At 41.3% G+C, this 922,746-nt stretch carries 916 protein-coding genes, 24 tRNA genes, 3 rRNA genes, 1 other RNA gene, 6 pseudogenes, 6 riboswitches and 8 other annotated features (2 of these 964 cut by a window edge); of the genes and pseudogenes, 238 read left to right on the forward strand and 712 right to left on the reverse strand.

Annotation, left to right across the window (positions count from 1 at the left end):
* Positions 1 to 505, reverse strand: partial view of a phosphomethylpyrimidine synthase ThiC gene (thiC, locus tag ABG082_RS12480; protein ID WP_348936148.1) — the 5' portion only. The gene continues 1,256 nt to the left of window position 1, outside the view; the window shows 505 of its 1,761 coding nt (coding positions 1-505); its start codon is at positions 503 to 505; its stop codon lies beyond the left edge, outside the window.
* Between the two features lie 126 nt (positions 506 to 631).
* Positions 632 to 741: riboswitch (TPP riboswitch) on the reverse strand.
* Positions 742 to 979: 238 nt separating this feature from the next.
* Here thiC and ABG082_RS12485 point away from each other — a divergent pair.
* On the forward strand, positions 980 to 1,612 hold the full coding sequence (locus ABG082_RS12485) for a LysE family transporter (RefSeq protein WP_348936149.1): 633 nt from the start codon (positions 980 to 982) through the stop codon (positions 1,610 to 1,612).
* Positions 1,613 to 1,658: 46 nt separating this feature from the next.
* Here the strand turns inward: ABG082_RS12485 and ABG082_RS12490 are convergent, their stop codons facing one another.
* From ABG082_RS12490 to nadB, 5 genes are all read right to left on the reverse strand, one after another.
* Positions 1,659 to 2,279, reverse strand: coding sequence for a YhcN/YlaJ family sporulation lipoprotein (locus ABG082_RS12490; protein ID WP_098680672.1), 621 nt, complete (start codon positions 2,277 to 2,279; stop codon positions 1,659 to 1,661).
* Between the two features lie 133 nt (positions 2,280 to 2,412).
* Positions 2,413 to 3,603 carry a SafA/ExsA family spore coat assembly protein gene (safA, locus tag ABG082_RS12495; protein ID WP_035701736.1) on the reverse strand — a complete coding sequence of 397 codons (1,191 nt, stop codon included), beginning with the start codon at positions 3,601 to 3,603 and terminating at the stop codon, positions 2,413 to 2,415.
* A gap of 131 nt (positions 3,604 to 3,734) precedes the next feature.
* Positions 3,735 to 4,844 carry a quinolinate synthase NadA gene (nadA, locus tag ABG082_RS12500; RefSeq protein WP_007501511.1) on the reverse strand — a complete coding sequence of 370 codons (1,110 nt, stop codon included), beginning with the start codon at positions 4,842 to 4,844 and terminating at the stop codon, positions 3,735 to 3,737.
* Positions 4,831 to 5,694 (reverse strand): carboxylating nicotinate-nucleotide diphosphorylase, encoded by an 864-nt coding sequence (nadC, locus tag ABG082_RS12505; protein ID WP_348936150.1) that lies wholly within the window; start codon positions 5,692 to 5,694, stop codon positions 4,831 to 4,833. Before nadC ends, nadA begins: the two co-directional genes overlap by 14 nt.
* Positions 5,676 to 7,247 (reverse strand): L-aspartate oxidase, encoded by a 1,572-nt coding sequence (gene nadB / locus ABG082_RS12510; RefSeq protein WP_348936151.1) that lies wholly within the window; start codon positions 7,245 to 7,247, stop codon positions 5,676 to 5,678. The genes nadC and nadB overlap by 19 nt, the downstream gene beginning before the upstream one ends.
* Positions 7,248 to 7,339: 92 nt before the next feature.
* Here nadB and ABG082_RS12515 point away from each other — a divergent pair, with 92 nt between their 5' ends.
* Complete coding sequence (locus ABG082_RS12515; protein ID WP_348936152.1) at positions 7,340 to 8,488, forward strand: IscS subfamily cysteine desulfurase; 1,149 nt, start codon at positions 7,340 to 7,342, stop codon at positions 8,486 to 8,488.
* 3 nt (positions 8,489 to 8,491) lie between these two features.
* Positions 8,492 to 9,031 carry a transcription repressor NadR gene (locus ABG082_RS12520; RefSeq protein ID WP_017358132.1) on the forward strand — a complete coding sequence of 180 codons (540 nt, stop codon included), beginning with the start codon at positions 8,492 to 8,494 and terminating at the stop codon, positions 9,029 to 9,031.
* A gap of 24 nt (positions 9,032 to 9,055) precedes the next feature.
* Here the strand turns inward: ABG082_RS12520 and pheA are convergent, their stop codons facing one another.
* The 20 genes from pheA to ABG082_RS12620 form a co-directional block, all read right to left on the reverse strand.
* On the reverse strand, positions 9,056 to 9,934 hold the full coding sequence (gene pheA / locus ABG082_RS12525) for a prephenate dehydratase (RefSeq protein ID WP_348936153.1): 879 nt from the start codon (positions 9,932 to 9,934) through the stop codon (positions 9,056 to 9,058).
* Between the two features lie 18 nt (positions 9,935 to 9,952).
* Positions 9,953 to 10,396 (reverse strand): ACT domain-containing protein, encoded by a 444-nt coding sequence (locus ABG082_RS12530; protein ID WP_008342790.1) that lies wholly within the window; start codon positions 10,394 to 10,396, stop codon positions 9,953 to 9,955.
* Positions 10,397 to 10,451: 55 nt separating this feature from the next.
* The gene (gene obgE / locus ABG082_RS12535) at positions 10,452 to 11,738 is read right to left on the reverse strand and encodes a GTPase ObgE (protein WP_007501521.1); all 1,287 of its coding nucleotides are present in this window, start codon (positions 11,736 to 11,738) and stop codon (positions 10,452 to 10,454) included.
* 21 nt (positions 11,739 to 11,759) lie between these two features.
* Positions 11,760 to 12,353, reverse strand: coding sequence for a sporulation initiation phosphotransferase B (locus tag ABG082_RS12540; protein WP_348936154.1), 594 nt, complete (start codon positions 12,351 to 12,353; stop codon positions 11,760 to 11,762).
* Positions 12,354 to 12,630: 277 nt separating this feature from the next.
* Entirely contained in the window at positions 12,631 to 12,915 is a 285-nt protein-coding gene (gene rpmA, locus ABG082_RS12545) for a 50S ribosomal protein L27 (protein WP_003216586.1), read from the reverse strand.
* A gap of 12 nt (positions 12,916 to 12,927) precedes the next feature.
* Positions 12,928 to 13,266 (reverse strand): ribosomal-processing cysteine protease Prp, encoded by a 339-nt coding sequence (locus tag ABG082_RS12550; RefSeq protein ID WP_007501524.1) that lies wholly within the window; start codon positions 13,264 to 13,266, stop codon positions 12,928 to 12,930.
* Positions 13,267 to 13,280: 14 nt separating this feature from the next.
* Positions 13,281 to 13,589, reverse strand: coding sequence for a 50S ribosomal protein L21 (rplU, locus tag ABG082_RS12555; RefSeq protein WP_003216781.1), 309 nt, complete (start codon positions 13,587 to 13,589; stop codon positions 13,281 to 13,283).
* 12 nt (positions 13,590 to 13,601) lie between these two features.
* Positions 13,602 to 13,675 (reverse strand) — a sequence feature (ribosomal protein L21 leader region).
* Between the two features lie 66 nt (positions 13,676 to 13,741).
* Positions 13,742 to 14,611: a M50 family metallopeptidase gene (locus tag ABG082_RS12560; RefSeq protein ID WP_348936155.1), complete on the reverse strand. Its 870-nt coding sequence runs from the start codon at positions 14,609 to 14,611 to the stop codon at positions 13,742 to 13,744.
* Positions 14,604 to 15,395: a M23 family metallopeptidase gene (locus tag ABG082_RS12565; protein WP_047947115.1), complete on the reverse strand. Its 792-nt coding sequence runs from the start codon at positions 15,393 to 15,395 to the stop codon at positions 14,604 to 14,606. Before ABG082_RS12565 ends, ABG082_RS12560 begins: the two co-directional genes overlap by 8 nt.
* Before the next feature lie 109 nt (positions 15,396 to 15,504).
* Positions 15,505 to 16,308 (reverse strand): septum site-determining protein MinD, encoded by an 804-nt coding sequence (gene minD / locus ABG082_RS12570; RefSeq protein WP_017358134.1) that lies wholly within the window; start codon positions 16,306 to 16,308, stop codon positions 15,505 to 15,507.
* Positions 16,309 to 16,310: 2 nt separating this feature from the next.
* Positions 16,311 to 16,994, reverse strand: coding sequence for a septum site-determining protein MinC (minC, locus tag ABG082_RS12575; RefSeq protein WP_007501533.1), 684 nt, complete (start codon positions 16,992 to 16,994; stop codon positions 16,311 to 16,313).
* A gap of 54 nt (positions 16,995 to 17,048) precedes the next feature.
* Positions 17,049 to 17,567 carry a rod shape-determining protein MreD gene (gene mreD / locus ABG082_RS12580; protein WP_008342803.1) on the reverse strand — a complete coding sequence of 173 codons (519 nt, stop codon included), beginning with the start codon at positions 17,565 to 17,567 and terminating at the stop codon, positions 17,049 to 17,051.
* Positions 17,564 to 18,463 carry a rod shape-determining protein MreC gene (mreC, locus tag ABG082_RS12585; RefSeq protein ID WP_007501536.1) on the reverse strand — a complete coding sequence of 300 codons (900 nt, stop codon included), beginning with the start codon at positions 18,461 to 18,463 and terminating at the stop codon, positions 17,564 to 17,566. The genes mreD and mreC overlap by 4 nt, the downstream gene beginning before the upstream one ends.
* Positions 18,464 to 18,490: 27 nt before the next feature.
* The gene (locus tag ABG082_RS12590; RefSeq protein ID WP_007501538.1) at positions 18,491 to 19,510 is read right to left on the reverse strand and encodes a rod shape-determining protein; all 1,020 of its coding nucleotides are present in this window, start codon (positions 19,508 to 19,510) and stop codon (positions 18,491 to 18,493) included.
* Between the two features lie 90 nt (positions 19,511 to 19,600).
* Positions 19,601 to 20,275 (reverse strand): DNA repair protein RadC, encoded by a 675-nt coding sequence (gene radC, locus ABG082_RS12595; RefSeq protein ID WP_026050121.1) that lies wholly within the window; start codon positions 20,273 to 20,275, stop codon positions 19,601 to 19,603.
* A 48-nt stretch (positions 20,276 to 20,323) separates the two neighbouring features.
* Positions 20,324 to 20,893 carry a Maf family protein gene (locus tag ABG082_RS12600; protein WP_007501543.1) on the reverse strand — a complete coding sequence of 190 codons (570 nt, stop codon included), beginning with the start codon at positions 20,891 to 20,893 and terminating at the stop codon, positions 20,324 to 20,326.
* 177 nt (positions 20,894 to 21,070) lie between these two features.
* Positions 21,071 to 22,264, reverse strand: a complete 1,194-nt coding sequence (locus ABG082_RS12605) for an SPOR domain-containing protein (RefSeq protein WP_336619535.1) — start codon at positions 22,262 to 22,264, stop codon at positions 21,071 to 21,073.
* A complete protein-coding gene (locus ABG082_RS12610; protein ID WP_336619531.1) occupies positions 22,245 to 22,976 on the reverse strand; it encodes a prepilin peptidase in 732 nt (243 codons plus the stop codon). The genes ABG082_RS12605 and ABG082_RS12610 overlap by 20 nt, the downstream gene beginning before the upstream one ends.
* Before the next feature lie 149 nt (positions 22,977 to 23,125).
* Complete coding sequence (locus ABG082_RS12615) at positions 23,126 to 24,430, reverse strand: folylpolyglutamate synthase/dihydrofolate synthase family protein (RefSeq protein WP_282833775.1); 1,305 nt, start codon at positions 24,428 to 24,430, stop codon at positions 23,126 to 23,128.
* 65 nt (positions 24,431 to 24,495) lie between these two features.
* Positions 24,496 to 27,138, reverse strand: coding sequence for a valine--tRNA ligase (locus ABG082_RS12620; protein ID WP_025207725.1), 2,643 nt, complete (start codon positions 27,136 to 27,138; stop codon positions 24,496 to 24,498).
* Positions 27,139 to 27,198: 60 nt separating this feature from the next.
* Positions 27,199 to 27,428: a binding site (T-box leader), on the reverse strand.
* Positions 27,429 to 27,594: 166 nt separating this feature from the next.
* Here ABG082_RS12620 and ABG082_RS12625 point away from each other — a divergent pair.
* Positions 27,595 to 27,786 carry a hypothetical protein gene (locus ABG082_RS12625; protein WP_024718406.1) on the forward strand — a complete coding sequence of 64 codons (192 nt, stop codon included), beginning with the start codon at positions 27,595 to 27,597 and terminating at the stop codon, positions 27,784 to 27,786.
* A 74-nt stretch (positions 27,787 to 27,860) separates the two neighbouring features.
* Here the strand turns inward: ABG082_RS12625 and ysxE are convergent, their stop codons facing one another.
* From ysxE to hemA, 8 genes are all read right to left on the reverse strand, one after another.
* Positions 27,861 to 28,892 (reverse strand): spore coat protein YsxE, encoded by a 1,032-nt coding sequence (ysxE, locus tag ABG082_RS12630; RefSeq protein ID WP_148943546.1) that lies wholly within the window; start codon positions 28,890 to 28,892, stop codon positions 27,861 to 27,863.
* Between the two features lie 37 nt (positions 28,893 to 28,929).
* Complete coding sequence (locus ABG082_RS12635) at positions 28,930 to 30,174, reverse strand: LysM peptidoglycan-binding domain-containing protein (protein WP_007501553.1); 1,245 nt, start codon at positions 30,172 to 30,174, stop codon at positions 28,930 to 28,932.
* A gap of 331 nt (positions 30,175 to 30,505) precedes the next feature.
* Positions 30,506 to 31,798 carry a glutamate-1-semialdehyde 2,1-aminomutase gene (hemL, locus tag ABG082_RS12640; RefSeq protein ID WP_348936156.1) on the reverse strand — a complete coding sequence of 431 codons (1,293 nt, stop codon included), beginning with the start codon at positions 31,796 to 31,798 and terminating at the stop codon, positions 30,506 to 30,508.
* Positions 31,799 to 31,825: 27 nt separating this feature from the next.
* Entirely contained in the window at positions 31,826 to 32,797 is a 972-nt protein-coding gene (gene hemB / locus ABG082_RS12645) for a porphobilinogen synthase (protein ID WP_025207726.1), read from the reverse strand.
* Positions 32,794 to 33,585 carry a uroporphyrinogen-III synthase gene (locus ABG082_RS12650; RefSeq protein ID WP_272511758.1) on the reverse strand — a complete coding sequence of 264 codons (792 nt, stop codon included), beginning with the start codon at positions 33,583 to 33,585 and terminating at the stop codon, positions 32,794 to 32,796. The genes hemB and ABG082_RS12650 overlap by 4 nt, the downstream gene beginning before the upstream one ends.
* Positions 33,582 to 34,517: a hydroxymethylbilane synthase gene (gene hemC, locus ABG082_RS12655; protein ID WP_108611475.1), complete on the reverse strand. Its 936-nt coding sequence runs from the start codon at positions 34,515 to 34,517 to the stop codon at positions 33,582 to 33,584. Before hemC ends, ABG082_RS12650 begins: the two co-directional genes overlap by 4 nt.
* Before the next feature lie 37 nt (positions 34,518 to 34,554).
* Positions 34,555 to 35,385, reverse strand: a complete 831-nt coding sequence (locus tag ABG082_RS12660) for a cytochrome c biogenesis protein (RefSeq protein WP_008342830.1) — start codon at positions 35,383 to 35,385, stop codon at positions 34,555 to 34,557.
* Positions 35,386 to 35,392: 7 nt separating this feature from the next.
* On the reverse strand, positions 35,393 to 36,760 hold the full coding sequence (gene hemA, locus ABG082_RS12665; protein ID WP_024718410.1) for a glutamyl-tRNA reductase: 1,368 nt from the start codon (positions 36,758 to 36,760) through the stop codon (positions 35,393 to 35,395).
* Positions 36,761 to 37,000: 240 nt separating this feature from the next.
* Here hemA and ABG082_RS12670 point away from each other — a divergent pair, with 240 nt between their 5' ends.
* Positions 37,001 to 37,486 (forward strand): hypothetical protein, encoded by a 486-nt coding sequence (locus tag ABG082_RS12670; RefSeq protein WP_017358144.1) that lies wholly within the window; start codon positions 37,001 to 37,003, stop codon positions 37,484 to 37,486.
* Between the two features lie 43 nt (positions 37,487 to 37,529).
* Here the strand turns inward: ABG082_RS12670 and yihA are convergent, their stop codons facing one another.
* The 14 genes from yihA to ilvE all read right to left on the reverse strand — a co-directional run bounded on the left by yihA (position 37,530) and on the right by ilvE (position 55,881).
* The gene (gene yihA / locus ABG082_RS12675) at positions 37,530 to 38,117 is read right to left on the reverse strand and encodes a ribosome biogenesis GTP-binding protein YihA/YsxC (RefSeq protein WP_007501562.1); all 588 of its coding nucleotides are present in this window, start codon (positions 38,115 to 38,117) and stop codon (positions 37,530 to 37,532) included.
* Complete coding sequence (lon, locus tag ABG082_RS12680; protein ID WP_007501564.1) at positions 38,114 to 40,438, reverse strand: endopeptidase La; 2,325 nt, start codon at positions 40,436 to 40,438, stop codon at positions 38,114 to 38,116. The genes yihA and lon overlap by 4 nt, the downstream gene beginning before the upstream one ends.
* A 171-nt stretch (positions 40,439 to 40,609) precedes the next feature.
* Positions 40,610 to 42,271 (reverse strand): ATP-dependent protease LonB, encoded by a 1,662-nt coding sequence (lonB, locus tag ABG082_RS12685; protein ID WP_007501566.1) that lies wholly within the window; start codon positions 42,269 to 42,271, stop codon positions 40,610 to 40,612.
* Positions 42,272 to 42,409: 138 nt separating this feature from the next.
* A complete protein-coding gene (gene clpX, locus ABG082_RS12690; RefSeq protein ID WP_007501568.1) occupies positions 42,410 to 43,675 on the reverse strand; it encodes an ATP-dependent protease ATP-binding subunit ClpX in 1,266 nt (421 codons plus the stop codon).
* 251 nt (positions 43,676 to 43,926) lie between these two features.
* Complete coding sequence (tig, locus tag ABG082_RS12695) at positions 43,927 to 45,201, reverse strand: trigger factor (protein WP_017358146.1); 1,275 nt, start codon at positions 45,199 to 45,201, stop codon at positions 43,927 to 43,929.
* A 240-nt stretch (positions 45,202 to 45,441) separates the two neighbouring features.
* Positions 45,442 to 46,449, reverse strand: a complete 1,008-nt coding sequence (gene ddcA / locus ABG082_RS12700) for a DNA damage checkpoint antagonist DdcA (protein ID WP_008342841.1) — start codon at positions 46,447 to 46,449, stop codon at positions 45,442 to 45,444.
* 123 nt (positions 46,450 to 46,572) lie between these two features.
* Positions 46,573 to 47,172: a 3-isopropylmalate dehydratase small subunit gene (gene leuD / locus ABG082_RS12705; protein WP_008342843.1), complete on the reverse strand. Its 600-nt coding sequence runs from the start codon at positions 47,170 to 47,172 to the stop codon at positions 46,573 to 46,575.
* 15 nt (positions 47,173 to 47,187) lie between these two features.
* Positions 47,188 to 48,603, reverse strand: a complete 1,416-nt coding sequence (leuC, locus tag ABG082_RS12710) for a 3-isopropylmalate dehydratase large subunit (protein WP_007501575.1) — start codon at positions 48,601 to 48,603, stop codon at positions 47,188 to 47,190.
* A gap of 42 nt (positions 48,604 to 48,645) precedes the next feature.
* Positions 48,646 to 49,743: a 3-isopropylmalate dehydrogenase gene (leuB, locus tag ABG082_RS12715; protein WP_046344144.1), complete on the reverse strand. Its 1,098-nt coding sequence runs from the start codon at positions 49,741 to 49,743 to the stop codon at positions 48,646 to 48,648.
* A gap of 18 nt (positions 49,744 to 49,761) precedes the next feature.
* Positions 49,762 to 51,315: a 2-isopropylmalate synthase gene (locus ABG082_RS12720; RefSeq protein ID WP_008342850.1), complete on the reverse strand. Its 1,554-nt coding sequence runs from the start codon at positions 51,313 to 51,315 to the stop codon at positions 49,762 to 49,764.
* A complete protein-coding gene (ilvC, locus tag ABG082_RS12725) occupies positions 51,302 to 52,330 on the reverse strand; it encodes a ketol-acid reductoisomerase (protein ID WP_007501581.1) in 1,029 nt (342 codons plus the stop codon). The genes ABG082_RS12720 and ilvC overlap by 14 nt, the downstream gene beginning before the upstream one ends.
* An 18-nt stretch (positions 52,331 to 52,348) precedes the next feature.
* Positions 52,349 to 52,867 carry an acetolactate synthase small subunit gene (ilvN, locus tag ABG082_RS12730; RefSeq protein WP_007501584.1) on the reverse strand — a complete coding sequence of 173 codons (519 nt, stop codon included), beginning with the start codon at positions 52,865 to 52,867 and terminating at the stop codon, positions 52,349 to 52,351.
* Positions 52,864 to 54,588 carry an acetolactate synthase large subunit gene (gene ilvB, locus ABG082_RS12735; protein WP_008342854.1) on the reverse strand — a complete coding sequence of 575 codons (1,725 nt, stop codon included), beginning with the start codon at positions 54,586 to 54,588 and terminating at the stop codon, positions 52,864 to 52,866. Before ilvB ends, ilvN begins: the two co-directional genes overlap by 4 nt.
* A gap of 122 nt (positions 54,589 to 54,710) precedes the next feature.
* Positions 54,711 to 54,958 (reverse strand) — a binding site (T-box leader).
* Between the two features lie 8 nt (positions 54,959 to 54,966).
* Positions 54,967 to 55,881 (reverse strand): branched-chain-amino-acid transaminase, encoded by a 915-nt coding sequence (ilvE, locus tag ABG082_RS12740; protein ID WP_060781250.1) that lies wholly within the window; start codon positions 55,879 to 55,881, stop codon positions 54,967 to 54,969.
* Between the two features lie 432 nt (positions 55,882 to 56,313).
* Here ilvE and ABG082_RS12745 point away from each other — a divergent pair, with 432 nt between their 5' ends.
* Positions 56,314 to 57,357 (forward strand): lactonase family protein, encoded by a 1,044-nt coding sequence (locus ABG082_RS12745; protein ID WP_008342861.1) that lies wholly within the window; start codon positions 56,314 to 56,316, stop codon positions 57,355 to 57,357.
* A gap of 195 nt (positions 57,358 to 57,552) precedes the next feature.
* On the opposite strand, the gene ABG082_RS12750 is transcribed toward ABG082_RS12745, so the two are convergent.
* The 8 genes from ABG082_RS12750 to ABG082_RS12785 form a co-directional block, all read right to left on the reverse strand.
* Positions 57,553 to 57,972: a YkvA family protein gene (locus ABG082_RS12750; protein WP_058213892.1), complete on the reverse strand. Its 420-nt coding sequence runs from the start codon at positions 57,970 to 57,972 to the stop codon at positions 57,553 to 57,555.
* 95 nt (positions 57,973 to 58,067) lie between these two features.
* Positions 58,068 to 59,234, reverse strand: a complete 1,167-nt coding sequence (dltD, locus tag ABG082_RS12755; protein ID WP_017358151.1) for a D-alanyl-lipoteichoic acid biosynthesis protein DltD — start codon at positions 59,232 to 59,234, stop codon at positions 58,068 to 58,070.
* The gene (gene dltC / locus ABG082_RS12760) at positions 59,234 to 59,470 is read right to left on the reverse strand and encodes a D-alanine--poly(phosphoribitol) ligase subunit 2 (RefSeq protein ID WP_003216498.1); all 237 of its coding nucleotides are present in this window, start codon (positions 59,468 to 59,470) and stop codon (positions 59,234 to 59,236) included. The genes dltD and dltC overlap by 1 nt, the downstream gene beginning before the upstream one ends.
* 21 nt (positions 59,471 to 59,491) lie before the next feature.
* A complete protein-coding gene (gene dltB / locus ABG082_RS12765) occupies positions 59,492 to 60,676 on the reverse strand; it encodes a D-alanyl-lipoteichoic acid biosynthesis protein DltB (RefSeq protein ID WP_008342868.1) in 1,185 nt (394 codons plus the stop codon).
* The gene (gene dltA, locus ABG082_RS12770) at positions 60,673 to 62,178 is read right to left on the reverse strand and encodes a D-alanine--poly(phosphoribitol) ligase subunit DltA (RefSeq protein WP_342494233.1); all 1,506 of its coding nucleotides are present in this window, start codon (positions 62,176 to 62,178) and stop codon (positions 60,673 to 60,675) included. Before dltA ends, dltB begins: the two co-directional genes overlap by 4 nt.
* A gap of 14 nt (positions 62,179 to 62,192) precedes the next feature.
* A complete protein-coding gene (locus tag ABG082_RS12775; RefSeq protein WP_024427820.1) occupies positions 62,193 to 62,342 on the reverse strand; it encodes a teichoic acid D-Ala incorporation-associated protein DltX in 150 nt (49 codons plus the stop codon).
* 254 nt (positions 62,343 to 62,596) lie between these two features.
* Positions 62,597 to 63,862, reverse strand: a complete 1,266-nt coding sequence (locus ABG082_RS12780; protein WP_348936157.1) for a kelch repeat-containing protein — start codon at positions 63,860 to 63,862, stop codon at positions 62,597 to 62,599.
* A 765-nt stretch (positions 63,863 to 64,627) separates the two neighbouring features.
* Positions 64,628 to 64,807, reverse strand: coding sequence for a hypothetical protein (locus tag ABG082_RS12785; protein ID WP_017358156.1), 180 nt, complete (start codon positions 64,805 to 64,807; stop codon positions 64,628 to 64,630).
* A gap of 117 nt (positions 64,808 to 64,924) precedes the next feature.
* Between ABG082_RS12785 and ABG082_RS12790 the strand changes: the two genes are divergently transcribed.
* Positions 64,925 to 65,431, forward strand: coding sequence for a hypothetical protein (locus tag ABG082_RS12790; RefSeq protein ID WP_348936158.1), 507 nt, complete (start codon positions 64,925 to 64,927; stop codon positions 65,429 to 65,431).
* A gap of 87 nt (positions 65,432 to 65,518) precedes the next feature.
* Here the strand turns inward: ABG082_RS12790 and ABG082_RS12795 are convergent.
* The 17 genes and pseudogenes from ABG082_RS12795 to ABG082_RS12875 all read right to left on the reverse strand — a co-directional run.
* Positions 65,519 to 65,812 (reverse strand): annotated as a pseudogene (locus ABG082_RS12795) (HNH endonuclease); the annotation flags it as partial.
* 425 nt (positions 65,813 to 66,237) lie between these two features.
* Positions 66,238 to 67,521: a PIN-like domain-containing protein gene (locus tag ABG082_RS12800; protein WP_073413696.1), complete on the reverse strand. Its 1,284-nt coding sequence runs from the start codon at positions 67,519 to 67,521 to the stop codon at positions 66,238 to 66,240.
* A gap of 184 nt (positions 67,522 to 67,705) precedes the next feature.
* On the reverse strand, positions 67,706 to 68,251 hold the full coding sequence (locus ABG082_RS12805; protein WP_073413698.1) for a hypothetical protein: 546 nt from the start codon (positions 68,249 to 68,251) through the stop codon (positions 67,706 to 67,708).
* A 305-nt stretch (positions 68,252 to 68,556) separates the two neighbouring features.
* Positions 68,557 to 69,441: a DUF2971 domain-containing protein gene (locus ABG082_RS12810; RefSeq protein WP_073413700.1), complete on the reverse strand. Its 885-nt coding sequence runs from the start codon at positions 69,439 to 69,441 to the stop codon at positions 68,557 to 68,559.
* A gap of 71 nt (positions 69,442 to 69,512) precedes the next feature.
* Positions 69,513 to 70,049: pseudogene (locus ABG082_RS12815) on the reverse strand (site-specific integrase).
* A gap of 721 nt (positions 70,050 to 70,770) precedes the next feature.
* Positions 70,771 to 71,715, reverse strand: coding sequence for a hypothetical protein (locus ABG082_RS12820; protein WP_073413703.1), 945 nt, complete (start codon positions 71,713 to 71,715; stop codon positions 70,771 to 70,773).
* Between the two features lie 342 nt (positions 71,716 to 72,057).
* A pseudogene (locus tag ABG082_RS12825) lies at positions 72,058 to 72,230 on the reverse strand (tyrosine-type recombinase/integrase); the annotation flags it as partial.
* Between the two features lie 219 nt (positions 72,231 to 72,449).
* A tRNA-Arg gene (locus tag ABG082_RS12830) sits at positions 72,450 to 72,523 on the reverse strand.
* A 120-nt stretch (positions 72,524 to 72,643) separates the two neighbouring features.
* The gene (locus tag ABG082_RS12835; protein WP_348936159.1) at positions 72,644 to 73,168 is read right to left on the reverse strand and encodes a metallophosphoesterase; all 525 of its coding nucleotides are present in this window, start codon (positions 73,166 to 73,168) and stop codon (positions 72,644 to 72,646) included.
* 14 nt (positions 73,169 to 73,182) lie between these two features.
* Positions 73,183 to 73,785, reverse strand: a complete 603-nt coding sequence (locus ABG082_RS12840; RefSeq protein ID WP_345911010.1) for an XTP/dITP diphosphatase — start codon at positions 73,783 to 73,785, stop codon at positions 73,183 to 73,185.
* Between the two features lie 10 nt (positions 73,786 to 73,795).
* The gene (gene rph, locus ABG082_RS12845; protein WP_060781252.1) at positions 73,796 to 74,524 is read right to left on the reverse strand and encodes a ribonuclease PH; all 729 of its coding nucleotides are present in this window, start codon (positions 74,522 to 74,524) and stop codon (positions 73,796 to 73,798) included.
* Between the two features lie 151 nt (positions 74,525 to 74,675).
* Positions 74,676 to 75,737 carry a GerMN domain-containing protein gene (locus tag ABG082_RS12850; RefSeq protein ID WP_213406895.1) on the reverse strand — a complete coding sequence of 354 codons (1,062 nt, stop codon included), beginning with the start codon at positions 75,735 to 75,737 and terminating at the stop codon, positions 74,676 to 74,678.
* A 101-nt stretch (positions 75,738 to 75,838) separates the two neighbouring features.
* A complete protein-coding gene (racE, locus tag ABG082_RS12855) occupies positions 75,839 to 76,657 on the reverse strand; it encodes a glutamate racemase (RefSeq protein ID WP_282833768.1) in 819 nt (272 codons plus the stop codon).
* Positions 76,658 to 76,664: 7 nt separating this feature from the next.
* Complete coding sequence (locus ABG082_RS12860) at positions 76,665 to 77,105, reverse strand: MarR family transcriptional regulator (RefSeq protein WP_007501606.1); 441 nt, start codon at positions 77,103 to 77,105, stop codon at positions 76,665 to 76,667.
* Between the two features lie 149 nt (positions 77,106 to 77,254).
* Positions 77,255 to 77,479, reverse strand: a complete 225-nt coding sequence (gene gerE / locus ABG082_RS12865; protein WP_003184172.1) for a spore germination transcription factor GerE — start codon at positions 77,477 to 77,479, stop codon at positions 77,255 to 77,257.
* A gap of 206 nt (positions 77,480 to 77,685) precedes the next feature.
* Positions 77,686 to 79,002 (reverse strand): citrate:proton symporter, encoded by a 1,317-nt coding sequence (locus ABG082_RS12870; protein WP_024718630.1) that lies wholly within the window; start codon positions 79,000 to 79,002, stop codon positions 77,686 to 77,688.
* Positions 79,003 to 79,157: 155 nt separating this feature from the next.
* Positions 79,158 to 80,018, reverse strand: coding sequence for a LysR family transcriptional regulator (locus ABG082_RS12875; protein ID WP_007501609.1), 861 nt, complete (start codon positions 80,016 to 80,018; stop codon positions 79,158 to 79,160).
* Between the two features lie 135 nt (positions 80,019 to 80,153).
* On the opposite strand from ABG082_RS12875, the gene ABG082_RS12880 reads away from it, so the two are divergent.
* Entirely contained in the window at positions 80,154 to 81,284 is a 1,131-nt protein-coding gene (locus ABG082_RS12880) for a PrpF domain-containing protein (RefSeq protein WP_060832540.1), read from the forward strand.
* A 142-nt stretch (positions 81,285 to 81,426) separates the two neighbouring features.
* Here the strand turns inward: ABG082_RS12880 and ABG082_RS12885 are convergent, their stop codons facing one another.
* From ABG082_RS12885 to ABG082_RS12905, 5 genes are all read right to left on the reverse strand, one after another.
* On the reverse strand, positions 81,427 to 82,143 hold the full coding sequence (locus ABG082_RS12885; RefSeq protein ID WP_348936160.1) for a biotin--[acetyl-CoA-carboxylase] ligase: 717 nt from the start codon (positions 82,141 to 82,143) through the stop codon (positions 81,427 to 81,429).
* Positions 82,144 to 82,214: 71 nt separating this feature from the next.
* Positions 82,215 to 82,673, reverse strand: a complete 459-nt coding sequence (locus ABG082_RS12890) for a thioesterase family protein (RefSeq protein WP_007501614.1) — start codon at positions 82,671 to 82,673, stop codon at positions 82,215 to 82,217.
* A gap of 123 nt (positions 82,674 to 82,796) precedes the next feature.
* Positions 82,797 to 83,561 (reverse strand): succinate dehydrogenase iron-sulfur subunit, encoded by a 765-nt coding sequence (sdhB, locus tag ABG082_RS12895; protein ID WP_008345969.1) that lies wholly within the window; start codon positions 83,559 to 83,561, stop codon positions 82,797 to 82,799.
* A gap of 1 nt (position 83,562) precedes the next feature.
* The gene (gene sdhA / locus ABG082_RS12900) at positions 83,563 to 85,323 is read right to left on the reverse strand and encodes a succinate dehydrogenase flavoprotein subunit (RefSeq protein WP_008345971.1); all 1,761 of its coding nucleotides are present in this window, start codon (positions 85,321 to 85,323) and stop codon (positions 83,563 to 83,565) included.
* A 37-nt stretch (positions 85,324 to 85,360) separates the two neighbouring features.
* A complete protein-coding gene (locus ABG082_RS12905; RefSeq protein ID WP_007501622.1) occupies positions 85,361 to 85,969 on the reverse strand; it encodes a succinate dehydrogenase cytochrome b558 subunit in 609 nt (202 codons plus the stop codon).
* 283 nt (positions 85,970 to 86,252) lie between these two features.
* Between ABG082_RS12905 and ABG082_RS12910 the strand changes: the two genes are divergently transcribed.
* The gene (locus tag ABG082_RS12910; RefSeq protein ID WP_008345974.1) at positions 86,253 to 86,696 is read left to right on the forward strand and encodes a YslB family protein; all 444 of its coding nucleotides are present in this window, start codon (positions 86,253 to 86,255) and stop codon (positions 86,694 to 86,696) included.
* Between the two features lie 168 nt (positions 86,697 to 86,864).
* Here the strand turns inward: ABG082_RS12910 and ABG082_RS12915 are convergent, their stop codons facing one another.
* The 15 genes from ABG082_RS12915 to zapA form a co-directional block, all read right to left on the reverse strand.
* Positions 86,865 to 88,100 carry an aspartate kinase gene (locus ABG082_RS12915; RefSeq protein ID WP_348936161.1) on the reverse strand — a complete coding sequence of 412 codons (1,236 nt, stop codon included), beginning with the start codon at positions 88,098 to 88,100 and terminating at the stop codon, positions 86,865 to 86,867.
* 131 nt (positions 88,101 to 88,231) lie between these two features.
* A riboswitch (Lysine riboswitch) is annotated at positions 88,232 to 88,409 on the reverse strand.
* Positions 88,410 to 88,470: 61 nt separating this feature from the next.
* Positions 88,471 to 90,243 (reverse strand): excinuclease ABC subunit UvrC, encoded by a 1,773-nt coding sequence (uvrC, locus tag ABG082_RS12920; RefSeq protein WP_007501627.1) that lies wholly within the window; start codon positions 90,241 to 90,243, stop codon positions 88,471 to 88,473.
* A gap of 140 nt (positions 90,244 to 90,383) precedes the next feature.
* On the reverse strand, positions 90,384 to 90,698 hold the full coding sequence (trxA, locus tag ABG082_RS12925) for a thioredoxin (RefSeq protein WP_007501629.1): 315 nt from the start codon (positions 90,696 to 90,698) through the stop codon (positions 90,384 to 90,386).
* A gap of 246 nt (positions 90,699 to 90,944) precedes the next feature.
* Entirely contained in the window at positions 90,945 to 92,423 is a 1,479-nt protein-coding gene (locus ABG082_RS12930) for an alpha-N-arabinofuranosidase (protein ID WP_272511767.1), read from the reverse strand.
* 75 nt (positions 92,424 to 92,498) lie between these two features.
* Positions 92,499 to 93,476, reverse strand: a complete 978-nt coding sequence (locus ABG082_RS12935; RefSeq protein ID WP_007501631.1) for an electron transfer flavoprotein subunit alpha/FixB family protein — start codon at positions 93,474 to 93,476, stop codon at positions 92,499 to 92,501.
* 44 nt (positions 93,477 to 93,520) lie between these two features.
* On the reverse strand, positions 93,521 to 94,294 hold the full coding sequence (locus ABG082_RS12940) for an electron transfer flavoprotein subunit beta/FixA family protein (RefSeq protein ID WP_007501632.1): 774 nt from the start codon (positions 94,292 to 94,294) through the stop codon (positions 93,521 to 93,523).
* Positions 94,295 to 94,325: 31 nt separating this feature from the next.
* The gene (locus ABG082_RS12945) at positions 94,326 to 95,105 is read right to left on the reverse strand and encodes an enoyl-CoA hydratase (protein ID WP_348936162.1); all 780 of its coding nucleotides are present in this window, start codon (positions 95,103 to 95,105) and stop codon (positions 94,326 to 94,328) included.
* Between the two features lie 25 nt (positions 95,106 to 95,130).
* Complete coding sequence (locus ABG082_RS12950; RefSeq protein ID WP_017358246.1) at positions 95,131 to 95,715, reverse strand: TetR/AcrR family transcriptional regulator; 585 nt, start codon at positions 95,713 to 95,715, stop codon at positions 95,131 to 95,133.
* A 174-nt stretch (positions 95,716 to 95,889) separates the two neighbouring features.
* A complete protein-coding gene (locus tag ABG082_RS12955) occupies positions 95,890 to 97,599 on the reverse strand; it encodes an AMP-binding protein (protein ID WP_348936163.1) in 1,710 nt (569 codons plus the stop codon).
* 100 nt (positions 97,600 to 97,699) lie between these two features.
* A complete protein-coding gene (locus ABG082_RS12960; protein WP_348936164.1) occupies positions 97,700 to 98,155 on the reverse strand; it encodes an Imm63 family immunity protein in 456 nt (151 codons plus the stop codon).
* 162 nt (positions 98,156 to 98,317) lie between these two features.
* On the reverse strand, positions 98,318 to 98,722 hold the full coding sequence (locus ABG082_RS12965; protein ID WP_007501637.1) for a DUF350 domain-containing protein: 405 nt from the start codon (positions 98,720 to 98,722) through the stop codon (positions 98,318 to 98,320).
* A 14-nt stretch (positions 98,723 to 98,736) separates the two neighbouring features.
* The gene (locus ABG082_RS12970) at positions 98,737 to 101,094 is read right to left on the reverse strand and encodes an endonuclease MutS2 (protein WP_024718639.1); all 2,358 of its coding nucleotides are present in this window, start codon (positions 101,092 to 101,094) and stop codon (positions 98,737 to 98,739) included.
* Between the two features lie 21 nt (positions 101,095 to 101,115).
* Positions 101,116 to 102,828, reverse strand: coding sequence for a DNA polymerase/3'-5' exonuclease PolX (gene polX / locus ABG082_RS12975; RefSeq protein WP_146270707.1), 1,713 nt, complete (start codon positions 102,826 to 102,828; stop codon positions 101,116 to 101,118).
* Between the two features lie 114 nt (positions 102,829 to 102,942).
* Positions 102,943 to 103,476: a CvpA family protein gene (locus ABG082_RS12980; RefSeq protein WP_348936165.1), complete on the reverse strand. Its 534-nt coding sequence runs from the start codon at positions 103,474 to 103,476 to the stop codon at positions 102,943 to 102,945.
* Between the two features lie 7 nt (positions 103,477 to 103,483).
* On the reverse strand, positions 103,484 to 103,741 hold the full coding sequence (gene zapA, locus ABG082_RS12985; RefSeq protein WP_008345998.1) for a cell division protein ZapA: 258 nt from the start codon (positions 103,739 to 103,741) through the stop codon (positions 103,484 to 103,486).
* Between the two features lie 134 nt (positions 103,742 to 103,875).
* Here zapA and rnhC point away from each other — a divergent pair, with 134 nt between their 5' ends.
* Entirely contained in the window at positions 103,876 to 104,799 is a 924-nt protein-coding gene (rnhC, locus tag ABG082_RS12990; RefSeq protein WP_035391180.1) for a ribonuclease HIII, read from the forward strand.
* A 41-nt stretch (positions 104,800 to 104,840) separates the two neighbouring features.
* Here rnhC and pheT read toward each other — a convergent pair whose 3' ends face one another.
* The 3 genes from pheT to ABG082_RS13005 all read right to left on the reverse strand — a co-directional run bounded on the left by pheT (position 104,841) and on the right by ABG082_RS13005 (position 109,425).
* Entirely contained in the window at positions 104,841 to 107,255 is a 2,415-nt protein-coding gene (gene pheT / locus ABG082_RS12995; protein ID WP_348936166.1) for a phenylalanine--tRNA ligase subunit beta, read from the reverse strand.
* A 15-nt stretch (positions 107,256 to 107,270) separates the two neighbouring features.
* Complete coding sequence (pheS, locus tag ABG082_RS13000) at positions 107,271 to 108,305, reverse strand: phenylalanine--tRNA ligase subunit alpha (RefSeq protein WP_008346004.1); 1,035 nt, start codon at positions 108,303 to 108,305, stop codon at positions 107,271 to 107,273.
* Positions 108,306 to 108,681: 376 nt separating this feature from the next.
* Positions 108,682 to 109,425: an RNA methyltransferase gene (locus ABG082_RS13005; protein WP_282833757.1), complete on the reverse strand. Its 744-nt coding sequence runs from the start codon at positions 109,423 to 109,425 to the stop codon at positions 108,682 to 108,684.
* A 113-nt stretch (positions 109,426 to 109,538) separates the two neighbouring features.
* Here ABG082_RS13005 and sspI point away from each other — a divergent pair, with 113 nt between their 5' ends.
* The gene (gene sspI, locus ABG082_RS13010) at positions 109,539 to 109,760 is read left to right on the forward strand and encodes a small acid-soluble spore protein SspI (RefSeq protein ID WP_008346010.1); all 222 of its coding nucleotides are present in this window, start codon (positions 109,539 to 109,541) and stop codon (positions 109,758 to 109,760) included.
* A 45-nt stretch (positions 109,761 to 109,805) separates the two neighbouring features.
* Here the strand turns inward: sspI and cstA are convergent, their stop codons facing one another.
* Entirely contained in the window at positions 109,806 to 111,602 is a 1,797-nt protein-coding gene (gene cstA / locus ABG082_RS13015) for a carbon starvation protein CstA (RefSeq protein WP_008346013.1), read from the reverse strand.
* Between the two features lie 351 nt (positions 111,603 to 111,953).
* Positions 111,954 to 113,042 (reverse strand): M42 family metallopeptidase, encoded by a 1,089-nt coding sequence (locus ABG082_RS13020; RefSeq protein WP_282833756.1) that lies wholly within the window; start codon positions 113,040 to 113,042, stop codon positions 111,954 to 111,956.
* Positions 113,043 to 113,220: 178 nt separating this feature from the next.
* Between ABG082_RS13020 and ABG082_RS13025 the strand changes: the two genes are divergently transcribed.
* Positions 113,221 to 113,625, forward strand: a complete 405-nt coding sequence (locus ABG082_RS13025) for a hypothetical protein (protein WP_008346017.1) — start codon at positions 113,221 to 113,223, stop codon at positions 113,623 to 113,625.
* 17 nt (positions 113,626 to 113,642) lie between these two features.
* Here the strand turns inward: ABG082_RS13025 and ABG082_RS13030 are convergent, their stop codons facing one another.
* The 8 genes from ABG082_RS13030 to ABG082_RS13065 form a co-directional block, all read right to left on the reverse strand.
* Positions 113,643 to 113,909, reverse strand: coding sequence for a DUF1294 domain-containing protein (locus tag ABG082_RS13030; RefSeq protein WP_008346019.1), 267 nt, complete (start codon positions 113,907 to 113,909; stop codon positions 113,643 to 113,645).
* A gap of 63 nt (positions 113,910 to 113,972) precedes the next feature.
* Positions 113,973 to 114,332 (reverse strand): 50S ribosomal protein L20, encoded by a 360-nt coding sequence (rplT, locus tag ABG082_RS13035; RefSeq protein WP_007501659.1) that lies wholly within the window; start codon positions 114,330 to 114,332, stop codon positions 113,973 to 113,975.
* A gap of 31 nt (positions 114,333 to 114,363) precedes the next feature.
* Positions 114,364 to 114,564: a 50S ribosomal protein L35 gene (gene rpmI / locus ABG082_RS13040; RefSeq protein ID WP_003216324.1), complete on the reverse strand. Its 201-nt coding sequence runs from the start codon at positions 114,562 to 114,564 to the stop codon at positions 114,364 to 114,366.
* Positions 114,565 to 114,589: 25 nt separating this feature from the next.
* Positions 114,590 to 115,105, reverse strand: coding sequence for a translation initiation factor IF-3 (gene infC, locus ABG082_RS13045; protein WP_024718649.1), 516 nt, complete (start codon positions 115,103 to 115,105; stop codon positions 114,590 to 114,592).
* 71 nt (positions 115,106 to 115,176) lie between these two features.
* Positions 115,177 to 115,308 (reverse strand) — a sequence feature (ribosomal protein L20 leader region).
* A gap of 128 nt (positions 115,309 to 115,436) precedes the next feature.
* Positions 115,437 to 116,132, reverse strand: coding sequence for an antiholin-like protein LrgB (lrgB, locus tag ABG082_RS13050; protein WP_172673019.1), 696 nt, complete (start codon positions 116,130 to 116,132; stop codon positions 115,437 to 115,439).
* A gap of 14 nt (positions 116,133 to 116,146) precedes the next feature.
* Complete coding sequence (lrgA, locus tag ABG082_RS13055) at positions 116,147 to 116,590, reverse strand: antiholin-like murein hydrolase modulator LrgA (protein WP_035391171.1); 444 nt, start codon at positions 116,588 to 116,590, stop codon at positions 116,147 to 116,149.
* A gap of 137 nt (positions 116,591 to 116,727) precedes the next feature.
* Positions 116,728 to 117,465 (reverse strand): LytTR family transcriptional regulator DNA-binding domain-containing protein, encoded by a 738-nt coding sequence (locus ABG082_RS13060; RefSeq protein ID WP_272511770.1) that lies wholly within the window; start codon positions 117,463 to 117,465, stop codon positions 116,728 to 116,730.
* The gene (locus ABG082_RS13065; protein WP_138826244.1) at positions 117,462 to 119,219 is read right to left on the reverse strand and encodes a sensor histidine kinase; all 1,758 of its coding nucleotides are present in this window, start codon (positions 119,217 to 119,219) and stop codon (positions 117,462 to 117,464) included. Before ABG082_RS13065 ends, ABG082_RS13060 begins: the two co-directional genes overlap by 4 nt.
* Before the next feature lie 177 nt (positions 119,220 to 119,396).
* On the opposite strand from ABG082_RS13065, the gene ABG082_RS13070 reads away from it, so the two are divergent.
* On the forward strand, positions 119,397 to 120,176 hold the full coding sequence (locus ABG082_RS13070) for an HAD family hydrolase (RefSeq protein ID WP_019743726.1): 780 nt from the start codon (positions 119,397 to 119,399) through the stop codon (positions 120,174 to 120,176).
* Between the two features lie 55 nt (positions 120,177 to 120,231).
* Here the strand turns inward: ABG082_RS13070 and ABG082_RS13075 are convergent, their stop codons facing one another.
* From ABG082_RS13075 to ABG082_RS13170, 20 genes are all read right to left on the reverse strand, one after another.
* Positions 120,232 to 121,152 carry a methyl-accepting chemotaxis protein gene (locus ABG082_RS13075; protein WP_272511772.1) on the reverse strand — a complete coding sequence of 307 codons (921 nt, stop codon included), beginning with the start codon at positions 121,150 to 121,152 and terminating at the stop codon, positions 120,232 to 120,234.
* Between the two features lie 171 nt (positions 121,153 to 121,323).
* Positions 121,324 to 123,264: a threonine--tRNA ligase gene (gene thrS / locus ABG082_RS13080; RefSeq protein ID WP_007501674.1), complete on the reverse strand. Its 1,941-nt coding sequence runs from the start codon at positions 123,262 to 123,264 to the stop codon at positions 121,324 to 121,326.
* A 45-nt stretch (positions 123,265 to 123,309) separates the two neighbouring features.
* Positions 123,310 to 123,557, reverse strand: a binding site (T-box leader).
* A gap of 43 nt (positions 123,558 to 123,600) precedes the next feature.
* A complete protein-coding gene (ytxC, locus tag ABG082_RS13085) occupies positions 123,601 to 124,470 on the reverse strand; it encodes a putative sporulation protein YtxC (RefSeq protein ID WP_008346029.1) in 870 nt (289 codons plus the stop codon).
* A gap of 60 nt (positions 124,471 to 124,530) precedes the next feature.
* Positions 124,531 to 125,169, reverse strand: coding sequence for a TVP38/TMEM64 family protein (locus ABG082_RS13090; protein ID WP_007501676.1), 639 nt, complete (start codon positions 125,167 to 125,169; stop codon positions 124,531 to 124,533).
* Positions 125,170 to 125,201: 32 nt separating this feature from the next.
* Entirely contained in the window at positions 125,202 to 126,131 is a 930-nt protein-coding gene (gene dnaI / locus ABG082_RS13095) for a primosomal protein DnaI (RefSeq protein WP_008346034.1), read from the reverse strand.
* 17 nt (positions 126,132 to 126,148) lie between these two features.
* Positions 126,149 to 127,570, reverse strand: coding sequence for a replication initiation and membrane attachment family protein (locus ABG082_RS13100; RefSeq protein WP_017367826.1), 1,422 nt, complete (start codon positions 127,568 to 127,570; stop codon positions 126,149 to 126,151).
* 99 nt (positions 127,571 to 127,669) lie between these two features.
* Complete coding sequence (nrdR, locus tag ABG082_RS13105; protein WP_003216720.1) at positions 127,670 to 128,128, reverse strand: transcriptional regulator NrdR; 459 nt, start codon at positions 128,126 to 128,128, stop codon at positions 127,670 to 127,672.
* Between the two features lie 4 nt (positions 128,129 to 128,132).
* Positions 128,133 to 128,519: a hypothetical protein gene (locus ABG082_RS13110; RefSeq protein ID WP_017358264.1), complete on the reverse strand. Its 387-nt coding sequence runs from the start codon at positions 128,517 to 128,519 to the stop codon at positions 128,133 to 128,135.
* A gap of 185 nt (positions 128,520 to 128,704) precedes the next feature.
* Positions 128,705 to 129,085, reverse strand: a complete 381-nt coding sequence (gene speD, locus ABG082_RS13115) for an adenosylmethionine decarboxylase (RefSeq protein WP_003216492.1) — start codon at positions 129,083 to 129,085, stop codon at positions 128,705 to 128,707.
* A gap of 235 nt (positions 129,086 to 129,320) precedes the next feature.
* Positions 129,321 to 130,343: a glyceraldehyde-3-phosphate dehydrogenase gene (locus ABG082_RS13120; RefSeq protein WP_008346043.1), complete on the reverse strand. Its 1,023-nt coding sequence runs from the start codon at positions 130,341 to 130,343 to the stop codon at positions 129,321 to 129,323.
* 172 nt (positions 130,344 to 130,515) lie between these two features.
* Positions 130,516 to 131,121, reverse strand: coding sequence for a dephospho-CoA kinase (coaE, locus tag ABG082_RS13125; protein ID WP_348936167.1), 606 nt, complete (start codon positions 131,119 to 131,121; stop codon positions 130,516 to 130,518).
* Positions 131,122 to 131,134: 13 nt separating this feature from the next.
* The gene (gene ytaF, locus ABG082_RS13130; RefSeq protein ID WP_007501684.1) at positions 131,135 to 131,767 is read right to left on the reverse strand and encodes a sporulation membrane protein YtaF; all 633 of its coding nucleotides are present in this window, start codon (positions 131,765 to 131,767) and stop codon (positions 131,135 to 131,137) included.
* Positions 131,768 to 131,941: 174 nt separating this feature from the next.
* Positions 131,942 to 132,775 carry a DNA-formamidopyrimidine glycosylase gene (mutM, locus tag ABG082_RS13135; protein WP_007501686.1) on the reverse strand — a complete coding sequence of 278 codons (834 nt, stop codon included), beginning with the start codon at positions 132,773 to 132,775 and terminating at the stop codon, positions 131,942 to 131,944.
* 25 nt (positions 132,776 to 132,800) lie between these two features.
* Entirely contained in the window at positions 132,801 to 135,440 is a 2,640-nt protein-coding gene (gene polA, locus ABG082_RS13140) for a DNA polymerase I (RefSeq protein WP_057079215.1), read from the reverse strand.
* A 254-nt stretch (positions 135,441 to 135,694) separates the two neighbouring features.
* The gene (locus tag ABG082_RS13145) at positions 135,695 to 137,437 is read right to left on the reverse strand and encodes an ATP-binding protein (protein ID WP_025207771.1); all 1,743 of its coding nucleotides are present in this window, start codon (positions 137,435 to 137,437) and stop codon (positions 135,695 to 135,697) included.
* Positions 137,430 to 138,158 carry a response regulator transcription factor gene (locus tag ABG082_RS13150; RefSeq protein WP_007501691.1) on the reverse strand — a complete coding sequence of 243 codons (729 nt, stop codon included), beginning with the start codon at positions 138,156 to 138,158 and terminating at the stop codon, positions 137,430 to 137,432. The genes ABG082_RS13145 and ABG082_RS13150 overlap by 8 nt, the downstream gene beginning before the upstream one ends.
* A 187-nt stretch (positions 138,159 to 138,345) precedes the next feature.
* Positions 138,346 to 139,284 carry a malate dehydrogenase gene (mdh, locus tag ABG082_RS13155; RefSeq protein ID WP_007501693.1) on the reverse strand — a complete coding sequence of 313 codons (939 nt, stop codon included), beginning with the start codon at positions 139,282 to 139,284 and terminating at the stop codon, positions 138,346 to 138,348.
* 34 nt (positions 139,285 to 139,318) lie between these two features.
* Complete coding sequence (icd, locus tag ABG082_RS13160; protein ID WP_008346060.1) at positions 139,319 to 140,590, reverse strand: NADP-dependent isocitrate dehydrogenase; 1,272 nt, start codon at positions 140,588 to 140,590, stop codon at positions 139,319 to 139,321.
* 146 nt (positions 140,591 to 140,736) lie between these two features.
* On the reverse strand, positions 140,737 to 141,855 hold the full coding sequence (gene citZ / locus ABG082_RS13165; RefSeq protein WP_008346063.1) for a citrate synthase: 1,119 nt from the start codon (positions 141,853 to 141,855) through the stop codon (positions 140,737 to 140,739).
* Between the two features lie 375 nt (positions 141,856 to 142,230).
* On the reverse strand, positions 142,231 to 142,695 hold the full coding sequence (locus ABG082_RS13170; RefSeq protein WP_017367832.1) for a DUF441 domain-containing protein: 465 nt from the start codon (positions 142,693 to 142,695) through the stop codon (positions 142,231 to 142,233).
* Positions 142,696 to 142,795: 100 nt separating this feature from the next.
* On the opposite strand from ABG082_RS13170, the gene ytvI reads away from it, so the two are divergent.
* Positions 142,796 to 143,914: a sporulation integral membrane protein YtvI gene (gene ytvI / locus ABG082_RS13175; protein WP_025207772.1), complete on the forward strand. Its 1,119-nt coding sequence runs from the start codon at positions 142,796 to 142,798 to the stop codon at positions 143,912 to 143,914.
* A gap of 24 nt (positions 143,915 to 143,938) precedes the next feature.
* Here the strand turns inward: ytvI and ABG082_RS13180 are convergent, their stop codons facing one another.
* From ABG082_RS13180 to dnaE, 7 genes are all read right to left on the reverse strand, one after another.
* Complete coding sequence (locus ABG082_RS13180) at positions 143,939 to 144,328, reverse strand: FxsA family protein (RefSeq protein ID WP_007501703.1); 390 nt, start codon at positions 144,326 to 144,328, stop codon at positions 143,939 to 143,941.
* Positions 144,329 to 144,427: 99 nt separating this feature from the next.
* Positions 144,428 to 146,188: a pyruvate kinase gene (gene pyk / locus ABG082_RS13185; protein ID WP_348936168.1), complete on the reverse strand. Its 1,761-nt coding sequence runs from the start codon at positions 146,186 to 146,188 to the stop codon at positions 144,428 to 144,430.
* Between the two features lie 27 nt (positions 146,189 to 146,215).
* Positions 146,216 to 147,175 (reverse strand): 6-phosphofructokinase, encoded by a 960-nt coding sequence (gene pfkA, locus ABG082_RS13190; protein WP_017358271.1) that lies wholly within the window; start codon positions 147,173 to 147,175, stop codon positions 146,216 to 146,218.
* A 339-nt stretch (positions 147,176 to 147,514) separates the two neighbouring features.
* Positions 147,515 to 148,492: an acetyl-CoA carboxylase carboxyl transferase subunit alpha gene (gene accA, locus ABG082_RS13195; protein ID WP_008346075.1), complete on the reverse strand. Its 978-nt coding sequence runs from the start codon at positions 148,490 to 148,492 to the stop codon at positions 147,515 to 147,517.
* The gene (accD, locus tag ABG082_RS13200) at positions 148,477 to 149,352 is read right to left on the reverse strand and encodes an acetyl-CoA carboxylase, carboxyltransferase subunit beta (protein ID WP_008346077.1); all 876 of its coding nucleotides are present in this window, start codon (positions 149,350 to 149,352) and stop codon (positions 148,477 to 148,479) included. The genes accA and accD overlap by 16 nt, the downstream gene beginning before the upstream one ends.
* A 305-nt stretch (positions 149,353 to 149,657) precedes the next feature.
* A complete protein-coding gene (locus tag ABG082_RS13205) occupies positions 149,658 to 150,890 on the reverse strand; it encodes a malic enzyme-like NAD(P)-binding protein (protein ID WP_007501712.1) in 1,233 nt (410 codons plus the stop codon).
* Positions 150,891 to 151,031: 141 nt separating this feature from the next.
* Positions 151,032 to 154,367 (reverse strand): DNA polymerase III subunit alpha, encoded by a 3,336-nt coding sequence (gene dnaE, locus ABG082_RS13210; RefSeq protein ID WP_098680635.1) that lies wholly within the window; start codon positions 154,365 to 154,367, stop codon positions 151,032 to 151,034.
* Positions 154,368 to 154,504: 137 nt separating this feature from the next.
* On the opposite strand from dnaE, the gene ABG082_RS13215 reads away from it, so the two are divergent.
* The 3 genes from ABG082_RS13215 (at position 154,505) to ABG082_RS13225 (ending at position 155,641) form a co-directional block, all read left to right on the forward strand.
* The gene (locus ABG082_RS13215) at positions 154,505 to 154,846 is read left to right on the forward strand and encodes a YtrH family sporulation protein (RefSeq protein WP_007501717.1); all 342 of its coding nucleotides are present in this window, start codon (positions 154,505 to 154,507) and stop codon (positions 154,844 to 154,846) included.
* Positions 154,843 to 155,346, forward strand: a complete 504-nt coding sequence (gene ytrI, locus ABG082_RS13220; protein ID WP_007501718.1) for a sporulation membrane protein YtrI — start codon at positions 154,843 to 154,845, stop codon at positions 155,344 to 155,346. Before ABG082_RS13215 ends, ytrI begins: the two co-directional genes overlap by 4 nt.
* Before the next feature lie 109 nt (positions 155,347 to 155,455).
* Positions 155,456 to 155,641 (forward strand): hypothetical protein, encoded by a 186-nt coding sequence (locus tag ABG082_RS13225; protein WP_008346082.1) that lies wholly within the window; start codon positions 155,456 to 155,458, stop codon positions 155,639 to 155,641.
* 49 nt (positions 155,642 to 155,690) lie between these two features.
* Here the strand turns inward: ABG082_RS13225 and ABG082_RS13230 are convergent, their stop codons facing one another.
* Positions 155,691 to 156,632 carry a bifunctional oligoribonuclease/PAP phosphatase NrnA gene (locus ABG082_RS13230; protein ID WP_348936169.1) on the reverse strand — a complete coding sequence of 314 codons (942 nt, stop codon included), beginning with the start codon at positions 156,630 to 156,632 and terminating at the stop codon, positions 155,691 to 155,693.
* A 147-nt stretch (positions 156,633 to 156,779) separates the two neighbouring features.
* Here ABG082_RS13230 and ABG082_RS13235 point away from each other — a divergent pair, with 147 nt between their 5' ends.
* Positions 156,780 to 157,082: a YtpI family protein gene (locus ABG082_RS13235; RefSeq protein WP_008343164.1), complete on the forward strand. Its 303-nt coding sequence runs from the start codon at positions 156,780 to 156,782 to the stop codon at positions 157,080 to 157,082.
* Between the two features lie 202 nt (positions 157,083 to 157,284).
* Here ABG082_RS13235 and ABG082_RS13240 read toward each other — a convergent pair whose 3' ends face one another.
* The 14 genes from ABG082_RS13240 to sppA form a co-directional block, all read right to left on the reverse strand.
* The gene (locus ABG082_RS13240) at positions 157,285 to 158,607 is read right to left on the reverse strand and encodes a CBS domain-containing protein (RefSeq protein WP_017358275.1); all 1,323 of its coding nucleotides are present in this window, start codon (positions 158,605 to 158,607) and stop codon (positions 157,285 to 157,287) included.
* Between the two features lie 144 nt (positions 158,608 to 158,751).
* Entirely contained in the window at positions 158,752 to 159,435 is a 684-nt protein-coding gene (locus ABG082_RS13245) for a metal-dependent hydrolase (protein WP_035391153.1), read from the reverse strand.
* 66 nt (positions 159,436 to 159,501) lie between these two features.
* The gene (locus tag ABG082_RS13250; protein WP_008343153.1) at positions 159,502 to 160,257 is read right to left on the reverse strand and encodes an SDR family oxidoreductase; all 756 of its coding nucleotides are present in this window, start codon (positions 160,255 to 160,257) and stop codon (positions 159,502 to 159,504) included.
* A 95-nt stretch (positions 160,258 to 160,352) separates the two neighbouring features.
* Complete coding sequence (locus ABG082_RS13255; RefSeq protein ID WP_250026746.1) at positions 160,353 to 161,258, reverse strand: phosphotransferase; 906 nt, start codon at positions 161,256 to 161,258, stop codon at positions 160,353 to 160,355.
* A 118-nt stretch (positions 161,259 to 161,376) separates the two neighbouring features.
* Complete coding sequence (argH, locus tag ABG082_RS13260) at positions 161,377 to 162,750, reverse strand: argininosuccinate lyase (protein ID WP_217816493.1); 1,374 nt, start codon at positions 162,748 to 162,750, stop codon at positions 161,377 to 161,379.
* Positions 162,747 to 163,958 carry an argininosuccinate synthase gene (locus tag ABG082_RS13265; RefSeq protein ID WP_008343148.1) on the reverse strand — a complete coding sequence of 404 codons (1,212 nt, stop codon included), beginning with the start codon at positions 163,956 to 163,958 and terminating at the stop codon, positions 162,747 to 162,749. Before ABG082_RS13265 ends, argH begins: the two co-directional genes overlap by 4 nt.
* 173 nt (positions 163,959 to 164,131) lie before the next feature.
* Entirely contained in the window at positions 164,132 to 164,647 is a 516-nt protein-coding gene (locus ABG082_RS13270; RefSeq protein WP_348936170.1) for a molybdenum cofactor biosynthesis protein B, read from the reverse strand.
* A 99-nt stretch (positions 164,648 to 164,746) separates the two neighbouring features.
* On the reverse strand, positions 164,747 to 165,931 hold the full coding sequence (locus ABG082_RS13275) for an acetate kinase (RefSeq protein WP_007501728.1): 1,185 nt from the start codon (positions 165,929 to 165,931) through the stop codon (positions 164,747 to 164,749).
* A gap of 229 nt (positions 165,932 to 166,160) precedes the next feature.
* Positions 166,161 to 167,135: a class I SAM-dependent methyltransferase gene (locus ABG082_RS13280; RefSeq protein WP_008343142.1), complete on the reverse strand. Its 975-nt coding sequence runs from the start codon at positions 167,133 to 167,135 to the stop codon at positions 166,161 to 166,163.
* Between the two features lie 88 nt (positions 167,136 to 167,223).
* Positions 167,224 to 167,724 carry a thiol peroxidase gene (tpx, locus tag ABG082_RS13285; protein ID WP_007501731.1) on the reverse strand — a complete coding sequence of 167 codons (501 nt, stop codon included), beginning with the start codon at positions 167,722 to 167,724 and terminating at the stop codon, positions 167,224 to 167,226.
* A 112-nt stretch (positions 167,725 to 167,836) separates the two neighbouring features.
* Positions 167,837 to 168,289 carry a GerW family sporulation protein gene (gene ytfJ, locus ABG082_RS13290; RefSeq protein WP_007501733.1) on the reverse strand — a complete coding sequence of 151 codons (453 nt, stop codon included), beginning with the start codon at positions 168,287 to 168,289 and terminating at the stop codon, positions 167,837 to 167,839.
* 14 nt (positions 168,290 to 168,303) lie between these two features.
* Positions 168,304 to 169,011 (reverse strand): DUF2953 domain-containing protein, encoded by a 708-nt coding sequence (locus ABG082_RS13295; protein WP_017358280.1) that lies wholly within the window; start codon positions 169,009 to 169,011, stop codon positions 168,304 to 168,306.
* Positions 169,012 to 169,113: 102 nt separating this feature from the next.
* Positions 169,114 to 169,638, reverse strand: coding sequence for an RDD family protein (locus ABG082_RS13300; RefSeq protein ID WP_008343136.1), 525 nt, complete (start codon positions 169,636 to 169,638; stop codon positions 169,114 to 169,116).
* Positions 169,639 to 169,652: 14 nt separating this feature from the next.
* Positions 169,653 to 170,654: a signal peptide peptidase SppA gene (sppA, locus tag ABG082_RS13305; protein WP_008343134.1), complete on the reverse strand. Its 1,002-nt coding sequence runs from the start codon at positions 170,652 to 170,654 to the stop codon at positions 169,653 to 169,655.
* Positions 170,655 to 171,101: 447 nt separating this feature from the next.
* Here sppA and ABG082_RS13310 point away from each other — a divergent pair, with 447 nt between their 5' ends.
* From ABG082_RS13310 to ABG082_RS13345, 8 genes are all read left to right on the forward strand, one after another.
* Positions 171,102 to 171,905, forward strand: a complete 804-nt coding sequence (locus tag ABG082_RS13310; protein ID WP_017358281.1) for an NAD kinase — start codon at positions 171,102 to 171,104, stop codon at positions 171,903 to 171,905.
* 116 nt (positions 171,906 to 172,021) lie between these two features.
* Entirely contained in the window at positions 172,022 to 173,464 is a 1,443-nt protein-coding gene (locus tag ABG082_RS13315; protein WP_348936171.1) for a DEAD/DEAH box helicase, read from the forward strand.
* 190 nt (positions 173,465 to 173,654) lie between these two features.
* A complete protein-coding gene (locus tag ABG082_RS13320; protein WP_008343127.1) occupies positions 173,655 to 174,704 on the forward strand; it encodes a fatty acid desaturase in 1,050 nt (349 codons plus the stop codon).
* A gap of 117 nt (positions 174,705 to 174,821) precedes the next feature.
* On the forward strand, positions 174,822 to 175,958 hold the full coding sequence (locus ABG082_RS13325; protein WP_048002751.1) for a sensor histidine kinase: 1,137 nt from the start codon (positions 174,822 to 174,824) through the stop codon (positions 175,956 to 175,958).
* The gene (locus ABG082_RS13330; protein WP_035391139.1) at positions 175,955 to 176,554 is read left to right on the forward strand and encodes a response regulator transcription factor; all 600 of its coding nucleotides are present in this window, start codon (positions 175,955 to 175,957) and stop codon (positions 176,552 to 176,554) included. Before ABG082_RS13325 ends, ABG082_RS13330 begins: the two co-directional genes overlap by 4 nt.
* 190 nt (positions 176,555 to 176,744) lie before the next feature.
* Positions 176,745 to 177,665: an iron-hydroxamate ABC transporter substrate-binding protein gene (locus ABG082_RS13335; RefSeq protein WP_317327780.1), complete on the forward strand. Its 921-nt coding sequence runs from the start codon at positions 176,745 to 176,747 to the stop codon at positions 177,663 to 177,665.
* Between the two features lie 110 nt (positions 177,666 to 177,775).
* Positions 177,776 to 178,465, forward strand: a complete 690-nt coding sequence (locus ABG082_RS13340; protein WP_348936172.1) for a response regulator transcription factor — start codon at positions 177,776 to 177,778, stop codon at positions 178,463 to 178,465.
* Positions 178,465 to 179,469 carry a sensor histidine kinase gene (locus tag ABG082_RS13345; protein WP_348936173.1) on the forward strand — a complete coding sequence of 335 codons (1,005 nt, stop codon included), beginning with the start codon at positions 178,465 to 178,467 and terminating at the stop codon, positions 179,467 to 179,469. The genes ABG082_RS13340 and ABG082_RS13345 overlap by 1 nt, the downstream gene beginning before the upstream one ends.
* Before the next feature lie 74 nt (positions 179,470 to 179,543).
* On the opposite strand, the gene ABG082_RS13350 is transcribed toward ABG082_RS13345, so the two are convergent.
* Positions 179,544 to 180,788, reverse strand: coding sequence for an FtsW/RodA/SpoVE family cell cycle protein (locus ABG082_RS13350; RefSeq protein WP_348936174.1), 1,245 nt, complete (start codon positions 180,786 to 180,788; stop codon positions 179,544 to 179,546).
* On the reverse strand, positions 180,779 to 181,123 hold the full coding sequence (locus ABG082_RS13355) for a PadR family transcriptional regulator (RefSeq protein WP_148943429.1): 345 nt from the start codon (positions 181,121 to 181,123) through the stop codon (positions 180,779 to 180,781). Before ABG082_RS13355 ends, ABG082_RS13350 begins: the two co-directional genes overlap by 10 nt.
* Before the next feature lie 298 nt (positions 181,124 to 181,421).
* Between ABG082_RS13355 and ABG082_RS13360 the strand changes: the two genes are divergently transcribed.
* The gene (locus tag ABG082_RS13360) at positions 181,422 to 182,183 is read left to right on the forward strand and encodes an ABC transporter ATP-binding protein (protein ID WP_348936175.1); all 762 of its coding nucleotides are present in this window, start codon (positions 181,422 to 181,424) and stop codon (positions 182,181 to 182,183) included.
* Positions 182,173 to 184,110: an ABC transporter permease gene (locus tag ABG082_RS13365; protein ID WP_348936176.1), complete on the forward strand. Its 1,938-nt coding sequence runs from the start codon at positions 182,173 to 182,175 to the stop codon at positions 184,108 to 184,110. The genes ABG082_RS13360 and ABG082_RS13365 overlap by 11 nt, the downstream gene beginning before the upstream one ends.
* 44 nt (positions 184,111 to 184,154) lie before the next feature.
* Here ABG082_RS13365 and ABG082_RS13370 read toward each other — a convergent pair whose 3' ends face one another.
* Positions 184,155 to 185,504, reverse strand: a complete 1,350-nt coding sequence (locus tag ABG082_RS13370; RefSeq protein WP_272511783.1) for an amidohydrolase family protein — start codon at positions 185,502 to 185,504, stop codon at positions 184,155 to 184,157.
* A 105-nt stretch (positions 185,505 to 185,609) separates the two neighbouring features.
* A complete protein-coding gene (locus tag ABG082_RS13375) occupies positions 185,610 to 186,197 on the reverse strand; it encodes an NAD(P)H-dependent oxidoreductase (RefSeq protein ID WP_348936177.1) in 588 nt (195 codons plus the stop codon).
* A gap of 116 nt (positions 186,198 to 186,313) precedes the next feature.
* Here ABG082_RS13375 and ABG082_RS13380 point away from each other — a divergent pair, with 116 nt between their 5' ends.
* Positions 186,314 to 186,748 (forward strand): MarR family transcriptional regulator, encoded by a 435-nt coding sequence (locus ABG082_RS13380; protein WP_272511785.1) that lies wholly within the window; start codon positions 186,314 to 186,316, stop codon positions 186,746 to 186,748.
* Positions 186,749 to 186,800: 52 nt separating this feature from the next.
* On the opposite strand, the gene ABG082_RS13385 is transcribed toward ABG082_RS13380, so the two are convergent.
* From ABG082_RS13385 to ABG082_RS13410, 6 genes are all read right to left on the reverse strand, one after another.
* The gene (locus ABG082_RS13385) at positions 186,801 to 186,977 is read right to left on the reverse strand and encodes a hypothetical protein (RefSeq protein WP_348936178.1); all 177 of its coding nucleotides are present in this window, start codon (positions 186,975 to 186,977) and stop codon (positions 186,801 to 186,803) included.
* Positions 186,978 to 187,209: 232 nt separating this feature from the next.
* Positions 187,210 to 187,824: a LysE/ArgO family amino acid transporter gene (locus ABG082_RS13390; protein WP_348936179.1), complete on the reverse strand. Its 615-nt coding sequence runs from the start codon at positions 187,822 to 187,824 to the stop codon at positions 187,210 to 187,212.
* Between the two features lie 136 nt (positions 187,825 to 187,960).
* Positions 187,961 to 189,541, reverse strand: a complete 1,581-nt coding sequence (locus tag ABG082_RS13395; RefSeq protein WP_348936180.1) for an acyl--CoA ligase — start codon at positions 189,539 to 189,541, stop codon at positions 187,961 to 187,963.
* Between the two features lie 225 nt (positions 189,542 to 189,766).
* The gene (locus ABG082_RS13400) at positions 189,767 to 189,979 is read right to left on the reverse strand and encodes an alpha/beta-type small acid-soluble spore protein (RefSeq protein ID WP_003216385.1); all 213 of its coding nucleotides are present in this window, start codon (positions 189,977 to 189,979) and stop codon (positions 189,767 to 189,769) included.
* 89 nt (positions 189,980 to 190,068) lie between these two features.
* A complete protein-coding gene (gene thiI, locus ABG082_RS13405) occupies positions 190,069 to 191,274 on the reverse strand; it encodes a tRNA uracil 4-sulfurtransferase ThiI (RefSeq protein ID WP_007501769.1) in 1,206 nt (401 codons plus the stop codon).
* 4 nt (positions 191,275 to 191,278) lie between these two features.
* Positions 191,279 to 192,421, reverse strand: coding sequence for a cysteine desulfurase family protein (locus ABG082_RS13410; protein ID WP_348936181.1), 1,143 nt, complete (start codon positions 192,419 to 192,421; stop codon positions 191,279 to 191,281).
* A gap of 202 nt (positions 192,422 to 192,623) precedes the next feature.
* Between ABG082_RS13410 and brnQ (ABG082_RS13415) the strand changes: the two genes are divergently transcribed.
* Positions 192,624 to 193,967, forward strand: coding sequence for a branched-chain amino acid transport system II carrier protein (gene brnQ / locus ABG082_RS13415; RefSeq protein ID WP_048001837.1), 1,344 nt, complete (start codon positions 192,624 to 192,626; stop codon positions 193,965 to 193,967).
* A 214-nt stretch (positions 193,968 to 194,181) separates the two neighbouring features.
* Entirely contained in the window at positions 194,182 to 195,525 is a 1,344-nt protein-coding gene (brnQ, locus tag ABG082_RS13420) for a branched-chain amino acid transport system II carrier protein (RefSeq protein ID WP_348936182.1), read from the forward strand.
* A gap of 41 nt (positions 195,526 to 195,566) precedes the next feature.
* Here brnQ (ABG082_RS13420) and ezrA read toward each other — a convergent pair whose 3' ends face one another.
* Positions 195,567 to 197,270: a septation ring formation regulator EzrA gene (gene ezrA, locus ABG082_RS13425; protein WP_348936183.1), complete on the reverse strand. Its 1,704-nt coding sequence runs from the start codon at positions 197,268 to 197,270 to the stop codon at positions 195,567 to 195,569.
* 336 nt (positions 197,271 to 197,606) lie between these two features.
* On the opposite strand from ezrA, the gene hisJ reads away from it, so the two are divergent.
* On the forward strand, positions 197,607 to 198,422 hold the full coding sequence (hisJ, locus tag ABG082_RS13430; RefSeq protein ID WP_348936184.1) for a histidinol-phosphatase HisJ: 816 nt from the start codon (positions 197,607 to 197,609) through the stop codon (positions 198,420 to 198,422).
* Here the strand turns inward: hisJ and refZ are convergent.
* Complete coding sequence (gene refZ / locus ABG082_RS13435) at positions 198,392 to 199,057, reverse strand: forespore capture DNA-binding protein RefZ (RefSeq protein ID WP_058213922.1); 666 nt, start codon at positions 199,055 to 199,057, stop codon at positions 198,392 to 198,394. The two genes, hisJ and refZ, sit on opposite strands and share 31 nt — an antisense overlap.
* A gap of 126 nt (positions 199,058 to 199,183) precedes the next feature.
* On the opposite strand from refZ, the gene ABG082_RS13440 reads away from it, so the two are divergent.
* The 3 genes from ABG082_RS13440 (at position 199,184) to ABG082_RS13450 (ending at position 201,394) form a co-directional block, all read left to right on the forward strand.
* The gene (locus tag ABG082_RS13440) at positions 199,184 to 199,684 is read left to right on the forward strand and encodes a GAF domain-containing protein (protein ID WP_046344223.1); all 501 of its coding nucleotides are present in this window, start codon (positions 199,184 to 199,186) and stop codon (positions 199,682 to 199,684) included.
* A 310-nt stretch (positions 199,685 to 199,994) separates the two neighbouring features.
* Positions 199,995 to 200,597 carry a 30S ribosomal protein S4 gene (gene rpsD, locus ABG082_RS13445; RefSeq protein ID WP_007501777.1) on the forward strand — a complete coding sequence of 201 codons (603 nt, stop codon included), beginning with the start codon at positions 199,995 to 199,997 and terminating at the stop codon, positions 200,595 to 200,597.
* 236 nt (positions 200,598 to 200,833) lie between these two features.
* Complete coding sequence (locus ABG082_RS13450; protein ID WP_342494248.1) at positions 200,834 to 201,394, forward strand: hypothetical protein; 561 nt, start codon at positions 200,834 to 200,836, stop codon at positions 201,392 to 201,394.
* A gap of 8 nt (positions 201,395 to 201,402) precedes the next feature.
* On the opposite strand, the gene ABG082_RS13455 is transcribed toward ABG082_RS13450, so the two are convergent.
* From ABG082_RS13455 to ABG082_RS13465, 3 genes are all read right to left on the reverse strand, one after another.
* Positions 201,403 to 202,002, reverse strand: coding sequence for a cysteine hydrolase family protein (locus ABG082_RS13455; RefSeq protein WP_108611315.1), 600 nt, complete (start codon positions 202,000 to 202,002; stop codon positions 201,403 to 201,405).
* Between the two features lie 49 nt (positions 202,003 to 202,051).
* On the reverse strand, positions 202,052 to 202,264 hold the full coding sequence (locus tag ABG082_RS13460) for a hypothetical protein (RefSeq protein ID WP_272511795.1): 213 nt from the start codon (positions 202,262 to 202,264) through the stop codon (positions 202,052 to 202,054).
* Between the two features lie 95 nt (positions 202,265 to 202,359).
* Complete coding sequence (locus tag ABG082_RS13465) at positions 202,360 to 203,001, reverse strand: triacylglycerol lipase (RefSeq protein WP_250026743.1); 642 nt, start codon at positions 202,999 to 203,001, stop codon at positions 202,360 to 202,362.
* Between the two features lie 208 nt (positions 203,002 to 203,209).
* Between ABG082_RS13465 and ABG082_RS13470 the strand changes: the two genes are divergently transcribed.
* Positions 203,210 to 203,548, forward strand: coding sequence for an antibiotic biosynthesis monooxygenase (locus ABG082_RS13470; protein ID WP_046344233.1), 339 nt, complete (start codon positions 203,210 to 203,212; stop codon positions 203,546 to 203,548).
* Between the two features lie 154 nt (positions 203,549 to 203,702).
* On the opposite strand, the gene tyrS is transcribed toward ABG082_RS13470, so the two are convergent.
* Together tyrS and acsA are read right to left on the reverse strand one after the other, a co-directional pair.
* Entirely contained in the window at positions 203,703 to 204,971 is a 1,269-nt protein-coding gene (gene tyrS, locus ABG082_RS13475) for a tyrosine--tRNA ligase (protein WP_098680626.1), read from the reverse strand.
* A gap of 53 nt (positions 204,972 to 205,024) precedes the next feature.
* Positions 205,025 to 205,260 (reverse strand) — a binding site (T-box leader).
* A 59-nt stretch (positions 205,261 to 205,319) separates the two neighbouring features.
* Positions 205,320 to 207,044 (reverse strand): acetate--CoA ligase, encoded by a 1,725-nt coding sequence (gene acsA / locus ABG082_RS13480; protein WP_272511798.1) that lies wholly within the window; start codon positions 207,042 to 207,044, stop codon positions 205,320 to 205,322.
* Positions 207,045 to 207,199: 155 nt separating this feature from the next.
* On the opposite strand from acsA, the gene ABG082_RS13485 reads away from it, so the two are divergent.
* Genes ABG082_RS13485 through ABG082_RS13495 form a run of 3 tightly spaced genes read left to right on the forward strand, consistent with a single transcriptional unit; the run spans position 207,200 to position 209,669 of the window.
* The gene (locus ABG082_RS13485; RefSeq protein ID WP_272511799.1) at positions 207,200 to 207,832 is read left to right on the forward strand and encodes a GNAT family N-acetyltransferase; all 633 of its coding nucleotides are present in this window, start codon (positions 207,200 to 207,202) and stop codon (positions 207,830 to 207,832) included.
* A gap of 38 nt (positions 207,833 to 207,870) precedes the next feature.
* On the forward strand, positions 207,871 to 208,512 hold the full coding sequence (locus ABG082_RS13490; protein ID WP_272511800.1) for a CBS and ACT domain-containing protein: 642 nt from the start codon (positions 207,871 to 207,873) through the stop codon (positions 208,510 to 208,512).
* A complete protein-coding gene (locus ABG082_RS13495) occupies positions 208,509 to 209,669 on the forward strand; it encodes an acetoin utilization protein AcuC (protein WP_024718705.1) in 1,161 nt (386 codons plus the stop codon). Before ABG082_RS13490 ends, ABG082_RS13495 begins: the two co-directional genes overlap by 4 nt.
* 42 nt (positions 209,670 to 209,711) lie before the next feature.
* Here the strand turns inward: ABG082_RS13495 and ccpA are convergent, their stop codons facing one another.
* The 11 genes from ccpA to ABG082_RS13550 form a co-directional block, all read right to left on the reverse strand.
* Positions 209,712 to 210,713, reverse strand: a complete 1,002-nt coding sequence (gene ccpA, locus ABG082_RS13500; protein WP_035702055.1) for a catabolite control protein A — start codon at positions 210,711 to 210,713, stop codon at positions 209,712 to 209,714.
* A gap of 450 nt (positions 210,714 to 211,163) precedes the next feature.
* On the reverse strand, positions 211,164 to 212,240 hold the full coding sequence (locus ABG082_RS13505) for a bifunctional 3-deoxy-7-phosphoheptulonate synthase/chorismate mutase (RefSeq protein WP_017358315.1): 1,077 nt from the start codon (positions 212,238 to 212,240) through the stop codon (positions 211,164 to 211,166).
* Positions 212,241 to 212,454: 214 nt separating this feature from the next.
* A complete protein-coding gene (gene ytxJ, locus ABG082_RS13510) occupies positions 212,455 to 212,778 on the reverse strand; it encodes a bacillithiol system redox-active protein YtxJ (RefSeq protein ID WP_007501805.1) in 324 nt (107 codons plus the stop codon).
* Positions 212,779 to 212,808: 30 nt separating this feature from the next.
* Positions 212,809 to 213,279 (reverse strand): YtxH domain-containing protein, encoded by a 471-nt coding sequence (locus tag ABG082_RS13515; protein WP_007501807.1) that lies wholly within the window; start codon positions 213,277 to 213,279, stop codon positions 212,809 to 212,811.
* Between the two features lie 29 nt (positions 213,280 to 213,308).
* The gene (locus ABG082_RS13520; RefSeq protein ID WP_008343048.1) at positions 213,309 to 213,725 is read right to left on the reverse strand and encodes a DUF948 domain-containing protein; all 417 of its coding nucleotides are present in this window, start codon (positions 213,723 to 213,725) and stop codon (positions 213,309 to 213,311) included.
* Between the two features lie 223 nt (positions 213,726 to 213,948).
* On the reverse strand, positions 213,949 to 215,247 hold the full coding sequence (gene murC / locus ABG082_RS13525; protein ID WP_008343047.1) for a UDP-N-acetylmuramate--L-alanine ligase: 1,299 nt from the start codon (positions 215,245 to 215,247) through the stop codon (positions 213,949 to 213,951).
* 302 nt (positions 215,248 to 215,549) lie between these two features.
* Complete coding sequence (locus tag ABG082_RS13530; protein ID WP_348936185.1) at positions 215,550 to 218,306, reverse strand: DNA translocase FtsK; 2,757 nt, start codon at positions 218,304 to 218,306, stop codon at positions 215,550 to 215,552.
* 196 nt (positions 218,307 to 218,502) lie between these two features.
* Positions 218,503 to 219,108, reverse strand: coding sequence for a YtpR family tRNA-binding protein (gene ytpR / locus ABG082_RS13535; RefSeq protein WP_007501813.1), 606 nt, complete (start codon positions 219,106 to 219,108; stop codon positions 218,503 to 218,505).
* 16 nt (positions 219,109 to 219,124) lie between these two features.
* Complete coding sequence (locus tag ABG082_RS13540; protein WP_008343044.1) at positions 219,125 to 219,937, reverse strand: DUF1444 domain-containing protein; 813 nt, start codon at positions 219,935 to 219,937, stop codon at positions 219,125 to 219,127.
* Positions 219,938 to 219,955: 18 nt separating this feature from the next.
* A complete protein-coding gene (locus ABG082_RS13545) occupies positions 219,956 to 220,276 on the reverse strand; it encodes a thioredoxin family protein (protein ID WP_003217665.1) in 321 nt (106 codons plus the stop codon).
* Entirely contained in the window at positions 220,263 to 221,291 is a 1,029-nt protein-coding gene (locus ABG082_RS13550) for a PTS sugar transporter subunit IIC (RefSeq protein ID WP_348936186.1), read from the reverse strand. The genes ABG082_RS13545 and ABG082_RS13550 overlap by 14 nt, the downstream gene beginning before the upstream one ends.
* Positions 221,292 to 221,491: 200 nt before the next feature.
* Here ABG082_RS13550 and ABG082_RS13555 point away from each other — a divergent pair, with 200 nt between their 5' ends.
* Positions 221,492 to 221,938: a YtoQ family protein gene (locus ABG082_RS13555; RefSeq protein WP_007501817.1), complete on the forward strand. Its 447-nt coding sequence runs from the start codon at positions 221,492 to 221,494 to the stop codon at positions 221,936 to 221,938.
* A 44-nt stretch (positions 221,939 to 221,982) separates the two neighbouring features.
* Here the strand turns inward: ABG082_RS13555 and ABG082_RS13560 are convergent, their stop codons facing one another.
* Complete coding sequence (locus ABG082_RS13560) at positions 221,983 to 223,056, reverse strand: M42 family metallopeptidase (RefSeq protein ID WP_348936187.1); 1,074 nt, start codon at positions 223,054 to 223,056, stop codon at positions 221,983 to 221,985.
* Between the two features lie 199 nt (positions 223,057 to 223,255).
* Here ABG082_RS13560 and ABG082_RS13565 point away from each other — a divergent pair, with 199 nt between their 5' ends.
* The gene (locus ABG082_RS13565) at positions 223,256 to 223,570 is read left to right on the forward strand and encodes a PepSY domain-containing protein (RefSeq protein ID WP_003217759.1); all 315 of its coding nucleotides are present in this window, start codon (positions 223,256 to 223,258) and stop codon (positions 223,568 to 223,570) included.
* A 40-nt stretch (positions 223,571 to 223,610) separates the two neighbouring features.
* Here ABG082_RS13565 and ABG082_RS13570 read toward each other — a convergent pair whose 3' ends face one another.
* The 3 genes from ABG082_RS13570 to trmB all read right to left on the reverse strand — a co-directional run bounded on the left by ABG082_RS13570 (position 223,611) and on the right by trmB (position 226,987).
* Positions 223,611 to 225,308 (reverse strand): NAD-dependent malic enzyme, encoded by a 1,698-nt coding sequence (locus ABG082_RS13570; RefSeq protein WP_281215939.1) that lies wholly within the window; start codon positions 225,306 to 225,308, stop codon positions 223,611 to 223,613.
* Between the two features lie 73 nt (positions 225,309 to 225,381).
* Entirely contained in the window at positions 225,382 to 226,230 is an 849-nt protein-coding gene (locus tag ABG082_RS13575; RefSeq protein WP_008343041.1) for an MBL fold metallo-hydrolase, read from the reverse strand.
* Positions 226,231 to 226,345: 115 nt separating this feature from the next.
* Complete coding sequence (trmB, locus tag ABG082_RS13580) at positions 226,346 to 226,987, reverse strand: tRNA (guanosine(46)-N7)-methyltransferase TrmB (protein ID WP_025207815.1); 642 nt, start codon at positions 226,985 to 226,987, stop codon at positions 226,346 to 226,348.
* A gap of 188 nt (positions 226,988 to 227,175) precedes the next feature.
* On the opposite strand from trmB, the gene ABG082_RS13585 reads away from it, so the two are divergent.
* Complete coding sequence (locus tag ABG082_RS13585) at positions 227,176 to 227,451, forward strand: YtzH-like family protein (RefSeq protein WP_024719286.1); 276 nt, start codon at positions 227,176 to 227,178, stop codon at positions 227,449 to 227,451.
* Here ABG082_RS13585 and ABG082_RS13590 read toward each other — a convergent pair.
* The 4 genes from ABG082_RS13590 to thpR all read right to left on the reverse strand — a co-directional run bounded on the left by ABG082_RS13590 (position 227,448) and on the right by thpR (position 231,022).
* Entirely contained in the window at positions 227,448 to 228,248 is an 801-nt protein-coding gene (locus ABG082_RS13590; protein WP_205627782.1) for a phosphotransferase family protein, read from the reverse strand. The two genes, ABG082_RS13585 and ABG082_RS13590, sit on opposite strands and share 4 nt — an antisense overlap.
* A gap of 284 nt (positions 228,249 to 228,532) precedes the next feature.
* Positions 228,533 to 229,462, reverse strand: coding sequence for a YegS/Rv2252/BmrU family lipid kinase (locus tag ABG082_RS13595; protein ID WP_019743712.1), 930 nt, complete (start codon positions 229,460 to 229,462; stop codon positions 228,533 to 228,535).
* Between the two features lie 47 nt (positions 229,463 to 229,509).
* Positions 229,510 to 230,445 (reverse strand): hypothetical protein, encoded by a 936-nt coding sequence (locus ABG082_RS13600; protein WP_206115657.1) that lies wholly within the window; start codon positions 230,443 to 230,445, stop codon positions 229,510 to 229,512.
* Positions 230,446 to 230,470: 25 nt separating this feature from the next.
* Positions 230,471 to 231,022: an RNA 2',3'-cyclic phosphodiesterase gene (gene thpR, locus ABG082_RS13605; RefSeq protein WP_008343035.1), complete on the reverse strand. Its 552-nt coding sequence runs from the start codon at positions 231,020 to 231,022 to the stop codon at positions 230,471 to 230,473.
* A gap of 90 nt (positions 231,023 to 231,112) precedes the next feature.
* Here thpR and cysK point away from each other — a divergent pair, with 90 nt between their 5' ends.
* Positions 231,113 to 232,045, forward strand: a complete 933-nt coding sequence (gene cysK, locus ABG082_RS13610) for a cysteine synthase A (protein WP_162242783.1) — start codon at positions 231,113 to 231,115, stop codon at positions 232,043 to 232,045.
* 56 nt (positions 232,046 to 232,101) lie between these two features.
* On the opposite strand, the gene ABG082_RS13615 is transcribed toward cysK, so the two are convergent.
* Positions 232,102 to 232,722, reverse strand: a complete 621-nt coding sequence (locus tag ABG082_RS13615; RefSeq protein ID WP_019743710.1) for a Type 1 glutamine amidotransferase-like domain-containing protein — start codon at positions 232,720 to 232,722, stop codon at positions 232,102 to 232,104.
* 27 nt (positions 232,723 to 232,749) lie between these two features.
* On the reverse strand, positions 232,750 to 234,150 hold the full coding sequence (gene pepV / locus ABG082_RS13620; RefSeq protein WP_061419946.1) for a dipeptidase PepV: 1,401 nt from the start codon (positions 234,148 to 234,150) through the stop codon (positions 232,750 to 232,752).
* A 94-nt stretch (positions 234,151 to 234,244) separates the two neighbouring features.
* Here pepV and ABG082_RS13625 point away from each other — a divergent pair, with 94 nt between their 5' ends.
* Together ABG082_RS13625 and ABG082_RS13630 are read left to right on the forward strand one after the other, a co-directional pair.
* The gene (locus ABG082_RS13625) at positions 234,245 to 235,543 is read left to right on the forward strand and encodes an NCS2 family permease (protein ID WP_017358329.1); all 1,299 of its coding nucleotides are present in this window, start codon (positions 234,245 to 234,247) and stop codon (positions 235,541 to 235,543) included.
* 369 nt (positions 235,544 to 235,912) lie between these two features.
* On the forward strand, positions 235,913 to 236,134 hold the full coding sequence (locus tag ABG082_RS13630; RefSeq protein WP_008356419.1) for a DeoR family transcriptional regulator: 222 nt from the start codon (positions 235,913 to 235,915) through the stop codon (positions 236,132 to 236,134).
* A 67-nt stretch (positions 236,135 to 236,201) separates the two neighbouring features.
* Here ABG082_RS13630 and ABG082_RS13635 read toward each other — a convergent pair whose 3' ends face one another.
* Entirely contained in the window at positions 236,202 to 236,918 is a 717-nt protein-coding gene (locus tag ABG082_RS13635; protein WP_017367874.1) for a pseudouridine synthase, read from the reverse strand.
* Between the two features lie 16 nt (positions 236,919 to 236,934).
* Positions 236,935 to 238,557: a polysaccharide biosynthesis protein gene (locus ABG082_RS13640; RefSeq protein ID WP_019743707.1), complete on the reverse strand. Its 1,623-nt coding sequence runs from the start codon at positions 238,555 to 238,557 to the stop codon at positions 236,935 to 236,937.
* Positions 238,558 to 238,732: 175 nt separating this feature from the next.
* On the opposite strand from ABG082_RS13640, the gene ABG082_RS13645 reads away from it, so the two are divergent.
* From ABG082_RS13645 to ABG082_RS13660, 4 genes are all read left to right on the forward strand, one after another.
* Positions 238,733 to 240,004, forward strand: coding sequence for an NAD(P)/FAD-dependent oxidoreductase (locus ABG082_RS13645; protein WP_019743706.1), 1,272 nt, complete (start codon positions 238,733 to 238,735; stop codon positions 240,002 to 240,004).
* The gene (locus ABG082_RS13650; protein WP_019743705.1) at positions 240,001 to 240,198 is read left to right on the forward strand and encodes a hypothetical protein; all 198 of its coding nucleotides are present in this window, start codon (positions 240,001 to 240,003) and stop codon (positions 240,196 to 240,198) included. The genes ABG082_RS13645 and ABG082_RS13650 overlap by 4 nt, the downstream gene beginning before the upstream one ends.
* Before the next feature lie 140 nt (positions 240,199 to 240,338).
* Entirely contained in the window at positions 240,339 to 241,871 is a 1,533-nt protein-coding gene (locus ABG082_RS13655) for a BCCT family transporter (protein ID WP_019743704.1), read from the forward strand.
* A gap of 133 nt (positions 241,872 to 242,004) precedes the next feature.
* Entirely contained in the window at positions 242,005 to 242,529 is a 525-nt protein-coding gene (locus ABG082_RS13660; RefSeq protein ID WP_046344252.1) for a CbrC family protein, read from the forward strand.
* 182 nt (positions 242,530 to 242,711) lie between these two features.
* On the opposite strand, the gene ABG082_RS13665 is transcribed toward ABG082_RS13660, so the two are convergent.
* From ABG082_RS13665 to ABG082_RS13695, 7 genes are all read right to left on the reverse strand, one after another.
* Positions 242,712 to 242,894, reverse strand: a complete 183-nt coding sequence (locus tag ABG082_RS13665; RefSeq protein WP_003217582.1) for a sporulation protein Cse60 — start codon at positions 242,892 to 242,894, stop codon at positions 242,712 to 242,714.
* Positions 242,895 to 242,995: 101 nt separating this feature from the next.
* Positions 242,996 to 243,307 (reverse strand): rhodanese-like domain-containing protein, encoded by a 312-nt coding sequence (locus ABG082_RS13670; RefSeq protein ID WP_008343023.1) that lies wholly within the window; start codon positions 243,305 to 243,307, stop codon positions 242,996 to 242,998.
* A 54-nt stretch (positions 243,308 to 243,361) separates the two neighbouring features.
* Positions 243,362 to 244,045, reverse strand: a complete 684-nt coding sequence (locus ABG082_RS13675; RefSeq protein ID WP_046344254.1) for a YesL family protein — start codon at positions 244,043 to 244,045, stop codon at positions 243,362 to 243,364.
* Positions 244,046 to 244,069: 24 nt separating this feature from the next.
* Positions 244,070 to 245,359, reverse strand: coding sequence for a Gfo/Idh/MocA family oxidoreductase (locus ABG082_RS13680; protein WP_282833729.1), 1,290 nt, complete (start codon positions 245,357 to 245,359; stop codon positions 244,070 to 244,072).
* Positions 245,360 to 245,377: 18 nt separating this feature from the next.
* Positions 245,378 to 245,902: a lipoprotein YteS gene (locus ABG082_RS13685; protein ID WP_270111644.1), complete on the reverse strand. Its 525-nt coding sequence runs from the start codon at positions 245,900 to 245,902 to the stop codon at positions 245,378 to 245,380.
* Complete coding sequence (locus ABG082_RS13690; protein WP_046344260.1) at positions 245,899 to 247,011, reverse strand: glycoside hydrolase family 105 protein; 1,113 nt, start codon at positions 247,009 to 247,011, stop codon at positions 245,899 to 245,901. The genes ABG082_RS13685 and ABG082_RS13690 overlap by 4 nt, the downstream gene beginning before the upstream one ends.
* Before the next feature lie 18 nt (positions 247,012 to 247,029).
* Positions 247,030 to 247,995 carry a sugar ABC transporter permease gene (locus ABG082_RS13695; RefSeq protein ID WP_046344262.1) on the reverse strand — a complete coding sequence of 322 codons (966 nt, stop codon included), beginning with the start codon at positions 247,993 to 247,995 and terminating at the stop codon, positions 247,030 to 247,032.
* A gap of 231 nt (positions 247,996 to 248,226) precedes the next feature.
* Here ABG082_RS13695 and ABG082_RS13700 point away from each other — a divergent pair, with 231 nt between their 5' ends.
* Positions 248,227 to 250,527: a helix-turn-helix domain-containing protein gene (locus ABG082_RS13700; RefSeq protein WP_008343018.1), complete on the forward strand. Its 2,301-nt coding sequence runs from the start codon at positions 248,227 to 248,229 to the stop codon at positions 250,525 to 250,527.
* Between the two features lie 35 nt (positions 250,528 to 250,562).
* Here ABG082_RS13700 and ABG082_RS13705 read toward each other — a convergent pair whose 3' ends face one another.
* Positions 250,563 to 250,934: a helix-turn-helix domain-containing protein gene (locus ABG082_RS13705; protein WP_008343017.1), complete on the reverse strand. Its 372-nt coding sequence runs from the start codon at positions 250,932 to 250,934 to the stop codon at positions 250,563 to 250,565.
* A 154-nt stretch (positions 250,935 to 251,088) separates the two neighbouring features.
* Between ABG082_RS13705 and ABG082_RS13710 the strand changes: the two genes are divergently transcribed.
* On the forward strand, positions 251,089 to 252,276 hold the full coding sequence (locus ABG082_RS13710; protein ID WP_065460922.1) for an MFS transporter: 1,188 nt from the start codon (positions 251,089 to 251,091) through the stop codon (positions 252,274 to 252,276).
* A 13-nt stretch (positions 252,277 to 252,289) separates the two neighbouring features.
* Positions 252,290 to 253,129, forward strand: coding sequence for an aldo/keto reductase (locus ABG082_RS13715; protein WP_050827590.1), 840 nt, complete (start codon positions 252,290 to 252,292; stop codon positions 253,127 to 253,129).
* A 44-nt stretch (positions 253,130 to 253,173) separates the two neighbouring features.
* On the opposite strand, the gene ABG082_RS13720 is transcribed toward ABG082_RS13715, so the two are convergent.
* The 6 genes from ABG082_RS13720 to ABG082_RS13745 all read right to left on the reverse strand — a co-directional run bounded on the left by ABG082_RS13720 (position 253,174) and on the right by ABG082_RS13745 (position 260,781).
* Complete coding sequence (locus tag ABG082_RS13720; protein ID WP_008343015.1) at positions 253,174 to 254,673, reverse strand: extracellular solute-binding protein; 1,500 nt, start codon at positions 254,671 to 254,673, stop codon at positions 253,174 to 253,176.
* A 25-nt stretch (positions 254,674 to 254,698) separates the two neighbouring features.
* A complete protein-coding gene (locus ABG082_RS13725; RefSeq protein ID WP_098680761.1) occupies positions 254,699 to 255,559 on the reverse strand; it encodes a carbohydrate ABC transporter permease in 861 nt (286 codons plus the stop codon).
* 218 nt (positions 255,560 to 255,777) lie between these two features.
* Positions 255,778 to 256,530 carry an NAD(P)-dependent oxidoreductase gene (locus tag ABG082_RS13730; RefSeq protein WP_272511814.1) on the reverse strand — a complete coding sequence of 251 codons (753 nt, stop codon included), beginning with the start codon at positions 256,528 to 256,530 and terminating at the stop codon, positions 255,778 to 255,780.
* A 52-nt stretch (positions 256,531 to 256,582) separates the two neighbouring features.
* Positions 256,583 to 257,485 carry an alpha/beta fold hydrolase gene (locus ABG082_RS13735; RefSeq protein WP_017367887.1) on the reverse strand — a complete coding sequence of 301 codons (903 nt, stop codon included), beginning with the start codon at positions 257,483 to 257,485 and terminating at the stop codon, positions 256,583 to 256,585.
* Positions 257,486 to 257,615: 130 nt separating this feature from the next.
* Complete coding sequence (leuS, locus tag ABG082_RS13740) at positions 257,616 to 260,030, reverse strand: leucine--tRNA ligase (RefSeq protein ID WP_019743697.1); 2,415 nt, start codon at positions 260,028 to 260,030, stop codon at positions 257,616 to 257,618.
* A 97-nt stretch (positions 260,031 to 260,127) separates the two neighbouring features.
* Positions 260,128 to 260,349: a binding site (T-box leader), on the reverse strand.
* Between the two features lie 102 nt (positions 260,350 to 260,451).
* The gene (locus ABG082_RS13745; protein ID WP_008343006.1) at positions 260,452 to 260,781 is read right to left on the reverse strand and encodes a DUF4257 domain-containing protein; all 330 of its coding nucleotides are present in this window, start codon (positions 260,779 to 260,781) and stop codon (positions 260,452 to 260,454) included.
* 425 nt (positions 260,782 to 261,206) lie between these two features.
* On the opposite strand from ABG082_RS13745, the gene ABG082_RS13750 reads away from it, so the two are divergent.
* Together ABG082_RS13750 and ABG082_RS13755 are read left to right on the forward strand one after the other, a co-directional pair.
* Positions 261,207 to 262,010 (forward strand): STAS domain-containing protein, encoded by an 804-nt coding sequence (locus tag ABG082_RS13750; protein ID WP_007501884.1) that lies wholly within the window; start codon positions 261,207 to 261,209, stop codon positions 262,008 to 262,010.
* An 84-nt stretch (positions 262,011 to 262,094) separates the two neighbouring features.
* Entirely contained in the window at positions 262,095 to 262,793 is a 699-nt protein-coding gene (locus tag ABG082_RS13755) for a hypothetical protein (RefSeq protein ID WP_348936188.1), read from the forward strand.
* 60 nt (positions 262,794 to 262,853) lie between these two features.
* On the opposite strand, the gene ABG082_RS13760 is transcribed toward ABG082_RS13755, so the two are convergent.
* From ABG082_RS13760 to ABG082_RS13785, 6 genes are read right to left on the reverse strand one after another with little or no spacing between them, the layout of a single operon-like run.
* A complete protein-coding gene (locus ABG082_RS13760) occupies positions 262,854 to 264,164 on the reverse strand; it encodes an ABC transporter permease (RefSeq protein ID WP_008342997.1) in 1,311 nt (436 codons plus the stop codon).
* A complete protein-coding gene (locus ABG082_RS13765; protein ID WP_007501890.1) occupies positions 264,154 to 264,852 on the reverse strand; it encodes an ABC transporter ATP-binding protein in 699 nt (232 codons plus the stop codon). Before ABG082_RS13765 ends, ABG082_RS13760 begins: the two co-directional genes overlap by 11 nt.
* A gap of 21 nt (positions 264,853 to 264,873) precedes the next feature.
* Positions 264,874 to 265,869: an ABC transporter ATP-binding protein gene (locus ABG082_RS13770; protein WP_148780143.1), complete on the reverse strand. Its 996-nt coding sequence runs from the start codon at positions 265,867 to 265,869 to the stop codon at positions 264,874 to 264,876.
* On the reverse strand, positions 265,863 to 266,741 hold the full coding sequence (locus ABG082_RS13775) for an ABC transporter ATP-binding protein (RefSeq protein WP_007501894.1): 879 nt from the start codon (positions 266,739 to 266,741) through the stop codon (positions 265,863 to 265,865). Before ABG082_RS13775 ends, ABG082_RS13770 begins: the two co-directional genes overlap by 7 nt.
* Positions 266,734 to 267,126 (reverse strand): GntR family transcriptional regulator, encoded by a 393-nt coding sequence (locus ABG082_RS13780; protein WP_017358353.1) that lies wholly within the window; start codon positions 267,124 to 267,126, stop codon positions 266,734 to 266,736. Before ABG082_RS13780 ends, ABG082_RS13775 begins: the two co-directional genes overlap by 8 nt.
* Before the next feature lie 17 nt (positions 267,127 to 267,143).
* The gene (locus ABG082_RS13785; protein WP_008342991.1) at positions 267,144 to 267,323 is read right to left on the reverse strand and encodes a hypothetical protein; all 180 of its coding nucleotides are present in this window, start codon (positions 267,321 to 267,323) and stop codon (positions 267,144 to 267,146) included.
* Between the two features lie 183 nt (positions 267,324 to 267,506).
* Between ABG082_RS13785 and ABG082_RS13790 the strand changes: the two are divergent.
* Positions 267,507 to 267,697, forward strand: a pseudogene (locus ABG082_RS13790) (IS1595 family transposase); the annotation flags it as partial.
* A 35-nt stretch (positions 267,698 to 267,732) separates the two neighbouring features.
* Here ABG082_RS13790 and ABG082_RS13795 read toward each other — a convergent pair.
* Positions 267,733 to 268,065, reverse strand: a complete 333-nt coding sequence (locus ABG082_RS13795) for a hypothetical protein (protein ID WP_144684188.1) — start codon at positions 268,063 to 268,065, stop codon at positions 267,733 to 267,735.
* A gap of 140 nt (positions 268,066 to 268,205) precedes the next feature.
* Entirely contained in the window at positions 268,206 to 268,481 is a 276-nt protein-coding gene (locus ABG082_RS13800; RefSeq protein ID WP_008361717.1) for a YtzC family protein, read from the reverse strand.
* Positions 268,482 to 268,633: 152 nt separating this feature from the next.
* On the opposite strand from ABG082_RS13800, the gene ABG082_RS13805 reads away from it, so the two are divergent.
* Positions 268,634 to 269,599 carry a TIGR01212 family radical SAM protein gene (locus ABG082_RS13805; RefSeq protein ID WP_017358356.1) on the forward strand — a complete coding sequence of 322 codons (966 nt, stop codon included), beginning with the start codon at positions 268,634 to 268,636 and terminating at the stop codon, positions 269,597 to 269,599.
* Complete coding sequence (locus ABG082_RS13810; RefSeq protein ID WP_019743686.1) at positions 269,596 to 270,174, forward strand: class I SAM-dependent methyltransferase; 579 nt, start codon at positions 269,596 to 269,598, stop codon at positions 270,172 to 270,174. The genes ABG082_RS13805 and ABG082_RS13810 overlap by 4 nt, the downstream gene beginning before the upstream one ends.
* Positions 270,175 to 270,194: 20 nt before the next feature.
* Here the strand turns inward: ABG082_RS13810 and ABG082_RS13815 are convergent, their stop codons facing one another.
* The 3 genes from ABG082_RS13815 to ABG082_RS13825 form a co-directional block, all read right to left on the reverse strand.
* Positions 270,195 to 270,971, reverse strand: a complete 777-nt coding sequence (locus ABG082_RS13815) for a sporulation protein (protein ID WP_242730945.1) — start codon at positions 270,969 to 270,971, stop codon at positions 270,195 to 270,197.
* A 213-nt stretch (positions 270,972 to 271,184) separates the two neighbouring features.
* Positions 271,185 to 272,264, reverse strand: coding sequence for a tetraprenyl-beta-curcumene synthase family protein (locus ABG082_RS13820; protein ID WP_348936189.1), 1,080 nt, complete (start codon positions 272,262 to 272,264; stop codon positions 271,185 to 271,187).
* Positions 272,265 to 272,293: 29 nt separating this feature from the next.
* Entirely contained in the window at positions 272,294 to 273,073 is a 780-nt protein-coding gene (locus ABG082_RS13825) for an alpha/beta hydrolase (protein ID WP_007501904.1), read from the reverse strand.
* 45 nt (positions 273,074 to 273,118) lie between these two features.
* Between ABG082_RS13825 and ABG082_RS13830 the strand changes: the two genes are divergently transcribed.
* Complete coding sequence (locus ABG082_RS13830) at positions 273,119 to 273,634, forward strand: gamma carbonic anhydrase family protein (protein ID WP_008342977.1); 516 nt, start codon at positions 273,119 to 273,121, stop codon at positions 273,632 to 273,634.
* Between the two features lie 141 nt (positions 273,635 to 273,775).
* Here ABG082_RS13830 and asnB read toward each other — a convergent pair whose 3' ends face one another.
* A complete protein-coding gene (gene asnB, locus ABG082_RS13835; protein ID WP_017358361.1) occupies positions 273,776 to 275,674 on the reverse strand; it encodes an asparagine synthase (glutamine-hydrolyzing) in 1,899 nt (632 codons plus the stop codon).
* A gap of 148 nt (positions 275,675 to 275,822) precedes the next feature.
* A complete protein-coding gene (metK, locus tag ABG082_RS13840; RefSeq protein ID WP_008342973.1) occupies positions 275,823 to 277,025 on the reverse strand; it encodes a methionine adenosyltransferase in 1,203 nt (400 codons plus the stop codon).
* Positions 277,026 to 277,220: 195 nt separating this feature from the next.
* Positions 277,221 to 277,355: riboswitch (SAM riboswitch) on the reverse strand.
* Between the two features lie 225 nt (positions 277,356 to 277,580).
* On the opposite strand from metK, the gene pckA reads away from it, so the two are divergent.
* Positions 277,581 to 279,167, forward strand: coding sequence for a phosphoenolpyruvate carboxykinase (ATP) (pckA, locus tag ABG082_RS13845; protein WP_007501908.1), 1,587 nt, complete (start codon positions 277,581 to 277,583; stop codon positions 279,165 to 279,167).
* A gap of 40 nt (positions 279,168 to 279,207) precedes the next feature.
* Here the strand turns inward: pckA and ABG082_RS13850 are convergent, their stop codons facing one another.
* From ABG082_RS13850 to ABG082_RS13875, 6 genes are read right to left on the reverse strand one after another with little or no spacing between them, the layout of a single operon-like run.
* On the reverse strand, positions 279,208 to 279,450 hold the full coding sequence (locus ABG082_RS13850) for a DUF2584 domain-containing protein (RefSeq protein WP_017358362.1): 243 nt from the start codon (positions 279,448 to 279,450) through the stop codon (positions 279,208 to 279,210).
* Between the two features lie 38 nt (positions 279,451 to 279,488).
* Positions 279,489 to 280,283 (reverse strand): prolyl oligopeptidase family serine peptidase, encoded by a 795-nt coding sequence (locus ABG082_RS13855; RefSeq protein WP_008342969.1) that lies wholly within the window; start codon positions 280,281 to 280,283, stop codon positions 279,489 to 279,491.
* A 26-nt stretch (positions 280,284 to 280,309) separates the two neighbouring features.
* Complete coding sequence (gene crtI / locus ABG082_RS13860) at positions 280,310 to 281,791, reverse strand: phytoene desaturase family protein (RefSeq protein ID WP_348936190.1); 1,482 nt, start codon at positions 281,789 to 281,791, stop codon at positions 280,310 to 280,312.
* Positions 281,788 to 282,915, reverse strand: a complete 1,128-nt coding sequence (locus tag ABG082_RS13865; RefSeq protein WP_348936191.1) for a glycosyltransferase — start codon at positions 282,913 to 282,915, stop codon at positions 281,788 to 281,790. Before ABG082_RS13865 ends, crtI begins: the two co-directional genes overlap by 4 nt.
* A complete protein-coding gene (locus tag ABG082_RS13870; RefSeq protein ID WP_272511824.1) occupies positions 282,900 to 283,646 on the reverse strand; it encodes a lysophospholipid acyltransferase family protein in 747 nt (248 codons plus the stop codon). The genes ABG082_RS13865 and ABG082_RS13870 overlap by 16 nt, the downstream gene beginning before the upstream one ends.
* On the reverse strand, positions 283,615 to 284,343 hold the full coding sequence (locus ABG082_RS13875; protein ID WP_348936192.1) for a carotenoid biosynthesis protein: 729 nt from the start codon (positions 284,341 to 284,343) through the stop codon (positions 283,615 to 283,617). The genes ABG082_RS13870 and ABG082_RS13875 overlap by 32 nt, the downstream gene beginning before the upstream one ends.
* A 173-nt stretch (positions 284,344 to 284,516) precedes the next feature.
* Here ABG082_RS13875 and ABG082_RS13880 point away from each other — a divergent pair, with 173 nt between their 5' ends.
* From ABG082_RS13880 to ABG082_RS13890, 3 genes are read left to right on the forward strand one after another with little or no spacing between them, the layout of a single operon-like run.
* Positions 284,517 to 285,518 carry an ABC transporter substrate-binding protein gene (locus tag ABG082_RS13880; RefSeq protein WP_348936193.1) on the forward strand — a complete coding sequence of 334 codons (1,002 nt, stop codon included), beginning with the start codon at positions 284,517 to 284,519 and terminating at the stop codon, positions 285,516 to 285,518.
* A gap of 15 nt (positions 285,519 to 285,533) precedes the next feature.
* Positions 285,534 to 286,304 (forward strand): ABC transporter ATP-binding protein, encoded by a 771-nt coding sequence (locus tag ABG082_RS13885; protein WP_007501922.1) that lies wholly within the window; start codon positions 285,534 to 285,536, stop codon positions 286,302 to 286,304.
* On the forward strand, positions 286,291 to 287,085 hold the full coding sequence (locus ABG082_RS13890) for an ABC transporter permease (RefSeq protein WP_007501924.1): 795 nt from the start codon (positions 286,291 to 286,293) through the stop codon (positions 287,083 to 287,085). The genes ABG082_RS13885 and ABG082_RS13890 overlap by 14 nt, the downstream gene beginning before the upstream one ends.
* Before the next feature lie 30 nt (positions 287,086 to 287,115).
* Here ABG082_RS13890 and ytkD read toward each other — a convergent pair whose 3' ends face one another.
* Entirely contained in the window at positions 287,116 to 287,592 is a 477-nt protein-coding gene (ytkD, locus tag ABG082_RS13895; RefSeq protein ID WP_008342951.1) for an RNA deprotection pyrophosphohydrolase, read from the reverse strand.
* 246 nt (positions 287,593 to 287,838) lie between these two features.
* Here ytkD and ABG082_RS13900 point away from each other — a divergent pair, with 246 nt between their 5' ends.
* On the forward strand, positions 287,839 to 288,492 hold the full coding sequence (locus ABG082_RS13900; RefSeq protein WP_281215948.1) for a TerD family protein: 654 nt from the start codon (positions 287,839 to 287,841) through the stop codon (positions 288,490 to 288,492).
* Between the two features lie 22 nt (positions 288,493 to 288,514).
* Positions 288,515 to 289,297 (forward strand): AIM24 family protein, encoded by a 783-nt coding sequence (locus ABG082_RS13905; RefSeq protein ID WP_008342947.1) that lies wholly within the window; start codon positions 288,515 to 288,517, stop codon positions 289,295 to 289,297.
* A gap of 232 nt (positions 289,298 to 289,529) precedes the next feature.
* Here ABG082_RS13905 and ABG082_RS13910 read toward each other — a convergent pair whose 3' ends face one another.
* From ABG082_RS13910 to ABG082_RS13925, 4 genes are all read right to left on the reverse strand, one after another.
* The gene (locus ABG082_RS13910) at positions 289,530 to 289,838 is read right to left on the reverse strand and encodes a hypothetical protein (protein WP_008342945.1); all 309 of its coding nucleotides are present in this window, start codon (positions 289,836 to 289,838) and stop codon (positions 289,530 to 289,532) included.
* A gap of 43 nt (positions 289,839 to 289,881) precedes the next feature.
* The gene (locus ABG082_RS13915) at positions 289,882 to 290,286 is read right to left on the reverse strand and encodes a phage holin family protein (protein ID WP_058213939.1); all 405 of its coding nucleotides are present in this window, start codon (positions 290,284 to 290,286) and stop codon (positions 289,882 to 289,884) included.
* A 157-nt stretch (positions 290,287 to 290,443) separates the two neighbouring features.
* Positions 290,444 to 290,635: a hypothetical protein gene (locus ABG082_RS13920; RefSeq protein WP_008342942.1), complete on the reverse strand. Its 192-nt coding sequence runs from the start codon at positions 290,633 to 290,635 to the stop codon at positions 290,444 to 290,446.
* Positions 290,636 to 290,759: 124 nt separating this feature from the next.
* Complete coding sequence (locus tag ABG082_RS13925) at positions 290,760 to 291,197, reverse strand: Dps family protein (protein ID WP_025207844.1); 438 nt, start codon at positions 291,195 to 291,197, stop codon at positions 290,760 to 290,762.
* Positions 291,198 to 291,328: 131 nt separating this feature from the next.
* Between ABG082_RS13925 and ytzI the strand changes: the two genes are divergently transcribed.
* Positions 291,329 to 291,475, forward strand: a complete 147-nt coding sequence (ytzI, locus tag ABG082_RS13930) for a YtzI protein (protein WP_017358370.1) — start codon at positions 291,329 to 291,331, stop codon at positions 291,473 to 291,475.
* A gap of 8 nt (positions 291,476 to 291,483) precedes the next feature.
* On the opposite strand, the gene ABG082_RS13935 is transcribed toward ytzI, so the two are convergent.
* Positions 291,484 to 291,921, reverse strand: a complete 438-nt coding sequence (locus ABG082_RS13935; protein WP_348936194.1) for a FixH family protein — start codon at positions 291,919 to 291,921, stop codon at positions 291,484 to 291,486.
* A 125-nt stretch (positions 291,922 to 292,046) separates the two neighbouring features.
* Positions 292,047 to 292,520 (reverse strand): S-ribosylhomocysteine lyase, encoded by a 474-nt coding sequence (locus ABG082_RS13940; protein ID WP_008342935.1) that lies wholly within the window; start codon positions 292,518 to 292,520, stop codon positions 292,047 to 292,049.
* Between the two features lie 128 nt (positions 292,521 to 292,648).
* Between ABG082_RS13940 and yidD the strand changes: the two genes are divergently transcribed.
* Complete coding sequence (gene yidD / locus ABG082_RS13945; protein ID WP_008342933.1) at positions 292,649 to 292,873, forward strand: membrane protein insertion efficiency factor YidD; 225 nt, start codon at positions 292,649 to 292,651, stop codon at positions 292,871 to 292,873.
* A 1-nt stretch (position 292,874) separates the two neighbouring features.
* Here the strand turns inward: yidD and ABG082_RS13950 are convergent, their stop codons facing one another.
* Positions 292,875 to 293,441: a carbonic anhydrase gene (locus ABG082_RS13950; protein ID WP_019743673.1), complete on the reverse strand. Its 567-nt coding sequence runs from the start codon at positions 293,439 to 293,441 to the stop codon at positions 292,875 to 292,877.
* A 213-nt stretch (positions 293,442 to 293,654) separates the two neighbouring features.
* Between ABG082_RS13950 and ABG082_RS13955 the strand changes: the two genes are divergently transcribed.
* On the forward strand, positions 293,655 to 294,647 hold the full coding sequence (locus tag ABG082_RS13955) for a zinc ABC transporter substrate-binding protein (RefSeq protein WP_025207846.1): 993 nt from the start codon (positions 293,655 to 293,657) through the stop codon (positions 294,645 to 294,647).
* A gap of 77 nt (positions 294,648 to 294,724) precedes the next feature.
* Here the strand turns inward: ABG082_RS13955 and ABG082_RS13960 are convergent, their stop codons facing one another.
* Positions 294,725 to 294,967, reverse strand: coding sequence for a type B 50S ribosomal protein L31 (locus ABG082_RS13960; RefSeq protein WP_017358374.1), 243 nt, complete (start codon positions 294,965 to 294,967; stop codon positions 294,725 to 294,727).
* Between the two features lie 175 nt (positions 294,968 to 295,142).
* Between ABG082_RS13960 and ABG082_RS13965 the strand changes: the two genes are divergently transcribed.
* The 4 genes from ABG082_RS13965 to ABG082_RS13980 all read left to right on the forward strand — a co-directional run bounded on the left by ABG082_RS13965 (position 295,143) and on the right by ABG082_RS13980 (position 297,987).
* On the forward strand, positions 295,143 to 296,474 hold the full coding sequence (locus ABG082_RS13965) for a cytochrome ubiquinol oxidase subunit I (RefSeq protein ID WP_035391038.1): 1,332 nt from the start codon (positions 295,143 to 295,145) through the stop codon (positions 296,472 to 296,474).
* 22 nt (positions 296,475 to 296,496) lie between these two features.
* Complete coding sequence (locus ABG082_RS13970) at positions 296,497 to 297,543, forward strand: cytochrome d ubiquinol oxidase subunit II (protein ID WP_175415480.1); 1,047 nt, start codon at positions 296,497 to 296,499, stop codon at positions 297,541 to 297,543.
* 68 nt (positions 297,544 to 297,611) lie between these two features.
* Positions 297,612 to 297,770 carry a DUF1540 domain-containing protein gene (locus tag ABG082_RS13975; protein WP_008360682.1) on the forward strand — a complete coding sequence of 53 codons (159 nt, stop codon included), beginning with the start codon at positions 297,612 to 297,614 and terminating at the stop codon, positions 297,768 to 297,770.
* Positions 297,771 to 297,795: 25 nt separating this feature from the next.
* Positions 297,796 to 297,987: a hypothetical protein gene (locus ABG082_RS13980; RefSeq protein WP_017358376.1), complete on the forward strand. Its 192-nt coding sequence runs from the start codon at positions 297,796 to 297,798 to the stop codon at positions 297,985 to 297,987.
* A 105-nt stretch (positions 297,988 to 298,092) separates the two neighbouring features.
* On the opposite strand, the gene menC is transcribed toward ABG082_RS13980, so the two are convergent.
* The 6 genes from menC to ABG082_RS14010 form a co-directional block, all read right to left on the reverse strand.
* The gene (gene menC, locus ABG082_RS13985; protein WP_008342917.1) at positions 298,093 to 299,217 is read right to left on the reverse strand and encodes an o-succinylbenzoate synthase; all 1,125 of its coding nucleotides are present in this window, start codon (positions 299,215 to 299,217) and stop codon (positions 298,093 to 298,095) included.
* Positions 299,204 to 300,664: an o-succinylbenzoate--CoA ligase gene (locus tag ABG082_RS13990; RefSeq protein ID WP_348936195.1), complete on the reverse strand. Its 1,461-nt coding sequence runs from the start codon at positions 300,662 to 300,664 to the stop codon at positions 299,204 to 299,206. Before ABG082_RS13990 ends, menC begins: the two co-directional genes overlap by 14 nt.
* 70 nt (positions 300,665 to 300,734) lie before the next feature.
* Positions 300,735 to 301,553, reverse strand: a complete 819-nt coding sequence (menB, locus tag ABG082_RS13995) for a 1,4-dihydroxy-2-naphthoyl-CoA synthase (RefSeq protein ID WP_008342913.1) — start codon at positions 301,551 to 301,553, stop codon at positions 300,735 to 300,737.
* Positions 301,554 to 301,567: 14 nt separating this feature from the next.
* Positions 301,568 to 302,398, reverse strand: a complete 831-nt coding sequence (gene menH / locus ABG082_RS14000) for a 2-succinyl-6-hydroxy-2,4-cyclohexadiene-1-carboxylate synthase (RefSeq protein ID WP_017358379.1) — start codon at positions 302,396 to 302,398, stop codon at positions 301,568 to 301,570.
* On the reverse strand, positions 302,383 to 304,125 hold the full coding sequence (menD, locus tag ABG082_RS14005; protein ID WP_272511831.1) for a 2-succinyl-5-enolpyruvyl-6-hydroxy-3-cyclohexene-1-carboxylic-acid synthase: 1,743 nt from the start codon (positions 304,123 to 304,125) through the stop codon (positions 302,383 to 302,385). Before menD ends, menH begins: the two co-directional genes overlap by 16 nt.
* Positions 304,118 to 305,536, reverse strand: a complete 1,419-nt coding sequence (locus ABG082_RS14010) for an isochorismate synthase MenF (protein WP_017358381.1) — start codon at positions 305,534 to 305,536, stop codon at positions 304,118 to 304,120. Before ABG082_RS14010 ends, menD begins: the two co-directional genes overlap by 8 nt.
* 382 nt (positions 305,537 to 305,918) lie before the next feature.
* Between ABG082_RS14010 and ABG082_RS14015 the strand changes: the two genes are divergently transcribed.
* From ABG082_RS14015 to ABG082_RS14025, 3 genes are all read left to right on the forward strand, one after another.
* Entirely contained in the window at positions 305,919 to 306,857 is a 939-nt protein-coding gene (locus tag ABG082_RS14015) for a 1,4-dihydroxy-2-naphthoate polyprenyltransferase (protein ID WP_017358382.1), read from the forward strand.
* A gap of 117 nt (positions 306,858 to 306,974) precedes the next feature.
* Positions 306,975 to 307,709 carry a TraR/DksA C4-type zinc finger protein gene (locus ABG082_RS14020; RefSeq protein WP_348936196.1) on the forward strand — a complete coding sequence of 245 codons (735 nt, stop codon included), beginning with the start codon at positions 306,975 to 306,977 and terminating at the stop codon, positions 307,707 to 307,709.
* Positions 307,710 to 307,796: 87 nt separating this feature from the next.
* On the forward strand, positions 307,797 to 308,273 hold the full coding sequence (locus ABG082_RS14025) for a tryptophan-rich sensory protein (protein WP_008342900.1): 477 nt from the start codon (positions 307,797 to 307,799) through the stop codon (positions 308,271 to 308,273).
* Positions 308,274 to 308,349: 76 nt separating this feature from the next.
* Here the strand turns inward: ABG082_RS14025 and ABG082_RS14030 are convergent.
* The 24 genes from ABG082_RS14030 to ABG082_RS14145 form a co-directional block, all read right to left on the reverse strand.
* Positions 308,350 to 308,421 (reverse strand) — tRNA-Glu (locus ABG082_RS14030).
* 7 nt (positions 308,422 to 308,428) lie between these two features.
* Positions 308,429 to 308,519 (reverse strand) — tRNA-Ser (locus ABG082_RS14035).
* A 3-nt stretch (positions 308,520 to 308,522) separates the two neighbouring features.
* Positions 308,523 to 308,597: transfer RNA gene (locus tag ABG082_RS14040), tRNA-Asn, on the reverse strand.
* 6 nt (positions 308,598 to 308,603) lie between these two features.
* Positions 308,604 to 308,680, reverse strand: a tRNA-Ile gene (locus tag ABG082_RS14045).
* Between the two features lie 16 nt (positions 308,681 to 308,696).
* Positions 308,697 to 308,770, reverse strand: a tRNA-Gly gene (locus tag ABG082_RS14050).
* A gap of 11 nt (positions 308,771 to 308,781) precedes the next feature.
* A tRNA-His gene (locus tag ABG082_RS14055) sits at positions 308,782 to 308,857 on the reverse strand.
* Positions 308,858 to 308,881: 24 nt separating this feature from the next.
* A tRNA-Phe gene (locus tag ABG082_RS14060) sits at positions 308,882 to 308,954 on the reverse strand.
* Between the two features lie 17 nt (positions 308,955 to 308,971).
* Positions 308,972 to 309,048, reverse strand: a tRNA-Asp gene (locus ABG082_RS14065).
* 15 nt (positions 309,049 to 309,063) lie between these two features.
* Positions 309,064 to 309,140 (reverse strand) — tRNA-Met (locus ABG082_RS14070).
* Positions 309,141 to 309,162: 22 nt separating this feature from the next.
* Positions 309,163 to 309,255: transfer RNA gene (locus tag ABG082_RS14075), tRNA-Ser, on the reverse strand.
* A gap of 7 nt (positions 309,256 to 309,262) precedes the next feature.
* Positions 309,263 to 309,339: transfer RNA gene (locus ABG082_RS14080), tRNA-Ile, on the reverse strand.
* A 4-nt stretch (positions 309,340 to 309,343) separates the two neighbouring features.
* Positions 309,344 to 309,417 (reverse strand) — tRNA-Met (locus tag ABG082_RS14085).
* A 26-nt stretch (positions 309,418 to 309,443) separates the two neighbouring features.
* Positions 309,444 to 309,516 (reverse strand) — tRNA-Ala (locus ABG082_RS14090).
* Positions 309,517 to 309,523: 7 nt separating this feature from the next.
* Positions 309,524 to 309,600 (reverse strand) — tRNA-Pro (locus ABG082_RS14095).
* 7 nt (positions 309,601 to 309,607) lie between these two features.
* A tRNA-Arg gene (locus tag ABG082_RS14100) sits at positions 309,608 to 309,684 on the reverse strand.
* An 11-nt stretch (positions 309,685 to 309,695) separates the two neighbouring features.
* Positions 309,696 to 309,781 (reverse strand) — tRNA-Leu (locus ABG082_RS14105).
* 12 nt (positions 309,782 to 309,793) lie between these two features.
* Positions 309,794 to 309,865 (reverse strand) — tRNA-Gly (locus tag ABG082_RS14110).
* A 30-nt stretch (positions 309,866 to 309,895) separates the two neighbouring features.
* Positions 309,896 to 309,978 (reverse strand) — tRNA-Leu (locus ABG082_RS14115).
* A gap of 7 nt (positions 309,979 to 309,985) precedes the next feature.
* Positions 309,986 to 310,061, reverse strand: a tRNA-Lys gene (locus ABG082_RS14120).
* A 37-nt stretch (positions 310,062 to 310,098) separates the two neighbouring features.
* Positions 310,099 to 310,174 (reverse strand) — tRNA-Thr (locus ABG082_RS14125).
* A gap of 33 nt (positions 310,175 to 310,207) precedes the next feature.
* A tRNA-Val gene (locus ABG082_RS14130) sits at positions 310,208 to 310,283 on the reverse strand.
* Between the two features lie 498 nt (positions 310,284 to 310,781).
* Positions 310,782 to 310,897: ribosomal RNA gene (rrf, locus tag ABG082_RS14135) — 5S ribosomal RNA — on the reverse strand.
* Positions 310,898 to 310,958: 61 nt separating this feature from the next.
* Positions 310,959 to 313,889 (reverse strand): 23S ribosomal RNA (locus tag ABG082_RS14140).
* A gap of 182 nt (positions 313,890 to 314,071) precedes the next feature.
* Positions 314,072 to 315,620: ribosomal RNA gene (locus ABG082_RS14145) — 16S ribosomal RNA — on the reverse strand.
* The 16S, 23S and 5S rRNA genes sit together here with 21 tRNA genes alongside, the layout of an rRNA operon.
* A gap of 436 nt (positions 315,621 to 316,056) precedes the next feature.
* Positions 316,057 to 316,159, forward strand: a riboswitch (TPP riboswitch).
* A gap of 97 nt (positions 316,160 to 316,256) precedes the next feature.
* Here ABG082_RS14145 and thiT point away from each other — a divergent pair.
* On the forward strand, positions 316,257 to 316,832 hold the full coding sequence (gene thiT / locus ABG082_RS14150) for an energy-coupled thiamine transporter ThiT (RefSeq protein WP_060781330.1): 576 nt from the start codon (positions 316,257 to 316,259) through the stop codon (positions 316,830 to 316,832).
* A 240-nt stretch (positions 316,833 to 317,072) separates the two neighbouring features.
* On the opposite strand, the gene ABG082_RS14155 is transcribed toward thiT, so the two are convergent.
* On the reverse strand, positions 317,073 to 317,627 hold the full coding sequence (locus tag ABG082_RS14155) for a GNAT family N-acetyltransferase (protein ID WP_050826534.1): 555 nt from the start codon (positions 317,625 to 317,627) through the stop codon (positions 317,073 to 317,075).
* Positions 317,628 to 317,797: 170 nt separating this feature from the next.
* On the opposite strand from ABG082_RS14155, the gene ABG082_RS14160 reads away from it, so the two are divergent.
* Genes ABG082_RS14160 through ftsW form a run of 3 tightly spaced genes read left to right on the forward strand, consistent with a single transcriptional unit; the run spans position 317,798 to position 320,744 of the window.
* The gene (locus tag ABG082_RS14160) at positions 317,798 to 318,436 is read left to right on the forward strand and encodes a DUF1232 domain-containing protein (RefSeq protein WP_169476055.1); all 639 of its coding nucleotides are present in this window, start codon (positions 317,798 to 317,800) and stop codon (positions 318,434 to 318,436) included.
* A 14-nt stretch (positions 318,437 to 318,450) separates the two neighbouring features.
* A complete protein-coding gene (rodA, locus tag ABG082_RS14165) occupies positions 318,451 to 319,605 on the forward strand; it encodes a rod shape-determining protein RodA (protein WP_348936197.1) in 1,155 nt (384 codons plus the stop codon).
* On the forward strand, positions 319,602 to 320,744 hold the full coding sequence (ftsW, locus tag ABG082_RS14170; RefSeq protein ID WP_317327844.1) for a putative lipid II flippase FtsW: 1,143 nt from the start codon (positions 319,602 to 319,604) through the stop codon (positions 320,742 to 320,744). The genes rodA and ftsW overlap by 4 nt, the downstream gene beginning before the upstream one ends.
* A gap of 31 nt (positions 320,745 to 320,775) precedes the next feature.
* Here the strand turns inward: ftsW and ABG082_RS14175 are convergent, their stop codons facing one another.
* Positions 320,776 to 322,323 carry a flotillin family protein gene (locus tag ABG082_RS14175; protein WP_008344044.1) on the reverse strand — a complete coding sequence of 516 codons (1,548 nt, stop codon included), beginning with the start codon at positions 322,321 to 322,323 and terminating at the stop codon, positions 320,776 to 320,778.
* Positions 322,324 to 322,334: 11 nt separating this feature from the next.
* Entirely contained in the window at positions 322,335 to 322,865 is a 531-nt protein-coding gene (locus ABG082_RS14180) for a hypothetical protein (RefSeq protein ID WP_056702380.1), read from the reverse strand.
* 205 nt (positions 322,866 to 323,070) lie between these two features.
* On the opposite strand from ABG082_RS14180, the gene ABG082_RS14185 reads away from it, so the two are divergent.
* On the forward strand, positions 323,071 to 323,550 hold the full coding sequence (locus tag ABG082_RS14185) for a DinB family protein (protein WP_019743389.1): 480 nt from the start codon (positions 323,071 to 323,073) through the stop codon (positions 323,548 to 323,550).
* A 40-nt stretch (positions 323,551 to 323,590) separates the two neighbouring features.
* Here ABG082_RS14185 and ABG082_RS14190 read toward each other — a convergent pair whose 3' ends face one another.
* Together ABG082_RS14190 and betB are read right to left on the reverse strand one after the other, a co-directional pair.
* Positions 323,591 to 324,799 (reverse strand): iron-containing alcohol dehydrogenase, encoded by a 1,209-nt coding sequence (locus tag ABG082_RS14190; RefSeq protein WP_008344050.1) that lies wholly within the window; start codon positions 324,797 to 324,799, stop codon positions 323,591 to 323,593.
* A gap of 27 nt (positions 324,800 to 324,826) precedes the next feature.
* Positions 324,827 to 326,296 carry a betaine-aldehyde dehydrogenase gene (gene betB / locus ABG082_RS14195; RefSeq protein WP_008344052.1) on the reverse strand — a complete coding sequence of 490 codons (1,470 nt, stop codon included), beginning with the start codon at positions 326,294 to 326,296 and terminating at the stop codon, positions 324,827 to 324,829.
* A 206-nt stretch (positions 326,297 to 326,502) separates the two neighbouring features.
* Between betB and ABG082_RS14200 the strand changes: the two genes are divergently transcribed.
* Complete coding sequence (locus ABG082_RS14200) at positions 326,503 to 327,060, forward strand: GbsR/MarR family transcriptional regulator (protein WP_008344054.1); 558 nt, start codon at positions 326,503 to 326,505, stop codon at positions 327,058 to 327,060.
* 72 nt (positions 327,061 to 327,132) lie between these two features.
* Positions 327,133 to 327,205 (forward strand) — tRNA-Ala (locus ABG082_RS14205).
* Between the two features lie 59 nt (positions 327,206 to 327,264).
* Here ABG082_RS14205 and ABG082_RS14210 read toward each other — a convergent pair.
* From ABG082_RS14210 to ABG082_RS14310, 21 genes are all read right to left on the reverse strand, one after another.
* Positions 327,265 to 327,711 carry a hypothetical protein gene (locus ABG082_RS14210; RefSeq protein ID WP_008344056.1) on the reverse strand — a complete coding sequence of 149 codons (447 nt, stop codon included), beginning with the start codon at positions 327,709 to 327,711 and terminating at the stop codon, positions 327,265 to 327,267.
* Between the two features lie 103 nt (positions 327,712 to 327,814).
* Positions 327,815 to 328,636 carry an N-acetylmuramoyl-L-alanine amidase gene (locus ABG082_RS14215; RefSeq protein WP_272511043.1) on the reverse strand — a complete coding sequence of 274 codons (822 nt, stop codon included), beginning with the start codon at positions 328,634 to 328,636 and terminating at the stop codon, positions 327,815 to 327,817.
* Between the two features lie 19 nt (positions 328,637 to 328,655).
* Positions 328,656 to 328,919, reverse strand: coding sequence for a phage holin (locus ABG082_RS14220; RefSeq protein ID WP_008361671.1), 264 nt, complete (start codon positions 328,917 to 328,919; stop codon positions 328,656 to 328,658).
* Positions 328,920 to 328,931: 12 nt separating this feature from the next.
* Complete coding sequence (locus ABG082_RS14225; protein WP_017367922.1) at positions 328,932 to 329,144, reverse strand: BhlA/UviB family holin-like peptide; 213 nt, start codon at positions 329,142 to 329,144, stop codon at positions 328,932 to 328,934.
* 36 nt (positions 329,145 to 329,180) lie between these two features.
* The gene (locus ABG082_RS14230) at positions 329,181 to 329,321 is read right to left on the reverse strand and encodes an XkdX family protein (protein ID WP_017367923.1); all 141 of its coding nucleotides are present in this window, start codon (positions 329,319 to 329,321) and stop codon (positions 329,181 to 329,183) included.
* Positions 329,321 to 329,641 carry a hypothetical protein gene (locus ABG082_RS14235; protein ID WP_019743387.1) on the reverse strand — a complete coding sequence of 107 codons (321 nt, stop codon included), beginning with the start codon at positions 329,639 to 329,641 and terminating at the stop codon, positions 329,321 to 329,323. The genes ABG082_RS14230 and ABG082_RS14235 overlap by 1 nt, the downstream gene beginning before the upstream one ends.
* A gap of 13 nt (positions 329,642 to 329,654) precedes the next feature.
* Complete coding sequence (locus ABG082_RS14240; protein ID WP_234922822.1) at positions 329,655 to 330,971, reverse strand: hypothetical protein; 1,317 nt, start codon at positions 330,969 to 330,971, stop codon at positions 329,655 to 329,657.
* 521 nt (positions 330,972 to 331,492) lie between these two features.
* Entirely contained in the window at positions 331,493 to 332,698 is a 1,206-nt protein-coding gene (locus tag ABG082_RS14245; RefSeq protein WP_057079160.1) for a hypothetical protein, read from the reverse strand.
* A gap of 209 nt (positions 332,699 to 332,907) precedes the next feature.
* Positions 332,908 to 333,084 (reverse strand): XkdX family protein, encoded by a 177-nt coding sequence (locus ABG082_RS14250; protein WP_272511044.1) that lies wholly within the window; start codon positions 333,082 to 333,084, stop codon positions 332,908 to 332,910.
* Positions 333,081 to 333,410 carry an XkdW family protein gene (locus tag ABG082_RS14255; protein WP_047946741.1) on the reverse strand — a complete coding sequence of 110 codons (330 nt, stop codon included), beginning with the start codon at positions 333,408 to 333,410 and terminating at the stop codon, positions 333,081 to 333,083. The genes ABG082_RS14250 and ABG082_RS14255 overlap by 4 nt, the downstream gene beginning before the upstream one ends.
* A 10-nt stretch (positions 333,411 to 333,420) precedes the next feature.
* A complete protein-coding gene (locus ABG082_RS14260; RefSeq protein WP_348936198.1) occupies positions 333,421 to 334,293 on the reverse strand; it encodes a hypothetical protein in 873 nt (290 codons plus the stop codon).
* A gap of 15 nt (positions 334,294 to 334,308) precedes the next feature.
* The gene (locus tag ABG082_RS14265; RefSeq protein WP_348936199.1) at positions 334,309 to 334,692 is read right to left on the reverse strand and encodes a phage tail protein; all 384 of its coding nucleotides are present in this window, start codon (positions 334,690 to 334,692) and stop codon (positions 334,309 to 334,311) included.
* 11 nt (positions 334,693 to 334,703) lie between these two features.
* A complete protein-coding gene (locus tag ABG082_RS14270; RefSeq protein ID WP_268449079.1) occupies positions 334,704 to 335,627 on the reverse strand; it encodes a YmfQ family protein in 924 nt (307 codons plus the stop codon).
* The gene (locus ABG082_RS14275; RefSeq protein WP_007500587.1) at positions 335,614 to 336,660 is read right to left on the reverse strand and encodes a baseplate J/gp47 family protein; all 1,047 of its coding nucleotides are present in this window, start codon (positions 336,658 to 336,660) and stop codon (positions 335,614 to 335,616) included. The genes ABG082_RS14270 and ABG082_RS14275 overlap by 14 nt, the downstream gene beginning before the upstream one ends.
* The gene (locus ABG082_RS14280; protein ID WP_024719684.1) at positions 336,653 to 337,075 is read right to left on the reverse strand and encodes a DUF2634 domain-containing protein; all 423 of its coding nucleotides are present in this window, start codon (positions 337,073 to 337,075) and stop codon (positions 336,653 to 336,655) included. The genes ABG082_RS14275 and ABG082_RS14280 overlap by 8 nt, the downstream gene beginning before the upstream one ends.
* A gap of 14 nt (positions 337,076 to 337,089) precedes the next feature.
* A complete protein-coding gene (locus tag ABG082_RS14285) occupies positions 337,090 to 337,356 on the reverse strand; it encodes a DUF2577 family protein (RefSeq protein ID WP_017358996.1) in 267 nt (88 codons plus the stop codon).
* On the reverse strand, positions 337,353 to 338,363 hold the full coding sequence (locus ABG082_RS14290) for a hypothetical protein (protein WP_017367933.1): 1,011 nt from the start codon (positions 338,361 to 338,363) through the stop codon (positions 337,353 to 337,355). The genes ABG082_RS14285 and ABG082_RS14290 overlap by 4 nt, the downstream gene beginning before the upstream one ends.
* An 11-nt stretch (positions 338,364 to 338,374) precedes the next feature.
* Positions 338,375 to 339,043 (reverse strand): LysM peptidoglycan-binding domain-containing protein, encoded by a 669-nt coding sequence (locus tag ABG082_RS14295; RefSeq protein WP_061420038.1) that lies wholly within the window; start codon positions 339,041 to 339,043, stop codon positions 338,375 to 338,377.
* Positions 339,036 to 343,010, reverse strand: a complete 3,975-nt coding sequence (locus tag ABG082_RS14300; RefSeq protein WP_348936200.1) for a transglycosylase SLT domain-containing protein — start codon at positions 343,008 to 343,010, stop codon at positions 339,036 to 339,038. The genes ABG082_RS14295 and ABG082_RS14300 overlap by 8 nt, the downstream gene beginning before the upstream one ends.
* A 55-nt stretch (positions 343,011 to 343,065) precedes the next feature.
* Positions 343,066 to 343,203, reverse strand: coding sequence for a hypothetical protein (locus ABG082_RS14305; RefSeq protein ID WP_008344097.1), 138 nt, complete (start codon positions 343,201 to 343,203; stop codon positions 343,066 to 343,068).
* A gap of 41 nt (positions 343,204 to 343,244) precedes the next feature.
* Positions 343,245 to 343,685, reverse strand: a complete 441-nt coding sequence (locus ABG082_RS14310; RefSeq protein ID WP_008344099.1) for a phage portal protein — start codon at positions 343,683 to 343,685, stop codon at positions 343,245 to 343,247.
* Between the two features lie 183 nt (positions 343,686 to 343,868).
* Here ABG082_RS14310 and ABG082_RS14315 point away from each other — a divergent pair, with 183 nt between their 5' ends.
* Complete coding sequence (locus tag ABG082_RS14315) at positions 343,869 to 343,925, forward strand: putative holin-like toxin (protein ID WP_229200408.1); 57 nt, start codon at positions 343,869 to 343,871, stop codon at positions 343,923 to 343,925.
* 277 nt (positions 343,926 to 344,202) lie between these two features.
* Here ABG082_RS14315 and ABG082_RS14320 read toward each other — a convergent pair whose 3' ends face one another.
* The 18 genes from ABG082_RS14320 to ABG082_RS14405 all read right to left on the reverse strand — a co-directional run bounded on the left by ABG082_RS14320 (position 344,203) and on the right by ABG082_RS14405 (position 355,472).
* Positions 344,203 to 344,646 (reverse strand): phage tail tube protein, encoded by a 444-nt coding sequence (locus ABG082_RS14320; protein ID WP_003213309.1) that lies wholly within the window; start codon positions 344,644 to 344,646, stop codon positions 344,203 to 344,205.
* Position 344,647: 1 nt separating this feature from the next.
* Complete coding sequence (locus tag ABG082_RS14325) at positions 344,648 to 345,994, reverse strand: phage tail sheath family protein (protein WP_046344348.1); 1,347 nt, start codon at positions 345,992 to 345,994, stop codon at positions 344,648 to 344,650.
* A 3-nt stretch (positions 345,995 to 345,997) separates the two neighbouring features.
* Complete coding sequence (locus ABG082_RS14330; RefSeq protein ID WP_008344108.1) at positions 345,998 to 346,210, reverse strand: hypothetical protein; 213 nt, start codon at positions 346,208 to 346,210, stop codon at positions 345,998 to 346,000.
* Positions 346,197 to 346,652, reverse strand: a complete 456-nt coding sequence (locus ABG082_RS14335) for a DUF6838 family protein (protein ID WP_046344349.1) — start codon at positions 346,650 to 346,652, stop codon at positions 346,197 to 346,199. Before ABG082_RS14335 ends, ABG082_RS14330 begins: the two co-directional genes overlap by 14 nt.
* 4 nt (positions 346,653 to 346,656) lie before the next feature.
* Positions 346,657 to 347,154, reverse strand: a complete 498-nt coding sequence (locus ABG082_RS14340) for an HK97 gp10 family phage protein (RefSeq protein WP_017358988.1) — start codon at positions 347,152 to 347,154, stop codon at positions 346,657 to 346,659.
* Entirely contained in the window at positions 347,151 to 347,507 is a 357-nt protein-coding gene (locus ABG082_RS14345; protein WP_017358987.1) for a YqbH/XkdH family protein, read from the reverse strand. The genes ABG082_RS14340 and ABG082_RS14345 overlap by 4 nt, the downstream gene beginning before the upstream one ends.
* Positions 347,504 to 347,887 (reverse strand): DUF3199 family protein, encoded by a 384-nt coding sequence (locus ABG082_RS14350; RefSeq protein WP_007500574.1) that lies wholly within the window; start codon positions 347,885 to 347,887, stop codon positions 347,504 to 347,506. The genes ABG082_RS14345 and ABG082_RS14350 overlap by 4 nt, the downstream gene beginning before the upstream one ends.
* Before the next feature lie 13 nt (positions 347,888 to 347,900).
* Positions 347,901 to 348,824 carry a phage major capsid protein gene (locus ABG082_RS14355; RefSeq protein WP_008344119.1) on the reverse strand — a complete coding sequence of 308 codons (924 nt, stop codon included), beginning with the start codon at positions 348,822 to 348,824 and terminating at the stop codon, positions 347,901 to 347,903.
* Between the two features lie 22 nt (positions 348,825 to 348,846).
* Entirely contained in the window at positions 348,847 to 349,938 is a 1,092-nt protein-coding gene (locus tag ABG082_RS14360) for an XkdF-like putative serine protease domain-containing protein (RefSeq protein ID WP_342498604.1), read from the reverse strand.
* A 35-nt stretch (positions 349,939 to 349,973) separates the two neighbouring features.
* A complete protein-coding gene (locus tag ABG082_RS14365) occupies positions 349,974 to 351,431 on the reverse strand; it encodes a phage portal protein (protein ID WP_035389215.1) in 1,458 nt (485 codons plus the stop codon).
* The gene (locus ABG082_RS14370; RefSeq protein ID WP_160758062.1) at positions 351,428 to 352,729 is read right to left on the reverse strand and encodes a PBSX family phage terminase large subunit; all 1,302 of its coding nucleotides are present in this window, start codon (positions 352,727 to 352,729) and stop codon (positions 351,428 to 351,430) included. The genes ABG082_RS14365 and ABG082_RS14370 overlap by 4 nt, the downstream gene beginning before the upstream one ends.
* A gap of 8 nt (positions 352,730 to 352,737) precedes the next feature.
* Positions 352,738 to 353,385 carry a phage terminase small subunit gene (gene terS, locus ABG082_RS14375; RefSeq protein ID WP_008344125.1) on the reverse strand — a complete coding sequence of 216 codons (648 nt, stop codon included), beginning with the start codon at positions 353,383 to 353,385 and terminating at the stop codon, positions 352,738 to 352,740.
* A gap of 151 nt (positions 353,386 to 353,536) precedes the next feature.
* Positions 353,537 to 354,055 (reverse strand): sigma-70 family RNA polymerase sigma factor, encoded by a 519-nt coding sequence (locus tag ABG082_RS14380; protein WP_007500562.1) that lies wholly within the window; start codon positions 354,053 to 354,055, stop codon positions 353,537 to 353,539.
* Positions 354,056 to 354,179: 124 nt separating this feature from the next.
* On the reverse strand, positions 354,180 to 354,386 hold the full coding sequence (locus ABG082_RS14385) for an XtrA/YqaO family protein (RefSeq protein ID WP_008344129.1): 207 nt from the start codon (positions 354,384 to 354,386) through the stop codon (positions 354,180 to 354,182).
* Positions 354,383 to 354,787 (reverse strand): holliday junction resolvase, encoded by a 405-nt coding sequence (locus ABG082_RS14390; RefSeq protein WP_348936201.1) that lies wholly within the window; start codon positions 354,785 to 354,787, stop codon positions 354,383 to 354,385. Before ABG082_RS14390 ends, ABG082_RS14385 begins: the two co-directional genes overlap by 4 nt.
* 102 nt (positions 354,788 to 354,889) lie before the next feature.
* Positions 354,890 to 355,084, reverse strand: coding sequence for a hypothetical protein (locus ABG082_RS14395; protein WP_224564031.1), 195 nt, complete (start codon positions 355,082 to 355,084; stop codon positions 354,890 to 354,892).
* A complete protein-coding gene (locus tag ABG082_RS14400; protein WP_008344135.1) occupies positions 355,062 to 355,214 on the reverse strand; it encodes a hypothetical protein in 153 nt (50 codons plus the stop codon). The genes ABG082_RS14395 and ABG082_RS14400 overlap by 23 nt, the downstream gene beginning before the upstream one ends.
* A gap of 18 nt (positions 355,215 to 355,232) precedes the next feature.
* Entirely contained in the window at positions 355,233 to 355,472 is a 240-nt protein-coding gene (locus ABG082_RS14405; RefSeq protein ID WP_017358976.1) for a helix-turn-helix transcriptional regulator, read from the reverse strand.
* Between the two features lie 159 nt (positions 355,473 to 355,631).
* Between ABG082_RS14405 and ABG082_RS14410 the strand changes: the two genes are divergently transcribed.
* From ABG082_RS14410 to bioB, 3 genes are all read left to right on the forward strand, one after another.
* Positions 355,632 to 356,009 (forward strand): helix-turn-helix transcriptional regulator, encoded by a 378-nt coding sequence (locus ABG082_RS14410; RefSeq protein WP_007500560.1) that lies wholly within the window; start codon positions 355,632 to 355,634, stop codon positions 356,007 to 356,009.
* Between the two features lie 243 nt (positions 356,010 to 356,252).
* The gene (locus tag ABG082_RS14415; RefSeq protein WP_003213146.1) at positions 356,253 to 356,603 is read left to right on the forward strand and encodes a hypothetical protein; all 351 of its coding nucleotides are present in this window, start codon (positions 356,253 to 356,255) and stop codon (positions 356,601 to 356,603) included.
* A 147-nt stretch (positions 356,604 to 356,750) separates the two neighbouring features.
* The gene (bioB, locus tag ABG082_RS14420; RefSeq protein WP_348936202.1) at positions 356,751 to 357,746 is read left to right on the forward strand and encodes a biotin synthase BioB; all 996 of its coding nucleotides are present in this window, start codon (positions 356,751 to 356,753) and stop codon (positions 357,744 to 357,746) included.
* A gap of 41 nt (positions 357,747 to 357,787) precedes the next feature.
* Here the strand turns inward: bioB and ABG082_RS14425 are convergent, their stop codons facing one another.
* The 4 genes from ABG082_RS14425 to ABG082_RS14440 all read right to left on the reverse strand — a co-directional run bounded on the left by ABG082_RS14425 (position 357,788) and on the right by ABG082_RS14440 (position 360,991).
* Entirely contained in the window at positions 357,788 to 358,261 is a 474-nt protein-coding gene (locus ABG082_RS14425) for a hypothetical protein (protein ID WP_008344156.1), read from the reverse strand.
* A gap of 171 nt (positions 358,262 to 358,432) precedes the next feature.
* A complete protein-coding gene (locus tag ABG082_RS14430) occupies positions 358,433 to 359,266 on the reverse strand; it encodes an undecaprenyl-diphosphate phosphatase (protein WP_024719699.1) in 834 nt (277 codons plus the stop codon).
* 124 nt (positions 359,267 to 359,390) lie between these two features.
* Positions 359,391 to 360,533 carry an AI-2E family transporter gene (locus tag ABG082_RS14435; protein WP_116306123.1) on the reverse strand — a complete coding sequence of 381 codons (1,143 nt, stop codon included), beginning with the start codon at positions 360,531 to 360,533 and terminating at the stop codon, positions 359,391 to 359,393.
* A 65-nt stretch (positions 360,534 to 360,598) separates the two neighbouring features.
* On the reverse strand, positions 360,599 to 360,991 hold the full coding sequence (locus tag ABG082_RS14440; RefSeq protein ID WP_348936203.1) for a MauE/DoxX family redox-associated membrane protein: 393 nt from the start codon (positions 360,989 to 360,991) through the stop codon (positions 360,599 to 360,601).
* A gap of 199 nt (positions 360,992 to 361,190) precedes the next feature.
* Between ABG082_RS14440 and ABG082_RS14445 the strand changes: the two genes are divergently transcribed.
* On the forward strand, positions 361,191 to 362,180 hold the full coding sequence (locus tag ABG082_RS14445) for a Gfo/Idh/MocA family oxidoreductase (RefSeq protein ID WP_243824461.1): 990 nt from the start codon (positions 361,191 to 361,193) through the stop codon (positions 362,178 to 362,180).
* Between the two features lie 55 nt (positions 362,181 to 362,235).
* On the opposite strand, the gene ABG082_RS14450 is transcribed toward ABG082_RS14445, so the two are convergent.
* The 5 genes from ABG082_RS14450 to ABG082_RS14470 form a co-directional block, all read right to left on the reverse strand.
* Complete coding sequence (locus ABG082_RS14450; protein WP_348936204.1) at positions 362,236 to 362,760, reverse strand: type 1 glutamine amidotransferase domain-containing protein; 525 nt, start codon at positions 362,758 to 362,760, stop codon at positions 362,236 to 362,238.
* Between the two features lie 90 nt (positions 362,761 to 362,850).
* Positions 362,851 to 364,839 carry a methyl-accepting chemotaxis protein gene (locus tag ABG082_RS14455; RefSeq protein WP_017367940.1) on the reverse strand — a complete coding sequence of 663 codons (1,989 nt, stop codon included), beginning with the start codon at positions 364,837 to 364,839 and terminating at the stop codon, positions 362,851 to 362,853.
* Between the two features lie 165 nt (positions 364,840 to 365,004).
* Positions 365,005 to 366,981, reverse strand: a complete 1,977-nt coding sequence (locus ABG082_RS14460) for a methyl-accepting chemotaxis protein (protein ID WP_060781348.1) — start codon at positions 366,979 to 366,981, stop codon at positions 365,005 to 365,007.
* A gap of 176 nt (positions 366,982 to 367,157) precedes the next feature.
* Positions 367,158 to 369,146, reverse strand: a complete 1,989-nt coding sequence (locus tag ABG082_RS14465) for a methyl-accepting chemotaxis protein (RefSeq protein ID WP_348936205.1) — start codon at positions 369,144 to 369,146, stop codon at positions 367,158 to 367,160.
* Positions 369,147 to 369,272: 126 nt separating this feature from the next.
* Complete coding sequence (locus ABG082_RS14470; protein WP_008345759.1) at positions 369,273 to 371,264, reverse strand: methyl-accepting chemotaxis protein; 1,992 nt, start codon at positions 371,262 to 371,264, stop codon at positions 369,273 to 369,275.
* A 156-nt stretch (positions 371,265 to 371,420) separates the two neighbouring features.
* Between ABG082_RS14470 and ABG082_RS14475 the strand changes: the two genes are divergently transcribed.
* The gene (locus ABG082_RS14475) at positions 371,421 to 372,161 is read left to right on the forward strand and encodes a protein-glutamine gamma-glutamyltransferase (RefSeq protein WP_008345763.1); all 741 of its coding nucleotides are present in this window, start codon (positions 371,421 to 371,423) and stop codon (positions 372,159 to 372,161) included.
* Positions 372,162 to 372,182: 21 nt separating this feature from the next.
* Here the strand turns inward: ABG082_RS14475 and ABG082_RS14480 are convergent, their stop codons facing one another.
* From ABG082_RS14480 to ABG082_RS14505, 6 genes are all read right to left on the reverse strand, one after another.
* Positions 372,183 to 372,431, reverse strand: coding sequence for a hypothetical protein (locus ABG082_RS14480; protein WP_017358966.1), 249 nt, complete (start codon positions 372,429 to 372,431; stop codon positions 372,183 to 372,185).
* 24 nt (positions 372,432 to 372,455) lie between these two features.
* Positions 372,456 to 373,487 (reverse strand): nitronate monooxygenase, encoded by a 1,032-nt coding sequence (locus tag ABG082_RS14485; protein ID WP_017358965.1) that lies wholly within the window; start codon positions 373,485 to 373,487, stop codon positions 372,456 to 372,458.
* 14 nt (positions 373,488 to 373,501) lie between these two features.
* Complete coding sequence (locus ABG082_RS14490; RefSeq protein ID WP_008345770.1) at positions 373,502 to 373,903, reverse strand: secondary thiamine-phosphate synthase enzyme YjbQ; 402 nt, start codon at positions 373,901 to 373,903, stop codon at positions 373,502 to 373,504.
* Between the two features lie 135 nt (positions 373,904 to 374,038).
* Positions 374,039 to 375,331 carry a hemolysin family protein gene (locus ABG082_RS14495; RefSeq protein ID WP_007500537.1) on the reverse strand — a complete coding sequence of 431 codons (1,293 nt, stop codon included), beginning with the start codon at positions 375,329 to 375,331 and terminating at the stop codon, positions 374,039 to 374,041.
* A gap of 48 nt (positions 375,332 to 375,379) precedes the next feature.
* The gene (locus ABG082_RS14500; protein WP_024719711.1) at positions 375,380 to 376,054 is read right to left on the reverse strand and encodes a zinc metallopeptidase; all 675 of its coding nucleotides are present in this window, start codon (positions 376,052 to 376,054) and stop codon (positions 375,380 to 375,382) included.
* Between the two features lie 81 nt (positions 376,055 to 376,135).
* A complete protein-coding gene (locus ABG082_RS14505) occupies positions 376,136 to 376,360 on the reverse strand; it encodes a hypothetical protein (RefSeq protein ID WP_008345775.1) in 225 nt (74 codons plus the stop codon).
* A 126-nt stretch (positions 376,361 to 376,486) separates the two neighbouring features.
* Between ABG082_RS14505 and ABG082_RS14510 the strand changes: the two genes are divergently transcribed.
* A complete protein-coding gene (locus ABG082_RS14510) occupies positions 376,487 to 377,473 on the forward strand; it encodes a potassium channel family protein (RefSeq protein WP_035701175.1) in 987 nt (328 codons plus the stop codon).
* On the opposite strand, the gene ABG082_RS14515 is transcribed toward ABG082_RS14510, so the two are convergent.
* The 5 genes from ABG082_RS14515 to ABG082_RS14535 form a co-directional block, all read right to left on the reverse strand.
* Positions 377,470 to 377,871: a YugN-like family protein gene (locus ABG082_RS14515; RefSeq protein WP_008345780.1), complete on the reverse strand. Its 402-nt coding sequence runs from the start codon at positions 377,869 to 377,871 to the stop codon at positions 377,470 to 377,472. The genes ABG082_RS14510 and ABG082_RS14515 overlap by 4 nt on opposite strands.
* A 29-nt stretch (positions 377,872 to 377,900) precedes the next feature.
* Positions 377,901 to 378,119 carry a spore germination protein gene (locus tag ABG082_RS14520; RefSeq protein ID WP_048002204.1) on the reverse strand — a complete coding sequence of 73 codons (219 nt, stop codon included), beginning with the start codon at positions 378,117 to 378,119 and terminating at the stop codon, positions 377,901 to 377,903.
* Between the two features lie 115 nt (positions 378,120 to 378,234).
* Complete coding sequence (locus ABG082_RS14525) at positions 378,235 to 379,590, reverse strand: glucose-6-phosphate isomerase (RefSeq protein WP_017367943.1); 1,356 nt, start codon at positions 379,588 to 379,590, stop codon at positions 378,235 to 378,237.
* Between the two features lie 126 nt (positions 379,591 to 379,716).
* Positions 379,717 to 380,889: an iron-containing alcohol dehydrogenase gene (locus ABG082_RS14530; RefSeq protein ID WP_019744048.1), complete on the reverse strand. Its 1,173-nt coding sequence runs from the start codon at positions 380,887 to 380,889 to the stop codon at positions 379,717 to 379,719.
* Positions 380,890 to 381,008: 119 nt separating this feature from the next.
* Entirely contained in the window at positions 381,009 to 382,172 is a 1,164-nt protein-coding gene (locus ABG082_RS14535) for an iron-containing alcohol dehydrogenase (RefSeq protein WP_017358962.1), read from the reverse strand.
* A 144-nt stretch (positions 382,173 to 382,316) separates the two neighbouring features.
* Between ABG082_RS14535 and ABG082_RS14540 the strand changes: the two genes are divergently transcribed.
* Complete coding sequence (locus ABG082_RS14540; protein WP_008345792.1) at positions 382,317 to 382,553, forward strand: DUF378 domain-containing protein; 237 nt, start codon at positions 382,317 to 382,319, stop codon at positions 382,551 to 382,553.
* A gap of 66 nt (positions 382,554 to 382,619) precedes the next feature.
* On the opposite strand, the gene yugI is transcribed toward ABG082_RS14540, so the two are convergent.
* The 3 genes from yugI to ABG082_RS14555 all read right to left on the reverse strand — a co-directional run bounded on the left by yugI (position 382,620) and on the right by ABG082_RS14555 (position 384,905).
* Positions 382,620 to 383,012, reverse strand: coding sequence for a S1 domain-containing post-transcriptional regulator GSP13 (gene yugI, locus ABG082_RS14545; RefSeq protein ID WP_008345795.1), 393 nt, complete (start codon positions 383,010 to 383,012; stop codon positions 382,620 to 382,622).
* A gap of 198 nt (positions 383,013 to 383,210) precedes the next feature.
* Complete coding sequence (locus ABG082_RS14550) at positions 383,211 to 384,404, reverse strand: aminotransferase (protein ID WP_017358961.1); 1,194 nt, start codon at positions 384,402 to 384,404, stop codon at positions 383,211 to 383,213.
* Positions 384,405 to 384,905: an Lrp/AsnC family transcriptional regulator gene (locus ABG082_RS14555; protein ID WP_007500517.1), complete on the reverse strand. Its 501-nt coding sequence runs from the start codon at positions 384,903 to 384,905 to the stop codon at positions 384,405 to 384,407.
* A gap of 178 nt (positions 384,906 to 385,083) precedes the next feature.
* On the opposite strand from ABG082_RS14555, the gene ABG082_RS14560 reads away from it, so the two are divergent.
* On the forward strand, positions 385,084 to 385,908 hold the full coding sequence (locus tag ABG082_RS14560) for an alpha/beta hydrolase (protein ID WP_017367944.1): 825 nt from the start codon (positions 385,084 to 385,086) through the stop codon (positions 385,906 to 385,908).
* On the opposite strand, the gene ABG082_RS14565 is transcribed toward ABG082_RS14560, so the two are convergent.
* Positions 385,905 to 386,165, reverse strand: coding sequence for a YugE family protein (locus ABG082_RS14565; RefSeq protein WP_019744047.1), 261 nt, complete (start codon positions 386,163 to 386,165; stop codon positions 385,905 to 385,907). The two genes, ABG082_RS14560 and ABG082_RS14565, sit on opposite strands and share 4 nt — an antisense overlap.
* A gap of 83 nt (positions 386,166 to 386,248) precedes the next feature.
* On the opposite strand from ABG082_RS14565, the gene ABG082_RS14570 reads away from it, so the two are divergent.
* Together ABG082_RS14570 and ABG082_RS14575 are read left to right on the forward strand one after the other, a co-directional pair.
* Positions 386,249 to 387,424, forward strand: a complete 1,176-nt coding sequence (locus tag ABG082_RS14570) for a MalY/PatB family protein (protein ID WP_019744046.1) — start codon at positions 386,249 to 386,251, stop codon at positions 387,422 to 387,424.
* 133 nt (positions 387,425 to 387,557) lie between these two features.
* On the forward strand, positions 387,558 to 388,850 hold the full coding sequence (locus ABG082_RS14575) for a HAMP domain-containing sensor histidine kinase (RefSeq protein ID WP_019744045.1): 1,293 nt from the start codon (positions 387,558 to 387,560) through the stop codon (positions 388,848 to 388,850).
* Here the strand turns inward: ABG082_RS14575 and ABG082_RS14580 are convergent, their stop codons facing one another.
* Complete coding sequence (locus ABG082_RS14580) at positions 388,851 to 389,027, reverse strand: hypothetical protein (RefSeq protein WP_008345810.1); 177 nt, start codon at positions 389,025 to 389,027, stop codon at positions 388,851 to 388,853.
* Positions 389,028 to 389,120: 93 nt separating this feature from the next.
* Between ABG082_RS14580 and ABG082_RS14585 the strand changes: the two genes are divergently transcribed.
* Positions 389,121 to 389,513 carry a kinase-associated lipoprotein B gene (locus ABG082_RS14585; RefSeq protein WP_017358956.1) on the forward strand — a complete coding sequence of 131 codons (393 nt, stop codon included), beginning with the start codon at positions 389,121 to 389,123 and terminating at the stop codon, positions 389,511 to 389,513.
* Here ABG082_RS14585 and kapD read toward each other — a convergent pair.
* Positions 389,510 to 390,127 (reverse strand): 3'-5' exonuclease KapD, encoded by a 618-nt coding sequence (gene kapD / locus ABG082_RS14590; protein ID WP_008345814.1) that lies wholly within the window; start codon positions 390,125 to 390,127, stop codon positions 389,510 to 389,512. The genes ABG082_RS14585 and kapD overlap by 4 nt on opposite strands.
* A 218-nt stretch (positions 390,128 to 390,345) precedes the next feature.
* Between kapD and ABG082_RS14595 the strand changes: the two genes are divergently transcribed.
* The 3 genes from ABG082_RS14595 to ABG082_RS14605 all read left to right on the forward strand — a co-directional run bounded on the left by ABG082_RS14595 (position 390,346) and on the right by ABG082_RS14605 (position 393,963).
* On the forward strand, positions 390,346 to 391,524 hold the full coding sequence (locus tag ABG082_RS14595) for an MFS transporter (protein WP_220482436.1): 1,179 nt from the start codon (positions 390,346 to 390,348) through the stop codon (positions 391,522 to 391,524).
* 108 nt (positions 391,525 to 391,632) lie between these two features.
* The gene (locus ABG082_RS14600; RefSeq protein WP_048002203.1) at positions 391,633 to 393,534 is read left to right on the forward strand and encodes a transglycosylase domain-containing protein; all 1,902 of its coding nucleotides are present in this window, start codon (positions 391,633 to 391,635) and stop codon (positions 393,532 to 393,534) included.
* 18 nt (positions 393,535 to 393,552) lie between these two features.
* A complete protein-coding gene (locus ABG082_RS14605) occupies positions 393,553 to 393,963 on the forward strand; it encodes a thiol-disulfide oxidoreductase DCC family protein (protein WP_008345820.1) in 411 nt (136 codons plus the stop codon).
* A 43-nt stretch (positions 393,964 to 394,006) separates the two neighbouring features.
* Here the strand turns inward: ABG082_RS14605 and ABG082_RS14610 are convergent, their stop codons facing one another.
* Positions 394,007 to 394,564, reverse strand: a complete 558-nt coding sequence (locus tag ABG082_RS14610; protein WP_008345822.1) for a YufK family protein — start codon at positions 394,562 to 394,564, stop codon at positions 394,007 to 394,009.
* Between the two features lie 185 nt (positions 394,565 to 394,749).
* Here ABG082_RS14610 and malK point away from each other — a divergent pair, with 185 nt between their 5' ends.
* The 7 genes from malK (at position 394,750) to ABG082_RS14645 (ending at position 403,740) form a co-directional block, all read left to right on the forward strand.
* Entirely contained in the window at positions 394,750 to 396,351 is a 1,602-nt protein-coding gene (gene malK / locus ABG082_RS14615; protein ID WP_008345824.1) for a malate sensor histidine kinase MalK, read from the forward strand.
* A complete protein-coding gene (locus ABG082_RS14620) occupies positions 396,344 to 397,051 on the forward strand; it encodes a response regulator (RefSeq protein ID WP_035389249.1) in 708 nt (235 codons plus the stop codon). Before malK ends, ABG082_RS14620 begins: the two co-directional genes overlap by 8 nt.
* A 395-nt stretch (positions 397,052 to 397,446) precedes the next feature.
* A complete protein-coding gene (locus ABG082_RS14625) occupies positions 397,447 to 398,529 on the forward strand; it encodes a BMP family protein (RefSeq protein WP_008345828.1) in 1,083 nt (360 codons plus the stop codon).
* A 159-nt stretch (positions 398,530 to 398,688) separates the two neighbouring features.
* Positions 398,689 to 400,224: an ABC transporter ATP-binding protein gene (locus ABG082_RS14630; protein ID WP_008345830.1), complete on the forward strand. Its 1,536-nt coding sequence runs from the start codon at positions 398,689 to 398,691 to the stop codon at positions 400,222 to 400,224.
* On the forward strand, positions 400,217 to 401,263 hold the full coding sequence (locus ABG082_RS14635) for an ABC transporter permease (protein WP_017367955.1): 1,047 nt from the start codon (positions 400,217 to 400,219) through the stop codon (positions 401,261 to 401,263). The genes ABG082_RS14630 and ABG082_RS14635 overlap by 8 nt, the downstream gene beginning before the upstream one ends.
* On the forward strand, positions 401,264 to 402,223 hold the full coding sequence (locus tag ABG082_RS14640; RefSeq protein ID WP_008345835.1) for an ABC transporter permease: 960 nt from the start codon (positions 401,264 to 401,266) through the stop codon (positions 402,221 to 402,223).
* A 179-nt stretch (positions 402,224 to 402,402) separates the two neighbouring features.
* On the forward strand, positions 402,403 to 403,740 hold the full coding sequence (locus ABG082_RS14645) for a 2-hydroxycarboxylate transporter family protein (protein ID WP_008345838.1): 1,338 nt from the start codon (positions 402,403 to 402,405) through the stop codon (positions 403,738 to 403,740).
* 71 nt (positions 403,741 to 403,811) lie between these two features.
* Here the strand turns inward: ABG082_RS14645 and ABG082_RS14650 are convergent, their stop codons facing one another.
* Positions 403,812 to 404,021: a hypothetical protein gene (locus ABG082_RS14650; RefSeq protein WP_017367957.1), complete on the reverse strand. Its 210-nt coding sequence runs from the start codon at positions 404,019 to 404,021 to the stop codon at positions 403,812 to 403,814.
* Between the two features lie 219 nt (positions 404,022 to 404,240).
* Here ABG082_RS14650 and ABG082_RS14655 point away from each other — a divergent pair, with 219 nt between their 5' ends.
* The 7 genes from ABG082_RS14655 to mnhG are packed head-to-tail and all read left to right on the forward strand — an operon-like array spanning position 404,241 to position 410,017.
* A complete protein-coding gene (locus tag ABG082_RS14655) occupies positions 404,241 to 406,652 on the forward strand; it encodes a Na+/H+ antiporter subunit A (RefSeq protein ID WP_008345841.1) in 2,412 nt (803 codons plus the stop codon).
* Positions 406,649 to 407,080, forward strand: a complete 432-nt coding sequence (locus ABG082_RS14660) for a Na(+)/H(+) antiporter subunit B (RefSeq protein ID WP_008345843.1) — start codon at positions 406,649 to 406,651, stop codon at positions 407,078 to 407,080. Before ABG082_RS14655 ends, ABG082_RS14660 begins: the two co-directional genes overlap by 4 nt.
* The gene (locus ABG082_RS14665; RefSeq protein WP_003213576.1) at positions 407,080 to 407,421 is read left to right on the forward strand and encodes a Na(+)/H(+) antiporter subunit C; all 342 of its coding nucleotides are present in this window, start codon (positions 407,080 to 407,082) and stop codon (positions 407,419 to 407,421) included. Before ABG082_RS14660 ends, ABG082_RS14665 begins: the two co-directional genes overlap by 1 nt.
* On the forward strand, positions 407,414 to 408,892 hold the full coding sequence (locus tag ABG082_RS14670; RefSeq protein ID WP_206115691.1) for a Na+/H+ antiporter subunit D: 1,479 nt from the start codon (positions 407,414 to 407,416) through the stop codon (positions 408,890 to 408,892). Before ABG082_RS14665 ends, ABG082_RS14670 begins: the two co-directional genes overlap by 8 nt.
* Before the next feature lie 6 nt (positions 408,893 to 408,898).
* Positions 408,899 to 409,378 (forward strand): Na+/H+ antiporter subunit E, encoded by a 480-nt coding sequence (locus tag ABG082_RS14675; RefSeq protein WP_008345848.1) that lies wholly within the window; start codon positions 408,899 to 408,901, stop codon positions 409,376 to 409,378.
* Complete coding sequence (locus ABG082_RS14680) at positions 409,378 to 409,659, forward strand: Na(+)/H(+) antiporter subunit F1 (RefSeq protein ID WP_008345849.1); 282 nt, start codon at positions 409,378 to 409,380, stop codon at positions 409,657 to 409,659. Before ABG082_RS14675 ends, ABG082_RS14680 begins: the two co-directional genes overlap by 1 nt.
* Positions 409,643 to 410,017 (forward strand): monovalent cation/H(+) antiporter subunit G, encoded by a 375-nt coding sequence (gene mnhG, locus ABG082_RS14685; protein WP_035701201.1) that lies wholly within the window; start codon positions 409,643 to 409,645, stop codon positions 410,015 to 410,017. Before ABG082_RS14680 ends, mnhG begins: the two co-directional genes overlap by 17 nt.
* Before the next feature lie 90 nt (positions 410,018 to 410,107).
* Here the strand turns inward: mnhG and ABG082_RS14690 are convergent, their stop codons facing one another.
* The 6 genes from ABG082_RS14690 to degQ form a co-directional block, all read right to left on the reverse strand.
* Complete coding sequence (locus tag ABG082_RS14690) at positions 410,108 to 410,497, reverse strand: hotdog fold thioesterase (protein ID WP_282833454.1); 390 nt, start codon at positions 410,495 to 410,497, stop codon at positions 410,108 to 410,110.
* 23 nt (positions 410,498 to 410,520) lie between these two features.
* Positions 410,521 to 411,162, reverse strand: coding sequence for a response regulator transcription factor (locus ABG082_RS14695; protein WP_007500477.1), 642 nt, complete (start codon positions 411,160 to 411,162; stop codon positions 410,521 to 410,523).
* A gap of 80 nt (positions 411,163 to 411,242) precedes the next feature.
* The gene (locus tag ABG082_RS14700) at positions 411,243 to 413,549 is read right to left on the reverse strand and encodes an ATP-binding protein (protein WP_282833453.1); all 2,307 of its coding nucleotides are present in this window, start codon (positions 413,547 to 413,549) and stop codon (positions 411,243 to 411,245) included.
* 13 nt (positions 413,550 to 413,562) lie between these two features.
* The gene (comX, locus tag ABG082_RS14705) at positions 413,563 to 413,733 is read right to left on the reverse strand and encodes a competence pheromone ComX (protein ID WP_017358941.1); all 171 of its coding nucleotides are present in this window, start codon (positions 413,731 to 413,733) and stop codon (positions 413,563 to 413,565) included.
* A complete protein-coding gene (locus tag ABG082_RS14710) occupies positions 413,711 to 414,634 on the reverse strand; it encodes a polyprenyl synthetase family protein (protein WP_282833452.1) in 924 nt (307 codons plus the stop codon). The genes comX and ABG082_RS14710 overlap by 23 nt, the downstream gene beginning before the upstream one ends.
* A gap of 151 nt (positions 414,635 to 414,785) precedes the next feature.
* Positions 414,786 to 414,926, reverse strand: a complete 141-nt coding sequence (degQ, locus tag ABG082_RS14715; protein WP_003213123.1) for a degradation enzyme regulation protein DegQ — start codon at positions 414,924 to 414,926, stop codon at positions 414,786 to 414,788.
* A 505-nt stretch (positions 414,927 to 415,431) separates the two neighbouring features.
* On the opposite strand from degQ, the gene ABG082_RS14720 reads away from it, so the two are divergent.
* Positions 415,432 to 415,785 (forward strand): hypothetical protein, encoded by a 354-nt coding sequence (locus ABG082_RS14720; RefSeq protein ID WP_017358939.1) that lies wholly within the window; start codon positions 415,432 to 415,434, stop codon positions 415,783 to 415,785.
* A 36-nt stretch (positions 415,786 to 415,821) separates the two neighbouring features.
* Here ABG082_RS14720 and ABG082_RS14725 read toward each other — a convergent pair whose 3' ends face one another.
* From ABG082_RS14725 to ABG082_RS14765, 9 genes are all read right to left on the reverse strand, one after another.
* A complete protein-coding gene (locus tag ABG082_RS14725) occupies positions 415,822 to 417,048 on the reverse strand; it encodes an HDOD domain-containing protein (RefSeq protein WP_035701209.1) in 1,227 nt (408 codons plus the stop codon).
* Positions 417,049 to 417,187: 139 nt separating this feature from the next.
* Complete coding sequence (locus ABG082_RS14730; protein WP_007500472.1) at positions 417,188 to 418,657, reverse strand: nicotinate phosphoribosyltransferase; 1,470 nt, start codon at positions 418,655 to 418,657, stop codon at positions 417,188 to 417,190.
* A gap of 17 nt (positions 418,658 to 418,674) precedes the next feature.
* On the reverse strand, positions 418,675 to 419,226 hold the full coding sequence (locus tag ABG082_RS14735; RefSeq protein ID WP_272511068.1) for an isochorismatase family cysteine hydrolase: 552 nt from the start codon (positions 419,224 to 419,226) through the stop codon (positions 418,675 to 418,677).
* A gap of 60 nt (positions 419,227 to 419,286) precedes the next feature.
* Entirely contained in the window at positions 419,287 to 419,694 is a 408-nt protein-coding gene (locus tag ABG082_RS14740; protein ID WP_046344389.1) for a YueI family protein, read from the reverse strand.
* A 27-nt stretch (positions 419,695 to 419,721) separates the two neighbouring features.
* Positions 419,722 to 419,970: a YueH family protein gene (locus ABG082_RS14745; protein WP_008345876.1), complete on the reverse strand. Its 249-nt coding sequence runs from the start codon at positions 419,968 to 419,970 to the stop codon at positions 419,722 to 419,724.
* A gap of 93 nt (positions 419,971 to 420,063) precedes the next feature.
* Complete coding sequence (locus tag ABG082_RS14750) at positions 420,064 to 420,285, reverse strand: spore germination protein (protein WP_008345878.1); 222 nt, start codon at positions 420,283 to 420,285, stop codon at positions 420,064 to 420,066.
* Between the two features lie 102 nt (positions 420,286 to 420,387).
* Entirely contained in the window at positions 420,388 to 420,609 is a 222-nt protein-coding gene (locus ABG082_RS14755; protein WP_008345880.1) for a spore germination protein, read from the reverse strand.
* A gap of 68 nt (positions 420,610 to 420,677) precedes the next feature.
* Entirely contained in the window at positions 420,678 to 421,781 is a 1,104-nt protein-coding gene (locus tag ABG082_RS14760) for an AI-2E family transporter (RefSeq protein ID WP_008345881.1), read from the reverse strand.
* A gap of 184 nt (positions 421,782 to 421,965) precedes the next feature.
* On the reverse strand, positions 421,966 to 422,202 hold the full coding sequence (locus ABG082_RS14765; RefSeq protein ID WP_003213721.1) for a YuzF family protein: 237 nt from the start codon (positions 422,200 to 422,202) through the stop codon (positions 421,966 to 421,968).
* A 180-nt stretch (positions 422,203 to 422,382) separates the two neighbouring features.
* Here ABG082_RS14765 and ABG082_RS14770 point away from each other — a divergent pair, with 180 nt between their 5' ends.
* On the forward strand, positions 422,383 to 423,867 hold the full coding sequence (locus ABG082_RS14770; protein WP_348936206.1) for an alpha/beta hydrolase: 1,485 nt from the start codon (positions 422,383 to 422,385) through the stop codon (positions 423,865 to 423,867).
* Here ABG082_RS14770 and ABG082_RS14775 read toward each other — a convergent pair.
* The 8 genes from ABG082_RS14775 to ABG082_RS14810 form a co-directional block, all read right to left on the reverse strand.
* Positions 423,864 to 424,397 (reverse strand): HD domain-containing protein, encoded by a 534-nt coding sequence (locus ABG082_RS14775; RefSeq protein WP_017358935.1) that lies wholly within the window; start codon positions 424,395 to 424,397, stop codon positions 423,864 to 423,866. The two genes, ABG082_RS14770 and ABG082_RS14775, sit on opposite strands and share 4 nt — an antisense overlap.
* 144 nt (positions 424,398 to 424,541) lie before the next feature.
* Entirely contained in the window at positions 424,542 to 425,285 is a 744-nt protein-coding gene (locus ABG082_RS14780) for a (S)-benzoin forming benzil reductase (protein WP_348936827.1), read from the reverse strand.
* Between the two features lie 99 nt (positions 425,286 to 425,384).
* Positions 425,385 to 425,882, reverse strand: a complete 498-nt coding sequence (gene essA / locus ABG082_RS14785) for a type VII secretion protein EssA (RefSeq protein WP_017367967.1) — start codon at positions 425,880 to 425,882, stop codon at positions 425,385 to 425,387.
* Complete coding sequence (gene esaA, locus ABG082_RS14790) at positions 425,863 to 428,760, reverse strand: type VII secretion protein EsaA (protein WP_348936207.1); 2,898 nt, start codon at positions 428,758 to 428,760, stop codon at positions 425,863 to 425,865. The genes essA and esaA overlap by 20 nt, the downstream gene beginning before the upstream one ends.
* Complete coding sequence (gene essC, locus ABG082_RS14795; RefSeq protein ID WP_206115699.1) at positions 428,757 to 433,232, reverse strand: type VII secretion protein EssC; 4,476 nt, start codon at positions 433,230 to 433,232, stop codon at positions 428,757 to 428,759. The genes esaA and essC overlap by 4 nt, the downstream gene beginning before the upstream one ends.
* Positions 433,233 to 433,283: 51 nt before the next feature.
* Positions 433,284 to 434,597 (reverse strand): type VII secretion protein EssB, encoded by a 1,314-nt coding sequence (essB, locus tag ABG082_RS14800; protein WP_045034547.1) that lies wholly within the window; start codon positions 434,595 to 434,597, stop codon positions 433,284 to 433,286.
* Positions 434,598 to 434,611: 14 nt separating this feature from the next.
* Complete coding sequence (locus ABG082_RS14805; RefSeq protein ID WP_008345897.1) at positions 434,612 to 434,851, reverse strand: EsaB/YukD family protein; 240 nt, start codon at positions 434,849 to 434,851, stop codon at positions 434,612 to 434,614.
* A 95-nt stretch (positions 434,852 to 434,946) separates the two neighbouring features.
* Positions 434,947 to 435,240: a WXG100 family type VII secretion target gene (locus ABG082_RS14810; protein WP_003213769.1), complete on the reverse strand. Its 294-nt coding sequence runs from the start codon at positions 435,238 to 435,240 to the stop codon at positions 434,947 to 434,949.
* A gap of 407 nt (positions 435,241 to 435,647) precedes the next feature.
* Here ABG082_RS14810 and ABG082_RS14815 point away from each other — a divergent pair, with 407 nt between their 5' ends.
* From ABG082_RS14815 to ABG082_RS14825, 3 genes are all read left to right on the forward strand, one after another.
* Entirely contained in the window at positions 435,648 to 436,877 is a 1,230-nt protein-coding gene (locus tag ABG082_RS14815; protein ID WP_046526545.1) for a PucR family transcriptional regulator, read from the forward strand.
* Between the two features lie 110 nt (positions 436,878 to 436,987).
* The gene (gene ald, locus ABG082_RS14820) at positions 436,988 to 438,124 is read left to right on the forward strand and encodes an alanine dehydrogenase (RefSeq protein ID WP_048002196.1); all 1,137 of its coding nucleotides are present in this window, start codon (positions 436,988 to 436,990) and stop codon (positions 438,122 to 438,124) included.
* Positions 438,125 to 438,240: 116 nt separating this feature from the next.
* Positions 438,241 to 438,837, forward strand: coding sequence for a biotin transporter BioY (locus ABG082_RS14825; RefSeq protein ID WP_046526544.1), 597 nt, complete (start codon positions 438,241 to 438,243; stop codon positions 438,835 to 438,837).
* Between the two features lie 47 nt (positions 438,838 to 438,884).
* Here ABG082_RS14825 and ABG082_RS14830 read toward each other — a convergent pair whose 3' ends face one another.
* The 3 genes from ABG082_RS14830 to ABG082_RS14840 all read right to left on the reverse strand — a co-directional run bounded on the left by ABG082_RS14830 (position 438,885) and on the right by ABG082_RS14840 (position 442,288).
* The gene (locus ABG082_RS14830) at positions 438,885 to 440,213 is read right to left on the reverse strand and encodes a Na+/H+ antiporter family protein (RefSeq protein WP_008345907.1); all 1,329 of its coding nucleotides are present in this window, start codon (positions 440,211 to 440,213) and stop codon (positions 438,885 to 438,887) included.
* Between the two features lie 336 nt (positions 440,214 to 440,549).
* Entirely contained in the window at positions 440,550 to 442,040 is a 1,491-nt protein-coding gene (locus ABG082_RS14835) for a leucyl aminopeptidase (protein WP_008346787.1), read from the reverse strand.
* A 56-nt stretch (positions 442,041 to 442,096) separates the two neighbouring features.
* Complete coding sequence (locus tag ABG082_RS14840; RefSeq protein WP_126268982.1) at positions 442,097 to 442,288, reverse strand: hypothetical protein; 192 nt, start codon at positions 442,286 to 442,288, stop codon at positions 442,097 to 442,099.
* Between the two features lie 78 nt (positions 442,289 to 442,366).
* Here ABG082_RS14840 and ABG082_RS14845 point away from each other — a divergent pair, with 78 nt between their 5' ends.
* Positions 442,367 to 442,843 (forward strand): divergent PAP2 family protein, encoded by a 477-nt coding sequence (locus ABG082_RS14845; RefSeq protein WP_008346791.1) that lies wholly within the window; start codon positions 442,367 to 442,369, stop codon positions 442,841 to 442,843.
* A 40-nt stretch (positions 442,844 to 442,883) separates the two neighbouring features.
* On the opposite strand, the gene ABG082_RS14850 is transcribed toward ABG082_RS14845, so the two are convergent.
* The 4 genes from ABG082_RS14850 to ABG082_RS14865 all read right to left on the reverse strand — a co-directional run bounded on the left by ABG082_RS14850 (position 442,884) and on the right by ABG082_RS14865 (position 445,508).
* A complete protein-coding gene (locus tag ABG082_RS14850; RefSeq protein WP_024719745.1) occupies positions 442,884 to 443,528 on the reverse strand; it encodes a 3D domain-containing protein in 645 nt (214 codons plus the stop codon).
* Between the two features lie 99 nt (positions 443,529 to 443,627).
* The gene (locus ABG082_RS14855; protein ID WP_348936208.1) at positions 443,628 to 443,948 is read right to left on the reverse strand and encodes a YuiB family protein; all 321 of its coding nucleotides are present in this window, start codon (positions 443,946 to 443,948) and stop codon (positions 443,628 to 443,630) included.
* 81 nt (positions 443,949 to 444,029) lie between these two features.
* Complete coding sequence (locus ABG082_RS14860; protein ID WP_348936209.1) at positions 444,030 to 444,155, reverse strand: YuiA family protein; 126 nt, start codon at positions 444,153 to 444,155, stop codon at positions 444,030 to 444,032.
* 135 nt (positions 444,156 to 444,290) lie between these two features.
* A complete protein-coding gene (locus ABG082_RS14865) occupies positions 444,291 to 445,508 on the reverse strand; it encodes an NAD(P)/FAD-dependent oxidoreductase (protein ID WP_162149727.1) in 1,218 nt (405 codons plus the stop codon).
* Positions 445,509 to 445,897: 389 nt separating this feature from the next.
* On the opposite strand from ABG082_RS14865, the gene yumC reads away from it, so the two are divergent.
* On the forward strand, positions 445,898 to 446,896 hold the full coding sequence (gene yumC, locus ABG082_RS14870; protein ID WP_008346801.1) for a ferredoxin--NADP reductase 2: 999 nt from the start codon (positions 445,898 to 445,900) through the stop codon (positions 446,894 to 446,896).
* 46 nt (positions 446,897 to 446,942) lie between these two features.
* On the opposite strand, the gene ABG082_RS14875 is transcribed toward yumC, so the two are convergent.
* On the reverse strand, positions 446,943 to 447,149 hold the full coding sequence (locus tag ABG082_RS14875) for a hypothetical protein (protein ID WP_008346803.1): 207 nt from the start codon (positions 447,147 to 447,149) through the stop codon (positions 446,943 to 446,945).
* A 202-nt stretch (positions 447,150 to 447,351) separates the two neighbouring features.
* Here ABG082_RS14875 and ABG082_RS14880 point away from each other — a divergent pair, with 202 nt between their 5' ends.
* On the forward strand, positions 447,352 to 447,771 hold the full coding sequence (locus ABG082_RS14880; protein ID WP_272511076.1) for a hypothetical protein: 420 nt from the start codon (positions 447,352 to 447,354) through the stop codon (positions 447,769 to 447,771).
* A gap of 102 nt (positions 447,772 to 447,873) precedes the next feature.
* On the opposite strand, the gene erpA is transcribed toward ABG082_RS14880, so the two are convergent.
* The 3 genes from erpA to ABG082_RS14895 all read right to left on the reverse strand — a co-directional run bounded on the left by erpA (position 447,874) and on the right by ABG082_RS14895 (position 449,671).
* Positions 447,874 to 448,236 carry an iron-sulfur cluster insertion protein ErpA gene (gene erpA, locus ABG082_RS14885; RefSeq protein WP_008357254.1) on the reverse strand — a complete coding sequence of 121 codons (363 nt, stop codon included), beginning with the start codon at positions 448,234 to 448,236 and terminating at the stop codon, positions 447,874 to 447,876.
* Between the two features lie 73 nt (positions 448,237 to 448,309).
* Positions 448,310 to 449,164, reverse strand: a complete 855-nt coding sequence (gene dapF / locus ABG082_RS14890) for a diaminopimelate epimerase (RefSeq protein WP_041091838.1) — start codon at positions 449,162 to 449,164, stop codon at positions 448,310 to 448,312.
* 270 nt (positions 449,165 to 449,434) lie between these two features.
* Complete coding sequence (locus ABG082_RS14895) at positions 449,435 to 449,671, reverse strand: YuzB family protein (protein WP_008346813.1); 237 nt, start codon at positions 449,669 to 449,671, stop codon at positions 449,435 to 449,437.
* Between the two features lie 255 nt (positions 449,672 to 449,926).
* Between ABG082_RS14895 and ABG082_RS14900 the strand changes: the two genes are divergently transcribed.
* A complete protein-coding gene (locus ABG082_RS14900) occupies positions 449,927 to 450,994 on the forward strand; it encodes an NAD(P)/FAD-dependent oxidoreductase (RefSeq protein WP_057079128.1) in 1,068 nt (355 codons plus the stop codon).
* 48 nt (positions 450,995 to 451,042) lie between these two features.
* Here the strand turns inward: ABG082_RS14900 and ABG082_RS14905 are convergent, their stop codons facing one another.
* Together ABG082_RS14905 and ABG082_RS14910 are read right to left on the reverse strand one after the other, a co-directional pair.
* On the reverse strand, positions 451,043 to 451,273 hold the full coding sequence (locus ABG082_RS14905; protein WP_017367979.1) for a hypothetical protein: 231 nt from the start codon (positions 451,271 to 451,273) through the stop codon (positions 451,043 to 451,045).
* Between the two features lie 100 nt (positions 451,274 to 451,373).
* On the reverse strand, positions 451,374 to 451,703 hold the full coding sequence (locus tag ABG082_RS14910) for a YuzD family protein (RefSeq protein WP_008346819.1): 330 nt from the start codon (positions 451,701 to 451,703) through the stop codon (positions 451,374 to 451,376).
* A gap of 121 nt (positions 451,704 to 451,824) precedes the next feature.
* Between ABG082_RS14910 and ABG082_RS14915 the strand changes: the two are divergent.
* Positions 451,825 to 452,124: pseudogene (locus ABG082_RS14915) on the forward strand (NifU family protein).
* Between the two features lie 194 nt (positions 452,125 to 452,318).
* Here ABG082_RS14915 and ABG082_RS14920 read toward each other — a convergent pair.
* The 6 genes from ABG082_RS14920 to yutH form a co-directional block, all read right to left on the reverse strand.
* Positions 452,319 to 454,289, reverse strand: a complete 1,971-nt coding sequence (locus ABG082_RS14920; protein WP_348936210.1) for a S9 family peptidase — start codon at positions 454,287 to 454,289, stop codon at positions 452,319 to 452,321.
* 102 nt (positions 454,290 to 454,391) lie between these two features.
* Positions 454,392 to 455,324: a homoserine kinase gene (gene thrB, locus ABG082_RS14925; RefSeq protein ID WP_017358917.1), complete on the reverse strand. Its 933-nt coding sequence runs from the start codon at positions 455,322 to 455,324 to the stop codon at positions 454,392 to 454,394.
* Positions 455,321 to 456,382, reverse strand: coding sequence for a threonine synthase (thrC, locus tag ABG082_RS14930; RefSeq protein ID WP_008346825.1), 1,062 nt, complete (start codon positions 456,380 to 456,382; stop codon positions 455,321 to 455,323). Before thrC ends, thrB begins: the two co-directional genes overlap by 4 nt.
* Entirely contained in the window at positions 456,382 to 457,683 is a 1,302-nt protein-coding gene (locus ABG082_RS14935) for a homoserine dehydrogenase (protein ID WP_019743822.1), read from the reverse strand. The genes thrC and ABG082_RS14935 overlap by 1 nt, the downstream gene beginning before the upstream one ends.
* A gap of 222 nt (positions 457,684 to 457,905) precedes the next feature.
* Positions 457,906 to 458,874, reverse strand: a complete 969-nt coding sequence (locus tag ABG082_RS14940; protein WP_056702651.1) for a D-glycerate dehydrogenase — start codon at positions 458,872 to 458,874, stop codon at positions 457,906 to 457,908.
* 74 nt (positions 458,875 to 458,948) lie between these two features.
* A complete protein-coding gene (gene yutH, locus ABG082_RS14945; protein WP_007500419.1) occupies positions 458,949 to 459,989 on the reverse strand; it encodes a spore coat putative kinase YutH in 1,041 nt (346 codons plus the stop codon).
* 113 nt (positions 459,990 to 460,102) lie between these two features.
* Here yutH and ABG082_RS14950 point away from each other — a divergent pair, with 113 nt between their 5' ends.
* Positions 460,103 to 460,603 carry a phosphatidylglycerophosphatase A gene (locus tag ABG082_RS14950; protein WP_029575457.1) on the forward strand — a complete coding sequence of 167 codons (501 nt, stop codon included), beginning with the start codon at positions 460,103 to 460,105 and terminating at the stop codon, positions 460,601 to 460,603.
* Positions 460,604 to 460,645: 42 nt separating this feature from the next.
* Here ABG082_RS14950 and ABG082_RS14955 read toward each other — a convergent pair whose 3' ends face one another.
* From ABG082_RS14955 to ABG082_RS14965, 3 genes are read right to left on the reverse strand one after another with little or no spacing between them, the layout of a single operon-like run.
* Complete coding sequence (locus ABG082_RS14955; RefSeq protein WP_008346835.1) at positions 460,646 to 461,416, reverse strand: TIGR01457 family HAD-type hydrolase; 771 nt, start codon at positions 461,414 to 461,416, stop codon at positions 460,646 to 460,648.
* A 21-nt stretch (positions 461,417 to 461,437) separates the two neighbouring features.
* Positions 461,438 to 461,872 (reverse strand): DUF86 domain-containing protein, encoded by a 435-nt coding sequence (locus tag ABG082_RS14960; RefSeq protein ID WP_050826575.1) that lies wholly within the window; start codon positions 461,870 to 461,872, stop codon positions 461,438 to 461,440.
* Between the two features lie 19 nt (positions 461,873 to 461,891).
* On the reverse strand, positions 461,892 to 462,167 hold the full coding sequence (locus ABG082_RS14965) for a YutD family protein (RefSeq protein ID WP_003213192.1): 276 nt from the start codon (positions 462,165 to 462,167) through the stop codon (positions 461,892 to 461,894).
* Between the two features lie 120 nt (positions 462,168 to 462,287).
* Here ABG082_RS14965 and ABG082_RS14970 point away from each other — a divergent pair, with 120 nt between their 5' ends.
* Positions 462,288 to 462,923, forward strand: coding sequence for a YhcN/YlaJ family sporulation lipoprotein (locus tag ABG082_RS14970; protein ID WP_272511079.1), 636 nt, complete (start codon positions 462,288 to 462,290; stop codon positions 462,921 to 462,923).
* A gap of 39 nt (positions 462,924 to 462,962) precedes the next feature.
* On the opposite strand, the gene lipA is transcribed toward ABG082_RS14970, so the two are convergent.
* Positions 462,963 to 463,859, reverse strand: a complete 897-nt coding sequence (gene lipA, locus ABG082_RS14975; protein ID WP_008360456.1) for a lipoyl synthase — start codon at positions 463,857 to 463,859, stop codon at positions 462,963 to 462,965.
* Between the two features lie 323 nt (positions 463,860 to 464,182).
* Between lipA and ABG082_RS14980 the strand changes: the two genes are divergently transcribed.
* Positions 464,183 to 465,127, forward strand: coding sequence for a M23 family metallopeptidase (locus ABG082_RS14980; RefSeq protein WP_272511323.1), 945 nt, complete (start codon positions 464,183 to 464,185; stop codon positions 465,125 to 465,127).
* 81 nt (positions 465,128 to 465,208) lie between these two features.
* On the opposite strand, the gene ABG082_RS14985 is transcribed toward ABG082_RS14980, so the two are convergent.
* Entirely contained in the window at positions 465,209 to 465,439 is a 231-nt protein-coding gene (locus ABG082_RS14985; RefSeq protein WP_008346846.1) for a hypothetical protein, read from the reverse strand.
* A gap of 222 nt (positions 465,440 to 465,661) precedes the next feature.
* On the opposite strand from ABG082_RS14985, the gene ABG082_RS14990 reads away from it, so the two are divergent.
* Positions 465,662 to 466,126: a DUF2691 family protein gene (locus ABG082_RS14990; RefSeq protein WP_116306153.1), complete on the forward strand. Its 465-nt coding sequence runs from the start codon at positions 465,662 to 465,664 to the stop codon at positions 466,124 to 466,126.
* A gap of 78 nt (positions 466,127 to 466,204) precedes the next feature.
* Here the strand turns inward: ABG082_RS14990 and yunB are convergent, their stop codons facing one another.
* From yunB to ABG082_RS15010, 4 genes are all read right to left on the reverse strand, one after another.
* Positions 466,205 to 466,975, reverse strand: a complete 771-nt coding sequence (gene yunB, locus ABG082_RS14995; protein ID WP_007500406.1) for a sporulation protein YunB — start codon at positions 466,973 to 466,975, stop codon at positions 466,205 to 466,207.
* Between the two features lie 69 nt (positions 466,976 to 467,044).
* Positions 467,045 to 467,350 carry a DUF1805 domain-containing protein gene (locus tag ABG082_RS15000; RefSeq protein ID WP_007500404.1) on the reverse strand — a complete coding sequence of 102 codons (306 nt, stop codon included), beginning with the start codon at positions 467,348 to 467,350 and terminating at the stop codon, positions 467,045 to 467,047.
* A gap of 67 nt (positions 467,351 to 467,417) precedes the next feature.
* Positions 467,418 to 468,791: a bifunctional UDP-sugar hydrolase/5'-nucleotidase gene (locus ABG082_RS15005; protein ID WP_272511080.1), complete on the reverse strand. Its 1,374-nt coding sequence runs from the start codon at positions 468,789 to 468,791 to the stop codon at positions 467,418 to 467,420.
* A 63-nt stretch (positions 468,792 to 468,854) separates the two neighbouring features.
* Positions 468,855 to 469,706, reverse strand: coding sequence for a DUF72 domain-containing protein (locus tag ABG082_RS15010; RefSeq protein ID WP_007500400.1), 852 nt, complete (start codon positions 469,704 to 469,706; stop codon positions 468,855 to 468,857).
* Between the two features lie 316 nt (positions 469,707 to 470,022).
* Between ABG082_RS15010 and ABG082_RS15015 the strand changes: the two genes are divergently transcribed.
* Both ABG082_RS15015 and ABG082_RS15020 read left to right on the forward strand, forming a co-directional pair.
* A complete protein-coding gene (locus ABG082_RS15015; protein ID WP_050826580.1) occupies positions 470,023 to 471,195 on the forward strand; it encodes a helix-turn-helix domain-containing protein in 1,173 nt (390 codons plus the stop codon).
* A gap of 64 nt (positions 471,196 to 471,259) precedes the next feature.
* Positions 471,260 to 472,417, forward strand: a complete 1,158-nt coding sequence (locus ABG082_RS15020; protein WP_007500396.1) for an oxalate decarboxylase family bicupin — start codon at positions 471,260 to 471,262, stop codon at positions 472,415 to 472,417.
* Positions 472,418 to 472,465: 48 nt separating this feature from the next.
* Here the strand turns inward: ABG082_RS15020 and ABG082_RS15025 are convergent, their stop codons facing one another.
* A complete protein-coding gene (locus ABG082_RS15025; RefSeq protein WP_348936211.1) occupies positions 472,466 to 473,659 on the reverse strand; it encodes an MFS transporter in 1,194 nt (397 codons plus the stop codon).
* A 163-nt stretch (positions 473,660 to 473,822) separates the two neighbouring features.
* Complete coding sequence (locus tag ABG082_RS15030) at positions 473,823 to 475,058, reverse strand: alanine--glyoxylate aminotransferase family protein (RefSeq protein ID WP_348936212.1); 1,236 nt, start codon at positions 475,056 to 475,058, stop codon at positions 473,823 to 473,825.
* 173 nt (positions 475,059 to 475,231) lie between these two features.
* Here ABG082_RS15030 and ABG082_RS15035 point away from each other — a divergent pair, with 173 nt between their 5' ends.
* On the forward strand, positions 475,232 to 476,110 hold the full coding sequence (locus ABG082_RS15035; RefSeq protein ID WP_348936213.1) for an endonuclease: 879 nt from the start codon (positions 475,232 to 475,234) through the stop codon (positions 476,108 to 476,110).
* 15 nt (positions 476,111 to 476,125) lie between these two features.
* Here the strand turns inward: ABG082_RS15035 and ABG082_RS15040 are convergent, their stop codons facing one another.
* The 10 genes from ABG082_RS15040 to ABG082_RS15085 all read right to left on the reverse strand — a co-directional run bounded on the left by ABG082_RS15040 (position 476,126) and on the right by ABG082_RS15085 (position 485,103).
* Positions 476,126 to 476,869 carry an IucA/IucC family C-terminal-domain containing protein gene (locus ABG082_RS15040; RefSeq protein ID WP_348936214.1) on the reverse strand — a complete coding sequence of 248 codons (744 nt, stop codon included), beginning with the start codon at positions 476,867 to 476,869 and terminating at the stop codon, positions 476,126 to 476,128.
* A gap of 21 nt (positions 476,870 to 476,890) precedes the next feature.
* The gene (locus ABG082_RS15045; protein WP_039963820.1) at positions 476,891 to 477,928 is read right to left on the reverse strand and encodes an iron ABC transporter permease; all 1,038 of its coding nucleotides are present in this window, start codon (positions 477,926 to 477,928) and stop codon (positions 476,891 to 476,893) included.
* The gene (locus ABG082_RS15050; RefSeq protein WP_048002542.1) at positions 477,921 to 478,937 is read right to left on the reverse strand and encodes an iron ABC transporter permease; all 1,017 of its coding nucleotides are present in this window, start codon (positions 478,935 to 478,937) and stop codon (positions 477,921 to 477,923) included. The genes ABG082_RS15045 and ABG082_RS15050 overlap by 8 nt, the downstream gene beginning before the upstream one ends.
* A 72-nt stretch (positions 478,938 to 479,009) precedes the next feature.
* Positions 479,010 to 479,963, reverse strand: coding sequence for an iron-siderophore ABC transporter substrate-binding protein (locus ABG082_RS15055; protein ID WP_113747018.1), 954 nt, complete (start codon positions 479,961 to 479,963; stop codon positions 479,010 to 479,012).
* A gap of 136 nt (positions 479,964 to 480,099) precedes the next feature.
* On the reverse strand, positions 480,100 to 481,011 hold the full coding sequence (locus ABG082_RS15060; protein ID WP_234781029.1) for an alpha/beta fold hydrolase: 912 nt from the start codon (positions 481,009 to 481,011) through the stop codon (positions 480,100 to 480,102).
* 40 nt (positions 481,012 to 481,051) lie between these two features.
* Positions 481,052 to 481,798, reverse strand: a complete 747-nt coding sequence (locus ABG082_RS15065; RefSeq protein WP_057079117.1) for a hypothetical protein — start codon at positions 481,796 to 481,798, stop codon at positions 481,052 to 481,054.
* Between the two features lie 3 nt (positions 481,799 to 481,801).
* Positions 481,802 to 482,335, reverse strand: a complete 534-nt coding sequence (locus ABG082_RS15070; protein ID WP_057079116.1) for a PadR family transcriptional regulator — start codon at positions 482,333 to 482,335, stop codon at positions 481,802 to 481,804.
* Positions 482,336 to 482,647: 312 nt separating this feature from the next.
* Complete coding sequence (gene psiE, locus ABG082_RS15075) at positions 482,648 to 483,076, reverse strand: phosphate-starvation-inducible protein PsiE (RefSeq protein WP_057079115.1); 429 nt, start codon at positions 483,074 to 483,076, stop codon at positions 482,648 to 482,650.
* Positions 483,077 to 483,113: 37 nt separating this feature from the next.
* The gene (locus ABG082_RS15080) at positions 483,114 to 484,421 is read right to left on the reverse strand and encodes a HAMP domain-containing sensor histidine kinase (protein WP_057079114.1); all 1,308 of its coding nucleotides are present in this window, start codon (positions 484,419 to 484,421) and stop codon (positions 483,114 to 483,116) included.
* Positions 484,408 to 485,103: a response regulator transcription factor gene (locus tag ABG082_RS15085; RefSeq protein WP_057079113.1), complete on the reverse strand. Its 696-nt coding sequence runs from the start codon at positions 485,101 to 485,103 to the stop codon at positions 484,408 to 484,410. Before ABG082_RS15085 ends, ABG082_RS15080 begins: the two co-directional genes overlap by 14 nt.
* A gap of 254 nt (positions 485,104 to 485,357) precedes the next feature.
* Here ABG082_RS15085 and ABG082_RS15090 point away from each other — a divergent pair, with 254 nt between their 5' ends.
* On the forward strand, positions 485,358 to 486,572 hold the full coding sequence (locus tag ABG082_RS15090; RefSeq protein WP_272511086.1) for a DUF418 domain-containing protein: 1,215 nt from the start codon (positions 485,358 to 485,360) through the stop codon (positions 486,570 to 486,572).
* Positions 486,573 to 486,695: 123 nt separating this feature from the next.
* On the opposite strand, the gene ABG082_RS15095 is transcribed toward ABG082_RS15090, so the two are convergent.
* Positions 486,696 to 488,702 (reverse strand): DUF6270 domain-containing protein, encoded by a 2,007-nt coding sequence (locus tag ABG082_RS15095; RefSeq protein ID WP_057079111.1) that lies wholly within the window; start codon positions 488,700 to 488,702, stop codon positions 486,696 to 486,698.
* Between the two features lie 183 nt (positions 488,703 to 488,885).
* Positions 488,886 to 489,818, reverse strand: coding sequence for a WYL domain-containing protein (locus tag ABG082_RS15100; RefSeq protein ID WP_272511087.1), 933 nt, complete (start codon positions 489,816 to 489,818; stop codon positions 488,886 to 488,888).
* A gap of 83 nt (positions 489,819 to 489,901) precedes the next feature.
* Between ABG082_RS15100 and ABG082_RS15105 the strand changes: the two genes are divergently transcribed.
* A complete protein-coding gene (locus ABG082_RS15105; RefSeq protein WP_272511088.1) occupies positions 489,902 to 490,552 on the forward strand; it encodes an NAD(P)H-dependent oxidoreductase in 651 nt (216 codons plus the stop codon).
* Positions 490,553 to 490,899: 347 nt separating this feature from the next.
* Here ABG082_RS15105 and ABG082_RS15110 read toward each other — a convergent pair whose 3' ends face one another.
* The 23 genes from ABG082_RS15110 to ABG082_RS15220 form a co-directional block, all read right to left on the reverse strand.
* Complete coding sequence (locus ABG082_RS15110) at positions 490,900 to 492,516, reverse strand: type I restriction-modification system subunit M (RefSeq protein WP_348936215.1); 1,617 nt, start codon at positions 492,514 to 492,516, stop codon at positions 490,900 to 490,902.
* Positions 492,517 to 492,534: 18 nt separating this feature from the next.
* Positions 492,535 to 493,773 carry a restriction endonuclease subunit S gene (locus tag ABG082_RS15115; protein WP_348936216.1) on the reverse strand — a complete coding sequence of 413 codons (1,239 nt, stop codon included), beginning with the start codon at positions 493,771 to 493,773 and terminating at the stop codon, positions 492,535 to 492,537.
* A 15-nt stretch (positions 493,774 to 493,788) separates the two neighbouring features.
* Positions 493,789 to 496,860, reverse strand: a complete 3,072-nt coding sequence (locus ABG082_RS15120; protein ID WP_348936217.1) for an HsdR family type I site-specific deoxyribonuclease — start codon at positions 496,858 to 496,860, stop codon at positions 493,789 to 493,791.
* 4 nt (positions 496,861 to 496,864) lie between these two features.
* On the reverse strand, positions 496,865 to 497,443 hold the full coding sequence (locus ABG082_RS15125) for a restriction endonuclease subunit S (protein WP_048003176.1): 579 nt from the start codon (positions 497,441 to 497,443) through the stop codon (positions 496,865 to 496,867).
* 435 nt (positions 497,444 to 497,878) lie between these two features.
* Complete coding sequence (gene sufB / locus ABG082_RS15130) at positions 497,879 to 499,276, reverse strand: Fe-S cluster assembly protein SufB (RefSeq protein WP_007500362.1); 1,398 nt, start codon at positions 499,274 to 499,276, stop codon at positions 497,879 to 497,881.
* 17 nt (positions 499,277 to 499,293) lie between these two features.
* Positions 499,294 to 499,740 (reverse strand): Fe-S cluster assembly sulfur transfer protein SufU, encoded by a 447-nt coding sequence (gene sufU / locus ABG082_RS15135; protein ID WP_008347017.1) that lies wholly within the window; start codon positions 499,738 to 499,740, stop codon positions 499,294 to 499,296.
* Entirely contained in the window at positions 499,730 to 500,950 is a 1,221-nt protein-coding gene (locus ABG082_RS15140) for a cysteine desulfurase (RefSeq protein WP_007500359.1), read from the reverse strand. The genes sufU and ABG082_RS15140 overlap by 11 nt, the downstream gene beginning before the upstream one ends.
* A complete protein-coding gene (gene sufD, locus ABG082_RS15145; RefSeq protein ID WP_035389341.1) occupies positions 500,950 to 502,263 on the reverse strand; it encodes a Fe-S cluster assembly protein SufD in 1,314 nt (437 codons plus the stop codon). The genes ABG082_RS15140 and sufD overlap by 1 nt, the downstream gene beginning before the upstream one ends.
* 18 nt (positions 502,264 to 502,281) lie before the next feature.
* Complete coding sequence (sufC, locus tag ABG082_RS15150) at positions 502,282 to 503,067, reverse strand: Fe-S cluster assembly ATPase SufC (RefSeq protein ID WP_007500355.1); 786 nt, start codon at positions 503,065 to 503,067, stop codon at positions 502,282 to 502,284.
* A gap of 210 nt (positions 503,068 to 503,277) precedes the next feature.
* Positions 503,278 to 503,415 (reverse strand): hypothetical protein, encoded by a 138-nt coding sequence (locus ABG082_RS15155; RefSeq protein ID WP_008356693.1) that lies wholly within the window; start codon positions 503,413 to 503,415, stop codon positions 503,278 to 503,280.
* Between the two features lie 215 nt (positions 503,416 to 503,630).
* The gene (locus ABG082_RS15160; RefSeq protein WP_003212803.1) at positions 503,631 to 503,999 is read right to left on the reverse strand and encodes a carboxymuconolactone decarboxylase family protein; all 369 of its coding nucleotides are present in this window, start codon (positions 503,997 to 503,999) and stop codon (positions 503,631 to 503,633) included.
* A 153-nt stretch (positions 504,000 to 504,152) separates the two neighbouring features.
* Positions 504,153 to 504,974 carry a methionine ABC transporter substrate-binding lipoprotein MetQ gene (gene metQ / locus ABG082_RS15165; protein ID WP_007500351.1) on the reverse strand — a complete coding sequence of 274 codons (822 nt, stop codon included), beginning with the start codon at positions 504,972 to 504,974 and terminating at the stop codon, positions 504,153 to 504,155.
* A 14-nt stretch (positions 504,975 to 504,988) separates the two neighbouring features.
* Entirely contained in the window at positions 504,989 to 505,657 is a 669-nt protein-coding gene (locus tag ABG082_RS15170; RefSeq protein WP_025207943.1) for a methionine ABC transporter permease, read from the reverse strand.
* Entirely contained in the window at positions 505,650 to 506,675 is a 1,026-nt protein-coding gene (locus ABG082_RS15175) for a methionine ABC transporter ATP-binding protein (protein WP_008347032.1), read from the reverse strand. Before ABG082_RS15175 ends, ABG082_RS15170 begins: the two co-directional genes overlap by 8 nt.
* Before the next feature lie 155 nt (positions 506,676 to 506,830).
* Positions 506,831 to 506,939, reverse strand: a riboswitch (SAM riboswitch).
* 102 nt (positions 506,940 to 507,041) lie between these two features.
* Entirely contained in the window at positions 507,042 to 507,383 is a 342-nt protein-coding gene (locus ABG082_RS15180; RefSeq protein WP_008347033.1) for an SCP2 sterol-binding domain-containing protein, read from the reverse strand.
* A gap of 120 nt (positions 507,384 to 507,503) precedes the next feature.
* A complete protein-coding gene (locus tag ABG082_RS15185) occupies positions 507,504 to 507,806 on the reverse strand; it encodes a thioredoxin family protein (protein ID WP_007500346.1) in 303 nt (100 codons plus the stop codon).
* 11 nt (positions 507,807 to 507,817) lie between these two features.
* The gene (locus ABG082_RS15190; RefSeq protein WP_008347035.1) at positions 507,818 to 508,162 is read right to left on the reverse strand and encodes a toprim domain-containing protein; all 345 of its coding nucleotides are present in this window, start codon (positions 508,160 to 508,162) and stop codon (positions 507,818 to 507,820) included.
* 127 nt (positions 508,163 to 508,289) lie between these two features.
* The gene (locus ABG082_RS15195) at positions 508,290 to 508,526 is read right to left on the reverse strand and encodes a YusG family protein (protein ID WP_348936218.1); all 237 of its coding nucleotides are present in this window, start codon (positions 508,524 to 508,526) and stop codon (positions 508,290 to 508,292) included.
* Between the two features lie 44 nt (positions 508,527 to 508,570).
* Positions 508,571 to 508,954, reverse strand: a complete 384-nt coding sequence (gene gcvH / locus ABG082_RS15200; RefSeq protein WP_008347039.1) for a glycine cleavage system protein GcvH — start codon at positions 508,952 to 508,954, stop codon at positions 508,571 to 508,573.
* Positions 508,955 to 509,020: 66 nt separating this feature from the next.
* Positions 509,021 to 509,377 carry an arsenate reductase family protein gene (locus ABG082_RS15205; protein ID WP_008356673.1) on the reverse strand — a complete coding sequence of 119 codons (357 nt, stop codon included), beginning with the start codon at positions 509,375 to 509,377 and terminating at the stop codon, positions 509,021 to 509,023.
* A 110-nt stretch (positions 509,378 to 509,487) separates the two neighbouring features.
* Positions 509,488 to 511,269 carry an acyl-CoA dehydrogenase family protein gene (locus ABG082_RS15210; protein ID WP_348936219.1) on the reverse strand — a complete coding sequence of 594 codons (1,782 nt, stop codon included), beginning with the start codon at positions 511,267 to 511,269 and terminating at the stop codon, positions 509,488 to 509,490.
* 14 nt (positions 511,270 to 511,283) lie between these two features.
* Positions 511,284 to 512,459, reverse strand: coding sequence for an acetyl-CoA C-acetyltransferase (locus tag ABG082_RS15215; protein WP_348936220.1), 1,176 nt, complete (start codon positions 512,457 to 512,459; stop codon positions 511,284 to 511,286).
* A gap of 12 nt (positions 512,460 to 512,471) precedes the next feature.
* On the reverse strand, positions 512,472 to 514,859 hold the full coding sequence (locus ABG082_RS15220; RefSeq protein WP_348936221.1) for a 3-hydroxyacyl-CoA dehydrogenase NAD-binding domain-containing protein: 2,388 nt from the start codon (positions 514,857 to 514,859) through the stop codon (positions 512,472 to 512,474).
* 199 nt (positions 514,860 to 515,058) lie between these two features.
* Here ABG082_RS15220 and ABG082_RS15225 point away from each other — a divergent pair, with 199 nt between their 5' ends.
* The 3 genes from ABG082_RS15225 to ABG082_RS15235 are packed head-to-tail and all read left to right on the forward strand — an operon-like array spanning position 515,059 to position 515,818.
* On the forward strand, positions 515,059 to 515,196 hold the full coding sequence (locus ABG082_RS15225) for a YuzL family protein (RefSeq protein ID WP_008347049.1): 138 nt from the start codon (positions 515,059 to 515,061) through the stop codon (positions 515,194 to 515,196).
* Between the two features lie 10 nt (positions 515,197 to 515,206).
* Entirely contained in the window at positions 515,207 to 515,458 is a 252-nt protein-coding gene (locus ABG082_RS15230) for a hypothetical protein (protein WP_060698253.1), read from the forward strand.
* A gap of 12 nt (positions 515,459 to 515,470) precedes the next feature.
* Positions 515,471 to 515,818, forward strand: coding sequence for a spore coat protein (locus ABG082_RS15235; RefSeq protein WP_007500333.1), 348 nt, complete (start codon positions 515,471 to 515,473; stop codon positions 515,816 to 515,818).
* Between the two features lie 232 nt (positions 515,819 to 516,050).
* On the opposite strand, the gene ABG082_RS15240 is transcribed toward ABG082_RS15235, so the two are convergent.
* The 3 genes from ABG082_RS15240 to ABG082_RS15250 all read right to left on the reverse strand — a co-directional run bounded on the left by ABG082_RS15240 (position 516,051) and on the right by ABG082_RS15250 (position 517,797).
* Positions 516,051 to 516,302 carry a YusU family protein gene (locus tag ABG082_RS15240; RefSeq protein ID WP_017359282.1) on the reverse strand — a complete coding sequence of 84 codons (252 nt, stop codon included), beginning with the start codon at positions 516,300 to 516,302 and terminating at the stop codon, positions 516,051 to 516,053.
* Positions 516,303 to 516,374: 72 nt separating this feature from the next.
* Entirely contained in the window at positions 516,375 to 517,205 is an 831-nt protein-coding gene (locus tag ABG082_RS15245) for an ABC transporter ATP-binding protein (RefSeq protein ID WP_008347057.1), read from the reverse strand.
* Between the two features lie 145 nt (positions 517,206 to 517,350).
* The gene (locus ABG082_RS15250) at positions 517,351 to 517,797 is read right to left on the reverse strand and encodes a YusW family protein (RefSeq protein ID WP_171465740.1); all 447 of its coding nucleotides are present in this window, start codon (positions 517,795 to 517,797) and stop codon (positions 517,351 to 517,353) included.
* Between the two features lie 113 nt (positions 517,798 to 517,910).
* Here ABG082_RS15250 and ABG082_RS15255 point away from each other — a divergent pair, with 113 nt between their 5' ends.
* Positions 517,911 to 518,753, forward strand: coding sequence for an oxidoreductase (locus ABG082_RS15255; RefSeq protein WP_348936222.1), 843 nt, complete (start codon positions 517,911 to 517,913; stop codon positions 518,751 to 518,753).
* 41 nt (positions 518,754 to 518,794) lie between these two features.
* Here the strand turns inward: ABG082_RS15255 and ABG082_RS15260 are convergent, their stop codons facing one another.
* The gene (locus ABG082_RS15260; protein WP_216896120.1) at positions 518,795 to 520,165 is read right to left on the reverse strand and encodes a trypsin-like peptidase domain-containing protein; all 1,371 of its coding nucleotides are present in this window, start codon (positions 520,163 to 520,165) and stop codon (positions 518,795 to 518,797) included.
* A gap of 337 nt (positions 520,166 to 520,502) precedes the next feature.
* On the opposite strand from ABG082_RS15260, the gene ABG082_RS15265 reads away from it, so the two are divergent.
* Entirely contained in the window at positions 520,503 to 521,177 is a 675-nt protein-coding gene (locus ABG082_RS15265; RefSeq protein WP_058213630.1) for a response regulator transcription factor, read from the forward strand.
* On the forward strand, positions 521,174 to 522,505 hold the full coding sequence (locus ABG082_RS15270; RefSeq protein WP_017359277.1) for a HAMP domain-containing sensor histidine kinase: 1,332 nt from the start codon (positions 521,174 to 521,176) through the stop codon (positions 522,503 to 522,505). The genes ABG082_RS15265 and ABG082_RS15270 overlap by 4 nt, the downstream gene beginning before the upstream one ends.
* A 20-nt stretch (positions 522,506 to 522,525) precedes the next feature.
* Here ABG082_RS15270 and spxO read toward each other — a convergent pair whose 3' ends face one another.
* Positions 522,526 to 522,690 carry an anti-adapter protein SpxO gene (spxO, locus tag ABG082_RS15275; RefSeq protein WP_008347070.1) on the reverse strand — a complete coding sequence of 55 codons (165 nt, stop codon included), beginning with the start codon at positions 522,688 to 522,690 and terminating at the stop codon, positions 522,526 to 522,528.
* 192 nt (positions 522,691 to 522,882) lie between these two features.
* Between spxO and ABG082_RS15280 the strand changes: the two genes are divergently transcribed.
* Complete coding sequence (locus ABG082_RS15280) at positions 522,883 to 523,761, forward strand: TetR/AcrR family transcriptional regulator (RefSeq protein WP_249670069.1); 879 nt, start codon at positions 522,883 to 522,885, stop codon at positions 523,759 to 523,761.
* A 120-nt stretch (positions 523,762 to 523,881) separates the two neighbouring features.
* On the opposite strand, the gene fumC is transcribed toward ABG082_RS15280, so the two are convergent.
* Together fumC and ABG082_RS15290 are read right to left on the reverse strand one after the other, a co-directional pair.
* On the reverse strand, positions 523,882 to 525,276 hold the full coding sequence (gene fumC / locus ABG082_RS15285) for a class II fumarate hydratase (protein WP_050826600.1): 1,395 nt from the start codon (positions 525,274 to 525,276) through the stop codon (positions 523,882 to 523,884).
* Between the two features lie 87 nt (positions 525,277 to 525,363).
* Positions 525,364 to 525,531: a YvzF family protein gene (locus ABG082_RS15290; RefSeq protein WP_003213147.1), complete on the reverse strand. Its 168-nt coding sequence runs from the start codon at positions 525,529 to 525,531 to the stop codon at positions 525,364 to 525,366.
* Positions 525,532 to 525,644: 113 nt separating this feature from the next.
* Between ABG082_RS15290 and ABG082_RS15295 the strand changes: the two genes are divergently transcribed.
* Genes ABG082_RS15295 through ABG082_RS15310 form a run of 4 tightly spaced genes read left to right on the forward strand, consistent with a single transcriptional unit; the run spans position 525,645 to position 529,674 of the window.
* Entirely contained in the window at positions 525,645 to 527,069 is a 1,425-nt protein-coding gene (locus tag ABG082_RS15295; protein ID WP_272511102.1) for a spore germination protein, read from the forward strand.
* A complete protein-coding gene (locus tag ABG082_RS15300; RefSeq protein WP_348936223.1) occupies positions 527,056 to 528,150 on the forward strand; it encodes an endospore germination permease in 1,095 nt (364 codons plus the stop codon). The genes ABG082_RS15295 and ABG082_RS15300 overlap by 14 nt, the downstream gene beginning before the upstream one ends.
* Positions 528,147 to 529,268 (forward strand): Ger(x)C family spore germination protein, encoded by a 1,122-nt coding sequence (locus ABG082_RS15305; RefSeq protein WP_348936224.1) that lies wholly within the window; start codon positions 528,147 to 528,149, stop codon positions 529,266 to 529,268. Before ABG082_RS15300 ends, ABG082_RS15305 begins: the two co-directional genes overlap by 4 nt.
* Before the next feature lie 37 nt (positions 529,269 to 529,305).
* Positions 529,306 to 529,674, forward strand: coding sequence for a hypothetical protein (locus tag ABG082_RS15310; protein ID WP_007500307.1), 369 nt, complete (start codon positions 529,306 to 529,308; stop codon positions 529,672 to 529,674).
* 42 nt (positions 529,675 to 529,716) lie between these two features.
* On the opposite strand, the gene ABG082_RS15315 is transcribed toward ABG082_RS15310, so the two are convergent.
* From ABG082_RS15315 to ABG082_RS15340, 6 genes are all read right to left on the reverse strand, one after another.
* Complete coding sequence (locus tag ABG082_RS15315) at positions 529,717 to 530,352, reverse strand: response regulator transcription factor (protein ID WP_007500305.1); 636 nt, start codon at positions 530,350 to 530,352, stop codon at positions 529,717 to 529,719.
* A complete protein-coding gene (gene liaS, locus ABG082_RS15320; RefSeq protein WP_348936225.1) occupies positions 530,349 to 531,413 on the reverse strand; it encodes a two-component system sensor histidine kinase LiaS in 1,065 nt (354 codons plus the stop codon). The genes ABG082_RS15315 and liaS overlap by 4 nt, the downstream gene beginning before the upstream one ends.
* Entirely contained in the window at positions 531,410 to 532,174 is a 765-nt protein-coding gene (gene liaF / locus ABG082_RS15325) for a cell wall-active antibiotics response protein LiaF (protein ID WP_034647740.1), read from the reverse strand. Before liaF ends, liaS begins: the two co-directional genes overlap by 4 nt.
* Positions 532,175 to 532,204: 30 nt before the next feature.
* Positions 532,205 to 533,074 (reverse strand): DUF4097 domain-containing protein, encoded by an 870-nt coding sequence (locus ABG082_RS15330; RefSeq protein ID WP_342494289.1) that lies wholly within the window; start codon positions 533,072 to 533,074, stop codon positions 532,205 to 532,207.
* A 111-nt stretch (positions 533,075 to 533,185) separates the two neighbouring features.
* Positions 533,186 to 533,851: a stress responsive protein LiaH gene (locus ABG082_RS15335; RefSeq protein WP_249670065.1), complete on the reverse strand. Its 666-nt coding sequence runs from the start codon at positions 533,849 to 533,851 to the stop codon at positions 533,186 to 533,188.
* A gap of 15 nt (positions 533,852 to 533,866) precedes the next feature.
* A complete protein-coding gene (locus ABG082_RS15340) occupies positions 533,867 to 534,262 on the reverse strand; it encodes a membrane protein (protein ID WP_008347092.1) in 396 nt (131 codons plus the stop codon).
* 277 nt (positions 534,263 to 534,539) lie between these two features.
* On the opposite strand from ABG082_RS15340, the gene ABG082_RS15345 reads away from it, so the two are divergent.
* The 4 genes from ABG082_RS15345 to ABG082_RS15360 all read left to right on the forward strand — a co-directional run bounded on the left by ABG082_RS15345 (position 534,540) and on the right by ABG082_RS15360 (position 539,073).
* The gene (locus ABG082_RS15345) at positions 534,540 to 535,334 is read left to right on the forward strand and encodes an AraC family transcriptional regulator (protein ID WP_249670064.1); all 795 of its coding nucleotides are present in this window, start codon (positions 534,540 to 534,542) and stop codon (positions 535,332 to 535,334) included.
* Positions 535,335 to 535,597: 263 nt separating this feature from the next.
* Positions 535,598 to 536,902, forward strand: a complete 1,305-nt coding sequence (locus tag ABG082_RS15350; protein WP_249670063.1) for an NtaA/DmoA family FMN-dependent monooxygenase — start codon at positions 535,598 to 535,600, stop codon at positions 536,900 to 536,902.
* Between the two features lie 41 nt (positions 536,903 to 536,943).
* The gene (locus tag ABG082_RS15355) at positions 536,944 to 537,930 is read left to right on the forward strand and encodes an ABC transporter substrate-binding protein (RefSeq protein WP_249670062.1); all 987 of its coding nucleotides are present in this window, start codon (positions 536,944 to 536,946) and stop codon (positions 537,928 to 537,930) included.
* A gap of 93 nt (positions 537,931 to 538,023) precedes the next feature.
* Positions 538,024 to 539,073, forward strand: a complete 1,050-nt coding sequence (locus tag ABG082_RS15360; protein ID WP_348936226.1) for an NAD(P)/FAD-dependent oxidoreductase — start codon at positions 538,024 to 538,026, stop codon at positions 539,071 to 539,073.
* Between the two features lie 90 nt (positions 539,074 to 539,163).
* Here the strand turns inward: ABG082_RS15360 and ABG082_RS15365 are convergent, their stop codons facing one another.
* From ABG082_RS15365 to ABG082_RS15430, 14 genes are all read right to left on the reverse strand, one after another.
* Entirely contained in the window at positions 539,164 to 539,733 is a 570-nt protein-coding gene (locus ABG082_RS15365; protein WP_272511108.1) for a cob(I)yrinic acid a,c-diamide adenosyltransferase, read from the reverse strand.
* Positions 539,734 to 539,866: 133 nt separating this feature from the next.
* Entirely contained in the window at positions 539,867 to 541,153 is a 1,287-nt protein-coding gene (locus tag ABG082_RS15370) for a heme ABC transporter ATP-binding protein (RefSeq protein WP_202734227.1), read from the reverse strand.
* Positions 541,150 to 542,208: an iron ABC transporter permease gene (locus ABG082_RS15375; RefSeq protein ID WP_348936227.1), complete on the reverse strand. Its 1,059-nt coding sequence runs from the start codon at positions 542,206 to 542,208 to the stop codon at positions 541,150 to 541,152. The genes ABG082_RS15370 and ABG082_RS15375 overlap by 4 nt, the downstream gene beginning before the upstream one ends.
* Positions 542,174 to 543,124: an ABC transporter substrate-binding protein gene (locus ABG082_RS15380; RefSeq protein ID WP_348936228.1), complete on the reverse strand. Its 951-nt coding sequence runs from the start codon at positions 543,122 to 543,124 to the stop codon at positions 542,174 to 542,176. The genes ABG082_RS15375 and ABG082_RS15380 overlap by 35 nt, the downstream gene beginning before the upstream one ends.
* Before the next feature lie 170 nt (positions 543,125 to 543,294).
* Positions 543,295 to 544,686: a glycoside hydrolase family 28 protein gene (locus tag ABG082_RS15385; protein ID WP_048003207.1), complete on the reverse strand. Its 1,392-nt coding sequence runs from the start codon at positions 544,684 to 544,686 to the stop codon at positions 543,295 to 543,297.
* Positions 544,687 to 544,706: 20 nt separating this feature from the next.
* Positions 544,707 to 546,200: an altronate dehydratase family protein gene (locus ABG082_RS15390; protein ID WP_048003208.1), complete on the reverse strand. Its 1,494-nt coding sequence runs from the start codon at positions 546,198 to 546,200 to the stop codon at positions 544,707 to 544,709.
* Positions 546,197 to 547,648: a tagaturonate reductase gene (locus ABG082_RS15395; protein ID WP_348936229.1), complete on the reverse strand. Its 1,452-nt coding sequence runs from the start codon at positions 547,646 to 547,648 to the stop codon at positions 546,197 to 546,199. Before ABG082_RS15395 ends, ABG082_RS15390 begins: the two co-directional genes overlap by 4 nt.
* 58 nt (positions 547,649 to 547,706) lie before the next feature.
* On the reverse strand, positions 547,707 to 548,717 hold the full coding sequence (locus ABG082_RS15400) for a LacI family DNA-binding transcriptional regulator (RefSeq protein WP_336297113.1): 1,011 nt from the start codon (positions 548,715 to 548,717) through the stop codon (positions 547,707 to 547,709).
* Positions 548,718 to 548,784: 67 nt separating this feature from the next.
* Entirely contained in the window at positions 548,785 to 550,221 is a 1,437-nt protein-coding gene (gene uxaC / locus ABG082_RS15405) for a glucuronate isomerase (RefSeq protein WP_348936230.1), read from the reverse strand.
* 136 nt (positions 550,222 to 550,357) lie between these two features.
* Positions 550,358 to 552,112 carry a HAMP domain-containing sensor histidine kinase gene (locus tag ABG082_RS15410; protein ID WP_113746993.1) on the reverse strand — a complete coding sequence of 585 codons (1,755 nt, stop codon included), beginning with the start codon at positions 552,110 to 552,112 and terminating at the stop codon, positions 550,358 to 550,360.
* A 3-nt stretch (positions 552,113 to 552,115) separates the two neighbouring features.
* Positions 552,116 to 552,838 (reverse strand): response regulator transcription factor, encoded by a 723-nt coding sequence (locus ABG082_RS15415; protein WP_057079089.1) that lies wholly within the window; start codon positions 552,836 to 552,838, stop codon positions 552,116 to 552,118.
* Positions 552,839 to 553,017: 179 nt separating this feature from the next.
* Positions 553,018 to 553,833: an ABC transporter ATP-binding protein gene (locus ABG082_RS15420; RefSeq protein ID WP_017368048.1), complete on the reverse strand. Its 816-nt coding sequence runs from the start codon at positions 553,831 to 553,833 to the stop codon at positions 553,018 to 553,020.
* 21 nt (positions 553,834 to 553,854) lie between these two features.
* Positions 553,855 to 554,877 (reverse strand): iron ABC transporter permease, encoded by a 1,023-nt coding sequence (locus tag ABG082_RS15425; protein ID WP_007500263.1) that lies wholly within the window; start codon positions 554,875 to 554,877, stop codon positions 553,855 to 553,857.
* Complete coding sequence (locus ABG082_RS15430; RefSeq protein ID WP_017368049.1) at positions 554,878 to 555,930, reverse strand: iron ABC transporter permease; 1,053 nt, start codon at positions 555,928 to 555,930, stop codon at positions 554,878 to 554,880.
* A gap of 259 nt (positions 555,931 to 556,189) precedes the next feature.
* On the opposite strand from ABG082_RS15430, the gene ABG082_RS15435 reads away from it, so the two are divergent.
* The gene (locus ABG082_RS15435; RefSeq protein WP_348936231.1) at positions 556,190 to 557,128 is read left to right on the forward strand and encodes an ABC transporter substrate-binding protein; all 939 of its coding nucleotides are present in this window, start codon (positions 556,190 to 556,192) and stop codon (positions 557,126 to 557,128) included.
* A 37-nt stretch (positions 557,129 to 557,165) separates the two neighbouring features.
* On the opposite strand, the gene ABG082_RS15440 is transcribed toward ABG082_RS15435, so the two are convergent.
* From ABG082_RS15440 to ABG082_RS15450, 3 genes are all read right to left on the reverse strand, one after another.
* Complete coding sequence (locus ABG082_RS15440) at positions 557,166 to 558,575, reverse strand: amino acid permease (protein WP_348936232.1); 1,410 nt, start codon at positions 558,573 to 558,575, stop codon at positions 557,166 to 557,168.
* Positions 558,576 to 558,767: 192 nt separating this feature from the next.
* A riboswitch (Lysine riboswitch) is annotated at positions 558,768 to 558,946 on the reverse strand.
* Between the two features lie 122 nt (positions 558,947 to 559,068).
* Positions 559,069 to 559,212 (reverse strand): small acid-soluble spore protein SspJ, encoded by a 144-nt coding sequence (sspJ, locus tag ABG082_RS15445; protein ID WP_348936233.1) that lies wholly within the window; start codon positions 559,210 to 559,212, stop codon positions 559,069 to 559,071.
* A gap of 83 nt (positions 559,213 to 559,295) precedes the next feature.
* Positions 559,296 to 559,724 (reverse strand): MarR family transcriptional regulator, encoded by a 429-nt coding sequence (locus ABG082_RS15450; protein WP_144626113.1) that lies wholly within the window; start codon positions 559,722 to 559,724, stop codon positions 559,296 to 559,298.
* A gap of 171 nt (positions 559,725 to 559,895) precedes the next feature.
* Between ABG082_RS15450 and ABG082_RS15455 the strand changes: the two genes are divergently transcribed.
* From ABG082_RS15455 to modB, 4 genes are all read left to right on the forward strand, one after another.
* Positions 559,896 to 560,387, forward strand: a complete 492-nt coding sequence (locus ABG082_RS15455; protein WP_007500253.1) for a metal-dependent hydrolase — start codon at positions 559,896 to 559,898, stop codon at positions 560,385 to 560,387.
* Between the two features lie 123 nt (positions 560,388 to 560,510).
* Complete coding sequence (locus ABG082_RS15460) at positions 560,511 to 562,361, forward strand: LTA synthase family protein (protein ID WP_025207970.1); 1,851 nt, start codon at positions 560,511 to 560,513, stop codon at positions 562,359 to 562,361.
* 115 nt (positions 562,362 to 562,476) lie between these two features.
* A complete protein-coding gene (gene modA, locus ABG082_RS15465) occupies positions 562,477 to 563,253 on the forward strand; it encodes a molybdate ABC transporter substrate-binding protein (protein ID WP_025207971.1) in 777 nt (258 codons plus the stop codon).
* Positions 563,253 to 563,918, forward strand: a complete 666-nt coding sequence (gene modB, locus ABG082_RS15470) for a molybdate ABC transporter permease subunit (protein ID WP_008347121.1) — start codon at positions 563,253 to 563,255, stop codon at positions 563,916 to 563,918. The genes modA and modB overlap by 1 nt, the downstream gene beginning before the upstream one ends.
* A 180-nt stretch (positions 563,919 to 564,098) precedes the next feature.
* On the opposite strand, the gene ABG082_RS15475 is transcribed toward modB, so the two are convergent.
* The 7 genes from ABG082_RS15475 to ABG082_RS15505 all read right to left on the reverse strand — a co-directional run bounded on the left by ABG082_RS15475 (position 564,099) and on the right by ABG082_RS15505 (position 572,579).
* Entirely contained in the window at positions 564,099 to 564,944 is an 846-nt protein-coding gene (locus ABG082_RS15475) for an aldo/keto reductase (RefSeq protein ID WP_272511117.1), read from the reverse strand.
* 68 nt (positions 564,945 to 565,012) lie between these two features.
* Positions 565,013 to 565,882 (reverse strand): ROK family protein, encoded by an 870-nt coding sequence (locus ABG082_RS15480; protein ID WP_348936234.1) that lies wholly within the window; start codon positions 565,880 to 565,882, stop codon positions 565,013 to 565,015.
* 63 nt (positions 565,883 to 565,945) lie between these two features.
* Complete coding sequence (locus ABG082_RS15485; protein ID WP_017359242.1) at positions 565,946 to 567,961, reverse strand: Na+/H+ antiporter; 2,016 nt, start codon at positions 567,959 to 567,961, stop codon at positions 565,946 to 565,948.
* Between the two features lie 320 nt (positions 567,962 to 568,281).
* The gene (locus ABG082_RS15490; protein WP_007500242.1) at positions 568,282 to 568,893 is read right to left on the reverse strand and encodes a trimeric intracellular cation channel family protein; all 612 of its coding nucleotides are present in this window, start codon (positions 568,891 to 568,893) and stop codon (positions 568,282 to 568,284) included.
* Between the two features lie 343 nt (positions 568,894 to 569,236).
* Complete coding sequence (locus ABG082_RS15495) at positions 569,237 to 569,650, reverse strand: disulfide oxidoreductase (protein ID WP_007500241.1); 414 nt, start codon at positions 569,648 to 569,650, stop codon at positions 569,237 to 569,239.
* Entirely contained in the window at positions 569,647 to 570,363 is a 717-nt protein-coding gene (locus ABG082_RS15500; RefSeq protein ID WP_008347618.1) for a DsbA family protein, read from the reverse strand. Before ABG082_RS15500 ends, ABG082_RS15495 begins: the two co-directional genes overlap by 4 nt.
* Positions 570,364 to 570,479: 116 nt before the next feature.
* Entirely contained in the window at positions 570,480 to 572,579 is a 2,100-nt protein-coding gene (locus tag ABG082_RS15505) for a heavy metal translocating P-type ATPase (RefSeq protein ID WP_348936235.1), read from the reverse strand.
* Between the two features lie 421 nt (positions 572,580 to 573,000).
* Between ABG082_RS15505 and ABG082_RS15510 the strand changes: the two genes are divergently transcribed.
* From ABG082_RS15510 to ABG082_RS15520, 3 genes are read left to right on the forward strand one after another with little or no spacing between them, the layout of a single operon-like run.
* Positions 573,001 to 573,744 (forward strand): metal ABC transporter ATP-binding protein, encoded by a 744-nt coding sequence (locus tag ABG082_RS15510; RefSeq protein WP_348936236.1) that lies wholly within the window; start codon positions 573,001 to 573,003, stop codon positions 573,742 to 573,744.
* Positions 573,744 to 574,616 (forward strand): metal ABC transporter permease, encoded by an 873-nt coding sequence (locus ABG082_RS15515; RefSeq protein ID WP_348936237.1) that lies wholly within the window; start codon positions 573,744 to 573,746, stop codon positions 574,614 to 574,616. Before ABG082_RS15510 ends, ABG082_RS15515 begins: the two co-directional genes overlap by 1 nt.
* A gap of 13 nt (positions 574,617 to 574,629) precedes the next feature.
* Complete coding sequence (locus tag ABG082_RS15520; protein WP_250026623.1) at positions 574,630 to 575,568, forward strand: metal ABC transporter substrate-binding protein; 939 nt, start codon at positions 574,630 to 574,632, stop codon at positions 575,566 to 575,568.
* 38 nt (positions 575,569 to 575,606) lie between these two features.
* Here ABG082_RS15520 and ABG082_RS15525 read toward each other — a convergent pair whose 3' ends face one another.
* Positions 575,607 to 576,155 (reverse strand): hypothetical protein, encoded by a 549-nt coding sequence (locus tag ABG082_RS15525; RefSeq protein ID WP_019743629.1) that lies wholly within the window; start codon positions 576,153 to 576,155, stop codon positions 575,607 to 575,609.
* Positions 576,156 to 576,243: 88 nt separating this feature from the next.
* Between ABG082_RS15525 and ABG082_RS15530 the strand changes: the two genes are divergently transcribed.
* Positions 576,244 to 576,852, forward strand: coding sequence for a TetR/AcrR family transcriptional regulator (locus ABG082_RS15530; protein ID WP_019743630.1), 609 nt, complete (start codon positions 576,244 to 576,246; stop codon positions 576,850 to 576,852).
* A gap of 220 nt (positions 576,853 to 577,072) precedes the next feature.
* Here the strand turns inward: ABG082_RS15530 and ABG082_RS15535 are convergent, their stop codons facing one another.
* The 10 genes from ABG082_RS15535 to ABG082_RS15580 all read right to left on the reverse strand — a co-directional run bounded on the left by ABG082_RS15535 (position 577,073) and on the right by ABG082_RS15580 (position 588,007).
* The gene (locus ABG082_RS15535) at positions 577,073 to 578,008 is read right to left on the reverse strand and encodes a response regulator (protein WP_348936238.1); all 936 of its coding nucleotides are present in this window, start codon (positions 578,006 to 578,008) and stop codon (positions 577,073 to 577,075) included.
* Positions 578,005 to 579,321 (reverse strand): sensor histidine kinase, encoded by a 1,317-nt coding sequence (locus tag ABG082_RS15540; RefSeq protein ID WP_138826433.1) that lies wholly within the window; start codon positions 579,319 to 579,321, stop codon positions 578,005 to 578,007. The genes ABG082_RS15535 and ABG082_RS15540 overlap by 4 nt, the downstream gene beginning before the upstream one ends.
* Before the next feature lie 117 nt (positions 579,322 to 579,438).
* Complete coding sequence (aspA, locus tag ABG082_RS15545) at positions 579,439 to 580,884, reverse strand: aspartate ammonia-lyase (protein ID WP_065461073.1); 1,446 nt, start codon at positions 580,882 to 580,884, stop codon at positions 579,439 to 579,441.
* A 16-nt stretch (positions 580,885 to 580,900) separates the two neighbouring features.
* The gene (locus ABG082_RS15550) at positions 580,901 to 582,178 is read right to left on the reverse strand and encodes a cation:dicarboxylase symporter family transporter (protein WP_007500222.1); all 1,278 of its coding nucleotides are present in this window, start codon (positions 582,176 to 582,178) and stop codon (positions 580,901 to 580,903) included.
* 175 nt (positions 582,179 to 582,353) lie between these two features.
* A complete protein-coding gene (locus tag ABG082_RS15555; RefSeq protein WP_255234054.1) occupies positions 582,354 to 582,488 on the reverse strand; it encodes a hypothetical protein in 135 nt (44 codons plus the stop codon).
* Positions 582,485 to 584,920 carry a heavy metal translocating P-type ATPase gene (locus ABG082_RS15560; RefSeq protein WP_348936239.1) on the reverse strand — a complete coding sequence of 812 codons (2,436 nt, stop codon included), beginning with the start codon at positions 584,918 to 584,920 and terminating at the stop codon, positions 582,485 to 582,487. The genes ABG082_RS15555 and ABG082_RS15560 overlap by 4 nt, the downstream gene beginning before the upstream one ends.
* Positions 584,921 to 585,004: 84 nt before the next feature.
* Complete coding sequence (gene copZ / locus ABG082_RS15565) at positions 585,005 to 585,211, reverse strand: copper chaperone CopZ (protein ID WP_008347645.1); 207 nt, start codon at positions 585,209 to 585,211, stop codon at positions 585,005 to 585,007.
* A gap of 83 nt (positions 585,212 to 585,294) precedes the next feature.
* Complete coding sequence (locus ABG082_RS15570) at positions 585,295 to 585,600, reverse strand: metal-sensing transcriptional repressor (protein ID WP_057079082.1); 306 nt, start codon at positions 585,598 to 585,600, stop codon at positions 585,295 to 585,297.
* A 97-nt stretch (positions 585,601 to 585,697) separates the two neighbouring features.
* Positions 585,698 to 586,153 carry a DUF6376 family protein gene (locus tag ABG082_RS15575; RefSeq protein ID WP_017368061.1) on the reverse strand — a complete coding sequence of 152 codons (456 nt, stop codon included), beginning with the start codon at positions 586,151 to 586,153 and terminating at the stop codon, positions 585,698 to 585,700.
* A gap of 255 nt (positions 586,154 to 586,408) precedes the next feature.
* Entirely contained in the window at positions 586,409 to 588,007 is a 1,599-nt protein-coding gene (locus tag ABG082_RS15580; RefSeq protein ID WP_017368062.1) for a histidine kinase N-terminal 7TM domain-containing protein, read from the reverse strand.
* A gap of 64 nt (positions 588,008 to 588,071) precedes the next feature.
* Here ABG082_RS15580 and ABG082_RS15585 point away from each other — a divergent pair, with 64 nt between their 5' ends.
* Positions 588,072 to 588,227 carry a hypothetical protein gene (locus tag ABG082_RS15585; protein ID WP_017359231.1) on the forward strand — a complete coding sequence of 52 codons (156 nt, stop codon included), beginning with the start codon at positions 588,072 to 588,074 and terminating at the stop codon, positions 588,225 to 588,227.
* Between the two features lie 19 nt (positions 588,228 to 588,246).
* A complete protein-coding gene (locus tag ABG082_RS15590) occupies positions 588,247 to 588,492 on the forward strand; it encodes a hypothetical protein (protein ID WP_277687560.1) in 246 nt (81 codons plus the stop codon).
* Positions 588,493 to 588,594: 102 nt separating this feature from the next.
* Here the strand turns inward: ABG082_RS15590 and ABG082_RS15595 are convergent, their stop codons facing one another.
* A complete protein-coding gene (locus ABG082_RS15595; protein ID WP_046527452.1) occupies positions 588,595 to 589,161 on the reverse strand; it encodes a hypothetical protein in 567 nt (188 codons plus the stop codon).
* 427 nt (positions 589,162 to 589,588) lie between these two features.
* Here ABG082_RS15595 and ABG082_RS15600 point away from each other — a divergent pair, with 427 nt between their 5' ends.
* Positions 589,589 to 590,425 (forward strand): hypothetical protein, encoded by an 837-nt coding sequence (locus tag ABG082_RS15600; RefSeq protein ID WP_108610980.1) that lies wholly within the window; start codon positions 589,589 to 589,591, stop codon positions 590,423 to 590,425.
* 110 nt (positions 590,426 to 590,535) lie between these two features.
* Here ABG082_RS15600 and ssrA read toward each other — a convergent pair.
* The 7 genes from ssrA to ABG082_RS15635 form a co-directional block, all read right to left on the reverse strand.
* Positions 590,536 to 590,899: a transfer-messenger RNA gene (gene ssrA, locus ABG082_RS15605) on the reverse strand.
* Positions 590,900 to 591,078: 179 nt separating this feature from the next.
* Positions 591,079 to 591,549: an SsrA-binding protein SmpB gene (gene smpB / locus ABG082_RS15610; RefSeq protein WP_008347658.1), complete on the reverse strand. Its 471-nt coding sequence runs from the start codon at positions 591,547 to 591,549 to the stop codon at positions 591,079 to 591,081.
* A gap of 139 nt (positions 591,550 to 591,688) precedes the next feature.
* Positions 591,689 to 594,028, reverse strand: coding sequence for a ribonuclease R (gene rnr, locus ABG082_RS15615; protein ID WP_008347660.1), 2,340 nt, complete (start codon positions 594,026 to 594,028; stop codon positions 591,689 to 591,691).
* Positions 594,029 to 594,047: 19 nt separating this feature from the next.
* On the reverse strand, positions 594,048 to 594,794 hold the full coding sequence (locus tag ABG082_RS15620) for a carboxylesterase (RefSeq protein WP_039963774.1): 747 nt from the start codon (positions 594,792 to 594,794) through the stop codon (positions 594,048 to 594,050).
* Positions 594,795 to 594,917: 123 nt separating this feature from the next.
* A complete protein-coding gene (gene secG / locus ABG082_RS15625) occupies positions 594,918 to 595,151 on the reverse strand; it encodes a preprotein translocase subunit SecG (protein ID WP_003212746.1) in 234 nt (77 codons plus the stop codon).
* A 187-nt stretch (positions 595,152 to 595,338) separates the two neighbouring features.
* Positions 595,339 to 595,629: an AbrB/MazE/SpoVT family DNA-binding domain-containing protein gene (locus ABG082_RS15630; protein WP_008347666.1), complete on the reverse strand. Its 291-nt coding sequence runs from the start codon at positions 595,627 to 595,629 to the stop codon at positions 595,339 to 595,341.
* A 37-nt stretch (positions 595,630 to 595,666) separates the two neighbouring features.
* Positions 595,667 to 595,900, reverse strand: coding sequence for a helix-turn-helix transcriptional regulator (locus ABG082_RS15635; protein ID WP_008347669.1), 234 nt, complete (start codon positions 595,898 to 595,900; stop codon positions 595,667 to 595,669).
* Positions 595,901 to 596,055: 155 nt separating this feature from the next.
* Between ABG082_RS15635 and ABG082_RS15640 the strand changes: the two genes are divergently transcribed.
* The 3 genes from ABG082_RS15640 to ABG082_RS15650 all read left to right on the forward strand — a co-directional run bounded on the left by ABG082_RS15640 (position 596,056) and on the right by ABG082_RS15650 (position 597,395).
* Positions 596,056 to 596,460: a helix-turn-helix transcriptional regulator gene (locus ABG082_RS15640; protein WP_007500204.1), complete on the forward strand. Its 405-nt coding sequence runs from the start codon at positions 596,056 to 596,058 to the stop codon at positions 596,458 to 596,460.
* Between the two features lie 130 nt (positions 596,461 to 596,590).
* A complete protein-coding gene (locus ABG082_RS15645; RefSeq protein ID WP_061420173.1) occupies positions 596,591 to 596,992 on the forward strand; it encodes a transcriptional regulator in 402 nt (133 codons plus the stop codon).
* An 82-nt stretch (positions 596,993 to 597,074) separates the two neighbouring features.
* Positions 597,075 to 597,395: a helix-turn-helix domain-containing protein gene (locus tag ABG082_RS15650; RefSeq protein WP_007500199.1), complete on the forward strand. Its 321-nt coding sequence runs from the start codon at positions 597,075 to 597,077 to the stop codon at positions 597,393 to 597,395.
* 81 nt (positions 597,396 to 597,476) lie between these two features.
* Here the strand turns inward: ABG082_RS15650 and ABG082_RS15655 are convergent, their stop codons facing one another.
* From ABG082_RS15655 to ABG082_RS15670, 4 genes are read right to left on the reverse strand one after another with little or no spacing between them, the layout of a single operon-like run.
* Positions 597,477 to 598,166, reverse strand: coding sequence for an ABC transporter permease (locus tag ABG082_RS15655; RefSeq protein WP_008347676.1), 690 nt, complete (start codon positions 598,164 to 598,166; stop codon positions 597,477 to 597,479).
* A gap of 21 nt (positions 598,167 to 598,187) precedes the next feature.
* The gene (locus ABG082_RS15660) at positions 598,188 to 599,105 is read right to left on the reverse strand and encodes an osmoprotectant ABC transporter substrate-binding protein (RefSeq protein WP_348936240.1); all 918 of its coding nucleotides are present in this window, start codon (positions 599,103 to 599,105) and stop codon (positions 598,188 to 598,190) included.
* A gap of 13 nt (positions 599,106 to 599,118) precedes the next feature.
* A complete protein-coding gene (locus ABG082_RS15665) occupies positions 599,119 to 599,772 on the reverse strand; it encodes an ABC transporter permease (RefSeq protein WP_008347681.1) in 654 nt (217 codons plus the stop codon).
* A gap of 13 nt (positions 599,773 to 599,785) precedes the next feature.
* Positions 599,786 to 600,934: a betaine/proline/choline family ABC transporter ATP-binding protein gene (locus ABG082_RS15670; protein WP_017359222.1), complete on the reverse strand. Its 1,149-nt coding sequence runs from the start codon at positions 600,932 to 600,934 to the stop codon at positions 599,786 to 599,788.
* 269 nt (positions 600,935 to 601,203) lie between these two features.
* Between ABG082_RS15670 and ABG082_RS15675 the strand changes: the two genes are divergently transcribed.
* Positions 601,204 to 601,740, forward strand: coding sequence for a GbsR/MarR family transcriptional regulator (locus ABG082_RS15675; protein WP_017359221.1), 537 nt, complete (start codon positions 601,204 to 601,206; stop codon positions 601,738 to 601,740).
* A gap of 55 nt (positions 601,741 to 601,795) precedes the next feature.
* Here the strand turns inward: ABG082_RS15675 and ABG082_RS15680 are convergent, their stop codons facing one another.
* The gene (locus ABG082_RS15680) at positions 601,796 to 602,431 is read right to left on the reverse strand and encodes an NAAT family transporter (protein WP_024719834.1); all 636 of its coding nucleotides are present in this window, start codon (positions 602,429 to 602,431) and stop codon (positions 601,796 to 601,798) included.
* Between the two features lie 118 nt (positions 602,432 to 602,549).
* Here ABG082_RS15680 and ABG082_RS15685 point away from each other — a divergent pair, with 118 nt between their 5' ends.
* The gene (locus ABG082_RS15685) at positions 602,550 to 603,017 is read left to right on the forward strand and encodes a hypothetical protein (RefSeq protein ID WP_348936241.1); all 468 of its coding nucleotides are present in this window, start codon (positions 602,550 to 602,552) and stop codon (positions 603,015 to 603,017) included.
* Positions 603,018 to 603,032: 15 nt separating this feature from the next.
* Positions 603,033 to 603,497, forward strand: coding sequence for a GNAT family N-acetyltransferase (locus tag ABG082_RS15690; RefSeq protein WP_017359218.1), 465 nt, complete (start codon positions 603,033 to 603,035; stop codon positions 603,495 to 603,497).
* 20 nt (positions 603,498 to 603,517) lie between these two features.
* Here the strand turns inward: ABG082_RS15690 and ABG082_RS15695 are convergent, their stop codons facing one another.
* The 13 genes from ABG082_RS15695 to ABG082_RS15755 all read right to left on the reverse strand — a co-directional run bounded on the left by ABG082_RS15695 (position 603,518) and on the right by ABG082_RS15755 (position 617,029).
* Positions 603,518 to 603,799, reverse strand: coding sequence for a hypothetical protein (locus ABG082_RS15695; protein ID WP_008347692.1), 282 nt, complete (start codon positions 603,797 to 603,799; stop codon positions 603,518 to 603,520).
* On the reverse strand, positions 603,800 to 604,165 hold the full coding sequence (locus ABG082_RS15700) for a hypothetical protein (RefSeq protein WP_348936242.1): 366 nt from the start codon (positions 604,163 to 604,165) through the stop codon (positions 603,800 to 603,802). It lies immediately after the preceding gene.
* Positions 604,162 to 605,559 carry a hypothetical protein gene (locus tag ABG082_RS15705; protein WP_348936243.1) on the reverse strand — a complete coding sequence of 466 codons (1,398 nt, stop codon included), beginning with the start codon at positions 605,557 to 605,559 and terminating at the stop codon, positions 604,162 to 604,164. Before ABG082_RS15705 ends, ABG082_RS15700 begins: the two co-directional genes overlap by 4 nt.
* A complete protein-coding gene (locus ABG082_RS15710; RefSeq protein ID WP_017359215.1) occupies positions 605,531 to 606,298 on the reverse strand; it encodes an ABC transporter ATP-binding protein in 768 nt (255 codons plus the stop codon). The genes ABG082_RS15705 and ABG082_RS15710 overlap by 29 nt, the downstream gene beginning before the upstream one ends.
* Positions 606,299 to 606,357: 59 nt before the next feature.
* On the reverse strand, positions 606,358 to 606,627 hold the full coding sequence (locus ABG082_RS15715; protein ID WP_008347702.1) for a hypothetical protein: 270 nt from the start codon (positions 606,625 to 606,627) through the stop codon (positions 606,358 to 606,360).
* A 280-nt stretch (positions 606,628 to 606,907) separates the two neighbouring features.
* Positions 606,908 to 608,200: a phosphopyruvate hydratase gene (gene eno, locus ABG082_RS15720; protein WP_348936244.1), complete on the reverse strand. Its 1,293-nt coding sequence runs from the start codon at positions 608,198 to 608,200 to the stop codon at positions 606,908 to 606,910.
* 29 nt (positions 608,201 to 608,229) lie between these two features.
* Positions 608,230 to 609,765, reverse strand: a complete 1,536-nt coding sequence (gene gpmI / locus ABG082_RS15725; RefSeq protein ID WP_017359214.1) for a 2,3-bisphosphoglycerate-independent phosphoglycerate mutase — start codon at positions 609,763 to 609,765, stop codon at positions 608,230 to 608,232.
* On the reverse strand, positions 609,758 to 610,519 hold the full coding sequence (tpiA, locus tag ABG082_RS15730; protein WP_348936245.1) for a triose-phosphate isomerase: 762 nt from the start codon (positions 610,517 to 610,519) through the stop codon (positions 609,758 to 609,760). Before tpiA ends, gpmI begins: the two co-directional genes overlap by 8 nt.
* A gap of 30 nt (positions 610,520 to 610,549) precedes the next feature.
* Positions 610,550 to 611,734: a phosphoglycerate kinase gene (locus ABG082_RS15735; RefSeq protein WP_017359212.1), complete on the reverse strand. Its 1,185-nt coding sequence runs from the start codon at positions 611,732 to 611,734 to the stop codon at positions 610,550 to 610,552.
* A 213-nt stretch (positions 611,735 to 611,947) separates the two neighbouring features.
* Entirely contained in the window at positions 611,948 to 612,955 is a 1,008-nt protein-coding gene (gap, locus tag ABG082_RS15740) for a type I glyceraldehyde-3-phosphate dehydrogenase (protein WP_007500174.1), read from the reverse strand.
* Between the two features lie 31 nt (positions 612,956 to 612,986).
* Positions 612,987 to 614,024: a sugar-binding transcriptional regulator gene (locus ABG082_RS15745; RefSeq protein ID WP_008347711.1), complete on the reverse strand. Its 1,038-nt coding sequence runs from the start codon at positions 614,022 to 614,024 to the stop codon at positions 612,987 to 612,989.
* Positions 614,025 to 614,312: 288 nt separating this feature from the next.
* On the reverse strand, positions 614,313 to 615,734 hold the full coding sequence (locus tag ABG082_RS15750; protein WP_348936246.1) for an amino acid permease: 1,422 nt from the start codon (positions 615,732 to 615,734) through the stop codon (positions 614,313 to 614,315).
* Positions 615,735 to 615,835: 101 nt separating this feature from the next.
* Entirely contained in the window at positions 615,836 to 617,029 is a 1,194-nt protein-coding gene (locus ABG082_RS15755; protein ID WP_348936247.1) for an ornithine--oxo-acid transaminase, read from the reverse strand.
* A 209-nt stretch (positions 617,030 to 617,238) separates the two neighbouring features.
* Between ABG082_RS15755 and ABG082_RS15760 the strand changes: the two genes are divergently transcribed.
* The gene (locus ABG082_RS15760) at positions 617,239 to 618,681 is read left to right on the forward strand and encodes a sigma 54-interacting transcriptional regulator (RefSeq protein WP_017368078.1); all 1,443 of its coding nucleotides are present in this window, start codon (positions 617,239 to 617,241) and stop codon (positions 618,679 to 618,681) included.
* A 227-nt stretch (positions 618,682 to 618,908) separates the two neighbouring features.
* On the opposite strand, the gene ABG082_RS15765 is transcribed toward ABG082_RS15760, so the two are convergent.
* Together ABG082_RS15765 and rpoN are read right to left on the reverse strand one after the other, a co-directional pair.
* Positions 618,909 to 619,646, reverse strand: a complete 738-nt coding sequence (locus ABG082_RS15765) for a FadR/GntR family transcriptional regulator (RefSeq protein WP_057079070.1) — start codon at positions 619,644 to 619,646, stop codon at positions 618,909 to 618,911.
* A 172-nt stretch (positions 619,647 to 619,818) separates the two neighbouring features.
* Positions 619,819 to 621,117, reverse strand: a complete 1,299-nt coding sequence (gene rpoN, locus ABG082_RS15770) for an RNA polymerase factor sigma-54 (protein ID WP_348936248.1) — start codon at positions 621,115 to 621,117, stop codon at positions 619,819 to 619,821.
* 70 nt (positions 621,118 to 621,187) lie between these two features.
* On the opposite strand from rpoN, the gene yvfG reads away from it, so the two are divergent.
* Positions 621,188 to 621,403: a protein YvfG gene (gene yvfG / locus ABG082_RS15775; protein WP_017359206.1), complete on the forward strand. Its 216-nt coding sequence runs from the start codon at positions 621,188 to 621,190 to the stop codon at positions 621,401 to 621,403.
* 24 nt (positions 621,404 to 621,427) lie between these two features.
* On the opposite strand, the gene ABG082_RS15780 is transcribed toward yvfG, so the two are convergent.
* From ABG082_RS15780 to ABG082_RS15870, 19 genes are all read right to left on the reverse strand, one after another.
* The gene (locus tag ABG082_RS15780; protein WP_348936249.1) at positions 621,428 to 622,753 is read right to left on the reverse strand and encodes an MATE family efflux transporter; all 1,326 of its coding nucleotides are present in this window, start codon (positions 622,751 to 622,753) and stop codon (positions 621,428 to 621,430) included.
* 63 nt (positions 622,754 to 622,816) lie between these two features.
* Positions 622,817 to 623,632 (reverse strand): ATP-binding cassette domain-containing protein, encoded by an 816-nt coding sequence (locus ABG082_RS15785; RefSeq protein ID WP_129547824.1) that lies wholly within the window; start codon positions 623,630 to 623,632, stop codon positions 622,817 to 622,819.
* A 13-nt stretch (positions 623,633 to 623,645) separates the two neighbouring features.
* Complete coding sequence (nikD, locus tag ABG082_RS15790) at positions 623,646 to 624,461, reverse strand: nickel import ATP-binding protein NikD (protein ID WP_197025605.1); 816 nt, start codon at positions 624,459 to 624,461, stop codon at positions 623,646 to 623,648.
* A 4-nt stretch (positions 624,462 to 624,465) separates the two neighbouring features.
* Complete coding sequence (nikC, locus tag ABG082_RS15795; protein ID WP_348936250.1) at positions 624,466 to 625,299, reverse strand: nickel ABC transporter permease subunit NikC; 834 nt, start codon at positions 625,297 to 625,299, stop codon at positions 624,466 to 624,468.
* A complete protein-coding gene (gene nikB / locus ABG082_RS15800) occupies positions 625,296 to 626,240 on the reverse strand; it encodes a nickel ABC transporter permease subunit NikB (RefSeq protein WP_206114056.1) in 945 nt (314 codons plus the stop codon). The genes nikC and nikB overlap by 4 nt, the downstream gene beginning before the upstream one ends.
* 18 nt (positions 626,241 to 626,258) lie before the next feature.
* The gene (gene nikA / locus ABG082_RS15805) at positions 626,259 to 627,878 is read right to left on the reverse strand and encodes a nickel ABC transporter substrate-binding protein (protein ID WP_008347738.1); all 1,620 of its coding nucleotides are present in this window, start codon (positions 627,876 to 627,878) and stop codon (positions 626,259 to 626,261) included.
* 164 nt (positions 627,879 to 628,042) lie between these two features.
* Complete coding sequence (locus ABG082_RS15810; protein ID WP_348936251.1) at positions 628,043 to 629,206, reverse strand: DegT/DnrJ/EryC1/StrS family aminotransferase; 1,164 nt, start codon at positions 629,204 to 629,206, stop codon at positions 628,043 to 628,045.
* Positions 629,203 to 629,892 carry an acetyltransferase gene (locus tag ABG082_RS15815; RefSeq protein ID WP_017368086.1) on the reverse strand — a complete coding sequence of 230 codons (690 nt, stop codon included), beginning with the start codon at positions 629,890 to 629,892 and terminating at the stop codon, positions 629,203 to 629,205. The genes ABG082_RS15810 and ABG082_RS15815 overlap by 4 nt, the downstream gene beginning before the upstream one ends.
* A complete protein-coding gene (locus ABG082_RS15820) occupies positions 629,855 to 630,448 on the reverse strand; it encodes a sugar transferase (RefSeq protein WP_050826619.1) in 594 nt (197 codons plus the stop codon). The genes ABG082_RS15815 and ABG082_RS15820 overlap by 38 nt, the downstream gene beginning before the upstream one ends.
* A 20-nt stretch (positions 630,449 to 630,468) precedes the next feature.
* Positions 630,469 to 631,998: an MATE family efflux transporter gene (locus ABG082_RS15825; protein WP_348936252.1), complete on the reverse strand. Its 1,530-nt coding sequence runs from the start codon at positions 631,996 to 631,998 to the stop codon at positions 630,469 to 630,471.
* 28 nt (positions 631,999 to 632,026) lie between these two features.
* Complete coding sequence (locus tag ABG082_RS15830; RefSeq protein ID WP_348936253.1) at positions 632,027 to 633,055, reverse strand: polysaccharide pyruvyl transferase family protein; 1,029 nt, start codon at positions 633,053 to 633,055, stop codon at positions 632,027 to 632,029.
* A complete protein-coding gene (locus ABG082_RS15835) occupies positions 633,055 to 634,083 on the reverse strand; it encodes a glycosyltransferase (protein ID WP_348936254.1) in 1,029 nt (342 codons plus the stop codon). The genes ABG082_RS15830 and ABG082_RS15835 overlap by 1 nt, the downstream gene beginning before the upstream one ends.
* Positions 634,084 to 634,110: 27 nt before the next feature.
* On the reverse strand, positions 634,111 to 635,214 hold the full coding sequence (locus ABG082_RS15840; protein WP_008347751.1) for an EpsG family protein: 1,104 nt from the start codon (positions 635,212 to 635,214) through the stop codon (positions 634,111 to 634,113).
* A gap of 14 nt (positions 635,215 to 635,228) precedes the next feature.
* On the reverse strand, positions 635,229 to 636,359 hold the full coding sequence (locus tag ABG082_RS15845; RefSeq protein WP_348936255.1) for a glycosyltransferase family 1 protein: 1,131 nt from the start codon (positions 636,357 to 636,359) through the stop codon (positions 635,229 to 635,231).
* Positions 636,352 to 637,191, reverse strand: a complete 840-nt coding sequence (locus ABG082_RS15850) for a glycosyltransferase (RefSeq protein ID WP_272511141.1) — start codon at positions 637,189 to 637,191, stop codon at positions 636,352 to 636,354. The genes ABG082_RS15845 and ABG082_RS15850 overlap by 8 nt, the downstream gene beginning before the upstream one ends.
* A gap of 2 nt (positions 637,192 to 637,193) precedes the next feature.
* The gene (locus ABG082_RS15855) at positions 637,194 to 638,333 is read right to left on the reverse strand and encodes a glycosyltransferase family 4 protein (RefSeq protein ID WP_272511142.1); all 1,140 of its coding nucleotides are present in this window, start codon (positions 638,331 to 638,333) and stop codon (positions 637,194 to 637,196) included.
* Positions 638,299 to 640,173: a nucleoside-diphosphate sugar epimerase/dehydratase gene (locus tag ABG082_RS15860; protein ID WP_348936256.1), complete on the reverse strand. Its 1,875-nt coding sequence runs from the start codon at positions 640,171 to 640,173 to the stop codon at positions 638,299 to 638,301. Before ABG082_RS15860 ends, ABG082_RS15855 begins: the two co-directional genes overlap by 35 nt.
* Before the next feature lie 165 nt (positions 640,174 to 640,338).
* Positions 640,339 to 641,022 (reverse strand): CpsD/CapB family tyrosine-protein kinase, encoded by a 684-nt coding sequence (locus ABG082_RS15865; protein WP_008347761.1) that lies wholly within the window; start codon positions 641,020 to 641,022, stop codon positions 640,339 to 640,341.
* Positions 641,012 to 641,743, reverse strand: a complete 732-nt coding sequence (locus ABG082_RS15870) for a Wzz/FepE/Etk N-terminal domain-containing protein (RefSeq protein WP_007500132.1) — start codon at positions 641,741 to 641,743, stop codon at positions 641,012 to 641,014. Before ABG082_RS15870 ends, ABG082_RS15865 begins: the two co-directional genes overlap by 11 nt.
* A 257-nt stretch (positions 641,744 to 642,000) precedes the next feature.
* On the opposite strand from ABG082_RS15870, the gene ABG082_RS15875 reads away from it, so the two are divergent.
* The gene (locus tag ABG082_RS15875) at positions 642,001 to 642,471 is read left to right on the forward strand and encodes a helix-turn-helix domain-containing protein (protein ID WP_007500131.1); all 471 of its coding nucleotides are present in this window, start codon (positions 642,001 to 642,003) and stop codon (positions 642,469 to 642,471) included.
* Positions 642,472 to 642,559: 88 nt separating this feature from the next.
* Here the strand turns inward: ABG082_RS15875 and ABG082_RS15880 are convergent, their stop codons facing one another.
* The 4 genes from ABG082_RS15880 to ABG082_RS15895 form a co-directional block, all read right to left on the reverse strand.
* On the reverse strand, positions 642,560 to 642,784 hold the full coding sequence (locus ABG082_RS15880) for a phage holin (RefSeq protein WP_008347764.1): 225 nt from the start codon (positions 642,782 to 642,784) through the stop codon (positions 642,560 to 642,562).
* Positions 642,785 to 642,929: 145 nt separating this feature from the next.
* A complete protein-coding gene (locus ABG082_RS15885; RefSeq protein WP_007500130.1) occupies positions 642,930 to 643,826 on the reverse strand; it encodes an iron-hydroxamate ABC transporter substrate-binding protein in 897 nt (298 codons plus the stop codon).
* Positions 643,827 to 643,842: 16 nt separating this feature from the next.
* Positions 643,843 to 644,844, reverse strand: coding sequence for an iron ABC transporter permease (locus ABG082_RS15890; protein ID WP_017359188.1), 1,002 nt, complete (start codon positions 644,842 to 644,844; stop codon positions 643,843 to 643,845).
* Positions 644,841 to 645,869 (reverse strand): iron ABC transporter permease, encoded by a 1,029-nt coding sequence (locus ABG082_RS15895; protein WP_019743879.1) that lies wholly within the window; start codon positions 645,867 to 645,869, stop codon positions 644,841 to 644,843. The genes ABG082_RS15890 and ABG082_RS15895 overlap by 4 nt, the downstream gene beginning before the upstream one ends.
* A 333-nt stretch (positions 645,870 to 646,202) precedes the next feature.
* On the opposite strand from ABG082_RS15895, the gene ABG082_RS15900 reads away from it, so the two are divergent.
* The gene (locus ABG082_RS15900; protein WP_017359186.1) at positions 646,203 to 647,612 is read left to right on the forward strand and encodes a polysaccharide deacetylase family protein; all 1,410 of its coding nucleotides are present in this window, start codon (positions 646,203 to 646,205) and stop codon (positions 647,610 to 647,612) included.
* Positions 647,613 to 647,627: 15 nt separating this feature from the next.
* Here ABG082_RS15900 and abc-f read toward each other — a convergent pair whose 3' ends face one another.
* The 10 genes from abc-f to ABG082_RS15950 all read right to left on the reverse strand — a co-directional run bounded on the left by abc-f (position 647,628) and on the right by ABG082_RS15950 (position 658,156).
* Entirely contained in the window at positions 647,628 to 649,187 is a 1,560-nt protein-coding gene (gene abc-f, locus ABG082_RS15905; RefSeq protein ID WP_348936257.1) for a ribosomal protection-like ABC-F family protein, read from the reverse strand.
* A 335-nt stretch (positions 649,188 to 649,522) separates the two neighbouring features.
* The gene (locus ABG082_RS15910; RefSeq protein WP_073412768.1) at positions 649,523 to 650,293 is read right to left on the reverse strand and encodes a dipeptide/oligopeptide/nickel ABC transporter ATP-binding protein; all 771 of its coding nucleotides are present in this window, start codon (positions 650,291 to 650,293) and stop codon (positions 649,523 to 649,525) included.
* Entirely contained in the window at positions 650,287 to 651,105 is an 819-nt protein-coding gene (locus tag ABG082_RS15915; protein ID WP_272511146.1) for an ABC transporter ATP-binding protein, read from the reverse strand. Before ABG082_RS15915 ends, ABG082_RS15910 begins: the two co-directional genes overlap by 7 nt.
* On the reverse strand, positions 651,068 to 651,955 hold the full coding sequence (gene opp1C, locus ABG082_RS15920) for a nickel/cobalt ABC transporter permease (RefSeq protein ID WP_073412772.1): 888 nt from the start codon (positions 651,953 to 651,955) through the stop codon (positions 651,068 to 651,070). The genes ABG082_RS15915 and opp1C overlap by 38 nt, the downstream gene beginning before the upstream one ends.
* Before the next feature lie 5 nt (positions 651,956 to 651,960).
* Entirely contained in the window at positions 651,961 to 652,890 is a 930-nt protein-coding gene (opp1B, locus tag ABG082_RS15925; protein WP_035701487.1) for a nickel/cobalt ABC transporter permease, read from the reverse strand.
* Between the two features lie 15 nt (positions 652,891 to 652,905).
* Positions 652,906 to 654,549, reverse strand: coding sequence for a nickel ABC transporter substrate-binding protein (gene nikA, locus ABG082_RS15930; protein WP_348936258.1), 1,644 nt, complete (start codon positions 654,547 to 654,549; stop codon positions 652,906 to 652,908).
* Positions 654,550 to 654,838: 289 nt separating this feature from the next.
* A complete protein-coding gene (locus ABG082_RS15935; protein ID WP_348936259.1) occupies positions 654,839 to 656,008 on the reverse strand; it encodes a macrolide family glycosyltransferase in 1,170 nt (389 codons plus the stop codon).
* Positions 656,009 to 656,175: 167 nt separating this feature from the next.
* Positions 656,176 to 657,066 carry an ABC transporter substrate-binding protein gene (locus ABG082_RS15940; RefSeq protein WP_035389469.1) on the reverse strand — a complete coding sequence of 297 codons (891 nt, stop codon included), beginning with the start codon at positions 657,064 to 657,066 and terminating at the stop codon, positions 656,176 to 656,178.
* Between the two features lie 249 nt (positions 657,067 to 657,315).
* Positions 657,316 to 657,780, reverse strand: coding sequence for a DinB family protein (locus tag ABG082_RS15945; RefSeq protein ID WP_073412777.1), 465 nt, complete (start codon positions 657,778 to 657,780; stop codon positions 657,316 to 657,318).
* A 300-nt stretch (positions 657,781 to 658,080) separates the two neighbouring features.
* Positions 658,081 to 658,156: transfer RNA gene (locus tag ABG082_RS15950), tRNA-Arg, on the reverse strand.
* Positions 658,157 to 658,409: 253 nt separating this feature from the next.
* On the opposite strand from ABG082_RS15950, the gene clpP reads away from it, so the two are divergent.
* On the forward strand, positions 658,410 to 659,006 hold the full coding sequence (gene clpP / locus ABG082_RS15955) for an ATP-dependent Clp endopeptidase proteolytic subunit ClpP (protein WP_007500118.1): 597 nt from the start codon (positions 658,410 to 658,412) through the stop codon (positions 659,004 to 659,006).
* 55 nt (positions 659,007 to 659,061) lie between these two features.
* Here the strand turns inward: clpP and ABG082_RS15960 are convergent, their stop codons facing one another.
* Positions 659,062 to 659,640: a TIGR00730 family Rossman fold protein gene (locus ABG082_RS15960; protein WP_017368101.1), complete on the reverse strand. Its 579-nt coding sequence runs from the start codon at positions 659,638 to 659,640 to the stop codon at positions 659,062 to 659,064.
* Between the two features lie 136 nt (positions 659,641 to 659,776).
* Here ABG082_RS15960 and ABG082_RS15965 point away from each other — a divergent pair, with 136 nt between their 5' ends.
* Positions 659,777 to 660,118: a MazG-like family protein gene (locus ABG082_RS15965; protein WP_017368102.1), complete on the forward strand. Its 342-nt coding sequence runs from the start codon at positions 659,777 to 659,779 to the stop codon at positions 660,116 to 660,118.
* A gap of 29 nt (positions 660,119 to 660,147) precedes the next feature.
* Here ABG082_RS15965 and ABG082_RS15970 read toward each other — a convergent pair whose 3' ends face one another.
* Entirely contained in the window at positions 660,148 to 661,770 is a 1,623-nt protein-coding gene (locus ABG082_RS15970; protein ID WP_348936260.1) for a SulP family inorganic anion transporter, read from the reverse strand.
* A gap of 37 nt (positions 661,771 to 661,807) precedes the next feature.
* A complete protein-coding gene (locus ABG082_RS15975; protein WP_025208023.1) occupies positions 661,808 to 662,389 on the reverse strand; it encodes a carbonic anhydrase in 582 nt (193 codons plus the stop codon).
* Between the two features lie 563 nt (positions 662,390 to 662,952).
* On the opposite strand from ABG082_RS15975, the gene ABG082_RS15980 reads away from it, so the two are divergent.
* Complete coding sequence (locus tag ABG082_RS15980; RefSeq protein ID WP_240692318.1) at positions 662,953 to 663,930, forward strand: D-glycerate dehydrogenase; 978 nt, start codon at positions 662,953 to 662,955, stop codon at positions 663,928 to 663,930.
* 342 nt (positions 663,931 to 664,272) lie between these two features.
* Positions 664,273 to 664,599, forward strand: a pseudogene (locus tag ABG082_RS15985) (ribonuclease); the annotation flags it as partial.
* A 166-nt stretch (positions 664,600 to 664,765) separates the two neighbouring features.
* Here ABG082_RS15985 and ABG082_RS15990 read toward each other — a convergent pair.
* From ABG082_RS15990 to ABG082_RS16085, 20 genes are all read right to left on the reverse strand, one after another.
* Positions 664,766 to 666,007, reverse strand: coding sequence for a dicarboxylate/amino acid:cation symporter (locus ABG082_RS15990; protein ID WP_282833381.1), 1,242 nt, complete (start codon positions 666,005 to 666,007; stop codon positions 664,766 to 664,768).
* 13 nt (positions 666,008 to 666,020) lie between these two features.
* Positions 666,021 to 667,331: an aminotransferase class V-fold PLP-dependent enzyme gene (locus ABG082_RS15995; RefSeq protein WP_268449973.1), complete on the reverse strand. Its 1,311-nt coding sequence runs from the start codon at positions 667,329 to 667,331 to the stop codon at positions 666,021 to 666,023.
* 600 nt (positions 667,332 to 667,931) lie between these two features.
* On the reverse strand, positions 667,932 to 668,804 hold the full coding sequence (locus tag ABG082_RS16000) for a MurR/RpiR family transcriptional regulator (protein ID WP_039963728.1): 873 nt from the start codon (positions 668,802 to 668,804) through the stop codon (positions 667,932 to 667,934).
* A 248-nt stretch (positions 668,805 to 669,052) separates the two neighbouring features.
* Complete coding sequence (locus tag ABG082_RS16005; RefSeq protein ID WP_348936261.1) at positions 669,053 to 669,805, reverse strand: arylamine N-acetyltransferase; 753 nt, start codon at positions 669,803 to 669,805, stop codon at positions 669,053 to 669,055.
* A gap of 38 nt (positions 669,806 to 669,843) precedes the next feature.
* The gene (locus tag ABG082_RS16010; protein ID WP_008348124.1) at positions 669,844 to 670,101 is read right to left on the reverse strand and encodes an HPr family phosphocarrier protein; all 258 of its coding nucleotides are present in this window, start codon (positions 670,099 to 670,101) and stop codon (positions 669,844 to 669,846) included.
* A 26-nt stretch (positions 670,102 to 670,127) separates the two neighbouring features.
* Positions 670,128 to 671,078 (reverse strand): DNA-binding protein WhiA, encoded by a 951-nt coding sequence (gene whiA, locus ABG082_RS16015; RefSeq protein WP_008348125.1) that lies wholly within the window; start codon positions 671,076 to 671,078, stop codon positions 670,128 to 670,130.
* A gap of 17 nt (positions 671,079 to 671,095) precedes the next feature.
* Positions 671,096 to 672,055 (reverse strand): YvcK family protein, encoded by a 960-nt coding sequence (locus ABG082_RS16020; protein ID WP_035389612.1) that lies wholly within the window; start codon positions 672,053 to 672,055, stop codon positions 671,096 to 671,098.
* Positions 672,056 to 672,943: an RNase adapter RapZ gene (gene rapZ, locus ABG082_RS16025; protein ID WP_348936828.1), complete on the reverse strand. Its 888-nt coding sequence runs from the start codon at positions 672,941 to 672,943 to the stop codon at positions 672,056 to 672,058.
* A gap of 39 nt (positions 672,944 to 672,982) precedes the next feature.
* Positions 672,983 to 673,447 (reverse strand): 8-oxo-dGTP diphosphatase, encoded by a 465-nt coding sequence (locus ABG082_RS16030; protein ID WP_008348133.1) that lies wholly within the window; start codon positions 673,445 to 673,447, stop codon positions 672,983 to 672,985.
* A 357-nt stretch (positions 673,448 to 673,804) separates the two neighbouring features.
* Entirely contained in the window at positions 673,805 to 674,755 is a 951-nt protein-coding gene (trxB, locus tag ABG082_RS16035) for a thioredoxin-disulfide reductase (protein WP_024719880.1), read from the reverse strand.
* A 234-nt stretch (positions 674,756 to 674,989) separates the two neighbouring features.
* Complete coding sequence (locus ABG082_RS16040; RefSeq protein WP_167403837.1) at positions 674,990 to 676,363, reverse strand: NlpC/P60 family protein; 1,374 nt, start codon at positions 676,361 to 676,363, stop codon at positions 674,990 to 674,992.
* 364 nt (positions 676,364 to 676,727) lie between these two features.
* Positions 676,728 to 678,188: a tetratricopeptide repeat protein gene (locus ABG082_RS16045; RefSeq protein ID WP_348936262.1), complete on the reverse strand. Its 1,461-nt coding sequence runs from the start codon at positions 678,186 to 678,188 to the stop codon at positions 676,728 to 676,730.
* A 130-nt stretch (positions 678,189 to 678,318) separates the two neighbouring features.
* On the reverse strand, positions 678,319 to 678,948 hold the full coding sequence (gene hisIE / locus ABG082_RS16050; protein WP_039169086.1) for a bifunctional phosphoribosyl-AMP cyclohydrolase/phosphoribosyl-ATP diphosphatase HisIE: 630 nt from the start codon (positions 678,946 to 678,948) through the stop codon (positions 678,319 to 678,321).
* Positions 678,945 to 679,703 (reverse strand): imidazole glycerol phosphate synthase subunit HisF, encoded by a 759-nt coding sequence (gene hisF, locus ABG082_RS16055; protein ID WP_008348145.1) that lies wholly within the window; start codon positions 679,701 to 679,703, stop codon positions 678,945 to 678,947. Before hisF ends, hisIE begins: the two co-directional genes overlap by 4 nt.
* The gene (gene hisA, locus ABG082_RS16060) at positions 679,700 to 680,437 is read right to left on the reverse strand and encodes a 1-(5-phosphoribosyl)-5-[(5-phosphoribosylamino)methylideneamino]imidazole-4-carboxamide isomerase (RefSeq protein ID WP_008348146.1); all 738 of its coding nucleotides are present in this window, start codon (positions 680,435 to 680,437) and stop codon (positions 679,700 to 679,702) included. Before hisA ends, hisF begins: the two co-directional genes overlap by 4 nt.
* Positions 680,434 to 681,072, reverse strand: coding sequence for an imidazole glycerol phosphate synthase subunit HisH (hisH, locus tag ABG082_RS16065; protein ID WP_046344538.1), 639 nt, complete (start codon positions 681,070 to 681,072; stop codon positions 680,434 to 680,436). Before hisH ends, hisA begins: the two co-directional genes overlap by 4 nt.
* Positions 681,072 to 681,656, reverse strand: coding sequence for an imidazoleglycerol-phosphate dehydratase HisB (gene hisB / locus ABG082_RS16070; RefSeq protein WP_017368110.1), 585 nt, complete (start codon positions 681,654 to 681,656; stop codon positions 681,072 to 681,074). The genes hisH and hisB overlap by 1 nt, the downstream gene beginning before the upstream one ends.
* On the reverse strand, positions 681,653 to 682,942 hold the full coding sequence (gene hisD / locus ABG082_RS16075) for a histidinol dehydrogenase (protein WP_050826641.1): 1,290 nt from the start codon (positions 682,940 to 682,942) through the stop codon (positions 681,653 to 681,655). The genes hisB and hisD overlap by 4 nt, the downstream gene beginning before the upstream one ends.
* Positions 682,939 to 683,586 (reverse strand): ATP phosphoribosyltransferase, encoded by a 648-nt coding sequence (hisG, locus tag ABG082_RS16080; RefSeq protein ID WP_007500071.1) that lies wholly within the window; start codon positions 683,584 to 683,586, stop codon positions 682,939 to 682,941. The genes hisD and hisG overlap by 4 nt, the downstream gene beginning before the upstream one ends.
* Positions 683,579 to 684,754: an ATP phosphoribosyltransferase regulatory subunit gene (locus ABG082_RS16085; RefSeq protein WP_017368113.1), complete on the reverse strand. Its 1,176-nt coding sequence runs from the start codon at positions 684,752 to 684,754 to the stop codon at positions 683,579 to 683,581. Before ABG082_RS16085 ends, hisG begins: the two co-directional genes overlap by 8 nt.
* A 233-nt stretch (positions 684,755 to 684,987) precedes the next feature.
* On the opposite strand from ABG082_RS16085, the gene ABG082_RS16090 reads away from it, so the two are divergent.
* Positions 684,988 to 685,779, forward strand: coding sequence for a C39 family peptidase (locus ABG082_RS16090; protein ID WP_058213565.1), 792 nt, complete (start codon positions 684,988 to 684,990; stop codon positions 685,777 to 685,779).
* Positions 685,780 to 685,857: 78 nt separating this feature from the next.
* On the opposite strand, the gene ABG082_RS16095 is transcribed toward ABG082_RS16090, so the two are convergent.
* From ABG082_RS16095 to hprK, 8 genes are all read right to left on the reverse strand, one after another.
* On the reverse strand, positions 685,858 to 686,490 hold the full coding sequence (locus ABG082_RS16095; RefSeq protein ID WP_268449991.1) for a DsbA family protein: 633 nt from the start codon (positions 686,488 to 686,490) through the stop codon (positions 685,858 to 685,860).
* 56 nt (positions 686,491 to 686,546) lie between these two features.
* Positions 686,547 to 687,188 carry an NAD(P)-dependent oxidoreductase gene (locus ABG082_RS16100; RefSeq protein ID WP_281215524.1) on the reverse strand — a complete coding sequence of 214 codons (642 nt, stop codon included), beginning with the start codon at positions 687,186 to 687,188 and terminating at the stop codon, positions 686,547 to 686,549.
* An 87-nt stretch (positions 687,189 to 687,275) separates the two neighbouring features.
* Positions 687,276 to 687,704, reverse strand: a complete 429-nt coding sequence (locus tag ABG082_RS16105; protein WP_003213266.1) for an Rrf2 family transcriptional regulator — start codon at positions 687,702 to 687,704, stop codon at positions 687,276 to 687,278.
* A gap of 69 nt (positions 687,705 to 687,773) precedes the next feature.
* Positions 687,774 to 688,292 (reverse strand): acyltransferase, encoded by a 519-nt coding sequence (locus tag ABG082_RS16110; RefSeq protein ID WP_017368116.1) that lies wholly within the window; start codon positions 688,290 to 688,292, stop codon positions 687,774 to 687,776.
* 1 nt (position 688,293) lies between these two features.
* Positions 688,294 to 688,944: a pyrophosphatase PpaX gene (ppaX, locus tag ABG082_RS16115; protein WP_017357895.1), complete on the reverse strand. Its 651-nt coding sequence runs from the start codon at positions 688,942 to 688,944 to the stop codon at positions 688,294 to 688,296.
* Positions 688,941 to 689,885 (reverse strand): nucleoside recognition domain-containing protein, encoded by a 945-nt coding sequence (locus ABG082_RS16120; RefSeq protein WP_025208037.1) that lies wholly within the window; start codon positions 689,883 to 689,885, stop codon positions 688,941 to 688,943. Before ABG082_RS16120 ends, ppaX begins: the two co-directional genes overlap by 4 nt.
* Positions 689,886 to 689,901: 16 nt before the next feature.
* Positions 689,902 to 690,726 (reverse strand): prolipoprotein diacylglyceryl transferase, encoded by an 825-nt coding sequence (lgt, locus tag ABG082_RS16125; protein ID WP_046344550.1) that lies wholly within the window; start codon positions 690,724 to 690,726, stop codon positions 689,902 to 689,904.
* Between the two features lie 11 nt (positions 690,727 to 690,737).
* A complete protein-coding gene (gene hprK, locus ABG082_RS16130) occupies positions 690,738 to 691,670 on the reverse strand; it encodes an HPr(Ser) kinase/phosphatase (protein ID WP_003212943.1) in 933 nt (310 codons plus the stop codon).
* Between the two features lie 176 nt (positions 691,671 to 691,846).
* Between hprK and nagA the strand changes: the two genes are divergently transcribed.
* The 3 genes from nagA to ABG082_RS16145 are packed head-to-tail and all read left to right on the forward strand — an operon-like array spanning position 691,847 to position 694,506.
* Positions 691,847 to 693,037, forward strand: coding sequence for an N-acetylglucosamine-6-phosphate deacetylase (gene nagA, locus ABG082_RS16135; RefSeq protein WP_060781458.1), 1,191 nt, complete (start codon positions 691,847 to 691,849; stop codon positions 693,035 to 693,037).
* Complete coding sequence (gene nagB, locus ABG082_RS16140) at positions 693,037 to 693,762, forward strand: glucosamine-6-phosphate deaminase (protein ID WP_046527618.1); 726 nt, start codon at positions 693,037 to 693,039, stop codon at positions 693,760 to 693,762. The genes nagA and nagB overlap by 1 nt, the downstream gene beginning before the upstream one ends.
* An 18-nt stretch (positions 693,763 to 693,780) precedes the next feature.
* Positions 693,781 to 694,506: a GntR family transcriptional regulator gene (locus ABG082_RS16145; RefSeq protein ID WP_348936263.1), complete on the forward strand. Its 726-nt coding sequence runs from the start codon at positions 693,781 to 693,783 to the stop codon at positions 694,504 to 694,506.
* A 27-nt stretch (positions 694,507 to 694,533) separates the two neighbouring features.
* On the opposite strand, the gene ABG082_RS16150 is transcribed toward ABG082_RS16145, so the two are convergent.
* From ABG082_RS16150 to ABG082_RS16170, 5 genes are all read right to left on the reverse strand, one after another.
* On the reverse strand, positions 694,534 to 698,388 hold the full coding sequence (locus ABG082_RS16150; RefSeq protein ID WP_348936264.1) for a metallophosphoesterase: 3,855 nt from the start codon (positions 698,386 to 698,388) through the stop codon (positions 694,534 to 694,536).
* A gap of 94 nt (positions 698,389 to 698,482) precedes the next feature.
* Complete coding sequence (locus ABG082_RS16155) at positions 698,483 to 698,869, reverse strand: phage holin family protein (RefSeq protein ID WP_007500042.1); 387 nt, start codon at positions 698,867 to 698,869, stop codon at positions 698,483 to 698,485.
* Entirely contained in the window at positions 698,870 to 699,064 is a 195-nt protein-coding gene (locus tag ABG082_RS16160; RefSeq protein ID WP_008348183.1) for a PspC domain-containing protein, read from the reverse strand.
* Positions 699,065 to 699,070: 6 nt separating this feature from the next.
* Positions 699,071 to 700,162, reverse strand: a complete 1,092-nt coding sequence (locus ABG082_RS16165) for a DUF4097 domain-containing protein (RefSeq protein WP_007500040.1) — start codon at positions 700,160 to 700,162, stop codon at positions 699,071 to 699,073.
* Between the two features lie 11 nt (positions 700,163 to 700,173).
* Positions 700,174 to 700,509, reverse strand: a complete 336-nt coding sequence (locus tag ABG082_RS16170; RefSeq protein WP_017357888.1) for a membrane protein — start codon at positions 700,507 to 700,509, stop codon at positions 700,174 to 700,176.
* Between the two features lie 197 nt (positions 700,510 to 700,706).
* Here ABG082_RS16170 and ABG082_RS16175 point away from each other — a divergent pair, with 197 nt between their 5' ends.
* Positions 700,707 to 700,937, forward strand: coding sequence for a hypothetical protein (locus ABG082_RS16175; protein ID WP_008348188.1), 231 nt, complete (start codon positions 700,707 to 700,709; stop codon positions 700,935 to 700,937).
* A gap of 32 nt (positions 700,938 to 700,969) precedes the next feature.
* Here the strand turns inward: ABG082_RS16175 and uvrA are convergent, their stop codons facing one another.
* The 3 genes from uvrA to ABG082_RS16190 all read right to left on the reverse strand — a co-directional run bounded on the left by uvrA (position 700,970) and on the right by ABG082_RS16190 (position 706,375).
* Positions 700,970 to 703,846 (reverse strand): excinuclease ABC subunit UvrA, encoded by a 2,877-nt coding sequence (gene uvrA, locus ABG082_RS16180; protein WP_345911140.1) that lies wholly within the window; start codon positions 703,844 to 703,846, stop codon positions 700,970 to 700,972.
* 7 nt (positions 703,847 to 703,853) lie between these two features.
* Positions 703,854 to 705,839, reverse strand: a complete 1,986-nt coding sequence (uvrB, locus tag ABG082_RS16185) for an excinuclease ABC subunit UvrB (protein ID WP_017357886.1) — start codon at positions 705,837 to 705,839, stop codon at positions 703,854 to 703,856.
* 290 nt (positions 705,840 to 706,129) lie between these two features.
* A complete protein-coding gene (locus ABG082_RS16190) occupies positions 706,130 to 706,375 on the reverse strand; it encodes a CsbA family protein (RefSeq protein ID WP_008348197.1) in 246 nt (81 codons plus the stop codon).
* 285 nt (positions 706,376 to 706,660) lie between these two features.
* Here ABG082_RS16190 and ABG082_RS16195 point away from each other — a divergent pair, with 285 nt between their 5' ends.
* The 8 genes from ABG082_RS16195 (at position 706,661) to ABG082_RS16230 (ending at position 717,861) form a co-directional block, all read left to right on the forward strand.
* Positions 706,661 to 709,186, forward strand: a complete 2,526-nt coding sequence (locus ABG082_RS16195) for a PEP/pyruvate-binding domain-containing protein (RefSeq protein WP_317328080.1) — start codon at positions 706,661 to 706,663, stop codon at positions 709,184 to 709,186.
* A gap of 90 nt (positions 709,187 to 709,276) precedes the next feature.
* Positions 709,277 to 709,849 carry a TetR/AcrR family transcriptional regulator gene (locus tag ABG082_RS16200; protein WP_008348201.1) on the forward strand — a complete coding sequence of 191 codons (573 nt, stop codon included), beginning with the start codon at positions 709,277 to 709,279 and terminating at the stop codon, positions 709,847 to 709,849.
* Positions 709,850 to 709,889: 40 nt separating this feature from the next.
* Positions 709,890 to 711,224, forward strand: a complete 1,335-nt coding sequence (locus ABG082_RS16205; RefSeq protein ID WP_317328082.1) for an MFS transporter — start codon at positions 709,890 to 709,892, stop codon at positions 711,222 to 711,224.
* Positions 711,225 to 711,492: 268 nt separating this feature from the next.
* On the forward strand, positions 711,493 to 712,476 hold the full coding sequence (locus ABG082_RS16210; protein WP_017357882.1) for a YncE family protein: 984 nt from the start codon (positions 711,493 to 711,495) through the stop codon (positions 712,474 to 712,476).
* A complete protein-coding gene (locus tag ABG082_RS16215) occupies positions 712,473 to 713,159 on the forward strand; it encodes a response regulator transcription factor (protein ID WP_019743413.1) in 687 nt (228 codons plus the stop codon). The genes ABG082_RS16210 and ABG082_RS16215 overlap by 4 nt, the downstream gene beginning before the upstream one ends.
* Positions 713,156 to 714,574: an ATP-binding protein gene (locus ABG082_RS16220; RefSeq protein WP_317328084.1), complete on the forward strand. Its 1,419-nt coding sequence runs from the start codon at positions 713,156 to 713,158 to the stop codon at positions 714,572 to 714,574. Before ABG082_RS16215 ends, ABG082_RS16220 begins: the two co-directional genes overlap by 4 nt.
* A 148-nt stretch (positions 714,575 to 714,722) precedes the next feature.
* A complete protein-coding gene (locus ABG082_RS16225) occupies positions 714,723 to 716,837 on the forward strand; it encodes a glycosyltransferase family 39 protein (RefSeq protein ID WP_348936265.1) in 2,115 nt (704 codons plus the stop codon).
* Positions 716,838 to 716,868: 31 nt separating this feature from the next.
* Positions 716,869 to 717,861 carry a glycosyltransferase family 2 protein gene (locus ABG082_RS16230; RefSeq protein WP_065461148.1) on the forward strand — a complete coding sequence of 331 codons (993 nt, stop codon included), beginning with the start codon at positions 716,869 to 716,871 and terminating at the stop codon, positions 717,859 to 717,861.
* A gap of 48 nt (positions 717,862 to 717,909) precedes the next feature.
* Here the strand turns inward: ABG082_RS16230 and ABG082_RS16235 are convergent, their stop codons facing one another.
* Both ABG082_RS16235 and ABG082_RS16240 read right to left on the reverse strand, forming a co-directional pair.
* Entirely contained in the window at positions 717,910 to 719,259 is a 1,350-nt protein-coding gene (locus tag ABG082_RS16235) for an amino acid permease (RefSeq protein WP_007500022.1), read from the reverse strand.
* 75 nt (positions 719,260 to 719,334) lie between these two features.
* Positions 719,335 to 719,559, reverse strand: a binding site (T-box leader).
* Positions 719,560 to 719,650: 91 nt separating this feature from the next.
* Positions 719,651 to 720,325 carry an NAD(P)H-dependent oxidoreductase gene (locus ABG082_RS16240; RefSeq protein ID WP_348936266.1) on the reverse strand — a complete coding sequence of 225 codons (675 nt, stop codon included), beginning with the start codon at positions 720,323 to 720,325 and terminating at the stop codon, positions 719,651 to 719,653.
* Positions 720,326 to 720,530: 205 nt separating this feature from the next.
* Between ABG082_RS16240 and ABG082_RS16245 the strand changes: the two genes are divergently transcribed.
* The gene (locus ABG082_RS16245; RefSeq protein ID WP_017357877.1) at positions 720,531 to 720,896 is read left to right on the forward strand and encodes a winged helix-turn-helix transcriptional regulator; all 366 of its coding nucleotides are present in this window, start codon (positions 720,531 to 720,533) and stop codon (positions 720,894 to 720,896) included.
* A gap of 8 nt (positions 720,897 to 720,904) precedes the next feature.
* Here ABG082_RS16245 and ABG082_RS16250 read toward each other — a convergent pair whose 3' ends face one another.
* The 3 genes from ABG082_RS16250 to ABG082_RS16260 all read right to left on the reverse strand — a co-directional run bounded on the left by ABG082_RS16250 (position 720,905) and on the right by ABG082_RS16260 (position 724,304).
* Positions 720,905 to 722,077, reverse strand: coding sequence for a PDZ domain-containing protein (locus tag ABG082_RS16250; RefSeq protein ID WP_017368129.1), 1,173 nt, complete (start codon positions 722,075 to 722,077; stop codon positions 720,905 to 720,907).
* Positions 722,078 to 722,160: 83 nt separating this feature from the next.
* Positions 722,161 to 722,514, reverse strand: coding sequence for a swarming motility protein SwrAA (locus tag ABG082_RS16255; RefSeq protein WP_007500014.1), 354 nt, complete (start codon positions 722,512 to 722,514; stop codon positions 722,161 to 722,163).
* Between the two features lie 344 nt (positions 722,515 to 722,858).
* Entirely contained in the window at positions 722,859 to 724,304 is a 1,446-nt protein-coding gene (locus tag ABG082_RS16260; protein ID WP_041091482.1) for a S41 family peptidase, read from the reverse strand.
* 153 nt (positions 724,305 to 724,457) lie between these two features.
* On the opposite strand from ABG082_RS16260, the gene ABG082_RS16265 reads away from it, so the two are divergent.
* Entirely contained in the window at positions 724,458 to 725,198 is a 741-nt protein-coding gene (locus tag ABG082_RS16265; protein ID WP_008348223.1) for a sulfite exporter TauE/SafE family protein, read from the forward strand.
* 48 nt (positions 725,199 to 725,246) lie between these two features.
* Here ABG082_RS16265 and ABG082_RS16270 read toward each other — a convergent pair whose 3' ends face one another.
* The 5 genes from ABG082_RS16270 to ABG082_RS16290 all read right to left on the reverse strand — a co-directional run bounded on the left by ABG082_RS16270 (position 725,247) and on the right by ABG082_RS16290 (position 729,802).
* The gene (locus tag ABG082_RS16270; protein WP_348936267.1) at positions 725,247 to 726,509 is read right to left on the reverse strand and encodes a peptidoglycan DD-metalloendopeptidase family protein; all 1,263 of its coding nucleotides are present in this window, start codon (positions 726,507 to 726,509) and stop codon (positions 725,247 to 725,249) included.
* 114 nt (positions 726,510 to 726,623) lie between these two features.
* Positions 726,624 to 727,514 (reverse strand): permease-like cell division protein FtsX, encoded by an 891-nt coding sequence (gene ftsX, locus ABG082_RS16275; RefSeq protein ID WP_024719915.1) that lies wholly within the window; start codon positions 727,512 to 727,514, stop codon positions 726,624 to 726,626.
* A complete protein-coding gene (gene ftsE, locus ABG082_RS16280; protein WP_008348229.1) occupies positions 727,507 to 728,193 on the reverse strand; it encodes a cell division ATP-binding protein FtsE in 687 nt (228 codons plus the stop codon). Before ftsE ends, ftsX begins: the two co-directional genes overlap by 8 nt.
* Before the next feature lie 382 nt (positions 728,194 to 728,575).
* Positions 728,576 to 728,905, reverse strand: coding sequence for a cytochrome c551 (gene cccB / locus ABG082_RS16285; protein WP_008348231.1), 330 nt, complete (start codon positions 728,903 to 728,905; stop codon positions 728,576 to 728,578).
* A 48-nt stretch (positions 728,906 to 728,953) separates the two neighbouring features.
* Positions 728,954 to 729,802 carry a YitT family protein gene (locus ABG082_RS16290; RefSeq protein WP_017368132.1) on the reverse strand — a complete coding sequence of 283 codons (849 nt, stop codon included), beginning with the start codon at positions 729,800 to 729,802 and terminating at the stop codon, positions 728,954 to 728,956.
* 189 nt (positions 729,803 to 729,991) lie between these two features.
* Between ABG082_RS16290 and ABG082_RS16295 the strand changes: the two genes are divergently transcribed.
* Complete coding sequence (locus ABG082_RS16295; protein ID WP_019743415.1) at positions 729,992 to 730,726, forward strand: alpha/beta family hydrolase; 735 nt, start codon at positions 729,992 to 729,994, stop codon at positions 730,724 to 730,726.
* 214 nt (positions 730,727 to 730,940) lie between these two features.
* Here the strand turns inward: ABG082_RS16295 and ABG082_RS16300 are convergent, their stop codons facing one another.
* The 24 genes from ABG082_RS16300 to ABG082_RS16415 form a co-directional block, all read right to left on the reverse strand.
* Entirely contained in the window at positions 730,941 to 732,734 is a 1,794-nt protein-coding gene (locus tag ABG082_RS16300; protein WP_348936268.1) for a M3 family oligoendopeptidase, read from the reverse strand.
* 124 nt (positions 732,735 to 732,858) lie between these two features.
* Positions 732,859 to 733,960 (reverse strand): peptide chain release factor 2 gene (gene prfB / locus ABG082_RS16305; RefSeq protein WP_348936269.1). Its coding sequence is split into 2 segments (ribosomal slippage): positions 732,859 to 733,887 and positions 733,889 to 733,960, totalling 1,101 coding nucleotides; the frame shifts between segments, so codons are not numbered across the junction.
* Between the two features lie 67 nt (positions 733,961 to 734,027).
* Complete coding sequence (secA, locus tag ABG082_RS16310; protein WP_035701569.1) at positions 734,028 to 736,553, reverse strand: preprotein translocase subunit SecA; 2,526 nt, start codon at positions 736,551 to 736,553, stop codon at positions 734,028 to 734,030.
* Positions 736,554 to 736,751: 198 nt separating this feature from the next.
* A complete protein-coding gene (gene raiA, locus ABG082_RS16315) occupies positions 736,752 to 737,315 on the reverse strand; it encodes a ribosome-associated translation inhibitor RaiA (RefSeq protein ID WP_007499992.1) in 564 nt (187 codons plus the stop codon).
* Between the two features lie 189 nt (positions 737,316 to 737,504).
* Positions 737,505 to 739,190, reverse strand: coding sequence for a methyl-accepting chemotaxis protein (locus tag ABG082_RS16320; RefSeq protein WP_348936270.1), 1,686 nt, complete (start codon positions 739,188 to 739,190; stop codon positions 737,505 to 737,507).
* A gap of 33 nt (positions 739,191 to 739,223) precedes the next feature.
* Positions 739,224 to 739,604, reverse strand: a complete 381-nt coding sequence (locus tag ABG082_RS16325; RefSeq protein WP_008348244.1) for a hypothetical protein — start codon at positions 739,602 to 739,604, stop codon at positions 739,224 to 739,226.
* Between the two features lie 13 nt (positions 739,605 to 739,617).
* The gene (locus ABG082_RS16330; RefSeq protein ID WP_008348246.1) at positions 739,618 to 739,959 is read right to left on the reverse strand and encodes a flagellar protein FliT; all 342 of its coding nucleotides are present in this window, start codon (positions 739,957 to 739,959) and stop codon (positions 739,618 to 739,620) included.
* Positions 739,956 to 740,360 (reverse strand): flagellar export chaperone FliS, encoded by a 405-nt coding sequence (gene fliS / locus ABG082_RS16335; RefSeq protein WP_008348247.1) that lies wholly within the window; start codon positions 740,358 to 740,360, stop codon positions 739,956 to 739,958. The genes ABG082_RS16330 and fliS overlap by 4 nt, the downstream gene beginning before the upstream one ends.
* Before the next feature lie 17 nt (positions 740,361 to 740,377).
* Positions 740,378 to 741,892, reverse strand: a complete 1,515-nt coding sequence (locus tag ABG082_RS16340; protein WP_348936271.1) for a flagellar hook-associated protein 2 — start codon at positions 741,890 to 741,892, stop codon at positions 740,378 to 740,380.
* Between the two features lie 20 nt (positions 741,893 to 741,912).
* On the reverse strand, positions 741,913 to 742,254 hold the full coding sequence (gene flaG, locus ABG082_RS16345; protein WP_007499987.1) for a flagellar protein FlaG: 342 nt from the start codon (positions 742,252 to 742,254) through the stop codon (positions 741,913 to 741,915).
* A gap of 153 nt (positions 742,255 to 742,407) precedes the next feature.
* Positions 742,408 to 742,632 carry a carbon storage regulator CsrA gene (gene csrA / locus ABG082_RS16350; RefSeq protein WP_008348252.1) on the reverse strand — a complete coding sequence of 75 codons (225 nt, stop codon included), beginning with the start codon at positions 742,630 to 742,632 and terminating at the stop codon, positions 742,408 to 742,410.
* Positions 742,626 to 743,060: a flagellar assembly protein FliW gene (fliW, locus tag ABG082_RS16355; RefSeq protein ID WP_348936272.1), complete on the reverse strand. Its 435-nt coding sequence runs from the start codon at positions 743,058 to 743,060 to the stop codon at positions 742,626 to 742,628. Before fliW ends, csrA begins: the two co-directional genes overlap by 7 nt.
* A gap of 28 nt (positions 743,061 to 743,088) precedes the next feature.
* Positions 743,089 to 743,667 carry a DUF6470 family protein gene (locus ABG082_RS16360; protein WP_047945621.1) on the reverse strand — a complete coding sequence of 193 codons (579 nt, stop codon included), beginning with the start codon at positions 743,665 to 743,667 and terminating at the stop codon, positions 743,089 to 743,091.
* Between the two features lie 46 nt (positions 743,668 to 743,713).
* Positions 743,714 to 744,625, reverse strand: coding sequence for a flagellar hook-associated protein FlgL (flgL, locus tag ABG082_RS16365; protein ID WP_008348257.1), 912 nt, complete (start codon positions 744,623 to 744,625; stop codon positions 743,714 to 743,716).
* Between the two features lie 8 nt (positions 744,626 to 744,633).
* Positions 744,634 to 746,154, reverse strand: a complete 1,521-nt coding sequence (gene flgK / locus ABG082_RS16370; protein WP_058336981.1) for a flagellar hook-associated protein FlgK — start codon at positions 746,152 to 746,154, stop codon at positions 744,634 to 744,636.
* Positions 746,155 to 746,169: 15 nt separating this feature from the next.
* Positions 746,170 to 746,652, reverse strand: a complete 483-nt coding sequence (locus ABG082_RS16375; RefSeq protein WP_007499977.1) for a flagellar protein FlgN — start codon at positions 746,650 to 746,652, stop codon at positions 746,170 to 746,172.
* A gap of 18 nt (positions 746,653 to 746,670) precedes the next feature.
* Positions 746,671 to 746,934 (reverse strand): flagellar biosynthesis anti-sigma factor FlgM, encoded by a 264-nt coding sequence (gene flgM / locus ABG082_RS16380; RefSeq protein WP_003213252.1) that lies wholly within the window; start codon positions 746,932 to 746,934, stop codon positions 746,671 to 746,673.
* 79 nt (positions 746,935 to 747,013) lie between these two features.
* Complete coding sequence (locus ABG082_RS16385; RefSeq protein WP_017357864.1) at positions 747,014 to 747,433, reverse strand: TIGR03826 family flagellar region protein; 420 nt, start codon at positions 747,431 to 747,433, stop codon at positions 747,014 to 747,016.
* A 56-nt stretch (positions 747,434 to 747,489) separates the two neighbouring features.
* Positions 747,490 to 748,176, reverse strand: a complete 687-nt coding sequence (locus tag ABG082_RS16390; RefSeq protein ID WP_216942854.1) for a ComF family protein — start codon at positions 748,174 to 748,176, stop codon at positions 747,490 to 747,492.
* Positions 748,173 to 748,466, reverse strand: coding sequence for a competence protein ComFB (locus ABG082_RS16395; RefSeq protein ID WP_008348267.1), 294 nt, complete (start codon positions 748,464 to 748,466; stop codon positions 748,173 to 748,175). Before ABG082_RS16395 ends, ABG082_RS16390 begins: the two co-directional genes overlap by 4 nt.
* Positions 748,467 to 748,530: 64 nt before the next feature.
* Positions 748,531 to 749,658, reverse strand: coding sequence for a DEAD/DEAH box helicase (locus ABG082_RS16400; protein ID WP_234898350.1), 1,128 nt, complete (start codon positions 749,656 to 749,658; stop codon positions 748,531 to 748,533).
* 371 nt (positions 749,659 to 750,029) lie between these two features.
* The gene (locus tag ABG082_RS16405; RefSeq protein ID WP_144683538.1) at positions 750,030 to 750,872 is read right to left on the reverse strand and encodes a DegV family protein; all 843 of its coding nucleotides are present in this window, start codon (positions 750,870 to 750,872) and stop codon (positions 750,030 to 750,032) included.
* 211 nt (positions 750,873 to 751,083) lie between these two features.
* A complete protein-coding gene (gene degU / locus ABG082_RS16410) occupies positions 751,084 to 751,773 on the reverse strand; it encodes a two-component system response regulator DegU (protein ID WP_008348273.1) in 690 nt (229 codons plus the stop codon).
* A 64-nt stretch (positions 751,774 to 751,837) separates the two neighbouring features.
* On the reverse strand, positions 751,838 to 753,013 hold the full coding sequence (locus ABG082_RS16415) for a sensor histidine kinase (RefSeq protein ID WP_003213166.1): 1,176 nt from the start codon (positions 753,011 to 753,013) through the stop codon (positions 751,838 to 751,840).
* Positions 753,014 to 753,234: 221 nt separating this feature from the next.
* On the opposite strand from ABG082_RS16415, the gene ABG082_RS16420 reads away from it, so the two are divergent.
* Positions 753,235 to 753,903 carry a YigZ family protein gene (locus ABG082_RS16420; protein ID WP_017357860.1) on the forward strand — a complete coding sequence of 223 codons (669 nt, stop codon included), beginning with the start codon at positions 753,235 to 753,237 and terminating at the stop codon, positions 753,901 to 753,903.
* Positions 753,888 to 754,985: an LCP family protein gene (locus tag ABG082_RS16425; RefSeq protein ID WP_007499958.1), complete on the forward strand. Its 1,098-nt coding sequence runs from the start codon at positions 753,888 to 753,890 to the stop codon at positions 754,983 to 754,985. Before ABG082_RS16420 ends, ABG082_RS16425 begins: the two co-directional genes overlap by 16 nt.
* Positions 754,986 to 755,022: 37 nt before the next feature.
* Here the strand turns inward: ABG082_RS16425 and ABG082_RS16430 are convergent, their stop codons facing one another.
* The 15 genes from ABG082_RS16430 to ABG082_RS16500 form a co-directional block, all read right to left on the reverse strand.
* Complete coding sequence (locus tag ABG082_RS16430; RefSeq protein ID WP_007499956.1) at positions 755,023 to 756,090, reverse strand: MraY family glycosyltransferase; 1,068 nt, start codon at positions 756,088 to 756,090, stop codon at positions 755,023 to 755,025.
* A 134-nt stretch (positions 756,091 to 756,224) separates the two neighbouring features.
* Positions 756,225 to 757,472 (reverse strand): glycosyltransferase, encoded by a 1,248-nt coding sequence (locus ABG082_RS16435; RefSeq protein WP_017368143.1) that lies wholly within the window; start codon positions 757,470 to 757,472, stop codon positions 756,225 to 756,227.
* Entirely contained in the window at positions 757,441 to 758,196 is a 756-nt protein-coding gene (locus ABG082_RS16440; protein ID WP_008348281.1) for a glycosyltransferase family 2 protein, read from the reverse strand. Before ABG082_RS16440 ends, ABG082_RS16435 begins: the two co-directional genes overlap by 32 nt.
* A gap of 24 nt (positions 758,197 to 758,220) precedes the next feature.
* A complete protein-coding gene (locus ABG082_RS16445; protein ID WP_035389676.1) occupies positions 758,221 to 758,898 on the reverse strand; it encodes a hypothetical protein in 678 nt (225 codons plus the stop codon).
* 61 nt (positions 758,899 to 758,959) lie between these two features.
* Positions 758,960 to 760,426, reverse strand: a complete 1,467-nt coding sequence (locus ABG082_RS16450) for an O-antigen ligase family protein (RefSeq protein WP_348936273.1) — start codon at positions 760,424 to 760,426, stop codon at positions 758,960 to 758,962.
* A 39-nt stretch (positions 760,427 to 760,465) separates the two neighbouring features.
* Positions 760,466 to 761,395 (reverse strand): NAD-dependent epimerase/dehydratase family protein, encoded by a 930-nt coding sequence (locus tag ABG082_RS16455; protein ID WP_017368146.1) that lies wholly within the window; start codon positions 761,393 to 761,395, stop codon positions 760,466 to 760,468.
* A 14-nt stretch (positions 761,396 to 761,409) separates the two neighbouring features.
* Complete coding sequence (locus ABG082_RS16460) at positions 761,410 to 762,747, reverse strand: UDP-glucose/GDP-mannose dehydrogenase family protein (protein ID WP_046344599.1); 1,338 nt, start codon at positions 762,745 to 762,747, stop codon at positions 761,410 to 761,412.
* A 74-nt stretch (positions 762,748 to 762,821) separates the two neighbouring features.
* Positions 762,822 to 764,006, reverse strand: a complete 1,185-nt coding sequence (locus ABG082_RS16465) for a glycosyltransferase (RefSeq protein WP_348936274.1) — start codon at positions 764,004 to 764,006, stop codon at positions 762,822 to 762,824.
* Positions 764,003 to 765,454, reverse strand: a complete 1,452-nt coding sequence (locus ABG082_RS16470; protein WP_164998999.1) for an MOP flippase family protein — start codon at positions 765,452 to 765,454, stop codon at positions 764,003 to 764,005. The genes ABG082_RS16465 and ABG082_RS16470 overlap by 4 nt, the downstream gene beginning before the upstream one ends.
* An 18-nt stretch (positions 765,455 to 765,472) precedes the next feature.
* Entirely contained in the window at positions 765,473 to 766,132 is a 660-nt protein-coding gene (locus ABG082_RS16475; protein WP_008348294.1) for an exopolysaccharide biosynthesis polyprenyl glycosylphosphotransferase, read from the reverse strand.
* Between the two features lie 199 nt (positions 766,133 to 766,331).
* The gene (locus ABG082_RS16480; protein WP_186366146.1) at positions 766,332 to 766,901 is read right to left on the reverse strand and encodes a hypothetical protein; all 570 of its coding nucleotides are present in this window, start codon (positions 766,899 to 766,901) and stop codon (positions 766,332 to 766,334) included.
* A 144-nt stretch (positions 766,902 to 767,045) separates the two neighbouring features.
* Complete coding sequence (locus ABG082_RS16485; protein ID WP_348936275.1) at positions 767,046 to 768,536, reverse strand: N-acetylmuramoyl-L-alanine amidase; 1,491 nt, start codon at positions 768,534 to 768,536, stop codon at positions 767,046 to 767,048.
* A gap of 140 nt (positions 768,537 to 768,676) precedes the next feature.
* Positions 768,677 to 770,167: an N-acetylmuramoyl-L-alanine amidase gene (locus ABG082_RS16490; RefSeq protein WP_024719256.1), complete on the reverse strand. Its 1,491-nt coding sequence runs from the start codon at positions 770,165 to 770,167 to the stop codon at positions 768,677 to 768,679.
* Between the two features lie 22 nt (positions 770,168 to 770,189).
* On the reverse strand, positions 770,190 to 772,298 hold the full coding sequence (locus tag ABG082_RS16495; RefSeq protein ID WP_348936276.1) for a SpoIID/LytB domain-containing protein: 2,109 nt from the start codon (positions 772,296 to 772,298) through the stop codon (positions 770,190 to 770,192).
* Positions 772,299 to 772,323: 25 nt separating this feature from the next.
* Positions 772,324 to 772,647: a hypothetical protein gene (locus ABG082_RS16500; RefSeq protein ID WP_017357851.1), complete on the reverse strand. Its 324-nt coding sequence runs from the start codon at positions 772,645 to 772,647 to the stop codon at positions 772,324 to 772,326.
* Between the two features lie 182 nt (positions 772,648 to 772,829).
* Here ABG082_RS16500 and ABG082_RS16505 point away from each other — a divergent pair, with 182 nt between their 5' ends.
* Positions 772,830 to 773,753, forward strand: coding sequence for a LytR family transcriptional regulator (locus ABG082_RS16505; RefSeq protein ID WP_116306309.1), 924 nt, complete (start codon positions 772,830 to 772,832; stop codon positions 773,751 to 773,753).
* A gap of 235 nt (positions 773,754 to 773,988) precedes the next feature.
* Here ABG082_RS16505 and wecB read toward each other — a convergent pair whose 3' ends face one another.
* Entirely contained in the window at positions 773,989 to 775,128 is a 1,140-nt protein-coding gene (wecB, locus tag ABG082_RS16510; RefSeq protein WP_348936277.1) for a UDP-N-acetylglucosamine 2-epimerase (non-hydrolyzing), read from the reverse strand.
* Positions 775,129 to 775,361: 233 nt separating this feature from the next.
* On the opposite strand from wecB, the gene galU reads away from it, so the two are divergent.
* Complete coding sequence (gene galU, locus ABG082_RS16515) at positions 775,362 to 776,243, forward strand: UTP--glucose-1-phosphate uridylyltransferase GalU (RefSeq protein WP_057078980.1); 882 nt, start codon at positions 775,362 to 775,364, stop codon at positions 776,241 to 776,243.
* Positions 776,244 to 776,270: 27 nt separating this feature from the next.
* Here galU and tagH read toward each other — a convergent pair whose 3' ends face one another.
* The 11 genes from tagH to tagD form a co-directional block, all read right to left on the reverse strand.
* Positions 776,271 to 777,875, reverse strand: coding sequence for a teichoic acids export ABC transporter ATP-binding subunit TagH (gene tagH, locus ABG082_RS16520; RefSeq protein WP_348936278.1), 1,605 nt, complete (start codon positions 777,873 to 777,875; stop codon positions 776,271 to 776,273).
* 19 nt (positions 777,876 to 777,894) lie between these two features.
* On the reverse strand, positions 777,895 to 778,722 hold the full coding sequence (locus tag ABG082_RS16525) for an ABC transporter permease (RefSeq protein WP_039170378.1): 828 nt from the start codon (positions 778,720 to 778,722) through the stop codon (positions 777,895 to 777,897).
* Between the two features lie 150 nt (positions 778,723 to 778,872).
* Positions 778,873 to 780,705, reverse strand: coding sequence for a glycosyltransferase family 2 protein (locus ABG082_RS16530; protein WP_272511172.1), 1,833 nt, complete (start codon positions 780,703 to 780,705; stop codon positions 778,873 to 778,875).
* Positions 780,692 to 781,870, reverse strand: a complete 1,179-nt coding sequence (locus tag ABG082_RS16535; RefSeq protein ID WP_039170374.1) for a DegT/DnrJ/EryC1/StrS family aminotransferase — start codon at positions 781,868 to 781,870, stop codon at positions 780,692 to 780,694. The genes ABG082_RS16530 and ABG082_RS16535 overlap by 14 nt, the downstream gene beginning before the upstream one ends.
* Positions 781,871 to 783,151 (reverse strand): ATP-grasp domain-containing protein, encoded by a 1,281-nt coding sequence (locus tag ABG082_RS16540; RefSeq protein WP_116306317.1) that lies wholly within the window; start codon positions 783,149 to 783,151, stop codon positions 781,871 to 781,873. It abuts the gene before it with no gap.
* Positions 783,152 to 783,163: 12 nt separating this feature from the next.
* The gene (locus tag ABG082_RS16545) at positions 783,164 to 785,164 is read right to left on the reverse strand and encodes a CDP-glycerol glycerophosphotransferase family protein (RefSeq protein WP_057078975.1); all 2,001 of its coding nucleotides are present in this window, start codon (positions 785,162 to 785,164) and stop codon (positions 783,164 to 783,166) included.
* Positions 785,165 to 785,266: 102 nt separating this feature from the next.
* Complete coding sequence (gene rfbB, locus ABG082_RS16550) at positions 785,267 to 786,328, reverse strand: dTDP-glucose 4,6-dehydratase (RefSeq protein WP_057078974.1); 1,062 nt, start codon at positions 786,326 to 786,328, stop codon at positions 785,267 to 785,269.
* Between the two features lie 20 nt (positions 786,329 to 786,348).
* The gene (rfbA, locus tag ABG082_RS16555) at positions 786,349 to 787,233 is read right to left on the reverse strand and encodes a glucose-1-phosphate thymidylyltransferase RfbA (RefSeq protein WP_057078973.1); all 885 of its coding nucleotides are present in this window, start codon (positions 787,231 to 787,233) and stop codon (positions 786,349 to 786,351) included.
* A 211-nt stretch (positions 787,234 to 787,444) separates the two neighbouring features.
* Positions 787,445 to 789,718 (reverse strand): CDP-glycerol glycerophosphotransferase family protein, encoded by a 2,274-nt coding sequence (locus ABG082_RS16560; RefSeq protein WP_057078972.1) that lies wholly within the window; start codon positions 789,716 to 789,718, stop codon positions 787,445 to 787,447.
* 47 nt (positions 789,719 to 789,765) lie between these two features.
* Positions 789,766 to 791,232, reverse strand: a complete 1,467-nt coding sequence (locus ABG082_RS16565) for an alpha-glucosyltransferase N-terminal domain-containing protein (RefSeq protein WP_348936279.1) — start codon at positions 791,230 to 791,232, stop codon at positions 789,766 to 789,768.
* Positions 791,233 to 791,327: 95 nt separating this feature from the next.
* Entirely contained in the window at positions 791,328 to 791,717 is a 390-nt protein-coding gene (gene tagD / locus ABG082_RS16570) for a glycerol-3-phosphate cytidylyltransferase (protein WP_008343212.1), read from the reverse strand.
* A gap of 368 nt (positions 791,718 to 792,085) precedes the next feature.
* Between tagD and ABG082_RS16575 the strand changes: the two genes are divergently transcribed.
* Together ABG082_RS16575 and ABG082_RS16580 are read left to right on the forward strand one after the other, a co-directional pair.
* Positions 792,086 to 792,856, forward strand: a complete 771-nt coding sequence (locus tag ABG082_RS16575; RefSeq protein ID WP_007499915.1) for a WecB/TagA/CpsF family glycosyltransferase — start codon at positions 792,086 to 792,088, stop codon at positions 792,854 to 792,856.
* Between the two features lie 11 nt (positions 792,857 to 792,867).
* Complete coding sequence (locus ABG082_RS16580) at positions 792,868 to 794,055, forward strand: CDP-glycerol glycerophosphotransferase family protein (RefSeq protein ID WP_348936280.1); 1,188 nt, start codon at positions 792,868 to 792,870, stop codon at positions 794,053 to 794,055.
* A 17-nt stretch (positions 794,056 to 794,072) separates the two neighbouring features.
* Here ABG082_RS16580 and ABG082_RS16585 read toward each other — a convergent pair whose 3' ends face one another.
* Positions 794,073 to 796,703, reverse strand: a complete 2,631-nt coding sequence (locus ABG082_RS16585) for an N-acetylglucosaminidase (RefSeq protein WP_348936281.1) — start codon at positions 796,701 to 796,703, stop codon at positions 794,073 to 794,075.
* Between the two features lie 312 nt (positions 796,704 to 797,015).
* Between ABG082_RS16585 and ABG082_RS16590 the strand changes: the two genes are divergently transcribed.
* A complete protein-coding gene (locus tag ABG082_RS16590; protein WP_348936282.1) occupies positions 797,016 to 800,630 on the forward strand; it encodes a CDP-glycerol glycerophosphotransferase family protein in 3,615 nt (1,204 codons plus the stop codon).
* Between the two features lie 47 nt (positions 800,631 to 800,677).
* Here ABG082_RS16590 and manA read toward each other — a convergent pair whose 3' ends face one another.
* The 11 genes from manA to ABG082_RS16645 form a co-directional block, all read right to left on the reverse strand.
* Positions 800,678 to 801,628, reverse strand: coding sequence for a mannose-6-phosphate isomerase, class I (gene manA / locus ABG082_RS16595; protein ID WP_348936283.1), 951 nt, complete (start codon positions 801,626 to 801,628; stop codon positions 800,678 to 800,680).
* A gap of 147 nt (positions 801,629 to 801,775) precedes the next feature.
* The gene (locus ABG082_RS16600) at positions 801,776 to 802,597 is read right to left on the reverse strand and encodes a carbohydrate ABC transporter permease (protein WP_008343219.1); all 822 of its coding nucleotides are present in this window, start codon (positions 802,595 to 802,597) and stop codon (positions 801,776 to 801,778) included.
* Positions 802,594 to 803,565, reverse strand: a complete 972-nt coding sequence (locus ABG082_RS16605; RefSeq protein WP_008343220.1) for a sugar ABC transporter permease — start codon at positions 803,563 to 803,565, stop codon at positions 802,594 to 802,596. Before ABG082_RS16605 ends, ABG082_RS16600 begins: the two co-directional genes overlap by 4 nt.
* A gap of 57 nt (positions 803,566 to 803,622) precedes the next feature.
* Entirely contained in the window at positions 803,623 to 804,891 is a 1,269-nt protein-coding gene (locus ABG082_RS16610; RefSeq protein ID WP_008343221.1) for an ABC transporter substrate-binding protein, read from the reverse strand.
* 99 nt (positions 804,892 to 804,990) lie between these two features.
* A complete protein-coding gene (locus ABG082_RS16615; RefSeq protein WP_348936284.1) occupies positions 804,991 to 806,409 on the reverse strand; it encodes a response regulator in 1,419 nt (472 codons plus the stop codon).
* Positions 806,403 to 807,845: a sensor histidine kinase gene (locus ABG082_RS16620; protein WP_348936285.1), complete on the reverse strand. Its 1,443-nt coding sequence runs from the start codon at positions 807,843 to 807,845 to the stop codon at positions 806,403 to 806,405. Before ABG082_RS16620 ends, ABG082_RS16615 begins: the two co-directional genes overlap by 7 nt.
* Positions 807,842 to 808,843: a sugar-binding protein gene (locus tag ABG082_RS16625; protein ID WP_348936286.1), complete on the reverse strand. Its 1,002-nt coding sequence runs from the start codon at positions 808,841 to 808,843 to the stop codon at positions 807,842 to 807,844. The genes ABG082_RS16620 and ABG082_RS16625 overlap by 4 nt, the downstream gene beginning before the upstream one ends.
* Before the next feature lie 70 nt (positions 808,844 to 808,913).
* Entirely contained in the window at positions 808,914 to 809,369 is a 456-nt protein-coding gene (locus tag ABG082_RS16630) for a GNAT family N-acetyltransferase (RefSeq protein WP_056704257.1), read from the reverse strand.
* 109 nt (positions 809,370 to 809,478) lie between these two features.
* Complete coding sequence (locus tag ABG082_RS16635) at positions 809,479 to 810,087, reverse strand: bifunctional 4-hydroxy-2-oxoglutarate aldolase/2-dehydro-3-deoxy-phosphogluconate aldolase (RefSeq protein WP_057078965.1); 609 nt, start codon at positions 810,085 to 810,087, stop codon at positions 809,479 to 809,481.
* A complete protein-coding gene (locus ABG082_RS16640; RefSeq protein ID WP_348936287.1) occupies positions 810,059 to 811,075 on the reverse strand; it encodes a sugar kinase in 1,017 nt (338 codons plus the stop codon). Before ABG082_RS16640 ends, ABG082_RS16635 begins: the two co-directional genes overlap by 29 nt.
* An 86-nt stretch (positions 811,076 to 811,161) precedes the next feature.
* The gene (locus ABG082_RS16645; protein WP_348936288.1) at positions 811,162 to 812,172 is read right to left on the reverse strand and encodes a LacI family DNA-binding transcriptional regulator; all 1,011 of its coding nucleotides are present in this window, start codon (positions 812,170 to 812,172) and stop codon (positions 811,162 to 811,164) included.
* A gap of 257 nt (positions 812,173 to 812,429) precedes the next feature.
* Between ABG082_RS16645 and kduI the strand changes: the two genes are divergently transcribed.
* The 5 genes from kduI (at position 812,430) to ABG082_RS16670 (ending at position 817,852) form a co-directional block, all read left to right on the forward strand.
* Complete coding sequence (kduI, locus tag ABG082_RS16650) at positions 812,430 to 813,257, forward strand: 5-dehydro-4-deoxy-D-glucuronate isomerase (RefSeq protein WP_008343239.1); 828 nt, start codon at positions 812,430 to 812,432, stop codon at positions 813,255 to 813,257.
* Between the two features lie 4 nt (positions 813,258 to 813,261).
* Positions 813,262 to 814,035 carry a 2-dehydro-3-deoxy-D-gluconate 5-dehydrogenase KduD gene (gene kduD / locus ABG082_RS16655; RefSeq protein WP_007499885.1) on the forward strand — a complete coding sequence of 258 codons (774 nt, stop codon included), beginning with the start codon at positions 813,262 to 813,264 and terminating at the stop codon, positions 814,033 to 814,035.
* A 104-nt stretch (positions 814,036 to 814,139) separates the two neighbouring features.
* The gene (locus ABG082_RS16660) at positions 814,140 to 815,606 is read left to right on the forward strand and encodes a spore germination protein (protein WP_144716421.1); all 1,467 of its coding nucleotides are present in this window, start codon (positions 814,140 to 814,142) and stop codon (positions 815,604 to 815,606) included.
* A 3-nt stretch (positions 815,607 to 815,609) separates the two neighbouring features.
* Positions 815,610 to 816,710: a GerAB/ArcD/ProY family transporter gene (locus ABG082_RS16665; protein WP_007499883.1), complete on the forward strand. Its 1,101-nt coding sequence runs from the start codon at positions 815,610 to 815,612 to the stop codon at positions 816,708 to 816,710.
* Entirely contained in the window at positions 816,707 to 817,852 is a 1,146-nt protein-coding gene (locus ABG082_RS16670) for a Ger(x)C family spore germination protein (protein ID WP_348936289.1), read from the forward strand. The genes ABG082_RS16665 and ABG082_RS16670 overlap by 4 nt, the downstream gene beginning before the upstream one ends.
* 204 nt (positions 817,853 to 818,056) lie before the next feature.
* Here ABG082_RS16670 and ABG082_RS16675 read toward each other — a convergent pair whose 3' ends face one another.
* Positions 818,057 to 819,454 carry a bifunctional glycosyltransferase family 2 protein/class I SAM-dependent methyltransferase gene (locus ABG082_RS16675; RefSeq protein WP_348936290.1) on the reverse strand — a complete coding sequence of 466 codons (1,398 nt, stop codon included), beginning with the start codon at positions 819,452 to 819,454 and terminating at the stop codon, positions 818,057 to 818,059.
* A gap of 290 nt (positions 819,455 to 819,744) precedes the next feature.
* Positions 819,745 to 821,109: a sugar porter family MFS transporter gene (locus ABG082_RS16680; RefSeq protein ID WP_089374136.1), complete on the reverse strand. Its 1,365-nt coding sequence runs from the start codon at positions 821,107 to 821,109 to the stop codon at positions 819,745 to 819,747.
* A 271-nt stretch (positions 821,110 to 821,380) separates the two neighbouring features.
* Here ABG082_RS16680 and ABG082_RS16685 point away from each other — a divergent pair, with 271 nt between their 5' ends.
* Positions 821,381 to 822,346: an LCP family protein gene (locus ABG082_RS16685; protein WP_035389731.1), complete on the forward strand. Its 966-nt coding sequence runs from the start codon at positions 821,381 to 821,383 to the stop codon at positions 822,344 to 822,346.
* Between the two features lie 166 nt (positions 822,347 to 822,512).
* Entirely contained in the window at positions 822,513 to 823,394 is an 882-nt protein-coding gene (locus ABG082_RS16690; protein WP_172673031.1) for a Cof-type HAD-IIB family hydrolase, read from the forward strand.
* Between the two features lie 56 nt (positions 823,395 to 823,450).
* Here the strand turns inward: ABG082_RS16690 and ABG082_RS16695 are convergent, their stop codons facing one another.
* The 5 genes from ABG082_RS16695 to pgsB form a co-directional block, all read right to left on the reverse strand.
* Positions 823,451 to 824,674 (reverse strand): C40 family peptidase, encoded by a 1,224-nt coding sequence (locus tag ABG082_RS16695; RefSeq protein WP_348936291.1) that lies wholly within the window; start codon positions 824,672 to 824,674, stop codon positions 823,451 to 823,453.
* Positions 824,675 to 824,780: 106 nt separating this feature from the next.
* Positions 824,781 to 824,951, reverse strand: coding sequence for a hypothetical protein (locus ABG082_RS16700; RefSeq protein WP_008343253.1), 171 nt, complete (start codon positions 824,949 to 824,951; stop codon positions 824,781 to 824,783).
* Entirely contained in the window at positions 824,948 to 826,114 is a 1,167-nt protein-coding gene (locus ABG082_RS16705) for a CapA family protein (protein ID WP_342494334.1), read from the reverse strand. The genes ABG082_RS16700 and ABG082_RS16705 overlap by 4 nt, the downstream gene beginning before the upstream one ends.
* 18 nt (positions 826,115 to 826,132) lie before the next feature.
* The gene (gene pgsC / locus ABG082_RS16710; RefSeq protein ID WP_007497520.1) at positions 826,133 to 826,582 is read right to left on the reverse strand and encodes a poly-gamma-glutamate biosynthesis protein PgsC; all 450 of its coding nucleotides are present in this window, start codon (positions 826,580 to 826,582) and stop codon (positions 826,133 to 826,135) included.
* Between the two features lie 15 nt (positions 826,583 to 826,597).
* Complete coding sequence (gene pgsB / locus ABG082_RS16715) at positions 826,598 to 827,779, reverse strand: poly-gamma-glutamate synthase PgsB (protein ID WP_007497522.1); 1,182 nt, start codon at positions 827,777 to 827,779, stop codon at positions 826,598 to 826,600.
* A gap of 747 nt (positions 827,780 to 828,526) precedes the next feature.
* Here pgsB and ABG082_RS16720 point away from each other — a divergent pair.
* The 9 genes from ABG082_RS16720 (at position 828,527) to rbsB (ending at position 837,978) form a co-directional block, all read left to right on the forward strand.
* Positions 828,527 to 830,008, forward strand: coding sequence for a spore germination protein (locus ABG082_RS16720; protein ID WP_008343262.1), 1,482 nt, complete (start codon positions 828,527 to 828,529; stop codon positions 830,006 to 830,008).
* Positions 829,998 to 831,095 (forward strand): endospore germination permease, encoded by a 1,098-nt coding sequence (locus ABG082_RS16725; RefSeq protein ID WP_035702259.1) that lies wholly within the window; start codon positions 829,998 to 830,000, stop codon positions 831,093 to 831,095. The genes ABG082_RS16720 and ABG082_RS16725 overlap by 11 nt, the downstream gene beginning before the upstream one ends.
* On the forward strand, positions 831,085 to 832,227 hold the full coding sequence (locus ABG082_RS16730; RefSeq protein WP_046344643.1) for a Ger(x)C family spore germination protein: 1,143 nt from the start codon (positions 831,085 to 831,087) through the stop codon (positions 832,225 to 832,227). Before ABG082_RS16725 ends, ABG082_RS16730 begins: the two co-directional genes overlap by 11 nt.
* Before the next feature lie 117 nt (positions 832,228 to 832,344).
* Positions 832,345 to 833,331 carry a LacI family DNA-binding transcriptional regulator gene (locus tag ABG082_RS16735; RefSeq protein ID WP_007497527.1) on the forward strand — a complete coding sequence of 329 codons (987 nt, stop codon included), beginning with the start codon at positions 832,345 to 832,347 and terminating at the stop codon, positions 833,329 to 833,331.
* The gene (gene rbsK / locus ABG082_RS16740) at positions 833,328 to 834,206 is read left to right on the forward strand and encodes a ribokinase (protein ID WP_348936292.1); all 879 of its coding nucleotides are present in this window, start codon (positions 833,328 to 833,330) and stop codon (positions 834,204 to 834,206) included. Before ABG082_RS16735 ends, rbsK begins: the two co-directional genes overlap by 4 nt.
* Positions 834,203 to 834,595, forward strand: a complete 393-nt coding sequence (gene rbsD / locus ABG082_RS16745; protein ID WP_348936293.1) for a D-ribose pyranase — start codon at positions 834,203 to 834,205, stop codon at positions 834,593 to 834,595. The genes rbsK and rbsD overlap by 4 nt, the downstream gene beginning before the upstream one ends.
* 15 nt (positions 834,596 to 834,610) lie before the next feature.
* Positions 834,611 to 836,092, forward strand: coding sequence for a sugar ABC transporter ATP-binding protein (locus ABG082_RS16750; RefSeq protein ID WP_025208107.1), 1,482 nt, complete (start codon positions 834,611 to 834,613; stop codon positions 836,090 to 836,092).
* A gap of 1 nt (position 836,093) precedes the next feature.
* Complete coding sequence (gene rbsC, locus ABG082_RS16755) at positions 836,094 to 837,047, forward strand: ribose ABC transporter permease RbsC (protein ID WP_008343271.1); 954 nt, start codon at positions 836,094 to 836,096, stop codon at positions 837,045 to 837,047.
* A 13-nt stretch (positions 837,048 to 837,060) separates the two neighbouring features.
* The gene (rbsB, locus tag ABG082_RS16760) at positions 837,061 to 837,978 is read left to right on the forward strand and encodes a ribose ABC transporter substrate-binding protein RbsB (RefSeq protein ID WP_348936294.1); all 918 of its coding nucleotides are present in this window, start codon (positions 837,061 to 837,063) and stop codon (positions 837,976 to 837,978) included.
* Positions 837,979 to 838,238: 260 nt separating this feature from the next.
* Here the strand turns inward: rbsB and ABG082_RS16765 are convergent, their stop codons facing one another.
* Together ABG082_RS16765 and alsR are read right to left on the reverse strand one after the other, a co-directional pair.
* Positions 838,239 to 838,856: a flavin reductase family protein gene (locus ABG082_RS16765; RefSeq protein ID WP_024718717.1), complete on the reverse strand. Its 618-nt coding sequence runs from the start codon at positions 838,854 to 838,856 to the stop codon at positions 838,239 to 838,241.
* Between the two features lie 59 nt (positions 838,857 to 838,915).
* A complete protein-coding gene (gene alsR / locus ABG082_RS16770; RefSeq protein WP_008343276.1) occupies positions 838,916 to 839,803 on the reverse strand; it encodes an acetoin biosynthesis transcriptional regulator AlsR in 888 nt (295 codons plus the stop codon).
* Positions 839,804 to 839,953: 150 nt separating this feature from the next.
* Between alsR and alsS the strand changes: the two genes are divergently transcribed.
* The 5 genes from alsS (at position 839,954) to ABG082_RS16795 (ending at position 844,221) form a co-directional block, all read left to right on the forward strand.
* Entirely contained in the window at positions 839,954 to 841,654 is a 1,701-nt protein-coding gene (alsS, locus tag ABG082_RS16775; RefSeq protein WP_348936295.1) for an acetolactate synthase AlsS, read from the forward strand.
* Positions 841,655 to 841,707: 53 nt separating this feature from the next.
* On the forward strand, positions 841,708 to 842,460 hold the full coding sequence (gene budA, locus ABG082_RS16780; protein WP_024718720.1) for an acetolactate decarboxylase: 753 nt from the start codon (positions 841,708 to 841,710) through the stop codon (positions 842,458 to 842,460).
* A 153-nt stretch (positions 842,461 to 842,613) separates the two neighbouring features.
* Positions 842,614 to 843,090 (forward strand): Lrp/AsnC family transcriptional regulator, encoded by a 477-nt coding sequence (locus ABG082_RS16785; protein ID WP_017360010.1) that lies wholly within the window; start codon positions 842,614 to 842,616, stop codon positions 843,088 to 843,090.
* A 37-nt stretch (positions 843,091 to 843,127) separates the two neighbouring features.
* Positions 843,128 to 843,688 (forward strand): chromate transporter, encoded by a 561-nt coding sequence (locus ABG082_RS16790; protein ID WP_041091499.1) that lies wholly within the window; start codon positions 843,128 to 843,130, stop codon positions 843,686 to 843,688.
* Entirely contained in the window at positions 843,688 to 844,221 is a 534-nt protein-coding gene (locus ABG082_RS16795; RefSeq protein WP_007497548.1) for a chromate transporter, read from the forward strand. Before ABG082_RS16790 ends, ABG082_RS16795 begins: the two co-directional genes overlap by 1 nt.
* 40 nt (positions 844,222 to 844,261) lie before the next feature.
* Here ABG082_RS16795 and ABG082_RS16800 read toward each other — a convergent pair whose 3' ends face one another.
* Entirely contained in the window at positions 844,262 to 845,581 is a 1,320-nt protein-coding gene (locus tag ABG082_RS16800) for a UDP-glucose/GDP-mannose dehydrogenase family protein (RefSeq protein ID WP_156060534.1), read from the reverse strand.
* A gap of 114 nt (positions 845,582 to 845,695) precedes the next feature.
* Positions 845,696 to 845,839, reverse strand: coding sequence for a hypothetical protein (locus ABG082_RS16805; protein ID WP_003214884.1), 144 nt, complete (start codon positions 845,837 to 845,839; stop codon positions 845,696 to 845,698).
* A gap of 186 nt (positions 845,840 to 846,025) precedes the next feature.
* On the opposite strand from ABG082_RS16805, the gene ABG082_RS16810 reads away from it, so the two are divergent.
* Complete coding sequence (locus tag ABG082_RS16810; RefSeq protein WP_008343292.1) at positions 846,026 to 847,633, forward strand: SWIM zinc finger family protein; 1,608 nt, start codon at positions 846,026 to 846,028, stop codon at positions 847,631 to 847,633.
* On the forward strand, positions 847,620 to 850,397 hold the full coding sequence (locus tag ABG082_RS16815; RefSeq protein WP_348936296.1) for a DEAD/DEAH box helicase: 2,778 nt from the start codon (positions 847,620 to 847,622) through the stop codon (positions 850,395 to 850,397). Before ABG082_RS16810 ends, ABG082_RS16815 begins: the two co-directional genes overlap by 14 nt.
* Before the next feature lie 73 nt (positions 850,398 to 850,470).
* On the opposite strand, the gene ABG082_RS16820 is transcribed toward ABG082_RS16815, so the two are convergent.
* The 3 genes from ABG082_RS16820 to ABG082_RS16830 form a co-directional block, all read right to left on the reverse strand.
* A complete protein-coding gene (locus ABG082_RS16820) occupies positions 850,471 to 851,259 on the reverse strand; it encodes an STAS domain-containing protein (RefSeq protein ID WP_017360015.1) in 789 nt (262 codons plus the stop codon).
* A 153-nt stretch (positions 851,260 to 851,412) separates the two neighbouring features.
* Positions 851,413 to 852,273 carry a Cof-type HAD-IIB family hydrolase gene (locus ABG082_RS16825; protein WP_025208115.1) on the reverse strand — a complete coding sequence of 287 codons (861 nt, stop codon included), beginning with the start codon at positions 852,271 to 852,273 and terminating at the stop codon, positions 851,413 to 851,415.
* A 391-nt stretch (positions 852,274 to 852,664) separates the two neighbouring features.
* Positions 852,665 to 853,021, reverse strand: a complete 357-nt coding sequence (locus tag ABG082_RS16830) for a hypothetical protein (RefSeq protein ID WP_008343305.1) — start codon at positions 853,019 to 853,021, stop codon at positions 852,665 to 852,667.
* Between the two features lie 117 nt (positions 853,022 to 853,138).
* Here ABG082_RS16830 and ABG082_RS16835 point away from each other — a divergent pair, with 117 nt between their 5' ends.
* On the forward strand, positions 853,139 to 853,549 hold the full coding sequence (locus ABG082_RS16835) for a YwpF-like family protein (RefSeq protein WP_003215215.1): 411 nt from the start codon (positions 853,139 to 853,141) through the stop codon (positions 853,547 to 853,549).
* A 192-nt stretch (positions 853,550 to 853,741) separates the two neighbouring features.
* Here the strand turns inward: ABG082_RS16835 and mscL are convergent, their stop codons facing one another.
* Together mscL and fabZ are read right to left on the reverse strand one after the other, a co-directional pair.
* Complete coding sequence (gene mscL / locus ABG082_RS16840; protein WP_007497563.1) at positions 853,742 to 854,137, reverse strand: large conductance mechanosensitive channel protein MscL; 396 nt, start codon at positions 854,135 to 854,137, stop codon at positions 853,742 to 853,744.
* A gap of 126 nt (positions 854,138 to 854,263) precedes the next feature.
* On the reverse strand, positions 854,264 to 854,698 hold the full coding sequence (gene fabZ / locus ABG082_RS16845) for a 3-hydroxyacyl-ACP dehydratase FabZ (protein ID WP_007497564.1): 435 nt from the start codon (positions 854,696 to 854,698) through the stop codon (positions 854,264 to 854,266).
* 219 nt (positions 854,699 to 854,917) lie between these two features.
* Here fabZ and ABG082_RS16850 point away from each other — a divergent pair, with 219 nt between their 5' ends.
* Complete coding sequence (locus ABG082_RS16850) at positions 854,918 to 855,973, forward strand: tetratricopeptide repeat protein (protein ID WP_046526709.1); 1,056 nt, start codon at positions 854,918 to 854,920, stop codon at positions 855,971 to 855,973.
* A 14-nt stretch (positions 855,974 to 855,987) separates the two neighbouring features.
* On the opposite strand, the gene ABG082_RS16855 is transcribed toward ABG082_RS16850, so the two are convergent.
* The 4 genes from ABG082_RS16855 to spoIIID all read right to left on the reverse strand — a co-directional run bounded on the left by ABG082_RS16855 (position 855,988) and on the right by spoIIID (position 859,276).
* Entirely contained in the window at positions 855,988 to 856,806 is an 819-nt protein-coding gene (locus ABG082_RS16855; RefSeq protein ID WP_007497568.1) for a flagellar hook-basal body protein, read from the reverse strand.
* Between the two features lie 30 nt (positions 856,807 to 856,836).
* The gene (locus ABG082_RS16860; protein WP_017360018.1) at positions 856,837 to 857,676 is read right to left on the reverse strand and encodes a flagellar hook-basal body protein; all 840 of its coding nucleotides are present in this window, start codon (positions 857,674 to 857,676) and stop codon (positions 856,837 to 856,839) included.
* Positions 857,677 to 857,810: 134 nt separating this feature from the next.
* A complete protein-coding gene (gene mbl, locus ABG082_RS16865; protein WP_007497573.1) occupies positions 857,811 to 858,812 on the reverse strand; it encodes a cell shape-determining protein Mbl in 1,002 nt (333 codons plus the stop codon).
* A gap of 185 nt (positions 858,813 to 858,997) precedes the next feature.
* Positions 858,998 to 859,276 carry a sporulation transcriptional regulator SpoIIID gene (gene spoIIID / locus ABG082_RS16870; RefSeq protein ID WP_008343327.1) on the reverse strand — a complete coding sequence of 93 codons (279 nt, stop codon included), beginning with the start codon at positions 859,274 to 859,276 and terminating at the stop codon, positions 858,998 to 859,000.
* Positions 859,277 to 859,623: 347 nt separating this feature from the next.
* Between spoIIID and ABG082_RS16875 the strand changes: the two genes are divergently transcribed.
* The 3 genes from ABG082_RS16875 (at position 859,624) to ABG082_RS16885 (ending at position 861,949) form a co-directional block, all read left to right on the forward strand.
* Positions 859,624 to 860,037, forward strand: coding sequence for a MarR family transcriptional regulator (locus ABG082_RS16875; RefSeq protein WP_282833336.1), 414 nt, complete (start codon positions 859,624 to 859,626; stop codon positions 860,035 to 860,037).
* Positions 860,038 to 860,052: 15 nt separating this feature from the next.
* Positions 860,053 to 861,240: an MFS transporter gene (locus tag ABG082_RS16880; RefSeq protein WP_348936297.1), complete on the forward strand. Its 1,188-nt coding sequence runs from the start codon at positions 860,053 to 860,055 to the stop codon at positions 861,238 to 861,240.
* Positions 861,241 to 861,349: 109 nt separating this feature from the next.
* Positions 861,350 to 861,949 carry an undecaprenyl-diphosphatase gene (locus tag ABG082_RS16885; RefSeq protein ID WP_008343330.1) on the forward strand — a complete coding sequence of 200 codons (600 nt, stop codon included), beginning with the start codon at positions 861,350 to 861,352 and terminating at the stop codon, positions 861,947 to 861,949.
* Between the two features lie 33 nt (positions 861,950 to 861,982).
* Here the strand turns inward: ABG082_RS16885 and ABG082_RS16890 are convergent, their stop codons facing one another.
* Complete coding sequence (locus ABG082_RS16890; protein WP_348936298.1) at positions 861,983 to 863,374, reverse strand: MFS transporter; 1,392 nt, start codon at positions 863,372 to 863,374, stop codon at positions 861,983 to 861,985.
* 176 nt (positions 863,375 to 863,550) lie between these two features.
* On the opposite strand from ABG082_RS16890, the gene ABG082_RS16895 reads away from it, so the two are divergent.
* The 5 genes from ABG082_RS16895 (at position 863,551) to ABG082_RS16915 (ending at position 867,676) form a co-directional block, all read left to right on the forward strand.
* Entirely contained in the window at positions 863,551 to 864,438 is an 888-nt protein-coding gene (locus ABG082_RS16895; RefSeq protein ID WP_046526713.1) for a transporter substrate-binding domain-containing protein, read from the forward strand.
* Positions 864,439 to 864,479: 41 nt separating this feature from the next.
* The gene (locus ABG082_RS16900; protein ID WP_007497584.1) at positions 864,480 to 865,157 is read left to right on the forward strand and encodes an amino acid ABC transporter permease; all 678 of its coding nucleotides are present in this window, start codon (positions 864,480 to 864,482) and stop codon (positions 865,155 to 865,157) included.
* Between the two features lie 10 nt (positions 865,158 to 865,167).
* The gene (locus ABG082_RS16905; protein ID WP_008343342.1) at positions 865,168 to 865,908 is read left to right on the forward strand and encodes an amino acid ABC transporter ATP-binding protein; all 741 of its coding nucleotides are present in this window, start codon (positions 865,168 to 865,170) and stop codon (positions 865,906 to 865,908) included.
* A 193-nt stretch (positions 865,909 to 866,101) separates the two neighbouring features.
* The gene (locus tag ABG082_RS16910) at positions 866,102 to 867,310 is read left to right on the forward strand and encodes an ammonium transporter (RefSeq protein ID WP_008343343.1); all 1,209 of its coding nucleotides are present in this window, start codon (positions 866,102 to 866,104) and stop codon (positions 867,308 to 867,310) included.
* An 18-nt stretch (positions 867,311 to 867,328) separates the two neighbouring features.
* Positions 867,329 to 867,676, forward strand: coding sequence for a P-II family nitrogen regulator (locus tag ABG082_RS16915; RefSeq protein WP_034318379.1), 348 nt, complete (start codon positions 867,329 to 867,331; stop codon positions 867,674 to 867,676).
* 85 nt (positions 867,677 to 867,761) lie between these two features.
* On the opposite strand, the gene ABG082_RS16920 is transcribed toward ABG082_RS16915, so the two are convergent.
* Positions 867,762 to 868,658 carry a M23 family metallopeptidase gene (locus ABG082_RS16920; RefSeq protein ID WP_008343344.1) on the reverse strand — a complete coding sequence of 299 codons (897 nt, stop codon included), beginning with the start codon at positions 868,656 to 868,658 and terminating at the stop codon, positions 867,762 to 867,764.
* A 127-nt stretch (positions 868,659 to 868,785) separates the two neighbouring features.
* Here ABG082_RS16920 and ABG082_RS16925 point away from each other — a divergent pair, with 127 nt between their 5' ends.
* The gene (locus tag ABG082_RS16925) at positions 868,786 to 869,283 is read left to right on the forward strand and encodes a GNAT family N-acetyltransferase (RefSeq protein WP_008343345.1); all 498 of its coding nucleotides are present in this window, start codon (positions 868,786 to 868,788) and stop codon (positions 869,281 to 869,283) included.
* 235 nt (positions 869,284 to 869,518) lie between these two features.
* Here the strand turns inward: ABG082_RS16925 and ABG082_RS16930 are convergent, their stop codons facing one another.
* The 3 genes from ABG082_RS16930 to ABG082_RS16940 are packed head-to-tail and all read right to left on the reverse strand — an operon-like array spanning position 869,519 to position 872,416.
* Entirely contained in the window at positions 869,519 to 870,049 is a 531-nt protein-coding gene (locus ABG082_RS16930) for a thioredoxin family protein (RefSeq protein ID WP_007497592.1), read from the reverse strand.
* Positions 870,046 to 870,615 (reverse strand): MauE/DoxX family redox-associated membrane protein, encoded by a 570-nt coding sequence (locus ABG082_RS16935; RefSeq protein ID WP_076821253.1) that lies wholly within the window; start codon positions 870,613 to 870,615, stop codon positions 870,046 to 870,048. The genes ABG082_RS16930 and ABG082_RS16935 overlap by 4 nt, the downstream gene beginning before the upstream one ends.
* Before the next feature lies 1 nt (position 870,616).
* Positions 870,617 to 872,416 (reverse strand): ABC transporter ATP-binding protein, encoded by a 1,800-nt coding sequence (locus tag ABG082_RS16940; RefSeq protein ID WP_058213517.1) that lies wholly within the window; start codon positions 872,414 to 872,416, stop codon positions 870,617 to 870,619.
* A gap of 98 nt (positions 872,417 to 872,514) precedes the next feature.
* Between ABG082_RS16940 and ABG082_RS16945 the strand changes: the two genes are divergently transcribed.
* Complete coding sequence (locus ABG082_RS16945) at positions 872,515 to 873,024, forward strand: hypothetical protein (RefSeq protein WP_058213516.1); 510 nt, start codon at positions 872,515 to 872,517, stop codon at positions 873,022 to 873,024.
* Positions 873,025 to 873,072: 48 nt separating this feature from the next.
* On the opposite strand, the gene ABG082_RS16950 is transcribed toward ABG082_RS16945, so the two are convergent.
* Together ABG082_RS16950 and ABG082_RS16955 are read right to left on the reverse strand one after the other, a co-directional pair.
* Positions 873,073 to 873,471, reverse strand: a complete 399-nt coding sequence (locus tag ABG082_RS16950) for a hypothetical protein (protein WP_076821255.1) — start codon at positions 873,469 to 873,471, stop codon at positions 873,073 to 873,075.
* A 33-nt stretch (positions 873,472 to 873,504) separates the two neighbouring features.
* The gene (locus ABG082_RS16955) at positions 873,505 to 873,699 is read right to left on the reverse strand and encodes a hypothetical protein (RefSeq protein WP_072367358.1); all 195 of its coding nucleotides are present in this window, start codon (positions 873,697 to 873,699) and stop codon (positions 873,505 to 873,507) included.
* Between the two features lie 288 nt (positions 873,700 to 873,987).
* On the opposite strand from ABG082_RS16955, the gene ABG082_RS16960 reads away from it, so the two are divergent.
* The 4 genes from ABG082_RS16960 (at position 873,988) to rpsN (ending at position 876,263) form a co-directional block, all read left to right on the forward strand.
* On the forward strand, positions 873,988 to 874,410 hold the full coding sequence (locus tag ABG082_RS16960) for a DUF5362 family protein (RefSeq protein ID WP_058213515.1): 423 nt from the start codon (positions 873,988 to 873,990) through the stop codon (positions 874,408 to 874,410).
* Positions 874,411 to 874,550: 140 nt separating this feature from the next.
* Complete coding sequence (gene rpmG, locus ABG082_RS16965; RefSeq protein ID WP_003214771.1) at positions 874,551 to 874,700, forward strand: 50S ribosomal protein L33; 150 nt, start codon at positions 874,551 to 874,553, stop codon at positions 874,698 to 874,700.
* Positions 874,701 to 874,780: 80 nt separating this feature from the next.
* Positions 874,781 to 875,977, forward strand: a complete 1,197-nt coding sequence (locus ABG082_RS16970; protein ID WP_008343361.1) for a GTP-binding protein — start codon at positions 874,781 to 874,783, stop codon at positions 875,975 to 875,977.
* 16 nt (positions 875,978 to 875,993) lie between these two features.
* Positions 875,994 to 876,263 (forward strand): 30S ribosomal protein S14, encoded by a 270-nt coding sequence (rpsN, locus tag ABG082_RS16975; protein ID WP_008343369.1) that lies wholly within the window; start codon positions 875,994 to 875,996, stop codon positions 876,261 to 876,263.
* Positions 876,264 to 876,517: 254 nt separating this feature from the next.
* Here rpsN and moaA read toward each other — a convergent pair whose 3' ends face one another.
* Positions 876,518 to 877,525 (reverse strand): GTP 3',8-cyclase MoaA, encoded by a 1,008-nt coding sequence (gene moaA, locus ABG082_RS16980; RefSeq protein ID WP_017360030.1) that lies wholly within the window; start codon positions 877,523 to 877,525, stop codon positions 876,518 to 876,520.
* A 10-nt stretch (positions 877,526 to 877,535) separates the two neighbouring features.
* Entirely contained in the window at positions 877,536 to 878,324 is a 789-nt protein-coding gene (gene fdhD / locus ABG082_RS16985; protein ID WP_017368202.1) for a formate dehydrogenase accessory sulfurtransferase FdhD, read from the reverse strand.
* Between the two features lie 134 nt (positions 878,325 to 878,458).
* Here fdhD and ABG082_RS16990 point away from each other — a divergent pair, with 134 nt between their 5' ends.
* Complete coding sequence (locus tag ABG082_RS16990; RefSeq protein ID WP_008343374.1) at positions 878,459 to 879,724, forward strand: OFA family MFS transporter; 1,266 nt, start codon at positions 878,459 to 878,461, stop codon at positions 879,722 to 879,724.
* 82 nt (positions 879,725 to 879,806) lie between these two features.
* Positions 879,807 to 882,155 carry an FdhF/YdeP family oxidoreductase gene (locus ABG082_RS16995; RefSeq protein WP_019743252.1) on the forward strand — a complete coding sequence of 783 codons (2,349 nt, stop codon included), beginning with the start codon at positions 879,807 to 879,809 and terminating at the stop codon, positions 882,153 to 882,155.
* 51 nt (positions 882,156 to 882,206) lie between these two features.
* Here ABG082_RS16995 and ABG082_RS17000 read toward each other — a convergent pair whose 3' ends face one another.
* The 6 genes from ABG082_RS17000 to ABG082_RS17025 form a co-directional block, all read right to left on the reverse strand.
* Positions 882,207 to 882,881 (reverse strand): VWA domain-containing protein, encoded by a 675-nt coding sequence (locus ABG082_RS17000; RefSeq protein WP_026050166.1) that lies wholly within the window; start codon positions 882,879 to 882,881, stop codon positions 882,207 to 882,209.
* An 81-nt stretch (positions 882,882 to 882,962) separates the two neighbouring features.
* Positions 882,963 to 883,661, reverse strand: coding sequence for a VWA domain-containing protein (locus ABG082_RS17005; protein ID WP_080934067.1), 699 nt, complete (start codon positions 883,659 to 883,661; stop codon positions 882,963 to 882,965).
* A gap of 324 nt (positions 883,662 to 883,985) precedes the next feature.
* Complete coding sequence (gene spoIID / locus ABG082_RS17010) at positions 883,986 to 885,008, reverse strand: stage II sporulation protein D (RefSeq protein ID WP_348936299.1); 1,023 nt, start codon at positions 885,006 to 885,008, stop codon at positions 883,986 to 883,988.
* A gap of 255 nt (positions 885,009 to 885,263) precedes the next feature.
* Positions 885,264 to 886,571: a UDP-N-acetylglucosamine 1-carboxyvinyltransferase gene (murA, locus tag ABG082_RS17015; RefSeq protein WP_007497616.1), complete on the reverse strand. Its 1,308-nt coding sequence runs from the start codon at positions 886,569 to 886,571 to the stop codon at positions 885,264 to 885,266.
* Between the two features lie 32 nt (positions 886,572 to 886,603).
* A complete protein-coding gene (locus ABG082_RS17020; protein ID WP_008343385.1) occupies positions 886,604 to 887,338 on the reverse strand; it encodes a YwmB family TATA-box binding protein in 735 nt (244 codons plus the stop codon).
* Between the two features lie 128 nt (positions 887,339 to 887,466).
* Entirely contained in the window at positions 887,467 to 887,697 is a 231-nt protein-coding gene (locus tag ABG082_RS17025; RefSeq protein WP_008343389.1) for a DUF1146 family protein, read from the reverse strand.
* Positions 887,698 to 887,867: 170 nt separating this feature from the next.
* On the opposite strand from ABG082_RS17025, the gene ABG082_RS17030 reads away from it, so the two are divergent.
* The gene (locus ABG082_RS17030; RefSeq protein ID WP_017360036.1) at positions 887,868 to 888,344 is read left to right on the forward strand and encodes a hypothetical protein; all 477 of its coding nucleotides are present in this window, start codon (positions 887,868 to 887,870) and stop codon (positions 888,342 to 888,344) included.
* Between the two features lie 41 nt (positions 888,345 to 888,385).
* On the opposite strand, the gene ABG082_RS17035 is transcribed toward ABG082_RS17030, so the two are convergent.
* The 21 genes from ABG082_RS17035 to prfA form a co-directional block, all read right to left on the reverse strand.
* A complete protein-coding gene (locus tag ABG082_RS17035; protein ID WP_008343393.1) occupies positions 888,386 to 888,781 on the reverse strand; it encodes a F0F1 ATP synthase subunit epsilon in 396 nt (131 codons plus the stop codon).
* Positions 888,782 to 888,805: 24 nt separating this feature from the next.
* On the reverse strand, positions 888,806 to 890,227 hold the full coding sequence (gene atpD, locus ABG082_RS17040) for a F0F1 ATP synthase subunit beta (protein WP_008343395.1): 1,422 nt from the start codon (positions 890,225 to 890,227) through the stop codon (positions 888,806 to 888,808).
* 24 nt (positions 890,228 to 890,251) lie between these two features.
* The gene (locus tag ABG082_RS17045) at positions 890,252 to 891,118 is read right to left on the reverse strand and encodes a F0F1 ATP synthase subunit gamma (protein WP_007497628.1); all 867 of its coding nucleotides are present in this window, start codon (positions 891,116 to 891,118) and stop codon (positions 890,252 to 890,254) included.
* Between the two features lie 88 nt (positions 891,119 to 891,206).
* Entirely contained in the window at positions 891,207 to 892,715 is a 1,509-nt protein-coding gene (gene atpA, locus ABG082_RS17050) for a F0F1 ATP synthase subunit alpha (RefSeq protein ID WP_035389793.1), read from the reverse strand.
* Positions 892,716 to 892,731: 16 nt separating this feature from the next.
* Positions 892,732 to 893,277: a F0F1 ATP synthase subunit delta gene (locus ABG082_RS17055; RefSeq protein ID WP_007497632.1), complete on the reverse strand. Its 546-nt coding sequence runs from the start codon at positions 893,275 to 893,277 to the stop codon at positions 892,732 to 892,734.
* Positions 893,274 to 893,786 (reverse strand): F0F1 ATP synthase subunit B, encoded by a 513-nt coding sequence (atpF, locus tag ABG082_RS17060; RefSeq protein ID WP_007497634.1) that lies wholly within the window; start codon positions 893,784 to 893,786, stop codon positions 893,274 to 893,276. The genes ABG082_RS17055 and atpF overlap by 4 nt, the downstream gene beginning before the upstream one ends.
* 120 nt (positions 893,787 to 893,906) lie before the next feature.
* Positions 893,907 to 894,119 carry a F0F1 ATP synthase subunit C gene (gene atpE / locus ABG082_RS17065; protein ID WP_003214968.1) on the reverse strand — a complete coding sequence of 71 codons (213 nt, stop codon included), beginning with the start codon at positions 894,117 to 894,119 and terminating at the stop codon, positions 893,907 to 893,909.
* A 48-nt stretch (positions 894,120 to 894,167) separates the two neighbouring features.
* Positions 894,168 to 894,902, reverse strand: coding sequence for a F0F1 ATP synthase subunit A (gene atpB / locus ABG082_RS17070; RefSeq protein WP_007497637.1), 735 nt, complete (start codon positions 894,900 to 894,902; stop codon positions 894,168 to 894,170).
* A 7-nt stretch (positions 894,903 to 894,909) separates the two neighbouring features.
* A complete protein-coding gene (locus ABG082_RS17075) occupies positions 894,910 to 895,293 on the reverse strand; it encodes an ATP synthase subunit I (RefSeq protein ID WP_007497639.1) in 384 nt (127 codons plus the stop codon).
* A gap of 498 nt (positions 895,294 to 895,791) precedes the next feature.
* Positions 895,792 to 896,421: a uracil phosphoribosyltransferase gene (gene upp / locus ABG082_RS17080; protein ID WP_003214553.1), complete on the reverse strand. Its 630-nt coding sequence runs from the start codon at positions 896,419 to 896,421 to the stop codon at positions 895,792 to 895,794.
* A 147-nt stretch (positions 896,422 to 896,568) separates the two neighbouring features.
* A complete protein-coding gene (gene glyA / locus ABG082_RS17085; RefSeq protein WP_026050167.1) occupies positions 896,569 to 897,816 on the reverse strand; it encodes a serine hydroxymethyltransferase in 1,248 nt (415 codons plus the stop codon).
* A gap of 177 nt (positions 897,817 to 897,993) precedes the next feature.
* Positions 897,994 to 898,533 (reverse strand): TIGR01440 family protein, encoded by a 540-nt coding sequence (locus ABG082_RS17090; RefSeq protein ID WP_348936300.1) that lies wholly within the window; start codon positions 898,531 to 898,533, stop codon positions 897,994 to 897,996.
* A gap of 12 nt (positions 898,534 to 898,545) precedes the next feature.
* The gene (gene rpiB, locus ABG082_RS17095) at positions 898,546 to 898,995 is read right to left on the reverse strand and encodes a ribose 5-phosphate isomerase B (protein ID WP_003214714.1); all 450 of its coding nucleotides are present in this window, start codon (positions 898,993 to 898,995) and stop codon (positions 898,546 to 898,548) included.
* Positions 898,996 to 899,136: 141 nt separating this feature from the next.
* Positions 899,137 to 899,595, reverse strand: a complete 459-nt coding sequence (locus tag ABG082_RS17100) for a low molecular weight protein arginine phosphatase (RefSeq protein WP_017360042.1) — start codon at positions 899,593 to 899,595, stop codon at positions 899,137 to 899,139.
* 63 nt (positions 899,596 to 899,658) lie between these two features.
* A complete protein-coding gene (locus ABG082_RS17105) occupies positions 899,659 to 900,213 on the reverse strand; it encodes a manganese efflux pump MntP family protein (RefSeq protein WP_348936301.1) in 555 nt (184 codons plus the stop codon).
* A 60-nt stretch (positions 900,214 to 900,273) separates the two neighbouring features.
* Positions 900,274 to 901,326 carry an L-threonylcarbamoyladenylate synthase gene (locus tag ABG082_RS17110; protein ID WP_210552236.1) on the reverse strand — a complete coding sequence of 351 codons (1,053 nt, stop codon included), beginning with the start codon at positions 901,324 to 901,326 and terminating at the stop codon, positions 900,274 to 900,276.
* A gap of 161 nt (positions 901,327 to 901,487) precedes the next feature.
* On the reverse strand, positions 901,488 to 901,931 hold the full coding sequence (locus ABG082_RS17115) for a general stress acyl- n-acyltransferase (RefSeq protein WP_007497650.1): 444 nt from the start codon (positions 901,929 to 901,931) through the stop codon (positions 901,488 to 901,490).
* Between the two features lie 63 nt (positions 901,932 to 901,994).
* Positions 901,995 to 902,645: a stage II sporulation protein R gene (gene spoIIR, locus ABG082_RS17120; RefSeq protein WP_007497652.1), complete on the reverse strand. Its 651-nt coding sequence runs from the start codon at positions 902,643 to 902,645 to the stop codon at positions 901,995 to 901,997.
* A 157-nt stretch (positions 902,646 to 902,802) separates the two neighbouring features.
* Positions 902,803 to 903,282 (reverse strand): hypothetical protein, encoded by a 480-nt coding sequence (locus ABG082_RS17125; RefSeq protein ID WP_017368211.1) that lies wholly within the window; start codon positions 903,280 to 903,282, stop codon positions 902,803 to 902,805.
* A 137-nt stretch (positions 903,283 to 903,419) separates the two neighbouring features.
* Positions 903,420 to 904,307 carry a peptide chain release factor N(5)-glutamine methyltransferase gene (gene prmC, locus ABG082_RS17130; protein ID WP_348936302.1) on the reverse strand — a complete coding sequence of 296 codons (888 nt, stop codon included), beginning with the start codon at positions 904,305 to 904,307 and terminating at the stop codon, positions 903,420 to 903,422.
* Entirely contained in the window at positions 904,297 to 905,364 is a 1,068-nt protein-coding gene (gene prfA, locus ABG082_RS17135) for a peptide chain release factor 1 (protein ID WP_008343422.1), read from the reverse strand. Before prfA ends, prmC begins: the two co-directional genes overlap by 11 nt.
* Positions 905,365 to 905,574: 210 nt before the next feature.
* On the opposite strand from prfA, the gene racA reads away from it, so the two are divergent.
* A complete protein-coding gene (gene racA / locus ABG082_RS17140) occupies positions 905,575 to 906,126 on the forward strand; it encodes a chromosome-anchoring protein RacA (RefSeq protein ID WP_017360049.1) in 552 nt (183 codons plus the stop codon).
* 35 nt (positions 906,127 to 906,161) lie between these two features.
* On the opposite strand, the gene ABG082_RS17145 is transcribed toward racA, so the two are convergent.
* The 10 genes from ABG082_RS17145 to ABG082_RS17190 all read right to left on the reverse strand — a co-directional run bounded on the left by ABG082_RS17145 (position 906,162) and on the right by ABG082_RS17190 (position 916,554).
* On the reverse strand, positions 906,162 to 907,118 hold the full coding sequence (locus tag ABG082_RS17145) for an AEC family transporter (protein WP_060832728.1): 957 nt from the start codon (positions 907,116 to 907,118) through the stop codon (positions 906,162 to 906,164).
* Between the two features lie 91 nt (positions 907,119 to 907,209).
* Complete coding sequence (gene malS / locus ABG082_RS17150; RefSeq protein WP_019743245.1) at positions 907,210 to 908,910, reverse strand: oxaloacetate-decarboxylating malate dehydrogenase; 1,701 nt, start codon at positions 908,908 to 908,910, stop codon at positions 907,210 to 907,212.
* Between the two features lie 279 nt (positions 908,911 to 909,189).
* A complete protein-coding gene (locus ABG082_RS17155; RefSeq protein WP_007497666.1) occupies positions 909,190 to 909,792 on the reverse strand; it encodes a thymidine kinase in 603 nt (200 codons plus the stop codon).
* A gap of 87 nt (positions 909,793 to 909,879) precedes the next feature.
* Positions 909,880 to 910,080 carry a 50S ribosomal protein L31 gene (gene rpmE / locus ABG082_RS17160; protein ID WP_003215407.1) on the reverse strand — a complete coding sequence of 67 codons (201 nt, stop codon included), beginning with the start codon at positions 910,078 to 910,080 and terminating at the stop codon, positions 909,880 to 909,882.
* 130 nt (positions 910,081 to 910,210) lie between these two features.
* Positions 910,211 to 911,494, reverse strand: a complete 1,284-nt coding sequence (rho, locus tag ABG082_RS17165) for a transcription termination factor Rho (RefSeq protein ID WP_007497667.1) — start codon at positions 911,492 to 911,494, stop codon at positions 910,211 to 910,213.
* A gap of 365 nt (positions 911,495 to 911,859) precedes the next feature.
* Positions 911,860 to 912,825: a class II fructose-bisphosphatase gene (gene glpX / locus ABG082_RS17170; RefSeq protein ID WP_007497670.1), complete on the reverse strand. Its 966-nt coding sequence runs from the start codon at positions 912,823 to 912,825 to the stop codon at positions 911,860 to 911,862.
* 32 nt (positions 912,826 to 912,857) lie between these two features.
* Positions 912,858 to 914,147, reverse strand: coding sequence for a UDP-N-acetylglucosamine 1-carboxyvinyltransferase (locus ABG082_RS17175; protein ID WP_007497673.1), 1,290 nt, complete (start codon positions 914,145 to 914,147; stop codon positions 912,858 to 912,860).
* A 246-nt stretch (positions 914,148 to 914,393) separates the two neighbouring features.
* A complete protein-coding gene (gene fsa, locus ABG082_RS17180; protein WP_348936303.1) occupies positions 914,394 to 915,032 on the reverse strand; it encodes a fructose-6-phosphate aldolase in 639 nt (212 codons plus the stop codon).
* Positions 915,033 to 915,143: 111 nt separating this feature from the next.
* Positions 915,144 to 916,001 (reverse strand): class II fructose-bisphosphate aldolase, encoded by an 858-nt coding sequence (locus tag ABG082_RS17185; protein WP_007497678.1) that lies wholly within the window; start codon positions 915,999 to 916,001, stop codon positions 915,144 to 915,146.
* Between the two features lie 178 nt (positions 916,002 to 916,179).
* Positions 916,180 to 916,554, reverse strand: coding sequence for a response regulator (locus tag ABG082_RS17190; RefSeq protein ID WP_003214681.1), 375 nt, complete (start codon positions 916,552 to 916,554; stop codon positions 916,180 to 916,182).
* Between the two features lie 180 nt (positions 916,555 to 916,734).
* Here ABG082_RS17190 and ABG082_RS17195 point away from each other — a divergent pair, with 180 nt between their 5' ends.
* Positions 916,735 to 917,265: a DUF2529 domain-containing protein gene (locus ABG082_RS17195; protein WP_008343445.1), complete on the forward strand. Its 531-nt coding sequence runs from the start codon at positions 916,735 to 916,737 to the stop codon at positions 917,263 to 917,265.
* Positions 917,266 to 917,305: 40 nt separating this feature from the next.
* Here ABG082_RS17195 and pyrG read toward each other — a convergent pair whose 3' ends face one another.
* Both pyrG and rpoE read right to left on the reverse strand, forming a co-directional pair.
* Complete coding sequence (pyrG, locus tag ABG082_RS17200) at positions 917,306 to 918,913, reverse strand: glutamine hydrolyzing CTP synthase (protein WP_017360053.1); 1,608 nt, start codon at positions 918,911 to 918,913, stop codon at positions 917,306 to 917,308.
* 238 nt (positions 918,914 to 919,151) lie between these two features.
* Complete coding sequence (rpoE, locus tag ABG082_RS17205) at positions 919,152 to 919,688, reverse strand: DNA-directed RNA polymerase subunit delta (RefSeq protein ID WP_017368217.1); 537 nt, start codon at positions 919,686 to 919,688, stop codon at positions 919,152 to 919,154.
* Between the two features lie 371 nt (positions 919,689 to 920,059).
* On the opposite strand from rpoE, the gene ABG082_RS17210 reads away from it, so the two are divergent.
* Positions 920,060 to 920,539, forward strand: a complete 480-nt coding sequence (locus tag ABG082_RS17210) for a DUF2798 domain-containing protein (protein ID WP_317328198.1) — start codon at positions 920,060 to 920,062, stop codon at positions 920,537 to 920,539.
* Between the two features lie 13 nt (positions 920,540 to 920,552).
* Here the strand turns inward: ABG082_RS17210 and ABG082_RS17215 are convergent, their stop codons facing one another.
* The 3 genes from ABG082_RS17215 to ABG082_RS17225 form a co-directional block, all read right to left on the reverse strand.
* A complete protein-coding gene (locus ABG082_RS17215; protein WP_082114265.1) occupies positions 920,553 to 920,750 on the reverse strand; it encodes a hypothetical protein in 198 nt (65 codons plus the stop codon).
* Positions 920,751 to 920,880: 130 nt separating this feature from the next.
* Positions 920,881 to 922,023, reverse strand: a complete 1,143-nt coding sequence (locus ABG082_RS17220; RefSeq protein WP_046526729.1) for an acyl-CoA dehydrogenase — start codon at positions 922,021 to 922,023, stop codon at positions 920,881 to 920,883.
* Between the two features lie 16 nt (positions 922,024 to 922,039).
* Positions 922,040 to 922,746: the 3' portion of an acyl-CoA dehydrogenase family protein gene (locus ABG082_RS17225; RefSeq protein WP_048001113.1), read on the reverse strand. Its footprint extends 406 nt past the window's final position; the window shows 707 of its 1,113 coding nt (coding positions 407-1,113); its start codon lies off the right edge, out of view; the stop codon is at positions 922,040 to 922,042.

Genomic DNA, 922,746 nt, shown 5'->3' on the forward strand with positions numbered 1-922,746 from the left:
CCACTTCCTCTCTAACAAACTCAGGACTTAGCTGTTCTCTCAAAGCGATAAACTCCATTTCAGGCGTAATGATGCCCTTTTTTGCATAATGCATTTGCGTCACACAAGCACCTTGTTTCCCGCGGAGCGGTATATGATGAAAATCTGTCTGGGCAGCTTGAAAGGATTCTTTCCCGTTCAAGCGATATCCATTATCTTCTGGCTTTACTTGACGCCCTTCATAGCTTTCAGTATCTTCTCTTTCTTTAATCCATGCTGATCTCAGGCGCTTTAATCCCTTTGTGACATCAATATGAGCCTCCTCATCTGTATACGGTCCACTTGTATCATACACACGAATCGGTTCATTTGGGATATCACCTGCTTGTGTCACTGTATTTGTGAGCACAATTTCTCTTTTTGGCACCAAAATGTCAGGTCTTGAGCCTTGTTCATATACCTTTCGACTGCCTTCAAAGTTTGATAATAAAGATTGCGTTGATGGAACATTTGTCTTTTCATTCATTTGCTGTTCTCTCCTTCTTTTCGTGTCACCGGACAGGATGGAATCAGCACCAGCAAAAAACCAGATTCTATGTAAAGAACCTGGTTTCGTCGTCAGAAAAAAACATGTATGCCATTCATATGGCACATGTATCATCTTCAACTTCCCCACGCTGGTACGAGCCAGATCAGGTCCAAAGGGTTAAGAAGCTTGTCTTCTCTCTCAGCCCGCATTTCCGGGCACCCCTAGTCACTTATATTGATTTCCACAACAGTGTAGCATAGCTGAGAAATGAAAAAAAGAAGTTTCAGGAAAATAGTTCCTTTCCCCTATAATGAATACACGATCTTCACGATATACATCTTTCTATACACGATCTATCTCTCTCATTTCGATTAAATCAGAAATAATCATTGATCCTTTTCTCCCAATATGTATAATTAATCTAAACGGAGAATTTTTATACAAACATGATTCAAAGGAAGTTCTAGTCGATTGCAAACATTTCTTACATTTATCGTCGTTGGATTCTCAATTGCTCTACCTGTTGGAGCGATCACGGTTGAAATGACAAAGCAGGGATTAAAAAACGGATTCTTTCATGGATTAACTGTAGGTGCTGGTGGTATGACCATCGATATATTGCTCATCTTGGCTTTATATGCTGGATTTGCTCAATTTTTATCTTTGCCCTTTATCCAAATTCCTCTCTGGCTGATCGGTGCCATCTTTTTAATGATTCTTGCCTACGATTCGATTAAAAATGCGGATCAAGACATCCATTTAGCAGGAGAAAAAGTGAATAAATCATTCGCTAAAACATACCGAAATGGGCTGCTCGTCGCAGTATCCCCTGGAAACCTTGTGTTCTGGGTATCTGTGTTTGGTGCTGTACTGGCAGATGCTTATACGAATACAAATTCATCTGAATTTATATTGGCTGCTGCGGGTATTTTGGCAGGGATTCTTCTTCATGACATCGGTCTTCTCACGATTGTTTCCCTAACAAGAAAAGTGATGAATCGATCAATGATCAAGTGGACATCCATTATTGCCGGTATTTTATTACTTGGGTTTGGCTGTTATTTCTTTTATGAATTTTATATCGGGATCAAAGTTTATTTTTAAAGAAAGGCTAAAGTTCGTCATGAACTTTAGCCTTTTTTATTCCCGCCTAGCGGGTCATGCCTGTCTGACCTGTTTCAAATTGCGTTTTTCTCATATCTCTGAAGCGTGTAAATACGCCTTCGTCTTTAATGACTTGGACAGCTCTTCCATCTGCATAACGAGTCGCTGCTTCTTCTACTTGTGATACACCCTCTGATGTCAAGCGCCCATCTGTTTTAAGAGCAATATACACATTTTCATCCGTCACCATGACTTGTGAGTCTGTCACATGGTTCATTTTGTTCACTCGGTTGGCGATTTTTCTTGAACGCTGGATGTTCTCTTGTTTATCGTAGCCAGAGAACGACATTTGGTTATGATAGTTCATATCTCCATGACTGTAGCGTCCATCTCCACCAGTAAGCGGCATTCTCACTTGATCCTGTGTAGGGCGTGAACGATAATCAACATTCGTTGTATTTCTTCCGTTCATTCCCTCCATAAGCTCAGAAACCGGTCCTTGATGATCTTGATTGTTGTCTGTTGCCTGTTGATTGGAGTGGTATCCAACTGGCTGGCCAGATTGATTATGACGTGTATCTACACCCGCATTGTTATTTGTACCACATGCCGTTAATCCAATAGGTAGAAGCACTAAGGCGATTGTTTTTTGCCATTTTTGTCTCAAACGAAAAACCCCCTGTACAAATTGAATCTCATGAGCGCAAAACAGGCTCTGTTTTAGCATGTACAGTTGAGGACAAAAACAAGCTGTCAGTTATAAACAAAAAAAGGAACGATTGAGATCGTCCCTTGTGTCATTAATCTTCTTCGTCTTCTTCTGGTCTTGCAAAAACAGATGGGTTTTGATAAGGCTGCTGCATATAAGGCTGTGCTGGATAAGCACCCATTTGACCATATGGAACAGGGTTTGGATAATGTCCAGGCCATGGTTGATGATGCTTCATACCATCATCGCATCCGCAGTCTTCCTTGCCATATGCTTCATTTGGAGCGTTTGGATAAAAGCCTTGATTGGCATTCGCATTCGCTCCTGCATTTGGATGCATATGGTGGTGCCAGTGATGCCCATCGTTTGCATGATGCTCATGATGTTCACCGTAATAAGCCGGTGCTTGATACGCAGGATAATAAGGCTGAGCCGCCGGGTAAGGATACGGCATCATGTGATGGTGATAATACGGCTGTACCGGATAACAAAGGCCTGATCCCGGTAAAATAGGAGAAGCGGGTACCATTTGCTGCGGATATGGATACATTGCTGGCATGTAATGACCATAACCATAATAAGGATCATATGACTCTTGATGATGGTGGTGATGCTCTTTATTTTCAGCCATGCCCCCTACTGCTGCCCCTCCAACATTCGGCATTTGCGGGAAATTAGGAAGGTTTGGGTAATTACTATGCTCCATATCTTTTCCCTCCTCTTTTTGATGTGGGATATGAATGAATGGATCATATCCCTTTGCCACTTCATCTTTGAAATGATCCTTATTTTCATGATGAAAATGGTCCTTGTGATCTTTATGATCCTTTTTCTCATGAACATGATCTTTCTTTTCATGAACGTGATCTTTTTTCTCATGATGTTCTTTTTTGGGAGGAGGCGTGAATGGCTGGTAGAGATTCGTCTGATAATAGTTTACATCAACTTGTGGAAAAACTGGCTGTTCAATCTTTGGTACTGGTGGCACATAAGGTACAGGTTCATTCGGTTTTTCCTTCGGCTTCGTATCTTGAACTTGCACGACATCCTTTGGCTTTTCTTTTACATACGGGTGTTCTTTTGCTTTTGGCATTTCTTTTGCTTTGTGATGATCGGTTTTGACAGGAACACCACTAGATGGAATTTTGATTTTCATTCCTGGCATGATCAAATCTGGATTACTGAGCTGCGAATTTAATTTTTTCAATTCTTGAAAGTCGACTCCGTACTTCTTTGAAATTTTCCAAAGGGAGTCTCCTTTTTGCACAATATGAATTTTCAACGTTTTCCCCTCCTATGCAAAACGTGAACGTAGCGGTTATGTCAGAAGTACAATATGTTTCAACATAAATTTATGCCTATTTACAAGCCGATATGATAAAAACTTGTTTTCTGATAGGAGGGGACACTTCATTATTTAATGGTGAGCATCTTATTTAAAGCGAGCAATGCCTCTTTCGTCGTCTCTTCATTCACTTGAATCAAACCGACTGGCTCCCCTTTTTCAATGCTTTCAAGTGACCATAGTAGATGAGGCAGATCAATACGGTTCATTGTCAAACATGGACACATATCTGGATTGAGGGATTCAATTTGTTTGTCAGGGTGCTGGTCAATGATGCGTTTCACTAAATTCATTTCTGTTCCAATGGCCCACTTGCTTCCTGCTGGTGCCTGCTTGATCGTATCAATAATAAATTTCGTTGAACCAGCTAGATCAGATGCCTTTACGACTTCATGCGTACACTCTGGATGAACAAGAATCTGTATGTCACGGTCTCGTTTTCTCGTTTGTTCAATATTCTCAATGGTAAATTTCTCATGAACAGAGCAATGACCTTTCCATAAAATCATTTTAATTCGATGAAGCGGTTGGTCGGTGATGAGCTTTTCTTCTATTTGATCCCAGACAGCCATTTCCTCTAGCGGAATCCCTAAATCATAGGCCGTGTTACGCCCTAAATGCTGATCAGGAAGAAAAAGAATCCGCTCTTTTTGGGTCAGCGCCCACTCCAATACTTTTTTAGCGTTTGAAGATGTGACAGTCGATCCGCCATGTTTGCCGACAAATGCTTTAATATCAGCCGTTGAGTTTACATAAGTCAGCGGAAGGATCGTATCTCCAAACAGCTCAGTGAGCTGATCCCACGCCCTGTCTGTTTGTTTCATATTCGCCATATCTGCCATTGAACAACCTGCTCTCATATCTGGCAAAAAGACGTGCTGATTCTTTTTTGATAACATATCGGCCGTTTCTGCCATAAAATGAACCCCGCAAAATACAATGTATTCTGCTTCGTGATTGTCAGCAGCAATTTGTGCAAGCTGCAATGAATCACCTGTCACATCAGCAAATTGGATGACTTCATCTTTTTGATAATGATGACCCGGTATAAAAAGCTTTGATCCAAAAGCGCGTTTAATCTCTAATACTCTCTCTTTCATTTCATCATAAGAGCGCTGTTTATATTCATCTGGCATCATGGCTGTATGCTGCGCTGCTAACACATCAAGCATGGACATGAGTCGTTCCCCCTTTATGGCTGAATTCCATATTCATACTAAAATCGAATGATGGAGCAGAATGTGTGAGGAATCCAAGTGAAATAAGGTCTACACCTGTCCCCCGGTAGTTAGCCACATTCTCTAACGTGATGCCGCCTGATGCCTCTGTCAATATGGTTTCAGGGGTCATTTGTTTAAAGCGCTTCACTTCGTCTGGAGAGCAGTTGTCAAACATGATGACATCTGCTTTGGCATCAATGGCTTCCATCAGCTGTGCTTCTGATTCAATTTCCACTTCAATTTTCACCATATGACCGGCGTATGCTCTTGCTTTCTCCACAGCTTCCCTGATAGAACCACAAGCCGCAATATGATTATCTTTAATCATCACACCATCGGATAAGCCGAAACGATGATTCTTTCCGCCTCCGACTTTTACTGCGTACTTCTCCAGCATGCGCAAACCGGGTGTCGTCTTTCTCGTATCACAAATCGTAATAGATGGATCAGCTAATCGCTCTACTGCTTCATGCGTTAGTGTAGCAATCCCTGTCATTCTTTGTAGGATATTCAACACCACCCGCTCCCCTTTCAGCAAATCGTTGACGGGGCCTGTTATTTGTGCCAGTATAGCCCCTTCATGAATCCAATCACCTTCCTGGAAAAACAGCTCAGTTTGAACTTGTTCATTCAGCAGTTTGTATCCCATATCAATGACTTGTGTCCCGGCCAATACGCCTGATTGTTTCGCCATGATGTAAGCTGTTCCTTTCTTGTCTCCAAAGATGGCATCAGCGGATACATCTCCAAACCCAATATCTTCTTTTAAAAAATGAGTGAGCATTTGCTTTAACTGTAAACGTTCCATTTGGCACCAATCCTTTCATTTTTTATGATGTAAATATGGCCCTTTTCATGTACAATCTGTTTTGCTCGCCACGAAGCATCGTGCCGATTTGGATAATCGGTGCGATAATGACCGCCCCTACTTTCTGTTCTGAGTAATGCGGATTTGACAAGGCATATGGCTAAAGCCCATTGATTAGTTATTTCGATCTGTTCATTTGTGATATTCTTCACATTAATTTGCTGAAAAGAGACTTGTTCTAAATGATCGAGCAAAGTCTGTAAGCCTTTCTCATCTCTCACAATTGCGGCATATGCTGTCATCCATTTTCTGAGCTGAGCCTGTGAAACCGTTGGGACAGACCATACTTCTTGAATGGAAAGAGCAGGGTTTTTATCTTGCTGGGCTTGCGACCGCTCAACATACCGTGCCGCCTTGTTTCCTAAAACGAGACCTTCTAAGAGCGAATTACTTGCCAGTCGATTGGCGCCGTGTAAACCTGTACAAGCTGCTTCACCAATGGCGAAAAGTGATGGAACTGTTGTTTCTCCATGTTCATTCACCTTAATTCCACCCATTAAAAAGTGCATACCGGGTGAAACTGGCAGCCTTCCGCTTGCCATATCAACTCCCGCACGCTGACACATCGAAGCAATCGCAGGAAAACGTGCAGAAAAATGCGGAATATCACGGATGTTAAGATAAATGGAATGACCGAGTTGCTGCTCATGGAAAATGGTCCTTGCCACCACATCTCTAGGCGCTAAATCGCTCTGCGGGTGGATTCCTTTCATGATCCGCCTGCCTGATTCATCTTCTAAATAGGCGCCCTCTCCCCTGACTGCCTCTGATACGAGACCGATCGCTTTACCTGAAGTGGTCAAAAGGGTCGGATGGAATTGCACAAATTCGAGATCTACTAGCTGTGCCCCTGCGCGATAGGCCATCATCAGACCATCTCCTGTCACAGACGGATCATTTGTGTTTGTTTCATATAAGGATCCACAGCCGCCAGTGGATAATACAACTGCATCCGCGGTCATTGTATGTACATGACCTTTTTCGTCTTTCCACACAACACCGGTACATATCCCTTCATGAACTAATAGATCCATGACATGATGGTTTTCGTATACATGAATGTGTGAGCCGAGCTTCCCTTTCAAAAACTGCACGAGGGTTTTTCCCGTTTGATCTCCTCCTGCATGCAGAATACGATGGGTCGTATGGGCTCCCTCTTTACCTAACTGCGGAATTCCCGTTTCATCTCGATCAAATGGGCAGCCCTCTTCTACGAGCTTCTTTACAAGATCTTTTCCATGACGGACGATCTCCTGTACAGTTTTGTCATCATTGTGACCACACCCCGCAGCTAAAGTATCTTGCACATGCTGATCGACAGAATCATGTGCGGAAAAGGCTGCAGCGATTCCCCCTTGTGCGAGCATGGAATTACTAGAGGAAAATTGTTTTTTTGTCATCATGATGACTTGGCAGTTCTCTGAGATCGTATTCACAAAGGAAAGAGCCGCAATGCCCGACCCCACCACAATGACTTTTTTGATAGATGACACAATTGCCCCTCCTGTCACTTACACCTGTCTTGACACATATCATTACACAACACTACAATAAATACAAGAAAAAATTTTCACACAGGAGATGGATGGATTTGATTTATTTAGATTATGCAGCTTCTACACCTGTTTCTGAGGAATCACTGCATGTATTTCAGCAGTTGAGCAAAGAATGTTACGGAAATGCGAGCAGCCTGCATGATGCAGGAGGAAGAGCAAATGAAATCTTGGCTTACAGCAGACAATCACTTGCAGCGATTCTAGGGGGCGAACCTGATGGTATTTACTTTACAAGTGGCGGAACTGAATCCAATATCCTTGCGATTCAATCGATCATAAATGGACTACCTCCACATAAACAGCATGTCATTACCACATCAGTAGAGCACCCTTCCGTTCATCATGCGGTCAATGCCTTGGAGCGTCTCGGTGTGAAGGTGACGGTCATAGAACCGAATCAAGAAGGAATCATCACAAAGGAGATTCTCAAACAGGCTCTATTGCCTGAAACCGGACTAGTATCCATCCAGCATGCCAACTCAGAAACTGGGATTATTCAGCCATTAGCTGAATTAGCAACGCTCTTAAAAGAAAGAGATATTCTTTTTCATACAGATGCAGTGCAGACATTCGGAAAAATGCATGTGTCGATTAAAGAACTTGGGGTCGATGCCCTCTCCATTTCGAGTCATAAAGTGTATGCACCTAAGGGCGCCGGTGCTGTCTATATGGGGGCACATGTCCCTTGGAAGCCTATATATCAAGATACTGTACAGGAAAATGGTCTACGCCCAGGGACAGTGAACGTTCCATGCATCGGTGCTTTTGTTGCCGCGAGCGAGCAAATCATGCTGAAAATAGAGCATCAGCAGCAGCTGGATATTCAGCTTCGTGATTATTTTCTTCAGCAGCTAAAAAAACGGAAGCTGTCTGTCCGCATGCTGCAAGAAAGTGACCAGCGCCGCACGCTGCCTCATATTATTGGTTGTTTTTTTGAAGGGTTTGAAGGACAATATGTAATGTTAGCTTGTAACCGGCATGGGATTTGTATATCCACAGGAAGTGCGTGCGCTTCTGGTTATCACCACCCTTCCCCTGCTGTGAAGGCATTACATGTATCAGATCGTGATGCCCTTCAATTTATTCGACTATCATTTGGACGAGGATCATCAAAGGATGACATCGATCAGCTTTTGCATACATTTGAGAGCTTGCAAAAGGAGAAGAAAGGAGCATAAAACGTGGAACAAGAGAGAAAACTCATTGGCGAAGAAAGAAGAAACGCCATTTTAAAGTGGCTACAAGAGACTGATACACCGCTCACCGGAAGTTTTTTAGCTAAAAAAGCCGCTGTCTCACGACAAGTCATTGTACAAGATATTTCATTACTAAAAGCAAAAAACGAACCCATTATTGCCACAAGCCAAGGCTATGTGTATATGGCGCAGCATACACCGGAAACTGAAATTGAACAGATTATCGCTTGCAAGCACGATCCTCATCGTACAGAAGAGGAGCTGACACTGATTGTAGACTACGGTGTAACGGTGAAAGACGTGATCATTGAGCACCCTGTCTACGGGGAGCTGACGGCCTCTATTCGAGTGAGTACGCGCAAACAAGTGGCTGACTTCGTTCATCATATTTCTAATACGGGCGCCTCCTACTTATCAGAGCTGACAGACGGCGTACACTTACATACCCTTACTTCATACAGCCAAAAGCAGCTTGACCAAGCCATTCAAGCGCTTGATGACGCTGGATTTCTCATTAAAGACTAAAAAAATAGTGTCCCCAAGAGGACACTATTTTTCATTCGTTAATTCATATGTTTGATAGCTGCCGAGTAGTTTCACTTCACAGCCAATCGCTTCTAATTCTTGAATGGCGCCAGGGACAAGTACATCATCCATCTCTTTTTCGATATCAATGATAAATAAATAGTGTCCAAGGCCTGTTTTTGTCGGACGCGATTCAATTTTGGACAAATTGAGATTCCGCCATGAAAAAGCTGATAACACACGGTGCAATGCACCTGACTGATCATCCTTTGGCAGGCTGACAACAATGGTCGTTTTTGGCTTTGAAGAAAAACCAGAATTCATTGGGAACGATGCCTTCGCCTCTTTATGTAAAATAACAAAGCGTGTATGATTGTGCGGATAATCATGAATGTCTTTTTTCGCAATCGTCAATCCGTACGTTTTTGCGGCGATTTCATTTGCAATCGCACCAACAGCTTCATCTGGATGCTCACTGATGTATTTTGCTGCATAGCCTGTTGATTCCACTGGCCGATGCGGAATATCAGGGAACTGTCTCTTCAAAAATTGATGACACTGCGCAATGGCGTGCGGATGTGACTGAATCACATCTAATGTCTCCCAGCTCTCCGCTCTCGATGGATGGACAAGCAGGTGCTGGCGAATCGGTGCTGTCATTTCTCCCACAATGGACAAAGCGTCCTCATGAATTAAATAATCAATCGTTAAGTTCACAGATCCTTCAAGTGCATTTTCAAGTGGAACGACCGCCAAATCTACTTCTCCCTTTGACACTGCATCCATACATTGCGGAATGGTTGCATAAGCCCGCTGCTTTGCATCTTTTGGAAAACAAGAACAGACAGCCAAATGAGTAAATGTGGCCTCTGGTCCAAAGTAACCTACCGTTAATTGCTTCATCTGCTATGATCTCTCCTTTTACGCCCCAGAACCTAGAATTTCAACTTTTTCGACAAATTCAAGTTTTCTTAATTGATTCATGACTGTATTGATATCATCTGCCATGCCGGCCGTACTGATCGACAGGGTGACATTCGCTCTTCCTTGCAGCGGAATCGTTTGGTGAATGGATAACACATTACAGCCAGAGTCAGCCACAATTTGAAGCAGCCTAGACAGAGCCCCAGACCGATCCTCCAGGTGGAAAAACAATGTGATGATCTGCTCCTTGACCATTGTATAAAATGGAAAAACAGCATCTCGATATTTATAAAAAGCACTACGGCTTAAATCCGCTTTTTGAACAGCATCGGCAACTGAATCCGCTTTTTTGCGATCGAGAAGCTTTTTGACTTCAAGCGTTTTTCGCATCGCATCCGGAAGTACATCCTCTCTTACTAAATAGAACGTTTCTTCTTTCACCTGTTTTCTCCCCTTTTAAAAACGGGAGAGCCCATGAACTGGACCCTCCTTTTGATCAATCGATAAATTCAAATTCAAATTCAAGCAGACGAATGATGTCTCCATCTTTTGCACCACGTTCACGCAGGGCATCATCAACGCCCATTCCGCGCAGCTGTCTAGAGAATCGTTTCACTGACTCGTCTCTTGAGAAATCTGTCATCTTAAACAGTCGCTCAAGTGCTTTACCAGTTAAGACAAACGTACCATCAGGATCTCTTGAGATCTCAAATGCTGCTTCTCCTTCATCAAACTTGTACATCACACGGTTATCAGAGAGCTCTTCTTCATTGTAGAGCGGGAATTCCGGTGTTGTTTCAAGCTGATTGGCGATTTCAAATAAGAGCTCACGAAGCCCTTCTCTTGTGATCGCACTAATTGGGAACACTTTATAGTCATCTGTTAATTTTTCTTTAAATGCCGCTAGATTGTCAGCTGCATCCGGCATGTCCATTTTGTTCGCTACAATGATTTGTGGACGCTCTGTCAATCTCATATTGTATTGCTCAAGCTCTTCGTTAATGGTCACGTAATCTTCGTATGGGTCACGCCCTTCAAGTCCAGACATATCAATGACATGGACAATGACACGTGTACGTTCAATGTGGCGTAAAAATTGATGACCTAAGCCAACACCTTCGTGCGCTCCTTCGATCAGTCCTGGCAGATCCGCCATGACAAAGCTTCGGTTATCGTCTGTTTCAACAACTCCGAGGTTTGGCACAAGCGTTGTAAAATGATAATCCGCAATTTTTGGTTTCGCAGAAGAGACAATCGAAAGCAGCGTTGACTTCCCGACACTTGGGAAACCAACAAGTCCAACATCTGCAAGTACTTTTAATTCTAAGATGACGTCACGTTCTTTACCTGGCTCACCGTTTTCAGACAGCTGTGGTGCAGGGTTTGCTGGTGTTGCGAAGCGTGAATTTCCACGTCCGCCACGTCCACCTTTGGCAATCACAGCCCGCTGTCCATGCTCTGTCAAGTCAGCTAGCACTTGTTCCGTCTCGGCATCTGTCACAACTGTACCAGGCGGAACTTTAACAATCATTTCTTCCGCATTTCGGCCATGCTGGTTTTTACTCATTCCATGCTCGCCGCGGTCCGCCTTGAAATGACGCTTATAACGAAAGTCCATTAACGTTCTGAGTCCTTCGTCTACTTCAAATACTACATCTGCACCATTTCCGCCGTCGCCGCCAGCTGGCCCGCCTTTTGGCACATATTTTTCACGACGGAACGCCACCATACCGTTTCCGCCGTCACCGCCTTTAACATACACTTTAACCTGATCTACAAACATAACTTCCTCCGTTTCTCTGCATCACATATCTCGTTCTTGCCTCAAACAAAGCTCAATCATGGACTCATGATTCGTCACATGAAATTGCGATATACTCATACATGGATAGTTTGCGTCATGAAACGCATTTAACGCATCCAAACTTGTTAATTTTCCTTTGAAATCAAAATATAAGATCACATCATTCTCTTCATGATCCGTTTGGAAAGTGACCGTTAAATGATTTTCAGTTTTTTGGCAAACTGATTGATCGAATATCGAAAACAACTCCCGTGATACCGTTAGCAGCTGCGATTCATATGCTGATAAGTCTCGGGTTTCACCAAGCACTTCATATTCTAGGGTGATAAAATGCGACTCCCAATTAAAGGTTAGAAAGTAATAGGCCAATTGGGGAATTTTTAAATTTGAGAGTTTGGATTCATGCTGTGCTTCAATGACCATTTCTTCTATTATTTCGAACACTCGGTCATATTTTTCTAATGTCAAGTTGCCTTTGATTAACTGCAATTTATTCATCCAGTCGTGTCTTGAACGACTAAGCAGATGGATCAATTCATTCGTTAATGCAACGTGAGTTAATTTTTCGTTTTGTTTACTTGGTATCTCTTCCATTATCGCACTCCCAATCGTTTGGTCTCTCTTTTAGGAGTCTTATCATCAATATGTCTCCCTGAATTATAACAGAGAAGACAGCTTAGAAAAACACTAGTTATGTGAGGAAAGGTTGTTTTTTCTGATCGTATAGGAGAAAATGAGGCAAAGTCAGCAAACATTCTTTGATATTTATGGAGTGCATCTTCTTTTATCATCTTCGGTACTACTTGTAAAAAGCGCAAAAGCTCCCTGAATAGTGAAAAAAACTCCAGTCAATGACCGGAGTTTTTAGCAATTATTGTGCCGCAGGATATACGCTCACTTTTTTACGGTCACGACCGAAACGTTCGAATTTAACTGTTCCGTCGATTTTAGCGAAAAGAGTGTCGTCGCCTCCGCGTCCAACGTTTTCACCTGGATAGATTTTCGTTCCACGTTGACGATAAAGGATAGAACCACCAGTTACGAATTGACCATCAGCACGTTTAGCGCCTAAACGTTTAGACTCAGAGTCACGTCCGTTCTTTGTAGAACCTACCCCTTTTTTAGATGCGAAAAATTGAAGATCTAATCTAAGCATGAAGTTCACCTCCTATTTTTTTGTAGATATTCTCACATAATCGTGATAATCTCGTTCAATTGTTTCTAAGGAAACGACCATGCCTTCTAAAAGCAACTGGGCTTTTTCAAAGGTGACTGGATCTGTATCAGCTGGCAGTTCAAAAGAGAAATACCCGCCTTCATCTCCAATATCAAGCAGTGGATCCATTCCTGTCAGTGCAATAATTGAATTGACTGACCCGAAAACAACAGCAGATACACCTGCACAAACGAGATCCTGACCTTTTTCAGCAAACTCGGCATGTCCAGTCATCTGAAAAGACGTAATGCTTTCATCTGCTGGCGACCGAGTAATGGTTGCTTTGATCATATCACTCACACGCCTTAAGCGTTGATTTTTTCGATAACAACTTTAGTGTAAGGTTGACGATGACCTTGTTTCTTGTGGTTGTTTTTCTTCGGTTTGTACTTGAACACAGTAATTTTCTTACCGCGACCTTGTTTTTCAACTTTAGCCGTTACTGTTGCTCCAGCAACTGAAGGGTTACCCACTTTGACAGTGTCTCCGCCGACAAACAATACGTTTTCGAAAGTAACTGTTTCACCTGCTTCAGCAGCTAGTTTTTCAACATAAACAGTTTGACCTTCTTCAACTTTTACTTGTTTACCACCAGTTTCGATAATTGCGTACATCTCTGCACCTCCTAATAAACTCAGACTCGCCGAATACAGGGGGCCAATAGGCACTTTACACCTGCTCCGCGCGGTTGTAGCACGGGTGCTACATATCCATAACATTAAAAAATATATCAAATTAGACGCTGAATGTCAATGTATTTTCACCATTAGTACGGCAAAAGAAGATCTTCCATGGAAGAGGTGGTTCTTCGATCTGAAAAATAAGCATGGAGCAATTCATTTTCATCGAGCTGGCTCATTTTCACACCATTCCGTTCGATAATAATGGGATGCTTACAGCCCCTTTGGAATCGCGCCATCACTTCATATATTTTCTCCTCAGCACTGGCTCTCAGCGGAATGAGTTTCTCTACCTTTTGCTCTTTTTTACCGTAATAACGTTCTAGTAAAAAACGTACCCTGATATAATGCCGCTGCCGGTGCTCCATCACAAGCGAGTAGGCTAAAAAAGTGAGCAGGATCCAGCCGTTAAATTGCAGCGGAGCAAAACAGAGTAACCCTGCTGTCAAAAGACCGAAAAAAATGAGTGAGCCTTTTATTGCAAGGGCATGTGCCTGTTGGAAAGGGTAAAAAACAGATAAGAGCAAAAAGAATAATTTTCCGCCATCAAGCGGCCAAATCGGCAAAAGGTTCACTAGAAAAATCGCTATATTATAAAAAGTAAACATCGTAAAGACGTCATATGAAATAAGTGAGGCTTCCATGAGAAGCCAGGCGACGAGCTGGAGCGGGACATGCTGAATCGGTCCGCATAAAATGACCGCCAGTTCTTCTTTTAGCGGACGGTTGCCATGCTCTTCTACTTCTACCGCCCCGCCAAATGGCAGTAAAAAAATCCGCAGAATCCGCCAGTGATAATAACAAGCAGCCGCTGCATGTCCAAGCTCATGGACACAGACGATGATGAGCAGACAAAGTAGCGGCTTAATTTGACCTGATAGCATGGCAAATGCCATGACTATCCAAAGGAGCGGGTGAACATGGACCTTTGTCAGCATGAGCAGCCATCTATTCAAAGGTCATCACCTGAATGGGATCAATAAACTGTTCATTTTGCTTAATGGCGAAGTAATATGTCCCCTTCCCTTGTTCATCAAGCGCAATTTGACCAATTTTTTCCCCCTTATCGACAAAATCGTATAAAGCCACATCAGCTTCTTTTAGTTGGCCGTACCAGCTGTAGCTGTTATCTGCATGCTGCACCACGACTGTAAGCCCTGTATCACTTTTCTTTTTCACTTCTACGACATAGCCTTCTTTCATACTATCGATGGCTTCAGCAGATGTTTCAACTTTGACTCCGGCACCATTTTGCGTGAAGGATTCCTGTACTTTTCCAGAGGCAGGGACAGCCAGTTCTTGATTGGCTTGTACGTCCTTTTGCCCTTCTTTTCTATCGGTTAAAAAGGCAAGTGGGTTTCCGACAGTTTTCTCAAACCACCGGTTGGCGGCGGCAAATTGAAAATCTTGTTCAAAGGTTTGACTGATCATCGGCTTCAGCTGCTGAAAAGGCCCCGCCTGTCCTTTAAATGAAATAGCGGCAATCAGTACAAGAGAGGCAGAAAGTAAACATTTAAGCACAAACGTATTGGAATGAAATAACGGATGGCGAAATTTTTTCGTTTGGTGAGACGTCGACTCGTAGGAAGCCGAGCCAGAATGCTTTTCTTCTTCTGTTAACATGACCCATGGCGGAATATCATCTTTCTTCTTGAAAGTTGCCTTCTTAGGGGCAGCAGCTGGCTGCTTCATTTTGCGGCGCTGCGCTATTTTCTTTCGATACTCGTCCACTCTTTTCATAAGATCACCCTTTACATACAAACAGTTTGTACATTTTATGTGGCGACCTCATATGATATGCAACAAAAAGACCGATTCTCATCGAATCGGTCTCATCTCACGTGAATCATTATGCTCTTACACCGAAAAATGCTTTCAGCTTTGCAAACATCCCTTTGTTTTCTTCTTCAAAGGATTGAAGAGGAACAGATTCACCTAGTACGCGGCGAGCAATATTGCGATACGCAATGGAAACTTTATTTTTAGCATCCATGACAATCGGTTCACCATTGTTTGAAGCCTTAATGACATCATCATCATCGGCTACAATGCCGAGAAGATCAATTGATAAATGATGGACAACTTCATCCACATCCATCGAATCGCCATTTTTCGCCATGTGTGTACGAATGCGGTTCACAATCAAACGAGGCGGTTCAATATCCTCTTGTTCCAGCAAGCCGATAATTCGGTCTGCATCTCTCACAGCTGAGATTTCAGGTGTCGTGACCACAATCGCTTTGTCAGCACCTGATACAGCATTTTTAAAGCCTTGCTCAATTCCAGCAGGGCAATCAATGACAACATAATCAAAGTCTTGTTTCAATGATTGAATTAATTCTTTGATCTGCTCCGGCTCTACCGCCGTTTTATCGCTTGTTTGAGCAGCAGGTAAAAGATACAAAAGATCCTCGAACCGCTTATCCTTCACAAGCGCTTGGTGAATCTTGCATCTTCCTTCTACTACATCGACTAGATCATAAATAATGCGGTTTTCAAGCCCCATCACGACATCTAAATTCCGAAGGCCGATGTCGGTATCAACTAGACACACTTTTTTTCCTTGAATTGCTAGTGCTGTGCCTAAGTTTGCAGATGTTGTTGTTTTGCCAACGCCGCCTTTTCCTGAGGTAATCACAATAGCCTCGCCCAATTTCACATTCCTCCCTCAAGCCTTGTCAGATTAGGTCTTATATGAGCCAATTGCTGCAGGCGTTCAATGATCATATTGCCATCTATATCTAAATAAGCACATTCCATTTCATTTCCATCTTCTTTTTGATCCGGTGCACGGTTAAACACTTGTGCGATGCGAAGCTGGGTTGGAATCATATGAGATGCCGCAATCACAGCTTGTTTGTTTCCATTACATCCAGCATGCGCTACACCTTTTAATGCACCGAGCACAAAAATATTCCCCCCAGCACGAATGGTTCCACCAGGGTTGACATCTCCTATTAATAAAAGATCCCCTTCGACATAAAGCACCTGTCCAGAGCGTACAATTTTTGCTACAGAAGTAATCTCAGCCTCTGCTTTTAAACGTCTCGCCTCTTCAGTTGACATGACGTCACTTTCAATAGAGTGAATGACGAGATGTTCATTTTCAGACACCGCTTCAGTTAAACGCGCCTCTTGATCCTCTGTTAAATATCGAAAACCAAGTTTAATATGCACATTGACTTTATGTCCTTCTCTTCCGTCTGTATATTGCTCAAGTAAAAGAACCTCTCGCAAGCCAGAAAGAAGGTCTTCAAACGAACAGTCATCATTTAACTGTAATGTTAATCCGTTTTTTGTACCTTTTATTGTCACATACTGCTGTTTTTGAGTTTTCAAGATGCTCACCTCAACAACATACTCATTTCGCCGTAATTGGACAAACTCCTGCTTTTATTCGTCGATCAGTCCTTGTTTCACATTGATGAAAAAGAGCCTAAGCGGCACAACAAGTATGAGAGACGCAGCAGTATTTAAAAGAATCGTTGGAATAAAGCGTTCGATGACATACGTATTAAAAGGCATAATACCTGGTTGAATCGTCGCTTGAACGCCGTACACATAAAACTCCATCACTGCAACAGCAATCATCGATAGAAAGACAACGACTAACATATTCGTTTGGAGGACTTTGAAGGCTTTTGCTAACAAATAGCAGAGCGCACCAAAACCAAACATATGAACACCAAGAATACCTGTATACGAAATATCATATAAAAGTCCAAAGATAAATCCATAAATCACACCATATTTTTGGTTCACAAAAGCTGTCATAAATACAAGTGCGAGTAAGATGAAATGAGGTGCTAAAATTTGATTGTCTGAAACAAATGGGAGCTTCACTAAATCGACAAAAATACTGTCAAATACGAAAATAAACAACATGACGAAAGCAAGAAGGACACGTTTCACGAGCCTTCCTCCTTCGTTAATTGAGATGCATCTGCCGTACTTGTGCTGCGATTCACAACAATCACGCGGTCTAAATTATTGAGTTCAGCAGCTGGTTCTACATAAATAATTTTTGTCAGTCCGTAATGGTCCGGCTCAATTTCGCTTACCTTCCCAATCGTCAAGCCCTGCGGGAATACGCCCCCTGCTCCAGATGTTTCAACAAGATCTCCTTTTTTGACATCCCCATCAGCATCGGATTTTAAAATGTTCATTGTCAGCATTTTTTTCTTGCTGTCATAACCGTTAATAATTCCATTGAGTTCTTCTTTGCCCTTTTTCGCAAAAATTTTCGTTGAAATTCTATTATTTTGATCTGTAGAGCTTAGCAACCTTACAGTCGACGTAAAATTGTTGAGCTTATCACTTTCAATTTTCCCAATTAACGCACCACTCTCATTGGTGACCGCCATATCTTTTTCAACGCCTTGTTTTTTCCCTTTATCAATCATGACAAAACTATCCCAAAGGGACGGGTTTCTCGCAATGACTGTTGAAAGAATGGGCGTGTAGTCACGAATAGAGTTCACATATCCGAGCTGCTTGCGAAGCTTTTTGTTCTCATCTTCTAGTTCTTGAAGTTTCGCCTCATATTGGGTTTGTCCATCAAGTTTTTTTCGAAGACGCTCGTTTTCATCATATGTGTTCTTTAAATCTTGTACGTTCCCATAAATACCGGCAATAAATTGTGATGGTTTATGAAAGACACCTTGAAAAAAGCCTGTCGTATCCCCCACTAATTTTTCCGGCCATGAAGCACCTCTGCCGCTTTTCACTGAAAAACCAATCATGGCCACCAGTACGATGACACAGACAAGGAGCAACATTAATCTTTTATTCATAAAAAACTGCGGCATGTCTTACACCTCTTTATTTACGCCCAATTATCGATTATCTTTAGATTTTCCTTTGAACAAGTGAATATGTTCTAGTGCTTTCCCTGTTCCGATCGCCACACAGTCAAGCGGATCTTCAGCAATAATGACCGGCATTTTTGTTTCATCACTAATGACTTTGTCAAGATTACGTAGCAATGCACCGCCGCCTGTTAACACAATTCCACGGTCCATAATATCTGCTGCTAGCTCAGGTGGCGTTTTTTCAAGTGTCATTTTGACCGCATCGACAATTGTTTCCACCGTATCGCGAAGCGCTTTTGCAATTTCTTCTGCCGTAATAGAGATCGTTTTTGGCAGACCTGTTAAAAGGTCACGGCCGCGAATGTCCATCTCATCATGTACGTCAGGCTGCGCAGAACCGATTTCCATTTTAATCGCTTCTGACGTGCGATCACCAATCATAAGATTATACGTTTTACGAATGTAGCTGCTGATCGCATCATCCATTTCGTCTCCTGCAACACGGATCGATTGAGATGTCACAATACCGCCAAGTGAAATAATGGCTACTTCTGTTGTACCGCCGCCAATATCTACAACCATGCTTCCAGTTGGCTCCCATACAGGAAGGTTAGCACCGATTGCCGCAGCAAATGGCTCTTCAATAGGGTATGCGTCACGAGCACCAGCTTGTCTTGTTGCATCAATGACTGCACGCTCTTCTACTGCTGTAATACCAGATGGTACACACACCATCACGTACGGTTTACGAGCAAAAAGCCCTTTACCTTTTAATGCTTGATTAATGTAATATTTCATCATTGTTGCTGTCGTCTCGTAGTCTGCAATGACTCCGTCTTTCATTGGGCGCAGTGCCACAACATTACCAGGTGTACGACCGATCATGTTTCTAGCGTCATTTCCAACCGCCACTATAGACTTCGTATCAGTTTCCAAAGCTACGACCGAAGGTTCTCTCACAACAATGCCTTTTCCTTTAATAAAAACAAGCGTATTCGCTGTTCCAAGATCTATTCCAAGGTCTTTTGTACCAATTCCAAACATATGTATGTATCTTCCTTTCTTAAACCAAAATTCCCTTTAGGGAAAAACTCATAAACTCTATTATATCGTAAAACATTGAAAAAAAAAGTGTTACAAATACCCTTTTTCCTTCAAACTCACAAATTTTTGATCACCGATCACTAGATGATCAAGCAGCTGTATTCCAATCAGCTTCCCACATTCAAAAAGTCGCTGTGTGACTTCAATATCTTCCCTGCTGGGCGTCGGATCTCCAGATGGATGGTTGTGCACACATATAAATGAAGCGGCCGAACGTTTAAAGGCCTCTTTAAAAATTTCGCGCGGGTGAACAATCGACGAATTTAGACTTCCGATAAACACAGTATGTTTATGAAGAACTTGATTTTTGGTATTGAGATAAAGACAAACGAAATTCTCCTGCGTCAAAAATCTCATATCTTCCATCACAAAATTCGCACCATCCTCCGGCGTACGGATCACATAACGATTGTCCGTCGTTTGATGGTGTAATCTAGTGCCGAGTTCTAAAGCAGCTAAAAGAGAGATCGCCTTCGCTTTTCCAACTCCTCGAATCTTTGACAATTCTTCAATCGAAGCTTCCTTCACAGAACGAAGACCACCAAATGTTTGTAAAAGTCTTGCGGACACTTGAAGAACTGATTCCTTTTTTGTGCCTGTTCTCAAAAGAATCGCGACAAGTTCATGGTTTGATAAGCTGCTTGGGCCATATTTGACAAATCGTTCGCGCGGCTTTTCATCATGAGGAAAATGCTTCAGCAACATAGGGAAATGATTCAAGATCTACACTCCTTTTTTGATTCCTTCCCGTCATCAAAAAGGGGTGATACCAAATGTTTCAAGCACTCTGACTGTTTTAGCAATAGGGAGTCCTACAACGGAAAAATAATCACCGTCTATTTTTTGTACAAACAGGGCACCTTTTCCTTGAATGCCGTAGCTTCCAGCTTTATCAAGAGGCTCACCGGTTTCAATATAGCGGTCTATTTCATCTTGTGTAAGCGGCCAAAATGTCACGTCTGTCTGTTCATAAAATGTTTCTTTTCTATTCTCTGATTGAATCGTGACACCAGTCAAGACTTGATGTGTCTTACCTGACAATAATTGAAGCATTGAGGCTGCATCTTCCTTGTCTTTTGGCTTTCCAAGACATTTGCCATCAATTGCAACAATTGTATCTGCACCAATGATCACAGCTTTGGGATGTATTTTTTGAATATCATTTGCTTTTTGTTCTGCCAACCATTGGACGTTCTCAGCAGGAGAAAGGTTTCGATTTATTTCTTCTTTTAAATCACTTGCTTGAATGTCATAAGAAAACCCTGCTAAATCAAGCAATTCTTTTCTTCTAGGTGATTGAGATGCGAGTATTAACTGGTTCATGTTTGTTCATCCTTTCAGGGTTTAGCCTAAGAAGTAAGATACCCATTCATCCTATCAAATGAACATCTTACCGACAATTGACGAAAATGCCATTTTCATGTTCCTACATCATTATGTTGGAAGCAAAAGAAAAAAACTAGTCATTTTTTGACTAGTTTGGCTGTTAAAAACATGATTTTACGTATTTAGTTGATCTAATAGCGCTTGCTGAGATTTCCAGCCATTTTCAGCAGATGGGTCATTTAAAAGCTGTACAGCTTTCAGCAAACTGCTTTTAGCTGGTGCGTCGGTTGTTTTGGCATTTTCAAGTTCAGAAATCAGCTGAGTGACTTCTTTTTGATCCACATCTTCTCCTGCAATCACCTTAGAGGATAAGACAGATGCCTTCTCTATTAAACCTGTCAGCTCATCCGGCACTTGAAACGAGAGCTCTTTTCCTCCCCATGCTTCAAAGTGCTGATCGATTAATTTTTTCCCAACGGCACTTGTCATGCCTTGTTCTGTGGCAAGCCCGGCAATCACATAATATCCATCATCCATTGATACCTTTTTACCTGCATATCCTGCCTCTTTTAAACTGTCAACTAAGTCATCTGCTCCTTTTTCAGAAGAAAACTTTCCAGCCTGCACCACAAAGGTTGAAAAATGACCTGATGCACTTTTTTCACCTTCATTGTCCTTTGACGTATCTGCAAGATCAGCCGGTGGTGCATCTCCCCCAGCTTTCGCCGAAGGCTCGCTTCCAGATGCTGAGACGCTGATATGATCTCCTCCTGATGGATTGGCAGACCCATCTTTACTTAAACTTAATGCAAATACACCGAGGCCTGTCCCTAGAACGACTGCAAACACAATCGTTGTCATCACTCGTTTGAAGGGACCGCGGTTTTTACTGAACTTCTGGTCAAAAGAACCTTTTTTCTTTTGATAAGGTGTGACGACCTTTGGATCCGAATGATAAATGTGATCAGCTGCATCGTCCCATTGAAAATCTTCTTCTTTCGGTTTGGATGGTTCCTCCTCGGAAGCGGCTGTCTCCTGTTCCGACTGCCTCTTTTCCTCCCAGTTCGAAAACGTCACTTGATCCTCTTGCTGTTTTTGAGGTTGATGCTCTTCTCCATGCAGCATTTCTTCCTTACCATTAATATTGACCTTTAACCCTTGTTTTTTTGCCTGCCTTTTTTTCACTGTCATTCCCCGCTTTCTGACATTGTTTGTAAGAAAGACCTTTCTGTCCAATGAAATAGCGCGAATGTAACCCGTCCTTCTTTCTGTTTCACACTTTAACATAGCCAATAAAAAAAAGAACAAGACTTTTGTCGGCAGGTTCAAAAAGTGTTCGCCAATTTTCTCATCCGAAAAAATCGCGATTTGGGCTTAACAGATCACCACAAAAAAGATAAAACCAGAAAGAACAAGCGATGGCAGGAACAAAAGGAAAGGGTTCATTTGCCTTGTAAGAAAACACCTTTGCGTAAACCATTCCCGTGACAGACGAAAGAAAAAGAATGATCAGAAACGGCTTAAATCCAAAGCAAAATGCCAGCACACCAAATAGTTTGACATCCGCTCCCCCCATACTATTTGGCTTGAAATGTTCTAAACTATAAAACAAAAGAAGACAAATAAGAAGAGATGCCGCTCCTTCCCACCAAATAAAAAGCGGTTCTAGCGTGCGGTATATGACGAAAAGAGGAAAAAAGAAGAGAAAGAGCTCGTTGGGTACTCTCATATAAAAAAGATCGCTCACGACAGCAATCACGAATAAACTACATAGACTCACAAGAAAAAGGCCCTCAAAAGAGAAACCAGCATATCTATAAACGAGGAAAAAAAGGCCGCCTGTCAACAGCTCAACCAGTGGATAAAGCAAAGAGAGCCGGGTTCCACAATGCTTACATGACCCTTTCAATACAATATAAGAAACAAGCGGGAGCATGTCGTGAAAAGAAAGCGGCTCTTTACAAGCTCCGCAGTGTGAACGAGGAAAAAGAATGGACCGCTTCATTGGAAGCCTCTCACCAACTAGATGAAAAAATGACCCCATGACCATGCCTGTGAAAAACATAAAAAAATCAATCAAATTAGGTGACTCCTTCCGGAAATAGAATAGACCGGATTGTACCATAGCGATTCACCTTTGATCACCTTGCGAAAAAGTGATTTTCCCCCTCTCCTACATATCAAAAGAAAAAAGACGCACACTGCATAGAAGCAATTTGCGTCTTTTCCTTACTGTAAAATACGACTTCGTACATCTGAGATAAAATAAAGGGAACCTGTCACCAGAATCATTGCTGAAGGGTCATCTCTTTTTTTCTGAATGAAGTCAAGTACTGCACGAGGGTCTTCATCAAACGATTTTGCTTCTAAATGACTGCAAGCATAAAGCTTTTCCGCTGACTCAGCTCTTGGAAAGTCAAAGGAAACAAAATGAATCGATGAACTAATCCTTTCAAGCTTTTCGATCATTTGTTTGTAAGGTTTATCTTTTAACGCACTAAAACATACATGAACCTGTTTACTAGAAAAATGAGCTTGTACAGTTTCAATTAAACGGTCCATTCCTTCTTCGTTATGAGCACCATCTAAATAAACAAGAGGCTGATCTTGGATCTTTTCAAATCTTCCAGCCCACACCGCTTGCCGAATTCCTTCATACACTTGCTCATTTAGCACATGGATATATCCTTCTTGCTCCAGCCATTCGATCAGTAGAACGGCAAGGGAGGCGTTCTGCCTTTGATGCGTTCCGATTAACCCTGTCTCTAGCTGCGAGTACTCCCTTTTTGGGGTAGTGAATGTGAAGCGTTCACCTGTTTCAGTCGGCTGCTGGTCCTTAAAGGTACAAGTATCATGTAACGAGATAAACGGCGCATTTTTTTCTTCTGCTTTGTGTTGAATCACAGTAAGAGCTTCCGCTTGATGAACGGCCGTGATCATCGGAATCCCAGCTTTAATAATGCCCGCTTTTTCTGCTGCAATCTGATCAAGTGTGTCACCTAAAATGGCCATATGATCGTGACCAATCGACGTAATTGCTGTTAAGATGGGCGCTGCCACATTTGTAGAATCAAGTCTTCCGCCAAGCCCTGTTTCCAAGAGGACAAAGTCTACTTGGTGCACATGGGCAAAATAAGCAAACGCACAGGCTGTAATGATCTCAAACTCTGTTGCTGCACCAAGCTCTGTATCATCTAATTCATCAACTAAAGGCTTGATGTCGTTCACCAAACTCAGCCACTCTTCGTCCAAAATCGGCTCCCCATTAACACTAATTCGTTCATTGAACGTTAAAATAAATGGAGAGGTGAAGGTTCCAACTGAATAGCCCGCTGACTGTAAAATGGATCGAGTAAATGCAATCGTTGATCCTTTTCCATTTGTTCCAGCCACATGCACCGCTTTTATTTTTTGTTCAGGATGGTCTAGTCTGTCCATCAGCCATTTCATTCGTTCAAGTCCCGGTTTGACACCGAAAGCGAGTCTGCTATGAATCCATTCAATGGCTTCATGATAGGTTGTAAACAATGTCATCTCTCATTTCATACGAAATTTTCAAAAAAGACGACTCCATTCCGTTAGGAGCCGTCTTTTCAACATTATGCTTTCAGCTCTTCAATACGCTTTTGAACAGCTTCGCGTTTTGCGACATAATCACGTTCTTTCGCACGCTCTTCTTCTACGACGCTTTCAGGCGCTTTTTTCATAAAGCCTTCATTCCCAAGTTTTTTCTGTACGCGCTCAACTTCTTTTGTCAGCTTATCAAGCTCTTTTTGCAGACGGGCAATTTCTTCGTCTAAATTGATTAAACCTTCAAGCGGAAGAATGAGCTCTGCTCCAGAAATAACTGCTGTCATCGCTTTATCACTAGCAGGAACATCCGTGCCAATTTCAAGCACACTTGGATTCGTAAAGCGTTCAATATATGAACGGTTCTTCTCTAAACGTTCCTGTACATCAGATGTGGATGCTTTGATATATAGCTCAACTTGTTTGCTCATTGGTGTGTTGACTTCACTGCGAATGTTACGAACAGAACGAATCAGTTCAACAAGCAGTTTCATATCAGCAGAAGCTTGTTCGTTGGAAAGCTCCGGCTTCACTTCAGGCCATGCCGCTACAGTAATGGACTCACCTTCATGAGGTAGATGCTGCCAGATTTCTTCTGTTAAGAACGGCATAAACGGATGAAGAAGTCTCATCGTTTGATCTAATACATACGCAAGGATCGAACGAGTCGTTTTCTTCGCTGCTTCATCTTCTCCATAAAGCGGAAGTTTCGCCATTTCAATGTACCAATCACAGAAATCATCCCAAATGAAGTTGTATAAATGTCTGCCCACTTCACCGAATTCATACTTGTCAGCAAGCTGTGTGACACTTTCAATCGTTTCATTTAAGCGTGTTAAAATCCATTGATCAGCAACTGATTTTTCTCCTGTTAAATCAAGCTCATCGTACGTTAAACCATCCATATTCATGAGAGCAAAACGGGATGCGTTCCAAATTTTGTTCGCAAAGTTCCAAGTGGATTCAACCTTTTCAAAGCTAAAACGTAAATCTTGACCTGGAGAGCTTCCAGTCGCTAAGAAATATCTCAATGAATCCGCTCCGTACTTGTCGATGACTTCCATTGGATCAATTCCGTTGCCAAGTGACTTACTCATTTTACGCCCTTGTTCATCGCGAATAAGACCGTGAATGAGGACATCTTTAAATGGTTTTTCTCCTGTGAATTCAAGACCTTGGAAGATCATACGGGATACCCAGAAGAAGATGATGTCATAGCCTGTAACAAGCAGGTTTGTTGGATAGTAGCGCTTGAAGTCTTCACTATCTGCATCCGGCCAGCCCATTGTAGAGAAAGGCCAAAGCGCTGAACTAAACCATGTATCAAGCACATCGTTATCCTGTTCCCAGTTCTCTATATCTTCTGGCGCTTCTAGTCCGACGTATACCTCTTTCGTTTCTTTATGGTACCAAGCTGGAATGCGGTGTCCCCACCATAGCTGACGAGAAATACACCAGTCACGGATATTTTCCATCCAGTGTAAATACGTCTTTTCAAATCGGTCTGGAACAAATTGAACTTGCTCATCACCTTTTTGCAGATTGATGGCTTCATCTGCGAGCGGCTGCATTTTCACAAACCATTGTGTTGATAAATATGGCTCCACTACAGCGCCACTGCGCTCACTGTGACCAACTGAATGCATGTGGTCCTCAATTTTGAACAAAATGCCTTCTTCTTGAAGATCTTTCACAAGCTGTTTACGACATTCGAAGCGGTCCATTCCTTTGTATTGAAGTGCGTTTCCATTCATTGTGCCATCTTCATTCATCACAAGAATGCGCTCTAGGTTATGACGGTTTCCAAGCTCGAAGTCATTCGGGTCATGAGCCGGCGTAATTTTTACAGCTCCTGATCCAAATTCCATATCGACATAGTCATCCCCGACGATTGGAATCTCTCGGCCTGTAATTGGTAAAACAACTGTTTTCCCAATCAAATGCTGATAGCGTTCATCTTCAGGATGTACAGCGACTGCCGTATCTCCCAGCATCGTTTCAGGTCTTGTTGTCGCAATTTCAATCGAACCTGATCCATCTGCAAGCGGATATCTCAAGTGATAAAACGCACCTTGCACATCCTTGTAGATGACTTCAATATCAGAAAGGGCCGTTTTTGTTGCTGGGTCCCAGTTAATGATGTATTCTCCGCGATAGATCAATCCTTTTTCATACAATTGAACAAACACTTGGCGGACTGCTTTATTCAAGCCTTCATCTAATGTAAAACGCTCACGCGAATAGTCTAGACCTAGACCCATTTTCGCCCACTGGCTACGAATAAAATCGGCATACTCTTCTTTCCACTTCCACGTTTCTTCTACAAATTTTTCACGTCCAAGATCATAGCGGCTCACACCTTCTTCGCGAAGCTTCGCCTCTACCTTGGCTTGTGTTGCAATACCCGCATGGTCCATTCCTGGCAGCCATAAAACATCATAGCCCTGCATCCGTTTCATACGAGTCACGATGTCTTGAAGGGTTGAATCCCAAGCATGCCCTAAGTGTAATTTTCCTGTCACGTTTGGTGGAGGAATGACGACTGTATATGGATCTTTCGTTTTGTCATTTTGTGCTTCGAAGAATTTCCCTTCAAGCCAGTACGTATAGCGGTCTTTTTCAATCGCATTTGGATCGTACTTTGTTGGCATTTCTTGATTATTTGTTTCCATTTGTGTTACCTCCACATTTTTTCGGCTGATGAAACATAAAAAAAAGCCTTCTCATCCTTATAAAAGGACGAAAAAGCTTTTTCGCGGTACCACCTTTTTTCACGAAACACTTAGACGTGTCCCGTACTCTCTAAAGGATAACGGGGATCTCCCGAATTTCTCTACTACATGTTTCAAGAAATTAAGCTCACAGGCGACCTTCCAAACAAGTGCATCCTAGAAAACCTTTCAGCTATTGGTTTCCCTCTCTTTAGGGTCTTGCTCGTACTCTTCCTGATCCACGCTTACGATATATCACGTTCATCAGCTTATACTCATCTTTTATTAATATTACTAAATGCCTTTTGTTTTCGTCAATCATCTTTTCCGCTTTTCTTCTTCTTTATACAAATTGGGCAGGCACCCTTTGCCTCTTTGCCCATATGATAATAACAAAATAAAGAAGGAGGGCGTTTTATTTTGAAAAAGATCAATCCTTACACACTCCCCCCATGGCTTAGACAAATTCGGGCAGTTGCCTCCCAAGTCGTTCTCCCGATTGCCATATTTCAAGGCTTTCGCACGATCATTTTTCCCACAACATTTGACGTCCTCATCTTAGGAATTCTCATATTTCTCGCCTGTGCCTTTCATCTTGATTGGTTTTAAGAGAGCTGAAAGCTGCAGGCTCACTCTTATGTATCGATTACCCCATATTAGACATTTGACAGCAAACAACCTCGTCACTCTTCTGATGACGAGGCATTTTGTTCTTCTTCAAGGCGTCTAGCTTGCTCAATTTCGTGTATTTTCATGACGGTCGGCTCAGAATTTTTCATTTGCCAATACGCCCTTAACAGCTCCTGACAACTTTCCATCTCATCCTGTCCGCCTGCTTCATAGGCTTTCACCGTATCAAACAAACCCTGCGGATAAGCGAGGTAACTCAAGAACAAATGAATCTCTTCCTCACGAAGTTTATTTCCCTTTTGATACGTATAAAACAAAGATGTGCATTCAGGACAAGGAGTAGGGTAGGTTTTGAATGTACGATAGTAAAAGGTCAAAAGGTCATAAATGGGGGCAGCCTTTTTGGACCGCTCAAAATTGGTGAAATGTCCTGTACCTACATCATTGTACAAAAAGTGATGGATCGACAATTGTCCATGGTTTAACACAATACGTGTCGTCTCTTGGTCTTTCATTTCCTCATGCCAATCCTCTAAACGTTCAAGTGCAAATTCACTTGCAGACATCGCTTCTGAAAAATACATAGCAGCAGCCAGCTCAAATGGCGACATATACCATGTTTGTTCTGCCCGCTCGATAAATCGTTCATACATGTCTTTCTCTGTTTCCCATTTGCTTTTCATTTGGGTGTAGTGAGCTTCTATTTCCTGCTCAGTAATGTCCATCATGACTTCTGTTCGTTTATGAAGTCTTGCAATCTCTTGAAATAAATATTCATGTTTATCGTCCTGCTCTTCTCTCTTTTCATTCGTCAGCCATGGCATAAGGTAATACGTGTACTGGCTTTCTCGTTGATTTGAGAAAAAGGAACCGCTCTTCGTGCGATAAATCGGCACAAAGGAGCGATAGCCTTTTGATTCTAGTTCAAGCATTTGCTCTGTAAATTGCATGTGTCGATGGGGTTTTACTCGCTTTAGTGCAAATACGCCCTGCTTTGTATACACTCTAACGACAGCTGGACTGACAGGTTCGATATATTCAGCCTCAAGCCCATATTCGTATAGGACAGATTGGATTTCATCCACGTTCTCTCACCACATTTTCTCGGTCCATCATCTCATACTATGCATTGCTTTTTTGATATTCAGGAATATAAAGAATCTGCCCTTCTTCAAGCTCTGCATCCACCGACAATGAATTCGTTCGAAGGAGCTGCTGCACATTCAACTGATATCGCTCACAAATACGATCGACCGTATCTTCTTGCTGAACTATACATATTTTCATGCGAGAAAAATCTTCCTCCTCCTGCTTAGCGAACAGCTTCGTTAAATAAAGAGAATTCTCACTGCCAGACGCTTCTCTCTGGTCATGTTCAAACTCCTCAGCTTCTTGAGCTGATTCATACACCTTTGGTGCTTCACGTTCATATAATCGTTCGAACTGATAGCTGTCATCCCGCTCTTCCTGCGTCTGTTCCATCTGATAAGCAGGTGATTCAAAGGCTGGATAAGCTGGCGGCTCTTCTTCTTCCTTGCTCTCTGCTTCAGGGTCTTTCCTCACTTCCACCTCAAAGAACGTATCATCCCGCTCCTCTTCTTCTAACAGCTTAGGCGGGTCAAAGAATGGCGGCTCTTGTACTTGAGCTTCTGGGAAGGAACGATACCCAAGCGCCACGGCTTCTTCTTCCTCATATTCCTCCTCTTCTTCTGCTTCTTCCACCATCACCGTCTCGATGTCTATTTCATCCTCTTCTTGTTCAGTTCGCGCTTCATGTTGCAAAACGGCCTGCTGTTCTGCATTTTCTTCATGCTCTTCACGTGGCAGCATTTCTTGCTCTTCATACTCAGACTGCGCCTGATATTCATAAGTGACATCGCCATATTCCTCTTCAGCACGATGGACAAATTCATATGGCTCTTCTACAAGCGGTTCAGGCGTTCCTTCATCTAACAGACCTTCAATGGCCAAATCAGCCTGAATCGTGAGCAAACGGCTTTCTGTCAGCTGGTAATCAAATGCATCAATAAACACAAATACATCATTTAAATGACTAATTTTGTTCTTGGGGATCGTGATATCCACCGGAAATTGATGCAGCAGCTCAGCCGTTCCGTCCTCTCTTACCTTCACCTCATCAGCCTGCCTGTATGATGCATAGGAACTGGATTCACCCATTAGCTCCTCTTGATTTATGTTGTATTCTCCTGTTAGCTCGAGTGAACCTCTAATGGAAACATAATCATTCACTTCTTGAACGAGAATATCAGGATCGAGAGAAATTGACAGCAGCTCACTGACTTCCTGTCCGTTTTTGAAATAAATGGACTCTTCTACCGAAAACTGTAATCGATTGTTTTGAGACAAGTCGGTGTCCTCCTTTCATCTAATCCTTCAAAATAAAATTAGATGTCAATACAGGTGTATGAAAGAGGCGGTGAAAATATGATTGGTTTTATGCAAAGCAAAAAGCCGATATGTCTCCATATCGGCTCAGCGTGTAGACAAACCCTCGCATTCGATGTCAGTCCTGCGCGCTGGTGCTCACGAATGTCAAATTCGCTCCGCTCCAGTACTCGTCCTTCCTAGACTGCAAAGGTTTTCTTTCACGCTGAAAAAAAGACAAAGGGCTAAAATAAAGTTCATTTTAACCCTTTGTCAACGATCTAAGCCGATATGTCTCCATATCGGCTTTTGGTTACTGAGCTAATTTTTGAAATACCTTTTCAACTGTCTCAATCGTATACTCGATGTCTTCATCCGTATGAGCAGTTGATAGGAACAGCCCTTCGAATTGTGAAGGTGGAAGGAAGATGCCGTGATCAGCCATTTCCTTGTAGAATTCAGCGAATAAAGCGAGGTCAGCTGTTTTCGCTGTATCGTAATTGACGACTTGTTCGTTTGTAAAGAAGAATCCAATCATGGAACCTGCACGGTTAAATGTTAGTGGAATCCCATGTGCTTTCGCCGCTTTTGAAATGCCTTCTTCCAAACGATCTCCTTTGCCTCTAAACTCTTCATAAGACTCAGGTGTCAGCTGTTTTAATGTTTCAAGACCTGCTGTCATCGCAAGCGGGTTACCGGATAACGTTCCTGCTTGATAAATCGGGCCGCTTGGCGCAATTTGTCTCATAATGTCCGCTCTACCGCCATAGGCACCAACTGGCAGACCGCCTCCGATGACTTTACCAAGACATGTCAGATCAGGCGTAATGCCAAAATAGCCTTGTGCACAATGATAATCCACACGGAAGCCTGTCATGACCTCATCAAAAATGAGTAAAGAGCCATATTGCTCAGTGATGTCTCTCAATCCTTGCAAGAAACCTTCCTGCGGAGGGACAACACCCATATTTCCTGCAACTGGTTCTACAATGACACCTGCAATGTCGTCTCCAAATTCTTCAAAAGCGACTTTGATGCTCTCTAAATCATTGTATGGAACAGTGATCGTATTGCTTGCTGTACCTTCAGGGACACCAGGGCTATCCGGAAGTCCAAGCGTTGCCACACCCGAACCAGCTTTAATAAGCAAAGAATCACCGTGGCCATGATAACAGCCTTCAAATTTCACAATTTTGTTTCTGCCTGTAAAACCACGTGCTAGACGAAGCGCACTCATCGTCGCCTCTGTTCCAGAGCTGACCATACGAATGACCTCAATAGAAGGAACTCGTTCTGATACAAGCTTAGCTAATTCATTTTCAACTAAAGTAGAAGCACCGAAGCTTGTACCATGTTCAGCTACTCGTTGAATACTTTCAACCACACGGTCATTTGTATGCCCTAAAATAAGCGGTCCCCACGATAAGACATAATCAATATATTCATTTCCGTCAATATCGTATATTTTTGCGCCTTTGCCTCGTTCCATAAAAATCGGGTCTGTATTGACTGATTTAAATGCGCGCACAGGGCTGTTCACACCACCCGGCATTAACTGCTGCGCTTCTTTAAATGCTTGCTTTGACTTTTCATAGCTACGTCCCATTTCAATGTCCTCCTGTCTATCCGTTCTTTATTCTGAGAGCCATTTCGCTGCATCTTTTGCATGATACGTAATGATTAATTCTGCGCCTGCACGTTTCATGCTAGTCAGCATTTCAAGAACAAGCTCTTTTTCAGAAATCCAGCCATTTTGAGCTGCTGCTTTGACCATTGCATACTCTCCGCTCACATTGTAAGCAACAACAGGAAGTGTAAATTCATTTTTCACATCACGCATGATATCTAAGTATGAAAGTGACGGCTTCACAATCAGGAAGTCAGCGCCTTCTTCTACATCAGACTGCGCTTCTCTCAGTGCTTCTAAGCGGTTTGCAGGGTCCATTTGATACGTTTTACGATCTCCAAACTGCGGTGTGCTATGCGCCGCATCACGAAACGGACCGTAAAAAGCACTTGCATATTTCACAGCATATGACATGACAGGCACATGAACAAAGCCGGCCTCATCAAGCGCCTCACGAATTGCAAGCACAAAGCCATCCATCATATTTGATGGAGCAATGATATCTGCACCTGCACGAGCCTGACTGACAGCGGTTTTCGCTAAGAGCTGAAGAGATTCATCATTTAAAATTTCTCCATCTTCAACGATTCCGCAATGTCCGTGATCTGTATATTGGCATAAGCAAGTATCAGCAATGACCACAAGCTCTGGGAAATGCTTTTTGATTTCAAGCGTTGCTTTTTGAACGATCCCATGATCGTGATAAGCTTCACTGCCTACATGGTCTTTATGGTCTGGTACCCCAAAAACAATGATAGATTTAATCCCAAGGTCAACAAGCTCTTGGACTTCTTCTTTCACAAGATCAACTGAAATGTGATAGACACCCGGCATTGAAGGGACTTCTTTCCGGACATTCTCTCCCTCTACAAAAAAGATGGGATAAATGAAATCAGAGGGTCTTAAAAATGTTTCTCTCACCAATTCTCTCATTCCTGCGCTTGTACGCAATCTGCGGTGTCTGTTAAATTTCATCATTGGTTCAACTTCCTTTCAGATAAACGGCACATCAAATCAAGCATCCCGTCTATCGTATAAGTATCTGGGGTTTCAGAAGAAATCCCGTATTGAAGCAGTGCCTCTTGTGTAAGAGGACCGATGCTCACAAAACATGTGTCTGATGCAGCTAATCTATCGATATCAGCCTCCATGGCGTGCATAAAAGAATGAACAGTGGAGGAGCTTGTAAATGTAATAAAATCAAATGATTGCTCCATCATTGCCGACTTGAGTGCGATAATTCCGTCCTCATCCTTCACTGTTTCATATATAATCCACTCTTTTACGTCAATGCCAAGCGGAACGAGGGTATTCTTCACCACATCTCGTGACAGGTGGCCTTTTGCTACAAAGACACATTCTTCTGGGTGTACATGTTCAATTAAAGCATCTGCCAGTTCTTCTGCTATAAATCGCTCTGGAACCACATCCACTTTTAAGCCGTGCTGCATCAGATAGGCAGATGTTTTTTCACCTACAGCCGCCACTTTCAAGTGGGATAAGCTTTGATGTAATTGATGCTTCTCTATATAACTGAGAAAAAAAGACGCACCATTTACACTTGTAAACACAAGCCAATGGCTTGCTTCTAAGTCTTCTAAAAATGCCTTCGCTTTTTCTTTTGTAAGCGTTGGTTCAAACCTGATAAGAGAGGTTAAAATAGCATGGCCGTTCAGCGCTTCAATTTTCTGCTGAAACGCACCCGCTTGACGTTCATTTCGAGTGACAAGCACCGTCTGTCCGTAAAGCGATTTGGCTATCGTCATTGGGAAGACAGATCCTTTTTCACCTTGTCGATCAAATCCTTTGCTCCCTTATCAGCCATCTGCTTCGCACATGCTGTTCCGATTGCATCAGGGTCAGTACCTGTTACGGTTTCTCGAATAATCGTATGCCCATCCGCAGATGCCACAAGACCTGTCAATTCAATTTCATCACGCTCATTCATCGTTGCATAACCAGCGATCGGCACTTGACAGCTTCCATCCATTTGCTTAAGGAAGGCTCTTTCAGCAAGGACCGTTTTCTTTGTATACTCATTTGTGAATTGAGATAACAGCTGCAAGAGCTCTTCGTCATCTCCCCGGCATTCTATCGACAATGCGCCCTGCCCCACAGCAGGAAGGCAAGTATCAGGAGATAAAAATTCCGACACGACTTCTTGACTCCAACCCATTCTAGACAATCCGGCAGCCGCTAGAATAATCGCATCATATTCTTCATTTTTCAGTTTTTCGAGTCTCGTATCAATGTTTCCACGGATCCATTTAATCTCAAGATCTGGTCTCTCCTGAAGAAGCTGAGCACTGCGCCGTAAGCTGCTCGTTCCCACAATCGCTCCCTTTGGTAGTTCATGAAGACGGAGATGATCCTTTGAAATCAATGCATCCCGCACATCTTCACGCTCAGGAATACAGCCGATGACTAAACCTTCTGGAAGAGAAGCCGGCATATCTTTCATGCTGTGTACTGCCATATCGATGTCATGGTTCAGCATTGCCTGTTCAATCTCTTTAACAAACAGACCTTTTCCGCCAACCTTTGATAAGGTCACATCTAAAATTTGATCACCCTTTGTCACAATCTCTTTAATTTCAAAAGAATAAGAAGGGTTTAGTTCAGACAACTTTTGAATGACCCATTTTGTTTGTGTAATCGCAAGTTTGCTTCGTCTAGAACCTACTTTAATTGTACGCATTACGTCTTCCTCCCGACAATGCCCTTAAGACTCATCATTATTGAAACCAATGAAAGGTTGATAAGCTACCAAGCAGAAAATAATTGATCATCAGCACAAGAAATGAAGCGACATTCCAACGCGCCACGATTTTGCCTTGCATATTTCTCACCAGTCTAATGTATAAGTAAAAGCCGTATAAAAACAGCATAATAAACGAACCGAGCACCTTTGCATCTGTCCAGTACAACGTATCATACGAAATATATGCCCATATAATGCCAAGAATCAAACTAAGCAAGAGCATCGGTACGCCAATAATATTTAAGACATACGCCATATGATCAAGCTTTGATAAGTCTTCAATTCTCAAAAGCCATTTTCCCCATTTTTTCTTTTTCAGCAAACGATATTGAAATAGATAGAGTAGTGAAAAAGCAAATGAAAGTGAAAAAGCGCCGTATGATAAAATGGCCATCGTAATATGAATGACGAGCAGCTCACTCGTCAGCTTTCCCGTCAGTTCGGCAGAATGAAGATCGGATGGTGTAAAGGTGTGAATCGCCATCATGGAAAAACCAATCACATTTGTAAAAAAGACAATAAATTCAACGCGTAATACTTTTGTCAAAACAAGTGACAATGTCACAAGCACCCACGTATAAAAATATAACCCCTCTGCTACATTCAACACAGGGAATCGGTCTGTTTCCATCATAATATAAAACATGTAGACTGTTTGCAGCAGCCAGACAATAGAAAGCAACCAGAAAGCCATTTTTCCAGCCTTCCGGTTGTGTTGAAGAAAATCTATGAAATAGAACAAGACACTGAGTGCATAGATCAAGATCGTCGCTTCGCCTAGTCTCGCTACAATGGATTCCATCATCGCCTAATCACTCACTGGCAACTGTAGCAAGGCCTTGTGCCATATTTGTTTTAAACAGCTGAAATGCCCCTTGCTCCACCTGCATCGGCTCTGCCTTTTGCTCTTCATCTTCAACCTGTAAATCAAAGATTTCTTTAAAGAGTAAAAGTTTTTCCTCTGCATTCGGCTCCCCGGCAATTTCTTTGGCCTTTAAGATAGGATCTTTCAGCATTTGATTGATGATGCTTTTCGTATGTTTATTTAACAGCTTCATTTCACGATTTGTGAGGTTTGGAAGCTTTCGTTCGATGCTTTGCATCGTATCCGCTTGAATCGAGAGTGCTTTTTCTCTTAAAGCAGAAATCACAGGAACCACTCCGAGCGTATTAAGCCATTGCTTAAATTCCACAATTTCAGCTTCGATGAGAAGCTCCACCTCTTCAGCTACTGCACGTCGCTCTTTCAGGTTAGCTGCCACAATGCCCTCAAGGTCATCAATGTCATACAAAAAAGCACCTTCTACTTCAGAAATAGCTGGATCTAAATCACGCGGTACTGCAATATCCACCATGAATAGAGGTCTGCCTTTTCTCTGTTTGTTCGCTTTTTCGACCATTTCCTTTGTGATCACAAATTGTTTAGCCCCAGTAGAACTAATTAAAATATCCGCTTCCGATAATGTCTTTTCTAATTGATTCAAGCTCTTAGGCTCTCCTGAAAAACGGCCGGCCAGTTCTTTGGCCTTTTCGAACGTTCGATTGATAACTGTTACCTGGCCAATCCCTTGACCTTGAAGGTTTTGAGCCGCCAGCTCGCCCATTTTACCCGCACCAAGAATAAGGACATGCTTATCAGAAAGACGTCCAAAGATTTTTTTGGCAAGTTCCACTGCCGCATAGCTGACAGATACAGCATTAGACGCAATATCTGTTTCCGCATGAGAGCGCTTCGCAACTGTTACCGCCTGCTTAAATAAATAATTGAAAACGGTACCAATGGTCTTCTCCTCTTGAGCAACTTTAAAGCTTGAGCGCACTTGACCGAGTATTTGTGTTTCACCAATGACCATAGAATCAAGTCCACAGGCAACCCGGAATAAATGCTCCACCGCTCCATCATTTTCATAAAACTTCAAATATGGAGAGACATCTTCTTTTTCTAAACCGAACCAATCTGCTAAAAATCTTTTTATATAAAACCGACCAGTATGAAGCTGATCTACAACTGCGTAGATCTCTGTCCGATTACATGTTGAGATGACGATATTCTCTAGAATGCTTTTTTCTTCTTTAAGCTTGGACATCGCTGTTCCGAGCTCGCTCGGTTCAAAGCTCAGCTGTTCCCGTATCTCAACAGGGGCTGTTTTATAATCTAAACCCACAACAAGAATATGCATAACTTCAGCTTGCACCCCCAACGCCCTGTCTAATTTATAATAATTACAATATAGAATTAATTATTTATAATGATTATAACATATATTCATTTTTAACTGGATAAAAATTGTGAACAGATTTCAAAAATGTTGTGATATAGTAGAAAAATGTTCGACATCGAATGCCATATCATCACTTCAAGCAATTTACCAGATTTGGCGCGTGCGGACAAATGATCTGCTTATAAGAAGGTGACATCTTTGAAGAAGAAATCTATTTTGCTACCGCTCACTTTGCTGGCTGTAGCGCTATATGCCATTCTCTCAGGAGATCAATTTGACATTTGGAAAGATCAGGAGAAATGGTATACACTTGTACTGCTTTTTGGCCTTGCTTTCTTATATCAAGGAAAGAAGGAGCAGGAAACCTCTCATGTGTTTATCGGTATGCTCATGACAGGCCTTGCGCTACACTTTATCCTTCAGCCGAAATTAGAACACTGGCCAGATACATTTACGATGATTGTGTTCATCATCGGCCTCGCACTTTTGATGAAATCATCACAGAAAAAGGAATATCGAATAGAAAGTGTTGTTCTCATTGCACTCGGTCTATTCCTTTATTTCTTTCAACAAATTACGAAGCAACTTAGCACACTTTCCATCCCTACTTCCGGTTTTGAATTGTACTGGCCATATGTATTGATTGCCGTCAGTCTCCTCTTATTATTTTTAAAAAGGAAATAACTTATACAATAAAAAGGCATCTGCATATAGCAGATGCCTTTTTTTAGCTGTTAATCTTCGCAAGGATCGCATTCCAGGCTTCGTCTTTTCCCTTTTTTGTTTCAGAAGAGAAAAGGATTAATTCATCTGAAGGGTCAATGTCGAGTGTCTGTTTGACGACTTTCGCATGCTTTTCCCATTTGCCTTTTGGAATTTTATCGGCCTTTGTTGCAATAATGATCACAGGAACTCCATAATATTTAAGAAATTCATACATGTTCACATCATCTGCGGATGGCTTATGACGCAGATCCACAATTTGGACGACTGCTTTTAACTCTTCACGCATTGTAATATACGTTTCGATCATTCTCCCCCATGCTTCGCGCTCTGTTTTTGATACTTTGGCAAAGCCATAACCTGGGACGTCCACAAAATGGAGCATATCATTAATAATGTAAAAATTAAGCGTCTGGGTCTTTCCTGGTTTAGAAGACGTACGCGCTAAATTTTTCCGATTAATCAATGAGTTAATGAACGAGGACTTTCCAACATTTGATCGTCCAGCAAGTGCGATCTCAGGCAGTCCCCCGCTCGGGTACTGCTCTGGTTTCACCGCACTAATGACGATATCTGATTTTGTTACTTTCATCTTCCCTCTCCTACTAACGCTTTCTCAAGCACCTCATCTAAATGTGAAACCGGAATAAAAGTTAATCCTTCTCTCACACTTTCAGGAATATCATCAATATCCTTCTCATTGTCCTTTGGAAGAATAATCGTTTTCAGTCCTGCACGATGTGCGCCTAATGCTTTTTCTTTTAATCCGCCAATCGGAAGCACTCTTCCTCTTAACGTAATTTCTCCTGTCATGCCAACCTCTTTTGAAACAGGACGTCCTGTGAGTGCTGATACAAGAGCCGTCGCAATGGTAATACCAGCTGATGGCCCATCCTTTGGAACCGCCCCCTCTGGAACATGGATATGAATATCGTGCTTTTCATTAAATTGAGGATCAATGTTCAGTTCATCTGCTTTTGAACGAATATAACTGAATGCCGCCTGCGCAGATTCTCTCATGACATCACCGAGCTTACCTGTTAGCAAAAGCTTGCCTTTACCCGGCGAGAGTGAGACCTCGATGGACAAGGTGTCTCCGCCAACTGTGGTATATGCAAGGCCTGTGACAACGCCGACCTGATCTGTCGTTTCCGCCTGACCATAACGGTAAAGTCTTTTTCCGAGGAATTCAGATAAGTTCTTTTCCGTCACTGTGATGCGTTTGCGGTCTTCAGCCACAATTGCTCTTGCTGCTTTTCGGCAGATCGCCGCAAGCTGACGCTCTAACCCGCGGACTCCTGCTTCTCTCGTGTAATAGCGAATCATATCGTAAATCGCTGCTTCACGAAGCTGCAAGTTCCCTTTCTTTAATCCGTGCTCCTTTAGCTGCTTCGGCAGAAGGTGATCTTTCACAATTTCTGCTTTTTCAACTTCCGTATACCCTGCAATCGTGATAATCTCCATTCTATCACGAAGTGGACCTGGAATGGTTGCTAAATTGTTGGCAGTTGCGATAAATAACACTTGAGACAAATCAAATGTCTCTTCAATATAGTGATCGCTAAAGTTATGATTTTGCTCTGGATCTAACACTTCAAGCATCGCAGAAGACGGATCTCCTCTAAAGTCAGAAGACATTTTATCAATTTCATCTAAAAGAAAGACCGGATTCATCGTGCCCGCCTTGCTCATCCCGCGAATGATACGGCCCGGCATCGCACCTACATAGGTTCTTCGATGACCACGGATCTCAGATTCATCACGTACACCGCCAAGAGAGATACGGATAAACTTTCGATCGAGTGATTTGGCAATGGATTTAGCAAGTGACGTCTTCCCTACCCCAGGAGGTCCTGCCAAGCAAAGAATCGGTCCCTTTAATGAATTTGTTAGTTTTTGAACAGCAAGATATTCGAGTACCCGCTCTTTTACTTTTTCAAGCCCGTGGTGCTCGTCATCTAAAATTTCGCTTGCAAGCTTTAAATCTAGACGATCTTCTGTATATGTGCCCCACGGCAGATTGATCAGCCAATCAATATAATTGCGAATGACAGAACTCTCAGCAGAGCTTGAAGGGATTTTTTCATAACGGTTCAGTTCTTTTAAAGCCGTTTCACGAACGGAATCTGGCATGCCGGACTCTTCAATTTTAGCCATAAGCGTACTGACTTCGCCTGTTTTCCCCTCTTTGTCTCCAAGCTCTTTTTGAATAGCTTTCATTTGTTCACGCAAATAATATTCTTTTTGCGTTCGCTCCATTGAACGTTTGACACGCTGGCCAATTTTCTTTTCAATCTCTAGCACTTCTTTTTCATTGTGAATGAGACTGATGACCCGATTCAACCGTTTTTTGACATCGACTGTTTCCAGCACTTCTTGCTTGTCTTTTAATTTCAAAGGTAGGTGGGAAGCGACGATATCCGCCATTCTTCCAGGTTCTTCAATATCCGTCACCGTTGCATATGTTTCAGCTGAGATTTTTTTTGAAATTTTTATGTACTGATCAAAGTGATCTAACAAAGTGCGCATGAGTGCTTCTGCTTCTGCGTCCTTTAATTCTTCTTCTGTCAACTCTTTAATATCGACTGACGTATAGTCTTCTAGCTCCATGTAGGATTCGATCTGCGCTCGATTTAAGCCTTCGACGAGCACTCGGATCGTTCCATTTGGCAGCTTCAGCATTTGTTTAATTTTTGTGTAGGTGCCGACTTTGAAAATTTCCTCTTCACCTGGTTCATCTATTGAAATTTCCCGCTGTGTTGCTAGAAAAATCATATGATCGTTCATCATGGCCTGTTCTAATGCTTGAACAGACTTTTCGCGCCCAACGTCCAAATGCAAGACCATTGTTGGATAAACAAGCAAGCCTCGCAGCGGAAGGAGCGGAACATTCTTTTTGATTTCATCTGCCATGTTGATAGACACCTCCGTCACTAGTATGAATCATTATAATATACCTGTTTCAGTCTTGTACAATGTAAAAGACTTGAGAAATGATGATCTTACCGTAGTATACCCTTTCTTTTTATCTTGAAAAAGAAAAAAAGATCTATTTCACTAAAAAATCCCCATATGAGATGGGGATTAAACAGATTTCCTTTTCATTTCTTCTTCTAGTCCATCTTTCTTCTCATCTGGCGGATTGACCAAACACTGATCCAGCACTTCTTGGAAGTGCTTCACAGGCACAATCGTAACCCCTTCAATCTCTTTTAAGATCGACTGCTGATTGTCATAAGGGATGATCACTGTTTTGACACCTGCTTGTTTGGCTGCCTTGATTTTTGGTATGACACCGCCGATCGGCTTCACCTGACCTTGTAATCCAATCTCACCGGTCATCGCCGTTAAATGATCAATCGGGATTTGATGAATGGCTGAGAAAATGGCTGTGGCCATCGCAATTCCAGCAGACGGCCCATCAATCGGGGCACCCGCCGGAAAATTAATGTGGATATCATATTCATTTGTTCGTATGCCTAAGTTTCGAAGCACGGTTAATACATTTTCAACTGAGCCCTTCGCCATACTTTTCCGTCTGATCGATTTAGACTGATTGCCGATGCTTTCTTCTTCCGCAATACCTGTAATATTGATACTGCCTTTTTCAAGCGCTTTACAAATGTTCACTTCAATTTCAAGCAGAGCCCCGCTGTTCGGTCCATACACGGCAAGACCATTTACTACTCCTACCTTTGGCTTTTCCGGTACTTTTTGTTCATATCTTGGTGTCAGCTGGCTTGAATGAATGACCCATTCTACATCGGCGATCGTAATATCTTTTCGGTTTTCAGTGACAGCCATACCTGCGGCGATCTGTACCATGTTGACCGCTTCACGTCCATTTTTCACATAAGATGTTAACAGGTTCAGTCCTTCGTCACTTAATTCCTTCTGTATTTTCTCGACTGCTTTAGCTGCAACAATTTTCAGCTCATGCTGATCCAAATCCTTGAAGAAAATCTCCAAACATCTTGATCGAATAGCCGGCGGAATTTCGTCTGGTGTTCTTGTCGTGGCGCCAATCAGTCGAAAATCAGCGGGTAACCCATTTTGAAAAATATCATGGATGTGATTCGGGATTTGCGTATTTTCTTCACTGTAATAAGCACTGTCTAAAAACACTTTTCGATCTTCTAGCACTTTGAGCATTTTGTTCATTTGAATCGGATGAAGTTCTCCAATTTCATCGATAAAGAGCACGCCGCCATGAGCATGTGTGACGGCTCCTTGTTTCGGCTGCGGAATGCCTGCCTGTCCCATGGCCCCTGCTCCTTGATAAATGGGATCATGTACGGAACCAATTAAGGGGTCTGCGATGCCTCGTTCATCAAATCTTGCCGTTGTGGCATCAAGTTCAACAAATACTGCATCTTTTTTAAATGGTGAATCAGCGTGACGCTTCGCCTCTTCCATCACTAGACGAGCAGCAGCTGTTTTTCCAACACCAGGCGGTCCATAGACGATGACATGTTGCGGGTTCGGTCCACACAGGGCAGCTTTAAGTGCACGTATACCGTCTTCCTGCCCTACAATATCTTGAAACCCCTTTGGCCGGACTCTCTCTGATAAAGGTTCACTCAGTTTAATGGATCGCATCTTTCTGAGTGCTTCCATTTCTTTCTTTGATTCTTTATCGATCGTCACCTTTTGTGTGCGCTGATTTTTCAGTAAGTTCCAAAAGTACAACCCGATGACGATACCAAAGAACAGTTGTATGAATAATACGATTCCTGTCCAGCTCAATCGGTGCTCCCTCCTTCATCTATCGTTATGTATTGGTTTCTGTCTGCTAGTATTTCCTAGAGCTGGACGGAATAAACACAACTTCCACGATAAATAAAAAACTCCTGAATCAAACGATTCAGGAGTCATCAAATGGGCTTATGCTGATGTTTTTGTATCTTTATTCACGACTGTACCGTCTTTTAAGACAAGACGAGGCGGCTCACCATCAGCAACCGTTGCACCAGTAATGACACATTTCTCAATATCATCACGAGATGGAAGATCAAACATCACATCAAGCATGATGCCTTCAATGATGGAGCGAAGACCGCGAGCTCCTGTTTTACGCTCAATTGCTTTTTTCGCAATTTCGCTAAGAGCATCTTCTTCAAACTCAAGCTCAACATCATCAAGCTCAAGCATTTTTGTATATTGCTTAACGAGCGCATTTTTAGGCTTCGTCAAGATTTCTACAAGTGCTTTTTCATCTAACGGCTCTAGGCTTGCAATAACCGGAAGACGACCGATGAATTCTGGGATTAAACCGAAGCGAAGTAAGTCTTCTGGCAGAACTTTTGATAGAAGGACTTCTTTTTCAAGATCTTCAATTTTATTTTCCGCACCGAATCCAATGACTTTTTGACCTAGGCGGCGTTTGATGATTTGCTCAATGCCGTCAAAGGCTCCACCACAAATGAAGAGGATATTTGTTGTATCAATTTGAATGAATTCTTGATGAGGATGTTTACGTCCACCTTGAGGCGGTACACTAGCGACTGTTCCTTCAAGAATTTTCAAAAGGGCTTGCTGTACACCTTCCCCAGATACATCACGAGTGATAGAAGGGTTTTCTGATTTTCTTGCTACTTTATCGATCTCATCAATGTAGATAATGCCTTTTTCAGCTTTTTCTACATCATAATCTGCTGCTTGGATCAGCTTTAGTAAAATATTCTCTACGTCTTCCCCAACGTAACCTGCTTCTGTTAAAGACGTCGCATCTGCAATCGCAAATGGAACATTTAAAATACGTGCAAGCGTTTGAGCAAGTAATGTTTTACCGCTTCCTGTAGGTCCAATCATAGAAATGTTACTTTTCGAAAGCTCAACATCATCAATCTTACTGTTGGAATTAATCCGCTTGTAATGGTTATAAACCGCTACAGCTAAGGATTTCTTCGCATTCTCTTGTCCGATGACATATTCATCAAGAATTTCCCGGATTTCATGAGGTTTCGGAACATCCTTGAATTCAACTTCTTCCTCAGTACCGAGCTCTTCTTCAACTATTTCCGTGCAAAGCTCGATACATTCATCACATATATATACGCCAGGTCCTGCGACCAGTTTACGCACTTGATCTTGCGTTTTTCCGCAAAACGAGCATTTTAATTGACCTTTTTCCTCGTTGAATTTAAACATTCTTTCACCCCTTATTCTTCTTCACTTGCCTGTAGCTAACAGTCAGCTACCCTTCTGGGTCCAGTATGTATGCATTTTACCATACTTTCCTAAAAGACGGTAATGATGTGTTTGTAACACTGCACATTGAGATATGTATGACAGAAAGATGCGACTTACACTATCGTTTCCAAAAGAAGCGATGATAAGTCAAAAATTGTACAAAACAAGGCACGAGTCACTCGCGCCCTGTTTTATTATTATGCACCATATTAACGGTTTTCTACAAGAAAATCAATTGCTTTACGAACTTTTAAATCTTCTTTCATTGCTTCAGTAGAACCGATCGCTTGTTTGATATTTTCAACTGGCATGTTGTATGCTTCAGCCATTTTTGAAAGTTCTTCTTCCACTTCTTCATCAGACACTTGTAAGTCTTCTGCAGCAGCAATTGCTTCAAGAGTAAGATTAGATTTTACGCGTTTAGCAGCATCTTCTTTCATTTGCTCTTTTAGCGCATCTTCATCTTGTCCAGAGAACTGGAAGTAAAGCTCAAGGTTCATCCCTTGCATTTGAAGACGTTGTTCGAATTCTTTCATCATGCGGTCTAGCTCAGTGTCAACCATCGCTTGAGGAACGTCAACTTCCGCATTTTCAGAAGCTTTTGCTACTAGCTCTTCACGAAGTTTGCCTTCTGCTTCGTTTTCTTTTGCTTCTTCAAGACGTTTCTTCGTTTTTTCAGTTAATTCAGCAATCGTTTCTACTTCTTCATCAACATCTTTAGCGAACTCATCGTCAAGTGCTGGAAGTTCTTTTGCTTTGATTTCATGAATTTTCACTTTGAATACAGCTGGTTTACCTGCAAGGTCTTCAGCATGATATTCTTCTGGGAATGTCACTTCAACGTCTTTTTCTGCACCTGCTTCAAGACCAACCAATTGCTCTTCGAAACCAGGGATGAATGAACCAGAACCTACTTCAAGAGAGTAGTTCTCAGCTTTTCCGCCTTCGAATGCTTCTCCATCAACGAATCCTTCGAAATCTAGAACAACTGTATCGCCGTTTTCGATTGCGCCTTCTTCTTTGACAACAAGCTCAGCTTGACGGTTTTGCATAGCTTTTAACTCTTCTTGGACATCTTCATCAGATACAGATGTGTCGTCTTTTTCTACGTTAAGACCTTTGTAGTCACCAAGTTTTACTTCTGGCTTCACTGTTACTTTTGCAGTGAAGATTAAGCTTTCGCCTTTTTCGATTTTCTCAACATCGATTTCAGGGCGGTCAACCGGCTCGATACCAGCTTCGTCGATTGCTTTCGGATATTCAACTGGAAGAAGAATATCTAGTGCATCTTGATAAAGAGATTCTACTCCAAAACGCTGCTCGAAAAGACCACGTGGTACTTTCCCTTTACGGAATCCAGGGATTGATACTTGCTTAACTACTTTCTTAAATGCATCATCAAGTGCTTTGTTAAATGTTTCAGCGTCAACTTCTACTGTTAAGACACCTTCGTTACCTTCTTGTTTTTCCCATTTTACTGACATGTGTGTTTCCCTCCAAAAATCTATTCAGATTGTGCGTTGTTACATTCTAAAGCATCATAAAGACTTCGTCCAATCAAAAACCACGCACTCCGCTAAAGAAGCGGTCTTATGTATACAACATTTGACTTGATTATACATAACGTCTTTCAACCGTTGGAATCTTACAACCGCACGATATATGCACAAATACAACCATTATATTATAACATAACAAGTCCGTCTTTCAACTAAATCGACAAATTACAAATAAGAAATTTCTTCAATATCTTTCAGCATTGTACAAGCTTCTCTCAGCTCTCGTTCGTTAAAATCATACAATAAATGCAATTCTTCGAGGTCAATCTCGATTCCATGCATTTCATAGCCGACTTTATGAAGTGCCGCAGCCCAAAGATTCGGATCCGTATATTTAGGAAGAAATGGATATAGCACAAATAAGTGCCGGCGCCATAACTCTTCAACCCCTTGGTAAAGGGTTGGGTTCTCATTGCCGAGTGTGTCATCGAGCTTTCGAAGGACTTGCTGAAGCAGTGGCATTTGCTCTGGCTTGACAGCCTCAGAAGGAACAAGCGTTAAAGAATCACCGAACTTCGTCACATGAACCGGCTTTGCCACATCATGATCTGACAGAAGTTGCAGGATCAATGATTTGACCAAAGGGTTTCCATCAGGCTTTTGTAGGATCGTATTTAATAGACCCATATGCGGCGTGATGTTTCGGTCTTTCAGCGAATGGATGAACTGCACCTGCTCTTCTGGCCGCTCGAGCATTTCATCTATATTGATTTCTCCGCTGCCTTCCTCGTCTTCGTCTAAAATCTCTTCTGGTGATTCAATCATCTTTCTGCTAAATTCAAGCAGCTTATAAAAATGCTCCGCGCTTTCTGCTGGAAGGTGATTTTCTTCAAGGACAGCCTCAATTGTTTGTTTGACTTCCTCGTACTCTTTCAGCTGAATTAAGATGGTCATATACACTTGAAGCACAGTGAAATAGTGTCCATATCCTTCATGTAGCATCTTTTCACATACTCGCTTTGCATCCTGCAGCTCACCAAGCTCTAGAAAACAAATCGCCATACCGAGATGAATATCGGATTCTTCATCGTCATCATACGATTTCGCTTCTGAAAATAAGTGAAGCGCCTCTTGATACTGTTTATCTTTTAATGCTGCCATTCCTTTTTCAATCAGTCTTTCTTTCAGACCAGGAAACAAAATGACATTATCTTTCTTCTTGTCATGTTTCATGCTTACGTTCCTTTCGGGCGCATATTTTTTATCAGTTTACCAACGAAGGTTAGTAAACACAAGTAACGAGAGGTTTTCATGCAAAAAAGAAGCCGTCACACCACGGGGACGGCTTCTCGTTGTTTATGCACGCAGCCAGCTGCTACGTTTCTCTTCAAATGCCTGAATCTCATCTTCTAGTAACAATGTTAATGAAATCTCATCATAGCCATTCAGGAGCATTTCTCTCCAGTGTGGATCTACATCGAAAGGAGTAACATTCCCTTCATGGTCTTGAATCTGTTGTTTTTCCAGATCAACTGTCATTTCATATCCTTTGTTTTCATATGATGCAGCAAACGTTTTCCACACATCATAATCAAGGCGGATTGGAAGCATCCCATTTTTAAAACAGTTTTGATGAAAAATATCGGCGAAAGATGGGGCAATGACAATTTTGAAGCCATAATCATCAAGTGCCCAAGGCGCATGTTCCCTTGATGATCCGCAGCCAAAGTTTTCGCCTGCGATCAAAATAGAGGCTCCTTCATAAATCGGCTGATTGAGTTCAAAATCTGGATTCGGACTGCCATCTGCTAAATATCGCCAGTCAAAAAAGGCAAATCGGCCATATCCTGTTCGTTCGATTCTTTTCAAAAACTGTTTCGGAATGATTTGATCTGTATCTACATTAATACGGTTAAGCACAGCGGCTTTTCCTTTATGAGTGACTAAAGGCTCCATCTATGACACAACTCCTTACACGACTGTTTTCTCTTGATTAAACTTCCTGACATCGACAAATCGGCCATGTATGGCAGCCATTGCAGCCATTGCCGGGCTGACTAGATGCGTTCTTGCACCCTTCCCTTGACGTCCCTCAAAGTTACGGTTTGATGTAGATGCACAGCGTTCACCTTCTGGGACCACATCGTTATTCATACTGAGGCACATACTACAGCCAGATTCTCTCCATTCAAATCCTGCTTCTAGGAAAATTTCATGAAGACCTTCTTCTTCTGCTTGCAGTTTGACACTTTGTGAGCCAGGAACCACAATCGCTCTGACATGATCAGCTACTTTTTGTCCTTCAATCATAGAAGCGGCTTGGCGTAAATCAGTCATTCTTGAGTTCGTACATGAGCCAATAAACACATGCTCAATCGTAATATCTTCAATACGCTGATGCGGGTGAACCCCCATGTATTCATAAGCACGCTTTGCTTCTTTTTGGTCATCTTCTTGTGCAAAATCTTCAGGTCCTGGAATTGCTGCATCCACAGGGAGCACCATTCCTGGGTTAATTCCCCACGTGACCATTGGTGAAATATGATTTCCATCTAAAACAATGGTTTTATCATAGGTCGCACCCGGATCTGTTCTTAGTTCTTTCCATTCTTTGATCGCTGCTTCGAAATCTTCACCCTGCGGTGCGTATTTGCGTCCGCGGCAATATTCAAAGGTCACTTCATCAGGTGCGATCAACCCTGCTCTTGCGCCTGCTTCAATTGACATATTACAAACGGTCATCCGCTCATCCATTGACATGTTTCTGAATACTTCCCCAGTGTATTCAATGACATAACCTGAACCGAACTTCACGCCATGTGCGCCAATGACTGCTAAAATGACATCTTTGGCTGTTACCCCTTTTTGAAGCGTTCCGTCTACTCTAATTTCTAGTGTCTTCGGACGCTGCTGCCAAAGTGTTTGTGTGGAAAGCACATGCTCAACCTCACTTGTGCCAATCCCAAAGGCAAGTGCACCAAATGCGCCATGAGTAGATGTATGACTATCTCCACACACGATTGTTTTCCCCGGAAGTGTTAAACCAAGCTCTGGTCCAACGACATGAACGATTCCTTGGTCTACACTGTGAAGGTCAGCTAGACGGACCCCGAATTCAGCACAGTTGCGCTCTAGAGCACTGACTTGCTTCTTCGCAATCTCATCTTTGATCACAAATCGATTCACAGTCGGAATGTTGTGATCCATCGTCGCAAATGTGTTTTGTGGTCTTCGCACCTTGCGCCCTTTTTGTCTTAATCCTTCAAATGCTTGAGGTGACGTCACCTCATGCACCAAGTGCAGATCAATATATAAAAGGTCTGGTTTTCCCTCGCCATTTTTGACAACATGCTGATCCCATATTTTTTCGATGATTGTTCGAGGCATAACCCTTTTTCCTCCCTCTACCTAATTCAACAAGATTTCTATTTATACAATTGATTTCGTACGTTGTTTGAGTGCATCTACAACGGCTTTCGTGATATCATCAGTCGTTTCATACGTTCCCTCTTTTGATGCTAGGTCCTTTGTTCGTTTGCCAGAGGCAAGAACGGCTTCCACAGCTGCTTCAATTGCAGCCGCTTCTTCTTCTAAAGCAAAGGATGTTCTAAGCAAGCTGGCTGCTGACAATATAGTAGCCAGAGGGTTTGCGACATTTTGCCCCGCAATATCGGGTGCTGAACCATGAATCGGCTCATATAAATGAAGGCCGGTGCTTGATAAACTAGCAGATGGCAGCATGCCGAGTGAGCCAGTAATCATAGATGCTTCGTCACTTAAAATGTCACCAAACATATTCTCTGTCACGATGACATCAAATTGAGCGGGCTTATAAATTAGCTGCATCGCGGCATTATCGACGAGCATGTGCTCATATGCGACATCTGGATATTGGGATGCAACTTCTTCTACCGCATCCCGCCATAATTTACTCGAAGCGAGAACATTCGCTTTATCCACAGACGTTACTTTTTTCCGTCTCGTTAACGCCATGTCGAACGCTTCTTTTAATACACGAACAATCTCTTCCTTTGTATAAAGAAGTGTATCAACCGCAGCTTCTTTTCCTTCATCATCCGTGTAGCGCTCACTTGGTTCGCCAAAGTAGAGGCCTCCAGTTAATTCACGAACAATGACGAAATCCACTCCACTAATGTGATCTTGTTTTAACGGTGAAGCCTCACTCAAGCTATCAAATACTTTGACAGGGCGGATGTTCGCAAATAAGTCCAGCTGCTTGCGAATGGAGAGCAAGCCTTTTTCTGGGCGAAGTTCTGGCGGGTTTTGATCCCACTTTGGTCCGCCAACGGCTCCTAATAAAATCGCATCTGCGCTTTTGCACACTTCTACTGTTTCTTTAGGGAGCGGATTGTTTTTTTCATCTATCGCTATACCGCCAATGAGAGCTGTTTCGAATTCAAATTCGTGTTGAAATTGAGCCGCTGTCTCTTTCAGGACAGCGACGGCTGATGTGACGACTTCCGGTCCGATTCCATCGCCGGGCAAAAGTGCAATTTTCTTTTTCATGAGTCCCTTCCTCCTTTCTTATGAGATGGCGTGATGTTTCTCAATTTCTATTAGGTTTGATTTAAAGATTAAATGTCTATTCACTGCATTGACGTAAGCTTTAGCCGATGCTTCCAGCACATCTTGCGCTACACCGCGTCCTGCTGTTTCTTTTCCTTCTATTGAAACAGTGACATATACTTCCGCTAGTGCGTCTCTGCCTTTTCCATTGGATTGAATACGATAATCTAGCAAATGAATTCTTTCCTCCATACAGCGCTCAAGCGTGTTGTACACAGCTTCTACACTGCCTGCACCTGTAGCTGCTTCTTGAATGACTTCCTGCGTTTCTTGATTTTTAAGAGAGACTGTTGCTGTCGGCATTTGCTCTGTCCCATAGTGAACTTGAAGACTTTCAAATTCATAGCCGATTTTACGGTCTGCTACTTTTTCTTCTAATATAATAGAGATCAAATCATCATCTGTGATTTCTTTCTTCTTCTCTGTTAAGTTCTTAAAAGTTTCGAAGAACTTATTGATTTCTTCTTCAGTCAATTTAAAGCCGAGTGTTTTTAAGCGGTCTTTAAACGCGTGTCTTCCGGAGTGTTTACCAAGGACAAGCACATCTGTTGTGACGCCTACAAGCTCTGGAGAGATAATTTCATAGGTTGTTTTTTCTTTGAGGAATCCATCTTGGTGAATACCTGATTCATGGGCAAATGCATTGTTTCCAACGACTGCTTTATTACGCGGTACAATCATACCTGAGTATTTGCTCACTACATCACTTGTGCGCTTAATTTCATTCAACTGAATAGTTGATTCGACTTGGTAAAAGTCTTTGCGAATATGAAGGGCAACTGCAATTTCTTCTAAAGCAGCATTCCCTGCGCGCTCTCCAATACCGTTGACAGCTGTTTCAATTTGATCTGCTCCATTTTCAATGGCAGCAAGTGAGTTCGCTACAGCCATTCCTAAATCATCATGACAGTGTGCTGACAAGATGACTTGATCGATATTTGGAACGTGTTCCTTCATATATTTAAAGATATTTCCGTACTCTTTTGGTGCTAGGTATCCAACAGTATCAGGCAAGTTAATGACACTTGCGCCTGCGTCGATCACTTTTTCTACAATTTCTGCTAGGAAAGAAAGATCTGTTCGGCATGCATCTTCTGCTGACCACTGAACAACTGGGAAGCGCTCTTTCGCGTATTTCACCATTGAAACAGCTTGTTCAACCACTTCTTCACGTGTTTTCTTTAGTTTATGCTTGAGGTGAATGTCAGAAGTCGCAATAAAGACGTGTATTCTTGGTTGAGCTCCATCTTTTAATGCGTCCCATGCAGCATCAATGTCACCTTTCACACATCGTGCAAGTCCTGCAACTGAACAGTTCTTAATCGTTCTTGCAATTTCTTGTACGCCTAAGAAATCCCCTCGGGATGAAGCGGGAAAACCCGCTTCAATGATATTAACCCCAAGGCGCTCAAGCTGCTTAGCAATGATTAGCTTTTCTTGTGCATTTAAGTTCACTCCTGGTGATTGCTCTCCATCTCGAAGTGTTGTGTCAAAAAAATTAATTTTTCGCACCGACGCTCACCGCTTCCTTTTTCTTTCCTTGTTTAACGAAAGGCATCATTTCACGAAGCTTTCTTCCGACGATTTCAATTTGGTGCTCATTTTCATTTGCATTGATCGCATTGAAACGTGGACGATTCACTTGGTTTTCAACAATCCATTCTTTCGCGAATGTTCCATTTTGGATGTCAGTCAAGACTGCTTTCATTGATTCTTTTACTTTTGCATCCACAACGCGTGGTCCTGATACGAAGTCACCCCACTGCGCTGTATCAGAGATTGAATATCTCATACCTTCTAATCCTTCTTCATACATAAGGTCAACGATCAATTTCAGTTCATGCAGACACTCGAAGTATGCAAGCTCTGGCTGATACCCAGCTTCTGTTAATGTTTCAAAACCTGCTTTAACTAATGAAGTAAGACCTCCACAAAGAACTGCCTGCTCACCGAATAGATCCGTTTCTGTTTCTTCTTTAAATGTTGTTTCAAGAACGCCTGCTCTTGCTCCGCCGATTGCTTTTGCATAAGCAAGTGCTTTGTCTTTCGCTTGACCTGATACATCTTGATAAATAGCAAATAGTGCAGGTACACCAGCGCCTTGCTCATATGTTCTTCTGACAAGATGTCCTGGACCTTTTGGAGCCACAAGATACACATCTACGTCACTTGGAGGAACAATTTGATGGAAGTGAACGTTGAATCCGTGTGCGAATACAAGAGAGTTGCCAGCTTCTAATTGATCTTTGATTTCTTCATCATATACTTTCTTTTGCTGTTCGTCAGGAAGTAATACCATGACGACATCTGCTTGTGCTGCTGCTTCTTTTACTGTGAATACTTGATGACCGTCTTCTTGTGCTTTTGTATAAGATCCGCCTTTTCTCACACCGACAATCACATCTACGCCGCTCTCTTTTAAGTTCAATGCATGTGCATGACCTTGTGATCCGTAACCAATGATAGCTACCTTTTGACCGTTTAATACGTTTTCTTGAATATCACCGTTATAATATACTTTTACCATTTGACTCTCTCCTTTTGTTTAGACAATTGAAATTGTTTTATTTGTTTGCGGCTTTTGCTGATTATCTCTCGCAAAGGCCGTGGTGCCAGTTCTGGCGACTTCTTTAATGCCGTATGGCTTAAGTAATTCAATGAGTGCTTCAATTTTTGAAGACTCACCTGTCACCTGAATGACGACACTCTCTCTGCTCACATCTACAATAGAAGCCCTAAACGGTTCAATGACCCCCGTGATCTCCATTCTAGATGCTGGTGCAGATACGACTTTTATCAAAGCCAGCTCTCGCTGAACGATTGATTGGTTTGTAATATCCGTTACTTTGAGGACATCGATTTGTTTGTTCAGCTGTTTTGTCAGCTGTTCGATGTCTTTCTCTTGGTCTACATGGACGACGAACGTGATGCGTGATACATCTTGAATCTCAGAATGGCCGACCGTAATGCTTTCAATGTTGTAGTGTCTTTTCGTAAAAAGGCCTGTGATTCTGTTCAGTACGCCTGATCGATTTAATACAGTCAACACAATAATTCTTTTCAAGGTTTCACCCCCACCATCTCATGAAGTCCTTTCCCCGGTGCTACCATCGGGAATACTTTCTCATCTCTCGCTACATTGACATCGATGAAAACAGGCTCTCTAGACGTTAATGCTTCTTCGAGCTTTTCTTGCGCCTCTTCGTCTGATGAGATTCTGATCCCTTTAATGCCATAAGCTTCAGATAATTTCACGAAGTCTGGCTGCTCTGAAAATTTAGAATGTGAGTAGCGTTCTTCGTAAAAAATTTCTTGCCATTGTCTTACCATTCCAAGACTGTGATTATTGAGAACAATCACTTTCACTGGAAGGTTCAGCTCACGGATAACGGCAAGTTCTTGCAGGGTCATTTGAAAACCTCCGTCTCCTAAAATCGCCACAACCGTTGCCTCTTGATCAGCTAGCTGCGCGCCAATCGCTGCCGGTAAACCAAATCCCATTGTGCCAAGCCCACCAGATGTCACCCACTTATCGGCATTTTCAAATGGATAGAACTGTGCAGCCCACATTTGGTGCTGTCCGACATCGGTTGCCACAATGGCTTCACCTTTTGTAAATTGATGAATGTATTCGATCAGCTTTTGAGGCTTAAAGCCTTCAGCTTCGTTTTCGACATACCAGAGTGGATATTCTTCCTTCCACTGATTTAGCTGGCTCTTCCACTCGTCTGATTCACCTTGTTTCCCGTCCTGTTTGATCAGTTCTTGAAGCACTAGCTTACTGTCACCAACAACTGGGATATGGGTGTGAATGTTTTTACCAATTTCCGCTGGGTCGATGTCAATATGAGCCACCTTCGCATGCTTTGCAAAATGATTGAGGTTGCCGGTTACCCTGTCATCAAATCTCGCTCCGATTGAAATGAGTAAGTCACATTGATGTAGTGCCATGTTCGCTGCATATGTGCCGTGCATACCCGCCATTCCTAGGAAAAGAGGATGCTTTGCCGGGAATCCGCCAAGCCCAAGCAATGTATGAGCGACAGGGATTTGCTGCTGCTCTACATATTGCCTTAATTCTTCCGACGCTTTGCCATGAAGAACGCCAGCTCCTGCTAGAATAACTGGTTTCTTTGCTCTGCTTACAGCTTCTACTAACTTGCGAATTTGCAAATAATTCGGCTCAATTTTCGGCTGATAACCAGGCAAATCAATTGGCTGATCGTATTCAAATGTCCCTTCAATACCAGCGACATCTTTTGGAATATCAATCAAGACTGGACCAGGTCTGCCGGTTGTTGCGATGTGAAATGCCTCTTTAATGACACCCGGTAACTCTTCTGGACGTCTCACTTGATAGCTGTGTTTTGTGATTGGCATTGTGATACCAAGTACATCTGCTTCTTGGAATGCATCTGATCCAATGACTGAGGTTGCCACCTGTCCAGTGAAGATAACCATAGGTAGTGAATCAATCATCGCATCTGCAATTCCTGTGACTAGGTTTGTTGCCCCCGGTCCTGATGTGGCAATAACAACGCCTGGTTTACCAGATACTCTTGCGTATCCCTCCGCTGCGTGAATCGCTCCTTGCTCATGTCTTGGCAGAACATGAAATAAACCAGAATCGTAAATTTTATCGTAGATTGGTAAAACGGCTCCGCCAGGATAACCAAAAATGACTTCTACTTTTTCTCTTTTGAGTGCTTCAATTAACATGAGTGCACCGTTCATCGTTTGTGGTGCATTTGATTTTTCCGTCTCCATTTGTACATTTGTCCCCATTTGATTTCCTCCTCTTTGTCTTGCTTCAGTCAAGTCCTTTCACCCTTTTCCATTCAAGATAGAGATATGAGACCATATAAAAAAGCCTTCTCACCCCACAATGACACTACTTTTCACTAGGTCAAAGGGGCGAAAAAGCTTTGTTTTTCGCGGTACCACCCTTGTTCACGGCAAATCATGCTGCCGTCTCATGGACATCTTTCATCCATTTTGGTAACGAGTGATGCAATGTCACTCGGTCTGCCCTACTATCATTTCAAGCAGACACTCAGAGGTGAGTTCACTTTAGAAAGTAACACCGGTTTCCAGCTAGCACCGGCTCTCTGTAGATACTGACTCTAAAGCTACTAGTCCTCTTCAACGTTTATCGATATCTATTTAGCTTGCGTGAATGTTTTCATCGGTAAAGACTACTTTTTCTCCTTCTTCAACGACTCGCTTGCGGAATTGTTCAAGAAGTTTGTTTGTGTGGAACCCTGGTTTTCCTTCGCCAATGATACGGCCGTCAACTTTTACAACAGCGATGACTTCGGCAGCGGTTCCTGTCAGGAAGACTTCTTCAGCTGTATACACATCATGCCTTGTGAAAGGTTCTTCTTTCACTTCGTAGCCTAAGTCTTCTGCGATTTCCATGATGGCATTTCTTGTGATGCCTTCAAGTGCGCCGATATAACCTGGCGGTGTATAAAGCTTGCCTTTTTTATAAATAAACACGTTGTCCGCTGAACCTTCAGCCACATACCCTTGATCGTTCAGCATCAGCGCTTCACTCACACCGGCCATATGGGCTTCAATTCGGACAAGAATGTTATTCAAATAGTTTAATGATTTCACTTTCGGACTCAATACGTCAGGACGATTTCGTCTCGTTGGTACTGTCACAATATCAATACCTGTTTCATATAGGTGCTTTGGAAAGATGGCCAGCGGCTCTACAATGATCACTGTGTTGGCTCTCCCGCAGTTGTTTGGATCTAAGCCAAGATCACCGGCTCCTCTTGAGACAACAAGGCGGATATAGGCATCTTTTAGGCCGTTCCTTTCAACTGTATGAATCATTTTTTCAGTGAGCTCCTCAAGTGAATATGGAATGTTCAGCATAATGGATCTAGCGGAATCATACAGGCGATCTAAGTGTTCTTTCATTCGAAAGATATTTCCGTTATATACACGTATTCCTTCGAACACACCGTCACCATATAAGAAGCCATGATCATAAACTGAAATTTTCGCATGCTCTTTTTTCACGAGTTCATCGTTTAAAAAGATCCACTGTTCCTTTTGGTCTTCCATCTTCAGTGAGCACCCTCTCTTTCAAACAAAAAGTAGTTGAATTTTCAGACACTTTATATTGAAGTGTCTCACGCTTACTCTGCGTGTCTGTTTGCTTTTGTTGAACCCATCTTACGCCGCTTTCCATACAGTGTCAACAGCATTTTTAAAATTATTAGACAATTTAGACTAATCAAAATAAAATGTATACGCTTACACCTTTGCTAGACAAGGAATGAAAAAACTTAAAATTTTTTGTATTTTTTCTTCAATTTATTTACTCTACATGAACGGTTTTCTTTTGAACAAGCTTTTGTGATATTTTTTCACATGGTTTTTGAAGAATATTGTGAGATTTCATTGCGTTTGTTTTTTCCTTCAGCATGCCTTTCTAAAGCGTTTTCCTATGAATTTGTGATAGAATGAGAGCATCTAATAGAAGGAGGGCAATACATGGCTAACATCAGAGGTTATATCGGAACGTATACAAAGGGAGACAGTAAAGGAATCTATTCTTTTACTTTAAATACGGACAAGCAGCAGATTGAACAAGTAGAAGTGGCTGCAGAACTTGAAAATCCTACATATTTAACTGTCTCAGATTCTCAAAAGTTTGTGTATGCTGTTGTGAAAGAAGGGGCACAGGGCGGTCTTGCTGCGTATCAAATTGATGCCGACACCGGCGCACTTCGTTTCATCAACCAAGAGCTTGCCGATGGGGCTTCTCCTTGTCACGTCAGCGTGGACAGCCAAACGAAAACGGCGTTTACAGCAAACTATCATAAAGGAACAGCAGAGATGTATGAAATTGATGCTGAAAACGGCTCAGTGATCCGCACACTGTCACAGGCGCAGCATGAAGGCACTGGACCAAACGAAGACCGTCAAGAAAAACCGCACACCCACTTTATGGGTTTGACGCCTGATGAACAATTTGCGGTGGCTGTTGACCTTGGCACAGACGGTATTTATACGTATAAGAAAGAAAACGGCAAACTTGAGCTTGCCCATACATTTGAAACAAAACCAGGCAGCGGCCCTCGTCATATCACATTCCACCCAACGAAACCTGTGGCATATGTCATGACAGAGCTCAGCTCAGAGGTCATTGTACTTCGTTATTTTGAAGATGGTCATTTCGAAGAGATCCAAACGATCGCAACCATTCCTAATGACTTCACAGAGAATAATCAAGGCAGCGCCATTCATGTGTCTTCTGACGGTCAATTTGTGTATGCAGGAAATCGTGGACATGACAGCATTGCCATTTTCAAAGCAGATCATGACGGCAAACTAAGCCTCGTTGAAATTGCTTCATCTGAAGGAAATTGGCCTAGAGACTTTGTCCTTGATCCAACAGAAGAATTTCTCGTTGGTTCAAACCAAGAATCTAGCAATCTTGTGTTATACAAACGTGACAAAGAAACCGGTCGACTCACTGTCTTACAATCAGACATCACCGTTCCGCATCCGGTTTGCGTGAAATTTTTAGGGTAATGAAAAAAGCCTCCGTTTAGGAGGCATTAGATTGTTGACAAAGGGCTAAAATGAACTTTATTTTAGCCCTTTGTCTTTTTTTCAGCGTAGTTGAAAACCCTTGAAGTCTAGGAAGAACGAGCACCGAAGCGCAGGACCGACAAAGAATGCGAGGGTTTGTCTACACGCTGAAGCCTCCGTTTAGGAGGCTTTTCTTTAAGCAGACGGCATACCGCCATCTTCAAGCTTTTGATCAATGAAAGACGTATCGCTTTTTTCACCGAACCATTTTCCCAGCCTGTCTTTCGCTTTTCCTTTGACATCGTCATCAATGTACATTGCCACTTGAAGCAGAGCAAATGTGATGGCGCCTAGATCATCTGTGTAGCCGATCCCCACCAATGTATCAGGGATCAGATCAATCGGAAGGATAAAGTACCCTAGCGCCCCAATGATGAGGGTTTTCGCTTTAACCGGTACTTCGGGTTTTTGCAATGTATAATAAAGTAATAACACAGCATAGACAAGAGAAACTCCAGCTTTTTGTGCCGTCTTTTTTAACTTTTTCCAAAAGGCATGATCATTAAAATGCTTCTTTGAACGCTTTAATAGTTCTTTTTTCTCAGAACGATTCATCGTATCGCCTCCATATTCAGCATAGCCCTTCCACCTTATTTATACAAGAAATCCACTCATTCGACAAACAAAAAGCAGCAGAAAGCTGCTGCGTTCTACTGCTCTTTGTAAAATTTTTCGATCGCCTTATCGATGTATACCCATCCTTTATACGACACATGAATCGTATCCTTAAAGAAATATGGGTCATACTCATGAGAAGTCAAATCTGCGACTTCATACCCATTATCTCGAATTTGACGATTGATTTTTTGATAATAATCTGTACGTCCCTCTTTCGGAAAACCAGTGTAATCATACCATTTTCCGTTGACGGGAATCGTCACAAATAAAGGCTTCGCCCCTGCCTGTTTTAAAATATCCAGCATGATCTGGAAATCTTTATATTCAGGTGATTCTGCATAAGAATTGTCGCGACGAGAATCCTTCATCTTTTTCATGATCGGCTTCAGCTTGCGATCAAACAGTCTCTGATCAATATAAAACGGGTTGTCCCCTGCTTTTTCAGATCCTAGGACGCTCGCTTCTTTTTCAAGCTCAGTCCATGTTTTCCCTTTCACTGAAGGAGACGGACGAAGCTTGCGCTCATGCCCAGACCCGATCGTATAGTACATGTCTTTCTTTTGAAGCATGCCATAATACATTTTTGCAATAGGAGAAATCGCGCCATAGGCGAATTTGTTCCCAGAAAGCTCTGCTTTAAAAAGCTCTGTGATGACCATGTCGTTCTTTACTGCCTTAAACTTCATGATTCTTTTGATGAGCTCTTTTTTAACAGCTGGATCAATTTCTTTATTATAAGCGAGATCAAGCGCCTGAAGCGCTGAATAGTTAGGAGCAAAGTGATTCTCGTCTGATCCCCATTTGACAAACCACTGCGGGGACACGATAAACACAAGCTTTTTCCCTTTTAATTCATCCATATGCGCTGCAAAGTTCATGGCATGAATTAATGATTGCGATCCACCTTTTCCAACAAGATAAGGTGTAAACCCTTGAGGATTTTCATGAAAGAAATTCGAAGGGTGATATGGATCAAAACGTGATAGTTCAGAAGATCCATAGATCGGCAAATAAGTTGGATCTTTTAGCATTTCATCTTGTAAATAAAGCCCTTGGAACATCCCTGGATCTAATTCTGTGGCTGACTTTTGTAATTTGTCTTTTGGGATCAGATGTGAGAGCCATGCATTTGGTACAAGAAGAACACCAATGAATAGAACAGCCGCTAAAATAAGCGGCCCAAAAAAACGCTTTTTCATTACTTCATCTCTGCCAGCTGCTCAGCAATGTGATTCGGTGTATCCCACACATCACGATCAAATTCTGTAATCGGAACAGTAATTCCAAGTTGACTTTCAATTGCCATAAGTAGTTCTACTGTACCAAATGAATCTAGAAGACCTTCGTCAAAAATTGCAATCTCTGGATTTTCTTTCACAACGTCGTCCTGACAAACCTCTGCAATAATACCGTATACTTGATTTTTAAATTCCATAATTTTCTACTCCCTTAATCATTAATGATGAAATGGTTTTCCTGAAAAAATATAAAATCCGAAACAAATCACATGGAATGTAATAATGATCGACACAACCATTGTGACCTTATTATCCGGCCACCACTTGTGCTTTTTATTCCACTTCTCAAATAAATTGTAACCGGACATCACAACTGCATGGTATAGTCCGTAAATAATATATTGAAGGGCGAGACCATGCCAAGCACCCATCAATAGAAAGAGGACAAAGTACCCAATATTTGATACAGCCATCCGGTTCTTGATCCACTTCTTCTTTGTCATAAAGAACACAAATCTCATAAACACATAATCTCTGAACCAGAAGGATAGCGACATGTGCCAGCGATTCCAGAAGTCTTTAATATTACGGCTGATAAACGGTTTATTAAAGTTTTCTGGTGATTTAATACCCATGATATAACTCACACCTACAGCAAATGCTGTATATCCAGCAAAGTCAAAGAACAAATACATACTGTACGCATACATATACGTTAACTGTTGAACAAAGTGACTGCTGCTAATGTGGTGAATATTCATCAGAATATATGTGTGAATGAGATAACCAATAATGAACTTATATAAGAACCCGATAAAAATTTTATGAATCCCTGCATATAAAAGATCACTGTACACTTCTTTTTCAGGCGGTGTATCCATATCCTTTTCAAACCGGCGGTAACGGTCAATTGGACCTGACGAAATCGTCGGGAAAAAGACGATGAAATAGACCAAACGGTGAATCGGGATTTTCTTTTTAATCAAGCCGTCTCTCGTCTCGATAATTAACTGAACACCTTTAAATGTTAAGTACGAGATCCCTAAAAAGCTCAGCCAGTTCATTGGTGGCGGTTGATGCGGCTGATGAGTTAAAAAGAACGGTAAAATCTTTGATAGTACAAGCGGCAAAATAGATGCCACCACTGCCATATAGAAGACAGACGCCTTGTTCGCCTTCAACCGGTACGCAAGATATAGGCGGATAATCAAGACTTGCCATACTGTAAACAAGAACAGCAACAAAGCGCCATGTGCATCCTTTGAGAAAATAAGCGCGAGTGCCACAACCGTTGCAAACATGTTGTAGCCCTGCATTCTTTTGCCGCGAAGACCAAGAATCATCGTCGGCAAAAGAAGAATACCAATTAGAATGAAGAAAAAGAATGAACTAAACGGAATCATAGAAGAACCTCTTTCGCGATTCTTTTACGGTCAACCTTCCCGTTTGGCGTCATGTACAGCTGCTCAAGATAGACAAACTTTCTTGGAATCATGTACGCAGGCAGTGAATCCGCCATTTCTTTCTTAATCGCACTTGTCAGCTGATATTCTTTTTCAAAGGAATGCTCAGTTGGGACAATTGCTGCAATTAAGTACTCCACATGCCCGTTTGGCTGGAATGGCACAATCACACAAGCATTGACATACGTTGTCTCGCTCACATGATATTCAATTTCTTCAAGCTCCATCCGGTATCCATGTAGCTTAATTTGATAGTCCAGACGACCGTGGCACGTAATCAAACCATCCTGCGCCACACCTGCGTCACCTGTGCGGTAAGCAGGGCGTCCTTCATGTTCAAAAAACACTTTATCCGTTAAGGCTTGTTCACCTAAGTAGCCTTTTGTGACGCTTGGCCCCACGATGACAATTTCCCCTTTTTCCCCATCAGGCAGTGTCTTGCCTTCTTCATCTAAAATGACGATATCTGTATCCGGTTTGGCATAACCGACTGGTAAAGAATCGTGCTGATCAAGAATCTCCTGCGTGACTTCAATCGATGTAATCGCAACAGTTGCTTCAGTTGGACCATACGTATTAAAGACCTGCGCCTTAGGAAAACGCTCAAGAAGCGCACTTGCTACAGAGACAGGAAGTGCCTCACCGCAGAAAAGGAAAACGTTTAGCTTTGGTAAAAGCTCCCCTGTAAAGGAAGGATCCATTAAGCACATTTGCACAAAGGAAGGTGTGGATGTCCACACTTCAACGTCAGATTGACCAAGCGCTGCAAACATATCCTTCGGCTTATTCACAAGATCTTTCACTAAACAGTAAAGCGTGCCGCCTGATTGAAGCGCTGGATAGAGATCCATCACTGATAAGTCAAAAGAAAATGGCGCTTGATTTAAGAACGTGCGCCCCTCACCAATTGGGAAATCGCGGCACATCCACTCTGTAAAGCTTTCTAAATTATTGGCTGTTACCTGAACGCCTTTCGGTTTTCCGGTACTGCCAGACGTGTAAATAATGTAGAAAACATCATCTTGTTGAACCCACTGCGTGGATGGGGGTGCTTCTTTTTCAAGTGCTAAAAGCGATGCCGCACTCTTCACTTCAATGTGTTCTTCTACATCTGGTATAGCCTGCTCATTTGCACAAATCAATAGACTGGCTTTTGAGCTTTCAATGATTGAGACGATGCGCTCGACAGGTATTGAGATATCGACCGGAATATAGGGTCTGCCTGATTTCACAGTACCTAAGAAAGAAATCAGCATCTCTGGCTCCATATGACCGTAGACAATGACAGGTTCACTGCCAACTGCGACTGCATCGATCGCACCAGCCATTTGGTCTGATAGACGCCAAAGCTCATCATATGTGATCGAAGCATGTTGAGAAACAAATGCTGGCTGTGTCGGTTTCGTTTGTTGGTATTCATGAATCGTGTGTAATAGTTTCATAGTTTAATCTCCAATTAAAAATCGTTGTAAATGAATGATCCCGTATTTGCTGTATGGAATCCGTAAATAAAGAACAATAATAGCAAAATAAGTAAGTAAAAACTTGTATACCCTATCCATTTTACAGACTTATTTTCTGATAGCTTTTTGAATAGCATATTGATAACCTCTTTTCTTTTGACACTTATAAAGACGCATGGATCATCAAAAGAGTTTCATATCAAAACATAAAAATTTTAAGAATTGATGAAAAAAAGATGTCCAAAGTATGAACGTGTCTTCAGGCAAAGCTGTCTTATTGTAACAAAGATTTAATGTAATTGAAATGAAATAGAAGCTTAAATTTGCCTTAAAATTGCCGAAAACTGTCGAACAAATGTAAAAGCCACCTAGTTAGACTAGATGGCTTTGATGTTATTTACTTTTTATATTTATTCACTTCGAACATGAGAATGTTGTTGAATACCACATAGTCCTTTTTACTTTCAAAAGGACCTTTGTTGTTGTCATGCTCGTCAATTTCATAAAACCCTGGACCTTCGCCGGCATCTCGCTTTTTGTACCAGGATAGAAAGGCGTTGACTTCTTTCATTGAAAGGTCATACTCTTTTTGCAAACCATTGACCATTGTGATGACGAGGAGAGCATCGCCGTCTTCATCTGTTGTATCGTCTTTTGGTGGTGTGGTTGGTTCTGGGTCTTTGTCGCCAGGTGGTTCAGTTTCAGTGTTTTTAAGACTCTTTAATGAGATAGATAAATTAGATTTGAAATTTGCTCTAGCGTTAGTTGGGGCACTTGAACTTTGTTCAACTCCTCCAATTACATAGAGCGTATCATTAACAAGTGCGGATACATGTCCCATTCGATAAGGTGCAGAAGTGTTAGGTATAGTTTTTGATGTCTTAGTTTCTAAATCATAGAGTGTAACTCTAGAAACTCCACCCGTTCTTATAATATAATTTTCATACATGACTGCAGAATAATAGGGTGCAATAGCTCCACCACTACTAACTCCCCTCCATTGATCTACTATAGGATCATATTCATAAATTCCTTTTACTAAGACCTCTGATCCAGATAAAATGTAAAGCTTATTCTTCACAACCACTGCATTTCCCGAAGTAGCTTCAAAATTAAATTTTTTCTTTTTGGTCCATTCTTTTGTTTTCAAATCATAACTAAAGGTATTGTTGTACCTATCTGCCTTTAATGCACTATCGTATCCAACTACATAGATCTTCCCATCAATGGCACCTGCATATAAATTGTAAGCAGATACCTTTCTTTCAAACGGGAGCTCTACTGAATCTTCCCAAGTATCCATTTTGATATTATAAACTTCTACGCTATTTGTTAATCCTTGTTCTGTTCTCCCCCCCATTACATATATACGATCATCAACAATTACACTGGCAGCACCCATGCGGCCTGTCTTCATACCAGCTTTTTCTGACCATTTATCTAACTTCGGATCATATACATAAGTAGTATTAGAATATGCCTTACTTGGACCCGTTCCACCTATTACATAGATTTTCCCATCATATACTTCACTTACAGCTCCTACTCTTGCATCTGGTAGCTCTTCTCGTTTTTCCCATTCAAGCGCTTCTGCTTTTATTGATTGTAATGGATAACTTAATGCAGAAAATAATAAAATGAAAATAAAAAACCATTTTTTCAAGATAACCACACTCCTTCAATTTGTTTACACAACAAATATCGGATAGTTATTTATTTTTTTCATGTTTTTGTTACTTATATATATATTTATTACTTATTTACTTACTGCTTCCCCAATGCGCCTATAAATTTCCAAAATCAGACTTCCTCATTAGAATCAATTCATATTTTTGTATTCCTCCATCAAAAAAACCCATGATTCATGGGTTTCTTCTCAGTCCGTTATTAAAAAATCCGTCACAAGGCAAACAAGTTCCACGTTTTCATCCAGCCCTCAAAAGCTTTGATACACACGTCCCCAAAACCAATAGAAAAGATCTCTAAATCAGGTTTCTCCTGAAAGCGCGTGACTAACTAGCTTCTTGTATCCTCATAACATTTCTCAAATTTCTCTTCAAGTGCATCATATATGTAATCATGTTCGGAAAGTATAAATCTCAAAGCATGCTCTTCTATAAAATACCCTTTTCCAGTATCAACTCTATAGCCAAAGAACTGCTCCCCTTGTCAATCACTGATTTGATTTTGTACACCCCAGAATTCCTCCTTACTCATTTCATATTCTCCTTCTACTATACACCTTAATTTTTTAAGTTAGAGAAAGAATGTTCTTTCTATTTAACATTAATCTCTGCGATGACTGAGCAGGAGATTCGTAAGGCTGTTAAGAAGCTTGTCTTAATTAATGGTGTATTAGGATGAGATAAAGAGAAGAAAAAATGAAGGTTCATTAAAAAACGCCCTTCCAGTGGGAGGGGCTGTGTAATTAACTATTTTCTTTGGAGTATTTTTTTATCAATGATTCACTAATCCTGCTTACGATATAGATCGCAACCGCTAAAATTAGCATCAACGGAAACATACCTAAACGATTATCTGCAACATAAACAATGATCCCCACAATGATAGCTACTACGATTGCCGTTAAAAAATGCTTCACCGCCATCTCACCCCTTTGTTTAAATCATATACATTTTATTACATAAAAATTGGAATTAAAACACCTTTTTGCTTATAATAAATTATATTACATTTTCTTACAGAAAGAAGGTTGGTGATAATCTTGAGATCTTTGTTTCTTGTTAGTTTGTCTTTGGTGTTAATGCTTTCTGTCAACAGCACTCCTTTATTGGCGCAGCAGAATGAAGTGATTTCTAAAAATCAAATAAACTATGAACCTTCCCTATATGTTACTAGTGAGAACTTATTAAATAATGAATTGGAAGCTCGAGCAAAATGGGACGGACAATTCTCATCTAATTACACTATACCTTCTTATGTAGTTGCATCAGCTGCCACCTATGGGATGTTTCATCTTACAAGATACTTAACCGCAACTTTACAGCTTGGACCTGCTGCAGCTGCTGCGTTTGCTGGGATGGTATCTGGTTATGTCTCGGCAAAAGGTGAAATAAAATTAAAAGCAGTACAAAAGTATAGATGGATTAAGAAGTATACTAAAGCTGAATACCAAGCAACCACAAAAATATATGTTAACGGCAAATACAAAACAACCACAACAAAAAAATGGATCTCGGAAGTAGATACTAACATCGATCGTGTTAAATAACAAAAAAGTCCCTTCATTATTATGGAAGGGCTTTTCAGTTCACTATTGTTACCCATCGTGATATACACATGCTTTCAAGGTTGTTTAGTCTAGGCGTTTGTTTAAGTCTAGTTCCACTATGTGATGAACCATGTCAGTAGGTATGACACGATCTTATTTTAAACAGCTCTGACAAAGGTAATTGTCTCGCATTAGAACAAGTTGTCTTGTCTGTTTCCATTCTCTTGATTTATAAAAACTTGTTGATTGTTTATCTCGAACATGATTGTTGTAATACTTCGCTTCCTGCTGCTTACCATCAGCATGAGCAGGACAATAACCATCCCTTGTTAACTCCCTGCACCCTCGCACCTTACACTCTCTCAATGGTTTAGGTGGCATTGGATTCACCAGCTTTCCTCTCATCTATCATCGCAAACAAAACAAAAGCATGAAGATGTCCCACTTTCTGTACAGCATAAAACTCCCTGTACTCCCGTTGATATGATGCTAGATAAGATCGAGCTGCTTCGTAGGTCAGAGTCTGGCTGACATGTAGGAGGCTGTCTATAGCTTGCCTATCTCTCACACCATAAGAACCAAGCATCCCTAACCCTCTGATGATCTCCCCATCCGCCCATATGCATCCCCTTTTATTAAGGGTTTTAAAACCGTTATACATTTGGTCTGTCCTTATTGCGTGTCCAATTGCTGTGTTAATGATTAGTTCCCTGAGTGAGCTGTCCACGTTGTGTCCCTCCCCAAAATAAAAAGCACCCCGAAGGATGCTTAAGTATCTTTATGTTATATTCTTTTATTAGTCTTAATTACTCAACAGTTAAATCCATTACAGTTAAGTACACTCTAGCTTTTAATAGATCCACCTTAATATACATTTCCTGTTTTATAACGTCTTCTTTCACTAACTTCTCTTTGTATAAGAAATTCATAATGTTTTTAGCCGTAGAATCACCAAACTCATCCTCAATAATTTCATAAAAAGTACTGAATCTGATTTTTTTGGAAACTGATTTTGAAAAATTGTTATAAAACCAAAAGCAAAATGTAGCAAGAGTATCTGAATCTAAATACTCCGGTATAAATGGCTTTTTATTATCTAAATTTGGTGGTACCCTAGACTCTCTCGAATAACCTTCATAACGACCATTTACTGAAAATCTTCTACCAAAAATCTTACGGTTTTCTGATAATCTGTTATATTCATCTAATTCCTTCACTTCGGAAACCGTATCATCATTAACATCATCTCGATGTCTTTTCACGAAACCTAAAGAGTTAAACATATGGAATTCCATATTAGTTTCACTAGTGAATTCATTTAGTAACTCCACTTTAGGACCTATTATTCTACTTTTTAAATCATACCACCAATCTTCTTTCTGTTCATCAGTCAGAAATATAACACTGGTGTTCTTCTCTTTAGCAAAACGCAATAATTGCTTCCAAAGAATTAAGTCACCATATTTATTTTGAATTGTAACACCATTATGAACTTTATGACCTTTCTTCTTATTATAATCTTTATATCCTGGTGGTATTTCCTTTTTCAAACGGTCATCAGCTTCTTTTTCTAATTCTTTCATTTCATCTTTGGTATAAGGGTCGCCTACTTTTCCATTATAAAGGTTAGTGATTTTCAACTTAATTGAATCTTTATCAGTAAAATTGTATTCAGTATCTTTTCCGTTTTTTGCATTTAATTCTTCTATGTGTTTATTCGTTGCAGACTTAATAATTTCAATGAAATTTTCCACATCATCTTTGTGCCGTTTCTTATAGTTACTCAAATCTTGATTAAGTATATCTCTTACTTTATCTGGAATATCCTTTAAAGCGTTACAGACTTTCTTATATGACCCACTCTGTTCTATTAATACTGATTTCCTATTATAATGATATTCCAATGCAACCTGATGAGGCATCCATAAGTTATCTCTATATTTATCTAATAACCCTATAATTTGATCCGATGTTTCTTTAGTGTATCTATATAAGTTAAGTAAGACATTTGTATCTAAAATAATGATGGATTCTTCCCATATTTTTTTATCATCTTTGTCAAAATAAAATTCTCGAAACTTTTCTCTCATTTCAAATTCCCCCAATACATAAGTTCATATTGTTATATCGAACTAAAAGAGTTAATTTTAAGAGCATGCAAACTTTGTCGAACGAAAAGCGCCCTCCGCAATGGAAGCCGCTCTCAATTTATCACCTAATACCATCATAAACGCTCTCAGACAAAATGCTTTGCCAAAAGTATGCCATTTGCATCTAAAATAATTTCACAAAATTGTGTATCTGATCTTTTTCAAATCTGTTTAAACAAAGTTGATAACCTTTTTTAAATCTATGAAATTCATCGTCCGGCATATTTTCGCTTAAACCATCGTAAATAGCTAGAAGACGAAAAGCATCATAAATCTCTATCACTTCATTAATCGTGTCACTTTTATACTTTATTAGATCATATTTGTTTTTATCAAATTCTTTAAAATTAAGACCTTCATGTTTAATGTATTCCTTTCTTAGATTCTTAGTGTCAAAGATTAGTTCATCCATATGATTTCTTTTAATTTTATTAAAATTTTCATGAATCTCAAAATCAATAAATCTTTCAATTATTTGTTTTTGATATTCAAAAGATTCTTGTTCTAGTTGTTTTCGTTCAACCTCTTGTTGTACACGTTTTTTTTCCAAAGTTTCTTCATTCTTATTAATTTGAATCCTTACACCAAGGTACGTAGCTCCAGCGGTTATAAGACCAACTATTATAGTCACTACACCGCCAATAACTGCAATTATGATTTCCTGACTCATGACCACACCTCCTCAATTAAATTCAACTTATTATACAACATTTACCTATATTTTCCGACAATTATCCACACAATCCAATTCACCATATCTATTATTGTGTCTAACTCAGGAAATCGCTGAATCCTTTGTCCCTCTTGCTTAGAGCCATTCCCTTAAAATGAGTTGGATATTTTTTCAATATGTATAATTGATGAAGAAATTAAAAAAACTCATCTGTCATTAGAGCAAATGAGTCTTAGTATATTAACCTTATGAATGAATTTTCTAGCGTTAATTTATTTTCGCAATAATAAAGACTTTATAAGTTAGAATCTATAAGGAATCTTAGATTTTCCAATCTTGACTTTAGAATAATCAAATTCTTTTATTTGATGAAGGAATTTGTACAATCCTTCAGAGTTAATATCCATATTATTTTTAGGCCCTATAGTCACACCAATCACAGAACCTGTATCGAATTCAGTCTCCACATAAGGAATAAAAGCCCCATTTGATATACGACACTTATAAATTTCTTTATTACCTTTAGGATAAAAAATAATTCTATACTCTTCTTCTTGAGAAAAACATTTGTCTTTAAAAAAGAGAGAATAAAATTCTAAGGCCGTAAAGACACTTGGTAATTTGGAATCTAAATGGGTTCCCTCTTCAAAAATATCAATAATATCATTTAGAAGTTTTTCAAGTTTATTAATTTGTTCTAAATTATCATAAATTACATAGCCTGGAACAGGTGTGAAATTTTCATTTCTATTCAGAGATTTATTAAATTCATACAAATCAAATGCAATACAATACCCATCATTTTGAGAATAATTTGCCCATAATAAATTAGAATCTGGATTAATACAAAAAGATAGAGAATAGAAATTATTTTTATTAGTTTCAAACATTGAGCGAATATTTGCATTAAATAATTCAGTATAATCTCTTAGTTTCTCATCTGACAACCCTCGCTCTTTACAGATTGATGGGAATATTTCTTTGCTCAATTCAAATGTATATTTAATTTCATTTTTATCGTTTAAAAAATCGGCATCAGAAACCCAAAAATCACCTTTTCTTAATATGCCGTCTAATCCATAAATATTTGTATAGTGGAAAACCTCTTTTGGTCGTGCCTTCTCAAGAAAATCCCTCATAATATATTTCACAAAAATTTCAAAACCGTATACTCCTGTTAAATGCATAAAATATCTCCCTACTTTTTGTATTTTCATAAACTCATTTTATTTTAAGATATATTTTTGAGAAAATAAACCTATAATCCAAAATTGTCCATCGCTTTGTCCATTGTGTCTTGTTTGATCCCTCTATATCTCAATGTAATATCTGGGCTTGAGTGGTTAAATATTTCTTGCAGTAAGGCCACATCCTTGAATTTCTTATAGTGCCAGTAACCAAATGTTTTACGTAAAGTGTGTGTGCCTATACTACCAAGGCCAACATACTCCGCTGCCTCTCTCAAAATGATGTATGCACTGCTGCGGCTGATTGGTTTGTTAAGTCCTTCTCTACTCTTAAAGAGATACTCTTGATCATTTTTGTCTTTAATATATTGATCTATCGCTTTTCGAAGCGTCTTGTTTATTTTGATTCTTTTCTCTTTACCTGTCTTTCTCTAAGGGATACGAACTATTTTCTCACATTCTTCACCCTTAATTTCAGCAAATCAGATATACGCAAGCCCAGGTTAATACCCGCCACAAAAAGCAGCAAGTTCCTTTTGTTCGCTCTCCAAGATATTTGTTAATATAATGGATCTGATCAAGTTCCTTATCGGCTGCACAAAATTCATGTTTTATCCCCCTGCTTATACACTTCTTCTCTCAAAGCAAAGGCCAGTCTATAAATTCCTTTGGCTGAGACCCATTTCCAACATAAATCTCGTAATCAAACATTTCTTCATCCTACATATAGAGCATTACTAAGATGCTGCGCTCTTTTTGCGTAAGACGATTAATGCCCTTGATTGGAAAAGCTAGGCAGCGTAATGTTATATGTTGTTGTGATCTTTGGAAGAAAGTCTTCTGGCGTTTGCAACGTAATGTAAGTATTTTATATTTTTCCTTAATTTTTCTATTCCGAACCTTTTCCCCTCGTCTATCTGCGGAATGTCTAAACTTGTTTGGTTCAAGATAATTCCCCCTTTATTTTCTGCGCACTGCCCCGCCTTTGACTTTTTTAACCGCTGTATGTTTTTCCCTATAACCTTGCTTAAAATTTTTCCTTTTTCATGGCGCAGCTCCTTTCCTTACAATTAAAAAACGGACACTGATCAAGACCCTTAATAGGTGTAGATCAGTGTCCGCAGGCTCTCCGTCTTGGACTTATCTAGTTTTTGTACTTCTTTTCTTTAAAATCCCAGTAAGTGCTACTTGTCTCTTTATCTGCATCTTCGTAAGAATATAAACTTGTTTAATAACTTTCGATAAAATAAATACGTTCATCTCCCTCGAATGCATTGAAAGTTTCATATACGTATTTTTTATGAAGACGGCCAAGCCGTTCCTTAAATTTTATTTTTTGATAATGTTTATACTTGGATGATTATCTATTATTTTCAAAGCGTCTTGATATGGCTTTGTTTTTATGAAATTGACGGAGATGTTTCCCCTTTTAAATTCTTCTTTGTTTTTAAAAGTTACAAGAATAGGTATTTTTTCTTCGTTAGTTTTTATCATGTTGTTCAAATGTTCAATACCTTTTAATACAACAGGAGCAATATCGTAAACATAATTGTCATATAGATGTTTAATGAACATCATAGAAATTTCAACGTGAATGTCTAATGAGATTAAATTAGGCATTTTTTCAATATCCTCTTTGACATGTTTCCATGCTTTGAATTGCAATAATGCTTCTTTTGAGGCAAAAATGCCATTAAGTCCTGAAATACTTTGTTTAATAATTGACAACGGAAAACCATAATGTAAAGCGTAATTTCTCATTAATACCATGAACCGATAAGAAACATGTCCATCATAAAATTCATTTGTATTTTTTTGAAACTCTTTTAGTTTTTCTTTATCAAAGTATTTTTTGTTATATTTTTCTCCATAATCGATAAACATCGATAAAGAAGATAAATAGTTTATTAGTAATCGATTCGCTTCCAAACCTATTGAATCTTCATTATATTTTTCTAATTGTTCTTTTATTTTAGTGGAGTAAGTTAAAAACTCTTTTCCATTCCTATCAAGTAGGTTATATACATTCGTCATAGCGTTTAATTTATTGATTTCACTTAACCTTGTAGTGTGATTGTCGTATTCTTCTTTTGTTATATGTTTTTTTATAGTTAATTTGTGTTCTCCTTTTTTGATAAATTCTCTGTAACCGTATCCATAAAACATTTGTTTTTTCCAACTCCTAATGCGAGCCACCGCTTTTTCTTGTTTCTTTTGGTTTTTATTGACTAGCTGCATTCTCTTTTCAAGCTTCTTGACTTTTTCTTTTTTCATTTTGTACGTTCTATAATAACATTAAAATTGATTTATGCACTAGACCCTTTCGAGTACAGTGTCGGATAACCTTTGTAAATAAAGTGCCCATGGACTAAAATATACCCTTTAACAATTGTTATTTGATACATTCATGGTTAAAAGGTTCTTTTATTTTATGAAGAAGCGTAAAAGGAGAACTTGATGCGAAGAAATATAGCTAATCCCATTGAGCTAGGGTAAACATCAAGGTGGGTCGGACAGTACCCTACTTATACAGTAAACTCTGAACGAAAAATGGAGGAGTTACGAGACAAGAAAACTCCATTCACAAGGGTGTATAAGACATTTAAATGCAAACATTTAAGTTGTAAAAGATATGTCACTATGCCCCCAATGCCTTTGATATCACTGCAACATTTGCCCTTTTATCAAGCAATGATTTTACAAAGTTTCTTCTTAATGCGCGGGGATTGATGTTTTTCAATCGTCTTCTTGGAATACTTATTTAATCGCTTCTGGATGTTATTATGTGTTTGTTGCATCTTCTTTAAGTTTTGGTCTACCTTTATATTCCTCTCACATCTACTTCAACATCAAATAAACCTTTTCATTTAATCATACAAAAAACCTCCTATACCGAAAGTGATATAAGCCAATAACAGGTGTAATTTCTTACGTTTCCGCTATACTGACCGTTTCACTAAACGATATAAGAGGTTGACTTGACGGGCTTTAGCACCCGATTTAAATTACGTCCCAGGAGAGATTCGAACTCCCGACCGACGGCTTAGAAGGCCGTTGCTCTATCCTGCTGAGCTACTGGGACATGTTGTTATGTAGTGTGCTTTGGTGTATTACCTCAGCGACAAGATTTATTATATTACTATTGTTCTTTAAAGTCAACGGTTTTTCGAAAGTTTTTTCATAAGGGGCAAATGCTGCACCCTTATGAAATACCTTCCAATATGACAGTGTTTTCGAGGTCTTGTATGACGTGACCTTCGTCCGTGAAAAACTGTACGTTTGCTTCGCTTCCATCTAGTGTCAGTATAGCATAGCTGCGCTCTTTGCGCACTCTTGGCAGGTGCACGCTGCCTGGGTTAATGAGCAGTTTTCCTCTTAGCAGCTCACTGCCTGGGATGTGCGAGTGGCCAAAGCAGATAATGTCTGCGCCTAGCTCTTCTGCACGGTAGTAGACTTGAAGCAAGGATTGTTTGATGCCATGCAGATGTCCGTGAGCGAGAAATAGTTTTCCGCCTCCATCCAGTGGGAGCAGGAGTTCTTCTTCAAAATCGCCCATAAAGTCACAATTTCCTTTGACGACTTTGTATCCTTCGAGTGCTGGGTGGTTCGTTTCGAGTTCTGAATCTCCGCAGTGAATCATCATGTCCACTTCAGCCGCATGCCGTTTGGCAATGGTTTGAAGTTCGTCTGTGAGTCCATGACTGTCACTAATGATGAGTATCTTCATGGCTTCATTCCCCCTTATTCATTTGCGTCTAGCAGTGATGAAAGCTTTTGAAGCGCAACCGCTCGATGGCTGATCTTGTTTTTCTCCTCTGGTGATAACTCGGCCATCGTCTGGTCTTTGTCTTTGACGATGAAAATTGGGTCGTATCCGAAGCCGTTTTCTCCAATCGGTTCTTCTGCGATAAAACCTTCTACTGATCCTTCTACCGTTTTGGTCTCTTTCCCCGGTATACTGACAGCCAGGGCACATCTAAATCTAGCAGTGCGGTCTTCTTTTTCGATGCCTTTTAGCTCATTCAGCACCTTTTCCACGTTCTCGGCATCGTCTTTATGCTCGCCCGCGTACCTCGCTGAATAGACGCCAGGTTTTCCGCCAAGGTAATCAATCGACAGACCCGAGTCGTCTGCAATCACCATTTCACCTGCTTTGGCTTGAATGGCCTCGGCTTTGATGATCGCATTTTCTTCAAAGGTATGTCCTGTTTCTTCGATCTCTTCCGTAAATCCGATGTCCGCTAGTGTTTTGACCGTGAATCCTTTTGGCTCAAGAATGGCTTTGAATTCTTTCGCTTTGCCCGCATTGTGCGTTGCGATGATGGCAGTTTTCATCTTGATCAAACCCTTCTCTTTATTCGGTAACTTCTCCTGTCACTGCTTTTTGCTTTTCAATTAATTCTTTGATGCCTTTTTCGGCTAAATCAAGCAGTCCGTTTAGTTGTTCTCTTGAGAATGTCGCTTCTTCGCCAGTGCCTTGAAGTTCAACAAAGCGCCCAGCACCTGTCATGATGACATTCATATCCACTTCAGCTGAAGAATCTTCTTCATAATTTAAATCTAACAGAAGTCCCTGTTTAGAATCAATTCCGACGGATATCGCAGCTAAATAATCAGTGATCGGATTTTCTTTCAAAACGCCTTCTGATTGAAGCTTTTGAATCGCTAGTGTCATGGCCACAAATGCACCTGTAATAGATGCTGTGCGTGTTCCGCCGTCTGCTTGAATGACATCACAATCAATCCAAATGGTGCGTTCACCAAGCTTTTCTAAGTCAACGACTGCGCGCAGAGCTCGTCCAATTAAACGCTGGATCTCCATTGTACGTCCTGTGACTTTTCCTTTAGATGATTCTCTTATCGTTCTTTGAGCCGTTGCTCTTGGAAGCATGCTATATTCTGCTGTAATCCAGCCTTTTCCTTCTCCTCTTAAAAAAGGAGGTACGCGGTCCTCGATAGATGCGTTACAAATCACCTTCGTATTTCCCGCTGAGATTAAGACAGAGCCTTCTGGATGCGTGATGTAGCCTGCCTGTATTTCAATTTTTCTTAATTCGTCGTATTGTCTTTCATCTAATCTCATGTTTTACCTCCGTTACAATATACATTCCGCGCGGGTGTCAGCGTGGTTCTCCTATTAACTTTGACAACCTCGATCCGTTCTAATCGCTTGGAATAAAAAAGAGGCAGCGAATGTGCATGCCTCTTTTTCTCCATTATATCAATGTGTGACGTTAAAAACTACCTGTATTCACTTGTTCTGGTCTTGAAACTGGCTTTGTGAGTTCTGTTCCTTTTTCATTCACAAGCTCTGCCTTTCCGTTTACCTTCACAGACACGCTTTTCACATCTGGCAGCTCTGTTAATGTCAGCACAATGCTATCAAGAACTTTTTGTGAAATGACCTTTTTCTTTTCATCTGCACTGCCAAAAATGGATTCATTGAAATCTAGTGTCACATGACCGTCTTTTACTTTCGGGACATCATTGAGCTTCACATCTTGATCAAAGTCTGTCAGCAATTGGCTTGTTTTGCTTGGCCCAGAGACGAGCTCATCAATGGCTGCTGTAATTGGATCATCCTCCTCTTTTGGTGCTCTTTTGGTCACCGGGACATAGTACGTCTGTTCATCAGATTCAGCTAAATAGTAGACGGTCACAGGCTTTGTTGATGTCATATCAGCCGCAGCCTCGTGCTGAATATTTATGCCGTCCTCTCTGCTTAAATCATCTGAAATCGGCGTCCCATTCACAGGCATCTCTTTTAATTCATGGCCATTCATCTTTAATTTGACTTTCGCTACTGAATCAAACTGCGTTAATGTCCAAGTGACCGATTGCAAAATGCGCTGTTCGTCTTCTTTTTTATAGTTTTTGAATTCATTTGAGAAATCAACAACCGCGGTGCCATCTTTAATATCGACAGATACGCTCGTGTCCGCCGGCAGCACGGCTCTGAATCCATTTGGCATCAGGTTAGAAATCGGTCCCCCGTCTACGAGGTATTCAAGTGTTTGTTTCGCACTTCCTTCGTTTTTCGGCAGCGGAATGGATTGAGACACAACATACCCATTTTTATCAATTAAATATAATTCTCTCATGACGGTATCTGCTTGCTTCTCTTCTTTTCCTTCTTTCGCTGTTTGTTTCTCTTCTTTATTTTCTTTCACAAACGTGACATTTTGTGGTGGATCAATCTCTGTTTTCGCTTGGTCTGTTTGAAACAATCCGCATCCTGATAAAAGCATGGCTGACGCAATACACGTAACAGCTGCTGTAGTTCCTTTTTTCAGCATACTTCACCCTCCTCTAGTGGTTTGTACTAGTATGTATACGAGCTCCCTCAGAGGATTAGACCCTTTTCATAAAAAAATAACCCACTTCCATGAGAAGTAGGTTATTGCTGATATACGTGTTCAAGCGAAACCGTTTCGACCTTCCCTGGCAGGTAGCCGAACCAGTCTTGAGCAATATTTTGAAAGTTTTGCTGCTCCCCTGTTGTATAAAAAGTATGAACAGGCTCTTCCTTCGAATCATTTAACAGCCCTTTATATGAAAGAATTGTGCTCGCTTCTCTCGCTGTTTCGTCTCCTGAAGAAATGATGTTGACGCCACTACCCATAAAGCGCTGAATCGGTTCTTTTAAAATCGGGTAGTGCGTGCAACCAAGAATGAGCGTATCAATGCCTTTTTCTTTCATCGGTTCAAGAGAAGCTTTTACGACTTCATCTGCTGTATGATCTAAAAACGTACCGCTTTCCACAAACGGCACCAGCATTGGACATGCCAGACTTTGAACAGTTAGTCCTGCTTTTAAAGAAAGCAGTGCTTCTTTATAGGCTTCACTTTTGATCGTATTGGCAGTGCCGATGACACCAATATGCTGATTGTTTGTGACCTTGATCGCTGTGCGGGCTCCGGGCTGGATCACGCCAATGACCGGGATATCAAGTGTTGCTTTAATTTCATCAAGTGCTATCGCCGTCGCAGTGTTACACGCAATGACAAGCATTTTAATATGGTGGTGTCTTAATAGGTAGTGCGCCATTTCCCATGTATATTGAAGAACCTCTTCTTCTGCTCGAGGGCCGTATGGACATCGTTTTGTGTCGCCTACATAAATAATCTTTTCTTTTGGCAGTTGTCTCATGATTTCCTTCGCAACGGTTAAACCGCCTACGCCGGAATCAATCACGCCGATTGGTTGATCCAACAAAATCGCCTCATTTTCTTTTCATTTGCTGCTGTAGTTTCGTTAAAGATTGGTTGAAAACGATGGCTTCTTCTTCTGAGAAAGCCCCTAGAAGTTCACTGACGTATTCTTGGCGTTTGACAATCACTTCTTGAATGATCCGCTCACCTTCAGGCAATAAATGAATGCGAACCACGCGGCGGTCAGACGGATCTTTCACCCGTTCAACAAGTTCACTTTTTTCCATTCGATCAATTAAATCGGTTGTCGTGCTGCAAGCCAAATACATCTTTTGTGATAGCTCACCTATTGTCATATCTCCGAATTCATAAAGCCACTGAAGCCCTACAAATTGAGGAGGTGTAATCGTATATTGATTCAGGATTTCTCTGCCTTTTTGCTTAATGATTGCAGCAATATGGCGCAATGATTTTTCAATTTCTGCAACATGGCCTGACTCATTCGTTTCCATTTCATTGATACCTCACTATAGCATCTCACTTTGATTAAAACGTACATTCCTATTTTCCTCGTTTTTCAAAGAAATTGCAAGAAGAGACTCATGGAAACGATATAGAAATAACCGGCTCCTCCCTGGTGCGGAAGGAAAACCGGCTGACGTTAGAGCTCTAGCTCACCCATACGCAGAAGCTCGACTACGGCCTGTGAACGACCTTTGACTCCTAGCTTTTGCATGGCATTCGAAATATGATTTCGAACAGTCTTTTCGCTAATAAAAAGCTCGCTTGCAATTTCTTTTGTTGTTTTATCTTGGACGAGCAATTCGAATACTTCTCTTTCTCTTTTGGTTAATAGCGGCTTGGATTGAAACTCTTTCTCCTTCAAGTATTGTAACCCTCCTTGCTAAGGTGAGAGCTCTAGTCTCTATAGAATGGGATTCTGTATAGTCGAGATATCATATGCCGGGTACTTGAGGTAGGTGACGTTAAAATCGAGAATTCCCGCAGATGAGCGTCCAATTTCCTCCCCTTCAAACCGCACAAAAAAGGACGAGTCCCCTATAGAGACATCGTCCTTGATCAAACAAGCTGTTAAAATATCGAAATGGCTCCTGTTAAAAGAGCAATTAGTGTTGTAAACAGGGCTGTTAATACGGTCCATAGCAGTGCGTACTTTTGCAAATCACCAATATCTTTATTCAGCATACTCACAAGCAGTAATGTGGAAGCGACAAGCGGACTCAGCAAATGGACGGGCTGTCCGATAATAGAGGCGCGCGCAATTTCTACTGGATCAATTCCGTAAGCTGCGCCGGCCTCAGCTAAGATTGGCAGCACCCCGAAATAATAAGCATCATTTGAAAGAACAAATGTAAATGGCATACTCGTCAAAGCGACAATGAGTGGAAAAAATGAGCTGTATGAATCTGGAATCATGTAAATGACCAAGTTAGCAATGGACTCCACCATTTTTGTTCCCGAAAAAATGCCTGTGAAAATTCCTGCTGCAAACACAAGGGTAATGACCGTTAAAGCATTTCCTGCATGCGATAAAATCCGCTCACGCTGATCTTCCACTTTTGGATAGTTGATCATAAGCGCAATGACAAAGCCAATGAGAAAGAGTACAGGAATCGGTACGATATCCAATACAAGTGTAGCCATGACAGCAATCGTCAGGAAGAAGTTAACCCAAATCAAGTTTGGTCTCTTCATATCAGCTACGCCATCTTCAATTGATGCCGCCAATTCAGGAGAGATCGAGACCTCTTCTTTATACTGAATCTCGGCAACCCCAATGCGCTTCCGTTCTTTTTTTCCAAGAACATACGCTGTAAAAAGGATAAAAAGACCGCCCCCTATCATCGTCGGGAGTAATGGAATGAAGAATTCCGCTGCATCTAAACCAAGTGCAGCAATCGCACGAGTAGCTGGACCGCCCCAAGGCGTCATTCCACTCATAATGCCTAGTGATAATAATGAAATCGTCCCTAAAATCAGTGGGTTCATCCCAATTCTTAAGAAAAGTGGCAGCATAGCTGATACGGTAATCATGTACGTTGTGGTCCCATCACCATCTAATGCAACAAGCATAGACAAAATCGCTACCCCAAAAGCAATTTTGACCGGATCGCCTTTCACAAGACGTAAAATCAGTTTGATCAACGGGTCAAACAATCCAGCATCCAGCATGACACCGAAGAATAAGATGGCAAATAACAATAAAGCAGCAGATGGTGCAACGGTCTTGAGTCCATCAAGCATCATGTCCCCTAATCCGCTGTAAAATCCACCGATTAATGCAAAGATGATTGGCACAACGGTTAGAGCCACCACCGGATGCATACGTTTTGTCATAATAAGAAATGTAAAAGTCACGACCATCAAGATCCCTAAAATAGCTAGCACTTCATATCCCTCCATCCTCTTCTTTACACGATCCACAAGCGCCCCTTTTGCACTTGCGGCCCGAAATGTTAGCGCTTTCTATTTCAAGGATATAATAGCTTTTTTTATAATGAAAATATCGATTTTTTCGTCTATTCAATAAATTTTTTTTATAATTAGCCTTGCTGACTTCTTAAAAACTCAATGAATGCTTTCACAACAGACAAATGAAGGGAATCCGGCTGGTACATGAGCCATGTATCTCTTAAAACAGGCTGTCCATCTTTATACGAAAGACCTTTTACAAATAGCTCATCACTTGGTCTGAGGCAAATTTCCGGGACAATGGCATAACCTAAACCATGCTTCACCATCTCTTTTGATGTATCTTGCCTGTCTGTCTCCATTGTCACAAGCGGAGGCATCGTGAATGTCTCCTGCCACCATCTGTTAATCAATCGTTTTAATGAACTATCCGTGTGATAGTCAATGAGCGGCAGCTTTGGTAGGTCCTTTAGCTGTATTTCTGATTTTGAAATGATACAAAGGCGTTCTTTATCAAGCAAAAATCGCTCTCCATTCCAGTCGTAATCTCCTCTTAAAATGCCTAAATGTACACTTGATGTCCCTAATAAATCCATGACTTTTGTGCTCCATCCTGTGTTCACCATAAATTGAACATGTGGATACTGCTTAGAAAACTCTCTTAAAATTTCCGGCAGTTTATATTGAGCAAAGTTACTCGACACCCCTAGCCTGATCGTTCCTTTGACCTTTTTTTGCATATTGAGCATGCCATCTTTCGTTTGCTGGAGCTGCTTGAGCATGTCATTTGCGTATTTAGCCAAGTATTCGCCCTCTGATGTAAATTCAATGCCTCGTTTTCTTTTAAAGAAAAGCTTCATGTCAAATTCCTCTTCAAGTTGTTTCAATCGATAACTTAAGGCAGGCTGCGAGACAAATAATTTTTCTGCCGCTTTTGTGATGTTCTTCTCTTCATATAGCACCTTTAAAAACCGCCAGTCTTTCTCATCCATTGTGTGCCCTCCTTTTGACCTTGTTATAAAAATATTTTATCAGTTTCTCTTAAAATAATGTATTTAACTTATTTCTTATTATACTTTACCATTTTGATTAGATAAATAGTAACTAAACAATTGAGGGTGAGAGCAATGAGAAAAGTTCCAATCACAATCATGCGAGGCGGTACAAGCAAAGGGGTCTTCATTCAAGCAAATGATGCACCTTACGAACACGATGAGCTCGAAGCATTTCTATTAGACATTATGGGCAGCCCTGACCGGCTACAGGTTGATGGAATCGGGGGTGGCAATTCTTTAACAAGCAAGGTGGCCATTATCGACAAAGCCACTCGTCCAGATGTGGATGTGAACTATACGTTTGCACAAGTCAGCATCAATGAAAGATTTGTCGACTTTAAAGGAAACTGTGGGAATATCTCATCAGCAGTTGGACCGTATGCCATCATTAAAGGACTTGTCCAAGCAGTTGAGCCTGTCACAACAGTACGTATTCTGAATACCAACACGAATAAAATCATTGTGGCAGAGGTAGAAGTCGAGAACGGAGAAGTAAAATTTGAAGGACAGGCAGAAATTCCAGGAGTGAAAGGAACAGGATCTCCCATTTATTTATCCTTTGAGAAACCTGAAGGCGCTGTCACAGGTAAAACCTTTCCGACTGGAAACAAAATGGATACGATCCAGACAAAGTTTGGAGAGATTCCGATCTCAATCGTTGACATTGCAAATCCAATCGCCTTTGTCCGTGCCAAAGATATTCAATTAAAAGGAACTGAATTGCCTGAGGAGTTTACAGACGAATTGCTGGATGATTTAGAAGAGATTCGTTCCATCGCTGCTGAAATGTGCCACTTTGCACCAAAAGAACTGGCCACATTACAGTCTCCAGCTGTTCCTAAGCTTGCAATTATTAGCGAGCCTGCTGATTATGTAGATACAAATGGAATATTGAGAAGAGCAGCAGATATGGACATCATCGTTCGGATGCTATCGATGCAAAGACCGCACCAAGCACTTGCCATTACCGGATCTGTCTGTGTGTCAGCCAGCTGTTTCATGGATCAAACGCTTCCAGCTCAGCTGTTTCAAGGAAAAGATGACACCCTCCGTATTGGGCATCCTGCTGGTATTATGCAAACTGAAATTGATATCTCACAAAATAGAGTGAAAGTCATTCGAACCGCAAGAGAAATTCTAGATGGAGTGGTCTTTACAAAACAAGACTACATGGTTCAACCTCAAATAAAAAGAGAAGCATAAATGAGACGTCATCTTGTCGACAAAGAGCTAAAATGAACTGATTTTAGCTCTTTGTCTTTTTTTCAGTGTGAAGATCTTAAAGCAATCCGTTCTAACATCGAATGCAACGGTTTGTCTACACACTCATCGAACGAGAAATTGTCTACTTGGGCGGTGCATCAATATCTCCTGCTGAATGGGCTTTTATATGTCCTTGATCATCTTTTAACTGAATATGACCATAACGGTTCACGCCACAGCAAATCCCTTCCTGCCATGTTTGCTTTTCACGATCTAATGAAATACGAAGCGGTTGATTCAGCCGATATAATCGTTTGTTATAAAGGGCAATGAGGGCTTCAAATCCTTCCATTTGCCAGCGTGCATGGTATTTTTCAAAGGCAGCTGCCAAATCTTTCACTAGCTGGTCGGCTTTCACCTCAGTGAGTTCTGATAGGCAAATGGTTTTATACGGAACGTGCTCCGGCTTTGTCTCTACATTGATGCCCACACCGATGTAAATGGCACTGCGGTCTGCTTCAATTAATGTGCCAGATACTTTCGCTTCATTAATCAATAGATCATTTGGCCATTTGATTGCCAGCTGATCCTCTGCTCTCATGAGTGGTTTGAGTACATCATAAATCGCGAGTGCCGTCAGCGGGGCAATCGTTGATTGGGTGGAGATATCTACTGGAGGTTTTACTGTCATCGTGACAGCCACATTCCCTGTAGGCGTTTCCCACGGTCTGCCGAGCCTGCCTCTCCCTGCTGTCTGCTGCCGGGCATATACGGCAAATGAAGGGATTTCTCCTTGCTGAATGAGCCTCTTCGCTTCATTATTTGTACTATCAATGGTGTCGTATTGAAAAATCTTCATGTGATCTCCTTTTGTTTCTTCTTCATCTGATTTTTTTATTATAACAAAATGAAGCATCTACCCGTGATTCTTTAATGTCGCTGGGCCTGAAAAGTTTCTTTTTCCTCTTCTGTAAACGGTACAGGGGCACCGGTGTCTTTACTTATTTGCACCATCGTGACAGAGCCTGTAAAACACGGTTCTTGCTGCTCATTTTCTCCTAAATAATGAAGGATGAGAGAGCTTGATCCAACCTTTTCCGGCTTTACATACACACGCAGCCTCTCACCGATCTCCACTTGCTTGATGTAATCACATTGAAGGTTTGCCACGACCGTAATCGTCTCTCTCGCTCGCTTCATTCGTTTATCTACAATTCCTGTTTTTTGAAAGAAGGCAATCCGCGCCTCTTCAAAATACACAAACGGGGTGACATTGTTCATGTGACCAAACATATCCGTTTCTGAAAAACGGACGGTTGTTTCCACATAAAATCGAAACGATGCCCTCCACTCTTCAAACGGTTCTTCAATATATGACGGCAGCCTCATTTGACCCACTCCTTATTCGCAAACAAAACGCCTCTCCCGTATTGGAAGAGGCGTTTGTTATGTTATTGCATCCAGCCTCTTGTAAACACTCATCATGATTGGCAAGGAGGACTGAATGTGATGTTATTCTGCGTGATCGCTTCCGAAGAAGTTACGGAAAGCTTGTAATGTTGTATCTCGGTTAAGTGCTGCAATTGATGTTGTGAGCGGGATTCCTTTCGGACAAGCCTGCACACAGTTTTGAGAGTTCCCGCAGTTTGCAAGACCGCCATCACCCATAATTTCTTCTAAACGGTCAGACTTATTCATTGCACCTGTCGGATGTGCGTTAAATAGACGAACTTGTGAAAGCGGTGCAGGGCCCATAAAGGAAGACTTATCATTTACGTTTGGACAAGCTTCAAGGCAGACACCACATGTCATACACTTTGAAAGCTCATACGCCCATTGACGCTTTTTCTCAGGCATTCTTGGTCCAGGTCCAAGATCATATGTGCCATCGATTGGCACCCATGCTTTGACTTTTTTCAATGAATTGAACATACGGCTTCGATCAACCTGCAAGTCTCTCACAACCGGGAAAGTTTTCATCGGCTGAAGACGAATCGGCTGCTCTAGCTTGTCAATTAGTGCTGTACATGACTGGCGAGGCGTTCCATTAATGACCATGGAACAAGCGCCGCATACTTCTTCAAGACAGTTCATGTCCCAGTTAATAGCCGTTGTTTTTTCACCTTTTTTATTGACCGGGTTACGTCTGATTTCCATGAGTGCGGAAATGACGTTCATATTCGGACGATATGGGATTTCGAATTCCTCATCATAAGGCTTGCCATCTGCTGTATCTTGACGTGTGATAATAAATTGAATCGTATTTTTTTCACTCATCTTATTTCTCCACCTTTTTCTTCGAGTAATCTCGTTTACGAGGTGCAATTAACGATACATCGACGTCCTCATAGTGGAATGCAGGTTTTTGGTTTTTCCCTTTGAACGTAGCCATCGTTGTTTTTAGGAATTCTTCATCGTTTCTTTCTGGGAATTCCGGTTTATAGTGTGCGCCTCGGCTTTCATTCCGGTTGTAAGCCCCAATCGTAATGACGCGTGCCAGCTGAAGCATGTTGTCAAGCTGACGCGTGAAGGCAGCGCCTTGGTTGCTCCATGAAGCTGTATCGTTGATGTTAATATGCTTATAGCGCTCCATTAGTTCTTCAATCTTCTGATCTGTTTTTAAGAGCTTCTCGTTGTAACGAACCACTGTCACGTTGTCCGTCATCCATTCTCCAAGCTCTTTATGAAGCACATATGCATTTTCTGTGCCATCCATGCTAAGGATGTTGTCCCATTTCTCCTGCTCTTTCTTCACGGCACTGTCGAATGTTGCAGATGATAAATCTTCTGCAGACTTTTCAAGACCGCTAATGTATTTCACAGCATTTGGTCCAGCAACCATTCCGCCGTATATCGCAGAAAGCAATGAGTTTGCACCAAGTCTGTTTCCGCCGTGCATAGAGTAATCACATTCTCCGGCAGCAAACAAGCCTTTGATATTCGTCATTTGATCATAATCAACCCATAATCCGCCCATTGAATAATGAACAGCCGGGAAAATTTTCATCGGAAGCTTACGCGGGTCATCACCCATGAATTTTTCATAGATTTCAATGATTCCACCAAGCTTAATATCAAGCTCTTTTGGATCTTTGTGAGAAAGATCTAGGTACACCATGTTCTCTCCGTTGATGCCAAGCTTTTGCTCAACACATACGTCGAAAATTTCACGCGTTGCAATGTCACGCGGTACAAGGTTCCCGTATGCTGGATACTTTTCTTCAAGGAAGTACCAAGGTTTTCCGTCTTTATATGTCCAAACACGTCCACCTTCACCACGAGCTGATTCACTCATGAGACGCAGCTTGTCATCTCCTGGGATCGCTGTTGGGTGAATTTGAATGAATTCTCCATTAGCATAATGAGCACCTTGCTGATAAACGATCGATGCAGCTGATCCGGTATTAATCATGGAGTTCGTTGATTTACCGAATACGATACCAGGGCCGCCTGTTGCCATGATGACAGCATCTGAACGGAAGGATTCGATTTCCATTGTCGTCAAGTTCTGCGCGACAATGCCTCGGCATACTTCCTCGTCATCTAAGACAGCACCAAGGAATTCCCAGCCTTCATATTTCGTCACAAGCCCCGCTACTTCATAGCGGCGAACCTGCTCATCTAGTGCGTATAATAACTGCTGACCTGTTGTCGCACCAGCAAATGCTGTACGGTGGTGCTGTGTTCCCCCGAAACGGCGGAAGTCCAGTAATCCTTCTGGTGTTCTGTTAAACATTACACCCATACGATCAAGTAAGTGGATAATGGACGGCGCTGCTTCACACATTGCCTTTACTGGCGGCTGGTTAGCTAAAAAGTCTCCGCCATATACCGTGTCATCAAAATGCTCATAAGGTGAATCTCCTTCACCTTTTGTATTGACCGCTCCGTTAATTCCGCCCTGTGCACAAACAGAATGCGAACGTTTTACAGGTACGATTGAAAATAGTTTAACAGCTGTTCCCGCTTCTGCTGCTTTGATAGTTGCCATGAGACCAGCTAAGCCGCCTCCGACAACGATGATGCTAGAATTACTCATTGTAGCCCCTCTCCCTCTTCTACTAATCTATTTCCTCTTAAACAAAAGCGAAAATTGCTCTTAGCCCTACATATGAAAGCGCTATAAATATACCTAATGTCACATATGTGGAGATTCTTTGTGAGCGTGGTGAAACTGTAATTCCCCAGCTGACAGCAAATGACCACAAGCCATTAGCAAAGTGGAAAATAGTAGATAAAACGCCGACAATATAGAAACCTAGCATAAATGGAGAGCTTAAAATATTCGCCATCATGTCATAGTTTACTTCAGCTCCAAGCTGCGCTTGAATGCGTGTTTCCCATACGTGCCAAGTGACAAAAATCAATGTGATGATACCTGTAATCCGTTGCAGTCTGAACAACCAGTTTCTTAAGTAACTGAAGCGAGACGTGTTGTTTTGTGCCGTAAAGGCTATGTACACCCCATAAACAGCATGATAGATCAGTGGTAAGAAAATCACGAACAGCTCAAGTGCATATCTGAATGGAAGCTGTTCCATAAAGTGTGCAGCTTTGTTAAACGCCTCTGGTCCATTCGTCGCAAAGTGGTTAATCACTAAGTGCTGTACTAAAAATAGACCGACCGGAATGACGCCAAGCAAAGAATGCAATCTCCGATAAAAAAATTCTTTGTTCCCCGACATTACTTTACCCCCTAGTAAAAAAAGTGCAATTGCTTGAAAATTGTCTTACCCCCGCTTCTTTCAATTGTAAGCACTTTATTCAAATTTATTGACAATTTCATTTTACTCCTATGTCAAAAAAGCGTCAAGAAACCGCGTACATAAATTAAAATTTTCCGAAATTTAAAAGTTTTAAATCAAAATTCGTTTTACTACAATAAGAATTTCTTAGACTTCAGGGAAAACTCTGTCATCATATGCCCACATAAGCTATAATAAATTGTTGAAAGAGGGGAGCCATACAATGAATAAATTCGAATCTAACTTAGAACAGCTAAAAGAAATTGAAGTCAATGGATTTGCCTACGAGCTGATACGCGAAGTTCTGCTGCCTGACATTCTTGGTCAGGATCATTCATCTATGATGTATTTTGCGGGTAAACTGCTTGCTCGTAAATTTCCTCAAGAGTCATGGGAAAAGATCCCCGAATTTTTCCATGATGCCGGATGGGGAACTCTCACGATGGTCCATTCTAAAAAACAGGAAATTGAGTTTGAGCTCGAAGGTCCACTTGTATCGAATCGACTCAGCTATCAAAAGGAGCCATGCTTTCAAATGGAAGCAGGTTTTATCGCTGAACAGATTCAGCTTCTCAATGAGCACGTGGCTGAATCCTATGAACAAGTAAAAAAGCGTGCTGATAAAGTCATTTTAACCGTTAAATGGGATTTAAGAGACCCTAGCTAACACTGTTTATGAAAGGCGATGACTTCGTGTCACGCCTTTTTTATATACCCTTCTATCATAGCACAGTTGGCGTAACGGTTTACGCACGTTTTTCTTTCTTCATATGCTGATGATTTCCAATATAAAAAAGAGGTGTATCTTTTTATGGGATACACCTCTTTTGAAGATTTATGAATGAGCAGCGGCGCTCACCTTTGATAATTCAAACGCATCATGAAGGGCTTCTACAGCTTTCACCATATCTTCACGATCAACGACTGTTGAGACTTTGATCTCAGACGTACTGACCATTTTCACTTGAATGTCTTTTTGAGCTAACACCGCGAACATTTCAGCCGCAACGCCTGGGTTTGAGACCATACCAGAGCCAACGATAGATACTTTGGCTAATTTGCTTTCTGTCTCAATCTGCTCATAACCAAGCGCACCTTTGTATTCTTCTAATACTTCAACTGTTTTAGACAAATCATCCGTTTTCACAGAGAAAGAGATGGAGGTCTGATTGGTGTTTGTGACAGACTGAATGATGATATCGACATTGATATTTTGCTTTGCAAGTGTCGTAAAAATAGTCGATAGCGTTGTTAAACCGCTTGAAAGGCCGCATACCGTCACGCGTGTCATCTGATCTTCAAATGCAATGCCTCTTACAACTAAATTTTGTTCCATGGATGATTCCTCCTCAATTAACGTACCCGATTCATTTTCAATACTAGAGCGGACTTCTAGTGGGATTTGATAATTTTTCGCAAATTCGACCGCTCTCGGATGCAGCACACCTGCTCCTAAATTGGCTAACTCAAGCATTTCATCGTATGAAATTCCTGCAAGTTTTCGCGCAGACGGTACATAACGAGGATCTGTTGTAAACACACCTGGTACGTCCGTATAAATATCACATTTGTCCGCTTTGAGTGCCGCAGCTAGTGCCACTGCTGTCGTATCTGATCCACCACGCCCAAGTGTTGTAATATGTAGATCATCCGCAATTCCTTGGAAACCTGCTACAACGACGACTTTTCCCGCACTCAGTTCTTCTTTGATTCTTACTTCATCGATGTCCACGATTCTTGCATTTCCGTGCACCTTCTCTGTTTTCATCCCAGCTTGCCAGCCTGTAAAGGAAATGGCATCATAGCCTTTTGCTTGCAGTGCCATGGCCAGTAACGAAATGGTCACTTGTTCTCCAGTCGTGAGCAGCATATCCATTTCTCTTTTGCTTGGTTCGTCTGTGAGTTCTTTCGCTAGGTCTACTAGAACATCCGTTGATTTGCCCATCGCAGACACAACCACGACCACATCATTTCCTGCTTCGCGTTCAGCGATGACTCTCTCTGCGACATTGCGAATTTTTTCTGTCGATCCAACAGATGTTCCACCAAATTTTTGTACAATTAGTCCCATGTCTACCACCCTTTTTCAAAAGATCACGTGTGAGAGAAGAGGCTGCGGAGATTGCTCTCTGCACTGCAAATAAAAAAGCAATGAGAGAACAAATCTCCCATTGCTTTAAAATCATCATCAAACGATGCAAACAATGAGATAGCCCTCCAAGAAATACATTCTTGACAGCCCTACATTTCTTCAATGTACAGCCAGCGAATAAAATGAGTGGATTTTATTCACTTCGGCGACGCTCCCCTTTCAGCCCTCTTCCTAGATCCCCTCGATCTCTGAAGGCTTACTCTTGAAGTTCGCACCTCTATCTTCAACAAACAACACGTTCATTTATTAAATTAGTCACATCTTAACAGACTTTTGGAAAAAGTACAATCTATTTTTTTAATGCCTCCATTAAAAGTTCAGCCGTTTGTTTCGGAATACCAGCGTCCTGAAAATCCTGGATAGAGGCTTCTTTCATCTTTTTCACAGAGCCAAAATGTTTAAGCAACTGCTTTTTACGCTTTTCTCCGATACCTGGGACATCGTCTAGAATAGACTGAAAAGCATTCTTCCCGCGCAGCTGCCGGTGAAAACTAATCGCAAATCGGTGCACTTCATCTTGAATACGCTGCAATAAATAAAAGGCCTGACTATTCCGTTCCAGCGCAACAATTTCAAGCGTATCACCCATCATCAGATTCGATGTCCTGTGTTTTTCATCTTTCACAAGACCTGCCACAGGAACAGACAGATTTAATTCATTTTCGAGCACATCTATGGCTGCGTTGATTTGTCCTTTTCCTCCATCGATTAAAATCAAGTCAGGAAGCGGCAGTTCATCTTTTAACACACGGGTATACCGCCTTCTAATGACTTCACGCATGGAAGCATAATCATCAGGCCCCTCAACGGTTTTAATTTTGTATTTTCGGTATTCCTTTTTATACGGCTTCCCGTCTTGGAAGACAACCATAGCGGAAACGGGGTCTGCTCCTTGGATATTGGAGTTATCAAAAGCCTCAATCCGGTATGGCATATAAATATTGAGTGCATCTCCAAGCTGCTTCACTGCACCAATTGTCCGTTCTTCATCACGCTCTATAAGCGAGAACTTTTCTTTGAGAGCAATTTTGGCATTTTGGTGGGCAAGTAAAAGCAAATCCTTCTTCTTTCCTTTTTTCGGCTGATGAACATTCGTTTCAAGCAATTGCTCAATCATCTCTTGATCGACGCTGTCTGGCACCAAAATTTCCTTCGGCAAAAAGTGGTTGTTCTTTTCATAAAACTGCCCCATAAACGTGAGAAATTCTTCCTCAGGGTCTTGATACATCGGAAATAGGCTGACATCACGTTCGATTAATTTCCCCTGTCTGATGAAGAAGACTTGGACACACATCCAGCCCTTATCATAAGCATAGGCAAATACATCGCGATCGGATAAGTCACTCATCGTCATCTTTTGCTTTTCCATCGTTGAGTCAATGTATGCGATTTGATCTCTCAGCTCTTTTGCCCGCTCAAATTCTAATTGTTCGGCCGCTTCTTGCATCTTCTCTGTTAATTCTTTCTTGATTTGCTGATGTCCTCCGTTTAGAAATCTTGTGATCTCATCAACCAGCTGCTTATTCGTTTCTTCAGAAATGTCATACACACACGGAGCAAGACATTGTCCAAGATGATAATAAAGACAGACTCGGTCAGGGAGTGTCGCACATTTTCTAAGTGGATATAAACGGTCGAGCAGCTTTTTCGTTTCTCTTGCTGCTTGTACGTTCGGATATGGACCGAAGTATTTCCCTTTATCCTTTTTCACATTGCGAGTGACAATCAGCTTAGGGTGACGTTCATTCGTAATTTTAATAAAAGGGTACGTTTTGTCATCCTTGAGCATGACATTGTATTTTGGGTCATATTTTTTGATTAAATTCAGCTCTAAAATAAGTGCCTCAATATTTGAAGAGGTGACAATGTATTCAAAGTCTTCGATTTCACTGACAAGCCGCTGCGTTTTGGCATCATGAGATCCTGTAAAATAAGAGCGGACCCTATTTTTTAATACCTTTGCCTTTCCCACATAAATGATCGTATTTTGTCTATCTTTCATTAAGTAACAGCCTGGTTGATCAGGTAAGACTGACAGCTTTTCTTTGATCAATTTGTTCATATTTTCATCCGTCCTTGTTTTCCGCTTTCACTCCTTCTAGTGTATCACGAACATTTGTTTTATACCACGATGAAAGAAAAGCGGCTCTCGACTATACGAGAACCGCTTTTTAAGATCATGCCACGCGGGCATAGATCGGTTTATAGATGTTTGTTTACAAGCTCAGCTAGTGCTTCTTTTGGTTTGAAACCAACAGACGTTTCGACGACTTCACCGTCTTTTAAAACAAGAAGTGTTGGGATACTCATAACGCCGTATTTACCAGCAGTTTCTTGGTTATCATCCACATCAATTTTAACAATTTTCATTTTATCGCCCATTTCTTGATCAAGTTCTTCAAGAACTGGAGCAATCATTTTACAAGGTCCGCACCAAGGTGCCCAAAAGTCTGCAAGAACAACACCTTCTGCAGTTTCTTGTGAAAATGTTGCGTCAGTAGCTTTTACGATTGCCATTATTCATTCCTCCAATGTAAATTATGCTTTTTAGTATAGCATCTACCAATGTGACTTGCGAATGAAATGCTTACGAATTATTTTTTATGAAATGAATTAAAAAACAAACCGTATAATCGCACCAATAACAACAATCGCACCAATGATCATCAGAATGGTTCTAAGCATATGACATGACTCCCTTTCCGCTTCATTTACAATGTATGATGCCCCAACATTCTTCTCATCAAACATTGAAATATGCGATCAAGCCAGATCGACGGTCAACATGACAACCGACATAGGCGGCAGATCAATAGTCAGCTCGCCGTGCTTAACAGCAAATTGCCGAAAGTCCGCAGGCTGAACAGAATGAGGATCATCGAACGTATTGTGCGCATTCATCCGATCAGCTGTCAGCACAAGGCCAGTGACCTTCGTTTTTGCATCGACTCCCTCTATCGCAAGAGATACGTCTGCTTTTTCATGGGGATTCAAATGACATAAACTAATATGCATCTTGTCAGATGACCGCGAGGCTGACACACTAACTTGAGGGATTTTTTCACCCCGGCGTTCATACGAAGGGGCCTTCAATTCTACTTCAAGCGCTTCTTCTTCTTGATGCACTTGAAACATGTGAAATACGTGATAGGTTGGCGTCAGGAGCATCTTTTCGTCCTGCGTTAACACCATCGCTTGCAGCACATTGACGGTTTGGGCAATATTCGCCATATGAATCCGCTGGCAATGGCGATGAAAAATATGAAAATGCAAGGCACAGACTAGGGCATCTCTTAATGTGTTTTGCTGATACAAAAAACCTGGATTTGTCCCCGGTTCTGGATCATACCATGTCCCCCATTCATCAATAATCATCCCGATTCGCTTGTCTGGATCATAACGATCCATGATTTTTCCGTGTTCCACGACAAGCCGCTCCATTTCATACGCCTTTTTCAGCGTTGTAAACCACTCATCCTCATCAAAATCGGTCGCTGACCCTTTTTTCTCCCATGTTCCTGGGACCGTATAGTAATGCAAACTGAGCCCATCCATCCAAGGCGCTGCACGCTCCATTAATACTTTTGTCCAATTCACATCATTTGAATTCGCACCGCATGCAATTTTGTAAATGCGCTGACCAGCAAATTCTCTCACATACGTTTGGTAGCGTTTATATAAGTCTGCATAATACTCTGGCGTCATATTTCCACCGCATCCCCAGCTTTCATTGCCTACACCAACATACGTCAGCTCCCACGGTTCTTGTTTTCCATTTTGAATGCGCCAATCCGACATAGGTGTCCCCTTAGGAAATGTGATATATTCAATCCATTCTGCTAATTCTTGAACAGAGCCGCTTCCAACGTTTCCACAAATATAAGGCTCACATTCAAGTAATTCACACAGTCTCATAAATTCATGTGTACCAAACGCATTTGATTCAACGGTGCCACCCCAATGAGTATTCACCATCGGCTTTCGTTCACTAAGGTCACCGACGCCGTTTGCCCAATGATACTCGTCTGCAAAACAGCCACCCGGCCACCTCAGCACCGGGATATGTAATGCTTGAAGGGCCTTTAGCACATCAGTACGAATCCCTTCAACATGATCAATCTCTGAATCTTTCCCTACCCAAATTCCGTCATAAATTCCTCTTCCTAAATGCTCTTGAAAGTGTCCATAGATGTGTTTAGAAATGCGTCCAATCACTTCATTGACTTTTACTGTCCCATTCACTTATAAACCGCTCCTTTGTTTCGTGATGACATACAAAAAAACCCAGAATACCTAGGCATTCTGAGTGTATGAGCGTTAAGAGTGGATATTCATGTTTTTTAACTCTTCATTTAAAAGCGGAACGACTTCGAATAAGTCACCAACTATTCCGTAATCAGCGATTTTGAAGATTTCAGCTTCTGGGTCTTTGTTGATCGCAACAATAACTTTACTGTTAGACATACCTGCTAAATGCTGAATGGCTCCTGAAATTCCGCAGGCAATATAAAGGTCAGGTGTAACGACTTTACCGGTTTGACCAATTTGCAAGGCATAATCGCAGTAGTCAGCGTCACATGCACCACGCGAGGCACCGACTGCTGCGCCGAGTGTTTGGGCAAGTTCTTTCAGCGGTTCAAAGCCTTCTTTGCTCTTGACCCCCCTGCCTCCTGCGACAATGACCTTCGCTTCAGATAAATCTACACCTTCTGATGTTTTTTTAATGACTTCCTTCACGATCGTTCTTAGGTTTTGAATATCGACAGAAACTGGCGTCACTTCTCCGCTGCGTGACGCATCACGCTCCAGCGGTGCCACGTTGTTTGGACGGATAGTAGCCAAAAGCAGACGATCTGTTGAAATGACTTTTTCAAAAGCTTTTCCTGAATAAATCGGTCTAGTGAAAACAAGATGTTCACCGGTAACGCTTACATCTATTGCATCTGAAATTAAGCCTGTTTGCAGGCGTGCAGCTATTTTAGGTGACAAGTCTTTTCCGATCGATGTATGACCGAAGAGCACTGCATCAGGATTGACTTGATCTAATATTGCCTGAAGCGCCTGCGCAAAACCATCAGACGTATAATAAGAAAGATGCGGGTGCTCGACGATCATCACATGATCCGCTCCATAATAAAGCAGTTCATCCGCTTGGTCTTTGACGTGATCCCCTATTAAAACGCCAATCACTTCACCGCCATCAGCCACCTCGTGAGCGGCAGCAATCGCTTCAAATGTCACATTTCTTAATTTACCGTCACGACTTTCTCCAAGTACAACAACTTTTTTACTCATCCTTTAAGCTCCCCCTTGTTCTCGTGATATCGTAAAGTGGATGTTTAGATGACTTTTGCTTCATTTCTTAGCAGGTCTGTCAGTTCCTTGACCTGATCCTGAAGCTCGCCGCTCAGCACCTTGCCACCCTCTTTTTTCTCCGGTAAGAAACGTTCGATTGTTTTGATTTTAAATGGCACATCGTCTTCATCTAGATCTAGATCGTCTAATTCCAGTTCTTCTAAAGGCTTTTTCTTTGCCTTCATGATTCCTGGTAACGATGGATAACGAGGCTCATTGAGACCTTGCTGCGCGGTGACCACTAGCGGAAGCTCGGCAGAAATCACTTCCACATCTCCCTCTGCATCTCGTTCAATTGAAGCTGAGCCGCCGTCGATTTGAATACTTGTAATGGTTGTGACATATGGAAAACCGAGTAATTCAGCAAGACGCGGGGCCACCTGTCCAGACCCGCCGTCAATCGCTACATTCCCTGCTAAGATCAAGGAAGCTTCTTTATCCTTGAAATAGTGATATAGAATTGTAGAAGCGGAAAATTGATCCCACTCCTCCAAATCATCTTCAACATTTAATAAAACGGCTTGATCGCAGCCCATTGCAAGTGCTGTTCTAAGCTGTTTCTCCGCATCTTCATTGCCAACTGTCACGACTGTTACTTCTCCCCCGTGCTCATCCCGAAGCTGAATCGCTTCTTCAATTGCGTACTCATCATAAGGATTAATAATGAATTCTGCCCCATCTTCTTGAATAGCACCAGACTGAATAGAGATTTTCTCTTCCGTGTCAAACGTACGCTTCATTAAAACAAAAATATTCATTCATTTCTCCCCCTTGTGTCGTACTAATCCCTTATTCCCCTTTAAAATTCGGTTTACGCTTTTCGATAAAAGCTTGGATGCCTTCTTTGGCATCATTCGACTGGAACACCTCACCAAACTTTTTGGCTTCCAGCTTCATTCCGCCATCATATGAGTACACTTTTGTCGCATTCAATAACTCAAGCACATACTCAAGCGTTTTAGGGCTTTTCGCTGCAAATTTCGCCGCCAATGTTTTGGCTGTTTCCAGCGCTTCGTCCTCTGTTTCCGCAAGTTTTGAAACAAGTCCGCAGGCAAATGCTTCTTCTCCTGTAATTGGCTCAGCTGTTCCCATCATTTCAAGTGCTTTAGCTGATCCAACGTAGCGAGGCAGGCGCTGCGTTCCGCCGAATCCTGGGATAATACCGAGATTTAATTCCGGCAGTCCCAGCTTTGCATCTTTTGTGGCGATTCGAATATCACACGACATCGCCAGCTCAAGCCCGCCGCCTAATGCTGCCCCGTGAATGGAAGCAATCACCGGTTTTGGACATTGTTCAATTCGTTCAAATACTTGCTGTCCTCTGTCTGCAAGGCTGGCATAATCAGACTCTTCCTGCAAGGTCGTAAATTCTTTAATATCAGCACCTGCTGAGAAAAATCTACCTACTCCATGAATGACAATTGCTCTCACTTCACTGTTTTGTTCAAGCTGATCAAACATGTCGTTGAGTTCAGTGAGAAGCTGAGAGGATAAGGCATTTGCAGGTGGGTGTTGAATCGTGATGAGTGCTGTCTGTTCGTCTTGGTGTAAGCTAAGTATTTTTTCCATGTCAATCATCCTTTTTCAATTGTCTTTAAGATTGATGTATTCCGTTTAAGAGAAGATCATGTACACTTTCTGCGAGTGCAGGCAAGTCATATTTTTGATCATTCATGACCCATGTTGTAGCGGTTTCATCAATCGTCCCAAATACCATTTGTCTCGCTAAGCGGACATCTAGATTTTGTCTAAATTCTCCTGTCTTCTTTCCCTCGGTTAAAATGGAGTCGAGCATATTTAAATACCCTTTCAGCACCTCATTGATTTTTTGGCGCAGTTCAAGGTTTGACTGCCTGAGTTCAAGCTGTGTCACAAGGGCCAAATGATGGTCTTGTGATAGCAGGCGAAAGTGTTCTCGAATGAGGAGAAGAAGCTTTTCTTTGGCAGATGGTTTCTTTTGAATATCTGTTTCCATCCGTTCGATGAATTGTCCCATTTTTTCTTTAAACAACGAGATCAGAATATCCTCTTTGTTTTTGAAATAGAGATAAATGGTTCCGTCTGCTACTCCTGCTTGTTTGGCAATCTTTGAAACTTGTGATTGATGGTAGCCGTTCTCTGCAATCACCACAACGGCTGCATCAATAATTTGCATGTACTTCGGTCTTTTCTGCTTCAATGTGCTTCGTCCCTTTCTAAATTGAATGAGCATTCATTCATAACTTTATGTTAAAAAGAAACGAGTGATTTGTCAAGTGATGTTCTTCTTTCTTTTCAACCTTTAGCATACCAGAGCAGACACGTACAATTCAAATCATCCGGCCGCTTGACCGGATGATGCTGGTTCATTCTCTCATTGATCGACTGGTTCTTCTGTTGAAGATGATTGCTTTCTTTTTTCTTCTTCAATTAACACTCTGCGCAAGATTTTCCCTACAGCCGTTTTAGGCAGTGATTCCTTAAATTCGTAGACACGCGGCACTTTAAATGAGGCAATTCTTGTTCTAACAAAACGATCCAGTTCATCCTCTGTTACATAGGCATCCTTTTTCGGGACAACAAAGGCTTTTACTGTTTCCCCTCTATACGGATCTGGAATACCCGCCACAACAACTTCTTGTACAAGCTCATGCTCATAAAGGGCTTCTTCAACCTCTCTTGGGTAAATATTATAGCCGCTCGCGATGATGACATCTTTTTTCCGGTCTACGATATAGAAAAAACCATCCTCATCCATATACCCAATGTCTCCTGTGAAAAACCAGCCGTCTCTTAACACTGCCGCAGTCTCCTCCGGCTGATTCCAGTATCCTTTCATGATTTGAGGACCTTTGACGATAATCTCTCCGTGCTCATATGGCGCTTTGAGTCCACCCGTTTCTTCACAATAAATACCGGCATCTGTATTCGGCCAAGGGCACCCGATACTTCCTATTTTGTTCGCTCCCCATAAGAAATTGGCATGAGTGACAGGAGAAGTTTCTGAAAGTCCATACCCCTCCACCAGCCTTCCTCCTGTTAGTTTTTCAAAGCTCTGTTTGACTTCAACAGGAAGAGCGGCCGATCCGCTTAAGCATGCGGTGATGGATGATAGGTCATACTTTTCAATATTCGGATGATGAAGCAGGGCAATATACATCGTTGGTGCTCCTGGGAACAGCGTCGGTTTCTGTTTTTCAATGGTCTTCAAGGTATCCGCTGCATCAAAACGCGGAAGAAGAATCATTTGATGACCTTCTTTGACTGCAAGGTTTAGCACGGTCGTCATGCCGTATACATGAAAGAACGGAATGATTCCAAGAATCCGCTCTTTTCCACGGTTCGTTTTATACATCCAGGATGCACACATTTCTGTATTGGCTAATATATTTTCGTGTGTGAGCATGACCCCTTTTGGTAAACCTGTCGTTCCGCCTGTATATTGCAAAACTGCGACATCCTCTTTCGGTTGAAAGGATATTTGCGGAATCCGTTCTCCTGACGATTCTTTCATGATCTGTGAGAAATGATGAATGGTATCACTCTTCTCCACTTGGATGACCATGTTGTTTTTTCTTCGCTGGACAATCGGAAACAATATGTTTTTCGGAAATGGCAAGTAATCTTGTAATTTTGTGATGATCAAATGTTCCATACTTGTCAGCGCTTTCATTTTATAGGCCTTTGGATACAGTAGATCGAGAGTGATCAGCACCTTAGAGCCGCTGTCCTCCATTTGATATTCCAGTTCTTTCTCCGTATAAAGCGGATTGGTTTGAACGACAATGCCGCCTGCTATTAAAACCGCATAATAAGAGATCACCGATTGCGGGCAGTTTGGCAGCATAATCGCTACTCTGTCGCCTTTTTTGACACCGATGTCAATCAAGTGACTGGCTAATTTCAGTGCATCTTCTTGTAACTGCTGGTAGGTGATGTTTTTTCCTAAAAAATGAATGGCTGTATGCTCAGGTGCTGCCTCTGCGGAGCTGAATAAGTAAGATTGCAACGTTTCATTTGGGATGGTGAGTTCGTGGGGAATTTGATTCGGGTAATGCAGAAGCCAACGTTTATCTGACTGCATAAAAACCCTCCTTCCTGAACTTTCGTACTATTTTATTATAGCAAACTTTTCCTTATGGCTGTTTGCTTTTTTCAAATCGAGCTCGTTCCATGACACATCTTCATTTTTTCGCCGGTGTTTCTATAGAGGCTCTTTTCCCTTCATGATGCCACTTTTCGTATAATCCACCGATCACACGAAATGACTCATGGACTCTCTCCACGATCTGTTTATGGATACTAGGGTCATTAGGTAAATGTGTGTGGATATTGTCCACTTGATATTGTCTCATCATGTCTAGATACACAGTTAGAAAGATGGTGTCTTCTAAAATCCAATAAACGACTTCATCCGCCTCTTTTGTTCTTTTATGAAGCACTTTAATCCCTCGTTCATATTGAATAAGAATATAGCCGACTGGATCAATTTCAATATAGGGGCTCAAATCATCAAAAAAACCAGTCGTTTGAAAAGGACGTGCAATATACGGTTCATATATGTCTTGGGGAAGAGATGTCTTTTTGAGACAACTGTCAATGCGCTTTATGAGTTCGTCTTTTTGCAAGATTTGATTCATTCTGATTCGCCGCCTTTGATGAGTGAAAAGCTGTCAAGGTTTTCCCTGACAGCTTTCTAGAATGTATTCTTCATTTTACAGGAACATGTAAACAGCACCAATAACCGCAAAAGTGCAGGCAACTACAATTAATACTTTGGCTAGTTTTTCCATGTCGTCTCCTTAAATGCCGGCTGCTACTACATAAGACAGCCCAACAGAAATAATGAGTGAAATAAACCCGACCGCTCTATTATCATTCTCAATCTCTTTGTCTACTTTAAATCGTGGTGTTAAAAATTCAAAAATGAAATAGCTGACGAGCAGCATCACAAAGCCGTATACGCCCCATCCGACCATTTGAAGAAGCGAGTTGTGCTGGGCGATGGAATGCTGAAAGACATTAGCAATCCCAAAAATCTTCCCGCCGGTTGCCATAGCAACAGCTAAGTTCCCCCGCTGAATCTCTTCCCAGTTTTTATAGGAGGTCACGAGTTCAAATATGGTAAGAAATAAGACAAGACATAGGACGGCCACGCTGTAATAGGCGGCAATTTCCACAAGTTCATTTTCCCAAAAGGCTTTCATGCGTTTTCTCCTTTTTACTTTAATTCGACGATGGTGACGCCTGATCCTCCCTCGCCTTGTTCTCCAAAACGAGCATTTTTTACACTACGGTGCTGTTTTAATAATTCCTGGACCCCTTTTCTCAAGGCGCCAGTGCCTTTACCGTGAATGATCGACACACGCGGATAGCCAGCTAAGACGGCATCATCTAAGTATTTCTCGACTCTGCTTAAGGCATTCTCATAACGCTCTCCTCTTAAATCAAGCTCAAGTGATACATGGTAGTCTTTTCCTTTGACCGCCGTGATGGCTTTCTCTTGCTTAAATTCCGGTGCTGATTTGATAAATTCCATATCTTTTTCTTTTACTTTCATTTTTAGAATGCCCATTTGGACACTCCATTCTTTGTTACCCGTTTGTTCAATGAGCGTTCCTTTTTGGCCAAACGTCAGCACTTTGACTTCATCGCCTGGCTTTAGCTGTCTTGCTGCTTTTTTCACCGGCTCTGGTTTTTTCTTACGGTCAAACTCAGGGACAGCTTCTTCAAGACGCTTTCTCGCATCAATGAGTTCATGTTCTTTGAACGAACGATGCTCACTTTTAATGGACCGAAGCTCTTGAATAATCTCTTCTGCTTCTTTTGTTGCTTGTTCAATTTTTTCTGCCGCTTTTTGTTCGGCTTCTTCAAGCAGTTTGTCCTTTTGTTCATTCCATTCAAGGATTTGTTTTTGCAATTCTTTATGGAGCTTCTCTGCTTCTTTTCTATAGAATTCCGTCTCATGCAGTTCTTCTTCTGCTTGTTTTTTGCTGTCTTCTAATGAAGCAATCATCTGATCGACTTCATTATGTTCCGCATGCATATCTGCTTTTGCACGGTCAATTAAATGATGAGGCAGTCCTAGACGCTTGGAAATTTCAAATGCATTACTTCGTCCCGGCACCCCAATGAGCAAGCGATATGTAGGGGATAAGGTTTCAATATCAAACTCTACACTCGCATTTGTGACGCCTTCTCGGTTATATCCGTATGCCTTCAGCTCAGGATAGTGAGTCGTTGCGATGACGCGCGCATTTGTTTGATGAACTTCATCTAAGATGCTCATCGCAAGTGCTGCACCTTCAGCAGGATCTGTCCCCGCACCTAATTCATCAAATAACACAAGTGAATTAGACGTCAAATGCTTTAAAATATCCACAATATTGACCATATGAGATGAGAATGTACTCAAGCTCTGTTCAATAGACTGCTCGTCTCCAATATCAGCAAAGACTTGATCGAATACAGCCACTTCTGATCCTTCTTCGACTGGAATATGAAGACCTGCCTGCGTCATCAGCGTAAGAAGTCCAAGTGTTTTTAAAGTGACGGTCTTACCGCCTGTATTTGGACCTGTGATGACGATCGTAGAAAAATCTTTGCCTAGCTCAATATCATTTGCCACAACCTGATCTCGGGGCAATAGGGGATGTCTTGCCCGTTTTAAATAAATCTCCCCTTGGTTATTCACAGTAGGTTTTGTGGCTTTTTCTGCTTTTGCATATTTGGCTTTGGCGAAAATAAAATCTAATGTCTGAAGTTCATTCACATTATGAAGCAATTCATCAATGTGCTCTGACACACTCGCTGTCAGCATTTGCAAAATCTTTTCAATCTCTTGCTTTTCTTTTAGGCGAGTTTGCTGCAAGGTGTTATTTAAATCTACGACCACCTGCGGCTCAATAAAAAGAGTTGCGCCTGAAGAAGATTGATCGTGAACAATCCCCCCATAATTCGAGCGGTACTCTTGTTTTACGGGAATGACAAACCGATCATTACGAATGGTCACAATGGTGTCTGACAGCATTTTTGAGGCAGATTGTGAACGAATCATTGATTCTAATTTATCTCGTACTTTTGATTCTAGTGATCGTAACTGCGTTCGTATGGTGCGGAGTGCAGGCGTTGCGTGATCAAGCACTTCTCCATTGTCACCAATACAGCTTTCGATTTCTTTTCTCACGTCTGGCAGTAAAATCAGCGATTCTGCATATGTATGAAGACGGGGTATCTCTACTCCGTCCTCATACATAGAGGCGAGAAAGTGCTTCATGTTTTTTGTGGTATATAACAGCGCCGCAATTTCCATCAGCTCAGAAGGGCTTAATATACTGCCTATTTCTGCTCGTTTGACGCCTCGTCTAATATCCGTTAACCCGCCAAACGGCGCAGATCCTTTTAAACGAATCACATCTTGCGCTTCTGCTACCTCTTCTAGCAGATGCTGAATGCTCTCGATATCTGTGAGTGGTATTAAGTCCTGCGCTTTTTCTTTCCCTAAAGTCGAAGCAGTATAGGACATGACTTTTTCTTTTACTTTATGAAATTCTAATGATGCTAACACTTTTTGTTGCAGCATGGTCCAGCCTCCTAACGACTACCTGTCACGCGTTAAAAACTTTTTCATCTCATTGAGTGAAAATGTATTCACGACATTTGCTTTTGGTGTCCAGCCCTTTCTTGCAGCTGTGACACCGACGTCCATATGATCGAGCATGGCGATGTTGTGTGCATCTGTGTTGATCATGATGTTCACACCCGCTTCGTTTGCTTTCATTAAATGCTCTGTTTTTAAATCAAGTCTTGACGGGTTGCTGTTGAGTTCCAGTGCAGTGCCCGTTTTTTTCGCAAGCTCTATGAGCTGATCAATATTTAAGGCATAGCCGTCTCGTCTACCGATCAAACGGCCAGTTGGATGGGCAATTAAATCCACATGCTGATTATTCAAGGCATTTTCTAGGCGCTCCATAATGACTTCCTCCGGCTGAGAGAAGCTAGAATGAATAGACGCAATGACAAAATCCATGTCTGCTAGAAAGTCATCATCATAATCTAACGATCCATCCGGCAGAATATCCATTTCGACCCCTTTGAAAATGTGAAAATGTTCGAATTCTTGATTCAGCTTGTCAATTTCTTTTGCTTGCAAACGCAAACGTTCTTTTGTTAAACCGTTTGCTACTTTTAAATATTGTGAGTGGTCTGTGATCGCCATGTATTCATAGCCTTTTGCGATACATGCCTCTGCCATTTCGCGAATAGAAAAAGCGCCATCACTCCATGTCGAGTGCATATGAAGATCGCCTTTGATATCTTTTCGTTCTACAAATTGCATACTTTCTTTATACGAATCAATCTCTGCTCCGGTTTCACGAATTTCTGGCGGAATGAGCGGAAGTTGGAAATGTGCATAAAAAGCGCTTTCGTCTTCAAATGTTTTCACATCCCCAGTTTCGATCGTTTCAACCCCATATTCACTAATACGCTCACCGCGCTCCTTCGCAAGCTGTCGCATACGAATGTTATGATCTTTTGAGCCAGTGAAATGGTGCAGCGTTGTTGCAAATTGGTCTGTTGTCACAAGCCGGAAATCTACACTGATTTCAAAATCAAGTGCAAGCATGACCGATACCTTCGTATCACCGCTCGCAATGACATCTTTGACATCATCAAGAGCAACAAGCTGCTTTCTCACTTGTTCAGGGTTATCAGTCGCAATGATGTAATCTAAATCTTTAACCGTTTCACGCGCACGTCTTAAACTGCCCGCTCTTGAAAAACGGATGATTCCCTCCATCTGTTCCAGCGCATCATCAATTCGTTCTGCCACATCTAATGCAAAACCAATTGGCAGTCGTTCTGGCTGCTTTCCCGCCTCCTCAAGAGCGGCAAGAATCTTTTCTTCTGTTTTTTTGCCAAACCCAGCAAGCGTTTGTACTTTTTCCGCTTCACATGCTTCTTTTAAAGACTGTGCATCGTGAACACCAAGCTCTTGGTAGAGCTTAGCAATCTTCTTCCCGCCGAGTCCTTGCAATTTTAAGAGCGGGACAAGTCCTTCAGGCACTTCTTTTTTTAATTGTTCGAGTGTTTCAGACTGTCCTTTTTCGATATACTCTGTGATCACAGCAAAGGTTCCTTTTCCAATGCCGGGTAATGCTAATAGGTCATCTATTTGAGAAAGACTGCGGTCATCTTGTTCCAGTGCCGCAGCTGCTTTACGAAAGGCAGAAATTTTAAAAGGATTATCTCCTTTTAGCTCCATATAAACTGCAATTGTTTCAAGAAGTTTGATAATATCTTTTTTATTCATCTCTCATCCTCCAGCCGCTTTGGCATCTTCCTATATAAATATACAAACTTTCCCTTCATCCGACAACTTTCTGTCATGGAATGAGAAAAAACTTCTCCAAGAAAGGAGAAGTTCTTAAACTCCATACGTCGACCAGAGGTCTTTGACAAGACCGGACAGGTAAGGGGTGCTATTTACGATCACATCTGCTAACATTGATTTGCTCATCATCGTTTGAAGCGCTTCGACTGGAAGTAATGCGGCCACAAACAATAGAATAAACACAAATAGATAGGTTTCAAGAAATCCTAAAACAGCGCCAAGCAGTTTGTTGACCTGTTTAATCACAGGGATACTTGCAATGGTTGTGAGCAATCCGCCGATGATAGCGAGCAGGATTTTGGTCAAGATAAACAGAATGATAAACGCAATGGTATTATAATAAGCTGTTTCTAGATTCCCACTAAAGAAAGCGAGCTGCGCTTGACCGCCGCTAAAATTAGGTGCTGGAATCCACGTAAGCTGTGGTGCAAGTGACTGATAAAACATAGAAGCCACTAAAATAGAAACAACAAAGCTAATCAATTTAATAAATTGAAGAATAAACCCGCGTTTTAGACCGACAAGCGTTCCCATAAGAAGCAAAAACAAAATGATGATATCGATCACGGTAATTTCATTCCTTTTCTTTAAGATGAAGCTCTAGTTTTTCGTATTGCTCTTTTAATTTCAAGTAGTCGTGGACGACATTGACTGCTGTCAGTACAGCTAATTTGTTTATATCAAGGTATGGATTTTTTTCATTGATTTCTCTCATTTTATCATCAACAATTGAAGCAACATGTCGCATATGCATCTTCGTTTCTTGACCGATGATCGTATAGGACTGTCCGTAAATCTCAACTGTTGTTTTCGTTTTACCGCCGTCAGACAACGTTTCTCCTCCATTCCACGAGAATCCTAGTCTCTATCATAACATGTTTAGACATTGAATGGAAAGACGAGCCCTTCCCTGTTATGGTACACTTTAGAAATCAATGATATCAACGTAAAAAGGAGTTATCCACTGTGCCCCAATCCGTCTTAAAAGCAACATCAGAAGACATGAAAAAAATGAAGAGCGTGTACGCTCAGCATTTAACTGACACTTTGCCGCCAGGCGCTCTTTTTCAAGCAAAGGTTCCCGGCTGTACGATTACAGCCTACAAATCTGGAAAAGTGCTGTTCCAAGGACAAAAGGCAGAAGCTGAAGCAAGTCAGTTCAACCATTTACAAGCAGCTGAAACAAAAAGCAAAAAAACACCATCCATCACACAGTACAGCCCACCACCTGGCATTGCTTCCATGTCGGTTATTGGCTCAGATGAGGTCGGTACTGGCGATTATTTTGGACCCATTACAGTCTGTGCGGCTTATGTTGATTCCAGTCAGCTTGCTCTCATGAAAGAGCTCGGGGTGAAAGACTCTAAAGGACTAAAAGATCCGCAGATTATCAACATTGCCAAAGACTTGATCAAAACCATCCCGTTCAGCCTTCTCGTGCTTCGGAATGAAAAATACAATGCGATGCAGGAAAAGGGCATGAGCCAAGGGAAAATGAAGGCTCTGCTTCATAACCAAGTCATCACCTCCGTGCTAGAAAAACTAGATGGCAAGAAACCAGAAGCCATTCTCATTGACCAATTTGCCGAACCAGGCATTTATTTCAGGCACCTTGCGGGGAAAAAGATCATTCGGGAGCGTACATACTTTAGTACGAAAGCAGAAGGCATCCACTTATCGGTTGCTGCAGCTTCTATTATTGCAAGATATGCTTTTTTAATTGAAATGGATAAATTATCAAAAGCAGCGGGCTTTGACATTCCAAAAGGGGCCGGTCCGCATGTTGACAAAGCGGCAGCAAAGCTGATGAAACAGCACGGCGAAGAGGCTTTACGCCAATTTACAAAACTTCATTTTGCCAACACCCAAAAAGCGAAAAAATGGTTATAATCAAAAAAGAGCTATCGCCCATAAGGCGATAGCTCTTTTTATTATCCGCGCAAGACGGCTTGATACGTATCTTCTAATGCTTTCAATACGTTTGTATGAACAGCCGTGACTTCTTCCTCAGTCAACGTTTGTTCTGGGTTTAAATATTGCAGAGAGAATGCAACAGACTTTTTACCTTCTTCCATATGCTCACCCTCATACACATCAAAGACGGAAAGGTCTGTGAGCAATTGTCCGCCAGCTTCATAAATGACTTGCTCCAGCTGTCCGCTTGAAATATGCTGATCGACGACAAGTGCGATGTCTCTAGTCACTGCTGGGAATCTCGGAATAGCCGTATATTTCATATCCTCTGTTTCAGACGTCATTACATCTGTTAAATCAAATTCAAATACATACGTTTCTTTTAAATCTAATTCCTTTTCCACTACTGGATGAAGTGCAGCTACAAAGCCAATCACTTTTCCATTTAAATGAACATCGGCTGTACGTCCTGGGTGAAGGCCCTCACGCTCTGCTTGAACATACGTGATCTCTCCTGATACACCAAGCTTTTCAAACAGCCCTTCTGCAATACCCTTCGCTACATAAAAATCGACAGCTTTTTTCTCGCCCTGCCAAAGATTTTTATGCCATAAGCCTGTCAGCGCACCAGCGACATGTTCTTTCTCCACCGGTTTTGCCCCTTCAGCTTCTGCTAAGAACACAGAACCCGTTTCATAAAAGGCAAAAGAATCAGCTTGTCTTGCTAAGTTATATGCAACAGAATCAAGTAAGTTTGGCAGAAGGCTTTGTCTCAGCACACTTCGTTCCTCACTCATCGGCAAGGAAAGTCTTGTTTGATAAGCTGGATTTAAAGCAAAGGCTGTGGACTTATGCTGATTCGTTAATGAATACGTAATCGCTTGAGAAAGCCCTGCGCCCTCTAAGAAACGTCTCACCTTTCTGCGCTTCACTTGGTATGGCGTGAGACCGCCAACGGTACCAGCTGTCGCAGGGAGTGTAGATGGAATATTGTCGTAGCCGTATAACCTCGCGACTTCTTCAATGAGGTCTTCTTCAATCGTAATATCCATTCTGCGGGAAGGAACCGTTACGACAAGCACATCATTTGATTCGCCCACTGTAAAGCCTAGTTTGTTGAAAATCTGAATCATATCTTCTTTTGAAATGCTCATACCAAGCACCTTGTTCACACGCTCAGTTGATACGTGGATGACATTCATACTTGTTTCAAGGTGGTTTTCCTCCACAGTCCCGCTTAACACTTCACCACCTGCATAGATGCTGATCAATTGTGCTGCTCTTTCGGCTGCTGATTTCGTCCGCTGCGGATCGAGCCCTTTTTCAAATCTTGTGCTTGATTCACTGCGAAGCCCTAAGTCTCTAGATGCTTGACGGACGGTTTGACCGTTGAAATATGCCGCTTCTAAAAGAATCGTTGTCGTCTCATCACGCACCTCTGATTCAAAACCGCCCATGACGCCTGCAACAGCTTGCGCTTTTGTGCCATTTGTAATGACAAGATGCTTCGAAGACAATGTACGTTCTTGTTCATCCAGAGTTTGAATCATTTCATTTTCAGCCGCTTTACGTACGACCACCTGCTTTGAACCAAAGCGGTCATAATCAAAGGCATGTAGAGGTTGGCCGTATTCAAGTAAGACAAAATTCGTAATATCCACGACGTTGTTAATTGGGCGGATACCTGCATTCATCAATCTTGTTTGCATCCAAAGCGGTGCTGGTCCAATCTTTACATTTTTAATGATCTTCGCTGCATAAAGTGGATTCGCTTCTTGATCCTCAATTTTAACAGAAATATAGTCTGCTGCTTTTTCAGAAGAAGTGTCATGCACTGTATCAGGAAGCTTGATGTCTCTCCCTAAAATGGCGGCAACCTCATAAGCCACTCCTAGCATATTAAGGGCATCGGCACGGTTTGGTGTTAAGCCAAGTTCAAGTACCGCGTCATCTAATTGAAGTGCTTGAAGGGCATCATCCCCTGGTTTCACGTCATTCGGGAAAACAAAGATGCCTTCTGCATATTCTTTTGGTACGAGCTTGCTCTCTACGCCTAATTCTTGCAGAGAACAAATCATGCCATGAGACTCTTCACCGCGCAGCTTTGCTTTTTTAATTTTAAAGTTTCCAGGAAGGACTGCACCAACCGTTGCGACAGCCACATGCTGTCCTTTATCCACATTTGGAGCCCCGCATATAATTTGCACCGGTGCGTCTTCGCCGATATCAACAAGACATTTGTTTAATTTATCCGCATTCGGATGCTGTTCACGTTCAATGACGTGTCCAACGACAACGCCTTTGATGCCTTCGCCTTTATACTCAACGGCTTCCACTTCAATTCCGCTTCTTGTGATTTTCTCTGCTAATTCATCCGGCTGAATGCCTTCTAAATCGACATAGTCCTCTAACCATTTATATGAAACAAACATGTTGATTTCCTCCTCTTAGTCCTGCTTAAATTGCTTCGTGAATCTAATATCATTTGTGTAGAAATGACGAATGTCATCTATGCCGTATTTCAGCATCGCAATACGTTCAACACCCATTCCAAAAGCAAAGCCTTGGTAAGTATCTGGATCAAATCCGCTCATTTTTAATACATTCGGGTGAACCATTCCTGCACCTAAAATTTCAATCCAGCCTGTTCCTTTACATACGGAACAGCCTTTCCCGCCGCATTTAAAGCATGACACATCAACTTCAACGGAAGGTTCTGTGAATGGGAAAAAGCTTGGGCGCAGTCTAATTTCACGATCTTCCCCAAACATTTTTCTTGCGACTGTCTCAAGCGTTCCTTTGAGGTCACTCATGCTAATATTGTGATCGACCACAAGTCCTTCAATCTGCATGAATTGATGCGAGTGAGTGGCATCATCGCTGTCACGTCTATATACCTTACCAGGACAGATGATCTTCACAGGACCTTGGCCTTTATATTTCTCAAGTGTACGTGCTTGAACGGGTGATGTTTGTGTTCTCATGAGTGTGTCTTCAGTAATATAGAAGCTGTCCTGCATATCACGCGCCGGATGTTCTTTTGGAAGATTGAGCGCTTCAAAGTTATAGTAATCTGTTTCCACCTCTGGGCCCTCTTCAACGGTATAGCCCATGCCGATAAATAAATCTTCAATATCTTCTACGACAATCGTTAATGGATGTCTTGCCCCGATTTTGATCGGACTTGCTGGCAATGTGACATCAATGGTTTGAGAAGCCAGTTTCTTTTTCACTTCTTCTGCTTCTAGCTGCTCATTTTTTTCAGCAATGGCACCAGCAATCTGCTCTCTTACTTCGTTTGCAAGTGCGCCCATTTTTGGTCTTTCTTCAGCGGAAAGCTTGCCCATTCCGCGCAGCACTTCTGTAATCGGACCTTTTTTCCCTAAATATTGAACACGAATGTCATTGACTTCTTTGAGCGAGCTGGCTGCTTCTACCTTCGCTATCGCTTCTGTTTCAAGCTGTTTTAACGTTTCTTGCATGAGTGTCATCCTCCTTTTAATATACAAAACCGTCTGAATCAACGGGTGTTTGATTGTTTGAAGACAATAAAAAAACCCGCCCCTCCAAAAAAGAAGGGACGAGTTGTGGTCGCGGTACCACCCTTGTTAAGCACAAATATATGTGCGAATAAGCTTCATTGACATAACGGAATCAAACGAATCCGGTCCACCTTTACGCAAAACCTGCGGTCCCGGTGACAACTCCAGAGGTGAATTCCTGTTTCAGCATTCCTTAAATGCACTTTCAGTCTACGATGCATTCTCCCTATTAGGACGCTCCGTGAAACACTCTTCCTCTATCATGGTTTTTAAAATATTAGTTTCATTATAGTGAAAAATAGGACGTGATGCAACACTATCCGCGCAAATGATAGACAAGAACTGCTGCTGCCACAGCCACATTTAATGATTCCGCTTGTCCGTACATTGGAACGTATAAATTCTGATCTGTCATTTGAAGGATCTCTGGATCAATACCTGCTCCCTCGTTGCCCACAATTAACGCAAATGGACCTTCTGATGCTATGTGTCTATACTCTTTCGCATCTTTCAAAGCACTGCCATATACAGGTATGCCTTGCGCCTTTAATGCTGGAATTGTCTGTTGTAGTGTTTGTTTTAAGATAGGCAGGTGAAAATGAGACCCTTGTGCTGAACGGAGCGTTTTTCCGTTAAACGCATCAACGGTTCCATCGCCTAGAACCACAGCATCAAGACCCGCTGCATCTGCTGTCCGAATGAGTGTGCCTAAATTCCCTGGATCCTGCACTGCATCTAACAGAAGCATTCGTTCATACTTTTTCTCCTCAAATACAGGAATTGTACAAACCGCTGCGATTTGCTGAGGTGTTTCCGTTTCCGTCATCGCAGTAAAAGCCTCTTGACTTAATTCATACAACTCAATGTCAGGCTCGATGTCAGCAGGGAGCATATCAGGCGTTGCGACCATTAACTCTTTCACAACCCCGCTTTTTAATGCTTCTTCTACTAAGTGTTTTCCTTCAACAAGGAACAGCCCTGTTTTCGTTCGTTCTTTTTTTGTATGGAGCTTTTTCCATTGTTTAATGTGTGCGTTTTTAGCTGATTCTATATATTTCAAGCGACTTTAACTCCTTTAAATTTCATGAATTTATTATATCTCAAGCACACTACATAATAAACCTGTCTTTGACACAGAATAGAGCTATCACCATCAAAAAAGGAGTGTGGGCAATGGATTTTAATTTAAGAGGCGCAGTGATTCAAAACATTACTGGCCATAATCAAGAGCAGCTTGAGCATACGATTTTAGATGCGATTCAAAGCGGCGAGGAAAAAATGCTGCCAGGTCTTGGCGTTTTGTTTGAGGTGTTATGGCAAGAGGCATCAGAAGATGAAAAAAATGAAATTCTTGAAACATTAGAGCAGGGCTTAAAGCCTGAACATCAGCAATAACAAGAAGCCGGTTTGCTTATCTATGAGCAAGCCGGCTTTGTTCATTTAGCCAGTGATTGGCGTCTCCATTCGAAGAGCTGGATCGCGCCAAATCTCGATCCATTTTTTAATAGCGAACACGATAATGACAAAACCTAAAATCAGCATAATCATCGAAAGCACGGCGTTCAGTACACTGTAGCCAGATGCTTCAGGATTGAGATAGACATTCGCAACCATCCAATAACCCGCATAATTCACCGTCACATATAAGTAAGCAAGTGGAATTAAACAAGTCAACATATACCGCCTTTTATCCGCAATTTTTAACACAACCGTCGCCCCAATGATTAATCCGACCGAGGCCATTAGTTGGTTTGACACGCCAAAAAGTGCCCAAATGGACCCAATGTCTCCAGAGTAAAGCAAGTATCCCCACATAAAACAAGCAAGTGCACTTGCAAAGACTGACCCTGGTACCCAGTCATTTCGTTTCAGCGGTTTATATGCTTCTCCAAAGAAGTCTTGGATCAAATATCGCGCGACACGGGTTCCTGCGTCAATCGCCGTTAAAATAAAGACGGCTTCAAACATAATCACGAATTGGAAGAAATAAGAGGCCAAATGACTAAAGAACGGAATTCCCGTAAAGATGTACGCCATCCCTACAGCTAATGTAACAGCTCCACCTGTTCTTCCTTCTAAATCAAGACCGATTTCTTTACTTAGCTGCGGAAGATTCTCGACACTCATACCAAGCGTTCGGAACACTTCAGGTGTACTATTAATTGCAAAATAATCTCCCGGATGAAGCGCAGTAGCGGCAATTAACGCCATGATTCCCACTAAACATTCTACGAGCATCGCGCCAAACGCAACCGGCTTCATATCACTCCAACGATCTAGCATTTTTGGCGTTGTGCCTGAGCCAACAAATGCATGAAAACCCGAAATCGCGCCACAAGCAATGGTAATCGAAATAAAAGGCCAGACAGGTCCAGCTAAGACAGGTCCTCCGCCACTCACAAACTCTGTAAACGCCGGAAATTGGATGGTTGGATTAACCACAAAGATTCCCGCAATCAGCGCGATGAATACACCAATTTTCATAAAACTGCTTAAATAGTCTCTGGGTGCCAAAAGCAGCCAAACCGGCAGGGCCGCGGCAAAGAACGCATAGATTGGCAGGGCAAGGGCAAGCGTTTTTGTATCAAGTGTTAACAAATCTCCAAGTGCTGTTCCTTGAATATTCGGTCCAAGGAATACCCCCAACATCAGTAATATGAATCCCGCAGATGTCGCCAGCTTTAAATTGCCAGTCTTTTTATAATAAAGGCCGACTCCCATCGCTATTGGAATGGTAATACCAACCGCAAAGGTTCCCCAAGGATTTCGTTCTAAAGCATGAAGCACAACCATGGACAGTCCTGCCATTGTAATTGTAATAATAAATAACATGGCGAGTCCTGTGCAAAATCCTGCCACAGGACCAAGCTCCTCTTTCGCTACCTCTGATAGTGATTTCCCCTTTTTTCGCATCGAAGCAAACAAGACCACGAGATCATGAACAGCTCCGCCAATCACCGCTCCAATTAAGAGCCAAAGGAGACCAGGTAAATACCCAAATTGTGCGGCTAAAATCGGACCAACTAATGGACCGGCAGCAGCAATTGCAGCAAAGTGATGCCCAAATGTGACCCATTTGTTTGTTGGCACATAATCTTTCCCGTCCTCGAGTGCATGGGCCGGCGTAGGATGATCATCTGTGACCTTTAATACCTTCACCATCATAAACGTACCATAGAGGCGATAGGCAATCGCTAAAATACACATCGATCCTATCACAATTGAAACCGCATTCATTTAACCATCCCCTTTGTATAAACAATTTGTTACAAATATAACATAAATTGATTGATTTTTCTTTCTTTTAAAACCAAGTTGACAAATAGGAATAATTGATTTAATCTGAAATAAGCTTCACCTACTTCCATAAACTCTCTTTTGACAGAGCAAGTTTGAGGCTCTGTCCTTTTTTATTGATTTCATCTTACATAAATACAAGATGGATCACATGTGCCTTCCTCACTAGAAAAATATCACTTCATTTACTTGAAAACAGTTCTTTTGACACAACTTACATTCCAACGTTCATTTCCTGGGAAATTCAACGCAATTAAAAAACCTTTCCCCATATTGGAGAAAGGCTTCGTCTTAAGAACCGTACGTAATTTGGTTTACCGCTTTTTGGTCAAGTCTTTTAATGACTTCTGTTAAAAGCTTCACCGCATTTTCATAATCATCTCGATGAATCATGGCTGCATGGGTATGAATATATCTGCTTGGAATCCCGATGGATAGTGATGGAACACCATGACCTGTTAAGTGAATACCTCCAGCATCTGTTCCTCCACCTGGCATGGAATCGTATTGATAAGGAATGTTTAATTCATCTGCAGTTTGGACAACAAAATCGCGAAGCCCTTTATGAGAAACCATGGAAGCGTCGAATACGACAACCGTTGGTCCTTTGCCAAGTTTGCTTGTTGCTTCTTTTTCAGTAATACCTGGTGTATCACCTGCTACTCCAACATCAATAGCAAATCCAATATCAGGCTGGATGGTAGCTGCCGCTGTTTTAGCTCCGCGCAAGCCAACTTCCTCTTGGACAGTTGCTACACTGTATGCAATATTTTCATGTTGAGTATCCTTTAAATTCTTCATGACATCAATCGCTACTGCACAGCCGATACGGTTGTCCCAGGCTTTTGCAAGAAGCATTTTTTCGTCATTCATTACCGTAAACTCAAAGTAAGGTACGATTTGATCTCCAGGGAGGACACCCCATTCCATTGCCTGTTCTTTGCTCGAAGCCCCAATATCAATGAACATATCTGTGATTTCGATTGATTTCTTTCGTGCTTCTGGTGATAAGACATGTGGCGGTTTAGAACCAATCACACCTGTAATGTCCCCTTTTTTCGTCACAATGGTGACGCGCTGGGCCAGCATAACCTGTGACCACCAGCCACCGACCGTTTGAAAACGAATATAACCTTTGTCATCAATTTTTGTCACCATGAATCCTACTTCATCTAAGTGACCAGCAAGCATCACTTTAGGCCCGTTTGCATTTCCTTCCTTCTTAGCAATTAAGCTGCCAAGGCGGTCTGTAGAGACTTCATCTGCATATGTTTCTATGTATGACTGCATGACTTTTTTTACATCACGTTCATTTCCTGGAATCCCTTTTGCATCCGTTAGGTCTTTCAGCATAGTTAATGTTTGATCTAGTTTTGTCATCCTGTTTATCCTCCTTTTTCTTCATGGTGCATTCTTATTATACAAAACCTCTTTCGTTCAATACGATCTTTTTATGAATATTTTTTCGTTTATCGAAATATTTTTTAAAAAAAGTTGAAACCTTTTGACTTTCTCATTCGTAGTACATCAGATAACGGTATTGGAGGTGCATCCTGTCATGTTTGTCATCCTCATTAGACTTGCTCTTGTTGCACTGCTTGTCTATATTTTCTACATGGCGGTAAAATTCTTCTCAAATCCGAGAAGAAAGCTGAAACAAGCACAATTAAAAGAAGGCTTTTATTTTATGGACGAACAGCAAAATGCTCGCAAAAATTTCAATTTCGTCTATAAAGGTGTCTTGTTTGAAGGGGAGAAACATGTTCCTTCTAAGGATCATCCTCTGTTTGTCCACTCCATTTACGTTTGGACCGAGTCACCTGAGAAGCTAAATGAATTCACATTAGAAGACTTTGAAAAACTTGAGGAAAACATCATTGAACGGTATCCTCAAACAAAAATTGATTGGGATCAGCCCATCAAAAAAATCAAACAAAAAAAGGGAGCTGACACGCCGACTTAACGGCGTCTGCTCCCTTTTCAGATGAGATTGAGATAGACCAATATCACCAATTGGACAACAATTAAAGCAGGCATACCCATTTGAAAGGCAGGGTGCTTCGTTTTATGACGGAAATACTGCATGCCAAGAAATGACCCAGCAGCACCAAAAAGTACTGCGGCACTCCATAAGTGCGCTTCTGATATTCTCCATTTGTGTGCTTTCGCCCGGCGTTTATCCTCTCCCATGAGACAAAACCCATAGACATTGACCAAGATGAGCAGCACGATCAGAGCGATATTCATTGATTTCACCTCACATGATGAGAAAAAAAGATCACTCCTTGGCGGAATGATCTTTTATATGACTTACTTGTCTAGTTGTGCTTTTGCAGCATCAGCAAGCTGGTTGAATGCGTTTAGGTCATTCACAGCAAGATCAGCAAGCATTTTGCGGTTTACTTCGATACCAGAAAGCTTTAAGCCATGCATTAAACGGCTGTAAGAAAGACCGTTCATACGAGCTGCAGCATTGATACGAGTGATCCATAGTTTACGGAAGTCACGTTTTTTCTGACGACGGTCACGGAAAGCGTAGTTTCCAGATTTCATCACCTGTTGGTTTGCTACTTTATATAATCTATGTTTTGAACCGAAATAACCTTTTGCTAATTTAAGAACCTTTTTACGACGCTGACGCGACACAGTTCCGCCTTTTACTCTTGGCATTGTAATTCCCTCCTATGTTTCCTATTCCAGATTACTTGATGTTTGCAAGTTGTTGTTTGATACGTTTGAAATCTCCAGCACTTACGATTGCGCTCTTACGCAATTTACGTTTTTGCTTTGTAGATTTGTTAGCGAACAAGTGACTTGTGTACGCATGAGAACGTTTAAGTTTACCAGAACCTGTTTTTTTGAAACGTTTAGCAGATCCGCGGTGAGTTTTCATTTTTGGCATTGGATGTTTCCTCCCTCTGTTACTTTTACTTTTCGACTTTTGGTGCAAGCATGAGGAACATGCTGCGTCCGTCCATCTTAGGTTTTGTTTCTACTGTTGCTACTTCAGCGCAAGCTTCAGAGAAACGGTCTAACACGCGCTGTCCGATTTCTTTATGCGTAATCGCACGGCCTTTAAAGCGGATAGAAGCTTTCACTTTATCTCCCTTTTCAAGGAATTTGATTGCATTACGGAGCTTCGTGTTAAAATCATGTTCATCGATTGTCGGGCTCAACCGAACTTCTTTTAAGCTAATGATTTTTTGATTCTTACGTGCCTCTTTTTCCTTCTTCTGTTGTTCGAATCGGAACTTACCATAGTCCATGATTCGGCAAACAGGTGGTTTTGCATTTGCAGCAACTAACACAAGGTCAAGATTGGCTTTCGTAGCAATTTCCAGAGCTTCCTGGCGGGTTTTAATCCCAAGCTGATCGCCATTTTGTCCGATCAAACGAACTTCACGCGCACGAATACCTTCATTAACTAATTGATCTTTGCTAATAGTGAGCCACCTCCATGAGATTTTGAATTGAGTTCACAATTCATTTTGACCATTTCGTTGTATGTTTTACAGGCAAACAAAAAGTGTGGGCATATAAAACACCCACACTGCGAACATTTGCATGAAAAAATAAATGTACGGTCAACCTGTCAACTACAAACATGTGTCAATCAGGTGAGAAGCGGGTGCTTCTGCTTGTGATATCTATTCAATTCGTTAACTATTCTACACAATTTTCATTTGTCCGTCAAGTAACCGAACTCTTGAAACAACTTTTTCATTTTAGCATGACGAAATGATTTGGGCAAGCCTTTTTCAAACAATGCTGATATTAAAGAATCAATTGCAAGAAGATTGGGATGACAATCACGGTGACAACCCCTACTACCACAACAGCGATACTTGCCATTGCCGCTTCCACTTCGCCCATCTCAATCCCAACAGAAACGCCAAGTGCATGTCCTGAAGTACCAAGTGCAAGGCCTTTGGCCACTGGGTTTTTAATCCGAAACAGTTTTAAGAAGAAGGCACCTAGCGCATAGACAATCACCGCATTAAAAATAACCGCAAAGGCTGTAATATCTGCAATTCCGCCAATATCCTTTGCAATTGGCAAAGCAATTGCTGTCGTCGCCGCTTGTGGGAGCATGCTTTTCATAACAGCAGCATCAAGATGAATCCCTTTTGCTACTACATAAACAATCGTAATAGAACAAAGTGAGCCGACAAAAATAGCGGATAAAATTTGCCACCAATATTTTTTCAGCAAAGCTCGCTGTTTATAAAGAGGAATCGCAAACGCGATGGTCGCAGGCTCTAAGAAAAACTTGATAATCTTACCGCCTTCATTATAATCTGCATAGGAAAAACCGCCAATTTTCAAAAACAAAATGCCTAACACCATGGCAACAAATAGCGGGGTGAATAAGAAGAAACCTTTAGACTTTTTAAATAAAAATGTGCCAATCCCAAAGGCCACTAATGAGACGACAATGCCAAAATAAGGACTCATAGTACTTGTACCCATCTTACACCTCTCCTTTAATGCGTAGTTGAAGCTGGTTTATTTGAATGAGAAGGAGTGGATTTGCTCTCCTTTGTCTTTTGACGCTGCTGTGGTCTTTCTGATAACTGCATCAGAAGCTGAGAGAACAGCCCAGTGGCGGCAAGTAACATAATGGTTGCAATGATAATCACACCCACTACCTGTACCCCTACTTCTTGCATGACACCTAATGATTGAATGACTGAGATACCAGAAGGAACAAATAGAAAACTAATAAGACCTGTCAATGAACTGCCTAATTGCTCTACTTGCTCTAGTTTCACAATCTTTGTTGTTAATAAAATAAATAAAAGAACCAAACCAATAACAGATGCAGGCATCGGAATCGGTAAATACATTGAAATGAGATTAGAAACGAACATTACCGTTGCAAAGATAAATGCTTGAGATAGAAATCCATATACTTTTGTGGCACTCATGCCCTTTCACCTCTTTCTTCGACTGCCCTCAGTATATGGCATGAAACAAACAAATGAAGCGTTTACAATAAAACTCACCTAATATCCTGACTGAAATGCAAAAAATGAGGATTGAAATACAAATGAAAAAAGCCGCCCTATTCTAATAGGAGCGACTTCTTTAGTTCTTTCGCATATGTTCGGCTGACAGGGACGATAGACCCGTCTGTCATATGAAGATTATACGTTGAATTAAACCAAGGCTGTACTTCTTTCATATGAGACGTGTTGACGATATAGCTTCGATGAACTCTCATAAAATAAGCCTCGGGTAATTTCTTTTCAATGACCACAAGCGGTTCTGTCACCTCATACATATGATCTCTTGTTTTCACAACCTTTTTTCCTTCACTAAGCCCTACATACATAATCTCGTCAACCTGCAAGATCACAATAGACTCATCGACAGAGATCGCTAATTTTTGGTTGTGAGAAAATTTGTCTTCTGAAAGAGACGACTCCTGCGTCTCAATAGCTTTCCACTTCTTAAACTTTTGCATCGTTTGCAAAAGCCGCTCTTCATCAAAAGGCTTTGTTAAGTAATCTAGTGCACTCACCTCAAACGCCTTCAGCGCATATTGATCAAATGCTGTAGCAAATACGATCGCCGGCGGATCAGACATTCGGTTGAGCCTTTTGGCAATATCAAATCCATTCTCACCTGATAAATCGATATCTAAAAAGAGCAAATCGGGCTTGTGATCGACCATCCGGTCAAAAGCAGATTCTATATTTTCCGCTTCCTCTATTTGAACATTCTCTTTTGTTCTTTGTAACAAATATTTTAATTCGTCTCTTGCTAAAACTTCATCATCTACAATCAATACCTTTATCAACGAGAATCATCCTTTTTTACATAATCCATTGGAATGCGAAATGAGATGTCAGTGCCTTTGTCACTATGAATAGATAAAGCAGCTTGCCGGCCAAAAATTCCTCTTAGCCGCTGGTCTAAATTATAAAGTGCTGTACCTGTTCCTTCTTTTGATTCAACTGGCGATTTTAATAATTGAGCCATCTTGTCGTCTTCAATCCCCTGGCCATTATCTGTGACTTTCATATAGACATGCCCATCTTTTATCAAAGCGGATACGATGACTTCACAATTTGTTTGATGTTTAGGAAAAGCATGTCTCACTGCATTTTCAACAAGCACTTGAAGCACAAAGGGAGGGATCATCACCTGTTCCAGCTCTTTTTCAATTTGAAAGGTCACTTGATATTTATTTGGAAATCTCGCTTGTTCCAGTGATAAATAAGCCTCCACATGCTGAATTTCTTTATGCATTGGAATGAGCAGCTGGCGGGCGCCTTGTAAATTTGATCGAAAATAAATACTCAGTTGCAGTAGCAGTTTCCTTGCCATCTCTACATTCGTTCTACACAAAACGGAGATGGTGTTAATGGCGTTAAATAAAAAGTGCGGATTCACCTGGGCCTGAAGCGCCTTGATCTCTGCATCTTTCAGCAGACGACTTTGGGTCTCAGCCTCCCCAAGCTCAAGCTGTGTGGAAAAAAGCATCGCCAAACCTTCTGCAAGCTCCTCTTCTACTCTGCTTAATCCGACTGGAGAATTGAAATACATTTTTAATGTTCCGATTGTTTGACCATTAGACGTGAGTGGTAGCACAATGGCTGCTTCAAGAGGACAGTGAGCGACTGAACAATTGATGTCATCTTTCGAATGCGCCTTCATAATCTTTCCACTCATCAACACTTGCTTAGACAACCCTGTAATCAGGCTTTTCGATGGAATATGATGATCTGTTCCATCTCCAACATGCGCTAAAATCTTTTCTGTATCTGTTAAGGAGACAGCATCTGTTTCTGTTAAACGATGAATGATTTCTGCCACACTTTTACATGATTGTTCGTTTAGCCCTTGCCGGAAATAAGGAAGTGTTTGATCTGCAATAGAAAATACTCGATGTGTCTGCATCGCTTTCGCCTGCTCTTCTTGGCGAATTACTGACTGTAAAATGGATAAAAAGATAAAACTCCCGATTCCATTCACAAAGATCATCGGCAACGCAATAATACTCACAAGGCCCCAAGCATCAGCAAATGGCTTCGCAAACAGAAGGATAATGACCATTTGTAAAGATTCCATCGCTACACCAAAAATCGCTGCTTGTCGCGGTGTGACCATTCGATTCTTCCGCTTAAATCGCCTGCCGACATAGCCTGCAATCACACCGGCTAAAATGGAAGAAATTGCGCAGCTAAGCGCGGTGCTCCCTCCTAGTGAATAGCGATGAATGCCAGCTAAAAGCCCAGCACCAATCCCTACAAACGGCCCCCCTATTAAGCCGCCCATTTCGATCCCCATAATTCTCGTATTGGCGATAGAACTTGATGAGCCTAGGTGATATGAAAATTCGTGGTTCATCACAATCTGCTGCTGGATTTCAATTCCAGTGTAATTGCTGATGATACTAAAAGAAGCAAAAATAAAGACAAGGATTGCTTTTTTTCGAAACCCTTGATTATGTAGTAAGAGATTGCGAAAGCCCTTCACATGGGCAAGCACAAATCCCAAAATAACGATGATTCCTACACGCTCAATCATCATAATAATTAAATGAAGCAAACCGGCCACCCCAATTGATGTATGTGATATCTACTGTCTATCTATTCTATCATGCACGGTCAATGCTCAAAAATCTCTCAAATCTTTTCTTTATTGCCCTCTCCTTCTATTGTAAAATGAACATGAGCCTGTCACATGCAATTGAGGGTAACTACATACATAACAAGGGAGAAGATCATGAAAGCCGTATTTTTCGATTTAGATGATACTTTGCTTTGGGATGAAAAAAGCATTCATACCACTTTTCAGGAAACATGCAGGGAAGCGGAAAAGAAATATGGACTTGATCCAGAATCGTTTGAACAGATCGTGCGTGAAGAAGCAAGAAAGCTGTACTCTTCTTATGAAACATATGATTATACTGTTATGATTGGCATTAATCCTTTTGAAGGACTGTGGTCTAATTTTAGTGAGCCGATTAGCGAAGGCTTTCAAAAGCTGAACGCCCTTGCACCAGAGTATCGCAAAAACGCATGGACAAACGGCTTAAAAGAGGCAGGAATTGACGATGAAGCATTTGGTCAATACTTAGCAGATTTCTTTGCAGCAGAGCGCAGAAAACGCCCGTATGTCTATGAAGAAACGTATCCTGTTTTAGAGCGCCTGAAGGGCAGCTATGAATTACTCCTTTTAACAAATGGAGATCCTAGTCTGCAAAAAGAAAAACTTGCAGGTGTCCCGGAACTTGCCCCTTACTTTAATGAAATTGTGATTTCAGGAGATTATGGGAAAGGAAAGCCTGATCCTGGCATCTTTGAGCACTGCCTTCAGCTGTTAAATCTCACAAAAGATGACGTCATCATGGTAGGAGATAATCCAAAAACAGATATTCTCGGCGCTTCTCGCGTAGGCATTCAAACCGTTTGGATCAATCGTCATGGCAAGAAAAATGAAACAGATGTGACACCAGATTATGAAATTAAAGACTTACACGAATTGTTTGATATTTTAAAATAAACCATAGGAAAAACACCCTTCTCCTGATCGAGATTGGGTGTTTTTTCGTTTTCGGCTAAACAATTGCTGCTAGACTTTGTGCTTGTCGATCTAAGCCGCGTGCTGCTTTTCCTACATTCATGAATTCCTCGCTTGCCTGCTTGACAAGATCCCGGTTTGTAAACACGCTTGTCTTTGCACGGCTTGTTCCGTTGCTGACCTTTTCAACTTCTAAATGGATCGCCTTCACATAACGATCCACCTTTACGATCGCTTCCTTTGAATCTGTCGCAAGCTTACGAATTTCTGCCGCGACGACACTAAAGCCATTTCCATAGGAACCCGCATGCGCAGCTTCTATGGCCGCGTTCAATGCGAGCAGCTGCGTTTGGGAAGCGATACTGTTAATCGTTGTAGCAATTGAGCTGATCGACTCCACCTGCTCTGTTAACCCTTCTAGCAAACTCATGTTTTGATCCGTTTCACTCGCAATATGTTCAAAAGAAGCATTTACACTTTGACTATGCTGGATGCCGATTTCCGCTCGCTCCATTAATTTTGCAGACATATCCTTTAGGTCTTCTACTACCTGCTTCATTGTGTTTTCTCTCTCCGTAATATCTGTTGCCACTTTCACGACGGCCACTACGTTCCCCTCTTCATCGAGCACTGGTGTATACGTCGCTTCAAGCCATAAGGTGTCACCGTACTTCGTGATCCGCTGCACCTTTTCCTGAAACACTTGACCATTCTTCAAACGCTTCCAAAACATTTGATAACTTGCGTCTTCTGCAATATGCGGAGGACAAAACTGTCTATGCTTTAAACCAATCATTTCTTCCTTTGAATATCTCATGGCTTTTGCAAAAATATCATTGACCCATAGGACCTTACCTGTGACATCAAATTCAATCATCGCCAGTGAGTGCTCTAGCGCACGAAGCACAGCTGATTGCTCCAATACTTGTGTTGATGAAGTGTTTGTTGTTTGAATCATCGCTTTCATTCCCCCAATTTGCCTCTATCTAATAGTACATACTTACCCATACTTTAGTACTATCTAAACGTATCATTTGCGCACTTGGATCACCAGTGGAGAATTTTTTTCCATAAGAAAAAAGCCAGCAACCTCAAGAGATGAGATCACTGACTGTTTCGTTTGCCTTCATTATTTTTTTGCTTCTGCGACTGCATGTTTCACAAAAGCTTCGAGGTCCATTGTTTCTGAATCTTGTTCCCCATATTTTCTTACATTGACCGCGCCATTTTCTGCTTCTTGATCACCGACAACCAGCATGTACGGAATCTTTTGCATTTGCGCTTCTCTAATTTTGTACCCTATTTTTTCATCACGACTGTCTAGTTCTACACGCAGTCCTTCAAGCTGCAAACGTTCTTGCACTTTTTTCGCGTAATCTAGATGGACAGATGGTGAAACCGGGATGACTTGGAATTGTACAGGTGCCAGCCATGTTGGAAGAGCTCCTTTGTATTCTTCAATTAAGAAGGCAACGAAGCGTTCCATTGTGGACACAACTCCTCTATGAATGACAACCGGACGATGATGTTTTCCATCTTCTCCGATATATGTGAGATCGAAACGCTCTGGAAGTAAGAAGTCTAGCTGTACAGTAGACAAAGTCTCTTCTTTTCCAAGGGCTGTCTTTACTTGGACGTCAAGCTTCGGACCATAAAATGCCGCTTCGCCTTCTGCTTCATAGTAGTCATGTCCAAGCTCGTCCATTGCATCTTTCAGCATAGACTGTGCTTTATTCCACATCGCATCATCGTCAAAATACTTCTCTGTATCCTCTGGATCACGGTAAGATAAGCGGAACGTATAATCATTTAAACCGAAGTCTTGATACACTTCTTCAATTAAACGAACTGTACGGATGAACTCATCTTTGATTTGATCTGGACGAACAAAGATATGGGCATCGTTTAATGTCATCCCGCGAACACGTTGAAGGCCGGATAAAGCGCCTGACATTTCATAGCGGTGCATTGTTCCAAGCTCTGCAATCCGAATTGGCAGTTCACGATAGCTATGAGGTTCATTTTTATAAATCATCATATGGTGCGGGCAGTTCATTGGACGAAGGACAAGATCTTCGTTGTCCATTTCCATGACCGGGAACATATCTTCTTGATAATGCGCCCAGTGGCCTGATGTTTTATACAATTCCACACTCGCAAGAACGGGTGTATACACATGCTCATAACCAAGGCGTACTTCTTTATCAACAATATAACGCTCAATGACGCGGCGGATTGTTGCCCCTTTTGGCAGCCAGAGCGGAAGACCTTGGCCCACCTTTTGAGAGTTCGCAAACAGTTTCAATTCTTTTCCTAGTTTACGGTGATCGCGCTCTTTTGCTTCTTCAAGCAGACGTAAATGCTCGTTTAATTCTTCTTTGCTGAAGAAAGCTGTTCCGTAAATACGCTGAAGCATTTGGTTGTTACTGTCGCCTCTCCAGTAAGCACCTGCAAGGCTTAACAGCTTGAATTCTTTGATTTTCCCTGTAGACGGCAAGTGAATGCCGCGGCATAGATCGAAGAATTCACCCTGCTCATAAATTGTGACAGCTTCGCCTTCCGGGATTGCCTCTAACAACTCGAGCTTCAATTCATCGCCAATTGCTTCAAAGCGTGCTTTCGCTTCTTCTCTTGAAACTTCAATGCGCTCAATCGGCAAATTGCTGTTAATGATTTTTTTCATTTCTTTTTCAATCTTTGGTAAATCTTCAGGTGTAATCGCTACATCGATGTCGACATCATAGTAAAAGCCATTTTCGATGACAGGGCCTACGCCAAACTGGACGTGATGCTCTTTTCCATAAATGCGTTTGATTGCCTGTGCTAGTAAATGCGCTGTGCTGTGGCGCATAATATCGAGCGCTTCTTCACTCTTATCTGTGATGATCTCGATTGTTCCACTTTCTAACAGCGGCGTACGCAGATCTATTTCTTTGCCGTTCAATTTACCGGCAAGCGCTTTTTTCTTTAGGCCTGGGCTGATTGATGCCGCGATGTCTTCTGTTGTAGCTGTTTTGTCAAACTCCTTGACTGCTCCATCGGGAAATGTAAGTTGAATTTGTTCTGACATCTCTAGTCACTCCTTTTTTTGGCAATATAAAAACCCCGCCCCCTGGAAAGGGACGAGGTTGAATAAACGGAATCGTGGTTCCACCCTTTTTCCCGTATTTGCAGCTTGCTTTGTCAAAAGCAAATACGGCTTGTGGTTCAATAACGGGAATTCCCGTCAGCTATTACTAAACAGTTCACAGCTGATGTTCAAAGGTGGTAAAGCAAATGGTCCTCTGCTAGGAAGCTTTCAGCCGCGGCTTCCCTCTCTTTAAGCGGGTGTTCATTTGTTCATGTCCTTATCAATACGGTCTCTGTATGAAGTTACACCGTATTATAAAACGTTTTTTCGTGAAAATCAAGAAAGCTTTTCACTTTTCTTTTCCAAATGGCTAGGAACAAATTGTACATGCTGTTCTTGAAACGAATGAGGCGGGAATACCTCGACTCTTTCTTGAAAAATATTTTGAATGGTTTGCACCATCGAGTGACCTGTATCATCTGTAAATAGGTCAATTTTTTGTGGCGCAATGGATACAAGCGGTGCAATCAACTGCGAATCAATATACATTGGATGCTCTCTTACAAACTGTCTGTCTATGTATTGTTTTTGATCACGCTCAGAAGCGTACCGAAATTCCCAAATCATCAGGCGGTCCTGATGCACAACATGTACTTTTTCAAGCTTAGGTTCTCTTGACATCACATAGTCTCGAAGGGATTGAATAAAGTTTTGATATTCTTGTTCCATTTTATATTCTTCGATGGATACTTCAACATAGTTCTTCAGCCTTCTGTCATACGCTGAGAGCCTAAATGTCATAAATGAACCAATGGAAAAAACACCTTTCTGTAAAGAAATCGTCTCAAGCTCTTTTTTTAACAGATCCTCCCTCGGCGGGTCTTGATGAATTCCAGGGATATCATCTAGATCCCCTTTCATGATGCTATGGGCGATTGAAAGAATTTGGTGCTGCTCTTCTGGATCTTTAAATAAGTATGTGTTTTCAAGGATGCTGCGCATGCGTTCATTTTCTTTGCATTCCAAAAAAAAGTGAATCAGCAATGTCCGTACAATGTGCTCTATGGCTTCTCCTGATTTCTTCGCTTCTATGAGAAGCCGGTCTTTCCCTTGTTGAATCGAAATGTGATGCCGACTGTCCAAGTGTTCAGCAAGATGTAAAAAAGCGGCGGTATCATATTCATCTTCAAAGATTATTTCAAGCATGTTTGTCCCCCCTAACGACATCTGTTACATATATATGGGGGGAACATAAAAAATAGACGCCTAAAATAAATCAGGCATCTTTCTTTTTAAAATCAGTGGCACTGAGATAAAGATCAAATAAATCAAACAAACAATCGCTAAGGCGGCATAATTTCCGCTCACAAAGCTTGATCCAAGGACATTTAACGCCACAGTACCAGGTATTAATCCTAAAAAAGTAGCTGCCGCAAATGCACGATAATTCGCACGTGAAGCTGCTGCGGCATAACTGACAAAATCAAAGTGAATGGGTGCAATGCGTAATAAGAGGATATAAAGAAATCCATGCTCTTGAATACGGGACGTCACCGCTTTTAGCTTCCGATTGCTTGATTCAGTTTCCTGCTTGTTTGAACGGAAGGTTGAGGCAAGCAGGAAAGATCCTGTTGCACCTGCTGTCGCACCAGCTAAGGCATAAATGGTCCCAAGGACACTGCCGAATGCCAAACCCGCTGCCAGCGAAAAGACGGTGAGAGGGACAAGCACAAATGGACGAAAAAGTGATAAGAAAAGAAAGACAAAGGGAGCCAGCATCCCAAATTGAAGAATCCAATTCTTCACATCTTTCGGCGACAGTTGAAGATGCTGTTTGTTGAGCCACCATAGCACAGCAGCTAGAACGCCAATCACGAGAAAAAGCAGCCATTTTCTTTTGTTCATCTTATCCGCTCCCCTTCACGTGACCTATCTTTTTATAAATGACGGCGATTTTCCCCTTCAAGCAGAACTGGTTCCGCTAGGTAGAGAATACGTTCCATTAATCGAGCTGCCTTCACCTCTTCTTTTTCCCCGCGCTGTGAGTACGTAAAGTGATGCTTTAACTCATTCGGTGAGAAATTAGAAGAGAAAAAAGTCGGCAGTTGCTCTGCCATGCGGTATTGCAAGATTGTTCCTAAAAGTTCATCTCGTACCCAGCTTGTCATCGACTCTGCTCCAATATCATCAAGCATTAAAATCGGTGTTGATTTGACCATATTCAGCTTCTCTTCGAGTGTATGATCGGCTAACGAATTTTTTAACTCTCTCACAAATTCAGGCACGTATACAAGGAGAGATGGATACTCTTTTACCGCTAGCTGCTGCGCAATCGCTGCCAGAATAAATGTTTTTCCGACCCCAAACTTTCCATGTAAATAGAGGCCTTTGCCCTTACCTGTTTCATCATAACTTTGCAAGAATTGACCTACTTTTTGAATGACTTCTTGTCTTCCAACCACATTTAAATCAGCAAACGTCGCTTGAAGAACATTCTGCGGAATATACATACTTTTCATGAGTTCTTGCTGTTTTTTCTGTCTATCAAGCCGCAGTTTGACAGGACAAGGGGAATATTCAATATCAATGCTCTGACCTTTGATCACAAGCTTCGGGTGATACCCGTCTAAAATGACATTTACATTCTCTTCCTCTAAGCAGTAAGAACAGCCCTTTGATTGCTGTACATATTCAAAGAGCCTGTTCAAGCTGCGATTGATCATGTCTTCTTGGATGTCCTCTTGATGCTCCTTTAAAAAAGCTTTTACATCTTCATCAGCTAGGACACTTTCTTTAATCTGATTGTATCTCACGCGAAAATCTACCCGCCCTTTTAGCTGATCAAATGAACGACCGATCGGTTTCATCTCCATCTCACCTCACATTAATGTGCATTGTACTTTTTCATATTATTAAACTGATCTAACAATTTTTCTTTTTCTCGTTCGAGGTCCTCTGTAGACAAGTTATCTGTCTGTTCTTTCGGCTGTTCTTTCGTTTCAGCTTCCTTCATCCAGTCAGGCAGCTTCTCCTCGCGGATCACTTTTCCTGATCCATATGATTGACGTTTATTTTTTTGCTGCGCCCATTCTGTCATTTGCCTATTCTCTTCTTTGGCAATTTTCATAGCAGCTGCCACGGTTTTGATTTTCTTTCGCACCCAGTGGGCGGCGATTTTCTGCATATATGTTTTGGACAGCTTCATATCGGTTTTTAGCAGTGTATAGTAGATCAGGACATTCATGACCCCAGGCTCTAGCTGCTGCTCAAGCATAATATCTTCAACAATTCTTAAGTCTGCATACGTCGGCTCAATGCCATCTGCCATATCTTTTAGAAGCTCTCTAGGCGAAATATGATCAAGCTTTTCAATCAATTTCGCATCTGGTGCATCTGCACCTGAATTCTGCGTGACATTGTGACGTAAATGTCTTGGCTGTTTTTGATCAATCAGCTTCGGCTGTTCGCCTCTGTATTCAATTTGATACCAGTCTCTCGCTGCTTTTCGCAGATCCTCAGTTGATATCATCTGATCTGAGCCACAGGCACCTGCGACAATATTTTGCATCTGCAGCGGGGTGATACCATAGACGACCGCTAACTTCTTAATTGTCTCTTTCACTTGCTTTGTCAAAGCTTTTCTCGGAATCATCATGTCCGACATGCCTGCTAACAGGAGATCAAAATCAAAAGATTCATCTGAAAGCGGTGCAGGCTGACTTGAGCCAACTGTCACATATTCGTAGCCCTCGTCAAGCGATGACGCCTGATTGATTTCCTCTGTCATCTTGCGCTCTCCTGGCTGCAAGACGTGAAACACTTCTTCAAACGATCGGGAGATGTTCTTTGCATCAGCAGGAACTCCTGGATAAGAAAAATAATCACGAAGCTGCATATATTTTGCTTTCTCTACCCGATGATACAAAAGGACATTCAGCATACCGTCTTGGAAAAATTCATCCGGTCTCAGCGGCGGCACGAGCTCATATGTAAACAGTCTGCCTTCTTCCGTTTCCTGTTCATATGTGCGGAGTAATCCGATCGCTTCAAGCTTTAAGCGCTCCTCAAAAATATCATTTAAATTCGTTTGCAGCATCACCATCAGCTGACGGTGAGGTGCGGGTTTCCCCCACATTCGATTTTGTTCCAGCTCTCCCCACAGCGTCATGTATAAACTGAAAGCGGACATGCCAATAAGCGGCTGATATAAAAGAGTAATAAGCTGTCTATCGATGTCACCGAGCAATGAAGCGCTTTTGACGACATACGGATCGACGGCTAGCACTTCCTTCCAATGCTCTGTCATATGCTGATCCTCCCTTAATACGGTTGTCTTCATTGTACACTCTTTTTGCGTTTTACGCTTTACGCAGGAAAAAGAGCATGAAGAATCTTCAGCTCTTTTTTAGCGTTCTTTCTTTAATAAATCTTTTAATTCATCAATAAATACATTGATATCTTTAAACTGACGGTAAACCGAGGCAAACCTGACGTAAGACACTTCATCGATTTTCGCCAGCTCGTCCATTACCATTTCCCCAACAAGCTCGCTTTTCACCTCTGACATGCCTTGGTTACGCAATTCCTTCTCGATGTTAAAACAGACATCCTCAAGCTGTTTTAAAGCGACAGGACGTTTTTCACACGCTTTGATGAGGCCTCTCAGCATCTTTTCCCGGCTGAATTCTTCTCGAATTCCTTCTTTTTTCACCACAATCAATGGCAATTCTTCTAATTTTTCAAACGTCGTGAAGCGATATTGACAGCTTTCACACTCTCTTCTCCGACGAATGGATTTTCCTTCATCTACTGGTCTTGAATCAAGCACCCTTGTGCCAAGGTGCTGACATGTGGGACATTTCATTTCATCAGCTCCGATCTCTTCTTGGAAGTTGTTTGTCTAGTTCTTTATAAAGGGACAAAACAGCCTTTTGACTGTAGCCAAAGTCTGTTGGCAGTGCTGTTTCTGTTGTCACATTAAAATCGACAGCTGTTTCAAAAGGACGAATTGAAATGACAGTCGCCACGAGAAAAGCTTTTTTCGGCGTTCGTATGTTTGCGCTGATTTCACCTCGTTCTGCTGAAACAGATGTCACTTGATAGGAATCGTTTCTTGAAAGAACGGCTTCTACCGCTTGAAAAACTTGAGTTTGTGTCGATTTGTAGTAATGGCTTTTCAGCTCTGACACTGGATGATGGTCAGATGTTTCTGTATGATTTGAAATGAATCGTTTTAGCTTTTGCCCTAAAGTCATACACGTATCCCCTTTGTCATAAACCCTCTTCTTTATTTTATAAAAAAAACCTTTGTTTTCCTAGAACAAAAGTATAGACAGGTTGGATCATGCTGGATGCCCGTGTATGGAACAAATATAAAAAGGAGCATAACACAAAGGCATTTAATGCTTTTGGCCAGCTCCCATTGCAATCTTTTTTATGTTTACAGTGCTTTGGCTTGCGCCTGTTTCACTTGTACAGGTCCCATGCCTCGAGGAATTTCGATGTTTTCTCTTGTTTCAGCACCTAGTTCATCTCCGATATGATCTGCTGCAATATTCGGATCTAGATCGCCGCAAGTATAAACATCTATGCTCGCATAACCATGTTCAGGAAAGCTGTGAATTGTCAAATGAGATTCAGAAATAATGACAACTCCACTTACTCCTTGAGGTGCAAATTTGTGAAAAGCAACCTCTCTTACTTCAGCTCCTGATTTCAAAGCTGCATTTACAAACGTTTTTTCAATAAAATCCATGTCGTTCAGTTTATCACAGTCGCATCCCCATAACTCGGAGATAACGTGACGTCCGATTGTTTCCATCATGGACCCCCCTTAAACAAGAATGAAAGAGTGAAGTTCTAAGCAGCCGGACCGGACATATACCACGGGGGAAAGTTAGTCCAAAGAGGTCCTAACCCTTTAAGTATACCCGAATGAGTCTGCGAACAAGAAGTTCACGAAAAATAGTATACTTTGTTTAGACCCATTTTGCAAGCTGTGTTTTTAGTGGGATTTTCTCTCATTTCTTGAAAAGGGACGTTCAGTCTTCTTCATTTCAAACAGCTGAAAGCTCTTTCATCTGTGAACCAACAAACTTTACAAGATCAACCACTCTGCAAGAATAGCCCCATTCATTGTCATACCATGCAAGAACTTTTACTTTTCTGCCTTCCATCACCATCGTTGTAAGTCCATCAACGACAGCAGAATAAGGGTTTGTGTTAAAGTCTGTGGAGACAAGTGGTTCATCGGTGTAATCTAATATGCCAGCAAGAGATGTCTTTGAAGCCGTTGCAAAGGCAGCATTGACCTCTTCTGCTGTGACATCTTTTTTCAAGTCGACCACAAGATCAACCATCGACACATTTGAAACCGGCACGCGAAGTGCAAGTCCATGTAATTTCCCTTTCATGTGCGGCAGCACTAAAGAAAGCGCTTTAGCGGCACCCGTCGTCGTTGGAATGATGGACTGGGCACATGCTCTTGCCCGGCGCAAATCCTTGTGGGGGTTGTCGATATTTTTTTGATCATTTGTATAAGCATGAACCGTTGTCATTAAGCCGTTGTCGATGCCAAATTCATCATCTAACAATTTGACAACTGGCGCTAAACAGTTTGTTGTACAAGATGCGTTTGAAATAACGACGTGCTTTTCAGGATCAAGATCATCCTCATTGACACCCATTACAATTGTAACGTCTTCATTTTTACCTGGAGCTGTAAGTACGACCTTTTTCGCTCCGGCATCTATATGGCCCATCGCTTGATCTTTTGAATTAAATTTCCCTGTTGCTTCGATCACGATATCAATCCCAAGCTCTCCCCATGGAAGCTGCTTTGGGTCTCTATTATTGAGCAAAAGCACTCTTTTGCCATTGACAATCAACGCGTCATCTTCTGCTGTCACATCGCATTCGTAACGTCCATGATTTGTGTCATATTTAATTAAATGTGCTAGCGTTTCGGCAGGATAGCTTGCGTTCACCGCTACAATTTGAATTTGATCATCAAGCATTGCTTTTCTGAAGACCATGCGTCCAATTCTGCCAAACCCATTGATCGCTGCTTTTACCTTCATGAACAGGTCACTCCTCTATTATGTGTTATACTCAATAAATTTATTTATGAAATTAGTATATCACATTAGAATGTAATTGCCAGTATATAAACGTATATTTTCAAAAAAGGGCTGTTCTTTGCAATGAAATTGACGAAAAAAGCATAAAAAAAGAAGAGTACTGTATGTACTCTTACTTATCTGTATGTTCCCATTCGTTTAATATGTTCTCTAATTGCTTTCTCATAAAAGCGAGATCTTTTGTGTTTTCTATCACGCGGTCTGCTTTTTGGCATTTTTCCTCAAGAGGCTGCTGGGAGTGAATGCGATTCAGCGCTTCTTCCTCACTCAAGTCGTTTCGATTCATGAGCCGCGACAGCTGCAATTCAGGCGTCGTGTACACAACGATGATGCGGTCGACTAGCCCTTCCAGCTTGCTCTCGAATAGGAGCGGGATATCAAGCACAACAAATGTTTCATTGTTGCTCACCCCTTCATCACGCTGTTTGAGCATTTCCTTTCTGACTTCAGGATGAACGATGGCATTGAGCTGTTTTCTTTTCTCTTCATCAGAAAAAATGATCGTTCCAAGCTGCTGCCGGTTCAGTTCACCATTTGGCAGAAGAACCTCTTCACCAAAAGTTTGAACGATTTGATGAAGGGCAGCCGATCCTTTAGAAACCGCTTCTTTTGCAATGATATCAGCATCCACCACCCGAATGCCTTTTTCTTTTATCATCTGCGAGACTGTGCTTTTTCCGCTAGCAATCCCGCCTGTTAATCCAATGACGAGCGTCAATTCGTTTCCTCCTTTACAGCTTCCACACCCCAATTAAAATGAGCAACAGCCCTGGTAAGCATGCGAGTTTATCGATCCAGCGCCAATTGGCCAAATAATGACCCGCACGCAGTCCGATGCATACAAAAAGAGAACTCATCACAGCGACCGTGATGCTCATGACAATTGGAGAAAAACCAAGAATCGCTGCACCAATCCCTGCACCAAATGCATCGATGGATAAAGCAATTCCAAGAAGCACCGCTTCCATTCCATTAATGGTGCCAGAGCGGTCAATATCTGCACTTGTAGGCTTTCGCAAAATATGAATGACAAGCCCAAGAGACTGCACTTCTACATTGAGAAGTGTTTTTTCATGAAGGAGCAAATCACGCTCTTTCGCTGGTTTATAAAATTGATACAGAACCCAAAGTCCGATGGCAATTAAAATGCCTCCACCCAGTTTATCTGTCACTGAGACAGGGAGGAATGTCGTGAGCAGGCTGCCAATCAGCATGGAAATGAGCAACACAATTCCTGAACAGCAAGCAATAATAACGATGGCTTTAAATGGAATTCTCATCTTGCGAAGACCATACGTAAAACCTACAGAAAAGCTGTCAATGCTGACGGCAATAGCTAAAAACAGAAGCGAAAACGAAATCATACCTGTACTCTTCCTTTCTGTTCATGCAACGATGATCAAGAGTCTCTAGGCGTCCTTAGACTCTTCTTCACTATATGAAGAGCAGGTGGGCTGTGTGTCAGTCTACACCTTGCTGAAAAAAGAATGTTTTTTATCGTATGCATGGCAAAAAGGAAGCATGCTGACGGCTTACTTTTATGAAGGGCGTTTTTGGCAGGTCACACAAAAATGAGTGCCGCGCCCTCCAACCACTGTTTTTTCTATGATACTTCCGCACGTCTGGCAAGGTTCTCCCCGCCGGTCATATACAAGAAGCTGTAACTGAAAAGTCCCAATATCACCTTGTGAATTGATGTAGGAACGAATGGTGCTACCTCCTGCATCAACAGCCACTTGAAGTGTGTCAATAATATGTTTGTGGAGCACCTTGCAAGATGCAAGACTTAGCTGATTCGCTTTTGTTTCTGGATGAATGCCTGATTTAAACAGCACTTCATCTACATAAATATTACCGAGGCCTACCACGATTTTTTGATCAAGTAAAGCCGTTTTGACCACGCGGGAGGTTTTCTTTAATTGCTCCCATAAATAGTCTGGTGTAAATGAGTCTGAAAAAGGTTCATACCCCAGCTGTGATAGCGGAAGTTCTTTTTCTTCTTCGCCTGGCTGAAATAGATGCATCGTCCCAAATTTACGGACATCATGATACCGAAGTTCGGTACCATCTGTGAACGTAAAGACGACGTGTACATGTTTATCATAAGGCTCACCAGTTTCATGTACACGGTATTTCCCTTCCATTCTTAAATGGGAGACCATCACATAGTGGTCTAAATGAAAGAGTAGAAACTTCCCTCTTCTTTCAATGGTTTGAATGGTTTCTCCTACCATCCTTCTAGCGAACTCTTCCGGTTCCCCAGGACGTTTGATGATATTTGGCCATTTGATATCGACCGTTTCAATCGTTTTTCCTTTGACTAACCGCTGAAGAGTGCGCCGGACGGTCTCAACCTCTGGTAATTCCGGCATGCTCCTCGCTCCTTTTTCTCTCTCTTTATTTTGCGTCGTACCAAGATGGGCCTGAAGCGAAATCGACTTTTAGCGGCACATCGAGCTGAAGTGCGCTTTCCATGACTTCTGGGACGATTTTTTCTAATATGGCGATTTCTTCTTTTGGCGCTTCAAAGATCAGTTCATCGTGCACTTGCAATAACAGATTTGCCTGCAGATTCTCTTCTTTTAACTTTCGTGCCATATCAATCATCGCTTTTTTGATGATATCGGCGGCACTGCCTTGGATCGGTGTGTTCATTGCCGTTCTTTCCGCAAAGCTTTTCACATTAAAATTACGGCTTGTGATATCTGGGATATATCGTCTACGTTTAAGAAGCGTGGTCACATATCCTTTTTGTTTTGCTTCCTGCACGATGTCCTCCATATAGGTTTTCACGCCTTTAAAGCTTGTTAAATAACGGTCAATGAAGGCCGCTGCTTCTTTTCTTGTAATCCCAAGATTTTGAGACAGTCCATAATCACTAATTCCATATACGATTCCGAAGTTGACAGCTTTGGCCTGTCTTCTCATAGAGGAAGTCACTTCTTCTTCTGAGACATGGAACACATCCATTGCTGTTTTCGTGTGAATATCCATATCTTGCGTAAAGGCTTCAATCAAGTTCTCATCTTGAGAAATGTGCGCGAGTACACGCAGCTCAATTTGAGAATAGTCAGCTGCAAACATGAGCCAGCCTTCTTTTGACGGAACGAATGCTTGACGAATCTTTCGGCCTTCTTCTAAACGAATCGGGATGTTTTGAAGGTTTGGATCTGTTGAGCTTAGTCTTCCTGTTTGTGTAAGTGCCTGATTAAATCTTGTGTGCACTTTATGCGTATCTTTGCGCGTCACTTTCATTAAGCCTTCCACATAAGTAGATTGCAGCTTTCCTATTTGACGGTAATGCAGAATGGACCGAATAATTTCGTGCTTGTCTTCAAGCTTTTCAAGGACATCCGCAGACGTAGAGTAGCCGGTTTTGGTCTTTTTGATAACGGGCAGTCCTAATTTTTCAAATAAAATCACACCAAGTTGCTTCGGTGAATTAATGTTAAATGTTTCTCCTGCTAACCGATGAATGGTTTCTTCATATTCCTTCAGCTTCTTCGTGAGTTCTTCACCCATTTTCTGAAGGCGTTCAACATCCACTTTTACCCCAAGAGATTCCATTTCACCTAAGATGAGGGCAAGTGGCAGCTCTAAATCTTCATACAGCTCATGCTGATCATTTTTTTCTAACGCTTCACGGGTCAAATCATGCAGCGCAGAGATCGCTGCTGCTTTTCTTCCAAGATGGTCTTTTAGCTCTTCTTCCGGTGGAATCGCCTGTTTCGCTCCTTTTCCGTATACTTTTTCATCGGAAAGGGCTATGTTCAGGCCATATTCCTTCGCCACACTTGCAACGTCCTCATAGGATTTCTGCGGATTGACCACATAGGAAGCGAGCAGGACATCGTTATCGACACCTTTAAGATCAACATCATGCCATCTGAGCGCAACAACCGCTCTTTTGGAATCAAAGACCCATTTCTTCTTCGTTTCATCCTGTACCCATTGTTTAAATGCTTCAGATTGCAGAGCATCTTCTTTTGTCATAAAAAATGCACCGTTCTCATTATGGATCGCAAACCCTATCAAATCGGCTTCGTGATAATTGTCTCCTAGCTGTTCTACCACAAGTGCAGCGTGATCTGTCAGCATGTCCTCCGTGACATCTGTCATTTTCTTCACGTCTAGTTCGTCTATTTCTACTGGTTCATCTGATTCCGGCGCTTCTCCTAAACGCTCTAGCAGCGTTTGAAAGCCCAGTTCTTTATAAAGCGAGATGACCTGCTCCATGTGAGGACCTTCATAGGCGAGCTCTTTGCTTGACACATCTATTGGTGCTTCTACGAGAATCGTCGCCAGCTTTTTACTCATCACCGCTTGTTCTTTATATTCTTCAAGCTTTTCTTTTAGCTTTTTCCCGCTGACTTCGTCAATATGATCAAGCAGATTTTCAACCGTTTCAAACTGCTTTAGTAATTTGATCGCTGTTTTTTCACCGACACCAGGCACGCCAGGGATATTGTCTGATGAGTCTCCCATCAGCCCTTTCATGTCGATGATTTGATCTGGTCTGAGGCCGTATTTCTCTTCAATATGTGCCGGTGTGTAATATTCTACTTCTGTGATCCCTTTTTTCGTAATGGCTACTGTTGTATGGTCTGTTGAAAGCTGCGTTAAGTCTTTATCTCCTGAGAAGATTTTGACCTCAAAGCCGTCCTTTTCTGCCTCTACAGCCAGTGTGCCGATAATGTCATCCGCCTCGTATTGCGGAAGCTCGTACCTTTTCACTTGATAAGCATCTAATAGCTCACGGATGAACGGCATTTGTTCTGATAGTTCTGGCGGAGTTTTTTGTCTTCCGCCTTTATATTCCTTAAAGGTCTCGTGACGGAAGGTGGTTTTACCCGCATCAAATGCTACGAGCATATGAGTCGGCTTCTCGTCTTCCAGCATCTTCATTAAGATCATCGCAAAGCCATAAATGGCATTTGTATGTACGCCTTTATCATTTGATAATAGCGGTAAAGCAAAAAAAGCTCGATAAGCGAGACTGTTTCCATCCACAAGTACTAATTTCTTTTGATCTGTCATCTTTTAATCCTCCATCGACTGAGCCGGCTCAGCCGTCTCTTTCGCACATTGTATGTTCATTTTATCAAAGTTTATTTTGAAAAGAAAATAGACGAGCCTGCATAAAAAAGGGACGAAAACAACAAGTGTTTTCGTCCTTCCAAAATTGGCTCCTTGGATGAAGGGGTTCCTATTCATCCTACCAATGATTGATTAACAAAACATGAATTCATTGTAAAGATCATGTAAATTTTAACGCCACTTTCCATTCTTCTCTATTTTGACTTTAAACTCACGGTAAACGTCGTCCCTTTGCCTTGTTTGCTATGAACAGAAATCGTTCCTTCATGTGCTTCGACAAGGTGTTTGACAATGGCAAGACCAAGCCCTGTACCGCCTGAGTTTCTACTTCGATCTTTATCAATTCGATAAAATCTCTCGAATATTCTTGGAATCTCACTCTTTTTCATACCGATTCCTGTATCTGCTACATCAAATTCATAGCTGTCTTTCCTCTGTCTTGCTGTGATCGTGACACTTCCTCCCTCTGGTGTATAGGTGAGAGCATTATTGATCAGATTGAGGAAAATTTGTTTTAATCTCAGCGGATCTGCCATGACATAGACCGGCTCTTTCGGGACACGCACTTGTAGGTCAATGCCTTTTTCAGCAGCCTTTTGTTTTAGCAGCACTTCAATCTCTTGAATGATTTCTGTCGCATTGGCTTCTTGAATATTCAGCTTAAAATGCTGCTGTTCAATTTTCGAGAGATCAAGTAAGTCTTGGATGAGCGTTTCTAAACGAATACTCTCTTTTAGGATGATGGACAAAAATTGTGTGAGCGCTTCTTTGTCGTCAATAGCACCATCCAGAAGTGTTTCAGAAAAGCCTTTGATGGACGTGATCGGTGTCTTTAATTCATGTGACACGTTAGCGACAAAGTCTTTTCGCATCTGTTCTAGTTGCTTTGTTTCTGTTACATCATGAAAGACAAGAACAATTCCTTTCCATTCATCGTCTGTACTTAAGATCGGAACACCATCGACTTGAAAATAACGGCGCTCGATGTCAACAGCGAGACGTAAAAACTTTCGGACCTTGGTTTCTGTCATGAAAATTTCGTCTATTAACTCAATAATCTCTTCATGGGTAAAGGCTTCATGATACAGCTTGTGCATGTAAATATGCTTTTGCACTTTGAATTGCTTGCGGAATGTTCGATTGACTAAGTGAATATAGCCCATTTTATCAATCAAAATAATCCCCGCTCCGATGTTTTCAATGACTGTTTGCAGACGATCTCGCTGCATTTCGCCAGCGCTTGTCATGTCTTGAAGACTTTCTGCCAGACGTTTCATTGATGTATTGAGTTCACTTGTTTCAATGATCAGCTCTTCATAGTTATTTGTATCATAGTTCCCTCGTTCAAGCTGTTTGGCCACCTTTGTGGCATAATCAATCGGCTTTACATACTTCATCGACATGCGATAGCCAAAGAAGACGATGATAATGATGGCCGAACCAAGACAAAAGGCTAATGCAAGCCAGAGCTGGCCGTCAATCTCATTCAAAGGCTCGAATGAAGCATGAAGAAATAAATATCCCGCCGGTTCGTTTTGTTTCATCATTGGAACTGCATAATGAAACAGCGCATCCTTCTCATCCTCAATGAACGTTCCTTTTGTTTGGAGCTGCTCACTTTTCAGTGTGTTTAAAATGACAGCCCTTTGTTCTGCTTGACCCGTTGTATGTATGATATTCCCCTTCACGTCCACAATCGACGCATTCATATCGAGATGCTGCTTTGCTTGATTGAGAATCTTCTTGTTTTGCTCCGCGTTCAAATCTTCCACATTCATTGAAGAAAGGAGAAAACTCGATTCCTTTTCCATTCGTTCGGTTAATTTTGTTTCATAGAAAATATGAAACATATGATCCAAGAAAAGACCAAGCGCAACAAACACAATAAACAGGAGAAAAATGAGCCCAGAAAAAAGGCGGGTTCTCACTTTACTCATTTGGCTTTGGCTCCTCCAATTTGTAGCCTAAGCCTCGAATGGTTTTAATATATGTTGGTTTTTTCGTGTTCTTTTCAATTTTGTCCCGCAAGTGGCTGATATGCACATCCACAATACGAGTATCACCTGCAAAGTCATAATTCCAAACCGCACTTAACAATAGATCACGCGTCAAGACACGGCCTTTATGCTTAGCCAAATAAAGAAGCAGTTCAAATTCCTTTGGCGTGAGCTCTAGACGTTCTTCTTGGAAATAGACTTCGTAATGTTCAGGTAAAATGCGCAGGTCTCCAATTTTGATTTGGTCTGCAATGATCTCTTCCTTCTCTTCTTGCACGGGAGCCGGCTGAGATTGCTGTGCTCTTCTCAAAATGGCTTTTACCCGAGCACCCACTTCTCTAGGACTGAAAGGTTTTGTCATGTAATCATCGGCTCCAAGTTCAAGACCGAGCACCTTATCAAACTCATCGTCCTTTGCTGTCAGCATTAAAATAGGGAACATCATTTTTTGAATTCTCAGTTGTTTGCACACTTCAATGCCGTCCATTTTCGGAAGCATTAAATCAAGCACAATCAGATCAGGCTGTTCACTTGCTGCTTTTTCAAGCGCTTCTTCTCCGTCTCTTGCTGTGACGACATCGTAGCCCGCCCTTTCAAGGTTATAGCTTAGAAGTGTTACAATTGATTCTTCATCATCCACAACTAATATTTTTTTATTCATGTTGTGCCTCCAATTAGTGATTTCCCCTGCATCCGGTTTTTTGTATCTTATGTGAAAAGCGAGAAGTCATGCTTTCTCTTTCATTTTAACGAAAGCTTAACAAGAGAACAATTTAAAATTTCGACAAGATTGGTTTTGTAAACAAAAAGAAGACTCCTCATACGAGAAGCCTTCTTTTTTATTCATATTAAGACAATACTTTCATGACGTTCTTTACAGATTCAACAGAACGGTCAAGCTGACTTCTTTCTTCTTCTGTCAGCTCAAGCTCGATGATCTGCTCAAGGCCGTTTCCACCTACGATTGTTGGAACGCCAAGGTAAATGCCTTCGTAGCCATATTCACCTTCAAGGTATGCAATCGTCGGCATGACGCGGCGTTGATCTTTTAAGATCGCCTCAACCATTTCAACGAGTGAAGCAGCAGGTGCATAATACGCACTACCGTTACCTAATAGGTTAACGATTTCACCGCCGCCTTTTCTTGTTCTTTCAACAATTGCATCAATTCGCTCTTTAGGAATTAATGTTTCCAGCGGGATACCGCCTGCATAAGAGTAACGTACAAGAGGAACCATGTCGTCCCCATGTCCGCCAAGAACAAAGCCCGTCACATCTTTCACAGATAGGTTTAATTCTTGAGCAACGAACGTACGGAAACGTGCTGTATCAAGAATTCCTGATTGTCCGATGACTTTTTCTTTTGGTAATCCTGATTCTTTATAAACTGCATATGTCATTGCATCAACAGGGTTTGTTAACACAACAATGATCGCTTCTGGAGAATATTTAACGATTTCACGTGTCACACTGCGCATGATTTTTTCATTTGTTGACACGAGGTCGTCACGGCTCATTCCCGGCTTTCTTGCAATTCCTGCCGTAATGACCACGACATCAGAACCGGCTGTATCTTCGTAGTTAGAAGTTCCTGTAATATTCGCATCGAAGCCTTGAACAGGGCTTGCTTCCAGCATGTCAAGTGCTTTCCCTTTTGTCGGGTTCTCAAGCTGAGGGATATCCACTAATACGACATCCGCTAATTCTTTTTGAGCTGTTAGAAATGCTGTAGTTGCTCCAGTAAAGCCTGCTCCGATGACAGATACTTTTTTACGCTTGTTTGCCATTTCCTTTTTCCCCTTTAACTTTAAAGTTTAAGAATCAAGACAAGTTTTTGATGAGCTCGTCAGCAAACTCAGAACATTTCACTTCTGTTGCACCGTCCATTAATCTAGCAAAATCGTACGTGACGACTTTAGATGCAATTGTTTTTTCAACAGATTGAATCACTAGATCAGCAGCTTCTTGCCATCCAAGGTGCTCAAGTAAAAGCACGCCTGATAGAAGAACAGAAGATGGATTCACTTTATCAAGACCAGCATATTTCGGTGCTGTTCCGTGAGTCGCTTCAAAAATAGCGTGTCCTGTTTCGTAGTTGATATTTGCACCAGGTGCGATACCAATTCCACCAACTTGTGCTGCAAGTGCGTCAGAGATGTAGTCTCCGTTTAAGTTCATTGTTGCGACAACATCGAACTCAGCTGGACGAGTTAAAATTTGTTGAAGGAAAATATCTGCAATGCTGTCTTTGACAATGATTTTGCCAGCAGCTTCTGCTTCACTTTGCGCTTTGTTTGCCGCATCTTTTCCATCTTGTTCTACAATACGATCATATTGTGCCCATGTAAAGACTTTGTCGCCGAACTCTTTTTCAGCCACTTCGTAGCCCCAGTTTTTGAAGGCTCCTTCTGTAAATTTCATGATGTTTCCTTTGTGAACAAGTGTCACAGATTTACGGCCTTGGTCAATCGCATATTGGATCGCTGCTCTGACAAGACGAGATGTTCCTTCTTCAGAAACTGGTTTGATTCCGATACCTGATGTTTCTGGGAAACGGATTTTATTCACACCTAATTCGTTTTTCAAGAAGTCGATTAACTTCTTCACTTCGTCTGATCCTTTTGCATACTCGATTCCTGCATAGATATCTTCAGTGTTTTCACGGAAGATGACCATGTCTGTGTCTTCTGGACGTTTCACAGGAGATGGTACGCCTTGGAACCAGCGAACTGGACGTAAGCATGTGAATAAATCAAGCTCTTGTCTTAGTGCCACGTTCAATGAACGGATTCCTCCGCCAATTGGTGTTGTCAGTGGTCCTTTGATCGCGATTAAATATTCACGAATGTCTTCAAGTGTTTGCTCTGGAAGCCACTCGCCAGTTTTATTGTAAGCTTTTTCACCTGCATATACTTCTTTCCAAGTGATTTGCTTTTCACCTTTATATGCTTTTTCTACAGCTGCTTCAAGAACTCTTGATGCTGCTTTCCAAATGTCAGGACCGATTCCGTCCCCTTCGATAAACGGGATAATTGGATTATTTGGTACATTCAATACGCCGCCAGTAACTGTAATTTTTTCGCCTTGTGACAATGATATTACCTCCCAGGTTATGTAGTGAATATTTGAAACTTCCAAGCTTGATGTCTGCAAGCCAAGAAGTTTTTCACGTGATTCGTTTTTTGTTGATATGGAGGCTGATTGGTTTAGATGGATCAGCCTCCGCTATTCTATAAACATTAGTCTCTTTCACTGATCGGAACAAACGTTTGAAGATCAGGTCCAATATAGTCAGCTCTTGGACGGATCAGACGGTTGTTGTCATATTGCTCTAAAATGTGAGCAATCCATCCAGAGAATCGGCTGATCACGAAAATTGGTGTAAACAAGTCATGATCAATCCCAAGACTGTGATAGACAGAAGCAGAATAAAAATCAACATTTGGTGGAAGATTTTTCTCTGATGTCACGATTTCCTCTGCGCGTACAGACATTTCATACCATTTTGGCTCGCCTGTGAGATTTGTTAAGCGCTGGCTCATTTCTTTTAAATGTTTTGCACGCGGGTCACCCTGGCGGTAAACGCGGTGGCCAAAGCCCATAATTTTCTCTTTCTTCTCTAGCTTACCATGAATATAGGAATCTACGTTTTCAACTTCGCCAATTTCTGACAGCATCTTCATTACGCCTTCATTCGCGCCGCCATGAAGTGGTCCTTTCAATGCGCCGATAGCCGCTGTTACACCAGAGTAGATATCTGATAGTGTAGCAACACATACACGTGCTGTAAATGTCGATGCGTTTAATTCGTGATCCGCATGTAGAATGAGCGCTTTATCAATCGCTTCAATTTCTACTGGTGAAGGCTCTTCGCCGTTTAGCATATATAAGAAGTTTGCAGCATAGCTGTATTCTTCTTTTGGCTGTACAGGCTCAAGTCCCTTTCGAATACGTGAGAATGCAGCGACAAGTCCAGAAATTTTCGCTTGTAAGCGAATGGCTTTTCTGTAATTCGCTTCTTTGTCCATAATCTCTGATTCGTCATCAAGTAAACCTAATAAGGATACCGCTGTACGAATCGCAGACATTGGATGAACCCCATCCAGCGAATAAGATTTAAAGTGCTCAATGATCTCTTGCGGAATATGAGCATTTTCATTGAGCTGCTGCTTTAACTCGCTTAGCTCCTGCTCATTCGGCAGCTTTAAGTGCCATAACAGGTAGACAATTTCTTCGAAAGTAGCTTTTTCAGTTAAATCATCGATATTGTACCCTACATAAGTAAGAGTATCATCAATAATTGAGCTTACGGATGAAGTTGTTGCCACGATACCTTCAAGACCTCTTGTTGCTGTCATGTTCAATCTCCCCTTTTTAAAAAGATTCCCCTTCGTTGCAAAATTCTCGCTTTTTGAAAGCGCTATCCAACCAAAATAGGCTGGCAGGTTTAGAAAAGAAAATGCTTACATTTACCTATACGGTTAGAGCGCTTTTAGCCTCATATCTCTTGTTTGATCAATGAGTTCAAAATTAAGCCTATTCCCATTATAAACAATAATCAGACATTTGTTAAATGTTTAACTATAATTTTTTTTGATATTTTTTTTTCCAGCCTTCCGGTTCGGGCATGGAATAAAGGGATTTTGCTTCTTTTAATATATTTAATTATGTTTTTTTGCAAAAGCTCACGTCAGAAAAAATATCAAAAGAAAGTGGCATGAGCCACTCTCTTTTTAACCGCTGAAAAATTTCACTGCTTGCATCGCTAAATAGGCAATTCCAGCACCAATCAGCGGGCCAACAGCCACACCTTTGAATAAACTGACAGCCAAAATCGTACCGAATACAAGCGCTGCTGTGATATGCGGATCGTTTTCGAGTAGCACAATGCCGTTTTTTGCAATTAATGCTACTAATATACCCGCTCCGAGTGCAATCCAAGCATAAGAGGATTTCATTGCTTCTCCAAGCTGTTTAAATCCAATGTCCCCTGTTGCGATCGGTACAAGCACAGCGATCGTGATGACCGTCACACCCCAATTGATACCTTTTGATTGCAGAACCGGGAAAATTTTTTGATCTAATCCAATGAGTTTAATCGCAATCAGCACAGAAACCGCTAAAATTAACGAATTGTTCTTCGCTATGAGTGCAATGACGAGTAAAAGAATTAAAAATAAATTGGCTTGAGTGAACATATGCCGCCCCTTCCTTTCTTTTTATTGCGACCTTTTCATATTACTAATCTTTTTGAATAAAATGAAGTATCGGACATGCTTGTTTTTTGGAGGGGATTGTGTGAATCACACGTATGTGGCCATTTTTTTGCGAAGTTTGATGATTTTCAGCATCGCCGTTTGTGCGGTTGTTTTTTTATATCAGTCTTTTCCGTTTTTATATCCATTTTGGATTGCATTTGCCGTGTCGTGTTTGATTCATCCAGCCGTATGTAAAATCGAAAACATGACCGGGATGCCAAGAGGTTTTGTTGTCATCATTGTGCTATTACTCTTTTTAGTGGCAGCAGCCGGATTCATGACACTTTTAGTGGCGGAAATCATTTCAGGAAGTGCTTATTTAGCAAAGGTACTGCCAGGTCATCTTGATCAAATGATTGGGATTGTGGAACGTTTTTTCACGGATCAGATTTTGCCTTTATATCATGATTTGACTGCTCAATTTAATACACTTCAAGCAGGTCAAAAGGAGTCGATTTTAGGACAAATCCAAGCACTTGGTGACGAAGCAGCGGCAAAAATCGGGACTTTCCTTTCAAAAACTCTTGAATTCATTCCAGCTTTTTTAGGTCTTTTGCCTGATGCAGCAGCGACGCTTTTATTTTCCGCACTAGCGACTTTTTTTATCACAAAAGATTGGTTTACATTAAAAAAATATGGTTCTCGTATCTTTCCCGCCAAATGGATGCTTCATACACGTGCCATCTTATCTGAAATCAAAAAAGCCATTTCTGGCTTTATGAAAGCCCAGCTTCTCCTTGTTGCCATGACAATTGGTATCGTGCTGATTGGACTTTTCATCTTAAAGGTCGAGCATGCGATTGTGATCGCTCTATGTATTGGTCTAGTTGATTTACTTCCTTACATCGGGAGTGGCACGGTTTTTCTTCCGTGGATCATTTACTCCGCCATGACAGGAAATCTTTCACTCGCCATTGGACTGGGCATTTTGTATATTGTGGTGCTCATTCAAAGACAAATATCAGAGCCAAAAGTCTTAAGTAAATCAATCGGTCTTAATCCTTTAGCAACACTCGTGGCATTGTTTGTCGGGTTAAAATGCTTTGGTTTTCTTGGACTTGCACTCGGTCCCGCTTCTCTTGTCGTTTGGCAGGCGTTTCGTAATGCAGGGGTTTTCAGAGACCTTTATCAGTACATTCGGTATGGTGCGCAAAAGTAAAAGAGACCTGATGAGAAGGTCTCTTTAGCGTATAATCGTATAGCGTTTGCGATTGGACATGTTTCTAAGCCAGCGCTCAAAGAGCGGTTTGATCCGTTTTCTTGTCATGGGAATGAGCAGAACAGCCCCAATCAGATCAGAAAGGAATCCAGGTATGAGCAGCAGCAAACCACCGATCAGAATGCAGAAGCCATCGACAATGGTGGCCCCTGGCATTTTGCCATATTGTAAATCTCGCTGTACTTTCTGAAATGCTTCTATTCCTTGTTTTCTTGCAAAGTAAGCACCTAGTGCACTTGTCAGCACAATGACTAGCATCGTTGGTAAAATACCAATGATGTTACTTGAGATTAAAAATAAACTAATTTCAACTGCTGGGAACAGAATCAATAATAGTAGAAAATATTTTTTCAACCATATCACCTCATGGGGTCTCTTTCATCGAAAGCTGTTTACTTTTTTTAGTGTAACATAAAAAAAGAGAGGAGTCAGATAACTCCCCTCGTGTGTGATTTAAAGGACGCTTGCACGGCCTTTGTAGATCGCTCCGCGTGCTGGATCTACTGTAATCTCTTCGCCTTCTTTTAGAAGTGTTGTGGCACTGTCGAGACCAACAATGACTGGAATGCCAAGACTGAGCCCAACGACTGCTGCATGGCTTGTTAAACCGCCTTCTTCCGTGATAAGGGCAGACGCTTTTTCTAAAGCACCCATCATATCACGATCTGTGCAGTTTGCGACAAGAATCGCACCATCGTACATTTTTTCCTCTGCTTCTTTTCCGCTTTGTGCAATAACAACCGGTCCAAATGCAGATTTGCGGCCAATTCCTTGACCCTTCGCAATGATGTCACCGACAACATACACTTTCATTAAGTTGGTTGTACCTGTTTCACCAACTGGCACACCAGCTGTAATCACGATTAAATCACCATGTCTTACATAGCCTGTTTCAATTGACTTTTCTACTGCATTCTCAAGCATTTCATCAGTAGATGTCGTTTTTGAACCGCTCTTTGCAAATACACCGAATACGAGTGAAAGTTTTCTTGCCACTGATTCGTTTGCTGTGACTGCTACGATTGGTGCTTTTGGTCTATATTTTGAAATCATTCTTGCAGTATGACCACTCTCAGTAGGTGTCACAATCGCTGCCACATCAAGCTTCATAGCTGTGTGCGCAACAGATTGACCGATCGCATCTGTAATGCTGACCTCTACTTCTTCGCTTCTGCGAGAAAGGATTGCTTTATAGTTAAGTGCTTCCTCTGAACGTGAGGCAATGTTGTGCATTGTTTGCACAGCTTCAACTGGATATGTTCCTGCTGCTGTTTCACCAGATAGCATGATCGCATCTGTACCGTCAAAAATAGCATTTGCCACATCACTTGCTTCTGCACGAGTTGGACGCGGGTTACGCTGCATGCTATCCAGCATTTGAGTTGCTGTGATGACAGGCTTGCCTAAACGGTTGCATTTTTTGATCAGCATTTTTTGAACAAGCGGTACTTCTTCTGCCGGAATCTCAACACCAAGATCTCCACGAGCGACCATCAATCCATCTGATACCTCAAGGATTTCATCGATGTTATCAACGCCCTCTTGGTTTTCAATCTTAGGAATGATTTGAATGTCAGCTGCGTTGTTCTTTTCAAGCAGCTCACGAATTTCAAGAACATCAGAAGCTCGTCTCACAAAAGAAGCTGCGATGAAATCGACACCTTGTTCAATTCCGAACAGAATATCATTGGCATCCTTTTCTGTAATACCCGGCAAGTTCACACTCACACCCGGTACGTTAACACCTTTTTTGTTTTTCAGTGTACCTGTATTCATCACTTTTGTGACGATTTCTTTTCGGTCCTTATTTAATTCTTTTACTTCTAGACCAATCAGACCATCATCTAATAAGATGGTTGAGCCCACTTCTACATCATGAATTAAATCTTCGTACGTCACACTGATTTTTTCAGTGTTTCCCACAATGTCTTCCATACTCACGATAAGATCAGCACCAGCAACTAACTCAATTGAGCCGTTTTCAACTGTACGTGTACGGATCTCTGGACCTTTTGTATCAAGAAGGATCGCAATGTCCTTGCCTAAAGTTTTACCTGCTTTGCGAATGTTTTCAATACGTGCACCATGCTCTTCAAAATCTCCATGAGAGAAGTTTAGTCTGGCTACATTCATTCCTGCTTCAATCAATTCAGTCAGCTTTTCAATGTTTTCACTTGCTGGACCGATTGTACAAACGATTTTTGTCTTTCTCATTACTGTTCCTCCTAAGGTCTTCTCGTTTTATATAGAGAGCTCTTGTGAAAGTCGGTACATATTTTGATCGACTGTATGCTTTTTATCTAAGATGTCTAAAATATCGTGATGAACGAGTTCGTTGCTTTGAATTCCTACACAGCGTCCGCCTCTTCCTTCAAGAAGAAGTTCTACTGCATACGCTCCTAGGCGGCTTGCGAGCACTCGGTCAAACGCACTTGGAGAACCTCCACGCTGAATATGTCCTAAGACAGATACACGCGTTTCAAGGCTTGTCTCTTCTTCAATTCTCTTACCAAATTCGACACCGCTACCTACGCCTTCTGCGACGATGATGATACTGTGCTTCTTGCCGCGCTCATGTCCTCTTCTCAATCTGGCAATAATTTCGTCCATGTCATAGTCTGCTTCAGGAATTAAAATCGATTCAGCTCCGCCTGCAAGACCTGACCAAAGGGCAATATCCCCTGCATGTCTTCCCATTACTTCCACTACGTATGTACGTTCATGAGATGTGGCTGTATCACGAATTTTATCAATGGCATCAATGACTGTATTTAGTGCTGTATCAAAGCCAATAGTGAAATCAGTACCTGGAATGTCATTGTCAATCGTGCCGGGAACACCTACACATGGAAAACCGAGCTCTGTTAATTTCTTCGCTCCCATGAATGAGCCATCTCCACCGATGACAACAAGTCCTTCAATACCGAATTTTTTTAAGTTCTCAATCCCTTTTTCACGACCTTCAACTGTCTTGAATTCAGGACATCTTGCCGTGTAAAGTTTTGTTCCTCCACGATGAATGATATCGCCTACTGAACCTATTTCGAGTTTCTCAATTTTACCGTTAATTAGACCTGAATATCCATTATAAATACCGTAAACTTCTACATTATGGTAAATTGCTTTCCTTACAACTGCGCGCACAGCTGCATTCATTCCTGGGGAATCCCCACCGCTCGTTAAAACTCCTATACGCTTCATCTTTTTCACCTCAGAGACCATATATGAATTAAACATACCATTTCCACTGCTTGAAAACAATCATGAGCAAAACCGGATGTTTTCAATACGAATTTCTAAAACCGTACTTATTATACAATTAAATAAAATGTTTTTAAACAAAAGTTAAGAAAGTCATGAAAGCACTTTGTTCAAAAAACAGTTGTTTCAAGTGCTCTAAACCTTGTCAAATCAACGTTTTCAGACGTTTCAAATTTTATGAAAACAAAAGAAAATTATTTTCAAATAGCGCTTACATCAGATCGTTTTGATGAAAAAAGACGAAAAAAATAAACGCCAGCCAAAAGGCTGTACGTTTATTTAGTTTACCCCAATATATTGATTTTCAATCGATACTTTGCCGATTGCTTTGTATTTTTGATATCTTTGTTCGACTAATTCTTCAGGCGATTGTTTGAGCAAAGATGTAAGTGACTGTTTTAATGTTTTTTCAATGTAGGCTGCTTGTTGTTTCACGTCTCGGTGTGCTCCACCTTGCACTTCTTTAATAACATCATCTATAATATCTAATTCTTTTAGGTCTGGAGCGGTAATTTTCATTGATTCTGCAGCTTTTTTTGCAAGTGATGAGTCCTTCCAGAGCAGTGCTGCTGCACCTTCAGGTGAAATCACTGAATATGTTGAGTTCTCTAGCATAAATAGGTGGTTTCCTACGCCTAAGCCTAGTGCTCCGCCACTTCCGCCTTCTCCAATGACAATACAGACAACCGGTACACGAAGTCCTGCCATTTCGAAAAGGTTTTTCGCAATTGCTTCACTTTGCCCGCGTTCTTCAGCTGCTTTACCAGGATAAGCTCCTTTTGTATCAATAAAGCAAATGATTGGACGATTAAATTTATCTGCTTGTTTCATCAAGCGCAATGCTTTACGGTAACCTTCTGGATGCGGCATCCCGAAATTACGGCGCAAGTTTTCTTTTGTGTCTTTTCCGCGCTGATGACCAATGACTGTGACAGGAAGTCCTTTAAACGTGGCAATTCCTCCAACGATGGCTTCATCGTCACCATAAAAACGATCACCGTGACATTCGAAAAAGTTATCAAACAGCTCTTGAATGTAATCGAGAGTTGTTGGGCGCATCGCATGACGAGCAATTTGCACTCTGTCCCACGGCTTTAAATTTGTATAAATGTCTGTTTCAAGCTTACTCAGACGTGTTTCAAGGCGCTCAATTTCCGCACTTAAATCCATCTCTGAGTTTTGTGTGAACTTTTTCAATTCATCAATTTTCGCTCGAAGTTCAATGACAGGTTTTTCAAATTCTAGTTCTCCAGCCACTCTCGTTCACCTCCTGTGCTGTGTAATGCTAAGATTTGGCCTAATGTTTCTTTCATTTCTGCACGGTGAATCACAGCATCTAGCTGACCATGCTTCATTAAAAATTCAGCCGTTTGGAAGTCCTCTGGTAGGTCTTCACGAATGGTTTGTTCAATGATTCTGCGACCAGCAAAACCAATTAATGCACCAGGCTCTGCAAAGTTGTAATCACCGAGAGACGCGAAACTAGCTGATACACCGCCAGTTGTCGGATTGGTCATCACAGAAATAATCAGACCTTGATCCTCGCTGAACAGCTTTAATGCTGAACTTGTTTTTGCCATCTGCATCAGACTAAGAATCCCCTCTTGCATTCTTGCTCCTCCAGATGCAGTGAAGATGATAAATGGCACCTTGTCCGCTTTTGCTTTCTCAATAGCTAGTGTAATCTTTTCACCAACGACCGAGCCCATGCTGCCCATACGGAACGTGGCATCCATGACAGCAATGACAGCACTTTGACCTTTAATTTCACCTTTTCCTGTCACGATGGCTTCATTCAAAGATGTTTTTTCTCTGTCTTTCTGAAGCTTTTCTTCGTAGCCTGGGAAACCTAGCGGGTTCTCAGAAATGAGGTGACCGTTAAATTCTTCAAATGTGCCTTCGTCTACAAGGCTTTCAATACGTTGTTTTGCATTCATTTGCAAATGTCTGCCGCAATTCATGCAAACACGTAAATTTTTATCTAGTTCTTTGGTGAGCATTATTTTTTTACATTGCGGACATTTGGTCATGATGCCTTCAGGCACATCTTGACTTGCCTGTTCAGAGGGTACAGATGCATATTTTTTCTTTTTACTGAAAATATTCTTGATTGACAAATGACTACCTCCCTTTTTGAAGGGTTTTTTCTTTACACGCACATCCACTATTATAGGACATGTCATAACTGTACCGAAACTATTGTACTTTTTTTGTCAAACGCTGTCATCCTTCATTCAATTTTTTCAGTGGGGAATTGATGAGAAATGAGTATAGGTTTGGGGCGCTGAGTAGTTGGTATATGTGAATTGTGAACGTCTACAAAAAAATCTCATTTAGGATGAAAAAAATTTCGTGAAAGAGAGGAAATGGTGCACGTTTTTCCTCCAAATTCAGAAAAAACGTGCACACTTTTCCAATTCGATTACTCGCCGATAATCGTTAATTTTCTTGTTTTTTCTGCAACAGCTTCTGGGTCTACTTTGATTCTTGAAACGCCCGTTTCCATTGCTGCTTTTGCCACTGCTTTGGCTACCGCTGGCGCTACTCGTGCATCAAATGGCGCAGGAATAACGTATTCCGCTGACAATTCTTCATCTGATACAAGGGAAGCAATCGCTTCAACAGCTGCAATTTTCATTTCTTCGTTAATGTGTGTCGCACGTACATCAAGCGCTCCGCGGAAAATACCAGGGAATGCAAGGACGTTGTTCACTTGGTTCGGGAAGTCAGAACGGCCAGTTCCTACAACACTTGCACCTGCTGCATGTGCATCTTCTGGCATGATCTCTGGGTTTGGATTAGCCATTGCGAAGATGACAGGATCTTTTGCCATTTTCCCAACCATTTCTTTAGTTAAAGCACCTGCTACTGAAACGCCGATAAAGACATCTGCGCCTTCAATCACTTCTTCTAAAGAACCTTCTTTACGATCTTGGTTCGTGAATTTAGCTACTTCATTTTTCACTGCATTCATACCATTCGGACGGCCTTCATAAATAGCGCCTTTTGTATCACACATGATAATATCACGTACACCGAAATGATAAAGAAGTTTGATAATCGCAATTCCTGCTGCTCCAGCGCCGTTTGCAACCACTTTAATTGAAGACATTGATTTTCCAGACAGCTTCAGTGCATTTACAAGTCCTGCCACTGTTACAATCGCTGTCCCGTGCTGATCATCGTGGAAAACAGGAATGTTTGTCTCTTTTTTCAAACGCTCTTCAATGATAAAGCAGTTTGGTGCTGCAATATCTTCAAGGTTCACGCCGCCAAATGTCGGCTCAAGAAGCTTCACTGTTTCAACGATTTTGTCTACATCGTTTGTTGCAAGTGCGATTGGGAATGCATCAACACCTGCAAAGCTTTTGAATAATACAGCTTTTCCTTCCATTACTGGAAGAGATGCTTCTGCCCCAATGTTTCCAAGCCCTAACACAGCACTTCCGTCTGTGACAACAGCAACCATATTGCCTTTCATTGTATAATCATACACTTTGCTTGTGTCGTCATAAATATCTTTACATGGCTCTGCCACACCTGGTGAGTAAGCCAAGCTCAAGTCTTTCGCATTTTTCACTTGTACCTTTGATTTTGATTCGAGTTTGCCTTGATTCTCTTTGTGCATATGTAATGCTTCTTCTCTTAATGACATGTGATGAACACTCCTTCAAGTGGAAAATGATTTAATGAATTGCTAAGTTGATAAGCACATACTTGGCAGTTTAAATACACAGAATCTTTAAAATGATAACACAATAGGTGAAATTGTAAAACATATTCAGACGATTTGTCATCATTTAATCACAACGTTTTGTTCACCGAGCAGCTCTTTTAACTGGAAAATCACCGCATGATCTGCATGAACTTTGTATGCATCTGGAAGTCTCATCGTCTTTTTTTGCTTTTCATAATACAAATAGACATCTGCTTCTCCGCTGTGCATGGAGATCACTCGTTTCACTTGTTCTAGCAGCTCTTGCGTATGGTTCTCTTCTTTGACTCGAATGTAGACAGATTCTTTTCTTTTAGAGCCCATCTCTTCCAGTAGAACAGCTTCTTGCACGATGATTTGACTGCTCTCATTTCTGACATCTATTCTGCCTTCAACATAAAGCATTGCGCCCTCCTCAAGTAAGGGGGACAGCTTTCTAAATTGCTCTGGAAAGACGACACCTTCCATTTCTCCCGTTTCATCCCCGAATGTGACAAATGCCATCGATTGTCCATTTTTTGTCCGAATCGATTTCACCTTTGTCAAAAGACCACCCATTGAGATCTTTCGCTTTATATAGGAAGAAAGTCTGATGATTTCCACTGCACCATTCTCTCTCAAACGATCTCGATACGCTTGTACTGGGTGATTTGATAAATATAACCCGAGTGCTTCTTTCTCAAATTGCAAGAGATCGACAAGCGGCATTTCTTCTATCTCCGCATATTTTGGCTTAATGGAGAACGTTGTATCCCCAAGAAAGTCCAATTGATCCTCAGGTGTTAAAAATGACACATGGTCTAACGCAATATCTATCGATGCTAATAACGAAGCACGATTTGGATGAAGCTCATCCATTGCCCCTGAGAAAATGAGGGCTTCAATCGTTTTTCGGTTGACACTCTTTGTTGATACCCTTGCGCAAAAATCAAATAAATCTTCAAATGGCTTTTCCTGTCTTGCTCTGTATATATCCTTTACAGCTGACACTCCGACATTTTTGATCGCTCTTAAGCTGTAGCGGATCTCCCCTTTTTCAACCGTGAATGGAAATTCGCTCTTATTAATAGAAGGCTTCAACACAGATATCCCTTTTTCCTTTGCCTCATAGAAATATTGAGCCACTTTGTCTTCATTTCCAATCACACTCGTTAAAAGACCGCACATAAAATATAACGGATAATGCGCTTTTAAATAAGCAAGCTGAAAGCCGATCATGCTATATGCAACAGCATGGCTTCTATTAAAACCATAGTTTGCAAATTTGACGATTAGGTCATAAACGTCATTTGCAATGTTAACAGGATACTCCTTTTTTAGGCATCCTTCAACAAAATGGCTTCGCTCTTCATCAAGCACCTTTTTATCCTTCTTTGAAACGGCTCTTCTTAGTAAATCAGCCTCGCCCAGCTTAAAGCCTGCCATCTTTGCTGCAATCAGCATGATTTGCTCCTGATAGACGATAACCCCATATGTATCCTTTAAGATGTCATACAAATCTGGATGCGGGTAGGAGACTTTCACTCTGCCATGCTTTCGGTCGATAAAGAGCGGGATATTCTCCATCGGACCCGGGCGGTATAAGGCATTGACAGCCACGATATCTTCTAGACTAGAAGGTTTCAGTCGTCTCAGCACCTGACGCATACCTTGTGATTCGAGCTGGAAAATCCCCGTTGTATCTCCCGCTGATAACAAATCAAACGTTTTCTGATCTTCATATGAAATGTCACTAAAGTTAATGTGGACGTTTTCCTGTCTTTCAATCTGGTTTTTAATGGATTCAATTAATGTTAAGTTTCTCAAACCTAAAAAATCCATTTTTAAAAGACCGAGATCTTCTAAATAATTCATCGCATATTGCGTCAAATACACTCCATCATGGCCTTCTTGAATAGGCACGACTTGTGTGAGCGGCTCCTCACTTAGGACAACGCCGGCTGCATGTGTTGACGTATGTCTTGGTAATCCTTCTACCTTTAAAGCGGTTTGAAACACTCTTTGCAGCTCTTCAGATTGCTGGAGCAATGTTTTTAATTCTGAGGAGACTGTCACCGCTTCTTTCAGTGTCGTCCCTGGCTTTGATGGGATGAGCTTTGCAAGGCGGTCTGCTGCTTTTGAATCAATTCCCATCACACGTCCGACATCTCTTAAAGCTGCCTTTGCGGCAAGTGTTCCAAACGTGACAATTTGCGCCACATGCATATCCCCATATTTGTCTTTTACATATGAAATGATTTCATCTCTTCTCGTGTCAGGGAAATCGATATCTATATCCGGCATGCTGATTCGTTCAGGATTTAAAAAACGCTCAAATAAAAGCCCGTGACGGATCGGATCGACATCTGTAATAAACAGAACATACGCAACTAAAGAGCCTGCTGCTGATCCCCGGCCAGGACCTGTGACTATGCCATGATCATGAGCATACTTCATAAAATCCCACACAATGAGGAAATAGTCACTGAAATTCATTTTTTGAATGATGCTCAGCTCATACTCAAGCCTTTTGATATATGTGTCATTTGAAGCAATCTGTCTTCGTTTCATGCCTTCTTGGCACACTCTTCGTAAAAACTGATCAGCTGTTGATTGATCAGGCGTCGGATAAGTTGGCAGTTTCGTCTGACCAAGATTTAAATCGACCTCACAGCGGTTTGCAATCTCAACCGTTCTTGCCAGCAATTCTGGATCATCACCAAACCACTTCATCATTTCTTCGGTCGATCTGAAATGCTTGTCTCCTTGGTCTTCCTCTATTTCTGATAACTGCTGGCCTGCTTTAATGGCCTTTAAACATGTATATGCGGTTTTGTCCTCTTGATGGATATAGTGGACGTCACCTGTTGCCACAAGCGGGATGTTCGCCCTTTTTGAGAGTTCCCGCAGCTTATGAGACAGCTCTTCGTCCTGCTGAAACGGCTGAACGGCTAAATACACATGTTCCTCACCAAAAAGATCTTTTAAATGGCTCGCTGCATCCCTTGCTTCATCTAGCTGATCATGTTGCAGCAGCGTTTCAATATAGCCGGATACGCCTGGTGTGATGGCAATAAGGCCATGATGATAGGCTTTCAGCCATTTCTCTTTCAGGCCGGTTTTTGACTTTGATTTCAAGACACTGCTAATTTTGATCAAGTTTTGATAGCCTTCATTGTTTTTGGCAAGGAGGATCAAAGGATAAGCCTCTGTCTCTTGTTCATCTATGAAGACAGAAGCTGTTAAACCGATAATCGGCTTGATGCCATGTGTTTTACATTCCTTATAAAATTCAACCGTTCCATACATCACATGGTCATCCGTAAGAGCGAGCGCTTGATAGCCAAGTTCTTTCGCCTTTAATACGAGCTCCTTGACCTTCGCTGCACTGCTCAACAAGCTGTATCCACTGTGGACCTGAAGATGAACATAGGACATGCTTAATCCACTCCTTTCGTCTAAATTCATTCTTTCATTATAAAACGCGATGCGGTGAGAAACAAATGTTCTTTCTTTTCCGCTCGTTCATACTTGTCCAGCACACGCCATATATTGAATAGAGTGAGGTGGGAAAAATGGATGTGAAGGAAGCCTTTATTCCAAACTTTATTAGTTGTTATTTTATCGCACTGGGGGTTATTTTGGGCGGTGCCATTATAGGCGGGGTAGGTGCATATTTATCTGGTCAGCCACCGCTATCAATTATTTCAAGTCTTGCCAACCGCTTAAAAATTTGGGCACTTGTTGCGGCAATCGGTGGAACTTTTGATGCGGTCTATAGTTTTGAAAGAGGGATTTTCGAAGGGAACACACGTGATATTTTCAAGCAGATCTTGTTAATTATCTCTGCTATGGGCGGTGCGCAAACGGGGTATCTCCTGATTACGTGGCTCACTCAGGAGCATGTGTCATCATGAGGGTGCCTGAGCTGTATAAACGTCCAGGCTGGCAGCGTTTTTTTGCTGGGATGATGTTCGGCGCAATTATCAGCTGGCTGATTTTTCTCTTTACGTATGGCACCTTTCAAGAGAAGCAAGTGACACTGCTCAGAAGCCAGCAGCACCATATGGACAGTCTGAAAGAACAAATCACACTCTATCGGGAAGATTTGCATAAATTAAATGAAGACAATAAGCAGCGTCTGCTTATTCAGAGCGTAGACGTTCACCTCGTCAACCGTGAGCAGTACAAAATCCCGGAGCCAGATACCTTGAAATTTGAAGATCAGGTGAAAGAGGATATCTCAGAGGTGATCACAAAGGATATTGAAAGTGTCTATAAAACAAAAGAGCTCTTAAAACGGACCGTGGAAAATAAAGAATATACGATTAGAGAAAAGGCATACCGCGCCAAAGTCACTGAGCTGACCATTTATACAAAGCTATCGCTTGAAGTGCGTATTTCCTTTGCTGAATAATAGATGATGTGGAATTTTTATGAATTTCTGCACTCAATGATCGCTTTTCACTTGTTATTTTTATACACTAAAAGAAGAACGAGATGATTATAAGAAAGAGGTGAGAACAATGGAGGTTTACAGCTATCGTCAAATGGCACGAGACAAAGCAAGCCGGATTAAAGACGGCATGTGTGCTTATGCTGAGACAGAAATGATGGCCCATTTAATTAAAAAAGAATTAAAGCATCAAAATCTCCAAGCCTATGAAGATTCAACTGACATCGGCTGCTGGTTTATCCCTGTATCCAAGTAACCCTTTTCTCAAAGCTCAAAAAAGAGAGGGGGGACTTGAAGCCCCTCTCTCACGATGATGATTTACATACTTCTTCTAAATCACGCAAAATCTCATCTGCAACTGCCCAATCATATATGGACGCACCGGCTGCAAGCGGGTGACCTCCGCCATGATATTTTTTAGCAATGGTGTTAATGACGACGCCTTTTGAGCGGAATCTCACACGAATCTGATCGTTCTCTTCCACAAAAAAGACCCATGCCTTAATCCCTGCAATATTTCCAAGTGTTCCAACAAGCTGTGAGGCTTGCTGCGCTGTTGTTTGGAATGACTCCAAAATGTCACGTTTAATAAAAACAGAAGCTACGCCATTCTCTGATAAGGAGATATGTTGAAAAATATAGCCATTTAATTTCACGACATTCAAATCTGTCTCATACAATTGATTGAAAAGGTCTGATGATGAAAACGAATATTCGATGAGTTCACCCGCATATTTGAGTGTCTTTTTCGTTGTGTTTGGGAAAAGGAAACGGCCTGTGTCTCCTACAATGCCGGCATAAATGAGTTCTGCCGCCTTTGTATTCAGCTGATATCCTTCTTCTTTCCCCTCTAAATACAGCTCATAAATCATTTCACTAACAGAGCTTGCTTCTGTATCAACCCAAAGCAAATCACCATACGGATCTTCATTCGGATGATGATCAATTTTCATCAGCTTATCGCCCATTGAATAACGCTGATCATCAATTCTTGCTTGATTCGCAGTGTCACAGACAATGACAAGGGCACCTTTGTACACTTCATCTGGCACGTCATCTAATTCATATAAAAATGAAAGGGATGGCTCAGGGGTTCCTGTCGCATAAATATTTTTTTCTGGATAGGTGGCACGCAAGATTTCCGTAAGGCCGCACTGCGATCCATATGCGTCTGGATCAGGTCTTACATGTCTATGAATGATGATGGTGTCATATAATGATATGGTTCTAATCAGTTCTTTTTTCATAAATACTCCTTCTTATGCGATACTCTTTTTATTATTAAATCATAATCTACCCAGACAGAAAAGTGAGGAATAGACAATTTATTCTAGTAAGCAAGCCTATTTACGTTTAAAATAGGGTTGTAACCACTTACAATGGAGGCTTGGCACATGCTTGTTTTGATTGTGTTTATTATTTGTTCTGCCATGTTTTATTTATACTACAAAGCAAAGAATGTCCGTACGAACCGGCCGGTCGAAAAGAAATTCTGGTCTGCCAAATCAAGTATGGCACTTGGCTGCTTTGTCCTGCTCTTCGGTGTGAATCAATTATTTTTAAACCGCTCGTCACTCGCATTTGTCATTGGGTTTGTTTTTGTTGCAGTTGGTATCGGCAGTACATGGGCCGGATATAAAGCCTATAAGCACTATCTTCCGCTCTTTTTAAAGGAAGGCGAAAAAGACCACGCATAATAGAGAAAGGGCTAAAATGAACTTTATTTTAGCCCTTTCTCTTCTTTTCAGCGTGATAGAAAACCTTTGCAGCCCTAGGAAGGAGGAGTACTGGCGCGGAGCGAATGTCACATTCGTGAGCACCAGCACGCAGGACTGATAAAGAATACGAGGGTTTGTTTACACGCTGAAAGGGCGCATTCATGCCGCCCTTTTTTGCCTATTATCCTCTCTCCATCAGCTGCACCATCAACATCGCTTTGCCTACAATATTTGACTGATGGTAAACTTCCACTTCCAGCTTTCCAAACTTGCGCCCAACTTCTAAAATATTCGGTTTGATCTGTATCGTGGATTCCATTTGAACCGGTTTTAAGAAATAGACAGAAAGACTCTCTACAATTAGCTCGCCTTTTTTATGAGACTTTAAGAAGCGGTTGGCTGATTCGATTAAAATTTGTGTAAACACACCATACGAAATATTGCCGAGCTGATTTGTCATTTGTGGTGAGACTTCATATTGGTACACCGCATCTGTTTTTGGTTTTTCTGTCTCAGTCTCCTTAAATCCTCGTGACACGACATCATCCAGCTTTTCACCGACCTGCGGCTGCTTTTGAATCATTTGCAGCGCCTTCAGCACGTCCTGACGGCTAATCATCCCAATCAGCTTCGCATGATCATTTACAACTGGCAGCACCTCAATACCTTCCCACACCATCATTTGTGCAGCTGAAGCGACAGATGTTTTGCCAATAACGGTCAGCGGATTTTTTGTCATCACTTTTTCAATCGGTGTAGATCGGTCATGGCCTGCAATATCCTTTGAGGTCAAAATGCCGTGAATTTTCATTTGATCGTCTGCTACCGGGAACCGGCCGTGCCCGGTTTCATAATTCTTTTCATACCATTTCTCAAGTTTGTCTTCTGGCGATAAATAGACGGTCCGTTCTATCGGCGTTAAAATATCCTCCACAAGCACAATTTCTTTTTTAATCAACTGGTCATAAATGGCCCGGTTAATGAGAGCCGCTACGGTAAATGTATCGTAGCTTGTTGATAAAATGGGTAGCTCAAGCTCATCTGCGAGCTGAATAATTTCATCATCTGTTGAGAATCCCCCCGTGACCAGCACAGCCGCTCCCGCCTCTAATGCTTGCCGGTGAGCATTGATCCGGTTTCCTACGATCAACAGGTTGCCTGCTGCTGTGTAACGCATCATCGCATCCAGTTCCATTGCACCGATGACAAATTTATTTAACGTTTTATGTAAGCCAGCTCGTCCACCAAGCACCTGGCCATCAATGACATTGACCACTTCCGCATATGTCAGCTTTTCAATATTTTCTTTTTTCTTCTGTTCAATTCGAATGGTACCGACTCGTTCAATGGTGCTCACGAACCCTTTATTTTCAGCATCCTTAATAGCCCGGTAAGCCGTGCCTTCACTGACTTTCATTTCTTTCGCTATACGCCGGACAGAAATTTTCTCTCCGACATCTAATGAATCAATATACGATAAAATTTGCTCATGCTTTGTCGCCAATCCCGTTCACCCTTTTTGTTTTCAGCGTTTTCATCTATATTTCATTATAAAGGCAGGAGGCTTTTAATAGCAATTTGTCTTTTACACGAGCACGATGCAAGCAAATAAAAAAAGCCGGTTGGATGCCGGCTTTTCTTCCTATTATTAAATATCGATGGATTCTCCGCTGTTTAATACGTGACCCACGCCGCCATGCAAGCTGTCTGCAAAGGCATGAGGATCTTGCTCAATCGGCGGGAATGTACTGTAATGAATCGGTACGACTTGTTTCGCACGAAGCCACTCTGCTGCGATTCTCGCATCGTCTGGTCCCATCGTGAAGTTATCACCTATTGGCAGGAAGGCGAGCTCAATATGATTCAGCTCCCCAATGAGTTTCATATCCGAGAAGAGAGCCGTGTCTCCAGCATGATAAATTGTTTTGCCTTCAGCAGTAAATAAAATACCGGATGGCATCCCTGTATACGTAATCGTTTTGGATTCTTCATCAATGACCGCTGAGCCATGGAACGCTTGCGTCAGCTTGACTTTACCAAATTCAAATTCACGTCCGCCGCCTATAGAAAGCGGGTGCGTTTTCACCCCTTGCCAGCCTAAATAAGTGGCAAGCTCGAATGGCGCAATCACGAGTGCGTCATTGTTTTTAGCGATTTCAATCGTGTCTCCGACGTGATCTCCATGCCCGTGCGTGAGCAAAATCACATCTGCTTTCACATCTTGCGGTTTGATATCCGTGTGCTTATTTCCATTTAAAAATGGATCAATCCAAATATGGTATCCGTTTGTTTCAATGTGTACGACTGAATGTCCATGATATGTAGCTTTCATGTAAATATATCCACCTTTCGAATTTGATCTCATTTTGTCTATTCCCTCTATAAAAAGCTGAAAAACTTAGTGCCTATGAATCACATTAAGACCACCTGTTGCTTCAATGACGGTTCCTGTAATGAGGTCTGAACGGTCATCACATAGAAATGAAATGATACGACCGATATCCTCACCTGTCCCAGACCGACCAATCGGTGTTTCATCGTCTTTTATCTGACGTGCTTCCTCTATCGTTGATTCTTTCATGTCTCCAACGATTTTGCCTGGACACACCATATTAGCAGTGATGCCGTTTTCGGCTTCTTCAATCGCAATGGTTTTCGTTAATGACGCAAGGCCCACTTTTGCCGCTCCGAAGGCTGATCTGTGCATCCAGCCTGGCGCATGGTCTGCTCCTTGGAAGCCATATGTGATAATCCGGCCAAAGCCTTGTTTTCTCATCATAGGGATCACCATTCGGAACAAATGGAACACTGCGGATAGGTTGCCTTCCATCATTTGATACCATTCGTCTTCAGAGTAATCCGCGAGTTTTTTTCGTTCAAAAATATAAGGTCCAGCATTATTGATCAAGGCATCAATCCGCCCAAATCGCTCTGCTGCCAGCTCGACCATGTTTTTTAAATCTTCTTTGTTTGTCACATCGCCTTGGACAAATTGAAGCTTTTCTTCGTATTCTTGCAGTTCTTCTTTCATCTGCCGGACAGCTTCATCATCACTTCGATAATTCACTGTCACAGAATACCCCATATTCAGTAAAGACTCGGTGACTTTCCTGCCAAGTCCTTTAGAACCCGCTGTTATTAATGCGTGTCGCACACAATCTCCTCCTAAAGCAAAGGTTGCAAGTTCATGTGTTTCTTTTGTTATCTTTACTTTACTATAAACCGGCTCCCTTCGCACTTTTGAACCCTTTAACAATGAGGGGAAAACCGTATAGGGTGATTCATCCACTTTTTCATATCCCATGAACCATGGATATCGAGAAGCAGCGAAACAAACCGATAGCATTCTCTCACCTCATGAAGCTGGCGAGGAAGCGGGCAAATCTCTTCATAGCCCAATTGAACCACTTGTGCAGCTTCTTTCGTCAAAAGATATTCTAGTGCAATCAAATCAAACGCAGCTGGTCCAAATACGACATATTCCGTATCAACTAGACTCGCCACTTGATCATCGTCTTCAATATATTGCGATGGGTCTAAATCAATTAAAATGAGACTGGCTGCATCAGGAGGACTTAGCGTTTCAAGCTTTTGCTGCACCTTTTCTGCATAATTCTGATATTCAGGCTGATCAGCGTAATAGCGGCTGATGAGTTTGGAGACTGCCTTTTTTAACAGCGCATGGAATTCTCTCAAATGTCTCTTTTCTCCCCCGTATACTGCTCCGAAAAAGTTTGTTTGATATGAATGAAGATGCGCTAGTCTCCTCCCGTAATCCCTATAGAATTGTGCTGAACGGCCCTCAAAAGATGTTAAAGGGATTCCTTCTACTTTTTCCATGACATAAAAGTGTTTCCCCGCCTTCTTCACTTTACGAACAACTTTCGGAATATGGAAGGAATTCGTATGAGCCAGCTTTTCATTGATTTCATCAAGATGCTCTTGTACAGTACGGGCATCTACTCCATAAATCATGTTGATCCCATACACAAATTCACTTTCTTCTCTTGCAGTTTTTGGAGATTTCACTACATATTCCGTTTGGTCTTGTAAGGAAATCAGCCACACATCATTAGCCCTACCGTCGTATGGTTCTCCTAACGTTTTCACTGATACGATAGGCTGATCAAACAAAGCCTGAAGCGTTTTCTTCATGAACTGTTGTCACTCCTTATTCAGCTTGACACTGGTATGCTTTCATTTTCTCCAGTGAAGATCAATCTCCTTTTTCCCCTGAAAAAAACCATCCGTATAAACGAATGGTTTTGGCGAATTATGCTAGGCAGGCTTTTGCTTTTTCTAAAGCGAGCTGAATTTGTTTAAATCCAGTTCCACCTGCACTTGTTCTTTTTTCAACAGCAACATACGGATCAAGAACAGTGTAAATGTCTTTTTCAAAGAGGCCGCTTGCTTCTGTAAATGTTTCAAATGGAAGGTCACTTAAATAGATGCCTTTTTGAATGCATGTATACACAAGCTTCCCAACGATTTCGTGTGCTTCACGGAATGGCATGCCTTTTTTCGCAAGGTAGTCTGCCACTTCGGTCGCATTTGAGAAATCTTCTTTTGTTGCTTTTTTCATGATGTCTTCGTTCACTGTCATTGTTTGAATCATGCCTGTGAAGATTTGCAGGCTGCCAGCGATTGTTTTCACCGTATCAAACATGCCTTCTTTATCTTCTTGCAAGTCTTTGTTATACGTAAGCGGCAAGCCTTTCATAATCGTGAGCAGCCCCATCAGGTTGCCATATACCCGCCCTGTTTTTCCGCGGATCAATTCAGCCATATCCGGGTTTTTCTTTTGCGGCATCATGCTGCTGCCTGTTGCGTACGTGTCATCAAGCTCAATGAATTTGAATTCTTGAGAGCACCATAAAATGATTTCTTCACAAAGACGTGAGAGGTGCATCATCACAAGGCTGCTATTAGACAAGAACTCTAAAATGAAATCACGATCACTCACGCCATCAAGGCTGTTCTCGTAAATATGGTCAAAGCCAAGAAGCTCTGCTGTATATTCACGATCAATTGGGAATGTCGTTCCTGCTAACGCCCCGCATCCAAGTGGTGACACATTAATCCGCTTCAATGAATCTTGAAAACGTGCTTTGTCCCGCTCAAGCATCCAAAAGTAGGCGAGCATATGATGAGCAAAGGAGATAGGCTGTGCACGCTGTAAGTGCGTATATCCTGGAAAAATCGTTTCAACGTGCTGTTCAGCTTTTTCTACAAGCACTGTTTGAAAAGAAGAGATCAGCTCAATGATATGCTCTACTTGGTTATTCAAATATAAATGCATATCGGTTGCGACCTGATCATTCCGGCTTCTCGCTGTGTGCAATTTGCCGCCAAGCGGACCAATCTCATCAATGAGCATTTTTTCAAGGTTTAAATGAATGTCCTCATAATCTACTGAGAAATCGAGTTCATCCGCCTCTGCCTTTTTCATGAGCGTATTCAGTCCGTCTTTGATTGCAGCGGCCTCCTCATCGCCGATGATACCACATTTATTCAGCATACTTGCATGGGCAAGGGAGCCGGTCAGATCTTCTTTGACTAATTGTTTGTCGAAATGAATGGATGCACCAAACTCATCGACCCATTTTTCTGGTGTTTTTTGAAATCGGCCTCCCCAAAGCTTTTTCATGCTTTAACCTGCTCCTTTTTATTCACGATGCTGTTTACTTTTGTTGGTAAACCCCAAAGGTTAATAAATCCTACAGCTGCATCATGATCGAATTCATCTGCTTTTGTGTAAGTCGCTAGATTTTCATCATAAAGTGAATATGGTGATTTACGTCCTTCTACAATGGCATGGCCTTTAAATAGTTTCACACGTACAACACCTGTTACGTTCTTTTGCGTTTCTTGTAAGAATGCATCTAGTGCTGATTTAAGTGGTGAGAACCATAAGCCGTTGTATATTAATTCAGCCATTTTTTGTTCAACGATTGGCTTAAAGTGTGCTACTTCTTTAACAAGCGTTAAGTCTTCAAGTTCTTTGTGTGCTTTTAATAGGGTAACTGCACCTGGGCACTCATACACTTCACGAGATTTGATTCCAACAAGACGGTTTTCAACATGATCGATTCTGCCTACACCATGCTGGCCAGCAACTTCATTTAAATGAAGGATCAGATCAGATAATGAATACTGGATTCCGTCAATCGCTGTTGGTTTTCCTTTTTCAAACGTGATTTCAATGATTTCAGGTGTGTCAGGTGTTTTTTCAAGTGGATTTGTCAGATCATAAGCACCTTCTGGCGGCGCTGCCCAAGGATCTTCTAAAATACCACATTCGTTACTTCTGCCCCAAAGGTTTTGGTCAATTGAATATGGGCTATCTAAGTTAATCGGAATTGGAATACCGTGCTTTTGTGCATAGTCGATTTCTTCATCACGAGACCATTTCCATTCACGCACTGGTGCAAGAACTTCTAGGTCTGGATTCAATGCTTTGATTGATACTTCAAAACGAACTTGGTCGTTTCCTTTCCCTGTACATCCGTGTGCAACGGCTACGGCATTTTCTTTCTCTGCGACTTCCACTAATTTTTTGGCAATGAGCGGACGAGATAGTGCAGATACTAACGGGTATTTCCCTTCATACATCGTGTGTGCTTGCAGTGCTGCAAGTGCAAATTCTTCAGCAAACTCTTCTTTTGCGTCGATCATGTAAGATTGAACAGCTCCGACTTGAAGTGCTTTTTGTTGAACGAATGCTAAATCTTTTCCTTCACCTACGTCCAGGCAGCAAGCAACAACTTCGTAACCTTGCTCCTGTAACCATTTAACTGCAACAGAGGTATCAAGACCTCCGGAATATGCTAATACGACTTTTTTATTTTGTGACATGTTTGAAAAGCTCCTCTCGCTTGTTTTGATTCTGTGAATGTTTTTTGCATAAAAATAAGTTTTAATTTATAAACATGCATTTAGTATGTATACACTGTAACAAGGAAAAATTGTTTTTTCAACCCCTTTATGAAAAAAACTCTGCCAAATTTTCTTGGCAGAGTCATTTTGGGCTATTTTTGATCTTTTTCAAGCTCTCGCAAGACATGAGGAAGCTCTGGAATAATGAGTTTGGTCATGGCTAACCGAACTGCTCCGGTAGAGCCTGGTGTGGCAAAAACGGCTTTTTGGTTAATCACCCCTGCCGTCGCTCTAGATAAGATCGCGGCTGATCCAATATCTTCTGTATAGCTCAGCATGCGAAAAATTTCTCCAAAGCCCGGCAGCTCTTTTGAGAAAAGAGGTGTAATGGATTCAATCGTGACGTCCCTTGATGCAATACCAGTTCCCCCGTTTAACAAGACGGCATCAATCTTCGCTTCGCTTGTTCCTTCTAAAACGGCGTCTTGAATCGCCCCAATATGATCTTTCACAATATCATATGCAAGAATAAGATGCCCTTGTTCTTTGAGCAAATCAATCATCAGACGGCCGCTTTTATCTGTTTCTTTTGTCCTTGTATCACTGACGGTAATGACTTTTACATGAAGCCTCGTTTTCGCTTCGCGTTTATGTTCTTCGACGCTCATCTCTTCACACCGCTCCTTTCATATTGCCTCACATTATAGCATGCTGATTTCAATAGAAAAAAGCCCTTTTCCGCTGAGGAAAAGAGCTTTAAAAGGATGTTACGCTAAACGCATAACGTCTCTTGCAATCATGACTTCTTCGTTCGTTGGAATCACGATGACTTTTACAGGAGAGTGAGGGTAGCTGATGAATGCTTCTTCGCCTCTCATGTTGTTAAGAGATGGATCCCAATATACGCCCATGAATTCTAGACCACGAAGTACACGTGCTCTCACTTCTGAGCTGTTTTCACCGATTCCAGCTGTGAAGATGATGGCATCTACACCATTCATTCTCGCTGCATAAGAACCGATGTATTTATGAATACGGCTTGCAAAAATATCTAGTGCTACTTCTGCACGGTCGTTTCCTTCTTCTGTCGCTTCTTCGATATCACGAAGATCACTTGAAAGACCAGACACACCTAAAAGACCACTCTTCTTATTCAAAGTAGAAAGTACTTCTTCCGCTGTATGTCCTGTTTTCTCCATAATAAATGGAATAAGGGCAGGGTCAATGTTACCTGAACGTGTTCCCATTGCAACACCCGCAAGTGGTGTGAAGCCCATTGACGTATCGATTGATTTTCCGCCTTCAACTGCTGCGATACTTGCACCATTTCCAAGGTGGCAAGAAATCAAACGAAGCTCTTCAAGAGGACGGCCTAATAGCTCTGCTGCACGCTCTGTTACGAACTTATGGCTTGTCCCGTGGAATCCGTATTTACGAATACCAAAGTTTTTGTAGTAGTCGTACGGAAGGCTGTATAGGTAAGACTGCTCTGGCATTGTTTGGTGGAACGCTGTATCGAACACAGCAATCGCTGGTACGTCAGGCAGAATTTGTTTAAATGCTTTGATTCCTACAACGTTTGCAGGGTTGTGAAGTGGTGCAAGCTCTGAAAGCTGATCAATGTCATTGATGACTTCATCTGTTAATACAACAGAATCGCTGAATTTTTCTCCGCCGTGAACGACGCGGTGTCCTACGCCATCAATTTCATTAAAGTCTTTGATGATGTTAAATTCAATTAGTTTTTCAAGCAGCATTTTAACCGCTACTGCATGATCTGGAATATCTGTGACTTCTGTTTTCTTTTCTCCATCTACAGAAATCGTGAAGATACTGTTGTCCATTCCGATTCTTTCAACAAGACCTTTTGTTAAAACGGTTTCTTCTGGCATGTCGAACAATTGGAATTTAAGAGATGAGCTTCCTGCGTTGATTGCAATAATTTTGGACATTACTGTCGCTCCTTTTACTCAGTTGTTATATAAGGTTTCACGTTTTTTCGGTGCTATATTCAACCTGTTTGAACGGGTCTTTTATAGTTTAACGATAAGTCCGAAAAATATCTGACTTTTTCATTTAAACATTGAAAACTTTGCATTTCAAGTACACCTTCGAACTGTTACCGCTTACATCAATAAGTCGTTATTTTCTGAATAATAAAATAGCCAGACATCACTCTGGCTATTCTTTCGTTTCTTTTTCTTCTATAAACCATTGGTCTAATTTTCTCATGACGCCAACCATTGCTTCCTTCTGTGAGAAAGATGGCAGATTGGCAAATAGCATACGTTTCGGTGCTTCGAGCCCCTCTTTTTTCTTTTGCATCACAAATAAGCTTTTGGCATGCTTTTTGTCTTTGAACATAGAGACTGGCAGCTGAATTAGCGCATTCATATATGCATGTTCTTTGATGAAATCCTTTAATTGTACGCTTTCTTTTCCTTCAAATAAATCGTTTGGAATGATGAAGAATAAGAAGCCGCCTTCTTTCGTGTAACGAAGACTTTGCTCAATGAATAAATAATGCGCAAAGGAATGACCTTCTTTTGCCTTCAATTCATAATCTTTAGCGCGCTCATCATTTGGATAATACCCGACAGGAAGACTGCATACAGCAACATCTGCTGGTGAGATAAGAAGCGGCTCAAGGCTGTCCTGGTGGAAAAGCTCTACTTCTTTTTCTTCTAAGTTCGCTTGTGCCCACGCAATTTTAATGAGCACGTCATCAATTTCAGAGGCAAAACCACGTTTTGTTTCTGCTGTTACATTGTTGAGGACCGCAAGCAGTAAATTCCCTGTTCCCGCTGCTGGATCAAAGACAACCAGCTCTTTTTGTCCTTCTAAAAATTTATTGACCAAATAGCTGACAAACAGACCAATTGTATCAGGTGTCATCTGCCGGTTTGGATGTGAAATATCTTTTTGTCCTTTCAGTACGGCGAGCTGAAACGCTTTACGAATCTGCTCATGATCATAAGAGGCGAAATCTGCTTTCTCTATTAAATCTTTTAGTAAACCGTTTCGATCATTTGACTGGAAAAAGGCTTCTCCTGCTTCTGCCAATGCTTCAATATAGGAAATGTTCTGTTCCTTTTTTAAACGAATTGAAGCTGTATCGAGCAGCTCAAAAATCGTACTCACTTGATCTTTCTGCAATGCTTTTCTCTCCTCGCTTTGTTAAAAGCTATATGTTCTCATTGAAAAGAGCCCCAGTATGAAGCCGGAGCTCTTGTCGATGCTGCTTTTATAACAGTGATTTCGCAGCCTCAATGGCTTTTTCATAATTTGGATGATTGGTTGCTTCGCTTACATACTCAGTGTAAACGACTTTTCCGCTTGGGTCTAATACGAAGACCGCACGCGCCAATAAACGCAATTCTTTCATATATAAACCAAACGCTTCACCAAATGACATATCTCTATGATCAGATAATGTTTCGACATTTTCAATTCCGTTTGCTCCGCACCAGCGTGCTTGTGCAAATGGTAGGTCTGCACTAATGGTATAAATATTGACCGGACCTAAGCCGGCTGCCTCTTCATTGAAACGTCTTGTTTGTGCGTCACACACACCTGTATCAATAGAAGGAATCACTGAGATAATCGTCACTTTTCCTGTTAAATCAGAAAGTGAAACTTCCCCTAGTGAGTTCGTTAATACCGTAAAATCTGGAGCCTGCTCGCCTACTTTCACTTCATTTCCTACAAGCGTTACTGGGCTCCCTTTAAATGTGATCGATGCCAAAACAATTCCTCCCTTATCAAATGTATGGTTCTATCATAGTAGAGAAAGCAAAAAACTGCAAAGCCTAATCGTCCATTTTGAAAAAAAAGTTAACTGCAGGGCAGCTAACTTTTTAAAGGTCTATGTCATCTAGTTTTCGTTCTTTGTGACGATGCTCCCGTTCATCCTTCTTAAACATGTGCTGAAGACGTTCAATTGCTTGAGGAGCAGAATCCAATATTTTATCGAGCAGATGTGTGTGTTCATCCAAATGAAGCATTCGTACGCCATTTGTTCCCACAATTAAAAAGGCGATTGGTGTAATCGATACTCCCCCACCACTTCCGCCTCCAAATGGGAGTCTCGGTTCTTTTCGTTCTTGTTCATCAGACCGTTTTTCTTTCTTTTGGTTACCGTTGAATTCACTGCCGCCGGCTGCAAATCCAAAACCAACCTTTGACACAGTGAGAATGACACTGCCGTCAGGGGTTTCGACTGGATCGCCGATGATCGTGTTCACATCAATCATTTCTTTTAAGTTTTCCATCGCTGTCTTCATCAGACCTTGGATTGGATGATCTGCCATTTTCGGGTTCCTCCTTAAACAGATGATTCATTCTTCGTTGCTTGAAGAGAGGCATTTTTTCTCGCCTTTCTCCCTTTTAACCAATGGACAAGTAATCGAATGGCTGCAAGCATAGCATGTCCAATCCGAAAATAAGCTATACATGCAAAGTGTGTCTGTGATACTTTGTGCTGAAAAGCGGGAATCACTTCATAGACGGGTTTGTGCTTAAAGGTGAGGTGCTCCTGCATAAAGGCAAGAAGTGCTCCTTTTACTGACCACACACCACCGGCTGCTACACCTGTTAAAGCTGCGTCATGAAAACCAATCCATGTGGACCAGTGAAATGAGACGATTTTTATATGAATGAAAAACTTTCGCATGATCCGGTTTAGATCGACAATTTCTTTTGTAATACGCTCCATTTGATGAAGGATTTCCTTTACATCACGTTTTCCCACTTTTTTATGCATGGTTTCTTTTTCTTGATTAGGCGTTTTGGTGCTGGCCATTTTCTTTTCACGAATATCAATCGTTTGATCTTCCGTATTCACTTTCACCATCGGAATGTCTTTCTTCAGTCTGACGATTCCATATAAGGTGATGATCTTCACCGCAATATGGTCATTGTCATTTGCATGTGAATAGTCCAGTGAAATGGTCACTTTCATAAAGATCAATAAGATCACAAGGAACAAAAAAGCTGCGATCCAAACGTACAGCACTGTGCTCACTTCCTCCATAACAAATGATGCTTCCTCTACGATTATGGCTCTCCTTCTGGATTTTATACCCAATCACCCAAAAAAAAGAGTTTGACCGGTACCCGGCCAAACTCTCTTTGATTATGCGTTTGATTCTGTTTTTTCATATAAATGTTCATGAACAACCACCGTATCTGCAAAGTAGTCATGAACCCCTTGCTTTTTCGGCGTAAACCCAACCACGGCATAGAGAACAAAAAGCGTATTAATATATCGCCCCACAATTTCTCTAAAGAAAATGACATCCCATGGCAGCTTCTTCTCCGGCTGAAGTGAGACGACTTTGATTCCAAACACCATCTTTCCAAGTGTTTGTTGGAAAATCTTCGTCATGATCGCAAAATAAAGCAGAAAGACAATTGTCGTTGTGACGGAAAATGGGGAAAACCAACCTCCCCCTTTTGACCAGCCAAAGAGACTAAAGATTGGAGAAACCGTCAAATGGTTAACACCCCATACGACGAGCCAATCTAGGATAAATGCCCAAAATCTAATCCAGAAACCTGCAAAGGCCTGCGCTTCAATTGAAGTGCGCTTCGCAAGAGTCGGCCTTGATTCTCCCTCTTGGCTGCGACTTTCCGTTACTTCATCGAATGTAGAATCCATCTATGATCCCTCCTTTATTTTGAATAGAGATACATCGGTTTAGACCCATTTGAGCCAGCCAGTGTTTCTTTTAAGTTCAGAAAATCAATTTCGCTTTTAAAGAGCTTGCTTGCACTCATATTGAAAAGAGAGTTCCAGCCAAAGCTTTGTGAATAGCTGATAACCTTTGCCCCTTTTAGGCCTTTTTCATTTTTCTTCATTGCTTTTAGTGCATCTTCATAGTACCCAAGCTCATCTACTAATCCGTTCGATTTCGCCTGTGTTCCGTCATAGACCCGGCCGTCAGCAATTTTCTTGACGTCCTGCTTAGACATGCCGCGTCCTTCAGAAATGACTTTCACAAAGCCTTCATAAGAGTTGTCAACCATGCTTTGCATGATAGCACGCTCATCTTTTGTCATATCACGATTTGGAGACATGATGTCTTTGAATTTTCCACTTTTAATGGTTTCATATTTGATGCCTAAATTATCTGCCAGCTTTGCATAATTCAAACTTTGCATGATGACCCCGAGAGAGCCTGTTAACGTTTCAGGTGAAGCAAAGATTTTTTTCGCTGGAGTGGATACATAATAGCCGCCAGAAGCCGCCATTGAACCCATGGAAACATAAATTGGCTTCTTCGCTTTCTTTACTTCTTCTAATTTTTTATGTATTTCAGCACTTTCATAGACACCGCCGCCAGGAGAGTTGACACGCAGCAAGACACCTTTCACAGACGCATCGTCTTTTGCTTTATCTAATTCTTTTAAGAACGCACGATGATCATATGCTTCCCCGCCTAAAAGGCTGGATGCACCACCGTTATCTTGAATCGTACCATTAATCTCAAGTACAGCAATTTTACTCGCTCCGCTGCCATCCTCTAGTACCTTTTCTTCGATTTCGTCCCCGAATTGATAGCTCATCTTATTATCATTGAAGCTTTCATACAAGGCCGTCGTGATACTAATCACAATCGAAAAGCCGAAAACACCAAGTGCAATGATTAAGGCTACCCATCTTTTCGCATTCATTTCTTTCTCCTCCTTTTTGTCTCACTTCGTTCATACGAATACACACATGAAATGTTTCACAGGAACTGTGGTTTTTTTACATTTCATTTCAACATATGATAGCACCGATGTGAAATGACGATCAACTTTACATCTTCTATCATTTGCTCATCATGACGAAAAATTGGTTATTTTATCCTCTTTCCACATCTAATAGCTCAGATCATCTCCACAACGAAACGCCCAGACCTCTCTATCCTCCAAAATGAGCTATTAAATTATGCTCAAAGTCAGCGTTGTCTAATCACTTACAATGACTCATTTCTCAAATGGAAGCCTCTATCATGATGAAGCGTCTTTCTAATATTTTTACTTTCATATGAAAAAAGTGTAAAATGTGAGCAAGGGTTTTTATGTAAGCCCTTTACTACTCGAAATCTATTTTTGACAACAAAGGGGAGAACGTCAATGACAGACAATCGTCGCAATGTATTTTTCTTTTACAAAAAAGATCATGAATTGGATGGACACATTTCTTCTCTGGAGAAGCTCGCTACCGATCAAGGCTTTCACGTCGTAAAGCGTGCAGAAGATGCCCATATCATTGCTTCAATTGGTGGAGATGGTACATTTCTTCAAGCGGTTCGCAAAACGAACTTCCGGGATGACTGCTTGTATGTAGGGGTATCAAAAACAGAGAATTCGCACCTATACTGCGATTTTTCGTTAGAACATTTTGATCAAATGATTGATGCCATGAACACTGAACAAATTGAAGTGAGAAAATATCCGATCATCGATGTAAGCGTTGACAGTACAAACCAGTTCCATTGTTTAAACGAACTGTCGATCCGCTCTAGCATCATTAAAACATTTGTCATCGATGTGTATATAGATGATTTCCATTTTGAAACCTTTAGAGGCGACGGGATGATTATTTCCACTCCGACCGGTTCAACAGCCTACAATAAATCTGTCAACGGCGCCGTGGTGGATCCGATGCTTCCGTGTATGCAAGTAACCGAGCTGGCATCGCTGAATAACAACTCATACCGTACACTTGGAGCTCCTTTCATTTTAAGCAGTGATCGCAAGCTGACACTAAAGGTTGTTCAGGACGGTAACGACCATCCGATTATCGGTCTTGATAACGAAGCGCTAGGTACAAAACATGTCAAACAAATTGACATTGGCCTTTCTGGTAAAGTGATCAAAACGGTCAAATTAAAAGATAACTCCTATTGGGAAAAAGTAAAACGCAGATTCCTTTAATCATTGACAAGCTCCTTTACGGGGCTTTTTTTCATGCCTTTTCATTCAAGGTCATGGTGTCTTTGAAAAGATATGGTATGATGTCACAAGTATACATGTACGAAAAGGAGAACACGATGCCATTACAACATTTTGATCAATATCCATTAAGCGATGAATTGAAACAAGCGCTAGAAGCGCTTCATTTCCATACACCTACACCTGTTCAGCACGAGACATTATCCGTTGCTTTTTCAAAGCAGGACCTCATTGTCAAATCTCAGACAGGCAGTGGCAAAACAGCAGCCTACGGTCTGCCAATTTGTGAAATGGTGGATTGGGCTGAGAATAAACCTCAAGCCCTCATCCTCGTCCCAACAAGAGAACTTGCCATGCAGGTCAAACAGGATCTGACCAGCCTCGGACGATTTAAACGAATCAAAGCGGCCGCCATTTATGGAAAAGCTCCATTTCAAGCACAAAAAATAGAGCTTGCACAAAAGAACCACATTGTGTGCGGAACGCCAGGACGAATATTGGATCACCTCGAAAAAGGGACACTTTCTTTAGACAATCTGTCATTTTTCGTGTTAGATGAAGCAGACGAAATGCTGAACATGGGATTTATTGATCAAGTCTCTTCTATTATTCAGCATCTGCCGCCAAAGCGGATGTCGATGTTATTTTCAGCGACGATGTCTGATGAAATGAAGGATTTGAGTGAGCAGTTTTTACAATCGCCAAAAGTGATAGAGATTGCTCGGGAGGAAACGACGAAGCAGCAAATCACCCACACGTTGATTGAAACCGAGGAAGAAGGCAAGTTTTCATTACTTCAACGAACGATTGTCATTGAAAATCCAGATAGCTGTATCATTTTTTGCAATACGCAGGAGCGAGTGAATGAACTGACGATGAAGCTGGATGAGTGGGATGTTCCTTGCGATAAGATTCATGGCGGGATGAGGCAGGAAGATCGCTTTGCCGTCATGGATGAATTCAAAAACGGGGAATTCCGTTATTTGATCGCAACAGATATTGCAGCCCGAGGAATTGATGTCAGTGATATGACACATGTCATTCATTACGACTTGCCATATGAAAAAGAACGCTATATTCACCGGACCGGAAGAACTGGCAGAGCGGGTAAAAGCGGAAAAACGATTGCGTTTATGACAAGGCACGGGCAGCCGCTTATTGAAGAATTAAAAGAGGAAGCTGGTATTCATTTTCAAATTCAGCCTTATCCTACAAAAGAAGAAGCAGAACAACATGTGGCAAGCTTTGAAGAAAAAATTGAAACACCGATTCAAAAGGAAAATAAGCAGGCCGTCATAGAAAAAGATATTATGAAGCTGTATTTTAATGGCGGGAAGAAAAAGAAACTCCGGGCAGTTGATTTCGTTGGAACGATCGCCAAAATAGACGGCGTTGCGTTTGATGACATTGGGATTATTACCATTCAGGAAACAAAAACATATGTAGATATTTTAAATGGCAAAGGCCCTCTTGTGCTAAAAGCCATGCGCCACACAACGATTAAAGGCAAGCAGTTAAAAGTACATGAAGCACGTGCATAAAAAGTGAAGGCTAAGCGCCTTTACTTTTTTTATTGATTATCATCACAACTTACAAACCCTTCTGCCACCTGCTTTTTTGATACTCAACATGACAAATGTCATATAGTATACATGATGGGTGCTACTATGAACATGACACCTTTCCTTCTATACTTTGAAGTAGAAAGAAACGGAAAGGACTTGAACGTTCATGACGACTTCAACAAACACACAGCAGCAAGCCACTTTAAGAAAACAAGTTGGCCAATTCTCTGGTGCTAATTCGAAAAAAAGTATCATTCAACTCTTTAATACATTCATTCCATTTTTGGGGCTTTGGTTTCTTGCCTATTATAGCCTGAACATCTCCTACCTTTTAACCCTCTTCTTTGCGGTGATTGCAGCTGGATTTTTAGTGCGTGTCTTTATTATTTTTCACGACTGCTGCCATCAATCCTTTTTTAAACAGAAGCCGCTAAATCACCTGTTCGGATTTGTAACGGGCGTACTCACCCTTTTCCCTTATCTTCAATGGCAAAGAGATCATTCAATTCACCATGCCACAAGCAGTAATCTAGACAAACGAGGTACTGGCGACATTTGGCTCCTGACAGTCAAAGAATATCAAGAAGCATCAGCTTGGACGAAATTTCGCTACAGATTTTACCGTAATCCTTTTGTGATGTTTATTTTAGGACCGATCTTTGTTTTTCTCTTAAAAAACCGTTTCAACGTCAAAAATGCTCGTAAAAAAGAGCGCTGGAACACGTATTTCACAAACGTGAGCATCATTGCGCTAGCAACTGCAACGTGTCTTCTTTTTGGCTGGCAGGAGTTCCTGCTTGTCCAAGGTCCAATCTTCCTGATCTCAGGGTCAATCGGTGTATGGTTATTTTATGTGCAGCATACATTTGAAGATTCTTACTTTGAAGCAGATGAACATTGGAATTATGTGCAGGCAGCTGTAGAAGGCAGTTCTTTTTACAAATTACCAAAGCTTCTTCAATGGTTAACAGGCAATATCGGTTATCACCATGTCCATCATTTAAGTCCGAGGGTGCCGAATTATCATTTAGAACATGCCCATGAACACAGTGAACCACTTAAAAATGTGCCAACCATCACGTTAAAGACTAGTATTGAGTCGATGAAATTCAGACTATGGGATGAAGAGACGAAAGCATTTGTGACCTTTAAAGAAGCACGTCAGACTAGAATCACCCCTGTCATAAAAGGAGACATTCTGAAGAAGAATGCATAATTGGCGCAAGCTCTTTCTTACAATAGAAGGAGCTTGTTGTATTTGCAGGATGCGCTCATCTGTTCAATTTGATAAAGTAGTGAAAAAGACTGAAAAAATGAAAAAGGTGAATCACGGATGAAAAAACAACTTAAAATTCAAAAACTGCATGGGATTTCCCCATATATTTGGGCGATTTTTTTCATCCTGCCCTTTTATTTTATCTTTAAGACCCCTTCGACTTTAGGCATTGTGATCGGCATTATTTTAAACGTCGTCTTTTTTGCGGTCTACCGTTTTGCCTTTGTCTCAAAGGGCTGGTCGTTATATGTATTCGGCCTTCTATTAATCGCCATTTCGACTGGTTATGTGATGCTCTACAGCTACATTTATTTTGCTTTTTGTATCGCCTATTTCAACGGGCATATCAAAAGAAAAGTCCCTTTCTATATCTTATACTATATCCATCTAGCGAGCGCTGCCGTAGCGGTGAACTTTAGCCTGATCTTAAAAAAGGGCTGGTTTCTCACGCAAATTCCGTTTGTCGTGATTACACTGATCAGCGCCATCCTCCTCCCTCTTAGCATTAGAAGCAGGAAGGAACGTGAACGGCTAGAAGAGAAATTAGAATATGCCAATGAACGGATCGCCGATCTTGTCAAACTTGAAGAAAGACAGCGAATTGCTCGCGATCTGCATGACACACTTGGACAAAAACTCTCTCTCATTGGATTAAAAAGTGACCTTGCCCGTAAGCTCGTGTATAAAGACCCTGAACAGGCTCGTGCCGAACTAAAAAGCGTCCAGCAGACAGCTAGAACGTCTCTAAATGAAGTGCGAAAAATTGTTTCTTCCATGAAAGGCATTCGGATCAAAGATGAAATATTGAACATTAAGCAAATACTTGAAGCCGCCGATATTGACATGATTTATGATGAAAAAGAAGCGCCGAAACACATCTCTCTTCTAAACGAAAACATTGTGAGCATGTGCATCAAAGAGGCCGTGACGAATGTCGTCAAGCATAGCGACGCCACTGTCTGTCAAATCACGATTCATCAAAAGTCAAAGGAAGCTGTCATTACAGTTGAGGATAACGGCACATTTAAAGGCAGTCATCCATCCTCTCAAACGAAGGGACATGGCCTTGCAGGGATTAGAGAAAGATTGGAATTTGCAAATGGACGCCTGCACATTGAGACAAAAAACGGGACGAAGCTGATCATGAGCATTCCAAATGATTCAGCAGCGAAAGATAAGGAGGAAATAAAATGATTAACATCTTTATCGCAGAGGATCAGCAAATGCTGCTCGGTGCTCTTGGATCGCTTCTCGATTTAGAAGACGATATGACGGTTGTTGGAAAAGGCACAAACGGCCAGGACGCCATAGATTTTGCTAAAAAACACCCGGTCGACATTTGTTTAATGGATATTGAGATGCCAGGAAAATCTGGGCTCGATGCCGCTGAAGAACTCAAAAAGTCTGATGTGAAGATCATCATTTTAACAACCTTTGCCCGTTCTGGCTATTTTCAAAGAGCGCTGAAAGCTGGCGTTAGCGGCTACATGCTGAAAGACAGCCCAAGCGAGGATTTGGCAAGTGCCATCCGCAGCGTGATGAAAGGGAAAAAGGTGTACGCCCCTGAATTAATGGAAGACTTGTATAGCGACGAAAATCCTTTAACTGAACGAGAAAAATCGGTTCTAGAACTCGTCGCAGACGGAAAAAACACAAAAGAAATCGCCAAGGAACTCAGCATAAAAAGCGGCACTGTCCGAAACTACATATCCGTTATTTTAGATAAACTAGAAGTCAAAAACCGAATTGAAGCCATCACTCGTTCCAAAGAAAAAGGCTGGTTTAAATAAGAAAAAAGATCAGGTCATACACTGCCTTGATCTTTTTTTCTTTCTATCAGAATTCCTCTATCCACTGCTAAAATATCATTGACAACAAACCTCACATCTATGGTATGATATCTGAGTGATAATAATTATCATTATCACTCATACAACCAAATACACGGCTTATGTGCCGATTTCAAAGGAGTCTACATTCATGAAGAAAATATTGTTCCCTCTGATGCTCATCTTCGTACTTGCGTTGAGCGCATGTGGCAATAGCAACAACTCTTCCTCAAATAAAGGAAAAAATCAATCAACGTCAGACACGATTACATATCAATCTGAAAATGGACCTGTGAAGCTGCCAGCAAATCCAAAACGTGTTGTTGTTCTCGCCTCTTATACAGGAAATGTCTTGTCACTTGGTGTGAACCTTGTGGGTGTTGACTCTTGGTCAAAAAAGAATCCACGTTTCAAAAAGAAATTAAAAAATGTGGAAGAAGTATCAGATGAAAATGTAGAAAAAATCATGAAGCTAAAGCCTGATGTCATCATTGGTTTAAGCGGTGCAAAAAATGTAGAAAAACTAAAAAAAATCGCCCCAACTGTTTTATTCACGTATAACAAAGTCGATTACCTTCAGCAGCATATTGAAATTGGAAAAGTCTTAAACAAAGAAAAAGAAGCAGAAGCATGGGTGAAGGATTTCAAAAAGCGCACAGCTGAAGCTGGCAAAGAAATCAAAGCAAAAATCGGTGAAGATGCAACCGTATCTGTCTTTGAAAGCGGCACAAAAGATCTTTACGTCTTTGGAGATGCATGGGGACGCGGAACAGAAATCCTCTACCAAGCAATGAAACTAAAAATGCCTGAAAAAGTAAAAGAAAAAGCATTAAAAGCTGGTTATTATGCGGTGTCACAAGAGGTCATCCCTGAATTTGCCGGAGACTATATGATCATTAGCAAAAACAGCGAGATGGACAATTCCTATCAAAACAGTGAAATCTATAAGTCCATTCCTGCTGTGAAAAAACATCGTGTGTATGAAGCAAATGCGGAAGAGTTTTACTTTAATGACCCGCTCACACTTGAATATCAACTATCATTCTTTAAAAAGCACTTTTTAGGTAAATAAACCGAAGCAAGGGACCTCTTCCCTTGCTTTTTTGCTGTCTGCTTCTAGCGGGAGTGCCTATTTTCCGCTACAATGATGTACAAGCTAATTTAAAAAGTGTGGTGCTCGTTTTGTTTAAAATTTTGCTGATTGAGGATGATACAACCCTCTTCCAAGAAATCAAAGAACGTTTAATCAACTGGTCTTATGATGTGTATGGGATCAACAATTTTCAACAGGTCATGCAGGAGTTCACTTCCATCCAGCCTGATCTAGTCATTATTGATATTCAGCTGCCAAAGTACGATGGCTTTCATTGGTGCCGGATGATTCGGCATCATTCCAATGTGCCCATCATTTTTCTTTCCTCTCGTGATCATCCTGCTGATATGGTCATGTCGATGCAGCTTGGAGCCGATGATTTTGTACAAAAGCCCTTTCACTTTGACGTTCTCATCGCCAAAGTAAGTGCTGTTCTTCGCCGAGTCCATGATTATAATGCGGAACCAGCCAACTTAAAAGTCTGGTGCGGCGCTACCCTTGACCTTGAAAATAATACAGTGACAAATGAAAACGGTGAGATTGAATTAACAAAAAATGAGTTTTTTATTCTCAAAGAATTGATTCAGCATAAAAACCATATCGTCAAAAGGGAATCTCTCATCCAAGCTTTATGGGACGATGAACGATTCGTGAGTGACAATACACTCACTGTAAACGTCAACCGCCTTAGAAAAAAACTAGACGAAATCTCCCTTGGCGCCTTCATTGAAACAAAGGTGGGTCAAGGTTATCTTGCAAAAGAAAAGGATGATCAATGATGCTGCAAGCATTTCTAAAAGAACGAAGAAGCTGGATCTTGTTCTTTCTTAGTTTGCAGCTTCTCATTCTCTTTGTTGCATATTTGGATACAACGATTCCACTCGCTTCTCTTTTTTATATCGTGCTTTTGTCTACATTACTCTTCATTGTTTTTCTTTTTTTTCGTTACCGGAAAGAAACTGCTTATTATGAACAACTGAAAGAATGGGACGAAAACATAGACCATCAAATGCGTCTCAAACCCTCTTCCCCTTTTGAACAAATTGTACAGGAGGCAGCGTCAGAGCAAATCGACCGATACCGCCAGATGACGGCTAAACAAAAGACTGCACTGGAAGAAGAAAAAGATGAACTGCTCTCATGGATACATGAGGTGAAAACGCCGCTCACGGCGATGCACTTAATGATTGACCGTATAACAGAACAGCCGCTCAAATCAAATATGACATATGAATGGCTTAGAATACATTTACTCCTTGATGCACAGCTGCATCAAAGCAGGATCCAACATATTGAAAATGATTTATTTATTGAAAAACTGGATCTCCAAAACATGCTAACGAAAGAAATCAAAGCGCTCCAATCGTGGTGTATACAAAAAGGAATTGGCTTTGACCTTTTATTAGAAGAGCGAGACGTATTAAGTGATACAAAATGGTTATCCTTTATGATCAGACAAGTGCTGACAAACGCAGTCAAGTACAGCCATTCATCTGACATTATCATCGAAAGCAAACAAATGAACGAACAAGTGGTGCTCACCATCACAGATCAAGGTAGAGGAATTGACCCAAGAGACGTGTCCCGTATTTTTGAAAAAGGCTTTACCTCCACAAGACATCACAATGACACGGCCTCCACAGGCATGGGGCTCTATTTAACAAAAAAGGGAGCTGACGTTCTTCATATCACGATCGAGGTCAACTCCACATTAGATCAAGGGACCACTTTTACCTTTATCTTTCCGAAAAAGAATGATTTTGTGCATATTGCGAGCATGTGAACATGCAGTTCAAGAAACCCAATCTCTTCATCCAACGATGCATTGAAGAGATTGGGTTATTTTATACAGCCATATCATGCTACTTCACGGGACATCCCCCCTAGATTTTTCCTTCTATAAATACTCATTAGCAGCCCGACTGACATCATTTCTAGAAGAATATGAGATCCCCCATAGCTCATAAAAGGCATGGAAACTCCTGATATAGGCAATAATCCAAAGTTTGTAAAAATACTTAAGATAAATTTTGCTGCAAATGTGGTTGCCAAACCAATCATTAATATTTTGCCATAAGCAGATTGAACTCGTTTCGCTGTATGAGCTACTCTATAAATCAAAGTCACAAACAAAATAAAAACGGCCAATCCTGCGAACCATCCGAATGAATAAATGAAATACGTCAACATCCAATCAGTGTGAACATCATACAATGCGTACGGATTTATCTGAAAACCATTTGAGCTAAATTCATGAAGTGAGTATTGGTAAAAGTGGGACATATCAGCTTGATAAAGAGAAAATAATTGAACAATGAGATAGACAATACCTGCTGCTGTAAACAGAATAAGCTGTCTCATTCTTGCATGAGATACATACATCATCGTTATGCATATGACCATAAAGGTGATGGTTGCAGAAAGAGATCCGACTATATGTAATAAAATAATGGGTAAAGTGACAATCGCTAACCCTAGCCAGGACTTGAAACCATTCTTCCAATTCCAAGATTGATAAATGCCCGCTAACGAAATAATCATCAGAAATGGAAAAATTTCAGTCAGATTGATCGATCCATTATTTAAGCTTAAAAAGAGAATACCGTTCACTCTTGTCCCAATCATCATTGTAAGAATCAGCATTCCAATCGTTCCTATGTATAAATGCCATGAATAGGGTAAAAAGCGCCGATAATCAAAAGCAAACAGTCCAAGCATCAACGCAAGACCAAATACATAGTAAATGAGACTTTTATAAAAGATATTCGTGTCTTGAAAATGAAGTAAATGAGAATGAAACTGAAAATAATACATTACAAACAGCCCAAATAAACAAGTAGCTAATACAAGAAGTATCGTTTTAAAGTCAACTTGAGTTTTGTGTGTTTCATGAAGCTGCATTCCGAGTATGGCTGCATCTCCAATTTGATCGAGCGCTTGATCTACCGCCTCTTCTTCTGACATGCCCGCACTGACCGCTTCCTCTTTCAGTGTGTATAAATGATCACGAAGCTCAAGCTTTATACTTGAATGTACGTCTTTATTTTTGATTCGTTTACACACATTTTTGATATATTGTTCAAATTTTTTCTCTAGTCCCATACGACTTTCTCCCCGTTCAAAACGCCATCTACTGCATCTTTGAACACATTCCATTCTTCCTTCTTTTCCTTCATAAACGCTTTGCCCTGTTCATTAATCCGATAATACTTCCTTTTTCGATTGCCATTCCCTTCACCCCAGTAAGACACAATGAATCCCTTCCCCTCCAAAGTGTGCAAAATAGGATATATCGTTCCCTCTTTAAAGCTAAAAATTCCTTCGGATTTCGACTCCAATTCCTTAATCATTTCATATCCATACATTGGCTTTTCATTTAGCAAGCTTAAAATAAGGGTAGCAGTACTCCCCTTTAGAAGCTCTTTACTCACTTTCATCCATCGTCACCTCTAATACATAGATTTACTATGCATATATTTGATATGCATATCTTACATGAAATCACATACTCTGTAAAGGTTCATCAGAAAAAAACAAAAAATTTGATACATCATAGCGAAAAACAGATAAAATAATTGAATATCAATCTGAATTCTACATAAGGCTTTGACATATAAAACAAGCATGTGACAACAATGTCACATGCACGTCTATTTTGTTCGCCAAATCGCAGGAAGTCTGATCGGCTTCTTTTTATACTAGAGATATCAATTAAATAAAAAAGGGGTTCGACAGATGAACATTTTAGAAGCTCGCAAGTTATTTAAAAACTATGGAAACAAATTCAATAAACAAGAGGTGCTGAAAGGCATTGATTTGACGATAGAAGCTGGAGAATTTGTCAGCATCATGGGGCCATCAGGCTCGGGGAAAACGACCCTTTTGAACGTATTGTCATCGATTGATCATGTGTCCAGCGGATCGATTCGGATCGCAGATGCAGAAATGACGCAAATGAAAGATCAGCAGCTCGCTGAATTTAGAAAGAAACAGCTTGGCTTTGTTTTTCAGGATTATAACTTACTTGATACACTCACGGTTAAAGAGAACATCCTCTTGCCATTATCCATCTCCAAAACGCCTAAAAAAGAAGCTTTTGAACGCTTTCAACAGCTTGCAGAGGATATGGGTATTTATGAACTAAGAGACAAATATCCAAATGAACTGTCTGGGGGACAAAAGCAACGGACATCTGCGGTTCGTGCCTTTATTCACGAACCAAGCCTCATTTTTGCTGATGAACCAACCGGAGCACTTGATTCCAAATCTGCGTCTGACTTACTGAACAAACTGCAAGAATTCAATTACAAGCGCAAAGCAACCATTGTCATGGTGACGCATGACCCTGTTGCAGCCAGTTATTCAAGACGAGTGATTTTTATCAAAGATGGACAGATCTATACACAATTGAATAAAGGCGCATTAGAGAGAAAGATGTTTTTCGAGGATATTATGAAAACACAAGGTGTTTTAGGCGGTGTGAAGCATGAACATTAATCAGCTCGTCTTCCGCAATCTGAAGAAAAACTTGAAAAATTACTATTTATACGTGTTTGCACTTGTATTTAGTGTGGCGCTCTATTTTTCCTTTGTCACCTTGCAGTATTCACCAGCACTTGATGATGTGAAAGGGTCTATTAAAGGCGGTGCGTCAATTAAAGCCGCTTCTATTCTGCTAATCGCCATCGTCGGCATCTTCCTTTTATATGCAAATAGCATTTTCATCAAACGTAGAGGAAAAGAAATCGGCCTCTTGCAGCTCATTGGAATGACGAAACAAAATATTGCCAAGCTGCTCCATGCAGAAAATTTTATCCTATATATAATTGCGATGGCTATTGGTATATTTACCGGATTTATCGGCTCAAAGCTGATGCTGATGGTTCTATTTAAAGTGACCGGTGTTCATGCAATTGCCAATCTTCATTTTTCTGGCATGGCTCTTTTGCAAACGGTCATCGTGTTTCTCTTGATTTATGTTGTCATCATGCTAAGAAATAGACGTTTCATTCAGAAGCAAACGATCTTAGCTTTGTTTAGAACCACCTCTTCTACAGAGCAGCGCATTAAAAAAATCTCTGTCTTTGAAATCATCATCGGGATTCTAGGCATTGCCTTCATCAGCTCAGGCTATTACATTTCTTCTCAGCTTTTTAGTGGCACATACACATCGATGTTTTCGTTATTTTTAGCCATGATCTATATTTTAGGTTCTGTCATTATTGGTACTTTCCTTTTCTATAAAGGCTCTGTTTCATTCATTGCCAATATCGTACGAAAAAGAAAAAATGGCTACCTTGCCATTCATGAAGTCTTGTCTTTATCGTCGATAATGTTCCGTTTAAAATCAAATGCATTGCTGTTAACGATTATTACTACAGTATCTGCACTTGCCATCGGTTTGTTATCACTCAGCTATATTTCCTACTACTCAGCAGAAAAAACAGCTGAACAACAAATTCCAGCACATTTTGTCATGGGGTCAGAGAAAGATGCTGGCACATTCACTCGTGCACTTTCTGATCAGCATATTGCCTATGAGAAAAAGCAGTTCGAGGTCATTCAAGCCGATTTTGATGCAAATCAGATCATCGATACGAAGTTAAGCAGTGTGAATAAAGCTCCAGGAGTCTTGACACTACCTGTGATCAGCGAGAAAAACGCACCAAATATTCATGTAGAGAACAACGAAGTCATGTTAAGCGGCTACAATGATTTATTGAAAAAATTCATGCCGATTCAAAGCACCGGTGATGTGAAACTTTTAATAAAAAAACCAATTGATTTAAAAGTAATTGATATGAAAAAGGATCATTTAATCTCTTACCAGTTTACTTTTGGCGGCCTACCTGTTGCTGTCGTCAGTGAAAGTGTTTTTGAGCAGCTCGACCAAAACAAAGATCCTAAACTGCAGCGTGAGAATAATCAATATATTGCGATCAATATAAAAGATGAGGGAAAGGTTGAACAAGCCAATGACGTCTTTATGTCTGCGAAATTGAGTGATGAAAGCATGTCTAGATTTGCTAACACTCAGCAGCAAAAACAAACCATCGGACTGATGATGTTTGTAGTCGGATTTTTAGGCCTCAGCTTCCTTGTGACATCAGGCTGTATTTTATACTTTAAACAGATGAATGAGAGTGAAGAGGAACAAAGCTCATACACGATTCTGCGTAAGCTTGGTTTTACGGAGAAAGATCTCTTAAAAGGCATTCGACTCAAACAGCTCTTCAACTTTGGCATTCCGCTTCTCGTCGGACTGCTGCACAGCTACTTTGCTGTACAATCTGGCTGGTTTTTATTTGGCAGCGAACTGTGGACTCCTATGCTGATTGTGATGACGATTTATACCGTTTTATACTCCGTCTTCGGATTCCTATCTGTCCAATATTATAAAAAAGTCATTAAAGAATCGTTGTAAAGTATTCCCCATAGGCACTGGCCTATGGGGATATTGTGCTTCATTCATTTTGTTGATTCAAACTGATGCGATAAAATGTGATCTCTTGCCGCATAAGCTTTTTGTTTGACCTCTTCTAAGTTCACTCCAACCAGCTTCCCATTTTGTTTCACTGCTTTTCCAGCCACATAGACAGAATCAACATTTGAAGGGTGTGCCGTTTGAACAACTGCCCCAGCTGGATCTGTCATCGGAAGAAGATTCATGCTTGTCCGATCGATCAAGATAAAATCAGCTTCTTTTCCAGGTGTGAGTGAGCCGATTTTGTCATCAAGCTTCAAGGCACGAGCCCCGTTTATTGTGGCTGCTTCAAGCATTTGCTGAGCAGACAATCCAAGTTCAGGTCCCGGCATCGTCCCTTCCATCAATAAAGATTGATTTTGAATCGCCCGCTCCGCCTGTAGTCCGAATTTCATTTGGGCAAATAAATCTCCTCCTGTCGCTGTCACCACATCTACACCAAGCGTTGGCAGAACGCCATTTTCAATGGCGAGCCCTGTGACAGGATATCCGTGTCCCATCATCATTTCAATCTCAGGTGTAATCGAGATGGAGCTTCCGCTGTCAGCTAACATCTTCATTTGATCTGCATCAATTGCATTGATATGCACCATATTCAAATCAGGCCCGAGCAGCCCTGCTTGATGAAGCCGTTCAATCGATCGATCCGCCGCTCCCCAATTTCCAAAGCCAATGTGCATACTGCATAATGCATCTAGTGATCTCGCTGTTTCAATTTCAAAGACGGTCGTCTCCCATGAAGAAAATTCAGGTCCACGAATGGCAAGTCCCATCGTCAACAGCTGATCCGATGATTGAAAATGTTTTTGTTTCACGCGGGCTGCGTCTTCCATATTCGTGAGCGTACTTTCTCTGTCCCAATATGCTGCATCTCCAGAGGTACCAAAACCAAAGACCGCTCGAATACCCGCATCTTTTAAACCTCCAATGAGTTCTTCTGTATGATCCATAGAATTGATCATCGTCCAGTCGAAAAACGTGGTCACTCCTGCATCTAATGCCTCTAATGCGCCTAAATAATTAGCAATTCGATCATCTGACGGACGTCTCATCGCCCCATAGTTGCCATAATAAATTTTGCTCAAATACGTTTGCAAAGACCAATCTGTTCCGATCCCCCGTATGACAGACTGCCACACATGACGATGTGTATCCACAAGCCCTGGCATGATGACCATGTCAGACGCATCAACAACATCAGCACCACTTGCTTCAATCGAAGGTCCGACTTCTAAAATATGTGCCCCTTCAATTAATAGATCTCCCTTCTCCAGAAAACCTAAAGATGGATCAAGTGTGATAAGAGCCGCATCTTTAAACAATGTTTTCTTCATCCATATCCCCCTTTTCAAATAAAGAGAATGAGTCACTCACTCTCTCTGTCATTTTAAGACATAACAGGTTCAAATTAGAAGAAAAGTGACTCAAGGAATGTGGTTTTATGAGCTGATATTCCGAAAATAGTTGTAAATTCGTTTTAATTTAGCGTCGTGCTTCCCTTTTGGACTTTCCATCATGCCAAATTTAAAGAACTTCACCGGTTTAATTCCGACATATTGCAAAAGAGCTCGTTTCATTAACATCTTATGGGCATTTTGCAAAAAGAAGAAAGGGTAGTGGGTCGGTCCTTGCATTGTCGATACACATACAGCCCTCTTTCCTTTTAACAAACCTTCTGGAAGCAGCCCGCCTGTTTGACGGTAAGCAAAATTCGCTGCAAACATTCGATCAATAAAACCAAGTAGCATGGCTGGCGGCCGCCCCCACCAAATCGGATAAACAAACACGATGTTGTCTGCCCATTTGATCTTCTCTTGATATTCTTGAATCTCAGGGTCCTTATGCATGTCACGTCTTTTTTTCTCTTCGTTAAAAATAAGTACAGGATCAAATTTGTCTTGGTATAAATCAATGATTTTCACTTCTTGTACGTTTGGATTTCCTTCACTGCCTTTAAGGATTTCTTTTAAAAAAGCACCATTTAAACTATTGTGATGAGGGTGAGTATAAATAATGAGTACATTCATGGCTTGGCTCCTTTAGTTATCATTTGATAACCAACAGCATACACCTCTCTCATTTAGTTGTCAAATGATAATTGTTTTTTGATAACAAATTTGATATGGTATGTAGGAGGTGAAAAATGATGAAATACCCGTATTTTTTCAAAGAGTTCGTCGCATTTGCTTCTACTTTTTCTGAGCTAAAACACGCCATGATGAACAAGGTGAAACCATCTGATCTAACCACCCTACAATATTTGATTCTAGAGCAGCTAGCCGTCAGTGAGCCGCTAACACCTAGTGAAATTGCCGATTGTCAGCACATGTCTCTTCCAAATGTCAGCAGAGAATTGAAAAAGCTTCAAGAAAAACAATTCATCGATAGACAAGAAGATAAAGAAGATAAGCGAAAACATGTCATTATGCTGTCTAAAAAAGGCCGCGAGTGTATGGACAAAGCATTTCAACAAATTGAATCCATGCTCATAGACAGCCTTTCTCCCTCTGACCGGAATCAAATGGATGATATCGTACAAGCCCTCCGTCTGTTAAATCAAACCATTTTCAAAAAATGAGCCAATGAAAAAAGCATGAGCGTATCGCTCATGCAGATCATTTGAGAAAACGTTAGTGAAGAGATGCTAAAAGATAAGTGATCAAACCTACTATTGGGATAAGCGGGATCATCAGCTTCAATGTTTTATTCGTATTCTTATATAAATTCCACAGCAAAACTGGTACACCAAACATCAATGTATCAAAGACAGCAAGCACTGCCCCTTTACGCTGTTCTTTATGAGCCATTTAAAACCTCTAAATTACATTTTTATAATGTAGCATAGATCCTATTCTGATCATTTCCTCCAGGTAATTAAATCGTCAGCATGTCTGATAAAAATGAACAGGATGTAACTGAAGCTTCGCCCGAGATAGTAGAAATAAAAAAGCGCCAGATGTTTTCCATCCAACGCTTTTTTCCCATGACATGTTCAGCACTCATTTTCATGCATCACGTCTCTTTTGCTCTATGTATCCTTTATGCAATAAGCTGATAGGCGATATATAATGCAACCAGCCAGATCATGACGGCTGAGGCTTTATTGATACGGTTCATCCACTTGCCGTTTGTATCTAGCTTCCCTAACATTTTCCCAAGAAGGGCAAGACCAATAAACCATAACCACGAGACAATCATACAGGCTGCGGTAAATGCCATTTTTTCCGCCCCATGATATTGAAGGGAGTTCGTTCCAATCACGCCAATCGTATCGAGAATCGCGTGAGGATTTAATAGTGAAACGGAACAGGCAAATACGATTTGTTTTCTCACAGGCATCAAGTCCACCTTTTCTTGATTACCTGATGCAGAGCTCGTGTTCCAAACTGACCACCCCATATAAAGTAAAAAGAAAAATCCAATGATAAAAAGACCTATTTGCAAGATAGGAATGGTGAGTACAACAACCGAAACCCCAATGATAGCTAAAGTAATTAAAAGTGTGTCGCAGAGAGCAGCTGTAATGACCACAGGCAGTACACGATATAATCGAGGCTGAAGGGCTCCTTGCTGAAATACAAATACATTTTGCGCGCCCAAAGGTAAAATAAGACCAAAGGCAAGCACAATCCCATGAATTATCGCAATCGACATTTTCAGAACATTCTCCTTTTCAAGTCATCCTTACACATTTTAACATAAAACATCATGAACGAATTTTACATAATTGATTTGTCCAATAAAAAAAGCGCTGGATGATTTTCCATCCAGACGCTTATTGTTTCTACTGTTATGATGATTTTCGTGCAAGCTCTCTTTCTCTCAGCTCGACACGTCGAATTTTCGCTGACGGAGTTTTTGGTAGCTCGTCAATGAATTCGATTTCTCTTGGATATTTGTACGGTGCTGTTGTATTTTTCACGTGTGTTTGCAGTTCTTTAATCAGCTCATCGCTTTGTGTAGATGCATCACGCAGGACGACGTATGCTTTCACGATTGATCCTCTGATTTCATCTGGACTTGCCACGACCGCACATTCTTTCACTGCTGGGTGTTTAATCAGTGCATCTTCAACTTCAAATGGACCAATTGTATAACCTGAGCTGACAATGATGTCATCCCTGCGGCTTTCAAACCAAAAATACCCGTCCTCATCTTTTTTCGCACGGTCACCGGTAATAAAGTAATCCCCTCGGCGCTGCGCCTTTGTACGCTCTGCATCTTTGTAGTATTCCTTGAATAAAGCCGGCGTTTCAAGATGAACGGCAATGTCACCTATTTCTCCTGGAGCACAGATCTGGCCATTCTCATCAATGATCTCTACTTCATTGCCAGGTGTTGGTTTGCCCATACTGCCCGGCTTGATGTCCATTCCTTTCAGCACCCCAACTAGCAGCGTGCTTTCTGTTTGCCCGTAACCATCTCGCACTTCGATATCGAAATGTTTTTTGAACGTATCGATGACTTCACGGTTAAGCGGCTCTCCCGCAGAAACAGCACTATGCAATTTCGGCAGCTCGTACTGACTGAGGTCATCCACTTTTGCCATAAAACGATATTCTGTTGGTGTACAACATAAAACATTGATTTCATTTTTTTGAAGCAGCTCTAAGTACGTATTCGGATTAAATTTCCCTCCATAAACAAAACCTTCTGCTCCGCTTCCTAAAACAGATAAGAGAGGACTCCACACCCATTTTTGCCAGCCTGGTCCTGCTGTTGCCCATACTTTATCCCCTTCATTAATGGAGAGCCATGCTTTGGCCGCAGTACGTAAATGTGCATACGCCCAGCCATGTGTATGAACAACCCCTTTTGGATTACCTGTTGTGCCTGATGTATAAGATAGAAACGCCATGTCCGTACGTGTTGTTTCTGCCATTTTTAACTCGCTTGATTGCTCTTCCTTTTGCGCAACAATATTTGTCCAGCCATGATCATTCTCACCAATCGAGAATGTTTTAAAATCTTTTGGCTGATTGGTTCCGTCGAATGATTGAATGAATGATGCGTAAACAATTGCTCCTTTTGCTTCTGCATGCTCAATTCGGTAATCTATATCTTTAGCGCGAAGCATTTCTGAACAAGGAATTACAACCATTCCTGTTTTTAAAATGGCTAAATAAATGCTGTATGCCTCTAGCATACGCGGCACCATCACAATGATTTTATCGCCTTTTTTAAAGCCTGCATTTAATAGAACATGACCAATTTTATTCGCCTCTTCTACTAATGCTGCATATGTCACATGCGCTTCATGGCCATTCCCGTCCTGCCAGTGCAGGGCGATTTTCTTCTGGTCATGACTGAACGCTTCAATCTCACTGACTAAGTTATATTGTTCTGGTGCAATTAAGTCTTCTCTTTTCATGGTACAGCTCCTTTTAGCCTCTTTCTATGAAACGAATCATGTTTCAATTTACCTATTCTAACACTCATAACTGAAAAATGCTTGAATTAGGACCTACTCCTAGTATTATGCCATAATTTTTTCATTTCGTCTTCTTTTTTAAAAATATTCTAACAATTTATATGTACAAAAAGAAAAGAGCGGGAATGAACCCGCTCATAAGCCATAGCTTTTTAATTGTGTGTCTTAGAAAGATCCGCCACCCATATGTTGTTGAGCGTAAGATACAAGACGCTTAGTGATTTCTCCACCAACTGATCCGTTAGCGCGAGCTGTTGTTTCTGGTCCAAGGTTTACGCCAAATTCTGAAGCGATTTCGTACTTCATTTGGTCGATCGCTTGTGCAGCGCCTGGAACGACTAATTGATTAGAACTGCTTTGTCTGTTTTGTTGAGCCATGTGTTCTCACCTCCTTGTGAATATAGAATGTGTAGAAACACATGACTTCATGCGATTGATTTTATGGTAATTATTATGAAATTTTTTATTTAGAATAAATCAGCGAATTTGTCAGCTGCTTTCTTTTCATTTGTGACAACGATTGTTTCGATCTGCTCCACTGCCTCATCAAGCATTGGCTCGAATTCAGCAAAGCTTTCGTAGCGTTCTACTTTTTCAAGTTTTGGTTTTGTTTTTGGAGATGGCGGCGTAAAGATCGTGCAGCAATCCTCAAATGGCTGAATGCTTGTCTCATATGTGCCAATTCGTCTCGCTTCTTCGATAATGTCATTCTTATCCACGGCAATCAGCGGGCGAATGATCGGTGTGTTTGTGACATGATTAATGGCATACATGCTTTCAAGTGTCTGACTTGCCACTTGACCAAGGCTTTCACCTGTAATAATGGCAAGCGCATCACGCTTGGCTCTTATTTTATCTGCAATTTTGAGCATCATTCTTCTCGTTGAAGTCATCGTATAGTTTTCTGGTACTTGTTTGTGAATGAGCTCTTGAATTTTTGTAAAAGGAACGATGTGAAGCTTGACTTCGCCTCCATAAGCAGCTAAGCATTCCGCTAGATCAATGACCTTTTGCTTGGCACGTTCACTTGTATAAGGCGGGCTAAAGAAATGAACAGCTTCAATTTGAATGCCTCGTTTCATTGCCTGATAGCCGGCCACTGGGCTGTCAAAGCCGCCAGAGAGCATCAACATCGCTCTTCCGCTTGAACCAACTGGCAGTCCGCCTGCACCTTTTACATCTTTAAATGTAATGTACGTCGCGTGTTCTCTTATTTCAATTCGCAAGTGAACATCTGGCTGTTTCACATTAACGGTTAAGTTGTCTGTATTCCTTAGAACATGTCCACCAATTTCTCGGTTCATTTCATTTGAATCAAGCTCAAATTGTTTATAAGAGCGTTTCGTTGAGACCTTAAATGTATTTCCTTGTTCATACACTTCCTGAACCGCTGAGAGTGCCGCTTCTTTGATAGCATCAAGATTTGTCTCACATTTTACAGCCAGGCTAAAGCTTTGAATGCCAAATACACCTTTAAGCTGTTCTGAAATCGGTTCAGGGTCTTCTCCGTTTAGCATGATCGTAATGCGGTCTCTGTCAGATGCATACTTTAATGCTTCAAAGTCTTTTAATACAAACCGGATATGCTGTCTTAGTTTTTCGATAAATTTCTTTCTATTTTTCCCTTTTGTTGAAATCTCACCAAAACGGACTAAAATATGGTCATACTTCATGTTGTTATCTCATTCCTTTTAATTTTTTCACACTTTGTGCGATCGATGTGATGATTTGTGGCGCTAGCTCTGGTCCTTGTCCATATGTCAAACTGATTCTCATGCTGCTTTTGGCTGCATCTTCTGATTTCCCCATCGCCAGCAGGACACGGCTTGGTTCCTTTTTCTTAGCAGAACAAGCAGACGTTGTCGAAACGTAAATGCCTTCTTTTTCGAGCATATGCAGAAGGACTTCGATTTGAATACCTGGCACTGAAAAATTCACAATGTGCGGTGCGCTATGCGTCAGCGGTGTGTTTATGACGACGCCTTCTATCTTTCCAAGCTGCTGCTCTAGCTCTGTTTTTAAAGCGACCATCTCATCATGATGCTTGTTTAAATGTTCAAATGATTGCTTTATGGCTTTTGCTAAGCTGACAGCTCCAGCAGGGTTCTCAGTCCCTGAGCGAAGGCCAAATTCCTGCTCTCCTCCTGTGATAAAAGGGGCAAGCACGATCTCTTTCTTTAAAAAGAGGGCACCTGTTCCCTTCAGGCCATGAATCTTGTGGCCTGACATCGTTAAAAGATCAATATCCATCTCTTTAGGCAGCGGAACCTTGCCAATTCCTTGTACGCCGTCGACATGAAAAATCGCCTCTTTGGCATACTTCCGAATGATGCTTGCCGCTTCCTCTATCGGCTGAATCGCGCCTGTTTCATTGTTTACATGCATGAGACTGACAAGCACTGTATCAGGGCGAAGCACTTCTTTTAAATGCGTCATATCTGCACGGCCATGCTCATTTACTTGAATATAGGAAATATCAAAGCCAAATAATGTTTTCAGCTGTTCAAACGATTCGATGACAGATGGATGCTCAATCGCTGTTGTGACAATATGTCTGCCTCGGTTCATCTTGGCAAGAGCAGCCCCTTTGATGGCAATGTTATTTGCTTCTGTTGCACCTGAAGTAAAAATAATCTCATATTGTGTAAAGCCTGTATAGTGAAGGATTTGTTTTCGCGTTTCACTTAATAGACGGCTCGCATCAATTCCAAGTTGATGCAGCGAAGACGGATTCCCAAAAAAACGCTCACTCACTTGCTGATGTACTTGTAAAACCTCTGGATAAGGCTTTGTTGTGGCACTATTATCAAGATAAATCATATCTTAAACTCCTTACAAAAAAACTTAAAAAATAAATGCATTTATATGTTACCATAATGAAGTCAGACAGAGAATTTTCTGAAAATGGCAGTTGACAACTTTTCATTTTCACTATATCATCCATAGTGCAATTGTCATATAAACACCTAAATTGTCAGAATATTTAAATTTGACACAATACACTGATTGAGGAGGGACTATTTTGAAAAATAGTTTAAGTATAAAAGAAACATTGGCTATTGGACTAATGCTTTTTGCATTATTCTTTGGCGCAGGAAATATGATTTTCCCGCCTGTTCTTGGACAATATGCTGGTGAAAACGTATGGCTTGCCATCGGCGGATTCCTACTTACAGGCGTAGGTCTTCCACTATTAGGGGTTATTGCTGTCGCCCTTACTGGTACCGGAGCCAAAGGCCTTGCCGATAAAGCACACCCTAAATTCGGGACTATCTTCACCGTGATTCTGTATTTATCCATTGGACCATTTTTCGCCATTCCGCGAACTGGTACGGTTTCGTATGAGATAGGATTAGCTCCATTTCTCTCAGGTGCCCAAGCCACTTCATGGGTACCACTATTCATCTTTACCGTAGTGTTTTTCACTATTTCATACTTGCTTGCGTTAAATCCTTCAAAGCTGGTTGATCGTATTGGTAAAATTTTGACACCGATCTTATTAACTGTTATTGCTATTATTGTCATTAAAGCCATTGCTACGCCAATGGGAATGATCGGTGCTCCAGATAAAACATATGAGGCAAATCCGCTTTTCACTGGATTTTTAGAAGGCTATAAAACAATGGATGCACTTGCTTCTATCGTATTTGGAATCGTCGTGGTGACAGCTGTTAAGGACAGAGGCATCACAGAGCGAAAATCTCTTGCAGCAGCTTGTATTAAGGCAGGACTCGTAGCAGCTGTTGGACTGGCACTCGTGTACATTTCACTCGCTTATGTGGGTGCTTCAAGCCCCGATGCCACGGGAATGGTTGGAGCAAATGAAGGAGGAAAACTACTTTCACTTTCTGCCAACTTTTTATTCGGTTCTGCTGGTAACATTGTTCTTGGCGCAGCCATTTTATTCGCTTGTTTAACGACTAGTGTTGGACTTATTTCATCTTGTGGAGAATATTTTTCAAAGCTCTTCCCTAGCCTGTCTTATCGCACAGTCGTTCTGATCGTCTCTTTATTTAGTACACTGGTTGCAAACCTTGGACTCGCACAGATCATCTCACTATCCGTTCCAGTTCTTGTGACCATCTATCCACTAGCCATTGTGATTATTTTATTGTCATTCCTTGATCGCTGGATTAATGGCAGAAGAATCATTTATATCACTTCTCTCATCTTTACTGGTTTCTTTGCCATTATTGATGGATTATTAGCCGCAGAAGTGAATCTAGGCGGCTTGCCTGGCATCTTGAAATCAATTGTTCCGTTTTACGATTTAGGCATTGGCTGGATCATACCAGCTATTATCGGTGCTGTGATTGGTGTACTTATTTCCATGTTTACCAGCCCACCAAAGCAACTTGCCTCATAATCATCGCAAATCAAAACATCCCCTTCCAAAGAAGAAGGGGATGTTTTTTTATTGTTCTTCATATACTAAAATAGAAAAATTCATGACTTTTGTACGAAAACACATGTTGACATCAGGCGTACATCCTTTATAATTAGTGATTGTTAATGATGAACGGTTACCTAGCAACTAATTAACAGAATATTTCAACATAATAATGGAGGCTTTAAATGCAATGAAGGCAACTTTGTCGACGAAAGATACGGTTATCATAGGTTTTATGCTGTTTGCTCTATTCTTCGGCGCCGGTAATATGATTTATCCACCAGAGCTTGGGCAATATGCTGGGCAAAATGTGTGGAAAGCAATGGGCGGATTTTTATTAACAGGTGTCGGTTTACCTCTTCTAGGGATTATTGCAATCGCTTTGACAGGTCGAGATGCAAAAGGATTAGCTGATAAAGCTCACCCAGCTTTTGGTACAGCGTTTACCGTCATTTTATATTTATCTATCGGGCCACTTTTCGCTATTCCTCGTACAGGAACGGTTTCATATGAAATTGGTGCACTACCCTTTTTAGCTGGTGTACCATCTTGGCTCTCACTTTTTTTATTTACACTGGCCTTTTTTGGTATTACGTATTATCTTGCGCTAAATCCAACGAAAATTGTGGATCGTGTAGGGAAAGTGTTAACACCGATTAAATTTACGATCATTTTGATTATTATCGTCAAAGCCATTTTGACACCGATGGGCGTCATTGGCACACCTGATGTGTCCTATAGCAATGGATCATTTTTCAAAGGGTTTTTAGAAGGCTATAAAACCATGGACGCTCTTGCATCTATTGTGTTTGGAGTTGTTGTCATCAACGCCATTAAAGGACGCGGCGTGACAAGTAAAAAGGCGCTGACATCTGCTTGTATCAAAGCAGGTCTAATTGCAGCTTGCGGATTAACATTTGTTTATCTATCACTTGCTTATTTAGGCGCTTCAAGTACACACGCCATTGGTTTTGTTGGAGATGGCAGTAAGATCTTGGCTCAGTCTTCGCAATTTCTTTTTGGCAGTTTAGGTAATATTGTGTTAGGCGCGGCGATTACGGTTGCCTGTTTAACAACAAGCATCGGTCTTGTGACATCGTGCGGAGAGTATTTCTCAAAATTACTACCTAAACTTTCTTATAAAACAGTTGTGACACTCGTGACATTATTCAGTTTTATCATTTCAAATTTTGGACTTGCTCATATTATCGCTTTTTCAGTACCTGTTTTAACTGCGATTTACCCGTTAGCGATTGTGATTATTGTTTTATCACTTGCTGACAAATGGCTTGGTCATAGAAGACCTGTGTATATCCTTACTTTGATTTTAACTGGCTGCGTCAGTCTGTTTGACGGCTTAGCAGCGGCGAAACTGCCGATTGGTCCTGTGAAAGATCTCTTTCAAAAGACCTTGCCGCTATATGACCTTGGCATTGGCTGGATTATGCCTGCCATACTCGGAGTCGTGATTGGATTTGTGATCTCTCTTTTCACTTCTTCTGCTTCAGAAGAACGTCAAAAGCAAGCTTCATAACATGGAAAAAGCTGAAGTCCTAAAATGGACTTCAGCTTTTTTTATTGATGCTGATATTCTTTTTCTTGCTGAGTTAAAAGCTTCTGAACGGCTCCAGGTGATGCTTTTTCGACAGCTGCTGCTGCCACTTCAAATGAATCGTTATAATCATAGGCATAAAATCTTCGTTCTGCCTCTTTTAATTGCTCTGAAAGAATGTGGTTTTGACTTCTAAACCGGTTGCCGTATTGTATAATCCGTTCAATTTGATCCACTTTACGAAGCATGTCATGTGTTTCATCAACGACATGTCTGACTGTTTCAGAGGCTTCTTTTAATTGCTGGTTCACTGCTGGCATATTCAGCGGCAAATTTTCTAGCTGCTCCTGCACTTGCTGAATCATCTCCTGCGCTTTTTCAGCACGTTCTTTGATGTCAGCAGGTACACCTGGAATGTTGCTTTTGTGCAGCTGGCGCACTGTATCTGTCAGCATAGTTTTAAGTTCAGCCAATGTTTCTCTTGCTTGTAATTCTTCTTTTCGTAACGATTGAAGGTGATCTTTAAACGCTTCATGAAGCGTTTTGGCATCCTCAATAAAGGTCTCAAGCTGATTGATTTCATCCATTAATAATGTGTATGCGACATGGTCACGATCAAGTTTCTCTCGTATTTGCTTCATGAGCTTTTCAATTTCTTCTAATCGCTTTTCGAAGGCTTTCTGCTGATCCAGCTCTCCCGCTGTCAGCTTGTAGCTTTGTTTCACAAGAGCCGTTTCTGCCTTTGTCTGCGTGTGGTCTTGTTCAAGTTTTTCAAATGCTTCGGTCAGCTCAGGCATTTTGCTCTTGATTTCCTGACCTGCTTCTACTTCTGCTTCCAGCTGATCATACAGCGTCTGAATCGCATCATCAATCATTTGCAGAATGCTTGATGCTTCATCTAAGTTGAGTTCATCAATCAGTAGCTTCTCCGCCCGGGTCAGCTGTTTATTCAAGTTCTCCAGCTCTTTTGTGATCTGGATGTGCTCTAGTTTGTAGCCTTTGTCTGTCATTTCTTTATAACCGTCTTTCAGCTTCGTCAGCTGACCTGGCACAGTTTGCTTGCAGTCTGCGATGAGCTTCGGTACATCATTGATATATAATTGCAGCTGATCGAGTCTGCGGTCTTGCTCAAGCAAAATTTTCCTTGCTGTCATGTAGTTTCCGTTTTCTGTCTCTTCTTCATACTGCTTGATCCCTTCCCAGGCCTCGTCCAAGTCTTGCTCCATTTTGTCATAAAGGGTGCCATATAAATGGCTGTAAGCAAGCAGATTTTTTCGTACCGTTTGATATTGCTCTTTGACCTTCTCGATGTCTTTTCGGTTTTGCTCTTCACTTGTGACAAGGTCTGCAATCTCTTTTAAAATGTCTTCGATGTTTGAATCAGCAGCGGTGAGCAGATCTCCTATATGTGCAAGAACTTGCTTCGCTTTGGAGAATCGATATTTATCAGAATACTCCTCTGCATCATATAATAGCTCCTCTACCTTTGGAAGATGGGCTGTGACGATATCGTCCCACTCTGCACGCCATCTTTCAAAAAACTGCTCTGTTTCTCCGGTCATTTTTAAATGTTTGATTTTTGAAATTTCTTCTACAATTGATCTGTTTAAAATTTCAATTTTCCATGCTTCCAATCGGTCAATCTCTTTATATATATTTTTTCTGAGGAAATAACCGACTGAAAACAAAGCAAGCAAAATGACAATTAAACCGATGATAAACTCCATAATGAGCCCCCTTGTTGTGATCTAAGTGATGTCAGGGTAGTGTCCCGAGTAGACCTGAGAACCCTTTCGTGTCCGCTTTGCATTTGTTTTTTATAAGCAGGATTGTATTTTTGCCAATACGATCCATTCACCGTTTTATGTATGTTTTTTCAAGAAAGTCATTCAGGCTTTCTATCATTTGATCACATGTATTGATGTGACCTGTTTTTATGTATGCGGAAGCTGTCGTTTTCATTGTTATTATGATACCATGTAACCAGCATTTTTGGTCATGATTTTTCATTATTTTCGCTGATAAACATGACGTTTTTCAAAATATCGACAAGAGGTGACGACATGTTGAAACAAGATGCACATTTACATACGCCATTTTGCCCGCACGGTACGCTTGATCCTTTTCATTCTTATATTGAAAAAGCAATGAAAAAGGGATTTGATTCCATCACCTTTACCGAGCATGCCCCGCTGCCTCCTTCGTTTCGAGATCCAACGCCTGAGCAGGATAGTGCCATGAAGCTTCAAGACCTTGAAGCCTATTTGACGAAGCTGGATCAGCTGAAACAGGAATATAAAGGACAGTTAATAGTAAAAACTGGGCTTGAGGTCGACTATATCAAAGAGTATGAAGAGGAAACAAGTGCCTTTTTAGACTGCTACGGCCCTGAACTAGACGATAGCATTTTATCTGTTCACTTTCTTCCTGCTGGCAATGATTATATTTGTCTTGATTTTGATGAGCATGCTTTCGAGCAGCTGATCAGCATCTATGGCAGCATCGAACACGTCTACCAAAGCTACTATGACCAAATTCATTCTTCTATTCTATCATCTTTAGGTCCATATAAGCCAAAGAGAATCGGCCATATCACCCTTGTCCAGAAATTCAAACAGCTTTTTCCATACGAAATGTCGCCAGAACTATGTCAAAGGGTTACCCTTTGTCTTGAAGAAACGGCAAAAAAAGGCATGTCCTTAGATTTTAATACATCAGGTCTTCGTAAAACATATGCCAGAAGTATCTATTTAGATCAATGGATGATTGATTTTGCAAAACAGAAAAAAATTCCGCTCATATTCGGGTCTGATGCCCATCAAGCGGAAGATCTCGGGTATGCGTATGATCAATTTGAAGACATCATGAGTTTCAGGTGAAAATCAAGTGCGGGTTCATTTGGTTCTAATAAATGATGAAGCGACCGGCTCAGTTCCTTATAGTACGTTTGATAAAAGTAAGGCTCGTTTGGGTTGATATAAAGCACCTCTGTTAAATATTGCGGCTGCAAATATGGCATCATCAGAAGTGATTTTAGCTGGATCATAAATGATGAGAGTGACAGCTGCTTACAAATCACATGGGTGCTTTTTCCTTTTTCAATGATGAGCTGAAACAAGTATTTTTCCTTTGTTAAATAGGTGGACATGATTTCCCTGATCAGCGTTGAATCAATGGTCACCTCTCGATAAACGAAACGGGTTAATTGACGGTTTTCATGCTGATAAGATAAAATATCAAAAACCACATGAAGTAAACATTCTTTTGCATGACGGGTTTCCATGTGCTGGATGTGCGATTCAATCATTTGAATATACCCTTCATAAAAATCGGATACGAGCTGCTCGAGTAGCCCTCCTTTTCCTTGAAAGTAATAAGATATATGGGCAACGTTGACGTTTGCTTCCTTCGCAATCTCACGGACAGAGGTTCCAGAAAATCCTTTTTGGTTAAAAAGTCTGATGGCAGCTTCAATAATACGGTCTTTTGTTTGCACAGTTGTTGATGTTTTCATCCGCTCACCCCTCTTCATGTGTACATACTTCAAGGTGAAGGCGGAAGTTCCTTTAATCATTGCTCGACAAATCCCACATGCGAAGCGCAAGTTATGTATTTTTGAGATAGAAAGTAGGAGATTTTCATGTTTCATGTCGAAAAACAGTCTGGCGATCCATCGAAAGACTATCAATTACTCATCAAGCAAGTAGAAGCGATTACGGATGGTGAACCTGATCTCATTGCCAACCTAGCCAATGCTGCGGCGCTACTTTATCACTCGCTTCCTGAGGTCAATTGGGCAGGATTTTATTTAGCAAAAGGCGGAGAGCTTGTGCTTGGTCCATTCAACGGACTACCCGCATGTGTACGCATTCCTTCTGGAAAAGGGGTTTGCGGTACAGCATTTGCGACAGGTGATGTACAGCGTATCGCTGATGTCCATGCATTCCCTGGTCATATTGCATGTGATGCCGCATCGCAGTCTGAAATTGTGATCCCACTTAAAGTAAATGGACAAATCATTGGGGTACTCGATATTGACAGTCCAGTGAAAGATCGTTTCAATGAAATAGATGAAACGTACTTAGTTCAATTTACAGAGGTTGTCCAAAATGCGTTATCAGCCTCTACTGATGCGTCATGATGCTTGAAAAGCAGACAATGTGTCTGCTTTTTTATTTTGCTTTCTTCCCGGATGAATGCCGACCACGTTTGACATTCTCCTCTTTAAATAGGTTGACTTCTCCTATCTGGCGTCATATAATAGAGTTTGTGTGAAATATGGCAGCCTTTTTGTTCGGCTTTTTTGTATCATTTTGTTCCTTCTATATGGAGGTGCATCTTGTAACTCCCTGCTGCTGGAGCGAGGATGCATGAAAACATAATGACGGAAAAGACAAAGAACAGACGGTTTTTATTTTTCACAAATAAAAACAATAAGGAGGAGTCACATTATGGCTCGCTATACAGGTCCAAGTTGGAAGATTTCCCGCCGTTTAGGCATTTCATTAAGCGGAACAGGTAAGGAACTTGAAAAACGCCCTTACGCTCCAGGCCCACATGGTCCAGGACAACGCAAAAAACTATCTGAATACGGTTTACAATTACAAGAGAAGCAAAAGCTTCGTCACATGTACGGTGTCAACGAACGTCAATTCCGTACTCTTTTTGACAGAGCTGCTAAACTTCCTGGTAAACAAGGTGAAAACTTCATGATCCTTCTTGAAACTCGCCTTGACAACCTAGTATACCGTCTTGGCCTTGCTCGTACGCGCCGCCAAGCTCGTCAGCTAGTAAACCATGGTCACATCCTTGTTGATGGAAGCCGTGTAGACATCCCATCTTTCTCTGTGAAACCAGGTCAAACGATTGCTCTTCGTGAGAAATCTCAAAACCTTGCAGTTGTGAAAGAATCAGTTGAAGTGAACAACTTCGTACCTGAATACCTTACTTTCGATGCTGAAAAGCTTGAAGGAACTTTCACTCGTCTTCCAGAGCGTTCTGAATTAGCACCTGAAATCAGCGAACAATTAATCGTTGAGTTCTACTCTCGTTAATTTCATTGCTCTCTCAGAGAGTGATCAAACAAACCCTAGAGACCTTGATTGTTCAAGGATTTCTAGGGTTTTTTGTTTGGTCTTTTGTACGATACTCTCTAGCTACAAATTTACACACAAGAAAATTAGAACACCGATTACTCTTTACTCTTTTTCGTTTTCCTCTTACAATTACATTTACTGGATAACTCACAACTTAAAACAATAATGTAAGGAACGTTAAGGAGGATAGCAATTTGTCGATTATTTCATTTATGTTAGCACTTATGCTCATTTCAATTATTATCTATGCGATTTTGAGAAAGACAAAAGTTGTCGATGAAGCGCCTGGAGCTATCGCTGAAATTCTCCTCATTTTACTCATCTTTTTTTCGATTAGTTTTGTCATCATCATTCCAAGTTCTGTACTTTATGTTGTTTCATTAGGAGTGAATTTTCTTTTTGGAGAATATATTACCTATGCATCATTTCTTTCATTATTGACCTTCTGTCTATTCGTCAGTGGGATTGTTCTTTTTTGGTCGATCTTTTTAGTATTCATTGGTAAAGGAATTTCCACTTTGCTAAGATTCCCTCAATGGTTCACGTTTATCTTTGAATTTCTACTCTCATGGATCGTTGTGCATTTCTCAATTAAGTTTGTCCTTAATATGAACATAGTCAATATCTCCATTTGGGAGCACGGCACACTCATTTTATCTTTCTTTGTCAGCTTCTTATTTATTGGAATTGATCTCATCTACTCAAGTATTGAACAACGAAAACAGCCGCTGGATGAACAAGCAAAAAGCTCCTAGAGATGATTCTAGGAGCTTTTGCTTGCCCAATTTGTGATCAGCTGCTCTGTTGTCAGGACAGTCGCAAATTCATCATGCAATGTAGCGAGTGAGAGGCGATGGATCGTTTCTGGGTCATAATATGTACCGGTTTGATCTGCGAGTCCAAAGGCGGCTGTCGCATCCGAAATGAGGTATGTATCAAAGCCTAGGTTTCCACTCATTCTTGTTGTGGTAGATACGCAGTGCGGTGTTGTGAGTCCAGCGATCACAACAGTGTCGATCTCGTTTGATCTTAGTTGTTCCTCTAAGTTTGTACCTATAAAGCTGCTGTTGACTTTCTTTTGTATGACCGTTTCTTCATCTAGCGGTTTAGCGATCTCTTTGAAGGAGTGCCCTTCATTTGCTGGATGAAATAAGGAGTGCGGCTGATCCGATGTATGCTGAATATGAATGACTGTCCAGCCTTTTTCTCTCCAAAACGTCAATAGACGACTGATATTCTTCTCTGCATCTAGGTTATTCCGTTCTCCCCATTTTTCGTGCTCGAATGCTTTCTGTACATCGACCATAATCAAAGCCTTTTGATGATGTTGCACAAATCCCCACCTCCAAAGAGTCTCGTTCATTATATGTAGTGTAAGGAATGGTGGTTGATTTGTACATGTTTTTATTTGGCTATGTACGATGTTTTGTCTGTTTTTGCAGTAAAAAGACAAACCACACACTGGCTATTAAGTAATAGATACCAATGATGGATGTACAATTAGATATGACTTCTGCCCATCGCACTGATTTGACGATTGCCATCCAGATCATATAGATGATCAGAAATGAACATGGGAAATAGAGAAAGTAGCCTAAGAAAACATATTTGAGTTTTTGCGTCATCTTTTATCCTCCTAAAAATCTTCTCCAACATCTAGCAGCTCCCATATAACCATGACATCAAAAAAGACAGCACAAATCGCTGTCTTTTTCATTTTTTAGTTCGTATTCTGTCCTCCGCCATTCAATCCTTCTTTCACATAACCTTTGACTTGGCTTGAGGTTAATAGACCGATATGTCCAACGCCGTGGATGAGGACGTTTCTTGCGCCAATTAAGCGAGAGAGGCTGTTGACGACAATGAGATCGGCTGAGCTATAGACAGATGTGTAAAGAATTTTTTGATTTGGATCGGTGCCTGGTAATGCTCTGAGTGAAACGAGCCCGTTGGCTCCACCAAGTGTGACGACATTTTCAATTTTATCTCCGCCGTCTAGGTTTTTAATATAGTATAACGTGTTCGCACCGCCCATACTATGAGCCACAATATCTACTTTTTTGGCACCCGTTTTGGCTAGTACATCTTTGACGAATCTCGAGAGACGCGGGCCATTGTTCAGGTTATTACCTGTTTTGTCTATGAAATCGATTGCAAAAAGCTGGTTTTGATCCCATCCCTGTGATACCAAGTATCGTTTGATCGAAGCAAAGTTATAAGACGCACCGCCCATGCCGTGTACCATCACAACCGGATTATGCGCAGCCGCTTTGGCCTCTTTCGGCTGGACGAAAGCCATTGAACCAACCACTAATGCAAGTGCAATCAGAATTTGCAAACTCCTTTTCTTTAAAACGATCATGTTCATTCCCCCTTAATTTTCTGATACGTCTCTATTTTAAACAAGAAAAATATGACAGAAAAGTGAACAAGGTAATATTTATCAGATGATTTTACAGCACAATACCTAATGAAAAAGCACCATGGTCTTTTTGAAATTAAAACAAAAAGACTACGGGCCTCTCTATCTTTCATATATAATGTGAATAGACAAAAGGAGGTTCTACTAGATGCTATTTACTCAAACACCTGCACCACCTTACTATGCAGTCATTTTCACATCAAAACGAACGAATGTTGAGCAGAAAGAATACGCTGCTGCTGCTCAAAGAATGGAACAATTAGCGAAAGACCTAGACGGGTTTCTTGGAATTGAGAGTGTACGAGATGAGCATGGTGTTGGGATCACTGTATCGTATTGGGATTCATTAGCAGCAATTAAAGAATGGAAAGAACATACAGCGCATCAGCGTGTTCAAAAAAAGGGAAAAACAGATTGGTACGAATCCTATACAACCCGAATTTGTAAGGTGGAACATGATTACACAAACAAACATTCACTCCTTTAAAAAGAAGCAAATCAATGAGGCCCTGCAAAATAGTTGGCCTCTTTTTTAACAGGCGCTTGTACTTGAAGCAGCATTCATCGTCATTCCTGCTTCTAAAAAAAGAAAAGCACCCCACATACGAACATTTGAGGTGCACTTCAATGATACTTGCTATTTATTTATACGTTACAAGGAAGTATTTCTTTTTCCCTCTTCTTAAGACCGTAAATTGGTTTTCAATTCGGTCTTCAGCTGAAAGGACATAGTCTTTGTCGGTTTGTCTCTCTCCGTTGATGTAGACGGCACCGTTTGTGATATCTTCACGCGCTTGACGTTTTGATGGAGACAGTTTTGATTCGACAAGAACATCAACAAGTGTTAATTCTTCTGCACTGTCTTTCTCCATTGATGGCACATCTTTAAAGCCTACTTTCACTTCTTCTGCTGTAAGAGATTTGATCTCGCCTTTAAATAGCGCATTTGAGATGTTGACAGCCTGTTCTAGTGATTCACGGCCATGCACAAGTGTTGTGACTTCTTCTGCCAAACGGCGCTGTGCTTCACGTTTTTCAGGGGCTGTTTGCACTTTTTCTTCGTACGATGCGATCTCTTCTTTTGATAGGAACGTAAAGTATTTTAAGTATTTCACGACATCACGGTCATCTGTGTTGATCCAGAATTGGTAGAATTCATATGGTGATGTTTTTTCTTTATCTAACCAGATGGCACCGCCTTCTGTTTTCCCAAACTTCGTGCCGTCTGCTTTTGTGACAAGCGGCATTGTAAGACCGAATGCTTTAGCCCCTTCTGCTTCAGACTTACGGATTAACTCAAGCCCAGATGTGATATTTCCCCACTGGTCACTTCCGCCGATTTGCAGCTTACAATTTTCATTTCTGTAAAGGTTCAAGAAGTCTAACGATTGCAGAATCACGTAGCTGAATTCTGTGTACGAAATCCCTGTTTCAATACGGGAGCTGACGATATCTTTTGCGAGCATGAAGTTGACACCGAAGTTCTTTCCAATATCACGAAGGAACGTGATGACATTCATTTGACTGATCCAGTCATAGTTATTCACGATGACAGCTGGGTTGTCACCTGCTTCAAAATCAAGGAATTGAGAGAGCTGGCCTTTGATTTTCTCTGACCACTGTTCGACGATTTCTGCTGGGTTTAGTGAACGTTCTGCTTTTTTGAAACTTGGGTCACCAATCAGTCCAGTTGCGCCGCCAACAAGTGCAATCGGATGATGACCTGCTTCTTGGAATCTGCGCAATGTTAAAATTGGCAGTAAGTGACCAATGTGCAAGCTGTCAGCTGTTGGATCAAAGCCGGAGTATAGCTTGATTTTTTCTTCTGCTAATAATTTTGTTAAACCTTCTTCATCTGTTTGTTGCTGAATTAATCCTCTGAACGATAATTCTTCCATCAATTGACTCATATCCAAATCTCCTTTTTTTACAATTCAACATAAAAAACGCCCCTTCGAATGAACGAAGGGACGATATATATCGCGGTACCACCCTGCTTAAAAGACAAAACAACACGTCTTTTCACTTACACTGATAACGGACAGATCCGTTCTTTCACTAATCAGATAGCATATGCTCCTTTTCGTAAAAGCGGTTCGTGAGGGTAATTCGAATATCTCTTTGTACTGACTCGCACCAGCCGTCAGCTCTCTTGGACAGGGAAAGATGATTCTACTGAATCTCAGTCAAAACCTTTTCATATTCAACTAAAGTCATTTTTAACATACTTTTGATATCAAGTCAACTGACGGAAGTGATTAATCTTCCATTGTCGAGAGATCGCCAGCAGGTAAATTCAGTTCCCACGCTTTTAGCACACGTCTCATAATTTTACCGCTGCGTGTTTTTGGCAGTTTGTCTTTAAACTCAATTTCTCTCGGTGCTGCATGTGCAGCGAGTCCTTTTTTCACGAACGTACGAATCTCTTCTTTCAGCTCATCTGTCGGTTCGTATCCGCTTCTAAGCGCAATGAAGGCTTTAATAATTTCACCGCGCACAGGATCTGGTTTTCCGATGACACCAGCCTCTGCAATGGCCGGATGTTCCACCAGTTTACTTTCTACCTCAAATGGACCGACCCGCTCTCCTGACGTCATAATGACATCGTCGACACGTCCCTGGAACCAGAAGTATCCGTCTTCATCCATATAAGCTGAATCTCCTGAAACATACCAATCTCCCGGCATAAAGTAAGATTCATATTTTTCAGGATTGTTCCAGATCGTATGCATCATAGACGGCCAGCCTTTTTTGATGGCAAGGTTCCCCATCCGGTATGGCGGAAGTTCATTTCCGGCATTATCCACAATCGCAGCTTCAACGCCTGGAATTGGTTTCCCCATCGAACCTGGTTTGATATCCATGCATGGATAGTTACAAATCAGCTGTGCACCTGTTTCTGTCATCCACCAAGTGTCATGAATTCGTTTACCGAATACAGCGTCTCCCCAGCGGATCACTTCTGGATTAAGTGGCTCTCCTACACTTAACACATGACGGAGTGAGCGGAGATCATATTTTTGAATGAGATCGTCTCCTGCTCCCATCAGCATTCTGAAGGCTGTCGGTGCACTGTACCAAACGGTCACACCAAGCGATTCAATGGTTTCGTACCACGTATCAGGGTTGAACCGGCCGCCTAAAATCACATTCGTCGCTCCATTCAACCACGGAGAAAAAATACCGTACACCGTCCCTGTTACCCAGCCTGGATCAGCTGTACACCAGTAGACATCTTCTTCTTTCAAATCAAGTACCCATTTACCCGTCTGGCCTTGCTGCACCATTGCCCCATGAACATGGAGCACACCTTTTGGCGTACCAGTGGACCCTGACGTGTAATGAAGCAGGTATCCATCTTTTTCATCCATCCACTCGATTTCAAGCTCCTTCGCTGCCTGCTCAAATGCTTCTTCAAAGTGAATCGTCCGCACACCACCTGCATCTTCCTTTTCACCACCGACAATGATGACGGATTCAAGCTTTGGAAGTTCTGCAAACGGAATCCGCTCAAGCAGATCAGGCGTTGTCACAATCACTTTTGCCTCACTATTTTCTAAACGATCTTTGACGGCACCTTCCATAAATGCCTCAAATAACGGACCGACGATCGCACCAATTTTGACAGCACCAAGCAGTAGAAAATAGAGCTCAGGTGATCTTGGCATAAAGATAAACACGCGATCCCCTTTTTGCACATGTGCCTGTTCTCTTAATAGATTTCCTGCTTTGTTTGTCTTGATTTTCATATCCCTGAACGTATACTTTTCATCCCGCTGTGAATCTTTGTAGTGAAGCGCCACCTTGTTTTTACGAAACGAGTCCGCATGTCTGTCAATCGCTTCATAAGCTGCATTTACTTTTCCTGTTTCATACCAAGAGAAATTTTTTCTCGCTTCCTCCCATGAAAATTCTTTGTATGCTTGCTCATAATCATTTAAATGATAGTCCCCTTTTACTGATGGTAGCGTTTCCACTTTCATCAAACAGTCCCCCTTTGCATACGTTTACAATGACCATTATAGTATAGATGACTTTTTTTCTCAATTTTTAAAAAACTTCTGATGAAACCGTTTTAATTATTGCAAGATTTAAGATAGAATAGAGACGACTCACTAGAATTTGAGGCGGTGGATACGTGGAGCATCCTAAAACTTATTATTCAAAAACAATTGAGAGAGAAACAGGCACCATCCTGATTGAAGGCCCGGTACCTGCATCAGAGCTGGCGAAATATACGTTTCATGAAGGACTAACAGCATTTCGCACGCCTGAGGAACAGAAACAAGCACTTGTTGAAATAGCAGATCTTCCTGAAGGACGTATTATCATTGCTAGGGTGGATGAGCTTGTCGTAGGCTATGTCACGTATTTGTACCCTGATCCGCTTGAACGCTGGTCAGAAGGCAACATGGACAATTTAATTGAGCTCGGTGCCATTGAAGTCGCTCCTCCATTCAGAGGCTGCTCACTTGGCAAGCATTTACTGGATGTGAGCATGATGGATGAGCAAATGGAGAATTACATTATCATTACAACCGAATATTACTGGCATTGGGATTTAAAAGGGACAAAGAAAAACGTGTGGGAGTACCGCAAAATGATGGAGAAAATGATGAACGCCGGCGGTCTGGTCTGGTTTGCAACAGATGAGCCAGAGATCAGCTCACATCCAGCCAATTGTTTAATGGCACGGATCGGAAAACATGTGAGTCCAGATTCAATCGAGCGTTTTGATCGTCTTCGCTTCCATCAGCGCTTTATGTATTAACGTTCAATTCGTTTTTTTGGCAAAGGGGATTGGTAAACATGATGATTGAACAAATTATGGAGCGTGATGTGATCACGCTGCGAAAAACCGATACGATTGAAGAAGCCATTCAAAAAATGAGGGCACATCACATTCGGCATATTCCCATCGTATCTGAGCAGGGATCTGTCATTGGGATGGTGACAGATCGGGATATTAAAAATGCCAGTCCAAGTATTTTTGAAACAGAGAAAAGGCAGCTTTTTATTCAGCGGCCGGTTGAAGACATCATGGTGCTAGAGACGATTACCGCTCATCCGCTTGATTTCGTTGAGGAGATTTCAAGTGTCTTTTTTGAACACGGAATTGGCTGTCTTCCCGTTGTGAGACGCAGTAAGCTTGTAGGGATCATCACAAAGACAGATTTACTACGTACGTTTGTAAGACTAACTGGTGCAGATCAGCCTGGATCACATTTAGAGGTTGAAGTAGCGCAAGTGACAGAGGGTCTTGCAGACATTACGGCCATTTTAAAAGAGCAGCATATTCAAATGCTGAGTGTACTCGTGTACCCACATGCCAATGAAGCCTCTAAAGTGCTCGTCTTCCGCCTTCAAACGATGCATGCAGATCATGTGATGAAGCTGATTCGTGCAAAAGGCTATAAAGTGCTCTGGCCTATGGAGCAGACGATCAAATGAAGGAAGCGACCTTTGTTTTTTCACCATCTTTTCAAACGTACCAGTTTCACCAAGATCATCCCTTCAATCAGCTTCGCGTCTACTTAACTTATGATCTTCTTCAAAAAATGAAGGCATTAACGGATGATGAGATTGTCGCACCTCGTATGGCGACGCTGGAGGAGTTAAAGCTTGTCCATACAGCAGACTACATTCAAGCAGTACAGCGGGCAAGTGAAGGAAAACTGTCCACCGCAGAGGGGGAACGTTATGGTCTTGGCACTGAGGATACCCCGATGTTTGCAGGGATGCATGAGGCAGCTTCTCTCCTAGTTGGCGGGACATTAACAGCGGTTGATCAAGTGATGCTTGGGCATTCGCAGCATGCGCTCAATCTTGGCGGCGGGCTTCACCATGGATTTAAAGGGCGTGCTTCTGGCTTTTGTATTTATAATGACAGCTCTGTGGCCATTCAGTACATTCAAAAGACATATGGCGCTAGAATTTTATATATTGATACAGATGCTCATCATGGCGATGGTGTCCAGTTTAGCTTCTATGATGATCCAGAGGTATGTACTGTTTCTATTCATGAAACAGGGCGCTATTTGTTCCCTGGAACTGGACAAGTACAGGAAAGGGGTCATGATAAAGGCTATGGCTATGCATATAATATCCCGCTTGACGCATTTACAGAAGACGAATCATTTTTAGAAGCCTATCGAACAGCAGTGACAGAGATTGCTGCTTTTTTTAAACCAGATGTCATTTTGACGCAAAATGGAGCAGATGCCCACTATTATGACCCTTTGACGCATTTATCTGCTACCATGAAAATATATGAGGAAATTCCTAGAATTGCCCATGAGCTGGCGCATCAATATTGTGATGGAAAATGGATCGCTGTGGGCGGAGGCGGCTATGATATTTGGCGTGTCGTCCCAAGAGCATGGAGCCGCATTTGGCTTGAGATGAAAGGCATCACACCACCAGATGCACTTCCTCAGGAATGGATTCGGGCATGGGAAAAACAATCGCCTGTTCCGCTTCCATCCACATGGCTAGATCCTGACGATCTATATCCACCGATTCCAAGAAGAGCAGAAATTACAGAAAAAAATGCACAAACGGTAGAAAAAGCACTCATGCCTGTTCGACGAGAAAAGAAAAAGGCATAAAAAAAGCAGGCGTCCACTGATCAAGTGAGCCTGCTTTCTTTTTTATTTCGTCGATTGTCTTTCTTCGATTCTATGTGGCAATTCAACAATTTGATCTTCTACTTGTTCTTTGTTCATGAGCTTTGTCAAAAGTCTCATCGCAACAGCGCCAATATCGTAAGTCGGCTGAACAACTGTTGTCAATTGAGGGCGCACCATGAGGGATAGTCTTGTGTTATCAAAACCAATCACTTCTAAATCTTCAGGAATTGATACGCCTCTGTCCTGCGCTCCATGAATGACACCTAGCGCCATTTCGTCAGTAGCTGCAATCACAGCCGTCGGCTTGTCAGATTGATCAAGCAGATTAGCCAGCGCTTCAATACCAGAGTCATATGAGTAGTCTCCTTCAGCAACAAGCGCTTCGTCAAATACGATACCAGCTTCTTCAAGCGCACGCTTATAACCAGCAAGCTTTCTCATAGAGTTAATTGGTTCTGACATTGGTCCAGATACAAACGCAATTCGTTTATGTCCTTTTTCAACTAATAGCTGAACTGAATCATAAATGGCTTGTTCATAGTTAATGTTGACTGATGGTGTTTGTGCCTGCTCTTCAACAGATGCTGCAAGTACAATTGGTACAGGAGAGCGCTTAAATTCTTCCACATGCACATCTGTAATGTTTCCGCCCATAAAAACGATTCCATCTACTTGTTTGCCAAGCATTGTGTTTAACAAATGAAGTTCTTTATCAGTATTTTGGTCTGAGTTGCTCAAAATAATGTTGTACTTGTACATCGTCGCAATATCTTCAATTCCTCGTGCAAGCTCTGAATAGAAGATACTTGAAATATCAGGGATGATGACCCCAACTGTTGTAGTCTTTTTACTTGCAAGGCCTCGTGCGACTGCGTTCGGACGGTAGCCGAGACGATCAATTGCTTCAAGCACCTTTTTTCTTGTTGTTGGTTTTACGTTTGGATTACCATTAACAACGCGTGATACCGTTGCCATACTTACGTTTGCTTCTCTTGCTACATCATATATTGTAACATTATTCACATAAATCACTCCTTCAAATACACTTCATATCTATAGCATTCACCAATTGGATAGAGACATGTCAGATACGAGGAAAATAATATCCTATTTGTCATTAAAACGATGAAAAGAGACACATAATTTTTCAATCTACATCAAAATGACCTTCTTTTATGAAATTATACACGTTTTTTCATCATATGAAAACGTTCCCTTTCTTTTTATAACTAAATTAAACAAACTTTAATGAGCTTGTTACCTGTAAATTGAATCATATTTCACCAAAAGTCGTCGTGAACGTCAGCTATGACAATGATCTTAGCAGATTCTATCAAATTTTAAAAATGAAAACATTGTGAACAAGCGTGTTTTAAGCTTGCAATGTGTTTTCTTCCTTTCATTGCCAGTCTTATCGTATTTTTTCATGAAAAAAACCGCCGGGCTGTCATCCGGCGGCTTTTCTATTTATGATTATGCGTGAATGTTGACAAGTGGTCTTAACGCATCTAACCATTTTTCGAATTGTGGAATGTCCATTTGCTGCGCTGAATCAGATAGGGCAACAGATGGGTCTGGATGCACTTCTGCCATCACACCGTCTGCTCCAATCGCAAGAGCTGCTTTAGCCGTTGGAAGAAGTAGATCTCTACGTCCTGTTGAGTGTGTCACGTCAACAAAGACTGGTAAATGTGTCTCTTGTTTCAAGATTGGCACAGCCGAGATATCTAGTGTATTTCTTGTGGCTGTTTCGTATGTGCGGATGCCTCGCTCGCAAAGGATGATTTGGTCATTTCCTTGTGCGATGATGTATTCAGCTGCATTGATGAATTCTGAAATCGTTGCTGCTAGACCGCGTTTTAAAAGAACTGGTTTGTTCACAGATCCAGCTTCTTTTAAAAGCTCGAAGTTTTGCATGTTACGTGCTCCAATTTGGATGACATCGATATGCTCAATCGCTTCTTCAATATGAGCAGGGTTCACGATTTCACTAATAACAGCAAGACCGTATTCATCCGCTACACGCTTTAGAATCTTTAGACCGTCTACGCCAAGTCCTTGGAAGTCGTATGGACTTGTGCGAGGCTTAAATGCGCCGCCACGAAGAAGTTTTAGTCCCTGCTGTTTCGCTGCTGCCGCTACTTCTGCAACTTGCTCGTAGCTTTCAACGGCACATGGTCCAACGATGAAACGTTGTTTTCCGTCACCGATCGCTTCTCCATTGATATTTACAATTGTATTTTCAGGTTTTTTCTTACGAGAAACAAGAAGTGCTTTGCTGTGGTCATCTTCTTGAAGCTCTAAGCCTGCTTTGAAAATTTCTTTGAAAATATGTTGAATCGTTGAATTTTCAAATGGGCCATCATTTTCTTCAAGAATTTGATTTAGCATTGTGCGCTCTCTGACAGGGTCATAACGGTTGACACCTTGCGCTTCTTTTGCCTTTCCAATTTCTTTTACAATGTTTCCTCTTTCATTGATCAGTTTTAAGATTTGAAGATTTAGTTCATCTGCTTGCTGTCTCAATTGTTCCAATTCATTGTTGCTCATTTTTGTCATCCTTTCCTCTGCCCGCTCTCGCTTTTTATTTTTGATCTCTTATAATAGGGTTTATTATAAACAAAGATTTCGGAATTGTCACGAAAAAATTCTTTATTACCCAAACGCTTTTAAGCGATAAAGTATTATGTGTAAGATTATAGCATACTTTTGATACAAGTAAACCTTTTTTATAAAAAAAACGTCAGCAATCGCTGACGTTTTTCTACATGTTATGTTCAAGCGCTTCTTTTGTAATGCTTGAGTGAGAAGCATGCCACTTTACTTTGCCACCGCTAAAGATGAGTGCCTGCGGGCTTTCATGCTTGATCCCTGACTTTTCAGTCACATAGGATGAAAGCTCTCTTGTGTTTTGAATTTGCAAGAAATAAGCAGGAACATCCTCGTGTTCTGACGCAAACGCTTCAAACTCTTGAAAAGCAGCTTGGCTGATTGGACATGTCAAACTGTGCTTAAAAAAGACAAAGGTTCCGTCTTGATTTGTTAGTTGGTCAAACTGTTCTTCTGTTTCTATGAGTTGTTTAGACATGATGTGCTCCTTCCTAACTTAAGCAGCGAGTTAGCCTTTCGTAGATTGTTCTACTTTTTCTTTGACATCTTTGATGCCGTCTTCAATGTCTGCTTTTGCTTCTTGTGCTCTTACTTTTGCTTCATCTGCTACATCTGAAGCTTCATTTGCAATATTTGCTGCAGCATCTTCTGCTTCGCTTTTTACTTGTTTAGCTTTTCCAGCTGTACGATCTTTTATGTCTTTTACTTTGTCTAAAATCTGGTTTGACTGCTCTGCTACGAGCTGAGACAACTCAGATGTTTTGTCTTTCGCAATCGTCACATATTCAGTGCCTTTTTCCTTTGCATCTGTTGTAAGACGATCTGTTTTTTCTTTTAGGGCATTCGCTTGGGTGTTCAAATCATCGCGAAGCTCTTTCCCTGACTTTGGTGCTAAAAATAGTGCCGTTGTTGCACCGATAATGCCACCGATAAGTGTTCCGATCAAAAAGTCTTTGCTATTGATTCCGTCTTTGCTCATGATTATTCCTCCTATGCGAAAATGGTTGATTATTGTTGTTTACGCTGTTTCCATTTTTTATAGATTTCAAGTGCTGCGTTACTCCAGCTTACCACATCCGTGACTTTCTCTTGATTTCGTTCAACGGATGAAGTAACCGCACCAGCTGCCTGCTTTATGCTTGTATTAAATTGGTTGATCGAGCCGCCAATTCCCTGCACCGCATCCACAACTGTGTTAAGTTTTGCCGATTTGTCTTGAATATCTTCAGCAAGCTGATTGGTCTTATGTAGCAACTGTGCTGTCTCTGTGGTGATGCCTTGCATCTGTCCTTCAAGACCTTCTAAAGTTGATGCGACATTCTTTAATGTCAGCTGTAAGGATTTCAATGTTTTGGACAAGTAGATGACAAGAATGAGGAAAGCAATTGCGATGAGTGCAACGCTTAAATAGAGAATAATAATCATCTGATACCTCCTTTGCTGCGGGCATATTCAATTCAATACCCTCTCGTTGTATCATTCAAACATCTCCTAGAATGACCGATTGAATAATAATTCTACACTTATTCGCCAATTCCTGTCCACAGCGAACGAAAAAAAGCGGCACATCTTGTCACATTTAGCCCCTTTGTCACATTTTATTCAAAATAAAAAAGCGCCGATTGAATCGGCACTTTTTGACAGGCAATTATACTGCGACTTTCTCATAAGCACGAAGATACTTTTGAATATCTCCTGCTCCCATAAAGACCAAGATCGCATTTTCATGTGCTTTCAGCACAGATGTTTCTTCTTCTTCAATCAATTGGGCTTGCGGAATTTTTTCCCGCAAATCTTCAATGCTTAGTTTCCCAATGTTTTCACGAGCTGAACCGAAAATATCACAGAGGTATACATAGTCCGCTTTTTTCAGACTGTCTGCAAATTCACTTAAAAATTGCTGTGTACGAGTGAAAGTGTGCGGCTGGAAGACTGCTACAATATCACGGTCTGGATACTTCTGGCGAGCTGCTTCGATCGTGACTTCAATTTCAGTCGGATGGTGCGCATAATCGTCAATTAAGACTTGTTCACCGACTACTTTTTCATTAAAGCGTCGTTTCACACCGCCAAATGTCGTTAAAGCACCTTTGATGAGCTCTACATCAATGGCCTCATAGTGGCATAATGCAATGACCGCTAATGAGTTAAGGACATTGTGGTTTCCGTAAGCAGGAATGTAGAATGTATCATAAAACGTATTACGTACAAATACATCAAATGTGGTGCCTTCTGTGTTTTTCACAACATTTCGTGCTTGGAAATCATTTTCTTCATTGAATCCGTAGTACACAACAGGTACTTTTGCTTGGATCTTGAGAAGATGCTCGTCATCACCGCAAGCGATGATGGCTTTTTTCACTTGAAGTGCCATGTTTTGAAACGCATCGAACACGTCATCAATATCCGTGAAATAATCAGGGTGATCAAAATCAATATTGGTCATGATCGCATAATCTGGATGGTAGCTGAGGAAATGTCTGCGGTATTCGCACGCTTCAAATACAAAATACTCGCTGTTTTCTTTCCCCATTCCAGATCCATCACCGATTAAGTAGGAAGTTGGTTTTGCCGCTTGCATCACATGTGCAAGCAGACCTGTTGTCGATGTTTTACCATGAGCACCAGTAATTGCAACGTTTGTGAATGAATCCATGTATTCTCCAAGAAATTTATGATAACGAATAACAGGAATCCCTTCAGAAAGAGCACGCTCAATCTCAGGGTGTGTATCTGGGAATGCATTTCCTGCAATCACCGTCATCCCTGGCTGAATATTATCTGGGTCAAATGGAAGAATTTTAATATTTCGTTCTTCTAATGCTTTTTGTGTAAAGATATGTTTTTCGATATCCGATCCTTGGACAGTATACCCAGTATCATGAAGAATTTGGGCCAGTGGACTCATACCTGTCCCTTTTATTCCAACAAAATGATAAACAGTCATAATTGTACCTCCAACAAACGTCTATCTGACTTACAGTATATGACGCTCATTTCAATTTGCAACTTGTGATTTTTGTCTCTAGCTGATCACAAATCGCAGCTCCAAATAAAGATTTTTTTCCGATCTTCCTATTCTAATCAATATTAACTATGATTAGTATCCGACAACTTTCCCATTTCTAACACCTGCTTTCGCTCATTTTCATTAAAAAGCGTTCAGACAGGCATGCGAAAAGCGTCCAATTCAAAAATTGCACCTATGTGCTATCATACCATGTTTATCAAAAAAATGAAGTGGTTTGTTTAGATCAATTGTTCTAAGTCACTCAGTGTCATGAGGACCTCTCTTGGCTTACTACCTTTTGCCCCAGAGATCATCCCTTCACGTTCCATCATATCAATCAATCTCGCTGCTCGATTGTAGCCAATTCTAAACCTTCTTTGCAAACTAGATGTACTTGCACTATTTTGCTCGATGGCAAATCTGCATGCGTCCATAAACAATTCATCTTCGTCTGTAATGGCAGAGCCTTGAAGCATCAATTCTTCCTGTTCAAAAAGAAACACAGGTTTGCGCTGTTTTCTCACATGCGCTACCACTTCATCAATCTCTCGATCTGATACAAAGTTCCCTTGTAGCCTTGTCGGTTTGCCAGAGCCATTTTCTAAGAACAGCATGTCTCCTTTTCCGAGAAGCTTTTCAGCACCTGCCATATCAATGATCGTTCTTGAATCCACTTGGCTTGAAACAGAGAAAGCAATTCTTGTTGGGATGTTTGCTTTAATGAGGCCTGTAATGACATCAACAGAAGGTCTTTGCGTCGCAATGAGTAAGTGAATCCCGCATGCTCTTGCTTTTTGGGCAATTCGGCAAATGCTTTCTTCGACTTCATTTGGTGCGACCATCATTAAATCAGCCAGCTCATCAATGACAACGACAAGATATGGCAGTTTTTCACCCATTTGTTTTTCTTTCACCAGTTCGTTAAATCGTTTGATTTCTCTCACACCAGAGTGTGCAAACAATTCGTAGCGTCTTTCCATTTCATCTACTACCCATTTCAGGGCAGCTGTTGCTGTCTTGGCATCAGTAATAACTGGGCTCACAAGATGCGGAATGTGATTATACGGCGCCAGTTCGACCATTTTAGGGTCGATTAACAGCATTTTCACTTCATCAGGTGAGGCTTTAAACATCAGGCTTACGAGAATGGTATTAATACAGACACTTTTCCCTGAACCTGTTGCTCCGGCAATTAAGCCGTGCGGCATTTTTTGCAAATCAACCACAACGGGCTGACCGGAAATATCCAATCCGAGTGCCGCCGTTAATGGAGATGGATTGTCTCTGAAGGCACTGCTTCTGATCATTTCTCTCAAGAAAACCATTTTACTGTGGAGGTTCGGCACTTCGATTCCAATCGTGTTCTTCCCAGGAATCGGCGCTTCGATTCGAATATCTTTTGCAGACAAACTAAGTTTGATATCATCTGACAGGTTTGTAATTTTGTTCACTTTCACGCCTGGTTCAGGATGTACTTCAAACCTTGTAACAGAAGGACCTTGCGTCACATGAACAACACTTGCTCTGACATTGAAGTTTTTCAGTGTGGCATTGAGCAGTTCTGCCCGTTCTTTCACCCATGTTCCGTCCTCTTCTTTTTGTGCTGGCGGAACGTCTAGAAGGGCTAAACTAGGAAATACATATCCTTGTGCATCTGCCGTTTTCTTCTGTCCTTGCACGCGCTGATCACTTTTTAACATCATGACGTTAAAAGGAACGGTGGAGGTTTGACCGCTTGAGCGCTTTGGCTGTGGAGAAGACGGTTTTGGTTCTTCACGATTCGGTGCTTCTCGTTTTACTTCGGGCGTTTCTTCATGCTGCTCTGCCATATCCGCGGCGATCTCTGCTTGTCCAGAGTCAGCGAATTCATCTGATGCTTCTTCAACTGGCATGACTTCATCATCTGTTATTTCTTCTTCCGGCATAGAATCATCATCTTGCGAATCCTGTATGATCACCGGTTCTTCATGTTCAAATGCTGCCGCTGACACGTCTGCTTGACTTTCTTCTATCCATGCAGACTCTGTTGTTTCTTCCATAGCCTCTATGTTCTTCTCTTCCAGCACCGCAGTTTCTTCTACTGGGCTTTCTATCTCCATGTCGAGAGCTGGTGATGTGCTTTCAGCTGTTTCAAATGTAAAGCTCTCTTTTTTCTCAGCATCATCTTCAAGCGGAATCATCGGCTCTTCTTGTTCAACGGTGACTGCCTGTTCTTGCTCCATCTCTAGAGGCTCGTTAGATGCTTCAGCTTGCTCCATATGTAAGAATGCTTCCCGATCGTCTTCGGTCTGTGACAAAGCTTGATCTTGATCCTCTGTCTCACTGAAAGGCTCGTCATATAAACGTTCCATCGTTGATTGAACGTGATCTTGATAAGCGAGTTCCTCTTGCAAAGTAAGCGGCGTCGTGACAGGTTGCCTCTCTGCTTGTTCTTCTGTTTGGGCTGACATCATGTCTTCCATACGTTGTTCTTTTCGTATAGACGGGATGTTCATTTGCTGTCTTACATTCCGTTCACGCTCTGCTTCTTCTGATAACAGTGTGACACGCTGTGACGTTTCTTCTGCCGATTTCATTTTGACAGAAGATGTGTCTTCTTTGGCTGCTGCATGTTTTGGACGCATATCCTGGTGGTAGCCATAGATTGGTGAAGGGATTTGCTCTGGTTTAAAAGGCTTTTTATTGAGATCAGGCTGCACCGTTTGTTTTGGCTGATAGGTCGTCTGCTTTGCCTTTGGCTGACTTGGCCGCGTGCGCCTTCTTTCTTGCTGCTTTGCTGCCTCACGTGCAGGTTCATCTGGAACGAGAGGAAAGCGGAAATTGCCTTTTGGATATTCATAATACACTTTCGTATCTTCAACTTTTTTATATTCTTTATGCTGTTCAACAGCTGGCTGCTTTGGTGCAATCGGACCTGTTTCAGGCCTCTCAGCTTTTTCTTCTTTTTTTTCTTCTCCTAAAAATACACTAAAAAATTTATCTAACCAACTCATCATTTATCACTCACTTTAACTCCCCTTACGTTTTCTTGGGCGATTTTTAGTATACCATTGCTTTTTCATGCAGAAAAGCGAGAAAAGTGCTACACTTTGCTGTTCATGCTGTCTGTAGATGAAAAAAAGTCACTAAGTACGTACTTAGTGACTTTTGGTATAACACATTCTTCGCTCATTTGTACCCGTTTATGGGAGGTTACGCTTCAAATGGTTCGCCAGCTTGGCGGCTTCCTTCTAGAACAAGGATTCCTTTTTCAGCAGGCGCATTCGGAAGATCTAATTCTTTTGCAGAACAAATCATTCCGCTTGAAGGAACACCTCTTAGTTCAGCATCTTTGATCACCAAACCGCTCGGCATCACAGCACCGACCTTTGCAACCACAACATATTGACCTTGATCAACGTTTGGTGCACCGCACACGATTTGTAAGGTTTCATCGCCAACATCTACTTGGCAAATGTTCAGTTTATCTGCATTCGGATGTTTTTCTTTTTCCTTCACATAACCGACCACAAACTTAGGTGATAGATCAACTGTTAATGTTTCACTGACACCGTTGCGGTTCAAAATTTCATTGATATCTTGAACAAGCGTTTCAGAAAGCGGTACAGATCCGTTTTCTTCAATTTTCATGTAAGTAGATGCATTGAAAATATTAAAGCCTGTTGTTTCTTTTGTGTCTTGATTGAAGATTCTTACGACATCTCCAAACGTTTCATGACCTACTTCTTCTCTTGTTACATCTTTCAATGAAATAAGGAGTGTGTCGCCGACACCTTCTGCATTATAAAAAACGTTCATTCTTCAAAATTCCCTTCTACTGCTGTTTTGGTCTGCTTTTTGCAAGAATAAAGATCGGTTCAAGCTTGCCTTCGTCATATAAAAATGACAAGGCCGTAATCGGAACCGTGCCGCTGGCGAAGAAGCTCATCGACATTTGCCCTAAAATATCATAGCCTGATTCATTGCGTACATCTGCAATGATGAACACATCTTGATGGGGAACGGAAATAGCCATTTGCCCCTCTACTTTTTGCGCGTATTCTTGTAAAATCGATTCATTTAATATTCTGCTTGCATCGTACCCGTCGTTTGCACGGAAGAAATAAAAACGGTTGCCCGCCACTTCATCCATTTTCACGACAGTCTTTAGTGAACGGACGTTAAAACTTGCGGTTTCTCTGATTCGTTCTTTTGTCCAGTTTTCCTTTTGCAGCATCTTCTCGTCAATTAATCTGTAGGTGCTTCCAAGGTCAAGTGCATAGTAGATTCTTGTCTCTGCTGTATGCTCATCAAAAACGAGCGGAATCTCATCACTCGATGTTTCTGGAAAGGACGTTGAACGAATGACCGGATAAATGTGCTTCTCTTTACCTGAGATATGCTGCGCTTCACCTTTCATAGCGCTGAGCGCCTCTTTCACATAATAAACGATCTCATCCAGTGTTTCATCAGGCTTTACTTCCCATTTTGCAATAATCGGCGGGAGCTCAAGCGTGATGCCCTTTCCTGTATGTTTATCTTCCACACGAAGCGTATCTTTTTCCCTGTCAAACTGGTGGGTCCAGCTGTCGTTCGTCAGACGGCTTTTCAATTGATTGGCAAGCTGTCTTGATGTCATTTTCGCCATGATAAGACCCTCCTTTCGTTATTTAGAAAGAGAATCTGTTAAAAATGCTTCAATCTCTTCCTTTGTCTTACGATCTTTGCTGACAAAACGGTTGATCTCTTGTCCGTTTTTAAAGACTAAAAAGCTTGGAATTCCGTAAATTTCCCACTCTGCACAAGTATCGATGAACTGATCTCTATCCACATAGAAGTATTCAAATTCTGGATAGTTTGCTTCAAGCTCTGGCAAAAACGGCTCAATAAATGTGCAGTCCGGGCACCAGTCAGCTGAAAATAGTAATACGGTTAAGTCTTCTTGAATCACTTTTTGTAATTCTTCGTTTGATTCAATTTTTTTCATGTTTGATTCCTCCAGTTTGTATACTTAAATCTCCGAATTGTATATAGCCTTTCTTTCTCATCCATTCTGATACTACCAAACTAATCACTGCCGGGCCAACGATATGCAAGAGAGCAATTGCGAGGAAAACGGATGGATGAAATCCCATGACTGTAAGTGTCATGAGCTGGCCGACAAGACCGCTCGTTCCCATACCCGCTCCTGCCGCATTATTGACCATCCCAAAGCCAATAATACCAATTGGCGCAAGAATCAGTCCTGCAATCGTCGGCGGAATGAGAATGAGCGGATTTTTCACAATGTTCGGCAGCTGTAGTTTTGATGTTCCAATGCCTACCGCAGCAAGACCGCCAAAACGATTTTCTCTAAATCCTGCAGCAGCAAAGCCGACCATCTGCGCACAGCAGCCAATCGTTGCCGCACCAGCAGCAAGACCGCTTAAATCAAGCATCAGCGCAAGCGCAGCACTTGAAATCGGTGAGCTAAGAGCAAGTCCAACAATGGTTGCAACCAGCATGCCCATGATGAGTGGACTTTGGTCAGTCCCCCATACGATCAGCCTGCCGAGCCCTGTCATCACCGCCTGAATCCCAGGGCCGATAAAAGCAGCGGTGAGAAAACCTGTGATAATCGTAACAAGCGGCGTTAAAATAATATCAATTCTTGTCTCATCACTGATCAGTTTGCCTAATTCCACACCAATGAGAGCAGCCACGAAGCTTCCAGCAGGTCCCCCAAGCTCTGCTCCAGCGGCACCTGAAACAACACTTGCGAAAATAATTAAAGGAGAAGCGTTTAAGCGATAAGCAACCGCTACGCCAATTGCTGGTCCCATCAGCCCCATTGCGAGCGTTCCCATTTCCACGATGAGAGGAAATGATAACAGGCCGCCTGCTGTTTTTAAAATCAGCCCTACCACTAATGTAGCAAATAGACCTAAAGCCATATAAGAGAGTGCATCAATAAAATACACCTTTGGCGAAAGGGAAATACCCTTTCTTTTTAAATAAGTCATCAACGTCGTCTTCCTGCTTTCTCATAGGAAAGACGAAGAGGCCTGTCCTTCCCATTATATGTAGTCTTCTTACGATGAAAAATAGTCTCTACCATGAATATCATAATCATATTTTTTTTGCTTTATCAAGCACTTCTTGTGTAACATGAAAAGAAACAGGGCAAACCTTTACTAAGTTTGTGCACAAGGAGGAGATTGTTATGCAATTAACGGTTTATTTAGCTGGAGAAATTCACAGCCAGTGGCGCGATGAAATTAAGGAAAAAAGCCAGTCTTTGAAACTGCCAGTGACGTTTGTTGGTCCAATGGAGAATCATGACCGATCAGATAACATCGGAGAAGATATTTTAGGCGGACAGCCAAATGCCATCTTGAAAGACGATGCGGCTTCTGATCTGAACAATTTCCGCACCGAACTATTATTAAATAAGGCAGACGTCGTCATCGCCCGCTTTGGTGAGAAATATAAACAGTGGAACACGGCAATGGATGCTTCTTCTGCCATCGCCAAAGGAAAACCCCTTATTTTGATTCGTCCTAAAGAATTACATCATCCACTAAAGGAACTATCAAACAAAGCAAATATCACTGTCGAAACAGTGAATCAAGCAATTAAGGCGTTGTCATACGTGTTTGAACAGGAATAAGAAAAAGGCTGTGCTCTTAAAAGAGGCAGCCTTTTTCTTATCGTTTACACTTGTTGATAAATCGAATCCACCGTGTTTTGATCACAATTTTTCACAAGACGAACAATTAATTCTTTTGCCGCTGCATAATCGTCTACATGCAAGACAGAGTGACTTGTATGAATGTAACGCGCACATACACCAATAACAGCAGACGGTACACCTTGATTTGAGATATGAACACGTCCAGCATCCGTACCGCCCGGCGATACGAAATATTGATATGGAATATTGTTTGTTTCAGCTGTATCGAGGACAAATTCTCTCATGCCTCGATGCGTAATCATCGTGCGATCATAAATACGAAGAAGTGCACCTTTTCCAAGCTGGCCAAATTGTGATTTGTCTCCCGTCACATCATTTGCAGGACTAGCATCTAGAGCAAAGAACAGATCCGGCTGAATCATATTCGCAGCTACCTCAGCCCCTCTGAGCCCTACTTCCTCTTGTACGGTTGCACCTGAATACAATTGACATGAGAGGGTTTCGTCTTTTAATTCTTTCAATAATTCAATGGCAAGTCCGCACCCATAGCGGTTATCCCAAGCTTTGGCTAAAATCTTTTTTGGATTGGCCATTGGGGTAAAGACCGTTGCAGGAACGATTTGCTGCCCTGGGCGAACGCCAAGTTCTTTCGCTTCTTCTTCACTGTCTGCACCAATATCAATGAGCATATCTGACGGTTTTACTGGTTTGCTTTTTTGTTCTGGTGTCAGAAGGTGCGGAGGTGTGCTCGATACAACGCCCGGAATTGGCCCGTGATCCGTATGAACATCCACGCGCTGCGCAAGCATCACTTGACTCCACCAGCCGCCAAGTGTTTGAAAACGAATCATTCCATTTTTCGTAATGGATGACACCATAAAGCCGACTTCATCCATATGACCAGCCACCATAATCTTCGGTGCCTTCTCTGGACCTTTGCGGACACCAAACACTCCGCCAAGACGATCCTGTATGAGTTCATCGGAATATTTCTCAAGTTCCTTTTTCATAAAAGCACGCACATGGTGCTCATTACCTGGAGTCCCCTGTAGTTCTGTTAAATTTCGGAAAAGCGACATTGTTTCTTCGTTCATTTGACAGTTACCCTCATTTCTATGTAATGACCATATAAATTCCTATAAAAATAACACTCACTTTATACTATAAGAATTCTTTCGGTTTTCCAAGTATCTCTCCAGAAATTTTGAATATGCTTTCAAGTATTCGGATTTCTTAACATCGCTGGACAAGTTTTGTATAATGGAAAAAACAGCAATACGGAGGTGCAGCACGTTGAAGTTAAAACATGTTCTGATTGGTGCGAGTATAGGCGTAGCCGCTGCAATTGTTGCAAAGAAAGTCTTTTTCCCTACGTATATCTCGTCTGAAAAAGCGTTAAAAATTGTGAAATCTGCTTTTAAACAGCGCGGCCCGATTGATGGCTCTTGGATTTATACTGTACCAGAACCGTATACCGTAAATGGTGAAACGATTGATGTGTACAAATCTGGCATTACACGCTCCGCCTTTGGCGAGCTTGAACAGTATGAAGTCATGATTGATGCAAAAACAGGCATGATCGTTGATGTCATTGATTCTGTTGCTTAATAAGAAAGCTTCGCAAAGACAAGTCCTTGCGAAGCTTTTTTTAGATGGCTTTGATTTTTTTGTATACAGGGTGCCACATGGCGTCTTGCACAGCCTGAATGAGATCATCAGGGGTTTCTTCCGCAATTCCTTCGTCAATCGCTGCTTGTGCCACACGGACAGCCACTGTCGCTGAAACTGTTCGAAGCTGATCAACACTTGGAAGCATCGCAGCACCCGGTTTTCCGACATTGACCATGCTCGCAATCGCTTCAGCACTCGCAACAAACATGCTGTCTGTCATGAGGCGGGCTTTACACACAATCGTTCCAAGACCAAGCCCTGGAAACACAAGGGCATTATTTGCCTGCCCAATTTCATATGTCACACCGCCATATTCAACTGGATCAAACGGGCTTCCCGTTGTGACAAGCGCACGTCCTTCTGTCCACTCAATGAGATCTTCCGGCTTTGCCTCTGAAAGAGGTGTTGGGTTAGACATCGGTAAAATCGCTGGCCGCTCTACATGTGACGCCATTTCTTTCACTATTTCCTCTGTAAATGCCCCACCTACAGTTGAGGTACCAATTAAGATCGTAGGTTTCGCCTGCTTCACGACCTCTAACAAATCAATTGAATGCTTTGGACCATTACGTGCATAGTCCTGCACTTCATCAGAACGTCTTGCATACGGCTTTTGGAATGGCTGAATGTCAGGTGAATCATCTGTGAGCAGTCCCGTTTTATCAATACACCAGAAATGATCATATGATTCCTCTTCTTTGACACCATCTCGCACGATGGCATCACGAATTTGCTCGGCTATACCAATCCCTGCTGTACCTGCTCCAAAGATCACGATTCGGTGATCTTTCAGCGGAACCTTCGATGCTTTTGCACAAGCCAGAACGGCAGCAAGTGAGACGGCTCCAGTTCCTTGAATATCATCATTAAACGTACAAATACGGTCCTTATATTTTTCCAAAATGGCGCGCGCATTTTTTGTACCGAAGTCTTCCCAGTGAAGAAGTGCATTTGGAAAAGTCGCACGGGCAAGCTCAACATATTGATCAATAAACTGATCATAGCGCTCTCCTCGAACGCGGGAGTGCTGATTTCCCACATAAAGCGGATCATTTAAAAGGCTTTCCTGGTTGGTCCCAGCATCAAGCACCACTGCCAACACACGGCTAGGATCAATACCTGCTGCGGCTGTATAAACAGCCAGCTTCCCGACTGAAATGGCGATTCCGCCAACACCCCAGTCACCGATGCCTAAAATTCCTTCTGCATCTGTTGCGACAATGAGATCAATTGATTCATCCACTCCGTAAGATGCAAAAATTTCTTCCATTCCTTCTAGGTCATCAATGGATAAATAAATTCCTCTTGGCTTTCTATACTCGTGGCTGTAACGCTGAATCGCTGTTCCTACGGTCGGTGTGTAAACAATCGGCAGCATTTCTGCCAAATGCTCATTTAATAATTTATAAAAGAGCACTTCATTTCTGTCATGAAGCGCAGTTAAATAGACATTTTTCCCAAGTGCGTCTGGCTGTGCTTTGAACTGTTCATATGCACGCTTTGCTTGATCCTCTAGTGTTAACACCTTCGGCGGCAGAAATCCCTTTAACCCAAGCTCTTCCCGCTCTTCCTTTGTAAATGCGACCCCTTTGTTTAAATAAGGGACAGACATGACTTCCATCCCTCTTAACGGTGTCTCGATGACATCACCATGTACACGATAAAATTGATTCACCTGCACTCTTCCTTTCACAAGTTCATTTTGTCGTTATTTTGTGTGAAAGGCGAAAAAACATACAGATGATCTTTTATCTTCCGGTTTCTCTTTTGACCTCATGGGTCATTGCCCCGTCTTCATCCCACTTTACAGCACGGTAGATGGCATCATGATAAAACAAGTACCATGCATTGTTTTCTTCGGCGAATGCCTGCCATTTTTGCTTCGCTGGGATCGAGGTCATTGGATAATCATCGTATGCCAAGACCCATAGCGGGTTTTTATGAGCGTGTGTCGGCATGATATCCGCTAAATGTATAGCCGTTTCTCCCTGACTTGTGAGCGTTAAGATGCTATGCCCATCGCTATGTCCGCCTGTATGATGCAGGCGGATGCCTTCTGTTACTTCGATGCTATCTTCAAATGTCATGACTTGATCGGCAACAGGCTCCCAGTTTTCTTTCCAATATGTATTTCTTGAGCGGATGTTCGGCGCTCTCATTTCGTCCCATTCAATTTTGGACGTGATGATTTTTGCCTGCTGAAAAACAGACACGAGCTCATCGCCTTCACGTTTTGTCAGCCCGCTTGCATGATCAAAATGCAAATGAGTCATTAAGACGTAATCTATATCAGATGGGCGCAAACCGAGAGCCGCAAGTGATTCTTCTATTTTCGTTTCCTCTGTGACGCCATAATTGCGTTTTTGTTTCTCTGTCAGCTTCCCTGACCCGATGCCAGAATCTACTAACAGATGAAGACCGTTCCACCGTATGAGCATTGGATCACACCGTAATTCAATTTGATTTCGATCATTCACAGGGTATTTTTTTGACCATAATGGCTTTGGCACCACGCCAAACATGGCACCGCCATCCATGTGTGTATCTCCCCCATTTAACCAGAACAGTTCCATTTCACCTATTTTCATTGTCTCCATTGCTGTCATCCCTCCTTTTTCTATCGTAGCAAATACAAAGGAAAATCGCATGTGCTAATCTTTTCATCAAAAAAGCTGACCGCAATCGTTCGTTGCAGCCAGCTTTGTTCGCTTTTTATTCAGGGAATTTTACTTCTGATCGATAGATCGGTTGTCCCATGGAAGAGAATTTCTCTTCATATTCTGTCATGACATTTCCTTCGAGACCATCCTCATGTAAATCAAGGCTCACATACGTTAAAAGGAGTCCGTAAGACGAAAAGCTTTTCAAGGAATATTCAAATAGTCCGCGGTTATCGGTTTTGAAATGTAATTCACCGCCTGGACGGAGGATCTGTTCATATCGCTTTAAAAAAGCTTTAAATGTCAATCTCCGTTTTTCATGCCTTGATTTTGGCCACGGATCAGAGAAGTTCAAATACACCCGATCAATCTCATTTTCCGCAAAGACATCTGTCAGTGTCTCTGCGTTGATGTTTAGAAGCTTTACGTTTTCTACATCTGTTTCTTTGATTTTATCGACTGCCGTCACAATGACACTTTTAAATAATTCAATGCCGATATAGTTTATCTCAGGATGAAGCTTGCCCATTCCGGCAATAAAACTCCCTTTTCCTGTACCGACTTCGATATGGATTGGATGATCATTTCCAAACAGCTCATGCCATTTCCCTTTGTATTGTTCAGGGTTGGCTAAAGCAATATGAGCATTTTCAGCTAAGTAATCATCCGCCCACGGTTTATGTCGCATTCTCAATTTGATACACCTCTATTTTCTTTACATTTTATCAAGATACCATGAAACATAAAGAGCCGCAAGACAGCAACTTATCCGCACATATGAAAAAGACCAGCTGCTATTTGGGCTGGTCTGCTTCATGTATAAAATCAAAGCTGAATGCACAGTTTAACCACATAAATGACACGCTTGAAAGGAGCATACGTATGGGATTAAACCGCCAACATCAGCTTCAATTAATCAAAGATATTTTAACTGATCACCAGCTGGATTGCTGCGGGACTGTTGCAGAATATGAACAGGTGGGACGAGTGATTCAATTAATGCTGGCAAAAGAAGATTTGGATGCTGACGTTCGTCAGCTACTAACCGATATTTATGATTACAGCCAAAAAGGCACTTCTGTCAGTTCAATTGATGCACATATCGAAGCGCATCAATCGCATCTATCTGACTGGGTCGAGAACATTCCACTGTCTTAATGGATGTTTAACCGTTTTAAGAGTGCATGTAGCTCGGCTTGCACTTCTTTTTGCGCCTTTTCATTTCCTTTTCTTTTATGCCAAACGACAAACGATACGGTTTCAGCCAGCACATACCATGCCATGCGTTTTCGCAAGTTGTCAGTCAGCGGAGCACCATACATAGAGAGCCAGCTTTCCCAGTTCTCTTCTTCAACATAATGGTATAAGAGCGGTCCAAGATCAATCGCTGGATCTGCAATCATTGCCCCATCCCAATCAATTAAAAAGAGCTGATTTTCATCTGTCAGCAGCCAATTATTATGGTTGAGGTCACAATGGCATACGACCTTATCCTCGAAATGAACTGCCTCCACATGTTTCTCTAAATACTGGATAGCACGCGTGATATCATGTGAGTCAATCTGCTCTTTTAAGATCGATGCCTTGAGATGCATCAAGATCGATGCCGGGTCAAGGGAGTGCTTTTCTAATCGTTTCAGCATATCGAGCAGCTCTTTTGATGTATGAATTTTTCTTAGCTGCTCCGCTACAGGACGGTCATTCATGTCCTTTGGCTTCAGCTCTCTGCCGCTCAGCCAGTGCTGCGCAGTAATGACATCCCCATTTTCCATCCGTTTTGTCCAGACAAGCTTCGGCACAATGCCTTCAGCTGACAAAACCGCAAGAAACGGTGACGTATTGCGTTTTAAAAATAGCTTTTGGTCATTGTGTGTTGCGAAGTACGCATCTCCCGTAGCGCCTCCAGCAGGAGAGATGTGCCATTCGCTACCTAATATTTGTCCCAACCAGTTCATATCAATTTTCAACCCATCATTTCTTAAAATATTTTAAATCATGCTTTTTTAGTCGACAAAATTCAGCCGATTGAGATCAATTGGCTGTTTATTTTTTATTTATATGATCATAAAAACAAAAAGGACAGCTATTGAGAATGAGATGCTAAACAATAGCCGTCCTATAGATTTTATCGCTACCTTCTTATACTCGTCAAGCAAAACTAGAAAATCAGGACAAGAACCTTATGAAAAGGGAAGTCTTTTTTCATGTTTCTTTTGCTCGTGCGCACACTGGCTGCTTCTTAGCCACGTAATTTTAACGATCGCTCACTAGCCTTAACAAACACTGGAGTGGCGCCAATCACTTCTCCATCGGCGTGAAATAAGATTTTTTCATCTGCCTCCAAGTAGGCTTCTTCATGCTGAAAAAGGGTGACTCCCTCCATTACAAGGTGCTTTTTAAAAACCATTGCACTTAAAAATAAGAGAACTTTCAATGGATTCAAATCCGTGACAACGAGCGTTTGAAATCCTGATTGCCTCGCACTCGCTTCCGGCGCTGCTTCCAGCCCGCCCCCATAATAAGGGTGATTACATACGATCACAAACCACACTTGGCGAAATACTTTTCTCTCATTTTCAATAAAAAGAGCAAGGTCAAACGGTTTGAATGACCATAACGAATGTAGAAAAGACAGCGGGTAGATGATAAACCCGAGTTTGAGTCGGTTGAGCCACTTTTTCCCTCTAAAATGTACCGTTCTCTTCAAGACATGCGCATCAAACCCAACACCAATATGATTGAGAAAAAGAACAGATTGCGGACTTTCTGCATGATCTTGAAAGGAACCGAGAGAAAATGTTTTCGTCAGCATCCTCTTTTGTTTTCTCACTTCTTTGATCACATCATGACGCTGGATGCCCAGCCCCTTCGCAGCATCATTCCAATGACCTGCTGGGACAAAGCTTAGCTGCACATGATCGATTTCTTTTAAACCATTTAGCACTTCATGAATTGTGCCGTCACCGCCAATGACGATCAACCGTTTCAATCTGTCGTCTTGCATAGCGCTAATCTGTCTCGCCAAAACTTCGGCATGTCCTTCATGCTGGGTAAGAAACGATCTGTAGGAGATCTCTACCTTTTGTAATTCTTTCTCTATGCTTCTCCAAGTGCGGAGTCCTTTTCCTTGTCCTGCTGCTGGATTGACGATAAAGTACCATTCATTCATATATTAGCTCCACTCAGGTCTCATTTTTTGGTGACCTTGATATGCCTTTAATCGAGCCATTCCTGCCTTCTTTTGCTGTCTGATTCACCATAAGCGAGCAATGCCTTTGTCGCTTTGAATTGCTGGTGCTTTGTCGGCGCGGTGTTTTTCCGCTGCTTTTCAAACCAATCCTCCGCTTTCTTCTTATCGACAACCTCCATCCCGAATGGAACTTCGGGCAAATCAATATACGAGGTGCGGCTGATGAGGATTTTTTTCACAGGAAGCTCTACACCACTTTGCTGTAAAATTTTTGACACAACAGTTCCAGAGCGAAGAAGGCTTGCGCAAGGGTTCAAGACGGATTGAACAGCTTTTCCAGTCGCCCGCTTTTCCCAAAAACGTTCCTTCGATCCAATATATACGCTGTCTGGCTCTGCTTCTAAGAAAGATAAACAGATGACTTCAAGCGGCGTAATGAGCACTGGACACAATTCCATCTCAGCTTTTTGAATGAGCAGCACCGGCTTGTACATCACAAAATAAGAATCTGGCAGCTGCCTTGCAAGCATCCGCAGCTTTTCATCATATCGAATGTGGTGAGAGACAGTTGAAATATGAGAGATCGTCGAGCTGGCCCATTTTAATTGAACATCGTAAAGATGATCCTTAAAAAAGTGAATCAGCTTCGTTTCATCGGTAGGAACGTTTGTAAAAACACCTTGTTCTATATCTGTTGGCTCGTTAAAAAGACTCAGGTCCCGTTCCTTTTTCATATCGGCTTCTTTTTGCTTTCTTTTTAAGGAGAATTTCTTTCTCTTTTCTTCCTCTTGCTCAGGTGCTTGCTTGGTGGCTTGGTCAGCCTGCTTTTGCACCTGCTCTTTTGAAGCCTTTTTTAACTCGTCCCACCTTTGTTTTTTCAACCGAATAAACTGATTGATGTAATGATGCGGGTCTTGTTCATATCGTGATATATAATCTTGGATTTTAATAATTTGCGCCATCTGCTGCTCACTCCAACCTCTAGAATCATTTATGTAGTGTAAATTGTTTGATCGCGTGATAACGTGGGGTTTCTTTTAGACGAATTTCAAATAAAGCGATACTAGAAACCTCCATCGAATATGGTTCTTTCCGTAAGGGCGCTTGTTCTATATAGGACTGTTCTCTATTCCATTTGCGCGCAATCGTCATATGTGGATGAAAGGGTCTCTTTTCGACAGGATGACCTGCTGTCAAAACGGCTGTTTTTACCTTTTCTCTTAGATCCATCAAAGGCTTACTTTCAATAGGCTTTGCAAAAAAGACTCTCGGCCGCTCCTTTTGACCAAATACCCCTATCTCATTCAGCTTCAGCGGGAAAGCAGACACCTCATGAGACAGCTGTTCAAGCAGCTCAGATATCTTATTTAAACGGTCCTCTGGAATCGCGCCTAAAAACACAAGGGTGACATGATAATCAATGGGTGCTGTCCATTTTTGAAAGGAAAGTCCGCTCCTCTTGTCTATATCCGCTTTCAATTGATACGCGAGTTGTTCAGGGATTGGAATCCCGATAAAATAATGACGGCTTTCAGCCATATTTTCACCTGTCCTTTTTAACAAACTTTACGAATCCCCATTGATGATAGTATAACTAAAGTAATGCGGAATGAGAAGAAAGGGTGTCACATGATGAAGGTTGCACAAAATATAGCTGAATTAATAGGTCATACACCACTTGTAAAATTACAGCGCCTTCAGCCAGAACATGGCGCTGCTGTTTATTTAAAACTGGAATCATTTAATCCTAGCGGAAGTGTAAAAGATCGGGCTGCTTACAATATGATCCTTGAGGCAGAAAAACAAGGAAAGCTCACAAAAGGGGCAACGATTATTGAACCAACGAGCGGGAATACAGGAATTGGCTTAGCGATGAACGCTGCTGCAAGAGGCTACAAAGCCATTCTGATCATGCCTGATACGATGACCCAAGAAAGAATCAATATTTTAAAGGCATACGGCGCACAGGTCGTTTTAACCCCAGGGGAGGAAAAAATGCCAGGCTGTATTCGCAAGGCAGAAGAATTAGCTGCTCAAATTCCTAACAGCTTTATTCCCATGCAATTTGACAACGGTGCGAACCCCGATGCTCATAGAGGGACAACGGCTGTAGAAATTATCGATGCAGTGCAACAGATCGGGCAGCCGCTTGCCGCTTTTGTCGCAACTGCTGGAACGGGCGGAACCATTACAGGCACTGGAGAGGAACTCAAAAAAGCATTCCCGGAATTGACGATACATGTGGCAGAGCCAAAGGGGTCTCCTGTTTTATCAGGCGGGAAACCTGGCAAACATAAGCTTGTTGGCACAAGTCCAGGATTTATCCCACATATTTTAAACGAACAGGTGTATGATGAGATTGTGCAAGTGAGTGATGAAGATGCTTACGACATCACACGAAAGCTCGCCCGTCTTGAAGGTATTTTAGTCGGTCCATCATCTGGTGCGGCATGCTATGCAGCGATTGAAGCAGCCAAGCAAATGCCAAAGGATCACATTGTCATTTGTATGACAGCAGACACGGGTGAACGTTATTTATCAAGTGATGTGTTTCAAGATTAAAAAAGGAACAGGGCGTATGCTCCTGTTCCTTTTTCTTCGTTTCATATGAACAACTCCTACAAGACCGTCTTGACCTCAGTCTGTTCGCCTGTCACAAGTAAAACTTGTTCATCAGTGAGCGGGCATAAAGAGAGCGTATTTTGATCTTTCTCTATGATATGCTGCGCGGCTTCACCTAAATAAGGATTGTTTATATGCGGTACCGGATAGCTGTTGATCTCATCGAATCCTTTAAAGGAGGATAACTCTAGTGCTTTCTCCTGATCATCCATCAGTGAGATGTATTCAATGCTTGGCGCCATGATAATACTCCCCGCGGATTCTCCGATATACAGCTTGCCTTTGCCGATCTCTTCTTTCAATACACGATCGAGTCCGTGCTTTCTTAATTCTTGCAGCAAATAAAAGGTATTGCCGCCAGATACATAAATGACATCATTCTTTCCAATGATCTGTGTGATCTCCTGAACCGTTTGCTTGGGCAGCTGAACAGTCTCTACACTCATTTCTAATTGATGAAAGGCTTCTTTTGCTGCATCGACATAGTGCGTGACTTCTTCCACTTCACTGGCTGCCGGAATGAATGTCACACTTTTTCCTTTTAAGGTGTCACCTGCAAAGTCAGATAAGAGAGAATAGCTGTCTTTGAATGAAGAGCATAAGAACATTTTTTTCACGGTGAATCCCCTCTTCTCTTTTCTTTCTTATTTCGCCAATTCATACATGGCTTGTGCATATAGCGCAGTTGCTCGTAGTAAATCATCGATTTCGATATATTCATCCTTTTGGTGTGCGCAATCAGGTCTTCCAGGGAATAGAGGGCCAAAAGCAACACCTGCTTCTAATGACCTTGCATACGTTCCTCCCCCAATTGCAATAAGATGGGCAGGATCTCCTGTTTGTTCTTCGTAGACACGCTGTAATGTTTTCACAAGTGGATGGTCTTTTGAGACGTGATGAGGAGGACTGTCATCAAATTTCTCAATCGCTGCCCCTTTTATTCGTTCAATCCCTTTTTTGACTTCCTCACCGTCCGCAGTTACGGGATAGCGGACATTCAGCCCAAGCTTCGCTTCTTCGTTTTGCGAATAGCGGATTGTACCAACATTCAACGTCAAGTCACCACTAATATCATCCTTACAAGCGATACCGAGTTTTTGTCCTCTTGTGTCTTGATCAAATAAAGCATTTATTTGTGATGTAAAAGCGAGCCCTCTTTCATCTAATTCATGCGCACATAAGAAATTCGCCATATGAATGCCCGCATTTGTGCCATTCGCCGGCTCCATTGCATGAACTGATACACCTTTTAATGTGAATGTCAGTCCATCTGCTGTATGGTTTGCCTCACCGGTTAACTGATTTTCCGCAAGATAGGCTGTAAAAGCCGTTTTTAATGCTTCAGCATCGTGATCGTTTGCTGCTGCCACAATTGCGCGAGCCTCATCTGGGACCATATTGAGACGCATGCCTGATGTGAATTGCTTGAGGATGTAACGCTTGTTTTCTTCTGATTGTTCGTATGTAAAGGATACGATGGCATCTATGATCCCTTTTTCAGCATGAATAATTGGAAAATCAGCATCTGGTGCAAACCCAATTTGTGGCATCGCCTCATGCTTGAAATAGTGATCGACGCAGCGCCAATCGCTTTCTTCATCTGTGCCAATGATGATTCGAATCTTTTTCGACAGCGGCAGACCGGCATCTTTTAACATTTTCAATGCGTAAAACGCCGCCATGGTCGGCCCTTTATCATCAATGGCTCCTCTTGCAAAGATTTTATTTTCTCTTATGTCCGCTGAAAATGGTGGGGTTGTCCAGTCGTCACCCGCAGGCACGACATCCACATGGCATAGCACACCGACGATGTCTTCGCCTTCTCCATATTCAATATGACCAGCATAACCATCAACATTTTTCACTTTGAAGCCCTCGTCCTGCCCTTTTTTGAGCATATACTGAAGAGCCTCATCCACTTTTTCACCGAACGGTTTTCCTTCTGTGCCGCCTTCTTCATCCAAGACACTTTCAATTTGTAAAAAAGATTGTGTATCTTGAATCAAACTGTCTTTTTTTCGTATGACTTCTGCTTCCCAATTCATTTTTCCATTCCTCCTTGAAAAAAGGTTGCAATCCACCCTTAAAACGAATATTATATTAAGTGTTTTGTAATAATGTTCGTAAATGGAGGATTTTATGTTTCAGTTAAAAGAGAACCAAACCAACATAAAGAAAGAATTACTCGCTGGTATGACGACATTTTTTACGATGGTATATATTGTAGCCGTCAATCCAGGAATCCTTTCAGATGCAGGCATTCCTTTTGACCAAGTCTTTACTGCAACCATTATCGCTGCTGTTGTCGGTACACTCTGGATGGCACTCTTTGCAAATTATCCAATTGCCATTGCACCAGGTATGGGGCTGAATGTCTATTTCACCGTCACTGTTGTCGGTGGTGGGGGTCTCAGCTATCAAACAGCATTTAGTGCGGTATTTGTTGCTGGAATACTCTTTATTATTTTATCGTTAACATCCCTTAGAAAACAACTCATTGAGGCGATTCCAGATAATTTAAAGTACGGGATTACAGCAGGTATCGGATTATTTATTGCATTCATTGGGCTAAGACAGTCTGGAATCATCACTGCTGATCCACAAAATCTTGTGAAGCTTGGCAATTTAAGCTCACCTGTTGTCATTTTGACACTCGTTGGTTTAATGATTTCTGTCATATTAATGGTTCTTCAAGTGAATGGAGCGCTGTTTATTGGCATGTTAGCAACCACATTAATTGCACTTGCAACAGGCCAGCTTCATTTTCCTAAAGTGCTAGTGGATACCCCAGCACTGCCTGAAGGAATGCTGATTACAAATCCATTCGCTGCGTTTGGCGATGTATTTTCCCATCACTTGTATGCTGTTGTCTTCTCCTTTTTACTTGTGACGATTTTTGATACAACAGGAACAATGATCGGGGTTGCGGAACAAGCAGGTTTAATGAAAAATGGTCAGCTCCCAAAAGTACGCAGAGCCTTACTTGCTGACTCTGCTGCGACGACAATTGGCTCAATGTTTGGAACAAGCCCAACCACAGCTTACATTGAATCATCATCAGGAGTTGCTGCTGGCGGAAGAACTGGACTGACCTCTTTAACCGTTGCTGCATTGTTTATTGTGGCCTTGTTTTTTGGTCCACTCGTTCAAGCCATTTCGTCTTTGCCGTCCATCACTTCACCTGTCTTAATCATTGTCGGCTGTTTGATGATGAATTCAGTGTCACGTATTCGCTGGAATGAGCTTGACGAAGCATTTCCTGCTTTTCTTGTGATTCTTTCCATGCCGCTGACATCTAGCATCTCTACTGGGATTTCACTAGGATTTATTTCATATCCTCTTGTGAAGCTGGCAAAAGGAAAATGGAAAGAAGTGCATATTCTTGTGCTCATTTTTGCCGTCTTATTTTTCGTGCAGCTCTTTTTCTTAGAAGGATAACCAAAATAAAAAGACACATTTCTCATTTGAATGTGTCTTTTTTGTATAAATGATTTTTTATTTTGTAAATTTTCTGTGTTTATTTTTTGATCTTTCTTAAGTGATAAACTTCTTTATACGCCTTGTGTTTATTGGGTTGTAACCGGATTCAAATCATGATATATAACATAATTTCATTCATGAAGACAAGTTTAAAAACACGTAAAGTTGACTTTTTGGTGGAACTAGATGCATAATAACGTGTATAATAGAATAAAACATTAAGAAACACGAACATTTACCATTGTTGCATGTCCTTATGTCGCAGTTTTAGTGTAGTAAGTTGTGGTTAGTCAAGTCCATCCGATCTTATTGATAGGGAGTGGTTTTTTGAAACCTTCAACAAACCGTATGATGACTCGAATAAAATCAGTTTATATGTTCATTCAAGAGAAAGGTCTTGTGACGACACAAGAGCTGGTTGATGAATTCGGGATCACACCTAGAACCATCCAAAGAGACTTAAACGTGCTTGCCTATAACGATCTTGTTCATAGTCCAAGCAGAGGCAAATGGGAAACAACGAGAAAAAAAGTAAAAATATCATCATAAGCGAATAATGAACTTCCATATAACAAAAAGAACCGGCGATATGCCGGTTCTTTTCATTTTCTCTATATTAATCACGATTGATTAAGCTGTCTAACTCTTCCTCCGTCAATTCACGGTATTCTCCTGGCGCCAAATCTTCGTCTAATGAAACAGCCCCCATCGAGAGCCGTTTTAAAAAGATCACTTCATTGCCCACTGCTTGTGCCATCAGCTTCACTTGATGGTATTTCCCTTCAGTAATCGTTAAACGGATCCGTGTATCTGCCTCTTGGTTGGCATCTACTTCAACCTTCGCCGGCTTCGTCCGGTAGTCGTCTAAAATCACAACTCCCTCTTCAAGACGAGTGATGTCTTGATCTCCAAGCGGGTATTTTAGATGAACTTCATACGTTTTCGGGACATGCTTTTTCGGAGATAGCAATTGATGAGCAAGCTGGCCGTCATTTGTAAGGAGGAGGAGACCGACTGTATCCTTATCCAGTCTCCCCACAGGGAATGGCTCCCTTGCAATATCCTCTGGCTCTAGTAGATCAACAACCGTCTCATCTCGCAGATCCTCCGTTGCTGAAATGACACCGTCTGGCTTGTTCATCATGAGATAAATGAATTCTTTATACTCTACACGCTCTCCATGCACGAGCACTTCATCATTTGTTGGATCGACATGATCTTTCACCTGCTTCGCCACTTCTCCATTCACTGTGACGGCCCGGGCCTTGACCAGCTTCTTTACATCTTTCCTTGAACCAAAGCCGGTATTGGCCAGCAATTTATCAAGCCTCATGCTTCTCCACCTCTTCTTAACTCTTTTTTCTTAAAAATGACGGCATCCGGCTGCCAAGTACACGCTCTAACAATCCAACTTTATAAGATAAGAACATATACACACCGCCGCCAGTAATCATTGAAATCAAAATAACAATACCAGCTTGTACGATTCCACCTTCATATGAAATGACTTGACTCACAAGCTGACATGTCACATAAGCCACTACAGCCATGATTGCCGTTAAAATACCAATTAAAATAAACCGTTTGAAAATCCTGCGGAACGAATAGCCTGCATGGCGCTTGATCATGATGAACATATACAAAATCGAGGCACTGTAGCCTAATGCCGTTGCAAGCACAGAACCGTTTCCTTGCAGCCAGCTAATCAGCGGGATATTAAGAACCGTTTTAATGATAATCCCTAACAAAAGACTGACGATCGCAAATTTTTGTTTGTTAATCCCTTGTAAAATGGCTGCATTAATGGTGAATAAAGAAAACAATAACGCAACAGGTGCATACCAAAACAAAATAGAAGTTCCAATCTCAGGATGCACAGATGGATAGAAAAACCAATAAACTGGTCCAGCCAATGCCGAGATACCAAATGAAGCAGGCAGAACGAAGAATAGAATGACCTGCATCGTTTGATCAATTTGCCGATTTAACAGCTTGTAATTACGTGCTGTAAAGGATTCCGTAATGGTTGGAATCAATGTTAAACCAAATGCAGTTGCAAGTGACACAGGAATCATGACGAGCTTCGGTAAATATAACGTCACAATAGACAGGACCGCTGTACTAATATCCTGATGTCCTGATGCAATCATCGCTCTGTTAATTGTATTTGTATCAATATAAGAATAAATCGGAATGGCAAGCCCAACAAACACATAGGGTGCTGCATAACTGAACAGCTCTGTAAACATTTGCTTATAAGATAATCCAGAATAGTCCCCTGTATTCGGCTGCATTGCCAAAAGTCGATCTTTCCGCTTCAGCCAATATAAATAAAGCGTAAATAGACCGCCAAACGCACCAATGAGTGCGGCAAATGTGGCATAACCAACCGCAATAACAAGACCACCGTCAAGCACTTTTAAAATGATAAACGTCGCTGTTAATAGGAAGATGATTCTGACAAGTTGTTCGATGACTTGGGAAACAGCTGTCGGGCCCATCATCGAGTGCCCTTGGAAAAACCCTCGCACAAGACTCATAATGGGTACAACCAATAGACCCAAACTGACCATCCGAATCACATAAACCACTTGATCGACCGTCAAACCGCCCGTTTCATTCGATCCTCCAAGCTGAATCTTGGCGAAAATCGGTGCGGTCAAATATAAAATAGAAAAGGCGATAATACCGGTGACAAGCATGACCGACATACCCGCCCTGAACATTTTTCTTGTTGTCTCATAATCGCCGATTGCATTATATTTAGAGACGAATTTCGATACCGCTGTTGGAAAACCGAGCGTAGCAATACTTAAAAAGATCGTATACTGATTGTATCCATATTGGAATAGCGCACCACCAGTCGCTCCGACCATTGCGCTAAATGGAATTAAGTAAATCATACCAAGAATACGAGAGAGATAAGTCCCAATCGTTAAAACCAACGTACCACGAAGCAGTTTATTAGACATGCGCTTAACCACCATTTTTCTAATGAATATTCAACTTAACTATTTTAACACATCATTTCATCGCACAGGTAACAAATCCAATACAGAAGTCACAAAACCAATCAATTCATATTTCAGCCTTCCCCAATCTTCGTTATAATAGAGAAATGACTGAAAGTAGAAAGAGGAATGTAACATGAAACATTATGATGTCATTGTCATTGGCGGTGGACCTTCTGGACTGATGGCCGCGATTGCATCGGCAGAACACGGTGCATCGGTTCTGTTAATTGACAAAGGAAACAAACTTGGCAGAAAGCTCGCCATTTCTGGCGGTGGACGCTGCAATGTGACCAATCGCCTTCCAGTAGAAGAAATCATCAAGCATATTCCCGGAAACGGCCGTTTTCTATATAGTGCATTTTCTGAGTTCAATAACGAGGATATTATTTCGTTCTTTGAAAATCTAGGTATTGAACTAAAAGAAGAAGACCATGGACGTATGTTCCCTGTCTCAAACAAAGCACAATCTGTTGTGGATGCCCTATTAGATAGGCTCCGCGTGCTCAATGTGACCATTCGAACGAATGAAAAGATTAAAACCGTTCTGTATCAAGACGGACAAGCAGCTGGAATTGTTACAAATAATGATGAAAAAATTTCAAGTCATGCCGTTGTCATTGCTGTTGGCGGGAAAAGTGTGCCGCATACAGGCTCTACTGGCGATGGCTATGCATGGGCAGAAGCCGCTGGTCATACCATTACAGAGCTCTTCCCAACAGAAGTACCCGTCACGTCAGACGAGCGTTTTATTAAGGACAAAGTGCTTCAAGGTCTTTCATTAAGAAGTGTGGCCGTGAGTGTTTTAAATAAAAAAGGAAAACCCGTCGTCACTCATGTCATGGATATGATCTTTACACACTTTGGCTTATCAGGTCCTGCCGTTCTGAGATGCAGCGGATTTGTTGTGAAGGAACTGAAAAAGCAACCGGCCGTCCGTCTTCAAATTGACTTATACCCAAAGCTCAATGACGAGGAGCTATTCCAAAAGCTTCATCGCGATCTAAAAGATGAACCAAAAAAAGCCATTAAAAATGTCCTGAAATCTTGGATGCAAGAGCGCTATTTATTGTTCCTTTTAGAACGAAATGGCATTGATCCGCAGGAGACATTTTCTGGTCTCGCTAAAGATAAACTGCGCGCTTTTGCTCATGATTGTAAACATTTCATCGTCCATGCAAATGGGACGCTTTCTTTAGATAAAGCCTTTGTTACAGGAGGCGGCGTTTCTGTCAAAGAAATTGAACCGAAGAAAATGGCATCCAAAAAAATGAACGGTCTTTATTTCTGCGGAGAAATTTTAGATATTCACGGTTACACAGGCGGTTACAATATTACGTCAGCACTTGTGACAGGCAGGTTAGCTGGCATGAATGCCGCACTAGAAGTAAAGGAGAGATTCCAATGATTAGACGCGCACTTCCGATTGTCCTTGCAGTTGTCATTAGTTTGACAGCCGCTTTCTTTATGAAGCTGTCCATTACCCCGTTAAAAGTCGCCATTGTTTTAGCGTTTACGATTTTCGCTGTTTGTTTAAAAGAATATGTCTACCGTCTGCGCAAACGAATTGAAGAAAAGTCATCTTCACATATCGATGGTTGATAAATGGAAGGAAAACATGTTACGGTAAAATAGAGGTCGAGTGAGAAACTCGCCTCTTTTTGTTTGAAAATAGTTGAGACAGGGGATATTAAATTAAATCCTCTGCTTAAACGTGTAGAACAACAGGAGAGTGAGATGGTGTGAAAAACGTATCAAGTGTATTTTGGATTGTGATTGCTATCACATTTATTGCCGTTCTATGGGGAGCCCTTTCTCCAGATACGCTGCAAAATGTGACAGATCAAATTCAAACATACATTACAAATGACTTTGGCTGGTATTATTTATTAGTCGTATCGCTGCTAGTCGGCTTTTGTCTATTCTTTATCTTTAGCCCTATCGGAAAAATTACGTTAGGAAAGCCAGGTGAAGAGCCTGAATTTGGTCTTTTTTCTTGGTTCGCCATGCTGTTTAGTGCTGGAATGGGCATTGGGCTTGTTTTTTACGGAGCCGCTGAACCGATCAGCCACTTTGCCATTCAATCCCCAACAGGCGAGACGGAAAATGCACAAGCCTTCCGTGATTCCCTTCGTTATACCTTTTTCCACTGGGGACTTCATGCATGGGCCATTTATGCAATTGTCGCCCTTTGCATTGCATACTTTAAATTTAGAAAAGATGCACCTGGATTAATCAGTTCCACCTTATACCCAGTATTCGGAAACAGAATTCATGGATGGATTGGAAAAACCATTGATTGCATCGCAGTATTTGCAACGGTGGTCGGTGTAGCTACTAGTTTAGGACTAGGTGCCGCACAAATTAATGGCGGATTAAACTATTTATTTGGAATTCCAAATAACTTCCTGACTCAGCTCATCATTATTGCAATCGTCACGGTCCTGTTCCTTCTCTCTGCTTGGAGCGGTATTGGTAAAGGGATTAAATATTTAAGTAACACAAACATGATTCTTGCTGCTTTACTCATGTTCTTTTTACTCATTGTTGGACCAACTGTGTATATTTTAAATTCATTTACTGATTCAATCGGACAATACTTATCAAATATTGTACAGATGAGCTTTAGATTATCACCAAATGATCCAGAAAAGAGAGAATGGATTAATGGATGGACCATCTTCTATTGGGCATGGTGGATCTCTTGGTCGCCATTTGTCGGTATTTTTATTGCAAGGGTTTCACGCGGGAGAACCATTCGAGAATTTTTAATTGGTGTCTTAGTGGCTCCTTCCATCCTCGTGTTCCTTTGGTTCTCGATCTTTGGTGTATCTGCAATGGACTTACAACAGAACAATATCGTCGATGTTGCAAACATGTCTACTGAAACGATGCTGTTTGGTGTTTTAAATGAATACCCACTCGCCATGATTACATCCATTCTGGCACTGATTTTAATTGCGGTATTCTTTATCACATCAGCAGACTCAGCTACATTCGTTCTCGGAATGCAGACAACCTATGGATCATTAAATCCAGCGAATAGTGTAAAGATCAGCTGGGGTATTATCCAGTCAGCAGTAGCGGCAGTGCTCTTATTTTCAGGCGGTCTTCAGGCCTTGCAAAACACAGCCAAACTCGCTGCTTTACCGTTCTCTGTTGTCATCATTTTAATGATTGTATCCCTGTACAAATCATTAAATGAAGAACGAAGAGCGATTAAACAAGCAAATAAGTACAATAAACCAAGAAGTCCAAGAGTAAAAAAAGCATAATCATCACAAGAGAAAAGTCGTTCCTCATCCGAACGGCTTTTTTTCTCGTTGAAATAATTGAAGATTGTCATGACATCGCGTATTCCGATAAAATAGTGTTGAATCATCACTTTTCTACATAATGGAGGTTTATATGACGTTACCTACGTTCAAGTACAACCCAGACCCAGTTTCATTACATGTGATTAAAAAAGAGCAGACGATATGCCCCGTTTGTGCGAAAGAACGAGATTATGTATATCATGGTCCTTTTTATTCTGTTGAAGACGTTTCTGGCATTTGTCCTTGGTGCATTAAAGATGGATCAGCTGCTCAAACATATAATGGAATGTTTCAAGACGATGTGAGTTGTGATGACGTCGATCATGAAGAATATATAGATGAACTGATCTTCAGAACGCCGGGTTACCGCGGATGGCAGCAGGAATATTGGTTAAGCCATTGCGGGGATTTTTGCGCGATTGTGCAGTATGTTGGATGGAAAGAGATTGAGCATTTAGAGGAAGAACTCTCAGAGGATATTGAAGAGATTTGCAGTGGTGGACATTTCACAAAAGAGAACTTGAAACAATGGCTCGTGAACGGAGGAGACTTGCAAGGCTACCTCTTTCAATGCGTTCAATGCAAAAAGCATCGTTTACATATTGATGCTAGTTGATCATGGCAAAAGGACCTTTATTTTAGCCCTTTTTCTTTTCAGCGTGATAGAAAACCTTTGCAGACTAGGAAGGACGAGTACTGGCGCGGAGCGAATTTCACATTCGTGAGCACCAGCACGCAGGACTGACAACGAATGCGAGGGTTTGTCTACACGCTGAAAGGACCCTTCAGCAGGTCCTTTTATTTTTTATATAAAATGAGCGCTGAAAAACAGTAGAGCTGCTCTCCTCCTTGCTCACAGATCACCGCCACATTGTATTTGATGTCAATAATTTGGTCGTCGTCCATTCCTTTTAAAAAAAGATTGATTTCGCTTTGCAAATCTTTCTCGTGTTCTTCATCAAATACAGCTACCTTCAGCACATATGCCACTCTCCCTTCTCTTGCTACTCTATTTTTATGCAAATAGAGACGGACATATGAACAAAAAAAGCCTTCCATCTTGTCGATGAAAGGACTTCTTTTTACAGTTTCGGTTTTGTTTCTCCTGTCCATGCAAGCATGCCGCCAACGACATTGGTTGCTTGATAGCCTTGGTCTTCTAAGAAATAGCAGACATTCTCACTGCGTTTACCAGAACGGCAAATAATATAATACTCTTGCGTCTTATCAAACGCATCTAGCTTCTCAGGAATATCCCCCATTCGAATATGGACTGCCTCTGGAATCATGCCTTCTGCTACCTCTTCATCCTCACGCACATCGACGAGCTGAATGGCTTCTTCTTGCGCTAGTTTTTGCTTTAATTCTTCTATTGAAATTTCTTTTACTGACACGACTCTCATCTCTCCTTTTAATCACGGTGACACCATTATAGCAAATCATACACATCACTGCGTATTCACCCGCTTGGATTGAAGGAAAGACGGGAATCGTTTCTTCACATCAACTGCCGGCTGCTCGCTTTCAAACTCTATCTTTTTAAACACTTGATAGGCTAGCCACATGTGGCCATATGCGAGAATGCTGATGCTAAAAAACGGCACGATCCCTGGCAAATAAGCAAATAGGATAAAGAGAACAGCCGAGAAAACGAGCATAGAGAGCGTATATTGCAAATACGAGATGCCAAGCAGAAGGGAAAATTTCAAATAAAGACGCTTTTTCCAATCATAATGAGCCAGCAGCGGAAAGATATAAAACAGGCTGACAATAAACAGAAAACCAAAGATATAGATCGCAAAGCGAAGCACGTGTAAAAACCAACTCGTTGGATAAATATAAGCAAGGTCTACATAAATAATCGTCCCGATGATGACCAGCACCACTCCAATGACATTAGAGCGTACAAATTCTTCGCGGTATACCTTCCAAAAGGTTTGAAAGACGCTCATTTGCTCATGCCCTTGTATCCACTTTCTCATCACAGAAAATAACGCTGTTGTTGCAGGCATAAAGCCAAAGATCCCAAGCCCAAGTAAAGTGAACAAAAGCCATAACAAATTCGTATAGGCAAGTCTCATCACCCACTCACACATGCGCAGCATTCTGCTCATTGATCCATCATGATCCATCTCTCTTCCCTCCTCTCTTTCTCGTTACACCATCTCTTTTTGAAACAATTCTTCTATTTCAATCGGGCGTTTTTCTGCAACTGATCGCCACATGCCTTCGCCAAGTGCAATGGAATAAGCACCCGCCTCTGCTCCTGCCGAAATGTCATAAGGAATGAGCGGATCTTTTCCTAAAAATAAATCTGCTAATAATAGCGGATCTCCACCTCCATGACCCCCTGATTGCTTCACAACTTCAATCGTTTCTTTTCCACCAAACATCGGGTAGTATGCAATTGTCTGTTCAGGGAATTGAAAAGGGATTCTCGATGGCACATGAAACTCATTTGTTTCAATCCGTCCCTTCGTCCCGTTAATCGCAAGCCGGTAGCCTTCATATGGCGCTGAAAATTGAATCGAGTAACTTAACAAAGCTCCCTGATCATAAGCCACTGACGCCACGTATGTATCCTCAATATCAATTTCTTGATCAAAAATACAGGCATCCGGGCGATAATTCGAGTATTGCTTTGACTGCTGCTCACCTGATTCAATATGGTCATCCTCCACCTTTGAACGCTCTACCCGCGGATTCCACCTTGCTTCATAATGACAGGTATCTCTTACATGACAGGTTCCGCAATATCGATTCCCTTCACCCTGCAAAGGATTCCAAGGACTTTCATTCCCATAATAATTCAGTGCGCCATAGGCAAATACTTGCTTCGGCTTTTGATCAATCCACCAGTTGACCAAGTCAAAATGATGGGTCGATTTATGAATAGACAGTCCGCCAGAATATTGACGCGAGCGGTTCCACCTTTTGAAATAACTCGCTCCATGATACGTATCAATGAGCCAGCTTAACTCAACAGACGTGACCCTTCCAATCTTTCCATCTAAAATGAGCTCTTTTATCTTTCTGTGGAATGGATTGTAGCGATAATTAAAGGTGACGGTGACCTTCCCTTTGCTTTCTGCCTCTTTTTCCATCACCTGTTTGGCGTCTTTTGCTGTTGTGACCATCGGCTTTTCCGTTATGACATCCAGATCATGATCCAGTGCCTGCAGGATATATGTGACATGTGTATCATCTCGCCCCGCCACAATGACGATATCTGGTCTTGCTTCCTTCACCATCTGATCAAATGCATCCTCATGAAAAAATGAGACGCCCCTTAGTGATGGAAAACGCTCCTGACACAGTGTATACCGCTTCTCATCTACATCTAAGAGCCCTGTAATCCTGTAATGCTCATTGAAATCCTCGGTGAGCGGTTTGATAAACATATTGAAAGCACGGTGACTGAGCCCGCAAACGGCGACCCTTTTCACATTCCCCCACCCCTTTTTCTATTGGTTTTCACGAAGCTGCTTCATGAGAGACAGTGCCTGTTTAGATTTCTCCGCATACACAGGAATGAAGGCGACCATATCTCGGTGTAATCGAAAGGTATAGCCGTTTAGCTGCTTCGTTCCTTTCTTGATTTGGACCGCATAATCGACTGTATTTCCCGTCTTTGCATCTTCCACCGTATATGGTCCTTCCCCTTCGCCATCTACCCGCATCTCTTCAAGCAGCTGAAAGCTTTCAGGATCATCATATGTTCTAAACATTTCTTCCGGGACAAACATCACGTCCCCCTCTTTTGCAGTAATTTCAACAAGAAGTTTTTCAGGAATTGCAGGGAAGATGTGAACGTCGTATGTCTCCTGATTTGGCTGAAAAGCTTTCTCCACTAATTGGTCTTTCATTCCCTTTGACATGTCAGAAAAAATAAGGACATCAATTCCCTCTGTCTTCCCCTGACAGGCGGACAAATAAAAGGCAGCGATGAAACTTAAGAGCCATGCCGCAGCCCTTTGATGCCGCCTCATACCTTTTGAAACACAGACAGCTTTTCTAGTTCAGTTAACGCCATAATAAAAGCGCCTGCTCCATGCAAATCATTCGTGCTCCGCTCTCTGCCGACGTAATAATTATAAAAACCCGCAGATGTTCCAATACAAATGTCGTTCACCGTAAAATCGCCGTTGTCTTTTTCCTCCGTTTTATACTCAATCAACCCTTGATACGCTTTGACCACATGATCAACATATCGAAGACTGACATACCCTTCATTCATGGCTTTTGCCATCGCATACATGAATAGACATGACCCTGAGCTTTCAAGCCAGTTGTCGCTATGACTTCCTTTATCAATGATCTGATGCCATAGACCTGTTTCGTCGTCCTGATACTTTGCTACACTTTCAAGCATATCTGTCAGTGTGTCCTTCCACAATTTTCGTCCTTCATGACCTTCTGGCAAATCTTCGATCATATCGGCTAACGCAAGGACATACCAGCCAAAGGATCTTGCCCAAAATTCTGGGGAACAGCCCGTCTGTTGATCAGCCCATGGCATCACTTTCCGTTCATCCCATGCGTGATAGTAAAGGCCCGTTTTTTCATCTTTGGTATGCTTTCTCATGAGATGCTCTTGATGGATGACCATGTCCACCAGCTCCGATTCTCCTGTCAACTGGGCATACTTTAAAGCAAAAGGCCCACCCATATAAAGACCATCTAGCCACATTTGATAGGCATAATTGTCTTTATGCCAAAATCCGCCCTCAGACGTGCGATTCAGCGTCAGGTAAAGCCCCCGAAGCTTTTCTGCTGCCTTCACATACCGCTTCTCTCCCGTTCTTTCAATCAGCGGGAATAAAATGAGCCCTGCTTGAATGGCATCAAGCTCGTCTCTTCGGAATAACAGATTCCCATGGTCATCAATGAGTGAGTCTGCATAATTTTTCACATAATCAAAGTACGCCTCGTTTTCTGTTGCTTCGTAAAGCTTCATCACTCCGCAAAGGAAAACCCCTTGATGATAGTGCCACCTTCCAGCTGGCGGAAGTTCAATCGGTGTATACGCTTTCATTATTGTTTGTGCTAATTTCTCTGCATGCTCAAGCGGTGATCCCTTTTCAATCGATAATGTCATTGGTCTTCATCTCCCCTTTTAATAAATCCCTTCTTCTCCAAACTTCTTCGCTAAACGGTTCGCCATCATGACCAAAATAAGTCCAACGGCTGCTTTAAATAAACCAACAGCGGTACTATAGCTGAATTGTCCTTGCTTCAGACCAGCTGTATACACATACGTATCAAAAATCTCTGCAACTTCCCTGTTGGTCGCATTGAGTAATAAATAGACATGTTCAAATCCAAGCTCTAACGTATCACCGATTTTTAAAATGAGCAGTACAACAATGACACTTTTAATCGCAGGAAGGGTGATATGCCACATTTGTCTGAGTCTGCCGGCTCCATCCATTTTTGCTGCTTCGTATAGCTGCGGATCTACTGCTGTAATCGCTGCAAGATAAATAATGGTTGACCAACCCGCTTCTCTCCAGATTACCTGCAAAATGTACATGGGTCTAAACCATTCTTGACTAAGAAGGAAGTTAATCTTTTCTCCTCCGAAGAAAGCAATCAATTCATTGATTAACCCGCCATCTACCGTTAACAAAACAAAAGATAAGGACACGACAATCACCCATGACATGAAGTGAGGAATATAAATCATTGTCTGAACAAATTTCTTAAACAGTGCCAATCTGACCTCGTTTAAAAGAAGGGCTAATAAGATCGGAATGGGAAAGAAAATCACGACATTCATGGCAAATAAAATGAGCGTATTTTTTAATAAGATGAAAAATGTTGGTTCTGTAAATAATCGAATAAAGTGTTTGAAGCCAACCCACTCACTGCCAAGAATTCCGAGAAACGGCTGGTAATCTTGAAAGGCAATGATCAGCCCCCACATAGGGACATATTTAAAGACAAGAAAATAAATGAGCCCTGGCAAAATCATTAAATACAGAAATTTTTGACTAAGCAATTGATTAAGTAAGCGCTTTCTCTTTTCTTTTTTCAAAGCTGCCGCAGGCACACCCTTGGCAGTGACATCCTGTGTTTTCACAGATAAAGCCTCCCCTCATGCTGATGCATGTGTTAACTGTATCTTAAGGATGAAAAATCCGTCTACAATCATATCATCAGATCATATTTACTCAGGGGAAGCTACTCAAAACGTTACATAAAACATAAGAAAATGATCCTAATCTCAGAAAATGATTATTGACAAACCTACCAGATTTTTGGATTAATAAACTAAGGGGAAAAGATTGTTTCGTTTGAAATGGGGGGTTTTATGAAAAGAAAGCAGTATAAATTTTATTACAAGCTGGTGACGTTTTTTTTCGTGCTTAGTACGATTCCTGTTATTATTGTCGGTATTTTTTCTTATCAGCATTCGCAAAAAACTGCACTCGAAAATATTTCAAATGAAAAGCTGGACAGCGTCAAACAAACGCAATCCAATATTGAGCATATTCTAAAGACAGTAGATCATTCTCTCACTCACTATGTCAGTTCGCCGCCTCTCCTTCAAACACTGGCAGAACCTTTAAATCCAGACCAATTCCAACTTTATAATCAAGTCCAGCAAGAACTGAATTACCTGCAAACCTTCGACACCGATCTCTCCAATATTACACTTGTTAGTAAAATGGAAGATTGGTATATGAACAATTCTGGTCTTTATCATGTCTCAAACGGGGATCAAGAGAAAGCGTTAACCTCTTACCTCAATATTCCGAGTCATTCCAGCTGGGCACTTGAAGAAAATAATCCACTTGTCTCAACAAAAGAAGGAAAGACATCCTTTTGCAAATACAATGTGAATTTAATCAAACAGCTTCCGATGAATAGTGTCCAAAAGAAGGGGATCGCCGTCGCCAGCATTCCAAGCTGCGTGATTGCTGACAACATGCCTGACTTCTCACAATCTGATAGTATGTTTGTCATTGATACAAACGGAAAAGTGCTGCTACATAATCGAAAAGAACAAATTGGTGACTCGTTAAAAAATCAAGATTTCGTCAAACATGTCCTGTCACTTGAAGAACGATCCGGACAATTTGATATGAAAATCGATGAACTAAACTATCAAGTTACGTTTCAAAAATCAGATTATAACGAATGGACATACTTATCCTTTGTCTCCATTCCCGAACTAAAGCAACAAACGAAATCAATCGGGTGGATCACCTTTATTATTTGCTTTATTTTGTTAGCGCTTTCATTATTATTTTCATGGTTTGGCTCTAGACACTTTTATAAACCGATTCGCTTATTATACGAATCCTTTGCACGTAATGAGTCGTTTTTGCATAAACAGCCTTTCCAAAATGAATTTGAGCTCATCGAATCGAGCATTAAACAAATGAAAGATCAAAACAATGATCTAGAGGAACGAATTGAACAGCAAGTGACACACTTACAGCAATACTTTATGGTGCGGCTGCTGCTTGGCAAGCTGACGGAAGAAGAGATTCACAACCGATTTCAAAGTCTAGGCTTTCCTCGTGACTGGTCCCATTTGTCCATGCTTGTGACCCAAATCGATACACTAAAAGGAACGCCGTATGAAAAAAAGGATGCAGACTTGCTTTTATTTGCGATAAATGGACTGATTGAGCAGATTATTCCGCTAGAGGAGCATCTTCAGCCAACCGTTGTCAATCAGCATCAAACGACGATTGTCCTCAATCAATCGAAGTCAGAAGAGGAATTTACTGAATATTTAAATCAATTAGCCGAAACAATTCAGCAGCGAATTGAGGAAGAGCTGGGCTTGTCGATCAGCATTGGGATCAGTCGCTCATTTAAAGAGCTCTCTATGGCCAAACATGCTTATATTGAGGGAAAAGAAGCCTTAAAATACAGGCTCAAAGCAGAGAAAAAATCCATTCTTTTATACGAACACATTCAGCAAGGAAAGACGTTTAAAACTCACTTCCCAAAACAGCTGCAACATGATTTATTCGATGCCATTAAAGCAGGCGATCAAGGCAAGGCAGATCACTATTTACATGTGCTTCTGCAATCCATTTTTTCTAAAAATGCTGGACCACATGAGTACCAGATTGCTCTCGCTCGTTTTTTAAACAATCTCATCGAGCTAATGCATTTGCTAGGCATTGAATTGTTTGAAGTCGAAGATAATAAAATGCTCTATGATACGATCTTTGAGTTTAAAACGTTTGAAGATACAGAAGCGTGGCTGAAACATGAGATCATTCGACCCATCATTGATCAGCTCGGCGCGCGTGAAGACTCTCAATATAAAAATATCTCAGAGAAAATCATTCATATCATTCATCAAGAATTTGACTCAGATCTGACATTGGACGAAATCGCTACACGCCTGCACTACAATCCAAATTATTTAAGTAGTATTTTTAGAAAAGAAATGGATATCTCCTTTAGTGAATATCTCTCGTCTTACAGACATCATGTCGCCAAAAACTGGTTGGTGGAGACGGATATGTCGGTGAAAGAAATTTCGGAAAAGCTAAAATACAAAAATCCGCAAAATTTCATCCGCTCCTTTAAAAAGCTGGAAGGCACGACGCCTGGAAAATACCGTGATCAGAAAAAAGGCACATAAAGCAAAGTCCCGCTCTCACAAGAAGCGGGACTTTTTTATTTAAACTGTTCATTTAGGATACTGTCTTCCAGCACTGAAAGCGGCTCGCCATACACTCGTTCAATATGGGCTGCCCCCCAATCACATAACGCATTCAAAATTCGCTCAAGTGACTGTCCGTATTCACTTAATTCATATTCCACTTTAGGCGGCACTTGTTCATATACAATACGGTTAATCACACCGTCATTTTCAAGCTCTCGCAGCTGCTGTGTGAGCATTTTTTGCGTGATATTTGGCATGAGGCGCTTCAGTTCACTCGTCCGCTTTTTCCCATGTGTTAAATGACATAAGATGACACACTTCCATTTCCCGCCGATCACCTCAAGCGTTGCCTCCACAGAGATATTATATTTCTTCTTTTCCAACGTCGCTTCACTCCTTTTGATGCTGAACAGGCACTTTTTAGTACCTATATTACAAAAAAGTACGTACTTTTTTTTCTGTCATCTATGTTAGATAATAACTCTTGCCGATCGGCTTCGTCTATCAAAATGTCATGAAAGAAGGATGTGAATCACGATGCAAAACAAACAAAATCACTTTGCCCTTCTCGCACTAGCGATTAGTGCATTTGCTATAGGTACAACTGAATTTATCTCTGTAGGTCTTCTGCCGATGATCTCAGAGGACTTTGGCGTGAGTGTCAGCCAGGCCGGCTGGACCGTTTCTTTATATGCGCTCGGTGTTACCTTTGGCGCGCCAATTCTAACCTCACTTACGTCAACGATGAAAAAAAAGACATTGCTTTTGCTCATTATGCTCGTCTTTTTGATCGGAAATACACTCGCCACGATTGCCCCGACTTTTTCTGTACTCTTAATCGGACGAGTGATTTCAGCCCTATCACATGGCGTATTTATGTCGATTGGCTCGACCATTGCCGCAAGCCTTGTGGTGAAAGAAAAGCGGGCAAGCGCTATTGCCTTTATGTTCACTGGTTTAACAGTCGCTACTGTGACCGGTGTGCCATTCGGTACGTTTCTTGGTCATGAGCTCGGCTGGCGGACGTCATTTGGTGTGATTGTCATGATTGGCCTAATCGCACTGATTTCTAACTATTTCCTTGTTCCGTCTCAATTGAAACAGGGCGTGAAAACAACGTTTAAGGATCAAGCAGCCTTATTAAAGTCGAAAAGAATGTTGCTTTTATTTGTCATTACTGCTACAGGGTATGGAGGAACCTTTGTCGTCTTCACCTATTTATCCCCTCTCTTACAGCATGTGACAGGTCTTGCGCCTGGAACAGTTGCCTTGATCCTGCTGTTATACGGGATTACCATCGCCGCTGGGAATGTCATTGGCGGAAAAGCAGCGAATAAACAGCCAATGAAAGCACTGATTTATATGTTTATCATTCAAAGTCTCATCTTGTTTATCCTTAGCTTTACTGCTGGATTTATGGCACTCGGGATTGGAACTGTAATGCTGATGGGACTGTTTGCTTTCATGAACGTACCCGGCCTTCAAGTTGCCGTCGTTGATTTTGCGGAAAGGTATACACCCGGAGCTGTCGATGTTGCTTCCGCTCTGAATATCGCTGCCTTTAATGCAGGTATCGCCATTGGTTCATTTTTAGGCGGCATCGTGACAGATACCCTTGGGCTTGTGCATACCGGCTGGGTTGGCGGCATCATGGTGCTCATGGCGGCCATACTCACGATGGTGAGTCATCAAATCGAACAAAAAGAATACAAACAAACCATGTAAAGGAGTCTTTCATATGAACAATTTACAAAGTACAAAAACATTAAACAACGGCGTCCGCATGCCAGGATTTGGTCTTGGGGTCTTTCAGGTTGAAGAGGGAACGGAATTAATTGAAGCTGTTAAAACAGCCATTCAATTAGGATATCGCAGTATTGATACAGCTTCTATTTACGGCAATGAAGAAGGTGTTGGACGAGGCATACAACTTGGTCTAGCAGAAACAGGCCTTCGCCGCGAAGACATCTTTGTGACATCCAAAGTGTGGAATGCCGATTTAGGATATGAAGCGACACTAAAAGCATACGAAGACAGCCTGAAAAAACTTCAGCTTGATTATCTTGATCTGTATTTAATTCACTGGCCAGTTGAAGGGAAATACAAGGAAGCATGGCGCGCGCTTGAAACGCTGTACCGTGAAGGAAAAGTCAGAGCCATCGGTGTGAGTAACTTTCAGCCGCATCATCTAGACGAATTATTGAAAGATGCGGACATCATTCCAGCAATTAATCAAGTCGAGTTTCATCCAAAACTCACGCAGGAAACGCTGTTTACGTATTTGAAAACACATGGCATCCAAATGGAAGCCTGGTCACCACTTATGCAGGGAGAGCTGCTGCACCACCCGCTGATCACGGAGCTTGCGGGCACATACAGCAAAACACCTGCTCAAATTATTTTGCGCTGGGATGTGCAAAAAGGCGTCATTACGATTCCTAAATCAACGAAAGCCCATCGTTTAAAAGAAAATGCCGATATTTTTGATTTTGTCCTATCTGATGAGGATATGAAGCGCCTGTCTGACTTAAATGAAAATAAACGAATTGGTCCTGATCCAGACAACTTCGATTTTTAATGAAAACACCCCCGCTTTTTACTAAGCGGGGGTCTTCATGTTCATCATTTTGATTTTTTAAAGGAAGCTTCATATTCTTCTATGATTTTATTTCCACCATTTGATTTCCACTTCTCTACATCTTTCTTAAATTGTTCTTCGTTGATATCACCAAGAATGAACTTATAGGTCGCATCATCGATGATTTTCTTCAATTCATTTCCTCGCTCTGATGCTGTTTCTGAATACAGGCTTTCAGCAGGGTTAGCGACAATGATGTTTTTATTGTCTTCTTCCAGCTCTTCATATTTTGTACGAACTGCATCGCCTTTATTTTTCAAGTAACGTTTATCAATCCCTACGAGGCTGACAAGCGGCTGTACATCTGTCTGCCAGCTTTTCACTTGGCTTTCTTCCCTCACAAATGTATTTCCATCTTGTTTGTTATAATGCTTTCCATCAATCCCGTATGTCATGAGACCATACACGTCTTCTTCTGCAATTCGGTCAAAGAAAGCCAAAATTCTCTTTAACTCTGCTTCTGATTTGACGCTTGTTTTCGGGAAGGCGAAGATGCCATTATGGCCGCCTGATGCCCATACACGTTCTTTGCCATCTGGGCCTTTGATTCGGTTGATAATATCCACTTCCATGTTTTTATCTGTTGCATCATCTCTTAAGTTCACTGCATCTACCATATTTCCAACATAGATACCCGCTTTTCCTTGTGAGAACAATTCTTGCTGTTGCGTTTTGCTTGTGACTGGGAAGTCTTTGTTTATATAGCCGTTGTCACGCAGCTTTTTCATATATTTCATTGTATTCATATACTCATCCGTCATAAAGTCTGGCGTAAATTTGCCGTTTTCTTCTTTCCAATCTGTTGGCATTCCTTCATAAGAACCAAGCGTTTTAAATGCACCGTAAATCAAATCGTTACGGTCTGTAAAACCAATTGTATCGTCCTTGCCATTTTTGTTCGGATCTTTTTCAGTAAATGCCTTGGCTACTTCATAAAGGTCATCCAGCGTTTTTGGTGTATCCAAATTTAAATTTTCAAGCCAATCCTTTCGAATGACAATCCCTTGTCTTGAAAGTGGTCTCTCTCTATAAATGCCATAAAGCTTCCCATCGATAGAGGCATTTTTATTAATCAGTTCGTTCATCTTACTTAAATTTGGATAATCCTTTAAGTATGGACCGATTTCCCAGAACATGCCTGATCTAAACGCATTGATAGCAGATGAATTCTTAATGTCTTGAATCGTCACAATTTGTGGGAGGTTCCCTGCGGCAAGTGCTGAATTTAAACGGTCTTCTTTCACCGCATCAGGCACCCACGTAATATCAAGCTCTGTATTTGTGAGCTTCTCAATCTCTTCTAACACTGAATCTTTTGGCGGCTGCTGATGATACAAAATCGCCATCCATGTCAGTTTCACCTTTTTGTCTAAATCAACCTTTTCATCTGATGAGCTTGCTCCTTTACTTGAACAAGCTGACAGAATACCGCTTGCGGCAAATAACAAAACAAAGGCAATCAGCCATAATTTCTTTCTCCCCATAAGATCCCTCCGTTATTCCATCTTTTTAACCCTTTACAGAACCTAGTAATGCCCCTTTGTTGAAATGCTTTTGAATAAATGGATAGACAAGCAGAACGGGAATGGTCGCCACGACGATGACCGCCATTTTAATGGTTTGGTCTGGCGGCGGTGTTGATGAGCCCATATCTGACATATCTCCCTGCATACCGCTTGATACAATGACGATTTGTCTTAACAGGACCTGAATCGGCCATTTCACTGAATCGTTTAAATATAAAATGGCTGTCATGTACGTATTCCAATACGTCACGGCATAAAAAAGTGAAATCGTCGCAATAGCTGGCAAAGAAAGTGGCAGCACAATTTTAAAGAAGATCCCTAAGTCGTTACAGCCGTCCATCTTCGCTGATTCTTCAAGGCTTGCCGGAATGTTTTGAAAGAAGTTTTTCAAAATGATCAAATTGAATGCATTGATGGCCACTGGCAGAATGAGTGACCAGTAAGTATCAAGCAGCCCAAGTGTTTTCACGACAATAAACGTCGGAATCATCCCTCCACTAAACAGCATCGTGAAGACAACGAGAAACATGAGGGTTCTCCTGCCCTTTAGCTCCTGACGAGACAGCCCATACGCCATAAGTGAGGATAAAAACATGCTGACCGCTGTTCCAACGAGTGTCACAAGAATGGATACAATCAGGCTGCGATACACAATATCTGTAGAAAAGATATAGCGATAGGCCTCTAGAGAAAATGTCGTTGGAAACAAAATAAACTTCTTTGAGATGACCTCTTCTACTGTCGCAAAAGAGGCGGCAATGACATGGATGAACGGGAGCACACATATTAATGCGAACATGAGTAGAAAAGAGTAATTAAATACATTGAACAATCGGCCTTTAATAGAACGATCTATGTTCATCACGCCCTTTCTTTGTAAGCGTTATCATTTCGTCTGAACATAAGCTGCAGCCTTTGACGATATCGTGATTAAAATGTAACAAACGGGGGAAGAAAGCGTCTATAATCATCATGACAGACCACAGAGATGATCATGCCATTCGTGCTTTTAGCCTCATCAATGAAAAGAAAAAGATCATGAGCTAATGTCATGATTATGCCCTATGCCTGATCGTTTTCTTTCAGAATTTCTGCCGTATTGACATCTGGCCTGTAGCCTAACTCCTGCTTCGTTTTCTCAGTAGACCAAGGTTTTCCTTCGTTTTCTGATACGGCATAATAAGTCCCGAATGGAACGTCCGTTTCGATGGCAGCCTTGATCATGCCGAAAAGGTCTTCATGTGAAAGAAGCGTTCGTTTCGTTCTTTTTTTGGTGTGCAATCCTTCCATCTCATCTGTCACGACGGTTCCAATTCTCAAATTGATGACAGACATACCTGTTTGATCGTGAAACAAACGCCCAAGCTGTTCGGAAGCAAATTTTAAAATGCCATACACATTTTTCGTTGCTGGTACATCATCAGTCGTAATTTCTCGCCCTAGTAAGGAGTGACCATCTTTTTCATATCGATCTGTCACATGATTACTGCTTGCAAAAATGACTTTTGGAATGCTTAACCGGGCCGCTGAACGAAACATATCATACGTGCTTTTCCAAAACACATCATTCATTTTTGCAAACTCCTTTTCATTCATCACATCATGCGTCATGTCCACGTTTAAAAGATGAATGATCACATCTGTATCTCTTGGGATGACTTGAAACAAATTCTCTTCAATTGCCGCATCTGCCATGATGACTTCTTCTACACACCTTGTTTGATCAATGATGGTCACGTCATACTCCGAAGAGAGCTCTTTAGTTAATAAACGTCCGATGACACCACATCCGCCAATCATGGTGATTTTTTTCATCTGTTTCCTCCTTCATCTTTTATCGGAGTAGTATGTCCATGCCATCTGTTGATTACAGCCACTTTTTCAAAAAACGTGTAGCCTCGTGGCGCATAGCAGCCGTTTCAAAATGACCTGCATGTAGACCTACAAGCTGATAACGTTCCTTTAAGGAAGCAGCTTGATAGGCTTGACTTAATGTCTGTTGAATTCGTCCAACACCTTCAGCAGGTGTAAGCTGATCATGCTTTCCAACTAAGCTTAAATGCGGTCTTGGGAAAATCATTTCTTGGATGTCAGCTGCTGTAAAGTGCTTAGCTAAGCTTGGTACATAATAGTAAAAACCGTGTCTATCTAAATGATTTGTTTCAATCAATGTGTGATGATCAACCTGTGCGCAAAGATCCACACACACACTGACCCTCTCATCAAGTGCTGCCGTCCACCATGAAAGAAGACCGCCCATTGACATCCCAAAAACAGCTAAACGCTCTGGGAGCACATCAGAGCGGGACAGCAAATAATCAATTGCACACATGCTCTCATACAGCATCATGCCCCACATCACTTTTCCTGTTAACAGCATTTCTTTGAAAATTTCACTTTCAGTTCTGCCCCTTCTTTCACCAAATCCCGCGTGGTCAATCGCCAACACACTATAACCTTTTGAAGTGAATTCTTTTGCGTATGAAGGCGCTTGCAAATAATGAGCCCCCTTCAATAACTCTTCTTTCCCATCCACATAATTCCCACCATGAGAATGCTGGAACAAGACAACAGGCCTTTTTTTCACTGTATCTTTCGGCTTCACAAAATAAGCCGGAACTTCCTCCACCCCATGAATAGAGAGAATGAGTGTTTCTACTAAGTACGATTCACGTTCCTCAATCTTTAACGTATACGCCTCCACACGATGGCGCTCTGGCATTTCCCCTAATAAACTGAGCAGTTGTTCACGTTTGCTTTCCTTTTCCATTGACGTCACTCCTCATTTTCTTGATCAACTTGTTAAATACGAGATTGATGGGGGAATCACCTTGTTTTCGACAAAATTATGTCCCGGGAAATAAACAACACCCACCGGTATCAACCGATGGGTGCGTTCATTAGTTCGCGACAATATTGACAAGTTTTCCAGGAACCGCAATCACTTTACGGATTGTTTTCCCTTCAAGCTGTTCTTTTATCCGTGCATCATTTTTCGCAAGCTCTTCTAGCTGCTCTTTTGTTGCATCAGCAGGAACCGTTAATTTTGCTTTCACTTTTCCATTTAGCTGTACGACAATTTCCACTTCATCATCGACAAGTTTTGACTCATCATATTGCGGCCATGCTTCATAAGAAATAGACCCTTCATGACCAAGTTTGTTCCAAAGCTCTTCCGCTACATGCGGTGCAATTGGAGAAAGAAGTTTCACAAAGCCTTCTGCATATTCTTTCGGCAGTGTGTCAGCCTTGTATGCATCGTTGATGAACACCATTAATTGTGAAATCCCAGTATTGAAACGTAAGCCTTCATAATGATCCGTTACCTTCATGACGGTTTCATGGTAGCTGCGCTCTAATGGCCCGCCAGATTGCTCTGTCACTTTATCACTGATGGAGCCATCTTCATTTGTAAACAGACGCCATACACGATCTAGGAAACGACGAGCACCATCAAGACCTGTTTCAGACCAAGCAATTGACGCATCTAAAGGCCCCATGAACATTTCATACAGTCTTAATGTATCTGCACCATGAGATTCTACAATATCATCTGGATTGACAACGTTCCCTTTGGATTTACTCATCTTTTCATTGTTTTCTCCAAGGATCATTCCTTGGTTGAACAATTTCATGAAAGGTTCTTTTGTTGGGACAACACCGATATCATACAAGAACTTATGCCAGAAGCGCGCATATAGAAGATGCAGTACAGCATGTTCTGCTCCGCCGATATACACATCAACCGGAAGCCATTTCTTTAGCTTTTCAGGAGATGCAAGCTCTTCTGAGTTATGTGGATCAATATAACGCAAGAAATACCAGCAGCTGCCTGCCCATTGCGGCATTGTATTCGTTTCACGGCGGCCTTTCTTACCTGTTACAGGATCTACAACCTCAACCCAGTCTTTAATATTAGCTAAAGGTGATTCACCTGTTCCGCTTGGCTTAATCTCAGTCGTCTTAGGCAAAATCAGTGGAAGCTCTTCCTCTGAAACAGCTGAAGATGTTCCGTCCTCCCAATGAATAATTGGAATTGGCTCTCCCCAGTAACGCTGACGGCTGAACAGCCAGTCTCTTAAACGATAAGTGACTTTCTTTTCACCTTTTTGATGTTCTTCTAGCCATGCAATCGCTTTTTCAATTGCTTCTTCTTTCCCTAAGCCGTTTAAGAAATCAGAGTTGATGTGCTTTCCATCACCTGTGTAGGCTTCTTTGTCAATGTCTCCGCCTTCAACAACCTCTTTGATTGGAAGATCGAATGTTTTGGCGAATTCATAATCACGCTCATCATGAGCAGGAACTGCCATGATCGCTCCAGTGCCATATGTGGCTAACACATAATCTGCAATCCAAATCGGCATCTTTTCCCCATTCAATGGATTGATGGCATAAGCACCTGTGAAAATGCCCGTTTTCGTTTTAGCAAGATCTGTCCGCTCTAAGTCACTCTTAGATTGAATTTCTTTGATATATGCTTCAACTGCTTCTTTTTGAGCAGCTGTTGTAATTTTTTCAACTAGTGCATGCTCTGGTGCAAGAACGGCATATGTTGCACCAAATAGTGTATCAGGACGTGTTGTAAATACCGTAAACTGTTCGTCATGTCCTTCTACTTCGAAGTGAACATGTGCACCTTCAGAACGTCCAATCCAGTTGCGCTGCATATCTTTGATGCTTTCAGGCCAATCAATGTCTTCTAAATCTTCTAACAGCCTGTCCGCATATGCTGTAATTTTTAGCATCCATTGCTTCATTGGACGTCTTTCAACAGGATGCCCTCCGCGCTCACTTTTCCCATCAATGACTTCTTCATTTGCAAGGACTGTACCGAGTGCTGGGCACCAGTTTACAGGTACTTCATCAATATACGCCAATCCTTTTTCGTACAATTTCAAGAAAATCCACTGTGTCCATTTATAATAATTCGGATCTGTCGTGTTAATTTCTCGATCCCAATCATACGAGAAGCCTAATGATTGAATTTGACGGCGGAAATTATTAATGTTCTCTTCTGTAAATGCAGCTGGATCATTTCCTGTATCCAGCGCATATTGTTCCGCTGGAAGACCAAATGCGTCCCATCCCATTGGATGAAGAACATCGTATCCTTGCATACGTTTCATACGTGATAAAATATCCGTTGCTGTGTATCCTTCAGGATGCCCTACATGAAGCCCTGCTCCTGATGGATAAGGAAACATATCTAGCGCATAAAACTTTGGTTTATCTTCCGAGTCAGATGTGGCGAATGTTTTATGTGTCAGCCAATAATCCTGCCACTTCTTTTCAATTTCCCGATGCTGAAAACTCAATGTGAAAACCTCCTTTAATGTGTACGGCTTTATCTGCACAGATGACCACTGCAAGAATTCAGATTTTTCTAAAATCAACAAAAAACCCTCATCCCTAGAAAGGGACGAGAGATTTTTTGGTTCCCGCGGTACCACCCTTGTTAGCGTCATGAACTGTTCATACGCTCACTTAATATCTTTAACGCAGACATGCGACAGAAGCTTTAACGCAACTGCAACTCTGAGGCGAGTTCAGAAGCAGATTTGATTGACTTTCACCAGCCGTCAATTCTCTAAAGACAAATACTGCTTTCCTACTACTCCTCTTCACTGTTCTTATCGTAACCGTCATCTAAGTAGTATTTTATAGAATTATGATCATAAGTGCAAGCAGGTTTGTATACAATGGGAATGTACCCTAGACTAGGGTAAAGTGAGGATATTATTCGTGTGGAGATCGGTTATGACGGTTGGAGCCTGCATCCTGTGAACGTTCTTCTCTCACAAAATCGAAGCTTCGCAGAACTGCTTCTCCTCCGTAACCTGAAATAATGGATAAGATGATCAAGTGCAGACTAGATTCGGGATTTGAGGATAAGACAAGCAGTGTAGCAGCAATCATCCCAACGAGCCAATCTTCAATAAACCCTAGATAAATAAACTTCTTTGTCATTCTGGGCTTCTCTAGCCTGCCTTTTTTCTTTACGTGACCGAGAATGCCCATGACCCCTCCAATGGCGCAAGCAATAATGACTTGTTGCAGCATTTTCATCACCTTCCTAAAGCCCTTAGAATAGTAAAGCGACTTCAGGCTGTCCAGCCCCCTGTAATGCCATTCTGCTGTTCCGTCATAATCCATGTAAAAGGTCTATTCTCTCTAACGAAGAAAAAAAGCTTGTTTCTTCCATTATATGTGAATGACCCAAAAACAATCTTGATGCATTGGAATCATTTTTACCTAATCCATATTAACTATTTTTGTCATTTTATGAATTTTCCTCAAATGATCCCTTCTTTTTCTAATGAAAAGTCTCCTTACTTACTCTATTCTAATGGAGGACAAACTATGATGACAAATTTAACAAAGCGATTGCAATCATTGAAACAGAACATATGTTATGTTACGTTTAAAAAGAATTCATTTGGTTTCAAAAAAACCATCTTAAATGTCTAATAGTAGCAGCAAAGGAGGGTAATATGGTCAGCTCGAACATCTTCGGATTGCAAAAACAGCTTGAACTCATAAAAAAAGCGCTGGATCATGCGCGGATTGGTGTTGTCATTACAGACCCTTCTTTAGAGGATAACCCTATCGTTTATGTGAATCATGGCTTTACACAAATGACTGGATACAAACCAGATGAGATTCTTGGACGTAATTGTCGATTCCTCCAAGGAAAAGACACAAATCAAGAGCAACTTGCCTTAATACGTCACGGAATTCAAAACAAAACACCTATTACCACACAGCTCAAAAATTATAAAAAAGACGGTACTTTTTTTTGGAATGAACTCAATATAGATCCTCTATACATTGAACAAGATGACAAAACATTTTTTATTGGCTTTCAAAAGGACATTACAAAGCAGAAAGAATATGAACAACTCCTAGAAGATTCCTTACAGGAAGTCACCTCTCTGTCGACGCCAATTGTCCCAATCAAAAATGGTGTTTCCGCTCTTCCACTCATCGGAAAATTATCAGAAGAACGCTTTGATGCCATCGTCGCGAAGTTAACTTGTATATTAGAAGATTCAAAGGATGATTATTTAATTGTCGATCTTTCTGGTTTAATCGATGTCGATGATTCCGTTGCAGCGCGAATTTTCAAACTGCATCACCTGCTGAACTTAACTGGAACTGAACTCATCATCACTGGGATCAAACCACAGCTTGCGATGAAAATGAAAGACTTAGATACAGACTTCCAGAATACGATCACTTACTTAACAGTAAAAGAAGCAATCAAAGGATTGCCATTAGCTGAAAACCCTGTATAAACAGGGTTTTTTTAATTGAACCGCTCCCCAAAATGGAAAAATGAGGTATGATAGGTATAAATAGCGATATAGGGGGGCTGCCAGATGATGATGTTACTCATCATAGGTCTTTTATGTATTTGTTTCGCCATAGGATATGCCGTCAATTTCTTATTACTTAAACACCAAAATCAACAAATCTTTTCAAAAAAACTCTTCTATCCTTTTTTGACCATTGGTCTTGTTTTTTCTATTATGTCATTACCGTTTGCCGGCACAGGTGCTCCGAAAGCACAAGCAGATCCATCTTCTGAACAGCTGCTGAAAGAGCAAAAACAATTAGCATCTGACCTTTCTCGTCTAAAGGAAGACAAAGAAACGCTGACGGCCTCTTTAGAAGACGTGACCAAAGAAAAAGAAAAGCTATCCAAGAAATTAGAAACCATCACCTCCGAAAAGAAGACAGTCAAACAGCAAGAAAAAACCATCCATGAGCTTGAAGAGAAAATAGACAAGCTAACCTCTACAAACGAAACACTCAAAAAAGAACACCAGAAAGTAAACAAAGACACCACGTCATCGGCCCAGCGATCTGCTCCTAAAGATGATGGGTCGAATACTGGCGGTCATGAGTCACAAAAAGAAACAAAAAAAGAATCTGCCGCCTGTCATATTAAAGGAAGTGTCAACGGCATCTATCACACACCGAGCAGCAGATACTACTCACGGACAAAAAACGTGACCAAAATGTTCTGCTCCGTAGAAGAAGCTGAGCGTGCAGGGTACCGGGCACCAAAGCAATAGACATCTTTTGACGATAAAAAAACCTCCTGTCAGCCCACTATAGGTACAGGAGGTTCTTCTTTAAATTTCTCTTCTTAATGCTGTTAATACATTCGTTTTTGTCGCCTTACGTGCTGGATTGAGTCCAGAAATAATGGCGACTCCTGCACTAATCACTGTTGCTGTGACCACAAGGCTTAGCGGAATATAGGAGAAGGTGATCGAGAATTGATCACTGGATCCCCCTTCAGACATGGAAGACAAAATCGCTGGAATGATTAAATTCACTGCAAAACTAACGATGTACGAGATGATAATCCCGATGATCGATCCAATCACCCCAATATAAGCACTTTCCATGAGGAACATTCGCTTAATAATGGAAGGATTCGCACCGATGGCTTTCATGATCCCAATCTCTTGTGTCCGCTCTGTAACGGCCATTGTCATCGTATTGAAAATGCCAATCGCCGAAATAATGACCGCAATACATCCAACAAAGATGAGTCCAATTTTAAAGACTGTAAAGAACATATCCATTCCTTCAAGCTGATTCGTCACAGAGATGACTTGATAGCCGTCATCTGTCAGCTTATCTGTGAGCGCACCGACATTGTCGAACTTATCAGCATAGACAGACGTCATTTTTTCGACATTTCCTGCATCAGGAGACAGATCGAGCACTTGACTAAATTCTTTTTCATAAGCATTCGGAATAAGAATTTTATGATCCTGCTGCCACTCCAAATTCGGTTTCTTCAATACACCGACGACACGGAAATCGAACGTCTTTTCTTTCACCACTTCATTTTCTTCATTCAGTTTTGGTACCTTGATTTGAATGACTTTGTTTAAAATTTCCTTCGTATAGCCTTTTGGCTCTTCCGGTGTCTCTTCACCATTTGATGTCTGATTCATTTCTTTTTCATAGTCTTTTCGTTCTTTTTCCGTCCAAAGTTGTTCTGCCATTTGATACCCAACTACAATTTCATTCGCCGATGTTGGGACTTTTCCACGGTCTAGTTCAAGGCCTGCCTCTTTTTCTTCTTTCATATCTGTCAGTACAGCCTGCGTATCACTTGAGCGATTATCGAGCTCGACGTGAACCGATGGAATGATTGACGTTCTCGCAACGACAGATTTCGCATGATCATATTTCTTTAAATCGTCAACCTTGACGTCACCTTTTTCTTTGCCTAACACTTTAATTTCTGTGATAATTTGTTGTTTCATGATTTCATCTTGAGCCGATTTTTGCAGACCAAAACCAACTGACGCTAGAACGATTAAGAAAGAGCATGCCATTGTCGTTGCAAGTATGGTCATAAACACACGCAATCTATTTTTCTTCATATTTCTTCTGATGAATTTGACCTGATCTCTAAATTTCAATGGACTGATCCCCTTTCTTTAATACACCATCATGAAGCTGGAACGTTGTGTCTGCGATTGAAGCGACTTCATCGTCATGTGTAATGATGACAAATGTAATTCCTTTTTCACGATTAAGCTGTTGGATAAAGGCTAGAATTTCGCCTTCAGTTTCTGAATCCAGACTGCCTGTTGGCTCATCCGCTAAAATAATAGACGGATTAAGGATCAAGGCTCTTGCAATACTCACACGCTGCTGCTGTCCACCTGACAGTTCATTAGGATAATGTCCTGCGTGATGTTCCAGTCCAACTCGTTTCAGCATTTCCTTTACTTTCACTTTTCGCTCAGACGGCTTCACACCTTTTAAAGTGAGCGGAAGTTCAACGTTCTCATATGTTGTTAAACTCCCGATCAATTGAAAGCTTTGAAAGATAAAGCCAAAATGATCTAACCGAAAGTCTGCCCATTCCTTCTCATTAAAGCCGGTCACATTGGTGCCATCAACCATAATTTGTCCGCTTGTTGGCGTAATATATCCCGATATTAAATTCAGTAAAGTTGATTTCCCCGAACCGCTTCGTCCGACGATACATGCAATTTCGCCTCTTTTAATAGACAAGTCAATGTCTTTGAGCACAGGAATCTCGTTCTCCCTGCCCTTTTTCCCAATTTTAAACACATGATCTAACGATTGAATTTGAATCATCTCTACTCCCCTGCTCTCTGTTTATCTTTTTCGATAGATTAAGAAATAACTCGTCAGCGCGCCTACAGCTCCACCGATTAACATGCCAGCGATATAACCAAAAATGGAATTGTCTGAAGAAAATCCAACCCAGCCAAATCCTAGAACACCGAAGGCAATGACCAATATCTGAATGGGCCTATCCATTTTAGGGTAAACAAAGAATCGTCCATTTCGTTCAACTGGATGTTTAATAAAACTAAACAAACCAATGAGATAAAATACGATTAGCATCACAATTGGCACGATGAATTCTACACCTGTAAACCAAATTGGATTTTCAACTAAATTTCGAAATTGAAAACGGTCTGTTATATAAGTAATTGGAGCTATGGGCATAATAAAGTAGTCATAACTGATATCAACCCAACTTCTATCCGTTTTTAATAAATAGTCTAAATGAAACATCGGTAGCCAAATTAATAAATAAGGTAAAATTGATGTACTGAATGTAACAATGGCTTGACTAATTGCGCTTCCTGTTAAAGCACCTGCTGCAAGACACAAACTATAAAACATTAAGGTGGACACAAGTGCAATCAAATAACCACTGTTAAACGCAATCGTATATTGTGGTTGAATGCATAAAATGAGTATATAAGTAAAGACATATGACAATAGATGAACAAGCGTGATAATTCCGGCACCTAGGAAAAACTTTGTGTGATAAATGGTCGTTCTGCTAAACGGCAAAGATAAAGTAAAATCAATTTGCCCTTTATTTCTTTCAAAACCCAACTGGGTAATTGCAAAAATTAAACTCATCGTCCATGAAAAGGTGATAAACATATCAGAACCGAAATCATAATAAAAGTAATTATCGAGTGGTGTACAAGTCGGATCGTTTAAACAAGTTTGAAAGGATGAGTATCCCATTAAAAAGGATAATGGCGTCGCAAAGACCGCAACAAGCATCACTAAAATGAATGTCAGCTCAGACTGCTTCCATTCCTTATATAACAATTGCCGCTTTACCATCTGCGTTTCCCTCCAAACTTTGCAATGAATACTTCTTCTAAATTTACAGGCAGTTCATGCCAGACTTTTGGTTCAAGCGATTTCAAATACTCTTTTGCTTCTTCATCTGTTTTGAGTACAAGTGCTGTATAGAACACACCCGCTTGATCTAAGATGGCAACGCCTTTTTTTCTAATACTTAAGTTCATATCCTCTTCAAATGCCATCTGGATTTTGACGTAGTCATTCTTTAATTCATCTAAATCCATAACACTTGTGAGCTGATTTCCTTCCAAAAACCCGATTCGGTTACACATACGCTCAATATCCTCTAAACGGTGCGATGTAATTAAAATCGTTGTTTGTCGTTCTGCCACCTCGTCAATCATCAGCTGAAGAACGTCATTTCTTGTGACTGCATCAATCCCGTCTGTCGGCTCATCTAACAAAATGACTGCTGGTTTGATGGCAAAACTTAAAATGAGAGACAGCTGTTTCTTTAAACCTGTCGACAATTCACGGTATTTCACTTTTTCCGGAATCTCATACCGGTTCACAAGCTCATTGGCATATGTCACGTCAAACTTTGGATACAGTTGTTTTAACAGCTTCACAAGCTGTCCATAATTGTACCGGTCAAAGTAGGGATTTACGACTGGCATATACACAATATTTTGCTTCACTAACGGGTGGTCTTTTACGAGTACATCTTTAAAATAAATCTCTCCTTCATCTGGAAGAAGGATTTGCTGAATCAAGCGAAGAAGTGTTGTTTTACCAGAGCCATTCCGGCCAAGCAGACCAAAGATCTCTCCTTCGCCTATCTTGAAGGAAACGTTGCTGAGTACTTCACGTCCATTTAATTTCTTTGATACATTTCTGACCTCAATCAACTTGGTTTCCTCCTTTTAGACTTGAGCCGATCTCCTCCAACCACTCTTTGAGTTGATGAATATCAATACCGGCATAATGAGCTTCAATAATGAGTTGCCTTAATTGCTCCTTCATCTCTAACACCTTCCCTTCATTCAGCTTTAACTGTGCACCTTCTGTCACATACGTTCCACGGCCTCTTAATGTTTCAATAATTCCTTCCCGTTCAAGCTCTTTATACGCTTTGCTGACGGTGTTTGGATTCGCAATAATAATGGTGGCAAGCTCTCTCACAGAGGGCAGTTTGTCACCTGGTTTCATCACGCCTTTTAAGCACAAAATTTTTAACTGCTCAATGATTTGTTCATATATTGGTGCAGCGCTTCTTGGATCTATTTGAATCATGATGGCTCCCTCTTTTCTCATTCATGCTTTTGCAGTCCTATCGCTTGATCATGTCCTTGCATTAAAGGGACCGAATTTGGAATGAAATCTTTTTGAACTTCAAAACCAATGAAAACGAGAACGAAAAAAAATGTACATGCTAACGCAACAGCCAGCACCATCCACTTTAAATTGATTGGTTTTTTTTCTTTTTTCATGGTTAAACACCTTTCTTCACGTTTAAGTGTCTATAGTGTATTAGTTGATATAGTACACTTAATACAATATAGACACTTGATTGAAAAGTCAAGGGACTCTAGAAAAAAATAGGCAGACGAACCAGATAAAATTTACGAAACTACTCAAAAGCATTCGTGAAGTCAGGTTTGCTTCTGGTTTAGGGTGTTCAACACGTTCAACACGTTCATCACTTTCATAATCGCCTGAAAAAGTGGATGGAGCGTTTTAAGGAGTTGCAACAAAATATTTGGAAAACTACCTATGCTACTTCCGATGGCTTGATAAGGAAAAGAATGTAGCATTTGAAAAACGAGTAGAGCAAATGCTTGTTTTAGCGTGTCAAAGTGCATAATAAAAGACCCCTAATATTGAGGTCTCTACAATGTTTTAATTAGATACTATTCCTTTGTTTTTGGACTTGCTTTTGAACAGGATTAGCACCCACCATACTAATAAAAATATATAGCCTATAACTGTAAAGATAGACCAAACTGCCCCCTGTCGCAATTGACTAAATAAGTGTTCAAATTCATTCATTCCTTCTACTCTACCAATGCTATTTATCAGGCTAATCATCGGAATTGTAACAGTAAATACAATGGTTAGAATGGACAATCCCCTTTGTTTATTTTTCACAACACTGAATATTGCGGTTCCTAATGTTGCTAAGAAAAACAAGTAATATAATGCCCAAAACCAATCAGGAAGAGTCACCCACATTTCTTCTACCCCTTTGAAGATATTTGCAATTTCTCTATATAACATACTTTAACAGAATAAAAACCTATGACAAATATATATCCAAAAACAACGAAAACAGCCAAAAAATAAAACAGACCCTTAAAAGAAGGATCTGTTCATCATTCGTTATCGTATGAAATACCCAAAATCATTTGGTTTTGCAGACTTTGAATTTGTACACGCGTTCTGTCTAAACGTTCTCTTTGCTGATCATTGGCGACATCTTTTAACTTTTCTAATTCATTCACTGCATCCTCTAGCATGAGCTGCGCTTTTGAAAATTCTTCCTCGTTATAATGTTCTTGGCGAGAGCTCAAATCAAACTGTTCGCTTGCAAACTCGAGAGTCTCAGTGCTTTTTTGGACAAATTCATCGATTGATTTTCTTGTTGCCATCTTGCCATTCCTCCATTTCATCATCGTTCTCGCCTATTTTGCCCACGTAAAGCTTTTTCACTAAAGAAAATGTTGGACAGATTCAATTGTCCTCTTTCGTGATTTTTGTTAAACTTTAAGGATGCCTATTATTATGCAAGGAGGTTACTGACTTGGATCAGCATAACCCTTTTTTATATTCAAACAGCGAAAAACGTTATCACACATGGAATTATCATTTGCGTGAGCACTTTGGTCATAAAGTATTTAAAGTCGCATTAGACGGCGGCTTTGATTGTCCAAACCGTGATGGTACTGTCGCACATGGAGGCTGCACATTTTGCAGCGCAGCAGGATCTGGTGATTTTGCAGGGAACCGGGCGGATGATCTCATCACTCAATTTAATGAAATCAAGGACCGGATGCATACAAAATGGAAAGACGGAAAATACATGGCGTATTTCCAAGCTTACACAAATACACATGCGCCGCTGCCTGTTTTAAAAGAAAAATACGAAACCGTTATGAATCTGGATGGAGTGGTTGGTTTATCGATTGCCACAAGACCTGATTGTCTGCCAGATGACGTGGTGGAATATTTAGCTGAGTTAAACGAACGGACGTATCTATGGGTTGAACTTGGTCTACAAACTGTACATGAGCGGACAGCGATGCTCATCAACCGTGCTCATGATTATGAATGCTACGTAGAAGGTGTAGAAAAACTGCGAAAACATGGCATTCGAGTCTGTTCACATATCATCAACGGTCTTCCTCTTGAAAACCGAGATATGATGATGGAAACAGCAAAAGCTGTCGCTGATTTAGATGTGCAAGGAATTAAAATTCATCTACTTCACCTGTTAAAAGGAACACCGATGGTGAAGCAATATGAGAAAGGCAAACTAGAATTTCTCAGCCAAGAGGAATATGTCCAGCTTGTCTGTGATCAGCTGGAGATCCTGCCGCCAGAAATGATTATTCATCGTATTACAGGCGATGGTCCCATTGAATTAATGGTAGGTCCAATGTGGAGTGTGAATAAATGGGAAGTGCTCAATGCCATAAATGCTGAGCTTGAAAGACGTAACAGCTACCAAGGCAAACGCTTCGTCAGATTGGAAGAAGCGGCAAAATGATTTTAAAACGGATGCTCCCTTTTAGTAAAGAGCTGTTAGAACGTGCTTGCCAAAAAGGCGATATTGTCATTGATGCAACGATGGGAAATGGCCATGATACACGCTATTTAGCTGACCTTGTCGGGAAGGATGGACAAGTTTTCGCATTCGATGTACAGAAGGAAGCCATCGAGCAAACAAGCAAAAGACTTGGTGAGCACTACCCTTACGTTCACCTGATCCATGACGGACATGAACAACTTGCTGAGCATCTGCCAGCCGAAGCTTATGGTCACATATCTGGTGCAGTGTTCAATCTTGGGTACTTACCAGGAGGCGATAAAACCGTCACAACTCAGGCCCATACAACCATTGAAGCGATCAAACAGCTCATTGATTGGCTTAAGCCTGGAGGTCTGATCGTTCTTGTGATTTACCACGGTCATCCCGAAGGAAAAAAAGAGAAGGACATCCTTCTTGATTATTGCAAAACACTCCATCACGAAGAAGTACAGGTGATCTCTTATCAATACATGAATATTCAAAACGATCCGCCCTTCGTGGTAGCCATCGAAAAAAAACTCAAATCCTCTTAATGGATTTGAGTTTTTTTTATTTAATAAGCGTATTGGTCAATGATTTCTTCAAGCACTACTTCCAGTTCTTCTACATCTGCAAGCTCTGATTGAGTAAAGCGGACACGTACAAGCTGTTCTCCGTCATTATACATTTCTTCCAGCCAGCCACGCAGCCCTCTTGCTCTGCGGTCAACTTCAAAAATGAGATCTAGCCCCTCTTCATCAATGAAGAAAATCACCTCTAACTCATCAAGCATTTGACGATAATAGTCGGAAGTCGGTATGAACTCAAACTCTTGAACAAAGGGAAGGCGGCGCCTGAAATAAGGTGCTTCTTCACAGTCTGCTTCATGAAGGTGAAAGCCTAAGTTTCCGACAGCCTCAAGCACACGATTCACCCAAGGGTGCGCGCTTACGAAAATGCGGTCATGATCAAATTTATCAATACCACCTTGAATATCAAGGTCTGTCACAACAGCCACCTCTACTTTACCTACAGTCATTGGTGTATCAAGAGGAAGGTGAAATGAGAATGTAAACTGCTGGGCTTCCCCAGGCTGAATCGTGAATGATTCAGTCACTCGGACAGAATGGATGGTTGTGTGTTTTCGCTGCTCTTCATCATCTTTTACAATGGTGTACCATGTTTTCAACTTTAAATCAATATAGCGAATATCTTGAGGCACTTTTCCGCCCTTCACATGGACTGTTCCCTTTACTTCTTCTCCCGGTTCATACGCATCTTTCTCCAAAATTGTATCCACTTTTGCTGCACCGATTCCTACACTTGCTGCAAACTTTTTAAAAAATGACATATTCGACCTTCCCCTTTTTTAAGTTTTTCAACAAATATACGTCATAAGGAGTAGATGCGATTAATACTTTCCTCCTATTTTTCGTACACTAAGAATAATATCGGCAGCAAATAAGAGGATTGTAATGAAAAAAGAGGATACAAGCGAAACAGTTCAAAACAAAAAAGCTTGCAGAAAAACATTTTCTACAAGCTGATGAGCTTACTTTATCCTTTATGAAGATTTCTTCCAAGGCATTTTCTGATAGGTGCGATAGGCTCTGCCATTGATATAGAAAAAGAACGATGTTTTCCCGCTTGATTTGATCAACCGCTTTGCCAGCTTGTTCATCTCTTTTTGGGCTATCACTTTTTCATCAGACAAATAGACCGCAAGTAACCCTCTATTGATTAGTTTGTGAAAATTCTCGTGTGGAATGCCTTTCAGCTGTTCATCCGCTTTTTCAATAAAATGCTGTAGTCTATCCATCATCTCATGATGAGAGTTGTAGTACGAGCAAAAATTCAAATCGCCTTCCAGCCTGTCCTCTTCTTGGTCGATTAAATAGTCCAGTAAGATATGCAGACCTTGGATATAAGGGAAATAGCTTTCGTAAATTTGCTTCGCCTGCTTCTCTGTAAAATCAGGCTGCAGTGCATAAGCCACAAGACAGAAAATACCCAGCGTTGATCCTGCACATGCGGAAAACTCATACCACTCCATTTTCGGTAAATCCTTTTCATACTGGCGGAACCATGACTCTAATCGGGGTTCACGCTCATGAGGAACCACATGCTTATGTACTTGTAAATCACTATAATAATCACACAGCGTATGTAAATAGGGCTGAATGATCGGATAATGCGCTAGACGTGACAGCACATCTTGGCACGTCCTGACTAGCGCATGCAGGTACCCATGATCCTCTTGATCATCACGGAATTGATAATACGGCTTAAGCTCCGCATGAATATCGAGTGCATCTCTCATTGCCTGATGCAGCATATGAAAATCCTTTGGATCAAGTGATGTACTGCGGTCACACAAATTATCTAAGTAATCGCTAATCGTTTGGTACGCCACAATGAATTCAATACACGTTTCCTTCGCTTCACCTGCAAGAAGAGATAAAATTCCTCCGCCTTCACAGTGAAAGGTTTTACTGGATATGCTCGCTAGTGCCTGCGTTCTCAGTTCTTCATTTTCAATCATTTCTGCATGCGCCCGCCACTTTTTTAGCTCCTGATGAACTAGCGGAAAAATATCTTTATACACCTTCGTCATCAGTGCAAAAGGACGTTCTGGTACTGACAAATCAATCCACCCCCAACTTAAGCTCACAATCAAATATATTGATCAGTAAAGGCTCTTGCCGCCTTAAACACTTCTTCTCGCTCGGGCTCATTAAAAATTTCATGATAAAGCCCTTCCCATTCACGGTATGATTTATTGGTTGATTCAATGCCATTGAACCATTTCATCACTCTTGTTTTATCTACAATCTTGTCATCGCCTGCCTGCATGAGCAGGAGCGGAATCGACCGAAAGACATTCGTAGGCTGCATCGCCGCATCGATATTTTTGACCAGTTCTCGATACCAGCGAACCGACACCTTCGTCACATAAAGCGAATCATTCGAATCCGCCTCAATCACATCTTGATTCCGTGTGGCAAGTTCGATCGACAGCCCAGATTCGACTTTAAAAGACGGCGCCAGCACATTTAGCCCTTTTGACGCAAAATCCATCAGCTTCTTCGGTTTAAATTGCAGACCTAAACAAGGTGATGATAAAATAAGGCCATCAATCTTCGTATGGGTATACTGCTTGAACCATTCAATCGAAATCAGTCCCCCCATACTATGTCCAAGTAAAAATGTCGGAAGTCTGAACGACTTCGCATGTTCAATCCATTCATCGACTGTATCAATGTATTCTTGAAAAGAACGAATGTGGCCTCTCGCACGTGTCGATGTCCCTTGCCCAGGCAGGTCACCCATGACGACGTGATAGCCTGCATTTCGCCACATTTCGATCAGCCATTTATATCGGCCATGATATTCACTAGCACCATGTACAATGACAATTGTACCAACCGGTCTTTCAGCATGCCAAGTCCACAAAGTAAACACCTCACAAATGTTGTATTAAGAAAGGAAGTCGAAAAAGTGATTTATCCATATCATCAGTTTACACCTGAGATTCATGAATCGGTCTTTGTTGCAGAAAACGCCACCATTACAGGTGATGTCACAATTGGAGAATATTCAAGCGTTTGGTTCCAAACGGTCATTAGAGGCGATGTAGCTCCTGTAAGAATTGGAAAAAACGTCAACATTCAAGACTTATCCTGTCTGCATCAAAGTCCCGGAAAAACACTTCTGATTGAAGATGGTGCTACCATTGGACACCAAGTCACATTACATAGCTCTATCATTCGAAAAAATGCCCTCATTGGCATGGGATCCATTATTCTCGATGGTGCGGAAATTGGCGAAGGAGCCTTTATTGGTGCAGGCAGCCTTGTCCCGCAAGGAAAAGTCATCCCAAAAGGTTCACTCGCTTTTGGCCGTCCAGCCAAAGTCGTTCGCCAGTTAACAGATGAAGATATCCAAGACATGGATCGTATCCGCAGAGAATATGTAGAAAAAGGACAATACTATCGTTCCCTTTTATCGCGTTAACATCATACATGTATCTTCACTTTATCATGTTTTTTTCAGGATATTAAGCAATAACTGTGTACCGCTTGTTATTTTACCCTTTTCCACCACTTTCTATCATGACAAAAAAGGTTTTCAGCACAAAGCTGAAAACCTTTTTCATTAGCTAAAAATAACTTCTTTCGGCTGGTGATTCAACTGCTCTGGATCAATGCTGCGCTCTACATAGATGCTATGCCAGATCATAAAGATCAGGACAGTCCAAATCTTACGGCTATGATCTGCTTTTCCAGCACAATGATCATTTAATAAATCAAGAACATATGCCTTGTTAATGTATTCATCTGTTTGACTGTTTTTAATGATATCTTTCGCCCAAGCGTTCATCTCATTTTTCAGCCAATGACGAATTGGCACAGGGAAACCTAGTTTTTTACGGTTTAACACATGGTCCGGCACAATGCCTTCTGCTGCTTTACGCAATAAATATTTCGTTGTACCGTCTTTCGTTTTCAGCTCTTCTGGAATTTTAGAAGCTGCTTCAAATACGACCTTATCAAGGAATGGAACACGAAGCTCAAGAGAATTGGCCATTGTCATCTTATCTGCTTTCAGCAGGATATCCCCGCGCATCCACGTATGGATATCAACATATTGCATTTTGTTAATATCACTGTAGCCTGCACTTTCCTCGAAGTATGTTTTCGTCACGTCACGATACGTGATGTTCGGATCATACTGCTTTAAGAGGTTTTTCTTCACTGGCTCTTCAAAGATTTTCGCATTGCCGATATAACGTTCCTCTAATGGCGTACAGCCGCGAACGATAAAGCTTTTCCCTTTCATTCCTTCTGGCATTAAACGAGCCAGACGAAGAAGAAGCTTTTTCAGCATGGATGGTACAGATTCAAAAGGCTTTAGAGATAGCGGCTCACGGTAAATATTATATCCACCGAATAGCTCGTCTGCTCCCTCACCTGAAAGAACAACTGTGACTTGTTTTTTCGCTTCTTTTGCTACGAAATACAATGGAATCGCCGCTGGATCAGCCAAAGGATCATCTAAATGCCAGACGATCTTTGGAAGCTCATTCATATATTCCTCAGGAGAAATCACAGCACTAAAGTTTTGCAATCCCAGCTTATCAGCTGTTTCTTTTGCTACATCCACTTCACTGAATCCATCCTGCTGGAAACCAACAGAGAATGTCTTCAGTTCAGGGTGAAATTCCTTTGCGACCGACACGATGAAAGAAGAATCGATCCCGCCTGATAGGAATGAACCAACAGGCACATCACTTCTCATGTGGACTTTTACAGAATCATAGATAGCATCACGTACTTCTTCTACTAATTTCTGCTCTTGTGTTTGTTCAGGTTTGAATTGAACTTTCCAGTAAGTCTTAAATGCAATGTCTTGGCCTGGACGCAGTGTAAACTGATGACCTGGCTCAACTTTGTGCACTTTTTGATCAAGTGTATTTGGCTCAGGAACGAACTGAAAAGACATGTACTGCTGCAAAGCAGTCTCATCAAATAAAATGTTCTCATTCACAGCCATTAAGCTTTTGCGTTCAGAAGCAAAGTACACTTGGTCATCTATTTGTGTAAAATAGAGCGGTTTAATGCCGAAAGGATCTCTTGCGCCATATAATAACTGCGCTTCTTTATCCCAAATTAAAAAGGCAAACATGCCGCGAAGCTTCGATGCCGCTTCTTCTTTATAGTGACGATATGTGGCAAGAAGGACTTCCGTATCAGAATCTGTGCTGAACGTATAGCCTTTTTTCACAAGCTCTTCTTTCAGCTCCACATAGTTATAAATTTCTCCGTTGAAAATAATCCAATATTTTTCATCTTCATAAGAAAGCGGCTGCTTTCCGTGTTCAACATCTATAATACTTAAACGTCTAAATCCAAATCCTACATGCTCATCATGAAAGTACCCCTCATCATCCGGACCTCGATGAACGATGAGACGATTCATTTGCTTAATTAACTCTTCCTGCTCAGTAGTTTCGGACAATGGACGGTGATTAAATACACCAACAAACCCACACATATTATTGCCTCCACGTTATGTTATTTCTTAAAAGTAGACCTATAATTAGACAGTATTTTGTCCAATTTTGTTTCACATTTTTACGCTTTTTGTAGAATTTTTTTTAATCAAAAGGAAAACCGCTTAAAATAAGCGGTTTTGTATGTTGTTATTCTCCTAATGCTTCCTTGCGAAGCGTGTCGGCTTTATCCGTTTTTTCCCATGGAAGATCCAAGTCATGACGGCCAAAATGTCCGTATGCAGCGGTTTGTTTATAGATCGGACGACGTAAGTCAAGCATTTTAATAATGCCAGCTGGACGAAGATCAAAGTTTGCACGTACCACTTCAATTAATTTCTCTTCAGAGGCTTTTCCTGTTCCAAATGTATCAATTGAAATGGAGACAGGCTGTGCAACACCAATTGCATAAGCAAGCTGCACTTCACATGAATCTGCAAGACCAGCTGCTACGATGTTTTTCGCTACATAGCGAGCCGCATATGCTGCAGAACGGTCAACCTTCGTTGCATCCTTACCAGAGAAAGCACCGCCACCGTGACGAGCATACCCGCCATAAGTGTCAACGATGATTTTACGTCCAGTTAAACCAGCATCCCCTTGAGGTCCACCGATAACAAAGCGGCCTGTTGGGTTGATGAAGTATTTTGTTTCTTCATCGATCAGTTCACTTGGAACGACAGGGCGGATGACATGCTCTTTTAAGTCGCTTTGAATTTGTTCAAGCGTCACTTCTGGTGCATGCTGTGTAGAAATAACCACCGTATCAATACGAACTGGTTTGTTTTGTTCATCATATTCAACTGTTACTTGAGTTTTTCCGTCTGGACGAAGGTATGCAAGTGTTTCATTCTTGCGTACTTCTGTTAAACGGCGAGATAATTTATGTGCAAGAGAAATCGGCAGTGGCATAAGCTCTTCAGTTTCGTTGTTTGCAAAACCAAACATCAGACCTTGGTCACCTGCACCGATCGCATCAATTTCTTCTTCAGTCATTGTTCCTTCACGTGCTTCAAGCGCTTTGTCTACACCTTGCGCAATATCAGCAGACTGTTCATCAATTGATGTAAGAACCGCACATGTTTCCGCATCAAAACCATATTTCGCACGTGTGTAGCCAATTTCCTTAATCGTGTCACGCACCGTCTTTGGAATGTCAACATAAGTAGACGTTGTAATCTCACCGCTTACTAATACGAGACCGGTTGTTACAGAAGTTTCACAGGCAACACGTGCATTTGGATCTTTCTTTAAAATTTCATCCAAAATGCTGTCTGAAATTTGATCACAGATTTTATCTGGATGTCCTTCGGTCACTGATTCTGAAGTAAATAAACGACGATTTTGACTCATAATGGCAATTTCCTCCTGTACAAGACCACATCATCCCAAGATGAGGCCTCCAATATGATACGGAACTCGTTCCCTCTTATATTTCAACATGTTTATATTAGAGATGTTATTGGCAATTTGTTCATATGATATCCCAAAAATAAAAAAACCATTTCCTTCATTGCGAGGAAAGGGTCTGAGATCGCATGCCTTTCACTCTTATCGCTCAAGGTGTTCTTGTACCTTGCATCAGGTTAGCACCTTGGTTTCTCAGCATGTTCATGCCTTTTTCATAAGAAACCGGTTGCTGGGCTTCATCGGGCCTGTCCCTCCACCAACTCGGGATAAGAGTATCCGTTCAATAAGATATCTTATCTTAAACCCTTGCGTCATGTCAATGGTTCATAGGAATTATCTCCCCTTTTTTTCACCTCATCATTAGCATCACCAAAAAGCATATTTTCATAGCAGAAATGAAAAAACACACACAAAAATGTTTAAATAGTATAGACTATTATTATCAATGTGTTATACTAATTAAAACAAACAAATTCAACGGTAAAGGAAGGGTTTTTTATGAACTCAGTGGATTTAAAAGAAGATTTGCAGTCATTGCTCTCATTAGAAAATACGCACCAAAATTTATCTGTTCCGAAACTTGTTGAAAAGATTTTGGCACGTAATGAAGGCGTTTTAACTTCAACTGGTGCTGTCCGCGCCACAACGGGTGCCTACACTGGACGTTCGCCTAAAGATAAATTCATCGTAAAAGAAGAAAACTCTGAACATAAAATTGATTGGGGTCAAGTCAATCAGCCGATCTCGAAAGAGGCATTTGATCGTTTATATACAAAGGTTGTGTCATACTTAAAAGAACGTGATGAACTATTTGTCTTTGATGGTTTTGCCGGTGCTGACGAAAAATACCGTATGCCCATTACAGTTGTAAATGAATTCGCTTGGCACAATCTTTTTGCAAAGCAGCTATTCATCAGACCTGATGGATCAACACCATCATCAAACGAAAAACCTTTCACCATCTTATCTGCACCTCACTTTAAAGCAGATCCTGAAACAGATGGCACAAACTCTGAAACGTTTATTATCGTTTCTTTTGAAAAACGGACGATTCTGATCGGTGGAACAGAATATGCAGGAGAGATGAAAAAATCCATTTTCTCTGTTATGAACTACCTGCTTCCTGAACAAGATATTTTATCAATGCACTGCTCTGCTAACGTCGGTCAAGAAGGCGATGTTGCTTTATTTTTCGGCCTTTCAGGTACTGGAAAAACGACGCTTTCTGCAAGTGCAAGCCGCAAGCTGATTGGAGACGATGAGCACGGCTGGTCTAACACAGGTGTCTTCAATATTGAAGGCGGATGCTATGCAAAATGCGTAAACTTAAGTGAAGAAAAAGAACCACAAATTTACAAAGCCATCAGCTTCGGATCAGTGCTTGAAAATGTAGTACTTGATGAAGAAACACGTGAAGCAGATTATGATGACACATTCTTTACTGAAAATACACGTGCGGCTTACCCAATCGAAATGATTGATAACATCGTGAAACCAAGTATTGCAGGTCACCCATCTGCCATCGTCTTTTTAACAGCTGATGCATTCGGTGTTTTACCTCCAATCAGCCGTTTAACGAAAGAACAGGCGATGTACCACTTCTTGAGCGGTTACACAAGTAAATTAGCGGGAACTGAGCGTGGCGTGACGTCACCAGAAACAACGTTCTCTACTTGCTTTGGTTCACCATTCTTGCCACTTCCTGCTCATGTCTATGCTGAAATGCTTGGTAAAAAAATCGATGAGCACGGTGCAAAAGTATTCCTTGTGAATACAGGCTGGACTGGCGGCGGCTACGGTACGGGCAAACGAATGAATCTTGCTCATACAAGAGCAATGGTGCAGGCAGCGATCGAAGGAGATCTTGACAACGCTGAAATGATCACTGACGACATCTTCGGATTACACATCCCGCTTCATATTCCAGGAGTGCCAGATGAAGTGCTTCAGCCTGCTAAAACATGGGACGATCAAGAGGCTTACAAAGAAAAAGCAAACTTCCTTGCAAATGAATTTAAAAAGAACTTTAAAAAATTCAGCCATGCAGCAAGTGATATTGAAGCAAAAGGCGGACCACTCGTCTAATCAAAAGGAAAAAGCTGAGGGAATGAATCCCTCAGCTTTTTTAGTTCGTTGAATGCAATGACACAAGACGGTACGTCACCTTCGTGATATTGTCTGTGAGCTCCAGCTTTTCAACATGTGCTGTTCCTGTTTTTTCTCCGTCTTTCGTTTTACGCACCTCAAGCGGAATATTTAATGGATAAATGCGGTACCCTTCCTTCATGAGCTCAAACACATTTTCTTCAATTCTTGTCTCTTTTCCTTTTGTGACAATCATTGTATTAAATTCAACAGGCATTCCCATAATGAAAATCCCCCTACTTTCTATATTTCTTTCTACGTTTATTTTACCACATTTCCGCCTTTTCGGCTGTGCATCCATGTCGTCAGCCGTCTGACAATCTCCCGGTTATGCTGTGGCGGGAAATAATGATGATATCCGTGAAAATACCATGTTTCCACAGACTTGCCATGCTGACGCAGTGCATCTTCTAATAAATACGCATGCTCAATGGATACATTCTCATCCAGCTCCCCATGAATGATTAAGACAGGTGCTTCAATTTGGTGCACATCATTCAAAGGCGTTCTAGCCTCATATGCTTCTGGTACCTTATGCGGAGGACCTCCTATTACACGCTTCATCATTCTTCTCATATCCACACGTTCTTCATAGGTGAGCTTCATATCACTTACGCCTCCCCATGTCACAAAGGAAGCGGCCTCATGCTTCATTTCAACAGCGGTCCATATGCCCATAATTCCGCCACGGGAAAAACCAAAGATATGAATGCGCTCCTGCTTCACCTTTTGATGATGTTTCAACAGCTGAAATGCAGCAAATGCATCTTTCCGATCTTCTCCGGCAAAATCCTCGTTCCCTTCGCCTCCTTGATTCCCTCGGTAGAAGGGCGCAAAGACGACAAACCCTTGCGCAGCAAATTGCACAATTCGGCCAGGTCTAACCATTCCCACATTTTTAATGCCGCCGCGTAAATATAAAAAACCGTCATAGAGACCTTCTCCGGCCGGTTCAGCGAGCAGCCCCTTCATTCGAAGTCCATCGGCCTCATATGTCACTGTATATAAGTGAATATGCGGATGTGGCGACGGAAACCTTCTCTTTTCCACAATCACTTGAATTCTCTCCTTTTCATTCGGTGTTACGTCAAATGCTTGATGATGGCTTCTGCGACGAGCTGTCCTGATTTTGTCACCATCGGAGTGCCACCGCCTGGATGACTTGTGCCACCAACAAACCAAAGCCCTTCAATATCCTTTGATTGATTATTGATGCGAAAAAATGCCTGCTTGAATGAGTTTGACGACATGCCATAAATGGCCCCATGATACGCTCCCGTTTTTTGCTGCAAATCAAGCGGGGTTTGTACCGCTTCAAATTCTACAAGCTGGTCAAGATCAAAGAGACCCTTTTCCTTTAGTTTTGTTTTCATATGCTGGCCATATGTCTCCTTTAGCATGTCCCAATTTTGCTCTTTTGTCACATATGGCGCATTGGCTAATACAAACAAGTTACTTCTTCCTGGCCCTCCGCTTAAAGCTGGCTCTGAATGACCTGAATAACAGATGTAAAGCGTCGGATCATGAGGAAGCTGTTTTTTCTGAAAAATATCCTTGAATTCTTGTTCATAATTCTCTGGAAAAAACACGTTGTGATGAGACAATTGTTCATAGACTTTAGGGACGCCCAACAAAAGAACAAAACCTGATAACGATGGCTCAATGTTTGCCAGTTTTTGATTTCCAAAGCTCGGGCGGTCTTCTTCATCAATTAATTGGCGATAAACAGTCAGTGCATCTGCCCCCGCAATGACTTGATCTGCTTCATATAACTGCTGATCCGTTTCAACTCCTTGGATTCGCTTATTCTTCACATGAATCTTTTTGACTCGTTCATTGAGATGAATTTGGACACCCAATTCCTTTGCCAGTGTCTCAAATGCCTCAACTAAACGATACGTACCGCCCTTAATACCATAAATGCCTTTTTCTCCTTCTAAATAAGCCATCATATTAAAAATAGCAGGTGCCTCGTATGGAGAAGAGCCAATGTAAGTCGCATACCGGCCAAACATCGCCAATGTATGAGGATGACGAAAATATTGACGTAGCAAGCGCTGAACGGATGTAAAAGGTTTGACAGCAAGAAGGGCTTTCATTAGCTTGACATCCGCTTTATCCTTCCAAGTCAATAATAAACGATTTAAAAACTGATCCTCTGCCATTTGAAAAAGCTTCTTCGATTCCTGTAAAAATGCCCGGTATTGCTGTGCATCCTCTGGACTAAAAACTGCAATTTGTGATTCCATTTGCTCAATATCTGGCGTAAACTCGACCGTATGTCCATCTGCAAAAACGTTTTTAGTAAGGGGAGAAATCGGATAAAACGTCACATAATCCTCCATTCGTCTATGACAGGAGGTAAATACTTCTTCAAAATACGCCTTCATTGTAATGGTACTCGGCCCTAAATCAAAAGAGTAGCCGGCCGCTTGATGGCGTTGTAATTTCCCGCCTAAAGAAGCTTCTTTTTCTAAAATGGTGACCTGGAACCCGCGTGACTGTAAGCGAATCGCAGCCGATAACCCGCCAAGTCCGCCGCCAATAATGATCACTTTTTTCATTCGTACCTTCTTCCTTTCCATTCATAGCCTTCTTTTTTCAGCCCAATTTTCATAGAAGCAAAACCAATGGCCATCAGGCTTATGATACTGACCGGCAATAAAAAGGCCATCGTAGACGTTCTTCCATTTTCGATATCAATGACCGCTTTAATGGATACACCCAGCCCGTAGCAAAGAAGGGCTAAACAGAGATTGACCACATCAAAATGAATCAGTGCGATCATAAAGCAAATAACAGGAACTACATAAAGGACGGAGTATAAACAAAAGACACTGCTTAACAAAGCAATGCTTCGATTCACTCCCGGGAACAAATTTTTCCGATATCCTTCCCATACTTCCTGTCCACTCTCATACATTCTCATGTAGACAAAAGAATGAATACTTGCCAGTGTGAACGGAAAGCCCTTCGCTTTCACTCGTTTAGCCAAAGCCATATCGTCCACAAGAGAATCCTTGATCGCTTCATGACCACCTATTTCGTGATAACAGTTCTTTTCAATGGCAATAAAGCCGCCATGTGCTGCGGCAAAAGCAGGATGTTGAGATGTTCTGACCCACTTCACTGGCAGATGACAGCCAATCGTAAACATCATCATAGGAACCACAAGATGCTCAAAAGGCGTTCCCGTTTTTTGCTCTGGGAAACCTGAGAGCATGCCCGTTTTTTGTATGCATAACTGCTTGTACACCGCTTCAATAGCTCCTTGTTTTAAGCGGACATCTGCATCTAAAAATAACAGCCAATCAGAAGATGCTGCCTCAGCAAGCTGGGAACAAGCATATGATTTTCCAAGCCATCCTCGTTTCAGTACTTGACCTGACTGCACACGAATCCATGGATATGTCTCTGCGAAGCCCTCTGCAATCATTCTCGTCTGATCTGTCGAGTGATCATCCAGCACGATCAACTCTTTCGGATGGAGACGCTGATCAACAATCGACTGAAGGCAGGCTTCCAGCCGTTTTTCTTCATTTCTCGCTGGAATGAGGATCGATAATGAAATGGGTTCATCAGGTGAAAGAGATGCCGGCTTGAGTACAGGAAATTGCTTCATATTCCAAATCGTAAACATCAATTGGCAGATCAGCAAAACGCTGATGACAATTAAGAAGACCGCCATGTTTTCACCCACTTTTTAAAGGAATCAAACGCATCACTAGTTGACCGGCTTGTCCTTGTCACCTGCCTAAATTGTTCGTTTGTTGAAAAATCTGGATCAGCAATAACCTGTGCTTGATGTGCGTTTAACTGTGTTTCAAGCAGGTCTCCGAGTAAACTTGTTACTTCCTTACTGCGAAGTGATCCGCCAGCTACTAGGACATCTTCTCCAAACTCAACCGATACCGTCGGTTTTTGAAATTGATTAAATGTATAATGCAGCGTCACAGGTTTGATGACGACCTGCTCAAATTGCCTGACTAAAAAAGAAGCTCCGCCTTCCAGTTCAAGCGGCCGTGTGTCTTGGTGTATAATTTTCCCCTGCGGGAAGAGCCACACAGCCCCGCCAGCCTCCATCTTCTCCTTTGCAGTCATTAATGCCTGCTTGACACTTTTCAGCTTCTCTTTATGAACTGGAAATGCACCAAGTTTTTGAAAAAAAGCATATTGCTTCAACTGCTTCTCTTCCATCATCATGGCATGATCCAGCTCAGACATTTGTTCTATTAAAAGAAAAATGATCAGTCCATCCCACCATGAACTGTGATTGGCAAGATAAAGAACAGGATGCTTCTCCTTTGGATCAACCGTACCTTTCATCATGACACAGCGAAAATGTTTGTTCAGTAAATATCGTTCAAGATAAAAATAAAAGAGTCGTCTAAACGATCGGTTTTTGTCGCTTTCTTTCAAATCGAACCCTTCCTTCACACAAGATGACAATGATCAGTGCTAAATAAAAAATGACATCCAGCCCGCCCTTTAATGCTAAAAGACCAAAGAAGAACACCATGGCCTGATAAATACGCCCATTCCAGCGCAATGCCTGCTGATCAATGGAGACGAGCGGGAACAGAAATGAAAGTCCTGCTCCAATGATACCCCAGCTGACAAAATTCTCAAAAGGGATACCAAAGAAACCTCCGCCGTCATACCACACCCAAAACTTTCGTTCAGCTGCTACCGGATCTAATATGAGATCAAGCAGCACAATCCATATACCCGTTTCGACGGCTCGTTTCCACTTCGATTGTTGTCTTGATAAAAAAAGACTATTTAAAAACACACCAACCCATGCAAAAGCGATCGTCAAAGGTACTCCCGCCACAAGAAATCCAAGCGTCGGATAATAATCATAGGCCCCAAATGGAAAATCAGTTGTGACCCCCACCCATTCAACCGTAAACGTCAACACACCCACAATGGCTGCTCTTACGATCACAAAGCTCCATGCCCCGTAAATATTTCGGCCAATCTCAATGACGCAGCAGGCGTAAAGCACAAGAAAGATACCATTCGCAAACTGAAGCCATGCCGGCACTTCAAAAAAGACCATTAAAATAAGACCCACTACATACCATCCAACAAATACCCAACTCAATCTATACACGAAACCGCTCCTTTATTTCTACCAAATTCAAGAAAGCATTCATGCTTCTAGTATAGAAAAAAAGACACGTTCTATAAATAAACAATGCGCTTCTTATTTCATCTAGGCACTCACCAAAAATCCCTTTTGACATACTTTAATTAGTGATCTAGAACAAAGGAGGCGAATTACTCTTGAATCGTTCCATTAAAGTCAGACTGGCATTCATATTCGTTGTCCTGCTCTTTATTCCATTTGTCGCCTGTAAAAAAGACCAAGAGCAGACCGTACAAGTAGCCGAGGTGACCCATTCGGTCTTTTATGCACCGCTTTATGTCGCCCTATCCGAAGGATTTTTCAAAGATGAAGGCTTAGAGGTTGAATTAAAAACCACTTGGGGCGGCGATAAAACAATGACAGCTCTCTTATCCGGCGGCGCTGATATCGCTCTGACCGGATCTGAATCTTCTATTTATGTGGAAGCACAAGACACGAAAGACTCTGTCATGAACTTTGCACAGCTGACACAAACAGACGGTACATTTCTTGTTTCAAGGGAAAAAATCAATCAATTCTCTTGGGATCTATTGAAAGGAAAGGACTTTCTCGGACAACGGAAAGGCGGCATGCCGCAAATGGTCGGTGAATATGTCCTGAAAAAAGAAGGCATTGATTTGAAACAGGATCTTCGCATGATTCAAAATATTGATTTTGCCAACATTTCAGGTGCTTTTTCCTCTGGAACTGGCGATTTTGTGCAGTTATTCGAACCGACAGCTTCCTTAATTGAAAAAGAAGGCAAAGGGTACATTACCGCCTCCTTTGGTGAGGCTTCCGGCAAGGTGCCTTATACCACCTTTATGGCAAAGAAGAGTTACTTAGAGGAAAACAAAGAGACAGCGGAAGCCTTTACTCGTGCCATTTACAAAGCGCAAAAATGGGTCAAAGCAAAGAGACCAGAGGAGATTGCCAAGACAATCCAATCTCAATTTCCTGATACAGACCTTGATGTCTTATCAACAGCCATTAAACGCTACAAGCAGCAGAACTCCTACGCAACAGATCCCCTTCTAAATGAAGAGGAATGGAACAAATTACAGGAAATCATGAAGGCAAGTGGTGAACTGCCGGAATTTATTCCGTACAAACAACTTGTCGATACATCCATTGCCAAGAAGGTCACAGATCACAAATAGAACAGGAGGTAGCACATGTCTTTCCTTCAAATTGACCATGTGACCCACACGTACTTCTCTTTAAAAGAAAAAACAACGGCCATCAAGCACATCAATATGGAGATCACTCAAGGTGAATTTATCTCATTTATTGGTCCCAGCGGCTGCGGGAAAACAACCTTGCTGTCCATCATCGCAGGCATTACGCCACCCTCTGAAGGTCGAATTTTAATCGAAGGAAAAGAACCGAATCAACAGGAGCATCAAATCGGTTATATGCTCCAGCAAGATTATTTATTCCCATGGAAAACGATCAAGGAAAATGTCATTCTCGGGTTAAAAATTGCAAAACAAGATTCACATGAAGCCACCTCAGCTGCCCTTAGCTTACTGCCAAAGCTTGGACTCAATGATGTCGAAGAAAAATACCCGAAGGAGCTGTCAGGCGGGATGAGGCAGCGTGCGGCTCTCGCCCGAACGCTTGCAGTTGATCCCGGCCTGCTTCTGCTTGATGAGCCATTTTCAGCACTAGATTACCAGACGAAACTGACATTAGAAGACCTCGTCTTTCACACATTAAAAAACTATCAAAAAACGGCTGTTCTTGTCACGCATGACATCGGCGAAGCCATTGCGATGAGTGATCGCATTTTCTTATTCTCAAAGCATCCCGGCTCTATCCAGCGAATGTTTACCGTTCCAGATGATCTGAGGACGCTCTCTCCTTTTGAAGCGAGACAGACAGCAAGTTTCCAAGAGCTCTTTCAAACGATTTGGAAGGAGCTGAAGACAGTTGAAACACAGTGATCTTTTACATGAAGCCTATCGAAAAAAAGTTCGAATGGAAAAACGCATGACGCGAGTCTACCAGTTGATCATTTTCGCCAGTTTCTTTTCGCTTTGGGAGCTTGCGAGCCATTTCAGACTGATTGACCCGCTCATTTTCAGTTCACCATCTGCCGTCTGCCAATTGTTTGTACAAAAATTATCAGATGGTTCATTAATTAATCATATGAGCATTACGCTGTTTGAAACAGTGCTCGGCTTTCTACTTGGTACTTTTTGCGGCATTTTATTAGCCGCCGCCTTATGGTGGTCCACCCGTCTTGCAAATGTACTTGATCCTTATTTGGTTATTTTAAATGCGATGCCGAAAGTCGCTCTCGCCCCCATTTTAATTGTTGCCCTTGGACCAGGCATGATCAGCATTGTCGCGATGGGTGCCATTATCAGTGTGATCATTACCACCATCGTCATTTATACAGCCTTTCAAGAAGTCGATGAGAATTATTTAAAAGTCATGAAAACCTTTGGCGCGAAAAAAAGAACGGTCTTCCGTGAGGTCATTTTGCCAGCAAGTATTCCAACGATGATCTCTGCCATTAAGGTCAATGTTGGTCTTTCTTGGGTTGGGGTCATTGTGGGAGAATTCCTTGTTTCCTCAAAAGGACTCGGCTATATGATCATCTATGGCTTTCAAGTCTTCAACTTTACACTCGTGTTCTTAAGTCTTTTCATTATCGCCGTCTTCGCCACCATCATGTATCAGCTTGTCGAATGGCTGGAACGCCGTTTTCTGCAAAAATAAAAAGCGCAGGGTCATTTCCCTGCGCTTTTTTTAACGAATCAAACCGTTCTTTTCTAAATAAGCCAGACTTTGTCTTAAAACATCATCTTTCATAATAAAACTGAAATTTTTATTTTTTGCGATGGATCTTGGTAAGTCTGCGAAAAGAACGGGTCCTTTCGTTTCAAAATACGTGTCCTGCTTGACGAGCCTTTCAATATCAGCGAAATAAATATTTTTGACAATGACTTTCTCTCTGCCAAGCACCTGATATTGACCAATATACGTTAATTCACGAACAACAGCACCCGTCTCTTCGTGAATCTCTCGTATAGCGGCTTGATCTGCTTCTTCATTTGGCTCTACTTTCCCTCCTGGAAATTCGTAGCCACGATCCTCATGTTCAGTAAGCAGCCATTTTCCTTGATAGCGGCAAATGGCCCAAACATGCTTAGGATGACTTGAAAAAGGCTGCTCTTCAAAAGAGAGCTTGACCGTATTATGATAATAGTCTTTAAATACATGCATGTGAAATCCCTCATATCCTGTCCTTGCTTCTTGTAAAACATCATACCACAGATCACATTTCTCTGAAGAATTTTTATAAAAAGTGAAACAAACGAGTGCTTCTATCTCGTCTGTATGTAAAATAAGTATTCTTGCTAAAACCTTTTTATCATCTCCATCCTCATCCCATTTTAATCATGAAACCTTTTGCCCATGATGACGTAAATCAATAAGTGTTTGTCCTACACAGACGAGGAGGAAACCAGCATGAGCATCACAAATGGATCAAAACAAGAAAATAACAAAGCATGGCCAATGAGGCAACACGAGAAAGAAGACGCTTCTCTTGAGGCAGTGAAGAAACACCTCATGAAAGGACAAAAGTTAGATTTAACAAAAGACAATCCAAATGTAGATCAAATTCATATCGGACTTGGCTGGGACTTATCTGGTCAGCCAATTGATTTAGATACGCAAGTGTTTCTCTTAAATGAAGAGGACAAGCTTCTGTCTCCAAAACACCTGATCTATTATCATCAGCAGCAAAGCTTAGATGGAGCTGTTCGCCATCTAGGTGATCATCAGGTCGGCGGAGGCCATCGGGACAATGAGATCATCATTATGCAGCTAAGCAGAGTCTCACCCGATATTCATAAAATCGTCGTAACTGCCACCATACATGATGCACACGAGCGGGCACATCATTTTGGACAGGTGACCAATGCCTACTTGCGCCTTTCAGATCAAATCACACAACAGGAGATTTGTACCTTTCAGTTAACAGAAGATTATTCATTTTGTACATCCATCATTTGTGCTGAACTAACGAGAGTTGAGAACGAATGGAAAATCACCGCTACCGGACAAGGTACGACCCTTGATTTAAACGACCTATTCCGCATCTACGGATTCACATCTTGACAAAGGAAAGGAGCCGGCACAAATGGGATTTCATTTCAACACGATCGAAGAACTGACCTTACAAGCAGAAGGCAACGGGATCTTTTTTGCCAAAAAAGGCGCTATGATTGCCGATCAAGGTACATTTCAATACCGTAAACGATTACTTGGGACGAATAAAGGAAATATGGTCAGCCAAGTATTTAATCATATTAGCAGAAAATTAACAGGTGAAAATCTTGAGATGATGGAAGTGAGTGGACAAGGTACTTGCTACTTGGCTGATTCCAGCGAGCATGTGACCGTCATCAATCTTGAGCCGAACGGTCCTTGGCAGCATGTTAGCGTGGAAAGTGAAGATTTACTTGCCTTTACTGAAGAATGTCACTATGGCGTGACACCAGTAGGCGTTGGGATTTTATCACAGAAAGGGCTATTTACTTCAAAGCTCTCGTATCAAGGTCACGGGGCGCAGGTTGCCATCAAAACAAATGGAAACCCGCTGATTTTAAAAGCACCTTGCCGTGTAGATCCTGACGCTATTGTCGCTTGGACGGGCAAAGCACCGAAAGTCAAATTAGATGTGAACTGGAAAACGTTCATTGGACAAACATCAGGCGAATCCTACTTGTTTGAATTTCATGAACAGGACCAAATTGTGATTATCCAGCCATCTGAACGAACATCTGGAATGCGGGTCGGGATAGATGATAACCGGTACAAACCCCAGAGTCAGAGTACCTCACACGAAATCACCAACTCACAGCAGGAAAATAGAGGCGGAATCAGTGATCTGATCGGCGGCATCTTACAGCCTCGAAAATAAAAGCATGTAGAATGTCTCTACATGCTTTCAGATAGTTGACAAAAGGCTAAAATGAACTTTCTTTTAGCCTTTTGTCTTCTTTTCAGCGTGATAGAAAACCTTTGCAGTCTAGGAAGGACGAGTACTGGCGCGGAGCGAATTTCACATTCGTGAGCACCGGCACGCAGGACTGACAAAGAATGCGAGGGGTTTGTCTACACGCTGAGCATGTAGAATGTCTCTACATGCTTTTTCAATTCATCAGTCCATTCGTCTCAATAAAGTTCTTTGTCTCTTCGTTACCGAGATCATGAATCATCGAGTAAATCTCTTTTCTTTTCCTATCCATTTCGTCATTTGGACTATCATAATGATATTCAAGAAATGGAACATGCGCCCGAAAGAAACCTTTCCAATCTGTCATATACTGTTCATCAAAATACTCTCTTAACTGCAAGATTTGGTCATCATCTGCTTCTATCTGAAATTGCCAAGCAGCCGCATCTCTGTGCTGTGAGATCGATCCGTCTTGAACGGATACATAGTATGTGTGTCTCGCCATCTGATTCATCCTTTTTCCTTTAGTATGACCAGATATGAAGAAATTACGGCTTTTTGCGCAATTTATTTTTAATCATGTCTAACACATCAATAAACAACTGTGGAATGGGAATTCCGAGAGCTTTGGCTGTTGAGACAATCTGGTACGATTCATAAATAATATAAAAGATGAGCGCTAAATCCTTAATTGTCCCCCCAGTCTTCAGCATGACATCGAAGAAGTGTGCCATGGATATTAAAGAAATCGTCACAACCTTTCGAACAAGCCGGGTCAAAAAACGCTTCATCGTAAGTTGTCCAGTCACAGATTCTCTTAGGCTTGAACAAATTAATTCAATAGCCATTAGTGTCACTAATATCATGAGTAAATATCCTGCTCCACCAAACAGAAAGCCCATTGCCGACAAACTGACTGTAAACAACGAAAAGATGCCTAAATCCTTGCTCACTTGGCATCAACATCCTTTCATAGTGGAACTTCTTACCTCAATAGTATATGCCGCATTTGATGAATAGCTTGGACGACAAAAAATAAAGGCATGGTCAGCTGCTCAAAAAACTCGTGAAGCGCATAAAAAGAGCCGCCTGTGACGGCGGCTTTCTTGGTTAAACTCTGACATCAATAAACGTAGCGTCTGAATCTTTGGGCTGAACAGCTTGAGGCTGCTGCTGCACTTGATCGAGCATCACCATAGCTTGGGCTGTGTTCGTGGCAAGCTGTGAATTCAATAAACTGATATTGAGTGTTTTTTGAATACTCGCCACTTGCTGGCTCATCATTCCTGCAATTGAGGACATCTTCTCCCCTCCCTTCCCTTTTCTCTTCGGCTAAAAGCCCCATCAATTCAATGGGCTGCCTGTCACAAATCCACAAAAAAAGAATGCCGATCTGTTTGATGATCGACATTCCTTTCACATTCGCTTATCCTAAGTATGCTTTTAGCATCCAGTTGTGTTTTTCAATGGATTGATGAATCGCAAGCAGCATATCACCTGTTGTTTCATCGCCAACTTCTGCAGCCAGCTCCATGCCTTGCTTAAGTTCTTCTGCAATATTAGAGAAATCATCATACAGATTTTTCACCATTTGCTCGGCTGATTCATTGCCTTCCGCTTCTTGAATGCTAGAAATTTCTAAGCACTCTTTCATTGTCGCAACAGGTTGTCCATTTAATGCGAGCATACGTTCAGCCAAATCATCGATATAAGTGGCTGTTTCTGTATATAATTCCTCGAATTTTTCATGGAGTGTAAAGAAGTCTTTTCCCTTTACATACCAGTGATAGTTATGTAATTTTACGTAAAGCACAGTCCAATCTGCTACTTGTTTATTGACGACGTTTAATAATTTTTCAGACATGTTGATTCCTCCTTATGTAGTTGCGTTTAGTATGGGATTACCCTTTTTTTATTATACTGAAACCTGCCAGCATTTTCTTCTATTTTGACCGCATGAAATATATGTTAATATGGAAATAAGGAGGGAGTTAGATGCTGTTACTTGGGATTATCAGCTTTATCATTATCTCAATCGTTGTCTTTTTATCACTGTGGACGACATCAAAGGCTTATGATTACAAGCATAAAGTCGATTCACCACAGGATGCTGAACCAAACCAACGTCCTAACCCAAAATAAAACCGCTTTCAATGATGTGAGGTATCTTCTTCTTCAGTAGATGAACTCTCTTTTTTCACATCACCTACATGGATGTTTGTCTTCGGCATATTATGCTGCTGTTTAGCTGTCACATGGACTTGTATGATATAAAGGCCATCTTGTTTGAAAGCTGTATGCAATTCATATACACCTTTCTCCTTTTTCTTTGGCTGAATCATCTTGCTGTTATCCTTGTCGCCATCTTTCCACACTTCAAATTCAACATCATCTGCATCATCAACAGGCGTATCACCATATGTGACAGCTGCTTTTACTATAACGCTTTCATTTTTCTCCACTTGCTCCGGCCCTGTAAGCTTAACTTCTAATAACTCAGGCACTTCTCCCTTGTCATTGCTCGCTGCCGAGTTTCCACATGCACTAAGTAATGCGAGCATCAAAATGATTCCTACCATTTTCCGCATTCGTGTATCCCCCTTTTTTACTGACATGTCCATTTTAACAAATATCCCCTATTTTAACAGCTCCCGTTTCATTTCATGTAAAAAACCGGACATTCAATATGTCCGGTTCATCATCATCTTGCTAATTATCCAAATACTTTTAATAGCTCTTCTTGGTCCTGAGACAGCCAGAAACGCATTAAACGTTTTGCTCCTTCAAGATCATGAAGCTTCGCTTGACCGCACTGCTCTTCATTTGCAGCAGGAATTTCTGTTACCTCCACTGCATCTTTGAATGTTGCATCAAGCAGTTCAACGATCTCTCTTGGTGTCGGTGCACCGCTGACAACTAAATAGTAGCCAGTCTGGCAACCCATTGGAGAAATATCAATGATATCAAAATGATCGTATTTCTCTGAGTGTGTTCTAATATTAAACGCAAGTAAATGCTCTAATGTATGAATCGTATCAGGTTTCATTGCCTGCTTGTTCGGCTGACAAAAACGGATATCAAATTTGTTCACTTCCCCATCTGATCCCACTTTATGAACGCCGCAATGACGAACGTAAGGTGCTTTTACAGCATTATGGTCAAGTTCAAAGCTTTCAACTGAAGGCATTAATCACCACTCCTATAATTGCAATTTCCTATATTATAACATATTGCTCCGACCAGTTTAGTTTATAAAACTTCCCTTCCTTGTCCTTTTTTCTTATACTGTGAAAAGACAGACAAGGAGGAACCTCTATGAAACAAATTTTTATCGGCATCATTCGCTTTTATCAAAAATGCATTTCCCCTCTGACACCGCCGAGCTGCAGGTTTTATCCCACCTGTTCAAACTATGGGCTAGAGGCGATCAAAACGCATGGCGCTTTAAAAGGCGGCTGGCTCACAATCAAGCGAATTTTAAAATGTCACCCGCTGCATCCTGGAGGCATGGATCCAGTCCCACCTAAAAAGGAAAAATAACTTACTTTTCTTCATAACCGTTGACAACTAAGTCAAGCTTACCTGTCCCAGGATCAATCACTAGACCATGCACAGGCACATCAGATGGAAGAAGCGGATGATTTTTAACGACAGACACACTGTCCTTCACGCTATCTTCAACTGAGCTAAAGCTTTTGAGCCACTGTTGAAAATCGATTCCTGAGTATTCCAGTACTTCAATTCGTTTTTCGGGAATACCGCGCTCAACGGCTTTATTTAATAGGGTTTGGCTGTCTATTTTACTCATCCCGCAATCGTGGTGCCCGATCACATAAACTTCGTCAGCATTCAATTCATAAACAGCCACTAAAATGCTTCGCATAATACTTCCAAATGGGTGAGAAACAAGAGCGCCAGCACTTTTGACAATTTTAATATCGCCATTTTTCATGTTCATGGCGCGCGGAAGCAGTTCAACAAGTCTTGTATCCATACATGATAGAATGACAGCTTTTTTCTGTGGAAACTTCGTTGTTGTAAACTCTTCATATCGCTTCTCTTCGCAAAATTGTTGATTGTACTCGATGATTTCGTCTAAAAGTTTCATAAGTTTGTCCATTCCTTTTTCTTTTTTTAAAAATAAATATAGCACAATGTTTTAAATTTCGTCACGTTTTGACGTCTATTTTTTTAGAGGAAACATCTTCTGATGAAAATTTTTTATTTTCCTCTTTTCAAATCGTAATTATTACGATACAATAACTCAGGACATTAAATCGTAATCATTTCTATCTAATAGGTTGAGAGGAGACATTCTTAGATGAAAAAAATCTTTTTTATTTTAACAGCTGCTTTATTAGCGGTCGGTCTTGCCGCTTGCTCAAGCAGTGCGGGGACAAATGCTTCAAAAGGAAAAGCAGACGGGAAATTAACCATTTACACGACGATCTTCCCTATTCAAGATTTCACTGAAAAAATTGGCGGCTCTCACGTAAATGCTCAAAGTGTGTACCCTGCCAATGCAGATGCACACAGCTTTGAACCAAGTTCAAAAACGATGGTTGAAATGGCTGAAGGAGATGCTTTTATTTACAGCGGAACAGGTGCTGAAGCATTTGCTGATAAAACGGCTTCTACGTTAAAAGACCAAGGCGTGAAAACAGTGAAAGCAGCCGAAGGCATCAAGCTATTATCAACACAAGAAGAACATGCTCATGAAGAAGGTGAGGACCATGATCACGATCATGAAGGTGAAGATCATGACCATGATGGACACGACCACGGAGATAAAGATCCCCATGCATGGCTAGACCCTGTTTATGCACAGCAAATGGCAAAAAACATTAAAGACACACTTGTTTCACTAGATCCAGATCATAAAGACGAATACACAAAAAACTATGAATCACTAAAAAAAGAATTACAATCGTTAGATCAGGAATTCAAAACAACGTTATCTAAAGCAAAACATAAAGAAATTCTTGTTTCTCACGCAGCATACGGCTACTGGGAAAAGCGCTATGGCATTGAGCAAATCAGTGTACTAGGACTCTCTGCTTCTGAAGAGCCTTCCCAAAAACAGCTTGAAAATATCGTACAACAGGCAGAAAAGCATCACATCAAGTATGTCATTTTTGAAAATAACGTCAGCAGTAAAGTATCAGATACGATTCGCAGTGAAATTGGGGCAAAAAGCCTTACACTGAAAAATCTAGAATCCATTACAGAAGATGATGCTAAAAATGGCGAAAGCTATGTCAGCTTAATGAAACAAAATTTAAACACATTAAAAACAGCTTTAAATGTTGAATGAATTCATGAACCCCGTGCGATCAGCCGGGGTTTTTTACTGCACAAAAAAACACACCATGATCAGGTGTGTTTCTTTGGTTACATTTGATATTTTTTCTTAAACTGCTCCGCTCTGCCGCCTTTTTCTCCGAATTTCTGGCGTCCTGTATAAAATGGATGCGTATCAGAGCTTGTCTCTACTTTAATGACAGGATAAGTCTTCCCATCTTCCCACTCTACGGTCTCATGTGATGTCTTTGTTGATCTACTTAAGAAGCGGTAACCGCTGTTTACGTCCATAAATACAACTTCATGTGAGGTTGGATGAATATCTCTTTTCAATGTCAAAACTCCCTTCATCATTAAAACGTAACGATTACGTTTTATAATTATATTCTACTCCCTCTTTTACAACTTGTCAAAAAACAAGCTTTCTTAGTCAGGAAGAATAATCTAAAAATGGTGGAGAATAATAAACACCATCAAAAGAGATGCGATAAGAAAGGCGGAGAAAAAATTGACTGATCTCGTTTTAGCTAGAAGTCTGTTCGGCACAACAATGGGCTTCCATATTATTTATGCCTCGCTTGGCGTAGGCATCCCGCTAATGATTTTGTTAGCTGAACTCATCTTTCAAAAAACGAAGGACCCGCATTATGCCATCATGGCCAAACGATGGACAAAAGCGCAGGCTGTTCTGTTAGGTGTTGCCATTCCAACCGGTACCATTGCTGGTACGCAGCTTGCCCTTCTATGGCCTGGTTTTATGGAGGTCATCGGAAAAGTCATGTCACTGCCATTTCAAATAGAAATTTATGCTTTCTTTATTGAAGCACTATTTATGTCTATTTATGTGTACGCAGCAGATCGTTTATCACCAGCCATGCGCATCATTACCGTTATTTTCGTTGTCATTGGTGCAGCAGCTTCAGCGATTCTCATTACAAACGTACATGCTTTTGAAGGAACACCCGCTGGCTTTCAAATGGTCAATGGAGAAATAACGAATATCGAACCTTGGAAGGCCTTTTTCAATCCTAGTTTTGTTGTCACTGCTACTCACGTAGTACTGTCTGCTTTTACAACAGGCGCTTTTGTCATTGCTTCTGTCGCTGCATTTAAAATGTTGAAAACTAGAAAAAACGAAAAGCTCTATACCTTTCATCGAAAAGCCCTTTTTCTTGGACTGATTGTTGGTGGACTTTTCTCTTTTCTCACAGCCTTAAACGGTCACGAATCAGCTCAGCTTCTGTATGAATATCAGCCTGAAAAATTAGCGGGTGCTGAAGGTTTATTTGAAACGCAATCACATGCGCCTCTGGCCATTGGCGGTTTTACTGATGCCAATACGCAAGAAATCAAAGGAGCTATCGAAATCCCTTGGGCGCTTAGTTTTCTTGCAGGAAATAGCTTTGATACTGTGGTTAAAGGGTTAAATGATTTTCCTAGAGACGAGTGGCCGCCTTTATTTATTCACACATTATTTAATGGAATGGTCATTATCGGCTCATTGCTCATTTTCTTTGCTGTGTTAGCACTGTTTTACCGCAAAATTTTAAAACGCGAACATTATCCAAAATGGCTGCTTGTCCTTTATTTATTTGGCGGGCCCCTTAGTCTCTTGGCGATTGAATTTGGCTGGATCTTTGCCTGTACAGGCCGTCAGCCATGGGTGATTTATCGAATGCTCAAAACCTCTGAAGTCGTCACATCATCAGGATCTATCGGTACACTTTTCATCCTTTTTGCCATTGTCTATCTCATTTTAGGCATCGCAACTGTGATTGTACTGACGTACTACTTTAGAAAACATTCAATTGAAGAAGACTTACGGTTAACAGAATCTTAAAAAGGGAGCGATCTTGATGCAAATGGATGTAACAACTGATGCACTCATTGCAATCACCATCTTATGGGGATTCGTGTTTATCTATGCAGTGATGGCATCAATGGATTTCGGTGCAGGATTTTGGTCAATGATTTACATGAACAAAGAGCAGACAAAGGCCGCAAATATCGCAAATAAGTATCTTTCTCCAACTTGGGAAGTAACTAACGTGTTCATTGTAGCCATCGTCGTTGCCTTGTTTAGCCTGTTTCCAGGTGCAACATTTGTGCTAGGCACTGTTCTATTAATACCCGGCAGCATTATTTTGTTGCTTCTTGCACTGCGAAGCGGATTTCTCGTCTTCTCTCATTCACTGCCTAAAAAATATAGAAAAGCCGTTACATATATTTCAGGAATTAGCGGCTTTATTATTCCGTCCATTCTCATCATGGTTCTCCCCATTACACATGGTGGATTCATCTTTCAGGAGAATAATGTCTACTCATTAGATTTAGGATTGGTCTTTACAAGCGCAAATGTCTATTCTTTCGTAGGTTTTGCGATTTTCAGTACCCTTTTTCTCTCATCTTTGCTTTTAGCTGATTTTTCTAATGTTGCAAACGAAGATGAGGCTTATAACATTTATAGAAGAGGAGCACTGATTACGGGTCCACTTTCTCTCATGATGGCTTTCTTTATCATGCTCACACTGAGAAGTGAGGCCAATTGGCTGTTCACAAAAATGATGCAGAACATCCCGATCCTTCTTGTTTCTCTACTCATGTTTTTGATTGCAGGTTTGGCTCTATTTTTACCAAACAGTCGCTTTAAACATCGGAAAGGGAGACCACGTTTAGCGGTTATCGCCATTACAATTCAATATTTCTTAGCAAGCTATGTGTATGGACATGCGCATTTGCCCTATATGGCCTATCCTGATATTACCATCATGTCTGGGTTTACAGATCCCGTCACATTTAGGGCATTATTTATTACGTATATTGTAGGGTTTATCATCCTCTTCCCTGGGTTTTACTTCTTCTGGAAATTGTTTATGAAAGATAAGCGTTATATTCGTCAGGAAGATTAACATGAATGAACGCCCCTTACTTCGGTTACATTATAGATGAAAGACATACTCAAAAGGAGGTCATCTGTATGAGTCAAAAAATCCTTTGTGAAGTAAACAACTGTTCCTACTGGAATGCTGGAAATCGTTGTGGTGCAGATGCAATTTATGTCGTCAGCCATACAGGAAATACGGCTGAGAAAAGTGAAGAAACTGACTGTAAAACGTTTAAACCTCAAGACCTTTAAGTCTCATTAAAGGAGGCGCTTCGCTTTGAAAAACGATCGGCTTGCTCAAACGTTTCTTGAAGAAATTCAGGACGCGGACGAGGCTGCATTTTATCAAGCAGCTCACTCCTTTTTAAATCTTTGGGATTATGAATACGGACATGTTTCCGACATGCCCAATGACATGCATCAGTATATTGGACAGCTTGCTTACGACAGCGGGCTTGTAGAAGAGTAAGAAAGAGCGGATGACCGCTCTTTCTTTTTGTTCAGACAGGAAGGAAAAACTTTCCTCAACTATACAGTGGTTCTATTGATGGTGCAAATGGCGATTCATTCGTTTTCATTTCACAAAATCATGTTTTGTAAACACATCAATTTTATCTGAGAAAGAACGAAGCGCTTGATAATCAACTTCTACGCCCATACCTGGAGAACGAGGCACCTCAATAAACCCATTTTCAACTTTGATTTCAGGAAAAATGATATCCTGCTCCCAATATTTCGACGATGCTGAAATATCCCCAGGAATCGTAAATTGGGGAAGTGATGCAAGTGCCACGTTTTGCGCGCGAGAAATGCCTGTTTCAATCATTCCACCGCACCATAACGGAATCTGCTGCTCCTTGCAGAACGCATGAATTTTAAGAGCTTCAGTCAGCCCTCCAACTCGTGAAGGCTTCACATTAATAATCTGACAGCTTCCAAGTTCTACAGCTTTTCTCGCATCATCTAAAGAACAAATACTTTCATCCAAACAGATTGGTGTTTTTAAATGCTTTTGCAAATGCCGATGATCGACAATGTCATCTGCAGCTAATGGCTGTTCAATCATTAATAAACGAATGTCGTCGAGCTGCTTCAGTTTGCTAATATCCTTTAATTCATACGCAGAGTTTGCGTCCGCCATTAACGGAAGGTGAGGGAAAGACTCTCTTATCTTTTGTAGAAGTCCAATATCTTGTCCAGGCTTAATCTTCACTTTCACACGCTGATAGCCTTGATCAACAAACTGCTCGATTTGCTGAATCATATCATCTATTGGTCCTAACCCCGCAACGACACCAGATGGAATTCTATCTCTAGTACCGCCTAAGACGTCACGTAAGGACTTATTTTCTCGCTTCGCATAAATATCCCACACAGCTGCCTCAATTCCCGCTTTGGCCATTCTATTGCCTTTAAAATGGTACAAGCTGTCTGGTATGTCCGAAGGATGTGTAAAAGATCGGGTCAGCACGTTCGGGATAAAGAAAGCCCTCAGCATGTGATAGCAGGTCTCGATGGTTTCTTCTGTATACCACGGAGAAGAGAAGGCAGATACCTCTCCCCATCCAGTTAATCCTGTTTGATCTTTGACCTCGACAATAATAAACTCACGCTCTGAAATGGTCCCAAGGCTCGTTGTAAACGGCTGTTTGAGTTTCATCGTGACATGATATAAGATCACGCGTTCAATTTGAATCATCTAAAAACCCCTTTGATTTGAGTCTGTGCCTCTGCAATTTATTCGACGCATTCCTTGGCAGCTCATCCACAAAGTGAAAAGCGGCGGGCCATTTATACTTGGCTAATTGCGACTGACATAAAGCATAGAGCTCATTCTCCGGAATCTGCTCATCTGTCACAAGGAAGGCAGCAGGTACCTCTCCCCATTTTTTATCATACATACCCGTCACTCCGGCTTCCTTTACATTTGGATGTGTTAAAAGAACTGCTTCAATTTCTGCTGGATAAATATTCTCTCCGCCAGAAATAATTAAGTCTGACCGCCGATCAAGCACAAATAAGAATCCGTCCTCATCTACATAGCCAATATCACCCGTTTTCAGCCAGCCCTGCTCAAATGCAGCAGCTGTTGCCTCTTGACGATAAAGGTAGCCTTTCATGACATTTGCACCTTTTACCATGATTTCACCATGCTCAAAAGGACGACACGGACGGTTCTCATCTTGAATCTTTAATTCACACCCAAAAAGGGGCTTTCCCGCTGATCCAAGCTTTTCCACACTAAATTCAGGCGCAAGCGTCACAATTTGCGAGCAGGTCTCCGTCATACCGTACGATTGAAACACAGGAAATCCTTTCTCCTTACTCTCTTGAAGCATCGCATAAGGTGCAGGACCTCCCCCTAACAGCAGGCAACGCAAAGATGATGGACATTCTTCAAGTCCACTTAATAAACGGGACAGCATGGTTTGAACAACTGACAACATCGTCACTCGATGCTGTTCAATAGCATTCTTGACTTCATCGACATCAAACTTTTGATGAAGCACGACAGTCATACCGTATATGACAGATTTAAATATAGCGGATAAACCGCTTATATGAAAAAGAGGCAAGGCAATGAGCCAGCGGTCGTCCTCCCTGATCCCTAAATTCAATGCCGAGGAAACAGCACTATGAAAATGATTGCCAAACGTTTGCTCCACCCCTTTAGGGCGTCCTGTCGTTCCAGATGTATACATAATAGTCGCCGTCTCATTTAAATCAATATCATGTACGACCTTCTTTTCCATATCATGATCTGCATCAGGTAAAGTCTCTATTGTATAAACAGGTAAATCACCATGATGCTCATTTGCATATGCAGGCTCTGTTAATAAAGCCATGACTTTCGCATCTTCCAGCTGAAAACGTCTCTCTGCTTTTGTTAACTTATTGTTCAATAACACAATCTTGAAGCCTAATAAAAAACAAGCGTGAACAAGCATGACCATGTGAGGATGGTTGTTCATTAAAATCGCAACCGTATCCCCTTTTTTAAAAGATGCACGTGTCAGTCGATTCGCAAGTTTGTCTACATCATTCGCTAAATCACGAAATGTCCACTCTTTGTCTTGATAAATGAGTGCGACCCGGTCTGGCGTTAAATACGCACGGTGCAGCAGCCAATTCGGTTGCTTCATCATGACACCTCCTTTTCATAAAAGAAAACAGCTCAGTCTGATGCACTAAGCTGTTTTCATCCATATCATTGAATCAAGGGAAACGAGGGAACTGACCGAAGTCTGGCTTTCGTTTTTCCTTAAAGGAATCGCGTCCTTCTTTTGCTTCATCTGTTGTGTAATAAAGAAGGGTCGCATCTCCTGCAAATTGCTGAATACCAGCTAATCCATCTGTGTCAGCATTAAATGCAGCTTTCAAGAATCGTAAAGCAGTCGGGCTCTTTTCTAGCATGTCCTCACACCACTTCACTGTTTCTTCTTCCAGCTGCTCTAATGGTACAACTGTGTTGACAAGTCCCATATCAAGCGCTTCTTGTGCATTGTATTGACGGCATAAGTACCAGATTTCTCTTGCTTTCTTATGACCCACAATACGTGCAAGATAGCCAGATCCATAACCAGCATCAAAGCTGCCCACTTTTGGTCCTGTTTGTCCAAAAATCGCATTGTCTGCTGCAATGGTAAGGTCACACACGACATGAAGCACATGCCCGCCGCCAATCGCATAGCCCGCAACCATCGCAATAACTGGTTTTGGAATGACACGAATTAAACGCTGTAAGTCTAGGACGTTTAGACGTGGAATTTGATCGTCTCCTACATAGCCGCCATGACCGCGTACTTTTTGGTCTCCACCTGAACAGAATGCTTTTCCTCCAGCACCTGCAAGGACAATGACACCAACATCTGAATTGTCGCGAGCACGTGAGAATGCATCAATTAATTCACTTACAGTCTTTGGTGTAAATGCATTATGTACATGCGGACGGTTAATGGTGATTTTTGCAATCCCATTATATGTTTCATATAAAATTTCGTCATACTGACGCTCAGTTTGCCATTCAATAGCCATCAATATTTCCTCCTCTAATCTTGCGATAAAATAAACTCACTTACTATTTTACCAAAAAAATGTGGTTGTTCCACATGAACTGTATGCCCGGCATGCTCTACTACTGTGAATTGACTGTATTCAAGCTCCTGCTGCATACGTTTGGCGATGTCACAGAACTTTTTATCAAGTGTTCCGCAAATGAGTAAAACAGGCTGTTTTATCTGCTTTAATGCTTCCCACATAGACGGCTGTGAACCGGTTCCTATACCTTCTAAGCTGCGAGCCAGCCCGTTAGGATCGGCTTTTAGCCTTCCCTCTCTCAGTTGCGTTAGCCTGTCCGCTGGCAAGGATTTCTGCGAAGCAAACAGCGGAATGTTCTCCCAAAAATCCACAAACTGCGCTAATCCTTCATGTCTGATCTTTTGAGCTAGCTGATGATCATGATTCAGCCTCGCCATCCGCTCTTTAAAAGAGTTCAGCCCTGGAGATGTACTCTCAAGAATCAACTTGTTTACACGTTCTGGATAACGGGAGGCAAATGATAAAGCAATACGCCCTCCCATAGAATATCCGAGAATATTCACTTTGTGAAGCTTTAATTGATCTAAAATCTCAACAAGATCTGCCAGCTGCTGGGACATTGCATATCTTCTTATACTCTTTGGTGAGTCTGTGCGGCCATGTCCAAGCAAGCTGACCTGAATCAATCTCGTATGTTTTTCTGTATAAGTATTCAAAAAAGCCCAAGAAGCTGCACTCCCTGTAAAGCCATGTAAACATAACGTGGCATTTTCAGCAGATGGGTTATGGTCTATCACCTCATACGCCACACCATCGTGCATTCGTATTATGAGTGAAGGCATTCTTTTTTCACTTCCCTCAATATCTCGTCCATCATTTGGCGATGTTTGCCCACGCGAGAATGCCGGTCAGTTTCAATCTCAATTAAATGAAGCCCTGGTTCTTGGATATGCGCCAAGTACACATCTTTTAACTCTTCTTTCGTTGTCGGCTTCGAATAGGTTCCCCCATATAGCTTTGATGCATACTCAAAATTCAACCCAGTCGGCGTACCAAAGAGCTTTTCATAATACGGTTCATCGGATGCCTGCGGAAGGAAAGAAAAGATTCCTCCTCCATCATTGTTTAACAACACAACCGTGAGCGGAATGTCCATTAGCTTAGCTGCAAGAAGACCGTTCATATCATGGTAAAAAGACAAATCGCCGATGACTAAAGTGATGGGTTGTTTCAAGGCTGCATATGTTCCAAGAGCTGTGGACACAACACCATCAATACCATTTGCTCCGCGATTCGCCATCATCCGAAACGGTTTTGACTGCGTTTCAAAAAAGGTATCGACATCTCGAATAGGCATACTATTTCCGATAAAGAGCACACTCTCTTTTGGCAAAAGGTGCTGCAGCTGACGATACACATTTCCCTCAAATGTCAGGTCCTCATCATTGTATTGATTTGCATGCATTCTAAAAGAAGAATTGACACTCTGCCAGCGTCGTAAATAAGATGTATCCTGACGCTTTTCCGCTCTCATCAAGACTTCTTCTACAAAAGAGACTGCATGACTTTCAATCATGTATGATGCGCTTAAACCAGGATCTCGATAACCACCCGCAGCATCGACGACAATCTGCTTCACTTCCGCATGCTTTTCCAGCCACTTAAATAAAGGCTTAGACACAGGCATCGGTCCAAAACGAATGACCATTTCAGGCAAGAGATGCTGCTGCAATGCCTCATCTTTTAACAAAGAATCGTATGCATCTATAATGTATTCTTCACTTTCATGCCCATTTCGCAAAAGAGAAAGCGGGTCAGCTAAAATTGGCAGATGCAAAGCTTTTGCAAGACGTAACACTGACGCCTGCTCTTCCTGCGAGTGAAGTTCACCAGCAACAATGATTCCTTTTGCCGCTTTGTTCATGATAGACACTAATTCTGACATAACCCGATCATCCGGACGAGCTTGACCTGCTGCTAAAACTTTGTTCGCAACTCCTTCTTCTCTATCAAAAGGATCAATAGACAAGTCAGGTAGCAATGGTTCTCTCAGCGGCACATTCACCTGAACTGGTCCCTTTGGCTCCTGCATAGACACATGACTTGCCCTAGCAGCAGCAGTTTGGACATACCGCAGCATCGTTTGGCTTTCTTCTGGCAAGGCTAAGTCTGTGAACCATTTAACAAACTTACCGAATAAGAATTGCTGATCAATCGCTTGAGGTGCCCCAACCTCCCTCAATTCGTGCGGCCGATCAGCAGTTAAAACAATCAGTGGTACCCGAGAATAATGTGCCTCGACAACAGCTGGGTAAAAGTTAGCTGCTGCCGTACCTGATGTACAAATGAGTAGCACTGGTGTTTGGCTCGCTTTCGCAAGACCCAGTGCATAAAAAGCAGCAGACCGTTCATCCACTAACACATGGACATTGATTTCTTGATGAGCAAGAGCGAGCATCGCAAGCGGTGTTGAACGGGAGCCAGGACAAACAACTGCCTCCTTCACACCACTTTGCACAAATTCATCCATTAATCTGCCAATATATCTTGTCATGATTTGATTATTCAATAGGACGACCTCCAAGAGCAGACAGCATTGGTCTTAATTTCACTTGCGTTTCTTCATACTCTTGTTTTGCAAGGGAATCCTCTACAATTCCACATCCAGCAAACAAACGAACTTGGTCTTCCTCAATAAGACCTGATCGAATGGCGACAGCAAATTCTCCATTGTCCTTAGAATCAATCCATCCCACTGGCGCCGCATACCAACCGCGTTTCAACGGTTCGATTTCACGAATCACCTCTACCGCTTTTTCCTTAGGATATCCTCCAAGCGCTGGTGTTGGATGAAGCTGTTCAATTAATGAAAAGAGTGAACAGCTGCTTTTGATTTCTCCCACAATGGGTGTAAATAAATGCTGAATGTTTTTCGTTTTATAAAGACTTGGTTGATTTGGCTTATGCACATGATGGCAGTTTGCTTCAAATGCCTGCTCAATCATATTCACGACAATTTGATGTTCAATCAAATTTTTTTCATCATGAAGCAGTTCCTCACCTAGTGCCTGATCTTCTACTTCATCTTGACCACGTACAATAGAACCTGCCAAACAAGATGAAAAGACTTCACCACCGCTTTTTTTCACTAAACGTTCAGGCGTCGCCCCGACAAACGCTTGTCTTCCCTGCTCTATAGCAAATACATAACTCGTTGTTTGATGTTTTAGTAATTCTGCTAATAGTGGAGCGAGTTCAATTTGATTTTTATAGTGAAGCAAGACTTCTCTTGCTAAAACAACCTTTTCATATTCGTTCACACGAATGTGTTCTGTCGCTTCATGGATTGCTTTCATCCATTCCTGGACATCTAACTCTTCCATATGAACAAGCTCAGCTTGTCCATGATTTCTGACAGGCAATGCATCAAAATTAGAAGCTTTCTGTTCTAACTCTTGAATGAGCTGATGAACATTCCCGTCCACCTCGTTCCATTCATTGATCGTTAGAAACGTGCCCTCTTTTGAAACAGTCAGCATCATCGATGGCACAAAAAAATGAGCCTCGCCAAATGCTTCCCAGTGACGCGCCTTCTCTTCATATGGATCAAATGAAAATCCTCCAAATAAAAGCGGACCAACTGCCGCTTGCTTTAACTCCTTCTCATCATGAAAATGGAACATATGCTGTTTCAGCTGCTCCCATTCTTGATGGACGATATTGAATCGTTCTTTGCCTTGCTCTGATGATTTAATCACGGCCGCTCTGCCAAGTCCAGAAAATATCATTTGGCTTTCTGGATCAGACCAAAAAAACCGCTCGCCTAAAAAATCCGCTTCGCCGCTTTGGAAAAAGGCAAGAGGATCCAGATCGTCAACTCTTCTGGAGTAGCTTATCAAAACAGCATGGTTGACGTTATTCGCTTCTTCTAATGTCGCAAGCGCTTCCTGCCGGAAAGTACTTTGCACTGTTGTCACCATGATACATTCCTCCAAAATCCATGAAATAACATATAAAAATAAAACCATCATGTAAAAAATACATGAACATTCGAGTATGTCGAATGACCTGCTTTTCTATTATAAACCTTAACAGATGAACTTAGTAAAGAAAACAGCTTTTAAAACCTCGAATCCTTATTATATCACGCTTTCAAGATTTTTTCGCTCCCGCTTATTGAAATGAGAACATCTCTTAAAAAATGGTAAGACCTGTTCGAAGATCAAGCTTTCTCTCTATATGGGAACGATTAGCAAACATCTTTTTCTTGTTTCATCGCATCAATATATTGACACCTTTTTGAACTTTGCTAAACTGGAATTTGGACGTGTACGTATTTTTTTATTTAAAGGAGTATATTTTATGCAGCATCAATCGATATCAGATCAGCTTTCACCAATTAAGCCTGATAAGAACTGGCGGATTTGGTGGAATTTACTACGACCGCATACATTAACAGCGGCATTTATTCCCGTTACTTTAGGAACTGTCCTAGCACTTCCGAGTGGTCAGATACATGTTGGGCTATTTTTAGCTATGCTATTTGCATCGATGTTTATCCAAATTGCAACGAACATGTTTAATGAGTACTTTGATTATGTTCGCGGATTGGACAATGAGAAATCTGTCGGTATCGGCGGAGCGATCGTGAGAAACGGTGTAAAACCAAAAACAGTTTTAGGCCTCGCTTATGCCTTATTCGCGCTTTCTTTATTACTTGGGATCTATATTTGCATGATGTCTAGCTGGTGGATTGCACTCATAGGACTAATTTGTATGGCAGCAGGCTATTTTTATACCGGCGGCCCTGTACCAATTGCTTATACACCATTTGGAGAACTTGTATCAGGTGCTTTTATGGGACTAGGCATCATTTTAATTAGTTTCTATATCCAAACAGGAACATTGACATCAAAAGCTGTGCTCATTTCATTACCCATCTCTATTTTAGTTGGTGCCATCTTACTGTCGAACAATATCCGTGATTTAGACGGTGATAAAGAGAATGGACGAAAGACACTTGCTATCCTAGCTGGACGTAAAGCGGCAGTCAACATCCTACTTTCCATGTTTGTGATCTCATATGTACTCATTTTTGTTTATATCTTTATGGATATCGTGGGTCTTTGGAGTCTTCTTGTCTTACTCAGTGTGCCAAAAGCTTATACAGCCATTAAAGAATTTAAGCAAAAAGAAAAACCAATTGAATTAATGAATGCCATGAAGTCGACAGCACAAACCAATACGTTTTTTGGTTTCCTGTTAACGATCGCATTGATCTTACAATACTATCTTGCATAACACGAAACGCCTGCAGCCGCAGGCGTTTTTTATTGAAGAATTGCTTCAAATTGGCACAAGTCTTACATAAAAATTTGCTCATACTAACAATATGTTTGATATGAAAGGGTGATCGCTTTGTTGTCTAAAAACGAATTACATCAGTTGAAGCAGCGACTTCTCGATGAAAAACAAGAAATTGAAGCCAAAAGCCATGACGATGAACAGAAAGTATCATTTCCTTATGATTCAGTGGGCGAACTGTCAGCCTATGATAACCACCCTGGCGACCAAGGAACAGAACTATTCGAACGCGGAAAAGACATTGCCTTAAACAGTTTGGAACATGAGCATCTGTCCGATATCAATGAAGCACTCCAAGCAATGGCAGACGGCTCTTATGGTTTGTGTAAAGTGTGTAAAGCCCCTATTCCTAAAGAACGCTTAGAAGCCCTTCCCACCGCCGTCACATGCACAGAGCATTCAAAAGAACAGACCGTTTCACAAAACCGTCCCATTGAAGAGGACTTATTAAGTCCTCCCTCAGGGCAATTTGAAAATGAAGAAAGTGCTTCATATGATGGAGAAGATGCCTACCAAGACGTAGAACGCTATGGGAACTCTGATACCCCATCCGATATGGAATTTCCTCCATTGACTTACGATGATGTGTATACACAATCAGAAGATGATGATTATGTGGAAGACTACGAAGGGTTTGCAGCTGCTGATATTGAAGGTAAAGCAAGCAAGGTCTATCCAAATAAAGCACACGAAGCTTATGAAGAATCATTAGATGAAGAAGGCGTCATGACGGTGTTTGGTGACTTGAAACCGTACGAAGAAGAACCTTATACTAAAAAAAATCATTAGTCCCCACATATTGGGGGCTTGATGTTTATATCATGTAATAATTGGGAAATAAGTTGAAGAGTGAATTGATTGGGAGGAGATTTCTGGATGGCTAAAAAAAGTATCATTTGGGCGGTTATCGTCTTCTTTATTACATACGCATTATTTTCTATTGCAGGGTTCCTGTTCCCTATCGACAGAGAATGGTATGACGCACTAAATAAACCTGAATGGACACCTAGTGGTGGTGTCATCGGTGCGGTCTGGGCTGTCTTATTCGCCCTCATTTCGTTATCTGCCGCCATCATTTATGCAAAGTATGGTTTTCAAAAAATCACATTACCATTTTGGATTCTTTTTCTTCTAAATTATGTATTCAATCAAGCCTTTAGCTTTTTTCAATTTACACAAAAAGATTTATTTGCAGCCACGATCGACTGCCTGCTTGTAGCACTGACAGCACTCGCGCTTGTCATCGTCTCACGTAAACTAAGCAATGTTGTCCCAATTTTATTGATTCCTTATGTTTTATGGGGATTCTTTGCGACATACTTGTCTTATACGATCTATTCCATGAATATGTAAAAAAAGACCGCTATGATGGCGGTCTTTCGTTTTGCGGAAAATAAAAAAGAGGTCTTTATTAGACCTCTTTAAAAAATGACCCGTACGGGATTCGAACCCGTGTTACCGCCGTGAAAGGGCGGTGTCTTAACCGCTTGACCAACGGGCCAGAAAAATGGCGGAGAAGGAGGGATTTGAACCCTCGCGCCGCTTGCGCGACCTACACCCTTAGCAGGGGCGCCTCTTCAGCCACTTGAGTACTTCTCCATTTGGCTCCGCAGGTAGGATTCGAACCTACGACCGATCGGTTAACAGCCGATAGCTCTACCACTGAGCTACTGCGGAAAGTCATGGTGGGCCTGAGTGGACTCGAACCACCGACCTCACGCTTATCAGGCGTGCGCTCTAACCAGCTGAGCTACAGGCCCATGAACGATATGCAAATGGAGCGGGTGATGGGAATCGAACCCACGACATCAGCTTGGAAGGCTGAGGTTTTACCACTAAACTACACCCGCAAAAATATGTATGGGGCGATTGATGGGAATCGAACCCACGAGTGCCAGAGCCACAATCTGGTGCGTTAACCACTTCGCCACAACCGCCATACTGATATTTATTTGTAAAAGTGGCTCGGGACGGAATCGAACCGCCGACACACGGATTTTCAGTCCGTTGCTCTACCAACTGAGCTACCGAGCCATGTATTCATTTGAAAATGGCGGTCCGGACGGGACTCGAACCCGCGACCTCCTGCGTGACAGGCAGGCATTCTAACCAACTGAACTACCGGACCAATAGAGAAAAAATTTGGTTGCGGGGGCAGGATTTGAACCTGCGACCTTCGGGTTATGAGCCCGACGAGCTACCGAACTGCTCCACCCCGCGATGATATCATTTTTTAAAAATATGGCGGAGGAAGAGGGATTCGAACCCCCGCGGGCTTTGACACCCCTGTCGGTTTTCAAGACCGATCCCTTCAGCCGGACTTGGGTATTCCTCCGTATAGATGGTGGACCTTGTAGGACTCGAACCTACGACCGGACGGTTATGAGCCGTCTGCTCTAACCAACTGAGCTAAAGGTCCTTTATAGCGGCGGAGGGGATCGAACCCCCGACCTCACGGGTATGAACCGTACGCTCTAGCCAGCTGAGCTACACCGCCATGATATAAAATAATCTTTTAAAAAGTGGAGCCTAGCGGGATCGAACCGCTGACCTCCTGCGTGCAAGGCAGGCGCTCTCCCAGCTGAGCTAAGGCCCCATAAAGATGGTCGGGAAGACAGGATTCGAACCTGCGACCCCTTGGTCCCAAACCAAGTGCTCTACCAAGCTGAGCTACTTCCCGATCTTAATGGCGCGCCCGAGAGGAGTCGAACCCCTAACCTTTTGATCCGTAGTCAAACGCTCTATCCAATTGAGCTACGGGCGCTTATTTTATAATGCCGAGGGCCGGACTTGAACCGGCACGGTAGTCACCTACCGCAGGATTTTAAGTCCTGTGTGTCTGCCAATTCCACCACCCCGGCGTGGATGGTATAAGCGGAAGACGGGATTCGAACCCGCGACCCCCACCTTGGCAAGGTGGTGTTCTACCACTGAACTACTTCCGCATTACAGGATTTCTTTATGTTGTTTGGCAATGCGGGTGAAGGGACTTGAACCCCCACGTCATAAAGACACTAGATCCTAAGTCTAGCGCGTCTGCCAATTCCGCCACACCCGCATGAAAATGGTGAGCCATGAAGGACTCGAACCTTCGACCCTCTGATTAAAAGTCAGATGCTCTACCAACTGAGCTAATGGCTCGCTTTTAAAGCGACTTGTCTATCTTACCATATGAAAGTGGTGCCGGCAAGAGGACTTGAACCCCCAACCTACTGATTACAAGTCAGTTGCTCTACCAGTTGAGCTACACCGGCTTTATCTATCCTAACATTATGTAAGAATAAATATGGTGGAGGATGACGGGCTCGAACCGCCGACCCTCTGCTTGTAAGGCAGATGCTCTCCCAGCTGAGCTAATCCTCCACTATGTAGGAATCTCTCGATCCGACAAAGATTATTATATACAGGTTTTACTCATTTGTAAAGGCTATATTAAAAAAATTTTATTTCATTTTTCATAACGTATTTCTTTTAACAGATGATGTTTATGTTACCAGTCAAAATAGCTTCAATTCAGCGATTAACAGCTGTATTTCTCTTCTCTATATTCTCTTTAAAAACGAGTAAATCCTTTAAAAATATCAGCAGCCTTTCAATTTTTATACTTTAATGATATAGATATTTCTTCATTTTAACTGTTAAACGCAATGAATGTTTTGACTATACACCTGCTATTCTTTCTCTCTATTATTTTTCTCTACATTTAAAAGTGAACATGCTTCACAGACTTTCTCGTTGTTTGAGAGCATCTGCACACTTGTCGTCAATTAAATCAATCTGATTCATACAACATAATTAGGTTCATCTTCTTTCAAAAAACACAAAAAAGACCAGTTCCGACTGGAACTGATCCTTTGAAAAGCTTGGCGGCGTCCTACTCTCACAGGGGGAAACCCCCAACTACCATCGGCGCTGAAGAGCTTAACTTCCGTGTTCGGTATGGGAACGGGTGTGACCTCTTCGCTATCGCCACCAAACCTGATGGAGAGAATGTTCTCTCAAAACTAGATAACAATGTTCATTTTTCACATTAAAATATAGGTTAAGTCCTCGATCTATTAGTATCTGTCAGCTCCACGTGTCACCACGCTTCCACCTCAGACCTATCAACCTGATCATCTTTCAGGGATCTTACTTCCTAGCGGAATGGGAAATCTCATCTTGAGGGGGGCTTCATGCTTAGATGCTTTCAGCACTTATCCCGTCCGCACATAGCTACCCAGCGATGCCCTTGGCAGAACAACTGGTACACCAGCGGTGCGTCCATCCCGGTCCTCTCGTACTAAGGACAGCTCCTCTCAAATTTCCTGCGCCCGCGACGGATAGGGACCGAACTGTCTCACGACGTTCTGAACCCAGCTCGCGTACCGCTTTAATGGGCGAACAGCCCAACCCTTGGGACCGACTACAGCCCCAGGATGCGATGAGCCGACATCGAGGTGCCAAACCTCCCCGTCGATGTGGACTCTTGGGGGAGATAAGCCTGTTATCCCCGGGGTAGCTTTTATCCGTTGAGCGATGGCCCTTCCATGCGGAACCACCGGATCACTAAGCCCGACTTTCGTCCCTGCTCGACTTGTAGGTCTCGCAGTCAAGCTCCCTTGTGCCTTTACACTCTGCGAATGATTTCCAACCATTCTGAGGGAACCTTTGGGCGCCTCCGTTACATTTTAGGAGGCGACCGCCCCAGTCAAACTGCCCACCTGACACTGTCTCCCTGCCCGATAAGGGCAGCGGGTTAGAAGGTCAATACAGCCAGGGTAGTATCCCACCGATGCCTCCACCGAAGCTAGCGCTCCGGTTTCCAAGGCTCCTACCTATCCTGTACAAGCTGTACCAACATTCAATATCAGGCTGCAGTAAAGCTCCACGGGGTCTTTCCGTCCTGTCGCGGGTAACCTGCATCTTCACAGGTACTATAATTTCACCGAGTCTCTCGTTGAGACAGTGCCCAGATCGTTGCGCCTTTCGTGCGGGTCGGAACTTACCCGACAAGGAATTTCGCTACCTTAGGACCGTTATAGTTACGGCCGCCGTTTACTGGGGCTTCAATTCGCACCTTCGCTTACGCTAAGCGCTCCTCTTAACCTTCCAGCACCGGGCAGGCGTCAGCCCCTATACTTCGCCTTACGGCTTCGCAGAGACCTGTGTTTTTGCTAAACAGTCGCCTGGGCCTATTCACTGCGGCTTCTCGGGGCTTTAACACCCTAAGAAGCACCCCTTCTCCCGAAGTTACGGGGTCATTTTGCCGAGTTCCTTAACGAGAGTTCTCTCGATCACCTTAGGATTCTCTCCTCGCCTACCTGTGTCGGTTTGCGGTACGGGCACCTCTCACCTCGCTAGAGGCTTTTCTTGGCAGTGTGGAATCAGGAACTTCGCTACTAAATTTCGCTCGCCATCACAGCTCAGCCTTCACGGGAAACGGATTTGCCTATTTCCCAGCCTAACTGCTTGGACGCGGATATCCAATACCGCGCTTACCCTATCCTCCTGCGTCCCCCCATTGCTCAAATGGTGAGGAGGTGGTACAGGAATATCAACCTGTTGTCCATCGCCTACGCCTTTCGGCCTCGGCTTAGGTCCCGACTAACCCTGAGCGGACGAGCCTTCCTCAGGAAACCTTAGGCATTCGGTGGACGGGATTCTCACCCGTCTTTCGCTACTCATACCGGCATTCTCACTTCTAAGCGCTCCACCAGTCCTTCCGGTCTGACTTCACTGCACTTAGAACGCTCTCCTACCACTGTTCGTAAGAACAGTCCGCAGCTTCGGTGATACGTTTAGCCCCGGTACATTTTCGGCGCAGAGTCACTCGACCAGTGAGCTATTACGCACTCTTTAAATGGTGGCTGCTTCTAAGCCAACATCCTGGTTGTCTAAGCAACTCCACATCCTTTTCCACTTAACGTATACTTTGGGACCTTAGCTGGCGGTCTGGGCTGTTTCCCTTTCGACTACGGATCTTATCACTCGCAGTCTGACTCCCAAGGATAAGTCATCGGCATTCGGAGTTTGACTGAATTCGGTAACCCGGTAGGGGCCCCTAGTCCAATCAGTGCTCTACCTCCGAGACTCTTACCTTGAGGCTAGCCCTAAAGCTATTTCGGAGAGAACCAGCTATCTCCAGGTTCGATTGGCATTTCACCCCTACCCACACCTCATCCCCGCACTTTTCAACGTGCGTGGGTTCGGGCCTCCATTCAGTGTTACCTGAACTTCACCCTGGACATGGGTAGATCACCTGGTTTCGGGTCTACGACCACGTACTCATGCGCCCTATTCAGACTCGCTTTCGCTGCGGCTCCGCATCTTCTGCTTAACCTTGCACGGGATCGTAACTCGCCGGTTCATTCTACAAAAGGCACGCCATCACCCGTTAACGGGCTCTGACTACTTGTAGGCACACGGTTTCAGGATCTATTTCACTCCCCTTCCGGGGTGCTTTTCACCTTTCCCTCACGGTACTGGTTCACTATCGGTCACTAGGGAGTATTTAGCCTTGGGAGATGGTCCTCCCGGATTCCGACGGAATTTCACGTGTTCCGCCGTACTCAGGATCCACTCTGGAGAGAACAACATTTCAGTTACAGGGCTGTTACCTTCTTTGGCGGGCCTTTCCAGACCTCTTCGCTTATATCGTTCCTTTGTAACTCCGTATAGAGTGTCCTACAACCCCAAGAGGCAAGCCTCTTGGTTTGGGCTGTTCCCGTTTCGCTCGCCGCTACTCAGGGAATCGCATTTGCTTTCTCTTCCTCCGGGTACTTAGATGTTTCAGTTCCCCGGGTATGCCTTCTCATACTCTATGTATTCAAGTATGGATACTACTCCATTACGAGCAGTGGGTTTCCCCATTCGGAAATCTCCGGATCAAAGCTTGCTTACAGCTCCCCGAAGCATATCGGTGTTCGTCCCGTCCTTCATCGGCTCCTAGTGCCAAGGCATCCACCGTGCGCCCTTTCTAACTTAACCATTTCTTACTTTAGAAAGAATCACTATGTGTGATGAACTTTGCATTGCATTCAATGTGAATGTATTACTTATTGTTATCTAGTTTTCAAAGAACAATCCTGTCTCGCTAGAGACATGTTTGAAGGAATGATCCTTCAAAACTAAACAAGACGAAAAACGCACGCTGCTCCATATATCCTTAGAAAGGAGGTGATCCAGCCGCACCTTCCGATACGGCTACCTTGTTACGACTTCACCCCAATCATCTGCCCCACCTTCGGCGGCTGGCTCCATAAAGGTTACCTCACCGACTTCGGGTGTTGCAAACTCTCGTGGTGTGACGGGCGGTGTGTACAAGGCCCGGGAACGTATTCACCGCGGCATGCTGATCCGCGATTACTAGCGATTCCAGCTTCACGCAGTCGAGTTGCAGACTGCGATCCGAACTGAGAACAGATTTGTGGGATTGGCTAAACCTTGCGGTCTCGCAGCCCTTTGTTCTGTCCATTGTAGCACGTGTGTAGCCCAGGTCATAAGGGGCATGATGATTTGACGTCATCCCCACCTTCCTCCGGTTTGTCACCGGCAGTCACCTTAGAGTGCCCAACTGAATGCTGGCAACTAAGATCAAGGGTTGCGCTCGTTGCGGGACTTAACCCAACATCTCACGACACGAGCTGACGACAACCATGCACCACCTGTCACTCTGTCCCCGAAGGGAAAGCCCTATCTCTAGGGTTGTCAGAGGATGTCAAGACCTGGTAAGGTTCTTCGCGTTGCTTCGAATTAAACCACATGCTCCACCGCTTGTGCGGGCCCCCGTCAATTCCTTTGAGTTTCAGTCTTGCGACCGTACTCCCCAGGCGGAGTGCTTAATGCGTTAGCTGCAGCACTAAGGGGCGGAAACCCCCTAACACTTAGCACTCATCGTTTACGGCGTGGACTACCAGGGTATCTAATCCTGTTCGCTCCCCACGCTTTCGCTCCTCAGCGTCAGTTACAGACCAGAGAGTCGCCTTCGCCACTGGTGTTCCTCCACATCTCTACGCATTTCACCGCTACACGTGGAATTCCACTCTCCTCTTCTGCACTCAAGTTTCCCAGTTTCCAATGACCCTCCCCGGTTGAGCCGGGGGCTTTCACATCAGACTTAAGAAACCGCCTGCGAGCCCTTTACGCCCAATAATTCCGGACAACGCTTGCCACCTACGTATTACCGCGGCTGCTGGCACGTAGTTAGCCGTGGCTTTCTGGTTAGGTACCGTCAAGGTGCAAGCAGTTACTCTTGCACTTGTTCTTCCCTAACAACAGAGCTTTACGATCCGAAAACCTTCATCACTCACGCGGCGTTGCTCCGTCAGACTTTCGTCCATTGCGGAAGATTCCCTACTGCTGCCTCCCGTAGGAGTCTGGGCCGTGTCTCAGTCCCAGTGTGGCCGATCACCCTCTCAGGTCGGCTACGCATCGTCGCCTTGGTGAGCCGTTACCTCACCAACTAGCTAATGCGCCGCGGGTCCATCTGTAAGTGACAGCCGAAACCGTCTTTCATCCTTGAACCATGCGGTTCAAGGAACTATCCGGTATTAGCTCCGGTTTCCCGGAGTTATCCCAGTCTTACAGGCAGGTTACCCACGTGTTACTCACCCGTCCGCCGCTAACATCCGGGAGCAAGCTCCCTTCTGTCCGCTCGACTTGCATGTATTAGGCACGCCGCCAGCGTTCGTCCTGAGCCAGGATCAAACTCTCCGAGGTATGCAGGATGCATATCACACATGCGTTGCTACACGATGTAGCGAACTTAGCATGTGATCATTTCCTGCCTCGTCAGTCTGACTGACTACCTATGAAGTATCATAGGATTTTTTTATAAAAACTCGAATTAACAGGTACGTTTTGTCTTGTTTAGTTTTCAAAGATCATCTTCATTTTCGCTCAGAGGCGACTTTATTAATATAACATTCTATCAAGATGAAGTCAACAACTTTTTTCTTGAATGTTATTTCTCAACCGCGCTGTTTCAGCGGCGAATACAAATATAACACCTTTTAAAAGAAGAAACAAGTATTTTTTCTAAATAATTTATTTTTCTTGATCTCTTCCTATATATTCGTACAAAAAGGGCTTAACTCCGTAATTCACTATTGTTGATCCTGTAGGTCTTTAGTATATTTATAATAGATTGAAATTAAATAACCGCAGGGGGAGCTTTGTGCTGAGAGTGAACAATTCGTTGTTCTGACCCTTTGAACCTGTCAGTTAATACTGAAGTAGGAATGTGGAATCACTTGCATACATGCATTGTATTCAAGCCGATATGTTTTTCTATGAATCACATACTCATCCTGACATGGTCTCTCCTTGCACAATTCGTGAAAAGGGGATTTTTTTATGCAGCAATCAAATCAATTAGTACGACTGATGGAGATCGCCATCATGACTTCTCTTGCACTTGTTTTAGATTATTTATCAGGTCTCTTTTTAAGAATGCCAAACGGCGGGTCAATTGCACTGATCATGATTCCTGTCATCCTCATGTCCATTAGATGGGGCGTGTCTGCTGGATTTATCATCGGTGTGTTAATCGCAGGACTGCAGCTGATGAACAATCCTATTATTGCTACACCTGTACAAGGATTTCTCGATTACTTTGTCGCATCTGTTGTGATTTGTTTAAGCGGGCTATTCTCAGGATCAATTAAAAAAGCCATTCAGGATAAAAAGCGAAAGAAACAATTCTTCTATATTATCCTAGCTGTATTTGTCGCCAGTTTTTTCAGGCTGCTGACGTTCTTTATTTCAGGCGTAGTTTTCTTTTCTCAATATGCACCAAAAGGAACACCAGGATGGGTGTATTCATTAGTTTATAACAGCACATATATGGTTCCTTCATTTATCATTTGTAGTATTGTTCTTTGTTTACTCATCCCTAGTGCGTCTCGTTTGGTTTTCCCTCAACAAAAATAACCCAGCTGCTTCAGCGGGTTATTTTTTTATGCATAATTTGCTGCTCTATTGAATCTATTAATAGTAGAAGATTTCATGCTGGAGGTACGACAATGAATCCTTACTCCATTATGCTGTGCTGTTACATCCTCAGTCTCGCCTACTTTTTGGCAAGTTTCTATGAGGCATTAAAAATAGCAGGTGTGAAAGGGAAAGTAGAGGCTTCTCCTTTTATATCTTATATTTTACTCGCCACCCTTTTTACTTTTTTCTCTCATTATTATTGGAAGCTGACGATATAATTTGTTGAACATGATCACTTAGTACAGACAGTTCCCATCCATACCCTATTTCCTCATGTTTCTCACCAGCCAGCTCGAACTGGCTGGTGACGGCAAAACTAGGTTGAAGCTTTTGATAAAATTGCTTTGCTGAATTTTGCTCAAATACCCAGAGCAGCATATTCTGATAGCCTTTCTCTATTAAATAATCCACACCTTTTGCAATCAAAGCCATACCCGCTCCTGATTTCTGTTTTCTCTGCAACAAATAGATGGCATAAAGCTCACCATCATATATTGAATATCTCTCATCACGCTGTTTTCCGAAGGAAGCAAAACCAAATACTCCGTCAGCATCCTCTGCGACAAACGTGCCTTCAAGCGACCTGCTTCTCCAGCTCTCTTCCCGCTCCTCTACATTCAAAGCATCTAAATACTCTTGTGAAATAATGCCGTGATAAGTCGTTTGCCAGCTCTTCACATGAATTTCGGCAATTTTAGGAATATCATTATGTACTGCATGTCTAACCTTCATCTGAACACCCCTTTTAGCAATTTCCTACTCTATGTTTCATATGATAAGTTGCTATTTTATAAAATTCAATCCCTAATGGATATTCGTTGACATTTTGTCAACACCCCTATATATTGGGTACGACTTCTTCTATTAAAGAGTTGAACTTTATGAAAAGGGTGAGGAAAGAGATGGAATTTAAAACAACTGAGCTTCGGCAGTTTTTAAAAGAACAACTGCAAATACGTTCTCTTTCATTAAGAGAACTGAGTACACAAACAGAAATTGATAAAGCCACACTGTCTAGAATCATGAACGGAAAAAGAAAACCGACTTTGAACCATTTACAGCGGCTTTCAGATGCTCTACACATTTCTTTAGATCATCTATTGATCACGGCTGGATTTTCAATTAAAAACGAAAGAGTTCACGGTGATACGTTCATTCAAGCGGTAGAAGAGATTGAGCGAACGCTGAAAGATCATGATGTCTATGACGGAACGTTCAGCGAGAATGAATTGAAACAGAAGTTAAATGAATATGAGACCTATAGTCAATCAGACGAGGGAAAAGAAACGATCTCAGCAAAGTTTGAAAAAAAGATAGACACGATAAGCGGTGTTGGGCCATTTCTTGATCAATTGAAAAGCATGTACAGCTCGTTCATGAGCGCACGGGGTACTTCTCGAGAATTGATGTTGATGGGAGGCGCATTACTTTACTTCATTATGCCCGTTGATTTAATACCAGATTATATTTTTCCGATCGGCTATATTGATGACGCTGCAGCGGTGCAGGTCGTATTAAACCAGCTGACAAATAGGTCATAGCAGGTGACGGAGACATGAAAAAACAGAACAGCATTGACTTCGCATTATTATTCACTGTCATTTGCTTCTTTGTGATCAGCCTGCTGGCTGTGTATAGCGGATCGGGACAGTATGAAACGCAAGATATGTTTTATTTCGTCAAAAGACAAGTTTTCTGGTATATCGTCGGTTTTGGCCTTATGGCGGCAGTTGCTTACTTTGATTATGAACTGCTTGAGCGTTTATCTTTTCGATTATTTGCAGGTGGTCTTTTCCTCATCATTCTCGTTCATTTTTTTGGCACGAATCAAAATGGCTCCCAAAGATGGATCAGCTTTGGGCCCATGAAAGTGCAACCATCAGAATTTATGAAAATTTTTGTCATTCTTCTGTTAGCGGCTATTTTAAATCGATACAAACATCAGCGCTTTGCGTTTAAAGAAAGCATGATTCCCACAATGAAAATCATATGCTGGACCGCTGTTCCTTTTTTCCTGATTTTAATTCAGCCAGATTTGGGAACGGCACTTGTGATCTTGTCTATAGCTTTTACACTGATGCTTGTGTCAGGCATTTCAAGTAAGATGATCGCTGCATTAATCGCTTCTTTTCTTGGGCTTCTTGCATTTTTGACCTACTTGCACAATGAACATTTTGAGCACTTTACAAAAGTGATTAAACCTCATCAGCTTGATCGCATTTATGGGTGGCTCTCCCCAGATGAATTTGATTCGACATATGGGTATCAACTGAAACAAGCAATGCTTGGCATTGGGTCAGGACAATTATCAGGAAGCGGTTATACAAAAGGAAATCAAGTACAAGGGGGAAATATCCCTGAAGCCCACACAGATTTTATATTTGCAGTTATTGGTGAGGAGTTTGGTTTTATCGGCGCCTCCCTATTGATCTGTTTATATCTTATGATGGTCTATCGAATGATTCATGTGGCTATGCATGCGAATACCCTTTATGGGCTGTATATATGTGCTGGGGTGGTTGGGCTGATCGTCTTTCAAGTCTTCCAAAACGTTGGGATGACAGTAGGGCTAATGCCTGTGACTGGTCTTGCCCTTCCTTTTATCAGCTATGGGGGCAGTGCGCTTTTAACCAATATGATCGCCATCGGCCTTGTGTTTAGTGTCAATCTGAGGTCCTCATCCTACATGTTTGGACGTAACTGGGATTGAAGGTGATGTCATTGATTCTTTCTCACCTAAAAAAAATCGACCACATTCTTGCTGGGACGATTGTTTGTCTTTGTTTCTTTGGATTACTGATGGTGTACAGTGCGAGTTATCCTTTAGGCGAAATAAAATATGGACAGGGCAGCTACTTCTTCATGAAACAGTGGCAATGGCTTTTGATTGGGTTCTTCTTTTTTATCGCTGCGGCCCTGGTTCCATATCAAGCTTACCGTAAATATATTCGGTGGCTTGTGATGCTGTCATTGTTATGTCTTATCCTTGTCCTGCTTCCTGGAATTGGTGTTGTCAAAAACAATTCACAGCGATGGATTCAATTGGGCTCTCTGATCATCCAGCCGTCTGAGGCTGTGAAATTAGTGATGATCATCTATTTTGCCTATGTATATGCAAGGAAACAAGCGTACATTACATCCTTTAAAAAAGGAGTACTGCCTCCACTTCTTCTTTTAAGTCTAGCTTTTTTATTGATTTTAAAACAGCCAGATTTAGGTACAGCAGTTTCTATTTTATTGAGCTGTGGTATCGTCTTATTATGTGCTGGACTTAAAACACGCCACCTCATTCTACTAGGTTCGACGGCTGCGGCAGGGATCACTTTTTTTGCTGTGACCGCTCCTTATCGCTTGAAACGAATCACTTCTTTTCGTGATCCTTTCATGTATGAGGATGGAGATGGTTATCAGCTGATCCATTCTTATCTCGCCATGAATTCAGGAGGGCTTACCGGGAATGGTTTAGGCGGAAGCATTCAAAAACTAGGATTTCTTCCTGAAGCCCATACAGATTTTATTATGGCCATCATCAGTGAAGAGCTGGGAATCATGGGGCTGTCGTTTGTGTTGGGTGCCTACCTACTCATCATGTATCGCGCCGTTCGAATCGTTCAAGGTTTACAAGATCCATTTGGAAAGCTATTAACGATCGGGCTTACTTTTCAAATCATGATTCAAGCAGTCTTTAATCTAGGAGCTGTCTTTGGGCTTCTCCCCATTACAGGCATTCCTCTTCCCTTTATTAGCTACGGCGGATCTTCATTGGTGTTCATGATGATATCCGCAGGCATTCTTGTGAATCTTTCTTCATCTATCAAAAGAGACCGGCATGTGCCCCAAGTAAAATAGACACCCTCTATCAGAAGGTGTCTTTTGATTTTTATTCTTCTATTTGACGATCAGCGATTTCTTTTTTTCTTGGCTGTTTGATTTCATTCGTCAGTTCTTGGATGCTTTGTTTCACATTGCCTTTGCCAGAGAAATTCTCAATAATTTCTTTAACATCAATTCCAGAAGAAGCTTTCAGACTTTCTTGAAGACTGGACATAAGGTTTGTCGCATAGCCGGTCACTTTGTTGGCGCCGCTGCCTTCCCCGTTACCACCTGTATCAACAACTGTAATTTTATCAATGTTAGAAAGTGGAGCAGATACTTGTTTCGCATATTCAGGTAGCATTTTCACAATCATATCAAGAATCGCCGCTTGACCATACTGTTCGAATGCTTCTGCAATTTTCTCTTTCGCTTCTGCTTCCGCAAGTCCTTTCAACCTAATGACTTCTGCTTCTGTTTCCCCTTTTGCACGATCGGCTTCCGCTTTGGCAAGCCCGTCAATCCGAACTTTCTCTGCTTCTGCTTTTGCCATTGCTTCAATGCTGTATTTCTTCGCATCTGCTTCTGCAAGACGCTTCGCTTTTTCCGCCGCAGCCGACTGCTCAACAGCATAACGGTCCGCATCTGCTTTCTTTTTCACTTCAGAATCGTATTGACGCTCACGACGCTGGATCTCTTTTTCTTCTAATTCAATTTGCTTCTGACGTTCAATGATTTTGACTTGCATTTCTTGTTCAGTTACATGCTGACGATTACGAGCTGTTTCAAGATCGTACGCTTGGTCGGCGCTTGCTTTTGCTGTATCTTGTTCACGTCTGAATTCTGCTCTTTTCAGCTCATTGATTTTTTCTGCTTCAGCGATTTCAGTGGCACGCTCAAGCTCAGATTTCTTCGCATCTTTATCTGCTTCTGCACGTTTGATACGTGTTTCTTTATCTGCTTCTGCTGTTGCAATATCTGCATCGCGTTTCACTTGAGCAATTCTAGGTTTACCTAGTGATTCTAAATAGCCATTTTTATCACGGACATCTTTGATTGTAAACGATACAATGACAAGACCCATTTTCGCTAGATCTTGAGAAGCGACACGCTGTACTTCTTGAGAGAATTTCTCTCTGTTTTTATAAATCTCTTCAACTGTCATTGACCCTAAAATGGAGCGAAGGTGTCCTTCTAGTACTTCTCTTGCTTCATTTTCACGATCTTCTTTTGTTTTCCCTAAAAACTGCTCTGCCGCAGTGGCGATTTCTTCAATTGATCCGCCAATTTTAATGATCGCCGTTCCATCGGCCATGACTGGTACACCTTGTTCAGTATAGACTTCAGGCGTTGAAACATCTAGCTTGCTAGATAGTAAGCTGAGCGGCTCTGCTTGTTGAAAAACAGGGAGTACAAAGGTACCTCCACCTCTTACAATCTTAATCTTGTTTCCACCTTCATCCACGTGGACATTTTTACTTCCGAGGTAACTTCCTGTGACGATTAATGCTTCATCTGGACCAGCTGTCCGGTATTTCGAAACAAATACACCAATAAGTGCAATGAGAATCACAAGTACAATTCCAATAATAATTAATATGGTTGTTCCTGGCATAGCATTCCCTCCTAGATTTCTTCATTTGGTATAACAGATAACACGCCTTTGTTCACTTCGACGACCAGCACCCGGGTTCCATATGGAATCTCCTCTTCGTCGAAACTGACGGCAGGCTTTGAGATTTTCCCGCTGTTACTAATTAACAGCACTTCTCCAAACCCATCTTTTGGTACAGATACAATGATCTCCCCAGTTCTTCCTTTTAGGTCGGCCTCCGTATATGAAAGAGATTCTTCAGCAGAGGAAAGCGGGACTAAGACAAATACATTTAAACAAGTAACGAGAACCACTGCGAGAATGGTAGATAATACTGCGCCAAGTCCACTTCCTACAATTGCTGTTTTTTCAGAGATAAATCCTCCAGCCGAGAAAAAGGTAAGAAATGCGAGGATCAATGTTGGTTGAAGGAACGGGACAGGAATCGCTTCAAACAATCCATCAAATACATCGCCAAAAAAGACGAAAACAAGCGTCAGGATTCCTGATACCATCAATATGTATAAGTACAGCGTCTGAAGAGGCAGCCCAAACACATCCATCTTCCTCACCCTTTCTTTATGAAATGAGCAGCCTTTCATTCATTTAGACCATGCTCACATCCAAGTGTATTCCTTCTAACAGGTAATACGAACCACTTTTGTAAAGGTTTCAAATTTCCTCACAATTCTTCAAAGGAATTCAACGATAGCTCAAGAATGATTGTCATGTACCAGTATGTTAAAATTTGATCTTGAGGTGATGAAAATGAGTTTATTACATGATGCAAGACAAGAATTGTGGCAAGAGCTGCAAGGTTTGAACGAAGAACAATTGAATCAAAAATTATCTGATGATACTTGGAGTATTCAAGAGGTGGCAGATCATTTAAAGAAGATGGACCTAGTTGCAGCAAAACATCTAGCTGCCGAGGGGAAAAAAGCACCGATTAAAGAATATGAGCCAAAGCCGGTGGAAATGGCAGAGGATCGTTCAAGAAAAGCCACTGCGCCTAGTATTGTTGAGCCAGAGCGCAAGCATGTGACACCTACACATTTAAAAGATGAGCTTGATACAGCTCGTGAGAAATTAAATCAAATTTTATCAACGTTTACAGAGGAAGATTTCAAACGCGTGATTGCACATCCTGTGTTTGAAGAACTTTCATTAAAGCAATACCTTGATTTTATCGGCGCACATGAAAAGCGCCATATTCATCAAATTAAAGAAATTAAAGAACAGCTATAAGATGTAAAAAAGACTCCCTTTTGGGAGCCTTTTTTCATTGTTACACTGTTTTAGGTGTTAAATCAAAGCAGCGAGCGTAAATCCAGTTGTATGCTTTTTCGTTGAGGTCTCTTGGGTTTCCAACTGTTTGCGGATCTTTCATTGCTTCTTTAGATAAACGGTCGATCATATCTTTTGGTACACCTTGTTCTTCTAATGAAGGAACTTCTAGGTCTTCCACTAAATCATACATCCAATTCACTGCTGCTTTTGCAGCTTCCTCTGTTGTCATTCTGCTTGTATCAATTCCGAATGCTTGCGCAATTCGAGCGAACTTCTCTGGGTACCCTTTCCAGTTATATTCCATGACAGGTCCCATCATTGCCGCTACACATTGGCCATGTGCGACAGGAATAATACCCCCAAGCGTTTGACTCATCGCATGGGCTGCACCAGCTGATTCACTTCCATAGGAAAGTCCTGCAAGCATCGCAGCTTGTGCCATTCCATATCTTGCTTCTAAATCCTCTCCATCAGCAAAGGCACGGCGAATATAATGAGCAGCATATTCAATGGCCATGAGCGCTACCGCATCTGTAATTGGCTGAGCAAACTTCATCGTATAGCATTCGATCGCGTGCGCAAGCGCATCGATACCCGTCATAGCCGTCACATGCGGCGGCATAGATACATGAAGCTCAGGGTCAATCACTGTTAGGTGAGCTGCAATGAGTGGGCCACCTGTGTTGAATTTGAATTCCCTTTCTTCGTCAGTAATCACTGCCCACTGCGTGACCTCTGAACCTGTACCAGCCGTTGTCGGAATTGTGGTTAACGGAGGGATTCTATTTTCAAGCGGTTTTTTCCCCTCAGCCGCTTCGTAATCAAGAACTGATCCTTCATGAGTCGCTTCCACACCAATAGCCTTCGCTGTATCCATTGAGCTTCCGCCGCCTACTGCGACTAAACCATTACAGCCTTCTTTTTCATATAACGCAGATCCTTCATTCACTAAACGGACTGGCGGGTTTGGTTCTACTTTATTAAATAGAACCACATCAACTTGCGCTTCTTTTAATGAAGCAATCACTGGATCCACAACACCCGCTTGATAAATACCAGGATCTGTGACAAGCAATACCTTTGAAACGCCGTATGCTTTCACTTCTTCCCCAACATGTTTCACTGCCCCAATGCCATGCTTGATAACAGTCGGAATTTCAAACGTATGGAATTTTTGCATGCTTTCAATTTTCATATTTAAAGTCATATAGAATCTCCTCCAGATAAGTGATATTTATTTAAACCAATGAACCGCTTCTGGTTTTGTATTTCGATATAAATGTTTTAGTTCCGTATATTCTTCAAGGCCCGTACGTCCTAATTCACGTCCAAGACCTGATTGTTTATACCCGCCCCACGGTGCTTGGGCAAAATAAGGATGGAAGTCGTTGATCCATACCGTGCCTAATCTTAATTGACGAGCCACTCGTTCGGCTTTGCCGATATCAGAAGACCACACCGCTCCTGCTAAACCATAAATCGTGTCATTTGCCAGCTCGATGACTTCTTCCTCTGATCGGAAGGATTCGACAGTGAGGACTGGTCCAAACACTTCTTCCTGTACAATTCGCATGTCTGATGTACAGCCTGAGAAAATCGTCGGCAAGTAGAAGAACCCTTTTTGAAGCTCCTCTGCTTCAGGTCGTTTCCCACCTGTTTCTAATGTTGCGCCTTCGTCTAAACCGATGCTGACGTATTTTTCTACTTTTTCTCGATGCTCAGCTGAGATGAGCGGTCCGCTCTGGGTTCCTTCATCAAAGCCGTTGCCTAGCTTGATTTTTTTCGTACGCTTCACCAGTTCTTCTAAAAATTCATCATGAATAGATTCTTCCACTAACAAGCGTGAACCTGCTGAACACACTTGCCCTGCATGGAAAAACACAGCATTCATTGCCTGGTCAACCGCTACGTCTAAATCAGCATCTTGAAAGACGATATTCGGGTTTTTCCCGCCGAGCTCAAGGGCGATTTTCTTCACATTCCCGCTGGCTCCCTGCATGATTTTCTTACCTGTTTCAATACCGCCTGTGAATGAAATTAAATCGACTTGGTCATTGACAGCCAGCTCATCTCCAACAGTTGCTCCAGGTCCAAGTACTAAGTTGGCAACGCCTGCTGGAACACCCGCTTCTTCCATAAGTTTGAAAACTTTGATCGTGGTTAATGGTGTAATTTCACTTGGCTTTAGTACGATTGTATTTCCAGCTGCAAGTGCAGGAGCGATTTTCCAGCTCGCTTGAAGCAATGGATAGTTCCAAGGAGTGATTTGACCGCATACACCGACAGGTTCTCGGACTAATTCACTTTTTGAGTTTGGAATAGGCGATGCAATGATTTCCCCGCCATCCTTATCAGCAAGCCCCGCATAATATTGGAACACGTTCGCAATATCGTCCATATCCGCTTTGCTTTCTTCTAATGTTTTGCCGGTATCAAGTGATTCTAATTTGGCTAATTCATCTAGGTCTCGCCTAATCAATTCAGCAATTTTAAACACAATATTTCCTCTTTCAAGTCCAGGCATGTTTGCCCAATCACCTTGATCGAAGGTTTTTCTCGCTGCCTTAATGGCTAACTGCGCGTCATTTCTTGATCCTTCACTGACTGTCGCGATCACTTCTTGATTAAATGGATTGATGATATCTCTTGTGTCGCCACTCTTAGCGCCAACCCATTGTCCATCGATAAATAGTGTTTGACTCATAGAAGGAACCTCCTCTGATTCTCTTTGGTAAGTTTGTTAAATAAAAATTTAACGTTTTGAACATAATTAACTTAACATGTTCAAATTTTTCTGTCAAAGGGGGATATGCTTCTTTTATTTTGACATTTTGCATTCTTTCGTTAACATATAGTCCATAAAGATTTTTTTGAACGTATTGAATTCACTTAATAGAAAGCAGGGACAAGATGAAAAAGCAGGAACAGCCACAAGCAGAAGAACGCATTTTAGCTGCTAAAGATCTCGTCATTGATTCCATCGCTGAAACAATGGATCTCTATGGCATTACTAGAAGTGCGGGTATTCTATATGGGACGATGTATTTAAATGAGGAAATGACGCTGGATGAAATGCGTGAAGAGCTGCAAATGAGTAAGCCTAGTATGAGTACGGGTGTGAAAAAACTGCAAGACATGAATATTGTCAAAAAGACCTTCCACCGCGGCCGAAGAAAACACAGCTTTGTTGCTGAGAAAGACTTTTTTAAGTTTTTCATGAACTTCTTCCCGCAAAAATGGGAACGAGAGGTCGAGGTTAATCTAGCAGCGATTGAAGAAGCGCAAGAACGCCTTCAAGATGTAACTCGTGATGATCAGGCGGAGGAACATGAAAGAGAGGAAGCGAAACAGCTCATTGAACAGCTTGAAAGCTCAAAAGCCTATTATGACTGGCTTAGACGATTAGCCCACTCGGTTCATTCGGGAGACATCTTTGACTATATTCCGATTGATCAGAAAGAAAAATAGCCGGGGTGTTTGTGTTTTACAGCTTGAATTTTACAGGAGGATTGATTATAATAAGTTATGTCGTAACACATCGGGGCATTAGCTCAGCTGGGAGAGCGCTACGCTGGCAGCGTAGAGGTCAGCGGTTCGATCCCGCTATGCTCCATTATCAAAAGCCTGTCCAATGATGGATAGGCTTTTTCATTTGATTTTACTCATAAAAGCTTATTTGTCTGGTTCTTGAATTTGATAACCAAAGACTCCTTTTATCTCAACATCCCCACAGCCTTCTTTTTTGGTCAGTTTAATACCATGGGGTCTATAGATGTAGCGCCCACTTGATAAAATTCGGTCTGTTGCACTTAGATCATATTGGTTACCTGTATACTCTTTGACTGATGACGGAAAATCCGTTCCTGATAAGGATGTTCTGTAGAGTGTCACCTCTAGAGTACAACCCTCTGCATTTAGTATAGAAAATTGGTAGCCGTGAGTAGATGGATATTGTTCAGGATTATTTTGACCTCCTGGTACCCACAGATATTTTTCCTGTTCCGTCATGATGAAATCAACTTCTACTTCTCGATAAATGGTCTTAGCTGCAACCTTTTCCATATTAAAATGGAACATGACAATGAAACAAAGAGACATCATTACACATATCCGCTTCATACAACCCCTCCATTCATTTTTACCATTATACAACAAATAACACCAAAAATGGTTTTATTTTACTTTTTTTATAATAGATAAGGGTTGATTCATTCCATATGTGTTAACTTTCTATGACCTTTCTTAATGTTTCTTTGGTCTTTGGACCATATATGCCATCTGGGGTTAACCCATGCATCATTTGAAATCGAGACACTGCATTCGCAGTCTTGGGTCCGTAGTACCCATCGATTCCATTATTGATCGCACCCTTATCAGGATAAAAATAAATCGATGCTAAGGCTTGTTGTACAGCTTTTACAGCTGACCCTTTTGTAAGAGGCTTCGTCACTTTTAAAATACCTGCAGGCAAACTGTATGTTTTTTTGACCTTGTTGGTTTTAGATGTTGATCTCGTTGATATGGTTTTGATAGATGTTTCTTTCACAGGTTTAGCTGTTGTCATTTGACTTGTAGATGCTGATGCAATACCAGCTTTGAAGCCATCCCACCGATTTAACAGCTTACGCGGACACTCCTTCCCGCTCCAATGCTTATGTGGCACCACGTTAGATAAAGGAATTCCTAAATCCCCCATCAGTTTCCTAATAAGCCATTGGGCGTTTTTAACAGCCTGTTCAAAGTTAGCGCCTGCATTTTCACAAATTTCAATTCCAATTGATTTCATATTGCCGGTTCCCCTGCCATCTCCTGCGTGCCAGCCATTTTCGTTTAAAGGTAAATGCTGATAAATGACCTGATCATCGACTGTGTAGTGCCAGCTAACCCCGGTACTTGCCCGAGCAACAAATGCTGCATGATTTGCCGCATCAGCCCCCCGTCCAGTGTTCGATGTATTATGCACCGTAATATAGAGCGGCTTCATCCTGTTTCCTGGTCTGTTGCGATTTTGTTTTGGGATGAGTGCTTGAATGATCTTCACCATATTGTTTCTCCTTCAAAAATTATTTTGTTAACCCTCTTTGTTTCAGGGCATCTTTTTGCAATTGACCTTTATAGGTCACATAATTATTTTTAAACCAAGCGATCACGGCAGTGACCATAGTGAAAATTGTGGAACCTGCCACATATAGTGCCTCTCCTACGGTTTGCACTTGCTCCTCGCTAATCGGCAGCACTGTTTGTCCAAACATGACAAGCGTTTGGTTGATAAGCGCAATAAAAAGAAGCACTGTGCGAATCACAGTGCCTTTGTCGAATGTTTTCATGATGTTTTCCTCCTATTTTAAATTCCGTTCAATTTTATCGAGCTTGTCGATCACGACGTCATACTTCTCACTAAACTTTGCTAACACATCATTTTGTGCCTCGATTTGCTCATTGAGTTTGTTTTCTCGTTCTTTTGTTGTGTTGAGAACATAAAACAGAATCCAGCAAAAGAGAACGGCGAATGGGCCTTGTGTCATTAAGTTTTGAACGACATCTACTTCCATTTGAATCACCTTCTTTCCGGCAAAAAAATAAAGCCATTAGGCTTCGTATATTTCTCCAGTTATATTTTGATAGTCTTCTGCCGAGATCCAGCCAATGCTTACATAAAATGCAATGTCCTCTGGGCCGTAACACTGCCAGTCCCAGAATTGTTTGATATCCGCTACAGTTGGAAACATCAATCTGAAGCACCTACTTTTTGCATAGCTAATAGCTGCGTTAATTGTTTTGATAACAAAGCATTTTGTTTCTTTAAAAGTTCTATATCACTTGGCGGGAGAAGGGCCGGTTTTAAGCTGTCTATATACTCTTGGGTCGCTGATTCATACCATTGTTGTTTTTTCACATCAAATGCAGCCTTATAAAAAGAAGGATTATTGGGTGGTGCAATTGTTGTGCATTGCTCTGGAATAATATAATTTCCTTCATCATCCCTTTCGAACACTTCGATAGGTCTGATCAATTCATTTTGCTGATTGTATTCATAGGCTTGTATCATTTGTATCACTTCCTTAATTTAATGGAACAACCATGTCTAAATAGTAGCCAGTTACTGCACTGTTATTCACTGCATGTAAACCAGTTAGTTTTAGCTCTCCTGTATTATAGATATATAATTTACTATGACCCGTTGTACCTGATACGGGAACTGATACTACTATGCCTTTATCGGGTAATCCTGTATTTGGAATACTTCCACAGATCACTTCTCTATTTGCTATTAGGTGACCCCTCAACAATAATAAGTTTCCCCATTTAACATATTGGACCGCTCTGTCTCCAATAGAGGAACCATTGACTAGTGTGACATCTAGCCACTTGACACTTTCAAAATCAGCATCAGTCACTAATTTTTTCCAACCTTTAAATACACCGTCTGTATGAACAGTACCAAACCAATGAGTGTTGTCATAACTTCTAATGACATGAATAGTCTTTCTACCATTTACCGTTTCTAAGATATCAATATTAAACCAAGAAGAATCATTATCGACAGGCATATTTACAACATTAGATCCTACTGCAAAGTAAAAGCCGGATGGCAGCGTTAAAATATCAGTTCCTATTGACATGGAAAGTCTTAATCCCTTTGAATTTAATAGGTTATGGTCATTAAGACGTTTCCAACCGCTCCACTCTTGTTGTGTACCCGTTACATCAGTTGTTGAACGGTTAATATAGACATCTCCTGTATTGTTTGCACCGATGACCCATCCATAGGTATTTTCACTAAAAACAGACAAAGCCCTCATTGAACTTCTTGTCGGAAGATCTGGATGTGCTTCATGAATGTACCATGAATGAACTCCCGGCAATTTTATCAGCTTATCTAAAATACTAGGATCATCTGCATTAATTCTTTCAAAAGCTTTTCCATCGTCAGCAGTAATTTTAGACAATTGTCCTGCATTCCATTTGTTTTTTTCATTTTGAGTCGGCATTTGCATCCAGTTGATTCCGATGTCATTCACATGATAGGAAAAACAAAATGAGTTGCCTGATGTATCAATTGCAATTCCTACGCCAATATTATTTTGACCTACAAACTGAAAGCCTCTTAGTGCAGCATTGCCTATAGCTGGGGAATCGACTACTCCAGAACCACCTGGCGCATAAAATGAGCAAGCCCCTAGCGCTTTAATTCCCTCATAGATACTGCCACCAGCAGGAATATTGATCAATTGGGACCCGTTATCATTTGTCAGTTTATATAGCTGAGATTCGTTCCATTTTTTCTTTTCTGAACCAGATACGTGAGGAATTGGATCTCTCGTATGAAGGTTGAATTGTTCTAGTAGTTCCTGATCATTTTCAATTAAAATTTTCACTAAATCGTTAAAGAGATCTGCATGAGCTTTATCGCTCGTCTTAAAAGGTTGAGGTGTTTTTATGATCTTATTCTCCTTCCAAAAAACATTACGAATTAGGTGATGTTATGATAAAAATCAGTTATTTCACTTCGTTCTTAGATTTGGAACCAAACGTGATGAATTCATTAGGATTCAAGTCATTAGAACAATATTAAGTACATATTTTTTAAATATCCTGATTTTTATAATATTAATTTGTCACGTCTGCCCTTACCTATGATTGACGCCACTCCAATAAAGTGGATCGATTGCATGGGTCTATTCCCTTCCTTTATTGTAAAAACAACAGAGTCAAACTCATTCTTTCTTCCTGCAATTTGACCCAATAATTTTAACAACATGTATTGTGCATTGCGTTTCTGTTCTCGTTCCTTTGTTGTATTGAACACATAAAATAGAATCTAGTAAAAGTGAACGTCATTAAGTTTTGAACGACAGCTTCCACCGATTTGCACACACACTTTATTTTTCAAATAATCCTATCTTAGCTGTGACAAAGTAACATAAGCCCTATTTACTGTAATAGTTCTTCCAGTGTTTTTGGGTGTAATATAAAATGTTAACTTATCCCCCGCTTTAAACTTTTGTTGAAGGTACAATACACATATACTTGATGAGATAACAGGATTCCAATTACCTAATCGTTGAAATTCTGTACCATTCACATAACATGACAAAATGCTATCTGATCCAACAGGAATGTTATTGCTATTAAGATAAAGCCTAATTAAATACAGACCATTATTTTTCAGTGTAATTTCAGCTCGCGAACGATTATACTCTCCTAAATCGTCTGATCTTGTATCACCAAAATTCAGTTTTGTTGGAACATTTTCAACGGCTGATACAGAAGAATTATCGAGATCATACGTATCAACAAAAGAAGTATTATCCATATCCTCCTTTGTTAAAACACGTTTCCAGCCTTGCCACCCCAAATTTAAATCAAGATAATTTGTATACATGTAATTGTTATAATCTATTGCTATGACCCATCCAAATGTACCTTTTCCATTACTATCTTGAGAAGTAAAATGATACATACCACGACATGATCTTGTAGTTGGGCTGTTTAATGCTTTACCTGTGGCATAAAATGTACCATGCTTCGGGCCTAAAGAAACAACCTTTTCAAGTAAATCTTCACCATCTGAAACAGATAGAATCACCCCTCCATTATCTGAAGTAATCTTAGACAATTGCCCATCATTCCATTTATTTCTTTCAGCATTTGACGGGAGCTTTGTCCAGTTAATAGTAGTATCTGCAGCATTATAGTAAAAACTATAAGCATTACCAGCAATATCTACAGCAAAGCCAGTACCAATGTTATCTTGGCCTACTGTCTGTAATCCTCTCAATGAAAGATTTGATGGGGAATCTTCGACTCCAGAAGCTGCATAAAAAGTACACGTTCCTTTTCCTTTTATCATATCAAAAATCCTAGCATCAGCTCGCACATTAATTAAATGACTTCCATTATCCGCTGTAATTTTATAGCCCTGAGAATCGTTCCATTTTTTCTTTTCTGCTTCAGATGCATGTGGATTTATATCTATCATATGTTGATTGATTGACTCTAATAGACCCACATCATTGTCAAGAAAAGCCTCAACCATGTCATTAAATAGATCAGCATGGGCTTTATCAGTTGTTTTAAAAGTGCGTGGTGTCTTAATCTCCATGATCATTCTCCTTTCAAATCTATTATCACTATACGCTTCCTTCCACTATATAATGTTATCTAATCACTCTGTGAATCATCACATTTCTGCTTTTTTGTATTAGCTGCTGTATTCTCGCATCATTTGTATGTTTTAAGAACTGCTCTAATATCGTTCTCAAGTAGTGCTTTGAACATGTCATTGAAAAATCAGGTATGGTCCTTTTATTTCTATTCAATTTTCACTCTTGATGCTTGTTTTATTTCTTGCAACTGCTCTAAAGTGAGCATCCTTTGCTCGTATCCTGCATTTAGATCTTCCATCGAACAATCACCTAATTCAACTGCTTCTTTAACTAATTCAGGTGTCACCCATTGGAAATATAATGCCATAACCCAATAATTCATGTTTCACTCTCTCCTTTAATGAAAAGGATCTCATTTTTTAGCACCTTTAGTTCATTTGTTAGAAGATCACATTGGTGTTCAAGCTGTTTTCTCACTAGCTTTTCTTTGGCTACTTCTTGTGCTAGATAATCTAGTGGAAGAGGTGGTTCATACCTCGGGTTGGCTTGGGATTCCTCCCACCATTTTTTCAACTCTTCTACCGTTGGCTTTGGCACATCTAGATGCCACTCGTTTAAATACGAACCATCGCCATCATTTCTTAGTTCAAAATCTTTTTGCGGGTCCGCATCGGGGTATTTATACTTAATGGCTTCATATAAAATCATCTGAATCCTCCTACACTCTCGGGAAATTGCGGCCGCCTAATTCCGTAATATCGAAATAGTTGTACCAACCTGAATTATCAGATATATAACGATCAGAATTTCCCGCATAGCCTATATACATGTAAATTTCAATGTAATCTCCTTTATTAGCTGGAACATTCGCAGCCCCATATAAACCTATATCAAGTTTTGCCGTTTCAGAGGGTGTGGCAGGGAGATGTCTATAATGAGATATATTTTTATAATTTTTACCATTTAAAAAAATAGACAGCTCAAAATTTGCATACATTTGAACCGTCTCAATATAGACTCCAGCGTTTACTAGATACATTCCGTTTTCCGGACAAATAAAACGACTATTTTTTATATCAAAATTATTGTGACTATCTTTGATTTTTCGATTAAAAAGGATTTTTTGTCGCTCAGCATTATTAAGCAACTGCTTACCAGTTGTACCAATGTTCGTATGAAGAAAACCAGAGATTTTGTGCCACTCTGTCCACCCTGAGGCTATATACCATTGTCTAAACCAAATACCAGTACTAGTAAAATAACTAGTTGTTTCATTACCGTTGCCATAATAATATTGTATAAAACGATACTCATTCATTTTTTCGTTCTTCACAAAACCTAATTTTGTAGGATATCCGGTATCATTCGCTATAGCCATCAACGTAATCCCATTTGGATATTGCTCACCGCTGACTGATGCATCTTGAATGGCTTGATCGCCTGTTAAAATGAACAAGCTTTCATTTGTGATTCCTTCTATTTGTCTACTGAGCGCATTGTCATTCTCCACAAGTGTATCGACCATCCGGTTAAATAAGTTGGCATGGGCTTTGTCAGAGGTTTCAAACGGTAAAGGTGATTTTATGTCCACTTCTTTTCCCCTCCATTAATAAATATCATCAATCTCAAAAACAAATTCGATGTCTCCGTCTTTTTGTTTGTCTGTCATGGTGCGGATGGCGGTGAATTTGCCGGCTTCGTCGACAAGGGCTAGTTCATTGATGACTTCGCCTGCTAGTTCTCCTTCAGCGATGGTGCAGATGTAGCGGATTTTTGCCGGTTCCATGAAGGTAAACGAATCAATATTTTTTTGAATCAATTCTTTTTTGAGTGCTTGTTCGGTTCCGTCAAGAGAGATCGGTTTTCCATCCTTTGTTCCTCCATTTCCGAACGCCATTTTGACGACTTTTGTGAGTTTTGTTCCTTCTGCTCGTGCCTTTGCCATTTGTTGACGTGCATATAGTGTGGTTACGGTTAATTGATCAGCCATTGTGATCCTCCTTATAGATCTATTTTTTTAGAAGTTGCTGCCAGCATTTTTGATCCATCAAGCGGAACGGATCCATCGAGAATCCAGTAATGCTCCTTGATCAGTAAACTGCCGCCTTGTTCATTTTGAACATGTACTGGTAAGCGGAACGTCATCCTCTTTTTCGCGTGATGTGAAAGCTGGTTCTTTGCACGCAAAGTCAGCGTAGCTGCTTGCTTCGTTTCATACGATGCTCCAGTCATGACATAATTCAGACGATATGCTGTTTCTTTCTCTTGTTGAAGCGGCATTCTCATCTTTAATGAATGCCGAAAACGAGCTGGGACCTCCGTAGTACCTCGTATCCCGCTAAGATAGAACGTTCCATTTAATACGAATTCACCATTGAGTAAAATTGGAATATGATCGAAAAAGCCCACTCTGCTTCGCAGTGTGAGCCGCTGGTGATGATCATTTGTTTCATGAACATCTGTATGATGAATGGCGGTGAACGTATACGCCAAATGTGCTGGCTTTAACGTTTCGAGTATTTCGACGATATATCTTGTGTTTTGCAGGTCATCTAGGTTGACACGCAATGCAAAATGATAACGGTTGACTGTAAGACGGATGATCGCACTTGGATTTTTAAGAAATCGATTCACAGATTTCTCTAATGAAAGATACGTAATTGGTGGAATGTTCGACATCATATTGAGTAATCGTGCCCTGCGCAGCTCAATCGAATCATCTGACTCTCGCTGCACCTTGAGCATTCTCTCCCACCGATTCAATCCCCACGTCGCTGTTAAAGGGAAGAACTGATCCGTTACATCAAAAATGGATTCGTCCAATTGTTCAAACTCTGGCGCCTCCGTTTTTAGTAAATGATCCACATCATAAATCTCTGTGAAATATGGCGGCAAGTAGTTTTTCATTTCATCAAGTTTGCTCAATAACCTTCACCTGCCTCAGACGTGGTATCTCAATGTCCTGTAATACTAAGTTTTTTGACTCCCCATTCAATAAGACGTTTGCATAATCGGACACGCTCTCTGAATGGTACAAAATATCATTTAAGGCGGACATTCGAATCGTACTTTTTTCAAATGCGATTGATTTTAACAGTGCTTTGACCTTTTCTTCTATTTCTTTTTGCGCACCTTCAAGTGTCCAGTCCATCTGAAGTTCGACGGACACTTCTATGTCAATATCCAGCCACTTGGCACTTTCCACGGTTGCTTTTGAACCAATAGGAGCTTGCCCTTCTCCTTCTCCCGGTACAGGGTCAATATACTCCTGGACCCTTTTGACAAGAAGCTCAGATGCTACATCTAGATTGCCGTCTGTGATGACAATTTTGACCGTTCCCTCTCCATTCCATAGCGGGAACACTTTCGCTCTGCCGACACCAACCACTTCCTCGGCCCACTTTTTGTAATGTGCTCTGTTGGCACTGACAGCCTCTCGCCTTGCGCGTATTAAATACCGATCGTATAATGACGCATCATCTTCTTCCTCTTGCCCTGGTATCACCAATTCCTTCATGATCATTGACTCTAGACCCGGAATGGTATCAAGCGATAGCAGCGGCTGACCTGTTAATTGCCCATTGCCGGCTGTACCTGTTGTCTCGCATTCTAGTGTACCGTCCTTTGAAAATTGAAAATAAACGTCTTCAATAAAGAATCTTGATCCTGCTGGAATGTTTACGTTCTCTGGTTGAATGGTTACGGACCACACCGCTTTGGTGGCTGGCTTTCGTTCAATCCCTACTTCTGCTGCTCGTCTATCTAAAAATTCCCCCTGTGCTGTATCAGCAAAGACAAGCTCAAACACTTGATCAAGCCAAATATACGACTGAGCCAGTTCAGCAGCAGCAGGCGCCAAGGCATTCCAAATGACGCTGTTTTCTCTTTTATCTATGTCATCTGGCAGCCTGTCCAGCATTCTTTCCATCAACGCCTCATACGTTTGCTCCTCAAACATCTCCCTCCATCACCTCCTCTATTTCTAATGTGCCTTCATCTGTGACAATGGCTAGTTTGACTTGAAAGGCATCATTTTGTTTCGTGACTTCTATCTCTTCAATATGATCAATCCGCTCATCAACGACCAATGCTTCTTCTAGCAATCTTGGAATCTCCATTTCTTTGTATTCATCTGTTGCTTCTGTATCGGTCAATAGCTCCTGAATTTCAGTGCCAATGTCGTGACTGTAAATGGGATGTGCATAGCGCTCTGTTCGCAATGTCATATAAATAAATTGTCGGATCGCTTCAATGCCTGTAATGGCTTCATTTGTCAGCCTACCATTTTCAAAATCTATGCGATACGTCGTCGAGGTTTCTACCTCTTCGTCTTCTTCTGTTTCCTCGATTTCTTCCTCTGGTGAAAGTGCCACATTCATCACCTCCCTTACAATTTGTCGATGATGTAAAAGGACTGCCCTCCTGCCATTGCAAGTACCATAATGCTGTCTCCCCTTTTCAACTCATCATCCTCACCCTTATTTAAGCGTTTAGGCCAAATAAGCAGTTCTTCTGGAATGATCAGCTTACTGTTTTCATTTAATCGGATGTGAAGAGGCGAAGCCATTGTGACCTCTCCAATCACCAGATCAATTGGAGAAGCTGCATCTACTGCATTGACAGCGAGTCGTTTAATTGCTTCACTTAATCTCATGCTTGATCACCCTTTGGCATGGAATTTTTCTCAACGACGTCAATTGTCATGGTGTGCTTCACTCCATTGAATTCATGCTTGTCTTGATCGATCCAGTAAGTTTTTTTGATGTTGATTTCAGGGATTTTCAAATAGATTGGCAAACCGCTTTGCAGTTCAGGGATTCCGAGTGCTTGTATGCTTTTCACTTCTTGTTTGACGCCTTTTTTTTCAGCTAGGCGTACTTTCGCTCTTTTTTGAAGCTGCGGCTGGTTGATTTGACCTGTGACCGTCTCCACATGCTGTAAAATGCCGTACTGACTCTGACCCGCTTTATCCTGTTCGATCACCACAATATCTGATTTGCTACCTTTTTTCTTATTCTTCCCCTGTTCGTCTACAGACGTGCGCATCTTCACACGTGTTGCTGTCTCTTCAATGGAGGTGCTGTACTGATAACCGATGAGGTTGACGCCTGATTCAATGACCCACACGTCCTCTGGATCGGGCCAAGCTCTCAGCCCCATCTTGCCTTTAGCAGAATAAATTTGATAATTTCTACCGGTTTGCCGCTTCGTTTCCTTCAATGCTTTTAAAATGATGTCATATAAACTCGTGTCATTTTTAAAAACGAGAGACTTCATGACATGTCCTGTATTTGCGATGGATGTCATAGGAATTTGAAAGTCTGCACCGATCCGCCTCAAAATTTGATCTGCCCGTTGATTTGAAAAAACATATACATCTTGGTTTTTCACTAAATATTGGAGCATATCGTATGCGGTAAAGGTCAGCTTTCCTTCAACAGGCGTCCTAGAAAACACGATGCCTCTGAACAGCTCTTTTCCTTTCCATTTAAAAAGAACCGTGTCTCCTTCTGAGACACGGTAATATGTTTGACTGCCTTGCTTTGTGATAATGTTCGCCTGAATAGAGCGAGGGGCCTGATACCTTTGCCCCTGAAGTGTCACACTCTCTGTGACAAGCTCATACATCGTGCCGCTTCTGATGGCAAAAAGCTCAATCAATGTCAGCCCCCCTATTGTGGTATTTTCAATTTTTGCCCTGGAAAAATCCAATATCCCGGCTGTTTAATATTGAGTTTACTTCGTTTGATCATCGCTGCTTTATTGGCATTCCAAATACGCCGCCATTTTGTACTATCGCCATAAAAACGGCCTGAAATGGCCCAAAGAGTATCTCCTTTTTTGACAGTGTACAATTTTGGTGGTGTTTTTGAGGGTCTTTTCTTTTTGGTTTGTTTCGCTTTTTTCTTTCGTTTGATTTTCCTAGGCGATGCGGTTTTATATTCCTTTAACGCGATCGTAAATTCACGATCGCCTATGTCATAAGACCCTTCCTTGTGAGTGAAGCTCTCAATGCTGCACGTCATATTGATTTTAGTCCCTGTCACAATCAGTCGCACAGACTTCTTTGAACGCATCATTCGTTCAATTTTCGCTATTGCATTCTCTGGTGATGGAATGCTTTTATATTCTGCAATTGGCGAATATTTCTTAGGAAATAATGAGGTGAATGATACTTGTTTAGCCGATGGTACATCAATAAAAGTCAGTTCTCCAAAAGAGGAGACCTTCACTGTTTCATTTTGCACATTATTTGTGATCTCAAGTTCGGATGGAAGCACAGGGAATCGCAGCTTCTCCTTGCCTTGGGAAATCCACAATTGATACACTGATTTACCCATCGATCACGACCCCTTTCGTTCCTGTCTGAAGTTCTACTTCCAATTCGTCTACAAGCATTTGTCTAATTTTTTCGACAAGCGATTGCTGATCCTGTCCATTATGGAAATGCTGATCACCATTGAACTGGATGGTGATTTGTTTATTGCCTGACGTTGTTGCATTCCCAGCTGGCTGTGCTGAGGTGACTTGCTGCATCTGTGATTCTGGTAAAGGAGCAGATGCATTTGATGGATCATAGACTTGCATCCCAAGTGCCTTTGCTGCCTGCGTCAATAAATATCTCCCGCGAATGCCTCTTTCTTCTGGAATAATCCATTCGCGTTTGTTTCCTTCACCGACTCTAGCTACCTGCTCCTGAGTAATCAATCCGCCATTGGCGTAGCCTTTATAAGGACCGCCTCTTCTCATACTCCGTAATCCAGGTGTATTGAAGACTGTTCCATATCTGCCCTTAATGTAGTTAATAGCTGCTACGGCATTATGAATTGGGTTCCAAATATCATTCATGCCCTTGCCTTTATTAGAATGAAAGGTCGGCCCAATGGTTTGCATTAACCCTTTAGAAGGCGTTCCCTTCTTGGCGTTGGAATCCCACAAGTTGATGGCTTTCGGGTTACCATTTGATTCGTGCTGAGCGATTGTCATAAGACCTGGAAGCCAGCTCATCGATGTGCCAGTCGCCATCAGAGCTGCCATGAGCCATTGCTGAACACTAAGACCTGAAGCACCCATACCGCTGAACGCTCCGATTAATGAACCCGCTTGATTTTCAGCAAACTTTTTCACATCAACTGAATCGAGCCCTTTGACGACACCAATCGATGCGAATTTCCCTAGACTCATCATGACACGTGAAGGAGAATGAATGTCTAGTTCTTCTCTAAACGCCTGTTCCACTTTCTTCGCCATTTCTTTGGCAGCTTGTGTGACTTCACTTGCTTTTGAACGCATGCCGCTATTGAAGGCGTCGATCATTCCTGAACCCCATCCTGGTGATTCTTGTTTGGCTTGCAGGAATGGTTGTTTGACGTGTTGGTCTACGTATTGGCTTGTGCCAATTGATGTGGCATTTTGACCTGTTGCAAAGCCACTAACAGTTCCAGAACCCCAAGTTGGTGATGCTGTCATCACTTGTTGGTATGGTGCTTTTACACGACTTTGCAAAAAGCTATCAGTTCCTGTTGGTGTCATTTGCTGGCCAGTAGCAAATGCCGATACCGTTTGTTGTCCGTACTTTCCTGAATCTGATGTCATTTGATTAAATGGCTGCTGAATGTTTTTTTGCTTCCATTGATCAAGTGAAACCACCTTTTGATTCAGCCCTTGTTCAAAATCATGATTAAATTGCTCACCTATGCTGGCAGATTGGATGTTTCCATTCATTGAAACCGTTCCACCAATTGAACCGGCAGAAGCAGTTGGAGCTGCTGGAGCATTTGGCGTTATTGGAGCTGGAGAGCTAGAAACTGGACTTGCTGCTCCGCTGCTGCTTGGCACAACAGACATTCCAAGATGAGAAGCAGCTTGTGCAAGCAACATCTTCCCACGGCCCCGGTTATTTTGAGTTGGAATGACAAATTCGTTACCCGCTTCACCAATCCATGATAAGGTAGGCTGGGTGATATAGCCGCCTGTTGCATTATTATCAGGTTTTTTCTTTCCAACGATCCAATTTATTACAACATCTACAATACCGCCTGCTTTTTCAAAAATCTTTTGAACCCAACCAAATGCTGCAGAAAAACCATCACTTATGGCACCAGCCACTTTTACGATCGGTGTCTGAATATTATCTTTAAACCATTTGGATAATCCATCCCATATATCTGTCACCACTTTATACGCTTCTTCAAACTTCTTCCCAATGCTATCTTTGATGGTTCCAACCGTTTCTACAAGCGGATTCCATACATTGTTCATAAACCAAGAGGATACTACTCCAAAAATTGATTGAATGGTTTTCCATGCATTTGATAATGCTGTCCAAATCCCAGTAGCGACTGTGACAACTGTGCTGCTTAGCGGTGTCCACACATTCTCAATAAACCAGCCTGCTACTGCACTGAATGTTTCTTGTATCCACGTCCATGCATTGACTAGACTTGACCAGATCGTGGTTGCTACCGTAACGACTGTGTCGCTTAGCGGTGTCCAAACGTTTTCAATAAACCAGCCCGCAACTGCACTGAATGTTTCTTGTATCCATGTCCATGCATTGACTAGATTTGACCAGATCGTGGTTGCTACCGTAATAACTGTATCGCTTAACGGTGTCCACACATTTTCGATAAACCAGCCCGCAACTGCACTGAATGTTTCTTGTATCCATGTCCATGCATTGACTAGACTTGACCAGATTGTGGTTGCTACTGTGCCAACCGTGCTGCTTAATGGTGTCCACACATTTTCGATAAACCAGTCCGCAACTGTAGACCACACTTCAACAATTTGATCTTTGATTTCAATGGCTTTTTGGCCAATCTTCTCAAATCCACCGCCATCAAACCATTTTCCAATTGTTTCACCGATAGATTCTCCACCCATACTTCCAGCGATGCCGCCTACTAGGCCGCCGATGGCTGTACCTACCCCTGGAACTACACTGCCAATAGCAGCACCTGCTGCAGCACCTGCCATTCCACCGGCGATTCCTCCTCCAGTCGCACCGATCTTTTCACCAGCATTCTCTTTTTTCATACCAATTAGATTTGTTGCACTAAGTACACTGCCTAGAATAGGTACTTTCTTTAATAATTTACCGCTCCCTTTACCGATATTTTTCAACGCATCCCCTAATTTACTTGGAGGTCTTCTATTCATTTCGGTTCTTGTTGTGGCATTTGGATTTCTAGGTTGTCTTGGTGATTGACCATTTCTATTTTTAGTTTTAGTAGATCCTCCCCTGCTTAAACCTCTTGCACAACAGGGACAACAACTATTGCGAAACAAACCTTTACCACCTCGCGGCTTAGATTTCTTATTGGGAGCTGAATTTGATGGTGTGGATGTTGGCGCTGTTGTTGGTGCTGTTGTTGGTGCCGTTGTTGGCGCTGTTGTTGGCGCTGTTGTTGGCGCTGGAGTGCTACTTCCATTCGATTGATCACCTGCACCAAAGAGACGGTCTAATACATTGGTCACCAATTCATCTAGTTTTTTTTCAGGATTAAATTTAATCTTCTCTTTTATTCTTCCGATCACATCTTGCTTGTACTCTTCCATTTTATTTTCAACCCAAGGAAGTGCCTTTTCGTCCCAAAACTTTCTAGGACTTAATTTTTCTTTCAGCTTGTCTGCAACATCACCTGCATATTTTTGAATTTCACTTAATCCTTTATTAGCAAGGCTCTGGAGCCAACCCTGTTTAGGTTCATCCGTTTTAACCGACGGACTAACAGCCTCAGGTTCTTTTTTTATATTTTGTTCTTTCACAACTGACTCTGCCTGATCTCGTTTTTTCAACTTACTCTTTGCATTGTCTTGAACAGATACTCTGATTTCGTGTTTAGCCATTGTCAAGCTTTTGAGTGTCTTTTTGATTCGTTGAATGGCAGCGGTGGCTTGGTCAACCATGTTTAATCTCATATAGTACGTTCTGTTCATGAGCTGAAGGATTGATTTTTTGATTGATGACATTTTTCCTGACAACTGATCATTCAGTTTGAACGTCACCAGGATTGGACTTGTTCCGGATTGTTTCAATCGATCTATACTGGATTTAATGACATCTAGTCCTTTTGCTTGAATCGATATGACCATCTGTTTCGGTATCATGTTCAGCTGGTTTGTTAATGATTTGAGATCACGATAGATTCCTTGATCTAGCTTCATGGACAATACAGAAAACCTTCTCATCGATAAATTGAGGTTCCTTAGCTTCTTTTCATCCATTTCCAGGCTTATTTTCACCGGTTTTCTAAATGGTTTGAGCTGCTTCTCAAACGTTTGAAAACGTTTTTGAATGCGCAACAGCTTATTTGATACTTTGTCTTCTAATTCAAATCGTGCAGTGAGCTTCGCCAGTTTATTTCCCTCCTTTCTTTGCTTCTTTTTCTAGCATATCGAGCTTGTAGCTGATGAGTCCGAATAAGAATGCCTTAAATTGTCTTGGTGCTTCGTATAAATCGAGAAGTTCTGATGGGGAATAGTGAAGCTCATGCATGGCGTAATATAAAAACACTGCTTCCTTATCCCCATCTTTTATTAGTTTTTTGCTGCGTCTTCTAAATCTTCAATTTCGTCTTCAAATCCGTTGATTTCAATGGCTTTGTTTAACCAGTTTGCGTATTCACCGCCGACAGATAAAACACGTTTTGCAACTTCAACTGGATCTTGTGTGCTGTAGGCTTCTCTTAATTCCTTTGAGCGGAAATCTGGATAAATCGTCGATTCAATGGCAATCCGTGCGTAGAAGCGCTGGCTGTCTAAGTCTTTCACACGACCTCTGCCTTTGACATTTTTGAACGTGGTGTTTTCTTTTTCCAGTTCATCAATACGTTCCGTAGTAATCGCTTTGAAGACAAAAGGAATGACATTCCCTTTTTTATCAACAAAACGCTTAGAAATTGGCACTTTGACCTCTTCCGCTTCTACTGTTTGTCCTGGCATAAAAAATGAAAGATCAAATGTTTGTTTTTCGCTCATGTTTAAAAACTCCCTTTTGTTTGTTTTTTGAATACAAAAAAGCACATCCATTTTTGAATGTGCTTTCCAATCTTTTCATGTATAATATAACTCGTACAATTGAACGGCTTGCTCAAGGGTGTCTGGCTCATCCCCGATAGGAAGGGGGTGATGCTCATGTCAACGTTCCAAGCGATTTCCCTAATGCTTTTATTCGGGATGTTTATCCTTGCTTTGTTGACGTATATAAACAAAAAATAGACTCCCCCTTGAGCTTTGGTAGGTGAAAGGGAAAGTCTATCCTTAAAACTATCTAATTGATAAGCCAGCCCCTTGAAGGGCCTCATTGTACATTGCCGGGATGTTAGCGCATCCTGGCTTCTTTTTATTGTATGCAAATCGCTTTGCATGTAAACATCATTTTGTGTGTCATTGAATGCAATGTGCATTACAAATGCATTCATTTTTCATTACATTTGCATTATAGCATATTTGGTTTTTATTTAGCTAATTAATTAGCTAATTTCCTCCGCATTTCTTAGAAAGAATTCTTCAGCTTTTCAGGCAGATCAAAGTCTTCAAATGTAAATGGAACTTCTTCTTCAAGTGCCTCTGAATCAACATCTAGTCCAGCAATTTTAGCTGAATCAAAGTTGACATCGAATAATGTCACACGCTCTGTGCCTCGGCCTGATGATTTATCATCAATTACCGCTTGAAGAGTGAAATAAGGATCTTCCCCTTTTTTCACATAGTTGAGCATAAGTTGAACGAAACGTGACGTAACTTTATAGAATGTTGCCGTTCCTGTTCCGTTTGCCCCTGTTGTTTTATGACCAGTCATTCGGCGGCCCATTACGTTCACTTCTGATTTATTTTTCTCCACGTTTGCTTCAAACGTTTTGATAAAGGCAAGCTCCTCACCTTCTAAGAAAAGACGACCTTCTTTACCTGAGATTGTATTTTGCGCTTTAAAAGCCATCTTACTTCACCTCCACATTGAAATAGAATTTTTCTGCTGCGTCTACTGGCTGTACTGCTAAATCGATGATAAATCCATCACGATCTTCATTGAGGCCAATGACGATATCTGTTTCTGAGTTAAAGCCTGTAATGCCGCTTCCATCTTGAAGTTGTGTGAGATACTGTGTAATCAGTGTTTTCACAAGCTGCACACCGTCGTCTGATGCTGGAATGTCATTGCCATTGGCTTTGCGTAATTTAATCAAATTTTTCAGTTCAAATGTTAAATCATTGTTGATTGCATCTAGCACACGGATGATTTTGTTTTTCGCCATTTGCTGGTTCTTTTCAACCGTGAAGCTTGTCAAAGAGTTAATATCTTTTTCAACGCTCACCGTGCGGTCTCTTGCATCGAAAGTGAAAAGAAACTCTCCTTGTGATAAACGGTATTCTACTTGATCATTATCAAGACGCTCTAATGTATCGACTGCGCCTTCGTATTCAACAAAGGTCAGTGACTGATTAAAATTCGCTCCTGCACTTGCTCCTGCGACCCAAGCTGTTGTTTGAGCAGGCGTCAGTTCTGTTCCGTCTTCTAAAACAACACCGCTTGTGACATTGATGATTCCTTCTTGATCAGCTGCATAGTTAGCCACAACGCCTTGCACCTTACGTCCTTGCTTATCACGTAAACGCTCAATAAATGACGCGAATGTCGCTTTTAATTGCTCACTATTATCGACTGGAAGTGCAATGACATCAAAGTATTCCGTTTCAGCTGCTTCTAGGAAAGCTGTATAATCTGCGACACTTGCCACACCGTTTTTTCCGCCGCTTAAAGCCGCGCCAGCAGTAATGACCGCTTCACCTTCACCAGAAAATTGAACGTATTTGTTTTTCACAAGATCTTTGACATCTGTGACCACCTGTTTATCGACAATATCTGTTCCAAGATAGGTGATGACGTCACGCTTTGTGCTGTCGAGTACATTTTCTGCCACTTGAATGGTGATCTCATTTCCTTTTTGACCACCATAATTGGCTGTGACCACAAAGTTTTCTGCAATTTCCGCTTTGGCTGGCTCTCCTTCATTTAAACGATAAAGTAAAACCGTTTGCGCTTTTTTCTTCGCTTCACGGAAAAGAAGAAGTGACTTATCATCAATGTTAAGCCCGACCTTTTTATTTAAGTCTTCCATATCGGAAACGGAAATAAAGGTTTTTGGTTCTCCCCAGCTCATGACAAGAGGAAGTGCAACTGTTCCTCGCTCGCCTAAAGTAATTCGCTGCTCTGCTGTTGTTTTAAAATTAAAGTAAATGCCAGGACGCTTTTTCTCTGTACCTGGTGTAAAAGTGCCTCCGTTCATCCTTTAAACCTCCTTGGACAAAAAAGCATCGATGTGCTTCTTTGCTTCTGTTTTTGTAATTGGTTGATGTTTGATATAAAAAAGAGCACCTTCAAGGATTTCTGGTTTTACCCCAAAAAGATCCTTGCTGTGCTCTTTTAAGGCTTCAAATGAAAAGCCAAATTCTTTTTCTTCGCCCGCTGTTTGATCGAGCTGTGTTTTTTTAGTCTTGCTCACGTTTGATCACCCCATCTGAAAAATTGATATCTTCTAGGCTTGGCTGTTTATCTCGGTTGTACCAATAGCTGCTATCCCACGTCAGGACAATCGCTGCTACACCTTGATCTATGATTCTTGTTTCCACTCTTTTTATGCGGACATAATCATCAAGCACCTCTCCATCTTCACTGATCATCTGAATGATTTGACGATCAGCAAGCAATGCATCGACGACTGTTTCCGCCGCATCATGCGCTTTTTCTGTATCCATATGAAACACTTTCACTTGCAGCGAATAAGATTTCATAAAAGTAGACACTGTATCTGGACCACTAATGACAGTCACTGGCGGCACATAAACAGATGGCACTTGGAAACGCTCTGGCAGAAGACGATCATACATTTTCACAGGAAAGCGTGTGTATATATAATGCATGATTGCCCCGACTTCTTGATTCATTCCATCACCTCCCAAAATGTCGATCGATCCAGCTTTGAAGCTTTCGATCCAGCGAGTGTTCAAACATTTGTTCATAGAGCATGACGGCATGATCCCAGTACCCATTTCCTTCAATCCATTGAGATGAAAGCATCATGCCAGTACTGGCATTCGGATCATATTCAAAGCGGCTGCCGTTCCATCTGCCAGGCACCCATCTTCGTTCTCCATTTGAAGAAATGGCATGTCCATCGTTCACGTAAGAGGCATAATCAAGCTGTGTCCCCACTTCTAGCGTGAGCCCGCCTCGGGAAGTGAGAAAGTAATTCTCCTTGTCACCTTTTTGAAAGGAATTGAGGAGACGGCCTGTATCAACAGCCTTTTCTTTGATGATTTCATCTTGAATGATGTCTAGAAACTGTAAGCCCATTTCCTGTAACCACTCTTGATATTGCGCCGTTAAGCCGATACTATTTGCCTGTTGGAGCTGGGATAGCAGCCGGTCAAGTCCATCAATTTTCATAAGTTTTCCTTTCTGACGGCCATCACTTCCATGTGATGATTTTTCACTCTTTTTGGCTGCTGCAACTTGAGTGAGATGCCGTTCCACACCATTTTGTCATGCAAGCGAATGTCGCTTGCTAAAGGGAAATGGACGAGATAGGACTGATAGATAACTGTATTCGGTTCTTCTTGCACGAGTGACTGGCTTTTTTCTACAACATAGCAAGCCACATCTCTCATACTTGGTGTATCAGGATAAGTGAGGTCCGTTTGCAGATCCCCTGCTGGTATACCAAATTTGCCACGGACTGCCCCCTCATTCTCTAAGTGAAAAAGATCACAGCGATCCGTTAATAGAGAATCATAGCTCATAATGATCTCACCTTTAAATTGGCGCTGCCGCCAGTTAATGAAGGTTCAATATAATCAACAAGAAGGGCATACACATAAGGTCTGCCTTTCACTTTGTCCGCTGCCTTTGCATATGAATAATCACCCATTTTTTCTGAAGTCAAGCCTTTCATCATGGATTCATCATCATTCAGCATGGCAAAATACTGGGCCATTTTTAATAAGGCGATCCTTGCTTTTTCAGGAATGGGCTGATATTTTTCATGCGTAAAATCGTGCCCGACCATTTGAAATACCGCTGCTTCTGCTTCAATAATATCTGCCGCTAGTCTCTCTACAGAACGATTTTTCACGCGATCAAATACAGAATAGGCTTGTAGTTCCTCAGCAGAAATGATCATAGCCTGCTGTCACCTACTCTTTCACTTTCATGACTTTGGCTACAGCATCCTCTTCCTCAAATTTGCTGTCGAGCTTCGCTGTCAGAACAATGATAAACTTACGGCTGCGAATATCTTTTTCTACTTCAATGCGAATATTGCGAGAAAACCCTACGATAATGTTTTTCGGATGTGTCAGTAAAATATCTGATACATCTGTTCCTTCTTCATCATATGGCTGCATATTGGCAAGACCTTTGACCGGAACACCAAATGCAGAAGAAAGGCCGCCTTGAATCGCCGCATCTCCGAGACCTGTCTGACGGTTTGCTACTTGGTCTTTCCACTCGACCTCTAAACTTGGGGATGTATAAAAACGGAAATCCTGAGGTACACGTAAATATTTTGACGGCATCGCTTTATAGGCTTGTTTGAACATTTGACGGCTAATTTCCGCTCCATTCGCATCGACAATATGAGAAACTGCCTGTTTTCGTACGCCATCCATTTGAGCTAAAAATGGATCTTGTGATGTTGTATCACCGTTGACGATCAGTTCTTCAATATCGACTGCCGCTCGTTCCGCCAGCATTTGCATAATGGTCTGCTGAATCCCGTCTTTTTCAATGTTGTTTTCAATGCTGTCGTACGTCATATGAATCTCAGCAATGACTTCTTTTGCATTGAGCTGAACAGTGCTTGTCGCTGGGACAACACGGTCTTTTGCATCAAGCGCTTTGCCTTCTTCTGCTGGGCGTAAAATGCGCTGACCGAAGCCGATTTTTTCGATTTTTTGTGAATCACTTTCCATTGGAATGATACGTGCATCATTTAAAACGGTTGGTGTATTTTGCATCATTCTAATGAATGTGTTAGATTGGGCTGCGTTCATGAGACCGCCTGTTTTTAAGCTGGCAAGTGTCATTTCAGCCTTGCGAATCAACTCTTGATTTCTCACACTTTTTCCTCCTTATTTAGGCTTATAGTAAGCCATCCCATATGGGCTTTGTCATATCATTTTGTGTATCGTGATTTGTTTGTTTAGAAATGCCCCGCGCTTTTTCAAGCATGTGTATCCGCTCTGAAATAGGCAGTAGCTGCTGCTGAAGCACATCCTGAATCGCTGCTTTTTCTCTGCCTGCTGATTTCTCTAAGGAAGAGAGCTGATGGCGAATTGGCGCAACCACTTGCTCCAGCACTTTTTGTACAGGTTCTTCTTCACCTGTTTGATCTGTCCCTTGTTTATCCGCTTGTTGTAAAACGTTGTCGATGGCCATTTTTGCTTTTTCTAGTTCGCGTACTTGATCAGTCGTTAATCCGGCATCTTGCTTTTGAACGGATGCTGGTCTTTCGCCAATCGTTTGGAGGACATCATTTGTTTTCAACACATCCTGCACAATTGGCATCAATTGTTCAAGTGCCGCTCTTACGCTAGATTCATCACCATCACTTGACTGCAACGTTTCCAGCAGATGATCTAAAACGCTCCAAAATTGTTGTGGCATATTTGCACCTTCCTCTTTCAAAAAGAAATTTTTCAGCAAAGAAAAAAGCCCTCTCTCGTTCGTTTCTTGAGATAGGAGCTGATCGTGTTCCTCTATTGCGATGATGTCTGCTGTTCCAGCCATTGAGTAGCCTGTAATATGGCCTTGCTGAATTTGGTCCCAAATATCTTGTGATGCCTTTGTCACAAGTACCCAAGATCCTTTTTGAATCAGCTCCCCGCCTACTTCAAAATCCGCTGGGGCAATGTATGATTCGACGACTTCGCCAACACCGTCTTGAAAATCATGCTGTTTATCAATGTGACGGGCATCTTTCATAAAACCGTGTGCTGCTCTTTCAATTTCTTTGGCTGACATAAAGTCTTGATGTGCATCAGGTGTATTCGGTTCATACACGACGCCATATACGAGGCGATGCGCGTCCTCTGCCTTCGTCAGGACACTGACTTCTTTTTGAAAGTCAGGCTGCTTTTTCTTTGCTTTCATCAAGAAAAATTTCTTTTGGTTGGCGGCCCTGTCTACATAGGAAACATGCGTAATTTTTGCGTTTTTTAATTCCCTTGGCATATGTTCACCCCCTTTCAAAAAAAGCTCACGTCCTTCTATTTCTCTAGCCGGTTTGGCTCAGATGGAGACAGCCCATCAGCTGTTTTTATGCGGCTTTCTAAAGGTCGGTGGTAGAATTCTTCCGGCCATTCCTCTAACGTCTTGCCAAGAATACGCCCCGCAAGATCTCGTAAATCATTTGGCGATACTGCCCCAGCCTGAATAAATGGTGTCAGAACCTTCGCTATCTCTAATGGATCTCTAAAGTCAGGGCCATTTAATAGAAAGCGGACATGCCATATATCTAAATCCGGGAGAAAAAGAGTATTGAGTTTCCCTGTAATAAGATGCCGCTCTGGCTGAAATACTTGCTCCTCCGTTGTTTTTCGCGCGGTATCTGCTGTAGCCTTGTTATAATCTTGTGACTCTCCTGTGTAAATAGGCGGCAGACGAAAAGCGGAGCGGATTTTGTTTCTCGTCTTTTCATCATATTCTAAAAAGAGCGCATCCTCTTGTAGGATTTCCGCCAAGGATTTAAAGTTCACTTTGACATTTGATACATCTTCTTCACCTGTTAATCCTTTTTCTGTCGGAAGCCCTTCTACTTCAAGCAATAAAAACTTATGCGCATGGTCAGAGCCTTCAATATCATCCATATAATCTTGTAGCTGCTGATAAGAAGTCTCTGACAGCATGCCGTTTTCAACAATGATGGCACCAGGTACATGCCTTCCTTGCTTAAAATAAAGATAATTCAGCTCTTCTGCTTTTCGTGCGCCATACATATTGACGATGTTGCCAATCCAGCGGGGAATCCCATACGTCCCACTGCCAATTTTAAAATGAATGACTTCTGTTGCTTGAAGTGGTTCTGGTGTAGCATCATCGTACTTGCCTGTTTCACAATTTAATATGCGCGGATCACCATACTCCTTGAAAAAGACTTTCTTCTCATTGATGACCTGCACATATTTTCGGAATCGTTTCTTGCGATTCATCGTCTTTAATTCGCCGTTTTCTGTGTAGCGGAATTCGACGTCGACTGGCTCACTTAGCTTGCAAATGCGGATATGGAGTGCATCCAAATACTCGATTCCTGCCGGCTTTCCTTGTCCATCCCGCAGCACCTCTAAAAAGCCATTTCCTGTTTTCTCCCGGTCTTCTAGGACATAACCAAGAATCACGTCAGCAGACTCATCATAGTTCATGTATTTCGTAAACTCTTCGAGTCTTGTCCATTCCTTCTCGGCTGTCTTCTTTTTGACCGGTTTCACATCTTCCGCATTAAAATCAAAGGCGTATTCCACCCCAAATCCAAAACCTAAAATGTTTGTTCGATACGCATCTATACATTGCTGAAGAATCGTTGAGTATTCTGCCATGCTTTTTAATTCGTTGATATGGTAGGGCGGGGGGACAATGTCATCTTTTTCGTATGAAAATTCATCCTCATACATTTGTTTTGTATGATCAGACATGTTGGCCTTCATAATCGTTGCTTTTAATTGTTTCATTGTATGGACCTCCTCTCTCGGTTTGGACGGACACGCTCTGAAGCAGTCTGTTTCAAATCGGTCACCTCATAATCATCTAGCGCATACCAAATGGCGGATAATGTGTGTGGATCGATTTGAAATTCATCTTCCTCTAAGCGGCCGTTCTTATCTGCCTTATAGGTTAGTGATTGAAGTTCATAGATGGTATAAGGGCAAGCATCAGAACAAATGATTTTCTTAAATCGTTTGATTTTCTTTGTATATTGCAAACGTGAGCCTTGGAACTTATGTGCAGCGACCATTTGAAATCCGCGCTGCCGAAAATAGTGAATCGTTTTAGGTTCTGCTGCGTCTGCCTTAATGAGTTCCTTTGATTCAACAAATTCTTTCAGATCAACAGCTGTTTCATCATCCGTTTTCCCGCGGTCGTAATATTCCCAATAAATATATAAGTACTTTTTTTCATGATCGACAGCTAACCGAATGAGCGCATTGTAGGATTCGACAAATCCAAAATCCATCCCCGCTCGTTTCAGCGGTCTTTCAATCTGCCCGATCGCTTCTAATACGTCAGCATGCTGTCTGACCTCAAATTGTGGAAACACTTTTGTGCCATTGATACCGAAGTATCCTTTCCTTGCAATTCGATAAAGATCTGGATCGTATTCTTTCAGCTCATCCAGCTGCTTGACATAGCTTTTAGGAAGAAATAGATTGTCTTCTGCTGTTGAGTGGTGATAGTACGTATCTTTTATCACGATGGTTCGCTGTTTGTATAAGGTTTCGTCATCAAGGACAAAACGTTTCAGCTGCTCATCTCGAAAGAAATGTCTGTACGTCCAATTATCCTGACCAACGGGATTCGTCGATAACATCATATAAAGAGGTAAAACCGGATGTCTCAGCCTTCCAAGCAGTTCTTTAAACCCTTCATAAGAAACCTCGGAACACTCCTCAATCCAAATAATTGAGATATTGTTGATCGACTTCAATTTCTCAGGCTTGTCCAGTCCTTTAAATAAAATGCTGCTCCCATTGCGAAAAGTGAGAGCAAGCGGTGAACTGCGGCACTTTACTAGATGATCGATGCCAAGATCGCTGACGATTTCTTGTAAAAGAGAATAGGTCGACTCCCGGTGCGTATCATACACTTCTCGAATGACAAGTGCTGTCCGTTTTTCCTCAAGCAGCTTTAAGATCAGCTTTAAAGCAATGTGATAGCTTTTGGATGAGCCATAGCCGCCTACTAAAAACTGAAACTTTTGATTCCAATCGAACAAAAAGTGTTCAAAGTGAGGATTGACTTCTTTTTCAATCAACGGCGTCATGAATCGTCCTCTTTTCTTTTGATCATGATATGAAGATCTTCTTCTTTTTCCTCACGAACTGCTTTTTTTGTTTTTTCGATTGTCAGCTCAATTTGCTTCAGCCTTAATCTTCGTTCATCTTTCGCATGAGCGAGCTCTTCAAACTGTTTAATCAGCCGTCTTAGCTCTCCCATTGCACGAGATTGGGCATTTAAAAAAGTGGCATGCCGATCCCATGAAAATTGAAACGAAAATTCCTCTGCCGTGATCTCTGGCTCTGGATGAATGCCTTCACCTGTTTCTTCCTCTAATGAAGAAGGCAAGTACGTCGCCTTTTTCAGTTCTTTGATCATGTCATCTTGATCTGCTACATGCATGATGCGCTGCGCTCGAATAATGGCTGCGTATTGAATTTGAATTTGATCCCAGATGATATCAAGAGATGTGCGCCCATCCATTTTTTCCATGATTTCAATCGTTTCATCTGAAAGAAATTGATGAAAAATCGAGTGCGCCTGCTTTGACGGTGTTTTTTGTCTTTGCCAGCCGTATCGTCTTTTCCATGATTTGACGGTATGGATGGAGACGTTGTAATGATCCGCTAGCTGCTGGTACGTCATCCCTTTCATATAATCCTGCTTAGCCTCTATCCGTTTATCTTTCATTTACATTCACCTGCCGCCTCCTTTTAGTTCGAATGATTCCCTGAAGAGGAATCATTTGTGCCGGGCTAGCAAACATTCGTTTGGTCTTTCTAACTATAGGTGGCAACTGTAAGACAAGCTTTTGAAGATTGAGTGATGAAAGAAAAAACACCTATTCAGCAGCTTTAAATAGGCGTTCTTGTACTTTTTTGGACATTTTGGTCCGAGCTCTTTCCATATGTTTTTGGACTGTTCCTTTTTTTACATCTAGCATAATCGCAATCTCGCTAAATGACAGACCCTGCGTTGTGTGCATAAAAAATACGTCTTTCTCTCGATCTGTTAAAACAGACAAAGCTTCATCGATTCGCCTTTTGTCTCGCTCACTTACCTCTCTTTCTTTCTCTTGAATGAGGGTGTATTCATGTGATAAAGCCTCTAATACTTCTGGATTGGCAAGAATGGTGCGCTGATACACAGATCTTCTGTCTAATCCTCTGCGTGCGCCTGGCTCTCTACCGATTTGAAGCCATTCCACCACGTATTCTAGATCGCTGACCATACTGGCGATCATTTTTTGATCATGTTTGTCCTGATCTGACATCTGTTTCTCTTCTTTGTCTTTCAATTGTTCATATCGTTTTCTGGCATCTTTTAAACTTCTTTTATATTCGATCAGTAAATCTTGCATCTGTGCTCTCTCCCTTTTTTAAGAAAATAAAAAACGGACACCAATCAGCCCCTTTTTATAGGGTCTTGATCAGTGTCCGCAGGCTTTCCGTCTTGGACTTATTCAGTTATTCTTGTTCATCAGGCTAGCTGATTTTAAAACCAATCTCGTGATCGACTCTTGCAAAATGTCCTTTTGCTGTTTGAATAATCGTTTTTCCATGCTCAGGTACATCCATCATATAAGCCGTTCCTACGTTTCCATCTAACACAATGACTTGAATCTTTCCTTTTTCCATTTCACCGACAAATGTCTGGTTTTCTTGAATCATGAGTTGTTTTGGCTCGTTCATATGCTTGGCTCCTTATTTGGTGGTGAGGATCTCATATCATCACCCATCGTATTTAAGATGATTTCCATTCGAGGACGCATGCTATAAAACTGTGAAACTCTTAATTCTACAATCTGTAAAGAGGCGTCATCGGCAATGGCATGAAGTGCTTCTTGTATATACTGCAAACTTGGTTGAAGAATGCTGATGTGTACTGGGCGTATCAAGCCTTTTTCAGCAGATGTACGCGTGTCTTGGCTGTTCGCTAGATCAATGGGCATATTGTAAAATAAGCGAATGTCGAGTGATAATGCGCCTTTTATTCTGCTTGAGCATTGCGCTTTTGCGGCTGCTTGAATTCTGTTTATCAATGTCTCTTTTGTGCATAAATGTTCTTTTTCAATGATAAAATGAAGGACCATGCTACGATCTCCCGTCATCCTTCGCCCACTGCCGAATGTCTTGTTCGTTTTGACCCGCATTGAGCAAACATTTCAGGAATGTCATGATTTGCTTCAATCGATTCATGTCGCATTCATCCTTTCCTTCTTCTTGTCATCAACATCTTTTTCTGCCATGAGGGTCATGTATGTGCGTTTTTCTTCTGCCGTGGGGAAAGCAAACATCGGCTCTTTTTGATGAAAAGTGATCCAGCCGCCAGCTTTTACTAGGCAATGCTGTGCTTCTTTTCGGGCATCAAATGTCATCTGATGTCTCATCATCATCAAATCCTTTCTCACGGTTCTCGTCCTCTAATCGATAACCATTTCGGGACATTTCATATGGCCAGTAACGTTTTGGATAGCCGAAATCATTCATTTGTGTCACCATCGGATGTTCGATATTCATTCTGTTTGTCTCCCCTTTTTAAGAACGGTCTTCCTCAAGACTATTACTCTTTTTGTGTAACTTTTGACCAAAAAAAAGCTCTTGAACACCGATATTTAGCAAATCTGCAATATGCTTGGCTATTTCTAAGCTGGGCTTTGTTCGGCCCATTTCTATATTTGCATAGCCACTCGTGTACTTATATCCAAGTTTTTTCGCCATATACGTTTGTGTTTTTCCTTGTAATATTCGTTCTTCTCGTAAATTTTCAAGTTTCATGTTTCCACCTCTTACTCATTATGTGTAAGTTATATTCATTATGATAATATACACAAAACGAGTAAGTCAATCATATTTTTATTCTTTTTGTGTATTTATTTATCTTTTCCGTGTAATTCATGATAAAATTTACACATAATATGAAAAAAGGTGTTTCCGATGGATAATTTGACTGGAAAGATTCTAACTGAATTAAGAGAGAAACATGGATGGAGTAAGTCTACCGTTGCCAAAAAACTTGGATTAAAGGCGATGTCAACCTATGCCAACTGGGAATATGGATTGAGAAAGCCAGATGGTGAAATGATTGTGAAAATCGCCGAGTTATACGGGGTCTCAACAGATTATCTTCTCACAGGTAAAGACAAAAACGCCTCTGATGACGATCTTGCAGATGATCCTGATTTGCAAATTGCGTTTAAAGCTGCCTCCGATTTTTCTGAAGAAGCACGAAGACAAACCATCGACTTTATTAACTACATTAGAGAGAAAGAGAAACAAAAAGGCCGTCAGCCAAAACAGACAGACGACAAATAAAAGATCTCTTTTTATAAAGCATCACATAGCTGGGTAGATACCCAGCTTTTTTTATGTCTCTTTTTCCTCCTAAAAAAGAATGACATATGAATAAAAAATCATGTGTTTTTTGGGTAAAATCGTCTTCCCCTACATAATACGTGACAATTTTCACCAAAAATACTCATTTTTCCACTTATTTTGATTGACATATAATTCTATTATTATTAATATATGTATATACCAAAAAAAGGAGTGTTACCGATGAAAAAATTAATGAAAGCTTGTACATTGTCTTTAGCTGCTTTAGGTGCTCTTACGTTCTTCCAAACTGAAGGTGCTCATGCAGCTGCACAGCCTAAAGAACCAGTTATAGCAAAAGCTCCTATTATGAATAAAGTGATTACAGTGAACCGCACACTTACTGTAGGTTCTTCGATCGCTGTTTCACTTCCAGCAAGTCAAATTTCTGTCTCAGGCGCAACGTATGCCATTCAATTAGACCAAACTGCTCCAAATTTCACTTGGATCCGTGCTGTACAACGCGGTTCTGTTACAGTGTCTTACTATAATTCACTAGGTGAGCTCGTCATTAACTATATTACTGTTCGTTAAGCGATTTTTTTCATATGAAAAGGCGATGACTACATGTTCATCGCCTTTTTGTGTTTTTTAATTAAGCCGCTTACCAGTGCTTGCCAATCTCTATCCATTATGTTAACTTTTAATAAAAATAAGTTTACATATTGAGAGGGGCTTATGATGGGAAAAATAACGTCTTTGTCTTGGGAAACGATCGTGAAGAAAGCCATCAATCATGAACCGATTACGATGGAAGAAGGTCTAAAAATTCTTGGAGCAGACGACGCAGAGTTGCTGCCTATTATGCATGCAGCTTATCAGGTGAGATTTCATTTTTTTCAAAAAAAGGTGAAGTTAAATATGATCTTTAACGCCAAAAGCGGATATTGTCCTGAAAACTGCGGGTATTGTTCACAATCGGTGATTTCAACAGCTCCTGTTGAGAGGTATACAATGCTTGACCAAAAAACCATTGTGGCCGGTGCGCGTGAGGCGTTAAAAAGAAAAGCAGGGACTTATTGTATTGTAGCAAGCGGGAGAGCACCTTCGCACCGTGAATTAGATGAAGTCACCGCAGCAGTAAAGGAAATTACTGAGTCGATGCCTTTAAAGGTGTGTGCATGCCTTGGGTTATTAAATGAAGAAAAAGCGAAGCGGCTGAAGGAAGCGGGTGTTCATCGGTATAATCATAATCTCAATACACATCAAGATCATCATGCTCAAATTACAACGACCCATACGTATGATGACCGCGTATCGACCCTTGAGAAGGTCAAACAGTCAGGGATGTCACCATGTTCAGGGGTTATTATTGGGATGGGCGAAACCAATCAGCAAATTGTCGAAATGGCTTTTGCGCTTAGAGCCCTTGATGCGGATTCGATTCCCGTCAACTTTCTCCATGCAATTGAAGGAACGCCTCTTGAACATCAAGAACGCACACATCCAATCAAAGCGTTGAAGGTTTTGGCACTGATGCGATTTATCAACCCGGCTAAGGAAATTCGAGTATCTGGGGGAAGAGAGTTTAATTTACGAACGCTTCAGCCTCTCGCATTATATGCAGCGAACTCTATTTTCGTAGGCGATTATTTAACGACAAAAGGACAGCAAGTTCAAACCGATCATCACATCATTGAAGATTTAGGTTTTGAAATAGAAGAATGTGCGCTTTAAAAAAAGTCTGCCGATGAATCGGCAGACTTTAGACGTTGAGATTAGAATCTTTTATGGAAATCGACAGTACCGCTTCCTTCTTCGCGGTCAAAGCTGCCAACAAACGTCCAGTTAATATAGCCGCCGTCACCATTGTTGACAAACGTACCATCTTCAAATACCCAAATACCAAACGTAATGCCGTCATATTCAACACTATCATAATAGACAACATTGTTCAGTCCGCTAAAATCATGATCTTGGCTTAAGTTTTGAACAACTACGTTGTAATTTTGACCTGCTTCATAGAATGCACTGTATGCCGCATTTTTTACAAATCCATCACGATTTTGAGATGATTTTACTGCTTGTTCAATTTTATCGGCAATGGCTACTGGATCAATCGAGACACTTCCATCGACACCTGTTGTCGTAGCAGCTTCAGCCTTTTGACCAAAAGTCGTAAGAGATAAAGGGACAGCAACCATTGACGTAGCAATCACAGAGCTAACAAAAAATTTACTTGTTTTCCTCATTATTTCTAACTCCTCCTTTAATTGGTATGTTTATGTACTACCCTTTTCTTTGTCACTTAAACACTAATTTAAGAAAAAACTTCTTTTTCTACCAATTAAGAGGCTGTTTTTACTGTTTAAAAGGGCAAAACAACAAAAAAACTACTCTTTTAAAAGAGTAGTTTTCCATCATTACATAAACAGGATAAATAAAATCAGACCTAGGATGATTCGGTAGATCGCAAAAGGCACAAGTTTGATTTTATTAATCAGTTTTAGGAAGAATCGAACAACAAAGAGAGCCACAATAAACGCACTCACAAAGCCCACAATAAAGAATGGAAGCATGTCTGTTGTTAAATATTCGGCATTTTTAACAAGTGTTAAGAGGCTTGCTCCCGCCATAATCGGCATGGCCATAATAAACGTAAAGTCAGCCGCCGCTCGGTGATTCAGACCAAGAATAACACCACCTGCTATTGTAGAACCTGAACGCGAGAAGCCTGGCCATAGTGCTAAACATTGAAATAACCCGATATACAGCGCTTGTCTGTACGTCATATTATCCACAGAGCTTGTTTCTGTTTTACGTTTATTGATCCAATCAGCGACAAGCATCAGCACAGCCCCTAAAATCAAACCGACAGCGACCGTTCTCACATCAAACAAATATTTATCAATATAATCTTCAAATAAGAATCCTAAAATGACGGCTGGGACGAGTCCAACAGCAATTTGAGCAATGGTCAGCTTATGTCCGCTGCGTTTTTGTTCTTCTGTGATATTTTTCTTTAAGCCTAATAAGTTCAAAATACGATCTTTGAACACGATCATGACAGCTAAAATAGAACCTAACTGAATCACGACTTTAAATGTGTTTGCAGCCTCTGGCGTAATGATGTCTTTTGATTTTAGCCAAAGATCATCAACAATGATCATATGCCCTGTAGACGAGACAGGTGCATACTCTGTTAATCCCTCGACAATTCCTAAAACCAGTGCCACGAATAAATCCCATAGATTCATGATTTTCTTTCCTTTCAATTCTGATCTTTTGAAGGCAAACATCTATGTCCACATAAAGACAAGCTTTCTTTTTCGAAAGCTCGTCTTTATGATACTATATTTTTTTCTAAAAAAGATTATGACATCAAACCTTTTCTTCTTTATACAAATTGGATCGCATTTTGAACCAATCAAACAGGTGGGTCGTGATCACTTTCAGAACGGCATACGTCGGAATCGCGACAATGATGCCGACTACGCTGAACAATTTACCTGCTGTTAATAGAACAAAGATAATCGTGATCGGATGGATATGAAGGTTTTTCCCCATCACCTGAGGAGAAATGAATTTCCCTTCAATGAGCTGAACCACTGTCCAGACAATGATGAGTTTTAAAAGCATCACTGGTGATGTCACAAGCGCAATCACAATCGCTGGTGTAATCGCAATGGTTGGACCAAGGTATGGCACTACACTTGTACATGCCGCAATAATCGCCAGCAGCAGTGCATAGTCAAGTCCAATAATCATATAGCCAATTAAAAGAAGAATACCGATACAGAAGCTGACAATGATCTGCCCGCGTATATAAGAACTCAGACGATGGTTCATTTCGTGAAGCACGATATGAGTATGGTCTCTTAGCTTATTCGGAATAAATTTCAAGAAATAGTCAGGCAGTTTTTTGCCGTCTTTTAATAGATAAAACAGAATGAACGGAACCGTCACGATCGAGATGATAATTTCAGTAAGCGCCCCTAAGAAAGTGCCGACTCCGGTAAAAGTGCTTTCCAAAATCTTCGTCGCTTGACTTGACGCTTTACTTACCAATTCAGAGACGTTAAAGTTCATCGTTTTCTGCACTTGACTAATAAAGTTACTTCCAGTTAATTGTCTAATCTGTTCTTCTACCGTATCAACGTATTTTGGCAGATTATGAAACAGACTCATCGTCTGTGCTTGTAAAAAAGGAATAATGGACACGATGGTCACTGTAATAATCCCAATTATGAGAATATATAAAAGCAAGATCGAAAAGATCCGTTTGACCTTAAATTTCTCTAATAAATTCACAATCGGATTTAATAAATAATACACAACCCCCGTTAAAATAATCGGTAAGGCAATGGTTTTGATGAGTACAATGAGCGGTGTGAAAATAAAAGATGTTTTCATGAAAACAAGGATATTCAAACCTATTAATAGCAGAATGAGTAAAAAGAGAACAAACTTGTTATCAAGAAAAAATTTTCTAAATCGACTGCTCCACATTTGCATAGAATTCATATCTTTCCTCCAAACACGGGCTATTTTATTAGTAAATTGTACACTACTTGATCATCATTTTGTGATCATTGTTTCAGCTTTTTTTCACGTTTCGCAATGGACATGGCCCATCCAATCAATATCGGTTGTCCGATTAATCTCATCCATAACAAGGCTTGTTCTGTGCTCTCTTGCCCTGGAAATGGAATCCCTTCTCTCGCAGCAAAAAGGTTCGCAGGGAAAATGAACACCAGATAGACAGCGATCATTTTTGCTGCCACAATCCTTACGTTTGGAAGAAGCAGTAATACGGCCAGCAGCCATTCCAAGCATGCGGTGGCATAAATGATGCCATAGGGAAATGGCCATCCAGACATCATGCGGGCAAAGCCGCTTGGCTCTATCACATGAAAAACACCGGCTACTATGAATAAAAGCGCGAAAGCGTATGTACTTCCTATATGTAGGATGCGCTTCATGTTCGTTTCCTCCTCCCCTCCTTCTGAGTATTACCCGAATGAAGGAGGAAACTATCCACTTTTCGTACATTTATATTCTTTATGTAAGACGCATCAGCTAAGGTAAAGGTTTCATCCGCTTTTCAATAAAAAGAAGATTCTTTCATACAAACGCTTTCAAAGCATGTATAATCAGAGAAAAGCAGAAGGAGGGAATGTGATGATTCGATTTGCTGTCATCGGAACGAATTGGATTACAGATCGATTCTTACAGGCTGGTGAAGGAGTGGCGGATTTTACATGTACGGCCGTCTATTCTCGGTCTGCTGAAAAAGGACAGGCATTTGCAGGCAAGTATGGCATTGATACCGTCTTTACTAATTTACAGCAAATGGCGGCAAGTGATGCGTTTGATGCTGTGTATATCGCAAGTCCAAACGCCCTTCACAAAGAGCAAGCGATGCTGATGATGGCGCATCAAAAACATGTATTATGTGAAAAACCATTGGCCTCTCACCGTAAAGAGGCTGAAGAAATGATTGCTGCTGCGAAAAAATATCAGGTGTGCTTAATGGAAGCGATGAAGACCACATTTCTGCCGAATTTTCTTCAAATCAAGCAGCATCTTGATCAACTAGGCCCCATTCGGCAAGTGATCGCTCATTACTGTAAATATTCCTCAAGATACGATGCCTACCGAAACGGTGAGATTCCAAACGCTTTTAAGCCGGAATTATCCAATGGCTCCTTAATGGACATCGGCGTGTATCTTGTCTTTCCCATCATTTATTTATTCGGGCTGCCACATCAAATCACCGCAAGAGGCTATACACTTTCTTCTGGAGTAGATGGGAGCGGTTCATTACTTTTACAATATGAAGGACATCAAGCACTTCTTTTCCATTCAAAAATCTCAACATCTCATGTATCTGCTGAAATTCAAGGGGAAGATGCCACGATGGTCATTGATCAATTCCATCGCCCTTCTCGTATCATCATCCATGATCGGAATGGACAGCAAACCGATATTTCTATCAAAGATGATCAACCGGCTATGTATTATGAAATCGATCACTTCATTCAATGCATCAAGCAAAAAAAGGGGCAGTCTCCAATCAATACATTTGCCTTATCCGTTCAAACCATGTCCGTCATGGACGAGGCAAGAAGACAAATGGGCATTATCTATCCAGCCGACAGACAAATGTAATGAGGCATTGAATGAACAAAGGGCGTTTTACAGCCCTTTGTTTGTTCGTGTGAATCTAGTTTGCCGCTAATACATCGGCAAATGCTTTCACATATGGCGGAAGGTCCGGCGGGCGTCTGCTAGATACAATATGACCATCTGTCACAACGGCTTCATCAAACCATTCTGCTCCAGCATTCGTCATATCATCTTTAATACCAAGTGTACTCGTTACTTTTTTACCTTTCAGGATACCAGCTGAAATGAGCACCCAGCCGGCATGACAGATTTGTCCGATCGGTTTGCCCTTTGCATCAAACGTACGAACGATGTCTAATACTTCTGGATATCGGCGCAGTTTATCGGGCGCCCATCCCCCAGGAACGAGAACCGCATCATAATCATCTGCTTGAATGGAATAGAAGTCTGCATCTGATACAGCCGGCACTCCGTACTTCCCGATATATTCATGATCTGCTTTTTCGCCTACGAGATGGACAGTTGCCCCCTCTTCTCTTAATCGCAAAACGGGATACCATAGCTCTAAATCTTCAAAATCATCACTGACTAACGCAATGACCTTCTTATTTGATAAACGCATAACCTCTCTCCTTTTCTTCGGATTTCCTCTATTGTACGAGATCATCTCTTAAAAAGAAAAGCGGTTCCCCTTGAGGAGAACCACTTTCTATTATTCACTGATCTTGAATTTTTTAATTAAGTCACGCAATTCTTCCGCCATTTGGGAAAGCGTCGTCGAAGAAGAACTAATCTCTTCCATTGATGCCAGCTGTTCTTCTGCTGATGCCGCGATATCTTGAATACTTGCTGAACTCTCTCTCGATACATCTGCAATTTCATTCACTGCTTTAGAAATTTGCTCAGATCCTTTTGAAAGCTCACGAACTGTCGTATTCATTTCATTGATTCTTGTCGCAATTTCTGCCGTTTGCTGATTGATTTGTGAGAAGCTTTCTTTTGTTTGGTCTGTAATTGATAGACCATTTTTTACTTCTTCATTCACAGATTTGAACATATTTTGAGACGTTTCAATTTCAGAGACAATTTCTTTGACGAGTTTTTCAATCTCTTTTGCAGAATCTGATGATTGAACCGCCAGCTTACGGACTTCTTCTGCTACAACCGAGAAGCCTCTGCCTGACTCGCCCGCACGTGCTGCTTCAATGGCTGCATTCAGAGCCAGTAAATTCGTTTGATCTGCTATACCGTTAATGACACCTAAAATGTTGGTGATATCTTTTGATTTATGCTCTAATCCGTTGATCACACTTTCAGCTTCTTTCACTGAATGATCAATCGTTTTCATTTGGCCAACTGTCTGTTCAACAAGCTGTCCGCCTGTTTCTGCGACTTTTTTTGATTGAACCGATGATTCTGTAATGACATCAGATGTTTGTGCAACTTCATTTAGCCCTTCGTTCATTTGTTTCAAGTGGGCTGCACTTTGTTCCACCATTTCACTTTGATTTTCGTTTCCGTTCGAGAATGTTTCAATGGATGATGTAATATGTTCGGTTGCTTTTGTCGTTTGACCTGCACTTGCCGTCAGTTCTTCCGACGATGAAGCCACGTTTTCAACAGATGTCTGTACAGCTTGGATCACATCTCTGAGTGACTCACTCATTTCATTAAAACTTGTACCGAGCTGACCAATCTCATCCTTTGACCGGACATCAATTTTCTCTGTTAAATCTCCTTCGCTAATCTTCTTAGAAGAGGAGACAAGCATGGAAAGTGGTTTTGTAATAGAACGGATGATAAAGAAGATGAGAATACCGCCAATGATGAGCGCACCAGCTAATATAATGGCCGCCATGTTGAAGACTGGCTGCGCCGCTTCTTCTACTTCACTGACAAACATTGTACCGGCAATTTTCCAACCAGTCGCTTTGTTTGTTGTGAACTCCATTTGCTTTTCTTTTCCTTCAAACATATAGCTCATTGAACCTTTGTCTTGTGTATAAAGCTTGTCTACCCAATCACCTGTTAATTTTGTTCCTGCTTTTTTCGTTGGATGTGCCACGTATGTTCGATCTGGGCTTCCGATAAAAGCATGACCTTCTTTACCAATATTGATACTATTAGACTCTTTTACTAGATTCGCAATGTCCAGGTTCATGGCAATAACACCAGAACCGTCCTCTAGTTTTTTAGAAATCGTCACAACAAGTGTACCAGTTGATGCGGTTGGGTATGGAGCGGAAACAGACAGCTCACCGTTTTTCGCCCAGCCATCTTTGTACCAATCCCGCTCAGTTGCGACATAATCAGCAGGCATTTTTTGATTTGGATATCTTGAGAACACTTTTCCATCACTTGAAGCAACAAAGATGCCTTCTGTGTCATCATTCATGCTCATGAATTGCTCAAAGCGCCCTTGAATATCAGTCGTTCCTTTTTGCCCCAGCTTTTTCTTCGTAATCCATTTGCTAAAGAAATCGGCTGCGTCTGTTTTTACTTTCACAACCTTCGTAATGTTTTTGTCCAGCTGTTCTACATTTTCCTTTGCACTTTGCATGATTTGATCATTTAAAGAGGTGCTCGCCGTATGATATGAAGAGAATGCCAATACGATAATTGGGCATAAAAGAATAAATAAGAAAGAGAAAACGAGCTTTTTTGATATAGATGGTTTTTTGAAATACTGTATGAAATTCATAAAAAAGAAAACTCCTTTTAGTAAGATAGTATATATATCGGAAGTACTACTAGGTTCTTTACTTTTTTAATTTATTAAAGTCTAGATAAGTCCAAAATACCCAAATTATGTGCAAAGAACGGAAAAACACCTGACGTCAAAACGTCAGGTGTTCCACTATGACTCTTATATTTTAAATTGTTTGATGAGCTCTCTCAGTTCTTCTGCCATTTGGGATAAAGTGGCGGAAGATGAGCTGATCTCTTCCATTGATGCCAGCTGTTCTTCTGCTGAAGCCGCAATATCTTGGAAACCTGCGGAACTTTCACGTGAAAGCTCTTTGATTTGATTGACTGCTTGTGAAATATCGTTTGAGCCATGAGAAAGTTCTTGGGCTGATCCATTCATTTGTTTCATTTGTTCTGTCATTTCTGATGTCTTATGGGTGATTTTCTCAAAACTCACTTTCGTTTCATCTGTAATGTTTAATCCAGATTGAACCTCACCTGCTACTTGTCTAAACATCTTCTGCGACTTTTCAATTTCATCTACGATTTCGTTCGTTAGGCTTTCAATTTCTTTTGAAGAGCTGCCTGATTGCTCTGCAAGCTTGCGAACTTCTTCTGCGACCACAGAGAAGCCTCTTCCTGCCTCACCTGCACGTGCTGCTTCTATCGCTGCATTTAAAGCAAGGAGGTTCGTCTGATCTGCAATGCCGTTGATAACTCCAAGAATGCTTGTAATGTCCTTAGATTTCTGTTCTAGCCCTGCAATCACAAGTTCCGCTTCTTTCACTGCTTGTTCAATCGTTTGCATTTGACCTGCTGTTTTTTGAACGAGCTCTCCACCAGCCTGAGCGGTTTTGCTAGACTCAATAGATGATTCCATCATGTGAGAAGTCGTGTTGACCATATGTGATAAGCTTCGATCCATGTCGTTTAACTGGACAGAGCTTTTTTCGATCATCTCATTTTGATGTTCATTGCTGTTTGAGAACTGTTCAATAGATGAGGTAATATGCTCAGTCGCTTGGGCTGTCTGTCCTGCACTAGCCGTTAATTCTTCAGATGAAGCAGCAACATTTTCAATTGAATTCTGGACGGCTTGAATGACTTGTTTCAGCTTTGCCGACATATCGTTAAAGCTCTGTGCAAGCTTTCCGATTTCATCGTGTGTGCGCACCTCGATATGCTGGGTGAGATCCCCCTGACTGATTTTCTCAGCCGATTCAGAGAGCTCTATGAGTGGTTTTCGGATCGATTTAATAATAAAATAAATCGCGATTCCACCGATGACAATCGCAGCAGCTAGGATGATCATGGTTAAGTCAAGCACTGGCTGTGCGGCTTCCTTCACTTCGTTGACATACATTGTTCCCGCGAGCTTCCAGCCTGTCGCTTCATTTGTGTCATAAAACATTTGCTTCGGCTGTCCGTCGAATTCATATTCGAAACTGCCTTTTTTATTGCTATACAACTTCTGAATAAAATCTCCTGTCAATTTTGTCCCGGCCTTTTCCGTTTTATGAGCAATGTAACGTTGGTCTGAGGTAGCGACAAACGCATAACCTTCTTGACCAATTTTGATGCTGTTTGTATCTTTCACAATTGTGTTCAATCGTACATTTATGCCGATAACACCAGAACCATCTGCTAACTGTTCTGATATTGTGATGAGCAGGTCATCTGATGACTTGTCTGTAAAAGGATCTGAAATGATGAGTTTTTCATCTCCCATTGATTGTTGAAACCATGGTTCATTTTTTGCGCTTTTGGCACTGCCTTTATGAATCTCGGAATATTCAGTTAGTTTACCATTCTGATCTGCAACAAATACTTCTACGACATCGTCGTCTGTTTCCGATAGTTGCTCTAATTTCACCTTAAGTAAATCCTTATTTTTAGAGGCCAGTTCCTTTTTTTTCACCGATTTAGATAAATATGAAACAATATCAATTTTAGGCTGTACATCTTTATTGATCAATTCATTTAATTGATTCACACCATTTGCAGCGCTAGACATAATCTCATCATTGAGAGACTTAGACGCCACTTCATAGGAAAATGCGGCCAACACAAGAATGGGCACTAGGAGAATCGCTAAGAATGCAGTAATTAATTTCTTTGACATCGTAAAGTGCTTAAAAAAGTTGATTTTTTTCATGACTCTACTCCTTTTGGTTTATGATTTGGGATCATCCCCCTCTATTTTTAGGTAATACGGATTATTTTTCAAGGTGTAATGCTCGAAAACTCATCAAAATAAGCATTTTTACCTATTTCTTTCGTTATATTCAGTTCAAAAAAGAACCCCCTAGCTGGAGGTTCTTTTCATTTTGTTTATTCGACTTTAAATTTGCTAATCAAATCACGTAATTCTTCTGCCATTGAAGAAAGGGTGGCAGAGGATGAGCTGATCTCTTCCATTGATGCCAGCTGTTCTTCAGCTGAAGCGGCAATGTCTTGGATATTGGCGGAGCTTTCACGTGATACGTCTGCAATCTCACGGACAGCCTCAGAAACATGTGCAGATCCTTTTGACAACTGGACAACTGTTCGATTCATTGTTTGGAGCTGATCTGAGATTTCTTTGGTCATGTCGAAAATATTGTGGAAGCTGACTTTCGTTTGTTCAGTAAAGCTTAAGCCTGATTGAACTTCTTGATTTACTGCTGTGAATACTTCTTGTGATACATCAATATCTTGAACGATTTCTTTGATTAAGTTTTCAATTTCTTTCGCTGAGTTGGCAGATTGAACAGCAAGTTTTCTTACTTCTTCTGCTACAACGGAGAAGCCTCGACCAGATTCGCCAGCTCTTGCTGCCTCAATCGCTGCATTCAGCGCAAGTAAATTCGTTTGATCTGCGATGCCATTAATGACACCAAGAATCTGGGTAATATCTTTTGATTTGCTTTCCAGCGCACTGATGACATTCTCTGCTTTTTTCACTGATTGATCAATCACGTTCATTTGAGAAGCGGTTTTTTCTACTAGCTGTCCGCCTTCTCCTGCAATCTCTGTTGATTTGATGGATGAAGCGGTAATCGATTCAGCCGACTCGTTCATGTGCTGAAGGCCTCTGTTCATTTCTTCTAACTCTTCTGAGCTTGATTCCACTTTATCATTCTGGCTTTCGTTACCAGTAGAGAATTGTTCAATGGCTAATGTAATATGCTCTGTTGCTTTACTTGTTTGTCCTGCGCTTGCGGTCAGTTCTTCTGATGAAGAAGCGACATTTTCAACGGAGGTTTGGACGGCACCAATGAGGGATCTTAATGAGTCAATCATCGTATTAAAGCCTTTACCAACTTGTCCTATTTCATCATCTGATTGAATCTGAAGTTTATCACGTAAATCACCTTCGCTGACCTTTTTCGAGAAACGGGCAAGATTGGATAATCTACTTGAAATAGAGCGGACAATAAAGAAGATGAGGGTTCCTGCTACGATCAGTGTCACACTGAACACAATAATGGCTGTATTGAAAACGGGTTTAGCTGCATCCTCTACTTCTGATACGAGCATCGTGCCGCCGATTTTCCAGCCGGTTAGTTCATTGGTGACATACGCCACCTTTTTATCTGTTCCATTGAGTGTATAGCTGCCGTTTCCTTGTTTGTTTTTAAAAATAATGTTCGCCAAATTCTCATTGACTTTGCTTCCAGCCTTTTGGGTTGGATCTGCTAACACGGTTTTATCCTTCTCCATGATGAAAGCATATCCTTTTTGACCTATTTTAATTTCTTTTAGCTTTTGAATGAGGCTGTCAATTTCCATATCAAGACCAATCACACCTGAGCCATCTTTCGTTTTTTGGGCAATGGTGATGACCATTTTACCTGTAGATGCTGCGACGTATGGCTTCGTGATGACTTGTTTACCATCAGCACTCATGGCCTCTTGATACCACGGACGCTCTCGCGGGTCATAGCCATCAGGCATTTTTTGAACTGGGTATTGCATGAACAAGCCCTTTTCTGAACCTGCATAAATGGCTGAGACATCTTTTTCATTAATTTTTCCGTATTGCTGCAATTCTTTAATGGTAGCTTTTCTATTTTTTTCTTGAAGATTAGCCGCTTTGAGATCATCTGTAAACAGGGTCACAGCCTCTGCCTTGTTCCCAATATTCTCATCGATTAAGGTATCAAATGCATTGACCTGACTCATCGCACTGCCCATAATCTGTTTGTCTAACTCTGTTTTTGATGTGAAAAATGCACTGATTGTGAGTGCGACGGTTGGCAGTATGAGGACTACCAAAAAGGCAATAACTAATTTTTTAGAAATGGATGGTTTTTTGAACCATTGGATCATTTTTCCCATTTTCTCTTTCCCCCTTTACTTCTCTAAAGTTATTATCGGATGAAAGGTTTATTTTTAGAGGGCTGGAAATGACGTTTAAAAATAAAAAAAATACCCAGACAATTCTGGATATTTTTTCATCGTTTTTTAATCAATTTTAAATTGACTTGTCAGCTCTTTTAGTTCCTCAGCCATATTGGCAAGTGTGACAGAAGAGGACGAAATTTCTTCCATAGATGCCAATTGTTCTTCAGCAGATGCCGCAATATCTTGAATGTTCGCCGCACTTTCTCTTGAAACTTGACGCATCTCCTGCATAGCTTGTGACACAAGTTTTGATCCGCTTGATAGGTCAACCGCTGTATCATTTAATTGAGTGAGCTTTTTCGACATACCTTCTGCCGCCTCATAGATGTTTTGGAAGCTTTCTTTTGCTTCTTCTGTCATCCCAAGTCCTGCATTTACTTCTCGGTTAACAGCTTTGAACATCTCTTGAGATTTGGAAATTTCCAACACAATTTCTTGGATCAGCTTTTCAATTTCTTTCGCTGAATCTGCGGATTGGACCGCTAGTTTTCTGACTTCCTCTGCTACGACAGAGAAGCCGCGCCCTGATTCACCTGCTCTTGCTGCTTCAATGGCTGCATTGAGTGCAAGTAAATTCGTTTGATCTGCGATGCCATTAATGACATTTAAAATGCTCGTAATATCTTTAGACTTGTATTCTAATTCTTTCATGACTTGTTCGGCTTCTTGTACAGATGTGTCGATATGTTTCATTTGATTCGCTGTGCTTTCAACGATACGTCCACCTTGTCCAGCCGCTTCTGTCGATTGAATGGAGACAGCAGTCACTTCTGATGAAGTTTGTGACATACCTTGTAATCCTTCATTCATTGCGACAAGCTGATTCGTGCTAGATTCGACTTTCTCATTTTGTGCTTCATTCCCATTTGAGAATTGTTCAATAGACATGGTGATATGCTCTGTCGCCTGACTTGTTTGGCTGGCACTAGCAGTCAGCTCTTCTGAAGCTGAAGCCACATTGTCGACAGATTGCTGGACCGCTCGAATAACTTCACGCAAAGATTCACTCATCTTACTAAAGCTTCTTGTGAGGTCTCCTATTTCATCCTTCGATTTGGTTTCGAGGGTTTCCGTTAGATCCCCTTCACTCACCTTTTCGGAGAAATCAACAAGCCTTCTAAGTCCAATTGTGATGGAGCGAACGATAAAGAAGATCGCAATACCGCCAAGGATAAAAGAAGAAATTAAAAGAATAATGGCAGAATTCCAAACTGGCTGTGCTGCTTCTTCTGTTTCTGATACAAACATCGTTCCAGCAATTTTCCAACCTGTTAAATCATTTGTCACAAAAACGAGGCGTTTTTGCTCTCCTTTATTCTCATATGTTGATGTTCCTTCTTTGCCGCTGTAAAGGATTGATGAAATATTTTCAGTCACTGCAGATCCTGATTTTTCTTCTGGATGAGCGACAATCTGTTTGTTTTTATTTGCAATAATTGGATATCCTTCTCGTCCAATTTTAATATCTTTGATTTTATCGACGATATCCTGAACATCAATATCAATCCCAATGGCTCCCGATCCGTCCTTCAGACGCTGAGCGATTGTGACAACCATGCCGTTTGTTGTGGCAGAGATGTATGGATTGGTGACCACAGGTTCACCTTTTTCGTCCTGCATCGCCGCTTTATACCAATCACGAGTTGTTGGATCATAGCCTTTTGGCATGTCCACTTTAGGGAACTGAATAAAATCACGATTTTTACTTGCTGCATAAAACCCAACCACATCATCTTCATTGATTTTACTGTATATCTCAAAATGCTCATACAGTTCGTCCTGGTTTTTCTTTTTAAAGTCTGCAGCACTGGATGTTTCGGTAAACAGTTTGACTGCGTTCTCCTTATTCAAGAGCTTTTGCTCGATCATGTCATTCAGCTCATTGACTCTTGCGTTGGCTCCGTACATGATTTCATGATCTAATTCTTCTTTGGCAATCTGATATGAAATCGTACTGAGTGTAATGATAGGCAAGACGAGAACAAGTGTGAATGAAATAATCAGCCTTTTAGAAATCGATGGTTTTTTCAACCATTTTATGATACTTTTCATGTTTTTCCTCCTTTTAAACGTTATGTTTTATATCGGACAGCTTCATATTATTTTCATGTTTTTCAAATAAAAAGGATGCCTTTTTGTTTATTTTCACAAATTGATTCCTTGCCCAAGCATCCCGCATACGCTAATACAAAAGGGGGCGCTTTTCATATGATTATCCTTTCAGGACAGCCAGTGACAAATGAGCAGCTGGCATCGTTTCAGCTAGAAGGACAAAAGCGGATCATTTTGATGCAATTACAAGCCTCAAATGATACGTTCCGTTATAGGCAGGCATCTGATTTGTTATTTGAGGTGACTTTACGATCGAATATCATGAATGCGGCAAGAGATTTGAACAAGAGCGGTGCCTCATTTGCTATCTTTCAAAGGTCCCGTGCGAATGACGCCTATTGGCGTGTATCAGAGGCCGGAGCGTTAGAACTGCGCTATCAAGTCGAGCCATCTACGGGGATTAAAGACATCTTTGAAAATGGCTCAAAATATGCCTTTGAATGTGCCACAGCGATTGTCATTGTGTTTTATATGGGAGTCCTGCAAACGGTAGGAGACGAGAAGTTCAATCGAAGACTTAGAAGTTTAACGCTGTATGACTGGCACTATGATACATTATCCATTTATACAGAGCGCGGAAATGATTTTATTTATGGGGATTGCCTATATTTCGAGAATCCAGAGTTTAGCTATCAACAGTCTCAATGGCGCGGAGAAAATGTGATTTACTTAGGGGAAGATCAATATTATGGGCATGGGCTTGGGATCTTAACAGCTGCAGAGATTATCGATAAATTAAATGCCAGAAGACGGCCAGGGGCTGTTCAGTCCGCTTATTTACTGCCGCAGACTACTAGGATGGATGTTATTTATCTCAGGCAAATGTTTGGTAGCTAAAAAGGGCCTCTTGTCTATAGGTTATGACAAGGGGCCTTTGTATGCCTTGCGTTTGCGGTAATCATGGAGCGTGCCAAGCATTGTGTTTGCTAGGATTTCCATTTCTTCTAGATCGTTTCTTGTGACTGGAGGGTCGTGCTGATTCCATTTGACATAACGAACGAAATAGTAATGACGAATGGGGGTAAGGACGGCAGGGGAGTGCGGAAAATCATCAAATAGAAATTCAATTTGTCCTTTTTTCCGATATGAATGTTTTAAGATTTCCATCCTGTCACACCACCCATTATCAAATTATTTCTGCGTGAGTTCATGCATGATCTCTTCAACGGTTAAAATCGAGAGAATGCGGCCAACCCCCTGACCTGCCCAAAGAGCCATTTGTTCTCGGTTTCCTGCAGCAGCTGCCGCTTTTCGCATCGGTGTTGTCCATACATGCTGTATGGGATAGGGGAGAACCCGGTCTTCATTTCGTCTTTCTTCCTCCATCCACTGATTGACAATGCCTCTGGCTTTTTTTCCAGAGAAAAGCCGTGTCATCGCTGTTTCACTGCCTTCTGCCTGTAACAGCGCCTTTTTGTAAACATCTGCCGCAGCACTTTCTTGACTCGCTAAAAATCGTGTCCCTATTTGAACCGCATCCGCTCCAAGTGCTAGTGCTGCTTTCATAGTGGTCCGGTCTGTGATCCCTCCAGCGGCGATCAATGGGATATGACAGACGGATCTGACATCACTGATCAGGCAGAAAAGTCCCTGCAGAGCATCTCCCTTTGAAGGTAAGAAGGTGCCTCGGTGCCCTCCTGCTTCACTTCCCTGCAGGACAACGGCATCCATTCCTTTTTCTTCTAAAAGTAGTGCTTCTTCTTTTGTTGTAGCTGTTCCGATGAGAAAGATCCCCTTTTGTTTCAGGTGATGAATTGTTTGTTCGTTTGGACAGGCAAATGTAAACGACACAGCTGGGACTTCTTCTTCTTGAAGAATCTTGATTTTTTGTTCATAGTCCTTCCATAATTCTTCTTCTCTAGGGATCATCTGTGCTTCTTGTATGACAGGCAGCCGGTCTGTCCAAAATGATACATCTTCTGTTTTCGTTTCTGAAATGGGTTCAGGGACAAACACATTCACTTGAAATGGACGAGATGTCAGCTGTTTGACCTGTCTGATTTGCTGCCTCATCTTTTCTGGCTGTACATAACCACTTGCTAAGCTACCGAGACCGCCATATTGTGAAACAGCGGCGACAAGCTGCGACGTCACCGCTCCTCCTGCCATTGGTGCTTGGATGATGCCATGTTCAATTTGAAGTAACGCTGTGAATTCTCCCATCTTCTCCCCGCTCCTTACTCGTTAGTTGACACCTGTATATAAAAGTGACGATGTCTCGGTCCGTCAAACTCACAAAAATAGATTCCCTGCCACGTTCCAAGCACAAGATCACCATGATGGACAAGAACGTGCTGAGATGCCCCCACATAACTAGCTTTCATGTGTGCTGCTGTGTTGCCTTCCATATGACGATCTTTTGGATGTTCCCACGGAAAGACTTCGTCAAGCCGGCGCAGCATATCTCGTTTGACGTCTGGGTCGGCATTTTCATTAATGGTGATTCCAGCCGTCGTATGTGGACAATAGACCATAACCGTTCCGTTTTGAATCCCAGTTTCCCGGACATATTGCTGAACTTCATGGGTAATGTCTATCATGTCATCGTGTTTGTCTGTTTGTACGTTGATTTTTTTCATTTCTCTGCTCCTTTTGATCATGTCTATAAAACCATACCCTTTTTATGTGAAACCAATCACTGCCGGTTGGCAGAAACAAATCTTCTTACCTAAAGTTTACCAAGCAAAAAAACCTCGTCAATAGCTCCGAGGTTTTTAGGAAAAGTGAACCTTTTTTACTTCTATGGTTCGAATATGATGATCTTCTGCATCGACAATTTTAAATTCACAGCCTTCTGCTTCAATGATATCTCCAATGTCAAAATCAATTTTATGCGTCATCATCCACCCTGCAATTGTATCAACATCATCATTTTCAATCGCTAAATCCAATAAATCATTTACTTCATCGATCAAGGCTTTCCCATCCATCACATAATGAAAGTCACCTTTTTTCACAATATGAGGGGTTTCATCTTGATCATATTCGTCCCGAATCTCCCCCACAATTTCTTCTAATATGTCTTCAACTGTGACGAGACCTGCTGTTCCGCCGTATTCATCTACAAGCACCGACATATGAATCCGTTCCTTTTGCATCAAAATCAGCAGTTCTTGAACCGGTGTACTTTCAATGACACGAATAACAGGGCGCATTAAGTCTTCAATGGACACCTCTTGATTGAGAAAACTTGCTTTAAATACGTCTTTGCTATTGATCACACCAATGACATGATCTTTATCTTCTTTAATGACAGGATAACGTGTATACCTTTCGTTCAGCATATAATGTGTCACGTCTTCCAAGCTCTGTTCAATTTCAATGGCAGAGATTTCTGTGCGCGGGATCATGATCTCTCTCGCCACTCGGTTATCAAATTCAAATATTTTATTGACATATTTGTATTCAGATTGGTTGATCTCGCCCTTTTCGTAGCTTTCAGACAGGATGAGACGCAATTCTTCCTCACTGATCGCCACTTCATGTTCTTTGACAGAATGAAAACCAAATAATTTCACAATGCCTCGTGCAGCCCCATTTAATGCTTTAATAAACGGATACATGACTTTATAGAAAAAAATAAGAGGTTTTGCCGTCACAAGACTGACGGCTTCTGCCTTTTGAATGGCAATCGTTTTGGGAGCAAGTTCCCCAACGACAACATGCAAAAACGTAATGATCACAAAGGCAATGATAAACGATATGATGTCTGTCAAAGCGGAATGAAGCCCTGCCTTTTCAAAAAGCGGATGCAGGAAATGTTCCACTGTTGGCTCCCCTAACCACCCTAAGCCTAATGCCGTGATGGTAATACCAAGCTGACAGGCAGATAAATATTCATCAAGGTTGGTTGTCAGTTTTTGAACATGAATGGCTCTCTTATCACCGCTTTCAATCAGCTGATTGATTTTTGAGCCTCTAATTTTCACAATCGCAAATTCAGTGACAACAAAAAATGCTGTCGCAGCAATGAGTAATAGGACTAAAAATACGTTTAAAATATACAAAAAAACCCTTACCTAACACGGGTAAGGGCTCACCTCCTCTGGCGTCAATTAATCATTACGGCCATTTAGGAAGATCATTACAAAACGGAGCAATTCAAACAGGGAGACAAGGGCCGCTGCTACGTACGTAAGAGCTGCGGCATTTAACACCTTGTTCACGCCTCTTTCTTCACTGCTTCTAATGATTCCTTCTGAAACAATGATATTCTTTGCACGAGAACTTGCGTTAAACTCAACAGGCAATGTCACTAGCTGAAAGAACACAGCAGCTGAGAACAGAACGATCCCAAGCCCGATTAAGTTAAGGCTGCCGAGCAATAATCCACCTAGGAAAAGAAGCGGGGCAACACCAGATGCAAAGTTCACGACAGGGAAGATCTTATGTCTCAAGACAAGCGCACCATAGGATTCCTGATGCTGCAAGGCATGTCCAACCTCGTGTGATGCGACTGAAATGGCCGAAATGGAATGGCCATAATACACTGGTTCAGATAAACGAACCACACGCTGCGTCGGGTCGTAATGATCAGTCAAAGTTCCTCTTACCGGTTCAACGGGTACGTCGTATAACCCGTTGCGATCTAAAATATATCGAGCGGTTTCAGCACCTGTTTTCATACTGGCAGCTTCAACCTTTGAATACTTTTCAAAATTATTCTTTACTTTAAATTGTGCCCAAAAAGACAATCCCAATGCGGCAAATGTTAAAAAATAAAAAAACAGCATGCTCATCAGCTTCCTTTTTATTTTATATATTTATTTACAATTTTAATGACTTTTATGTAACGTGTACAGCAAAAAGCACTAGGTCTTTTTAAGGGGAATCACTACACCAATGAAAAAGAAGAACATTCCGATGCATGCTGTATAAAATGTCACCGTTCCATATAGGTCTTGAAAAAAACGAAGCCACGAGAAATCATTCATGAAATGGTTCACCGCATTTAAATCAAACACGAGTAAAATCACCGCAGATGATAAAAAGTGGGCGCCGATAAAAAGAAGTACGGTCTTTTGAACAAACGACATTCGCATTCCCTCCTTCTTCTCTCTTATTTTAAGATATGGGTTCTATTTCAATACATGACGATGATGAAAAATTGTTTCCTAATCGGGCATACTGACATTAGCAGTCTCCCTGAAAGGACGAGTTCGATGAAATCAAACCGTATCTTCATTGCCTGGCTAAGATGGCCTCTTTACGTTCGCATTGCGATCATCATCTGTTTCTTGCTTCTCTTTTTTGGACAATTAATCGTCATACTTGAACCAAAGCAGTATCATACGATCTTTGATGGGATCTGGTGGGCGCTCATTACAGTTTCTACTGTGGGATACGGTGATTTTGTGCCGCAAACCATGCCTGGGCAAGTAGCAGGAATGGCGCTTATTTTGATCGGCGCCAGCTTTGTCACTGCATATTTCGCCACACTTGCTGCCGCCGTATTTAGCAAACAACACCAGTATGTAGAGGGGAAGGTGGCTTTCAAGGGGAAGGGACATCTCATCATTGTCGGCTGGAATGAGAAAACGAACAAACTGCTTCAATCGTTTCAAACCATTGATCCCGCCATGCCGATTGTACTCATTGATGATTCCTTAAAGGAAGGACCTCTTTTAGAGAATGTCCATTTTATTAAAGGCCATGGTACAGAGGATGCCACACTTCGCAGAGCAAATATTATGAGTGCTGATACATTGATGATTACCGCCGACCAGCATGAAAATGAAGTGACGGCTGATATGCAGAGTGTCTTAACCTTGCTTGCGGCAAAAGGATTAAATCCTTCGTTATATTGTTTAATTGAAATTTTAACCGACCGCTATGTGAAAAATGCTGAGCGGGCTGGAGCCAATCAAGTCATCCATACTTCTGATGCCGTGAATCATTTAATGGTGGAGCATTTTCTTTTAAAAGAACAGCTCATGGCGTTAAAAATAAAAAGAAACATGACCCTCCATAAACAGATCACCATCATTCCAGTACCGGCTTCATTAGCTGGAGAGACATTCTTAACGGCACTTCATCACTTTCTAGAGCACCATGTCATCATTGTAGGTGTACAAAAAAAAGAAGGACCCATGATGAATCCTCCTTTTGGATATGAGCTTCATCCAGAGGATGAGCTGATCAGCTTTTAAAGCAGTGCATCTTCTAATTCTTTGACGAGTGAAAAGCCAATTTCGGCATAAGCCTTTGACACATCTCCGTCTTTCTCTTTCGGTTCTTGGAATTGGTTAAAAGATGCCCCGACATTTCCAACCATCGCATGGTCATCTAATTTATCTTGATAGACATGCTTTAAGAGAAATGGATGTCCCATTTTCACCACAACGCCTGGCTGATCCAGCTGTCCTTTCTCGGCTGTAAACGGAACTCTGAGAAAGGTATAGCCGTCACGGTTGTCAATTTTATAATCAAAATATCCATGATCATAATCCCAATTCCCATTAATGACATATCCGAGCGGCTTCATGTTTTCTTCTAAATGGTACAGTGAAAAGCTTTCACCAGTTAGCCTAGATGGTACATGAATCATACAGAACCCTCCTTTTTGTATAGGGTTCGTTAAAGAGAGGAATTCATACATTTGCCTTTCGTGATTTGCACATTGTTTGTAAAAGCAGCATCAAATAAGCTTTGGCTGGATGATGCATTTGTCTGGTTCGCACTGCCCGCTCCTGATGTTTCTTTCGTAGCACTCATTGGACAAATCCGCCCAACATTACCAAAGTTAACGATGGCCTGCCCGGAAATGTCATGGATATAAATATGATTTGTTCTCATCGCTTCATCAACCTCCTCCATTGATTATTCTATGTACAGAGCTTAGGGAGGCTTGCACTGACACCATGAGAACATAAAAAAAGGCACACCTTATGCAGGGATGTGCCTTTTATTCTTATGATTGTTTGAGACGGCTCTCAAGTTCTGCCTTTTTCTCTTCGAAGCCCGGTTTTCCTAATAAAGCAAACATGTTCACTTTATACGCTTCTACTCCAGGCTGGTCGAATGGATTGACGCCTAGTAAATACCCAGACATCGCACATGCTTTTTCGAAGAAGTACACGAGATATCCGAATGTATAAGCATCCATTTCAGGAATTGTCACAATCAGGTTCGGTACTTTTCCATCCGTATGAGCAAGCATTGTGCCTTCAAATGCTTTTTTATTGACGAAATCAACCGTTTTTCCTGCAAGATAGTTTAACCCATCAAGGTCTTGTTCTTCTGCTTCGATGACAAGTTCATGTCGTGGCTTGTCTACATTCACGATGGTTTCAAACAAGTCTCTTCTTCCTTCTTGTACATATTGACCAAGTGAATGAAGATCCGTTGAGAAGTTGGCAGATGAAGGATAGATTCCTTTTTCATCTTTCCCTTCACTTTCGCCGAATAACTGCTTCCACCACTCCGCAAAGTACTGTAAGCCTGGCTCATAGTTAATCAGCATTTCAATTGTCCGTCCTTTATTATAAAGAACATTACGGACAACCGCATATTGATAAGCCGCATTTTCTGAGAGCTCAGATGAAGCGAAGTCTTCACTTGCTTTCGCAGCACCTTCCATCATTTGATCAATGTCTGCACCGCTTACAGCGATTGGCAATAGACCAACTGCTGTTAAGACGGAATAGCGTCCGCCGACGTCATCAGGGATGATAAATGATTCATAGCCTTCTTCAGTTGCTAACGTTTTGAGTGCCCCGCGTGCCTTGTCAGTTGTCGCATAGATGCGTTTTTTCGCTTCTTCAGCACCATATTTTTCGATAAGGAGCTTTTTAAAGATACGGAACGCAATGGCTGGCTCTGTTGTTGTACCAGATTTTGAAATCACGTTAATGGAGAAATCGGCATCTTCTAGCAGATCCATTACATCTGTTAAATAAGAAGAACTGATGTTGTTTCCAATAAAGATGATTTGCGGTGTTTTGCGTTTGCCTTTTGGCAAAGTATTATAGAAAGAATGGTTTAAAAACTCAATGGCCGCACGTGCCCCAAGATAAGATCCACCAATTCCAACAACGAGTAATACATCAGAATCAGATTTAATCTTTTCTGCACTTTTTTGAATACGGGCAAATTCTTCGCGATCATATTGCTTCGGTAAGTCAACCCAGCCTAAATAATCACTGCCAGCACCCGTTTGTTCATGAATATTATGATGGGCCACCTTCACAAAATCTTTTAAATATGTAAGCTCATGTTCTTGAAAGAAAGGTAACGCTTTCGAGTAGTCAAATTGAATATGTGTCATCGCTTGTAAGCCCTCCATTACGTTAGTTCTGTCCCTTTCACTTTAGCGGAACTAGCTATTGAAATCAAGTGATCGTCATTGATGCAGCAAAAAGCCGCTCCTCATGAAGAGAAGCGGCCATCCAAATTATAGAGAGGCTTTTAAAATCGCTAAAATGTCATCACGGTTTAGTTTCATAAAGTTACCAAAACCACCATATTCCATTTCTTTTGCTGCGATGTCAGCAATTTTGTCCAGTTGATCTTCACCAATATCATAATCGGCTAAACGGCTCGGTGCACCGAGGCTTGTCCAGAAGGCTGACAGCTTGTCGATTCCTTCTAATGCGATGTCACGATCCGATTTTCCTTCTGTCTCAATGTCAAACATGTTCAACATGAGGTTTTTAAAACGTTCGACATTATGATCAAGTGTATGACGCATCCAGTTTGGGAAGAGGATCGCAAGTCCACCTGCATGCGGAATGTCATAAACAGCTGATACTGCATGCTCAATCGTATGAGATGCCCAATCGCCAAAATAGCCCATTTGCAGCGTGCCATTTAAAGCAATCGTTCCTGCATAAAGGATGGTTTCACGGTGCTCATAGTTTTGTAAGTCTTCAAGTAGCTTTGGTGCTGTCTCGATGACTGTTTGAAGAACAGCAAAACACATCCGATCTTGTAGAGGCGTATTTTTGACATTATGGAAGTATTGTTCAAATACATGGCTCATCATATCAACCATGCCATACACCGTCTGATTCTCTGGCACAGAATATGTGTGCTCAGGATCTAAAATTGAAAAAGCAGGGTGCGTGACTGAACTGCCCCACACGTACTTTTCATTTGTTTCCCAGTTCGTGATCACAGAATCCGGGTTCATTTCTGAGCCTGTCGCTGCAAGTGTCAATACTGTGCCAAATGGCAGTGCTTTTTGAGCGGTCGTTTTCTTTGAAATAATATCCCAAACATTCCCGTCATATTCAGCTCCAGCTGCAATGGCTTTTGTACAGTCAATGACACTTCCCCCACCAACTGCTAATAAGAAATCAATGTTCTCATTTTGGCAAATGTCGATCCCTTTTTGCACTGTAGTGAGGCGAGGGTTCGGTTCAACTCCTGACAGTTCAAATACGTCAGCCTCTGCTTCATTTAAAGCGCTGATGACCCTATCATAAAGACCATTTTTCTTAATACTGCCTCCACCATATACAAGAAGCACTCGCTTTCCATAACGAGCGAGTTCGCTTTTTAGTCCGTCTAGTTGTCCTTTTCCAAACATTAATTTCGTTGGATTATAGTAAATAAAGTTCTCCATCTGTTCTACATCTCCTTAAAACATATATATCCAAAAACATGAAAGACTACTGTAACATATGTACATGCAGAACTCAAAAAAGATAACTGCTTAAAAGCAGCTATCTTTTCCATGTTCGATTATAAAGAAGCGTTTAGAATAGCTAGAACATCTTCTTTGTTCAGCTTTTTAAATTGGCCAAATTCACCACGTGCCATTGCACGGTCTGCAATCAGATCAATTTTCTCATCGTTGATGTCATAGTCAGCTAAACGGTTTGGTGCTCCTAAACTTGTCCAGAAAGCAGAAAGTTTTTCGATTCCTTCTAAGCCAACTTCTTCGTCTGTTTTGCCCGCAGGGTCTACATCGAATACACGCACTGCTAATTGCTTGAAGCGACCTGGGTTTTCTTGAATGACATGTTTCATCCAGTTCGGGAACAAGATCGCAAGTCCGCCTGCATGAGGGATGTCATACACCGCGGATACCGCATGCTCAATATTGTGAGATGCCCAGTCTCCGCGTGCGCCCATTGAAAGCATTCCATTCAGTGCAATGGTGCCTGTGAATAAAATCGTTTCACGAAGCTCATAGTTTTCCAAATCATTGATCAGCTTTGGTGCTGTTTCAATGACCGTACGAAGAAGTCCTTCACACATACGATCTTGGTAAGGTGTATTCTCCGTGTGATGGAAATATTGTTCAAACACGTGAGACATCATGTCGACCATGCCATAAATCGTATGGTTTTTTGGCACAGTAAATGTATTGACTGGGTCAAGAATAGAGAATTTAGGGAAGACAGCTGGACTGCCCCATCCGTATTTCTCATTTGTTTCCCAGTTTGTGATGACAGAGCCAGAGTTCATTTCAGAGCCTGTCGCGGCAAGTGTTAATACTGTACCAAATGGGATGGCTTCCATTGGGACATGCTTACGAGTGACGATATCCCAAGCATCTCCATCGTATTTCGCACCAGCTGCGATCGCTTTGGTTGCGTCAATGACACTACCGCCGCCGACTGCCAAAATAAAATCAATTTGGTTCTCTTTGCAAAGCTCAACCCCTTTTCTAACTGTTGTTAAGCGCGGGTTTGGCTCAACACCAGCAAGCTCAGTGATTGCAGCTCCTGATTCTTTTAAAATGCTGACAACTTGGTCATAAAGGCCATTTCGTTTAATGCTGCCTCCACCATATACAAGCAATACGTTTTTTCCGTAGTGTTTTAGTTCATCTGAAAGGGCTGATACTTCTCCCTTTCCAAAAATTAATTTCGTTGGGTTCCAATAAGTAAATCGATCCATGTGATCTCCTCCTCGCGCTACATTATGCGCCTCTTCCATTCCAAAAGTAAAGTAATTTGCTTTCATCCATTTTCTTACGCATAGTTTGGCTAAAAATCTGCAAAATATAAATGTATTGATACTGTAGCGAAAGGAGGAATCACGATGAGTGCTATTCAGCGTATTGCCCTCGTGCTCACGATTATCGGTGCTATTAACTGGGGACTAATCGGCTTTTTTCAATTTGACTTAGTAGCAGCGATCTTTGGCGGTCAAGGTGCTGCATTATCACGTATTATTTATGGTCTTGTTGGAATTGCAGGTCTTGTCAATCTTGGTCTGTTGTTCAAACCTAGTGAAGAAGCTGTCCGCCGTGACGAGCCAAATCCAGAGGTCCGCTAATGAAAAAGACATAAAAAAAGACTGCCTATGAGGCAGCCTAAGGCACCGTTTGAAGCGGTGCTTTTTTTATTTCTTGATAAGGTCTTTACGGTTTGATTGCTCAATCCACTCTTCAAGTTTATCTTTCAGTGTATTGAAACCTTGTGGTGCAGCAGCTTCTTCTTTCACTTGCTGTGGTCTTTGTTTCTTTGGTTTGCTTTCTTTTCTTTCAGGTGCTTCTTGCGTTGCACGGATAGAAAGGCTGATTTTACCAGCATTTTCATCAACAGAAAGAACTTTTACTTGTACTTCGTCACCAATTGAAAGGTGCTCGTTGATGTCTTTTACAAAACCATGAGTTACTTCAGAAATGTGCACAAGTCCTTGAGTTTCTTCATCTAATGCAACAAACGCACCATACGCTTGTAATCCTGTTACTTTACCAGTGTAAACACTGCCTACTTCAAACTTTGTCGCCATGATAACAACTCCTAAATAAATGTTTTAATATTCGTTTATACGCAATTAAAAACTATATCACAGAACGCTCTTTTACGCAAAATATTTTTTAATTGGGTTTAGATCCGTTCAAAAGGGGGAATACCTGAAAACAAGAATGCTTTCTAGTATTCCCCCCTAATTTGAGAGGCATGAGTCCAGTTGGATTGATGCCTTTTTTTATTTTAAGATAGCAGGTGCTTCTTCTTTCACTTGTCTATTCTGTAAAAAACGCTGGATTCTTGAAAGTGATTCCTGCAAGTGATCGAGTGATGACGCATATGAACAACGAATATGCCCTTCACCACTTGGACCGAATACATTTCCAGGGACAACCGCTACTTTCTCGCTAAGCAGCAGCTCCTCGGCAAATTGTTCTGAAGTCATGCCTGTGCTTTTAATGGACGGGAAAGCGTAAAACGCTCCGTTTGGCTGGTGGCAAGTGAGTCCAAGTTCATTGAGAGAGCCGACAAACAAATTACGGCGTCTTCTGTAGCTTTTCTTCATTTTCTCCACATCTTCAAGTCCATTTTTTAATGCTTCTTCTGCGGCATATTGTGCCATAGCCGGTGCACACATCATAGAATATTGATGTATTTTCAGCATGGCATCACGGAGGACTGGCGGTGCTGCCACATAGCCTAAGCGCCACCCCGTCATAGCGAACCCTTTGGAAAAACCTGAAATCAAAATCGTTCTTTCCTTCATATCTTGAATCGCCGCTACGCTCGTAAAAGCTTCATCGTACGTCAGCTCTGCATAAATCTCATCTGTGATGATTAAAAGATCATGCTCCTTTGCAAACTGAGCAATATCTTCAAGCTCTTCTTTCGAGTAAACAGACCCTGTTGGGTTTGATGGAGAGCATAGCAAGATGGCTTTTGTTTTCGGCGTCAGCTTCGTACGAAGATCAGCAGAATCGGCTTTAAAATCTTTTTCAGCCGATGTACTTAAATAAACCGGTACACCGCCCGCAAGTGTCGTAAGAGCCCCATATGCGACGAAACAAGGCTCTGGGATGATCACTTCGTCCCCGCTGTTTAAAATGGCGCGAAAGGCCAAATCAAGCGCCTGGCTACCACCAACGGTAATAATGAGTTCTTCTTCAGGACTGTACTCAATGTGAAACCGCTTATATAGATAATGGCTCAATTCTTTTCGCAAAGAGAGCAGCCCAGCATTTGCTGTATACGAGGTCAGTCCTTGTTCTAAAGACATAATACTGGCTTCTCTCACATTCCAAGCTGTCACGAAATCCGGTTCGCCGACCCCGAGGGAGATAACCCCTTCCATTGTGGCTGCCAAATCAAAGAATTTCCGAATACCTGACGGCTGAATGCTTTGTACCGTTTCAGATAAATAAGACTTTTTCATTTAAGGAGACACCACGATTCTTTTGTCATCGTCCCCTGTTTCAAAGACTTTCCCATCATGCTTATATCTTTTCAAAATAAAGTGGGTAGTGGTTGAAACAACAGAATCAAGTGTCGATAATTTTTCAGATACGAAGCGGGCGATATCAGACATGGATCTTCCTCTGATCACAACAGATAAATCATACACGCCTGACATTAAATACACGGACTCCACTTCTTGGAACCTGTAAATGCGTTCAGCAATTTCATCAAAACCGACGCCTCTTTTTGGGGTCACTTTCACATCAATCATCGCTGTAACGCCTTCGTGTCCGTCTACTTTTCGCCAGTCAATCATGGTCGAATAATCAATAATGACTTTTTGATCTTCGAGCTTTTGAATAATGGCTTCTGCTTCTTCTGATGTCACACCTGCCATTTTTGCAATTGTATTTAAATCGGCGCGGCTGTTTTCATCTAAAATCTCTAATATTTCAGTTTCTTTTTCGGTTAGTTTCATTGATTTCACACCTCTGATTGTAAAAAGCTAGTTTTAAAAAATCTTCTGAACATTATAGCACGTTTTTCCCATTATGCTAAGCAGGGAAAAGATTCTAATCGTAGCTTAAAATCCACTTTTTAGGGTACAATACAGTCACCTAACAGAGAGTGAGTATCAAATATCGGAGTTGATGAGTGTGGACATTGTACAGCCATCCTATATGAAAAGTAAATTCGGTTTAGATATCTATTACGAACACTATCCAAATGAAGGTAAGAAGACATTAATTTTGATTCACGGCCTTTTCTCATCTACCTTCAGCTATCGAAAGCTCATCCCGCTTCTGAAACAAGACTTCAATTTAATTGCGATTGATCTGCCTCCATTTGGGCAGTCCGAAAAATCGAATACGTTCATTTACAGCTATCGCAACATGGCAAAAATCATCATTGAACTAGCTGGTTATTTGCAGATTCAGCATGCGATCCTCGTGGGGCATTCCATGGGGGGACAAATTGCTTTATATGCTGCATCTGAGCGTCCCGACCTATTTGAAAAAGCTGTTCTTTTGTGCAGCTCAGGGTATATGAATAAGTCCAAAAAGTCGCTTGTTTACAGCACATATATTCCTTATTTTTATCTCTATTTAAAAAGAAAGTTGTTCAAGCAAGGTATTATGAAAAATTTAACCGCTGTTGTGCATGATCATTCGATTATTGATCAAGAGATGGTGGACGGATATTTAAAGCCTTTTTCAGATGACCAAATTTTCAGAGGTATTTTTCGTTTGATTCGGCACAGGGAAGGCGATTTAGCGTCAGATGTCTTAAAGAAAATGGAGACACCTGTCCTGCTGATTTGGGGGGAGGAAGACCGGATCGTTCCTATTCAAATTGGCGAAAGACTGCACAAGGATCTACCGCATTCAACCTTGCACGCATTAAAAAAAACCGGGCACCTCATCCCTGAGGAAAATCCGGTCTTTGTGTCTGATCAAATTGGTCATTTCAGCCTGTCTTAAAGCGAGCAGGAGTTACCTTCTCTTATGACAAAAAGCTGATTTGCGATATGCTGGCAGCTTTCCATCGGAAGAAGCTGATCAAATGAGTGATGGTAAATGGCTTGAATGTCTTTCGCGAAAGATAACGGGTCTTCTGCGTCGTATAAGGCACTGATGACGTCAGCAGGCTCCGTTTCGTAAAAGTCCTCTCCATACTGAAAAGGGTCCCATGCCTTAATGACTTGAATCATCTCTTCTACAGCTTGACTATCTTTCATGGGTATCACCGCTTATAATAAATTTTGTGATGTTTATTTTAGCACAACCAAGAATGGTTGAAAAACGGCTAGAGGTGGGTTTCATGAATTTCGACGAACAGATCATACGTAAAGGTTCAAAATCAGTCAAATGGGATCAAGCAGAGTCTTTGTTCCTGACAACAGATGCGCTGCCAATGTGGGTAGCAGATATGGATTTTAAAGCGCCCCAAGTCGTGCTTGATGCTTTAAAAGAACGATTAGATCACGGCGTATTCGGCTATGCATTTCAGGATCAGGATACGCAGCAAGCAGTAGCTGACTGGCTCAAAAGAAGACACGGTTGGACGATACAAACAGAGGCCGTCACCTTCACACCAGGTATCGTGACAGCACTTAGTTTTGCGGTACAAGCCTTTACAGCTCCGAATGATGAAGTGGTCATTCAGTCACCGGTGTATACGCCCTTCTATCAAATGATTGAAAGAAACAGACGTATCGTCTCAACCAATCCTTTAAAAATAGAAAACAACCGCTACATGATGGATTTTGATGATTTAGAGAAGAAATTAAGCAGACCAGAAGCAAAGCTGATGTTTCTTTGTCATCCGCATAATCCTTCAGGGAGAGCTTGGTCAAAAGAGGAATTAAAGCGTGTAGGAGATTTATGTGTACAGTACGGTGTCACCGTCGTGTCAGATGAAATTCATTCGGATCTGATGCTTTACGGGCAGCCGCATGTGCCTTTTGCCAGCCTTTCTGATGAGATAGCTAACATCACGGTAACGTGTATTGCACCGAGTAAAACATTTAATTTAGCTGGTCTTCAGGCATCTGCCATTATCATTTCTGATGAAGAAAAAAGAACCCTTTTCACCAATGAAGTGCAAAGAAATGGATTGTCTAAACTGAATGCCTTTGCGATTCCTGCCATGGAGGCTGCCTATCGCCACGGAGATGAGTGGCTTGATTCACTTGTTCTTTATCTCGAAAATAATATGAAGATCGCAATGGATTATATTGATGAATATCTGCCGAGCATGCGTTATATGAAACCAGATGCTTCTTATCTATTGTGGCTGGATATTCGTGATTATGAGCTCACTCAAGCAGAATTGAAACGTAATCTGCTGAAAAAGGGCAAGGTCATACTAGAGCTCGGAAACGTATATGGGCACGAAGGAGACGGCTTTATTCGAATGAATCTAGGCTGTCCTGCCGGAACAGTGAAAGAAGGTCTGAAGCGCCTTCATCAAGCATTCACTCAATCATCCGAATAAAACCATTTCTATCAAAAGAACATCCTAACGGGTGTTCTTTTTAAAGAAAAAAACCCTCCTATTATCATATCTACTTTGTACATGAAATGATATAATGAGAGGAATTACAATTATTTACGAGGAGAGCATTTAAATGGAAATGTTCAAGGATTTTCTGCTCCATGTATCTTTTATTCTATTTCCAATCTTTTTATATCATGCACTATGGCTAAGCCGGACCCCTGCTCATTTCCCTAAAACGAATAAACTGCTCATCACCATATTTGCATCCATTTCATCAGCACTATGTATTATGTATCCAGTTGGTTCGATTTTAGATTTGCAGACTGGGCTTCAATCGATTCCCCTTGTACTGGCTATTTTATACGGGGGATATACCGCCGGAATCGTCGCTATCTTGGTTAGTTCAACCGTAAAGTTCGTGATGTATGGCTCTTTTTTATGGATTGGATTGATTGTTGTACCGATTTACTTTTTCATCCCTTTCCTGCTTTACCGGAAATGGCGCCAATATTCTAAGCAGAGAAAGCTTTTATACGGAGTCCTGATTGCGTTATCAAAAGGGATGTTTATTTACATTGGACTGCTTGTGGTCAGCTTAATAGAGTACAGCCCTGCATTCATTATGCAGCAAAAGCTGCTTGAATTATTTTTCTCAACTCTTTACTACATATTCTTTCTTGTGCTGAGTATTTATTCCATTGAGTTTGTGAAAGAGAATGCGCAAATGAGAACACAGCTTGTCCAATCAGAGAAACTGACGATTGTGAGTGAACTTGCAGCAAGTGTCGCCCATGAAGTCCGCAATCCACTGACGGTGGTGAGAGGATTTATCCAACTGCTCTTTTCAAGTGACAATACGAAAGAGCCGTCAACCAATAAAGATTATAAAAATCTCGTTTTATCTGAACTTGACCGTGCGCAGGATATTATTACGAGCTATCTTGATATTGCGAAACAAAATTATTATCAAATTGAGTCTCTCAATTTATCTAAATTACTTGAAGAGTGTGCGTCGCTGATGACATCCTATGCGAATTTTAAGTCGGTCACGATTCATCAATCGATTGAACCAGACTTATACATCCAAGGTGATGAAACGAAAATCAAACAAGTCATGATTAATTTAATCAAAAATGCAATTGAAGCAGCGCCCGAACACGAAGGTAAAATCGAACTGTTTGCTTCAAAAGAAAATCATCGAATCTGCCTTTATTTCGTTGATAACGGTGTAGGCATGTCAGAAAGCCAAATGAAAAAGCTTGGTGAACCCTATTACACATTGAAAAATAAAGGAACAGGGCTTGGGCTGACAGTAACATTTTCCATCATTGAAAATCATCATGGAACCATTCGTTTCAAAAGCTCATTGCAGTCTGGTACAACAGTCACCGTGAAGTTTCCTGAAGATACAAGAAGAAAATGATCAATCCATTTTTTTTGTCCTTTTTTCATCGATCTGCTCCTGCTTCTTAGAAGCACGAACGATCAGACGAAAGCAAATAAATGCAGCAGCAAAGAAAAGCACCGTCGTGATTGCCGCAGGGATATACTCCCTTTTATCTTCAGGAAAATACAGTAGAAAGAATATGATGAACGACATGATTCGCTCTTCCCCCTTTTGCTCGTTTACTTCACTATATTGGCTAAAAGAAAGGAAATACCTTCTTATGCGAAGGAAATGGAGGAATTTCATATGACAGACATTCAGATTGGACAAATCGTGAAAGGTTTTTACAAAACAGGTGTTTACATTGGGGAAGTGACAGCCGTTAAACCATCTACTTATCTCGTTCAAGTAAAAGCGGTTTTAACACACCCCACTCAAGGTGACCTGCATCATCCAAAAGAAGCGGACGTACCTTTTTTTCAGGAAAGACGGGCTTTGGCCTTTAGGGAACAGACGAATATCCCTCATCATATGGTCAAGCCTTATGATGGCGACATACCTGATTATCAAGTATCGCTGAAAGACGCCGTAGACAAATTGAAAAAAGGGCTCAGTGCGGATGATTCCAAGTGGGCTGAAAAATCAAGAGCGTGCCTCTCTTCTCTTGAAAAAGATTATTTTCCAGAAGACGCCCGCTAATCTGCCGAATCAAAAAAGTGAGAGAAGTCAATGAGTTCACCAATTTTGGTTGTTTGCGGATTTTCCACATAGGATCGATCTTTTTCAAAAAGGGTGAACAGCTGATAAGTTGTCATGGCATCATCGAGTGCTTTATGATGCTTACCAGCTCCTTCACTGCCGTACTCCTTAGCTGCTTTCCGAAGTCCTGTGAGTGTTCTATCCCCAAAAAAGGTTTTATATTCAAAAGCCAGATCCCTTTGATTCCCCTTAAAAGGAAAACCAATATGATTGAGCATACAGTTTTGCTTCAGTACCTTCATGTCCATATTTCCCCATGTGATAATCTCACAGTCTTCTCCCCCATCGAGTGACACGAGCTTCTCGATAAACGCCTCAAAAGAAATCCCGCTTTCTACATCCTGCTGCGTAATGCCAAGGAACGATTTACAGCGCTTTGTCAGCTTCGGGAACTTTTTCGGTTTGACATAGCTTGAGAATGTGTCTATGATCGTTTCATTTGATGCTTTGACGACACCGGCTTCAATGATTTCCGGGAAAAAATTTTGCGGATGATATTTCCCATCAGGCATCGTAAATTCAAAATCGACCACAAGCAGCGTCTTCTGTTCCATCAGTCTCACCCCACTTTCTCGTCTGTTTTCTATCCTGCTACTATTATATTAAGACGGACTTTGAAATCACTTCATTTTCGTGAAAATAATGCAGATTCACTATGCCCAACCTATTCATCAGATGAAAGATCGTTTATTTTCCTTTATAATTATTAAGGAACACGAAATAAATAAAGAAGGTGGTCTTTATCACAAACAGGAAGAAAAACTTGTACATCATGTGGTTTGTGAACTTTTTTGTATCTGCCAGCATTACAATGATCGTCCCTTTTTTATCACTTTACATAGAGTCTCTTGATAGCAGTTATTCGAATGAATTTGTTCAAAGATGGAGCGGCTATGTCTTTGGGGTTACATTTTTAACAGCCTTTCTCATTTCTCCAATTTGGGGACGGATTGGTGACCGGCATGGCTATAAAAAGATTTTGCTCATTAACGGTATTGGGATTGCAACAAGCATTTTATTAATGGGGCTTGTTCAAACCGTTTATCAACTATTTGCGTTAAGGCTTTTCATGGGGCTTGTGACAGGCTTTATTTCGACTTCGATGGCACTGATTTCTGCACAGACCGAAAAGGCAACAGCCGGTAAGACCCTTGGTACGATGCAGATGAGTAATGTCGCCGGAGGATTATTCGGTCCATTAATGGGTGGATTTATGGCAGACAGTGTCGGATTCATTTATACATTTTTCTTAACAGCTGCTGTCATATATGTGTCAGCGATTGTCATTATCTTCGGTGTGAAAGAACAGCCGATCCGTTCAAAAGAAGCAAAACGGGTTTCTTACTCACGGAAGGATGTCCTTGTCCATATTTTCAAACAGCCTTTACTTGTCGTCACCATGCTTCTCACATTTATTACGCAAGTCGGGAACTTTAGTATTCAGCCGCTTTTAGCCTTGTACATTCATGATTTACACGGCCCCGTCAATCTTGCCTTTTATGCAGGACTGGCGTTTTCTGCAACGGGGCTTGGCAATTTGCTGTTTACACGGAAATGGGGTGACCTTGGAGATCGTATTGGTCACGATAAGGTGCTGCTCGCCCTTCTCATCCTCTCCTCCATTTTATTCATCCCGCAAGCGATGGCGGATTCCTACGGGATGTTAGTGATCTTCCGTTTCTTATACGGTATGGCACTAGGCGGCATCATTCCTTGTACGACGGCCTATATTCGGATCAAAGCGCCTGCCTCTATGCAAGGGGAAGTGCTTGGTTACAATGTCAGCTTCCGCTTTCTTGGAAATGTCGTCGGACCCGTCATAGGCGGCATTGTGGCGAGTCATTACGGAATTCCAGCTGTCTTTTATGTCACCGCCGGCATTTTCCTTTTCGGGGCATTATTTTTATGGGCGGTCCGCTCACAATCAAAGACAAAAGAGAGGAGTGTCTGATCCATTATCAGATACTCTTTTCTTCTGTCTAAATGCCTTGTTTACTAGACTTCACGTCTATTCTTTTCTAAAAATAACCTTCTCGTAATCGCAAAAGAATGGTACGATATGGCTAGAAATCCGAAGAAAGTGAGTGACCTCATGTTTCGTGCAATCATTGGTTGGTTATTACTTGCTGCCCTCATCCCATTATTTGTTCTGACTTTTTATCTATCAAAGGAAGAAGCCGCAAGTGTAAAACCTGTTAACGAAGTGCTTGATCAAAAAATCAAGCTGGAAAAGGTAGACTTTTCCCAAAACAGTTATATGTATGATCGAGATGGTTCTCTTATCTCTGAGATCGTATCAAACGATGAGAACCGTGTTTTCGTGAAGTACGATAAAATTCCTGATTCCGTAAAGGAGCTGTTCCTCCGATCAGAGGACCGCAACTTTTATGACCATAAAGGCATTGACTTTATGGGCGTGATTCGTGCCCTTGCCGCAAATGTGAAAAACCATGGCATTAGCCAAGGCGCCAGCACCATCACACAACAGTTATCCCGTAATTTATATTTAAGTCATGAACGTTCATTCAGCCGAAAGTTTACAGAACTGCTCTATTCCTATGAGCTCGAGCGAAAATTTACAAAAGAGGAAATTCTCGAAAGCTATTTAAATACGATTTATTTCAGTAACGGGGTTTACGGTGTCGGTTCTGCGGCTAATTACTATTTTGATAAGCCGCTTAGTTCTTTGACACTTGCACAGATGGCATTTATTTCTGCGATTCCTAACAACCCTACGCTGTATGACCCATTGAAACAATTCAAACATACAAAGAAACGCCAGAAACGGCTACTTGGTATTTTAGAAAAAGATGGTGTCATTACGAAGAAGCAATACAAAAAAGCGGTGAAAGAAAAAATCAGCTTGTCCTTAAGTGAAAAGAAAAATCTTTACCCTGACTATGTGACATACGCCAATGAAGAATTTACCGATCTGGTGTCTGATCAGGAAGGCTTTACAAAACGATTGAAAAAAGCCAAAACAGCTGGCGCAAAAAAGGCCATTCAAAAAGAATTATCAGAAAAGGTCAGTGCATTGCTTCAAGATGGTGTGAAGATTTATACAGCACTAGACCCTTCCTTACAGCAAAGAGCGGTCTATCAGCTCAATGCACAATTGCCTTATCAAGGTGTGGAAGGCGGTTCAGCAGTCATTAACCACCAAACCCATCAAATCGTCGCACTTGCTGGCGGGAAGAATTATAAAAAGTTTGATTTCAACTACGCCTATCAAGCGCAAAGACAACCAGGTTCCGCAATTAAGCCGCTGTTAGATTATGGCCCTTATATTGATCAAACCGGTGCCACGGCATCAAGCAAAATCAGTGCCGGCAAGTTTTGCAGTAGCGGATATTGCCCGCAAAACTATAATCATAAAACGTATGGAACTGTAACACTTGAAACAGCCTTTAAGAACTCTTACAATACACCAGCGATTCGTATGCTTGATACAGTCGGTGTCAAAAAAGGCTTCAGCTATTTAGAAAAGTTTTCATTCGAACATATTGTCGCAGATGATTACCGCCTCCCTTCTGCACTTGGAGGATTTACAAAAGGCTTCTCGCCGCTAGAAATAACCGATGCATATACCGTGTTTGGCAATCAAGGTGCCTATACGCGAAATCACTCCATTACAAAGGTCACAGACTTAAACGGCAAAACCCTTTACAAGTGGAAAGAGTCGCCGAAGCAAATCTATTCTCAGCGTACAAATGAAACAATGCGCAAACTGCTTGCCTCTGTTGTGAAAAGTGGAACAGGGAAAAAGGCGAATTTCAATTCTCCTTACATTGGGGGGAAAACAGGGACATCCAATGACTACAAAGACATTTGGTTTGTTGGCCTGACAGATCAATACACAATGGGTGTATGGGTAGGTAGAGATAGAGGAACCGTTGAATCGATTTATAGTTCAAGCCCGCACTTACGTATTTGGAAACAAACCATGCAATACGCTAAATAAACAGGAGGTTTGATTGCGATGCATTCAACACAACCCTCTCACTTCATTTTATTTGACGGTGTCTGCAACGTGTGCAGTGGTGCTGTTCAGTTTATCATCAAGCGCGACCCGAATGAGCGGATGATGTTTGCTTCTTTACAATCAGATACAGGGCAGCGTATTTTAAAAGAAAACGGCTTGCCTTTAGATGAGTTCAATTCATTCATTTATATTGAAAATGGGACCCTTTATATGAAGTCAACAGGCATCTTAAAAGCGGCGCGGCATTTAAAAGGGATATACAAATGGAGCTATTTACTCCTCGCGATCCCTCGTCCAATCCGTGACTGGTTTTATCAGCTCATTGCAAAGAATCGCTATAAATGGTTTGGTCAAAAAACATCCTGTATGATGCCTACACCTGATATTCAGAAGCGGTTTCTTCCATAAAAAAAGCATCCTCCATCATCGGAGGATGCTTTCTTTCGTCTGATTAAGCTGGCAGACTCGCCATCACACTGTTATAAAGCTTAATAAATAAGTACAAAATGCCGATCAAAAACGTGGCCCAAAACAGCAGAATAAACATCATAAACCCAATTAAATTCAGCATGGAAAGCGATTGATAAATGCGTACCACAACCCAGATAAAATAGACGAGACTTGCTAAAACAAAAAGCCCAACAAGCAAAATGAGCTGCTGCGTCAATAGAAATGCAAGTAAGCTGGCAAACAAATAGACAACCGATGCAATCCGAATTTTCTTTAAGTTCTCCCCTTCAGGGTCCTTTGCAAAAAAGAGCAGCGCTAGCTCTAACACCGTATCTGCAATGAGTTTTAAAGCAGATAAAATCATAAAATAAACAAGTGCAAATGCGGCAAATAAAGCAAGACGAATGCCCTGTTCAGAGAAAAATTCCAGCATTCCTTTTAAAATTCCTGCTTGGGTCAAGAAGTCAGTCGTGATACCTACTGTAAAAATAGAAAAGGCAGAGCTGAATAGCAAAATCGAAATCAGCGGAAAATATCCAGTCAAATATGTATTTTTCATAAATAGATCCTTTCTCATAAGCTCATTTTTATTATGGCTCACTTAAAACGGATTGACAAGATGCTTTCCAAGTAAACTGGAATCTAAATCAAATTTGTGATTTTGCACGTACATTCCTTCACAAACTTACATTTTCCCGTTAAAGTATTACTATTACGAAAAAATTGCGCGTTAGGGGTATACTCGTGAAAAAAACTTTAAGACTGCAAACACGGCTGACGATCTTTGTCTGTATTGTTGTCCTGATCTCCCTCTGTATCACATTCTTTACGATCTGGTCAGAAACAGCCAAAAATATTCATCAGCAGGAACGTGATATCGCCCTCTCCACTGCCAAAATGGTCGCAGAGGCTCCGATCACAGCAAAATCATTGGAAAAAGATCAATCATATACAGCACTGCGAAAATATACAACAAATGTTCAGCGTATTACCAAAACCGAATTCGTTGTCGTCATGGATATGAACGGTATCCGCAAAACACATCCGAATCCGCAAAAGATTGGGAAGCGATTTGCTGGCGGTGATGAAAAACCGGCATTACAGGGTAAGGAACATATTAGTACCGCATCTGGAACACTTGGCAAGTCCATGCGTGCCTTTGTTCCTGTTTATAACCAAGATGGCAAGCAGCTCGGGGCTGTGGCAGTTGGGATTACATTAAAGGAAATTGATTTAATTATTCATCAAAGCCTGCTCCCGCTCTACTTTGTCACATCGCTAAGCCTTTTATCTGGCATTATCGGTGCACTCATTGTGGCACGCAAAGTGAAGAAGATTATGTTTGGACTAGAGCCAGATGAAATTGCCACATTATTAAAAGAACGAAGCGCCATGCTAGAATCAACAAAAGAAGGCATTCTTGCCGTCGATCAGCACGGTAAAATAAAGCTGGCAAATGCAGAAGCTAAACGCCTTTTTCATAATATGGGCATTATGGTTGACCCTAGAGAACAAGATGTACAGGCCCTTCTTCCTTCAAGCGGCTTAAAGCAAGTAATCGAAACACGGAAACCGCTGCTTGATCGCGATGTCAGAATGAACGGATTGGAGCTGGTCTTTAATGAGGTGCCGATTACGGTAAAAGGAGAAATTGTCGGAGCGATCGCAACCTTCCGTGACAAAACAGAAGTCAAACATCTGGCTGAGCAGCTGAGCGGGGTGAAGATGTATGCCAATGCGCTTCGTGCCCAGTCACACGAATTTATGAACAAGCTTCATGTCATTTTAGGATTGGTCCAGCTAAAGAACTATGATGACCTTGGCACCTATATTAAAGATATTGCAATTTATCAGCAGACAGAAACAAATGAAATCATCAACCATGTGAAAAACTCTGTCTTAGCCGGGTTTTTACTAGGAAAACAAAGCTACATCAGAGAACAAGGCGCAGCTTTAGAAGTCAATTGCAGTACACAGGTACCAAACTCGGAGGACCCAGCAGTCACACATGACCTTATTACGGTCATCGGTAATCTGTTAAATAACGCACTCGATGCCGTTTCCCATACAGAGAACAAAAATATTTCCATCTCATTCAGATATGTCCAAGAGCAGCTTCATATTGAAATTACAGACACAGGTGTCGGTCTGACAAAAGAAGAACAGGACATCATGTTTGATCAGGGCTTTTCGACAAAAGGAGAAGACAGAGGATTTGGCCTTTACTTTGTTGACCAAAGCATCAAAAAACTGAACGGACATATGATCGTCACAAGCGAAAAAGGAGAAGGAACGACCTTTAGTCTCCGTATTCCATATAAACAAAAGGAGGATTCACATGATTAATGTGTTGATCGTAGAAGATGACCCAATGGTCGGGGAGCTGAATAAACGCTACTTGACCCAAATAGAAGGTTTTGAATTAAAAGGGATTGCCACCTCATTTCAGAAGGCACTAGACATCTTAAAATCAGAAATCATTCACCTTGTATTGCTTGATATTTATATGCCTGGACAAAATGGGCTCGCCCTATTATCAGAAATTCGTGAGCAAAAGCATTCCGTTGACGTCATCGTCATTTCAGCTGCAAATGAAGTGGATGTCGTACAGCAAACGATGCGAAACGGAGCTGTCGACTATTTAATCAAACCTTTTGAGTTTGAACGCTTCCAATCAGCACTGGCAGAATATAAAAGAAAACATGCCCTATACCAAACGATGAACAGCATCTCGCAAAATGATTTAGACGCGAAGCTTTTTCATAAAAAAGCAGAGGCGGAAAAAGTCCTGCTGCCAAAAGGCTTAACGAAGAGCACACTCAAACTCATCTGGACAAGCATTCAATCATTCGGTCAGCAGGCTTTCACGACCGAAGACCTAGCCAATCATACAGAAATCTCCCAAGTTTCGATTAGAAAATACTTGAAATTTCTTGAGGATATCGAAGTGGTTGATGTGGAGATGGCATACGGGACAATCGGCCGCCCTGTTTTCCAATATAAACTGAATACAAGCAACATGAATTTGATACAGCAATATCTTTAATTTGACACATCTGACCTTTCACAAAGGCCAGATGTTTTTTTATGGCATACGATGTCACAAACCCCTTGATATCAGCGGTTTCACTGTAGTAGAGCACATCATAAAAGCGGCATTATATCATATTTCAGCACATAAAAAGACATCGAATTTAGCCTTTTAACATTTTTTTAAAAATAAAACAAATTTCTATTTATTTATTCGATGGGAAATGATAAATTATGATTGATTAGTTCAACGAGATATAAGTCTGATGTCTTACATCTTCTCTCCTGTTTCCATCAATTTTAAAAGAATGCAGGATAAAATACCCTTTTCAGAAGGATAGGAGAAGGCAAGAGTCGGTCTTTTTTCGCGAGACTTTTCTGAAACTTTTAAATTTTATAGGGGGTTATGTTTTGAAGAAGCGCAAAATTGGACTTGCATTGTCCTTAGTCGTAGCAGCAGGAACCATCCTTGGAGCATGCGGCAACTCTGGCTCAAACAGCGGTGAAAACAAAAAAGATAAAGATCAATTCACTGTTGCAATGGTAACTGATGTCGGTGGTGTCGATGACAAATCGTTTAACCAATCTGCTTGGGAAGGTTTACAAGCATTTGGGAAAGACAACAATTTAACAAAAGGTAAAAACGGCTTTGATTACTTACAATCTAAATCAGACGCTGACTATACAACAAACTTAAACACACTTGCTCGTGAGAAATTTGATTTGATTTACGGAATTGGTTTCTTAATGCAAGATTCTATTACTGAAATTGCGAATCAACGTAAGAAAAACCACTTTGCCATCGTTGATGCAGTTGTAAAAAAAGACAACGTAGCAAGCATTACATTTAACGAAAACGAAGGATCATTCCTTGTAGGTGTTGCAGCGGCTCTTTCTACAAAATCAAACAAAATTGGTTTTGTTGGCGGCGTTGATTCTGAATTAATCAGAAAATTCGAAGTTGGTTTCCGTGCAGGCGTTGAAGCAGCTAATCCAAAAGCAAAAGTTGAAGTGAAATATGCTGGGGCATTCGATAAAGCAGACATCGGTAAAGCAACAGCTGAAAGTATGTACAAATCTGGCGTTGACGTCATTTACCACGCAGCAGGCGGAACTGGAACTGGTGTCTTCACAGAAGCGAAAAACCTGAAAAAAGCTGATCCTGACCGCAAAGTGTGGGTCATTGGTGTTGATAAAGACCAGTATGATGAGGGTAAAGTACCTGGAACAAAACAAAGTGTCACTCTTACTTCTATGATTAAGAAAGTAGACACAGCGGTACAAGACTTAACAACAAAAGCAAAAGAAGGTAAGTTCCCTGGTGGCGAAGTGATCACGTACGGTCTGAAAGAAGGCGGCGTTGACATCTCTCCATCTCAAGAGAATCTTGATAAAGATGTATTGAAGAAAGTCGAAGAATGGAAACAAAAAATCATCAAGGGTGAAGTGAAAATCCCTGCAACACGTGATGAACTAAAAGATTTTAAAGCTTAATTTGTGCATCGGGATAAGCGCGCCTTATCCCCTTGCCTCTCCTTTACCTCCTCTTTATTCGTAAAAGGTGGTAAAAGAAAAGCTGCAGCCTTGTTTTGCAGCTTTTCTTTTGCTAGTTTTTATCTTCATCAGCACCCTAAAAAAGGAGCGGTTAAACCTGTGGATTATGTCATTGAAATGTTGAATATACGCAAAGAATTCCCTGGCATTGTAGCAAATGATAACATTACGCTGCAGCTAAAAAAGGGCGAAATTCATGCGCTGCTTGGTGAAAACGGCGCTGGAAAATCAACGCTCATGAACGTGCTTTTCGGACTGTATCAGCCTGAAAAAGGTGAAATCAAGGTACACGGAAAACCGGTTACAATCTCTAGTCCAAATGATGCAAGTGATTTAGGCATTGGAATGGTCCATCAGCATTTTATGCTAGTTGATACATTTACTGTGGCTGAAAACATCATTTTAGGAAAAGAGCCAAAGAAATTTGGAAAGATTGACAAAGAACAAGCCATTCAGCAAGTGCAGGAACTTTCTGACCGTTATGGACTGAAAATAGACCCTGCCGCTAAAGTATCTGACATCTCAGTCGGTATGCAGCAGCGAGCAGAAATCTTAAAAACACTATACCGCGGCGCTGACATCTTGATCTTCGACGAACCAACAGCCGTCTTAACACCACAAGAAATAAAAGAACTCATACAAATTATGAAAAACTTAATTAATGAAGGCAAATCCATTATATTAATTACCCACAAGCTAAAAGAAATTATGGATGCCTGTCATCGCGTGACCATTATCCGAAAAGGGCAAGGTATTCGTACACTTGATGTGGAACACACAAACAAAGACGAGCTTGCCAGTTTAATGGTCGGCCGCGAAGTCTCATTTAAAACAGACAAAAAAGCAGCCTCCCCTGCTGAAGAAGTCTTGCAAATTCAAGATCTCACTGTCAAAGATGCGCGAGGAATTGAAGCCGTGAAACAACTCAATTTATCAGTGAAAGCTGGTGAGATTGTCGGAATTGCGGGTGTAGACGGAAATGGTCAATCTGAATTAATTGAAGCCATTACAGGTCTGAAAAAATCCGAATCTGGCACGATCATGCTAAACGGGAAAGCCATTCAAAATCTCCCGCCTCGTAAGGTCACAGAATCTGGTATCGGACATATTCCTCAAGACCGTCATAAGCACGGACTTGTCCTTGACTTTTCAATTGGAGAAAATATTTCCTTACAAACGTATTATCAGCGTCCATATTCGAAGTTTGGCTTGATGAATATGAAAAATATTTATCAAAAAGCAAAACGAATCATTGCTGAATACGACGTACGGACACCTAGTGAATATACAGAAGCACGTGCGCTATCAGGCGGTAACCAGCAAAAAGCCATTATTGGCCGTGAAGTTGACCGAAATCCTGATTTATTAATTGCCGCACAACCGACACGTGGACTTGATGTCGGAGCCATTGAGTTTGTTCATAAACGTCTGATTGAACAAAGGGATTCAGGCAAAGCTGTTCTGCTCATATCCTTTGAGCTTGATGAAATTATCAATGTCAGTGATAAGATTGCTGTTATTTTCGAAGGCAGCATTATTGCCATTGTTGATCCAAAAGAAACAACAGAGCAAGAACTTGGTCTGTTAATGGCTGGAAGTACGCAACAGGAAGTGGGGAAAGAAGCAAATGTCTAATCGCTTAACAAATCTGCTGATTCCGCTTATAGCCATTGTACTTGGTCTTTTCGTTGGGGCCATCATTATGCTGGCAAGCGGTTATAGTGTCATCGAAGGTTATAGCGCCCTTTGGAATGGCGTATTCGGTGAAACATATTATATGGGAGAAACCATCCGACAAGTCACTCCTTATATTTTATCAGGACTTGCTGTTGCCTTTGCATTTCGGACAGGCCTATTTAATATCGGGGTAGAAGGTCAAATGCTGATTGGCTGGGTAGCTGCTGTATGGATCGGCACAACTGTCCATGCACCTATGTATATCCATCTGCCTCTTGCACTGATCACAGCAGCAGCTGCTGGTGCATTATGGGGCTTTATTCCCGGATTTTTAAAAGCTCGTTTTTACGTACATGAAGTCATTGTCACCATCATGATGAACTACATTGCCCTTCATGTCACAAATTATTTAATCTCAAATGTCTTAACAAACAATAAAGATAAAACAGAAAAAATTGATGCAACAGCTTCCCTTCGATCTGGTTTTTTTGAGCAGATCACTGATTTCTCTAGAATGCATAATGGGATTTTTGTTGCCATTATTGCGGCTGTTGTCATGTGGGTTATTATCCAGAAAACCTCTAAAGGGTTTGAATTACGCGCAGTTGGGATGAACCAGCAGGCCTCTCATTATGCTGGGATGAACGTTCGACGCAACATCATTTATGCGATGCTCATTTCTGGTGCCTTTGCAGGTCTTGCAGGTGCGATGGAAGGACTCGGAACATTTGAATATGCTTCGATTAAAGGATCATTCACTGGCGTTGGTTTTGATGGAATCGCTGTTGCCTTATTAGGCGGAAACACAGCTATTGGTGTCGTCTTAGCTGCATTATTGCTTGGTGGATTGAAAGTCGGTGCTTTAAACATGCCGCTTGAATCTGGCGTACCGACTGAGGTCGTTGATATTGTGATTGCGATCATTATTCTTTTCGTTGCCTCAAGCTATATCATCCGTCTTGTCATTCAACAATTGAAGAAAAAGGGGGGAAAATAAGTGGGATTTCTGCAAATTCTTGAAATCATCGTCCCGGCTACACTTGTTTATGCTGCACCACTTATTTTAACCGCTCTTGGAGGCGTCTTTTCAGAAAGATCAGGTGTCGTCAATATCGGTCTTGAAGGTTTGATGGTCGTCGGAGCATTTTCTAGTATTATCTTTAACTTAATGTTTGCTGATACGTTTGGTGCCTTGACCCCGTGGCTCGGTCTACTTGTTGGTATGGCCATTGGCGGCGTGTTCTCACTCATTCACGCTGTTGCCACTATTACGTTCAGAGCAGATCAAACGGTCAGTGGTGTTGCGATTAACATGCTTGCCCTTGGTGCTACGCTGTTTGTTGTCAAACTGATTTATGGCAAAGCACAAACGGATAAAATTACAGAACCTTTCTATAAAGGAGATATTCCCCTTTTAAGTGACATTCCGATCATTGGTGATATTTTCTTTAAAGATGTGTATTATACGTCCATTCTCGCATTAGTTCTTGCGGTTGTCGCTTGGTTTGTTTTATTTAAAATGCCGTTTGGCTTACGACTTCGTGCAGTCGGAGAGCATCCAATGGCAGCTGATACAATGGGAATCAAGGTATACCGGATGCGCTATATCGGCGTCTTCATTAGTGGTCTATTTGGCGGTCTTGGCGGAGCTGTGTATGCATCGACCATCGCTCTTGACTTCTCACACGCCACCATTACAGGACAAGGCTTCATTGCGTTAGCCGCCCTTGTTTTCGGGAAATGGCACCCATTTGGCGCTATGGGCGCTGCTTTATTCTTTGGATTTGCACAAAGCTTAAGCATCATTGGCTCTCTGCTTCCGCTGTTTCAAGATATCCCGAACGTGTACATGCTCATTGCACCATATGTGCTGACGATCCTAGCTCTTACTGGCTTCATTGGACGAGCAGACGCACCAAAAGCACTTGGTACTCCTTATTTAAAAGGAAAACGATAAATAAATACCATGTATGATCAATCCCCTGAAGGACAAACTATCTTCAGGGGATTTTTGTATGATAAAAACGACAAAACCCCCGTTTATTTTACTTTTATTACACTTAATTTAGTTTAATAAATAGATGAGTGTCACAGAATCTTCTACAATTGAGACAAATAGCATTTGGGGGTGTTTATGTGGCTAATACACAACAATTGAAATCGATTACAAACGATTCTGACAATAATAAAAGCGTTTTCCGAAAAATTCTTTCTTGGAAAATTGGTGTTATTGATCTACCTGTGTATATAGTACTTGCAGCGATTATTTTAACTGCCGCTTATTTTAATAAAATTCCAGCAAATATGCTTGGTGGTTTCGCTGTTATTATGATTTTGGGGATTTTCCTAGGAGATGTAGGACAACGTATTCCAATCTTAAAAGATATTGGTGGACCGGCGATTCTTTCTTTATTCGTACCATCGTTCCTGGTCTTTTTTCATGTTCTGAATCCAAACTCGTTGGAAGCGGTTACGTCTCTGATGAAAACGTCAAACTTCCTATACTTCTATATATCTGCTCTTGTAGTAGGTAGTATTCTTGGGATGCAACGAACTGTTTTAGTACAAGGCCTTATTCGTATGTTTGTTCCTCTTGTTGCAGGTACAATTACAGCTGTAGCTGCTGGAATTCTAGTGGGTCTTCTAGTTGGTTACACACCGCATCATTCGTTCTTCTTTATCATTGTACCGATTATTGCCGGTGGTGTCGGTGAAGGAATATTGCCATTATCAATTGCTTATTCACAAATTCTTGGTGTATCAGCAGAGTCATTAATTTCTCAATTGATTCCGGCTGCTGTTATTGGGAACGTCATTGCCATCATTTGTGCTGGCGCAATGAAAAAGCTTGGTGAAAAACGTCCTGAACTAAACGGGAATGGACGACTTGTTAAATCAAAAGAAGCAAATGAAATCTTTGAACAGCCTGAAATGGATACTAAAGTTGACTTCAGCTTAATGGGTGCAGGTGTGCTTGTTGCATGTACAACTTTTATCTTTGGCGGCTTATTAGAAAGTTTTGTTCATATTCCAGGTCCAATCTTAATGATTGTTCTTGCTGCATTAATCAAATACTTAAACGTGATGCCTCAGCATTTGCAAAACGGCTCACAGCAGTTCTACAAGTTTGTATCGAAAAGCTTTACATGGCCTCTAATGGTTGGTTTAGGAATTCTATACATTCCACTTGATGATGTGGCCACTGTTATTTCGATTCCTTTCGTATGTGTATGTATTGCTGTTGTTCTAGGCATGGTTGGTTCTGGTTACTTTGTTGGTAAATTCATGAACATGTATCCAGTTGAATCTGCCATTGTGACTGGCTGTCACAGTGGATTAGGCGGTACTGGTGACGTTGCAATTCTTTCAGCTTCTGGAAGAATGGGCCTTATGCCTTTCGCTCAAGTCTCTACACGTCTTGGCGGAGCAGCAACCGTTATTTGCGCAACAATCTTACTCAGAATGTTTACTTAAAAAAGAAACAAAAAGCATGTCCTTTTCGTAAGGGACATGCTTTTTTTATATTTCTTTTCTCCCATACATCCTCATTCATCAGCTAATACAATTCGTAAATATTCCCGAGGCTGAAAAGGATACTGTTTCGCCTGAGGATAGGTCATATGGAGGAGTTGTTCGGAAAATAGCGGCCATTCACTCCCGGCCTGCCACCTTTTTTGATCATTTCGTTCAATCAAGAATGCTCCTCCTAAAATCGTGCAGAATATGCTTAAGCTGATGGCGATCTTTCGTTTCATTTGATCAGCTCCTTTAAGAAAAGCATGTACGAAATACAAAACAATATACAACGAGTTTCATTTTTGATAAAATATTTTTTGTGGTCAAAAGAACTCAAAATAAATTCAATTTGTCGTAAATCAGTTCAAACCAATGCACTATGTCTGTATTTACGCTATAATTTTAATTACCAGTTCTTTAGAACGTGAATTTATATTGATCAAAGGAGGTTCATTTTCTTGCAGCTTATTCACTTCGCCATCCTATCACCTTTTTTACTTGCCTTTGTCGTCCCTTTTCTCTTTAAATACGTAAGGCGTATACATACAGGATGGTTTGTTCTCATCTTGCCTATTCTTTTATTTACCTATTTCATCCAAATGCTCCAGATCACCTCGAATGGACGAACGTTATTCTCACAAGCTGAATGGATTCCCTCTCTAGGGATGAATTTCACTGTGTATGTAGATGGTCTCAGCCTGTTATTTGCTTTACTCATCACAGGTATTGGTGCACTTGTGGTACTGTACAGTATTTTCTACTTATCAAAGGAAAAAGAACAGCTTGGCTCTTTCTATACGTATTTATTAATGTTTATGACCGCTATGCTTGGTGTTGTTCTCTCTGACAACATGGTCGTACTTTATTTGTTCTGGGAGCTAACAAGTATCTCTTCCTTCCTCTTAATTGGGTATTGGTATAAGCGTGAGCGTTCTCGTTACGGAGCAACCAAATCACTGCTTATTACTGTGTTTGGCGGATTAGCTATGCTTGGCGGCTTCATCCTCATTTACCTGATCACTGATTCATTCAGTATTCGCGAAGCAGTCAATCAGCTTCAGCTCATTATGGCATCACCTTATTTCATCCCTGCGATGGTTCTCATTTTACTAGGGGCCTTCACGAAATCAGCGCAGTTCCCATTTTATATTTGGCTGCCTGATGCTATGGAAGCACCAACCCCTGTAAGCAGTTATCTGCATTCTGCTACTATGGTCAAAGCCGGTATTTATCTGGTTGCCCGCTTTAGTCCGATTTTTGCTATATCAGAGGTGTGGTTTTGGACCATTTCGATTGTCGGACTTATCACACTATTCTGGGGATCTTTCCACGCCGTTCGGCAAAATGATTTGAAAGCCATTCTGGCCTTCTCGACAGTGAGTCAACTCGGTATGATTATGCTCATGCTAGGAGTAGGCGCAGCTGCCATTCATGAAAACAACCCTGCCTTTTTTGGCGCAGCCGTTCTTGCTGCTATTTTTCATCTCATTAACCACGCGACCTTTAAAGGTAGTCTCTTTATGGCAGCAGGGATTATCGATCACGAAACAGGTACACGTGATATTCGCAAATTAGGTGGATTAATGACCATCATGCCAATTACCTTTACAATTACGTTAATTGGTACATTCTCGATGGCTGGACTCCCACCATTTAATGGATTTTTAAGTAAAGAGCTATTTTTCACAAGTATGATCCGGATTTCTGACATCAGCTTTACGGATGTTTCAACATGGGGGGCTGTCTTCCCTGCTATCGCTTGGCTCGCTAGTGTGTTCACGTTCATCTACAGTATGATGATCGTCTTCAAAACATTTAGAGGCCGTCTGAAAGTCGATCAATTGGAGAAAAAACCGCATGAAGCACCGATTGGTATGCTGATCCCGCCAATTATTTTAGCTGCACTTGTGGTCACGTTCTTCTTTTTCCCTAATATTCTTGCCTATTCTGTCATTGAACCTGCCATTCAAGCGATCATTCCAGAAGCCATTCAAACAGGAAGCCGCTTTGCCGTAAAAATTGAAGCGTGGCATGGATTCCAGCCAGAGCTTTACATGACAATTGGTGTAGTTGCGCTCGGTACCATTGGCTATTTAACGCTGTCAAAATGGCGCCCAATGTACAACATATTTAAGGAAAAATGGTCATTTAACGCTTTGTATGATCGCTCGCTTATAGGTGTAGAAAAAGGGGCTTACCGCCTAACAAACAGCTATATGACAGGATTCCTTCGTGACTATCTTGTCTATGTATTTGGGTTTATGATTATCGTGCTTGGCAGCGTGATGTTCTACAAGCAAGCCTTCTCATTTCAAACTGAGCATGCTGCTTCAATCGGCACGTACGAAGTCATCCTTTCACTTGTGATGGTCGCAGCGACAGTCACGACTGTATTTGCTCGTTCACGCTTAACAGCTATTATTGCGCTAGGTGTTATGGGCTACACGCTGTCATTGTTCTTCGTGATTTTCAGAGCACCTGACCTTGCGCTGACACAGCTCATTATTGAAACCATTTCTGTCGCGCTGTTTTTACTTTGCTTCTATCATTTGCCAAAGCTGAGCCTGAAGCAAAAAACACGAAGATTTAAATTAACAAATTTGATCATCTCATTAGGTGTTGGAGTCGTTGTCACCTGTCTTGCTTTCGCTTCAACAAGCCAGCAATCTCTTGACACAATTTCAACGTACTTCATTGAAAACAGCTACAAACTGGCTGGCGGAGACAATATTGTCAATGTCATTCTTGTCGATTTCAGGGGCTTTGATACACTCTTTGAGATTACAGTGCTGGCCATTGCGGCACTCGGTATTTATGGATTATTGAAGGTAAAAGCACAAGGTAAACGGAAGAGAGGCGTACGGCGATGAGAAAGATTGATACGAATGATATGCTCTTACAAGTCACAACTAAAATTACAGCATTCATCATCTTGCTTTTCTCACTTCACCTATTTCTTGCAGGACATAACAATCCTGGCGGAGGATTCATTGGCGGTTTGATGAGCGCTGGTGCTGTCGTTCTTCTGCTTTTAGCCTACGACCTTAAAACAGTCAGACGCATTTTACCATTTGACTTTATTTATGTGGCTGGTGTCGGTTTGCTCGTTGCCATCCTAACAGGTATGGGATCTTTTCTGTTCGGAGCACCTTTCCTATCCCATGCATTCGATTATTTCCAACTGCCGTTTCTAGGGAAAACAGAACTGGCGACAGCGGTCCTGTTTGATATCGGTGTGTATTTAGTTGTTGTTGGTGTCACCATGACCATTATTCAAACGATTGGAGAGAAGGAATAATGGAATTTCTAATGTCTATTATCGTCGGAATCATTTTTATGGCAGCGACCTATTTAATGCTTTCAAAAAGCCTTCTGCGGGTCATCGTCGGTACTGCCGTTTTAAGTCACGGCGTCCATTTGCTTCTATTAACAATGGGCGGCTTAAAAAAGGGAGCACCTCCTATTTTGAAAGAGGGGCTCACATCCTATGTAGATCCATTGCCACAAGCATTAATTTTAACAGCCATTGTCATTGCTTTTGGTGTAACATCCTTTTTGCTCGTGATGGCCTTCCGTGCCTTCCAAGAGCTGAGAACAGATGACATGGATCAAATGAGAGGAAATGATCAGCATGAATAATCTCGTGATCCTGCCTATATTAATTCCATTACTAGCTGCTACATTATTGATTTTTATGAATAAAAACACCATGCTGTCGAGAGGCTTTAGTGTGTTTGCATCTCTTTTAGCCATTATCTGTAATGTCTATTTGGTCCAAACGATTTTCACAAACGGCATACAAACCCTTTATTTGGGCGGCTGGAAAGCACCGTTTGGCATTGCCCTTGTGGCCGATCAGTTTGCTGCGCTTCTTGTGCTGACCGCTTCCATTGTTGGACTTGTCACAGTTCTTTTTTCCTTTCAAACGATTGGGAAAGAAAGAGAGCGGCTGTTCTATTATTCTGGTGTCCAATTCTTGTTAGCTGGTGTCAGTGGTGCCTTTTTAACGGGAGATATTTTCAACCTGTTTGTCTTCTTTGAATTGTTGCTGATGGCATCTTATATGCTCATTGTTCTGGGTGGTTCAAAGCCTCAGCTTCGTGAATCACTGAAATATATTGTGTTTAATATTATCTCATCGGCATTATTTATTGTTGGCGTAGCGTGTTTATATGCAGTCACAGGCACACTGAACATGGCTGATTTAAGTGTGAAAATAGCCGAATCTGGGCAGACAGGGTTAATCACCGTGATTTCGATTCTGTTCCTGATCGTATTTGGCTTAAAAGCTGGGGTCTTCCCGCTTTATTTCTGGCTGCCAGGGTCTTATCATGCACCGCCGGCAGCGATTTCAGCTTTGTTTGGTGCACTGCTGACAAAGGTCGGTCTATATGCAATTGCCAGGGTCTTTACGCTCATCTTTATACATGATACAGGTTTTACACATACACTCATGGCTTGGCTGGCCGCTCTAACGGTTATATTCGGTGTCATTGGCTCTATCGCCTATTCTGATGTGCAAAAAATTGTGATTTATAACATTGTCACAGCTGTTGGTGTCATTTTGTTTGGGATTGCGGCCAATACACCGGCATCACTTCAAGGCGCCATTTATTACCTCATTCACGATATGGTGATCAAAGGAGCTCTATTTATGCTCGCAGGGGCACTGTTTGTGTATGCTGGAACCAACCATCTGAAAAAAATGGGTGGGCTGATTCAATCCCAGCCTCTACTCGGCTGGATGTTCTTCATATCGGCTTTATCACTTGCGGGTATTCCTCCGCTAAGTGGATTTGTTGGCAAGCTGAAAATTGTTGAAGGTGGGTTTTCTGCTGGGTACATGACGTTCTCTATCCTTGTTTTACTGTCCAGTCTTCTTGTCCTTTATTCTGTTATGAGGATTTTCATGCTCGCGTTTTGGGGAGAGGAACAGGATATGCGAAGAAGAAAGCCATCCATTAGAGGAATGGTGTATCCTGGGGTACTGCTTGTTGTCTTATCGCTTGCGATTGGATTAGGCACAGAATTCATTGCACCTTATATCAATCAAGCTGCGGAAATGCTTTCAACACCAGAAAAATATATTCAAGCTGTGCTGAAGGAGTAGATGAACATGGCCTTTCAAATATTATTAAACGCTCTCCTCGCCTTTACATGGATGTTTATGAATGATACATACAGAGCTGCAGACTTTGTATCAGGCTTTGCACTAGGGATGATCGCCATTTTTATGCTGCGGCGATTCTTCCCGCAACGTTTTTACGGCTATGCCCTTTATGCGATTTTCAAGCTCGTCATCATTTTTATCAGAGAGCTGCTTCTTGCTAATTTGAGTGTACTCAAGACGGTGTTATCTCCAAAGCTTAAAATCAAGCCTGGTATTTTCGCCTTTCGTACAGATTTAAAAACAGATTGGGAAATCACCATACTGGCCAATATGATTACATTAACACCTGGTACACTGGTCATCGATATTTCCGATGATCGCTCGATTTTATATATTCATGCGATGGATATTGAAGATGCTGAAAAAGCCATCCACGATATTCGGGTATCATTTGAAAAAGCGATTCAGGAGGTGAGCGGTAAGTAATGGAACTGATCTTGCAAATGTCACTTGGGATTCTTGCGCTGTCTACTTTGCTCTTTGTGATACGGGTAATCAAAGGACCTTCTATCCCTGATCGCGTTAGTGCGCTTGATGCGATAGGAATCAATTTAATTGGGATGACAGCCATCGTGTCTATCTTACTGAAAACCACTACGTTCTTTGAAATTATTTTACTGCTCGGTATTCTTGCCTTTATCGGCACTGTCGCTTTTTCCAAATTCCTTGAGAAAGGGGAAGTGATTGAAAATGATCGTCATCGCTAAAGCGATCGTGATTTTCTTTATTCTGCTTGGCGCCATTCTTTGTCTGGTCTCAGCCATTGGTGTCCTTCGCCTACCGGATGTTTACACACGTATGCATGCTGCATCAAAAGCATCGACACTTGGTGTTGTTCTCATTTTAGTTGGTGTATTCTTTCATGAATGGTTTCTTGCAGGGATCATCTCTGCGAAAATCCTGCTTGGAATTGTCTTTATCTTTCTGACCGCACCAGTCGGCGCTCATTTGATCGGAAGAGCCGCTTACAACACTGGTGTGAAAATGGACAAACGAAGTGTCCAAGATGATTATGGCGGTTTCCGTAACTTTGTCATTAAACGAAAAGAAGACTCTTATTTATAAATGAAGAACCTGACATTCAGGTCTTGTTCACTTTACATGCATGTTCATAAAAGGGTATTAAAAAAAGCTTCCGCTGCACCGGGAGCTTTTTTATATGCGATCAATGACAGCGAGTGTACATCTTGACGTACAGATATGACGGTCTCGATCATCTTTTATATCGATTTGGAATACCATTGTACGCCGTCCTACATGTACAGGAACAGCTGTAGCTGTCACCACTCCATCACGTACAGATTTTAAATGATTGGCATTGATTTCAATACCTGAACAAACCTGCTGAGTTAAGTCCAAATGAGCAGCAGCACCCATGCTTGCCACTGTTTCTGCTAGAGCAGCTGATGCTCCTCCGTGCAGTAATCCAAATGGCTGTTTTGTTCGGTGATCGACTGGCATTGTCGCCACGCATCGTGACGTATTCCATTCCACAATCTCAATCCCCAGTGCCTCAAGCAGTGTATTTGAACCACTCACATCCATCAAGGCCCTCTCCCTTCACACGTTTACAGCACACTTTCCGATTTTGCAATTAACACCGCTTCTGTTCGAGATCCAACATTCAGCTTATTAAAGATGGAGGTCAAACTGTATTCAATTGAGCGTTTGCTCAAATGAAGCACATCGGCGATCTCTTGGTTTGTGTACCCTTTTTCCACTTCTCTTAAGATTAAACATTCACGCTCTGTTAACAGCTCATGATCCGTCTGCTGCGCCTGTTCTGGCTTCTCTTGCTGCTGTGAAATTAATTTCTTTAAATAGGATAGCTGAATGACAACTTCTCCTTGCAATGTGCGGTGTATGTATTCAATAATTTTGTCTTTTGTCTCTGTTTTACTTATTGCACCATGCAATCCAGCTCGAATGGCCTCTTCGAAATAATCATCTACTTCATATCCTGTATAAATGATAATTTTCACTTGTTGATTCGTTTCTAGAATTTGTTTGGCAATGTCCATTCCATTGATATCCCCGAGATTTAAATCCATCAAGATCACATCATAGATGGAAAAGTCATGCGTCTTTAAAAAGGCGCCTTCTGCATCAGGACTTAAACAATCGACTGATAGCTGCTGATCTGATTCTAATATGCTTTTTGTCCCTTCCATGACAGCCGGATGATCATCAATGACCAATATCTTCTTCATGTCTTCCTCCCTTTAAATCACTCACTTCCATTTTATATAAAAGACTTGGCAGATGCCAAGTCTTATTCCTTAAGAAATCGTTACAATTCCATTTCAATTTTCACCTTGAGCCCTTTTTCAGGTGCTGTGTGAATTTGAAGCTTTCCATTTAGAGCTTTGACTCGTTCCCTTATGCCAGAAAGACCCATGCTCATCGTGTGCTGATCAAGCTGGCTTGCATCAAATCCTACTCCATCGTCCTCATAATGGAGAACAACTTGATCTTTAATACAAATGAGCATCACTAAGACTTGGCTGGCCTTAGAATGCTTCAACGCATTGGATAACAGCTCCTGCACAATCCGGTAAATATTCAGCTGTGAGTCAATATCAATGTCCAGTTCTTTATCAAAGCGGGTTGTATTCAGCCTAATATGAAATGGCGCTTCCTCTTGAATTTGCGAAGTCAGCTTCGAAATTGCCTTCACTAACCCCAAATCATAGAGGAGCTGCGGCCGAAGTTCATGACATGTTTCTCTCGTGGTTTGAATCACCTTAGACATTTGTTCATTCCATGAGATCAATGAATTTTCAATAGATGTTGGGCATTGGTTGTTTTGGAAATTGGTTAAGAACATCTCGGACTGTCTCTTCAGTGAAATCAAATCCTGCAGCACAGAATCATGAAGATCCCTCGCTAAATCTGAGCGCTGCTTCTCTTCCATGGCGAACATAATCTTTTTCAGCCAAGCAGGATTGGCTTCACGCTGTTTCAAATCCTCCAGATGCTCCATCAGTTCTTCGATCTTGACGACATTTTCTAAACTGACACTTGTGTAAAATGCCAATGTTTTAAGCCATGAGATTTCATCGCGGGTCAGCTTAGGTGTCCGTAAATTAGATAAACAACAAATCACAAACGAGTGACCGCCCCGCTCACCAATTTTCATCATGAATCCTTTATCCAACCCGATGATTTTACCAACTTCACCTAAAATATCTTGAAATTGGTCCACATAATCTTTCCATAGCTGGCTTTCTTCTATTGATTCATCAATTTCAACAATTTGTCCATCTGCCTTCACTTCAAGCACAAAGGCTTTGTTCACAACAAGTACTTCTAAGATGGTGTATTTTAAATGATACAATACTTGATGAAGTGATGACGCCTCACGAATAAGCTGTGTGAATTTAAATATACTATCCTGATAATTATGCTTCTCTGAAAAACGCTTCAATCGAAAACGGAAATCGATAATTTCTTTAAAGTAGAAGACGGTAAGCATAAGAATGTACGTGATAATCGTAAATTTCACTGTATAGAAATTTGCATTTGGCTTTTGAATAAAATCAAAAAGAACAACCACTAGTATTGTTGGTGTAATTGCTAAAAAACCGTAGTATTTAATCCTTCCCATAAAGAAATCAACATTATATAGCTTATTTGACATAAATTGATAGACTAAGAAAAAAGGAATTAAAAGAACAAACGATGCAACAACATACGGTGAAATAAAATATATACCAAAAAAATAAGGAATGATAAAAAATAGCATGAATGGACTGAATGCTGAGATTAAAATGAGTGCAAATGCTCGAAGTACATTGCTGACTTCATTGTCTTTCAATTTTTTAGCAGCCCTTATAGTGATAATAATCGAAAGGAAAGCCAGAACAAAAAATGAAAGTAAATTGACATATGCTAATAGATCTACTGGTCCTGCTTTATTTTTATAGAATAAAACTAATAAAACGTTAGTCACTGGAACTAGATACAAATAAAAAAGAACTCGACGACGAATAATTTCTGTTCCTAATTCTTTTAAATATTGATACATAAAGTGCATATATAGTGGAGGTACAATATTCATTGTAACGATTACAAGAATACGACTGATAGCCTCTCCTTTTCCAGAACCACCAGAACTTACATAACCTATAGACACCGCCAAAAGAAATAAAGCTAAAATATAAGCTGACTCTTTTTGGTTTGCTTTATTCATTTTTAAAATCATAAATATACAAAATAGACAGATGGAATAAAGAATGACTGGTATTAGATAAATAAACAGATTCGCTTGACTCAATAACCTTACATTCTCTAAATCAATTTTATCACCATGTCTATCAACGACTAAACTTTTAACATTAGCTAAAAAACCTCTTTTAACTTCTTCAACTGGTTTTTTATTCCCATTCACTTCAAGTATGATATCGCCTTTCCTAACTCCAGCTAGATAGCTATCTGTAAAATTATCGACATCCACTACCTCAAGTTGACCGTGACTATTTTCCTTAACAGCTGCTCCAACAAAAATATTAAATACGTTGATATAAGAGATGTAAATCACATAGATGAAGCTAAGGATAACTAATATAACTGTTAACTTAGAGTAAAACTTTCTCATAATATTTATCTACTCAAGCAGTTGCCCATATGATTGCTTTAATAACGTCTTCTTTCTGGAATCCGTCAACAATAATACTTGCAGTTTCTTGATCAACGTGAAGCAATGATGCGTTCCCATTAGCGATTTGATTTAATGTTGAAGGATTCTCCACTAAATAACTAACCAATTCCTGAATTTTCATCTTCTCCATCTCCAATTAAAAAAAGTATCAGTTTTTTCTTTTTTGAAGCCTCTAAATGTAGTTTCTTGAATGCTTCTTTAAACTTATTTCTGAGAAGGTTTCTCATAATAAATACATATTGTTGAGCACCAGATTTTTTTAATTTATCCTTTAATTCTTCAGAGCCGGCACTCTTATCCTTTGATTGAAAATAACTGAGCAAGTCTGAACTAGATGGATTAAACTCATTTTTCAAGTAAACTAGCGGTAATGTTTGCATTCTTTTAAAGTCAATATTATCTTTATTAAAAAGACCTAGATAGTCATTTTCAAGCTGTTCCGCCATTCCTAGGTAATAGGCATATTCTTCTACCTTCTTTTCAAAAGAACCTGTTGCCAAAACAACCCCTAACACACAAGGTAATACAAACAGTGACCCTGCTTTTAACTTCATGATATTTAAACAATCCTGCTCATTTTCTGGCTCCAGTGTCATATCTATATGCTGCCCTTGCATTGACTGAATGGAATAAGAATATACATTGTTTAAAAGCTTCGCTCCATGATCAAGCTTTGAAAACACGTCAAAACTCAATGCAAAGAGAACATTCGCCGCATTAATCGCAATTCCGCTCTGACATTTCATCCAAGGATACGAATCATTGTCCTGATCTTCAATATCATCTAATATATCGGCAGATAAGATGAGAAGTTCAATCCCTGCTGCCAGTTTTGTAATCGCTTGCTCGTCTTGTCCGCCAAATGCCTCATAATGTTGGTAAGCCAATTGTCCAAAAGGAAATTCATTCTTTATATCTGTAAATTCGAGAAGCAGCTTTTGTAAATCATTTTGCCTGACTGCATGTTGAATAAAACCAGACATTTTCTGCTTGATTTTTGTATTCTCTAGATAGTTTAGCATACTCGATCTTGATCCTCACCCTCTCGCCTCTTATTTTACTAAAAAGAAATAAGCAAATGTCCACTGACATCACTATTTAACAATTATATAATAATATATCCTTTTTTTGTATGTATTTGGATAAAAAAAAGACTTGATGGTTATCAAGTCTTTAAGAAATTTTCACATATTCATATTTGTCGTATTGATCAATGCTTTTGTTAATGTTATGAAGAGAAGCCGTTGTTTCTCTAATTTCGTTTTCAAGTTTCCATAATAATTGTTTAAGTTCTTCGATTTCATACTTTTCCATCGATTCCACTCTCCTTTTTTGGAAGATCAATGTATTTGTGTATGTTGATTGGGTCATAAGTATTTGATCTGTTACTAACAGTGTAAATGCTATTGAGTATTTTTTCACCGAAAAGTATGCACAAAATGTGTGCGTGATACCGCAAAATTCAATAGGTCTTTTTTCATCATTTTCAGACTTTTCAAATGATACTTTTATCTCAATTTCAAAGGAAATACGTCATTTTTGCGACATGAACAGGCATCATTCGTCACAATTCTTGTGTAACAGAACGTATGATCCCTTCTGTTTCCTCGGTTTTTCATGTTATAGGTCAGACGACAGGCTCTACTGTAGACACCGCAATTTTTTGGCGACATTCACCGAAATTGACCGCAAAAGTACCTATTTTTATGATGAATATGCAAAGGTAGAAAGATCATTTTGATTCTTTATTCGGATTTTCTTCATACATTTAGAACAGATATCCGTCCAAATTCACTTCAATGAGAGAAGAGGTGACCATGTGTTTTACTATGTTCCTTATCCTCCTTTGCAGGTTCCCGCAATGGGGAACGCATACCTGCGAACACCTATGACTTTTCCTCCAGTAGATGCTCATGCGTTTCAAAAGGCTGCAAAGGAATCAACCCGTCTCGTTGCTGATGCATCCCTCATTACACAGCAGATTTCCGGTTCGCTTTCGTTTGGACAGCGAATCATGGAAGCTGCTGAACGTGCTGACACCGCAAGTGTGATTCGAATGCTGAAGCAGATTGGGGTGAAAAGCAATATCGATATCCGCTTTAGTCCAGAAGGCATCCGCATCTACTTATCCCTCTCTTCAAGCAGGCTTTTTCTACTTTTACAGTGGGGATAACAAAGAAAGAAGCCGCTCTAGTGTGAGCGGCTTTTCTTAAGATTCAAACATTTTATGACACCATTCAATGGCTTCTATATAACAGCCGTAGGCTTCCTGCTTAGGGAGACTTCCACCTAACATTTCATCATCCCATTCATTTCGTTCAATACGTTTGGCAACGTCTAACACAAGGAAATAGTCATTTTCATAGCCAAGCAGTGCCTCACCTACTTCATCCGAAAGAGGCAGTTCTTTCACAAGTTCAGTAATGTCCGCCCTGACAAGCGTATCAATGAGTGAAAACATACCTGTTAGCATATAAGAAGCGGGATGCTCTCGTTCAGTCCGACTAGCAATGAGTTCACACGTTTTGGCACGAATGAACGACATTTTGATGATTTCCTTTTGGCTTGAGTTGGCTTGGACATTTAGTTCTTTAAATGAAAGGATAAAGATCCATCGCCGTATTTCATTAAACCCAAGCAGGATAATCGCCTGACGAATACTCTTGATTTGATAAAGACGTCTCATGCCGCCAGAATTCAGCATTTTTAATAATTGATATGAAAGGGAAAGATCACTTTCTATAAAGTGCGTCACGGTCTGAATATTCGGCTGCTCCTTGCTCAGCTCATTCAATAGCTGATGGTATGCGTGGAAGCTAGTCGATAAGGCTCGTCCCGAAATGACGTGCGGCTCACTAAAGAAATATCCTTGAAACAAATGGAAGCCAGCTTCTAACGCTTCTTCATATTCTTTTCGCGTTTCTACCTTTTCAGCAAGGAATCGAAGTCGATACTTTTTATATGTATGTAAAATGTCTCTTCGTTCTTCACATGTTGTTTTCAGAAAATCAATTTTTAAAATATCAATGCAATAGAGGAGTTCATCGAGTAACTTGTCATGAAAATGTGTTCCGCTTAGAAAGAAATCATCGAGCGCAATCGTGTATCCCCACTTTTTTAATTGCTTACACCTCATAATAAGTGCCGGGGTAATCGGTACATTTTCTAATATTTCGATCACAAGCTGATGTGGATCAAAATAAGTGAGCAGATCAGACGAAAGCAAGCTTTCGGTGAAATTGATGTAGCATCGTTTTCCTTCTGTCAGTGTTTCGATGCCAATGTTTAAAAAACTATTGATAATGAGGTCGGTTGTCGCTTGATCACCATCTTCAGCGCTATATGTATTGGTTTCACTATCTCTATAAAGCAGCTCGTATGATACGACTTGTTCTTTTCTGTTAAAAATAGGCTGCCTTGCAACAAACACCCTCAACTGCTCCATTCCTCCTTTATGCAATGACAAACAAGATGTGCTTTCAGTATACCAAATGATTGCCCATAAGGTTCATTTTGAATCGTCCAACATTAAAAAAAGAGACCATCTGGCTTGATGATCTCCTTTCCCGGGGTAATCAGCTTTCATAAAGCTCTTTTTTGATTTTATTTTTCACATCATGGATAAACTGCATCTTATTATCCCAGCATTTTTGACTCAAATCGACTGGGTATTCTTCTGGTTTGCTGATTCGTTTGTATTCCTCCCAGAAGAGTCCGAGACTGTCCTGCACATATGCTTGAATCGTTTGGATATCTGGATTATCATACACCAGCTTCCCTTGTTCAAAAATTGGGACATGAAGGTCCTTTGCCACAAAATTTGTCACAAATTTGCTGATAAATGTATGAACTGGATGGAACATTTTCAGCTTATCTTCACTTTGAACATCTTCTTCTTCAAGGGCAATGTAGTCTCCTTCAGAGTGATGATTCAATTGATTGATAATGCGATACACTCGTTTACGGCCTGGTGTTGTCACTTTCTCTGGGTTAGAAGAAATTTTGATCGTGTCATTCATCTGACCGTTTTCTTCAATCGATACAAGCTTATATACAGCACCAAGAGCTGGCTGATCGAATGCAGTAATCAGTTTCGTTCCAACACCCCATACATCAATTTTTGCACCTTGTGCTTTTAAGTTCATAATGGTGTGTTCATCAAGATCGCTTGATGCAATGACTTTTGCGTCATGGAATCCAGCTTCATCCAGCATCGTTCTCGCCTTTTTAGACAAGTAGGCAAGGTCTCCGCTATCAAGTCTGACTCCAATAAAGTTGATTTTGTCTCCGAATTCTTTCGCTACCTTAATCGCATTTGGAATGCCTGATCTGACCGTATCATATGTATCCACTAAAAAGACACAGTCTGTATGTGTTTCGGCATATTTTCTAAATGCAGTATATTCGTCGCGATATGCTTGTACAAGTGCATGGGCATGTGTGCCTGATACGGGAATATTGAAGCGTTTCCCTGCACGGACATTACTTGTTGCCTGAAATCCGCCGATCAGTGCTGCTCTTGCTCCCCACATGGCTGCATCCATTTCATGGGCACGTCTTGTTCCGAATTCTAATGCTGTCTCATCTTCAATGATTCCTTTAATACGAGCCGCCTTTGTAGCAATTAGCGTCTGGAAGTTCACGATGTTGAGCAGTGCCGTTTCAATTAGCTGCGCTTCAACAAGTGTTGCCTCGATGCGCATAATAGGTTCATTCGCAAAGACAATTTCTCCTTCTCTCATTGAATGAAGTGTCCCTGTAAAAGACAATCCGCTTAAGTATTCAATGAAATCGCTTTTATAACCGAGTTCATCTTTTAAATATGCAAGGTCGCTCTCGGTGAAGGAGAAGTCCGATAAATATTCAATCGCTTTCTCTAAACCAGCAAATACAGCGAAGCCGTTGTCAAATGGAAGCTTTCTAAAGAAGAGTTCGAAGACTGCCTTCTTCTCATGAATGCCGTCTCTCCAATACGTTTCTGCCATGTTAATTTGATAAAGATCTGTATGTAGTGATAAACTGTCGTCAATAAACCGATGCTCCAACTTCCATTCTCCTTCCCTTACTTAACCACTTTCGCACCAAGCGTATGCTCAAAGTGAGAAAGTGCCCACTCGTGCCCCGCTTCATTAAAACTCGCCACGGCATTCTCATGAATCACAAGTTCAAAGCCTTTATTGTACGCATCAACAGCTGTATGAAGTACACAAATATCGGTACACACTCCGGCTAGGTGAAGTTCAGTGATGCCACGCTCGCGCAGTTTCATTTCTAATTGAGTGCCTGCAAAAGCAGAGTATCTTGTTTTTTCCATATAATAGACATGTTTTAAATGTGTTGACGTGTGAAATAGTGAACTTAGTTTTCCGTAAAGTTCAATTCCTTCTGTCCCGCGAATATTATGGGGCGGAAATAACTTTGTCTCTGGATGATATGGATCTTGCTCTTCATGATGATCGACGGCAAAAACAACAAAGTGTCCTTCATCAATAAATAAAGAAGTGATCTCTGTGATCTTCGACTCAATCGCCTGTCCAGGCTTTCCGCACGTCAGTTTTCCATCGTCTGCAACAAAATCAACTGTATAATCAATACAAATCAATGCTTTGCCCATCCGCATCTCTCCCATATGCTCTTTTGAATCATTATAGCTTATTCATTTCACTAGGGAAACCTATTCAACAGATTCACGAGAAAAAGCTTTTTGAAAAAGCTCATCTTCTATATAGATGTGCTCTTGATTGATCGCATGCGGCACCTCTATCACAAGCCCAAAAGGTGAATGTGACTCATGATGGTTGACCACTTTAAAAGAACAACCAGCGGCATTTGCCATTTTGACATATGGAGAATAAGAAGCATATGACAATTCACCATTTAAAAGAACAGTGGCCTCTCGGTTTGCCTTCAATACTTGCTCTACCTCTTGATACGGTTTATGTCTCGATACTTGCCCTTTTGTCAGAGCGAGAAGAGCACGTTCTCTTAATGAGCCGAGAAACATTCTTCGTTCATCGGGTTTTGTTTCAGCATGTCCAAATATCCCTTGCTGCAAATAAAAGTCTACGGATTCTTCTTTCATTGCTGTGTTCACTCCTGGTTTCTGAATTTACATTTCTGTGACCCAGTGCACAATTTTTTGTGCGAGTTCACGGGCTTCGTCTATTTCTACTCTTTTGTTTAAAGATTGTTCTAGTGCTTGCTCAAGCTGCGTTTTTTCGTCTTCATACGCGATAGAAATACTCCATTCCATGTCAGGTACAGCGACAAGCGTTTTATATTCTTTTTTATTTTCATGTAAATATACATTGTAGGTTGTTGGTTGCCCGCTTGTCAGATGCGCTTTTCTTATTTTCATTTGATGTGTTTTCCCCCCTTTTCTTCTTCCTTCTTCTATCCATTGTACCATAAAAAAAGACAGCTTCTGAAAAGGAGACCCTTTCAAAGCTGGCTATGCATTAAAGCTCTTTTGCTGGCTGATCAGGTTTGAATCCCAAACAAATGTGACGTTCGGATTGTTGAAGAATTGAACAAAGTCTCCTGCATTATAGGTGCCTGAACCACCAGCGGAATGGTCCACACTTTTTGGCGAAATGGCAAACACATCGCCGAAATGTGCAGAACCGTTTCCTATGACACGGTCAATATGAATGGGTCCAACAATTGCTGGCATCTTTCCACCACCTTTACTACCCTCATCATATGCCTAGCGGAACAATACGTGTCTATCCAACATAAAAAAGACAGCTGATATGTCCTATGATCAGCTGTCTTTCTATGCATTAAATGATTGAGGCTGGCCAAACAGTGTAAAGTCCCAAAGCATGGTGGCATTCGGATCGCTTGTCAGGGACATATAATCACCTGAATTAAAAGCTCCCGCTCCGCCGGTCGAGTGATCTACAGCCAAAGGGGCAATGGCGAGAACATCACCAAAAGTAGCCGAGCCGTTTCCGCCTAAAGACTCAATATGGATGGGTCCAACAATCGCAGGCATCTTCCTTCTCCTCCCTATTCGCTTATGTGAGTTATGTTATGCAAAAAGGGAAAAGTTGTGCATCTGCCCTAAACGTTTAAATGCTGTTCTTTTCGAGAGCGCTGACGCAGCTGAACCAATCTGACAATATTGAGTGTGATGGCTTTCAGCAGCGCATAGACAGGGACGGCAAAAATCATGCCAAGGATTCCGCCAAAACTTCCTGCCCCAATTAATAGCAAGATAATTGTTAACGGATGTGTGTTGAGACGTTTTCCAATGATCAATGGAGAAATGACGTTTCCATCGATCTGCTGAACAACAAGAATGACAATAACAGTCACAACCGCTTTTCCAGGCGAATCAAGAAAAGCAATGAGCACAGCTGGTGCCGCACCAAGATATGGCCCAAGATATGGAATGACGTTTGTCACCGCAATAATGATGCCGAGAATGAGCGCATATTTCACACCAATTAATAAGTATCCGATAAAACAAGCAACTCCGACAAATAAACAAACAACGATTTGCCCTTGTATGTAAGCAGCAAGCGTATCGTTTAATTCTTTAAAAATCTTCAATCCTTCCTTACGGTAAGGCATTGGCAAAAATTGAACGAGCTTGTCCGGAAACTTATGCCCGTCTTTTAGCATGTAAAATAAAATGAATGGAACGGTAATGACAGCGAGGGCAATATTCGCAATCACGCCAAACACCGCCGACATACTTGAAGCAATATTTTCCGGTAAATCTTTTAATGTCGAAACGATCGACTGTTCAAACTTCGAAACAGACACATAATCTTGGTTCATCATCCATGTAAATGTTTTAGAATGCGAGAAGTCGTTGATAAATTTCTGCATGTCCGTGACATACCCCGGGAAGCTTTTGACAAGTCCACCCACCTGCGTGACAATGACAGGTCCAGCAGCATTGACAACAAACGTGATAAGCCCGATGAATAGAAGATAAATAATCAGAATGGCGAGCGTCCTAGGTATCTTCTTCGACAAAAATCGAACAATCGGATTAAAGATGAAAAAGAGAATACCTGCCAGTAAAATAGGAACAAACAACGTTGAAGCAAATAAAATGATCGGCTGAAATAAAAACGAAACTTTTGTTGATACGTACACAATCAGTAAAACCAGTAATATTTGGAATGTCCAAAAATGAACTTTAGATTTTAACAAAGATGCTCCTCCTGTTACGTATTGACCTTATTAAAAAACTACTATTCAACCCACCTTCTGTCAACTGCTTCTTGTTTTAGAACCATATTTTTTGAAAAAAAAAGAACAATTGGTATATCATGCACTTTTTCCAGATATACATTCTGTAAGCATTGAAAAAAGCAGACATCTGTGCGTCTGCTTGTTACACTCTTTCACTGTGATCAGGCATCACCGACACGATTTGCTGGATCCGCACATAAAACACTGATTTTGCCCCCGCCTCAATCACAATATGATCCGGCATCACTTCCTTCAATTTTCCACGTACTGTATCTTTCACTGTTTGAACAATCAATCTCATACCGACTACTTTCTGCAATGTTTGATAAACATATGGATCAACTAATGAAACAAGCTGTGGACTTCCTTGTTGTGCCATGCTACCTGCCCCTTTACTTGTGTATTTACCCACAGCGTATGCAATGACCCATGTGAGTGTCACTCAGCAAACCTACAACATTATTACCGTATTTTTACATTTCATATTTTTTTACAATTTTTAGAAGTATAATAGATTGGTGCTGCCAACATCTTAAATTATTTGAAGAGGTGAATGATCTTGAAAAAATTAATCTGTATCGTTGCTGTCATGCTCTTACTATCCTCTGCAAGTTATGCGCACGCAGGCACAATTGGAGATGCACCTGGTACACCAGGGAAGTGGTTTAAAGGCGAAGAACCGGTACAAAAAGACCTGTCAAAACCCCCACTTGTTTTTGTTCATGGCATAAACAGTTCTTCCTCCACATGGTCTGATCGAAACGATATGGCAAAACAAGCTGTTCTGAACGGATACGAAAGCGCGTTCATAGATTTGTATCCAGATCAGGACATGAAAAAGAATGGGAAACTATTAGCAGAAAAGTTAAAAGAAATCTATGAATTTTTCGGCAGAAAACTGATAGTAATCGGTCATAGTAAAGGCGGAGTGGATACGCAGGCTGCACTCGTGTATTACAACGCTCATCCATATGTAGAGAAAGTCATCACACTTGGCTCTCCACATTATGGGACGCCGCTTGCGGATTTAGCCTATAGCAAAGGCGGGAGCTGGCTTGCGCAAATCCTTGGACAAAAGAGCGACGCGCTCTATTCTCTGCAAACCGGGATGATGGCAGCTTTTCGAAGTGAAACCGACCGGCTGGAGACGTTTCCTCATAAATATGTGACCTATTCTGGTTCAGATTGGGGAACCTTTGGCGGAGTGCTCTATTTAGGCGGCATGTATTTAAAAAGCTTTGGTGCAAACGATGGCGCTGTGACGGTCAGCAGCACAAAGCTAGCATATGCAAACAATATTTTAACAGGAAAGTGGGATCACTTTTCGATCAAAAACGGCACAAGCATGTTCCCCGTATTTCAGGCACAGCTGCGTGCAAGTACCGCAAGCGCTGAAAGCGAAGACGAACAAGAGCAAGAACCAGTCGCTTCGGAGCTAAATACAAACGTTTATGTGAAAGGTGGAGAAAGTGAAAAGGATAAAACAGAAGCGTTCTATGTAGAGGAAGGAACGAATGGCCTATCGATTCAATGGTTAAATGAAAGAGAGGAAGCCAATCCGGAAATCGTTGCGCCAAATGGAGATGTTTTAACCAATTTGACGACATCCGAATCATCATTCCCATATGAAGGCGCCTATTCACACCATGTACAAATCAATAAACCCGTTCCAGGAAAATGGACGATTCGATCAAATTCAGGAAAAAAGGATCCTTATTTGCTACTTGTATCCTTTGATTCACCATTGAATGAAGAAATCAAAATCGCTGCAGCGAAATCAGGAGATGCATCGACACATTCGAGCAAGCTGATTAAACGATTAAGCAAAACTGTAGAGACCACTTATTTTAAAGATGCCGAGAAGGATCATCCACTGAAAACGAGCTCTTCATCAGCCGTTCAATTGAAAAAAGAAGGTGCTTATTCCGTCACGGTTCATTACACAGGTCTCACTGCGTCAGGGACGTCGGCATTTAACCGTACTGTGATCCGCACATTGTATGTGGATCAGCACGGAACAATTCATGGAGATATTCCATATTAAACAGAGCGTTTCATGGGCTGAAGCGCCTGCTGCACCTTCTCATCCAAATCAGCAATTTTTTGGAGCGCAAGTGATTCATCTATTTGTCTGTAATGATGGTGTCCACCAGGCTCTTCGTCCATTTCATCTGCTTTCTTCACAATTTGCTGGAGTGTGTCCTTATGCAGGTCGCCCTCTGGCAAATATGAATCTGTGTGAAGCAAAATCGCAAGGGCAATCTCTTTGGCTGCTTTTGGTTCCTCGCCGAGCCGTATGAGCAGTTTATGTGCCCGCTCTGCCCCTTTAATGGCATGAATATCATTTCGTCTATATGTCTCGTAATCCCATTCTCCGCCTGCTGTATACCATTCATAGTGGCCGATGTCATGCAAGAGTGCTGCTTTCACAGCAAGATCCGGGTTAATCCCCGCCTGCATCGCCAGTTTGAATGCGTGATAAGCACAAGCAATAGCGTGGGCTTTTCCTGAACGATTTAAATATTTTTGAGCGACTGGATGGGTGTAAACATCCATTAATGTAACCTTTCTCATGGAAACCCCTCCTTATCTATATTTTTAGCATCCTAACATATTCTGAAAAGAAACTCAAATGTTCTGTCATATTTCCGATGAGTCTCAAAATCAGCTTATGCTCGATAAGCTGTCTTTGCTTGTACAATACGAAAAAAGCAGCCGTTATGACTGCTTTTTTTCATACTCACGTGCATCATATACACAACCGCCAGCTGGGTCATCTGCTAGAAGGTCGAGTAAAATACCGGCCACTTCATCTGGGCTCTTTAGCGTGCCTGTTTCATGTAATTGCTGAAACCGCTCAATTTGTTCAAAGTCCTGTTTGGAGGATTTCCGAATCTCTCCCTGCATATCCGTATCAATCGTACCGGGTGAAAAGGAAAACGTGGTGACAGGATATGCTTCGTCCTGCTGTTCCTCATGTAAAGTCCTCATAAACATATCAAGCCCTGCTTTTGAACTGCAATAGGCACTCCATCCTTTGTACGGGTTTTTAGCTGCCCCAGAAGAAAGATGCACGATGGTTTTCTTCCCTTCAAGAGATTGTGTCTCCCTCACAAACACATGACTGAGCAAAACAGGGATGACAAGGTTCAGCGTATAATGCTGATGAAGCGTATCTTCTCCGCCTTGCCCTGCACGTTTGATAGGAGTCACCATTCCTGCATTATTGACAAGCAAGACGTCATCAACGTCTGCGAGAGTTTGCGAGGACAAGATGCCCTGAAGCCATTTTGCAGCCGATTCCTCATCTGTGAGATCGACCTGTGAATGCGTGAGGTGTGGATGGGATATTGGCGACTCACTTCTTGCAGCGGTGTACACGTTATCCCCGCGTGAAAGTAGCTGTTTGACAAGTGCTAAACCAAATCCTTTTGATCCGCCTGTGACGATTGAAATTCGAATGACAATCTCCTCCCTTAATAATACTATTTTAAATAGTGAATCGGTATCACATCAAGCAATCTGCATAAAGAAAAGCCTGTCCCTTTTTAAAGAGGCAGGCTATTTCTTTTCCGTCTTCACATTCACTTTTGGAATCAGAATGATCATGACAATGATGCCACAGGCGATCAAGATGCCAAAAATGATTGGCAGAAGCGCCGATCTTTGCTTTTCATGATCATCGCCAGAAGGCGTTGATACAGCCGAATCGCTGAAAGAGATATTCATCTCTTTCATCATACGAGCTGGCGTTTTAGGCGGATTTTCTTTCAGATCACTAAAAATTTGTGGCGAAAGTTGACCACCAGAGGTCTTAGGCGGGTCAGCAAAGTGAATGTCCGTTTTGACTTTAGATGTTGTTTTGCTTTGTTCGTATTTCGTTTGATCCCTCAATATACTCGAATTAATATTGAGGTTCTTTTCTTGATATTCATTCGGCTTGACATTCGTATCCGTATCTTCACCTGTAGCAGCAAAAGCAGCAGGACTGAGGAGAAAAAGGGATATGACACCAAGTGCCATCCCTTTGACGAATAGATTAAGCCTCATGAGTGACATCACGTTCCTCTGTTTTGTCTTTCCATAGCTTCTTCACTAGTGGAATGACCATGAACAATATCGTTAAAATCAGTAGCCCTGTGATGCCCATACCGAAGTTGTCTCCATTTCCATATTGGATAGACAGATACACGTCTGTCACTGGATTTGTAAAATGGAAGTTTGGCATGACCAAATCAATTAACGGTGCAACAAAGAAGAATATAAGCGCCGTTGCTGCCATCCATCCGGCAATTGAACCGAAAAGGAAAGCTGTGCGAATAAAGGCAGAGCATGCCACTAGCAGCAAAATCGTAAAGATGGACCATTGAATGGCTTGGTCATCAGCTAGTTTGTAAATGTTGAGTCCAAACAGGCTGATCATGAGCCCGACTAGCAGATTTAAAATACCAAACAGTGCACCTTTGACCAGCATTGGCGCTGACGCATAGTACGAGCTAAAAAAGCCAATCAACAAACTGCTGATCATGACAATAACCAAAATGACTACTGGCGGTACAGTCTGCATTTTTTCTTCTGGCACATCGCCACTAATTTTCAGCGGATTGGCTAAATGGTTATACACATAGTTGCTGTTGCCTTGATCGTCTAAAGTGTTGCCTAAAATACCCTTTAAATCTTGTTGAACAAGCTTCGTAGAATTGACATTCTTACTCCAGTTTTCGTTCAGCGTATCCGCTTTTTCTTGAACGGTTGTGACACTTTCTTCGATATTATTCGTATAATCTGCCACCCCTTTTTGACGGTCAGTTAACGAACTCATATTTTCAGAAAGACGAAGCACTTCCTGACCAATTGAATCCTGTGCACTCACAACAATCGAACTGCCCGCAAGGTCTGCCGTATACACCGCATCTCCTTGATCAGCCATTTGTTCAGCTACTGTGTCCGCACTTTCAGAAATGGCATTTAACTCCTGTTCCATGCTTGCCTGCTGAGTCGAAATGTATTCTGCGTAGCCATCTGAGAATTTTTGCATCTCATCAATAAAGGTAGACACATCATCATTTGACGTCAGCATTTGATTTTTGAGTGTATCCCAGTTTTCCGTTTCTTCTTTTTTGATGGAAAGGATGGACTGGATTTCATCTCCTTTTGTGTCTAGTAGAGATGAGTTGTTTGTTGGTTGATATAGATTCCCAAGCATCATCTCTAGCTGAGAAAGTTGATTGGAGTATTCCATTAACTTTTTGGTGCTTGTTGAATTTGTTTTAAACTCTTGATCAAATATTTTCGTATTCACAGTGTTGCCAATCGGCGAGTTTACTCGTTTCAGCTCTTGCACTTTGTTTAAAATAGAGGATTCCTGATTTTTGATTTCATTCGGAATGACGTTATATCGATCTTGTAACCTTAGAATCATCTTTTCAAGCTTCTCTACTTTTTTCGTGAGGCTTTCAAGCTCCTTACTCATTTGACTTACTTTGTCTTTCAATTGGTCGTTATGAGCGGCCGCTTTTTCTTGAATCTTCTTTTTCACTTCTTCTAAACGATTAGACAGTGCTTTTAGGTCGTCTTTTGATTGATTCGTGCCGCTGTTATCTGGCTGAACAGCATCCTGACCATTTTCACTCTCTTTATCATCTTCATTAGTAGGAGGTGCAGTCTGATCTTCTAATTGATCAGCTAGATCGTTCATTTCCGATGAAATTTGCGAGAGTTCATTTGTTTCATCATCTAAGTTAATGCCAATCTCTTCTGGGTTCTCGTTATCTTGATCTGATTGCCCGTCATCATCAGGATCAACTGGCTGCTCGGGCGCGTTCATTAGCTCTTGCCTTTTTGCTTCTAGCTTATTCTGCAAGGCGATGATCTTACTTTTATAGGCCTCTAAGTATTGACCTTCATAATTCTTCAACAGTTCTTCTTGAGACGCCTTCACAAGGTCCGTTAATCCCGACGATTGCTTAGGGATTGCGTCTTCTCTTGCCTTTTGAACAGATTGAATTGCGCTGTCCGTTGTTTTAAGCTGACTTTGGACCCCATTGATGTCGGTTTTGAGTCCGCCCATTTGATCGCTAAAGCTGCGGGCATTTTGGTTTTGAATCTCCGCAAGCTGTTTGAGTCCTTGCTGGATTTGTTTTTTGCTTGTCGATTGCGCTTTGATCAAGAGATCCTTTTGTTTATCTTGATACTGCTGATATTGATCGACTACTTTGACGAAATCCTTCAACTGGCTTTTCGCTTCTTCTGTTGTACTTAAACCGTCTTTATACTGCTTTTGTGAATCGGCCATCGCATTTTTTAGTTCTTCTATTTGTTTCTTCTGCTGCTGGACGGCATCAGATAGTTTGTTTGAATTTGGCTTATAGAAGTTGTACATCGTGTTTTGGAATTCGACCTCTTTGCCAACAATATGCTCAAACTCTTCTCTGACATTGCCGATTTCCTGTGATACAAAACTCCAGTATAAGGTCGACATTTGTTCATTCATTTTCTTTTGAGCGTTTTCTAGCTCTCTTTGTACTTTTTCTTTATTCACTGCATTGAGCTGATCTTGGATCGAGAATTGGATAGATGCCTTCTCAGGATGATCCTTATCATAGCTCAGCACATTTTTAGAGAAGTCAGATGGAATATAGAGAACTGCATCGTACTTTCTATTTTTCAGTCCATTTTCTGCCGCACTTCGATTGACGACTGTCCATGTGTAATCTGGACGCTCTGATAATGCCGCCACCACATCCTGTCCGAAACGAGCGGTATTTTCACTTTCGCTCGCCCCCATATCCTCATTGACCACGGCAATGTTACGTGTGGCATTCTTTTTCTGTTTTGCCGGATCATCCCCAATGAGATGGAAAAATAGAACCGGCAAGACGAGAATCAGTATCATGGTCGACACGATTTTGATGGAGCTTTTTTGCTGCTCTGTCATTGAACACTCTTCCTTTCTACCGCACATAAAGGAACCTGGATTTTCTTCTCTTTCCCGTTTTCAACCAAATATCCGAATCCTGGCTGAATCTCTGGTTCTTGTCTTGCATACGGAAGCGGTATGATGTTTTGCTCTGATTTTTTCATCAGTAACATGGCATGACGAACCTGTTTGATTTCGTTTGTGAGTGCATCATAGCCTTTACTGAATTCGGTATGATTCCCTGATGCGATCAAGCTGAAGCCTAAGTGTGCATATGACTTCATGAAATCAGCCAATTGATCTTGAAGACGCGGGTCGATTGTCTGCTGAAAACGCGTAATGCCATCAATCACAAGCACAATTTGAGAGAACGACAACTGATCAGTCTCTCCCCGGCGCACAGCTTCGACGTACATCTCTTCACGCACCTTGAATAAACGATCTATTTCCTCTGCCCATTCTGTGATATCATCCTTTGTTTCAAGGTAATCAATGTTCTCTTCTTTTGCATAATGAGAGAGCCCCCGATCAATGGAATCAAAGACGGCCAGCTTCTCAGGTTTTGCTACTAATAGCTGATCAAGCATCAGTTTGGTCACATTTGTTTTCCCTCGCTGCGTTTGACCGATGATGAGGCAGTGTTTATTCTTCTTCAAGTCAAAGTAAACAGGTGCAACAGATTCCTCATCTAGTCCGACTGGAATGTCATACGGCTGTTTTTGTTCTTCTAAGCGACTCTCTAGCTCCCAAATGGTCAGCTTATCAGGAAGCATTGGTACAGGTTTTGGTTTTTCAGCTGATTCAAAGCGAGCATCTAGAAGCTGGATCTCTTGTTTTAAATGCTCAAACAATTCGAGATCATTCTCTCCTTCGACTGGCAGGAACATTTGGGCAAAATAAAGCTCTTCTTTGTTGATAATGACTCTGCCTGGAACTGGCTCTAAGCTGAATTTCGGTCTGCCAATAATGGAGTATGCCTCTCCTTGATCCATTAAGTAATGGACAATCTTTGTTTTCAAGTTGTTCATAAGAGATTGACGGACTGCGTTGACACGAGTCGCTGTGATTAAGAAATAAATGCCCAATGATTGTCCATCACGGCTTAACTGAATAAATTCAGATTCGAGTTCATGCATTTCGTCTTTCACAATGTCAAAGTTGTCAATCACGATAAATATGAATGGAAGCTTTTTCTCATTCAACGCATTGTACATTTTGATATGACTCATTTCCTGCTGTCTAAATAAACGCTTGCGATATTCAACCTCTTCACGAAGGCGCTTCATCGACTTTTGAATCTTCCTCATTTGATCCATTAAGAAATAATCAGCCGTATGCGGAAGTTTGGCAAGCGGTAGCAAGGTGCCGTTACCGAAGTCATAAATATATGCATGCCATTCTTCAGGTGAATATCTTTCTGCGAAGCTCATAAGCAGTGTTGTTGCAGCAAGTGATTTGCCGTAGCCGGATGAACCGAAGATTCCAATATTGCCATCCTCCATCATTTGATAAGAAAGTGGATGCTGGCTTTGCTGATCTGGCTCATCGACAAGAGCGAAATGGAAGACGTGCTCTTCACTTGATGCATAACGTGTTTTTGGAATCCGTTCTTCAAGCGGTGGAAGCCATGGACTCGGAAGCTTTTCAATTCCAAGCTCCTGCTGCATACGTTCAATTTCATCCACAACAGCGGAAATTTCCGTCACTGTCTCTTTTTTCACTGCTGGCTCTGTACTTACCCCTGATAATGGGATCAGTCCAGTGTCCGTTACAATGGCAATGTCATCTTCTGATCCGTAGCCATCTTCCATATACGGTGCACCGCTCCACGCCGACTGGAATAATTCATAGATTTCATTGTTCCCCACTTGTAAATATCCACGACCTGTCACGGTAATTGACGCTGCATCACTATTTTTCAAAATTTCCTTACTGTCTGATGCATCTTGTACCTTTAATGCGACTTTAAAGCGGGAGTTACTCCAAATTTGATCATCAATGACCCCGCCGGGCTTTTGTGTCGCTAAAATGAGATGGACACCGAGACTTCGTCCAATCCGCGCGGCACTGACAAGCTCTCTAATAAAATCTGGCTCTTCACTTTTTAATTCAGCAAACTCATCAGAGATTAAGAACAAATGAGGCATCGCCTGTTCCGCCTTTTTCTCTTTATAGAGTTTCGTATAGTCATTGATATGATTCACATGATACTGATCAAACAAGCGCTGTCTTTTCTTCAGTTCACTTTTAATAGAGGCAAGCGCTCTTTCACTAAAGTTTTTGCTACCTTCAATGTTTGTGATCGTACCAAGTAAGTGCGGAATATTTCGGAACGGCTGCGCCATTCCGCCTCCTTTGTAATCAATAAGCAGGAACGCCACTTCATGCGGGTGAAAGTGAACAGCCAAGGATAAAATATACGTCTGTAAAAACTCACTTTTTCCTGATCCCGTTGTTCCTGCTAACAGACCATGCGGTCCATGTGCTTTTTCATGCAGATTCAGATCGACAATATCGTTTTTTCCTTTATAACCGATAGGCACAGATAATGACTTTGCTGTTTCAGATGTCAGCCATTTTTCACGAATGCCAATGTCATCTACCTGTTTGGCATGAAACAGGTCAAGGAAGGAGACCGTTTCTGGAATCGAGTTGGTCATCCCGACTTGATGATCTAATGTTCTTAAGGTTCTGGCAAACAGCTCATTGTCCGCTCGCTCATGTGCATCCAGCTGAAATGGAATTCGTACGGCCTTCTTATGCTGAATGAGAATATCTCCTTCTTCTTCGTTAATGTAACGAACAAGCGTTGAAATATTTTCAGCCAAGCTTTCCTTTGTTTCTGCTGCAAAGATAATTGAGATGCCTAAATCCGTCCGGCTGCCTTCTAGGTATTCTAAAATCACATGTTCCGCAATGAGTTCATGGTTTGTCACGATAAACACAAAGTGAGGCGTAAAGATTTTCTTCTCTTTTTCCTCTTCCAGATCACGCTCTCGTAAAATTTCATAAATAGAAGACAAGAGCTGATCACGTGTTTGTTCGTTATATATAAACCCTTTCCCGTATGTATGAGGAAGTTGGAAGTGCGGCAGCCATTTCATCCATTCCCAGTTCTCATACTCCTGTTCATTAAAGATAAAAACAAATCTCAAATCATGATAGCTGTGCGAGAAAGCAAGCTGGCCGACAAGCTGGTGAAGCTCATTTTTGACAATTGCTGGTTTTCCTATTAATCCGGTTGGACCGTCCGCAAGACCGAACGTAATCGGTACATCTTTTACCTCGCGATAGACGTTTTGCATATGCTGGGTTTGTTCCATTAAGTCATCGATGTCACGATTGGCCATATCGCCGCCGCTCGTCGATAATTCATAACTTGAAGGAACTGCACCTGTCCCTAGACGCAGCTGTAAAAAATCATCACTGACAAGTGTCTTTTCCCAAATACGCCCGCTGATTTCTGATGTCAAATATTTCATTTGTTCAAATGATGGATAATGATACGTTAAAATAAATTGTTGACGGTCATACAGCTCTTGCAGCTCTTTCCGCTTATTTTCTAAGTAAAGAGAGTAAACGCGTTGCCGCTTCTCTTCTCGTCTTTTGCGCTGGGATTTCTCTTTAAAATATTGAACGGACGATGTAATTAACGTCATAATAAACATCGCCATCGACACGACAATAAAGATGCCTCGCGGCTGTACAAGGGCCACGATCCCCATGACAATCAGCATGACAAGCGGCGGGAGAACTACAAGCCAAAGTCCTCTGCCGTTATTTTCACTCTCCTGTGAAGGAAAGCTGAAAGACACCCGGTCATCTGGCAGATCGTAAATCAAACGCGGTGTTCGTCTGTATAAAGGATATTTTTGTTTCGTTTCGGTACTCGGCGGCCTTGTTTTTTCTAAACGTGTTTGAAATGGTTCAAATGCTGTTACTTGCAATAAATCATCATCTTTCAATGACAGCGTCAAAAAGTTCCAAAACAGCTCATCTCCAGCAAGAAGCTGCTGTGGACCGTGCAGCTGTTTCCCGTTCACATAGATCGTTTCATCTTGGGGAATCACATACCAAGTGCCTTCTATTTTTTCCAACGTGAAGGATTTGGCATCTTGAAACATTGAATGGGCTTCTTCTTTCCACACATCCGCTTCATCTATTTCTTCACTTGAAATAGTCACTTCGACTCTATTTCCTAGGTAATAAATGGTTTGATCATGATGTGAATCCATCAACATGAGTGTGAGTGAACCAACCTGATATGGTTCATGTGGAAGTAAGTGACCTTTCTTTTTTTCGCCCTGATAAAGAGAAAAGCCGTCATTCGTTTCATCTGGAGATAAACGAATCAATCCTTCATCAAACGAAAGGGAAGGAATCGTTACTGTATGCTCTATTTCAGGTCCAATCACAGCTTCCCGGTTGAACTGCTCATCTAAACGGACGGTTTGATAATCTTCCTCATAAAAAACCCATAGAAGACTCAAACGCTCCACCTCCTCATCGGACAGCACCAACTGTCAGTTGTATCGAAAGAATTATTTTTTCTCATCTTTTTTCGTCTGAGAGGTTTTCTTTTTTGCATCAGATTCTTTCTCTTTTTTCTCCTGATCGGCTTTTGACTGCTCTTTTTGTTCAGCTGTTTCATCTGTTTGGCTTGCATCTGAGGAGTCATTGGTGCTCGTCTCCGTTGTTTCTTTTTCTTCATACTTCGCCATTTCCTTAATGATTGGATCTAGCTGTTTTTGTTTTTCTTCAGCAGATAGGCTGTCATCATTTTGAATTTCATTGCGGTAGGCGACGAGTGCTGTAAATATGTATCGGTCGTCCCCGAGCACCCTTGCAATATCCAGAGCTTCCTTGCTATTGCCTTGTCCAATATGAATCCAGAACAGGAAGTATTGCGGGTCTGTCTGCAATGTGTACGTATCCGTGATTTCTTTTTTGTGCTGGTCAAGCAATAGATTCCCTTGATTCGTTTGCACATACGAAATGGCCAGTTCATATTGAAGAGAGACTGGCATTTGATCGGCTTTGTATTTTTCGAGCGTATCCACCACTTGGCTGTACTGTTTGTTGAGATAATATTTGTTCGCTTCCACATACGCTTCTTGTTTCGGCATGGCGAAAAAGAACGTGTAAATGGTATACACCAATGCAGGAATCAAAAGAACAAGGAGACCAAGTCCAATGTATCGTTCGATCTTCCATTTCTTTTTTGGAATGGTTAAGAGCGTCTTTTCTTTTGCTTCGATGGCTTCTATTTTTTGTTGAATCAAAGCAGACAATTCTTCCAGTGACTGTGTATCACTTATTTCCTTTGCCTGCTCAGATAATTTCAAAGTATCATGATAAGCCAAATATTCTTGAAACTGATATTCATGGTCCACCACTCGAAGAATGACGGCTTTGACCTCTTTTAATAGACGATGTTGGTCGGTTTCATATGGCGGGATGCTTTCTTTGACCCCGTAATGCAAAAATGCAGGCGCTAAGCCTTGATGAAAAACAATGTTTTCAGGAGAAACAATAGGATGCAGCCGCTTCACGTCGTGTTTGCACACTGCATCGACAAGCTGGTATGAAAAAATCCATTTGCTTTTTTCATCCTTTGCATGGATGAAACGAAATTCCTGATAGGCAGGAGGCGGTTGAATCGAAATGATGACCTCACCTTCGGTTAATTGGATCTCTTTTTTAAATGAAGGATTGATGTCTTTAATCGGTGCCGCTTCTAAACCGTCTAAGAGTTTAATTGTCTCTCTTTGAAAAATGAAGGTGTAAGTGCCTTCCTCTTTTTTCATGACTGCTTCTAATTGTTCTTCTAAATAGGAACTCTTTTTATCTGCCATTTACAAAAGTCCTTTCATAGTATTTCCAGCCTGTCTCCTGTGGTGATTCCACAGTCTGACAGCTTATATTCGCCTGAAAACACAGCTTTCTTATTGACTACACGCACCCATCCGCCATCACGTTTAGGGAGTGAGATTTGTTTTGCCTGCCAGGCGATATGGATGACTTGTTTAATATGTAAATAATTTGATAGTCTCAAATCAAACACACTGCCATCATAGTTTTTTAAGTCGATGGTAATATCGATATACACAAATTTCCACCTCACAAAATAGAAAGAGCGCCGGCATCAACTGACAGACTCGGCGCTTTTTCTGCTTTTCACACTTAGAAAGGAAATCCCTTTGATTAGCCGCGGATTTGGCTAGCGATGTCTTGGTCAGTGCTTTCAAGTGTATTTGCAGTTTGATCAAGCTGATTGCTGACATCTGTTAATAGATCAGACATTTTGATGAATGAAGGTTTAAGCTGTTCGTATTGATCAGCGAATGCTTCACTAGAAGCACCTTCCCACATTCCTTTTAGGTCAGAGATCATTCTATTTAGACGATCAACTTGGTTTAACACTTCTTGACTTTCAACACCATATTGCTTAGCGGTCGCTCTTAGTTCTTCTGGGGTTACGCGAATAATTCCTGACATATTCCTCATTACCTCCCGTGCATAGCCGCCATATAATGGGCTAATCCACTTATTTTTTGACGTTATTATTATAAAAACAGAAATGATACACAGTCAAACAAATCTGTTTTTATTTTACAAAATGAGTCTATGGAATTACTGTTTTTTCGCTCTTTATCTAGTATTTAACATTTTTTTGGTCATATATTCTTAATAAAAGGGCGTGCACTTCGATGAATCTTTCCGCCTATTGATTTTTTACTACATTATTATTGTACTATTTCTTTTTGTGATCAACGCATGACCAATGTGCTCATTTCTCAAGCTTTTTGTTTTTTTAATGATTATGGCATTTTTTTATTGATTTACGTACCTGATTCTCTTCATAATGTAAGTACGTGAAATATTCGAAAAAGCAGGGGTTTTTTATGACAAAAAAGACAGATCCATTTAAGTATAGCCTTGATCGTTTAGAGGATGTGGCAGACCAAATTAGTGATGTGCTCAATTGCCCTATTACTATAGAAGATACTCATCATCGATTATTAGCCTATAGCACACATAATGATTTCACTGATCCCGCCAGAACTTCAACCATTATCTCCCGCCGTGTACCGGAAAAAGTCATTAATCGGCTTTGGAAAGACGGTATCATTCCTACACTCCTTAAAACAGATGAACCGCTTCGCGTACCTCAAATTGCAGAAGTCGGTCTATCCAGCAGGGTCGCCATTTCCATATGGAAAGACAAAGAGGTGCTCGGCTTTATCTGGGCAATTGAATCCACGCAGCCTTTTTCAGATGAAGAAATGGACCTTCTCAAGATGGCAGCACATGCCGTGAAAAACAAATTACTCAATTTACAAATTCGAAAAACGAAAACAGAAGAACGCAATCAGGAGCTATTTTGGAAGATGCTCACAGGACATATTCATGAAAAGGATGAGATGCTTGATCTCTTCTTGAGGCTTGGGATGAGATGTCCAGACACGTATGCCATTATTATCTTTCGCCTTCGTGATGAACTCACAGAAGATACGGAAAAGAAGCTCTCCTATCTGCTTGAAACAACGCAGCAAGTGCAGGTGCTTTTAACAACTGTTGATTTTAACGAATTCATTATTCTTGTCTCGCCAAAAACAGAACATCCGCTTCAAGATATTAAACAATTCACAAGCGGCATGCTAAAGCAGTTGTCTGATCGGTATCAGATCCATCACGTTCAGGCGGCCATTGGTGGAATTTATGATCACATTACTCATATTCAGCCATCCTATAAAGAAGCACTGGCAGTCTTAAAAACAAAAGAACGCTTTCCTGTGGAAACAGAACAATTGAACAGCTTTTCTGAACTGGGTATTTATCAATACTTAGATGTGCTTGCTGAAAAACGAAAGGGATCGTCTTATTCCAGTTACTCTTTATCAAAGCTTGAGGATTACGACCTCAGGCATCATTCCAACCTCGTCGAGACCCTTGAACGATTTATTGATTGTGACAGCAACGCCAATATCGCCGCAAAGCAGTTAAATATTCATATCAACACACTGAATTACAGACTGAAGCGGATTACGGACATTGCAGAAATTGATTTAAAAAACATGAATGAGAAAATGACCATTTATCTTGATATGAAGCTAAAAAACGTCCCTTTGTGAAATTTCACAAAGAGGCGTTTTTTAATTTTTTCATTCAACCGAAGAATTTTCTAAACTTTCAGGATACACTAGACATACAATATCAATAGATAAGCATAGGAGGAATTGATATGATCATCGGCATTCCGAAAGAGATTAAGAACAATGAAAACCGGGTCGCATTAACACCAGGAGCAGCATCTCAATTGCTTTCAGCTGGACACCAGATTTTAATTGAAACGAACGCTGGTTTTGGAAGCGGATTCACTGATGACGATTATGTATCTGTTGGTGCAGAGATTCTTGATCAAGCGAAAGATGTGTGGGCATCTTCTGATATGATTATGAAGGTAAAAGAACCATTACCAGAAGAATATTCATATTTCAGAGAAGGTCTGATCTTATTTACGTACCTGCATCTTGCAGCAGAGCCCTCCTTGGCTGAAGCATTAAAACAAAAAGGTGTGACAGCCATTGCTTATGAAACGGTAACGGACGGAAAATCACTCCCTCTATTAACGCCAATGTCTGAAGTTGCAGGTAGAATGGCTGCTCAAATTGGTGCTCAATTTTTAGAAAAGCCAAAAGGCGGAAAAGGCATTCTGCTCGCAGGCGTGCCAGGAGTATCGAGAGGGAAAGTCACCATTATTGGCGGCGGTGTCGTTGGAACAAATGCAGCGAAAATGGCGATCGGACTTGGCGCAGATGTCACTCTTATTGATTTAAATGCGGAACGATTACGTCAGCTGGACGATCAGTTTGGTCATCAAATGAAAACGTTAATGTCTAATCCTGTTAACATTGCAGATTCAGTGAGCGAGGCAGACCTGCTCATTTGTGCGGTTCTCATCCCAGGTGCCAAAGCTCCAACCCTTGTCACAGAAGAAATGGTGAAACAAATGAAGCCTGGTTCTGTCATTGTCGATGTAGCCATTGACCAAGGCGGGATTGTGGAAACAATCGATCATATCACAACACATGATCAGCCTACTTATGAAAAGCACGGCATTTTACATTATGCTGTTGCCAATATGCCAGGAGCGGTTCCGAGAACATCGACAGTTGCTTTAACAAACGTCACGGTCCCATACGCACTGCAGATTGCAAATAAAGGCGCTGCAAAAGCGATCAAAGAAAACAAGGCGATTGCTGAAGGCGTCAATGTGATGAATGGACATATCACCTATGAAGCTGTCGCTCGTGATCTCGGCTATGATTATGTGCCTGTTAGTAAAGCCCTTGAAACCTCTTCCATGACCGAAGCTTAATATCCAGCCCGCCCTTTTCAGGGGCGGGTTTTATTGTTAACCTAAAATAAAAATGAGTTGACAAAAGAACCTCTTCCCCTTAATCTATTTGTACAGATAAGACAGGGGGAAATATCATGCAAAAGAAGACAAGAACAGCTGACTTTGTGCTCGTCGGGATGTTTGCTGCACTCATGGCTATCGGAGCCAATATCACATCCATTGTGCCATTTTTACAGGTCGGCGGAATCCCACTTACGATGCAGCCGTTTTTTTGTGTGCTTGCTGGTCTTTTGCTGGGCAGACGACTTGGCGCATTGGCCATGATTGTCTATGCTCTTGTTGGGATCGCTGGTGCACCTGTATTCGCACAGTTCTCGGCGGGTCTCGGCGTTATTTTAGGAAAAAGCGGTGGCTTTGTGTTATCATACATTCCTGCTGCATGGCTTGCCGGATTCATTCTTGAAAAAAGACAAAACCCTGGTTTTGTCCGCTTTTTATTTGCAGCCATTGCAGGAACGACCGTGATGTATGTGATTGGGACAACTTATACGTACATCGCATTAAATGTATGGCTAAACGCACCAATCTCTTATCAAACCACATGGTTCTTCATGATTTGGTTTATGGTAAAAGACTATGCGCTGACCATCCTCCTTGCGATGCTAGCACCTAAAATTTATCGATCGGTTTCAAAAGCTACATCCTTTCGAAAAGAACAAACAGCTTCCTAATATCAGAAAAGGTTCCTTTACTCTATGAGTAAGGAACCTTTTTTCATTTATAGCATAATTGCCGCAAGCCAGCCGAACAAGACGAGCGGGATATTATAAAAGGCGAATGTTGGGACACATGTACCCCAAATGTGGTGATGCTGTCCATCCATATTCAGTCCAGATGTTGGTCCGAGTGTACTGTCGCTTGCAGGTGAACCTGCATCTCCTACAGCCGCAGCTGAACCAATAATCGCAATAGTCGCCATTGGGCTGAACCCTAAGTGTAAACAAAGCGGTACAAAGATCGTCGTAATAATCGGAATCGTTGCAAATGATGAGCCAATGCCCATTGTCACTAGCAGACCCACCAGTAGCATTAAAATGGCCGCTAAGCTTTGGCTGTTTCCGATAAATTGAGAAGATGCCTTGACGAGAGATTCAATATCTCCTGTTTTCGTTAAAACATTGGCAAATCCAGCTGCAACAAGCATGACAAATCCGATAAATGCCATCATGTTCATGCCAGATGTAATCAGCGCATCTGCTTCATCGCGTTTCATCATTCCCGTTACAAACAAGACAAGCAAGCCTGCAAGCGCACCGAAGATCATCCCTTCGACTCCAAGGCTTTGAGAGAGATATAACTGAACAATAAGTGATACAAGGATCGCAAGTCCAGCAAAGAATAAGCTCTTTTTTGTATATGCTGATTTTTCTACATCCGTAATGTCACGATTTTCATATGTTTTTGGCTTACGATATACAAAGAGTGAAACGATCAAGCCAAGAACCATGCCGCCTACAGGAATCAGCATCGCATACGGAATGTCTGCTAAATTCACTGTTAAACCTGCATCTTTCATGTTGTCACGAAGCATTCCGTGAAAAATCTGTCCAAAACCGACCGGAAGTAAAATATATGGTGCAGTAAGTCCGAAAGTCATCACACATGCTAGCAGTCTGCGGTCAATTTGAAGCTCGTTAAACACCTTTAATAATGGTGGGATTAAGACCGGAATAAAGGCAATATGAACAGGAACAACGTTTTGAGAAAAACAAGATACGATCAAAATGACCAGAATAATGAGCACTTTTGATAATGTTTTTCTTCTTGAATCGCCTTCTTTTCCAAGAAGCTTCACAGCTCCTTCGACCATGGCATCAGGAAGACCCGTTTTTGTCAATGCGGCTGCGAATGCACCTAATAGTGCGTAACTAATCGCCACTGTCGCATTTCCGCCAAGACCGTCAGTGAACGCTTGAACTGTTCCCCCTAGACCTAATCCACCTGCAAGTCCCCCCGCTAAAGCGCCAAGTGCCAGCGCAATCACGACATTGACCCGCAGCAAGCTTAATATCAACATTAAAACAACCGCTAAAACAACTGCATTCATGGTGAAACCTCCGAAATCCTTTAGTTTACTAATGTAGTAGATAATTAAAGTACCAACGTATGTTACCATAGAAAATTCACTTCGTCAAATGGCGTATGTCCTACATAAAAAGCTCTGCCAGTTGGCAGAGCTCAGATTGTTGACAAAGGGCTAAAATGAATTTTATTTTAGCCCTTTGTCTTCTTTTCAGCGTGATAGAAAACCTTTGCAGTCTAGGAAGGACGAGCATCGGCGCGGAGCGAATTTGACATTCGTGAGCACCGAAGCGCAGGACTGACACCGAATGCGAGGGTTTGTCTACACGCTGAGCTCTGCCAGTTGGCAGAGCTTCCGTCGTTATTTCTTCGGTTCAAATCGTTCCACAAATGTCGCTAATGATCTGACCATCACACCTGTTGCTCCTGTTGGTCCAAAGCATGAAGGCTTTTCTGTCGTAGCTGTTCCTGCAATATCTAAGTGAACCCAAGGGGTGTCTTCAGCGAATTCCCCAATGAATGCACCTGCCATGATCGCATGACCATCACGACCTGGTGAGTTATTCAGATCAGCCATTTTGCTGTTTCTTACTCGTTTTTTATCTTTTTCGGTGATTGGCAGCTGCCAAATCATCTCCCCGCATTCTTCTGATGCCTCTTTAAACTGGGCATACAATTCATCGTTATTTGTCATCACGCCTGTTGTCTCATTCCCAAGTGCCACAATGACACCCCCTGTTAATGTCGCAACATCCACAAGCACAGAGGCACCATGCTGCTTTGCATAGGTCACACCATCTGCTAAAACAAGACGACCTTCTGCATCCGTATTAAGCACTTCGATTGTTTTGCCACTCAGTGAGACAATGACGTCATCTGGCTTCATCGCATCTGCTGAGACCATATTATCTGTTGAGGCGATGACCGCAATGACATTCTGCTCTGGACGAAGTTCACCGATGATTTCCATTGCGCCTAAAACAGAGGCTGAGCCGCCCATATCTGTTTTCATCCCCACCATACTTGCTCTTGGCTTTAAGGAATACCCACCTGTATCATACGTAATACCTTTACCGACAAGGCCGATGACGTCTGTCCATTCTTCCTTGCCTTGATATTTCAATACAATCAGCTTTGGTGGTTCTGTTGAGCCTCTATTAACGGCTAGAATACCGCCCATTCCGAGCTCTTCCATTTGTTCTTTATCTAAAATTTCAATCTCGAATTCATATTTATAAGCAAGCTCAGCCGCATAGGAAGCAAGATCAGAGGACGTGAGCATGTTCGGCGGCATGTTCACAAGTGTACGAGCCGAATTGACCGATTGTCCGTAGACTTCTCCCACTTTCAGACTTGCCTGAATTTCAGCTGCATCATGATCCGTCGTTGCATAAACAAATTCGATAAAGCGATCCGGTTCATTCGTTTTATGTTTAAAATCTTGTAATTCATATGTAGCTAAAAGGCAGCTTTCAGAAAGGGCATGGGCTGCATCTTGAACAGGCAGATCCTTTCCTGTGAATGTATCAAGCAAAACCGAAACTGCTTGCTTTTTATCTTGATGAAGCTTTTTAAATAAATGCGCAAACACTTCCTTTGCCTCTTCAAACGTGTAATCTGACTCCTTCCCAAGCCCGACAAAATAAATGCGTTTAATGCCGGTTTCAGGGGATGGGAAAAATTTCGAAAGCTGATTTCGTTTAGATGAAATATCGCCTTCTTTTAATAATTCAGTGATTCTTCCTCCATGTAACTCATCCATTTCTTTTGCTTTTCCTGATAATTGGCTCTTTTGAAAAAGTCCGATGGCCAGTGTATCTTTATGTTGCAACTCATTTGTCGAGAAAAACATATTTATCACACGCTCCTTCAATGAACTCCATATTTCACATTGGAACTTCTATTATATCAAAATTTATGTGCTGATACGATCATTGCCAGCCTGTCTTCTCTTGAAGAACATTTATATTTTGGCACGCGGAAGGGCATCATGAAAAAGCGGCAGCGATCAATAGCAGCCTGTCCATGGTCTCCTCGTTCCACATCTACTTTCTTTAATGTTATAATGAACATGGACTTGGCAACAGTTCTTACTGCCATCATTTTTTTATCTTACTAGGGTAAATACTCCATCATTTTGCACGTTATTTTTTCTTAAAGAGAGGATGTTTCTTGTTCATGAGCGTACTGACGAATTTTCCGCTGCTTGCCAGCCTTGCAGCCATCTTTTTTGCACAATTTGTAAAAGTACCGATTCAATTTATCATTTCTAGACGACTAGATTGGTCGCTCATTACAAGCACAGGCGGAATGCCAAGTTCACACTCCGCAGCAGTAACAGCACTCTCAACAGCAGTTGCTTTAGAGCACGGGCTAGGAACATCTATTTTTGCCATTTCAGCCATCTTTGCCATTATTACAATGTTTGATGCGACAGGTGTTCGTAGACAGGCAGGAGAACAGGCAACTGTCCTAAACAAACTGGTCACGGATTTTAACCGGTTTGTTGCCGAGGCAAAGAACTTCCCAAATGCGGAAGAAAAAGAGAAGCAAAAGAAATTGAAAGAGCTTCTTGGGCATAAGCCGATTGAAGTCTTCTTCGGCGGCTTAACAGGAATCTTGCTCACTCTCATCTTAGATTATTACTTCATGTAGAAGCGAAAAAGCTTTGGACCTTTTGAGATCCAAAGCTTTTTTATTCTTTATTGGCTTGAAACTGCTGCCGGAACACTTGCATCGATTCCGCTTCATTCAACTGATTTAAGTCTTTTTCTGTCAGCGTCCCTTCACCCTTTTTAATCACATAAACGTCCAGCACTTTTTTACCCCATTCTCTATACACATCATCAACCGTTTCATAATATAAATCAAGCTTATGACCTTTAATCGCTTTCCCAGTATCTGCGACTACACCATAGCCATAATTGGGGATAAACAGGACAGTTCCTATCGGAAAGACAGATGGGTCCGCTGCCACGGTTGAATATAAATCACGTTTTACTTTGACGCCTGAATATGTAATGCCATATGCATGATGTTCTTTCGTCTTACCTGTTGATTCTACACCTGCTGTATAACCTGTGGCGACAACCTTTTGCTTCGGATAATCGTTCCAATTAAATGCTTCTTCGAGAGAAACAGCACGCAAATCGTCACTTTTCACCGCCATCGTCTGCCTTTTTGGATGCTTTAAAAAAGAAGATACGTGCTTACCGGCATCGGTCTCTTTCACCCATGCAGCTAAATCACTTGGTTCTACGCCAGATATGCCCGTAAAGCTTGTCATCAAGGCAAGCATAAACAGAACTGTCATGAACAATCGTTTCATCCATGTTTTCATCTCTATTTGTCACTCCTCTACCCATCTATTTGTTTCCAAACAAAATGGAAACTATGCAAAGGAGAAACAAAAAAACCCACTTGCGTGTAGACAAGTGAGTTAAAACATTTGATAGCCTCTTTTACGAAGGGCATTGATGACAAAACCTGAGGCAATGGCACCAACTAGACCACTTAATAAAATGATGATATCTGCCGCAGCAAGAGAAACGATGCGGTCTCCTATCCCGGAAAAAGCAATACTTGGTTCTCTTACATAAGCGATCATCTTTTGATTATTGATAATGAAAAGGCATACAATTGGATATAAAATTGCCATAATCCATGACATTCTCAGCAGCATATTCAGCAAAAAGCCAATGCCGAAGAATAACACGAAAAATAAAATAACTGAAATGATAACGACTGGTAAACTGATCACTTCATCTCCACCCCCAAATATCCCATCATTAGTTTAACTTGGAAATAGAGATGAAGTCAATCAATGGAAAAAGCCGTAAGATTAATGCTTCTTTCCTGTCCCTTTACATTCCTCACATGTTTCTGATCCGCCGAGCAATAACTGAAAATACCCTTTTCCTGAACAATACTGACAAGTTGACTTTTTTTCTTTCGTTTGTGCTTTCATATTGCTCACTCCTTAATCTAAATTTTCTGATAATTCATCATAACATATTTTTCTGTCCAGTACCAAGTGAGAAAATATTCCGTAAAACATGAAAAAACGTGTACCACAGGGATACACGTTTTTGTCTATATCAGTTTAGAAGAACTTGAATTTTCCTTTTTTCAGAACAAGTCCTGGTCCGCCAACCATGAATAATGAACGGTTGTCGATGATTTTTTTCATTGCAGAAGCTTTTGTTCCTTGAAGTTTTTTACCAAACGCAACACCTACAGCATCGTGTTCACCAAGAGAAGCAACTGTTCCTTTGATGTCTGGCTTAAAGCTTTCAAGCGTGCCTCCTTTTACTAGTGCTGCAAGGTTTTTCGCTACTGTTTCACCTTGCTGCATCGCAATTTGTGCAGTAGGTGGGTATGGACGATTAATTTCTTCATTGATGATTAATGAGCAGTCACCGATGATGAATACATCTTCATTTTCCGGTACACGAAGATCTGGAGACACTTTTACGCGGCCGCGCATGTTTTCAAATCCAGCTTCTTCAACGATTGGGTTACCACGTACACCAGCAGCCCATACAACAGTTTCAGCTTTGATTTCTTCTGTATCATCGTCTTTTCCAACAATGATGCCCTCAGGCGTACATTCTTTGATCGCTGTACCGATTTTGAACTCAACACCCTTACCTTGAAGGTAGTTCATCGCATAGTCGATCAATTCAGGATCAAATCCTGGAAGAGCTGTTGGTGCAGCTTCTACACAGATAATACGCACGTCTTTTTGATCAATATCATACTCTTTGCAAAGCTCAGGTACACGGTTTCCAAGCTCACCAAGGAACTCAATACCTGTGAAGCCTGCACCGCCGACAACGATTGTCAGACGCTCTGGACGCTTTTCAGCATCTGTATTATAAGTCGCAAATTGAAGCTCAATATGCTCACGAAGCTGACGAGCAGAGTTGATGTTAGAGATTGAGAATGCATATTCTTTCAGTCCTGCAATACCAAATGTTTCAGGAACAGCACCAAGCGCAACAACAAGGTAGTCATAAGAAAGTTCGCCATCTGATGTCACAACTTTCTTCTCTTCCTTATTAATGCTTTCAACTGTTGCTTGTACAAAGTTGACACGGGAACTGTTAATCACATCTTTGATTTGATAACGACAACGGTCATGATGAAGAGTACCTGCACTTGCTTCATGTAACCATGTTGTTTCGTAATGATAATTATGCTTGTTCACAAGAGTAATGTCCGCATCATTTGTGCCAAGCTGTTTTGTTAATCTTGTTACAGTCATTAATCCGCCATAACCTGCACCTAATACAACGATTTTCGGTTTATTCACTGGAATCACATCCACCTTTTTTAAATTTGCTGTAAAACGGATAAAGAATTACATATCGTTATTCTCAACCGCTTTGCGGCATTTTATGAAATTTAAACAAAAAATAAGTATGTGAAAATCTGAACTTTCACCTACAAAAAACGAAAGCATTTGACCGTATCCGACAAAAATTCATAAAAAATTAATATTTAGTTCCCTTAACAATAATAGCGAGTTCTGCTCCTTTTTTCAAGGCTTTAAACTGAAAATCCTTAGGATAAACGGTCTTTCTCTCTTTTTTCCCCTTTTCACAGCATCGGCATCAAAAAACGACAAGTTTTTCAAAACAAGTCAAACGACGATATGTGGTATGATATGATATAGTGATAACAATTTTCATTTGGGAGGATTAAGGAATGCAAGAAGATTCTAAGGTATATGACATTACCGTTATCGGGGGCGGCCCAGTCGGATTGTTTACTGCGTTTTACGGAGGCATGAGACAGGCAAGTGTGAAAATCATTGAAAGCCTTCCTCAGCTCGGCGGTCAACTATCCGCTCTTTACCCTGAAAAATACATTTATGATGTGGCTGGTTTCCCAAAAATCCGCGCACAAGAATTAGTTGATAATTTAAAGGAACAAATGGATAAATTTGATCAAACCATTTGCTTAGAGCAAGCTGTGGAAACGGTTGAAAAACAAGCAGACGGTATTTTCAAACTCGTTACAAACCAAGAGGTTCATTATTCAAAAACAATCATCATTACAGCTGGTAACGGTGCATTCCAACCGAGAAAGCTTGAGCTAGATGCAGCAGAATCATTTGAAGGAAGCAACCTGCATTACTTCATCAATGACCTGAACCAATTCGCTGGCAGACGTGTTGCTGTTCTTGGCGGCGGAGACTCTGCGGTTGACTGGGCACTGATGCTTGAGCCAATCGCAAAAGAAGTATCGATTATTCACCGTCGTGATAAATTCCGTGCACATGAGCACAGTGTAGAAAACTTGCACAACTCGAAAGTCAATGTGCTGACACCATTTGTTCCAACTGAGCTCATTGGTGAAGAACGCATTGAACAAATTGTGCTTGAAGAAGTGAAAGGCGATAAAAAACAAGTACTAGATGTGGACGATGTGATCGTCAACTTCGGTTTTGTTTCCTCCCTTGGACCAATCAAACAATGGGGCCTTGAAATCGAAAAGAACTCTATCGTGGTCAAATCCACGATGGAAACAAACATCGAAGGCTTCTATGCGGCAGGAGACATCTGTACGTATGAAGGAAAAGTCAAATTAATCGCAAGCGGATTTGGTGAAGCACCAACTGCTGTGAACAACGCGAAAGCCTACATGGACCCGAAAGCCCGTGTACAGCCGCTCCATTCCACAAGCTTATTTGAAAATAAATAAGAACGGATCAAAAAAAGGAGTTCCGCAGATGGAACTCCTTTTTTGTTTATTTAAAAATCCCAATATAGGCATTCGCCATTCCAAGTACCATTGCAGCAAGTAACACCACAACAATTCCTGCCACAACCAAAATTACCCGATCCTTCACACGTTCCTTTTTCGGAAGCGGCTTGTCTATCCCGCAAGACGGACATGTTTTTGAACGATACGGAATCAGTTCATGACAGTTCCTGCAATTGATTTGTTCACTCAAACCTCAGCAACCTCTTTTCTGATGACAGTATATGTTTGGTTCTCATGATACTCTTTTCGAGTGGAAATAGCCAGTTGTGAGGACAAGCTGTAACAAAATTGAGCGATTTACAAATTGTTTAAGAAGGAATGGAATGAATGAAGGTTTGATTGGTTCAACCGATATAAGAAGTAGAAGATTGTCATGAAGGATAGGTGGAAAGATGATAAAGCGTTTCATGATTAGTTTGAGCTTGTTACTGATGATTGGCGGCTCAGTAGAAGTGTTCGCAAAAGATTATAACAAACATTATGCTCAATTCGCTGCCGGATCGAATATGGATGTTGATCAGCTAGAACCTTTTTTAACACATGTGTCCACTTCGATTTTAGATGCTGGTTTGAGTGATCAAGAAATCAAACAGATACTCACCAACGTTCAAAAAATGAATAAAAACAACGAAACGAAAAGAATGGGCACTTTTAAAGTGATGTATCTTGGAGAACCAGCCAATATGAAAATTGAGATTGAAGTTCATGTGGAAGATGGCAATAAAGAAGTGGTGATTTATTTGTTTAGCACTGAAGAGTTGGTAGATGTTTTGGATAAAGAACTATTGAAAATAGAAGAAGCAATGGAATAAGAAATGCTGAACGAGCATCTCTTTTATATTTGTCTTTAAAAAAAGCCTTCTTGTTCATAAAGCAAACAAACAAGAAGGCTTATCTTTATCCATGGTCAGATATTAACACTCTTCCGGCGTACCGGTATTCGTGGCTGTTCTGAACGAAGAACCGCATCCGCATGACGCGATGGCGTTCGGATTGTCAATCGTGAAACCGCCGCCCATTAGTGATTGTTTGAAATCAATGATGGTTCCGTTCATGATGTCAAGGCTTTCGGAGTCGACAAGAACCTTGATGCCGTGCTGTTCGAACTGCGTGTCTTTCTCTGAGACTTCATGGTCAAAGCCCATCCCGTATGAAAGACCGCTGCAGCCGCCGCCTTTTACGCCCACTCGCAGGAACGCATTTTCTTCTTCATGTTCTTTCATCATATCTTTAATCTGCAATGCAGCAGCTTCTGTAATCGTTACTGGTGTACTCACGATCATCCCTCCTTTTGACTGGATGTTTCTTTTCAATTATAAACGTGATGTTGCCTTTTCTCAAATAAATGGTTTAGAGATAGAATGTGCCGTCACAAATCGTTTCAGCAGGTCCTGTCATCAGCACATGGTCATTGTCTTTCCAGCGAATGATGAGGTCTCCGCCAGCTAGATGAACGGTCATATCCGTTTCTTTTTTCGCATGTCCATTGACAATCGTTGATACAGCCGCAGCACATGCTCCTGTTCCGCACGCTTGCGTAATCCCTGATCCTCTTTCCCACACGCGAAAATGCAGTTCCGTTTCACTGACACGTTCCACAAATTCTACATTGACGCCTTCTGGAAACATGTCATGCTTTTCAATGATTGGCCCAAGCGAATCGAGCGGCGCCTGTTCAATGTCTTCTAAATAGAAAACGATATGGGGATTCCCCATTGAAACAGCTGTTCCATTTAAGGTCGTCGTGCCAAAATCAAGCGGTTCATTGATCGTTGTACTGGCCGGTTCACCAAGCATTGGCATCGCTTCTTTTTCAAAACGAGGTTTACCCATATCAACTGTCACTAACTGAACGTGACCATCCTGCACATGAACGGTCGCCTCAACGAGTCCTGACAATGTCTCAATCTGGAACGTTGTGTCTGTTACGATTTGATGCTCATACACATATTTTGCAACGCAACGCAGACCGTTACCGCAGTTTTTCCCCTCTGATCCATCATTGTTGAAAATGCGCATTTTCACAGGTGCAACATCTGATGGACAAATGAGGATCATTCCGTCTGAACCGATTCCTGTGTAAACAGAAGAAACCTGAATTGCTATCTCTGACAGCTGCTCTTCTGGAAGCTGTTCCTTCATCTGATTGACGTATATATAATTGTTTCCTAGTCCGTGCATTTTCGTGAATTGAAATGATGTCATGAGCGTCCTCCAAAAATGTTGTTTCTTTATAGTATAAAAGGAGTCGATTCAGGAGACAATCTTATCATCCCCCGTTTTTCATACATAGAAGCTCTTTGCTGCCATGGCAAAGGGCTTTTATTATGCATATGCCTCTTTTTCTCTCGTGTGATGCTTCATTTTGATGATATTTTATTAGCATAACATATTGGATGCGCTTTCTACATTTTCTCCTGAAAAATGGAAACTGAATATATGAAAAAAATGCACCTCATGACCCATGTGGTGCATTTAAAACATGTCGTTTTCCTCTATAAAAGCATAAATACGCTCGACTAGCTGCTCTGCATTTTCTCCTGAAACAAATTCTCCATTCACAAGCGCAAATGGGGAGTCCATACATTTGCCGCAGTAGCTTAAACAGCCGTATTCCATTACATCTAAGTTTGGGTCTTTTTCAAGTTTCTCTTTTGCTTCTTGAGACCCTTGTGCAAGATTACTTACACAAAATTCGATCAGTGGAAACACTGTGCTTCACCTCACATTTGCCTTACTATCCTACCGAAATTCCTTCTATTAGTCAAAACATGAGCTTCAATAAATCGTTACGCCTATTCCCCGTAAAATGTTTTACTATTTAGGACTAAGTAATGAATATGTAGGTTATTTTGAAACAATTATTGTGGTTTCACAGTAAATTCGATATAATTTTATTTGGTATTTTAACTTAAAGTTTTTTAGTATAAGTGTTTTTCAATGTCTAGGGGGAAAAGGAGAATCGTCATGAAAAATTTAGTCTTGATCGGCGGAGGTTACGGGAATATGCGGGTTCTCCACCGCTTATTGCCAAATCAATTACCTGATGATGTTACTATCACATTAATTGATCGAAATCCTTACCACTGTTTAAAAACAGAATATTATGCACTTGCTGCTGGAACGATCTCTGATCATCACATTCGAGTATCTTTTCCAGAGCATCCAAAGCTGGATATTCAATACGGGGAAGTAGAAAAAATTGATATTGAAAACAAACAGATCTTATTTAGCGACCGTGAACCTATTCCATATGATGATACGGTAATCGGACTCGGCTGTGAGGACAAGTATCACAATGTCCCTGGGGCGAAAGAACATACATACAGCATTCAAACCATTGATCAGTCAAGACACGCGTATAACAAATTAAACAATTTGAGCGCAGGTGCAACAGTTGGCATTGTCGGTGCTGGACTTAGCGGGGTAGAGCTAGCCAGTGAACTGCGTGAAAGCCGCTCTGATTTAAACATCATTCTTTTTGACCGCGGAGAACTGATTCTTTCCAGTTTCCCAAAAAGATTAAGTTTATATGTACAAAAATGGTTTGAAGAAAACGATGTAAAGATCATTAACTGCGCCAATATTACAAAGGTTGAAGAAGGAGTTGTGTACAACCATGACGATGCAATTGAAGCAGATGTCATCGTGTGGACAGCAGGAATTCAGCCAAGTAAAGTCGTGCGAGATATGGATGTTGAAAAAGATGCACAAGGCCGTGTCGTCTTAACTCCTCATCACAATCTCCCTGGAGATGAGCATGTCTATGTCGTAGGTGACTGCGCAAGCTTGCCGCATGCACCAAGTGCACAGCTTGCCGAGGCACAGGCAGAGCAAATTGTGCAATCTCTACAGAAACGCTGGAAAAACGAGCCGCTTCCTGAGGCTTACCCGCAGTTTAAGTTAAAAGGCGTACTCGGCTCTTTAGGGAAAAAAGCCGGCTTTGGCCTAGTGGCGGATCGTCCACTTGTTGGTCGTGTTCCAAGACTCTTAAAATCTGGACTTCTTTGGATGTACAAGCATCACAATGGATAAAATGATGTGAATTTTTTCTCAAAGCTCCTTCTAATGAAGGAGCTTTTATTATGAAACGGCATGTACCGATGGATGGTTCACTTTGATAGGAGCAAGCGCAAGGATGCAGTCTTTACGAAACGTTCTGATCGTCTTCTTCGATAAACAATACGCTTGTATGAACTGTTCAGTTTGACGATGTACAATGATTTTTCGTTTCGAGCACTCTCCATTTTTCTTCATATAAATCATATCAATCGGTATTTGTTGATGAAGAGATTGTTTTAGTAAATAATTCATGATGCTCACGCTCCTTTCATCTCATTATAACCGAACAAACGTTCTAAATCAACCTAAAAAGGAACGTTTGTTCTGTTTATTTTCCTAAAAAAAGAACAGCTCATTCACTGCTCTCTTCGTACCCGTATTTCTCCATTTCTTGATAAATATCTTTTAATTTCGGATTGCCCTCTCCTACAATTTGATCCTCAACAAGGACAAGCGGATAAAAGAATTCATCATCAAGAATTCGTTCAGATAATTCTTTTTGGCGTTCGTTTTCAGGTGGGTGCTCAATATCGATATATGTGATGCGAAACGGCTGATTTGGATATTTTCGTTTTAATGCTGCATCTAACCACTCAAATGTATCTTTTGAAGAAGGCAGATTCACGCAGCTAGCGCACAGGACATCTCTTCCATATACATAAAGATCAACGGTTTTGTTCATTTGACAAGCCCCCTATTCTTTCTTTATTTTAGCTGAATTTTCTGTATGAAAAAAGTCAAAATCACTTTTTGTTTCAAGATGAGATTGTGCTATAATGAGAAGGAAACTTTGAAACCAATCAATAGATTTTTATCGTCCAGATGAATATAATGGTGATATGTTGTGAAAGGAGCGATTATATCTAATGACTGAAGTCGAAATGAAAGACCAAGTACAGGAAGTACTGGACAAACTTCGTCCATTTCTATTACGTGATGGTGGAGACTGTGAGCTTGTAGACATTGAAGATGGCATTGTGAAATTACGCCTTCTTGGTGCATGCGGCAGCTGCCCAAGTTCAACCATTACATTGAAAGCCGGTATTGAGCGCGCATTATTAGAAGAAGTACCTGGCGTTGTAGAAGTTGAACAGGTTTTCTAATTCATATATGACATGAAAACGACCCTTACCGGGTCGTTTTTTAATTGTTGACAAAGGGCTAATTTTAGCCCTTTGTCTTGTTTTCAGCGTGATAGAAAACCTTTGTGGTCTAGTAAGGACGAGAACGCAGGACTGACACCGAATGCGAGGGTTTGTCTACACGCTGAAACGACCCAATCAGGGCCGTTTTTTGATTAGGATAATTTCTCTCTAAACCATTCTTGAATAAAGGTCAGTCTTTGAATACGCTGCCCAGGGTGGCCACTTCTGGATAAATCATGAGAAGCCTTAGGAAACTTGACTAATCTCGTGTCTTTTCCAAGCTCCTTCAATGCCACAAAAAGCTGCTCTCCTTGATCGACTGGGCAGCGGTAGTCTTCATCACTGTGCAGGATGAGAAGCGGTGTGTTCACCTGTTTTACATACTTTAGCGGCGAACGATCCCATAGCTTATCAACCGAATCATAAATATCCCCATCCACCTGCCATTTTGTAAAGAAATAGCCGATATCACTGATGCCATAAAAGCTAATCCAGTTTGAAATGGAACGCTGTGTAACAGCTGCACGGAAACGGTCTGTCTGTCCGACAATCCAATTGGTCATAAAACCGCCATAGCTGCCGCCTGTTACGCCAAGCCTTGTTTCATCAAGAAAGTCATAGGCTTCGAGCACATGATCAACAGCCAGCATGACATCCTCATAATCAACGTCACCATAGCTGCCTCTTACCCGGTCTGTAAACATCTGTCCGTATCCATGACTGCCATGAGGGTTGATGTAAACAATCGCATACCCTTCAGCGGCGAGCATTTGAAATTCATGAAAATACGTATGACCGTACATCGCATGCGGCCCGCCATGAATTTCTAAGATAAGTGGATATGTCTTCCCCTCTTCCATCTGAGCAGGCTTCATAAACCAGCCATGTACAACGTCTCCTTCTTTTGACTGGAAAGAAATTGGTTCAGGTTCGGATATGACATGTTCCTTTAGAAAGTCATCATGCTCAAACGTGATTTGCTTGAGTGAGGATTCCCCTAAAGTCAGCTCATACAGCTCACTAGGCGAGACAGGTGAAAGACGGCTGATCAGCATTTTTGATTCATCTGGATGAAGACTGAAATTCGTCACATGTTCTGCCTCTAAACAAACGGGATAGGCTAAGCCTTCAATAGAGAAATAATAAATCCCGGTACTCCCTTGATCAGAAACAAGCGCATAAAACCCCTGACTATCCTTCGTCCATTGCGGAAGCTGATTGGCTTCACCTATGACACTATCCCCTGCCATACAGTTACCAACATACATATCGAGCATTTCTGACAGTTGAACGGTCTTTTTCTCCTTCAGATCATACAGCCACAATGATGGGAAGGTTGCATTCTGAAATTCACGCTCGTGTCCAATGTACAACAGGCTTTCTCCATTTGGAGAAAATGATACGGTCGAGTAAGCGCCTGTTGATTGGGTGATTTTCTTGGATGTACCGTCCTTTAATGACAGGAGACAGATATCACTTATGTAAAACGTCTGCGGGTTGGATTGAATATAGGCGAGCCACTTTCCGCAAGGAGAGACGACATGATTCACATGATGCTGCTGCTCACTCGTAACCGTCTCTACCTCCCCTGAGCAGACATCGATTTGTACAATTTGCGTCAGCCGCCCGTCTAAAAAACCTCTGCCATCTGCTTTATAAGTCAAATCATCATAAACTGCCGGAGCAAAGTCATCGCACTCTTCCTTTTTTTCATCATGAACAGATTCTTCTTGTTTTAATGAGACCGCTGCATAAATGAACGCTCCATCCGGTGAAAATACAGGATGAGATACGCCGTAAGGAATATTCGTTAAAGTACGAATGCCGCCGCCATCGCTCTGAATGAGTGCGAGCTGAGGGACTTCCTTTGGCTTCTGCAAAATAAACGCAAGCTGCTTCCCGTCATTTGACCACACTGGCTGATGATGCTTTCCATCATCGAATGTCCATTGTGACAGCTCCCCTGTCCCTTCATCTCGAACCCATAAATGAATATTGTAATCATCCTTTTTTTCATTCACCGATACTTTTGTAAAAACAGCCTTTTTTCCATCTGGTGAATAGACTGGATGAGAAACAGACACGATTTGCGTTAAATCCTCTGCTGTTATCAATTTCTTCATCAATAGATCTCCCCCTTTTATGTATCAAAAATAGTTCGCTTCTCTAAATAATAATCCCTGCTTTTGTTGTGAAAAACAAGGATAAAAAAAGAACGTGCTCATTTATAGCACGTTCTTCATTTGATTCACAGAATGATGCTCGACGATGACACCTTCTACCGGCACCGTCAGCACATCTACTTCACAATGCGGGAAATTTTGGGCAAGCTGTTCTTTCAACGCTTCTCCCTTCCCTTTTTCCACTAAGGTCAAAATGGTCGGCCCAGCACCGCTTAATGCTGTTCCATACGCGCCTTTTAATGAAGCAACGTGCTCCACCTTTGATAGCTCCGGGACAAGCATCGTGCGGTATGGCTGATGAAATAAATCTTTATTCATCATTTCCCCTACAAGCGGCCAGTTCTGCGTCATTAAGGCGGCGACCAGGACGTTACTCACTGCACTCGCGCTCACGGCCTGTTTATAGGAAAAATCCTCTGGCAGGACATCACGGGCATCCTTTGTGAGTACTTCATAAAAAGGAATCACGACGACGACATCTACATCCACATGCTGCACTTTAACGGCATGTGTCTTGTCTTCTTCATGAAGACCGATGAGTAAACCACCGAATAAAGAGGCACCCGCATTATCTGGATGACCTTCTACCTCACTTGCAAAAAAGAGTTTCTGATCATCGGTCATCTTTAATTCAAGCAGCTGATTAGCGAGCTCAATAGCGGCGACAATGGCAGCAGCGCTGCTGCCCAGCCCCCTTGCTAATGGAATATCACTCCACACTTTGACATGAACAGGCGGGAGTGTTTTTCCAAAGTCATCTGCGACCTTTTTAGCTGTTTGGTAGATCAGGTTATCGGTGCCTGATGGAATACCAGACACGACATCTGTTTCTGCTTCAAACAGCCAGCTATCATGGTCATAGACCGATAGCTTTAAATAGCGGCTGAGCGCCATTCCGACTGAGTCAAAGCCTGGTCCTAAGTTGGCAGTGCTTCCCGGTACTGTGATTGAAAAAAGCATGGAGGCGTTACTCATACGCGTGCGGCCTTTTCTAAATGTTCCAGAATTTGATCTTCATCTGCATCCAGTGTGACCGGTTTGATGTGCGAAATATCAATCGCCGTATTCGGATCTTTTAATCCGTTTCCTGTCAGTACAGCGACGACTTTACTGCCTGGCTTAATTTCTCCAGATTTCACTTGTTTGAGTACACCTGCAATTGATGCACAAGACCCTGGCTCTGCAAAGACACCTTCTTCACGTGCGATCAATTGATAGGCATGAAGAATTTCTTCATCTGTCACTTCATCAATTTTCCCGTTCGATTCATCTGCCGCTGCTACAGCTTGTTTCCAGCTTGCAGGGTTTCCGATGCGAATGGCTGTTGCGACTGTTTCTGGCTGCTCAATGACTTCATTTCGAACGATGGCTGCAGCACCTTCTGCTTCAAAACCACGCATGACTGGCAGTCCAGTGCCTTTTTTCTCATGATATTCTTTGAAGCCTTTCCAGTACGCTGTAATATTCCCCGCATTCCCAACAGGAATCGCCAGTACGTCCGGTGCGGAGCCTAGCTGCTCACAGATTTCAAATGCCGCTGTTTTTTGTCCTTCAATTCGGTATGGATTGACGGAGTTAACAAGTGCGATCGGTGCTTTTTCACAGATGCTGCGGACAATTTTAAGTGCATCATCAAAGTTGCCGTCAATGGCAATGATCTCTGCTCCGTACATGACAGCCTGCGCCAGCTTACCGAAGGCAATTTTTCCATCTGGAATGATGACAATACATTTCATATCAGCGCGCGCCGCATAAGCTGCCGCTGCTGCAGACGTATTCCCTGTCGATGCACACATGATCGTATCATTACCTTCTTCTTTTGCCTTTGCGACGGCCATGACCATCCCGCGATCCTTAAAAGAACCTGTAGGGTTGACGCCTTCTGTTTTCACATGAAGTTCAATCCCTAGTTTTTCGGAAAGCTTTGCGAGATGAATCAGCGGTGTGTTTCCTTCATTTAATGTTAGTTTAGGTGTTTGTTCGTTTACTGGTAAGAATTCTTGAAATTCTTCAATGAGTCCATTCCACTTCATCAGCTTAAACCGTTCCCTTCTACTCGGTACGTGCTCTTCACTTGAACCACCACGTCGAGATCGTTTAATGTTTGCAGGATATTTGAGAAATCTTCTTCTGATGTTTGATGTGTAATAATCACAATTTCAGCCAGCTCATCATGCCCTTTGACAGGAAGCTGAAGGATCTTTTCAAAGCTGATGCCTCTTTCAGAAAAAATCGATGTAATGCGGGAGAAAGCTCCGACTTGATCTCTCACATGTATTCTTAAAAATTGCTGAGCAAATACTTCGGATGATGATTTGATTTTCTTCTCAAATTGCGGTGCAATAAATCCACTGCCATTCACACCAAGACGCATGTTTTTCATAACAGCGACTAAATCTGAGACTACAGCTGTTGCCGTTGGCAGGCTGCCTGCTCCAGGTCCGTAAAACATCGTTTCTCCGACAGCACTTCCGTAAACATAGACAGCATTAAATTCATTGTTGACGGAAGATAACGGGTGATGATCAGGAAGTAAAGTTGGCTGTACGCTGACCTCCACTTTCTCTCCGTCCCTTTGGGCAATTCCAATCAGCTTCATTGTATAGCCAAAACGTTTACTGAAATTAATGTCCTCATCCGAGATGTCAGAGATGCCTTTTACTTTCACATCCTCTAAATCTACATTCATGGAAAAGCCGAGTCTTGCCAGGATGGCCATCTTTCTTGCCGCATCTAGCCCTTCTACATCCGCCGTCGGATCTGCTTCTGCAAAGCCAAGATCCTGCGCTTCTTTTAATACATCTTCATACGCGCTTTTATCGACATTCATTTTTGTTAAAATAAAGTTCGTTGTCCCGTTCACGATTCCCATCATTTTTGTGATGCGGTCAGAGGCTAAACCTTCCTCTAGTGTACGCAAAATCGGAATCCCACCTGCGACACTTGCTTCATAGTAAAGGTCACAGCCGTTTTCTTTTGCTACATGTAAAAGCTCTGTGCCATATAGCGCCATTAAATCCTTGTTGGCTGTAATGACATGCTTCTTCTCATTTAGTGCATCTATTAAATATTGTTTTGTCTCTTCAATGCCGCCCATCACTTCAATAATGACGTCGACCTCTGGATCTCGAATCACATCGTATACTTCAGTTGTGAAGACCTCTCTTGCCACATCCACATCTCTTTTTTTATCGGGATTGCTCACAAGCACTTTTTTTATTAATACCGGACAGCCGATCTGGTGCATTAATTTATCCTGATGATCTTGAATAATCTTAACGACACCGCTCCCCACTGTTCCTAATCCTAGTAGTCCAACTCGAATTGCCTTCACCTGAAATTCCACCTTTCTCCGTAAATGTCCTCTCTAAAAAGACATTTGTTAACCTAACACAGACATTCAATGTACACACATTATAAAGGGGTATCCTCATTTTGACAAGGTAATAAAATAAGAGAATATGAGAATGAAACCGCTTAACAGCTATTTATATCAAGATTCTATATTTTCAAAATATTTTTGTGAGAAAAGCTCCCGAAGCCGGGAAGCTTGAGATTACGCCTGAACTGGCGTTTTGGCTTGCTGATCTTGCAGGACAAGCGCAATATTTTCAGCACATAAATGCATCATGTTTTTTCTCGTTTCAACACTCGCACTTCCGATATGAGGAAGCACTGTCACATTTGGTAATGTCGTTAACGGGTGATCCGGACTGACAGGCTCCCTGCTAAATACATCCAGACCTGCTCCTGCAATTTTTCCTGTCGTGACAGCATCATATAAAGCATCTTCGTCTACCGTCTGCCCTCTGGAAACGTTGATGAAGTAAGCCGTGTTCTTCATCTGCTCAAATGCTTTCTTATTAAACATTTCTTTCGTTTCAGGCGTTAAAGGCGTCAAACAAACGATGAAATCAGACTGCGTAAGCAGCTCATCAAATGCGGCATAGGTCACACCTAGCTGCGCTTCTGCTTCTGGCTTTCTTGAACGATTATGATAAAGAACATTCATATCAAAACCTTTTGCCCGCTTGGCAAGTGCGGTTCCAATACTGCCCATTCCGACAATCCCTAACGTTTTATGATGAACATCCGCACCGGCTAGAAGAAGCGGCCCCCAGCCTGTCCAGTTCCCATCCTTAATCCAATCACTCGCTTCGACAATTCGTCTTGCTGACGCCATCAAAAGCGCAAAGGCTAAATCAGCTGTCGATTCTGTTAAGACGTCCGGTGTATGACATACCGTGATCCCGTGCTTTTTAGCTGCCTTTAGATCAATATTGTCATAGCCGACCGCGAGATTCGCGACCACTTTTAGATTTGGAGCATTTGATAAAAGTGTCTCATCTACTTGATCTGACAGCATCGTGAGCAGCCCATCTGCTTGAGCAGCTTGTTTTTCTAACTCTTCTCTTGGACACGGCTCATCCTCGCTCGTCCACATGTCAATATGAGCGACTTCTTTTAATGGTGTAAGTGTTGTTTCATCAAGCTTTCTTGTGATATAGACATAAGGTTTCGTCAAGAAGAACACTCCTTTGGTTGATTTCTTTAAGCATAACGAAAAACGCCTCAAGAGAAAAGAGACGTTTCATCTGTTCACTGAAACTTCAAATCAGCGGATTGATGAATCCATCCAACAGGAGGAATGAGATGCCCACCGCTGCGCATGGCACTCAATTCTTGAAACACCTTGAGAAAATATTCGTAGCGGTTCGCATCATTTAAAACGTAATCTAATCGTTCTTCATAATAAGATTTTTCATTTTCTCCTGACATATAATAACCTTCGACAATTTCAAAATAATGAAGCGGAAACAGAAGACGGCTGTACAGCAGACGCTTTGAAAATGATGAAAGAGGCGTAACCTGCTCATATTGCTGCAAAAAGGAGAATCCCTCTTCAATTAAATCCTCCTTATGCTGGACAAAGGTTTCTCTTAAATATTCTGCGATGTCTCTTGTTGGATGGTCAAATACCCAGTCAACAGGTAAACGAAGCGGCTGCTCATGTGGCCAGGTCATACGTGAAAAGCGCTGATGACAAACAGTACCTGAATCACATTCTTTTGGTTCATCATCAAGCTCTGTATCCACTAAATATTGAATGGCATTTTCCGTTAATCCGAGATAATACGGAAAGGATTCAATGAATTTCTTTTCAAATCGTTCAAGTGGTTTTTGATGCATTTGCTGCATCCAAAAGCCTTCCAGCTGGTCTAACCGTTTTGCCCATAATTCCTTCCAAGCTCCGACACGTTTTGTTTCAGACACCTCATAAGGAAACCCTCTCCCCCTGACATGAAAGGCCGCCAGCTCTGGTGCGTGCTGAAATGAGCGGCTTGTGACCCGCGGTGCTGCCTTTAATAGAGCGTACAGTTCTTTTCCATGGGTAAAAGTCGGTTTCTCTTCATTTGTTAATTCAAACACGGCAACGTATGGGTCACCGTCATTCAGTAAATACTGACTGATATGATAAAGCTCTGTGAGTTCTTCTTCTCGCAAATGAGACACGGGAACAATGATGAAGAGAGCTTTCGCCGTTTGAAAGCTCTGATAACTGCCATATGGCATAAATTGACGCACATCAATACCAAATGTGTGATAAATGGTTTCTTTCATGATTTCACCTGCGTTCATAAAATCAGTCTCTTATCATATCGTAGTCGCAGGTTGAGGGATTTATGAATACTATTTACTATCCGAAGCTTTTTCACACGTTGTGGACAAATTACGAGAATTGGGTGAGGAACATGCCGCATCATCATGAGATGAACGAAGTAGAAAAAACAGCAAGACGCCGTTTACAAGAACGAGGCGTAACCATTCAAGATATAGCAGACCTTGTCTTCTTTTTACAGGAAAAATATCATCCTGGCTTAGACATGACAGAGTGCATCCACAATGTGGAACGTGTCATCGCAAAACGTGAAGTCCAAAATGCCATCTTAACAGGCGTTGAACTAGACGTTCTCGCTGAGCAAAAAAAGCTGACAGAACCGCTGCAATCCATTCTTGAAACAGATGAAAGTCTATATGGTGTGGATGAAATTTTATCCTTTGCCATCGTCAATATTTATGGCTCCATCGGCTTTACGAATTACGGATATATCGATAAAGAAAAACCAGGGATTCTTGGGAAACTCAACGATAAATCCACAGGTGAATGCCATACCTTTTTAGATGACATTGTCGGTGCTATTGCTGCGGCGGCATCAAGCAGACTGGCACATAGTGCGAGAAATGCAGAATAAAACACAAAAGAGGACGTGCGTCTGACGCTTGTCCTCTTTTCATTAAGATAATCGTTCAATCCACTCAGATAATGAATCAATGACATAGGTTGGCTGTTTGTCATATTTCTGAAGCAGCTCTTTTGTCGTGACGCCTGTATGGACAAGCAGTGTATCCATCCCTGCGTTCATCCCTGCCATAATATCGGTATCATAGTTATCGCCCACCATGAGCGTCTCTGACACATCTGTCCCGAGCACCCGCATGGCCTGTTCCATAATGATAGACTCTGGCTTTCCAATAAATGTTGGCTGCACTGTTGTCGTAACCGTCAGCACAGATGTTAACGATCCATTTCCAGGTAACAGCCCTCTTTCTGTCGGAATGGCAATATCTCCATTTGTTGAAACGAATTGTGCACCTTGACGGATTGCAATGGCTCCTACCGCTAGTTTTTCATATGTAATACCGCGGTCTATTCCAACGACAACGAAATCAGCGTCTTCTTGACCAAACGACAAGCCTTTTTCTTCAATGGCCTGCTGAATGCCTTCTTCTCCGATCACATACACCGAGGCATCTTTCTTTTGTTCTGCGATATAGTTTGCCGTTGCCATACTTGTTGTAAAGACTTGCTCTTCCGTTGCTGGGATATCGAATGAAACGAGTTTCTCTGCTACTTGCTTCGGTGTGCGCGAAGAGTTATTCGTGACAAACAAATAAGGGATGTTCAACTCATTTAACTTGTGAACAAATTGCCCCGCCTCTTCGATCTTTTCTGTTCCTTTATACATCGTCCCGTCTAAATCAATTAAATAGCCTTTGTATTTCATGCTGCTTACAACTCCAATGGTTTATTTAAACGCTGATACTGGTCCAAGCTCCTGCTCCAAGTAAGTGCGAATTCGATTCGGGAAGACTTGCAGCGCCTGTTCTACCTCACTGATGACCTGCAACAAATCTTGATGAACCACTTCTTGGTATTGCTGAACAAGTGTTTTACGGCACGAGACCAGTTTTTTCAGGTGAGTGCCTTCTTCTGTTGGTACAACTTTTTCGTCCACAAGAATATCCATGATGTCGTCATAGCTTCCTGGGTCCCGCATGATAAAGCCGTCAATCATATCATTTCCTGTATCAAGAATACATTCGACGAGCAAATGAACAATTCGTTCCAGCGCTTTTTTTTCTAAAGGACTTGACCATGTTTGATGGCTGCGCATCAAATCATATTGCTCCTCAAAAAAACGTAATGTCTCTTCAATCTTCTTTCTGTCTACGAAATACATCATGACGCTCCCCTTTGCGTTATTTTCTAATCCGCTTTAAGACAAAATAGGCACAGCCAAAATTACAGTATTCATAAATGTATTCATCGAGTGTGCTGATTTTTGTATCGAATGTGGCCTTTTGGTTTTGGTCATCAAAAAACCCCTTCAGCCTAAGCTGGTTATAGCCCCAATCCCCCACAATATAATCATACTTATTTAAAATATCTGAGTACCTTGCTTTAAACGCTTCCTCATCAAAGCCGTCTTTGATATCTCTTACAAGATCAAAGGTAGCATTCTGAATGACGATCATCTTCTCACCTCTTTTTAAACGATCCATCTTTAATGATAATTCATTGGAACAACTCCATCAATTGCTAAAGCATGTTTTTTCCGATTTAGCCGAAGCTAAAGAAAAAAGGAGGTCACATTTATGATGAAACAACTGACAGCCACTATTCTCCTATGCATGCTTTTAGGCGGATGCGGCTTTCAATCAGGCATGAACCGGCAAGTGGATGAAGACTCTTCCAGCAAGACAATTCGCCTGTCTGATCGTCATGAAGGATATAATTCCAACATGCCAGAAGCAGATACGAATCGAGCAGGCTATGTTCGTTATCAGCGCCAGCAAGTAACCGATCAAAAGGAAAGAACCCCTGCTTTAAATCGTGAGCACCTTGCCCACGTGATTACAAGTTTAGCCATCCAGCTGCCAAATATAAAGGATGCAGCAACACTTGTCACAGACGAGGATGCCCTCATTGTGTATCGAACAGGCAACAAAAACCGAGATGAATCAGCCGATCAAGTGAAAAAAACAGCGGTTTCTGTTCTCCCTCGTTATTATCATGTGTACGTCTCTGATAACCCAGAGCACTTTCAATCCATTGCCAATTTTTCACGTCTTCAAACCAATTCACGTGATTTTGATCAAATTTTAACGAAAACGATTCAACAAATGAAATACTCTCCTCAAGGCGGAGATATTTCAACGAAAGAAGATGCCAATGGCATGACGAATTCCGATCGGACCATGAGACGAAACACACCTTACGGCCAAAATTAGCACGAGAAAAAACGCCAGAGAGCTCTGGCGTTTTCTTTGTTATGCTTGCGCCTGACGCTTCTTAGACGCTTCGTTTACTTGTTCGTCTGCATGGTAAGAAGAACGGACAAGCGGTCCAGCTTCACAGTGGCTAAAGCCTTTTGACATGGCAATTTCCTTCAGCTCTGCAAACTCATCTGGATGGTAGTATTTTTGCACTTTCAAATGCTTTTTCGAAGGTTGTAAATACTGACCAATTGCCATGATGTCGACGTTATTAGCAAGAAGATCATCCATAACTTCAATGATTTCTTCCTTCGTTTCACCGAGTCCAATCATAATGCTTGATTTCGTTGGAATGTCAGGCTGCATTTCTTTTGCACGACGCAAGAATTCCAATGAACGATCGTATGTAGCCCGTGCACGAACTCTTGGTGTTAACCTGCGTACTGTTTCAATATTGTGATTTAAAATATCAGGGCGTGTATCCATTAACGTTTTCAAATTATCATAATTGCCACCCATGTCTGAAGGGAGAACTTCAATTGTTGTGAATGGACTTTTTCTTCTAATGGCACGAACAGTTTCAGCAAATACGCCTGCTCCGCCATCTTTTTGGTCATCCCTTGCAACCGCTGTTATAACAGCATGCTTTAAATTCATCAAAGCCACTGAATCTGCCACGCGTTCTGGCTCTTGCAAGTCTAACTCAGTAGGAAGTCCGGTTTTCACCGCACAGAAACGGCATGCGCGCGTACAAACAGATCCGAGGATCATAAATGTAGCAGTTCTTCTCACTGCCCAGCATTCGTGAATATTCGGACATTTCGCTTCCTCACAAACGGTATGCAGGTTGTTTTCCCGCATCATTTTTTTCAAACCGGTATAGTTTTCATTCGTATTCAGCTTAATTTTAAGCCAGTCCGGTTTTCTTACGTGCTCTTCCTTCTTTGCCAATTCCATCATCTCCATATGAATTCGTTAAAGGTGCATATACAATCATCTTCCTGCTATATACGATGGATGCAGCTGTTGCCGCAAAAAATTGAATCTTCGGCCTAAGGCCTTTTCTTTAGACACTTTAACATAGTACAGATTGAACAACAAGGGAATGAGCTGCAAAAATACCCAAAAGACTCCTAAAATAACAGAAGAAAATTACTAACATTTTCTTCTTATGAAATAACGTGATCAAACCACACTAAACGGTAGAAGGTATGTTCGAAGAAAGGAGATGGACGTTTGTGAAAGTGGTTTTAGCGATCATCATCGCTCTTTCAATGATTCCCGCATCAGTCCAAGCACAAGGGCCAAACAAACAGCCTGGTGAATTAAAACAGCGAATGGCACTGTATGAAAAGATCGCCATCACCACACAGGTCCCGTGGTATGTACTTGCTGCGGTTGATCAGTATGAACACAATATACGCAAAAGTAGAAGAGATTTACCAAAACAAACAGGTGTGATTGGCATCTACATTCCCCGGGAAATGTGGATAGGACCAGAAAACCCAAATAAGCAGGATACCTCTCCATTAAGCATTAAAGTGTTCGACGGTATTGGGCTTGATGGTAATGGGGATGGAAAAGCAGAAATCGATAACGATGAAGATGTCCTGTTCACGTTTGCTCAATACTTGCTCCATTACGGCAGCAGCATCGACCAATTAAAAATCGCGCTGTGGGATTATTACGGACGCGATCAAACCGTTGGAATCATTTCATCTTTTATGAAGCTCTATAAGCATTACGGCCATCTTGACCTTGGAAAGCATGCGTTTCCTCTTCCGGTTGGCGCTGACTACAGCTACAGGAGTACATGGGGTGATGCGAGAGGCTTTGGAGGCAGAAGAATTCATGAGGGCACTGATCTTTTTGCTCATTACGGTCTTCCTGTTCGTGCGACATCGTACGGCGTGATTGAAATGAAAGGCTGGAATCGCTTTGGCGGCTGGCGGATCGGCATTCGAGATATTCATAATCATTATCATTATTTTGCCCACTTAAATGGCTTTGCAAAAGGACTCAAAGCTGGGCAGATTGTAGAACCTGGTCAAGTCATCGGATCAGTCGGAAGCTCCGGTTACGGTCCACCTGGCACAGCAGGAAAATTCCCGCCACACCTTCATTACGGCATGTATAAAGACAATGGACGAACTGAATGGTCGTTTGATCCTTACCCTCATTTAAGGGCATGGGAAAGAGCCGAGCGGAAACGTCGATAAATAAAAGGAGAAGTTTAGCGATACCGCTTGCTTCTCCTTTTGATATGTATCAACATTTCCCCGGTCATCACTTGTCTGCTGTTACTGCTTATGCTTCTCTTTCAATCCTAATACTAAAAAAAGAATACCCATGATGAAAAAAAGGAGATACACAACTGTTACTTCAAGTGGAATCATGTCAAACATCCCTCTAAATAAGTCGACACTCAAACTGTCACTCCCAGCTAATAATATCGATGCTGACATATATTTAGCACTAAATACAATGGCAAATACTAAAAAACAAAATCCGCTTACATGAATTTTCTTCATATCAATCAAATCCTCCTCTCACTTTCATAACAGACGATCGTGAAAAATCAGCCTTCAGGATAGCTACACTATTCAAAAAAAGAAAACAATGAACATTTATCATGGCACGTGATCCGTATGGAATCAAGTGGTTAATTAGGATAAGATGAACAGATCACATAAAAAAGTCTAAGCATCGCAGCCAATGAAAGATTACTTCACAAAGAGTTAGGGGGTTGTTTTTTGAAAAGAGGACTGACCTTTACCATTCCAAATGAATACGGAGTCTTCCTTGGAGAAGTGCTAAAACCGATCGACATCACCAAATTCAGCTGGCGAATCGATACCGAAGACTCGAATATACTAGTTGATGGCGAAAAAGATGAAGAACTTTTTCCTGAAGGTAAAACAGAAATGGACGGTATAGAACTCAAACACCTCATTGAAAACAAGACGTATTATATGATTTTCGCCGATTTACAAGCATATCCAAAAGGGACATTGACTCATATTAAGACCTATGAAGAATTTATTGAAAGCCAATGCGAGCTTGTTCTTTTAGTAGCCGATTGCTCCTATGTCACGATCTATTGCAAAAATAAGGGAACACTCGAATGGCTATACAAGAATGCAGTTGAATGTGGATTTGAAGACGTGACCTATATCACCGATGAAAATGATGCAAGGACAAGACTGTCTGTTTCGTAACAATAAAAAGTGCATCACAAAAACACTATATGCAATCACAGCGTATGAAAAAAACAGCCCAATTCGTCCATTGGGCTGTTATTCTTTCTTCTCCTTTTTTTCTGGCAGAACAATCGATGGAGCGCCTGAATTTGTTCCGCTGCCATTATAATAATCTGGGACGTCTCCTTGAACGGCTTGGATGGAGACAGGCACGGAGTTTTTGACGACGATGGTTTCTGAGGCGAATGGGATGATGACTCTCACTTTCACCTCAATGAGCACACTAATATCAATCAAGGCATTGTTGATGCCATATGGCTTGATGTTTTTTTCAACGTCCGTATGCGGGTCACCAATGACACTAAATCGTACAGGTACTTTTGGTCCTAGGTTGGCGATAAGTGCATTTCCGGACGCTTGCCCAAGCGGAATGTTATATATAATGCCGTCATGTCCATCTGTTTGATCCTTTAATGCTTCTTTTGCCTCTTTTTGAAAATTCCCCTTTTCAATGTCCTCTAGATTTTTTTGAAGGTGACGTGACAGGTCAGCCATTGCTTTCGATGTTGCTTGCGCATTGAAGTCGATAGTTGTCACTTTGCCGTTCTCACTTGTATTCATCACAACCATATCCTTCATATTCTCCTGATCATCTGCAAAATCCTGAACAGAATATTGGATGAGATGATTGGCAATTCGTTCTGTTTCTAGTTCAGCAATGTGAATCAAAGTCGGTTTAATGGAACGATTGATGAAGAATAGGCTAATGACAGTTGAGAGCACAAAAAATAATATGGCAAGCAGCATGACATAACGAAATGGCAGAGGGCCCTTTTTATAGGGGCGATAACGGCGGTTCAATCTCAATAAAAAATCCCCCCTTCTCCATTACAAGTGTATGCAGACAGGCGGGGGGATAGGAATCATCTGTTCATTTTATTTCACCATTTTTAATAATGCATCTCTTCCAATTGTGCCAGCATGAATGCCGAGCGACTCAGCGGCATATGTCACAGATTCTAAAGGTGCATCCAGCAATTGCTCGATGGTTCTTACACCGACTGCTCTTCCTGCGATGATTCCTCTATCTGCAAGCTTTTCATTTAGGAGCCCGACATCAAGTGCACCGCACATAATATAACCATGCTCATTTGTCACTGCCATGAAATTGGTCTTTGGCAGTTTGACGGTGACGGCTGTAAAGGAATGGCCATCAATTGTAATAGGTGTTAAATTCACCATATCCCTTCACTCCCTTCAACACAATCTATGTGAAAGGAGGGCAAGTGTTGTTAGGCTGGAGCGGATTTCACTTTGCGTCCTTCAATCGCCAGCTCAGGACATCACGTAAAAATTCCGGCATGAAATATTCAATGTGTTCATGGTCACGTATATGAGGAAAAAGAGAGCCAAGTGTATACATATCCACTGTGCCAACCGTATAAGAATCATCTTCTTTGACGAGTTGATCGTTTACATAGACATCTTTTACTCGTTTGGTTTCGCCCTCTTCTAATGAATAAGTCAAACCGCTGTATAGCATTTTCCCCATCAGTTCGCCTCTAAAGCCAAAGCCTTTGATGCGTAGCTGTTCCATTTTTTCTTCACAGCCACGAGACACTGTTTCGATCAATTGCTTCCCAGTAAGTGTCACCCTGATTGGATTAATTGGATGCGGGCATATCCGGTGAATGTCCTCTCTTGTGACGATGCCAGCCTCTAATGAATCAAGCACCATCCCTGCATTCATCATGCCGATATCTGCCTCGCACCATTCTCTAATGGCATCTGTTAAAAGCTGCGGAAGCGGGGAGTCATCAAACCACTTTGTTTCGAGCTTTGATTCAATGGATGTCACTTTTTCCTGCATGAGTGACTTCGCTCGTCTTTCAGCTTTCTGTAAAGTCGTGATCGCTTTATCGGATTCACTGATCAGCTGGTCCACTGATTGCACCGTCGCTTTTTTCTCGATGAGCTCGCTACTCGCTGTATCAATGGTCAGCTCGACACAGCCAATATAATGCCCATACTTTTCAGCACATGCAAGAAGAACTCCATTATCCATCTCGCCCTGTTCTAAAAGATGATGCGTATGTGAGCCTAAGATGATGTCGATTTCCGGGAAGTCATGGGCTACCTCTCGATCATGGATGATGCCTAGATGGGAAAGAAGAACAATGACATCGGCTTGTCCCTTCACTTCTTGCAGCATCTCCCGTATGCTCTCAAATGGGTCTGTAATGTCCCAGCCCAGCTTTTCATAGACAGGTGTATACGCAATGGTCACCCCTAAGACGGCAATCTTCAGGCCATTTTTCAATGTGATCACTTCATAAGGCTTTGCCCACGATGGCCTTTTGCCTTTTTCAAATAAATTAGATAAAATCACCGGGAATTGCGCGTCTTTGTACAATTGGCCGAGCTGCTCATGAGGCAGCGTAATGCCTTCATTATTACCAATTGTGACTCCATCATAGCCAAGCTGATTGAGGAGTTTGACATTCACTTTTCCATAATCCGCTTCTGATACAAGGTTTACTCGATCCATATGATCGCCAATATCAAATAAGAGCATCTGATCGTGAACTTGACGCTTTTCTTCAATATAAGCTGCGATTTTTGGCCAATTTTCAAAGTGGCTGTGCAAGTCGTTTGTATGATATAACCATAGCTTCTGCAGCATGTTGATCTCTCCCTCAAGTTGTCACTGAACCGTCTCGTTCAAGTTGAAAGCCGCAGCTCTCGTTTAACTAAATAAATCTAACTGCTTCGGGGATAAGCTTGAATACGTCAAATCCAGCAAATCAATCATTTGCTGGCCATTCGTCGCCGCATCTCCGCCTGAGTTATTATTAAATACGACATATACATCTTTCGACTGCTGATGCAGGATGTCGAGGTTCTTTTTCCATTCCTTTAGTTCAGCTTCATTATATAAATATAAGTAACGAACTTCACGCCAGTTCTCATGATCTGCCGGGTGAAGCCAGCCTTGTTTATTTCTTCCGTGGAAACGGACCAATGTTTTGTCACGGTGTGTGGCTTTTATGACTGGCGGTATAGACCCTTCTCCGACTTGCGGTTCATCACAGACGGAATGAATCCACCCTTCTTTCTCCATAAAGGATAAGGTTTGTTCATAAAACTCATCTGAAAACCAAGTCCGGTTTCGGAATTCGAGTGCACAAGGAATGTCCCCCATCTTCTCCTTACACCATCTTAAATAGTGGACGTGCTCCTTTTTGCAATCAAACCATGGTGGAAATTGAAACAGAACCATCGCCAGTTTCCCTGCTCGAATGAGAGGAGTCAGTGAAAGAATAAAGGCATCAAACATTTCTTCCTTTGAAGCAAACGGGATCTCGCCTCTTTGATGCCCGGTCATTCCTTGATATGCTTTCACGACAAATTGAAAGGCGTCTGGCGTATCTTTTATCCATTTTTCATGGTTCCGCTCAGGCTGAACAGCATAAAAGCTTGCATCCAGTTCCACAATGGGAAACGTTGATGCGTAGTGAAACAGCTTTTGAGAGCTGCCGATTCTCGGCGGGTACAGACTGTCATGATCGCCCCAGCCAGTTAATCCGATATAAATCATCTATCTCACCTCTTGCCACTTGCTTGTCTAAACGGATTTTCCCATTGAAAGTCTTTGTTTCTTGGGATACCCATCTTTCTGAAAGAAATTCTTCTGTCTACAACATATCATATTTACCCATTTTTCTGAATGAAGATGACTGATGTGACGTGATTTTGCTCTGCCATCTTTTTTGTGATATTACATCACAACTTTCTATCTAAATTGAATGAAGCTGATAACATAACATTTATATCAGAGACTTTGACAGCGATTGTCCATTTTTTTATTCATCTTCACCAAAGGCTTCAGCTCTAAAAAAGGAGAATGAGTGGATATGAACATTGTCGATCATCATGTTGAAGTATTGCAAAAAGTGGCCCAAAGAATTCATCAGCCTGTCTATTTGATCAATCAGTATGGACGTATTCTTTTCACCTCATCCCAAGGTATGACAAACCCAGATTGGATACAAATGCTCCGCTTGTTTCACAGTACGCAGCAGCATTATTTTTCTATGGTTCATTCAAAAGAAAGCGTTTCTGTTTTTCCTATCTATATAAACGAACAAGCTTATGATTATTTAGTCGTTCCAGCCTTCATTCATCCTCAAGACGATATGGAGCTACATTTGACCATTGTACAAGCTGTAAATGCCATGTCCATTTCACGTATCAAACAACATGCCATCAAGCAATCTACAGGGCGAGCCAAAAATGAATGGTTTCGCAAATGGATGGAGGGAACGATTTCCTCAGAGCAAGATGTCGCCTGCCTGGCACGCATGTTTGGATTAAACACAACGATTCCCTATATATGTATCGTCTGTCAACTTGATCAGAGCAGTCATTTCACTTGTTTCCTTAAGCAGCAAACCCTTGTAGATGATGTGTTTGCTTTACTTGAAAGCACCCTTTCGCACTGTCCATTTCCCGCCTTTCTTTTTGTCAAAGGAGATATCGGCATCTTCCTTATAGAAGAGACTGGCGGCTGGCTGGCAATGAACAAATCGATCTGCTCTTTTTTAAAACAAATGCAGATCCTTATTAAACAACATGTGAATGCCACCATTTCCTTTGGTGTGAGCTTAAGCGGTTATCTCATCACCGATCTGCCAAAAGGATTCAGTGAAGCTGTCCATGCTCTGCAATCAGGCCAGCTCTCATTAAGAGCTGAATATATTCAGTTCTATCAAGCAAAAGATGTGTCAGATTTACTGAAGCTCATCCCACCAAAAGATTTAACAACATTCTATGAGCAGTACCTCCACCCATTATATGAACAACCACAAGTCGATCCAAACCTTCTCCACACCTTATCTGTTTATGTCGAAACACATTGCCATATTTCAGAAACAGCCAAGCGTTTATCTGTTCATCGCAACACCGTGATATATCGACTGGAGAAATGTGAAGAACTGCTTCAGATCAGCCTAAAAGATCCTGACGCAACATTGCGCTTGCGCTTAGCTTTGCGTATTCAAAAGCACCTTTCATCCGATTCGGATTGAATCTTTTTTTCTTACGTCTCATATATTTTGGAGGAGAAATGTGAATGACAAGGAGTGGTGTCAAATGGATGAGGAGATTCGTCACATCCCGCAACCGATTCGAGACGATGGAGCCGGCGCAACCGATTTAGGCCCGCGAGACGTTCTGCGCGATATGGAGAACCCAGATATGTTCGTTCCCCCTAAAACGGATGCGGGGACGATTCCTAATTTAAAATTTTCATATTCTGATACACATATGCACTTGAATCATGGCGGCTGGTCGAGGGAAATTACCGAGCGAGAGCTGCCTGTATCAACAACTATTGCTGGTGTGAACATGCGGCTTACGCGCGGAGGTGTTCGTGAGCTTCATTGGCATAAGCAGGCGGAATGGGCGTATATGATTTTAGGTAAAGCCCGGATCACATCTGTAGATGCAGAAGGACGGAATATGATCGCTGATGTAGAAGAAGGAGACTTATGGTATTTCCCGCCCGGTATTCCGCACTCCATTCAAGGTCTTGAGGATGGCTGTGAGTTTCTCCTTGTGTTTGATGATGGTGCTTTTTCTGAATTTGATACGTTCACCATCACAGACTGGTTTGCTCATACACCAAAAGACATTCTTTCTGCTAATTTCGGCGTGCCAATCAAGCTATTTGACCGCATTCCACATAAACAACGCTATATGTTTCAAGGCTCTTCACCAGCATCCATTGAAAGCCAAACAGTCTCTGATCCATACGGCGGCATCAAACCGCCATTTACCCACCAGCTCCTTCGTCAAAAACCAATCGTGACCTCTGGTGGAACCGTACGAATTGTCGACTCACGCAATTTCCCAGTATCTAAAACCATTGCTGCTGCACTTGTGGAGGTAAAACCTGGCGGGATGAGAGAAATGCATTGGCACCCGAATAATGATGAGTGGCAATACTATTTAACCGGCACAGCCAAAATGACGGTTTTTGGAGCAGGCGGGACAGCTCGCACCTTTAATTACAGAGCAGGTGATGTTGGTTATGTTCCTTTCGGAATGGGGCATTACATACAAAATATCGGGCAAACGAGCCTTTGGTTTCTAGAAATGTTTAAAAGCGATCGATTTGCAGATATTTCATTGAACCAATGGATGGCCTTAACCCCTCCTCAATTAGTGAAGGAGCATTTGCATGTGGATGATGCATTGATTCATGCGTTGCATAAAGAAAAATCACCAGTTGTGAAGTATGAGCGATGACGAAAAAAACCGATCCATTTGTGCTGATCGGTTTTTTCTATGCTGTCTTTACGATACGGCATGGGAATGTTGCTGCGCTTTTTTCGCCCATAAAATAGAAGCAATGAAACTCATACAAAGCACCAGCGTTCCAAACATAAATGGCAGCTCAATATTCACATCAAATAAAATACCCGCAAGACTTGGCCCGACGATATTCGCAAGGCTCATAAAGGAGGTATTGAGGCCGCCTGCTACCCCCTGCTGATTCCCTGCCATTTTAGATAGTAATGTATTGAGAGCTGGACGAACAAACGAGGTGGCCGATAAAAATAAAATGGAGCCCGTAAAAATTAGCCAAAAGGAAGGGGCAAAGCGGCAGGCGATCAGCATAAATGCCGCAGCTAAAAGGGCATAACGAACAACTCGCATTTCGCCAAATCGTTTCACAAAGGTATTTACTAAAGCACCTTGAACAATGACACCGGCAAGTCCAGCTACCGTAATGACAAATGCAATATCCTTCGGTGTAAAGCCATGTTTTTGGTCCACATATAAGCCAAAGATCGATTCAAAATGAATGATTCCGAAATTCAAAACAAAGGCCAAGATAAACAAAAAACCGTATGGTGTTTTTAAAGCTTGAATCATCTGCGTAAAAGGATTGAAATGAAGCTCTTTATTCAATCGTGCTTCTTCCTGCTTTTCTTTTGTTAAGGTTTCAGGTAAGAACAAGAAAGACAACAGCGTCGACAGGGCTGCAAAAGAACCAGCGATGAGGAAAGGAAAAGCAATTCCAAACTCAACCAAATAACCGCCCACACCCGGTCCAATGACAAAACCAAGTGTCATTGCAGCACTAAAAAGACCCATCCCTTTCCCTCGGTCCTTTTCACTTGTGATATCAGCAATGTAGGCAAACATGGCGGGCATCAGCAGCGCACCAGCAGCTCCGCCTAAAAATCGAGACACAAACAGCATCCAAAGCTGATCGGCAAATGCAAAAATAAATTGAGCTACCGTAAAGCCGGCAATCCCGGCAATAATCAATTTTCTGCGTCCAAATCGATCAGTCAGCGCTCCGGCGACGGGTGATAAGGTAAATTGTGTGAGGCCAGTTGCAGCAACGAGGAAACCAAGTGTTTTCCCAGTTGCGCCAAAGGCTTCAATATAACTTGGCATGACAGGAACGATCAGACCAAATCCAAGCATGGCGATAAAAATATTGAGCATCAAAATGTATAATCTGCCCATTTTTTTCATATCAAAACCTCTTTCTTCAAAATAAATGAAAATGATGACAAAAATGATAAGAACTTCTTCAGTATAGCGATATCGCTCTCTATAAGTCTAGTTTTTCAAAAAACAGCGTTTTTTCCCAAATAAAAAATACCCGCAGATGGCGAGTATTTTGAGTATCCCTTTTTTATTCAGCTTGTTCATAGATGGAGAGAGCCGCCTGTAACCCAACGCCACAATTGATGGCTGCGCCGTATTTCATCAAGATGGCTTCAAGGCCTGCTAAAACAAATAGAATATTTTCCTTTCGGCAGCTATAACCCATTGAGCCAATTCTCCATATCCGTCCTGCAAGCGGCCCAAATGAACTCGCAATTTCAATTCCAAAATGATGAAGAAGATCAGCCCGGACCGCTTCTCCGTCGATATCACTTGGAATGACGATACACGTCACGACCGGCATTTTGCAGTCTGGATCACCAAATAATTCAAGCCCCATCGCTTCAAGGCCTGCCATTAAAGCCTTTTCATGAAACAAGTGGCGCTGAAAACGTTCCTCCAAGCCTTCTTCCAGCACAAGACGAACCCCTTCTCTCAGTGCATAAAGCATCGTCGTCGCTTCTGTATGATGATTTAACCGCCTCGGGCTCCAATAATCTTGCAGCTGGCTTAGATCAAAGTAATTGCTTTTGATTGGAGAAATGTCTACCTGTTTCTGCAGTTCGTCCTGTGTTGCAATCCCTTTTTCTACTTTCTTTCTCGATTGTACGACATCTGCCACCCGGTCATTATATGTGATCGGTGACATCCCTGATGGAACAGACAAGCATTTCTGTGAGCCCCCAATTGCCGCATCAATTTTCCATTCGTCTACCTTGACCTCGACACCACCAATTGTCGCCACAGCGTCTACAATAAAAAGCGCATCAAGCGCTCGGCATGCTTCACCAATTTTCTCAAGCGGCTGTAATCTTCCGGTAGATGTTTCACCGTGAACCATCGCAACAATTTTCGGCTTGACTTGATGCATCTCTGCGATGATGTCGTCTTGCTTAAAAACCGTTCCCCATTCACATTCCATTGTATGTACCTCAGCACCATAGCGCTGTCCAATTTCAATCAGCAAATGACCGAAGCGTCCAAAGACCGGAACGAGCATCACATCTCCGGGCTCGATCACACTGGCAAGCACAGCTTCAAGTCCTGAGCGGGACGTCCCATCAATTGGATAAGCCCATTCATTTTCTGTTTGAAAAAGTGATCGTAATAAGGTCATCGTTTCATTCATGATCTCTGTAAATGCAGGATCAAATTGACCAAGAATTGGTGTACTCATCACCCGAAGGACTCTCGGATCTACTTCGACAGGTCCTGGTGTCATAATGGTTCTAGTAGGTGTGTGTAGTTCTTTCACGTTATCCATCCTCTCCCTTGCTGTGTCCATCCTTATATGCCCACTTATACAGCAATGCTGATAAAATAGCAATCTCTTTTCTTACGAATTGATTACATAAAATTTACGATAAATCCATTTATTTCTTTATGGCAATATGATAGAACTAAAGAGTATACATTCCCTATGAAGGAGGAAATAGAATGAAAAGGTCTTTATTTGGAACTGTGGCCGCCGGAATCATGATTTTCGGTACATTTGCCGCTCCGCTGCCTCCCGCTGCAAATGCTCAAGGCTTTACTCTGAATGAACCGAGTCAAACCATCACCTTTTCCCCGTTACAGCTACAAACCGAAACATCTGCTCAACATGCGAAAACAACCGCTTCAAGTCAAATTGATTCCTATTACCAATCTGCTACTGGCAAATCTGGGCCTGCTCTTAAGAAAGCATTACACGATATTATTGATGATCATACGCAGCTATCCTACAGCCAGGTTTGGGATGCATTAAAGAAAACGGATGAAGATCCAAAAAATCCAAGCAATGTGCTCTTGCTCTATAGCGGTATCTCCAGGTCAAAGCAAGCAAATGGAGGAAACGTGGGACAGTGGAACCGGGAGCATGTGTGGGCTAAATCTCACGGCAATTTTGGGACGAGCCAGGGACCTGGTACAGATCTCCATCACCTTCGGGCAACAGACGTACAAACGAATAGCACACGAGGAAATTTAGATTTTGATATAGGCGGAAATGAATACAAGGGAGCGCCGGGCAACTTCTACGACAACGACTCATTTGAACCTCATAGCCGGGTGAAAGGAGATGTAGCAAGAATGCTCTTTTATATGGCCGTCCGATATGAAGGCGATGACCGCTTCCCAGATTTAGAATTAAACAACAAAGTGAATAATGGAAGCGCCCCTCTTCACGGCAAAATGTCTGTCCTCTTGAAATGGCACAAGCAAGATCCAGTCGATCAAATCGAACGAAATCGTAACGAAATCATCTATCAAACGTACCAACACAATCGCAATCCTTTTATTGATCACCCTGAGTGGGTAAGCGATATTTGGGAATAAAAAAGAGAGGCACTGCTATGAACAAGCAGTGCCTTTCTTTTTTTCAAGCGGACAGACCAGACAATAATCAAGACTCTCTGATTTCTTCTCAAGCTTATAATACATACAGCAAGTCTTTCGATTTGATGTGTCTAGCAAACTTTCATCTAAATTTAAGCTGTGCTGAAAAGGATTTTGCTTCGCTCCGAAAAGATCACCCGATGCCTTCTTCAGAAACAAATAATCCTCCCGTACGCGCTCTTTCATTTTAGGCTCTTCCGTTTCTCGCATCATGCTACGGTAAAGAGAATTGATACGTACCGCTACATTTTCCCATAAAATTGAATACGGAAGTCTTGAAGTACGTTTCAATACATCTAAAAGAGGTGTGACACACTGCGTAAATAGCGTGCGGACGACCTGCTCTCTCCACTCATGACGATCTCCTTCTAACTGAACAAAAGAACAGAGCGTTTCATCTAGCTCAATTTTACGATCTTCTCTAAAGACACACGCCTCTGGTGAAAACCGATAGACAGCATCATACATCGTCATCAAGTACAAAGTAGAACTAACAGCTAAATAGGCATAGCGCTTTGAAAACATGGATGCCGCCACTGCTATATTCGGGGCATGCATCGCTTCCTTTTCAGCTTCTAATAAACGTCTGATAGATGCTTCTGAAAAAAGCGCAGCAAGTGTGCGATCAGATGTCATTGGTCCATTTGTGATGTGTACCCCGAAATCAAGTAATTCTCTCTCAACCCACTCTGGCCTCATATCAAAACCCCCATCTTTCGTTTAGCGATTTCGCTGTTGATATAACAAATAAATAAAGAACGGTGCACCAATTGCCGCCGTAAACACACCTGCCGGTACATCTAACGGGAGAAAAGCCGTTCTCGCAACTAAGTCTGCCAGCATCACAAGAATACTTCCAACAAGCGCAGATGCTGGAACAAGCGCAATAAAGGAACGACCGATGATCATCCGTGCAACATGCGGCGCCATCAGTCCAACAAATTCAATACCACCTGCGAATGCAACGGCAATACCGGCTAATGTCACACTCATCAGTAGAAAGAATAACCGCTTCGCCTGAACCTTGACCCCGAGACCTGTTGCAAGATCATCTCCAAGCTCCTTCACATTCATCGTTCTTGCCAGCACCATGACAATCGGTAAAATCATCAATACCCAAGGAAGCATTGCGGTGACGTCCTTCATTGTAGAACCATATAAACTACCCGTCAGCCAGATGTATGACTTGGTCGTGGTCATCGTATCGCTGAGCACAAGAGTAAACGTCACACACGCCTTCATAATGGCGGAAATCCCAATCCCCATCAAGACGAGCGTGATCGGCTTGACGCCTTTTTTCCATGAAAGCAAATAAATCAGGCATGATACCGCAAAAGCGCCTGCAATGGCCCACAACGACTGATAAGCAATAGGCACAGTGCCCATCCAAAAGACGATGAACATAATGGCGCCAAACGACGCACCGCTCGTAATTCCTATGATGTCAGGCGATGCAAGCGGATTTCGAATGAGACCTTGTAAAATAAGCCCCGATACCGCAAGTGCCGCTCCCACTAAAACCGCAAGCAGGGTCCTTGGAATCCTCAGCGTATTTAATACAAACGTATTTCCCTCGCCTTGTCCGAAGATATGCAGCAGCACATCCGTAGGCGGAATAAAACGGCTGCCCATACAAAGGCTCAGAATAAATAAACCAAAGGCAATGCCTGTCAATAATAGTAAAATCAAAAACGTCCGCTTTGAAAATTGAAATGAAATGCGTCCGCCCTTTGAACGCACTGTATATGTTTTAGCCACCTGTCTTCAACCCCTTGCGCACGAGATAAACAAATAGAGGCGCTCCTGCTACCGCCGTCATGACACCAATCGGTACTTCCTGCGGCATGATCAGAAAACGAGCGGCAAGGTCTGCGACAAGTAAAAGCGATGCCCCTACAACGGCACAATACGGCAGTACCCAGCGGTGGTCAGGTCCAACGAGCTTTTTCACAATATGCGGCACAAGAAAACCAACAAATCCAATGGATCCTGCGACAGCGACGGAACCACCCGCTAAAAAGACGACGAGTACCCCCATCGTCATCTTCAAAAGAAGCGTACGCTGGCCAAGCCCTTTCGCAATATCATCACCCGATAAAAGGACATTGATCGAGCGGCCAAGAAGCAGCGCCACAACAGTCGCCCCTAGAATATAAGGCAACACAGGCAGCAGCATATCTATACTTCTTCCTGACACTGAACCAGCCATCCAGAACAGGATGCTTTGAATGGACTGTTCATTCACGATTAAAAGTCCTTGAGTAAAGGACGCAAACAGAGCAGATATCGCAGCACCTGCGAGCACAATTTTGACCGGTGTCAGTCCGTCTCTTCCAATGGAGCCTAGAAGAAAGACGAGCATACCTGCAATGGCAGCGCCTAAAAAGGCCGTCCACATATAACCTGTTAACGACTCTGTAGAAAAGAAAACAATCGAAATCACAATAAAAAAGAGTCCACCTGCATTAATACCTAAAAGATCTGGTGCAGCCAGCGGATTTCTCGTCAATGCCTGCATGAGTGCACCTGAAATCGCTAGACTTGATCCAACGACCGTTGCAATTAAAGCTCTTGATAATCTGGATGTCATGACAATCACACTGTTTGGATCTGACTCATCGAACTGAAGAAACGCATGGATGGTGGCTTTGAGGGGAATGGAGGTTTGCCCAAGAGAAATACTGAGCATAAAAAAGACCAACATCAACACGATGAATCCAGCAAAAAGCAGTGCCTTGCTTGAATCCTTTTTTAATAAACTTCTCATCTGATTCCCGCTTTCAATCTGTTATGGAAAAAAGGAGAAAATGGTAAGTTCACATTTTCTCCTCCGCTCTACTTATTGATCAATTCCTAGACGATCATAAATATCATCAAGCATCATGTTTGCAGCAATGATTCCGCCTGCCATGTTCCAAGTGATTTCATCCACTTTATGCACTTGCTTCGCTTTCACTGCGTCAAGCTGCTTCCATAAAGGATGGCTCGTCCACTCTTTATACGCTTTTTCAACTGCCTTATCTTGATCATCCATAAAGTAATAGATCACATCTGCATTCATCTGTGGAATGCTTTCTTTATCTGTAAGTGTCACGATATCTTGCTTTTTATCTTTGACATTCTTTGGACCTTCAAATCCTAGTTCTGTTAAAATCGAACCCGCGAATCCAGTTTGATAGATTCTCGCATGGTCTGCACGGAAGTTGACCACTGCCACATTCATTGGCCAGTTTTTGATGTCCTTTTTCGCCTTTTCTTTGAAATCAGCGACACGGTCATCCCACTTCGTCAGCAATTCTTTTGATTTATCTTGCTGATCTAGCGCTTCACCCATTAACTTCACTGTATCTTTAAAAGTGAACACTGTTTCTGTTGCAACAGTTGGAGCAATTTCTTTCAGCTGATCAAAAATTTGCTCATGGCGAACTTTAGATGCAATGATCAAATCCGGCTTGAGTTTTTCAATTTCTTCTAAGTTTGGCTGTGTTTCCTGACCAACAATTTTAACATCCTTTAAATCATCTCTTAAATATTTATAAGTAGGTGTTTCAAGCCATGATTCTACAACACCAACTGGTTTAATGCCCATAGCGACTGCTGCATCTGTTGCTCCTTGATACAATGTCACCACACGTTTAGGCGATCCTTTAATTTCAGTTGAACCGATAGCGCTTTCAACGGTTCTTGTTTTCTCATTACTATCTGACTTGCCTTCATTGCTATTACTGCCACAAGCCGCAAGTAATACGATGGAGAGCACAACTAACAGCGACCAAAAAGATTTTTTGAACATGTACCTCACCTATCCATTCTATATGTAGTCACATCTTTTGATAACGATTCTCATTATCACACTATGATTTTATCATAGAAAAGGATGGTGTCAATGTAAATTTTTAAGAAAAAGGTAGAGTGTTGACTAGTTGTTCTTATGAAACAGAAGGATTCCACATTTGAATGTTCCTTCCAATCTGTTTTCCTGCTTCTAGTAAAATCGACAAATGCGTATGTCCTTCTAGCACTTGATAGACTGATTGTTTTTTGATTGGTTCCTTCGGCAGCTCATGATAGGGGAGAAATGTCTCGACGTCATACAGCTCATCCTTGCTGCCTACAAACATGCCATACGGCCGATCCATCTTCGCAAATTGTTTTTTAGGTGCAGATGGGGTTAAGGCAAGAGATAGATTGACGGTGATAGCCGTCAACAGAAGCGGATCCTGCTCGACTACCCATGCAGGATAATGAAAACGTACCGCTTCAGAATGACTCATCAGACTCCCTTTTGTCATCGCAGACAGAATGAATTTCCATACTTGAACGGTGGCAAAAGGGATTTGATCAGCCCTTGCAGTGCCTGACTTATAGCCAAATTCAGGTGCGATAAAAAAGTAACCGTCCACTTCTCTCTTTTCGGGCCAAGACATGTAGTTCAGAAGCAGACCCGCTCCAGATGAATGACCACAAAGATACATGGCTCCTTTATGCTCCTGTTTGATCGCATCCAAAACTTGCGAGATATCTTGCCATACATCCGTAACACTAGGTGTATCACCCTTTTTTCCTTGTGAATGGCCATGGCCTCTTAGGTCGAGTAAAAACACATTCACATGAAAATCATGTTGCAGCGTGGATGCGATATGCTCATAGCCAGCCAAGCTATGAGCGCCTCCCCCATGAATCAAAATCACATTGGCATGCGTCTTCTTTTCTGATAAAAATGGATAATAAGCTAGACGTATACCATCATGTGATTGAATGAATTGTCTTTCTGGAATATGAACAGGGGCTGCCTGCCGCATACTCGTAAATGAGAACGGTTCTGTCTCGGTATCTTTCAATTTTTTTCGCTCCTTCTATAATTATCTGTAAGTATTGAATCTAATTGTTTACTAAATATACATTTTCTATTTTTGTTATAGACTTAGATTGCAAACTGTGATTATCCATTTCTATGTAAAGGGAAAAATCATTGTTTTCAACAAAAATTATATCGCTTCCATTATTAAGTTTTATTTTTAATGATTTGCCTTCTTTTTGAGTATTACGAAAGGTATTCTCAATCATATTGAAGTCTAATTCCGTCCACTTGCCATTTATTATAATTTTGGTCATCCCCATTATCTTATGACTGATACTATTGGGAATCATTTTCTTTTGAAATTTTTCAGAAATATCTTCGTTATCTAATTGCTGAAATCCAATTTGAAATGCCTCTTTTTCAAAATAAGGTAAGTACATGTTTCTCCATAGTGATGAAACTTTAAATAGTCCAAATAATTTATATTCGATTCTTTCTGGCGTTTGTACATCAAATGCTTTGTCTAAAAGCGATTGATGTACAGAATCAATATCTGATACATCAATCATTAAGCATATTGCTCCTCTTGTGCCTCGATTATACAACTCTGTCCAATCTTTTTTCCAGCCACCGCCATCCTTCTGTGTTATATTCACTAATTCAAGATACTCTTTTCCAATCCAAAGATTGCTTATTTTAAAGCCTTTTGTTCTTTTACCTTTTTTAGGTGCATACGGAAAACCATTTTGTTGTATCATATCTATCATTTTTTTGTCTTTTTGATATTTATCATCAACATTGATAACAATATGATCGACTTTATTCATCAGTTAACCCCCCGTCTTAATTAAATGAATAACTTCATGAAGATACTTCATTTTCATTTCTTCCATTTCATAAATGTAATCAAACGTTAGCCTTGTTAAAGGAGATAAATTCATTTGTTTCTCTTTTTCTTCTTCACCCTTTTTTATTTCTGATAAATGTTTTTTTTGCGCTTCAATTTGAATATTTAATGATTTAACAGCTTCTTGTTTTTCAATTTCGTCAGCAAACATTAGTCCAGCAAAAAGTTGAGTTGGATAATTATTTTGAGATTCTACAAGACATTTCATCACACATTCTTTTTTGTATTTTTTTCCAAATTCTGTAATATCATAAATTTTAGTACGCTTTTTCCCTACCGTCCTAGTTTCACAAACTTTTATATAGTTTCCTTTTTCTAATTTATTTAGCGCATAATAGATTGAACCAACTAGAATTCCTCCCCATATATCTACCATTGTATTTTTTAAATTCTGCTCAACATCATACCCTGACATCGGTTTCATCGATAGTAATCCTAATATATATAAATTCGTCATCAGATTCCTCCTAATCAACATTTATTCACACTATACTCAACATTGAGTATAGTTTCAAGATTAGGGTGAAACTTTCTTTCATACTAAACACTTTTTCAGATTCCCCAAAAAAAGCCTAGCACGATGTTCATGAATGATGAGGTTTGCAATACGATGAGTGATCAACTGAACAGGTTGAAATTCAACAATTTCATTGAACTTCCCCTCAAATTTTAACCGTTCATTAATAGACAACCAGCTCAAGATTGTTCATGAGCGAACCACCTCGTTCAAATTAAAAAAAGACGAACGGTCATCGTTCGTCTTCTTCCCTCACTTCACTTCTTCATGCTCCTGAATCGCATGTCGTTTACTGGCGATAAAGAGTGCAACGGTCATGGCTAGAATGGTCAGCGCCCACCAGAAGGTCGATACAGCCTCTTCATGATCGATGATAATCAAACGGATGACGGCTGTGATGCCAATGTAAATAAAATAGCGGAGCGGAAAATGAAAGTTTGATTTAAAGTACTTAATAATTAAGGCAATAAACTCAAAGTACATAAAGAAGATCAGCAGCTCACCGAGCATTTCATAATAGCTTTCTCCTTTGTTGAGCAAATTATTGTAGACAAATTTGACAATATACCAAGTTTCACTAATTAAGAGGACGCTTAAAGCAATGGCCAGAAAAAACAGACAGATATTCAGAAGGCCTTGCAATAGATCGGGTACCTTATGGAAGTTGTTGAATCGTTTCATTAGATTGTCTCTCCATTCCATGTTATTTATTTGTTATCTATATTTTGATGTGCCAGAATCGCAGCACGATGTAGTAAACTCCGTTCCTTTCCATGCTTTCAAACTGCCCGTGCATACGGGACATCATTCGTTTTATGCTTCGTTCACCAAGTCCAGTGCTTTCCTGCGTGCCATTTGTCTCTTTTATCGCATTGCTGACATGGATCTCAAAGATTTCTTGATCGGATAGAAACGTGAGATCGATGTCTTTTTTCGGATTGGCGTATTTCAGTATGTTGGACATCAGATTATCAAACACTCGGCCAAGTTCCTCGACATTCACGTTGATATAGCTGTCGGGCAGCTCTCCTAAAAGATAAACCTTAAATGTCTCTTGCTGCAAGATCGACACCTGATCTGATAAGAGATCGTAAATGACCTCTTTGACTGCAACTGTCTCAAGCTCAGGTTCATGTTCTTTATCAAGTAGAAAATAGGCGAACAGATTATCAGATAGATTTTTCAATTGCACTGCTTTTTCATAAGCACTTGCTATATATTGATCCTTACGGGTATCCGCTCCATCCTCCTCTTTTTTCGCAAACTCCAAGTTCATCATCAGCGACGTTAGCGGTGTTCTCATATCGTGTGACATTTCAGTAACCAAGCTGCGGCTCTCTTCTTGCAACTCGTCGATGGCTTGAAGCTTGTCCAAAAAAGCTTTACGAAGGTCCTCAATACTTTTGGCAATCATCGCTAATTCGTCATGCCCTTTCACCGTCATCTCATAGTCCAGCTCGCCGCCTTCAAGAATATGAATGTCTTGGTGAATCGTTTGCAGGTAGCGTAAACTTTTGCGAATACCGAGAAGAACAATGAGGAGAAAAATAAGCGTTGCTCCAAGCAGCTCGAGCGTAAACGCAAGATCGTGGTAACGAGACGAATAGAAACCATCCACCATGACCCGACCTTCACCGTCGCTAAACTGAACAGGAAACGAATGATGATCGGCGTACTGGGTCACCTTTTCTTTCCCGTACGCCGATTCATCCGCAGCCGAATAGATGGAGTCATATTGTAGCACCTCATCCTTGAAGATAGTCAAATTAATGTAATTCTTTTTTTTCACCCACTCACCAAACGCTTGTCGATCTGTTGAAGACAGCTTATTCTCAGACACATAACGACTGAATTTTTGAATATATTTAGCCGACTCCTCCTCGTAATACTCGTCCGAACTCAAGTATCCATCAATGAGCTCATTGGTGATCTTTTGCAGCGTCATAAAAACAAGACCGCTCACAATGGCAGCCACCAAAATCAACAATGCCAGCTTTTTAGGTAGCGTATATTTACGATGTGCCAAATCGGTATCCTCTTCCCCATTCGGTTTTGATATATATAGGACGTGCCGGATCATCCTCAATTTTGGCACGCAGCTTTCGAATATGCACCATCACTGTATTGTTAGAACAATAGAAATAAGGCTGTCCCCACACGCTCTCATAAATATTTTGAGCTGAAAAGATTTTGTTTCGCCTGCTCATAAGCAGCTTCAACATACGATATTCTAAATCAGACAGCTTGAGTTGTTGATTTTCTTTCCACACTTCATTAAATTCTTCGCTCACCCTTAGCTTGCCTCCAACAAGATAAGTTTCTTCTTGTTCCTTCTTTTCCTGATAGACAGTATACCTGCGTAATTGTGCAATCACTCTAGCATGAAGCTCCTCTTGTGAAAAAGGTTTTGTCATATAATCATCTCCGCCGGCAAGTAAGCCGTCGGTTTTATCGAATGTACTTGATTTGGCTGTTAGAAATAGAATCGGGACATTAGAAGAGGCTCTTATCTGCTGGCACGTTTCGATGCCTGATATGCCTGGCATCATCACATCCAAAATCACCAAATCGAGCGAATCGTCCACAAACTTCAATGCTTGCTCGCCATTCATCGCTCTCAGCACCTCATATCCAGCACGTGTAAGGGATTCCTGCAAAAGGTCTCCAATATCTTGATCATCTTCTACAATTAATATTCGATGCGTCATGTCTCTCTCACCTCATGATACGTGATGTACTTTCTTTTATGACTTTACTATATATCATCTAGCTATGTGAAAAGATACAACATAAATCTTAACAGTTTATGAATTTGCCCCTCTGCCATCAATTCGTCACATTTGTTTTCAAAATATTGGATCTTCATAAATTGTTAAGAATTGGACCGTATATTGATTCATTGTAGGGATCGATGAATTGATCCAAATGATATTTTTATCATAACAAGAAAAGGAGCATGGATATGAATGCAAACAAAGTAGCACACGGACAACCGATGAGTCTGCGGGAACGGGTTCATTTCTTGGACATTGTACGAGGGTTCGCCTTAATGGGGATTATTCTAGTCAATTACTTTTTGATCGTGGATTCGGCGAAGGGGTTCGATATGGAATCAAATGATGTCTTTCATAACTTAGTGAATTGGTTTGCCTCTGGGAAATTCATTACGTTGTTCTCCTTCCTATTCGGGGTTGGGTTTATGATTTTTATGGATCGAGCTGCTCAGAAGGTGGACAGTCCGAACAAACTGTTTGCCCGCAGATTAACCATTCTCTTAGGGTTTGGCCTTCTGCATTTAACTTTTGTTTGGATTGGTGATATTTTGGCCTATTATGCAGTTGCTGGCTTTTTATTGCTTTTCTTTTACAAACGCACAGCCAAAACCATCCGAAACTGGCTGATCACACTCTTTGTGATTCAATTGTTCACACCCTTTTTCACAATGCTGCTCAATACCATCAGTTCAGGATCATCAGGCAAGCCAGACTTTGCCGATTTTGAATTAATCAGCCACAACAGTCTGACTTATTTAGCATCTATTGGTGACCGGTGGGCAGATATGGTGACAATGGCTTCCAGTTCATTTTTCACTGTCTATTCTATGTTCTTCATGTTTTTACTTGGTGTGTATTTTGTGAAAATGGAGTTTTTCAAAAACATGGAGGCGAAAAAAGCAATTTGGAATCGCATTTGGATCATTTGTACAATCGCTTTTCTCATCACCCAAGGCAGTACGATCATTACGGCGGTCAATCCTTTTGAAAATACACTCTGGGTTAACATGGCCACTGCCCTTGAACAAAACGGAGGATTAACTGGCAGTATGTTCTATATGAGTACACTCGCAATGCTATTTCTACACGTTCCTCAGCTGCGAGGTGCTTTGATGGTCTTTACAAAAGTCGGACGGATGTCACTAACCTGTTATTTGCTTCACTCGATCATTGGAACCTTGCTATTTCTAAAGTATGGAGCGGGGCTTGTCGATCATCTTCAGCCGGCTGGTACGTTCTTCATGGCTATTGGCGTGTATGTCTTCCTTGTGCTTTTCAGTACGTTTTGGTTAAAGCGGTTTAAGTATGGACCGATGGAATATATTTGGCGGCAGCTGACGTATGGAAAGGTAAAACAAATTTCTAAAGCATTTACAGTACATTCATCCTCAATTAAAAAATAGTCTCGCAAATAATAAAAAACCGATTATCCCTTTGAGAAAATCGGTTTTTTTGCTTTCATAGTTGTCATTTTCTAATATGTCTAGTTTAACACTGCGAATGATTAGAAAAGATATTACTTTCCATTATTGATTACTTTTATCCATTAAGACTATCTCATTTAATTTCGACAAAAACTCTTTGTAATATCCACTTTCATAATGTGCATAACTTTTGCCAAATGGATGATTATAATGACCAATAAAAGACGTATCACGCATATCAATTGTTTTTATTTCTGGTATCAAATTTATTAAGCAATGATCCATTCTATCCCATAATATATTGTTCCTCTTTATAATATCTTGATTAGGGAAATCATTAATTTTATTGTTTGAATCTAAATATTTTGATGTTAACCGTCCTCTATTTAAAATTATTTTATCTGCCGGCATTATTTCAAGAAGTCTTTGAACAAATACTTTAAGTTTTTCTTTCCATAAATCTAAATACATTTCATTATTGGTATGAGATATGACAGGCTTATTTTTAATTTGTTTAAAGTATTTTGTTCGAGGAAGTAAGTAATTTAATGTGATATTTGCATTTTCCTTAATTTGAATGACTTCTCTACAAGCATCAACATAAAAATCTATTATTAAATAGTCTGCATTACTTTCTAATAAGTTTTCAAAAAAATCTTTTTGAAAATCTGATCTAATATAACTAATGTCTGAAGGTTTTAATCCACAATCAAGAAATTCAGTTTCATCAAACACTACTGGATCAGATACTATACTCATAATATTTGAATGGAACTGAGTATAAGAACATTTGTATAGTTTTTTGTAGTATGGATTGAAAAAATCTGATGTATTAAAAGCATTTCGACTATAACAAGTACCTAATATTGCAATGTTTGTTAGATTATCTCGAGGTCCTCTATCAACATTTACCCAAACTGAATAAGAATGTGAACCATTTACAAATAAAGTAACTTTTTTATTAGTCGACATTATTTTCTGCTTGCTATTAGACGATAAAGGTATATCATAACAAAACTCACCATCTTGTCTACATCTGATAAACAAATCCCATATATCCTTGTCTTTAAAATTGGGAATCAATTCAGCAAGAGAAACTTTGATATCAAAAGTTAAATTATCATCCGTTGATATTTCATTTTCAAATTCATTGAAATATTCAAAGTTATCAGCTACTTTCCCACGGAGTTTACTAACTAAGCTGTACCTCTTTTCACCTCCAATTTTCGGTAAATCCCCTTTGAAATAAAAAACATCTTCATTTTCTGAAACAGAAGAAACCAAGGAAGCAAACTCTTTCTGTTTAATTTGTAACGTAATTATATTTTGTTGAAGAGTTTGTAAGGCTTTTATAGAATAAAACAAATCATGAAAATCTATTCTTATAGAAGTGAGCTGTTCGAAATTTGCTGCCACATAAATTTTATTTTTGGAACTTTCGACTTTCACAAATATATCCCATGATGTTTGGTTGGTTATACTATGAAAGAATTCTTTAAAATCGCCTTCAATTTGATACTTATTATCTATATAAAAAAGTTTTGTGGAGACCTCTTGTGTATATTCTGTCAAAGAATTATGATCTCTTTTACGCAAGCATAAGTATGTTTGGAACTGTTGGATATCTATTTCCTTTGATTCCAGTTCCACTATTCCTTTTACCCCATCTTTTTGAATTTCTAAAAGATGAATATTACTTTTAATCTCTACAGTCCTTATAAATAACGCCAGCGTTTTAGCGCCTTTTGTTATAAATGGTACTACTTTATACAAATCTCTTTCAAAAATATGATATTCAAAATTAGAATGAACCTCAGGAAAATTCACCCCAACTTTTTCATTTCCATTTACGTAAAAACAGTCCCAAATGATTTCTTTATCATGAAAGGTAGAGATATCTAATATTTCATTTACGTTCATTTTAAAGATTGCAATTCCATTATTTATAGAACTATGAAAGTACACTCCACCATACAAATTCAAATTACTACTACTTTGTCTTTTCTGCCACAGCAATGTCATGTTATTATTTGATGTATCACATTTAACTTTCATTTCCATATCGCCAGTTTGTTTGTCAAAAATATACGATATTATATTTGCATGCATAATGAAATTACCCCTCATATCGGTTATTATTTGGTCCAAAACTGATTTAAAACCAGTCTTTTAAGCATATGTAATCTTTCCTAACTAGTTTTATTTTACATGATAAAGAATAATTTAACATTAACTTTTATTAAAGAAAAAAGGCGAACTTTAGCAGTTCGCCTTTTCTGTAGAAGTTCAACTTTAATATTGATCCATCATTTCTTGCAATTGAGTCAAATAACTCTCTTTTAATTCATCGGGGTATTCAATTTTCACATGTTTCCCAAATGAGATCAAATAGTGAGTCATATACGATAATTCTTCTTGGTTGTATCCCCCTACAATATAAGGCGTATCATCAATGATCTCCAATCTCATATTCGGATAATGATTCTTCAAAAACTTTTCTTTTCCTTGTTCCGTTAATCGACATTTAAAAGAGATATCATGATAGGTTTTTTCGTATTCGAGCTGCAGTGCTTTTAATTCTTCCTTCGTAAAAGTGTCTTTCGTTTCTTCTTCGATCATCATGTCCGTCATACAATCACACCTGTAGATGCCCCACTTTTTATTCAGAACATCATATGCTTCGGTAAACCAAATCCCATTTCGATAAAACAACTTAAGAAATTGTAGCCTGATCCTTTTATGTTCATATTGAGTGTATGTCATCTTCACGATTTGACCTTCCATCATTGCCTGCAATATCAAATCCAAATGATGTTGTTCACTCACTGGCGCGACATGATAGTAATGAATAACATCCAAAATCTCCGTGATCCGATGTTTTCTCTCATCAGACATTGTAGCAAACAGTTTTTGGCGAATCTGTGAGTAAGACTTTTTAAACGGTGTTGCTGACAACAGATCTAGCGCTTTAAGAGCGAAAAAAATGGCTTGAACTTCATCTATTTGAAAATAGATCGGAACCAATGGAGATTGATTCATGAGCCGATATCCTCCATGTCTGCCATTTTCAACATAAAAAGCTAAGCCCATGGACTCTAGCTCTTCCATATCTCTTAAAGCCGTACGTTTAGAAATGCCAAATTCAGTTTCTAAATCTTTTAATTGAAATGAATATTTATCACTTAAAAAAATAAGCTCTTGGTTTAATCGTTCTGATTTTTTCATTTGATTTTCCTTCTGAAAAAGGTGACATGTTTTGTCATCTTTATATTTTATACTCAGTTTATCAAAAGAAAAGGAGCATGCATATGAAAACATTCATCATTAACGCGCACCCTAATTTCACTTATCAAGAAAGTTATTCAAACAAACTGCAAACACTATTTTTAGAACAGTTCAAAGAAAGATTTCCTTATGAGGAGCCTACCATTTTACATTTATATGAAAATGAAATTCCCCGTATCGAAAAAGAACAGCTGCTAGGTATTTGGGAAAAGCAAGCATCTGAACAAACATTAACAGCTGCGGAGGAAAAAATCGCTGCTTCTTCCTCTGCTTTATTGGCTCAATTCAAAGCACATCATCGAATCGTGATTGTATCACCTGTTCATAATTTCAATGTGACGTCACGTATGAAAGATTATATAGACAATATCTTGATTGCTAGAGAAACGTTTAAATATACAGAAGATGGTTCAGTTGGTCTGATGACTGACGATTATCGTGTACTTTTGCTTCAAGCAAGTGGCTCAATTTTCACAAATAACGATCGGTACACACCTCTGGAATTCTCATATTATTATCTAAAGGAAATATTCCAAAACTTGATGGGTTTTCAACAATTTCATATTGTCCGGGCACAAGGAACAGCGATTTTAGAAGAAGAAACGATCTTGACATCTGCAGCTGACGATTTGTCTAAAGCCTTTGATGCGTTTTACTCGCCTAGCGGGATATGAATTGGATTTTTTCAAAAACAAAAAGACCAAAAACGTTTGATATCACGTTTTTGGTCTTTTATTATTAACCGATTGAACCTTCCATTATCAAACTTGATTAATATTGTTCGAAATGGCATGAACTAATATAACAATCAAACTCGTCTAACCTTTGATATATCCATTTTTTAAAATATTTAAATATGACTTGTAGCGCTTTTGGCATACGAATTTGCATATGCAGATGCCGCATAAAACAGTGCTAATTAAAACGAACTTTTATATATAAACTAAAGAAAACGGAAATAAAGAAATTTTAAAAGCCAAAAAGAGCCATGAATTAAATCCTTTGCTCTTTTTTAAGACTATTATTTACCTAAAAGACGGATAAATTTACTTAGTTCTTCTTTGGCTTCATCTGTTGTCCCTTCCAGCTCATTCATTAACCCAAACAAATTATCATATGAACTCGCAATTTCCGTTTTAACTTCTGCCAACTCTTGAGCCACTTGTGAAAGTGGAATTACTTCTTCTTCTTCAAACGTATCGACATAACGTGGAATGTTTAAATTGTAATCATTTTCTTTGATTTCATCCAAAGATGCCACATGAGCATATTTTTCAACGTCTTTACGGTTACTGTATGTTTCAATAATTTTGTCGATGTTTTCAGGAGAGAGTTTGTTTTGGTTCTTTCCTTTTACAAACTCTTTTGAGGCATCAATAAATAATATGTCTTTATTCTTGCGAGCTTCACGACCTTTGAATACTAAGACACAAGTTGGGATGCTTGTGCCATAAAACAAGTTAGCGGGCAATCCAATAACAGTATCTAATAGATTATTGTCGATGATATTTTTGCGGATTTTACCTTCAGAAGCACCTCGAAATAGTACCCCGTGCGGCAATACGATAGCCATTGTTCCAGTTTTGTCTAAATGATAAAGTCCATGCAGTACAAAAGCATAATCTGCTTTAGATGCAGGTGCTACACCATAACCCTTGAAACGTGTATCTTTTTCTCGATCAACGTTTTTTGTATCCCATTTATGAGAATATGGGGGATTTGATACGACGGCGTCGAACTTCAAAGGAATTTGTGTGCCATCTTTTTCAGCAAATGGCCAGTCAGCATAAAGTGTATTTGCACGTTTCAATTCCATATTGCGGTAATTTACCCCATGCATCATTAAATTCATACGAGCTAAGTTATAAGTAGTTGTATTCAACTCTTGGCCATAAAACTCAACGCTTCCTTCTTCATCACCATTTGGTAATTCTTTTTGGACTGTTAAAAGAAGTGAACCTGATCCCATTGTAGGGTCATAAACACGGAATTGACCGCCAGTACCATCTGCATCATTCGTTACAATTTTTGCTAAGATTTGACTAACTTCATGTGGTGTATAAAATTCCCCACCTTTTTTACCAGCGTTGGCAGCAAATTGCCCAATCAAATATTCATAAACGTCACCTAAAATGTCGTGCCCTGAATCGTCCTTGAAAGTGAACTCGTTAATCATCAACACGATATCATTCAAAGCCTTTGCACGTTCGTTTGTACTTGAACCTAGACGTGTGTCTCCAAGGTTAACATCTGAAAATACATTAGCAAAATCGGCTTCTGCAATCGCGTTACGTTTTGCATTTGTATTGAATGAGTCAAACATATCTTGGAAGTCACTAGCTTTGATTTTATGATTTTCAATTCTTGATACGATTTTGTCCCAAGTGTAGGCAGGATCAATCGCATATCCGATACCTTTACTAATTTCCTCAAGATAATCTTCTTTTTCAGTTTCATCTGTCACTTCGTAGAACTCTTCCAAACCATTGATTTTTAAGTATTCATCTTGATTTTCTGATAAGTATCGATAGAACATAAATGGTAAAATATAATTCTTATATTCACTTGCATCCATTGTCCCACGCAGTTTGTTAGCCATTCCCCATAGCTGTGATGTAATATGTGTTGCATTACTCATTTGTGTCATCTCCTTTTCTTATATAAACATTTGTTGAAGCAATGATTTCTTCAAATTTTCGAGTGAATTTAACTCACGCTGGTGAAGGGTGGTGAGGTGGTCTAAATTTGCAAAAAATGAGCCAATCTGCTTTTGTTCTGCCAATTCAGGGACTCGAAAACTAATTTTCATCATCACATCTGCATTAAGTTTTGCACGTCCACCACCAACTAAATAAGGTTCAATATTCGTGTGTTTCAACGCATTCATTAGAAATTTATTATCAGCAATTTCTGGTTTTGCTTGTAAGACATGTGCGTGATTATTTACCCAAACCTTACCATTGACGTATTGGACAGGATAGTTCTGCAAATCACTTGCACCATCTTCTGCAACTAAAATAAACTCACCATCATGAGTAAAACCTTCTACATAATCTTGAATACCGTTTGCTCCATAATACGGAGTGCTACCAGCTACACGTTCGGATGCAGTAATTGGGACACGTAGATTATCATATCTATTAGCCAATTCACTGACAGTAAGCTGTTCCCAAGCATCAGCAAATCCTCCAAAGCGAATTTCAGGAACATTGGCTCCATCTTTCGGAAACATTTTATGAAGTAGATTCTTTTTCATATCCTTCAACAGTTCCAACTTTCGCTGATGAAGGGTGAGAAGGTAAGATAACTCAGTAAAAAAATCTCCTATTTTTTTCTGTTCGCCTAGAGAAGGTGACGAAACTACCCACTCTTTTACCTCATGCATTGGGACTAAATTTGTCATCGCTGATCCGGGATTAGCCTCAGTAAATTTTCGCTGCATATTATCTGAGCGAATCCATTCAAGAAAGTAATTACTATTTGTCACCTCTGTATTAATTTTAAATCGAATTAAAGCTTGATTAAAAACTCCTTGTTTAATTCCATTGGGTACTCTTGAGATGCGCCCTATTGTTCCAGCACCGCTCATAATAAAGTCACCTTCACTCAACACAAATTTACGAAGTTCATCAAACTTGTCTTTTGTGATGTTATATCTTGTTTCCCATTTATCATAGATTGCATTCTGTTGCTCATACACCACATAATCACTTTTTGGGACAAATAATTCTTTTTTCAATGCACTTCCAAATGGACCACGGCGAATACCCTCTCTAATATCTAATAACTCAATAAACTTTCGCTCTTCCCAAGCATCTGTAAATCCTACGAATCTGATTTTTGGTGATTTTGTTATTTTATCGCCCATTTCCGATCTCCTTTCTTTAATCTGCATAATTTTATCACCTGACTACTCTCCCTTCTTAATTTCGTCGGCCATTTCGTAAAATGCTTTACGGAATTCAATGCGATATCTTACCCAGCTCAATGCTGCAATCTTTTCAACGGCGATTTCTTTATAATCAGCTCTTGCGTCATTCATAATAGCGGTTAACTCCCCTTGTTTATCCATATCTTCTTGACCTAATCGGTGTTTCTTAATCAAGTTTTCAAGTTCCTTAGGCTTTGTACTGTTATCAAGTCCCCAAGTACGGATAAAGTTCGTTACAAGTTGGATATTCGTATCCTTTTGTGCTTGATCCATTGCTTGATTCATTTTTTCAACACTTCGAGGTGCTGGATAATGATCAAATTCAAACTCTTTGGAGAAAATCTTAGATACAAAATGACTCACCTTAGATTTTTCTTTTTCATTGTCAGACTTGGCGATTTCAACTTGGATTTCATCACGTGTACTTTCAGCTTTCGACATTTCGTTCGCATGAACTTCGTCAGCCATTCGGGCGATCAAATCAATCAAATAATCGTAGTTGATGGTTACATCGTGAATATGAACCATCGAGAGATTGACTTGCGAAATATCAATGTCTTCTCGCTTTGCACGTCGTTCTTTCAACTCACCAGCAATGACAGTTGTTAAAATAACTTCCTGCTCTTCAGTAATACCTAGACGTTCATAGAACTCTTCAGGATTATCATAGGCGGATATAGGATTTTTGTCATCGTCTTCGGTATATTGTTTCAACTGACTTAACAAACGATTATACTCTTTCAGATTCTCAAAGACTTCATCCTGTGCTTTTTCACTTGGTGGTAATTGTATAAAATCGTCTGTGAGTGTGGAAAGCTTCTTGATGACTTCTTGCAAATCAGCTTGGACCTTGCTAAATGGTTTAGAAGTGATACCAGACTCTTCGTTGCCTTTCTTCAATTCTTCAAGTGGAAGCTGTTCGTCGGCAGATGCACGATTTGAATAAATAGCAAAAGCCTTATTCATTTCATACTCGTTTTGCTCCGGCCAACGATAATTCACGACATTTCCCCATGGCTTTTCGACAGCGTTATGTATTCGATTTGTACGTGAGTATGCTTGAATCAAGCTCCCACCTTTAAGCGTTCGATCAATATAGAGCGTATTCATCTCAGGCGCATCAAAACCGGTCAAAAGTTGATCCACAACGATGACCAAATCTAAATAGTTCCCATCATCAGCTGTCTTTTTCAAACGTCTTGCTAAGTCTTCTGTATAGGCTTTCACTGTCGTCATATCAAAAGCTGTGCCAAACGTTGCATTATAGGCTTTGATAGCTCTGTGCAAGTTCTCGTTCGTTTTCAGTTGATGAATACTATTGGATGTATCTGCCGAGAAACTCACCGCAACTTTTAATCGTTGATCTGCTGGACGATTCGCATTCTCTTCAGCAAACTTATCGAAATATTCCATCGCTCTTGGTGTACTTGGTTTATTACCACCAACGTGGACTGTAAACAAGGCATTATATTTACGCTCATTTGAACGTTTCTTCCAGTTATCGAAGATGTCTTTCACTACTAAGTTCACATGTTCTGGACTATAGTCGTAAACACTACCACGAATATTATCATCAATATCATCTTCGGTGGGATCTTCGGGAGCTTCGATCGTTTCCTTAAATTCAACGTTAAACCCTAATACGTTTTTATCTGCAATCGCTTCTTTAATGGTATATGCATGTAATAGTTCACCAAAGATTTCTCGTGTTTCCGGGAATTTTGGTGTACCAGTATAACCAACCCAAGCAGAATTAGGAATTGTTTTTCGAATCGTTTCAAGCATCCCTTCATTTTCAGTACCATTCCCAGTTGAACGGTGGGCTTCATCTACGATAAAAAGAATATTTTCATTCAGTGGCTTGAAGCTGTCCCGCACTACATAACGTGACATTTTTTGGATACTTGTCACAATGATGTTCTTATCGCTTTTTTTCGTTAGTTTGCGATGAAGGTCTGAAATATTAGCTGTGTCACCCACCACACCAGTTTTCCCTTCAAAACCAGCAACAGGATCATAGGCTTTATAAGCATCTGCTGTTTGGTTGGTAAGTGCGATCCGGTCAACCAAGAAGATCACTTTATCTACATTAGATAGACGGCTTGCAAGCCACGCTGTCTTAAAACTTGTGATTGTTTTACCTGAGCCTGTCGTGTGCCAAATGTATCCTAATTTACCACCATCATATTTAAAGTCAAACTTTCTAACTTTATCAAGCACACGCTTTGTGGCATAGACTTGATACGGACGCATGACTTTGATACTTTCTTTGTTTTTTGTACCATCTAGTACCATGTAACGTGTTGCCAAATCATGGGCCATTGGAATGGACAACACCTTATCCGCAAACGTCTTCCATGATCGAATAGGGCGAGCATCATCTTCGTTTTGCCAGTTGAAAGCAAAAGCTCGGTTAAAGTTTTCGAGTGGGGTATTTGCCATATAACGAATATCAAAAGGTGTCATCGCGATTAAAATCTGCAAAGTTGAAAAGATACCGCTGAATTGTTTTTCAGCTATATACTGTTCCATCTGATTTAAAGATTCCGTAGCGCTATGAAGTGCTTTCTTTAATTCAATTTGAATAATCGGCAAACCATTAATGAGCAACGTCACATCAAACCTGCGATTCTGCTTACCATCAACAACTTTTGGCCGTTTAATTTGATTCACTACTTGATAAACGGTATTCCCGCCACCGACTTGGGCTTGGTCGAATACGGTCAAAAATACATGCTTACCATTGTCAAGATCAACTTCAATTTCAGAAACACCGTTCACACCATACAAAAATTGTCCAGCTTGGTAAGGTGATTCAATACTCGTGATGATTTTCTTCACTTGATTAAATTCAGTAACAGACAAGGGTTCATCTAATCGAGCGCTATTGTTTTGTTCTAAGATTATTTTAAAGTTATCCCAAAGTTGTTCAGTTGTTTTAATGTTTTTTTTGTATTCCCATTGTTTTACTCCACCGATTTTGGTCAAATAATCGATCACTTCATTTTCAAATGCTAATTCCGATTGACTTTTCATTTCATTACTCTTCATTTCATTACTCCCCCTTTAATGTTTCTTCTATTACCGAGCTCGTAAACTGTCCTATCAATTCTGCGTATTGGCTTAACTTATTTTGTAGCTTCATTGTTTCTACGTATATAGTGCCTATTTTCTTCTGTTCCTCGATCGGAACAACTGGAATGATCATTTCCCCAAGGACACGAAGCGGAATTCTTAGAATAGGGCCACTCCCCTGTGCCCCCCTTTCTTTTTGCTGCTTCACATCTTTATGAGCATTAAACAAAAAAAGAAAATATCTCTTATCAAGTTGTTCGCTATCAAACTCTATTTTCGTAAAGTTGAGGGACAACACTTTACCAACATTATTTTCACCGACAATTGTGGCTAGCTGCAATGAGTTACTGATAACAACATCACCTTCATTTAACGATAGGTTACTCTGAAATAAAGGTTTAACCTTCTCTTCAACAGCTACGGCCTCACGATGATAATCAGCTTCAAAAGACGCTTGGTCATAATACTTTATTTCTTGAGTTTCAAATTGCTTTTGTGTTCTTGTTGGATTAATACCGGGAACGAATGTTACGAATTCATTTAATTTACTTTTCTCCAATTAAAAATCGCCCCTAATCATATATATGATTTTTTGAAATATCTCCATATTACAAATTAAAACACATCAAGATTGTTGCGTCAACGATAATATGAAATATCTCCATATTACATATTATCGTTTTTTGAAAAAGCATCTTGAAAACCATACCATTAGCGATTTTAACATTTCTATAATTTTCTATTTTTATCATATGTTTGTGACTGGTGTGCTTAAGAAATCATCTCCAGACAAAATAATATGTACAGATATAAAGGCACACATGATTTAATCTACACACGCGCAGTACTGCTACTTTAATGAGGTTGTGGGCCATAAATCGATTAGAACAACAGAGGACATTTATCTAGATATTACTGAAAAATAAAAGAAGACGAACTTCAAAAGTTCGCCTTCTACACTATTCAAACCATTGTAAATAAAGGTTTTTAAATTTTAACCAATAGAACCTTCCATCTCAAACTTAATCAAACGGTTCATTTCAACTGCGTATTCCATTGGTAGTTCTTTTGTGAATGGCTCGATGAAGCCCATGACGATCATTTCTGTTGCTTCTTCTTCAGAAATTCCGCGGCTCATCAAGTAGAATAGCTGTTCTTCTGATACTTTTGATACCTTCGCTTCGTGCTCTAATGAAATGTTGTCGTTTAAGATTTCATTATAAGGAATCGTATCAGATGTTGATTTGTTATCCATGATGAGTGTGTCACACTCGATGTTTGAGCGTGCACCCTCTGCTTTGCGTCCGAAGTGAACGATTCCGCGGTATGTGACTTTACCGCCTTGTTTCGAAATCGATTTCGATACGATCGTTGAAGATGTGTTTGGTGCAAGGTGAATCATTTTTGCACCTGCATCTTGGTGCTGACCTTTACCTGCTAGGGCAATACTTAATGTCATACCACGAGCGCCTTCACCTTTTAGGATGACCGCTGGGTATTTCATTGTCAGCTTAGAACCGATGTTTCCATCAATCCATTCCATTGTTGCATTTTCTTCACATACTGTACGTTTTGTCACAAGGTTGAAGACGTTGTTTGCCCAGTTTTGAATCGTCGTATAACGGCAGTAGCCACCTTTTTTGACGATGATTTCAACAACCGCACTATGAAGTGAGTTTGTTGTGTAAACTGGAGCTGTACAGCCTTCTACGTAATGCACATGTGCGCCTTCATCAACGATGATCAGTGTACGCTCGAACTGACCCATGTTCTCAGAGTTGATTCGGAAGTATGCTTGAAGTGGTGTATCTACTTTTACGCCTTTTGGTACGTAGATGAATGAACCACCAGACCATACAGCCGAGTTAAGCGCAGCAAATTTGTTGTCAGTCGGAGGAATGACTTTTGCCCAGTGCTCACGGAAGATGTCTTCGTTCTCTTTTAATGCACTGTCTGTATCTTTAAACACAATGCCTAGATCTTCAAGATCTTGCTTCATGTTATGATACACAACTTCAGATTCATACTGAGCAGATACACCTGCTAAGTACTTTTGCTCTGCTTCAGGGATTCCAAGCTTATCAAAGGTTTGTTTGATTTCTTCTGGTACTTCATCCCAAGAACGCTCAGAGCGTTCTGATGGTTTTACGTAGTACGTAATTTCATCAAAGTTTAATGCATTTAAATCTCCGCCCCATTGTGGCATCGGCATGTTGTAAAAGTGCTCAAGAGATTTCAGACGGAAGTCGAGCATCCACTGAGGCTCTTCTTTCATACGAGAAATTTCTTCAACGATCTCTTTTGTCAGTCCGCGCTCTGAACGGAAAATGGAAACGTCTTTATCAGAAAAGCCGTATTTATATTCACCAACATCTGGCATTTTTTTAGCCATCCATTTTCACTCCAATCTTATGATTTGCCGTTATCTTCGGCAGATGCGCCTTTTTCAAGCGCCTTCCAGGATAATGTTGCACATTTGATGCGCGCTGGGAATTTTGCGACTCCCTGCAGCGCCTCAATGTCACCAAGATCAATGGAATCGTCGTATTCTTTTCCTAGCATCATATCGGAGAAAATCTGAGACATTTTCAAAGCTGTTTCAATATCTTTCCCTTTAATCGCCTGCGTCATCATAGAGGCAGATGCCATCGAAATCGAGCATCCTTCTCCTTCAAATTTCGCATCGATGACTTTTTCGTCTTCGATTTTCATCGTGAGACGAATGCGGTCACCACACGTTGGGTTGTTCATATCGACGACAATACTGTCGTTTAGCACACCTTTGTTTCTCGGATTTTTATAATGATCCATAATCACTTGTCTGTACAGTGTGTCTAAGTTTACATTAAAAGACATTCGTAAAATACTCCTTTGTCTTACGGAGCGCTGCCATGAGCTCGTCAATCTCCTCTTCTGTATTGTACAGATAGAAGCTTGCTCTTGCAGTCGCTGATACACCAAGCCATTTCATGAGCGGCTGTGCACAGTGATGTCCAGCACGAATGGCGACACCTTCCGTATCTAGAACAGTTGAGGCATCATGAGGATGGACGTCGTCTAAGTTAAACGTCACAAGTCCAGCTCGGTGCTGCGGTCCGTAAACCGTGGCACCTTCAAGCTCTTTAAAGCGCTCAAGTGCGTAAGTCGCAAGCTGATGCTCGTAACGGCTGACTTCCTCCATTCCGATGTCATTTAAGAAATCAATCGCTTTTCCGAGTCCAACTGCTCCTGCAATAATCGGTGTTCCCGCTTCAAATTTCCACGGCAGCTCTTTCCATGTAGAATCATATAGATCCACAAAGTCGATCATTTCACCGCCAAACTCAGCAGGCTCCATATTATTCAAAAGGTCCTTCTTCCCGTAAAGAACACCAATGCCAGTCGGTCCACACATTTTATGCCCAGAGAAGGCGAAAAAGTCGCAATCCAAGTCCTGAACATCAATTTGCATGTGCGGGGTGCTCTGGGCACCATCGACGACGATAATTGCACCATGATCGTGAGCAATCTTTGCGATGTCTTTAATTGGGTTGATGGTTCCTAATACGTTTGAGACATGTGTGACAGCAACGATTTTCGTTTGATGTGTGATGGTTTGCTTCACATCTTCAAGCGACAGCGTGCCGTCTTCCTGTAACGGAATATATTTCAATGTGGCGCCAGTTGCTTTTGCTGCCTGCTGCCAAGGGATGATATTCGCATGATGCTCCATATGCGTAATGACGATCTCATCGCCTTCTTTGAGGTTTGCTCTTGCATAGCTGATTGCCACTGTGTTTAGTGCGGTTGTTGTACCTCTAGTAAAAATAATCTCCTGGACAGAAGAAGCGCCAATGAATGCTCGAACTTTCTCTCTTGCACCCTCGTATGCGTCCGTTGCTTTTGTGCCAAGGGTATGAACACCCCGGTGGACGTTCGAGTTGTAAGACCGGTAATACTCATTCATTGCATCAATGACAACTCGTGGTTTTTGAGATGTCGCTGCACTGTCCAAATACACCAAATCATGTCCGTTCACTTGCTGATGAAGGATTGGAAACTGCTCACGAACGTCTTTGATATTCATTATTTTACTTTCCTTTCAATCACAGAAACGAGCTGCTTTTTAACTCCTTCAATCGGCAGTTCTTTGACGACTGGATTTAAGAAGCCATAAATGACAAGTCTTTCTGCATCTTCTTTGGAAATCCCACGGCTCATGAGGTAATACAATTGAATTGGATCAACACGCCCAACAGAAGCAGCGTGCCCTGCTGTTACATCATCTTCATCGATTAAAAGAATTGGGTTAGCGTCACCGCGTGCTTTCTCACTCAGCATGAGAACACGAGATTCTTGCTCTGCATTTGACTTCGTTGCACCATGCTCGATTTTACCAATTCCGTTAAAGATAGAGGATGCTTGATCCTTCATGACACCATGCTTCAAGATATACCCTTCAGAGTTTTTACCGAAGTGGATGATGCTTGTTGTGAAGTTTTCCGTTTGATTCCCGCGGCCAACAACAACTGATTTCGTATCTCCGAATGTACCGTCGCCCATAAGCTTCGTGATGTTTTCAGACACGACGTTTCCATCATTCATCAGGCCAAGCGCCCATTCGATTTTACTGTCACGACCATTTGCCATACCACGTCTATTCACATAGACTGTCACACCTTCTGCAAGGTTATCCACTGCACCGTAAGTGACGCGGGCATTTGCACCCGTGAAGACTTCAGACACGATATTGAAGATCGCTTCTTCTGGTGTTGCCGTACTGATGTAGTTTTCTACATATGTCACAGCACTATGATCGTCTGCTACAACGATGACATGGTTAAACAACGTTGTTTCGTCATTTTCATGAAGATAAACGGCTTGGATTGGTGCTTCAAGCTCTACGTTTTTCGGTACATAGAGGAAAGCTCCGCCATTCACTAAAGCAGCATGTAAAGCTGTTAGTTTGTGCTCATCCACTTTCACTGCATCAGTCATGAAATATTTCTTCACTAGCTCTCCATGTTCGCGAATCGCTGTATGGATATCAGTGAAGATCACGCCTTTGTCTTTTGCTTCAGTAGAAAGAGACAAGTATGCTGGCGTTTGATCACGCTGAATATAGACTGTCTTATCTGTGTCCTCTAAATCAATAAGAGACTTCACTTCTTCAGGAAGCTCTTCTAAAGATCCAAATGGCGCACTTTCAACTGTATGCTGTTTGAAATTGGTTAAATTCCATTTTGAAATATTCGTTTTGTCAGGCTTTGGCATTGGGAGGTCTTCTGCTTTTTCAAGAGCCTGTAAGCGAAGGGAGCTCATCCATGCCGGTTCCTGATGCTTCTCGGAGAAGCTTTTGACATAATCTTGATCTACTGATAATTTCGTTTCTAATGTCATCAATAATCCTCCTAACGCTTACGCTTCTTGACCAACAGTTTCGTCTTCAATTCCTAACTCTTTTTTAATCCAGTCATAACCTTCTGCTTCTAGACGCTGCGCGAGTTCTGGTCCGCCAGATTTCACAATACGTCCTTGCATCATGACATGAACGTGATCTGGTGTGATGTAGTTCAATAGACGCTGATAGTGAGTGATCATTAAGCAGCCGAAGCTTTCGCCGCGCATTTTATTAATCCCTTTAGAAACAACTTTCAGTGCATCGATATCAAGACCAGAGTCGATTTCGTCAAGGATGGCGATTTTTGGTTCAATCATCATTAATTGAAGAATTTCGTTACGTTTTTTCTCCCCACCTGAGAAACCTTCGTTTAGGTAGCGCTGTGCCATATCTGGGTCCATTTCAAGGAATTCCATGTTTTCGTCCATTTTGCGGATGAATTTCATGAGAGAGATTTCATCGCCTTCTTCTCTGCGTGCGTTAATAGCCGAACGAAGGAAGTCTGCATTTGTTACACCACTAATTTCAGATGGATATTGCATTGCAAGGAAAAGACCCGCTTGAGCGCGCTCATCTACTTCCATTTCAAGAACATCTTCGCCATCAAGCAAAATGCTGCCTTTTGTCACTTCATACTTAGGATGGCCCATGATTGCAGCAGATAAAGTAGATTTACCTGTACCGTTTGGTCCCATTACTGCGTGGAATTCTCCACCTTTTATTTCTAGGTTTACACCTTTTAAGATTTCTTTCCCTTCAATCTCAACGTGCAAGTCCTTAATTGTTAATGTCGAAGCAGTCATATATCGATACCTCCAAAATAATCATTATTCTCAATTTATTCTCATTCTAATTTTATAACAAATTAAAAGTGAATACAACACATTCACGACAAGCGTGAGAGGATGCTCTCAAAATTCTAACAAAAAATACAGGTAGATAAAAGGATTTATGTCGAAAAGACTGTTTTCATAAAGAAAGGGCGGGAAACTGTTCTCCCCGCCCCTTAGCTATCAATAGCCTCGTATATTCATTTTTGCGAGCTGTCTTTTCTCATCTCGATAGGACTGCTCTCGTTTAAGTTCTACTTTCATTCGTAAGTCATGGTCTCTTTCGTACTCTGCATAACTCATGCCATGAGATTGATGCATGGCCTTTTCCATCTCGGCGGTATAATCCAATCCCAGTGTACTCTGGTCCGAACAAATAATAAACCATTCCCTTCTCTGAGTGTAGCTTTATTGTATCAAAGGCATGCTGCTTCACTCAAAAAGGATATGACGCGGTATACTGGCATATTTTCTCACACACTTGTCTGAGAAGAACTCAACTCCCTGATATGGAAAAATACCACCTTATCCTTCCCTTAATGCGTCTGTCCTCCAAATTCATCAATACATTGCTGAACAACTGTGATGCCTTGACTTAGCGCAGCACCGCCGCCAAACGCTGCCGCCACACTGACGACCTCCAGCAAATTCTCTTCTGTTGCGCCTTGGTCGAGCGCTCCCTTTGTATGATAAATCATGCAATATTCATCCTGTGCATGAATGCTGATGCCAAGGGCAATCATTTGTTTTTCTTTTTGCGTTAATGAATCGCTCTGGAAGCACTGCTCCGTAAATTCATTGAATTTCTTGCCAAACACCGGCATTTTCTTCTGAAATTCACCCATTGCCGTTTTATAATCCGTCAGTGATTGCTGCATCGATCCGCTCATATGTTGTTCATTCATCTTCATTCCATCCCTTCAGGTCATTTGTTCGTTTTTATTATGAGCGAGATTTGAAAAAATACACAAAAAAACCTCGCTTTGATGAAAGCGAGGTTGCAGATTATTGACAAAGGGCTAAAATGATCTTTATTTTAGCCCTTTGTCTTCTTTTTGTTATTCAGATACAGGCAATACTGCACCATCATACTTTTTGTCGATGAATTCTTTGATTTTATCAGAGTGAAGAACTTCCATTAATACCTTAATCTTCTCTGATTTTTCGTCACCTTTGCGAACAGCGACGATGTTTGCATACGGGTTATTTTTCGTTTGCTCAAGTTCGATTGAATCTTTTTTCGGATTCAATTTATTTTGGATCGCATAGTTGACGTTGATAAATACAGCGTCGCCTTCACTGTTTTCATAAGCTTTTGCTGTTAGTTCAGGAGCAATTTTTTTGAATTTCAGGTTCTTCGGGTTTTCTTTGATGTTTTTGACTGTTGCGTTGATTGTATCTACTTTTGGATCAAGCTTGATCACACCAGCATTTTGTAATAGAGCAAGCATACGTCCTTGCTCAGCTACGTTGTTTGTCATGATGATCGTGCCGCCGTTTGGAATATCTTTTACTGATTTGTATTTCTTAGAGTAGATACCGAAAGGCTCAAGGTGAACGGCACCAGCACTTACTAGGTTGTAATCTTTGTTTGATTTATTTTCTTCGTTTAAGTAAGGGATATGTTGGAAAAAGTTCGCATCCACTTCTTTTTCAGCTAATGCTTTGTTGTACATTTTATAATCGCTCAGTACTTTCACTTTTAGATCGTAGCCTTTTTCTTTTAAAAGTGGTTTTGCTTCTTCAAGAATCTCGGCATGTGGTGTTTTTGAAGCTGCAACCGTGATGGTTTTGTTATCGCTTGCGTTATTTGATGAACCGCAAGCAGCTAAAATGCCTGCAAATGCTAGAAATAGTGCACTTAAAATCAATTTCTTCATGAATAATTCCTCCCTTAACGTTTATCAATTTTATTTGTAATCAAATCACCGATTATTTGAATGATAAAGACGATGATCAGAATAAACACAGTGGCTACAAGTGTGACATCTGTATTACCAGATTGGTATCCTTCTACATAAGCAAGGTCACCTAGTCCGCCTGCTCCAATTGCTCCTGCAATCGCAGTAGAGCCAATCAGAGCAATCGCTGTTACAGTAATTCCTGAAATAAGGGCTGGCAGTGATTCTGGCAGCAATACTTTGAAAATAATGGTCGACGTTTTTGCTCCCATAGATCGTGCTGCTTCAATGACTCCTTTGTCTACTTCACGCAGTGCAATTTCAACAAGACGTGCGTAGAAAGGAGCTGAGCCAATGACAAGGGCTGGTAATGCTGCATTTGGGCCTAATATCGTGCCCATAATTAGTTTAGTAAATCCTAATAATAGAATGATTAATATGATAAAGGGAATCGATCTGAAAATGTTGACGACTGCGCCGATGACAGCATTAATTGGTTTGTTTTCCCATAAACCGCCTTTACTTGTCAAAAAGAGCAACAGCCCAAGGATGATGCCGATAGCAAAAGCAAACGCTAATGCAATGAGTGTCATATAGACCGTCTCACCCGTCGCGTTCCAAATAACCTCTAGATCAACGTTCGGAAACCATTTCTCAAACATGTGTCATCACCTCAATTTCAACCTGTTTGCTTTGGATATAGGCGATGGCTTTTTTAACTTCGTTCTCGTCTCCATTAATATGGATAAAGAGTGTTCCAAACGCGCCTTCCTGCGTTTGAGAAATCTTTCCTTGCAGGATGTTCACATCGACCTTGAAGGATCGAATGATTTCCGTGATCAGCGGCTGTTCGGCAGAATCTCCGATAAAGGACAACCGGACGACCTGACCTTCTTTTACTCTCTCTAGGACGTGCTCGATCGTTTCTTTTGCTTCTTCTGGTTCAGCAAGCTGTTTCACGAATCGCTTCGTCATTTCTTCTTTCGGCTGTCTGAAGACACGTAATACTTCGCCTTCTTCGACAATACGGCCATTCTCCATCACCGCCACACGGTGACAAATTTTGCGAATGACGTGCATTTCGTGTGTGATCAATACAATGGTGAGTCCTAGTCGTTTATTAATATCGGCTAAAAGCTCAAGGATGGAATCCGTTGTTTGTGGATCAAGCGCAGAAGTGGCTTCGTCACATAGCAGAACTTTTGGGTCATTCGCTAATGCTCTCGCAATCCCTACACGCTGCTTTTGCCCGCCGCTGAGCTGAGAAGGATATGCATTTTCTTTTCCTTCTAAACCGACCAATTTAATCAGTTCGTTTGCACGAGCTCTCCGTTTTGACGTTGGTACACCTGCGATCTCGAGCGGGAACATAATATTTTGTCTCACTGTTCTTGACCAGAGCAAGTTAAAGTGCTGGAAAATCATGCTGATTTCTTGTCTTGCTTTCCGAAGTTTCGCATTCGATACTTCATTGATCCGGTTGCCTGCCACTTCAACGATTCCTTCTGTTGGCAACTCCAGACCGTTTAATAGGCGAATCAAGGAGCTTTTCCCAGCGCCGCTATACCCGATAATTCCGAATATTTCACCTTTATCGATATCCAAGTTGACGTCTTTCACGGCATCAACATTTCCGCTTTTTGAATGATACGTTTTTGATACATTCTGTAAATGGATCACAGTCTGTTCACCTGCTTTCTTGCTGAATCTATAGGTTGCCATCACATACGTTCATTTATTCTTCCGACTGTTATGACTCTAGCCTGACGCAAGGTCAGTAAAAAAGACCTAACTGCAACGCAAGCAGAAAGGCCTTTTATATCAAATACGCCTTTCTCTCATCTTTCAAAGCGTTGCGGCTTTGAGTGAATTGGCACCAATTTCAGCTATGCTGACGGTTGCCGGGTTTCATAGGGCACGTCCCTCCACCTCTCTTAATAAGAGAAAATATGTTGTTTTATGTGATGTTCATGTTTTTACTAACGTAGAATATCATGCTATCTGAGATATGTCAACGCTGTAAATCGCTAATTTCCAAGTAAACGACTACGTTATCATTTTTCGAAAAAAACCGTTCGTCAGCCAAAGTACCGCTTCTAGTCTAAGAAGTGCTCGAAATGAGCCTTTCACTTTCACTTGTCCTCTGCTGATCAGCTGCTGTAAGGACATGTCTCCATCTAATAATTGCAAAATCTCTTTTCGCTCACCATAAAAGATGAGATCCGATAACTCAATTGCAGGTAGTTTCTTCACTTCACCACGTTCATCCACAATCAATGTACAAGAGTCCGTTTCCGCCTCAAATGTAATCTTCAAGGATGATGATGAGAGCAACGGCTTTAACAATAATCGCTGCCCTGCACTTCCATGGGCTTTCACATTTTCCACATGTATAACCTCCCTGTCATTTGGTTATACATAACATTTCTCTACAAACATCGGCTTGTCCTTTATAAATAGCTCGACAAATTTTCAAATGAATTGCTTGAAATATGACAAAAAAACGCTTTATTTAGCGGTTTCAATCATTTCGTGAAGATATGGAACGGAGTGAAAGGCATAGCCTTTTTGCACGATTTCACCCTTTTTAAACAGGAGAAAGCAAGGGACACTTTCGATCTCAAATGCTTTTGCAAAACTTGGCGAGTAATTTAAATTATTCTCATAAAAAGGAACTTCCGGCTGCATGGCATCAACCACTGCCAGCATCTTCTTTGCCAGCTGGCATGTTCCGCAAAATGGTGTATATAAGTACAAAAGAAATAAATCGTCCTCTATCTCCTTGAATTCATGCTCTTCAATCTCTTTCATATACGTCACCCTTATAAATATTTCGAATGAACATCAATGTTTGCAGCTAATAGAATAGATGCAATATGGGCTGACGGTGAAGCGGCCACTTCGCGGTACGTTCTGTCGACAAAAAGATGCAGTGCTTCAGGGAATTCTTTTCGAAATTGCTTCCGCAGTTTGTCGCCAGCATCGTCACTGTCTGCTAATATGTAAACGTCTTTCCCGAATAAATCGTCCACAAGCTGATCCAGCTTCGAAGTACTGATCGTGCCATTGGTGCAAATGATGGTAACAGGTTCACTTATGACTTCTTTTAGCTTCTGTTTATCTGATTTACCTTCTACAATGATGACCTTTTCTATCTCGACATTCATCACGATCACCCGGCCCTTTTGACGTTGATTCACTTCTTCCTTAGATTACAATCTTTCATTCAGGTTGTAAAGATTGGGCAATTGATCAACAAAAAGACTGCAGCAATCACTGCAGCCTTATCTGTGATCAGCACCAGCCATTTTCATAGTCACAGTCTACATATTTTTCAGTCCCATGGGTCAACGTATCTGACAGACGATAAAAACGGTTTTGATCATAGGAATAACCTGATTTTAATTCATATTGATTTTCACTAATCATCGTGCCAATCTCTTCGTTTTGATGGTAAAGCACCATGCCGCTCTCTTTGAATCGTCCAGTGACATGCTCTGTTATATCCACCTGTTCTTTTTGAAAAGACAAATTGGACACCCCCCATATAGGTAGAGTGTCCAATTTCACATGAATTAGTCTTCTTTTGTCATTTCTTCATATTGCTCAGCTGTCATTAAGTTCTCGATTTCAGACGCATCCGCTGGCTCTACTACGATCATCCAAGCTTTTTCGTATGGAGAGTCGTTGACGAACTCTGGGCTGTCATCAAGCTCATCGTTTACTTCAACGATTGTGCCGTTAATCGGTGCGTATAGTTCAGAAACTGTTTTGACTGATTCTACACTTCCGAAAGGCTCGTCCGCTGTGATTTTGTCTCCTACTTCAGGAAGCTCAACGAACACGATATCCCCTAGCTCAGATTGAGCAAAATGCGTAATACCGATACGCACCTTATCTCCTTCTACTTTGACCCATTCGTGTTCTTCTGAATAACGTAAATCTTTTGGTGTGCTCATTTCATACCCCTCCAGTCTTTTCTTACAATCTATATTGAAGATACCACAATCTGAATGAAAGTTACATCATTTCCAGACGCTTTTAAATGTATCTTCATTAAATCCAACTGTCACTCGTTTGCCGTCTGTTGTTATTGGACGCTTGATTAGCATTCCGTTAGACGCAAGTAATTCAAGCTGTTCGTCCTCTGACATTGCAGGAAGTTTATCTTTCAGCTGCAGCTCTCTGTATTTCTGACCGCTCGTATTAAAGAATTTCTTCAGCTCTAAACCGCTTTTTTCGTAAAGGGCTTTTAATGTTTCTTTATCAGGCGTCTCTTCGACGATATGTATGCTGTTGATGTCTTTATTGTGTTCTTCCAGCCATTTCTTTGCTTTTCGGCATGTACCGCAAGATGGGTATTCGTAAAAATCTAAAGCCACCATTTTCACCTCCTGCAAATAGTGACAACATTTTATCACAAAACATGTTAAAAACCTAAATGTATGCTTACAAAAAGGTGCGACATGATATCCGCACCTTTTAAGCCGTCTTATACGATATATTTCTCTGCTTCAAAGATTCGTTTCGCCACCTCACGCTTTTTCGCAATGACATTCATTGGTGTGAATCTTGTCAGCTTGCGAAGGGCTGACAGACTCATACGGAGTGAATCTCCTTCTTCCATGGCAATCAATGATTCTTTCGCATGAGCTTCAATCTTTAAAAAGGCTTCCTGTGTGAAAATTTGTGTATACGCAAGCTTTTGTGCATTTTTTTCTGCGCCTGATGCAGCAATTGCTTTTTCCGTACGCAAGACCGCCGACTCAGCAGCAAAGAGTTCATTGACGATATCTGCTATATTCACAAGGATTTCTTGCTCTTTATCTAATGCTTTTCCATACTTCATCGCCGCCATTCCAGATACCATTAAGGCGATCTTTTTCGCATGGGCAAGTAAGTATTTCTCTTGATCAAGCGGCTGATCACCCGGCTCTTCCGGCATCATCAGCAGCAGCTCTTCCTGCAGGGTTTGCGCTTTTTGAAGAAGTGGAAGCTCTCCTTTCATCGCTTTCTTCAAGAATGTGCCTGGCACAAGCAATCGGTTAATTTCGTTCGTTCCTTCGAAAATACGGTTAATTCGTGAGTCACGATAAGCTCTTTCGACTTCGTATTCTTGCATGAAACCATATCCGCCGTGAATCTGCACACCTTCATCCACAATGTAATCGAGCGTTTCAGAGCCAAGCACTTTACAAAGAGAGCATTCAATCGCATATTCTGCAATGGATTGCGCAATTTGTTTCCCATCCTTTTGCTCCTCGTCACTTAACAGACCCATTCTTTGTTCAAATAACCCGACTGTGCGGTATACAGCACTTTCCATGGCATAGAGCTTTGCCGACATGTTGGCTGCTTTTTCGCCAATTAAGCTAAATTGAGAAATTGGTGTTTTAAACTGCTTACGCTGATTGGCATACTCTGCCGATAATTGAATGACTCGTTTTGATGCACCGATTGTCCCTACAGCCAGCTTATAGCGTCCAATGTTTAAAATGTTAAAGGCAATGACATGACCTCTGCCTGCTTCACCAAGCAAATTCTCCTTTGGCACTTCGGCATCTTCAAGGATTAACGTTCTCGTCGAGGACCCTTTAATGCCCATCTTTTTCTCTTCAGGTCCTGTTTTGACTCCAGGAAAATCCTTTTCTACGATGAAAGCAGAGAAGTGTTCACCATCAATCTTCGCATACACGACAAACACATCGGCAAATGCGGAGTTTGTGATCCATTGTTTTTCCCCATTGAGGACATAATGTGTTCCAGCTTCATTCAGGACTGCCGTTGTTTTCGCACCTAGCGCATCAGAACCTGACCCTGGCTCTGTTAGGGCATAGGCCGCAATTGTTTCTCCAGAGGCGAGTCCTGGCAGGTACTTTTCCTTTTGCGATTGATTGCCGAACAGCACGATCGGCAAAGAACCGATCCCGACATGGGCGCCGTAAGAAAGAGAGAAGCTGCCTGCTCTTGCAAATTTTTCAGTAATGATGGCTGAGCTGATTTTATCTAGCCCAAGCCCGCCAAATTCCTCAGGAACATCAGCACCAAGCAGGCCAAGCTCTCCAGCCTTTTTTAAGAGACGAACAGAATGCTCGAACTCATGATTTTCAATTTGATCTATGTGCGGAACGACATCTTGTAAAATGTAATCTTCTGTTGTTTTCCCGATCATTTGATGTTCATCAGAGAAATCCTCTGGTGTAAAGATATGCTCATAATTCGTCTCATCAATTAAGAAACTGCCACCCTTTTTTACATCTTCCATTGCTTTCATTCTGTTTTCCCCCTTTAGATCAATTCAAAAATGCCTGCTGCTCCCATGCCCCCGCCGATACACATCGTCACAATACCAAATTGTTCATTTCGCCGTTTCATTTCATGTATGAGTGACAGCGTGAGTTTCGTTCCTGTACAGCCTAGCGGATGTCCTAATGCAATGGCGCCGCCGTTGACATTCACCTTCTCTTCATCGATTCCTAAATGACGAATGACTTGAATCGCCTGAGAAGCAAATGCTTCATTTAATTCAAACAGTCCGATGTCCTTCAGCTCTAGACCAGCAATTTTCAGTGCACGCGGAATGGCTTCAACCGGCCCAATTCCCATGACTTCAGGTGGTACACCGCCAACAGCAAACGCCCTGAACTTGGCGAGCGGCTGAAGAGAAAAAGAAGATGCTTTTTCCCGATCCATCATCATGACACATGCCGCTCCATCACTCGTCTGCGAAGAGTTTCCTGCAGTCACTGTGCCTTTTGTTGAGAAGGCAGGTCGTAACGTTGCGAGAACCTCCTCTGTTGTGCCCGCTCTGACACCTTCATCTTGTGAGAACATAAATTGGCGTTCTTCTAGTTGATACTGCTCTCCTACCCGTCTTTCTGTCACATCAACGGGAACAATTTCATCTGAAAATTTCCCTTCTTGAAGTGCCTTTGCTGCCTTTTGATGGCTCCTCACCGCAAAAGCATCTTGATCTTGACGTGTGACCTGATACTTTTGCGCCACTTGCTCCGCTGTGTGGCCCATGCTCATATAGTATTCAGGCGCTTGCTCTGCCAAAAGAGCGTTTGGACGAATGGAGTGACCCATCATTGGGACTTGCGACATCGATTCGACGCCTCCGGCTAAAATGGTTTCTGCCTGCCCAAGCATAATTCGTTCACCTGCATAAGCAATTGACTGCAGACCAGAAGAGCAATAGCGGTTAATGGTGATAGCAGGTACTGTATATGGCAAACCTGCTAATGCCCCGATATTCCGGGCCACATTCAGCCCTTGCTCTGCTTCTGGTGTCGCACATCCGATGATTAAATCATCGATTGTTCCATCATAATCACCGGCACGCTTTAGCGTTTCTTTTACACACAATGCGCCCATATCATCAGGTCTGACATCTTTTAATGATCCTTTTTTGGCTTTCCCTACTGGTGTTCTTGCGCCAGCTACAATCACTGCTTCTCTCATTTTGACTCCCCCCTAGTTACGTAAAGGTTTTCCTTTAACGAGCATGTGCTGCATGCGTGCCTGAGATTTGACTTCCCCTACAAGACTTAAAAAGGCTTCTCTTTCAAGCTCTAATAAGTATTGTTCATCCACCTCTGTACCAAATGGCAATTTGCCGCCAGAAATGACATGCGCTAGTTTTTTCGCAATGGTCATGTCATGGTCTGAAATGTATCCAGACAATCTCATGTTTTCAGCAGCCAGCACCATTGCTGCGTAGCCTGTTTCCCCCATCACGGGCACCTTTCGCTTCAGAGGTGCACGATAACCCGCTTCATCAAGAGAAAGAACGAGTTGTTTCGCATCATGGATTAAATGATCACCATTCATGCTGATCCGGTCATTCACTCGAAGCATCTTCATATCACGCGCTTCCTCTGCTGATGTAGATACCTTTGCCATCGCAATGGCTTCAAAGGTTTGTAGCGCAGCATCTTGGATCGCAGTTGCTGATGGCTTTTCCGCTCCTTGTAGATGCCGAATATAGAGTTCTTTGTTTCCGCCTCCGCCCGGTATGAGTCCGACCCCCGCTTCAACAAGCCCCATATACGTTTCACTGGACGCTTGGATAGCGGCTGCTGGTAGACAAAGCTCCGTCCCTCCGCCAAGTGTCATACCAAACGGTGCAGCCACAACTGGACGGTCACTATACTTCACCTTCATCATCGCCTGCTGGAACCTGCGAATGACAAAATCAATTTCAAAGAAGTTGTCGTCCTGTGCTTCCATTAAAATTAAGGCGAGATTCGCACCAACACAGAAGTTCTTTCCTTGGTTGCCGATGACCAGCCCTTTATAATTCTTTTCCGTTTCATCTACAGCACGATTGATCATATCAATGACATCAAGCCCAATGGCATTGCTTTTCGAATGAAATTCAAGCAAGGTCACATCATCCCCGATATCGATCAAGCTTGCACCTGTATTTTTAAAAATGACATCGTGTTTCTTTTTCAATCTAGCTAATGAAATATTCTTGTCGTTTCCCTTTTCCTGTTCATAAGCACCATTCTGATAAAATGCACGGTCTCCTTCGGCATTTTCTTGATAGAACGTGTCATGTCCTTCTGCAAGCATATCTTGCACCCAGGTCGGGATGCTGTGCCCTTCCGCTTCCATTCGACTGACGGCTTTTTTCACGCCAATCGCATCCCACAGCTCGAACGGGCCATGCTGCCAGCCAAATCCCCATTTCATGGCGTTATCAATGGACTGAATATCATCCGCAATGTCGCCTTTTAGATGAGCTGAATAAAGAAGAACAGGTGCGGTCATATTCCAAAGCAATTGCCCAGCACGGCCGTCTTGATAAATAAGCGCTTTCAATTTCGCTTTTGTCCCCTTTTGCTGCTTGGCAATGTCAATACCCGGATCCTTTAGCTTTGTCCGTTCTCCGTATGTGAGTGTGACAGGATCAAGCTCTAAAATGGTCTTCCCATTTTTTTGATAAAACCCTTGCCCTGCCTTGCTGCCGATCCACCCTTTTTCAAGCATTCTTTCCATAAACTCAGGCAGCTGAAAAATATCTTTTTCCTTTCCTTCTACCTGTTCATACACATTGCGGGCTACATGAGAAAATGTGTCGAGCCCCACCACATCAAGTGTGCGGAAGGTCGCACTTTTCGGTCTGCCAATAAGAGGACCTGTGACAGAATCGACCTCTCCGATCGTGTATTTGTTCTCAAGCATTTCACGCACTGTGACAAGAAGCCCATAAGTGCCAATTCGGTTGGCAATAAAGTTCGGTGTATCTTTTGCTTCGACCACACCCTTGCCAAGTACATCTTCACCAAATGTTTTCATATATGAGAGTACTTCTGGATCTGTTTCTTGAATAGGAATTACTTCTAAAAGTTTTAAATAACGAGCTGGGTTAAAAAAGTGAGTGCCTAAAAAGTGGCGTTTAAAATCAGCTGATCGGCCTTCTGCCATTTTTTCAACAGAAATACCGGATGTATTGCTGGATACGATGCTGCCTTCTTTGCGGTGTTCGTCGATGAGAGAGAATACGTGTTGTTTAATGCTGAGCTTTTCAGTGACGACTTCAATGATCCAGTCAGCATCGTGTAATAAGGAAAGGTGATCTGTGAGATTTCCGGGTGTGATGTATGATAGGTTTTTGGCTGAAGTAAGAGGTGCTGGCTTTTGCTTTAACAATTTTTTCATTGCGTCTTGGCTTAATCTATTTCGAACACTAGGGTGATCAAGCGTTAACTTTTTTGCCGTTTCTTCCTTTGTCAGTTCATTTGGCACAATATCTAGCAATGTTACTGGTATCCCGATATTGGCTAGATGTGCAGCAATGCCTGAGCCCATGACACCTGAACCAATGACAGCCGCCTTGCGAATATGTTTGCCCATAAATATCCCCCTAAACATTTTGAATGAACAGTCATTCATTTTTTGTCCAAAAAAAAGCAATGCCTCTTTCTTTATCTTAAAAGATTTTCCGAAACAGTTCAATAGCAGATTTCAAAAATTTACACATTCTCATGCGTCTTTCTTTACAGCGTATGAATTAAAGACGAGGGGGAATTGTAAGAATGGAGGTGATGTCCACATGTCTCGTTTGCAAAAGAACCCATCAAAAGCAGGCGTAAGTGCTGCAAGTGTGAAAGGAAACGCAGGTCCATCACAAGAAGCAGACCTAGGCGGTAAAAAGACCAGTCAAAATCAGCAATATAAAAAGAAATCGTAAGGAGGAACACATCTTGAACAACCAGCAAATGAATATGCCCCCACAGGTGATTTCAGTAAAGGATTCCTTGTACCTAGAGGATATGCTCAACTGGAATTTGATCGCAATGAAAAAGGCCCACTTTATGGCCGAGCATTGTCAGGATCAAACATTGAAACAAGAACTCAATCAAGTTGGTCAAATGCACCATCAGCATTACACACAAATACTTCAACATTTAGGCAGCTCAGGGCAAGGCCAGTCTTCTGGCTTTATGCAATAGGAGGTAACAGACATGGAACAGCAAAACCAACAAAAAATCGGGAATCCACAAACGCCGGTTCCAACAACGACAAACATGAACGATCGCGACTTTGTCACAGACCTTTTGTCGACTGAAAAATATATGACAAGCGGATATAACACAGCGCTGAATGAATTCAGCCATGAATCTCTTTACCAAGATATTCAGCGAATTGCGCTAGAAACACAAAAAACGCAAAGACATTTATATGATGTCATGTTCAAATATGGCTGGTACTCTGTCGAAGCCGCTGACCAGCAGAAGCTCCAGCAGGCACATCAAAAGTTCCAGCAAACACTGACTGATCAATCACCGTACGGATCATCACCCATGTCATAAAGAAAAACTGCCAGCTCGTACTGGCAGTTTCAGCGTGTAGACAAACCCTCGCATTCGGTGTCAGTCCTGCGTTTCGGTGCTCACGAATGTCAAATTCACTCCGCTCCGATGCTCGTCCTTCCTAGACTGCAAAGGTTTTCTATCACGCTGAAAAGAAGACAAAGGGCTAAAATAAAGTTCATTTTAGCCCTTTGTCAACAATCTGATACTGCCAGCTCGTACTGGCAGTTTTTTAACGGTCTTTATTGGCACGATGAGCTTCATTTAATTGCTTAATCCGCTGAATCGTTTCTTTAATGTCTTCTTTTGCCTCTGGATACGTGTCATTAAAATGCTTGGCTAAAGGCGGCATGCTTTTGGCAATATGAGAATAGATGATCCACTGCGAGACATCTCTTTTCAGTTCCTCATTCGTTTCACCAAGCAGCAGCTCTGTATATTTATCAAGCAGGCCTTCGAGCTTTTCATCTAATTCATTTCCCATTTGTATTCCGCTCCTTTTTTCAGAAAAAAGCCTGACTCTGCGTGTAACAGATGTCAGGCTTTTCACATACGATTATCTTGCAGCAAGAAATGTCTCAGCTTGTGCCTGTTGGACAATACAGCGTCCTCTGCCGTGCGGAATACATAACGGTGTTCCGAATAAAGGATCTGTTGTGACTTGGCAGTTCATATCAAAGACATTTTTCACAAGATCACAGTTAATGACAGTTTCCGGTCTTCCTTCTGCATAAATCGACTTGTCTTTAATGGCCACAAGGTGATGCGCATATCTGCAAGCGAGATTGAGGTCATGCAGAACCATGACAATCGTGCGCTGCTCTTTTTCATTTAAATCAAAAAGAAGATCCAGGATTTCAATTTGGTGCGTCATGTCTAAATACGTTGTTGGCTCATCTAATAGAATAATATCCGTCTCCTGTGCCAATGTCATCGCAATCCATGCACGCTGCCTTTGTCCACCTGATAATGAATCAACCGTTCGATCAGCAAGGTCTTCCATCTTCGTTGACTTCAGTGCACGATTTACCGCTTCTTCATCTTGCTTTGACCATTGCTTCAGCCAATTTTGATAAGGATATCGCCCTTGCTTGACGAGTTGATGCACCGTTAATCCTTCTGGCGCTTCTGGTCCTTGCGGAAGAATGGCGAGCTGTTTCGCCACTTCCTTTGTTGGTAATTTGGCAATGGAATGACCTTCAAGCAGGACAGAACCACCCATTGGCTTCATGAGACGGGCCAAAGAGCGAAGTAGCGTGGATTTACCGCATCCATTGCTGCCAATAAATACTGTGATTTCACCCTTAGGGATTGACACATTTAGTTCGTCTATGATCATTGTTTCTCCGTAACCTAAGCTTAAACCTTCAGTAGAAATGGCACTCATTCCGCTCAAACGCTCCTTTTCTCATCCAAATTTTTTATATTGAATATCGTCTATGTAGACGTCAAAGATCACTTATCTCAATTTAGTGTATCAGATTTAAGTGATCTTGAAAATCATTTTCAATTAAAAAATGAGAAAGTCTCGTTTACTTTTTCTTTTCGAATGCACGTTTTGTCCCATCTTCGAGCTTGATATCGACTCGTATCCGCTGATAATCATCATCTAAATTAAAAGCAGATAATAACTCATTGACATATGTTTCATTAAGCTTTGCACTAGGAATCGACATATCATTGAGCTTCATCTTCATTTCACGTAAAGCTTCTTCTCCTTCATAGCGGACACCATTCATATGATCTCGAATGAGTGCTTCTTCTCTTCCACCTGCTTGACGATAGGTAGCTTCATATAATTCGCTTTTTTGTCCATATTGTACGTGCAATTGCAAATGCTGAAATGGCAGTTCCTTCATTTGAACAGCGGACAGACTTTCAGCTTCTGCTTCATGTGGATGTTGTATTGGTTCGATTGAACGACAGCCAGACAGCATAAAGAACAGCACTCCTAGCAGTCCCGCCTTCTTCCAGCACATCATGTATTTCCTCCTATTTTATAGCATCGTTTTTTATTCTTCTCCAAGCCCCTTTTCGTTATTCAATAAAACAGCAGACTATGGTAGATTAAAACAAAAAGGAGAACCGAATGATGAATAAAACAGCCATTGTGACTGGTGCCAACAGCGGTTTTGGAAAGCTCATCACACTGCGTCTTGCTCAGCAAGGGTACACTGTGATTGCTGGCGTAAGACAGGAAACCAATGCGAAAAAGCTTGCCGAAGAAGTAAAGAACGCCGCTTTATCCGAATCAATACATATTGAAGCATTAGATGTGACAGATACACAGTCCATTCAAGCATTTCAAAAAAGGCTTAATGCCTATGCTCCGATTCACCTGCTTGTGAACAATGCAGGAACGGCCTATGCTGGTTTTGCTGAAGAGGTGCCTGTTGATCAGTACCGAGAGCAATTCGAAGTGAATGTCTTTGGTGTGATGGAAATGACACAAGCAGTCCTTCCGTTGATGACGAGCGGTGCAAAAATATTGAATATGAGCAGTATCAGCGGACTCATGGGAATGCCCGCACTCTCTCCATATGTATCGTCAAAGTTTGCGCTAGAGGGCTATACAGAGAGTTTGCGAATTGAGCTGGCTGCGTTTGGCATTCAGGCCGCTTTGATTGAGCCGGGTTCTTTCCAAACGAACATTTGGGACACCTCCATGAATGAGCAAATGACACCGCCCGCAGCAGGTTCTAAATACACAGCTATTTATGAAAACATGATGTCCTATATAGAGGCGCAAAAAAACAACTATGGAGATCCAGGCGAAGTTGCAGAGCTTGTGGTTTCGCTTGCAGAGAAGAAGCGGCTAAAGAAGCTAAGGTACCTTGTCGGGAAAGGTGTTCGGCTTTCATTCATAGCGAAGCAGCTCCTGCCTTGGAATGTATGGGAAAACATTATTTTACGGACACTATCTTCAAAAAAATAGGCACAAAAAAACAGGTGGATCGATTATCCACCTGTTTTCTTTTATTCGTTATCAGACTGCCCAAGGGTAATATCAAGATTTTTGTTCTTTCCATCACGAATGACAGTCATTGTCGTTTTATCGCCAATTTTGGTTTCTTTATAAAGGATTTCTTTCAGTTGTGAGCTGTTCGCTACATCTTTTCCTTTGAACTTGATGATGACATCTCCAGACTTCAAGCCTGCTTTTTGTGCAGGAGATCCTTTTGATACATCTTTTACATAGATGCCTTTACCGATTTGTTTATCAAATAGGCCAAGTGTATTTTCCTGATACGTTTCAGGCACTTGCTCAAGGTCAATCATTTGTACGCCAAGGTAAGGACGTTCGACTTTTCCATTTTTCAACAGCTGATCTACGATCGGTTTTACATCGTTACTTGGGATCGCAAATCCGAGTGATTCTACTCCGCTTTCGCTAATTTTCAAGCTGTTGATGCCGATGACTTGACCGTCTGTATTGATCAGCGGACCGCCACTGTTTCCAGGGTTAATGGCTGCATCTGTTTGAAGCACATTCATCTCAACGGTTCCAGATGATGTATTGGCTTCAACGGTACGATCGAGACCACTAATAATCCCTTCTGTTACTGTACCAGAGAACTGCGCACCGAGCGGGTTCCCGATCGCAATGACTTTGTCTCCAGCACGAAGCTTAGAAGAATCTCCAAAACTTGCAACTTTATCAATGCCGTCAGCATTTATTTCCACGACAGCTAAATCTGTCATTACGTCACTGCCGACAAGCTTCGCATCTTTTGTTTTTCCATCGTATAGTGTGACCTTTAATTTATTGGCACCCTCGACTACATGGTTATTTGTGATAATGTATGCTTTTTTGCCATCTTTTTTGAAGATGACACCAGAACCCGTTCCAGCTTCTGCTTCAGTTGAATCACCGCTAAGACCGAACGAGTTTTGTGTAGATTGATAGTTTGAGACCCCTACAATCGTCGGCTCTAAATCTTCTACCATATCAGCAACATTCGTCGCATTGGTGATTTGTTTTGTTGAGAAATTTTCAGATGAAGCCGGTTCGCTTGATGCTGTTTGGGTTTGAGTGTTTGCCGCTGTATCTTGCGACTGCGGTAAAAGCGGTGTAATGCCAAGCACAAGACCGCCGCCAATAATCCCTCCAAGAATAGGACTCAGCCATGCAGCCTTCCGTTTTTTCTCCTTTTTAGACGAACGGTCATCAATCACTTGAGGAGATTCGTTTGTCACCCTCTCTTGAGAGGCAGATGCTTCGTTTTCATGGTGGTGAAAAACGAGTTCTTTCTCTTTTTCTGGTTCTTCTATTTGTTTCTCATTCTCTTGATGTGTGTGTTCTTGATCATTCATCTTTTTCTCTTCATCTTCTCTTCGGAAATCCATCGCTTGCACTCCTTTGCATCATTTTCATGAAATGCTTCATTCATATGTCTAGATAGGACTCATGTCCTCTTAATGGCAATATCATTGAAAAATTCTTTATGACAATATGTCAAATTATATAATACTTATTCATAGAAAAAAAGCAAGGTGCGCACATTGGTGAAAAGCACCTATTCATTAGCCTTTTGTCTATGCCCTTTTTTCCCTTGAGCTTATCATAAACAAACATTATGGGATAATGATGAGAAGAATATGTGAAATTGTGAAAAAAGCGTGTGATTGTTGACATGCCGCCTTTGTATCCCGTTATAATGACGTTGAGAGGATGTGGAAGACTTTGTCGTACACCATTTATTTAGTTGAAGATGAGCAGAATTTAAATGAACTGTTGACCAAATATTTAGAGAGTGAAAATTGGAATGTTTCCTCTTTTTTAACCGGAGAAGCGGCACGCAAAGCAATGAACAAGCCCCCGCATCTATGGATTTTAGATATTATGCTGCCTGATACAGACGGCTACACACTCATTAAAGAAATCAAAGCAGCCTCGCCTGACGTACCGGTCATTTTTATTTCGGCACGTGATGCAGATATTGATCGTGTGCTTGGCTTAGAACTCGGGAGCAGTGATTATATTGCGAAACCCTTTCTCCCGCGCGAGCTGATCATCCGCGTGCAAAAGCTGCTGGAGCTTGTATATAAAAACAGTGACACACCGCAGCAAAGCGTCACACCCGTTTCTTCCTATATCATTCATGAGGACGTAAGAGAGGTGTATGAAGGAGATCAGCTGATTAACTTAACGTCTAAGGAATTTGATTTACTGCTCTTATTTACCCATCATCAAGGACATGCCTTTTCCCGGGAAGATATCCTCGTCAAGATCTGGGGGCACGATTACTTCGGGACAGATCGTGTGGTCGATGATCTTGTCAGACGGCTGCGCAAAAAAATGCCTGACTTAAAAGTCGAGACCATTTATGGATTTGGCTATAGGATGCTAAAAGGATGAAGAACAAACCGCTCGCTTTTCAAATCTGGGTTGTCATCTCTGGCATTTTACTCACCATTTCGATTGTCCTGATCATTTTATTTTCAAATACATTACGCAGCTTCTTTACGAATGAAATTTATAAAAACATCGAAAACGAGCAGCAGGTGTTAACAGAATACCCTCTGAATCGAGACGGCTCACCAAAGTCGACACCAGAAAACCGCTCGGTTCAGCACATTCTGATTCCGTCAGATGAATTAAATCAAATGGCTCAGTTTTTCCCGCATGCCTTTATTGAAAAAGTGCAGTCCTTTGTTAAAAAACAAAAAAGCGCAACAAAACGCTATTCTGAAGAAGTGAATGGCCAGCATATCTTTTTTGTGATCAAAAAAGTCTCAACAGGCAATACACAATATATTCTCTTGTCATATGCACCCGATTCTTATCGAGATGACTTGTCCTTTACGCTTTTTAAACAGCTGATATTCATCTTAGGAACGGTTATTTTATTAAGCTGGATTCCTTCGATTTGGCTCGCCCGCTACTTATCACGTCCAATTGTTGCGTTTGAAAAGCACGTCAAGCGCATTGCACAAGAAGACTGGGACGATCCTGTGATTGTTGACCGGCAAGATGAAATCGGCAAGCTGGGGCATACGATTGAAGAAATGAGACAAAAGCTCATTCAAAAGGATGAAACAGAACGAACACTTTTGCAAAATATATCACACGACTTAAAAACACCTGTAATGGTCATCCGCGGTTATACGCAGTCTATTAAAGATGGAATTTTTCCTAAAGGAGATCTTGAACAAACGGTGGAAGTGATTGAAGGCGAAGCGGAAAAGCTTGAGAAGAAAATCAAAGATTTGCTGTATTTAACAAAGCTTGATTATTTATCAAAACAACATCCGGCGCATTCTCCCTTCCTTGTGAGTAATACAATGCTGGAAGTGGTTGACCGTTTACGCTGGTCGAAAAATGAATTGCAGTGGAACGTGGACTTAGATGATGAGGCTGCACTTGAAGGCGATCCAGAACAATGGAGCAAATTATTTGAAAATGTATTAGAAAATCAACTTCGCTACGCAAAAAGTAAAATTGACATTCATATGAAGCAGGAAGAAGATCAAATCCGCATCGTTATTCGTAATGATGGCCCTCCAATTGAAGAACACATGCTATCCAGCCTATACGAACCTTTTAGTAAGGGAAAAAAGGGCGAATTCGGCATTGGATTAAGCATTGTCAAACGAATTCTTTCAATGCATCAAGCGTCCATATCAATTGAAAATGATGAACTAGGTGTACGCTATACGATCACTGTTCCAAAGAAGAGGCTGTAGGTTTTAAACCGCAGTCTTTTTTAGATGAATGAATACCCATTGAAATCACGGTATGTGGCTTTGATTTTCTTGCCAGCTTGATACATCCATTTCTTTTCAATGGTTGTCTCTTTCGGCATTTTGACTTTTTCTACTTGAATTCCTTTTGCTTTCAACCGTCTAATCATGTCATCGATTTCTCTCATGGAACATCATCCTTTCACATTTTTTGACCAGTTGGTCACCTTACTTTATAATATAAAGAATTACACTGTAAAAAACAAGTTACAATCTGATTAATTTTTGAAAAGTTTTGTCGTTTATGACCGATAAGTCACATCTCTTTGCGCACGTTTCCTAAGACATTTGTCTCTCGGTAAGAAAGGATGACATTCATATTGAAAAAGAAAGAAAAAATGATCATTGAGGCTGGTATGAAGTTATTTGCCAGCAAAGGCTATAATACAACGTCTGTTCAGGAAATTGCGGATGAATGCCACATGTCAAAGGGTGCGTTTTACCTTTATTTCAAATCGAAGGAAGCACTGCTTATTTCGATCTTGCATTACTATTACGATAAGGTATTTACCCGGATTCATGAGGTTCAAACAGAGGGCGGCACACCAAAAGAAGCCTACCGGAAACAGCTCACTGTCTATTACGATAATATTTTGCAGCAAAAGGATTTTATTAAAATGCAGCTAAGCGACAGGGCGCTCCCATTGAACGAAGAAACGCAGCAGCTTGCAAAGCAAATTCGGCTTGCGACGATTCAGCTGCACATTGATAACATGAAGCAAATGTATGGAGATGCAGCCATTCCTTATATGGCTGATCTTTGTTTAACGATCGAGGGCATGAGTCACGTTTACTTTGAGCTTGCCATTTTATATGATTTTCAGCTCGAAGCAGAGGAGCTTGCCTCAACAATGATTCACCGTATCGATGATCTAATGGGCGGTATGATGAAGCGCAATGACCATCCGCTCATTTCTGTGGACCAAGCAAGCGACTGGTTCGGCCCTATTTATGAACGATCATTTGACCCGCTCACAGAATCTCTATTAAAAGAATTAAGAGAACTGGCAGAAGCACATTATGAAGTGAAAGACGAGCCAGATTTATTTGAAGCGCTTGGCATTTTAGAAAACGAGTTAAACAAACAAAAACCAAGACAAGTCATCGTCAAAGGCATGCTTTATCAATTGAAATTATACACACCGCTTCAGCCTGTCTCAGGCTCCTTATTACGCATTCTAAAAGAAGATCATTTATAAAACCCAGGGCTTGCTTGCCCTGGGTTTATGATTGTGACAAAAACAAACAATCAAACTTCTTTTCTGTGATTTCAGGGAGTTTCCATTAAAAAAACCAGAGGCACAGAGGCCTCTGGTGTCTTATTTTGCTTTCGGTGTCACCATTTCTTCTGGTTTCACAAACTCTTCAAACTGCTCTTCTGTTAATAGCTCTAATTGAAGGGCAGCTTCTTTTAACGTTAAACCTTCTTTGTGCGCAAGCTTCGCAATTTTCGCTGCATTTTCATATCCGATGTGCGGGTTCAGTGCCGTCACAAGCATCAATGAATTATTCAGGTTTTTCTCGATTGTTTCTAGGTTTGGTTCAATTCCAACGGCACACTTGTCATGGAATGAGTTCATGCCGTCAGCAAGCAATTCAACTGACTGCAAGAAGTTATAGATGATGACCGGCTTAAATACGTTCAGCTCGAAGTTTCCTTGGCTTGCGGCAAAACCGATCGTTGCATCATTCCCCATGATTTGTGCGGCAACCATTGTTAAAGCTTCACTTTGAGTTGGGTTGACTTTTCCTGGCATAATGGAGCTGCCTGGCTCATTTTCAGGAATGATCAATTCACCAATTCCGCAGCGAGGACCACTTGCAAGCCATCTCACATCATTGGCAATTTTCATTAAGTCAGCTGCAAGAGCTTTAAGCGCACCGTGTGCATATGTGATTTCATCATGGCTTGTGAGCGCATGGAATTTGTTTGGTGAAGAATTGAACGTTTGACCTGTTAACTGGCTGATTTCTTCTGCCACGTATTTACCAAACTCAGGATGTGCGTTAATTCCCGTACCAACAGCTGTTCCGCCAATGGCAAGTTCTCTCATTTTTTCAGTAGATTCTAAAATCATTTCTTTTGAACGATCAAGCATGTACACCCAGCCGCTAATCTCTTGGCCAACTGTAAGAGGTGTTGCATCTTGCAAATGCGTACGGCCAATTTTCACGATTTCTTGGTATGCTTTTGCTTTCTCATCAAGCGTCGCTCTTAACTGGTCAATCGCAGGCAATAGCTTTTTGTACACAGCTAAAACAGCTGCCACGTGCATAGCCGTTGGGAATGTATCATTTGAGCTTTGGCTGCGGTTGACATCGTCATTCGGGTGAATGCTGAATTCACTATTTTTATCTTTCAAGTAAGCAGTTGCTCTATTTGCAACGACTTCGTTCATGTTCATGTTACTTTGTGTTCCACTTCCTGTTTGCCATACAACAAGCGGGAAATGCTCGTCATATTTTCCACTGATGATGTCATCACATACAGCAGCAATCGCTTCTGCTTTTTCACTTTCTAAGTTGCCAAGACGTTCGTTGGCAATCGCTGTGCTACGTTTCAAAATTGCAAACGCATTCACAACTTCCTTTGGCATTTTCTCAGAACCGATTTTGAAATTTTCTTTGCTTCGTTGTGTTTGTGCACCCCAGAACTTGTCCTTTGGCACCTTGATTTCGCCCATTGTATCTTTTTCGATTCTAAATTCTGTCATTATGTATCCCTCCATAGCTTCATCACTCAACTCTATTCTATACAAAAAACGAAAATCCTTTAAGCGTTTTCAATTAAAATTTTATCTTTATTTTAATTTTAGTTCAATATAAACACGAACATCTTTGGAATATTTGTATTTCGGATTGGTTTTTCCGTAATCTTTTGACGTATAGGTCACCTCATAATGCTTGTCAAACGACTGTAGAATACGGTCGATCTCCTCTTTTGTTCCTGCTAAACGAATTTGCGCCATCTTCTTTCCTCCAACACCGTGATTCTTTCATATACCACAAAATAATGTAACACAGAATATTGTTTTTTCAAGCAGGTAATGCTAAGAAAAAGAAATTGAGGCGGGTGATCCTTTTGAATCAAACTCCATTGAAAGAGCACTTATACGATAATCTCTCTGTCATTCTCCCTCAGTTAAAGGACATGGATGATTTGATCCATGAGAAAAAAACATTGCCTCATGGACAGGTTGTCTACTATTTATACATTAAAGAAATGAACGAAGCGATGCAGATTCAATCCTTCTTAAAGCTGCTATTGCAAGATCATGCCTCTCTAACAAAAGAGAAGCTAGAATCCAATTTATCGATGATGACTACCCGTACGGTAAAAACCTCTGAAGAGCTAGTAGATGCTATTTTCCAAGGACATTGTGTCGTACTGATTAACGGATTTCAACATGCTTATATTTTAGAAACACATGGAACGAAGAAACGCAATTTAGGAGATGCTACGTCTGAAACCGTCGTAAGAGGACCAAAAATTGGTTTCATTGAAGATATCAACACGAACTTAGCTCTCGTCAGACAGCGTTTGAAAAACCCTGATCTCAAAACAGTAGACATGAAAATCGGTGAAAAGAAATACACCCAAGTATCGATCATGTACATTGATGGTATCGTTGAGCCCTCTGTTTTAAAAGAGGTAAAAAAGCGACTCAAACAAGTCACGATTGATGATATTCAAGACTCTGGCATTCTTGAGGAGCTCATTGAAGACAATGTGTATTCTCCTTTTCCGCAAATTCAAAACACAGAACGGCCTGATAAAGTGGCATCTGCTTTAAACAATGGGCGCGTCGCCATCTTTGTCGATCATTCGCCTTTTATCTTAATTGTGCCTGCTTCCCTCGCAACGATTATGCAGTCACCTGATGATTATTATGAAAGATGGATCGCCGCCTCTCTGATTCGTTTGCTGCGTTTTACGTCCATCTTTCTCACATTGTTTTTATCGGCCATCTATATTGCCCTTGTGTCCTTCCATCAAGGTCTTTTGCCCACAACTTTAGCCATTTCCATCTCAAGCACAAGAGAGAATGTCCCCTTTTCGCCTATTGTAGAAGCACTCATCATGGAAATGACCATTGAGCTGTTGCGTGAAGCTGGGTTAAGACTGCCTAATCCACTTGGACAAACAATCGGACTTGTGGGCGGAGTTGTCATTGGGCAAGCAGCCGTACAAGCACATATCGTCAGCTCCATTATGGTCATTATTGTCAGCGTCATTGCACTTGCATCCTTTACCTTTCCTCAATATGGAATGGGGATATCATTTCGTGTCCTTCGCTTTGTGTCCATGTTTGCTGCAGCTGCATTCGGTTTATATGGACTTGTCCTGTTTATGCTCGTCTTACTCACTCATTTGACAAGACAAAAAAGCTTTGGCACCCCATATTTTTCACCAGATTTTGTGTTTAGTTATAAAAATGAGGACAATTCCATCATCAGATTGCCTTTGAAGAATCAAAAGAAAGGAGAACGATATGGTCAATCATAAAGAGTCGATCACAAGCTATCAGGCAAGTGCCATTATCGCCAATACCACGCTAGGTGCAAGTATGATGATTCTGCCAAGATCAATGGCTCAAGCTGCGCAAACACCTGACGGCTGGATTGCACTCTTACTCATGAGTGTGATATACATTGTGTTCATTTTTGTCAATGTGCTCATGATGAAAAAGGTCTCCTTTTCTTCCTACTATGACTATACAAAAGAAGGGCTTGGGAAATGGATTGGCTCACTTGCCAACCTGTTGATTATTATTTACTTTCTCGGCGTTGCCAGCTATGAAGTACGGGCTATGTCTGAGATGGTGAAATTCTTTCTACTTCAAAACACACCTGTAGCGGTGACAATGATCAGTTTTATTTTGGTTGGTTTTTATCTCGTAGTTGGCGGAATTGGTGATTTTGCCAGACTGTGCCCATTTTTCCTCATTGTCACCTTAATTATCTTATTTATTGCATACGGACTCAGTGTGCAAGAATTTAAATTAGATAACCTAAGGCCTGTATTAGGAGAGGGATTCTCTCCTGTCTTCAAATCCTTGAACGCATCAGCCATTTCATTTGTAGGTATTGAAATGATGCTGTTTATGCCTGCCTACATGAAAACGCAAAAACACACTTTTGCTTATGGCGCAATCGGCTTTTTGGTTCCTGCGATCATCTATATTTTCACCTATATTCTTGTGGTTGGTGCGTTCACGGTGAAAGAAACAGCGACTTTGACTTGGCCGACGATTGCCTTATTTCAATCGTTTGATATACAAGGGATTTTTATTGAACGGATTGAATCCTTTTTGCTCATCGTTTGGCTTGTCCAGCTTTATACGAGCTTTGTAGGATATACATTTTTTGCTGCAATGGGCGTATCCAAACTGACTAAATTCCCTAAAAAGGTCGTGCTCGCGTTGATGGGAATTGTCATCTACTTTGCCGCCAGTTTCCCAAAGGATGTTGATACAGTGCGTGATTATTTAACCTATGTGAACCATTTATTTTTCCTTTTATTCGGTATTCTCCCGTTTCTCTTATTTATCATCGTGTTTTTGAAAAGGAGGCGGAAAGCTGTATGAAAAAGAACGCAACCTTTGCAATCCTGACCCTTGTTCTATTAAGTGGATGCTGGGATAGTACCAATATTGAGGAGCTCAACATGGCGATTGGTTACGGCTTAGATAAAGGCGATGACGGTCATAAGCTTAAAATATCTATGCAAGTCCTTGTTCCACAAAAAATTGAACAGGAATCCAGCGTGAAAGACCCAACAAAGATTATTGAAACTAGTGGAGATTCCGTGCATCAAATTTTCCGAACAACGACACTGAAAAGTCACCGTATTTTCGCCCAGCAGTTGAGGGTGTATTTATTTTCTGAGGAGCTCATCAGTGAGAATAATTTCGACTTGGTCATTAATCAATTTATTCGAGACAATGAAACGCGGAGAGGAAGCCTCGTCTTTATGACCTCTGAGAAGCCAGGGGACTTGCTGAAAATCAATGACGATGGACAGCCAGCTTCTTCTACACTATATGATATTTCTGGGAATACAAAATCGACCATACGTATGTTAAAGCCCGTTTCATTAGGAGATATTTCTTCTGCTATGCAAAACAATGTATCTTTTGCTGTTCCGAAAGTCAGTGTAGATCAAGGGAAATTAATACTCGACGGTGCCTCTATTATTAAAAACAAACGATTTCTCACCAACATCTCTCCGTTAGCCGTGCAGTCATACAACCTATTGACTGGGGACGGAAAAGGCGGAGTCGTTGAATTTAAATATAATCACAGCATCTATTCTTTTGAGATATTTAAACTGAAACACAACATTGAAACAAATAAAACAGCCAGCGGAAGATATCAATTTAATGTTTCAGTGGAGCTTGATGGAAGATTGTCTGAGGATTGGAATGAACGGGAAAATTCATTTAATGAAAAATACCTCCAAGAAATTGAGAAAGTCGTGGCACATCGACTGGAGGAAAATGTGAAAGATTTTATCGGGGAATTACAGCATGAGATCAAAGCAGATTTTTGTGGATTTTATCAAAAAGCGAGTATTGCCTATCCGAAGGAATTCCGAAAAGAAGCAAAACATTGGGATGACATTTTTATTGAATCGGATATTCGTTACAAGGTAAATGTGAAAATCCGTGACTTCGGGACTAAGGGCGCAACACAATCCTTATAGAGTATGTTAAAATGGTAAGAAAAAAAGGGTGTCAATCATGAAACGAGCTTTACTTTCGGCCGGCATTCTATTTTTGATTCTAGGAATACTTCTGTTAGTCGTGGTATTCATGCAATCAAAAGAAGATTTCTTCATTGAAGCCGACAGCTTTTCAAGCACATTTTTGATCGTGATTTATTATGGACAAACCCCTGCGCTCCTTCTGATTGGAGGCGGTTTATTTGTTGGACTTTCACAGATCATTGATTTGCAAGAGAAAAAAGCGGCAGTGGCAAAGGAAAGCGTCAAGCTGCTTTCCGAGATGAAGAAAACCCTGGAAGACAAATCGGCCGAGGAGCAGGAGGCTTTTCCAGTTCCTGAGCTCCATCAACTATCCGAACGTCCAATCACAGGACAGAAGGACTAATTTTGCGCATGTTCCAGCAGCTTTCATTTGAAAGCTGTTTTTTTATTGAATCAGCTTATGGCGATGTGCATACACGGCCGCTTGTGTGCGGTCTTCTACATCAAGCTTGGAAAGAATGTTGGTAATATGCGTCTTGACTGTTTTGATGGTAATAAACAATTCCTCAGCAATGACCTTATTCGATTTCCCATCTGCAATCAGCTTTAATATTTCCATTTCTCTTGCGGTTAACGAATCGTGCAGAATGGACCCATTTGATGAATGGCGGAGTTTGTTCATGACCTTTCCAGCTACTTTTGATTCAAGCCTTGGTTCGCCGATACTCGCAGACCTGATGGCATCAGCAATTTCTCCTGCTTTCGATGTTTTTAAAAGATAGCTTAAAGCGCCAGCCTCAATAACTGGATACACTTTATCATCATCAATAAAGCTCGTCAGTACAATAATCCGGGCATCCTCTATTTCCTGACAAATTCTTTTCGTTGCTTCGATGCCATCCATGCCTTCCATGACAAGGTCCATTAAAATCACGTCTGGCTTTAATTCAACCGCTAGTTCTACACCTTTTTGTCCATCTGACGCTTCACCGATGACTTCAATATCCGCCTGTGCCTCTAAAAAAGCAGCAAGACCCATTCTCACCATTTCGTGATCGTCAATTAAAAGCACTCGAATCATCGAACGTTCTCTCCTTTTCCTTCATCAAAAATGGGAACCTTCACATCAATTTGTGTGCCTTTTCCCTCAAATGACATAATCTCTGCGACACCGCCTACTTCACTTGTTCTTTCTCGTATCGATTCAAGTCCGTAGGAAGCAGTCTTCACATGATCTGTTTGAAAACCAATCCCGTTATCAATTATTTTCAGCTGAACTTGACGGTTTCGAATGAGCAGACGCACTGTCACCTTTGTCGCCTTTGCATGCCTAAACACATTGGAAAGGGCTTCTTGCACAATTCGGAACAGATGGTCCTCCACCCCTTTAGACAGCGGAGCATCATCTTCTATTTCCCAATCAATATCAATTGGCTGCTTTGCCTGAAATTCATTGAGCAGCTCAATCAAGCCTTTTTTCAAGTCTTTTCCTTCAAGGGTGATCGGTCTTAAATGCAGAAGAAGTGCACGCATCTCATTTTGTGCATCGCCAGCCATTCGTTCCACAAGTCGCATTTGCTTTAAAATCTTTTCATCCTTTTCCTTCATCCCTTCAAGAATCGCAGACGTCATCATCGAAATGGCGAATAGCTGCTGGCTGACTGCATCATGCAGATCACGCGCTAGACGCTGACGCTCTTCAGAGACAACCGATTTTTTCATTTGAACCTGCCATTCAGCTCGCTCATTTGAGAGCTTTTGTAAGGAGGCTACTTGCCCTTCCACTCGTTTCGCCATTTCATTTAATTGATCTGCCGCCAAACCAATTTCATCATCACCTAGAGAAGGCAGTCTATAGGCAAAATTCCCATTTTCAAACTTCAAAATCGACTCTACAAGCTGATCCAGCCGCTTCTTATGCTGATAGCCAAACACATGCCCCGCTGATACACCAATGGCGAGACTAATAATGAGTAAAATACAAAAAAACGGGATGCCGAACCACCGCGTAGACAGCAAAATCATGGGATCAAGCTGGTAATAAAAAAACATCGGGAATGTCGTCATGATGACAACGCCAAGCGAGATACCGACTGCCAGACGAACAGATTGCCACTGGATGCCTAAATGCAGTTTCCTCATAAGTACCTCACATCCACATCCCCAATCAATAGAGAGATGGAGATTTTCACTTTTCGCTTGCTTTCGTCATAATCATTTGTCATGACATACACTTTACTGCCGAACCCGCTTCTTTTTTCATCAATGATTTTCATATCACCGATCGCAGCCGAAGCACTCACACATACTTCAATATCCTGAGGTACATAAATATCGACATCTCCAATGAGTCCACTAATGACGATCGTGCTCTCTTCCTCAGCAATGATCGCCTTTGATAAATCGATTTTGACATCGCCAATAAAACCTGAAATGGTCAAATCGCTTAATTGAAATGGTTTTTTCATCAGCCTGACTTCACCGATAAAGAAATCATGTTCTTTGCGCGGCTTTGCCTGGCTTTTTGTTTTCTTCTGATCGCCCTCTTTTTCAAGATTGACTTTCAGTGAAGGCTTCCCATCGTCTGATGATTCCTTTTTATCGACATCAAAAACAGGTTTGTTTTTCAATAAACGATAGCCCGCATAGATCAAAAAGGCAGCAAATAAATACCCAGTCAAACTAAACGTGATATTTAGTAGAAACTTCAAGAAGAGAAAGCCTGCAAAAATATAGGAAACCGAACCGAGCCAACGTTTAGATCGAGAGTGCAGCCAATAACCAGCTAGAGCAAAAAACACTGGCCAAAATAGGTCTGCCCCAATCCCAATAATTTTGAGAAAAAGATTAATACCAAAAATCACCACAATGATGCCTAAAATTTGATTTCTAGAAAAACGCAGTTGACTCGCCTCCTTCCTTTTTACGTTTGTTTACCGCAATTTTAAGTTTCCGCTTGTCATCTCAATATCGACTAAGTGTGTCCCTTTCCCATGCGTGCCTGTAAAACCTCGGCCTTCACTATCCACTTGGTCAAAATCATACGAATGATCAATACGTCCACTCGTTTTTTTCACTTGGACTTTGAAATCTCCCTCATCTGGCAAGTTAAATTTCGCACTGCCTGATGTCATGTGAAAGTCGACTGGTGAATCAATTGTATCAAAGCTTGCTGTCAGCCTGCCGCTTGTCATGCCTAATTGCAGCTTTCCTTTTACATCTTGAATATCAGCACGACCAGAAGTGGCACCAATATCACTTTCCTTCGCATCAATATGAGACACTGAGAGTCTGCCAGAAGTCGCCTTGATTTCCACTCGATTTGCTGAGAAGTTCTCAGCTGTGAGGTTTCCGCTCGTTGATTTGAGCGTCACATCTTGAAGAGACAGCTTTCCTTCGCCATTTACTTCGCTCACGCCGATTCCACCTGTTATTTTCACATCTTTATGATAATCTGTTGGAATTTTGACTAAGAGTTCTCCTTTTTCAAATGCAGAGAAAAACAAAAATCCTTTATTTTCAGCACGGACTTTGAATGTTCCGCCTGTTTGTTCCGCATACATTTTCCCTTTTCCATTCACAACCATCACAGAAATATCCGAACGATCTTCCGGCTTCACCTTGATGCGAAATCCAGAAAGAGAGATATCTAATTGTTCAACCTCATCCTTTTTCGCTGAAGCTGTTGTGACCGCTTTATCACGAGAAAAGCTCAAATGAAAGAGATCTCCATTTTTGAAAAGCATCCCAATCATCAAAAAAACACCAACAAGTATACAAATTAGACCAATGAACCGTTTCATTTATATCATCCCTTTATCCTTTGACCTTTTTATTATAAGGAAAAGCGAAACAGAAAGAAATCAAATAACGGAAGAAAAATCCTGTTTTTCTTCCGATTTGACACATTTCCATTAGTTTGCCGGCTGTTTCTCAGGCTGCTTTGATCGTTGAAGCTTTTGCCATTCCTTTTCAACCTCATCAGCGTAATCAAGATGAGCATAAGCACCCTGATCGGCAAATTGTGCATAACTACCCGCTTTTGTCTCCATTTCCTCTATACGATTCTCCATGCGTAGAAATTCTTTATAAGCACTTTCACTATCAACCTTATTCATAGATTCATTCATATGCTGCTTTGCCTGTGCGGCATTGGCTCTTGCAATCAGCGCTTGCTTCTTGTCTTTAACATCACGCAGCTTTGTTTCTAGATGCTGCAACTGTTCTTTCAGCTCTTTCAACTGTTTAACAGATTGCTGGTAGGCTTCTTGATATTCGTTGTGCTTTTCTTCAAAATACTTCATTTCAGTCAGTGCTTTCCGTGCAAGTTCTTCTTCTCCTGCATGAAACGCCAGCTCCGCCTGTTTCTTTCGCTTATCAGCAAATTCTTCTGTTTCTTCTGCTTTTCTCAAGAAACCTTGCTGAATGGTTTGCTGTTTGATAATCGCATGCTTCGCTTTGGCAATATCGTCCTCCATATCACGAACATATTGATTCAGCATGACACGCGGATTCTCCAATTTATCTAAACCTTCATTGACTGTTGCAACAAACATATCACGTACTCTTCTTAATACCATTTCATATTCCTCCCTTTATTTTTTCTTTAAAAAGTCTTCCCATTCTTGATCAAATGACGTGTGCATCGGTTCTTCCATGTTCGGTGCCGTGTTTGGCTCCATATAGGATGATCTGCCGGATGATTCCTTTGCAGATTCACCATTGATCATCTTCCAGCCAAAGTAGAGAAGTACTCCAGCAAATGCGATTCCGAGTAAAAATGGCAGCGACTGCACGACGAGCAATACACCGATAATAGAGAGAATGACCCCTGTTGTCTTACTGCCTTTATCATATTTTTTGACACCTACATAAATGAGCCACGCCCCAATCAAAGTCGGGATCAGCCCGCCCAATGAACCACCAAAGAAGATGGATAAACCGATAAACATCAGGATTGAACCGATGATGGTTTTACTTGTTATTTTCATCTTCATGCCTCCTTTCTTGCTCCTTGCTTTAACTATAGTCAAAAAAGGAAGCCGGCAAAACGTGTCGTAGATTGATCTTTGGTTGCGACCAGAGTCGTAACATGGCTCAGACTGAACAATTGAATCAAACAAAAAACACTCTTCGAAAAGAAGAACATCAACATGAAGACAAAGCCGCTCACTTATTTACCATTTCTAGCTCTTGTGGGTGCTAAACGTATGGTAAAATCACAAAATAAGTAGTATATAGATTAAATAAATAGGCAGGTGTCGTACATTGATCAATAGAGATCAACTAGCTGATCTATTTGCTAGTCATTCTTTTCACATACAAGAAATCTATCGTTTAGTCATCCAGCCCCATAGTACATTAAGTGAATTTAAGACAGAAAGTGCTGGCTTTCTTTTCAGCATTCGCGGAGAAGCTAGACTGAATATCAATGGAAAAAGCTACAATTTGCAGCCAGGATCTGTCATGCATGTAACACCGGGATGCCAGCTTGCCTTGCAGGTAATCAGTCAATCAGAATACGAATACCATTCACTTTTTTATCATTTGAATTGTGATAAAGAATCTGACTTTGACAATACTTTCAAGCTGGAAACGGGAGCAAATCCGAGAATCATAGAAATACTCACCATGCTCCATCAAAATATCCATACACCTGGTGGGATGGGAAAACTTCGAGTCAAAGAATTATTTTTGCGTCTCCTATATCAAATTCTAATGGGCTGTAAGCAGAAAGATAGCTCTCCTAATGAAAGGGTCATCGAGGAAGCTGTCGCTTATATTAGAGGACAATATATGAATCCATTAACACTTCAGGATCTCGCTGAATTGTGCGATATGAATCCCAAAAGCTTCTCATATTTTTTTCACAAATATACCGGACTTCACCCAATTGACTATGTGATCCAGTATCGTATGGAAAGAGCGCGTGAAATACTTAAGACAGGCAATATTCCGATAAGTGATGTTGCTATGACTGTCGGTTACCCTAATCCGCTCTATTTTAGCAGAGTATTTAAAAAGAAATTCGGAGTGCCACCTAGCGCATATACCGTTAGATAAATCTGTCGTATTTCTTCTCAAAACGATGGATGTCAGCCTCATTCCTTAGAGGGTTTCTACAGCTCTCTATGAAACAACCAGCCTAACTGCCTCAGAAATAGATCATCTCTCTTCTGTCAGCCCTGATTAGATAATAATGCATGTGATATTCGTTATTTGTGCATTCGCATTTCACGAGGTCCTTGCTATACTATTCGATGATAATGATTATCAATATCAATTATTGCTGAGTGATATTCAGCAACGACAGGGAGGCAGATGATGTGAACAAAAAAAGGCAGCTTTGTATCGGATTGTCCTTGTCAGCGACCTGGCTGAAGGGAAAAGGCTGGCAGCATCCAAACAGCATGGTAGAACACTTATTCTCAACCAACTTCTACGTCGAGCTTGCAAAGAGAGCAGAGATGGCCAAGCTTGACTTTCTTTTTAAGCCGGATGCGCTGGTCCTCCACATAGAGTCTTTGGATCACTCTCCTGGCTTTGGAGGTCTTGATCCAACGGTTCTACTTGCTTCGATTGCACATGAGACGAATCAAATTGGACTTGTTTCAACCGCTTCGACTACGTTCAATCCTCCATATGTAGTGGCAAGACAGATTCAATCCTTGCACTCGATCAGCAATGGACGTGCCGGCTGGAATATTGTCACTTCGATCGACGGAGCCGATCATTTTAGCCATTCACCCATGCCATCATCAGAAGAACGATATAAGAAGGCGATGGAATTTACGGATGTTGTACGCAAGCTTTGGGAGAGCTACCCAAACGAGGCGCTACTCATCAATCGGACGACAGGACAATTTGCTGACAAGAAGAGAATTTCTTCTATTCAACATGAGGGGCATTTCTTTCATGTTAAGGGTCCGCTCAATGTGCCGGCCCATCCGTCAGGAACCATTCCTTTGTTTCAGGCAGGTGCTTCGGAAAAGGGGCGTGATTTTGCCGCTTCAACTGCAGATGCGATGTTTGCATCCACCCCTGATATGGCCTCAGCTATTCAATTACGGAAAGACATGAGGAGAAGAGCATGCAAGCATGGCCGCCAGCCGGATGACATCCGTGTGCTGCCTGGCTTGTACTTTTTTTTAGGAAAAACACGTGACGAGGCGCATGAAATGTATAGAGAGGCACATTCCCATCTAAGCACTGCACAAGGTTATGCAGCAATTCAATCGATTCTAGGTCTCGATATTCGCCATCTCCCTTTAGATCAACCCGTTCCTGCCGATATGCTACAAGGATTGGATGAGCAGGTACGCAGTCAGACCCATGCTGATTTGCTGCGCAGGTTGATTGTACAAACGCAGCCTACCGTAAGAGAACTACTCTCTAGGCCTGAGGTCATTGGATCGGCACACTGGGTAATCGTGGGAACAACTGAGGATGCACAGAGAGAAATAACCAGATGGTTTGAAACAGGTGCTTTAGACGGATTCATTGCACTTCCGGGCTCAGTACAATCACTAGAACTATTTTTTAACGAATTGGTCCCTTTACTTGTCCAACATGGCTTGTTTAGGAGTGAATATACAGGATCCACCTTGCGTGAACATATGGGGATGAAATAAAGCACGACCACAATAAACATTTTGAGAGGAGTTTTGAAAAGATGAATAAAAAATTAATGATCATCGGCTTCATTTCCTTATTGATGCTGATCATGGCGGCTTGCGGTGGCGGAGACAAACCTAAGCAATCAACTACGGCCTCCGGAAGCAAAAATATCGGAATTGAAGATTCAGGAGATGCTGCTACGAAAACAATAGAGTATCTTGGGAAAACGTATACCATCCCGAAAAAAACCGAAAAAATCGTCATTACTGGGGCGATGGAAGCGATGGAAGATGCACTTGTACTTGATGTTCATCCAACAGGGGCAATATCAGTAGGAGGAAAGTTTCCGAAAATATTTGCTTCGATCACAGGCGATTCCGAATCAATTGGTGAAAAACAGCAGCCGAATTTTGAGAAAATATTAAAATTGAAACCTGACGTTATTTTAGGTTCCTCTAAATTTCAACAAGTCGTACTAAACAAGTTAGAGAAAATTGCTCCGACCATTCCAATATCCCATATCGCGACAAATTGGGAGGCTAATTTAGAGCTAATGGCCGATTTAACAGGGAAACAGACGAAAGCAGACAAAATCCTCACTCAATACAAAACAGATGTCAAAGACGCAAAAGCCTCGTTAAAGGAGAAGCTCAAGAATAAAAAAGTAGCCATCATTCGAATTCGGGGAGCACAAGCCTTCGTATATCCAGAAGATGTGTATTTCAATCCTGTCTTGTATAACGAATTGGGTCTTGCCGTTCCTCAACCGATTAGGTTGGCAAAGACGCAAGAAGCAATCTCTGTCGAGCAACTAGGGGAAATGAATCCGGATTATCTATTTGTACAATTTTCTACGGATGAAAATCAAGAGGCACAACATGCATTTGATGACATGAAAAAGAATCCTGTTATTCAAAACATGACCGCCTTTAAAAAGGATCAGGTTTATATCAATGTAGTGAATCCACTTCTTGAAGGAGGACCTGCTTATAGCCGCATCCATTTTTTAGAAGTTTTGCAGCAGCAATTAGAAAATAAATGAGACTGCGTATAGTCAGCTATGAAATCATGTGGCTGTTCCAAAACGATGCCCCATCGTCATTTTTAAAGCAAAAGAAGCGAGGCGACGTGTATGATGAAAGACATGGAAGTATATGATGTAACAATTATTGGCGGTGGACCTGCTGGATTGTTTTCCGCCTTTTATAGTGGATTGCGTGAAATGAAAACGAAGTTGATTGAATTCCAGCCAGTCCTCGGGGGAAAGGTTCATGTTTATCCAGAAAAGATGATCTGGGATATAGGAGGATTAACGCCTGTTCCAGGCTCACAGCTCATTGAACAGATTATTGCTCAAGGGCTGACCTTTGAACCAAAGGTCGTACTCGGAGAAAAGGTTACCTCTATTTCTCAAGACGAAACAGGTCACTTTGTTCTCCACACCGCCTCCAATCAAAAACATTACTCCAAAACTGTCATTTTAGCTATTGGAGGAGGTATCCTCAAGCCGATTAAATTAGATATTGAGGGTGCAGAACGATTCGAGGTTCAAAATTTGCATTATACGGTCAAATCCCTTGAACGCTTTAAAGATAAAACCGTGTTGATCTCAGGAGGTGGTAATTCAGCCATTGATTGGGCAAATGAGCTGGAGCCAATTGCCAAACAAGTGTATTTGACCTATCGGAAAGATGCCTTGAAAGGACATGAAGCTGAAATATCGCGCCTGAAAAACAGCTCTGTCCAATGTCTGCTTCATACCTCGATTGAAAAGCTCATTGCAGCAGACGATCATGAGCGGATTGAAACGGTTGTCCTCAAAAATCATCAAGACGAGGCCTTATTTGAGCTAGCAACAGATGAAGTCATTATCAATCATGGATACGAGCGAGACAAAGAATTACTTGCGAATAGTACCATTAAGCTAGAACAGAAGGATTATTGGATTGCAGGAACTCCACTGAGTGAGACGTCAGTTCAGGGCATTTATGCAGCAGGCGATATTTTGCATCATGAAGGAAAATTGCATTTGATTGCTGGGGCTTTTCAGGATGCCGCAAATGCGGTAAACCAAGCCAAACAATACGTAATGCCCGATGCAGGTGCTCATGGGATGGTATCTTCGCACAATGACATATTTATTCAAAAAAATAAAGAGCTGATGAAGCATTTGTATACGAAATAAAGTGTTCATTGAACAAAAGTGACTTAGAATTCCTTCTCTACTTACAGAAGGAGGACGTTTAGCACTCTTCCATTTGAAGAGTGCTTTTCCTCATTTGGAACGAAACACGTCTGCACTTCGTTCATATTCAACATCTGCTTCACCAAGCCGATGATTCACAATACGGGCTGCAGCAAATAAATAGTCGGATAGACGGTTCACATATGTGAGCGTAACTGCTGGAATCTCCTCCTGCTTTGCGAGTGTCACAATATGCCGCTCAGCTCTCCTGACGACTGTTCGCGCCACATGTAAGAGGGCAGCGCCTTCCTGGCCGCCAGGTAAAATAAATTTAGTCAGCGGTGCGGCTTCTTCTACATACACGTCCATTCGCTTTTCAAGGACTGTCACAGATTCTTCTGTTAACTTGCCTTCTTTCGGTGGTTTCACCGCTGCTAAATCACCGCCGCAGTCAAACAGTTCATGCTGAATGACCATCAGTTCAGACAGAATATCTTGAAACAATTCGCCATGCTGCCTCAAGTTTGCCTGGGCAAGTCCAATCAAACTATTCGCCTCATCTAATGTACCGTATGCTTCTACTCTTGCGTCATCTTTATCAGCCCGCCCGCCAATCAAGCCTGTTTGACCTTGATCTCCGGTTTTTGTATAAAGTTTCATTGAGGTTCCCCCTTATCCATTGCTTGTTCCTTTTAGTATACCCTGAAGTGAACAGGATGTATTTGTTTTACTAAAACCACTGTGATTTATATATAAAATCTGAATCCCTAAACAAAAAAGTGAACCAACCGGTTCACTTTTTCATGGCATTCAATGTATGAAGAAGATGCTTCACTTTCAGTCTGACTCTTTCATGTAAATGAGCAGTATGCTCCTTTTCTTCTGCATTGGCAGCAGCGATACAAAGATGATGTACCTGGATACTTGTCTCTTGTTTAATGAAGTGCGTCAGCTCGCCCATCAGCTGGACAGACGCACCATCTGATATCGTTCCTTTCAGCACAAGCCAAACGGACAGCTCTCCTTCTTGATGCATCCCATAAAGAAGGACATCTTCATCATCATCTTCAGCGGCGTATTGCTTCGGCCCATCAGATTGACCAAGAAATAAGTACCCTTCCTCATCATCCAGCATGTCATGGAGTGCTTCAGTTCCCGTTCCAAGGGACCGTGTCCAAAAGAAACCCCCGCTTTTCTCATGTGATGAAAGGATGCGCAATGGCTGATGAGTAGAAAATGTCATTCCGTTTGCGCCATATGTTTTCCACCCATCCGCTAAGTTCAGCCTTGAATGTTCAGAGATGGACGCAGGTTCAATTACCAGCTGAGGGTTTGCCCGCAGTGGATGTTGGAGAGGTGTTACATTTGTTTCATACACCCGGTTCACCCGTTCGGTGGTCAACACATGATGCGGTTCTCCCAGCATGTCCGTCTTTCCTTCATTCAGCAAAAGCAGACTGTCACAATACAAACTGGCAATGTTCACATCATGAAACACACCGATCACCGTTAAGTTAGAGGAAACCGTCTCTTGTTTAATCAAATCGAGTAACTCTTTTTGATAAGCTAAATCAAGAAAACTCGTTGGTTCATCCAGCAATAAATAGTCAGGGCACTGAGCCAGCGCTTGAGCTAAGTAAACCCGCTGCTGTTCTCCACCGCTTAACTCATGGATGGATTGATCTTTAAATTGAGCAATATCTGTTTGGTCCATCACCTTGCTGACAATCTCGATATCTGCTTTCGTAACAGATTGCAGCCAACCTTTCTGATAAGGATAACGCCCAAACTGGACCGTTTCTTCCACTGTAAATGAAAAGGCTTGATCGGTCTTCTGGGGAAGAACCGCCAATTTTTGCGCAAGTGCCTTTGGCCGGTAGGATTGAACTGGATGGCCATCTAGTGTTACTTGGCCGCTCTCAGGTGCTAAAATACCTGCGATCATTTTAAGCAGTGTCGTCTTACCGCTCCCATTTGGACCAAGGATGCCGAGGAATTCCCCTCGCTCCACTTCAAAACTCACGCCGTGAATGACCTCTTTTTCTCCATATCCTCCTCTAACTTCCTTCACTTGAATCATAGATGCGTCCCTCCTCTATATCTGCGAATGAGGATGATGCCAAAGACAGGTGCACCAATTAACGCTGTAATGATGCCAATAGGCAATTCAGTCGGTTCAATGATCGTACGGGAGAGCACATCTGCTAAAACGAGAAAGGAAGCACCATTCAGCATCGACAAAGGCAGCAAATGACGATGATCCGTAATGGATAAAAGACGGATAAAATGCGGAATCACCAGTCCTACAAATCCGATCGTTCCTGACACAGCCACCGCACTTCCAGTCAGAATCGAACCAGCAAGCAACACCACATATTTGCTCCGTTTCACATGAACCCCTAACAGTTTTGCCTTTTCTTCGCCATATGTCATCACATTTAAATCTCTTCCCATCAAGATCAATGCAAATGTACCAATGAGGAAAAAAGGAAGGAAAAGAGCAATATATCGCCAGCCTCTCATAGACACACTGCCTAGAAGCCAATGAATAATCTCTTTTAAATCATCACCTGTTAACGCAATCATTAATGAAATGAGCGCTCCTAAAAAAGAGCTAAAGATGACCCCCGTCAAAATTAAAGAAGAAATGCTCATTCCTCGGTGAACCAGACGGGCAAAAAAGAGGACGAGACATAGTGTGACAAGCGCTGTTGTCATACTCAAAAAAGGCAGTGTAAAACTGCCGAGCAAAGGAAACTGCAAACTGAAAAACAATGTGGCTACAGCCCCCACAGATGCCCCTTGAGATACCCCAAGTGTATAAGGGTCAGCGAGAGGATTTTTTAATAAACCTTGAAAGGCTGCACCAGATAACGCCAGAGCTGCTCCGACTAACGCCGCTAATATCACTCTCGGCAGCCGGATATTCATCATAATATTGCGGTCAATTGCATCAATGGTTCCGACCTGGATTCCAAATACTTCATGAACAAAGATCCGAAGTATAGAAGGAATGGGAATCCCTAAACTACCAAATGAGATTCCCATTCCAATGCTCACCACAAGAAGTAAAACACTTGCTGTGTATGCGATGATGATTTTATTTGAACGTGTCAGGATAAATACTTTTCGCAAGAGCCTCCACTCCTTCAACCAATCGCGGTCCCGGTCGTGATGCCAGATCCGTATTCAATTGAAAGACTTGTTTTTCTTTGACTGCTTTGATCGCCTTCCAGCCGTCTCTTTTTTTCAGATCAGCTAAGCTTGCGCCATCAATCGTAACAATAGCATCAGGATTTCGTTTAATAATTGATTCTTCCGTCATTTGCACCCAGCCTGTTTGGTCGCCAGCAGCATTTTTTGCATGAATGACAGACAACATTTCGTCCATAAACGTTTGTTTACCTGTTGTATAAATTTCAGGCGCACCTGATACTTCGACAAAAACTGTTTTTTGTTTGTCTTTGGAGACGGATTCTGCTTGTTTTTTGATGTCATTCAGTTTTGATTTCATCTCATCTACAAGCTTCGTTGATGCCTCTTTTACGCCGGTTGCTTCACCAATCATATGGATAGACTTATAAACATCTTTGAAGGAAGCCGCATCATTGACAGTCAGCACTTGAATACCTGCATCTTCAAGCTGTTTAAATCCGTCTTTTGAGCTCATTTGTGATGCATGTGCTAAGACAAGATCAGGCTTTAAGGAAATAACCTTCTCTACATTGAAATCAAGACCGCCAATCTTCTCTACCTTTTCTACTTCCTTTGGATAGTTGTCAAAATCTGATCTACCCACGATTTTATTTCCAAGGCCAAGGGCATAGGCAACCTCTGTATTACTTGGAATTAACGAAACAATTCGTTTAGGCTGTTCTTTGATTTCAACTGTTTTACCAGCTGCATCTTTAATGGATACAGGAAATGCGGCAGCCGCTGTCTCTTTAGGCTTTGAACTGTTTGTTTTTTGGTCCGTTTCCGCACCTGCACACCCTGCTAAAACACCGATCACAAGTAACAATGATAGCCAAATACCAGTTAACTTCTTCATCAATAAACCCCCTGCTTTATGTACTGATTGACGTCATCTCTTTCGTCAATTCTTTTCTAATTTCGGGAATATTATACTACAGAGCAGATAGGTTGTATATGTGACGGCCAATACGTTTTTTTGCCCTTATAAAAGAAAAACAGCCTTTGACGTGGCTGTTTTCACTTCCGCTATTGGTTCATATGTTCACCATTAATGACAACTTTCTGAAATGAAGGAGATACTGCATGTTCTAATGAAAGAGGGTACGTGACATCGTCAATGACACAGTCTTTCATTTTAAAGTGTGTGACCGGGGAATGTGAGTATGCGGCGATCTTGACACCATATCGCCCTCCGCTGCTTTTTAGCCCTTCTACTTCAATATGACGGACTACAGGCCTATGCGGACCGGCATCCCCTTCCTCATACATCATGTCGATACAGACCACCTCATGCTTTAAGCTTTTCACTAGATTGTTTTTAAAATAGATGTGTTCAATGGTACCGCCCCTGACAGAGTTGGTCTTAATGCGCAATGCCCTGTCGAGGTTCGGACTGTCCATGACATTATCCTCTGCATATACATACTTGACGCCTCCAGAGATTTCACTCCCGATCGTTACTCCGCCATGACCATCACGCATCGTATTTCTACGAATGACGATGTTTTCAGATGGAACACCGATTCTCCGGCCGTCCTCATTTCTGCCCGATTTAATGGCAATACAATCATCGCCATTATCAAAATAACAATCTTCAATGAGCACATGTCGGCACGACTCTGGATTCACACCATCTGTATTTGGGCCATGACCGATGATATTCACACCGCGGACGATGACGTTTTCACTTAACACCGGATGGACTTGCCACATCGGTGAATCCTTTACTGTTACTCCTTCAATGAGAATGTTTTGGCAATTGTATGGCTGGATAAAGCTTGATCTTAAATAATGTCCTTCACCAAACACTCTTTCTTCCACTGGTATTCTTTTTTCAGCCATTTCAAAAAGAAGCTGACGATCCCGATCTTGAGAGGGTTGACCATTTGTTCCATACTTCCAAGGCCACCAGTGGTGTTCATCCCCTCTCCCGTCCAGCGTGCCTGCTCCTGTAATCGCGATGTTTTCTGCATGATGGGCATAAATAAGTGGTGAATAATTATAAAGCTCAATTCCTTCATATCTTGTTAGAACAAGCGGGAGATAATCACGTGTATCTTGGCTGAAGCTCACATAGGCGTTTTCATGAAGATGAAGCTCTACATTGCTTTTCAATTCTAGAGCGCCTGTCAAAAATGTCCCTTCAGGAATCAGCACACGCCCTCCTTTCAAACGATGTGCATCATCAATGGCAGACTGAATAGCATTTGTCGAAAGCTCTATCCCTTTGTTATCTGCACCATAATGAATGACATTGAATTCACGATCTGGGAACTTTGGCGCTTTTATCTGCTTTAACACATGATCTATACCATCTGTTTCTTTGTCTTTTTTCCCTTGCTTTGCTAAACGTGCGAGTCCAATTCCTGTTAGTACTGTTCCTGCTGTCACATACATCAAATTCCGTTTTTTAGACATTTCCTCATCCCCCAGACGCCTTAAAGTGTCACACCTGTTTTAAAAATAGCCAACTCTCTAAAATTGTTTTTTTCATGATTTAACAGCTTTCCACTCGCCACATCAATCACCGTGGCAATGAACTTCTCTAGCACCACATCTTCTGATACATCCTCAAGCAATTCCCCCGCATTAAAGTCTATCCAATGTTTTTTTGTTTCATATAACGCGGTATTGGTCGATACCTTCATCGTTGGAACAAATGTGCCAAACGGTGTGCCTCTGCCTGTTGTAAAGAGGACGAGCTGACAGCCAGACGCTGCGAGAGCAGATGAAGCAACCAAATCATTCCCAGGCGCACTTAATAAATTCAATCCTTTTCGTTTTAGCAGCTCCCCGTATGTTAAAACATCCTTTATAACGGAAGTACCCGCTTTTTGTGTACAGCCGAGAGATTTATCTTCTAATGTCGAAATTCCTCCTGCTTTATTTCCCGGGGAAGGATTTTCATATACTGGCTGTCGATGATCCATAAAGTATTGTTTAAAATCATTGATCATCTGCACAATATTGTCGAATGTCGCTTTTGATTCCGCTCTCTCCATTAAGATCGTTTCAGCCCCGAACATTTCCGGTACTTCTGTTAAGACGGTGGTTCCGCCTTGAGCCACAATAAAATCGGACAGTCTACCTAAAAGTGGATTTGCGGTAATGCCTGAAAACCCATCTGATCCTCCGCATTTCAAGCCAATTTTCAGCTCAGATAACGGAATGTCTTCACGCTGATCTTCTTTCGCTGCGTCATAAATTTCCTTGAGCAAAGCGACACCTGTCTCAATCTCATCCCCTACTTCTTGGCTTCTTAAAAATTTCACCCTCGTCTGGTCATACTCCCCTAATGTAGCCTGAAAATCCTCAATGTCATTGTTTTCACAGCCAAGCCCTAGAACGAGAACCCCTCCAGCATTTGGGTGCTTTACGGCATTTTGAAGAATGGTTTTTGTGTTTTCATGATCATCCCCAAGTTGGGAGCATCCATAATTGTGCTTTAATACTAACGCCGTTTCAAAAGGATGGATGCTTCCCCCCATTTCAGCGGTAAATATTTGAATGATTTGATCGGCAATGCCATTGACACACCCAACTGTTGGGACAATCCAAAGCTCATTTCGTATACCACTTGCGCCATTTTTCCGTTTATACCCTTTGAATGTCAGATTCGTTTTTTCATAGGGGTTTTCTGTTAAAGAAGGGCGGTATTCGTAATCGAGCTTACCTGATAGATTCGTTTTGATATTGTGCGTATGCACCCATTCTCCAGCAGAAATCTTAGTGGCTGCATGACCAATGGGGTAGCCATATTTGATGATATTCTCTTTTTCTTTGATCTCAGCCAATGCAAATTTATGACCTTTAGCAACGGTTTCTTTTAAAATGATTGTATGACCTTGGTGCTGAAGCTCTTCGCCTTGCTCAAGCACTTTTAAAGCGATACCAACATTATCTGAAGGATGAATCACAACAAAGTCTCTCATGCCTTCTCCCCCTGACTTTCATATTGAAGAATTTGGTGAACAGCAGCTCTCATGCCATTTTCATGTATGAAGGTGAGCTGCTCGGCTACTGCATCCTTCAGCCCTGCGATCTTCGTCAAATCCATCCCCCATAAAACTTCGTTTGAAAGAAGTCGATCGACCATTGATTCATAGGAATGGTCCACTTCCTCCCATGCTTCCTTCATGAATGTCATCACAGACTCATCATCCTTTATTTGATCTGCATGGACTTGATAAAAATAAATCAAACTGCTCAGTGAGAACATAAGTTTCGTAGGCAACTGTTTTTTTAGCTCTATATAATCTAGAAGAGACGGGAGAATACGCGCCCGAAATTTCGATACACCATTTAAGGCAATATCAAGTAATTGATGTTTGACAAAAGGGTTGCAGAATCGATCCCACACGGATTGTGTATAAAGAAGCAGCTCTTCTTCAGGAAGTGGCAAACCTGGCAGTACTTCCTCCTCAAGCATGCGGCGAATGAACACACCAACATGCTCATCATCCACCGCTTTTTTGACAGTATCCAAGCCAGATGAATATGCAATCGGCACCATCGCTGTATGCGCACCGTTTAAAATGCGAACCTTGCTCATACGATAGGGAGCGATATCTTCCACAAAAAGTACGTTTAACCCTGCTTCTTGAAAAGGAAGCTCTTTTTGAACAAACGCAGGTGCTTCAATGACAAACAGGTGATAATATTCTGCTGTGACAAGCAATTCATCGATATACCCCTCTTCTTTTTGAACAGTCTCCGCTGCTTCCTGAGAAAATCCTGGGACAATTCGATCAACTAACGTATTACAGAACGTGTTGGCTTCCTTGACCCAAGCCACAAAATCAGGCGGAAGATTCCACTTAGCTGCCATTGTGATCACATATTCTCTTAATCGATCACCGTTTTGTTCAATCAATTCACAAGGTAAAATGATCAAGCCCTTTTTCTCATCTCCAGAAAAAGCTTTAAAGCGGTGATACAAGAAGGCTGTCAGCTTTCCTGGAAAACTTGCTTGCGGCCGATCTTCTAATCGGTCCTCTTTTCTTAACACAAGTCCTGCCTCTGTTGTATTAGAAAAGACAAAGCGCACATCAGGACTTTCCGCTACATGTAAAAAGACTTCATAATCTGTATATGTGCTGATTCCCCTGCTGATGGATTGAATGACGATCCGTTCGTTCATTTCTTTTTGGTCATGAAATCCTTGAATACATAAAGTGTACAAACCATCTTGTTCATTTAGAGCAGTCACTGATCCTTTTCGAGGAGGAACAACCACTGCTCTTCCTTTAAAATCTGTACAGTCGTTTAGCTTCTGGATCTGCCAATTCATAAATCCTCGCATAAAGTTCCCTTCGCCAATTTGTAGAATGGTTTCAGGATATTCAGCCACTGGGTACACATCTTTGGATAATCGTCTCAAACGCTTTTCCTCCCCGTATTTTTTGCACACGTGAACATTTTCATTTAAAAGATGCTGATTACTGCACCTTTTTTACTGAATCTCTAATCATCAGCTCTGTGTGGACATACACTTTTTCCAGATGATCGTCTTCTTGCTTTTCACCGTTGATGACTGAAAGGATAGCTTCTGCTCCAAGCGCACACATTTTTTCAATTGGCTTTTTGACTGTTGTAAGGGCAGGCGTTGTATAAGATGAAAATGAAATATCATCAAAACCAATAATAGAGAGATCATCAGGACACCTTTTACCTTTTGCAAACAATGCATTCATCGCACCAATCGCCATGTCATCGTTTGAGCAAAAAAGGGCAGTTGGCGGATCATCAAGAGTGAGTAAGGCTTCCATTGATTCATAGCCGCTCTTCATATGATAGTCGCCTGTGATCATGTATTCTTTCTTCATGGGTACATGATGGTCAATGAGTGCTTGCAAAAAACCAGCTTTTCTTTCTTGTGTGGATTTAAATCCCTTTTTCCCTTCAATAATGGCAATTTGTTTATGCCCCTGCTGAATGAAAAAGTGTGCAGCTTGGTATGCCCCTTCACCATCATCCGCTAATATATTCATCACTTGATTACTTTCTACACGGCGATTCAGTACAATAATGGGAATGCCCTGTTTTTTCACATGATGGATAAACGCTTCATCATGCTCGCTTTGGCTCATGAGCAAAATACCATCATACCGCTGTTTATGAATGGTTGTGTAATCATGAAAATCGTCAATTCCTCTTACAACCAAATGATAGTTTTCTGTTATCACACTGTTGACGCCTTTTAAGGCATCAACAAAGAAACTTGAGGATGTGCCTTCTGTTAAACTCGTAAAAAACAGACCAATTGTAAATGATTTTTGCGAGACAAGGCCTCTGGCATGGACATTCGGTGAGTAATTCAGCTGTTTTGCAATCGACAATATGTTTTGTTTTGTTTTCTCTTTAATAAAAGGACTGTTATTCAAAGCCCTTGATACTGTGGTATGAGAAACGTTTGCCAATTTTGCTATATCTTTGATTGTGACTGTCATGCTATTCCGCCTTTTATGATTTTTTATCATCTTATCATAAAAACGCTTTCATATTCTTGCTTTTTGTTCATATCATCTTGCTTTTATGCGGTAGCTCATTTGCCCGTTCAAATTGAAAATACTGCTTTGCATTTTCATAGCTGATTCCTTTTACCATTCCCCCTAGCAAATTGAGATCATTAGGCGCTTCTCCTTTTTCCACCCAATCTCCAATGATGTCACATAGCAGTCTACGGAAATATTCATGTCTTGTGTAAGACAGGAAGCTTCGTGAATCTGTCAGCATCCCAATAAATCGGCTGATCAGTCCGATACTGGAGAGTGCCATCATCTGCTCTGTCATTCCCTGCTTTGTATCATTAAACCACCAGGCTGTTCCATGCTGCATTTTCCCAGGAGTCTTTCCATCTTGAAAACTTCCAGCTATCGTTGAAATCACCACATTGTCCCTTGGATTCAAGGAATAGAGGATGGTTTTTGGCAATGCATGTGCTTGTTCTAACCGATCTAATACGCAGCAAAGAGGTTTTGCAATGTCTTCATCATTCATTGCATCATATCCGGTATCTGGTCCAAGTCGCTCAAACATTTTCGAATTGTTGTTTCTGAGCGCATTGATATGAAGCTGCATCGCCCATCCCCGCTGTCCATATGCCTGACCTAGTTCAATGAATGTGTGCGTTTTAAATTGAACCTTCTCCTTTTCCGTCAATGGATGCCCAGACATCCTTTTATGAAAAATGATCGCAGCTTCTTCTTCCGTCGTGTCTTCGTACGTCATTTCATTGATGGCATGATCTGAGATCAAACAACCCTGTTCATGAAAGAAATCGATTCGCATATGAAGTGCTTTTATGAAGAGTTGATAGGATTCGATCTGGATAGATGAAACCTCCGCCAGCTGATGAACATACTCGATAAACAAGTCATTTGTGATATCTAATGCCTTATCTGGCCGAAACCCTGGCAGCACTTGCACAGAAAAGCCTTCTTCCCGCAGTTGTTGGTGATAAATCAGCGAATCAACCGGATCGTCTGTCGTCACAACCGTTTCAACATTTGATTTCACAATGAAATCTCTCGCACCAAATCCGTCTCCTTGCAACTTTTCATTTACTTTTTTCCAGATGATGTCTGCGCTTTCTTCATTCAAAAGTTCTTCGACATCAAAATATCGTCTTAGCTCTAGATGGGTCCAGTGATAGAGAGGATTTCCAATCGTCATCGGAACAGTTTTCGCCCATGCTAAAAATTTCTCATAATCTGAGGCATCCCCTGTGATATGTGTTTCAGGTATCCCATTTGCTCTCATGGCTCGCCATTTGTAATGATCTCCGTAAAGCCATGCTTCGGTTATATTTTGGAACGTTTTATTTTCATAGATTTCTTTTGGACTTAAATGACAATGGTAATCAATAATCGGAAGGTTCTTTGCAAACTCATGGTATAGTTTTTCTGCCGTTTGACTGTTTAATAAAAACTGTTCATCTAAAAAGGCTTTCATCAAACTCCCCCATCTCTTATAATGATGAAAATCAATTTGTTCACGTTAACAATTTTATTGTAATCGTTTACAAAATCGATTTCAATCCTAAAACAAGAAAAAACGATTTCCTTTAGAAAAGAAAATCGTTTTTTGGCTATTTTACAGATGGTGTTTTCTTTAGGATAATCGCAATAGTTGTTCCTTGACCTAATTCACTTTCTACTTGAATATCGCCATCGTGCAGTAAGACAAGCTCTTTTGCAATCGCAAGTCCTAATCCTGTTCCATTTGTTGGATCATTCGTATTTGTCCCTCTATAGTAACGATTAAATAAATGATCCACCGTTTCTTGCGCCATTCCGCGTCCGTTATCTTTCATTTCGATCCGAACTTCATCATTTGTTTCAGATAGAACAGCTTGAATAAGAGTACCTTTCTGGTTATGCTTCACTGCGTTCGCCAGCAGGTTCTCAATGACTCGTCTAAACCAGGCTTTATCGATCTCAAACATGACACCCTCTGTTTGGTCTTCAAAGGATGACATATAATCTTCAGAAAGCGTGCTTCTTGAAAACTCGTCCATAATGGAGGCTAAAAATTCACCAAGCTCAACAGGTTTTCGATTAATAGGCAATGCACCATTTTTCAATCGATACGTGAGGTTTAAATCCTCAATCAAGGTCGACATGTATTCTGATTTCTCACGAATGACTTGTCCCATTTCCATGACTTCTTCCTTGGACCATTGGTATTGATCTGATTCTAGCATTAATCCATAGCCGTAAATCGTGCTAAGAGGCGTTTTTAGATCATGAGACAGCCCTGCGATCCATTCTTCCCTTGTGGTTTGAATTTTTCTTCGGTTTGCTTCATTCTCTTTTAACGTATTGGTGAGCTGATCCATTGTTTTGAGGATATCCTCAAACAGCCGGTACTCCCGCTTAATACGGCCCTTTTTATTTTTACTTACTGGAATACCTTTTCTATTTGTTGGCTCCTGCAATTTATTTCTTGATAAGAAAATCAGCCAGCGGATAATGTGATAGATCGGTAGCCCATAGCGATACGAGTACCATAATGTCATAACGATAATAATCGTAAGCGCAAGACCTGCAATCAAAAGCGTTGTATATTGGTTTAAAGCCTCTGTCTCTTTATCATAAAGCTCGTCTGGGCTGTATACTTTGTTTGGCACCGAAACAATCATATACAGATCTTTATTCACTCTGATATAAGACAGGTCACTTCTAAACTCCCAAGGCTTCGATTGATACTTGAGCAGTTCAACATCCGTTACGTTATTTTTCAAATTACTTTTGGCTCGGATACCTTTTAAGTATTTTCCTTCTTCATTAAACAGATGCACCGATCCATTCATTCTTTTCAAAAATTCTCTTGTTTCAACTGAATATTGAGACAATGCAGCCAGATTTTTCTCATGCTGCTTGAGATAATTGGCTACCTTTGTACTGTTCGTTTTAAATCCATATAAGACGATAAAGCTTTCTTGATCAATCTCAATTGGCCAAAAGTACATCTTGTAATCTTTAAATTGCCTTTTTTCAAAGATCTTGATCATTTCATCCTTTTGATAAGATGTTGGAATGTTTTTAGGGAGTTGATAGCTATAGACGTTGTGTTTTTTGGAATCAATCACTTGCAGCCAGCCATCACGTTTTTTCACTGCTTGTTTGAGCTGATCATCGGCTTCCATTTTTCCATCCTCGTTAAAATAAAGCCAGCTCATGAGTGTATCTCCATCTGCCTTCGTTAAACCAGTTTCAGTCATATTCTCATAGCGTTTTTGAAAATAAAGATTTTCAGAGAATGTTTGTCCGATCGTCAGAATAACGATGACAATAAACATTTGTCCGACAAAGTGAAAGAAAAGTTTTGTTCGTAAATTCATAAACTATTGAAGAACCTTCACAGGCTGTGGAACGAACTTATAGCCCATACCACGGATCGTCACAATATATTCAGGCTGACTTGGATCTAACTCTATTTTTTCTCTCAGCTTTCGGATATGAACCATGACGGTGTTGTTGTCACCATATGACGGAACACCCCATACTTTCTCATAGATTTGATCTTTTGAAAGTACCACATTCGGATGGTCACAAAAATACTTCAGCAAGGACAAAAGCTGCGCTGAGCAAGCCGTCACCTTTCCCCTTACTTTCAATTCGGCTGCATGAGGATGGTACGAGAAATGAGCATATTCATATTGACTGTGAGCTTCTTCCTGCTCCTCCTGTAAGGAGATATAAGTTCGGTTTAAGTGCGCCTTAATTCTAGCTACTAGCTCTAACGGATTAAATGGCTTTGTGATGTAATCGTCTGCACCTTGTGCAAATCCAGTCAATTTGTCTACATCAGACGTTCTTGCTGTTAAATAGAAAATCGGTGCCTTCGTCATTTTCCTGATGTCAGGCAGAACATCAAAGCCAGACTTACCGGGCATCATCACATCTAGAAGTAAGAGGTGGATGTCCTCGTTTTTGACAATATCTAATGCTTCATCTGCATGATAGGCTTTATAAATATGTTGAAACCCTTCTTTTTTTAATACGCGTTCAACCATTTTTACAATTGCTTCTTCGTCATCTGCAATCAATATTTTTGCTGTTTCCACGCATCTCTTTCCTTTCTAGCTATGATCTCTAACCGTATATTACCATTGTCCAAAGTAAAAAAGTACCTCTTTTCTACATAAAAGCGAAAAAAGATCGACTGGAGAAAATGGCATAACAAGGTAATATCAAAAAATGCAAAAAAAAACCCGGTCATACATACCGAGTTTTTGTCCATCTATTATCCGTTCACAGCTTCAAGCTTTCTTTCATGATTCATTAAGTCATATGTTAAACAGATCGGCTTATTCGTTCTCGGATCAAGAACAATTTCTGCATCGATGTGGAACACCTGACTGAGCACCTCTTTTGTCATGACTTCATGAGGCGTACCATCTTTAATGACTTTCCCTTGATTGAGGGCAATCATGTAATGTGAAAAGCGTGCAGCATGATTGAGGTCATGAATCACCATCAGCACCGTTCTGCCCTGCTCTCTGTTTAAGCGTTCTAATAGCTGAAGGATCTCCAGCTGATGAGCAAGATCTAAATACGTCGTTGGTTCGTCTAATAAAAGCAGCTCTGTTTCCTGAGCGAGTGCCATCGCAATCCATACCCGCTGACGCTGTCCACCGGAGAGTGCTTCAATTGGCCGGTCATGAAATGCAATCATTCCCGTCTCCTCAAGTGCCCATCTGATGATTCGTTTGTCCTCATTTGATAAGCGGCCAAATCCATTTTGATGTGGGAAACGTCCATATGACACAAGCTCATAAACGGTCAGACCACTTGGGGCTTCAGGCGTCTGCGGTAAGATAGCCATTTGTTTTGAAATTTCTTTTGTTGGTGTTTGATGGATAGCCTGGCCATTTAAATAAACAGCACCTTGATGGGACTTCATAATACGAGACATTGTTTTTAAAATCGTTGACTTCCCGCACCCATTCGGCCCAATTAATGTGGTCACCTTGCCTTTTGGGATGCTGATATTTAAATCGTCTACAATCAAACGGTCATGATAGCCAATACAAAGCTTTTCTGTTTCAAGTGATTTCATCTGTTGTACTCTCCTTCCTCATTAGTTCGTTTTCATCAATAAGTAAATGAAGTAAGGTGCGCCTAAAGCAGAAACGACAAGTCCAACGGGCACCTCTGATGGAGCAAGTATGACACGCCCAAGTGTATCTGCAAGTAATAACAGCAGTGCACCAATCATAGCGGACGCCGGTATCATTCCTTGATGTTTCGGTCCAACTAGCTTTCTTGCGAGGTGTGGTGCCGCTAACCCTAGGAACGATATACTCCCTGCAACAGCGACACTTGCACCGGCTAATGCAACTGCAATCAGCATGAGAAAACTTCTTTCTTTATGAACTGAAATCCCTAAACCATAAGATATCTGGTCACCCAAATTCATGATATTTAAGTAGCGTGCCCTCACCATCGCTAATACAAGAAAAATCAGCATCCATGGCACGACTGATAAGACATATGTCCAGCTTGAGCCCCAAATACTTCCTGACAGCCACACAATGGCTTGGTTAAAATCATTTGGGCTCATCTTTAATTGAATGACCACAATCGCTGCCGAAAATGCAGCATTGATCCCAATACCAGTTAAAATCAATCGAACAGGCGTAATGCCCTTTTTCCACGCTAGCACATAAATGAGAAATGCAGCAAAGGCTGCCCCTGCGAAAGCGAAAAGCGGCAGTACAAATATCGTAAAATCACCTAAGTTCGACATCGAGCCCTGAAAGGCAAAGATAAACAAAACAACCGCAAAACCTGCACCCGCATTTACACCTAGAATGCCGGGATCAGCTAAACCATTTTGAGAAACACCTTGCCAAATGGCTCCTGATACAGCGATAGAAGCGCCAACAAGTAAAGCGATGACCATCCTTGGTAGTCTGAACTCGAATAATACAAGCTCATCCATTTCACTTCCGAGTCCAAAAAATGTTTTGAATGTATCCATCGGAGAAATCCTTATCTCTCCGGTATTTAAACTAATCAGGAACACAGCCACGATGGCTAAAAAGATCATGACCATCGTTCGTTTGTATTTCTTTTTCTTTGCCTGCTGCACCATTTCCATTTAAATTCCGCTCCTTTCACGTCTCGCTAAATATAAGAAGAAAGGAACGCCTATAATGGCTGTAATGGCACCAACTGGCGTTTCAAACGGCGCATTGACAAGCCTTGCCGCAATGTCTGCATAAATGAGCAAAATAGCCCCTAAAATAGCTGAGCAAGGTATAATCCAGCGATAGTCAACGCCGACCAAGAAACGCGTAACATGAGGAATCACAAGCCCGATAAAGCCAATAGAACCTGCAACTGACACGGCTGCACCTGTTAAAAGGATCACGACCAATATGCCAAGTACCTTGACTGTTCGTGTATATTGTCCAAGCCCTTTTGCTAATTCATCGCCCAAGCTTAAAACCGTGATGGAGCGGGCAAGAACCATAGCGATGATCAGTCCTACAACCGCAACTGGAATGATGATCTTAATATTGCTCCAATTTACCCCAGCCACACCGCCTGCGTACCAAAAACTCATATCTTGCGCGACGTCAAATCGAATGGCAATCGCTGAGGAAATTGAGCTTAAAAGTGCGCCAACAGCCGTACCGGCTAATGCGAGTTTTACAGGAGTAAGCCCCCCTTTTGAAAGGGTTCCAACCCCAAATACAATAGAAGCACCGAGTGCGGCACCCAAAAATGACCAAAGAATTAATGTAAAAGAAGATTGGCCTGGGAAAAAAGCAAACGCAATGGCAATCGCAAATGCAGAGCCATTTGTCACACCCATGATTTCAGGAGACGCAAGCGCATTTCTTGTCATGCCTTGCATGATGGCACCCGATACTGCTAAAAAGGCACCGACAAGTGCGGCACCAACTGTACGCGGCAGCCTCAGTTCCCTAATGATTTGATGTGAGGTTTGTTGTGAGTCAAAATGAAAGACGGCTTCCCATACCGTGTGTAAATGAATGTTTGCCGCTCCTAGCGATACTGATAAAAAAAGACCGAATGCTAAAGCAATGATTCCTATGATGACAACAGCTGCTGTACCAAAAGGCTTTGTCACAATATCTATCGCATCATCTTTAGCTGACAGCTGTTTATTCGATTGTGAGCCCAAAACCAGTCTCTTCCTTTCCGTTCATATCTATTCGTTATTAGTGATAATGATTATCAATCTCGGAGTCTAGTATATCACTTTCTTCACGTTTTGAAATCCTTGTTCTGATAAATTTCTTTATTTTCATCAAAAAACCGGGAGAATTTCACCATTTTCATTTTGGTCATAAAATAGCCGATGCATTTTTTCTTCTATCATGTTAAGATATAATCGCGAATGAGAATCATTATCATAAACAATTGAATAGGAGCGAACTTTTGTGAAAAAACGAACTGGACTTCTTTTGATTTCCTTCATGACCCTTATGATTTTTACTGCTGCTTGCGGCAGCACTTCCAATAAAGAATCGGGAGCCAAAAAAAATGACACGATCACCTATCAAGATGTAAAGGGTGAAGTGAAACTGCCTCAAAACCCACAACGAATTGTGCTTCTGGCGGAAAGCTATTACGGGGATCTCGTCACACTCGGTAAAACCCCAATTGCTGCCACTGCGCCCATCTTTAAAAACCCTTTCTATAAAGGGAAAACAGATGGAGTGAAAAATCTCGGAAAATCTCCCTCTGTTGAGAAAGTAGCCTCTTTGAAGCCGGATATGATCATTGCTTGGGGAGAAGATGAGAAATTTGATCAATACAAAAAAATTGCACCTACAGTTGCCATTCAATACAATCAATATTCCTTTAAAGACCAGCTAAAAGAATTCGGTAAAATGACAGGCACATCAAAAAAAGCAACGGATTGGATCACAAAATGGGATGCCAAAATTGCTGAAGTGAAACCAAAAGTAACAAAAGCTGTAGGAAACAAAACCGTTTCGATCGTATCACCATTCGATAAGGGCATTTACATTTTCGGTAACACTTTTGCACGCGGTGGTGAAATCATTTATGACGAGCTGAAATTAAAAGCTCCGAAGGCCGTCCAAAAAGAAGCCATCGACAGTGGTGTCGGTTATGCAAACATTTCTCTTGAAAAGCTTCCAGAATTTGCAGGTGATTATATTTTCACAAGCCCATGGAGCGGTTCAAAAAGTAATGGCGATCAAGTGTATAAAAGCAGCATCTGGGCATCACTTCCTGCTGTCCAAAACAAACGCGTATTTGAAACAGATACAGTCGGTTACTTCTTTAATGACCCTGTGTCACTAGAAGGTCAGCTCGAATTTATTGTGGATCGATTAACATCTGCCACATAAAAAAATACGTTTCTCCAATGCTGGAGAAACGTATTTCTTAAACTGTACCTTTGGCAAATTTTTTGGACATGAATGGGTATAGTAAAATGCCAACTAAGAACAATCCAATACCAAGACCAAATGTTTTTAAATCAGCTGTGCCTGAAATAATGACCCAAGCGGAATACCCCATGGCCACAAGCGCAATGATCCCGTCTCTTGTCCGATTTCCTTTTTGGAGCTCATATGTGTCACCTTGCATGATGACCTTAAAGCTGTAGATCGACGACACGATATACGGAATGAGATACGCAAGTGTCGCTGATGTTGTTAAGAAAGTAAAGGCTTCATTAATCGTACGTGACATGACTGAGAAAATAAACAGCTGAGACATGATATTTGTGACAGTCAAAGCAAAAACAGGACTGCCTTTTTTGTTTGTTTTTGCAAACACTGCTGGGAAATCGCCAGCTTTTGCTGCTTGATAAGGGACTTCAGAACCAAGCAAAATCCAGCCAAGCATCGAACCAAATAAACAAATGATCGCAAGAAGTGCCATGACAATTCCGCCAGCCGGTCCGATAATGAGCTGAAGCACGTCTACGAATGGTTTATCAGAACCTTGCAATTGATCATGCGGCAGAACGCCCATTGTAATCAAGGTAATAATCATATAAATAGACAGTGCAATTAAAAGTCCTGTAATCGTCGCACGTTTGACATCACGCTGCGAGGAGGCTCTTCCTGATAAAATGACAGCAGATTCGATGCCGATAAATGCCCATAGTGTGGAAATGGCTGCATGATGAATTTGGCCTCCAAGTCCGAGCACTCCTTCACCACTTGCTGCTTCAACAGGGAAGTAATAATGTTCAAATAATGCTGTTTGGAATGCAAATAAGCCTGCGACAATAAAAAGGACGAATCCAAGCACCTTTGAAAAGGTCGTAATAAAATTCAGCTTACTTGCTGCGCTTAAGCTTGTAATTAAAATCGTATGAGTCCCCCATAGAAGGATTGTACATACGATAAACGTTGTGAGCTGACCAAGTGTGATCGCTTCTTTTCCAAAAGTAAAGACCCCCGTTTTCACGGTTAAAATTGGGAAAAAGGTTGTTAAATAACCAGCTAGGCTTGTGATAATGGCGACATTACTAATCCAGCTTGCCACCCAATATCCCCAAACCATTGTAAAACCGGCTGCTTTTCCTTTTTTCGGATCTTTAAAAAGCGCTCTTGCATAGCTTTGTGGTCCAGCTGTCAGCTGCGGTTTATGAATGGACAAATGTCCAAACACAAAGGCAATCATCAGTACGCCGCCACCTGTGACAAGCCATGCCATCGTCACACCTAAAGGACTTGCATGCTGGGCAAGTGTACTAGGCAGCATAAAGATACCTGAACCTACCATATTTCCGACGACAAAAGCCGTCAATAACCAAAAACCCCATTTTTTTGTCTGTTCCATTTTCGTACCTCCGTTATATTCACTTTGGACCAGACCCGGCAGTATCTTCATTGATATATTTGTGAAGCAATGACTTGCATTCTTTATGTTCATGTTGGGTCACTTTCTTACCAGCATACCCTTTTCTTAGGCAATCAGAACATAAAAAAAAGCCTGAACAAAAGTCCATGCTTTTCAAAACATACACCTTGATCTCCGGATAGCCCTCCACGCTTCAAAGACGTGGCAGTCCTGCATTTGTTCAATGCAGACCCAGCATAAAGAAAGTTGGAGCTCTCTCTACACTTCGGCGCTGATGCCTTTTTTCTCATGATCAACGATTCCATCTCTCCCATGAGTGACTCATCATCCGCGCAACCTCTACCTCACTGAGACATAGCGTGAGGATTTCTATTCATTTTTACTACACGAAGGTTATCAAACATTCTCATATCTGTCAAAGGGAAAAACATAGAAAAAAGGCAGAGAAATGATTCTCCGCCTTTCTGTCAGCTTATTGATGGTTGTTTTTCTTCTTTTGGACAGCTTCCTGAAGCGGATCGCCTGCTAGTTCTTTACTTGCTTCTTCTAACAGCTGATCTACCCGCTGATGGTCTTTCTCGTTTTTCGCCTTTTTATCCTTTTGGAAAAATGACATCGCTATTTCCCCCCCTTTTCTTAAAATGCCTTTGCCTGTTTAATTTGTGCTACAGCGCTCAGCATTATACAAAGAGGATCGGTTCATTCATCGTGAAAGGTCTGTCTCATTTTTTGCAAATATGTTAGAAAGGTTTTTAAGTCTTCCTCTGTGAAGTCTGACATCATATGCTGAATTACCTTTCCAAAAAGACGTGTATGCTTTTCGTAAATAGCCAGCCCTTTTTCCGTGGCTTCTAGCCGGACCAGGGAATGATCGTCCTTGTCCCTTTCTCTCTGAATGTAGCCTTGCTCACATAATTTATTGAGGGCAATAGAAGCGGCACCTGGGTTGAGAGAGAGTCTTTGTTTGAGCTCTTCAGCATATGATACTTTTCCTTGTATCAATATAGAAAGAGCATATATCTGTGGAGGCGTGATGTCTTTTTCTAACTCAAGTAACTTGCGGTTTAATTTACGGCTGACTTCATAATGTACAAGAACAATTTCTTTTAAAATGTCTGCATTACTCATCCGAATCGCATCCTTATCGTTAGTGTCAACATGACTTCCTTCTTATTATAGAATGTTTTTCCAAACAGCCAACTATTTTATCCCATTTTTCTTTAGAAATAAGCCTTGCTGAATGGATTCACCCTTGATATAGTGAGTACTTGAACAAAAAACAGAACAGGAGTACGCATCATGACAGGAAAAACACATATTATGGGCGGAATTGCCGCCTCCACAGCCGTCGCCTATTATTACGGATTCGAACCAGTGACGATGGCTGCTGCAGGATCAGTAGGTGCCCTCATCCCAGATCTATGTCATACAAAAAGCAAAATCGGCAGGAAATTCCCGCTCCTTTCCACACTGATCAGTAGTGTGTTCGGGCACCGCACCTTTACACATAGTTTATTATTTCTGCTGATCATTTATTTTATTGCGACAACATACATTCCAAATGACAGCCTCAGTACCGGGTTACTAGTTGGGATGGCAAGCCACCTCATCCTTGATGCAGGCACAGTGAACGGTATTAAATTTTTGTTCCCCGCGACCATAAAAGTACGTCTCCCCTTTTATGTCAAAACAGGCAGCACAGGAGAACAAGTCGTACTAGCTGCTCTGACCATTGTCACCTGCTATTACATGGCTGTCATTTGCGGAATATCCATCCCATTGCCGTTTTAGAAAAAGAAAAAAGAGTTTTGCAAAAAAGCAGGATATGAATTGATCATTCCTCATTTTTTTAGTAGTTTTAAGATAAGTGTTTTTGCCTTGCAGCTGAATACAGAATGGTGAGGAGCTACATAAATGAAAGCGTTTTTCAAAAATCACTGGTTTTTAGTGTACTCCATCCTCTTTATGTGGATGAAAACATACATCATTTATCAATTCGGATTTCATATACGAACGGCCAATCTGTTTCACGAGTGGCTGCTTTTGATCAATCCACTTAGCTTTTTGCTCCCTTTGTTTGGGATTGCTCTTTTCTTAAATGAAACGAAACAAAAGGTCTTTTTATTGACCACAAATTTTATTTTGACAGCCATTTTGATATCGAATACGATCTTTTACGGTTTTTATATTGATTTCATTACCATTCCTGTCTTATTTCAAGCAAAGAACATGGGAGATATGGGCAGCAGTATGACTGAATTGTTTCATCCGCTATTTATACTCATGCTGATTGATTTTGTGGTGCTGGCATGGCTCTTAAAACGGAAACCGTTATCACCAAAAGCGTCTTTTAAGACGATCAAAACATACTATGTGGTTTGCTGCAGTTTTCTATTGTTCCATGTCAGCTCAGCCATGATGGATCACCCTCGATTTTTGACAAGCTCGTATGATCGAGAAGTCATTGTACGCAACCTTGGGCTGTTTCAATTCCATTTGTATGACGGTGCCGCTCAAACAGCACGTATTGGACAAAAAGCCTTTGCTGACGAAGATACACTTTCAACAGTGGCAAACTACACAAAAGCTGATTACAGTGCACCGAATGAAGACTACTTTGGACTTGCTAAAGGCAAAAATGTCGTGTTCATTTCACTTGAATCAACGCAACAATTTGTCATGAATCAAAAGGTGAATGGACAATACATCACACCATTTTTAAATCAACTTGCCAAAAAAAGCTTCTATTTCGATGAATTTTATCAGCAGACAGAGCAAGGCAAAACGTCGGACTCAGAGTTTATCGTCGCAAACTCCCTCTATCCATCTAGCAGTGGCGCTGTCTTTTTCACAGCGAGTGACAACGAATATGACACACTGTACAAGCAATTGAAAAAAGAGAATTATCAATCCGTCCAATTTCATGCGAATAATAAAACATTCTGGAATCGTGATGTGATGTATGAATCTCTTGGGATTGACCGCTTTTATGATGTCGATTCATTTGATGTCAATGAACAGAATTCGACTGGCTGGGGCTTAAAAGATATCGACTTTTTTGACCAATCCATTGATTATTTAAAAAAGCTGAAGGCGCCTTATTACAGCACGTTTATTACCTTAACCAATCACTTCCCATTTGAAATTGATCCAAAGGATCAGTTCATTGATGAATATGATTCGACTAGCACCATTTTAAACCGCTATGTGACCACCGTCCGCTATCAAGATGAAGCCATCAAAAGGTTCTTTGAACGAATGAAAGAAGAAGGACTATATGAAAATACAATGTTTGTCCTGATGGGAGACCACTATGGCATTTCAGAAGCACATCATGAGGCAATGGCAGAGCTACTGAAGCAGGATGAAATCACACCGTTTGATGCGGTTAAACTGCAGCGGGTCCCTTTTTTGATTTACATTCCTGGGGTGACAGACGAGGCCCCTCAAACCATTTCTGAAACAGCCGGTCAAATGGATGTCAAACCGACACTTCTTCATTTACTCGGCATTGAATCAAAAGATGCCATTCAATTTGGAAATGACCTTTTCTCCAATGAGCGTACACCGTTTGCTGTGCTAAGAAATGGAAACTTTATTACGGATGATTATCTTTATACAAAGAACACGTGCTATGATCAAAAAACAAAACAACCTGTTGAAGAAGATGAAGTATGCCAGCCTTATATAGAAAAAGCCAATAAAGAGCTGTCTCTATCAGATAAAGTGATCAACGGGAACTTACTACGTTTTTATCAGCATTAAAAGCTGCCCTCTGGCGGCTTTTTCTTTTCTCTTTTCCTGAAAACCTATGAATGGTCAAATAAGTTTGATTATAATAAAGGATACACATGATGTTGAATGATAAAGAGGTGTGATCATGAAATATTTATTCTTAACCTACGTCACCATCTGTTTGCTCCTGACTGGGTGTCAAACGGAGTCGACGTCATCAGATCAAAGCAAAAAGACAGAACTTGTGATTTCAGCGGCGGCAAGCCTGCAGGATGCTTTGAAAGAGATTGAATCTGCCTATGAAGATGATCATCCAAACGTGAAACTCACGAATAATTTCGGGTCATCAGGTGCATTGAAGCAGCAAATCGCTCAAGGAGCAAAAGCGGATCTCTTCTTCTCAGCAGCTGAAGAGCCTTTTGATAACCTTGTTCAATCTGGCGACATCGATCAGGATCATACAAAGGATGCCATACAAAATGAGCTTGTTCTCATCGTGCCAAAAGAAGGTTCCTCTTCTATCAAAACCTTCCGCGATGTTCAGCACATAAAAGGAAAGATAGCGCTTGGCACACCTGAATCTGTTCCTGCTGGTACATATGCAAAAGAGATTTTCACAAAACTGAATATATGGGACCAAGTGAAACAGAACGCTGTCTATGGCAAGGATGTTCGTCAAGTATTAAACTATGTCGAAACAGGAAATGTGGAAGCTGGTGTCGTGTATAAGACGGACGCGCTCGTTTCTCGCAAAGTAAAGATAGTAGATGAGGCAAATCAGGACATGCATTCCCCCATCATTTATCCAGTTGGCATTGTCAAACAGACCGAACATATGAAGGAAGCGAAAGCATTTTTTCAATATCTCCAATCAGATCCAGCCGCAGCGATTTTTAAAAAGTACGGCTTTCAAGTGAAATAATGCCGATGCTGACCGAAGATTTTCTTTCACCTATCTGGCTGTCCGTACAAGTGGCTGCTTTCAGCGGGTTATTGGCTGTCGTTTTAGGAACGTCCATTGGTTTTTGGATGGCGCGTACATCTTTCAAAGGAAAAATGATCGTGGAAACGCTCCTCATGATGCCGCTTGTCCTGCCGCCAACGGTCGTAGGATTTCTGCTGCTCGTCGTGTTCGGAAAGCACAGTGTGATTGGACAAGCCATTGAATGGATCTTCCATCAGCCTGTCATCTTCACTTATTGGGCAGCGGTCATTGCATCGACGGTTGTCGCATTCCCACTCATGTATCAATCAGCAAAAGCTGGTTTTTCTACGATTGAGTCAGACATTGAAGGTGCTGCAAAAGTTGATGGTGCGCATTCTTTCCAGGTCTTTGCCTATATTACCGTCCCACTCGCACTGCCATCTCTTCTCTCTGGTGCGGTTCTAAGTTTTGCAAGGGCCTTAGGAGAATTTGGAGCGACTTTAATGTTCGCCGGCAACATTCCTGGGAAAACGCAAACCCTCCCAACAGCCATCTATGTGGCGATTGATTCTGGACGAATGGAACTTGCGTGGGCTTGGACCATTTGTATTGTGATCTTGTCTTTTCTCATGCTGTTGGCTGTGCGCCGAAGCAGGACTTAAAAAATCCCCTTCTCAAAAAGAGAAAGGGGATTCAGATTGTTGACAAAGGGCTAAAATGAACTTGATTTTAGCCCTTTGTCTTTTTTCAGCGTGATAGAAAACCTTTGCTAGTCTAGGAAGCACCAGTACTCACTGACAAAATATGCGAGGGTTTGTCTACACGCTAAGGGGATTTTTTATTTATTCAAACCCAACCGTCATCGTTTCTGGATTAGACCCGACACGTTCGTTATTATTAAGTGCATTGATTTTTTCCATGTCTTCTTGTGAAAGCTCGAAGTCAAAAATGTCGGCATTTTGTTTAATGCGTTCTTCATTGATTGATTTTGGAATGGTGACAACGCCGCTTTGCAGATCCCAACGCAAGATCACTTGAGCCACAGATTTGTTGTATTGTGCTGCAATTCCCTTTAATACGTCATGATCCAAAAGCTTTCCTTGCATCAGCGGAGACCATGCTTCAATTTGAATGCCTTTTTCTTTCGCATATTGTCGTAATTCTACAAGTGTCAGTTTTGGATGAAACTCCACTTGGTTCACCGCTGGAACAACCTCCGCATCTTTTAACAGCTCTTCTAAATGCTGCACGTAGAAGTTGCTGACACCAATCGCTCTTACTTTTCCATCTTTATAAAGCTTCTCAAGCGCACGCCATGTCTCTTTAAACGTGTCTGCATTTGGTCCAGGCCAATGAATCAAATAGAGGTCTAAGTAATCAAGACCGAGCCGGTTTAAGCTTGCGTCGAATGCAGCGAGTGCTTTGTCATATCCTTGATCTGTGTTCCATACTTTTGACGTAATGAACAATTCTTCTCTTTTGACGCCAGATTCTTTAATGGCTTTCCCTACGCCTGTCTCGTTTTTATAAACGGCAGCCGTATCAATGCTGCGATAACCGTTTCGTATGGCAGCTTTTACGGCATCAACCACTTGGTTGCCGTCCTCCACTTTGAATACACCTAAACCAAACCATGGCATTTCTACTCCGTTATTTAGTGTTACGGTATCATTCAAGCTTTTGACCATGTTAACAACCACCTTTTCATAGATTCCATCTTTTTCATTATCTCATGTTGCGTTTGAAAACTCTATTATCAGGCGTTTCTCTTCGCTTCAATCGCTAACAGCAAAGCACCTGTCATACCTGCCTTGTCCTCAAGTCCAGGAGAGACAATGTATGTATCAAGCGGCGGCATGTCGACATAATCATTGACATACGCAGCCAGCTTCTCTCGAATGAGCGGAAATAGCTGTTTTTGCTTCATGACGCCTCCACCCATTATGATGCGCTCTGGGCTTAATATCAGCGTGTATTGCATTAATGCCTGTGCTAAATAATCTGCTTCAAGAGACCAAACTTCTTCTTCTTCGGTAAGCTCTTTAGCCGGCTTTCCCCACCTTGCCTCAATAGCTGGTCCTGCCGCCAGTCCTTCTAAGCAAGTACCATGCGCCGGGCAGACACCTGCAAACTGATCTGATTCATGCTGCCTGACCAGGATGTGTCCCATCTCTGGATGTGAGTGACCGTGGAGAAGCTCATTTTTCACAACAGCCCCGGCACCAATCCCCGTACCGACCGTGATATACAGACAGCTGCTTAGCCCTTTGGCGGCCCCTTTTGTCAGTTCACCTAATGCTGCGGCATTGACATCTGTCGTAAAGGACACCGGTACGCCTAATTGTTTCTCCAACTCAGGTATAAACGGGTAATGCTTCCATTCAACTTTCGGCGTATTCATGATGTAACCGTAAGAAGGATCGTCTTTCTGGACACAAATCGGTCCAAAGGAACCGACCCCTAATGCTGCAATTTCATGTTGCTGAAAAAATGGAATAAGTGATTGGATGGTTTTTTCCGGGTGCTCTGTTGGAATGGTCAATTCCTCTATGATATCACCATGTTCATTGCCAATGGCACAACAGAACTTTGTTCCCCCAGCTTCAATCGTTCCGTAATATGTCATCCTGCCTCTCCCCCTGCTCGTCTCTTTTTTTCATCATAAAACATAGGCGAGAAGATGACAACATCATGTATTGGTCAGTAAGACTGCTTCCATGTCGTTGATATACTCCCTTAAATGATGGGCAATATCACGATTGATTTCGCCATTTTCATATAAGGTTTGTATTTCATTACGAATCGTCTGTACGGCTTGGAAGTTAAGCTCTTTCTTCTTCCGGTCAAACGTACGATCCTTTTGCTGGAAGAAAGAAGGACCATGTTCACAGCGGAATATCACTTGATTGTAAAACCCAATGACTTGATGACACGTTTGTTGATTGTCTTCGGTCATATGGTGCTTAATAGAATCCACCGCAGCTTCAGCCGTTTTCTTACGGATTTGTTTATACGATTCCTCGTTTTCTAATATGCCGCTTGAAATACGCTGATTCGGACGCCATAGTTGAAGCCATTGTAGTAAGCGCAGAAACTTCACTTTTGAGAAACGAATTTTAAAGGAGTTGGAATAGAGCATTTCCAGCTCATGAAATCTCTCTTGCAGCTCATACGCTTCTTCTTTGTCGATTTTCTCTTCCTCAATCAACTGCTGAAGTTTCATCTGTTCTGCTTTAATGCCGTGCAGTCTGATTTTTCTTTCTTGTTTTCTCATACCAAACTGGTACGGTTCCCGCTGAATATTTCTCAGCTTCATTCGGTAATCATTGATGAGTGCAAGGGAGACTTCTCGATTGTCTTCATTCATTCCTTCTTTTAGAGTTTTAATGGCACTTCTCAGCAGCTTCCGTTTCGCGTGCTGAATCTTTGTATCTAAGTCCACATCCACTTGCTTATCTTTTTTCTCCGATAAAATAGGCAGCAGCACACTCGCTAAAATGAGTGTACATAAAATGACGCCTGCTGCGAGGAAAATAATTAAATGACGCTCAGGAAATGGTGACCCGTCGGCAAGCGTAAACGGGATGGAGAAAGCACCCGCTAATGTAACAGCACCACGAACACCAGAGAATGTCATCAGCATGGAAGCACGCAGCTTCGGTTTTTTCGCGTTCTTCTTTTTCGATACACTCCAGTTTCCTGCCCAGAACAGCCATACCCATAGGAATCTGAGAATCATCAGACAGAATGTAATGATTAAAATGTAACTGATCACCTGCATATTATTAAAGGCTTCATCTTGGAAAATGACAGTCGATACATCAGGAATTTGTAACCCAAGTAAAACGAAAACAAGGCCATTTAAAATAAATAAAATAATATTCCACGTGTTTGAAGAAGCAATTTGCAGTTTTGCTAAATTCGCTTCCATTCGGTCTTGCTCGATGGCATGTGTCACACCACCGGCAACAACGGCTAAAATGCCGGATACGCCAATTTCTTCCGCTGCTAAATAAATCACAAACGGCGTGAGGATTTGCAGGATGATGTGCATTGTGACATCGTCCATGCCTAAACGGCGGAGAAAGTAGCGAAAACGAATGATAAAAAACGACAGAATAAATCCAGTCAATAATCCGCCAGCAGCAATAAGAACAAAGCTAAAGGATGCCTCTGCAATGGAAAATGCCCCTGTAACCGTTGCTGCAATAGCAAATTTAAAGGCAACAAGTCCTGACGCATCGTTCATCAGCCCTTCGCCTTCCAGCAGTCTCATGATCCCCTTTGGCATATTCACACGGCTGGAAAGTGCACTTACAGCAACCACATCTGTCGGTGATAAAATCGCTGCAAGCGCAAATGCAGCTGGAAGTGGTATGCTTGGAATCATCCAATGGATGGTATATCCTGCGACAATGACTGTCGCAAATACGAGCCCTAAAGCTAATAGAAGAATGGGCGCTCTTAATTTCCACAGCTCGTCCCTTGGGGTACGCTTCCCATCATTAAATAACAGCGGTGCAATGAATAAAACGAAGAATAGCTCAGGATTTAAAGAAATATGTAAACCTGAAGGAAAAGCTGCGACCAATATCCCTAAACCCACTTGGATTAATGGAACTGGAATAAAGGGCAGAAAACGATTGATAATATTAGATGATGCAATGAGTGCTAGTAGTACGAGCACTGCCAAAAATATCTCCACTAGTACATGTCCCTCCCATTTCATTTTTTCCGTCATGTTTTGCTTACATGCAAAGATGTGTTCATTTCTTTCTGATCCATCCGTTCGGTCATGAGCGTTTCTTTAGTATCCCGCAAAAAGTGAAACCAACACATAACAATCCATCTAGGCAAAAAAAGACTGAATCTACATATTCAGTCAAATGACAATATTTTCATCTCGTGTATTGTTTCTTTGATGAATAAAGAACCTACTTTTATTTTACACGAAAACAGCTTGACCTGCTGACATCAAGCTCGAATAACAAATAAAAAAAAGAGCGACATCGCCCTTTTTTCGTTTTACCCTTTATTTAAAAAATAAGACCTTGCGGGAAGCCGCCATTTGAATAAGTAGGAACAAACCCTGCATATGACGAGGATGACAAACAGCAGATATAAAGCAAGCTCTCCTTGCGCTAAGCCGAGTCCGACGAGTAAGCCGCCTAGGGCTGCCCATACTGCGTAAATCTCTGCTTTTAGCACAAGTGGCTTTCGTCCTGCTAATAAATCACGCACAATGCCGCCGCCGCTTCCAGTCAAAATGGCTGCCACAATGACCGCACTGAGCGGGAGCTCTCTTTGTACTGCAAATAATGCACCTTGAATCGCAAAGGCTGCTAAACCGATCGCATCCGAGAAATTCCCCCACGTGCTCCAGTGCTTGAGCAAAAGCTTTGGAAATAGGAACACGATCGTAATGGATACAAGGGCAATGGTAAACATTTTGCCCTGCGACCATAAAGCAGACACCGGAAGACCAATTAATAGATTCCGAATCGCTCCACCGCCAAATGCTGTGACAATCCCTAAAATGTACACACCAAGAATATCGTACTCTTCCTCCATTGCGACAATCGCACCACTAATGGCGAATGCCACAATGCCTATAATACTTAAGACTTCCCATGCCATTTTCCGCTTATCTCCTTACCATTGTCTGATCATCTAACACTCTCCCCTTAATGTATATCTGACACAAATGAAAAGCAATACAAATTTTCTTTAAATTTTATCTTTTTGCAAAAATAAAAAATAGCCTGCTTAAAAGCAGGCTATCAGATTGTTGACAAAGGGCTAAAATGAACTTTATTTTAGCCCTTTGTCTACTTTCAGCGTGTTAGAAAACCTTTGCAGTCTAAGAAAGACGAGCACTGGAGCGGAGCGAATTTGACATTCGTGAGCCAGCGCACAGGCATGACACCGAATGCGAGGGTTTGTCTACACGCTGCAGCCTGCTTAAAAGCAGGCTATCTCCTCAATCTTCTTTTGCATTTAAAAGTAGCATACTAATGATGATCAGAATAAATGCAATAAGAGCTAAGAGTGGAATGGTGATAAAACCAAACCAGTTCAGATAGTCAACGGAACAAGGAATACCGCTTAGACAAGGACGAATCGATGCAAAGCCTGGAATCTTTTGTTCCATATAATGATAGATGGAAAAGCAAGCACCAATCCCGGCCAAAGGGAGAACGTAGTACTTCACTTTGACATCGCCACGGAATGTAGCAATTCCAAGTAAAAGCACAAGCGGATACATGAAAATGCGCTGAAACCAGCACATATCACATGGAATAAACTTCTTTACTTCACTTAAATACAGGCTGCTCATCGTCGCCACAATCGAGACGATCCAAGCGCTGTATAAGTAAATCAGTTTATTCTTCATGATTTTTTCCCTTTCAGCTCTTGATCAATTAATTCTTTGATTTCATCATAGTCATAAAAGTTTTGGACTTGTTTATTGTTAATGAAAATAGTTGGTGTTGCATTTACTTTATATTGATTCACCAGCTGATCATCTGTGTTCAGCTGTGGCTGATATGTTTTCTTTGATAGGTTATCTTTCAGCTTGTCCGTATCAATTTTCGTTGTCTTCTTCGCCAATTCGGTGAGCTTTGCTGGCGTTACCCATTCTGCTTCACTATCTGGCTGTGCGTTGTATACCGCTTCATGAAATGCCCAGAAGTTTTTCGGATCTTCTTTCCACACTTCTTCAGAAGCCAGTGCTGCTAATACCGCACCGTCCCCATGAACAGGCAGTGGTAAATTAATAAATGAGAAGGATACATCGCCATTATCTATGTAGTCTGCTTTCAATTTTGGGAAAATGTCTGTCTCAAATGATTTACATGATGGACATTTGTAGTCCCCAAACTCGACAACTTGCACTTTTGCCTTTTGATCTCCCATGACAGGCTGTCCTTTAATAGACGGCTTACTGTCGACTGTTTGTGCTTCTTGGCTGTTGTTGTTACCGATCACAACGAAAATACCGATGAGAAGAGCTGCAATGATGGTTAATATAACTGCAAACTTGATGGATGAAGATTGATTATTTTTTTTACTCACAAAAGCACCTACCTTATCTTTTTCATTCATTCCTTCACAAAGAAAAAGGATAACAGCTCAGGAAAATGCCATTATCCAACTTCTTCTATTTTAACAAGAGGGGGTCTATTATGAAAGACGCTATTCATGAATTTTTCCTTACAATTTTATTTCATGACCCTCATCGCATTTAAAACAGCCAGTACAGTGACACCAACATCCGAGAAGACGGCTTCCCACATCGTTGCAATACCGAATGCACCAAGTATGAGAAAGACGGCCTTCACCCCAAGAGCAAACGCAATATTCTGCCATACGATGGCTCTCGTTCTTTTAGCGACAGCAATAGCTTCCGCTACCTTCGATGGCTGATCTGTCATAATCACAATATCAGCCGCTTCAACTGCTGCATCTGAACCAAGTCCACCCATGGCAATACCTATATCCGCTCTTGCCAAAACCGGCGTATCGTTTATGCCGTCACCAACAAACAATAATTTGTCTTGAGATGCTTTTTTCTCATACATGTCTTCGATTTTGGCGACTTTATCCTGTGGCAATAATTCAGTGTGAACTTCGTCAATGCCGATCTGCTGTGCGACTGCATTTCCTACTTGCGCAGCATCCCCTGTAAGCATCACGGTTTGAATGCCCGCAGCTTTTAGAGAAGATATCGCTTCAACTGCATCGTCTTTTACTTCATCTGCAATCAAGATAGATCCCGCAAACTCACCGTCTATTGCTAAATACACAACCGTTCCGCTTCGTTTTTCTTTTTCAAAAGAAATGCCCTCTCGTTCCATCAGGCGATGGTTACCTGCCAATACATGGGCTCCGTGAATTGTCGCTTTGATCCCATGACCCGCAATATCCTCGTAAGATTCGATTTGACTCTCATCAAGAGACGCTCCGTAAGCCGCTTTAATCGATTCTGCAATCGGATGCGAAGAATGCGCTTCTGCCAGCGCTGCAAAAGAAAGCAATTCCTTTTCTGACCATTTCTCATTCGCTGCTTCAATATGAGTGACTGTAAAGTTCCCTTTTGTCAAAGTACCTGTTTTATCAAACACCGCATAGCGGACAGAGTTCAAGGCTTCTAAGTAGTTACTGCCTTTCACTAAAATGCCTCGTTTTGATGCGGCACCAATCCCGCCAAAGAAACCTAATGGAATGGATACAACGAGAGCACATGGACACGAAATGACAAGAAAGACAAGTGCCCGGTACACCCAATCAGACAATTGAGCTGATGGGATGAGAAGCGGTGGTACAAAGGCAAGCAATAAAGCTAGCACGACCACAGCAGGTGTATAATATTTAGCGAACTTTGTGATAAAGTTTTCTGTCTGCGCTTTACGGCTGCTTGCATTTTCGACTAAATCCAAAATCTTCGTAACCGCTGACTCACTGAGCTCTTTTTGCACTTCAATTTCAAGAATGCCGTTTTGGTTCACAAATCCAGCAAGCACTTCTTTTCCTGCTTCCACATCTCTTGGAACAGACTCCCCAGTTAGTGCAGAGGTATCCACAAGAGAATAACCGTCTATCACGTGTCCATCCAAAGGAATTTTTTCACCTGGTTTAACAACAATACGGTCACCCGCTTTGACTTCTTCCGGCTTTACCTTTTTTGTTTCTTGCCCCACTTTGAGGTTTGCGTATTCTGGACGGATATTCATTAATTCGCTAATTGATTTTCTGGAGCGATTCACAGCTGCCCCTTGGAACAGTTCTCCAATTTGGTAAAACAGCATGACTGCCAATGCCTCAGGATACTGCTGAATCACAAAAGCACCAACTGTAGCTATGGTCATTAAGAAGTTCTCATCAAATACTTGACCGCGCACAATATTTTTCAGCGCTTTCAGGACAACATCTCCGCCAACGAGTAAATACGCGGCGAAAAACATGATGAACTTCAGTAAGCCGTTGTCAGGTATAAAATAAGCCGCCGTTCCAATGACTGCACCACCAATTAATTTCAGTACAATCGTTTTTAAATTCTTTGTTCCATGATCGTGATCGTGGTGATGTCCTTCTTCTTTTGGTGATACACTCACATGAGGTTCAATGGACTGAACGGTTTTTTCAATACGCTTTGACATCGTTTCTTGTGCATCAGCATGTGTCACAGTTAATGTACCCGTCGCAAAATTAATTGAGCAGGCTTCAACCCCTTCAAGTTTGCTGACACCTGTTTCAATTTTACGGGCACAGTTTCCACAATCGAGACCGCTTAATACGTATTCATCCTTCATCTTTTTCATGTTCTCACCTTTTTCTATATAAGTAGCCTTCCCTGATTCAATCAAACCTATCAGCTGCTGTAGATATTATATATGAGCACATATTCATATATTGAATTACCCTTATTATATGAGGAGTTCTTACAAACTGTCAATCATTTATAAACAAATTTTTGAGATTTTTCGTATTCAGGATGTCATGTGAATTTTCAATAATCCATGCTCGTGTCCCCTCTTCGTTGCATAACATAAAAGCGATCGTTTGATGGGAATATTCAGCATTTCTCTTTACAAAAGAAGGACATACGCTTAGAATAAGATAAAAGTTTCCTCAAGGAAACAAATTAGCGTTAGAGAATCATTTCATCCTTTAGTCAAAATTATTAAATATATGCATATATTTTTAGGAAACGCAATTGATGATTGAAAGGGGTCTTAAGAGATGTCATATGCTTTAACAATCGACCGCCTGTATGTCTCATACCACGGACAGGATGCACTAGAAAACGTCTCTCTTTCCATACAGGAAGGTACGATGACTGGAATCATTGGTCCAAATGGTGCTGGTAAATCGACTTTATTGAAAGCATGTTTGGATTTAATTGAAAAGGATCAAGGGGACATTCGCTTTTTTGAACAACCTTTTAAACAAGTGAGAAAACAGATCGCCTATGTCCCGCAAAGAAATGATCTAGACTGGACGTTTCCTATCCATGTGCTAGATACTGTACTGCTTGGCACATATCCAAAGCTCGGATTGATCAAACGACCGAAAAAAGAAGACCGTGCCTATGCGTACCATTGCTTAGAAAAGGTTGGGATGCAGGACTTTGCCAAAAGACAGATTGGGGAATTATCCGGCGGTCAGCAGCAGCGTGTCTTCCTTGCACGAGCACTTGCTCAAAACGCACAGCTCTTTTGTTTAGACGAACCGTTTGTCGGAATTGATATGGCAAGTGAAGAAACGATGATCCACATTTTGAAGGAATTACGAGATGAAGGAAAAACCATTCTGGTCGTCCACCATGATTTAAGTAAGGCCGATGATTACTTCAGCCATCTCGTTCTTTTAAATAAGAAGCTGGTCAAAGCAGGCCCTGTACATGATATTCTTCGTCCTGAGGTCATGCTCCAAGCATACGAAACACAGCTGCCATTTTTAAAATCAGCAGGAGGAGACGCGTAATGGAATTCTTAATCGGACTTTTTGAATATGCGTTTTTACAAAAAGCGTTATTTACATCCGTTATGGTAGGGATCATCTGTGGCGTCATCGGCTGCTTCATCATTTTACGGGGAATGGCTTTGATGGGAGATGCGATTTCACACGCTGTACTTCCAGGTGTCGCCATCTCTTATATGCTCGGCATTAACTTTTTCTTTGGTGCGGTTCTAACTGGTGTACTGACAGCCATCGGCATCGGATATGTCAGTCAAAACAGCCGCATTAAAAATGATTCTGCCATCGGGATCGTATTCACTGCTTTTTTTTCCATTGGGATCATTTTGATTACATTTTTGAAAAGTTCCAGCGATTTATATCATATCTTGTTTGGAAACGTACTAGCCGTTCGTTCATCTGATATGTGGATCACGCTTGGCATCGGCATTTTCATTTTGCTGGCTGTCATCGTTTTCTACAAAGAACTGCTCATTAGTTCATTTGATCCAGTGATTTCTTCGGTTTACGGTTTACCGAATCGCATGATCCATTATTTCCTCATGACCTTATTGACCTTAGTGACCGTGGCGTCCCTGCAAACTGTAGGTATTATTCTTGTTGTTGCAATGCTTATTACACCAGCTGCCACCGCTTATTTACTGACAGACCGGCTATGGATCATGATTTATTTATCTGCTTTTTTTGGAGCAGTTTCAGCTGTCGTAGGACTTGGGCTCAGCTTTACGTATAACTTGTCGTCTGGTGCTTCCATTGTGCTGGTCGCGACCATATTATTCGGCAGTGCCTTTATCTTTTCACCGAAACAAGGGATATTGTGGAGATCCTTAAAATCGAAGCGAAAACGAACACAGTTAAAAAAGGAAGCGTCTATGTAAAAGGAGGACATATATGAAGAAGGTATTAGCAATCCGTTTGACCGCAGTATGTATTGCCCTTTTGGTCATCGCAGGCTGTTCTACCCAGCAAAAGAGTTCCGGAAAAGATGACGGTACATTAAAAGTTGTCACGACCTACTCCATTCTTTATGACATTGTGAAGGAAGTAGGAGGACAGCATGTCTCTATTCACAGCATTGTTCCCATTGGTACAGACCCACATGAATTTGACCCCCTACCAAAGGATGTTCAGTATACGACGGATGCAGACCTTGTTCTATCTAATGGCTTGAACCTTGAAACAGGGAATGGCTGGTTTCAAAAACTGCTTGAATCGAGCGGCAAGGACGGGGATGATGCACCTGTAGCCGAGCTGAGTAAAGGCGTCAAAGTGAAGCATTTATCTTCAAAAGGGCTTGAAAGCCAGCAGGACCCACACGCATGGCTGAATGTCGAGAATGGGATTCTTTATGCGCAAAATGCCAGAGATGCGCTCATTCAAGCAGATCCTGAGCATAAAGAGGATTACGAGAAAAATGCTGAAACCTATATCAAAAAGCTTCAAACGCTTCACGATGAAGCAAAAGACAAGTTTGATCAACTGCCAAAAGACAAAAAACTCCTTGTCACAAGCGAAGGGGCATTCAAATATTTTGCGGATGCGTATGGACTGAAAGCCGGATACATTTGGGAGATCAACACAGAAAGTGAAGGAACACCTGGACAAATGAAGCGCATCATTCATTTTGTCAAAGACCATCAAGTTCCTGCCCTTTTTCTTGAAACAAGTGTAGATAAGCGCAGCCTTGAAAGCCTATCTGAAGAAACAGGAGTTCCGATTAAGGGGAAAGTATTTACGGACTCTATCGGCAAAGAAGGTGAAGATGGGGACAGCTACTATCACATGATGAAATGGAATATCGACACCATTTACAAAGGATTGTCCTCATAGCAAAAAGACAGGTGGAATGAGTCCGCCTGTCTTTTTTGTCAACCTGCTACATTTTCCGGGTGTTTTTTCGGCCAAATGACGTAGCTGATGCTAATGATGAAATCAATGGCTAAGACCATCCCCCACACACTGACAAGCTGCATCAGAGATTCCGTTCGTTCTGGTGCTTGGATGAGATAGGTCAATCCATATAACAGCCCCGCTCCGATGACATAAGAGATGAAATGACGTGTCCAGCCCACCATTTCATACAAAGACCGCTCCTTCCCGTACTTTGGTTTCCCCTTTGGCTTAGGACCACCTGCAAAACGATAAGCAAACTTAGCATCCGCCCATTTCACCATTTGATGTCCAAAGGCCAGACTCACACCAATATAAACAGCCGCAAGCCCGTGAATGACGCTCGCCACAGCCCCTTGCTTTAAATCAATATAAGTAGCCGCAAGAAGGATGAGATCTAAAACCGGGGTACAGACAAGAAAGAAAGCACCCCATTTTTTCTGTTTAAACACATAACGCAGTGTTAAGCCCATTAGAATAAACAGCCAAAAACCAATTTCACATGCCACAATCAATAAACCGACCAATTTCCCCACATCCTTTTTAACACGATTGTATTAAATAAAAAATAACACAACTGTGTTAAAAAAACAATAGCTGTGCTAAAATCAATGTATGCCAAAAATCGTCGATCACCATAAACAAAAACAAAAGGTCGCTCAAGCTGCTATGAGAGTGATTAAACAAGAGGGATTGGAAAGTGCTTCTGTACGAAAAATAGCCGTTGAAGCTGGCATTTCAGCCGGCTCTATGCGCCATTATTTTTCCACACAGCAAGAATTATTTCTATTCTCAATGAATTTAATTCAGGAAAGAGTGAAGGAGCGAATTGCTAGGCTTCCATTAAACGGTTCAACAGAGGAAAATGTATTCACTTTATTGGAGCAGGTTCTTCCACTAGACGAAGAACGAATATTTGAAATGGAGGTGTGGCAGGCTTTTACAGTCAAGGCACTGACTGAACCAGATTTACAGCCGCTCAATGCAAAGATGTATGACGAGCTTTTTCAAACCGTTCAATTTTGCTTAATGAAATTGAAAGAGGATGAGCTACTGCTAGATCATGTCGATCTTTTATTAGAAACTGAGCGGCTTTATGCGGTCATCAATGGGCTTGCATTGAATGGAATCGTACAGCCCCATCGTTTACCGCCTCAGCTCATGCGCTCCGTGCTACAGATGCATCTTCAATCCATCACAAAAAAAGACATGCCCTCCTTATAGTGAGCATGTCTTCAGATTGTTGACAAAGGGCTAAAATGAACTTTATTTTAGCCCTTTGTCTTCTTTTCAGCGTGATAGAAAACCTTTGCAGTCTAGGAAGGACGAGCATTGGCGCGGAGCGAATTTGACATTCGTGAGCACCGAAGCGCAGGACTGACAACGAATGCGAGGGTTTGTCTACACGCTGAGACATGCCCTCCTTATAGAGAGCATGTCTTTTTTAATCTTCCATAAAAATACGTTTCGCCTCGTAATAGAGCACCTGTACAAATTTCTTCACATTGATACGTGTGTGCTCTTCTCTTCCACTTGTCTCTTTTGTGAGTTCACTCATTTTCTTACGCACAATGGTAAAATCGAAAAATTTTGATGCATAGTTTTCAAAGGTTGGGTGAGAAAAATCGGTTAACCCTAGCGAGGCGATGTGTTTCAATGATTGGTTGATCGCACGTCTTACCCGCTGTTCCGCTGCTTTTGCTTCTCTTGCGATGTCTGCTGATGTAAAAGGTTCGTTTAATTTATCCTCTGTGATGCCAGTGAAAATCACTTTTAATGAAGGAAAAGAGTCGTGCTGATCGGCATGTACCGCTAAATACTGATCTGTGAAAAGAATCATATCTAGTAAATCCTTAGACCCCTTTTCGCCGACAATCCCAAGCTCCGCCAGCAAAAACTGACCTGCCTCTGCAAGACTTTTCCCGCGCTGCTTCGTTTTCGTGGTCTGTCCGCGCTGCTGGAACTGCATGACCGATTTGAGCGAATGCTGAATATTTTCAATTGAGTGCTCTAAATGCAGACGTTCAATCATGAGGTGGAGCACACTTAAGACCTCTACCCGATTGATCGGCTTTGTCACATAATACTCGACACCGAGCGTATATGCCTGGCCGATGAGTTCCTTTGTTTCTACCTGTGACAGCATTAAATATTTCCCATGAAATTCATCCTTGATCGCTCGAATCGTCTCAAGACCGTCCCTTTCCGGCATCAGAAGATCAATACACAAGATATCAATATGCAAATCATTTAAGTAGCTCGCTGTTACTTCAGCACCATCCTCTGCTTCCCCGGCCACAAAGCCAAGCTCTTCATCTTCAATGAGCTGTGCGAGTGAAGAACGAACGGCTTCATCATCATCGACAATAAAAAATCTCATCTCCCATTTCCCTCTTTTCTGCTGACTTGATCAATTGGTATCGTTAAAGTGAACTTCGTTTGTTGATTTGGGATACTCTTCATTTCAACACTTCCGCCAAGCTTCTCGGCTGTGTCTTTCACATAGGAAAGACCGATGCCGCTTGATGGGTTCCCGGCCTGGTCGTATTTTAAAGTGAAGCCCGGTTTAAAGATCACATGATGGTTACGCTCTTTAATGCCTGGCCCGTTGTCACTGACTTGAAAGATCACATCATTCTCTTTCCGTGAAATGGATAGTGATACCTCTCCATTCACCGGAATGGCTTCAATGGCATTGGATACAATGTTATTTAATAAAGATAGAATGGTATACACATGATAAGCAGGGTGCTGTCCTTCTTCATCATAATGAAAAACGATGTGTTTTTTAAGAGATTCCGCGTAATTTTCATGGATACGGATCACAAGTCCAGCGATATGAGCAGGACTTGCATACTCCTGAAATTTTTCCTCATGAATCAGCTTGGATAAAGCAGAAAAAATCCGCTGATTGTCCTTTTTAATTTCGTGTACCTCACCTGCAATTTGCAGGGCTGTTTTTCCGAGTTTTTTCAAATCTAATGATTCCGTATCCTTTGCATGATGCAGAGATTGATACAATTGATATGAAGTAGCTGTAATGTGCTCAGCATGTGCAAGGGTTTTATAAAAATATGTAGATTCCGTATAAAGATTTGACAGCAGCATCAGCAGGTGTTCCTTTTCCTTCTTCATTTGGCGCTCTCTCGCCTGTTCTTCGTATAATCGAATCATCGTATAACAAGCCAATACGAAAAAGCTTCTGAAAATCGCCAATACAAATAGTTGAAACAGCGTTCTCACTGTTAAAATTTCATCAATGGCTCCCCTGAGTGCAATCATTTCGACTACACTTGCGCATAGTTCCATGATGATCCCTGTCGCCCCAATCAGCCAAGGCTTATCACGGAAACGTCTGACCTGTAATACATAAAAAAGCGTACCATAGACGACGTAATACAGCAGGGAAGGAAATCTTAAAGAAACGGCCTCTTCCAGCGCTAGGTGGCCTGACACAGCAGTATCAAGAAGCACCCGGAATGCAAACACGGATCCCCCCGCAATGATGCCGCTTGCCCATGCCGGGAATTTTTTCATTTGAAGCAGGATAAAGAAAAAGACAACGGTTCCAAAGCTCACCCGAAAGCTATCCTCAAATGGATAAAATTTCAGCTCTCCCCCAATCGGAGTCAGAACAATGAGCATGATAATTAAATAAGGCTCTGTATTCAACCATTTTTTCAGTAGATTCAAACGCAGTCACATCCCTAATAATTGACGATAGTATACTATGTGCGCTTCAGAAAAACAAACAGTCCATGAAAAAACGCACACCGGACATTTGTCGGTGTGCGCTTCTCATGATGCCGCTTAATCTTCTAAACGATCCTTTTCTAAAAGTGATGCACCAGCAATACCTGGTTTCGTCATTTCAAAAGGATTTAAGATGATATCAAGCTCTTCCTCTGATAACACATCATTTTGCAGACAAAGCTCACGTACAGATACGCCTGTAAGTATCGCTTCTCTCGCAATTCGTGCAGCAGCTTCATAACCAATATGCGGATTGACCGCCGTCATGACACCAGCACTCTTTTCTACATATTCTTTTAATCTAGATTCATCTGCTTTTAGGTCACGCAAGCAGTTATCGACAAAGGATTCAAATACATTTTTCATCATACTGAGAGACTGTAGTAAGTTGAATATTAAAACTGGCTCCATGACGTTCAGTTCAAGCTGACCAGCCTCTGATGCAAGGCAGATCGTGTGGTCATTTCCAATGACTTGGAATGCCACTTGGTTCATGACCTCAGGCATCACTGGGTTGACTTTCCCTGGCATGATAGATGAACCTGGCTGTCTTGGCGGCAAGTGCAGCTCACCAAAGCCTGCTCTAGGACCTGAAGCCATCAAACGAATATCGTTTGCCATTTTGGACATATTCATCATACATACTTTCAGTGCAGCTGATACTTCTGTATAAGCATCTGTATTTTGCGTAGCATCGACCAAATCTTCTGCTCCAACTAACGGCAATCCGCTAATGTCAGCTAGATAGCCAACCACCTGGCGAATATATTTAGGATCAGCATTCAGTCCTGTTCCAACTGCGGTTGCGCCCATATTGACTTCATATAAATGCTGTCTAGACTGCTTGATTCGTTTAATATCACGAGCAAGAACCTTTGCATATGCACTAAACTCTTGACCAAGTCTGATTGGAACAGCGTCCTGAAGATGCGTACGTCCCATTTTGATGACATGATCGAATTCTTGCGCTTTTTCTGTCATGACTTGATGCATGTTTTCCATCGTATAAAGTAGTTTTTCAATCATATTCAATGTTGAAATATGAATCGCTGTTGGGAAAACGTCGTTTGTTGACTGCGACATGTTCACATGCGTGTTTGGACTTAGCTCAGTATAAGCGCCTTTTTCCTTTCCTAGTAGTTCAAGCGCTCTGTTTGCAATGACTTCATTGGCATTCATATTCATTGAAGTGCCAGCCCCGCCTTGAATTGGATCGACAATAAATTGATTATTCCATTTTCCTTCAATCACTTCATCTGCGGCTTGAACAATTTTTTCTCCAAGACCAGCATATAATCGCTGTGTATCCATATTTGCAAGTGCGGCTGCTTTTTTGACAATCCCTAATGCTTTGATGAGTTCCTCATGAACATGGTAGCCAGTAATTGGAAAGTTCTCTACTGCACGTAATGTTTGAATTCCATAATACGCTTGAGTGTCTACTTCCTTTTCACCTAGAAAGTCTCGTTCGATACGAACTTGCTTGTCCTGTAGCTTCGTCATTTGAAAAGATCTCCTTTTACGCTGCTTTTGTTTGTTGTTTTAATTCCTCAATATACTTCTTCGATTTCTCTTGATCAAACACTTTTTCCCACTTAGACATGACAATGGCTGCAAGTGAGTTACCAAATACGTTAACAGTTGTACGAACCATGTCAAGGATACGGTCGATCCCAACGATGAAGGCAAGTCCTTCAAGTGGAAGTCCCATTGCTCCAAGTGTTGTGATGACAACAACGATCGATGCACCTGGTACACCAGCCATTCCTTTTGATGTGAGCATTAAGATTAATAGTAACGTAATTTGCTCATAGATGGAAAGAGGCATGCCGTACATTTGTGCAACAAATATGGCGGCAATGGATTGATAGATGGCACTTCCATCTAAGTTAAAGGTATAGCCTGTTGGGATAACGAACGACGTGATCGCTTTCGGGCATCCGAACTTCTCCATTTTGTCCATTAATCTAGGCAATACAGCTTCTGAACTTGCTGTTGAGAATGCAAGAATGATTTCTTCTTTTAACACTCTAAATAGTGTAAAGACGCTTGTTCCAGCTAATTTTGCGATAATGCCAAGTACGACAATAACGAAGAATGCCATTGTACCGTAAACGACAAGTACCAGTTTACCTAGCGGGAGAAGCGCTCCGACCCCGAATTTGATCACCGTCACACTGATGAGCGCGAATACACCAAATGGTGCAAACTTCATCACTTTATTGGTCACCCAGAACATCGCTTCGAGGATGCCCTCAAAAAATCCTAACACTGGTTTTCCTTTGTCTCCAACTGCTGCAATTCCTAATCCGAATAACACTGTAAAGAAGATTGTTGGTAATAGATCACCTTCTGCAATGGATTGGAACACGTTTGTTGGCACAAGATGCACAATCGTTTCAGAGAAACTAGCTTTTTCGGCAGAAGACTTAGATGTCTCTTCATATTTAGAGATATCGCCTTTCTCCATGTTACTCATATCAATTCCTGTACCAGGATGGAAAACGTTTGCTGCAAGCAGTCCAACTGCTAATGCAATCGTTGTCACAATTTCGAAGTAAAGAATCGTTTTCCCACCGAGTCTTCCGATGGTTTTCATATCGCCTACACCTGCAACGGCTACAATCAATGCAGCAATAACAATTGGAAGAACGATCATTTTAATTAAGTGGATGAATATATCGCCAATCGGCGTTAACACATTAATAACGGTTTCATTTTGATAAAACAGCGCTCCTACGACAACACCCAAAACAAGTGCGATGAGTATTTGAGAAGCTAACCCTAACTTTTTCATACGTGGACCCCCTTTTTTTGATAACGCTTTCTTTGTTGCTTAATCGCATCTTAACGATGAACCTACAAAAAACGACAAAAAGGAACAAAAAGAAGTGAATTTTTTATGAAAAATCTTTTAAAAGGTGGGTTTTTCCACAAAATTGTTAAAAAAAGACTTCGCTTTTGGCGAAGTCTTAATGTTGCTGCATCTGTTCAACTGGCGACTCTTGATGTGGAGAAAATTTGTCATAAACAGCATAACCAATCAGTACAAGCGCCACATAAATCACAGCACTCAATGTCCACACCCATTTGACATTCAGCTTCATTTTGCTACACCCTCTCTGACAGGTTTCAATCGCTGTAATCTTAGTGCGTTCAGCACAACCGATACAGAACTAAAGGCCATTGCCGCTCCTGCAAGCCATGGCGCCAGGAACCCAAATGCAGCGATCGGTATACCAATACAATTGTAAGCAAGCGCCCAAAATAGATTCTGTTTAATGTTTCTCATCGTTTTTCTGCTAAATTCAAGTGCATCTGCAATGGCATGGAGATCTCCTGTCATGAGCGTAATATCTGCCGCTTCCATGGCAACATCTGTACCTGTTCCGACGGCCATCCCGATATTTGCTGTTGCAAGGGCAGGGGCATCATTGATGCCGTCTCCAACCATCGCCACTTTTTTTCCTTGTTTCTGAAGCGCTGCAATATGAGCCGCTTTTTCCTCAGGAAGAACTTCAGCGATCACATGATCTATGCCTGCCTCACTCGCAATCGCTTCTGCTGTTCGTTTGTTATCTCCTGTCATCATCACGACGTGAATCCCTTGCTCTTTGAGACGAGCGACCGCTTGAGAAGAAGACGATTTGATCGTATCTGCAACGGCGACAATACCTGCTGGCTCGCGGTCAATGGCAATGAGCATCGCCGTTTTTCCTTGTTCTTCAAGCTCAGTCACAACTGCTTCTAGTGCTTCGCAGCTGATATGATGTTTCTTTAAGAGCTTCCGTGTGCCAATCAAAAGCTCATGTCCCGCAGCCCTTGCTTCAATTCCATGACCAGGATCTGCTTGAAAAGCTTCTACCTCGACCGCTTGGAGACCCCGGTTCTTCATGCCTTCTGTAATCGCTCTGGCAAGTGGATGCTCTGACTGCTGTTCTGCCGATCCTGCTAACTGAAGCAGCTTATCTTCTGTCCAATTGGCAGACGCAATCACATCTGTAAGACTCGGCTCCCCTTTTGTCACAGTCCCTGTTTTATCTAGCACTACTGTATCTAGTGATTGGGTTATCTCTAAATGTTCTCCGCCTTTAAACAAAATCCCTGATTCAGCTGCACGGCCGCTGCCTGCCATAATAGAGGTCGGTGTAGCAAGACCAAGCGCACAAGGACATGCGATGACGATGACCGCTATAAAGGTTTCAAGTGCAGATGTCACATTCCCTGGGTCAACAAAGAAAAACCAAATCAGAAAAGTGAGCACAGCCAATCCTACAACAATGGGGACAAATACCCCTGAAATTTGATCTGCCATTCTTTGAATTGGTGCTTTTGAGCCTTGCGCTTGTTCGACGACTCGAATGATTTGTGAAAGAGCCGTTTCTTTTCCTACTTTTGTTGCTTTCACTTTCACAAATCCATTTTTATTGATGGTTGCCCCGATGACTGTATCTCCTGTGGTTTTATCAACTGGCAGACTTTCACCTGTAATCATGGATTCGTCGATTGCTGTTGTTCCTTCGATGATTTCTCCGTCTACCGGGACTTTTTCACCCGGCTTGACGAACACAAGATCATTCACTTTCACTTCAGAAATAGGAACGGTCATTTCTTTCCCATCTCGCTCTATCACAGCTTCTTTCGCTTGTAAACCCATCAGTTTTTGAATCGCTTCTGATGATCTCCCTTTCGCTCTTGCTTCCATTAATTTTCCGAGCACAATTAGCGTAATGAGCACAGCACTCGTTTCATAATAGAGGGCCGCCTCATGTGTGCCTTGAACCGCTGACTGAATACTTTCATATAAACTATAGAAAAAAGCAGCTGATGTCCCTAATGCCACAAGGACATCCATATTGGCACTTTTATTTTTCAACGCTTTATAAGCACCTACATAAAAAGGCCAGCCGACAATGAACTGGACGGGCGCTGCTAATGCGAGCTGAACCCATGGATTCATAAACGCTTCTGGCAACCAAATAAACGATGTGAAAGAAAAATGACTGACCATTGCCCAAAGAAGAGGCAATGACAAAATCATCGAGAACAAAAAGCGTGCCGTTTGTTTCTCAATCGCTACTTGGCGATGGTCTTTTTTCCCTTCCTCTGCATGCTCTTCGGCTGGTTCGATTAATGAATACCCAATGGATTTCACAGCCTCTTTTATGTCACTTGGAGATATTTGCCCAGGATGATACGTCACCTGAAGTGACTCAAGCGCAAAGTTCACTGATCCTTGATCAATACCGTCCATCCGGTTGACTTTTTTCTCAATTCGGTTTGCACAAGCCGCACATGTCATTCCCTCTATATCAAATTCGGCTTGCTCCATCACCACATCATAGCCAAGAGATTGAATTTTTTGTTTTAGATCCTCTGCTGTGAGTCGTTCTGTTTCATACACAATGTGGGATGTTTCAAGCGCTAAGTTCACACTGGCGTCGTCCACACCTTCCAACCTGTTCAAGCCCTTTTCAATGCGGCCTGCACAGGCGGCGCAAGTCATTCCCGTAATTTGAAAATCAATTTCTTTTTTCATTTATCTCACCTCTCCACATACTCCATGGGGGTATTGTTATTTTTAAAAAAATACGTGCTGTCTTATGCAGCACGTATGCTCATTTTATACGACATCATATCCCTGTTCTTCAATGACATCAGAGATCTGGTGTAACGTGATTTGATCTGAGTGAAAGGAAACCTCCACCTGACCCTTATCTAAATGGACTTTCACAGATTCAACACCTGCTAATTCTCCTACATTTCCTTCGACTGCTTTCACACAATGTCCGCAAGACATGCCTTGCACTTGTAGTGTTGCTTGTTCCACTTCTCATCGCCTCCATCAATCATTTTCTATTTTTACTATACCCTAGTAGGGTATCATTGTAAACATAAATGATCCGCTGTTTGCTACGATTTTGTCAGCTTCGTGAAGACATTCATTAACTCCTCAATGGCTTCATCCCCATTACCGCTCTTAATGGCATCTGCTACGCAATGATGTGTATGCTTTTCCATTAATTGAAGACTCACTTTTTTTAAAGCTGCATTGACAGCAGAAATTTGATTCACGACATCTATACAGTAACGATCGTTTTCAATCATTTGCTGAATCCCTCGCACTTGACCTTCCACTCGTTTTAATCGGTTGATTAATTGCTCTTTTTCCTTCTCAGCTCTAGGCGAAGCGATATGTCTTGCTTCTTGTTCTGTCATCTGATCACCTTTTTTCTATCATACTTGTGTTACATTCAATTAAAGCATATCTTCACCTGAAAAGGCAAAGATATGCTGAGATCACCGTTTGTTTATCCTAGTTTGTCAACTGTTCAATATCTTGCAAAAGGTTGACAGATTGCTGAAGCTGCTTCATGAGGCCTTGCTGATCCTCTAAAATAGCTGCAGCATCGAAGTTGTCCATTTTCAATTGCTGTAAATAGGTTTGAATCTCCTCTGACAGCACTTTATTTTTCTCTATGATTTGTGCATGCAGGTCTTCTGCTATTGATGGGGCTGTGAGTTCATTAAATTCTTGAATGTCTGCTTTCAATGATTCAAGCTGCTGCGTCAAATCTGCTCTTTTGGCAACATCTTGTACAGCTTCTTCCGCAAGCTGTGGAAAATCCTCTGTGAATTGCTGAATATCTGTCACATACTCATTTGCCTCTGTGACATATGTCGTTGTATCGTTTACTTGGTCTAGCAGTCCAGAACATCCACTTAACAAAAACGTACCGGTAAATAGAAACGCCATCACATATTGTTTCAAGATCCATCATCCTTTCATCTGCTATGTTGAAACCCCTCATTTGTCCAGCTCCCAACCACACAGATGCAAAAAGACCTTAAAAAAAGCCAGACCTTTGCCTCAAGTGTGATAGGCAAAGGTCTGGCTAACATGTTCATGCCGGAATGGCCGAGAAACAACGGATGTTTCTGTAATGACGACCAAACCGTAAAAGCTACTCCCCTTTAGGAAACCGTTCAAATGTTATGTTTATCATATCTAAATGAAGGACAACAGTCAATGAGAAGCAGGCGGAAGATCCTGCTTTTGGTACAGCATATAGTCCGAACCAGTTGATGCATAAATCCGATTACGTCCCTGGCGTTTTGACATATACAAGGCTTGATCTGCCTCAAATAGAAGCGTTTCTAATATAGAGGGATCATTCGCTGTATGGGCGACGCCAAAACTTGCTGTCACTCTTACTTTTTTCTCATCTGTCTGAAAGAAACTCACTTCAAATGAATGTCTCATTTGTTCCGCAATATGACATGCCTCTTCAAATGAATGATGCGGCAGACAAATGGCGAACTCTTCTCCGCCATATCGCCCAAATAAATCATCCATCTTCAAATGTTGCTGACAAATGGACACAACATGACGCAATGCCTCGTCTCCAATGTGATGTCCGTGCGTATCATTGATTTGTTTAAAGAAATCAATATCAAATAGCAATATCGCAGTATCCTGCGCATCCTCTTCCAATAACATCTGCGTTCGTTCAATAAAGGAAGACCGATTGAAGATATTCGTCAAACCATCAATATATGCTCGGCGCTCCAGCTCTTCCTGCAATAGTCGCTGCTCAGTAACATCGCTGATCACAATTTGCCTGCCTTCGACTTCGCCTCTTCTATTAAAAAGAGAAGAAGCAGTGAGATGATAATAGAAGGGCTGCTCTTTTTCCCACATTAAATCATACTGTGAATGATCCTGCGGAGAACGCAGCCACTGGATAAACGCCGGCTCTTTGATGATCCCTGAGAATATATCATCGATTTTATAGCCGATTCCCTTTTTAGCGAGCACAGGAATGATCAATGCAGCCGCAGGGTTATAATCAATCAGTGTTCGGTATCGATCCAATATAAGAACACCTTCTGACATATGTTCAAACACACGCTCCATCGCAATGGGAGAGAGCTTAAAGAGATGAAAAGACATAATCGCCCATAAGTAGAGTGCGTTGGTTAAAAACATCACCACTGGTACTGGGTCAATGTGAAAAGGCGTGACACCTAATAAATAGATAAAAGAAGTCGTGATCGGTAATAATATTCCAACGAGCAAGATCAGAACCTGTTTCAAATAATCTTTCTTCACACGTAAAAACCAAAGCAGCATAAAAATAGCGAGCATGGAACAACCAAATGTATAGACCCCATGAATGATATACCAATAACCAATGGTAAAATCAGCTAATAAAAACCCGTCTACTGTATTCATCGTGATGCTTCGGTAAAAGAGTGAATGAAAAGAGTTGGTGAACACCAGAATGGTGGTTAAAATTGGAATCAGCAAGAAGAGAAGCACGCGGCGCTTTGTTACATATTGATGGAAACCAGTAAACTGCAGCACAATCATCAGGCTGAACGGTGCAATGAACGGAAGACCTATGTATTGAAAACTAACCCAGAATGTAATTTCTTGAGGGGTGCGCGCCAATAATTCAAATGTATGTCCAAAAATATAAATCGCAGTTGCTCCAGACATATACATAAACAATTGACAGCCAATATACCGATGGCGATTTGCATGAGCAATGATTGATAATATTACGGACAGAATGCCAGAAACACTCATGATCACAATAAAATGTAAAACAATCGAATCCATGTAAACGCCCCAATTTCAGTTATTTAGAACTAGTCTAATCTTACTATATATGAGGACGTCTCAAATGGGAAGATGTGATTTTGATTTGGTTGGCGGTTTTTTGGAAAGCGTTCGTCATTTTACTAGTCGTGGCGCCTTATCTGTTCATTACTTTTTACTTATTTTATGGATAAAGCATATTGTAGCAAGTGAAATATCTGTACAATGTGGAGATGAATGAAAAGGAGGCTTGATAGGAGATGACTTTTTTGATCATCATGGCAGGTTTGTTCATGCTGATTCTTTTAGAGAAGCCATTTCAGAAGAAACGATCTGAGCTGTTATTTTTGATGAGTTATTTGCTGCTGATTGCGGTTTATGTGATTCAGACAACATTTGTGGAGATCATGTCGGATGGGCTTTTGATGATGATGGCGGTGATTGTGGTTTGCCCTTTGTTTGTTCGGTTGGTTCGGTTTTCCTCGAGGAACTTACATGAAAAGTAAGAAGGATGACAGTATGTAGCATCCTTCTTATGTTGTGAACTAAACTCGTTATTCTTAAGACCCACTGAGCTTTGTAAAGCAGACGTCTTTTTCTTTACTTAATTATGAATTTGATTTATCTTTTTGTTTTTCATTTGCTTTATCGTCTTTCATTTTACTCATCTCTTTTTTAGCATTATCCACTTCTTCTAAAGCTTTTTTCATTCTAGAATTCATGAAACTTAAATCATCATCACTGACTTTATCTCGCTTGATTACTTTTAAGATATCTTTGAAAAGTGATTCAAATTTGTCATCCGCTTTCACCAAGTACTCGTTTACTTTTTTATACGTATCAGGAACTTTAACTTCTTTGTCTTTGGCTTCGCTGAGTAATTCTCTCATGCTATCAATCTTTGTCTCAACATCACTAGCCCATTCTTTATCGTAAACCTCGTCTAAAGGAACCAACGATAAAACAAAAGACATAATTCTTTCTTCAAACCGTTTTAGATATCCCTTATACCATGATGCATATTCGCTATCAGTCATTTTTTCTATTTTTTCTTGTTTTGCTGCTGCTTTGTTTGATGAACCGTTTGCTGATTCATTTTTACCGCATGCTGTACCCATCATCAATGTAAATACTAAAAGAAATACTGAAATGATTGTCTTTTTGTTTGTTTTCATTTTTATGAATTACTCCTTATCCTTTGAGACTTTTTCTAATTCGTCAACTACTTTAGGTGTTTAATCATATGCTTTGTAGGGTCTATTCGAACTTTTTTCTTTTAACTAAATTGTCCCCCTGTCATTATCTGGTGATATTCCCCTACAAATTATCATCGGTTAAAAAATAGGTATATTTAGGTATTCTCCCTAACTTTCTAATAAAAAATTCTATAAGAAACAACTTAAGCATCTATCTTCCAGACACTAAATACGACGGCTTCTGAAAGTTTAGAAAGAAGTTACATTGCCGAATCGCTTCTTAATTTTTGAATTTTAAGTGTGAAATGAATTACATGAAGTATATTAAAGTATAATAAAGAGGTTAAAAAATGAAGTTAGATAATCTTCTAATAAATAAAGAGTGGACATAAAGGAGAACTTACGAATGACTTTTGATGAATTAATGGAACTTTCAGAAGAAGAATTTATAAATTATGATTTCAAAAGAGAGGTTTTTGATTTAAGAAATTTAATATATGATGAAAAAAACCCTATTGCAAATATCATTCTATATAAAGGTAATATTTATGGTTCCCAATCTGATTGTGATAGATTACCTTTGACCCTCGAAATATACAAACGCTTATGGGGAAATCAATTTGAATTCTGGAATACTAAACAAACAGATTTTGTTGAGGCAAATGGAGAAACAATGAATTCATTTGTAACTCCTTACAAAGCCTTTTATAAGGAGACATATGATTTATCCAATCCTATATTTAAAGATTATGCAAAATTAACACACACAGTAGGTAATTTTATACCTGTATACGCCATCAAAAATAATAAAAATTGGTTTTCTCCTTTTAATAGCAAACGTTATAAATCTACCTATGATTATTGGGATCTAACTTTGAACCATATGAAAGTCATTTTAAATGATTTTATGAATAGTAATGATTCTATTGAGATTTTTTTAGAAAACACAATGAACAATAACACTTTCAAGTATAAAAAGTATATTATTGAATCTGCTAAATGGATTTTAAGTTTTAAAACTTGGCCTAATTTTGTGGAGAAGAATTTTTTGCAGAGTTTTTTAGAAAACCCAAAAGATTTAACCAGTGAACCAAAAGAATTTTGGCGCAATCACTTTAAAGGAACAGTTAGTACCAAAGATGAAAATAATCTGAGTGAATTTTTAACTTTTGTTAATCAAGCTATTCTTGAACGAAGTTCACTTATATATAAACAACTGAAACTAAATTATGAATTCCTATAATATTTGTAACAGCAACATATAGCAAAAGTTCATTGCAACTATAAAATTTCACGTATTTAAAAAGTGTCAAAACCCTTATCTAACATGGGTTTTGACACTTTTTTAAAATCATATGGAGACGGTGGGAGTCGAACCCACGTCCAGAGACATCGATTACTTAAGCGTCTACGAGCGTAGTCAACATATTTACGTGTTCACTCATCCTCATGCCTGCTGACGGGCGCTTGGAGAGCTAGTCTGATGGATCTCTTCTTACGTCCTCAGACGAAAACGTAAGCGTAGCCTACTTCATTGGGCTCCTCACAGACACATAGGCGATGTCAGGAAGAGCTCGCTGCGCTTATTAGGCAGCTAGTGCTAAGTTTTGGTTAAAACTTTTAGTTTTGCCAGTTACATTTAGGTGCGTGTTAACGAGATCGCCTCTCGGCTCGCAGCCTAAGCTCGAACCATCCCTGTCGAATCCGTAACGTCCCCTTGTAAAAGGGATATACGGGATGGAAACGTTCTTTCGCTTAACTGCTTCCGTATATGACTATTATAACAATCTCATCGCTTGAAACAACTGGTGTTTTCTGTAAAAAAAGCGGTGATTGTTTACTGCATAACATATTGTAGCATAATGCTTCCGCTCTCAGCAAGCCATCTGCATCAGGCTAAAATTGCTTTTGCCGGTCACGGAAAGCACGCTCGATTTCACGTTTCGCATCTTTTTTCTTCAGATCTTCACGTTTATCGTATTTCTTCTTCCCTTTACCGACTCCAATTAGCACTTTGGCAAAACCATTTTTCAAATAGAGTTTAATGGGAACAAGTGAGTAGCCTTCTTCCTTTGTCGCACCAATCAATTTACTGATTTGTTTGCGGTGGAGCAGCAGCTTTCTCGTTCTGAGCGGATCATGGTTATAACGGTTCCCCTGCTCGTATGGGCTCACGTGCATATTGTGAAGAAACACTTCTCCTCGTTCAATTTTGGCAAAGGAATCTTTTAAATTCACTTTTCCTGCTCGAATGGATTTGATTTCAGTTCCTTGTAATACAAGGCCGGCTTCGTATGTTTCTTCTATAAAATAATCATGATTGGCTTTTTTGTTTTGGGAAACAACCTTTCCCTCTCCCTTTGGCATTGGCGTACACCCTCCTTTTGGCACAGACACGGTCCAAATCGTACGGATTATTTTATCAAACAATCCAGCTTTCGACAATGCTGATGCCACGTGGTCAAAAAGCAAATAGAGCGTGATGCCCTATTTGCTTTTTGTCACGTTACTTTTTCTTTTTGCGCTTTTGTTTCGGTGCGTTATCAAATACACGTTTTTTCTTTTTCTTCTTTTTACGACCTGTAAACCAGTCGCCGCCTTTATCCTCTTTGCCTTTTTCTCCAGAGGCCTTTTGACCTCCGCGTCCTTTTTTTGCTGGTGGATCTGTCCGTTTTTTGAACTTGAAGTCCTTTGGTGATTTACGGCGAGTGCCTTTCATCCCGACGATTTCAAAATCAATGGAATGCTCATCTTTATTCACACTCACCACTTTGACAGTAATTTCGTCACCGATGCGATATACATTCCCTGTCCGCTCACCGATCATGGCAAAGTGCTGTTCATCAAAACGATAGTAATCGTCTGTCATGTAGCTCACATGGACAAGACCTTCTATCGTATTCGGCAGTTCAACGAATAGTCCGAAATTCGTGACGGAACTAATCATACCATCAAACTCTTCACCGATTTTATCAAGCATAAACTCTGCCTTTTTCAGGTCATCTGTTTCGCGCTCAGCATCAACAGAGCGGCGCTCCATTGTAGATGCATGATCTGCGATTTCTGGCAACAATTGACCCCATTTTTCAAGGGTCGCTTCGTCTGTCTTTTTCTCTATTAAATAGGTTCTGATCAGCCTATGCACGATTAAATCCGGGTAACGGCGGATCGGTGATGTGAAGTGTGTATAGAATTCCGTTGATAATCCAAAATGGCCAATGCTTTCTGGATCATACTTCGCCTGTTTCATAGAGCGAAGCATCACAGTTTGAATGACGACTTCTTCTGGTTGATCTCTGACAGCATCGAGGACACTTTGAAGTGCGCGCGGGTGAATGTTCGTTGACGTCCCTTTCACAATGTAACCAAACGTCGTCACGAACTCTAAAAAGCGCTGAAGCTTCTCAGGATTTGGTTCTTCGTGAATTCGGTAAATGAACGGAACATTCATCCAGTGGAAATGCTCGGCAACTGTTTCGTTTGCCACCAGCATGAATTCTTCAATTAATTTTTCGGCAACAGAACGCTCACGAATAACTACGTCTTTCGCTGCGCCTTCATCATCTACAAGCACTTTTGCTTCCTTGAAGTCAAAGTCGACTGCTCCACGCTCCATTCGCTTGTCACGCAGAATTTCTGCAAGCTTCTCCATCTCTTGGAACATTGGTACTAACGGCTCGTATTTGTCTAAAAGCTCTTCATCTTGGTCAACTAAAATCTTATTCACATCGGAATAGGTCATTCTTTCCGTCGTCTTGATCACACTTTGGAAAATTTCGTGTTTGACAACCTTCCCGCTTCGATCAATGATCATTTCACAAGAGAGTGTGAGACGATCAACCTTCGGATTCAATGAACAAATGCCATTTGACAGGCGATGAGGAATCATTGGAATGACGCGGTCGACAAGATACACACTCGTTCCACGCTCATAGGCTTCCTGATCAATCGGAGAGTTTTCCGTTACATAATGAGAGACATCCGCAATATGCACACCCAGTTTGTATTTACCATCATCCAACTTTTGCACAGTAACCGCATCGTCCAAGTCCTTTGCATCTGCACCGTCAATCGTCACGATCGTTTCATTGCGCAGATCACGTCTGCCCTCTAAGTCCTTTTCATCGATCGTTTCAGGTGTGTCTGCTGCCTGCTGGAGCGCTTCTTCCGGAAACTCACCTGGTAGACCGTGTTTATGAATAATCGATAAAATATCGATGCCAGGGTCATTTTTGTGACCAAGGATTTCCGTCACTTCACCCTCTGCGCTCATTCTTCCTTCTGGATAGCTTGTCAGCGTGACAACGACTTTATGACCTTCAACCGCTCCGTTTTTAGCGGATTTTGGAATGAAGATATCGTTTGTGATTTTTTTATCATCAGGAATGACAAAACCAAAACTTTTCGTTTCTGTATAGGTACCGACAACCGTCTGAGTATTACGCTCTAGTATACGGATGACCGTTCCTTCTTTTTTGGTGCCATTTGATTTGTGGCTGACACGAACCATGACGGTGTCGCCATTCATTGCTGTGCCTAGCTCATTTGGCGGAATGAAAATATCATCCTGTCCAAACTCTTCTGGTGTCACAAATGCAAATCCTTTTGCATGCGCAGACAGCTTCCCTTTTACCAAGTTCATTTTTTCCGGTACACCATAGCGGTCGCTGCGGGTACGGACGATAAGCCCCTGATCCTCTAATATCACAAGTGCTTTGACGAGCTCTTTATAATCATCTGGATTGGTAATTTCCATCATGACTTCTAATTCCTGTACCGTTAATGGTTTGTACGCCTCTTCTTGCATAAACGCAAGTAATTCATCCATAAATTCTTCTTTTTGCACACTCTAACCCCCTATATATTTAAATTGACCAATCGAGTGATTCTAAGAATGCATATACATCCTGATGAACCTTCTCTCGCTCTTTATCAAGCGTGATAACATGGCCCGATTCTTCATACCACTTTAAATGTTTTTCATCTGTCTCTACTTCGTTATAAATAATGTTTGCACTGTCTGTATTAATCATATGATCATGACGTGCCTGAACAACAAAAGTAGGTGAATAAATCATGTCAACATTGTTTCTCACATCTGCAATGAGTTCTTGCAGGCCTTTGAGCGTGCCCATTGGTGTTTTCTTGAACTCTTCCATCTCTTGCTCAATTTGATCCTCAGACTTACCCTCGAATTTTTTATAGTTACGGGCATAATCTAGTACACCCTGATACATGACTTCTTCACTTTTTATGTACATAGGTGCACACATAGGTACAATTCCCTTTACAGGTACAGTGTAACCTAATTTCAATGAAAAAACTCCTCCGAGGGATAGTCCGCAGACCGCAATTTCCTCATAGCCTTCGTCTTTTAAAAATTGATAGCCTTCTTCTACATCTTTCCACCAATCTGTAGGACCTGTATGAACAAGCTCCTCTGGCGGTACACCGTGTCCTTTGTATTGAGGTGCATGGCATGTATAGCCTCTTTCATTCAAATAACGCCCAAGCATGCGAACATCGGCTGTATTCCCAGTAAAACCGTGAAGAAGAAGCACCGCCTTTTCTCCACCTTTAAACGTAAATGGTTTTGGTGTAACAACTTTCATGATGTGACTTCCTTTCCTTCTGATATGGTTTATATTTTCCACTTGTATGTATGAAACAAACACAAAAGAGTGCTGATAATAAAAAAAGGTCTGAAAAAAGATCAGACCTTCTGTTACTCGCGCCTACACGCCTAAATATGCCAATGCAAGTGTTAAGATGAAGAAAAGCACTGACAAAATGACAGTTAATCGGTGAAGAATCAAGTCAAGACCTCTCGCTTTTTGCTTACCGAAAAGCTGCTCGGCTCCACCTGAAATAGCGCCTGACAGTCCTGCACTTTTACTTGATTGTAATAATACAACGATGATAAGTGCGATACTGACAATTACGAGTAATGTGATAACAAATGCGTGCATGAAAACACCTCCAGACAAACTGGTACACATAACTTTATTTTACATGAAAACAAGGTGCATGTCACGAAACATCAAAATAAAGATTTCCTATATATTGTCGACTTTATTTGTCATTTTGATTCAATTTCGCTCCAATGGATTGTATGCAGCATTTTTTATATGCAATTTTTGAGGTTAAAAAGCGTTTTTAGCGAGTTGCTTCTTCTTTCAATAGCTGTTTTAATTCTACTAACAGCCGCTCAGCTCCCTCAGGACTCAGCACGACGTTACCATTTCCATAGCTTTTGTTGTATTTCGTTATTTGGCCAGTTAATAAGCAGCTCTTATCTGCATCATATTTTTTCAGCATAATGGTTTGATCTTCGATGAAAATTTCTAACAGCTGCTCTTCTTTTATATTGAGTACCTTCCGCATTTCTGAAGGCAGAACAATTCTGCCAAGCGAATCAATGTGTCTTACCATTCCAGTTCTTTTCAATGAAGCCGCCTCCTTTATGATCATACGATGATTCCATTCATTGACTTTTGTCAACATCTTCATAGTAAAATAAATCTTCAAATTTTTTATCAAAGTAATGAATCATTTTGCCAATGACAAGCTGCCCTGGCTTCCGGTGACCATTCAATACCCTGCTGAGTGTGGCAGGAGAGATGCCAATTTCATCTGCGAGCTGATTTAAAGACATATCGTTTTCGATCATATACTGCATCACAAAAGCCCGCCTGATCTGAATCTTTTCGACCATCATTACAACCTCCCTCTAGGATCAATATGTACAACATGTAGGACTCTCATATCTCCTGGATTCATTAACTTATGTCAACACTTTTACGCCCTTTCTATTTCCTTTGGTCAATGATCATACTAAAATAAGTCATATACTGAAATGTGAGGTTCGATGACATGAATCACTTTGGTGAACAATTACGCATTTTAAGAGAGAATAGAAAGATGTCTGTCAATCAACTCGCCATGTATTCAGGCGTAAGCGCTGCCGGTATTTCTCGGATTGAGAATGGAAAGCGGGGTGTGCCAAAGCCTTTAACCATAAAAAAATTAGCACGCGCTTTGAAGGTGCCTTATGAGGATTTAATGCTGCTTGCCGGTTATATTGAACAGGAAAAAGTGCATGAAATGAAACCGAAATATGAGTCCATATTAAAAATCTATCAAACGGCGCTTCAAAAGGATGTAGAACATCTCCCTATTTTCGATGGAGACCAATGGGAAACACTCACCGCACAAGACATCAGCCAGCTGAATCAATACTTTCTCACGCTCATTAACCAAAAAAAGGCGAACAAATAGCGGGGCATAAACATAAGATACATCCACCATTAACTAATGTCAATATTTTCATGGTGCACTTATTGCCAATAGTCAACAAATCAGGTACACTAGAGATAACTAATCTTTAACCATGTGAGGTTTTGAGTTGATGAACTTCGGTGCATATTTAAGAGCATTACGTGAGAAAAGGAAACTATCGGTGAACCAATTAGCGATGTATTCAGAGGTCAGCGCTGCTGGTATTTCTCGGATTGAAAACGGGAAGCGCGGCATTCCGAAACCTCCTACAATTAAAAAACTAGCAGGTGCATTAAAAGTACCTTATGAGGACATGATGCAGGCTGCAGGGTATATTGAAGAAGCATCTTCTGCCCATGTCATAAAGGAAGAAGAAACGGCTTTTACCCAAATAAGAGAAGCAGCTGAGCAATATGAACTTGATGATCTTGAAATATTTAATGGGGACATATGGTCCACCCTTTCTAAACATGAAATAGAGGATTTAAACCGCTATTTGTTATTTCTACTAAACAGCCGTTCGTCATCGTAAAATGTTTTGATCATTGACAAGCTTTTTGCGCCGATTTTTGACAGAATTACGGTATAATGGGTTCAGATTGGAGTGAAGAAAGATGAATCAATCTGATATGTGCCCGCGGTTTGAAAAAGCAGTTGAGTTATTAAGTAAACGCTGGGTGGCACTGATTGTTTTTCAGCTTCTCTCAGGTTCACAGCGCTTTAGTGAAATCGAAGCAGCTCTGACCAATTTAAGCGGAAGGGTTTTATCTGAGAGATTAAAAGAGCTGGAAGCAGCAGGCATTGTAAAACGGGAGGTTTTTGCTGAAACACCCGTGCGTATTGAGTATTCATTAACTGATATGGGGCGTTCACTTGCACCCGTTTTTGAGGAAATTGCGAAGTGGTCCTCTGAATGGATCACACTTGAATCATAAATTTTTCCTGATGTGAGCCGCCTAATCATGATAAAAAAACCTCCCCTACAGATGTAGAGGAGGTTTTGTCTTTTCAAGCATTTATGCGGACGTCATGTTTTTTTCAGCTAACGCCTTGCTTTCTTTTTTCTTGTTGGTTGGGCTTAAATAGCGTTCAAGCCAGCCCATGACAAGGTCGGCAATAATGGCCATGAGCGCAGTTGGAATAGCACCTGCTAAAATAATGGCTGTTCCGTTTGTCGCGTTTGATCCTCTGATGATGATATCACCAAGTCCTCCTGCACCAACAAATGTCCCAATCGCTGTAATACCGATTGCGATCACAAGTGCGGTTCTTAAACCAGCCATAATGACAGATAAAGCAAGCGGTAATTCAACCATTCTCAGCACTTGCCATTTCGTCATGCCCATCGCTTTCCCCGATTCTAAATAGGCATGCTCAATGCTGACAATACCTGTGTACGTGTTACGGATAATCGGCAGAAGCGAATACAAAAAGAGTGATAAGATGACTGTATTTGCGCCAAGTCCTAATACAAGCATCAACACAGAAAGCATCGCTAACGCTGGAATGGTTTGAATGACATTGGTTATTGCGAACACCCAATTGCTCAGTTTGCGGTAATGCGCCACAAAGATGCCGACTGGTATTCCGACAATTGCCGCAAACAATACCCCATACGCTGACATGAGGAAATGCCGGTAAAATTCTTCTAACACATATGAACCGTTCTGTTGATAATACGCCCATAATTGCTGCAGTGTGTCCATCAGCTCTGACACCTCCCAATCTTACTCAAAGTAATTGTGTTTCTTTAGAAAATCTCTCGCAACAGTCGCTGGTTCTTTTAGTTCTCCATCGACTTGATAATTGAGCTCTTGCATTTGTTCGGTATCGATTTTTCCAATCAACCTATTGATCACCTTATCCAGTCCTGGATTATCTTTTAATACCTTCTCAGGGACAACTGGTGATGCATCGTATGGTGGGAAGAATCGTTTATCATCTTTTAAGATTTTGAGATTATACGCTTTGATCCGGCCATCTGTTGAATAGGCAAGCACAATATCCATTTTTTCATTTTTCAATGCGTCATAGACTAGACCGATCTGCATCGGAAAAGTGCTTCCAAATTCAATTCCGTATGTTTTCACAAACCCTTCGTAACCGTCACCTTTCTTTTTCAGCCAAATATTATCCACACCGAAGCGATAATTTTTGGCATTCTTTTTTAAATCAGAGACTGTTTCTAGGTTGTTTTCCTTCGCCATCTTCTGCGTCACAGCAAAGGCATACGTATTATCAAACCCATAGGAATCAAACCATTTGTAATCATAGCGTTTTTTGAATTCTTTCTGGACGATTTCCATTGCACGCTTTGGATCTTTTTCTGCATCCATTCCTAGCGTACTTGTTAAATCCGTGCCTGTATATCGTGTTGCCGAAATGTCGACATCACCGTTTTCCATTGCTTTTTGCTGCACCGTATTTGAGCCTAAATTCTTCACAATGGTTGTCTTTTTATCTGTGTAATGCTCAATGATGTCTCCCACCATATAGGCCATAATTTCTGATTCTGTAAAGTTTTGTGCACCGATTCGCAGCGTGCCCCCTGAGGAGCCGGCTAGTCCAGGAAGTGAACAGCCACTTATGAATAGCAAGCATCCGGCAAACAGTGCACTGATCCATTTTGTTTTTCGATTCTTCACATGAGCCAACTCCTTATGAAACTTCCTTCAATCCTTTTAAGCCTTCTGGTGTTACTTTTTTCTCAAGCTTCATCAATGTAAGGTCAATGATGACTGCTAAAATAGTGACAGGGATCGCACCCGCAATAATGTATTCCGGCTGGTAAAGCTGAAGCCCAATTAAAATGTAGTCACCAAGACCGCCTCCACCGATAAAAGCAGCAAGTGTTGTCCACCCAATTAAATAAATCGTTGAGGTTCTGACCCCTGCCATAATGACCGGAACAGCAAGCGGCAGTTCAACAAGACGAATTTGTTCCCATGTCGTCATGCCAATCCCTTTACCAGATTCAAGCAAGTTTTTGTTCACACCTTGAACACCGGCATACGTATTTCTTAAAATAGGCAAAACGGAATAGAAAAATAGCGCAACGATCGCAGGTATTTTTCCAACTCCCAAAATAGGAATAAAAAATGCAAGAATCGCTAAACTAGGGAGTGTTTGAAAGATATTCACGACGCCGATGACAAAACCGGCGCCTCTTTTCATTCGTGTAAGAATGACGCCTAAAGGAACGGCCACGATAATGCCTAACACAACGGCAATTAAAGAAATGTATAAATGCTCCCACATTTTTGTGAGGAGTTCCCCACCATTTTTCTCAAGAAAATCGATGATTTGATCCATGTGTACACCTCCCTTAGTTCATTTCAGTGACAGCCTCCGGGGTATCTTCTCCCCAAATAGAGTCATATACGACATCTACAAGACTTGCACGTGTGACGATGCCTTTTAAGTGCCCTTTTGCATCGACAACCGGTACATATTTAATGCCGCGTATTAAGATCTTTCGGACAGTATCTCTAAGAAGTGCACCTTCTTGTACTGTATAAAATTCTGTATTTAAAATATCGCCTACGAAGGCTGCTTTTCTGCGGTTTGCATCGATGGTTTCAATGTCGATATAGCCTTTCAGCACATGATTTTCATCAACGACAAGCAGGGAATCAACCCGCTTTTCTCTCATAATAAAGATGGCATCTGTCAATGTTTTTTCGACGGTAATTGTGACTGGAGATGTGTTCATCATTTGTTCCACACGTTCCATATTCGGATTTGACTGAAGCAGACGTTCTTTCCCGATGAATTCTTCTACGAATTCGTTCACAGGGTTACGTAAAATATCATCTGGCGTGCCCACTTGGACAATCTCTCCATCTTTTAAAATGACAATGCGGTCTGCAAGTTTAATCGCTTCATCCATGTCATGTGTGACGAATACGATTGTTTTATTTAACGTTTTTTGCAGTTTCTTAAATTCTTCCTGCAATGAATCTCTTGTGATCGGGTCAAGTGCTCCAAATGGTTCATCCATCAGGATTAAAGGGGGTTCTGCTGCGAGTGCGCGAAGAACGCCGATACGCTGCTGCTGTCCTCCACTGAGTTCATGCGGGTAACGCTCTAAGTATTCCGGCCCCATGTCGACGAGTTTGAGCAATTCACGCGCTCGTTCTTTTCGTTTTTCTTCCGGCCACTTCAACAGCTTCGGCACAAGGGAAATGTTTTGTGCGATGGTCATATGAGGGAAAAGTCCAATTTGCTGAATCACATAACCAATTTCTCTTCTTAATTGGACTGGATCTTTTTTCATAATGTTTTCTCCCTCGATCAATATGTTTCCTGAGGAAGGTTCAATCAGTCGGTTAATCATCTTCATGGTTGTCGTTTTTCCACAGCCACTCGGTCCAATAAAACAAATAAATTCTCCTTTTGCTATTTCTAAATCAATATTTTTGACAGCTTTTTTTCCGCCTTTATACGTCTTAGATACATTCTCTAGTTTCAGCAAATGAGACACCTCCAATTAGTCGGATATATATTTTCAGAAAATTTACACCTTATTTATTATAGTGCAAACTTTATAAAATAAAAAGTTTACAATGTGTTTGTATTGCATAAGATTTATTTAAAATTTTCAGTTAACAGCCTGATATGTACCGATCCCTCCTTTTTCCTCCAACTTACGAGCAAATACTCAATATTTATTGTTTTCATCAACAAACAAGTATATGATATATTGTGTTACAAATTGTCAGTCGTGAAGGGATGAAGCGGGGAATGGACAAGCAAGCGTTAGGCGCCATTCAAAAAGCACAGGATCATTATATTGAAAAAGCTGCCGAGAACATGAATGCCTTTGGTCTTTCTGCCACAGTGGGTAGAGTGCTTGGTATCATTCATATGAACCGTAAACCAATGACGCTCGGTGAGCTCTCAGAGGCGACCGGCATGAGCAAAACAAGAATGAGTCAAGTCGTTCGAGAAATGCTTGATCTGAATATTGCTGAAAAGGTTTATGAAAAAGGAATACGCAAAGATTTATATGACGTTGAGCAAGATCAATATCAAACCTTTATTTCATTGTTTGCAGCCAATTGGTCACGTGTTGTCAGCAAAAATCGCAAGGCACATAAGAAGACATGCAAGGAATTGCTGGAGCTGCTTGAACAAGATGACCTGCCAGAAGAAACAGTAGATAAAATCAATCTTCTTCTTTCAGAAATCAAGGAAAGTCTCGATTATTATGACTGGATTAGCCGTTTAATTGAGTTCTTTGAAAGTGAAGAAGTATTTCAACATGTGCCAAAACCTTAAAAAAAGCTGTTTTATTTTACAATTTTGTAGAAAAAAACAGCTTTTTTATATACACTTATGACATCAGCATTGGGAACATCCCTTTGATCCCTGCGCCAATCATCTCTACTGCCACAACAGCTAGAATCAATCCCATTAATCGTGTCACGACATTCATCTCTGTTTTCCCCATTTTTCGCATAATGAAACTCGAATAATGAAATGCATAATAGGTCATGGCAAGTACGACTACAATGCCAATAAGAATCGCAAGCAGATGAAGCGTTACTTGGTGGCTTCCTGGCGTTAAGCTCATGACGGTCGCAATTGTACCAGGTCCGGCAATGATCGGAATGGCGAGCGGGGTCACTGAAACATCGGCCTTCTCTTTGCTTTCTGCCTTTTCATCCGAATGAGGGTTTTGAACATGTGATTCTTTTGCATTTAGCAAATTGTAAGCGATACCAAAAATAAAAATACCTCCGGCGATACGGAGTGCATGGATATCAATGCCAAACAATTTGAAAATGAGCCTGCCTGCCAAAAGAAAGGCAATCAAAATCATAAAAGACACAACAATCGCTTTTTTGGCCGTCTGGGAACGTTCTTTCTCAGAATAGCCTTCTGTTAAAGTGATGAAAAGAGGCACGTTTCCAATGGGATTTGAGACAGCAAATAGTGACACAATGACATGAATCATAAAGGAAATCAACAGACACCCTCCTTTTTTCATAGTGTCTGCCAATCTGATGCGAATATTCCCTTGTTCTGTTAAAACCTGGTTTGTTTTAACCGATGATAATAGAGGTTTAACGAAAGGGGAATAGAACATGAAAAAAAACAGCATCACGATCATTGTCTTGTCTGTGATCATCCTAGGTGCAACTGGCTGGATTGTGTGGCAGCAGCAGTCGCTCACCGCGGCAGAGAAAAAACACCAGCAAGAAACCAGAACGAACGATAAGCAGCTGGCACAGTTAAAGTCAGAAGGCACGGATATGAAAGATGAAATCGATGGTCAAAAAAAGGAATTGTCCACCGTCACAAACAAGCTGAAGAAAGAAAAGAAGGCGCATCAAAAAGAAATCAAACAGCGTAAAGCGCTTGAATTGAAAATAGGCCAGCTTCAAAAAGAACTGGCATCAGCGAAAGCAACGGCTCAAGCGAATAAGCAGGCAGCACAAACGACTAGGAAAACAACTGTCAAAAAAGACCCAAATGTCACCCATCATCCTCCTTCTCAATGGGTGCAGGATCAATATGATTGGGGTGTTAAACAAGGGTATATCAAAGAATAGAGAGGATGAAATAATTTGATACAGATTCGGCCATTGTCTCATGATCAATCTGTCCCTATGGATCTTTTACTATTAGCTGACCCTTCAACTGAAAAAGTCCTTGCCTATGTACAATCTGGTTCTTGTTATGTTGCTTTTCATAAACAGGACATGATTGGTGTGTATGTTCTGACGCCACTGTCTCAGCAGACAGTGGAAATCATGAATGTCGCCGTGAAGGAGTCATGGCAAGGTAGAGGAATTGGGAAGCAGCTGATCCGCCATGCTATTTCAGAAGCCAAGGCAGCTGGCTTTCATACAATTGAAATTGGCACAGGCAACTCTAGTATTCAGCAGCTCGCCCTTTATCAAAAATGCGGTTTTCGCATGGCGTCTATCGATCACGATTTCTTTCTGAAGCACTATGATGAACCGATTTATGAGAACGGTATTCAGTGTATGGATATGGTGCGGTTGTCACTCGTTCTTCAAGCAGACTGACTTCATTCAGCCTGCTTTTTTTATGTTCTGCTCTTTTTCACTGCATGAATCACATATTGAATCAAGAAGTAGAGAGCGGCGCCCGCTAAAAAACAGACCACGCACCCAAAGAGCGTTGCCTCTGAGCTGAATTGATACTGTTCAATTTTCATGATATAAAATGGCATACCAAATAGAGTTGGACTTGATTCAACATGATGAACCTCTAGCAGCATTAAAAATACTGGCGTCATAAACACAGCAAACACATAAAGCATCGCAAGCGTTAAACCGCTAGAAAACGAATGAAATACTTTAACCATTTAGTTCTCTCCTTTCATCTCTTTTAAACTGGCGATGATATTTTTCCCGTCTGGGCAAGCTGGATGCAGCATCACTGTATTTAATAAAGAAAAAAGCAGCAATGGATGCGTCACTGGATGCCCCCACATGAAGAAAAGCACACCCGAGCAGATCACTGGAAACACAGGACCTGCAAGTGCGACCATCATATTAAAACCCGGCCGTGAAAATTTCTCATGGACAATCGACACGTGCTTCCAATCGATCATCACCACATAATCAAAGATGGGTTTTTTTTCGATTTTGTTGCACACCATCACCATCAGGATATGTCCGAGTTCATGAATGAGCACAACGGCTATTAAGCAAAATAAAAGCGTCATCATCGCACAATCGGCCTCTTTAGCATGGCAGCATATATGAAGATGAAGAATGCGGCTGAACAAGCCATATAGGCAGTTGAGAGCAGCTGGGTATTTGCAGAAAGCCACTGGACTAAAAGCATATCCAACATACTAAACACAGCAATCATCATCACGATCACAAACAGTTTATTAAAATCACTAATCTTCACGACAAACCCGACACATGCCGCCATGACAGTGATCAATAAAATGGACAAACTCGCCAAACCGTGCCCTTCACTTTCAACCCCAATCATGAAATAAGCAAGCCCGATATAGACAAAATAAATCAATACATTCATTGTGTAATAAAATAAAATTCTTGATAATAAATAGGCACCCTTTGATGTATTTAACATAAAAATGGCTCGCTGATGGAGATGATATTCCCTGCCAATCATGAGCGGTAGCATAATAAGGATCTCCTTTAAGGCAAACTGCACAATAAAAGTAAACAGCCAGCCAGTCTCTGCCGGAGTAAAGATGAATGGGAGACCTATCGTGAAACAGACAAGAAACAGGAACAAAATACCTTGTTCTTTAAACACAGCTGATCGGCTAAAATAAACAAGCTCCTGCCGCAGATGTGTGAAAAATGAAGAATCCGATCTGATTTTTTGGTAAGAAAACGACTTCACCTCTACCTTTAGCTGCAAAAACATCCGATTGACATAACAAGCCGCCAAGCCCTTCAGCCAAAACCACCCTGCACATAGGAAGATCATCAGAAATACAAGATAGATAGACGACCATACGTGAATCATCTCAACCGCTTTTTGAAAAAGAAGAAACACAAAAGCACCGAGCGTCACAAATCCAATCGTTTGCAGCAGTAAATGCTCTTTTGTTTTTGATATAAAATGGCTCACACCAATTCGTATCAGCATCCAAGAAGCAAGCGTATACAGCGCCAATCCACAGCAAGTGATCCCTACCACAATGATCCAATACAAAGATAGTGTAACGCCGCTAATGATCAGTCCTAATAGGATGGGTAAAAAAAGCAGACCAATCATGATGAAACAAAACAGCACTGGAAAGAAATACACACAAAGGACAAATGAGACACTTTGCATCGCACTATTCAAAAAGAAGAACTGATACTCTTGACGCTTCATTTTATGACGGGAAAAGACAATACCTGCTCCCAAAAGCAGCAGGGTCATTTTCACAAATTGAAGGTATAAAGCAACTGGTTCGCTCTCCCCTACTTGCATAAAAAAACGCAGGCTCATGACAACGTATATGGCGTAGATCAGCAATAAAAAAACGGCTGCGGCGAGAAGCTGCAAAGGATATTTTTTGCCGAGCTGCTTGATTTTCGTTGTGAGCATGCCCCATTCTATTTTATGAAGAACGTGTCGTGTCCAAGTCATTGAGCAACCTCTCCACCTGCATATAGTAATCTTGATTCACTTCTTTATAAATATCCTCAAGTGCTTGATGAGGGAATGTTTTGTTTGTTTCTTGACGTGACATATCCAGCTTGATATCACCGTTTCTTAAGATCATGAGGTGATCATACAATGTCTCACCAAAGCCCAAATGATGGGTAGAAATGAGAATGCCTGCGCCTTGATCTCTCAGCTTCATGAGCACCTTTTTTAAGATGATCATCATATCTGGATCAAGTCCATTTGTAGGCTCGTCGAATACATAATAATCACAAGACCTAAGGAGCTGTGAAATGATTTGGGTTTTCTTTTGATTGCCATGAGACAGCTGGGCAATTGGCTGATCCATATAAGGTCTCAGCTCAAACAGATCGACGAAGGCCTCTTCTCGAGGTCCATTTCGTTTGTCTGGAAGCTGGAGTAAATGAAAATATTCTCTCGGCGTTAAATAATCAAACAAAGCATGATCATCAGGAATATAGGAAACATGTTCTTTCAAAAAGGAGATATGTGCTGAGGATTGAAAATTCAGCTGTTTACCATCTAAAGAGACAACACCCGTAAATGGTGTCAGGCCAAACATAGACTGAATCATCGTGGTTTTTCCTGCCCCATTATGCCCCAAAAGCAGAAGCATACGTCCTTTCTCTACATTTAACTGAATATCGCGGAGAGAAAAGGTGCGGCTATACGTTTTTTCTGTTAAGTGTAATGTCAGCATCATGTCCCTCCATTTATTTCAGATAGAACAGATGACCTCGCATCTGTTCTCACCATTTGTTAGAAGCCGCATTTGATTTTAATATACAGGCCTAAAAACTTGAACTCTCCTAAAAATTTCGAGCCTTTTCCAAATGTTTTGCATGCCCAAATCAAAGCTGCAGCTGTCACAATGCCTAAGATAGCGGCAAGGACATAAATCCAAAATGCATTTTTCTGTACGTTCTTAGAAGTTAGAATTCGTTGCTTCCTTTCATCATATGCCGCCAGTAGGTGAAGGACATACATGTACACGCCTACTGGAAAACGAAGGCTAAAAGGATTCAGCATCTCATCACCCCCCAATATATGTAAAATGATACCACCCCCATGTAAATAGCATAAGTTCAATTCAGATCATATTTTTAGAAGAGTTTTCATGATTTATTGCTTATAAATCGTCAAGCTCATCGTTTCGCCTCTGACTGAAGGATGATTTTTTACAAAAATAGGATATGACAAAGGAAGCAGAGCCTATTCGCTTGAGCCAGCTTTGCGTCTTTATTTCAACATAAAAAAAGCGCTGCGATACGCTCTTTTCAAAAGAGCGCACGCAGCGCGTTACTTTACATTACTTATTCAAGTTGTAGAATGTAGCAATGCCGTGGTATTGAGCTGTTTCAGCCAATTGATCTTCGATGCGAAGTAATTGGTTGTATTTCGCCACACGGTCCGTACGAGACGGAGCACCTGTTTTGATTTGTCCAGCGTTTGTTGCAACTGCAATGTCTGCAATTGTGCTGTCTTCTGTTTCACCAGAACGGTGAGAGATAACAGCTGTATAGCCTGCACGTTTCGCCATTTCGATTGCATCAAATGTTTCAGTTAATGTACCGATTTGGTTTACTTTGATGAGGATTGAGTTACCAACGCCGTTTTTGATTCCTTCAGAAAGCTTCTTCGTATTTGTTACGAACAAGTCGTCTCCTACTAGCTGAACCTTGCTGCCAAGACGCTCAGTTAATAGTTTGTGACCTTCCCAGTCGTTTTCATCAAGGCCGTCTTCGATTGAGATGATTGGGTATTTAGTTACCATATCTTCATACCAGTCAACCATTTCAGCAGATGTTTTCACAACACCTTCACCTGATAAATGATATTTACCGTCTTCTTTGTTATAGAACTCAGAAGATGCAGCATCCATCGCAAGTTTCACTTCTTCACCTGGTTTGAAACCAGCTTTTTCAATCGCTTCTACGATTGTTTGAAGTGCTTCTTCGTTAGAACCAAGGTTTGGAGCGAATCCACCTTCGTCACCTACAGCTGTGTTTAAGCCTTTTGCGCTTAATACAGATTTCAGGCTATGGAAGATTTGAGCGCCCATGCGAAGTGCTTCACGGAAGTTCGGTGCACCTACAGGCATAATCATGAATTCTTGAATGTCTACGTTGTTATCCGCATGCTCTCCACCGTTGACGATGTTCATCATCGGTACTGGAAGCGTTTTGGAGTTGAATCCACCAAGGTATTGGTAAAGTGGAATTTGTAAGAAATCAGCAGCCGCACGCGCTACAGCAATAGATACGCCAAGGATTGCGTTTGCGCCTAATTTCCCTTTGTTTTCAGTTCCGTCAAGCTCGATTAACATTTTGTCAATCGCTACTTGTTCAGTGACATCAAAGCCTAAAAGCTCTGGTGCAATGATTTCATTTACGTTGTTTACAGCTGTTAGAACACCTTTTCCAAGGTAACGGTCTTTGTCTCCGTCACGTAGTTCTACTGCTTCATATTCACCAGTAGAAGCACCACTTGGTACTAGTGCACGGCCAAAGCCGCCAGATTCTGTGTAAACTTCTACTTCAACTGTTGGGTTACCGCGAGAGTCTAATACTTCGCGTGCATATACGTCAACAATGTATGGCATCGTTATTTCTCTCCTTTTGAATCAATTTGTTATTTTTGAATCAATGATGTTCCTGTCATCTCTTTTGGTTTTTCAAGTCCAAGTAAGTCTAAAAGCGTTGGAGATAGATCAGCTAAAATGCCGCCTTCTCTAAGCGTCGCACCTTTTTTCGTTACGATGACTGGCACAGGATTCGTTGTATGTGCAGTATGCGGCTTTCCTTCTTCAGTAATGAGCACGTCTGCGTTACCGTGGTCTGCCGTGATGATGGCATGTCCGCCTTTTGCTAGGATTGCGTCGACTACAGCTCCTAAGCACTCATCTACTGCTTCAATGGCTTTGATTGTTGGCTCAAGCATACCTGAATGCCCCACCATATCTGGGTTAGCAAAGTTCAGAATGATCGCATCATGCTTATCAGCATTGATGTCTGCAACAAGTGCATCCTTTACCTCATAAGCGCTCATTTCTGGCTTGAGGTCATAGGTTGCGACATCTGGTGAATTGATTAAGATGCGGTCTTCTCCAGGAAATTCTTCTTCACGTCCACCGCTCATAAAGAACGTCACGTGAGGATATTTCTCTGTTTCAGCAATCCGCAGCTGCTTCAATCCATTTTGAGAAAGTACTTCTCCTACTGTGTTATCCAAATTCACTGGTTTGAAAGCCACATAGCCATCTACCGTTTCACTGAAGTGTGTGAAGCAGACGAAGTGTAAATCCTTCGGATGTGCTTCCCCGCGGTCAAACGAGCGAAAATCTTCATTTGTGAATGTGTTTGAAATTTGAATTGCACGGTCTGGACGGAAGTTATAGAAAATCACAGAGTCGCCGTCGTTTACTTTTGCAACCGGCTCACCATTTTCTCTCGTAATGACAGATGGAATAACGAACTCATCGTAGATTCCATTTTCATAGGAGTCATCAACGACATCATAGATGTTTTGATAACTTGGGCCTTCACCATACGCCATCGCGCGATATGCTTTCTCCACACGATCCCAGCGCTTGTCACGGTCCATTGAGTAATAGCGTCCAGAAAGTGTTGCGACTTCTCCGACACCGATTTCTTTGATTTGTTCTTCAAGCTGTTTTAAGTACACTTTCGCTGTTTTCTGACCAACATCGCGTCCGTCTAAGAAGCCGTGAATGTATACTTTTGTTAAGCCTTCTTTTTTCGCTAGTTTCAGCAAGGCAAAAAGATGCTGGATGTGGCTATGCACACCGCCGTCTGACAAGAGACCGAATAGATGAAGGGCCTTGTCATTTTCTTTTGCATAAGTCATTGCATCTAGGAACGTTTCGTTTTTCTCAAATTCCCCATCGCGAATGGCAACATTCACTCTTGTTAAGCTTTGGTACACGATGCGTCCTGCACCGATGTTCAAATGCCCAACTTCAGAGTTCCCCATTTGACCTTCTGGGAGGCCCACTGCCTCACCTGAAGCCGTTAAGGTTTGATGCGGGAATTCGTTCCAGTAGCGGTCGAAGTTCGGTTTCTTTGCTTGGGCAACAGCGTTACCGACTGTTTCGCCTCTTAAACCGAATCCATCTAAGATGATTAATGCAGCTGGTTTCTTACTCATATTGACCTTCCTCCAATAATTGAACGAAAGACTGAGGTTCTAAGCTTGCGCCGCCTACCAAAGCACCGTCAATATCGGATTCTGCCATATATTCTTTAATATTCGCAGGTTTCACGCTTCCGCCATATTGAATGCGAAGGCTGTCTGCCGCTTCTTGACCAAATTCGCTTGCAACAGTTTGGCGAATGTGCGCACAAACATCGTTTGCATCTTTCGCTGTAGAAGATTTACCTGTACCGATCGCCCAGATTGGCTCATAGGCAATGACAGATTCAGCAACTTGCTGCTTCGTTAAACCAGCTAGTGCTTTCTTCACTTGATCAGCGACAAGTTCATTTGTTTTGCCTGCTTCACGCTCTTCAAGCGTTTCACCTACACAGATGATTGGAACGATGCCATGCTTGAATGCAGCATGTGCTTTTTTGTTCACTGTTTCATCTGTTTCAGCGAAGAATTCACGGCGCTCTGAATGACCGATCACTGAGTAGCCGATGCCAAGATCTTTAAGCGCAGCAGGGCTGATTTCGCCAGTGAATGCACCGTTTTCTTCAAAGTGCATGTTTTGCGCACCAATTTTAAGGTCTGTTCCGCTAGAAAGGCTGTTCAGCTTTTCAAGGAAAAGGGCTGGTGCACAGACAATAGATTCCACTTTGTCAGGAGATGGAATAGATGACTTGACTTCTTCAACGAAGCTTACAGCTTCGCCAAGTGTTTTGTTCATCTTCCAGTTCCCAGCTATAATTGGTTTTCTCATGATTGACACTTCCTTATAGCAGTTTTGGTCTTATTTATCGTTTAATGCAGTCACACCTGGAAGTTCTTTGCCTTCCATAAATTCAAGTGAAGCGCCGCCACCTGTAGAAATATGGCTCATCTGATCGGCAAGACCAAATTTCTCAACAGCTGCTGCTGAATCTCCACCGCCAATGACAGAATATGTATCTTTCGCTTCTGCCAGTGCTTCTGCGATTGCTTTTGTTCCTTTAGCGAATGCATCGATTTCAAATACACCCATTGGTCCGTTCCAGACAACAAGTTTGCTGTTTTTAATGACATCAGCATACTTCTCTCTTGTCTCTGTTCCAATATCAAGTGCTTCTAGATCACTTGGAATTTCAGAGATTGGCACAATGCTTGTATTCGCATCATTTGAAAAGTCGTCGGCTACCAGAACATCTGTTGGAATCAGGAAGTTCACGCCTTTTTCTTTTGCACGGTCCATAAAGGATTTCGCTAAATCTACTTTGTCTTCTTCTAATAGAGACTTTCCTACTTCGTGGCCAAGTGCTTTGACAAATGTATAAGCAAGTCCGCCGCCGATGATCAGGTTGTCCACTTTATCAAGAAGACTTTCAATTACACCGATTTTATCCTTTACTTTTGCGCCACCGATAATCGCTGTAAATGGGCGATCAGGGTTTGAAATGGCTTTTCCTAGAACCTCAAGCTCTTTTTGCATGAGGAAGCCTGAAACAGCCGGAAGATACGCTGCAATACCAGCTGTGGATGCATGTGCACGGTGTGCAGCACCGAACGCATCATTGACATACACATCGGCTAAATCAGCAAACGCTTTTGATAATTCAGGATCGTTCTTTTCTTCACCAGGATAGAAACGAACGTTTTCAAGCACTAGCACATCTCCTTCTTTTAAGTCAGAGATTTGCTTTTTCACGTTGTCGCCGTAAGCTTCATCTGCTTTTTTCACTTCTTGTCCAAGAAGCTCTTGCAGACGTTTTGCTACAGGTGTCAGACGCAGTTCTTCAGTAACTTGACCTTTCGGACGACCCAAATGACTAGCTAGTAGTACCTTTGCGCCTTGTCCTGTTAAATACTCAATCGTTGGTAATGCTGCGCGAATACGAGTATCATCCGTCACTTTTCCGTCCTTCATTGGAACGTTAAAATCTACGCGGCAGAACACAACTTTACCTTTTACGTCAATGTCTTTTACTGATTTCTTATTCATGCTCGTCAGGAGATCCTCCTTTATTCTGGTTTCCTTACGCATTGGACAAGTCTCTCTTTATCCTTTTCCCATTTTGCCCTCATCAAAACGAGAAATCGTGCAGAACGGATAAATACAGAGAAAAAGGGAAAGGGATGCTTCCCCTTCCCTTGTCCGTCTTCATTATATCGTGTCTCTAGGAAAGAACCAAGTGAGTTCCTTCAGTGTGAGAAATTAAAGACCTTGTTTTGCAATGTAAGCTGCAAGGTCAACAACGCGGTGAGAATATCCACTCTCGTTATCGTACCAAGAAATGACTTTCACCATGCTGCCTTCCATTACCATTGTAGAAAGAGCATCGATTGTTGAAGAGTTTGCATTACCATTGTAGTCACCAGATACTAATGGCTCTTCGCTGTAGCCAAGGATTCCTTTAAGTTCTCCTTCAGCTGCTTCTTTAAGTGCTGCATTTACGTCTTCAGCTGTCACATCTTGATTTAATTCAGCAACAAGATCAACTAAAGAAACGTTAGGTGTTGGAACACGCATAGCGCCACCGTTTAATTTACCTTTAAGTTCAGGCAATACAAGTGAAACAGCTTTCGCAGCACCTGTAGAAGTTGGGATGATGTTTTCCGCAGCTGCACGAGCACGACGGTAGTCTTTGTGCGGAAGATCAAGAATTTGTTGGTCATTTGTGTATGAGTGAACAGTTGTCATCATACCGCGTTTGATACCAAATTTATCGTTAAGTACTTTTGCAAATGGAGCTAAGCAGTTTGTTGTACAAGATGCATTAGAGATGACATCGTGGCTAGCTGCATCGTATTTGTCTTCGTTTACACCCATAACGATTGTGATATCTTCTTCGTTAGCAGGAGCAGAGATGATGACTTTTTTAGCGCCAGCTTCTAAGTGTTTAGCAGCGTCTGCACGTTTAGTGAAGAATCCAGTAGATTCAACAACGATTTCTACGCCTTGTTTACCCCAGCTTAATTTCGCAGGGTCACGTTCAGCTGATACTTCGATTGTTTTACCGTTCACTACTAAGTTCGTACCGTCTACAGAAACCTCTGCATCTAGTTTTCCGTGAACAGAGTCATATTGTAAAAGGTGTGCAAGCATGTTAGCGTCTGTTAGATCGTTAACCGCTACTACCTCAACTTCAGGATTGTTTAATGCTGCACGAAATACGTTACGTCCAATACGTCCAAATCCGTTAATACCGACTTTTACTGCCATGATGTTTCCTCCTTTTATAGGTCACAATGTTTTATATTGAGGGATCGATTGACTCCCTTAATAACTCTTTTGCGGCTCCTTCGTCTGTGACGAGAACCGTTCGGCGGGGTTTTTTGAAATAAGCTTCAATGGCCCCTGCCTTTGATGATCCACCAGCAACAGCAATGATGTGTGGAATGCTTTCTAAATCATCTAGCTGCATGCCGACGGAGTGCACTTTGTGGACGACCTCGCCATCACGATTAAAGTAATAGCCAAAAGCCTCTGTCACTGCGTCATGCTCATCAATCTTTTTTAAATCTTCAGCGGGTGTGTTTCGTCTCATCGCCATTGTTTTTGCTTCACCGATTCCATGAATGAGCATCGTGGATGATTTAATCGTTTGAAGCACTTCTTTGACGGACGGCTCTTCAATAATGGAAGAGTAAGCACCTTCTGACAGCTGTCCTGGAACAAACAGCAGTTTGTAAGTACCGGAAGCTTTTTCAGCCATGTGGGCACAAATGGTGTTTGCCTGATTTTTTACATTCTCCCCAAGACCGCCTCTCGCAGGGACAAACATCATGTCTCTGTTTTTGGCATCAGGGGTCATCATTTCGGCAACAGCTTCCATCGTCGTTCCGCCAGTGACGGCGACGATATTATTTCCAGTAAACCTTTTTTTCATACATTGAACAGCAGCTCTTCCCATTTCTTGCTTCACCCACGGGGATTCATCGCTGTCACCAGAAACGATGATGACTTCTTCCAGGCCTAATTTCCTCTTTAATGTATTTTCCAAAAAGGTTAAACCTAAAACGTCCTTCATCATTCCTTCAAGCATTTCAAGCAAAGCATGACCTTCAGTCGTCAGCATCATACCGCTCGTTTTGACATCCAGCAGATTTTGTTCCTTTAAGAACTGAACTTCAGCTCTTAAAATACGTTCACTCAGACCAAGACTTGTCGCAAGACTTCTGCGACCAATTGGTTCAGCTAATCTGATGTACTGCAAAATGTCGTAGCGCTTTTGCATAACTGTGAGAAGATCTGGTAATAATTTTTTTTGAGCTTCCAATAAACGATTCATGGCTAACGACCCTTTCTTTTCACGTTGGACTAAAAACGTCCCACTGTGACAAAAAACGTCCCGCCACAGCCAAAAAAAATCAATCCCTGCTTTCTTTAATTATTTTAACAGGATAATCTTGCATTTTCAACTCTTACAAACACATTTAGACAAAAAATAGACACATTTTGACCGATAACCTGCTTGTCATCTAGCTTTCCGCTATTTTATTTTTTTCAAACTATTTATTTTCTTCTATATTGAATGCATTTGTCTTTGAAAAGGTGCAGGCGGTCAAAAGCCGCCTGCTTATGTTTTCGGTATCGTTTCTTTCTCTTCATTAAACCGTTTCGCATCTTCCTTCGGTTTAATCTTGAGGTAGTAAATGATGTAGCAGGCGGCCATAAATGGAACTCCGCAATAAAGACCAATCCGCTGATCCTCAATAAAGAATAAACTGATAAGAACAATGCCAAATGCGATAAAGCCTGCTAATGGCACAAATGGATAAAAAGGCGTTCGGAAGACAAGATCCTTTACATCTCCGCCCTCTTTTATGAATTGCCTCCTAAAGAAGTATTGGGATAAACAAATCGACATCCAAACCACGACAAGCACCATACCCGAAATGGAGATGAGCCAGACATATACCGTTTTTGCTGCTACAACACTCGTGAGCAGTGATAGAGCAGATACACCCATTGTTACCAATAAGGCATTGATCGGGATTTTACGTTTGGATAATTTTTTCGTGAAAACAGGTCCTTTCCCGTCTTTTGAAAGCGCCCAAAGCATACGTGATGATGCATATAATCCAGAGTTCGCTACAGATAAGACGGCTGTAATGATAATAAAATTCATGATATCTGCAGCGTATGGTATGCCGACCTTGTCCAACACCACAACAAACGGACTATCCACCGCGCCGGCGGTCTGCCATGGCAGAAGCGCTGCAAGAATCGCAATCGATAAAACAAAAAAGACCATCGTCCGCCAAATAATATTCCGAATAGAGCGTGGGAGTGTTTTTTCTGGATTTTCACTCTCCCCTGCTGCAATCCCTACAAGCTCTGTTCCTTGAAAGGAGAAATTGACTGTGACCATGGTTAATAAAATCGCAAAAAGACCATTAGGAAAAAGGCCGCCATGATCCGTCAAATGACGAAATAGAGGGGCAGGTTCCCCACCTTTCAAGTGAATCATTCCGAAAATTGCGCCAATTCCAATGATAATAAACAATAAGATTGCAGCCACCTTGATGGCCGAAAACCAAAACTCTGTTTCAGCGAAGCTGCGTGCCGAGATGGCATTGATGGAAAATAAGATGACGCTAAAGGCAAGACACCAAAGCCAAACAGGGATATCTGGGAACCACCTTTGGAGTAGAATACCTGCTGATGTAAACTCAAGTCCAATCGTACACGCCCAGCTAAACCAATAGAGCCAGCCGATCATAAAGCCCGTGGATGGACCAATATACTTCGTGGCATACTCCTGAAAAGAACCAGCTGTCGGCATCGCCACAGCTAATTCACCAAGACAGAGCATCACCAAATACATGAGCAATCCGCCAATGATAAACGAAAGAATGGCTCCCCCTGGGCCTGCCTGATGAATAATGAGTCCTGACCCAAGGAAAAGGCCTGTTCCAATGACCCCACCTAAGGCAATCATAAAGAGATGTCTACTTTTCATGGAACGCTCTAGTTCATTATGCTGTTCTGGCTTCAAATCCGCTTCCCCACTTTCACTCTTCTATTCATCAACCTTTGACAAAATTCGCCGTTCATTGAAAGAGAAAGGGAGAATTTGAAGGCTTCTCCCTTGATCATTTATGCTTGAAATAACGCTTCGATATGAGCGATTGCCCAATCCAAGTCTTCTTTTGAAATGGTGAGCGGCGGTGCAAATCGAATTACTGTCTCATGGGTTTCTTTGCATAACAGCCCGGCTTGCTTGAGCTTCTCGCAATAGGGTCTAGCTGCCTCAGTCAGTTCCATTCCAATAAATAGTCCACGCCCGCGTACTTCCTTAATGACAGGACTTTGAATGCGTGACAGTTTGTCTTTGAAATATTCCCCAAGCTCCAATGAGCGCTCGGCAAGCTTCTCGTCGATTAAAACATCTAGTGCAGCTAGCGATACTGCGCACGCAAGAGGATTCCCGCCAAAGGTAGACCCGTGAGATCCTGGGTTAAACACACCTAAAATATCACGATTTGCTACAACACATGAGATCGGGAATACCCCGCCGCCAAGTGCTTTACCAAGAATCAGCATATCCGGCTCAATGCCTTCCCAGTCGCATGCAAACATCTTGCCAGTCCGCGCTAATCCCACTTGAATTTCATCTGCGATCAATAACACATGTTCCTTCTCACAGATCGCTTTTGCCTCTTTTATAAAGCCCTCGGGCGGCATGACAATGCCCGCTTCCCCTTGAATCGGTTCAAAGAGAAAAGCTGCTGTTTGCGGAGTGATCGCTTCGCGTAACGCCTCAATATCTCCATAAGGGATGAGCTTTATGCCCGGAAGCATCGGACCGAAACCTCTTTGATATTCTGCTTCCGAAGAAAGTGACACAGCCGTCATTGTACGACCATGAAAATTCCCGGTACATGCAATGATTTCTGCCCGATTCTCTTCGATACCCCTGACATCATAGCCCCATCGTCTCGCTGCCTTTATAGCCGTTTCCACAGCCTCTGCTCCTGTATTCATCGGCAATGCCATCTCTTTATTCGTTAATTTGCAAATCTTCTCATACCAAGGACCAAGCTGATCATTATGGAAGGCCCTTGATGTGAGTGTCACACGGTCAGCTTGTGTTTTAAGCGCTTCTATAATGCGGGGATGGCGATGTCCTTGGTTCACTGCAGAATATGCACTGAGCATATCCATGTAGCGGTTGCCCTCAGGATCAGTCACCCACACTCCCTCAGCCTCTGAAATCACAATTGGCAACGGATGATAGTTCGCCGCACCGTATTGTTCTGTTTGATGAATCAATGCTTTTGTCTGTGTCATCGTGTATTCCTCCTTCTGTAAGCTTGCCTCTTTTTATGGGGTTCATCTTCACTCTTATGTTATGCAAGGATCATGCCAACTTAGTGATCGCTCTGTGCCTAGGATTGTTCGCACCTTTAACGCAAAAATATTTTGCATATGCAAATTTTTTTAGAGGAAACCGCAAAATTTTTCATGTAAAATAGAGGTAATGTCTGGAGGTGGCGCAAGTGAAAAAAGATCAGCATACCGCAAAGCTTGAAAATGAGATTGATCTATATAAACAAATGCTCGATTTAATTGATGTTGGGGTTCACGCCATTGACGAAAATGGCAATACCATTGTTTATAATAAAAAAATGATGGAGATCGAATCTTTAAAACGTTCTGATGTCCTTTATAAAAATGTATTAGACCTCTTTGTGTTTCAGGACGAGATGCACAGTACACTTGTCCAAGCGCTGCGAACCGGGAAACAAACGGTTCATGCAAAGCAGACGTATCACAACTACAATGGAAAAGAAATCACAACGATTAACCATACATACCCGCTCGTTCGAGACGGTTTGATTCAAGGGGCAGTTGAAATTTCGAATGATGTCACGAAACTGGAACGGCTCATTCACCACAATATGAAGAAAAAAGGAAACACACGCTTTACATTTGATTCAATCATTGGGGAAAGTCCTGCCTTTTTAGAAGTAATTGAACATGCGAAACGAGCCACACGTACCTCTTCTTATGTGCTGATTGTTGGTGAGACAGGGACGGGGAAAGAGCTATTTGCACAAAGCATTCATAATGGCAGTAGCCGTTCATCTGGACCATTTATTACGCAGAATTGTGCAGCGCTGCCTGATAACCTGATTGAAAGTCTGCTTTTTGGAACACAAAAAGGGGCTTTTACAGGGGCAACAGATCAGCCCGGTCTATTCGAACAAGCACAAGGTGGTACACTGCTTTTAGATGAGATCAACTCATTACACCCGGCTCTTCAAGCAAAACTATTGCGCGTCTTGCAGGAGAAACGTGTGAGAAGGTTAGGCAGTACAAAAGAAATCGCCATTGATGTGAGAGTGATTGCTAATATGAATGAGGACCCTGTGGATGCGATCGCAGGTGGACGGATGCGAAAGGATTTATTTTACCGGCTTGGCATTGTCACCTTGTTTATCCCGCCGCTCTCTGAGCGAAAAGAAGACATCCCGACATTTGTCATGCATTTTATTCAAAAATATAATGAACTGTTTCAAATGAATGTGAAGGCGGCTGATGAAGAGGTACTTGCCCTGTTCCAAACTTATCATTGGCCAGGTAATGTAAGAGAGCTGGAGCATGTGATTGAGGCTGGAATGAATATGATGATGGACGAAACATACTTAAGCTTGCATCACCTTCCTTACCATTTCCGATTCAAGCAAGGAGAAGGTCATCCTAGTGAACACATGCAGATGAGTCCGGTGCAGCCTACAGCTGCAGCTGATACCTTCGTCTACACGAGCTCAGAACATACGACTGATTTCCAAACCCAAATGGAACGATTTGAAAAACAATACATCGTCCATTACTTAAATAAAATGGACGACAATATTTCACAGACTGCAAAGATATTGGGCATGAGCAGGCAAAGTCTGCAATATCGAATGAAAAAATTGCATATTTCTCTTCAATAATAGAGCTGTGCCCTTATGCGGCACAGCTTAGATTGTTGACAAAGGGCTAAAATGACCTTTATTTTAGCCCTTTGTCTTCTTTTCAGCGTGATAGAAAACCTTTGCAGTCTAGGAATGACGAGCACTGGCACGGAGCGAATTTGACATTCGTGAGTACCAGCGCGCAGGACTGACAAAGAATGCGAGGGTTTGTCTACACGCTGAGCTGTGCCCTTATGCGGCACAGCTTATTGTATATCTGGCTTTCCTTCCTGTTCTTGCAGCACATCACCAAGAAGTTGTTCTACTTTTTCCAAATGTGTGAGCATCGCCCGCTCTGCTTCTTCTGGCTGTTTGTCCATGATAGCTTGATAAATTCGTTCATGGTCCTTGTAAAGCTGACGTATGGACGCTTTTCTTGAGAATAACACGACTTTTCTTGTTTCTCGCATCGTTTCCATTAACAAGGTTGAGACCTGATTCATTAAAGCCTCTAGTAAATGATTCTTTGAGGCTTTGGCGATGGCAAGATGAAATGTGAGGTCTGCCTCCTCTCCAATTTCTTTATGCGCTTCTGCACGCTTCATTTGTTCAAGTGCATCACGCAGTCGATGGAGGTCATCGTCTGTCCGCAGCAATGCTGCCTTTTTGACAGCACCTGATTCAATGATTGATCTCACTTCAAGAAGCTGCGCGATATCCTGCTGCTTCATCAAAAAAGCAGGAGATAAACAAAATGTGAGCTGCTCAGGATCGAACTGCTTCACATATGTGCCTTCTCCTTGCTTCATCTCTATTAATCCGATCGCTTTCAGAGCGGACAGCGCCTCTCTCACAGCGGAACGGCTGACTTGAAAGTTTTCAGAAAGTGCTTGAACCGAGTCTAATTTTTCCCCCGGAAGTAGCTCCCCCGTTCGAATGGATTCGACTAATGCGTCCGCAATTTCTTCATATATTTTTTTCGTTTTAATTTGTTTATATTTCAATTGGTCTCACCTCATCACTGTTGTCTTCCTATCAACTCATGCCCTATCTTATACTTTACCCCAAAATTCAGATCACACTTCTCCCCTTTTCTCAATTCTCAAGAAATCTTCGATCGCTCTTCCACTCATCAAAAAAGAAGCACGTGCCATTGTTTCTGGCATGTGCTTCTTTTTAATCATAGCGTTTCCGCAGCGTGGAAGACGGAAGGTTCATTTGCTCACGATATTTGGCAATAGTCCTGCGAGAGACACGGATACCAAAGGTTAGCTGAAGTTGCGTCATGATTTGCTGATCCGAATACGGTTTTTTCTTATTTTCTGATTGAATCAGCTCTGCAATGTGCGTCTTCACTGTGTAGCTGGATGCTTCTTCTAGCGAATGCCCTTCTAGTTTCGCTTGAAAAAACTGTTTCATTTCCATTAACCCATAAGGGGTCTGCACCATTTTTCCTTTGACTGTTCGGCTCACTGTCGACTCATGCACTTGTAATATATCTGCAATCCGCTTCATCGTAAGCGGTTTCATTTTATGCTTCCCTGTCAGGAAAAAATCAGTCTGTTGTAAGATAATCTCACGAACGACATTTGTCATCGTTTGTTTTCTCTGCTTCAGCGCTTGAACAAGCCAATTATACTGCTGCTGCTTTTCCTTTAAATACGTGTATGCTTCATGCCGCTTTTGATCTTGAATCATGGCGAAATACCCTTCATTCATTTCAATGTCCGGAAAAGCACGCTGGTTCAGCTCGAATGTGATGTGACCTCCCGTAGCTGTAATCAACACATCTGGTTCTATATACACATCCTGGTCTTCATAAGAGAAATGAAGGCCTGGTCTTGGTTCGAGAAGCGACACCTCATCTTGTATGGCCTGCAGGGTTTTCAAAGGTATACCTGTTTTTGCCGCGATTTCCTTCCAAGCCTTCCTTGCGAAAAGAAAGAAATGCCCTTCGATGATCAGCTCTGCTTCATACCAGCGATCCTTTTTTCGTCTAAGCTGGAGCAGGATACATTCTTGCAATGATCTAGCGCCAATACCGGCAGGCTCTAATGATTGAAGCTGATGAAGAACAGCTTCTACTTCTTCTGCCGAAGCCTGTAAAACAGCGGCCATTTGGTCAACCGGTTCATTTAAATAGCCATTGGAATCAATGGACTCAATCATGAAGTGAAAAATCCTTTGATTCTTTTCACTTAAATTCAAATCAATGGCCTGTCTCTTTAAATACATTTGCAGGCTTTCTTTTTGATGCGTACGATACGGCTCTGTCATTCGATCTTGCGTTCTTTTATGATAAACTGGTTGATAGCTGTCCGTGTCTTTCCGCTCAATCAGAGGGTTCTCAAGCGCTAACTGATCAAGATACTCACCCAGCTCTGCACAATTCAGTTGCAGCAGCGTAATCGCCTGCCTGAGTTCTTGTGTGAGTACCTGCTTTAATACTAGTTCTTGTTGCAGTTTAAGGCTCATTGTCTCCCCTCCCTCTCATCATTTTACATGAAGATTGACGGACCGTATATACGAAATAGGAGTGATGTCCATGTCTGAACTTTTTTCCGTTCCATACTTTATTGATAACTTAAAACAGCACATTGCCATGAATCAACATGAAGACAAGATTCATGCCATGAACGCTTATTATCGTTCAGTGGTTTCTACACTTGTGCAGGACCAATTGACGAAAAATGCTGTTGTCTTGAAGCGAATTCAGCATCTCGATGAAGCGTACCAAAAGGTGAAAAAAGAAAGCGAATAAATGGACGAAAAACAGCACCCTTTGTCACGATTGCAAAGGGTGTTTATCATGTAGGAAAAGCTTTTGATCCAGCTTCGATTTGTACATCATCAAAAAGCCGGACCGCCCTACAGTATAAATGATAAAGGCAAACCATAGTCCGTGATTGTGCCATATCGGAATGACTGCCGCTTGAACAGCCACAAACAAAATCATCGCAAACAGCATTGAATTCCTGACAGGAGCAATTTCTGTCGCACCTGTGAATACACCATAAATCACCAAGCCAAAACAAGCAGCAAACGGATAAAGAACGAGCCAATCGGCATATTGCAGTGTCACATCAAGAAGCTGAGGCAAATTTGTAAACAGGCTCAAAATCGGTACTTTAAAGAAAAAGTAAGCTGCCGCAATGACACATGCCATCACAACTGCCCACTGTCTCGAAAGGGTTAATGTTTTATCATAAAGCGCTCGGTCGTTCGCCCCTACTGATCTGCCGACAAGAATACTGGATGCATTGGCAAATCCATCGAACAAATAGGCCATGATGTAGTGAATTTGAAATAAAATGGCATTCGCCGCCAATTGCTCCGTTCCGAAAGACGCTCCCTTCGCTGTAAACATGTTGATCACGACAAGCAGACAGATCGTTCGGATAAACAAGTCTTTATTCACATGAAACATTTTCTTTACTGCACGTGTGTCCGTCACCTGCCGGATAGACGGCATCCGAAAACCGTTTGACGTATGCTTCAAGATGATCCAGACCCCTAACACAAAAGCAGTGAGTTCAGAGATCAATGTCGCCGCTGCCACACCTTTGACGGCAAAAGAAAACGCATGAACTAAGATCAATGCCAAGATCATATTCATGACATTGATCAAAATTTGTAAAGAAAGGGCTTCTTTCATTTTTGCCATCCCCATCAGCCAGCCGAGTATGACGTAATTCATCAAGGTAAATGGCGCTCCCCAGATCCGAATATGAAAATAGTCCGCTGCATATTCGCGCACATCAGCAGCAGGAGAGATGATCCATAATGCGGATTGAATAATGGGCCATTGAAGAGCAATAAAACAAAGCCCGACAATAATAGCCAGCAAAAAAGGCCTTAGAAAAGCAAGAACACCCTGCTCCTCGTTCTGCGCTCCGTTTGCTTGTGCGGCAAAAGCAGATGTACTTACCCGCAGAAAACCAAACAGCCAGTACAATGTACTAAAAATGAGACTGCCGACTGCGACGCCCCCTATATAAGCGGGATTGGCAAGCTGTCCGACAACTGCTGTATCGACAGCTCCAAGTAATGGCGTGGTCATCGTTGAAATGGTTAAAGGGATCGCCAAAGCTAAATATGCTCGATGGTTCACGATGCCACCTGCCTTTCATGAAAAATAGCCTCTCTTAAAAGAGGCATTGAGGGAATGAAAAAGTTAACGAACCGGCCTGCCAATCGTTCGAGACAAAGGGTGGCTGGCGAGCGTTGCCTCCTTCATTTTCAGCACAGCTTCGTGCTCTGATATAAAGAAATCATCCTTCGATTGAAACTGAGCCACAAGCTCACCCTGATCAAGAATCGCTAATTGATCACTTAAATGATAGGCCGCTGTCAAATCATGTGTAATAAATAAGTATGCAAGCTTCAGCTCTTTCTTTAATTCGACTAACAAATCTAAAATGACTGCCTGCGTAACCATATCTAAGCTACTGACTGATTCATCCAGCACAATGAGCTTTGGCTGAAGCACCAGTGCTCTGGCGATGTTGATCCGCTGTAGCTGGCCGCCGCTAAATTGGTATGGGTACTTGGACAAATCCTGCTCACTGAGCCCCACTCTTTCTAACCAGTGAATCAGTATATGCTGACGTTTTTTTCGGGTCATTGGTTCATAGTTTTCAAGCGGCTCAGATAGAATTTGTTCCACTGTCCATCTTGGATTCACTGCTGAATATGAATCTTGAAATACCGCTTGTACATGCCGGCGGAAATGCTGATGTGTCCGCTGATCTGCACGAATGATATCCTGACCTTCAAACAGGACTTGTCCGCTACTTGGCTTCTCTAGTCCAAGGATGATGCGGCCGAGTGTACTTTTCCCTGCACCACTTTGACCTAATAATCCAAAACAAGTGCCTTCTTCAATAGTCAAATGGACGTTTTTCAGGACAGGGGCTCTCCCTTTTGTCCTCATCAGAAACGATCGGCTGCCATATGAATGACTAACTGCTTTCAATTCTATTAAATGCAACGGTCTTCTCACCTCAAATCGGGCAAACAGCTGGAATGGATGGACGAGCTGCTAAAAGTTTCTTTGTATAATCATGCTTCGGGTGTTCAAAAAGCTCAAGAACTTCAGCCTTTTCAACGATTTTTCCTTGTTTCATCACCACGACCTGGTCTGCCATTTCCGCAATCACACTAAGATCGTGGGTAATGAGCAAAATCGCCGTTCCGTATTCATGACGAATTTGATTCAAGTGCTCAAGCACCAGCTTCTGATTGTGTACATCTAATGCGGTTGTCGGTTCATCTGCGATGATCAGAGGCGGATGCATACAGGCAGCCATAGCAATCATGACACGCTGGAGCATCCCCCCGCTTAATTCAAAAGGGTACTTACTCAGTAATTGATCTGGATGCGGCAGGTTCATTTTCTCTAAGGCTTCAATTGCCTGGACCCGAGCCTTCCTTTTACTGACAGATGTATGCCGGCGGATTGTTTCAATCAATTGATGTCCAATTGTCCATACAGGCGTAAAGCTATTCATCGGATTTTGCATAATATATGAGAGATCTTTGCCACGAATAGACCGCATATGCTGTTCACTCAAACCGATCAATTCTCGACCTTGTAGAGTGATACTGCCAGTCACTTCCGTTGTTTTTCGATCAAGCATGTTTAAGATCGACATACTTGTCACCGTTTTTCCGCATCCACTCTCACCAATTAATCCAACAATTTGACCGCGCTTTACCTCAAATGCTATTTCCTGAACGAGAGAAATGGTTCCTTGCGGCGTTTTCGTATGCACATGCAGGTTCTCTATATTTAAAATAGACTCTTCCAACTGACTCATTCCTTTACACACGACGTTTGATGCCATATTTCTCTGAAAGGGCTTCTCCCAGTAAGTTGAATAGAATGACCACAGCCATAATCACAAGGCCCGGATAAAGCATCAGCTGAGGATTTGTTTGAATATAAGATTTTCCTTCATGGATCATCGCTCCCCATTCAGGCGTAGGGGGCTGAACCCCTAAGCCTAGAAAAGACATGGCTGAAATGTCCATAATCGCCCAGCCCATTTCAAGTGTGCCCACAACCGCAAGTGGCGGCAGTACATTCGGAATCATATGCTTTCTCATGATATTCCAATGGGAAGTACCGCTAATCTTCGCAGCTGCAATAAAGTTTTGTTCTTTTAAATTAAGGACCATCCCTCGAAAGACGCGGGCGTAATACACCCACTGCACAAGCATCAAAGCCAGCACAACTTGAGAAAGCCCTGGTCCAAAAATACCGACTAATCCGAGGATCAGTACCAAATTTGGAAATGCCATGACCCCGTCGCACAATCTCATCAATACGTGATCGATCCAGCCGCCTTTATATCCAGAAATCAGCCCTACGATTAAACCGATAGATAGAGAGGAAACAAAGATTAACAACGCACAGCCTAGTGAAATACGAGCACCATATAGAATACGAGATAAATTGCATCTTCCCAATTGGTCGGTGCCTAGAGGATACTCCCATGAAGAGCCCTTTAGCTTCATTGCAAGATTGACAGCCGCTGGGTCATGCGGAGCGATCCATGGTGCACATATCGTCACAATGAGCAGGAGACCGAGCAGCACCACACAGATCGAGATCATCTTTTGATGATAGAAAAGATGTTTTACTTTTGTCATCATGGCTGGCGGCCTTCCTTTCTAGAAATACGGGGGTCAATGAGCAGCTGAAGGAGATCAACCATCAAGCTGCTTAAGATAAAGATACACGCCGCCATCAACACATAAAATTGAATGACCGGCAGATCTCGGTTAAAGATCGCTTCAATAAAAAATCGTCCAAATCCAGGCCATGAAAAAACAGCCTCTACAATAATGGTCCCTGTGAGCAGCTTGCCAAGATTCACGCCAAGTCCTGTCAGCATCGGTGATATCGCCATTCTGAAGACATGTTTGAACATAATCGATTGTTCCTTTAACCCTCTCATTCTCGCATATTGAACAAAAGGCTCGTGAAGCGTCTCACTCACACTCGCTCGCAATAATCTCGTATACATCGCAATTAACGGCACAGCCAGTGTAATGGATGGCAGTACAAGATGTTCCCATGTACCAACACCTTCAACAGGTAAAAGATCGAGTTTCACTGAAAAAAAGAAGATGAGCAAATACCCCAAAACAAAGGTCGGGATAGATGCTCCTAGGAAGGAAATCAACCGGCTCACATGATCTACAACGCCATTTTTTCTCACCCCGCTGAAAAAACCCAGTGGAATACTGACACAAATTGCGATCAGCAGACTAGTGAACGCCAATTGAATCGTCGCAGGTATTCGATAGATCACCTCATCAAGCACAGGCTGATTGGTCATATACGACCGCCCAAAATCAAGACGGACGACTTTTTCAATCGTATGAAGGTACTGCATGTAAAAAGGTTCATCTAAACCAAATTCACTTCGTTTTTGGGCTAATACCTCATCAGTAGGCTGAATATGAGCCGCTGCTAAATATGCCTCCGCTGGATCAACTGGTGACAGATGAATCATACCAGTTGTGAACAGTGTGGCTAGTAGAAATACAGGAATGATAGATAACATTCGTTTGATGATATAGCGGCTCATTTGCTTACCTTCCTTCTGTTACTTCAGCTTGATGCCTGTGAAAGGATGTTCATCTCGATTCGCAGGGAAATCAAAGTCTTTCACATCTTTTTGATAAACAGCTGTCTTTTTAAAATAAGAGATTGGCACAATCGCCCCTTGATCTTGCAAGGAAGATAAGACGGACGAATAAAGTGCTTTGCGTTTGTTTTCATTTGTTGTCGATGGAATCTCCGTCATTTCTTTGATCAGCTTATCTTTATTCGGATACGCTGAGATCGCCTCTTTGAATCCAAAACCATCTGATGAGACAACGTTCATAAATGTATGCGGATCATACGGTGCTCCGTAATTGCTAAAGAAGTTCATATCAAATTTGTTCGCTTTAAACCGCTGAACCTGCGTCGCCAGCTCGACACCTTCAAGTTTGACGCCAACGCCAATGGCTGCCCATTCTGCCTGCAGTGTTTCAGCCATTGTTTTTTGAATCGATTCTGCTGAGTCATACATCATACTAAACTCAAGCGTTTTTCCGTCTTTTTCGCGTATGGTTTTTCCTTTTGGAAGCGTCCAGCCCGCTTCATCCAGTAAAGCCTTCGCTTTGTCCACATCATATTGGAAAGATTTCACCCGGATGCCTGACGTATATGGCATGTTTGTCGGCAAGATGTGATCTGCTACATCCTCTAAGCCAGAGGTCACACCTTCCACCAATGATGTTTTATTGATCGCATACTGAAGGGCGTGACGCACTTTCTGATCTGACAGCTGATCGACTTTTGTGTTCATGACAAGCTGTCTTGTGGCTACAGGCTCTGACATCTTCGTTTCATACTTGCCGCTCGCCTCTAGTTGTTTAAAAGCATCAAGGCTAATCGTTCCTTCTCCGTAAAGTAGATCTACATCGCCTTTTTCAAATGCCATCACTCTTGTTTCGGCATCTGGAATGACCTTCACTTTGATTTCTTTGACCTTTGGTTTCTCTCCCCAGTAGTGGTCATTTCGTTCAAAAATCGCGTAATCATCTTTTTTGTACGTCTTTAATACCCAAGGACCTGTACCCACTGGTTTTTCGATTCCTTTTGATGTATCTCCGTTTTTCGGAAAACCTGCTTCGCCTAGGAAACGAACGGGGCGCACAACAGCTAACTCTTGAACAGTTGGATAATAAGGCTCAGTTAATGTGAGTTTAAACGTTTGTTTGTCCACTGCTTCTGTCTTTTTGATTTTCTTTATGACACCTAACCAGCTATGTACTTCTTTGTTTTTTAAAATCGTATCAAAATTCTTTTTCACAATGTTCGCATTAAATTTAGATCCATCTGAGAACGTGACATTGTCTCTAAGATGGAACGTATACACCTTGCCATCCTTGGAAACATCCCATGATTTTGCTAATTCAGGTTTAAGCTTTCCATTTTTTTGATAGCTCACCAATGGTTCGTAAATCATGGATTGGGCAAACAATTGTGATGGATTGTATATGTGTGGATTCATTTCGCCAATATCTCTTGGCCATGCCATGGTGATCATATCAGGATGATCCTTGTCTCCACCTGCTCCATTATTTGCTTGAGAACAGCCTACTAGTAAGAAGATCAGTAGGATAGGTAATATTGTATTTATTTTAATTTTCGGAAAATTACTCCAAATAGACATAAGTTGCTCCTCCTAATTGATGCTGATAATCATTTTCATTTTAAGGAGGAAGGACTCTGTTGTCAATATCATATTTGAAACGAAATGACAATATATATTCCTTATTATTCCACAAATTAAGGGATTTGTTAAAAAGAGAGGCAGGCTGCTGATGAACGAGCAGCCTATGAGGAGGGTAATGCTTTCTTTTGCAGGGCGTTGTACAGTGTATCAATGACAAGCTCCTGTTCCGCGTCTGTCATGCTTGTACCAGATGGCAGGCAAAGACCTGTCTCAAATAACAACTCAGATGCAGGGACTTCATCGGCTGTTGTATAAAAAGGATAACCATGAAAGAGCGGCTGCTGGTGCAGCGGCTTCCATACACGCCTTGCTTCGATCTGCTTTTGTTCTAAAGCATCTATCATCTCTACTGGAGACATCTGTGCATGATGATCAATGGTGAATGTGGTCAGCCAGCGGTTTGATGTGGTTTCTTGATATTCTGGCATAAATTGAAGGGCTTCAATATCGGCTAAAGCATCTTGATAACGCTCGAAAATGCGGCGTTTTTGCTGAACACGCTCCTCTAACACTTCCATTTGTGCAATTCCTACACCTGCGAGCAGGTTGCTCATCCGATAGTTATATCCCCCCTCTTGATGTTCATAGTGTAGGGCATGTTCTCTTGCCTGTGACGCGAGAAATCGGCATCGGTCGATCGCTGCTTCATCATCACTGACAAGCATTCCGCCTCCTGATGTTGTAATGATTTTATTTCCGTTAAAAGAGTAAACACCGAACCTGCCCATTGAACCGCTTTTTCTTCCTTTATATATACTGCCTAACGATTCAGCCGCATCTTCAATGATTGGCACATCATATGCCTCACACACTGCTATGATTTCATCCATTTTCGCACTTTGTCCGTATAAATGAACGACAATAACTGCACGGGGTCTTTTCCCAAGTCGTTTTGTTTCAGCAAAGGCTTTCTCTAACGCCAGCGGACACATATTCCAAGTCTCTTTTTCTGAATCAATAAAAACAGGCGTCGCTTGTTCATATAAAATAGGATTTGCACTGGCAACAAATGTGAGAGTGGAACAAAAGACCATATCTCCCTTTTGAACGCCAAGGAGTTTTAAGGCAAGGTGAATGGCTGCTGTTCCTGAAGATAATGCCGCTCCTCTCTTCACCCCTGCATAATCCGCGACCACTTGCTCAAATTCATTTACAAGCGGTCCTAATGGTGCAATCCAATTGCTCTTAAATGCCTCCTCTATTTTCATCTGTTCTTTTCCACTCATATGAGGAGGAGATAAGTAGATTCGTTTCCTGTCTCTCATGATTTCCCACCTTCTCTTCGATCTTTGATCTCAATTGCAGGAACGCCTACGGCGACTTTCTGATCATGTATATCTCGGGTCACTGCCGCTCCTGCGCCGATCACTGCCCAGCTTCCAATGGTTCTGCCAGGTATGACAGCAGCCCCAGCTCCAATATGAGCACCCTCTCGCACAGAGACACAGCCGGTGAGCACGGCTCCCGGGGATAGGTGCGTAAAGGATTCGAGAAAGCAATCATGCTCCACGATAGAACCGGTGTTGATAATGGCATGCTCACCAATTACTGCATCTGCTTGCACAACAGCCCTTGCCATCACAACCGTTCCCCGGCCAATCTTCGTTGACGAGCTCACAACTGCCTCTGGATGAATCAGTGTGGCAAATGCCCTCTCTTCAAATGCGAGACGTTCTTTGATCCTCTGTCTGATTTCATTTTGCCCAATGGCAATCAGCCATTGCATATCAGGTATTTCACATCTTACCTTTTGACTCATAGAAACCGGACCATACAGAATACCGGTTTGAGTGTCAGCTTCCTCAAATCGATCGTCTAATACAGCACACAATGAGTAATCAGGATGCAAAAAAATCAACTCCTGAATGACCTTGCTGTGTCCGCCAGCCCCTATTAAGCCAATGGACTGCTCTTTACGTATCGGTTCCTTTGAATTTTTCAGCTGTTGCATGATTTGGCTGCTGCACCCCTTCTGTTTTGATGACTTTCAACAAGGTCATCCATAAGATTTTCATATCGAGCCAAAACGATTGATGCTCTACATACCAGAGGTCATAGGTGAATTTCTCCTCCCAAGAGAGAGTATTTCTCCCATTCACCTGGGCCCATCCAGTGATACCAGGCTTCACAAGATGACGCTTCGCTTGCTCCTCTGTGTACATTTGTAAATACTCCATTAAAAGCGGTCTTGGTCCAACGAGACTGATTTCCCCTTTGAGTACATTGACAAGCTGCGGCAATTCATCAAGACTGAGCTTGCGAATAAAGGTGCCGGTTTTTGTTAATCGAAGATGGTCTGGAAGCAGTACGCCATGTTCATCGCGTTCCTCGGTCATCGTCCGAAATTTATAAAGCATAAACGGCTGTCCGTATAGACCAGGCCGCTCTTGTCGAAACACCACAGGAGCTCCGATTTTCCACCTAATGAGTCCATAGATGAGAAGGAAAAGGGGGCTGCCTGCGATGAGCAGGGTCAAAGCCACGACCACATCTATTATTCTTTTCATCACTGCTTCTCCTTTCCACACTAGCGGGAGACAGCCCGTTCAATAGCAGCTTGTTTCACCTTGCGCATGAGCTGTATCCGCTCTTGTTTTGTTCCTGCAAATTGATACAAATAGCCTAAGTAGAGAACGAAACATATTCCGCCAATACAAAATAGCTCCCACCATCTCGTCACATCATACACAGCCTGAATGCCGGCACAGATCCCCCATATGAATAGAGCCCCAAACAGCGGAATGACTGTATGTTTGTAAAAAATGGTGCTTTTCTGTTTCGTGATCTTGGCTGTATACAATGGGAGAAAAACGATATTTTTCATCAATAAAACAACGGCCCCTGCTGATGCAATGCCGTATAACCCAAGCTGAAGTAGGTGAGTCAGTCCATAGGCTAAGAGGACATTGGAACCGCCTAATATGAGTGTCACAACCGCCGGCACTTTAAATCGGTTAAAGGCAGTCGGTACATAGGTCAGCGGTAAAAACATCAACGTGAAACACAAATAAGCCGCATGAATCATCAGCAGCCATTTCAGTTCCTCAAAGGCTGGTCCAAGCCATAACAGCATGAGTGGACCGGCAAGACCTCCTAACAGAGCTGCGGGGAATGCCACAAATAAACCACTCCATTTCATGGCATTGGCGGCGTATTGAATGAGCCCCTGCTCGTCTTGGTTTGAATATAATTTTGTGATCGTTGGCGCAAACACAATCGCAAGTGTCCCTGCAAGGGTGCGCAATAATAATGGAAATTGTAAAATGGCGGCATACTGTCCAGTCGCTTCTGCCCCAATCAGTAAGTTGGTCATCAATAAATCGATTTGTAAAAACAACAAAATGCCCATTTGCTCAAATGAATGCCACACCCCTGATCGAACCAGCGTGAGACTTGAAGATAAAGAAACGTACCGCCACTTAAACGAAAACCAAGGAATGAGTTTCTTAAAATAATAGAGACCCATTCCCAAAGCGGCGAGACTCCCCATAACGGCTGCAAGCGGAATATGCCAAATAGCTGGTGTCGTCACGGTAAATAACAGCACAATCACAAGCGCCCTGCCAAACATCTGAATGGCCTGTCCAACACTCGATACATATAATTTGTTCGCATAAAACGGTGCCGCCCCAATACCAGACATGACGAAATTGAGCATAAATAAAAGACCCCCTAACACAAAGGCGATCTGTGTATCTTTTGCAAGATGAGCAGGCACATGGAGCCAATCAACCAGCTGCTGAGACATGAATAGACAAAGTAAAAAAAGACAGATGGATAAAAAAAGAGAACTGACAAAATAGGAAGCGAGATAGCGCTGCGCTTGTTCCATCTCTCCTTTATGAGCCGCAACAGAAAAAAAACGCACCACCACAGCACTTAATGAAGCCGTAATGACCGATAAATAGTTGATCATATTTTGCGTCAGATGAATCAGACCAAAAGCTTCCACTCCAAGTGTATGAACAATGTAAGGCGTTAAACAAACAGACATCAGCATCATCAAGATAAACGTCATCACATTTGCACTGACATTGTAAAGAAACGCACGGTTCATGGTGATTTCACGCAGTGTTTAAGGGCCTTCATCCAGCTTCCTCTCCCTTTTGTCCGCTTGTTTTCATATGCTGATGAACGGCCTTTTTCACCGCTTCCTCCGTTGGTTCCTTCAACAGGGTCATAAACGGCAAGTGCGCTACCCATTCATATCCTTCCATGACTTTATGATCAAATGACCTGATGACAACACACGGTGTATGTGTGATCGCACAAAAGATCATGCCATGCAGTCGATCTGTCACGACGACTTGTGCCTGTCTCAACTGCGTCCATAACGTGGATAATTCCTCTAAACGAGTCGTTCGATTCACTCGCTTACCAATGGTCGTTGTGATAAAACCAACTTGATCATACGTTTCTTTGATATGCTCCTGCAGTTGTTCTCGTTTCTCTTTCGTGAGATATGCCTCCTTATCCTCACGCAGACAAAGCAGCACACCTTTACGGGTTTGACTCTTTGATGTTTCGTCTAATGTCAGGACCATATCAGGCTGTTTCCACACCTCTTTATTAGGAAAATGCTTCTTCATCCATTGATAGGTGGTTTGATCTCTTGCCATCAGAAGAAGCCTCGGGTGTTGCTGATATGCTTGAATAGCGCGGCGTTCTTCTCTTTTCCCTCTCTTTGTTTCTGTAAAATGAGCAGTAGCGGGCAGCTGAATGACGGGATAGGACTTAAAGACGTTCATGATAAATTGTCTTGTCCATTCTTCATATCGATATAAATCGCCCATGTTGCCCCCGCCGATAATACAGACGATGTCCTCTGGGTGCCGCGCGTGCTTCAGTGGACGTGCTAGACGATACATCTCCTGCATGTCTACTTCTATGATTTGATAGTCTGGAAAGTGCTTTTGTAAAAAACAGCAGCTGGCATAGGCAATCGCATGATCACCTAAGTTGTCATGTGCCGGCAGCAGCGTGAGAATGATTTTCTTCTGATGACGCAGCTCTGGCAGTCTTTGGCGGCTCAACCTATATTGAAGTGGATACTTGACCTTTAAGAGCAGCCACTCTGCGGCATGTGCTTTTAATTGCTGCAATGTCACACTCATCACCCCGATTTTCTCGTTTGATATTCAATCCATTTTTGATAGCTTGAAGCTGCGGCAGAGAGCGGATACACCCACTGCAGCCTAGCAAGGAATAAGATCATTCGCTTGCGCACAGTCAGTTTCGATGGTTCCACTTGTTTCACAGCCTTCCGAAAAGCTTCATGTGTCACCATTTCACGCATATGACCAAGCTTTTTTTGAAAGGAAAGGGAATTTTGGCTCTTCCATTCATTGAGCATACAATGCAGCGTATGATTCACGATAAAAAAATATAAAGCCTTCTCATATGGTGTCAGCTCATCATGCTCTTTTAAAAACAAACGTTGCGCATCATAAAATGCCAGTCCATGCTGAAAATACTGCTTTTGATATCGCTGGACAATGGATGACAAATGAACCCGGTAATAATAAAGCGGCTCATGAACAAAGGCAATGACACGTGATAAAGAAAAACAGCGCAGTGTGACATATTGATCTTCAATATTCTCAAGCTCACCTCTCAACGGAAAACGGATATGATGCTTTTCGATAAACGCCCGCCGATACAGCTTATTCCACGAGAATCCCGTGATCTCACCATGTAATAACGATTCTATTAAACTTGTCTTATCGGCTTCCTGCTGAGCTAACAGCGTCGTCGGTATGATCCGTTTTGACTGTTCAAACTGAATCCAATATTCACTGACAACAAGATCGGCACCGGTGTTTTCGGCTTCTTGATATAAAGCCTCACAGTATTGAGAAGCAAGAACATCATCTGAATCAACAAAGGCAAGATACGTTCCTGTTGCTTCTTCTATGCCCCTGTTCCTCACCGCTCCCAGCCCTTGATTGATTTGGTGAATCACCCGAAATCGCTCATCACGCGCAGCAAACGCTTCAAGGATGTCTCCACTGTGATCGGTAGATCCATCGTTAATGAGGATGACCTCTATATCTGAAAAGCTTTGGTCTGCAATCGATTGAAGACACTGCTCCACATATTGACTAGTGTTATAGACTGCGACCAATAGACTGATAGCTGGCATGACAGCAAGCCCCACCTTTCTTCAAATCTACTTTGTAAAAATCGTTCGGTACGGTAAAACAGAAGAATCAAACGGCATCAGCATGATGCTGTACAAAATATAGCAAACCGCAATTCCGATATACATAAAGAAATTGGTTCGCTGATCAAAAATCCGTGTGAAATAAGGCAGTAAAATGAGCTGATACAGACCAAAGTAAATATGAAATCTTGCATAAATGACATCCTTCGTTGCAAGGATGCCAAACAAAAATCCAAGCAAGCAAAAATTCACAATATAATCACTCTCTGGCGTCAGCTCACGAAGTCGTTTTCGACAAAAGAACGCAAGCAATAACGGCAAAATCAAGACACCAATTTTCGTCACATTCATTCCATTCGTATTCGTTGTCAGCCACTCCTCGTAATGACCATAAGAACTCCCTTGCAGCATCACCACAAACACGGAGACAAAGCGGTCATACAGAGCGGTTAAGCCTAGAAAAATCATACATAACACAAACATCATCCAAGACCATGCCTTTGTTCTGACAATGAAATAGACTGGAATCATAATGAGTGCCGATGAATGAAACAGCGCGCATACAAGCACGAGCGGAAAATACCATTTCCACTGACCTTTGATGACAAACCGGATGGCATAAAAAAGAATCGCCGCCACCATATACTGCCGCATGCCATTAAACGAAGCGTAATAATGAAATGTGCCGAGAAATAGCAGCATACTAAGCTCAAATGGTCGTCCATATCGCACAAGTGTTTTGATAATAAAAAAATAGGTGATGATCCCAACTGTGATATACATGATTTGCGGCTCATGTGACAGTTGATTGAGCATCCATAAGATCAATGTAAACCCCGGATCAGTGGCGGCCTTGTCTACACCGAATCCGAAAATATGCCAAGGCTTGTCATAGTTGACGGAGAACTCATACATTTGTCCATAGGTTACGAAATCAGTTCCTACTTTGTATCGTATGCCCGCCACAATACAAAGAAATAAAAATGGAAAAAACACCAGAAGCTTGTTCGGCCGCCAGCCGCTTTGTATGGTATCATCACGTCTGCCATAAAATGCGGCAAAGCTCGACCATAAATAGACCATGATCATGTTCACCAAATAAACCGCCATCTGCCAATCCTTCCTTACAATCCATACACATTCATCACACGGGTGATGTTCTGTTTCACATCAAATCCTCTAAGGCCAAGCTGAGAAATAATCGTCTCCTGAAGAGGAGGGTCTGCATGGTAGGCTTCTAGTATGGCTTTCATCCACTCATGTGCTGAATCTTGCAAGGATTTCCGTTTCACAAGCCCACAACCTAAATCGACTTCCTTTGTGATATGATCTGAAATCACACAAGGAAGTCCAGATGCCTGCGCTTCCACTAATACGAGCGGAAGACCTTCAAACAAAGACGGCATCACAAACACATCAAATGCTTTCATATACTGCGGAACCTCTGAGACAACGCCCGTAAACACAATGTCTTCCATTAATCCTGCTTTCACTGCATACGATTCAACCACTGGCCGGAGCGGCCCATCTCCTATGAGAACTAGCTGAAAGGAGACCCCTTGTTTTTTCAGTGTCTGCGCTAATTCGATGAAAAAAACATGGTTTTTCTGCTCATGAAATCGGCCAATATGTCCAATGATCAGTTTTCTCTCGTGAAGATGGAGGTCTTTTTTCATCTTCACCTTCGCTTCTGGCTCCAACTGAAAAAAAAGGTTCAAATCAATCCCATTTGGCAAAATGTCCACTCGTCCATCGTGCATTCTTTTTTGTCCAAATAAAAAGACACCGGCATCTTCACCGCATGCAACAAGCTTCGTAGAAAAGGCAAAGATCAGCTGACGAAATCCTTTGAGCATCATATGATCCACCCGTCTAGGAGACTGTTTCCAAGCCGTATTATGTGAATGGCAAATGCGTATCTTCACACCTGCCAGTTTCGCAGCAAGGGCAGAAAAGCCCGTTTGAAAATCTGTATGTGCATGCACCGCCTGATAAGGTCCCGTTTGCTTAATCGTCTTCGTCAACGTTTTCACAAACGTCCATGGAGAGGACGCTCCAATACTTGGGACATAAAAAATTCGCCCACCAAGCTGACGAATTTCCTCATCGTAATCACAGACATCCTCCCGGTGGGTAACGAAATCAAATTGAAGAACATTCCGGTCGAGCGCTCGATAGATGTTCATGATCATCGTTTCTGCTCCACCTCTATTCATTCCGCCCACAACGTGCAGTACACGCTTTGGCTCACTCATCCCGAATCGTCCTCCTTTTCCCCATAGATCCTCCAAGCTTTCGCTGATGATAATACCTCATGATCTTTGGCGACAAACAAGCGCGGATGACCGGCTTAAGCGCAAAGAGATAATCAAACGGCGACAATTTCAATTGCTTGCATGCTTTTAAAACAAGCCAGGCATTATCCATTGAGTATCGGAATTTCCGGCGCTGAAAGGCCGCTTCATCCTCCCTTACAAGGTATAAGGGCTCTTGCAAATTAAAGCCTTTTCTCCCCGCAGCAAAAAAACGAATCCACAGATCGATATCTTCCATCCGTCTGGTTGTTTTGACAGAACGATAGCCATTTAAAGACTTGTAGGCAGACGCTCTCATCATAATCGTCCCATGACAAAAAGGCGTTCCTCTTGCCAGCACCCTTCGATCAGGCTCTGAGGCAAGTGCCCGAACGCCCTTCGTCCCTGACTCATCAAACACCGTCATCGCCGTCCCAACCACATCATATTCCGGATGTACTTCAAGGAAATGAACCTGTTTTTCTAATCGTGTAGACACCGATATATCGTCGCCATCCTGTCTTGCAATCAGCTCTCCTTTAGCTTCAGTGAGACAACGATTTAAACTGGCGGCAAGTCTTTGATTGTGTTCATTTCGGATGAGGCGAATTCTATCGGGATCACGCATGGTATAGTTCAGCACTTTTTCATAGGTGCCATCTGTTGATGCATCATCACATATGATGAGCTCCCAGTTTTCATAGGTTTGATGAAGAATCGATTCAATGCTTTCTTCTACTGTCTCTTGGCAATTGTAAACACCCATGATAATCGATACTTTCGGCTGACGCATGCTCACATCACCTTCTCTGTTTGATCCATATAAGTTGTGTAAATTTCCTCCATTGCACTCATCGTTTGCTCCTGTGCAAATGCGTGAGCCATAGAACGTCCCGCTTTCCCCATCAGATGGAGCTGGTCCCTTTTATGATAGAGCTGCTGCAAATAAACGGCTAAACCATTCACATCATGCGGTTTGACTAAAAAGCCGTTCACTCCATGTTTGACGAGCTCACAATGCCCTCTATTTTCTGTTGCAATCACCGGCTTTTCAGCAGACATCGCTTCAAGAAGATTCATCCCAAGTCCTTCTCTCAAGCTGGTTGATACACATACATCGCTCATATGCATCCAATCTTCGATGTGTTTGCAAAATCCCGCAAACTGTACATGTTCCTCAAGATTCAGCTGACAGACCAGCTTTTCATAGGACGACCGACTTGTCCCTTCTCCAGCAAATACAATTTTCACTTGTGGTATATTCCGATACACCTGCGCGCAAGCTTTGATGAGCATTCCTTGATTTTTATTGTCATTTAATTCACCAGCACACAGCACGATAAAATCTTGCGTGGTAAAACCATATGCTTTGCGAAGGCGGTCTTTTTCTGTGTCATCAACTGGTGCAAACCGCTTCATATCCACACCCATACCGGGAACATAATGCACAGCTGCCTTCTCTTTTGACAGACGATCGGCTCTTTCATAGTCTTCTCCATTAATGGTGATGAGTGCATCTGTATATTGAACGAACCATCTCTCAACTGGATAATAAAGCAGCCAATTTTGAAGCGGTGCCCCCTTCCAAAAGTGAAAGCCATGCGCTGTGTAAAGAACTTTCGTCCCTTTTTTGCGCGCTCCTTTGGCCGCTAGCCTGCCAATGACACTCCCCATCGGTGTGTGACAATGGATGAACTGATAATGCTCTTTTTCTAACAGCTTTTTCAGCTTCACATAAGCAAGCCGGTTGTGCAGATGAAAAGGGGAACGCTGAATCGGAATGGAATGCGCTTGATCCACATACGGCAGCTCCAGCTGACCATTTGCCGCTGTATGCACTTCCCATCCTTGTTCCTGAAACCATCTGAAATACGGGAGATGGAACGCCTTAAAATGATAATCAACCGTTGCGCAAAACAAGACTTTTTTCTTCATTAGCAAGTGGCTCCTCCTCTCGTTGCATCGGTTCAGGCAATACATCATGCGACTCAATGGCGGCAAACAAGGCCTGTCTTAATTGATCGTCACTCATCATATTAAATTCGTGAATAAAGCGGTTCAGCACATACGGATCACCATCCAAGGCATGGCCGATATGGATTTTTGGGAAAATTTGCTCCTGTGCTTTTTCATGCTGGTTGAGTAACTCCTCGTACATTTTCTCTCCGGGACGAATCCCCGTAAATGTGATGGGAATCTGGTCTGTGGTGTAGCCTGAGAGGTGAATGAGGTTTTCTGCGAGGTCGACAATTTTGACTGGCTCCCCCATATCTAAAACAAAAATCTGCCTTCCTTCTGCTAGTGCACCAGCTTGAATAACAAGCCTTGATGCTTCTGGTATCGTCATAAAATATCTTGTCATGGCTGGGTGTGTGACGGTCACTGGCCCGCCTTTTTCAATTTGTTTTTTAAAGATTGGAATGACACTCCCCCTGCTCCCGAGTACATTCCCAAACCGAACGGCGACAAATTTCGTTTCACTGCTTGCCCCCATTTGCATAATCACCATTTCAGCAAACCGCTTTGTGGCTCCCATCACATTGGCAGGGTTGACCGCTTTGTCAGATGAGATGAGGACAAATGTTTCAACTCCGTGCTCATGTGCAGCTTCTGCCACATTTTTTGTCCCGATAATATTGTTTTTCACCGCTTCTTTCGGGCTAATTTCCATGAGCGGGACATGTTTATGCGCGGCGGCATGATAAATCATATCCGGCTGAAAATGACCAACGATTTCACTCATTTTTTGTTTATCTTGAATATCCGCAATTTGTGGATATAGGCTAATGCTGTCTCCATACAATTCTTTCAGCTCTAGTAAAATAGAATGAATGCTAAATTCTCCATGTCCCACAAGCACAATCGCCCGAGGGGAAAATACACAAATTTGACGACAGATTTCTGACCCGATAGACCCGCCAGCTCCTGTCACCATAATCGTTTTTCCTTTTAGGTGAACGGATAGACGGCTTGTATCTAATTGAATCGGCTCTCTTCCAAGCAAATCCTCTGGCTGTACATCCCGCAATTGATTCAGCGCATGGGTTCCTTTTAAAATCTGTTCCATTTCCGGCATAATCTGTGTTTTTATTCCAGTCGCTACACATTCCTTATATAGTCCTTTTAATGTGTGACTGCTTTTGGATGGAATGGCGATAATGATTTTTTGAATATCCATCATCACAACAGCCGTTTGAATATGTTCTTTTCCCCCAAGAACAGGCAGCCCCATAATTTCAAGCTTATGCTTTGTTTTGTCATCATCAATGAAAGCGACCGGCTCAATATGTACATCACTTGACTGCTGAAGCTGACGAACGATAATGGTCCCGGCTGATCCAGCGCCAATGATTAGTGCCCGCTCCTTTTCAACTTGATACCGCTTCGCACCATCATGAAACAGCCTGGATGCCATACGAGATGCACCGATGAATAACACATGGAAAAGCCAGACAATAAATAAAAAGCGAAATGGCCATGTCTGCACAAAAATGTACAGCATCGTCATGGAAAATAAAAATGAACACGCGAAGGTCTTCATTAAAGAAAATAGCTCTCTAACCCCTGTATAGGCCCATACTTGCTTGTACACGTGAAAAATATACGAAAACAAATGGTGCCCGATCAGTAGACTGAGCGAAGAAATGACGAGCATTTCAAATGTATATACGGTTAACGCTGCCTCTTGGACAAATTGAAAGCCAAAAAAGACGGCAACTAAAATGAGATATGAATCTAGTGCCACGATGATTGATAATCTTTGGGCGTAAGTCAACGCTCCTCCCCCTTTTTAAAGCATCACTATTCTTACATAAAATGGGCATCAAACCCGTCCTCACATCCCACTACCGATGACGAGCATCTAAGGCATATGTCATGCCCACAGCAGGATCGAGTGCCTCCGTTGTTAAAGATTAGGAGACATCACCTATCAATCTCTTTAATACATATAGTGCCTTCCCTTTTTCACTTTCTTGCCATTTAGCATCGCTCCAAGCAGTTTCCCTGTCGTACCCTCTAATACTTCTTTTGATTTCTTCACAGCGGCAATCTTCGTTTTACCGCTTAAAACCACAAGAATGCTTCCATCCGTCCGATTCGCTAATATTTTTGCATCGGCTACAGGCAGAAGCGGTGTGGAATCAACAATCACCATGTCATACTGCTGTTCAATCTCGTAAAATAGCTGCTTCATCACAGAGGAGGAAAGCAGCTCAGCGGGATTTGGCGGAATGGTCCCACTCGGAAGCAGCTCTAAATGCTCAATCGGTGTAGGCAAAATGGCTTCCTCCAAACTGCAATTATTTAATAGCACATTGGTCAAACCGGTGTGCGGACTCAGATCAAAATATTCATGAATGGCTGGTTTACGTAAATCAGCATCCATGAGCAAAACCCGTTTTTTCTGCTGTGCAAAAACAGCTGCCAAGTTTGCAGCCGTAAATGATTTTCCTTCCTTCGGCAAGGAGGAGGTGACCAATATCGACTTCAGCCTCGTTTGAATCGACGTGAATTCGATGTTCGTTCGGATCGTTCGGAATTGTTCCGCAATGACAGAGTGAGGATTTAATACAGAAATACAGGATAAATCTCTTTTTTCTCTTTTTTTCCTCTTAAAAATCAATGTTCTGTCCTCCCGTTATGACGGACTGCTTGTCTTTTTTTGCCCTCCTGTCTGCATGCATCTGATAGACACTGCCGAGCGACGGCAATCCGATCTCTTCTCTTATTTGATGTGTTCGTTTCACCGTATCATCGAGTAAATTCATTAAGAAAATGAGTGTCATTCCCCCTAATACAGAGGCGCCTAGTGCCAGAACAATGTGAACGAATTTACGTGAGTTCATCAGTATCGTGTTGGACAGCTTGGCTTCAGACAAAACATTAATGCGATCCATATTCATGGTTTTTTTGATTTCTTCTTGCAATACCTCTGTGGCTGTATTCGCAATGGCTACTGCCTTCGCTCGGTCCTCATCTTGTACAGAAATATTTATGACCTCTGACTCATTTTCTGTACTTGTGGCAATTTTGTGTTTTAATCCTTCAGCCGATTCTGTAAGATTGAGTGTTTCTTTTACTTTTTCAATAACGATTGGACTTTTTAATAGGACTTGAAAGGTACGTGTATATTGAAGGTTCATCTGAATATCGTTTAAATTCGCTTGTGCATCACTGCTTCGTTTATGAACAAGAATTTGAGTGGTTGCCTGATATACAGGAGTCGAGACATAGAACTGATAGTAGGCTGAAATGCCCGTTACGATCAGGACAATCAGGATCAGAAGGGCCATTTTCTCTTTTATGACAGAAAACAGCTGCTTAAAACCTATATTCTCATTCATAGATACCTCCCGATTTCATCATAAAAAGGTTATATATGGTTTCTTTTTGTTAATGATTGGATTATAAAAGATAATACCCGCAAAGAAAAATGTCATAATAGGTCTTATAGTTCTTTTTAAAGAACGAAATCGTTCGTTTTCTTTTGTTTACTTCCTGTTTCTTACGTTTTTGAATTTTATAAAGAACAATTTATTTCTTATAATGAACGAAAAGGTCGCAGAACGATTCGCCGGGGAGAAGGGAGATCATATATCGAATGATTGGAAAGGTGATACGCATTTACCGAAAGAGGAAAGGATACTCAATTCAGCAGTTGGCTGAAGATGCCCATGTCTCTAAATCGTATTTGAGTAAGATTGAGCGTGGTGTCCATCGTAATCCATCTGTCCAGTTTTTAAAAAAGGTATCCTCATCACTAGACATTGATTTACAAGAGCTGTTTGATGCAGAAACGATGATGTTTCATTACGCTGAGGGCGGTGAACAGGAGTGGCGGGATCATATCGTTCATGCCGTCCAATCCGGCATGCCTAAAGAAGAACTGTATCAGCTGCTTCAAACCTACAGAAAGGAGCAGGAAGGAAAGACATTACATGTCCATCATAGAAAGCTGACCGACTCAAATATGTCAGAATGGAAGCGTCTCATGAGTGAAGCAAAGGCCATTGGCTTAACCATCGAGGAAGTGAAAGCGTTTCTTACCAATATGGGAGAACACCGGGCGTAAGCCACTGAGATCAAACCAATTTGCGGGGAGAGGCGCTTGTCGCTTCGATGAAATAGAGCCTTTTTGCATGAAAAGGCTCTGTTTTCTATTATTCTTCTTTTTTCGTTCGTGCTTTTTTCGTAATATCATTGTTCTTCCAATAGGCCCATAGTGATGTGATGCCAAGAAAGGCTAACGTAATGAATTGCTGCACACCTTCTTCATCAATTGGAATTGGGCTTTTCCCTGCAGCGGTGAGAGCGCTGTTCACAAGTGCCAATAAAAGCAGCACAAGCCTCGCAATAGTGCCTGCACTAATTTTTTGAACCTTCAACTGTAACCCCTCCCCTTATCCTTTCATACGGACGACACTGCTCGTTCCCTCTCATATGTATGCAAAAAGCGAATGAATAGAAGAATGAATCAAAAAAAGAGACATCATTCCTAGATGCGGAATGATGCCTTGTTTTATGTGCTGATTATTTAGAGAACATCTTTTTTGCTTCATCCATTGCCATTTTGTTGCCTAGAGCTGAATAATCTAGCCATGGCTGATCGGCAATCGGATACACTTGGTTTTTCTTTACGGCTTTTAGGCCTTTCCAAATCGGCGTCTGCTCTAACTGTTTGAATGCCTGCTGCGCCTTATCATCACGGTTCACGACGACAAAAATAGCATCTGCATCAAAGTCAGGAAGCACTTCTTGAGAAATGACTTCAAATGGACGTTTGCTGTCCAGTTTTTTCACACCATCTACAGGTGTCAGTCCTAAATCATCGTATAAAATTGGCCCCATCGGACGTTTCATACTAAATACTCGAAGCTCTTTTGCTGTTACACGAATTGCCATCACTTTTCCATTTCCAATCTTTTTCTGGATGAGTGATTTGACTTCTTTTGCTTCTTGATTGTAGTCCTTAATATATTGATCGGCTTCTTTTTCTTTATTGACGAGCTTGCCGATTTTTTTCAAATGATCACGCCATGTGCCATCATTTAAATTAAACACTTCGGTTTTGGCAATTTTTTTGTATTTTGATAAGTCTTGTCCAGCTAGTTCTTCATCGACGTAAATGACATCTGGTTTTAAAGCAAGCAATGACTCCATATCAGGATCTGCTGCAATGCCCAGCTTTTTCGTCTGGCTGAGCTGCTTCTTCGCATGTGGAAGGAAATCTTTTAAGTCTCCCCCTACAACAGAGCCAGCAGGTTTTATACCGAGTGCTAATAAATCATTTGTTAAATGAATCGACAAGGACGCAATCTTAGGTGTTCCGTTTTCATCTTGATTTGTTGTCTTCTTTGTTTCCTGTTGACCACAAGCGGCCAGAATCAAGAAACAGAGCGTTAAACCAAACACAAGTACTTTTTTCATGATGAGTTCCTCTTTCTTATTTTGTTTTTGTTAATAAATAGAGAAAATAAGGTGCTCCGATAAAAGCCACAACCACACCCGCTGGGATGGCATTTGGGGCAAATATGGAACGTCCGAGTGTATCAGCACTGACCAAAATCAACAATCCAAGCAAGGCGCTCACTGGTAAAAAATATTGGTGCAGTGAGCCGACAAGACGCCTCGCCAAATGAGGTGCAACAAGGCCAATAAAACCAATTCCGCCTGTCATCGATACACTTGCACTCGCTAGACCAACAGCTAAGGTGAGAAGAAAAAGTCGTTTGCGCTGTACACGTACTCCGACACTTGAGGCGACGGCATCACCTAACGTTAACGCATTGAGTGTGCTGGACTGCATGAGCGTAAGCGGGACAAGACATACGATCCAAGGCAGGAGCGCAAGTACATGAATCCAGTCTCTTCCCCATACATTTCCCACAAGCCACCTTGAAGCGAAGGTGTATGTATCTTCATCCAGTTTCAATGACAAATATAACGTCAATGCACTAAACCCCGCAGCTACGGCAATTCCAACAAGGATCAGCCGGATAGGCACAAGCCCTTCATGCCTGTCGTACGCAAGAAGAACGATGACTGCCGCCGCAAGTAGGCCACCACCAAATGTAAAGAGCGGAATGAGTAAAGATGGATTTCCTTCTAGTACGTGAAAATACGTCACAAAGATGATTAAGCCGAATGCGGCTCCTGCATTCAGACCGATAATCCCAGGATCGGCAAGTGGATTGCGGGATAAACTCTGCAAAATGCCACCTGCGATACCTAGACCTATTCCAGCTAGTATCGTCACGACGATTCGAGGCAGACGATAATCAAACAGCACCGTCTCACTTTGGAAATCTCCAAAGCCAAATAACGTTTTGACGACAACGAGAGGACTGAGTTTCAGCGTGCCGGTATTTAAACTATACAGCACGACAGCCGCACTCAGACAAAGCAAAACGGCTGTCACGACAAGAGCACGCCGTTTCTCTTTCATGACAGGTTCCTCCCTTCTTTTCTGGCAATATATAAGAAGAAAGGAACACCAACAAGTGCCACCATGACGCCAATGGCAAGCTCTCTTGGCGGATTTACTGTCCGGCTGGCAAGATCAGCGAAGACGAGAAGCATTGCGCCTAAAATCGCTGACATCGGAATGACGAAACGATAATTGACCCCAACCAGCTTTCGTGCAATATGCGGAATGACAAGCCCGACAAACCCAATAGACCCAACCGCCGATACAGAAACGCCTGCCAGCAGAACCGCAGCTGCCATACCTAGTATTCGCACTTGCCGGGTTTTCACCCCTAAATTCGCAGCTACATCTTCACCAAGTGATAATAACGAGAGGGATCGTCCTAATAACATCGCCCAAACGATGACAATGAGAATGACTGGAGCAAGGATCATCAGCTGCGGCCATTTGACACCTGCCACACCCCCTGCATACCAAAAAGCCAGATCCTGACTGAGATCAAAGTAAATGGCGATACCCGAGCTTAGCGCATGCAGCAATGCGGCAACAACAGCTCCAGCTACAGTGAGCCGAAGTGGGGTCAGCACGCCGCCAGCCGCCCCAATGGCAAAGATCAGCAGTGTACTGAGAACGGCCCCAAAAAAAGAAAATAACATCAATGCCGAATAAGGCATTCCTGGAAAAAAAGCAAAACAGAGAGCGACTACAAACATCGCACCGCCGTTAATGCCTAATATCCCGGCATCTGCCAGCGGATTTCTTGTAATGCCTTGCATAAGCGCACCTGCCACAGCAAAGGCCGCTCCAACAAGTGCAGCTCCTAGCACACGCGGAAGCCTTAATTCATGAATGATCTGCTGCTCTGTCACATGAGGCTGATAGTCAAACACAGCTGTCCAGACCGTTTGCAAAGACAATGACTTTGCACCGTATGAAACAGCCAAAAACATAGCCGCCAATAAACCAATGACAGCGAGAAAAAACAATAAAAAGAACAAAATAGGTGATGATCGTTTTTGTTGAGATGTTCGCTTATCCGGCAAAATCGGTGTCATCCTTTTCTTCATTAAAAGTCAGTTTGAAAATGAGAATCATAATCATCAAAATTATAGCCGTCAGCCTCTGAAAAATCAATGTGCGGCTCATTTTTTAATTATTGAAGGTATGTGTAGACGGCAAATAAGAGATTTCTTTCCTTCTGCTTTTTCTCGTTCTGAAAGACCTATCATTTTTTACAGTAGTTTAATAGGAAAATAGTTGACATTCCGCATGAAAATCCCCTAAAATTACAAAAGTAAGTCAATTGTTATAAAAATATTACAAACAGATGTCAAAGGAATAAAGAATGACCCGTCATGAGAGGAGAATTGAAAGTTGTGTCAGTAAAGGGAAAATGGAGTATCATCCTATTTGCGCTTGCCATCGTCATTGGAGCAGTTGCATTCTTTCAAAATCAGCAAGCAAGCGGTACAGAGAAGAAAAATGTGAAGCAGGATACGAATTATAAAAATGTTGAAATTGTCACTCTTGTAAATGACGGGAAGTTTATGAGATATGCGGTGAACTATCCACTTTTTCATCAAAAAAAGCTAGATGACAAGATTCAAAGCTATGCGAATTCAGCATTAGAGCATTTCAAAAAGACATTTAGTGAAGCAAAGGACATTGATGAAAACAAACGGTTTGAACTGAATATTGACTATGACATGGTGCACTATGCAAAACAATCTGCGGCCATTTATTTTACGACCTACACATATACAGGTCAGCAAAATGGAACCACTCATCACGTCACAATCAATTTCGATTTTCAGAAAAAAGACTTTCTTGACACAAAAGATTTATTTCAACCCAAAAAGGACTATTTGAAAAAATTATCCTATATTACATACACGGAGCTTAAAAAAGATAAAACCTTGTCTAAGGATCTATCACTCCTTCAAAAAGGAACAGCCCCTACTGATCAAAACTTCAGTCAATTCGCCTTAAAAGAGAAATATATAGAGTTCTATTTCCCAGCTTCTCAAGTAGCCGCAAAGGACTTAGGTCCGCAAACGCTGGCGATCAAAAAGACGCTGCTAAAAGATATCTTGAAGCCGGAATATATGAATAAGACCAAAAATCAGAATGAAATCAAAGAACCGAATCCAAAAAGAAAAGCCGTCAAGCTGCCGCAAAAGCCAAAGCTTGATCCGAATAAAAAAGCCATCGCACTCACATTTGATGACGGTCCAAACCCAGCCACAACTTCAACCATTTTAGCAGCGCTGAAGGAAAATAAAGGACACGCCACCTTTTTCGTATTAGGAAGCAGGGTTCAGTATTATCCTGGAATGCTTGCCGACATTTTAAAGGGCGGAAATGAGATCGGAAACCATTCATATAACCATCCTTTATTAACGAGACTCCCTCTAAAAGAAGCGGTCAAACAAGTAAAAGACACGCAGAAGCTGATTGAAAAGGCCAGCGGTTATACTCCTACGCACTTTAGACCGCCATATGGAGGAACAAATCCCGACATCAATCAAGCGGTTGGCATGAACGTTTCATTGTGGGATGTCGATCCTGAGGACTGGAAAATTCGCAACAGCCAGCAGATCACAAACCATGTTCTCTCACATGCAGCAGATGGCAAAACCGTACTCATGCACGATATTTATGACAGCTCTGCTCGAGCAGCGGTGAAGATCATACATGAACTCACCAAACAAGGCTACCAGCTTGTCACAGTCAGCGAACTTGAACAATTGAAAAAAGAACGAAACGAACAGACCCCTGTGCAGTAAACACAGGGGCTTTTTTTATGACTCTAACGACTTCTTTCTTTTTAACAATGCTTGAAACGTCTCTTCAAGCTCATGAGAAGGCTCGATGCTTAAACGACTGAGCACTTCTGACAGCTGCATATCAATCAGCAGGAGCTCTTCTTCTTTCTTTGTAGCAGCTGGCTTTTCTTCCTTTTGTTTATATTCTTCATAGGTGCCATCAAAGCGTTCAATGGTCCCCTCGTGCACATGAAGAATACGAGTAGCCACCTGCTCAATGAGCCTTCTGTCGTGGGAGACAAACACGACTGTGCCCGGGTAATCTTTTAAAAGTCCTTCAAGCGCTTCTACTGCCGCAAGGTCTAAAAAGTTCGTCGGTTCATCAAGCATCAGAACATTGGCATCACTGACGAGCAGCTTTGCAAGCATCGTCTTCACCCGTTCCCCGCCGCTTAATACGTTCGTCAGCTTATACACATCGTCTCCCCGAAACCCAAGTCTCGCTAAAACGGTGCGAACGATCGTCTCATCTTGAATCGCCTGTTCCAGTGCATTTTGTAAGATCGATTCATCTAGATTCAGTCCTGAAAGATCTTGGCTGAAATAACCAATCTTCACGGCTTCTGAACGAAAAATCCCGGGATGACCGTTTACAAGCATTCGGAGAAATGTCGTTTTACCGCTCCCATTCTTCCCAATGATCGCGACTTTGTCTCCGCCTCTTACTTCTACATTCGCCTTTTTCCAAAGGACTTTATCTCCTGCCATGCCATCTACATGTTCGACACGAAAAATGGTGCGGCTTGCCACTTCCTTCATGGTGTGCTGCGTCATTTGAAGAGACTGGGCTTCCTTTACCTTCTCCACCTTTTCTAATTTTTCCATTCTTGTTTCAATAGATTTAGCTGTTTTTTGAAGCTTTTTTTGCTTGTTTGCATAATAAGGCTTTGCAATTTTAGGACCCGAGGATTTCAGCTTTGGAGATGGCTTTGTCGCTTTGTCGGCTTTTTTCATTTTCTTTTGCAGTGCCTGTTCTAACTGTTTTTTCTTTTGGGTATACGCCTCGTACGCCTCCACGTGCTGGCGATGTTCGAGTTCTTTTTGCCGGGCAAAATCGCTGTAGTTGCCTTTGTATAGTTTGAGCTTCCTATCCTCCAATTCCCAAATGTCTGTACATAACGCATCTAAAAAAGCACGGTCATGCGAGACGACAATCAGAGCACCTTGATGATAACGAAGCTTTTCTTCTAGCCACTCAATATGCTCCGTATCTAAGTGAGTCGTGGGTTCATCGGCTAATAAAAGGGCAGAAGGCCGGCTTAAAGCTCTCTCAATATAAGCTTGAGTCATCTCTCCGCCACTTTGTCTGCCATCTCCTGTCTTTAGTTGAGGAAGCAGCGTACAAGTTGTAGTGTGTGCAAATGTGCCGCTGTCTGGTTTTTCCCTACCCGCCAGTACATGGAGCAATGTCGTTTTCCCACTGCCATTCGTTCCCACAAGGCCGATTCGGTCCCCTTGATGAATGGCCAGCTCCTCTATATCAAATAACAAGCGATCCTTTCTAAATACTTTTAATTGGTGGGCTCTCAGTAACATCCAACCCTCTCCTTTCGTATCAGGAGACATGAAAAAGCCTCCCATTCTCAGAATAGGAGGCAAAATGGTGTACAAAAATAAGCGTATCGATACAGAATGACATGCGGTTCATCAAATGAGCACACATATCCCCCGTATCCATCACTTCAATCTTTGATTCCCAAAGCTGTACCATCCTATTCCGAAGCTAAAAAATGAAAACGCAGCAAACATAGCAACACATATCGTTTGCTCACTGCCTTCGTTCTTTCATTTTGCTTACAGGTCATAGGATTAGTACTTCATTGCATTGGGTCACCCTTCCGTCATTTGTTACGTATACGATAAAAGATTGGTTATTTTTTGTCAAGCTGAAAAGGCATGAGTGAGTCTATTAGCTTGAGCGTAAATGGATGAGTCGCTTCAAACAGCTGGTCACTTTTACATTCTTCCACAAGTTTTCCCTCATGTAAAAAAAGAAGTCGATCACATAAATAAACGGCTGCCTCTAGATCATGGGTAATCATGAGAATGGTCATATCTAACTCTTGCTTTAATGTCTCAAGAAGCTCCAATATTTGAACTTGGACAGAAACGTCAAGTGAGCTAAGGACTTCATCTAAGATGAGAATGGCTGGATTCGTCGATATGGCTCTTGCTATGCATACACGCTGGAGCTGACCGCCGCTTAGCTGATGAGCATATTGATTTAGCAAAGACGATGGAAGTCTTACTTGCTTGAGCAGGGACAACACTTTTTGGTTCACATTCATGTTTCGCTTTATTATTTGCATGGGTTCTGCTATGATCTCTTTCACTGTAAAGGAAGGATGGACAGAAGATAGATAATCCTGAAAAACAACACTCATTTCCCCCCGGTTCATCTTACGCCATGTATGAGCTGGCCATCCATCTATCTTTATCTCTCCGCCGTCTAATGTTTCTAAACCAAGCAGCGTACGTGCTATTGTACTTTTACCACTACCGCTCTCACCGACTAACCCGACACATTCACCTTCTCCAACCTGAAATGAAACCTGAGCTATGCGTGCTATGGATTCCTCTTTATGAAAAAAGCGCCCTTTATCTTCTCCATGTTTAAGTAGTTGATTTGCTGTGATCAGCATGGGAATGCCCTCACTCTCTTCTGCTGCCTCAGTGCTTCAAGGGGTGCCGATAAGCGAAGCCTCGTTTCTAGTAAATGCCTCGTTTGAGGATGCTCAGGTGATGTAAATATCTCTTTTGCATGACGATGCTCAAGCATCTTCCCTTGGTGCATCACCAACAATTCATCAGCGATTGCCTGAACGACGCCTAAATCATGCGAAATGATGATCAAGGCAGCTCCTGTTTCTTCTTTCAGCCTCTGTAATTGTGTGATGACTTCGCGCCGGTTATATGCATCTAATGATGCTGTAGGCTCATCGGCAATGATCACGTCAGGAGAAAGCATGATCGTAATGGCAATCACGACACGTTGAAGCATTCCTCCCGACAGCTCATGAGGATATTTTTTCATTAACATATGCGGATTGTTTAAATGGACACGTTCTAGCCCAGTGATCGCATGTGCTGTCCCTTCTTTTCCACGTAAACCCAAATGCCGCTGGAACGTTTCAAGTATTTGATGACCAATTGTTTCAATTGGATTGAACGCATTCATAGCATCTTGTGGAATGTAGCCAATTCGCTTTCCTCTCCACTGCTGTGAAGTCTGACTTGTCAATTTTTCACCGTCAAACAAAATGCTCCCAATCATCTCTAGCGAAGGAGGGATAAGGCCAATTAATGCTTTTGCAACGGTTGATTTTCCGCTTCCACTTTCTCCAATAACGCCTAAACAACGTTGTCTATGTAATGTAAACGTGATATTTGCCACTAAATCCTTTTGTTGAATCGGATCATGTACGGACAGATTTTTTATCTCGATGAAAGGCAAACCGTCTCCCCCCTTTTTTGTTGGTAAGGTGCATGGCAGGGTTCATGACCTGCTGAAGACTGTCTCCTAAAAAATTCAGTGCCATGACCACAAATAAGATCGCAAGTCCAGGCGGGAGCATGTGAGCCGGGTGCGTCACCATGACATTCTTCGCCTCGTTGAGCATCATGCCCCATTCCGGTGTAGGTGCACTCACACCTAATCCAAGAAAAGACAGAGCAGAAATATTTAAAATGACCCAGCCTGCGTCAAGTGTAGCAAAGACAGCAATCTCTCCTGAGATGCGAGGAAATAGATGTTTTCGAAGGATATAAAAAGGTGAACCCCCAGATACTTTCGCAAACTGAACAGATGGTTCATTCGTATATTGCAGGACTGACGAACGAATCATCCTTGTATACCAAGCCCATTTTGCAAGGACATTGGCCAAAATAATATTGAAAAGCCCAGGTCCCATAATGCCCACAACGGCCAAAATCATCACCTCTGCTGGAAATGACAGCATGACATCACATATTCTCATTAGAGCTCCATCAACTTTCCCTCTAAAAAAACCAGCCATGAGTCCAAGTATCGTGCCAATGAGCATCGTGATACACATTGTCAGCACGGCAGCAAGCATCGTTGTCCGAATACCATATAAGAGCCGCGACAATACGCATCTCCCCAGCTGATCCGTTCCGAGCGGATATGTTAGACTCACACCGGCATATTTTTGAAGAATATTCGTGTCAGTTGGATCATGTGGCGCTAGCACTGGTGCAAACAGCCCAGCTAATGTGACAAGTGCCAAAAACCAAATAGACAGAATGGCTATGCGATCTTTTCTTAATCGATTCCATCCGGGCAAAGTTCTCAGACCTCCTTTCGCAACTGCGGATTCATGATCATTTGTATGACGTCCGCGATAAGGTTGCACACAACGAATAGAATTCCCATCACAAACAAATAGGCTTGAATCATAGGGAAATCGGCGTGAAAAATAGCTGTTACACACAAACGGCCAACCCCTGGCCAAGCAAAGAGATTTTCAATAATGACGGTTCCTGCAATGAGCTTTGGTATTGACATACCGAGTGCTGTTACCGCTAGTTGAAGGGCATGTCTCATCACCTTCAATTGAATGGTTCGTTCCTTTAAACCACGAGCTCTTGCATAAAAAACAAAGGGCTCGTGCTGAAACTTTAGGATTTGATTTCGAATGAGTCTCACATAGGTCGATAAGTAGCCAAACGATAGAGTCATCGCTGGCAAAAGAAGCGATTTAAACCCTTCCATTCCACTCGTGTTGACCCAGTTAAATTTGACTGAAAAAAGCCAGATAAACAAAATGCCCAACCAAAAACTAGGCATGGAAGCTGCAATAAACACAAATGCTCTCACGATTCGATCCAACCATGTATGTGCCGCATATGCACACACCATTCCGAATAACAAACTCAGCACAATAATAAACAAAAGGGACATCCCTGCAAGCTGTAAAGTCGCAGGAAGTGCCTCCATCATCAGGTCAAGTACAGGCTCATGTGTGACATAACTACTGCCAAAATCACCTGTTAATCCGTCTTTAAGCCATGTGACATAGCGTATGAAAAACGGTTGATCTAAGCCTAGCTCTTGACGCATAGATTCAATCATCTCTTCCGTTGGGGTTACTTGGTTCACACGTAAAGCGACCTCAGCTGGATCACTCGCACGCATCGCAAGTAGCACAAACGCAAAAAACGTAATGAATACAATGAGCGGCAAAAGAAGCAATAATCGTTTTATGATATAGCGTGTCATGTCTCAGCCTCCGATTTATGACGAAAAATACATTCGATCAAAGGGAATTTCATACTGAGATACATGAAAATCTACACCTTTGAGGCGCTTATTATAAACGGCCTTTGTCACAGAATAGGAAATAGGGATATACACATTTTCATCATGAATATACGTCAAAATATCTCGGTACATTTGTGCCCTCTTTTGCTCATCCGGCTCCACCAATACTTTCGTAATGGTCTCATCCAGCCACTTTTTCTTTTTCAATCCTAACTGAGCTTGATAATCAGCATGGGATGCAACACGGAATGAAGAGACGTATGTTTGAGGGTCATAAGGAAGTCCCCAAGATAGAGAGTACATAAGATCAAATTTTCCTGTTTTTTGACGATCTAAAAATGCCTGTTTTTCTTCACCTCTAATATCCAGCTTGATTCCAACCTGCTTGAAGTCCTGCTGAATCGATTCACTAATCGTTCTTTCACCTGCATTATCCGAATTATAATAAATGGTCACGCTGAGCGGCTTGTCTTTTTGATAGCGATAGCCGTCTTCTTTTAGCTTCCAGCCTGCCTCATCTAATAATGCCTCTGCTTTCTTTTTTTGATAGGTTTTCTTTTTAAGCGGAATATCTGCGTAAGGGACTGATGGGGCGAGCAGTGTATGTGCCACCTGTTCAGTTTCATTTAAAATCCCTTCTGTAATCATCTCTTTTTGAATGGCATATTGAAATGCTTCTCTTACTTTTGGATCTTGTGTTATTGGTTGATTGGAGTTGATCACAATAGATCTTGATCCAACAGGAGGACTCACGGTTACCCCATATTGACCAGCTTCTTTTAAAGCCTGAAATGAATCTCCGTCGATCATGTCACCATCAGCTCCAAATAAGAGGTCGATCTCCCCTTTTTGCAGAGCGAGTAAAATCGTTTGGTGATCCGGCATGACCTTCCATTTCACTGTTGAAATCTTTGGCTTCTTTCCCCAATAGTGATGATTCACTTCAAAAATGGCATATTGATTTTTCTTATGTTCCTTTAACACATAAGGGCCTGTACCTGCATAACCTTTGACGCCTTTTGATGTGGTGCCATCAATAAAGCTTTTGGGAGAAATAAAACGGAATGGACGTGTTAAACCAAGTTCTTCTAATGTTGGATAATAGGGCTCCTTCAATGTGAGAACAAATGTATGTTCATCTACAGCCTTTGTGGATTTAATTTCTGACACGAGATTGAGCCAAGCATTTTTTTCGATATTTTTGACAACTGCATCAATATTCATTTTGACAGCCTTCGCATTAAATGGCTCACCATCTGAAAAAGTCACGTTTTCTCGAAGATGAAATGTGTAGGTTTTTCCATCTTTAGAAATATCCCAGCTTTGGGCCAGGGCAGGTTGAATGCCTTTTTCCGTATTCACAACAAGCGATTCAAACACCATATTTTGAGCGGCCATCTCCCCGCCATATAGATGGGGATTAATGTCTCTTATATCTTTTGTACTTGCATACACCAGTTCATCATCTTCTCTTCCACTTAAACTGGAAGAAGTCTTATTTTCAGAACAAGATGCCAATAGAAAACAAGCCATGACTGAAAACAGCATCAAGGTATATGTCACAAAGGACTGCTTTTTCTCGTCCTTTTTCTTTATGTAAACAGGTTGATGATTCATATGTACTTCCCCCAAATGTTCATTTTATCGTAATCATTACGATTATTAATCGAAATGATTACGAATTGAATATTAGCATACAGATCTGGGAAATACAATGTCTTTTTTCACCGAAAAAACAGACTCATGATTGAGTCTGTCAGGTTGTTGACAAAGAGCTAAAATGATCTTTATTTTAGCTCTTTGTCTTCTTTTCAGCGTGAAAGAAAACCTTTGCAGTCTAGGAAGGGCGAGCACCAGCGCACAGACCTGCGGGCGAATTCGAGGGTTTGTCTACACGCTGAGAGACTCATGATTGAGTCTGTTTCGCTTGCATAAACTGATCAATGACACGTAATGCTTTTTCTGTGCCACCTGCTGTTTGGAAACTTTCTTCAATCTTTTCAATTCCAGAACGGTACGTGTCACTCCCCAGTACACTCTCTACGGTATCTCTCAGCTGCTTTGCTGTCAGCTGGTCTTTATCGAGTGCACGAGCAGCAGAGAGATCCGTCAGTCTTTTTGCCACCATCGGCTGATCTTTGTCAACCGGAATGACAACCATCGGAACATGATAATGAATACCTTCATTGACACTGTTCATCCCGCCGTGAGTCACAAACACATCTGTCAGTTCAAGGACTTCAAGCTGCGGCACATAAGGCGCGATGAGAAAATGAGATGGCGCTTCTTTTAGGAGAGACATGTCGATTTTTTCACCAGTTGCGAGAATCACTTTTCCATCAAAGTCGGCAAAGGCATCAATACACATATTAAAGAATGCTTCAGTATCTCCAAGAACCGTTCCCAATGAAATAAAGACAACCTTCTCCCGCTCAAGCGCTTCTAATGGGAAATCGTGCTGGTCAGCACGTTTTAGAAAGCTCGGTCCAATGAAGACAAACGAATCATCCAATGCATCAACAGACGGCTGAAAATATTCACTTGTATACACCATATTCAGTTCTCCGCGGTTTTTCATGAATTGCATCAAATGTGTTGGCTGAACGCCAAAACGTTCATGTATTTCTTCTAACAGATGAGCCGCCTTCTCATCTTTTCTGTATAGAGGTGTATCAAAATGTGCCTCTTGCAGCACAAAAGAAGGATTCGAACCGATGCCTGGAATCTGTAAGTAATCCCGCACAAGCTCACCTGCTCCAAACATATCAAAATAGACCAAATCAAATGAATGCTGTTGAGAAAGAGTTTCCACCACTTCTAAAATGTCTAATGACGTTTGTAGCATGGCATGAAAAAATGGCTGCATGGATTCCAAATCGTCTTCTTCCACACTTAATGTCCGAATATAATCTGGATGTATATGTATGTGAGCGCCTAAGCGTTTGATCCGCTTTTGATAATGTTCAGTTGTGACCACATGCACTTCATCACCTCGATCAACAAATGCTCTTATCATTCCTAACATTGGGTTCACATGTCCTTCAGCTGGGAACGTAATCATTAAAACCTTCGCCACAAGAATCCTCTCCTTATTGTCAATTCTCTTCCATGTTAATCTTATACAGTGATCGGGCTCAACAAATACGCCTGAAAAGGGCAGAAATGAGTCTTATGGCTAGTATTTTAAGAGGATAGCAGAAAAAAAGACAAAGCCTCCTGTTTAAGTGCTTTGTCTTTTTTCTATTAATTTTTGATCAGCATTTGTTTAAACGCAGCAGACTGTTTTTCAATTGAGATTGGATCAGCATAGATAAATTCATTGATTGAATAGGATAAAACATGTCCTTGTTTCACTGCTTTATTCTTCTTCCATACACCGCTGCTTGTAATATCAGGATTCGGTGCTTTTCCATCCTTTGTTGGTACAAGTAAATAGTCACCTGTATACTCATTCATCTCTTCTAATGAAATACCGAGATACCCTTCTTTTGGTAGAGCTTTCTCTGCTTTTTCAGGCAAACTGAATCCATACCCTTGATAGATAACCTCTCCTCCACGACCAAAGTCTGTACCAAATAAGTACACCTGCTTAGGCTGCACATCCATAATGGAAAACGTCTTGTCTTCACCAATTTTTGCTTTGACCTCTTTGCCGTCTTTTTTCAGCTGCTCGTCCATTTCTTGTATTTGTTTTTTCGCTAACGATTCTTTTCCAAGAATCTTTCCGATTTCAATATGCATCTCTTTAAAGCTATGTTCACTTGTTGTGAAAGTGATTGTTTTTGCGATCTTTTTATATTTTTCAACTTGATCATTTTGTGAATAAGCAATGATGAGATCAGGCTTCAGTTTGGCGATTGCCTCCACATTTTCTATCGGCACCCTCTTCACACCTGTTTCATCTAAAAAGGATGATTTAGGATAAACATCTGTCATGCCAACAGGTGTCACACCTAACTTTTTAAAATTTCCAAGCTGTGCTGTTAACACAACAATTCGTTTCGGCTTGTCAGGAATGGTGATCTTTTCACCCGTTTCAGTTGTATATGTACGAGTATTTGATTCTTGTTCTTTATTGTCTTTCTGCCCGCAAGCCACCAACAATACTGCCAGCAGACTCATAAGCCAAATCATTTTTTTCACTTACGAAACCACCTTTAATTGAGAATGATTATTAATTATAACATAAACAGTGTGGCTTAGATGTAAAGTTTTAGAAGTGAGCGCCACACAAAAAAACCCTCTTCTGATGGAGAGGGTTCGAGAAACCTTTTTCTATCGTGAACCAGGTCAAATGCACACGCGGAGAATGTATAATCCCCCGACACGATAGGTGTTATTACAGGGTCTTATTAAAGTAAAACACCCTTTAGTTGAAGAACATCATTCAAACATTAAAATTTTGGGGTCTTGATTGTAACAGTGAACAAGCATAGCATGTAATTGTCCCCTATGGTGATAAACATGTGCTAATATCTCTAACAACCATTCATACCTTGTATATGTCACACCCCAATAGGAAGTGGTACGAGACAGTAGTTCTGTGTCCGATAATTTCATATAATTATTTTTTAATGAATGAAAATTAGTCATTAAGCCTTTTTCTATCGACTTTACAGTTTTATATGATACATTAGCATAAAACTTTTCCATCTCTTCTTGGGTCGCCTCATTCGCAATACGCCAGTCAGCTTCACAAATAATCGCAATGTGTTCCAGCAACTCTCCGATAGACTGCTTATGAGGTGTTGGTCTTTTTCGTAAATCAGCTTCTTCTAATTGACTGACTATTTTTATTAATGTTTTAACAGCTACTTCAATTTGATGTAAAACACTTTCACAATTCATTAGTGCCTCCTTATTAATGAATTCTGCCCTTTTCGTTGAACAAGCTTTGAGAATATTGATGCACTGACTTTATACTCCAATAATAGATTAAGTTTACTTGATTGCTATCATAAAGAAAATTTGTCTTTTTAACAATTTTAATCTGTGCTTTTCGATACAAAATGAACTCTCTAATAAATAGTGAAGTTCCTCTCAATTTACTCACACAATACCACTCATAAAAAACAAAAAAACCCTTTATTTCAAAGGGTTTTCAGCTTTTTCACAAATTATAAATCCAATCCTATCGGATACTATAGACGCGCTCGGAGGGATTCGAACCCCCGGCAGACGTGGTACCGGAAACCACCGCTCTATCCAACTGAGCTACGAGCGCACGATATGTTTTTTAAACGTCAGCATATCAAATTATAAGGGAAATGCTGCAAGAAAGCAATGATTAATCGCTATCCCTGTCGATGCATTTTCTTCATTCCCATACATATACTCATATGATGGTTTGAAGTGGAAGAGTTTTGGGGAAAATGGATAGGGGTATTTGATTTTAGGTCAGCATTTTGTTTGACCTTTATTGACCAAAAATGTATCATTGAATTACATACTTACCTAAAAGGTGAAGGAGGAACATTATGAATTTAATACCTACAGTCATTGAGCAAACAAATCGTGGGGAAAGAGCTTACGACATTTATTCTCGTCTTTTAAAAGACCGTATTATCATGCTTGGTTCTGCGATCGATGACAATGTTGCCAACTCCATCGTATCACAGCTTCTCTTCTTAGAAGCCGAGGATCCAGAAAAAGATATCTCTATCTACATTAACAGCCCTGGCGGTTCGATCACAGCTGGTATGGCCATTTATGATACGATGCAATTTATTAAACCAAAGGTATCAACTATTTGTATTGGTATGGCTGCATCTATGGGTGCGTTCCTGCTTGCTGCTGGTGAAAAAGGTAAGCGTTATGCCCTTCCAAATAGTGAAGTGATGATTCACCAACCACTAGGTGGTGCGCAAGGTCAAGCAACAGAAATTGAAATTGCGGCAAAACGAATCCTTTCTTTACGCGATAAACTGAACCAAGTACTTGCTGAACGTACTGGTCAGCCAATTGAAGTCATTGAGCGTGATACAGATCGTGACAACTTCAAAACAGCGGAAGAAGCACTTCAATACGGACTCATTGACAAAGTCTTGACCCGTAATACAGAAGAACAAAAATAATCACAAAACAAACCGTCTGCTCTTTGAACAGACGGTTTTTTGTTATGCATCTATTTTAAGACAGCTCCGTCCATTTCTGCTGAAGAGACGGTGTTTGATAGGAAGCCATCTGTGAAATCAATTCTTCCGGTTCTCCAGAGGCATGTAGCAATTGAAGGTGTGATTCATTCGAAAAACCTTCCTGTACACTAAACTTCACCATGTCTATGAGCGGATTGAAATAGTCATTCACTTGATACAATCCGATTGGCTTTTGATGGATGCCAATTTGCGCCCAGCATAGCACCTCAAATAATTCTTCATATGTACCAAAACCACCTGGCATGGCAATAAACCCATCGGCCAGCTCGCTCATTTTCGCTTTTCGTTCATGCATCCCTTTGACTTCAATGAGTTCAGTGAGCTCTTGATGCACAACTTCTCCTCTAAAAAGCCCTTTTGGCATGACTCCGATCACTTGCCCGCCGTTTTTCAATACCTCATCCGCTATAGCTCCCATTAAGCCAATTCGTGAGCCACCGTATACAAGACGGATTCCTTGCTCTGCCATATAAGCCCCTAGCTCGACAGCTTTTTGTTTGTAGATGTCATTCACACCTGGATTCGAACCAGCAAACACACAAATCGTTTTCATCAAAACAGCTCCATCTCTCTCTATGATTTCTTCACCCACTCATTCTACTATAATTCATTGTAAAGAAACAGCCGCTTCATCTATATATAGTGTAAAATCAGAAGGTGAACACCATATAAGGAGCTGTATAAAGAGAATGCAAACAACTGAAATGGAAAAATGGATCAAAGATTTCTACAAAATGAGAAATTGGACAGAATACGGGCCGTTTATCAGGTTAGGTTTCCTGATGGAAGAAACAGGTGAACTCGCTCGCGCAGTCAGGGCGGTCGAAATTGGACGCGATCGACCTGATGAGAAAACACAGGAGGACGCCGCGTTAAGGAAGGACCTTATTGAAGAAATGGGAGATGTCTTAGGAAATCTACTTGTTCTAGCTGATCTCTATGATGTAACAGTAGAAGAGGTCTTCTCTTCCCATCAACAGAAACTCACACAACGGTTTTCTAGTGAAAAAGAGCAGGTAAAAAGCACGTGACTGACATGTCACGTGCTTTTTTTAGCCCTTTATAGCTGCTGTGGTGAAATATCGTCCGTTCGTTCAAAGAAATGCTGCTTTCCAATGTGATTGAAAAGACCGGTACGATGCAAAAGCTCTTTTGGCTGTGATTGAAGCCCTACAATCATCAATTTTCCATTGTGATGCTTTAAACGATTGGAAATGTTCATCAGAACCGCTTCTGCTGAGGTGTCCATATAATTCACTTTGTTCATAAGCAAAATGAGTGTTTTCGGCTTTGTCTGAACATGATCCAAAATTGAATTTTCCAATGAATCGGTTGTACCGAAAAAGAGTGGCCCTTCAATCGAATACATACTAACCCCTTTCTGATCGGTCTCCCTTTCTAAGGCAGCCGCCGTTTCGATTTGAGGAACAGCGACATTTGTGTGGATATTCGTTGTCTGGCTCATTTTTTTGATAAAGGCGATAAACGCTAAAATGAGACCTGCAGTCACCCCTATAATCAAATCACCGATGACCGTTAGCAGGAAGGTCACGACAAGCACAAGGGAATCCGCATTTTTGACTTTGACAATATTGATAAACTCTTTTTTCTCACTCATATTCCACGCCACAAACATCAAAATCGGTGCCATGGCAGCAAGTGGAATCATCGATGCATATGGTGCAAATAACATTAAGATGAGCAAGACAACGACACCATGCACGACTCCTGAAATGGGGCTTGCTCCACCATTTTTAATGTTTGTTGCCGTACGAGCAATCGCTCCCGTCGCTGGGATCCCTCCGAAAAGCGGTGCCGCCATATTGGCAATTCCTTGCCCGACAAGCTCCTTGTTGCTGTCATGCTTTGAGCCTTTCATATTATCAGCAACCATAGCTGACAAGATGGACTCCACGCCGCCTAAAAGGGCAATGACAATAGCCGGCGGCAGCAGATAAATCATTTTTTCAATCGTCAATTCAGGAAAAGCGAAAGTTGGCAGCTGACGAGGGATTTCGCCATATGCAGAGCCGATGGTTTCAACTTGTCCTTGAAAAAAGAGAACAGCTATAAATGTTGAAACAAGTAGACCTAATAGAGCACCAGGTATTTTGGGAATGTATTTTTGTGCCGCCAAAATCACGATGAGCCCAACAATCGCTGTGAGAATGGCGAAACTGTTTGCGGTACCAAGATGGACCACGATTTCTCTCATATTGAGGAAAAAGCTTTCATGCTTTTCAACACCCTTTAATCCGAGGAAGTTGGCAATCTGTCCTGAAAAAATAATGACAGCAATGCCGGCAGTAAAGCCGATGATAACCGGACGAGGAATAAATTTCATGAGCTTTCCTAGTTTGAATATTCCGAATAATACAAGCATACAGCCTGCCATAAAACCAGCAATGAGTAAGTTTTCAATACCGTACTGACTGACGATCCCGAATAAAATTGGAACAAATGCCCCGGTCGGTCCGCCGATCTGATACTTTGAACCACCAAACAATGAAATCAAAATGCCGGCAACGATGACTGTGTATAATCCGTATTCTGGTCCGACACCAGATGCAATGGCAAAAGCCATGCCTAAAGGAATTGCCACAACGCCCACGACAAGCCCAGCGATTAAATCGCGTCTAAACTTTGATGAATCATAACCTTCAAATCTTCCATAAAAACGCATGGTATGTGTTGGCCTCCTTCAAGTATGTGTAGATGATTTAGGTATACTGTGGGTCGATCTGTTTATCTTTTATAACGACATCCAGCTTTCCTGTTGCCGGATGAATCACTAGTCCATGAACAGCTACATCACTTGGCATGAGCGGGTGCTCTTTGACTAATTTCACACTTTGGGATACGCTCTCTTCCACTGAATCAAAGCCTGTCAGCCAGCCCTTTAAATCGACACCTGCGCTTTTCACAATGCTCAAACACTTTTCCTCAATTCCCCGTGCTTTTGCCTTTTCAAGTAAAGGGTCTGCCGCAAGGCCTGCCATTCCGCATTCATGATGGCCGACAATGCATACTTCCTCTGCTTTCAGCTCATAAATGGCTAGTAAAATACTCCGCATGACACTGCCAAATGGATGTGTGACGATGGCTCCTGCATTTTTAATGATCTTCGCATCACCATTACGAAGCCCCATGGATTGCGGTAATAATTCCAACAGGCGTGTATCCATACAAGTTAATATAACCAATTTCTTCTCAGGAAATTTTCCCGCCTTGAAAGGCTCATACTGTCTCTCTTTCACAAAATCTGCATTGTGCTGAAGAATCTGTTCTAATGTTGATCCCATCCTGTCATCTCCTATCTTTTTTAAGTGATTGTAACGCCTTACCTGGCCTCCTTTTCCCTTGTGTGTTCTCAAGCATAGAGAAGAAAAATGATAGAAAAAAAAGAAAAAAATGAGAAAACGATGAGAGAATATGTAAGCATTTTCTCTATTTTGCTCTTTGTTCCGCTTCAGCACAGGGGATATGCGGCTTTTGCTTACAAACGATAGCTCTCATTTCACCAAAAGACGATGAAAAGGTTTAGTAGAAAATGACCATCCCGTTTAATACACTGCAAATATAATAAATTTTCTATCAAAAAGTCTCGATCTATTTTCCAGTTTGTCAGATTATCTCTCGAAACATCTAGCATTTTTCTATGACTCATCTACTAATCACTCGTTTTTCTACATCGTAAAAAGACATCAGATGGCCATGTCATTTACTCTTTCACTATAAAAATCTCTCCTTTTCCGTTATTTCAGTATATTAAATATTGAGCAGCTCATATTCAAACGTGTACTGCCAAAATGGTTGCTTTATAATAAAAAGAGAAAGATGACCATGTGAAAGGAGCGAGTTGATGATGAAACCACATATTTTTGTCGCCAAACCCTTACCTGCCTCTTTTGAAGACATGCTAAAGGAACATTGTACATACGAGGTATGGCAGTCAAAGGACCCGATCCCAAGAGATCTGTTATTTGAGAAGCTGCAGAAGGCTGATGGCCTTTTAACATCTGGTACGAAAATTGATCAAGATTTATTAGATCACGCACCCCAACTCAAGGTGGTGAGCAATAATTCAGTCGGCTATGACAATTTTGATCTAGAAGCCATGAGACAAAGAGGCGTGATTGGTACGCACACGCCTTATACACTCGATCATACCGTTGCTGATCTTGCCTTTTCGCTCATTCTCTCTTCTGCGAGGAGAATTGCCGAGCTTGATCGTTTTATCCGCAAGGGAAAATGGACAAAATTTGTTCAAGAGGAAGATATATTCGGCATTGATGTCCATCATCAAACGCTTGGGATCATTGGGATGGGACGAATCGGTGAGCAAGTAGCCAAACGAGCCGCTCATGGTTTTGATATGAACGTTCTCTATCACAACCGGAGCCGAAACGAGAAAACCGAATCGGCATATGGCGCTGTATATTGTGCACTGGATGACTTGCTGAAGCAAGCTGATATCATTGTGTTAATCACACCGCTGACTGATGAGACGTACCATATGATAGGAGAGCGGGAATTGAAATTAATGAAGCCGACAGCTTTATTCGTGAACATCTCCCGCGGAAAAACCGTCGATGAGAAAAGCCTCATTCAAGCACTGCAGGAAGGGTGGATTAAAGGAGCTGGTCTGGATGTGTACGAGCAAGAACCGCTTCAGGAAGATCATCCTTTCAAAGAGATGGACAATGTCACACTTGCCCCGCATATCGGTTCCGCTACTGAAACGACAAGAGACCTTATGCTGAAACGAGCCATTCATAATGTGATTCATGGAATTGACGGCAAAGCCCCTGTTGATATTGTGAAGGAGCTTGCCTCATCTTAATTGAAAAAAGGCGCAGGGAACTGCGTCTTTTTGTTTACGTCATCTAGAGACAGTAGGTCAAAAAGCCTCATTTTCACCAATCTCCTGATTCTTTACATTCTCTTTATATGCCGGTGCTATAATATGAGGTAGACAAGCATCAAGAGGACGGCATCCCATTTCCTTTTGAGGAGGATCAAGATGAAAAAAATAAGTTCGATTTTTACTCTGTTCGCTCTGATTGCTGCCATTCTGTTTTCTGGATTTATCCCGCAGCAAGTCCATGCAGAAACACCACTTACACCAACAGCCACAAATGAAACTGCTTCCGTACAGCTTGCACCAGACCTTCGTACCCTTGCCGTCATTAATACCTTTGATGGTGTAGCAGATTACTTAATCCGCTATAAACGACTACCTGATAATTACATCACCAAATCACAAGCGAGCGCCCTCGGATGGGTTTCATCAAAAGGAAATTTAGCTGAAGTCGCGCCGGGCAAAAGCATCGGTGGAGACGTATTCTCTAATCGGGAGGGACGCCTTCCATCAGCTAGTGGCCGTACATGGCGTGAAGCCGATATCAACTACGTCTCCGGTTTCCGTAATGCTGACCGCCTAGTATACTCAAGTGACTGGCTCATTTATAAAACAACCGATCACTATGCGACATTTACGCGGATTCGTTAATCAATGAAAAAGACAGCCCTTTGATGAGCTGTCTTTTTTATCATGTTTGCTTGCGGGCTGCAAACGTTGTGTCAATTGATATTGCTACATGAGATTTATCACTAGGCAATCATGTTATTCAAAATAGACAGAATATTAAGTTAATTATATCTTTACATCCACTCTTTTAATATTTTATATCGTTTATTTTATTCACATTTAGTTGTTCATCTTCAATCATATTTTCACTACGCGCAATACACAGTGTACTGACTACGTCACCTGTCACGTTAAGTGAGGTGTGTCCCATATCGATGATTCTATAGATCCCAGCAATCATTCCAACTATCTCCATAGGGAGTCCTAATGTAGTTAACAGCATAATGGTCATAACGATACCACCTCCAGGAATGCCGGGCGATCCAACTGATATTAAAGTTGTCATGAATATGACTAGTAATTGCTGGCTAATTGGCATGTCAATCCCATATATTTGCGATACAAATATGATGGCAGCAGAGTAATACACAACGGCACCATTCATGTTCATCGTTGCTCCAATAGGAAGGGTAAATTGTGCTAGTTCCTCTTTCACCTTAAAATCTTCTTTCGTCACAGAAATAGTAACAGGTAAAGTTCCAGAACTGCTTGTCGTACTCGCAGTCACTACCCAAATTTTACCGATTGACTTAAAGAACTTGGATAAGGGAATTTTCGCTATGAATTTTAACATAAACAAGTACATCAAAATGATGACAGAAATCAAACCTATATAATCAACTAAAATAAATTTGCCCAAAGGCCCAAATATTTTCAAACCGTATTCCCCAATCGTACAAGCCATTAAAGCAGCCACACCTATAGGTGAAAATGCCATGATGATTCCTGTCATTTTATACATTACCTGTGTACCTTCTTCAAAAAAATGTCTAAGGGTGACTGATTTATTTCCTACTAAAACGATGGATATCCCCAAGAAAATAGAAAAGATGATAATTTGCATGAGATTTCCTTCTGCTAGAGCCTGAACAGGATTTGATGGAAATAGACCTAATATCGTCTCTCCAAAAGTAGGAATATTGGCAGCTTTATATTCAGACGATGTCTTGATACTATCAATATCGATTCCATTCCCCGGTTTAAATATATGCGCAACCAAAAGACCGATTCCACCTGCTATTAAAGTCGTTCCAATATAATAAATCAACGTCTTTGTTCCGATTTTCTTTAATTTTTGAACATCACCAATACTAAAGATTCCAGAAGTGATGGAGAAAAAAATGAGCGGAACCACGATCATTTTAATGAGTGTTAAGAATATATCCCCAATAGGTTTAATGATTAATATTTTTTCTTTAAAGATTAAACCTAGCAATATACCGATGACAAACCCAATAAATACTTTTGTACCGAGACCTAATTTCTTCATTAGTAGTTCCCCCCTAGTTGATGAGTTTGCTCATTCTCTTCGTTTCAGATAACTCTTTTGTTACACATAAAAATTGATCGATGTCCTCTTCTGTATGACAATGGAACGGTGAAACCCTTATCGCACCAGTTAATCCAATGGCTTCGAGTATACGTTTTGAGTAGACACTAGTATTCACTCGTTCATAAACGGTAATGCCTCGATCTTGATAATCCTTTCTCAGTTGTTCATCATCTATCCCCTGAATTCCCATTGCAACGATAAGATCTCTTTTCGTTAAATCAGGGTCATCCGCAAAAACTTTTACGTTCTCCATGTATCTCAATCCCTCGATCTTATCACTGCCTTCAAGAAGTCTATGGAGGAGTGCTCTTTCGTGAAGAACTATTTTTTTCATACCCTTTAGATACTTCTCTCTTCTAGACATTTCTCCAATACTGTCGTACGAACCCAGCCAGCATACATAGTCTATAACAGCTGACATAGATGCAAATAGCGAAGGTGTTGGTGAACCAAGTTCCCATTCACGATCATCCTTTGCTATTAATTTTTGATGTGGAAGTTTCGATAATCTGTCTGAAACATAGGCGAATCCAATACCTCTTGACGCCATAAATTTATATGGTGCAAAGTTTGCTCCATCTATACCAAGCTTTTCTACATGAAGAGTCCCATGCGGCATATGCTGGACTGCATCAACAATAATATATAAATCTGGTTTTTTCTTTCTAGCAGCTTTTATCATTCCTTCAAGATCCATGATATTTCCCGAAATATTACTGGAAGCAATGACGCTTAACAAAATCGTATTCTCGTCAATTTTATCAGCGATCGCTTCGGGATCAACAAAGCCTGTATTCACATTTGCTTGAGCAACTCTAAATTCTTTATTGTTCTTTTGACAGTAAAATTCTAATGAATCATACGCAGAAGGATGTTCAATATTAGTCGTGACGGCATTCGTTCCCTCAACATTCTCAATAATAGTTGATACCATTTTAAACATGGCTTGAGAAGCTGTTAAATCTGTTATTAAAGAACCAGTCTCCGCTCCGAACATGACACTCAATACATCATTCTTACATTTGTCCATCATATCATTCAGATCTGTTGCTCTTTGATGGTACCTTTCTGGACAATCCGGTAACAAATCAATCTTTTCTTTCACCTTGATGGCTTCCTTTAACCTTAAAGAGCCTCCTGAATTATCAAAAAAAAGTCTTTCCCCATAGTCTGGGTCAAAGGATAGAAACGAAAATTTTTCACGTAATTCCTTTAATAGCTGCTGATCCATTAATTTCCCTACTTTATAATCATTCAACATACTTCCTCCTCTACAACACAGAAAATGTTTTTTAAAATTCTTTAAAATAATATAAATGAATAAATTTCTTCAATATTATGATGATATAAGCTTCTTTTTCTGTCAGTTATCTTGTTAAAAAACATGACGGGATTTTTTCACACTAAATATTTCTTCCAAATCACTTGAATTAATACACTTTATAGAAATCATCGTGAAGAACCAGCCACACAAGCAAGCGTTTTCATTTATTCTTTTTTTAAAAAATATGAAGAATTTATTTCATTTTGATTTTATCATATACATTTTGTTTATAACAATATTTTTTTGAAATTTTCAAAAAATATTAGTTTATCATTTCCTAGTCCTGTTCCATTTTTTATCTTCTCAACACATGCACAGTTTCTCAAAATTTCTCCATTAGTCATTTAAAGTAAACAAACAATAACCCACCAATTAGAAAAACTGGTGGGTCGTTTTTTCTTAAACTTAAGTCCCGTTCTGTGCGAATTTACTTTATTGGAGTCATACATGATTGTAGTAATACAAGCTTGACCTCCCTTAAAGAATTCAAATACACCTGCAAAGGTCAGATCATATTTATATCAACTATACTTTTTATTAATACATACCAAACTGGCTAATATGTTTATTAATTCTTTCTAATTTTTCCTCACTATGAGCGACTGTCGCTCGACTGACATGTGTACATATTAACTCAGCTAAAAATAATACAGGTGTGTAAGAATTGAAGAATGCATTACTATCCACTGAAACTAAAAGTAGGACATCAGCAAAATGTGCTATAGGTGCTGTGGCTTTATCAGTAATGATGACAACTTTCGCATTGATTTCTTTTGCCATTTTGGCTGCTGCAAAGTCTACTTCAGAGTATCTTGGGAATGAAAAAATAAGGACACAATCATCCTGACTACATGAAGCTAAGGAATCAAATGGAGTAAACGATTGTTGACTATTAATCACTACATGATCAATGATCTGATTTAGGAAAACTCCCATTATTTCTGTTAAACCAGTTCTAGCTCTACTGCCTAAAATATAAACTCTTCTAGCGTCAATGATATAATTGATTGCCTTGTTAAACTCTTCAGATGAATTTTTCTCTGAAATAGAATATATATTTTTTTCAAGAATTTTTAAATTGTCATTCAGTAAATCTGACTGTATCACTTTATCATAACTTAATTTTAATCTTTCAGAGGGAATGGTCACATCATCAGAAATGGCTAAGCTTTTGTCATAGTACTGTTCTCTAAGATATTTTTGAAAGTCACTATATCCAGAAAAGCCTAACTTTTTCGGGAATCGAACAACTGTAGCATTACTCACTTTTAATCTATGAGCTAGTTCTATTGAAGTGACAAGACATGCTTCTCTTACATTATTTAAAATGTATTCCGCTATTTCTTCTTCCTTTTTTGTTAGTTTCGTGTTGCTTATCATTGTTTTCAACGATTTTTGCGATACATCCATTTGGCATCCCTCCATGTTCACTTATATTGATTCATTATATTAGGGGAATAGAATGATGAAAAGCACTTGATAAAGTACGATACTAACCCCGGCCTTTTTGACAGCAATTATGAGCGGTGAGTCATACGCCTAAAGGGGGATGAGCGATTCAGCTAGGCAAGCCGGGGTGCACATTTAACATTCGTGAGTGCGACAGTGGATGCAAGAGTTTGTCTATCCGCAAAGACAGCCGTTCAAGCAGACTGTCTCTATGATTTAGGCGCAAGATGTGTTTGTACATATACTTCAAAAGGTTGAGGAAGCAAGTTTTTCGATACTTCTTCCTGTTCATGTATCGTGACATGATCCTCTGTCACGATCACACGACCTGTTTGTGTCAGTTTGGATGCAAGCGGTCTTTTGTTAAAAGGAGAGGCTTCATTTTCATAAATCTCATGCCTCAATTGCACGAGTGTATCTTCACCGACTTCTTTTAATGTGAAAGCATAACCTGTTTCAGCACCCGCTCCCCTATCCAATTGGAGTAGATGGGTTCCTTTTTCTGTTTCCTCTGCGTTCACTCGAAAACGAAGGGACGGTGCTTCCACCCATTCACCTGTAAAAGGGACGGGCTGAAGGGGTAAATTCACACCAAATCCTGCATCAATGAGGTAGCGCTCATGATGATGTTGAAGGACGATGGCTACATGCGTCCCATCCAGTGCCCACTTCTCCGCTTCTTTGTTATATACGGTCCCTTGAACGAGCTGTACAGCGAGACCTGCCTCTTTTAAGACATAATATAAGAGCGGATTGAGGTCATAGCAAAGCCCACCTCTGCTGCCTTCCAGAAGATGATGCTTCAAACCTTCTTGATCCAAAGCATAGGCGTGTTTACCCACCACAGATCTATTTTCAAAAGGAAAGGTATAAGCCATCTTCCTTAGTAAATCAGGCAATTGATCAAAGGTAATGGACACGGCTTCGTATCCAATTTTCTGTAAAAAGGCTGATTGAATCACAACTTTCCCTCCTAAAAAAACTGAGCCCTTGAAGAGACTCAGTTTTCTTGATTGATAAAATCCGTTAACGCATCGATGGCTTCTTGTTCATCTGCTCCATCAGCTATTAGTTTGACGGTGACCCCAGAGCTGATCGCAAGACTCATCAGTCCCATAATACTCTTCGCATTGACCTTTTTCCCATCTTTCTCTAGAAAAATATCAGCACCAAAACGATTGGCTTCTTGAACGAACAAAGCAGCCGGACGTGCCTGCAAACCCGTTTTCAGCTGAATTGTGACCGTTTTTTCCACCATATGATCTGCCTCCCTTTTTTATTTCCCTATTTGAGTGTAACAGCTTGTCCGTTTCTTAATTGTTCTGCAATTTGATCTAGCTTTCTTAAACGGTGATTAATGCCTGATTTGCTGATCTTGCCGCTTTCCACCATTTCGCCAAGTTCCTTTAGTGTGACTTCTTGGTAGTCAATACGCAGTTGCGCAATTTCACGCAGCTTATCTGGCAGGGCGTCTAGTCCAATCTTTTCGTCAATGAATTGAATATTTTCAACCTGGCGCAGTGAGGCACCGATCGTTTTATTCAAGTTTGCTGTTTCACAATTGACGAGCCGGTTCACAGAATTCCTCATATCTCGGACGATGCGCACGTCTTCAAAACGAAGCAATGAGTTATGAGCACCCACAACACTTAAGAATTCCGTAATTTTCTCCGCTTCCTTCATGTATGTGATAAAGCCTTTTTTGCGTTCAAGGGTTTTACTGTTAAGGTGGAATTGATTCATGAGCTCACAAAGGGCATCATTATGTTCTTTGTATAGTGAAAAAATCTCAAGGTGATACGAAGAGGTTTCTGGGTTATTCACAGAACCTCCTGCTAAAAAAGCACCTCTCATATAGGAACGCTTGCAGCATCTTTTCTTCACAAGTTCTTCTGAAATGTTGCGTTCAAATACAAATTGTTCACCTAATATCTTCAGGTCCTCTAAAATGGTTTTCGCTCGTTCTACCAGTCTGACAATATACACATTATTCTTTTTTAATCTCATTTTTTTACGAACGAGCAGCTCGACGGTCACATCGTATTTCTTTTTCAAAAGGGTATAAATACGTCTTGCAATGGCTGCGTTCTCTGTCTGTATATCTAAAATCAATTTTCGATTAGAAAAAGATAATGAACCGTTCATACGGATGAGGGCAGAAAGCTCTGCTTTTGTGCAGCAGTCCTTCACTTCCAGATTAGTCAGCTCTTTTTTTGTTTCGGATGCAAATGACATCCTTGCCACCCCCATTCCTATTTTTTCTGATGCAGCAAATCGACGAGCAGCGAAGCTACTTTCAGCGTATCATGACGAATCACATGCTGGTCATATGTAATAATTTCCCCTGGGATGACTTCTAGTCCCATGGCTTTGAGTACATCTGTGTCGAATTGTACAGGCTGCGCCTGTTCTTCTGCATATTTTGCTTTGATTTCTTCTGGAATTTCTTTATTGTTCACAAATATCGTATCGATAAATGGTCGGTCCATATGATCGTTTAGTGCCTGCACATGATCAGCTGCACTGTAGGAAAGCGTTTCCCCCGGCTGTGTCATGACATTGCAAATATAGACTTTTTTCGCCTTAGATCGAATCACTTCTTCTCCAATATGCGGTACAAGCAGGTTGGGCAAAATACTGGTATACAAGCTGCCAGGTCCAATAACGATTAAATCAGCCTCTCGAATGACTTGAATGGATTCTGGGAGCGGCTCAATCGTATCGGGTGTAAGAAAGACTCGTTTAATCCTTTCACCGTAGGTCGGGATCTTTGATTCCCCTGTCACCACTTGCCCGTTTTCTAATTCCGCATGAAGAACAACACTTGAATTCGCTGCTGGCAATACTTTTCCTCTCACATTTAAGACCTTGCTCATTTCTGTGACGGCATGAAAAAAATCACCGGTTATATTCGTCATAGCCGCAAGAATGAGGTTGCCGAGAGAGTGGCCTGTTAAGTCATTCCCTTTGTTAAAACGGTGCTGAAATAAATCTTCTACAAGCGGTTCGACATCAGAGAGTGCCGCAAGTACATTTCGAATATCGCCTGGAGGCGGAATATTCAAATCATGTCGCAGTCTGCCTGAGCTGCCTCCATCATCAGCTACCGTCACAATAGCGGTAATATCCACTGGCTTTGTTTTTAGCCCTCTGAGCAAAACAGATAAGCCAGTGCCCCCGCCAAGAATGACCACCTTTGGAAGTGTCGTCATCTATTTTCTGCTTCTCTTTTCAATGTCCCGGTGAGTGACATGAGTATAGTAGTCATTTTTAAAATACTCCGATAAGTAGTTCGCTAGCGTCACTGATCGGTGCTGTCCGCCTGTACAGCCAATAGCGATCACCAGCTGACTTTTCCCTTCTCGTTTATAGGACGGAAGCATAAAGCTGAGAAGGTCAATTAGTTTCTCTGTGAATTTTTGTGTCTCGCTCCATTTCATTACATAGGAGCGCACTTCTTCATCGTTTCCGGTCTGTGGACGCATACTCTCAATATAGTAAGGATTCGGCAGAAATCTCACATCAAATACAAGATCAGCATCAATTGGCAGGCCGTATTTAAAGCCAAATGACATCACATTCACTGTAAACACTTGCCCCTGATTCGTAGCAAAGTGAGTGACAATCTTTTCGCGAAGCTGTTTCGGTTTCAAATCCGATGTATCAAAAATCATTTGAGATCGGCCTTTTAACTCCTCTAACAGCTCGCGCTCCATTGCAATCCCTTCAAGCGGCAAACCTGTTGTCGCAAGGGGATGAGAACGTCTCGTTTCTTTATATCTTGAGACAAGCACCTTATCGTTTGCATCTAAAAATAGAATCCTTGGTGTGATCCAGCCGATATCACTCATCTCATCTAAGGCAGCAATTAAGCTATCAAAAAATTCACGGCCTCGCAAATCCATCACAAGGGCCACCTTGCTCATCTTCGAATTCGAATCCTTCATAAGCTCTAGAAACTTCGGTAAAAGTGATGGCGGTAAGTTATCCACACAAAAGTAACCTAAGTCTTCAAAGCTTTGGATGGCAACGGTTTTCCCCGCACCTGACATCCCTGTAATAATCACAAGCTGAATATCATCTTGTTTGTGCGTATTCATGCCTGCTCCCTCTCCTTCTTTATGAAAACGGTTCATTTATTAGTCTCCTTGAGGATCTAATCGATAAGCAATCAGCTCAAAATCTGGTGTATACGTAAAAGTGCCGTGGAGAAGTCCTTTCCCTTTCAACATGAAGTCAAGAATATGAGAATCTCCTGGAGCCATCGGCAAGCTGGGCACATCTTTTACATCATGCCATTTTAAAATGCCTTCCTCCGACTCTGATACGTTTTTTCCTGTAAAGGAATCTGCCATAAAGGTGAACATCATCCACTCTTGAACGATTTGATCGCCTTCTTTTATGATAAAGGTAAACACGCCTTTTAGCTGCGGATTTAAAATATAAATGCCTGTTTCTTCTCTAAATTCTCGAACGACTGAATCCTTGACCGATTCTCCGCTCTCCATTTTGCCGCCAGGTGCTACCCACCAGCCTCGTCTTGGCTTTTGCAGCAAGAGAACTTGATCTTCGTGATGCAGCACACAATTGGTTACTCGTTGCATCAGCTGTCACCTACTCTTTTATGTCTTTTTCTTATTATACAGGTTCATCATGACTCCCACAATGAACATGCCCGTTCTTCACTGAAAACAGACAGGTTTTCGTATGAATATGGTGACGGGCACTTTCTCTATTCTTTATTTTACAACATCTAACGGTTCTCCATGCGTCATTTGTGAACATCTCGTGAATTTCTGATTTTAAGCAAAAAAAAGGACACGGATTCACATCCGTGCCAAACATGTATTCCTTATAAAAGGGGGTCAATTACTAGTTTCATCATAACGGATAATTATTTCACCCGTGTTACATTCCAGTTAAAAGCCCGTGACGCAATATTAAGGATTTACGACAGCTGTTTATTTCATTGCTTTTAGCTTTTCAGCAAGCTCTTCTACATAATGCTGTGCACTCTGTGCTGCAATACTTCCATCACCTGTTGCTGTGACGATTTGACGAAGGGTTTTTTCACGAATGTCGCCAGCTGCGAAGATTCCTTCAACTTTTGTTTCCATTCTTTCGTTTGTCTCGATGTAGCCCTCTGCATTTGTAATCCCTAGATTTTCAAATGGTTTAGACAGCGGCAGCATACCGATGTAGATAAAGACGCCGTCTGTTTTGAAGTCTTCTTCCTCACCTGTCACGGTATCAATTAATGTCACACTGCCGACTTTCCCGTTTTCTTCATTGATTTCTTTAACGGTTTTGTTCCACATAAAGTCGATTTTTTCATTATCAAATGCACGTGCTTGTAAGATGCTTTGGGCACGCAGTTTGTCGCGTCTATGGACAATTGTGACTTTAGACGCAAAGCGAGTGAGGTAAACACCCTCTTCTACTGCTGAGTCTCCTCCGCCAATCACGACAAGCTCTTTGTTTTTAAAGAAGGCACCGTCACATACAGCGCAGTATGATACGCCGCGGCCGCCAAGTTCTTTTTCGCCTGGTGCACCGATTTTTTTGTATTCAGCACCTGCCGCAATAATGACAGAGCGTCCTTTGTATTCTTTTGAACCAGCTTTGACGATTTTGTACTCTTCACCATCTACAATTTCTTTAATATCGCCATACGCATACTCGGCACCGAATTTCTTTGCATGCTCAAACATTTTATTTGAAAGTTCCGGCCCTAAGATGCTTTCAAAGCCCGGATAGTTCTCGACATCTTCCGTATTCGCCATTTGGCCGCCTGGAATTCCTCTTTCAATCATCAGTGTTGAAAGATTTCCCCGTGATGTATAAACAGCGGCTGTCATTCCGGCAGGACCCGCTCCAATGATGATCGTATCGTAGATTTTTTCTTCTGACACAACTGTCACTCCCTCTTCAATTGCTGCTAGCATTTCTTATTAGAATGCCCTTGGGTGATGCTTCCATTCATGACAGAGAGCATCATTTCCACTCTTAGCTTTTATTCCTTACCCATATCCTATTAAATCTGCGGATAATAAGCGAATCATTTGCTCATATCTTCAAAAAAAGAAAAAGCTTCCTTAAACTGCTGTTTAAGGAAGCCTGTTTACGGTTATATAGTAAGTAATGATTTATTCAACGACTCTTCTTACAACGCCATTGAATGCTTTTTTCCAGTAAACGTTGCTCATAGAGTCAACTGAAACACCGCGAGAGCTGTTATCGTTCAAGAATGTACCGTTTCCTAAGTAAATACCAACATGTCCATTTACTTTATACGTATCAAAGAACACAAGGTCTCCGCGTTTCATGTCAGATGCACTTACAGCTCTTCCTTTACCTACAAGCGTATCTGTTGTTGTACCGCCAACTGGTCCAAGGTTGATGCCTGCTGATGCAAATGCCCAGCGAACGAATGAAGAACAGTCAAAACGACGTGCGTCAATATCGGCTTGTGATCTGCCGCCGCCCCATTTATATGGAGATTGTCCTACAATGGTAGAACCTGTGCTGATCGCACCTTCGATTCCGCCTACGTTATTGCTGACAGGTGATCCACCGCCAGAAGATGGCTTCTTGCTCGGTGAACTGCTGCTATTGTTATTTGAAGATCCACTGTTATTTGAAGAAGAACCGCTGTCGTTATTAGAGCTGTTGTCTTCAGCTTGAACAGCTGCTTGACGCTGCTGTTGTCTTTGTGCTTTTTCTTCTTTTGCTTTTTGAGCAGCTTCTCTTGCTTCTTTTTCAGCTTGTTTTTGAGCAGCGATTGTTGCGTCTTTTTCAGATGCAATGCTGTTTGCCTCAGTGTTTAACTCGCTGATTTGAGAAGAAGCACTTCCTTTTTGCTTTTTCACTTGCTTGAATAGCTTGTCTTTCTCATCAAGCTGTTTATTTAAGTCAGTTTGAAGTGTTTCAAGCTTTGCAAGCGTCTTTTGAACATCTTCAAGCTTTGTGTTTAATTCGTTTTCAGACTTTTGTAATTCCGCTTTGTCTCTTTCTTGTTCTTTAATGATTTCGCTGTCTGCGTTGATTAATGTAGATACAGCACCTGCACGGCTGATGAAATCGCTAAAGCTTTTTGCTCCTAGTAATACATCTATGTATTTCGTAGAACCACCGCTTTCTTGAAGCGCACGTACACGCTTTTTCAAGAATTCGTTTCTTTCTTCGATACGTTTTTCTGTATCAGCAATTTCTTTTTTCAGTGCCTTGATTTCTTTTTTTGTTTTTTCGTTTTCTTTTTGTTTTTCTTCGATTTGATCACTTGTTTTTAAAGCTTTTTCGTCAATTTCTTTTAGCTTTAGCGCAAGTGCCTCTTGTTTTGCCTCAAGCTTTGAAAGCTCTTCTTTTTTCTTTTGAAGATTCTTGTTTACCTCTGACTGCTTGCTGTCTAGTTCTTGTTTCTTTTGTTCAAAGTTCTGTGCATTTGCTTCATGAGTAAATGGAATAAATAAACCGCTCGCTCCAATCACCGAAGCTAAACCGAAAGTAATAAACTTTTTCACGTATAGTTCCTCCTTTGACAATTTCCCAAGCGACATGAGAAAGCAGCAAATTCTCTGCGACCAATCTGTGCTTCCTGTGTCTTTCTTCCTGATGAATCAGTCAGATGTTGACCAGATTGTTTCTATCACTAGGTGTTGCATTATGTATAGTAAAATATTTAAATATATGTCTTTGTTTTAATCCACGAGTTTCATTATACATGACACATCGACAAAATGAGCTAATATTTTTATTACATTTATGTTTCAAATAGATGTCGAGATTGTCATACTTCGCCAAATCCTAGCAAATCCCACCTTTTTATCCAAGAAAAAAGCATGACCTTTTCGGCCATGCTGCTGTAATCTGAATCTATTTACCTATTCAAACCATGAACGCACAAATAACATTCTCATATTTTGACAGCGTTTGAACGCTGATCTGAAAAGAAGCTGCGATCTCTTTTTTGCTGACAGCTGATTCTTCTTGTTCATTCATCCATAGATAATAAGAAGCTGCTGCCCATGCGCTGGCATTGTTCTTCTCTACGCCTGAAGCGCGTGCTTGCTGAATAATATGGAATAACCAAAAATATGGCATGTGGCTATCAGGCTGCACAGCTTCTTCCAAAGCAGATGCCGCCTGTTTTGCGAAGACCGCATCTTCTGAAAACGATCGTTCTTCCATTTGATCTTCAAATAAAAGTAACTCAATAAACTGCTGTTCAAAGGCCGTTTTCGCAGCGCGGGAATCAAGAACAGATTGCAAGACGTCACGTTCACCTTTTTGTTTGCTGACATAGTAGGCAGTGAGTCGTTCCTCAATTGAAACCATTGGCTCAGACTCCTCTGGTTTGTCTTGCCACGGCTTGATTTCATCTGCATCAATATCTTCTTCCACCATCTTATCCCAGACGGTTTGCGCCAGCGTTTTGTGACCCGTATAATAGGCCGCACTTGCTAGCCAGTATAAAAACGTACTATCGCCTTGGAAACCTGTTTTATACAAAGAATAAAGCCATTTAAATGCCCATTCAAATTCTCCAACAAGGGCAAATGTCGCGCCAAGCTTATAACGCTGTTCACTTAATATTGGATACACGTGCGTTAATTGCTTCGCTAACAGATTGACCTTTTCTTCTTCTTTTTCATAATGATAGAAAACAAGCTGATTACAAAGGGCATGCAGATTACCGGGATTTTCATGAAGGACCCGGTTCAACATTTCTTTTGCCTGATCGATTTGTCCAGAATAAAAATAGGCCAAAGCGAGATTATTATACGCTGACCAAAACTCTGGATACTCAACAATCATCTGTTCCAGCATCTCGATTGCTTCATCCAGCCTGCCGCTTTCTAGCAAATGGTTGGCTTGATCCTGCTTTACAATCAGATCATCCTGATCATAAGGAAAATCTTCATCAACATCGTCACTCATATCAAGCAGATCGAGGAGATCGTCATTTTCATCTGCAAATTCCCCGTCTTCTTCCAGCGCAGCATAAGCAGTGGCGCATCTATATGCCTCTTGAAACAAACCGAGATTCGCATAATTATTGGCTTTAAAGTAGTGACACTCTGACATATTCTCATCCAAGTGTTCAAGGATAAAATCAAGCAGTTCATTTGATTGTTGGTAATGACCCATTTCAGTATAAATAATGGCAAGCTGCGACAGCATTTCTACATTTTCAGGCTCAAGTACGATGGCCCGCTGTATCAGCTTACTTGCCCTAGACAGATTTCTTTCTCTATATGCTTTTAGACCTTTATGAAAAAAGTAATGCCCATCTTGGAATAGCTGGACGACTTGTGTGTGATTATTTTGAGAAGTGTATTTACTCACCGATACCCTCCATTTCGAACAGTGTACCGTGTGTAGTATAACATACTTCATGAGTCGTCACATAGAACAAAAGGAAAGGAAGGATTTGTTTTTCATTTAAAAGCAAAAAGCCGGGGGTACCCCCGGCTTTTCATTCCCCTTGATGGCGCTTTTTCAATACCTTTAATACATCATCAAGAGGCAGCTGCTGTTCACGTAATAACACAAGAAGGTGATACAGAAGATCTGCTGTTTCCCATTTCAATTCTTCTTGATCACGGTTCTTCGCTGCAATGATGACTTCAGAAGCTTCTTCCCCTACCTTTTTCAGGATTTTGTCGACTCCTTTTTCAAATAGATAGGTTGTATAAGCTCCTTCTGGCATTTCCATCTGCCGCTTCGCAATGACCTGTTCAAGTTCATTTAAAATGGCAAAGCGGTCTTGTTCTCCCCTTTGCTGTTTCACGCCATCTTCTGAAAAACAGCTATAGCTGCCTGTATGGCAGGCTGGGCCGCTTGGTGTCACTAGAACAAGCAGGGCATCTTGATCACAGTCATAGCGAATGGATGTGACACGCTGGGTGTGTCCAGATGTGGCTCCTTTGTGCCAAAGCTCATTTCTCGACCGGCTAAAAAACCATGTTTCCCCTGTCTCTAATGTTTTTTCATAGGATTCTTGATTCATATACGCCAAAGTAAGAACTTCCTTGCTTTGAGCATCCTGTACAATGGCAGGAATGAGACCTGCATCATTAAAGGTTAATTCGTTTGCCTGTTTCATCTTACCTTCACCCCGTGTTCTCTCAAATATGTCTTCACCTCTTGAATAGAGGTTTCTTTATAATGGAAAATAGAGGCTGCGAGTGCGGCATCAGCTTCACCTTTTGTAAAAGCCTCCAGCATATGCTGCGCATTGCCAGCACCTCCTGAAGCAATAACTGGCACTGTGACTGCTTCTGATACAAGCTTCGTCAAACGATGCTCAAAGCCCGTTTTCTCACCATCGGCATCCATGCTAGTCAGCAAGATCTCGCCTGCTCCTCTTCGCACGGCTTCTTTCGCCCAGTCACTCACTTCTAAATCCGTTTGACGGCGTCCTCCGTGCGTATAGACCATGTATGCTTGTTTCTCTTCATCGTATTTCGCGTCAATCGCAACAACTATGCACTGTGAACCAAAAAAGTCGGCTCCTTCTGTTATTAGCTCCGGTCTTAAAACAGCCGCTGTGTTCACAGACACCTTGTCTGCCCCCGCTCTTAAAATACGCTTCATGTCATCAAGGTGGTTAATCCCGCCGCCCACCGTGAACGGGATAGCGAGAGTGGATGCCACTTGTTTGACCACATCCACCATCGTTTTTCGGCCTTCATGAGAGGCAGATATATCAAGAAAGACGAGTTCATCCGCACCTTCCTCGTCATAGATCTGCGCTAATTCGACCGGATCACCAGCATCCTTCAACCCTAGAAATTGGATCCCTTTGACCACACGCCCTTCCTTTACATCAAGACATGGAATGATTCGTTTTGTCATCATATGCTGTCAAGCCCTTCAAACGCTTCAGCTAAAGTAAATTGCTTTGTGTACAGCGCCTTGCCAATGATTGCACCAGACACACCTGTCTGCTTTTGTGCTGACAGCTTTTGCAGATCACTCACTGCACTGACACCACCTGAGGCAATGACTTGTTTGCCAGTTGCTTCTGCTAATCGAACCGTACTTTCCACATTTGGACCAGACAGCATGCCATCCATTTGAATATCCGTGAAAATGAAGACCTCTGCGCCTTCCTTTGCCAGTTCCTGACCAAGTTCCTCCGCCTTTACTTCCGACGTTTCAAGCCAGCCTTCAGTCGATACAAAACCGTTTCGTGCATCAATGCCAATGGCGATTTTCTCCCCATATTGCGCCAGCATTTTTTTCACAAAAACCGGGTTCGACACCGCTGAACTGCCAAGAATGACTCTCGATACGCCATTGTTTAAATAAAATGCAACATCTTCTTCTGTCCGAATGCCGCCGCCAATTTGGACATTCACATCTAATGAGGAAGCAATCGATAGCACATGCTCGTGATTCACGCGTTTTCCTGCTTTTGCGCCATCTAAATCAACGAGATGTATCCATTTTGCTCCTTCATTTGCAAACAGTCTCGCCATGTCTAACGGTGAATCTCCATAAATGGTTTCTTGGTCATAGTCTCCTTGCACAAGTCGTACACATTTGCCATTTCTCATATCAATTGCTGGATATAATGTAAAATCACTCATTTGCTCACCCTCTGTTCGTTTGCTAATTGAATAAACTGTTTCAACAGTGCCATTCCTGTTGTACTGCTTTTTTCAGGGTGAAACTGCGTTCCAAACACATTCCCCTTCCCAACAACGGCAGGTACTTGCACACCATAGGGTGCACTTGCCAATAGGTCTTCTGGATTCATGCCACTCACATAATACGAGTGAACAAAGTATGCAAATCCTTCTGGCACACCTTTAAACAATGGAGAGGGCTGATGAAATGTGAGCTCATTCCAGCCCATATGAGGCACCTTCAGCCTTTGTCCATCCTGATCACGATCCTTCAAAAGAACGACACGTCCTTTTAAAAGGCCTAACCCTTTTGTTTTTCCTGCTTCTTCACTTTCTTCAAACAACAACTGCATGCCAAGGCAAATGCCAAATAACAGCTTTCCTTCCTGCACGACTTGGTGGATAAACGCCTCAAGTCCTGTCTGTCTTAACAGCTGCATCGCATCACGAAATGAACCGACTCCTGGCAAAATGTACGCATCTGCCTTTTTCAGCTCCTCTGCTTCAGAAGACACGATATAAGACGCTCCTGCTCGTTCCAGTGCTTTTGATACGCTAAACAAATTTCCCATTCCATAGTCAATTACGCCAATCATTAGAGCATCCCCTTTGTCGACGGAATCCCTTTCACACGCGGATCAATGGTTGTTGCTTCATCTAAGGCGCGTGCCATCGCTTTAAAAATGGCTTCAATCATATGGTGGGTATTGGTTCCATAGTGAACGATCACATGAAGATTGATTCGTGCTTCAAGGGCAAATTTCCAAAGAAACTCATGAACCAGCTCCGTATCAAAGGTGCCGACCTTCTGACTAGGGAAATCGGCTCTCATTTCCAAATGAGGACGATTGCTTAAATCCACGACTACTTGGGCGAGTGTTTCATCCATTGGAACAAAACTAGAGCCGTAGCGCTTGATTCCTTTTTTATCACCGAGCGCTTCTTTAAACATCTGCCCAAGCACAATGCCAATATCTTCTGTTGTGTGGTGATCATCGACATCTGTGTCTCCTTTTGCATCTACAGTTAAGTTAAAATGTCCATGCTTCGTGAATAAGTCGAGCATGTGCGTCATAAAAGGGACATCTGTCTGAATATCTGCTTTTCCTTCGCCATCAATCTCTAGCGCTAACGAAATGTTCGTTTCATTTGTCTGTCTCGCTGTTTCCGCCTGTCTCATTTTGATTCCTCCCGCTTTCTCGCTTCAATCGATCTGGCATGTGCTTCAAGCCCTTCTAATCTTGCAAAAGCCGCAATGCTTTCCCTATGTGTTTCAAAGGCTTCTTTGCTATATGAAATGATGCTCGTTTTCTTTTGGAAATCTGTGACGCCGAGCGGACTAGAAAATCTTGCCGTCCCGTTTGTTGGCAGCACATGGTTCGGTCCTGCGAAGTAATCCCCTACCGGCTCTGGACTGTAACGCCCTAAGAAAATTGCTCCAGCATGCTTGATTTGACCAAGTAGTGATTCTGGATACGCCGTCAGCACTTCTAAATGCTCTGGGGCTAACTGGTTCACGATATCAACTGCACGATCCAAAGATTCTGTCACGTAAATATAACCATGGTCTTGAATAGATTGTGCTGCAATTGATTTCCTTGGCAAAGTATCAAGCTGCGCTTGCACCTCCGCTTGCACTCTTTCAGCCAATCCTTTAGATGGTGTCACCAAAATACTGGATGCCAATGCATCATGCTCTGCCTGTGAAAGCAAATCAGCTGCCACCTCATGTGCAGTTGCCGTTTCATCTGCTAAAACAGCAATTTCACTTGGACCCGCAATCATATCAATGTCTACTTGACCAAATACTTCCCGTTTGGCAAGTGCTACATAAATATTTCCTGGACCGGTGATTTTATCAACAGGCTGAATACTTTCCGTTCCATATGCAAGAGCAGCTATCGCCTGAGCACCGCCCATTTTGTACATTTCTGAAATGCCCAGCTCCTTCGCAGCTACTAGCACAGCGTCAGACAGACGGCCGTCATTTCCTGGCGGTGTCACAAGGACAATTCGCTCAACGCCGGCAACAAGTGCCGGGATGACATTCATTAAAACAGATGATGGATAAGCGGCCGTTCCCCCTGGGACATATACACCGACCGCATCAAGCGGTGTTACTTTCTGACCTAGCATTGAGCCGTCCTTTTGGTGATAAAACCAAGAGGAGGTCAGCTGACGCTCGTGGTATGTTCGAATATTCCGGATCGCCGTTTGGATGATTTGGATCATCTCCGGGTCCAAACGTTCGTAGGCTTTTGTCTTTTCATCCTCCGTCACAAGTGGCTGTTCAATAGAGACACCGTCAAATTGCTTCGTGAAAGACCGTACGGCTTCGTCACCATTTTTTCTCACTTCTTCGATAATCCGCTGAACAGCCAGTCGCTGCTCTTCCGTTCCTGTATCTAGAGAACGCTTGAGTGAGAGAGTGTCTGTCTCACCTTCTTGTATGTAGGTGATGTTCATGATGTTTCCTCCCCTTCTCCTTCGATGATTCTTGCCAGACGCTGCGCCATTTCATCGATTACCGCATCCTTCATTCGATAGCTCACAGGATTGACAATAAAACGTGACGTAATGTCACAAATATGTTCCGTTTCGACAAGCCCATTTTCCTTAAGTGTTTGACCGGTGGAGACAATGTCAACAATTCGATCGGCAAGTCCGATGAGCGGTGCTAATTCAATGGAACCATTTAGCTTAATGATCTCCACCTGCTCACCTTGTTCTCTAAAATAAGAAGAAGCGACATTTGGGTACTTTGTGGCCACACGCGGTGCGACACCGCCCCAGCTGGCTCCCGGCAAGCCCGCTACAGCTAAATGACATTTGCTAATGTTTAAATCGAGCACTTCGTACACATCCCGTGCTTCTTCAAGCATGACGTCTTTCCCTGCAATGCCCACATCCGCTACACCGTGCTCTACATATGTCGTCACATCCATTGGCTTCGCTAAAATAAAGCGGAGATTTTCTTCCGGTACATCAATGATTAATTTTCTTGAATCTTCGAATTCCTCCGGCAGCTGATATCCAGCCTGTCTTAATAGCCCTGCTGCTTCTTCAAATATCCGCCCCTTTGGCATTGCCATTGTCAACACTTTACCCATTTTGCTCTTCCTTTCTAGCGCCGATAAAATAAGTCACTTGCTCAAATGCCTTGGTCATGGCATCGATATTTTCAATACCTGCTAAGTCTTGGAGAACAATCCTTTTGCCTTTTGTCCGCTCTTTTTCTGCAAAATCAAATGCTTCAAGCCGTTGTTCTTTACTAAAAATCACAGCCTCTTGGGGCTCATTTATTTCTTTTGCGTCGAGTGCCTCAAGAAGACGGTCTAATCGAAGTCCGAAGCCTGTAGCGGGTGCGGGTGCATCAAAGTGAGCAAGCAATTGATCATACCTTCCTCCACTTCCGATCACAGACCCAACATGATCTGCAAATACTTCAAACAAAATTCCCGTATAGTAGCTCATATGACTGACCATGCTTAAATCCAAACGGATATATTCTGTACAGCCGTAATCTTCAAGTGTCTCCCACAGCGCCTTTAACTCCGCCAGCACTTCTTTTCCCTCTTGTGAGACCACAATTTCTTCAGCCTGCTGGGTCACTTCTTGACCGCCGCGCAGCTCTAAAAGCTGGAGCAGCCTTGTTTTATCGATGGATGAGAGAGGCAATTGTTTGACATGCTGCCTGTAGCCCACATAATTCTTTTCATATAAAAATCGGCGCAATACGTTCGCCCGCTCTGTATTCCCTAGTACATCTAAAAACAAGGTCTCTGCCAAAGCCACATGCCCAATCGCAATTTTGAAGGATTGAAGTCCGGCATTTTTTAATGCAAACACAACAAGCGCTATGACTTCAGCATCTGCACTAATCGAACCATCACCGATCAATTCAATACCGACCTGCTCAAATTCAGAAGGTCTTCCGCCTTCTCTTTCCTGTGCCCGAAACACGTTAGCTGCATAACCGACTCGAAGCGGATACGCCTGTTCGTGAAGCTTTGAAGCCGCCACTCTCGCAATTGGTCCCGTCATATCAGGTCTAAGCACAAGGGTTTGACCATTTTGATCAAGAAGCTTAAACAGCTGCGTATCTGTAATCGCCGATTGAACACCGACTGTATCGTAAAATTCAAGCGTTGGCGTTTCCATTAAACGATAACCCCAACCATTCATGACCTCTGTTAAAGAATGCCTGACTCTTTTCTTCGTCTCGTACAATCCTGGTAATGAATCTCGCATACCATATGGTTTTTCAAACATGAACATGTTCTTCCGCACCTCCAACACATTAAAACAAAAAATTCCGAATCCTTTAGTTCGCTAATATGATAATATGCTAACAAAATAAAGTGATTAAATCAATCATTTTTATTTTCCCCTTTTTTTCCTTAATCATTTGTTCATATATTACATTAAAATGACACCTAATCCTTTTTGATCTCTTTGCTTTAGGAACATGCTATAATACTTAAAAATATTGAATAACACAGGAGATTACAGTGAAATTCATCCAGACATTAATCTTAACTTTGTTGTGCGCATGTCTTGTTTATTTCGGCTTTATTTACGTTTCACAATTCGACCAAGTCAAGAAAACAACGTCACCGCAAGAAGCCAAAGAAAAAGAAAATGATACCGCACTAGCAGCAGAAGAAACACGTTCTACGAAGAAAACAGAAACGACACATTCTAGTTTAAAAGGAAATAAAAAAGCTATGGACGTCATCCTCTTTAATCAAATGGATGCACCAAAGCTTTATAACGGATGCGAAGTCACGAGCTTAGCCATGCTTCTTCATTACAGCGGCTATGAGCATATAACGAAAAACGCATTGGCAAACGAGATTAAGCGTATCCCACTCAATTATGAGAATGGCTTAAAAGGAGACCCTCATGACGGGTTTGTAGGCGATATGGAGAATGGGCCAGGTCTTGGTGTGTACCACGAACCCATTTATCAGCTTGCGAAAAAATATGCAGGTAATCAAGCGGTGGACTTGACCGGCAAGCCAGTTAAAAAAGCCATTTACCAATCACTTGAAAAAGGTTATCCTGTCTGGGTCATTACAACTTCGACCTTTGCCAAAACAGATAACATTGAAACATGGAATACACCAAATGGAAAAATAGATATCAGCTTTAATATGCATAGCGTCGTCATCACTGGCTATGACAAAGATCATGTCTACTTAAATAATCCATACGGAGAAAAGAATCAAAAAGTCGATCGTGAACAGTTTGAGGATTCTTGGAAACAGATGGGTAGCCAGGCGATTATCATTAAAGCATAAACCACTTCTCCCATTGAAGAGAATTCACACATGCATCAAAAACATCCTCCATACGAATGGAGGATGTTTTTGAATGGTTTATTTTTTTAGTATTTCCTTCAGACGGTCTTCAAGCTTTTCAGCCGTCATCGCACCCCCACCAAGGCTGATGTATTCATCCCCTTTTTTTAGTAAAAGTGTAGGATAGCCATTCACGTTCAATTGCTGAACCTTTGCAAAATCGGCATACGCATCATTGATCGTTTCTGTCTCATTCATTCGTTCAACCAATACATCAGGGTCAAGTTGGTGTTTCATAGCGATATCTCTATAAGTTTCTTCATCACTTAGGCTTTTTCCGTCTTGATAAAAGGCCTTTTGCATAGATGAAGCCAAGTACAATGCATGCTCTGGTGCGATGGATCTTAATGCAGAAAATCCAATTGCAGCAGCCTCAGAGTCTAAAATGAATGTTCCGTTTTCTAGCAACTCTTCGTAACGGTCTCCAAATTCGACACCTGTCAGCTGACTGATACGCTCATTTGCTTCTGAAATGTGTGGATAATTCTTTATCGGTAGACGACGCTCTCCTACAAATAAACCGCCCGATACAAGTGTCAGTGGTATCTCAGGGTGATTTTCGTGTAAAGTACGGATGCTGTTTGAAAATCCATAACACCAGCCACAATACGCATCCCATACATAGATAAAAGATTTTTCTTGATCATTCATAAGACAGACTCCTCACTCATCGTTTTTTAGCGACAATGAAACGCATGTTATTCTACTTATTCTGCTTCAGAAACCACAGTAAAACGTTCTCCAACATGAGCAGCTTGTTCTATCTCATCGACAAGCGCAACGGCGTAGTCAGCATAACTCACATAGCTGTCACCCTTCGAATTGACGATAAGATGGTCTTTGCCTTCCACATAAGCACCTGTCCGTTTGCCTGCTGGATCAAAGAATGCAGCTGGACTAAGAAATGTCCATTTTACTCCTTCGGTCTTTTGAAGATCTATTAAATTTTCTCCTTGCTGTGAAGCAGTAGCAAAGTATTCCTTTGGAAACTCCGGTGTGTCCATCAGTCTAGTTGTTTTGGCCTCATCTACAAATAAACTTCCAGCACCTCCCACGACGATTAAACGCGTTTCTGGTGTCTCTTTCAAGAGATGAATGAGTTTTTTCCCTGCTTCTACATGAAGGTGCTCTTGTCCTGCTGGCGCACCAAATGCGTTTACGATCACATCAAAACCTTTGACGTCTCCTGCCTCTAAGTGAAAAACATCCTTTTCTAAAACAGCTGCTGATGAATTAGTCACTTTTTGTGCATCTCGAACGATTGCCGTTACTTCGTGCCCTCTCGATTGAGCTTCTTTTAAAATGTGTTGTCCTGCTTTACCTGTTGCGCCAATGATTCCAATGTTCATGTAAATTCCTCCTACAATATAAGGTTATTTTGATCACTTAAGATGTAACCGAAATAGTTACAACAGAGGTAAAAAAAATTGAATAGATCATCCAATTTTTTTGATTAAAACCTGCGTTAATTCACTTAATTTGATCTCAGCAAGCACTTGCTCCATCGCACTTTGAGCACGGCACAAAATTAATTCTAGTACAGCTTGAATATTTGCACCGATCGGACAGTCAGGGTTTGGGCTTTCATGAATTTGAAACAACTCTCCCTCATCCACCACTTCAACCGCTTTATACACATCGAGCAGTGTAATGTCATCCTCACTTCGGTTTAATTGAGAACCGCCTTTGCCAAGACTCGTTGAGATTAGGCCTGCTTTTTTGAGCTTACTCATGATACGGCGAATGACCACTGGATTTGTATTGACACTTCCTGCGATATCCTCCGATGTCTGTAATGATCCTTTTTCAAGTGATAGCAAGGCCAGAATATGGACAGCGACAGTAAATCTGCTGCTGATTTTCATGTTTTCTCACCTCTGTTGTAATCATTATAGTTACACCATGTTAGAATGTCAACAAAAAAGTCTGCCGAGCTACTCAGCAGACGTAGATTGACGTGCTTCCATTTCCTCTTTTGTATATATCATCCGCATTGGATTACCTCCAACAAAGGAGCCTGCCGGAACATCTTTGTTCACAAGAGTTCCCGCCGAAACAATTGCACCATCACCAATTGTCACTCCAGGTAGGATCGTTGAATTTGCCCCAATTAAGACTTCATCACCAATATAGACTTCCCCAAGCCTATACTCTTTAATCAAATACTCATGGGACAAAATGGTCGTGTTATAGCCAATCACACTATTTCGACCGACAGTGATTTTCTCAGGAAACATGAGATCGACCATCACCATTAAAGCAAACGCCGTATCCTCCCCGACTTTCATTCGAAGGAAGGTGCGATAAATCCAATTTTTCATTCCCATAAAAGGCGTATACCTTGCCATTTGAATAAAGATAAAGTTTTTCACAACCTTGAGAAAGGGGACCGTCCGATAGACTTGTCTAAGCGAATTGACCCCTTTGACAGGATAACGATCTGTTTTTCTCAACTTAATCAGCTCCAACAATCGCCAAGAGATCACTCATTTTCTGCAGCATATAATCAGGGCGATGCTTTAACAGGGCTTCTTCTCCCTTAATAGACCAAGCAACACCTGCTGTTTTCGTCCCTGCCGCTTGACCAGATAAAATGTCGTGATAGTTATCGCCAACCATGATCGCCTCATGCGGATCACTGCCGAGCTTGGATAATGCCAGCTGAACTGGTTCTGGATGTGGCTTTTCATTTTGTACATCATCAAGTGTGACAATGACCTCAAAAAATGGCTCCAATCCAGTCAGCTTTAATCCCATTAAAACCGTATCACGTATTTTTGTTGTCACAATACCAAGCTTAAACCCTCGATCCTGAAGAATTTTCAACGTATCTAAAACCGTCTCGTACTCCGTCACAAGCAGGTCATGCTGTTCATGATTAAACGTTCGATACATCTGAATCATGTCATCTGTCAGATTCGGATCCATTGCAGAGAATGTATCAAATAATGATGGACCAATGAAATGAAGGATATCCTCACGGCTGTATTGACCAGGGTAATAATGATCAAGCGTATGCTGAAATGAAGCAATAATTAATTCATTTGTATTGATTAATGTGCCATCTAAATCAAATAGCACTGTGTTAATAGTTGATTGGTTCATATGGCTTCCTTTCTAACAGCTGTATGTTCGCGCCTCCGCCAGATATAGCTGATGGCAGCTGTCAATAAAATAGCAGAAATAAGGCGAATAAGAAGAAGCGGCCAGACTGGAATACCTAAAGGAATGAAAATGAGTGTATCTTCGACCACCGCATGACACGCCACAAGGAAAATGAAAGCAAGCGTTAAATCCTTTTTGCTGACACCGTCCTCTTCCACTGCCTTCATCATGACGCCTGCCCCGTAGGCAAGACCAATGGTTAAACCAGCCACCATCGTCATAGACGTATTTTCTTTCATTCCAAGCATTCTCGTAAAAGGAGACAGCCACTTAGACAGCGTATGGAGCCACCCTAAGTCTCTCATAAATTGAATGATGATCATGAGAGGAATGACAATACAAGCCAGCTGCAGCACACCAAGAACAGCTTTCTGTAAAGCAAGAAGTACGATCATATACCAGCTAGAAGGCACATCAGCCGACTGAGCAGCTGTCAGCAAACCATATTGCGCCGGCTCCTCGCCTCCCTGCCAAACGAGGTGAATGACAATTGCTGACACGACGGCAAGACTGATTCTCACCAGCAAAATGACAGACACCCGCAGCCCAACCTTCGCCGCCACTGTTGATTCGATGATCAAGTTGTGACAAAAGGAGAGCATGACCGCTAAAATGAACACTTCCTTCACAGGCAGCTCTAATGTCAAGATGGCTGCAATACCCGCATACAAGTTCAGCATATTTCCTAAAACAAGCGGAATGGCCGCTTCCCCTGAAAGACCAAACAGGCCCATAAAAGGACGGATGAATTGTATCATCCAATCCATCACAGGTGTATGCTGCAAGATACTAACGAGAATGGTAACCGGAAAAATGACTTTTCCAAGTGTCCAAGTTGTCGATAACCCTGCTTTCAAGCCGTTTTTCCATGTCTCACCCATCTCTTATCCCCCTTGCTTAATTTGATGAGTTGTTCTCTTTATACCGTATAGATGCATATCCCTTGATTCTTCTAAACACAATCAGCAAAACAGCCACTGCAAATATGGCAATCGAAATCATCTGTGCAATTCGAAGATGCTCAGTCAGCATTAAGCTGTCTGTTCTCATTCCTTCAATGAAGAAACGGCCGATTGAATACCAGATTAAATAAGACAAGAACATTTCGCCTCGACGCAATGATGTTCTACGTAATAAGATTAATATCAAAACGCCTGCGATATTCCATAATGATTCATATAAGAACGTAGGGTGATAGTAGGTCCCGTCAATGTACATCTGATTAATAATAAACTCAGGCAGGTGCAAATTTTCTAAAAAGGCTCTTGAAACAGCCTCACCATGCGCTTCCTGATTAATAAAGTTCCCCCAGCGCCCGATGGCTTGCCCTAGTAAAATACTAGGCGCTGCGACATCGGCGATTTTCCAAAAGGACACCTTTCTCACTTTAGTAAAGACAATCGCTGTCAGCACCGCCCCTATCAGTCCGCCATGTATGGCAATTCCACCATTCCAAATCTTGATGATTTCATTTGGGTGCTGCTGATAATAATCCCATTCAAAGGATACATAATAAATTCGTGCACAAATAATGGCGATAGGAATGGCAAATAAGATGAGATCAATAAACATATCTTTATTGATGCCTCTTTTTTCACACTCCCTTAATGCGAGCCAGAGTCCAAGCAGGGCTCCGACCCCAATAATCACACCATACCAATGAACCGAAATAGGTCCGAGCTGAAAAGCAATCGGATCAATTGGTTGAATTGCTTCATTCATATAGACAGCTCCTATTCATCCTGGCCATTGTCTTCAATGACATCGGCAAGTTTACTTGTAAATTGTTCCGCTGCATTATGTCCCATTCGTTTCAATCTGAAGTTCATAGCAGCTACCTCGATGATGACCGCTAAATTTCGTCCTGGACGTACAGGGATGGTCAGCTTTGGTACATCTGTATCGATGATCCGCATTTTTTCTTCCTCAAGTCCTAAACGGTCATACTGTTTGCCTTGTTCCCAAAGCTCAAGGTTCATAACAATCGTAATTCTCTTATAGCTTCTGACAGCGCCCGCTCCAAATAAGGTCATTACATTAATAATGCCTAATCCACGGATTTCTAGAAGGTGCTCAATCAGCTCTGGTGCGCTTCCAACTAACGTATCCTGATCCTCTTGCCTAATTTCTACGCAATCGTCTGCAACCAGCCTGTGTCCTCTCTTCACTAATTCTAAAGCCGTTTCACTTTTACCTACGCCACTTTTTCCAATTAACAGCACACCTACACCATATACATCTACGAGTACGCCATGAATCGCAGTCGTTGGTGCAAGCTTGCTTTCTAAGAAGTTCGTTAATCGACTCGAAAGTCTTGTCGTTTTTAAGCTTGAGCGTAAAACCGGCACTCCATTTTCGTTTGAAGCTTCGATCAATTCCTTTGGTACTTCACGATCTCGTGACAAAATGATGGCAGGAGTAATATCTGTACAAAGAGACATCATTCTCTGCTTTCGTTCGCGTTCTGGGAGCTGTTCAAAAAAAGAAAGCTCTGTCTTCCCTAAAAGTTGAACTCTTTCTTTTGGGTAATATGTAAAATATCCAGCCATTTCAATACCTGGTCTGGAAAGATCACTGATTGTAATGGGACGATTAATCCCTTCTTCCCCACTTACCAGTTCAAGATGAAATTGTTCCATTATGTCCTTCGTACGAACTTTCGGCACGCTTCTTCCTCCTTTTATCACAGGCGTTTCAGAAATACAGCTCTATTTTATCACTTTCAATGATGAACCCAAAACAGTATTTTATCCTTATCCTGTTTCACCACACTAACTGGTATAGACAACTATACTTAAAAAAGGTAAACTGAATCTAACGACGAGAATAAGGGGGCACAATCATGAGCAGTTCTTTATTGCTCTCCAATATTCATATTGTGACAAAGACAGAAATCATTGAAAACGGTTTTGTCGGTTTACGCGATGGCAAGATCGACTATATTTCAACATCACCACCGACAGGAAATTATGAAAAAGTATATATTTCCCGGGAAAACTTTTATTTACTCCCCGGAATGATTGATATTCACATTCATGGGGGATATGGTGCAGATATGATGGATGCGACACCAGAAGCCATGAATACACTTGCTGATCACTTACCCGCAGAAGGAACGACAAGCTTTTTAGCAACAACCATTACACAAAATCATCAAGAGATTGAGCAAGCACTTAAAAATGTCGCACAGTGGAGACCCTATAATGAAAAGCAGGCTGGAAGTCAGGCACAATGTTTAGGCATTCATCTAGAAGGTCCTTTTATTTCTAAAGATAAAGCTGGTGCGCAGCCTGCTCAATGGATTACGCAGGCTAACCTTCCTCTTTTTGAGAAATGGCTGAGTGCATCTGATCAGCTGATTCGAATTGTCACTTTTGCACCTGAGGAAGATGATGATTTTGCATTTCTTTCCTTACTAAAAGAAAAAAATATCATTCCTTCTATTGGACATACAAATGCTCCTCATGACATGATTGAACTAGCAGCAAAGCACGGTGCGCGTCATGTCACGCATCTTTATAATGCGATGAGTTCATTTCAGCATCGTGAGCCCAATGTTGCAGGGGCTGCGCTTACAAACGAAAAGCTTTTGACTGAGCTGATTACAGATGGCATTCATTCACATCCTCTTTCCGTAAAGCTTGCGTATTTGGCAAAGGGAAGTGAACGTTTGATCATGATTACAGACTCAATGCGTGCAAAAGGACTTGGAGAGGGAACCTACGAATTTGGTGGGCAGACAGTGACAGTCAGCGGTGAAAAAGCATTGCTGGCAGATGGAACACTTGCAGGATCGATTTTACAAATGAAAGATGGGGTCAAACGTATGAGACAGATCACACAATGCGGATGGACAGAAATTGCTCAAATGACCTCAACAAATGCAGCCACTCAGCTCGGGATCGATCATCAGCTCGGTTCGATCGAAGTTGGAAAACTGGCAGACTTGGTCATTTGGGATGAAGCTGGCGAACTCATGATGACGATCTGCCATGGACAAATCGTTTATGAAAAAAAGGAGGCCACACACTGATGAACATCATCGAATTTGCAGATAAAGATCAATTAGGAAAAGCAGCAGCTGCTTTCATTGCACGTACCATTGAATCAAAAACAGATGCGGTTCTCGGTCTGGCAACTGGCGGTACACCAATTGACACTTATAAAGAGTTAATTCAGTTGCATCAAACAGAACAATTGTCTTTCAAACAAGCAAGAACAGTGAATCTGGATGAGTACGTGGGAATTGATCCAAATCATGAAAATAGTTATATGACTTACATGAAGCGACATTTATTTGACCATATTGATCTCCCGTCAGATCAATATTTCCTTCCCAATGGTGCTGCTTCTCACTTGGAAGAAGAGTGCTTAAGGTATGATCAGCTCATTGAAGATTTAGGGGGCATTGATCTTCAGCTACTTGGTATCGGACAAAATGGACATATCGGGTTTAATGAACCTGGTACTCCCTTCGACTCAAAGACGCATGTCGTCCAATTAGATGAACACACTCGCCAGGCCAATGCAAGATACTTTTCTTCTATTGATGAGGTGCCTACACATGCCATTACAATGGGAATTGCAAGCATTCTTTCAAGCAAAAAAATTCTCCTTCTCGCATCAGGAAAATCAAAAGCGGACGTGATACAATATTTAGAACGAACAGAGATTCACCCAGACTTCCCTGCATCTGCTCTAAAACTTCATGAAGATGTGACGATTTTTATTGATCGAGAAGCTGGTTCACTACGCTAAACACGAGAGGATTTTCACATGTTTATTGATAAGCAGTCACCTATCCCCATGTACCATCAGATTATGGAGAACTTGAAAAAGCAGATTGAGGATGGAACGTTAGCACCTGATACACTCATTCCTTCTGAAAGAGAATATGCCGAACGCTTTGGTATTAGCCGAATGACTGTCAGACAAGCCTTATCGAACCTTGTGAACGAAGGATATTTATACCGGCAAAAAGGAAAAGGAACATTTGTTAGCCGAAAGAAGTTTGAACAACCGCTTCAGGGCTTAACAAGCTTTACAGAAGATATGCGTCAACGTGGGTTCAAAGCTTCAAGTCAGTTGATTGATTTCAAAAAAGTCGCATGCCCAGAGCATTTGCTGCAATCATTACAGCTGTCGAACAGTGAAGATGTCTATGAATTAAAACGAATCCGCCTTGCAAACGATGAACCAATGGCTATTGAAACGAGTTATATACCTGAAAAATTTGCTGGCGAGCTCACAAAGGACCATTTAACTGGATCTTTATATGAATATATAGAAACGAACACAGGTCTAACCATTGCCCATGCCAAGCAGGAGCTTGAAGCCAATGTTGCTTCAAAGGAAGAAGCTGACCTGTTGTCTATTTCTTTAGGGGACCCTGTCCTCTCCATTGTAAGAACAACTTATTTTCAAAATGACCTTCCATTCGAGTATGTCATGTCCGTTTATAGAGGGGATCGATACAAACTCACTCACACAATGGAAAGATAAAACTGTGCTCCTGAAAGCACAGTTTTTTTATTTCCTAAGAAATGTTGATTGATCAGCATTTTTTGTATGAATTTTCCATATAGGCGAAATCGCTTTCCCTTCGAAACGGTCTTTTGCGACAGTGTACCAATAATATTCTTGATTTGGCTTTAACCCTTTCCATTCAAAGCTTGCTTTTTTACCACTTTTCACACCTTTGACTTCTCCAAGAAGAACGTTTGTGTAGACATTCAATTCAAAATAATTGGTTTTAACGGATTTCATTTTAGGTGTTAAATCCACATCAATTGAAAATTCATCTTGATCTCCATACGTTTTTGGATCATAGAAATGTTCTTGATTCAAGTAGGGTGAATATGTGGTGAAATGAAGTTTATTTTTTTCTTGATCCGCAGTGATCAGCCGCATAAAACCTTGACCGCCTTCAGGACCTGACTGGTAATCTGCAAGGATTTGATATACTTTTCTGTCCACTTTTCCATCATGATCATCGTCAATCTCATCTACTTTTCGACTGGCTCCGTGGTAGTGGCCGCTAAATACTGCGACAATATTCGGGTGACGCTTTACCACTTGATGGAAGATCAAATCTCCAATTGGGCTTCGATTGCCGCTCACTAACAAATACTCATGGAAATTTAAAATGACAATTCGATCTGGATGTTCAGAAATGACTCGATTTAACCAGTCAATCTCATTTTGCTTGATCCCCCAGCCCATATACACCATCATATAATCATTGCCACCAGCAGAGATAAGATCATAATGACCTCGATTGTTTTGATAGGATTCACCGTAATACGGCTTGTCTTCAAAGCGTTTCGCTCCAAAATATCTCCCATATTCCCTATAATGGCCGTCTTTGTGCCTGACATCATGATTACCAGCTAATACACCGTAAGGAATATGATGCTTATCTAACACACGCATAAATGTATCGGCACGATTCCACTGCTTGTCCTTTGAATCATCCACAATATCACCTGTATGGAACACATATTGAATATTTAATGGGTCCCTTTGATCTCTGATCCACTCGACCATTTTTTTGAAGATGTGAGGATAACTTCTGGCATAATATTGAGTATCAGACATCCACACCATCTTATAAGGCTTTAACGTCTTACTGATCTCATCTTGTACAAGCAAATCAAACGTTTGATTTTTCATATACTGTCTGACTGACAGCAGCCCTTTCAGGTAAAATTCCTTTTCATCCTTGGCAAAGTGATGAGTGATTTTATCCCACTTTTCTTGCTGATGATTCCAAGCGTACATCGTTACCTTTCTCCCTGATAATGAGCTTCCTTTCCATACAGCTTCGACAACATCCTTTTCACGTACATCGTGATGAACCTTGATTTGAAAGCGATGATAAGGAAAATGCTGTAGATCTTTCGTTTCCACTGATTTACCATCAGCAAATGCAATGCGATTTCTTTCTCGATCAGAAAAAATCATTTCCCCTGTTTCATTTAAATGTTTTGGCGGCTCTGTTTCCGCTGCATATTTGAAAATCTTCATGGACGGATGCAGCGATGTATATTGATAGGCACGGTAAAAGGAGTAATCTAACTGATCATTAGTAGGATCATTGGTTAGCACTGTTTGCTTAGATGATTCCTTTTTTGTCCTATCTGACACTCTCTCTGGCGTTTCAGGGTGTTCATGTACCGTCTTAAAAACCTTTTTCAAAGTTGATTTGTTTCCAGCGGCATCTTTTGCTTTTATCTTCAATGTGTGCTCCCCAGGTTCTAATTCGCTAGAGGACGTCTGATAAGGCAAAGAGATGGGTTTTCCATCTAAATATGCCTTCATCTCCGCTATATCACTCCAACGATCCGTCACCTTTGCCTTTAACGTAAAGACGCCTTTAAATTGGTCATTTGCCTGTATATTACTCTTGATTTTCGGACCCGTGTTATCGACTTTCACACGTACAGATTGAGATTCGTCTGCAGTTTTAGCCTGAACAACATGTACTCCTTCTTTCAGCCTTCTTGTATCCCACTGAATATAGCTTGAAGCATATGCTTGCTTCGGGATTTGAAACTGAAATGCTCTTACCTTCTTAGCGCTGCCACCGTCGCCCATTTTCCATTCCTCATGCTGGCTCGCATTTAGAGGCAGAATTTGAGTTCCATTCGATAAAATCATCTGGACATTTTTCAATTCAAAATCATCGTGATTTTCTCCAGGAAATCGGTCAAACGGCGATGACTTCGTCCCAGCATGGAATGATATCGTTTGTGGACCTGCCTTTTCTAAGTGTTTTTCTGGTATTGGTATTGTATAGGTGCGATACACTTTTGTCGAATCATCAAAAATGGAAAGTAAGTGCTTACCTATAGATACACCATTCTTAAAATATAAATTTGTCCCTTTGACATCAAATGCAAGATATGGATCTGCTTCAAGTGCAGGGAATACTTGTCGAATCGGTTTTCCATCTATCATTAATTGTATGCTTTTTTTCTGATCTGCTGTTGCTTTTAAGTGAAATACGCCAGAAACCGTATCTCCTTCTTCTACATTCAATCGAAGGCCGTGAGCTTTGCTTACTTGTTCCACATCAATTGTTTTTTTCATTGTCATTGCTTGATTTTCGCCGTCTGACGCTTCAATCTGATATTCCAATCGTTCTTTACCGATGAGCTCAGGTGAATAAATAATATGGTGAAACAGCCGATCATTATGATCCTTTTGAAGCAGCACCTCTTTAAAATCTTCATGACGATTGGTTCGATATCGCAATTTGACCGTTTTGACGGACTGATCATCCTGCACATCTGCTCTCATTTCAATGCCTTCAGTTGGTTTTATCGGTTGATTGTCTGTCATATCTTCGATCACAGGTTTATGAACATCTTGTGATATTTCTTTTTTTTCAGTTGGAACTTGTGCTTTTAACACTTTTCCGGGTGTCGGCTCTTCCTCCACTTTCGAGATCAGCTTCATTTGTGTCGTACCATCCATTGGATACTTGAACAGTAACGATCTGTGCTCGTTAAACAATGAAGGCTTTAAACGATAGGATGCCGACGATACCTCTTCTCCTATATTTGTTGTGATAGAAACAAGGCGGGATTTAGAATTGGACAATCCTTTACTCTCAATGACCGATAGATGCTCGCCCTCTTTTAAATGGCTTTTGTACATCGCATTAAAATCCGCTACTGTTAAATGCTCCTGTCCTTTTTTTCTAAGCCAAAATACGTACGGTTTTCCAGGAGAAATGGTGATCGGACTTGTGTGGAATGAATATATATCATCCATCTCCACGCCTTGCGCTGGATTGCGATAGCGAAGCTGATAATGTCGAAGTGAAATGGGTGCATGTGTTGTGTTATACACCTCGATGAATTCAAAAGCATCCTTGCCTTTGCGGTTTTTTGAATTCACCACGATTTCTGACATCAATAGCTCAGGAATTTGTGAGAGATCCTCTTCAAATCCGTTTAAGTGAACAGCTTGTTCGGTTGTTTTGATGACAGACTTCTGCGTCAAGAATTCTGTATAGTAATGAACTGTTGGATTCCACAATTGATCTGTCGGGATTTTCGCTGTAAATTCTGGTTTCATCCCCGGCAATCGTTCCATTGGGATCAATCGATATCCCAGTTCATCACTCTGTTTATAGTACAAGTTTGCAGACAAAATTTGCTCTGACTGACTAATAGATGCCCGAAATTGAAGATCACGGTTTTTTCCTTGAACCGGACGGACATCTACTTGAAATTGATCAAAGATAAAAGGTGAAAAGGGCTTATTTCGTATGTTCACTTGTGTTTGTGTCAAAGATCCTGCTGAAGCAGGCTGACTGAAACAAAAAAGAATGCTCAAAAAAAGCAAAAGAATGATTTGTCTGCTCACATTCACCATCGTGCACCGCCTCCCTTCGGATATTGTGTCTCCTGAAGACGGTTTTTATGACAGATGGAACGGGGAAACGATATAAATTCTCACAAAAAAACCGTTAGCTTTTTTTCGCTAACGGTTCCACGATTCCTTTTTGTATGAGCAGATGGAAAATGGATAAAATGACAGCCATCCAAATGGCCGTTCCAAACCCATCAATGTTAAAACTATCTCCCATAAAGCTTGAGGTCATCATCAGTGTGATGGCATTAATGACAAAGAGGAACAATCCTAGTGAAAGTACTGTCACTGGCAGCGTTAAAATGATCAAAAACGGCTTCACTAAAATATTGAGCAAGGACAAAATAATACTTGCTACAATCGCTGCGCCAAAACCTTCAATATACACACTACCAAGGCCTGGCAGAATGCCTGAATCAAAATATCCAGCAATGACGATTAAAAGTAATGCATTGACGAAAATACTAACGATCCATCTAAGCATTTAGTTAGTGCCTTCTTCCGGAACAACAAAATACCAGATGAAGTAGATCAAGAATATCGGCATAAATGCTGTCATAAATCCGATGATCACCGTTAAAATACGAAGCAGGGATGCATCGACACTTAAGTATTCAGCAAGTCCACCAACAACACCCGCTATTTTTTTATCTGTCGCTGAACGATAAAGCTTCTTCATGTAGAATCACTCCTTGTCTGATTGGTGCTTTACTTGGATTGAGCCTGTTTTTGTTTCTGCAAAAATGGATATATTGTGCTCCGCCTGTTGATTGGCTTTGATCATTTTCTCTTTTTGCAGCGTTTCATTTTTCTCTTTAATCATATTTGCATCAAGCAGTTCATGAGAGATCGATCCGAGATTGCTTTTCAGCTCCGCAGTCACTGCACAAGCACGCGGAATCTGAACGTCCACACTGCCTGTTGTCGTTTTTGCATAGATCGAACGGCATTTCTCATCTGACAGCTGAACAGCAATGTTCCCATTGAAGCTCTGTGCATCAATTGATTCACTTTTCCCACGCAGGTCAATGAGCCCATTAATGGTTTCTACTTCAATCATACCACACTCGTGATCAGCCAGTTTGATTTGTCCATTTGCTGTTTCAATTCCGACTTTTTCTGCTTGTAAAGAGGCAAAAGAGACGACGCCATTTGTTGTTTTTGCAGCCAGTTCTTTTGTCTTTAGCTTTTCCCCGCGAATCGGTCCATTAAACAGTTTGACTTTGATCTTATCATATTGGATACGTGGTACATACAGGGTGACATTGACCTTCATGGTCTTCTTTTCAGTTCGGATAAAAAATTTGTCCCCTTCAAGCCCGCAATCCAGATGTTGAAGAAATTGCTGTCTGGCCTGCTCTCCATCCTCTGCACGGTAAATTTTCGCATGACACTCTGCCCGAACATCCCCATCATCCCAAGGCATCAAATTGAGACTGCCGTTTGCCAATTGTATATCTAAATGGGACAGTGCAGCGTCTTTGAATTGAAAAATGTGTTCAACGTCGACGGACTGTCCAAAGTTCAAATCAAGATCTACATCTTTGACCTTTTTCACCGCCGAATCTAACCATCCAAACAGCTTGGCACCGAGGTTTTCAGTACCAGTTCCTTTATTCTCTGTGCCAGCTTTTTCTTCATGAAAGGTATGATCAGCCGTTGATTTTTCTAGTGAAATGGACTGATTTTCTTCTAGTTTTTCAAGCAGCGTAATCGCTTCTTTTGCAGATAATGTCCCGTCTTCTACTAATTTTAAAATGCGTTCTTTTTCATTCATACAAAGCCCTCCTACGATTTAATGGATTGAAGCACTTTAATACCTTGAATAATATTCCAAATGACAGAGATCAAAAAGCCAATGGCGACTAAAAAGGACAAGATGAGTACGGTGAACACTGGGATGAGTGAGTCGCTTGCCTGTGTCGTCAATAAAAAGGGGATAGATCCAAAAACCAGCAGCACACACGCTGCGACTGGCAAAACATGTGACCACAATGCACGCAGCGAATGCCGTTTCGTTTCCTTTTGATCCACTACAAAATATGCCACGATCGGTACAATAAACGGCATGAAAAATACACTAAAATAACAAATAGATGCAATGATCGACTGATCTCTGTTCATATATATTCGCTCCTTCATGATGAAAATTCCTTTCTAACTCATACGTTTATGGCGTATAAAAAGTTTCAAACTCATTCGATTTACATATGACCTTAGACACAAATTATTTCTTTTTGCACCTAAGTGTAGATTCTTCATGGATTACCCTTTAAAATATGTTGAAAAGATGGTGATTATCATTATAGGGGGTAATTATTTTGACAGATCATCATAATGCTAACCACACGGCACAAACGCTTTTAGACCTTATACAGAAACAGAAAAGCATGAACAGCGATATGATCAAGGAGCTAGAGGCCATTCATCCGTCTCATCCGAAGTATGGTGATATCCGTTATTTAAAAGTACTGCTCGATAGTAGCAGCACTCATATTTTAAAGGATTTAACGCACCTCAGTAACTTAATGCCAAAGGAAGATGTGCAATAAAAGGAAAACCCCTCTTTCGGAGGGGTTTTTCTTTATGAGGATGTCACACTTTCTGTTTCTTTGACTAACTGTTTCATTCGCTCACGATCACGCTCTAAAATCGGTTTTAAGTATCGACCGGTGTAAGAAGCTGCTTCTTTAGCAATGTGTTCAGGTGTGCCTGAAGCAATAATCGTTCCTCCACCAGCACCACCTTCTGGTCCTAGATCAACAAGGTAATCGGCAGCCTTAATAATATCAAGGTTGTGCTCAATGACCAATACCGTATCCCCGTTTTCGACCAAGCGCTGGAGCACTTTTAACAACCTAGCAATATCATCCACATGAAGACCCGTTGTCGGTTCGTCTAAAATATACAAGGATCTTCCGTTTGAACGGCGGTGAAGCTCAGATGCCAATTTCACGCGCTGCGCCTCTCCACCAGACAATGTCGTGGCAGGCTGCCCAAGTGTAATGTATCCTAATCCAACATCAAAGATCGTTTGCAGCTTCCGCTTAATTTTCGGGATATTCTCGAAAAATTGAAGTGCGTCCTCTACCGTCATTTCAAGCACATCGGAAATATTTTTTCCTTTATACGTGACCTCTAGAGTCTCGCGGTTATAACGTTTCCCGTGACACACTTCACAAGGCACATATACATCAGGTAAAAAGTGCATTTCAATTTTAATAATGCCATCTCCACGACACGCTTCGCAGCGTCCACCTTTCACGTTAAAGCTGAATCGCCCTTTTTTATAGCCTCGTACCTTCGCTTCATTGGTTTGCGCAAAAACATCCCGCACGTCATCAAATACACCTGTATACGTAGCAGGATTGGATCTTGGTGTACGGCCAATTGGAGATTGATCAATATCAATGACTTTGTCTAAGTGATCCATTCCTTTGATTTCTTTGTGCTGTCCTGGCTTCGCTTTTGCTCTGTGCAGTTTTTGGGCAAGGGATTTCAATAAAATTTCATTCACAAGTGTACTTTTCCCTGATCCTGACACACCCGTCACAGCGGTAAAGACACCTAAAGGAAACTTCGCATTCACGTTTTTAAGATTGTTTTCTTTTGCCCCTTTAATTTCAATGAAGCGCCCGTCAGGCTTTCGTCTCTCAATCGGAAGCGGGATGAATTTCTCACCAGATAAATATTGTCCAGTCAACGATTTTGGGTCCTTCATGACTTCTTCTGGCGTTCCAGCTGAAATCACTTCTCCTCCATGAACCCCTGCTCCTGGTCCAATATCAATGAGATAATCAGCGGCAAGCATCGTATCTTCATCATGTTCTACGACAATCAGTGTGTTTCCGATATCACGCATGTTTTTCAATGTCCCAATCAACCGGTCATTATCCCGTTGATGCAGACCAATCGATGGTTCATCTAAAATATAAAGAACGCCTGTCAGTCTTGATCCGATTTGTGTCGCCAAACGAATCCGCTGCGCCTCCCCGCCTGATAATGTGCCAGCAGACCGGCTTAATGTCAGATAATCTAATCCGACATTATTTAAGAAGGATAAGCGCTCTTTGATTTCACGTAAAATGAGCTGGGCAATCTGCAAATCTTTCTCAGACAACTCAATTTTCTCATAGAAATCAAGGGCATCAGATACAGACAAATCGGTCATTTCTCCAATATGTTTGCCATTGATGAGAACCGCAAGCGTTTCTTTTTTCAGGCGATATCCTTTACAGGTCGGGCATGGCTGATTGGCCATATATTTTTCCATTTGCTCCCGAATATAATCGGAGCTCGTTTCCTTGTAACGCCGTTCAATGTTACGAAGCACACCTTCAAACTCGATTTCATTTTCACGGACCTGGCCAAAATCATTTTCATATTTAAAATAAATCAGCTCAGAGCCGCTACCATATAAAATTTTATCAAATAAATGCGGCGGGATATCTTTTACCGGAATATCCATGTCAATTCCATAGTGTGTACATACCGCCTCAAGAAGCTGCGGGTAATATTGTGAGCTTTGAGGCTCCCATGGGGCAATGGCATGCTGACGTAAAGTCAAATCCTTATTCGGAATCACAAGCTCTGGATCTACTTCTAGTTTAGAACCAAGCCCATCACAGCTTGGGCAGGCACCGAAAGGGCTATTAAACGAGAACATTCTTGGCTCAAGTTCCCCAATAGAGAATCCGCAGTGCGGACAAGCATGATGCTCACTAAATAACAGCTCCTCTTGTCCAATCACATCAATCATCACACGACCTTCACCAAGTCGGAGTGCCGTTTCAAGAGAATCAGACAACCGTGCCGCCACGCCTTCTTTCACGACAATTCGATCAATCACCACTTCAATGGAATGCTTTTTATTCTTTTCAAGCTCGATCTCTTCTGACAGGTCCTCCATCTCGCCATCAACTCTGACTCGAACGTAGCCCTGCTTCCGAATTTGATCAAGTACTTTCACGTGAGTTCCCTTACGTCCAGATACGACCGGAGCAAGCACTTGTAGTTTCGTTCGTTCTGGATACTCTAAAATGCGGTCTGTCATTTGCTCAATCGTCTGTGATGTAATTTCGATCCCATGAATAGGACAAATCGGTTTTCCGACTCGAGCATATAATAGACGCAAGTAATCATAAATTTCTGTAACAGTCCCAACGGTTGATCGAGGGTTCCTGCTTGTCGTTTTCTGGTCAATACTAATCGCTGGAGAAAGCCCTTCAATCGCATCTACATCTGGTTTGTCCATTTGACCGAGAAATTGACGTGCATAGGCTGACAGTGATTCAACATACCTACGCTGACCTTCTGCATAAATGGTATCGAAGGCAAGCGACGATTTTCCCGAACCAGATAAACCCGTAATGACCACTAGCTGATCGCGCGGGATATTGACATCAATATTTTTAAGGTTGTGGGCTCTTGCCCCTTTCACCTCTATTCGTTCCATAGCCATCAGGCATTCATCCTTCCGCTTTTAGCTCTAGCAATAGATCTCTTAATTCTGCTGCTTTTTCAAAATCAAGCGCTTTTGCTGCATCTTTCATTTCCATCTCGACGTTTTCGATCACTTTTTCTCGTTCTTTTTTGCTCATTTTTGACAACTTTGGTGCTGCTTTTGTTTCGTATTCTTCTGAATCCTCATGTACTTTTGTTGCCTTGATCACATCTCGAATCTTCTTATGGATCGTTTGCGGAGTGATACCAAATTTCTCATTATACGCTTCTTGCTGCTCACGTCTCCGCTTTGTTTCTTGTATGGCAATGTCCATTGATTTCGTCATATTGTCTGCATACATAATAACCCGGCCTTCTGCATTCCTTGCAGCACGGCCAATCGTCTGGATGAGAGATCTTTCTGAACGTAAAAAGCCTTCTTTATCCGCATCTAAAATCGTCACGAGCGACACCTCTGGAATATCCAAACCTTCTCGAAGAAGGTTGATCCCAACAAGCACATCATATTTTCCGAGACGTAAATCACGAATAATCTCAATCCGCTCTAGTGTCTTAATTTCTGAGTGCAGATAATTGACCTTGATTCCGATTTCTTTCAGATAATCTGTCAGATCCTCAGACATTTTCTTCGTTAAAGTCGTCACAAGCACACGCTCATTTTTCTCAACCCTTGCATGAATTTCCCCAATTAAGTCATCGATTTGTCCTTCAATCGGGCGGACTTCAATGATTGGATCAAGCAAACCGGTTGGACGAATAATTTGTTCCACAACCTCTGGCGTTTTCTCAAGCTCGTATGGGCCAGGTGTTGCGGATACATGCACAATATGGTTAATGTGCTTTTCAAACTCATCAAATGTGAGTGGTCTATTATCAAGTGCTGACGGCAGACGGAATCCATGATCAACAAGCACTTGTTTTCTTGCCTGGTCCCCATTGTACATGGCACGAATTTGCGGGATGGTCACGTGTGACTCATCGACAACAATCATAAAATCATCCGGGAAATAATCAAGCAATGTGTAAGGTGTAGAACCAGGCGGACGTAAGGTGAGATGTCTTGAGTAGTTCTCAATCCCTGAACAAAAGCCCATCTCTCTCATCATCTCAAGGTCATACCTTGTCCGCTGCTCAAGACGCTGTGCTTCAAGCAATTTTCCGTTTTCACGAAGCTTTTCCAACTGTTCCTCAAGCTCTTTTTCAATGTTAATAATCGCTTTTTCCATCTTTTCTTCTCTTGTGACGAAGTGAGATGCTGGGAAAATAGCAACGTGGTCACGATCACCGAGAATTTCTCCAGTGAGAGCATCTACTTCACGAATACGTTCAATTTCATCACCGAAAAACTCCACTCTGATACAATGCTCATCTCGTGAAGCAGGAAAAATTTCAACGACGTCTCCTCGAACTCTGAAGGTTCCGCGCTGAAAATCTATATCATTACGAGAATACTGAATATCCACCAGCTTACGAAGCAGCTGATTGCGTTCAATCTCCATTTCAGTACGCAAAGACAGCACAAGCTCTCTGTATTCTTCAGGAGAACCTAAGCCATAAATACAGGACACACTGGCAATGATGATGACATCTCTCCGCTCAAATAATGAGGATGTGGCGGAGTGCCTTAGCTTATCGATCTCATCATTAATGCTGGCATCCTTTTCAATAAATGTATCAGTTTGAGGCACATACGCCTCAGGCTGGTAATAATCATAATAACTCACAAAATATTCGACAGCATTATTCGGAAAGAATTCCTTAAACTCGCTGTATAATTGTCCGGCAAGTGTCTTGTTATGCGCAATGACAAGTGTTGGTTTGTTCACTTCTTTGATCAGGTTGGATACAGTAAATGTCTTTCCCGTACCTGTAGCACCTAACAGCGTTTGATGCTGTTTCCCCTGATGGATGCCCTCCACAAGCTTTTCAATGGCTTTTGGCTGATCCCCTTGGGGCTGATAGTTAGAAACTAATTCAAAGCGGTCACTCACATCAAAGCCTCCGTTTCGTTACGAAATCTATCTAATGAATATATTATCATAAAAGAACACAAAAATACGAACTAAAGTTCGTGTCTGGCTTGATTTTTATTTCCAATACAACCATACCCTCTCTGCCGTGGCTCATAACCCTCTAAAGAAACCTTCCTTTCAGTATGGAACATTTTGGAGTGAGATATTCGATCAGCAGAAAAACCACAAAAAAGAAAGCTGCACTCACTAGAATCGTAAGCACAGCTCCTGCAATCAAAAACATTTTCTTTTCATCAAGAGGGATCACATCAATGATGTTTTTCAGCCTTTTCTCTTTTTTCGACTTCTTTCTTGGCCATAAACAATGCCCCGGCCACTAAAGAAATAATATCTAATCCTACGATAAAGTAGGTTTCTGTATAGCCTTTCATATACGAAGCAAATAAAAGCGCTGCTGTTAATGCAATGCCAACGTAATGATTATAAGTAACCTTTGAAAATAAAATAACGAGCAAGAAAGGAAAAACAAGTGCAAATATGGCTTTTGTAATCACAAAAACCCTCCCTCTACATGGTCTACTCCCTTGATTATAGTAAAGATTGGCATAATGAACAATTCACAGTTTTCGATTTCAGCTTTTTTTCTTCTCGGGTGAAGACTTTTGATATAGATGAGGAGGAAAATTAGTGAAAACGTCCCCTTTCTAAAGATAGGTCTTTACGTCTTTGACAGTTACATCCAATAAATTCTATGATGAAAATGATAGTGCGCACTATCATTCAAAAAAACAAAAAGAGACAAATGAAACCATTGGCTATTTGGATAAGGGGGCATTCCCATGTATTCAGTATTATTTCATGCGGCTGAAGAATCCGCATCACTCGCAGGGGCAAAAGGCGTGAATTTAATTAAATTAAACAATCACGGACTGCCAGTTCCAGATGGATTTATTATTAAAACGAACAGCTTTGCAAGCTTTCTTTCATATCACAATTTCCATCCAACTGATCAAAACCTTGCCCGAAAAATCACAGAAGCTTCGTTTCCTTCACAAATGGAGACAGAATTACTTTCATCCTTTCAATCATTGTTGAAAACATATCCATCCGTTGCAGTGCGATCCTCTTCTGTTGCGGAAGATCTCGAAGGCGCCTCCTTTGCAGGTCAATACGAGACCTATTTAAATATCAAAACAAATGAAGAATTCTTGCAAGCCGTCAAAGAATGTTGGTCGTCTTACTTCGCAGCAAGAGTCACAGAATATAAGGAAGAGATGATTGAGAACGAGGAAGAGATGCCGCTCATGGCTGTTGTTGTACAAGGATTGATCCATTCTGACATCTCTGGTGTCATCTTTAGTGAGAATCCTGTATCAGGAAAAACAAACGAAGTCATGATGACTGCAAGCTATGGACTAGGAGAAGCCATCGTCTCCGGCCTTGTGACGCCAGATACATTTATTGTAAACAAAGAAACGTACTCTATTGAAAAATCACTAGGAACAAAAGAAGTGCAAATTGTTCCCTGTCAAGAGGGCGTCATTGAACAACCCGTAGGTGAGGAGATGGCTGGCCAATTTTGTCTTCGAGATGATCAATTGATCCAAATCACGAAAATGACAAAACAAGTAGAAGAACTTTATGGACATGGAGTAGATATCGAATTCGGCATGTCAAACGGTACTTTTTATTTACTTCAAGCAAGACCGATTACTGCTTCTTTTTCCAATACAGCAAATGGCTCCTCAGGTGCAGCCTTTCAAATGAAACCTGAAGAGCTACAAGACTTCTGGATCTCAATGGACGATCATATGCCTGGACCCACAAGTCCTCTTTTTTCAAGTTTGATCATACCTGCTTTAAAAAACGGGATGAAGAAAAACGGAGAGAAGTATCAAGTGCCAGACCTTAATATTAAAGATATCAAGCTTTATAGAGGACATCTGTATTCTTCACCGTCTATGCCAGAAGCGTCAGCTGAACCAGTTTTTGACGAGAGTCTATTCGAACTGTTTCCTCGTTTAAGCGAAAGAATGTATCGCATTTTAGAGCAAAACTTGTTCCCATTATACGAAAAGCTTGATCGGCAAATCACTCAATCGCTGACAATTGATGAAGCCATTAATGGCTTTCAAGAATTAAAGGAGATTTATCTAAGAGCGTATGACGACCATTTTGACATTGTCATACCTCAAGTCATTCTATCAGCGATCATTGAAGACATGCTTGTCTCATATACTGGCGATCAAACACAAGTCGTCCTGTTGCATGAAATGATGATAGGTGTGATGAACAAGTCTCTTGAAACAGATCAAAAGCTATTTCACTTGGCAAAAGACGTCCTTCAAGATTCGGAACTTCTTCAAGCATTTACAGATCATTCAGCGAATGCTGAACTATTATATGCACTCAATCATACAGAAAAAGGGAAAAACTTCATTTCCAAAGTAGAAGATTTTCTCCAAGTCTATGGTTGGCGGTCTGTTAAAAGCCATGATTTCACAGAGGAAACATGGGTGGAAAATCCTGAATTTGTCTTGGACATCATTAGAAACAACATTCGGTACCAATCTGATTTTGATGAAGAATTTGCACAAGCCGTGATCAAAAGGCAAGAAACGTATGAACAGTTTATCAGTCAAGTGACAGATGAAGCGTTTAAAACAAAATTTGAAGAACTTTATCATTTTGCACTCCATGCAGCCAATATTCGAGATGATCATCACTTTTACATTGATGCCATGTTAGATGCAAAAGCGAGACTCTATCTCTTAAAAATTGGTGAACTTCTTGTTCAAAAAGGAGCGATCCCTCATCAAGAAGACCTTTGGTATCTTTACGATGATGAAGTACTCAATGCGCTCACAACTTCGACCACATACGATTCGATCATTCAGCAAAGAAAAATTGAAATGAAGGAAAATGAATCCATCCAACCACCAGCTTATACAGGAACGCCTTCTGAAGCTGAATTACAGCAAGTAGAAAGAATGCTCGGTTCGCTAAGGGAAAATGAAAACAACACAGACGATGCAATCTATGGAATTGGTGCATCTAGCGGCATTACTTCTGGAAGAGTCAGAGTCATTACATCTGCTGATGAATTTTCACAATTTGAAAAAGATGACATTTTAGTTTGTAAAACAACGACACCTTTATGGACCAGCTTATTTAGAGACGCAAAAGCAGTCATCACCGATTCTGGCGGCATTTTGTCCCATTCCGCTATTATCGCTAGAGAATATATGATACCGGCTGTCCTAGGTACACGGATCGCAACTGAAAAACTAAAATCCGGTGACCTCGTGACAGTAGATGGAGCCAATGGGCGTATCCAGTTATTAAATCAGCATTCACGGGCATAGTCGTCACTGTTTGAATCATATTGGCGGTCACAGATTTTATCGGTATACTTACTTTGTTGCAAACACATTCATAACCTGAGGTGAGTATGCTTGTTAAAATCAACAAATCAACGGATCATTCGCGCAACAATGGAATTATTGTCTGAAAAGGGCTATCAAAAAACAACGACAAAAGAAATTGCGACAAAAGCGAATGTAAGTGAAGCGACAATTTTTCGTAACTTTAAAAACAAACGCGGCGTGATTGCTGCCATTATGAAAATGAAATCAACACCGACCAAAACCCTTGAAGCAGAATTTAAAGACGATTTATACACCGATTTAAAATTTCTCGGTAGCTATTTCCTTGAAGATTTGACTTCAAAAAAAGAATTTATCTATATCAGCATGAGAGAACCCGCTATGTTTAAAGATTTAACAGACCATGAAAAAATTTATCCTCAAGAATTGAGAGACATGCTGATTCATTATTTCAAAAAAATGAGTGCTCAGCATCGTGTATTAGAAGGAAAAGAAGACATCTATGCAGATATATTTATTAGTACGTATTTTGGCTTTTTCATTCAACAGCTAGAGCAAGACATTCAGCTTGTTTTAACACAAAAAGAAGACTTTATTGAGACATGCACACACATTTTCATGAGAGGAATTTCCCCCACTTAATTGGGTGAAATTCTTCTTTTTTACAAAGGTGGTAAACACATTGAATCTTAAAAAAGAGAACTTGATCATTTATTCTTTGCTGCTTGGAGCTATTTTAGTTCCAGTCAATTCAACCATGATCGCAGTCGCTCTATCATCTATATCAACTTATTACGATCAATCCATATCAAACATTACTTGGGTGGTCACGATTTATCTAATTGTCATGGCAGTCACTCAACCTATTGCGGGTAAGCTGGGAGATATATACGGCCACCGCAGCATGTATTTAGTTGGTGTGATACTCTTTTTGATTGGCTCCATTGGATGTGCTTTCGCACCTAATCTTGCTTTTCTTATTAGCTTCCGATCAATTCAAGCGGCAGGCGGAGCTATATTAACGCCGAACAGCATTGCTTTAATTCGTGCAACAGTATCACATGAAAAGCTTTCTAAAACTATGGGTTTTTTCGGTTTTGGAGCGGGAATTGGTGCCGCACTTGGACCTTTTATCGGCTCTATTCTCATTCAGAGCTTTGACTGGCATTCCATTTTCCTAGTGAATATACCATTTTTGATTCTCACACTTGTGACAGGCGTTTTTATGATTCCGAAGATGAAACATACGCGTTTACAAGCCAATGTAGATATCATCGGTTCGTTATACTTAACAATCGGGATCGCCACACTCATTTTGTTTACTAAAAGCCAAGTATTAAACGAATACATGATCTATGGCGTTCTAGCGGTCATTTCCATTCCTTTATTTTTCAAACACGTACGGAAAGTTACAAATCCCATCATTGATTTGACACTATTTAAAAACAGTACTTTTACGAACGCTAACCTTTCTATCATGCTTAGTAATTTTGTGATGTACGCGATTCTTCTCATCATGCCGCTGTTTATGGAGCAAAAACTCGCGCTTTCTCATACACAAAGCGGGATTTTCCTTTCGATCTTTTCACTCTGTATGTCTATTAGTGGATTACTCGGAGCAAAGCTCCATCCAATAAAAGGTGCCAAAAAAATGATTCGATTTTCATTTCTATGCCTTACTTTATCCGGTGTTATGCTGATCACACTAAGCAGCTACCCAAATTTACCACTCCTTATCATCACATTAGTCGCTGGGGGGATCTCATCAGGTATTGGCATGACTAGCATGCAGATGGCTTCTTTAACATCTGTTGATCAGAGTTTATCCGGCTCTGCATCTGGGATTTTTTCTACCTTTCGTTATTTCGGAAGTATCATTTCATCTACTTTAATTGGTATATTAAGTGGTTTTCAATCTTTATTTATCGTATTAATGGGCGCAGGTATTCTTGGTTTCCTCCTCTCTCATCGTCTAAAAACGAAACCCACTTCTCATTCATCTGAACACTCTGCTTAATGACTTCCTTCGCTCTATTTAGGGCGGGGGAGCTATGATTATTTGTTACTGTAACCGATTATGGATACAATGATCAAACTGTGAAAACGATCTTTTACTCATGAAAAAATGTCATATGAATAAACGAAAATGAAATTTCAGCTTTCATTTACCTCTACTTCCCCACCTAAAAACTTCTTTTCATATCTTCCAGCATTCATAACTTCGATTTTTTTTCACAATTTTTGTGTTATGCTTTTTGAAAATAGAGCACCAAAGGAGCAGAAGGATGAAACGAGTGAAATATTTTTTAATATGCTTGTCAGCTCTACTATTTTTCCTAGCAGGCTGCGGAAAAGACCAGCAATTTACGCCACCTGGCAGCTCTCAATCAATTGCTGTCATTTCTCAACTAAAAAAAGCCTCCTTTTCAATCGTTGATTTACAAAAAAATAAAATTGTCTCTTCCGTTGATTTAAAACATCCTCTCACTGATCTTGTTCACATCAACAAAGATGTGATCATTGCATCAAGTAAGGAAGGACAATCTCTTATAGAAATCAATTTAAAAAAAGGAACAGCAGCGGACTATATGGATGTGAATAAAGGTCTGACTTCACTTGCGTATGATGCGGAGACCAACACTTTACTTGTGACCGATTCAGAGAAAAATGTCGTTTATTTTATCGATACAGTGCACAAGAAAATAAAAGCAACTGTGAAGACCGGGACATTACCCTCTTCTATGGCGTTGTCTTCTTCAGGAACGTTGTTTGTTTTAAATGCAAAAAGTCATTCTGTTTCAGTCATTGATATTGAAAAGAAAAAAAAGATACGAACGATTTCCGTCCTAGAACGGCCATCTGGTATTCATTTTGATGGGCATTCCATTTGGGTTGGAGGACACGGTAAACCGGGCACATTAAATAAGAGCATTTTTGCTTACGACCCTAAAACAGGTAAAAAACAGCGAGAAATCAAACTAGGTGTTATGCCAGTCGCATTTTTTTCAGAAAAAAACTCTTCTACTTTATATGTATTATGTCATGGAGACCATACACTATATAAAGTAAATACCGAGAAAAACAAACTGCTTTCCTCTGTTGAGACCGGTCAAAATCCGAATTATATCACTGCTGATTCCTCATCTATATATGTCAGTAACTTAGATGACAATTCAGTATCCGTCATCGACAAACATACATTCATGTTGAAGAACCGACTGAACATCCCAGCAGGACCTTATGCTATCATGTTGGAGGAAAAGAAATGAAAGAACAGATGAATATTTTAATAGTAGATGATGAATTAGATATGCTTGAGTTAATCGGATCCTTTTTGCAGAGACAAGGCTTTCACGTGATAACTGCAAATAATGGCACGGGCGCCTTACATCAGCTTGAAAAAGAGGCCATTGACCTTGTTGTATTGGATGTTATGATGCCAGATATGGATGGATTCGAAGTCTGCCAGCGCATCAGGCAAACCTCTCAAATCCCCATTTTATTTTTAACAGCTAGAAGTTATGAAGAGGATCGCATTAAGGGGCTGGAAATTGGGGCAGACGACTACATCATGAAGCCTTTTAGTCTACGTGAGCTTGCAGCTAGAATTGAAACGACATTAAGACGAATTAGAGGTCTTTCTTTAAAGCGCAGTCGAATCATGATTGGTGACTTGGAGATCGATCAAGATGGCAGACAAGTCTATCTCAAGCAAGAGCCCATCAATTTAACAAGAAGAGAATTTGATTTACTTATGTTTCTTCTGCTCAATCAAGGCCAAGTCTTTTCCCGTGAACAGCTCTATCAAAAATTGTGGGAATCACACTCATCTAGTGGCTCTTTAAGAACAGTCGATACACATATTAAAACACTAAGACTGAAATTAAAGGAAGCGGAACGGTATATTAAAACCGTTTGGGGTGTCGGCTATAAGTTTGAGGAGGACAAATGAAGCCATTATCTATTAAAAGGAAAGTGCTTTTCTTAATCCTTTCCGTTATAGGCATCGTTGCTGCCTCAGCTCTTGCCCTGACTTATTACTTATACCAGCACTTATATATAGATAAACAGATTGACTCTTTAAGTTTACAAGGAAAGAAGCTGGCAGAAATCTATCACAAACACGGGAAAGACACGTATTTTACTGACAGAATGAAGTGGGCAAATGACTCAAGTCAGGCAAGTGTTATTTTTACTGATGATCCTATGGAGCTTTCAAGCGGTATTCCTTTCGATACGAATACAAACGATAACCTCATTACGTTTAAAGAACGCCAAAAGCTTCTTCAAGGGAAAACAGTTGTGTTAATTAGAGAACACCCCCAGTTTCATCAAGATATTCTCGGGATTGCCATCCCTGTGTTCTCAAACAAAAATGATTTATCAGGAACCATTTTCCTCTCTATGCCTTTATCTGATGTGTATGAACCGTTTGTTCAAATTCGTTTAACGCTTGGCATCTCTATTTTAATTATCTTGCTTTTGATTTTCTTTATTGGATATAAAAGTTCTAATAAAGTCGTAAGGACGATCAATCAAATGAAAGAAATTGCAATGGAAATGGAATCTGGTGATTTTTCAAAACGCATGGCTGTGACCAAAAAAGGGGATGAGCTAAATCAGCTGAGCCGTTCCTTTAATAAACTGTCCTCTACGTTAGAAAAAGTTGAACAGCATCGCAGAGAGTTCCTTGCTAATGTTTCTCACGAACTGAGAACGCCTTTAAGTTATATGAAAGGCTATGCCGAAGGAATTGAAGAAGGCATTATTGATCAAAAGAAAGGCATGCAGATTATTCAAGACGAATCCACACGATTAAGCAGGCTCGTACATGACCTTCTTGATCTCGCGCAATTAGAGGGGGAATCTTATCCACTAACGATGGAACCAATCGTCTTTGCGCAGCTTATTCATGATGTTCTTGATCAAATGACATTCATTACTAGTCAAAAGGGAATCTCGTTCAACCGAGAACTCAAAGAAGATTGTATTATTTATGGTGATAGCGATCGACTTGAGCAAGTCGTTCGTAATTTATTGGACAATGCCATCCATTACACGCCATCAGGAAAATCGATTTCGATTGAATTATTCGTTCACCAACAAACTGCTGAATTGAGAATCATAGATGAAGGCAGCGGAATTCCAAAAGGAGATCTCCCTCATGTTTCTGAGCGTTTTTATCGAGTGAATAAAGCCCGCACAAGAAAAGATGGCGGCTCTGGTCTTGGACTAGCCATTGTTTATCAAATTATAAAAAAACATCGTGGCACGTTCGTTCTTCAATCTGAACAAGGCCTAGGTACGACCGCTGTTATACAATTACCAAGTGCAGAGAGCACTGAAACTCCGCCTGTCTCCTCATAAAATAAGATGACATCTTAAACAAAACAGCTCTTTTCTAGAGCTGTTTTTATTCAACAGAAAAATAAAGAATTGGCCTTTTTTTATTAACAATTTATTCATATTTGCTTGTTACACTTTTTTCAAGTTAAGAAAAAGGAGTGACAAGCTTTTGATTAGACGCTTTCAGAAATTTGATCTTTATTTATTTTTCATATTGATTTTATCTGCCATTTTAAACATTTATAACATTTGGAACGACGATACGGTGAACGCTTATTATACAGCGGCGGTCACAAGTATGATGCAAAGCTGGCATAATTTCTTCTTTGCTTCGTTCGATCCCTCAGGTTATGTCACGGTGGATAAACCACCGCTCGCCTTCTGGCTGCAAACGATCAGCGCCAAAATTTTCGGCCTGCATGGCTGGAGTGTGATCTTACCCCAAGCTTTAGCTGGCATTGGATCTGTTTATTTAATCTACCGCCTAGTCAAACCTACATTTGGCCAGGCTGCAGCAAGACTGTCAGCACTCATTATGGCGTGTACACCAATCGCAGTTGCTGTATCTCGTACAAATAACATTGACAGCTTACTCGTCTTTATTCTTTTACTCGCAACAGCCATGATGTTCAAGGCTGTGAAACAGCAGAAAGTGCTTTGGGCGATTGCTTCTTTTGCAATGATCGGTGTCGGTTTTAATACAAAAATGCTACAAGCGTATATGATTGTACCGGCTCTCGTCCTGTTTTACATCATTTCCTATAGAACGACATGGAAGAAAAAGTTGTTATCGCTGATGATTTCAATGATTGTTCTTTTAGGTGTATCTGCTTCATGGTCTATAGCGGTTGATCTCACTTCCAAAGACAATCGTCCTTATATGGGATCAAGTCAATCGAACTCAGCACTAGAATTAGCCTTTGGTTACAATGGTCTGCAGCGGTTGACTGGTCAACAGTCTGGCGGAGGCGGAGGCACAAATCAGGGTGAGGGACAGCCACCTTCACAGCAGGGTGATCAGCAAAATGACAATGATTCATCCACCATGCCTCAGCCGCCATCAAATGGAACTCAAAACAACTCAGACAATTCAAACCAATCATCCAGTCAGGAACAGCCTTCAATGCAAGGACCACCAAGCAATGCAAACGGCACAACACCACCTGATATGCCTTCAGGCGGTAATGGTGATGGACCGCCAAATGGCGGGGGCGGAAAAATGGGAAATGGTTCTGGCATGTTTGGAACAGGAACAAAAGGGCCATTACGTCTGTTCCAATCTGAACTGTCCGATCAAATCAGCTGGCTGCTTCCATTTGCGCTCTTTGGTGCGATTGGTATCTTCTTCTCGACAGCCTTTGAAAGAAGACGCCTCAATACAAAACAAAAAGAAACACTATTTTGGTTAGCTTGGCTTATACCTGTTGCTGCATTCTTCAGTGTAGCTGGATTTTTCCATCACTATTATTTAATCATGCTGGCACCGCCAATTGCTGTATTAGCAGGAGCCGGATGGGTTTCTATGACTCAATTGTTTCAAACGGGAACTGGCTTTAAAAAATGGCTACTGCCAATTGCGATATTCGTCACAACCGCATTTGAAATCTTTATCCTATCCACTTTTACAAGCACGATCGGTCTTGGACTAAGCATTGCAGTCGGTATCATTGGTATTGGAACGATCCTTTCTCTACTTTTGATAAAAGGGAAAGAAAAACTAAAACAATTCATGTCTCTCATTGCCATCCTTGGGATGCTGATCGCACCACTATACTGGGCAAGCACACCTCTTCTTTACGGAGGAAACAGTATGCTGCCAGAGGCTGGTCCTCAGCTTGCAACTTCAAGTGGCAGCATGAGTTCACAAGTCAATGAAAAGCTGATCAGCTATCTTGAGAAAAACAATACGGGAGAAGAATTCCTATTCGGGACAACAGATGCAACCACTGCTTCGCCTTACATTATTAAAACAGGAAAAGCTGTTATGGCATTAGGTGGATTTAGTGGATCTGATAACATTCTCACGCTTAATGAATTCAAACAGCTCGTTAAAGACGGCAAAATCAAATACTTCTATCTTTCTGGTATGAGAGGCGGCAGCTCTGACATTCTTACTTGGATTCAAAAAAATGGCAAAGAAGTAACTGCTTCTAAATGGCAGAATAGCTCTACATCCAAAACGAACCAGCAAACAGGCAGCCAACAATCCGAACAAAATGATCAGTCAAATGGACGAATGGGCGGAATGGAGAGCGGTACTCTTTATGAACTATCCGTTGATTAATTCATCTATTAAAAGGGAGGAACGATGACTGATGGAAAAGAACATACAATACTCTGTTGTAGTCCCAGTGTATAATGAAGAACTTGTGATCCATGAATCGTATCAGCGCCTCAAGACCGTCATGGATTCGACGGGAGAAGCATATGAGCTTCTCTTCGTCAATGACGGCAGTATGGATCGAACAGCTGAACTGATTAAAGGGTACTGCCAGACTGATCCGCATGTGAGACTTATTGATTTTTCTCGTAACTTTGGGCATCAAATTGCCATTACAGCGGGAATGGATTATGCAAAGGGAGAAGCTGTCGTAGTGATTGATGCGGATTTACAAGATCCACCTGAATTGATTTTAGACATGATTGAAAAATGGAAGGAAGGCTATGAGGTCGTATACGCGGTCCGCACACAACGAAAAGGCGAAACAGCTTTCAAAAAGTACACGGCTTCCCTTTTCTACCGAGTGCTACGTCAAATCACCGAAGTAGATATTCCTATTGACACCGGCGACTTTAGATTGATGGATCGTAAAGTGTGTCATGAAATGAGAAAAATACGCGAGAAAAACCCATTTGTCCGCGGATTAGTGAGCTGGGTTGGCTTCAAACAGATTGCGGTAGAATATGTTCGGGATGAGCGGTTGGCAGGAGAAACAAAGTACCCTCTCAAAAAGATGCTCAAGCTCTCGATGGATGGGATCACATCTTTTTCTTACAAACCTTTAAAGCTGGCCAGCGTGGCAGGCATTGTCCTTTCAGCTATTGGCTTCATTTCGATGTTTCTTGTCTTATATTTAAAGCTTTTTACTAACAGCACCATCACCGGCTGGAGTTCATTAATTGTCATTCAGCTATTCTTTAGCGGGATCATCCTCTTTATGTTAGGCATGATCGGAGAGTATATCGGCCGAATCTACGATGAAGCCAAGGACCGGCCGCTTTATATCGTCAGGGAGAGCTATGGCCTTCAGGCAAAGCCACATCCCGTTCAATCCCCTGTCCATTTCAAGCAATATAAACAGTATTAAAAAAAGCGTGCGAGACCCTTCAGAAGGTCCTGCACGCTTTTTAATAAATTAGACGGCTGTTTCAAACCGTTTTCTGTTAATAAAGAAAGAAAGTGTAATGATTAAATAAATGCCCATTGTGACCAGCGTTTGAACAATTGGTGTATTGAATACAACGCCGACAAAAATGGCCATGATCGCAATAACGGAAAACCACGTTGTGAAAGGATACAGCTTCACGCGATATCCGCCTGGCTGTGCGATGCTTCGAGATTTCAAATGACCGACGGCAATGATAAACCAGATGAATAGAACTGTGTAACTTAAAGAGCCCATCAAGTAATTAAACGTTTGACTTCCTACAAAAAGAGAAATCAATACAGCTGCATACAAAGTAGATGTACATACAAGGATGGCTCGAACAGGCACCTGCTGTTTTGACAGCTTGGAGAATCCTTTCCATACACGGCCATCCATTGCCTGTGTATAAAGCACCCGTGATGAAGCATACAAGCCAGAGTTCATAGAAGACAAAATCGCTAGTAAGATAATGCCGTTCATGATGTCACTGGCATACGGTACTCCGATCGTTGCAAACACTGTCACAAATGGACTTACTTGCTCATTGTTTACTTGATTCCAAGGGATTAAGCTGACAATGATAAAGAACGGCAGTACATAAAAACCGATGATGCGTACAAACGTACTTTGAATGGCCTTTGGTATGACTTTTTCAGGGTTTTTTGTTTCTGCTAAAGTGACCCCAATCATCTCCGTCCCACCATATGAATACACGACAACCAGCATTGCTGCAATTAATCCGCCAGTACCATTTGGGAAAAATCCACCGTGATCCGTTAAGTTAGACAATCCAGGTGCTGCATGCTGTCCGAATGAGACAAATAGCATGGTGAATCCAATGATAATAAATAAGATGATGACAGCAATTTTAATAGAAGCTAACCAATACTCTGTCTCAGCAAACATTTTGACTGAGCAAACATTAATGATTGTGACTACAAGTGAAATGATTAACACAAGCATCCAGATTGGCACTTGTGGGAACCAGTACTGAATAAAAATGGCCGACACAATCGCTTCTGCTGCAATGTTCAGCACCCACATCTTCCAATAGATCCAGTCTAAGAAATAGGCCGGATATTTTCCTAACACAGGTTCAATCAAGTCACGGAATGTTCTTGCTCCAGGTCGTGCAACGGTCATTTCGGCAAGTCCTTGCATAATAAATAATAAAATAAGACCACCAATCATGTATGCCAAAATGACAGCAGGACCCGCAATATCAATGGCAGAACTGCTTCCTTTAAACAGACCAGCACCGATGGCACCGCCAAGCGCAAGCATCATAATATGCCTTGATGTCATTGTTCGTTTTAACTGCACATGTTCCTTTTCCATTTTCTATAGCTCCTTTAAATTTGAATCTTCAGACAAATATAAGATAAAAGCATATAAAAAGGCCAGCCATCTCCTGGAAGAGACGACTGACCTTGCAACCGCGTTACCACTCTTATTGATTCAGCCATGGCTGAATCCAACTTAAAACCCGATAACGGAGGTCACACGTAAAGACTTACTATTCATTCAGTCTTACCGCTCTTTGAGCGAGTTCAATGATTCGTTTTACTGCGTTGCACCGACCCGCAGCTCTCTTAAAAAACGGATGTTCATTTACTATTCTCAAGTCAAAGCGTTTATAGTCAAATTTGTATATTCGTCAAAGATTTTATTTTTTAAATATACTGACTAACCACGCAATTGTCAACAGCCTTTTTCAGACAAACAGCGATTAACGAATCCAAACAGCTACTTCATCCATCGGGCGACGTGTTTTGCCGCGTTTTGGCTCAGTGACACGATAACCAAAGGCTGCCATGACAGAGATGTCGTATTGACCATCCTCCAGTAACCCTTCTTCTTCTAAGATACGATGGATGTGATCGTAGCTAAATCCTTCAACTGGGCATGAATCAATGCCGATCTGTGCCGCAGCTGTCATCATGTTACCTAAGGCAATATACGTTTGTTTTGAAGCCCAATCAAATAATGTACGGTCATTTTCTAGCAGATGAAGATCGTTCTCTTGGAATTCTCTGTAGCGCCCCTTGACCATTTCAAACGTTTCGTCTGTCATTCCTTTGATTTGCTTGTTGATGTATTCTGCATATGCTGAATCATAGCGGGCATCTGTTCTTGCCAAGATGATCACAAAATGGCTGGCAGTTGGAAGCTGCTTGTGCGCCCCCCATGTATACTCTTTTAATTTTTCTCTAAATGCTTCATTTTGAACAACGAGGAACTTCCAAGGCTCAAACCCTACAGAGCTTGGAGAAAGTCTTCCTGTTTCTAAAATAAATGCAAAATCATCCTCTGGAATCTTTTTCGCTGGGTCAAACTCTTTTGTCGCATGACGGAATTCATACGCCTCAATGATTTCTTTTTTTAACTGCTCTTTGTCTCGCATTTTATTCATCCTTTCTAATGAACAGGTGTGTTCCCACAATCCAATTTCTTTCCATTCCTTCATAGAAATTGTTATGATAGGAAAACAAACAACCCGAATGTGTGATGTCCTATCTCTATGGTAAAAGAAAAGCTTCCATTGATTCAAGTACGCACATTTTTGTTCGTTAGGTACAAACATGTTCGTTTAAGAAAGGAATGTTGAGATGAGTGCACCATCCAATCCAGTCAGTATTGTGAATCATGGCTGTCCCGTGTCTATCACTACAAATGTCATCGGAGGGAAATGGAAAGGCGTCATCCTTTATCATTTGACTTGCGGTCCAAAGCGTTACAACGAAATACGCCGGCTTCTGCCAAGAATTTCGCAGCGTGTCCTGACGTTGCAATTACGAGAACTTGAACAAGACGGGATTGTTCACCGTGAAGTCTATGAGGAAGTTCCTCCTCGTGTCGAGTATTCACTGACTTCTCTTGGAAATACGTTAAAGCCCATTATCTTTGCCATGCGTGAATGGGGCGAATCCTATGGGAGAGAAACGCGCCCAAAAGAAAAAAGCTGCCATCTCTAGCAGCTTTTTTAAGATGAAATCGCCGTTGGCTCTTGCTGTGGATCGTCCTTCACAAACAAGATACCAAGCTGGTGATGCTCCCCTTCGTAAGAGGCGCGTTTCTCAAACCTTGTCTGACCATTGAGACCAATGATCTCAAGCTTTGTCAGAGCACGATTGGTTTGTAGTGCTTCATAAAATTCTGAAACGGTTTTGATCTCAATTCCATTGACCTTTGTAATCATTTCTCCGATCTCAAGCTTTAAATCAGCCGCAGGGGTATTCGGAATGATACCAAGCACCATAAGCCCTTGATTCCGCTTAGAGAAAAAGAATGGTGCAGCGTTGTCATTCGCCCTCTGCTTCCATGATAAAAAAGCTCTTCCTGCAATCGCTAGAACAACAGCTCCCCACGCAATCGGCTCAAACCAAATACTTGCCGCACCTACTGCAGCAACAGCTAGACCGAGCATCATAATACGGCGTGACGTAATTTGAATACTGACAATTGGCAGCGATCCTTGAATACGCTGGCCAAAGCCGATGATGTACGGGATCACAATAAATGAAAAGCTTTGATCGTGCACTTGAAGCACAGGCCACCATGGCAGAGAAGAAGTCCATTCACCTGCCGGCATCAGCAAAACAAGTGGTAGAAGCCACAGACGGTTTGCTCGCTGCTGGCCGATCAAAAGTCCTCTCGCACTCATCACCATTGCAGGCGATGTACGTAAATGCGCCGTTCGATAGGCTAACATGCCTTCGGTCATTAACAGTAGCCCTAACAGGATCACAACGGCTGATGCATTCATCATTGAAAGCTGCGGCAGCCAGGAATGGCTCACTTGAACAGACATCAATCCAAATGCCGCAATAAAACTGAAACCGAGTGTGTATGCAGACGAAAGCGCACTCGCCTTAAAGAATAAAGAGAAAACGATGGTCATCGCTGCAATCAGCACGATGAATCCAGGCGGAAGGGAAATCCCTAAGCCTACAGATATGATCGATAGACAAATTCCTGGAACCCATCCCTTTGAATATGTAAATTTCAGTTCATCGTAAACATCTTCTATTCTTGTTTGAAACGCTTTTCTCTCCCGCTTTACGCGGATGTAGCCATATAATAGGCTGATTAATACCATAAAATAAAAAAGAGGATGGATTAAAAACAGACCGACCGCTTTTAATCCGGCTCCCATCCACTCCGAGCTCATTATCGTTCACCGCCCAAGTCAAGCATTTTCTCTTATTCTATCAAATAAATCGATGCTTGACATCAGGTTTATTTCTCCTGATTCATCCAAAGTGTGACATTCGACAGTGAAAAATCTTTTAAATAGTGATTCACATCTACATCTAGTATGCCGCCGAGAAGCTGCATGGACCTCTTGATGTCGGTTAAGTTTATACCAAGTCTCTTATGATTATCCATTAAATAATTGAAGTATATCTCAGCACAGTCTTCATCGATCTCGTCGACTGATTCTACCGTTGTGTAATTGACCAAGTACCTGCTTAACAGCATGAGTAGACTTAATGCCTTTGTAGCCGAAAACGTCACATCTTTCGTACGACTCTTAAGCTCCTCTACCAACTCGTAATATTTTTTCTCTCTCACAATACTTGCCCTTTTCAATTGTGTACCCCCATTTACTAGTTCTTTTAAGAAAAGCGCAAACCTCGGTACAGCTCAATGCTTAAGCTGAATATCCGCAAAAAATAAAATATTTAAAATGAGTGCTACTTTTTATTGTAAGAATTATTTATGTAACATACAACTTTCAAAAGTTTCATTTTCATGACATGTTTAAATCAACAGAAAGTCTCTTATATAAATATGTTATCGGGTAAATTCGAAGGAATGTTATGTTTTTTGTAAAATAAATGAATATATTTCTCGATATAATATATTTTTAAGAATAAATTATTACATGTTCGTAACACTTATGAACCAAAAAAAAGAGGCATTTATTCGCCTCTTTATTTTTTGAGATATAGTGCTTTTAGTGCAGTTTGCAGCTGAAGATCATTCTTTTCATAAGATTTCACTTCATCTACCATCTTGTTCATCATTTTCGCTGTCTTTAAATCAATCACGCCTGATTTTTCGAGATTGTATGTGCTTTGAAATGCGAGTACAGCCTTTTTCGTTTCTTCGTCAAAATATCCATCTACTCTGCCAGGGTCAAATGATAACCCTTTTAACAATGTCTGTGCTTGTCTGACTTCTTCATTGTTCATATCAAGCTGAAGCGGTTCTTTCAGCTGGAGCGGGCCAACGGTGAAGTAATCTGGTTGATGAATCGCAATGGTCGGCACAACGCCTTTTTTGTGAATCCAATTCCCTTTTGGTGTCAGCCACTTATACAGCGTTAATTTAATGTTACTTCCATCTCCCATTGGTACCGCCTGCTGCACAGTTCCTTTACCAAAGGAAACGTCACCTACCACTTCATACTTCCCTGCTTCTTTCATGGCACCAGCCAGAATTTCAGAAGCGGATGCACTTCCTTTATCAATTAAGACATTGACCGGGTATGGTTTTTGTTCTTTTCGTTTTGAAAAATATCGTTTTCGATCGCCATTCCGTTCTGCAATTTGAATATATGGCTGATCCTTTGTGATAAAATGTTTCAAAATGTCTTCCACACTTTGTAGATAGCCGCCAGGATTTCCTCTCACGTCCAGCACAAGGCCTTCCATGCCCTTTTTCTCGAGCTTATTCAAGCTTGCCGTGAAATCCTTCGCCGTATCTTCAGAGAAGCTAGAGATCGCAATATAGCCTGTTTTATGACCATTGACCTCTTTCATTGAAGCCGTTACGGTTTCAAGCGGGATTTCTTCTCGTTTGATATGGAATGTTAGCTCTTTTTCAATTCCATTTCGTCTGATTTTCAAGGCGACAGACGTTCCTTTTTTTCCTCTTATTTTCAGTACAGCATCGTTTAGGCTTTTTTCTTTCATCGACTCACCGTCAATGCTGATGATTTCATCTTTCGGTTTCAGACCCGCCTTTGCCGCAGGGGATTTTTTAAAGGCAGAGACAATGATAATCTTTCCTTCATCCATTCCAACTTCTGCCCCAATTCCTTCAAATGAGGAATCAAGTGAATCCGAAAATTGCTTTGCGGTTTGCTTGTCCATGTATACTGAATACGGATCATTTAAGGTTGAAAGCATTCCTTGTATGGCACCTTCAAGCAGCTTTTGACGATCCACTTCCTCTACATATTCATTCGAAATGAGGTCATAGGCTTTCTCAATTTTCTCCATTCCGTTTTCCTTCGCTCGATCACTTGATTGAGCTTGTCCAGCCACTGCAGCCGCTTTCGGTGACTCCGCTTGAGTCGCCTCTTTATGCGTCATAACCCCTGCACTGATGATGAGAATGACACTTGCCATGATGGATGCGATTTGTTTTTTCATATTTGGCCTCCTTCTTCAACTCTTCCTGATGACCTGAGTTATTATATGCCAGAAGAAGGGATTTCATGTAAAGACATTCTCCTAGGGAGGCTTGACTAATCATTTCATTAGGTGTAATTTTTATTTTGTTACGATCGAGAAGGAGTCATCGCTATGTATATTATATTGACTATGCTTTTATTAGGAATTTTACTAGGGTTTGTAGGAGCTGGCGGGGCTGGTTTTGTCATCGCATTGCTGACGTTAATCTTTGATGTACCAATCCATACTGCACTTGGTACATCTTTAGCTGCTATGGCATTTACGACTTTATCTGGTGCATACAGCCACTACCGGGAAGGAAATATCCAGCTCAAATCAGGTTTGATTGTTGGTGCACTAGCTTGTATTGCTTCATTTGCCGGAGCAAAAGTGGCTCCTTTTATTCCAGAGGATAGCCTGCACTATTTAACAGCTGGTATGCTCTTTTTATCTGCTGTTTTTATGATGATCAAATTGTTTGTCCTAAAAGAAGATGCTGAGCAGCAGCCGCTTTCTTCACGCCAATTGCTGATCAGGGGCATTATATTAGGCCTTGTATCAGGGATGCTTTCAGGGATGTTCGGTATCGGATCAGCACCATTTATTCAAGTGGGGCTTTTGATTTTGCTGAAGCTGTCTATTAGACAAGCTGTTGGCACAACGATGCTAGTGATTATTCCAATCTCTATTGGCGGTGGGATTGGTTATATTTCAGAAGGCTATGTTGACTTTATCCTGCTCGTTCAGATCTTAATCGGTACCGTATTAGGGGCTTTTATTGGGGCAAAATTTACACGCCTTGCGCCAAAACTTTTATTAAAATCCGCTGTGCTTTTAACACCTATTATTGCCGGATTACTGCTGTTATTTTAATTTCATCTACATGAAAAAAGCCGATAACATGATGTTATCGGCTTTTTGTCAGCGGATATATTGCGCTGGATTGACAGCATTTGATTTCGCGCCATTCCATAATCCTTTATGAATTTCAAAATGAAGATGCTGGCCATAAGACTGACCTGTGTTGCCCATATATCCAAGGAATTGACCTTGCTCGACTCTTTGACCTGTTGACACACTTCTTGTTGAAAGATGAGCGTATACCGTTTGATACGTTTGGCCATTGATGTTATGTGTAATGAACACCACGTTCCCATAACTCGACGAGTAGCTTGAGTTCGTGACTGTGCCAGATGCGGCTGCAACGACAGATACAGTGCCTTTTGCAGCGATATCTAATCCGTAATGCTGTCCGCCAGAACGCCCGCCAAAGCCTGATGAGAAACGGCCTGCAGCTGGCTTAATGAAACCTGAGCTACTTGCTGGTGTATCTGACACTTGATCAGATCCTCCACTTGGTGCAGGTGCACTTTTTTCAGCAGCTGCTTGTTCTGCTTTCTTCGCTTCTTCTTTTTGACGGCGTGCTTCTTCAGACTTTACCGCCGCTTTCTGATTCGCTAGAATTTCTTGTTCATTTTCAAGCTTTCCTAGTTCATCATGTGCATGTTCTTTTTCTTCCGTTACATGACCAAGGACTTTTCCTTTTTCTTTTTGCTGTTTAGATAGGTCCTTTTTCAACGTTTCAAGCTCTTTCAAAGATGTTTCAAGTCCACTTAGCTGTTTATTTAGCTCTGCTTCTTTTTGCTCCACTAGCTCCAAATCATTTTCGTGTTCTGTAATCATGTCTTTATCTGCTTCGACGATGGTTGTAACAGCTCCCACACGACTGACAAAATCACTAAAGCTACGAGCACCTAGCAGCACATCTAAATAGTTGATTGTACCGCCACTTTTTTGCATAGAACGAATTCGATCTTTGAAAATCGCTTTTCTCTTTTCAATTCGCTCGTTGATGACTTCAATCTCTTTTTTTAGTTTTTTGATCTCTTGTTTCGTCTGTTTGACCTCTTTTTCTTTTTCAGCGACTTTTTCAGTTGCGACACTTACTTTTTGGTCAATTTTTTCAATTTCTTGCTTGAGCTTTGATTCTTTCTTTTCAAGCTTTGCCAGTTCTGATTTCTTTTTCTTCAAGGTTGATTCAGTCTTCGATGTTTTCTCTTCAATTTGTTGACGTTTTTGATCTAGGTCTTCGTATGCGAATGCACGATTTTCGTTCCCTGGAATGTATAGCCACGTTGTTCCAATAAACGCTGCCATTCCAGCCATCATCAGCTTTCTTTTCAAAACGATATTCCCCTCCCATGACAACTGCCTGCATAAAGAGTCGACCGGATGAATTGGATCAACCGGTCACATCTTCTATAGAATCCTCGAGTGCTGCCATCAATATAAATAGATTTATACTTTCAAGAATTTACGGATGGACGTTAAACTTCCCCACACACCGATAATGGCACCGATCAATAGAAGGATCAGTGATACTTGATAGACAAACGGATTGTATGGAAGCATTGAAATAAATGAACCTTGTACCCTTGGCGCCACCCAGCCGACAGCATATTGATACGTGCCAAGCAATACAGCGATTGGTATAATCGAGCCAAATACACCAAGTAGTAATCCTTCGATGAAGAACGGCCAGCGGATAAACCAGTTCGTTGCACCTACTAGTTTCATAATCTCAATTTCTTTACGTCTAGCAAAAATCGTAATTTTGATCGTATTGGAAATCAAGAACATCGCTGTAAATAAAAGCCCAATAATAAGTGCGATGCCGACATTACGCGCCACTCCGACAACATTAAAGAGTCGGCTGACCTCTTCTTTTCCATAAGTGACTTTATACGTCCCTTTTAGGTTTTCTAATTTCTTCGCTACTTTTGGTGTATCGTGGGGATCTGTTGTTTTCACAATAAACGCATCATTCAATGGATTTTCTTGATCAACCAGTCCCATAGATTGTCCATTTTCACCAAAGCTTTTAATCAGTGCTTTTAGTTCATCATCCTTGGATGAATATTTCACATCACTGATTTCAGGAATCTTCTCAATTTCTGCTTTTAATTCATCCTGCTGCTTTTGATTCGCAGTTAAATCGATGAGAACTTTTACTTCTACTTCTTTCTCAGCGTTCGATGCCATGTTATTCAAGTTGAGCATAATGACAAGAAAAACCCCAACTAAAATCAATGTGACAGTGACCGCACTAATTGATGCAAATGTCATCCACGTGTTTCTTCCAAGTGAACGGAAGCTCTCACGTAAATGCCGCGAGAGAGTTTTAATCATAAATTCCGTACTCCCCTCTTGCTTCGTCACGTACAATCATTCCATCTTCGATTGCGATGACGCGTTTCTTCATGCTGTTTACAATCTCTTTGTTGTGTGTCGCCATGACGACTGTTGTTCCGCGGTTATTAATCTCTTCGAGTGTCTTCATGATTTCCCATGAAGTATCTGGATCAAGGTTTCCTGTCGGTTCGTCTGCAATGACAACCTCAGGATGATTGACGATCGAACGAGCGATCGATACACGCTGCTGTTCACCGCCGGAAAGCTGATCTGGAAATTGACGAGCTTTGTGCTTTAATTGCACCAAATCAAGTACCTCAAGCACTTTTTTCTTAATAATACTTGGCTGTTCACCAATGACTTCAAGAGCAAATGCCACGTTCTCAAAGACCGTGAGACTTGGAAGCAGTTTGAAATCTTGGAATACTACGCCAATTTCTCTTCTCACATAAGGAATTTCTTTTTCCTTCATCGAGCCTAAATCTTTGTTATTAATTAAGATTTTCCCTTTTGTTGGCTTCTCTTCACGATACATCATTTTAATGAACGTGGATTTACCAGCGCCACTGGGACCAACAACATACACGAACTCTCCCGGATGGATAGAGACATTGATTCCATTGATCGCCTTTACACCATTAGGATAGATCTTATAGACTTCCTTCATTTCAATCATGTAATCACCTAATCTTTTCTTATTCGCTGTCAAACAGCTTATCATGATGTTCTGACACTTCTCGTCAAAAAACGTTATGTATGGTCACGCACATACCCTTCGATACGCACAAGCAATTTATGTCCTTTTCATCCAAAAAGATGAAAAAATTGAATCGTCTAAATTTCAACAACTCCAATTATACGTCATGAATCGACGCAATGGTATTACATTTATATTTCAAAACTTATAAATAAAAGGTAAATAGAGCAACCAAAACCGAAAAACATGTCTTTTTACCCTTATTTTTTAAATAAAATTTAATATAATACGTTTTCATACTGTCCAAAAGTCTTTTTCTACAAATAGAAAATAAAAAAACCTTGTCGATTAGACAAAGGTTTTATTTTTTCTCTGCAAGCCATTTGGCGACTTCTTTTGCTTGTTTTTCATCTACCATTCCGCTTGGCATAGATCCTTTACCGTTCTGAGCAATATCTGCAATTTGGCTTTCATTATATTTTTTCCCGACTTCTTTCAGGCTTGGGCCGCCTCCGCCAGATAAGTCTTTTCCATGACAGCCAATACAGTTTTGCTGATAAATCTCTTCACCACTGCTCACACTTGAAGCACTTTTACTGCCTTCTTTGTCACTGCTGCTTGAATTTCCTCCACAAGCCGCAAGTACAAAAAGCATAGCGACAAAAAGAAGCGTTAATCCGCTCTTTTTCATGTATTTCCCTCCCTTACAATCATTTGGTCAACGTTATTATATCCTTGTTTACGCCCTTTTAAAACCCTCACCAAGCACCTCTTTTGCATCCATGACGATGACAAACGCTGATGCATCGATCGCTTTTACCACTTGTTTCAACTTTGTGAATTGTGACTGCCCTACAACACACATTAAAATAGGCCGGTCATGGTCGGTGTACCCACCTACTGCTGAAATCTTCGTTACACCACGATCAATTTGATCAAACACCGCCTGTCTGACCTCATCCTCATGGCCCGTAATAATCATAGCCATCTTCGAGTGACTAAAGCCAGCCTGTACGACATCAATCGTCTTGCTAGAAATGAACACTCCGATCACAGCGTACAGTCCTTCTTCAATCCCAAAAACAGTCATGGCCGCCAAAACAATCAAACCGTCCATCATTGCTAAACAAGTACCTAACGTCAGCCCTGTATATTTATTGATGATTTTGGCCGCAAGTGCCGTTCCTCCCGTTGAACCATTGCCGAGGAAAACGAGCCCAATCCCGATCCCAATCACTACACCGCCAAATATTGCTGCGAGCAGTGCTTCATGGGTGACAGGAGCAATGTGTCTTGTTAAGAACACCATTAAAGGTAAAAAGACAGAACCAACGAGCGTTTTTACCCCAAATGTTCCACCTAATAAATAAAAGCCTGCGATAAAGAGCGGAATATTGAGACCCCATTGAACATATGCAGCTTCAAAGCCGAATGATTGCATAATGGTACTGATTCCGCTCACACCGCCAGCAGCAATCTGATTTGGTAATAATAACGTATTAAAGCCAACCGCTACGATAGCTGATCCTATTAAAATGAGTAAATAATTTTTCACTTCAATCCAAAATTGAGAATGTTCCTGCTTCATGTCTTTCTTCCTCCGTTACTTCTGAATGCACACCTATTTTAAGCCCTCTCATTCGGATTGTAAATAACAGCCAAATGCAGTGCTAATGGATTAATACTTTATCACACAGCCGGATCAGCGTACTTGCCGTTTGGCAGAAGAGTAAATGATGGTATATTTAATATGTACATGAGAAAGAAGGGACATACGATGAAGAAAATACTGAAGATCACCGGTATTACATTACTTGCACTCATCATCTTAGCTTTTGGTGCTTTCTATACATGGAGCCGCTTTACATATGGACCATCGGAAGCGTTAAAAAAGCAGATGAACATTGAGCAGGTCGATCATAAAAACGGGGTATATTCATTTGAAGCATCGAAAAGCGATACTGGCATCATTCTATATCCTGGGGCAAAAGTTGAACCTCTTGCGTATGCCTATCTTGGGAATGCGCTGATGAAGAAAGGCTATTCGGTCTTTATCCCAGACATGCCATTTTCCTTCGCAATATTTAATACGAAGAAAGCAGACGATATCCTCAAAAGTCATCCAGCCATCAAGCATTGGTACATTGGCGGGCATTCGCTAGGCGGAACAGCTGCCGCTATGTATGCAGAGAAAAATCAAAGCAAGCTGGACGGCCTCTTTTTCCTTGCCTCCTATCCTGCATCAGATGATTTGAAACAGGCTTCCTTGCAAGTATTATCTATTTCAGGCGAAAAAGATGGTCTCGCAACACGAGAAAAAATCAAAAAATCGAAAAAGCAGCTGCCTTCTCAAACGGTGTATCATGAGATAAAAGGTGGTAATCATGCTCAATTTGGCATGTATGGCAAACAAAAAGGGGATCAGCCTGCAGACATTCCAGTCCTCACGCAACAAAAAGACATCGTTCAGACGATGCTGGAATGGGTAAAACCAGCAAAAAAGCTCCCGTAATGGGAGCTGCAAGATTGTTGACAAAGGGCTAAAATGAACTTGATTTTAGCCCTTTGTCTTCTTTTCAGCGTGATAGAAAACCTTTGCAGTCTAGGAAGGACGAGCATCGGCGCGGAGCGAATTTGACATTCGTGAGCACCGAAGCGCAGGACTGACAACGAATGCGAGGGTTTGTCTACACGCTGAAGCTCCCATAATGGGAGCTTTTCATTTTTTATGCCTTCGTCGCTTCTAAAAACTCTTCAGCATCTGCCACAGCCAGTGAAATGGCCTCTTCCCAAAATGCTTTTTGAGTAAGGTCGACACCTAGGTGCTTATATGCCAAATCTTCTACAGTCATTGACGCTGTATCTTTTAATAGCGCAATATATTTCTCTTCAAATGATGCCCCAGCCTGCAATGCTTTCGCGTAAATACCTAGCGAGAACATGTACCCGAAGGTGTAAGGGAAGTTATAAAACGGAACACCTGTAATATGGAAATGCAGTTTAGACGCCCAGAAATGCGGATGGTATTCATCTAAAGAGTCGCCAAAGGCTTCCTTCTGTGCTTCTACCATCAACTCATTCAAGCGGTCAGCTGGCACTTCTCCTTGTTTGCGCTCTTCATAAAAACGTTGTTCAAATAAGAAGCGTGATTGAATATTCATAAAGAATGCCACACTACGCTGCAGCTTATCCTCTAGCAAACTGAGACGCTCTTCTTCATTGGCCGCCTCTTTTAATGAAGCATCTGCCACAATCATTTCAGCGAATGTCGACGCAGTTTCAGCTACATTCATCGCATATTTACGATTCAACATCCGAACATCCTGCATGACTTCCTGATGGAACGAATGACCAAGCTCATGTGCTAGTGTCGCTACATTGGATGGAGTCCCTGAGAAGGTCATAAAAATACGTGATTCTCCGCTATCAGGGAAATTCGTACAGAAACCGCCCACTCGTTTGTTTGGGCGATTCTCAGCTTCTACCCAGCGTTCATTAAAAGCTTTTTCAGTAAAAGCAGCAAGCTCTTTTCCAAACCCTGCGAAATGCTTGATAATAAAAGCGGCTGCGTCTTGATAAGAATAGGTCTTTGTCTCACTTCCAATAGGTGCTCCCACATCAAACCAGCTCAGTTTATCAACCTCAAGCATGTCAGCTTTACGTTGTAAATATTCAATGAATGGCTGTTTATGTTCATCAATGACAGACCACATTGTATCGAGCGTCTCTTGTTTCATCCGGCAAATATCAAGAGGCTCTTTTAGTATATGATCCCATCCTCTGGCTTCATATACTTGTAGACGAAAACCAGCGAGATGATTGAGTGTGCTTGCAAACAAATGTTCATCCTGTGTCCATGCATGTTCTAAATTATGATAGACGGCTTTTCTCACTTCACGGTCTGAATCATCCATCGCATTTTCTGCTTGGCCTACAGAGATCATTTGTGTTTCACCATTTTGCTCAAATGGAATGGTAATTTTGTTCACCAAGCTAGAATAAAGTTCATCCCACGCATGATAACCATCTACTGCTAGCTTTTGAATGAGTGTTTCCTGTTCAACAGGCAGTTGATCTTTCACATGTTCTCTTCGTTCATTTAATATGTAACGAACATCTGAAAAAGCGACTGAATCCATTAATTCTTCCCACTGGCTAGTAGAAATCGCAGCAAGTGATTGATCAAACCCGGCTAGAATGGTTCCTAATTCAGCTTCCAGCTTGGCAATAGATCCTCGGAGGCTGCCCGCCTTCATATCCTTTGTATTTTGAGATTGTAGACAAGATACAAATGAACCTGCTTGTGCTAATTTTTTATATGTGATTTCATACGTTTCAAGGACAGCTGTTAACTTTTTTTCAATTTGTGTATCTTCTTTTGAAAAGGCATCTACCTTTTGTCGTAACTCATCTAATAGCTGCTGTATATGCTCTAAGTATGTGATAAATTCTGATGAAGAACTGCCTCCTTTAAAAAAGGCATCTAAATCCCACGTCTCTTGTAATGGTTTTAATCCCAAATTATTTCCCCCTTTAATTGCTAATTTCATCATACAAAGGATATAGAGTCAGTATGGCATATGTATTCCTTTATATTCATTATATTTTCTCACAATTAAAAAAACCCGGCAAGAAGCCGAGTTTTTATGATAATTTTGAACGTAAATACGCATCGATAAAGGAATCTAAATCTCCATCCATCACCGCTTGAACATTTCCCATCTCCGTGTTGGTACGATGGTCTTTCACAAGAGAATATGGGTGGAAAACATACGAGCGAATTTGGCTTCCCCAGCCAATTTCTTTCTGTTCTCCTCTGATTTCATCCAATTCCGCCTGTTGTTCTTCGATCCGTTTTTGATAAAGCTTAGACTTCAGCATTTTCATTGCACGTTCTCTGTTTTTGATTTGAGATCTTTCCGTTTGGCACGTCACGACGACATTTGTTGGGATGTGTGTGATACGAACCGCAGAGTCCGTCGTATTGACGTGCTGCCCCCCTGCACCACTTGCACGATACGTATCCACCTTAATATCCTCTGTACGAATATCGATATCAATTTCTTCATTAAATTCTGGCATGACATCACAGGAAACGAAAGATGTATGTCTACGGCCAGATGAATCAAATGGAGAAATACGGACTAAACGATGGACACCTTTTTCTGCTTTTAAGTAACCGTAAGCGTTATGTCCTTTAATCAGTAATGTCACAGACTTAATTCCTGCTTCATCACCAGGAAGATAATCAAGTGTTTCGACCTTAAAGCCTCTGCGCTCTGCCCAGCGGGTATACATTCTGAGGAGCATCGATCCCCAGTCCTGTGATTCCGTTCCACCTGCACCCGGGTGAAGCTCAAGAATGGCATTGTTTTTGTCATACGGTTCACTTAAAAGAAGCTGCAATTCAAACTCGTTAAATTGTTTTGTTAAGTTCTTCAGTTCTTTTTCAAGCTCTGCATGAAGATCCTCATCGTAGTCTTCTTTTAATAAATCATGCGTCATTTGCAGCTCATCATGAGATTCACTGAGCTCATGATATGTATTCACATAATCCTTCAGTGCATTGGCTTCATTAATGACACCTTGCGCTTTTTGCTGGTCATCCCAAAAGTCAGCCTCTGACATCGTGGCCTCAAGCTCTGCAATTTTCGCTTCTTTTGTATCGAGGTCAAAGAGACCCCCTAAAATCAGCTAGCCTGCTAGCCATATTTTCAAGCTCTTGTCTAATTTCTACTAATTCCATATCCTTCACCTCATAGATGTATGGGGGCTGACATGAATAGAAAGAGGTTTTCACCTCTTTCCATTACTTATTCTGTCTTCCCATGACAATTTTTATATTTCTTGCCGCTTCCGCAGTGACATGGTGAGTTTCTTCCGATATCCACCACTTTACGCACCGGCTTTTTCTTCACTGTTTTCTCCTCATCGCCTTCTTGAGGCTGATGAGCAGTTGTTTGTCCTTGAACGACTTCTTCACGTTCTAGGTTGTTTTGGATTTCTGATTTTAGCACATATTTAGCGACGTCATCTTCAATTGAAGCGACCATATGCTCAAACATCGCAAATCCTTCCATTTGATACTCACGAAGCGGATTGGTTTGTGCATATGCACGTAAATGGATTCCTTGACGCAACTGATCCATTGCATCGATATGATCCATCCACTTCGAATCTACTGCACGAAGAACGATGACTTTTTCAAATTCGCGCATTTGTTCATCGCCAAATGTCTCTTCTTTTGCATCATATTTCTCTTTAATCCGCTCCATGATGAATTCGGTGATCTCATCTGCTTCTTTACCGAAGATATCTTTGACCGAAATGGCACCTTCATCTAAATAGTTCGTGTTGATTAATTCAACAAGACCATCTAGTTTCCATTCTTCTGGAAGTTCTTCTTTCGGCGTGTAAGATCCAACAGCCCGCTCAATAGACGATTGAATCATATTGATCACAATCGATTTCAAGTTATCAGAATCGATGACTTCAAAACGCTGTTTGTAAATGACTTCACGCTGTTGACGAAGAACATCATCATATTGCAGAAGCTGCTTACGGGAATCAAAGTTATTCCCCTCAACACGTTTTTGAGAAGATTCAACAGCTTTTGAGACCATTTTACTTTGAATTGGAGTAGAGTCATCCATACCGAAGCGATCAAGCATCGCCATTGTCCGCTCTGCACCAAATCGGCGCATCAATTCATCTTCCATTGAGAGATAGAATTGAGTAATCCCTGGGTCTCCTTGACGACCAGAACGACCACGGAGCTGGTTATCAATACGGCGTGATTCATGACGCTCTGTACCAATAACAGCAAGACCGCCTAGTTCTTTCACACCTTCGCCAAGCTTGATGTCTGTTCCACGTCCCGCCATGTTTGTCGCAATTGTGACGGCACCTTTTTGTCCAGCTTCCTCAATAATTTGTGCTTCACGCTCATGGTTTTTCGCGTTTAACACTTGATGAGGGATGCCTTTATTTTTAAGCAGTTTTGAAATTAATTCAGATGTCTCAACCGCAACAGTTCCGACAAGGACCGGCTGTCCTGTCATATAACGCTGTGCGACGTCTTCAGCTACTGCTTTAAATTTGCCATCCATCGTGCGGTAAATTAAATCAGGTCTGTCATCACGCACAACCGGTTTATTGGTTGGGATTGTGACAACCTGCATATTGTAAATGTTACGGAATTCCTCTTCTTCCGTTTTCGCTGTACCTGTCATACCAGATAGCTTTTCATACATACGGAAGTAGTTCTGGAACGTAATGGTTGCAAGTGTCATGCTTTCATTCTGCACTTCAAGACCTTCTTTTGCTTCAATGGCTTGGTGCAGACCTTCACTATAGCGACGTCCTTTCATTAAACGTCCTGTGAAGGAGTCAACGATGACGACTTGGCCATCTTCCACAACATAATCAACATCTTTTTGCATCGCAACATGCGCCTTAAGAGCCTGCGCGATATGGTGGTTAAGAGCGACATGTTTGACATCAAACAAGTTCTCAATGCCGAATGCTTTTTCCGCCTTCGTCATTCCGCTTTCCGTCAGCTGTACACTTTTTGTTTTAATATCATAAGTGAAATCGTCTTCTATTTTTAACGTACGAACAAAGGCATTTGCTTGTACGTAAAGTTTCGTCGATTTTGCAGCTTGTCCAGAAATAATAAGAGGTGTTCTCGCTTCATCAATTAAGATGGAGTCAACTTCATCGATGACGGCATAATGAAGTGGTCTTTGAACCATTTGCTCTTTATACAGCACCATGTTATCTCGTAAATAATCAAAGCCAAGCTCATTGTTTGTTGAATACGTGATATCAGCAGCGTACGCTTCTCTTTTTTCATCTTTGTCTAAACTGTTTAAGTTCAAGCCAACCGTTAATCCAAGAAATTCGAAAATCTTGCCCATTTCCTCTGCATCACGGCTTGCCAAATATTCGTTGACTGTCACAATGTGGACGCCTTTTCCAGAAAGAGCATTCAAATAAACAGGCATCGTTGATGTCAACGTTTTCCCTTCACCTGTTTTCATCTCAGAGATATTCCCTTCATGTAGGGCAATCCCCCCCATGAGCTGCACCTTAAATGGGAACATTCCTGTCACGCGGCGGGAAGCCTCACGAACCGTTGCAAATGCTTCAACCAAAAGGTCGTCTACAGATTGTCCTTTTTCAAGTTTTTCTTTAAATTCGATCGTTTTATTTCGTAAAGCCTCGTCAGATAATTTCTCGAAATCTTGAGCGAGAGCTTCGATTTCATTTGCCTTTTTTTCATATCGGCTGATCGTACGTTTCGTAGGATCAAACACTTTGTTTAAGATTCCAAGCATATAATAACGCTCCTCTATTTCATGCAATTTTTCGGCATGTCCAAAAGTTTGACAGGTCCATATTTACCTGCATTTATCATACCATACCTTCCTTGATTTCCAAAGAATTTGCAATGATTTAGCACAAAAAACCCGCCCCTAATGAAGGGAACGGGTTTACTTTTTTTAGGTCATTTTCGGATCAAAAGGAACGAATGATTAAGCGTTCGGCTCAATGAGTCCATATTTACCGTCATTTCGGCGGTATACCACATTGGTCAAATTTGTCTCAGCATTTGTGAAGACAAAGAAACTGTGACCTAACATGTTCATTTGGAGAATGGCCTCTTCGCTATCCATTGGTTTTAGATTGAAGCGTTTTTGTCTGACGATTTCTGTTTCATCAATTTCTTCGTCATCTTGAACTGCTACTTCGGAAGCACCGTTTCCTCCAGCAAATAAATGCTTTTTCGCACCTTGCTCACGGAATTTACGGTTCACTTTCGTTTTATGTTTTCTAATTTGACGTTCTAATTTACTGGTTGCTAGGTCTACTGCATTGTACATATCCTCATTATGCACCTCTGCTCGAAGTGCTAGATCAGTCATTGGAATGGTAACCTCAACTTTAGATTCTTGATCGTTGTAAAATTTCAAGTTCACGTTGACTGAAGCATCAACATCTGACTCAAAATAACGCTCCAGCTTTCCAATTTTTTTCTCGACATGATCTCTTAGTGCAGGTGTTACTTCGATGTTTTCTCCTCGGACATTGTAATTCATGTAAAGAACGCCTCCTTTAAAATTAAGGATATGTAAACTTATTTCTACTTTTCCCTCCTTTTCTCCTGCTCAAACGTAAAAAAAATGTGAATTTTTATTGAAATTTGTCGAATCCTGCGGTGCTTCAGCTTTTACTTGATAGGTGATGAATATATATTCGCTTGATTCTTGAAAAAGACCATCGCACTGTTAAATCTTGAAAGATGAAATAGATGTTTTCAGTGATTGAGACAAAGATTTTAAATCCTCCGCAGCTGCTTTCATTTCCTCATTCGCCGCTAGTGATTCTTCAACAGCCGCCGACATGTACTCTGTTTCCTCAGAATTTCGCTTGGCTCCTTCTTCTATCACACCAATTGTTTGAGAAATTTCTTCTGTACTAGCTGAGATTTGCTCTGTCGTAGCAGAAAGCTCCTCTGCTTTCATCGAGATATCACGGATGGATTCCAGAATTTCTTGAAAGCTCTGTTCAGACAATTGCGATACTTTCACACCTTCTGCTACATCTCGTTCCACTTTCGTCATAGATTGAGACGATCTTTCAGTATCTTTGTTCACGTTGGTGAGTAACTGACTAATTTGATCAGTCAGCTGACTTGATTCTTCCGCCAGCTTTCTGACTTCATCTGCAACAACCGCAAAACCTCGTCCATGTTCCCCAGCCCTTGCTGCTTCAATGGCTGCGTTTAAAGCAAGTAAATTTGTCTGATCTGCAATGGCATGAATATTCCCCAGCAGGCCTTGAATGCCGGTAAATTGTACTTGTACATTGGCCATTGTAGAATGATGTTCATTCACAGATTCCTTAATAGAACTCATTTGTTTCACAAATTGTTGAATGAGGGATGCGCCCTCTTCAGCCTTTTCAGTCACTGAAATTGAGTGACCCGAAACATCAGACGTATGTTCAGCCGCATTATGCATACCAGTCGAAACTTCTTGAATTGAAGAAGCTACTTTTCCTACTGCATCCGATTGTTCACGTGAAGCTTCACTGACCTGTTCAATCGAGCTAGACGTCTGTTCACTAGCCGAAATGGTTTGACTGATGGTTTCTTCAAATTGCGCAGCAGAATCAGCTAATTGCCTTGATCCATTTTGCACCTGTAGGATGAGCTGACGCAAATGAGCGGTCATTTGGTTAAAAGCCGTACCGAGCTGGCCAATTTCATTTTTAGAGGTTACTTCAATCTCTTCAAGTGTGAGGTCACCATCTGCCATTCTTCTTGCTGCATGTGTGACAGAGACAATCGGTTTTGTCATACGATGAACAAACCTTGTGCCAATGACTAAAAAGCCGACTATAATCGCTGCGCTAACGAGAATAAGCGTCAGCAATAATTGGTTACTTTCTTCATTGAGCTGACTGATTTTTTGATCACGCTGTTTCAATTGTTTTTGAGCAAATTCTTTTGTAAAGGTATGTATTTCTTGTTCGATAGGTTGTAATTCTTGACTGAGGCGGGTGTTGAATTCTTTTTGATTGTTGGTATTCAATGAGATAAATAGCCTTTTCGTGGATTCATAATAAAGCTCATTCTTCTGAGAAATCTTTTCTAACAATTTTTTTGCTTGTTTGACTGTACTCAGTTTTAAAGCATCACCTGTTTTTTTATTAATATCAACATAGGTATCTTCAATATTTTGTGAGACTTTCCTATCCTGAACAACCACATACGTTTTAATTTGTGCTTCCTGCTTTTGCAGCAGTGCTTCTAATTCCAGCGAGGTCTGGTACAGCTTCACTTCTTTGGTGAGGAGTGCTTTATACGATTGATCTGTTTTGTAGTAGATAAAGCTAGAAAATCCTAAAATACTGACAAACAATATACATATGACAATAAGCCCAAATAAAAATTGATTTTTTAGTCTCATAAATTCCTCCGAATGGTCTGAATTGAACAAAAATTAATGAATGACATACGGCCTCATACAGGCATGTATTTCATCCATCCACTTTCTATATTCAGGTATAAAATATGATGTAAGGAATGACTGGAAGTGATTTGAAGGGAATGTATAGAAAGCTAGTATATCGAAACTTAAAAAAATTTGGTCAAACGATCGAATCGTCTTGGCAAAGTGCTCATTTTCAATAATTGAAAGCAGAAGCGGGTGTGTTGTCTCTAAATGAAAGAAGGCATGGATCAGATCATTAAAGATCCGATCCCCTTCTGTTTTAGCGAAATCCTTCTCAATTTCATCTAAATATTTTAGACTCTCTTCTATCGTATATAGAAGGTCATAATATGTGGTTAATAAAATATAGTCATCTGAACGATACGCCACAGGTCTCACCTATTTATTTCCGTTTATCGTAGTATACGCCGTCACTTGTCATGGGCTGATACGGATTTTGATAATTCAGCTGTTTTGTTTTCTTACGTTGAATGGCTTGAATATCTGCCTTGATCCCATTTTGAATCTCCGTTAACTGCTTGGCCATCAGTTGATCTGTTTGAATGATTTCTTTGATTTTCTCTTTTTCTTGAACGGAAAGCTCATGTTGAATGTCTCTCATTAGTTCGTCTCTCTCAACTAAAAAAGCATCAAAGTCTTCAACGAGTGTTTCGCTTTGCGGGTTGGCCTCTATTTCCGCTGCCATTTTTAACGTTTGGTCATGCAGTTGGTCCACAATACTCATAGAGATCCCCCAATAGAGTGGTGACGCCCTTTTCGATCGGTTTGAATGACTTCCTTCCAAGCATCTCGGAAATCAGTCACATATTGCTCTACTTCATTCAGGATCTCTTCGTCATTTTGCAGATTGGCTTCAATCAGTCTTCGATAAATGTAGTCATACATACTTGCCATGCTCTTTGATACATCATACGTACGATTTAAGGTGACATTTAATTCTTGAATGATGTTTTGAGCCTTTTTCAGGTTCAAGTTTCTCATTTCAGCATCTTCTTTTTGAATGCCATGCTTTGCTAGTCTAATAAACTTTAAGCATCCTTCATAAAGCATAAGCGTTAACTCGGCCGGTGTTGCGGTCTCAATAGAATTTTTCTGATAGGCGGCATAAGGGTTCTGAATTGCCATATGTTATAAACCTCCAATTATTGTCCAAGCAGTTGAGAAAGATAGCCAGATTGGTTGTTTAGCTTTTGAATCGCACTATCCATGGCGTTAAACTTTTTGTAGTAACGAGCCTCCACCATTTTTAAACGATCTTGGAATGTGCTCATTCGTTGAGTCAAAGAATCAAGGTCCTTACCAAGTCCGTATTCTTTTAGCTCCATTGTTGTACTACCAGCTTTTGTTTGAATACTCTTTGTATAGGCTGTTAAAGAATTTTTGACACGATAGATGATTCCTTGTTCTTTATATTGCTGCTGCGCTTTATCTTTATCTTTTGAATCTACATTTAGCGAACCTGACATAAATATTTGACTAATCTTTTGTGGGTCTTCTTGAATAGCTTTTCTTAGCTTCGGTTCATCAATGACAAGCTTTCCGCCATCTTTATATTTATCTGAAGTGGCAATTCCGATTTGTGTCATGTGAATTTTATTCCCATCACTTGTCGTAATATCAACATAAAAATCACTTCTTAATTTAGATGCACCAGATCGTAAAATTGAATCACTTCTCAACAAGCCTGACTTCGCAGTCGTTTCCCATAGCTCGACTTCTTTGTCAGACATGGCTTTTTTCTCTTCAGCTGTTAATGGATAGTAGTCTCTATTTCTTTTTTCATTGACTTTACCATTGATCTCTTCAACAAGTTCATTGTATTTATCAACGAATTGTTTGATTTTATCAAAGATGGCATCGACATCTGTTGAAACGTTCAAACTGACAGGCTTATCTGTTGTTCCTTTAAGTTCATATGTGATACCAGCCTGCGTGAAGGTATTATTGTTATTTTCCATTTTGAGACCATTAATTTCGTATTGCGCTTTCTGCCCTTGAGTAGTCGCAACTAATTTATTATCTCCATCCACTTGGAATCCTAATTGCGTTAAAAATGAAGCAGAATTGCCATCTGCTGCCTTAATACTGACACCTTCACCAGTCGTACGCGAAGTCAGAGCGATCGTATCTACGTAGTTGGTTCCATCAAAGATCTGGCCTTTATAAGCCGTGACACCTAGTTGAGCGTTGTTCAATTTTGACACGATTGAATCAAGGGTATCTGTATCAGTTGTATTAATGGTAACTGTTTTAGGTGTTGTAGAATCTGGTGTCGTCACCTCAAACGTAAACGTACCGTTTGAAGCAGTAAATCCAGATGGACTAGAAGATTTGAATACGGATGCTGTCGCTAGTTGGGTCACATTAATCGAGCCAGAGGTAGCATTTGTTGAGCCAGTTGCTGTGACAGCAGATTCATTGGAGCTAGTGACCTTTTTTGCGCCATAAGTACTCGGATATGTTAAATTTAGTTTGGCAATGAGATCATCTAATTCTTTGACCTTTGAATTGACCTCGCGATAGCTGTCTCTTTGCCATTCAAGTGTTTGTTTCTGACGTGTCATTTTATCAAGAGGTGCTTGCTCAGTTTTCATTAACTTTGAGACGATTTCATCAATATCAAATACATTAGAAAATCCAGTAATTCGATTAACCATGGTTTATGTTCTCCCTTCAATTACATTCTTTTATCGACAAATAAACCGACAATCTCTGTCATTGCCGCATAGAAATCAAGCCATTCTTTGGAAGGAATCTCTCTAATGACTTCTTCGGTTTGGTTATCTACGACTTTGACATAATATTCATTGAGTTTTTCATGCAATTCAAATTGAAGATGAAATTGAGTAGGTTCAATCAGCTTATTTGCTCCTTGAAGCGTTTTCTCAATTTCTTCTTTTGAAACGACTTTTCCATTTGCTTGTAAATCAGTGTTTGCATTGTCATTTTGATGATTCGTAACACGGGTTTGAAATGCATCAATCAGTGGCTCTAGCGAAGTCAACTTACCAACAGACATAGTTATTCAGCTCCTGTGCTTTGATCTATCTTTTATATCGGCTTTGAATTATTAAATTAAATATAGATGGCCCGATTTGTTAAAGTTTCATATAGATGATGTACTTCTACGGTTTCACACGGAGGAGGATAGACAAATAGGATAAAAAAATCCTCACTTTTTTTGTGAGGATAATTGAGAAAGTAGATCAAAGGACAAGCTAGCAGCACGGCTGTTTTCTTCTTGAATAGACAGGTATACTTCCTTCCTGTGAATATCAATATGCTTAGGAGCCTCAATTCCGACTTTTACTTGGTCGCCTTCAATCGCAATAATTTTAACTTCAATATCGTCGCCTATTTGAATCGATTGATTTAATTTACGAGATAGAACTAACATGAGGAAGCCACCTCTAGCAAATGTTTTGTATGATAGGCTGAATCATGCAAAATGACCTGCTTGGCTTTCATGTTTTTCCGATTCACAATAATAGGCGCTCTTAAATTGGCTGTCGTTTTTTCAATAGAAGATCCCATTGTTAAAATAACCATGACTTCCACATCATTGGCATCTTCTATCCCAAGAATGTCTACAACCGATTCTTCTAAGTCAAATTCATATTGATTGAAGAACAAAAATGGGCTGCTGACAATAAAGCCTAGTTCTGTATTTTCCAAAGATTGGAGAACTAAAAATGGGGATTCTTCTGATAAAGGTAAAATGACAAATTGTTTTTGATCCAGAAATCCTGGTATCCCATTAGAGAAGTGAATGATTTGCTCCTCTTTAATCGTCACTTCGCCATGGTATTTTGTTTGAATGATCATAATTCACGACCTTTTTCATTTTTCTTAACTATACCTTATCACCATTTTGACCTGTTTCGTCAACTTCTATTTTTAATTCTGGGTATTGTAACATATCAATATGAACTTTACCTGGCTGGTAGTTAACAATTGGTTTATGAGGTGTTGCCTCTATAATAGCTTTTTGCGGCTCCACATCAATTTTAAGTTCAGATGGCTCATAATGAATTTTCACACTAAAAAATGAAGGAATCACACCGATGTTGAATTGTTTTGCTGGAGGACTGCCGTTGATTTTCGCAAACTCAGCAATCGCATTCCCACCATTCTCGATCTTGATGAGTTCACTTCCTTCTTCCGCTCTACGCCCCATTCCTTCTCCAATCGCACGTTTCCCCTCAGCCGCCCATTCCTCTGAACGCCTAAAAATCGACTTAATATCCATATCGGCAAATGCCTCGGTTTGATCTATGGTTAATTTCGACGGTGTCCTTGTGATATTCATGACAGCTCTTGGCTGCTGAATGTCAAGATCCGCTCTTGGCTGCTCTACTTCTTGCTTGGAAGGGGTTGTCGACATTTGCAGCTTTGCATAAGTTTGCTCCATTAACAATCTAGGGATTTGCATAGGTTCACCTCCATGATGCAAAAAAGCACCCAACGGATGCTCTTTCTTATCTTAAGAAATCGACAAGGGATGGCTGAATCACTTTAGCTGTCGTCGCTAAAGCAGCTCTATTCACAGTCTCTTGTTGAAGAAGATCAAGAATGGCTTTTTCACTTTCTACATCTTCGGCATCTGATTTAGCCTTTTTCAGCACTTCAAATTGCGAAGTCAAACGGCTCCCGACTAAGTCGATACGATTGGATCTAGCCCCAAGATCTGAACGCTCAGCACTCATCACTTCTTTAAACTGATCGATATTTCCTAATGCATCATCTGAATTTGTAAACGTTCCATTTTTTAATGAGTTTTCTAAATCAGTCAGCATTTCAATGACATTTTGACCACTGGCAGATTGCCCACCAAAAGCTGAAAGAGGATTTGAATTCACATTTAATGTGATTCCATCAGAAATGTTCGACTGAACCACGTTTGCATCTGTATAGTTTTCAAAGTTAAATGTAAACGTACCATCTGCATTCTCTACAACTGGTTTAACATTGGTATTCGTCCCATTAAAAACAAACTTACCTAACATCTGCGTGTTCATTGCATCAATGATTTGATTCTTCATCTGACCAATTTCCACTCCGATAGCAGCTAAATCTTCTGGCTGTTTTGTTCCATTGGCCGCATCGAGTACTTTATCTCGTATATTTGACATGATATCAATTATTTCAGTGACACTTGTTTCAGATGTATCAATCCAGTTTCGTGCCTCATTTAAATTAGTTTGGTATTGCTCATTTCGAAACATGGCTGTACTATATTGAAGACTTTTCACTGCTGCCACAGGATCATCAGACGTTTTTGTGAAACGTTTTCCAGACTGTGCCTGCTCATTAATTTTAGAGAGTTTTTCATAACTTTTACTAATATTTCGAAGTGAATTTTGAGAAATCATACTTTGCGTGACTCGCATCAGTTACCCTACCTTCCTACGACTCCCATGCCGTTTATTATTTTATCTAATACTTCGTCTTGCATCGTCATAATTCTTGCTGCTGCATTATACGCATGCTGGAATTGGATCATGTTCGTCATTTCTTCATCAATAGATACAGCACTAGTTGACATCCTGCGTTCATTGGCTGAATTCACAAGAGCTGCTGAACTGCTTTCAAGGGTCATGTTCTTTTTAGCTTGTATCCCCATTTCAGCAATGACATTCTGATAGTAATCCTGAATCGTTGTGGTATTTCCGCCGATTGGCAGCTTTAAGTTTTGAATATTAGCTAATTTCGTAGCATTCGAACCATCACCTTGCGTTTGATTAAGAGATGCAGCAATGTTATCTGTCGATGCTAAAATCACGTCACTCACTTTGATACGGGCTGCCAAGCCTTTATTCAAATCATTGTTATTCTCAATATCGAAAAAGTCTTGTCCACTTGTGCCATTTAACGTGTACCCTTGCTTATGGACATCGTTAAAAGCATCCATAAATACTTTTGCTACTTCATCCAGCTCAGCAAGCATATCCGGGTACATGCCTTTTTCATCTCCATTAGACATGTAGCCATACGCCTCAACAAGTGCTTTTACTTTACCATTCACTTGTAATTGATCAGCTGCGATGGTTGTCGTTCCAAATTGGAGTGAGTTAACAAGTCCTGTCGTATTATCATAGGAAAGTTGCAATTCAGATTTTTCATTAGTAATGCCATTTAAAATCGTTCCAGCAGATTGTCCATTAGCACCGATAATGTCGATGTTAACGGTTCCTTCAGCAATTTCCAGAGCATTTCCTCCAGAAGGGTTGTAGCTCACTTTAATATCAACAAGTGAGGAAAGCTGATCTATAAGAGCGTCGCGCGTATCATAAAGATCATTGGGAAGATAACCATTTGGCTCAACGGTTGCAATCTGTTTATTCACTTCATCAATTTGAGTTAATAGGGTGTTCACATTTTTTGCCGTTGAATCGAGTTCAGTTTTTAAATTCTTTTGTATCGTTGTTAAAGAAGAATTTAGCAGGCGGAATTGATCTACTAAAGCCTGAGCACTTGTCTTAACAACTGTACGGGCTGAAGCAGTATCAGCATTTTTCGATTCTGATAAGACTTGTAATGATTTCCAGAGATTATCAAAGGCTCTATTCAAGCCTTCATCTGTTAAATCATTCATCACTCCTTCCATTTGTGAAAGAGCATCAGACTTCGTCGCATAATAAGACAAGTTATTGTTATGATCTCTATACTGAAGATCTAAAAAGCTGTCTCGAATTCTTTCAACAGTTCCAACTTGGACACCTGTCCCCATTTGGCCATATGTCTTGCCATCATAAACAGAAATCACTGGGTAAGGATTCTCTGCTTTAAAGGTAACTCTCTGTCTTGAATAGCCATCAGTATTTGCATTGGATACGTTGTTTGATGTGACATAAAGCCCTGCACGCTGGGCTGTGATTCCTCTTTTTGCCGTTTCTAGTCCCATGAATGTAGAACCCATAGATATCCTCCTTGTTTACGCCTTTGAATCAAACAAAGCCCTATGCTGTTTAGGCTTTGAACTCTCAAGACCATTTTGTCCGTAATTCATATTTTCTTTGTTAGGATTCACAAGATCGAATGTCAGTGAAATAAATTGAAGTGACTGCTGAATAAGCTGTTTGTTCAGTTCGTTTACATCTTTCAGTTCCACCATGATGTCATTCAGCTTCTCATATAACGAAATAAGCTCTTCTTGATCCGTTCCTGTAGCTTTTTCGATACATGCGGTGATTGTCGGCGATTGATCACTTTGTAAAAATTGAACTGCTGCTTCAATCCGCTTTTCTTCTAATTGTGAAATGGCCTGAATATATTTTTGCTCAAGGTTCAGAACCTCTGAAAGAGCATCGATCTCATTATTTTTCAGCATTTCTGTTTTATTCTTAGACAGCTTTAGAAGCTGTTCATGTAATCCGTAGAGACGGTGCAGTTCTTCAATCATTATTTTTACTGACATTCACGCTACTCCCTTTTGTTATTGTTGTTTATAAAAATTCAGCATTTTATCTGCAATGCCTTTTGTATCTACTTGATATGTTCCGGCTTCAATGCTTTTTTTAATTTGGTCTATTTTATCTTGACGTTCTTTCATGATATTCGGCACCTTTTGCATTTCGATTGCCTTTTTAGAAATTTCGACTTTGTCAGTTGATTTTGCTTGATTCGATTGCAACGTTTGTTTCTCATATGTTTTCTTGTAAGGATTTACTGGTTGTGTTCCATATCGATTAATTTTCACGGGATTCCTCTCGCTTTCCGTTACAGTCTGTCTTGATTCTATCCATTTTATCGACCAAACTGCAACTTAGTTTAGGGAATCAGTCGTTTTTAGGATTAATGGCATAATAGGTGTCTTTTTTCCTAGATTCAATCTCCCTTTTACGCTCTTCTTCTTGGTCCATTTGGCTGATTTGTGTCTTTATATCCTTTTCACAATGGCTACACAGCTTGTTTTTCCTGATCGGTTGGCCGCATCTTTCACAAGGATAGTTGATATTCGGGAATTGACTAATTTGAAGTCTTTTCAAACGGATAAATTTCAGGATTAATTCTTCATCAACTTCTGTTGCGTCTACTATTTCAGCAATGGTTGATTGTCTATTACTTTGCTTACGCAAGAATTTATAAACGATATCAAAAGAACGTTCTTCTTCTTCAAAGCATTTGTTACAAACCGTTTGGATGGTGGTTTTTAAAAATAACTGATTACATTGTGGACAGTTTGCCAATTGATTCATAACCAAAACCCCTTACGTTATTTTCTTTTCTTAATATCGGTTGATTGTCATGATTTTTAACTACGAATCAACGTAAAAGAGGAAACACTTTTGGCGCCTGCGTCTTTTAAAATTTTTGCTGCATGATAGACTGTCGCCCCAGTTGTATAAATATCATCGATTAATATGATATCCTTTAGAACGATCGGGTTTGACTGCCTTAATTGGAACAAATTCTGTTGATGTAAACGTTCATTTTTTCTTTTCTTTGACTGCTTCCTTTGATGTACTTTTATAAGTGGCTCCAATATAGGTCCGCCAATCATGGAAGCAAGCATCATTGACTGATTGAATCCTCTTTCCTTTAATCTCTCTTTACTCAAAGGAATTGGGACAAGCACCGGTTCTTTGATTGAAAAAGAACGTTTAAACGCTGACTGTACATCTTTTTTAAATAGATCAGCTAAAGCCGTATCACCTCGAAATTTAAATCGAGCTAGAATATCTTTCATAAAGTCGTTGTAAGCATAAACAGACCGATTCATTACAAGAATCTCAGCAAAATCCCGTCGTTTATTCCACCTTGAACAATCTTGACACAATTGATCATTTGATTGCGCTCTTCCGCATTTGGGACAAGTAGGACCTTGAATCTTCATCAGGTGGTTCTTACATGCTACACATAAACGATCTTCATTTAATAGTAGGAATGATTTCCATGTAAAATCAGCCACAAAATGGCTCTCACAAATTGGACAAATCAACGCTTTTCTTTGTTCAACGGCAAATGATTTTCGCACCTTGGATATGTAGTGACCGTTGAAGCAGCTTCTGTCAGAATGACGAGCATCGCTGTATTTTTCTGTTTATCCACCATCTCGGATTTACTGTAGGATATTTTATCGATATCTGTTATATATTGCGGTTTCACTTGATTTAGAGAAATGGCTAATACATCTTCTATACATTTTTCACAATGACAAATCATGTTTAATTGGTTGAGATATTGATAGAGAATTTCTTTAAGTAGTATTTCTTTTGCGTTGAGTAGCATATTTTGTCTCTCCTGCCATTTGTGTTTTGTGAATATAATGTACCATGATTTAGTTGAACCCACACTATTTTTCAGAAAACTCTTTTTCAGCTGTATTATTCATTTTTACGATATGTTTCTTTGCTTGTTTCATACTTCTCGTTAAACCAAAATGAAAAAAGTACACGTCTCCGTTAAAAAAATCTGGATGTCTCCCTGCTCTACCAGAAATTTGAACAAGTGCACTTTCTGTAAAAATAGGAGATTCCGCACCTAAGACGCCCACTTGAACATCTTGAATGGTAACGCCTCTTTCTAGAATAGTTGTTGTAACCAATACATCGTATCTATGATCTCTGAAATGCTGGACTTTTTGCTTCCTTTCTTGATCATCCGCAGAAACACCCTGTACATTTACATCTTGACCTTGAAGAATATGAGTTACCTTCTTCATAGTAGAAATAGAAGGAACAAAGAGTAACACTCTTTTTTTCTTTGTGATATGTTCATGCAGCCAGTTCATTGTAGATGCTGGAAGCCGATTTCTTTTTAATCTCTTTTTCCAATCTCCAACCCATTGAAATGTTGGGACAGGTAACGGTTTTTGGTGGAAGCGCAGAGGAATTTTGATCGCTTCTAATTGTCTACGAGCAACATCTTTTTGCATTTTTTTAGATGGTGTGGCACTTAAGTAAATTCTAACTCCTGTTTTTTTCATTGACTTTAAAACAGCAAACTGAAGCCGTTCATCGATTGAATAAGGAAAAGCATCGACTTCGTCTACAATGAGGACATCAAAGGCGTTTTTATATCTCATTAGCTGATGGGTTGTAGCGATCATAAGCGGCGCCATTTGAAATCTTTGAGAACTCCCGCCATAAAGTGCAGCTATATTCAGTCCTTGAAATGCCTTTCTCATTCGAGGTTCAAGCTCAAGTACAACATCGGTTCTAGGCGTCGCAATACAAACACTCATTCCGTTATTTAGCGCATATTTTATTCCATGAAAAAGCACCTCCGTTTTCCCCGCACCACAAACAGCCCAAACGAGCAGATCAAATTTGTTTTGGATTGCTTCTACTAGCCTATCGGACGCTCTCTTTTGCCCTTTAGAAAGCTCCCCCTGCCATGTTAATTCAACTTGTCTTGTGTCTTTCTTTTGTGGACCCGTCCATTCGTAGAGAAAGCCACATTCGCTTACTTTTCCCAGCATGATGCAGGATCTACAGTATACACAGTCTTTTTTACATGTTTCACACGGAGAGAGGGCAAAGTAGCGCATGTTTGATACACCGCACCGGCAGCAGATCAAACCACTCGCCACCCTATCGACTGCAGGTGTTCTATGGATAAATCCTTGATTCTCCAGCCACTCCAATTCGGACTGTGTACATTGACATTCAACAGGAAGAAGGTGCCTTGATTGTAGCTTGTGACTGAGTTCCAATGCTTTTTCCAGATTCAATTTCACGCACTACCTTTCCATTCATGTTGACCCATTATGTACAAAGAGAAGGCCTTTCGTCTAATTGTAAAAATAGAAAAACAAATCCCCTTTTCCATGAGAAAAGGGGATTTTGATATCTATCTGATGATCCAGCCAAGTGCTAAAGAGCCTTCGCCTAGATGAGTGCCAATCACGGCACCAAAGTAGCTTTTATAAAATTCAACATGAGGATACTTTTCTAATAAGTGCGCAATTAATTCATCTGCTTCTTCTTCTCTATTACCATGTATCAGAGTTGCTCTCATTGGAACACCACGTGATGCATCTTCATCAAATAATTCAAAAATACGTGAAATGGCTTTTTTGCGTGTACGAATCTTCTCAAAAGGGACAATTAGCTTGTTGTCAAAATGCAAGATAGGCTTTACCTTTAAGAGGCTTCCAATAAAAGCCTGAGCACCATTTAATCTGCCGCCTCGTTGTAAATGAATTAAATCGTCTACCATAAAATAAGCTCTTTGATTTTCTTTCAGATAATTGAGATGGGAAATCACTTCTTCTGGAGAAGCACCATCTTGGATTTTTTCAGCAGCTTCTAACACATAAAAACCTTGCGCCATACAGCTAGTCTCTGTATCAAACGGATAAATGTCGATTCCGTCAACTAGTTCATTTGCTGAGGCCGCACTATTGTATGTTCCACTAATTCCGCTTGACAGATGTATACTAATCACAGCATCATATGTTTCGCTAAGTTTTTCATATAATTCTATAAGTTCACCGAAAGCAGGCTGAGAGGTTGTTGGAAGATCTTTATGTTTCTTGACTTCTTCATAATATGTCTTCCAATCCATTTCTACTTCTTCACGGTATGATTCAGTACCAAAGATGACATTCAGAGGGATCATATGAATATGATGTTTATCACGTAGTTCTTGTGGTATATAAGCAGTACTGTCTGTTACAACGGCTATTTTCATTCTTAAATACCTTCCTTATCCGTTAAGTTGCTTTTTAAAAAAGAATGATCATTGTTTTTCACTAGATTTATAATACTAATCAAAAAAGCTTGCCTAATCAATAGGCAAGCCCGCTATATCCGAAAAAGACTCCTTACCTGCCTATCATTGCTCTCTAACTTGAATGTGAGAGAACTAAAAACAGGCGAAAAAGGAGTACTTGTCCGGAACATTATCTCATTTCTACCCAGCCGTTTTTAATTGCTACAACAACAGCTTGAGTACGGTCGTTTACATTCATTTTTTGCAAGATGTTACTCACGTGGTTTTTGACTGTTTTCTCACTAATAAAGAGCGACTCACCAATACCTCTGTTGCTCTTTCCGTCAGCTAACATTTGAAGAACTTCACATTCACGTCTTGTTAAGATATGAAGTGGTCTGCGAATTTCAGGATATACCTCGTGCTGTGGATGTGCTGAAACGCCGCTTGTTGCTAAGCGTCGGAATTCATTTACTAAGTTATGAGTGACTTTCGGATGTAAATAAGAGCCTCCGTCAGCTACTACTTTTACTGCTTCAATGAGGGTGTCTGCATCCATTTCTTTTAACAAGTAGCCTCTTGCTCCTGTTTTTAATGCATGTGTCACATAGTTTTCATCGTCATGAATAGATAGGATAATGACTTTTGATTCGGGATAAAGCTCTACTAGCTGTTTTGTAGCCTCCACACCATTTACATTCGGCATATTAATGTCCATAATGACAACATCCGGATGATAGTGTTCTACGATACGTGCAGCTTCGTCACCGTCGTCTCCTTCTGCAACTACTTCAAAAGTAGGTTCAAAATCTAAAATCCGTTTGACACCTTCACGGAATAATTGGTGGTCATCGATAATTACAATATTTACTTTAGTCACAAGCTACGCCTCCCCATGTTTATTGTTCTACACCTGAACTTTATGGTCAATATGTCTTTTGTCTCTATTTTACAATTTTATTTTGTAATGTTAACGGTACTCTAATCATGATGAATGTCCCTAGACCTATTTTTGAGTCTATGGTCATTTTACCTTCTAGTAAGTCTACGCGCTCTTTCATACCAAGTAACCCAAAAGATTTGTTTTTATTTGTTTTAACATCCTTCATATCAAAGCCTTTTCCATCGTCTTTGATTATTAAGGTGACAAAGTCTTTCGTCACTTCAACCTTCACAGAGATTTCTTCAGCTTCAGAATGCTTTAAAGAATTTGTGACAGCTTCTTGAGCTAGTCTAAATAGTGCCACTTCAAATTGAGAAGCAATTCTTTCGCTTTCAGTATCACCTAAGCACTGGAACGTAATTTTGGTTTTTCCATCATATTCTTCAATTGTGTTTAAGTATTTTCGCAGTGTCGGAATGAGACCCAAATCATCTAAAGCCATCGGTCTTAAATCATAAATGATTCTTCTCACTTCGTACAGTGCATTTCGCACATTCTGTCTTAGACTTCTAATTTCTTTAAAGCCTTCTTCTGTTCCACGGTCTCTAAAAATCCGTTCTATTAGTTCTGAACGCATCATCACGTTTGCCAGCATCTGAGCAGGTCCATCATGGATTTCTCGTGATACCCTTTTGCGCTCTTCTTCCTGGGCTTCAATAATTCTTAGTCCAAAATCTTGTTTTGCCTGAGCATCTTCAAGTAAAACACCGACCTGACGTAAATCTTGGTTCAAGTAGTTGAGGACGACCGTGATCTGGCTCACAAGCGTTTCTGAACGTTCAATGACATCTTGTAAGCTTAACAATCGTCTTTCGAGATCATCTCTTCTTTCCCTCAGCTGTTTTTCGCGCTGCTGGATCATGGTCAATTCTACTTGCAGGTTATGTGCTTTTTCATAGGCTTCTCGTATTTCTTCTTCGCTGAATTTGTTGAAGTTTCTGCTGACCTCAGATAATCGATTTCTAGCATGTCTCGTATGTACTTCTAGTTTATCCCCAAAATCAATTACTTCGTTGACTTGCTGTTTAATTTGCTTGAGCTCTTCTACTAGGCTTTCATATTGTTGACGGGACTGTTCGCCGATTCTAAATACTTCGTCCTTACTGCCATCAACTGTACTTAGCATTTTCATGATGATTGAATCCAATAACTTCGGATCCATTTTAGGTGTTGTCATGGCTTTTCCCTCCCGTAACAGTGATGTCATCTTTTTTTATTATAAATGTCATTGATCTGCATTTTATGTCGAATTATAATGAAAGAATGCGTATAAATCATGAAATTTTTATGACGACCCTTTTTCCGCTCCTATCATCATAACAAAATACGCTGTAAAATTCTAAAACCAATGCAAATTTTCTCTAGCCTTACAATTTGCTTGTCAGGAGGGTATGTCTTTTGCTGAACCGCTATCTCACAGTCAAAAGCCGTGGCGAGCATGAGATCGTCATTGAAAAATCACGTTTTATTTGTCATATACAACGTGCTGTCTCAGAAGAAGAAGCACAAGCCTTTATACAATCCATAAAAAAACAACATTGGAACGCCACTCATAATTGTTCCGCCTATTTGATCGGTGAACATGATCTGATTCAAAAAGCAAATGATGATGGTGAACCAAGCGGTACGGCAGGGGTACCCATGCTTGAAGTGCTTAAAAAACGCAAGCTGAAAGATACAGTTGTTGTCGTCACTCGTTATTTCGGCGGTATTAAGCTAGGTGCCGGTGGATTAATTCGCGCATACGGAAAATCTGTGTCTGAAGCAATTAATCATGTTGGTATGGTAGAACGCTGTTTAATGCGTACGATGCACACAACAATAGATTATACATGGCTTGGAAAGGTAGAGAATGAGCTTAGAGCCTCATCTTTTCAGCTAAAAGACATCCATTATGCAGAAGATGTGATTTTTGAAACGTATGTAGAAGAAACACAAACAGAGCAGTTCATTGAATGGATGACTGAGTTAACGAATGGAAAGAGTGTTACTAAAGAAGGCGAATTGATTTATTTAGAAAAGGACGTTGGTCCGATAAAGGAGACAGATGAATGGCACAACGAGTAAAAGTGCGTGTACGAAAGAAAAAGAGTAAGAAGAAAAAGATTTTCAAACGGATTCTGGTCTTATTTTTGCTTCTCTTCATCTGCATGGGCGGATTTGCAGTTTATAAGATTGTGAATACACTCCAGGCTGCTGACAAAACTTATGATGAATTAGAGCGTGGGGAGAAATCGAAACTCCGTGATGCTGTCATTGATATAAAGAAAAAACCTTTCTCTGTCCTATTTGTTGGTATAGAGGATTACGCCACAAATGGTGATCACGGCCGTTCAGATTCACTCATCGTCGCAACGATTAATCCTCAGGATAAAACGATGAAAATGGTCAGTATCCCCCGTGACACACGAGTACAGCTTGCTAGTGACACAACGGGAAATAAAGTAAAGATCAATGCGGCATTTGCTAAAGGCGGTAAAGACGAAACGATTGAAACTGTCGAACAATTCTTGCATATCCCAATTGACAAATATGCAACAGTGGACTTTGACGGTTTTAAGGATGTCATTGATGAAGTTGGGGGAATCGATATAGACGTTCCATTTGACTTCAATGAAAAAAGTGACGTCAAAAAATCGAAAAAGATTTACTTTAAAAAAGGGAATATGCATTTAAACGGGGAAGAGGCACTTGCTTATGCGCGAATGAGAAAACAAGATCCACGTGGTGATTTCGGGCGTAACGATCGTCAGAAACAAATCTTACGTGCCATGATTGATCAAATGGCGAAACCTCATAACATTGCAAACGTGGATAATATCGCAAAAGAAGTAAGTGATCATATAACAACCAACTTCCGCATCACAGAAGGACTTGCTCTACAGCAAATTTACAGTGGTTTCAAAGGAGACGATACTGAAACACTATCTATTAAAGGATCAGACCTTTATTTAGGACCAAATCGAACATACTTCTTTGAGCCAGATCAAACCAACTTGGCTGAGGTGCAAAATGAGTTAAGGACGCATTTAAAGCTTCCTGCTGAGTCATCGTCCTCAACTGAAACAAATACACAAACCGATTCATCTTCTGATGCAACAGGGTCAGCCGATACCCAGGCCCCTTCGACCAGCACATCAGGACAATAATAGGAAAACAGCCCGTTCCTTGGAAGCGGGCTGTTTTTTATTGTCTTTTGACCATACGTTTGTAGAATTTCGTAAATGGTTTAAACTCTTCGTTCACCAAACCAGTGACTTCAGCGATAACTTGCATAAACATGACCAGTAAAAAGATGATGATCAATGACAGCCAAATGGTGGCACTTGTCAGCAAAATCGCGCTTAAGCTGAAGACTAAACCAATCATGTAAATCACAATCACTGCCATTCGATGTGATAAGCCAAAGGCCATCAGTCGATGATGGATGTGTGATTTGTCAGGTGCTGAGATAGGCTGTTTATTCAATATTCGTCTTATGATCGCAAAGGTCGTATCAAAAATAGGCACACCTAAAATAATTACAGGGACAACAACACTAAACAAAGTAACACTTTTGTACAATCCTAAAAGTGACAGGACCGAGATCATATAGCCTAAAAATAACGACCCTGTATCACCCATAAATATTTTTGCTGGATGGAAGTTATAAAAAAGAAAACCGATGGTACTGCCAATGACGACAAGAGATAACGAAAGAATCAGGATCTTGTCCGCAGAAAATGCCATGACGGCAATCGTGGTTAAACCGATAACCGAAATTCCGGCAGCCAGTCCATCTAATCCGTCAATTAAATTGATCGCATTTGTAATCCCAACAATCCATAGTACAGTCAGGGGATATGCCATCCATCCTAACTCCAGTCGATCTGTTAAGAAAGGAACAGAGAAAAAGTCCATTTTTAAGCCCGTGCTCACGATTAAGCAAGCAACGAGAACTTGCACAAGAAATTTAAATTTTGCACTTAAATTATATTTATCATCAAATATACCTAAAATGACGATGAGTACAGCGCCAACTGATATAGCTGTAATTTTATTATGTAGAAACAGCCCGCCTGCTAGTGCTCCAGCCGCTACCCCAATAAAAATCGCCAAACCGCCCATTCGAGGCATTACTCTATCATGAACTTTTCGTTTATTCGGCTGGTCCACTGCACCAATCTTAATTGCAAACTTTTTGACGATTGGTGTCACAATTAAAACTGTAGCCAGAGAGACAAAAAACGCTAATAAGGCGCGTTCGTAATCCATAGGTCAGTCTCCTTCTAAATTGAAATCTGTATTTTGTATATTGGCCGCTCTTTCCATTATACAATTGAATATAGGATGATCACAAGCTCCCCCTAAGAAGAAGAAACAAATAAAAACGCACAATCCTGAATGAATTATGCGTTTTCTTTAATATTCGTTAATTCCACCATGTTTGTGAACAGTGCGTGCCAATCTTTTTTCTTTGCCCGGCTTTGTCTTAGATGTCTGCATGTCATGTCATCTTTTTTACTGATCACTTTCTGGCAGGCTTCGACGAAGAGAGCTGGATCTTCGCCCTCTACATATTCATACACATCATTCTCTTTTAGCCTTTCCGTTGATGGAAGATTTAAACCAACAACAGGGATTCCGGCAGCTAAAAATTCATACAGCTTGAGCGGAAAAACCGCTTGATTGTAAGGAGACTGTTTGTATGGCATCATCCCTACATCAATTAATTTCATATAAGCAGGCACTTCTTCTGGTGCGACTGCTCCTGTCCATATGACATTGGGCAGTTTGAGTGCATGCTGAAAAGATGGATCTCCATTCGTTCCATCCGGACCGACAAATAAAAATGTCCAATCTGGCTGCATTCGAGCAGCTTGAGCGATCATGTCAAAATCGAGCTTCGGCTTGATCCCACCTATAAAGCCAAGAACCGTTCCCTCTCTTCCCTCTAGCACGTCTTCCCTGCTAGGGAGGTTGCTTTTTGCAAACACATCATACTCGACGCCATTTTCTACTGTAAAGACATCTTTCGGTTCACCCATGAGCCTTTTTTTGATTTGATCATGTAAGTATTGTGAAGAGCATGTAATGCTGTGTGCATATTTAATAATGCGGTTTTCAGCTTTTACAATGACTCGCTGTCTCATATAAGAGAGAATGTTGTTTTTTCCGCTGATGGGCTCTCCCCACAGGTCACTGCAATCATACACAATATGTTTCCATTCAAATAAAGAAGATAAGAGCGGAAATCCCGGAAACGTATACCATAAACAGACGGCTATGCCCTGCTTTTCTTCTTGACGCAAATGCTCAAGAAGAGGAGATAATTTATGAAAATAAAACATATCTTGATAACGGCCAAAGCGAAAAAACTTGCTCTTGAGCACATCAGGAATGGTCATTTGTTTCATTCGATCCGTTATAGGCTGAAAGGGAGTTGAATGACGAGTGGAAGATGGGCATACCCAGATGACCTCTTTCGTTTCTGGATCAGATGCAAGAAATTCCGCCAGTCGATGCCGTCTGTACCTTAAGCCATCGTGGCCCCATTCTCCCGTTGCGACAATCACATGTATGATCGAGTCTGCTTTCACCTTTATCACCTTTTTTCCCTTCTGTTTATAAACGCTTTTTGACAGCATTTGTGGCATAGTGCATAAAACACCAAGATGCTTTCACAAAATGAAGCTGCTCAATTTCTCTATAGACAAACCATGTTTTTTTCGCTGCTTTCCACTTGTTACTAGAAATCGAGTTTCCCACGATGCGATATTCACTGAGCGGCTCACTCATTCCATAGGCAGTAAATCCTTTTTTTAAAATAGAGAGCCATGTGGCTAAGTCCTGCCTTGTTCGAATGTTTGGCATTTCCACGTGTCCTACTTGTTGAAGATCGAGCATCACCGTCAAACAGCCGATAATCGTATTTTTTAAAGCTTCATTGTAGTTCAACTGAGCCGGCGCTGTGACGGTTTTTTGTAACGGCTCTCCATTTTCTGAAATGATGTCATATGCCGTGAAAGTAAAGGCATGATCATTTTCTAACATAAACTTGACCTGCTTTTCGAGCTTTGTCTGTTTCCACATATCATCGCTATCTAAAAAAGCGATAAAGCGGCCTTTCGCCTGTTTGATGGCTGTGTTTCTAGCAATAGCGGCTCCCCCGTTTTCCTCTAAATAAATGACGTTGATTCTGTCGTCCGTCTGACTTAATTCCCCTAACAACTTCCTTGTGCCATCTGTTGAGCAATCATCTGCAATGATCAGCTCCCAGTTGGAATAGGTTTGGGCAAGGACGGAATGAACTGTATCCGTTAAATAACGTTCCGCATTATACGCCGGTGTAATAATTGATACTAACGGTTGATTGTTCACCTAAGACTCATCTCCAGTTCATCATTAAGATTCTTTGAACACTTCAGGTAACACCACAAACATAAGCGAGATGCTAAGGCCAATGACAAGTCCAAGCAGTGCTCGTTTTTTCGCTGACATCCCTTTGTTCCCTTCATCAAGTACTTGGGCAGGATCGACAATCTTTGCCTGCTTCATCCCGAGCTTTGTCGATTCCAATTCATATAAAAATCGTTCTTTATCGACTTTGGAGTCATTGCTGACAGATTCATCTTCAAGAGCGGATAGTCTTCTTTCAATGACTTGCTGTCTTTTCGTAAATAAGGCTTTGTCCTGCTTTAAAAATGTATCTGACACTTGTTTCACTACCGCCAAAGCTCGAGCTTGATCAGCATCTGTAAACGACAACTGCAATTGTGTATCGGACTGGTTCGTGAGAATCAAACGATTTTTCACATCCTGCCTTTCTTCTTCCTTTACATCACGGAGTGCTTGATTCAGAAATGCATCACTTTTTAATAGAGATGTCACTTCTTCCATATTGTTATACACACCGTCGTCATATTTCCCAAGCGTCAAGGTCACAGCAGCTGTGTAACTAGACTGTTCTACTGTCCCCTTGGCAAAAAAGAAACCAAAAGCAGCCAATACAACGGGCAGCAGCACAAGCCATACGATATATTTTTTCATTCGCTTCCCTATTCTTAACATAAAACCAGACATGCTCATTCTCCCAACATTGACATATTTGCTTTTTCACTAGTGTAGCCATACAAACTCAGCATCACACGTTTGCCCACGGCTTGAAGCGCTGTTTATTTTTCATGATATTGACCGCTGCGATCACTAGACCTAGAAACACCCAGTGGAAATATAAATTCGAGACCGAACTCGGACTGATACTTGAGACGAGAAAGCTCAGCATGGCAGCAAATAGACCTTCAATGATCATCTTGGCTGATCTCGTGTCAGCCAATTGGTATTGTTTGTACAGTGAGAACATGAGATAGGCATACACTGAGATATAACCTAGCATGACGGCAAACCCAAAATTCGTCATCACCTCTAGCAGCCAATTGTGAACTTCGACGACCTGATCTGTATCAAAGATAGAAAAGTGAGCTAAGTAATAAGACACATTGCCCGCTCCGACTCCGAAGCCATATGAATTCGTAAAGAAATGCCAGGCGTTTTTGATTAAATTCGCCCGGGCAATGTTGGACGGAAGTGGTTCGCTAAAAGAATGAGCGACCTGAGAAGCGAGAAACAAGTCATCAAAGACAGAATAGATTTTGGCTGAAAAAATGGCGATACAGATGATACCAAGCCCGCCTGCTGCCATGATGGACCACTTTTTTAAAAAGCGAGGCATCAGTAGCCATACATAGATGACCGCTCCAGCTAATATGCCAAGCAAGCTGGCGCGCGATTCTGTTAACAAAATGAGATACAGCGCTAAGATGGCTCCTAGTAATCCGAACGCTTTGATATAACCATTTTTCATTTGGCGCATACACGCCACATATAAGAAAAAGCTAATAGATAAAAACGTCGCAAAGTCATTTTGGTTAAAGAAGACAGCCGTAGGATAGTGCTGTTTGTACGCTGGTCCAAGATACAATGAGGTATTCGGTAAATGATTCAAGGTCAAGTGATTATAGAACCCGATTCCCATCACAAATACAGTCATGACTAGCCAAATACTATAAAAAGTCACGATCTGATCCATTCGCTGAATGTACATGACCACAAGAAAGACAAAACCCATTCCCATCGCAAGAAGAGACATATATTTCAGGCCGTCTGTGACCGAATGAGCCCAAAGCAGTGAGATGAGCCCGTAAAGAAACCATGCGGCGAAAAAACCAAGAATGCCTTTAACACGAATTTGCTGCCACTGGGATATGTACGTTCCTTTGTCTCTCATCCGCCATATGAATAAAGCAAAGACAGCCAAGAGCATGATGCGGTAGAGAAAGAGACTAAAGAACCCGGCACTAATAGAGAAAAAAGCATTATTGAGAAATGTTAATGCAATTAAAAGGTAAATGGCTGACATGAATATGTGTTCACCATTCATGTAGAGCTTCATACATATAACAGCCGCCATGAGCACCACAAGTAAAACCGGAATGACCACCATCTTCTTTAACCCGATAGGCTGTGCGGATGCCATTTGTACAAGCCCTATACCCGCTGCTAATAACATACATCCGATCATGATTTGCCATGCTGTTTGTTTCACACTCATACCTATTTTCCTCCTAAGCAACCCATCCGATTTGAGGGATTAAGCCTTTACTTCCTGTTCATAGTAGGAAATGGTACGAGCCAAACCTTCTTGTAAAGTCACAACAGGCTCCCATGCTAAGACTTGTTTCGTTTCCTCATTTGCCAATGTACTATGCACAATATCTCCTGCACGCTGCGGCTTATAAATCGGTTCAAGATCTGATCTCGTGACTCGCTTCATCGTTTGAAACAGCTCATTCACCGTGATGGAATGACCACATGAGATATTTAAACAAACGTTTGATTGAGCTGTTAAAGCTGCAACATTCGCTGCGGCTAGATCGCCTACATAGATAAAATCTCTTGTTTGTTCCCCGTTTCCGAAGATGAAAGGTGCCTCATGTTTTGCAAACTTATCAGAAAAAATTGAGACAACACCACCTTCACCAAGTGCGTCTTGGCGCGGACCATATACATTGCTGTACCGCATAATACAATAGTCCACATCATAGAGTGATTTTGCCATCTCTAAGTATCGTTCAACTGTCAGTTTCGACAAGCCATAAGGTGAGCCAGGCTGCAGTGGATGAGCTGTGTCGACCGGCAGATAGACTGGGTCTCCATAGACTGCTGCCGATGAGGCAAACACCACTTTCTCCACCCCGGCTTCAGCCGCTGCTTTGATCACATGCAGCGAGCCTTTAATATTGACCTCTTCGTCGTAGACGAAATGTTGAACCGAAACGGCTACACTCACTTGCGCTGCAAGATGAATGATATAATCTGGTGCAATGTGTTTGATCAAATCGACCGTTTCTGATTTTGTGACATCTGCTTCAATGCATTGTACGGATAGATGAGCGATATTTTCCTTCGATCCAGTTGAAAAGTTATCAAGAACGATAGGCTCATATCCTTTCTCTAATAAAGCCTCTACCGTATGAGATCCTATAAATCCACTTCCCCCAGTGACCAATACTTTCTTCATCCAAGTTCCCCCTATTATTGTGCCTTCGATACCAATTCTGTTTCCCATACGCCTGGGCGGCCGATGGACTGGTAAATAAATCCTCTCTCTTTCATTTCTGCTGGATCAAACAAATTCCTTCCATCAATTAAAATGGGAGAACGAAGCAGCTGCTTGATCTGATCTTTATCCATCTTCTGTACGTCATCCCATTCCGTTAAGATGAGACAAGCATCTGTATCTTTCACTGTTTCATAGAGATCATTGCTGAAGACCGCCTGCGGGCCAAGCTCTCTTTCTGCTTCTATATAAGCAATTGGATCATAGGCTTTGACAAAAGCTCCGAGCTCTCTCAGCATTGGGATAATATCTAGTGCTGGTGCTGAACGCATATCGTTTGTATTTGGTTTAAATGCGAGCCCTAAAACGGAAATCGTTTTTCCTTTAATATCACCGAACACACTCATCAGTTTGCTGACAAGATGGGCTCTTTGGTGGTTGTTTGTTTCAATGACAGATTCGATCAGCTTGAACCGGTAGCCGGCTGTTTCGGCAATTTTGAGAAGAGCCATCGTATCTTTTGGGAAACAAGAACCGCCAAATCCAATGCCTGCTTTTAAAAATTTATGCCCGATACGGCTATCTAACCCAACGCCTTCGCTGACTTTTTCCACATCAGCACCAACTCTCTCGCAAATGTTCGCAATATCATTGATGAATGAGATTTTTGTGGCGAGCATGGCATTTGCCGCATACTTAATCATTTCTGCACTTTCTAGATTGGTCTCAACCACTTCTGTTTGAAACGGATCATGCAATTTTTTAATGATCGTGGATGCATGTGCGCTTGTAGAGCCAATGACCGCTCTCTCCATATTCATCGTATCTTGAATAGCTGAACCTTCCCGCAGAAACTCTGGATTGGAGACGACGTCAAATGGATATTTACTGCGTGAAGCCTTTTGAACAATGGCTTGAACAAGACGTCCTGTTCCAACTGGCACTGTGCTCTTATTCACGATGATTTTGTAGCCATTCAGGTGTTCTCCAACCGTTTGAGCCACAGCTTTCACGAATGTTAAATCCGCTTCCCCCTGAGGTGTCATTGGTGTTCCTACCGCAATATAAATAATCTCTGATTCTCGAATTGCAGCGGGAATATTGGTTGTAAAACACAATCTTCCCTCTTCTGTATTCTTCTCAATCAATTCCTTTAAGCCCGGTTCATAAATTGGAACGAGACCGCTTTTTAAGCTGTTGATTTTTGATTCGTCGATGTCACAACAAATGACGCGATTTCCGATATCAGCAAAACAAGTACCCGATACTAACCCGACATATCCTGTTCCAATCACAGCAATTTTCTTCAACATGTTTCATCCTCTCAGTAAAGCATATTGGTCGTTCCAAACTGTTTATCTATCAGTCTTTGCACATTTCATCCTGTTTAAACGGTGGATGTTGATTGATTCAGCACCTTTTCATATTGCTGAATCAGGAGCGTAGCATTATGTGATGATGAATAATCTGTATGGACGATGTGGTGAAGATCGGTCTTCACTTGCTCGTTCCATCTGTTTTCATAAAGATAAGCGTGAATCGCTTCTTTTAGCTGACTCGTTGAACGCGGTTCAATGAGCAGATGTTGATAGGTAGAAAATAGTGATGGGAGACCACCAACCCGTGTTGCGATGACAGGTAGTTTTAAAGCGAGCGCCTCAAGGACGACAGTCGGCATTCCTTCACTGTAGGATGGAAGGGCAAACAGGTCAGCTGCCATTAAATAATGTTTGACTTGTTCATTCGGCACCTGCCCCGGGAGTATAATGGATTCTCCCGCCCGTTCGGCCAGCTCCTTTGCGAGGGGGCCTTTTCCGACAAAGACGGCTTTTACACCCTCCATCCCGCTGACAGCTTCCGCTAATTCAAGCAAACCTTTCTCTTTGACTAAACGGCCGACAAAAACGACGAGCTTGTCGTGAAGCGGTAAACCGCTCTGCTTTCTGATGGCTGTTTGATCCCCTGGTGTTCTAGAAAATGACTTGAGCGGAATTCCAAGCGGGAGACATTGTGCATCCACCTCTGTCATGTCATGTGTTTTCTTTGCCAGCTCCTCACTCACTGTGAGAACAGCAGATGCCTGTTTTACTGCTGCTTTAAAGGCTGCAAGCGCCCCTTGGCCATAGGTTGGATAGACGTTCACATCACTGCCGTGTAAGGTCAGAAGATAAGGGATGTTTGCTTCCTTTTTGATCACAGCTGCTGCGCCGCCAGACGGCATGGCAAAGTGCGCATGGATGAAATCCGGTGACAGTTCATAACGCTCCATTGTGCGCAGGACAGAAGCTGCGATTCGTTTACCCGGCTGAGCCCATTTTAGCTGTCCAGGCAGCGCTGTATAGGGCGGTCTGTAAACCGGCACGCCGTACCTCACTTCCTGCTCGGGAAGATCTTTTCTCTGACGATAGGAAGCTTTAAGCATCCGTAAGATAGGCGGATTGACAGGAGTAGGACAAATCACACTCACTTCTACGCCCTGTTTGACCAGCTCCTGCACTTGCGTTTCATGGAAGACGCCTTCACTTGGATGTTTTTCACTAGGATATACACTTGTCAGCCATAGCACCTTCATGACGAACGACCTCTTCTCCATAATTTCCCTGCCATCTGCGGATACATTTTGACAAGTAGCAAGCTATATAAAGCCGCACTTAAACCAATCGTCAGTAGTAATTGAAGCAGTATATCCGCTGATATCAGCTTCATCCCTTGATGAACAGCCACTGCGCAGCCGGCCATTAACAACGTCATGACAGCAGGCTTTACGAGTGATTTTACATACACCTTCATATCTAGCTGAATGACATAAGCCATCAGCCACCTGCCGACAATGAAGTTCAGCAGGCTGACCCCTGAGTAGACCCAAGCTACAGTCAATAGACTGCCAGTATGGACTCCTGCATATAAGGCGCATCCATATACGATGAGCATGCCTGTATCCCAATAAAAAGCTAAGTCAGCTCTCCCTTTTGCAAGAAGGATGGAACCATTTGGATTCATCAGCACACGAAGTAGACCAACAATGCACAAAATATTCAAAACCGGGACCGCCACTAGCCATTTCTCTCCAAACACCACTTCTATAAAGCTATCTGATACGGCAGCAAGACCGATGAGTAGTGGAAAACTAATGAGTGCAAGCATATTCGTCATGCTGAGGAAGCCCTCACGCAGCCTAGAGTGATCACGCTGACTTTTTGCGAAAACTGGGAAAGCCACTCTCGTCACAATCGGGTTAATTTTCAGCACCGGGATTGTGACGATTTGATAAGCCAGGCTGTAAATCCCTAATGCTTCTGCTCCAAGGAACCGTCCAATTAAAATCATGTCGATATTTGAGCCTGCCCGATTGACGAGCCTTGACGAAAGCTGGAAAGCCCCGAAGGAGAAAAACTCTTTCACTTCCCCTAATGCGAAAACGGGTGCTGGGCGCCACTTCTTCCAATAAGCCGCTGCATACATGAGACCTTTTCCTGATTGAAGCAGCACTTGAGAGATCACATAGGCCACAATTGGATTGATAAAAAAGGCTAGGATCAGTAGAACAATCAGCGAAATGATCGTCGCTATCGTCTCAATCGTACTTAAGGTTTTAAAGGCTAAATCTTTCTGCATCATATATTGGTATTGCTGACCAATTGGTGCAATGAGAAACATGATTGATAATAACTTGAGCAAGCCTTCCAGCTCAGGTCTGGCATAAAAGGCGGCAATCAAGGGACTTGCAAGGATCAATACACAAAACAAGAGAATTCCCGTCAGCAAGTTGATCCAATATAATGTAGATAATTGACGTTCCGTCGTTTGTTCCTTTTGAATGATCGCAGCACCGATACCTAGATCAAGTAAAATCTGTGTAAATATTGTGACAGTTGTGATCATGCCAACGAGTCCAAATTCTTTCAGTGACATTACGTTTCCTAAAAAGGCGAACTGTGCAATTTGGATGATGGTAATGATCAATGCGGACAAGCTTGTCCATTTTGCTCCGCCCAGCAGGCGATTTTTCATACTTGCCATTTCTCTTCCCTACTTTACTTATCTGGCTCCGTCACCAGTCACGATGACTTTTAACGTTTTTACCATAATCTTCGTGTCGAGAGAAAATGTCAAGTTTTGAATATACTGTAAGTCATGTGATAATTTTTCACTTGGACTCATTTCATATCCCCCATTTACTTGAGCAAGACCTGTCAGCCCTGGCTTCACTGTCAGTCTTTTTGTAAAGCCTGGAATCGTCCGATTAAATTCGGCAGTAAACATTGGTCTTTCAGGACGTGGACCTACAATACTCATTTCTCCTTTTAACACGTTGATAAACTGCGGCAGTTCATCAATTCTTGTTTTTCTGATGAATGCCCCCACTTTGGTGATACGAGGGTCATTTTTTTGCGCCCATTTCGCTCCTCCGCTTTCTGCGTTGGTTCTCATCGATCTGAGCTTCCATAATTTAAAGTAGACACCGTCTTTTCCGACCCTTTCCTGCATATAAAAGGCTGGCCCTGGTGTTTCTAGCTTAATTAAAAGGGCAAACAGTAAAATGATTGGCGTACTCAACATCAATCCGATGAACGAGAACACGACATCTATGAAACGTTTTGCAAATAAATATCGAACCATATGTTCTGTTAAAGCAAAAGAGTGGTTTCGTCTCACTTCATATTCTCTGTAAAGGTTCATCGCTTTCTCTGCGCTCACTGACCTGCACCTCACCATTCAAAGTAGTTGTTGTGTAAAGAGATGTTCTATGAAAGTCAGTTTAGCAGAGCAACATTAAGCAAATGTAAATGGGCTGTTAAGTCTTGTAAAAGTGTGTTAAGAATGTACCCTTATATCAAGTTATGCCCTTTTAAACGTAAAAAAGACCCGCATTTCTGCGGGTCTACGTGTCTTTTTTTTATTTTGCCTTTACGGATTCGATCGTCTTCAGTCTAAGCGTTCCGTTTGCATCTTTTGTATAAGTTACTTTCACTTTTGATTCTTCTTTTAGGCTGTTCACTTGTTTAGAAAATGTATTTCCGAATTGAATGGCTACTTCTTTTCCATCAATGTTGACAGCAATTGTATGTCCATCAGCCAAACCGACATATGTGCCTTCTTTGGTGACTTCATTTTTCTTCGTTGTAGATTCTTTTTTTGTTTTAGATTCAGCTTTTGACTGATCATTTGTCGTTTCTTCTTTTGTGATTTCCTTACTTGAGCTTTCTTTTGCATCTTCATCAGATTGACCTGCTTGGTCTTCTGTTTGAGCAGCTGTTTCTTTGCTTTCATCATCTGCTTTTTCACTTGCAGACTTGTCTTCCGTCTTTTCGTCTGTTGCACTTTCTTTCTTTTGATCTGCTGCTTCAGTTGTTTCTTTTTTGCTGTTATCCGTATTGTTATCGTTTGACTGATTTGATGTGCCGCATGCTGTGAGCATTACACCTAGAAGTAAGACTAAAAACGGCATTGTGATTAATTTTTTCAAGATCGTCACCTCTTCATGATTTGTCGATTTGCTGTCATTGGAAGGCAAATACGTGAAAAATCCACCCTCTATGTTTCGATTATAACAAAAATAACCTGAAATGAAATGTATTTTTAACTTGACATATCATTCATCCGATCTATTTTATTCAAAATATTGAGATACACCTGCTGCGATTCCTGAAGCCAGCCGCTCCTTGGCAGTCGTTGATTTTAATATACTGGCATCAATCGGACTGGTTACGAACCCCGTTTCAAGCAAGATGCTGGGCATTTTTGAATACTTGATCACGTAGAACCCTGCTGTCTTCACACCGCGATCTCTTGTGCCAAGGGCTTTCACCATCTGGGGCTGTACCTTTTGTGCCAGCTTTAAACTATTGGCCGAAGCATACGTCGCATCATAATACGTTTCTGTTCCATTTGCAGCGCTATGATCATTTGCATTGGCATGGATGCTGATGAACACATCCGCACCAGCCTGTGATCCTTTACTTACACGTGTTTGCAAGGAATCAAATGTATCAGATGTTCTAGACATGACCGTCAGTGCACCCGCTTGTTTGAGCCTTGCTTGCAGTTTTAACGCGACATCCAGATTAACATTTTTTTCAAACAGCCCATTTCCTACCGCTCCAGCATCCTGCGCACCATGACCTGGATCAATAAAGATGGTTTCACCTAACACATGATTTTTCAGCTGTGTGATCACACTGGTTCGTATGGTTGATGTTCCGCCCAACACTGTAAATGTTGAAATCTTTTTAGACCCAATGACACGACGAATCGCATCTGGCACAGATTGAGCATCTGTAAGAAGAAGGGTTTGCCCTTGCTTGGCTGCCGTACTTGCCGCAGCTGCCGCATCGGCATATGCATAGCCGTTACTCATATACGTTTGGGTTGTCTTCATCGGGTATGTTTTCGCAATTCGGGCTGCCACTTCATACCGATTGGCTCCGCTGATTCTCACGGGTGATGGCAGCTTTTGATAAGCTGCTTGATTGACACTTGTTTCCCCGCCAATCACAATCGTCCGTTTCACCGCTTTGCTTTTTAATAGATTGGCTGTTTCCTGCCGCAGCCCCTTTGCATCGGTTAATAAAATAGGAAAGCCCTGTTTTGCAGCATACGGAGCAATCGCCACAGCGTCTGCATAAGCAGAACCATTCACAATCACAGCTGTATCAGCACTCTTCATTTGTTTAGCAACGTTTGCCGCCAATTCATATCGATTCTTTCCTTGTATTCGCGATACGGATAGATTCATTGCTTTTAGCTGCGCTACGACTTTTTGCGAAATGCTTGCGGTTCCGCCAAGAATGATGACACGCTTCGTTTTCAACTGCTGAAGACCTGACTTAGTTGCACCTGAAAGACTGCTAGTATTCGTTAACAGCACTGGGGCTCCTTGCTGAAAGGCATACGGCACAGCACTTAGCGCATCTGCATAAGCTTCACCGCCTACTAAAACAACTGTAGGTGCTGTCGACCAGCCTCGTTTTGCAGCGTTAACTGCCACCTCATATCGATTACTTCCCTCAATCTTAGATACATTGTGCTGCGCAAATGCTGTTGGTGCATATAAACATAGTGAAACCACAATTAAAACAAAACATTTGATATAAGAACGCATGAAGTCAACCTCCTTGGTTTTGAACCCTTCATCATGGAACCCAGGAAACACTTCATGTACTTTTGAAAAAAGGCTGCCGAGAGTCGTTTCTCGAGCAGCCTAAGAGGTGTATCTTCGGCACCCCTCATTTGTATGTTTTCTTATCTAAAATAGCCTGAAACACCGCTTGAAATACCTGACGCTAATCGATCTTTATAAGTAGCGGATTTCAAAATATTTGAATCAACTGGACTGGAAACAAAACCAGTTTCTAAGAGAACACTTGGCATCTTAGAATATTTAATGACGTAGAAGGCAGCTGTCTTCACGCCACGGTCTCTTGTGCCTAATGCACTGACCATTTTAGGCTGAATATTTTGCGCAAGCTTCAAGCTGTTTGTTGCCGCATATGTTTTGTCATAATACGTTTCAGTTCCATTTGCACTGCTGTTATCATTTGAGTTCGCATGGACACTGATGAAGATATCTGCATTTGCTGACGCACCTTTGCTCACCCGTGTTTGAAGACTGTCGAATGTGTCTGATGTTCTTGACATCGTCACAAGTGCACCTGCGTTGTTTAACTTTGTATTTAGACGTTTGGCTACATCTAAGTTTAAGTTCTTCTCATATAATCCGTAGCCTACCGCTCCTGAATCATGAGCGCCATGACCTGGGTCAATGAATACTTTTTTGCCAACGACAGGATTTTTCAATTGATTCACGACAGTTGGTGTCACTGTATTTGTACTGCCAACGACAGTAAATTTGGTGATTTTTTTGCTGCTAATCGTCGCTCTTGTTACCTTTGGCAGCGTCTTTTCATTCGTTAGGAGCAATGCTTTGTTTTGCTTTGCTGCAATTCCTGCCGCAGAAGATGAAGTGGCATAGCCAAACCCTCTTCCTACATAGGTATTATTTGTGCTCATATTGTATTTTTTCACAATATTCGCAGCCACGTCATAACGAGTAGAGCCTTTGATTCGCGTTGGAGATTTTAATTGATTATAAGCTGCTTTTGTGACGTAATTCTCTCCGCCTACGACAATGGTTTGTTTCACATTGCTTGCTTTTGCAACAGAAGCGATTTCAGAACGAAGGCCCTTTTTATCTGTATATAGAATTGGGAACCCTTTTTGTGCCGCTACAGGTGCAATGGCAATTCCATGTGCATAGAATGACCCTTCAACCACAACGACGCCAGCTGGCGTTTTCATTTTTTTCGCGATATTTGCCGATAGCTCATATCGGTTTTTTCCTGAAATACGTTGTGTAGAGATGCCCATTTTCTTTACTTGATTGACCACGTTGTTTGACACACTTGATGTGCTGCCTAAAACAATAACTGTCTTCGTTTTTAAAGCCGTTAAGGCTTTTTTTGTATCTCCAGAAAGGCTTGTACTATTTGTGTAAAGAACTGGTCCATTTTTTTGATGTGCCAGTGGAATTCCTGCTGTTGCATCTGCATATGCAGTTTTCCCCACTAAAACAACTGTACTTGCTGTTCCCCATCCTTTTTTCGCTACGTTTGCTGCTACAGCATACCGGCTCCCACCATCAATTCGGGAGACCGAGTTATCTGCTGAAGCTGTTGGAACAATAACGAAAATGGCGATGAGGCTGAGGATGGCTGTTTTGATCATTGAGCGCATCTTCTAAGTCCTCCTTTTATTCTTAATAGTTTGTTAGTTTTGTACCTGGATAGTAGAACGAAAGTATGGAAGAATACGAGTTTCCAGATTCAGCTCTAGCTTTGGCGCCGTATTGACTCATACCAATGCCGTGACCATAGCCTTTTCCTGAAATCGTGAAATCATTTGTATTATTCTTTACTGACGCAAACGTACTTTTCACCTTTGTTGCGCCCATGACTGTTCTAAACTCTGTCATTTTCATACTTGCCGTTGTACTTTTGTTCACTGTATACGTACCTGTTTTGTTTTTCAGATGGTAATTCAGCTTGATTGAAACGGTCTTCGCACGCTGACCTTTTGTTTTTCCTGAGAATGTCAGGCTTGAAATAGATGCAATTCTCATGTCAGATGCAGCTGTTTCTTTATTTTTCAACAGCCATGATTTTAGACCAGCAAGGTCGGCAGCATTGGCTTCTTTTGCCTTAGACCACTCAGAAGCTGCTGTACTTGCAGTCAACGTAGTACCTAATTGCTTTTTAGACAACTTCAGTGTCCACGCATTGACAGGATCTTTTGTGTCTTTTTTGGCGACTAAGTATGGCAGTACATTCCCCCACACTTCTTCACTCGCCTCAGTGTATCCGCCATTACTAGAATAATAGGTGGCTGAAATAAGTTGATTGTTGTATTTCAGAACCTTGCCTTTTGTGGCATCCACAGCTTTTGTCGAATTTGTGTACCAGTTATATCCTCCATATACTTGGAAGGCTGTTGTATCAGGTACGACTTTTCCAATACTTTTCACTGAATACGTTCTAGCGGCAACAGCTTGTGCTTTTAATGCCTCAACATGCCAGCTCGCAGGCATTTCGTTTGGCACAACACCTTTTAGATAGTCTTCAAATGGAATATTTTCATTAGTCGGCCTGATATATCCTGATTCAATGGCAAAGTTGACGTTACCTAAGTAAGGCTTCCCTGCGATTTTAAGGACATTTTTGGTTGAATATTTCTCAGGAACAACTCTTAATGTGTTATACGTCTTAATGCCTTTTAATGAAATTTTTCCGTTAGAAATATTCAATTGGTAGTTTTGATTTTTTTTCAGATAGACTTGTTTGGCTAAAGAATTTTTTAAACTATCTGTAATCGCACTTGTGCTACCAGCAAGATGGTAAGCATATGTACCTTTTTCTTTCAGCAATGCTTTTAATGACGCTGTGACAGAATCCGGCTTCACATACACAACGGTACTGTTAGATTTTGCAGCCAATTGCGACAAAGGCATTGCATAAATATAGCTAGAGGCTTTTGCCAAGTACACTTTATCTGCATTAATGTTTAATTTTTTAATGATATTCACAGATAATTCATAGCGATTGGCACCGCTGATTCGTGTCACCTTTGAGGTTTTCTTGATTTGATTTTCTACTTTTTGTCCCGTACTTTTTGTACTGCCGATGATAATGACTTTACTTGGCATTTTATAAGACGGAATGGAATCTTTTTTTGTTAATAGGATTGGGTATCCTTTTCTCGATGCATAGGATGCAATTGCAATCCCATTCATGAATGAGTTCCCGCCGACAACAATTGCTTGCTTATAGTTACCCATTTCTTTGGCGATTTTTTGGGAAATTTCAAATTTGTCTTTCCCACTAATGCGTCTCACTTTTCCATACTTTTTGATTGATTTCTCAGCAGCTGTTGAAATACTTTTCGTATTCCCGACAATTAAGATGTTATCAGGATTCATCTTTTTCAACTGATTTTCGGTTGTCTTCGTTAGCTTTTCAATGTTCGTGTACAAAATTGGGGCGCCTAATTTGTATGCTAACGGCGATACAGAAATGGCATGATCAAAAGCATCTCGGCTCACAATCACAACGGTTGAAGGATTTTTCCATCCTGCAGAAGCAATACTATTGGCTACTTCGTAACGATTTTTGCCGTCGTATCTTTTCGTCACAGCGACATTTGATCCTGATAGTTTGTATTCCCCCGTTGTTGAGAAATCCATGCTGTTTTTGTTTCCGATATAGTTAGACAGTTTTACTGAAATTGTCGAGCTGGCCATGGCAGACTGAAAAGGTGCAATTAGTAGTGTCAGTGTCATGAGAACGATAAGTGTAATGCCTGTTTTCTTCAATTTTGTTCATCCCGCCCATCTTTTTTTACTTCTGTTTTTCAATCTTCTGAATTTCTTTTTGACCACTGTCATTGATAAAGTAAGAGATTTCTACTTTGTCACCTGGTTTAAATTCATTTAATACATCTTTAAAATTATCCGTAAATTCATAGCTTAAGGTCGTATTCACTTTTTTCACTTCGACTGTATGTGCATCAGCCATTCCAATAAATTCAGCTTTTTCTTCCAGCACCTGAGGAGTTGAACTGCTTGTCTTGTTTTCTCCTGAGGATTGCTCAGCCGTTCCACATGCTGCGAGCACGATACCTAGTAGTAGTATTAAGAACGGTAAAACGACGATTTTCTTCATTTTTTTCACCTCATGTCTTTGTATCGTCTTATAACTTAATATTTTAAGGTAAATTTAAGGTTTTTTGAAACCTTTTTTTTGTTACAACGTCTATATCTAGGTTCAGAGTAAAAAAATAACTTGTTTATCAAGATTCGTAAACCTATAATCATGGAAGAATGATAGAAAAGGTGAGGGACATTATGAGAGCTGAGAGAAAAAGAAAGAAAAAGAAGGTTCTTTGGATTGTTTTATCGATTATTGGCTTATTCGTATTAGCCACTGGCGGATACGCGTATCATCTTTGGAATACAGCCGCATCCACTGTCGCAGGCATTCAAGAGAACTTAAAGAAGTCAGATAAGCGTGACAAAGATGTCGATTTAAGTAAAAAAGACCCGATCTCCATTTTAGTCATGGGTGTCGATGAAAGAAAGAATGACCGAGGCCGTGCAGATACATTAATATACATGACAGTGAATCCGAAAACGAAAACAACTGAAATGGTGAGTATCCCCCGTGATACGTATACAAAAATTGTCGGAAAAGGCACAATGGATAAAATCAACCACTCTTATGCTTTCGGTGGTACACAAATGGCTGCAGATACAGTAGAGGAACTGCTTGATGTACCTGTGGATTACTTTGTGAAAGTGAATATGGAAAGTTTCAAAGACATTGTCGATACACTTGGCGGCATTACGGTGAACAGCACGTTTGCTTTCAGCTATGATGGCCATTCATTTGGTACAGGAGAAATTAACCTGAACGGCGATCAAGCCCTTGCCTATACAAGAATGAGAAAGCAAGATCCTAAAGGTGATTTCGGCCGTCAGCAAAGACAGCGTCAAGTCATTGAAGGCATCATTGCAAAAGGCGCTAACATTTCATCTATTACGAAATTCGGCGATATGTTTAAAGTCGTTGAAAACAACATGAAAACGAATATGTCCTTTGACGACATGTGGACGATGATGAATGATTATCGTGATGCAAGACAAAATGTGAAACAGCACGAGCTGAAAGGTACAGGTGCACGAATCAATAATATTTATTACTATCAGCTTGATGACAGCAGTTTAGCGAAAGTGAAGAAGGAATTGAAGGATAGTTTGGAAGCTTCGTAAATAAAAAACACCTTTTTTGAGAGAAAGGTGTCAGATTGTTGACAAAGGGCTAAAATGAACTTTATTTTAGCCCTTTGTCTTCTTTTCAGCGTGATAGAAAACCTTTGCAGTCTAGGAAGGACGAGTACTGACGCGGAGCGAATTTGAATTCGTGAGCACCAGCACGCAGGACTGACAAAGAATGCGAGGGTTTGTCTACATGCTGAGAAGACTACAGAAATGTAGTCTTCTTTTTTTATGATTGGAATGGGGCTGGTTTTTCATCACTTAAACCATAACGATGGAGAAGCTCTTCGACAATTCGTTTTGACGCTTGTCCATCACCATATGGATTAGACGCCTTTGACATGTTGTCGTACTCTTTCTGATCGACTAGAAGCTGTTTTGCCATGTTGTAAATGTTCTCTTCATCTGTACCTGCAAGCTTCAGCGTACCAGCTTTCACGCCTTCTGGGCGTTCTGTTGTATCGCGGAGCACTAATACTGGCTTTCCTAGAGAAGGAGCTTCTTCTTGTACACCGCCAGAATCCGTTAAAATAAAATGTGAAGCGGCAGCAAAATTATGGAAATCAACGACTTCGAGCGGTTCAATTAAGTGTACGCGATCGAGATCACTGAATTCTGTCTGAGCTGCATCACGTACGGCAGGGTTTAAATGAACAGGATATACAACCTGAACATCTTCAAACTCTTCTACAATACGTCTAATCGCTCTAAACATGTTTTTCATCGGCTGGCCGAGATTTTCTCTGCGATGAGCCGTTAACAAAATCATTTTATCTGTGCCTATTTTCTCTAAAATAGGGTGTTGATACTGCTCTGTAACCGTTGTTTGCAATGCATCAATTGCTGTATTTCCTGTTACAAAGATGGTCTCTTCTTTTTTATTTTCAACTAAAAGATTCTGCTTTGCCTCATGTGTCGGCGCAAAATGAATATCGGCTATATTTCCTGTCATTTGACGGTTCAATTCTTCTGGAAACGGTGAGTATTTATTATGTGTTCTTAACCCCGCTTCAACATGACCTACTGAAATTTGGTGATAAAACGCAGCCAAACTTCCTGCAAAGGTTGTTGTTGTGTCTCCATGTACAAGCACAATATCAGGTTTTTCCTGTTGGAATAATTGATCTAATTTCAACAGTGCATTTGATGTGATTTCAGATAATGTTTGACGTTCTTTCATAATATTTAAATCATGATCGGGCGTAATATCAAAAGCTTTCAGCACTTGATCAAGCATTTGTCGATGTTGAGCCGTCACAGTAACTGAAGATTTAATTTGTGGATGTTTTTTTAGCTCAAGGACAAGGGGTGCCATTTTAATCGCTTCAGGCCTCGTCCCGAATACAGTCATTACATGTAATGTTCTCAATAGTCGATGCCTCTTTTCTTCTCATTTTATGAGTCCATTATACAAAAATTATCTACAATTGATAATTGAACTTCATTATAGCTTAATAAAATATCTATACAAAACATCAATCATGTTTACAAATTTATCTTAAAATTATTTTAAACATCACAATAGAGTTTGACTCCTTTTAAAAGTAAGATAGAATTTAATAGTAAACTCTGTATATATACAAAAGGAAGGTGCAAAGTTCATTGAAAAAAGTACGTAAAGCCATTATACCAGCTGCCGGTCTAGGAACACGTTTTCTTCCTGCAACAAAGGCCATGCCTAAGGAAATGCTCCCTATCGTAGATAAACCAACTATTCAGTATATTATTGAAGAAGCTGTTGATTCAGGTATCGAAGATATTATTATTGTGACTGGGAAAGGGAAAAGAGCTATAGAAGATCATTTTGATTTTGCTCCCGAACTAGAAAGGAATCTAGAAGAAAAAGGAAAAATAGAATTACTAGAAAAAGTAAGGAAATCATCTAATATTGCAGATATTCATTACATCCGCCAAAAAGAACCAAAAGGTTTAGGACATGCCGTTTGGTGCGCACGCAACTTTATCGGTGATGAACCCTTTGCTGTTTTATTAGGTGATGATATTGTCCAAGCCGAAACACCTGGACTTCGCCAGCTGATGGATGAATATGAAAAAACCCTTTCGTCCGTGATCGGTGTTCAGCAGGTAGCAGACAGCGATACGCATCGCTATGGAATCATTGATCCTCTTACCCAAGAAGGACGCCGCTATCAAGTGAAAAACTTTGTTGAAAAGCCGCCGCAAGGAACAGCACCATCCAATTTGGCCATTTTGGGGCGCTACATTTTCACGCCTGAGATCTTTATGTACCTTGATCAACAAGAAATTGGTGCGGGCGGAGAAATTCAGCTGACAGATGCCATTCAAAAGCTCAATGACATCCAGCGTGTATTTGCCTATGATTTTGAAGGAAAACGATATGATGTCGGAGAGAAGCAAGGTTTCATTGAAACGACGCTAGAGTTTGCCCTTCAAGATGAAGAGCTCAAGAAAAAACTCATTCCATTTATGAAACAACTTCTTGAAAAAGAAGAAGTGAATTAAAAAAAGCTGCCGGCATCGGCAGCTTTTTTATTTGGTCGCTGAAACGGTCAGCGTATGCTGTTCATTATCAATGACAAACAGGTTATGTTCGCCCTTTACTGCGAACTTCGTTTGTTTCTCATTCATCCAGACATTCTGTTCTGTCAGTCCAAGTGTTGAAGGAGAGATAGGCATGATCTCGCGGAACACCATCGTATTCGCCAGACCATTTTGAATCACATAATCGGTTTTCTCAGTGGTCAGCCGCTCAACGGTATCACCTTGCTCACTTTTGACCGAGCTAAGTGTTTGCATTCTTTGCTTCAGCACAGACTCTTCTTTTCCAAGGAAAGAAAGTAAGTACTCATACGAACCCGCAGATGCGGGTGATACGTAGGAATTGAACTGTGCTGGTCCGATAGATAATGGTTTCAATTCATCTGCGTTTTGTAGCGCATCAGGTTGCACATAATACGTCTCTGATGCTGTTTTGATTTGAACGACTTGTTTATTTTTAGCCACAGCCTTCACTTCTTGTCCAAACGATAATGTGACGTCTGCCTTTTTTTTCATGGCCCTGTCTGTATAAACCGTCATTGGATCTGCCTTAACTACAGCCTGTTGATCAATCTTTTTCATATCATCAGAGGCACCTTTCGTCTCATGGTTCGTTGACTGGGGCGCCTCTGTTTTACCTGAAGGAATTGCACCAAATGTCGCAAGTGTACGAAGCGGACGATCCGAAAACATTGAAAGGGCAAGTAAGATGGTTAAAACAGCTATTATGGTGACTTGAAACGCCGGTCCGAAAAAGGAACGTCGTTTTCCAGTGTCATTATACCTCGTGACCTTCTCTGTCGTTTGTACGCCTTTTCGACCTTCCTTCTGTTCTGATTGATATTTTTGTTTCTCTTTCTTGGAAAGCTTGTTAAACCAATCAACAAACTCCTTATACTCTTTCACAACCTTTTTCGTATCATCAAACATACGAAGTTCACCATAATGCATCCAAGCCACCCGATCACAGATTTTTTGGATTTGACTAATGGAGTGACTGACAAAAAAGATCGTCTTTCCTTGTTCTTTGAATTCGGTGATGCGATCCACACATTTTTGATAGAAGGTTTGGTCTCCTACAGACAGTGCCTCATCAATAATGAGGATATCTGGATCAATATGTGCTGAAATGGCAAAACCAAGACGGGATTTCATTCCGCTTGAATAGCTCTTTACAGGCTGATCTATAAAGTCTCCAATATCCGCAAACTCTACGATTTTTTCATAAAGATCGTCAATTTCCTTATTTGTCAGACCCATCATTAAGCATTTTAAACGAATGTTGTCTTTACCGCTTAACTGATTGTTCAGCCCTGCAGCAATGGCAATTAACGATGGCTGACCGTCCATATCAATCTCACCGCTTGTCGGTGGAATGATTTTCGCTAGAAGGTTCGACATCGTGGATTTCCCAGACCCGTTGATCCCTACAAAACCAATCGTCTCTCCTTCATAGACATCAAAAGACACATCACGAACGGCAAAGAAACCTTTTTCATTTTTATTAGGTAAAAACAGCCCTTTAATCTTGTCCGACTGTTTTTTATATAGGACGTATTGCTTGGATACGTTTCGAAACGAAACCTTTAGTTTCATCGTATAATCTCCTTACTTTTTAAAGAAAATCGACAAATTTATCCCTAAATTTCATATGCAGTAATGAACCGACTGTTAAAAGAAGAAGCGTAATCAGCCAAAAATAAAGCGTATATTTCACATCATGAAAGAACCATTCTCCCTTTAACAAGCTATTTCTGAAACCATCAATAATATAGAAAAGAGGATTCAGTCTTAAAATATCTCCTATCCATGCTTTGTCTCCAGTGAGCTTTTCTGAGATATTCCAAAAAATCGGCAGCAAAAAGAAAAGTAAACGTGTCACTGATTGTAAAAGAAATTGATAGTCCCTTACGAGTACACTAATTGTTGAATTAAACAAACTAAACGAAAACATAAACGCGATCATACATATAAGGTAGTAAATATATTGTAGCCAATGCGCGTCAGGATATATGCCATAAGAAATCAGCACAATAAGATAGACACCCATCATGACAAAATAGCTGAACAAGTTGGACATGATGACAACAGACGGCAGCGCACTAATCGGAAAATTCATTTTTGATACCATGTTAATGCGTTTAAACACACTGTTTGATCCATCAAGGATCGTCGGACTAATGAAGAACCATGGTATTAATCCAGCAAGCATCCAGATGATAAATGGAACCTCCATGCCTCCAATGACAATTGGCTGTCCTCCGCGAATGCCTAAACCAAAAACAAACCAGTAAGCCAGCATTTGAATCAATGGATTTAAAAACTGCCATAAAACACCTAAATAATTCATCTGATATTTTGATTTTGTTTCATAAACAGCAAGTCGCATAATCAGCGAAAATGAGCTGATTTGCTCCTTCAGTATCGTCAACATTGCGTTCATTCTAATCTTCCTTAGATATAAGTTTTTGGGATCACTTTTTTAAAAAGCACCGCTCATAATTGTACCAGAAGTTGAGGAATATTTCACTTATCAGGAAATACACATCATAAACAATATAAAAAGGAGGAAGCTACTTCCTCCTTTTTAAAATTAAACTTTCAATCTTGATAAGAATCGGGTAATATTCGTTGAACTTTTTAAAGAAATGTTTCCTTTGGCCGTTTCGTATATTTCTACCTGAAAAGGTCTTAAGTTATACCTATTATATAGTCTATCTGTTAATAAATTTTTTCTTAATCTAAAGTGACGATCTTGCGAGCAGTAAAAAAGGTCATATGTCTTAAACCCTTCAAAGAAATGTTCCCATTTAATATTGAACTCTGTACTTGATGTTCTTTTCAGAAAAATTACTTCTCTTGTTATTCGATTTTTCAAATAGAATGTCCCTGTTTCTATTATTGGCTTTTCTGCTAATATAGAAACACCTTCATCATTCAAAATCAATTGTTCTACTTTTACATTTATATTTTCAATAGATAGGTTTCCGTTAATAGTGAAAAAGAGATGAAAATTAGATTGATTGCAATGATTAAGGGCTCCCTTGTACATTTGCTTAGAAATTCTAAATTTATCTTCTTTGTCGTTTCTTTGAACAATAAGATAAATATCATATGTTGCAATTTGATTCAAATCTTCTAAAGAAAATTCCGCATTTAATTGACCAACATCATTTGTAAATGTATTGATCAATTTTTTTTCCGATAAATTATGTCTTGACTCAAAAGAAAGAAATACCTGAGCATCATTAAACGTTTTTGGTATATCGATATCTCTGAATATAATTTTTTGACCATCAACATCTATATGATTTATTTTGATAAATTCTTCTTTTAGTACTTTAATTTCAAAGAGTTCATCCGGAATATTGAGACTTTCGTTTCTAAAAAAGGGAAGGGCCCAATAGTATTTACCATTCTCTTTTAATATATTTCCTTTTTGATTACCAGCTAAATAATATATTAATTCCTCATGAAGCTCATTCAAAATAAAGTAGATATATAAATTACTAGTAATCCCTAAATCATTGTCAAAGATATTATCAATCTTTTGTAAAATCGGTTTAATTTCTTTATAAAATACGTGCCTAAACTTTTTATCCCAAACGATATTTTTAATCGGAAAGAACAAACGTTCAATATTTCTTTTAAGAAATTCATTTAAAAGCTCTTTATCACCATAATTCTCGAAATATTCTAATTGATATTTAAGTGATTCTATCCGATCTTGAAAGTTTCGTAAATCACCATTTAATTGAGTTATTGACTTTTGAGTTGCTTCTTCTCCTCTTTTTCTCCAAAGATAAACAACATCCGTAATGATTGATATTTTTTTCGCATATAAAAATGCCTTATGAACCATTGGGCGATCTGCATATAGCATACCTGGAGGCATAAAACATTGATATTCAAAGATCAACTCTCTCCGAAATATCTTGTTCCAATAAAATCCATCATAAAAAACATCAGGATAATCTTTTACTTTCTCGATTAATTTATTCTTTTGCCAAACTTCTCTTTCCTTTTTATAAATAATTTCTTTTTGAAAACCGTTTATTAAGATATTAGGCCTTCCTATCACAATATCAGACTCAGTTTTCTTTGCTTCTAAATATAATTTTTCATAGGCATCAAGAGGAAGAATGTCATCTGAATCCATGAGCGTAATGTATTCTCCTGTTGCATATGTTAATCCGTGATTCCCCGCATTGGCGCCCCCACTATTTTTTTGATGAATTACCATCATATTTGAATATTTTTTTTCATATTCATCTAAAATTTCGGCACTATTATCAGGACTCTCATCATTTACTGCAATAATTTGCAAATCTGGCAATGATTGATTAACAAGTGAATCAAGGCACTCCTTCAAATAGTATTCTGTATTATAAACCAATACAACAACGCTTAGTTTATACTGACTCATTCGATAGTTCACCCACTTGATTCGTCATTCTTATGTTGACTTGATTATGAAAATTGTCCAAAACTATTTTCATGATGGTACAGATTTGTTCAACTTCACTTAAGGATAGTTCTGTGTACATTGGCAATGCTAAAATTCGATTACTAACATATACTGCTACTGGCGTTTCACTTGAATCAAATGTATAGCAACCGAAGTCATTACAAAGAGGATAGAAATATTTCCTGGTAAACAAATTATATGCTTTCAATTCTTCATTTACATAATCTCTCATCTCTTGATTTTCTAAAATTATTGGAAAGTATGAATAGTTGTGATGGACATTATCATCAATTGCTACAACATTAATTCCTGGTATCTCAGATAATTTTTCTTCATATTGATGATAAATTTTTTTTCTTGTTATTATATCTTGATCAATTTCTTCCAAATTCACTAATCCCATAGCAGCTTGGAATTCATTCATCTTTGCGTTAATTCCAATATAATCAACTGTTTCATTTGAAGTAATACCAAAATTTTTCAAAGCTTTTAATTGTTGAATTAATCCTTTCTGTTTAAAACAAAGAACTCCACCTTCAATCGAATGAAAAACTTTGGTTGCATGCATACTAAACATAGATGCATAGCCAAATTCTGCAATCGGTTTACCATTTATTTTAATTCCAAAAGCATGTGCTGCATCATAGATAACAGGTATTCCATAATCCCTTGAAATTCGATCTAATTCATTCACATCACAAGGGTTTCCAAAAACATGCACTGCTACAATTGCTTTTGTTTTTTCAGTAATGAGTTTTTCAATATGATTGATATTGATATTGAATGTATTTGGTTCTATGTCACAAAAAACTGGCTGGAAACCTGTATTTTTTATTGCATGAACTGTAGAAGCAAAAGTAAAAGGTGTTGTAATCACTTCACCCTTTTCTTCTATTGTTTTTAAAGCAATTTCTAATGCTAAGTGGCCATTGGTAAAGAGTTCAATTTGGGGTGCCCCAAGATATTCTTGAAGATTTTTTTTAAACTCTTCATGTAATGGACCGTCATTTGTTAACCATTTATTCTCCCAAATACTTTTTATCTTATCCGTGTAATATTCAAGTTTTGGAAGTTTTGGTTTTGTCACATGAATTGGCGTTTGAAATTTAAATTGTCTTATCATTTAATTTCTCCAATCAATTAATGCTTCTATCGAGTCTACGTCAAACACAGGGATGTCAATTGCTTTAATTTGATCTCTTTCGCTAAAAGAATCATCAATAAATATAGAAGGTATTTGATTATCTACAAACTTTGATTTCATATCTTCTTTTTTTAGATGAATGACACGATCAAAAAGGTTAATGTGGATTCGAAGCTTTTCCAAAGTTTCTTTGATATCATTGATATGCTTTGTAATTAGGATAATTTCCTTCTCATTATTAAAACATTGATATAAAAATAACATTAAATGAGGATTAACTTTATCTTTATACGTAATCGTATCATCAAAATCCACGTACACTCTTTGATAAGAGTATTGAATGCTAAATCGATTAATCAAAGCCCTGTCTACTTCAAGGTTCACACCGTTATCTTCTATTTTTATATCAAAATCCATTCGATCATATAAACTCAGTAAAGGGAAGTTTACACCTTTGTTACGATATAATGCCATAGTTCCTGCAATTCGCGGTGCCACTTCTAACAACTTGTATTGACCGTTCACATCTTCTTTAATTTGAAAAAACCAAGCTCCTCTAAATTTAAGATGTTTATTAATTTCTTGCGCTATCTGTGTTGTTTGCTCATCCATCGGTAACGTGGAAGAGTTTACACTTATACCACTCTTAATACGCTTTCTTTCACGTCTCCCAGTATATTCAAGTTCTCCATTTCTATTTGTAAAGCAATCTATTGTATATTCTTTACCTGGGAGATATTCTAGTATTAATAAGTCGGATTGATTATTTTTATAAAACTCCAGCTCTTTTTTATTTCTTGCAAGTGCTACTCCTTTTGATCCTTGTCCAACATCTGGCTTTAAGAATACGGGGAATGTATCTACATCATCAACCTTTTCATACATTTTTGGAACAAAAGATTGTTTTTCAAAAAATTCATACGTTTTCTTTTTCGATCTTGAAATCTCACAAGTCAATTGATCTGATGTTATAACTATGGCATGAAGTCGTTCTCGATTCTGTGCTAAATTTAATACCACACTATCATGTGCAGGGAAAATAAAATCAATTTCATTTTCTTTAATTATACGATTTAATTGATCAATAAAGCCTTCGTCATGGATATTTGGCATACCCTCTATATAATTCTTATATACATACTTACCATGATCAGAGACGCTGGAAGCACCGATCAATTCAAAGTCTTTTGAGTACTTAAGAGAATTGTGAATCTCCAAGCCAATCTCAGAACCACATGGAAACACTAGAACTTTTTTCATTGTTACCTCCAATTATTTTTTGAATACTGTTTCGATAACTAATTTAGCTGAATTTCCTGTTTCCAGGCTACAATACTCTTGGAAAAATTCATTATATTTTTCTTCATATTCTTTTTCCACACGATGAATATTTTTTATCGCATCAAATAACTCTGTTTGTTCCTGTAATACTGGACCTGGCAAGTCCTTGTACATATCTAAGTAAAAACCTCTTATCTCCTGTTTATAAAGTTGATAATCATAAGCATAGAACAATATCGGCTTTTTGCTATTTGCATACTCAAAAAACACAGAAGAATAATCCGTGATTAAAATATCACTGACTAAATACAATTCCTGAATATCATCATATTTAGATAAATCAATGATTGAAGAATGTTTGCTTGGATTAAGCACTAAATAATCTGAAATTAAATGGTGCATTCTTAAGATTAATACATAATCATCACCAAATTCATTCTGGAACTGATCTAAATCGAATTGTATCTCAAAGGAATGGTTCCATGATCCATTGGATTCATTATCTCTCCAAGTTGGAGCATACAATATAACTTGTTTTTCCTTAGGAATACTCAACTTTCTTTTAATGGATTCAATTTTTTCTATATTATTCGTTTTATAAAAAATATCATTAGATGGATAGCCATTTAATATGATCTCTTTTTCAAACTTAAAAGCCCGCTTAAAGATATCACCAGAGTATTTATTAGCTGCCAATAGAAAATCCCAATTACGAGATTCTAAATAAAAATTTTCCCTAGCCAATTTTTCAGGACCATCTACTTCTATGTCATAACCCAATCTTTTTAAAGGCGTTCCGTGCCATGTCTGGATATACACATTACCTTCTCTTTTCCGATGTACCGGGAAAATAATATTGTTCACCCAATATTTTGAAAGCGCCAGGTATCGATAATAATCTTCTTCTTCTCTACTTACTACAATTGGGTTTCCTGGTAATTTCGATTCTCCTTGATAAGACCATACAAATTGATACTCTTCACCATATCCATTTTCCAATAAGTATTCATATATATATTTTGGATTTCCTGAGTAACTTTTTCCTAAAAAACTTTCAAAGAAAATCATTTTCTTATGAATTGGATGATTATCACAAGTATTATTAAAGATAGTTTTACCTCTAGCGATATTGTATGTCTTAATATATTGTTCATTATCAGTAAACCAGCATGCTAAGCTCTCTTTTCCCATAGTTACATATATAATAAGCTTGAAGTTATCTTTATATTCATTATTTAGTAGATACCTATCTTCTTCTCTTGAGAAATCATTATAACCTGTCATATCTACTAGTTCCTTATAACAGATTCGTTTCTTATCATCCCTTATTTGCAAAAAGAAGTCCCATCTGCTATTGAGATCCAAATGTTGTTTTAATTTATCTATCAAAATAATTTTTTTAAAAATATATTTATTCTTTTCTTTCTGAAAATCTAAAGAGTAGCCATATGACTTGTTATTGTCTCTTCTTACTGCAATTAATTCTAATTGTCTAACTGAATATTCATCTGAAAATTGGATTACTTCCCCCTCAATATAAAAGTTCGAGCCTACACTTTTTAAATTTTTTATATGCTGAGTAAAAATATTTTTTTTATAATCAAAAGATAGATTTCCGTTTTTGGTTTTAAAACTTTTTAATTTTAAGTTCAAATCCTCTGAATATGATGTAAACCCTTGATTATTTATGCTAAATACAGTTCTCTTACGAAAATATTTACTATAAAATTGAAGAGTAATATACACATCCAAAGTTCCATTACTATTAAGATCTACAATATCTTGAAGATTAAAAACAGAGATGTTTTTTTTAATTTTGCTCTTTAAAAATCTGCCACTCTCACGATCTTTTAAAATTACATATTTATTAAATAAACTAAAGCCTAAATGATTAACAACTAAATGGAGTTCTTCTTTTTTAATTTGGATTTTCACTTTATGTTTACTTATTTTTGACTTTAATATTTTAGAAACTAATTTTTTAATTTTCATTTTTAGTCTTCGTAACCTCATCTCAATTACATTTTTCACAATAGCAATAAAGAAAAAATTCCCCATTCATGGTGTTGAATAGGGCTTTTCAAAAATAAAATATTACTTTACTGTATTGTATGCTTTTTGATAGTAATTTTTATACTCATCGTCTATAATATTTTTAAACCATAGAGAGTTATCTAAATACCAATCAATTGTTTTTATAATACCTGTTTCAAAATGATATTTCGGCTGCCATTGGAGTTCTTTTTCTATTTTTGTTGGATCAATCGCATAACGTCTATCATGACCTTTTCGATCTCTAACAAAGGCTATTAAGTCTTCGGTAACCGTGTGATCTACCTTCTCATTTAAATAAGTTATGATTTTTTTCACAAGGTCAATATTTGTCTTTTCGTTATGTCCGCCAATATTATATACTTCTCCAAGTTGGCCATTTTGAATAACTAAGTCTACAGCACTGCAATGGTCTTCAACAAAAAGCCAATCCCTAACGTTCAATCCATCTCCATAAACAGGGATGCTCTTTTTTTCAATACAGTGATGAATAACAAGTGGTATCAATTTTTCTGGAAACTGAAATGGTCCATAGTTGTTAGAGCATCTTGTAATATTCATAGGGAATTTATACGTATCAAAAAACGATTGTACCAGTAAATCACCCGAAGCCTTACTAGCTGAATACGGACTATGAGGATCTAAAGGTGTTTCTTCTGTAAAATACCCTTCCTCACTCAATGAACCGTACACTTCATCTGTTGAAATCTGAATAAACTTTTTTCCTTCTTTATAAGAGTCTGCATCTGTTTGCCAGAATTCTTTAGCTGTATTCAAAAGATTCAATGTACCAAGCACATTGGTTTCCACAAATACTTGCGGATTTTCGATACTTCTATCTACATGAGATTCAGCTGCAAAATTCACTACATAATCAATTTCGTTATTTTCAAAAATTTCACTCAATAATTCCGAATCCTTAATATCACCTTTAATAAATTTATAATTCACGAAATGTTCATATTGAGATAAGTTTTCAAGATTCCCTGCATAAGTTAGTTTGTCTAGATTTATAATTTTTATATCTGTATACTTGTCTAACATATATGATATAAAGTTAGAACCAATAAAACCTGCTCCACCTGTAACAAGGTAAGTTTTCATTATTCTCTCCTTTGTAACTTCTATTTAAGAATGACTTCTTTATTTTCAGCTAAATCTAATAAGTATTTGCCATATTCAGTTTTCGTTAATGGTAGAGCTAAACGAGAAAGTTGTTCTTCATTTATATACCCTTTACGATAAGCAATTTCTTCTAATGAAGCGACATAGAGCCCTTGTCTATTTTGAACTGCCTCAATATAATTACTTGCCTCTAGTAAACTTTTATGTGTACCAGTGTCTAGCCAAGCCATTCCTCTACCCATAATTTCCACTTTCAATTCACCATTTTTCAAATAAAAATCATTAATAGAACTAATTTCAACTTCCCCTCTTGCAGAGGGTTTAACATTTTTTGCGATTTCCACCACTTTATTATCATAAAAATAGAGACCAGGTACCGCATAGTTTGATTTAGGTTGGCTAGGTTTTTCTTCAATGCCAAGAACATTTCCGCTATTATCAAATTGGACAACACCGTAATCCTCTGGATTCTTTACATAATACCCAAAAACAAGCGCACCTGTCGTTAGTTCTACTGCTTTGTTTAGGATTTCAGTTAAACCTTGTCCATAAAATATATTATCACCGAGCACAAGACACACATTATCTTGGCCTATAAATTCTTCTCCAATAATAAAAGCATCTGCAAGTCCTTTAGGTTCTTTTTGTACCTCATAACTTATTTGTATTCCTAAAGTTTCTCCCGTCCCTAGAAGACGTCTAAATTGTTCTAAATCATCTGGGGTAGTAATAATAAGTACTTCTTTAATACCACTTAGCATTAGAACTGATAGTGGATAATAAATCATTGGTTTGTCGTAAATGGGAACTAATTGTTTAGAGATACCCTTTGTAATTGGATAAAGCCGCGAGCCCGTACCACCAGCTAAAATTATTCCTTTCAAGATGATCCTCCTATGAAAAAATACTCAGAAAAGCCTTAAATCCTAAGAAATTATTTGTTTTTTATTTGAATATCAGCTTTATAATAACATATACCTAATACAAAGTTAATAGTTAAAATTCGGTCCTAAATTACAATTCTAAATAAATAAACCAAAAAAAGCACTATTAAGGGATTCACTCTTAGGCATGAGGATCCCTTAGTAGTGCTTCTCAATATTCCTTTTTAAATACCACTTCCACCACTCGCTTCGATGACTTTCCACTCTCTAGATAGCAGAATTTTTCATAAAACGGTGCGAATGAAGCTGGTAATGTAAAAGTCGGTTGTTCTGTTTCTCTTACCCATTCAATGACACTTGCTGTCTCTTTCACAAGCGGCCCAGGTGCTTCTTGTTCAAAGTCGAAGTAGAATCCTCTGAGCTTGTCACGATATGTTTCGATGTCTGGTACATAGAACAGCATCGGACGTTTAAGGTTTGCATAATCAAAGAACACGGAAGAGTAATCTGTAATGAGTAGGTCGGAAATCATATAAAGGTCTCGAATGTCTTCGTAATGAGAGAAGTCATAGGCAAAGCCTTCATATGGTCCGAGATCAAAGTTTTCCGCTACTAAATAGTGCATACGAAGGATGATGATATATTCTTCTCCGATAGATGCTCGTAGCTCATGCAGATCAAGGTCTAAATCAAATTTGTACTGCCCTTTTTTATAAAATTGATCGTCTCTCCATGTCGGTGCATATAAAATCATTTTCTTATCAAGCGGCAGGTTCATTTTTTGTTTGAGCGCTCTCATTGTTTCTTCATTGTTTTGATTGTGAAGGAAATCATTTCTCGGATATCCTGACTCAATCATGGTCTTTTGGAATTGGAACGCACGGGTAAAGATTTCAGTCGAGTATGCATTAGGAGAAATCAGATAATCCCAATTCGATGCTTCTTTCGTGAAATTCTTTTTGTACTTCTTCGTGTTTGTTCCAGGCATATGCACTTCGTCCATGTCCATCGCCAGTCGTTTTAATGGCGTGCCGTGCCATGTTTGTAAGTATTGGGTGTGTTCTGGTTTTGGAACCCATAGCGGCAAACGACTGTTTACGACCCAATACTCGGCTCTTGCCATTGCAAAAATCCATTTCAATGACAGACGATTGATATAGTAGATGCCTTTTTCTTTAAATGGTGCTTCATGCCCTTTTTTAACACTCCAGATCAGCGTATATTCAGGGTGATTTTCTTTCATATATTCATAAATAGCACGCGGGTTACAGCTGAATTGTTTTCCATTAAAGCTTTCAAACACAACAGTTTTCTTTTTGACGGACAGCTTACTCGCCAGCTTAAAGGTTGTTTTAAAGGTTCTTGTTACAAGACGATTTCGAATTTTTTTGATTTTCCCAAATTGCTTTTTGAATTTCTTCCACTTGCTTTTCACGTAGTACTTAGCACGTGTCTTCATGGTGTAATCATTAATTCGAATACCAAGGGTTTGTCTTTTTTTCTTTCTGTACACTTCATAACGAATTGGTACGTCGTCTCTTTTATGAATTTGAACAAGCCCTTTGAGTTTGTTTGAACGATCTCCAAGTACCAAAGAAGCAGTTGTTAATGTTTCCTCCACTCCGTTGACGTCGCAAATAAATTCTAGATAAAAGCGGTATATAAGACGTTTATTTAAAGAATAAGTTAACTCCTCTAAAGGAACTTCTGCTGAAAATTGATACAGTTGTGGTGTTTGATGGTCGTCACGATATTGAATGACTTCATCTTTTTTATGTGTCATCTTGACAGGAAAACGATGCTCAACTGGTTCCTCACCATTTTTCTTCAATAGAAGCTTTACTTCTTTGATCTGATAAGGATGCTCTGCACTTAGAACGCCTGCATACCCAGATAAAGATAGCGTGCATTCTTTGTTGAGCTCGATATGATGGAATTTCACAACTTTGAGCTCCCGTTTGATTTTCAATGAAGCATTGCCTTTGTCTGTACGATATGGAATAACATACAACAGCGCTTCTTTATTTTCTAAAAATGTCAGCTCTGGCGTTTCAATTTCCATTTTCAAACGACGTTTATAATATGGTGTTTTTTCTTCTATTTCGGAAGTCGCGCTGGTATCCGCTTCTTTTGCGTCTTCATCCTCTTCTTCCGAATCAGAATCATAGGCTGAGTCTTCAAGCTCGTCTTCGTCCTCTTCTTTGTTTGCGCTCAGATAGTCCGTGACATACAAGTTGTATGTCTGGCCTTGCTCTAACGCAAGCGGAAGCGATGCTTCACTCAGTACCAATTTGAATAGATTCCCTTCTTGATGAACAAGCGGGAGGAATAGTTCTTGTTTTGAGACCCTTTCCCTCATAAACAGATAAAACTCTCTATCTGCTAATGGCATGTCATCGTAGATGCGAACGAGCATTTCCAATTTTTCATGATGATTTTTTAAACCTTCAACGACACTCTTCTTATGGATTCCCTCTTCAATCATTAATCGTTAATCTCCTCTGTTCAAAAATCTTACCGTTATTTGTATCATTATTTTACTTTCCAAGAATAGTTCCCCTGTTTCGTTTGATACGACCAACCATCAATTGAAGATGGTTTATTGGTAAGGAGCTCTCCCTCTACTTCTAGACGTTGCAACACTTCTTGAAGTTCTTCTGTTTTAAAGCGGATGTAAAAATCCACAAATTTTGTTTGGTTGGTTTCGATGTTTTTCTTTGTTTGAAAATGACCAATTGGGAAACTGACTTGATCATTCTCATCAATTGTTTGAGAAATGATTTCAGCTCCATTCACTCGATCATATCCTGCAAAATCAATTTCCACATGATCCACTTGGCTCATTTCGTCTGTCATCTTAAGCTGAAGATGAAGAACATGGTGTTCAGAGCTAAGATCATGCAGTACCCATTTCGTGCGATCCACGATCTTTCTCAGCTCATCTTTACGTATACGGTTTTCCAGCATCTGATGAAGTACTGTTTTCCAAGCTGATATTTCATCAGAAGGCACATGGTAGAAATAAGTTTGTTCTCCTAAAACCTTCTCAACATCTTCTTTATGCTTAGTATCGCCAAAGAAGACGGCATCCACTTGCTGTTTTCTTATTTGTTTAAATAATTCTCCATATTGAGAATTGATATGGAGCGGATTTTCCTCATAATGGGCTTCATGCACAAAAGCAGCATAATAAGTTGATTCCGGTTGATCTATTTTAAACAAATGGCGGTCCTGGTCCCGGTCCTCTGTGACCATCAGTTTTAACCGGTCATTTTGTAATTGAATGCTGGATAGCCATTGTTGTTTTATATCCGTCTTCTTTGTAAATGTTTGAATTCCTGTTTTTTTATACCAATTAATGTGACGGACTGGATTCTTTTTTGCATCACCAGCATAGATGATCTCCATAAAAATGCTGCCATCGTCCTTGATCAATTCTTCTAAATAGAGAGCACCTGTATGAGGAACAAAGCTTTGAACTCTGCGTAAAGCTCCCTGCCAATTGTATTCTTCTCTCTTCACTAATTGCTGCTCTTCATTATATTGATCAATCATACAGATTGGGGAAGAAGGCAGTTCATATCTCGTCACCTGAATGGTCGATGTATCTGCCGGGATAACTGCTTCATTGATGGATTGAGGTACTTCACCCGCAATAAACTCCAAATAATACCTTTTACTTCCGCTCTCTGGCAGAATGTAATGTTCAAATACATTCAGGATGTCAATTTGAGGATGAAAGGTCTCCTCCAAGCGGCGAATACGTTCCTTCACATTTACATCGAAATTCAAAGTTAACATCGCAGTACGTTTATGTTTCTCAGCCAATGGCTCTATTCTTGCTTTTAAAGACTTCGTTAAGCCGTCTTCCTCATTTGGTACGTCACCTACAATAAAGTAGTAGTCCATATCAGGAATTTCAACTAATGCCATCGTTTCATTTTGTTCAGGTTGATCCAATGTATCTTTAACTTTTTTCTTCATCCAATTTTGAAACAAAGAAAGCTCTCCTTAAAATTCATGATAACTCGCTCATTGTATTTCACATGAAAAAGCACTTCTCACCAAAAGATAAGAAGTACTTTTTTCATCTATTAAAGTCCAGCAATTTCTTCCTTAATTTGAGTTGTCGAGATACCTTCTGTTCTCTTCAAGTAAACGACTTCGCAATGCTCTTTCAAGAAATCGAATTTACCTTCCCAGTCATCTCCCATGACAAAGACATCAATGTCATGTTCTTGTACATCGCGGACTTTTTGATCCCAGCTGTTTTCTGGAATAACTTCGTCTACATAACGAATAGTTTCAAGAATCAGCTTTCTATGCTCGTAACTGTGATAAGCTTTTTTTGATTTTTGTAGATTAAACTCGTCTGTAGAGATGGCCACCACTAAGTAATCTCCGAGCTGCTTTGCACGTTCTAGCAGCTTAATGTGCCCCCAGTGTAATAAATCAAATGTACCGTAAGTAATAACTTTCTTCATTGCAAACATGAACTCCTTTCTTTCATCCTTATTCGTCTGCTTCAAGCAGTAATGTTATCCGTAATCCTATTATCATCGATCATTTTTTCGCTCTTCGGAACTTCATTATATCACAACGCCTATGAAAGGTTAAGAAAATGTAAAGACAAACTATTTCCAATTTATTGGGTGCAGGAGTAGAACACCGAGAAATCAATATTTCACAAAGGATCGTCCATATGAATTAATGAAAATGTCACGAAATTTAAAGGATTGTAAAGTTATTGTTAATATTTCATGGAGCAACTGTGATAAAATGATGAGTAGGCGAAGAATGAATTTACAATGAACGTTTCATAGATAACAAAATGAAAAAGGAGGTCTGAACAATGCAAACAGAAGTGGTCTCTAACCTTTCTTATGTTAATGGTGACTTAGATGAATTTATTAGCTATATCAACCAGCATCATATTTCCCAGAGAAGAGGCGCCATGATTGCGACAGTGAATCCAGAGATCGGCTATGCTGTCATGAAGGATGATGCATATCATCAAGTGGTTTCTTCCGCGGATTATGTACTGCCGGATGGTGTAGGTGTTGTGTTGATGTCACGCATGACGCAAAGTCCATTGAAATCAAGAATTGCAGGTTTTGATGTGTTCATGTCTATGCTTGATCTCGCAAACAAGCAATCTAAAAGTATTTTTTTATATGGGGCGAAAGAAGAAGTGCTCGAGGCTGTCAAACAGCGAATTGATACGGAATATCCGAATGTGGTGATCGCAGGCAGCTGTGATGGTTATCAAGCAGATAAACGGTTTGTGGCAAAACAAATTGCTCGTTCAAAAGCAGATATGGTGTTTGTTGCTTTAGGTTATCCAAACCAAGAGAACTTTATTTATGAATACCGTCATTTGTTCCCGCAAGCTGTTTGCATCGGTTTAGGCGGAAGCTTTGATGTATTTAGCGGTACGGTGAAGCGTGCACCACGCTGGATGATTAAAACAAATACGGAATGGCTGTACAGACTCATTGTCAATCCGTGGAGATGGAAACGAATGCTGAATATCCCAAAGTACGCTTTTGCCGTATTAAAAGAAAACAAAGGGAAAAAGCGCTACTATCCTGAGCAAGTAAAAGATCAGACGAAGCAGCTGTGAGAGACTGATACATGATGAATATACACTCAATGATCATCTCATGCTATGCAGCTTTTGTTTCTTTTGCTGGATGGCTCATGAGCGGCGTGAAACCTCGTGACAATCAGGTGACGCTGCTTGTTTCATTCCAAGAGAATGCAGCTGCTCTCATCGATACTTATCAACAACAGGCGAATATGACAATGAAGCTCACTGTCCTCTATACGAAGCATGCTTCCGTGATAGAAAAGGACGTGCCTCATGTGTCATTTCGCTATTTTCATGAAAAAAATCCCTTTCATCTCATTCAATGTATCTATACGATGCTAAAAAGCAAAGTTGTCGTCACAGATAATTATTTTCTGATGACAAGCGTGCTAAGAAATAGACCTTCTACCACTTGTATTCAAGTGTGGCACGCCAATGGTGCTTTGAAAAAGTTCGGTCTTGAAGACGCTTCAAATCATCACCGTAGTTCTCGTGATCTGCAGCGTTTCAAGCGGGTCTATACGTCTTTCGATTATATCGTTACTGGCTCAGATCACATGCGCGAGATCTTCAAAACTTCATTTGGCGTCAACGACGATCGTTTTTTGCCAACAGGTGTACCCTTCACAGATGCGTACTATGATGAGCGCCCTATTTCCTTTCAGACGGATATTTTTCCAAAAGGCAAAAAAGTGCTGCTGTATGCGCCGACCTACCGGGACTTTGCAATGGACGGTCTTGTCTTACCTTTTTCTAAAAAACAATTGCAGAGTGAGCTGAATGGCGACTATATTCTGCTCGTCAAACTTCATCCTGCGGTGAAACATTTAGCCAAAGCAGAAACAGATGGTGAGTGGATCTTTGATGTGTCCGATCAGCCGCTCTTTCCATTGCTCTCTGTATGCGATGTCCTGATTACAGATTATTCGTCCATTGTGTTTGAATATGCGCTGCTCCGAAAGCCTGTTTTGTTCTTCACTTACGATCTAGAGACTTATCGCATGAAACGCGGTTTAGTCGAACGTTATGAAGACATTATTCCAGGAAAGGCTTGCGTCACTCAAGATATGCTCTTAAAGGAGCTTAAGGAGCTAAACGAATCAGCCAATCAAGACTTATTGAAAACCTTTGCTGAGGAATGGAACCAATATTCAAAAGGGAAATCAAGTCAGCAGCTTCTTTCCTTTATTGAACATCAGCTCCTGCACAAAAAACGTCCGGCTTCTCATTAAGAAGCACGGACGTTTTTTTATTTGTTATACACGGGGATATCATAATACAGCGTATAGTTATCAAGTAAGTTATACAAACTATACATACGAGTGACCTGTTTAGAAGCCCAGCCAATATCTGTTGCATATTGGTGAGTCGCTGTCGCAGACCACCGCATTTTGTAAATGGTATCTTGTTTGTATGTGGCGTTATTGATGTAGCTGTTGCCAATGAATTTTGCCCCGCCAATAATGGCTGCCTCTGGTGTGAACCATTGCTGTTCATACGCATACTTTGCACCGAGGTAATTCGGGTTACTGTCATATGCGCCTATACCATACATGTTATATACTTTTTTCCCATTAAACATCGTACCATTCGCTAAAATGGAATTTCCGTTACCTGTTTCAAGCAGCGCATGTGAAATGAGATAGATTTCGTTAATATGATACGTTTTCGCTGCTGTGATAAAGGCTTGTCCTTTTCCGGCAAGAATGCCTTTCCCTGCTAAAATCTTCGTATTCACTTCAGTCGGGTTGAGATTTGCAGCTTCAGAGAGTTTGAGAAATTGAAAATAAGATTGAGTGCCCTCCGCGATATTTGCTGGGTCTACATATTTTAATACTTCTGCTGAACTCGCATTTCTCCAGCCGAGGCTGATCTTGATCCAGTTGCCTTCTTTTCCAAGCTGCTTCACTTTTGTCCCTTTGTTCAGCTGTGCGACGATGTTGCTAGCCGAACTTGAATCAGGTGTAGAACGTACATTTAGCCCGTCTGTATTCACTGTGGATGTCGCTGGGTCTACATATGTCGCATAGACATATGCTGCACCATCTGTCTGCGGCGATACCTTCATTTGTTTGTTTACCATCTCATTGACAGTGAGGTTATAATTCGTCTGCATCACCATTGGACCGTTTTTGATTTTTGTCGCTGTGGCTGTCCAGCCGTATTGGCTTTTCACAAAAGCAATGGCCGCATTCGCATTTGGTAACCCTGTAAACTGCTGTGTGATGTTGATTTTATATGCCGGTTTTATCGTTGTTGTATAAGCAGCTGGTTCATTTCGTTTTTTGAAGAATGTCATGCCTTGATCTCTTAAGGCAGCAGTCGAAATAACCCCTGTTTTGATCTGATATTGACCATAATCAGTTGCACCCGTTTTTTGAGCGGCTGCTTTCATTTTTTGTTTGGTTAAATAACTTAAGGCTTGATTCAGTTTTGTCTGATTCACAGTCGCCTCTGTCGTAATACGGTATTGCTTAACAGCTTCTGTTAATGTTTTTGTACTACTGGCAACTCCATTTTTTTTCATGATCTCTTGCGCCTGCTTTACTTTGCTTTGATCATATACAGGAGTTGTCATCAGGCTGTATGCTTTACTGACTGCTTGCCCCTTGCCTGTTGTGATGCTGCTTGTCACCTTTTGTGCCTTTAAGTATGCAGCACCTTTATTTACTTTTGTCTGATCCGTTGCTTGATTCACAACAAGTCGATACGTGCTGTCAGATGCTTTGCCTGTTTTTTTCGTTGTGGCGGATACTTTTTTCTTTTGGAAAAATGCCGTTGCTTTTTTCGCTTGATCATCGCCCAAAAGATTCCCAGTCACTACTTGATATGGCTGTGTAGAGGAGATCTTTTTAGATGTATAGCGCCATTTCTTTTTCTTGAAAAAGGCAACTGTTTTTGCGTAAGTTGTGTCATTTAATTGATTGAGCTTTACGATATAATTTTTCGTTTTTCCTACTCGCTGCACAGTACCTGACGCACCAGCTTGTTTTTTGATCTGAGCCGCCGCTGAGGCTGCTTGCTTACTGTCTTTGAAATAGCCTGATTCCATGCTATATACATTTTTAACAGCTCCAGCCTTCTGAATCTTTCCGCTGATTTTCGCTTCTTTTTGCAGCTGGGTCAGAAGGGTTTGCGCTTTAGACTGATTCGTTTGTGCAGCAGATGTGACGATGTAATACGGTTTGCCTGCTGCTACCGTTTGGAGTACTGCTTTTAAACCTGATTCCTTTTGAAAACCTTGCAGGATGGTATTTGCCTTACTCTGTCCAACAATATTGCCTGAGATCAGCTGATACACGGTGCCGGCCTTGTTTTCAGTTTGGTATGTACTCGTGACTCCGGCCTGTTTTTGTAGTTCGGTTTGAATATTTTTGACTTTCGTTTCAGAATCAATGGCTCCTGAAATGACCTGATAAGATGGTCTACTTTGATTGATAGCTTCATACGTGCTATTGAGTCCTGATGTTTTCGTCAGCTCGAGCGTCAGTTTTTTCGCCTGACTTTCATCGTTGATTGGATCAGATACGATTTTCTGTAAAGGAAGGCGGTCACCTACTGGAGACACCGTACCGCTCATGCCTAACTCTTTTTTTAATGCAGCGGCACTTGCATTAGCTGCTACTTGTGAGTCATATCCTGAGGCAGTTAGCTGATAGGTCGATGTATTTCCTGACGTTTGATAAGTGGCTGTCCATTTCTTATCCTTTTTCAACGTGTCAACCGCTTTTTTCACTTCTGCTTCTGTTGTAAATACTTTTGAGGTGCTAATCGTATAAATGGATTGATCGACATAGGAGGCTGCTTGCACTTCTTTGCCTGTGTGTAATGTCATACCAAAGGCAGCTGCGAGTAACATAATCTTGATGGTTTTTTTCACGGTCCCTGTCCCTCTCTTAACTTTGCATAATAGTCTACTAATCTCTTTATCGACAAAAACACCAGACTTTTTTAACAAAATAAGCTTAATATATTTAAATTCACCTATGAAAAGTGACATTTTTGGGGGACTTTCACCTCAATACATCATCTTAAATTTACTTTAAAGATATAGTGATTTCTTAATTTTCCTTTAAAGGTATGGTATCATTTAGCATCATTAGAATTTATAGAAATTTCAAATTCACTTGTATTTTATATCACAACGAATTTCTTGACTTTTTCAATAGTAATCTCCAAAGGAGTCATAATGATGAACAAGAAAATTTTTAAACGTCAGAAAAAAATATTAAAACGAAAAATAAAATTTTTGAAAGACCCTTTAATGAATTTTATAAAGGATAAAAGACACCAAAGAAACAATTTATATGCATACTATTATCAACGTTTTGATGTTGTTGAAAAAACCGTACTATATGAATCTAGAGACGGAAAAAGTATGACCGATAGCCCATTAGCCATTTTTGAATATTTGTTACATCAGCCTCATTTCAAAGACTATACACATATTTGGTCAATTGATGATTTTGAAATATTAAAACCAATTTTAGATAAGTATACCGATTATAAAAACATCATTTTTGTAAAGCGAAATTCTAAAGATTATTTGAAATACTTAGCAACTGCAAAATATTTAATAAACAACTCTACTTTTCAACCATTTTTTATATGTAAAAAGGAACAAGTCTATATCAATACATGGCATGGCACACCATTGAAATATATGGGCTTTGATATTCCAGGAAACCCTGCACATTCTCAGAATGTATTGAGAAATTTTTTGAGCTCAGATTATCTCATTAGCCCAAATGAACATACAACAAGTATGTTTATAAATAGCTATAAGTTGAAACATCTTTTCTCGGGAAAAATTATAGAAGAAGGGTATCCAAGAATTGATTTAACGTTGAATACTGATTCCCTTGAATTTAAAAAAGATCTTCACTCTTTTGGAGTAGACCTTTCTTTAGACAAAAAAACCATTGTATATGCACCTACTTGGAAAGGGACAAGTGTAGGTAAAGTTAAAAACAATTTAACTCAGATCACTTCTGACCTGAATTACTTACATGAACGCTTTAGTCAAGAATATAATATCCTTCTTAAGCTTCATCCATTTCTGTATCACCAAGCCAGTCAATCAGCAGAATTACAAGGTCGGCTGATACCAGACTTTATCGATACAAATATGCTGCTAAGTGCGACCGATTTATTGATTACTGACTATTCAAGTATATTTTTTGATTTTCTAGTTACAAATAAACCCGTTCTTTTTTATATGTGGGATGCAGATGAATATAATGAAGAGCGAGGCATGTATTTTAATCTTAAAGACCTTCCTGGTCCCCGCCTTTATAACATTAAAAATTTGGCAGATTCGATTGCTCATATAGAAGACATAAATTCACAATTTAAACGTCAGTATGATCAATTTAAACATGACTTCACAAAACATGACGATGGTAAAGTGACTGAGAGAGTTGTTAAATCTATTTTCAACAATGAAACGGAAGACATCCGTTTCATCAATGCTCTTCATGAAAAGAAAGAAAAGATATTGATTTACCCTGGGGGAATGAAAAATAATGGTATCACTTCCTCTTTCATTAATTTAACACAAAATATTGATTATCATAAATATGATGTTAGTTGCTATATGAGCACTCCAAACTCCAAAGAGGTATTAAATAATATTGCAAAAGTCAATAAAAATGTCAGGTTTATTTTCAAGCCAGGCCTACCTGTCTACACTTTACAAGAAGTTTATAAAGATAAATTCATTCATAATCGTGGAGTAACCAGTAAATTCGGGGAAAAGCTCTATCCACAAGATGCTTATTCCAGAGAATTTAGTCGCCTTTTCGGAAAATCCACTTTTGACCATGTCATTGATTTTAGCGGATATAGTTTATATTGGGCTAAATATCTCGTTTCTGCAGATGCTAAAACAAAAATATGTTTTATGCATAATGATCTTCTCTCTGATAGCGAAAGAACGATCAATGGTAAGAAGCCTCATAAAATAAATTTGAGAGGTTTATTCACCATATATCATAAATTTGATAAATTGGTCAGTGTTTCTAAAGGCACAATGGAATTAAACAAACAAAATTTATCTCACTATGCAGATGAAAGTAAGTTTGATTATGTGATGAACTCAATCAATCCAGACAAAATATTAGGAATAGAATTACAATCTGGTGACCAAAACACATCAAGCCTTATCCAATCGAATAAACCTTTTAAATCAAGAGCAAAAATTCTAAGCAGCAAACATGATAAAATCTTCACTACGTTAGTAGAAGATAACCTGTCCACTTTTTCAAGCAAAGCGTTTGAAAACAATGTAGTGATGATTACAAGAAAAGCTGTAACAAAACAAAACGAAGTTTTATATAAGTTCTCTGATGAAGATCATGTTGTGGGATGGCTAAATAAAGATGCTTTTAAACTTCTTCCAGATAGTATTATATGTGAAGAAGAAGTTCATAAATTAGCATTAATCACCAACCCTAAACATAATGATATTTGGACGAAACCCTTTAAAACGAGGGGAATTAAAAAGGTTTCTTCGAGTCACCCCTATAAGAATATTATGGTAGAGATAGACCGAGAAGCTAGAACTGAACGTTCACTCTACTGCAGATTCTATATCAACAAACAACTAATAGGCTGGATAGACTCATCTGCACTAAAAATACTGAAGAATTATGAAGTAAATAGTGTTCAATCTGAGGAAAAGCAAGTCATGATGGAAAAAGAAATACAAACATTATTGAACAAAAATTACCACGAACATGCAGAGTTTATTCGCTCATTGCCTAATAGAACACTTTTAGAAAGAAATATAAATAAAAAAATGAAAATTGTCCATACAGAGAATCATACAATATGGACAAAAGCATATCCAAATTTCGGATATGAAGAAGTTTGCAGCGCTGAGTTATATAAAGGTGCTATTGTGACTGTACACAAGAGCCATAAAACAAAAGAAGCGACATATTACCAATTCTCTTTAGATAAAAAAGTGATTGGATGGTTACATGTAAAAGCGTTTAAAACATTAGATCATCAAACTATTTTAAATCGTAAAGAAGTGAGCTACTCTGCTTCTCTTCATTTGAACGAATTTAAAATTTATAGCAAAACGAACGAAGATACTAGGTTTAAAGTCTTGAAAGATTTTTATCTTTACAATCAAAAAGAAGTTGATATTACAGAAGAAATTACCACACCTATATCAACTTACTGTTCCATAGTGTTTAATAACGAAAAAGTAGGCTGGGTAGATAAAAAAGCGATTGAAATTCTTGAAGTTCGAGGGTTTGAAATAGGAAATGAATTTGTTCCTTACCCTTCCAAAAAACACTATAATTTTGTTAATATGGGACGTCTGTCTCCAGAAAAAGGGCAAGATAATTTAATTACTGCTTTTAAACAACATTTAGAAACAAATGCAAACAGCAGACTATATATTCTCGGCGATGGTCCTCTTAAAAATGACCTTCTAAAGTTAATAGACGAATTAGAATTGCAAAACTATGTGTTTTTAGTTGGCCAAGTTGAAAATCCATTTACCGTCCTAAAAATGTGTGACTGCTTTGTGTTATCATCACACTATGAAGGCCAGCCAATGGTACTTTTAGAAGCCATGACGTTAGGAATGGATATCTTGGCAACAGATATTATTGCAAATCGAACAGTTTTAGAGAATGGCAAATATGGTGCTTTAGTCAATAACAGTGTCGATGGACTTGTAGGAGGGCTAAATAACTTTAGTAATCATACAAATCCTGCTTATGCTCCATTCAATTATAAAGAGTACAATAAAAAAGCAATGGATACTTTTTATAAAGTGTTAAATTAACTAAAAAAGACTTTCAAGCTCTATTCCATGCTTGAAAGTCTTTTTCTTTATATATGTGACACAATCAGTTCACAAGATCCTTCAATGGTGAAGTTCCCAGTTTCAGCAGGCAGGATAAAATGGGCTCCTTTTGGCAGCGGATATGTATGTCCATTATGCTCTAAGGACCCTTCCCCATTAATAACGCTGCACAGCAAAAACGGATAATCTTGCGATAGCTCTACTTTTTGATCAATTTCCCATTTATACACAGAGAAATATTCTGCTTCTACAAATGTTCTAATGGTCACCCCTGAACGAGTTTCTACTGATTCATCTGCATAACCGTCTACATGAGGAACCGTTGTGACATCAATGGCCTGCGTGAAGTGAAGTTCACGTTCATGGCCATTTTGGTCTTTTCGTTCATAATCATACACCCGATAGGTCGTATCTGAACTTTGCTGCGTTTCGAGAACCAGTGTGCCTTCACATAGTGCATGAATGGTACCGCTTGGCACATAATAAAAATCACCCGGCTTAATTTTCACTCGCCGCAAAAGGCCTTCCCAATCTCCGCTGTTCATCATGGTCACAAGCTCAGTTCTCGTCCTTGCATTATGACCGTAGATCATTTCTGCGCCTTCTTTGCAGTCAATGATATACCAGCACTCTGTTTTCCCAAGCTCACCATTTTCATGTCTTTCCGCATAATCATCATCTGGATGAACTTGAACGGATAAATCTTGGTTTGCATCTAAAATTTTTGTTAAGAGCGGGAAGCGATCGCCTTCTATTCCCCCAAACAATTCTCTGTGATTGTCCCATAGTTCGATCAACGTTTTCCCTTTATATGGACCGTCTTGCACGACACTTGGTCCGTTTGGATGAGCAGAAATTGCCCAGCATTCTCCCGTTTGATCAGAAGGAATATCATAGCCAAATTGATCCCTTAAGGCTGTACCTCCCCATATTCTCTCCTTCAATTCAGGCAGTAAAAAAATTGGTGACTGCTTCATTCAGGATGACTCCTCCCTTTGCTACCCTTTGATAATCCTTGCCTAGCATGATGAAAACTAGCAAGTCTCAACTTTTATTATGACGCTATCTAAAGAGAAGTCAATCCTTTCAGTACACCGAATGAAAACGATAACAAGAAAATCAATTTACCCTTTGACAGAGCCTGCAAGAAGCCCTTTCACAAAGTATTTTCCAAGTAGAATATAGACCAAAAGTGTCGGCAGTGCAGCCAAGATGGCACCTGCCATTTGAACATTCCATTGCACAATTTGACTGCCTGATAAATTTTGCAATGCGACCATGACCGGCTGATTCTCTGCTGTGGTCATAGTGACCGCAAATAGAAACTCATTCCACACATTTGTGAACTGCCAAATGGCAACCACGACAAACCCTGTGATGGAAAGCGGCAGAATCATATGTCTGAAGATCCCGATAAACCCGGCTCCATCCATCTTCGCTGATTCAATCATTTCATCAGGAATACTCACATAAAAATTGCGGAACATGAGTGTTGTGATTGGCAGGCCATATACGACATGGACAAGCACAAGTCCCGGAATGGAGTTATACAAGCCGATTTCACGCAAAAATTGAATGAGTGGAATGAGGATACTTTGATATGGAATAAACATACCGAACAACATGAAGGTAAACACCACTTCTGATCCTTTAAAGCGCCATTTAGACAGCACATAGCCATTCATCGCACCTAATACAGCTGACAATAAGGTAGCAGGAATGACTAGATAAAGAGAATTCATTAAATTGGGTGATAACTTTTCAAAAGCGATTTTGTAGCTTGAGAAATCAAGTGTAGATGGAAGCGACCACATTCGCTCAAGGGTAACTTCACCTAATGGCTTTAAGCTTGTGACGAGCATGACATAAACAGGCATGAGAAAAAACAAACTGCACAGTATTAATAAAGCATAAAGAACTGGACGGACAAACCCTCTTGCGGTCATGATGAAGCCCCCTTCCGACTAGACAGGAGATACGGCACGATAAAGACCGCAACAGAAATCAACATGACGATCGCAATGGCGGCACCACCTGCATAATGGTTTCCTCTAAAGGTCATTTCAAACATATAAACACCTGGCACATCGGTGACAAAGTTTGCACCTGGTCCTGTCATCGAGTAAATCAAATCGAAGATCTTTAAAGAAATATGTGCCATGATAATGACGACGCTCGCTGTGATTGGTTTTAACAGCGGGAAAATGATTTTCCAGTAGATTTGCCACTCGGTTGCGCCATCCATTCTAGCAGCCTCTCTCACTTCCTCTGGAATTCCTCTAAGACCAGCCAAATACATCGCAAGTGAAAATCCTGTCATCTGCCACACAGCAGCGATGACAACTGCAATCATTGCTGCCGGTACACCAAACTCAATTTTTCCCCAGACAAATCCAGCTAAAATGTTCGTATCCGTGTACCACTTGGGCTGGATGCCGAGTGTTTTTAAAAACAGATTCACCCCAGTTGATGGATTTAGGATCCATTGCCACACAACACCTGTGACAACAAAGGAAAGGGCCATCGGAAAGAAAAAGAGATTCCGAAAAAGTGATTCCCCCTTGATCTTCTGATCTAGTAAAATGGCCAGCACAAGCCCAGAAGCAATGACTGCTCCAATAAAGAATAATGTAAAAAAGACCGTGTTTCGAAGATCTGACTGAAAGCGAAAATCTTGAAACAGCATGACATAATTTTTCATACCTGCGAAAGAAAAATCAGGAACAAGCGATGTCCAGTTCGATAATGAAACATATCCTGTCCAGCCAATAAAGCCGTAAACAAAAATGAATAATAAAACAGCTGACGGTGCTAAAAACAGCAGGGCAAGCAGCTGGTCTCCATTCCATTTTCTCCGAACACGTTTCACTTTTGCTGCTGGTGTTTTTGTGGTCGGCGATGTGTCCATGCGCATGAAGCTACACTCCTTTTTTAAAAAAGAGGCGGTGCCTAACGGCCGCCTCTTTCATCTTTATTTCATTGAATCTTTTAAAGAAGAAACGAACTGGCTGCTGTCTTTTTGTGTCACGAAAATATTGACGGCTTGGTTCGCCTTCGTGACAAAACCTTCTTCAGCAGCTGAGCCATGCGCAAGAGACGGTGCCAGCTTTGACTCTTTAAACGCCTTCATTGCCGATTTTCCGTATTCATCATATTTTGATACATCTGCATCCACACGAGCCGGAATTGACCCTTTCAGCGGATTAAACGCATCCTGTCCTTCCACAGATCCTAAGACAGATAAGAATTTTTTCACGTTTTCTGGCTGTTTGACACCCTTCGGTAGTCCGAATGTATCCGTGATGACCATAAAGCTGCCCTCCGTACCAGGAGTTGCCACGTATCCAAAGTCTTTATTCACCTTCAAATCTAGATCATTCACAAAATATCCTTTTGCCCAATCGCCCATGACATTCATTGCAGCTTCCCCTTTTGCCACGAGTTGTGAGGCATCCTGCCAGTTACGCGAGCTATGATCGTCGTTGACGTACTCGAGCATACGTCCAAAGATGTCTGCCGCTTCCTTCACTTTTGCATCATCCATTTTTAAGTCGCCCGCCCAAAGTTTTTGATAGTCATCTGCACCTAATACACCTAGAAGAACGCTCTCAAACAAATGAGTCGCTGCCCAAGGTTCTTTATCCCCAAGCGCAAGAGGAGTAATCCCTTTTTTCTTTAAGGCATCGGCTGTTTTGAAAAATTCATCAAACGTCGTTGGCGGCTCTAAGCCCTGATCTTCAAATACTTTTTTGTTATACCAAAGCACATTGCCTCTGTGAATATTCACTGGAACGGAATAGATTTTCCCGTCTTTGCTCACAAGGTCAATCAGTGATTCTGGAAATTTATCCTTCCAACCTTCTTTTTCATATAGATCATCCAGCGGCTCCATTTTGCCTGCGGCTACCCAGCTCTCATTCAGCTCTGCTCCCCCGTGTACTTGGAAAGTAGCTGGCGGATCATCTCCTTGCATCCGGCTTGTTAGAACAGCCTTTGCATTCGTACCAGCGCCACCAGCGACAGCTGCATTTTCAATTGGAATGTCTTTATTTTTCTCTTCAAACAATTGAATGAGTGCCTTCAGTCCGTCTTCCTCACCTGCACCAGTCCACCAAGAGAAAATTTCTAGCTTCTCCGCTCCGCCCTCTTTTTTTGCATCTGAGTTCGTCGATGAACTGCAAGCAGAGACGACCAGCATACAGAGTGCCAATAAAGTAAAGCCTATTTTAAACTTCATCATGGATCCCCCATCCCTATTTTGTAAGCGTTATCAAAATAAGTATACTGGCAGATCCTTGCCTTTTTTCAGGCAAACTTCTTCACTTTTTTATGAAATTCTTCATTTTTTTACGACCTGTTTTCGATATTCCTTCGGTGAACAGCCCACCATTTTTTTAAACACACGACTGACGTAATTCGGATCAGTATATCCTGCTTGATAGGTGATTTCTTTTAAACTAAGCGAACTCTCTTTCAGTAGCTTCTTCATTTTATCCATCCTACAGGTCGTCACATATTCTTTAAACGTCAGACCTGTCTCATCCTTAAAGCGTTTGGTGAAATACGTCGGGCTTAAATCAACATAGGCGGCCGTTTGCTCCAGCGTGATATGTTCGCAAAAATGTGTTTGAATGTATCGTTTCGCCCGTTCTATATCATTCACCGTCTGGGTTCTTGCTTCATACAGATCAAATAAATGTTCACAGCATTGGCGGCATTCTGTTTCTGTAGTGATAGCCAGGATAGGCACATCTGCACGAAGTCGTGATTTGAGTAAAATGAGCAGCTCTTTCACATGAGAAATGGTTGCCCCTTCTAATTGGAAGGCATCATAGTAAGCAAGAGCATCATCTCTTCTCCCTTCTTCTAGTGCCAGCATCATGTCATCGGCAAGCTCAGGCAAGTTGATCAATACGTAAGATTGTCTATCTGTATGGTAAAAGCCATAACGAACAGCGCCGTCATCTTTTTTTCGCTGATAATAGGAAAGCTTCGCTTCTGCTGCACTTTTCTGAAGTTGAAGTGGATTTGAGACAGGATGACCCAAGCCAACGACAGAGGAATGCTGCTCGCTTGTCATAGCAGCGCGAATGGCTTGCAGTACATTCGCCTTTAGGTGACCAGGTGATTGATGGCTGTAAATCAAGCATGTAAACAGCTCACCGCTCACTTGGATAGGCACTGCTTGAAAAAGAGCAGACTCCTGCAAATGATTCAGGAGTTGATCCCCGCCTGTCCGCTGAACAGCGATCACTAGACCTGCTTGAAAATCCTGAAACAGCCGCTCAAACGCTGTTGAAGTATAAGATTGACCGTTCAACACATGGGCTTCCAGCCATTTCGACTGCTGATTGACTTTCTCCGCCTGCCGCAGGGAGACCTCCTGCTGAATTTCTGCCGCAACAGAACGAATCGCTGTAATGGTTTCGTCTTTATCAGCTGGTTTGACAAGGTATTGTTTGACCCCTTCCTGCATGGCTTGCTTGGCATAATCAAACGTATCGTAGGCTGTCAGCATAATAAATTTAGTATGAGGACAGCTTGCCTTGATCTGTTTGATCGCTGTGAGTCCATCCATGCCTGGCATTTGAATATCCATGAGCACAAGGTCAATTGGCTTAGACCGCGCCAATTCCACCGCCTTTTTTCCATTCGCAGCTTCCCCTGCAATATGACAGTCTGGCAGCCATTCGGTCATGAACTTACGCATCGCCATTCGTTCAATTTTTTCATCATCCACAATCAGCACGTTCAGCATGCTCGTTCCTCCTTGATTGGTATTGTCAATTGAATGGTGGTCCCTTCGTTTGGCTTTGAATCAATTTGAAGGGCATCCTGCACTCCATAAAACAAACGCAGCCTCGACATCACATTTCGAAGACCAATTCCTGTCGAGTGACCTTTACTACGTGTGTCTGAATGATCTTCTTCCTCTTGCGATAGCAATCTCTTTTTCTCTTGATCACTGATGCCAAGTCCATTATCCCGAATCCGAATCATGACAAAGCCATCATCTCGATCAATAGAGAGCTCTACAAGCCCCCCCTCCTCTTTTGGTTCTACCCCATGAATAAAGGCATTTTCGACAAGCGGCTGCAATGTAAGGCTCGGAATGTGAACAGATAGACACGACTCATCTATGGTCGTTTTGCATGTAATACGATCGGAAAATCTTGTTTCTTGTATATGAAAATATTCTTTTACCACTTTCACTTCTTGTTCTAACGTAACAGATGCGCTGAGAGGAGATAGAGAATACCGCATCAGCGTAGAAACGGATTGTATCAATCTCGATGTCGCATCAGCTGATTCTAAGTACGCCATACGTGAAACGATGTTTAATGTATTAAATAAAAAATGTGGATTCATTTGATTTTGCAGTGTTTTCAGCTTCATGTCTTTAATTTTCTGATCTAAAGCGGCCTTTTGCTTCATCTCTTCAATCATTACCTTCATCTCTCGCCGCATTCGCTCAAAGGCATGATTTAACACAGAGATTTCGTCCTTTGATGACACATGCAAATTCGGACCATCAAAATTTCCTTCTGATACTTCTTTGGCACTTCGTGATAGATGAACGATCGGTCTTGAAATTCCGCCCGCAATGATATAGGCCATCCATAAAGCGATACCTATCGATAATGTAAACAGACATAGAGTAAAAAGCGCATACGTTTGATGTCTTTTTTGAAGGGATTGGTAGAGTACTTGATACTCAGATAATTCATCATCCAAAAGAGTCATTGTCTGCTCTTGGATATAAGAGGACACGGTTCTTACTTCTTTCACACTTGCAGCATATTCTTTGATTTCCCCTTCTTTGACATGATTCATTGTCGCATCACTTTCGTTTATGAGCGTCCGCATCATATATTGATATTTTTCAATGGAGGGGATGGCGGCATGAAGCCCTGCATCTTTGAGCAATGCTTGATCATATGATGTCATTTTCTGTTTTGATTCAGCATACCCCTTGGCAAACGCCTGATCCTTTTCGATGGCAAAGGCGTTGACCTTTTCATACATCGTTTTTGCCTCTGTCGAAATATCATTCAGCAGGAGAAAGGAACGAAAGCTCTTGCTATATTCTGATGTGATTTTTGAACTGCTCCAATACACAAAAAAAGCGGCCACATTGCCAAGGAGCACAAGAATTAAAAAAGCCAATAATAACTTACTTCGAATTCTCTTCATGGCTGAACCCCCTGTGGTCTTTCCGTTTGATGAAGGGGCAGGTCTCCTCGCCGAATCACACTCGTCCCTGTGTACTGCAGCGGTTCTTGTTTATCCCCTTGCTGCAAACGAACAAGAGATTCAACCGCTTGATAGCCCATTTCATAAGGGTGCTGTACAACCACTGCATCGATTTTCCCATCATCCAGCGCTTGAATCGTATCAGGCAATGTGTCAAATGCGAGCACATAAACATCTTTAGACGAATGATATTGCTCTGTTGCTTGAATAATGCCGACACCGTCTAATGCGCTTGTTCCATAAAATGCGGTGAGCTGCGTATGATCATTCAACAATTTATACGCAGCACCGGAAGCACCTGATTTCGTAATCGCCGACTCTTCTATTCCAGCAATATGAATGCGTTTCTCACCAGAAACGGCATCTCGAAACCCCTTCACGCGAAGCTTCTGGTGAATCGCATCAAGCCGTCCCGTCACAATGCCCACATACTGCTCGCCTTTTGTATCAGCGATGAGTGCCTGTCCGGCGATAAAACCGGAATAATAGTTATCTGTTCCGACATACACTTGACGCTTGCTCCCCTCTGCATCGGTATCGACTGTGACAACATCTATACCTTTCTCTCTTGCTTTTTGAAAGAGCGGTTTGTATCTCTTTGCATCAAGCCCTTGCGTCATAATGCCATCCACATGACCAGCAATCGCCATATCAATGGTTTTCAGGTGATCATCCAAATCAGCCTGCTTTGGACCTAGGTATTCAAGATACACCCGATGAACTTCCGCCGCATCAGCAGCTCCCTTTTGCACCAATTGCCAATATTCATTATCAAGTTCCTCCGGTACAAGAACAAAGTGATATCGATAAGTTGATACCGCCTCATCGGAAGCGCTTTCAATTTTAACTAAATCTTGACCTAATACAGATAAAAAAAGAACAGATATAACACAAAATGTGAGAAATGCGCCCATTCCGAACAACTTCGACCATTTCATTCACATTCCCCTCCTTCCATTGTTGCCTCATAAAAAAAGAGCTGCTTATAAAAGCATACTCTCTCGACCTCTATAATTCCTTTGTCATAAATAAACTGTTTGGATCTTCTTGGTATGAACCAAAAGGCGGACAATATTGAAATCCAAAGCTTTCATATAATTTTCTTGCCGGTTCAAAGAAAGCAATCGCACCTGTTTCAAGGCTGACTCTTTTATACCCCCGCCGCTTCGCCTCTTGGAGAAGGTGAGTCAACAGATGCTTCGCCACGCCTTTTCGCATATGGGCTGCTGCCGTCCTCATCGATTTGAGTTCACCATGTTCACTTGATAGCTCCTTGATGGCTCCGCAGCCAAGAAGCGCCTCTCCATCCCTTGCACTCCATACTGTGACATCTTGTTTTTTCAGATCGTCTAACGGAAGGGCATGAATGCTTTCTGGCGGTGAATGTTTTTTCATCTCTTCTAAATGAGCTTGAATCAATTGCTCAATTTGACCATCTTTTAGTTCATCTTGTTGAATGTACATATCGACCTCTCCTTTATGCTCATTTTACGTGAAAAGAAGCGCCTTCCCATCTTTTATGTCAGATAAACGAACAAACAACCGGCAGTCATCCGCCGGTTGTTTATGTGAACTACATGATTGTGGAAGAAAGAACGGCCTGTAATTCTTCTGCTGTACTGCTTTCAAGCTGGCTGCCGACACCTACTGCCACGGCTCCTGCTTCAAGCCACTTTGGCACATCGACTGGATGAATGCCTCCTGTTGGGATGAACTCAATCTCTGGAAACGGGCCTTGCAAATTTTTCATATAGGACAAACCGAAGGAGCCGCTCGGAAAAAGCTTTAACACGCTGTATCCATTTGCTTTTGCCTGCATAATTTCACTCGGGGTCAAAACACCTGGAACGTAAAGTGTATCGTGAAAAGATAGGTGCTCTCCGATAATAGGAAGATATCCCGGGCTGACGATAAATTGAGAGCCGGCTTCAATGGCTGATTGTGCCTGCTCAAGCGTTGTAATCGTTCCGGCTCCGACAATCAAGTCGTGGTCATGCTGGTAAGATGCAATGATCCGCTCTGCTTTGGGCGTGGTATATGTCACTTCGATGGCCCGCACCCCTTTTTTCTTTAAACGACCAATCATCTCTATCCCCTCTGCTTCACTACCTGCTCTGACCACCGCAATGAGTTTACAAGCTGCGAGCTTCTCTTTAACGCTCATACTTGCTGACTTTCCCATACCTCTCATCTCCCTTCATATCGTGTCGCCTTTGATATCGTTTGGCTTCTTTTATAAATGCCTGAAGCTCTTCCCGAGTCGGCAGTCCCTCGTGATCTCCTGGGGACATGACTGCAAGTGCTCCAATGGCATTGCCTCTTGTCACCGATTTTTCATATGATAATCCGTCCAGCAGACCGCTCATCACTCCCACTGCAAATCCATCACCAGCTCCGACTGTATCCACGACATGAGACACATGAAAACCAGCCACTACACCTTGGCCGGATGCACTTTTGAAATAGGCTCCTTCTGCTCCCAGTTTAATGACCACAAGCTTGACACCTTTTTGTAAATAAACATCCGCAATCGCTTCCGGCTCATGACATCCTGTAAGTCTTTGACCTTCTGCAAGCCCTGGGAAAAACCAATCTACTTGAGCAGCCATCTGGTTCACCGTATGAATCATGTCTTCTTCCTCTTCCCATAGTTGAAGTCTAAGGTTCGGATCAAAGGAAATGGTTTTTCCTGCTTTCTTCATTTCTTTAAGGGCATGAAAAGAAAACGCTCTCATTTCATTAGACACAGCAGGCGGGATTCCGGTCATATGAAGATGTCCTGCCTGCTGAAAATAAGTGGACGGGAAATCGCTTGCGTTCAATGTGCTCGCAGCAGAGCCTTTTCGGTAGTACGTCACATCAGGGTCTCCATCGATGACTTTTGATTTAAGCAATATCCCTGTTTTGGCCCCATCATTTGAACGGAGCACTGCCTCAGTATCGACCCCTTCTTTTTGAAGCTCTTCTAAAATAAATGTACCAAGTGAGTCCGCCCCGACCTTGCTCATCCAGCCTACGCTAAAGCCTAATCTTGCCAAGCCGACCGCAACATTACTCTCTGCACCAGCAAGTGCTTTTTGAAACGTATGCACTTGGTGAAGCTCGCCAATTTCTTTTGCATAAAACATCGCCATTGATTCCCCAAATGTGATCACATCCAATGCTTTCACTCATTTCTCCCCTTTCTTGGTACCGGTTTCAAAATAGTTGAAAAAGAGAGAGCATGCACGTATGTATACTCTTCTCTGCCTGACGTTTATAAAGATTTCCTCACAATGATTTCTCCATCAAGTTGAATGGTCTGGGGTGCACTCTTATCCCCGTCAAGACGCGTCATAATTTTTTGCATGGCTGCTTTCCCCATCTCATGAGATGGCTGCGCCACCGTAGTGATGCCTGGCCCGATGAGCTTATACCATTCTGTATCATCAAATCCGGCAATGCCTATCTCCTCAGGTATCTTCACCCCAAGATCGACGAGTTCACTGATGAGTTTCAGCATGAGTAATCCATTGCCTGCTAAAATCGCTTTTTTCTGATGGTTTGATTGTAAAAAACGACAAATCTCATCTCGCATTTGTTCCTTTTGCTTCAAATTGATTTCTGCAATCATAGGTTTCTTATGTTGACTCATGGCCGTCTGTTCATAGGCTTCTTTTCGTTCTTCACGAGGACTAATCCCATCGACAGGCTCAGTAAAGAAAGCGATATGTTCGTAGCCTTTTTCATACATTTTATGAAGTAGACGAGCCGTGATGTCACGGTTATTCGTTGTGACGGTATCGACCTTGAGTTCAGGTAACTTACGGTCAACAAGAACAATCGGTACACCGTTTTGCTTAAAGTCTTGCAAAATGTCATTGTTTTGACCGGTCGTATTGATGATCAGCCCTTCAATATAATGCGCATGCAGCTTCAGTAGCATTTCTCGTTCTTTTTCTGGACGATTATCTGTGTTGCACACCATGATGCTGTATCCATATTCATCACAAATCTCTTCCACACCACGAAGTGTCGCAACAGAGAATGGGTTCGTAATATCAGCCACAATAAAACCAATGACCTTGCTCTTTCTTACTTTCAATCCTTGGGCAAGCTGACTCGGACGATAATGGAGCTCCTCAATGGCTTTTTTAATCTTTTTTACCTTTTCAGGAGAAATTTCATTTGTTCTGCCATTGATGTATCTGGATACCGTTGATTTTGAGACACCTGCATATGCTGCAACTTCGTTAATGGTGACTTTCGTTTGCTTTTTCTCTTTCATACAAAAAACTCCCAAGATCGATCTTCTCATTTGTTTCGAAACCGATTTCAAATAAACTTAAAAAAAGCATACCACAAGTTAAGCTGTATCAGAAGATTTTTTTCATGAACATGAAGAAAAAAAGCTTTTATACAAATAAAGAAAGCGATTTCAAATTAACGGTTGACGCCGCTCTCTTTTTCCTCTAGAATTTTCCTTGAAACCGATACCAAATAAAACAATTATATGTTTCAGATGGAAAGGGAGGCTTATCTCAAATGGAAAATCGTTATGCTGTACATCCTGAGCAGGTCAAGCGTTTTACAACAGAGGAACTTCGTCGTCATTTTCATATTCCGATACTTTTTGTCAGTGGTGAATTGAAGCTGTATTATTCGCATGAGGACCGTGTGGTGATTGGCGGCGTTATGCCGACATCAGAACCGATCAAGCTAGATGCCGGCGACTTTTTACGTACAGAATATTTCCTTGAAAGACGGGAAATTGGCATTGTAAATGTCGGCGGCCAAGGTACGGTCACAGTCGATGGTGAGTCATTTGTGCTGGAGCATAAAGATTTCTTATATATTGGACTTGGACACGAACATGTACAGTTTGCTAGTTCATCAGGTGAGCAGGCCAAATTTTATCTTGTGTCAGCCACAGCTCATAGAGCGTATCCGACACAAAAGGCTGCGATCGCTGAATTAACACCGAATCATTTAGGGGAAGCATCCGCCTCAAACGTACGGAATCTGTATCAAGTCATTCATGCAGATGGCATCCAAAGCTGCCAGCTTATGATGGGTATCACTCAGCTGGAAACCAATAACACATGGAACACGATGCCTGCTCATATACATGACCGGCGGATGGAAGTGTACTTATATCTTGATATAGAGGAAGACGCACGTGTCTTTCATTTTATGGGGGAGCCATCTGAAACGAGACATCTCGTTGTGGCAAATGAAGAAGCCGTCATCTCACCTGCCTGGTCCATTCATTCAGGCTCAGGTACTGCAAATTATTCATTTATTTGGGCAATGGCGGGAGAAAACTATACGTTTAAAGATATGGACTTTGTCCCGATGGACCAGCTGAGGTAATGAGATGACGACGACATCCTATGTAGCGTCCCTCTTTTCCCTCGAAGGCAAAACAGCTCTTGTCACAGGTCCTGGAACTGGAATTGGGCAAGGTATTGCCGTAGCGCTTGCCCGTTCAGGTGCAGATATCATCGGTACCTACCACCATACGCCGCTTGATGAAACAAAAGAACTTGTCGAACAGACCGGCAGATCATTTCATGCGATTCAAGTAGACTTTTCAGATCCTAAGTCCGCAAAGCGGGATGTTGACGCCCTTTTAAAGCAGCATTCAATAGATATTTTGATCAATAATGCTGGGACCATTAAAAGAGAAGAGGCCGCTCAATATTCAGAGGAAAACTGGCATACTGTGATGGATGTGAATATCAACAGTCTCTTTTTCCTCACGCAAAAGGTCGGACAGCAGATGCTGAAAAAAGGGCAAGGGAAAATTGTCAATATCGCTTCCCTTCTATCATTTCAAGGCGGTGTCTTTGTTCCCGCTTATACAGCAAGTAAGCATGCTGTCGCAGGTTTGACGAAAGCTTTTGCAAATGAATGGGCAAGTCAGCATATTCAGGTCAATGCGATCGCGCCTGGTTATATTGCAACCAATAACACGCAAGCCATTCGTGACGATGCGAACCGGAATGAAGAGATTCTGAAACGAATCCCCGCTGGACGCTGGGGACGGCCTGAAGATCTAGCAGGTGCCGCCGTCTTTCTCAGCTCCCCTGCCTCTGATTATATGAACGGTCATATTTTAGCCGTAGATGGCGGCTGGCTGGCGAGATAAACATGTGAAGAGAATTCCTATTTTAGGGGATTCTCTTTTTTCTATTTGCATAATTCTTCTCCTTCCGAGTCACTCTATAAAAAAAGACATGAGGGTGAGGTATTATGAAAAGTCGTATTGAACAAGATATAGAGTCCGTCATTCAGCGTGTCAAAAGCTTTGCCGGCAAAAGTGATGATATCGTGTTCCACTCTTTTTCATTTGGTCCTTCCGCTGTCTCTGCATGTCTCGTGTACGTTGAAGGACTCACAGAATTTGAGATGCTTTCCAAACAAATCATTTCACCTATGCAAAAGGAACTGACCATCACCGAGGTCGACCACACCACACTTTCTTCCCTTTCTAAAACGTTCTTTGGCATTCAAAATGATGTGCTGGAAGATATGAACCTTGCCACCCAGCAGTTATACAGCGGCAGGGCTATTTTATTTGTGGATAGGGCCACTCAAGCGCTTGCGCTCCATACGAATCTTTTTCAATTTAGAGAAGTAGAGGAGCCGCAATCAGAAGTCCTTGTAAGAGGACCCCGGATTGGATTTATTGAAAATCTTGAAAAAAACACGGCATTGCTTCGTGAAAGAGCAAACGATCCGAACCTTGTCATTCAAAAGGTAAACATAGGTACTCGTAACAAGAAATCTGCTGCTCTTGTGTATGTTCGTGATATCGCAGACCCCAAACTAGTAGATGATGTATTCTCTCGTATGAAGCAAATCAAAATGGATGATATTCCTGAGTCCGGCTATATTGAACAGTTGATTGAAGACAGTCATGTCTCTATTTTTCCGCAGATTCAAAATACAGAACGTCCTGATCGGGTGATTGCCTCTGTGCTCGAAGGAAAGGTGTCTATTTTGCTCGATGGGACGCCCTTTGCCCTCATTATGCCGATGACTCTCACTGCCTTGATGCAATCACCGGAGGATTATTATCAAAGATGGACAAGTGCGACTCTTTTGCGTTTGCTCCGTTATATTGCCGTGCTTTTGACGATCTTTTTACCGGGACTCTATATCGCCCTTGTTTCCTATCATCCTGGTTTATTACCAACACGAATGGCACTGACCATCGCAGGCAGCCGGCAAAATGTGCCCTTTCCTCCTGTAGTGGAAGCCATTTTGATGTCGTTTACGATTGAACTGCTGCGGGAAGCTGGACTTCGTCTTCCTAGGGCGATTGGGCAGACGATTGGACTGATTGGCGGCGTCATTATTGGACAGGCGGCTGTCCAAGCCAATATTGTCAGTGCTTTAATGGTGATTATTGTGTCTCTGACGGCACTAGCCGATTTTACTGCTCCATCATATGATTTCAGCTTTCCCTTACGCATCCTGCGGTTTATGGCGATCTTCAGTTCAGCCATGTTTGGATTATACGGCCTCATCATGTGTTATTTATTTGTACTTTGTCACTTGATGCAGCTAAAGACCTTTGGTTTTGACTATTTCACACCTGTTTTGTCCTCACCGTTTTCAGATTTAAAAGATACGTACGTTCGTTTACCAATAGGGCTATTTAAATCGAGACCGAAAACAGCCAAGACAAAAAATCTCAAAAGACAAGGAGAGTAAACGATGTACAGAGCTGAGAAGCTATCATTGTTACAAGTCACCATTCTGTGCAGTTCTACAATGATAGGCGCTGGAATTTTAACCATTCCTCGCAGTTCTGCCAATTCAGGATTCCCTGATGGCTGGATCATTGTATTAATACAGGGAGTCATCTTTGCTTTCGTTGCTTTTTTGCTAGGTTGGATTGCGGAGAAGAATGCACCGGATACCATTTTTGAATCGAATACAAAAGGAGCCGGTGCCTTCTTTGGTACGATCTTTAACCTAATGCTGATCGGTTATTTACTAGCCATTGTTGGCTTTGAGGCGCGTGTACTGGGGGAAGTGGTTCAATTTTTCCTGCTGCAATCGACCCCGATGACCGTGATTGTGATGATTTTTTTACTGGTGGCGATCTATCATTTAAAAAGCGGGATTTTTCCAGTAGTAAAAATGGTGACATACATTTATCCAATGACCATGATCATTTACATTGGGCTCATGCTGTTTAGTTTAAAAATATTTGATTTTGATTACTTACGCCCGGTAATGGCTCACGGGTTTAAAGATTTTAGTAATTTGTTCTCTCAAACATTTATTCAATTTACAGGCTTTGAAGTCATTTTGTTTGTCGTACCGCTTATCTATAAAGACAAATGGTCAAAAGCGAAATGGGCCGCAGCGATCGGTGTAGGGATCACCACACTTATTTACTCCCTCACGCTCTTTATTGTGATTGGTTCCATGACGGTTGGAGAAACGAAATCACTCACCTGGCCCACTGTCTCACTCATTCAAGCGCTAGAACTAGAAGGGGTCTTCATTGAACGCTTTGATATTTTCTTACTGACGATCTGGACGTGCCAGCAGTTTATTTGTATGCTTGGCTTTTTCCAATTTGCGATTAAAGGCTGTCAAACGGTGTTTAAGACAACCAATTTAACGAGACTGCTATGGTTGCTGTTTTTGCTGACCTCAGCTCTCTCTCTTTTTCCGAGAAATATCAATGAAGTCTTTTACTACTCGACTTTACTCGGCTATGCATTATTCGCTGTTTTAGCGATTCCTTTTATAACAGCTATTCTGCTCATGATACGTAAAAAATGGGGAGGTCGATCTGCATGAAAGGGCGGCGTTTATGGCTCATCTTTCTGTCTTGCTGTCTTTTGCTTTTATCGACAGGTTGCTGGGACTTAAAAGATATTGAGAAATTATCGTTTGTGCGCGGTGTTGGCATTGACGAGGAAGATGATAACGGAGTCAAACTCACCTATCAAAACCTTGTCCCTAAAATGGGCGGAACACAAGAAGCAGATTCCCCTGGCTATGTGAATGTCGTCTCAAAGGGGAAAAATGTACTGGAAGCAGTCAGCAATGTCGCTTTGAAGGACCCGCCGATTTATAGTGATCACCTTAAAATCTTTTTGTTTGGCAAAGATCAAGCTGAACATCATGATATTCAAGGGACACTCAACCACTTTATACGAGATGATGAGGTTCGAAGAAGCAGCTACCTCTTAGTGTCACGCCATGAGGCTTCAAAAGTCATCAATCAAAAATTAAAATCACAACAGAGGGTTCCAGTCGAGCATATTTTTGAAACATCAAAAAACCGGAGCTTTAACGGGAAGATTTTACTGCCAACACGTATTGGCCGAGCGTCGGATTACTTTCAGATGGGTACAAGCTTTCTTGTCCAAAGTGTGGATGTCGTAAACGGAGAACTCACCTATGATGGCGCAGGCATTATCCATGGGAAAACGCGAAAGCTGATAGGATTCATACCAGCAAAGGATGTCCAATCTTTAAACTGGGTCATGAATCGCATCTCAGGCGGAGTCGTACCCGCCACCTACAAAGGCTTTCCGATTACGTATGAAATCAAGAAAGCAAAGTCCGAGATTGAACCCTATCTGAAGAACGGAAAGATTTCCTTTAAAATTAGTGTACAAACAAACGGGAAACTATCAGAAGATCAATATCCCCCTGAAAACTCATACGATGAGCAATACATCAAACGATTTGAGCGCATTTTTGAACGCAAAATCAAAGAGCGCATTCAAAAAGCTGTCAATCACATGCAAAAAGATGTGGGCGTTGACCCGATCTTTTTAAACCGGCAGGTGCGCATCAAGTATCCAGACTTTTGGGATCAGCACCGCAACGAATGGGATACACTATTTCAAGAAGTAGACATTGCATATGACGTAAAAGTGAGCATTTTGAACTTTGGTGCAGAAGGCGCAACGAAAAACTTTAAATGGTAGCGCAAGAGGCGGATGACCGCCTTAGATGGTTGACAAAGGGCTAAAATGAACTTTGTTTTAGCCCTTTGTCTTCTTTTCAGCATGATAGAAAACCTTTGCAGTCTAGGAAGGACGAGTACCGGAGCAGAGCGAATGAAGGATTCGCGAGCACCGGTGCAGAGGACTGACAAAAAATGCGAGGGTTTGCCTACACGCTGAGGCGGATTACTCGGAGGTGGAACCGCCTTTTTTACGTGCAACGATCAAAAGCTGATAAAGCGTCACTTGATCAGATAATGCTTTTGTTTGAAATCCAAGTGACTCTCCTACTCTCGCCACTTCGTCAAAAAACAATTGAACGTTTTGATCAATTGGCACATTGATCGGCTGTTCAATCACGCGATGAAACAAATGGTCTGGAAAGAGCGCCCGCATTGTATTTGGTGTGAAAAATCTCATATGTGTTCGATCTAAAATCCCCACATCTTGATACGTAAAATCACCTGCCATTAAAGGCAGCAGTACTTCCGCATGCATCATATTAGGTAAGCAGCAAATGATCACGCCACCTGGTTTTAAAGACGCATGCGCTTGAGCAATCATCTGCCATGGATCTGACACATGCTCTAACACATCAGAAAAGATCACAGCATCAAAAAAAGCTTCTTTCTCTGACCAAGGATACGCCTCCGCTTTTGTCTCAATCACTTCTTTGTAATACGCCTTTGCGATCTCTGCTTTTAATGCATCCCCCTCTACTCCATACATGTCAACGGACTGCCGGTTGATCAGTTCAAGCCCTGTCGCCCCAGCACCACAGCCAACATCCAGCACACATACGGCATCCTCAGGGAGCAGTGCTGCAAAATATGGATGGGGGGAGATCAGGTTTAAATCAATACCCCATTTATCTAAAAATCGAAGCCTGTTCTCCGCAAACAATGTAGAGATATTCGTTTCTTCATTGGCATTGAATGTGGCATGACCGTGATGATGTACAAATGAATCATGGACGATTTGCAGCTGGTATCCCTTTAGCAACGAACGCAGACAAAGGTCATCATCCTCAAATGATCCATATACAAACCGCTCATCAAATAACCCTACATCCTCGATCAGCTCTCTTTTGACCAGCAAACAAAAACCAACAAGTCTATGCACATATGTTCTTTGACCTTTTCTCGAAGCCGTATATGCCTTTGCAAAGGCAGGAAGCTCCTTCACATCTGTGTAAGATGGCTGAACGAGCTGAGGACCACTTACATAATTGGAGACAGGCCCTACCATGCCAATACGCTCTGATGCAAAAAGGGCTTCTCTTAAAGGCAAAAGCCAGTTTTCGGTCACAATCGTGTCGTTATTTAAAAAAAGAATACTATCTCCTGTTGCCTTTTTCGCCCCTTGGTTACAGCCCTTGGCAAAACCTTGATTCTTCTCGTTGTCAATCAACACGACATCTTCCAGTTGTCTCACATATTCCTTTGTTCCGTCTGATGAAGCATTATCCACGATAATGAGTTCATATTCATCACGCCGAGTATGCTCCTTGATACTGTCGATACATTTTTTCGTTAGGTGCAGTTCATTGTACGTCAGCATCACAATGCTCGTTTTTCCTTTCATCTCATTTCCACCTTTCGCCCGCCTGTTCCATATGTATGTCATAGGCAGCACGTTCAGAAGATGAGTGATTGTCCTTTCTTGATTAAACGTTTGTTTAACAAAGGGCTAAAATGAATTTTTTAGCCCTTTGTCTTCTTTTCAGCGTGATAGAAAACCTTTGCAGTCTAGGAAGGACGAGCATTGGCGCGGAGCGAATTTGACATTCGTGAGCACCGAAGCGCAAGACTGACAACGAATGCGAGGGTTTGTCTACACGCTGAGACCAGCTGCCTCATGCAGCTGGTCTTTTTTCATACCGTTTCCCCTTCGTCATTCACGACGGCACGGTTTCTCTTTTTTAAATCTTCTTCAATCTCTTCAAGACTTTTTCCTTTCGTTTCTGTGACTAAATATTTCACAAATAAGAAGGCACCTATGCCGATGGCTGCATAAATAAGGAAAAGGTTACTGATGCCGATTGCACTTAATAAGGTTGGGAATGTGAGCGAGATGATCAAATTCCCTGTATGCAGTAGGAAGGTCGATACCCCCGTACCGATTCCCCGGACATGTACTGGGAACAGCTCCGGCAGCATCACCCATACGACCGGGCCCCAGCTGACAGCAAAAATGACGATGAAAAGTCCTAAACATATAATCGTCGTCCAACCTGCAGCTGTTGATCCCTCGAAAAAACGATTGACCACTGCTAGAACAATCAAACTAAGAACCATCCCTACATTTCCAAATAGGAGTAACGCTTTCCGCCCGACACGATCAATGATTTTAATCGCAACAAACGTCATGACAACATTGACTGCACCAATTCCTACAGTTCCTAAAATGGCTGCTGAATCGCCAAAGCCGACACTTGTGAATGTTTTTGGTGCATAATAAATGATCGTATTTGTCCCAATAAACTGCTGTAAAAAGGCTAAACCGACACCAGCAATTAAAGCGGGGCGCACCCATGGTTCGAGTAATTCCTTAAGACCGCCTTTTTCTTCACTTTCTGCTTTTTGAATATCCGCAATTTCGTCTTCAACTTCTTGCTTGCTTTGTCTAAGTTTTGACAATATTTCTTTCGCCCGGTCCGCCTGTCCTTGGACAAACAGCCAGCGAGGACTTTCTGGCATAAACAAAATACCACATAACAAGAGCACAGAAGGAACAACGGCAATTCCAAGCATCAGACGCCATGCCTCTGCATCTGCTAAAACGTAGTTCACAATATAGGCAAGAAGAATACCAAATGTGATCATGAGTTGGTTTAATGAGGAAAGTGCCCCTCTTGATTCCTTTGGCGCAAGTTCAGATAAATACAATGGAACAATCGTCGTCGAGCATCCGACAGCAAGTCCTAGCACGATTCGAAATAAGACCATGACCTCCGTATTCGGTGCAAGGGCTGTTCCAAATCCGCCGATAATAAATAAAATGGCTGCGGCGATTATCGCTTTTTTCCGTCCGAATTGATCTGTCAGTTTTCCAGAAAGAGAAGACCCGAGCATCGCCCCGATTAAAATCGAGCTGACCACAAGTCCCTCTGTAAATGCATTTAAACCTAAATCCTCTTTCATAAATAAGATAGCGCCAGAAATGACACCTGTATCGTAACCATATAAGGCGCCGCCAAGTGCGCCGAAGAAATAAAGCCACCCATTCCGATTTTTCATGATCATAACCCCTCTTTTATCTATGTAATGACTGGATGTTTCTCTATGAAAAATCATTTTCCTCACTTCCTGTCATTTCAAACATTTCGATGTTTTATGACAAATATATTTCATTTGCGTATCATTGAAACTTTTTTAGATAAGGAAACGTCAATTAAGCGTTAGTGAAAAAAATGTCGCACTATATCCCGTTTTAAGGTATATTTGTTTTAGTTTGTAAGCATGAAGAAGGACATCTTTACTATAAAATCATAGCGAGGGTTTAAAATATATGGATCAAACAAGAAGTAAACGCAAAGGCAAAAAGCGTTTAAAACCATGGGTGAAAGTCACTCTTTTTATTTTTGGTATTCTTTTACTGACAACCGCTTCTGTCACCGGCTATGCCTACTATAAAGTGACAACAGCTGCGAAAAAAGCACAAGTCTCTCTAGACCGCGGTGCACAATCTGTCAAACGGATTGAAGCATTTGATCCTGGGAAAGACAGCTTTTCTGTCTTGCTGCTTGGCATTGACAGCAGACCAGGCGAAACCGTCAAACAAGCACGAAGCGATGCAATGGTATTAGCGACAGTAAATCGTACGAATAAAACCGTGAAATTATTAAGTATTCCAAGGGACTCATATGTTAATATTCCAGGTCATGGTTATGACAAAATTACACATGCACACGCATTTGGTGATGCAGACCTCACGGTAAGTACAGTTGAGAATTTACTAGATATTCCTGTCGACTTTGTGATTGAAAGTAATTTCAAAGCATTTAAGGAAATTGTGAATGAATTGAATGGTGTTTCCGTTAACATTAAAGATGAATATGTTGTGAAACAGATTCTTAAAGATACAAAGGGCAAAGTTCAGCTGCAAACGGGTACTCACACACTAGATGGTAATCAAGCTCTCGCGTATGTGAGAACAAGAAAAGCAGACAGTGATCTCATGCGCGGACAGCGTCAAATGGAAGTTTTAAAAGCCATTTTCGATAAATCAAAATCAGTAACGTCCATTCCGTCTTATGACAATATCATAGATACTCTAGGCGATAACGTCTCAACTAACCTGTCAATGAAAGAACTAGTCGGTCTTTTCCCACTACTCACTTCATTGAAATCTGTTGATACGATTCAACTAAAAGGATCTGATTACCAGCCAAATGGCGTTTATTATTACCAATTGGATCAAAACCAACTGAACGAAGTCAAAACGGAATTGAAGAAACAGCTTGAATTATCATAAAAACAGAAAGCGTCCTTTGGGCGCTTTTTCTTATATCCTTGATCAATTGACCATTTTTGTTTAGCCTTAAAGAGAGGAATCCACGATCCGACTCTTTCATGAGAATGAAGGAAATCGTACATACTTTGAAGAGGATATTGCATGAATGAAGGAGGATATAACAGCAATGAAAAAAATGATTGCGATTGATTTAGACGGTACACTCTTAAATACAAAAAGTGAAATATCCGCTCAAAACCGGCAAGCATTGATTCGTGCGAAGGAAGCTGGATATATTGTGACCATTTGTACAGGGCGCGCAACTTTTGATGTAAAAGAGCTTCTTGGGGATTTGGACATTCCCATTATTGCGGCAAACGGAGGAACTGTCCATACAGAAGGGTACAAGCTCTTCAGCAGAATCACCCTTGATCAAGAAGCTGGTAGACGTGCTGCAAAGGAATTGGTGGAACGGAACATTTATTTCGAGGTCTATACAGACGATGCCCTCCTTTCCCCATTTGATGGAAAAGAAAAGCTCAAAGCTGAATTTGATATGATCAAAAGCGCCAATCCTAACGAGGATGTAGCTGATTTATGGGAAGGGGCGATGACTCAATTTAAACAGTTTGGCATCAAACCTGTCGATGACATCCGTCAAATTTTTGAGTCGAATGAACCAACTTATAAATTACTATGCTTCTCATTTGATATGAATAAGCTGCAAGAAGCACGAGATCTTCTTTCTAAGATGCCTGAGCTCTCATTGACCTCATCCGGAGAACATATCATTGAGGTACTGCCAAAAGAGTCCGGCAAAGGACATGCCCTCAAGAAACTTGCAGCCCATTATGGCGTAGACCGATCCAATATTTATGCGATCGGTGATAGCCCTAATGATCTATCCATGTTCGATGAAGCAGGACACAGGATAGCGATGGGGAATGCGGTGGATGTCATTAAAGAAAAAAGCACCTACATCACAAAAGGCAACCATGAAGATGGCGTCGCCTATTTTATTGATCTGCTTTTGCAGAATCAATTTCAAGAAAAAAAGACGCTTGTCTGATCAGCGCCTAGTGAGAAGTCGAGAAGTCCGATCCGAGCATTGATCGGGCTTTTTCTTTATTTTTTGATTCTAACAGCCGTCTCATATTTATCCTTCCAATACGTACTTGTTTTCATATTGGTAATGACAACGCCATTTGAAACCGTCACATGAATGACTTGATTTGAACCAGCATAAATGGCTGGCATCAACGAAGTCCCTTTAAAAAAGACAAGATCTCCCGGCTTTAGTTCCGATCGTTTCACAGGTGTACCTGCTTTAACTTGACCCGGCGCATAGCGAGGCATCTCAATTCCAAGCACTGCTTGATAGATATACTGCGTGAATCCTGCTGTATCAAAGCCTTGCTTTGGGCTCGCACCACCTTTTACATAAGGTACTTCTCCAATATACGTAGCGGCTTTTGATACGACTGGGTCTTCTTTCGCTAGTTTCAGCTCAGTTAATCGTTTCGCACCTGTCCATTTCTCACGCCAATACGATTCAGACAAATAAGAAATCGTCACACTTTCCGAACGGCTCGCATGAATAAAGCGGTCTCCTCCGATGTACATTCCTACATGTGAAATTCCTTTTTTATACGTGTTGCTAAAAAAAACAAAGTCTCCAGGGCGAATATCGTCTCGTGCTACTTTCTCTCCAACCATCCATTGCTGCTCAGCACTTCTTGGCAAATAAATCCCAAGTGATTTTTCAAATAAATATTGTAAAAAACCTGAACAATCGAATCCTACTTTTGGATCTGATGCCCCGAATACATAAGGGATTCCTAAATATTTCATCGCATCTTTCACCAGTTGATCATCCGACATCTCTTGGGAGACAGGCAGCCGTTTGACCGCATAGAACCGATCGGTCCAATATTTACTTTTGCTGACATCTGTTTTCACCACCCCTTGACTGAGTGTGATGTGGATCACTTGATCATTTCCAGCGTACAAAGCAACATGTGTCGGGATGTCTTTTGTTTCTTCAAGACTGCGAAAATAGACAAGGTCTCCAGGCTTCGCTTTTTCCCATGATACGTTTTCACCGATTTGGTATTGATCAATCACCTTTCGCGGCAAATCAAATGCACCTGTTGTTTTGTATACATATTGTATAAAGCCAGACGCATCAAAGCCCGTTTTCGGATCGATTCCTCCTTTATGATAAGGCGTACCTATCAGCGTTTCCGCTTGTTTTAAAGGAGATGTTGTTTGAGCAGACACCTCTGTTTGGGACATAAACATGAGTCCTACAATGGCACATCCTCCAAGCAGTATTCCTTTCCATTTCATCCTCTCTTCCTCCTTTCTTTTATAGTTTCGACATGACCCCTTTCATTTTACACCTTTTTCCGTCAAAAAAGAGCACGCCTCGCGTGCTCTTTTCATCATCATTTCTTTATTTACTTGCTTCCGCTTTTGACTGCTTTTGCTGTTCAATTTTCTGCATTTCAACCGAGATCTTTTGTTTCTCATGATCTGTGAGGCTGTCACTAAATTTAAAAGCAGACATAAAGACAAAGACTAAAATTAACGCAACAAACGGCCAGCTTGCTTTAAGGAATTTCATTTTTTATCCTTCCCCTCGTTTTCTTTTAATGTTTGAACTTTATCAGAATGATCGACTTCAAAGAAAATATGTCCGTCTTTTTCTTTCCAATCCGCATTCGTGCCATTTGTCAGCATACGGATAATCGATTTTGATTCAAGAGATCCTGCTTTGACTGGAGCAGGTGTCGCTTCTTTGATGTACATTGGAACCACTTCAAATGTCGCTTTTCCATCTTCATTCAGATGATACTGAACAATGGCAGAATCACGTGTTCTTGACCAGCCTTGGTCAAAAATAAAGTTCCCCAAGCTATAGAAGATCGCTGTTCCGTTATAGACTTCCATCGGCTCAAGAACGTGCGGGTGTGCACCGATAATGATATCAGCACCAGCCTTTGACATCGCTCTTGCCAGCTCTCTTTGTCTGTCGTTTACTTCATTGTTATATTCCTGTCCCCAGTGCGCATGAACGACAACGATATCTGCCTTTTCAGCAGCTTGTGAAATCATCGGAATAAAGATAGATGGATCAGCTGGCAGAATACCTGCCTTGCGATTTGTTGCTTTAAAATCATTTCCATATACATCTGTAAAACCAAGGGTAGCGATTTTAACGCCATTCACTTCTTTGTATGAAATGTTCTGCTTCGCATCTTTGACGTTGCGCCCTGCCCCTGTATAATCCATGTCAGCTTTTTCAAAGGCATCAATCGTGTTATTTAAGCCTTTTTCACCGTAGTCTGCTGCATGGTTATTCGCAAAGTTTAGTACAGAGAAATTCAAATCCTTTAACGCTTGTACAGAATCTTCATCTGTTTTCAAATGAATATTCTTTTGTGCTGCCTGTTCCTTATCTGAAGCCACTGGATGCTCAAAATTCCCTGTTACATAATCTGAAACATCAAAATACGGCTTCGCATAGCGGAACAGGTGCTGCTTTCCATAGCGATCTGTTACTTTCTCTACATTTCTTCCAAACATAATATCTCCGACAAACGAAGCGGTCAGGATGTTTTCTGGATTCTTTTCTACAGTTGGTACTTGTGCTTTCCCGATAAATGTAAATAGAAATGTACAAGCAATGACAATCGGTAAAGCAATCAGTACGTGTTTATTCGTCTTTTTCTTTTGGTTCTTTGTGATTTTCAGCAGCTTTTCCTGAAAGCTCAATTTTTTATTCATCATTGGACACACCTTATCTTAAAATAGATAGTAAACATACATGATGGCAAATGTTGCACCACTTAGAAGTAATGTGCTTCCAAGGGTAATCGTAAGACCTTGCTTTTGAATCGTATTCGCAATCAATCCAGGCACGATGATTCCGATTCCGCGGAATTCTGCTATTTCAAACGGAACTACTGGATAGAAGAAATCAAATATGAGCTTTAAGGCAATCCCTGTAATCAGCATCGCCGCAAACTTTCTACGTCCGTACAAAATCATAAATTTCGATAGTCCAAAACGAACGATCACATATGTCAGCAAGCTGACAGATAAAACAACTAAAATGAAGACTGGCTGGTTAAAGACGAGCGCCAGATAACCTGGAACAACCAACCCAGCTGGTACGATTCCTGTTTTTTCTGCAAAAATTAAACTGAGTAGAACACCTAAAATTAACGAGATATAAAGATCTGATCCGAACATTTTCTATATTTCCTCCTAGCTGACAAGCTGCTTAATTTTGTATTCTTGAATTTTTTCGATTAAAGGTTCAGCGGCGCCGTGAATATTGCCGACTCCATAAACCACTCGATTATGAAGCTTTTTCTCAAGCATGTTCATAATTTGTTCTGTAGATTGATATTCAAGGTTGTGTAAGTGGTCAGCCGGAATTTTTCCATCCTCAAATGCCTTCACAATTGGATCTGTCGTTTCACCAATTAAGACAAGATCACTTGCTTCAATATAAGGAAGTACATCCTCCGCAAACTGGATCGTTCTATCTACGCGATCCGCACGACAGTTCATGATAATAATCGGTTCATCTGTTGGATACCCAATTTCCTTCACACGCTTCCAAATGTTCAATGTAGATGCTGCGTCATTAGCCGCAAATCCATTTACAAAATGTCCAGGTGTTTTTGCATCCATTAATGGAAGAATTCTCATCGCTCCTGGATCAGGCGGCGCATTTAACATTCCTCTGAATGCCGTATCTTCATCAATTCCCAATGCTTGTGCAACACCAAGTGCAAGTGAAGCATTATCCGGGAACACCATATACTCAAATTTCCGTAAATACTCATCGGTAATCTTGGAATTATCTGCAACAATCACTTCAGTATTGCGTTTTTTCGCAATCTCTTTAAAGAAATCTGTATATTCACTATCCGTAATAACCAAGTGCCCATTGTAAGGAATTGTCGCTGTAAAGGCTTCAGCTATTTCATCAAGAGTTGGCCCCATCACATCCATATGATCTTCAAGAACGTTTACGATCACGCCAATATTCGCTTGAAGCAGCTCTTCCTGAAAGATAATTTGGTAATCTGGATTCACCGCCATACATTCACTGACGATGGCATTTGCTCCTCTTTCAACTGTTTCTCTCATAACTTCTTTCTGCTCTCCGATATTTGGTCCTTGCGGTTTCCTTTTAATCGGTTTCTCTTCTGGCGTATCCCAATAAATCATTCTTGCATCCGTTCCTGTTGTTTTGCCGACAGTTTTATAACCTGCCTCCATTAAGATACCGGTTGTCAATCTTGTAACGGTAGACTTTCCGCGTATACCATTAATATTGACGCGTACCGGCAGGGCATCGATATTTTTCTGATGACGCTTCTTTTCAATAAAGCCAATCCCTAACATGATGACACAGGCTATAACGATTAACCACATCGCTTATCTACATCTCCTTTTTTTATGAGTGTGATATGTAAATTCAATCAACAGTATATAGGTTCAGCATAAAATCACAATCGGTATTATGTAACATAATCTTTCACTTCCTCGTATGCCAAATTCCTCTAAACAGAAGGCGTAATTGCCTATCTCACTCTCAAATGAAAAGGCCAAAAGACGGACAAAATGACGCCTGATTTTCTGCTCAGAACAAGAGAAAGCGTTACCATCAAACAGTGAAAAATCTTTTGTCCTTTTCTCCCTAAATTTTTCGACAATTATTAAGATGTATTTTGAATCAATGTTTTAAAGCCCTTTCATCTCTACGAAATCAGTCATATCAGCGCTTTAAATGAATAGTGCGTGTTTTAGAATATTTTATATTTTTAAATGAACAGGTTAGAAAGTCATCCTCATTGGTCAGAATGCTATGTGTTGACCTATGACAAAGGTCACCTATCAAAAAATCAAGTCATCTGCTTATTTATAGGTCACAAAAAATTGGGATAAGATGTCAAAAATTAATCATTTTGTTATAGGCTCTCTTTACGATATTCGCTCCTTATGACCTAAACAATGAAACATTATTCATTTCTTTTTATCAAGATTCATCATTTCTTAACATTTTTAATGTGATTTTAGTTGAAAGTTGTCGGTGCGTGTCATGCTTTCCCCAAAGATGACGCATAAAATCATCTTCTCGGCTTACACTATGGTTAAAAAATCTGTGAGAGGAGGCTAAAGATGCCAAATACGAATGAGCAAACACGCTTACACTTTTTATCAGGCGGTTTTGAGGAAAAGATTCGGATTCTGAAAAAAGCATTTCAACAAAGCGCTGATTTTGAATACCGGGAATTGATGGTGAATGAAACGAAATCAGTGTTGTTTTTTATTAAAACAAGAGTGGATGAAAGTAAATTAAACAACTTCATTATTGGCAACTTGCTTGGCCCTCCTGGAAAGCAGGACTATGCAAAATCTCTTAGTTCACTCGAAACAGGTGACTTGACGCTGATTGTCGACAGCATTATTGCCGGAAGTATTGCCTTCCTTGATGAAAAATCTGCACAGATCAAAATATTTGCTGTTGGACAGCCGCCTCTGCGTTCCATTTCTGAACCTTCTTCTGAAAGTATTATTGCAGGCGCACATGATGGGTTTGTTGAGAGCTTAGATACCAATTTATATTTGCTGCGTTCACACTTAAATGATCGAAAACTTGCAATCCAGTATCATAAGGTCGGTACAAAATCTGAAACAAAGGTTGCGACGGTTTATATTTCTGATATTGCCAATCAAGAAAAGATAGATGAGGTTAACAAACGAATTTCTTCTATTAAAGTAGACACGCTGCTTAGCCCAGGTTCTATTGTAGAGGCGATTGAGGATGATTCGTATTCCATCTTCCCGCAGCTTATTGACACAGAACGACCTGACAAAGTGAGATCCGCCATTCTTGAAGGAAGAATTGTCGTCTTAATGGACGGCAGCCCAATGGCTATCATTCTGCCTATTACGTTCTTTAGTTTCTTTCAATCACCAGATGACTATAATAGCCGCTGGATTCCGGCTACATTTATTCGTATTCTTCGCTATGTTGCCTGTATCATCGCAGTGATTTTGCCTTCTTTTTATATTGCGGTCATTGGTTTTCATTATGAGGTGGTCCCGGATGAATTAGCGATTACGATGAAAAATTCCATCATCGGCATTCCTTTTCCGCCGTTAATTGAAGCAATGCTGATGGAAATTACGATTGAGCTCATACGAGAAGCAGGGGTGCGACTGCCAAAGCCAATTGGTCAGACGATTGGGATTGTAGGCGGTTTGGTGATTGGAGACGCTGTGGTAAAAGCTGGACTCATTTCGAATGTCCTTGTCATTGTTGTTGCCGTGACAGCTGTTGCATCCTTTGTCCTCCCATCCTTTGAAATGACGTCCACCATTCGTATGCTTCGTTTCCCTCTCATGTTTATGGCATCGATGTTTGGGTTTATTGGCATTTCATTCGGCCTGTCGATCGTATTGATGAATTTATGCCGCCTCGAATCACTAGGTGTCCCGTACTTATCACCAGTGGCTCCATTTAACTGGCAGGACTTAAAAGATACTGTGATTCGATTACCGATGTGGATGTACAAAAAGCGCCCTGTTTACTTAAATCCAAAAAAGAAAGAGCAAATTGAAAATTTGAGAGGATGGAAAAATAAAGATGAAAAATAAAATATCTCCACCTCAAGCTGTCTTTTTTATCATTCAATCTCAAATTGGTGTCGGTATTTTAGCTCTCCCCCATTTGCTGATGAAAGACATGGGACACGATGGGTGGATGGCGATTATCTTAGCCTGTTTTTTCATTCAAATCATTAACACCATTTTTATTTACATCATTCAGAAGTATCCTGATACATCATTTTTCCAAGCCTTAATTGAAGTGTTCGGAAAATGGATCGGCCGGACATTGGTGGCACTATATACGTTATACTTCGCCTCCGTCTGCATTGTTGTTTTATCCATTTTCACAAGAATTCTTGGCATTTGGGTGCTGCCGCTCACACCAAATTGGGTCATTAATCTGTTACTGATGATCTCCATCATTTACATTGCAAAGGAGCAAATTACGGCGATTGTCAGGTTTAACTTCATTTTGACGCCCTTTTTGCTCATGCTGTCTCTCTTAATGCTCTATTCATTAAAAGGAACCAATATCGACTACCTCATGCCCTTTTTCCAAGTGGACGTTTCTCAAGTTTCACTCGGATTAAAGGACGTCGTTCTATCTATGAATGGGTTCGAGATGATCCTCATTATCTCTCCATTGATGAAAGGAACCATTAAGGAACGATATAAAGTCATGACCATTGCCAATATATGCACGACGCTTTACTACCTATTTATTACATTGATTTGTTTTATGTTCTTCAGTCCGATTGAGCTCAATATCATTCCCAACCCTGTTCTTTATCTGTTAAAAACCATTTCGTTCGGTGTGATTGAGCGAACAGACTTGATCTTTCTCAGTTTCTGGGTATTTATCATTCTTGCCACACTCAGCAATTACCTTTACTTTTGTGCGAATGGCGTGGCAAGTATTCTTAAGAAAAAAGAACACAAAAAATATGTCTTTTATTTTGCCATTTTGATCTATGCGGCTAGCTGTTACCTTGCAACCGATAATTTTAGAATTCAGCGTTTTAATGATTTTACCACCATCGCTCAATATTCATTTATTTACACACTCCCAATCTTTATGGCCATTATCATCTTTATCAAACATCGCAAAGGGAAGGTGAAATCACATGCGTCATAAGTACATACTGACGTTGCTCATGTGTGTTTCTCTCATATTCATGCCTGGCTGCTGGGATCAAAATTTATTAAAGAACATCTCTCTTGTGTTAACCTCCGCTGTTGATCAGGGAGAGGATGAAAATGCAAGATACTCGATTACTTATCGAAAGGTGCAGCAGTCTCAAAGTATGGAACAAGGAAATACAGGTAGCTTTTTAACCACTCTTCTCACAACTGAAGCCCCTACTTTAAGAAAAGCGAGAACCAACTTCAGCCGGATAGTGGATCAAAAAATAGACATGTCGAAAATGCGGGTGATGCTGATCGGTGATGAATTTGCCCAAAATCGTCTTCTGCCCTACTTAGATATGTTTTATCGTGATCCAAAAAGTCCCCTCCTCGCAAATCTTGCCGTTGTTCAAGGGGGGACCTGTGAAGAAGTGATTAACTCGCTGCTGAAGGAAAAACTCATCGTGAGTGACTATTTAAATAACTTGATCACAACCGCATCACGCTCCTCCCAAGTAGCACCTAAAAACATTCAAAGTATTCGATCTAAAATGCTTCAAACTGGAGAGGACTTCACACTACCGTTAATCTATTTTGATCAATCGAAGAAATTAATTAGTGTAAAAGGGGTTGCTCTATTTGATAATGAGAAGAAGAAAGGCGAGTTGTACGGTCAAGACGCGATCTTGCTCACCGTCATGGACGGAAAAATGGGCAAGTATGCCAACTTCACAAAAAAAGTGAGAAGCGACATGAAGTCAAAAGAAAACAATTACATCACCATCCAAGTCACTGATGTGAAGAGAGACATCGAGATTCTGAATCCTGATCATCGAAACTTAACATACTCACTCAAATTTGAATTTAATACTTCTGTCCTTGAGTACCCAAAAGATAATCTAGATACAGACAAAAAAATTGAAATGCTGAACAAAAGACTTTCAACCATCTTGACAAAAGAAGCAGAAAAAATTGTTGCTACATTACAAGAAGCAAATTCTGACGTCTTAAGCCTCGGCAGAAAATACCGGGTCAGACATTATGATGAGTATATGAAAATGAATTGGGTCACCGATTATCCAAAAGTGAAAATCATTCCAAAAATCAAAGTAAACATTACACAAACAGGCATTATTAGTTAAGAAAAGGAAGAAGTCATCTTTCTTTTCTTTTTTTATTTTTTTAAGATTGTCTTTTCAATGCTTTCGTGATAATCTATCTGTGTAAACGGTTACACATCGACGAAGGGAGGCACTCCATTGGCTACAATTAAAGATGTTGCAAAAGCTGCTCAAGTATCTGTTGCGACTGTTTCACGCGTGCTCAACGATACTGGATACGTCCATATTGATACGAAAACCCGTGTGACACAAGCGATGCAGGAGCTGAACTACTTCCCCAATGAAGTGGCACGATCCCTTTTTAAAAGAGAATCAAGATTAGTTGGTCTCATCTTACCTGATATCACAAACCCCTTCTTCCCTCAGCTGGCTAGAGGCGTTGAGGATGAGATTCATGCACACGGCTTTCGGTTATTATTCGGAAACAGTGATGAAGATCGGGAGAAGGAAATGGCCTATTTACAAACCTTTAAGCAAAACCAGGTGGTCGGTGTCATCGCTGTCACAAACGAACCTGAATCGGATTTGTACAATGATGATGAACTGCCTGTTGTCTTCTTAGATCGTACCGTTCCAAATGCGCCTTCTGTGTTTGCAGATGCTACGGCAGGCGGGAAAATGGCTGCAATGGAATTAATCAAACGCGGCAGTCAGCAGATCACATTGCTAAAAGGGCCCGCTCATCTTCAAACGGCGCGGCAAAGATTCAAAGGCGCACTTGATGTTCTGACTGAAGAAGGTGCTAACTTTCATGTGATGTCTAACGCTTCTTTTTCTTTTCAGGAAGCCCGAAAAAGCGCCAAGGCTCTTTTCAAGCTGTACCCTGAAACAGATGGCATCATTGCCAGCAATGACATCGTCGCAGCAGCCGTCGTACACGAAGCACTTCGAATTGGAAAAGCCATTCCAGAAGACGTCCAAATCATTGGATTCGATGATATTCCGCAAAGCGAACTGCTCTTCCCTTCTTTATCAACGATCCGGCAGCCTGCCTATGATATGGGGAAAGAAGCCGCAAAGCTGATCATTAAAGCCATTCAAAAACAGCCAATAGATCAAGCAGTTATTCAAATGCCCGTCTCTTTTATTGAACGAGAGACCACAAGAAAGGTGGATTCACAATGAGTCAAATAGTTGTCGTAGGAAGTTGTTCCATGGATTTAGTTGTTACATCGAATAAACGCCCCAGTGCCGGAGAAACCGTTCTAGGCGAATCATTTAAAACGGTCCCTGGAGGAAAAGGAGCCAATCAAGCAGTGGCAAGCGCAAGGCTCGGTGCAGATGTATATATGATTGGCCGGGTTGGAGATGACGCGTATGGTCAGGACATTATGCGCAATTTGCAAATACAAGGTGTTCGCACCACCTATATGAAACCGGTTACCGAAATGGAAAGCGGAACAGCCCATATCATTTTAGCTGAAGGAGATAACAGCATTGTTGTCGTCAAAGGAGCAAACAATGAGGTAACACCTCACTATGTAAAAGATGCTCTTTCTTCTATTGAAGATATCGGAATCGTCCTTATCCAGCAGGAAATTCCTGAAGAAACAGTCGAAGCCGTCTGCGCCATTTGCAGCGAAAAAGGGATTCCAGTCATCTTAAATCCCGCACCAGCTCGCAAAGTCTATCAGCAAATATTAGATCAAGCTGCCTATATTACGCCAAACGAACATGAAGCAGCTCTTATGTTTGATGGACTCACCATAGCAGAAGCTTTGCGACAATATCCAAACAAATTGCTCATTACAGAAGGAAAAAGTGGTGTTCGTTACTTTGACGGAACAAAAGAAGTGTTGGTGCCGGGCTATCCTGTGAAAGCCGTCGACACAACAGGGGCTGGTGATACTTTTAACGGCGCTCTAGCTGTAGCACTAACAGAAGGAAAATCACTTTACGATGCACTTGCCTTTGCCAATTTGGCAGCGTCTATCTCAGTCACAAAATTTGGCGCCCAAGGCGGCATGCCAGCAAGAGAAGAATTGGAGAATAAGAAATGAAGAAAAATGGTATTTTAAATAGTCATATCGCCAAGGTGCTTGCTGACCTCGGTCATACAGATACAATTGTCATCGCAGACTGCGGCCTGCCCATTCCAGAAGGCCCGGTCAAGATCGACCTTGCATTATCCATCGGCACACCATCCTTTCAGGAGGTTACTTCCCTCCTTCTTGAGGAAATGGCCGTTGAACACATCACAATCGCCAGTGAAATCAAACAAGCCAATGAGAGAGATCATTTATTTCTAAAGAAAGCGTTCTCACATCCGTTAGATGAAGTCGATCACGAGACGTTCAAAGACATGACCAAACAGGCAAAAGCAGTGATTCGAACGGGTGAAGCCACCCCATACGCAAACTGCATTCTTCATGCCGGTGTCATCTTTTAAAAGGAGGAGCCACTTATGAACATTGAAATGCATAACATCCATAAGGCCTTTGGAAAAAACACCGTTCTCGCCGGGGTCTCCTTTGACCTCGTCACAGGTGAAGTCCATGCACTAATGGGTGAAAACGGGGCAGGAAAATCAACGTTAATGAATCTGCTGACAGGACTCTATTCCCTGGATCAAGGAACGATTCAAATCGACGGAAAAGAAACCGCTTTCAAGAATCCGAAAGAAGCCGAGCAGAACGGGATTGCCTTCATTCATCAGGAGCTGAATATATGGCCTGATATGACGGTACTCGAGAATTTATTTATCGGGAAAGAAATCTATACAAAACTTGGTCTCCTAGACACCAAGAAAATGAAAACCCTCGCCCAAGCGCAGCTCGACCGATTGTCTGTCAACCTCTCGCTCGATCAAGAGGCAGGAAGCTGTTCTGTCGGACAAAAGCAGATGATTGAGATTGCGAAAGCGTTAATGACCGATGCGAAGGTCATCATTATGGATGAACCAACGGCCGCTCTCACAGACCGTGAGATTGAAAAGCTATTTCAGGTCATTGAATCACTCAAAAAAGAAGGCGTTTCCATCGTCTACATTTCTCATCGCATGGAAGAAATCTTTGCCATCTGTGACCGGATTACGATCATGCGTGACGGAAAAACGGTCGATACGAAAGCGATACCAGACACGAATTTCCATGAAGTCGTCAAAAAAATGGTCGGCCGCGAATTAACCGATCGTTACCCTGAGCGCACACCTTCTACTGGTGATATCGTCCTAGAGGTGAAGCAAGCAACGAGGAAAGGCCGCTTTCAAGATGTCAGTTTTTCCGTCAAAGCTGGAGAAATTGTCGGTGTTGCAGGCTTAATGGGCGCTGGCCGGACGGAAATGATGCGGTCGCTCTTTGGACTCGATCCCCTGGATCAAGGAGAAATTTGGGTTCATGGGAAAAAGGCTGTCATTAAAAAACCAAGTGATGCGGTCAAGCTTGGCATCGGTTTTATCACAGAGGATCGCAAAGATGAAGGACTGATGCTAGATGCATCCATTCGGGAAAACATCGGGTTACCTAACTTAGACAGCTTCTCTCCAAAGGGGCTGATTGATAAGAAAAACGAACAGGATTTTGTTGACCTGCTCATCAAACGACTCACGATTAAAACCGCTTCATCTGAAATTTCTGCACGCAGCCTGTCCGGTGGAAATCAGCAAAAAGTCGTCATCGCCAAATGGATCGGCATTCAGCCGAAGGTACTGATTTTAGATGAACCAACAAGAGGTGTCGACGTCGGGGCGAAACGAGAAATTTATCAGCTCATGAACGAGCTGACAGATCGAGGTGTTGCCATTTTGATGGTCTCCTCTGAGCTCCCAGAAGTTCTTGGGATGAGCGATCGAGTGCTTGTCATCCATGAAGGAACCATCAGCGGAGAATTAAGTAAAACAGAAGCTACACAAGAACGAATTATGACACTAGCTACAGGAGGGAAGTAACATGAAACCACTTACTTCAAATGGACGATTTGATCACATCATGCAAAAGCTTGGGCCATTCTTAGGACTCATCATCCTTGTCGCCATTGTTTCTATCTTAAATCCGGCCTTTTTAGAACCATTAAACATTTTAAACTTACTGAGACAAATCTCCATTAACGCCCTCATTGCCTTTGGCATGACGTTTGTTATTTTAACCGGAGGAATTGATTTGTCTGTCGGTGCCATTCTAGCGCTGTCTAGTGCTCTGACTGCCGGCTTTATTGTATCTGGTTTGGACCCGATTCTTGCCATCATCGTTGGATGTATCATCGGTGCCATCCTTGGAATGATCAACGGTCTTTTAATCACAAAAGGAAAAATGGCTCCTTTTATCGCAACACTTGCGACGATGACGATTTTCAGAGGATTGACACTTGTTTATACAGACGGAAACCCAATTACAGGGCTCGGCTCTAACTATGCATTTCAGCTATTTGGCCGTGGATATTTCTTAGGAATTCCTGTTCCAGCGATCACCATGCTTCTCACCTTTATCGTACTTTGGGTCTTGCTTCATAAAACACCTTTTGGCAGAAGAACGTATGCCATTGGCGGAAATGAAAAAGCAGCCCTCATCTCAGGTATTAAAGTACCACGCGTCAAAATCATGATTTACTCATTAGCCGGCTTTATGTCTGCTTTAGCAGGTGCGATCTTAACATCTCGTCTCAACTCAGCCCAGCCAACAGCTGGTACGTCGTATGAACTTGATGCAATTGCTGCCGTTGTACTTGGCGGGACAAGCCTATCCGGCGGAAGAGGACGAATTGTCGGCACACTCATCGGGGTGCTCATTATTGGTGTCTTGAACAATGGTATGAACTTACTTGGTGTTTCATCATTTTATCAATCTGTTGTGAAAGGGATTGTCATCTTGATTGCAGTCCTACTCGACAGAAAGAAATCTGCTTAAGGAGGCAGCTGCTATGAAAAAATATGTAATCCTGATCGTGACTCTCTCATTATTCATGCTCTCTGCCTGCTCGCTTGAACCGCCAGAGTGGGCCAAATCAACAAAGGATGGCAAGAAAAAAGACATTAAAATCGGACTGTCGATCTCGACTTTAAATAACCCATTCTTCGTTTCTCTTAAAAACGGCGTGACAAAAGAAGCGAAAAAGCTTGGCATCGAAGTTGTCATTGCCGATGCACAAAATGATTCAGCGAAACAAACGAGTGATGTAGAAGATTTAATTCAACAAGGGGTTGATGCATTACTCATTAACCCAGCCGATTCCTCTGCCATATCAACGGCTGTCGAATCTGCGAATGCTTCAGACATACCGGTCATCACATTAGACCGCTCCGCAGAAAGCGGAAAGGTTGAAGCGCTCGTTGCTTCCGATAACATCAAAGGCGGCGAAATGGCCGCTAACTTTATCATCGACAAGGTTGGTAAAGGCGCAAAAGTGGCTGAACTAGAAGGTGTACCAGGTGCTTCTGCGACACGTGAACGAGGAAAAGGTTTCCATCAAATTGCAGACAAACAGTTAGATGTCACAGCAAAACAAGCCGCTGACTTCGACCGGACAAAAGGGCTCAACGTGATGGAAAACCTTCTTCAAGGAAACCCTGACATCAAAGCCGTTTTTGCCCACAATGATGAAATGGCGCTTGGCGCACTAGAGGCCATCCAAAGCTCTGGAAAAGACATTCTTGTCGTCGGTTTTGACGGTAACGAAGATGCACTCAACTCGATCAAAGCAGGAAAACTATCTGCAACAGTCGCGCAGCAGCCAGAGCTGATCGGTCAACTGGCAGTCGGCGCTGCTGACGATGTATTAAAAGGCAGAAAGGTAGAAAAAAATATCGCCGCTCCATTGAAACTAGAACAAAAGAAATAAACACTAAACCCCCGATAGCCTCGGGGGTTTTAGATTGTAGACAAAGTGCTGTTTTAGATTGTAGACAAAGTGCTGAAATGAACTTTATTTTAGCACTTTGTCTTCTTTTCAGCGTGATATAGAAAACCTTTGCAGTCTAGGAAGGACGAGCACCGGAGCAGAGCGAATTGACATTCGTGAGCACCGAAGCGCAGGACTGACACCAAATGCGAGGGTTTGTCTACACGCTGGACCCCCGATAGCCTCGGGAGTTTTAGATGTTATTCCGGTCTCTTCAGTACAAATGGCGTGCCTAAATGGGCATAATCATTACCTGCTAGGCGCGCGACTGGCTTTAATTCATTCGTAAAAATATATCCTTTTTCCGCATCATAGACAGACTCATCTAAATGCGCACACACCACCCGGCCAATGATATGATCGACTGTGATCTCCCCTTCATCATTTTGAAAGGTCAGATGTTTTTCCAGCTGACATTCAAAGCGAATGCGTGCTTCCTTGATTCCTGGCACTGACACCACGCTGCTCTTCACTTGATGAAGACCGGTACGAGTCAGCTCACTCTCTTCCTCTGGCAAAGTAGCAGCTGTTTCATTAATATCTTCAATCATCGCTTCATCACTCACATGGACAACAAATTCTTCCCTGTCGATGATATGTTTTGCTGTATCTTTCATCTCTCCTTGACGACGTCCAATAGAAACAGCGATCAGCGGAGGATGACCGCTGATGACATTAAAGAAACTAAATGGTGCAGCATTGACGACTTCTTCTTTAGAAAGGCTTGTAATAAATGCAATGGGTCTTGGAACGACGGAACCAGATAATACTTTATATGCTTCTTTTCGTGACAACTGATCCATTTGTAATGTAATCACTTCAGACATGCCTCCTCTTGTATGTAACGACATCATACCATACCCCGTTCTCTCTTCCCTTATTCCGGCTCAGCACGATGGAGAATATGATGGACAAGATGAAACAATGCCGGATTATGATTTTCTCGTCTATAAGAAATGGTCCATTCCGCGAGTAGCTGCTCACCTTCAATTGACCGATACACCACATCTAAATTAAATAAACGCCGGGCCGATGTTGGAATGATAGCAATTCCGATTCCCGCTGTGACAAGACCAATGACCATTTGATATTCTGCTGCTTCCTGCACGATATTGGGTGAAAATCCGTACTTTTCACAAAGCAGGACAAAATGCTGATAAAGGGACGGCCATGATTCCTTTGATAAAGAAATAATCGGCTCATCACGAATATCTTCAATCGTGACCGCTTCTTTTTCCGCCAGCGGATGGTTTTTCGGAATCGCAAAAATACATTCACTTTGCTTCATTAAACGACTGACCAATTCTTCTTGCGGTGATGTAGGATGCAAAAAACCAATATCAATCTCACCATTCAAAAGCGCCTCAAGCTGCTGCGGGACAGAGAGCTGTTGCAGCTCAATACTGACAGAGGGGTACAGCTCTCTGAATTCACGGACAACTGGCGGCAGAATATCATATGTCGCTGTACCAACGAAACCGATGATAATCTTCCCAAGCTCCCCTCTTGCCGTATGCCGGGCATGATCAACGGCTTTATCAAGCTGATGCAGCACCCCCCGGACCTCATGTAAAAAAACCTTTCCAGCAGCTGTTAACTCCACCACCCGTTTAGACCGGTGAAACAAAGGAAATCCCAATTCTTCCTCAAACTGCTTAATTTGCTGACTAAGTGGAGGCTGTGTCATGTTCAATCGTGCGGCCGCTCTGCCGAAATGCAGCTCCTCCGCGACTGTGACAAAATACTGCAAATGTCTCAGTTCCATCCTTTCACTCCTCAAACACTTATTCGTGAAACATATTAAAACTACGTTAAACATATATTGGAAAATTTATTTTGTGAAATGTATAGTAAATCATATCATGAAAATATATTTTCATAAAAAATTTTACTTGCCGAAAGGAGTGCGGGGTAAATGAATTCTCAAACACAACCCCTAACAAAACGAGGAGCAGAGTTGATTGTCGATACGCTCATTGCCCAAGGTGTGACACATGTTTTTGCGATTCCAGGTGCAAAAATTGATGCAGTATTTGATGTATTAAAAGACAGAGGTCCAGAGCTTGTGCTATGCAGACACGAACAAAATGCGGCATTCATGGCAGCAGCTGTCGGTCGTTTAACTGGCAAACCAGGCGTTTGTCTCGTCACATCAGGTCCTGGCGCATCCAATTTAGCGACAGGTCTATTAACAGCCAATACAGAAGGTGACCCTGTTGTTGCAATCGCTGGAAACGTCATCCGTGCGGATCGACTCAAACGAACACATCAATCACTCGACAATGCGGCATTATTCAAACCAGTGACAAAATATAGCGTTGAAGTACAAGACGTAAACAATATACCAGAAGCATTAACAAATGCTTTTCGCGCGGCACAAAGAGGTCAAGCTGGAGCAGCATTTATCAGCTTTCCACAAGATGTCGTGACCGAACACACCACACAAACACCAGTGTCTGCTCACCTTTCTCCAGAACTAGGTCCTGCACCGGATGCTCTCATCAGTTCGGCCATCGCCAAAATTCAAAATGCGCACTTACCTGTTGCAATTGTGGGAATGAAAGCTAGCCGTCCAGCTGCGGCAAATGCGACAAGAACATTATTAAAAACACTTGGTATCCCATTTGTCGAAACGTACCAAGGAGCCGGCGTTCTCTCAAGAGAGCTTGAGCCTCAATATGTGGGCAGAATCGGCTTATTCCGTAATCAGCCAGGGGACCTTCTCATTGAGAAAGCGGATGTGATTTTAACTATTGGCTTTGATCCAATCGAATACGATCCGAAGCATTGGAATTTGAAACCGCAGCAGCGTCACATCATTCATGTGGATGACATGCAGGCAGATATTGACCATTTCTATGAACCGACGCTTGAGCTTGTGGGCAATATATCTGAAACGGTGCAACATCTAGCCCACGACAGCGTTCCACTTTCATTATGCAAAAAGAACGTAGATCTGGTCACAGAATTACAAGAGCTGTTAAGTGATATCGAAAAAGCACCAGAAAGAGAAAGTCATTTATCACACCCGCTGGATGTCATTCATACGTTGAGACGTATCATCCCAGATGACACGAAAGTGACATGTGATATCGGATCTCATGCCATTTGGATGTCTCGCCACTTCCGTGTTTATGAACCGAACACGTTCCTAGTGAGTAACGGAATGCAAACACTTGGCGTGGCTTTACCATGGGCAATTGCAGCCTCCATATTGAATCCAGATGAAAAGATCATTTCAGTCTCAGGTGATGGCGGTTTTCTCTTCTCCGCCATGGAATTAGAAACAGCCGTGCGCATGAAAACAAATCTCGTTCATCTCGTTTGGAACGACAGCACATACGATATGGTGGCATTCCAGCAGGAAATGAAGTATGACCGTACGTCTTGTGTTGAGTTCGGTCAGATCGACTTAGTGAAATATGCAGAAAGCTTTGGAGCAACTGGATTACGTGTCAACTCACCTGAAGAGCTTTCAACTGTCCTTCAAAAGGGTATAAACATAGAAGGACCCGTTATTATTGATATTCCGATAGACTATCAAGACAACCCAGACCTCGCCAGTCAAAAATGGCCAGAAGTCTTTCGTGAAAAACACACAACGAACGTCAGATAAGACTTCGATACATTACTTTAAAGGAGTGAGCGGATATGGGTATGATGCACCCAATGAATCAACAAAACAACACAATACCGCAGGACAAAAAGCAAGAGGTCTATCAAGTATCAACCATGACCTCCTTGCTGGAAGCCGTATACGATGGAGATTTCTCCCTATCACATATTCCCGAGCACGGTGATTTTGGCATTGGCACATTCAATCAATTAGATGGGGAACTAATCGGCTTTGATGGCGCTTTTTATCGACTGCGCTCTGATGGAACAGCCACACCAGTAACCGATCAAGATTATTCACCATTCTGCTCTCTAGCATTCTTTGAAACGGACATCGTTCATCGAATTGATGCACCGATGACGTCCAAAGAGCTAGAGGAAGAAATCGACCGAATCTTACCGAGCAAAAATGTCTTTTATGCGATCCGCATCGATGGGTCATTCAAAAAGGTTCAAACCCGTACGGTTGAAAAACAGGAAAAACCTTACGTTCCGATGGTAGAAGCAGTTAAGTCACAGCCTATTTTCGATTTCGAAAATATTCGCGGGACAATCGCAGGATTCCGAACACCGCAGTACGCACATGGCATTGCGGTAAGCGGATATCATCTCCACTTTATTGATGATGATCGCAGTGTCGGCGGGCACGTATTTGATTACACTGTGGATCAAGTGACCATCCGAATTTCCCAAAAACGTCACATGAATTTACACCTTCCAAATACGCAGGAGTTCTTCCAAGCAGACATTGATCGTGCTGACCTTGCACAACAAATTGCCAGTGCGGAAAGCAGCCCAGAAAAATAAAATGAACACACCCCGGTGATGCCGGGGTGTTTCTTTATGCAAAAAGATGTTTTATATTCCTTTATTATTTCATTTCGTTATTCAATTAAAAATCAGACATTCTATTCGTAATGAAATATGATAGAATATCAACAGAAGAAAGGTGGTTATACGGTGGCACATGAATATCGCATTCCAAACTTAACATTAGATGAAAGAGATAAACAAATTCTTTCCTTATTACACGAGGACGGGCGTATGTCCTATACAGATCTAGGGAAACAAGTCGGCCTTTCCCGTGTTGCTGTACAAGCCCGTATTCAGCAGCTCATTGAAGCAGGTGTCATTGAACGATTCACCGCTGTCATTAATCCAGCAAAGATCGGCATTCATGTCTCTGTCTTTTTTAACGTAGAGGTTGAGCCGAAATGTTTAGAAACAGTCGCCCTTCAGCTTGAGCAGGAAACAGCCGTCACAAGCCTTTATCATATGACAGGACCAAGCAAGCTGCATATGCATGGCATTTTTCAAAATGAACAGGAAATGGAGACGTTCCTGACAAAGAAGCTGTACCCGCTTGAAGGCGTTGTCAGTGTTGACTGTCAAATGCTCATTAAACGATACAAAAGCCGAATGGGCATGAAATTGTAGATAGGAGTTGAACCACTTGCAATCATATCTTGAACTCATGATCGCCATGGTGCGAACCGGTATTCTGGGATTTGGCGGAGGACCTTCTGTGATCCCGCTCATTCGCCATGAAGCGGTCGTCAAATACAAATGGATCAATGATGACGAATTTGGAGAAACACTCGCCATCGCCAACGCATTACCTGGACCGATTGCTACGAAAATGTCGGCATACCTCGGCTATCGATTAAAAGGTGTATCTGGCGCCATTGTTGCAACAGCTGCACATATTTTACCGACATGTCTCGCTATGGTGGCACTTGTTACACTTGTCAGCGTCTTAAGCTCTTCAGTCATCATTCAAAATATGATCGGTGCTGTGACACCAGTGATTGCCGTTCTGTTAGGAATGATGGCATATGAATTTGGACAAAAAGCGTTGAAGGGCTTCGGCATGATCTTCGGAATCGCCCTATTCCTTTTGGCATTTGTCGGTCTTCAAGTACTCTCGATTCATCCAGGAATCATTGTCATCATCTTTTTATGTTATGGTGCCTTTCATTTTAGACTGAAAGATCGCTGGAATCGAACAAATAAAGAGAAAGGAGTGTCTTCGTGATGCTGATTCTCTTTTTATTCTGGGCATTCTTCTTATCCAATCTGTTAGGGTATGGTGGAGGACCTGCCTCCATTCCACTCAATTATGAAGAAATCGTCAATCATTTTCATTGGATGACAAACGAAGGGTTCTCCAATATGCTCGCATTAGCCAACGCACTTCCAGGTCCAATCGCTACGAAAATTGCGGCTTATGTAGGCTATGATGTCATGGGATGGCCAGGCTTTATCGTTGCACTGCTTGCGACGGTCCTGCCGTCTGCGATTGGATTGATTTTATTGCTAAAACTCATTGATCGTTTTCGCCAATCTTCTGTCGTCAAAGGTATGACCTTATCTGTGCAGCCTGTCATTGCGATGATGATGCTTTTATTAACATGGGAAATTGGCGGAGATGCCGTGAAAGCCATTGGCTGGACGCAATCACTTGCCATTGCCGCCATTTCATTTTTCTTTATGACCAAATTCAAATTGCACCCTGCCTTTCTGATAGTGGCTGCATTTTTATATGGCGGATTCATTCTTCCGCATTAACGCAAAAACCGATAACACGTGAAGTTATCGGTTTTTCTCATTACATATAAATAGGAGAGACAGGCCTGCGCCCAATAGAATGATACTCGACACCAGCTGCTTCTGCCGCTTCAAGCGTATGACAATTCCGGCCATCAAAAATGATCGGCTGCCTCATGAAATCTTTATAAGCTGAAAGTGGAAAGGACTGAATATCCGCCCACTCAGTTAATATACAGACAGCATCAGCATCCTTGATCGCCTCTTCAATCGTTTGAGCAAAAAGGACTTGATCAGGCAGTTCTTGAGCTGCATTGCGAGCGGCAGCAGGATCATAGGCTACGATCTCCGCTCCTAATTGATGGAGCTGATGAGCGATTGGGATCGACGGCGCCTCTCTCATGTCATCAGTATTCGGCTTAAATGAAAGGCCAAGAAGGGCCATTCTCTTCCCTTCCAAGTTTTCTCCCATTCGCTCCTTCACACTTCGAATATAAGTAGCCCGCTGCTCATTGTTGACTTTGATAACAGCCTTCAATAGCTCAAAATCATGGGACACATGCCCTGCAATTTGGACAAGGGCATTTGTATCCTTCGGAAAACAGGAACCTCCGTAACCAATGCCTGCCCTAAGAAACGAAGCACCAATCCGCTGATCGAGTCCCATCCCCTCTGCAACTCTCTCAACATCAGCTCCTGTTTTTCCACAAATCAAAGCAATTTCATTCATAAAGCTGATTTTTGTGGCAAGAAATGCATTTGATGCGTATTTGATCATCTCTGCGCTTTTCCGATCTGTTCTCACGAATGGAATGTGGAAATCCGCATACATAGACTCTAGCTGATCTAATCCGTTCTTTGTTTCGGCTCCAATCACCAGCCGATCCGCTCGCAGCGTATCTGAGATAGCAGACCCTTCTCGTAAAAATTCTGGATTAGATGCGATAGATAATGGCTCCTTACGACCTAACACGTGATGAATCAAATGATCAATTTGATCGCCCGTTCCGACAGGCACTGTACTTTTCACGACAAGCACTGCGCCTGGCTTTGCTTGTAAGCCCATCTCCTTTGCCGCTTGAAAGACATACTGCAAATCAGCTTGACCGTCTGCCTGTTGCGGGGTACCGACAGCAATCATTAACACGTCAGCCTGCGAATAGGCTGACGCTCCATCAATATGAAAACGAATGCGTCCTTGCTCCATATTCCGTTTGAGCAGTTCTTTTAATCCCGGCTCGTACATCGGAGGATTCCCTTGCTTCAGCTGCATGACCTTCCGCCGGTCAATATCCATACATGTCACGTCGTGACCCGCCTCTGCTAAACACACACCTGTGACAAGCCCTACATACCCACAGCCTGCAATCGCAACCTTCATGTCACATCAGCTCCCCATACTCCTTATGCTTGTAATGTCATCGTATGCCGGGGATTTTCGTTCCATTCATAAAAGCATACAAAAACCCCCTGCTGAGAGAGCAGGGGGCTACTTTTATGAAACAAGGCCATTTCGAATATGAGCAATCAAATTTTCAAGCATTTCTTTTGTTGTGACATCATTTGAATTTTCACCAATATCATGAGCGTACATCAAAATCTTTAAAAACTCTTCTTGATTTAAACCCTTATTATCCATGTCTGTATCCTTTCGATTCCACTAATTTCAATATTATATGCTGTATGGTTGGTTTATGCAATACTCTAATACATCATTCGACAGCTTTTGAAATTTATGACCATTTTCATGAAAAACTTTTTTATAAATCACCATTGAGCTATAATAAAAGAATTGGAATCTTTTACTTGGTTAGGAGCGGATCAAATGCTTCAGCACAACATCAACGAAGAAGAAATCAAACAAACAGCCGAACAGATCAAAGAACTTCTTCCTGCAACAGATGAAAACAAGCAACTCATCAAAAAAGCATTGATTACTTATAGACAGGACAGCGTATATCGGCTCAAGCAAGAGTCTGATACCGAATGGTCAGCTTATGTACATGATGTCGTGGCAGCAAGAGTCCACCTTCATGTGCTGTTTCCAGTGAGAAGCAGCTGCTCATGTCCAGCTGATGGACTATGTAAACATATCCTCGCTGTCTTCTTTTCGCTATACGCTCAAGTAGAGAGTGTGACCGGCTTTACAGAAAATTGGTCAGAGAAGGATGAATTACAGCGCAGCAAAGAACTCATTCGCCAGCACTTCCAAGTGAAGCGCCCAGATGAACAATCACTTCAGAGCTGGCTGAATTTTTTCCAGGAGGAATTTCACCTCTGGCTGAAACGGACACCGAAACACCAGCAAACGCCACAGCATTTGTATTATGGCTATTTATCGATCCTGAAAAAACACGCACCCACTTCACCTGAATTCAAGAGTTTGTATGCGATTCATACGTCCATCGATGTGTGGTTAAGGCTCCATGAGCTAATCGACCTCGGCCGCCTTGATGCCGAAAAAGACTTTTATTCGATGAATCCATATGTAGAACAGCTCATGAACACCATTTTTGATTCAGTGGATCATTTGAGGACATACGCCCTTTCCTTTTCCCTCGATCCGTTTCTTGAAAACACACCAACTGCCGTTCGGACACTTCTTCAAATCAGCGGACCTTTCCAGCATGAACGAGTTGCGGTCTTTATGGAAATGTGGGGAACTATATTAAATAGAGGGAAATGGGTCAAAAAAGAAACAGAATTACTCAAGAGCGCCCAACAGCAGGAGCAAACGGTTGAGCGCACCATTGGGCTGATGCATATGGATTATTTGCTAAAAGAAGACGAAAGACTCTTCCAGCAATTAAAATTGCTCAATGCAGATATGCTGCCAAATGTGCTCAATTGGCTAAAGGATCTCACAAACCGCAAGGACTGGAAGCGTCTCAAACTTTGGTATCAAGAGATCACATATGTATTAGAAGAATATTGCCAGCTTGACCTATCTTATAGAGAACTGCGTGGAGCCGTCAGCGATTTCTTCTTTTATTTAGACGCGTACTTTAAACAGACGAAAGATCATTTCTTGTATGAACGCTATCTCCAAATCTGTATGCCTTATGCCTTTACTGAATATAGTCAGCTCTTATATGCACAAGAACGCTATGCAGAATGGATTGAAATACACAGCCTCGTCGGTTTCTCCATCAGTGAATTGGAGAAAGAACTGATCAAACAGATTGCAAAGGAAGAGCCTGAAGCACTCATTCCTTCGTACCACCGGGAAATCTCACTGCTTCTCGATCAAAAGAATCGAAGTGCTTACCGGGAATCTGTGAAAATGCTCAAAAAACTGCGTACGCTTTATCATAAAACGAAAAAAAACGCGGTGTGGGAAAGATATGTACAGCAGCTGCAAGATTCAACAAAACGGCTGCGTGCGTTCCAAGAGGAAATGAAGAAAGGAAAATTAATTGATGACACGCCATAAACAAATTGTCATTCATGCAGAACAAACCGAAGATTTCTCTTTCACCATTTCAGCGCAAGCAGAGGACGGACAGCCTGTACCGCTAAATGAAATGAAGAGGCAGCTTTTCCAATGGCACGAATCATCTTTTTACGGAACATTCTTAGAAGATGTGAGCTTTATTGGCACACCTGCCTTCCTGTTAAGTCCTTGGATGACCGTTGAATTGCTAGGGAAAAATTCATTCAATACTTTCAGCCATGTGACGTTAACGGATGAAACAGAGCCGCTTATGAAAACAGCCTCAACCATTTACGAATTCATCGAGGATGAAGATTTTGTCCCAGATTTCGAGGCATGGACAAAAGGAATGCTTCGCTTTAAAGACAAAGAAGGCCTGTTAGATGGCTACACAGCTGATTGGTTCTCCTTTGCCGTACAGGATTACATTCAATATGATGATGCCTTGCAGCACAAATGGAACCGAATGACTGCACAATCGCCTGCTCTTTCCTCCTTCCAAGGACATTTTTTAGATGAACAGGATTTCTTGGAAACGATCGGCTGGATTGATGATGAGACGCCTTTCACTGTCGGCTTGCGTTTAAATGAGCCTGATTTCGACGGGGATGATTGGAAAATTGAATTGTTTTTGCGTGATAAGAAAAACAGTGATCTGCATTTCTTTGAAGGCATCCGTTCTTTAAAAAAATCATGGCGTCCGTTTCAAGAAAAAATCACCAGAGAGCTGGAGCGGTTCGGTCAGATTGTCCCTTGGCTCTCATTTACATCTGGTACCACCCTCATGTCAGAAGAAGAAGCGTGGCTCTTCCTATCTGAAGCGAGTGAAACACTTGTGAACATGGGGATTGAGATCCTGCTCCCATCATGGTGGCAGATCGTCAAAGAAAGCACCATGATGCTAAAAGCACGGATTTCCTCCACACCACGAGGCGAATCGCACGTTGGAATGGATGCCCTTATGGACTTTAATTGGCGCTTTGCCACAAACGGTATTGAGCTGACAGAAGATGAGTTCAACGAGCTTGTTCAAAGTAAACGTCGTCTTGTCAATATTCGTGGACAATGGATTAAAATCGATCCGACCTTTATCCAGCAAATGAAGAAATGGATGGAGCGCGCTGAGAACGAAGGACTTCATATGTCGGATATTTTGTCACGTGAACTCGCAGACCAAGAGGCCTCTTCTGAGTCGATTCCTGAGCTGCTAGACAGTTCGGCCTTTGCCCATATTCAATTTGAACTTTCGTCTCAATTACGAGGGCTTGTTCATCAGTTAAATGATACACAGGAGCTACCATCCTACGAGATGAGTGAGTCCTTTAAGGGCACACTGCGCCCGTATCAGCAGCACGGTGTCAACTGGCTTCTGTTCTTAAGGTCTCATGGATTCGGGGCTTGTTTAGCAGATGATATGGGACTTGGAAAAACGATTCAAATGATCGCTTATTTCACCTATTTGAAGGAGCATCAACAAGACGCCGCTCCATCTCTCATCATTGCACCGACTTCCGTATTAGGGAACTGGCAAAGAGAGCTTGAAACATTCGCACCACATTTAAATGTCGCTCTGCATTATGGACCGTCACGTCCACAAGGTGAGAACTTTACAAAAGCATACGAGTCAACAGATATCGTCCTCACTTCGTATGGTCTCTCACATTCTGACCGTGATGAATTAACAGCAGCCAAATGGAATACCATTTGCTTAGACGAAGCCCAGAACATTAAAAATGCCCATACGAAACAATCGAGAGCCATTAGGCAATTAAAAGGACAGCACCACATTGCCCTCAGCGGGACACCGATGGAGAACCGTTTGACAGAGCTTTGGTCTATTTTCGACTTCGTGAACAAAGGATATCTCGGCAGCCTGACCAGTTTTCATAAAAAGTTCGTCCTTCCGATTGAAAAAGACCGTGAAGAAAAAAGAATCCAACAGCTGCAGCAGCTGATCAAGCCATTCTTATTAAGACGAACAAAACAAGATGAAGAAGTCGCACTCAATCTGCCAGAGAAACTAGAAGAAAAAGAATTCATCCCGTTATCTGCAGAGCAGGCATCTTTATATGAACAGCTGGTCAAAGATACATTCGAACATATGGCCTCATTAACAGGGATGCAGCGGAAAGCCATCATTTTAAGTATGCTTGGCAGACTCAAACAAATTTGCGATCACCCTGCTCTTTATTTAAAAGAGAGCGGAACAGATGTGAAATTGTTGAAACGTTCATTAAAAATGGATAAATTAGCAGAGCTGTTAAAAGCCATACACGAACAAGGAGAAAGCTGTCTCATTTTTACGCAGTATATTGAAATGGGCAACATGATCAAACAGCTGGCTGAAAAGATGTTTGGAGAACCAGTTCAATTTTTAAATGGGAGCTTATCAAAACATGATCGGGACAAAATGGTGGAACGCTTCCAGAAAAAAGAGTTCAACATCTTAATTCTTTCTTTAAAAGCAGGAGGAACCGGACTAAACTTAACCGCCGCCAATCATGTCATTCATTACGATAGATGGTGGAATCCTGCTGTAGAAAACCAAGCAACAGACCGTGCTTACCGCATCGGGCAAAAGCGGTTTGTTCACGTCCATAAGATGATCACAACCGGCACGATAGAGGAAAAAATTGATCAAATGCTAGAAACAAAACAAACATTAAATGATCAAATTATCCAAAGTGAAAGCTGGATTACAGAGCTGTCAACGAACGAACTAGAAGATTTATTCACGTTAAGTGTAGCCGCTCAATCATCTTAATGACAGCAAAAAGAGGACTTTTCTCAGGGCGTGATGAAAAGTCCTCTTTTTTTAATCTCATATAAAGGAATGCTTAAATTTGCAGCTTTTTCAATGCAGATTTCACATTCATATACGTATTCAACTCACGGAAGTCCTCTCTCATTTCTCCCATTTTCATCGCAAGATTGGGTTTAATACCTGTCACGATCAGTTCTGTGCCAGTCATTAAAATCAAATCGTTCAGCTTAAAGATCGCATCCGCCACAAATGAATCCACCTCTAATAAACCAGACAGATCCACAATGAAGTAATCGTCTTTGGATTGAGAGATATAAGTGGAGACTGTTGAGATGATTTTATCAAATCTTGGTGCTGTTAACGTACCAATGATCGGCAGTACAGAAATTCCATCCTTCACCGGAACAATCGGGACAGAAATATTCAATACTTCATCAATAGATTGCTCAAGAAGCTCTTGCTGTTCCTTCTCTTTCGTAACATCCTTTTGCAGACCGACGAAATAAAGGCGTTTCCCTTCATTTTCATCAATCCATAGAGGCGCCACACTTAACTCGTTCCAAAACATTTGACCAGATTTTTTATAGTTTTTCAACTGTACAGTAACAGCCTCTTTGTTTTCAATGGCTGCCCTAATTTGTTTGAGAGCAATCTGTTCAGTTTCATCTCCTTGAAGGAAACGACAGTTCTTTCCTAATACTTCGGTTTCTTGATAGCCTGTCATATCTAAAAAGCCCTTGTTCACATATATTAAAGGATTATCAGGTAAAGACGGGTCCGTCACCGTCAGGCCAACCTGAGTATAGTCTAAGGCTTCCTTGATTAAATGCAGATTGTCGGACTTATAAGATTCCAGCGCCATTCGTTTACTCTCCTTAACTTCCTTACAAGCGGGTTATATTCATAATTAAATTATATGATGTTCCATAGCAGGTGTAAATAGAAGTAGTTCTGAATTCCTCTTTTGTAGAATGCGCTTCATCCTATGTCATTTATACAAATCCATACGATTCAATTATTTCAAAAGATGTTGAATCATATGTGCCACACCATGTTCATCATTTGTTAACGTGACGTGATCAGCTAATTCTTTTATATCCTTTCTCGCATTCCCCATTGCAATTCCAACCCCAGCTGCCCGAATCATCGATTCATCATTTAAACTGTCTCCTACAGCCGCTGTTTGGCTTAATGGAATACCGAGCTTTTCTGCCAGCCTGGTTAACGCCTGCCCTTTCGACGCTTCCTTTGCACCAATTTCAAAGTTATGATCAGCCGAACTAACCAATGTTAATTCAGAATCATGTCCAAACGCATCCCATCCGGCTTTCAATCTGTCTTGAAAAAATGAGAAACCTAAGATGTTATAAAACGAAAGATTCTGATCCTCACGAAACAATTCTTGATATGTATCAATATAAGCAAAACCTGACTGGCTGTATTGAACTTCAGCCGCTTGCTCAAGAACACGCTGATCCGTTTCTGGATTTGCACTCTTTAAGCGGTCCATTTCTATCGCCAGAAGCTCTCTGCCGCGGTTTGGTGTGTAAATGGCTTCATTCGTAAACACTTCATAGTAATAATCACGCTCCTCAAGCCATGATAAGATGTGTTTTGCTTTTTCTTCTTCTAGAACAGCCGAATGATATACCTGACCTTTGGGATCATGAATCACAGCTCCATTTGCACTGATGACCCACGTATTCATCCCAAGCTGATCAAAAATAGATTTCACATCAAAATACGCTCTTCCTGTTGAAACGACAACCTCAATCCCGCTCGCTGCTGCTTCCTTTAACGCCTGCTCGTTTTCCTGACTCACTTTGTGCTCACTGTTCAATAAAGTTCCGTCTAAATCCGTTGCGATTAATTGAATGTTTGTCATCGGTCTCTCCTTTTTTGCCTTCATTTTCAGTTGACCTTCCGTTTATCAAATCCATCATCATTATGAAATGAGTATCCACTATTTGCAAGGGATGATCGGCTTATCAATGAATATAAGAGTACCCGGTCACGCTACATGACCGGATACGCATAAGGGGATTCACAGAGGACACATGACTGATACAAAGAAACATTGGTTCTACTATTACGCAGTGGATATGTGTACAAGACAAAGTCTATCAGCTATAGCTAGAGGGGGGCCGCGAGATGCTAGACCTTTGCCTTTTGCCTCCTTTCCTTTCAGTTAACCCTAGTCTACTGAGAAATAGCACAAGAGACAAAAAACGAAAATGACAAAATCGTTCTTCAAATTCTTTATTTTCTCAATCATTTTTACTTTTTACCGCTTGCGTATAAAACATCATCTTATTTTGTTTGACGAAATACTTATTTTTCATAAATTGATAAAAAACATCTGAATGAATCCAATTACTAGAAGGCATGTGAATATAGTCAGACCCGTCCCACGCAAACCAATAAAAACAAAGCCTTCCATCATGAATGGACAATTGAAATTCAAAACAGTCCATTTGATCGTCTGTCACGTATTGAAAAGTGAGGGACTCCCCTTCTTCCATATACACATCACAAAATGAGAGAATGTCTCCCCATGTATAGACCCTCACATTGCTTTCCTTTTCCTCACCAATATGTATGTTTCGAAGTTGATAGGACTCCATAAAACATCTCCTTTCACTTATATGCAGCTAGTTCTGAGTAGGCAGCGGTTTCATTTATACAGATGTTGTATGCTATAATGATACTTACGAATAATGAACGCTTGTGAGGTGATAAATATGAAAACCTTTAGGCTGATTGATTTAAAAATCGAACTTGATCCAAAGCAAGATAAAATGTCCAGCATTCCCCTTCGTGACGGCTTAATCATTAATAAAGAAGATGGCGAAAATCACTGGATGATCGAGGCACTGATTCCAAAGAAGCATAGACAAGTGTTTGAGGTGCTCTTCCAGCAGCATACAGAAGTAAAGATTCTCGTGACGATTACAAAAGAAAACAACCGCCCTGTTCATCTATCGGTCCAAGTCAAAAACATCGTTGCCTTAGAAGAAAACATATCTGTATTACTCGACGGTAAAATGATCACAAATCGTTACAGAACAGAAACCGAAGAAGTATTAAAAGACCTCGTCAAAGAGGGGCTGTCAGGAGAAAAACTGCTGGATGCTTTTAAACAGAACACATAAAAAAAGAGCGGGATGAGCCGCTCTTAGATGGTTGACAAAGGGCTAAAATGAACTTTATTTTAGCCCTTTGTCTTCCTTTTCAGCGTGATAGAAAACCTTTGAAGTCAAGGAAGGGCGAGCACCGGAGCACAGCCCTGACAAAGAATGCGAGGGTTTGTCTACACGCTGAGAGCGGGATGAGCCGCTCTTTTTCTATTGCACATCTTTCGATTGGCTTTGATTTTTCAATAAATCTCTAATTTCGGTTAACAACACTTCCGTTTGATCTGGCGTTTCAACCACTTCTTCTTCCTCTACCTTTTTCCGTTTTAATTTATTTAAATAACGAATAAAGATAAAAATGGAAAAGGAGATAATCAAGAAGTCGACAACTGTTTGAATGAAACTTCCATACAAAATTTGAGCAGAACCGATTTTAATAGACAATCCACTAAAATCATGCCCCCCAACAATAATACCAACAAGCGGCATAATTAAATCATTCACAAGAGAAGTGACAATTTTGCCAAATGCTCCCCCGATGATGACACCGACAGCAAGGTCAATCACATTCCCCTTGACGGCAAACTCTCTAAATTCTTTCAGCATTCTTTATCACCTTCATCTTTTTTTGTCTAATATGACGTTTTTTTGTCAAAAAAGCAAGTCCTTATCCGCTTTGGCTGAATGTTTCCATATAAAAAACGGTTCATACATGATGAACCGTCAGACATATTACGATACTTTCGGACCGATAGAAAATGTCAGTTCTGCTTCACATGCCACTTCGCCATCTACTGTTGCAACTGCTTTTCCTTTGGCAACTGGACCGCGAAGACGCGTGACTTCAACCTCTAAACGTAGCTGATCGCCTGGCTTGACCTGTCTTTTGAATCGGCAGCTGTCAATCCCTGCAAACAATCCAATTTTCCCTTTGTTCTCTTCTTTACCTAACATGATAACCCCAAAAACTTGAGCAAGCGCTTCTACAATAAGCACACCCGGCATGACGGGGTATCCTGGGAAATGGCCATTAAAAAATTCTTCATTTACTGTGACATTTTTGATTCCAACCGCTCTTTTCTCACCATCAACTTCTAAAATACGGTCAACCAATAAAAATGGATAACGGTGTGGAATAATGTCTTGAATTTGCTGAGCATCAAGCATGTCTTGATCTCTCCTTCTTTTCTATATCGCTAATCTTCATTTGATTCCTATTGAAGTATATTATGAATGCAGTCATTTTTCAATGTCTAGCCAACAATTATGGCAAAAAATAACATCTATTATTACCTATTGTCATGAAATATAATCCACTCTACACTCATCGTTTTTTCACAAATATGGTAATATATATTACATCATTGATTGAATAAGAGGGTAAAAATGAATTTTATAAGCGATAAATCCATTAAAAAACTTCTCCATTCGTGGTATACAATGCTAAAACATCGACACTTTTCGAAGGCTGAAGAGATCAAAACGTCCTTAACCAAATATAAACGTAGATTGTCAAAGAAACAGGAGCTTCATTTACATTATCAGCTTATACTTTTTCGGCACCAGCTCTGGATGAACCAAACAGAAGACTTAGAAAAACTGAAGCATGAACTCATGCTCCACAAAGATCAAATGAACGATCAACTACAATATTATTTTTACTTTTTTCTCGGTTTATACGAATCTTTAAAGAGCGATCAAAATGATGCCATTCATTATCTTGAAAAAGCAGAAGAGAAACTGCCCCTGCTAGACGATGAGCTAGAGGAAGCGGAGTTTCATTTCCGTACAAGTGGTGTTTATTATAACAACCGCTATTCACTGTTATCCATTCGACATGTTGAAAAAGCCATGAATATCTTTGCAAAGCACGGGGATATCCACAGCATTTATCGGTGCAAAATTGTGCTCGCACTTAACTTTAGTGACCAAAAAAAATATGAAGAAGCAGAAGCTATTTTTATTGAAATTATCGAATACGTGAAAATGATTGATGACCAAGAACTGCTTGGTATCGTGTATTATGACGCTGGTTTTATCAAGTCAAGACAAAACCGTCATAAGGAAGCACTAGAATACTTTAAAAAAGCGCTTCGGCTCCCAGCATACCGGAAATCTGCCCACTCCTATGTATCGTGTCTCTATGAAACTGTGCGTTCCTGCTTTAAAGAGAATTTAACTGATGAAGGAATGAAATATATTCAAAAAGGGCTAAAAGAAGCCGTTGATGCCCAATTTGATCTATTAAGAATCAAGTTCCAAATTTTATTCCTTCTCTACAGCCAAACGCCCAAGGCAGATGAACAGATTGCTACACTCGTCACATGTCTTGAACGAAAAGAAGCCTGGATTGATCTTGAAGATCTGCTTGCAGATGTCTCAGATTTTTATAAAAAAAAGGGCGACTTTGAGCGAGCCGCCTTTTTTATCATGAGAGGCTGACATCCGCCTGCTCATTATCGAATGGTATTAATGAGTCCTAGCATCTGATCGCCCATCGTAATGGTTCTTGAGTTCATCTGATACGAACGCTGTGTTGTCATGAGGTCTGTTAATTCTTTAGACATGTCCACATTCGACGTTTCAAGTGCACCTTGCTGAAGTTGAATGGCCTGACGGTTTGCCCCATTCAGTGCCGTTAAAGCGCCTTGATAGTTGCCGTCGACTGAGAACAAATTTTCTCCTTCAGAGATGAGTGCTGAAGAATTATTCACTTGAACAACCCCAAGATTCACCTGCTGATTCGGTTGATTGCCTCGAGATATAGCTGTAAGCCGGCCATTTTTATCAATAGAAATATCACGGAAATTCGCATTTAAGACAATCTCATTCCCGTTTTCGTCAAGAATCGGATGGCCTTCGCTTGTCACCAGCTGGACTTGATTCCGATTATTTCCTGGCTGTAAATAAAGAGAGCCATCTCTTGTATACCGGATGTTACCGCCAGCATTGACCTGCAAATACTGAGATGGCGCACCAAATGCAACATCAAGGTCACGGCCTGTTTCTTTAATAGACCCTTGCAATGAGTTAATGGATGCATTAACCATCGTACCAGTTCCAAGCCTTAAACCAGCAGGTGTCAGACGACTGTTTGCCACCTGCTCATTTTTTTCATCTACCTGATTAAACTGTTGTCTGACCAGCTCTGAAAAACGGGTGTTTTTCGCACGATACCCTGTTGTTTCACTGTTTGCGATGTTATTACTAATGATATCAAGCTGCTTTTGCACCTCGTTCATCGACACAGCTGCATTGATCATCGTTCTAAGCATGAGAATCCTCCTCTCTCTTTCATTTCTTCATTAATACACTCTTCCGATTTCATTCACTGCTTTTTCTAAACTTTTATCATATGCCTGAACCACTTTTTGGTTTGTTTCAAACGCGCGGTAGGCTGTTGTCATTTCTGTATATGATTTCGTCACATCAACGTTCGACAGCTCTGATACACCTTGGCTTAATGTATAGGACATTTGACCGTTATTGACCGCACTTGGAAGAGGTTGGTTATCAGCTGTACGGTATAAATCATTTCCTTCACGCGCAAGGTTTCTTGTATCCATTGCAACACGTACATCAATTTGTCCAAGGTTTTGTCCGTTTTCACTCACGGTTCCATCTGCGTTCACTTTGAAATTCTCACTTTGAACTGTAATCGGCTGGCCCGTCACGGAAAGAAGGGCACGTCCATTGATCGTCAGCTGATTTTGATCATTCAATGTAATGGAACTGCTTTTCGTATAACGAACGCCTTCTGGTGTATTCACAGCATAAAAAAGCGCTGACTTTTGATTTGTCTCCGGGTTGATGGGTACATTATTTTCTACTAATGCGATATCCGTTGTTTGATCCGTTGTTTTTAATGTTCCTTGTGTAAATTGGGGAATCAATTCCTGCATGTATGTTCCCGTATTAATTCCGCCAATCGCCGTTTGCTGCGGGATACTAAAGCCTTTGCCTGAAGATGTTTGGAAACGTCCTGATTCCATTCGGCTTAGCAACATTTCTGGAAATGCGCGCATGGCCCCTTCATCTGCTTTATAGCCTGGAGTATTCGCATTTGCGATATTATTTGAAAGCATTTCTGTCCGCCGCTCTTGAGCGATCATGGCAGATGTTGCGGTGTATAGTCCTTTTAACACGTGCTCACCTCATTCAAATTCTTTCACATGACCTAAAATCATCAGTACACAATCTTCTATGAAATATATCGGCATATTGGCAGGCTTCTTTAATAAAAATCCCCCATTCTTTCTAAAAAGAATGAGGGAAATCATTAGCTGAGTTTACGCTTTGGCAGCTTGTCCATATTATCAAGCATCACGCCAGTACCAACTGCTACACAATCCATTGGATTTTCTGCAACGAAAACTGGTACTTTCAGCTCTTCTGCAAGCAATTGATCAAGCCCGTTTAGAAGCGCTCCGCCACCAGTAATGATGACGCCGCGGTCAATGATATCAGCTGATAATTCAGGTGGTGTTCTTTCAAGAACTTGTTTCGCAGCCTGAACAATGGCAGATACAGATTCACGTAATGCTTCTTCTACTTCTTTGCTTGTGACGGTAATCGTTCTTGGTAATCCTGTCACCATGTCTCGTCCACGAATCGAGATCTCTTCGTGACGTGCGTCTGGGAATACCGTTGCAACTTGGATCTTAATGTCCTCTGCAGTTCGCTCACCGATCAACAGCTTGTACTCTTTTTTGATGTAGTTTAGAATTTCCAGGTCAAATTTGTCTCCAGCCATTTTAATAGAAGAGGCGGTTACAATGTCACCCATCGAGATGACAGCGATATCTGTCGTTCCGCCTCCAATATCTACGACCATGTTTCCACTTGGCTGAAAAATATCCATACCAGCACCAATTGCTGCTACTTTTGGCTCTTCTTCAAGAAATACATGCTTCCCGCCGCTTTTTTCAGCAGCTTCTTTGATTGCCTTCTGCTCAACAGATGTAATGTTTGTCGGGCAGCAGATGAGCATACGCGGCTTAGAGAACAGCCCTTTCACATTCAATTTGTTAATAAAATGCTTGAGCATCGCTTCAGTTACTTCAAAATCAGCAATTACGCCATCTTTTAATGGACGAATCGCAACAATATTCCCAGGCGTACGTCCAACCATACGTCTCGCTTCTTCTCCAACAGCTAATACTTTCCCGCTGTTTTTATCAAGAGCGACAACAGATGGTTCATTTAACACAATTCCTTTTCCTTTGACATGAATCAGTACATTTGCAGTACCAAGATCAATTCCAATATCCCTAGCAAACATCTATATATATCCTCCTTGAAAATCTGTTTCCATAGCAAATACCACATTCTGCCCTAATTATATATTCTATCATAATTTGCAGAAAAAAAGATATTTCTTTACAAAAGTCTTTACAAAATTTGTGGTTAGAAACTACTGATAAGAGGAAGATATATATATCATGTTTATGAACAAAGAACTAAAGCTTACTGTTTTACAGGCTCACCTTCTAAAATTTCTTCTTTTTTATACTTTAACTTTGTGGCTTCTCCCCCTCGCAGGTGACGGATTGATTTATGATAATCCAGTATCTCCTTCACTTCGTTAGCCAGATCTGGATTAATTTCTGGCAGTCTTTCTGTTAGATCCTTGTGTACAGTACTTTTAGAGACTCCAAATTCTTTCGCAATTACACGAACGGTTTTCTTTGTCTCCACGATATACTTTCCTATCTTGATTGTTCGCTCTTTGATGTAATCGTGCACACCACTCGACCTCCCTAAAATGGATGTGAGAAGTGTGAAATGAGATCCGTATCAATATTATCCATTTTCAGCAGCGCTTGTTCGTCTTAATTTCTCATCCATTAGGTAGTAAATGCCAAACACGATCCCTCACCTCAAACACTCTCTTTGTCAGGTTTGTAACAGTGTATTAGCATTGCATAGGGAATATGCTAAAAATGAAGATGGGACAAGGGATTTATCAGAAAAGACAAAACAAAAAATCATTTCGAGTGGCGAAAATTTTCACTTTACAAGCATCGGTGTAACACGTAAAATAGGAAAGGTGATTTTATTTACCTAGATAAATATTGAATAAAGGTGAGCCTATGGATACGTTAAACAGAGAGTGTTTACATCAAATACATCAAAGCGCGCGGCTGCTGTCTAAAAAAGCGAACGAAGCGCTTGCTGCTTATGACTTGTACATGTCCCAGTGGACTGTACTTTTTTGTTTGGATACATTCGGCCCTAAAACGCAAAAAGACATTTGGACCTATTTGAACGTCGAAGCACCGACGATTACCAGAACCGTGACGCGTCTAGAAGCAAACGGCTGGGTGAAACGAGTCCAAGGAAAAGACAAACGTGAGAATCTCATCGTCATGACAGACGATGCAAAAACAAAGTTTAAAGAAATCAAACAGACGATGGAACAATTTGAAGAAGAATGTCTTTCAGATTTTACCTACGAAGAAAAACAACTCCTCCATACACTTTTACACAAATTATCAACTGAATAGGAAGTGACATACACCATGAACGAACGCATTTGGACAAAAGACTTTATCATGATTGTCCTGGTGAATTTATTTACATTCACCTCTTTTTATGCCCTTTTGACACTACTCCCCATTTACACAATGGATGAATTAAATGGAACAGAATCACAGGGTGGCCTCCTTGTGACGGTCTTCTTATTATCAGCAATTGTGACAAGGCCATTTTCAGGGGCCATTATTGAGAAATTCGGCAAGAAACGCATGGCTATTTTTTCTTCAACGGCTTTTGCCCTGCTCACTTATTTATACATTCCAATTGATCAATTCCAAACACTTCTCATGCTGCGTTTCGTGCAAGGAATCTTCTTCAGCATTTTGACAACCGTAGCAAGTGCCATTGCAGCTGATATGATTCCGAAACATAAACGAGGAGAGGGTCTTGGATACTTTGTGATGTCGATGAACCTCGCCGTGGTCATCGGTCCGTTTATCGCACTGAATCAAGTAGGAAAAATCGGATTCCATTCTTTATTTCTGCTCTTTTCCATTATCGTCTCCATCGGTGCAGCTTTCACGATGCTGATTAGACAGCCAGAGCCTGAAAATGGCGGAAGTGTCGTCTTTCGATTCACTTTTTCTCATCTGTTTGAAAAAGGCGCTTTAAAAACGGCAGCAGTTGGAATCATTATCTCCTTCTGTTACTCGCCGATCATTTCATTTATTTCAGTCTATGCCAATTCCCTGAACCTAATGGGTGCAAGCAGTTATTTCTTCATTGTTTTTGCAGCTGCAATGCTTGGATCACGTCCATTTACAGGCAGACTGTTTGACCGAGTCGGACCTCATATAGTGATCTACCCATCGATTGCTCTCTTTGCGATTGGTTTATGGATGCTGACCGCTACCCAAACAGCCACCATGCTTCTTTTATCCGGCGCTGTCATCGGCCTTGGCTACGGCTCTTTGGTGCCATGTCTACAAACACTTGCGATACAGCACTCACCAGCAAACCGTACAGGCTACGCCACAGCAACTTTCTTTACCCTGTATGATACGGGGATTGCCGCTGGATCCTTTGTCTTCGGACTGCTTGTCAGCTTCACAGATTTTTCAAATGTATATCTCATTGCTGGCGTTGTCGTGTTACTCAGCATGGGTGTTTTTTATTGGAGCGAACGAAAACCGCAAGAAGCAAAAGCACAAAAGGTTTCCCTATCAGAATAGGATACTGTTTTAAACTTCACTGAAAACATGCTAAAATATAGGATATTTCAAATGAACAGATAGGTCTTTTGAAAAATAGTTGGCGTTAAGCGAAAGTATAGGTGATGTTTTGAATTACGAATTGTTTAAAGTCATACACGGGATGGCTCATCATTCTGAGTTTTTAGATCAGGCCATGATTTTCATTACGAAAAAGGCCATTCTCGTATATGCCCTCGTCTTATTGATTTGTTGGTTTTTAGGTAATCACAAATTTAAGAAGCATGTCTTCTTTTCTGGTGTAACAGGCATCGTGGCACTCATCGTCAATTTTGCCATTACGCTGTTTTATTATGAAGAGCGGCCGTTTGTGGCGCACAAAGTCGACACACTCATCCCGCACTCAGCAGACGCTTCCTTCCCAAGTGACCACACAACAGGTGCACTGGCTCTTTCACTAGCCATTCGATCCCGTAATAAAAAACTCGGCAATATTTTGCTTGTTTTTGGATTACTGACAGGGTTCTCCCGCATCTGGGTCGGCCATCATTATCCATTTGATGTATTAGGCAGCTTGATCGTATCGATTGTGGTTGTCTTTATCATGAATAAATTATGGAAGTTCTTTGACTCTCCTATTGATCGTATCGTGACATTTTACGAGAACATTGTGGGCAAAATTTTCAGAAGGAAGCAAAAGGACCAAGGATCAGACCTGTCCAACTCTTAAGCGGCTTGCGATAAAGTATGGAAGACCTCTCTTCTACTTTATCCCAGCCGCTTTTTTCATTGTTTGTTTTCCTCTGACCATACTCGAAAAATAAAGGCTGACGCTAATGCCGACAAGAGAAATCATGATCAATGTCCAGCCTAATTGGTCAAAATGAGAACCTGCAATTTCCTCACCAAACAGCATGCCAAGCACGGCAGATGACAGAATGGAACCAAGGTACCTGCATGTTTGAAAAAGCCCAGAGGTCGTGCCAATCATTTGTTGAGGGCTCGCTTTTAACATCGCAGCTTGAAGCGCAACATTTCCAATCCCGTAACTGAGTCCAAGCAAAGCAAGAACCAGTCCTTTCCCCCAGAATGGCGCAGGAATAAAAAAGAAAGTCATGGCGGAAGCGCCGGCCAGCATGAGCACAGCACTTGCCAAAACAGGATGCCGTTCATCGCCGCGATCTACCCACTTGCCAGTCAGCGGCGATACCATAATGCTCACGCCAGACATGCAAAGCATAAAGAGACCCGTCATCTCCACACGCCAGCCCAATTCATCCTGAAAATAACTTGGCAAGCCAAAAAAGAGACAATAGAAGAAAATATTTAAAATGATAAATTGCACATACACAAGTGAAAGCCGTTTCTCCTGCCTGAACATCCGAATTTGGATAAATGGCTCATCCACCTGATGCTCCCACCATATAAAAGCACCCGCACTCACAAGACAGAGAATGCCCTGCACATACTGAATACCATCAGATAGTGATAATAAAAAAGAAAGCAAAAGGACAATACAAACTGTAAATAGAAACATCCCTGGCAAATCAAGCTTTCGGACAGTGTCTCCTATACGCAATTTTTTCTTCTTCTCCTTAGGGAATAAGGAAAATCCTAGAAAAAAACTGATCAATATGAATGGCAGATTTACTAAAAAGATCGCCGGCCAGCTGCCGATCGTCATCAAAAACCCACCAAGTGTCGGCCCGAGTGCTGTCATCGCTGAAGCAAAGATGGACAATACCGCTAAAGCAGAAGCTTGTCGTTCCTTCACATGATCCCGAATCAGTCCAACACCTGAAGGATAGATCGCACTGCTTCCAATCGCCTGAAGAAGCCGGATCACAATCAGCACCGCAAAAGTCGGGGCAAACGGCGCACAAATGGCTGAGACTGCCACTAGAACTAGTCCAAATAAAAATAAGGTTCTCCGGCTCATCACATGGTCTCCAATTCGTCCACTCACCGGCTGCGTGACCGCACTGGCCAAATAAAAGGTTGAAATGAGCCAAGATACCGTCGTAAATGACAAACCGAACTCATGCTGAATTTGATGCAAGGCTAAAGAAATCATCGAGGAATTCAGTGGATTTAACATCGTGCCAAAAGCAATCGCCGTTAAAAAAACATTCCGGTTGTCTTTCCATTTGATCATACACCCGCCCCCTTCTTTTGACACACACGTTCTTTGTCTATCTCCTCGTTATTATGAGATTCATTTCCCTTTTTTACCCTTAGCAATTCAAGTTCTCTCTCCGAAAAGCAAGACATACATTCTAAAAAGGGCAAGTGTTGGAAAAGCGCATATAAAATTGAGAATATGAGGAACAAATGGTAAGATGCTACACATATTTAAAAGCCTACTTTCTCCTTATACGGAGAACGGCTGAAAAGGAGGAGAAGCTTATTATTAAAAAAAGACGGTTTTGGGTCCCAGCCCTTTTCTCGGTTGCAGTATTACTTCTGTCTTCGTGCGGTTCAAATGAAACAAATGGGAACGGAGATAAACGTAATTCTACAGCGAAAGGGTCGCCGATTTTGGAGGATGGGAAATTTATTTTTGCAGCATCAGGTGAATTCCACCCATTCAGTTACATGGATGGAAACCAGATGTCCGGCTTTGATATTGATGTCGGCAATGCGATTAGCGACAAGATGGGCCTCGAGCCTGTACAGAAAAAATATAAATTCGCAGGCATCGTCGAAGGCGTCAAAGCAGGCAAATTTGATGCGGCCGTTGCAAGTCATACCATCAACGAGGAACGAAAAAAACACGTCCTTTTTTCTCAACCGTATTACTACTCCGGTCCGCAAATCTTCACAAGACCCGGCGCAGACATTCACAGTGCAGATGACTTAAAAGACAAGGAAATCGCTGTCTCTAAAGGTTCGTCCTATGCGGATATTGCCAAAGAACATAGCGGGCAGGAACCAAAATATTACGACAGTGATGTTGTCGCTTTAGAAGCACTAGCCAACGGCAAACACGATGCGGTCGTCACTGATTTTGCCACAGGTGCAGAAGCCATGAAGAAAAAACTTAAAATTGAAGCACAAGAAAGACTCGGGCAAAGTGAGCAAGCAATCGCTGTCTCTAAAGACAATAAAGAGCTCATGAAAGAGATCAATGATGCGATTGATGCACTCAAAAAAGACGGAACATTAAGACAAATTAGCGAAAAGTATTTTGACGAAGATATTACCGTCAAACAGGATTAAAACCACGATTGTGCGCCTTTCTCTAGGCGCACTTTCTTCAAATGGAGATGATTGTTTTGCCTACCTTATCACACTTTTTTCAAACGCTGATTGATTCTAGAGGCGTTTTCTTAGAAGGAATGCTGCTCACCTTACAACTCACTGTCATCAGCATTTTCATCGGCATGTTCATCGGGCTTTTCTTTGCCTTACTAAAAATATCCCGCGTGGCCGTTTTCGGTTATATCGCAAATGCCTATATCTTCCTTGTACGCGGAACACCACTCATTGTGCAGATTTTTATCCTGTATTTTGGGCTTACAGAATTAAATATACCCGACTTTTGGGCAGCCTCTATTGCGCTTGCCTTCCATAACGGTGCCTATATAGCAGAAATATTTAGAGGTGCGATTCAATCAATCGATCAAGGTCAAAAAGAAGCAGGACGTTCTCTTGGCATGGGGCGATTTCTAACCATGAGACGTATCATTCTCCCGCAAGCGATGCGGCGTGCCCTTCCCCCGCTCGGCAATCAGTTTATTATCGGCTTAAAAGATTCATCACTTGCCGCCTTCATCAGCGTCAATGAACTCTTTAACATAGCCACCACTCAAGGCTCCAACAGTTTTGACAACATGACGTACTTACTTGTCGTGGCTGTCTATTACTTAGTTCTTGTCCTGCTGTTAACATTCGCTGTGCAAACCGTTGAGAAGAAACTTTCAGTCAGTGATCATTAGGAGGAGAAGCATGACAGAATCAAAAGAAATCATTCGTGTTGAAAAACTGAATAAATACTTTGGAGAGCTGCATGTCTTAAAAGATATCGATCTCACTGTATATGAAAATGATGTCGTCGTCTTAATTGGTGCAAGCGGCTCTGGGAAAAGCACCTTGCTCCGTTGTATGAATTTTTTAGAAATAAAAAATGACGGTCAGATCATCATTGATGGCAGTCCCGTTCATCCAAAACGAGATCAATTAAACGAAATGAGGCAGAAAATAGGCATGGTGTTTCAGCATTTTAATCTCTTTCCGCACAAAACCGTGCTTGAAAACATCATCGAAGCACCGGTCATGGTGAAAAAAACAAAGAAAGCACAAGCGATAACTGAAGCCAATGTCTTATTAGAGAAAGTCGGACTAGCGGATAAAGCAAAAGTGTACCCTTCAAAGCTATCAGGCGGTCAAAAACAGCGCGTTGCCATCGCACGAGCTCTCGCCATGAAGCCCGATGTCATGTTATTTGACGAGCCTACTTCTGCGCTGGACCCAGAGCTTGTAGGCGAAGTGCTGCAAACCATGAAAAGTCTTGCCAAAGAAGGCATGACAATGGTCATCGTCACTCATGAAATGGGATTCGCAAAAGAAGTAGCTGACCGAGTTGTTTATATGCATGAAGGACGAATCGTCGAACAAGGTACCCCATCAGAATTATTTGATTCTCCTCAAGAGGAGCGAACCAAATTGTTTCTCAGTTCGATTTTATAGGTCAAACGCCCTTTATTTTTCGTGATTCATGCACGTTTATTCTCATTTTTTACGAACTTTTCATCCATTTATATTGATAATGACCAAAAAACCATGTTAGATAAACTTACATGAATATGTTATATATGACTTTTCTCTCTATAATGAAGAATTAAGAAATCTATTAATTCTGAATGATTCGGGGGAATGCAGCATGCAAATGGGTGATACAGTATTTATGTTCTTCTGCGCACTACTCGTGTGGTTAATGACACCGGGTTTAGCCTTATTCTACGGAGGACTTGTGAGAAGTAAAAACGTGTTAAGTACGACAATGCACAGCTTAACCTCACTAGCCATTGTCTCTATCGTCTGGATCGTGTTTGGCTATTCACTGGCCTTTGCGCCAGGCAATGCATGGATCGGAGGCTTTGACTGGGTTGGACTAAAAGGCGTTGGCTTTGAACCTGGTTCATATAGTGATACAATTCCACATTCATTGTTCATGATGTTCCAAATGACCTTTGCCGTCCTCACAACAGCCATTATCTCTGGTGCCTTCGCTGAACGTATTCGTTACTCAGCGGTGGTCGTGTTTACACTCCTTTGGGTCACATTTGTATACGCTCCAGTCGCACACTGGGTATGGGGCGGCGGCTGGATTGGAGAAATGGGAGCACTTGACTTCGCGGGTGGAAACGTCGTCCACATATCATCCGGTGTGGCTGGTCTAGTCGTAGCCATTGTTCTCGGGAAGCGAAAAGAAGCGGCAAGTTCTTCTCCGCATAACTTGATCTACACACTTCTTGGTGGAGCTGTGATTTGGTTTGGCTGGTTTGGGTTTAACGTAGGAAGTGCCCTCACATTAGATAGTGTCGCCATGTATGCCTTTATTAACACCAATACAGCTGCTGCTGCAGGAATCATCGGCTGGCTGTTAGTCGAATGGATGATCAACAAAAAACCAACGATGCTAGGTGCAATCTCTGGAGCCATTGCAGGCCTAGTAGCGATTACACCTGCCGCAGGCTTTGTCACACCATTCGCTTCGATCATCATCGGAATCATCGGCGGGATCGTTTGTTTCTGGGGCGTCTATTCACTCAAAGCCAAGTTCGGCTATGACGATGCACTGGATGCATTCGGTCTCCACGGAATCGGCGGTACTTGGGGAGGCATTGCTACAGGCCTTTTCGCCACTACATCTGTCAATGATGGCGGAGCCAACGGCTTATTTTATGGCGATCCAAGCTTACTTTGGAAACAAGTTGTCGCCATCGTGGCCACATACGTCTTTGTTGCAGTTGTCACATATGTGATCATCAAAGTCGTCAACATCTTCTTCAAGATTCGCGCAACTGAAGAAGAAGAATCAGTCGGTCTTGATTTAACGATGCACGGCGAAAAAGCATATCAAGATTAAAGAAAAAGGGGTGTCTCTATGAGCAAAATGTATAAAGTGGAGATTGTCACACGTCCAGCTAATTTTGAAACATTAAAGGTGGAGCTTGGAAAGATTGGTGTCACCTCGATTACCTTTTCCAATGTGCACGGCTGCGGATTACAAAAGGGACATACGGAACTATACCGTGGCGTCAAAAAGGAAAGCAATGTGTACGAACGTTTAAAGATCGAAATCGTCTTAAGCAAAGTACCTGTTGAACAGGTCGTGGAAACAGCACAGAAAGTACTGCGTACAGGCGAACCAGGGGATGGGAAAATGTTTATATATGAAATAGAGAACACCATTAATATCCGGACAGGTGAAGAAGGACCTGCCGCCTTATAACACATCCTCCGCCATATGGCGGAGGTTTTTTAAAGACAGAAAAAAACCTCTGTGCATTTATCTACACAGAGGATCTGACATGACATTAAGATTGTTTTGTTTCTTCTGACTGACTGCGGTCTTTAGAGGAATCTGAAGACTTTTCTTGATCAGAGGATTTCCCCTTTTCATCAGACTTATCTTCAGATTTTTCTTCAGTCGGCTCTTTTGCCTTATCGTCAGCAGCAGGTTCCTTCATTTTGTCATCAGCTTTTGGCTGAGCAGGTTCTTTTGCTTCTTCCGTCACTTCTTGCGCTGCTTTTTCAATGGAAGAAACAGGCTTATCAATGAAGCTAAGTGGATTAAGCGCTAAACCTTCCATACGAATTTCAAAGTGAACATGGTTGCCGCTTTCAGCACCATATAGATTCTTACCAGAAGCACCGATGACATCATTCTGTTTCACTTCATCGCCTTCTTTTACACTCACTTGAGACAACGATTGATAAACAGTAGACAATCCATCTTCATGTTCAATTTCAACAACGTGACCGAGAACTGGATCTTTTTTCGCCTGAACGACTGTTCCACTAAGAGCAGCTGTGACATCAAACACTTTGCCATCTTTATCTGCAAGATCAATACCTTTGCTTAAGGTATAGGTGTTATTATAGTTTACAAGTGCTGCTTCTTTTTCTTTTTGATCAGCATCTGCTTCATAGAACTTTTTCACGACAGAAACATTCTCAGAATTCTGGACCGGCATAGCAACATTTTCAATTGGCTTTCCAACTTCAACGGCATCATCACGCTGTTCTTGTCCTGTTTGATTTCCATCAGATAGTTGGTCTTTCACATCTTTCGATACAGCTTGATACCAAAGAACGGCTGTTAACACGACCGCTGCGCTGACCAAGTAAATAGCAGGGAATACCCAGCGCTTACGGAAAAATTGCTGAACTTTTGTGATTTTGGAAGTACGTTTCTTTTCTTCCTCTCTCATTTTTCATCACCTCAGCAACATTCTGAACACTTTTCAAAAAATATATACACACGAAATTATTTTTCTTTTTATTTTGCGCAATCGCATCAATAATATGTATGATGAATGAAAAAAGATGGGGGTACATATGGTGAAAACTTTCAACCGCATGGCAACAGAAGATGACCTCAAAGAGATCGTCGATATCTACAATTCAACGATTGCTTCAAGAGAAGTAACGGCCGATACAGAACCTGTTACAGTAGAAGACCGCCGTCAGTGGTTTTTGAATCATTCAGAGAAACGTCCTCTCTATGTGAAAACAGATGAGGAAGGAAATATCTACGGCTGGCTCAGTTTTGAAACGTTTTACGGCAGACCTGCATACAACGGTACTGTTGAAATGAGTATTTACTTGAACCAAAACTATCGAGGAAAAGGTTTAGGGTCACTGTTCTTACAAGAGGCGCTCGAATTGGCACCCTCATTAGGCATCCGAACGTTACTTGCCTTTATTTTCGGCCACAACGAAGCCAGCATCAAATTATTTAAGAAGCACGGATTTGAGACTTGGGGACATTTGCCACGCATCGCAGAAATGGACGGCAATCGGTACGACTTAGATATTTTAGGAAAAGAATTATAAACTGAGCGTCTCTTGAAGAAAGAGACGCTTTAGATTGTTGACAAAGGGCTAAAATGAACTTGATTTTAGCCCTTTGTTTTCTTTTCAGCGTGATAGAAAACCTTTGCAGTCTAGGAAGGACGAGTACTGGCGCGGAGCGAATGTCACATTCGTGAGCACCAGCACGCAGGACTGACAAAGAATGCGAGGGTTTGTCTACACGCTGGAGCGTCTCTTGAAGAAAGAGACGCTTTTTTTATGAAGCATGCACCAACTGCTCAAATTGCTTCGCATTTTGAAGCGATTTTCTTTTCAGAATGATACCATGTTCATCAATCAGAAGCGCTTGCGGAACAACTGTTACTCCATACAACTCCATAATTTGTGATGAGCGCATATAAACAGCTTGCTCCGGCAGCAATTGAAGAAGCGAGGCATCATCGGCTTGTTCATCTCCATTAATAACAATCACATGAGCATCATCATGTGAAGTTTGAGGCTGTACATCAGACAAAATACTTTTACAAGTCATACAAGTAGAATTCACAAATAACAGCATCACAGCTCGCCCATTTTGCAAATACTCCTTCAAGATCACCTTTTCACCTACATGCGAATAACTGCGAAATAACGGAGCCGGGTCACCAATATCCGCTTCCTTCAATTCAATTCCATCAAGAGATTTTATTTTATTCATAAATCTCCCGATAAAACGGGCAAGCAAAAACACGACAGCCAGCTGGGCAATGACAATTAATAACACAATGATTAATAAAATATCTGTCATTTCATTTTATCTCCTTCTATAATTGATCCATCTGCAATCTGGAATGAGTCGATCCACTTTCGCTTCAATAGCACAATTTCTTGGCTGACCGCTATGATCAAACAGACAGCCGCTGCAATGAGAAAACAAATCATTTTCAACCGCAATGAAATCATTTCAACACTAGGATGTACATAAAATAACCCTGCCACAAGAGTAAGCATCAGCAGATTGCGAATCACAATCCCCCAATGCAGGCGATCGTTTTCCAGTAATCCTCCACAACCGCACGAAATATCACGATGCCCCCTAATTAAATTGAACGTAACCGCTCCAGTGTAAATACATAACAGGGCTGTAAGGCCCACTGCAGGCAGGACAGACATGTTCCATATAAACAAATGAATCGTACAAACCAACTCAATCAACAAAAATACATAAAACATGGGTGCCGCGAAAGAAGGCGGCAGCAGCCGATAAGCATTGATCTGCTGGACATGTGCCTTCTGTTTCCTTGCTTTATCCAGCCATGCACCTGCAAAAATGATTCCTAGTAAATAGACTCCTATGAAATAAAAGACACTCACCTTACACCATCTCCTTTTGTTGAAATAGTTGAGATTGTGCCTCGTATAGCCTTCTGTATTCTCCGTGTAATGCCATCAGTTCATCATGGTTGCCCTCTTCAATGAAAGCACCATCTTTCATGACGATGATACGGTCTGCTAAGCGGGCCGCTCCCATACGATGTGTAATAAACAAAACACCTTGATCCTGCGTATGATCGAACAACTTTCGAATGAGTGAGATCTCCGACAATGGATCGAGAGCAGAGGTCGGTTCATCTAAAATAATAAAATCACTTTCTCTAAAGAAGGTTCTCGCCATCGCAAGCTTTTGCCATTGTCCGCCAGACAATTCATGTCCCTCTTCAAAAAAGCGACCTAGCTGCGCATCATATGTGTCTTCCATTTCATTAATTCTTTTCTCTATACCTGCTTGACGGGCGGCTGAAATCAACCGCTCTTCCTCTTCTATATCATCAATACGGCCAAACCCTATGTTTTCTCTCACAGTGAACTCGTACTTCATAAAATCTTGAAAAAGAACAGCCATTCTCGCATGATAGGTCTTTTTATGGATGGTGGAAATATCCTCTCCATTGACTTTGTGCATATTCTGTTGATCTGGATCGTATAAGCCGGTTAAACATTTGATTAAAGTGGTTTTACCGGACCCATTATCTCCTACTAATGCAATTCGTTCACCTTTATTCATATGAAAATGAATATGCTCAATCGCTGGTTTTTTCATATTCGGATAAGTAAAAGAGAGATTGTCTAATGTAATGGACTGGATATGCTCAATTCCCTGAAGCGACGCTGCCTCTTCCGTCTGTTCATGCATTTCCTCTTCTCTCTTTTGAAAAGCTCTCATTTCATCAACATATAGGCTCGTTTCATATAAACTAGAACATTCCCTCGTTAAATCTTGAAACCCACTTTGAATGTTTTGTACAGCTTGTAGCACTGCAACAAACGTACCCGCAGCTAATTTTTTTTGAAAAATAAGAAAGACAATCAATAAACCACAGCACACATAGGCCAATGTCATGAGCAACCCGCCTGCCATCTCCCAGCGCACTTGGCGTTTCAGCAAATTATATTTTTCATCTGCACTTTTAATGTAGTGACCTCTCCACTTTTGAAGAAGATAATTCCCTATTCCATATAAACGAACTTCCTTTAAAGAATCTCGCTGTGCGACGAGATCAGATACATACATTTCTCTTCGATCATTAGCCGTTAACAAACGATTTAATCGATAACGTGCGCCTCCAAAGAAAAGTTCAATCCATAATACAGGCAAGGTAAACAAGAACAATATGACCGCTAAGCCCCAATGAATACCGATCATATAAATAAGAAGTGATACAACAGTAATCAACGCGCTCATCATTGTAAAAATACTTCTCACCATACTGAGAACATGCTGATGACTGTTCATCACACGTTGACTTTCATTGTAAAAGGACGGGTGCTCAAACGTAATAAACGGCAGTCTTATCGCTTTTTGAAGCAATTCACCTTTCAAATGCAGACCAATCAGATTTGTCGCTTTCTGTTGACTAAGCTGAAGAATGAATTGAAGTCCATATCCTAAAATCACAATGACCATTTGCAGTCCAAATAACCACAAAACCTTTTGGATGTCACCTGAAGACGTCATAAATAAAATAATTTCATTAATCAAAGTTTGAATAATCCAGACACTAGCCAAAGGCATAAAACCAACGATCACTTGAATGAACAAAGTTAAAAGAAGATAAGAACGACTTTTTTTCCAAGTATAGGAGATTGCATATAAACAATGGTTCACTGTACTCATGAGATGCTCCACCTTACACCATTTAGTATAATTGACATATTTTTGATATTTATAATATGATAGCTTTGCGTAACTTCACTTTGAGAGGACGATATACGATGAATTCAATTTTTCTTATACAGCTCGCTCTTATGATTTGCAGTCTTCTATTAACGGCTGGAATTATCATCTATTTAAAACAACAGATGCAGCTTATCATCTTACCTATAGAACACGTGGGGCAGAAACTTGCGCATCCACTTCTCGAACAGCCATCACCCATTCACATGAATGATCTGCTGCAAACAAATCGTACACAACAATTACTGATCTTCACTGACACAGCATGTCCGCACTGCATTCCATCACTCGAACAATTCCTAGAAACAAAAAAGCAGCGTAAACTAAACGTTTCATTGAGTATTTTGTTGAAAAACGGGCAAAAAAAGGACCAAGAATTATATCGTGATAACGAAACAAACTTGCGAATTATTCTGGTAGACGAACAATTGATAAACGCATTCCAAATTCAGGAGTTTCCGTTCTACATCATGGTAGAAGACAATGATACCATCTCATATGCAGCACCTTTTCCAGACGGTCTTTATTCAAGACTAGCTGCAAACTAAAGATAAATGAGGCATGTGAAGAGCATCAAACACATGCCTCATTTTTTATTACTGTGAATTTGGCTGAACATCCTTCCCTTTTTCCTCTGCAGCGATTTCATTAGCTTCGCTTGAAGCGGATGTTTGTTCCTCAGCTTTTTCAAACTCACTGCGAGCTTCATTTGAAATGTCAACTTGATCACCGTGCTGATTCACAGTAACGGAAGAAGACCCCTCTTTTTGAACCTCTTTCTCTAGTTCCTTTAATTTAGAAACATGAAGCTCTAAATCTTTTCCTTGCTGAACTAAAGTCAGTTGTTGAAATAACGCCTTTCTCTCTTCTGGAGAATGGTCGCCTTGAACAATTTGCGCTGCTTGGGTCAAAAAAGAATTTGATGTATGGCCAGCTTGACGCTTATTTGACGTCTGCATAGCATTTGTTACTAATGAAATTGGAGTTATGCTCATGCGTTCACACCCTAATAAATAAGATACTTAAATTTAGCAGCCACATTTAACGCGTTCTTGGCTAGTACAAATCTCACCTGTGTCACGATCCACATAGTAACGGAAAGTTCCAACACCTTGAAGGAAACAAGTTGGTGCTGATTGGCAAGAAGTTACCAATCTTTGCAAAATACATCTAGCAGCTGCAGGTTGAACATTGGTCATTTTGTTTAAAATTCGATCTAACATATGAATTCCACCTTCCAATTTTTATGGTAATACAATACAATAATAACCAATTGATAGACAACTAACAACATATTTTGATAAATTTTCTAATTACTTCAAACTACTTTTCTTATTTATGACAAAATTTTTCGATTATAATTGTAGTAATTGTTACTTTTTTCTTATTCGAAAATAATTTATTTATCCATAAAAAGTAAATAAAAGATAGAAATAAGGTCAATTCACTCTTCCTAAAGTACTACTTGCTCAAGTATGATATAGAGTGAATACATAAAGGAGTGAACACAATTGCAACAAACTGAGAAAATCATTCAATCTCTTCATTCAATAACAAAGTGGGGAAAGGTTGGGAGCATCTTTCTTTATATTTCAGGTGGTCTATCCATCCTCAGTGGATTTTGGCTTGTTCTTCCTGCTGCCATTGGCGTTTTTCTGATTATGATGGGAATTCATGTCCAAAAATCCGTGAAAGCAGCTGAACAATTGATTCAAGCGTCTGATACTTCTTACGAAGAATTATTGGAACAATATGCTAAGATGATGAAAATGCAGACACTTTTTGCCATTTCAAGTATTGCCGCAGTTATTCTCTCATTCATCGCTATCGTTTTGATGTTTATACTAGGTGGGCTAGCCTTTCTCCAAGAGCTTCCTACCGATGTCCAACAGTACGAAGATTATTACGAAGAAGAACTTGGTGACTTTTATTAATAGAAAGGGGTATCAATAAAATGCGATACCCCTTTTTTATTTGAGTTGGCATAGCCTTGATACTAAACTTGACAATCAGCCTTTATCATTTTAAAATACAAATCGTAATCATTACGGAATAAAGGAGGGTTATAGCACTTATGCGCGTGAAAATCACCTTAGCCTGTACAGAAACAGGTGACAGAAACTATATCACTACAAAAAATAAACGAACGAACCCAGACAGATTGGAGTTAAAAAAATATTCTCCACGATTAAAGAAATACACCCTTCATCGGGAAACAAAATAATTTTTGGGATTCAAATCGTAACAATTACTATTTAAGCGAGGCGGCATACAAAATGATTATGTTCAAAAGGACTAAACCAAATGGATAAGAGAATACCTGTCACAGTTCTAAGCGGCTTTTTAGGAGCTGGAAAAACCACGATATTAAATCATGTTCTACAGAATCGTAAAGGGCTAAAAGTAGCTGTTATTGTCAATGACATGAGCGAAATAAATATTGATGCAGAATTAGTTAAGCAAGGCGGAGAACTCTCTCGATCAGATGAGAAACTGGTTGAACTATCTAATGGTTGTATTTGTTGCACATTGAGAGAAGATTTATTAATTGAAGTAGAACGCCTTTGTAAGGCTGGGAATATCGATTATATTGTCATTGAATCTACAGGTATTAGTGAACCAATTCCTGTCGCTCAAACTTTCTCTTACATTGATGAAGAAATGGGCATAGATTTGACACGTTTTTGCAGATTAGACACGATGGTAACGGTGGTAGATGCAAACCGTTTCTGGACAGATTTCCAGTCAGGAGAAAGTTTATTGGATCGTAAAGAAGCAGTTTCAGATGATGATGAACGAGAGATTTCCGATTTACTTATTGATCAAATTGAATTTTGTGATGTGCTCATTATCAATAAATGTGATCTTGTATCAGCATCAGAACTAGATCGGCTTGAGCACGTGTTAACCAAACTTCAACCAGAAGCAGCCATTATTAGAACCTCTAAAGGTAACGTACAGCCTAGTGATATTTTGAATACTGGTTTATTCGATTTTGAAAAATCTAGTGCTTCTGCGGGCTGGATCAAAGAAATTAATGCTGGACACTCTCAGCATACGCCTGAAACAGAAGAATACCAAATCTCATCTTTTGTTTATGAAAGAAGGCTTCCTTTTCATACTGGCAGACTGAATGCATGGTTAGATCAAATGCCAGAGCAGATTGTTCGAGCGAAAGGATTTACATGGCTAGCGACACATCATGATTTAACCATTTTAATTTCACAAGCCGGAAAATCTGTTGCAATTGAACCAATCGCATACTGGATTGCTGCCTTGCCTGAGCAAGAACGATCACGGATCTTAAATCAGGAACCAGAAATTTTAGATGAGTGGGATGCAGAGTTTGGTGATCGACATACAAAACTTGTCTTTATCGGTGTAGATTTACCTAAAGCAGATATTATTCGTACACTAGATCAATGCTTACTCACACCTGAAGAATTTGATCAAGATTGGACAACGTTTGAAGACCCCTTTCAATGGAACATACACACTTAAACCAGGAGGGTTTTAAATGGCAAAGAAATCAAAAATAGCAAAAGAAAAAAAGCGGCAGCAGCTCGTTTTGAAATATGCACAATTAAGGAAAGAGCTAAAAGAAAAAGGTGACTATGAAGCTTTGCAGAAACTACCTAGAGACTCTTCACCCACTCGCTTAAAAAACCGCTGTGAATTAACTGGCCGTCCTAGAGGTTACTTGAGAAAATTTAAAATGTCTCGAATTGCTTTTCGTGAGCTTGCCTATAAAGGACAGATTCCAGGAGTGAAAAAATCGAGTTGGTAAAGATTGATTTGATCTTAGCATAGTTCCTGTAAATGTAAAGCAGGACAAAATGAATAAAAATCTTTTTTTCATCCTTACTCCGTCAATTTTGAGGTACAAAATAGCATTTTAAAAAAACAGCAGAATCTCTGCTGTTTTTTTATGGGGATGAGCTTATAGGAAAGATTGTCCTGATGTTAAAAGAAGATTTTCAACAGTGATTATAGCATTTTCTCTTCTTTTCAAAAATCGATGATCATGATACTTTGTTGTCATTACCCGCCGATGTAGGACATCTCAACTTTTTTCTGATCTTTCTTTTGCTCTCTCTCAGCTGAATATTGATCCTGTCTGTTTGACCAAAGTTCCTTCAATATGTTCACTAGATATTCATCATTTTCTGAATTACGGATGAATCGTCTCAGATCAAAACCCGATGATGCAAAAAGACAGGTGAATAATTCGCCACGTGCAGATAGTCTAGCTCTATTACACGATCCACAAAAAGCATCTGAAACGGAAGAAATAATGCCAATCTCTCCTGACCCATCCTCATAAAAATAACGCTTGGCTACTTCACCTTGATATCGAGGGGGTTCTGGTTTGATAGGGTATTTTGAATGAATTAGCTCCATAATCTCTTTTTTCGTCAATACATGCTTGAGATTCCATTTGTTCGTATTGCCAACATCCATGAATTCAATAAATCGTAGAATGTGTCCTTCTTTTTTAAAATAGGCTGCCATTGGTAAGATATCTTGATCATTCACACCTTTTTGGACAACCATATTGATCTTAATAGCAAGTCCAGCTTTTTTTGCAGCCTCTATCCCATCAAATACTTTTTGGATAGAAATGTGTCTTCCATTCATCTGCTTAAAACGATCTGGATTTAAAGAATCTAAACTAATGGTGACTCTATTCAGACCTGCTTTCTTTAGCTTATCTGCGTACAAAGGTAACAGCGTTCCATTGGTTGTCATCGCGATGTCTTCAATACCTGGAATTTTTGCGAGTTTTTCTATCAAAACGGGCAAATCTTTACGCATTAAAGGTTCACCACCCGTAATACGTAATTTCACCACACCTAATTCCTTTGCAAAAAGCGCAGCAAGTCGTTCAATTTCCTCAAAGCTAAGCAGCTCTTCTTTATCTAAAAAAGGATAATCTGGTCCAAAGATTTCAGCAGGCATACAGTACGTACATCTAAAATTACAGCGATCTGTTACGGATATTCTTAAATCGCGCAATGGTCGATGTCTTTTATCCAAAATACTGACCATACTTAGCCTCCTATTCTGTAATACGCTGATGATGAGTATAGATATTAAAAGATTCTCCTCTTACGAATCCAACTGTTGTTATATTTAATTCTTCTGCCATTTTAAGTGCTAACTCAGTAGGAGCTGATTTTGATATGACGATTGATACCCCTAATTTTGCTGCCTTCAACAGAACTTCAGACGATATCCGGCCGCTAAATACAAGGATTTTATCTCTCAGTGGGATTTTATGAAGTAAACAATATCCATAGATTTTATCCAACGCATTATGCCGTCCTATATCCGTTCTAGTGATGAATAGCTTTTCTGTATCACACAGTCCAGCATTATGGACACCACCAGTATGTTGAAATAACTGACTTTCCTCCTGTAAACATTTCATTAAATGAATACAAGTTTCAGCAGAAATACTGATTCGGTCAATGGCTGTTTTTGCCGTCTTCACATCTTGGAGAAAATAAAAATGTCTTCCTTTCCCACAGCAAGATCCGATCACTCGTTTTGTAAAATCTGAGGATTGGAACTGAGTTGAGTGATGTAAGTCAACATATGCAAAACCCATACTTTCATCTATTGTAAACCTTTTAATCTCTTTTTCAAATCGAATGACTCCTTCTGAAGCTAAAAAACCGATCACCAATTCTTTCAAATGATCCGGTGAACAAACGAGTGTGACAAACTCTTCACCATTCACCAGCACGGTTAAAGGGAATTCTTCTACAACTTCATCTGTTTTACATGTCATTTGACCTCTGCGATATTGGTGTATGCGTCGTTTCGTTTTAACAGAAGGATTCATGATCTGATCTTCCTTTCAACACAAATTTAGTTATATGAACCAGACGAATTGTGATATTATTTTAAAAAGTCATAAAAATGTAACATATTTCTATCTTATCAAACTTTTTGTTTGCTTTATATGGAGGGAACACAATGAACAAAACAAAAAACCGTTGGCTTATCGCTACAAGTGCTGTGGGGATTCATTTATCTATCGGATCTGTTTATGCATGGAGTGTTTTTACGAATCCTTTACATCAAACCTTTCAATGGTCATTAACAGAAATAAGCCTGACATTTAGCATCGCTATTTTATTTTTAGGTTTATCAGCTGCCTTTATGGGGCATTTCGTTGAAAAGTATGGGCCGAGGGCATCAGGGCTCTTCTCAGCTATTTTCTTCGGCATTGGGATGACTGGATCAGGGTTTGCTGTTCACATGTCTTCATTACCTCTCCTCTATTTATTTTATGGTGTACTCGCTGGAATCGGATTAGGTGTAGGCTATATTGCACCAGTTTCAACATTAGTCAAATGGTTTCCAGATCGAAGAGGACTCGCAACGGGTTTAGCCATTATGGGTTTTGGATTTGCTTCTCTGATTTGCAGTCCCATTATTCAATTTCTCATTGAAAAAGTTGATATTGCAAATACCTTCTATATTCTCGGAATCTCTTATTTTATCATCATGGTCGTTTCATCTCTTTATTTATCACCACCAACACCTGATGATGTCAAACAATTTAACGTGCTAAAAACAAGCCAAAGGAAAATTCCTCAAGATTTATCACAGCTCACAGCAAATGAAGCCATTAAAACACGGCGTTTTTATTATTTGTGGGTCATGCTCTTTATTAATATCACATGCGGAATTGCCATTATTTCTGTAGCATCACCGCTTGCTCAAGAAAGTGTTGGTTTCACGGCCGGTGCAGCAGCTACTCTTGTTGGAATTTTAGGTGCCTTTAATGGGCTAGGACGGATCGGATGGGCGTCTTTCTCTGATTATATTGGAAGGCCAAATACGTATACGATTTTCTTTACTATACAGCTTATTGCTTTTCCCTTACTTCCCTACTTAAAAGATCCGCTCATCTTTTCAATCGTGATGGCGATCATTTATACATGCTATGGAGGAGGGTTTGCTTCAATTCCAGCCTATATCGGAGATTTATTTGGTACGAAGCAGCTAGGTGCCATACACGGTTATATTCTCACCGCTTGGGCCGCTGCTGGTTTAGCAGGACCTTTATTTTCCTCCTTTATTCGTGACATTACAGGCAATTACACACAAAGTCTCATGGTCTTCTCTGGCCTATTTTTCATTGCGTTTATCATATCTCTTCTCATTCGGAAGGATATTAAACAACTTCGTGAATCAAACCTTACTGCTCCTTCTTCTGTCACGGTCCGCTCTTAATATGAATTTGACAGAATGACAATCTACAGGTAATTTTTAGATATGAAAACGCTTTACAAAGTAATAGGAGGGTGACGATATCATGGGAAAAACAAAACACAAGGGGCCTATTAAACTCAACAAAAAACCCTCACCAAAGCTATGGGCCTCTTTTGCTCCTATGGGGCTTGGAAAAGTAAAACCGAAACACATTCGAGACACAATGAAAGTGGCATGGGAGAACAAAGATAACCTCCCCTATGCGTACCGTATATTGACTCAGGGCGTTTGTGACGGCTGTGCTCTTGGTGTATCAGGTTTATACGATCAAACACTAGCAGGACCCCATATATGCACAACAAGACTGAATGTGCTACGGCTTAACACAATGCCAGCTATTGATCCAAAATGGTTCGAAGATATTGAGCGGCTCAAACAAATGGATAGCACGTCTCTTCGAAAACTTGGGCGTATTCCTTATCCCCTGATTCGAAAAAAAGGTGAGAATGCCTTTACACGCATTTCTTGGGATGGTGCATTAGATCAAATCGCCGCTAAAATCAAATCGATTGATAAACGTCAGCTTGCTTTCTATTTAACAGCTAGAGGGATTACGAATGAAGTGTACTATACTGCGGCGAAAGCTGCGCGATATATTGGAACAAATCATATCGATAATGCTTCTCGTATTTGCCATTCACCAAGCAAAACCGCTCTTAAACGCTCCCTTGGTATAGGTGCATCCAGCTGTAATTACAGTGATTGGATTGGAACAGATGTATTGATTTTTTGGGGCTCTGTTGCAGCAAACAACCAGCCGGTTTCCACTAAATATATGTACGCCGCTAAAAAGAAAGGAACCAAGATCATTGTCATCAATCCATATAAAGAGCCTGCAATGGAAAAATATTGGGTCCCTTCTATCCCAGAAAGTGCTTTATTCGGCACAAAAATAGCGGATGATTTTTATCAAGTCAATATAGGCGGCGATATTGCGTTTATGAATGGTGTCATCAAACATTGGTTTGAAATGGAAGAGCAAGCGCCTCATTCCGCTCTTGACCATGAATTTATCCAAGCGCATACAACCGGCATAAAAGATGTAAAGCAGCATGTCGCTCAGTTAAAATGGGCGGATCTCGAAGCATCGTCAGGCTTATCTAAAGAAAGAATGAAGGAATTCGCTGTACTGCTTGCCAATGCCAATTCAGGCGTGTTTATTTGGAGTATGGGTCTCACTCAGCATCGTTTTGCAACTGATAATATATCACAAGTCGCAAACCTTGCCATGTTACGCGGATTTATTGGCAGAAAACATTGTGGCGTTATGCCTATTCGTGGCCATAGCGGTGTCCAAGGTTCAGGCGAAATGGGTGCCGATCCATTCGTATTGCCCGGCAGTGATTTTGATGAAGAGAATATTAAAAGAATCGAGAAGATATGGGGATTTGATATTCCAAAATGGCATGGTGACACGATTGGGCAATCATTTGAAAAAATGGCTCTTCCAAAAGAACACCCGCAAAAGCTGAAGATGCTGTTTACTAGCGGTGGAAACTTTTTAGAAACAATGCCAAATCCTGAAGCGATTGAAAAAGCACTATCCGAGCTTGAACTCCGTGTCCATCAAGATATTATTTTGAACACCTCTACACTGGTAGAAGCAGAAGAGACTGTGATTGTTCTGCCTGCAATGACAAGATATGAACAGCCAGGCGGCGGTACATCAACCAGTACGGAACGCATGGTGTATTTCAGTCCGGAAATTGAAGGGCCACGCATTGAAGAAGCCAGAGCTGAATGGGACATTTATATTGACCTAGCAAAAAGGGTTCGTCCAGAAGATGCGAAGCTGATTCATTTTGACCATGCTGAAGACATTCGTCGTGAGATTGCCATCGCAAATCGGAACTATGATGGGATCCAGCATTTGCGTCATAAAGGGGATGTCTTTCAATGGGGTGGCGCATGGCTTTGCGAAGATGGGGTGTGTCCAACACCGGATGGAAAAGGACACCTGCTCCCAGCACAGCTGCCCCAATATCGAAAAACTGAGGGGCATTTCAATATCACGACAAGACGAGGCAAGCAATTCAACTCTATGATTTACAGTGAAAAGGATGCCTTTAATGGCGGAAAGCGGCATTCTATCTTGATGAATGAAGAAGATGCGAAAGAGCTTTACGTCCAAGAAGGCGATCCTGTTGTCCTTTTCAATCAATATGGATCCTACCAAGGAGTTGCTCAATTCGGAGAGCTGAAACGTGGAAATATTGCAGTTTATTGGCCTGAAGGAAACGTGTTAATACCAAAAGGAGTTTACGAAAGCTATTCCCAGATTCCAGAATACAATACCACCGCGATATTAGAAAAAGCCGAAACCTTTCATGCAAGAAAAGATCAGCACTACGTGGAGAAACGGATTGATGAATTAGAAACGACTTTAAATTGATCCTTTATGAAAAAACAGCTGGGGGTTTCTCCCCAGCTGTCTATTCACATCTTATTGACCAAAAGAGTTCGCTTCTTTTTGAAGAATATGATTTAATTCTTCTGCATTTGCTGCTGGTTGATATTGTCCACCACCAGCTTTGGCAACAGATTTTAGACTTTTTGCTTCTTTTTCATTTACATCGAAGCCAATGATATTGACGATTGTGTCAATACCTTCTTCATGTAATTGCTTCGCTGCTTGTGATGGGCTTCCGCCACATGTTTCCTCACCATCGCTGACAACATATACAATATTTTTTCCTTCAGCTTGGTGATCTTCAAAATCTTGTTTCGTATCAGTTAATGCTTTGGCAAGTGGTGTCCAGCCTGTTGGACCATACACATTCAGCGCTTGTTGAAAGGCTGCTTGCTCATATGTTCCAAATCCATAAACTGCTTCGGAACTTGCACAAGAAACGGCTTTTCCTGCATTTTTATTCGTTCCTTCATGACCAAAAACACGAAGCAAGACTTGTGTATCTTCTGATAAAATACTTGCGAAACTTTGGATCGAGCGTTTTGCGATATCAATTTTCTTTTCGCCTTCAACTGATTGTGCCATGCTTCCGCTTAAATCAAGTAAAATCACCACGTGAGCAGGCTCCTTTTTCGTTACAGCATGAGCTGGTGAAGAAAGAAGCAGAACAAGACTCGCTAAAATGGTTAATATAATATTTCTTTTCATTAAAAAATCTCCCTTTTTTTCATTTGTACAGAAAAAGAGAAACGAAAGCATCAATCAATCGTTTCCCTTTTCTTCAGCAAGTTATTCGTGTAGTTTTAATGATTCTGCTGTAAGGATAGAACCCATTTCTTTCCCAGTGCTTGCTTGGTAGTAATGACCTTTACCAGCTTTAGCTACTTGCATCAATTGACCTTCATAGCCATCGTTAAAGTCTAATCCAATCACATTGACTACAGTAGATCCCTTTGAGTTATGAAGCTCTTTCGCTACTTTCACTGGATCTCCACCACAAGTTTCTTCACCATCAGTAATTAAGTACACAATGTGTTTTGTTCCTTTATGAAGCTGCTTATCTGCTTGCTTTGCACTTTCAAGAGCACGTGCAATCGGTGTCCAGCCATTTGGTCCAAGACCGTTTAGAGAGTTTTCGAAACTATCCTTTTCATAAGGCTGAACGCCATAAACGCCTCTAATGACTTCACATGATTGAGCTTTACCTGAGTTTTTGTTGTTTCCTTCAGACCCAAACAAACTCATACGGATTTTAGCATCTTTCGGAAGAGACTGAGCAAATTTAAATACCTCTTGTTTTGCTAAATCGAATTTGCGCTCTCCATCCACTTTTCTTGCCATACTTCCACTTGCATCAAGTAAGATGGTCACTCTTACATCTTTCTTATGTTTTTTGGCTGATGCTGCTTCTGCAAATACTGGTGAAGAGATTGACATTGATAATGTCAATACAGCTAAGGTTACGAGTGTAAATACTTTTTTCAACATGCTTTTCCTTCCTCCTTATGTATTTGATTGAAACATCTTAATCGTAAAATATTCTGTCTTGGAATGGTATAGGACTCGATCCCTTTTTCTCTTTCATCAAAATCACTAAAATTCTGTCAGATGTCTAGATATTTTCACCTAAAGACTCTTTTGTCACCCTCGTTTTCTCATTCTTTCGAGGGGCTTTGTATCGGCCATCGGTTCTTGTCGGGATGTAAATGTTTAAGATTTCCTGAGGTGCGTCTTAAGTCGCAATTTGTCACATTCTGTTCAAACCTCTTCACACATAAAAAAAGATGCCCCCATTTTGAGGCATCTTTGCTTTTATTTCTTAGCCATATATGTGTTCAGAAAGCGATCAGCTGATTCAATTTTTATCCCTTGATAATAATGTTTCACGATCGCCTCTACTTTTTTACCTGACTGTGCCATATAATGTGCACCATACTGACTCATGCCCACACCATGGCCATACCCTTTTGTCGTAATTACGATTTGCTGACCCTTTCGTTCCCATGTAAAGTCCGCAGAGTGCAATCCTAGTGATTCGCGAATGTCTCTACCCGACAATGTTTTTCCGTTAATGACGGCTTTGGCTACTTGATTGCCTGGTGTACGTTCTACAATTTCTCCCACCTGCTGTTGGCCAAGGGTCACACCCAGTTTTTGCTGAAATTCGCTCACTGTGATGGTTTTCTTGTTTTGGAATTTGGGTGATTTTTCGTCCCATTTGCTTGAGACGCTTTTCAAATAAGGGATTTCATTTTTCCAATAAGCTTCTGCATTTTCGGTTTTCCCATTACTTGTTGAAAAGAAGGAAGCATCAATTGGTTTTTCGTCATACGTCAGTACTTTCCCTTGTGTACTGGCGACAGCTTCTGTGACCTTTTTTAATTTCCAATTGTACGCTTTTCCCCAAATTTTCTTCAGTTCCTGTTTATTTTTGTACACTTGGAACATTTGAGTGTCATCTACAAGAGAACCTTGTGGAGATTTGACGGTTTTATCAATGATCATTTGTCTGACGATATACGTTCTAGCGGCGAGTGCCTGTGCCTTGAGCGCCTCAATTTCAAAATCGGCTGGCATTTCAGAAGCGACGACACCGATCACATACTCTTCTAAGGGGATGTTTTCTACCTGCTGATGCGCTGAACGGTAGACGGGAATGGAGACGGGTGATTGTTTCAATTTGACTGAACCTTTCACTTCTTTTTTAACTGATGGTTCTGCTGCTACGTGTTGGCTGGCCGCTGGTTTTCCTTGGAACGTCGGCAACACGAGTAAGGTTGGAATCATTAAAATGATGATGCAAATTCCTGTGATTGTCCATATCATTGGTTTCATTTGGCTGCCCCCATTTGTCATTGAATCTCTTTTATCCTATGGGCAAGGACAAGCTAATATGACAGCTTCTTTCATTCATTGGACAAGTCTTTTGATGATATGTTTGTGCTCTTCATCATTTGATTGACTGTTCGTCTTTATGAATAAAATTTAAAATGATTGGATACACTAATGATAAGCTTTTGAAAATGCAACCAGTCTATGATTCTAAAAAAAATCAGCATGCCCAAATGGACACACTGATTTCTTTTATCATTACGCGTTCAGATCTGATACAACTTGTTCTTGTGTCACATCTGCTGATTCATCATTTACTCTTTCAATATCTGCACCGATTGCTGCTAGTTTTTGGTGGAAGTTCACATATCCACGATCAATATGCTTCAATTCAGTGACACGTGTATGACCTTCTGCCACTAATCCAGCAAGTACAAGTGCTGCTCCTGCTCTTAAATCAGTCGCTGCCACTTCAGCACCTTGAAGTTGAACAGGTCCATTGATAATCACAGAGCGACCCTCAATTTTAATATCGCCATTCATGCGGCGGAATTCTTCAGCATGCATAAAACGATTTTCAAACACAGTTTCTGTGATCATGCTTGTTCCGTTCGCACGAAGCAATAGCGCCATCATCTGAGATTGCATATCCGTTGGGAACCCAGGATGCGGCATTGTTTTTAGATCGATTGGCTTGAGCTCAGATGGTCCAATGACTCTTAAACCTTCTTCTTCTTCAATGATCTGAATACCCATTTCTTCCATTTTTGCCACAAGTGAAGTCATGTGCTCAGGCACAGCGCCTTTTACAAGAACATTTCCTTCAGTAATGGCTGCTGCCACCATAAACGTACCAGCTTCAATTCGGTCAGGGATGATGTTGTGTTTTGCACCGTGAAGTGTTTCTACACCTTCGATTTTGATTGTACCAGTTCCAGCCCCGCGAACCTTACCGCCCATGGCATTAATGTAGTTTGCCAAGTCAACAATTTCAGGTTCTTTTGCTACGTTTTCTAAAATCGTCGTTCCTTCAGCCAATGCTGCTGCCATGATGATGTTTTCAGTTGCCCCTACACTTGGGAAATCCAAATAGATTTTTGCACCTTTTAAACGGCCATTTACTTCAGCCTCGATGAAACCATTACCTACTTGAATTTTAGCTCCCATTGCTTCAAAGCCTTTTAAATGCTGATCAATTGGTCTTGAACCAATCGCACAACCACCAGGTAATGCAACTCTTGCATGACCTGTTCTAGCTAAAAGTGGTCCCATGACGAGCACAGATGCTCTCATTTTACGGACGTACTCAAACGGAGCCTCAGTTTCTAGTGCATGAGATGCATCTACTGATACTTCGTTATTTTCAAAATGTACTTCTGCTCCTAAATGACGTAACACTTCATTGATTGTATATACATCGGAGAGCGTAGGTACATCACAAATTACGCTTTTTTCTGTACTTGCTAACAAAGATGCAGCGATAACTGGTAAAACGGCATTTTTTGCGCCTTCTACTTTAACTGTGCCGTTTAACTTTTGACCGCCGCGGACGATGATTTTTTCCAAGGTCTTCCCCTCCGCGTCCCAAATTCTCTATATTAATATTCAGTCGTTACGATTGGTGTGCCAACCGTAATCGTATGATTTTCGTTCATTTCCGAACTTCTGATGGCAATTTGAACATTCATTTTATCATTTGAAGTCATAATGAACTGTTCCCACTTCTCTGTGTAAGCGGAAAGCGACACAAAATTAGACTCAACGAGATACTCAACTGGTTTTGCTTGAAATTCATTTGCTATCATTTCAGCTTTTTTTTGCAAAACAACATCCATCATACCATTTACATGACCATCGAGACAAGTAAAAATCACAAATTTTTCTTGTAATATGCTTTTTGCATGACGTACGAACTGATCATATGTATGCTCCCAGGTATTCAGTGGGCGAGCACCTTTTTGCTCATATAATAAATACGACTTTTGGTTTGATTTTGTGTCGGTCTTCACGAGTAAAATTTTCGATAATGTATCATTTTTTTCATCTTTGTAAATTCCTGTGACTTTGGTGACATGTTTCTCTTTTTTTTCGGTCCACTCATACTGTCGTAGTTCGTCTTTCAAACGTTTCACTTTTTTTGAAAATTGTTCGGATGAAATGTCTATATTTGTTTTGGCATGAAGCGTCCATCCACTTACTTCGATTTGCTGGTTTTTCATACCTTCTGCTATTTGGGCGAGCGTGGATGTTTCTTCCGCCCGAACACCTTGAATCATCAGAACAAAAAAAAGAATAAATGCAAATAATGGCCAACCTTTTAAATACTTTCTCACTTGTCATTCCCCCTTGCTACAAGTGTTGCCGCAAGGAGATCAATGCATACGTGGAAAAGTCATCAAAGGCCATATTTTTGACACTTCTTTTTACGTTCCCGCAGAAGGCAGTGACCAAACCTTTTATGTTAAAACATATAAGGGATTTGTCTGGAGAAATTTAAATAATCAAGGAAGAAATTGCTGACTGCCGATGCAATAGCAATCGTGAGCAGCATCATGAGCAATCTAGCTTGAATAATTTTTCCTTTTTTAATCAGTGGATCAATATTCACCGCAAGCAATGCCCACCACGTAATGGCGATAAAAAATAGGTGGATCACAATACTGACAATTGCTTGTTGTCCTACGTCTTCCATACACTTGAATCCTCCTTTTATTGATTTCTGTAAAGGAAAACTCCCTTTCATTATATCCTCCAAAATCGGAAAGATGAATCATTTGGAAAAAAGAGCTACATTTAGAGTGAATCCCCTCTTATTCTGATGCGAAGGAGATGATATACTGCGGTGGAAGGAGCTGATCATATTTGAAAGATTCTTTTCCTGACTTTGTTGATTTGTACGGAGAACTGGTTCCCTCATTTGAACATGAATGGGAAGCCATTGCTTTCTACTTTGATTATAGACAGACACAGCTAGAAGAATTAGCACAATTGTGTCATTTTCATAACATTTCTTTGGATTACTCAGAGGAAAGCCTTTATCAGTTAGAGTCATTATACTTCGATGCCTTCCGTCAGCAGCTTTTTGCTGAGTGGAAAATGCCTATTGATGCATTGGAAGCGATGTTGAGTGTGTACATGGGAGAGGTTGTCATCAAGCATCATTCAGATGCTGATTGGGTCGTGCGGCCTTATATGGACTCTTCGCATCAATATACCCTTGGCTTGCGCCGAAACAATAAAACATGGCATTGCAGTACGCAATTTTGCGAGCAGTTATATCTAGAAAAGCAAGCATCTCATCCGTATGTGTCGATGTATCAATCTCTCATGTCATCCTAAAAAAATCCTTCTTATCGCAATGATAAGAAGGATTTTCTGTTTTATTTCCCTGCTACATTTAAACGGTTTAATGCCCGTTTTAATGCGAGTTCCGCCCTGCGTACATCACTTTCATTCGGGTGGTTCAAATGCTCTTCAGCACGCTGTTTCGCTGATTTTGCACGATCGACATCAACTTTGTCTGATGTTTCAGCAGCCTGAGCAAGAATGGTTACTTTTTCGGGGCGAACTTCAACAAATCCACCGCTTACTGCAACCAATTCAGTTGATCCACTATGTTTTAAGCGAACTGCACCGATTTTTAGCGGAGCAACCATTGGAACGTGGCCAGCTAAAATTCCAAGCTCACCGCTTTCTGCTCTTACACTGACCATTTCCACATCCGCTTCATACACTGGGCCGTCGGGAGTAACGATATTGACTTGAACGGTCTTCATGCTTTTACCCTCCTAAGGACCAGATTAGGCCTCTACACCCATCTCTTTGGCTTTTTCAACCACTTCTTCAATGCGACCGACTAAGCGGAATGCATCTTCTGGAAGGTGATCGTATTTACCAGATAAGATTTCCTTGAAGCCTTTAACAGTTTCTTGCAATGGCACATAAGAACCTTTTTGACCAGTAAACTGTTCTGCTACGTGGAAGTTTTGAGATAGGAAGAATTGAACACGACGAGCTCTGTGTACCACAAGCTTATCGTCCTCAGATAATTCATCCATACCTAAAATGGCAATGATATCTTGCAATTCTTTATAACGCTGCAATGTTTGCTGAACTTCACGCGCGATTGCATAATGCTCTTCGCCAACAATCTCAGGTGCAAGGGCACGAGATGTTGAAGCAAGTGGATCTACCGCTGGGTAAATCCCCATCTCTGTCAACTTACGCTCAAGGTTTGTCGTTGCATCAAGGTGAGCGAACGTTGTAGCTGGAGCTGGATCTGTATAGTCATCCGCAGGTACATAGATCGCTTGAATCGATGTAACCGATCCTACGTTTGTAGACGTGATACGCTCTTGAAGCTGACCCATTTCTGTTGCAAGAGTTGGCTGATAACCTACCGCTGAAGGCATACGTCCAAGAAGGGCTGATACTTCAGAACCTGCTTGTGTAAAACGATAGATGTTATCGATGAAGAACAATACGTCTTGACCTTGTTCATCACGGAAATGCTCTGCCATTGTCAAACCAGTTAGAGCTACACGCATACGTGCACCTGGTGGCTCGTTCATTTGGCCGAAGACCATCGCTGTTTTTTCGATAACGCCAGAATCTTTCATTTCGTAGTAAAGGTCATTTCCTTCACGTGTACGCTCTCCAACACCAGCGAATACAGAAATACCGCCGTGTTCTTGTGCGATGTTGTTGATCAATTCTTGAATCAGAACGGTTTTACCAACACCGGCTCCACCGAATAGACCGATCTTTCCACCTTTGATGTAAGGAGCAAGAAGGTCAACAACTTTGATACCTGTTTCAAGAATTTCAACTTCTGTAGAAAGTTGATCAAAAGAAGGCGCTTGTCTGTGGATTGGGTCTCTTTGCGCTTCCACACCAAGTGGCTCATCTAAGTCAATGTTATCTCCCAGTACGTTGAATACACGTCCAAGTGTTACGTTACCAACTGGTACTGAAATTGGTTTTCCAAGGTCTACAGCTTCCATACCGCGCTTCACACCGTCTGTTGATGCCATTGCGATGGTTCTCACTGTATCATCACCTAAATGTAGTGCTACTTCTAAAGTTAAGTCGATATCAACTTCACTTTCGCTTTCCGCTTTATGCGAAACTTTGATCGCATTATAAATCTCAGGCAAGTGACCGTCTTCAAAACGAACGTCTACGACTGGTCCCATGATCTGACTGATGCGTCCTGTTTTCATTGCATTCCCTCCTGACAATTATTTCTATTCTAAGGCAGCTGCTCCGCCGACAATTTCTGTAATCTCTTGTGTAATCGCTGCTTGACGAGCACGGTTGTAAGAGAGTGTCAGGCTGTCGATCAATTCTTTTGCGTTGTCTGTTGCACTCTTCATTGCTGTCATCCTTGCAGCATGTTCACTTGCTTTGCTGTCAAGAAGCGCACCGAAAATCAAACTCTCTGCATATTGAGGAAGGAGAACTTCAAGAATTTCTTCTTCAGAAGGCTCAAACTCATAAGATGCGGAACGTTTATTTGGTGTCGCTGCGGCCGAAAGGTCCGTTAGCGGCAATAATTTTTTCTCTGTTACTTCTTGTGAAATGGCACTGACGAAATGGTTATAGAACATGTAAAGCTCATCAAACGCTTCATCAGAGAACATTTGCACTGTACTGCTTGCTAATTCTTTAATATCAGCAAACGCTACTTCGTCTCCAAGCCCTGTTACTTCAGAAATAACTGGAATACCACGCTTTTTGAAGAAGTCGCGTCCGATTTTACCAATCACAATCACCGCATATTCATCAGCAGATTGATGACGAGATTGAATGGCTTGGTAAGCGGCACGTAAAATCGAGCTGTTAAAAGGTCCTGCAAGTCCTCGATCAGATGTAATGACGAGATACCCTGTTTTCTTAACAGGTCTTGAAAGAAGCATTGGGTGCTTAGCACTTGTTCCAGTTGCGATTGCCGCAACGACTTCTTGGATTTTCTCCATGTAAGGAACAAAGGACTTCGCATTATTTTCAGCACGATTCAGTTTCGCAGCTGATACCATTTGCATCGCTTTTGTGATCTGACTCGATTTTTTTGTTGACGTGATCCTTGACTTAATATCGCGTAATGAGGCCAAAGATTTCACCACCTTTTTTCAGGAATCCGTGTTCATTTACGTGAAAAGAGAGAAAAAGAGAATCTTTTTCTCTCGGAAAGATTACTAATTAGTTGCTTGGTGCAAACGTACGTTTAAAGCCTTCGATCGCTGTTTTCCACTCTTCATCAGCAGGCATGTTTCCTGTTTGAGAGATTGTGTCAAACAAGTCTTTATGGTTTTCTTCAATGTACATGAATAACTCAGCTTCAAAGCGTTTGACATCAGCAATCGCTACATCATCTAAGTATCCTCTTGTCAGTGCATAAAGAATCGCTACTTGTTTTTCAACTTTCAGCGGTTTGTTCAAGTCTTGTTTTAAGACTTCAACTGTTCTAGCACCACGGTTTAATTTGGCTTGAGTCGCTTGGTCTAGATCAGATCCAAACTGAGCGAATGCTTCAAGCTCACGATAAGAAGCAAGATCCAGACGAAGTGTACCTGCTACCTTTTTCATCGCTTTGATTTGTGCAGAACCACCTACACGAGATACAGACAATCCTGCGTTTACCGCTGGACGTACGCCTGAGAAGAAGAGATCAGATTGTAAGAAGATCTGTCCATCTGTGATTGAGATAACGTTTGTTGGGATATATGCAGAGATATCACCAGCTTGCGTTTCTACGAAAGGCAATGCTGTGATAGAACCGCCACCCTTTTCATCACTAAGCTTCGCTGCACGCTCTAATAAACGAGAGTGAAGATAGAAAACATCACCAGGGAATGCTTCACGGCCTGGAGGACGACGAAGCAATAATGAAAGCTCACGGTAAGCTGCCGCTTGTTTAGAAAGGTCATCATACACAACAAGCACATGCTTGCCGTTATACATGAATTCCTCACCCATCGTTACACCTGCATAAGGAGCAAGGTAAAGAAGTGGAGCTGGCTGTGATGCAGAAGCTGTGACAACGATTGTGTAGTCAAGCGCACCATGCTTACGAAGTGTTTCAACAACACCACGAACAGTTGATTCTTTTTGTCCGATCGCTACATAGATACAGATCATGTCTTGATCTTTTTGGTTAAGGATCGTATCAATTGCAACAGATGTTTTACCTGTTTGACGGTCCCCAATGATCAATTCACGCTGTCCGCGTCCGATTGGAATCAAGGCATCAATTGCTTTAATTCCCGTTTGAAGCGGCTCATGTACCGATTTACGATCCATAACGCCTGGTGCTTCACTTTCGATTGGACGTGTTTTGCTTGTTAAAATTGGACCTAGTCCATCAACAGGCTGACCAAGTGGGTTCACAATACGTCCGATTAACTCTTCTCCTACTGGAACCTCCATGATACGACCTGTACGTTTTACGTCGTCACCTTCACGGATATCTTTGTAAGGTCCTAAGATTACGATACCTACGTTAGACTCCTCAAGGTTTTGAGCCATACCCATTACACCGTTAGAGAACTCAACAAGCTCTCCTGCCATAATGTTGTCAAGGCCATGTACACGCGCGATACCGTCCCCTACTTGAATGACTGTACCGACATCTTTTACTTCAATTTCAGATTGATAGTTTTGGATTTGCTGCTTTATCAGCGCGCTAATCTCTTCAGCTTTGATACTCACTAAGGTTTCACCCCTTCTAACGATTTTCGCCTGCAAGCTGACGTTCAATGCGGGAAAGCTTTCCGCTGACACTGCCGTCATAAATGCGGTTTCCGATACGGATTTTCACTCCGCCTATTAGATCCTTGTCAATCACGTTTTCTACACGCAGTGATGTGACTCCGGCTTTTTTGGCAAATACTTCAGATAAAGATTGAATTTCAGCTCCGCTGAGCGGTTTAACTGAATACACGATCGCATCGTCTATTTGTTTCGTACGGTTTGCAAGTTTCACAAACTCAGACGCCATTTCAGGAAAAATATTCGTGCGCCCGCGGTCAATCAGTAAATACATTGTGTGCAAAACATATGTCGAAACACCTTTGAAAGCTTCTGCAATCAGATGTTTCTTTTTGTCTGCCGTAATCTTCGGATGAACAAGAAAGTCATTTAATTCTTGGTCAGCCTTCAGAACTTTTTTGATCTCATTCAGCTCTTTTTCAGTTTCGTCTACTGCCGAAGAAGCAAGAACGATGTCAAAAAGAGCAGAAGCGTAACGCTTAGAGACAATAGTCACGCTCATCGGCTTTCGCCTGCCTCTTTAAGATACTCTTGGATCAATTTCTCTTGTGCTTGCTCATCAAGTTCTTTTTCAATCACTTTAGAAGCAATTAATACAGATAGTGATGCAACTTGCTCACGCAGTGCAGCCACAGCTTGTTCTTTTTCTTTCACGATTTCAGTTCTAGCAGACTCTTTCAAGCGCTCTGATTCTTGACGCGCTGCTTGAATGATATCTTCTTTTTGTTTCTCACCAATCTTTTTCGCATTTTCGATGAGTGTATGTGATTCTTCGCGTGCTTCTTTCAATAAGACACGTTGTTCTTCAAGAAGCTTTTCAGCTTGAACGTGCTTTTCTTCAGCACTTGAAATTTCATTTCCTATATAATCTTCACGCTGTTTCATAATCCCTAATAAAGGCTTAAGCGCAAATTTCTTTAAAAGTGCAAGCAGGATGAGCATAGCGATCAGCTGGAATATGATATCTCCGGTGTTTAGACCTGCTCCTAAAACTACTGGTAACTGAGACATTTAGTACGGCAACTCCCTTCTTTAAATAATATGTTAAGAAACAAAACATAAAGGAATGGCGAAGTTTCGAACTAATCTGATCTTCGCCATTAAAATTCATATTAGAACGCTTCTCACATATTAACCAAAGAATGCCAAGAATGCGATAACGACAGCGATAATTGGAAGTGCCTCAACTAAAGCTACCCCGATGAACATAAGTGTTCTTAGTTCTCTACCAGCTTCTGGCTGACGAGCGATTCCTTCAACTGTTTTAGATACGATTAGACCGTTACCAATACCTGCTCCTAGTGCTCCTAAACCGATTGCAATTGCTGCTGCTATTAAATTCATTAAAAAGCTCCTCCTTTAAAATAACGTCCTTTTTGGACTCTCAATTTTTTAGTGTTCGTCGCTGACTTTATGGGAGATATACACCATTGTCAGCATGGTGAAGATAAATGCCTGGATGGTACCGACAAACAAACTGAATGCCTGCCATACAATCATCGGCACGATGGCACCTAATGTACCAATGATACCTAGTGCAAGGTTTTGCGAATAGAAATTAGTCGCAAGTCCTGCAAGTAAACCAAGAAGAATCTCTCCAGCGAAAATATTTCCATAAAGACGCAAACCAAGTGTTAATGTGTTTGCAAATTCTTCAATAATTTTCAGCGGTACTAAAAGTGGGATTGGTCTAAAGTAGTCTTTTGTATATTCCTTGACTCCTTTTGCTTTAACACCATAGTAGTGTGTCAATCCCATGACCATAACCGCTAGTGTCATTGTGATTGCAGGATCAGCAGTTGGTGATTTCCACCATAAGTTGTGATCGACCGTAATCGAGAATGGCAGTCCAAGCATGTTTGAAACAAATATGTACATGAGTAATGTAACGCCAAGCGCTAGAAATGGGGCTCCTGTTTTCATGTCCATCGAACTACCTATGATATTTCGAACAAAATCAACAATCCATTCCATGAAGTTCTGCGCCTTTGTCGGACGAATAGCCAGAACACGAGTAGTCAGCACCGCTATGAGAAGAACGATGATACTAGCAATCGTAATCATGAGAACATTGGATAAGTTGAACGTTAACCCTAAAAATTCTGTAGTTTTTGAACTGTGACCCAAAGAGTATTCACCTCTCTTCCATAGTAGAACGTTTAAGTTGAATGAAGGAATCTATCATAATGACAGGATATATTGTCATTAATCCTATAACAACACCTGCCAGATGAACTTCGTTAGGGTAACGCCAAGCAATCGCTACTGCGAGAATTGCGTTGGCCCACCTGGCTGTACTTCCCATTGAACGAATAGATTTTCCTTTTTTAACTGCTCGATCAAAAGCATGCATTCTCCGAATAAGCAGGAATAAATTAAAGAAAGCAAAAATTGTGCCGATAATGAAACCAAGAAACAGTGGTTTAAAACCAGGCATGGCATAGCCAAACACAAAAATTGCCAATAAATAGAACATATATTTACTCTGTCTGCGGAAAATGACGTTTGGATCGTTCATTCATCTGACTCCCGATGAAAAATATTGTAAAAAAGGTGATAAATGGTGATGAAAACTGCGTAGAAGACGCTTATGATAAGCCGTCCTGTTTGAAAAAAATCAATCACCCATCGGTCTAATTGTGCAATCAGACTTGAAATCTTTAGATCTATGGGATTCTGCTTCATTCGCTGATACAAACCCTGATTATTAAAGGGTTCACAATGAGGATTAGTAGAGTGCTATAGGCTATGAAAACCTTACCATAATACCCTCGTTTAGCATACAATAGCGTCTATGATGTGTCAATCCGTTGAAAGTTAAAAAACTTTTCTATAATGAGAGAGCACACAAAATGTTCACAATTTCATCAAACTTTAGGAGAGATGTGACATTCATTCAAAAAAACTGCTAATGTTCAGTATACATTGATTTTTCTAAGAACGATATCAACCGTTTGTCATATTTTTCAAAAAAGCCCACATGCACGTTTGCATGTGGGCTTTTCATGAATCATTCTTATTTTGTTCCATACATACGGTCACCAGCATCACCAAGACCTGGGATGATGTAACCTTTTTCGTTTAACTTCTCATCTAATGCTGCAATGTAGATATCAACATCTGGATGATGTTTTTGCATTTCTTCTACACCTTCTGGCGCAGCAATCAGACACATGAAGCGGATGTTTTTCGCACCGCGTTTTTTCAAGCTGTTTAATGCTTCTACTGCTGATCCGCCCGTTGCAAGCATTGGGTCTACTACGATAAATTCACGCTCTTCCACATCAGATGGAAGCTTCACATAATATTCAACAGGCTTTAATGTCTTCGGATCACGGTATAAACCGACATGTCCCACTTTGGCAGCTGGAATGAGTTTCAAAATCCCGTCTACCATTCCAAGACCTGCTCTTAAAATCGGCACAACTCCGAGTTTTTTACCTGAGATCACGTTTGATTTAGCGACTTGTACAGGTGTTTCTACATCTACCTCTTCAAGCGGTAAGTCTCTTGTGATTTCAAATGCCATTAATGTTGCGACTTCATCCACTAGCTCTCTAAATTCTTTTGTTCCTGTATGAACGTCACGAATATATGTAAGTTTGTGCTGAATAAGCGGGTGATCAAATACATAAACCTTTGCCATTGCTTGCTACAACTCCTTTTCTGTCATCTTCCGGTGAACTTTGCACACTTCCTACAATTCTACATAAAAAGACATCATCTTTCAATATGATTCGCAAATCCTACAAAAAAAACCCACATGCCAAAAATAGGCAAATGGGTCTGCATTTTAATAATCTAATTCATGATATAGAGGGAAACGAGCTGTCAGATCAGATACACGCTTTTTCGCCTCTTCTAATTTCGCTTCATCTTCATGATGTTTCAGAGCAAGCGCAATAATGGAACCGACTTCTTTCATCGCTTCTTGATCGAAGCCTCGGCTTGTCACTGCTGCTGTACCTACACGTACACCACTTGTAACAAATGGTTTCTCTGGATCATAAGGAATCGCATTTTTGTTCACTGTGATACCAATTTCATCAAGAACGTTTTCTGCAATTTTTCCTGTAATGCCAAGAGAGCGCAAGTCGATGAGAACAAGATGGTTGTCTGTTCCACCAGATACAAGCTGAATATCCTCAGATAAAAGTGTTTCAGCTAGTTGTTTTGCGTTATCAATCACGTTTTGTGCATATGTTTTGAAATCTCCGTTCAATACTTCACCGAAAGAAACAGCTTTTGCAGAGATCACATGCATGAGTGGTCCACCTTGAATACCAGGGAAGATCGATTTGTCGATCTTTTTACCAAACTCTTCACGGCATAGAATCATTCCGCCGCGAGGTCCGCGTAATGTTTTGTGAGTTGTCGTTGTCACAAAATCAGCGTAAGGAACTGGATTTGGATGAAGACCTGCTGCAACAAGACCCGCGATGTGAGCCATGTCCACCATAAAGTAAGCACCGACTTCATCGGCAATTTCACGGAACTTTTTGAAATCAATTTGACGTGGGTAAGCACTTGCCCCCGCTACGATTAGTTTCGGCTTATGCTCACGTGCTTTTTCAAGTACATCTTGGTAGTCGATATGCTGTGTTTCTTTATCTACACCGTATTCTACAAAGTTGTACTGTACGCCGCTAAAGTTTACAGGGCTTCCATGTGTTAAATGCCCGCCATGTGATAAGTTCATGCCTAGCACTGTATCGCCATGCTCAAGGATTGTAAAGTATACGGCCATATTCGCTTGAGCACCTGAGTGAGGCTGTACGTTCACATACTCAGCGCCAAAAATTTCTTTTGCGCGGTCACGTGCGATATCTTCTACAACGTCTACATGTTCACAGCCGCCATAGTAGCGTTTACCAGGGTAACCTTCTGCATATTTGTTTGTTAAGACAGAGCCCTGCGCTTCCATGACTGCTTCGCTTACGAAGTTTTCTGATGCAATTAATTCGATTTTGTCCTGCTGGCGTTTCCGCTCTAGTTGAATTGCTTTGAATACTTGTGCGTCTTGCTCAGGTAAATGTTTCATCAGCGAAATCCTCTCCAATCTATTTCCATTCGATGTTTTCACCATCTCATTGTACACGGTTTTTGAGTAAAATGTAAAAGTTTTTTTTGGAAAATCGACTTCTTTTTTATGAAAACCCGAATATTCAAGGGGTGAAGCGTCTTCATCATTCAACATTATATTAGAAATATATCCGAACTATGATCTTGTATAAACGGCTCGTTCTCCACCAATCAGCTTTGGACGAGTTTTTGCAAACGTCACATGTGCTTGTCCTAATTGATGACGGCTGAGACGGACCGGTACGGCTACCCGCTTTAAGTGCATGCCGATGAATGTATCACCGATATCAATACCTGCATGTGCTGAAATGGATTCAACCAGCACAGGGTGTTCCATTTGCTGATACGCATGAGCCGCCATAGAACCACCCGCCTTACGGACAGGTACTGCCGCTACAATCTCTAAGTTAAGCCGGTAAGCCACCTCTTCTTCCACAACGAGGGCACGATTCAAATGCTCGCAGCATTGGAAGGCCAATTCAATTCCTATCTCGCGCCTCAGTTGATCGAGCTCTTGATAAATAGCTTCAGCAATTTGCTCACTTCCCGCTGTCCCAATGTGCTCGCCAGCCACTTCTGACGTACTGCAGCCAATCACTAAAATGTGGCCGGCTCGCAGTTCAACTCTTTGATGAAACTCTTTTAACATCTCAAGCCAATCTTGACCAATGTTCATGTTAAGCGCTCCTTACAGGTGCTTTTCTTCGTAATCAGCGATTTTACCAATCCGCACAGCATGACGTCCTGCAGTAAATTCTGTTGTCAGCCAAATGTGAGCAATCTCTCTTGCCAATCCTGGTCCAATGACTCGTTCTCCCATCGCAAGAACATTTGTATCATTATGTTCTCTCGTCGCCTTTGCACTGAATGTATCATGCGCCAGTGCACAGCGGATGCCTTTCACTTTGTTTGCTGAAATGCTCATACCAATACCTGTCCCGCAAATCAAAATGCCACGATCGACTTCTCCGTTTGCCACCATGTTGGCTACAGGAAAAGCATAGTCTGGGTAGTCTACAGAACCTGATCCACATTCACAACCCATATCAATGTATTCAATCTTTAATTCATCCATTAATTGTTTGATTTCTTCACGAATATTCGTTCCGCCGTGATCGGATGCAATGGCTACTTTCATCGGGCAATTCCTCCTAAGGGTGAGTTGATCTGTCATGTCTTACATTCATTCTTTATTTACAGTTATATTTTAACCTCTGCCTAGTCATTTGCAAACAAAAGCAGAAAAACCGTTTGCGCAACGGTTTTACAGGTTGTCCATTTATGAGGATTTGTGATCCTGTTTAAGCTTTTTAGCAAGTTGATACAATAGCGTTTCTAGTTCATCTCGTGTCTCCTGATAAATGGAGAGACTCCCTCCAAATGGATCCGACACGTCACCTTCTGATCCTGTCGCAAATTCTTTTAGAGTGAAGACCTTGTCTTTCACATGAGCATATTGCTCCACAATCAACTGCTTATGCTGAATCGTCATGGTGAAGACATAATCTGCTTCATGAAGAAGTTCTTCTGTTAGTTTAGATGATGAGTGATTCAGTGGAATGCTTTTCTCAAATAATGCTTCGACTGCTTGAGGAGAAGCCTTCCCTGCATCAGAGGCGAAGATGCCCGCTGATTTTACAGTGACCTGTAAGCCTTTTTCATCTGCAATGGAGGAAAAAAGGGCTTGAGCCATCGGACTTCTGCAAGTATTTCCCGTACAAACAAATAAGATATTCATCTTTCGACCTCCTTTTCTTCTATTATATAGCATTTCATTCTACATGTTATGTAAGGAGACTGGCTAGAGCGGAAATAATAATTTGATTCCAAAGGCTAGTAAAATAAACCCGCCAAGCGCACCGCTGTATGAACCTACCCATGACCGAACCTGTTTACCGAGTAATAATCCAAGCCATGTGAGCATCATACTAAAAAAGCCAAACAATAAAATGGTCATCAACACCCGAGAACCGTAAATCCCCAGGCTTAAGCCAACGGAAAAACTATCTAAACTCACACTTGTTGCAAAAAGAACGAGACCGGCCCCAACAGGTGCGATAAATGGATTATCTTCTTTTCGGATAGAAGCGATGATCATTTGCAGACCCAGCACCAAAAGCAGCGCCCCGCCAATATAGGTTGCTAGGAGCCCAAGCCAGCCAGATAAAAGCTGACCTGTCAGCATGCCAAAAAGAGGCATAAACATATGAAATATCCCAATGACAAGTCCAATATAAAGGATCTGGCGGAATCTCAGCTGAATCATCCCCATGCCGAGTCCCACCGAAAAGGCATCCATTCCAAGTGCAAAAGCCATGATACTGAGTGTCAGCAATTCGCCAGCTAGTTCATTCATGTAAATCCCCCTTGGACACGCATTCTCCTTTAACCTATGTTTGTCCAAGAGAGGTTAGAACTATTTGAACGAAGAGAGGGTACGCCCTCCTGCCGCTTTTTGCAGACGGTTCATGATCGCAGAACCAACTCCCTGCTCTGAGAAGGCTTCTGAAATGATCAAGTCTACATCCGTTTCATCAAATTGTCTCAGCACACGATATAAGTTTGCCGCAACCGTTTCAGGCTTTTCTCTCCATCCACAGCTAAAGATAACATCTGCCGCAAACCATTCCTTCTTTTCTTCTGTCGTCAGCACACCTACTTTTAGCCCTTCAGCTCGGTACTTCTGAATGTGCAGCTGCATGTCTTCATCACTTCCATGAAATATATACATTTGTGCTTCAGGTGCATAATGTGTGTATTTCATTCCCGGCGATACAGGCGCCTCATCCTTTTTCGTCAGCCCTGGATCTATGTTGACTGTTCCTACGACCTCTTCTAACGCTTCTTTTGTAATACCGCCCGGCCTTAAGATCACTGGAATCTCGTCTATACAGGATACAACCGTTGACTCCACACCAATACCTGTTGAACCACCATCGACAATGCCAGCAATTCTCCCATCAAGATCACTCGCGACATGGTCCGCAAGTGTCGGCGACGGTTTTCCCGAACGGTTGGCACTTGGTGCGGCAATTGGCAGACCAGCTGCTCGGATGAGTTCAAGCGCAACAGGATGATCAGGCATTCTTACGCCTACTGTAGATAAACCTGCCGTCACCTGCTTTGATAATGTGCCCGGCTTACAAGGTAGAACAATGGTGAGAGCGCCTGGCCAAAAAGCATCCATCAGCGCTGTTACTTTTTCATTTTCTATTTGCGCAAATTCATGAAGCTGTTGAACATCCGCAATGTGAACAATCAACGGATTATCACTTGGGCGTCCTTTCGCTTCATAAATTTTTTTCACAGCCTCTGTCTCTTTTGCATTTGCCCCTAGTCCATAAACCGTTTCTGTCGGAAAAGCGACCACTTCATTTTTCCGCAACAACAGAGCTGCTTGTTCAATTTGTGGATAGTATGTGGATAAATCCTTTTTTAAATCCACAGACCACCTTTTTGTATTTAACATCATACAAACTCCTTTTAAAAAAGATAAAACTGTTGATATATCTCAATTATCCTTTTGAAAGTATAAAAGATGATGCTAAATAAAACAAGCGTTGTCCACAATTTGTGGATAACGCTTGTTTTACAGTGGATAAGTATGTGAATAAGTCCGGTGTTTTGTGATTAACTAGCTGTTTTTTGCAGCACAACCGCCTGCTCTTTTCCCAACGACTCTTTTGCATGCGCAGATACCCACACACTTTCTGGGATTTCCTCTATAGGCGTAAAGCCCATCAGCGCTAAAAAATCATGCGAGGAGGAGTGATTGGCTACAACATAAAAGGTGTCCACACCTTGTTTTTCCCCTAGCGTTTGAACACTTTGGAACAGAGAAACGATGTGCCCCTGACCAAGTTTATCTGATATCACAAGTGATCTTAGCAATCCTTCTTGTTCATTTAGTCGTTCAAGACCTAAACAGCCTGCAAGCTCACCGTCTGCATCTTCCATGACCACAAATGACGTACGCTCTGCAATCGTCACCCCGCCTTTTGCTTGGCCTTTTTCAAGAAAAGCATTAATGGCCGGGGCATCTTCTTCTGTCGCTATTCTTAATTGATAATACATGCTTTCACCTCTTTTTGTTCTCTTACTTCAACTCTATGAGGCAAAAACAGATTTAGACCTTTTTTAAGAGAAAAGACTAGAGACCCATTCGAACAGAAAGAATTTCACTTCACCCGTCTCTTCTTCTTTTACCACTTCATTGACAGATTCATTTGATGGCTCTGCGGCTACCTGCTCTTTATCATCTCCTTCTGGTGAGGCGATCGCTTCTCCGTTTGAAAAATCGATAAAGCAGAGAGGTGGGAATAACACACACCACCAATTGGCTCCGTCTCCTTCCCCTAACGTAATCAAAATGGCTTCATATTTCCCAGCAGGATAAACAAAGTTACCATAAAGCTTTGTTGGAAATGAGGCTTTTTGAAAGCTGACCGATACGGATTGATCAATGTGTTGTTCCTTTAATTTTGCTTTGGCGATACGATTGATGTCTGGAAGCTTTGAACGAATCACACGTCTGGCTTCTTCAATGGATGTGAGATCTTTCACCCACTCCGTTATATTGGCATTGACCTCATCTCGAATACTTCGTTTCACATCTTGATCTGCCGACCGGTCACTATTGGCTAAAATGCGTAACCGAATGGCTTCATCTGGAATCACAACAGGCTGATTGGCAGATGCAGCAGCCGTCTCCTCTTTTCCAAGGTTTGCAAAAGCACCACATAATAATAGAAACATATAAAGACAAATCATCATTTTACTTTTGAACATGATGTGTTCCCCCCACTTTTTCTCTTCGCTACAAACATTGTGTCCAGGAAACGCATCTCGTAAACAGCAAAAATGATTTTTTTAATAGATTATGAGGTCAGCCTCTTTATGAGAGGAGCGAATCAACATTTCTCCTGCACGCAAAAAGCCGTTCAACTTATGAACGGCTTTTTAGTGAGGATTGGTAATCGGAAGGGTACAATCTCCCATCCCAATCTCGGCTGATTTTTAAACCCGAATCTGTTTTGATGACTGTCATTGCGCCTTTTTTCTCGATTTCCTTTTTGACCTTTCCTTTATGGTCAATAAATTGAATGATCATTTCATAGTCAAATTCAATACTGTCATCGCTTTCATCTGAAGGTGTAAACGTAATTTTTTTCAGTTTAATTTGACAATCTTGATCTTTTGCTGCTTCTAATACACTTGGAAACATGCTGTCTTGTGTATATTCTTGATATTCATGCTCGGTTAAATAATCCTTCAACTTCTCCTTCATGTCAGATAGGTCATCCGTTCGATTCACTGTGTATTGTGCTTTTTTATAGTTTTCCCCAAATGCTGCTGCTTCTTTTTTAAAGCTCGGTTTACCGCAAGCACTCACAATCAATAGTACACTGACGATGACCAACACCATCGCATACCTTCTGTTCACACCATTCGCTCCTTCAAAACAAATTTATGTAAAAAATCATGATCAGAATGTTCATTCTTCTATATATACGTTTCCCTTTTACCATAAGTTTCATCTTTACATAATAAAATAGTCCGACTTTATTCAGCCGGACTTCCGTTTTGAATGTGTGCGCAAACTGCTCGATCCTTTCCGTTGATGTCCTTGATGATATGAACATCAGCTGAAGGGAACGCCTGCAAAAGAAGCGCTTTTACATCTTGTGCTTGTGTATGTCCTATTTCAAAGACAACCACCGCTTGCTGATGAAGTACCTTGTGGAGATCACAGGCGATACGCTCATAAAACCACAGGCCATCACGCCCATCTGTCAGCGCATTAACAGGTTCATGCTTTGTGACAACCTCTGATAATCCATCCATTTCTTCTGCCGCAATATAAGGAGGATTGGAAATAAACACATCGACTTTGATACCTTGAGCCATAATCGGTTCAAGTAAATCCCCTTGGACAAAATGAACGTCTGCACCAAGCGCTTCTTGATTTCGCTTTGCGACTTCAAGTGCTTCATCTGAAATATCCGTCGCTGTCACAGTAAGAGATTCTTTTTCAAGAGCTAACGTAATCGCAATTGCACCGCTACCTGTTCCTACATCAACTGCTTTGAGCGGTTGATCATCAGGAAACACACGATTCATCATATTCAATGCCGCCAGCACCACTTCCTCCGTTTCAGGACGAGGAATCAGAACGTGTTTGCTTACCTCAAAAGGACGCCCATAAAAAAATTCAACACCCGTTAAATGCTGCACAGGCACTCCACGCTTGTGCTGTGCTACGAACTCGCTGAATTGTGAATCTTGCTCCTCTGGCAGTGGGTCATGAAAACGGGCAAGAAGTTCACTTCTGCTCCATCCAAGCACATGCATCAACATTAACTCTGCTGCGTTTTGGTCTCTGCCCGCTTCCGTTAACAAAGAAGAAGCCCATTTAAGGGCTTCAAAGATCGTTCGCTCTTTATTTTGCATTTTGAAGTTTTCTTGCTTGGTCTTCCATAATTAATGCATCAATGACCTCGTCAAGTTTTCCTTCTAAAATTTGATCAAGCTTTTGAATCGTCAATCCGATACGGTGGTCCGTCACGCGGTTTTGCGGGAAATTGTACGTACGGATACGCTCTGAACGATCCCCTGTTCCAACAGCAGATTTACGGGTTTGGTCATATTCAGCTTGTGCTTCACGCTGGAATTTATCATAAATTCTCGCACGCAAAACTTTCATCGCTTTTTCTTTGTTTTTGATTTGTGATTTCTCATCCTGACAGGAAACCACTACACCTGTTGGAAGGTGAGTCAAACGAACAGCAGACATTGTGGTATTAACACTTTGTCCCCCTGGTCCGCTTGATGCGAATGTATCCACACGAATATCTTTTTCGTGGATATCAATTTCAACTTCCTCAGCCTCAGGTAATACAGCAACTGTCGCAGTTGATGTATGAATACGGCCGCCTGACTCAGTTTCAGGAACACGCTGCACGCGGTGTGCACCGTTTTCAAACTTTAGTTTAGAATATGCACCTTTACCGCTAATCATAAAGATGATCTCCTTATAACCGCCAGTTCCAGTGACACTCGCTTCCATGACTTCCGTTTTCCAGCCTTGCATTTCAGCATAACGGCTGTACATACGGTACAGGTTTCCTGCAAACAGCGCAGCCTCTTCTCCACCCGCTGCACCACGAACCTCCACAATAACGTTCTTATCGTCATTCGGATCTTTCGGGATGAGCAAGATTTTCAGCTCGTCTTCTAAACGTTCTGTTTCCTCTGTGAGCTCTGAAATTTCTTCTTTGACCATGTCGCGCATGTCGGCATCCAGCTTATCCTCAAGCATGGCTTTCGCATCACTTAGCTGATCGTATGCCGCACGATATTGTCTATATACCTCAACAGTTTCTTGAATATCAGATTGTTCCTTCGAGTATTCGCGAAGCTTCTTAGGGTCGTTCACCACTTCAGGGTCACTTAAATATTCATTTAGCTTTTCATAGCGTTCTTCAATTGATTTTAAACGGTCTAACATGGTCTTCACCTCTGTTTTGTGCGTAACAGTCTAATTATAGTATAGCGGGGTATGACAGTCAAAAAAATTTCCAAAACAATTGATTTTCTGCAATTTTTCACTAGAAAACACGATCTTTGGCGATTGGTTACTTGTTTTGTCTAACGTGAAGGAACGGATGCTCCCGAAAGAGAATGGTACTTATAATTGAAAAAAGGGAGGGCATTTGGTTTGAATACAAATGAGGTTGCAAAGGAAATTGGTGTATCTTCAAAAACAATTCAGCGCTGGGTCAAACAGCTCAACATCCCTGTCGCCCGGAATGAACTTGGACATTACGAATTTCACGATGATATTGTCCAGCTGCTCAAAGAGGTCAAACACCAAATGAACGAAGGTGTGATTCTCCATGACATTAGACTGCCGATCCATGAAGAAACCGCCCAGCAATTATCACCTGCTGTAGAAACTTCTGACTCATCAAAACGGATAGAAGCCTTAGAAGAACAAGTGAAACAGCTCCTTCAAGAGCAATCACACGTCAGTCATATTGAAGCGCGTTTTCAAGAAATGGAACGGAAACTCGCTAAGAAAGCAGATGAAGGTGTCTCCTACCAGCTCCTCCAGCACAGAAGAGAAATTGAAGAATTAACTGCAAAATTAGAACGCCTCACAGCCACATTGACAAAACCAAAACCATCAAAAGAAGAAGAAAAGGAAAAGGCACACCCCGAAATGAAAAAAAAGCGTGTGCTCTTCCCTCTGTTTCATTCATTTCGCTAAGAAAGGCTGCCTAACGAGGCAGCCTTTCTACTATATTATACGGTAAGTGCAATAATGATCGGTAATGTAATGAGTGACATGATCGCACTGATCACAAATGCGGATGCTGTTTCTGCTTCCTGTTTCTCAAATCGAGTGGCAATCATGGCCGCAACAGCTGAACCTGGGAAGGCAACAAGCAATACAGCTTTTGTAATTTCATCCGCCGAAAGTCCCATAAGAATGGCGATAAAATACATAAGCAACGGTTGTACAGCTACTTTGAGCAATGCGATACTGAAAGCTGGTAAGCTCAGTTTAATTTTGCGGATACCGACTGTGACACCGACTGCAAAGAGCGCAACCCCTGATGTAACACTTCCAATTTCCTCTAGCATTTCATGTCCGATGTCAGGAAGTTTAAAGCCTAAAAGAACAAGAATGATACTTGCTAACGGTGCAAGCGCAAGCGGCTCTGATAAACCGTGCAAAATCGCTTTCGTCGTCATTTTTAGGAAACTTTCGCCGTCTTTGGCTTTTCCTTTTGTTTTTTCACCGACAGTTGACACAATAATAGCAATTGGATCAAGCAATGCATTTACAACTATTCCGGTAATAGCAATCGGAATTGCAACTTCTTGAGCCCCAAATAAACTGCCCAAGACCGGAATCCCCATAAATGCAAAGGTCGGTTGTGCTGAGTTTAATGAGAAAACAGATGAATCTGTTAAATCATATTTAAAAGCAAATTTCGTAACTAAAAGGATAATGATATAAAAGCCTACGATTCCGAGAATCAATGCAACGAAAAATGGAATTTGACTATAGAATTTATCTTTTGGTGTTGACAGAATGCTGGCGATAAAGTGCGCTGGCAAAGCATACTTTGTAACAAGTGTACTTACACCTTTTGCAGATTTAGCGTCATAGCTGCCGAAGTTCCCTGCGAACCAACCCAGCGCGATAACGAAAAAAATCGGTGCTAGGAGGATCAAAATATTTAAAAAGTCCATCTTACTATTCCTCCTTGAATCCTTTACATGTTTCTTATTTTATAGCGGCATTGCTTACATTACCCGAAACAATGCCGCGTTACACATTTTATTATGCTCTTACAATTTTTTTATATTCAGGAATCCACATAGCATCTTTCACAGCTTGTTCGATGTTGTCAGGTGTTTTTCTAGCGACACCATCTTCAATTGCTGCTTTTGCTACTTCAACAGCTACCTTGATTGATACTTCTTGCAATTTATCAATGCTTGGAAGCAGTCCAGCGCCTGGTTTTTCATGATCAACCATTTCAGCGATCGCATTTGCAGAAGCAACGAACATGCCTTTTGTGATAATTTTTGATTCCGTTACGATTGAACCAAGACCAAGTCCAGGGAAAACGAACGCATTGTTTGATTGTCCGATTTCATGTTCAATTCCGTTATACTCGACATTTTCGAATGGGCTTCCAGTTGCAACAAGCGCACGACCGTCTGTCCATTTGAATAGATCTTCCGGTACTGCTTCAGCAAGTGGTGTTGGGTTAGACATCGGCATGATCACTGGACGCTCTGTATGAGCTGCGATTTCTTTAATAATTTCTTCAGTGAATGCGCCGCCTTGACCTGATGTACCAATAAGAATGGTTGGCTTCACCTTGCGAACAGCTTCAGCAAATGAGATTTGTCCTTTTTCATCACGAGCCCAGCCTTCTACTTCATCAGAAGAACGAAGGTATGGTTTTTGGAAATCAAGCACTTCATCTTCAAACTGATCTGTTAGCAATCCTCTGTAGTCTAACGTCCAGAATGCATTGTTTGCTTCTTCTTCACTTAGACCTTCAAGAACCATTGTGTCACGCATTTGATCGGCGATTCCGATTCCAGCTGATCCAGCTCCGAAAATCATCACACGGTGATCTTTCAATTGAGTACCAGTTTTCTTGACAGCTGCAAGAACACCCGCTAAAGTAATGGCACCAGTACCTTGGATATCATCATTAAATGTTAAGATGTTGTCGTTGTATTTTTTCATGATGTTACGCGCATTTTTGTTTCCAAGGTCTTCCCAGTGAAGCAATGCTTTCGGGAAGAATTTAAGTGCTGCTTTTACATACGCATCAATGAACTCTTCGTATTTTTCACCTTGTACACGTTTGTGGTGGTTCCCGATGTACAATGGATCATTCAATAATTTCTCATTGTTAGTTCCAACATCTAATACAACTGGAATCACGCGGCTTGGATCAATACCTGCTGCAGCCGTGTAAACAGCTAATTTACCGATTGCGATGTTGATACCACCAACACCCCAGTCACCAATTCCAAGAATACTCTCAGAGTCAGTTGCTACGATGAGGTCGATGTCGCCTGCTGTTGCATGTAAGTTTTCAAATGCTTTCTCAATGCCGTCAATGTTGTCGATTGAAAGGTAGACACCATGAGGTCTTCTGTATTCATGACTGTATTCTTGAATCGCTTCACCAACAGTTGGTGTGTAAACAACAGGAAGCATTTCACGAAGCTTGTCTGATATAAGCTTATAGAACAATACTTCGTTACGGTTTTGCAAATCACTTAAGTATACGTTTTGACGAAGACGATCTGGCTGAGCTAGAAATTGCTTGTATGCTCTCTCCGCTTGCTGTTCTAAAGTCAGAACAGTTGGAGGAAGTAAACCTTCTAGTCCAAGCTCTTGTCTTTCTTCTTCAGAGAAAGCAACGCCTTTGTTCAACGTTGGAATCGATAATACATCTTTACCTGTCAAAGTGGTTTCGAGGTACCCTTCTTTTGTTTTCTTCACGTTGTTCATCAAAAACTACCCTCTTTCTAAAATATAAATAAAGTGAACTATTAATACAAAGAATGATCAAGGAGAAAAATCCTTAATCAAAAAAATTATGACAAGAAATCGAACTTTTCGTTTAAATGCTTTACACTACAGTTAGTCATTTTATGCCTGCTTATACTAAAACGCAAGCGTTGAAAATTAGATAATTTTTTCGTAGCGTTATTTAATTTATTTAAGTACAAATGATGGGTGTTCAGCCAAAAAATCGAAAAACGAAACACAGCGGCATTTGCTATTTTTTTAATTGTCAAGTGTTGTACCAACATCTAGTTTTGGTACTTCATGGTGATGTCTGCATCGTGCTTCGTATGATTCCTGCGCACCTACTAAAATAATGGGATCATCATAGGATGCGGGTTTACCGTCGATCAAGCGTTGTGTTCTACTCGCTGGGGAGCCGCATACCGAACAAACCGCTTGAAGTTTTGTTACAAGCTCTGCACATGCCATTAAATGCGGAACAACACCAAATGGCTCTCCTCTGAAGTCTTGATCAAGGCCTGCAACAATGACTCGGTAGCCTTTATCAGCCAATTGAGTGACAATATCAATGATTGTCTCATCAAAAAATTGCACCTCATCAATGCCAATGACATCGGTTCGTTCTGATATGTGCGTTATTATGTCTTTTGGTGAGGTTACTGCAATCCCATCGACGGATGAACCGTTATGTGACACAACTGAGCTTGTGCTATATCGGTTATCAATCGCTGGTTTGAATATTTTTACTTCTTGTTTGGCAAAGGTGGCTCTTTTGGCTCTCCGAATCAATTCTTCCGACTTTCCAGAAAACATACTTCCGCAGATGACTTCAAGCCAACCGCTTTGTTTCATCACATACATAAGGTCTTCTCCCCCGTTTTAAAGTTCCATCAATCCACGTAAAAAAACAGGCAAGAACGGATTCCTGCCTGTTTATTGTATCTATTATTACTTAAGACCGTATTTTTTGTTAAAGCGGTCAACACGTCCATCAGCAGAAGCGAATTTTTGACGGCCTGTATAGAAAGGATGGCACTCAGAGCAAATCTCGATGCGTACCTCTTCTTTTACTGATCCAGTTTCAAACTCATTTCCACAAGCGCATTTGACTGTAGCTTTTTTGTAGTTAGGATGAATTCCTGTTTTCATCTACTGTCATCTCCTTCCGCCCTGAATCCAATTCGGAAACAGAGTTAATATCTCAGAATAAATTCTGAAACGCACATGATAAAATTATAACAGTGTGAGTCTATGATTGCAAATGTATTTTTTCAGGAAGCTATCTTCTTGATGCAGACATATTTGCTTGTTTCCACTCTTGCGTTAAAATATCGAAAAATTCTTGGTTTGTCTTTGTTTTTCTCATTTTGCGCATGAATTTCTCAGCGAAATCAGGTGTATCTGACATCGATTTTCTCATCGCCCATAGACGATCAAGATGCTCTTTAGGCACAAGCAGTTCTTCTTTTCTTGTACCGGAACGACGAATGTCGATGGCTGGGAAAATTCTTCTTTCTGCAAGAGAACGATCTAAATGGAGCTCCATGTTTCCTGTTCCTTTAAACTCTTCATAAATCACATCATCCATACGTGATCCCGTATCAACAAGTGCAGTAGCTAAAATGGTCAAGCTTCCACCTTCTTCGATGTTACGCGCAGCACCGAAGAAACGTTTTGGGCGATGGAAAGCAGCTGGATCAATACCGCCAGAAAGCGTTCGGCCGCTTGGTGGAATGACCAGGTTGTATGCACGGGCAAGTCTTGTGATGCTGTCCATTAAGATGATGACATCTTTTTTATGTTCAACTAGACGCATCGCACGCTCTAATACAAGCTCTGCTACTTTAATGTGGTTTTCCGGTACTTCGTCAAAGGTTGAGCTAACGACATCACCTGCAACAGATCGTTCGATATCTGTTACTTCCTCTGGACGTTCGTCAATAAGAAGAACAATCAGTTCTGCCTCTGGATGATTTTCAGAAATGCTGTTGGCAATTTCTTTGAGTAAAATGGTCTTCCCTGCCTTAGGCGGCGCAACAATTAATCCACGCTGTCCAAAACCAACTGGTGCCATCATATCCATAATTCTAGTAGACAGATGATTAGGCTGTGTTTCAAGAATCATTTGACGATCAGGGAATAGCGGTGTGAGAGCAGGAAAGTGAACACGTTCCTTTGCTGATTCTGGGTCGTCCCCATTTACCGCTTCTACATGAAGGAGGCCATAGTAGCGTTCATTCTCTTTTGGAGGTCGTACCTTTCCAGACACCTTATCACCATTTCTTAAATCAAAGCGTCTGATTTGTGAAGCAGAAATATAAATGTCTTCAGAGCTTGGGGAATAGTTAATTGGTCTTAAGAAACCAAATCCCTCTGACTGAATAATTTCTAGAACCCCTTCCATAAATAAGAGATCCTCTTGCTCAGCGTTTGCCTTTAAGATGGCAAAAATTAATTCTTTTTTTGTTAGTTTGCTGTAATAAGAGATTTTGTACTTTTTTGCTAACTCATACAGCTCTTTTAATTTCATATTTTCCAAAGATGAAATCGAAACATCTTTCAATATGGACACCACACTTTTCTAGTCAATGTATTTCATTACAAATGCATGACCATTGTATTTGATTAGCTTTTAATTCCGTTTTTTGTTGGAATGACCTTGCTCTCATGGTAACGCTCCCACTCGTTTTATCGTAAAGATAGGAACAATGTGAAATAGAGCTTTGTCAACATAGAGAAGGATAATGAGTATATCGTCATGATGCGGCAGTATTTAAACTTGTTGAAGCTTAAAAGAAGTAAATTCGCAGAAAATTTCGCAGCACTCTTTAGTTTTACCTCATTTGCAGGGAATATTCAACTTTAAAAAGAAAATGATATATATTTGACACCTATATGAAAAGCGGGTAAAGAATACCCGCTTTCAGATTACGGACGAATGACAAGATTCGGTTTTTTCTTTAAACTGTGTCTGCCATCGACGAATCGAACAGTACCTGATTTCGCACGCATGACAACACTATGTGTTGTTCCAACAGAGCCTTTAAATTGAACACCTTTTAATAACTCGCCATCTGTTACACCTGTCGCTGCAAAAATGGCGTCATCGCCTTTCACGAGGTCTTCCATTCTGAGGACTTTTCCAACATCCAGTCCCATTTTCTCACAGCGTCTCAGCTCTTCTTCACTTTGTGGAAGAAGCTTACCGTGGATTTCTCCACCAAGTGCTTTAAGCGCAACAGCAGAAAGGACACCTTCAGGCGCTCCACCTGAACCAAATAGAATATCAACACCTGTGTGATCAAATGCTGTATTAATGGCTCCTGCAACGTCACCATCATCGATCAGCTTGATTCTTGCTCCAGCTTCTCTCAGCTCAGCAATGATCTTTTCATGTCGCTCTCTGTTTAAAATTGTCGCAACAACATCTTCAATATCTTTGTTTTTCGCTTTTGCAACAGCACGAAGATTGTCAATGACAGGCGCTTCAATGTCGATGCAGCCTACCGCTTCTGGACCTACTGCGATCTTATCCATGTACATATCAGGTGCATTCAGCAAGTTGCCATGATCTGCAACAGCGATAACAGCTAAAGCATTCCAGCCGCCGCTTGCCACAATATTTGTTCCTTCCAATGGATCAACAGCGACATCCACGCGAGGTCCATATCCGTTTCCAAGCTTTTCCCCAATATAAAGCATTGGCGCTTCGTCCATTTCTCCCTCGCCGATGACCACAGTTCCCTTCATCGGAATCGTATCAAATACATCACGCATGGCACTTGTTGCAGCATCATCCGCTTCGTCTTTTAAACCTCTACCCATCCAACGAGCAGATTTTAATGCAGCTGCTTCTGTCACCCGTACTAGTTCCATCGATAAACTTCTTTCCATTTTTGTCCAAATCTCCTCTCACAGTCAAAGCCTTATGAATTTTGAAGTTCTTCTATTTCTTGGTCATTCAGCTTTTCACGCCAGATGGTTGCACCCAAGCCTTCAAGCTTCTCCTCAAGCATACTATATCCTCTGTCTATATGTTCAAGCCCTGTGATTTCGGTCACACCGTCTGCCATTAACCCTGCAACAACGAGACAAGCACCTGCTCGCAGATCACTTGCTTTGACCTTTGCACCTTGAAGCTGCGTTTGACCTGTAATAATGGCAGATCTTCCTTCCACCTTCATGTTAGCACCCATTCGACGCAATTCGTCAATGTGTTTAAAGCGGGCAGAGTAAATGGTATCTGTCACGACACTCGTGCCTTTCGCCTTTGTTAACAAAGCCGTCATCGGCTGTTGAAGATCGGTCGGAAAGCCCGGATACACAAGGGTTTTGATATCGACAGGCTTGAGTCCTTCATTTCTGCCAACGATCAGCATTTGATCGTTGCTTGTTTCAATTGTGAATCCCATCTCTCTAAGTTTCGCCGTAATTGATTCTAAATGAGTTGGGATCACATTATCAAGCACAACTTCATCCCCCATCGCTGCACCTGCAATTAAAAATGTACCTGCTTCTATGCGGTCAGGGATGATGGAATGCCTGCAGCCATGAAGAGATTCCACACCTTCGATCCGAATCACATCCGTCCCCGCACCTTTGATTTTAGCTCCCATGCTTGCAAGCAGTGTCGCTACATCAATAATTTCGGGTTCTTTTGCAGCATTTTCAATCACTGTTTTCCCTTCAGCCAGCACGGCTGCCAGCATGATGTTGATGGTCGCACCTACACTGACAACATCAAGATAAATACGGGCTCCGACTAATTTTTCAGCGCGCAAATAAATCGCACCCTGTTCGTTTGTCACCTCGGCTCCAAGTGCTTCAAAGCCTTTGATATGCTGATCGATCGGTCTAGGTCCTAAGTGACATCCTCCTGGCAATCCAATGACAGCCTGCTTGAATCTACCGAGCATGGCGCCCATTAAATAATAGGATGCTCGTAGTTTCTTCACTTTCCCATTAGGAAGCGGCATACTGATCATGGAGGCAGGATTGACAACCATCTCACCTTTTTCAAACGTGACCTTTCCGCCAATCTCTTCTAACAGATCTCGTAATGTGTCAATATCTGAAATATGCGGAAGGCCTTCAATGGTTACTGGAGAATCAGCGAGAATCGTGGCAGGAATCAGTGCCACAGCACTATTTTTCGCACCACTAATATGTACGGTCCCGCGCAAGGGGTCACCGCCGGCAATGTTTAACTTTTCCATATTTGTCTCCCTTCTTAAAGAAGATCACTGTTGGAGTTATACTGTTTGTGGATGTCGCGCTTTAAAAGGTCTTGTCCAAAATTTAGCCAATATCAAGAGAAAGAATACAGGTTAAACGAAATTTGTCGGAAGAAAAATAATCGAAGCTTTGCGAGGCTGTGATGTTCTCTTCTTTGCACAAAACATTTCTTAGCGTATTTAAGGAAAACTGCGGCAAACGGATGGGTATCCGTCTGCCACAATCACTTATTTATTCCAGTCTGCTAAAAATTGCTCAATGCCTGCATCCGTTAATGGGTGTTTTGTCAGCTGCTTGATGACTTTCAGCGGCATTGTGCCGATATGAGCACCTCTAAGCGCAGCTTCTGTCACATGCTGCGGGTGACGAATGGATGCAGCAATGATTTGTGTATCTAATCCATGAACATCAAAAATGGTTTTCACTTCACTAATGAGATCAAGACCATTTTGGCCAATGTCATCTAAGCGGCCGAGGAATGGAGAGACATACGTCGCACCAGCTCTAGCTGCAAGAAGTGCCTGGTTTGCACTAAAAATCAACGTGACATTTGTTTTAATCCCAAGGTCTGTTAACGCTTTGACCGCTTTAAGACCGTCTGTTGTCATTGGGATTTTAACTGTAATATTTGGTGCAATAGCAGCAAGCTCTTTTCCTTCTTCGATCATTTCTTCTGCTTTGAGGGAAATGACTTCCGCACTAACTGAACCTGATACCACGTCAGTGATTTCACGAAGGCGGTCGTGGAACGATACGTCCTTTTCTTTCGCTACTAAACTAGGGTTTGTTGTCACGCCTCCTAAAATGCCAAGCTCGTGTGCCTCTTTGATGTCTGCGATATTCGCTGTGTCTACGAAAAATAACATAACTGTGCCACTCTCCTATCAATAAATTGTCTGAAATGTAAATTTGATTGCGCTTTCTCAAGATATGGAGAAAACCGCCTGTGACTCAGGCGGCTTTCGGTTCTCATCAAATTATGCTTGGTTAGAAGAACCAAATTCACGCATTTTGCCGATAACAGTCGCTTTAATTGCGTCACGAGCTGGTCCAAGATATTTACGTGGATCATACTCTTCTGTTTTTGCAGCAAGTGTTTCGCGAACTGCTTTCGCAGAAGCAATTTGGTTTTCAGTGTTTACATTGATTTTTGCTGTACCAAGTGAAATCGCACGCTTGATGTCAGCAGTCGGGATACCTGTTCCGCCGTGAAGAACAAGTGGAAGTCCAGTTGTTTTACCAATCTCTTCCATTTCAGCGAAACCAAGGTTTGGTTCACCTTTGTATGGACCATGAACTGAACCTAGTGCAGGCGCAAGGCAGTCAATACCAGTACGTTCTACAAGCTCTTGGCACTCTTTTGGATCAGCATAAATAACGCCCTCAGCGATGACGTCGTCTTCTTGCCCACCAACAGTTCCAAGCTCAGCTTCTACAGATACACCGTGGAAATGTGCAAGCTCAACTACTTTTGCAGTTGTCGCTACGTTCTCATCAAATGGATGGTGAGAAGCATCAATCATCACAGAAGTAAATCCTGCATGAATAGCTTTTGCACAAGATTCAAAGCTTGAACCGTGATCTAAATGAATCGCAACAGGAACTGTTACATTATATTCTTCGATTAACGCTTTTACCATTGCGACAACTGTTTTGAAGCCGCCCATGTAGCGTCCTGCTCCTTCAGATACTCCTAAAATCACTGGAGATTTCTCTTCTTCAGCAGCTTGTAAAATCGCTTGCGTGAATTCTAAGTTATTTAAGTTAAACTGTCCAACAGCGTAACCTTTTTCCTTTGCGTCTTTCAACATTTCTGTCATTGAAACTAAAGGCATGATGAAAAATCCTCCCTATGTAGCTAATTTGCTTACTAAAAAAAGCTCTCCACCCTAGCATGACCAGAATTTCTCGCCATATGTAAACTTTCAAAGTCAGATCGCTTTCTTCTTCTTATCTAGAATACCAATTATTCGACAAATCGGCAACAGAATGACTTGATTCAATCATTTCCATCTAGCCATTTGTTTCGAGTGGCAAGTATTCTTTGACTGCATCACGGATTTCATCAATATCAAATGGTTTAGCAAAATGCGTTAATGCACCGAGCTCTTTAGACTCTTGAATCATATCTAGTTCGCCATAAGCTGTCATAATGATCACGCGGATGTCTTCATCAATTAATTTCATGCGTTTTAAAATCTCAATGCCATCCATTCCGGGAATCTTCATATCAAGCAGGACGAGGTTTGGTCTATGGTTTTTCACAATATCTAATGCCTGTAGTCCATTAGCGGCTTGAAAGGTTTGATAGCCTTCTTTATGAAACACTTCATTCAGCAATATTCTAATACCGTACTGATCATCGACAATTAAAATTTTCTCATTCATCTGTTACACCCCATTGCTTTCATTTTTCGCCATAAAAAGAGCTGTTGTTAAATAATTCTGTTTGATTTTCACATTTCCTTTAATTATAATAGTTTACTTTACGACATTTTCTGAGCATTTTTCCTAATATTCTCTTTATATTCTATTATAAAATGATCTGACAGAAGGAGGAAATGAGTCTTGTTAAAAATTTTCACTACCCAATTATCAGGTATTTTTTCACGTATTGGAGATAAGCAGGCCGAAGCGATCGAAGACGGTGCACGCCTTCTTGCTCAGGCCGTTGTCAGTGGACATGCCGTGTATTTTCATGGCAAGAATGAACTGGCGGCTGTAGCCTTAGAGGCATCCGAGAGCAAGGAGCCGTTTCCGGGTGCGAAGGTTCTGCCGCTGGATCAAAAGGAGCGCAGCTTACTTCATCCAAGTGACAGGGTGCTTTTATTTTATTCAGATCCAGAAGATCAAGAGATTCAATCCCTTGTCAAAGAGCTGCACGAACAAGGCACACCTATTGTCGGTGTCGGTCCTGCACAAAAGGAGACATCATTTATTGAAGAGCATTGTGATGTCCACATTGATTTTCAGCTCAAAAAACCACTTGTGCCTGCTGAAGATGGAACAAGGTTCGGCTATCCTGCACTGATGACCTGCTTATATGTCTACCATGCTCTATCGTTTACGGTGAAAGAAATCGTTGAGGAATATGAATAAAAAAACTGCCGAGAAGATGATATTCTCGGCAGTTTTTGTTTTATTTTGATTCAGATGCCTGTAGTGAAGCACCAACGAAATCTCTAAATAACGGCTGTGGTCTTGTTGGTCTTGAAATGAATTCTGGGTGGAACTGAGAAGCAAGGAACCATGGGTGATCCTTCAGTTCAATGATTTCAACAAGGCGTCCGTCTGGGCTTGTACCAGAGAAGACAAAACCTGCTGCTTCCATTTGCTGTCTGAATTCGTTATTAAACTCATAGCGATGACGGTGGCGTTCGTACACGACTTCGTCATTGTATGCAGCAAATGCTTTTGAGTCTTCGTTTAATTTACAAGGATATAGGCCGAGGCGAAGTGTTCCACCTAAGTCATCAACATCCTTCTGTTCTGGAAGAAGGTCGATGATTGGGAATGCTGTTTCTGGATCAATTTCAGCGGAATGTGCTCCCTCTAAACCTAGTACGTTTCTCGCATATTCGATAGATGCGACTTGCATACCTAAGCAGATTCCGAAGAATGGCACTTTGTTTTCGCGCGCATATTGTGTTGCAATGATTTTCCCTTCTACTCCGCGGTCTCCGAAGCCTCCAGGAACAATAATGCCGTCTACATCTTGAGCGAAATCAGCCATATTTTCTGCTGTGACTTCTTCTGCGTTGATCCATTTGATTTGAACATCCGCATCAAATGCATAGCCCGCATGACGAAGGGATTCAACGACAGAAATGTATGCATCTTGCAGCTCAACATATTTCCCTACTAGACCAATCGTAACTTGTTTTGAAAGGTTTTGTACTTTATCAACAAGCGCCGTCCACTCCGTCATGTCCGCATCTTGACAGTCAAGCTTCATGTGCTCACATACAAGCTTGTCTAATCCTTGTTTTTGTAAATCAAGCGGAATCGAATAAAGGGTATCTGCATCCTGACATTCGATGACTGCTTTCGTATCAATATCACAGAATAGCGCAATTTTGTCCTTCATGTCTTGTGCCAATGGCATTTCAGTTCTGACCACAATGACGTTTGGCTGAATACCAAGACTGCGAAGTTCTTTTACACTATGCTGTGTTGGTTTTGTTTTCAGTTCGCCTGCTGCACGGATGTAAGGAACAAGGGTACAATGAATGTACATCACGTTTTCACGGCCGATGTCACTCTTCATTTGACGAATCGCTTCAAGGAATGGAAGGGATTCGATGTCTCCTACTGTTCCACCGATTTCTGTAATGACCACATCTGCACCCGTTTCTTTTCCGGCACGGTACACACGGTCTTTGATTTCATTTGTAATGTGGGGAATAACCTGTACTGTTCCACCTAAGTAGTCGCCGCGACGCTCTTTCTTCAAAACAGTAGAGTAGATTTTACCTGTTGTAACGTTGCTGTACTTATTTAAGTTAATGTCAATGAAACGCTCGTAGTGACCTAAGTCAAGGTCTGTTTCAGCACCGTCGTCTGTAACAAATACCTCACCGTGCTGGTATGGACTCATTGTCCCTGGGTCTACGTTGATATATGGATCAAATTTTTGAATGGTGACATCCATCCCTCTATTTTTCAGAAGGCGGCCTAACGATGCAGCCGTGATCCCTTTTCCAAGTGAGGAAACAACTCCTCCTGTTACAAAAATATACTTTGTCATTTCGTATGCTCCTCTCTTTTTTACCCTTGCATGACTAGACATGCACAGCTTCATCCTTTTAGAGTGTATCCCTAAATCTCTTGAAAAATAAGAAAGCTCCCTTTCAAATAAATGAAAGGGAGCGTAAATGAACGTATCTTTACGTACTCTTTTTTAGAGAGCCCAAAATACATACTACATAGTTCGCTCTGGAAAGTCAAGACGGTTTTGTCCTGTTTTCAGGACCGGTTTGTGAGGGTTATTTGTCTTCCTCATCATCGTCTAAATCGTCTTCATCAATTTCCGTTAAGCCGTCATCATCTTCATCATCATCTTCGTCGAAGTCTTCTATCTCTTCATCGATTTCTTCATCATCTAGGTCAAGGTCCTCATCGTCTTCAACAAGATCAAGATCTTCTTCAAGCTCGTCGATTTCTTCTTCCTCTTCAATATCATCGAAGTCTTCTTCAACGACAGCAGCTTTTGTTTTTTTCTTTTTCGCTTTTGTTTTCACAGCTGGCTGAACTTCTTCTTCGATTTGATCAACTGGATACCAGCTGCGAAGTCCCCATCTCTGATCACCTAACGAAATAAAGCGGCCATCTATATTTAAGTCTGTATAAAATTGAGCAAGTCGATCATCAAGATCAGATTTTTGTATCCCTTGCAAACGGACAATTTCATCTATTAACTCGGAAAACGTAATCGGCGTTTTGCTGTCTCTGAAAATTTCATAAGCAAGTTCAACTAAAGACATTTGTTTGAGCTGTTCCTGTGAGTATTCTTTCAAACTCAAGGTCAGACACTCCCTTTCTATTACATGTATGTATCCATTTATCAGTGAAATAATAAGTATTTATACCTTATTCTTACGACAAACCATACCTCTCATTATAAACAAATTAGGGGAGTTTATGCCACCTTTATTGATGTTAATTTTTGATTTTTTCACAAGAGGAGACTCTAGCGCTCAATCATGTGCGCCGAATTGGCATAATTCATGTGTGAAGTACACATTTTGCATGCTTTTTTGTCTTCTCTTTTGATGAATACAAAGCCATTTACTCTTCTTAAAAAAGGGGATTTATTCCTTCACAAAATGTTCACTTACGACGAATTGATACAGAAATCTATAATAAATAGACTAATTTTGAGAGGTTGATCGAATTGCCAATGACAAAAAAAGAAGATATACAATTTGGTGTCTTGATGTGTTTTTGTATGTTTTCAGTGATGTTCTTTTATAACCTATTTTTAAATGGACGGCTTGGACATATGACATGGTTAGAAGGTGTACTCACCTATGTGATCGGTTTTGCCATCACGTTGTTGATTGAGATGTGTATTGTTGGGCCTTCAGCAAAAAAAGCAGCCAACCGTTTTGCCCCAAAAGGCAAGAAAATCTATTTTATTCTTACTCTTTCTATCTTTATCGTGTTTGGGATGGTGTGTCTCATGTCTTTATGCGGATATGTCGTTCAAAGCATCAGCACAGGATTTCAAACACAATCGATTCTATCTGATTACTTAACGATTTTCGGCCATAATGTCATGTTGGCGTTCCCTTTGCAGATGTTGATTATGGGACCACTCGTCCGTTTTGTTTTCTTCAAATGGATGAAATTAAAACAGACAGCAGCGGTTTAGTCGAATGGATATGTTACAGCTGGATATTCTGAATGAGTGAAAAAACCAAAGGTACGGTGAATAAAGTGCCCGCAGACATGAGTACAATGAGTTTTCTGCGGCTGTTTTCTTTTTCTTCCTTCTTTTTTGGAGAATTTGAAAGCTCTTTGGAGACCATAATCCATATGATCATTGTGACGATTGCTAAAATGCCAATCAATGTTGTGTTCATCATGATAACCTCCATTTTGATTTTTTCCAATTTTACCATAACGATCAGGTGATATGAGATCACATTGGAGAGGATTTCACATTTGACACAAAAAAAGACCACCTCACATCAGGTGGTCTTTACTTGGTTTCTACATATCTAGCAGTTTCCGTGAGATGACCAGCCGCTGGATTTCTTGTGTACCTTCATAGATTTGAGTGATTTTCGCATCACGCATGTAGCGTTCGACTGGGTAATCCTTTGTATAGCCATATCCACCAAAGATTTGTACGGCTTCTGTCGTCACCTTCATGGCTGTATCACCAGCAAAGAGCTTGGACATAGCTGATTCTTTCCCATACGGAAGCCCTTTTGTTTCAAGCCATGCTGCCTGATAGGTGAGCAGTCTTGAGGCCTCAATTGCCGTTGCCATATCCGCTAACTTAAAAGCAATGCCTTGCTGCTGAATGATTGGTTTACCGAATTGTTTGCGCTCCTTTGCATAATTGACTGCTGCATCCAGAGCACCTTGAGCAATACCAACAGCTTGTGCGGCAATACCGTTTCTGCCGCCGTCAAGTGTCATCATCGCTATCTTAAAACCTTCGCCTTCTTGACCAAGCCGGTTCCTTTCGGGTATACGACAGTCTTCAAAGATGATTTCTGTCGTTGGCGATGAGCGTATGCCCAGTTTGCTTTCTTTTTTGCCGATTGAGAAGCCTTGCGTCTCTTTTTCTACAATAAAAGCGGTTGTATTGCGGGATGAAGCATCCTGGTCAGTAACAGCAAACACAATATAATAATCCGCAATGCCTCCATTGGTAATAAAAATCTTTGCACCGTTCAAGACGTATTCATTCCCTGCTTTTACTGCTGTTGTTTTCATTCCGCCGGCATCTGAGCCCGAGCCGCTCTCGGTCAGTGCGTATGCGCCGATCTTCTGACCCGTTGCAAGCGGCTTTAAATACGTCTCCTTTTGCTCATCTGTTCCGAATGTATAGATCGGCCATGAAGCGAGTGATGTGTGAGCAGACAGGGTGACACCTGTAGAGGCGCACACTCGCGAGAGCTCCTCAACCGCTATGACATAGGCCAAATAATCACTGCCAATGCCCCCATTTTCTTCTGGCCAAGGGATTCCCGTTAAACCAAGCTCCGCCATTTGACGAAAAATAGCGGGATCATACGATTCTGTTTCATCTCGCTCTGCTGCTGTTGGCTCCACTTCATTTTTCGCAAAATCTCTCACCATTTTTTGTATCATTTCGTGTTCGTCACTTAATTGGAACTGCATCATGAGCCACCTCACTTCATATTAGCTGTTTACAAATAACCAGCCTTTGTATTTCACTTGTTCCTTCATAAATCTCACAAATTTTCGCATCACGAAAGTACCGCTCTGCTCGGTATTGCTTCGTGTAACCGGCTAGACCAAGCAAATGAATGACTTCAGTACTAATATCAACCGCTGTTTTAGATGCAAATAACTTCGCCATCGACGCTTCCTTCGTGACAGGGCGATTGGCCTCTTTATAAGAGGCGGCTTGATAGACAAGAAGTTTTGCCGCTTCCAGCTTGGTGCCCAGATCGCCCAATCGAATGGTCGTTTCAAGGCCAGCTGGGTGCTGCTTTAAATACGTCACCGCCTCAGCTAATGCGGCTTCTGCAATGCCAAGGCTTTGAGCCGCAATGCCAATTCTCCCCGCATTTAAGCTAGACATGGCAATCCGAAAGCCTTCTCCTTCTGCACCGAGCAGCTGTTTTTTTGGAATTCGAACACCGTCAAAATGAAGTGTGACTGTTTTTGATCCATGCAGGCCCATCTTTTTCTCATCTTTTCCAATCGTAAATCCTGGTGTCCCTTTCTCCACAATAAACGCTGATATATTTTTCTTAGCAGAAGCAGGGTCTGTCACAGCAAATACAAGATACACTTCCGCTTCACCGCCGCTTGTGATAAAAATTTTCGTTCCATTTAACACATAGTGATCGTCTGCCCGCTCTGCTTTCAACTGAA

It is taken from the genome of Bacillus sp. BS1807G30 (assembly GCF_040047675.1).
Lineage (GTDB): Bacteria > Bacillota > Bacilli > Bacillales > Bacillaceae > Bacillus > Bacillus altitudinis.

What these genes read in the sequence shown, in the direction of transcription:
- nadA (WP_007501511.1), bottom strand. Translation starts at nt 4,844, where the DNA reads ATGTCCATGCTTGATGTGTTAGCAGCGCAGCATACAGCCATGATGCCA.
- nadC (WP_348936150.1), bottom strand. Translation starts at nt 5,694, where the DNA reads ATGGAACGTTTACAGTTAAAGCAAATGCTCACTCATTTTTTAAAAGAA.
- ABG082_RS12515 (WP_348936152.1), top strand. Translation starts at nt 7,340, where the DNA reads ATGGATTTGATTTATTTAGATTATGCAGCTTCTACACCTGTTTCTGAG.
- pheA (WP_348936153.1), bottom strand. Translation starts at nt 9,934, where the DNA reads ATGAAGCAATTAACGGTAGGTTACTTTGGACCAGAGGCCACATTTACT.
- obgE (WP_007501521.1), bottom strand. Translation starts at nt 11,738, where the DNA reads ATGTTTGTAGATCAGGTTAAAGTGTATGTTAAAGGCGGTGACGGCGGA.
- ABG082_RS12540 (WP_348936154.1), bottom strand. Translation starts at nt 12,353, where the DNA reads ATGGAAGAGATACCAAGTAAACAAAACGAAAAATTAACTCACGTTGCA.
- rpmA (WP_003216586.1), bottom strand. Translation starts at nt 12,915, where the DNA reads ATGCTTAGATTAGATCTTCAATTTTTCGCATCTAAAAAAGGGGTAGGT.
- ABG082_RS12550 (WP_007501524.1), bottom strand. Translation starts at nt 13,266, where the DNA reads ATGATCAAAGCAACCATTACTCGGTCGCCAGCAGATGAAAGCATTACG.
- rplU (WP_003216781.1), bottom strand. Translation starts at nt 13,589, where the DNA reads ATGTACGCAATTATCGAAACTGGTGGTAAACAAGTAAAAGTTGAAGAA.
- ABG082_RS12565 (WP_047947115.1), bottom strand. Translation starts at nt 15,395, where the DNA reads ATGAAAAGAGTGGACGAGTATCGAAAGAAAATAGCGCAGCGCCGCAAA.
- mreC (WP_007501536.1), bottom strand. Translation starts at nt 18,463, where the DNA reads ATGCCGCAGTTTTTTATGAATAAAAGATTAATGTTGCTCCTTGTCTGT.
- ABG082_RS12590 (WP_007501538.1), bottom strand. Translation starts at nt 19,510, where the DNA reads ATGTTTGGAATTGGTACAAAAGACCTTGGAATAGATCTTGGAACAGCG.
- radC (WP_026050121.1), bottom strand. Translation starts at nt 20,275, where the DNA reads ATGTTGCTGAAGCATTTTCCTCATGATGAAAAGCCGCGCGAACGATTT.
- ABG082_RS12600 (WP_007501543.1), bottom strand. Translation starts at nt 20,893, where the DNA reads ATGAACCAGTTAATACTCGCATCTCAATCACCTAGAAGAAAAGAATTG.
- ABG082_RS12615 (WP_282833775.1), bottom strand. Translation starts at nt 24,430, where the DNA reads ATGACATTGTTTACAACCTATCATGAAGCCATTGAATGGATTCATAGC.
- ABG082_RS12620 (WP_025207725.1), bottom strand. Translation starts at nt 27,138, where the DNA reads ATGGAAACAAATAATCAAGAAATGCCAACAAAGTACGATCCAAATGCG.
- hemL (WP_348936156.1), bottom strand. Translation starts at nt 31,798, where the DNA reads ATGGGACGTAGCTATGAAAAGTCAAAGCAAGCATTTAAAGAAGCGCAG.
- hemB (WP_025207726.1), bottom strand. Translation starts at nt 32,797, where the DNA reads ATGATGAAATTTAACAGACACCGCAGATTGCGTACAAGCGCAGGAATG.
- ABG082_RS12650 (WP_272511758.1), bottom strand. Translation starts at nt 33,585, where the DNA reads ATGACGATAGCCAAATCGCTTTACGGACAGACGGTGCTTGTCACTCGA.
- hemC (WP_108611475.1), bottom strand. Translation starts at nt 34,517, where the DNA reads ATGCGTACAATTAAAGTAGGTTCTAGACGAAGCAAACTTGCGATTACA.
- ABG082_RS12660 (WP_008342830.1), bottom strand. Translation starts at nt 35,385, where the DNA reads ATGATGGAATCCATTGTAGCGAGACTAGGCGAAGCGACGATCTTGATC.
- hemA (WP_024718410.1), bottom strand. Translation starts at nt 36,760, where the DNA reads ATGCATATTCTTGTTGTGGGTTTAGATTATAAAACAGCCCCTGTTGAG.
- yihA (WP_007501562.1), bottom strand. Translation starts at nt 38,117, where the DNA reads ATGAAAGTAACAAAATCAGATATCGTCATTAGTGCGGTGAAACCAGAG.
- lon (WP_007501564.1), bottom strand. Translation starts at nt 40,438, where the DNA reads ATGGCAGATGAAATCAAAAAGAATGTTCCGCTCCTTCCGCTGCGAGGC.
- clpX (WP_007501568.1), bottom strand. Translation starts at nt 43,675, where the DNA reads ATGTTTAAATTCAACGAGGAAAAAGGTCAATTAAAATGCTCGTTTTGC.
- tig (WP_017358146.1), bottom strand. Translation starts at nt 45,201, where the DNA reads ATGTCAGTAAAATGGGAAAAACAAGAAGGTAACGAAGGTGTCTTAACA.
- ddcA (WP_008342841.1), bottom strand. Translation starts at nt 46,449, where the DNA reads ATGAAACATGACAAGAAGAAAGATAATGTCATTTTGTTTCCTGGTCTG.
- leuD (WP_008342843.1), bottom strand. Translation starts at nt 47,172, where the DNA reads ATGGAGCCTTTAGTCACTCATAAAGGAAAAGCCGCTGTGCTTAACCGT.
- leuC (WP_007501575.1), bottom strand. Translation starts at nt 48,603, where the DNA reads ATGCCTCGAACAATCATCGAAAAAATATGGGATCAGCATGTTGTCAAA.
- leuB (WP_046344144.1), bottom strand. Translation starts at nt 49,743, where the DNA reads ATGAAAAAGAAAATTGCACTTTTGCCCGGCGATGGAATCGGACCGGAA.
- ilvC (WP_007501581.1), bottom strand. Translation starts at nt 52,330, where the DNA reads ATGGTAAAAGTATATTATAACGGTGATATTCAAGAAAACGTATTAAAC.
- ilvB (WP_008342854.1), bottom strand. Translation starts at nt 54,588, where the DNA reads ATGGGGACAAATGTACAAATGGAGACGGAAAAATCAAATGCACCACAA.
- ilvE (WP_060781250.1), bottom strand. Translation starts at nt 55,881, where the DNA reads ATGGAAGACCAAAAGGAACAGTGGATCTTTTTAAACGATGAACTCGTG.
- ABG082_RS12745 (WP_008342861.1), top strand. Translation starts at nt 56,314, where the DNA reads ATGGCTAACATCAGAGGTTATATCGGAACGTATACAAAGGGAGACAGT.
- ABG082_RS12750 (WP_058213892.1), bottom strand. Translation starts at nt 57,972, where the DNA reads ATGAATCGTTCTGAGAAAAAAGAACTATTAAAGCGTTCAAAGAAGCAT.
- dltD (WP_017358151.1), bottom strand. Translation starts at nt 59,234, where the DNA reads ATGAAAAAGCGTTTTTTTGGGCCGCTTATTTTAGCGGCTGTTCTATTC.
- dltC (WP_003216498.1), bottom strand. Translation starts at nt 59,470, where the DNA reads ATGGAATTTAAAAATCAAGTATACGGTATTATTGCAGAGGTTTGTCAG.
- dltB (WP_008342868.1), bottom strand. Translation starts at nt 60,676, where the DNA reads ATGATTCCGTTTAGTTCATTCTTTTTCTTCATTCTAATTGGTATTCTT.
- dltA (WP_342494233.1), bottom strand. Translation starts at nt 62,178, where the DNA reads ATGAAACTATTACACACGATTCATGAATACCAACAAACGAAACCGACA.
- ABG082_RS12785 (WP_017358156.1), bottom strand. Translation starts at nt 64,807, where the DNA reads ATGGCGGTGAAGCATTTTTTAACGGCAATCGTAGTAGCTATCATTGTG.
- ABG082_RS12800 (WP_073413696.1), bottom strand. Translation starts at nt 67,521, where the DNA reads ATGAGAGAAAAGTTTCGAGAATTTTATTTTGACAAAGATGATAAAAAA.
- ABG082_RS12805 (WP_073413698.1), bottom strand. Translation starts at nt 68,251, where the DNA reads ATGAGTCAGGAAATCATAATTGCAGTTATTGGCGGTGTAGTGACTATA.
- ABG082_RS12810 (WP_073413700.1), bottom strand. Translation starts at nt 69,441, where the DNA reads ATGCATTTAACAGGAGTATACGGTTTTGAAATTTTTGTGAAATATATT.
- ABG082_RS12820 (WP_073413703.1), bottom strand. Translation starts at nt 71,715, where the DNA reads ATGAAAAAAGAAAAAGTCAAGAAGCTTGAAAAGAGAATGCAGCTAGTC.
- ABG082_RS12835 (WP_348936159.1), bottom strand. Translation starts at nt 73,168, where the DNA reads ATGAAGATACTCATCATTAGTGACAGTCATGGACTCACAGACGAACTT.
- rph (WP_060781252.1), bottom strand. Translation starts at nt 74,524, where the DNA reads ATGAGATTAGATGAAAGACAATACGACGAATTAAGAAAAATTGAAATA.
- ABG082_RS12850 (WP_213406895.1), bottom strand. Translation starts at nt 75,737, where the DNA reads ATGCTGAAAAAAGGAACTACAGCAGCTGTTACGTGTATTGCGTCAGCC.
- ABG082_RS12860 (WP_007501606.1), bottom strand. Translation starts at nt 77,105, where the DNA reads ATGGAAACGAATGAGTCAGGCCATGTTGCAGAAATTGAAAAATCATTG.
- ABG082_RS12875 (WP_007501609.1), bottom strand. Translation starts at nt 80,018, where the DNA reads ATGGATGAGAAAGACTGGCGGTTTTTAAAGGTGCTATATGAAGAGAAG.
- ABG082_RS12880 (WP_060832540.1), top strand. Translation starts at nt 80,154, where the DNA reads ATGAGAAAAGTTCCAATCACAATCATGCGAGGCGGTACAAGCAAAGGG.
- ABG082_RS12885 (WP_348936160.1), bottom strand. Translation starts at nt 82,143, where the DNA reads ATGAAGATTTTTCAATACGACACCATTGATAGTACAAATAATGAAGCG.
- ABG082_RS12890 (WP_007501614.1), bottom strand. Translation starts at nt 82,673, where the DNA reads ATGAGGCTGCCGTCATATATTGAAGAACCGTTTGAAGAGTGGAGGGCA.
- sdhB (WP_008345969.1), bottom strand. Translation starts at nt 83,561, where the DNA reads ATGAGTGAAAAAAATACGATTCAATTTATTATCACACGTCAAGATACA.
- sdhA (WP_008345971.1), bottom strand. Translation starts at nt 85,323, where the DNA reads ATGAGTAATTCTAGCATCATCGTTGTCGGAGGCGGCTTAGCTGGTCTC.
- ABG082_RS12905 (WP_007501622.1), bottom strand. Translation starts at nt 85,969, where the DNA reads ATGTCGGGGAACAAAGAATTTTTTTATCGGAGATTGCATTCTTTGCTT.
- ABG082_RS12910 (WP_008345974.1), top strand. Translation starts at nt 86,253, where the DNA reads ATGAATAAATTCGAATCTAACTTAGAACAGCTAAAAGAAATTGAAGTC.
- ABG082_RS12915 (WP_348936161.1), bottom strand. Translation starts at nt 88,100, where the DNA reads ATGGGACTAATTGTACAAAAATTTGGTGGAACATCTGTTGGATCGACA.
- uvrC (WP_007501627.1), bottom strand. Translation starts at nt 90,243, where the DNA reads ATGAACAAATTGATCAAAGAAAAGCTGTCAGTCTTACCTGATCAACCA.
- trxA (WP_007501629.1), bottom strand. Translation starts at nt 90,698, where the DNA reads ATGGCAATCGTAAAAGCTACTGACGCAACATTTTCACAAGAAACTGCA.
- ABG082_RS12935 (WP_007501631.1), bottom strand. Translation starts at nt 93,476, where the DNA reads ATGAGTAAAAAAGTTGTTGTACTTGGAGAAAGTCGTGACGGTAAATTA.
- ABG082_RS12940 (WP_007501632.1), bottom strand. Translation starts at nt 94,294, where the DNA reads ATGAATATTTTTGTTTTAATGAAGCGTACGTTTGACACGGAAGAGAAA.
- ABG082_RS12945 (WP_348936162.1), bottom strand. Translation starts at nt 95,105, where the DNA reads ATGGAAAAAATACTTAGCTTACACCAAGACGAACAGACAGCACTCATC.
- ABG082_RS12955 (WP_348936163.1), bottom strand. Translation starts at nt 97,599, where the DNA reads ATGCAGTCAGATAAACGTTGGCTTCTGCATTACCCGAATCAAATTCCC.
- ABG082_RS12960 (WP_348936164.1), bottom strand. Translation starts at nt 98,155, where the DNA reads ATGAATCAAATCTTGCAAAAAGACGAACTCATAAAGCGCATTGACAGT.
- ABG082_RS12965 (WP_007501637.1), bottom strand. Translation starts at nt 98,722, where the DNA reads ATGAAAGCCTTTTGGGAAAATGAACTTGTGGAAATTGCCGCCTATTAC.
- polX (WP_146270707.1), bottom strand. Translation starts at nt 102,828, where the DNA reads ATGAATAAAAAAGATATTATCAAACTTCTTGAAACAATTGCAGTTTAT.
- pheT (WP_348936166.1), bottom strand. Translation starts at nt 107,255, where the DNA reads ATGTTTGTTTCATATAAATGGTTAGAGGACTATGTCGATTTAGAAGGC.
- pheS (WP_008346004.1), bottom strand. Translation starts at nt 108,305, where the DNA reads ATGCAAGAAACGTTAAAACAGCTTGAAACAGAAGCGATAGCGAAGGTA.
- sspI (WP_008346010.1), top strand. Translation starts at nt 109,539, where the DNA reads ATGGATTTTAATTTAAGAGGCGCAGTGATTCAAAACATTACTGGCCAT.
- cstA (WP_008346013.1), bottom strand. Translation starts at nt 111,602, where the DNA reads ATGAATGCGGTTTCAATTGTGATAGGATCGATGTGTATTTTAGCGATT.
- ABG082_RS13020 (WP_282833756.1), bottom strand. Translation starts at nt 113,042, where the DNA reads ATGACAAAACTAGATCAAACATTAACTATGCTGAAAGACCTAACGGAT.
- ABG082_RS13025 (WP_008346017.1), top strand. Translation starts at nt 113,221, where the DNA reads ATGTTTGTCATCCTCATTAGACTTGCTCTTGTTGCACTGCTTGTCTAT.
- ABG082_RS13030 (WP_008346019.1), bottom strand. Translation starts at nt 113,909, where the DNA reads ATGAATATCGCTCTGATCGTGCTGCTCATCTTGGTCAATGTCTATGGG.
- rplT (WP_007501659.1), bottom strand. Translation starts at nt 114,332, where the DNA reads ATGCCAAGAGTAAAAGGCGGAACTGTGTCGCGTCAGCGTCGTAAAAAG.
- rpmI (WP_003216324.1), bottom strand. Translation starts at nt 114,564, where the DNA reads ATGCCAAAAATGAAAACTCACCGCGGATCTGCTAAACGTTTCAAAAAA.
- lrgB (WP_172673019.1), bottom strand. Translation starts at nt 116,132, where the DNA reads ATGGGTACAAGTACTATGAGTCCTTATTTTGGCATTGTCGTCTCATTA.
- lrgA (WP_035391171.1), bottom strand. Translation starts at nt 116,590, where the DNA reads ATGAGTGCCACAAAAGTATATGGATTTCTATCTCAAGCATTTATCTTT.
- ABG082_RS13070 (WP_019743726.1), top strand. Translation starts at nt 119,397, where the DNA reads ATGAAAGCCGTATTTTTCGATTTAGATGATACTTTGCTTTGGGATGAA.
- ABG082_RS13075 (WP_272511772.1), bottom strand. Translation starts at nt 121,152, where the DNA reads ATGATTCAAACAACAAACACTTCATCAACACAAGTATTGGAGCAATCA.
- thrS (WP_007501674.1), bottom strand. Translation starts at nt 123,264, where the DNA reads ATGTCAGAACAAATTCAACTTACATTTCCCGATGGAGCAGTCAAGGAG.
- ytxC (WP_008346029.1), bottom strand. Translation starts at nt 124,470, where the DNA reads ATGCTTGAAATAATCTTTGAAGATGAATATGATACCGCCGCTTTTTTA.
- ABG082_RS13090 (WP_007501676.1), bottom strand. Translation starts at nt 125,169, where the DNA reads ATGAACAAAAGAAAATGGCTGCTTTTTCTCGTGATTGGCGTTCTAGCT.
- dnaI (WP_008346034.1), bottom strand. Translation starts at nt 126,131, where the DNA reads ATGAAACCGATCGGTCGTTCATTTGATCAGCTAAAAGGGCGGGTAGAT.
- ABG082_RS13100 (WP_017367826.1), bottom strand. Translation starts at nt 127,570, where the DNA reads ATGACAGAGCATTGGAAGGAAGTGCTAGCCGTCGATCCGTATGTCGTC.
- nrdR (WP_003216720.1), bottom strand. Translation starts at nt 128,128, where the DNA reads ATGAAATGTCCCACATGTCAGCACCTTGGCACAAGGGTGCTTGATTCA.
- ABG082_RS13110 (WP_017358264.1), bottom strand. Translation starts at nt 128,519, where the DNA reads ATGACTTTAGGGCAAAAGCTAAAACGATTCATTTCAAATCATACAGAA.
- speD (WP_003216492.1), bottom strand. Translation starts at nt 129,085, where the DNA reads ATGGAAACAATCGGACGTCACGTTATCTCCGAGTTATGGGGATGCGAC.
- ABG082_RS13120 (WP_008346043.1), bottom strand. Translation starts at nt 130,343, where the DNA reads ATGAAGGTAAAAGCAGCGATCAATGGGTTTGGCAGAATTGGACGCATG.
- ytaF (WP_007501684.1), bottom strand. Translation starts at nt 131,767, where the DNA reads ATGATTTCGTTTTCGCTTCTGTTTTTAGCTATTGCCGTCAGCATTGAC.
- mutM (WP_007501686.1), bottom strand. Translation starts at nt 132,775, where the DNA reads ATGCCGGAATTACCAGAGGTTGAGACCGTCCGGCGCACTCTTCAGCGG.
- polA (WP_057079215.1), bottom strand. Translation starts at nt 135,440, where the DNA reads ATGACAGATCAAAAGAAATTAGTACTTGTGGATGGAAACAGTCTCGCT.
- ABG082_RS13145 (WP_025207771.1), bottom strand. Translation starts at nt 137,437, where the DNA reads ATGAGTAAAGTGAGAACCCGCCTTTTTTCTGGGCTCATTTTTCTCCTG.
- ABG082_RS13150 (WP_007501691.1), bottom strand. Translation starts at nt 138,158, where the DNA reads ATGAATAAAAAAATATTAGTTGTGGATGATGAAGAATCAATTGTAACA.
- mdh (WP_007501693.1), bottom strand. Translation starts at nt 139,284, where the DNA reads ATGGCAAACAAGCGTAAAAAAGTATCTGTCATCGGAGCAGGCTTTACT.
- citZ (WP_008346063.1), bottom strand. Translation starts at nt 141,855, where the DNA reads ATGACAGCAACAAGAGGTCTTGAAGGTATCGTGGCAACAACTTCATCC.
- ABG082_RS13170 (WP_017367832.1), bottom strand. Translation starts at nt 142,695, where the DNA reads ATGTTCACTCAAGCCAATTTATTTTTAATTCTTTTACTCGTCATTGCA.
- pyk (WP_348936168.1), bottom strand. Translation starts at nt 146,188, where the DNA reads ATGAGAAAGACAAAAATCGTTTGTACAATCGGTCCAGCAAGTGAAAAC.
- pfkA (WP_017358271.1), bottom strand. Translation starts at nt 147,175, where the DNA reads ATGAAGCGTATAGGAGTTTTAACGAGCGGTGGGGATTCCCCAGGAATG.
- ABG082_RS13205 (WP_007501712.1), bottom strand. Translation starts at nt 150,890, where the DNA reads ATGTCATTAAGAGAAGAAGCATTACATATGCACAAAGAGAATCAAGGC.
- dnaE (WP_098680635.1), bottom strand. Translation starts at nt 154,367, where the DNA reads ATGTCCTATGTTCATCTTCAGGTCCACAGTGGATACAGCTTGTTGAGC.
- ABG082_RS13215 (WP_007501717.1), top strand. Translation starts at nt 154,505, where the DNA reads ATGGATGTGAAGGAAGCCTTTATTCCAAACTTTATTAGTTGTTATTTT.
- ytrI (WP_007501718.1), top strand. Translation starts at nt 154,843, where the DNA reads ATGAGGGTGCCTGAGCTGTATAAACGTCCAGGCTGGCAGCGTTTTTTT.
- ABG082_RS13225 (WP_008346082.1), top strand. Translation starts at nt 155,456, where the DNA reads ATGGAGGTTTACAGCTATCGTCAAATGGCACGAGACAAAGCAAGCCGG.
- ABG082_RS13230 (WP_348936169.1), bottom strand. Translation starts at nt 156,632, where the DNA reads ATGAAAAAAGAACTGATTAGAACCATATCATTATATGACACCATCATC.
- ABG082_RS13235 (WP_008343164.1), top strand. Translation starts at nt 156,780, where the DNA reads ATGCTTGTTTTGATTGTGTTTATTATTTGTTCTGCCATGTTTTATTTA.
- ABG082_RS13245 (WP_035391153.1), bottom strand. Translation starts at nt 159,435, where the DNA reads ATGAAAGCTACATATCATGGACATTCAGTCGTACACATTGAAACAAAC.
- ABG082_RS13255 (WP_250026746.1), bottom strand. Translation starts at nt 161,258, where the DNA reads ATGAAGAAAACGCTTCAGGCTTTGTTTGATCAGCCTATCGTATCAGTG.
- argH (WP_217816493.1), bottom strand. Translation starts at nt 162,750, where the DNA reads ATGAAAAAGCTTTGGGGAGGCCGATTTCAAAAAACACCAGAAAAATGG.
- ABG082_RS13265 (WP_008343148.1), bottom strand. Translation starts at nt 163,958, where the DNA reads ATGTCACAAAATAAAAAAGTCGTATTAGCATATTCCGGAGGTCTTGAT.
- ABG082_RS13270 (WP_348936170.1), bottom strand. Translation starts at nt 164,647, where the DNA reads ATGAGCGTCGAAGAACATAAACGCGAAGCGAAAACGAGGCTTCATGTA.
- ABG082_RS13275 (WP_007501728.1), bottom strand. Translation starts at nt 165,931, where the DNA reads ATGTCCAAAATTATTGCAATCAACGCAGGAAGCTCATCTCTTAAATTC.
- ytfJ (WP_007501733.1), bottom strand. Translation starts at nt 168,289, where the DNA reads ATGGCAGATCATCCAATCCAAGGTCTGATGAAGACAGCGATGGAAAAC.
- ABG082_RS13295 (WP_017358280.1), bottom strand. Translation starts at nt 169,011, where the DNA reads ATGGAGGAAGTGAGCACAGTGCTGTACGTTTGGATCGCAGCTTTTTTG.
- ABG082_RS13300 (WP_008343136.1), bottom strand. Translation starts at nt 169,638, where the DNA reads ATGGATTCTACATTCGATGAAGTAACGGAAAGTCGCAGCCAAGAGGGA.
- sppA (WP_008343134.1), bottom strand. Translation starts at nt 170,654, where the DNA reads ATGAATGCGAAAAGATGGGTAGCCTTAATCATTGCACTTGGTGTTTTC.
- ABG082_RS13310 (WP_017358281.1), top strand. Translation starts at nt 171,102, where the DNA reads ATGACAGACAATCGTCGCAATGTATTTTTCTTTTACAAAAAAGATCAT.
- ABG082_RS13315 (WP_348936171.1), top strand. Translation starts at nt 172,022, where the DNA reads ATGCCATTACAACATTTTGATCAATATCCATTAAGCGATGAATTGAAA.
- ABG082_RS13320 (WP_008343127.1), top strand. Translation starts at nt 173,655, where the DNA reads ATGACGACTTCAACAAACACACAGCAGCAAGCCACTTTAAGAAAACAA.
- ABG082_RS13325 (WP_048002751.1), top strand. Translation starts at nt 174,822, where the DNA reads ATGAAAAAACAACTTAAAATTCAAAAACTGCATGGGATTTCCCCATAT.
- ABG082_RS13330 (WP_035391139.1), top strand. Translation starts at nt 175,955, where the DNA reads ATGATTAACATCTTTATCGCAGAGGATCAGCAAATGCTGCTCGGTGCT.
- ABG082_RS13335 (WP_317327780.1), top strand. Translation starts at nt 176,745, where the DNA reads ATGAAGAAAATATTGTTCCCTCTGATGCTCATCTTCGTACTTGCGTTG.
- ABG082_RS13345 (WP_348936173.1), top strand. Translation starts at nt 178,465, where the DNA reads ATGCTGCAAGCATTTCTAAAAGAACGAAGAAGCTGGATCTTGTTCTTT.
- ABG082_RS13350 (WP_348936174.1), bottom strand. Translation starts at nt 180,788, where the DNA reads ATGGGACTAGAGAAAAAATTTGAACAATATATCAAAAATGTGTGTAAA.
- ABG082_RS13355 (WP_148943429.1), bottom strand. Translation starts at nt 181,123, where the DNA reads ATGAAAGTGAGTAAAGAGCTTCTAAAGGGGAGTACTGCTACCCTTATT.
- ABG082_RS13360 (WP_348936175.1), top strand. Translation starts at nt 181,422, where the DNA reads ATGAACATTTTAGAAGCTCGCAAGTTATTTAAAAACTATGGAAACAAA.
- ABG082_RS13365 (WP_348936176.1), top strand. Translation starts at nt 182,173, where the DNA reads ATGAACATTAATCAGCTCGTCTTCCGCAATCTGAAGAAAAACTTGAAA.
- ABG082_RS13370 (WP_272511783.1), bottom strand. Translation starts at nt 185,504, where the DNA reads ATGAAGAAAACATTGTTTAAAGATGCGGCTCTTATCACACTTGATCCA.
- ABG082_RS13375 (WP_348936177.1), bottom strand. Translation starts at nt 186,197, where the DNA reads ATGAATGTACTCATTATTTATACTCACCCTCATCACAATAGTTTAAAT.
- ABG082_RS13380 (WP_272511785.1), top strand. Translation starts at nt 186,314, where the DNA reads ATGATGAAATACCCGTATTTTTTCAAAGAGTTCGTCGCATTTGCTTCT.
- ABG082_RS13385 (WP_348936178.1), bottom strand. Translation starts at nt 186,977, where the DNA reads ATGGCTCATAAAGAACAGCGTAAAGGGGCAGTGCTTGCTGTCTTTGAT.
- ABG082_RS13390 (WP_348936179.1), bottom strand. Translation starts at nt 187,824, where the DNA reads ATGTCGATTGCGATAATTCATGGGATTGTGCTTGCCTTTGGTCTTATT.
- ABG082_RS13395 (WP_348936180.1), bottom strand. Translation starts at nt 189,541, where the DNA reads ATGAAAAGAGAAGACTTAATTGCACCAGAACAATATAACTTAGTCAGT.
- ABG082_RS13400 (WP_003216385.1), bottom strand. Translation starts at nt 189,979, where the DNA reads ATGGCTCAACAAAACAGACAAAGCAGTTCTAATCAATTAGTCGTTCCA.
- thiI (WP_007501769.1), bottom strand. Translation starts at nt 191,274, where the DNA reads ATGAAGTATGACCATATTTTAGTCCGTTTTGGTGAGATTTCAACAAAA.
- ABG082_RS13410 (WP_348936181.1), bottom strand. Translation starts at nt 192,421, where the DNA reads ATGATTTATCTTGATAATAGTGCCACAACAAAGCCTTATCCAGAGGTT.
- brnQ (WP_348936182.1), top strand. Translation starts at nt 194,182, where the DNA reads ATGAAGGCAACTTTGTCGACGAAAGATACGGTTATCATAGGTTTTATG.
- ezrA (WP_348936183.1), bottom strand. Translation starts at nt 197,270, where the DNA reads ATGGAGTTTATCATCGGTTTAATTGTCATTTTGCTTGCTTTGTTTTCA.
- hisJ (WP_348936184.1), top strand. Translation starts at nt 197,607, where the DNA reads ATGTTGAAACAAGATGCACATTTACATACGCCATTTTGCCCGCACGGT.
- refZ (WP_058213922.1), bottom strand. Translation starts at nt 199,057, where the DNA reads ATGAAAACATCAACAACTGTGCAAACAAAAGACCGTATTATTGAAGCT.
- ABG082_RS13440 (WP_046344223.1), top strand. Translation starts at nt 199,184, where the DNA reads ATGTTTCATGTCGAAAAACAGTCTGGCGATCCATCGAAAGACTATCAA.
- rpsD (WP_007501777.1), top strand. Translation starts at nt 199,995, where the DNA reads ATGGCTCGCTATACAGGTCCAAGTTGGAAGATTTCCCGCCGTTTAGGC.
- ABG082_RS13455 (WP_108611315.1), bottom strand. Translation starts at nt 202,002, where the DNA reads ATGAACGAGACTCTTTGGAGGTGGGGATTTGTGCAACATCATCAAAAG.
- ABG082_RS13460 (WP_272511795.1), bottom strand. Translation starts at nt 202,264, where the DNA reads ATGACGCAAAAACTCAAATATGTTTTCTTAGGCTACTTTCTCTATTTC.
- ABG082_RS13465 (WP_250026743.1), bottom strand. Translation starts at nt 203,001, where the DNA reads ATGATCGTTTTAAAGAAAAGGAGTTTGCAAATTCTGATTGCACTTGCA.
- ABG082_RS13470 (WP_046344233.1), top strand. Translation starts at nt 203,210, where the DNA reads ATGCTATTTACTCAAACACCTGCACCACCTTACTATGCAGTCATTTTC.
- tyrS (WP_098680626.1), bottom strand. Translation starts at nt 204,971, where the DNA reads ATGAGTCAATTGATGGAAGAATTATCGTTCAGAGGATTAATTCAGCAA.
- acsA (WP_272511798.1), bottom strand. Translation starts at nt 207,044, where the DNA reads ATGAAAGTGGAAACGCTACCATCAGTAAAAGGGGACTATCATTTAAAT.
- ABG082_RS13490 (WP_272511800.1), top strand. Translation starts at nt 207,871, where the DNA reads ATGATGATTGAACAAATTATGGAGCGTGATGTGATCACGCTGCGAAAA.
- ABG082_RS13495 (WP_024718705.1), top strand. Translation starts at nt 208,509, where the DNA reads ATGAAGGAAGCGACCTTTGTTTTTTCACCATCTTTTCAAACGTACCAG.
- ABG082_RS13505 (WP_017358315.1), bottom strand. Translation starts at nt 212,240, where the DNA reads ATGAGCAACAATGAATTGGAACAATTGAGACAGCAAGCAGATGAACTA.
- ytxJ (WP_007501805.1), bottom strand. Translation starts at nt 212,778, where the DNA reads ATGTCTAAACAACTCATAGAAACAGAAGAACAGTTTGACCAACTAACA.
- ABG082_RS13515 (WP_007501807.1), bottom strand. Translation starts at nt 213,279, where the DNA reads ATGAGCAAAGACGGAATCAATAGCAAAGACTTTTTGATCGGAACACTT.
- ABG082_RS13520 (WP_008343048.1), bottom strand. Translation starts at nt 213,725, where the DNA reads ATGATTATTATTCTCTATTTAAGCGTTGCACTCATCGCAATTGCTTTC.
- murC (WP_008343047.1), bottom strand. Translation starts at nt 215,247, where the DNA reads ATGACTGTTTATCATTTTGTTGGAATAAAAGGGACAGGTATGAGTCCA.
- ABG082_RS13530 (WP_348936185.1), bottom strand. Translation starts at nt 218,306, where the DNA reads ATGATGAGTTGGTTAGATAAATTTTTTAGTGTATTTTTAGGAGAAGAA.
- ytpR (WP_007501813.1), bottom strand. Translation starts at nt 219,108, where the DNA reads ATGAACGTTTTTTATAATGCAGAAGGTGTCGGCGACACACTCCTTATT.
- ABG082_RS13540 (WP_008343044.1), bottom strand. Translation starts at nt 219,937, where the DNA reads ATGGCGAAAATGACATCAAGACAGCTTGCCAATCAATTGAAAAGCCGT.
- ABG082_RS13545 (WP_003217665.1), bottom strand. Translation starts at nt 220,276, where the DNA reads ATGAAAAAAATTGAATCAAACGAAGAATTACAAAAAGTGATTCAAGAA.
- ABG082_RS13550 (WP_348936186.1), bottom strand. Translation starts at nt 221,291, where the DNA reads ATGACTTATTTAAAAAGAAAGGGTATTTCCCTTTCGCCAAAGGTGTAT.
- ABG082_RS13555 (WP_007501817.1), top strand. Translation starts at nt 221,492, where the DNA reads ATGCAATTAACGGTTTATTTAGCTGGAGAAATTCACAGCCAGTGGCGC.
- ABG082_RS13560 (WP_348936187.1), bottom strand. Translation starts at nt 223,056, where the DNA reads ATGAACGAAGAAACAATGTCGCTTTTCCGAAATTTAACAGAACTACAG.
- ABG082_RS13575 (WP_008343041.1), bottom strand. Translation starts at nt 226,230, where the DNA reads ATGGAGACAATGAAAATAGGTGAAATGGAACTGTTCTGGTTAAATGGG.
- ABG082_RS13585 (WP_024719286.1), top strand. Translation starts at nt 227,176, where the DNA reads ATGGGATTAAACCGCCAACATCAGCTTCAATTAATCAAAGATATTTTA.
- ABG082_RS13590 (WP_205627782.1), bottom strand. Translation starts at nt 228,248, where the DNA reads ATGAACTGGTTGGGACAAATATTAGGTAGCGAATGGCACATCTCTCCT.
- ABG082_RS13595 (WP_019743712.1), bottom strand. Translation starts at nt 229,462, where the DNA reads ATGAATGAATGGTACTTTATCGTCAATCCAGCAGCAGGACAAGGAAAA.
- ABG082_RS13600 (WP_206115657.1), bottom strand. Translation starts at nt 230,445, where the DNA reads ATGGCGCAAATTATTAAAATCCAAGATTATATATCACGATATGAACAA.
- thpR (WP_008343035.1), bottom strand. Translation starts at nt 231,022, where the DNA reads ATGGCTGAAAGCCGTCATTATTTTATCGGGATTCCAATCCCTGAACAA.
- cysK (WP_162242783.1), top strand. Translation starts at nt 231,113, where the DNA reads ATGATGAAGGTTGCACAAAATATAGCTGAATTAATAGGTCATACACCA.
- pepV (WP_061419946.1), bottom strand. Translation starts at nt 234,150, where the DNA reads ATGAATTGGGAAGCAGAAGTCATACGAAAAAAAGACAGTTTGATTCAA.
- ABG082_RS13625 (WP_017358329.1), top strand. Translation starts at nt 234,245, where the DNA reads ATGTTTCAGTTAAAAGAGAACCAAACCAACATAAAGAAAGAATTACTC.
- ABG082_RS13635 (WP_017367874.1), bottom strand. Translation starts at nt 236,918, where the DNA reads ATGAGGCTTGATAAATTGCTGGCCAATACCGGCTTTGGTTCAAGGAAA.
- ABG082_RS13640 (WP_019743707.1), bottom strand. Translation starts at nt 238,557, where the DNA reads ATGTCTAATAAACTGCTTCGTGGTACGTTGGTTTTAACGATTGGGACT.
- ABG082_RS13645 (WP_019743706.1), top strand. Translation starts at nt 238,733, where the DNA reads ATGAAACATTATGATGTCATTGTCATTGGCGGTGGACCTTCTGGACTG.
- ABG082_RS13650 (WP_019743705.1), top strand. Translation starts at nt 240,001, where the DNA reads ATGATTAGACGCGCACTTCCGATTGTCCTTGCAGTTGTCATTAGTTTG.
- ABG082_RS13660 (WP_046344252.1), top strand. Translation starts at nt 242,005, where the DNA reads ATGACGTTACCTACGTTCAAGTACAACCCAGACCCAGTTTCATTACAT.
- ABG082_RS13675 (WP_046344254.1), bottom strand. Translation starts at nt 244,045, where the DNA reads ATGGATCATGATGGATCAATGAGCAGAATGCTGCGCATGTGTGAGTGG.
- ABG082_RS13685 (WP_270111644.1), bottom strand. Translation starts at nt 245,902, where the DNA reads ATGAGGCGGCATCAAAGGGCTGCGGCATGGCTCTTAAGTTTCATCGCT.
- ABG082_RS13690 (WP_046344260.1), bottom strand. Translation starts at nt 247,011, where the DNA reads ATGACATTATCGATTGAAAAGGGATCACCGCTTGAGCATGCAGAGAAA.
- ABG082_RS13700 (WP_008343018.1), top strand. Translation starts at nt 248,227, where the DNA reads ATGAAAAGAAAGCAGTATAAATTTTATTACAAGCTGGTGACGTTTTTT.
- ABG082_RS13710 (WP_065460922.1), top strand. Translation starts at nt 251,089, where the DNA reads ATGCAAAACAAACAAAATCACTTTGCCCTTCTCGCACTAGCGATTAGT.
- ABG082_RS13715 (WP_050827590.1), top strand. Translation starts at nt 252,290, where the DNA reads ATGAACAATTTACAAAGTACAAAAACATTAAACAACGGCGTCCGCATG.
- ABG082_RS13720 (WP_008343015.1), bottom strand. Translation starts at nt 254,673, where the DNA reads ATGGGGAGAAAGAAATTATGGCTGATTGCCTTTGTTTTGTTATTTGCC.
- ABG082_RS13730 (WP_272511814.1), bottom strand. Translation starts at nt 256,530, where the DNA reads ATGAAAAAAATCACCATGATTGGCGGATGTGGTGTCATCGGACGTTTA.
- ABG082_RS13735 (WP_017367887.1), bottom strand. Translation starts at nt 257,485, where the DNA reads ATGGAAAAGGAAAGCAAACGTGAACAACTGCTCAGTTTATTAGGGGAA.
- ABG082_RS13745 (WP_008343006.1), bottom strand. Translation starts at nt 260,781, where the DNA reads ATGAAAATGCTGCAACAAGTCATTATTGCTTGCGCCATTGGAGGGGTC.
- ABG082_RS13750 (WP_007501884.1), top strand. Translation starts at nt 261,207, where the DNA reads ATGGTCAGCTCGAACATCTTCGGATTGCAAAAACAGCTTGAACTCATA.
- ABG082_RS13755 (WP_348936188.1), top strand. Translation starts at nt 262,095, where the DNA reads ATGATGATGTTACTCATCATAGGTCTTTTATGTATTTGTTTCGCCATA.
- ABG082_RS13765 (WP_007501890.1), bottom strand. Translation starts at nt 264,852, where the DNA reads ATGATTCAAATTCAATCGTTAGATCATGTGTTTAAAATTGGGAAAAAG.
- ABG082_RS13770 (WP_148780143.1), bottom strand. Translation starts at nt 265,869, where the DNA reads ATGGTAAAGCGGCAATTGTTATATAAGGAATGGAAGCAGTCTGAGCTG.
- ABG082_RS13780 (WP_017358353.1), bottom strand. Translation starts at nt 267,126, where the DNA reads ATGATTCAAATAGATCCAAGAAGCGCTGCACCAATATATGAACAAATC.
- ABG082_RS13785 (WP_008342991.1), bottom strand. Translation starts at nt 267,323, where the DNA reads ATGAAAAAAGAAAAAAAACCAATCAATTTAAAGTGGATGGTGCTGGCT.
- ABG082_RS13795 (WP_144684188.1), bottom strand. Translation starts at nt 268,065, where the DNA reads ATGTGGGTGACTCTTCCTGATTGGTTTTGGGCATTATATTACTTGTTT.
- ABG082_RS13800 (WP_008361717.1), bottom strand. Translation starts at nt 268,481, where the DNA reads ATGGCAACAAGAAAATCAATCGATGAATTTGTCCAAAAAAGCACTGAG.
- ABG082_RS13810 (WP_019743686.1), top strand. Translation starts at nt 269,596, where the DNA reads ATGATTTTAAAACGGATGCTCCCTTTTAGTAAAGAGCTGTTAGAACGT.
- ABG082_RS13815 (WP_242730945.1), bottom strand. Translation starts at nt 270,971, where the DNA reads ATGTCATTTTTTAAAAAGTTTGCAGCAAGTGTAGGAATCGGTGCAGCA.
- asnB (WP_017358361.1), bottom strand. Translation starts at nt 275,674, where the DNA reads ATGTGTGGGTTTGTTGGTGTATTTAATCACCGTCCATTGTCCGAAACT.
- metK (WP_008342973.1), bottom strand. Translation starts at nt 277,025, where the DNA reads ATGAGTCAAAATCGTCGTTTATTTACTTCAGAATCAGTGACCGAAGGA.
- pckA (WP_007501908.1), top strand. Translation starts at nt 277,581, where the DNA reads ATGAACTCAGTGGATTTAAAAGAAGATTTGCAGTCATTGCTCTCATTA.
- ABG082_RS13850 (WP_017358362.1), bottom strand. Translation starts at nt 279,450, where the DNA reads ATGGGAATGCCTGTTGAATTTAATACAATGATTGTCACAAAAGGAAAA.
- crtI (WP_348936190.1), bottom strand. Translation starts at nt 281,791, where the DNA reads ATGAAAAAAGTGATCATTATTGGCGGCGGACTTGGCGGGTTATCGGCT.
- ABG082_RS13865 (WP_348936191.1), bottom strand. Translation starts at nt 282,915, where the DNA reads ATGGCGGTCTTCTTAATTGTCATCAGCGTTTTGCTGATCTGCCAATTG.
- ABG082_RS13885 (WP_007501922.1), top strand. Translation starts at nt 285,534, where the DNA reads ATGTCTTTCCTTCAAATTGACCATGTGACCCACACGTACTTCTCTTTA.
- ytkD (WP_008342951.1), bottom strand. Translation starts at nt 287,592, where the DNA reads ATGCATGTATTTAAAGACTATTATCATAATACGGTCAAGCTCTCTTTT.
- ABG082_RS13900 (WP_281215948.1), top strand. Translation starts at nt 287,839, where the DNA reads ATGAGCATCACAAATGGATCAAAACAAGAAAATAACAAAGCATGGCCA.
- ABG082_RS13905 (WP_008342947.1), top strand. Translation starts at nt 288,515, where the DNA reads ATGGGATTTCATTTCAACACGATCGAAGAACTGACCTTACAAGCAGAA.
- ABG082_RS13910 (WP_008342945.1), bottom strand. Translation starts at nt 289,838, where the DNA reads ATGGCGAGACACACATACTATGTATCCGTTCAAGACGGATCGATCTCA.
- ABG082_RS13920 (WP_008342942.1), bottom strand. Translation starts at nt 290,635, where the DNA reads ATGTCCTCAATTGCAGGAATGATGAGCCAGCAAGTGGCGAGTATTCAA.
- ABG082_RS13925 (WP_025207844.1), bottom strand. Translation starts at nt 291,197, where the DNA reads ATGTCTGAAAAATTATTAAACGTCGTCAATAAACAAGTAGCAGATTGG.
- ytzI (WP_017358370.1), top strand. Translation starts at nt 291,329, where the DNA reads ATGCTGTTACTTGGGATTATCAGCTTTATCATTATCTCAATCGTTGTC.
- ABG082_RS13935 (WP_348936194.1), bottom strand. Translation starts at nt 291,921, where the DNA reads ATGCGGAAAATGGTAGGAATCATTTTGATGCTCGCATTACTTAGTGCA.
- ABG082_RS13940 (WP_008342935.1), bottom strand. Translation starts at nt 292,520, where the DNA reads ATGCCTTCAGTTGAAAGCTTTGAACTTGACCATAATGCTGTAAAAGCA.
- yidD (WP_008342933.1), top strand. Translation starts at nt 292,649, where the DNA reads ATGAAACAAATTTTTATCGGCATCATTCGCTTTTATCAAAAATGCATT.
- ABG082_RS13950 (WP_019743673.1), bottom strand. Translation starts at nt 293,441, where the DNA reads ATGAAACTTTTAGACGAAATCATCGAGTACAATCAACAATTTTGCGAA.
- ABG082_RS13955 (WP_025207846.1), top strand. Translation starts at nt 293,655, where the DNA reads ATGAAAAAAATCTTTTTTATTTTAACAGCTGCTTTATTAGCGGTCGGT.
- ABG082_RS13970 (WP_175415480.1), top strand. Translation starts at nt 296,497, where the DNA reads ATGGATGTAACAACTGATGCACTCATTGCAATCACCATCTTATGGGGA.
- ABG082_RS13975 (WP_008360682.1), top strand. Translation starts at nt 297,612, where the DNA reads ATGAGTCAAAAAATCCTTTGTGAAGTAAACAACTGTTCCTACTGGAAT.
- menC (WP_008342917.1), bottom strand. Translation starts at nt 299,217, where the DNA reads ATGATTCAAATTGAACGCGTGATCTTATATCATGTCACGATGAAACTC.
- ABG082_RS13990 (WP_348936195.1), bottom strand. Translation starts at nt 300,664, where the DNA reads ATGATGAAGCAACCGAATTGGCTGCTGCACCGTGCGTATTTAACGCCA.
- menB (WP_008342913.1), bottom strand. Translation starts at nt 301,553, where the DNA reads ATGGCTATTGAATGGCAAACTGAGCGTCAGTATGACGAAATTTTATAT.
- menH (WP_017358379.1), bottom strand. Translation starts at nt 302,398, where the DNA reads ATGCCTTCACTCATAATACGAATGCACGATGGTGTGGCGTATGAGGTG.
- ABG082_RS14010 (WP_017358381.1), bottom strand. Translation starts at nt 305,536, where the DNA reads ATGGTGACAACAGTGCAAAGTACTTTCCGGCAGGAAGCGCTTGCGACA.
- ABG082_RS14015 (WP_017358382.1), top strand. Translation starts at nt 305,919, where the DNA reads ATGCAGCATCAATCGATATCAGATCAGCTTTCACCAATTAAGCCTGAT.
- ABG082_RS14025 (WP_008342900.1), top strand. Translation starts at nt 307,797, where the DNA reads ATGGCTAAAAAAAGTATCATTTGGGCGGTTATCGTCTTCTTTATTACA.
- thiT (WP_060781330.1), top strand. Translation starts at nt 316,257, where the DNA reads ATGCAGCAATCAAATCAATTAGTACGACTGATGGAGATCGCCATCATG.
- ABG082_RS14155 (WP_050826534.1), bottom strand. Translation starts at nt 317,627, where the DNA reads ATGAAGGTTAGACATGCAGTACATAATGATATTCCTAAAATTGCCGAA.
- ABG082_RS14160 (WP_169476055.1), top strand. Translation starts at nt 317,798, where the DNA reads ATGGAATTTAAAACAACTGAGCTTCGGCAGTTTTTAAAAGAACAACTG.
- rodA (WP_348936197.1), top strand. Translation starts at nt 318,451, where the DNA reads ATGAAAAAACAGAACAGCATTGACTTCGCATTATTATTCACTGTCATT.
- ABG082_RS14175 (WP_008344044.1), bottom strand. Translation starts at nt 322,323, where the DNA reads ATGCCAGGAACAACCATATTAATTATTATTGGAATTGTACTTGTGATT.
- ABG082_RS14180 (WP_056702380.1), bottom strand. Translation starts at nt 322,865, where the DNA reads ATGGATGTGTTTGGGCTGCCTCTTCAGACGCTGTACTTATACATATTG.
- ABG082_RS14185 (WP_019743389.1), top strand. Translation starts at nt 323,071, where the DNA reads ATGAGTTTATTACATGATGCAAGACAAGAATTGTGGCAAGAGCTGCAA.
- ABG082_RS14190 (WP_008344050.1), bottom strand. Translation starts at nt 324,799, where the DNA reads ATGACTTTAAATATGAAAATTGAAAGCATGCAAAAATTCCATACGTTT.
- betB (WP_008344052.1), bottom strand. Translation starts at nt 326,296, where the DNA reads ATGAGTCAAACACTATTTATCGATGGACAATGGGTTGGCGCTAAGAGT.
- ABG082_RS14200 (WP_008344054.1), top strand. Translation starts at nt 326,503, where the DNA reads ATGAAAAAGCAGGAACAGCCACAAGCAGAAGAACGCATTTTAGCTGCT.
- ABG082_RS14210 (WP_008344056.1), bottom strand. Translation starts at nt 327,711, where the DNA reads ATGAAGCGGATATGTGTAATGATGTCTCTTTGTTTCATTGTCATGTTC.
- ABG082_RS14215 (WP_272511043.1), bottom strand. Translation starts at nt 328,636, where the DNA reads ATGGTGAAGATCATTCAAGCACTCATCCCAAAACAAAATCGCAACAGA.
- ABG082_RS14220 (WP_008361671.1), bottom strand. Translation starts at nt 328,919, where the DNA reads ATGAAAACATTCGACAAAGGCACTGTGATTCGCACAGTGCTTCTTTTT.
- ABG082_RS14225 (WP_017367922.1), bottom strand. Translation starts at nt 329,144, where the DNA reads ATGGAAGTAGATGTCGTTCAAAACTTAATGACACAAGGCCCATTCGCC.
- ABG082_RS14230 (WP_017367923.1), bottom strand. Translation starts at nt 329,321, where the DNA reads ATGTTTCCAACTGTAGCGGATATCAAACAATTCTGGGACTGGCAGTGT.
- ABG082_RS14235 (WP_019743387.1), bottom strand. Translation starts at nt 329,641, where the DNA reads ATGATACAAGCCTATGAATACAATCAGCAAAATGAATTGATCAGACCT.
- ABG082_RS14245 (WP_057079160.1), bottom strand. Translation starts at nt 332,698, where the DNA reads ATGGAGATTAAGACACCACGCACTTTTAAAACAACTGATAAAGCCCAT.
- ABG082_RS14250 (WP_272511044.1), bottom strand. Translation starts at nt 333,084, where the DNA reads ATGAATTATTGGGTTATGGCATTATATTTCCAATGGGTGACACCTGAA.
- ABG082_RS14255 (WP_047946741.1), bottom strand. Translation starts at nt 333,410, where the DNA reads ATGATTTTATATGAAGCCATTAAGTATAAATACCCCGATGCGGACCCG.
- ABG082_RS14265 (WP_348936199.1), bottom strand. Translation starts at nt 334,692, where the DNA reads ATGGCTGATCAATTAACCGTAACCACACTATATGCACGTCAACAAATG.
- ABG082_RS14275 (WP_007500587.1), bottom strand. Translation starts at nt 336,660, where the DNA reads ATGTTTGAGGAGCAAACGTATGAGGCGTTGATGGAAAGAATGCTGGAC.
- ABG082_RS14285 (WP_017358996.1), bottom strand. Translation starts at nt 337,356, where the DNA reads ATGAGATTAAGTGAAGCAATTAAACGACTCGCTGTCAATGCAGTAGAT.
- ABG082_RS14295 (WP_061420038.1), bottom strand. Translation starts at nt 339,043, where the DNA reads ATGGGTAAATCAGTGTATCAATTGTGGATTTCCCAAGGCAAGGAGAAG.
- ABG082_RS14305 (WP_008344097.1), bottom strand. Translation starts at nt 343,203, where the DNA reads ATGCATGAGCTTCACTATTCCCCATCAGAACTTCTCGATTTATACGAA.
- ABG082_RS14310 (WP_008344099.1), bottom strand. Translation starts at nt 343,685, where the DNA reads ATGAGCGAAAAACAAACATTTGATCTTTCATTTTTTATGCCAGGACAA.
- ABG082_RS14320 (WP_003213309.1), bottom strand. Translation starts at nt 344,646, where the DNA reads ATGGCTTTTAAAGCGCAAAATACAATCTCAGGTAAAGAAGGTCGTCTT.
- ABG082_RS14325 (WP_046344348.1), bottom strand. Translation starts at nt 345,994, where the DNA reads ATGAACGGAGGCACTTTTACACCAGGTACAGAGAAAAAGCGTCCTGGC.
- ABG082_RS14335 (WP_046344349.1), bottom strand. Translation starts at nt 346,652, where the DNA reads ATGAATCAAGAAGTCGGGGCAATCATGCATTATATATACACACGCTTT.
- ABG082_RS14340 (WP_017358988.1), bottom strand. Translation starts at nt 347,154, where the DNA reads ATGAAAATTGATGGACTTGACCGGCTGCTATCCCAGCTCCAACAGGCA.
- ABG082_RS14345 (WP_017358987.1), bottom strand. Translation starts at nt 347,507, where the DNA reads ATGAGCTATGATTCTCTATTAACGGATCGCTGTGATCTTTTTCACTTA.
- ABG082_RS14350 (WP_007500574.1), bottom strand. Translation starts at nt 347,887, where the DNA reads ATGATCATTTCTGCTGAGGAACTACAAGCCTATTCTGTATTTGATCGC.
- ABG082_RS14360 (WP_342498604.1), bottom strand. Translation starts at nt 349,938, where the DNA reads ATGCCAAGGGAATTAAAAAACGCAAAAATTACGCATGTTTCCTATGTA.
- ABG082_RS14365 (WP_035389215.1), bottom strand. Translation starts at nt 351,431, where the DNA reads ATGAAACAATTAAAAGCAACGATTATGAAGGCCAACATGTCTGATCAT.
- terS (WP_008344125.1), bottom strand. Translation starts at nt 353,385, where the DNA reads ATGAAAGATAAACGGATAGAGGCTAAGCAGGATTATATGAAAGGGATG.
- ABG082_RS14380 (WP_007500562.1), bottom strand. Translation starts at nt 354,055, where the DNA reads ATGCAAGATTTACTGATCGAATATAAAAGAAGTTTAAAAGATGCCAGA.
- ABG082_RS14385 (WP_008344129.1), bottom strand. Translation starts at nt 354,386, where the DNA reads ATGAACGAGCCAAAACAACTCATGATTCAAGAAAACCAGACATTTGTC.
- ABG082_RS14390 (WP_348936201.1), bottom strand. Translation starts at nt 354,787, where the DNA reads ATGGTCCTTCATTTTATCATTGAAAAAGAACATTTATGCACAAAAGAG.
- ABG082_RS14395 (WP_224564031.1), bottom strand. Translation starts at nt 355,084, where the DNA reads ATGAGACATCAGATGACATTTGATGCCCGAAAAGAAGCACAGCATTGC.
- ABG082_RS14400 (WP_008344135.1), bottom strand. Translation starts at nt 355,214, where the DNA reads ATGAATATCGAACATCCGATGGTGACACAAATGAATGATTTCGGCTAT.
- ABG082_RS14405 (WP_017358976.1), bottom strand. Translation starts at nt 355,472, where the DNA reads ATGAAACTTGAAAATTTACGAGAAGAACGAATATTACAAGGAAAAACA.
- ABG082_RS14410 (WP_007500560.1), top strand. Translation starts at nt 355,632, where the DNA reads ATGGATAATTTGACTGGAAAGATTCTAACTGAATTAAGAGAGAAACAT.
- ABG082_RS14415 (WP_003213146.1), top strand. Translation starts at nt 356,253, where the DNA reads ATGAAAAAATTAATGAAAGCTTGTACATTGTCTTTAGCTGCTTTAGGT.
- bioB (WP_348936202.1), top strand. Translation starts at nt 356,751, where the DNA reads ATGGGAAAAATAACGTCTTTGTCTTGGGAAACGATCGTGAAGAAAGCC.
- ABG082_RS14425 (WP_008344156.1), bottom strand. Translation starts at nt 358,261, where the DNA reads ATGAGGAAAACAAGTAAATTTTTTGTTAGCTCTGTGATTGCTACGTCA.
- ABG082_RS14430 (WP_024719699.1), bottom strand. Translation starts at nt 359,266, where the DNA reads ATGAATCTATGGGATTTATTCGTGGCACTGGTTTTAGGAATTGTCGAG.
- ABG082_RS14435 (WP_116306123.1), bottom strand. Translation starts at nt 360,533, where the DNA reads ATGAATTCTATGCAAATGTGGAGCAGTCGATTTAGAAAATTTTTTCTT.
- ABG082_RS14440 (WP_348936203.1), bottom strand. Translation starts at nt 360,991, where the DNA reads ATGAAGCGCATCCTACATATAGGAAGTACATACGCTTTCGCGCTTTTA.
- ABG082_RS14445 (WP_243824461.1), top strand. Translation starts at nt 361,191, where the DNA reads ATGATTCGATTTGCTGTCATCGGAACGAATTGGATTACAGATCGATTC.
- ABG082_RS14450 (WP_348936204.1), bottom strand. Translation starts at nt 362,760, where the DNA reads ATGCGTTTATCAAATAAGAAGGTCATTGCGTTAGTCAGTGATGATTTT.
- ABG082_RS14455 (WP_017367940.1), bottom strand. Translation starts at nt 364,839, where the DNA reads ATGAATTTCATACAGTATTTCAAAAAACCATCTATATCAAAAAAGCTC.
- ABG082_RS14460 (WP_060781348.1), bottom strand. Translation starts at nt 366,981, where the DNA reads ATGAAAAAAATCAACTTTTTTAAGCACTTTACGATGTCAAAGAAATTA.
- ABG082_RS14465 (WP_348936205.1), bottom strand. Translation starts at nt 369,146, where the DNA reads ATGGGAAAAATGATCCAATGGTTCAAAAAACCATCCATTTCTAAAAAA.
- ABG082_RS14470 (WP_008345759.1), bottom strand. Translation starts at nt 371,264, where the DNA reads ATGAAAAGTATCATAAAATGGTTGAAAAAACCATCGATTTCTAAAAGG.
- ABG082_RS14475 (WP_008345763.1), top strand. Translation starts at nt 371,421, where the DNA reads ATGATTATCCTTTCAGGACAGCCAGTGACAAATGAGCAGCTGGCATCG.
- ABG082_RS14480 (WP_017358966.1), bottom strand. Translation starts at nt 372,431, where the DNA reads ATGGAAATCTTAAAACATTCATATCGGAAAAAAGGACAAATTGAATTT.
- ABG082_RS14485 (WP_017358965.1), bottom strand. Translation starts at nt 373,487, where the DNA reads ATGGGAGAATTCACAGCGTTACTTCAAATTGAACATGGCATCATCCAA.
- ABG082_RS14490 (WP_008345770.1), bottom strand. Translation starts at nt 373,903, where the DNA reads ATGAAAAAAATCAACGTACAAACAGACAAACACGATGACATGATAGAC.
- ABG082_RS14505 (WP_008345775.1), bottom strand. Translation starts at nt 376,360, where the DNA reads ATGTCGTTTGTTCAAAAGACCGTACTTCTTTTTATCGGCGCCCACTTT.
- ABG082_RS14510 (WP_035701175.1), top strand. Translation starts at nt 376,487, where the DNA reads ATGAAATCAAACCGTATCTTCATTGCCTGGCTAAGATGGCCTCTTTAC.
- ABG082_RS14515 (WP_008345780.1), bottom strand. Translation starts at nt 377,871, where the DNA reads ATGATTCATGTACCATCTAGGCTAACTGGTGAAAGCTTTTCACTGTAC.
- ABG082_RS14520 (WP_048002204.1), bottom strand. Translation starts at nt 378,119, where the DNA reads ATGAGAACAAATCATATTTATATCCATGACATTTCCGGGCAGGCCATC.
- ABG082_RS14525 (WP_017367943.1), bottom strand. Translation starts at nt 379,590, where the DNA reads ATGACACATATTCAATTTGACTACTCGAAAGCGTTACCTTTCTTTCAA.
- ABG082_RS14530 (WP_019744048.1), bottom strand. Translation starts at nt 380,889, where the DNA reads ATGGAGAACTTTATTTACTATAATCCAACGAAATTAATGTTTGGAAAA.
- ABG082_RS14535 (WP_017358962.1), bottom strand. Translation starts at nt 382,172, where the DNA reads ATGGATCGATTTACTTATTGGAACCCAACGAAATTAATTTTTGGAAAG.
- ABG082_RS14540 (WP_008345792.1), top strand. Translation starts at nt 382,317, where the DNA reads ATGAGTGCTATTCAGCGTATTGCCCTCGTGCTCACGATTATCGGTGCT.
- yugI (WP_008345795.1), bottom strand. Translation starts at nt 383,012, where the DNA reads ATGGCGACAAAGTTTGAAGTAGGCAGTGTTTACACTGGTAAAGTAACA.
- ABG082_RS14550 (WP_017358961.1), bottom strand. Translation starts at nt 384,404, where the DNA reads ATGAAAAAGTCTTATTTATCTGAAACGGTACAAAGCATTCAGCCGTCA.
- ABG082_RS14555 (WP_007500517.1), bottom strand. Translation starts at nt 384,905, where the DNA reads ATGAAACTAACCGAAAAAGAAACTGAAATATTAGAGATTTTAGATGAA.
- ABG082_RS14565 (WP_019744047.1), bottom strand. Translation starts at nt 386,165, where the DNA reads ATGAAAGATAGTCAAGCTGTAGAAGAGATGATTCAAGTCATTAAGGCA.
- ABG082_RS14570 (WP_019744046.1), top strand. Translation starts at nt 386,249, where the DNA reads ATGAATTTCGACGAACAGATCATACGTAAAGGTTCAAAATCAGTCAAA.
- ABG082_RS14575 (WP_019744045.1), top strand. Translation starts at nt 387,558, where the DNA reads ATGGAAATGTTCAAGGATTTTCTGCTCCATGTATCTTTTATTCTATTT.
- ABG082_RS14580 (WP_008345810.1), bottom strand. Translation starts at nt 389,027, where the DNA reads ATGTCGTTCATCATATTCTTTCTACTGTATTTTCCTGAAGATAAAAGG.
- ABG082_RS14585 (WP_017358956.1), top strand. Translation starts at nt 389,121, where the DNA reads ATGACAGACATTCAGATTGGACAAATCGTGAAAGGTTTTTACAAAACA.
- kapD (WP_008345814.1), bottom strand. Translation starts at nt 390,127, where the DNA reads ATGGAACAGAAGACGCTGCTTGTGGTCGATTTTGAATTTACGATGCCT.
- ABG082_RS14595 (WP_220482436.1), top strand. Translation starts at nt 390,346, where the DNA reads ATGTGGTTTGTGAACTTTTTTGTATCTGCCAGCATTACAATGATCGTC.
- ABG082_RS14600 (WP_048002203.1), top strand. Translation starts at nt 391,633, where the DNA reads ATGGCTAGAAATCCGAAGAAAGTGAGTGACCTCATGTTTCGTGCAATC.
- ABG082_RS14605 (WP_008345820.1), top strand. Translation starts at nt 393,553, where the DNA reads ATGCATTCAACACAACCCTCTCACTTCATTTTATTTGACGGTGTCTGC.
- ABG082_RS14610 (WP_008345822.1), bottom strand. Translation starts at nt 394,564, where the DNA reads ATGAAAAATACATATTTGACTGGATATTTTCCGCTGATTTCGATTTTG.
- ABG082_RS14620 (WP_035389249.1), top strand. Translation starts at nt 396,344, where the DNA reads ATGATTAATGTGTTGATCGTAGAAGATGACCCAATGGTCGGGGAGCTG.
- ABG082_RS14635 (WP_017367955.1), top strand. Translation starts at nt 400,217, where the DNA reads ATGTCTAATCGCTTAACAAATCTGCTGATTCCGCTTATAGCCATTGTA.
- ABG082_RS14650 (WP_017367957.1), bottom strand. Translation starts at nt 404,021, where the DNA reads ATGAAACGAAAGATCGCCATCAGCTTAAGCATATTCTGCACGATTTTA.
- ABG082_RS14660 (WP_008345843.1), top strand. Translation starts at nt 406,649, where the DNA reads ATGAGAAAGATTGATACGAATGATATGCTCTTACAAGTCACAACTAAA.
- ABG082_RS14665 (WP_003213576.1), top strand. Translation starts at nt 407,080, where the DNA reads ATGGAATTTCTAATGTCTATTATCGTCGGAATCATTTTTATGGCAGCG.
- ABG082_RS14670 (WP_206115691.1), top strand. Translation starts at nt 407,414, where the DNA reads ATGAATAATCTCGTGATCCTGCCTATATTAATTCCATTACTAGCTGCT.
- ABG082_RS14675 (WP_008345848.1), top strand. Translation starts at nt 408,899, where the DNA reads ATGGCCTTTCAAATATTATTAAACGCTCTCCTCGCCTTTACATGGATG.
- ABG082_RS14680 (WP_008345849.1), top strand. Translation starts at nt 409,378, where the DNA reads ATGGAACTGATCTTGCAAATGTCACTTGGGATTCTTGCGCTGTCTACT.
- mnhG (WP_035701201.1), top strand. Translation starts at nt 409,643, where the DNA reads ATGATCGTCATCGCTAAAGCGATCGTGATTTTCTTTATTCTGCTTGGC.
- ABG082_RS14690 (WP_282833454.1), bottom strand. Translation starts at nt 410,497, where the DNA reads ATGGATGTGAGTGGTTCAAATACACTGCTTGAGGCACTGGGGATTGAG.
- ABG082_RS14695 (WP_007500477.1), bottom strand. Translation starts at nt 411,162, where the DNA reads ATGAAGAAGATATTGGTCATTGATGATCATCCGGCTGTCATGGAAGGG.
- ABG082_RS14700 (WP_282833453.1), bottom strand. Translation starts at nt 413,549, where the DNA reads ATGAGAAAGTTTTACTCTAAGTTAACAGTTATATTAGTTATCCTTAGC.
- comX (WP_017358941.1), bottom strand. Translation starts at nt 413,733, where the DNA reads ATGAAAATTCAGGAATTGGTTAGTTATTTAGTGGAGAATCCTTCAACA.
- ABG082_RS14710 (WP_282833452.1), bottom strand. Translation starts at nt 414,634, where the DNA reads ATGCTAAACTATCTAGAGAATACAAAAATCAAGCAGAAAATGTCTGGT.
- degQ (WP_003213123.1), bottom strand. Translation starts at nt 414,926, where the DNA reads ATGGAAAAGTATGAAATCGAAGAACTTAAACAATTATTATGGAAACTT.
- ABG082_RS14735 (WP_272511068.1), bottom strand. Translation starts at nt 419,226, where the DNA reads ATGGGCAAAGCATTGATTTGTATTGATTATACAGTTGATTTTGTTGCA.
- ABG082_RS14740 (WP_046344389.1), bottom strand. Translation starts at nt 419,694, where the DNA reads ATGAAAGAAGAATCCGTAGACTTTTATTTGCAGCAAGGGATATTTGGA.
- ABG082_RS14745 (WP_008345876.1), bottom strand. Translation starts at nt 419,970, where the DNA reads ATGAAAATAAGAAAAGCGCATCTGACAAGCGGGCAACCAACAACCTAC.
- ABG082_RS14750 (WP_008345878.1), bottom strand. Translation starts at nt 420,285, where the DNA reads ATGCCAGCAATTGTTGGACCCATTCATATTGACCGTGTCATAGGAAAC.
- ABG082_RS14755 (WP_008345880.1), bottom strand. Translation starts at nt 420,609, where the DNA reads ATGCCTGCGATTGTTGGACCCATCCATATTGAGTCTTTAGGCGGAAAC.
- ABG082_RS14765 (WP_003213721.1), bottom strand. Translation starts at nt 422,202, where the DNA reads ATGGCACAACAAGGAAGTCCACAGCTTGTTTCATTAGTTGATCCATAT.
- ABG082_RS14775 (WP_017358935.1), bottom strand. Translation starts at nt 424,397, where the DNA reads ATGAGAAAGGTTACATTAATGGATGTTTACACCCATCCAGTCGCTCAA.
- essA (WP_017367967.1), bottom strand. Translation starts at nt 425,882, where the DNA reads ATGTCACTCATGAGGCTTAATCTATTCGTCAAAGGGATGGCACTTGGT.
- esaA (WP_348936207.1), bottom strand. Translation starts at nt 428,760, where the DNA reads ATGACAGAGCAGCAAAAAAGCTCCATCAAAATCGTGTCGACCATGATA.
- essB (WP_045034547.1), bottom strand. Translation starts at nt 434,597, where the DNA reads ATGGCAGATAAAAAGAGTTCCTATTTAGAAGAACAATTAGAAGCAGTC.
- ABG082_RS14810 (WP_003213769.1), bottom strand. Translation starts at nt 435,240, where the DNA reads ATGTCAGGAATTATTCGCGTAACCCCAGAAGAACTAAGAGCGACCGCT.
- ABG082_RS14815 (WP_046526545.1), top strand. Translation starts at nt 435,648, where the DNA reads ATGACAAAAAAGACAGATCCATTTAAGTATAGCCTTGATCGTTTAGAG.
- ald (WP_048002196.1), top strand. Translation starts at nt 436,988, where the DNA reads ATGATCATCGGCATTCCGAAAGAGATTAAGAACAATGAAAACCGGGTC.
- ABG082_RS14825 (WP_046526544.1), top strand. Translation starts at nt 438,241, where the DNA reads ATGCAAAAGAAGACAAGAACAGCTGACTTTGTGCTCGTCGGGATGTTT.
- ABG082_RS14830 (WP_008345907.1), bottom strand. Translation starts at nt 440,213, where the DNA reads ATGAATGCAGTTGTTTTAGCGGTTGTTTTAATGTTGATATTAAGCTTG.
- ABG082_RS14835 (WP_008346787.1), bottom strand. Translation starts at nt 442,040, where the DNA reads ATGTTTTTCTCGACAAATGAGTTGCAACATAAAGATACACTGGCCATC.
- ABG082_RS14840 (WP_126268982.1), bottom strand. Translation starts at nt 442,288, where the DNA reads ATGGCAGTAAGAACTGTTGCCAAGTCCATGTTCATTATAACATTAAAG.
- ABG082_RS14845 (WP_008346791.1), top strand. Translation starts at nt 442,367, where the DNA reads ATGAGCGTACTGACGAATTTTCCGCTGCTTGCCAGCCTTGCAGCCATC.
- ABG082_RS14850 (WP_024719745.1), bottom strand. Translation starts at nt 443,528, where the DNA reads ATGAAAACATGGATGAAACGATTGTTCATGACAGTTCTGTTTATGCTT.
- ABG082_RS14860 (WP_348936209.1), bottom strand. Translation starts at nt 444,155, where the DNA reads ATGAAAGCACAAACGAAAGAAAAAAAGTCAACTTGTCAGTATTGTTCA.
- yumC (WP_008346801.1), top strand. Translation starts at nt 445,898, where the DNA reads ATGCAAGAAGATTCTAAGGTATATGACATTACCGTTATCGGGGGCGGC.
- ABG082_RS14880 (WP_272511076.1), top strand. Translation starts at nt 447,352, where the DNA reads ATGATAAAGCGTTTCATGATTAGTTTGAGCTTGTTACTGATGATTGGC.
- dapF (WP_041091838.1), bottom strand. Translation starts at nt 449,164, where the DNA reads ATGACATCATTTCAATTCACGAAAATGCACGGACTAGGAAACAATTAT.
- ABG082_RS14900 (WP_057079128.1), top strand. Translation starts at nt 449,927, where the DNA reads ATGAAAAATTTAGTCTTGATCGGCGGAGGTTACGGGAATATGCGGGTT.
- ABG082_RS14905 (WP_017367979.1), bottom strand. Translation starts at nt 451,273, where the DNA reads ATGAATTATTTACTAAAACAATCTCTTCATCAACAAATACCGATTGAT.
- ABG082_RS14910 (WP_008346819.1), bottom strand. Translation starts at nt 451,703, where the DNA reads ATGAACAAAACCGTTGATCTTTATGTATATGGAAGAGATGTCCTGTGC.
- ABG082_RS14920 (WP_348936210.1), bottom strand. Translation starts at nt 454,289, where the DNA reads ATGAAGAAATTGATAACAGCAGAGGATTTAACGCAAATCGTGTCTGTT.
- thrB (WP_017358917.1), bottom strand. Translation starts at nt 455,324, where the DNA reads ATGAGTAACGCCTCCATGCTTTTTTCAATCACAGTACCGGGAAGCACT.
- thrC (WP_008346825.1), bottom strand. Translation starts at nt 456,382, where the DNA reads ATGAAGTGGAATGGACTCATTGAAGAATTTCAAGAATTCTTACCAGTA.
- yutH (WP_007500419.1), bottom strand. Translation starts at nt 459,989, where the DNA reads ATGAACGCAGGTGAAATCATGAAAGAAACCATTTATCACACATTTGGT.
- ABG082_RS14950 (WP_029575457.1), top strand. Translation starts at nt 460,103, where the DNA reads ATGCCGCATCATCATGAGATGAACGAAGTAGAAAAAACAGCAAGACGC.
- ABG082_RS14955 (WP_008346835.1), bottom strand. Translation starts at nt 461,416, where the DNA reads ATGAAATACAAAGGCTATTTAATTGATTTAGACGGGACGATGTATAAA.
- ABG082_RS14960 (WP_050826575.1), bottom strand. Translation starts at nt 461,872, where the DNA reads ATGTATTTCGTAGACAGAAAGAAGATTGAAGAGACATTACGTTTTTTT.
- ABG082_RS14965 (WP_003213192.1), bottom strand. Translation starts at nt 462,167, where the DNA reads ATGATCGTCATTCAGAATGCTACCTTTGATCTTGTAAGAGATATCAAA.
- ABG082_RS14970 (WP_272511079.1), top strand. Translation starts at nt 462,288, where the DNA reads ATGATGAAACAACTGACAGCCACTATTCTCCTATGCATGCTTTTAGGC.
- ABG082_RS14980 (WP_272511323.1), top strand. Translation starts at nt 464,183, where the DNA reads ATGATTCCCGCATCAGTCCAAGCACAAGGGCCAAACAAACAGCCTGGT.
- ABG082_RS14985 (WP_008346846.1), bottom strand. Translation starts at nt 465,439, where the DNA reads ATGAAGAAAATTCATGTAAGCGGATTTTGTTTTTTAGTATTTGCCATT.
- ABG082_RS15000 (WP_007500404.1), bottom strand. Translation starts at nt 467,350, where the DNA reads ATGGTGAATTTAACACCTATTACAATTGATGGCCATTCCTTTACAGCC.
- ABG082_RS15005 (WP_272511080.1), bottom strand. Translation starts at nt 468,791, where the DNA reads ATGCTGCAGAAGCTATGGTTATATCATACAAACGACTTGCACAGCCAC.
- ABG082_RS15010 (WP_007500400.1), bottom strand. Translation starts at nt 469,706, where the DNA reads ATGATTTATATCGGATTAACTGGCTGGGGCGATCATGACAGTCTGTAC.
- ABG082_RS15015 (WP_050826580.1), top strand. Translation starts at nt 470,023, where the DNA reads ATGAACATTGTCGATCATCATGTTGAAGTATTGCAAAAAGTGGCCCAA.
- ABG082_RS15020 (WP_007500396.1), top strand. Translation starts at nt 471,260, where the DNA reads ATGGATGAGGAGATTCGTCACATCCCGCAACCGATTCGAGACGATGGA.
- ABG082_RS15025 (WP_348936211.1), bottom strand. Translation starts at nt 473,659, where the DNA reads ATGAAAAAAATGGGCAGATTATACATTTTGATGCTCAATATTTTTATC.
- ABG082_RS15030 (WP_348936212.1), bottom strand. Translation starts at nt 475,058, where the DNA reads ATGGATAACGTGAAAGAACTACACACACCTACTAGAACCATTATGACA.
- ABG082_RS15035 (WP_348936213.1), top strand. Translation starts at nt 475,232, where the DNA reads ATGAAAAGGTCTTTATTTGGAACTGTGGCCGCCGGAATCATGATTTTC.
- ABG082_RS15040 (WP_348936214.1), bottom strand. Translation starts at nt 476,869, where the DNA reads ATGAGGCCAGAGTGGGTTGAGAGAGAATTACTTGATTTCGGGGTACAC.
- ABG082_RS15050 (WP_048002542.1), bottom strand. Translation starts at nt 478,937, where the DNA reads ATGAGAAGTTTATTAAAAAAGGATTCAAGCAAGGCACTGCTTTTTGCT.
- ABG082_RS15055 (WP_113747018.1), bottom strand. Translation starts at nt 479,963, where the DNA reads ATGTTCAAAAAATCTTTTTGGTCGCTGTTAGTTGTGCTCTCCATCGTA.
- ABG082_RS15065 (WP_057079117.1), bottom strand. Translation starts at nt 481,798, where the DNA reads ATGAATAAAGTCGATCATATTGTTATCAATGTTGATGATAAATATCAA.
- ABG082_RS15070 (WP_057079116.1), bottom strand. Translation starts at nt 482,335, where the DNA reads ATGACGAATTTATATATATTAGGATTACTATCGATGAAACCGATGTCA.
- psiE (WP_057079115.1), bottom strand. Translation starts at nt 483,076, where the DNA reads ATGAAACGATTCAACAACTTCCATAAGGTACCCGATCTATTGCAAGGC.
- ABG082_RS15085 (WP_057079113.1), bottom strand. Translation starts at nt 485,103, where the DNA reads ATGACGCATCGAATATTAATTGTAGAAGATGATCAAGATATTGGAGAC.
- ABG082_RS15090 (WP_272511086.1), top strand. Translation starts at nt 485,358, where the DNA reads ATGAATGCAAACAAAGTAGCACACGGACAACCGATGAGTCTGCGGGAA.
- ABG082_RS15095 (WP_057079111.1), bottom strand. Translation starts at nt 488,702, where the DNA reads ATGCATGCAAATATAATATCGTATATTTTTGACAAACAAACTGGCGAT.
- ABG082_RS15100 (WP_272511087.1), bottom strand. Translation starts at nt 489,818, where the DNA reads ATGAAAAAATCAGAACGATTAAACCAAGAGCTTATTTTTTTAAGTGAT.
- ABG082_RS15105 (WP_272511088.1), top strand. Translation starts at nt 489,902, where the DNA reads ATGAAAACATTCATCATTAACGCGCACCCTAATTTCACTTATCAAGAA.
- ABG082_RS15110 (WP_348936215.1), bottom strand. Translation starts at nt 492,516, where the DNA reads ATGAGTAATGCAACACATATTACATCACAGCTATGGGGAATGGCTAAC.
- ABG082_RS15115 (WP_348936216.1), bottom strand. Translation starts at nt 493,773, where the DNA reads ATGCAGATTAAAGAAAGGAGATCGGAAATGGGCGATAAAATAACAAAA.
- ABG082_RS15120 (WP_348936217.1), bottom strand. Translation starts at nt 496,860, where the DNA reads ATGAAGAGTAATGAAATGAAAAGTCAATCGGAATTAGCATTTGAAAAT.
- sufB (WP_007500362.1), bottom strand. Translation starts at nt 499,276, where the DNA reads ATGGCTAAAAAAATGCCAGATGTTGGTGAATATAAATACGGCTTTTCT.
- sufU (WP_008347017.1), bottom strand. Translation starts at nt 499,740, where the DNA reads ATGTCTTTTAATGTAAACTTAGACACACTGTACAGACAAGTGATTATG.
- ABG082_RS15140 (WP_007500359.1), bottom strand. Translation starts at nt 500,950, where the DNA reads ATGAATATCAAAGACGTTCGTGAGCAGTTTCCAATCCTTCATCAGCAA.
- sufD (WP_035389341.1), bottom strand. Translation starts at nt 502,263, where the DNA reads ATGACATTAGAAACGAAATTATCAGTAGATCAAGATTATGTCAAAAGC.
- sufC (WP_007500355.1), bottom strand. Translation starts at nt 503,067, where the DNA reads ATGACTGCTTCGACATTAACAATTAAGGACTTGCACGTTGAGATTGAA.
- ABG082_RS15155 (WP_008356693.1), bottom strand. Translation starts at nt 503,415, where the DNA reads ATGCATCAATCTCATGGCATGAGTTATGCAGAGTACGAAAGAGACCAT.
- ABG082_RS15160 (WP_003212803.1), bottom strand. Translation starts at nt 503,999, where the DNA reads ATGAATGAACAACATATGAGCGGATCGATGCAGCAATCACTGACGGAT.
- metQ (WP_007500351.1), bottom strand. Translation starts at nt 504,974, where the DNA reads ATGAAGAAATTGATTTTAAGTGCACTATTTCTAGCATTTGCAGGCATT.
- ABG082_RS15170 (WP_025207943.1), bottom strand. Translation starts at nt 505,657, where the DNA reads ATGTTTGAGAAATGGTTTCCGAACGTTGATCTAGAGGTTATTTGGAAC.
- ABG082_RS15185 (WP_007500346.1), bottom strand. Translation starts at nt 507,806, where the DNA reads ATGAAAGAGATTGAAGAGCATGAATTCAAGGAGATAGAGGACGATTTA.
- ABG082_RS15190 (WP_008347035.1), bottom strand. Translation starts at nt 508,162, where the DNA reads ATGAATGTCGAGATAGAAAAGGTCATCATTGTAGAAGGTAAATCAGAT.
- gcvH (WP_008347039.1), bottom strand. Translation starts at nt 508,954, where the DNA reads ATGAGCACACCAAAAGATTTACGTTATTCAGAAGAACACGAATGGGTC.
- ABG082_RS15210 (WP_348936219.1), bottom strand. Translation starts at nt 511,269, where the DNA reads ATGAAAGCAATGGAAGATGTAAAAAAGGGTGGCAGTTTCTTAATTGAT.
- ABG082_RS15215 (WP_348936220.1), bottom strand. Translation starts at nt 512,459, where the DNA reads ATGAGAGAAGCAGTGATTGTAGCTGGCGCAAGAACACCAGTAGGGAAA.
- ABG082_RS15220 (WP_348936221.1), bottom strand. Translation starts at nt 514,859, where the DNA reads ATGGGCAAACATATTCGCAAGGCGGCTGTCATTGGTTCAGGTGTCATG.
- ABG082_RS15225 (WP_008347049.1), top strand. Translation starts at nt 515,059, where the DNA reads ATGTCTCGTTTGCAAAAGAACCCATCAAAAGCAGGCGTAAGTGCTGCA.
- ABG082_RS15235 (WP_007500333.1), top strand. Translation starts at nt 515,471, where the DNA reads ATGGAACAGCAAAACCAACAAAAAATCGGGAATCCACAAACGCCGGTT.
- ABG082_RS15240 (WP_017359282.1), bottom strand. Translation starts at nt 516,302, where the DNA reads ATGGGAAATGAATTAGATGAAAAGCTCGAAGGCCTGCTTGATAAATAT.
- ABG082_RS15245 (WP_008347057.1), bottom strand. Translation starts at nt 517,205, where the DNA reads ATGAGTGCCATTTCTACTGAAGGTTTAAGCTTAGGTTACGGAGAAACA.
- ABG082_RS15250 (WP_171465740.1), bottom strand. Translation starts at nt 517,797, where the DNA reads ATGTGCTGGAAGAAGGCGGGACTGCTAGGAGTGCTGTTCTTTATGCTG.
- ABG082_RS15255 (WP_348936222.1), top strand. Translation starts at nt 517,911, where the DNA reads ATGAATAAAACAGCCATTGTGACTGGTGCCAACAGCGGTTTTGGAAAG.
- ABG082_RS15260 (WP_216896120.1), bottom strand. Translation starts at nt 520,165, where the DNA reads ATGGATTTCCGAAGAGAAGATGAAGAGAAAAAGATGAATGATCAAGAA.
- ABG082_RS15270 (WP_017359277.1), top strand. Translation starts at nt 521,174, where the DNA reads ATGAAGAACAAACCGCTCGCTTTTCAAATCTGGGTTGTCATCTCTGGC.
- spxO (WP_008347070.1), bottom strand. Translation starts at nt 522,690, where the DNA reads ATGAGAGAAATCGATGACATGATTAGACGGTTGAAAGCAAAAGGAATT.
- fumC (WP_050826600.1), bottom strand. Translation starts at nt 525,276, where the DNA reads ATGACAGAATTTAGAATCGAAAAAGATACAATGGGCGAAATCAAGGTG.
- ABG082_RS15290 (WP_003213147.1), bottom strand. Translation starts at nt 525,531, where the DNA reads ATGGCGCAAATTCGTTTAGCAGGAACAAAAGAGGAGATCGACCGTATT.
- ABG082_RS15300 (WP_348936223.1), top strand. Translation starts at nt 527,056, where the DNA reads ATGGTCAATCATAAAGAGTCGATCACAAGCTATCAGGCAAGTGCCATT.
- ABG082_RS15305 (WP_348936224.1), top strand. Translation starts at nt 528,147, where the DNA reads ATGAAAAAGAACGCAACCTTTGCAATCCTGACCCTTGTTCTATTAAGT.
- ABG082_RS15310 (WP_007500307.1), top strand. Translation starts at nt 529,306, where the DNA reads ATGAAACGAGCTTTACTTTCGGCCGGCATTCTATTTTTGATTCTAGGA.
- ABG082_RS15315 (WP_007500305.1), bottom strand. Translation starts at nt 530,352, where the DNA reads ATGATTCGAGTGCTTTTAATTGACGATCACGAAATGGTGAGAATGGGT.
- liaS (WP_348936225.1), bottom strand. Translation starts at nt 531,413, where the DNA reads ATGAGGAAACTGCATTTAGGCATCCAGTGGCAATCTGTTCGTCTGGCA.
- ABG082_RS15330 (WP_342494289.1), bottom strand. Translation starts at nt 533,074, where the DNA reads ATGAAACGGTTCATTGGTCTAATTTGTATACTTGTTGGTGTTTTTTTG.
- ABG082_RS15335 (WP_249670065.1), bottom strand. Translation starts at nt 533,851, where the DNA reads ATGGTATTAAGAAGAGTACGTGATATGTTTGTTGCAACAGTCAATGAA.
- ABG082_RS15340 (WP_008347092.1), bottom strand. Translation starts at nt 534,262, where the DNA reads ATGAAAATAACAAGTAAAACCATCATCGGTTCAATCCTGATGTTTATC.
- ABG082_RS15355 (WP_249670062.1), top strand. Translation starts at nt 536,944, where the DNA reads ATGAATAAAAAATTAATGATCATCGGCTTCATTTCCTTATTGATGCTG.
- ABG082_RS15360 (WP_348936226.1), top strand. Translation starts at nt 538,024, where the DNA reads ATGAAAGACATGGAAGTATATGATGTAACAATTATTGGCGGTGGACCT.
- ABG082_RS15365 (WP_272511108.1), bottom strand. Translation starts at nt 539,733, where the DNA reads ATGAAACTTTATACAAAAACCGGAGATCAAGGTCAAACAGGCTTGATT.
- ABG082_RS15370 (WP_202734227.1), bottom strand. Translation starts at nt 541,153, where the DNA reads ATGATTCAAGTGAAGGAAGTTAGAGGAGGATATGGAGAAAAAGAGGTC.
- ABG082_RS15380 (WP_348936228.1), bottom strand. Translation starts at nt 543,124, where the DNA reads ATGAAGAAGTTAACTGGTATTTGGCTATCATTGTTACTTGTGATCGGT.
- ABG082_RS15385 (WP_048003207.1), bottom strand. Translation starts at nt 544,686, where the DNA reads ATGTCTAAAAAACGGAATTTGATGTATGTGACAGCAGGAACAGTACTA.
- ABG082_RS15390 (WP_048003208.1), bottom strand. Translation starts at nt 546,200, where the DNA reads ATGAGAGACTTTGTTGTGATTCATCCTTCAGATAATGTTGGTATCGCT.
- ABG082_RS15400 (WP_336297113.1), bottom strand. Translation starts at nt 548,717, where the DNA reads ATGACAGTCACAATCAAAGATATAGCAAAATTGGCAAACGTTTCTCAT.
- uxaC (WP_348936230.1), bottom strand. Translation starts at nt 550,221, where the DNA reads ATGAAAGCCTTTTTAGATGAACAGTTTTTATTAAACAGTCAAACGGCA.
- ABG082_RS15410 (WP_113746993.1), bottom strand. Translation starts at nt 552,112, where the DNA reads ATGAATTTACGAACAAAACTTTTCTTTCACTTTGTCGGACAAATGTTT.
- ABG082_RS15420 (WP_017368048.1), bottom strand. Translation starts at nt 553,833, where the DNA reads ATGAAATCACTTGAAACAGAAAAGCTTTGTATTGGCTATCATGACCGT.
- ABG082_RS15425 (WP_007500263.1), bottom strand. Translation starts at nt 554,877, where the DNA reads ATGGAAATGGTGCAGCAGGCAAAGAAAAAGAAATACAAACGAACGATG.
- ABG082_RS15440 (WP_348936232.1), bottom strand. Translation starts at nt 558,575, where the DNA reads ATGGAACAGACAAAAAAATGGGGTTTTTGGTTATTGACGGCTTTTGTC.
- sspJ (WP_348936233.1), bottom strand. Translation starts at nt 559,212, where the DNA reads ATGTCATTTTTCCAAAAGGATAAAAAGGCGAAAAACGAGAAAGACCAT.
- ABG082_RS15450 (WP_144626113.1), bottom strand. Translation starts at nt 559,724, where the DNA reads ATGAGTAATGCAGACATTTTAAAAGAAATTGTTCTTGTACATTATGAA.
- ABG082_RS15455 (WP_007500253.1), top strand. Translation starts at nt 559,896, where the DNA reads ATGACAGGAAAAACACATATTATGGGCGGAATTGCCGCCTCCACAGCC.
- ABG082_RS15460 (WP_025207970.1), top strand. Translation starts at nt 560,511, where the DNA reads ATGAAAGCGTTTTTCAAAAATCACTGGTTTTTAGTGTACTCCATCCTC.
- modA (WP_025207971.1), top strand. Translation starts at nt 562,477, where the DNA reads ATGAAATATTTATTCTTAACCTACGTCACCATCTGTTTGCTCCTGACT.
- modB (WP_008347121.1), top strand. Translation starts at nt 563,253, where the DNA reads ATGCCGATGCTGACCGAAGATTTTCTTTCACCTATCTGGCTGTCCGTA.
- ABG082_RS15475 (WP_272511117.1), bottom strand. Translation starts at nt 564,944, where the DNA reads ATGGTCAAAAGCTTGAATGATACCGTAACACTAAATAACGGAGTAGAA.
- ABG082_RS15480 (WP_348936234.1), bottom strand. Translation starts at nt 565,882, where the DNA reads ATGACATATTACGGAACGATTGAAGCTGGGGGAACAAAGTTCTGTTGT.
- ABG082_RS15490 (WP_007500242.1), bottom strand. Translation starts at nt 568,893, where the DNA reads ATGGCATGGGAAGTCTTAAGTATTATAGGCATTGTGGCATTCGCCATT.
- ABG082_RS15495 (WP_007500241.1), bottom strand. Translation starts at nt 569,650, where the DNA reads ATGAAGAATAAACTGATTTACTTATACAGCGCTTGGATCGTCTCGATT.
- ABG082_RS15500 (WP_008347618.1), bottom strand. Translation starts at nt 570,363, where the DNA reads ATGAATGAAAAAGATAAGGTAGGTGCTTTTGTGAGTAAAAAAAATAAT.
- ABG082_RS15505 (WP_348936235.1), bottom strand. Translation starts at nt 572,579, where the DNA reads ATGAAAAAGATGAAGGATGAATACGTATTAAGCGGTCTCGATTGTGGA.
- ABG082_RS15510 (WP_348936236.1), top strand. Translation starts at nt 573,001, where the DNA reads ATGTCATATGCTTTAACAATCGACCGCCTGTATGTCTCATACCACGGA.
- ABG082_RS15515 (WP_348936237.1), top strand. Translation starts at nt 573,744, where the DNA reads ATGGAATTCTTAATCGGACTTTTTGAATATGCGTTTTTACAAAAAGCG.
- ABG082_RS15520 (WP_250026623.1), top strand. Translation starts at nt 574,630, where the DNA reads ATGAAGAAGGTATTAGCAATCCGTTTGACCGCAGTATGTATTGCCCTT.
- ABG082_RS15530 (WP_019743630.1), top strand. Translation starts at nt 576,244, where the DNA reads ATGCCAAAAATCGTCGATCACCATAAACAAAAACAAAAGGTCGCTCAA.
- ABG082_RS15535 (WP_348936238.1), bottom strand. Translation starts at nt 578,008, where the DNA reads ATGAGATTTTTTATTGTCGATGATGATGAAGCCGTTCGTTCTTCACTC.
- aspA (WP_065461073.1), bottom strand. Translation starts at nt 580,884, where the DNA reads ATGACGAAGCTACAGGACAAGCAAGTTCGTATCGAACGAGACTTTCTA.
- ABG082_RS15550 (WP_007500222.1), bottom strand. Translation starts at nt 582,178, where the DNA reads ATGAAAAAGTTAGGGTTAGCTTCTCAAATACTCATCGCACTTGTTTTG.
- ABG082_RS15555 (WP_255234054.1), bottom strand. Translation starts at nt 582,488, where the DNA reads ATGAAGCTGAATGTCAAATGGGTGTGGACATTGAGTGCTGTGATTTAT.
- ABG082_RS15560 (WP_348936239.1), bottom strand. Translation starts at nt 584,920, where the DNA reads ATGAAAAAAGAAATTGATTTTCAAATTACGGGAATGACTTGCGCCGCC.
- ABG082_RS15570 (WP_057079082.1), bottom strand. Translation starts at nt 585,600, where the DNA reads ATGACAGAACAAGAAGCAAGACATATCGCTTCGCCTAGAGCTGAGAAG.
- ABG082_RS15580 (WP_017368062.1), bottom strand. Translation starts at nt 588,007, where the DNA reads ATGGATTCGATTGTTTTACATTTTATTGTGATCATGAGTGTTTCTGGC.
- ABG082_RS15585 (WP_017359231.1), top strand. Translation starts at nt 588,072, where the DNA reads ATGGGAAGATGTGATTTTGATTTGGTTGGCGGTTTTTTGGAAAGCGTT.
- ABG082_RS15590 (WP_277687560.1), top strand. Translation starts at nt 588,247, where the DNA reads ATGACTTTTTTGATCATCATGGCAGGTTTGTTCATGCTGATTCTTTTA.
- ABG082_RS15595 (WP_046527452.1), bottom strand. Translation starts at nt 589,161, where the DNA reads ATGAAAACAAACAAAAAGACAATCATTTCAGTATTTCTTTTAGTATTT.
- ABG082_RS15600 (WP_108610980.1), top strand. Translation starts at nt 589,589, where the DNA reads ATGACTTTTGATGAATTAATGGAACTTTCAGAAGAAGAATTTATAAAT.
- smpB (WP_008347658.1), bottom strand. Translation starts at nt 591,549, where the DNA reads ATGCCAAAGGGAGAGGGAAAGGTTGTTTCCCAAAACAAAAAAGCCAAT.
- ABG082_RS15620 (WP_039963774.1), bottom strand. Translation starts at nt 594,794, where the DNA reads ATGAAAGTTGTTACACCAAAACCATTTACGTTTAAAGGTGGAGAAAAG.
- secG (WP_003212746.1), bottom strand. Translation starts at nt 595,151, where the DNA reads ATGCACGCATTTGTTATCACATTACTCGTAATTGTCAGTATCGCACTT.
- ABG082_RS15635 (WP_008347669.1), bottom strand. Translation starts at nt 595,900, where the DNA reads ATGATGGTCGAAAAGATTCAGATCAGGCGGGCTTTTGTGATGCAGTAT.
- ABG082_RS15640 (WP_007500204.1), top strand. Translation starts at nt 596,056, where the DNA reads ATGAATCACTTTGGTGAACAATTACGCATTTTAAGAGAGAATAGAAAG.
- ABG082_RS15645 (WP_061420173.1), top strand. Translation starts at nt 596,591, where the DNA reads ATGAACTTCGGTGCATATTTAAGAGCATTACGTGAGAAAAGGAAACTA.
- ABG082_RS15650 (WP_007500199.1), top strand. Translation starts at nt 597,075, where the DNA reads ATGAATCAATCTGATATGTGCCCGCGGTTTGAAAAAGCAGTTGAGTTA.
- ABG082_RS15655 (WP_008347676.1), bottom strand. Translation starts at nt 598,166, where the DNA reads ATGGACACACTGCAGCAATTATGGGCGTATTATCAACAGAACGGTTCA.
- ABG082_RS15665 (WP_008347681.1), bottom strand. Translation starts at nt 599,772, where the DNA reads ATGGATCAAATCATCGATTTTCTTGAGAAAAATGGTGGGGAACTCCTC.
- ABG082_RS15675 (WP_017359221.1), top strand. Translation starts at nt 601,204, where the DNA reads ATGGACAAGCAAGCGTTAGGCGCCATTCAAAAAGCACAGGATCATTAT.
- ABG082_RS15685 (WP_348936241.1), top strand. Translation starts at nt 602,550, where the DNA reads ATGAAAAAAAACAGCATCACGATCATTGTCTTGTCTGTGATCATCCTA.
- ABG082_RS15695 (WP_008347692.1), bottom strand. Translation starts at nt 603,799, where the DNA reads ATGGTTAAAGTATTTCATTCGTTTTCTAGCGGTTTAACGCTTGCGATG.
- ABG082_RS15700 (WP_348936242.1), bottom strand. Translation starts at nt 604,165, where the DNA reads ATGATGACGCTTTTATTTTGCTTAATAGCCGTTGTGCTCATTCATGAA.
- ABG082_RS15705 (WP_348936243.1), bottom strand. Translation starts at nt 605,559, where the DNA reads ATGACTTGGACACGACACGTTCTTCATAAAATAGAATGGGGCATGCTC.
- ABG082_RS15710 (WP_017359215.1), bottom strand. Translation starts at nt 606,298, where the DNA reads ATGCTGACATTACACTTAACAGAAAAAACGTATAGCCGCACCTTTTCT.
- ABG082_RS15715 (WP_008347702.1), bottom strand. Translation starts at nt 606,627, where the DNA reads ATGCTGAATCCTTTTAGCCTTCGTTTTCCAGTAGGCGTGTACATGTAT.
- eno (WP_348936244.1), bottom strand. Translation starts at nt 608,200, where the DNA reads ATGCCATACATTGTTGACGTATATGCACGCGAAGTATTAGACTCTCGC.
- gpmI (WP_017359214.1), bottom strand. Translation starts at nt 609,765, where the DNA reads ATGAGTAAGAAACCAGCTGCATTAATCATCTTAGATGGATTCGGTTTA.
- tpiA (WP_348936245.1), bottom strand. Translation starts at nt 610,519, where the DNA reads ATGAGAAAACCAATTATAGCTGGGAACTGGAAGATGAACAAAACACTT.
- ABG082_RS15735 (WP_017359212.1), bottom strand. Translation starts at nt 611,734, where the DNA reads ATGAATAAGAAATCAGTAAAAGACATTGACGTAAAAGGTAAAGTTGTG.
- gap (WP_007500174.1), bottom strand. Translation starts at nt 612,955, where the DNA reads ATGGCAGTAAAAGTCGGTATTAACGGATTTGGACGTATTGGACGTAAC.
- ABG082_RS15745 (WP_008347711.1), bottom strand. Translation starts at nt 614,024, where the DNA reads ATGAATCGTTTATTGGAAGCTCAAAAAAAATTATTACCAGATCTTCTC.
- ABG082_RS15755 (WP_348936247.1), bottom strand. Translation starts at nt 617,029, where the DNA reads ATGACACAGACAAAAGCATTGATTCATCAAACAGAACAATACGGTGCG.
- rpoN (WP_348936248.1), bottom strand. Translation starts at nt 621,117, where the DNA reads ATGAGCCTTAAACTGCAACAAGAACTAGTATTAAAGCAGGTACTCACA.
- yvfG (WP_017359206.1), top strand. Translation starts at nt 621,188, where the DNA reads ATGTCTGAACTTTTTTCCGTTCCATACTTTATTGATAACTTAAAACAG.
- nikD (WP_197025605.1), bottom strand. Translation starts at nt 624,461, where the DNA reads ATGAGTCAGTTGGAAGAGTCTATTTTAAATATAGAGAACCTGCATGTG.
- nikC (WP_348936250.1), bottom strand. Translation starts at nt 625,299, where the DNA reads ATGATGACAAAAGTAAAACATCTTTTCTATCATCAAAAGATGATCTCG.
- nikB (WP_206114056.1), bottom strand. Translation starts at nt 626,240, where the DNA reads ATGAGCCGCTATATCATCAAACGAATGTTATCTATCATTCCTGTATTT.
- nikA (WP_008347738.1), bottom strand. Translation starts at nt 627,878, where the DNA reads ATGTCTATTTGGAGTAATTTTCCGAAAATTAAAATAAATACAATATTA.
- ABG082_RS15810 (WP_348936251.1), bottom strand. Translation starts at nt 629,206, where the DNA reads ATGAGAGACAGGAAACGAATCTACTTATCTCCTCCTCATATGAGTGGA.
- ABG082_RS15815 (WP_017368086.1), bottom strand. Translation starts at nt 629,892, where the DNA reads ATGCAACAGCTGAAAAATTCAAAGGAACCGATACGTAAAGAGCAGTCC.
- ABG082_RS15820 (WP_050826619.1), bottom strand. Translation starts at nt 630,448, where the DNA reads ATGAAAAGAATAATAGATGTGGTCGTGGCTTTGACCCTGCTCATCGCA.
- ABG082_RS15825 (WP_348936252.1), bottom strand. Translation starts at nt 631,998, where the DNA reads ATGAACCGTGCGTTTCTTTACAATGTCAGTGCAAATGTGATGACGTTT.
- ABG082_RS15830 (WP_348936253.1), bottom strand. Translation starts at nt 633,055, where the DNA reads ATGAGTGTGACATTGCAGCAATTAAAAGCACATGCCGCAGAGTGGCTG.
- ABG082_RS15835 (WP_348936254.1), bottom strand. Translation starts at nt 634,083, where the DNA reads ATGCCAGCTATCAGTCTATTGGTCGCAGTCTATAACACTAGTCAATAT.
- ABG082_RS15840 (WP_008347751.1), bottom strand. Translation starts at nt 635,214, where the DNA reads ATGGCGGTTTATTTGGTGAACATGATCATGGTCTATTTATGGTCGAGC.
- ABG082_RS15845 (WP_348936255.1), bottom strand. Translation starts at nt 636,359, where the DNA reads ATGAGTGAGCCAAAGCGTGTACTGCACGTTGTGGGCGGAATGAATAGA.
- ABG082_RS15850 (WP_272511141.1), bottom strand. Translation starts at nt 637,191, where the DNA reads ATGCGTCAGCCGAAAGTATCGATTATCATGGGTGTTTACAATTGCCAA.
- ABG082_RS15855 (WP_272511142.1), bottom strand. Translation starts at nt 638,333, where the DNA reads ATGAAGAAAAAAGTCTTGTTTTGCGCAACGGTTGATTATCATTTTAAG.
- ABG082_RS15870 (WP_007500132.1), bottom strand. Translation starts at nt 641,743, where the DNA reads ATGAATGAGAATATAGGTTTTAAGCAGCTGTTTTCTGTCATAAAAGAG.
- ABG082_RS15875 (WP_007500131.1), top strand. Translation starts at nt 642,001, where the DNA reads ATGATTGGAAAGGTGATACGCATTTACCGAAAGAGGAAAGGATACTCA.
- ABG082_RS15885 (WP_007500130.1), bottom strand. Translation starts at nt 643,826, where the DNA reads ATGAAAAAAGTACTTGTGTTTGGTTTAACGCTCTGTTTCTTGATTCTG.
- ABG082_RS15890 (WP_017359188.1), bottom strand. Translation starts at nt 644,844, where the DNA reads ATGAAAGAGAAACGGCGTGCTCTTGTCGTGACAGCCGTTTTGCTTTGT.
- abc-f (WP_348936257.1), bottom strand. Translation starts at nt 649,187, where the DNA reads ATGTTACTGAGAGCCCACCAATTAAAAGTATTTAGAAAGGATCGCTTG.
- ABG082_RS15910 (WP_073412768.1), bottom strand. Translation starts at nt 650,293, where the DNA reads ATGCTGATCACAGCAAATCAACTACTTAAACATGGAGAAGATAAAGGG.
- opp1B (WP_035701487.1), bottom strand. Translation starts at nt 652,890, where the DNA reads ATGACACGCTATATCATAAAACGATTATTGCTTCTTTTGCCGCTCATT.
- nikA (WP_348936258.1), bottom strand. Translation starts at nt 654,549, where the DNA reads ATGAATCATCAACCTGTTTACATAAAGAAAAAGGACGAGAAAAAGCAG.
- ABG082_RS15940 (WP_035389469.1), bottom strand. Translation starts at nt 657,066, where the DNA reads ATGATTTGGCTTATGAGTCTGCTGGCAGTATTGTTGGTGGCTTGCGGG.
- ABG082_RS15945 (WP_073412777.1), bottom strand. Translation starts at nt 657,780, where the DNA reads ATGAATTGTGAAAGTGTTTTACATCAAATTGAAGTAGCTGTTAAAACA.
- clpP (WP_007500118.1), top strand. Translation starts at nt 658,410, where the DNA reads ATGAATTTAATACCTACAGTCATTGAGCAAACAAATCGTGGGGAAAGA.
- ABG082_RS15960 (WP_017368101.1), bottom strand. Translation starts at nt 659,640, where the DNA reads ATGAAAACGATTTGTGTGTTTGCTGGTTCGAATCCAGGTGTGAATGAC.
- ABG082_RS15965 (WP_017368102.1), top strand. Translation starts at nt 659,777, where the DNA reads ATGCAAACAACTGAAATGGAAAAATGGATCAAAGATTTCTACAAAATG.
- ABG082_RS15970 (WP_348936260.1), bottom strand. Translation starts at nt 661,770, where the DNA reads ATGCGTTTTTATGGAAGATTTGAAGGTTATGATTCATCAAAGTTTAGA.
- ABG082_RS15975 (WP_025208023.1), bottom strand. Translation starts at nt 662,389, where the DNA reads ATGGGATCAACATTAGAACAGATTCTTCAGCACAATGCAGATTTTGTG.
- ABG082_RS15980 (WP_240692318.1), top strand. Translation starts at nt 662,953, where the DNA reads ATGAAACCACATATTTTTGTCGCCAAACCCTTACCTGCCTCTTTTGAA.
- ABG082_RS15990 (WP_282833381.1), bottom strand. Translation starts at nt 666,007, where the DNA reads ATGAAGAAATTAGGTCTCGGTACAAAAGTATTTATTGGGTTTGTCATC.
- ABG082_RS15995 (WP_268449973.1), bottom strand. Translation starts at nt 667,331, where the DNA reads ATGTTGAATGATTATAAAGTAGGGAAATTAATGGATCAGCAGCTATTA.
- ABG082_RS16000 (WP_039963728.1), bottom strand. Translation starts at nt 668,804, where the DNA reads ATGGATGTATCGCAAAAATCGTTGAAAACAATGATAAGCAACACGAAA.
- ABG082_RS16010 (WP_008348124.1), bottom strand. Translation starts at nt 670,101, where the DNA reads ATGGTGGAAAAAACGGTCACAATTCAGCTGAAAACGGGTTTGCAGGCA.
- whiA (WP_008348125.1), bottom strand. Translation starts at nt 671,078, where the DNA reads ATGTCATTTGCATCCGAAACAAAAAAAGAGCTGACTAATCTGGAAGTG.
- ABG082_RS16020 (WP_035389612.1), bottom strand. Translation starts at nt 672,055, where the DNA reads ATGACGACACTTCCAAAGGTGGTCATTCTTGGCGGGGGCACTGGCTTA.
- rapZ (WP_348936828.1), bottom strand. Translation starts at nt 672,943, where the DNA reads ATGAATACGCACAAACAAGATGATATTCAGCTTGTGATTATTACAGGG.
- ABG082_RS16030 (WP_008348133.1), bottom strand. Translation starts at nt 673,447, where the DNA reads ATGCAACGAGTAACCAATTGTGTGCTGCATCACGAAGATCAAGTTCTC.
- hisIE (WP_039169086.1), bottom strand. Translation starts at nt 678,948, where the DNA reads ATGAAACAGGCAAACGAATTAACCTTTAATGATGCAGGTCTCATTCCT.
- hisF (WP_008348145.1), bottom strand. Translation starts at nt 679,703, where the DNA reads ATGATGACAAAACGAATCATTCCATGTCTTGATGTAAAGGAAGGGCGT.
- hisA (WP_008348146.1), bottom strand. Translation starts at nt 680,437, where the DNA reads ATGAGTGATTTTACATTATATCCAGCAATTGATATGAGAAATGGCAAA.
- hisH (WP_046344538.1), bottom strand. Translation starts at nt 681,072, where the DNA reads ATGATTGGCGTAATTGACTATGGAATGGGAAATTTGTTTAGCGTATCA.
- hisB (WP_017368110.1), bottom strand. Translation starts at nt 681,656, where the DNA reads ATGAGACAGGCGGAAACAGCGAGACAGACAAATGAAACGAACATTTCG.
- hisD (WP_050826641.1), bottom strand. Translation starts at nt 682,942, where the DNA reads ATGAACATCACCTACATACAAGAAGGTGAGACAGACACTCTCTCACTC.
- hisG (WP_007500071.1), bottom strand. Translation starts at nt 683,586, where the DNA reads ATGGGTAAAGTGTTGACAATGGCAATGCCAAAGGGGCGGATATTTGAA.
- ABG082_RS16085 (WP_017368113.1), bottom strand. Translation starts at nt 684,754, where the DNA reads ATGTTCATGTTTGAAAAACCATATGGTATGCGAGATTCATTACCAGGA.
- ABG082_RS16095 (WP_268449991.1), bottom strand. Translation starts at nt 686,490, where the DNA reads ATGAATGATCAAGAAAAATCTTTTATCTATGTATGGGATGCGTATTGT.
- ABG082_RS16100 (WP_281215524.1), bottom strand. Translation starts at nt 687,188, where the DNA reads ATGAACATTGGAATCATTGGCGCAACAGGTAAAGCAGGACAACACATT.
- ABG082_RS16105 (WP_003213266.1), bottom strand. Translation starts at nt 687,704, where the DNA reads ATGAAAATCAGCAGCAGATTTACTGTCGCTGTCCATATTCTGGCCTTG.
- ppaX (WP_017357895.1), bottom strand. Translation starts at nt 688,944, where the DNA reads ATGAACCAATCAACTATTAACACAGTGCTATTTGATTTAGATGGCACA.
- ABG082_RS16120 (WP_025208037.1), bottom strand. Translation starts at nt 689,885, where the DNA reads ATGGGTGAGACATGGAAAAACGGCTTGAAAGCAGGGTTATCGACAACT.
- lgt (WP_046344550.1), bottom strand. Translation starts at nt 690,726, where the DNA reads ATGAATGAAGCAATTCAACCAATTGATCCGATTGCTTTTCAGCTCGGA.
- nagA (WP_060781458.1), top strand. Translation starts at nt 691,847, where the DNA reads ATGAGCAGTTCTTTATTGCTCTCCAATATTCATATTGTGACAAAGACA.
- nagB (WP_046527618.1), top strand. Translation starts at nt 693,037, where the DNA reads ATGAACATCATCGAATTTGCAGATAAAGATCAATTAGGAAAAGCAGCA.
- ABG082_RS16145 (WP_348936263.1), top strand. Translation starts at nt 693,781, where the DNA reads ATGTTTATTGATAAGCAGTCACCTATCCCCATGTACCATCAGATTATG.
- ABG082_RS16150 (WP_348936264.1), bottom strand. Translation starts at nt 698,388, where the DNA reads ATGGTGAATGTGAGCAGACAAATCATTCTTTTGCTTTTTTTGAGCATT.
- ABG082_RS16155 (WP_007500042.1), bottom strand. Translation starts at nt 698,869, where the DNA reads ATGCTTAGATGGATCGTTAGTATTTTCGTCAATGCATTACTTTTAATC.
- ABG082_RS16160 (WP_008348183.1), bottom strand. Translation starts at nt 699,064, where the DNA reads ATGAAGAAGCTTTATCGTTCAGCGACAGATAAAAAAATAGCGGGTGTT.
- ABG082_RS16165 (WP_007500040.1), bottom strand. Translation starts at nt 700,162, where the DNA reads ATGAATGAAAAAGAACGCATTTTAAAATTAGTAGAAGACGGGACATTA.
- ABG082_RS16170 (WP_017357888.1), bottom strand. Translation starts at nt 700,509, where the DNA reads ATGAACAGAGATCAGTCGATCATTGCATCTATTTGTTATTTTAGTGTA.
- uvrA (WP_345911140.1), bottom strand. Translation starts at nt 703,846, where the DNA reads ATGGCTATGGAACGAATAGAGGTGAAAGGGGCAAGAGCCCACAACCTT.
- ABG082_RS16195 (WP_317328080.1), top strand. Translation starts at nt 706,661, where the DNA reads ATGTATTCAGTATTATTTCATGCGGCTGAAGAATCCGCATCACTCGCA.
- ABG082_RS16210 (WP_017357882.1), top strand. Translation starts at nt 711,493, where the DNA reads ATGAAACGAGTGAAATATTTTTTAATATGCTTGTCAGCTCTACTATTT.
- ABG082_RS16215 (WP_019743413.1), top strand. Translation starts at nt 712,473, where the DNA reads ATGAAAGAACAGATGAATATTTTAATAGTAGATGATGAATTAGATATG.
- ABG082_RS16220 (WP_317328084.1), top strand. Translation starts at nt 713,156, where the DNA reads ATGAAGCCATTATCTATTAAAAGGAAAGTGCTTTTCTTAATCCTTTCC.
- ABG082_RS16230 (WP_065461148.1), top strand. Translation starts at nt 716,869, where the DNA reads ATGGAAAAGAACATACAATACTCTGTTGTAGTCCCAGTGTATAATGAA.
- ABG082_RS16235 (WP_007500022.1), bottom strand. Translation starts at nt 719,259, where the DNA reads ATGGAAAAGGAACATGTGCAGTTAAAACGAACAATGACATCAAGGCAT.
- ABG082_RS16240 (WP_348936266.1), bottom strand. Translation starts at nt 720,325, where the DNA reads ATGCGAGACAAAGAGCAGTTAAAAAAAGAAATCATTGAGGCGTATGAA.
- ABG082_RS16245 (WP_017357877.1), top strand. Translation starts at nt 720,531, where the DNA reads ATGAGTGCACCATCCAATCCAGTCAGTATTGTGAATCATGGCTGTCCC.
- ABG082_RS16250 (WP_017368129.1), bottom strand. Translation starts at nt 722,077, where the DNA reads ATGGGAGCCGGATTAAAAGCGGTCGGTCTGTTTTTAATCCATCCTCTT.
- ABG082_RS16260 (WP_041091482.1), bottom strand. Translation starts at nt 724,304, where the DNA reads ATGAAAAAACAAATCGCATCCATCATGGCAAGTGTCATTCTCATCATC.
- ABG082_RS16265 (WP_008348223.1), top strand. Translation starts at nt 724,458, where the DNA reads ATGTATATTATATTGACTATGCTTTTATTAGGAATTTTACTAGGGTTT.
- ftsX (WP_024719915.1), bottom strand. Translation starts at nt 727,514, where the DNA reads ATGATTAAAACTCTCTCGCGGCATTTACGTGAGAGCTTCCGTTCACTT.
- ftsE (WP_008348229.1), bottom strand. Translation starts at nt 728,193, where the DNA reads ATGATTGAAATGAAGGAAGTCTATAAGATCTATCCTAATGGTGTAAAG.
- cccB (WP_008348231.1), bottom strand. Translation starts at nt 728,905, where the DNA reads ATGAAAAAGAGCGGATTAACGCTTCTTTTTGTCGCTATGCTTTTTGTA.
- ABG082_RS16290 (WP_017368132.1), bottom strand. Translation starts at nt 729,802, where the DNA reads ATGAAGCAGGAACATTCTCAATTTTGGATTGAAGTGAAAAATTATTTA.
- ABG082_RS16295 (WP_019743415.1), top strand. Translation starts at nt 729,992, where the DNA reads ATGAAGAAAATACTGAAGATCACCGGTATTACATTACTTGCACTCATC.
- secA (WP_035701569.1), bottom strand. Translation starts at nt 736,553, where the DNA reads ATGCTTGGAATCTTAAACAAAGTGTTTGATCCTACGAAACGTACGATC.
- raiA (WP_007499992.1), bottom strand. Translation starts at nt 737,315, where the DNA reads ATGAATTACAATGTCCGAGGAGAAAACATCGAAGTAACACCTGCACTA.
- ABG082_RS16320 (WP_348936270.1), bottom strand. Translation starts at nt 739,190, where the DNA reads ATGAGACTAAAAAATCAATTTTTATTTGGGCTTATTGTCATATGTATA.
- ABG082_RS16330 (WP_008348246.1), bottom strand. Translation starts at nt 739,959, where the DNA reads ATGAGTATTGTGGACCAACTGCATGACCAAACGTTAAAAATGGCAGCG.
- fliS (WP_008348247.1), bottom strand. Translation starts at nt 740,360, where the DNA reads ATGGCAATTCAGAACCCTTATGCCGCCTATCAGAAAAATTCTATTGAG.
- ABG082_RS16340 (WP_348936271.1), bottom strand. Translation starts at nt 741,892, where the DNA reads ATGGTTAATCGAATTACTGGATTTTCTAATGTATTTGATATTGATGAA.
- flaG (WP_007499987.1), bottom strand. Translation starts at nt 742,254, where the DNA reads ATGTCTGTTGGTAAGTTGACTTCGCTAGAGCCACTGATTGATGCATTT.
- csrA (WP_008348252.1), bottom strand. Translation starts at nt 742,632, where the DNA reads ATGTTAGTTCTATCTCGTAAATTAAATCAATCGATTCAAATAGGCGAC.
- fliW (WP_348936272.1), bottom strand. Translation starts at nt 743,060, where the DNA reads ATGATCATTCAAACAAAATACCATGGCGAAGTGACGATTAAAGAGGAG.
- ABG082_RS16360 (WP_047945621.1), bottom strand. Translation starts at nt 743,667, where the DNA reads ATGCAAATCCCTAGATTGTTAATGGAGCAAACTTATGCAAAGCTGCAA.
- flgL (WP_008348257.1), bottom strand. Translation starts at nt 744,625, where the DNA reads ATGCGAGTCACGCAAAGTATGATTTCTCAAAATTCACTTCGAAATATT.
- flgK (WP_058336981.1), bottom strand. Translation starts at nt 746,154, where the DNA reads ATGGGTTCTACATTCATGGGACTAGAAACGGCAAAAAGAGGAATCACA.
- ABG082_RS16375 (WP_007499977.1), bottom strand. Translation starts at nt 746,652, where the DNA reads ATGTCAGTAAAAATAATGATTGAAGAACTGCACCGTCTCTACGGATTA.
- ABG082_RS16385 (WP_017357864.1), bottom strand. Translation starts at nt 747,433, where the DNA reads ATGAATCAATTGGCAAACTGTCCACAATGTAATCAGTTATTTTTAAAA.
- ABG082_RS16395 (WP_008348267.1), bottom strand. Translation starts at nt 748,466, where the DNA reads ATGCTACTCAACGCAAAAGAAATACTACTTAAAGAAATTCTCTATCAA.
- ABG082_RS16400 (WP_234898350.1), bottom strand. Translation starts at nt 749,658, where the DNA reads ATGCTGGGAAAAGTAAGCGAATGTGGCTTTCTCTACGAATGGACGGGT.
- ABG082_RS16405 (WP_144683538.1), bottom strand. Translation starts at nt 750,872, where the DNA reads ATGAAAATAGCCGTTGTAACAGACAGTACTGCTTATATACCACAAGAA.
- ABG082_RS16415 (WP_003213166.1), bottom strand. Translation starts at nt 753,013, where the DNA reads ATGACAACACCTAAAATGGATCCGAAGTTATTGGATTCAATCATCATG.
- ABG082_RS16425 (WP_007499958.1), top strand. Translation starts at nt 753,888, where the DNA reads ATGGCACAACGAGTAAAAGTGCGTGTACGAAAGAAAAAGAGTAAGAAG.
- ABG082_RS16430 (WP_007499956.1), bottom strand. Translation starts at nt 756,090, where the DNA reads ATGGATTACGAACGCGCCTTATTAGCGTTTTTTGTCTCTCTGGCTACA.
- ABG082_RS16435 (WP_017368143.1), bottom strand. Translation starts at nt 757,472, where the DNA reads ATGCCACAAATGCTGTCAAAAAGCGTTTATAAACAGAAGGGAAAAAAG.
- ABG082_RS16445 (WP_035389676.1), bottom strand. Translation starts at nt 758,898, where the DNA reads ATGTCTGGTTTTATGTTAAGAATAGGGAAGCGAATGAAAAAATATATC.
- ABG082_RS16450 (WP_348936273.1), bottom strand. Translation starts at nt 760,426, where the DNA reads ATGAGTGTGAAACAAACAGCATGGCAAATCATGATCGGATGTATGTTA.
- ABG082_RS16455 (WP_017368146.1), bottom strand. Translation starts at nt 761,395, where the DNA reads ATGAAGAAAGTATTGGTCACTGGGGGAAGTGGATTTATAGGATCTCAT.
- ABG082_RS16460 (WP_046344599.1), bottom strand. Translation starts at nt 762,747, where the DNA reads ATGTTGAAGAAAATTGCTGTGATTGGAACAGGATATGTCGGGTTAGTA.
- ABG082_RS16465 (WP_348936274.1), bottom strand. Translation starts at nt 764,006, where the DNA reads ATGAAGGTGCTATGGCTGACAAGTGTATATCCTAGTGAAAAACATCCA.
- ABG082_RS16470 (WP_164998999.1), bottom strand. Translation starts at nt 765,454, where the DNA reads ATGGCAAGTATGAAAAATCGCCTGCTGGGCGGAGCAAAATGGACAAGC.
- ABG082_RS16485 (WP_348936275.1), bottom strand. Translation starts at nt 768,536, where the DNA reads ATGCGTTCTTATATCAAATGTTTTGTTTTAATTGTGGTTTCACTATGT.
- ABG082_RS16490 (WP_024719256.1), bottom strand. Translation starts at nt 770,167, where the DNA reads ATGCGCTCAATGATCAAAACAGCCATCCTCAGCCTCATCGCCATTTTC.
- ABG082_RS16500 (WP_017357851.1), bottom strand. Translation starts at nt 772,647, where the DNA reads ATGAAGAAAATCGTCGTTTTACCGTTCTTAATACTACTACTAGGTATC.
- ABG082_RS16505 (WP_116306309.1), top strand. Translation starts at nt 772,830, where the DNA reads ATGAGAGCTGAGAGAAAAAGAAAGAAAAAGAAGGTTCTTTGGATTGTT.
- tagH (WP_348936278.1), bottom strand. Translation starts at nt 777,875, where the DNA reads ATGAAACTAAAGGTTTCGTTTCGAAACGTATCCAAGCAATACGTCCTA.
- ABG082_RS16525 (WP_039170378.1), bottom strand. Translation starts at nt 778,722, where the DNA reads ATGAACGCAATGTTGACGATACTGAAGGAGCAAATCAGCTCATTTTCG.
- ABG082_RS16530 (WP_272511172.1), bottom strand. Translation starts at nt 780,705, where the DNA reads ATGAGTCAGTATAAACTAAGCGTTGTTGTATTGGTTTATAATACAGAA.
- ABG082_RS16535 (WP_039170374.1), bottom strand. Translation starts at nt 781,870, where the DNA reads ATGATAAGACAATTTAAATTTCAAACGCCAATTCATGTGACAAAACCA.
- ABG082_RS16540 (WP_116306317.1), bottom strand. Translation starts at nt 783,151, where the DNA reads ATGAAAAAAGTTCTAGTGTTTCCATGTGGTTCTGAGATTGGCTTGGAG.
- ABG082_RS16545 (WP_057078975.1), bottom strand. Translation starts at nt 785,164, where the DNA reads ATGAAAATTAAAAAATTAGTTTCTAAAATATTAAAGTCAAAAATAAGT.
- rfbB (WP_057078974.1), bottom strand. Translation starts at nt 786,328, where the DNA reads ATGAAAACTTACCTTGTTACAGGTGGAGCAGGTTTTATTGGTTCTAAC.
- ABG082_RS16560 (WP_057078972.1), bottom strand. Translation starts at nt 789,718, where the DNA reads ATGATTGAAGAGGGAATCCATAAGAAGAGTGTCGTTGAAGGTTTAAAA.
- tagD (WP_008343212.1), bottom strand. Translation starts at nt 791,717, where the DNA reads ATGAAGAAAGTTATTACTTACGGTACATTTGATTTATTACACTGGGGG.
- ABG082_RS16575 (WP_007499915.1), top strand. Translation starts at nt 792,086, where the DNA reads ATGCAAACAGAAGTGGTCTCTAACCTTTCTTATGTTAATGGTGACTTA.
- ABG082_RS16580 (WP_348936280.1), top strand. Translation starts at nt 792,868, where the DNA reads ATGATGAATATACACTCAATGATCATCTCATGCTATGCAGCTTTTGTT.
- ABG082_RS16590 (WP_348936282.1), top strand. Translation starts at nt 797,016, where the DNA reads ATGAACAAGAAAATTTTTAAACGTCAGAAAAAAATATTAAAACGAAAA.
- manA (WP_348936283.1), bottom strand. Translation starts at nt 801,628, where the DNA reads ATGAAGCAGTCACCAATTTTTTTACTGCCTGAATTGAAGGAGAGAATA.
- ABG082_RS16600 (WP_008343219.1), bottom strand. Translation starts at nt 802,597, where the DNA reads ATGACCGCAAGAGGGTTTGTCCGTCCAGTTCTTTATGCTTTATTAATA.
- ABG082_RS16605 (WP_008343220.1), bottom strand. Translation starts at nt 803,565, where the DNA reads ATGCGCATGGACACATCGCCGACCACAAAAACACCAGCAGCAAAAGTG.
- ABG082_RS16610 (WP_008343221.1), bottom strand. Translation starts at nt 804,891, where the DNA reads ATGATGAAGTTTAAAATAGGCTTTACTTTATTGGCACTCTGTATGCTG.
- ABG082_RS16615 (WP_348936284.1), bottom strand. Translation starts at nt 806,409, where the DNA reads ATGCTGAACGTGCTGATTGTGGATGATGAAAAAATTGAACGAATGGCG.
- ABG082_RS16620 (WP_348936285.1), bottom strand. Translation starts at nt 807,845, where the DNA reads ATGAAGAGAATTCGAAGTAAGTTATTATTGGCTTTTTTAATTCTTGTG.
- ABG082_RS16625 (WP_348936286.1), bottom strand. Translation starts at nt 808,843, where the DNA reads ATGAAATGGTCGAAGTTGTTCGGAATGGGCGCATTTCTCACATTTTGT.
- ABG082_RS16630 (WP_056704257.1), bottom strand. Translation starts at nt 809,369, where the DNA reads ATGTACATTCAACAAGATGAACTAAAAGATGGTCAAATTGAGCAATTG.
- ABG082_RS16635 (WP_057078965.1), bottom strand. Translation starts at nt 810,087, where the DNA reads ATGGGAAAGTCAGCAAGTATGAGCGTTAAAGAGAAGCTCGCAGCTTGT.
- ABG082_RS16645 (WP_348936288.1), bottom strand. Translation starts at nt 812,172, where the DNA reads ATGAAAGAGAAAAAGCAAACGAAAGTCACCATTAACGAAGTTGCAGCA.
- kduI (WP_008343239.1), top strand. Translation starts at nt 812,430, where the DNA reads ATGGAAAATCGTTATGCTGTACATCCTGAGCAGGTCAAGCGTTTTACA.
- kduD (WP_007499885.1), top strand. Translation starts at nt 813,262, where the DNA reads ATGACGACGACATCCTATGTAGCGTCCCTCTTTTCCCTCGAAGGCAAA.
- ABG082_RS16660 (WP_144716421.1), top strand. Translation starts at nt 814,140, where the DNA reads ATGAAAAGTCGTATTGAACAAGATATAGAGTCCGTCATTCAGCGTGTC.
- ABG082_RS16665 (WP_007499883.1), top strand. Translation starts at nt 815,610, where the DNA reads ATGTACAGAGCTGAGAAGCTATCATTGTTACAAGTCACCATTCTGTGC.
- ABG082_RS16670 (WP_348936289.1), top strand. Translation starts at nt 816,707, where the DNA reads ATGAAAGGGCGGCGTTTATGGCTCATCTTTCTGTCTTGCTGTCTTTTG.
- ABG082_RS16675 (WP_348936290.1), bottom strand. Translation starts at nt 819,454, where the DNA reads ATGAAAGGAAAAACGAGCATTGTGATGCTGACGTACAATGAACTGCAC.
- ABG082_RS16680 (WP_089374136.1), bottom strand. Translation starts at nt 821,109, where the DNA reads ATGAAAAATCGGAATGGGTGGCTTTATTTCTTCGGCGCACTTGGCGGC.
- ABG082_RS16685 (WP_035389731.1), top strand. Translation starts at nt 821,381, where the DNA reads ATGGATCAAACAAGAAGTAAACGCAAAGGCAAAAAGCGTTTAAAACCA.
- ABG082_RS16690 (WP_172673031.1), top strand. Translation starts at nt 822,513, where the DNA reads ATGAAAAAAATGATTGCGATTGATTTAGACGGTACACTCTTAAATACA.
- ABG082_RS16695 (WP_348936291.1), bottom strand. Translation starts at nt 824,674, where the DNA reads ATGAAATGGAAAGGAATACTGCTTGGAGGATGTGCCATTGTAGGACTC.
- ABG082_RS16700 (WP_008343253.1), bottom strand. Translation starts at nt 824,951, where the DNA reads ATGAAATTCCTTAAAGCAAGCTGGCCGTTTGTTGCGTTAATTTTAGTC.
- ABG082_RS16705 (WP_342494334.1), bottom strand. Translation starts at nt 826,114, where the DNA reads ATGAATAAAAAATTGAGCTTTCAGGAAAAGCTGCTGAAAATCACAAAG.
- pgsC (WP_007497520.1), bottom strand. Translation starts at nt 826,582, where the DNA reads ATGTTCGGATCAGATCTTTATATCTCGTTAATTTTAGGTGTTCTACTC.
- pgsB (WP_007497522.1), bottom strand. Translation starts at nt 827,779, where the DNA reads ATGTGGTTAATCGTTATAGCCTGTGTCATCATGTTAGGGATTGGCTTT.
- ABG082_RS16720 (WP_008343262.1), top strand. Translation starts at nt 828,527, where the DNA reads ATGCCAAATACGAATGAGCAAACACGCTTACACTTTTTATCAGGCGGT.
- ABG082_RS16725 (WP_035702259.1), top strand. Translation starts at nt 829,998, where the DNA reads ATGAAAAATAAAATATCTCCACCTCAAGCTGTCTTTTTTATCATTCAA.
- ABG082_RS16730 (WP_046344643.1), top strand. Translation starts at nt 831,085, where the DNA reads ATGCGTCATAAGTACATACTGACGTTGCTCATGTGTGTTTCTCTCATA.
- rbsK (WP_348936292.1), top strand. Translation starts at nt 833,328, where the DNA reads ATGAGTCAAATAGTTGTCGTAGGAAGTTGTTCCATGGATTTAGTTGTT.
- rbsD (WP_348936293.1), top strand. Translation starts at nt 834,203, where the DNA reads ATGAAGAAAAATGGTATTTTAAATAGTCATATCGCCAAGGTGCTTGCT.
- ABG082_RS16750 (WP_025208107.1), top strand. Translation starts at nt 834,611, where the DNA reads ATGAACATTGAAATGCATAACATCCATAAGGCCTTTGGAAAAAACACC.
- rbsC (WP_008343271.1), top strand. Translation starts at nt 836,094, where the DNA reads ATGAAACCACTTACTTCAAATGGACGATTTGATCACATCATGCAAAAG.
- rbsB (WP_348936294.1), top strand. Translation starts at nt 837,061, where the DNA reads ATGAAAAAATATGTAATCCTGATCGTGACTCTCTCATTATTCATGCTC.
- alsR (WP_008343276.1), bottom strand. Translation starts at nt 839,803, where the DNA reads ATGGAACTGAGACATTTGCAGTATTTTGTCACAGTCGCGGAGGAGCTG.
- alsS (WP_348936295.1), top strand. Translation starts at nt 839,954, where the DNA reads ATGAATTCTCAAACACAACCCCTAACAAAACGAGGAGCAGAGTTGATT.
- budA (WP_024718720.1), top strand. Translation starts at nt 841,708, where the DNA reads ATGAATCAACAAAACAACACAATACCGCAGGACAAAAAGCAAGAGGTC.
- ABG082_RS16790 (WP_041091499.1), top strand. Translation starts at nt 843,128, where the DNA reads ATGATCGCCATGGTGCGAACCGGTATTCTGGGATTTGGCGGAGGACCT.
- ABG082_RS16795 (WP_007497548.1), top strand. Translation starts at nt 843,688, where the DNA reads ATGCTGATTCTCTTTTTATTCTGGGCATTCTTCTTATCCAATCTGTTA.
- ABG082_RS16800 (WP_156060534.1), bottom strand. Translation starts at nt 845,581, where the DNA reads ATGAAGGTTGCGATTGCAGGCTGTGGGTATGTAGGGCTTGTCACAGGT.
- ABG082_RS16805 (WP_003214884.1), bottom strand. Translation starts at nt 845,839, where the DNA reads ATGGATAATAAGGGTTTAAATCAAGAAGAGTTTTTAAAGATTTTGATG.
- ABG082_RS16810 (WP_008343292.1), top strand. Translation starts at nt 846,026, where the DNA reads ATGCTTCAGCACAACATCAACGAAGAAGAAATCAAACAAACAGCCGAA.
- ABG082_RS16815 (WP_348936296.1), top strand. Translation starts at nt 847,620, where the DNA reads ATGACACGCCATAAACAAATTGTCATTCATGCAGAACAAACCGAAGAT.
- ABG082_RS16820 (WP_017360015.1), bottom strand. Translation starts at nt 851,259, where the DNA reads ATGGCGCTGGAATCTTATAAGTCCGACAATCTGCATTTAATCAAGGAA.
- ABG082_RS16830 (WP_008343305.1), bottom strand. Translation starts at nt 853,021, where the DNA reads ATGGAGTCCTATCAACTTCGAAACATACATATTGGTGAGGAAAAGGAA.
- ABG082_RS16835 (WP_003215215.1), top strand. Translation starts at nt 853,139, where the DNA reads ATGAAAACCTTTAGGCTGATTGATTTAAAAATCGAACTTGATCCAAAG.
- mscL (WP_007497563.1), bottom strand. Translation starts at nt 854,137, where the DNA reads ATGCTGAAAGAATTTAGAGAGTTTGCCGTCAAGGGGAATGTGATTGAC.
- fabZ (WP_007497564.1), bottom strand. Translation starts at nt 854,698, where the DNA reads ATGCTTGATGCTCAGCAAATTCAAGACATTATTCCACACCGTTATCCA.
- ABG082_RS16850 (WP_046526709.1), top strand. Translation starts at nt 854,918, where the DNA reads ATGAATTTTATAAGCGATAAATCCATTAAAAAACTTCTCCATTCGTGG.
- ABG082_RS16855 (WP_007497568.1), bottom strand. Translation starts at nt 856,806, where the DNA reads ATGCTTAGAACGATGATCAATGCAGCTGTGTCGATGAACGAGGTGCAA.
- mbl (WP_007497573.1), bottom strand. Translation starts at nt 858,812, where the DNA reads ATGTTTGCTAGGGATATTGGAATTGATCTTGGTACTGCAAATGTACTG.
- ABG082_RS16875 (WP_282833336.1), top strand. Translation starts at nt 859,624, where the DNA reads ATGGATACGTTAAACAGAGAGTGTTTACATCAAATACATCAAAGCGCG.
- ABG082_RS16880 (WP_348936297.1), top strand. Translation starts at nt 860,053, where the DNA reads ATGAACGAACGCATTTGGACAAAAGACTTTATCATGATTGTCCTGGTG.
- ABG082_RS16890 (WP_348936298.1), bottom strand. Translation starts at nt 863,374, where the DNA reads ATGATCAAATGGAAAGACAACCGGAATGTTTTTTTAACGGCGATTGCT.
- ABG082_RS16895 (WP_046526713.1), top strand. Translation starts at nt 863,551, where the DNA reads ATGGTAAGATGCTACACATATTTAAAAGCCTACTTTCTCCTTATACGG.
- ABG082_RS16900 (WP_007497584.1), top strand. Translation starts at nt 864,480, where the DNA reads ATGGAGATGATTGTTTTGCCTACCTTATCACACTTTTTTCAAACGCTG.
- ABG082_RS16905 (WP_008343342.1), top strand. Translation starts at nt 865,168, where the DNA reads ATGACAGAATCAAAAGAAATCATTCGTGTTGAAAAACTGAATAAATAC.
- ABG082_RS16910 (WP_008343343.1), top strand. Translation starts at nt 866,102, where the DNA reads ATGCAAATGGGTGATACAGTATTTATGTTCTTCTGCGCACTACTCGTG.
- ABG082_RS16915 (WP_034318379.1), top strand. Translation starts at nt 867,329, where the DNA reads ATGAGCAAAATGTATAAAGTGGAGATTGTCACACGTCCAGCTAATTTT.
- ABG082_RS16920 (WP_008343344.1), bottom strand. Translation starts at nt 868,658, where the DNA reads ATGAGAGAGGAAGAAAAGAAACGTACTTCCAAAATCACAAAAGTTCAG.
- ABG082_RS16925 (WP_008343345.1), top strand. Translation starts at nt 868,786, where the DNA reads ATGGTGAAAACTTTCAACCGCATGGCAACAGAAGATGACCTCAAAGAG.
- ABG082_RS16930 (WP_007497592.1), bottom strand. Translation starts at nt 870,049, where the DNA reads ATGACAGATATTTTATTAATCATTGTGTTATTAATTGTCATTGCCCAG.
- ABG082_RS16940 (WP_058213517.1), bottom strand. Translation starts at nt 872,416, where the DNA reads ATGAGTACAGTGAACCATTGTTTATATGCAATCTCCTATACTTGGAAA.
- ABG082_RS16945 (WP_058213516.1), top strand. Translation starts at nt 872,515, where the DNA reads ATGAATTCAATTTTTCTTATACAGCTCGCTCTTATGATTTGCAGTCTT.
- ABG082_RS16950 (WP_076821255.1), bottom strand. Translation starts at nt 873,471, where the DNA reads ATGAGCATAACTCCAATTTCATTAGTAACAAATGCTATGCAGACGTCA.
- ABG082_RS16955 (WP_072367358.1), bottom strand. Translation starts at nt 873,699, where the DNA reads ATGTTAGATCGAATTTTAAACAAAATGACCAATGTTCAACCTGCAGCT.
- rpmG (WP_003214771.1), top strand. Translation starts at nt 874,551, where the DNA reads ATGCGCGTGAAAATCACCTTAGCCTGTACAGAAACAGGTGACAGAAAC.
- ABG082_RS16970 (WP_008343361.1), top strand. Translation starts at nt 874,781, where the DNA reads ATGGATAAGAGAATACCTGTCACAGTTCTAAGCGGCTTTTTAGGAGCT.
- rpsN (WP_008343369.1), top strand. Translation starts at nt 875,994, where the DNA reads ATGGCAAAGAAATCAAAAATAGCAAAAGAAAAAAAGCGGCAGCAGCTC.
- moaA (WP_017360030.1), bottom strand. Translation starts at nt 877,525, where the DNA reads ATGGTCAGTATTTTGGATAAAAGACATCGACCATTGCGCGATTTAAGA.
- fdhD (WP_017368202.1), bottom strand. Translation starts at nt 878,324, where the DNA reads ATGAATCCTTCTGTTAAAACGAAACGACGCATACACCAATATCGCAGA.
- ABG082_RS16990 (WP_008343374.1), top strand. Translation starts at nt 878,459, where the DNA reads ATGAACAAAACAAAAAACCGTTGGCTTATCGCTACAAGTGCTGTGGGG.
- ABG082_RS16995 (WP_019743252.1), top strand. Translation starts at nt 879,807, where the DNA reads ATGGGAAAAACAAAACACAAGGGGCCTATTAAACTCAACAAAAAACCC.
- ABG082_RS17000 (WP_026050166.1), bottom strand. Translation starts at nt 882,881, where the DNA reads ATGAAAAGAAATATTATATTAACCATTTTAGCGAGTCTTGTTCTGCTT.
- ABG082_RS17005 (WP_080934067.1), bottom strand. Translation starts at nt 883,661, where the DNA reads ATGTTGAAAAAAGTATTTACACTCGTAACCTTAGCTGTATTGACATTA.
- spoIID (WP_348936299.1), bottom strand. Translation starts at nt 885,008, where the DNA reads ATGAAACCAATGATATGGACAATCACAGGAATTTGCATCATCATTTTA.
- ABG082_RS17025 (WP_008343389.1), bottom strand. Translation starts at nt 887,697, where the DNA reads ATGGAAGACGTAGGACAACAAGCAATTGTCAGTATTGTGATCCACCTA.
- ABG082_RS17035 (WP_008343393.1), bottom strand. Translation starts at nt 888,781, where the DNA reads ATGAAGACCGTTCAAGTCAATATCGTTACTCCCGACGGCCCAGTGTAT.
- atpD (WP_008343395.1), bottom strand. Translation starts at nt 890,227, where the DNA reads ATGAAAACAGGACGCATCAGTCAGATCATGGGACCAGTCGTAGACGTT.
- ABG082_RS17055 (WP_007497632.1), bottom strand. Translation starts at nt 893,277, where the DNA reads ATGAGCGTGACTATTGTCTCTAAGCGTTACGCTTCTGCTCTTTTTGAC.
- atpF (WP_007497634.1), bottom strand. Translation starts at nt 893,786, where the DNA reads ATGTCTCAGTTACCAGTAGTTTTAGGAGCAGGTCTAAACACCGGAGAT.
- atpE (WP_003214968.1), bottom strand. Translation starts at nt 894,119, where the DNA reads ATGAATTTAATAGCAGCAGCAATTGCAATCGGTTTAGGAGCACTAGGA.
- ABG082_RS17075 (WP_007497639.1), bottom strand. Translation starts at nt 895,293, where the DNA reads ATGAACGATCCAAACGTCATTTTCCGCAGACAGAGTAAATATATGTTC.
- upp (WP_003214553.1), bottom strand. Translation starts at nt 896,421, where the DNA reads ATGGCAAAGGTTTATGTATTTGATCACCCGCTTATTCAGCACAAACTT.
- glyA (WP_026050167.1), bottom strand. Translation starts at nt 897,816, where the DNA reads ATGAAACATTTACCTGAGCAAGACGCACAAGTATTCAAAGCAATTCAA.
- ABG082_RS17090 (WP_348936300.1), bottom strand. Translation starts at nt 898,533, where the DNA reads ATGAACATTGGTCAAGATTGGCTTGAGATGTTAAAAGAGTTTCATCAA.
- rpiB (WP_003214714.1), bottom strand. Translation starts at nt 898,995, where the DNA reads ATGAAAGTAGCCATTGCATCCGATCACGGCGGAACGAATATTCGTGAA.
- ABG082_RS17100 (WP_017360042.1), bottom strand. Translation starts at nt 899,595, where the DNA reads ATGAATATCTTATTTGTTTGTACGGGAAATACTTGCAGAAGTCCGATG.
- ABG082_RS17105 (WP_348936301.1), bottom strand. Translation starts at nt 900,213, where the DNA reads ATGAATGAACTAGCTGGCGAATTGCTGACACTCAGTATCATGGCTTTT.
- ABG082_RS17110 (WP_210552236.1), bottom strand. Translation starts at nt 901,326, where the DNA reads ATGTTAAATACAAAAAGGTGGTCTGTGGATTTAAAAAAGGATTTATCC.
- ABG082_RS17115 (WP_007497650.1), bottom strand. Translation starts at nt 901,931, where the DNA reads ATGTATTATCAATTAAGAATAGCGACAGAAGAAGATGCCCCGGCCATT.
- spoIIR (WP_007497652.1), bottom strand. Translation starts at nt 902,645, where the DNA reads ATGTTCAAAAGTAAAATGATGATTTGTCTTTATATGTTTCTATTATTA.
- ABG082_RS17125 (WP_017368211.1), bottom strand. Translation starts at nt 903,282, where the DNA reads ATGGTGTTGGTCATCGTCAGTGTACTATTGATTGTGAGTGCTTGCGGT.
- prmC (WP_348936302.1), bottom strand. Translation starts at nt 904,307, where the DNA reads ATGCAAAATAAAGAGCGAACGATCTTTGAAGCCCTTAAATGGGCTTCT.
- prfA (WP_008343422.1), bottom strand. Translation starts at nt 905,364, where the DNA reads ATGTTAGACCGTTTAAAATCAATTGAAGAACGCTATGAAAAGCTAAAT.
- ABG082_RS17145 (WP_060832728.1), bottom strand. Translation starts at nt 907,118, where the DNA reads ATGGACTTTTTAAATATTTTGATCCTCCTAGCACCGATTTTTTTCGTT.
- malS (WP_019743245.1), bottom strand. Translation starts at nt 908,910, where the DNA reads ATGAACAACGTGAAGAAAACAAAAGAAGGGTACCTCGAAACCACTTTG.
- ABG082_RS17155 (WP_007497666.1), bottom strand. Translation starts at nt 909,792, where the DNA reads ATGTATGTGATGAAACAAAGCGGTTGGCTTGAAGTCATCTGCGGAAGT.
- rpmE (WP_003215407.1), bottom strand. Translation starts at nt 910,080, where the DNA reads ATGAAAACAGGAATTCATCCTAACTACAAAAAAGCTACAGTCAAATGC.
- glpX (WP_007497670.1), bottom strand. Translation starts at nt 912,825, where the DNA reads ATGGAAAGAAGTTTATCGATGGAACTAGTACGGGTGACAGAAGCAGCT.
- ABG082_RS17175 (WP_007497673.1), bottom strand. Translation starts at nt 914,147, where the DNA reads ATGGAAAAGTTAAACATTGCCGGCGGTGACCCCTTGCGCGGGACCGTA.
- fsa (WP_348936303.1), bottom strand. Translation starts at nt 915,032, where the DNA reads ATGTTATTTTTCGTAGACACAGCGAATATCGCAGACATCAAAGAGGCA.
- ABG082_RS17185 (WP_007497678.1), bottom strand. Translation starts at nt 916,001, where the DNA reads ATGCCTTTAGTTTCAATGACAGAAATGTTGAAAGACGCAAAGGAAAAA.
- ABG082_RS17190 (WP_003214681.1), bottom strand. Translation starts at nt 916,554, where the DNA reads ATGAATGAGAAAATTTTAATTGTCGATGATCAGTACGGTATTAGAATA.
- pyrG (WP_017360053.1), bottom strand. Translation starts at nt 918,913, where the DNA reads ATGACAAAGTATATTTTTGTAACAGGAGGAGTTGTTTCCTCACTTGGA.
- ABG082_RS17215 (WP_082114265.1), bottom strand. Translation starts at nt 920,750, where the DNA reads ATGAACACAACATTGATTGGCATTTTAGCAATCGTCACAATGATCATA.
- ABG082_RS17220 (WP_046526729.1), bottom strand. Translation starts at nt 922,023, where the DNA reads ATGCAGTTCCAATTAAGTGACGAACACGAAATGATACAAAAAATGGTG.